This window comes from Achromobacter sp. ISS7 (assembly GCF_056523125.1).
The window spans coordinates 453,835-1,352,507 of sequence record NZ_JAWRZD010000001.1 but is presented as its reverse complement, the minus strand read 5'-3'; the positions used below and the strand labels follow the sequence as shown (position 1 = coordinate 1,352,507).

The 898,673-nt window shown below is 68.0% G+C and carries 837 protein-coding genes, 10 tRNA genes, 3 rRNA genes and 4 pseudogenes (2 of these 854 only partly in view); 346 read left to right on the top strand and 508 right to left on the bottom strand.

Going from position 1 to position 898,673, the window contains the following annotated elements; all coding sequences use genetic code 11:
- Together AC1HFW_RS06270 and AC1HFW_RS06265 are read right to left on the bottom strand one after the other, a co-directional pair.
- On the bottom strand, positions 1–163 hold the 5' end (the start) of the coding sequence (locus AC1HFW_RS06270; RefSeq protein ID WP_479282288.1) for a cysteine hydrolase family protein. The gene continues 377 nt to the left of window position 1, outside the view; only the first 163 of its 540 coding nucleotides appear in the window; its start codon is at positions 161–163; its stop codon lies off the left edge, out of view.
- 115 nt (positions 164–278) lie between these two features.
- Positions 279–1,868 carry a methyl-accepting chemotaxis protein gene (locus tag AC1HFW_RS06265; RefSeq protein ID WP_479282286.1) on the bottom strand — a complete coding sequence of 530 codons (1,590 nt, stop codon included), beginning with the start codon at positions 1,866–1,868 and terminating at the stop codon, positions 279–281.
- 243 nt (positions 1,869–2,111) lie between these two features.
- Between AC1HFW_RS06265 and AC1HFW_RS06260 the strand changes: the two genes are divergently transcribed.
- From AC1HFW_RS06260 to AC1HFW_RS06250, 3 genes are all read left to right on the top strand, one after another.
- Positions 2,112–2,591 carry a hypothetical protein gene (locus AC1HFW_RS06260; RefSeq protein WP_479282284.1) on the top strand — a complete coding sequence of 160 codons (480 nt, stop codon included), beginning with the start codon at positions 2,112–2,114 and terminating at the stop codon, positions 2,589–2,591.
- A gap of 30 nt (positions 2,592–2,621) precedes the next feature.
- Positions 2,622–3,032, top strand: coding sequence for a hypothetical protein (locus AC1HFW_RS06255; RefSeq protein ID WP_479282282.1), 411 nt, complete (start codon positions 2,622–2,624; stop codon positions 3,030–3,032).
- 363 nt (positions 3,033–3,395) lie between these two features.
- Positions 3,396–3,821, top strand: coding sequence for a hypothetical protein (locus AC1HFW_RS06250; protein WP_479282281.1), 426 nt, complete (start codon positions 3,396–3,398; stop codon positions 3,819–3,821).
- A 12-nt stretch (positions 3,822–3,833) separates the two neighbouring features.
- Here AC1HFW_RS06250 and AC1HFW_RS06245 read toward each other — a convergent pair whose 3' ends face one another.
- From AC1HFW_RS06245 to AC1HFW_RS06180, 14 genes are all read right to left on the bottom strand, one after another.
- Positions 3,834–4,193 (bottom strand): Rap1a/Tai family immunity protein, encoded by a 360-nt coding sequence (locus AC1HFW_RS06245; protein WP_061071471.1) that lies wholly within the window; start codon positions 4,191–4,193, stop codon positions 3,834–3,836.
- Between the two features lie 80 nt (positions 4,194–4,273).
- A complete protein-coding gene (locus AC1HFW_RS06240) occupies positions 4,274–4,894 on the bottom strand; it encodes a hypothetical protein (protein WP_241070589.1) in 621 nt (206 codons plus the stop codon).
- 104 nt (positions 4,895–4,998) lie between these two features.
- Entirely contained in the window at positions 4,999–5,823 is an 825-nt protein-coding gene (locus AC1HFW_RS06235) for a ParB N-terminal domain-containing protein (RefSeq protein ID WP_241075246.1), read from the bottom strand.
- A 16-nt stretch (positions 5,824–5,839) separates the two neighbouring features.
- Entirely contained in the window at positions 5,840–6,448 is a 609-nt protein-coding gene (locus AC1HFW_RS06230; protein WP_479282279.1) for an LON peptidase substrate-binding domain-containing protein, read from the bottom strand.
- A 9-nt stretch (positions 6,449–6,457) separates the two neighbouring features.
- On the bottom strand, positions 6,458–6,865 hold the full coding sequence (locus AC1HFW_RS06225) for a carboxymuconolactone decarboxylase family protein (protein WP_020927960.1): 408 nt from the start codon (positions 6,863–6,865) through the stop codon (positions 6,458–6,460).
- A 141-nt stretch (positions 6,866–7,006) separates the two neighbouring features.
- Positions 7,007–8,176: a hypothetical protein gene (locus tag AC1HFW_RS06220; protein WP_479282277.1), complete on the bottom strand. Its 1,170-nt coding sequence runs from the start codon at positions 8,174–8,176 to the stop codon at positions 7,007–7,009.
- A gap of 400 nt (positions 8,177–8,576) precedes the next feature.
- Complete coding sequence (locus tag AC1HFW_RS06215) at positions 8,577–10,070, bottom strand: M81 family metallopeptidase (RefSeq protein WP_479282275.1); 1,494 nt, start codon at positions 10,068–10,070, stop codon at positions 8,577–8,579.
- Positions 10,067–10,720 carry an ANTAR domain-containing response regulator gene (locus AC1HFW_RS06210; protein ID WP_024069053.1) on the bottom strand — a complete coding sequence of 218 codons (654 nt, stop codon included), beginning with the start codon at positions 10,718–10,720 and terminating at the stop codon, positions 10,067–10,069. The genes AC1HFW_RS06215 and AC1HFW_RS06210 overlap by 4 nt, the downstream gene beginning before the upstream one ends.
- Positions 10,721–10,722: 2 nt before the next feature.
- Positions 10,723–11,883 (bottom strand): transporter substrate-binding domain-containing protein, encoded by a 1,161-nt coding sequence (locus AC1HFW_RS06205; protein ID WP_479282272.1) that lies wholly within the window; start codon positions 11,881–11,883, stop codon positions 10,723–10,725.
- Between the two features lie 38 nt (positions 11,884–11,921).
- Complete coding sequence (locus AC1HFW_RS06200) at positions 11,922–12,632, bottom strand: ABC transporter ATP-binding protein (protein WP_479282270.1); 711 nt, start codon at positions 12,630–12,632, stop codon at positions 11,922–11,924.
- Positions 12,629–14,518 carry an ABC transporter permease subunit gene (locus AC1HFW_RS06195; protein WP_479282268.1) on the bottom strand — a complete coding sequence of 630 codons (1,890 nt, stop codon included), beginning with the start codon at positions 14,516–14,518 and terminating at the stop codon, positions 12,629–12,631. The genes AC1HFW_RS06200 and AC1HFW_RS06195 overlap by 4 nt, the downstream gene beginning before the upstream one ends.
- Positions 14,511–15,344, bottom strand: coding sequence for a branched-chain amino acid ABC transporter permease (locus tag AC1HFW_RS06190; RefSeq protein ID WP_006394555.1), 834 nt, complete (start codon positions 15,342–15,344; stop codon positions 14,511–14,513). Before AC1HFW_RS06190 ends, AC1HFW_RS06195 begins: the two co-directional genes overlap by 8 nt.
- Before the next feature lie 55 nt (positions 15,345–15,399).
- A complete protein-coding gene (locus AC1HFW_RS06185) occupies positions 15,400–16,566 on the bottom strand; it encodes a substrate-binding protein (RefSeq protein WP_238890709.1) in 1,167 nt (388 codons plus the stop codon).
- A 39-nt stretch (positions 16,567–16,605) separates the two neighbouring features.
- Positions 16,606–17,496 (bottom strand): nitrilase family protein, encoded by an 891-nt coding sequence (locus AC1HFW_RS06180; RefSeq protein ID WP_006394553.1) that lies wholly within the window; start codon positions 17,494–17,496, stop codon positions 16,606–16,608.
- A 263-nt stretch (positions 17,497–17,759) separates the two neighbouring features.
- On the opposite strand from AC1HFW_RS06180, the gene AC1HFW_RS06175 reads away from it, so the two are divergent.
- The 3 genes from AC1HFW_RS06175 to AC1HFW_RS06165 all read left to right on the top strand — a co-directional run bounded on the left by AC1HFW_RS06175 (position 17,760) and on the right by AC1HFW_RS06165 (position 20,955).
- Positions 17,760–18,188: a VOC family protein gene (locus AC1HFW_RS06175; protein WP_061071478.1), complete on the top strand. Its 429-nt coding sequence runs from the start codon at positions 17,760–17,762 to the stop codon at positions 18,186–18,188.
- A gap of 38 nt (positions 18,189–18,226) precedes the next feature.
- The gene (locus AC1HFW_RS06170; protein ID WP_479282265.1) at positions 18,227–19,672 is read left to right on the top strand and encodes an MFS transporter; all 1,446 of its coding nucleotides are present in this window, start codon (positions 18,227–18,229) and stop codon (positions 19,670–19,672) included.
- A gap of 107 nt (positions 19,673–19,779) precedes the next feature.
- A complete protein-coding gene (locus AC1HFW_RS06165; protein ID WP_479282263.1) occupies positions 19,780–20,955 on the top strand; it encodes a low temperature requirement protein A in 1,176 nt (391 codons plus the stop codon).
- Positions 20,956–21,020: 65 nt separating this feature from the next.
- Here AC1HFW_RS06165 and AC1HFW_RS06160 read toward each other — a convergent pair whose 3' ends face one another.
- A complete protein-coding gene (locus AC1HFW_RS06160; RefSeq protein ID WP_198487677.1) occupies positions 21,021–21,941 on the bottom strand; it encodes a helix-turn-helix transcriptional regulator in 921 nt (306 codons plus the stop codon).
- Between the two features lie 177 nt (positions 21,942–22,118).
- Here AC1HFW_RS06160 and AC1HFW_RS06155 point away from each other — a divergent pair, with 177 nt between their 5' ends.
- From AC1HFW_RS06155 to AC1HFW_RS06145, 3 genes are read left to right on the top strand one after another with little or no spacing between them, the layout of a single operon-like run.
- Entirely contained in the window at positions 22,119–24,110 is a 1,992-nt protein-coding gene (locus tag AC1HFW_RS06155) for a TonB-dependent receptor (RefSeq protein ID WP_479282261.1), read from the top strand.
- A 23-nt stretch (positions 24,111–24,133) separates the two neighbouring features.
- On the top strand, positions 24,134–25,168 hold the full coding sequence (locus tag AC1HFW_RS06150) for a class I SAM-dependent methyltransferase (protein WP_479282259.1): 1,035 nt from the start codon (positions 24,134–24,136) through the stop codon (positions 25,166–25,168).
- On the top strand, positions 25,165–26,376 hold the full coding sequence (locus AC1HFW_RS06145) for an MFS transporter (protein WP_479282257.1): 1,212 nt from the start codon (positions 25,165–25,167) through the stop codon (positions 26,374–26,376). The genes AC1HFW_RS06150 and AC1HFW_RS06145 overlap by 4 nt, the downstream gene beginning before the upstream one ends.
- A gap of 74 nt (positions 26,377–26,450) precedes the next feature.
- On the opposite strand, the gene AC1HFW_RS06140 is transcribed toward AC1HFW_RS06145, so the two are convergent.
- Entirely contained in the window at positions 26,451–27,293 is an 843-nt protein-coding gene (locus tag AC1HFW_RS06140) for an IclR family transcriptional regulator (RefSeq protein ID WP_006394545.1), read from the bottom strand.
- Positions 27,294–27,499: 206 nt separating this feature from the next.
- On the opposite strand from AC1HFW_RS06140, the gene AC1HFW_RS06135 reads away from it, so the two are divergent.
- Entirely contained in the window at positions 27,500–29,152 is a 1,653-nt protein-coding gene (locus AC1HFW_RS06135) for a GMC family oxidoreductase (protein WP_479282255.1), read from the top strand.
- 67 nt (positions 29,153–29,219) lie between these two features.
- Positions 29,220–30,554 (top strand): MFS transporter, encoded by a 1,335-nt coding sequence (locus AC1HFW_RS06130; RefSeq protein WP_479282253.1) that lies wholly within the window; start codon positions 29,220–29,222, stop codon positions 30,552–30,554.
- Between the two features lie 73 nt (positions 30,555–30,627).
- On the opposite strand, the gene AC1HFW_RS06125 is transcribed toward AC1HFW_RS06130, so the two are convergent.
- From AC1HFW_RS06125 to AC1HFW_RS06115, 3 genes are all read right to left on the bottom strand, one after another.
- Positions 30,628–32,106, bottom strand: a complete 1,479-nt coding sequence (locus tag AC1HFW_RS06125; protein WP_479282251.1) for an efflux transporter outer membrane subunit — start codon at positions 32,104–32,106, stop codon at positions 30,628–30,630.
- Positions 32,107–32,111: 5 nt separating this feature from the next.
- Positions 32,112–35,255 carry a multidrug efflux RND transporter permease subunit gene (locus AC1HFW_RS06120; RefSeq protein ID WP_479282249.1) on the bottom strand — a complete coding sequence of 1,048 codons (3,144 nt, stop codon included), beginning with the start codon at positions 35,253–35,255 and terminating at the stop codon, positions 32,112–32,114.
- Positions 35,256–35,347: 92 nt separating this feature from the next.
- A complete protein-coding gene (locus AC1HFW_RS06115) occupies positions 35,348–36,496 on the bottom strand; it encodes an efflux RND transporter periplasmic adaptor subunit (RefSeq protein WP_479282247.1) in 1,149 nt (382 codons plus the stop codon).
- Between the two features lie 250 nt (positions 36,497–36,746).
- On the opposite strand from AC1HFW_RS06115, the gene AC1HFW_RS06110 reads away from it, so the two are divergent.
- Positions 36,747–37,316: a TetR/AcrR family transcriptional regulator gene (locus AC1HFW_RS06110; RefSeq protein WP_479282245.1), complete on the top strand. Its 570-nt coding sequence runs from the start codon at positions 36,747–36,749 to the stop codon at positions 37,314–37,316.
- Between the two features lie 81 nt (positions 37,317–37,397).
- Here AC1HFW_RS06110 and AC1HFW_RS06105 read toward each other — a convergent pair whose 3' ends face one another.
- Positions 37,398–38,408 carry an aldo/keto reductase gene (locus AC1HFW_RS06105; RefSeq protein ID WP_479282243.1) on the bottom strand — a complete coding sequence of 337 codons (1,011 nt, stop codon included), beginning with the start codon at positions 38,406–38,408 and terminating at the stop codon, positions 37,398–37,400.
- Positions 38,409–38,613: 205 nt separating this feature from the next.
- Positions 38,614–39,672: a serine hydrolase domain-containing protein gene (locus tag AC1HFW_RS06100; protein WP_006394535.1), complete on the bottom strand. Its 1,059-nt coding sequence runs from the start codon at positions 39,670–39,672 to the stop codon at positions 38,614–38,616.
- Positions 39,673–39,855: 183 nt separating this feature from the next.
- Between AC1HFW_RS06100 and AC1HFW_RS06095 the strand changes: the two genes are divergently transcribed.
- On the top strand, positions 39,856–40,875 hold the full coding sequence (locus AC1HFW_RS06095; protein ID WP_479282241.1) for a tripartite tricarboxylate transporter substrate-binding protein: 1,020 nt from the start codon (positions 39,856–39,858) through the stop codon (positions 40,873–40,875).
- A 7-nt stretch (positions 40,876–40,882) separates the two neighbouring features.
- Here the strand turns inward: AC1HFW_RS06095 and AC1HFW_RS06090 are convergent, their stop codons facing one another.
- Positions 40,883–41,446: a TetR/AcrR family transcriptional regulator gene (locus tag AC1HFW_RS06090; RefSeq protein WP_225856664.1), complete on the bottom strand. Its 564-nt coding sequence runs from the start codon at positions 41,444–41,446 to the stop codon at positions 40,883–40,885.
- Between the two features lie 103 nt (positions 41,447–41,549).
- On the opposite strand from AC1HFW_RS06090, the gene AC1HFW_RS06085 reads away from it, so the two are divergent.
- Together AC1HFW_RS06085 and AC1HFW_RS06080 are read left to right on the top strand one after the other, a co-directional pair.
- On the top strand, positions 41,550–42,020 hold the full coding sequence (locus AC1HFW_RS06085; protein WP_479282239.1) for a carboxypeptidase regulatory-like domain-containing protein: 471 nt from the start codon (positions 41,550–41,552) through the stop codon (positions 42,018–42,020).
- A 114-nt stretch (positions 42,021–42,134) separates the two neighbouring features.
- On the top strand, positions 42,135–42,659 hold the full coding sequence (locus tag AC1HFW_RS06080) for a hypothetical protein (RefSeq protein WP_116521697.1): 525 nt from the start codon (positions 42,135–42,137) through the stop codon (positions 42,657–42,659).
- Positions 42,660–42,741: 82 nt separating this feature from the next.
- On the opposite strand, the gene AC1HFW_RS06075 is transcribed toward AC1HFW_RS06080, so the two are convergent.
- The 9 genes from AC1HFW_RS06075 to AC1HFW_RS06035 form a co-directional block, all read right to left on the bottom strand.
- Entirely contained in the window at positions 42,742–43,068 is a 327-nt protein-coding gene (locus AC1HFW_RS06075) for a hypothetical protein (RefSeq protein WP_006394529.1), read from the bottom strand.
- Positions 43,058–43,564: a 2-thiouracil desulfurase family protein gene (locus AC1HFW_RS06070; RefSeq protein ID WP_061071494.1), complete on the bottom strand. Its 507-nt coding sequence runs from the start codon at positions 43,562–43,564 to the stop codon at positions 43,058–43,060. The genes AC1HFW_RS06075 and AC1HFW_RS06070 overlap by 11 nt, the downstream gene beginning before the upstream one ends.
- A 53-nt stretch (positions 43,565–43,617) precedes the next feature.
- Positions 43,618–44,307 (bottom strand): VIT1/CCC1 transporter family protein, encoded by a 690-nt coding sequence (locus tag AC1HFW_RS06065; protein WP_006394527.1) that lies wholly within the window; start codon positions 44,305–44,307, stop codon positions 43,618–43,620.
- Positions 44,308–44,365: 58 nt separating this feature from the next.
- Positions 44,366–44,803 carry a PaaI family thioesterase gene (locus AC1HFW_RS06060; RefSeq protein ID WP_061071495.1) on the bottom strand — a complete coding sequence of 146 codons (438 nt, stop codon included), beginning with the start codon at positions 44,801–44,803 and terminating at the stop codon, positions 44,366–44,368.
- A 1-nt stretch (position 44,804) separates the two neighbouring features.
- Entirely contained in the window at positions 44,805–45,695 is an 891-nt protein-coding gene (gene mmsB / locus AC1HFW_RS06055) for a 3-hydroxyisobutyrate dehydrogenase (RefSeq protein WP_006394525.1), read from the bottom strand.
- An 80-nt stretch (positions 45,696–45,775) separates the two neighbouring features.
- Entirely contained in the window at positions 45,776–46,951 is a 1,176-nt protein-coding gene (locus AC1HFW_RS06050; RefSeq protein ID WP_061071496.1) for an enoyl-CoA hydratase/isomerase family protein, read from the bottom strand.
- Complete coding sequence (locus AC1HFW_RS06045) at positions 46,948–48,102, bottom strand: acyl-CoA dehydrogenase family protein (RefSeq protein ID WP_006394523.1); 1,155 nt, start codon at positions 48,100–48,102, stop codon at positions 46,948–46,950. The genes AC1HFW_RS06050 and AC1HFW_RS06045 overlap by 4 nt, the downstream gene beginning before the upstream one ends.
- A gap of 208 nt (positions 48,103–48,310) precedes the next feature.
- Positions 48,311–48,658, bottom strand: coding sequence for an RnfH family protein (locus AC1HFW_RS06040; RefSeq protein ID WP_061071497.1), 348 nt, complete (start codon positions 48,656–48,658; stop codon positions 48,311–48,313).
- Positions 48,648–49,082, bottom strand: coding sequence for a type II toxin-antitoxin system RatA family toxin (locus AC1HFW_RS06035; protein ID WP_006394521.1), 435 nt, complete (start codon positions 49,080–49,082; stop codon positions 48,648–48,650). Before AC1HFW_RS06035 ends, AC1HFW_RS06040 begins: the two co-directional genes overlap by 11 nt.
- Before the next feature lie 216 nt (positions 49,083–49,298).
- Between AC1HFW_RS06035 and smpB the strand changes: the two genes are divergently transcribed.
- Positions 49,299–49,766, top strand: a complete 468-nt coding sequence (gene smpB, locus AC1HFW_RS06030; RefSeq protein ID WP_006394520.1) for an SsrA-binding protein SmpB — start codon at positions 49,299–49,301, stop codon at positions 49,764–49,766.
- Between the two features lie 15 nt (positions 49,767–49,781).
- On the opposite strand, the gene AC1HFW_RS06025 is transcribed toward smpB, so the two are convergent.
- From AC1HFW_RS06025 to AC1HFW_RS06015, 3 genes are all read right to left on the bottom strand, one after another.
- Entirely contained in the window at positions 49,782–50,972 is a 1,191-nt protein-coding gene (locus AC1HFW_RS06025) for a GGDEF domain-containing protein (protein ID WP_241066901.1), read from the bottom strand.
- Positions 50,973–50,998: 26 nt separating this feature from the next.
- Positions 50,999–51,925 carry an SPFH domain-containing protein gene (locus tag AC1HFW_RS06020; protein ID WP_006394518.1) on the bottom strand — a complete coding sequence of 309 codons (927 nt, stop codon included), beginning with the start codon at positions 51,923–51,925 and terminating at the stop codon, positions 50,999–51,001.
- 150 nt (positions 51,926–52,075) lie between these two features.
- Entirely contained in the window at positions 52,076–52,516 is a 441-nt protein-coding gene (locus AC1HFW_RS06015) for an NfeD family protein (protein ID WP_006394517.1), read from the bottom strand.
- A gap of 155 nt (positions 52,517–52,671) precedes the next feature.
- On the opposite strand from AC1HFW_RS06015, the gene AC1HFW_RS06010 reads away from it, so the two are divergent.
- From AC1HFW_RS06010 to AC1HFW_RS05985, 6 genes are all read left to right on the top strand, one after another.
- Complete coding sequence (locus tag AC1HFW_RS06010; RefSeq protein ID WP_006394516.1) at positions 52,672–53,409, top strand: glutamine amidotransferase; 738 nt, start codon at positions 52,672–52,674, stop codon at positions 53,407–53,409.
- Between the two features lie 110 nt (positions 53,410–53,519).
- Positions 53,520–54,362: a bifunctional transcriptional activator/DNA repair enzyme AdaA gene (locus tag AC1HFW_RS06005; RefSeq protein ID WP_241066910.1), complete on the top strand. Its 843-nt coding sequence runs from the start codon at positions 53,520–53,522 to the stop codon at positions 54,360–54,362.
- 149 nt (positions 54,363–54,511) lie between these two features.
- Positions 54,512–55,015: an RNA polymerase sigma factor gene (locus tag AC1HFW_RS06000; RefSeq protein WP_479282233.1), complete on the top strand. Its 504-nt coding sequence runs from the start codon at positions 54,512–54,514 to the stop codon at positions 55,013–55,015.
- Positions 55,016–55,018: 3 nt separating this feature from the next.
- A complete protein-coding gene (locus AC1HFW_RS05995) occupies positions 55,019–55,933 on the top strand; it encodes a FecR family protein (protein WP_479282232.1) in 915 nt (304 codons plus the stop codon).
- A 132-nt stretch (positions 55,934–56,065) separates the two neighbouring features.
- Complete coding sequence (locus AC1HFW_RS05990) at positions 56,066–58,525, top strand: TonB-dependent siderophore receptor (protein ID WP_479282231.1); 2,460 nt, start codon at positions 56,066–56,068, stop codon at positions 58,523–58,525.
- A 16-nt stretch (positions 58,526–58,541) separates the two neighbouring features.
- Positions 58,542–59,699 (top strand): PepSY-associated TM helix domain-containing protein, encoded by a 1,158-nt coding sequence (locus AC1HFW_RS05985; RefSeq protein ID WP_479282230.1) that lies wholly within the window; start codon positions 58,542–58,544, stop codon positions 59,697–59,699.
- 93 nt (positions 59,700–59,792) lie between these two features.
- On the opposite strand, the gene ppsA is transcribed toward AC1HFW_RS05985, so the two are convergent.
- Positions 59,793–62,159 carry a phosphoenolpyruvate synthase gene (ppsA, locus tag AC1HFW_RS05980; RefSeq protein WP_006394510.1) on the bottom strand — a complete coding sequence of 789 codons (2,367 nt, stop codon included), beginning with the start codon at positions 62,157–62,159 and terminating at the stop codon, positions 59,793–59,795.
- Positions 62,160–62,350: 191 nt separating this feature from the next.
- Between ppsA and ppsR the strand changes: the two genes are divergently transcribed.
- A complete protein-coding gene (gene ppsR, locus AC1HFW_RS05975; protein ID WP_006394509.1) occupies positions 62,351–63,178 on the top strand; it encodes a posphoenolpyruvate synthetase regulatory kinase/phosphorylase PpsR in 828 nt (275 codons plus the stop codon).
- Between the two features lie 59 nt (positions 63,179–63,237).
- On the opposite strand, the gene AC1HFW_RS05970 is transcribed toward ppsR, so the two are convergent.
- From AC1HFW_RS05970 to rpsB, 21 genes are all read right to left on the bottom strand, one after another.
- Positions 63,238–63,717: a DUF2846 domain-containing protein gene (locus tag AC1HFW_RS05970; protein ID WP_104021526.1), complete on the bottom strand. Its 480-nt coding sequence runs from the start codon at positions 63,715–63,717 to the stop codon at positions 63,238–63,240.
- 19 nt (positions 63,718–63,736) lie between these two features.
- The gene (locus AC1HFW_RS05965; RefSeq protein WP_192579579.1) at positions 63,737–64,210 is read right to left on the bottom strand and encodes a DUF2846 domain-containing protein; all 474 of its coding nucleotides are present in this window, start codon (positions 64,208–64,210) and stop codon (positions 63,737–63,739) included.
- Positions 64,211–64,231: 21 nt separating this feature from the next.
- On the bottom strand, positions 64,232–64,672 hold the full coding sequence (locus tag AC1HFW_RS05960) for a DUF2846 domain-containing protein (RefSeq protein ID WP_479286466.1): 441 nt from the start codon (positions 64,670–64,672) through the stop codon (positions 64,232–64,234).
- Between the two features lie 23 nt (positions 64,673–64,695).
- Positions 64,696–65,121 carry a hypothetical protein gene (locus AC1HFW_RS05955; RefSeq protein WP_479282228.1) on the bottom strand — a complete coding sequence of 142 codons (426 nt, stop codon included), beginning with the start codon at positions 65,119–65,121 and terminating at the stop codon, positions 64,696–64,698.
- A gap of 106 nt (positions 65,122–65,227) precedes the next feature.
- Complete coding sequence (locus AC1HFW_RS05950; protein ID WP_061071504.1) at positions 65,228–65,689, bottom strand: DUF2846 domain-containing protein; 462 nt, start codon at positions 65,687–65,689, stop codon at positions 65,228–65,230.
- A gap of 121 nt (positions 65,690–65,810) precedes the next feature.
- Positions 65,811–66,599 (bottom strand): TrmH family RNA methyltransferase, encoded by a 789-nt coding sequence (locus tag AC1HFW_RS05945; RefSeq protein ID WP_479282226.1) that lies wholly within the window; start codon positions 66,597–66,599, stop codon positions 65,811–65,813.
- Positions 66,596–67,204, bottom strand: coding sequence for a ribonuclease HII (gene rnhB, locus AC1HFW_RS05940; protein ID WP_006394506.1), 609 nt, complete (start codon positions 67,202–67,204; stop codon positions 66,596–66,598). The genes AC1HFW_RS05945 and rnhB overlap by 4 nt, the downstream gene beginning before the upstream one ends.
- A complete protein-coding gene (gene lpxB, locus AC1HFW_RS05935; protein ID WP_479282224.1) occupies positions 67,191–68,387 on the bottom strand; it encodes a lipid-A-disaccharide synthase in 1,197 nt (398 codons plus the stop codon). The genes rnhB and lpxB overlap by 14 nt, the downstream gene beginning before the upstream one ends.
- Positions 68,384–69,178, bottom strand: a complete 795-nt coding sequence (gene lpxA / locus AC1HFW_RS05930) for an acyl-ACP--UDP-N-acetylglucosamine O-acyltransferase (RefSeq protein ID WP_006394504.1) — start codon at positions 69,176–69,178, stop codon at positions 68,384–68,386. The genes lpxB and lpxA overlap by 4 nt, the downstream gene beginning before the upstream one ends.
- Positions 69,179–69,634, bottom strand: coding sequence for a 3-hydroxyacyl-ACP dehydratase FabZ (fabZ, locus tag AC1HFW_RS05925; RefSeq protein ID WP_006385190.1), 456 nt, complete (start codon positions 69,632–69,634; stop codon positions 69,179–69,181).
- Positions 69,635–69,705: 71 nt separating this feature from the next.
- Positions 69,706–70,803, bottom strand: coding sequence for a UDP-3-O-(3-hydroxymyristoyl)glucosamine N-acyltransferase (lpxD, locus tag AC1HFW_RS05920; protein ID WP_238890728.1), 1,098 nt, complete (start codon positions 70,801–70,803; stop codon positions 69,706–69,708).
- A gap of 14 nt (positions 70,804–70,817) precedes the next feature.
- Positions 70,818–71,378 carry an OmpH/Skp family outer membrane protein gene (locus AC1HFW_RS05915; protein ID WP_035360323.1) on the bottom strand — a complete coding sequence of 187 codons (561 nt, stop codon included), beginning with the start codon at positions 71,376–71,378 and terminating at the stop codon, positions 70,818–70,820.
- 110 nt (positions 71,379–71,488) lie between these two features.
- Positions 71,489–73,834: an outer membrane protein assembly factor BamA gene (gene bamA, locus AC1HFW_RS05910; RefSeq protein ID WP_116521681.1), complete on the bottom strand. Its 2,346-nt coding sequence runs from the start codon at positions 73,832–73,834 to the stop codon at positions 71,489–71,491.
- Between the two features lie 53 nt (positions 73,835–73,887).
- Positions 73,888–75,219: an RIP metalloprotease RseP gene (gene rseP / locus AC1HFW_RS05905; RefSeq protein WP_241066966.1), complete on the bottom strand. Its 1,332-nt coding sequence runs from the start codon at positions 75,217–75,219 to the stop codon at positions 73,888–73,890.
- A 70-nt stretch (positions 75,220–75,289) separates the two neighbouring features.
- Positions 75,290–76,489 carry a 1-deoxy-D-xylulose-5-phosphate reductoisomerase gene (locus tag AC1HFW_RS05900; RefSeq protein ID WP_006394499.1) on the bottom strand — a complete coding sequence of 400 codons (1,200 nt, stop codon included), beginning with the start codon at positions 76,487–76,489 and terminating at the stop codon, positions 75,290–75,292.
- Positions 76,486–77,343 carry a phosphatidate cytidylyltransferase gene (locus AC1HFW_RS05895; protein WP_061071507.1) on the bottom strand — a complete coding sequence of 286 codons (858 nt, stop codon included), beginning with the start codon at positions 77,341–77,343 and terminating at the stop codon, positions 76,486–76,488. Before AC1HFW_RS05895 ends, AC1HFW_RS05900 begins: the two co-directional genes overlap by 4 nt.
- Positions 77,344–77,407: 64 nt before the next feature.
- Positions 77,408–78,172, bottom strand: a complete 765-nt coding sequence (uppS, locus tag AC1HFW_RS05890) for a polyprenyl diphosphate synthase (protein ID WP_061071508.1) — start codon at positions 78,170–78,172, stop codon at positions 77,408–77,410.
- Positions 78,173–78,338: 166 nt separating this feature from the next.
- Positions 78,339–78,899 carry a ribosome recycling factor gene (frr, locus tag AC1HFW_RS05885; protein WP_006394496.1) on the bottom strand — a complete coding sequence of 187 codons (561 nt, stop codon included), beginning with the start codon at positions 78,897–78,899 and terminating at the stop codon, positions 78,339–78,341.
- A 15-nt stretch (positions 78,900–78,914) separates the two neighbouring features.
- On the bottom strand, positions 78,915–79,631 hold the full coding sequence (gene pyrH / locus AC1HFW_RS05880; protein ID WP_006394495.1) for a UMP kinase: 717 nt from the start codon (positions 79,629–79,631) through the stop codon (positions 78,915–78,917).
- A 97-nt stretch (positions 79,632–79,728) separates the two neighbouring features.
- Entirely contained in the window at positions 79,729–80,607 is an 879-nt protein-coding gene (gene tsf / locus AC1HFW_RS05875; protein ID WP_006394494.1) for a translation elongation factor Ts, read from the bottom strand.
- Between the two features lie 181 nt (positions 80,608–80,788).
- Entirely contained in the window at positions 80,789–81,538 is a 750-nt protein-coding gene (gene rpsB, locus AC1HFW_RS05870; protein ID WP_006394493.1) for a 30S ribosomal protein S2, read from the bottom strand.
- Between the two features lie 223 nt (positions 81,539–81,761).
- Here rpsB and AC1HFW_RS05865 point away from each other — a divergent pair, with 223 nt between their 5' ends.
- From AC1HFW_RS05865 to AC1HFW_RS05840, 6 genes are all read left to right on the top strand, one after another.
- Complete coding sequence (locus AC1HFW_RS05865) at positions 81,762–82,031, top strand: hypothetical protein (RefSeq protein ID WP_479282219.1); 270 nt, start codon at positions 81,762–81,764, stop codon at positions 82,029–82,031.
- A gap of 360 nt (positions 82,032–82,391) precedes the next feature.
- Positions 82,392–83,213, top strand: coding sequence for a type I methionyl aminopeptidase (gene map / locus AC1HFW_RS05860; protein WP_006394492.1), 822 nt, complete (start codon positions 82,392–82,394; stop codon positions 83,211–83,213).
- Positions 83,214–83,232: 19 nt separating this feature from the next.
- Positions 83,233–85,839: a [protein-PII] uridylyltransferase gene (locus tag AC1HFW_RS05855; RefSeq protein ID WP_479282218.1), complete on the top strand. Its 2,607-nt coding sequence runs from the start codon at positions 83,233–83,235 to the stop codon at positions 85,837–85,839.
- A gap of 75 nt (positions 85,840–85,914) precedes the next feature.
- Positions 85,915–86,628, top strand: a complete 714-nt coding sequence (locus tag AC1HFW_RS05850; RefSeq protein WP_006394490.1) for a MarC family protein — start codon at positions 85,915–85,917, stop codon at positions 86,626–86,628.
- Between the two features lie 66 nt (positions 86,629–86,694).
- Positions 86,695–87,180 (top strand): disulfide bond formation protein B, encoded by a 486-nt coding sequence (locus AC1HFW_RS05845; RefSeq protein WP_198484334.1) that lies wholly within the window; start codon positions 86,695–86,697, stop codon positions 87,178–87,180.
- Between the two features lie 79 nt (positions 87,181–87,259).
- Entirely contained in the window at positions 87,260–87,760 is a 501-nt protein-coding gene (locus tag AC1HFW_RS05840) for a M48 metallopeptidase family protein (protein WP_479282215.1), read from the top strand.
- A gap of 64 nt (positions 87,761–87,824) precedes the next feature.
- On the opposite strand, the gene purF is transcribed toward AC1HFW_RS05840, so the two are convergent.
- Genes purF through folC form a run of 4 tightly spaced genes read right to left on the bottom strand, consistent with a single transcriptional unit; the run spans position 87,825 to position 92,041 of the window.
- Complete coding sequence (gene purF / locus AC1HFW_RS05835; RefSeq protein WP_006394481.1) at positions 87,825–89,345, bottom strand: amidophosphoribosyltransferase; 1,521 nt, start codon at positions 89,343–89,345, stop codon at positions 87,825–87,827.
- A gap of 30 nt (positions 89,346–89,375) precedes the next feature.
- On the bottom strand, positions 89,376–89,864 hold the full coding sequence (locus AC1HFW_RS05830; protein WP_006394480.1) for a CvpA family protein: 489 nt from the start codon (positions 89,862–89,864) through the stop codon (positions 89,376–89,378).
- On the bottom strand, positions 89,864–90,709 hold the full coding sequence (locus AC1HFW_RS05825) for an SPOR domain-containing protein (RefSeq protein WP_479282213.1): 846 nt from the start codon (positions 90,707–90,709) through the stop codon (positions 89,864–89,866). Before AC1HFW_RS05825 ends, AC1HFW_RS05830 begins: the two co-directional genes overlap by 1 nt.
- Positions 90,710–90,730: 21 nt before the next feature.
- Positions 90,731–92,041 carry a bifunctional tetrahydrofolate synthase/dihydrofolate synthase gene (gene folC / locus AC1HFW_RS05820; protein ID WP_479282212.1) on the bottom strand — a complete coding sequence of 437 codons (1,311 nt, stop codon included), beginning with the start codon at positions 92,039–92,041 and terminating at the stop codon, positions 90,731–90,733.
- Between the two features lie 164 nt (positions 92,042–92,205).
- Here folC and AC1HFW_RS05815 point away from each other — a divergent pair, with 164 nt between their 5' ends.
- The 4 genes from AC1HFW_RS05815 (at position 92,206) to AC1HFW_RS05800 (ending at position 96,066) form a co-directional block, all read left to right on the top strand.
- Positions 92,206–92,622 (top strand): cupin domain-containing protein, encoded by a 417-nt coding sequence (locus tag AC1HFW_RS05815; RefSeq protein ID WP_006394477.1) that lies wholly within the window; start codon positions 92,206–92,208, stop codon positions 92,620–92,622.
- A gap of 77 nt (positions 92,623–92,699) precedes the next feature.
- On the top strand, positions 92,700–93,671 hold the full coding sequence (locus AC1HFW_RS05810) for a Bug family tripartite tricarboxylate transporter substrate binding protein (RefSeq protein WP_198484338.1): 972 nt from the start codon (positions 92,700–92,702) through the stop codon (positions 93,669–93,671).
- The gene (locus tag AC1HFW_RS05805) at positions 93,668–94,900 is read left to right on the top strand and encodes a CaiB/BaiF CoA transferase family protein (protein WP_479282209.1); all 1,233 of its coding nucleotides are present in this window, start codon (positions 93,668–93,670) and stop codon (positions 94,898–94,900) included. Before AC1HFW_RS05810 ends, AC1HFW_RS05805 begins: the two co-directional genes overlap by 4 nt.
- Positions 94,900–96,066, top strand: coding sequence for an acyl-CoA dehydrogenase family protein (locus AC1HFW_RS05800; RefSeq protein WP_006394474.1), 1,167 nt, complete (start codon positions 94,900–94,902; stop codon positions 96,064–96,066). The genes AC1HFW_RS05805 and AC1HFW_RS05800 overlap by 1 nt, the downstream gene beginning before the upstream one ends.
- 81 nt (positions 96,067–96,147) lie before the next feature.
- Here AC1HFW_RS05800 and AC1HFW_RS05795 read toward each other — a convergent pair whose 3' ends face one another.
- Positions 96,148–96,885: an IclR family transcriptional regulator gene (locus tag AC1HFW_RS05795; RefSeq protein ID WP_479282207.1), complete on the bottom strand. Its 738-nt coding sequence runs from the start codon at positions 96,883–96,885 to the stop codon at positions 96,148–96,150.
- Positions 96,886–97,028: 143 nt separating this feature from the next.
- Here AC1HFW_RS05795 and AC1HFW_RS05790 point away from each other — a divergent pair, with 143 nt between their 5' ends.
- The 7 genes from AC1HFW_RS05790 to AC1HFW_RS05760 all read left to right on the top strand — a co-directional run bounded on the left by AC1HFW_RS05790 (position 97,029) and on the right by AC1HFW_RS05760 (position 102,283).
- Entirely contained in the window at positions 97,029–97,406 is a 378-nt protein-coding gene (locus AC1HFW_RS05790) for a flagellar protein FlaG (RefSeq protein WP_006394472.1), read from the top strand.
- A gap of 143 nt (positions 97,407–97,549) precedes the next feature.
- Entirely contained in the window at positions 97,550–98,938 is a 1,389-nt protein-coding gene (gene fliD, locus AC1HFW_RS05785; RefSeq protein ID WP_061071516.1) for a flagellar filament capping protein FliD, read from the top strand.
- Positions 98,939–98,956: 18 nt separating this feature from the next.
- Positions 98,957–99,385 (top strand): flagellar export chaperone FliS, encoded by a 429-nt coding sequence (gene fliS / locus AC1HFW_RS05780; RefSeq protein WP_006394470.1) that lies wholly within the window; start codon positions 98,957–98,959, stop codon positions 99,383–99,385.
- A gap of 47 nt (positions 99,386–99,432) precedes the next feature.
- Positions 99,433–99,786: a flagellar protein FliT gene (locus AC1HFW_RS05775; RefSeq protein ID WP_035360316.1), complete on the top strand. Its 354-nt coding sequence runs from the start codon at positions 99,433–99,435 to the stop codon at positions 99,784–99,786.
- Positions 99,783–101,147 carry a flagellar hook-length control protein FliK gene (fliK, locus tag AC1HFW_RS05770; protein ID WP_238890738.1) on the top strand — a complete coding sequence of 455 codons (1,365 nt, stop codon included), beginning with the start codon at positions 99,783–99,785 and terminating at the stop codon, positions 101,145–101,147. The genes AC1HFW_RS05775 and fliK overlap by 4 nt, the downstream gene beginning before the upstream one ends.
- Entirely contained in the window at positions 101,147–101,461 is a 315-nt protein-coding gene (locus AC1HFW_RS05765) for an EscU/YscU/HrcU family type III secretion system export apparatus switch protein (protein WP_006394467.1), read from the top strand. The genes fliK and AC1HFW_RS05765 overlap by 1 nt, the downstream gene beginning before the upstream one ends.
- Before the next feature lie 24 nt (positions 101,462–101,485).
- Positions 101,486–102,283, top strand: coding sequence for a flagellar brake protein (locus AC1HFW_RS05760; protein WP_061071518.1), 798 nt, complete (start codon positions 101,486–101,488; stop codon positions 102,281–102,283).
- 198 nt (positions 102,284–102,481) lie between these two features.
- On the opposite strand, the gene fliE is transcribed toward AC1HFW_RS05760, so the two are convergent.
- Positions 102,482–102,814: a flagellar hook-basal body complex protein FliE gene (fliE, locus tag AC1HFW_RS05755; RefSeq protein ID WP_035360311.1), complete on the bottom strand. Its 333-nt coding sequence runs from the start codon at positions 102,812–102,814 to the stop codon at positions 102,482–102,484.
- Positions 102,815–103,161: 347 nt separating this feature from the next.
- On the opposite strand from fliE, the gene fliF reads away from it, so the two are divergent.
- The 13 genes from fliF to fliR all read left to right on the top strand — a co-directional run bounded on the left by fliF (position 103,162) and on the right by fliR (position 114,454).
- Positions 103,162–104,841, top strand: coding sequence for a flagellar basal-body MS-ring/collar protein FliF (gene fliF / locus AC1HFW_RS05750; protein WP_479282203.1), 1,680 nt, complete (start codon positions 103,162–103,164; stop codon positions 104,839–104,841).
- Complete coding sequence (gene fliG, locus AC1HFW_RS05745) at positions 104,831–105,841, top strand: flagellar motor switch protein FliG (protein WP_035360309.1); 1,011 nt, start codon at positions 104,831–104,833, stop codon at positions 105,839–105,841. Before fliF ends, fliG begins: the two co-directional genes overlap by 11 nt.
- Complete coding sequence (gene fliH, locus AC1HFW_RS05740; protein ID WP_006394462.1) at positions 105,834–106,577, top strand: flagellar assembly protein FliH; 744 nt, start codon at positions 105,834–105,836, stop codon at positions 106,575–106,577. The genes fliG and fliH overlap by 8 nt, the downstream gene beginning before the upstream one ends.
- On the top strand, positions 106,574–108,049 hold the full coding sequence (fliI, locus tag AC1HFW_RS05735) for a flagellar protein export ATPase FliI (RefSeq protein ID WP_006394461.1): 1,476 nt from the start codon (positions 106,574–106,576) through the stop codon (positions 108,047–108,049). Before fliH ends, fliI begins: the two co-directional genes overlap by 4 nt.
- Positions 108,042–108,491 carry a flagellar export protein FliJ gene (fliJ, locus tag AC1HFW_RS05730; RefSeq protein WP_006385228.1) on the top strand — a complete coding sequence of 150 codons (450 nt, stop codon included), beginning with the start codon at positions 108,042–108,044 and terminating at the stop codon, positions 108,489–108,491. The genes fliI and fliJ overlap by 8 nt, the downstream gene beginning before the upstream one ends.
- Before the next feature lie 20 nt (positions 108,492–108,511).
- The gene (locus AC1HFW_RS05725; RefSeq protein WP_006394460.1) at positions 108,512–109,870 is read left to right on the top strand and encodes a flagellar hook-length control protein FliK; all 1,359 of its coding nucleotides are present in this window, start codon (positions 108,512–108,514) and stop codon (positions 109,868–109,870) included.
- A gap of 170 nt (positions 109,871–110,040) precedes the next feature.
- Positions 110,041–110,649 (top strand): flagellar basal body-associated FliL family protein, encoded by a 609-nt coding sequence (locus tag AC1HFW_RS05720; RefSeq protein WP_035360305.1) that lies wholly within the window; start codon positions 110,041–110,043, stop codon positions 110,647–110,649.
- Between the two features lie 2 nt (positions 110,650–110,651).
- Positions 110,652–111,659, top strand: a complete 1,008-nt coding sequence (gene fliM, locus AC1HFW_RS05715; protein ID WP_006394458.1) for a flagellar motor switch protein FliM — start codon at positions 110,652–110,654, stop codon at positions 111,657–111,659.
- Positions 111,652–112,212 (top strand): flagellar motor switch protein FliN, encoded by a 561-nt coding sequence (fliN, locus tag AC1HFW_RS05710; RefSeq protein ID WP_116521463.1) that lies wholly within the window; start codon positions 111,652–111,654, stop codon positions 112,210–112,212. Before fliM ends, fliN begins: the two co-directional genes overlap by 8 nt.
- Positions 112,213–112,225: 13 nt before the next feature.
- Positions 112,226–112,549 carry a flagellar biosynthetic protein FliO gene (fliO, locus tag AC1HFW_RS05705; RefSeq protein WP_006394455.1) on the top strand — a complete coding sequence of 108 codons (324 nt, stop codon included), beginning with the start codon at positions 112,226–112,228 and terminating at the stop codon, positions 112,547–112,549.
- Positions 112,550–112,569: 20 nt separating this feature from the next.
- Complete coding sequence (fliP, locus tag AC1HFW_RS05700; RefSeq protein WP_198484351.1) at positions 112,570–113,352, top strand: flagellar type III secretion system pore protein FliP; 783 nt, start codon at positions 112,570–112,572, stop codon at positions 113,350–113,352.
- 9 nt (positions 113,353–113,361) lie between these two features.
- Positions 113,362–113,631 carry a flagellar biosynthesis protein FliQ gene (gene fliQ, locus AC1HFW_RS05695; protein WP_025138879.1) on the top strand — a complete coding sequence of 90 codons (270 nt, stop codon included), beginning with the start codon at positions 113,362–113,364 and terminating at the stop codon, positions 113,629–113,631.
- A gap of 34 nt (positions 113,632–113,665) precedes the next feature.
- Complete coding sequence (fliR, locus tag AC1HFW_RS05690; RefSeq protein ID WP_238890741.1) at positions 113,666–114,454, top strand: flagellar biosynthetic protein FliR; 789 nt, start codon at positions 113,666–113,668, stop codon at positions 114,452–114,454.
- A gap of 104 nt (positions 114,455–114,558) precedes the next feature.
- On the opposite strand, the gene AC1HFW_RS05685 is transcribed toward fliR, so the two are convergent.
- The 16 genes from AC1HFW_RS05685 to flgB all read right to left on the bottom strand — a co-directional run bounded on the left by AC1HFW_RS05685 (position 114,559) and on the right by flgB (position 133,576).
- Positions 114,559–116,154, bottom strand: coding sequence for a methyl-accepting chemotaxis protein (locus tag AC1HFW_RS05685; protein WP_006394451.1), 1,596 nt, complete (start codon positions 116,152–116,154; stop codon positions 114,559–114,561).
- Positions 116,155–116,474: 320 nt separating this feature from the next.
- Positions 116,475–118,205, bottom strand: a complete 1,731-nt coding sequence (locus AC1HFW_RS05680; protein ID WP_061071521.1) for a methyl-accepting chemotaxis protein — start codon at positions 118,203–118,205, stop codon at positions 116,475–116,477.
- Between the two features lie 139 nt (positions 118,206–118,344).
- Entirely contained in the window at positions 118,345–118,818 is a 474-nt protein-coding gene (locus tag AC1HFW_RS05675) for a hypothetical protein (RefSeq protein ID WP_035361922.1), read from the bottom strand.
- Positions 118,819–118,847: 29 nt separating this feature from the next.
- Positions 118,848–120,731, bottom strand: a complete 1,884-nt coding sequence (locus AC1HFW_RS05670) for a methyl-accepting chemotaxis protein (protein ID WP_479282197.1) — start codon at positions 120,729–120,731, stop codon at positions 118,848–118,850.
- Positions 120,732–120,845: 114 nt separating this feature from the next.
- Positions 120,846–122,756: a methyl-accepting chemotaxis protein gene (locus tag AC1HFW_RS05665; protein ID WP_479282195.1), complete on the bottom strand. Its 1,911-nt coding sequence runs from the start codon at positions 122,754–122,756 to the stop codon at positions 120,846–120,848.
- 144 nt (positions 122,757–122,900) lie between these two features.
- A complete protein-coding gene (gene flgL, locus AC1HFW_RS05660; protein ID WP_061071524.1) occupies positions 122,901–124,160 on the bottom strand; it encodes a flagellar hook-associated protein FlgL in 1,260 nt (419 codons plus the stop codon).
- Between the two features lie 48 nt (positions 124,161–124,208).
- Positions 124,209–125,885, bottom strand: a complete 1,677-nt coding sequence (gene flgK, locus AC1HFW_RS05655) for a flagellar hook-associated protein FlgK (RefSeq protein WP_061071525.1) — start codon at positions 125,883–125,885, stop codon at positions 124,209–124,211.
- A 73-nt stretch (positions 125,886–125,958) separates the two neighbouring features.
- On the bottom strand, positions 125,959–126,942 hold the full coding sequence (gene flgJ / locus AC1HFW_RS05650; protein ID WP_479282193.1) for a flagellar assembly peptidoglycan hydrolase FlgJ: 984 nt from the start codon (positions 126,940–126,942) through the stop codon (positions 125,959–125,961).
- A 5-nt stretch (positions 126,943–126,947) separates the two neighbouring features.
- Positions 126,948–128,084 carry a flagellar basal body P-ring protein FlgI gene (locus tag AC1HFW_RS05645; RefSeq protein WP_035360295.1) on the bottom strand — a complete coding sequence of 379 codons (1,137 nt, stop codon included), beginning with the start codon at positions 128,082–128,084 and terminating at the stop codon, positions 126,948–126,950.
- A 2-nt stretch (positions 128,085–128,086) separates the two neighbouring features.
- A complete protein-coding gene (locus tag AC1HFW_RS05640) occupies positions 128,087–128,779 on the bottom strand; it encodes a flagellar basal body L-ring protein FlgH (RefSeq protein ID WP_061071528.1) in 693 nt (230 codons plus the stop codon).
- Complete coding sequence (flgG, locus tag AC1HFW_RS05635) at positions 128,779–129,564, bottom strand: flagellar basal-body rod protein FlgG (protein WP_006394443.1); 786 nt, start codon at positions 129,562–129,564, stop codon at positions 128,779–128,781. Before flgG ends, AC1HFW_RS05640 begins: the two co-directional genes overlap by 1 nt.
- A gap of 69 nt (positions 129,565–129,633) precedes the next feature.
- A complete protein-coding gene (locus AC1HFW_RS05630) occupies positions 129,634–130,395 on the bottom strand; it encodes a flagellar basal body rod protein FlgF (RefSeq protein WP_054435491.1) in 762 nt (253 codons plus the stop codon).
- Between the two features lie 38 nt (positions 130,396–130,433).
- Positions 130,434–131,903, bottom strand: a complete 1,470-nt coding sequence (locus AC1HFW_RS05625) for a flagellar hook-basal body complex protein (RefSeq protein ID WP_035360290.1) — start codon at positions 131,901–131,903, stop codon at positions 130,434–130,436.
- 70 nt (positions 131,904–131,973) lie between these two features.
- On the bottom strand, positions 131,974–132,669 hold the full coding sequence (locus tag AC1HFW_RS05620; RefSeq protein ID WP_006394440.1) for a flagellar hook capping FlgD N-terminal domain-containing protein: 696 nt from the start codon (positions 132,667–132,669) through the stop codon (positions 131,974–131,976).
- A gap of 57 nt (positions 132,670–132,726) precedes the next feature.
- Complete coding sequence (gene flgC / locus AC1HFW_RS05615; RefSeq protein WP_054435497.1) at positions 132,727–133,146, bottom strand: flagellar basal body rod protein FlgC; 420 nt, start codon at positions 133,144–133,146, stop codon at positions 132,727–132,729.
- Between the two features lie 22 nt (positions 133,147–133,168).
- Positions 133,169–133,576: a flagellar basal body rod protein FlgB gene (gene flgB / locus AC1HFW_RS05610; protein WP_006394438.1), complete on the bottom strand. Its 408-nt coding sequence runs from the start codon at positions 133,574–133,576 to the stop codon at positions 133,169–133,171.
- Between the two features lie 168 nt (positions 133,577–133,744).
- Here flgB and flgA point away from each other — a divergent pair, with 168 nt between their 5' ends.
- The 3 genes from flgA (at position 133,745) to AC1HFW_RS05595 (ending at position 135,402) form a co-directional block, all read left to right on the top strand.
- Positions 133,745–134,452, top strand: a complete 708-nt coding sequence (gene flgA, locus AC1HFW_RS05605; RefSeq protein ID WP_479282189.1) for a flagellar basal body P-ring formation chaperone FlgA — start codon at positions 133,745–133,747, stop codon at positions 134,450–134,452.
- A 127-nt stretch (positions 134,453–134,579) separates the two neighbouring features.
- Entirely contained in the window at positions 134,580–134,873 is a 294-nt protein-coding gene (gene flgM, locus AC1HFW_RS05600) for a flagellar biosynthesis anti-sigma factor FlgM (protein WP_006394436.1), read from the top strand.
- Positions 134,874–134,925: 52 nt separating this feature from the next.
- Positions 134,926–135,402: a flagella synthesis protein FlgN gene (locus AC1HFW_RS05595; protein WP_035361419.1), complete on the top strand. Its 477-nt coding sequence runs from the start codon at positions 134,926–134,928 to the stop codon at positions 135,400–135,402.
- Positions 135,403–135,490: 88 nt separating this feature from the next.
- Here AC1HFW_RS05595 and flhF read toward each other — a convergent pair whose 3' ends face one another.
- From flhF to flhD, 16 genes and pseudogenes are all read right to left on the bottom strand, one after another.
- Entirely contained in the window at positions 135,491–138,403 is a 2,913-nt protein-coding gene (gene flhF / locus AC1HFW_RS05590) for a flagellar biosynthesis protein FlhF (RefSeq protein ID WP_479282187.1), read from the bottom strand.
- A complete protein-coding gene (gene flhA / locus AC1HFW_RS05585; protein ID WP_061071533.1) occupies positions 138,400–140,520 on the bottom strand; it encodes a flagellar biosynthesis protein FlhA in 2,121 nt (706 codons plus the stop codon). The genes flhF and flhA overlap by 4 nt, the downstream gene beginning before the upstream one ends.
- Before the next feature lie 3 nt (positions 140,521–140,523).
- Positions 140,524–141,678, bottom strand: coding sequence for a flagellar biosynthesis protein FlhB (flhB, locus tag AC1HFW_RS05580; RefSeq protein ID WP_006394431.1), 1,155 nt, complete (start codon positions 141,676–141,678; stop codon positions 140,524–140,526).
- A 197-nt stretch (positions 141,679–141,875) separates the two neighbouring features.
- Positions 141,876–143,423: a methyl-accepting chemotaxis protein gene (locus tag AC1HFW_RS05575; protein ID WP_479282185.1), complete on the bottom strand. Its 1,548-nt coding sequence runs from the start codon at positions 143,421–143,423 to the stop codon at positions 141,876–141,878.
- A 205-nt stretch (positions 143,424–143,628) separates the two neighbouring features.
- Positions 143,629–144,261 carry a protein phosphatase CheZ gene (gene cheZ, locus AC1HFW_RS05570; RefSeq protein ID WP_006394429.1) on the bottom strand — a complete coding sequence of 211 codons (633 nt, stop codon included), beginning with the start codon at positions 144,259–144,261 and terminating at the stop codon, positions 143,629–143,631.
- Between the two features lie 8 nt (positions 144,262–144,269).
- Complete coding sequence (gene cheY, locus AC1HFW_RS05565) at positions 144,270–144,659, bottom strand: chemotaxis response regulator CheY (RefSeq protein ID WP_006387517.1); 390 nt, start codon at positions 144,657–144,659, stop codon at positions 144,270–144,272.
- Positions 144,660–144,709: 50 nt separating this feature from the next.
- Positions 144,710–145,768: a protein-glutamate methylesterase/protein-glutamine glutaminase gene (locus AC1HFW_RS05560; protein ID WP_006394428.1), complete on the bottom strand. Its 1,059-nt coding sequence runs from the start codon at positions 145,766–145,768 to the stop codon at positions 144,710–144,712.
- A gap of 46 nt (positions 145,769–145,814) precedes the next feature.
- Positions 145,815–146,651: a CheR family methyltransferase gene (locus AC1HFW_RS05555; protein ID WP_006394427.1), complete on the bottom strand. Its 837-nt coding sequence runs from the start codon at positions 146,649–146,651 to the stop codon at positions 145,815–145,817.
- 26 nt (positions 146,652–146,677) lie between these two features.
- A pseudogene (locus tag AC1HFW_RS05550) lies at positions 146,678–148,381 on the bottom strand (methyl-accepting chemotaxis protein).
- 129 nt (positions 148,382–148,510) lie between these two features.
- Positions 148,511–149,011 carry a chemotaxis protein CheW gene (gene cheW, locus AC1HFW_RS05545; protein ID WP_006396234.1) on the bottom strand — a complete coding sequence of 167 codons (501 nt, stop codon included), beginning with the start codon at positions 149,009–149,011 and terminating at the stop codon, positions 148,511–148,513.
- Positions 149,012–149,026: 15 nt separating this feature from the next.
- Positions 149,027–151,153 (bottom strand): chemotaxis protein CheA, encoded by a 2,127-nt coding sequence (gene cheA / locus AC1HFW_RS05540; RefSeq protein ID WP_479282182.1) that lies wholly within the window; start codon positions 151,151–151,153, stop codon positions 149,027–149,029.
- A gap of 29 nt (positions 151,154–151,182) precedes the next feature.
- Positions 151,183–151,563 carry a response regulator gene (locus AC1HFW_RS05535; RefSeq protein WP_006387511.1) on the bottom strand — a complete coding sequence of 127 codons (381 nt, stop codon included), beginning with the start codon at positions 151,561–151,563 and terminating at the stop codon, positions 151,183–151,185.
- A 2-nt stretch (positions 151,564–151,565) separates the two neighbouring features.
- Entirely contained in the window at positions 151,566–152,555 is a 990-nt protein-coding gene (gene motB / locus AC1HFW_RS05530; protein WP_006394424.1) for a flagellar motor protein MotB, read from the bottom strand.
- An 11-nt stretch (positions 152,556–152,566) separates the two neighbouring features.
- The gene (gene motA / locus AC1HFW_RS05525) at positions 152,567–153,436 is read right to left on the bottom strand and encodes a flagellar motor stator protein MotA (RefSeq protein WP_006387509.1); all 870 of its coding nucleotides are present in this window, start codon (positions 153,434–153,436) and stop codon (positions 152,567–152,569) included.
- Positions 153,437–153,553: 117 nt separating this feature from the next.
- On the bottom strand, positions 153,554–154,135 hold the full coding sequence (flhC, locus tag AC1HFW_RS05520) for a flagellar transcriptional regulator FlhC (RefSeq protein WP_006394423.1): 582 nt from the start codon (positions 154,133–154,135) through the stop codon (positions 153,554–153,556).
- A gap of 31 nt (positions 154,136–154,166) precedes the next feature.
- Positions 154,167–154,490, bottom strand: coding sequence for a flagellar transcriptional regulator FlhD (gene flhD / locus AC1HFW_RS05515; protein WP_006219025.1), 324 nt, complete (start codon positions 154,488–154,490; stop codon positions 154,167–154,169).
- 430 nt (positions 154,491–154,920) lie between these two features.
- On the opposite strand from flhD, the gene AC1HFW_RS05510 reads away from it, so the two are divergent.
- From AC1HFW_RS05510 to AC1HFW_RS05435, 16 genes are all read left to right on the top strand, one after another.
- Positions 154,921–155,676 carry an RNA polymerase sigma factor FliA gene (locus tag AC1HFW_RS05510; protein ID WP_035360284.1) on the top strand — a complete coding sequence of 252 codons (756 nt, stop codon included), beginning with the start codon at positions 154,921–154,923 and terminating at the stop codon, positions 155,674–155,676.
- Between the two features lie 155 nt (positions 155,677–155,831).
- On the top strand, positions 155,832–157,427 hold the full coding sequence (locus tag AC1HFW_RS05505) for a methyltransferase regulatory domain-containing protein (protein ID WP_479282180.1): 1,596 nt from the start codon (positions 155,832–155,834) through the stop codon (positions 157,425–157,427).
- A 279-nt stretch (positions 157,428–157,706) separates the two neighbouring features.
- Positions 157,707–159,389, top strand: a complete 1,683-nt coding sequence (locus AC1HFW_RS05500; protein WP_479282179.1) for a flagellin N-terminal helical domain-containing protein — start codon at positions 157,707–157,709, stop codon at positions 159,387–159,389.
- A 253-nt stretch (positions 159,390–159,642) separates the two neighbouring features.
- Positions 159,643–163,041, top strand: a complete 3,399-nt coding sequence (locus AC1HFW_RS05495) for an O-linked N-acetylglucosamine transferase family protein (protein WP_479282177.1) — start codon at positions 159,643–159,645, stop codon at positions 163,039–163,041.
- Positions 163,038–163,811 (top strand): glucose-1-phosphate cytidylyltransferase, encoded by a 774-nt coding sequence (gene rfbF, locus AC1HFW_RS05490; protein ID WP_479282175.1) that lies wholly within the window; start codon positions 163,038–163,040, stop codon positions 163,809–163,811. The genes AC1HFW_RS05495 and rfbF overlap by 4 nt, the downstream gene beginning before the upstream one ends.
- The gene (gene rfbG, locus AC1HFW_RS05485) at positions 163,802–164,890 is read left to right on the top strand and encodes a CDP-glucose 4,6-dehydratase (RefSeq protein WP_479282173.1); all 1,089 of its coding nucleotides are present in this window, start codon (positions 163,802–163,804) and stop codon (positions 164,888–164,890) included. Before rfbF ends, rfbG begins: the two co-directional genes overlap by 10 nt.
- Positions 164,887–165,438: a dTDP-4-dehydrorhamnose 3,5-epimerase gene (rfbC, locus tag AC1HFW_RS05480; protein ID WP_061071540.1), complete on the top strand. Its 552-nt coding sequence runs from the start codon at positions 164,887–164,889 to the stop codon at positions 165,436–165,438. The genes rfbG and rfbC overlap by 4 nt, the downstream gene beginning before the upstream one ends.
- Positions 165,435–166,658, top strand: a complete 1,224-nt coding sequence (locus tag AC1HFW_RS05475; protein ID WP_479282171.1) for a class I SAM-dependent methyltransferase — start codon at positions 165,435–165,437, stop codon at positions 166,656–166,658. The genes rfbC and AC1HFW_RS05475 overlap by 4 nt, the downstream gene beginning before the upstream one ends.
- Positions 166,655–167,779, top strand: coding sequence for a DegT/DnrJ/EryC1/StrS family aminotransferase (locus AC1HFW_RS05470; RefSeq protein ID WP_479282169.1), 1,125 nt, complete (start codon positions 166,655–166,657; stop codon positions 167,777–167,779). The genes AC1HFW_RS05475 and AC1HFW_RS05470 overlap by 4 nt, the downstream gene beginning before the upstream one ends.
- Entirely contained in the window at positions 167,769–168,521 is a 753-nt protein-coding gene (locus AC1HFW_RS05465; protein WP_479282167.1) for a WbqC family protein, read from the top strand. Before AC1HFW_RS05470 ends, AC1HFW_RS05465 begins: the two co-directional genes overlap by 11 nt.
- Before the next feature lie 2 nt (positions 168,522–168,523).
- Positions 168,524–169,246, top strand: a complete 723-nt coding sequence (locus AC1HFW_RS05460; RefSeq protein ID WP_479282166.1) for a class I SAM-dependent methyltransferase — start codon at positions 168,524–168,526, stop codon at positions 169,244–169,246.
- A complete protein-coding gene (locus AC1HFW_RS05455) occupies positions 169,243–170,274 on the top strand; it encodes an ATP-grasp domain-containing protein (protein WP_479282164.1) in 1,032 nt (343 codons plus the stop codon). Before AC1HFW_RS05460 ends, AC1HFW_RS05455 begins: the two co-directional genes overlap by 4 nt.
- Positions 170,255–170,953 (top strand): metallophosphoesterase family protein, encoded by a 699-nt coding sequence (locus tag AC1HFW_RS05450; protein WP_479282162.1) that lies wholly within the window; start codon positions 170,255–170,257, stop codon positions 170,951–170,953. The genes AC1HFW_RS05455 and AC1HFW_RS05450 overlap by 20 nt, the downstream gene beginning before the upstream one ends.
- Positions 170,954–170,960: 7 nt before the next feature.
- Entirely contained in the window at positions 170,961–171,743 is a 783-nt protein-coding gene (locus AC1HFW_RS05445) for a cephalosporin hydroxylase family protein (RefSeq protein ID WP_061071547.1), read from the top strand.
- Positions 171,744–171,939: 196 nt separating this feature from the next.
- Positions 171,940–172,818 (top strand): hypothetical protein, encoded by an 879-nt coding sequence (locus AC1HFW_RS05440; RefSeq protein WP_479282160.1) that lies wholly within the window; start codon positions 171,940–171,942, stop codon positions 172,816–172,818.
- Positions 172,819–172,921: 103 nt separating this feature from the next.
- Positions 172,922–173,116 carry a putative motility protein gene (locus AC1HFW_RS05435; RefSeq protein ID WP_006387491.1) on the top strand — a complete coding sequence of 65 codons (195 nt, stop codon included), beginning with the start codon at positions 172,922–172,924 and terminating at the stop codon, positions 173,114–173,116.
- Between the two features lie 64 nt (positions 173,117–173,180).
- Here the strand turns inward: AC1HFW_RS05435 and AC1HFW_RS05430 are convergent, their stop codons facing one another.
- From AC1HFW_RS05430 to aceE (AC1HFW_RS05410), 5 genes are all read right to left on the bottom strand, one after another.
- Entirely contained in the window at positions 173,181–174,089 is a 909-nt protein-coding gene (locus tag AC1HFW_RS05430; RefSeq protein WP_116522820.1) for a LysR family transcriptional regulator, read from the bottom strand.
- 150 nt (positions 174,090–174,239) lie between these two features.
- Positions 174,240–175,013, bottom strand: a complete 774-nt coding sequence (locus tag AC1HFW_RS05425; RefSeq protein ID WP_061071549.1) for an SDR family oxidoreductase — start codon at positions 175,011–175,013, stop codon at positions 174,240–174,242.
- A 183-nt stretch (positions 175,014–175,196) separates the two neighbouring features.
- Positions 175,197–176,975 carry a dihydrolipoyl dehydrogenase gene (gene lpdA, locus AC1HFW_RS05420; protein ID WP_479282158.1) on the bottom strand — a complete coding sequence of 593 codons (1,779 nt, stop codon included), beginning with the start codon at positions 176,973–176,975 and terminating at the stop codon, positions 175,197–175,199.
- Positions 176,976–176,987: 12 nt separating this feature from the next.
- Positions 176,988–178,646 carry a dihydrolipoyllysine-residue acetyltransferase gene (gene aceF / locus AC1HFW_RS05415; protein ID WP_061071551.1) on the bottom strand — a complete coding sequence of 553 codons (1,659 nt, stop codon included), beginning with the start codon at positions 178,644–178,646 and terminating at the stop codon, positions 176,988–176,990.
- Between the two features lie 12 nt (positions 178,647–178,658).
- Positions 178,659–181,367: a pyruvate dehydrogenase (acetyl-transferring), homodimeric type gene (gene aceE, locus AC1HFW_RS05410; RefSeq protein WP_061071552.1), complete on the bottom strand. Its 2,709-nt coding sequence runs from the start codon at positions 181,365–181,367 to the stop codon at positions 178,659–178,661.
- Positions 181,368–181,715: 348 nt separating this feature from the next.
- Between aceE (AC1HFW_RS05410) and AC1HFW_RS05405 the strand changes: the two genes are divergently transcribed.
- From AC1HFW_RS05405 to AC1HFW_RS05390, 4 genes are all read left to right on the top strand, one after another.
- On the top strand, positions 181,716–183,470 hold the full coding sequence (locus AC1HFW_RS05405) for a PAS domain-containing sensor histidine kinase (protein ID WP_006394402.1): 1,755 nt from the start codon (positions 181,716–181,718) through the stop codon (positions 183,468–183,470).
- Positions 183,467–184,093 carry a response regulator transcription factor gene (locus AC1HFW_RS05400; RefSeq protein WP_006219003.1) on the top strand — a complete coding sequence of 209 codons (627 nt, stop codon included), beginning with the start codon at positions 183,467–183,469 and terminating at the stop codon, positions 184,091–184,093. Before AC1HFW_RS05405 ends, AC1HFW_RS05400 begins: the two co-directional genes overlap by 4 nt.
- Positions 184,090–184,941 carry a bifunctional methylenetetrahydrofolate dehydrogenase/methenyltetrahydrofolate cyclohydrolase FolD gene (gene folD, locus AC1HFW_RS05395; protein ID WP_006394400.1) on the top strand — a complete coding sequence of 284 codons (852 nt, stop codon included), beginning with the start codon at positions 184,090–184,092 and terminating at the stop codon, positions 184,939–184,941. The genes AC1HFW_RS05400 and folD overlap by 4 nt, the downstream gene beginning before the upstream one ends.
- A 222-nt stretch (positions 184,942–185,163) precedes the next feature.
- On the top strand, positions 185,164–187,230 hold the full coding sequence (locus tag AC1HFW_RS05390) for a M3 family metallopeptidase (protein ID WP_479282155.1): 2,067 nt from the start codon (positions 185,164–185,166) through the stop codon (positions 187,228–187,230).
- A gap of 113 nt (positions 187,231–187,343) precedes the next feature.
- Here AC1HFW_RS05390 and AC1HFW_RS05385 read toward each other — a convergent pair whose 3' ends face one another.
- Positions 187,344–188,081, bottom strand: a complete 738-nt coding sequence (locus AC1HFW_RS05385; protein WP_050813150.1) for a class I SAM-dependent methyltransferase — start codon at positions 188,079–188,081, stop codon at positions 187,344–187,346.
- 221 nt (positions 188,082–188,302) lie between these two features.
- Here AC1HFW_RS05385 and AC1HFW_RS05380 point away from each other — a divergent pair, with 221 nt between their 5' ends.
- Positions 188,303–188,917 carry an SCO family protein gene (locus AC1HFW_RS05380; protein WP_061074354.1) on the top strand — a complete coding sequence of 205 codons (615 nt, stop codon included), beginning with the start codon at positions 188,303–188,305 and terminating at the stop codon, positions 188,915–188,917.
- 142 nt (positions 188,918–189,059) lie between these two features.
- A complete protein-coding gene (locus AC1HFW_RS05375) occupies positions 189,060–189,311 on the top strand; it encodes a GlsB/YeaQ/YmgE family stress response membrane protein (protein WP_006394392.1) in 252 nt (83 codons plus the stop codon).
- A 73-nt stretch (positions 189,312–189,384) separates the two neighbouring features.
- On the opposite strand, the gene adeC is transcribed toward AC1HFW_RS05375, so the two are convergent.
- From adeC to AC1HFW_RS05360, 3 genes are read right to left on the bottom strand one after another with little or no spacing between them, the layout of a single operon-like run.
- The gene (gene adeC / locus AC1HFW_RS05370) at positions 189,385–190,875 is read right to left on the bottom strand and encodes an AdeC/AdeK/OprM family multidrug efflux complex outer membrane factor (RefSeq protein ID WP_006394391.1); all 1,491 of its coding nucleotides are present in this window, start codon (positions 190,873–190,875) and stop codon (positions 189,385–189,387) included.
- Positions 190,872–194,054, bottom strand: a complete 3,183-nt coding sequence (locus AC1HFW_RS05365; protein WP_061071554.1) for an efflux RND transporter permease subunit — start codon at positions 194,052–194,054, stop codon at positions 190,872–190,874. Before AC1HFW_RS05365 ends, adeC begins: the two co-directional genes overlap by 4 nt.
- Before the next feature lie 14 nt (positions 194,055–194,068).
- Positions 194,069–195,262, bottom strand: coding sequence for an efflux RND transporter periplasmic adaptor subunit (locus AC1HFW_RS05360; protein ID WP_061071555.1), 1,194 nt, complete (start codon positions 195,260–195,262; stop codon positions 194,069–194,071).
- Between the two features lie 336 nt (positions 195,263–195,598).
- Here AC1HFW_RS05360 and AC1HFW_RS05355 point away from each other — a divergent pair, with 336 nt between their 5' ends.
- Positions 195,599–196,504, top strand: coding sequence for a LysR family transcriptional regulator (locus AC1HFW_RS05355; protein WP_006394388.1), 906 nt, complete (start codon positions 195,599–195,601; stop codon positions 196,502–196,504).
- 89 nt (positions 196,505–196,593) lie between these two features.
- On the opposite strand, the gene AC1HFW_RS05350 is transcribed toward AC1HFW_RS05355, so the two are convergent.
- Positions 196,594–197,325 carry a pseudouridine synthase gene (locus AC1HFW_RS05350; RefSeq protein ID WP_006394387.1) on the bottom strand — a complete coding sequence of 244 codons (732 nt, stop codon included), beginning with the start codon at positions 197,323–197,325 and terminating at the stop codon, positions 196,594–196,596.
- A 132-nt stretch (positions 197,326–197,457) separates the two neighbouring features.
- Between AC1HFW_RS05350 and AC1HFW_RS05345 the strand changes: the two genes are divergently transcribed.
- A complete protein-coding gene (locus AC1HFW_RS05345; RefSeq protein ID WP_479286465.1) occupies positions 197,458–198,078 on the top strand; it encodes a chorismate--pyruvate lyase family protein in 621 nt (206 codons plus the stop codon).
- Between the two features lie 19 nt (positions 198,079–198,097).
- On the opposite strand, the gene AC1HFW_RS05340 is transcribed toward AC1HFW_RS05345, so the two are convergent.
- From AC1HFW_RS05340 to ggt, 11 genes are all read right to left on the bottom strand, one after another.
- Positions 198,098–199,516 (bottom strand): DHA2 family efflux MFS transporter permease subunit, encoded by a 1,419-nt coding sequence (locus AC1HFW_RS05340; RefSeq protein WP_479282150.1) that lies wholly within the window; start codon positions 199,514–199,516, stop codon positions 198,098–198,100.
- A gap of 47 nt (positions 199,517–199,563) precedes the next feature.
- On the bottom strand, positions 199,564–200,262 hold the full coding sequence (locus AC1HFW_RS05335) for an SDR family oxidoreductase (protein ID WP_061071557.1): 699 nt from the start codon (positions 200,260–200,262) through the stop codon (positions 199,564–199,566).
- Between the two features lie 124 nt (positions 200,263–200,386).
- Positions 200,387–200,986 carry a TetR/AcrR family transcriptional regulator gene (locus AC1HFW_RS05330; RefSeq protein ID WP_061071558.1) on the bottom strand — a complete coding sequence of 200 codons (600 nt, stop codon included), beginning with the start codon at positions 200,984–200,986 and terminating at the stop codon, positions 200,387–200,389.
- 78 nt (positions 200,987–201,064) lie between these two features.
- Positions 201,065–202,102 (bottom strand): NADP-dependent oxidoreductase, encoded by a 1,038-nt coding sequence (locus tag AC1HFW_RS05325; protein WP_479282148.1) that lies wholly within the window; start codon positions 202,100–202,102, stop codon positions 201,065–201,067.
- A gap of 90 nt (positions 202,103–202,192) precedes the next feature.
- Entirely contained in the window at positions 202,193–202,798 is a 606-nt protein-coding gene (locus tag AC1HFW_RS05320; protein WP_241073586.1) for a TetR/AcrR family transcriptional regulator, read from the bottom strand.
- Between the two features lie 89 nt (positions 202,799–202,887).
- Complete coding sequence (locus AC1HFW_RS05315) at positions 202,888–203,424, bottom strand: YaeQ family protein (protein ID WP_006394381.1); 537 nt, start codon at positions 203,422–203,424, stop codon at positions 202,888–202,890.
- Positions 203,425–203,547: 123 nt separating this feature from the next.
- Positions 203,548–205,407, bottom strand: coding sequence for a dipeptide ABC transporter ATP-binding protein (locus AC1HFW_RS05310; protein ID WP_241073588.1), 1,860 nt, complete (start codon positions 205,405–205,407; stop codon positions 203,548–203,550).
- 14 nt (positions 205,408–205,421) lie between these two features.
- A complete protein-coding gene (gene nikC / locus AC1HFW_RS05305) occupies positions 205,422–206,300 on the bottom strand; it encodes a nickel transporter permease (RefSeq protein ID WP_006394379.1) in 879 nt (292 codons plus the stop codon).
- Positions 206,297–207,241, bottom strand: coding sequence for an ABC transporter permease (locus AC1HFW_RS05300; RefSeq protein ID WP_116522644.1), 945 nt, complete (start codon positions 207,239–207,241; stop codon positions 206,297–206,299). The genes nikC and AC1HFW_RS05300 overlap by 4 nt, the downstream gene beginning before the upstream one ends.
- A gap of 75 nt (positions 207,242–207,316) precedes the next feature.
- The gene (locus tag AC1HFW_RS05295) at positions 207,317–208,831 is read right to left on the bottom strand and encodes an ABC transporter substrate-binding protein (RefSeq protein WP_162876416.1); all 1,515 of its coding nucleotides are present in this window, start codon (positions 208,829–208,831) and stop codon (positions 207,317–207,319) included.
- A gap of 34 nt (positions 208,832–208,865) precedes the next feature.
- Positions 208,866–210,494 carry a gamma-glutamyltransferase gene (ggt, locus tag AC1HFW_RS05290; protein ID WP_479282145.1) on the bottom strand — a complete coding sequence of 543 codons (1,629 nt, stop codon included), beginning with the start codon at positions 210,492–210,494 and terminating at the stop codon, positions 208,866–208,868.
- A 105-nt stretch (positions 210,495–210,599) separates the two neighbouring features.
- Here ggt and AC1HFW_RS05285 point away from each other — a divergent pair, with 105 nt between their 5' ends.
- Positions 210,600–211,502, top strand: coding sequence for a LysR family transcriptional regulator (locus AC1HFW_RS05285; RefSeq protein ID WP_061071564.1), 903 nt, complete (start codon positions 210,600–210,602; stop codon positions 211,500–211,502).
- Positions 211,503–211,607: 105 nt separating this feature from the next.
- Here the strand turns inward: AC1HFW_RS05285 and AC1HFW_RS05280 are convergent, their stop codons facing one another.
- From AC1HFW_RS05280 to AC1HFW_RS05265, 4 genes are all read right to left on the bottom strand, one after another.
- The gene (locus tag AC1HFW_RS05280; protein ID WP_479282143.1) at positions 211,608–213,788 is read right to left on the bottom strand and encodes a phosphocholine-specific phospholipase C; all 2,181 of its coding nucleotides are present in this window, start codon (positions 213,786–213,788) and stop codon (positions 211,608–211,610) included.
- Positions 213,789–213,825: 37 nt separating this feature from the next.
- A complete protein-coding gene (locus tag AC1HFW_RS05275; protein ID WP_006394373.1) occupies positions 213,826–213,996 on the bottom strand; it encodes a hypothetical protein in 171 nt (56 codons plus the stop codon).
- A gap of 21 nt (positions 213,997–214,017) precedes the next feature.
- Positions 214,018–216,009 (bottom strand): alkaline phosphatase family protein, encoded by a 1,992-nt coding sequence (locus AC1HFW_RS05270; protein ID WP_006394372.1) that lies wholly within the window; start codon positions 216,007–216,009, stop codon positions 214,018–214,020.
- A 215-nt stretch (positions 216,010–216,224) separates the two neighbouring features.
- The gene (locus AC1HFW_RS05265; RefSeq protein WP_479282142.1) at positions 216,225–218,180 is read right to left on the bottom strand and encodes a PhoX family protein; all 1,956 of its coding nucleotides are present in this window, start codon (positions 218,178–218,180) and stop codon (positions 216,225–216,227) included.
- Between the two features lie 244 nt (positions 218,181–218,424).
- On the opposite strand from AC1HFW_RS05265, the gene AC1HFW_RS05260 reads away from it, so the two are divergent.
- The 11 genes from AC1HFW_RS05260 (at position 218,425) to AC1HFW_RS05210 (ending at position 227,238) form a co-directional block, all read left to right on the top strand.
- A complete protein-coding gene (locus AC1HFW_RS05260) occupies positions 218,425–218,871 on the top strand; it encodes a hypothetical protein (RefSeq protein WP_479282141.1) in 447 nt (148 codons plus the stop codon).
- Between the two features lie 76 nt (positions 218,872–218,947).
- A complete protein-coding gene (gene gspG, locus AC1HFW_RS05255) occupies positions 218,948–219,376 on the top strand; it encodes a type II secretion system major pseudopilin GspG (RefSeq protein WP_006394369.1) in 429 nt (142 codons plus the stop codon).
- Entirely contained in the window at positions 219,348–219,836 is a 489-nt protein-coding gene (gene gspH / locus AC1HFW_RS05250) for a type II secretion system minor pseudopilin GspH (protein ID WP_479282140.1), read from the top strand. Before gspG ends, gspH begins: the two co-directional genes overlap by 29 nt.
- Entirely contained in the window at positions 219,823–220,227 is a 405-nt protein-coding gene (gene gspI / locus AC1HFW_RS05245) for a type II secretion system minor pseudopilin GspI (RefSeq protein ID WP_479282138.1), read from the top strand. Before gspH ends, gspI begins: the two co-directional genes overlap by 14 nt.
- Positions 220,224–220,838: a prepilin-type N-terminal cleavage/methylation domain-containing protein gene (locus AC1HFW_RS05240; RefSeq protein WP_479282136.1), complete on the top strand. Its 615-nt coding sequence runs from the start codon at positions 220,224–220,226 to the stop codon at positions 220,836–220,838. Before gspI ends, AC1HFW_RS05240 begins: the two co-directional genes overlap by 4 nt.
- Positions 220,835–221,779: a type II secretion system minor pseudopilin GspK gene (gene gspK, locus AC1HFW_RS05235; protein ID WP_238890769.1), complete on the top strand. Its 945-nt coding sequence runs from the start codon at positions 220,835–220,837 to the stop codon at positions 221,777–221,779. The genes AC1HFW_RS05240 and gspK overlap by 4 nt, the downstream gene beginning before the upstream one ends.
- A complete protein-coding gene (gene gspL / locus AC1HFW_RS05230) occupies positions 221,776–222,768 on the top strand; it encodes a type II secretion system protein GspL (protein ID WP_479282134.1) in 993 nt (330 codons plus the stop codon). The genes gspK and gspL overlap by 4 nt, the downstream gene beginning before the upstream one ends.
- Positions 222,765–223,352 (top strand): type II secretion system protein GspM, encoded by a 588-nt coding sequence (gspM, locus tag AC1HFW_RS05225; RefSeq protein ID WP_479282132.1) that lies wholly within the window; start codon positions 222,765–222,767, stop codon positions 223,350–223,352. Before gspL ends, gspM begins: the two co-directional genes overlap by 4 nt.
- Positions 223,352–224,107 carry a type II secretion system protein N gene (gspN, locus tag AC1HFW_RS05220; protein ID WP_479282131.1) on the top strand — a complete coding sequence of 252 codons (756 nt, stop codon included), beginning with the start codon at positions 223,352–223,354 and terminating at the stop codon, positions 224,105–224,107. Before gspM ends, gspN begins: the two co-directional genes overlap by 1 nt.
- A 438-nt stretch (positions 224,108–224,545) precedes the next feature.
- Positions 224,546–226,708, top strand: a complete 2,163-nt coding sequence (locus AC1HFW_RS05215) for a TonB-dependent receptor plug domain-containing protein (RefSeq protein WP_479282129.1) — start codon at positions 224,546–224,548, stop codon at positions 226,706–226,708.
- Positions 226,708–227,238, top strand: coding sequence for a TlpA family protein disulfide reductase (locus AC1HFW_RS05210; protein WP_479282128.1), 531 nt, complete (start codon positions 226,708–226,710; stop codon positions 227,236–227,238). The genes AC1HFW_RS05215 and AC1HFW_RS05210 overlap by 1 nt, the downstream gene beginning before the upstream one ends.
- Before the next feature lie 119 nt (positions 227,239–227,357).
- Here the strand turns inward: AC1HFW_RS05210 and gspE are convergent, their stop codons facing one another.
- Positions 227,358–228,785 (bottom strand): type II secretion system ATPase GspE, encoded by a 1,428-nt coding sequence (gene gspE, locus AC1HFW_RS05205; protein ID WP_479282127.1) that lies wholly within the window; start codon positions 228,783–228,785, stop codon positions 227,358–227,360.
- Positions 228,782–231,403, bottom strand: a complete 2,622-nt coding sequence (gspD, locus tag AC1HFW_RS05200) for a type II secretion system secretin GspD (protein ID WP_061071578.1) — start codon at positions 231,401–231,403, stop codon at positions 228,782–228,784. Before gspD ends, gspE begins: the two co-directional genes overlap by 4 nt.
- A 174-nt stretch (positions 231,404–231,577) precedes the next feature.
- Here gspD and gspF point away from each other — a divergent pair, with 174 nt between their 5' ends.
- Entirely contained in the window at positions 231,578–232,783 is a 1,206-nt protein-coding gene (gspF, locus tag AC1HFW_RS05195) for a type II secretion system inner membrane protein GspF (RefSeq protein ID WP_061071579.1), read from the top strand.
- A 632-nt stretch (positions 232,784–233,415) separates the two neighbouring features.
- Here the strand turns inward: gspF and AC1HFW_RS05190 are convergent.
- The 3 genes from AC1HFW_RS05190 to AC1HFW_RS05180 all read right to left on the bottom strand — a co-directional run bounded on the left by AC1HFW_RS05190 (position 233,416) and on the right by AC1HFW_RS05180 (position 237,384).
- Complete coding sequence (locus tag AC1HFW_RS05190) at positions 233,416–233,754, bottom strand: P-II family nitrogen regulator (RefSeq protein WP_006386376.1); 339 nt, start codon at positions 233,752–233,754, stop codon at positions 233,416–233,418.
- Positions 233,755–233,893: 139 nt separating this feature from the next.
- Entirely contained in the window at positions 233,894–235,960 is a 2,067-nt protein-coding gene (locus tag AC1HFW_RS05185) for an NAD(+) synthase (protein ID WP_479286464.1), read from the bottom strand.
- Positions 235,961–236,052: 92 nt separating this feature from the next.
- Positions 236,053–237,384, bottom strand: coding sequence for a mechanosensitive ion channel family protein (locus AC1HFW_RS05180; RefSeq protein ID WP_061071580.1), 1,332 nt, complete (start codon positions 237,382–237,384; stop codon positions 236,053–236,055).
- A gap of 213 nt (positions 237,385–237,597) precedes the next feature.
- On the opposite strand from AC1HFW_RS05180, the gene argH reads away from it, so the two are divergent.
- Positions 237,598–239,016 carry an argininosuccinate lyase gene (gene argH, locus AC1HFW_RS05175; protein WP_006394355.1) on the top strand — a complete coding sequence of 473 codons (1,419 nt, stop codon included), beginning with the start codon at positions 237,598–237,600 and terminating at the stop codon, positions 239,014–239,016.
- A 95-nt stretch (positions 239,017–239,111) separates the two neighbouring features.
- Here the strand turns inward: argH and AC1HFW_RS05170 are convergent, their stop codons facing one another.
- Both AC1HFW_RS05170 and AC1HFW_RS05165 read right to left on the bottom strand, forming a co-directional pair.
- The gene (locus AC1HFW_RS05170; protein ID WP_006394354.1) at positions 239,112–239,531 is read right to left on the bottom strand and encodes a type II toxin-antitoxin system HicB family antitoxin; all 420 of its coding nucleotides are present in this window, start codon (positions 239,529–239,531) and stop codon (positions 239,112–239,114) included.
- Positions 239,532–239,609: 78 nt separating this feature from the next.
- On the bottom strand, positions 239,610–239,795 hold the full coding sequence (locus AC1HFW_RS05165; RefSeq protein ID WP_006394353.1) for a type II toxin-antitoxin system HicA family toxin: 186 nt from the start codon (positions 239,793–239,795) through the stop codon (positions 239,610–239,612).
- A 246-nt stretch (positions 239,796–240,041) separates the two neighbouring features.
- Here AC1HFW_RS05165 and AC1HFW_RS05160 point away from each other — a divergent pair, with 246 nt between their 5' ends.
- The gene (locus AC1HFW_RS05160) at positions 240,042–242,075 is read left to right on the top strand and encodes a PEP/pyruvate-binding domain-containing protein (protein WP_479282123.1); all 2,034 of its coding nucleotides are present in this window, start codon (positions 240,042–240,044) and stop codon (positions 242,073–242,075) included.
- Between the two features lie 64 nt (positions 242,076–242,139).
- Here the strand turns inward: AC1HFW_RS05160 and lpdA (AC1HFW_RS05155) are convergent, their stop codons facing one another.
- The 7 genes from lpdA (AC1HFW_RS05155) to AC1HFW_RS05125 all read right to left on the bottom strand — a co-directional run bounded on the left by lpdA (AC1HFW_RS05155) (position 242,140) and on the right by AC1HFW_RS05125 (position 251,373).
- Positions 242,140–243,543, bottom strand: a complete 1,404-nt coding sequence (gene lpdA / locus AC1HFW_RS05155) for a dihydrolipoyl dehydrogenase (RefSeq protein WP_479282122.1) — start codon at positions 243,541–243,543, stop codon at positions 242,140–242,142.
- A 2-nt stretch (positions 243,544–243,545) separates the two neighbouring features.
- Positions 243,546–244,907: a dihydrolipoamide acetyltransferase family protein gene (locus AC1HFW_RS05150; RefSeq protein WP_479282120.1), complete on the bottom strand. Its 1,362-nt coding sequence runs from the start codon at positions 244,905–244,907 to the stop codon at positions 243,546–243,548.
- Between the two features lies 1 nt (position 244,908).
- Positions 244,909–245,952, bottom strand: coding sequence for an alpha-ketoacid dehydrogenase subunit beta (locus AC1HFW_RS05145; protein ID WP_241074661.1), 1,044 nt, complete (start codon positions 245,950–245,952; stop codon positions 244,909–244,911).
- 3 nt (positions 245,953–245,955) lie between these two features.
- Positions 245,956–247,188 (bottom strand): 3-methyl-2-oxobutanoate dehydrogenase (2-methylpropanoyl-transferring) subunit alpha, encoded by a 1,233-nt coding sequence (locus AC1HFW_RS05140; protein ID WP_061071585.1) that lies wholly within the window; start codon positions 247,186–247,188, stop codon positions 245,956–245,958.
- A gap of 240 nt (positions 247,189–247,428) precedes the next feature.
- The gene (locus tag AC1HFW_RS05135; RefSeq protein ID WP_479282118.1) at positions 247,429–249,831 is read right to left on the bottom strand and encodes a TonB-dependent siderophore receptor; all 2,403 of its coding nucleotides are present in this window, start codon (positions 249,829–249,831) and stop codon (positions 247,429–247,431) included.
- Positions 249,832–249,892: 61 nt separating this feature from the next.
- Positions 249,893–250,864: a FecR domain-containing protein gene (locus AC1HFW_RS05130; RefSeq protein WP_479282116.1), complete on the bottom strand. Its 972-nt coding sequence runs from the start codon at positions 250,862–250,864 to the stop codon at positions 249,893–249,895.
- Positions 250,861–251,373, bottom strand: a complete 513-nt coding sequence (locus AC1HFW_RS05125; protein ID WP_116521596.1) for a sigma-70 family RNA polymerase sigma factor — start codon at positions 251,371–251,373, stop codon at positions 250,861–250,863. Before AC1HFW_RS05125 ends, AC1HFW_RS05130 begins: the two co-directional genes overlap by 4 nt.
- Positions 251,374–251,550: 177 nt before the next feature.
- Between AC1HFW_RS05125 and AC1HFW_RS05120 the strand changes: the two genes are divergently transcribed.
- Positions 251,551–251,877: a hypothetical protein gene (locus AC1HFW_RS05120; RefSeq protein WP_479282114.1), complete on the top strand. Its 327-nt coding sequence runs from the start codon at positions 251,551–251,553 to the stop codon at positions 251,875–251,877.
- A 63-nt stretch (positions 251,878–251,940) separates the two neighbouring features.
- Here AC1HFW_RS05120 and AC1HFW_RS05115 read toward each other — a convergent pair whose 3' ends face one another.
- Both AC1HFW_RS05115 and cadR read right to left on the bottom strand, forming a co-directional pair.
- A complete protein-coding gene (locus AC1HFW_RS05115) occupies positions 251,941–252,534 on the bottom strand; it encodes a nitroreductase family protein (RefSeq protein ID WP_006394342.1) in 594 nt (197 codons plus the stop codon).
- 129 nt (positions 252,535–252,663) lie between these two features.
- Positions 252,664–253,098: a Cd(II)/Pb(II)-responsive transcriptional regulator gene (gene cadR / locus AC1HFW_RS05110; RefSeq protein WP_006394341.1), complete on the bottom strand. Its 435-nt coding sequence runs from the start codon at positions 253,096–253,098 to the stop codon at positions 252,664–252,666.
- Between the two features lie 97 nt (positions 253,099–253,195).
- On the opposite strand from cadR, the gene AC1HFW_RS05105 reads away from it, so the two are divergent.
- The gene (locus AC1HFW_RS05105) at positions 253,196–255,712 is read left to right on the top strand and encodes a heavy metal translocating P-type ATPase (RefSeq protein WP_479282112.1); all 2,517 of its coding nucleotides are present in this window, start codon (positions 253,196–253,198) and stop codon (positions 255,710–255,712) included.
- 131 nt (positions 255,713–255,843) lie between these two features.
- Here AC1HFW_RS05105 and speG read toward each other — a convergent pair whose 3' ends face one another.
- Entirely contained in the window at positions 255,844–256,428 is a 585-nt protein-coding gene (speG, locus tag AC1HFW_RS05100) for a spermidine N1-acetyltransferase (RefSeq protein ID WP_006394339.1), read from the bottom strand.
- Between the two features lie 241 nt (positions 256,429–256,669).
- Complete coding sequence (locus AC1HFW_RS05095; RefSeq protein WP_479282110.1) at positions 256,670–257,584, bottom strand: LysR family transcriptional regulator; 915 nt, start codon at positions 257,582–257,584, stop codon at positions 256,670–256,672.
- Between the two features lie 218 nt (positions 257,585–257,802).
- On the opposite strand from AC1HFW_RS05095, the gene AC1HFW_RS05090 reads away from it, so the two are divergent.
- The gene (locus AC1HFW_RS05090; RefSeq protein ID WP_006394337.1) at positions 257,803–259,104 is read left to right on the top strand and encodes an MFS transporter; all 1,302 of its coding nucleotides are present in this window, start codon (positions 257,803–257,805) and stop codon (positions 259,102–259,104) included.
- An 18-nt stretch (positions 259,105–259,122) separates the two neighbouring features.
- Positions 259,123–260,616 (top strand): M81 family metallopeptidase, encoded by a 1,494-nt coding sequence (locus AC1HFW_RS05085; protein WP_479282107.1) that lies wholly within the window; start codon positions 259,123–259,125, stop codon positions 260,614–260,616.
- A 20-nt stretch (positions 260,617–260,636) separates the two neighbouring features.
- Here AC1HFW_RS05085 and AC1HFW_RS05080 read toward each other — a convergent pair whose 3' ends face one another.
- Together AC1HFW_RS05080 and AC1HFW_RS05075 are read right to left on the bottom strand one after the other, a co-directional pair.
- Entirely contained in the window at positions 260,637–261,341 is a 705-nt protein-coding gene (locus AC1HFW_RS05080) for a riboflavin synthase (RefSeq protein WP_006394335.1), read from the bottom strand.
- A 110-nt stretch (positions 261,342–261,451) separates the two neighbouring features.
- The gene (locus AC1HFW_RS05075) at positions 261,452–262,885 is read right to left on the bottom strand and encodes an aldehyde dehydrogenase family protein (protein WP_479282105.1); all 1,434 of its coding nucleotides are present in this window, start codon (positions 262,883–262,885) and stop codon (positions 261,452–261,454) included.
- Between the two features lie 241 nt (positions 262,886–263,126).
- Here AC1HFW_RS05075 and AC1HFW_RS05070 point away from each other — a divergent pair, with 241 nt between their 5' ends.
- A complete protein-coding gene (locus AC1HFW_RS05070; protein ID WP_054432059.1) occupies positions 263,127–263,930 on the top strand; it encodes a FadR/GntR family transcriptional regulator in 804 nt (267 codons plus the stop codon).
- Positions 263,931–264,041: 111 nt separating this feature from the next.
- Entirely contained in the window at positions 264,042–264,818 is a 777-nt protein-coding gene (locus AC1HFW_RS05065; protein WP_479282103.1) for a 3-oxoacyl-ACP reductase, read from the top strand.
- A 28-nt stretch (positions 264,819–264,846) separates the two neighbouring features.
- Here the strand turns inward: AC1HFW_RS05065 and AC1HFW_RS05060 are convergent, their stop codons facing one another.
- Positions 264,847–264,996 carry a P-loop NTPase family protein gene (locus AC1HFW_RS05060; RefSeq protein ID WP_241068043.1) on the bottom strand — a complete coding sequence of 50 codons (150 nt, stop codon included), beginning with the start codon at positions 264,994–264,996 and terminating at the stop codon, positions 264,847–264,849.
- Positions 264,997–265,277: 281 nt separating this feature from the next.
- Here AC1HFW_RS05060 and AC1HFW_RS05055 point away from each other — a divergent pair, with 281 nt between their 5' ends.
- The 4 genes from AC1HFW_RS05055 to AC1HFW_RS05040 all read left to right on the top strand — a co-directional run bounded on the left by AC1HFW_RS05055 (position 265,278) and on the right by AC1HFW_RS05040 (position 267,110).
- The gene (locus AC1HFW_RS05055; RefSeq protein ID WP_479282101.1) at positions 265,278–265,670 is read left to right on the top strand and encodes a type II toxin-antitoxin system RelE/ParE family toxin; all 393 of its coding nucleotides are present in this window, start codon (positions 265,278–265,280) and stop codon (positions 265,668–265,670) included.
- Positions 265,667–265,978, top strand: coding sequence for an addiction module antidote protein (locus tag AC1HFW_RS05050; RefSeq protein ID WP_006394330.1), 312 nt, complete (start codon positions 265,667–265,669; stop codon positions 265,976–265,978). The genes AC1HFW_RS05055 and AC1HFW_RS05050 overlap by 4 nt, the downstream gene beginning before the upstream one ends.
- A 203-nt stretch (positions 265,979–266,181) precedes the next feature.
- On the top strand, positions 266,182–266,964 hold the full coding sequence (gene xth, locus AC1HFW_RS05045) for an exodeoxyribonuclease III (protein ID WP_061071594.1): 783 nt from the start codon (positions 266,182–266,184) through the stop codon (positions 266,962–266,964).
- 70 nt (positions 266,965–267,034) lie between these two features.
- Positions 267,035–267,110, top strand: a tRNA-Ala gene (locus AC1HFW_RS05040).
- 90 nt (positions 267,111–267,200) lie between these two features.
- On the opposite strand, the gene AC1HFW_RS05035 is transcribed toward AC1HFW_RS05040, so the two are convergent.
- The 7 genes from AC1HFW_RS05035 to AC1HFW_RS05005 are packed head-to-tail and all read right to left on the bottom strand — an operon-like array spanning position 267,201 to position 272,073.
- On the bottom strand, positions 267,201–267,722 hold the full coding sequence (locus AC1HFW_RS05035) for a 4'-phosphopantetheinyl transferase family protein (protein ID WP_238891376.1): 522 nt from the start codon (positions 267,720–267,722) through the stop codon (positions 267,201–267,203).
- Positions 267,697–268,080: a thioesterase family protein gene (locus AC1HFW_RS05030; RefSeq protein ID WP_479282099.1), complete on the bottom strand. Its 384-nt coding sequence runs from the start codon at positions 268,078–268,080 to the stop codon at positions 267,697–267,699. Before AC1HFW_RS05030 ends, AC1HFW_RS05035 begins: the two co-directional genes overlap by 26 nt.
- Positions 268,081–268,866, bottom strand: coding sequence for a class-II aminoacyl-tRNA synthetase family protein (locus tag AC1HFW_RS05025; RefSeq protein WP_061071597.1), 786 nt, complete (start codon positions 268,864–268,866; stop codon positions 268,081–268,083).
- Between the two features lie 57 nt (positions 268,867–268,923).
- Entirely contained in the window at positions 268,924–269,880 is a 957-nt protein-coding gene (locus AC1HFW_RS05020) for an NAD(P)H-dependent flavin oxidoreductase (RefSeq protein ID WP_238891374.1), read from the bottom strand.
- Between the two features lie 14 nt (positions 269,881–269,894).
- Positions 269,895–270,788: a diiron oxygenase gene (locus AC1HFW_RS05015; protein WP_061071599.1), complete on the bottom strand. Its 894-nt coding sequence runs from the start codon at positions 270,786–270,788 to the stop codon at positions 269,895–269,897.
- Between the two features lie 15 nt (positions 270,789–270,803).
- Positions 270,804–271,052 (bottom strand): acyl carrier protein, encoded by a 249-nt coding sequence (locus AC1HFW_RS05010; protein WP_061071600.1) that lies wholly within the window; start codon positions 271,050–271,052, stop codon positions 270,804–270,806.
- A 31-nt stretch (positions 271,053–271,083) separates the two neighbouring features.
- Positions 271,084–272,073 carry a methyltransferase gene (locus AC1HFW_RS05005; protein ID WP_479282096.1) on the bottom strand — a complete coding sequence of 330 codons (990 nt, stop codon included), beginning with the start codon at positions 272,071–272,073 and terminating at the stop codon, positions 271,084–271,086.
- Positions 272,074–272,423: 350 nt separating this feature from the next.
- Here AC1HFW_RS05005 and AC1HFW_RS05000 point away from each other — a divergent pair, with 350 nt between their 5' ends.
- A complete protein-coding gene (locus AC1HFW_RS05000; RefSeq protein WP_225856669.1) occupies positions 272,424–273,176 on the top strand; it encodes a sulfite exporter TauE/SafE family protein in 753 nt (250 codons plus the stop codon).
- Between the two features lie 15 nt (positions 273,177–273,191).
- Positions 273,192–273,890, top strand: a complete 699-nt coding sequence (locus tag AC1HFW_RS04995) for a YoaK family protein (RefSeq protein WP_061071603.1) — start codon at positions 273,192–273,194, stop codon at positions 273,888–273,890.
- Here the strand turns inward: AC1HFW_RS04995 and AC1HFW_RS04990 are convergent.
- The 3 genes from AC1HFW_RS04990 to AC1HFW_RS04980 are packed head-to-tail and all read right to left on the bottom strand — an operon-like array spanning position 273,878 to position 275,815.
- Complete coding sequence (locus tag AC1HFW_RS04990; RefSeq protein WP_006394327.1) at positions 273,878–274,072, bottom strand: hypothetical protein; 195 nt, start codon at positions 274,070–274,072, stop codon at positions 273,878–273,880. The genes AC1HFW_RS04995 and AC1HFW_RS04990 overlap by 13 nt on opposite strands.
- Positions 274,069–275,133: an Lnb N-terminal periplasmic domain-containing protein gene (locus AC1HFW_RS04985; protein WP_479282093.1), complete on the bottom strand. Its 1,065-nt coding sequence runs from the start codon at positions 275,131–275,133 to the stop codon at positions 274,069–274,071. The genes AC1HFW_RS04990 and AC1HFW_RS04985 overlap by 4 nt, the downstream gene beginning before the upstream one ends.
- A complete protein-coding gene (locus AC1HFW_RS04980; protein WP_006394325.1) occupies positions 275,117–275,815 on the bottom strand; it encodes a MarC family NAAT transporter in 699 nt (232 codons plus the stop codon). Before AC1HFW_RS04980 ends, AC1HFW_RS04985 begins: the two co-directional genes overlap by 17 nt.
- 184 nt (positions 275,816–275,999) lie before the next feature.
- Between AC1HFW_RS04980 and AC1HFW_RS04975 the strand changes: the two genes are divergently transcribed.
- Positions 276,000–277,394: a lysozyme inhibitor LprI family protein gene (locus AC1HFW_RS04975; protein ID WP_479282091.1), complete on the top strand. Its 1,395-nt coding sequence runs from the start codon at positions 276,000–276,002 to the stop codon at positions 277,392–277,394.
- 71 nt (positions 277,395–277,465) lie between these two features.
- Here AC1HFW_RS04975 and AC1HFW_RS04970 read toward each other — a convergent pair whose 3' ends face one another.
- Together AC1HFW_RS04970 and AC1HFW_RS04965 are read right to left on the bottom strand one after the other, a co-directional pair.
- Positions 277,466–278,845 (bottom strand): amidase, encoded by a 1,380-nt coding sequence (locus AC1HFW_RS04970; protein WP_479282089.1) that lies wholly within the window; start codon positions 278,843–278,845, stop codon positions 277,466–277,468.
- Positions 278,842–280,176 (bottom strand): MFS transporter, encoded by a 1,335-nt coding sequence (locus AC1HFW_RS04965; protein WP_479282087.1) that lies wholly within the window; start codon positions 280,174–280,176, stop codon positions 278,842–278,844. Before AC1HFW_RS04965 ends, AC1HFW_RS04970 begins: the two co-directional genes overlap by 4 nt.
- Positions 280,177–280,316: 140 nt before the next feature.
- Here AC1HFW_RS04965 and AC1HFW_RS04960 point away from each other — a divergent pair, with 140 nt between their 5' ends.
- Positions 280,317–281,357: a LacI family DNA-binding transcriptional regulator gene (locus AC1HFW_RS04960; RefSeq protein WP_061071608.1), complete on the top strand. Its 1,041-nt coding sequence runs from the start codon at positions 280,317–280,319 to the stop codon at positions 281,355–281,357.
- 76 nt (positions 281,358–281,433) lie between these two features.
- On the opposite strand, the gene AC1HFW_RS04955 is transcribed toward AC1HFW_RS04960, so the two are convergent.
- Positions 281,434–282,237: a class I SAM-dependent methyltransferase gene (locus AC1HFW_RS04955; protein ID WP_479282085.1), complete on the bottom strand. Its 804-nt coding sequence runs from the start codon at positions 282,235–282,237 to the stop codon at positions 281,434–281,436.
- A gap of 356 nt (positions 282,238–282,593) precedes the next feature.
- On the opposite strand from AC1HFW_RS04955, the gene AC1HFW_RS04950 reads away from it, so the two are divergent.
- The gene (locus AC1HFW_RS04950; RefSeq protein WP_479282083.1) at positions 282,594–282,977 is read left to right on the top strand and encodes a DUF4180 domain-containing protein; all 384 of its coding nucleotides are present in this window, start codon (positions 282,594–282,596) and stop codon (positions 282,975–282,977) included.
- A 46-nt stretch (positions 282,978–283,023) separates the two neighbouring features.
- Here AC1HFW_RS04950 and AC1HFW_RS04945 read toward each other — a convergent pair whose 3' ends face one another.
- From AC1HFW_RS04945 to AC1HFW_RS04910, 8 genes are read right to left on the bottom strand one after another with little or no spacing between them, the layout of a single operon-like run.
- On the bottom strand, positions 283,024–284,007 hold the full coding sequence (locus AC1HFW_RS04945) for an ABC transporter ATP-binding protein (RefSeq protein ID WP_116521612.1): 984 nt from the start codon (positions 284,005–284,007) through the stop codon (positions 283,024–283,026).
- Positions 284,004–285,005, bottom strand: coding sequence for an ABC transporter ATP-binding protein (locus tag AC1HFW_RS04940; RefSeq protein WP_479282080.1), 1,002 nt, complete (start codon positions 285,003–285,005; stop codon positions 284,004–284,006). The genes AC1HFW_RS04945 and AC1HFW_RS04940 overlap by 4 nt, the downstream gene beginning before the upstream one ends.
- Positions 285,002–285,874, bottom strand: a complete 873-nt coding sequence (locus tag AC1HFW_RS04935) for an ABC transporter permease (RefSeq protein ID WP_054432107.1) — start codon at positions 285,872–285,874, stop codon at positions 285,002–285,004. The genes AC1HFW_RS04940 and AC1HFW_RS04935 overlap by 4 nt, the downstream gene beginning before the upstream one ends.
- Positions 285,871–286,812, bottom strand: coding sequence for an ABC transporter permease (locus tag AC1HFW_RS04930; RefSeq protein ID WP_054475811.1), 942 nt, complete (start codon positions 286,810–286,812; stop codon positions 285,871–285,873). Before AC1HFW_RS04930 ends, AC1HFW_RS04935 begins: the two co-directional genes overlap by 4 nt.
- Entirely contained in the window at positions 286,809–287,948 is a 1,140-nt protein-coding gene (locus tag AC1HFW_RS04925) for an NAD(P)/FAD-dependent oxidoreductase (RefSeq protein WP_479282078.1), read from the bottom strand. Before AC1HFW_RS04925 ends, AC1HFW_RS04930 begins: the two co-directional genes overlap by 4 nt.
- Positions 287,945–289,342: an FAD-dependent oxidoreductase gene (locus AC1HFW_RS04920; RefSeq protein WP_479282076.1), complete on the bottom strand. Its 1,398-nt coding sequence runs from the start codon at positions 289,340–289,342 to the stop codon at positions 287,945–287,947. The genes AC1HFW_RS04925 and AC1HFW_RS04920 overlap by 4 nt, the downstream gene beginning before the upstream one ends.
- Complete coding sequence (locus tag AC1HFW_RS04915; RefSeq protein ID WP_061071615.1) at positions 289,339–289,635, bottom strand: (2Fe-2S)-binding protein; 297 nt, start codon at positions 289,633–289,635, stop codon at positions 289,339–289,341. The genes AC1HFW_RS04920 and AC1HFW_RS04915 overlap by 4 nt, the downstream gene beginning before the upstream one ends.
- Positions 289,616–290,743: an NAD(P)/FAD-dependent oxidoreductase gene (locus AC1HFW_RS04910; RefSeq protein ID WP_479286462.1), complete on the bottom strand. Its 1,128-nt coding sequence runs from the start codon at positions 290,741–290,743 to the stop codon at positions 289,616–289,618. Before AC1HFW_RS04910 ends, AC1HFW_RS04915 begins: the two co-directional genes overlap by 20 nt.
- Before the next feature lie 82 nt (positions 290,744–290,825).
- On the opposite strand from AC1HFW_RS04910, the gene AC1HFW_RS04905 reads away from it, so the two are divergent.
- Complete coding sequence (locus tag AC1HFW_RS04905) at positions 290,826–291,743, top strand: LysR substrate-binding domain-containing protein (protein WP_006394307.1); 918 nt, start codon at positions 290,826–290,828, stop codon at positions 291,741–291,743.
- Positions 291,744–291,776: 33 nt separating this feature from the next.
- Here the strand turns inward: AC1HFW_RS04905 and AC1HFW_RS04900 are convergent, their stop codons facing one another.
- Positions 291,777–293,345: an ABC transporter substrate-binding protein gene (locus tag AC1HFW_RS04900; protein ID WP_241070244.1), complete on the bottom strand. Its 1,569-nt coding sequence runs from the start codon at positions 293,343–293,345 to the stop codon at positions 291,777–291,779.
- A 334-nt stretch (positions 293,346–293,679) separates the two neighbouring features.
- Here AC1HFW_RS04900 and AC1HFW_RS04895 point away from each other — a divergent pair, with 334 nt between their 5' ends.
- Positions 293,680–294,261 (top strand): TetR/AcrR family transcriptional regulator, encoded by a 582-nt coding sequence (locus AC1HFW_RS04895; protein WP_479282073.1) that lies wholly within the window; start codon positions 293,680–293,682, stop codon positions 294,259–294,261.
- 106 nt (positions 294,262–294,367) lie between these two features.
- A complete protein-coding gene (locus tag AC1HFW_RS04890) occupies positions 294,368–295,576 on the top strand; it encodes an MFS transporter (protein ID WP_479282071.1) in 1,209 nt (402 codons plus the stop codon).
- Here the strand turns inward: AC1HFW_RS04890 and AC1HFW_RS04885 are convergent.
- Positions 295,564–296,751, bottom strand: a complete 1,188-nt coding sequence (locus tag AC1HFW_RS04885) for an MFS transporter (protein WP_479282069.1) — start codon at positions 296,749–296,751, stop codon at positions 295,564–295,566. The genes AC1HFW_RS04890 and AC1HFW_RS04885 overlap by 13 nt on opposite strands.
- A gap of 189 nt (positions 296,752–296,940) precedes the next feature.
- Between AC1HFW_RS04885 and AC1HFW_RS04880 the strand changes: the two genes are divergently transcribed.
- The 3 genes from AC1HFW_RS04880 to AC1HFW_RS04870 all read left to right on the top strand — a co-directional run bounded on the left by AC1HFW_RS04880 (position 296,941) and on the right by AC1HFW_RS04870 (position 299,864).
- Entirely contained in the window at positions 296,941–297,870 is a 930-nt protein-coding gene (locus AC1HFW_RS04880; RefSeq protein WP_479282067.1) for a LysR family transcriptional regulator, read from the top strand.
- A 154-nt stretch (positions 297,871–298,024) separates the two neighbouring features.
- Positions 298,025–298,825: an N-formylglutamate deformylase gene (gene hutG / locus AC1HFW_RS04875; protein WP_006394300.1), complete on the top strand. Its 801-nt coding sequence runs from the start codon at positions 298,025–298,027 to the stop codon at positions 298,823–298,825.
- A 25-nt stretch (positions 298,826–298,850) separates the two neighbouring features.
- Complete coding sequence (locus tag AC1HFW_RS04870) at positions 298,851–299,864, top strand: LysR family transcriptional regulator (RefSeq protein ID WP_479282065.1); 1,014 nt, start codon at positions 298,851–298,853, stop codon at positions 299,862–299,864.
- Positions 299,865–299,892: 28 nt separating this feature from the next.
- On the opposite strand, the gene AC1HFW_RS04865 is transcribed toward AC1HFW_RS04870, so the two are convergent.
- From AC1HFW_RS04865 to AC1HFW_RS04855, 3 genes are all read right to left on the bottom strand, one after another.
- Positions 299,893–301,080, bottom strand: a complete 1,188-nt coding sequence (locus AC1HFW_RS04865) for an NAD(P)/FAD-dependent oxidoreductase (protein ID WP_479282063.1) — start codon at positions 301,078–301,080, stop codon at positions 299,893–299,895.
- A 96-nt stretch (positions 301,081–301,176) separates the two neighbouring features.
- Positions 301,177–301,620 (bottom strand): DUF4952 domain-containing protein, encoded by a 444-nt coding sequence (locus AC1HFW_RS04860; RefSeq protein WP_479282061.1) that lies wholly within the window; start codon positions 301,618–301,620, stop codon positions 301,177–301,179.
- On the bottom strand, positions 301,617–302,084 hold the full coding sequence (locus tag AC1HFW_RS04855; RefSeq protein WP_006394296.1) for a winged helix-turn-helix transcriptional regulator: 468 nt from the start codon (positions 302,082–302,084) through the stop codon (positions 301,617–301,619). The genes AC1HFW_RS04860 and AC1HFW_RS04855 overlap by 4 nt, the downstream gene beginning before the upstream one ends.
- 228 nt (positions 302,085–302,312) lie before the next feature.
- On the opposite strand from AC1HFW_RS04855, the gene AC1HFW_RS04850 reads away from it, so the two are divergent.
- Positions 302,313–302,741, top strand: coding sequence for a tautomerase family protein (locus AC1HFW_RS04850; RefSeq protein WP_479282059.1), 429 nt, complete (start codon positions 302,313–302,315; stop codon positions 302,739–302,741).
- 68 nt (positions 302,742–302,809) lie between these two features.
- Here AC1HFW_RS04850 and AC1HFW_RS04845 read toward each other — a convergent pair whose 3' ends face one another.
- Positions 302,810–303,781 (bottom strand): LysR substrate-binding domain-containing protein, encoded by a 972-nt coding sequence (locus tag AC1HFW_RS04845; protein ID WP_061071627.1) that lies wholly within the window; start codon positions 303,779–303,781, stop codon positions 302,810–302,812.
- A 94-nt stretch (positions 303,782–303,875) separates the two neighbouring features.
- Between AC1HFW_RS04845 and AC1HFW_RS04840 the strand changes: the two genes are divergently transcribed.
- On the top strand, positions 303,876–307,490 hold the full coding sequence (locus AC1HFW_RS04840; RefSeq protein WP_479282056.1) for an ABC transporter ATP-binding protein/permease: 3,615 nt from the start codon (positions 303,876–303,878) through the stop codon (positions 307,488–307,490).
- Here AC1HFW_RS04840 and AC1HFW_RS04835 read toward each other — a convergent pair.
- Positions 307,456–310,047, bottom strand: a complete 2,592-nt coding sequence (locus AC1HFW_RS04835; protein WP_479282055.1) for a penicillin G acylase — start codon at positions 310,045–310,047, stop codon at positions 307,456–307,458. The genes AC1HFW_RS04840 and AC1HFW_RS04835 overlap by 35 nt on opposite strands.
- Positions 310,048–310,197: 150 nt before the next feature.
- Here AC1HFW_RS04835 and AC1HFW_RS04830 point away from each other — a divergent pair, with 150 nt between their 5' ends.
- The gene (locus tag AC1HFW_RS04830; protein ID WP_479282053.1) at positions 310,198–311,157 is read left to right on the top strand and encodes a LysR family transcriptional regulator; all 960 of its coding nucleotides are present in this window, start codon (positions 310,198–310,200) and stop codon (positions 311,155–311,157) included.
- 479 nt (positions 311,158–311,636) lie between these two features.
- Here the strand turns inward: AC1HFW_RS04830 and AC1HFW_RS04825 are convergent, their stop codons facing one another.
- From AC1HFW_RS04825 to AC1HFW_RS04800, 6 genes are all read right to left on the bottom strand, one after another.
- Positions 311,637–312,026 carry a PPC domain-containing DNA-binding protein gene (locus AC1HFW_RS04825; protein ID WP_192579580.1) on the bottom strand — a complete coding sequence of 130 codons (390 nt, stop codon included), beginning with the start codon at positions 312,024–312,026 and terminating at the stop codon, positions 311,637–311,639.
- Positions 312,027–312,028: 2 nt separating this feature from the next.
- Positions 312,029–312,592 (bottom strand): PPC domain-containing DNA-binding protein, encoded by a 564-nt coding sequence (locus AC1HFW_RS04820; protein WP_061071631.1) that lies wholly within the window; start codon positions 312,590–312,592, stop codon positions 312,029–312,031.
- A gap of 67 nt (positions 312,593–312,659) precedes the next feature.
- Complete coding sequence (locus AC1HFW_RS04815) at positions 312,660–313,424, bottom strand: SDR family NAD(P)-dependent oxidoreductase (protein ID WP_061071632.1); 765 nt, start codon at positions 313,422–313,424, stop codon at positions 312,660–312,662.
- An 80-nt stretch (positions 313,425–313,504) separates the two neighbouring features.
- Positions 313,505–315,136 carry an acyl-CoA synthetase gene (locus AC1HFW_RS04810; RefSeq protein ID WP_479282050.1) on the bottom strand — a complete coding sequence of 544 codons (1,632 nt, stop codon included), beginning with the start codon at positions 315,134–315,136 and terminating at the stop codon, positions 313,505–313,507.
- Positions 315,133–316,305, bottom strand: a complete 1,173-nt coding sequence (locus AC1HFW_RS04805) for an acetyl-CoA acetyltransferase (protein ID WP_006394285.1) — start codon at positions 316,303–316,305, stop codon at positions 315,133–315,135. Before AC1HFW_RS04805 ends, AC1HFW_RS04810 begins: the two co-directional genes overlap by 4 nt.
- Before the next feature lie 44 nt (positions 316,306–316,349).
- Positions 316,350–317,177 (bottom strand): IclR family transcriptional regulator, encoded by an 828-nt coding sequence (locus AC1HFW_RS04800; RefSeq protein WP_035360254.1) that lies wholly within the window; start codon positions 317,175–317,177, stop codon positions 316,350–316,352.
- 235 nt (positions 317,178–317,412) lie between these two features.
- Here AC1HFW_RS04800 and AC1HFW_RS04795 point away from each other — a divergent pair, with 235 nt between their 5' ends.
- The 3 genes from AC1HFW_RS04795 to AC1HFW_RS04785 all read left to right on the top strand — a co-directional run bounded on the left by AC1HFW_RS04795 (position 317,413) and on the right by AC1HFW_RS04785 (position 322,652).
- On the top strand, positions 317,413–318,426 hold the full coding sequence (locus AC1HFW_RS04795) for a TRAP transporter substrate-binding protein (protein ID WP_035360252.1): 1,014 nt from the start codon (positions 317,413–317,415) through the stop codon (positions 318,424–318,426).
- Entirely contained in the window at positions 318,423–320,315 is a 1,893-nt protein-coding gene (locus AC1HFW_RS04790) for a TRAP transporter large permease (RefSeq protein WP_241075330.1), read from the top strand. Before AC1HFW_RS04795 ends, AC1HFW_RS04790 begins: the two co-directional genes overlap by 4 nt.
- 438 nt (positions 320,316–320,753) lie before the next feature.
- Positions 320,754–322,652 carry an ABC transporter ATP-binding protein gene (locus tag AC1HFW_RS04785; protein ID WP_479282046.1) on the top strand — a complete coding sequence of 633 codons (1,899 nt, stop codon included), beginning with the start codon at positions 320,754–320,756 and terminating at the stop codon, positions 322,650–322,652.
- A 97-nt stretch (positions 322,653–322,749) separates the two neighbouring features.
- On the opposite strand, the gene AC1HFW_RS04780 is transcribed toward AC1HFW_RS04785, so the two are convergent.
- Positions 322,750–323,370, bottom strand: a complete 621-nt coding sequence (locus tag AC1HFW_RS04780; protein ID WP_479286461.1) for a LysE family translocator — start codon at positions 323,368–323,370, stop codon at positions 322,750–322,752.
- 144 nt (positions 323,371–323,514) lie between these two features.
- Here AC1HFW_RS04780 and AC1HFW_RS04775 point away from each other — a divergent pair, with 144 nt between their 5' ends.
- Entirely contained in the window at positions 323,515–323,997 is a 483-nt protein-coding gene (locus AC1HFW_RS04775) for an Lrp/AsnC family transcriptional regulator (RefSeq protein WP_006394279.1), read from the top strand.
- Here the strand turns inward: AC1HFW_RS04775 and AC1HFW_RS04770 are convergent.
- Positions 323,954–324,658 (bottom strand): DJ-1/PfpI family protein, encoded by a 705-nt coding sequence (locus AC1HFW_RS04770; protein WP_479282044.1) that lies wholly within the window; start codon positions 324,656–324,658, stop codon positions 323,954–323,956. The genes AC1HFW_RS04775 and AC1HFW_RS04770 overlap by 44 nt on opposite strands.
- On the opposite strand from AC1HFW_RS04770, the gene AC1HFW_RS04765 reads away from it, so the two are divergent.
- Both AC1HFW_RS04765 and AC1HFW_RS04760 read left to right on the top strand, forming a co-directional pair.
- The gene (locus tag AC1HFW_RS04765; RefSeq protein ID WP_116522414.1) at positions 324,653–325,627 is read left to right on the top strand and encodes a GlxA family transcriptional regulator; all 975 of its coding nucleotides are present in this window, start codon (positions 324,653–324,655) and stop codon (positions 325,625–325,627) included. The two genes, AC1HFW_RS04770 and AC1HFW_RS04765, sit on opposite strands and share 6 nt — an antisense overlap.
- Before the next feature lie 33 nt (positions 325,628–325,660).
- Positions 325,661–326,035 (top strand): hypothetical protein, encoded by a 375-nt coding sequence (locus tag AC1HFW_RS04760; RefSeq protein ID WP_479282042.1) that lies wholly within the window; start codon positions 325,661–325,663, stop codon positions 326,033–326,035.
- Between the two features lie 48 nt (positions 326,036–326,083).
- On the opposite strand, the gene AC1HFW_RS04755 is transcribed toward AC1HFW_RS04760, so the two are convergent.
- Entirely contained in the window at positions 326,084–326,806 is a 723-nt protein-coding gene (locus AC1HFW_RS04755; protein WP_061071639.1) for an SDR family NAD(P)-dependent oxidoreductase, read from the bottom strand.
- Positions 326,803–327,798: a Bug family tripartite tricarboxylate transporter substrate binding protein gene (locus AC1HFW_RS04750; RefSeq protein ID WP_479282040.1), complete on the bottom strand. Its 996-nt coding sequence runs from the start codon at positions 327,796–327,798 to the stop codon at positions 326,803–326,805. The genes AC1HFW_RS04755 and AC1HFW_RS04750 overlap by 4 nt, the downstream gene beginning before the upstream one ends.
- Before the next feature lie 121 nt (positions 327,799–327,919).
- On the opposite strand from AC1HFW_RS04750, the gene AC1HFW_RS04745 reads away from it, so the two are divergent.
- The 4 genes from AC1HFW_RS04745 (at position 327,920) to AC1HFW_RS04730 (ending at position 332,726) form a co-directional block, all read left to right on the top strand.
- Positions 327,920–328,954 carry a cyclase family protein gene (locus AC1HFW_RS04745; protein WP_006394273.1) on the top strand — a complete coding sequence of 345 codons (1,035 nt, stop codon included), beginning with the start codon at positions 327,920–327,922 and terminating at the stop codon, positions 328,952–328,954.
- A 3-nt stretch (positions 328,955–328,957) separates the two neighbouring features.
- Complete coding sequence (locus tag AC1HFW_RS04740; protein WP_479282038.1) at positions 328,958–330,565, top strand: AMP-binding protein; 1,608 nt, start codon at positions 328,958–328,960, stop codon at positions 330,563–330,565.
- 11 nt (positions 330,566–330,576) lie between these two features.
- Positions 330,577–331,320 carry a GntR family transcriptional regulator gene (locus tag AC1HFW_RS04735; protein ID WP_006394271.1) on the top strand — a complete coding sequence of 248 codons (744 nt, stop codon included), beginning with the start codon at positions 330,577–330,579 and terminating at the stop codon, positions 331,318–331,320.
- A 131-nt stretch (positions 331,321–331,451) separates the two neighbouring features.
- Positions 331,452–332,726, top strand: a complete 1,275-nt coding sequence (locus AC1HFW_RS04730; RefSeq protein WP_479286459.1) for an ABC transporter substrate-binding protein — start codon at positions 331,452–331,454, stop codon at positions 332,724–332,726.
- Between the two features lie 24 nt (positions 332,727–332,750).
- Here the strand turns inward: AC1HFW_RS04730 and AC1HFW_RS04725 are convergent, their stop codons facing one another.
- From AC1HFW_RS04725 to tet, 5 genes are all read right to left on the bottom strand, one after another.
- A complete protein-coding gene (locus AC1HFW_RS04725; protein ID WP_479282036.1) occupies positions 332,751–333,350 on the bottom strand; it encodes a DsbA family protein in 600 nt (199 codons plus the stop codon).
- 7 nt (positions 333,351–333,357) lie between these two features.
- On the bottom strand, positions 333,358–334,686 hold the full coding sequence (locus AC1HFW_RS04720; protein ID WP_006394268.1) for an MFS transporter: 1,329 nt from the start codon (positions 334,684–334,686) through the stop codon (positions 333,358–333,360).
- A 43-nt stretch (positions 334,687–334,729) separates the two neighbouring features.
- Positions 334,730–335,515 (bottom strand): aldolase, encoded by a 786-nt coding sequence (locus AC1HFW_RS04715; protein WP_479282033.1) that lies wholly within the window; start codon positions 335,513–335,515, stop codon positions 334,730–334,732.
- A gap of 162 nt (positions 335,516–335,677) precedes the next feature.
- Positions 335,678–336,550 (bottom strand): LysR family transcriptional regulator, encoded by an 873-nt coding sequence (locus tag AC1HFW_RS04710; RefSeq protein ID WP_006394266.1) that lies wholly within the window; start codon positions 336,548–336,550, stop codon positions 335,678–335,680.
- A gap of 110 nt (positions 336,551–336,660) precedes the next feature.
- Positions 336,661–337,833 carry a Tet(A)/Tet(B)/Tet(C) family tetracycline efflux MFS transporter gene (tet, locus tag AC1HFW_RS04705; protein ID WP_479282031.1) on the bottom strand — a complete coding sequence of 391 codons (1,173 nt, stop codon included), beginning with the start codon at positions 337,831–337,833 and terminating at the stop codon, positions 336,661–336,663.
- 79 nt (positions 337,834–337,912) lie between these two features.
- On the opposite strand from tet, the gene tetR reads away from it, so the two are divergent.
- The 3 genes from tetR to AC1HFW_RS04690 are packed head-to-tail and all read left to right on the top strand — an operon-like array spanning position 337,913 to position 339,849.
- On the top strand, positions 337,913–338,506 hold the full coding sequence (gene tetR, locus AC1HFW_RS04700) for a tetracycline resistance transcriptional repressor TetR (RefSeq protein ID WP_006394263.1): 594 nt from the start codon (positions 337,913–337,915) through the stop codon (positions 338,504–338,506).
- Between the two features lie 36 nt (positions 338,507–338,542).
- Entirely contained in the window at positions 338,543–338,989 is a 447-nt protein-coding gene (locus tag AC1HFW_RS04695; protein ID WP_116522408.1) for an NUDIX hydrolase, read from the top strand.
- 50 nt (positions 338,990–339,039) lie between these two features.
- Positions 339,040–339,849 (top strand): aminoglycoside phosphotransferase family protein, encoded by an 810-nt coding sequence (locus AC1HFW_RS04690; protein WP_116522407.1) that lies wholly within the window; start codon positions 339,040–339,042, stop codon positions 339,847–339,849.
- Between the two features lie 69 nt (positions 339,850–339,918).
- On the opposite strand, the gene AC1HFW_RS04685 is transcribed toward AC1HFW_RS04690, so the two are convergent.
- A complete protein-coding gene (locus AC1HFW_RS04685) occupies positions 339,919–340,677 on the bottom strand; it encodes an AraC family transcriptional regulator (RefSeq protein ID WP_006394259.1) in 759 nt (252 codons plus the stop codon).
- Between the two features lie 243 nt (positions 340,678–340,920).
- Between AC1HFW_RS04685 and AC1HFW_RS04680 the strand changes: the two genes are divergently transcribed.
- Entirely contained in the window at positions 340,921–342,975 is a 2,055-nt protein-coding gene (locus AC1HFW_RS04680; protein WP_241072892.1) for a TonB-dependent siderophore receptor, read from the top strand.
- Positions 342,976–343,096: 121 nt separating this feature from the next.
- Positions 343,097–344,491 carry a GntP family permease gene (locus AC1HFW_RS04675; RefSeq protein ID WP_006394257.1) on the top strand — a complete coding sequence of 465 codons (1,395 nt, stop codon included), beginning with the start codon at positions 343,097–343,099 and terminating at the stop codon, positions 344,489–344,491.
- Here the strand turns inward: AC1HFW_RS04675 and AC1HFW_RS04670 are convergent.
- Positions 344,470–345,390, bottom strand: coding sequence for a LysR family transcriptional regulator (locus AC1HFW_RS04670; protein WP_006394256.1), 921 nt, complete (start codon positions 345,388–345,390; stop codon positions 344,470–344,472). The two genes, AC1HFW_RS04675 and AC1HFW_RS04670, sit on opposite strands and share 22 nt — an antisense overlap.
- A 111-nt stretch (positions 345,391–345,501) precedes the next feature.
- On the opposite strand from AC1HFW_RS04670, the gene AC1HFW_RS04665 reads away from it, so the two are divergent.
- The 3 genes from AC1HFW_RS04665 (at position 345,502) to AC1HFW_RS04655 (ending at position 347,959) form a co-directional block, all read left to right on the top strand.
- Positions 345,502–346,245 (top strand): SDR family oxidoreductase, encoded by a 744-nt coding sequence (locus AC1HFW_RS04665; RefSeq protein ID WP_061071646.1) that lies wholly within the window; start codon positions 345,502–345,504, stop codon positions 346,243–346,245.
- 26 nt (positions 346,246–346,271) lie between these two features.
- Positions 346,272–347,168 carry an SDR family NAD(P)-dependent oxidoreductase gene (locus AC1HFW_RS04660; protein ID WP_116522403.1) on the top strand — a complete coding sequence of 299 codons (897 nt, stop codon included), beginning with the start codon at positions 346,272–346,274 and terminating at the stop codon, positions 347,166–347,168.
- 110 nt (positions 347,169–347,278) lie between these two features.
- Positions 347,279–347,959 (top strand): YiiX family permuted papain-like enzyme, encoded by a 681-nt coding sequence (locus tag AC1HFW_RS04655; RefSeq protein ID WP_006394251.1) that lies wholly within the window; start codon positions 347,279–347,281, stop codon positions 347,957–347,959.
- A 72-nt stretch (positions 347,960–348,031) separates the two neighbouring features.
- On the opposite strand, the gene AC1HFW_RS04650 is transcribed toward AC1HFW_RS04655, so the two are convergent.
- Positions 348,032–348,889, bottom strand: a complete 858-nt coding sequence (locus AC1HFW_RS04650; RefSeq protein ID WP_479282025.1) for a dienelactone hydrolase family protein — start codon at positions 348,887–348,889, stop codon at positions 348,032–348,034.
- A gap of 228 nt (positions 348,890–349,117) precedes the next feature.
- Between AC1HFW_RS04650 and AC1HFW_RS04645 the strand changes: the two genes are divergently transcribed.
- The 4 genes from AC1HFW_RS04645 to AC1HFW_RS04630 all read left to right on the top strand — a co-directional run bounded on the left by AC1HFW_RS04645 (position 349,118) and on the right by AC1HFW_RS04630 (position 353,223).
- Complete coding sequence (locus tag AC1HFW_RS04645; protein ID WP_241068465.1) at positions 349,118–349,912, top strand: enoyl-CoA hydratase; 795 nt, start codon at positions 349,118–349,120, stop codon at positions 349,910–349,912.
- Positions 349,909–351,060: a CaiB/BaiF CoA transferase family protein gene (locus AC1HFW_RS04640; RefSeq protein ID WP_479282022.1), complete on the top strand. Its 1,152-nt coding sequence runs from the start codon at positions 349,909–349,911 to the stop codon at positions 351,058–351,060. The genes AC1HFW_RS04645 and AC1HFW_RS04640 overlap by 4 nt, the downstream gene beginning before the upstream one ends.
- Positions 351,061–351,135: 75 nt before the next feature.
- The gene (locus tag AC1HFW_RS04635; protein WP_479282020.1) at positions 351,136–352,080 is read left to right on the top strand and encodes a LysR family transcriptional regulator; all 945 of its coding nucleotides are present in this window, start codon (positions 351,136–351,138) and stop codon (positions 352,078–352,080) included.
- Between the two features lie 159 nt (positions 352,081–352,239).
- Positions 352,240–353,223 carry a Bug family tripartite tricarboxylate transporter substrate binding protein gene (locus tag AC1HFW_RS04630; RefSeq protein WP_006394244.1) on the top strand — a complete coding sequence of 328 codons (984 nt, stop codon included), beginning with the start codon at positions 352,240–352,242 and terminating at the stop codon, positions 353,221–353,223.
- Positions 353,224–353,274: 51 nt separating this feature from the next.
- On the opposite strand, the gene AC1HFW_RS04625 is transcribed toward AC1HFW_RS04630, so the two are convergent.
- Positions 353,275–355,374 (bottom strand): TonB-dependent receptor, encoded by a 2,100-nt coding sequence (locus AC1HFW_RS04625; protein WP_061071655.1) that lies wholly within the window; start codon positions 355,372–355,374, stop codon positions 353,275–353,277.
- A gap of 435 nt (positions 355,375–355,809) precedes the next feature.
- On the opposite strand from AC1HFW_RS04625, the gene AC1HFW_RS04620 reads away from it, so the two are divergent.
- Positions 355,810–356,694: a crotonase/enoyl-CoA hydratase family protein gene (locus AC1HFW_RS04620; protein ID WP_035360240.1), complete on the top strand. Its 885-nt coding sequence runs from the start codon at positions 355,810–355,812 to the stop codon at positions 356,692–356,694.
- A 21-nt stretch (positions 356,695–356,715) separates the two neighbouring features.
- On the opposite strand, the gene pdeR is transcribed toward AC1HFW_RS04620, so the two are convergent.
- Positions 356,716–358,713 carry a cyclic di-GMP phosphodiesterase gene (gene pdeR / locus AC1HFW_RS04615; RefSeq protein WP_116522398.1) on the bottom strand — a complete coding sequence of 666 codons (1,998 nt, stop codon included), beginning with the start codon at positions 358,711–358,713 and terminating at the stop codon, positions 356,716–356,718.
- A gap of 303 nt (positions 358,714–359,016) precedes the next feature.
- Entirely contained in the window at positions 359,017–360,012 is a 996-nt protein-coding gene (locus tag AC1HFW_RS04610) for a tripartite tricarboxylate transporter substrate binding protein (protein ID WP_479282016.1), read from the bottom strand.
- 220 nt (positions 360,013–360,232) lie between these two features.
- On the opposite strand from AC1HFW_RS04610, the gene AC1HFW_RS04605 reads away from it, so the two are divergent.
- Entirely contained in the window at positions 360,233–362,008 is a 1,776-nt protein-coding gene (locus tag AC1HFW_RS04605) for an IlvD/Edd family dehydratase (RefSeq protein WP_479282014.1), read from the top strand.
- A 16-nt stretch (positions 362,009–362,024) separates the two neighbouring features.
- Positions 362,025–362,708: a GntR family transcriptional regulator gene (locus AC1HFW_RS04600; protein ID WP_061071659.1), complete on the top strand. Its 684-nt coding sequence runs from the start codon at positions 362,025–362,027 to the stop codon at positions 362,706–362,708.
- Positions 362,709–362,815: 107 nt separating this feature from the next.
- Here the strand turns inward: AC1HFW_RS04600 and AC1HFW_RS04595 are convergent, their stop codons facing one another.
- Positions 362,816–363,724: a LysR family transcriptional regulator gene (locus AC1HFW_RS04595; RefSeq protein ID WP_035361366.1), complete on the bottom strand. Its 909-nt coding sequence runs from the start codon at positions 363,722–363,724 to the stop codon at positions 362,816–362,818.
- A gap of 160 nt (positions 363,725–363,884) precedes the next feature.
- On the opposite strand from AC1HFW_RS04595, the gene AC1HFW_RS04590 reads away from it, so the two are divergent.
- Both AC1HFW_RS04590 and AC1HFW_RS04585 read left to right on the top strand, forming a co-directional pair.
- Positions 363,885–364,847 (top strand): 3-hydroxyacyl-CoA dehydrogenase family protein, encoded by a 963-nt coding sequence (locus AC1HFW_RS04590; protein WP_479282011.1) that lies wholly within the window; start codon positions 363,885–363,887, stop codon positions 364,845–364,847.
- Positions 364,844–365,698, top strand: coding sequence for a beta-keto acid cleavage family enzyme (locus tag AC1HFW_RS04585; RefSeq protein ID WP_238891332.1), 855 nt, complete (start codon positions 364,844–364,846; stop codon positions 365,696–365,698). Before AC1HFW_RS04590 ends, AC1HFW_RS04585 begins: the two co-directional genes overlap by 4 nt.
- A gap of 260 nt (positions 365,699–365,958) precedes the next feature.
- Here AC1HFW_RS04585 and AC1HFW_RS04580 read toward each other — a convergent pair whose 3' ends face one another.
- Positions 365,959–366,240, bottom strand: a complete 282-nt coding sequence (locus AC1HFW_RS04580) for a hypothetical protein (protein WP_479282009.1) — start codon at positions 366,238–366,240, stop codon at positions 365,959–365,961.
- A 63-nt stretch (positions 366,241–366,303) separates the two neighbouring features.
- On the opposite strand from AC1HFW_RS04580, the gene napE reads away from it, so the two are divergent.
- Genes napE through ccmI form a run of 14 tightly spaced genes read left to right on the top strand, consistent with a single transcriptional unit; the run spans position 366,304 to position 377,533 of the window.
- A complete protein-coding gene (napE, locus tag AC1HFW_RS04575) occupies positions 366,304–366,462 on the top strand; it encodes a periplasmic nitrate reductase, NapE protein (RefSeq protein WP_006394233.1) in 159 nt (52 codons plus the stop codon).
- Between the two features lie 23 nt (positions 366,463–366,485).
- Positions 366,486–366,803 carry a chaperone NapD gene (locus AC1HFW_RS04570; protein WP_006394232.1) on the top strand — a complete coding sequence of 106 codons (318 nt, stop codon included), beginning with the start codon at positions 366,486–366,488 and terminating at the stop codon, positions 366,801–366,803.
- Entirely contained in the window at positions 366,787–369,282 is a 2,496-nt protein-coding gene (napA, locus tag AC1HFW_RS04565; RefSeq protein ID WP_198484507.1) for a periplasmic nitrate reductase subunit alpha, read from the top strand. Before AC1HFW_RS04570 ends, napA begins: the two co-directional genes overlap by 17 nt.
- A 16-nt stretch (positions 369,283–369,298) precedes the next feature.
- Complete coding sequence (locus tag AC1HFW_RS04560; protein WP_035360239.1) at positions 369,299–369,775, top strand: nitrate reductase cytochrome c-type subunit; 477 nt, start codon at positions 369,299–369,301, stop codon at positions 369,773–369,775.
- A gap of 16 nt (positions 369,776–369,791) precedes the next feature.
- Positions 369,792–370,424 (top strand): cytochrome c3 family protein, encoded by a 633-nt coding sequence (locus tag AC1HFW_RS04555; RefSeq protein WP_061071662.1) that lies wholly within the window; start codon positions 369,792–369,794, stop codon positions 370,422–370,424.
- Complete coding sequence (ccmA, locus tag AC1HFW_RS04550; protein WP_479282005.1) at positions 370,411–371,127, top strand: heme ABC exporter ATP-binding protein CcmA; 717 nt, start codon at positions 370,411–370,413, stop codon at positions 371,125–371,127. Before AC1HFW_RS04555 ends, ccmA begins: the two co-directional genes overlap by 14 nt.
- Entirely contained in the window at positions 371,093–371,758 is a 666-nt protein-coding gene (gene ccmB, locus AC1HFW_RS04545; RefSeq protein ID WP_006394227.1) for a heme exporter protein CcmB, read from the top strand. Before ccmA ends, ccmB begins: the two co-directional genes overlap by 35 nt.
- Positions 371,759–371,770: 12 nt before the next feature.
- Positions 371,771–372,544: a heme ABC transporter permease CcmC gene (gene ccmC, locus AC1HFW_RS04540; protein WP_479282003.1), complete on the top strand. Its 774-nt coding sequence runs from the start codon at positions 371,771–371,773 to the stop codon at positions 372,542–372,544.
- A complete protein-coding gene (ccmD, locus tag AC1HFW_RS04535) occupies positions 372,541–372,702 on the top strand; it encodes a heme exporter protein CcmD (RefSeq protein WP_081105022.1) in 162 nt (53 codons plus the stop codon). The genes ccmC and ccmD overlap by 4 nt, the downstream gene beginning before the upstream one ends.
- Positions 372,699–373,154, top strand: a complete 456-nt coding sequence (ccmE, locus tag AC1HFW_RS04530) for a cytochrome c maturation protein CcmE (RefSeq protein ID WP_006394224.1) — start codon at positions 372,699–372,701, stop codon at positions 373,152–373,154. Before ccmD ends, ccmE begins: the two co-directional genes overlap by 4 nt.
- The gene (locus AC1HFW_RS04525; protein ID WP_479282000.1) at positions 373,151–375,160 is read left to right on the top strand and encodes a heme lyase CcmF/NrfE family subunit; all 2,010 of its coding nucleotides are present in this window, start codon (positions 373,151–373,153) and stop codon (positions 375,158–375,160) included. The genes ccmE and AC1HFW_RS04525 overlap by 4 nt, the downstream gene beginning before the upstream one ends.
- Positions 375,160–375,681 (top strand): DsbE family thiol:disulfide interchange protein, encoded by a 522-nt coding sequence (locus AC1HFW_RS04520; RefSeq protein WP_006394222.1) that lies wholly within the window; start codon positions 375,160–375,162, stop codon positions 375,679–375,681. Before AC1HFW_RS04525 ends, AC1HFW_RS04520 begins: the two co-directional genes overlap by 1 nt.
- Before the next feature lie 44 nt (positions 375,682–375,725).
- On the top strand, positions 375,726–376,244 hold the full coding sequence (locus AC1HFW_RS04515; RefSeq protein ID WP_479281998.1) for a cytochrome c-type biogenesis protein: 519 nt from the start codon (positions 375,726–375,728) through the stop codon (positions 376,242–376,244).
- The gene (gene ccmI / locus AC1HFW_RS04510) at positions 376,241–377,533 is read left to right on the top strand and encodes a c-type cytochrome biogenesis protein CcmI (RefSeq protein ID WP_479281996.1); all 1,293 of its coding nucleotides are present in this window, start codon (positions 376,241–376,243) and stop codon (positions 377,531–377,533) included. The genes AC1HFW_RS04515 and ccmI overlap by 4 nt, the downstream gene beginning before the upstream one ends.
- Before the next feature lie 9 nt (positions 377,534–377,542).
- Here ccmI and AC1HFW_RS04505 read toward each other — a convergent pair whose 3' ends face one another.
- The 4 genes from AC1HFW_RS04505 to AC1HFW_RS04490 form a co-directional block, all read right to left on the bottom strand.
- Positions 377,543–380,731 (bottom strand): molybdopterin dinucleotide binding domain-containing protein, encoded by a 3,189-nt coding sequence (locus AC1HFW_RS04505; protein WP_479281994.1) that lies wholly within the window; start codon positions 380,729–380,731, stop codon positions 377,543–377,545.
- A gap of 37 nt (positions 380,732–380,768) precedes the next feature.
- Complete coding sequence (nrfD, locus tag AC1HFW_RS04500; RefSeq protein WP_479281992.1) at positions 380,769–381,803, bottom strand: NrfD/PsrC family molybdoenzyme membrane anchor subunit; 1,035 nt, start codon at positions 381,801–381,803, stop codon at positions 380,769–380,771.
- 13 nt (positions 381,804–381,816) lie between these two features.
- Positions 381,817–382,584: a sulfate reduction electron transfer complex DsrMKJOP subunit DsrO gene (dsrO, locus tag AC1HFW_RS04495; protein ID WP_479281990.1), complete on the bottom strand. Its 768-nt coding sequence runs from the start codon at positions 382,582–382,584 to the stop codon at positions 381,817–381,819.
- 488 nt (positions 382,585–383,072) lie between these two features.
- Entirely contained in the window at positions 383,073–383,615 is a 543-nt protein-coding gene (locus AC1HFW_RS04490) for a DNA-deoxyinosine glycosylase (protein ID WP_479281988.1), read from the bottom strand.
- Positions 383,616–383,762: 147 nt separating this feature from the next.
- On the opposite strand from AC1HFW_RS04490, the gene AC1HFW_RS04485 reads away from it, so the two are divergent.
- Entirely contained in the window at positions 383,763–384,626 is an 864-nt protein-coding gene (locus tag AC1HFW_RS04485) for a pirin family protein (RefSeq protein WP_006394202.1), read from the top strand.
- Between the two features lie 650 nt (positions 384,627–385,276).
- Here AC1HFW_RS04485 and AC1HFW_RS04480 read toward each other — a convergent pair.
- Complete coding sequence (locus AC1HFW_RS04480) at positions 385,277–389,071, bottom strand: hypothetical protein (protein ID WP_479281986.1); 3,795 nt, start codon at positions 389,069–389,071, stop codon at positions 385,277–385,279.
- A 1,526-nt stretch (positions 389,072–390,597) separates the two neighbouring features.
- Here AC1HFW_RS04480 and AC1HFW_RS04475 point away from each other — a divergent pair.
- The 3 genes and pseudogenes from AC1HFW_RS04475 to AC1HFW_RS04465 all read left to right on the top strand — a co-directional run bounded on the left by AC1HFW_RS04475 (position 390,598) and on the right by AC1HFW_RS04465 (position 392,411).
- Positions 390,598–390,888 carry a hypothetical protein gene (locus AC1HFW_RS04475; protein ID WP_006394193.1) on the top strand — a complete coding sequence of 97 codons (291 nt, stop codon included), beginning with the start codon at positions 390,598–390,600 and terminating at the stop codon, positions 390,886–390,888.
- 114 nt (positions 390,889–391,002) lie between these two features.
- Positions 391,003–391,098 (top strand): annotated as a pseudogene (locus tag AC1HFW_RS04470) (helix-turn-helix domain-containing protein); the annotation flags it as partial.
- A gap of 245 nt (positions 391,099–391,343) precedes the next feature.
- Positions 391,344–392,411, top strand: coding sequence for an AraC family transcriptional regulator (locus AC1HFW_RS04465; protein ID WP_198484537.1), 1,068 nt, complete (start codon positions 391,344–391,346; stop codon positions 392,409–392,411).
- Between the two features lie 93 nt (positions 392,412–392,504).
- Here AC1HFW_RS04465 and AC1HFW_RS04460 read toward each other — a convergent pair whose 3' ends face one another.
- The 10 genes from AC1HFW_RS04460 to AC1HFW_RS04415 all read right to left on the bottom strand — a co-directional run bounded on the left by AC1HFW_RS04460 (position 392,505) and on the right by AC1HFW_RS04415 (position 403,782).
- Positions 392,505–392,927, bottom strand: coding sequence for a hypothetical protein (locus AC1HFW_RS04460; protein WP_479281983.1), 423 nt, complete (start codon positions 392,925–392,927; stop codon positions 392,505–392,507).
- A gap of 12 nt (positions 392,928–392,939) precedes the next feature.
- Complete coding sequence (locus tag AC1HFW_RS04455; RefSeq protein WP_006394181.1) at positions 392,940–393,314, bottom strand: glutaredoxin family protein; 375 nt, start codon at positions 393,312–393,314, stop codon at positions 392,940–392,942.
- A gap of 168 nt (positions 393,315–393,482) precedes the next feature.
- Positions 393,483–394,376, bottom strand: a complete 894-nt coding sequence (locus AC1HFW_RS04450) for a SphA family protein (protein ID WP_479281981.1) — start codon at positions 394,374–394,376, stop codon at positions 393,483–393,485.
- Positions 394,373–396,001 carry a phytoene desaturase family protein gene (locus AC1HFW_RS04445; protein WP_479281979.1) on the bottom strand — a complete coding sequence of 543 codons (1,629 nt, stop codon included), beginning with the start codon at positions 395,999–396,001 and terminating at the stop codon, positions 394,373–394,375. Before AC1HFW_RS04445 ends, AC1HFW_RS04450 begins: the two co-directional genes overlap by 4 nt.
- A 96-nt stretch (positions 396,002–396,097) precedes the next feature.
- Complete coding sequence (locus tag AC1HFW_RS04440) at positions 396,098–396,598, bottom strand: flavin reductase family protein (RefSeq protein ID WP_479281977.1); 501 nt, start codon at positions 396,596–396,598, stop codon at positions 396,098–396,100.
- Positions 396,598–397,839 (bottom strand): styrene monooxygenase/indole monooxygenase family protein, encoded by a 1,242-nt coding sequence (locus AC1HFW_RS04435; protein ID WP_479281975.1) that lies wholly within the window; start codon positions 397,837–397,839, stop codon positions 396,598–396,600. Before AC1HFW_RS04435 ends, AC1HFW_RS04440 begins: the two co-directional genes overlap by 1 nt.
- 67 nt (positions 397,840–397,906) lie before the next feature.
- Entirely contained in the window at positions 397,907–398,695 is a 789-nt protein-coding gene (locus AC1HFW_RS04430; RefSeq protein WP_479281973.1) for an SDR family oxidoreductase, read from the bottom strand.
- A gap of 636 nt (positions 398,696–399,331) precedes the next feature.
- Positions 399,332–399,961 (bottom strand): class I SAM-dependent DNA methyltransferase, encoded by a 630-nt coding sequence (locus AC1HFW_RS04425; protein WP_479281971.1) that lies wholly within the window; start codon positions 399,959–399,961, stop codon positions 399,332–399,334.
- A 176-nt stretch (positions 399,962–400,137) separates the two neighbouring features.
- Positions 400,138–401,994, bottom strand: coding sequence for a phosphoenolpyruvate carboxykinase (GTP) (locus tag AC1HFW_RS04420; protein WP_061071695.1), 1,857 nt, complete (start codon positions 401,992–401,994; stop codon positions 400,138–400,140).
- A gap of 165 nt (positions 401,995–402,159) precedes the next feature.
- Positions 402,160–403,782, bottom strand: a complete 1,623-nt coding sequence (locus tag AC1HFW_RS04415) for an acyl-CoA synthetase (protein ID WP_479281969.1) — start codon at positions 403,780–403,782, stop codon at positions 402,160–402,162.
- 163 nt (positions 403,783–403,945) lie between these two features.
- Here AC1HFW_RS04415 and AC1HFW_RS04410 point away from each other — a divergent pair, with 163 nt between their 5' ends.
- Entirely contained in the window at positions 403,946–404,671 is a 726-nt protein-coding gene (locus AC1HFW_RS04410) for a TetR/AcrR family transcriptional regulator (protein ID WP_006394169.1), read from the top strand.
- On the opposite strand, the gene AC1HFW_RS04405 is transcribed toward AC1HFW_RS04410, so the two are convergent.
- Entirely contained in the window at positions 404,635–405,546 is a 912-nt protein-coding gene (locus AC1HFW_RS04405) for an SDR family oxidoreductase (RefSeq protein ID WP_479281967.1), read from the bottom strand. The genes AC1HFW_RS04410 and AC1HFW_RS04405 overlap by 37 nt on opposite strands.
- A 137-nt stretch (positions 405,547–405,683) precedes the next feature.
- Between AC1HFW_RS04405 and AC1HFW_RS04400 the strand changes: the two genes are divergently transcribed.
- The 5 genes from AC1HFW_RS04400 (at position 405,684) to AC1HFW_RS04380 (ending at position 410,627) form a co-directional block, all read left to right on the top strand.
- A complete protein-coding gene (locus AC1HFW_RS04400) occupies positions 405,684–406,475 on the top strand; it encodes an enoyl-CoA hydratase/isomerase family protein (RefSeq protein WP_479281965.1) in 792 nt (263 codons plus the stop codon).
- Positions 406,476–406,614: 139 nt separating this feature from the next.
- Positions 406,615–408,009, top strand: a complete 1,395-nt coding sequence (locus AC1HFW_RS04395) for an MATE family efflux transporter (RefSeq protein ID WP_006394166.1) — start codon at positions 406,615–406,617, stop codon at positions 408,007–408,009.
- Between the two features lie 47 nt (positions 408,010–408,056).
- On the top strand, positions 408,057–409,319 hold the full coding sequence (locus tag AC1HFW_RS04390) for an allantoate amidohydrolase (protein ID WP_479286458.1): 1,263 nt from the start codon (positions 408,057–408,059) through the stop codon (positions 409,317–409,319).
- Between the two features lie 19 nt (positions 409,320–409,338).
- The gene (locus tag AC1HFW_RS04385) at positions 409,339–409,674 is read left to right on the top strand and encodes a thioredoxin family protein (protein ID WP_006394163.1); all 336 of its coding nucleotides are present in this window, start codon (positions 409,339–409,341) and stop codon (positions 409,672–409,674) included.
- On the top strand, positions 409,671–410,627 hold the full coding sequence (locus AC1HFW_RS04380; RefSeq protein WP_479281963.1) for a DMT family transporter: 957 nt from the start codon (positions 409,671–409,673) through the stop codon (positions 410,625–410,627). The genes AC1HFW_RS04385 and AC1HFW_RS04380 overlap by 4 nt, the downstream gene beginning before the upstream one ends.
- Before the next feature lie 26 nt (positions 410,628–410,653).
- On the opposite strand, the gene AC1HFW_RS04375 is transcribed toward AC1HFW_RS04380, so the two are convergent.
- Positions 410,654–411,541, bottom strand: a complete 888-nt coding sequence (locus tag AC1HFW_RS04375) for a DMT family transporter (RefSeq protein WP_479281961.1) — start codon at positions 411,539–411,541, stop codon at positions 410,654–410,656.
- Positions 411,532–412,266 carry a GNAT family N-acetyltransferase gene (locus AC1HFW_RS04370; protein WP_116523037.1) on the bottom strand — a complete coding sequence of 245 codons (735 nt, stop codon included), beginning with the start codon at positions 412,264–412,266 and terminating at the stop codon, positions 411,532–411,534. Before AC1HFW_RS04370 ends, AC1HFW_RS04375 begins: the two co-directional genes overlap by 10 nt.
- 120 nt (positions 412,267–412,386) lie before the next feature.
- Here AC1HFW_RS04370 and pdxR point away from each other — a divergent pair, with 120 nt between their 5' ends.
- Complete coding sequence (gene pdxR, locus AC1HFW_RS04365; RefSeq protein WP_479281959.1) at positions 412,387–413,973, top strand: MocR-like pyridoxine biosynthesis transcription factor PdxR; 1,587 nt, start codon at positions 412,387–412,389, stop codon at positions 413,971–413,973.
- A gap of 33 nt (positions 413,974–414,006) precedes the next feature.
- On the opposite strand, the gene AC1HFW_RS04360 is transcribed toward pdxR, so the two are convergent.
- Complete coding sequence (locus AC1HFW_RS04360) at positions 414,007–414,639, bottom strand: LysE family translocator (protein ID WP_006394158.1); 633 nt, start codon at positions 414,637–414,639, stop codon at positions 414,007–414,009.
- Positions 414,640–414,898: 259 nt separating this feature from the next.
- Here AC1HFW_RS04360 and AC1HFW_RS04355 point away from each other — a divergent pair, with 259 nt between their 5' ends.
- A complete protein-coding gene (locus tag AC1HFW_RS04355) occupies positions 414,899–415,732 on the top strand; it encodes a DUF72 domain-containing protein (RefSeq protein WP_116523039.1) in 834 nt (277 codons plus the stop codon).
- A gap of 75 nt (positions 415,733–415,807) precedes the next feature.
- On the opposite strand, the gene gorA is transcribed toward AC1HFW_RS04355, so the two are convergent.
- On the bottom strand, positions 415,808–417,166 hold the full coding sequence (gene gorA / locus AC1HFW_RS04350) for a glutathione-disulfide reductase (RefSeq protein ID WP_479281956.1): 1,359 nt from the start codon (positions 417,164–417,166) through the stop codon (positions 415,808–415,810).
- 210 nt (positions 417,167–417,376) lie between these two features.
- On the opposite strand from gorA, the gene AC1HFW_RS04345 reads away from it, so the two are divergent.
- Complete coding sequence (locus AC1HFW_RS04345) at positions 417,377–418,000, top strand: LysE family translocator (protein ID WP_006394155.1); 624 nt, start codon at positions 417,377–417,379, stop codon at positions 417,998–418,000.
- Positions 418,001–418,054: 54 nt separating this feature from the next.
- Here the strand turns inward: AC1HFW_RS04345 and aceE (AC1HFW_RS04340) are convergent, their stop codons facing one another.
- The 3 genes from aceE (AC1HFW_RS04340) to nirK all read right to left on the bottom strand — a co-directional run bounded on the left by aceE (AC1HFW_RS04340) (position 418,055) and on the right by nirK (position 422,467).
- Complete coding sequence (gene aceE, locus AC1HFW_RS04340; protein WP_479281954.1) at positions 418,055–420,715, bottom strand: pyruvate dehydrogenase (acetyl-transferring), homodimeric type; 2,661 nt, start codon at positions 420,713–420,715, stop codon at positions 418,055–418,057.
- Between the two features lie 330 nt (positions 420,716–421,045).
- On the bottom strand, positions 421,046–421,372 hold the full coding sequence (locus tag AC1HFW_RS04335; RefSeq protein ID WP_061071706.1) for a c-type cytochrome: 327 nt from the start codon (positions 421,370–421,372) through the stop codon (positions 421,046–421,048).
- Between the two features lie 12 nt (positions 421,373–421,384).
- Entirely contained in the window at positions 421,385–422,467 is a 1,083-nt protein-coding gene (gene nirK, locus AC1HFW_RS04330; protein ID WP_241050333.1) for a copper-containing nitrite reductase, read from the bottom strand.
- Between the two features lie 183 nt (positions 422,468–422,650).
- Here nirK and AC1HFW_RS04325 point away from each other — a divergent pair, with 183 nt between their 5' ends.
- On the top strand, positions 422,651–423,412 hold the full coding sequence (locus tag AC1HFW_RS04325; RefSeq protein WP_241072934.1) for a Crp/Fnr family transcriptional regulator: 762 nt from the start codon (positions 422,651–422,653) through the stop codon (positions 423,410–423,412).
- On the opposite strand, the gene AC1HFW_RS04320 is transcribed toward AC1HFW_RS04325, so the two are convergent.
- Entirely contained in the window at positions 423,409–424,230 is an 822-nt protein-coding gene (locus tag AC1HFW_RS04320; protein WP_479281951.1) for a formylglycine-generating enzyme family protein, read from the bottom strand. The two genes, AC1HFW_RS04325 and AC1HFW_RS04320, sit on opposite strands and share 4 nt — an antisense overlap.
- A gap of 163 nt (positions 424,231–424,393) precedes the next feature.
- On the bottom strand, positions 424,394–426,679 hold the full coding sequence (locus AC1HFW_RS04315) for a nitric-oxide reductase large subunit (protein ID WP_479281949.1): 2,286 nt from the start codon (positions 426,677–426,679) through the stop codon (positions 424,394–424,396).
- Between the two features lie 224 nt (positions 426,680–426,903).
- Here AC1HFW_RS04315 and AC1HFW_RS04310 point away from each other — a divergent pair, with 224 nt between their 5' ends.
- Positions 426,904–427,359: a MarR family winged helix-turn-helix transcriptional regulator gene (locus tag AC1HFW_RS04310; RefSeq protein ID WP_479281947.1), complete on the top strand. Its 456-nt coding sequence runs from the start codon at positions 426,904–426,906 to the stop codon at positions 427,357–427,359.
- A 21-nt stretch (positions 427,360–427,380) separates the two neighbouring features.
- Entirely contained in the window at positions 427,381–428,082 is a 702-nt protein-coding gene (locus AC1HFW_RS04305; protein ID WP_238888756.1) for an aspartate/glutamate racemase family protein, read from the top strand.
- Positions 428,083–428,092: 10 nt separating this feature from the next.
- On the opposite strand, the gene AC1HFW_RS04300 is transcribed toward AC1HFW_RS04305, so the two are convergent.
- Positions 428,093–428,803: a Crp/Fnr family transcriptional regulator gene (locus tag AC1HFW_RS04300; protein WP_241069339.1), complete on the bottom strand. Its 711-nt coding sequence runs from the start codon at positions 428,801–428,803 to the stop codon at positions 428,093–428,095.
- 195 nt (positions 428,804–428,998) lie between these two features.
- Between AC1HFW_RS04300 and AC1HFW_RS04295 the strand changes: the two genes are divergently transcribed.
- From AC1HFW_RS04295 to AC1HFW_RS04270, 6 genes are all read left to right on the top strand, one after another.
- Positions 428,999–430,636 carry an acyl-CoA synthetase gene (locus AC1HFW_RS04295; RefSeq protein ID WP_479281944.1) on the top strand — a complete coding sequence of 546 codons (1,638 nt, stop codon included), beginning with the start codon at positions 428,999–429,001 and terminating at the stop codon, positions 430,634–430,636.
- Positions 430,637–430,664: 28 nt separating this feature from the next.
- The gene (locus tag AC1HFW_RS04290; protein WP_479281942.1) at positions 430,665–432,434 is read left to right on the top strand and encodes an acyl-CoA dehydrogenase; all 1,770 of its coding nucleotides are present in this window, start codon (positions 430,665–430,667) and stop codon (positions 432,432–432,434) included.
- 198 nt (positions 432,435–432,632) lie between these two features.
- Entirely contained in the window at positions 432,633–433,646 is a 1,014-nt protein-coding gene (locus AC1HFW_RS04285; RefSeq protein ID WP_479281940.1) for an ABC transporter substrate-binding protein, read from the top strand.
- Positions 433,643–434,461, top strand: coding sequence for an ABC transporter permease (locus AC1HFW_RS04280; RefSeq protein WP_241073933.1), 819 nt, complete (start codon positions 433,643–433,645; stop codon positions 434,459–434,461). Before AC1HFW_RS04285 ends, AC1HFW_RS04280 begins: the two co-directional genes overlap by 4 nt.
- The gene (locus tag AC1HFW_RS04275; RefSeq protein WP_479281938.1) at positions 434,449–435,189 is read left to right on the top strand and encodes an ABC transporter ATP-binding protein; all 741 of its coding nucleotides are present in this window, start codon (positions 434,449–434,451) and stop codon (positions 435,187–435,189) included. The genes AC1HFW_RS04280 and AC1HFW_RS04275 overlap by 13 nt, the downstream gene beginning before the upstream one ends.
- A gap of 1 nt (position 435,190) precedes the next feature.
- Complete coding sequence (locus AC1HFW_RS04270; RefSeq protein WP_116523017.1) at positions 435,191–435,484, top strand: hypothetical protein; 294 nt, start codon at positions 435,191–435,193, stop codon at positions 435,482–435,484.
- Positions 435,485–435,515: 31 nt separating this feature from the next.
- On the opposite strand, the gene AC1HFW_RS04265 is transcribed toward AC1HFW_RS04270, so the two are convergent.
- On the bottom strand, positions 435,516–436,712 hold the full coding sequence (locus tag AC1HFW_RS04265) for an MFS transporter (protein ID WP_479281935.1): 1,197 nt from the start codon (positions 436,710–436,712) through the stop codon (positions 435,516–435,518).
- A 202-nt stretch (positions 436,713–436,914) separates the two neighbouring features.
- Here AC1HFW_RS04265 and AC1HFW_RS04260 point away from each other — a divergent pair, with 202 nt between their 5' ends.
- Entirely contained in the window at positions 436,915–437,373 is a 459-nt protein-coding gene (locus AC1HFW_RS04260; protein ID WP_198484569.1) for a winged helix-turn-helix transcriptional regulator, read from the top strand.
- Positions 437,374–437,383: 10 nt separating this feature from the next.
- Here the strand turns inward: AC1HFW_RS04260 and AC1HFW_RS04255 are convergent, their stop codons facing one another.
- The 4 genes from AC1HFW_RS04255 to AC1HFW_RS04240 form a co-directional block, all read right to left on the bottom strand.
- Positions 437,384–438,439 (bottom strand): pyridoxamine 5'-phosphate oxidase family protein, encoded by a 1,056-nt coding sequence (locus AC1HFW_RS04255; RefSeq protein ID WP_479281933.1) that lies wholly within the window; start codon positions 438,437–438,439, stop codon positions 437,384–437,386.
- Positions 438,440–438,480: 41 nt separating this feature from the next.
- Positions 438,481–439,110, bottom strand: a complete 630-nt coding sequence (locus tag AC1HFW_RS04250; protein ID WP_479281931.1) for a glutathione S-transferase family protein — start codon at positions 439,108–439,110, stop codon at positions 438,481–438,483.
- A gap of 101 nt (positions 439,111–439,211) precedes the next feature.
- Positions 439,212–440,099 (bottom strand): LysR family transcriptional regulator, encoded by an 888-nt coding sequence (locus tag AC1HFW_RS04245; protein ID WP_006394134.1) that lies wholly within the window; start codon positions 440,097–440,099, stop codon positions 439,212–439,214.
- A gap of 1 nt (position 440,100) precedes the next feature.
- Positions 440,101–441,060: a LysR substrate-binding domain-containing protein gene (locus AC1HFW_RS04240; protein ID WP_479286457.1), complete on the bottom strand. Its 960-nt coding sequence runs from the start codon at positions 441,058–441,060 to the stop codon at positions 440,101–440,103.
- A 97-nt stretch (positions 441,061–441,157) separates the two neighbouring features.
- Between AC1HFW_RS04240 and AC1HFW_RS04235 the strand changes: the two genes are divergently transcribed.
- Positions 441,158–442,456 (top strand): MFS transporter, encoded by a 1,299-nt coding sequence (locus AC1HFW_RS04235; RefSeq protein ID WP_479281929.1) that lies wholly within the window; start codon positions 441,158–441,160, stop codon positions 442,454–442,456.
- A 37-nt stretch (positions 442,457–442,493) separates the two neighbouring features.
- Here the strand turns inward: AC1HFW_RS04235 and AC1HFW_RS04230 are convergent, their stop codons facing one another.
- On the bottom strand, positions 442,494–443,378 hold the full coding sequence (locus AC1HFW_RS04230) for a LysR substrate-binding domain-containing protein (RefSeq protein ID WP_479281927.1): 885 nt from the start codon (positions 443,376–443,378) through the stop codon (positions 442,494–442,496).
- Positions 443,379–443,493: 115 nt separating this feature from the next.
- Here AC1HFW_RS04230 and AC1HFW_RS04225 point away from each other — a divergent pair, with 115 nt between their 5' ends.
- Positions 443,494–444,156 carry a flavodoxin family protein gene (locus AC1HFW_RS04225; protein WP_006394128.1) on the top strand — a complete coding sequence of 221 codons (663 nt, stop codon included), beginning with the start codon at positions 443,494–443,496 and terminating at the stop codon, positions 444,154–444,156.
- Here the strand turns inward: AC1HFW_RS04225 and AC1HFW_RS04220 are convergent.
- The 8 genes from AC1HFW_RS04220 to AC1HFW_RS04185 all read right to left on the bottom strand — a co-directional run bounded on the left by AC1HFW_RS04220 (position 444,065) and on the right by AC1HFW_RS04185 (position 452,069).
- Positions 444,065–445,006 (bottom strand): alpha/beta hydrolase family protein, encoded by a 942-nt coding sequence (locus AC1HFW_RS04220; protein WP_104021541.1) that lies wholly within the window; start codon positions 445,004–445,006, stop codon positions 444,065–444,067. The genes AC1HFW_RS04225 and AC1HFW_RS04220 overlap by 92 nt on opposite strands.
- A gap of 118 nt (positions 445,007–445,124) precedes the next feature.
- Complete coding sequence (locus AC1HFW_RS04215) at positions 445,125–445,943, bottom strand: helix-turn-helix transcriptional regulator (protein ID WP_479281924.1); 819 nt, start codon at positions 445,941–445,943, stop codon at positions 445,125–445,127.
- A 64-nt stretch (positions 445,944–446,007) separates the two neighbouring features.
- Positions 446,008–446,967 carry a proline dehydrogenase family protein gene (locus tag AC1HFW_RS04210; protein WP_479281922.1) on the bottom strand — a complete coding sequence of 320 codons (960 nt, stop codon included), beginning with the start codon at positions 446,965–446,967 and terminating at the stop codon, positions 446,008–446,010.
- A gap of 128 nt (positions 446,968–447,095) precedes the next feature.
- The gene (locus AC1HFW_RS04205; RefSeq protein WP_006394124.1) at positions 447,096–448,010 is read right to left on the bottom strand and encodes a DMT family transporter; all 915 of its coding nucleotides are present in this window, start codon (positions 448,008–448,010) and stop codon (positions 447,096–447,098) included.
- A 224-nt stretch (positions 448,011–448,234) separates the two neighbouring features.
- The gene (locus AC1HFW_RS04200) at positions 448,235–449,482 is read right to left on the bottom strand and encodes a D-amino acid dehydrogenase (RefSeq protein WP_238888731.1); all 1,248 of its coding nucleotides are present in this window, start codon (positions 449,480–449,482) and stop codon (positions 448,235–448,237) included.
- A gap of 174 nt (positions 449,483–449,656) precedes the next feature.
- Positions 449,657–450,094 carry an Rrf2 family transcriptional regulator gene (locus tag AC1HFW_RS04195; protein WP_006394122.1) on the bottom strand — a complete coding sequence of 146 codons (438 nt, stop codon included), beginning with the start codon at positions 450,092–450,094 and terminating at the stop codon, positions 449,657–449,659.
- A 19-nt stretch (positions 450,095–450,113) separates the two neighbouring features.
- On the bottom strand, positions 450,114–451,331 hold the full coding sequence (gene hmpA / locus AC1HFW_RS04190) for an NO-inducible flavohemoprotein (protein ID WP_238888729.1): 1,218 nt from the start codon (positions 451,329–451,331) through the stop codon (positions 450,114–450,116).
- Between the two features lie 99 nt (positions 451,332–451,430).
- Complete coding sequence (locus AC1HFW_RS04185; protein ID WP_479281919.1) at positions 451,431–452,069, bottom strand: 4'-phosphopantetheinyl transferase family protein; 639 nt, start codon at positions 452,067–452,069, stop codon at positions 451,431–451,433.
- A gap of 133 nt (positions 452,070–452,202) precedes the next feature.
- Between AC1HFW_RS04185 and AC1HFW_RS04180 the strand changes: the two genes are divergently transcribed.
- The 20 genes from AC1HFW_RS04180 (at position 452,203) to AC1HFW_RS04085 (ending at position 469,212) form a co-directional block, all read left to right on the top strand.
- Entirely contained in the window at positions 452,203–452,919 is a 717-nt protein-coding gene (locus AC1HFW_RS04180; protein ID WP_479281917.1) for a beta-ketoacyl synthase chain length factor, read from the top strand.
- Entirely contained in the window at positions 452,916–453,815 is a 900-nt protein-coding gene (locus AC1HFW_RS04175) for a lysophospholipid acyltransferase family protein (protein ID WP_061074365.1), read from the top strand. Before AC1HFW_RS04180 ends, AC1HFW_RS04175 begins: the two co-directional genes overlap by 4 nt.
- Entirely contained in the window at positions 453,796–454,056 is a 261-nt protein-coding gene (locus tag AC1HFW_RS04170) for a phosphopantetheine-binding protein (RefSeq protein ID WP_061071727.1), read from the top strand. The genes AC1HFW_RS04175 and AC1HFW_RS04170 overlap by 20 nt, the downstream gene beginning before the upstream one ends.
- Before the next feature lie 16 nt (positions 454,057–454,072).
- Positions 454,073–454,330: an acyl carrier protein gene (locus AC1HFW_RS04165; protein WP_104021816.1), complete on the top strand. Its 258-nt coding sequence runs from the start codon at positions 454,073–454,075 to the stop codon at positions 454,328–454,330.
- Entirely contained in the window at positions 454,327–454,875 is a 549-nt protein-coding gene (locus tag AC1HFW_RS04160) for a COG4648 family protein (RefSeq protein WP_479281914.1), read from the top strand. Before AC1HFW_RS04165 ends, AC1HFW_RS04160 begins: the two co-directional genes overlap by 4 nt.
- Positions 454,876–454,878: 3 nt before the next feature.
- Complete coding sequence (locus AC1HFW_RS04155) at positions 454,879–456,579, top strand: ApeI family dehydratase (RefSeq protein ID WP_479281912.1); 1,701 nt, start codon at positions 454,879–454,881, stop codon at positions 456,577–456,579.
- Entirely contained in the window at positions 456,566–457,318 is a 753-nt protein-coding gene (locus AC1HFW_RS04150) for a glycosyltransferase family 2 protein (protein ID WP_241075765.1), read from the top strand. Before AC1HFW_RS04155 ends, AC1HFW_RS04150 begins: the two co-directional genes overlap by 14 nt.
- On the top strand, positions 457,315–458,238 hold the full coding sequence (locus AC1HFW_RS04145; RefSeq protein WP_479281910.1) for an LpxL/LpxP family acyltransferase: 924 nt from the start codon (positions 457,315–457,317) through the stop codon (positions 458,236–458,238). The genes AC1HFW_RS04150 and AC1HFW_RS04145 overlap by 4 nt, the downstream gene beginning before the upstream one ends.
- Positions 458,231–458,674 carry an acyl-CoA thioesterase gene (locus AC1HFW_RS04140; RefSeq protein WP_061071731.1) on the top strand — a complete coding sequence of 148 codons (444 nt, stop codon included), beginning with the start codon at positions 458,231–458,233 and terminating at the stop codon, positions 458,672–458,674. The genes AC1HFW_RS04145 and AC1HFW_RS04140 overlap by 8 nt, the downstream gene beginning before the upstream one ends.
- Entirely contained in the window at positions 458,671–459,267 is a 597-nt protein-coding gene (locus AC1HFW_RS04135; protein WP_061071732.1) for an outer membrane lipoprotein carrier protein LolA, read from the top strand. Before AC1HFW_RS04140 ends, AC1HFW_RS04135 begins: the two co-directional genes overlap by 4 nt.
- A complete protein-coding gene (locus AC1HFW_RS04130) occupies positions 459,251–461,578 on the top strand; it encodes an MMPL family transporter (RefSeq protein WP_479281908.1) in 2,328 nt (775 codons plus the stop codon). The genes AC1HFW_RS04135 and AC1HFW_RS04130 overlap by 17 nt, the downstream gene beginning before the upstream one ends.
- Positions 461,579–461,602: 24 nt before the next feature.
- On the top strand, positions 461,603–462,868 hold the full coding sequence (locus AC1HFW_RS04125; protein WP_061071733.1) for an NAD(P)/FAD-dependent oxidoreductase: 1,266 nt from the start codon (positions 461,603–461,605) through the stop codon (positions 462,866–462,868).
- A 10-nt stretch (positions 462,869–462,878) separates the two neighbouring features.
- Positions 462,879–463,436 carry a DUF3261 domain-containing protein gene (locus AC1HFW_RS04120; RefSeq protein WP_241074696.1) on the top strand — a complete coding sequence of 186 codons (558 nt, stop codon included), beginning with the start codon at positions 462,879–462,881 and terminating at the stop codon, positions 463,434–463,436.
- Complete coding sequence (locus AC1HFW_RS04115; RefSeq protein WP_479281906.1) at positions 463,433–464,635, top strand: beta-ketoacyl-ACP synthase; 1,203 nt, start codon at positions 463,433–463,435, stop codon at positions 464,633–464,635. The genes AC1HFW_RS04120 and AC1HFW_RS04115 overlap by 4 nt, the downstream gene beginning before the upstream one ends.
- Positions 464,632–465,087: a hotdog family protein gene (locus AC1HFW_RS04110; protein WP_061071736.1), complete on the top strand. Its 456-nt coding sequence runs from the start codon at positions 464,632–464,634 to the stop codon at positions 465,085–465,087. Before AC1HFW_RS04115 ends, AC1HFW_RS04110 begins: the two co-directional genes overlap by 4 nt.
- Positions 465,084–465,815 carry a 3-oxoacyl-ACP reductase FabG gene (gene fabG, locus AC1HFW_RS04105; RefSeq protein WP_061071737.1) on the top strand — a complete coding sequence of 244 codons (732 nt, stop codon included), beginning with the start codon at positions 465,084–465,086 and terminating at the stop codon, positions 465,813–465,815. Before AC1HFW_RS04110 ends, fabG begins: the two co-directional genes overlap by 4 nt.
- A complete protein-coding gene (locus AC1HFW_RS04100) occupies positions 465,815–467,038 on the top strand; it encodes a beta-ketoacyl-ACP synthase (RefSeq protein ID WP_479281904.1) in 1,224 nt (407 codons plus the stop codon). Before fabG ends, AC1HFW_RS04100 begins: the two co-directional genes overlap by 1 nt.
- Positions 467,039–467,072: 34 nt before the next feature.
- A complete protein-coding gene (locus AC1HFW_RS04095) occupies positions 467,073–467,513 on the top strand; it encodes a hypothetical protein (RefSeq protein ID WP_061071738.1) in 441 nt (146 codons plus the stop codon).
- A 95-nt stretch (positions 467,514–467,608) separates the two neighbouring features.
- Positions 467,609–468,070: a GatB/YqeY domain-containing protein gene (locus AC1HFW_RS04090; RefSeq protein ID WP_006394120.1), complete on the top strand. Its 462-nt coding sequence runs from the start codon at positions 467,609–467,611 to the stop codon at positions 468,068–468,070.
- Between the two features lie 2 nt (positions 468,071–468,072).
- Positions 468,073–469,212: a hypothetical protein gene (locus tag AC1HFW_RS04085; RefSeq protein WP_479281902.1), complete on the top strand. Its 1,140-nt coding sequence runs from the start codon at positions 468,073–468,075 to the stop codon at positions 469,210–469,212.
- A 27-nt stretch (positions 469,213–469,239) separates the two neighbouring features.
- On the opposite strand, the gene dinB is transcribed toward AC1HFW_RS04085, so the two are convergent.
- Entirely contained in the window at positions 469,240–470,322 is a 1,083-nt protein-coding gene (gene dinB, locus AC1HFW_RS04080; RefSeq protein WP_006394118.1) for a DNA polymerase IV, read from the bottom strand.
- Positions 470,323–470,489: 167 nt separating this feature from the next.
- On the opposite strand from dinB, the gene AC1HFW_RS04075 reads away from it, so the two are divergent.
- Positions 470,490–470,915 carry a PaaI family thioesterase gene (locus AC1HFW_RS04075; RefSeq protein WP_238888726.1) on the top strand — a complete coding sequence of 142 codons (426 nt, stop codon included), beginning with the start codon at positions 470,490–470,492 and terminating at the stop codon, positions 470,913–470,915.
- A 19-nt stretch (positions 470,916–470,934) separates the two neighbouring features.
- Here the strand turns inward: AC1HFW_RS04075 and AC1HFW_RS04070 are convergent, their stop codons facing one another.
- Positions 470,935–471,390 carry a BPTD_2524 family lipoprotein gene (locus AC1HFW_RS04070; protein ID WP_479281900.1) on the bottom strand — a complete coding sequence of 152 codons (456 nt, stop codon included), beginning with the start codon at positions 471,388–471,390 and terminating at the stop codon, positions 470,935–470,937.
- Between the two features lie 161 nt (positions 471,391–471,551).
- On the opposite strand from AC1HFW_RS04070, the gene AC1HFW_RS04065 reads away from it, so the two are divergent.
- Positions 471,552–473,459, top strand: coding sequence for a S9 family peptidase (locus tag AC1HFW_RS04065; protein WP_420534862.1), 1,908 nt, complete (start codon positions 471,552–471,554; stop codon positions 473,457–473,459).
- A 2-nt stretch (positions 473,460–473,461) separates the two neighbouring features.
- Here AC1HFW_RS04065 and AC1HFW_RS04060 read toward each other — a convergent pair whose 3' ends face one another.
- Entirely contained in the window at positions 473,462–474,688 is a 1,227-nt protein-coding gene (locus tag AC1HFW_RS04060; RefSeq protein WP_061071742.1) for a sensor domain-containing diguanylate cyclase, read from the bottom strand.
- A 540-nt stretch (positions 474,689–475,228) separates the two neighbouring features.
- Between AC1HFW_RS04060 and pgaA the strand changes: the two genes are divergently transcribed.
- From pgaA to pgaD, 4 genes are read left to right on the top strand one after another with little or no spacing between them, the layout of a single operon-like run.
- A complete protein-coding gene (gene pgaA / locus AC1HFW_RS04055; protein ID WP_479281898.1) occupies positions 475,229–477,748 on the top strand; it encodes a poly-beta-1,6 N-acetyl-D-glucosamine export porin PgaA in 2,520 nt (839 codons plus the stop codon).
- A 7-nt stretch (positions 477,749–477,755) separates the two neighbouring features.
- On the top strand, positions 477,756–479,789 hold the full coding sequence (gene pgaB, locus AC1HFW_RS04050) for a poly-beta-1,6-N-acetyl-D-glucosamine N-deacetylase PgaB (RefSeq protein WP_479281897.1): 2,034 nt from the start codon (positions 477,756–477,758) through the stop codon (positions 479,787–479,789).
- Positions 479,786–481,123, top strand: coding sequence for a poly-beta-1,6-N-acetyl-D-glucosamine synthase (gene pgaC / locus AC1HFW_RS04045; RefSeq protein WP_116521442.1), 1,338 nt, complete (start codon positions 479,786–479,788; stop codon positions 481,121–481,123). The genes pgaB and pgaC overlap by 4 nt, the downstream gene beginning before the upstream one ends.
- On the top strand, positions 481,120–481,566 hold the full coding sequence (gene pgaD / locus AC1HFW_RS04040; RefSeq protein WP_006394110.1) for a poly-beta-1,6-N-acetyl-D-glucosamine biosynthesis protein PgaD: 447 nt from the start codon (positions 481,120–481,122) through the stop codon (positions 481,564–481,566). The genes pgaC and pgaD overlap by 4 nt, the downstream gene beginning before the upstream one ends.
- Before the next feature lie 75 nt (positions 481,567–481,641).
- Here pgaD and AC1HFW_RS04035 read toward each other — a convergent pair whose 3' ends face one another.
- On the bottom strand, positions 481,642–482,895 hold the full coding sequence (locus AC1HFW_RS04035) for an MFS transporter (RefSeq protein WP_479281895.1): 1,254 nt from the start codon (positions 482,893–482,895) through the stop codon (positions 481,642–481,644).
- A 171-nt stretch (positions 482,896–483,066) separates the two neighbouring features.
- On the opposite strand from AC1HFW_RS04035, the gene AC1HFW_RS04030 reads away from it, so the two are divergent.
- The 5 genes from AC1HFW_RS04030 to AC1HFW_RS04010 all read left to right on the top strand — a co-directional run bounded on the left by AC1HFW_RS04030 (position 483,067) and on the right by AC1HFW_RS04010 (position 491,034).
- A complete protein-coding gene (locus AC1HFW_RS04030; RefSeq protein ID WP_241073088.1) occupies positions 483,067–483,873 on the top strand; it encodes an AraC family transcriptional regulator in 807 nt (268 codons plus the stop codon).
- Between the two features lie 215 nt (positions 483,874–484,088).
- Positions 484,089–486,785, top strand: coding sequence for a penicillin-binding protein 1A (locus AC1HFW_RS04025; protein WP_479281893.1), 2,697 nt, complete (start codon positions 484,089–484,091; stop codon positions 486,783–486,785).
- A 148-nt stretch (positions 486,786–486,933) separates the two neighbouring features.
- Positions 486,934–487,449, top strand: coding sequence for a sigma-70 family RNA polymerase sigma factor (locus AC1HFW_RS04020; RefSeq protein ID WP_479281891.1), 516 nt, complete (start codon positions 486,934–486,936; stop codon positions 487,447–487,449).
- Complete coding sequence (locus AC1HFW_RS04015) at positions 487,436–488,434, top strand: FecR domain-containing protein (RefSeq protein ID WP_479281890.1); 999 nt, start codon at positions 487,436–487,438, stop codon at positions 488,432–488,434. Before AC1HFW_RS04020 ends, AC1HFW_RS04015 begins: the two co-directional genes overlap by 14 nt.
- 146 nt (positions 488,435–488,580) lie before the next feature.
- Complete coding sequence (locus AC1HFW_RS04010) at positions 488,581–491,034, top strand: TonB-dependent siderophore receptor (RefSeq protein ID WP_479281888.1); 2,454 nt, start codon at positions 488,581–488,583, stop codon at positions 491,032–491,034.
- 31 nt (positions 491,035–491,065) lie between these two features.
- Here AC1HFW_RS04010 and AC1HFW_RS04005 read toward each other — a convergent pair whose 3' ends face one another.
- Positions 491,066–491,785, bottom strand: a complete 720-nt coding sequence (locus tag AC1HFW_RS04005) for a metallophosphoesterase (RefSeq protein ID WP_479281886.1) — start codon at positions 491,783–491,785, stop codon at positions 491,066–491,068.
- A gap of 186 nt (positions 491,786–491,971) precedes the next feature.
- Between AC1HFW_RS04005 and AC1HFW_RS04000 the strand changes: the two genes are divergently transcribed.
- Together AC1HFW_RS04000 and AC1HFW_RS03995 are read left to right on the top strand one after the other, a co-directional pair.
- Positions 491,972–493,144, top strand: coding sequence for a PepSY-associated TM helix domain-containing protein (locus AC1HFW_RS04000; RefSeq protein WP_061071747.1), 1,173 nt, complete (start codon positions 491,972–491,974; stop codon positions 493,142–493,144).
- Complete coding sequence (locus tag AC1HFW_RS03995; protein WP_006394104.1) at positions 493,141–493,338, top strand: hypothetical protein; 198 nt, start codon at positions 493,141–493,143, stop codon at positions 493,336–493,338. Before AC1HFW_RS04000 ends, AC1HFW_RS03995 begins: the two co-directional genes overlap by 4 nt.
- Before the next feature lie 30 nt (positions 493,339–493,368).
- Here the strand turns inward: AC1HFW_RS03995 and AC1HFW_RS03990 are convergent, their stop codons facing one another.
- On the bottom strand, positions 493,369–494,196 hold the full coding sequence (locus AC1HFW_RS03990) for an aldo/keto reductase (RefSeq protein ID WP_479281884.1): 828 nt from the start codon (positions 494,194–494,196) through the stop codon (positions 493,369–493,371).
- A 281-nt stretch (positions 494,197–494,477) separates the two neighbouring features.
- Between AC1HFW_RS03990 and AC1HFW_RS03985 the strand changes: the two genes are divergently transcribed.
- On the top strand, positions 494,478–496,280 hold the full coding sequence (locus AC1HFW_RS03985) for an ABCB family ABC transporter ATP-binding protein/permease (protein WP_479281883.1): 1,803 nt from the start codon (positions 494,478–494,480) through the stop codon (positions 496,278–496,280).
- 51 nt (positions 496,281–496,331) lie between these two features.
- Positions 496,332–496,712 carry a Rieske (2Fe-2S) protein gene (locus AC1HFW_RS03980; protein ID WP_241075877.1) on the top strand — a complete coding sequence of 127 codons (381 nt, stop codon included), beginning with the start codon at positions 496,332–496,334 and terminating at the stop codon, positions 496,710–496,712.
- A gap of 4 nt (positions 496,713–496,716) precedes the next feature.
- Here AC1HFW_RS03980 and AC1HFW_RS03975 read toward each other — a convergent pair whose 3' ends face one another.
- Positions 496,717–497,703, bottom strand: a complete 987-nt coding sequence (locus AC1HFW_RS03975) for a bile acid:sodium symporter family protein (RefSeq protein WP_061071751.1) — start codon at positions 497,701–497,703, stop codon at positions 496,717–496,719.
- 108 nt (positions 497,704–497,811) lie between these two features.
- Between AC1HFW_RS03975 and AC1HFW_RS03970 the strand changes: the two genes are divergently transcribed.
- Positions 497,812–498,654 carry a LysR family transcriptional regulator gene (locus AC1HFW_RS03970; protein ID WP_061071752.1) on the top strand — a complete coding sequence of 281 codons (843 nt, stop codon included), beginning with the start codon at positions 497,812–497,814 and terminating at the stop codon, positions 498,652–498,654.
- Between the two features lie 73 nt (positions 498,655–498,727).
- Here the strand turns inward: AC1HFW_RS03970 and AC1HFW_RS03965 are convergent, their stop codons facing one another.
- From AC1HFW_RS03965 to AC1HFW_RS03930, 8 genes are all read right to left on the bottom strand, one after another.
- Positions 498,728–499,258, bottom strand: coding sequence for an OsmC family protein (locus AC1HFW_RS03965; protein WP_479281882.1), 531 nt, complete (start codon positions 499,256–499,258; stop codon positions 498,728–498,730).
- A 70-nt stretch (positions 499,259–499,328) separates the two neighbouring features.
- Positions 499,329–500,765, bottom strand: a complete 1,437-nt coding sequence (locus AC1HFW_RS03960; RefSeq protein WP_479281881.1) for a c-type cytochrome — start codon at positions 500,763–500,765, stop codon at positions 499,329–499,331.
- A complete protein-coding gene (locus AC1HFW_RS03955) occupies positions 500,759–501,556 on the bottom strand; it encodes an ABC transporter ATP-binding protein (RefSeq protein WP_479281880.1) in 798 nt (265 codons plus the stop codon). The genes AC1HFW_RS03960 and AC1HFW_RS03955 overlap by 7 nt, the downstream gene beginning before the upstream one ends.
- Entirely contained in the window at positions 501,550–502,569 is a 1,020-nt protein-coding gene (locus AC1HFW_RS03950; RefSeq protein ID WP_479281878.1) for an ABC transporter permease, read from the bottom strand. The genes AC1HFW_RS03955 and AC1HFW_RS03950 overlap by 7 nt, the downstream gene beginning before the upstream one ends.
- Positions 502,556–503,587 (bottom strand): ABC transporter substrate-binding protein, encoded by a 1,032-nt coding sequence (locus tag AC1HFW_RS03945; protein ID WP_198484603.1) that lies wholly within the window; start codon positions 503,585–503,587, stop codon positions 502,556–502,558. The genes AC1HFW_RS03950 and AC1HFW_RS03945 overlap by 14 nt, the downstream gene beginning before the upstream one ends.
- A gap of 175 nt (positions 503,588–503,762) precedes the next feature.
- The gene (locus AC1HFW_RS03940; RefSeq protein WP_061071755.1) at positions 503,763–504,083 is read right to left on the bottom strand and encodes a hypothetical protein; all 321 of its coding nucleotides are present in this window, start codon (positions 504,081–504,083) and stop codon (positions 503,763–503,765) included.
- 147 nt (positions 504,084–504,230) lie between these two features.
- On the bottom strand, positions 504,231–505,109 hold the full coding sequence (locus tag AC1HFW_RS03935) for an N-formylglutamate amidohydrolase (protein WP_116521432.1): 879 nt from the start codon (positions 505,107–505,109) through the stop codon (positions 504,231–504,233).
- Between the two features lie 2 nt (positions 505,110–505,111).
- Entirely contained in the window at positions 505,112–506,101 is a 990-nt protein-coding gene (locus AC1HFW_RS03930) for a Bug family tripartite tricarboxylate transporter substrate binding protein (protein WP_479281875.1), read from the bottom strand.
- A gap of 149 nt (positions 506,102–506,250) precedes the next feature.
- Here AC1HFW_RS03930 and AC1HFW_RS03925 point away from each other — a divergent pair, with 149 nt between their 5' ends.
- Positions 506,251–507,183, top strand: coding sequence for a LysR substrate-binding domain-containing protein (locus AC1HFW_RS03925; RefSeq protein ID WP_479281873.1), 933 nt, complete (start codon positions 506,251–506,253; stop codon positions 507,181–507,183).
- Between the two features lie 94 nt (positions 507,184–507,277).
- Here the strand turns inward: AC1HFW_RS03925 and AC1HFW_RS03920 are convergent, their stop codons facing one another.
- From AC1HFW_RS03920 to AC1HFW_RS03900, 5 genes are all read right to left on the bottom strand, one after another.
- Entirely contained in the window at positions 507,278–507,493 is a 216-nt protein-coding gene (locus AC1HFW_RS03920; RefSeq protein ID WP_006388022.1) for a hypothetical protein, read from the bottom strand.
- Positions 507,494–507,595: 102 nt separating this feature from the next.
- Positions 507,596–508,702 carry an AGE family epimerase/isomerase gene (locus AC1HFW_RS03915; RefSeq protein ID WP_479281871.1) on the bottom strand — a complete coding sequence of 369 codons (1,107 nt, stop codon included), beginning with the start codon at positions 508,700–508,702 and terminating at the stop codon, positions 507,596–507,598.
- A gap of 149 nt (positions 508,703–508,851) precedes the next feature.
- Positions 508,852–509,064 carry a hypothetical protein gene (locus AC1HFW_RS03910; RefSeq protein WP_006218759.1) on the bottom strand — a complete coding sequence of 71 codons (213 nt, stop codon included), beginning with the start codon at positions 509,062–509,064 and terminating at the stop codon, positions 508,852–508,854.
- A 280-nt stretch (positions 509,065–509,344) separates the two neighbouring features.
- Positions 509,345–509,569 carry a hypothetical protein gene (locus tag AC1HFW_RS03905; protein ID WP_006394087.1) on the bottom strand — a complete coding sequence of 75 codons (225 nt, stop codon included), beginning with the start codon at positions 509,567–509,569 and terminating at the stop codon, positions 509,345–509,347.
- Positions 509,570–509,611: 42 nt separating this feature from the next.
- Positions 509,612–510,523, bottom strand: a complete 912-nt coding sequence (locus AC1HFW_RS03900; RefSeq protein ID WP_479281869.1) for a DMT family transporter — start codon at positions 510,521–510,523, stop codon at positions 509,612–509,614.
- A 160-nt stretch (positions 510,524–510,683) separates the two neighbouring features.
- On the opposite strand from AC1HFW_RS03900, the gene AC1HFW_RS03895 reads away from it, so the two are divergent.
- The gene (locus AC1HFW_RS03895; protein WP_006388018.1) at positions 510,684–511,154 is read left to right on the top strand and encodes an Lrp/AsnC family transcriptional regulator; all 471 of its coding nucleotides are present in this window, start codon (positions 510,684–510,686) and stop codon (positions 511,152–511,154) included.
- A 100-nt stretch (positions 511,155–511,254) separates the two neighbouring features.
- On the top strand, positions 511,255–511,488 hold the full coding sequence (locus AC1HFW_RS03890; RefSeq protein ID WP_006394084.1) for a hypothetical protein: 234 nt from the start codon (positions 511,255–511,257) through the stop codon (positions 511,486–511,488).
- A gap of 101 nt (positions 511,489–511,589) precedes the next feature.
- Here the strand turns inward: AC1HFW_RS03890 and AC1HFW_RS03885 are convergent, their stop codons facing one another.
- The 3 genes from AC1HFW_RS03885 to AC1HFW_RS03875 form a co-directional block, all read right to left on the bottom strand.
- Positions 511,590–512,183: a BPSL1445 family SYLF domain-containing lipoprotein gene (locus AC1HFW_RS03885; protein WP_006394083.1), complete on the bottom strand. Its 594-nt coding sequence runs from the start codon at positions 512,181–512,183 to the stop codon at positions 511,590–511,592.
- Positions 512,184–512,426: 243 nt separating this feature from the next.
- Positions 512,427–512,681: a hypothetical protein gene (locus tag AC1HFW_RS03880; RefSeq protein ID WP_061071761.1), complete on the bottom strand. Its 255-nt coding sequence runs from the start codon at positions 512,679–512,681 to the stop codon at positions 512,427–512,429.
- 205 nt (positions 512,682–512,886) lie between these two features.
- Entirely contained in the window at positions 512,887–513,750 is an 864-nt protein-coding gene (locus tag AC1HFW_RS03875; protein ID WP_006394081.1) for a MurR/RpiR family transcriptional regulator, read from the bottom strand.
- Between the two features lie 156 nt (positions 513,751–513,906).
- On the opposite strand from AC1HFW_RS03875, the gene AC1HFW_RS03870 reads away from it, so the two are divergent.
- From AC1HFW_RS03870 to AC1HFW_RS03860, 3 genes are read left to right on the top strand one after another with little or no spacing between them, the layout of a single operon-like run.
- Complete coding sequence (locus AC1HFW_RS03870; RefSeq protein WP_479281867.1) at positions 513,907–514,905, top strand: Bug family tripartite tricarboxylate transporter substrate binding protein; 999 nt, start codon at positions 513,907–513,909, stop codon at positions 514,903–514,905.
- 10 nt (positions 514,906–514,915) lie between these two features.
- Positions 514,916–515,869 carry a M14 family metallopeptidase gene (locus tag AC1HFW_RS03865; protein WP_116521428.1) on the top strand — a complete coding sequence of 318 codons (954 nt, stop codon included), beginning with the start codon at positions 514,916–514,918 and terminating at the stop codon, positions 515,867–515,869.
- Positions 515,870–516,226 carry a hypothetical protein gene (locus AC1HFW_RS03860; RefSeq protein ID WP_116521427.1) on the top strand — a complete coding sequence of 119 codons (357 nt, stop codon included), beginning with the start codon at positions 515,870–515,872 and terminating at the stop codon, positions 516,224–516,226. It begins immediately after the preceding gene.
- Between the two features lie 19 nt (positions 516,227–516,245).
- On the opposite strand, the gene AC1HFW_RS03855 is transcribed toward AC1HFW_RS03860, so the two are convergent.
- The 5 genes from AC1HFW_RS03855 to AC1HFW_RS03835 all read right to left on the bottom strand — a co-directional run bounded on the left by AC1HFW_RS03855 (position 516,246) and on the right by AC1HFW_RS03835 (position 519,378).
- Positions 516,246–516,749, bottom strand: a complete 504-nt coding sequence (locus AC1HFW_RS03855; RefSeq protein ID WP_479281864.1) for an ankyrin repeat domain-containing protein — start codon at positions 516,747–516,749, stop codon at positions 516,246–516,248.
- A gap of 52 nt (positions 516,750–516,801) precedes the next feature.
- Positions 516,802–517,236, bottom strand: coding sequence for a GNAT family acetyltransferase (locus AC1HFW_RS03850; protein WP_061071764.1), 435 nt, complete (start codon positions 517,234–517,236; stop codon positions 516,802–516,804).
- Between the two features lie 280 nt (positions 517,237–517,516).
- Positions 517,517–518,434 carry a PhzF family phenazine biosynthesis protein gene (locus AC1HFW_RS03845; protein ID WP_116521425.1) on the bottom strand — a complete coding sequence of 306 codons (918 nt, stop codon included), beginning with the start codon at positions 518,432–518,434 and terminating at the stop codon, positions 517,517–517,519.
- 140 nt (positions 518,435–518,574) lie between these two features.
- Positions 518,575–518,880, bottom strand: a complete 306-nt coding sequence (locus AC1HFW_RS03840) for an NIPSNAP family protein (protein ID WP_006388009.1) — start codon at positions 518,878–518,880, stop codon at positions 518,575–518,577.
- A 69-nt stretch (positions 518,881–518,949) separates the two neighbouring features.
- Positions 518,950–519,378 (bottom strand): hypothetical protein, encoded by a 429-nt coding sequence (locus AC1HFW_RS03835; protein ID WP_241075865.1) that lies wholly within the window; start codon positions 519,376–519,378, stop codon positions 518,950–518,952.
- Between AC1HFW_RS03835 and AC1HFW_RS03830 the strand changes: the two genes are divergently transcribed.
- From AC1HFW_RS03830 to AC1HFW_RS03815, 4 genes are all read left to right on the top strand, one after another.
- Positions 519,361–519,732: a VOC family protein gene (locus AC1HFW_RS03830; RefSeq protein WP_479281861.1), complete on the top strand. Its 372-nt coding sequence runs from the start codon at positions 519,361–519,363 to the stop codon at positions 519,730–519,732. The two genes, AC1HFW_RS03835 and AC1HFW_RS03830, sit on opposite strands and share 18 nt — an antisense overlap.
- Positions 519,733–519,832: 100 nt before the next feature.
- Positions 519,833–520,108: a hypothetical protein gene (locus AC1HFW_RS03825; protein WP_240320252.1), complete on the top strand. Its 276-nt coding sequence runs from the start codon at positions 519,833–519,835 to the stop codon at positions 520,106–520,108.
- Positions 520,109–520,359: 251 nt separating this feature from the next.
- Positions 520,360–520,518 (top strand): DUF6726 family protein, encoded by a 159-nt coding sequence (locus AC1HFW_RS03820; RefSeq protein WP_006394071.1) that lies wholly within the window; start codon positions 520,360–520,362, stop codon positions 520,516–520,518.
- A gap of 337 nt (positions 520,519–520,855) precedes the next feature.
- Positions 520,856–521,230 carry a hypothetical protein gene (locus AC1HFW_RS03815; protein WP_479281859.1) on the top strand — a complete coding sequence of 125 codons (375 nt, stop codon included), beginning with the start codon at positions 520,856–520,858 and terminating at the stop codon, positions 521,228–521,230.
- 327 nt (positions 521,231–521,557) lie between these two features.
- Here the strand turns inward: AC1HFW_RS03815 and AC1HFW_RS03810 are convergent.
- From AC1HFW_RS03810 to AC1HFW_RS03765, 10 genes are all read right to left on the bottom strand, one after another.
- A tRNA-Pro gene (locus AC1HFW_RS03810) sits at positions 521,558–521,634 on the bottom strand.
- A gap of 174 nt (positions 521,635–521,808) precedes the next feature.
- Positions 521,809–522,240 carry a MerR family transcriptional regulator gene (locus tag AC1HFW_RS03805; protein ID WP_061071772.1) on the bottom strand — a complete coding sequence of 144 codons (432 nt, stop codon included), beginning with the start codon at positions 522,238–522,240 and terminating at the stop codon, positions 521,809–521,811.
- Positions 522,241–522,297: 57 nt separating this feature from the next.
- Positions 522,298–522,636, bottom strand: coding sequence for an integration host factor subunit alpha (locus tag AC1HFW_RS03800; protein WP_006388001.1), 339 nt, complete (start codon positions 522,634–522,636; stop codon positions 522,298–522,300).
- A gap of 3 nt (positions 522,637–522,639) precedes the next feature.
- Complete coding sequence (gene pheT, locus AC1HFW_RS03795) at positions 522,640–525,057, bottom strand: phenylalanine--tRNA ligase subunit beta (RefSeq protein ID WP_241075862.1); 2,418 nt, start codon at positions 525,055–525,057, stop codon at positions 522,640–522,642.
- Between the two features lie 14 nt (positions 525,058–525,071).
- Positions 525,072–526,094 (bottom strand): phenylalanine--tRNA ligase subunit alpha, encoded by a 1,023-nt coding sequence (gene pheS / locus AC1HFW_RS03790; RefSeq protein WP_054432353.1) that lies wholly within the window; start codon positions 526,092–526,094, stop codon positions 525,072–525,074.
- A gap of 77 nt (positions 526,095–526,171) precedes the next feature.
- Positions 526,172–526,531, bottom strand: coding sequence for a 50S ribosomal protein L20 (gene rplT / locus AC1HFW_RS03785; protein WP_006387998.1), 360 nt, complete (start codon positions 526,529–526,531; stop codon positions 526,172–526,174).
- 17 nt (positions 526,532–526,548) lie between these two features.
- Positions 526,549–526,746 (bottom strand): 50S ribosomal protein L35, encoded by a 198-nt coding sequence (rpmI, locus tag AC1HFW_RS03780; RefSeq protein ID WP_006394064.1) that lies wholly within the window; start codon positions 526,744–526,746, stop codon positions 526,549–526,551.
- 367 nt (positions 526,747–527,113) lie between these two features.
- The gene (locus tag AC1HFW_RS03775) at positions 527,114–528,658 is read right to left on the bottom strand and encodes a YifB family Mg chelatase-like AAA ATPase (RefSeq protein ID WP_479281855.1); all 1,545 of its coding nucleotides are present in this window, start codon (positions 528,656–528,658) and stop codon (positions 527,114–527,116) included.
- A gap of 86 nt (positions 528,659–528,744) precedes the next feature.
- Positions 528,745–528,996 carry an accessory factor UbiK family protein gene (locus tag AC1HFW_RS03770; protein WP_006394062.1) on the bottom strand — a complete coding sequence of 84 codons (252 nt, stop codon included), beginning with the start codon at positions 528,994–528,996 and terminating at the stop codon, positions 528,745–528,747.
- Positions 528,997–529,147: 151 nt separating this feature from the next.
- The gene (locus AC1HFW_RS03765) at positions 529,148–529,585 is read right to left on the bottom strand and encodes a DUF5339 family protein (RefSeq protein ID WP_006394061.1); all 438 of its coding nucleotides are present in this window, start codon (positions 529,583–529,585) and stop codon (positions 529,148–529,150) included.
- 546 nt (positions 529,586–530,131) lie between these two features.
- Here AC1HFW_RS03765 and AC1HFW_RS03760 point away from each other — a divergent pair.
- Positions 530,132–530,470 (top strand): P-II family nitrogen regulator, encoded by a 339-nt coding sequence (locus AC1HFW_RS03760; RefSeq protein ID WP_006218735.1) that lies wholly within the window; start codon positions 530,132–530,134, stop codon positions 530,468–530,470.
- A gap of 32 nt (positions 530,471–530,502) precedes the next feature.
- Positions 530,503–531,741 (top strand): ammonium transporter, encoded by a 1,239-nt coding sequence (gene amt / locus AC1HFW_RS03755; protein WP_479281853.1) that lies wholly within the window; start codon positions 530,503–530,505, stop codon positions 531,739–531,741.
- Between the two features lie 145 nt (positions 531,742–531,886).
- Here the strand turns inward: amt and ptsP are convergent, their stop codons facing one another.
- The 7 genes from ptsP to rfbD form a co-directional block, all read right to left on the bottom strand.
- Entirely contained in the window at positions 531,887–533,662 is a 1,776-nt protein-coding gene (ptsP, locus tag AC1HFW_RS03750; protein WP_050813141.1) for a phosphoenolpyruvate--protein phosphotransferase, read from the bottom strand.
- 43 nt (positions 533,663–533,705) lie between these two features.
- The gene (locus AC1HFW_RS03745) at positions 533,706–533,975 is read right to left on the bottom strand and encodes an HPr family phosphocarrier protein (RefSeq protein WP_006387993.1); all 270 of its coding nucleotides are present in this window, start codon (positions 533,973–533,975) and stop codon (positions 533,706–533,708) included.
- 110 nt (positions 533,976–534,085) lie between these two features.
- Positions 534,086–534,487 (bottom strand): PTS sugar transporter subunit IIA, encoded by a 402-nt coding sequence (locus AC1HFW_RS03740; RefSeq protein ID WP_006394058.1) that lies wholly within the window; start codon positions 534,485–534,487, stop codon positions 534,086–534,088.
- A 17-nt stretch (positions 534,488–534,504) separates the two neighbouring features.
- The gene (gene gshB / locus AC1HFW_RS03735) at positions 534,505–535,485 is read right to left on the bottom strand and encodes a glutathione synthase (RefSeq protein ID WP_061071776.1); all 981 of its coding nucleotides are present in this window, start codon (positions 535,483–535,485) and stop codon (positions 534,505–534,507) included.
- 163 nt (positions 535,486–535,648) lie between these two features.
- On the bottom strand, positions 535,649–536,200 hold the full coding sequence (infC, locus tag AC1HFW_RS03730) for a translation initiation factor IF-3 (RefSeq protein ID WP_080551054.1): 552 nt from the start codon (positions 536,198–536,200) through the stop codon (positions 535,649–535,651).
- Positions 536,201–536,220: 20 nt separating this feature from the next.
- Positions 536,221–538,173, bottom strand: coding sequence for a threonine--tRNA ligase (gene thrS, locus AC1HFW_RS03725; protein ID WP_054474767.1), 1,953 nt, complete (start codon positions 538,171–538,173; stop codon positions 536,221–536,223).
- A gap of 370 nt (positions 538,174–538,543) precedes the next feature.
- Positions 538,544–539,458 carry a dTDP-4-dehydrorhamnose reductase gene (gene rfbD / locus AC1HFW_RS03720; RefSeq protein WP_479281850.1) on the bottom strand — a complete coding sequence of 305 codons (915 nt, stop codon included), beginning with the start codon at positions 539,456–539,458 and terminating at the stop codon, positions 538,544–538,546.
- A gap of 289 nt (positions 539,459–539,747) precedes the next feature.
- Between rfbD and AC1HFW_RS03715 the strand changes: the two genes are divergently transcribed.
- Positions 539,748–540,482 carry a response regulator transcription factor gene (locus AC1HFW_RS03715; protein ID WP_006394052.1) on the top strand — a complete coding sequence of 245 codons (735 nt, stop codon included), beginning with the start codon at positions 539,748–539,750 and terminating at the stop codon, positions 540,480–540,482.
- A 53-nt stretch (positions 540,483–540,535) separates the two neighbouring features.
- Here AC1HFW_RS03715 and hemN read toward each other — a convergent pair whose 3' ends face one another.
- Positions 540,536–541,963, bottom strand: coding sequence for an oxygen-independent coproporphyrinogen III oxidase (gene hemN / locus AC1HFW_RS03710; protein WP_479281847.1), 1,428 nt, complete (start codon positions 541,961–541,963; stop codon positions 540,536–540,538).
- 170 nt (positions 541,964–542,133) lie between these two features.
- Here hemN and AC1HFW_RS03705 point away from each other — a divergent pair, with 170 nt between their 5' ends.
- Both AC1HFW_RS03705 and AC1HFW_RS03700 read left to right on the top strand, forming a co-directional pair.
- On the top strand, positions 542,134–543,150 hold the full coding sequence (locus AC1HFW_RS03705) for a MerR family transcriptional regulator (RefSeq protein WP_061071780.1): 1,017 nt from the start codon (positions 542,134–542,136) through the stop codon (positions 543,148–543,150).
- 51 nt (positions 543,151–543,201) lie between these two features.
- Positions 543,202–543,501 (top strand): hypothetical protein, encoded by a 300-nt coding sequence (locus AC1HFW_RS03700; RefSeq protein WP_225856681.1) that lies wholly within the window; start codon positions 543,202–543,204, stop codon positions 543,499–543,501.
- A gap of 41 nt (positions 543,502–543,542) precedes the next feature.
- Here the strand turns inward: AC1HFW_RS03700 and AC1HFW_RS03695 are convergent, their stop codons facing one another.
- On the bottom strand, positions 543,543–545,102 hold the full coding sequence (locus AC1HFW_RS03695; protein ID WP_479281845.1) for a glycosyltransferase family 39 protein: 1,560 nt from the start codon (positions 545,100–545,102) through the stop codon (positions 543,543–543,545).
- A 299-nt stretch (positions 545,103–545,401) separates the two neighbouring features.
- Here AC1HFW_RS03695 and AC1HFW_RS03690 point away from each other — a divergent pair, with 299 nt between their 5' ends.
- The 11 genes from AC1HFW_RS03690 (at position 545,402) to AC1HFW_RS03640 (ending at position 558,400) form a co-directional block, all read left to right on the top strand.
- Positions 545,402–546,139: a FadR/GntR family transcriptional regulator gene (locus AC1HFW_RS03690; RefSeq protein WP_006394047.1), complete on the top strand. Its 738-nt coding sequence runs from the start codon at positions 545,402–545,404 to the stop codon at positions 546,137–546,139.
- Positions 546,140–546,237: 98 nt separating this feature from the next.
- Entirely contained in the window at positions 546,238–547,953 is a 1,716-nt protein-coding gene (locus tag AC1HFW_RS03685) for a thiamine pyrophosphate-binding protein (RefSeq protein ID WP_479281842.1), read from the top strand.
- Positions 547,954–547,971: 18 nt separating this feature from the next.
- Positions 547,972–549,213 (top strand): Zn-dependent hydrolase, encoded by a 1,242-nt coding sequence (locus AC1HFW_RS03680; RefSeq protein ID WP_479281840.1) that lies wholly within the window; start codon positions 547,972–547,974, stop codon positions 549,211–549,213.
- A 14-nt stretch (positions 549,214–549,227) separates the two neighbouring features.
- Positions 549,228–550,727 (top strand): aldehyde dehydrogenase, encoded by a 1,500-nt coding sequence (locus AC1HFW_RS03675; protein WP_479281838.1) that lies wholly within the window; start codon positions 549,228–549,230, stop codon positions 550,725–550,727.
- Between the two features lie 191 nt (positions 550,728–550,918).
- Entirely contained in the window at positions 550,919–552,493 is a 1,575-nt protein-coding gene (locus tag AC1HFW_RS03670) for an ABC transporter substrate-binding protein (RefSeq protein ID WP_006394043.1), read from the top strand.
- A 91-nt stretch (positions 552,494–552,584) separates the two neighbouring features.
- Positions 552,585–553,592 (top strand): ABC transporter permease, encoded by a 1,008-nt coding sequence (locus AC1HFW_RS03665; RefSeq protein ID WP_061071784.1) that lies wholly within the window; start codon positions 552,585–552,587, stop codon positions 553,590–553,592.
- On the top strand, positions 553,589–554,428 hold the full coding sequence (locus AC1HFW_RS03660; protein ID WP_006394041.1) for an ABC transporter permease: 840 nt from the start codon (positions 553,589–553,591) through the stop codon (positions 554,426–554,428). Before AC1HFW_RS03665 ends, AC1HFW_RS03660 begins: the two co-directional genes overlap by 4 nt.
- 9 nt (positions 554,429–554,437) lie before the next feature.
- The gene (locus AC1HFW_RS03655) at positions 554,438–556,072 is read left to right on the top strand and encodes an ABC transporter ATP-binding protein (RefSeq protein ID WP_479281836.1); all 1,635 of its coding nucleotides are present in this window, start codon (positions 554,438–554,440) and stop codon (positions 556,070–556,072) included.
- 27 nt (positions 556,073–556,099) lie between these two features.
- Entirely contained in the window at positions 556,100–556,420 is a 321-nt protein-coding gene (locus AC1HFW_RS03650; protein ID WP_006387975.1) for a cupin domain-containing protein, read from the top strand.
- Between the two features lie 16 nt (positions 556,421–556,436).
- A complete protein-coding gene (locus AC1HFW_RS03645) occupies positions 556,437–557,495 on the top strand; it encodes a histone deacetylase family protein (RefSeq protein WP_479281834.1) in 1,059 nt (352 codons plus the stop codon).
- 8 nt (positions 557,496–557,503) lie between these two features.
- Entirely contained in the window at positions 557,504–558,400 is an 897-nt protein-coding gene (locus tag AC1HFW_RS03640; protein WP_198484636.1) for a DMT family transporter, read from the top strand.
- An 8-nt stretch (positions 558,401–558,408) separates the two neighbouring features.
- Here AC1HFW_RS03640 and gntR read toward each other — a convergent pair whose 3' ends face one another.
- Entirely contained in the window at positions 558,409–559,434 is a 1,026-nt protein-coding gene (gene gntR, locus AC1HFW_RS03635; RefSeq protein ID WP_479281832.1) for an HTH-type transcriptional regulator GntR, read from the bottom strand.
- A gap of 130 nt (positions 559,435–559,564) precedes the next feature.
- Between gntR and AC1HFW_RS03630 the strand changes: the two genes are divergently transcribed.
- Genes AC1HFW_RS03630 through AC1HFW_RS03615 form a run of 4 tightly spaced genes read left to right on the top strand, consistent with a single transcriptional unit; the run spans position 559,565 to position 564,328 of the window.
- Positions 559,565–560,107, top strand: a complete 543-nt coding sequence (locus tag AC1HFW_RS03630) for a TRAP transporter small permease (protein ID WP_479281831.1) — start codon at positions 559,565–559,567, stop codon at positions 560,105–560,107.
- Positions 560,108–560,136: 29 nt separating this feature from the next.
- Positions 560,137–561,417: a TRAP transporter large permease gene (locus AC1HFW_RS03625; protein WP_061071788.1), complete on the top strand. Its 1,281-nt coding sequence runs from the start codon at positions 560,137–560,139 to the stop codon at positions 561,415–561,417.
- A gap of 58 nt (positions 561,418–561,475) precedes the next feature.
- On the top strand, positions 561,476–562,492 hold the full coding sequence (locus AC1HFW_RS03620; protein ID WP_479281829.1) for a TRAP transporter substrate-binding protein: 1,017 nt from the start codon (positions 561,476–561,478) through the stop codon (positions 562,490–562,492).
- 54 nt (positions 562,493–562,546) lie between these two features.
- The gene (locus AC1HFW_RS03615; protein WP_116520162.1) at positions 562,547–564,328 is read left to right on the top strand and encodes an IlvD/Edd family dehydratase; all 1,782 of its coding nucleotides are present in this window, start codon (positions 562,547–562,549) and stop codon (positions 564,326–564,328) included.
- A gap of 10 nt (positions 564,329–564,338) precedes the next feature.
- Here the strand turns inward: AC1HFW_RS03615 and AC1HFW_RS03610 are convergent, their stop codons facing one another.
- Complete coding sequence (locus AC1HFW_RS03610) at positions 564,339–565,286, bottom strand: alpha/beta hydrolase (RefSeq protein ID WP_238888549.1); 948 nt, start codon at positions 565,284–565,286, stop codon at positions 564,339–564,341.
- Positions 565,287–565,444: 158 nt separating this feature from the next.
- On the bottom strand, positions 565,445–565,864 hold the full coding sequence (locus AC1HFW_RS03605; protein WP_479281826.1) for a YbaN family protein: 420 nt from the start codon (positions 565,862–565,864) through the stop codon (positions 565,445–565,447).
- A gap of 168 nt (positions 565,865–566,032) precedes the next feature.
- Between AC1HFW_RS03605 and AC1HFW_RS03600 the strand changes: the two genes are divergently transcribed.
- A complete protein-coding gene (locus AC1HFW_RS03600) occupies positions 566,033–566,239 on the top strand; it encodes a hypothetical protein (RefSeq protein WP_061071792.1) in 207 nt (68 codons plus the stop codon).
- A gap of 46 nt (positions 566,240–566,285) precedes the next feature.
- Here the strand turns inward: AC1HFW_RS03600 and AC1HFW_RS03595 are convergent, their stop codons facing one another.
- On the bottom strand, positions 566,286–566,999 hold the full coding sequence (locus AC1HFW_RS03595) for a tetratricopeptide repeat protein (RefSeq protein ID WP_116520163.1): 714 nt from the start codon (positions 566,997–566,999) through the stop codon (positions 566,286–566,288).
- Between the two features lie 132 nt (positions 567,000–567,131).
- Here AC1HFW_RS03595 and AC1HFW_RS03590 point away from each other — a divergent pair, with 132 nt between their 5' ends.
- Positions 567,132–567,665, top strand: a complete 534-nt coding sequence (locus tag AC1HFW_RS03590) for a phosphonate degradation HD-domain oxygenase (protein WP_006394027.1) — start codon at positions 567,132–567,134, stop codon at positions 567,663–567,665.
- 96 nt (positions 567,666–567,761) lie between these two features.
- On the opposite strand, the gene AC1HFW_RS03585 is transcribed toward AC1HFW_RS03590, so the two are convergent.
- Positions 567,762–568,352, bottom strand: coding sequence for a hypothetical protein (locus AC1HFW_RS03585; protein WP_146075451.1), 591 nt, complete (start codon positions 568,350–568,352; stop codon positions 567,762–567,764).
- A gap of 334 nt (positions 568,353–568,686) precedes the next feature.
- Here AC1HFW_RS03585 and AC1HFW_RS03580 point away from each other — a divergent pair, with 334 nt between their 5' ends.
- Entirely contained in the window at positions 568,687–569,820 is a 1,134-nt protein-coding gene (locus AC1HFW_RS03580) for a hypothetical protein (RefSeq protein WP_479281823.1), read from the top strand.
- 266 nt (positions 569,821–570,086) lie between these two features.
- Here the strand turns inward: AC1HFW_RS03580 and AC1HFW_RS03575 are convergent.
- The 12 genes from AC1HFW_RS03575 to AC1HFW_RS03520 form a co-directional block, all read right to left on the bottom strand.
- Positions 570,087–570,163, bottom strand: a tRNA-Val gene (locus tag AC1HFW_RS03575).
- Between the two features lie 166 nt (positions 570,164–570,329).
- Complete coding sequence (locus tag AC1HFW_RS03570; protein ID WP_104021550.1) at positions 570,330–570,992, bottom strand: phosphoribosylanthranilate isomerase; 663 nt, start codon at positions 570,990–570,992, stop codon at positions 570,330–570,332.
- Between the two features lie 92 nt (positions 570,993–571,084).
- A complete protein-coding gene (locus tag AC1HFW_RS03565) occupies positions 571,085–572,179 on the bottom strand; it encodes a TRAP transporter substrate-binding protein (RefSeq protein ID WP_479281821.1) in 1,095 nt (364 codons plus the stop codon).
- A 36-nt stretch (positions 572,180–572,215) separates the two neighbouring features.
- Positions 572,216–573,037, bottom strand: coding sequence for a tRNA pseudouridine(38-40) synthase TruA (gene truA / locus AC1HFW_RS03560; protein ID WP_241075848.1), 822 nt, complete (start codon positions 573,035–573,037; stop codon positions 572,216–572,218).
- Between the two features lie 3 nt (positions 573,038–573,040).
- Positions 573,041–574,972 carry a type IV pilus assembly protein FimV gene (locus tag AC1HFW_RS03555; protein WP_479281818.1) on the bottom strand — a complete coding sequence of 644 codons (1,932 nt, stop codon included), beginning with the start codon at positions 574,970–574,972 and terminating at the stop codon, positions 573,041–573,043.
- 252 nt (positions 574,973–575,224) lie between these two features.
- Complete coding sequence (asd, locus tag AC1HFW_RS03550) at positions 575,225–576,355, bottom strand: aspartate-semialdehyde dehydrogenase (RefSeq protein WP_006394020.1); 1,131 nt, start codon at positions 576,353–576,355, stop codon at positions 575,225–575,227.
- Positions 576,356–576,586: 231 nt separating this feature from the next.
- Positions 576,587–577,663 carry a 3-isopropylmalate dehydrogenase gene (gene leuB / locus AC1HFW_RS03545; RefSeq protein ID WP_006394019.1) on the bottom strand — a complete coding sequence of 359 codons (1,077 nt, stop codon included), beginning with the start codon at positions 577,661–577,663 and terminating at the stop codon, positions 576,587–576,589.
- Between the two features lie 36 nt (positions 577,664–577,699).
- On the bottom strand, positions 577,700–578,350 hold the full coding sequence (gene leuD, locus AC1HFW_RS03540; protein ID WP_006394018.1) for a 3-isopropylmalate dehydratase small subunit: 651 nt from the start codon (positions 578,348–578,350) through the stop codon (positions 577,700–577,702).
- A gap of 22 nt (positions 578,351–578,372) precedes the next feature.
- Entirely contained in the window at positions 578,373–579,776 is a 1,404-nt protein-coding gene (gene leuC / locus AC1HFW_RS03535; protein ID WP_061071796.1) for a 3-isopropylmalate dehydratase large subunit, read from the bottom strand.
- Between the two features lie 211 nt (positions 579,777–579,987).
- The gene (locus tag AC1HFW_RS03530; protein WP_479281815.1) at positions 579,988–580,827 is read right to left on the bottom strand and encodes a M48 family metallopeptidase; all 840 of its coding nucleotides are present in this window, start codon (positions 580,825–580,827) and stop codon (positions 579,988–579,990) included.
- Positions 580,828–580,869: 42 nt separating this feature from the next.
- Positions 580,870–581,937, bottom strand: coding sequence for a chorismate synthase (gene aroC, locus AC1HFW_RS03525; protein ID WP_006394015.1), 1,068 nt, complete (start codon positions 581,935–581,937; stop codon positions 580,870–580,872).
- Positions 581,938–581,974: 37 nt separating this feature from the next.
- Positions 581,975–583,441, bottom strand: a complete 1,467-nt coding sequence (locus AC1HFW_RS03520; RefSeq protein ID WP_035360199.1) for a putative bifunctional diguanylate cyclase/phosphodiesterase — start codon at positions 583,439–583,441, stop codon at positions 581,975–581,977.
- Positions 583,442–583,974: 533 nt separating this feature from the next.
- Here AC1HFW_RS03520 and AC1HFW_RS03515 point away from each other — a divergent pair.
- The gene (locus tag AC1HFW_RS03515; protein WP_479281812.1) at positions 583,975–585,948 is read left to right on the top strand and encodes a bifunctional diguanylate cyclase/phosphodiesterase; all 1,974 of its coding nucleotides are present in this window, start codon (positions 583,975–583,977) and stop codon (positions 585,946–585,948) included.
- 113 nt (positions 585,949–586,061) lie between these two features.
- Complete coding sequence (locus tag AC1HFW_RS03510; RefSeq protein WP_479281810.1) at positions 586,062–587,495, top strand: sensor histidine kinase; 1,434 nt, start codon at positions 586,062–586,064, stop codon at positions 587,493–587,495.
- Here AC1HFW_RS03510 and AC1HFW_RS03505 read toward each other — a convergent pair.
- Positions 587,477–588,126, bottom strand: a pseudogene (locus AC1HFW_RS03505) (response regulator transcription factor). The gene AC1HFW_RS03510 and the pseudogene AC1HFW_RS03505 sit on opposite strands and share 19 nt — an antisense overlap.
- Between AC1HFW_RS03505 and AC1HFW_RS03500 the strand changes: the two are divergent.
- Entirely contained in the window at positions 588,016–588,480 is a 465-nt protein-coding gene (locus AC1HFW_RS03500; RefSeq protein WP_225856766.1) for a hypothetical protein, read from the top strand. The pseudogene AC1HFW_RS03505 and the gene AC1HFW_RS03500 overlap by 111 nt on opposite strands.
- Here the strand turns inward: AC1HFW_RS03500 and AC1HFW_RS03495 are convergent.
- Together AC1HFW_RS03495 and AC1HFW_RS03490 are read right to left on the bottom strand one after the other, a co-directional pair.
- Positions 588,414–589,901 carry a protein adenylyltransferase SelO gene (locus AC1HFW_RS03495; RefSeq protein ID WP_479281808.1) on the bottom strand — a complete coding sequence of 496 codons (1,488 nt, stop codon included), beginning with the start codon at positions 589,899–589,901 and terminating at the stop codon, positions 588,414–588,416. The genes AC1HFW_RS03500 and AC1HFW_RS03495 overlap by 67 nt on opposite strands.
- The gene (locus AC1HFW_RS03490) at positions 589,898–590,269 is read right to left on the bottom strand and encodes a DUF2069 domain-containing protein (protein ID WP_035360192.1); all 372 of its coding nucleotides are present in this window, start codon (positions 590,267–590,269) and stop codon (positions 589,898–589,900) included. Before AC1HFW_RS03490 ends, AC1HFW_RS03495 begins: the two co-directional genes overlap by 4 nt.
- A 17-nt stretch (positions 590,270–590,286) precedes the next feature.
- On the opposite strand from AC1HFW_RS03490, the gene AC1HFW_RS03485 reads away from it, so the two are divergent.
- Together AC1HFW_RS03485 and AC1HFW_RS03480 are read left to right on the top strand one after the other, a co-directional pair.
- Positions 590,287–591,600: a YihY family inner membrane protein gene (locus AC1HFW_RS03485; RefSeq protein ID WP_006394007.1), complete on the top strand. Its 1,314-nt coding sequence runs from the start codon at positions 590,287–590,289 to the stop codon at positions 591,598–591,600.
- A 31-nt stretch (positions 591,601–591,631) separates the two neighbouring features.
- Positions 591,632–592,090 carry a CBS domain-containing protein gene (locus AC1HFW_RS03480; protein ID WP_006387928.1) on the top strand — a complete coding sequence of 153 codons (459 nt, stop codon included), beginning with the start codon at positions 591,632–591,634 and terminating at the stop codon, positions 592,088–592,090.
- Positions 592,091–592,208: 118 nt separating this feature from the next.
- Here the strand turns inward: AC1HFW_RS03480 and dusA are convergent, their stop codons facing one another.
- Positions 592,209–593,225 carry a tRNA dihydrouridine(20/20a) synthase DusA gene (gene dusA / locus AC1HFW_RS03475; RefSeq protein WP_006394004.1) on the bottom strand — a complete coding sequence of 339 codons (1,017 nt, stop codon included), beginning with the start codon at positions 593,223–593,225 and terminating at the stop codon, positions 592,209–592,211.
- Between the two features lie 185 nt (positions 593,226–593,410).
- On the opposite strand from dusA, the gene AC1HFW_RS03470 reads away from it, so the two are divergent.
- Both AC1HFW_RS03470 and AC1HFW_RS03465 read left to right on the top strand, forming a co-directional pair.
- Entirely contained in the window at positions 593,411–594,379 is a 969-nt protein-coding gene (locus AC1HFW_RS03470; RefSeq protein ID WP_061071800.1) for a homoserine kinase, read from the top strand.
- Between the two features lie 65 nt (positions 594,380–594,444).
- Positions 594,445–595,248 carry a BPSS1780 family membrane protein gene (locus AC1HFW_RS03465; RefSeq protein ID WP_035360189.1) on the top strand — a complete coding sequence of 268 codons (804 nt, stop codon included), beginning with the start codon at positions 594,445–594,447 and terminating at the stop codon, positions 595,246–595,248.
- 6 nt (positions 595,249–595,254) lie between these two features.
- On the opposite strand, the pseudogene AC1HFW_RS03460 reads toward AC1HFW_RS03465, so the two are convergent.
- The 10 genes and pseudogenes from AC1HFW_RS03460 to AC1HFW_RS03415 form a co-directional block, all read right to left on the bottom strand.
- A pseudogene (locus AC1HFW_RS03460) lies at positions 595,255–595,419 on the bottom strand (DUF192 domain-containing protein); the annotation flags it as partial.
- 65 nt (positions 595,420–595,484) lie between these two features.
- Positions 595,485–596,135, bottom strand: a complete 651-nt coding sequence (locus AC1HFW_RS03455) for a type II secretion system F family protein (protein WP_479281804.1) — start codon at positions 596,133–596,135, stop codon at positions 595,485–595,487.
- Positions 596,136–596,396: 261 nt separating this feature from the next.
- Positions 596,397–597,242: a type II secretion system F family protein gene (locus tag AC1HFW_RS03450; protein ID WP_479281802.1), complete on the bottom strand. Its 846-nt coding sequence runs from the start codon at positions 597,240–597,242 to the stop codon at positions 596,397–596,399.
- A complete protein-coding gene (locus AC1HFW_RS03445) occupies positions 597,239–598,900 on the bottom strand; it encodes an ATPase, T2SS/T4P/T4SS family (RefSeq protein WP_479281800.1) in 1,662 nt (553 codons plus the stop codon). Before AC1HFW_RS03445 ends, AC1HFW_RS03450 begins: the two co-directional genes overlap by 4 nt.
- Before the next feature lie 4 nt (positions 598,901–598,904).
- Entirely contained in the window at positions 598,905–600,266 is a 1,362-nt protein-coding gene (locus AC1HFW_RS03440; protein WP_479281798.1) for a type II and III secretion system protein family protein, read from the bottom strand.
- Positions 600,263–601,096: a Flp pilus assembly protein CpaB gene (gene cpaB, locus AC1HFW_RS03435; RefSeq protein WP_479286455.1), complete on the bottom strand. Its 834-nt coding sequence runs from the start codon at positions 601,094–601,096 to the stop codon at positions 600,263–600,265. Before cpaB ends, AC1HFW_RS03440 begins: the two co-directional genes overlap by 4 nt.
- Positions 601,093–601,617: a hypothetical protein gene (locus AC1HFW_RS03430; RefSeq protein WP_479281797.1), complete on the bottom strand. Its 525-nt coding sequence runs from the start codon at positions 601,615–601,617 to the stop codon at positions 601,093–601,095. The genes cpaB and AC1HFW_RS03430 overlap by 4 nt, the downstream gene beginning before the upstream one ends.
- A 245-nt stretch (positions 601,618–601,862) precedes the next feature.
- Positions 601,863–602,465 (bottom strand): TadE family protein, encoded by a 603-nt coding sequence (locus AC1HFW_RS03425; protein ID WP_479281795.1) that lies wholly within the window; start codon positions 602,463–602,465, stop codon positions 601,863–601,865.
- Positions 602,462–603,871: a hypothetical protein gene (locus AC1HFW_RS03420; RefSeq protein WP_479281793.1), complete on the bottom strand. Its 1,410-nt coding sequence runs from the start codon at positions 603,869–603,871 to the stop codon at positions 602,462–602,464. Before AC1HFW_RS03420 ends, AC1HFW_RS03425 begins: the two co-directional genes overlap by 4 nt.
- Positions 603,868–604,098 carry a hypothetical protein gene (locus tag AC1HFW_RS03415; protein ID WP_006393994.1) on the bottom strand — a complete coding sequence of 77 codons (231 nt, stop codon included), beginning with the start codon at positions 604,096–604,098 and terminating at the stop codon, positions 603,868–603,870. Before AC1HFW_RS03415 ends, AC1HFW_RS03420 begins: the two co-directional genes overlap by 4 nt.
- Positions 604,099–604,569: 471 nt before the next feature.
- Between AC1HFW_RS03415 and AC1HFW_RS03410 the strand changes: the two genes are divergently transcribed.
- Positions 604,570–605,745 carry an acyltransferase family protein gene (locus AC1HFW_RS03410; RefSeq protein WP_479281792.1) on the top strand — a complete coding sequence of 392 codons (1,176 nt, stop codon included), beginning with the start codon at positions 604,570–604,572 and terminating at the stop codon, positions 605,743–605,745.
- Positions 605,746–605,764: 19 nt separating this feature from the next.
- Here the strand turns inward: AC1HFW_RS03410 and mdtD are convergent, their stop codons facing one another.
- Positions 605,765–607,153: a multidrug transporter subunit MdtD gene (gene mdtD, locus AC1HFW_RS03405; RefSeq protein WP_479281790.1), complete on the bottom strand. Its 1,389-nt coding sequence runs from the start codon at positions 607,151–607,153 to the stop codon at positions 605,765–605,767.
- A gap of 122 nt (positions 607,154–607,275) precedes the next feature.
- On the opposite strand from mdtD, the gene AC1HFW_RS03400 reads away from it, so the two are divergent.
- Positions 607,276–608,196: a glycosyltransferase family 9 protein gene (locus AC1HFW_RS03400; protein WP_479281788.1), complete on the top strand. Its 921-nt coding sequence runs from the start codon at positions 607,276–607,278 to the stop codon at positions 608,194–608,196.
- Between the two features lie 123 nt (positions 608,197–608,319).
- Here AC1HFW_RS03400 and AC1HFW_RS03395 read toward each other — a convergent pair whose 3' ends face one another.
- On the bottom strand, positions 608,320–609,462 hold the full coding sequence (locus tag AC1HFW_RS03395; protein WP_061071867.1) for a glycosyltransferase family 4 protein: 1,143 nt from the start codon (positions 609,460–609,462) through the stop codon (positions 608,320–608,322).
- Positions 609,463–610,055: 593 nt separating this feature from the next.
- Positions 610,056–610,346, bottom strand: a complete 291-nt coding sequence (locus AC1HFW_RS03390; protein ID WP_006393989.1) for a hypothetical protein — start codon at positions 610,344–610,346, stop codon at positions 610,056–610,058.
- A gap of 878 nt (positions 610,347–611,224) precedes the next feature.
- Between AC1HFW_RS03390 and AC1HFW_RS03385 the strand changes: the two genes are divergently transcribed.
- The 5 genes from AC1HFW_RS03385 to AC1HFW_RS03365 all read left to right on the top strand — a co-directional run bounded on the left by AC1HFW_RS03385 (position 611,225) and on the right by AC1HFW_RS03365 (position 613,032).
- Positions 611,225–611,794 (top strand): hypothetical protein, encoded by a 570-nt coding sequence (locus tag AC1HFW_RS03385; RefSeq protein WP_479281785.1) that lies wholly within the window; start codon positions 611,225–611,227, stop codon positions 611,792–611,794.
- Between the two features lie 14 nt (positions 611,795–611,808).
- Positions 611,809–611,940: a hypothetical protein gene (locus tag AC1HFW_RS03380; protein WP_479281783.1), complete on the top strand. Its 132-nt coding sequence runs from the start codon at positions 611,809–611,811 to the stop codon at positions 611,938–611,940.
- Positions 611,941–612,133: 193 nt separating this feature from the next.
- A complete protein-coding gene (locus tag AC1HFW_RS03375) occupies positions 612,134–612,316 on the top strand; it encodes a hypothetical protein (RefSeq protein WP_479281782.1) in 183 nt (60 codons plus the stop codon).
- A gap of 51 nt (positions 612,317–612,367) precedes the next feature.
- On the top strand, positions 612,368–612,718 hold the full coding sequence (locus AC1HFW_RS03370; protein ID WP_479281780.1) for an H-NS histone family protein: 351 nt from the start codon (positions 612,368–612,370) through the stop codon (positions 612,716–612,718).
- 164 nt (positions 612,719–612,882) lie between these two features.
- Complete coding sequence (locus AC1HFW_RS03365) at positions 612,883–613,032, top strand: hypothetical protein (protein WP_479281778.1); 150 nt, start codon at positions 612,883–612,885, stop codon at positions 613,030–613,032.
- A gap of 1,093 nt (positions 613,033–614,125) precedes the next feature.
- Here the strand turns inward: AC1HFW_RS03365 and AC1HFW_RS03360 are convergent.
- The 9 genes from AC1HFW_RS03360 to AC1HFW_RS03320 all read right to left on the bottom strand — a co-directional run bounded on the left by AC1HFW_RS03360 (position 614,126) and on the right by AC1HFW_RS03320 (position 618,895).
- Entirely contained in the window at positions 614,126–614,347 is a 222-nt protein-coding gene (locus tag AC1HFW_RS03360; RefSeq protein WP_479281777.1) for a hypothetical protein, read from the bottom strand.
- A 221-nt stretch (positions 614,348–614,568) separates the two neighbouring features.
- Positions 614,569–614,814, bottom strand: a complete 246-nt coding sequence (locus tag AC1HFW_RS03355) for a hypothetical protein (RefSeq protein WP_479281775.1) — start codon at positions 614,812–614,814, stop codon at positions 614,569–614,571.
- A 4-nt stretch (positions 614,815–614,818) separates the two neighbouring features.
- A complete protein-coding gene (locus tag AC1HFW_RS03350) occupies positions 614,819–615,328 on the bottom strand; it encodes a hypothetical protein (protein WP_479281773.1) in 510 nt (169 codons plus the stop codon).
- A gap of 2 nt (positions 615,329–615,330) precedes the next feature.
- The gene (locus AC1HFW_RS03345) at positions 615,331–615,774 is read right to left on the bottom strand and encodes a hypothetical protein (RefSeq protein WP_479281772.1); all 444 of its coding nucleotides are present in this window, start codon (positions 615,772–615,774) and stop codon (positions 615,331–615,333) included.
- Between the two features lie 96 nt (positions 615,775–615,870).
- Positions 615,871–616,503 (bottom strand): hypothetical protein, encoded by a 633-nt coding sequence (locus AC1HFW_RS03340; RefSeq protein WP_479281770.1) that lies wholly within the window; start codon positions 616,501–616,503, stop codon positions 615,871–615,873.
- 21 nt (positions 616,504–616,524) lie between these two features.
- Positions 616,525–616,965: a tail fiber assembly protein gene (locus tag AC1HFW_RS03335; RefSeq protein WP_479281768.1), complete on the bottom strand. Its 441-nt coding sequence runs from the start codon at positions 616,963–616,965 to the stop codon at positions 616,525–616,527.
- A 462-nt stretch (positions 616,966–617,427) separates the two neighbouring features.
- A complete protein-coding gene (locus AC1HFW_RS03330; RefSeq protein WP_479281766.1) occupies positions 617,428–618,129 on the bottom strand; it encodes a terminase gpA endonuclease subunit in 702 nt (233 codons plus the stop codon).
- Positions 618,130–618,207: 78 nt separating this feature from the next.
- Complete coding sequence (locus AC1HFW_RS03325; RefSeq protein WP_479281764.1) at positions 618,208–618,591, bottom strand: hypothetical protein; 384 nt, start codon at positions 618,589–618,591, stop codon at positions 618,208–618,210.
- On the bottom strand, positions 618,578–618,895 hold the full coding sequence (locus AC1HFW_RS03320) for a hypothetical protein (RefSeq protein WP_479281762.1): 318 nt from the start codon (positions 618,893–618,895) through the stop codon (positions 618,578–618,580). Before AC1HFW_RS03320 ends, AC1HFW_RS03325 begins: the two co-directional genes overlap by 14 nt.
- An 88-nt stretch (positions 618,896–618,983) precedes the next feature.
- Here AC1HFW_RS03320 and AC1HFW_RS03315 point away from each other — a divergent pair, with 88 nt between their 5' ends.
- From AC1HFW_RS03315 to AC1HFW_RS03300, 4 genes are all read left to right on the top strand, one after another.
- Positions 618,984–619,268, top strand: coding sequence for a hypothetical protein (locus AC1HFW_RS03315; protein WP_479281760.1), 285 nt, complete (start codon positions 618,984–618,986; stop codon positions 619,266–619,268).
- A 57-nt stretch (positions 619,269–619,325) separates the two neighbouring features.
- The gene (locus tag AC1HFW_RS03310) at positions 619,326–619,700 is read left to right on the top strand and encodes a hypothetical protein (protein ID WP_479281759.1); all 375 of its coding nucleotides are present in this window, start codon (positions 619,326–619,328) and stop codon (positions 619,698–619,700) included.
- A 215-nt stretch (positions 619,701–619,915) separates the two neighbouring features.
- Positions 619,916–620,197: a DUF3892 domain-containing protein gene (locus AC1HFW_RS03305; RefSeq protein WP_082406225.1), complete on the top strand. Its 282-nt coding sequence runs from the start codon at positions 619,916–619,918 to the stop codon at positions 620,195–620,197.
- Positions 620,198–620,354: 157 nt separating this feature from the next.
- On the top strand, positions 620,355–620,675 hold the full coding sequence (locus AC1HFW_RS03300; RefSeq protein WP_479281758.1) for a hypothetical protein: 321 nt from the start codon (positions 620,355–620,357) through the stop codon (positions 620,673–620,675).
- A 540-nt stretch (positions 620,676–621,215) separates the two neighbouring features.
- On the opposite strand, the gene AC1HFW_RS03295 is transcribed toward AC1HFW_RS03300, so the two are convergent.
- The 20 genes from AC1HFW_RS03295 to ndk form a co-directional block, all read right to left on the bottom strand.
- Positions 621,216–621,294, bottom strand: a tRNA-Ile gene (locus AC1HFW_RS03295).
- Positions 621,295–621,301: 7 nt separating this feature from the next.
- Positions 621,302–623,569, bottom strand: coding sequence for an RNA polymerase sigma factor RpoD (rpoD, locus tag AC1HFW_RS03290; protein WP_006393988.1), 2,268 nt, complete (start codon positions 623,567–623,569; stop codon positions 621,302–621,304).
- A gap of 1,009 nt (positions 623,570–624,578) precedes the next feature.
- On the bottom strand, positions 624,579–626,651 hold the full coding sequence (gene dnaG, locus AC1HFW_RS03285) for a DNA primase (protein ID WP_479281756.1): 2,073 nt from the start codon (positions 626,649–626,651) through the stop codon (positions 624,579–624,581).
- Between the two features lie 19 nt (positions 626,652–626,670).
- Entirely contained in the window at positions 626,671–626,883 is a 213-nt protein-coding gene (gene rpsU / locus AC1HFW_RS03280) for a 30S ribosomal protein S21 (protein WP_006218592.1), read from the bottom strand.
- A 434-nt stretch (positions 626,884–627,317) separates the two neighbouring features.
- Positions 627,318–627,860, bottom strand: a complete 543-nt coding sequence (locus AC1HFW_RS03275) for a phosphoribosyltransferase (protein ID WP_006393986.1) — start codon at positions 627,858–627,860, stop codon at positions 627,318–627,320.
- Positions 627,861–627,943: 83 nt separating this feature from the next.
- Complete coding sequence (locus tag AC1HFW_RS03270) at positions 627,944–629,239, bottom strand: adenylosuccinate synthase (RefSeq protein ID WP_006393985.1); 1,296 nt, start codon at positions 629,237–629,239, stop codon at positions 627,944–627,946.
- A 76-nt stretch (positions 629,240–629,315) separates the two neighbouring features.
- Positions 629,316–630,473 carry an ATP phosphoribosyltransferase regulatory subunit gene (locus tag AC1HFW_RS03265; protein ID WP_238888504.1) on the bottom strand — a complete coding sequence of 386 codons (1,158 nt, stop codon included), beginning with the start codon at positions 630,471–630,473 and terminating at the stop codon, positions 629,316–629,318.
- Between the two features lie 268 nt (positions 630,474–630,741).
- Positions 630,742–631,644: a protease modulator HflC gene (hflC, locus tag AC1HFW_RS03260; protein WP_024068353.1), complete on the bottom strand. Its 903-nt coding sequence runs from the start codon at positions 631,642–631,644 to the stop codon at positions 630,742–630,744.
- An 18-nt stretch (positions 631,645–631,662) separates the two neighbouring features.
- A complete protein-coding gene (gene hflK / locus AC1HFW_RS03255) occupies positions 631,663–632,967 on the bottom strand; it encodes an FtsH protease activity modulator HflK (RefSeq protein WP_061071870.1) in 1,305 nt (434 codons plus the stop codon).
- Entirely contained in the window at positions 632,933–634,039 is a 1,107-nt protein-coding gene (gene hflX / locus AC1HFW_RS03250; protein ID WP_061071871.1) for a GTPase HflX, read from the bottom strand. Before hflX ends, hflK begins: the two co-directional genes overlap by 35 nt.
- 84 nt (positions 634,040–634,123) lie before the next feature.
- Positions 634,124–634,360: an RNA chaperone Hfq gene (hfq, locus tag AC1HFW_RS03245; RefSeq protein WP_006218585.1), complete on the bottom strand. Its 237-nt coding sequence runs from the start codon at positions 634,358–634,360 to the stop codon at positions 634,124–634,126.
- Positions 634,361–634,521: 161 nt separating this feature from the next.
- Positions 634,522–635,589: a histidinol-phosphate transaminase gene (gene hisC / locus AC1HFW_RS03240; RefSeq protein WP_061071872.1), complete on the bottom strand. Its 1,068-nt coding sequence runs from the start codon at positions 635,587–635,589 to the stop codon at positions 634,522–634,524.
- 3 nt (positions 635,590–635,592) lie between these two features.
- A complete protein-coding gene (gene der / locus AC1HFW_RS03235) occupies positions 635,593–636,948 on the bottom strand; it encodes a ribosome biogenesis GTPase Der (protein ID WP_006393979.1) in 1,356 nt (451 codons plus the stop codon).
- 25 nt (positions 636,949–636,973) lie between these two features.
- Positions 636,974–638,131 carry an outer membrane protein assembly factor BamB gene (bamB, locus tag AC1HFW_RS03230; protein ID WP_035360171.1) on the bottom strand — a complete coding sequence of 386 codons (1,158 nt, stop codon included), beginning with the start codon at positions 638,129–638,131 and terminating at the stop codon, positions 636,974–636,976.
- Positions 638,132–638,136: 5 nt separating this feature from the next.
- Positions 638,137–638,775, bottom strand: coding sequence for a YfgM family protein (locus tag AC1HFW_RS03225; protein WP_006393977.1), 639 nt, complete (start codon positions 638,773–638,775; stop codon positions 638,137–638,139).
- A gap of 3 nt (positions 638,776–638,778) precedes the next feature.
- Positions 638,779–640,068: a histidine--tRNA ligase gene (hisS, locus tag AC1HFW_RS03220; RefSeq protein WP_104021818.1), complete on the bottom strand. Its 1,290-nt coding sequence runs from the start codon at positions 640,066–640,068 to the stop codon at positions 638,779–638,781.
- A gap of 55 nt (positions 640,069–640,123) precedes the next feature.
- On the bottom strand, positions 640,124–641,410 hold the full coding sequence (ispG, locus tag AC1HFW_RS03215; protein ID WP_116521389.1) for a flavodoxin-dependent (E)-4-hydroxy-3-methylbut-2-enyl-diphosphate synthase: 1,287 nt from the start codon (positions 641,408–641,410) through the stop codon (positions 640,124–640,126).
- Between the two features lie 15 nt (positions 641,411–641,425).
- The gene (locus AC1HFW_RS03210) at positions 641,426–641,926 is read right to left on the bottom strand and encodes a helix-turn-helix domain-containing protein (RefSeq protein ID WP_061071875.1); all 501 of its coding nucleotides are present in this window, start codon (positions 641,924–641,926) and stop codon (positions 641,426–641,428) included.
- Entirely contained in the window at positions 641,923–643,077 is a 1,155-nt protein-coding gene (gene rlmN, locus AC1HFW_RS03205; RefSeq protein ID WP_479281753.1) for a dual-specificity RNA methyltransferase RlmN, read from the bottom strand. The genes AC1HFW_RS03210 and rlmN overlap by 4 nt, the downstream gene beginning before the upstream one ends.
- Before the next feature lie 41 nt (positions 643,078–643,118).
- Positions 643,119–643,544 carry a nucleoside-diphosphate kinase gene (gene ndk, locus AC1HFW_RS03200; RefSeq protein WP_006393972.1) on the bottom strand — a complete coding sequence of 142 codons (426 nt, stop codon included), beginning with the start codon at positions 643,542–643,544 and terminating at the stop codon, positions 643,119–643,121.
- A 433-nt stretch (positions 643,545–643,977) separates the two neighbouring features.
- Here ndk and AC1HFW_RS03195 point away from each other — a divergent pair, with 433 nt between their 5' ends.
- A complete protein-coding gene (locus AC1HFW_RS03195) occupies positions 643,978–646,878 on the top strand; it encodes a valine--tRNA ligase (RefSeq protein WP_479281751.1) in 2,901 nt (966 codons plus the stop codon).
- A gap of 101 nt (positions 646,879–646,979) precedes the next feature.
- On the opposite strand, the gene AC1HFW_RS03190 is transcribed toward AC1HFW_RS03195, so the two are convergent.
- From AC1HFW_RS03190 to rpsP, 8 genes are all read right to left on the bottom strand, one after another.
- Positions 646,980–648,269: an NAD(P)/FAD-dependent oxidoreductase gene (locus AC1HFW_RS03190; protein WP_479281749.1), complete on the bottom strand. Its 1,290-nt coding sequence runs from the start codon at positions 648,267–648,269 to the stop codon at positions 646,980–646,982.
- Positions 648,270–648,278: 9 nt separating this feature from the next.
- Complete coding sequence (locus AC1HFW_RS03185; protein ID WP_061071879.1) at positions 648,279–649,010, bottom strand: amino acid ABC transporter ATP-binding protein; 732 nt, start codon at positions 649,008–649,010, stop codon at positions 648,279–648,281.
- Positions 649,007–649,660, bottom strand: a complete 654-nt coding sequence (locus AC1HFW_RS03180; RefSeq protein ID WP_006393967.1) for an amino acid ABC transporter permease — start codon at positions 649,658–649,660, stop codon at positions 649,007–649,009. The genes AC1HFW_RS03185 and AC1HFW_RS03180 overlap by 4 nt, the downstream gene beginning before the upstream one ends.
- A gap of 119 nt (positions 649,661–649,779) precedes the next feature.
- A complete protein-coding gene (locus AC1HFW_RS03175; protein ID WP_024068344.1) occupies positions 649,780–650,532 on the bottom strand; it encodes an ABC transporter substrate-binding protein in 753 nt (250 codons plus the stop codon).
- Positions 650,533–650,622: 90 nt separating this feature from the next.
- Positions 650,623–651,297 carry a helix-turn-helix domain-containing protein gene (locus AC1HFW_RS03170; RefSeq protein ID WP_035360162.1) on the bottom strand — a complete coding sequence of 225 codons (675 nt, stop codon included), beginning with the start codon at positions 651,295–651,297 and terminating at the stop codon, positions 650,623–650,625.
- Between the two features lie 335 nt (positions 651,298–651,632).
- Positions 651,633–652,451, bottom strand: a complete 819-nt coding sequence (gene trmD, locus AC1HFW_RS03165) for a tRNA (guanosine(37)-N1)-methyltransferase TrmD (RefSeq protein WP_116521382.1) — start codon at positions 652,449–652,451, stop codon at positions 651,633–651,635.
- Positions 652,451–653,068: a ribosome maturation factor RimM gene (gene rimM, locus AC1HFW_RS03160; RefSeq protein ID WP_035360160.1), complete on the bottom strand. Its 618-nt coding sequence runs from the start codon at positions 653,066–653,068 to the stop codon at positions 652,451–652,453. Before rimM ends, trmD begins: the two co-directional genes overlap by 1 nt.
- Before the next feature lie 67 nt (positions 653,069–653,135).
- A complete protein-coding gene (rpsP, locus tag AC1HFW_RS03155) occupies positions 653,136–653,396 on the bottom strand; it encodes a 30S ribosomal protein S16 (protein WP_006393962.1) in 261 nt (86 codons plus the stop codon).
- Positions 653,397–653,888: 492 nt separating this feature from the next.
- Here rpsP and AC1HFW_RS03150 point away from each other — a divergent pair, with 492 nt between their 5' ends.
- A complete protein-coding gene (locus tag AC1HFW_RS03150; RefSeq protein ID WP_035360156.1) occupies positions 653,889–654,470 on the top strand; it encodes a hypothetical protein in 582 nt (193 codons plus the stop codon).
- Between the two features lie 65 nt (positions 654,471–654,535).
- Here the strand turns inward: AC1HFW_RS03150 and AC1HFW_RS03145 are convergent, their stop codons facing one another.
- The 7 genes from AC1HFW_RS03145 to panD all read right to left on the bottom strand — a co-directional run bounded on the left by AC1HFW_RS03145 (position 654,536) and on the right by panD (position 662,390).
- Positions 654,536–654,805, bottom strand: coding sequence for a sulfurtransferase TusA family protein (locus tag AC1HFW_RS03145; protein WP_006393960.1), 270 nt, complete (start codon positions 654,803–654,805; stop codon positions 654,536–654,538).
- Entirely contained in the window at positions 654,792–657,416 is a 2,625-nt protein-coding gene (gene alaS / locus AC1HFW_RS03140) for an alanine--tRNA ligase (RefSeq protein ID WP_006393959.1), read from the bottom strand. The genes AC1HFW_RS03145 and alaS overlap by 14 nt, the downstream gene beginning before the upstream one ends.
- A 33-nt stretch (positions 657,417–657,449) precedes the next feature.
- A complete protein-coding gene (locus AC1HFW_RS03135) occupies positions 657,450–657,887 on the bottom strand; it encodes a TrbG/VirB9 family P-type conjugative transfer protein (protein ID WP_479281746.1) in 438 nt (145 codons plus the stop codon).
- 235 nt (positions 657,888–658,122) lie between these two features.
- Positions 658,123–659,463, bottom strand: a complete 1,341-nt coding sequence (locus tag AC1HFW_RS03130) for an extracellular solute-binding protein (protein WP_006393957.1) — start codon at positions 659,461–659,463, stop codon at positions 658,123–658,125.
- Positions 659,464–659,467: 4 nt separating this feature from the next.
- Complete coding sequence (locus tag AC1HFW_RS03125) at positions 659,468–660,724, bottom strand: D-amino acid dehydrogenase (RefSeq protein ID WP_061071885.1); 1,257 nt, start codon at positions 660,722–660,724, stop codon at positions 659,468–659,470.
- A gap of 195 nt (positions 660,725–660,919) precedes the next feature.
- Positions 660,920–661,966 (bottom strand): CDP-6-deoxy-delta-3,4-glucoseen reductase, encoded by a 1,047-nt coding sequence (locus AC1HFW_RS03120; RefSeq protein WP_479281745.1) that lies wholly within the window; start codon positions 661,964–661,966, stop codon positions 660,920–660,922.
- Between the two features lie 55 nt (positions 661,967–662,021).
- A complete protein-coding gene (panD, locus tag AC1HFW_RS03115; RefSeq protein ID WP_006393954.1) occupies positions 662,022–662,390 on the bottom strand; it encodes an aspartate 1-decarboxylase in 369 nt (122 codons plus the stop codon).
- A gap of 268 nt (positions 662,391–662,658) precedes the next feature.
- On the opposite strand from panD, the gene sugE reads away from it, so the two are divergent.
- Entirely contained in the window at positions 662,659–662,976 is a 318-nt protein-coding gene (gene sugE / locus AC1HFW_RS03110; protein ID WP_479281744.1) for a quaternary ammonium compound efflux SMR transporter SugE, read from the top strand.
- Between the two features lie 52 nt (positions 662,977–663,028).
- Here sugE and AC1HFW_RS03105 read toward each other — a convergent pair whose 3' ends face one another.
- From AC1HFW_RS03105 to AC1HFW_RS03080, 6 genes are all read right to left on the bottom strand, one after another.
- Complete coding sequence (locus AC1HFW_RS03105) at positions 663,029–663,901, bottom strand: MOSC domain-containing protein (protein ID WP_479286454.1); 873 nt, start codon at positions 663,899–663,901, stop codon at positions 663,029–663,031.
- A gap of 121 nt (positions 663,902–664,022) precedes the next feature.
- Positions 664,023–664,949 (bottom strand): ectoine hydroxylase, encoded by a 927-nt coding sequence (gene thpD, locus AC1HFW_RS03100; protein ID WP_006393951.1) that lies wholly within the window; start codon positions 664,947–664,949, stop codon positions 664,023–664,025.
- Positions 664,950–664,964: 15 nt separating this feature from the next.
- Positions 664,965–665,369, bottom strand: coding sequence for an ectoine synthase (locus tag AC1HFW_RS03095; protein WP_006393950.1), 405 nt, complete (start codon positions 665,367–665,369; stop codon positions 664,965–664,967).
- The gene (gene ectB, locus AC1HFW_RS03090; RefSeq protein ID WP_006393949.1) at positions 665,366–666,673 is read right to left on the bottom strand and encodes a diaminobutyrate--2-oxoglutarate transaminase; all 1,308 of its coding nucleotides are present in this window, start codon (positions 666,671–666,673) and stop codon (positions 665,366–665,368) included. Before ectB ends, AC1HFW_RS03095 begins: the two co-directional genes overlap by 4 nt.
- A gap of 120 nt (positions 666,674–666,793) precedes the next feature.
- Positions 666,794–667,357 carry a diaminobutyrate acetyltransferase gene (gene ectA / locus AC1HFW_RS03085; protein ID WP_054434247.1) on the bottom strand — a complete coding sequence of 188 codons (564 nt, stop codon included), beginning with the start codon at positions 667,355–667,357 and terminating at the stop codon, positions 666,794–666,796.
- Positions 667,354–667,902: a MarR family winged helix-turn-helix transcriptional regulator gene (locus AC1HFW_RS03080; RefSeq protein WP_006387826.1), complete on the bottom strand. Its 549-nt coding sequence runs from the start codon at positions 667,900–667,902 to the stop codon at positions 667,354–667,356. The genes ectA and AC1HFW_RS03080 overlap by 4 nt, the downstream gene beginning before the upstream one ends.
- A gap of 259 nt (positions 667,903–668,161) precedes the next feature.
- On the opposite strand from AC1HFW_RS03080, the gene AC1HFW_RS03075 reads away from it, so the two are divergent.
- Together AC1HFW_RS03075 and AC1HFW_RS03070 are read left to right on the top strand one after the other, a co-directional pair.
- The gene (locus AC1HFW_RS03075) at positions 668,162–669,103 is read left to right on the top strand and encodes a MurR/RpiR family transcriptional regulator (RefSeq protein ID WP_006393947.1); all 942 of its coding nucleotides are present in this window, start codon (positions 668,162–668,164) and stop codon (positions 669,101–669,103) included.
- A gap of 57 nt (positions 669,104–669,160) precedes the next feature.
- Positions 669,161–670,501 (top strand): aspartate aminotransferase family protein, encoded by a 1,341-nt coding sequence (locus AC1HFW_RS03070; protein ID WP_479281740.1) that lies wholly within the window; start codon positions 669,161–669,163, stop codon positions 670,499–670,501.
- Positions 670,502–670,516: 15 nt separating this feature from the next.
- Here the strand turns inward: AC1HFW_RS03070 and AC1HFW_RS03065 are convergent, their stop codons facing one another.
- From AC1HFW_RS03065 to parE, 5 genes are all read right to left on the bottom strand, one after another.
- Complete coding sequence (locus tag AC1HFW_RS03065; RefSeq protein ID WP_479281738.1) at positions 670,517–671,755, bottom strand: DUF418 domain-containing protein; 1,239 nt, start codon at positions 671,753–671,755, stop codon at positions 670,517–670,519.
- On the bottom strand, positions 671,752–672,375 hold the full coding sequence (locus AC1HFW_RS03060; protein ID WP_479281736.1) for a TetR/AcrR family transcriptional regulator: 624 nt from the start codon (positions 672,373–672,375) through the stop codon (positions 671,752–671,754). Before AC1HFW_RS03060 ends, AC1HFW_RS03065 begins: the two co-directional genes overlap by 4 nt.
- A gap of 142 nt (positions 672,376–672,517) precedes the next feature.
- Positions 672,518–674,839, bottom strand: coding sequence for a DNA topoisomerase IV subunit A (gene parC, locus AC1HFW_RS03055; protein WP_006393943.1), 2,322 nt, complete (start codon positions 674,837–674,839; stop codon positions 672,518–672,520).
- A gap of 35 nt (positions 674,840–674,874) precedes the next feature.
- On the bottom strand, positions 674,875–675,486 hold the full coding sequence (locus AC1HFW_RS03050) for a YcxB family protein (protein WP_479281734.1): 612 nt from the start codon (positions 675,484–675,486) through the stop codon (positions 674,875–674,877).
- Entirely contained in the window at positions 675,486–677,447 is a 1,962-nt protein-coding gene (parE, locus tag AC1HFW_RS03045) for a DNA topoisomerase IV subunit B (RefSeq protein ID WP_035360153.1), read from the bottom strand. The genes AC1HFW_RS03050 and parE overlap by 1 nt, the downstream gene beginning before the upstream one ends.
- A 326-nt stretch (positions 677,448–677,773) precedes the next feature.
- Between parE and trxA the strand changes: the two genes are divergently transcribed.
- Positions 677,774–678,100, top strand: coding sequence for a thioredoxin TrxA (trxA, locus tag AC1HFW_RS03040; RefSeq protein WP_006387817.1), 327 nt, complete (start codon positions 677,774–677,776; stop codon positions 678,098–678,100).
- Positions 678,101–678,217: 117 nt separating this feature from the next.
- A complete protein-coding gene (gene rho / locus AC1HFW_RS03035; protein WP_006218533.1) occupies positions 678,218–679,477 on the top strand; it encodes a transcription termination factor Rho in 1,260 nt (419 codons plus the stop codon).
- A gap of 173 nt (positions 679,478–679,650) precedes the next feature.
- On the opposite strand, the gene AC1HFW_RS03030 is transcribed toward rho, so the two are convergent.
- Both AC1HFW_RS03030 and AC1HFW_RS03025 read right to left on the bottom strand, forming a co-directional pair.
- Positions 679,651–679,998, bottom strand: a complete 348-nt coding sequence (locus AC1HFW_RS03030; protein WP_006393940.1) for a hypothetical protein — start codon at positions 679,996–679,998, stop codon at positions 679,651–679,653.
- Positions 679,999–680,098: 100 nt separating this feature from the next.
- On the bottom strand, positions 680,099–683,719 hold the full coding sequence (locus AC1HFW_RS03025; RefSeq protein WP_479286453.1) for a YhdP family protein: 3,621 nt from the start codon (positions 683,717–683,719) through the stop codon (positions 680,099–680,101).
- Positions 683,720–683,819: 100 nt separating this feature from the next.
- On the opposite strand from AC1HFW_RS03025, the gene glnE reads away from it, so the two are divergent.
- A complete protein-coding gene (glnE, locus tag AC1HFW_RS03020; RefSeq protein ID WP_479281731.1) occupies positions 683,820–686,585 on the top strand; it encodes a bifunctional [glutamate--ammonia ligase]-adenylyl-L-tyrosine phosphorylase/[glutamate--ammonia-ligase] adenylyltransferase in 2,766 nt (921 codons plus the stop codon).
- A gap of 104 nt (positions 686,586–686,689) precedes the next feature.
- Positions 686,690–687,364: an epoxyqueuosine reductase QueH gene (locus AC1HFW_RS03015; protein WP_006393936.1), complete on the top strand. Its 675-nt coding sequence runs from the start codon at positions 686,690–686,692 to the stop codon at positions 687,362–687,364.
- Between the two features lie 49 nt (positions 687,365–687,413).
- On the opposite strand, the gene AC1HFW_RS03010 is transcribed toward AC1HFW_RS03015, so the two are convergent.
- The 10 genes from AC1HFW_RS03010 to AC1HFW_RS02965 all read right to left on the bottom strand — a co-directional run bounded on the left by AC1HFW_RS03010 (position 687,414) and on the right by AC1HFW_RS02965 (position 696,668).
- Positions 687,414–688,385, bottom strand: a complete 972-nt coding sequence (locus tag AC1HFW_RS03010) for an AraC-like ligand-binding domain-containing protein (RefSeq protein WP_198484702.1) — start codon at positions 688,383–688,385, stop codon at positions 687,414–687,416.
- Positions 688,386–688,506: 121 nt separating this feature from the next.
- Positions 688,507–689,013 carry a c-type cytochrome gene (locus AC1HFW_RS03005; protein WP_479281729.1) on the bottom strand — a complete coding sequence of 169 codons (507 nt, stop codon included), beginning with the start codon at positions 689,011–689,013 and terminating at the stop codon, positions 688,507–688,509.
- An 80-nt stretch (positions 689,014–689,093) separates the two neighbouring features.
- Positions 689,094–689,609 carry a methylamine dehydrogenase light chain gene (locus tag AC1HFW_RS03000; RefSeq protein WP_006393933.1) on the bottom strand — a complete coding sequence of 172 codons (516 nt, stop codon included), beginning with the start codon at positions 689,607–689,609 and terminating at the stop codon, positions 689,094–689,096.
- On the bottom strand, positions 689,593–690,231 hold the full coding sequence (mauD, locus tag AC1HFW_RS02995; RefSeq protein WP_006393932.1) for a methylamine dehydrogenase accessory protein MauD: 639 nt from the start codon (positions 690,229–690,231) through the stop codon (positions 689,593–689,595). The genes AC1HFW_RS03000 and mauD overlap by 17 nt, the downstream gene beginning before the upstream one ends.
- 21 nt (positions 690,232–690,252) lie before the next feature.
- Positions 690,253–690,810 carry a MauE/DoxX family redox-associated membrane protein gene (locus AC1HFW_RS02990; RefSeq protein ID WP_479281727.1) on the bottom strand — a complete coding sequence of 186 codons (558 nt, stop codon included), beginning with the start codon at positions 690,808–690,810 and terminating at the stop codon, positions 690,253–690,255.
- Entirely contained in the window at positions 690,807–691,997 is a 1,191-nt protein-coding gene (locus AC1HFW_RS02985) for an amine dehydrogenase large subunit (protein WP_479281725.1), read from the bottom strand. The genes AC1HFW_RS02990 and AC1HFW_RS02985 overlap by 4 nt, the downstream gene beginning before the upstream one ends.
- Positions 691,998–692,028: 31 nt before the next feature.
- Positions 692,029–692,910, bottom strand: coding sequence for a transporter (locus AC1HFW_RS02980; protein ID WP_198484708.1), 882 nt, complete (start codon positions 692,908–692,910; stop codon positions 692,029–692,031).
- A 69-nt stretch (positions 692,911–692,979) separates the two neighbouring features.
- Positions 692,980–694,476, bottom strand: a complete 1,497-nt coding sequence (gene styD, locus AC1HFW_RS02975; protein ID WP_479281723.1) for a phenylacetaldehyde dehydrogenase StyD — start codon at positions 694,474–694,476, stop codon at positions 692,980–692,982.
- A gap of 158 nt (positions 694,477–694,634) precedes the next feature.
- Positions 694,635–695,624 carry a quinone oxidoreductase family protein gene (locus AC1HFW_RS02970; RefSeq protein ID WP_006393927.1) on the bottom strand — a complete coding sequence of 330 codons (990 nt, stop codon included), beginning with the start codon at positions 695,622–695,624 and terminating at the stop codon, positions 694,635–694,637.
- 63 nt (positions 695,625–695,687) lie between these two features.
- The gene (locus tag AC1HFW_RS02965) at positions 695,688–696,668 is read right to left on the bottom strand and encodes a DMT family transporter (RefSeq protein WP_479281721.1); all 981 of its coding nucleotides are present in this window, start codon (positions 696,666–696,668) and stop codon (positions 695,688–695,690) included.
- 116 nt (positions 696,669–696,784) lie between these two features.
- Here AC1HFW_RS02965 and AC1HFW_RS02960 point away from each other — a divergent pair, with 116 nt between their 5' ends.
- From AC1HFW_RS02960 to AC1HFW_RS02940, 5 genes are all read left to right on the top strand, one after another.
- Positions 696,785–697,672, top strand: coding sequence for a DMT family transporter (locus tag AC1HFW_RS02960; protein ID WP_006393925.1), 888 nt, complete (start codon positions 696,785–696,787; stop codon positions 697,670–697,672).
- Positions 697,673–697,703: 31 nt separating this feature from the next.
- Complete coding sequence (locus AC1HFW_RS02955; protein ID WP_035360147.1) at positions 697,704–698,204, top strand: MarR family winged helix-turn-helix transcriptional regulator; 501 nt, start codon at positions 697,704–697,706, stop codon at positions 698,202–698,204.
- A gap of 105 nt (positions 698,205–698,309) precedes the next feature.
- On the top strand, positions 698,310–699,737 hold the full coding sequence (locus tag AC1HFW_RS02950; RefSeq protein ID WP_479281719.1) for an efflux transporter outer membrane subunit: 1,428 nt from the start codon (positions 698,310–698,312) through the stop codon (positions 699,735–699,737).
- A gap of 20 nt (positions 699,738–699,757) precedes the next feature.
- Positions 699,758–701,017 (top strand): EmrA/EmrK family multidrug efflux transporter periplasmic adaptor subunit, encoded by a 1,260-nt coding sequence (locus tag AC1HFW_RS02945; protein WP_479281718.1) that lies wholly within the window; start codon positions 699,758–699,760, stop codon positions 701,015–701,017.
- Positions 701,018–701,029: 12 nt separating this feature from the next.
- On the top strand, positions 701,030–702,649 hold the full coding sequence (locus tag AC1HFW_RS02940; protein WP_006393921.1) for a DHA2 family efflux MFS transporter permease subunit: 1,620 nt from the start codon (positions 701,030–701,032) through the stop codon (positions 702,647–702,649).
- Between the two features lie 63 nt (positions 702,650–702,712).
- Here AC1HFW_RS02940 and AC1HFW_RS02935 read toward each other — a convergent pair whose 3' ends face one another.
- From AC1HFW_RS02935 to AC1HFW_RS02925, 3 genes are all read right to left on the bottom strand, one after another.
- Entirely contained in the window at positions 702,713–703,669 is a 957-nt protein-coding gene (locus AC1HFW_RS02935) for a hypothetical protein (RefSeq protein WP_035360145.1), read from the bottom strand.
- 28 nt (positions 703,670–703,697) lie between these two features.
- Positions 703,698–704,765 carry a tartrate dehydrogenase gene (locus tag AC1HFW_RS02930; RefSeq protein ID WP_479281716.1) on the bottom strand — a complete coding sequence of 356 codons (1,068 nt, stop codon included), beginning with the start codon at positions 704,763–704,765 and terminating at the stop codon, positions 703,698–703,700.
- 144 nt (positions 704,766–704,909) lie between these two features.
- Complete coding sequence (locus AC1HFW_RS02925) at positions 704,910–706,433, bottom strand: helicase HerA-like C-terminal domain-containing protein (RefSeq protein WP_006393918.1); 1,524 nt, start codon at positions 706,431–706,433, stop codon at positions 704,910–704,912.
- Positions 706,434–706,592: 159 nt separating this feature from the next.
- On the opposite strand from AC1HFW_RS02925, the gene AC1HFW_RS02920 reads away from it, so the two are divergent.
- The 7 genes from AC1HFW_RS02920 (at position 706,593) to AC1HFW_RS02890 (ending at position 711,805) form a co-directional block, all read left to right on the top strand.
- The gene (locus AC1HFW_RS02920; RefSeq protein ID WP_006393917.1) at positions 706,593–707,324 is read left to right on the top strand and encodes a YebC/PmpR family DNA-binding transcriptional regulator; all 732 of its coding nucleotides are present in this window, start codon (positions 706,593–706,595) and stop codon (positions 707,322–707,324) included.
- 45 nt (positions 707,325–707,369) lie between these two features.
- On the top strand, positions 707,370–708,677 hold the full coding sequence (gene purD / locus AC1HFW_RS02915; protein WP_006393916.1) for a phosphoribosylamine--glycine ligase: 1,308 nt from the start codon (positions 707,370–707,372) through the stop codon (positions 708,675–708,677).
- 12 nt (positions 708,678–708,689) lie between these two features.
- Positions 708,690–709,601, top strand: a complete 912-nt coding sequence (gene hemF / locus AC1HFW_RS02910; protein ID WP_479281713.1) for an oxygen-dependent coproporphyrinogen oxidase — start codon at positions 708,690–708,692, stop codon at positions 709,599–709,601.
- On the top strand, positions 709,598–710,185 hold the full coding sequence (gene nadD / locus AC1HFW_RS02905) for a nicotinate (nicotinamide) nucleotide adenylyltransferase (protein WP_116521359.1): 588 nt from the start codon (positions 709,598–709,600) through the stop codon (positions 710,183–710,185). Before hemF ends, nadD begins: the two co-directional genes overlap by 4 nt.
- Before the next feature lie 72 nt (positions 710,186–710,257).
- Positions 710,258–710,662, top strand: coding sequence for a ribosome silencing factor (gene rsfS / locus AC1HFW_RS02900; protein ID WP_006393913.1), 405 nt, complete (start codon positions 710,258–710,260; stop codon positions 710,660–710,662).
- Positions 710,663–710,670: 8 nt separating this feature from the next.
- Complete coding sequence (gene rlmH, locus AC1HFW_RS02895; protein WP_006387790.1) at positions 710,671–711,141, top strand: 23S rRNA (pseudouridine(1915)-N(3))-methyltransferase RlmH; 471 nt, start codon at positions 710,671–710,673, stop codon at positions 711,139–711,141.
- 49 nt (positions 711,142–711,190) lie between these two features.
- A complete protein-coding gene (locus tag AC1HFW_RS02890; RefSeq protein WP_241067878.1) occupies positions 711,191–711,805 on the top strand; it encodes a Maf family protein in 615 nt (204 codons plus the stop codon).
- A 73-nt stretch (positions 711,806–711,878) separates the two neighbouring features.
- Here AC1HFW_RS02890 and AC1HFW_RS02885 read toward each other — a convergent pair whose 3' ends face one another.
- A complete protein-coding gene (locus tag AC1HFW_RS02885) occupies positions 711,879–713,213 on the bottom strand; it encodes a dicarboxylate/amino acid:cation symporter (RefSeq protein ID WP_061071906.1) in 1,335 nt (444 codons plus the stop codon).
- Positions 713,214–713,508: 295 nt separating this feature from the next.
- Between AC1HFW_RS02885 and AC1HFW_RS02880 the strand changes: the two genes are divergently transcribed.
- Together AC1HFW_RS02880 and AC1HFW_RS02875 are read left to right on the top strand one after the other, a co-directional pair.
- The gene (locus tag AC1HFW_RS02880; RefSeq protein ID WP_479281710.1) at positions 713,509–715,461 is read left to right on the top strand and encodes a sensor histidine kinase; all 1,953 of its coding nucleotides are present in this window, start codon (positions 713,509–713,511) and stop codon (positions 715,459–715,461) included.
- A gap of 34 nt (positions 715,462–715,495) precedes the next feature.
- The gene (locus tag AC1HFW_RS02875) at positions 715,496–716,893 is read left to right on the top strand and encodes a sigma-54-dependent transcriptional regulator (protein WP_479286451.1); all 1,398 of its coding nucleotides are present in this window, start codon (positions 715,496–715,498) and stop codon (positions 716,891–716,893) included.
- Between the two features lie 237 nt (positions 716,894–717,130).
- Here AC1HFW_RS02875 and rrf read toward each other — a convergent pair.
- From rrf to AC1HFW_RS02850, 5 genes are all read right to left on the bottom strand, one after another.
- A 5S ribosomal RNA gene (gene rrf, locus AC1HFW_RS02870) occupies positions 717,131–717,243 on the bottom strand.
- 201 nt (positions 717,244–717,444) lie between these two features.
- Positions 717,445–720,325 (bottom strand): 23S ribosomal RNA (locus tag AC1HFW_RS02865).
- A gap of 280 nt (positions 720,326–720,605) precedes the next feature.
- Positions 720,606–720,681 (bottom strand) — tRNA-Ala (locus AC1HFW_RS02860).
- 22 nt (positions 720,682–720,703) lie between these two features.
- A tRNA-Ile gene (locus AC1HFW_RS02855) sits at positions 720,704–720,780 on the bottom strand.
- A 132-nt stretch (positions 720,781–720,912) separates the two neighbouring features.
- Positions 720,913–722,443 (bottom strand): 16S ribosomal RNA (locus AC1HFW_RS02850).
- Together the 16S, 23S and 5S rRNA genes with 2 tRNA genes alongside form the textbook arrangement of a ribosomal RNA operon.
- Positions 722,444–723,673: 1,230 nt before the next feature.
- On the opposite strand from AC1HFW_RS02850, the gene rng reads away from it, so the two are divergent.
- Positions 723,674–725,137 (top strand): ribonuclease G, encoded by a 1,464-nt coding sequence (gene rng, locus AC1HFW_RS02845; protein WP_241068565.1) that lies wholly within the window; start codon positions 723,674–723,676, stop codon positions 725,135–725,137.
- Between the two features lie 294 nt (positions 725,138–725,431).
- Complete coding sequence (locus AC1HFW_RS02840; RefSeq protein ID WP_006393907.1) at positions 725,432–726,133, top strand: DUF3053 domain-containing protein; 702 nt, start codon at positions 725,432–725,434, stop codon at positions 726,131–726,133.
- A gap of 86 nt (positions 726,134–726,219) precedes the next feature.
- On the opposite strand, the gene AC1HFW_RS02835 is transcribed toward AC1HFW_RS02840, so the two are convergent.
- Positions 726,220–727,692, bottom strand: a complete 1,473-nt coding sequence (locus AC1HFW_RS02835) for a GGDEF domain-containing protein (RefSeq protein ID WP_479281708.1) — start codon at positions 727,690–727,692, stop codon at positions 726,220–726,222.
- A gap of 126 nt (positions 727,693–727,818) precedes the next feature.
- Between AC1HFW_RS02835 and AC1HFW_RS02830 the strand changes: the two genes are divergently transcribed.
- Complete coding sequence (locus AC1HFW_RS02830) at positions 727,819–728,964, top strand: diguanylate cyclase domain-containing protein (protein WP_479281706.1); 1,146 nt, start codon at positions 727,819–727,821, stop codon at positions 728,962–728,964.
- Between the two features lie 45 nt (positions 728,965–729,009).
- Here the strand turns inward: AC1HFW_RS02830 and AC1HFW_RS02825 are convergent, their stop codons facing one another.
- From AC1HFW_RS02825 to msbA, 3 genes are all read right to left on the bottom strand, one after another.
- On the bottom strand, positions 729,010–729,237 hold the full coding sequence (locus tag AC1HFW_RS02825) for a hypothetical protein (protein ID WP_479281704.1): 228 nt from the start codon (positions 729,235–729,237) through the stop codon (positions 729,010–729,012).
- A 145-nt stretch (positions 729,238–729,382) separates the two neighbouring features.
- Positions 729,383–731,200, bottom strand: a complete 1,818-nt coding sequence (locus AC1HFW_RS02820; protein ID WP_479281702.1) for a monovalent cation:proton antiporter-2 (CPA2) family protein — start codon at positions 731,198–731,200, stop codon at positions 729,383–729,385.
- Positions 731,201–731,251: 51 nt separating this feature from the next.
- Entirely contained in the window at positions 731,252–733,027 is a 1,776-nt protein-coding gene (msbA, locus tag AC1HFW_RS02815; protein ID WP_035360143.1) for a lipid A export permease/ATP-binding protein MsbA, read from the bottom strand.
- Between the two features lie 108 nt (positions 733,028–733,135).
- Between msbA and AC1HFW_RS02810 the strand changes: the two genes are divergently transcribed.
- Genes AC1HFW_RS02810 through AC1HFW_RS02800 form a run of 3 tightly spaced genes read left to right on the top strand, consistent with a single transcriptional unit; the run spans position 733,136 to position 735,165 of the window.
- Positions 733,136–734,107: a glycosyltransferase family 9 protein gene (locus AC1HFW_RS02810; protein WP_479281700.1), complete on the top strand. Its 972-nt coding sequence runs from the start codon at positions 733,136–733,138 to the stop codon at positions 734,105–734,107.
- Positions 734,108–734,122: 15 nt separating this feature from the next.
- Complete coding sequence (locus AC1HFW_RS02805; protein ID WP_006393900.1) at positions 734,123–734,890, top strand: YdcF family protein; 768 nt, start codon at positions 734,123–734,125, stop codon at positions 734,888–734,890.
- A gap of 2 nt (positions 734,891–734,892) precedes the next feature.
- Positions 734,893–735,165 carry a YkgJ family cysteine cluster protein gene (locus AC1HFW_RS02800; RefSeq protein ID WP_061074380.1) on the top strand — a complete coding sequence of 91 codons (273 nt, stop codon included), beginning with the start codon at positions 734,893–734,895 and terminating at the stop codon, positions 735,163–735,165.
- Positions 735,166–735,224: 59 nt separating this feature from the next.
- Here AC1HFW_RS02800 and AC1HFW_RS02795 read toward each other — a convergent pair whose 3' ends face one another.
- From AC1HFW_RS02795 to dnaE, 7 genes are read right to left on the bottom strand one after another with little or no spacing between them, the layout of a single operon-like run.
- Positions 735,225–736,373 carry a glycosyltransferase family 4 protein gene (locus AC1HFW_RS02795; protein ID WP_479281698.1) on the bottom strand — a complete coding sequence of 383 codons (1,149 nt, stop codon included), beginning with the start codon at positions 736,371–736,373 and terminating at the stop codon, positions 735,225–735,227.
- The gene (locus AC1HFW_RS02790) at positions 736,348–737,073 is read right to left on the bottom strand and encodes a polysaccharide deacetylase family protein (protein WP_479281696.1); all 726 of its coding nucleotides are present in this window, start codon (positions 737,071–737,073) and stop codon (positions 736,348–736,350) included. Before AC1HFW_RS02790 ends, AC1HFW_RS02795 begins: the two co-directional genes overlap by 26 nt.
- An 18-nt stretch (positions 737,074–737,091) precedes the next feature.
- Positions 737,092–738,207 (bottom strand): glycosyltransferase family 4 protein, encoded by a 1,116-nt coding sequence (locus AC1HFW_RS02785; RefSeq protein ID WP_479281694.1) that lies wholly within the window; start codon positions 738,205–738,207, stop codon positions 737,092–737,094.
- Positions 738,204–738,959 carry a glycosyltransferase family 2 protein gene (locus AC1HFW_RS02780; RefSeq protein WP_479281692.1) on the bottom strand — a complete coding sequence of 252 codons (756 nt, stop codon included), beginning with the start codon at positions 738,957–738,959 and terminating at the stop codon, positions 738,204–738,206. Before AC1HFW_RS02780 ends, AC1HFW_RS02785 begins: the two co-directional genes overlap by 4 nt.
- Positions 738,956–739,804, bottom strand: coding sequence for a polysaccharide deacetylase family protein (locus AC1HFW_RS02775; protein ID WP_238891929.1), 849 nt, complete (start codon positions 739,802–739,804; stop codon positions 738,956–738,958). The genes AC1HFW_RS02780 and AC1HFW_RS02775 overlap by 4 nt, the downstream gene beginning before the upstream one ends.
- The gene (locus tag AC1HFW_RS02770) at positions 739,801–740,892 is read right to left on the bottom strand and encodes a glycosyltransferase family 4 protein (RefSeq protein WP_479281689.1); all 1,092 of its coding nucleotides are present in this window, start codon (positions 740,890–740,892) and stop codon (positions 739,801–739,803) included. The genes AC1HFW_RS02775 and AC1HFW_RS02770 overlap by 4 nt, the downstream gene beginning before the upstream one ends.
- Entirely contained in the window at positions 740,892–744,383 is a 3,492-nt protein-coding gene (dnaE, locus tag AC1HFW_RS02765; RefSeq protein ID WP_061071971.1) for a DNA polymerase III subunit alpha, read from the bottom strand. Before dnaE ends, AC1HFW_RS02770 begins: the two co-directional genes overlap by 1 nt.
- Before the next feature lie 129 nt (positions 744,384–744,512).
- Here dnaE and lpxO point away from each other — a divergent pair, with 129 nt between their 5' ends.
- Positions 744,513–745,412 carry a lipid A hydroxylase LpxO gene (gene lpxO / locus AC1HFW_RS02760; RefSeq protein ID WP_479281687.1) on the top strand — a complete coding sequence of 300 codons (900 nt, stop codon included), beginning with the start codon at positions 744,513–744,515 and terminating at the stop codon, positions 745,410–745,412.
- 64 nt (positions 745,413–745,476) lie between these two features.
- Here lpxO and AC1HFW_RS02755 read toward each other — a convergent pair whose 3' ends face one another.
- From AC1HFW_RS02755 to hrpA, 3 genes are all read right to left on the bottom strand, one after another.
- Entirely contained in the window at positions 745,477–746,772 is a 1,296-nt protein-coding gene (locus tag AC1HFW_RS02755; protein ID WP_006393891.1) for an ABC transporter ATP-binding protein, read from the bottom strand.
- An 8-nt stretch (positions 746,773–746,780) separates the two neighbouring features.
- Positions 746,781–748,514 (bottom strand): ABC transporter permease, encoded by a 1,734-nt coding sequence (locus tag AC1HFW_RS02750; RefSeq protein ID WP_479281684.1) that lies wholly within the window; start codon positions 748,512–748,514, stop codon positions 746,781–746,783.
- A 169-nt stretch (positions 748,515–748,683) separates the two neighbouring features.
- Complete coding sequence (gene hrpA, locus AC1HFW_RS02745) at positions 748,684–752,622, bottom strand: ATP-dependent RNA helicase HrpA (protein WP_479281683.1); 3,939 nt, start codon at positions 752,620–752,622, stop codon at positions 748,684–748,686.
- Positions 752,623–752,757: 135 nt separating this feature from the next.
- Here hrpA and argA point away from each other — a divergent pair, with 135 nt between their 5' ends.
- The 3 genes from argA (at position 752,758) to AC1HFW_RS02730 (ending at position 756,596) form a co-directional block, all read left to right on the top strand.
- Positions 752,758–754,116 carry an amino-acid N-acetyltransferase gene (argA, locus tag AC1HFW_RS02740; RefSeq protein WP_035360139.1) on the top strand — a complete coding sequence of 453 codons (1,359 nt, stop codon included), beginning with the start codon at positions 752,758–752,760 and terminating at the stop codon, positions 754,114–754,116.
- 118 nt (positions 754,117–754,234) lie between these two features.
- Entirely contained in the window at positions 754,235–754,507 is a 273-nt protein-coding gene (locus AC1HFW_RS02735) for an oxidative damage protection protein (protein ID WP_006393887.1), read from the top strand.
- 136 nt (positions 754,508–754,643) lie between these two features.
- Entirely contained in the window at positions 754,644–756,596 is a 1,953-nt protein-coding gene (locus AC1HFW_RS02730; protein WP_479281681.1) for a phosphocholine-specific phospholipase C, read from the top strand.
- Between the two features lie 107 nt (positions 756,597–756,703).
- On the opposite strand, the gene phoU is transcribed toward AC1HFW_RS02730, so the two are convergent.
- The 5 genes from phoU to AC1HFW_RS02705 form a co-directional block, all read right to left on the bottom strand.
- Positions 756,704–757,429 (bottom strand): phosphate signaling complex protein PhoU, encoded by a 726-nt coding sequence (gene phoU / locus AC1HFW_RS02725; protein ID WP_006393885.1) that lies wholly within the window; start codon positions 757,427–757,429, stop codon positions 756,704–756,706.
- 157 nt (positions 757,430–757,586) lie between these two features.
- Entirely contained in the window at positions 757,587–758,267 is a 681-nt protein-coding gene (gene rpiA, locus AC1HFW_RS02720) for a ribose-5-phosphate isomerase RpiA (protein ID WP_061071973.1), read from the bottom strand.
- 39 nt (positions 758,268–758,306) lie between these two features.
- Entirely contained in the window at positions 758,307–759,971 is a 1,665-nt protein-coding gene (locus tag AC1HFW_RS02715; protein ID WP_479281679.1) for an isovaleryl-CoA dehydrogenase, read from the bottom strand.
- A gap of 68 nt (positions 759,972–760,039) precedes the next feature.
- Positions 760,040–761,569, bottom strand: a complete 1,530-nt coding sequence (locus tag AC1HFW_RS02710) for an amidase (RefSeq protein WP_479281677.1) — start codon at positions 761,567–761,569, stop codon at positions 760,040–760,042.
- 99 nt (positions 761,570–761,668) lie between these two features.
- A complete protein-coding gene (locus AC1HFW_RS02705; RefSeq protein ID WP_479281676.1) occupies positions 761,669–763,072 on the bottom strand; it encodes a DNA recombination protein RmuC in 1,404 nt (467 codons plus the stop codon).
- Between the two features lie 175 nt (positions 763,073–763,247).
- On the opposite strand from AC1HFW_RS02705, the gene AC1HFW_RS02700 reads away from it, so the two are divergent.
- Positions 763,248–763,988 carry a PhoP regulatory network YrbL family protein gene (locus tag AC1HFW_RS02700; RefSeq protein WP_035360137.1) on the top strand — a complete coding sequence of 247 codons (741 nt, stop codon included), beginning with the start codon at positions 763,248–763,250 and terminating at the stop codon, positions 763,986–763,988.
- A gap of 9 nt (positions 763,989–763,997) precedes the next feature.
- On the opposite strand, the gene AC1HFW_RS02695 is transcribed toward AC1HFW_RS02700, so the two are convergent.
- The 9 genes from AC1HFW_RS02695 to AC1HFW_RS02655 form a co-directional block, all read right to left on the bottom strand.
- Positions 763,998–764,723 carry a DNA-3-methyladenine glycosylase gene (locus tag AC1HFW_RS02695; protein ID WP_050813140.1) on the bottom strand — a complete coding sequence of 242 codons (726 nt, stop codon included), beginning with the start codon at positions 764,721–764,723 and terminating at the stop codon, positions 763,998–764,000.
- 4 nt (positions 764,724–764,727) lie between these two features.
- Complete coding sequence (locus AC1HFW_RS02690; protein WP_006393878.1) at positions 764,728–765,084, bottom strand: Spx/MgsR family RNA polymerase-binding regulatory protein; 357 nt, start codon at positions 765,082–765,084, stop codon at positions 764,728–764,730.
- Entirely contained in the window at positions 765,081–765,890 is an 810-nt protein-coding gene (locus tag AC1HFW_RS02685) for an ABC transporter permease subunit (protein ID WP_006384055.1), read from the bottom strand. The genes AC1HFW_RS02690 and AC1HFW_RS02685 overlap by 4 nt, the downstream gene beginning before the upstream one ends.
- On the bottom strand, positions 765,887–766,807 hold the full coding sequence (locus tag AC1HFW_RS02680; RefSeq protein WP_061071979.1) for an ABC transporter permease subunit: 921 nt from the start codon (positions 766,805–766,807) through the stop codon (positions 765,887–765,889). The genes AC1HFW_RS02685 and AC1HFW_RS02680 overlap by 4 nt, the downstream gene beginning before the upstream one ends.
- Positions 766,804–767,931, bottom strand: coding sequence for an ABC transporter ATP-binding protein (locus AC1HFW_RS02675; protein ID WP_006393876.1), 1,128 nt, complete (start codon positions 767,929–767,931; stop codon positions 766,804–766,806). Before AC1HFW_RS02675 ends, AC1HFW_RS02680 begins: the two co-directional genes overlap by 4 nt.
- Positions 767,932–767,936: 5 nt before the next feature.
- Positions 767,937–769,040 carry a polyamine ABC transporter substrate-binding protein gene (locus tag AC1HFW_RS02670; RefSeq protein ID WP_035360136.1) on the bottom strand — a complete coding sequence of 368 codons (1,104 nt, stop codon included), beginning with the start codon at positions 769,038–769,040 and terminating at the stop codon, positions 767,937–767,939.
- Between the two features lie 153 nt (positions 769,041–769,193).
- On the bottom strand, positions 769,194–769,859 hold the full coding sequence (locus AC1HFW_RS02665) for a 3-deoxy-D-manno-octulosonic acid kinase (protein ID WP_479286450.1): 666 nt from the start codon (positions 769,857–769,859) through the stop codon (positions 769,194–769,196).
- Between the two features lie 55 nt (positions 769,860–769,914).
- Positions 769,915–770,337 carry a group II truncated hemoglobin gene (locus tag AC1HFW_RS02660; RefSeq protein WP_006393873.1) on the bottom strand — a complete coding sequence of 141 codons (423 nt, stop codon included), beginning with the start codon at positions 770,335–770,337 and terminating at the stop codon, positions 769,915–769,917.
- Positions 770,337–772,868 carry an ABC transporter permease gene (locus AC1HFW_RS02655; protein WP_479281672.1) on the bottom strand — a complete coding sequence of 844 codons (2,532 nt, stop codon included), beginning with the start codon at positions 772,866–772,868 and terminating at the stop codon, positions 770,337–770,339. Before AC1HFW_RS02655 ends, AC1HFW_RS02660 begins: the two co-directional genes overlap by 1 nt.
- Positions 772,869–772,985: 117 nt before the next feature.
- Between AC1HFW_RS02655 and AC1HFW_RS02650 the strand changes: the two genes are divergently transcribed.
- The 3 genes from AC1HFW_RS02650 to AC1HFW_RS02640 all read left to right on the top strand — a co-directional run bounded on the left by AC1HFW_RS02650 (position 772,986) and on the right by AC1HFW_RS02640 (position 775,868).
- A complete protein-coding gene (locus AC1HFW_RS02650) occupies positions 772,986–773,960 on the top strand; it encodes a TRAP transporter substrate-binding protein (protein WP_006393871.1) in 975 nt (324 codons plus the stop codon).
- A 95-nt stretch (positions 773,961–774,055) separates the two neighbouring features.
- A complete protein-coding gene (locus AC1HFW_RS02645; protein ID WP_479281669.1) occupies positions 774,056–774,556 on the top strand; it encodes a TRAP transporter small permease in 501 nt (166 codons plus the stop codon).
- Between the two features lie 34 nt (positions 774,557–774,590).
- Entirely contained in the window at positions 774,591–775,868 is a 1,278-nt protein-coding gene (locus tag AC1HFW_RS02640) for a TRAP transporter large permease (protein ID WP_479281667.1), read from the top strand.
- Between the two features lie 170 nt (positions 775,869–776,038).
- Here AC1HFW_RS02640 and AC1HFW_RS02635 read toward each other — a convergent pair whose 3' ends face one another.
- Positions 776,039–776,329, bottom strand: coding sequence for a DUF3579 domain-containing protein (locus AC1HFW_RS02635; RefSeq protein ID WP_035360135.1), 291 nt, complete (start codon positions 776,327–776,329; stop codon positions 776,039–776,041).
- A 147-nt stretch (positions 776,330–776,476) separates the two neighbouring features.
- Here AC1HFW_RS02635 and AC1HFW_RS02630 point away from each other — a divergent pair, with 147 nt between their 5' ends.
- Both AC1HFW_RS02630 and argF read left to right on the top strand, forming a co-directional pair.
- A complete protein-coding gene (locus AC1HFW_RS02630; protein ID WP_479281665.1) occupies positions 776,477–777,658 on the top strand; it encodes an acetylornithine transaminase in 1,182 nt (393 codons plus the stop codon).
- A gap of 56 nt (positions 777,659–777,714) precedes the next feature.
- Positions 777,715–778,656, top strand: a complete 942-nt coding sequence (argF, locus tag AC1HFW_RS02625) for an ornithine carbamoyltransferase (protein ID WP_035361325.1) — start codon at positions 777,715–777,717, stop codon at positions 778,654–778,656.
- 124 nt (positions 778,657–778,780) lie between these two features.
- Here argF and AC1HFW_RS02620 read toward each other — a convergent pair whose 3' ends face one another.
- From AC1HFW_RS02620 to AC1HFW_RS02600, 5 genes are read right to left on the bottom strand one after another with little or no spacing between them, the layout of a single operon-like run.
- A complete protein-coding gene (locus AC1HFW_RS02620; RefSeq protein WP_479281662.1) occupies positions 778,781–779,668 on the bottom strand; it encodes an alpha/beta fold hydrolase in 888 nt (295 codons plus the stop codon).
- A 24-nt stretch (positions 779,669–779,692) separates the two neighbouring features.
- Positions 779,693–780,256: a hypothetical protein gene (locus AC1HFW_RS02615; RefSeq protein ID WP_479281660.1), complete on the bottom strand. Its 564-nt coding sequence runs from the start codon at positions 780,254–780,256 to the stop codon at positions 779,693–779,695.
- Positions 780,257–780,268: 12 nt separating this feature from the next.
- Positions 780,269–780,799 (bottom strand): carboxymuconolactone decarboxylase family protein, encoded by a 531-nt coding sequence (locus AC1HFW_RS02610; RefSeq protein ID WP_479281658.1) that lies wholly within the window; start codon positions 780,797–780,799, stop codon positions 780,269–780,271.
- A gap of 2 nt (positions 780,800–780,801) precedes the next feature.
- Positions 780,802–781,758: a Bug family tripartite tricarboxylate transporter substrate binding protein gene (locus AC1HFW_RS02605; RefSeq protein WP_241075056.1), complete on the bottom strand. Its 957-nt coding sequence runs from the start codon at positions 781,756–781,758 to the stop codon at positions 780,802–780,804.
- A gap of 58 nt (positions 781,759–781,816) precedes the next feature.
- Positions 781,817–782,683, bottom strand: a complete 867-nt coding sequence (locus tag AC1HFW_RS02600; RefSeq protein WP_205413652.1) for an amidohydrolase family protein — start codon at positions 782,681–782,683, stop codon at positions 781,817–781,819.
- A gap of 123 nt (positions 782,684–782,806) precedes the next feature.
- Between AC1HFW_RS02600 and AC1HFW_RS02595 the strand changes: the two genes are divergently transcribed.
- Positions 782,807–783,724, top strand: coding sequence for a LysR substrate-binding domain-containing protein (locus AC1HFW_RS02595; protein WP_006393860.1), 918 nt, complete (start codon positions 782,807–782,809; stop codon positions 783,722–783,724).
- 32 nt (positions 783,725–783,756) lie between these two features.
- Here AC1HFW_RS02595 and AC1HFW_RS02590 read toward each other — a convergent pair whose 3' ends face one another.
- Genes AC1HFW_RS02590 through AC1HFW_RS02570 form a run of 5 tightly spaced genes read right to left on the bottom strand, consistent with a single transcriptional unit; the run spans position 783,757 to position 791,691 of the window.
- The gene (locus AC1HFW_RS02590; protein ID WP_479281655.1) at positions 783,757–785,139 is read right to left on the bottom strand and encodes a heavy metal sensor histidine kinase; all 1,383 of its coding nucleotides are present in this window, start codon (positions 785,137–785,139) and stop codon (positions 783,757–783,759) included.
- On the bottom strand, positions 785,136–785,822 hold the full coding sequence (locus tag AC1HFW_RS02585; RefSeq protein WP_238891941.1) for a heavy metal response regulator transcription factor: 687 nt from the start codon (positions 785,820–785,822) through the stop codon (positions 785,136–785,138). Before AC1HFW_RS02585 ends, AC1HFW_RS02590 begins: the two co-directional genes overlap by 4 nt.
- Positions 785,823–785,859: 37 nt before the next feature.
- Positions 785,860–789,024, bottom strand: a complete 3,165-nt coding sequence (locus AC1HFW_RS02580; protein ID WP_479281654.1) for an efflux RND transporter permease subunit — start codon at positions 789,022–789,024, stop codon at positions 785,860–785,862.
- A complete protein-coding gene (locus AC1HFW_RS02575; protein WP_241072849.1) occupies positions 789,021–790,187 on the bottom strand; it encodes an efflux RND transporter periplasmic adaptor subunit in 1,167 nt (388 codons plus the stop codon). Before AC1HFW_RS02575 ends, AC1HFW_RS02580 begins: the two co-directional genes overlap by 4 nt.
- A 4-nt stretch (positions 790,188–790,191) precedes the next feature.
- On the bottom strand, positions 790,192–791,691 hold the full coding sequence (locus AC1HFW_RS02570) for an efflux transporter outer membrane subunit (protein WP_479281652.1): 1,500 nt from the start codon (positions 791,689–791,691) through the stop codon (positions 790,192–790,194).
- A gap of 324 nt (positions 791,692–792,015) precedes the next feature.
- Here AC1HFW_RS02570 and argG point away from each other — a divergent pair, with 324 nt between their 5' ends.
- Entirely contained in the window at positions 792,016–793,356 is a 1,341-nt protein-coding gene (argG, locus tag AC1HFW_RS02565) for an argininosuccinate synthase (protein ID WP_479281651.1), read from the top strand.
- Between the two features lie 464 nt (positions 793,357–793,820).
- Here argG and AC1HFW_RS02560 read toward each other — a convergent pair whose 3' ends face one another.
- The 12 genes from AC1HFW_RS02560 to rnr form a co-directional block, all read right to left on the bottom strand.
- Positions 793,821–795,749, bottom strand: a complete 1,929-nt coding sequence (locus tag AC1HFW_RS02560) for a potassium transporter Kup (protein WP_061071990.1) — start codon at positions 795,747–795,749, stop codon at positions 793,821–793,823.
- Positions 795,746–796,861, bottom strand: a complete 1,116-nt coding sequence (locus AC1HFW_RS02555; protein WP_479281648.1) for a sensor histidine kinase — start codon at positions 796,859–796,861, stop codon at positions 795,746–795,748. The genes AC1HFW_RS02560 and AC1HFW_RS02555 overlap by 4 nt, the downstream gene beginning before the upstream one ends.
- Before the next feature lie 86 nt (positions 796,862–796,947).
- A complete protein-coding gene (locus tag AC1HFW_RS02550) occupies positions 796,948–797,619 on the bottom strand; it encodes a response regulator transcription factor (RefSeq protein WP_006218435.1) in 672 nt (223 codons plus the stop codon).
- Between the two features lie 65 nt (positions 797,620–797,684).
- Entirely contained in the window at positions 797,685–798,152 is a 468-nt protein-coding gene (locus tag AC1HFW_RS02545) for an ExbD/TolR family protein (RefSeq protein ID WP_006393851.1), read from the bottom strand.
- A complete protein-coding gene (locus tag AC1HFW_RS02540) occupies positions 798,152–799,135 on the bottom strand; it encodes a MotA/TolQ/ExbB proton channel family protein (RefSeq protein ID WP_061071991.1) in 984 nt (327 codons plus the stop codon). Before AC1HFW_RS02540 ends, AC1HFW_RS02545 begins: the two co-directional genes overlap by 1 nt.
- Before the next feature lies 1 nt (position 799,136).
- Positions 799,137–799,934, bottom strand: a complete 798-nt coding sequence (locus AC1HFW_RS02535; protein ID WP_050813139.1) for an energy transducer TonB — start codon at positions 799,932–799,934, stop codon at positions 799,137–799,139.
- A 422-nt stretch (positions 799,935–800,356) separates the two neighbouring features.
- A tRNA-Val gene (locus tag AC1HFW_RS02530) sits at positions 800,357–800,432 on the bottom strand.
- A 145-nt stretch (positions 800,433–800,577) separates the two neighbouring features.
- Positions 800,578–800,850, bottom strand: coding sequence for an HU family DNA-binding protein (locus AC1HFW_RS02525; RefSeq protein ID WP_003812968.1), 273 nt, complete (start codon positions 800,848–800,850; stop codon positions 800,578–800,580).
- A 356-nt stretch (positions 800,851–801,206) separates the two neighbouring features.
- Positions 801,207–801,887: a Fe2+-dependent dioxygenase gene (locus AC1HFW_RS02520; protein WP_061071993.1), complete on the bottom strand. Its 681-nt coding sequence runs from the start codon at positions 801,885–801,887 to the stop codon at positions 801,207–801,209.
- Positions 801,888–801,938: 51 nt separating this feature from the next.
- Entirely contained in the window at positions 801,939–803,183 is a 1,245-nt protein-coding gene (locus AC1HFW_RS02515) for a cystathionine gamma-synthase family protein (protein ID WP_006393847.1), read from the bottom strand.
- Between the two features lie 42 nt (positions 803,184–803,225).
- The gene (gene rlmB / locus AC1HFW_RS02510) at positions 803,226–803,963 is read right to left on the bottom strand and encodes a 23S rRNA (guanosine(2251)-2'-O)-methyltransferase RlmB (protein ID WP_479281645.1); all 738 of its coding nucleotides are present in this window, start codon (positions 803,961–803,963) and stop codon (positions 803,226–803,228) included.
- Positions 803,964–804,140: 177 nt separating this feature from the next.
- Positions 804,141–806,606, bottom strand: coding sequence for a ribonuclease R (gene rnr / locus AC1HFW_RS02505; protein ID WP_035360134.1), 2,466 nt, complete (start codon positions 806,604–806,606; stop codon positions 804,141–804,143).
- 181 nt (positions 806,607–806,787) lie between these two features.
- On the opposite strand from rnr, the gene AC1HFW_RS02500 reads away from it, so the two are divergent.
- Positions 806,788–806,872, top strand: a tRNA-Leu gene (locus AC1HFW_RS02500).
- Between the two features lie 334 nt (positions 806,873–807,206).
- Here AC1HFW_RS02500 and AC1HFW_RS02495 read toward each other — a convergent pair.
- Entirely contained in the window at positions 807,207–807,818 is a 612-nt protein-coding gene (locus tag AC1HFW_RS02495) for a tRNA-uridine aminocarboxypropyltransferase (RefSeq protein WP_241074450.1), read from the bottom strand.
- 207 nt (positions 807,819–808,025) lie between these two features.
- Here AC1HFW_RS02495 and AC1HFW_RS02490 point away from each other — a divergent pair.
- Positions 808,026–808,110: transfer RNA gene (locus AC1HFW_RS02490), tRNA-Leu, on the top strand.
- Positions 808,111–808,248: 138 nt separating this feature from the next.
- Here the strand turns inward: AC1HFW_RS02490 and AC1HFW_RS02485 are convergent.
- The gene (locus tag AC1HFW_RS02485) at positions 808,249–808,689 is read right to left on the bottom strand and encodes a GNAT family N-acetyltransferase (protein WP_061071996.1); all 441 of its coding nucleotides are present in this window, start codon (positions 808,687–808,689) and stop codon (positions 808,249–808,251) included.
- 119 nt (positions 808,690–808,808) lie between these two features.
- Between AC1HFW_RS02485 and AC1HFW_RS02480 the strand changes: the two genes are divergently transcribed.
- From AC1HFW_RS02480 to AC1HFW_RS02465, 4 genes are all read left to right on the top strand, one after another.
- Complete coding sequence (locus tag AC1HFW_RS02480; protein WP_241070542.1) at positions 808,809–809,717, top strand: DMT family transporter; 909 nt, start codon at positions 808,809–808,811, stop codon at positions 809,715–809,717.
- Between the two features lie 31 nt (positions 809,718–809,748).
- Positions 809,749–810,693, top strand: coding sequence for an AEC family transporter (locus tag AC1HFW_RS02475; RefSeq protein WP_061071998.1), 945 nt, complete (start codon positions 809,749–809,751; stop codon positions 810,691–810,693).
- 150 nt (positions 810,694–810,843) lie between these two features.
- Positions 810,844–812,067, top strand: a complete 1,224-nt coding sequence (locus tag AC1HFW_RS02470; protein ID WP_006393840.1) for a YeeE/YedE family protein — start codon at positions 810,844–810,846, stop codon at positions 812,065–812,067.
- Between the two features lie 189 nt (positions 812,068–812,256).
- Positions 812,257–813,927 (top strand): FMN-binding glutamate synthase family protein, encoded by a 1,671-nt coding sequence (locus tag AC1HFW_RS02465; protein ID WP_479281642.1) that lies wholly within the window; start codon positions 812,257–812,259, stop codon positions 813,925–813,927.
- 37 nt (positions 813,928–813,964) lie between these two features.
- Here the strand turns inward: AC1HFW_RS02465 and AC1HFW_RS02460 are convergent, their stop codons facing one another.
- Entirely contained in the window at positions 813,965–815,344 is a 1,380-nt protein-coding gene (locus AC1HFW_RS02460) for a phospholipase D-like domain-containing protein (protein ID WP_479286448.1), read from the bottom strand.
- 101 nt (positions 815,345–815,445) lie between these two features.
- A complete protein-coding gene (locus AC1HFW_RS02455) occupies positions 815,446–815,778 on the bottom strand; it encodes an ElaB/YgaM/YqjD family protein (protein WP_006393837.1) in 333 nt (110 codons plus the stop codon).
- A 376-nt stretch (positions 815,779–816,154) separates the two neighbouring features.
- On the opposite strand from AC1HFW_RS02455, the gene egtD reads away from it, so the two are divergent.
- The 4 genes from egtD (at position 816,155) to AC1HFW_RS02435 (ending at position 819,919) form a co-directional block, all read left to right on the top strand.
- Positions 816,155–817,132 carry an L-histidine N(alpha)-methyltransferase gene (egtD, locus tag AC1HFW_RS02450; RefSeq protein WP_116522564.1) on the top strand — a complete coding sequence of 326 codons (978 nt, stop codon included), beginning with the start codon at positions 816,155–816,157 and terminating at the stop codon, positions 817,130–817,132.
- Between the two features lie 36 nt (positions 817,133–817,168).
- Positions 817,169–818,482: an ergothioneine biosynthesis protein EgtB gene (gene egtB / locus AC1HFW_RS02445; protein WP_479281639.1), complete on the top strand. Its 1,314-nt coding sequence runs from the start codon at positions 817,169–817,171 to the stop codon at positions 818,480–818,482.
- A 141-nt stretch (positions 818,483–818,623) separates the two neighbouring features.
- Positions 818,624–818,700: transfer RNA gene (locus tag AC1HFW_RS02440), tRNA-Met, on the top strand.
- Positions 818,701–819,091: 391 nt separating this feature from the next.
- Positions 819,092–819,919: a carboxylesterase family protein gene (locus tag AC1HFW_RS02435; protein WP_479281637.1), complete on the top strand. Its 828-nt coding sequence runs from the start codon at positions 819,092–819,094 to the stop codon at positions 819,917–819,919.
- Between the two features lie 45 nt (positions 819,920–819,964).
- Here the strand turns inward: AC1HFW_RS02435 and AC1HFW_RS02430 are convergent, their stop codons facing one another.
- The 3 genes from AC1HFW_RS02430 to AC1HFW_RS02420 form a co-directional block, all read right to left on the bottom strand.
- Positions 819,965–820,882, bottom strand: a complete 918-nt coding sequence (locus AC1HFW_RS02430; protein ID WP_006393833.1) for a hypothetical protein — start codon at positions 820,880–820,882, stop codon at positions 819,965–819,967.
- A 161-nt stretch (positions 820,883–821,043) separates the two neighbouring features.
- The gene (locus AC1HFW_RS02425) at positions 821,044–821,238 is read right to left on the bottom strand and encodes a hypothetical protein (protein WP_061072004.1); all 195 of its coding nucleotides are present in this window, start codon (positions 821,236–821,238) and stop codon (positions 821,044–821,046) included.
- A 134-nt stretch (positions 821,239–821,372) separates the two neighbouring features.
- Positions 821,373–821,627, bottom strand: a complete 255-nt coding sequence (locus AC1HFW_RS02420) for a hypothetical protein (protein ID WP_006393831.1) — start codon at positions 821,625–821,627, stop codon at positions 821,373–821,375.
- 258 nt (positions 821,628–821,885) lie between these two features.
- On the opposite strand from AC1HFW_RS02420, the gene AC1HFW_RS02415 reads away from it, so the two are divergent.
- Positions 821,886–822,077 (top strand): hypothetical protein, encoded by a 192-nt coding sequence (locus tag AC1HFW_RS02415; RefSeq protein WP_006393830.1) that lies wholly within the window; start codon positions 821,886–821,888, stop codon positions 822,075–822,077.
- Between the two features lie 56 nt (positions 822,078–822,133).
- Here AC1HFW_RS02415 and yddG read toward each other — a convergent pair whose 3' ends face one another.
- Positions 822,134–823,042 carry an aromatic amino acid DMT transporter YddG gene (gene yddG, locus AC1HFW_RS02410; RefSeq protein ID WP_061072006.1) on the bottom strand — a complete coding sequence of 303 codons (909 nt, stop codon included), beginning with the start codon at positions 823,040–823,042 and terminating at the stop codon, positions 822,134–822,136.
- 186 nt (positions 823,043–823,228) lie between these two features.
- Between yddG and AC1HFW_RS02405 the strand changes: the two genes are divergently transcribed.
- Positions 823,229–823,471, top strand: coding sequence for a hypothetical protein (locus AC1HFW_RS02405; RefSeq protein WP_061072007.1), 243 nt, complete (start codon positions 823,229–823,231; stop codon positions 823,469–823,471).
- A 19-nt stretch (positions 823,472–823,490) separates the two neighbouring features.
- Here the strand turns inward: AC1HFW_RS02405 and AC1HFW_RS02400 are convergent, their stop codons facing one another.
- The 20 genes from AC1HFW_RS02400 to AC1HFW_RS02305 all read right to left on the bottom strand — a co-directional run bounded on the left by AC1HFW_RS02400 (position 823,491) and on the right by AC1HFW_RS02305 (position 839,322).
- A complete protein-coding gene (locus AC1HFW_RS02400; RefSeq protein ID WP_061072008.1) occupies positions 823,491–825,068 on the bottom strand; it encodes a diguanylate cyclase in 1,578 nt (525 codons plus the stop codon).
- Between the two features lie 346 nt (positions 825,069–825,414).
- Positions 825,415–825,687: a hypothetical protein gene (locus tag AC1HFW_RS02395; protein WP_006393826.1), complete on the bottom strand. Its 273-nt coding sequence runs from the start codon at positions 825,685–825,687 to the stop codon at positions 825,415–825,417.
- Positions 825,668–826,198: a hypothetical protein gene (locus AC1HFW_RS02390; RefSeq protein WP_061072009.1), complete on the bottom strand. Its 531-nt coding sequence runs from the start codon at positions 826,196–826,198 to the stop codon at positions 825,668–825,670. Before AC1HFW_RS02390 ends, AC1HFW_RS02395 begins: the two co-directional genes overlap by 20 nt.
- Positions 826,188–826,649, bottom strand: a complete 462-nt coding sequence (locus AC1HFW_RS02385) for a hypothetical protein (protein WP_035360130.1) — start codon at positions 826,647–826,649, stop codon at positions 826,188–826,190. Before AC1HFW_RS02385 ends, AC1HFW_RS02390 begins: the two co-directional genes overlap by 11 nt.
- Before the next feature lie 283 nt (positions 826,650–826,932).
- On the bottom strand, positions 826,933–827,370 hold the full coding sequence (locus AC1HFW_RS02380) for a tail fiber assembly protein (protein ID WP_083827849.1): 438 nt from the start codon (positions 827,368–827,370) through the stop codon (positions 826,933–826,935).
- Between the two features lie 12 nt (positions 827,371–827,382).
- On the bottom strand, positions 827,383–828,351 hold the full coding sequence (locus AC1HFW_RS02375; RefSeq protein WP_479281632.1) for a hypothetical protein: 969 nt from the start codon (positions 828,349–828,351) through the stop codon (positions 827,383–827,385).
- Between the two features lie 13 nt (positions 828,352–828,364).
- Positions 828,365–829,030 carry a DUF2612 domain-containing protein gene (locus AC1HFW_RS02370; RefSeq protein ID WP_479281630.1) on the bottom strand — a complete coding sequence of 222 codons (666 nt, stop codon included), beginning with the start codon at positions 829,028–829,030 and terminating at the stop codon, positions 828,365–828,367.
- Position 829,031: 1 nt separating this feature from the next.
- Positions 829,032–830,213, bottom strand: a complete 1,182-nt coding sequence (locus AC1HFW_RS02365) for a baseplate J/gp47 family protein (protein ID WP_479281629.1) — start codon at positions 830,211–830,213, stop codon at positions 829,032–829,034.
- A complete protein-coding gene (locus AC1HFW_RS02360; RefSeq protein ID WP_479281627.1) occupies positions 830,210–830,563 on the bottom strand; it encodes a contractile injection system sheath initiator in 354 nt (117 codons plus the stop codon). The genes AC1HFW_RS02365 and AC1HFW_RS02360 overlap by 4 nt, the downstream gene beginning before the upstream one ends.
- 8 nt (positions 830,564–830,571) lie before the next feature.
- Complete coding sequence (locus AC1HFW_RS02355) at positions 830,572–831,315, bottom strand: Gp138 family membrane-puncturing spike protein (protein WP_061072015.1); 744 nt, start codon at positions 831,313–831,315, stop codon at positions 830,572–830,574.
- A gap of 48 nt (positions 831,316–831,363) precedes the next feature.
- Positions 831,364–832,392, bottom strand: a complete 1,029-nt coding sequence (locus AC1HFW_RS02350; protein WP_479281626.1) for a phage protein — start codon at positions 832,390–832,392, stop codon at positions 831,364–831,366.
- A 1-nt stretch (position 832,393) separates the two neighbouring features.
- On the bottom strand, positions 832,394–832,693 hold the full coding sequence (locus AC1HFW_RS02345; RefSeq protein WP_006393817.1) for a phage baseplate plug family protein: 300 nt from the start codon (positions 832,691–832,693) through the stop codon (positions 832,394–832,396).
- Between the two features lie 9 nt (positions 832,694–832,702).
- Positions 832,703–833,302, bottom strand: a complete 600-nt coding sequence (locus AC1HFW_RS02340; RefSeq protein ID WP_116521308.1) for a phage baseplate protein — start codon at positions 833,300–833,302, stop codon at positions 832,703–832,705.
- Complete coding sequence (locus AC1HFW_RS02335; protein ID WP_061072016.1) at positions 833,295–834,968, bottom strand: hypothetical protein; 1,674 nt, start codon at positions 834,966–834,968, stop codon at positions 833,295–833,297. The genes AC1HFW_RS02340 and AC1HFW_RS02335 overlap by 8 nt, the downstream gene beginning before the upstream one ends.
- A complete protein-coding gene (locus AC1HFW_RS02330) occupies positions 834,961–835,119 on the bottom strand; it encodes a DUF6889 family protein (protein ID WP_479281623.1) in 159 nt (52 codons plus the stop codon). The genes AC1HFW_RS02335 and AC1HFW_RS02330 overlap by 8 nt, the downstream gene beginning before the upstream one ends.
- A 26-nt stretch (positions 835,120–835,145) precedes the next feature.
- The gene (locus AC1HFW_RS02325; RefSeq protein WP_006393813.1) at positions 835,146–835,595 is read right to left on the bottom strand and encodes a phage tail assembly chaperone; all 450 of its coding nucleotides are present in this window, start codon (positions 835,593–835,595) and stop codon (positions 835,146–835,148) included.
- 3 nt (positions 835,596–835,598) lie between these two features.
- Positions 835,599–836,039, bottom strand: coding sequence for a tail tube family protein (locus AC1HFW_RS02320; protein ID WP_006393812.1), 441 nt, complete (start codon positions 836,037–836,039; stop codon positions 835,599–835,601).
- 13 nt (positions 836,040–836,052) lie between these two features.
- Complete coding sequence (locus AC1HFW_RS02315) at positions 836,053–837,528, bottom strand: DUF3383 domain-containing protein (protein WP_479281620.1); 1,476 nt, start codon at positions 837,526–837,528, stop codon at positions 836,053–836,055.
- A gap of 10 nt (positions 837,529–837,538) precedes the next feature.
- Positions 837,539–838,132, bottom strand: coding sequence for a phage neck terminator protein (locus AC1HFW_RS02310; protein WP_061072018.1), 594 nt, complete (start codon positions 838,130–838,132; stop codon positions 837,539–837,541).
- 932 nt (positions 838,133–839,064) lie between these two features.
- Positions 839,065–839,322 carry a hypothetical protein gene (locus tag AC1HFW_RS02305; protein WP_479281619.1) on the bottom strand — a complete coding sequence of 86 codons (258 nt, stop codon included), beginning with the start codon at positions 839,320–839,322 and terminating at the stop codon, positions 839,065–839,067.
- Between the two features lie 328 nt (positions 839,323–839,650).
- On the opposite strand from AC1HFW_RS02305, the gene AC1HFW_RS02300 reads away from it, so the two are divergent.
- Complete coding sequence (locus AC1HFW_RS02300) at positions 839,651–840,412, top strand: S24 family peptidase (protein ID WP_479281617.1); 762 nt, start codon at positions 839,651–839,653, stop codon at positions 840,410–840,412.
- 4 nt (positions 840,413–840,416) lie between these two features.
- Positions 840,417–842,225, top strand: coding sequence for a DUF4153 domain-containing protein (locus AC1HFW_RS02295; protein ID WP_479281615.1), 1,809 nt, complete (start codon positions 840,417–840,419; stop codon positions 842,223–842,225).
- Positions 842,226–842,286: 61 nt separating this feature from the next.
- On the opposite strand, the gene AC1HFW_RS02290 is transcribed toward AC1HFW_RS02295, so the two are convergent.
- The 4 genes from AC1HFW_RS02290 to AC1HFW_RS02275 all read right to left on the bottom strand — a co-directional run bounded on the left by AC1HFW_RS02290 (position 842,287) and on the right by AC1HFW_RS02275 (position 845,215).
- The gene (locus tag AC1HFW_RS02290; protein ID WP_006393806.1) at positions 842,287–842,511 is read right to left on the bottom strand and encodes a hypothetical protein; all 225 of its coding nucleotides are present in this window, start codon (positions 842,509–842,511) and stop codon (positions 842,287–842,289) included.
- A 150-nt stretch (positions 842,512–842,661) separates the two neighbouring features.
- Entirely contained in the window at positions 842,662–843,765 is a 1,104-nt protein-coding gene (locus AC1HFW_RS02285) for an AI-2E family transporter (RefSeq protein WP_061072020.1), read from the bottom strand.
- A gap of 83 nt (positions 843,766–843,848) precedes the next feature.
- A complete protein-coding gene (locus AC1HFW_RS02280; RefSeq protein WP_479281613.1) occupies positions 843,849–844,544 on the bottom strand; it encodes a DUF3053 family protein in 696 nt (231 codons plus the stop codon).
- 158 nt (positions 844,545–844,702) lie between these two features.
- A complete protein-coding gene (locus AC1HFW_RS02275; RefSeq protein ID WP_479281611.1) occupies positions 844,703–845,215 on the bottom strand; it encodes a GNAT family N-acetyltransferase in 513 nt (170 codons plus the stop codon).
- Positions 845,216–845,375: 160 nt separating this feature from the next.
- Here AC1HFW_RS02275 and AC1HFW_RS02270 point away from each other — a divergent pair, with 160 nt between their 5' ends.
- The 3 genes from AC1HFW_RS02270 (at position 845,376) to AC1HFW_RS02260 (ending at position 847,515) form a co-directional block, all read left to right on the top strand.
- Entirely contained in the window at positions 845,376–845,738 is a 363-nt protein-coding gene (locus AC1HFW_RS02270; protein ID WP_479281610.1) for a hypothetical protein, read from the top strand.
- A gap of 715 nt (positions 845,739–846,453) precedes the next feature.
- Positions 846,454–846,735 (top strand): hypothetical protein, encoded by a 282-nt coding sequence (locus AC1HFW_RS02265; protein ID WP_006393801.1) that lies wholly within the window; start codon positions 846,454–846,456, stop codon positions 846,733–846,735.
- An 87-nt stretch (positions 846,736–846,822) separates the two neighbouring features.
- Positions 846,823–847,515, top strand: a complete 693-nt coding sequence (locus AC1HFW_RS02260; protein ID WP_061072024.1) for a cytochrome b/b6 domain-containing protein — start codon at positions 846,823–846,825, stop codon at positions 847,513–847,515.
- Positions 847,516–847,655: 140 nt separating this feature from the next.
- Here AC1HFW_RS02260 and AC1HFW_RS02255 read toward each other — a convergent pair whose 3' ends face one another.
- A complete protein-coding gene (locus AC1HFW_RS02255; protein WP_479281609.1) occupies positions 847,656–848,114 on the bottom strand; it encodes a c-type cytochrome in 459 nt (152 codons plus the stop codon).
- A gap of 56 nt (positions 848,115–848,170) precedes the next feature.
- A complete protein-coding gene (purB, locus tag AC1HFW_RS02250) occupies positions 848,171–849,547 on the bottom strand; it encodes an adenylosuccinate lyase (protein ID WP_479281608.1) in 1,377 nt (458 codons plus the stop codon).
- A 161-nt stretch (positions 849,548–849,708) separates the two neighbouring features.
- On the opposite strand from purB, the gene AC1HFW_RS02245 reads away from it, so the two are divergent.
- Positions 849,709–850,320 carry a glutathione S-transferase gene (locus AC1HFW_RS02245; RefSeq protein ID WP_006393797.1) on the top strand — a complete coding sequence of 204 codons (612 nt, stop codon included), beginning with the start codon at positions 849,709–849,711 and terminating at the stop codon, positions 850,318–850,320.
- 62 nt (positions 850,321–850,382) lie between these two features.
- On the opposite strand, the gene AC1HFW_RS02240 is transcribed toward AC1HFW_RS02245, so the two are convergent.
- From AC1HFW_RS02240 to gcvA, 3 genes are all read right to left on the bottom strand, one after another.
- Positions 850,383–851,201, bottom strand: a complete 819-nt coding sequence (locus AC1HFW_RS02240) for a sulfite exporter TauE/SafE family protein (protein ID WP_061072026.1) — start codon at positions 851,199–851,201, stop codon at positions 850,383–850,385.
- 122 nt (positions 851,202–851,323) lie between these two features.
- Entirely contained in the window at positions 851,324–852,442 is a 1,119-nt protein-coding gene (gene mnmA, locus AC1HFW_RS02235; protein ID WP_006393795.1) for a tRNA 2-thiouridine(34) synthase MnmA, read from the bottom strand.
- A gap of 12 nt (positions 852,443–852,454) precedes the next feature.
- Positions 852,455–853,375 carry a transcriptional regulator GcvA gene (gene gcvA, locus AC1HFW_RS02230; RefSeq protein WP_006393794.1) on the bottom strand — a complete coding sequence of 307 codons (921 nt, stop codon included), beginning with the start codon at positions 853,373–853,375 and terminating at the stop codon, positions 852,455–852,457.
- A 189-nt stretch (positions 853,376–853,564) separates the two neighbouring features.
- Here gcvA and AC1HFW_RS02225 point away from each other — a divergent pair, with 189 nt between their 5' ends.
- The 5 genes from AC1HFW_RS02225 to AC1HFW_RS02205 all read left to right on the top strand — a co-directional run bounded on the left by AC1HFW_RS02225 (position 853,565) and on the right by AC1HFW_RS02205 (position 858,559).
- On the top strand, positions 853,565–854,554 hold the full coding sequence (locus AC1HFW_RS02225; RefSeq protein ID WP_006393793.1) for a Bug family tripartite tricarboxylate transporter substrate binding protein: 990 nt from the start codon (positions 853,565–853,567) through the stop codon (positions 854,552–854,554).
- 70 nt (positions 854,555–854,624) lie between these two features.
- The gene (locus tag AC1HFW_RS02220) at positions 854,625–855,500 is read left to right on the top strand and encodes an N-formylglutamate amidohydrolase (RefSeq protein ID WP_104021567.1); all 876 of its coding nucleotides are present in this window, start codon (positions 854,625–854,627) and stop codon (positions 855,498–855,500) included.
- Between the two features lie 182 nt (positions 855,501–855,682).
- The gene (locus AC1HFW_RS02215; protein WP_061072029.1) at positions 855,683–856,801 is read left to right on the top strand and encodes a Re/Si-specific NAD(P)(+) transhydrogenase subunit alpha; all 1,119 of its coding nucleotides are present in this window, start codon (positions 855,683–855,685) and stop codon (positions 856,799–856,801) included.
- Positions 856,802–856,805: 4 nt separating this feature from the next.
- Entirely contained in the window at positions 856,806–857,123 is a 318-nt protein-coding gene (locus AC1HFW_RS02210; protein ID WP_006393790.1) for an NAD(P) transhydrogenase subunit alpha part 2, read from the top strand.
- On the top strand, positions 857,120–858,559 hold the full coding sequence (locus AC1HFW_RS02205) for an NAD(P)(+) transhydrogenase (Re/Si-specific) subunit beta (RefSeq protein WP_006393789.1): 1,440 nt from the start codon (positions 857,120–857,122) through the stop codon (positions 858,557–858,559). The genes AC1HFW_RS02210 and AC1HFW_RS02205 overlap by 4 nt, the downstream gene beginning before the upstream one ends.
- A 94-nt stretch (positions 858,560–858,653) precedes the next feature.
- Here the strand turns inward: AC1HFW_RS02205 and glcF are convergent, their stop codons facing one another.
- The 7 genes from glcF to tldD form a co-directional block, all read right to left on the bottom strand.
- The gene (gene glcF, locus AC1HFW_RS02200; protein WP_479281607.1) at positions 858,654–859,883 is read right to left on the bottom strand and encodes a glycolate oxidase subunit GlcF; all 1,230 of its coding nucleotides are present in this window, start codon (positions 859,881–859,883) and stop codon (positions 858,654–858,656) included.
- A 5-nt stretch (positions 859,884–859,888) separates the two neighbouring features.
- The gene (gene glcE / locus AC1HFW_RS02195) at positions 859,889–860,992 is read right to left on the bottom strand and encodes a glycolate oxidase subunit GlcE (RefSeq protein ID WP_479281606.1); all 1,104 of its coding nucleotides are present in this window, start codon (positions 860,990–860,992) and stop codon (positions 859,889–859,891) included.
- A gap of 12 nt (positions 860,993–861,004) precedes the next feature.
- Complete coding sequence (locus AC1HFW_RS02190; protein ID WP_006393786.1) at positions 861,005–862,504, bottom strand: FAD-linked oxidase C-terminal domain-containing protein; 1,500 nt, start codon at positions 862,502–862,504, stop codon at positions 861,005–861,007.
- 268 nt (positions 862,505–862,772) lie between these two features.
- Positions 862,773–864,182: an FAD-binding oxidoreductase gene (locus tag AC1HFW_RS02185; protein ID WP_479281605.1), complete on the bottom strand. Its 1,410-nt coding sequence runs from the start codon at positions 864,180–864,182 to the stop codon at positions 862,773–862,775.
- Between the two features lie 99 nt (positions 864,183–864,281).
- Positions 864,282–865,391, bottom strand: a complete 1,110-nt coding sequence (aroG, locus tag AC1HFW_RS02180; RefSeq protein ID WP_061072032.1) for a 3-deoxy-7-phosphoheptulonate synthase AroG — start codon at positions 865,389–865,391, stop codon at positions 864,282–864,284.
- Between the two features lie 13 nt (positions 865,392–865,404).
- Positions 865,405–865,593, bottom strand: a complete 189-nt coding sequence (locus AC1HFW_RS02175; protein WP_146075465.1) for a hypothetical protein — start codon at positions 865,591–865,593, stop codon at positions 865,405–865,407.
- A gap of 49 nt (positions 865,594–865,642) precedes the next feature.
- Entirely contained in the window at positions 865,643–867,103 is a 1,461-nt protein-coding gene (gene tldD, locus AC1HFW_RS02170; RefSeq protein ID WP_061072033.1) for a metalloprotease TldD, read from the bottom strand.
- 770 nt (positions 867,104–867,873) lie between these two features.
- On the opposite strand from tldD, the gene AC1HFW_RS02165 reads away from it, so the two are divergent.
- Positions 867,874–868,257 (top strand): H-NS histone family protein, encoded by a 384-nt coding sequence (locus AC1HFW_RS02165; protein WP_006393782.1) that lies wholly within the window; start codon positions 867,874–867,876, stop codon positions 868,255–868,257.
- A gap of 87 nt (positions 868,258–868,344) precedes the next feature.
- Here AC1HFW_RS02165 and AC1HFW_RS02160 read toward each other — a convergent pair whose 3' ends face one another.
- Positions 868,345–868,983 (bottom strand): DUF4136 domain-containing protein, encoded by a 639-nt coding sequence (locus tag AC1HFW_RS02160; protein ID WP_006393781.1) that lies wholly within the window; start codon positions 868,981–868,983, stop codon positions 868,345–868,347.
- A gap of 151 nt (positions 868,984–869,134) precedes the next feature.
- Here AC1HFW_RS02160 and pepN point away from each other — a divergent pair, with 151 nt between their 5' ends.
- Both pepN and AC1HFW_RS02150 read left to right on the top strand, forming a co-directional pair.
- Positions 869,135–871,840: an aminopeptidase N gene (pepN, locus tag AC1HFW_RS02155; RefSeq protein ID WP_479281604.1), complete on the top strand. Its 2,706-nt coding sequence runs from the start codon at positions 869,135–869,137 to the stop codon at positions 871,838–871,840.
- Between the two features lie 10 nt (positions 871,841–871,850).
- Positions 871,851–872,870 carry a class 1 fructose-bisphosphatase gene (locus AC1HFW_RS02150; RefSeq protein ID WP_006393779.1) on the top strand — a complete coding sequence of 340 codons (1,020 nt, stop codon included), beginning with the start codon at positions 871,851–871,853 and terminating at the stop codon, positions 872,868–872,870.
- Positions 872,871–872,939: 69 nt separating this feature from the next.
- Here AC1HFW_RS02150 and AC1HFW_RS02145 read toward each other — a convergent pair whose 3' ends face one another.
- The 4 genes from AC1HFW_RS02145 to alaC form a co-directional block, all read right to left on the bottom strand.
- On the bottom strand, positions 872,940–873,161 hold the full coding sequence (locus AC1HFW_RS02145) for a YgdI/YgdR family lipoprotein (RefSeq protein WP_006393778.1): 222 nt from the start codon (positions 873,159–873,161) through the stop codon (positions 872,940–872,942).
- 153 nt (positions 873,162–873,314) lie between these two features.
- On the bottom strand, positions 873,315–874,724 hold the full coding sequence (gene thrC, locus AC1HFW_RS02140; RefSeq protein ID WP_479281603.1) for a threonine synthase: 1,410 nt from the start codon (positions 874,722–874,724) through the stop codon (positions 873,315–873,317).
- Between the two features lie 123 nt (positions 874,725–874,847).
- On the bottom strand, positions 874,848–876,152 hold the full coding sequence (locus AC1HFW_RS02135) for a homoserine dehydrogenase (RefSeq protein ID WP_061072036.1): 1,305 nt from the start codon (positions 876,150–876,152) through the stop codon (positions 874,848–874,850).
- A 185-nt stretch (positions 876,153–876,337) separates the two neighbouring features.
- Positions 876,338–877,522 (bottom strand): alanine transaminase, encoded by a 1,185-nt coding sequence (gene alaC, locus AC1HFW_RS02130; RefSeq protein ID WP_006393775.1) that lies wholly within the window; start codon positions 877,520–877,522, stop codon positions 876,338–876,340.
- Positions 877,523–877,757: 235 nt separating this feature from the next.
- Between alaC and AC1HFW_RS02125 the strand changes: the two genes are divergently transcribed.
- Genes AC1HFW_RS02125 through AC1HFW_RS02115 form a run of 3 tightly spaced genes read left to right on the top strand, consistent with a single transcriptional unit; the run spans position 877,758 to position 880,440 of the window.
- Positions 877,758–878,219 carry an Mth938-like domain-containing protein gene (locus tag AC1HFW_RS02125; RefSeq protein ID WP_006393774.1) on the top strand — a complete coding sequence of 154 codons (462 nt, stop codon included), beginning with the start codon at positions 877,758–877,760 and terminating at the stop codon, positions 878,217–878,219.
- Positions 878,216–878,680 carry a peroxiredoxin gene (locus AC1HFW_RS02120; RefSeq protein ID WP_025140314.1) on the top strand — a complete coding sequence of 155 codons (465 nt, stop codon included), beginning with the start codon at positions 878,216–878,218 and terminating at the stop codon, positions 878,678–878,680. Before AC1HFW_RS02125 ends, AC1HFW_RS02120 begins: the two co-directional genes overlap by 4 nt.
- Before the next feature lie 59 nt (positions 878,681–878,739).
- Positions 878,740–880,440: a PhoH family protein gene (locus AC1HFW_RS02115; protein ID WP_006393772.1), complete on the top strand. Its 1,701-nt coding sequence runs from the start codon at positions 878,740–878,742 to the stop codon at positions 880,438–880,440.
- 81 nt (positions 880,441–880,521) lie between these two features.
- Here AC1HFW_RS02115 and AC1HFW_RS02110 read toward each other — a convergent pair whose 3' ends face one another.
- The 7 genes from AC1HFW_RS02110 to AC1HFW_RS02080 all read right to left on the bottom strand — a co-directional run bounded on the left by AC1HFW_RS02110 (position 880,522) and on the right by AC1HFW_RS02080 (position 885,911).
- Complete coding sequence (locus AC1HFW_RS02110; RefSeq protein WP_006388428.1) at positions 880,522–880,653, bottom strand: entericidin A/B family lipoprotein; 132 nt, start codon at positions 880,651–880,653, stop codon at positions 880,522–880,524.
- A gap of 42 nt (positions 880,654–880,695) precedes the next feature.
- A complete protein-coding gene (locus tag AC1HFW_RS02105) occupies positions 880,696–881,391 on the bottom strand; it encodes a fumarylacetoacetate hydrolase family protein (protein WP_006393771.1) in 696 nt (231 codons plus the stop codon).
- Positions 881,392–881,474: 83 nt separating this feature from the next.
- Entirely contained in the window at positions 881,475–881,777 is a 303-nt protein-coding gene (locus AC1HFW_RS02100; protein WP_054433326.1) for a Dabb family protein, read from the bottom strand.
- The gene (locus AC1HFW_RS02095; RefSeq protein WP_061072039.1) at positions 881,777–883,654 is read right to left on the bottom strand and encodes an ABC transporter permease; all 1,878 of its coding nucleotides are present in this window, start codon (positions 883,652–883,654) and stop codon (positions 881,777–881,779) included. Before AC1HFW_RS02095 ends, AC1HFW_RS02100 begins: the two co-directional genes overlap by 1 nt.
- A 13-nt stretch (positions 883,655–883,667) precedes the next feature.
- Positions 883,668–884,360 (bottom strand): ABC transporter ATP-binding protein, encoded by a 693-nt coding sequence (locus AC1HFW_RS02090; RefSeq protein WP_006393768.1) that lies wholly within the window; start codon positions 884,358–884,360, stop codon positions 883,668–883,670.
- A complete protein-coding gene (locus AC1HFW_RS02085; protein WP_006393767.1) occupies positions 884,360–885,121 on the bottom strand; it encodes an ABC transporter ATP-binding protein in 762 nt (253 codons plus the stop codon). The genes AC1HFW_RS02090 and AC1HFW_RS02085 overlap by 1 nt, the downstream gene beginning before the upstream one ends.
- A 10-nt stretch (positions 885,122–885,131) precedes the next feature.
- Entirely contained in the window at positions 885,132–885,911 is a 780-nt protein-coding gene (locus tag AC1HFW_RS02080) for an SDR family NAD(P)-dependent oxidoreductase (RefSeq protein ID WP_479281602.1), read from the bottom strand.
- 218 nt (positions 885,912–886,129) lie between these two features.
- On the opposite strand from AC1HFW_RS02080, the gene AC1HFW_RS02075 reads away from it, so the two are divergent.
- The 4 genes from AC1HFW_RS02075 to AC1HFW_RS02060 all read left to right on the top strand — a co-directional run bounded on the left by AC1HFW_RS02075 (position 886,130) and on the right by AC1HFW_RS02060 (position 889,443).
- Entirely contained in the window at positions 886,130–886,528 is a 399-nt protein-coding gene (locus AC1HFW_RS02075; protein WP_006393765.1) for a cupin domain-containing protein, read from the top strand.
- A gap of 91 nt (positions 886,529–886,619) precedes the next feature.
- Positions 886,620–887,831 carry an ABC transporter substrate-binding protein gene (locus tag AC1HFW_RS02070; RefSeq protein ID WP_006393764.1) on the top strand — a complete coding sequence of 404 codons (1,212 nt, stop codon included), beginning with the start codon at positions 886,620–886,622 and terminating at the stop codon, positions 887,829–887,831.
- Entirely contained in the window at positions 887,828–888,592 is a 765-nt protein-coding gene (locus AC1HFW_RS02065; RefSeq protein WP_035360122.1) for an SDR family NAD(P)-dependent oxidoreductase, read from the top strand. The genes AC1HFW_RS02070 and AC1HFW_RS02065 overlap by 4 nt, the downstream gene beginning before the upstream one ends.
- A 14-nt stretch (positions 888,593–888,606) precedes the next feature.
- The gene (locus AC1HFW_RS02060; RefSeq protein ID WP_061072042.1) at positions 888,607–889,443 is read left to right on the top strand and encodes an IclR family transcriptional regulator; all 837 of its coding nucleotides are present in this window, start codon (positions 888,607–888,609) and stop codon (positions 889,441–889,443) included.
- A gap of 4 nt (positions 889,444–889,447) precedes the next feature.
- Here AC1HFW_RS02060 and ppa read toward each other — a convergent pair whose 3' ends face one another.
- The 11 genes from ppa to AC1HFW_RS02005 all read right to left on the bottom strand — a co-directional run.
- Positions 889,448–889,978 (bottom strand): inorganic diphosphatase, encoded by a 531-nt coding sequence (gene ppa / locus AC1HFW_RS02055; protein ID WP_061072043.1) that lies wholly within the window; start codon positions 889,976–889,978, stop codon positions 889,448–889,450.
- 28 nt (positions 889,979–890,006) lie between these two features.
- A complete protein-coding gene (locus tag AC1HFW_RS02050) occupies positions 890,007–891,614 on the bottom strand; it encodes a heme biosynthesis HemY N-terminal domain-containing protein (RefSeq protein ID WP_006393759.1) in 1,608 nt (535 codons plus the stop codon).
- A gap of 5 nt (positions 891,615–891,619) precedes the next feature.
- Positions 891,620–892,810, bottom strand: a complete 1,191-nt coding sequence (locus AC1HFW_RS02045) for a uroporphyrinogen-III C-methyltransferase (RefSeq protein WP_479281601.1) — start codon at positions 892,808–892,810, stop codon at positions 891,620–891,622.
- 37 nt (positions 892,811–892,847) lie between these two features.
- Positions 892,848–893,660 carry a uroporphyrinogen-III synthase gene (locus tag AC1HFW_RS02040; protein WP_479281600.1) on the bottom strand — a complete coding sequence of 271 codons (813 nt, stop codon included), beginning with the start codon at positions 893,658–893,660 and terminating at the stop codon, positions 892,848–892,850.
- Positions 893,660–894,607 (bottom strand): hydroxymethylbilane synthase, encoded by a 948-nt coding sequence (hemC, locus tag AC1HFW_RS02035; protein WP_035360119.1) that lies wholly within the window; start codon positions 894,605–894,607, stop codon positions 893,660–893,662. The genes AC1HFW_RS02040 and hemC overlap by 1 nt, the downstream gene beginning before the upstream one ends.
- 6 nt (positions 894,608–894,613) lie before the next feature.
- On the bottom strand, positions 894,614–894,739 hold the full coding sequence (locus AC1HFW_RS02030; protein WP_006393755.1) for a hypothetical protein: 126 nt from the start codon (positions 894,737–894,739) through the stop codon (positions 894,614–894,616).
- Positions 894,726–895,445, bottom strand: a complete 720-nt coding sequence (locus tag AC1HFW_RS02025) for a TerC family protein (protein WP_006393754.1) — start codon at positions 895,443–895,445, stop codon at positions 894,726–894,728. Before AC1HFW_RS02025 ends, AC1HFW_RS02030 begins: the two co-directional genes overlap by 14 nt.
- 115 nt (positions 895,446–895,560) lie before the next feature.
- Complete coding sequence (locus tag AC1HFW_RS02020) at positions 895,561–896,259, bottom strand: TerC family protein (protein WP_006393753.1); 699 nt, start codon at positions 896,257–896,259, stop codon at positions 895,561–895,563.
- Between the two features lie 246 nt (positions 896,260–896,505).
- Positions 896,506–897,387, bottom strand: a complete 882-nt coding sequence (gene sucD, locus AC1HFW_RS02015) for a succinate--CoA ligase subunit alpha (RefSeq protein WP_006225012.1) — start codon at positions 897,385–897,387, stop codon at positions 896,506–896,508.
- 103 nt (positions 897,388–897,490) lie between these two features.
- Positions 897,491–898,651, bottom strand: coding sequence for an ADP-forming succinate--CoA ligase subunit beta (gene sucC, locus AC1HFW_RS02010; protein WP_006393752.1), 1,161 nt, complete (start codon positions 898,649–898,651; stop codon positions 897,491–897,493).
- Positions 898,652–898,661: 10 nt separating this feature from the next.
- A protein-coding gene (locus tag AC1HFW_RS02005) for a DUF2889 domain-containing protein (RefSeq protein ID WP_035360118.1) crosses the window boundary here: on the bottom strand, positions 898,662–898,673 show its 3' portion. Its footprint extends 591 nt past the window's final position; 12 of the gene's 603 nt are visible here — the last part of the coding sequence; its start codon lies beyond the right edge, outside the window; the stop codon is at positions 898,662–898,664.

The following is an 898,673-nucleotide window of genomic DNA, read 5'->3' as shown; positions in this document are numbered from 1 at the left end:
GAGACGCGGGATCCGTGGAGTCATGCCGGACGTGCCAGACCGGCCACCCCAGGGCGCGCCAATGGGCAAGGAGCCGACCGACCTGGCGCTCGGCATCGGGATTATTTCGTTCGCCCCAGCTTGGGTGGTCAATCGCGCGCTGCAGGTCGATCAGCAGAAGCACGGCACCGCGTGGGGAAAGTGGGGAGCGCATGTGGACAGGCCGGAGATTTTCGAATCGATCGGCGGGTCGAGACGGGGCCGAAAAGCCGAGCGAAGCCGACTATACCGCAGGACCATCACGATCGCCGCGCGGCATCCTCGCTCAAGCGGAACACACCGACCGCGCCCACCAATGCATGAGCCTGGTCCTGCATCGAGCCCGCCGCCGCCGCGGCTTCCTCGACCAGTGCGGCATTCTGCTGGGTCACTTCGTCCATCTGCGACACCGCGCGGTTGACCTGCTCGATGCCGGTGGCCTGTTCTTGCGATGCCGCGGCGATCTCGCCCATGATGTCCGTCACTCGCTTCACTGACGCGACCACCTCGTGCATCGTGGTGCCTGCGTTCTCCGCCTGGCCAGCGCCCTCGGCCACCTTGCTCACGGACGCTTCGATCAGCGCCTTGACTTCACGCGCGGCCTGCGCGCTACGTTGCGCCAACGACCGCACCTCGCCCGCGACCACCGCAAAGCCCTTGCCCTGCTCGCCCGCCCTGGCCGCTTCCACGGCGGCGTTCAGCGCCAGGATATTGGTCTGGAACGCAATCCCATCGATGACCGAGACAATCTCGGAAATCTTGCGCGAACTGGCGGAAATATCCTCCATCGTGCTGACCACCGCCGACACCACGACGCCGCCCCGCTGGGCCACTTCGGAAGCGCTTGCCGCCAGTTGATTGGCCTGGCGCGCGTTGTCGGCATTCTGCTTGACGGTGGACGCCAGTTCTTCCATCGATGCGGCGGTTTCTTCCAATGACGCGGCCTGCTCTTCGGTCCGGCTGGACAAGTCCGTGTTGCCGGCCGCGATCTGCCCCGCCGCGCTGGAGATGGTTTCGGACCCCGCCCGAATGGTCCGAACCGCGCCGGCCAGCTTGTCCTGCATATCGTGCAGCGCGCGCAGCAGTCGGCCGGTTTCATCCCGGGTGCCCGCGTGGATGGGTTGACCCAGGTCGCCACGCGCCACGGTCTCCGCCACCGCAACTGCCTGGGCAAGCGGCGCCGTAATCGACTTGGCCACCCGCCACGCGAAAAAGCCGCCCAGCACGATGGCCATGCCCGACAAGATCAGATTCAACGTGCCCGCGTTGTCGATGACCGTCTGGCTGGCGGCGCCGGCGTCCACCATCTCGGCAGATTGAATCCGGGAGATCTCGATGACGCGGTCTTGCAGGCCATCCAGCAGCGGCAGGGTCTCTTCCAGCAAGCGCTGGCGAGCGGCGTCGCGCTCGCCGCTCTTGAGGAGCGCGCCCACTCCCTGGAATGACTTCACATAGCGACCACGCACGTCTTCCAATAACCGCAACTTCAGGCGTTCATCTTCGGTGTGGAACAACGGCCGCAGGGTCTCCAGCGCCTGGTCGATCGCCTTACGGTTGGTGTCGATGCGAGCAAACAGCGTTTCGGCCGCGCGGGGGTCTGTATTGACGATCAGTTCGAGGTTCGCGCGCGCATTGGCGCGGGTCGTTACGTCAATAATGTTGATGGCGTTCGCTTTGGCCCAAGTCTGTTCTGTGATGGCGCGGTTGATGGCGCCGATGTTGGACAGTTCGTATTGCGACAGGCCGGTTAGCGCCAATAACAGGGCGAGTACTGTGCCAAAACCTAGGGTCAGCCGGGTGCCGATGGAGAGGTTGCTAAACAGGTTGCCAATAGTGAAACGCGAGCGCATGAATTTGTATTACGACGAAGGGAAAACCCTAGTGTAAAAATCATGGCGTATATCGCAACGAGGTTATGAGGGGGATTTGAGATTTCGCATGGCAGGGGGAAATTTTTTGTGGCTGCCAGCTTTGTCGAGATTCTGGGAAGGTCAAATGACTTCAGTAGCCATTCCACGCAAGGACGGAATACCCGCGCTGAAAATATGGCGTCAAACTGCAATACCATAGATGCCCCATTCGAGGACACCGACATGACATCGCAGGCAAAGCGCTTCCTGGATCATCTCTCCGCTCATGGCTGGACGGTGTTGCGCACCACGCCCACCGCGACGCCAGCGATCGCACCGTTCGAAGCGTACGGCTATGGCGCTTTCCTGGCGACATTCACCGAATTGCACAATGCGGACCAAACACGCTGGTTCCTGAGCGCAGCCGACCATGACGGCACGGCGAACAGCGCCTTTCCTTGGCACACCCTGCGCGATATCAGCCTGGAGGCTGCGCTGGACGACGCCGGCCGGCAGGCGGTCCTGGACTTCTGGCAACAGCACACGCCGATCTACATGAGCGTTGCCGGCGATTACGAATTCCTGGCGATAGAACGCGACTCGGGCCGCATCGTGCACGGCATCGAACCGGAATTCGAGGACATCCGCGTCGTTTCCCCGAATCTCGGGGCCCTGTTCGAAGACATGATTGCCGGCCGTGCCCCGGCGGCGTTTCTGGCGTAACGCCGTATGCAACAGCCTACGCAGCCCAATATGCCGCCCGATCTGAAGGCGTATACCCACGACGGCATTCCCGCTCAGGAAACTTGGCTGGACTGTGCAATCGCCGACGGCGGCCGGCTGCGCGTGGTGCTGCTTGCGGCCGATCCGCAGGCGGCAGTACCGTTGCTGGCGCGAGCCCGCTCGATCGCCCAAGCTTTGGCCGCGCACCGCAACGCGGCGCTGCATTTCCTCTGGCGCGCGGGGCGCGACAGCGGCGACCCCGAAGATGCCCCTGCAGCGTTCCTCGAACACTTCGTGCCATCGGACTTGGTCGTCTCGACTGACGGCGGTTACGTGCTGCACCTGGCGACGCGCGACGCCACCTGGTTCATGGATGGCTATTGGCCGTCCGTGCAGTTTGCCGTGGATGATGTGCCGATAGCCTGGGTCTGCGAATCCTGAACTAGGCTGTCGCTTTTCGCGGACGTTTTCTGACCCGAAGCAGCCATAGGTGCAAACTTTGGCTGCGTGTTCAGGCGGGCATTGATAAGAGTCGCGTCATAGTTCGCGTACTCCGGGAATCATACCCCGCGCCTGTCAGCGTCTCCGTCATTAAAGCGAGACGAGGCGCTTTTCAAGGGCGTTGTCGCCGCACCTTCTGAACCCTGAGCAATGGCACAAATAGCCATAAAGGTCGGCGTTATTCGTGCATTCATATTTCTCCGAGATTCGTAGAATTTCCCTGATTGATGGATCAGGCCGTTTCAACAGTCGGGCGGCTTTTTCGGTGATTGCAAATCACTTTAACAGACCGAGATTTATTCCATGGACATTTCCAAAGGCATACCTTTGACGACGAGGTCGCGCAGCATTGCGGACTTGAATCGCCCGCTCGTGAAACCGCCCGCTAACTTTGCCCATGATTTAGCAGCCTCGGCTGAAGCTCTGCGCAAAGCGGAAGCAGTGGAACGAGGCATAGGTCGCCTTGAGGCCGACAACTCCCCCCAAAATGCCGTTCAGGTTGTCATGAAGGGCGATCAACGCGTCGCGACAATTTATAAGTCCGGCGTCGTAGAGGTTACCGATCGATACGCCGAACAGTTAAAAGGCTTGAATCTTCCTGGTGATGCATCCAGCAATTTGGGATCGATTCGTGCAGCAATAATCGCGAAGGCTGTGAACGGGGAGATTTTGGATTTAAAAGCATCTCCTCCTTTCTCTTCACAGTCTCGGTTTTCAATAACGGCATAGGAGGAAAGGACCCTACCGGCAAGCGAAAGACTGATGGAGTGCCTCGCTCACCAGCGGGCCGGCATTTTCCGCGAGACGGCTGGTCGGCAGCTTGGACAAGTAGCTGTACACCCTGTCCTTCAATTCGTGAGGAAGGACGCCGGTGGGGGTGCACCAGACCGTGCCTTGTGTCTGGTCGGCGATGCCGACCACGTAGGCCTGCGCATAGGAGGAAGAAAATTGGCGGCGAAGCGATGCATCGCGGAGCTCTGAGGGCATCCGGCCTTCAAGGGCCGCGACCAGTTCGGCCCCAGTAAAGTGCCAGGTCCTAGTTCCCTGTGCCTGGCAGACCGCGCAAGCGGACAGCATGATAACCAGTGGTAGCAATCGCATAGGAAATTTCGCCTCTTTGGGGCCCGCCTGGCGGCCCTGTCGTGTGCACGCTGTTGTCCCTGCTGGACGCAGGTCTGGTCTCAAAGATGCTCGAGTTGATTGCGCGGCTGGAACTCCGGATCCTCTTTGCCTTCCAGCATCGCGTCCACCATGGCCTCGAATGCGCCAGCTGCTCGGCCGAGTGCTTCGGACGCCAGGAATACGGAGCCGCCATTTCCGGCGAGTTCCAGCGCAGCCACCGTTTCCCGTTCGTCTTCCTCGCCCCAGAGATAGTCGTGAACCACTGCAAGGCCACGACCATCCGCCTCGAAAAAATCGGCCGCTCCACGCGCTATCGAAAAAAAGACGATGAGGTCGTAGAGGTTTTCGGAATAGGTCAGCGAGCCTGCAACGAAGCACGTTCCTGTACGATCGTAGGCCGCAACTTTGATGTTCTCGGGCTCCGCGGATGTCAGGATGGCCCGCAGCGCCGCGCGGTTGTCCGCATGGCGAGCCAGCATGGCGTCGCATTCCGCAATGAGCCTGCCCAGATCCTGATTGCTGGAGGCGGCCAGATCCTTGCCTTCGGAGAGATACCACTGGCCGCCGATGGCACGCCAGTCCGACCATCTTGATGCCGCCGGCGCCGGGGCCGCGAGCCATCTGGCAAGATTCTCGCGGGGCATCTGGAGGTTGAGAAAGGCAGAATAGGGTTCGGACATGGCAACCATCGACTCTCAGGTTCTGATCAACTTTGCTTTTACCAAATAAGGGGTGTCAGGCCAATTCTCGACAAGATTCGTTCAATTGAGGCGGCAGCCCCTCGTCAATCATCCCCTCCCCCCGCCGATGCATTCCTCGCCTCAGCCAACGCCACCGTCAAATGCATCACCTTCTTCTTCAACTGATCCCTTTCATCAGTCAACCGCGCCAGCAGTTCCCGTAGCCGCGCCACCTCGGCCGGCAAATCCGCGATATTCTCAATCGGAATATCCGGCACCGCCTCCTTCGGCGGCGGCGCCTTGGCCTGGCGCACTTCGCGCGCCGCCTGCTGCAGTTCCTTCCTCCCCCCCGCCACCGCCGCGGCCTGCCGCTCGGGTGGCAAGGTCGCCACCGCCGCCGCGGCGTTGATGGAGATCGCCCCATCCTTCACCGCCCGCACCAGTTCCGGCGCGGCGGCCTTCTGGATTCGCTCGATCTGCCCCAGCGTGTTGCTGCTGATGCGCGCTTCGCGTGCCAGCGCCTGGCGGCTGAAGGTGGCGGCGGGCGGAATGGGCGGCGGTTCGGGCGGCGGCGTGCTGCCGTCGTCTTCCCACGGCGGCACGCTGCGCGACTGCAGGATTTCCTTCTTGCGCAGCGCCAGCACGCCGCGCTGGAAATCCGACACGCTGCGCCGGCCCAGGTGGTTCTCGATCATCCACAGGTGCACGTCGTCCATGGATTTGAACGAGGTGTTCTGCCGCGTCTCGAAGGGTATGCCGTGCTTCATGCACAACGCATAGCGGTTGTGGCCGTCGATCAGCAAGTCGCCCCAGACCACCAGCGCGTCGCGGCAGCCTTCGGCCAGCAGGCTGCGTTCGAGCGCCTCGCGCTCGTCGTCGGTCAAGGGGTCAATATAGGCGCGCAGGCCTTCGTCAATCCTGATATCCATGGTGTCCAAAAAAAAGCTAGACCTGCGGCCCTTCCAACGCGATACGCACGGCTTCGAGACGAACGCGCGGGTCCGTCAGCGCCAGCAGCCGGACCTTCTCGGCCGGCGGCAGCGGCAGCAGCTCGCACCAGCGATCAGCCACCCAGGCGCATTCATCCAGGCGGTACGGCGGCGCCACCGGCATCTGGTCGGCGGGCACGCCCTCCTGCTGCCATTGCGCCACCAGCCGCCCCAGCGCATCGGCGCAGGGTTGCAGCGGCGCCGGCACGGGGAGCGGCGGGTCATCGTCGATGGGCTCGGTTTCGCCCATCCAAAGACCGTATTTTGCCAGTTGGCTGGATAGCAGCCGAAAGCGCTGGGTGCCGATGCAGCGCAATTGCAGCAAGGCGGGCATGGGCGCGTCCCAGGCGTCGATGCGGGCCAGCGTGCCGACGCCGGCCAGGGTCTCGTGGCCCTCGGGCGAGCGGACCTCGTTGCCGGCCAGCAGCGCGACCACGCCGAACTCGCTGCCGTCGGCGATGCAGCGGCGGATCATGTCCAGGTAGCGCACTTCGAAGATGCGCAGGTGCAGGACGCCGGCGGGAAACAGCGCGTTGGACAGCGGGAACAGCGGGATGGTGGCCATGGCGCCGCCCTACTTCACCGTGAAGGCGTCGTCGACCGGCACCTGCATGGCGGTGACCAGCGCGTTGGTCTGGGCGGCCATGCCGATGACGGCGAGCAGTTCGGCGTGCTGGCCGTCGGTCATGCCCTTGGCGCGGGCGGCGGCGGTGTGGGAATGGATGCAGTAGCTGCAACCGTTGGCCGTCGATACCGCGATGTAGATCATCTCGCGCACCAGGGGCGGGATTTCGCCGTCGGCCATCATGACCTGCTTGAGCTGCTCCCAGACGCGCTTGAGCTGGGGCGGGTCGTTGGCCAGGGCGCGCCAGAAGTTGTTGACGAAATCGGATTTGCGGGTGGCGCGGATGTCTTCGAACACCGCCCACGCCTCGGGGATCTTGCGCGCTTCTTCATCCGACAGCAGATGCACCGTAGCCATATGCCACTCCAACAGGTAGACGGCCGGGCGGCGGCGTGCCGCCCGCGCAACGTCCCATTGAACTGGAAAGCCCGGCTTGGTTCAAGCCGCCTGGTGCCGTTCCGCAGGGGGCCCCTCCCCTGATTCGGGTCGCCTGGCGGCCTAGTAGTAACTCACTCTGACGAGCACCTGCGTCGAGTACTTGCCAAGCTTCAATTCCTTGCCTGGATCCGCTGTCAGCGATGCCGTATAGGTGTGGACTGCCGCGGCGGGATTGTCGCCCATCAGCTGGCCGAAATTGCCGGCGTCCTGATACAACGGAGGGACCAGCGCGGGAAGGATTTCGACGGGCTGGTTCGCATTGCTGGTATCCAGGATCTGCAATTTCAACCCGTTCTCTACGCCATCCTCATTGTTGAGGATGATGGACGTGCCACCGTCGCCGATGCGCCCAGGCCCTTGCATGACAAACTGGGCCGAAAGCCACATCAGGAATCTGGTGTTGGCGTTATCCGGCACGAGGGGGGCCGTGAGTGAACCCAGATTGCAGGCGGGGTTGATCCGGGCGGTTACGTTGAAGGGGAGTTGTTGCGGCAGGTTTCCCTGGTTGCCCGTCATGGCAACGACACTCTTGAACTGCACCAGGTTGTCCACGCTGACGTCGCCGATGCACTTGGGGGTGAACTGCATGCGCGTGGGGGTGTTGGTAACGAATGGACCAGGCGAAGACCCGGCCCCATACGCCGCGACCAGCTTGAATATGGTTCCCGAGGGGACGGGGTAGCGGGCCGCTGGGGGATTGCTATTCATCACCGACAATTTCGCGACCAGGGTGAGGACTCGTGGGCCGGAACTGCCCGTGTAGGCGGGGCCGGCGGGATAGACCTCCGATATCGGAAGGCCAGGTTGCAGGTTCGGCAACCAGGGAGACGTCTCGTTGCCGTTGACAATGATTTCCAGCTTCAATCCCGCCTTGTTCAGGGCCCGGTTCAGCGTGGTGTAGTCGCCCAGTGCCTGGAGTTGGGGGGTTACGGTCACGGGGTTACCGAACCTGTCGTGATAGGAGCAATCGTAGTTGATGAAATAAGTGATGGTTCTATAGATTTCGGTGCCGGGCGGCGGTAGCGTGCCAAGCGTGAAATTCACGGAAGGAATGAGCTTGATCTGCGCGCCGCCGCTGGAAGTGCAACCGATCTGGGCCATCGCCAGGCGCGGGAATAGCATCACCGCCGCACAGAGGATGATCAGCATCCCCGCCATTCGCGCGCCATGGCGGGCCCAAAGGCTCACGCCGTTGCGACGGGTTTCCGCCGTGATTGTCGTGTTGTTCATTGCCGCGCTCCATTGCCCGGGATGCAGGATGAAATCTGCGCACGACAGCGTCGCGGCCGTTGCTTGGCGTCCAGATTCCAGGTGATGTCCAGGCTGTTTCGTCGGCGTGGCCGACGGCCTGCTTCAGGTGACCGTGCCCGGTTGTGTCGCCAGCGCCATCACGGCGCGCCAACCGAACCGGGCACGGTGTTGTTATCCGTTTCGATTTTGCATGGGGAAGATTATCCGAACGTTAAGTTCACGTCGGATCAATCTTGCACGTGTCCCTGTCTGACCGGACACGTCTTCGAGGCGGGTAGCGGGGGCCGCAAGCGCAGGGCTGCCCATTGAACGGGAAAGCCCGGCGCGGTTCAAGCCGCCGGGCGGAGGCAGGCGCCGGGCGCGGGGAATGCGGTCGACCTTACGGCGACACCTGCGCCGGCTTGAACGGCTCCAGCGGATAGCGCGGCCGGTTGCGCCGCTGGTACGGGAACAGCGAAAAGTCCGAGCTGGTGACGCCCGGGCTGTCGCACTCCACCAGGGCGCACGAGATCGGCACGAACACCGGGCGGCAGTACATGCGCGATTTGACCAGGATGAAGCGGGCCTCGCGCGGGTCGATACCCAGGCTTTCGAAGACGCCCAGGTCCCAGGGCTCGTGGGTGCGTTCGGTGACGACCAGCTGCGCGGCGCCGATGTCGAGCACGGCGCTGCGGCCCATGCAGGCGGTCTGGCCGGTGTAAGTGGGGCCGGTGATGACGTAGCTGCCGTCGGTGATGGCGCGCACGGTGCCCGTCAGCGTGACCGGCTTGGCGGGGCGGCCGATGGTGGGGATGGGCCGCTTGTTGCCGACCGGCAGTTCGACCCGGGCGCCCTGCCCGGCTTCGATCATGGCGGCGACGGCTTCGGGGTCGCAATACAGACCGGCGACGATGCCGGTGAGGCCCGCGTCCACGGCGGCGACCAGCACGTCCATCGTGTCGCAGGTGCCGCCGGACATGCAGTTGTCGCCGTGGTCCAGCAGCAGCACGGGTCGGTCTGCGCCGCGCGCCAGGGCGATGGCGCGGTCGAGCGAGGCAGCCAAGGGCTCGGCCTCGTAGACGAAGCCGTCGCGGTCGTCCCAGATGGCGGCGGCCAGGCCTGCCGCGACGCGGTCGGCGGCCTGGGCGTCGCCGGCGGCGACCACGATGATGCTCAGGCACGGGTCGGGGATGTCGGCCAGGGCGAAGCCGGCCAGCACCGACACGCCCAGCATGCCGCCGGCCTCGGCGCCGCGCGCGGCTTGCACGGCGCGGCGCATGGCGCCTTCGGCGGTGTTGCTGCGCAGGGTGTGGGTCATGAGCGGCAGGCGGCGCCAGGCCATGCGCGGGCGCGGGCCGCCGGCGAGCCAGTCGAACAGGATGCGGCCGGCGTGGTCGCCGGTTTCGTACATGTCGATGTGCGGGTAGGTCTTGAAGCTGACGATGACGTCGGCGTTGTCGATCATCTTCTGGGTGACGTTGCCGTGCAGGTCCAGGGCGACGGCGATCGGCACGCCGGGGGCTTGCTGGCGCAGGCGTTCGAGCAGGTCGCCTTCGCCGTCGTCGGTGGTCTCTACCGCCATGGCGCCGTGCAGGTCAAGCAGCAGCGCGTCGCAGCCGACGGCGGCGGCGACGATGCGGTCGCACAGTTCGCAGTAGGCCTGGCCGTCGACGCGGCCGCTGGGGTAGGCGGTGGCGGACACGGGCGTGACCAGCGTGGCGCCCTGCGCTTCGGACAAGTCGATAAAGGCGGACATGGCGGTGCGCTTGCCGTGGTTCTCTTCGTAGGCGGCGGCGTCGTAGGTGGGGCCGTCGTTGCCGAAGGCGGACAGCGGCGTGGGCACCGGCGAAAAGGTATTGGTCTCGTGGTTCATGCGGGCGATCATGACTTTCATGCCTTGCCTCCGTTGTTGCTGTTGTTCTGCGGGTCGGGGCGCGCGCCGCCCAGGCCCAGTTTTTCCATGGCTTCGCTGGCCTCGACGATCATGGCGGCGACCTCGGCCACGCTGACCCGCAGGCCGGTGGCGCGGGTCCGCATGTGTTCGTAGGCGGCGCGTTCGTCCAGGCGCTGGTGGTCCATCAGCACGCGGATCGCCTTTTCGATCACGCGGCGCGCCTTGATGGTGCTTTCCAATTTGTCGATCTTGTTCTGCTGACGGTTCTGGAACTGCTTGGCCGAGCGCGCCAGCACCAGGGTGCTGAGGATGCCGGCCGAGCGGAACGGCCGGGTCAGCACGCCGTGGGCGTTGGTCTTGAGCAGCTGCTTCAAGGTGGTGGGGGTTTCGTATTCGGACAGCGCGATCAGGGTGGCGTCGACCTCGCTGGCGGACCAGGCGAACGAGTTCTGGCCGCATTGCGAGACCTGGAAGAACACCACGTCGGCGCCGGCCGGCGGCTTGTCGGGGAACGGCCAGACCAGGTGGATGCGGCAGCCGATGCGCTTGAGCTGTTCGACCAGCAGGTCGCGGTCTTCACCAGGCGGATAGGCCACGGCGACGGCCACGCTGCGCAGGTCTTCGTAGAGGCGGCGGAGGCTATGGTCCATGGTCACGCCAGCCAAAACTCGTCCAGGCCGAAGGCCGTCAGGTAAGGGTCCGGCTTGACCGGTTCGCCGCTGGCCCAGACGATGTCGAAGCGGCCGTCGGCGCGGCAGACGCCGATGCGCGGGGTCAGGACGCTGTGGTTGTTCTCGGCCAGGATGGTGAGGCGGCCGCCGGGCGCGTCGAAGCCCACCTGGTGCACCGCCTGCGCCAGCTTGCGGGTGTCCAGGCTGCCGGCGCGTTGCAGGGCGCGCGCGAACAGGTGTACCTGGCTGTAGCAGGCTTCGGCGTAGACGCTGGCGGGACGGTCGCCGAAGCGGGCGCGCCACAGATCCAGGAAATGGGCGTTGGCGGGCGTGTCGACGGTGTTGAAGTAGGTGGCGGCGGTGATGTGGCCGGCGCACAGGCCGGGGCCGATCTCGGCCACCTCGGATTCGGCCATCGTGAGGCTGGCGATGGGGATGTGCGGCGCGCCGGGGTCGGCCTCGCAGGCGGCGTGGTAGCGACGGTAGAAGCGCTGGGCGTCGTCGCCGATCAGGGTCGAGAACACCACGTCGGGCTTGATGCGGCGGATGTCGCGCACCACGTCGACGATGTCGCTGTCGTCGCAGCCCAGCGGCAGGTAGGTTTCGTCGAGGATCTCGCCGCCGTGTTCCTCGACGGTGTCGCGCATGATGCGGTTGGTCTCGCGCGGGTAGATGTAGTCGGCGCCCACCAGGAAGATGCGCTTGCCGCAGTGCTGGATCAGGTAGGCGGCCAGCTGCATGCTGCCCTGGTTGGGCGCGGCGCCGGTGTAGATGATGTTGGGCGAGTATTCGAAGCCTTCGTAGACCGAGGCATACCAGAGCAGCGCGTTGTTGCGCTCGATCACCGGCAGCATGGCCTTGCGGCAGTGCGAGGTGCAGCCGCCGAAGATCACGTTGACCTCGTCGTCCAGCAGCAGCCGCGCGGCCAGGCGGCGGTATTCCTCGGCCTCGCTGCGCGGGTCGTAGACCACCGGTTCCAGCGGCCGGCCCAGCACGCCGCCGAGGGCGTTGATTTCCTCCACGGCCAGCACGGTGCCGAAAAAGTGCTGCGATTCGGTGGTGCCGGTCACGCCGCTGCGCGAGTACAGCACGCCGATGCGCCATCCCGGCGTGGCGGCGTCCGTGTCAGTGCGGGGGGTCATAGGGGCATCCTTGTGCTCGAACGGGGTTCATGCGGGGTTCAGACTTTCAGGTGGTCCATGATATGGCCGGTGGCCCCGGGCGCGCCAGCCTCGCCCTGGTCGACGATGGCGCCCTGCTTGAGCACCAGGTAGCGGTCGGCCACGTCCAGCGCGAAGGCCACGTTCTGCTCGACGATGAACATGGACGTGCCGCGCCGTTCGCGTTCCCAGTTCAGGGCGCGTCCCAGCCGCTCGATCACCGAGGGTTGCAGGCCTTCGGTGATTTCGTCCAGCAGCAGCAAGGCGGGCCGCTGCATCAGGCCGCGCGCCACCAGCAGCATCTTCTGTTCGCCGCCGGACAGGGTGCCGGCGTATTGCCGCAGGCGGCTGGCGAACACCGGGAACAGCTCGGCGATCTCGCCGAAACGCTCGTCGAACAGGCGGTCATTGGGCAGGCCCAGGCGCAGGTTGTCGCGGATGTTCAGGTCGGGAAACAGCGGCTGGTCCTGGGCGGCGTAGGCGACGCCGCGGCGGGCGACCTCGTGCGGCCGCAGCCGGGTGGCGTCGACGCCGCCCAGGCTGACCTTGCCGCGCAGCTTGGGCAGGTAGCCCATCACGGTCTTGAGCAGCGTGCTCTTGCCCATGCCGTTCTTGCCCAGCAGCGCCACGCAGGCGCCGCCGGCCACGGACAGCGAGATGTCGTTCAGGACCACGGCGCCTTTGTAGCCGCTGGCGACGTGGTCCAGGCGCAAGGCCGGGGCGGCGTTCATGGCTGGGCTCCTATTTGTGGTTGGGATGCCAGCGGATTGCCGGGCTGGGCGCCCTGCCCGGCCGGCGCGTTGCCGGCGTAGATGGTGCGCACCAGTTCGGATTCGGCCACTTCGCGGAAGCTGCCGTCCATGACGATGCGGCCCTGGTGCAGCACGATGATGCGGGTGGCCACCTCGGCAACGAAGTCCAGGTCGTGCTCGACCAGCAGGCAGCACAGGCCGTGGGTATGGGCCAGCGCCGACAGCACCTGGCCGATGCGGGCGCGTTCGTCCTTGCTCAGGCCCGCGGTGGGTTCGTCCAGCAGCACCACGCGCGGCTCCAGCGCCAGCACCATGGCCAGTTCCAGCGCCTGCTGCTGGCCGTGCGACAGGTCGCGCGCCACGCGGTCCAGCTGCTGGTCCAGGCCGGTCATGCGCAGCACCTCCAGCGCGTAGGCCGGCAGCGCCAGTCGCGGCGACCGGCGCCGCCACGACGGCCGCTCGCGCAGCGTGGTGGCGATGCGCAGGCTTTCGGCGACCGTCAGCGTGTCGAAGATGTTGGCGTTCTGGAACTTGCGGCCCAGGCCGTAACGCACGCACTGCTCGGGCCCTTCGCGCTTGACCGCGTGGCCGCACAGTTCGACCGAGCCGTCGCTGCGTTCGGCGCCGTCGGCGATGCAGCGCATCAGCGTGGTCTTGCCGGCGCCGTTGGGGCCGATCAGGCCCAGCAGCTCGCCGCCGCGCGCCCGCAGGTCGATGCCTTCCAGCACCTTGAGGCTGCCGAAGCGCTTGGCCACGCCCGCCAGCATCAGGCCACCCTCGCCGCCCGAGGCGCTGGTCCCGTGGCCGGGAGCGGCGCCCGCCGCCGACGCGGTGGCGGGCGCACGCACCACCAGCTCAGGCACTGGCGCCGCGCGCCGCCGGCGCCACGGCGCCAGCAACAGCGGCAGCAGTCCGCGCGGCAGCAGCAGGATCACCAGGATGAAGGTCACGCCCAGCACCAGCTGGTAGAGGAACGGCATGTTGCCGCTGAGGTACGAACCGGCCACGTTGATCAGCACGGCGCCCAGCACCGGGCCCCACACCGTGCCGCGTCCGCCCAGCGCCACCCAGATGATGAGTTCGGTGCCGAACACGAAGCCGGTCAGTTCCGGCGCGACCACGCCGCTGAAGGCGCCATAACCGAAGCCCGCCAGGCTGGCGACCGCGCCGCACACCGCCAGCAGCACGATGCGCCAGTGGGCGGTGTTCAGCCCCAGGTAGTTGCAGCGGCCCTCGTTGTCGCGCAGCGCGGCCAGGATGCGGCCGCCGTCGCTGCGCACCGCGACCCAGGCCAGCAGCGCCACGATCGACAGGCCGCCGGCGGCGATCACGTACCAGGCTTCCAGCGACAGGTCGAAGGTGTCGTAGCCGGTCAGGCCGGACGAGGACCCGGTGTAGGTGCCGCCCGACAGCGCCACCTGCGTCAGCACGATGGGCAACACCAGCGAGATCACGGTGGCGAAGAACGGCGAGGCGCCGCGATAGAACGACAGCCAGCCGGTGGCCAGCGCCAGCAGCGCCGCCGCGCCCACCGCCACCAGCGCGGCCAGCAGCGCGATGCCGGGCGAAAAGCCGTAATGGGTGAAGGCCAGCCCGGCCGCGTAGGCGCCGACGCCGAAGAAGGCCGACTGGCCGAAGGTCAGGTAGCCGGTGTAGCCCCACAGGATATCGACCGTGACCGCCGCCACCGCGAAGAACAGCGCCTTGATCAGCACGTTCAACAGATAGGTGTCGAACAGCCAGGGGCCGGCCACCGTCAGCGCCAGGCAGGCGATGGCCAGCCACAGCAGGTCGCGGCCATGGGCGGCGCGGCGCGGATCGGCGCGCGCCGCCAGCGCCGGTTGCGCAAGGGAAGAATCAGTCATGGGCGAATCCTTTGGGACGCAGGCGCAGGGTCAGGGCCGCCAGCACCGCGATGGTGACGCCGCCCAGGATCGGGCTGATGTACACGCCCACCAGCACCTGGCAGGCGCCATAGACCAGGCAGGTCAGGAGCAGCGCGGTGATCGAGTTGCCCGACACCATCACCAGCATGAAGGCGCTGACCAGCCACGGCAGCCCCATGTTCGGGTCGACGCTGGACAGCGGCGTGATCAGCGCGCCGGCCAGCGCCCCCAGCCCCGCGCCCAGCGCGAAGGTGGTGAAGCGGATTCGTTCGGCGTTGATGCCCAGGCCGCGCGCCAGGTCTTCGTTCATGATGACGGCGCGGGTTCGCACGCCGAAGCGCGTGCCGTTCAGCAGCAGCGTCAGCGCCACGTACAGCAGCAGCGCACCCGGCACCAGGAACAGCCGGTAGGCCGAATACTCGGTGCCCAGGAACGGCACCGCGCCCTGGATCGGCGCGTCGGCGAACTGCACCTCGCGGCCGAAGGCCATGGTGATGAGCTGGCCGATCACGATGCCCAGGCCCCAGGTGGCCAGGATGGCGTCCAGCGGCCGCTTGTACAGCGGCTGCACGATCAGGCGTTCGACCAGCATGCCCACCAGCACGCCCGCCACCAGCGCGCACGGCAGCGCCAGCCACGGGTCCAGCCCCAGGCGCGTCACCACCAGGGCGGCGTAGCTGCCCAGCGTGATGATGGCGCCATGTGCGAAATTGACGATCTTCATCACGCCAAAGATGATCATCAGCCCGGCCGTCACGATGAACAGCATGGCGGCCGTGCTCAGGATGTCCAGCATCAAACCCATTGCGTTCTCCAGCGCCGCCGGCGGACCGGCGGCGCGCAGGGTGTGGCTTGCCGCGTCACTTCAGGTCGGGGCATTGCGCGCCCGGATCGACCTGGTCGAAGGTCTGCAGGATCTTGATGGAGCCGTCCGGCTGCACCTGGCCCAGCCGCATGGTCAGGGCGGCGTGGCGCTGGCGGTCCATCTTGACCGGGCCGCGCGGGCCGTCGAACGACACTTCGCTCAGGGCCTGCACCACCTTCTGCGAATCGGTGCTGCCGGCTTTCTCGACCGCCGCCTTGTAGAGGAAGAAGGCTTCGTACTGCGGGCCCGAGAACTCGTTGGCGGTCTTGGCGTCGGCGCCGAACTTGGCCTTCAGGCCGTCCAGGAACTTGTGGTTCTGCGGCGTATCGATGCTGGTCAGGTACGAGGCCGACAGGTACATGCCGACGGCGGTGTCGCCCATGGTCTTGGCGGTGGCTTCATCGATGGCCAGGTTGCCGTAGGGCATGGTCAGGCCGGCCGCCTTGACCTGCTTGGCCAGGCTGACGTTGGGGCCGCCGCCGGCGGTCGAGCTGATCAGCGCGTCCGGATTGGCCGAGCGGATCTTGGACACCACCGGGGTCCAGTCGGAGCCGTCGATGGGCAGGTATTCCTCGCCGACCACGCGCCCGCCCTGCTTCTCGATGTATTCACGGGTGAACTTGAGCATGCCGCGGCCGAAGGCGTAGTCGCTGCCGACCAGGAAGAAGGTCTTGGCGCCGCGTTCCTTCATGAAGTGGTCCACCACCGGCGCCACCTGCTGCTCGGGCACCCAGCCGTTGACGTGCATCCAGCGGTTGCACGAGCGGCCCTCGTAGAACGAGGTGTAGATGTACGGCACCTTGCCGCGCGAGACGATGGGCAGCGCCGCGTTGCGCGCCGCGCTGGTTTCCATGGCGATGATGGCGTCGACCTTCTTCTGGAACACCAGCGTGTCGTAGGCTTTCTGCGCGCCGACGGCGCCCGAGGCGTCGTCGGCGATCTCCAGCACCACCTGGCGGCCGAGGATGCCGCCGGCGGCGTTGATCTCATCGGCCGCCAGCTGCGAGGCCTGCACCACGCCGGGCGCGACCACGCTGTTGGCGCCCGACAGGCCCACCGGCACGCCGATGCGCAAGGGGTCGGCCGCGTGCGCGCCGGCCGCGCCGGTCAGCGCGGCGATGAAGGAAAGTCGGATGAGGAAGCTGCAAGTGGGTTTTTTCATGGGGATTTCTCCTTGGGGGCCGGCTGTCCGCCGTTGTATTCAACGCTGCCGCGGCGCATCGGTGGCGCCCAGCAGTTCGTCGTAAAGGTCGCGGCGCCGATCGCGCAGCACGTGGTTGAAGTCGTTCAGTTGCCGCGCGCGCCTCGAAGCCATCACGTCCACCGGCGCCAGCAGCACCTCTTCGCGGTCGTGGCTGGCGGGGCCGGCAGTGGTCCAGCCCTGCGAGCCGACGATCAGGCTGCGGCCGACGAAGGGCTGGCCACGCTCGACGCCGACGCGGTCGGCGCACACCAGCGTCAGGCCGTTGCTGTGGGCGCCGGCAATCGCCAGCGCGTGCGCCATGGCCGGGCCGTCCGGCGTCTGCCCGGGCATCGGCACCCAGTTGGTCGGCACCGCGACGATGTCGGCGCCGCGCAGCGCCAGCAGGCGATAGACCTCGGGGAACCAGCCGTCGTAGCAGATCGCCACGCCGAGGCGGCCCAGCGCGGTGTGGAACACCGGCAGGCCCAGGTCGCCCGGCTCGAAGAACAGGTTCTCGTCGCCCCACAGGTGCAGCTTGCGGTAGGTGCCCAGGTAGCCGTCGGGGCCGGCGATGAGGGCGGCGTTGTACAGCTTGCCGCCGCTGCGCTCGGCGATGCCGGCCACCAGGTAGATGCCCAGGCGCCGCGCCAGCGCGATCCAGGCCTGCGAGCTGGGGCCGTCGGGCACGGCTTCGGCCAGCGCGTGGGCCTCTTCGCGGCTGGCGAACATGTAGCCGGTGTTGGCCAGCTCGGGCAGCACCACCAGCCGCGCGCCCTGCGCGGCGGCCTGCTCGGCCAGCTCGATGGATCGGGCCACGTTGGCGGCGACATCCCCCATGACGGGGGCCGTCTGCACACTGGCCACGTGGATCGCGGACGCGGCGGCGTCCGGCGGCGGTGATACTTGCATGCGATCTCCCTGCAACGTTTCGGAAAACAAAAAAGCCCCCGACCACGCATCGCGTGTGAGTCGGGGGCTTCTATAGCCAGACGAAGGTTCGGGCAGCAATCATTGCTGCGGGGCACTGCGGCGCCAGGCAGTGCCGGCGCGTGCGGATCAGTGCTGATCCTGTGGTGAATCATAGGGATGCGCGCGGACCGCGGGCAATAAGAGGTTTCCCGGACGGCGCCGCGGATGCGAGAATCAGGGTCGGCCACAAGGAGGAACCCGCAATGCCCCAACTTTCCGCCTACCTCAGTTTCGACGGCAACTGCGCCGAGGCCATGCGTTTCTACGAACGCGTGCTCGGCGGCCGCGTCGAGGCCATGGTGCGCTACGCGGATGCGCCCGCCGACGCCGCCATGCCGGCGCTGTCGATCGAAGAATCCGAACGCATCATGTACGCCCGCCTGGCGCTGGACGAACAGGTGCTGATGGCCAGCGACGCCACCACCAGCCATCCCTATCCCGGCAAGCAGGGCATGGCGCTGTCGCTGGCCTACCCCACCGTCTCGGACGCGCAACGCGTGTTCGATATGCTGGCCGAGGGCGGCAGCGTTACCATGCCGCTCCAGAAAACCTTCTGGGCCGAAGCCTACGGCGCCCTGATCGACCGCTACGACACGCGGTGGATGGTCAGCGGCGGGCGGCTCAACCACTGACAACCCAATCCGCCACAAGCGGATGGAGCGAGAGATCCATGACGCATGGCATACAGGGCAAGCAACGCTGGTGGGCACTGATGGTGCTGTGCCTGGGCGTATTGATGATCGTGCTGGACACCACCATCGTCAACGTCGCGTTGCCGTCCATCCGCGAAGACCTGCATTTCACCGAGACCTCGCTGGTGTGGGTGGTGAACGCCTACATGCTGACCTTCGGCGGCTTCCTGCTGCTGGGCGGACGGCTGGGCGACCTGCTCGGCCACCGGCGCATGTTCCTGGCCGGCCTGGTCCTGTTCACCGTGGCCTCGCTGGCCTGTGGCCTGGCCCGGGGCCAGGGGCTGCTGATCGCCGCGCGCGCCGCGCAGGGACTGGGCGGCGCGGTGGTGTCGGCGGTGTCGCTGTCGCTCATCATGAACCTGTTCACCGAGGCCGGCGAACGCGCCCGCGCCATGGGCGTGTACGGCTTCGTCTGTGCGGGCGGCGGCAGCCTGGGCGTGCTGCTGGGCGGGCTGCTGACCAGCATGCTGTCGTGGCACTGGATCTTCCTGGTCAACATCCCGATCGGCGCGGTGGTCTACGCGCTGTGCCTGCGCCTGCTGCCGGCGGCCGCCGCGCAGGCGGCGGGCGGCAAGCTCGACGTGGCCGGCGCGCTGGCGGTCACCGCGTCGCTGATGCTGGCGGTGTACGCCGTGGTCAACGGCAACGAGGCCGGCTGGACCTCGGCGCAGTCGCTCGGCCTGCTGGGCGCGGCCGCGCTGCTGATGGCGCTGTTCCTCGTGATCGAATCGCGCGTGGCCGAACCGCTGATGCCGCTGGCGCTGTTCCGCCTGCGCAACGTCGCCACTGCCAACGTGGTCGGCGTGCTGTGGGCCGCGGCCATGTTCGCCTGGTTCTTCGTGTCGGCCCTGTACATGCAGCTGGTGCTGGGCTATGACGCCATGCAGGTCGGGCTGGCGTTCCTGCCGGCCAACCTGATCATGGCGGCGTTCTCGCTGGGGCTGTCGGCCAAGCTGGTGATGCGTTTTGGCATCCGCGCGCCGCTGGCCACCGGGCTGCTGATGGCGGCGCTGGGGCTGGCGCTGTTCGCGCGCGCCCCGGTCGACGGCCACTTCACGGCCGACGTGCTGCCCGGCATGCTGCTGCTGGGCCTGGGCGCGGGCATTGCCTTCAACCCGATGCTGCTGGCCGCCATGAGCGACGTCGAGCCGAGCCAGTCCGGCCTGGCGTCCGGCATGGTCAACACCGCCTTCATGATGGGCGGCGCGCTGGGACTGGCGGTGCTGGCCAGCCTGGCCGCAGCCCGCACCGCCGCCCTGGCCACGGCGGGCGCGGCGCCGGTGGCGGCGCTGGCCGGCGGCTACCGCGTGACCTTCCTGGCCGGCGCCGTGATCGCGGCCGTGGCGGCGGCGCTGGCAGCCGCGCTGGTGCGCTCGCGCAACCGCGACCTGGGCGGCCACGGCGACGCGCCGGCCGGGCACTGAACCGGGGCGCGTCGCGGCCGCGCCACGTCTTTTGAATTATTTACGGTCGGCGCGCGCGGCCGGGAGTAATCTGGCGGCGCCCCTCCACCGGACAGGAAGCGCCCGCCATGACATTCCTCGCCAGCGCCAATCTGCTGCGCCACCGCGACGGCCACGAAGCCCGCGTCACGTTTGTCGAGCTGTTCTTCGACCTGGTCTACGTCTTCGCCGTCACGCAGCTGTCGCACAGCCTGCTGCACGACCTGACCCTGATGGGCGCGCTGCACACGCTGGTGCTGTGGTTCGCGGTGTGGCTGGGCTGGCAATACACCTGCTGGGTCACCAACTGGTTCGACCCCGACGCGCTGCCGATGCGGCTGATGCTGTTCGGCGTGATGCTGGTGGGGCTGGTCGCGGCCGCCGTGCTGCCCGGCGCCTTCGGCGAGAACGGGCTGATCTTCGCCATCTGCTATGTGCTGATCCAGGTGGGCCGCACGCTGTTCGTGGTGCTGCACCTGGGGCCGTCGCATCCGCTGGCGCCGAATTTCCGCCGCATGCTGGGCTGGCTGTGCATTTCAGCGGTGCTGTGGATCGCCGGCGGCCTGTCCTCGGGCGATACGCGGCTGGTGCTGTGGATCCTGGCGGTGGCCTGCGAATACCTGTCGCCCATGGCCGGCTTCTGGCTGCCGGGCCTGGGCCGCTCCACCACCCGCGAATGGACCATCGAGGGCGGCCACCTGGCCGAACGCTGCCAGTTGTTCGTGATCGTGGCGTTGGGCGAGACGCTGCTGATCACCGGCGCCACGCTGGGCGAACACCCGCACTGGGACATCCCCACCCTGATCGCGCTGCTGGCCGCGTTCCTGGGCACGGCGGCGATGTGGTGGGTGTACTTCGACACCAGCAGCAAGGACGGCAGCGAGGCCATCGCCCACCACGCCGATCCGGGCCGGGTCGGGGCCTACTTCCACTATGTGCACGTGATCCTGATCGCCGGCGTGATCGTCTCGGCGGTGGCCAATGAACTGGTCATCCTGCACCCGGACGGCCGCATCGTCACCGCGGCCGCGGCGGCGCTGCTCGGCGGCCCGGCCCTGTACCTGCTGGGCAACGGCATCTACAAGACGGTGGTGTACGGCCGCTTTCCGCTGTCGCACGTGATCGGGCTGGTGCTGCTGGCGATGCTGGCGCCGATCGCGTTCGTCACCGACAACCTGATGGTGGGCGGGCTGACGACGCTGATCATGATGCTGGTGGCCGGGTGGGAAAGCGTGTCGCGGCGGCGGGCACGGGCGGCGCACTAGGGCACGCGCCAGGCCAACGCACGAAGGGCAACACACGAAGGGCAACGACATCGTTGCCCGCCGCGTCAACGCCGCTTGCCGAACACCGACTTGGGCGCGCGGCCGTGGAAACGGGTGAAGGCCGCGCTGAAGTTGGCCGGATGGCGATAGCCCACCTGATAGGCCGCCTGCGCCACCTGGCAGCCGCCTTCCAGCAATTCCCAGGCGCGCCGCATGCGCATGCCGGTCAGCAGCCGCATGGGGCTGTCGCCGTATAGCGCGCGAAAGCCCTGCTTGAGCTTGAATTCGTTCAGCCCGGTCGCCAGGCACAGGTATTGCAGCGTCAGCTCCCGGTCCATCTGTTCGCGCATCAGCGCATGGGCCCGCTCCAGCCGCGCGATGTCGGCCTGGCTGAGCCGGCCCGGCGCCGGTGTCGGCGCCAGCGCGCGCAACTGGCGCGACAACAGCGTCAGCGCCTTGATGTGCGTGTCCAGCGGATCGTCGGTCCGCGCCAGCTCGGCCGCGACGGCGGCCAGGTCGGCGCTGGTGCGACCCTGCGCCAAACGCTGCAGGCCGCCGGCGCCGAACAGCGCCTCGGCCTGGGCCTCGCCGGCGTAGCGCCGCAGCGCCGGCTCGCCCACCAGCAGGCGCAGTTGCGAGACGGTGGCGCCGCCCAGGTAGCGGCGCTCGCCCAGGTGGCGGCGGAATGCCGTCACCGTGGTATGGCCGCCGCGGAAATCCAGCTCGGCGCCGTCCGCGCCGCGATAGGCCGACACCCCGCCCAGGGCCAGCGTGATGACCAATGTGCGGCCGCCCTGCCCGGCGGCGTTCTCTTCGATCAGGTCGCGGGCGGGTGTGTACTGCGAATGCACCAGCGCCAGGCCGTCGCCCAGGTCCAGACGATCGGCGTGGCAGTCGCCCAGGTCGGCGGGCAGGGCCAGCCGCGACCAGCCGGGACGGGGGCCAGGACCGGGCCGGGCGAGCGTGGCGGAGATGCGCAGGGACATGGCGTCGACGGTCGGCGGCGCAAGTGGCGCCGGGGTGAAAGAAGGCATGTGCCGGATCGCATACGAATGGATCCGGCTCGCATATGAATGCTAATGATAGTCGTTCGCATAAAGAAATACCATCTTCGGGACGGCGCCGCACGTTGGGCCGCCGTGACTGCATGCACAGGAATCCCGATGATCCGCCCTTTTCCCCACCCCCGCGCCGCCTGGGCCCTGCTGTGGCTGTGCGCCACGCCCGCCGCGTTGGCGCAGACCGCCGCGCAACTGCCCGCCATCACCGTCACCGCCGACAAGCAGGAGCGCGCGCTCGAATCCCTGCCCGGCAGCCTGTCGGTGTTCGATGGCGACATGCTTGAAAGCCAGGGCGTCCTCGACCTGGACGGACTGCAACGCATCACCCCCGGCCTGACGTTCCAGCCGTTCGGCCAGGCAGGCGTCAACGCGGCCGTGATGCGCGGCCTGTCGGCCAACTTCTTTTCGTTCTCGACCTCGACCCTGCTGGTGGTCGACGGCGTGCCCACGCTGATGGCGCAGGGCTTCGACGACCAGCTGCTGGATATCGACCGCGTCGAAGTCCTGCGCGGCCCGCAATCGGCGCTGTACGGCCGCAATGCCGAGGCCGGCGTCATCAACGTCTACACCCGCCCGCCCGGCGATACCGTGCGCGGCAGCGTCTCCACCACCGTCGGCAGCCGCGACCTGCGCATGCTGCGCTTCGACCTGAGTGGACCGATCGTTGACGACACGCTCTACGCCAGCGTGGCCGGCGCCTGGCGCAGCCAGCACGGCTTCATCGACAACACCTACACCGGCCGCCGCGAGGACGACCGCGAGCTGCGCAACGGCAAGCTGGCGCTGCGCTGGACGCCGTCGGCACGCACCGAGGCGACGCTGCGCTACGCCCAGATCAACTACCAGGACGGCGCCGCGCTGTGGGGTTCGCCCACGGCGCCCCGCGCCACGGTGGCCTCCGGCACGCCCAGCTGGAACCGCTCCATCGGCCGCAGCGCGTCGCTGGCGCTGCGCCACGAACTGGACGGCGGCCTGCGCCTGACCTCGGTCACGGCCTGGAACGACCTGCGCGACCGAGTGCAGCAGGACACCGACTTCCAGCCCGCCGACCTGCTGCACATCGCCCGCGACCACCATTTCCGCAATCTGTCGCAGGAGCTGCGCGTGGAGGGCACGCTGGGCCGCGCCCAATGGCTGGCCGGCCTGTACGCCGACGGCGACGACCACGACCTGCGCAACACCCAGAAGATGCCGCGCGGCCTGACCGAAAGCGTGGTGCAGCTGCGCGGCCAGTCCAGCGCCGCCTTCACCCACTGGACCGTGCCGCTGGCCGAACGCTGGACGCTGGAAGCCGGCGCCCGGGTCGAACGCGACGCGCTGCGCTTCACCCCGCGCGGCGACAGCGCGCGCCGCGCCGACTGGACCCGCGTCACGCCCAAGCTGGCGCTGCAATACGCCTTCGCGCCGCGCCAGCAGGTCTATGCCTCGGTGGCCGACGGCTTCCGCGCCGGCGGCTACAACGTGTTCTCGCCGGCGGCCAACTACGCCGCCTACCAGCCGGAAACCCTGCGCTCGTACGAGATCGGCGCCAAGGGCTGGCTGCCCGGCAACCGCCTGCGCTATGCCGGCGCGCTGTACCTGATGACGGTCGACAACATGCAGGTGCAGCAGATGCCGCTGCCGGGGCTGGTGTACGTCACCAACGCCGCGTCGGCGCGCTCGATCGGCGCCGAATTCGAACTCGAATACCTGCTGGGCCAGGGCTGGTCGCTGCAGGCCGGGCTGGGGCTGAACCGCACCCGCTTCAGCCGTTTCCGCGATGGCGCCAACGACTACGGCGGCAACCAGAACCCGTTCGCGCCGCGCGTCAATGGCCACCTGACGGCGCGCTACGACGCGCCCGCCGGCTGGTACGCGCAGGCCTCGGTCAGCGGCACCGGCCCGGTCTACCTGGACGCCGCCAACCGCTACCGCCGCAACGGCTACGCGCTGGTCAACCTGGCCGCGGGTGTCACGGTGCGGCAGGTCGAGATCTCGGCCTACGTCAACAACCTGGCCAACCGCCGCTACGACGCGGTGGGCTACCAGAACGGCATCGTCACCGTCTACAGCCCGCCGCGCGAACTGGGCCTGCGCCTGACCTGGCGCCTTTGAACCGCTTACCAAGGAACCCTCACATGCCGACTTCTCCCCTGCCCCTGCAACGCTACTGGGACCTGGCCGCCGCGCCGGTCGAAACCGCCGCGCTGGACGCCGCGCTGGAACTGGACCTGTTCGCGCACCTGGCGGCGCCGGCCAGCGCGGCGCAGGTCGCGCAGGCGCTGGCGCTGCGCCCCGCCGCCGTCGAACACCTGCTGGACCTGCTGTGGGGCCTGCGCCTGTTGCATCGCATCGCCGGCGCACCCGCGCTGTACCGCTGCGGCGCCACGGCGCGCGCCCATTTCGTGGCGGGCCGGCCCGGTTACTGCGGCGACGCCTGGCGCTACCGGCGCCGCTCGCTGGCGCAATCCGGCGAGCAGTTGCCGCAACGGCTGCGCCAGGATCCCGCCGCCGCGCTCGCCGCCCCGCCGGGCGCCGCGTCCGAGGCCGGCGGCTGGGCCCAGGCGGCGCGGGTGCAGATCGGCCAGGAACAGCGCGTGCTGGCCGTGGCCGCCGCGCGCGAGGCGGTCGCCTGCGTGCCCGGTGCCGACGCGGCGCGACGCATCCTGGACCTGGGCGGCGGCCCGGGCCTGATCGGCATCGCGCTGGTGCAGGATCGCCCCGACGCCAGCGGCGTGGTGTTCGACTGGCCCGAGACCGCCGCCGTGGCGCGCGAGAACATCGCCGCCGCCGGGCTGGCGGACCGCATGGTGGCCGTGGGCGGCGACCTGGCCACGGCCGACATCGGCGCCGGCTACGACCTGATCTGGTGCTCGTCGGTGCTGCACTTCGTGCCCGACGCCGCCGCCGCGCTGCGCAAGATGCACGATGCGCTGGCGCCGGGCGGGCTGCTGGTGATGGCGCACGCCGAGATCCCGGACGACGCCGACGCCGCCGCGCGCGTGCTGCGCTATTACCTGCCGATGCTGTTGCTGGGCCGGCGCGTAACGCGCCACGGGGAATTGGCCGAAGCGCTGCGCGGCGCCGGCTTCGCCGACGTGCGCGGCTTCGATTCCGACCGCTTTCCGCTGGCGCCGCTGCATGTGCTGTCGGCGCGGCGGACCGCGCCATGAGGCCGGCGCTGCGCCACGGCTTGGCCCAGGCCCTGTTCGGCTGGCTCAACCTGGCGCTGACCGCGCCCGGCGTCTATCTGTGGCTGGGCCTGCCGCTGGTGCTGCGCCAGCACGGCTGGTCCGGCACCGCCATCGGCCTGTTCCAGCTGGCCAGCCTGCCGACGGTGTTCAAGTTCCTGCTGGCGATGCCGCTGGACCGGCGCGGCGCGGGCCGTGGCGGCTATCGGCGCTGGACGGTGGCGCTGCTGCTGGCGTACGCCGCCGTGCTGCTCGCGCTGGGCTGGCGCGACCTGTTGAATGATGGCGCCCTGCTGTTCGCGCTGGCGGCGGCCGCCGCCCTGGCCGGCACCTGGGCCGATGTGCCCGTCAATGCGCTGGCGATCCGCGTGCTGCCGGCGGCCAGCCGCGCCTGGGCCGGCGGCATCCGCTCGATGGCGCTGTGCCTGGGCGCGATCGCCGGCGGCGGCCTGATGCTGCTGGCGCAGGCGCGCTGGGGCTGGCAGGCGCCGTTCCTGATCATGGCAGCCGCGCTGGCATTGGGCGCGGCGCTGACGCTGCTGCTGCGGGAAACCGCGGACACCGTGGAGGCCGAGCGCGCGGACGACGGCGCCATCGCCACGCGCCATGCCATCGCCTACCTGCGCCTGCCCGCCAGCCGCCGCTGGCTGCCGCTGCTGGCCCTGCTGTTCCCCTTCATCGGCGCCGGCTGGTTCTACCTGAAGCCGCTGCTGCTGGACCACGGCCTGGCGCCCGAGCGCGTGGCGTGGCTGGTGGGGGTGGTTGGCGGCGCGGTCGGCGCCGTTGGCAGCATCGCGGGCGCGCGCCTGCTCAAGCATTTGGGGCCGGGCCTGGCGGTGCCGCTGCACGCGGGCCTGGGCGCCGCCGCCCTGGCGGCACTGGCCCTGGCGGTCGGGCTGGACGCGGCGTCCACCGTGCTGGTGGCCTGCGCCATGGCGGTGGCCGCCAGCATGGGCGCCACGGCAGCGCTGGTGTTCGGGCTGATGATGTCGCATGCGCGGCCGGGCCTGCAGGCGCTGGACTATGGCATCCAGTCCAGCGTCTTCGCGCTCACGCGCATCGCCGCGCCGCTGGCGGCGGGCGTGCTGCTCGACATCGCGGGCGCCGCCGCCATGCTCGCGGCCCTCGCAATCGGCGCCACCGGCGTGCTGGCGCAGGCCTGGCGCCAGGGCCGGGCGCTGCGCGGGTAGCGGCGCCGGCCGCCTGCCGCAGACGTCCGGGCTGTCTCAACCGCCTGGACCGTTCTCAACCCCACGGCTGATGTTCAGCCGCCCGGCCGGTGCTCGGCCAGCACCGCGCTCATCGACTGCGCCGCGCCCTGCAAGACCGGCACCGCGCGCAGCAAATCATCGAGCATCAGCCGCGCGGTGGGCGCATGGCACGCCACCGCCGCCACCACGCGGTCCTGCGCGTCGCGCACCGGCACCGCCACTGCGCTCATGCCGCGCACGAACTCCTCGTTGTCGATGCCGATGCCGCGCGTGGCCAGGCGTTCCAGTTCATCCTCCAGCCGCGCCGGGTCGGTCAGCGTGCGCGGCGTGTTGCGCGTGAGCGGCAGGCGCGCCAGCACCCGGCCGCGCTCGAGCCGGTTCATCGACGCCAGGAACAGCTTGCCGCTGGCGGTGCAGTGCATCGGCACATGGCTGCCGACCGCGAAGAACAACCGCAGCGGCTCGGCGGTTTCGACCCGTTCCATGTAGATCACCTGGTCGCCGTCGGGCGCGGTGAGATTGCAGGTCTCGCCCAGCTTGCCGACCAGTTGCGCCAGCACCGCGCGGCAGGCGCGCGTGAAGGCCGAGGCGCGCAGCGTCGACAGCGCCAGCGCGGTGGCTTGCGGTCCCGGCACGTAGCCGTTCTCGGTGGGCGTGGCGGCGACGAAACCGGCGCGCTGCATCGACGCCAAGAGGCGCATCAGGGTGGACTTGGGCATGTCCAGGCGCTGCGCCAGTTGCGCCAGCGTGGGCGGATGCTGGGCGCGGGCCAGGTAGTCCAGCACCAGCAGCGCGCGCAGCGAACGCGCGGCGTCCTGCGGCTCGCCGGCCTCGGTATCGGTCCGCGGCGATGCTGCACTGCGATTTTGAAACCGAAGATCCATGTTCTGTTCCATTTCCCCGTTCCCGCGCTTGCCGCGCTTTCTTTCCCGTGGCCGCTTCCTAGAATCGCCACAGATACGGAACCTTTGCGCGTCGCCGCGCCCCCCTCGCATCAGGCCAGTATATAAGTGCCCGGCGTGGCGGCAAGCAGGGTAAACGCGCCGTCCGAACGCGGGAGTCGCCGCGCGCAGGCACGGCCAGACCAAGGAGGAAAGCAGACATGTCCGAAGCCGTGGACTACATCGTGGTAGGTGCCGGATCGGCCGGCTGCGTGCTGGCGAACCGCTTGAGCGCCAATGGCCAGCACTCGGTCTGCCTGCTGGAGGCGGGGCCGCCGGACCGATCGCCGTGGATCCACATCCCCATCGGCTACGGCAAGACCATGTTCCACAAGGTGCTGAACTGGGGCTACTACACCGAGCCCGACCCCAACATGCTGAACCGCCGCATCTACTGGCCGCGCGGCCGCACGCTGGGCGGCTCCAGCGCCATCAACGGCCTGATCTACATCCGCGGCCAGCGCCGCGACTACGACGACTGGGCCGCCGCCGGCAACCCGGGCTGGAGCTGGGAAGATTGCCTGCCCTACTTCCGCAAGCTGGAGAACAACGACCTGGGCGCCGGCCCCACGCGCGGCACCGAAGGGCCGCTGAACGCCACCTCGATCAAGACGCCGCATCCGCTGGTCGAGGGCCTGATCGGCGCGGCCGGCGCGCTCGGCCTACCGCACGTGACCGACTTCAACAGCGGCGACCAGGAAGGCGTGGGCTACTACCAGCTCACCACCCGCAACGGCCGCCGCTGCTCCACCGCGGTGGCCTACCTGCGGCCGGCGCGGGGCCGCGCCAACCTGCGCATCGAGACCGGCGCGCACGCCATGGCGGTGCTGTTCGAGGGCAGCCGCGCCTGCGGCGTGCGCTACCGCCAGGACGGCCAGGTGCGCACCCTGCGCGCCCGCCGCGAGGTGATCCTGTGCGCCGGCGCGCTGCAATCGCCGCAGCTGCTGCAACTGTCGGGCGTGGGTCCCGCTGCGCTGCTGCGCCGCTTCGGCATCGGCGTGGTGCGCGACCTGCCGGGCGTGGGCGAGAACCTGCAGGACCACCTGCAGATCCGCCTGATCTACGAGACGCGCCAACCAATCACCACCAACGACCAGTTGCGCACGCTGCACGGGCGCGCCGCGATGGGGCTGCAATGGCTGCTGTTCCGGGGCGGGCCGCTGGCGGTGGGCATCAACCAGGGCGGCCTGTTCTGCCGCGTCGATCCGGCCAGCGCCACGCCTGACACCCAGTTCCACTTCGCCACGCTGTCGGCCGACATGGCCGGCGGCAAGGTGCATCCGTTCTCGGGCTGCACCTACTCGGTGTGCCAGTTGCGGCCCTCGTCGCGCGGCACGGTGCAGTTGCGCGGCACCGATCCGTTCGAGGCTCCGGCCATGCAGCCCAACTACCTGTCCACCGAGCTGGACCGCCGCATGACGGTGGCGGCGGTCAAGTACGCGCGCCGGCTGGCCGCCACCGAGCCGCTGGCCGGGCTGATGAAGCGCGAATTCCGGCCCGGCCCCGACGTCCGGAGCGACGACGAGATCCTGCATTTCTGCCGCGAGTACGGCGCCACCATCTTCCATCCGTCGGGCACCGCGAAAATGGGCCCGCGCAGCGACCCCATGGCGGTGGTCGACGAACGCCTGCGGGTACACGGCGTGAGCGGGCTGCGGGTGGTGGATTGCTCCATCATGCCGACGCTGGTCTCGGGCAACACCAACGTGCCGGTGGTGATGCTGGCCGAACGCGCGGCCGACTTCATCCTGCAGGACCTGCACGCGGCGCGGCCGCGCGCGCAGGCGCAACCGACGCTGAAACAGGCGGCATGACATGAACTGACCGCAACACGCGGCGCGGCACCGCAGAGTGCCGCCCGCCCCACCAAAGGAGACAGGCATGGCCAAGCAGAACGAAACCGCGGTGCGCAAAGTCGTCGCCGCGTCGCTGATCGGCGCCACCATCGAGTGGTACGACTTTTTCCTGTACGGCGTGGTTGCCGGCATCGTGTTCAACAAGCTGTACTTCCCCACCGGCGATCCGCTCGTCTCGACCATGCTGGCCTACACCACCTTCGCGGTGGGCTTCATCACCCGGCCGCTGGGCGGGCTGGTGTTCGGCCACTTCGGCGACCGCATCGGCCGCAAGAGCATGCTGGTGATGACGCTGATGATCATGGGCGTGTCCACCTTCCTGATCGGCCTGGTGCCCACCTACGACAGCATCGGCCTTTGGGCGCCGATCCTGCTCCTGCTGCTGCGCGTGTTCCAGGGCATCGGCCTGGGCGGTGAATGGGGCGGCGCGGTGCTGATGGCCTATGAATACGCGCCGCCGGACAAGAAGGGCTTCTACGCCTCGCTGCCGCAGATCGGGCTGGCGATCGGCCTGTGCCTGGCCTCGGGCACGGTGGCGCTGCTGTCGACGCTGCTGACCGACGAGCAGTTCATGGCCTGGGGCTGGCGCCTGGCCTTCCTGGCGTCGGCCGCCATGGTCGGGGTCGGCATGTACATCCGCCTGAACATCAAGGAAACGCCCGAGTTCGCCGCGGTCAAGCGCGACAACGCCGAGAGCCGCATTCCGTTCATGGACATGATCCGCCGCTATCCCGGCAACGTCGCCAAGGGCATGGGCGCGCGCTACATCGACGGCGTGTTCTTCAACGTCTTCGGCGTGTTCTCGATCTCGTACCTGACGCAGACGCTGCAGATCACGCGCACCGAGGCATTGACTGGGGTGATGGCGGCAGCGCTGGTGATGTGCTTCACCATCCCCTACTTCGGCCGGCTGTCCGACCGCATCGGCCGCACGCGGGTGTACTTCTGGGGCTCGCTGATCACGGCCGTGGCCGCCTTCCCCGGCTTCTGGCTGATGCTCAACAGCCAGGGCAGCGTGATGCTGGTGTGGCTGGCCATCATCATTCCGTTCGGCATCTTCTACGCCGCCGTCTACGGCCCCGAGGCCGCGCTGTTCTGCGAGCTGTTCGACGCCAAGGTGCGCTACACCGGCATCTCGTTCGTCTACCAGTTCTCGGGCATCTTCGCCTCCGGCATCACGCCGATCATCGCCACCGCCCTGCTCAAGACCGGCAATGGCCAGCCATGGCTGATCTGCCTGTACGTGTTGTTCTCGGGCGTGGTGTCGGCGTTGTGCGTGTGGCTGATCGGACGCGGCGGCCGCAGCGCCGCGCCAGAGGCAGCGACGCCGCGCACCGGCGCGAACCTGCGCAAGGCCTGACGGCATTCAAGGCCATCCGCGGCCTCGCCCTGGCCGATCTCCGGCCGCCAGGCGAGGCGCATCATGGCCATGCTCAACCGCGCGCCTGCCCGCCCGCGGGCGCGGCGCCCTTGTCGGCGCCAGGCGCCACGGGCGCCGGCGCCGACGGCAGCCAGCCGCCGCCGAGCGCCTTGAACAGGGTCGCCAGGGCCGCCTGGCGCTGCGTCGCCACCTCGATGTAGGACAGCTGGTCCGCATAGGCGCGGCGCTGCGCGTCCAGGTAGCGCAGGTGGCTGTCGACGCCGCCGCGATAGCGCGCTTCCGACAACTGCATGGCCTGCGCGCTGGAACGCGTCAGCGCCAGCCGCGAGGCTTCCTCGCGCCGCAGCGTGTCGGTGGCGGCGAGCGCGTCCGAGACCTCGCGGAATGCCGACTGCACCGTCTTTTCGTACTGCGCCACGGCGATGTCCTTGCGCGCATTGGCCAGGTCCAGGTTGGCGGTGTTGCGGCCGCCAGCGAAGATCGGCAGCGTGATCTGCGGGGCGAACGACCAGGCGCGCTGGCCCGAGTCGAACAGGTTCGACAATTCCGCGCTGGAACTGCCGAACATGCCGGTCAGCGAAATGCTCGGGAAGAACGCCGCCCGCGCCGCGCCGATGCTGGCGTTGCGCGACCGCAGTTGATGCTCCGCGGCCACGATGTCGGGCCGCCGCTCAAGCAGTTCGGACGGCGCGCCCGCCGCGATCTCCTGCACCAGCATCGGGCCATCGGCCAGGCCCTTGGGCAGGAACGGCCCCAGGTCGCCCACGCCCACCAGCAGCGCCAGCGCATTGCCGGCCTGGCGCGCTTCGCGGTCGATGCGCTCCAGGTCGGCCCGCGCCTGCTCGGCCAGGCCCAGCGCTTCCTGGTAATCGAGCGCCGTGGCCGAGCCGGCCTGGCGCCGCTTGGCGGTCAGGTCGAGCGAGGCCTCGCGGCTCTCGAGCGTCTGGCGCGTGACCTGCAGCCGGCGCAGCGCGCTGTCGCGCGCCAGGTAGGCCTGGATCACTTCGGCCACCAGGCTGATCTGGGCGCCGCGGGCCGTGGCCTCGGTCGCCAGGTACTCCTGCAGCGCGGCATCGGACAGGCTGCGCACCCGGCCGAACAGGTCGATCTCGAACGAGGTCAGGCCGATGCCCGCCTGGTAGTTGCTCTGCACCCCGGCGCTGCCGCTGCTGTTCAGGTCGCCCGGCACCCGCTGGCGCGTGCCGCTGCCCTGCGCGTTGATGCCCGGCAGGCGGTCGGCGCGCTGCACCCGGTACTGGGCCCGCGCCGCCTCGATGTTCAAGAGCGCCTGGCGCAGGTCGCGGTTGTGGTCCAGCGCCAGCGTCACCAGCCGGCGCAGGCCGTCGTCGGTGACGAACGACTGCCAGTCCAGCGTCGCGGCGGCCGACGCCGGGCCGCCCGCCGCGGACTGGTTCCAGGTCGAAGGCACGGGCGCCTCGGGCCGCTGGTAGGTGGGCGCCATCGAGCAACCAGCCAGCGCAGCGGCCAGGATCGCGGCGGCGAGCCGCGAGCTGATAAAAGTCGGATTCATCACTCTCACTCCTGCGATGCGGTGGCGGCGGCCGGCGTCGGCGTTGCCGCCTTCCGGGCCTTGATCCGCGACAACACCCACACGAAAAACACGGGCACGAAAATCACCCCGAGCAAGGTCGCGCTCAGCATGCCGCCGATCACGCCCACGCCGAGGGCGCGCTGGCTGGCGCCGCCGGCGCCGCTGGCCAGCGCCAGCGGCACCACGCCCAGGATGAAGGCCAGCGAGGTCATCACGATCGGCCGGAAGCGCAGCTTGGCTGCCTCGACCGCGGCGTCGACCAGCGAATGGCCTTGCTCGCGCAGGCTCTTGGCGAATTCGACGATAAGAATGGCGTTCTTGGCGGCCAGGCCGATGATGGTGATCAGGCCGACCTTGAAGTACACGTCGTTGGGCATGCCCAGCACCGTCACCGCCAGCACCGAACCGAGCGCGCCGATCGGCACGATCAGCATCACGGACGCGGGAATCGCCCAGCTTTCATACAGCGCCACCATCAGCAGGAACACCACCAGGAAGGCCAGCGCGAACAGCATCGGGGCCTGGGAGCCGGCGAATTTTTCCTGCAGCGACAGGCCGGTCCACTGGTAGCCGATGCCGGCCGGCAGCTCGGACGCGATGCGCTCGATCTCGGCCATCGCCTCCCCGGTGCTGTGGCCCGGCCTGGCGTCGCCGGCGATCTTGAAGGCCGGATAGCCGTTGTAGCGCGACACCTGCACCGGGCCGGTTTCCCAGCGGGTCTCGACGAAAGCGGCCAGTGGCACCATGCCGCCCGACTTGTTGGGCACGTTCAGCTTGAGCACGCTTTCCGGCGTCATGCGGTCGCGCACGTCGGCCTGCACCACCACGCGCTGCAGGCGGCCGGCGTTGGCGAAGTCGTTCACCGTGGCCGAGCCGTAGGCCGACGAGATCGCGGTATTGATCACGTCGAAGCCCACGCCCAGCGCCTCGGCCTTCTGCCGGTCGATGTCCAGGCGCAGCTGCGGCGCGTCGGCCAGGCCTTCCATCATGGCGTAGGCGATCACCGGCGAACTGTTTGCCTTGGCCAACAGCTCGTCGCGCGCGGCGGTCAGCGCCGCGCGGCCCACGCCGCCACGATCCTGCAAGCGCAGCGCGAAGCCGCCCGAGTTGCCCAGGCCCTCGATGGGCGGCGGATTGACGGCCATGACCGTGCCGTCATCGATCACCGCGAAGCGGCCGTTGACGCTGTCGGCCACGTCATTGGCCGACTGGCCCTTGCCGCGCTCCGACCAGTCCTTCAGGGTCGGGAAGGCGATGCCCGCGTTCTGGCCGGTGCCGGAGAAGCTGAAACCCATCACGGTGAAGGCATCGCCCATGGCGTCCAGTGACATCAGGTGCTGCTCGACGTCCGCCACCACCTTGTCGGTGCGCAGATGCGTGGCGCCCGGCGGCAGTTGCATGTCGACGATGACGTAGCCCTGGTCTTCCGGCGGCACGAACGATTCCGGCAGGCGCGTGTACAGCACGCCCAGCATCGCCACGATGGCCGCGTAGATCACCATGTAGCGCCCGGTGCGGCGCACCAGCCGCGAGTTCAGCGATTCGAAGCGGCTGGTCAGGCGCGTGAAGAAGCGGTTGAATGCGCCGAAGAAGCCGCGCTTTTCCTCGTGGTGGCCCTTCGGAATGGGCTTGAGGAAGGTGGCGCACAGGGCCGGCGTGAAGGTCAGCGCCAGGAAGCCCGAGAACAGGATCGACACCGCCAGCGACAGCGAGAACTGGCGATAGATCACGCCCACCGAGCCGCTCATGAAGGCCAGCGGCAGGAACACGGCCGCCAGCACCATGGTGATGCCGATGATGGCGCCCGACACCTGGCCCATGGCCTTGATGGTGGCCTCGCGCGGCGACAGCCCTTCCTCGGCCATGATGCGTTCGACGTTCTCGACCACCACGATGGCGTCGTCCACCAGGATGCCGATGGCCAGCACCATGCCGAACATGGTCATCATGTTGACCGAGAAGCCCAGCACCGACATCACCGCGAAGGTGCCCAGCAGGCAGACCGGCACCACGATCGCCGGAATCAGCGTGTAGCGCACGTTCTGCAGGAACAGGAACATCACCAGGAACACCAGCACCATGGCCTCGATCAGCGTGTGCACCACCTTCTCGATGGCCACGCTGACGAAGCGCGAGGTGTCGAACGGCACCGAATAAGCGACGTCCTCGGGGAACGAGGCGGACAGTTCCTGCAGGCGTTGCTTGACCGCCTTGACCGTGTTGATGGCGTTGGCGCCCGGCGCCAGCTGCACCGCCGCGCCCACGGCCTTGCGGCCGTTCAGGCGGGTCTCGAAGTCGTAGCTCTGGCGCCCGACTTCCATGCGCGCCACGTCGGCCAGCCGCACCGACGAACCGTCCGCATTGGCGCGCAGCACGATGCGGCCGAATTCCTCGGGCGTGTCGAGCGTGCCTTTCACGGCCAGCGTGGCGGTCAGTTCCTGCTCGGGCGAACCGGGCCGGCTGCCGAAGCTGCCGGCCGGCACCTGCACGTTCTGCGCGGCGATGGCGGCGTTGACATCGGCCACCGACAGGCCCACGCCCAGCAGCTTCTGCGGGTCGATCCAGACGCGCATGGCGGCCTCGGCGCCGAAGAACTGCACCTTGCCCACGCCGTCGACGCGGCGGATCTCGTTGTTGACGTGACGCGCGGCGTAGTCGGACAGGCCGACCACGTCCTTGCCGCTGTCATCGCCCTTGTAGGTCAGGGCGTAGATCATCAGGAAGTTGGAACTGGCCTGCTCGACCTGCAGGCCCTGCTGCGTCACGGCCGTGGGCAGGCGCGCCTCGGCCTTCTTGATGCGGTTCTGCACGTCCACCTGCGCCAGCGCCGGATCGGTGCCGGGCTCGAAGGTGACGGTGATCTCGGCGCTGCCGCTGGAGCTGCTGGACGACTCGTAGTACAGCAAGTGCTTGGCGCCGTTCAGCTCCTCCTCGATGACGCTGGTGACCGAGTCGACCAGCGTGCTGGCCGAGGCGCCGGGATAGACCGCGTTGATGGTCACCTGGGGCGGCGCCACCACCGGAAACTGCGCCACCGGCAGCGACGGGATCGCCAGCAGGCCGGCGAGCGAGATGAAGAGAGCCACCACCCACGCGAACTTGGGGCGGTCGATGAAAAACCTGGACATGATCTATCCTCGGAAGGATGGGCGGCGCAGGGCGACCGGCCGCCGCGACGGCCGGCCCTGCGGGCAAGAAGAAGGAAGGGTCGGCATGGTCGTCACTGCCGCGACACGGCGTCCGGCGCGGCCGCGACCTTGTCGGCCGGCGGCGCCGCCGTCACGCTGACCTTCTGGCCGGGCACGGCGGCGTTCACGCCGCCGACGATCACCCGGTCGCCCGCTGCCAGGCCTTCGACGATGTGCCAGTCGGCGCCACGCATGGTGCCGGTGCGCACCGCGCGCGTCTCGACCACGTCGTCCTGGCCCACCAGCAACACTTGCGGCTTGCCGTCGGTGCTGCGCACCACGGCGCGCTGCGGCACCAGGATGGCGTCCGGGTCCACGCCCTGGCGGGTCTGCACCCGCACGTACATGCCCGGCAGCAGCAGCACGTCCGGATTGGCGAACTCGCCGCGCAGCGACACCTGGCCGGTGCCGCGGTCCACCGCGATGTCGGAAAACAGCAGGCGGCCGCTGCGAGTGCGGTCGGTGCCGTCGATGCTGATGGAGATGGCGGCGCCCTCTTCCTGGCCCAGCTCGCCGGTCTGCATGGCGGTGCGCATGCGCAGCATGTCGGCCACCGGCTGGGTGAAGTCGACGTAGATGGGATCGAGCTGCTGGATCTTGGCCATCACGGTGGCCTCGTTCTGGCCCACCAGCGCGCCTTCGGTGACCTGGGCGCGGCCGATGCGGCCGGAGATCGGCGCCTTGACGGTGGCGTAGTCCAGGTTCAGGCGCGCGGTCTCGACATCGGCCTGGGCCGAGCGGCGCGCGGCCTGGGCGCTCTTGAGCGCCGCGGTGGCGGTGTCGAAGTCCTGCTGGCTGACGGCCTCGATCTTGACCAGCGGGGTGTAGCGCCGCACCACCGCCTGGGCGTCCGACAGCGCGGCGTCGGCCTTGGCCAGGTCGCCCTCGGCGCGCGACAGGGCCGCCTTGAACGGCGCCGGGTCGATGCGGAACAGCACGTCGCCGGCCTTGACGTCGGCGCCTTCCTCGAATTCACGGCTGAGCACGATGCCGGCGACGCGGGCGCGGACCTCGGCCACGCGCATCGGCTCGACCCGGCCCGGCAGCGTGCTGGCCAGCGCATAGCGCTGCGGCTGCACCGCCAGCACCTGCACGGGGCGGGGTTCCGCGACGGCGGTCGGGGCGTTGTCGCCGCCGCAACCGGCCAGTCCGGCCACCAGACCGGCGGCCAACACCGCCATGACAGGCCAACGCCAGGGTTGATGCTTGATCACTTCGATACCTCCCGCCCGTGGCGTCTTGAACTTAACAAGAGTCGAATGGTATCTTAAAGGTCAATTTGAATCAATAATGATTCATTTAATTCCGTTAAGGTTCTTATTGCGGCTTCACAAGATTTAACTTGTCAATTTGACGAAGATTTGCGCAATTTGAACCCCACATGATCCAATAGCCGTTCCACCAACGGCACAATGAGGAAAAGGAGACACGATGTCCGAGGATGCGGGTCACGAACGCCTGCTGATCGCGCTGGCCCAGGCCATGGTCGACCAGCCGCGCGCCACCCTGCAGGAACTGGCCAAGGCCGTGGGCGTCAGCAAGGCCACGCTGTACCGCTTCTGCAAGACGCGCGACCAGCTGGTGACGCGCCTGATGACGCACAGCGCGCAGGTCATGAAGCAGACCCTGGCCGATTCGCGGCTGGACGCCGCCCCGACCCGCGAGGCGCTGCGCAACCTGATCGAGCAACACCTGGCCCATAAGGAACTGACCGTCTTCCTCATGTACAACTGGAAGCCGGACATGGAGATGCAGGCGGACATCATGCAGAGCTGGTCCGGCTACCAGGAAACGCTGGATGCGTTCTTCCTGCGCGGCCAGCGCGAAGGCGTGTTCCGCGTCGACATCACCGCCGCCGCCCTGACCGAACTGTTGATCACGGTCATCACCAGCATGGTCGACGCCGAGCGGCGCGGCCGCATCGCCCGGCTCGGCATCGCCACCGTGGCCGAGCAGATGCTGTTGCACGGCATCAGCGCCGAGCCCGCCGCCGCGGCTTGAACGGCCCCATGACGAACAGGCCCGCGCCAATGGCGCGGGCCTGTTCGTTGTGAGAGAGCGGGCGGCGCGCCGCCCTGCCCGTCAGGCCGTCGCCACCGGGCGGCCGTAGAACGGATAGTTGGGATCGTTGTAGCCGTGGGTCGAGGCGTGGCCGGGCGTGACCCAGCCGTCCACGATGGCTTCGTCCTCGGGCGTGATCTTCACTTCCAGCGTGGCGTAGTAATCGTCCATCTGCGCCAGCGTGCGCGGACCGGCGATGACGCTGGTGACCACCGGATTGGCCAATACCCACGCGGTGGCGAAGTGGCCCGGCTGCACGCCGCGGGCCGCGCTGTGCTCGACCAGGCGCTGCGCGATCTGCAGCGACTCTTCACGGAACTCGGTGGCCAGGATGCGGCGGTCGCCACGCCCGGCGCGGGTGTCCGCCGCCGGCGCCTGGCCCGGCAGGTACTTGCCGGTGAGCACGCCACGCGCGATCGGGCTGTACGGCACCACGCCCAGGCCGTAGTGCTTGCAGGCCGGCAGGATCTCGACCTCGGGGCCGCGATTGAGCATGTTGTAGTACGGCTGGCACACCACCGGCTGCGGCACGCCCAGCTTTTCGCACAGGCGCAGGGTTTCGGCGATGCGCCAGCCGCGGAAATTCGACAGCCCGAAGCTGCGCAGCTTGCCGGCGCGGATCAGGTCGCCCAGCGCCCACAGCGCCTCTTCCAGGTTTTCCTCGTGGTAGTCGCGGTGCAGGTACAGGATGTCGAGGAAATCCGTGCCCAGGCGCGCCAGGCTCTGCTCGACGCCGCGGATCAGCCATTGGCGCGAATAGTGCGACTGGTTCGGGCCCTTGCCCACCACGTTGCCGATCTTGCTGGCCAGCACCCAGTCGTGGCGCTGCCCTTGCAGCAGCTTGCCCACCACTTCCTCGGACCGGCCGTCGTTGTAGACGTCGGCGGTGTCGATGAAATTCAGGCCGTGGTCGCGGGCCGACGCGACGATGCGCGCGGCTTCGTCGTCCGGCGTCTGTTCGCCGAACATCATGGTGCCCAGGCAGAGGGGCGATACGCGCAGGTTGCTTGATCCGAGTCGGCGATAGTTCATGGCGGGAGTCCTTGGTCGGCGTGATGCGGGTGCGCCGACGCGCATGGCGGCGGCGTGGCGGTACAGGAAGGGCAAGCGGGGCATGCCCGCCGGCGACGCGGCGGGCAAAGCATCCATGTTGCCAGAAGAATGCCGGCGCGCCGCGAAAAATCCCTGAGGCGCGCAGGGACTCCGGCGCCGCGCGTGGCAAAGCAAGAAGGCCGGCTCAGCCGGCCGGCGCGTCCACCGCCGCCAGGATCTTGCCGAACAGCGCATCGGCATGCGCGGAATCGAGCCAGCGCACGATCACCACCAGTTTGCGCTCGGGCTCGACCCAGGTGAACGAGCTGCCCGCGCCCACGCCGAAAAAGCTCGACGCCGGCACGCTGGGAAACACCCGTCCCTCGTGATTCAGCCAGATCAGGTAGCCGTAATACGGCGCGATCGCGCACGGTTCGCGCATGGCGGCGATCCATTCGCTCGACAACACCTGGCGGCCATCGGCGGCGCGGCCCTGGTTCAACAGCATCTGGCCGATCAGCGCCTGGTCGCGCGCGCTGATGGACATGCCGCCGCCCCAGTGCGAACCGCCCGGCACCGACGGCATGCGCTGGCCATCGATCTCGACCCAGGCGTTGTCGTAGCCCACCCACTGCCAGTTCTCGCTCGCGCCCAGCGGCCGCGTGACCGCTTCGCGGAACACCTCGGGCAGCGGCTTGCGGAACAGGTGCAGCAAGGCATACGACAACTGGTTGATACGCACGTCGTTGTATTCCCAGTACGTGCCGGGCCGCTGCAGCGGCCGCGCGTCGCCCTTCTTGCCGTCGGGCGGCACGCCAAAGGTGACGGCGCGATAGCGGTCGGCCTGGTCGGACACGCCGAAACGCTCGCCTTCCCATTCGCTGGTCTGCTGCAGCAACTGGCGCCAGGTGATCTGCGCATTCTGGCCCTGGTCGAAGCCGATGCCCGGCACGCGCTTGCCGACGGGTTCGTCGACATCGGGCAGCAGGCCGCGGTCGTGCGCCAGGCCGGCCAGGATCGCCAGATACAGCTTGGCCACGCTGAACGTCAGGTCGGCGCGCTCGGGCTCGCCCCAGGCCGCCAGTGTCTGGCCGTCGCGCACCACCACGCCCGACACCGGACCGCGATCGTGGATCGGACCCAGCAGCCGGTTCCACGGCGGCGGATCGTTCTGGTGCACCCCGAAGACCCCGTCGACGCTGCGGTCCCAGGCGGTTTCGTGGTCGTTGGCGAACTGGATCGCCTGCTGCATGAGCGCGTTCATTGCATTCCCTTGTCTTGTCGTTGGCCAATGGCGCTTGCGAGTATATCCATCCGCGCGCGGCCGCATGCGCCGCGGCCGCGATATCGCCAGGGGCAATAAGCATGGCGGGAATCAATCGTTGGCGCGCGCCGTCGCGGCCGGTAGAGTCCAACGCCCCGCATCACTCGACGACATTACCACCCCATGCCTGCTTCATTCCTGTCCACGCTCCCGCGCGCCGCCGGCGCCTCTTCGCCGTCGCGCCGCCCTGCCCGCGCGCGCCTGGGCGCCGCCCTGCTGGCCCTGGCCGCCTGGAGCGGCGCGGCCCAGGCCGACGCGCGCGTCATCCGCATCGTCGTGCCATATGGCACCGGCGCGGTGCAGGACACCATCGCGCGCGCCATCAGCGACGAACTGGGGCGGGCGCTGGACGCCTCGATCGTGGTCGAGAACCGCGCCGGCGCCGGCGGCACGGTCGGCACCGCGCAGGTGGCGCGCGCCACCCCCGACGGCAACACGCTGGTGCTGGCCGCCGCCAGCCACCACATCGCCGGCTACCTGTACAAGAACCTGAGCTACGACCCCTACAAGGATTTCACCGGCGTCGCCTACGTGGGCAACACCGGCTACATCCTGCTGGCGTCGTCGGCGCTGAAGGTCACCGACACCGCCGGATTCATCCAGGCCGTCAAGGCCAAGCCCGGCGCCTACGATTACGCCTCGGCCGGCAACGGCAGCGCCTCGCACCTGGGCATGGCCTCGCTGCTGGCAGCCGCCGGCGCGCAGATGCAGCACATTCCGATGAAGTCCACCGGCGACGCCGTCACCGAGCTGCTGGCGGGCCGGGTGCAGGCAGTCACCGCCGCCACCATCGGCGTCACCGGCTACCGCAACGATCCGCGCGTGACCTTCCTGGCCTACACCGGCAAGCAGCGCTCGCGCTTCGCCCCGGACCTGCCGACCGTGGCCGAGAGCGGCCTGCCCGGCTATGCCTTCGATTCGTGGCTGGGGCTGCTGGCGCCGGCGGGCATCGCGCCGGCCGAACGCGACCGGATCAACGCCGCCGTCAACGGCGTGCTGGCCGATCCCAAGGTGCAGGCGCGCCTGGCGGCGCTGGGCGTGGAGGCCGAGGCCAAATCGCCGGCGCAATTCCAGGACTTGCTGAAGGCGGACTGGGAAGCCACCAGCGGCCTGGTGGCCGCGTCCGGCGCCCGCGTCGAATAGGCGCGGGCTAGCGCTGGCGCACGCCTTCCAGGAACATGTCGGTGATGAAATCGGCCAGGGCCTCGCGCTGCGCGGCGTCGGGCTCCTGGCGCGTGAAGCGCTCGATCACCCCCATGAACGCGTGCGACAGCCACTCGGGCGGGATGTCCTTGCGGAACACGCCGGCGCGCTGGTCGATGCGCACGTTCTCGGAGATCATCTCGACCAGTTCGTCCTTGAGCGCCTCGGCCGCGTCGACCTGGAAAAAGCCGATGCGGGTCAGGTTGGGATCCTCTTGCAGGATGCCCAGCCAGTTACTCACGCCGCGGCGCACGCGCACCTCGACCGGCAGGTCCTGCTGGTCGTCGGACCCGCGCGCCCGGCAGACCTCCTGCCGCAACCGCTGCGCGAACATGCCCACGAGCTCGTCGTAGGCCGCCTGCTTGCCGGCGAAATATTGGTAAAAGACAGGTTGCGTGACGCCCGCGCGGGCGACAATATCGCTGATCCGGGTGTGCTGGAAACCGCGCTCGGCGAACTCCGCCGCCGCGACTTCCAGAAGTTGCAACCGGGTGCGCTCACCTTTCGTCAAACGCTTTTCCTGCGGTACAGATGGGGGTAGTGCCGTCGTCATCGCGTGAAAATACTATCCTTCCAGTCTTTTTGCCATACATTCCTGCATACATAGAAACCCTATGCCCCGATTGTCGCGCCCGCTCCACGCTTTCTGCGCTGCCGCGCTGCTGTCGGCCCTGCCGGGCTGTGTACCTTACCCTACTTACAAGACCCTGCAGCCGCGCGCGGCGATCACCGTTCAGGACGAGGCCGGGCAGCCGGTGGCCGACGCCCGCGTGGTGCTGATCGCCGGCGCCTATCCGTATGGCTATGACCGCTTCCGCGTCGAACAGCGCACCGGCGCCGACGGCCAGGCCGGCTTCGAGGCGCGCCACGAATGGCGCGTCGAAGTGCTGGCGATTCACGGCGCCGAGATCTTCTTCTGGAACTGGTGCGTGGAAAAGCCCGGCTACGAGACCTACGCCACCCAGGACCGCAATGCCGACGCCTTCGACCCCAAGCCGGTCGTGCGCCTCAAGCCCGGCACGTCGCAAACTTGCGACAACCCCAATGGCTCGCCGTTCATGCGCGAGACGCGCCCAAACCCCTGAAATCACTTGAAATCTTCGTAAATCTTGACACAACTATTGCGTCGCCGCGGCGTTACAGTACGGCATCGCCGGTCGCCGCAACACGTGGACGCCCGGCGGCTCAGGAGCAAGATCATGAAGCGGTTTACAGGTCGTATGGTCGGCGTCGCGCTGGCACTGGCCTTGGCAAGTTCTCCCGCGCTGGCGGGCGGGTATCGTGGCGGTTATCACCACCACCACGGCGGTGGCGGCGGCAATGGCTGGTGGATTGGCGGCGCGGTCGCGCTGGCGGCCACCGGGCTGATCCTGGCGGCCAATAATTCCGGCCCCAGCTACGTGCAGACCGGCGTCTACGCGCCGGGCGTGGCCTACTACAGTCCGCCGGTGTATGCGGCGCCCGTCTACGAAGCCCCCCCGGTCTATGCCGCGCCCCCGGTCTACCAGGCCCCGCCGGCCCAGTACGCCCCGGTGCAGTACGAGCCGGCCCCGCCGGTCAACCGGGCGCAGGCCAGCGCCTCGACCGACTGCCAGCGCTGGGCCATGAACCAGAGCGGCTACGACCCGGCGACCATTTCGCAATGGACCACGCAGGTGATGGTGGATACCTACAACCACGCGCTGGATTCGTGCATGAACAGCCGCGGCTACCGCGCCAACTGACCGGCGCCGCGTCTCATCAAGGGAGGGTTCCGCGAGGACGCCCTCCCTTCTGCTTTTCAGGCGCCGAAAAACGAAGCGCGCCTCACGCGCGGCGGCCGCCCCAGCCGCGCCAGGCGAAGAACGCCCCCGCCGCCAGCGCCAGCACGGCCGGCAGCACCCACACGAAACCGCTGTCGGTATAGACGACCCCGTCGACCGGATCGTAGTAGCGCCCCAGTTCGTTGAAATCCCACCTCAGGTACTGCTCGTACCAGAGCCAGAAGAAGAACGCCGACAGCGCCAGCGACACCCCCGCGCCCGCTCGCGCCAGCAGCCGGCCACGGCCGGTGCCGGCGATCAGGCGCCAGGCCGTCAGCACGCCGGCCGCCACGGCCACCAGCACCAGCCAATCGCCGACGTTAAAGCCCATCGCCCGCCTCCAGCCGCGCCAGCCAGGCGGCGGCTTCCGCCCATTGCCATTCGCTGAACACGCGCACCCCGGCATCCCCCAGCAATTGCGCGGTCACGCCCACGCCCGGCTGCTTCTGGCCCGAGAAATGGCCGTCGTAGACATAGCCGCTGCCACAGGAGGGACTGCCCTCCTTGAGCACCGCGATGCGGATGCCGTGTTCGCGCGCCGCGGCCAGCGCCAGCTGCGCACCGTGGACGAACGGCACCGTGGCGTCCTCGCCCGACACCGCGATCACCCGCGCGCGGCCGCCCAGCACGGCGGCGGCATCGGCGCCCGGCTCGATCTCGGCCGGCGGCCGCGGGATCGGCATGCCGCCCGCCACCTCCGGACAAACCGACACGACCCGCCCCTCATCGCGCCAGCGGGCCAGCACCTCGTGGTCGCGCGGCGCGGAACGGCCGTCGTAACGCACGGGGTGGCCCAACAGACAGGCGCTGATCAAAACGTATTGCATGTGAACCAGAACTCCCGGAGCCTGCGTGCGGCTCCATTGAATGCCGCCAGGGCCTAGACCACGGCGCCGAACAAGGCGCCGACGCCGGCCGTCACCGCCATCGCCAGCGCGCCCAATATCGTCACGCGCAGCGCCGCCGGCCCCTTGGGCGCGCCCCCGGCGCCTGCCGCCAGGGCCCCCAGACAGGCCAGACAGGCGACCGACGCGCCGATCACCCAGCCGATCAGGTGCGGCACCGGCACCACCGCGGCCACCACCAGCGGCAGCGCGGCGCCGCCGGCGAACGAGGCGGCCGAGGCCACCGCCGCCTGCACCGGCCGGGCGCGGTTGTGGATCGAGATGCCGAGCTCGTCGCGGGCATGGGCATCGAGCGCATCATGGCGCGTCAGTTGCCGCGCGACCTGTTCGGCCAAGTCGCGCGACAGGCCGCGGCCGACGTAGATCTCGACCAGTTCCTCGAGCTCTTCGCCCGAGTTGCGCTTGAGCGAGCGCTGCTCCAGCCGCAGGTCGGCGGCCTCGGTGTCGGCCTGCGACCGTACCGAGACGTATTCGCCCGCCGCCATCGACAGCGCGCCGGCCACCAGGCCGGCCAGGCCCGAGGTCAGCACCGCCGCGTGGCCGGCCTGCGCCGCCGCCACCCCGGTGATGAGGCTGGCGGTCGAGACGATGCCGTCGTTGGCGCCGAGCACGGCCGCGCGCAGCCAGTTGCTGCGGAAAATCCGGTGATGTTCTTTGGAAGGCATTGCCGAAGACCTGTTCAAGGCGCGACAAGGCTTGCGGCGGACGACCGCCGCAAGCGGATCAACGCGGCGTCACGCGCACCGCGGTCAGCAAGCCTATCACGCAAAGCGTGGCCTGTTCGCCCTCATAGGCGTGGACTTCGACCTGGCAGATCGACAGGCGCTTGCCGGGTTTGACCACGCGGCCGCTGGCCACGTAGCGCTCGCCCTTGGCGGGCGCCAGGAAGTTCATCTTGAACTCCGAGGTCAGCACATCCTCGCCCGGCTGGAACAGGCTGAAGGCGGCGTAGCCGCCGGCCGAATCGGCGATGGTGGTGGAGATGCCGGCGTGCAGGAAGCCGTTCTGCTGGCACAGGTCCGCGCGGTACGGCAGGACGATGTCCACCCTGCCCGGCTCGACCACGTCCAGGCTGGCGCCGAGCAGCCGCATGATGCTCTGCCGCTCGAAGCTCGCCTGGACCCGCCCGGCCGGATCGACACAAGTGGCGGGCGTGGCCATGTCAGTCCTGTTCGCGCTTGACCAGGTTGACGATGCTGGAGAAGTCCAGGCGGCCGGAACCGCCGGCGCTGTGTAGCGAATACAGGTTGCGCGCCAGTTCGCCCAGCGGGATCGAGGCGCGCGCCGACAGCGCCGCCTCGGCCGCCAGGCCCAGGTCCTTGAGCATCAGGTCGACGCCGAAGCCGCCCGCGTAGCCCTTGGAGGCCGGCGCATGCTCCATCACGCCGGGCCACGGGTTGTACAGCTCGGTGGCCCAGTTGCGGCCCGAGCTCTTGGCGATGATGTCCGACAGCACCTTGGGATCGAGGCCGTTGGCCACGCCCAGCGCCAGCGCCTCGGAGGTGCCGGCCATGAGGATGCCGAGCAGCATGTTGTTGCAGATCTTGGCGACCTGGCCAGCGCCCGCGGGGCCGGCGTGGAAGATGTTCTTGCCCATCTTTTCCAGCACCGGGCGGGCCCGCTCCAGCGCGGCGGGCTGGCCGCCGACGATGAAGGTCAGCGTGCCGGCGGCGGCGCCGCCGGTGCCGCCCGAGACCGGCGCGTCGATCATGGCGATGCCGCGCACCTCGGCCGCCTGGGCCACCTTGCGGGCCGAGTCCGGCGCGATGGTGCTGCACTCGATGACGAGCGCGCTGGCCGGGATCTTGCCCAGCAGGTCCTGGTCCAGGTACAGGCCTTCGACGTGCTTGCTGGCCGGCAGCATCGAGATCACCACCTCGGCGCCCTTGACCGCCTCGGCGGCCGACGCCGCCGACTTGGCGCCCGCATCGGTCAAGACCTTGACCGCCGCCGGCACCAGGTCGAAGACCGTCAGGCTGTGGCCGGCCTTGACCAGATTCAGCGCCATGGGCGAACCCATGTTGCCCAAACCGATAAACGCGATACTGCTCATGATGTCCTGTCTCCTGTTGCTATTGCTGTAGGTGTGAAATCAGTGTTGCGACGCGATGCCGGCCCGCTCTGCGGCGGACGTCAGCGGCCTTCCTTGCCCAGGTCGTCCAGCGGATGCGGCTGGCCCTCGGGCCAGGGCTCATCGAAGAACTTCTGCACCCAGGCCTCGGTGGCCATGTCCAGCACCGCGGGGTTCCAGCGCGGCTTTTTGTCCTTGTCGATCAGCAGCGCGCGGATGCCTTCGGCGAAATCGCCGTGCGCGGTGCAATGCAGCGCGGCGATGTACTCGGCGCGGAACACGTCGTCCAGCGAACGCAGCCGCATGCGCTGCTGCAGCGCGAACGACAGCCGCAGCGAGCCGGGCGAGGCGGCCAGCATGGTGGCGGCGGCGCGCGCCAGCCACGGATCGGCGTGGTCCTTCAGGGTGGCCAGCTCTTCACAGATATCGTCCAGCCGGTTGCCGCTGCACAGGCTGTTGATGAGGAACGAATGCTGGCGCAGGTTGCCGCCTTCCAGCGGCGTCTGCGGTTCGAGCGCCGTCAGCGCGCGGCGCAGCAGGCCGTCGTTGATCGAGCGCGGCGGAATCGCGTCCTCGGCGGCGCCCGTGGCCTGGCCGGCCCAGGGCTGTTCCTCCAGCGAGGCCAGCAGCTTGGGCCAGTCTTCGTGGTTCAGGCGGAAATCCGCCAGCCCGGCGAAGAAAGCGTCGGCCGTGTTGACCTGCGCGCCCGTCAGCGCCAGGAACACGCCGGTGCGGCCCGGCATGCGGTTCAACAGCCAGCTGCCGCCCACGTCCGGGAACAGGCCGATGGAGATCTCCGGCATCGCCAGGCGCGAGGTCTCGCTGACCACGCGGTGGCTGGCGCCCATCATCAGGCCGATGCCGCCGCCCATGACGATGCCGTGGCCCCAGCACAGCACCGGCTTGGGGTAGCTGTGGATGCGGTAGTCCAGGCGATATTCGTGCTCGAAGAAGCGGCGCGCGTAGGCATTGCCCCAGGCGCCCTTGCCGGCGTTCTCGGTCATGCTGCGGTACAGGCCGTGCAGGTCGCCGCCGGCGCAGAAGGCCTTGTCGCCCGCGCCCTGCAGCACCACCAGCACCAGGCCCGGGTCACGCGCCCAGGCGTCCAGGCGCTCGGCCAGCAGGTCGACCATTTCCAGCGACAGCCCGTTCAGGGTCTGCGGCGCATTCAGCGTCGCGATCCCGAAGCGCATTCCGTTGGCGGCGGCTCTTTCTTCGAACAGCACCGGTGCATTCATCTTATGTCGGCTCCTTTTTCCAACAATTGGCGGGCAATGATCACGCGCATGATCTCGTTGGTGCCCTCCAGTATCTGATGTACGCGAGTATCGCGCACCAGACGCTCCAAGGGATAGTCCCGCAGGTATCCATAGCCGCCGTGGATCTGCTGGGCGTCCAGGCAGATCTGGAAGCCCATGTCGGTGGCGAAGCGCTTGGCCATCGCGCAATAGGTGGCCGCGTCGGGCGCGCCCGCGTCCAGCTTGCAGGCCGCCAGCCGCACCATCTGGCGCGCCGCGACCAGGTGGGTGGCCATGTCGGCCAGCTTGAACTGCAGCGCCTGGAATTCCGCCAGGCGGCGGTTGAACTGGCGCCGCTCGTCCATGTAGCGGCGGGCCGCGTCCAGCGCGCCCTGGGCCGCGCCGACCGAGCAGGTGCCGATGTTGATGCGGCCGCCGTCCAGGCCCTTCATGGCGATCTTGAAGCCCTCGCCCTCCTCGCCCAGCAGGTTGCCCGCCGGCACGCGCACGTTCTCGAACACAATCGGACGGGTGGACTGGCTGTTCCAGCCCATTTTTTCTTCCTTGCGGCCGTAGCTGATGCCCTCGCTGTCGGCCGGGACCGCAAACGCGCTGATGCCGCTCGCGCCTTCGCCGCCGCTGCGCGCCATCACCACCAGCAGGTCGGTGTCGCCGCCGCCCGAGATGAAGGCCTTGGCGCCGTTGAGCACGTAGTGGTCGCCCTGGCGCTGCGCCCGGGTCGAGAGCGAGGCGGCGTCGGAGCCGGCGCCCGGCTCGGTCAGGCAGTACGAGGCCAGCTTCTGGCCGCTGGCCAGCAACGGCCCCCAGGCCTCGCGCAGAGCCGGCTGGCCCCATTTGCCGACCATCCAGGTGGCCATGTTGTGGATCGTCAGGAACGCGGTGGTCGACGGGTCGACGGCGGCCATTTCCTCGAACACCAGGGTGGCGTCCAGGCGCGGCAGCCCCAGGCCGCCGATGTCCTCGCTGGCGTAGATGGCGCAGAAGCCCATCTCGCCGGCGCGCGCGAACGCCTCTTTGGGGAAGATGCCCTCGGCGTCCCAGTGCGCCGCGTGCGGCGCCAGTTCGCCTTCGGCGTAGTCGCGCGCGGCCTGCGCGAACGCGCGCTGCTCGTCGGTCAGTTCCAAGTCCACAGCCTGTCTCCTGATGTCATCGGTATTGTCTGTTGGCGTTGCTGCCGTCTCGTGAACGTCAGCCAGGTCATTTTGACATGACGTTGACGTAAACGTAAGGGTGCGGCGCCGTCAATGTTACGCCGGAAGCGCCGGCGTGATTTGTCCTGATGATGACAATGTGGCGGCAGCCCGCCCCGCCCGGGCGGCGCGCGCCCGGGGCCGGCCGCTACAGCAGCCCGGCCGGTCGCACCCGCCCGTTGCGGGCGGTCTTGGCGCGCCGGTGCTCGGCGCGGCGGCGGCGCGATTCCTTGGGATCGAAGCTCAGGCCGCGGTAGATCTCGACGCGGTCGCCGTCGGCCAGCGGCGTGGCGGCTTCGACGGCGCGGCCGAACACGCCCACGCCGCGCTCCCACGGCTGGACCACCGGAAAGGCCTGGGCGAAGCCGCTGGCGCGCAGGGCATCAGCCACGGTCGCGCCGGCCGGCAGGCGCAACTCGCGCAGCCAGACCTGGGCGGACAAGGCATAACAGACCGAGACCTCGATCTGCCCGGCGGCGGACGGCTCATTCGCCATACTTGGCCTGCGCGCGCTTGGTGAAGGAATCAATGAAGCTGGTGGCGATGCGGTTGAACACCGGCCCCACCACCATCTCCAGCGCGCGGTTGGAAAAGGCGTATTCCATGGTGAACAGCACCTTGCAGGCATCCTCGGCCAGCGGCTGGAACTCCCAGTGCCCCACCAGGCTGGAAAAGGGGCCATCGACCAGTTCGAGGTCGATACGGTCGGGGTAGACGTGCCGATTGCGCGTGGAGAAACGCTGCTTCATGCCCGCGAAACTGATCAGGATGGACGCCTGCATGCCGTGCTCGTCGCGGCTCTGCACCTCGGCGCCGCCACACCACGGCATGAACTCGGGGTACTTTTCCACGTCGGCCACCAGGTCGAACATCTGGGCGGCGCTGTAGGGCACCAGGACGGATCGCTGTACTTTGTGCATCGACTATCGCAAATGGCTAGAATGATAGGATTTTACCGGCACTGCGCCACCGAGGCGCAAATACGGCACGGCAGCCGGACCGACGTGGACGAATCCCCCCAGGCGCGCCCGGGCGAATACCCCCCGGGATGCAGCCGCGACACGCCCCGCCGATCATCCTGAACGACACCGCCGCGCGGAAAACCAAGAACAGATGGGCCGGTTGGCCCCGACAAGATGAGCATTATCGATAACCGCAAGGCCACGCACGACTATTTCATCGAAGACCGCTACGAAGCCGGCCTGGTTCTCCAGGGCTGGGAAGTCAAGGCGATCCGCGATGGCCGCGTGCAGCTCAAGGAAAGCTACGTCATCGTGCGCGACGGCGAACTTTACCTGCTGGGCATGCACGTCAGCCCCCTGCCCACTGCGTCCACCCACATCCATCCGGACGCCATGCGCACCCGCAAGCTGCTGCTCAAGGCCGAGGAAATCAGCAAGCTGATCGGCAAGGTCGAGCAGCGCGGCTACACCCTGGTGCCGCTCAACCTGCACTACAAGAACGGCCGCATCAAGCTCGATTTCGCCCTGGGTCGCGGCAAGAAGCTGTTCGACAAGCGCGACACGGCGCGCGAGAAGGACTGGCAGCGCGAGAAGGAACGCATCATGAAGCACGACACCCGCGCCTCGCGCAAGGACAGCTGACCGCCCTGCGCGGCGTCAGGCCGCCGCCTGCATCGGCGGCGGCTCGACCAGGCTCACGCCCGGTCCCGCCACCCGGTTGCGGCCGGCCTGCTTGGCCGTGTACAGCATGCGGTCGGCGCGCTCGAAGAAGGCCTGCAGGTTCTCGCCCGGCAGCCAGTCCGCCACCCCGGCGCTGAAGGTATAGGCGATGGTGCTGCCGCCATGCGCGCACGGCGTGCGCCGCACCGAATCGAGCAGCCGGTCCGCCACCTCCATCACCGCGTCGCTGCGCATGTCCGCGAACAGCACGCTGAACTCCTCGCCCCCCACCCGGCCCACGTGGTCGCCGGTCCGCAGCGTGGCCGTGGCCAGCAGGCCGAAATGGCGCAGCACGGCGTCGCCGGCGGCATGGCCGTGGGTGTCGTTGATGCGCTTGAAATGGTCGATGTCCAGCACCATCAGCGTCAGCGGCCGGCGCGTGCGCAGGGCCTGGGCGCAGTAGCGCTCGCCCTGCAGCCACCAGGCCTTGCGCGACATCAGCCCGGTCAGGAAATCGGTGCTGGCCTCCTGTTCGCGGTCGGCCAGCATGCGGTCATGGATGATCATGATGGTGCCCAGCGACAGGCACGGCATGGCCAGCACGCCCAGCGTCATGAACAGGATGTTCCAGGCGGTCGGCTGCAGCAGGAAATCGGCATGGGCCACGCCCGAGGCGAACACCAGCACCCGCAGCGCGCAGGTCACGCCGGAGATCATCGCCACCGACCAGACAAAGTAATAGCTGTAGCGCGAGCGGTTGGCCGGCCGGCCCTGCCACACCGCCGCGGCCACGGCGAACATGAAGCCCATCTGCAGCGCCGACATGGCCACGATGCGCGGCGCGACCTGGCTGTCCAGGTAGGTGTAGCCCACCAGCACCAGCCAGGCGGCGGCGCAGGCCAGGCCCATCAGGTGGCGCGGCAGGCGCTGCCCCAGCAGGCGCCGCAGGCCGGTGTAATAGGCGCACAGCGCCAGGCCGATCAGCATGTTGGGCAGCAGGATCGACACCCAGCGCGGCGCCTCGGTGGCCTGTAGCCCGAATAAAAAAAACGCCAACAGCGTGAGCAGGTTGGCGCGTATGGTTTCGCGGATCCCCGCCATGCCGCTGCGCGCCAGGGATCCCAGCACGCACAGCGACAGCACTCCCGTCAGTACTGCTATCGACAGCAAATGCACGGGAGCAATCATGGGCGGGGCGCCTCACGGCGCGCGGTTCAGCTGTTGCGGGTGGATTTCACGATGGTCATGGCCGAGGCGATCATGCCGCCCACGTCCGCCAGGTTGGCCGGCAGGATCAGCGTGTTGCCTTCCTTGGCCACGTTGCCGAAGGCTTCGACGTAACGCTCGGCCACCTTCAGGTTGACGGCTTCCATGCCGCCGGGCTGGCGCACCGCGTCGGCCACTTGCGTAATGGCCTTGGCGGTGGCTTCGGCGATCGCCAGCACCGCCGCGGCCTCGCCCTGGGCCTGGTTGATCTGGGCCTGCTTCTCGCCTTCCGAGCGGGCGATGGCGGCTTCACGTTCGCCGGTGGCGATGTTGATCTGTTCCTGGCGACGGCCTTCCGAGGCCGCGATCAGCGCGCGCTTTTCACGCTCGGCGGTGATCTGCGCCTGCATCGAGCGCAGGATCTCGTTGGGCGGCGTCAAGTCCTTGATTTCATAGCGCAGCACCTTCACGCCCCAGTTCAGCGCGGCCTCGTCGAGCGACGACACGATGGTGCTGTTGATGGCGTCGCGTTCCTCGAAGGTGCGGTCCAGTTCCATCTTGCCGATCACCGAGCGCAGCGTGGTCTGCGCCAGCTGCGTGATGGCCGAGATGTAGTTGGACGAGCCGTACGAGGCGCGCATCGGGTCGGTCACCTGGAAGTACAGCACGCCGTCCACCTGCAATTGGGTGTTGTCGCGCGTGATGCAGACCTGGCTCGGCACGTCCAGCGGGATTTCCTTGAGCGAGTGCTTGTAGGAAACGCGCTCGATGAACGGGATCACGAAGCCGGCGCCCGGCGACAGTACGCGGTCGAACTTGCCCAGCCGCTCGACCACCCAGGCATGCTGCTGGGGGACGATGGCGATCGCCCTGATGACGATCAGGATCGCCAGCGCGACGATGACGAGCAGGACGATGGTGGAGTTATCGATCATGGTGTGGTGCCTCTTCTGGGGTGAATGCGGTGACGCGCCTGCCCGCGAAAGCCAGGGCGCCTGCTGCGGCCGGCCCGTCTGCGCGGGTCCGGGTCCTGCCTTGGAACGGGCCGGCGCGCGAAGGCACGAAGCCTTCCACGCCGCCACGCCCTAGCGCGTGGCGCCGGTCGCGTCCCCCTTGGGAGTCAGGACCAGGCGCGTGCCGCGCATTTCGGTGATGATGTGTTCGCCGCCGTGGGCAGGCTGCCCCTCGGCCAGTTCCGCCTGCCAGTGCGCGCCGCGGTACCAGACGCGCGCGGTGCCGTCCTGGCTCCAGGCTTCCACCTTGACGGTCTGGCCGATGTCCAGGTTGACGTCGGCGTTGCGCGAGGCGTCGACCTCGCGCTTTTTCAGGACGCGCGTCTTGCGCAGCACCAGCAGGCCCAGCAGCAGCACGACGCCGCACGCCACCAGTTGCCATTCCAGGCCCGCCAGCAGCCAGGCGGCGACGCCGCCCGCGGCCAATCCCAGCGCCACCAGCAGCAAGTAGAAGGTTCCCGTCGCCAGTTCGCCAATGAGCGCCAGCGCGGCCAGCCCTAACCAAATCCACATAGTTACGTTCGCCTGAAAGGATGAGTCGGTCAGCGGATTGTACGTATTTCCATGACGCCGCGGTGACACCCCCGCCCACCCCGGACAATCGGCTGGATTATGATGTGCGCTGGCTGAAGTCCCCGGCCCCAGGCATTTTCCACGCACACACCCCAATGACCGCTGCAATCTCCTCCGCCCGTCCCGTTCTCATCCTGCACACGGGCGACCCGGACGATACGCTCAAAAGCCAGTTCGGCGGCTATGCCGAACAGCTGGCGCGGGCCTCCGGCCTGACGCCGGACGCCCTCGAGGTCGTGGCCGTCCACGCCGGCGAACGCCCGCGCGCGCCGGACCAGTACCGCGCCGCCCTGATCACCGGCTCGCCCGCCATGGTCTCCGACCTGGAACCCTGGAGCGAGGACACCGCCGCCTGGCTGCGCGAGGCCGCCGCGGCCGGCCTGCCGATGTTCGGCATCTGCTACGGCCACCAGCTGCTGGCGCACGCGCTGGGCGGCAAGGTGGGCTACAACCCCGCCGGCCGCGAAGTCGGCACCCAGACGGTCGAGCTGCTGCCCGCCGCCGCCGGCGACAGGCTGCTGGCGGACCTGCCGCCCACCTTCCCGGCCCAGATGCTGCACGCGCAGACCGTGCTGCAGCTGCCGCCAGGCGCCGCCGTGCTGGCGCGGTCCGACCTGGACCCGCACCAGATGATCCGCATCGGCCGCAACATCTTCTCGACCCAGTTCCACCCCGAATTCGGCCCTGATTTCGTGCGCGCCCATCTGGAACGCTTCGGCCGCCGCTACGCCGCCGAGAATCTCGACGTGCCCGGCCTGTCCGCCAACGTGCGCGCCACCCCGGTGTCGGGCGAGCTGGTGCGCCGCTTCCTGGACGCCTACGCGCCCGCCTGAGGCCCGGCCTGGGGCGCGCGCCGCCCCGGGCAACAACCGGAGTGCGGCGCGGGCCGGCCTTTGAGAACATTGTCGAAAGCGCGCGAACCGGCGCGCCCCTGGAGCCCGACATGACCCACGCCGCCCCCTTGAGCAAACAGCACGCCGCCGCCGTCGAACGCGCCTGCCGGGCGCTGGAGGCCGAGCAGCCGCCCGATCTGAACACGCTGGCCGAACAGGCCGGCATGAGCCGCTTCCACTTCCACCGCATCTTCAAGGCCGCCACCGGCATCACGCCCAAGGCCTACGCCAACGCGCTGCGCGCCGACCGCGCCCGCCAGCAGCTGCGCCAGAGCGCCAGCGTCACCGACGCCATGTACGGCGCCGGCTTCAACTCCAGCGGCCGCTTCTACGAGGCCGCGCCGGCCATCCTGGGCATGACGCCCACCGCCTTCCGCAAGGACGGCGAAGGCGTCGAGATCCGCTTCGCCGTGGGCCAGTGCGCGCTCGGCGCGCTGCTGGTCGCGGCCAGCGACACCGGCATCTGCGAAATCGCGCTGCACGAGGATCCCGAACAACTGGTGCGCGACCTGCAGGACCGCTTCAAGGCGGCCCGGCTGATCGGCGCCGACCACGAGTTCGAGCAATGGATGGCGGCGGTGGTCGGCTTCGTCGAGAACCCGTCCGTGGGCCTGCACCTGCCGCTGGACGTGCGCGGCACCGCCTTCCAGCGCCGCGTCTGGGAGGCGCTGCGCGAGATCCCGGTGGGCACCACGGTCACCTACACCGACGTCGCCGAACGCATCGGCTCGCCGCGTTCGGTGCGCGCGGTGGCGCGGGCCTGCGCCACCAACAACATCGCGCTGGCGATCCCCTGCCACCGCGTGGTGCGCACCGACGGCTCGCTGGCCGGCTACCGCTGGGGCATCGAGCGCAAGCGCGAACTGATCGAACGCGAGGCCAAGGCGGCCTGAAGCCAGCAGCGCGTCATGGCCGCGGGCGCGGCGCAGCCCGCCTCGGGCCGGCATCGCATGCCACGGCAGGGAACCCCGGTATAATTGAGAAACGTTGTCAATCGTATTTGACTGATTCTCACCCGGGCCCTTCCGCCCGCCGGCTTTCCATGAACGTGCCCGTTGGCGACATCTCCGCCCTCTACCAAGCCGAAGTGCGGCGCCTGCGCGCCATCGTGCGCCGCATCGTGGGCAGCCAGGGCGCGGCCGAGGACGTCGTGCAGCAGGCCTTCACCAACCTGCTGCGCGTGGGCGCCCCGCCCACCCAGGTCAATGCCGGCTATATCACCCGGGCGGCCCACAACCTCGCCCTGAACCACCTGCGCGACGCGCGCCGGCGGGCGCAGATGGAACTGACCGGCCTGGAACTCGAACACATCCCCGATCCCCGGCCCACGCCGGAAATGATCGTGATGTACCGGCGCGAGCTGGAGCGCCTGCTGCAAGCCATCGCGGCGCTGCCCGAACGCCGGCGCCAGGCTTTCGTGCTCAAGCGCCTCGAGGGCCTGTCCTATGACGAGATCGCCGAACGCATGGGCACCAGCCGCAATACCGTGATCTCGCAGGTCGTGGCCGCCATGGCGCAACTGGATGCCGCGCTGGAGTCCGCCTGAGCCATGGCCGCCCCCGCCCAGGACCCGGTTTATCTGGCCGCCCTCGAATGGCTCGCGCGGCTGAACGACGAGGACGCCACCGAACAGGATCGCCGCGCGTTCGCCGGCTGGCTGGACGCGGATCCGGCCCACCCCGCCGCCTATGCGCGGGCGCAGGCGCTGTGGAACCGCTTCGACGCGGTCCGTCCCGCCGTCGACCGCATGCACCGTCGCCGCGCCATGCTGGGCGTGCTGGCGGCCGCCTTGACCGTTCCCGCGCTGTATGCGTTATCGCGCCTGCACCTGCTGGCGGACTATCGCACCAGCATCGGCGAACGGCGCCGCATCGTCCTCGCCGACGGCAGCACACTGGAACTGGGCAGCGACACCGCCTTGTCGGTCCACTTCGACAGCCACCAACGCCAATTGACCCTGCATCGCGGCCAGGCCTACTTCCAGGTCGCCGCCGACGCCTCGAGGCGCTTTTCCGTGCGGGCCGGCCAGGGGATCAGCACGGCGCTCGGCACGCAATTCGACGTCAAGCTGCTGGACGACATCGTCACCGTGTCGGTCACCGAGCATGCGGTCGCGGTGCGGCCGCGTCCCGATGCGCCGCCCGTTACCCTCGAGGCAGGCTGGCAGATGCGATACGGCGTCTCGGGCGGCGCCGCGCCCACGCGCTTCGACCAGGCGGCCGCGCTGGCCTGGCGCCAGGATCGCCTGGTGTTCAACGACGTGCCGCTGGCCACCGTGCTGGCCGAGCTGCAACGCTACCAGCGCGGCCCCATCTTCCTGATGGACGCGGGCGTCGGCGCCCTGCCGGTCACGGCCGCCTTCCACACGGCGGATCCGCAAGAGGCCCTGCGCGGCCTGGCGGAAACCTTCCCGATCCGGCTGCGCGTCGTGGCGGGCTACGCCACCCTGGTCTACGCGCGCTGACCGCTGAAACACATTTAGTTACCAACTGCCCGCCCGCTTCGATCATCAGTTTTCGCCCGCCCGGTGTTTGACAGGGGGAGGACGCGCAATTCGCCGTCGCGATATCGAAACACGAACAAGGGCAAACCGCATATGTCGGCCGCACAACACCATTCCCTACGCCACCGCGCTGGCGCCTCTCTGCACACCAGCCGCCATAACCTGCGCCGCCTGGCGGCCGCCCTGCTCGCGGCCACCGCCTGGACCGCGGGCCAGCCCGCCGCGCGGGCGCAGGCCGCTCCCGCCGCCACGCACCAACACTTCGATATCCCCAGCCAGCCGCTGGCCAGCGCCCTGCTGTCCTATACCGCCTCCACGGGCCTGCAACTGGTCATGAGCGGCGACATCGCGCGCGACCGGACCGCCCCCGCGCTGCGCGGCAGCTATACCCCCGATGAGGCCTTGACGCGCCTGCTGGCCGGCTCGGGCCTGGGCTGGCGCCACAGCGGCAACACCCTGATCGTGTCGCGGCTGCCCGCCGCCGCGAGCGACGCCACCACGCTCGACCCCATCCGGGTGCAAGGCGCGAGCGAGACCATCCGATACGTGGCCGACACCTCCGGCGCCGGCACCAAGACCGACGCGCGGCTGATCGAGACGCCGCAATCCATCTCGGTGGTGACGCGCCAGCAGATGGACGACCAGGCGGTGCAGAACGTGCGCCAGGCGTTGCGCTACACGCCCGGCCTGACCGCCGAATACCGCGGCGCCGGCGGCTCGCGCTACGACACGGTGATCTACCGCGGCTTTGGCGGCGGCATCAACTACGACTACGCCCATCTGGACGGAATGCGCCTGCTGGGCACGAACTACGCCATCCCGCAGATCGACACCTACAACCTGGAACGCATCGAAGTGCTGCGCGGTCCGTCATCCGTGCTGTTCGGCCAGGGCACCCCGGGCGGCCTGATCAACCTGGTCAGCAAGAAGCCCACCGCCACGCCGCTGCACGAGATCGAACTGCAGGCGGGCAGCCACAGCTTCGGGCAGGCCGCCTTCGACTTCGGCGGCCCGGTGGACGACGCCGGCAAGGTGCTCTACCGGCTGACCGGCGTTGCCCACACCGGCAAGACCCAGATCGACTACCAGAAGGACGAGCGCGTGGCGATCGCGCCCGCGGTCACGTTCCGCCCCAACGCCGACACCTCGCTGACGCTCCTGGCGCAGTACCAGCATGATCCCTATGGCGGCTACTTCGGCTTCCTGCCGGCCGCGGGCACCATCCAGGACCTGCCCGGCGGCGGCCGCATCGGCCGCCACTTCTTCGACGGCTCGCCGCGCTTCGATGAATTCAAGCGCACGCAGACGGCCCTGGGCTATCTGCTGGATCATCGGATCGACGAGGTCTGGTCGGTGCAGTCCAACCTGCGCTACATGCAGATGAAAACGGACTACAAGAGCGTCTACACCACGGGGCTGAACGCCGCCGATCCGGCCAACCCGCTGCTGACACGGCGCGCCATCGTCAATCACGCCAACATGGACGCGGTGACCGCGGACAACCATGCCCAGGCCCGCTTCAACACGGGGGCCCTCGCGCACACCGCGCTGTTCGGCATCGACTACCAGCGCCTGAGTTATCGCGAAGACCAGGGCATGGGCGCGGCGCCATCCCTGTCAATCAACCAGCCTGATTACGCCGCCGCCATCGCCACGCCCTCGATCACCGTGCGCAGCAAGCAGACGCTGGACCAGTTGGGCCTGTACGCGCAGGACCAGGTGAAACTGGGCCAATGGACAGTTCTGGGCGGCATCCGCCAGGACTGGGCCGGCAACGACCGGCGCAACCGGATCAACGGCGACGCCACCAACCAGTCCGACCGCGCCTTCACCTGGCGCCTGGGCTCGGTCTACGAATTCGACAATGGCGTGGCCCCCTACGTCAGCTATTCGCGTTCGTTCCAGCCGGTGGCCGACGCCGACGCCCAGGGCAATCTGTTCAAGCCCACCAAGGGCGAGCAATACGAGGCCGGCATCAAGTACCAGCCGCCCGGCCAGGACGCCTTCGTCAGCGCCGCCGTCTACCAGCTCACCCAGAGCAACGTACTCACGACCGATCCGGCCAACACCAACTACAGCATCCAGACGGGCGAGGTGCGCTCGCGCGGCCTGGAACTGGAAGGCAAGGCCAGCCTGACGCGCAACCTGGATCTGCTGGCGTCCTACACCCTGATGGACAACGTCAACACGCGCAGCACCACCGCGCAGGGCAAGCACCCCACCTACGTCTCGCGCCACAGCGCCAACGCCTGGGCCAACTACACCTTCCACAGCGGCCCGCTGGCCGGCCTGAGCCTGGGCGGCGGCGTGCGCTACGTCGGCAGCAGCTATGCCAACGCCGACAACACGCTAAAGGTATCGCCCTTCACGGTGGTGGATGCCGCGGTGCGCTACGACCTGGGGCAGGCCATCCCTTCGCTCAAGGGCCTCACCGCCGGCATCAACGCCAGCAACCTGTTCGATCGCGAATACGTGTCGGCGTGCGCCACCGCGACCAAGTGCTTCTACGGCGCCGGACGCACCGTCATCGGCACCCTAACCTACCGCTGGTAAGCGTGGCGGCCCCGGCATGAGCACCGACGCCCCGCCCCGCCTGCGCACCTGGCGATGGCTCCATACGTGGTCCAGCCTGGCATGCACGCTGTTCCTGCTGATGCTGTGCCTGACCGGGCTGCCGCTGATCTTCCATGACGAGATCGACGCCTGGTTCGACGCCCCCGCCAGTGTCCCGCCGGCGCGGCAGGCGGCCGCGCCACGGGACGTGGATGCCATGGCCGCGCAGGTGCGCGAGCAATACCCGCGCCGTGACATCCGCTTCATCGTCTGGCTGGACGAACCTCACCAGTACCGTTTCGGGCTGAGCCCGGGCGCGCCCGGCCAGAAGCCCTTCGCGCTGGTCGATGCGCGCGGCCCCGTGATCACCGGCGAGGCCTGGAGCGAGAAGGACTGGCGCCACGGCGGGCCGATGGCGCTGTTGTTGCGGCTGCATACCGACATGCTGCTGGGCATGCCGGGCAGCCTGATCCTGGCCGTCATGGGCGCGCTGCTGCTGGTATCGCTGGTTTCCGGTGTGGCGCTATACGGCGGCTTCATGCGCAAGACGCCGTTCGGCACCGTGCGCAAGCGGCGTTCGCGGCTGCTGCGCATGCTGGACCTGCACAATCTGCTGGGCATGGTGCTGCTGGTCTGGTTGGCCGTGGTCGGACTGAGCGGCGCGATCAACACCCTCGATTCGTTCGTCTTTGGCGCCTGGCGCGCGCATGCGGCCAGCCGGCAGTTGGCCGCCCCGCCGCCCGGTCCGCCGGTCGCCAGGCCGCTGCAGGCCGCCGTCGACCTGGCCCGGCGCACGCTGCCGGATCGCGACGTCAGCTTCCTGGCGCTGCCCGGTTCGCTGTTCTCGTCCGACGGCGCCTGTACCGTCTTCATGCAGGGCCGCACGCCGCTGACGCGGCACCTGCTGCAACCGGTCGTGGTGCGCATCGCCGACGGCGCACTGCTCGACGCGGACCCGCCGCCCTGGTACATGTGGCTGCTGGAAGGCTCGCGGCCGCTGCATTTCGGCAACTACGCCGGCCTGCCGCTCAAGCTGATCTGGGCCTTGCTGGACCTGGCGACCATCGCCGTGCTGGTCACGGGGCTCTACCTGTATCTGCCCAGGCGGCGCGGGCCAGGCCGGCCGCAGCCCGGCGAGACGCGTCGCGGCGCGCCCGCCGCGCCACGAAGCTAGGCGCGGCAGACAACGGCTGGACGGCCGCGAAGCCTCCCCAAGAAAAAACCCCCGCTTCTTTCGAATGCGGGGGTTTGCGTCAACGCGGGCGACTTACTGCTTCGCCAGGCGCTGCCAGGTGTCGACCACCGTGTCCGGGTTCAGCGACATCGACAGGATGCCTTCATCCTTGAGCCACTGCGCGAAGTCTGGGTGATCGCTGGGGCCCTGGCCGCAGATGCCGACGTACTTGTTGGCCGCCAGGCAAGCCTTGATCGCGCGGCGCAGCATGAACTTTACGGCCTCGTCGCGTTCGTCGAAATCGGCCGCCAGCAGTTCCATGCCGGAGTCGCGGTCCAGGCCCAGGGTCAGCTGGGTCATGTCGTTCGAACCGATCGAGAAGCCGTCGAAGTACTGCAGGAACTCGTCGGCCAGGATGGCGTTGGAGGGCACTTCGCACATCATGATCAGCTTCAGGCCGTTCTCGCCGCGCGCCAGGCCGTGCTTGGCGAGCAGGTTGACCACCTTTTCCGCCTGGCCCAGGGTGCGCACGAACGGCACCATGATCTCGACGTTGGTCAGGCCCATGTCATCGCGCACCTTCTTGAGCGCTTCGCATTCCATGCGGAAGCACTCGGCGAAGTCGTCGGCGATGTAGCGCGAGGCGCCGCGGAAGCCCAGCATCGGGTTCTCTTCCTCGGGCTCGTAGCGCGAACCGCCGACCAGCTTGCGGTACTCGTTGGACTTGAAGTCCGACATGCGCACGATCACGGGCTTCGGGTAGAAGGCCGCCGCGATGGTGGCCACGCCTTCGGCCATCTTCTCGACGAAGAAGGCGCGCGGGCTGGCATGGCCGCGGGCGGCCGATTCCACGGCCTTCTTCAGTTCGCCATCGACGTTCGGGTAGTCCAGCACCGCCTTCGGGTGGATGCCGATGTTGTTGTTGATGATGAATTCCAGGCGCGCCAGGCCGACGCCGCCGTTGGGGATCTGGGCGAAGTCGAACGCCAGCTGGGGGTTGCCCACGTTCATCATGATCTTCAGGTCGATGGCGGGCATTTCGCCGCGGCGCACTTCCTCGACCTCGGTCTCGATCAGGCCGTCATAGATGCGGCCTTCGTCGCCCTCGGCGCACGACACGGTCACGGCCTGGCCTTCCTTGAGCAGGTCGGTGGCGTTGCCGCAACCCACCACGGCCGGAATGCCGAGCTCGCGCGCGATGATGGCCGCGTGGCAGGTACGGCCGCCACGGTTGGTCACGATCGCCGAAGCGCGCTTCATGACGGGTTCCCAGTTGGGGTCGGTCATGTCGGTGACCAGCACGTCGCCGGGCTGGACCTTGTCCATGTCGGAGATGTCGCCGACCACGCGCACCGGACCCGAACCGATCTTCTGGCCAATGGCGCGGCCGGTGATCAGGACCTGGCCGGTGGCCTTCAGGCGGTAGCGCTGCTGCACGTCGTTGGCGCCCTGCTGCGACTTCACCGTTTCCGGGCGCGCCTGCAGGATGTAGATCTTGCCGTCGACGCCGTCGCGGCCCCACTCGATGTCCATCGGACGGCCGTAGTGCTTCTCGATGATGACGGCGTAGCGCGCCAGTTCGTTGACCTCGTCGTCGGTCAGCGAGTAGCGGTTGCGCTCGGACACCGGCACGTCGACCGTGCGCACGGCGCGGCCTTCCGGACGCTCGGGGTCGAATTCCATCTTGATCAGCTTGGAACCGATGCGGCGGCCGACGATCGGGAAATGGCCCTGGGCCAGCGTGGGCTTGAAGACGTAGAACTCGTCGGGGTTGACGGCGCCCTGCACCACGGTTTCGCCCAGGCCGTACGACGAGGTGATGAACACCACGTCCTGGAAGCCCGATTCGGTGTCGATGGTGAACATCACGCCGGCGCTGCCCTTGTCCGAACGCACCATGCGCTGGATGCCGGCCGACAGGGCCACATCGGCGTGGGCGTAGCCCTTGTGCACGCGGTAGGAGATGGCGCGGTCGTTGTAGAGCGAGGCGAACACGTGGCGGATCTTGTCCAGCACGTCATCGATGCCGACGACGTTCAGGAAGGTTTCCTGCTGGCCGGCGAACGAAGCGTCGGGCAGGTCTTCGGCGGTAGCCGACGAGCGCACGGCGAACGAGCCCTTGCCATCAGCGTCGAGCTTGGCGAAGGCGTCGCGGATCTGGGCTTCGAATTCGGCCGAGAACGGGGCCTCGACGATCCATTGGCGGATCTGCGCGCCGGCGTTGGCCAGCTCGCGCACGTCTTCGGGGTTCAGCGTGGTCAGGCGTTCGGCGATGCGCTTGTCCAGACCGGAGGCCTGGAGGAAGTCGCGGAAGGCGTCAGCGGTCGTGGCAAAGCCGCCCGGCACGCGGACACCCGCGCCAGACAGCTGGCTGATCATTTCGCCTAGTGATGCGTTCTTGCCTCCTACCGAGTCCACGTCCGTCATGCGGAGCTGCTCGAACAAAACAACGTACGACATTGAAGTCACCTTTTACAATGGAATGAAAGCGAGTTTGGTCAATGCAGATTCGACGCCGGCTACCGCCGGGAATTCGTCGATCCGCCTGCGCTGACCAAACTGGCCTTGGACCGCCCTTGGGGTGACTTATAGGGGCCTGATTGTACTCGGAGGAGCACATCCGGCCATCCGCCTGGTTGGAATTTTTACATATGACATCTACCCCGATCGTACGCACGGTATACATCGTTTCCGACAGCACCGGCATCACCGCGGAAACCTTCAGCCAGTCGGTGCTTTCCCAGTTCGAGGAAGTCGATTTCAAGCCCGTGCGGCTGCCGTTTGTCGACACGCTCGAAAAAGCCGCCGAAGTGGCCATGCGCATCGACCGCAGCGCCCTGGAAGCCGGCGTGCCGCCGATTGTCTTCAGCACCCTGGTCAATCCCGACATCCTGGCTCGTGTTCGCCAGGCGAACGGAATTTTCCTGGACCTGTTCGGCACCTTCGTCAGCCATATCGAGCAGGCGCTGGGGCTGAAATCCAGCCACTCCATCGGCCGCTCGCACATGCAGGCCAATTCGGAAAAGTATCGCAACCGGATCGACGCCATCAACTTCAGCCTGGCGCACGACGACGGCCAGTTCGTCAACCAGCTGGACCAGGCCGACGTCATCCTGGTGGGCGTGTCCCGCTGCGGCAAGACCCCGACCAGCCTGTACCTGGCCATGCAGTACGCCATCAAGGCCGCCAACTTCCCCCTGACGCCCGATGATTTCGAGCGCGGCACCCTGCCCTCGACCATCGCCCCGCACCGCGCCAAGCTGTTCGGCCTGTCGATCCAGCCCGAGCGCCTGTCCGAGGTGCGCAACGAGCGCCGCCCCAACAGCCGCTACGCGCAGCTGGAGCAGTGCCGCTATGAAGTGGCCGAGGCCGAGCGCATGATGCGCCGCGAGGGCATTTCGTGGCTGTCCACCACCACCAAGTCGATCGAGGAGATCTCGACCACGGTGCTGCAGGAAGTGGGCCTGGACCGCGGCTGAAAACGATCAGGGCGCGCCATTGGCGCGCCCTGATCGGCAAACCCGGCCGCCCGCGGCGGTCAGCGACGCAGCTTCACGCGTTCGCGCGAGCCGGCGCCCCAGTACCTCAGCGGCGCCATTTCCTGCTCCGCCAGCGTTTCCGAGTCTTCCATGCGCATGGCCTGGGTGCCGACGCTGGACGAATTGCCGCCCACGCCCTCGATGCTCAGGCGCACGTAGCGCGTCTGGCCCGGCGCCAGATCGAAGGTCACGAATTCGTTTTCACGCATCGTGTCGACGCGATAGGTTCCGGCCGGCCGGTTGATGAAGAAGAAGCTGCCCGGCTTGGAACGCCCCACCTTGGTACCGTTGACCCGCAGGTACGGCTGGCTCGACAGCACGCTGCCCGGCGCCGGCGGCTGGTAGAAGTAGATCCGGCCGGTATCCGGCACCATGACGGGAATGCTCGCCGCCACGTCCCGGTAGCGGGCGCCCCCGCACCCCGTCAACACCCCCGCCGCGATGGCGGCGGCGGCCAGCATTCTGAGCCCGCGTTTCATATCCTTCCTTGTTTTGTGATTACAGGCCTGGCACCTGCTCCGACGAGGCCGCGCCCCAATAGCGCAACCGCCGCATTTCGAACTCGGCCGTCTCCGGAGGATCGACCAACGTCAACCCCGCCTTGCCTGTCGCCGTCTTGCCATCATTGGATGCCACGTCGACGCGCACATAGCGGGTCTGCCCCGCGTCCAACATGAAGCTCACGCCGCTGTCGGTCCAATACAGGCTGGTCACCACATAGCTGCCGGCGGGCCGATCGACGAAAAAGAATCCCCCCTGCTTGTTGCGGCCCACGACGACGCCGTTGACGCGCAGCTTCTGCTGCCGCGTTGTCACCAGGTTCGGGTGAAGCTGATAGAAATAGATGCGCCCCTGGCCCTGGGGAATGGGAGGAATCTGCGCGGCAGCAGTCTCGTACCGCGTCCCGGCACAGCCCGCCAACGCCACGGCCATCACCGCCACGGCGGCGGACAATGCAGTCCTGCGATTCATCGTCATCTCTCGAGTTGGAGGCTACAGCCCCGGCACCTGTTCGGGCGAAGCCGCGCCCCAATAGCGCAGCCGGTGCATTTCGCGTTCGGCCATCTCGGGCGGATCGACCAGTTCCATCATCAGCTTGCCCGACGCGCCGGTGCTGCCCAGCGACTCGGCAACGATGCGCACGTAGCGCGTCTGCCCCGCGTCCAACATGAAGCTCACCCCGTCGCCGGTCCAGTACAGGTTGGTCACCGTGTAGCTGCCCGCCGGCCGGTCGACGAAGAAGAAGGCGCCCGGCTTGTTGCGGCCGACCACCGCGTCGTTGACGCGCAGCTTCTGCTGTGCAGACGACATCATTTCCGGCTGGGGCTGATAGAAATAAATGCGGCCCTTGTCCTGCGGGACCGGCGGGATCCGCGAGGCGGCCTTTTCGTATTTGGATCCTGCGCAGCCAACCAGGGCAAACGCCGCCAACATCACGGCGGCCATTTTCACCGGGCTCATTGGCGCATCTCCACCGGCAAGGTGACGGGGCGCGACAGCGCGATATAGGACCCCTCGCCAGGCAGGTAGAAGCCCACCAGCTTGCCCGAAGACGCCACCGGATAGGCTTCGTTCTGCCGGCGCGTCTGGATCGTGAACAGGCGCCCCTGTGCGCGGTAGACATCACCCTGAGGTATGGCACCGACGCGCTGCCATTGCGATCCCGATGGCAACGTCACCGCCCCCTCGTTGGGCAGCGTCGCGATCACCGCCCGCGACAGCTGGATCGTATTGACAGAGTCCGATGCGGCGACCGGCACCAGCGACACCCGCTCCGACCTCACGGCCATGCAGCCGCCCAGCACGATCGCGCATGCGCCCACGACAAGCCACACACGGACCACATGGCCCAATTTCCCGTCCTTGACCTGAGATGACGCCATGAGTCCCTCGAATGGCAAAAGCGTCGAGTATATATAAACGCGACATATCTTTACAGAATTTAGCCGCGCCCCTGGCTGCACATGGACACCGCGGGACCTGCGCGCGTCAGTAGCGCAGCTTCTCGCGGTCGCGCCAGCCCGCGCCCCAATAACGCAGGCCGGTCATGTCCTGCAGGGCCGTCTCGGCCGATTCCTCCAGCCGCAGCACCTGCGCGCCGTTGACGATATCGGCGCGCACATAGCGGGTCTGGCCGGCCTCCAGCGGCACCGGCAGCGCCTCCCTGGCCGACCGCTTGTAGAGGGCGGTGGCCAGCGTGTGCGGGCCAGCGGGCCGATCGACGAAGAAGAAGCGGCCCGGCTTGGACCGGCCAACCTTGCGGCCGTCGACCAGGATCGCCGGCTCGGCGGCGTTGGCGCCATCGGCCTGGGCCGGCTGGTAGACATAGATACGGCCATTACCGGCCTCGATGGCCGGGATCTGCGCGGCGATCTCGCCATAGCGCGGTCCGGCGCAACCGGCCAGCAACAACGCGGCGGCCGACATCACAAGCATCTTCCCGATCTTCATGCGCACTCCTGGGCTGTGGTGACCGGACGCCGACGATGGCGACGCCCTGGCCATGAACAGCGCGGAAGTATAAGCGGGGACGGCCCCCATTAGGGGTGCCGGGGGCGAAGACGGAACGGAATCAGCCTGCGCCGGCCGCCAGCGCCTGGCGGCGCTGCTCGAACAGGCAGATGGCGGCGGCGGCGCCCACGTTGAGCGACTCCACCGCGGCCATGTCATGGGGAATGCGCAGCTTGAGCCGCGCCGCCGCCAGCAACTCGGCGGCCACGCCCTGGCCCTCATGGCCGAAGACCCAGGCGCAGCGCTCGGGCAGGCGCCCGGCATACAGGTCCTGGGCGCCTTCCAGGGCGGTCGCCACCAGCGGCACGCCCAGGGACGGCAGCAGCGCCGGCAGGTCCACGTGCTCGTGGATCGCCAGCGCGAAATGCGCGCCCTGGCCGCTGCGCAGCACCTTGGGCGACCACGCGGCGGCGGTGCCGGTGGCCAGGAACACGCGCCTGATGCCGGCCGCCGCGCAGGTGCGCAGCAAGGTGCCGACATTGCCCGGATCCTGGATGCGGTCGAACAGCACGCAATTCTCGTCCACCGCCTCGGGCAGGGACGGCAGCGGCGGCGTCACCACGAAGGCCACGCCCTGCCCGCTTTCGACGCTGGCCAACGCCTGCATCAGGCGGGCGTCCAGCGCCAGGCAGCGGGCATCCGGCACGGCCGCCGCCAGCGCCGCGATATCGGGCTGCGACAGGCGGTCGACATCGAAGATGGCCTGGTCCGGCGCGCCGTGATGCTGCAGCCACGCCTGGCACAGATGCACGCCGTCCAGCAGCACGGGCGCGCCGCGCTTGCCGGCGGTGCCCGCCAGCTTGACGAGCGCCTTGACCGCGGGATTGTCGCGGGAACTGATGTGTTTCATGAAACCAGGCCGAAGGCCTTGATGGGCGCGAAACTGCGGCGATGCTCGGCGCAGGGGCCGTGTTCGCGCAGCATCTGCAGGTGCAGCGCGGTGCCGTAGCCCTTGTGCTGGTCGAAGGCGTATTGCGGATAGAGCGTATGCAAACGCAGCAGATCGGCGTCGCGCGCGGTCTTGGCCAGGATCGACGCGGCGGAGATGGCCGGCACCAGGGCGTCGCCCTTGATCACCGTCTGCACCGTGCACCCCAGCTTGGGCGCCTGGTTGCCGTCCACCAGCGCCAACTGGGGCGCCATCGACAGGCCCTCGACGGCGCGGCGCATCGCCAGCAAGGTGGCGCGCAGGATGTTCAGGCTGTCGATCTCGGCCACGCTGGCGCTGGCCACGCACCAGGCCAGCGCATGCGCCTGGATCTCGAGCGCCAGCGCCTCGCGCGTGGCGGCCTTCAGCACCTTGGAATCGGCCAGGCCATCGATGGTCCGGGCCGGATTCAGGATCACGGCGGCCGCGTACACGGCGCCCGCCAGCGGACCGCGGCCGGCTTCGTCGACGCCGGCCGTCACCAGGGCCGGCTGCGCCGGCGCGGCAAACAGGTCAGGCTGCTCCACCGGCCACCTCCAGGATCGCCTGGGCGGCGAGCGCCGGCGTGTCGCGCAGAAGTTCCTGGTGCAGGGCCGTGAAGCGCGCCTCGATGCGCGCCGCCAGGGCTTCGTCGGTCAACGCCGTCCAGGTGGCCTCGGCCAGCTTCTCCGGCGTGGCGTCGTCCTGCAGCAGCTCGGGCACCGCGAAGTCGCGCAACAGCACGTTGGGCAGCCCCACCCACGGCAGATAGGGCCGTTCCTGCCCGGACTTCCAGGCCATGATGCGGCGCATCAGCGGCGACAGCACGTAGGAAATCACCATGGGCCGCTTGTACAGCGCGGTTTCCAGGGTGGCGGTGCCACTGGCCACCAGCACCGCGGTGCTGGCTTCCATCACCGACCACGCCACCGGGGCCTGGCGATCGCCATCGGCGCCATGCAGGTCCTGCGCGGTGACGCAGCGCAGCCCCGGCACCGGGTATTTGGTGAGGATCGCCTGGAATTCTGCGCGGCGCTGGTCGTTGACCATCGGCACCACGCATTGCAGCGCCGGATCGCGCTTCTGCAGCATTTGCGCGGCTTGCAGGAAGCGCGGCGCCAGCAGACGAATCTCGGACGAACGGCTACCCGGCAGGATCGCCAGCACGCGCGCATCCTGGTCGATGCCGAGCCGCGCGCGCGCGGCGGCGCGATCCGGCTGCATCGGCACGGCGCCGGCCAGCGGGTGGCCGACATAGGTCACCGGAATGCCTTCCTTGCGGTAGATCTCTTCCTCGAACGGGAACAGCACCAGCATGTGCGACACCGATTCGCGGATCTTGTGGATGCGGTCGTAGCGCCAGGCCCAGATCGAGGGGCCGACGAAATGGACGGTCGGCGTGCCGGCCTGGCGCAACTGGTGCTCCAGGCGCAGGTTGAAGTCCGGCGCATCGATGCCGACGAACACCGACGGCGGCTCGGCCAGCCAGCGGCGCGAGACGTCGCGATAGGTGCGCAGCAGGCTGGGCAGGCGCTTGAGCGCATCGACATAGCCGAACACCGTCAGCGCATGCATCGGGTGCCAGGTGTCGAAATCGCGCGCCTGCATCTGCGGGCCGCCAATGCCTTCGCACAGCACGCCCGGGGCGCGCTGCTGCAGACCGGCAATGATGCGGCCGGCCAGCAGATCGCCCGAAGGCTCGCCGGCCACCATGCCGATCCGCATGTTCATGGACGGATGATGCCGCGGGACGAGACGTCGAGGAAATCCAGCAGCGTCTGCAGGTGCTCGGCGACTTCGGGTTCGGCCTGCTGGCGGGCGCGCAGTTCGGCGCGCGCGTCGTCCAGCGACAGGCCGCGGCGGTAGATGATCTTGTAGGCGTCGCGCAGCGCCGACACCTGGGCCGGCGTGAAACCGCGGCGCTTCAGGCCCTCGACGTTGACGCCGACCGGACGGCACGGGTTGCCCGCGGCCAGCACGAACGGCGGCGTGTCCTGCATCAACGAGCTGTTGCCGCCCGTCATGCTGTGGGCGCCGATGCGCGAGAACTGGTGCACGCCGGTCAGGCCGCCCACGATGGCCCAGTCGCCGACGTGGACGTGGCCGCCCAGCTGCACCGAGTTGGCCAGGATGGTGTGGCTGCCGACATGGCAATCATGCGCCACGTGCACGTAGGCCATGATCCAGTTGTCGTCGCCCAGCGTCGTGGCGCCGCCATCCTGCACCGTGCCGGTGTTCAGCGTGACGAATTCGCGCACCGTGTTGCGGTCGCCGATCACCAGGCGGGTCGGCTCGCCGTTGTACTTCTTGTCCTGCGGCATGCCGCCGATCGAGCAGTACCGGTAGAACCGGTTGTCGCGCCCGATGGTGGTCACGCCATCGACCATGCAATACGGGCCGAGCTCGGTGCCGGCGCCGATCGTCACATCGGGTCCCACGACGCAGAACGCGCCGATGACCACGCTGGGGTCGATTTTCGCCGCCGGATCGACGACGGCGGTAGGATGGATGTTCCCTGCCATTTACTCTTCCAGGCTACGGATCGCGCACATGAGCTTGGCCGACGCCACTTCCTGTCCGTCGACGGTGGCGCGCGCTTGGTATTTACAGATGCTGCGGCTCAGGCGCTCGGCTTCGACCTCGATGCGCAACTGGTCGCCCGGCACCACCGGACGGCGGAAACGCGCGCCATCGATGCCGACCAGGTAATAGGCCGTCTTGGCGCCTTCGCACTTCAGGCCGCCGTTCTCGTCGGTGAACGAGAACAACGCCGAAGCCTGGGCCATCGCTTCCACGATGAGCACGCCCGGCATCACCGGATGGTGGGGAAAGTGGCCGTTGAAAAACGGTTCATTGATCGAGACGTTCTTGATGGCGACGATGGATTTACCGGGCACCATTTCGACGACACGATCAATCAGCAGCATCGGGTAACGATGCGGCAGCCTCTCCATGATCCCCTTGATGTCGAGTTCCATTTTTCTGTGAATTCCTGCGTAATGAATTAAATCTGTCGGCGCCGCAAGCGCCAGGGCGGCATGGCGGCGCCCTAGTCTTTTTCCAGCGTCCGCAAGCGGCGGCGCAATTGCGCCAACTGTTGTATCACGGCGGCGTTGCGCTGCCATTCGCCATGTTCCGCATACGGGTACACCCCGGTATAGCGGCCAGGCTTGGAAATGTTGGACGTCACCGCGGTGCCGCCCGAAATATGTACGTCGTCAGCCAACGTCAGGTGCCCCGACAGCATGGCCGCGCCGCCGATGGTGCAGCGCTCGCCAATGCTGGTGGACCCCGCCACGCCGACGCATGCCGCGATCGCGGTGTAGGCGCCGATACGGCAGTTGTGGGCCACCATGATCTGGTTGTCGAGCTTGACGCCGTTGCCCACCACGGTGTCTTCGAGCGCGCCGCGGTCGATGGTCGTATTGGCCCCGATTTCGACGTCGTCGCCCACCGACACCCCGCCCAGCTGGGGAATCTTGCCCCAGGCGCCCTTGCCCAGCGACGGATCCGGCGCGAAACCGAAGCCGTCGGCGCCAAGCACCGCGCCGCTGTGGATGATGGCGCGCGCGCCGATCTTCACGCCTTCGTACAGCGTGACGTGCGCATGCAGGCGGCTGTCCGGGCCGATCGAGGATCCGGCGCCGATGACACAGCTGGCGCCCAGCACGCTGCCGCGGCCGATGCGCGCACCCGATTCGATCACGCAATTCGGACCGATACGCACGTCTTCCTCGATGTGCGCGTCAGGCGCGACCACGGCCGAGGGATGCGTGGACGCAGGCTGGGCCGGACGCCGGGCGGCGTCGAACCACTGCGCCACGCGGGCGTACAGCAGATAGGGATGCTTGCAGACAACCAGCGTGAAGCGCGGCCGGTCGGCGCCGGCGGCTTCCAGCGCCTCGGCCACGTCGGCCGAGACGATCACCGCCCCCGCCTGGGTGGCGGCGAGCTGGCTCTGGTACTTGGGGTTGGCCAGGAAACTGATTTCCTGGCCGCTGGCCGAAGCCAGGGTGCCGATGCCGCAGACCCGCAAGGGGTCTGCGCCGGCGGGCGCGCTGATGCGCCAGTCCATGCCCTGGGTATTGGCGGCGCTCAACAGCGCTTCGAGCGTGGGCGCGCGGGCAAGATCCAGTAGAACCGGCATACGGCGACTGCAGCTTACTTGCCCAGGCTCTGGATCACCTTGTCGGTGATGTCGATGCGCGGGTTGACCGTGACGGCGTCCTGGATGATCAGGTCGTAGTTTTCCTGTTCAGCGATGCGCTTGATGGCCTCGTTGGCCTTCGTCACGATGCTGGAAAACTCTTCGTTGCGGCGGCGGTTGAAGTCTTCCTGGAATTCGCGGCGCTTGCGCTGCAGGTCGGTATCCAGGTTCGACAGCTCGCGCTGGCGCTTGACGCGGTCGGACTCGGACAGCACGGGCGCGTCCTTGTCGAACTTTTCGGCTTGCGAACGCAGGCTGGTGTTCAGGCGCTGCAGTTCGTCGTCACGCTTCTTGAATTCGGCTTCGATCTTGCTTTGCGCCGTCTTGGCCGGGCCGGACTCACGCAGGATCCGCTCGGTATTGACGAAGCCGATCTTGGTGTTTTGAGCCTGAGCGGGTACCGCCGCGACGGAACCGAGAATGAGCGCACCCACCAGGGCAATGGAGCCGCCCAACTTGCCACGGCGATTAACGCGCGGCGAATTCGATGATTTAAGTGCGAAGTCAGACATCATGAAAATCTCACCTTCCAGTAAGGCAAAGCCAAAGTATGTATTGTGCCACTAAACGGCAAGGGAGCCGGACCAGGGGGCCCCTCCCTTGTTTTCAAGCGTAACGCCAGTGCTTAGAACCCGGTCCCGATCTGGAACTGGAAGCTCTGCTTGTCGTCGCCCGCCTTGGCATTGAGCGGACGCGCGTACGACAGTTGCAGCGGGCCCATCGGCGACTGCCACGACAGGCCGATACCGGCCGAGAAGCGCCAGCCGCACGGATCGTCGACCTCGCTGCCCGGCTTGCCGTTGGTGCAAGACAGGCCGCTGCCGGCGCCCACCTGGCCCGCGTCGCTGAAGATGAACCAGCGCAGCGTGCGGTCCTTGGACGCGCCCGGGAACGGCAGGTACAGCTGGGCGTTCGCCACGATGCGGCGCGAACCGCCCAGGTAGTCGCCCGTGACCGAGTCGCGCGGACCCAGCGACGAACCTTCGTAGCCGCGCACCGTGCCGATACCGCCGGCGTACACGTCCTTGATGATCGGGTAATCCTTGCCGCCGTAGCTCTGGCCCCAGTCGACCATGCCGTTCAGCGCCAGGGTGTACGAGTTGCCCAGCGGGATGAAGTACTGCTGCTGGCCGGTGAGCATGTAGTACTTCAGGTCGACCGTCGAGAAGTCGCTCTTCAAGCGGGTGTACGAACCCTTGGTCGGCGCCAGGGCGCTGTCGCGGGTGTCGTTGGACCAGCCGGCGGTGAAGATCACCGAGTTGGTCGAGTCGCCGTACTGGTCGACGAACTTGCGGTAGGCCAGCGGCGAATTCGAGAACAGGTCGATCTGGTTGCGCTCGAGGTTGGCGCCCAGGAAGATCCGGTCGTATTCGGAGATCGGCACGCCGAAGTTCATGCCCAGGCCCATGGACTTGACGCGGTAGTCGCCGTCGTTGTTGTTCCAGGGCTCGGTCACGCGGTAGTACGCGGACGTGGTGCGGCTGATGCCGTCCTTGGTCCAGTACGGGTCGGTGTGCGACAGCACGATCGCGCGGTTGGTCTTGCTGGTGTTCAACTGCAGCGTCAGGTTGGTGCCGCTGCCGAACACGTTGTCTTCGCTGATACCCGCGGACAGGATCGCTTTTTCAGACGAACCGTAACCCACGCCCAGGTTGATCATGCCGGTGGGCTTTTCCTTCACGTCGACGTTGACGTCGACCTGGTCGGGCGAGCCCGGCACCGGATCGGTCTTGACGTTGACGTCGCTGAAATAGCCCAGGCGATCGACGCGGTCGCGCGAGGTCTTGATGTCCTTGGCGTCGTACCAGGCGGCTTCCTGCTGGCGCATTTCGCGGCGCACGACTTCGTCGCGCGTGCGGGTGTTGCCGCCGATCTGGATGCGGCGCACGTACACACGGCGGCTCGGATCGACGTAGAACGTCAGGTCGGCCTCGTGCTTGGCGCGGTCCAGCTGCGGGTTCGGGTTGACGTTGGCGAACGCGTAGCCCAGTTCACCCAGGTAGTCGGTGATCGCCTTGGCCGAGTCGTTGGCCTTGGCCGCCGAGAAGGTCTCGTCCGGCTTGATCTTGACGAGGTTGTTGATTTCCTTGTCCAGGCCGATCAGGTTGCCGGCCAGCTTGACGCTGCGCACCTTGTACGGCTCGCCTTCGTGGACCGTGATGGTGATGCGGATGTCCTTGCGGTCGGGCGAGATCGTGACCTGGGGCGGCTCGACCGTGAATTCGAGGTAGCCGCGGTCCAGGTAGAACGAACGCAGGCGTTCGAGGTCGCCCTCGAGCTTTTCACGCGAGTACTTGTCGGTATCGGTGTACCAGGTCAGCCAACCCGGCGTGGTCAGCTTGAATTCGTCGAGCAGGTCGCTTTCAGAGAAGGCCTTGTTGCCGACGAAGCGGATTTCCTGGATGCGGGCGACCGAGCCTTCGAACACGTCGAAGCTCACGCCGACGCGGTTGCGCGGCAGCGGCGTGACGGTGGAGGTGACCTCGACGCCGTACTTGCCCTTGGACAGATACTGCTGCTTGAGTTCGTATTCGGCGCGCTCGAGCATCGAGCGGTCGAAAATGCGGCCCTCGGCGAAACCCACCTGCCCCAGCGACTTGGTGATGGCCTTGGAATCGAATTCGCGCATGCCGTTGAAATTCACGGATGCAATCGTCGGACGTTCCTGAACCACCACGACCACGACATTATTGTCGGTCTGGATCTGCACGTCGGTGAAAAACCCCGTGCCGTACAGGCGGCGCACGGCCTCGGTGGCCTCTTCCTCGGTGAATTTCTCACCGACCTTGACGGGCAGATAACCGAAGACGGTGCCGGCGTCGGTTCGCTGGATCCCCTCTACGCGGATATCCCGCACGACAAAAGGGTCGAAGGCGTGAGCCATGCCTGGCAGCAGCAATGCGGCGATCAGACTCGGCACTATGCCCGGCAGTACACCCTTTTTGTGATGAAACATCCGGCGAAAAGACATCCTTGAGTATCCTCGGTCGTGCAAATGGCGGGGGATTTTATGCTAATTGGCGCTTAAGTGAACAAGCGCGTGAAATCATTGAACAACGCAAGCCCCATCAGGCTTGCCAATAAACCAATGCCTGCGCGCTGTCCGATATCGATCCACCGTGCGGGCGGCGGACTGCCCCGCACAATTTCGACGAGATAGTACAGCAGATGGCCACCATCCAGCATAGGAATGGGAAGCAAATTTAGTACGCCCAGGCTGATACTGATCAACGCGATATAGGCGATATACGCAACAATGCCGATCCGGGCGGTCTGGCCCGCATAATCGGCGATCGTGACCGGGCCGCTGACGTTGCGCCAGGAAACGTCGCCCGTGACCATGCGGCCCATCATGCGCAGCGAAAACAGGGCGGTGTCCCAGGTGCGGACGGCGCCGCGCCATAGGCTGTCGAAGACGCCGTAGCGCACCGTCACCATGGGCACGTCGCCGCCCAGCTGGACGCCGAGCCGGCCGATGACCTGGCCATTGACCGTTTCGGCGCGCGGCGTGACGTTCAGGGAAATCTGGGCGCCGTCGCGCGCCAGCGTCAGGGCCAGCGTCTTGCCCGCGCTTTCCTGGATCTGCTTGACCAGCGCGCCGGTATCCGGCGTGGGGTGGCCATCAACGGCCAGGATCAGGTCGCCCTGGCGCAAGCCGGCCGCCTGCCCTTCGCCGCCGTCGTTGACGACGCGCACGGCCGGCTTGGGTTGGGCCAGGCGGATGCCGGCGGCCAGCAGCGGATCGCCGCCGGCCGGGTCCATGGCGTTGGCCGGCAGGGTCACTTCGCGCTCTTGCGAGCCGCCGCCGGGCGTGCCGACTTCGATCCGGGTGCGGCCGCCCGTGGCCATCACGTCCATCAGGCGCCAGCGGGCGTCCGACCACGACGCGACTTCCTGGCCGTCGATGGCCAGGATGCGGTCGCCCGCGGCCAACCCGGCGCGCGCGGCGGGCGTATCGGCAGCGGGCTGGGCGATGACGGCCACCGGCTCTTCGGTGCCCGCCATGTTCAGGCCGGCATACAGGAAGACCGCGAGGATGAGATTGAAAATGGGACCGGCGGCAACGATGGCGATGCGCTTGCCGACGGATTTGTTGTTGAAGGCGCCCGCCGCTTCGGCCGGACTGGCGCCGACCGGGGCATCGTCCTGCATCTTGACGTAGCCGCCCAGGGGCAAGGCCGACAGGGCCCATTCGGTGCCATGACGGTCGGTGCGGCGCAGGACCACCTTGCCGAAGCCGACGGAGAAGCGCAGCACCTTGACGCCGCACAGCCGCGCCACCCAATAGTGCCCCAACTCATGGAAAATGATCAGGGAGCCAAGCGCGACGGCAAAGGCCAGCAGGGTGAAAAGCATCGGGGTCAGGAAATCAAGGAATCAACGCAAGGGATGAACGGTGCACGGTCCGGGAACGATCCGTGCGCCATCACGCCAGGCCGAGATTGCCGGCGTAAACGCGCGCGGCGGCATCCAGCGCCAGCACATCGTCAAGACTGTTGAGCGTAACAGATGATTGCCCCCCCTGCCACTCCAGGGTCGCCTCGATAACCCGCGGTATCCAGGTATACCCCAGGCGGCCCGCCAGGAAGGCTTCCACCGCCACCTCGTTGGCCGCGTTCAGGGCGATGCAGGCGCCCTGCCCGGCCCGCAGCGCCGCGAACGCCAGCGCCAGGCACGGGAATCGCGCCAGGTCCGGCTTTTCGAAGTCGAGCCGGCCCAGGCGGGTCAGGTCCAACGGCCCCACGCCGCTGTCCAGGCGTTCGGGAAAGCCCAGGCCGTAGGAGATCGGCGTGCGCATGTCGGGCTGGCCCAGCTGCGCCAGGATCGATCCGTCGTCGTACTCGACCATGGAGTGGATCACGCTCTGCGGATGCACCACGACCTCGATGCGGTCGGCCGGCATGGCGAACAGCCAGTGCGCCTCGATCACCTCCAGGCCCTTGTTCAGCATGGTGGCGGAATCGACCGAGATCTTGCGGCCCATGCTCCAGTTCGGGTGGGCGCAGGCCTGGGCCGGCGTCACCTCGTGCAGGTCTTCCAGGTCGCGGCCGCGGAACGGACCGCCGGAGGCGGTCAGCAGCAGCCGGCGCACGCCCGGCGCCGGCGCATCGGGCGCCCCGGCCCGGCCGCCATGCGGCAGGCATTGGAAAATCGCATTGTGTTCGCTGTCGATAGGCAGCAATTCGGCGCCGTTGTCGCGAATTGCCTGCATGAACAGGGAGCCGGCGGCGACCAGGGCTTCCTTGTTGGCCAGCAAGACCCGCTTGCCGGCGCGCGCCGCCGCCAGGGCCGCGGGCAGGCCGGCGGCGCCGACGATGGCCGCCATGACGGCGTCGCACTGCGCATCGGCCGCCGTGTCGGCCAAGGCCTGCGCGCCGACCCGGATCTCCGGCGCGGCCTGGCCGGCCGGCCAGGCCGCCACGAACGTGTCACGCGCCTTGGCGTCGGGCACCACCACCACCGCGGCGCGACTGGCCAGCGCCTGCTCGGCCAGCCGCTCCATGCGGCTGTAGGCGGACAGGGCATACACCGCCAGGCGGTCCGGATGGCGCGCGATCACGTCCAGCGTGCTCTCGCCAATCGAGCCGGTCGATCCCAGCACCACGACGCGTTGAAAAGCCGTCAAAACAACACTCCAGACAAGATTAGCGCCAGCGGCGCGACCGGCAGGATCGCGTCGATACGGTCATAGACTCCGCCGTGGCCCGGCAGCAGCGCGCTGGAATCCTTGCGGCCCGCGCGGCGCTTGAGCAACGACTCGAACAGGTCGCCGATGATGGACAACACGCCCAGCAGCGCGGCGATCGGCAGCGCCAGCCAGAACGACCAGTGCGCCACCAGCGCGTGGCCGAAGGTGCCGTCCCACAGGCTCGACAGGCCGATCCAGATGACCGCGCCCAGCACCCCGGCGACCGCGCCGGCCACCGTCTTGCCGGGGCTGACCCGCGGCGCCAGTTTACGCTTGCCGAACGCGCGGCCGGCGAAATAGGCGGCGATATCGGCGACCCACACCAGGGCCAGCAGCGACACCACGAAGGCGGCGCCGCGCGCCATGAACATCTGCGCCAACACCGCCCAGGCGGTGAACGCGGCGGGCACCGAAAACAGCGACCACGCCAGGCTCGCCGGCGCGGCATCGGAACGGCCACGCACCACCGCGGCGGTGGCGCCGAACAGCCAGACCACGGCGACCAGCGGCGCGGCGTAGCGCAGGATCCAGGACGGATCCGCGATGCCCTCGCGCTGGCCCGACAGCCAAGCCGACGCCAGGGCCAGCATGGCCGCGAACAACAGCACGGGAATGCCCGCGGCGATCACGGGCGACGGCGGTTGCGGCAGCGTCAGGCGCAGCCACTCCCAATTGGCGCAGGCAGCCGCCAGCGCCAGCAGCGCCACGAACCACCAGGGATTGGCGCTCATCATCGCGGCCGCCAGGACGGCGAGCAGGACGATGGCGGTAACGATACGCTGGCCCAACATGGTGACGATCTCCTCGGGTCGGCCCACAGCCGCCGCGCGCGGGACGCGGCGGGCCGCAGCCGGACTATTTTTCGCCGATCTCGGTGAGCTGGGCGCTGGTGCGGCCGAAACGGCGCTCTCGCGTGCGGTACCAATCGAACGCCTGGCGCAGCTCGTCGGCGCCGAAATCCGGCCAGTAGCGGTCGGTGAAGTAGAACTCCGCGTACGCCATCTGCCAGATCAGGAAATTGGAAATGCGCTGCTCGCCGCCGGTGCGGATGAACAGATCGGGCTCGGGCGCCCAGGACATGGAAAGATGCCGCGCCAGCCGCGCTTCGTCGACCAGTTGCGGTTGCGTCGCCAGGGCCGGCTCGGCCGCCAGCATGGCGCGGGTGGCCTGCAGGATGTCCCAGCGGCCGCCGTAGTTGGCCGCCACCGTGAGGTGCAGGCGATCATTGTGGGCGGTGCGGGCCTGGGCGGCGAAGATCAGTTCCTGCAGGCGCGGTTCGAACGCGGACAGGTCGCCGATGACGTGCAGGCGCACGCCCTGCTCTTCCAGCTTGCCGACTTCGCGCTCCAGCGCCTGCACGAACAGGCGCATCAGCAGCGACACTTCCTCGGCGGGCCGGCGCCAGTTCTCGGAACTGAAGGCGAACAGCGTCAGATAGCGCACGCCCGCCCGGCCGCAGGCCTCGACCACGCGACGCACCGCCTGCACACCCTTGGCATGTCCGGCCGTGCGCGGCAACAGCCGCCGCGTCGCCCATCTGCCGTTGCCATCCATGATGATGGCCACGTGCTCCGGGATGTCGCGGGTATCGGGAACCGCCTGGGTAGAACTGGTTGCCATGGGTCTGGGGAGCGCCGTCGACCGGCGTAAAACAGGGAATACGGGGAAAAACCCGCGCCGTCGATCCACCGCTGCGTCAGTGTGCTGCGAAGCAATGGATAAGACGGCGCGAAGGCAAAAATCCTGGCGCCGGGGCGGCTAGCTGCCCGCTCCGGCCCTGCAAGGATTATACGGTCATGATTTCCGCTTCTTTTTGCGTGACCATCTTGTCGATGTCGGCCACGTTGCGGTCCGTCAGCTTCTGGACGTCGTCCTGGGCGCGACGCTCGTCGTCCTCGGAGATTTCCTTGTCCTTGACCAGCTTCTTGAGCGTGTCGTTGGCTTCGCGACGCAGGTTGCGCACGGCCACCTTGGCGTCTTCGCCTTCGCTGCGCACGACCTTGGTCAGGTCGCGGCGACGCTCTTCCGTCAGCGCCGGCATCGGCACGCGGATGCTGTCGCCCAGCGACATGGGATTCAGGCCCAGGTCCGATTCGCGGATGGCCTTCTCGATCGCGGCGGCCATGCTCTTTTCATAGGGCTGGACGCTGATGGTGCGCGCGTCGATCAGGTTCACGTTGCCGACCTGGCTGATCGGCACGGGCGAACCGTAGTACTCGACCTGCACGTGGTCCAGGATGCCGGTGTGGGCGCGGCCCGTGCGGATCTTGGCCAGGTTGGTCTTGAGCGTGTCAAGCGACTTGGCCATCCTGGCTTCGGCGGATTTGCGGATTTCTGCGACGCTCATGGATATTCCTTTTCTTTAAACGTGTACCAACGTGCCTTCGTCTTCGCCGCTGACGACGCGCTTGAGCGCGCCCGACTTATTGATCGAAAACACCTTGATCGGCAGCTTCTGGTCGCGGCACAGCGCGAACGCCGTGGCGTCCATGACTTCCAGGCGGCGGACGATGGCTTCGTCGAAGCTGATGCGCGCATAGCGCGTGGCGGAAGGATCCTTGTTGGGATCCGCGCTGTAGATGCCGTCGACCTTGGTGGCCTTCAGCACGATCTCCGCACCGATCTCGGCGCCACGCAGGGCGGCCGCGGTATCGGTCGTGAAGAACGGGTTGCCGGTGCCCGCGGCGAAGATGACGACCTTGCCTTCTTCGAGGTAGCGCAGGGCCTTGGGGCGGATGTACGGTTCGACGACCTGGTCGATGTTCAGGGCCGATTGCACGCGGGTGTCGATACCCTTGTGCTTGAGCGCGTCCTGCAGGGCAAGCGCGTTCATGATGGTGGCCATCATGCCCATGTAGTCGGCGGTGGCGCGGTCCATGCCCTGCGCACCCGGGGCGACGCCACGGAAGATGTTGCCACCGCCGATGACGATGGCCAGCTCGACGCCGGTGGCGGCGACTTCGGCGATCTCATCGGTCATGCGGACGATGGTGGCGCGATTGATGCCGAATGCATCGTCGCCCATCAGCGCCTCGCCGGAAAGTTTGAGAAGAACCCGTTTGTATGATCTGCTGCTCATAGGTGATATCCCGAAGAACAATCCGACGAAAGTTTAAGACAAGAAATAGGCCGGACTAGAAAATATCTAGCGCCGGCCTGTAAGGACTACCCTGAGATCAGGCGCGGCCGGCGGCGGCGGCGGCAACCTCAGCGGCGAAGTCGCTGGTCTTCTTCTCGATACCTTCGCCGACGACGAACAGCACGAACTTGGTGATCGAGGCGCCCTTGGCCTTGAGCATCTGTTCGACCGTGTTCTTGTCGTCCTTGACGAACGGTTGCGACATCAGCGTCACTTCCTTCAGGAACTTCTGCACCGAGCCTTCGACCATCTTGGCGACGATTTCAGCCGGCTTGCCCGATTCGGCGGCCTTCTGTTCGGCGACCGAGCGTTCGGCGGCGATGTCGGCCGGGTTCACGCCGTCGGCGTTCAGGGCCTTCGGCTTGGTCGCGGCGATGTGCATCGCCAGGTCCTTGCCCACTTCCTCGGCGCCGGCGTATTCCACCAGCACGCCGATCTTGCCGCCGTGCACGTAGCTGGCCAGCGCGTTCGGGGTCTGGATACGCTCGAAGCGGCGGATCGAGATGTTTTCGCCGATCTTGCCGATCAGGGCGGTACGGGTCGATTCGATGGTGCCTTCACCGTAGGGCAGCGCCGACAGGGCGGCCACATCGGCGGGGTTCTGCGTGGCGACCAGCTCGGCCAGCTTGTTGACGAAAGCGACGAAGTCGTCGTTCTTGGCAACGAAGTCGGTTTCGCAGTTCACTTCGATGACGGCGCCTTGCTTGGCGTCGGCCGAGATGAACAGGCCGATCAGGCCTTCGGCGGTGACGCGGGCGGCAGCCTTGCTGGCCTTGTTGCCCAGCTTGACGCGCAGGATTTCCTCAGCGCGGGCCAGGTCGCCTTCGGCTTCCGTCAGGGCCTTCTTGCACTCCATCATGGGCGCATCGGTCTTCTCGCGCAGTTCCTTGACCAGGGCGGCGGTAATTTCAGCCATGTTAGCTCCAAATTTTGCTAAGACATGCCCCGGCGGGCCGGGGCATTGGTGTGATTCGATGAGACGTCCGCAAGCTGCGGATGAGGAAGATGGGAGCCCACCTTCGCACTGCCGGCGAGGCGGGGGCACGCCGCATTCCGCGACCGCCCCCAGACACTAACCGCCGGACATGACAGCAGGCTTAGGCCTGGTTGTCCTGCACTTCGACGAACTCTTCCTGGCCTTCACCGATTTCTTCGACCAGACCGTTCAGGTTCTGTTCGCGGCCTTCCAGCACGGCGTCGGCGATGCCCTTGGCGTACAGCGCGATGGCCTTGGCCGAGTCGTCGTTGCCGGGGATCACGTAGTCGATGCCGTCGGGCGAGTGGTTGGTGTCAACCACGGCGACCACGGGGATGCCCAGGGTCTTGGCTTCGGCGATGGCGATCTTGTGGTAGCCGACGTCGATCACGAACATGGCATCGGGCAGGCCGTTCATGTCCTTGATGCCGCCGATCGACTTGTTCAGCTTGTCCAGTTCGCGTTGGAACAGCAGGCCTTCCTTCTTGATCATGCGCTCGGCGCCGCCTTCGGCGACCACGGCTTCCATGTCTTTCAGGCGCTTGACCGAGGTCTTGACCGTCTTGAAGTTGGTCAGCATGCCGCCGAGCCAGCGGGCGTCGACGAAGGGCATGCCGCAACGGGCGGCTTCGGCGGCGACCAGCTCGCGGGCAGCGCGCTTGGTGCCGACGAACAGGATGTTGCCACCGCGAGCAGCCAGCTGCTTCACGAACTTGGTGGCTTCCTGGTACTTATCAACCGTCTTTTCCAGGTTGATGATGTGAATCTTGTTGCGATGGCCGAAGATGAAGGGGGCCATCTTGGGGTTCCAGTAGCGGGTCTGGTGACCAAAGTGGACACCCGCTTCCAGCATTTCGCGCATCAAAGACATAACTTTCTCCAAGGGTTGATTTCTTGCGCCGCACCTGCATCAGCCTGTGGCTGACACCCTGGGTGGTGTTGCGCGCGATTTCCCGCACATGCGGGATAGAAAACGATTTTAACCGGGCCGGCCGATCACTGCCGCAATACTCCGACGCTGCCGGGCGATTTGCCCCTCGCGCCTCTTGCTACGCTGCCGCGATAAACCCAGACGGCCGCCACGACTAAGCGCCTTGCCCCGCCTGCACGCATCGCGCCGTCCGACCCGCCAGGAAATTCCTGGCAGTTTCTTCCAGCGCACCCGGACCTGTTTTGTTGGCAGCGAAATCCAGTTCACTCGCGTCCTGGCCTCGCGGCCAGATGGCTTTTCAGCCATCAGCTTTTCAGCCATCACGCGCATCAGTCGCCGGGGGCATTTCTTTGAGAAAACACCGGTTTCCCGACATTTCCAAGAACTTAAGCCGGCAGCCACCTTGAACCTGCATCGCTGCTCGAAAACATGACCGGGCTTGCGAGCACGCAGCGCCCCGACCTGTGTCGATGCAACCGCCCCGACCCTCCCGGCCCGCCGCCCGCCTTCGCCCGCCGTGCCGCGTAAGCCTCCCGGAACCTGGCGACTGGCCCGACTTTCCACCACAACCTTCGCTTGCGATGAAACTCCGAAGCCCGCCACCGATCTCACCAGATGCAGTGCAGTCCAACGTACCAAATCAGACAACCAACCGGGTGACCTGGATGATTCCATCCCCACCCGCCGGGATCGGCGCTTGCCGCTACCCAGATTGCTCCCCAAAATTTTAGGGAAGCCTATAATTCTACTATTCTTTCAAGCAGACATTCAAGCGAGATCCGTCAGTCATTCCATGGGCACCATTACCAATCCGGCCGACCTGGCCAAGATGCGCGCGGCCTGCCAGGACGCCGCCAAAGTCCTCGATTTCATCACCCCCTACGTCAAGCCTGGCGTCACCACCGGGGAACTGGACCGCCTGTGCCTGGAATACCTGACCGACGAACTTAAGGTGAAGTCCGCCACCGTCGGCTACGCCCCGCCCGGCTATCCGCCCTTCCCCGGCGCCATCTGCACCTCGGTCAACCACCAGGTGTGCCACGGCATCCCCGGCGACAAGGCCCTGAAAAACGGGGACTCCCTCAATATCGATGTCACCATCATCAAGGACGGCTGGTTCGGCGACACCAGCCGCATGTACCCGGTGGGCGAACAGTCGATCCTGTCGCGCCGCCTGACCGACATCACCTTCGAGTGCATGTGGAAAGGCATCCAGCAGGTCAAAAATGGGGCCACATTGGGCGACATCGGCAACGCCATCCAGAAACACGCCGAGGCCAACGGCTTCTCGGTGGTGCGTGAATTCTGCGGCCACGGCATCGGCCAGCGCTTCCACGAAGACCCGCAGGTGCTGCACTACGGCAAGCCGGGTACCGGCGTGAAATTGGTGACGGGTATGTTGTTCACCATCGAGCCGATGATCAACGCCGGCCGCCGCGAGATCCGCCAGTTGTCCGACGGCTGGACGGTGGTGACGCGCGACCACAGCCTGTCGGCGCAATGGGAGCATGCTGTCTGCGTCACCGACACCGGCTACGAGGTCCTGACCCTGTCGCCCGGCATGCCCCAGCCGCCCGCCTTCATCACCGAACCGATCGTCATCCCCGCCGTCTGACCGCCGGCCGCCCGCCACCATGACCGCCGACATCCTCAGCACCCTGCGCGAACGCATCCAGGAATCCCGGCGGGCCGCGGTGGCCCAGTTCCGCGAGCACGAACGCCCCGACACGCTGCTGGGCGAACTGCGCCGCATCGTCGACGCGGCGCTGCGCGACCTGGTCAAGCACCATCCCCTGCCGGCCGGCGCCACGCTGGCGGCCGTGGGCGGCTACGGCCGCGGCGAACTGTACCCGCACTCGGACGTCGACCTGCTGATCCTGCTGCCGCACGCCCCCACCGCCGAGGACGAATCCGCCATCGAACGACTGGTGGCGTCGCTCTGGGACCTGGGACTGGAGCCCGGCCACAGCGTGCGCACCATCGAGGATTGCGAGCGCGAGGCCGACGCCGACATCACGGTGGAAACCGCGTTGCTCGAATCGCGCTGGCTGGCCGGCAGCCGCACCCTGATGAAGAAGTTCGAGGCCGCCACGCAGTCGCGGCTGGATGCGCGCGCGTTCTTCCGCGCCAAGCGCGTCGAGATGCAGCAGCGCCACGCGCGCTACCAGGACACGCCCTACGCGCTCGAACCGAATTGCAAGGAATCGCCCGGCGGCCTGCGCGACCTGCAGGTGATCCTGTGGATGGCGCGCGCGGCCGGCTTCGGCGAGAACTGGCGCGCGGTGGCGCAGGCCGGCCTGCTGACCCCATCCGAGGCGCGCGACCTGCGCAAGGCCGAGCAGGCCTTCAAGCGCCTGCGCATCGAGCTGCACCTGCTGGCCCGGCGCCGCGAAGACCGCGTGCTGTTCGACCTGCAGCCGGCCCTGGCCGAGGTCTACCGCATCCACGCCACCGCCACCCGGCGCGGCAGCGAACTGCTGATGCAGCGCTACTACTGGGCCGCGCGCCTGGTGACGCAGCTCAACGGCATCCTGGTGCAGAACATCGAGGAACGCCTGTTCCCGCGCCCCGACAGCGACGCGCGCGACATCGACGACGACTTCCGCAACCTGCGCGACCGCCTCGACATCATCCGCGACGACGGCTTCGAACGGAACCCCACGCTGCTGCTGCGCGCCTTCCTGGTGATGCAGCAGCATCCCGAGCTGACCGGCATGTCGGCGCGCACGCTGCGCGCCATCTGGCACTCGCGCCATCGCATCGACGCGCAGTTCCGCCGCAATCCGGTCAACCGCAAGCTGTTCCTGCAGATCCTGCAGCAGCCGCGCGGCGTCGTGCACGAGCTGCGCCGCATGACCATGCTGAACATCCTGCCGCGCTACCTGCCGGTGTTCCGCCGCATCGTCGGCCAGATGCAGCACGACCTGTTCCACGCCTATACCGTGGACCAGCACACGCTGGCGGTGGTGCGCAACCTGCGCCGCTTCACCATGCCCGAGCATGCCCAGGAATATCCGCTGGCCAGCCAGCTGATCGCCGGCCTGGACCGGCACTGGCTGCTGTACGTGGCGGCGCTGTTCCACGACATCGCCAAGGGCCGCGGCGGCGACCACTCCGAACTGGGCGCGCGCGAGGTGCGCAAATTCGCCCACGACCACGGCATGGAGCCGGAAGACACCAGGCTGGTCGAGTTCCTGGTGCGCCAGCACCTGCTGATGTCGGCCGTGGCGCAAAAGCGCGATCTGTCGGACCCCGCCGTGATCCAGGACTTCGCCGCCACGGTCAAGGACGAGCGCCACCTGACCGCGCTCTACCTGCTGACGGTGGCCGACATCCGCGGCACCAGCCCCAAGGTCTGGAACGCCTGGAAAGGCAAGCTGCTCGAGGACCTGTACAAGCTGACGCTGGCGGCGCTGGGCGGCGCCCACGCCGACGCCCACACCGTGCTGACCGAACGCCGCGAGGAGGCCGCGCGCCTGACCCGCCTGGCCGGCCTGCGCGACGACGCCCGCGAAGCGTTCTGGAACCAGCTCGACGTGGCCTATTTCCTGCGCCACGACGCCTCCGACATCGCCTGGCACACGCGCCACCTGTACCACCAGGTCGCGCCGGCCCACGCGGTGGTGCGGGCGCGCCCCACCGAGCAGGGCGAAGGCCTGCAGATCATGGTCTACACGCGCGACGTGCCTGACCTGTTCGTGGCGATCTGCGGCTACTTCGACGCCAAGTCGCTGTCGGTGCAGGACGCGCGCATCCACACCACCCGCCACGGCTGGGCGCTGGACAGCTTCATCGTGCTGCTGCCCGAGGGCGCCAGCGACCTGCGCGCGCAGGCCACGCTGGTCGAGCATGAGCTGGCCGAACGCCTGAAGGACGCCAAGGCGGCCGCCCAGGCCCCCGCGACGCGCGGCGGCTATTACGGCCGCGGCCGCCAGTCGCGCATGTCGCGGGTGTTCCCGATCATGCCGCAGGCCGAATTGCAGCCGGACGAGCGCAGCACCTCGTGGCGCCTGTCGGTCACCGCCACCGACCGCCCCGGCCTGCTGCACGCCCTGGCGCGGGTCTTCGCCCAGCATGAAGTGAACCTGCTGATGGCCAAGATCATGACGCTGGGCGACCGCGTCGAAGACGTATTCATCGTCGACGGCGCGGCGTTGACGCGGCCGCGCAGCCAGATGCAGTTCGAGCGCGACATCCTGGACGCGCTGGCCGGCGACGAGGCCCGGCAACAGGCCGCCTGAAGCCGGACCCGCGGACCATCGCCAGACAGCCGCCGACCGCATACAATCCGGTTTTCGGCTTGGCGATACCGTGCGATGGACCTGACCGAATACTTGCGGGTACTGGGGACCAGCTTCTTTTTCACGCTGGCCACGCTGTTGCCGTTCCTGAATCCGCCGGCGATCGCGCCCATCTTCCTGTCCCTGACCGAAGGCGCCTCGTCGTCGACCCGCACGGTGCTGGCCAAGCGCGTCGCCGTCAATGTCGGACTGATGCTCATCGTCGCCATGGTGGCCGGCAACGTGCTGCTGAGCTTCTTCGGCATCTCGCTGTCGATCGTGCGCGTGGGCGGCGGCATGCTGGTCATGGCCAGCGCCTGGCGCCTGGTGAATTCGCCCGACGCCGACACCGAACGCGTGGCCCGCATGGCCGAGTCGTTCACCCCGGAAATGGCCAAGGCGCGCGCGTTCTATCCGCTCACCTTCCCCATCAGCTGCGGTCCCGGCTCGATCGCCGCGGCCATCACCGTGGGCGTGTCGCTACGCGACCAGAACCACGTGCTGAGCCTGCTGCGGCTGGGCGGCTCGATCCCCGGCATCGTGGTCGTTTCGCTGACTTTGTACGTCTGCCTGCGCTTCGCGGCGCAGATGCTGCATCGGCTGGGCGATAATGGCACCGCCGTGTTCATGCGCATGTCGGCCTTCATCATGCTGTGCCTGGGCGTGCAGATCTTCTGGGAAGGCTCGCGCGAACTGCTGCTGGGGGTATTGCAGCAGGTCATGCAACCAATTCCGATTCCCAAGGCCTAACGCCTGGCGGCCGGATTGGCCATCCCCGGGGCCTCGGCCCCGTCGAACCCTTATCGTGCAACAACCATGACTTCTCGTTCCGAACGCCTGCTCCGCCTGATCGCCCTTTTCAGCTTCGGCGCCGTCGGCATCGCCCTGATTTCCCAGTACGTCTTCGACATGCCGCCGTGCGCCTGGTGCGTGATGCAGCGCCTGATCTACCTGGTGATCGGCGTCATCGCCCTGATCGGCGGCTTCGGCGGCGGCCGCGCCCTCACCCGCGTCTGCGCCGGCCTGGCCGGCCTGCTTTCCCTGAGCGGCATCGCCGCCGCCTGGTACCAGTACACCGTGGCTGCCAAGATGCTGTCATGCGACCAGACCTTCGCCGACCGCTTCATGACCGGCATCGGCCTGGACGGCGCCGTGCCGTGGCTGTTCGGCATCTACGCCACCTGCATGGACGCGGTGGTGCCGGTCCTGGGCATCGAGTACGCCCTGTGGAGCCTGGCGCTGTTCGTGATCCTGCTGGTCATGGCCCTGCCGGCGGCGTTCGGCCGCGGCCGCGCCGCCTGATCACGCCCGGGAGCGCCGCGCCTTTCACGCCGCCGGCACCCGGCGGCGCGGGCGCGAGCCTTCCATTTTCTTCCAAGCCATGAAATACCTGACCGGCTATCCGGAATCGCTGCTGGCGCAGGCCCGCGCGCTGCTCGACCAGGGCAAGCTCGGGCCGGCGCTGCAGGCCCGCTATCCTGGCGGCGCGCACACCGTGCGCACCGACAAGGCGCTGTACGACTATGTGGTGGACCTGAAGAATACCTACATCCGCAATGGCGCCCCGCTCAGCAAGATCGCGTTCGACAGCAAGATCCACGTGATCCAGCACGCGCTGGGCCAGCACACGTTCATCTCGCGGGTGCAGGGCGGCAAGCTCAAGGCCAAGCACGAGATCCGCGTGGCCACGCTATTCAAGACGGTGCCCGAGGAATTCCTGAAGATGATCACGGTGCACGAACTGGCGCACCTGAAGGAGAAGGACCACAACAAGGCCTTCTACAACCTGTGCCAGCTGATGGAGCCGCAATACCACCAGTACGAATTCGACCTGCGGCTGTACCTGACCCACCTGGAGGCCACCGGCGACAGCCTGTGGTGACAGGCGCAGGCCGATAAAAAAAGCCGCTCCCGAAGGAGCGGCTTTTTCATGGCGCGAACCGACGTCAGGCGTCGTTGGCCGCGTAGCCCATGTTGAACTGCAGGCCGCTGGCGCCTTCGCCGTCGCCGGATTCCGCGCGCGCCTGGCCCAGGCGGGCCAGGTATTCGGCGGTGATGTCGCCGGTGACATATTCGCCGTCGAAGCACGAGGCCTCGAAGCGCGACAGCTTGGGATTGATGTCGCGCACGGCCTGCTGCATGTCGTGCAGGTCCTGGTAGATCAGGCTGTCGGCGCCGATCGCGCGGGCGATTTCCTCGTCGCTGCGGCCGGTGGCGATCAGTTCGCTCTGCGTCGGCATGTCGATGCCGTAGACGTTGGGGAAGCGCACCGGAGGCGCGGCCGAGGCGAAGTACACCTTGTTGGCGCCGGCGGCGCGCGCCATGTCGACGATCTCGCGGCTGGTGGTGCCGCGCACGATGGAGTCATCGACCAGCAGCACGTTCTTGCCCTTGAACTCCATGCCGATGGCGTTGAGCTTCTGGCGCACCGATTTACGGCGCACGGCCTGGCCGGGCATGATGAAGGTGCGGCCGACGTAGCGGTTCTTGATCAGGCCTTCGCGGTAGTCCAGGTTCAGGCGGGCGGCCAGCTGCATGGCGGCCGGACGCGACGAATCGGGGATCGGCATGACCACGTCGATGTCGCCCAGGCGCATGTTGCGCGCGACCTTGTCGGCCAGGTATTCACCCATGCGCAGGCGGGCGTCGTACACCGACACGCCGTCGATCAGCGAATCGGGACGGGCGAAGTAGACGTATTCGAAAATGCAGGGCACCAGTTGCGGATTGTCGGCGCACTGGCGGCTGACGAAACGGCCGTCCAGGTCGACGAACACCGCTTCGCCCGGCTCGACGTCGCGCACGAAGGCAAAGCCGCTGCCTTCCAGCGCCACGGATTCCGAGGCCACCATCCACTCGACGCCTTCGTCGGTTTCCTGGCGGCCGATGCACAGCGGACGGATGCCGTTGGGATCGCGGAACGCCAGCAGGCCGTAACCGGAAATCTGCGCCACCACGGCGTAGGCGCCGCGCACGCGCTTGTGCACGGCGGCGACGGCGCGGAACATGGCGTCGTCGTCGAGCGAGACGCCGCTGGCGGCCGACTGCAGCTCGTGGGCCAGCACGTTCAGCAGCACTTCCGAGTCGGAATTGGTGTTGATGTGGCGGCGGTCGACGCGGTAGAGCGATTCACGCAGCTCGCGCCAGTTGGTCAGGTTGCCGTTATGGGCGAACATGATGCCGAACGGGGCGTTGACGTAGAACGGCTGGGCCTCTTCCTCGCTGGCGCTGGAGCCGGCGGTGGGATAGCGGACCTGGCCGACGCCCGAGGTGCCCGGCAGGGCACGCATGTTGCGCGTGCGGAATACGTCGCGCACCAGGCCGTGCGCCTTGTACATATTGAACTGGTTGCCTTGCGACGTCGCAATGCCCGCGGCATCCTGCCCGCGATGCTGCAACAGCAGCAAGCTGTCATAGAGCAGCTGGTTGACCGGCCCGCGCCCGATGACCCCTACGATTCCACACATGGTGAGATTTCCTGGTTGATGTGAAGCTAATCAATACGGCAGCCACGTCGCCAGGGACGGCGGCAGCCACGTCTTGATATGTTTGATGGCCTCGATGGCCGAATGCGAAAACATGGCGTCCTTCCACCACGGCTCCTGTGGCAGCGGCGTGTAGCCCGCGGCGGCGACCAGCGCCAGCACGATGAGCAGACCCCGGGCCAGCCCGAACATGCCGCCCAGGCCGTGATCGGCCGGGCTCAGCCCGGTGCTGCGGATCAAGGCGGCAAGCGTCATGTTGACCAACCCCACGCCGAGCAGCACGATAATGAAAACCACCGCGTACGAAACTCCCATGCGCAGCAGCGTCGTCTCGATATAGGGCTCCAGCCAGGTATAGACCGTGGGGCCCCACCAGATCGCGGCCACGAAGGCCAGCAGGTACGCAACCAGCGACAGCACTTCCTTGAGCAGGCCGCGCACCAGGCCCAGCACACCCGATACCACCAGGATGGCCAGCACGACGAAGTCGAAGCCGGTCACTACTGGGCGGCGATGAAACCGTTGTCATAACCCAGGGTGCGCAACCGCGCCTGGGCCGCCTGCGCCGCCTCGCGCGAGGGGAACGGCCCCACCCGCAGACGGTACTGCTGCTTGCCTCCGATGGAAGCCTGCTCGACGAATGCATTGGTGACGCCGGCCTGGTGCAGCTTGTCGCGCCGCGACTGGGCGTCCTCGGACGTCGTGTAGGCGGCGATCTGCAGCACGAAATTGCCCTTGGCGGCCTGCGGCTTGGGCGCTGGCGTCGCGGCGGGCGCGGAACGGCCTTCGAGCAACGCCAGGGCGCGGGCGCCGTCGTCCGAACGGGTCTCGGGCTTGGGCGTGGCCGGTTTCGGCTCGGGCTTGGGTTCCGGCTTGGGCGGCGGGGTGCGCGGCGGCGTCACGGTCGCGGGCGGCGTGACCGCGGGCGGGGTCGTGGCGGGCGGCGTGGTGACCGGCGGCGTGGTGGTGGACGGCGTCGCGGCCTGCGGCGCGCTGGCCTGCGGCCCCGACGTCACCGGCGGCGGCGTCGGGATCGTGGACGATTCGCCAGGCGTGGCGCCCTGCGCCGGCGCGGCGGGCGAGTTGGCCTGCGGCTCGCTCACCTGCGGCTGGAACGGCGTATTGCGTTCCGGCACCTTGATGGGGATGTTGTCGGCCACGGGCGTCGGCTGGGAATCCAGCACCATCGGCAGGATGATGACGGCCGCCAGCACCAGCGCGATGGCGCCTGCGAGCCTGCGCCGGGCGCGCCCGCGCAACTCAGCCGCCTGAACCTCGCTCGGCACGGCCGCTCGCTTGGAGGGTTGCGCCTGGTCGGCAGGATCCTTGCGTTTGAAAAAACCCATGTTTGCCTATGCCGCTCTTGCCTACGCCTTGCGACCCAGAGACTGCAAAACCGAGGCCACGGTGAGAAATGATCCGAACACCACGATTCTATCATTCTCCCCTGCCCGTTCGCGCGCCGCGGCAAAGGCCTGGGCGGGATCGGGGTAGGCCGAGACGCCGGGCGCCTCGGCCCCGGCGGGCGCGGCCGGCAGGCCGGCGGCGACCCGTTCGGCCAGGTGTTCGCCGGAGCCGCCGCGCGGTCCCGGCAGGCCGGCGCAGAACCAGTGGTCGATGCGCGTGCCGAGCTTGGCCAGCACGCCGGCCAGGTCCTTGTCGTTGAGCATGCCGAACACCGCGTAGGTGTAGGGGTGGAAGCCCATGTTGTCGAGGTTCTGGGCCAGCACCGCGGCGGCGTGCGGGTTATGGGCCACGTCCAGGATCACGGTGGGCTGGCCCGGCAGGATCTGGAACCGGCCCGGCAGCGACGCCTGCAGCAGGCCCTGGCGCACTGCCTGCTGCGGCACCGGCAGGCGGTCGCGCACCGATTCCAGCGCGGCCAGCGCCGCCGACGCGTTCAACAGCTGGTTGGCGCCGCGCAGCGCCGGATAGGCCAGCGCGCTGCGGCGCTGTTCGCGACCGCCGTAGGCCCACTGCTGGCGGTCGCCGGAATAGTTGTAGTCGCGGCTGAACAGCCACAGGTCGGCGCCGATCTGCTCGACGTAATCGAGCAGCGACTGCGGCGGCACCGGATCGGCACAGATGGCCGGCCGGCCGGCGCGATAGATATGGGCCTTTTCGAAGCCGATCTTCTCGCGCGTGTCGCCCAGATATTCGATGTGGTCCAGGTCGACGCTGGTGACGACGGCACAGTCGGCGTCGATGATGTTGACGGCGTCCAGGCGGCCGCCCAGGCCGACTTCCAGCACCACCGCGTCCAGGCGCGATTGCGAGAACAGGCGCAGGATCGCCAGCGTGGTGAATTCGAAGTACGTCAGGGACGTCTCGCCGCGCGCGGCCTCGACCGCGATGAACTGCTCGATCAGGGCCTCGTCCGAGGCGATCTGGCCATTGACGCGCGCGCGCTCGTTGAAATCGATGAGGTGCGGCGAGGTGTACAGCCCGACCTTGTAACCCGCGGCCAGCAGGATCGACTCCAGCATCGAGCAGGTCGAGCCCTTGCCATTGGTGCCCCCCACCACGAACTTCACGCCCGGCAGTTCCAGGTTCATGCGGGCAGCCACTTCCCGCACGCGCTCCAGGCCCATGTCGATCGCGGTGGCGTGGATCGATTCCAGGTACTGCAGCCAATCGGACAGGGTGGCGCCAGCGGCGGGCTTGAGGGCAGAAGACATGGGGCGGGATCGCAAAGGTGGACAGCCCGTGATTTTAGCAGCGCATGCCCGGTGTTTTCCCTAATCCCCCTGGGACGCCACGGGATCGCCGGGAAAAACCGCTTGCCGATGTTTTTTTCATCCGTGAAAATAAATTCACATATGAAAACTCACAAGGATGAGACATGACGCAGCGCAAGACCCCGGCCTGGCTGGTCCGGGAGGCCGACGTGCCCGGCTACCACCCGGCCAACCATACCGGCACCCTCAACCGCCGCCTGATCGGCCCCGACACGGTGGGCTCGCGCGGCGTGGAAGTGCTGCTGGGCGTGATCGACAAAGGCCAGGGCGCGCTGCCGCACGCCCATCCGGGCATCGAGCAGGTCTGTTACCTGCTGTCGGGCAGCGCCCGCGCGCAGGTCCAGGACGAATGGGCCGACATGGTCCCGGGCGACTGCTGCTATTTCCCGCCGGACATCCCGCACGTGTTCACCGTGACCAGCGACGAGCCCGCGCGGCTGCTGGTGATCTACACGCCGCCGTACGAAGAATCGCCCGACCGCGTGATCCGCGGTTTCCCCGCATCGACCGCCGGCGCCTGACGCGCCACGGAGACCGGCCCCACCCCGGGCAGCGGCCGCAGAAGCCGCGCCCGCTTCGCATCCTCTGGAGACAAACCATGCGACTACTACGCCTGTTGGGCGCCACCCTGGTCGGCGGCGCCGCTGCGCTACCCCTGCCCGCGGCCCACGCCGCCGACTATCCGAACAAACCCATCACCCTGATCGTGCCGTTTCCGGCCGGTTCCGGCACCGACGCGGTGGGCCGCATCTTCGGCGCCGAACTGTCGACCATCCTGGGCCAGCAGATCGTGGTGGAGAACAAGCCCGGCGCCAACGCCACCATCGCCGCCAGCTACGTGGCGCGCGCCAAGCCGGACGGCTATACGCTGTTCGTGACCACCAATACCTCGCATTCGGCCGCCCCCTGGCTGATGAAGAACATCCCCTACGATCCGGTCAAGGATTTCACCCCCATCGCGCGCGGCGGCAACCTGCCCTTCATCCTGGTCGCCAACCCCAAGCGGCCGTGGAAGACGGTGGCCGACCTGGTCGCCGACGCGCGCCAGCATCCGGGCCGCATCACCTACGCCAGCGGCAACAGCACCGGCATCGTGGCCGGCGCCACCCTGGCCAACCGCGCCAAGATCGACATCCTGCACGTGCCCTATAAAGGCACGCCGCAGGGCCTGACCGACGTGGTCGGCGGCCAGGTCGATTTCATGTTCACCGATCTGGCGTCCGGGCTGCCGTTCGTGCAGTCGGGCCAGTTGCGGGCGCTGGCGGTGTCCACCGCCGAGCGCAGCGCCATCGTGCCGGACCTGCCGTCCATGGCCGAGTCGGGCGTGCCGGATTTCGACCTGAATTCGTGGAACGGCTACTTCGGCCCGGCCGGCATGCCGCCCGAGGTGGTGGCCAAGCTCAACGCCGCCATCAAGCAGGTGGTGGCCAAGCCCGACGTGCGCAAGCGCCTGGCGGGCCTGGGCTTTGACGCCTTCTCCAGCTCGCCCGAGGCCTTCGGCCAGTTCGTCGGCGAACAGCGCGACCTGTGGGGCAAGCTGATCCGCGACGCGGGGATCGAGCAGCAATGACGATGTCCACCGCCGTATCCCCGCCGGCCGCCGGCCCCCTGTCCGGCGTGCGCATCCTGGACCTCAGTTCGGTCGTGATGGGCCCCTACGCCACCCAGGTGCTGGCCGACCTGGGCGCCGACGTCATCAAGGTCGAATCGCCCGCCGGCGACAACATGCGGGCCGTCGGCCCGATGCGCAATCCGGGCATGGGGCACCTGTACCTGCACCTGAACCGCAACAAGCGCTCGGTGGTGCTGGACCTGAAAACGCCGGAGGGCCGCGAGGCCTGCCTGCGGCTGGCCGAGACCTGCGACGCCCTGCTCTACAACATCCGCCCCCAGGCCATGGCGCGCCTGGGCCTGTCGTACGAGGCGGTGGCGGCGCGCAACCCGCGCATCGTCTACCTGGGCGCCTACGGCTTCGGCGAGGCCGGCCCCTACGCCGGCCGGCCCGCCTACGATGACCTGATCCAGGGCCAGACCGGCATCGCCGCGCTGGCGGCGCAGCAGAGCGGCGACGTGCCGCGCTACGCGCCGCTGACGCTGGCCGACCGCGCCGTGGGCCTGCACGTGGGCATCGCGCTGGTGTCGGCGGTGCTGCACGCCCGCGCCAGCGGCCAGGGCCAGCCGGTCGAGATCCCGATGTTCGAGGGCATGGCGCACCTGGTGCTGGGCGACCACCTGGGCGGGGCCACCTTCGAGCCGCCGCTCGGTCCCACCGGCTACGCCCGCCTGCTGGCGCCGCACCGCCGGCCCTACGCCACCGCCGACGGCTATATCTGCCTGCTGATCTACAACGACAAGCACTGGCGCAACTTCTTCGCGCTGATCGGCCAGCCGGAGCTGGCGCAGGATCCGCGCTTTCACACCCATGGCGCCCGCGCGGCCCACATCGACGAGGTCTATGCCTTCGTCGCCGACGTCATCCGCACCCGCGCCAGCCAGGACTGGCTGCGCGAGCTGGCGGACGCCGACATCCCGGCCTCGCAGCTCTATACGGTCGACGACCTGCTGCAGGACGAGCACCTGGCCGCCACCGGCTTCGTGCAGGACCACCAGCACCCGACCGAAGGCCGCCTGCGCACGCCCGCCCCGCTCGGCCGCTACCAGGGCACGCCGACCGCCATTCGGCGCCCCGCGCCGACGCTGGGCCAGCACAGCCGCGAGGTGCTGGCCGAGGCCGGCTACGACCCCGCCGGCATCGACGCGCTCTTTGCCAATCGCATCACCCAGGATGGAACCGACTGATGGACTTTGCATTCACCCCCGATCAACTGGCGCTGCGCGACGCCGTGTCCCGCATCTGCGCGCGCTATCCCGACGAATACTGGCTGGAACGCGACCGTGAAGGCGGCTTCCCCGAGCCGCTGCACGCCGACCTGGCGCGCGACGGCTGGCTCGGCATCGCCATGCCGCCGGAACATGGCGGCGCCGGCCTGGGCATGACCGAGGCCGCCCTGATGATGCAGACCATCGCCGCCTCGGGCGCCGGCTTCACCGGCGCGTCGGCCGTGCACATGAACATCTTCGGCCTCAATCCCGTCGTGGTGTTCGGCAACGACGAACAGCGCGCCCGCTGGCTGCCGCCGCTGATCGCCGGCCAGCAGAAGGCCTGCTTCGCCGTCACCGAGCCCGACGCCGGCCTGGACACCACCAAGCTCGGCACCCGCGCCGTGCGCCAGGGCGACGAATACGTGGTGCATGGCCGCAAGATCTGGATCTCGACCGCCCAGGTGGCCGACAAGATGCTGCTGCTGGCGCGCACCACGCCGCTGTCCGAAGTGGCCAAGCCGACGCAGGGCCTGTCGCTGTTCTACACCGACCTGGACCGCGGCAAGGTCGAGGTGCGAGAAATCGAGAAGATGGGCCGCAAGGCGGTGGACTCGAACATGCTGTTCATCGACGGCCTGCGGATCCCGCTGGCGGACCGGATCGGCGAGGAAGGCCGCGGCTTCGAATACATCCTGCATGGCCTGAACCCGGAACGCATCCTGATCGCGGCCGAAGCGGTCGGCATCGGCCGCGCCGCCCTGGAGCGGGCGGTGCGCTACGCCGGCGAGCGCCATGTGTTCGGCCGGCCGATCGGCCAGAACCAGGGCATCCAGCACCCGCTGGCGCAGGCCTGGATGCAGCTGGAGGCGGCCGACCTGATGGTGTTCAAGGCCGCCAGCCTGTACGACGCCGGCGAGCCCTGCGGCCCCAGCGCCAACGCCGCCAAGTACCTGGCGGCCGAGGCCGGCTACAACGCCTGCCAGACCGCGGTGATGACGCTGGGCGGCATGGGCTACGCCAAGGAATACCACGTGGAACGGCTGCTGCGCGAGAGCTTCATCCCGCGCATCGCGCCGGTCAGCCCGCAGCTGATCATGTGCTTCATCGCGGAAAAGGTGCTGGGCCTGCCCAAGTCGTATTGAGGGCCGCGCCCCGCGCACGACCGCCGGGCGCGTCCGTCCGGCCGGCCGGGCCGCGCCTTGCCGGACGGCCCCGGCGCCGCCTCAGGACTGCTGTTCCAGCCCCGTGCAGGCGGCCCGCAGGATGCGGGCGTACTCCTCCTGGCACGGCTCGATCCGGTAGATCGGGCCGCCCACGGAGATGGCGTAATGCTCGCCCGACAGCGTCACCGGCCAGGCGATGGCGCCGACGTCGGGAATCGACTCGCCGCTGTTCATGAACCAGCCGCGCTGGCGCGACAGCGCCAGATCCCGCAGCACCGCGTCGCGGGTGACCAGCGTGCGCTCGTTGTAGCGCGTCAGCGGCCGGCTGCCGAGCAGCGCGTCGCGGGCCGGCTCCTCCATCAGCGACATGAGCGCTTTGCCCAGCGAATTGGCGTGTACGTCCTTGAACTCGCCAGCAACTGGCGCATATCGGATCGTGTGCGGGGAATCCAGCACGTCCAGGTAGACCACCCTGCCGTCCTGCGTCAGCTTGGCGAATACGACGGTTTCCCGGGTTGCGTCCCTCAATTCAACCAGGCTGGGATAGACCCGGTCCAGCACCGGATCGGCGCGGGCGATGCGTTGCGCCATCGCCAGCAGGCGCCCGGTCGGGTAGTAGCCCTGGCGGCGTCCGGTTTCATAGAGGTAGCCCAGGCCGGTCAGGGTGCGGATCAGGGCCAGGCAACTGGATACCGGCACGTCCAGCAACCGGGCCAGTTCCGACAGGGGCAGTGCGCGCTTCTCCCGGGCATAGGTTTCGATGATTTCGATGACTCGCAACGCCGTCTTGACACTCATTGCCCGATCCCAACTTGTTAGCACATGAAACAGCCCGCTGTGACGGGGGCTAAAGTTCCCTGCGGCGCTGCCGTAATCGTAGCTGAGAATTCCCTGAAAACAGCGCGTTCCTCCGAGACGCCCGCACCGCCGCTGGAGTGATCATGGCCGTAACCCCCTTAGCCCCCGCTACGTTCGCACCGGTGCCAATCGCGGCCGTGCCCGTCGTCGCAGATCCATCCGTCACCGTCGCCCCGCCCGCTGCCAGCACCAATAGCAGCGGCACGGATTCCGCGACGTCGGAGCAGTCGAATTCGCAGAAGCTGCCTCTCGACAAGGCGCTCGATGAAATCAACGAGCAGATGAAGGCGTGGTCGACCCAGTTGCAGTTCGAGGTCGACCCGGACGTACACCAGGTGGTGGTGTCGGTGGTCGACGCCAAATCGGGGGACGTCATACGCACCATCCCCAGCGAAGCCGTGCTCAAGATCGCCAAAATGATCGTGAACATGCAGGGAAATGGCATCAAGACTTCGGCTTGACATGAGTTTCCGTATTTTCTTCTGTGCCCGTTTTGGCGCCAATCGATGATGGAATCATCGAATTAGGCCCGCCTTATGCCCTTACCCGGCCAATCGCCGGCACCCTATTTTTGACAGAATCGCATCGCTAGGAAGGATTTCACATGGCCTCTATCACCAACCTCGGTTCAGTTTCCGGCTTGCCCCTGGAAAAGATCCTGTCGGACCTGCAGACGGCCGAGGACAAGAAGCTCTCGATTTACACCACCCGCGCTGCCAGTTACAAGACTCGCATCGATGCCTACGCGCAGCTGCAAAGCGCGCTGGAGGCGCTGCAGAAGTCCGCCGGCGTGCTGGGCAAGGCCGAGACGATGGCTGCCATCAAGGGCAGCGTCACCGGCGGCACCGCCTTGACGGCCACCGTGGCCGCCGAGGGCGCCACCGCGGGCCAGTACGTCATCGAAGTGAAGAACCTGGCGCGCGCCCAGAGCCTGCAGTCGGGCGCCGTCGCCGACCGTACCGCCAAGCACGGCGACACCGGCTCGTTCGAGGTCGAACTGGCCGACGGCACCAAGCGCACCATCGACCTGAAGGGCGACACCTCGCTCAACGGCATCGTCAAGGCCATCAACGCCGACGACAAGTCCGGGCTGCGCGCCACCGTCATCAACGACGGCAACGGCAACAACTACCTGATGCTGACGGCCAAGGACACCGGCGTCCAGGCCTCGGTCAAGAACATCACCGTCACCGGCGACCAGTCGCTCAAGGACATCCTGTCCTTCAGCACCGCCGCCGACGGCACCACCACCGGCATGGCCAGCACCAAGGCCGAAGACGCCCAGCTGATCATCAACAATCTCGTCGTCAAGAGCGGCTCGAACAACGTCGCCAACGTCATTGACGGCGTGACGCTGAACCTCACCGAAAAGACCGAGACCGACAAGCCGATCACGCTCAAGCTCGAAGCCGACACGTCGGTCGCCAACAAGGCCATCCAGGACTTCGTCAAGACCTACAACGCGCTGCAGACGACCATCAAGAACCTGACGGCCTTCGACGCCAAGGCGGCCACCAATCAGCCGCTGACCGGCGACGGCACGACGCGCTCGATCCAGTCGTCGGTGACGGGCGCTCTGCAGGCCGTGCTGGGGGAAGGCACCGTCCGTTCGCTGGCCGACCTGGGCATCACCACCGATCCGCAGACGCGCCAACTCAAGCTCGACCAGACCAAGCTGGACAAGGCGCTGACCGCCAATCCGGCCGATGTCACGAAACTGCTGACCGGTGACAACGGCCTGGCCAAGAGTTTCGACAAGGCTTTCAAGGACGTGCTGGGCAGCACCGGTTCGCTCAAGACGCGCACCGACGGCCTGACCAAGTCGATGAGCGACCTGGACGCCCAACAGAAGCGGGCCAAGGCCGCCAGCGATGCCGAAATAGACCAGATGCGCACCCGCTTCGTGGCGCTGGACAAGTTCTACATGCAAATGCAGACCACCGCCAACTACCTGACCCAACAATTTGCGGCGATGAACAAATCGAGCAAATAACCTGTAGAAGATGCATTAATGACTTACGCCGCCCGCCGCCCCACAGGGTCCCAATCCGTCCGCTCCTACGCCGATATCGGCCTGGAAACCCAGGTTCTGGGCGCGAGTCCCGAGCGGCTGATCACCCTGCTGTACCTGGGTGCCCGGGCGGCGATCGGTCAGGCACGCATCCACCTGCAGGAAGGCCGGGTCGCCGAGCGCGGCGCGGCCATCTCGAAAGCGATCAAGATCGTCGATGAAGGCTTGAAGACCGGGTTGAACATGGAGGCCGGCGGCGAGATCGCCGCCAACCTCGCCCGGCTCTACGATTACATCGTCCGCACCTTGCTGACGGCAAATCTGAAAGCGGATACCGAGCAACTCGACATCGCCGACCGCCTGTTGGCGGATCTGGCCGAGGCTTGGCAGACTTCCATCGACCGACCGGCTGGCCTCACCCAGCCCTGATGGCCAAAAACACAAATCCAGCCAGCCATCGAACGCCCGAGATTTCCATGACGTCCCTTACCCAGTACTCATCCCCTATTCTGGAACACTACCAGGAGATCGCCCTCATCACGGGCGAGATGTTGACGGCCGCCCAGGCCGGCGACTGGGATACGGCGATGGCCCACGGGCAGCAGTATTGCGAGCTGGTCGAACGCCTGCGGATCGCGGAACCGACCGCGCCGCTGGACGAGGCCGGCCGCGCCATGAAGTACGACCTGCTGGTGCGCATCCTCGAAAACGACGCGCTCACGCGCGACCTGGCGCTCCCGCAACTGGCCCGGCTGGGCGAACTGCTGGGCCGCATGAAGCGCCAGCAGACGCTGCTGTCGGCCTACGGCTACCAGGCGCCTGAAGCATGAGCGTAGGTCCCGCGGCACTCGGCAACGTCCTAGTGCAGCGGTTGGACGCCGTGCTGGGCACGACGATGTCCGCCGCCAGCGCCAACCAGGTGTCGGGCGCGCGGCCGGATGCGGTCAGCCAGCCCGGCAACCTGGACAAGCCCGGCTCGGCCGACGGCTCCAATCGCGACCCACGGCAAGGCATCCAGACCGGCGGCGCCCGCGGCGACCGCCCGGCGCCCGTCCTCGACGCCAAGACCGCCGCCGCGCTGGCGCTGGCCGCCCGTGGCCTGGTCACCAGCAGCGACACCACGGCTTCGGCCCCCACCACGCTGGGCACCACTGCCCGCGCGATCCTGTCGCTGCTGGCCCAATATCCCGACGCCGCGCCGGCGGTGCTGGGCCGCGCCCCCTTGTGGTCGGCCAACGCACCGGCGCAGGGTAGCGGCGCGCCGGCCCAACCGGGCGCCGGCCAACCCGCCGCGCAACCGGCGCAACCCGGACAACCCCAGGCCCCCGCCAGTGGCGCCGCGGCGCCCGCCACGACGCCGGCCGCCAGCGCGACCGCGGCCCTGGCCGCCGCCGCGGCAGCCACCGCCGACCTCGAAGCCGATACCCAGCTGGGCGCCAAGCCCGGCCGCCCTGGCGGCGCGGCTGACGCCCCCGGCGGCGCCAAGGGCGCCGACGCCACGGCCCACGCCAGCCTGGCGGCGGCCGGACCGTCCGCCCGCGCGCTGGGCCAGGCGCTGCGCGTGGCGCTGCAGACCAGCGGCCTGTTCTACGAATCGCACCTGACCGACATGGTCTTCGGTCGCAGCAATCCGGCCCAGCTGCAGCAAGAGCCGCAAGCCAGGCTCACGCGCAGCGGCGTCCCCACCGAAGCCGACCTCGCCCGCCCGCGCGCCGACAGCGCCGGCACCTCCGCCAGCCGCTCGGGCGGCGATGCGCCGACGACGAGCGGCACCCACACCCCCGCGCCCGGCACGCCGGTCAGCGGCATCCACCAGGATCTCACCGTGCTGGTGCGGCAGCAGCTCGACGTGCTGGCCAACCAGGCATTGACCTGGCAGGGCGAAGCCTGGCCCGGCACCCCCATGGAGTGGGAAGTCGAGCGCGAGCCCTACGGCGGCGACCCGGAATCGGGCGTGCCCACCTGGGCCACCCGCCTGAAGCTGGACCTGCCCCGCCTGGGCCTGGTGGATGCGCGCCTGAACCTGGCCGGCGACCAGATCGTGCTGCAACTGGTCGCCCCGCACGGCGCGGCCGAGCTCAACGAGTCTTCGGACCAGTTGCGTTCGCGCCTGCTGGCCGCCGGCCTCACGCTCAGCCACCTGGTGGTGAACGTGGTCGATCCGCGTCCCGTCATGCCCACGGATTTCTGATGCGCACCGCCCCGCCGCCCGATCAGGGCCCCAACGCCAACCGCAACGCCGCGGTCGCGATCTCGTACGACGACAAGGATGCCGCCCCCCGGGTGGTGGCCAAGGGTTACGGCCAACTGGCCGACACCATCGTGCGCGCCGCCGAGGAAAACGGACTCTACGTCCATGAATCGCGCGAACTCGTCGGCCTGCTGATGCAAGTGGACCTGGATGCGCATATTCCTCCCCAACTCTACGTAGCGGTGGCAGAATTGCTGGCCTGGCTGTATCGCCTCGAATCGCGCGAGCTTCCCGACGCCGCGCCGCCAGCCTGACCCCTATTTTCCAAGGACACCACTGTGTTGGATGCCAGCGATCCGGAATTCCTGCTCACGCGGCCGGAAGACATGCGCGCCGCCCTCTTCGAACTGACGCACCCGGACAGCCATATCCTGGTGCGCGACGCCGCCGATCGCGAGATGGCGGTGCTGGTGCTGGGCGCCGACAAGCAGACCCGCCAGTTCTTCTGGCGCCCGCGCGACTACGCCGGCGCCGACTTCGAACAGTCCGACAGCATGGGCCTGCTGAGCGGCACCACTTTCCATTTCCACGCCACCGCCTACGGCGGCGTGCAGATCCGCTTTCGCGTCGAGCGCCCCGAAGTCATCCATTTCGATGACGGCAGCGCCGCCCTGATGTCGCCCTTCCCCGAGCATCTGGCCCGCATCCAGCGCCGCAAGATGTTCCGCGCCTCGCTGATCACCAATGCCAACCGCTGCCAGGCGTCGTGGCAACCCGATCCGGCCGAGAAGCCGATCAGTTTCTCGGTGCGCGATCTGTCGGTGGATGGCGTCGGCCTGCGGGTGGAACTGGCGGTGCAGGCCCTGCCGGAACGCGGCTCGGTGCTGGAAGACGTGCGGCTGGACTTCGGCGACCTGGGCAAGCTCAGCGCGCACCTCGAAGTGCGCAATGTCTACCCGATATCGGGCCAACCCATGGTCCAGGCCGACAGCCCCGACGAGCCGGCGCCGACCCACGTGTCGCTGACCGGCGAACCGCCCATGAGCCATCTGGGCGCAGTGTTCCTGAACCTGGATGCGCGCCAGGAAAACTGGCTGCAGCAGGTCGTCTGGCGCCTGGAAAAAAACGCAAGGTAGAGGAGCCCCCACGCGGCGCACGCGTAGCGTGCTTGCTGCCCCCCGAGGGGGCGGCCCCGCCTTCGGGCGGCCGGGCGGCGGGGCGGCTGTTCTAGCCGGCAGTGGTGACGAGGCTCGAGCGCCGCACGACACCCGTGCTTGCAGGCGATGTCGAACTTGTCTTTGCAGCCCCTTTGCAGCGCTGCCCCGCCTGGGCCGTTACACGGCCATCGACGAGATTTCCTTGTAGGCCGCGACCAGCTTGTTGCGGACCTGGACGGCCGTCTGGAAGCCGATGCTGGCTTTTTGCAGGTCGATCATCACGTCGTTGAGCGACACGTCGGGCGCGCCCATTTCGAAGGCCTTGGCCTGCGCCGTGGCGGCATTCTGCGCGCCGGTGACGCGGCGGATGGAGCGTTGCAGCTCGGCGGCGAAGCCGTCGGGCTGGGCCACGGCCTCGCCGGCGGCGAGGTTGCCGGTCTCGGCCTTGGTGACGGCCACGCGCATCTGCTGGAGCATGCTCTCGATGCCGGACAAGCCTGATACAGCCATTACGTTATTCCTTGCAGGTGGGGCGTGGACTACGCCAACAATGCACGCAGCGTAACCCGGCAACCCCGGCGTCATAGCGGTTAAAAGCCGCCAAAACACCCGATATTTCCCCCAATGCGCCGCCCCCGCCGGCGTCTGGCGCCCCCCTGCCCGTCCCGCCGCCACGGTCGCTTGTCTACATAGGGGATAAGTAACGCCAAAAGACCGCTGTTTTCGACGATTGGGTTTGCTAACGCAGCAGCAATAATCCAGGCTCTCCCCAGACCAGAAGCACGTTGCATGTGTAATCTGCCCTACCCGAACATGAAGTCATTTTCCCTGCTCCGCGAAGCCAGCGGGAGCCGCCAATGAATCAGCAGGCTACCCTGAGCGCGTCGCTACTGGCGAAGTTTCCCGTGTTGGAAAAGATACGCGCCCTGCCCAAGCCGGTCCTGCTGGGCGCGGCAGCCGCCGTGGTCGCGCTCATCGTCGCCGTGGCGATGTGGAGCAGCGAGCCCAAGTACAAGGTGCTGTTCTCGAACCTGGACGACCGCGACGGCGGCGCCATCGTGACGGCCCTGGGCACCATGAACGTGCCCTACAAGTACAACGACACCGGCACCGCCCTGCTGGTGCCGGCCGACCGCGTCTATGACGCCCGGCTGCAGCTGGCGTCCCAGGGCCTGCCGCGCGGCGGCTCGGTCGGCTTCGAGCTGATGGACAACGCCCGCTTCGGCGCCAGCCAGTTCGCCGAGCAGATCAACTACCAGCGCGGCCTGGAAGGCGAGCTGGCGCGCTCGATCGAATCCATGCACACCGTGCAGCACGCCCGCGTGCACCTGGCCATGCCGCGCCAGTCGCTGTTCGTGCGCGAACGCCAGCCGCCGACCGCCTCGGTGCTGCTGAACGTCTACCCCGGCCGCAGCCTGAGCGATGCCCAGGTTTCGGCCATTTCGTGGCTGGTCGCCTCCAGCGTGCCCGAACTGACCGCCGAGAACGTCTCGGTGGTCGACCAGAACGGCCGCCTGCTGTCCTCGCCGCTGGGCGAAGGCCGCGGCATGGACGTCGACCAGACGCGCATGGTCCGGGAAACCGAACAGCGCACCGTCGAACGCATCCTGACCATCCTCAATCCGCTGGTCGGCCCGGGCAACGTGCACGCCCAGGCCAGCGCCGAGATGGACTTCGCCCGCCGCGAGGAAACCTCCGAGGTCTACCGCCCCAACCAGGAACCCGGCCAGGCCGCCATCCGCAGCCAGCAGACCAGTGACCAGAACCAGCGCGGCATCAATCCCGCCCAGGGCGTGCCTGGCGCGCTGTCCAACCAGCCTCCGGGCAACGCCCAGGCGCCCATCGCCAATCCGCCGCAGACCCAGCCGCCGCGCCCGGGCCAGCAGCCCCAGCAGCAGCAAGGCCAGCAACAACAGCAGCAACAGACGACCGCAGGCGCCCAGAACGCCGGCGGCACCATCAACGACCGCCGCGACGCCACCACCAACTACGAAGTCGACCGCACCATCAGCCACATCAAGCAGCCGGTCGGCACCGTCAAGCGCCTGTCGGTCGCCGTGGTGGTGAACTACGTGCGCGACAAGGACGGCGACCTCAAGGCCCTGCCGCCGGAAGAACTGAGCAAGCTGACCAACCTCGTGCGCGAGGCGATGGGCTACTCGGAAAGCCGCGGCGATTCGCTGAACCTGGTCAACAGCCAGTTCAACGACGGCCCGCCGGCGCTGCCGATGTGGCGCGATCCGGAAATGATCTCGCTGTTCAAGACCATCCTGGCATGGCTGGTCGGTGGCGTGCTGGCCCTGTGGCTGTACCGCAAGGTGCGCCGTTCGGTGGGCGACTACCTGTACCCGCCGGTTGATCCGGAAGTGGCCGAGGCCGAACGCATCGAAGCCCAGCGCGAGGCCCAGGACGTGGCCCGCGCCAAGGAAACCGACCGTTACCAGGACAACCTGGAACGCGCCCGCACGATGGCGAACAAGGATCCGCGCGCCGTCGCGATGGTCCTGCGCACCTGGATGACCAAAGATGAAAAATGACGCCAAGCCGATGGACGGCATGACGCGCAGCGCCGTCCTGATGATGTCGCTGGGTGAAGACGCCGCCGCCGAGGTCTTCAAGTACCTCTCCGCCCGTGAAGTCCAGCAGGTCGGCGCCGCCATGGCCAGCCTCAAGCAGGTCACCCGCAACGACGTCGCCGTGGTGCTGGAGGAATTCCGCCAGGAAGCCGACCAGTTCATGGCCGTCACGCTGGGCTCGGACGACTACATCCGCACCGTGCTGACCAAGGCCCTGGGCAGCGACCGCGCCGCCGGCCTGATCGAGGACATCCTGGAAGCCGGCGAAGGCGGCAGCGGTATCGACGCGCTGAACTGGCTCGACCCGCACACCGTGGCCGAACTGATCGGCGACGAGCACCCGCAGATCATCGCCACCATCCTGGTGCACCTGGAGCGCGACCGCGCCGCCGGCGTGCTGGCGCTGCTGACCGACCGCCTGCGCAACGACGTCATGCTGCGCATCGCCACCTTCGGCGGCGTGCAGCCGGCCGCCCTGTCGGAACTGACCGAAGTGCTCAATTCCGTGCTGGCCGGCCAGGGCGCCAAGCGCAGCAAGATGGGCGGCGTGCGCACCGCGGCCGAGATTCTCAACATGATGAATTCGGCCGAAGAGGAAACCGTGGTCGCCAGCCTGCGCGAACGCGACAACGACCTGGCGCAGAAGATCATCGACGAGATGTTCGTGTTCGACAACCTGCTCGACGTCGAGGACCGCGCCATCCAGCTCATCCTCAAGGAAATCGACAACGACACGCTCATGGTCGCGCTCAAGGGCGCCCAGGAAGAACTGCGCGCCAAGTTCCTGCGCAACATGTCCAGCCGCGCCGCCGAAATGCTGCGCGAGGACCTGGAAGCGCAAGGCCCGATCCGCATGTCGAAGGTCGAGACCGAACAGAAGAAGATCCTGCAGATCGCCCGCCGCTTGGCCGAGAGCGGCCAGATCGTCCTGGGCAACTCCGGAGACGACGCGTATGTCTGAAGCGGATACCGGCCAGTCGACGCTCATCTCGCGCAGCGCCGCCTGGCGGCGCTGGCAGATGCTGTCGTTCGACGAGCCGCCGCCCGTCGAAGTCGAACCCGAGCCGGAACCCGATCCGGGCCCCGACCCCGAAGTGGTGATGGCCCAGCTGCGCGCCCAGGCCAGCGCCGAAGGCCACGCGGCCGGTCATGCGCAGGGTCACGCCGAAGGCCTGGCCGCCGGCCATGCCGAAGGCCATGAAGCCGGCCTCGCCGCCGGCCGCGAAGCCGGCTACGCCGAGGGCCTGGCCCAGGCCCGCGAACAAGGCGCCGAGGAAGCCCGGCGCCTGCACGCGCTGGTGCAGGCCTGCGCCGAATCGGTCGGCTCGCTCGAAGAAAAAATGGGCCAGAGCCTGCTGACGCTGGCGCTGGACATCGCCCAGCAGGTCGTGCGCACCACCCTGGCCGAACAGCCCGACACCGTGGCCAGCGCCGTGCGCGAAGTGCTGCACATCAACCCCACCGCCGGCGGCCAGATGCGCCTGTGGGCCAACCCCGCCGACATCGAGCTGATCCGCCTGCACCTGGCCGACGAGCTCAAGGAAGGCCACTGGCGCGTCCTGGCCGACGAGTCCATCGCGCGCGGCGGCTGCCGCGCCGAGACGCCATTCGGCGACATCGACGCCACCTTGCAGACCCGCTGGCGCCGCGTCGCGGCCTCGCTGGGCCGCAACGTCCACTGGGAGGATCCGGCGTGAGCGCCAATCCGGCCCCCGCGCAGCCCGGCCAACCGGCCGTGCCCGTGATCGACCGCTGGCAGACCCAGCTGCAGATCGGGTCGATCCGCGCCGCCTCGACCGACCCCTGGCTGGTCAGCGGCCGGATCACGCGTGCCACGGGCCTGGTGCTGCACGCCACCGGACTGCGCCTGCCGGTGGGCGCCGCCGCCCGCATCGAGATCGCGCGCGGCCACGACCACTGGGCCGACGCCGAAGTGGTCGGTTTCGACGGCCACACCCTGTATCTGATGCCGCAGGCTGATATTTCCGGCCTGCCGCCCGGCGCCCGCGTGGTGCCCGGCGAACCGCCCGTGCAACGCCAGATCCCGCTGCCGCGCAAGGCCGAGCTGAACGGCAACGCCAAGCCGCAACTGGGCCGCCACCTGCCGGTGGGCAACGCCCTGCTCGGCCGCGTGCTCGACGGCGCCGGCCGGCCGCTCGATGGCCTGGGCCCGCTGACGGGCGCCGAACTGGCGCCGCTGTCCGCGCTGCCCATCAACCCGCTGTCGCGCGCCCCGATCGACACCGTGCTGGATACCGGCGTGCGCGCCATCAACGGCTTGCTCACCGTCGGCCGCGGCCAGCGCATGGGTCTGTTCGCCGGCTCCGGCGTCGGCAAGAGCGTGCTGCTGGGCATGATGGCCCGCTACACCAAGGCCGACGTCATCGTGGTCGGCCTGATCGGCGAACGCGGCCGCGAAGTCAAGGAATTCATCGAGCACAACCTGGGCCCCGAGGGCCTGGCGCGCTCGGTGGTGGTGGCCGCGCCGGCCGACGTCTCGGCGCTGCTGCGCCTGCAGGGCGCGGCCTACGCCACGCGCCTGGCGGAACACTTCCGCGACCAGGGCCTGGACGTGCTGCTGATCATGGACTCGCTCACCCGCTACGCCATGGCGCAACGGGAAATCGCGCTGGCCATCGGCGAGCCGCCCGCCACCAAGGGCTATCCGCCGTCGGTGTTCGCCAAGTTGCCGATGCTGGTGGAACGCGCCGGCATGGGCGCGCCCGGCCCCAGCGGCAAGGCCGGTTCGATCACCGCTTTCTATACGGTGCTGGCCGAGGGCGACGACCAGCAGGACCCGATCGCCGACTCGGCGCGCGCCATCCTGGACGGCCACGTGGTGCTGTCGCGCCACCTGGCCGAGGCCGGCCACTACCCCGCCATCGACATCGAGGCCTCGATCTCGCGCGCCATGACCTCGCTGATCACGCAGCAGCAGTTCTCGGTGGTGCGCCGTTTCAAGCAGACGCTGTCGCGCTACCAGCGCAACCGCGACCTGATCGCCGTGGGCGCCTACGCCGCCGGCAACGACCCGCAGCTGGACGACGCCATCGCCCGCTACCCGCGTCTCGAAGCCTTCCTGCAACAGGATATCGGCGAGAACGTCGGCTACGAGGACGCGGTGGAGCAGCTGCGCGCCAGCTTTGAATTGAGGGACACCTATGCCTAGCCAATTGCCCCTGGACATGCTGATCAACCTGGCCAAGGAGAGCACGGACGAAGCCGCCCGCCTGCTCGGCCGTCTCAGCACCGAACGCACCAACGCCGAACGCCAGCTCGGCATGCTGCAGGACTATCGCCAGGACTACCTGGAACGCCTGCAGCAGGCCATGACCACCGGCATGTCGGCCAGCGATTGCCACAATTACCAGCGCTTCATCGGCACCCTGGACGACGCCATCGGCCAGCAGCAGAACGTGCTGCGCCAGGCCGACGAGAACCTGGCCAAGGGCCGGCTCTACTGGCAGCAGGAAAAGCGCAAGCTCAACTCGTACGACGCCCTGGCGCAGCGCGAATTGCGCGCCCAGGCCGTGGTCGAATCCCGCCGCGAACAGCGCGCCAACGACGAATACTCCGCCCGCCTGGTCCAGCGCCAGGCCGGGATGCATTAATTGCCCACAGGAAGCCCGCCATGACCGCTCCCCTGCCCACTCCCGCCATCGCGCCCGCCGCGCCGTCCTCGCTCGCCGACACCCTCGGCGCCAAGGCCGCGCCGGCCACGACCAAAAAGGGTCCGTCCTTCTCCGACGTGCTGGCCCAGCAGCGCCCCAATCCGTCCGCCGACGCGCGCCCCGCCGCCAACAGCGGCGCCAAGACGCCGGCCGGCGGCAAGAATTCGGGTGACGCCGCCAGCAACGCCGAGGACGCCGCCGCCCAGGCCATCGACAACGCCGTGCAGACCGCCACCCAGGCCGAAGCCGGCGCGCTCGCCGTCGCCGCGCAGCAGCCGGCCGCGCCGGTGCTGCCGCAGCAGGCGCTGGAGATCGCCGCCCAGGCCGCCGAACAGGTGCAACTGGCGCGTGGCACCGCGCAGGCCGCCGCCACCGCCGTCAGCGCCGGCGCCGCCGTGGTGCAGGCCGCCCTGACCGCCAACGACGCCATCGCCACGCCGCGCGCGCCGGTGGCCGCCACCGCGCAGCAGGCCGAAGCCGCCGCCGCGCTGGCCAGCCGCGATGCGCAGGTCGCCCAGCCGGTGGTCACCGCCGCGGTCAAGCCCGGCTCCACCCCGGTGGTCGAGACCGCCGCCAAGGCCGCGCCCGCCGCCGAATTGCCGCGCCCCGCGCCCGAAGCCGCCCAGCCCCGCGCCGCCAACGTGCGCGTGGCCGCCGCCGAGCCGACGCCGGCCGCGCCGCAGCACGCCCGCACCGAAGAGGAATCCAACGCGCCGGTGCTCAGCACCGCGCAGCAATTCCAGGTGCCGCAGCATGCCGCCAACGCCCAGGATCACCTGGCCCAGGCCATCGCCGCCGCCTCGCAGCGCCAGCAACCCGCGCCCATCGCCAACCCCGCCAGCGTCGCCGTGCCCAACGTGCCGGTCGTGCTGCAGGTCGCCACCCCCGTGGGCGGCACCCACTGGGGCACCGAACTGGGCCAGCAGATGGTCGTCATGAGCAACAACGTGCGCCAGGGCACCCAGACCGCCGAACTGCGCCTGGACCCGCCCGATCTCGGCCCGCTGCGCGTCAGCATCAACCTGGCCGACGGCGTGGCCAGCGCGTCGTTCGTCTCGGCCCACGCCTCGGTGCGCCAGGCCATCGAAACCGCGATTCCGCAGCTGCAGCAGGCGCTGGCCCAGGCCGGCATCTCGCTGGGCCAGACCAGCGTCGGTGAGCAGGCCGCGCAACAGGAATTCGCGCAGCAGAATGGCGGCGGTTCGCAGCGCCAGGGTGGCGGCAACGGCGCCGCCGTGGCCGACGGCGCGATCGACGGCCAAGCGGTCGCCGTGACCACGTCGCGCAACGCCAATGCGCTGGTCGACACCTTCGCGTAACAATCGCGCGGCCCGCGGCTGGCAACGGTTGCGGGCGGTGCAGCAATAGCTTGAGATACGCGGCTTTCGCCCTGTTTTTCGCCTCCAAGCCGGGGGCGCATTTCGGGCAGAATGCTTTCATCCACTAAGAATCCGTTTTCATCAGCGGCAAAACACGCATCGACACCGAGATGGCGACTTCCAAACCCACAACCATGCCGCCGCGCGGCGCGCTTCCGACACGCTCCGGCGGCATTGGCCGAATCCTTCGCCCGTTGCTCATGATATTGGTGCTGTTGCTGGTGGCGGCCGCGAGCGCGGGCGCGACCTGGTTCGTCGCGCAGCGCATGCAGCCGCAAGGCGGCGCGCCGGTGCAACTGGGCGTCGGCCAGACCGGCGGCCAGCCGGGCCAGCCCGGCGCCGCGGGTCCGCAAGCCACGCCGACCACCTTCGTCGCTCCGCCCACCACCCCGGCCGCGGTGCCCGCGCCGATCTTCGTGCCGATCGAGGCCTTCACGGTCACGCTGCAGAACGCCGACACCGAGCGCATCATGCACGTCGGCCTGACCCTGCGCGTCAGCGACGAGCAGACCCGCATCCGCCTCGAAAAGTACATGCCTGAAGTGCGCAGCCGCATCCTGATGGTGCTGTCTTCGCAATCGCCCACCGGCGTGCAGACGCAACAGGGCAAGACCGATATGGCCAACGCCATCAAGCAAGCCGTCAATCGCCCGTTCGCGCCCCTGCCGGACGGCCAGTATGTCACCGACGTACTGTATACGGCGTTCGTGGTGCAATAAGCATGGCCTACGAGGCGTTTCTTTCGCAGGACGAAGTCGACGCGCTGCTGGCCGGCGTCACGGGCGAGAGCGACAGCAAAAAGGAATCCGCGGGCCCCAACGACGGCGCCCGTGCCTATGACCTGAGCTCGCCGGACCGCGTGGTGCGCCGGCGCATGCAGACGCTGGAACTCATCAACGAACGCTTTGCGCGCCAGATGCGCAGCGTGTTGCTGAACTTCATGCGCCGCAGCGCCGACATCACCGTCGGTTCCATCAAGATCCAGAAGTACGCGGACTTCGAACGCAATCTGCCCGTGCCCAGCAACCTGAACATGGTTCAGATGAAACCGCTGCGCGGCACGGCCCTGTTCACTTACGACCCGAACCTGGTGTTCCTGGTCATCGACAGCCTGTTCGGCGGCGATGGCCGCTACCACACGCGGGTCGAGGGCCGGGACTTCACCACCACCGAACAGCGCATCATCCGGCGCCTGCTCAACCTGACCCTGGAAAGCTACGGCAAGTCCTGGGACCCCGTCTACCCGATCGAGTTCGACTACGTCCGCTCGGAGATGCACACCAAGTTCGCCAGCATCACCGGCAACAATGAAGTGGTGGTCGTCACCTCGTTCCACATCGAATTCGGCGCGACCGGCGGCGACCTGAACATCTGCCTGCCCTACTCCATGATCGAGCCGGTGCGCGACCTGCTCACCCGCCCGCTGCAGGAAACCACGCTGGAAGAAGTGGACCAGCGCTGGTCGCAACAGCTTTCGCGCCAGGTGCGCAGTGCCGACATCGACGTGGTCGCCGAATTCGCGCGCATTCCGTCCAACATCCGCGAACTGATGCGCATGAAGGTCGGCGACATCCTGCCCGTGGATGTGCCGCAGACCGTCATCGCCCATGTCGACGGCGTGCCGCTGATGGAATGCGGTTACGGCGTCTTTAACGGCCAGTACGCCCTGCGCGTGCAGAACATGTTTACCTACGATACCGAATCTAACGAGGCCCCCGACCATGACTGACAAGAACGAGCCCGGCTCCGGCTCGTCCCCGGCCGACGACTGGGCCGACGCGCTCGCCGAACAATCCCGCGCCAATCCGCCCACCCAGGCGGATGGCCTGAAGCCCGCCCAGGACGACTGGGCCGCCGCCATGGCCGAGCAGACCGCTGCCACGCCGCCCGCCGCGGCCGCCGCGCCGGCGCCTGCCCCGGCAGCCCCCGCTGCGCCCGCCCCGGCCGCGCCCGCCGCCCAGTCGGCCGCGCAGTCGGTGTTCAAGCCGCTGGCCGGCGCCGCGCCGGGCACCGGCACCGATATCGACCTGATCATGGACGTGCCCGTCCAGCTGACGGTCGAGCTGGGCCGCACCCGCCTGACCATCAAGAACCTGCTGCAACTGGGCCAGGGCTCGGTGGTCGAACTGGACGGCCTGGCCGGCGAGCCGATGGACATCTTCGTCAACGGCTACCTGATCGCCCAGGGCGAAGTGGTGGTGGTGGAAGACAAGTACGGCATCCGCCTGACCGACATCATCACCCCGTCCGAACGCATCAACCGCCTCAACAACCGTCGTTGACCCCGCGTCCGTGATGAACGACTCCGCCCTGCTGCGCGTCATCATCGGCCTGGTGCTGGTGCTGGCGGCCATCCTGGCCGCGGCCTGGCTGGCGCGCCGCGCCGGCCTGACGCAGCGCGGCGGCGGCAACCTGCTCAAGCAGGTCGCCAGCCTGCCGATCGGCGCGCGGCAGAGCATCGTCGTCGTCGAGATCGAGAATACCTGGGTGGTCGTGGGCGTCAGCCCCGGCCAGATCACTCCCCTGCATACCCTGCCTGCCGGCGAACTGCCGCAAGCCGCGACCTTGCCCACCGCCGCCTTCGCGGCCAAGCTGGGCCAGGCGCTCAAGCGCCGCTAGGCGGCGCGCGTTTCCACATCATGAGCTTGCCGACCCCTTCCCGCGCCCGCCGCAGCGCGCTGCCCCTGCTGGGCGCCGCCGCCCTGCTCGGCCTGGCCCTGTTTCCGGCCGGCGTCATCGCCCAGGCCACCCTGCCGGCCCTGACCGCCACGCCCGGCCCGAACGGCTCCGCGACCTATTCGCTCAGCATGCAGACGCTGCTGCTGATGACGTCGCTGTCGTTCCTGCCGGCGGCGCTGCTGATGATGACCGGCTTCACCCGCATCATCATCGTGCTCGGCCTGCTGCGCAGCGCCATGGGCACCGCGATGTCGCCGCCCAACCACGTGCTGATCGGGCTGGCGCTGTTCCTGACCTTCTATACGATGTCGCCGGTGTTCGACAAGATCTACACCGACGCCTACAAGCCGCTGTCCGAGGGCTCGATCCAGTTCGAAGCCGCGGTCGAACGCGCCGCGGGCCCGCTGCGCACCTTCATGCTGCACCAGACCCGCGAGAACGACCTGGCGCTGTTCGCCAACCTGGCCAAGCAGCCGGCGCTGGAGGATCCGTCGCAGGTGCCGCTGCGCATCCTGGTGCCGGCCTTCATCACCAGCGAACTCAAGACCGCCTTCCAGATCGGCTTCACCATCTTCATTCCGTTCCTCATCATCGACCTGGTGGTCGCCAGCGTGCTGATGGCGCTGGGCATGATGATGGTGCCGCCCGTGACCGTGGCGCTGCCGTTCAAGCTGATGCTGTTCGTGCTGGCCGACGGCTGGAACCTGCTGATGGGCTCGCTGGCCCAGAGCTTCTACCAATAGGGAATCGCCATGACCGCCGAAACCGTCATGACCATGACCTACCAGGCGATGAAAGTCGCGCTGGCGATGGCCGGCCCGCTGCTGATCATCACCCTGATCGTCGGCCTGGTGATCAGCATCTTCCAGGCCGCCACGCAGATCAACGAAATGACGCTGTCGTTCATCCCCAAGCTGCTGGCGATGTGCGGCGTGCTGGTGCTGCTGGGCCCCTGGCTGATCGGCATCATGGTCGACTACATCCGCCAGCTCATCGGCCAGATCCCCGGCCTGGTGTCGTAGCGGCGCGCGCCGCCGGCCCCCGGGACGCGTCCCCATGTTCTCCTTCACCATCGAGCAGTTGAATGGCTGGATCGGCCAGTTCCTCTGGCCGTTCGTGCGCATCCTGGCGCTGGTGGGCACCGCTCCCCTCTTCTCCGAATCGACGGTCCCGGTCAAGGTCAAGATCGGCCTGGCCTTCGTGCTGGCGGTCGCCGTCAGCCCGGCGCTCGACCCCGCGCCGCCCATCGCGCCAGGCTCGTTCGCCGGCCTCTGGATGGTGATGCAGCAGGTGCTGATCGGCATCGCCATGGGCTTTTCCATGCGCCTGGTGTTCGCGGCCGTGCAGACCGCCGGCGAATTCGTCGGCCTGCAGATGGGCCTGTCGTTCGCCTCGTTCTTCGATCCCAGCACCGGCGCCAACACCGCGGTGCTGTCGCGCCTGTTCAACATCGTGGCGATGCTGACGTTCCTGGCGCTGGACGGCCACCTGCTGGTGCTGGCGGCCCTGGTGCGCTCGTTCGACACCCTGCCGGTGGCGGCGATCCAGCTGCACCAGAATGGCTGGGGCGTGGTGGTGGAATGGGGCAAGACCGTGTTCGTGTCCGGCCTGCTGCTGGCCCTGCCGTTGATCTGCGCGCTGCTGACCATCAACCTGGCCATGGGCATCCTGAACCGCGCCGCGCCGCAGCTGTCGGTGTTCTCGGTGGGCTTCCCGGTCAGCCTGATCGTGGGCGTGGTGCTGCTGACCGTGGTGCTGCCCAATTCCGGGCCGTTCCTGGAATCGCTGTTCGAATCCGGACTGTCGGCGATGAGCCGGGTGACCGACGCGCTGGCCGGCAGATAGGCCCGCGCAGTGCGCGGCGCCCTTTTCAGCGCGAACAGCCCCGGGGCAAAGCGATGCCCACAAAAAACCGGCCCGAGGGCCGGTTTTTCATGCGTGTCCGCGACCTATTGCTGCCCGGTCAGGCGGAACACCCGGATGGTCTCGCGCAGCGTGCCCGACTGGTTGCCCAGCTGCAGCACCGCGCCGCCCAGCTCCTGCACCAGCGCGGTGTTCTGCACCGTCATCACGTCCATCTGCGATACCGCGCTGTCGACCTGCTCGATGCCGCTGGACTGCTCCTGCGACGCCTGCGAGATCTCGCCGATGATGTCGGTGACCCGATGCACCGCCGCCACGATCTCTTCCATCGTCGCGCCGGCCTGCTCGGCCTGGGCCGAGCCTTCCGTCACGCGCTCGACCGAATCCTCGATCAGGCCCTTGATCTCCTTGGCGGCCTGGGCGCTCTTTTGCGCCAGGCTGCGCACTTCGCCCGCCACCACCGCGAAGCCCTTGCCGGACTCGCCGGCGCGGGCCGCCTCGACCGCCGCGTTCAGCGCCAGGATGTTGGTCTGGAAGGCGATGCCCTCGATGATGCTGACGATGTCGACGATCTTGCGCGAGCTGTCGGAGATGCCATGCATGGTGCTGACCACCTGGCCCACCGCGACGCCGCCGCGGCGCGCCACGTCCATGCTGCTAGCCGCCAGCTGGTTGGCCTGGCGGGCGTTGTCGGCGTTCTGGCGCACGGTCGAGGTCAGCTGCTCCATGCTCGCCGCCGTCTGCTGCAGCGAAGCGGCCTGGCCCTCGGTGCGGCCAGCCAGCTCCTGGTTGCCGCGGGCAATGTGCACCGCCGCCTGGGTGGTGCCCTCGATGCCGCGGTACACGTCCTGGGCGATGCCGACCAGGCTCTTGCGCATGACTTCGAGCGAGAACTTCAGGCTGCCGATCTCGTCGTCGGAATCGGCCACGATCTGGGTGGTCAGGTTGCCGGCGGCGACCTGGCGCGCCATGTTGGCGGCGTCGACCATCGGATCCAGCAGCGAACGGCTCAGGCTCCAGCCCAGGCCGAAGATTCCCAGCACGCCCAGTGCCAGCAGGCCACAAGCCAGGCTGGCGCCGGTGGTATCCAGCGAGGCCCAGTTGGCGTTCAGGCCATAGGCGCCAGCCGCCACCACGATGCCCGACGACAGCAGCGCATGACGGAACATGCGGCTACGCACATTGCGCTTGAACGGAAAGGCCAGCAGGTCCAGGCCGCGGCGCCAGCCGGCGCGCACCGGCCGGCCGCGCACGATGCGCACGCCGCGGGCGCGGCCTTCGCGGATGCGTTCGTACAGCGCCTCGGCCATCTCGATCTGTTCGTCGCTCGGCCGCACGCGCACCGACGAATACGCCACCACTTCGCCGTTCTCGACGATGGGCGTGGCGTTGGCCAGCACCCAGTAGTAGCCGCCGTCCTTGCGGCGGTTCTTGACCAGGCCGAGCCAGGACTCGCCGGCCTCGAGCGTCTGCCACAGGTCTTCATAGGCTTCTGGCGGCATGTCGGGATGGCGCACGACGTTGTGCGCCTTGCCGATCAGTTCTTCGCGAGAGAAGCCGCTGACTTCGATGAATGCCGGATTCGCGTAGAGGATGCGGCCCTTGGTGTCGGTACGCGAGATCAGGTACTGATCCTCGCGCAGCTTGGTTTCCACGTCGTTGACAGGAAGGTTTACGCGCACAGCTTGTCTCCGGTTACATCATATGGCGCAGCGAACGGCCAACGGCGGCCAACCCGGACCCGGCGCCCCGCCGCAACCAGTCCCCGCCCGACCCCGAGGGCCTGCGCATGCCGATGCGCGACGCGACCCGGGGTGGTTCACTGCCCTTGTCCTGGGCGTTATGACTATGAACGGCAATATTTTCGAAAACTTAAGCTGTCCATGACAAAAATCAGACCTGTATAAGGTATTCGACCCGGCGGCCGCGAACGGGTGCCGGGTCGGCGGGAGCCACGGCCGTCGGGCCGCGCTCCGCATCACGGGGCTCGCGCCCCGGATGATCAGTCCTGCGTCAGCGTCGGCGCCTGGTAGCCGCCCAGCTGATGCGCCGGCACCTCGATCACTTCGCCGGCATTGATCTTGAACACGGCCACCGCTTCGGACAGGCGGTGTGCCTGTTCCTGCAGCGAGCCGGCCGCGGCCGCGGCTTCTTCCACCAGCGCCGCGTTCTGTTGCGTCACTTCGTCCATCTGCGACACCGCGCGGTTCACCTGGTCGATGCCGCTCGACTGCTCCTCGGACGCCGCCGAGATCTCGCCCATGATGTCCGTCACGCGCTTGACCGACGCCACGATCTCTTGCATCGTCGCGCCCGCGCGTTCCACCTGCTGCGAACCCGCGCCGACCTTGGTCACCGAGTCTTCGATCAGGCCCTTGATTTCCTTGGCCGCCTGCGCGCTGCGCTGCGCCAGCGAGCGCACTTCGCCCGCCACCACCGCGAAGCCCTTGCCCTGTTCGCCGGCACGGGCCGCTTCCACCGCCGCGTTCAGCGCCAGGATGTTGGTCTGGAACGCGATGCCGTCGATCACCGACACGATCTCGGAAATCTTGCGCGAGCTGGCCGAGATGCCCTGCATCGTGTTGACCACTTCGGCCACGGCGGAACCGCCGCGTTCGGCCACGTCCGACGCGCTGGCCGCCAACTGGTTGGCCTGGCGCGCGTTGTCGGCGTTCTGCTTGACGGTCGAAGCCAGCTCTTCCATCGAGGCCGCGGTCTCTTCCAGCGAGGCCGCCTGCTCTTCCGTGCGGCTGGACAGGTCGGTGTTGCCGGCCGAGATCTCGCGCGAACCCACCGTGATTTCATCGACGCCGCGGCGCACCGTGGCCACCGTGCGCGTCAGGCTTTCCTGCATGCGCTTGAGCGCGGCGAACAGCTGGCCGATTTCGTTGTGCGAACGCACTTCGACGCGGCTGGTCAGGTCGCCGGCGGCGATCTTGTCGAAATGCTGGCCGGCCTCGACCAGCGGGCGCACCACCAGTCGGCCGAACAGCACGCGGCAGAACACCATCAGGGCCAGCGCCAGCGCCACGGCGACGGCGACGGCGATCATGGCGCGGTTGAAGTTGGCCTCGGCCTGGTCGATCGTGGCCTGCTGCTGGTCGCCGATGTACTTGCTGAATTCAGCGATGGCCTCGATGAAGGCGGCGCTGCGGGGCGTGCCGTACTCGTTGTTGACCATGTAGAAGGTCGAATAGTCCTCGCTGCGCAGCGCTTCCACCATGGTGTCGACGCCGTCATCGATGTACGAACGGTAGCGGCGGACCAGGTTCATCGACAGCTGGCGGCCGGTGTCGTCCTGCAGCATGTTCTTCTGGAAGTCGGCGAAGCGGCTGCGCACGCCGGTCAGCAGGTCGGTGGCGCCCTTGAGCGCCGCGGCCGCGTCACGCGCCGAGTTCTCGCCGCTGCCCCAGCCGGATTCCTGCAGGTGGCGGGCCGCGACCATCAGGCTGACGCGGGCGCGCAGCATGTCGCTGTTGATCACATCCACTTGCTTGGAACGCTCGGTCAGCGCGTTGACCTCGCGGATGGACTCGTAGTTGTGCTGCAGGAAAAAGGCGGCCAGGCCACCCACCGCCGCGATCAGCACCGCGAAGAACGCCATGACCCACAGCAGCATCGTGCCGACGCGGGCGTCGCGCAGTCTCAGCTTGCGTTTCACCTTGGGCGCACGCGAGGCCTTTTTCTTACCGACCTTGCCTGACTTCGCTCCGGATTCCAGACTCGCTTCCATATTCTTTCCCCATCCCTCAGGTACAGCTCTGACCAAATGAAAAACCACCCTGGCGTGCCTTCCTTGCGGACCGGGCACGCATCAGGGCGACGTACGCGGCGGCCTTTGGGGGCCGGCACGCTCTCCGCGAAAACGGGACCTAACGGCCCTGGCGCATCGGCTCGGGCGACACGACGGCCGGCCCCGGTATGACGATGGTTTCCACCTGGACCTCCGGCGCGGGCTGCTGCGCCCATTCCTGACTGGTGTCAGGCACAGGCGCGGGGCCCAGCAACTTCTGGCGTTCCCAGGGTTCCAGCAGAATATTGGTGCTGTCCACGAGGCGCATCAGGCGGCCGTCGGGGCCGAACTGCAGCAGCGCTTCCTTGCGGCTGTACAAGCCGTCCGTGACAAACGTGATCTTGAAGGACCAGAGGGCGAGGAAGGTGCCGTCGGTCTGTTTGTAGAATTTGTCGGGCGGGGCGGTGAGCGCCCGCGAGGCTTCTTCCAGCGTCGTCTGACCCGGCGTCAGGGTCGACAGCTTGCCGGGGTCGAAATTGTGGCCCGTTGCCGCGCAGCCCGCGATCAACGTCGCAATCGCCGCTGCCGCCAGAAGATGTAGATAGCCTCGCATACCTGCCCATTTACCGGTCACAGCCGGCGTCAAAAAGATTCCCAATCATCGTCCGCCGGCGCCTGGCGACGGGTCGCCGCCGGTGCCGGCTTGGCGTCGTTCGCCGCGGCCGTGGCGGCGCGCGGCGCCGGACGGCGCAGCGGGCGCGCCGCGCTGGCCGCTTCCGCCACGGGCGCCGTCTTGGCGCGCGGCGCGGTGTGCGTCAGGCGGGCGGCCGGCGCGGCCTGGCGCGGCGCCGGCTCGGCGGGCGCCACGGCTTTCTGTTGCACGGGCGCCGTTTCCTCGACCTTCGGCGCAACCACGCGCGGGGCGCTGCGCTGCTGGGCCAACTGGCGCGCCGGCACTTCGATCACGTCGCCGGTATTGATCTTGAACACGGCCACCGCTTCGGCCAGGCGCTGCGCCTGCTCCTGCAGCGAGCCGGCCGCGGCGGCGGCTTCTTCCACCAGCGCCGCGTTCTGCTGCGTCACTTCGTCCATCTGCGACACCGCGCGGTTCACCTGGTCGATGCCGCTCGACTGCTCCTCGGACGCCGCCGAGATCTCGCCCATGATGTCCGTCACGCGCTTGACCGACGCCACGATCTCTTGCATCGTCGCGCCCGCGCGTTCCACCTGCTGCGAACCCGCGCCGACCTTGGTCACCGAGTCTTCGATCAGGCCCTTGATTTCCTTGGCCGCCTGCGCGCTGCGCTGCGCCAGCGAGCGCACTTCGCCCGCCACCACCGCGAAGCCCTTGCCCTGTTCGCCGGCACGGGCCGCTTCCACCGCCGCGTTCAGCGCCAGGATGTTGGTCTGGAACGCGATGCCGTCGATCACCGACACGATCTCGGAAATCTTGCGCGAGCTGGCCGAGATGCCCTGCATCGTGTTGACCACTTCGGCCACGGCGGAACCGCCGCGTTCGGCCACATCCGACGCGCTGGCCGCCAGCTGGTTGGCCTGGCGCGCGTTGTCGGCGTTCTGCTTGACGGTCGAGGCCAACTGCTCCATCGACGCCGCGGTCTCTTCCAGCGAGGCCGCCTGCTGCTCGGTGCGACTGGACAGGTCGGTGTTGCCGGCCGAGATCTCGCGCGAACCGACGTTGATTTCGTCGACGCCGCGGCGCACCGTCGACACCGTGCGCGCCAGGCTTTCCTGCATGCGCTTGACCGCCGCCATCAGGGCGCCGATCTCGTTGGTCGACTGCACCTCGACGCGCGTGGTCAGGTCGCCGCCGGCGATCCGGTCGAAGCTCTCGCCGACCGTGCGCAGCGGCCGCAGCACGACGCGGTTCATGAACAGGAACGCGCCCAGCGACACCGCCAGGATCACCAGGACCAGCGCCAGGTAGACATATGCCATGACCGCGCCCTCCGAGCGCGACCCTGCCACCCGCTCTTCGCTGTAGGTGGTGATCGCGGTGGCGAACTCGGTCAATTGCTTGGAAAACGCGCCGCTCGCCGCGGCGGTCTTGGTGTTCTTCAGGTTCAGGTATTCGGCGTTGTCACCCCGGTCCAGCGCGCCCAGCATGGCCTGAAGGCCTTCGGCGAAGCCGTTGAACGAGGCCAGCAACTGGCCTTCGGCGGCGCGGCCAATATCGGTGGTCTTCGGAATTGCCTTGAACTTCTCGAGCTTGGCCTTGCCGTCGGTCAGCAGCTGCTGGACGATGCGGGTGTTCTCGGCCGCGCCCGCCTTGTCGCCGGCGGCGCGCTGGGCGGCGGCGATGTCCGCGCGGATGGTGGCGCGCAGCATCTGCACATAAGAGTCCTTGACCAGATTGCTCTGCTGGACGCTCAGGCTATCCAAAGCGTTGATCGCCTCGGCGTTGGATCGCATGCTGTTCCAACCCAGGGCGATGGCAACCAGCGCGGCCACGGCGACTGCCAATTGGGCAAGCATCAACCCCGTGCGCACCTTCAGATTGCTTAACATTTTCCGATATTTCCGGTAACCGCCAGGGCGGCATATTGGCGCCGCCCCGTCGTAAAAGGGATGTGTTCTCTACTACCTATTCAATGCAACGAAATACCTTGGCAAATCACGCCGTCAGAACGATTCCCAATCGTCATCCGCCGGCGGCGTCCGGCGCGTCGCGGCCGGCGCCGGCTTGACGGGCTTGACGTCGGTGGCGTCGCTGGTCTTGACGACCGGACGACGCAGGGGCCGCGCCGCGGTGGCGCCGCTGTTCGGAGTGGGTCGGGCACGGGCCGGCTGAGCCAGTCGCGGCGCCGGCGCGGCGGCGGGCTTGGCCGCACGCTGGACCGGTGCAGCCGCCGCTTCCGGCTTGGCGGCCGGCGCGGCGACAGCGGGAGCCGCCGCGACGGGCGCTTCGTCTTCCTGCGGCGCCGCCACGCGCGGGGCGCTGCGCTGCTGGGCCAATTGACGCGCCGGCACGTCGATCACGCCGCCGGCATTGATCTTGAACACGGCCACCGCTTCGGCCAGGCGCTGCGCCTGTTCCTGCAGCGAGCCGGCCGCGGCCGCGGCTTCTTCCACCAGCGCCGCGTTCTGCTGCGTCACTTCGTCCATCTGCGACACCGCGCGGTTCACCTGGTCGATGCCGCTGGACTGCTCCTCGGACGCCGCCGAGATCTCGCCCATGATGTCCGTCACGCGCTTGACCGACGCCACGATCTCTTGCATCGTCGCGCCCGCGCGTTCCACCTGCTGCGAACCCGCGCCGACCTTGGTCACCGAGTCTTCGATCAGGCCCTTGATTTCCTTGGCCGCCTGCGCGCTGCGCTGCGCCAGCGAGCGCACTTCGCCCGCCACCACCGCGAAGCCCTTGCCCTGTTCGCCGGCACGGGCCGCTTCCACCGCCGCGTTCAGCGCCAGGATGTTGGTCTGGAACGCGATGCCGTCGATCACCGACACGATCTCGGAAATCTTGCGCGAGCTGGCCGAGATGCCCTGCATCGTATTGACCACTTCGGCCACCGCCGAACCGCCGCGTTCGGCCACATCCGACGCGCTGGCCGCCAGCTGGTTGGCCTGGCGCGCGTTGTCGGCGTTCTGCTTGACGGTCGAGGCCAACTGCTCCATCGACGCCGCGGTCTCTTCCAGCGAGGCCGCCTGCTGCTCGGTGCGGCTGGACAGGTCGGTGTTGCCGGCCGAGATCTCGCGCGAACCGACGTTGATTTCGTCGACGCCGCGGCGCACCGTGGCCACCGTGCGCGTCAGGCTTTCCTGCATGCGCTTGACGGCGCCGAACAGCTGGCCGATCTCGTTGGTGCTGCGCACTTCGATCCGGCCGGTGAAATCGCCGCCCGAGATCTTCTCGAAGTGATCACCCGCCTCATGCAGCGGACGCAGCACGGTGCGGTTGATGAAAATCCAACAGCCGACGGCCAGCACCAGCGCGATCGCCAGCAAGGCGATGGTGACGCTGCGCGAGATGTTGTGGTCGACCTCGGCCTGCGCCGCGAGTTCGTCGGTGCGCGTGTCGATGAAACTCAGGTAATTGTCGACGGCCACGCGGAACTTGGTGTTGACGTCGCTGGCGGTGTCGTTCAGGTTCAGGTAGTCCTGGATGGCCATGTTGGCCAGCGCGGCCGACTGGCGCTTGAGCACGCTGTCGTATTCCTTGAGCGCGGCCTCGACGGCCTGGCCCAGCGCTTCCGTGCCGGCCAGCTTCGGCGCCTTGCGGAAGGCGTCCATCATCTTGAAGGCGTCCTGCATCAGGCCGTCGGAACGCTTGGCCTGCGCCGTCGCCTGTTCCGTCTTGCCTTGCTGCATGTCCATCAGCGACGTGGACAGCAACAGGCGGGCGCGCAGGAAAACGGTGTAGGCACGGTTCAGCGGCACGGCCTGGTCGGAGTACGCGCTGTTGATCTGTTCCAGCTTGTCGTTGCTGGAATTCAACCCCATCCAGGCCACGCCATTGGATATGAACATGGCACCCGTGAAGAGCAGCAGCACCAGAATTATGCAGGTGCGAACTTTCAAATTGACAAGCATGAAATATCCGAGCGTTAAGCGTGGTGAAACGACAAAATTCCTACCCTGTACGCACACACGGACGCTCCGGCATACCACCGGAAGCGTCCGTAAGGGCGCAACATGCCGGGCCCGTCGTCGGGCACGGCCTATGGACTCACCGCATTATTTGCGGCTGAAAAGACTCGATCCCTGGATCGTCATGAAGGCCGCCGACGCCGCCTGCAGGGCCACCTGGCGCAGTGCCAGCTGGCTGGCGCCAGAGTAGTAGTCGAGGTCTTCGAGGTCGGACAGCGACTTCGAGTACGACAGGCCCTTCTGCGTGCCGGTGGCGTCCAGCGCCTCCAGTTCGTTCATGCGGGCGCCGACCGACGCGGCCACCGTCTGCACGTTGTCGTAGTTGGTCGACAGCTTCTTGTTGGCGGTCGCCAGCTCGTTGTTCAGCTTGGCCAGCGCCACCGGATCGCCGGCGATGGGCGAATCCAGCGTCTTGATCAGGCTGTCCAGCGTATTGAACAGGTCGACGTCGGCCGATTGCACGCTTTCAACGTTGATCACGTCGCCGTTCTGCGGGTTGCCCTTGATCACGACCGACACGCCGCCGAAGTCGATGGCGGCATCCGGCGTGTAGGCGGTCGGGGCGGCCGGCGGCGCGGGGGTGGTGACCGGCGGCACCGGCGGGTTGGCGTTGGGATCGGTCGTGATGACGCGATAGCCCATGTTGCCGGTGGCCGGATCCGATTCGAACTGCAAGCTGAAATTCTTGCCGATGTTGGCGCTGCCCGGCGTCACCGACACCGTGCTGAACTGGGCGGTGCCCGTGTTGGCGGCGGCAGCGGTGCTGACGTAGGCTTGCGAACCCGGGTTGGCGCGGTTGAAGACGTCGCTGCCGATGTCGCTGGTGGACATCTGGCGCGACTGGTCGACCTGCACCGTGCGTTCGCCGGTGGCGCCGCTGTAGACGATCTTGCCGGTGGTGTCCTGGGCGTAAGGCACCACGCCACCCTGGAAACCGGAGAACAGGTACTGGCCGTTGCCGTCGGTGCTGTTGGCCAGGCCCAGCAATGCGTCGCGCGCATTCTTCAAGGCGGTGGACAGGGCCTGGCGGTCGCTGTCGGCGAACGTGCCGTTACCGGCCTGCACCACGCGAGTGCGCACGTCGGCCAGCGCCGTCGTGATCGAATCCAGGACGTTGTTTTCCTGGGCCAGATTGGTCTTGGCCGTATTGCGGTTGAGCTGGTACGTCGCGTTCATGCTCTGCGTCTGCGCCACGTTGATCGACAACGAGGCCGACAACGGATCATCCGCCGGCGTGAGGAATTTCTTGCCGCTGCCGACCTGTTCGACCAGGCGGTTCATGTCGGATTCCTGAGCGAGGACGCCCTTGAGTCCGTTCGAGTACATCATGGAGGTGCTCAGGCGCATGGGGATACTCCGAATTTTTCTTGATGGGTCACGATGTCAACGATCCGGTCAGCCGCGCAGGCCCAGCAGCGTATCGAACAGCGTGCTGGCGACGTCGATGATGCGGGCGCTGGCCTGGTATTGCTCTTGGTAGAGCGACAGGCTCACGTATTCTTCATTCAGGTTGACGCCCGACACCGCCTGCTGGGCCTCGAGCTTCTGGGCGACGAGGTTGGACTGGGCAGTGTTGGCCGACTTGATCTGCGCGGTCTGCACGCCAACGGTGTTGACCACCTGCGAGAACATCTCGTTGATGCTCATCGTGCCATGGCCCAGCACCTTGGTGGTCTGCAGCTGGGCCAGCTTGAGGGCGTTCTTGCCGTTGGCATCGCCACCGGCGGTGTCGGCCGCGGCGATCTTTTCCGGATCGGTGATCAGCACGTTGATGTCGCGGGCCGCATCGCGCGTGGGCGACAGCGACCACTTGTCGCCGGCTTGCGGCGGCGAGTCGATCGTCAGCGTGACGCCCATTTCGGCGCTCAGGTCCAGCGTGGCGGTGGGCGGCGTGCCGGTGGCCGGGCCGTTGTACACCTGGGTGCCTTCCGGCAAACGCGTCACGCGGTAGTTGGCGCCGTCGAAGCTGACTTCGTAGTCTTTGGCGTTGATGTTGTTCAGGTTGGTGAACGTGCCGCTGATCTGCGCGCCGCTCTTGTTGGCGGCGTTCGGCACGCCCTGCGGCTTGCCGATGCTGAAGAAGTCCGTTCCCGGGTTGCCGGCGGTATCCAGGCCCTGGCGGTGCTGCTCGTTGAACGACATCGCCAGGCCGACGGCCATCTGGCCCAGCTGGGCCTGCATGACGTCCAGCGACGAGGCGCGGAACTGCAGCAGGCCGCCCAGCTTGCCGCCGGTGACGTCGGCGTCGTTCAGTTCGACCGACACGGTCTTGCCGCCCGAACCGGCCGGCAGCGTGTAGGCGACGACGGTGCGGCTGACGTCCTTGGACGATGCCACGGCCTGCAGCGGATAGATGGTGTTGCCCGACAACAGCGCCTGGCCACCCGAGGCCAGCGAGATGTTGATCTTGTCGCCCTGCTCGTAGGTCGTGACGCCGATCAGCTGGTTCAGTTCCGAGACGGCCTGGTCGCGCTGGTCCATCAGGTCGTTGGGGGGATTGCCGCCGGCCTTGGCGCGGGCCGTGGAAATCTGGTTGTTCAGGTCGTCGATGCGGGTCAGGTAACTGTTGACCTGGTCGACGGTGGTCGAGATCTGCGTATTCAGGCCCAGGCGCTGGTTCTGCATTTCCTGGTAGGCCGAGCGGATCTGCGTGGTCAGGCTGTTGGCCTTGCCCAGCAAGTCCTGGCGCGCGGCGGGATCCGCCGGCTTGCTGGCCACGGTGTTCATGCTGGTGAAGAAATTCGACAGGCCCGGGGCGATGCCCACGGTGCGGTCGGCGAACAGGTTGTTGACCTGGGAAATCTGGTCGAACTGGGTCTGCAGCTGAGCGCTGCTGCCCTGCGCGCCGACCAGCTGCTTGTACAGGAAGCTGTCGTAGCTGCGCACCACGGTGTCCACCTGGACGCCGCGGCCAATGAAGCCATTGCTGGTGGCCTGGGCGCCGGCGGTCGAGATCATGACGCGCTGGCGGTTGTAACCGACCGTGGTGGCATTGTTGATGTTGTGGCCGGTGGTTGCCAGGCCCGCCTGGGACGCGTTCAGCCCGCCCAATGCCAATTTGTACAGATTCATGCTGACAATGCCCCGTATGTAACCGCGACTGATATTTCTGGATACCCGATTAACGGCAGCAGGTAGTCCAAATTTAGAGTCCTTCCAACATCTGACGCGAAATATCGACCTTGGCGGCGGCGCCGCGCAGCTGGCTCATGACGCCGATCAATTTCTGCGCATACTGCGGATCGGTGGCATAGCCGGAACTCTGGATGCGGCGGGCCGCCTCGATCTCGTTGCGCGCCTGGGTCACGCTCTCGTAGCGCGGGCTGGTGCCGATCAGGCGGGCGTAGTCCGCGAACGATTCCTCGTAGGACGAATAGGCCCGGAAGGGTTGCGTCACCTTTTTCGCGACACCGCCTTCGTATTCGGTGGTCAGCACATTGACGACCCTGCCCTTCCAGCTCGGCCCCGCCTTGATGCCGAACAGGTTGTAGCTGGTGCGGCCGTCCTCGTGCTTGATCTCGCGCTGGCCCCAGCCGGACTCCAGGGCCGCCTGGCCCATGATGAGGCGGGCCGGCACGCCGCTCTGCTGCGACGCCAGGGTGGCCGCGCGCGACATCTTCGACACGAAATTGATGACGTGCTCGGGCGCGCCCTCGGCCGCGGCCAGGGCGCGGTCGCTGGCGCGGTTGTTGCGCATCACGTCCATCAGCGCCGACACCTGGCGCGAGCCGCCGGTCTGGAAATCCAGGTCGGTGCCCTGCCCCAGGCGCTGTACGGCCTCGGCCGACAGGTCGCCGGGCTTGCCCTGCTGCATCTGCGCCAGGATCGACTGCGACAGGCCGATGCCGGGCGTGGCCAGGTGCAGCGCCAGCTGCTCGTCGGCCATCGATTGCAGCATCTGGGTCTGCTGCGAGTCGAACAGCCCTTCCTTGGGCGTCGCCTCGCGCATGCGCTTGAGCATCATCTGCAGGAACAGGGCCTCGAACTGCTTGGCCACCTGCTTCTGCTGCTCGGTACCGGGATTGGCCGGGTCCTTGGTCACGTCGCGCTTCAGGTCCGACAGGCGCCCCATGTCGAACACGGAATCCTGGCGACTGCCCAGGGACGCGGAGGTGTTGGCGTAGCCCATGGCGGTCAGATGATTTCCAGCTCGGCGCGCAGGGCGCCGGCGGTCTTCATGGCCTGCAGGATCGCCAACAGGTCCTGCGGCGTGGCGCCCAGGGCGTTCAGGCCCTTGACCACGTCGGCCAGGTTGGCGCTGGTGGTCACGCGTTGCAGCGAACCGTTGTCCTGGCGCACCTCGATCTGGGTGTTGGGCACCACCACCGTCTGCCCTTCGGTGAACGGCGTATCCGGTTGCGACACCTGGTTCTGGCGGTTGATGATGACCGACAGGTTGCCGTGCGCCACGGCGGCTTCCTCGATCATGACCGTGCGGTTCATGACCACCGAGCCGGTGCGGGCGTTGATGATGACCTTGGCGACGGTCGGCGCGCGCGTGACCTGCAGGTCCTCGACCTGCGACAGGAAGCGCGCCTGCGCCGACTGCTCCATCGGGCTGCGCACCTGCACCACGCGGCCATCCAGCGCCGTGGCGGTGCCCTGCCCGAACTTGCGGTTCAGCGCCGCCACCACGTTCTGCGCAGTGCCGAAGTCGGTGTTGTTCATTTCCAGGTAGATGTAACCGTCGCGCGCGAAGGTGGTCGGCACCCCGCGCTCGACGATCGCGCCGGCGCTGATGCGGCCGCCATTGAGCTGGTTGATCTGCACGCTGGAACCGCCGGCCGAGGCGCCCGCGCCGCCGACCAGGATGTTGCCCTGGGCGATCGCGTAGACCTGGCTGTCGGCGCCCTTGAGCGGGGTCATCAGCAGCGTGCCGCCGCGCAGGCTCTTGGCGTTGCCCATCGAAGACACCACCACGTCGAGCGTCTGGCCCGGGCGGGCGAACGCCGGCAGGGTCGTGGTGACCATGACCGCCGCCACGTTCTTGAGCTGCATGTTGCTGCCGGCGGGCACGGTGATGCCCAGCTGCGACAGCATGTTGGTCAGGCTCTGCTGCGTGAACGGCGTCTGGCGCACCTGGTCGCCGCTGCCGTCCAGACCCACCACCAGGCCATAGCCGATCAGCTGGTTGCCGCGCACCCCCTGGATGGAGGCCAGGTCCTTGAGCCGTTCGGCATGCGCCGCCGAGGCGCCGGCCAGCAGCCCCGCCGCGACACAAACGCGCGCCAGCAGGGACAACAGGGCGGAAATCGGAGTGGGTTGTTTCATGGTCAGAACGGCGAAGCGATCAGGAAGAAGCGTTGCAGCCAGCCCATGGTCTGGACCTCGTCCATGACGCCCTTGCTGCGGTATTCGATGCGGGCATCGGCCACCTGGGTGGACGACACGGTGTTCGTGCCGGTGATCGAGCGCGGATCGACCACGCCCGAGAAGCGCACGTACTCGCTGCCCCGGTTGATGGCGATCTGCTTTTCGCCGGCCACTTGCAGGTTGCCGTTGGACATCACGCCCACCACCGTGGTGGTGATGGTGCCGGTGAAGGCGTTGTTGGCGGTGCTGTCGCCCTTGCCCTGCGCCACGTTGCCGCCCTTGGCGTCGGTGTTCAGGTTGGCATTGGCCCAGCTGTCCATGAACGACGGCGCGGCGGCGATGCCCAGGCTGGCATTGCCGCTGCGATTGGTGTTGGTCGCGACGTTCTTGGAGGCGTTGGTCTTCTCGTTCAGGACGATGGTGACGATGTCGCCGACGTTGCGCGGCCGGCGGTCCTCGAACAGCGGATAGTTGCCGTAGGTCGTGGGCTGGTAGATCGAGCCGGTGGGCTGCGCCGTCGGCATCGGCGGCGCCGGCGGCGCCGCCGTCGTCGGCCCGGTCACGATGGGCTCGGGCGGAATCATGGCGCAACCGGCCACCAGCAACGCCAGGGCCGCACTCGAAACCAGACGCAGGACAGACGACATAGGCATCACAGTTGGGTCAGGCGGGCCAGCATTTCGTCCGAGGTCTTGACGGCTTTGCTGTTCATTTCGTAAGCGCGCTGGGTCGTGATCATGTTGACCAGTTCCTCGGCGACGTTCACGTTGGAGGTTTCGACGTAGTTCTGCATGAACGTGCCGGCGCCATCGACGCCGGGCTGCAGCAGGTTGGCCGGGCCGGAGGCGTCGGTTTCCAGGTACAGGTTCTCGCCGACGCTCTGCAGGCCGGTCGGGTTGATGAAGGTGGCGACCTGCAACTGGCCGATCTGCACGTTGACGCCGGCCGCGCCGGGCTGGGTCACCGAGACGATGCCGTCCTTGCCGATGGAGATCGACAGGGCGTTGTCCGGCACGTTCATCGGCGGCTGGATCACGTAGCCGCTGACCGTGGTCAGCTGGCCGTTCTGGTCGCGCTGCAGCGCGCCGTCACGGGTGTAGGCCTGGGTGCCGTCCGGCAGTTCGACCTGCAGGAAGCCGCGGCCGTTGATCGCCACGTCCAGTTCGCCGCCGGTGTTGTTCAGGCCACCGGTGGTGTGGATGCGCTCGGTGGCGGCCACGCGGGCGCCGGTACCGAGTTGCAGGCCCGACGGCAGCTGCGTGGCGTCGCCGACCTGGGCGCCGGGTTGGCGCAGGGTCTGGTACATCAGGTCCTGGAACACGGCGCGGCCGCGCTTGAACCCGTTGGTCGAGACGTTGGCCAAGTTGTTGGAAATCACGTCCATCGAGGTCTGTTGACCTTCCAGGCCCGTCTTGGCAATCCACAGCGAACGCATCATGATGAAGTACTCCTGGAGCGGCGGCCCGGCCGCGCGCGAAAATTATTTTGTTCGGATCGGCTGACCGGATCAGGAAACCGAGAGGATGCCGTTGGCGCGCTCGGCGTTGCGATCCGCCTGCTGCACCACCTGCATCTGCTGCTCGAAGCGGCGGGCGTTCTCGATCATGCCCACCATCGCCGCCATGGGATTGGTATTGCTGCCTTCCAGCACGCCGGACAGCACCCGCAGGCTGGGGTCGGCGGGGGCCGGCGGCGCCGGCTGGCCGTTGACCGGCGCCAGGCGGAAGACGCCGTCGTCGCCGTGCACCAATTGCGCTTCCGGCGGGTTGGCGAGCTTGATGCGGCCCAGGTTCAGGATGTTGTTGGGGGCATCGCCAGCGCCGATGGCGGTGATGGTGCCGTCCGAGGTGATCGTCAGCGCCGCCTGGTCGGGCACGTCGATGATGCCGTTCTGGTCGGACATCACGGGCTGGCCCAGCGAGGTCTGCAGCAGGCCGTTCACGCCCACCTGCAGGCTGCCGGCGCGGGTGTAGGCCTCGCCTTGCGGGGTCTGCACCGCGATCCAGCCGTTGGAGCTGGCCAGGGCCACGTCCAGGTCGCGGCCCGTGGTCTGCATGTTGCCCATCTCGAAGTTGTTGCGGGGCGTCGACGCCACCGTCGAAACACGCGTCGGCAGGCTCACGCCGTCGTTCACCGGAACCGACCGGTACAACGCGATCTGCTCGCGAAAGCCCGGCGTGTTCACGTTGGCCATGTTGTTGGAGAGCGCGGCCTGGTGCTCCGTGATCCGCGCTGCGCCATTCATGGCGGTGTAGATGATTCGATCCATTGCCTATTCCGTCGGTGTCGTCGCGTGCCCGTCAGGCATTACTTCAGGTTCATCAGGACTTGCATGATTTCGTCCTGGGTCTTGATGGTCTGCGAGTTGGCCTGGTACGTGCGCTGGGCGATGATCATGTTGACCAGCTCCTTGCTCATGTCGACGTTCGAGGCTTCGGTTGCCTGGCCCACCACCTTGGACATGCCGTTGTTGCCCGGCTGGCCCAGGATCGGCTGGCCCGACGAGGCGGTTTCCTTCCAGGCGTTGTTGCCCACCGGCTGCAGGCCCTGCAGGTTGGCGAAGTCGGCCAGCACGATGGTGCCGACGATCGAGGTTTCGCCGTTGGTGTAGCTGGCCACCAGGCTGCCGTCGGCGCTGATGTTGATGCCGCGGAACTCACCCGAGGAGAAACCGTCCGGCTGGGCCTTGAGCGCATAGGCGCTGCCGTACTGCGTGGTGCCGGCGTAGTTCACGGAGATCGCCAGCGGATCGGCCGGCGTGGTGCCGCCGCCCGGCGTCGCGAACGACAGGTTCACCGTGGCGGCGCTGGTCATCACGCCGGCCTTGTTGAACGTGAACTGGGTCGGGTTGCCCCACACGGCGCCCGCCTGGGTGGTCGGCGCCATGGCCTGGCCGTCGATGGTGTAGTAGACGTCGTAGACGCTGTTGCCGGCGGCGTCGGCGGCGCGCTTGGCGAAGTACTGCATCACCTGGTGCGAGTTGCCCAGCGAGTCGTAGACCGTCATGGGCGAGGCATTGGTGTAGCTGCCGGGGACCTTGGGGTCGAACGGCTTGCCGACTTCGGTCACGGCGGCGGTGAAATCGACGAAACCGGGGATGACGTTCAGGTTGCCGGCGGTGACCTGGCCGGTACCGTCGATGGTGACGGTGTTCGGCGCGGTGCCGTAGGTGTTGGCCGGCGGGTTGCCCGGCGCCCAGGTGATCGCGCCGCCAGGCGCCTTGGTGAAGGTGTAGGCGGTGCCGCCCAGCGTCACGGAGCCCGGCACGGCCGGCGAGGTCACGGTGTCGACCTGGTAGATGACCTTGGCGTTGGCGTCCAGGTTGGCCACGGTGGTGGCGGTGGAGGTGGCCTTGGGCGCCACGTTGGCGGTGGGCAGCTGCAGCTCGACGGGGTTGGCGCCGATGCCGCCGTTGGGGTAGCCGGTCAGGCGGTAGCCCTGGGCGTTGACGATGAAGTTGTTCTTGTCGACCAGGAACTCGCCGTTGCGGGTGTACATCACGGCGCCGCTCTGGTCCGTGACGCGGAACATGCCCTTGGCGCCGTCGATGGCGATGTCGTATTCGCCACCGCCGCCGTTGACCGTGCCCACCGTGAAGCGCTGGGTGATCGCCGACACCTTGGTGCCCAGGCCCACGCGCGAGCTGGCGTAGACGTCGGCGAACGACGCGGTCGACGACTTGAAGCCGACGGTGCCCGAGTTGGCGATGTTGTTGCCGATGACGTCCAGGTTCTGCGCCGCGGCGTTCAGGCCGCTCAATCCTTGTCCGAAACCCATGTTTTCTCTCGCTAATCTTTAAAGGGGAAACCGCCGCCGTGGCGCCGGCTGATAATCAAACCGGCTGGCCTCAGCCGATCACCTTGCGCACATCCAGCATGCTGGTCTGGCCATCCAGGCCCATATCCAGGCGCAGGCCGTTGGTCGAGTAAGCCACGCTCTTGACCTTGCCGTACTTCAGCACTTCGGCGGCCACCTTCTTGTCATCGCCATCCGTGGCCAGGACGGACACGGTGTACGCGCCCGCATCCAGCGCCACGCCGGCGTCGTTCTTGCCGTCCCAGTCCAGCGTGTACACGCCGGCCTTCTGCTCGCCCAGCTCGATGGTGCGCACGACCTGGCCGTTTGCGTCGGAAATGCGCACCTGGACCTTGGCGGCGTCCTTCTGCAGATCGATGCCGTAGGGCGTGACCACGCGCTCGGAAGGGTTCGCGCTGTCCACGCCGACCTTGACGGCCGAACCGGGCACCAGCACGCCCTTGCCGATCATCGCGACCGCGTTCATGGACTGCGACACGTCGATCTGGCCGCTGATGGCCAGCATGGTGTTCTTCAGGTTGGTGATGCCTTCCACCGTGGAGATCTGCGCCAGCTGCGAGGTCAGCTCGGCGTTCTGCATGGGGTTCAGCGGGTCCTGGTTCTTGAGCTGCGTGACCAGCAGCTTCAGGAACTGGTCCTGCAGGCCCTGGGCGGTGCTGGAGCCATTGGCGCCGCTTTGCGCCAGGCCCAGGCCGGTCTTGCTCGTGGATTGGTCGACGGTGGTCATGGGTTCACTTCTTCAAAAACTTCCGCGCGGGCGGCGCGGCGCGCGGAATCAGGCGGATCAGGATTGGCCGATGGTGAGGGTTTTCTGCATCAGGCTCTTGGCGGTGTTGAGCACCTCGACGTTGGCCTGGTACGAACGCGACGCCGCGATCATGTTGACGGTTTCCGCGATCGGGTCGACGTTGGGCATGCTGACGTAGCCCTGCGCGTCGGCCATCGGATGCTTGGGGTCGTAGACCTGCTTGAGGGGGGACTGGTCCACCACCACGCCGGCCACGCGCACGCCGCCGATCTCGCGGCCCTGCGTCTGGCCGGCCGGCGGGTTGACCTGGAACACCACCTGGCGGGCCCGGTACGGCTGGCCGTCGGGACCGACCACGCTGTCGGCGTTGGCCATGTTGCTGGCCGCCACGTTCATGCGCTGTGACTGCGCGCTCAGCGCCGACCCGGCGATATCGAAAATGCTCAACAAGGACATTGCCTGCGGTTCCCTATGAAAATCAATCCTGGATGGCGGCCATCATGGTGCGGATACGACCCGACAGCAGCTGCATCGTGCTCTGGTAGTGCAAGGTGTTGTCGGCGAACTGGACCCGTTCGATGTCCATGTCGACCGTGTTGCCGTCCATGCTGGGCTGGTACGGCAGGCGGTACAGCAGATCGGTCGGCCCCTGCGACACGGCCTTGGCCGGGATGTGGCGCGCCGACGTCAGGGTCAGCGAGGTATCCGGCAGGCGCTTGGTGCCTTCCATGGCGTTCTGCATCGCCGTCTTGAAATCGAAGTCGCGCGCCTTGTAGTTGGGCGTGTCGGCATTGGCGATGTTCGAGGACAGCACTTCCTGGCGCTGCGCGCGCAGTCCCAGGGACTGCTGGAAGAAGCGGAAATCTTCATTAAGCCGGTCTAGCATCGGGTCGCCTTCAATACGGATGAAACCCGGGACAGCGGACGCACCGTTATCCCATTGGATGACGGCATCATAGGGGCGGGTGCGACAACACAATCAGCCAAATAACCCGTCATTTCTCATCCAATTCACGTATTGCCAAGCGGCGCGGGCTTCTACAATTCGGACATGATGAAATTCCCCGCAAACCTCCGCGCGCACGCCGCCTGCCTGGCCGCCCTGCTGCTGGCCCCGGCGGCCCAGGCGCAGGACGCCGCCGTCCAGGCGCCCGAGGCGATCATCATCGCCGCGCAGACCTATTTGCTGGAACAACTCGCCGCCCTGCCCGGCCAGGCATCGGTGGCCATCGATCCGCCGCGGGCGGAGCGCCTGGCGCCCTGCGATGCCTTGTCCCCATTTATGCCCTCGGGCATGAAGCCGCGCTCGCGCATGACGGTGGGCGTGCGCTGCAACGCGCCCAAGCCCTGGACCACCTACGTGCAGGCCACGGTCAGCGTGCCGGGCTACTACTATGTGGCGTCGCGCATGATCGCGGCGGGCCAGGCCCTGACGCCCGCCGATCTGGCGCCGCGCGACGGCGACCTGGTGGCCCTGCCCCCGGGCGTCATCACCAATCCCGACACGGTGGTCGGCATGACCGCGGCCTACCGCATCAACGCCGGCCAGCCGGTCAAGGGCGCCGCCCTGCGCAACGCCCAGTCGGTGGTGCGCGGCTCTAACGTCCGTATCAACGCCCGCGGCAAGGGCTTCGTGGTCAGCAGCGAGGGGCAGGCCCTGGACAACGCGGCGCCGGGCGCCACGGTCCAGGTCCGCACCGCCAGCGGACAGGTGGTCAGCGGCGTGGTGCGCAATGCAGGCCTGGTCGAAATACAACTTTAGGCAATGTTACATATCGCGTTGCGGCAAGCGCCCGCCTACCCTAAAGTTCCTTCCGACCCTGTCGTTACAGAGACATAAGTAGGCGGAGCCGTCGCAAACCGACCCAGGACGCCCTGCGGAGAAAACCTTGAAGATCAATTCGACAACCAACCGGCCCATCTCGGCAGATGCGGTCAGCCCTCGCGCCGAGTCCGCGGTCGCCCAGGCCTACGGCGCCGGCAGCGGCAGCGGCGCCAGCAGCTCGCAGGTCGCGCTGAGCTCGGCCTCGCGCAAGATGCTGGCCCTGCAGGACGGCTCGAACGACATCAATGTCGAGCGCGTCGCCGCGATTCGTGCCGCCATCGCCTCGGGCCAGCTCAAGATCGACACCAGCCGCATCGCCGATGGCCTGATCGCCAGCGCCCGCGACCTGCTGAAGTAATACCGCCTTTGCAAGATCGCCGTTTTTTCGACCCGTCCGCCCGAGTATGACCATGAGCCCTGTCGAGTCCCTGCAAGCCTGCATGAAGCAGGAAGATGCCCTGATCACCGAGTTTTCCTCCATCCTGGAAGAAGAAACCAAAGTGCTGGTCGGGCCGGGCAACGTCGACGCGCTGCACGACATCACCGAGCGCAAGGGCAACATCGCCCAGCAACTGGTCGACCTCAGCCACACCCGCGACGGCCTGCTGGCCGAGATCGGCCTGCCCGCCGGCCATGCCGGCACCGAGCAGGCCGCCGTGCAGCATCCGCAGCTGTCCGACGTCTGGCAGGCCCTGCTGGCCAAGTCGGCGTCGGCCAACGAAATCAACATGCGCAACGGCGCCCTGATCGACGTGCACCTGCGCTATACCCAGCAATCGCTGGACGCCCTGCGCCAGATCGGCGGCCTCGGCGGCACCTCGACCTACGACGCCCAGGGCCGCGGCGCCCGCGCCACCCCGGGCCGCAAGCCGATCGTCGCCGGCTGAGCCGGATCCCGACACATCCAAGACAAACAGCCCGCGAAAGCGGGCTGTTTGTCTTGGGGGCCGTGCGGCCTGCCGGCGCCGGGACGCGCTAGACGCCGCCGGCCATTTCCAGCATGGCGAACATCTTCAGCAGCGCCACCGGCAGCAGGCGCCCGGAAAGCTTGCGCTCCGGGCTGACGACGCCGGCCAGCGTGGCGCGCACGCCATCCGCCGCGGAGGCGTGCGCCAGCTGCCAGCAGGCCGCGCCCAACTGGCCGGCCATCAGCGACTGCCGCGCCAGCGTATGCGCGCCATCGACCGCGGGCAACGCCTGCCAGGCATTGGCCATGTAGCGGAAACCGGCGCGCGCCTCTTCCTGCAGCACCAGCCAGCGCGCCACCGTGGCGGCGTCCGCCTGGCTCGCGGGCAGATTGGTCAGGCCGAACAGCTGGCCCGCCACTTCGCCGCTGGCGGTATCGATCAGGCGGGCGCACACCAGGCGGAAACGGGTTTCGTCGCCGCGGCCGGGCAGGCCGATCTCGGTGCCCGAGGCCCACAGCGCCAACGGCGCCGGCCGGGTGCCGGGCGCGGCGCGCAGGCCGGGCATGTCGCCCGGCTGGCCCACCGGCAGGTAGCCGACGCTCTTGCCCACCGCGTTCAGGTTGGTCGGGCATTCGTCCTGGATCACGCGCATGCCGCCGGGGCTGCGCGCCACCCACGACACGCCCTGCTCGCTCAGGCTCTGCCACAGCGCCGAGGTGCCGGCTTCCAGCATGTGCACGGCCGGCACCTGGGCCAGTTGCTCGTTCAGCCAGCGCACCCGCGCCTCCAGGGCCAGCGCCGTGTCCGGCTGCGCGGCGGCGGCCGGCGCGAACGACGACAGCATGCCATGCGGCAGCACCAGCTGCTGCGCCGGCGCGGCCAGGGCCGCGCCGCGGTCGCTCATCAGCACCGCGCTGAGCAGCGTGCCGCCGGGCAAGGCCTCGCCCTTCATGCTGGTCTTGCCGTGCATGACCAGCAGGTTGCGGCTGCAGGCGGTGGAGAATTCACGCCGCACCATCGCCAGGGGAGTCTCGCCCAGCGCCGCCAGGCTCGAACCGGCGCCATCGCTGACATACTCGCGCCACGAGGCGCGGGCCTGCACGCAGGCCGGGTCGCTGTCGAGCCAGCCCAGCGTGTCGTCCAGGTTCTGCGCGGCCTCGATCGTGCCGGCGCCGCCCTGCGGACGCAGGATCGCCGAGGCCAGCAACTGGCGGCGGCGGGCGGGGTCGACGGTCGCCTCGGTTTCGCGCGGCGTCGACCACAGCGACGCCATGTCGGCCTCGCTGGGTGAATACAGGGCGCGGGCGCGCTCGACCATGGCGAAGGCGCGGTCGATCAGCGCGTCGGCGCGCGCCAGCTCCAGGTGCTCCGGCACCTTCTGGCCGATCGACGAATAGTGGATTGGCAGCCGGTGGCGGATCGCCGTGTCCAGCGCCGCGCCCAGGCGCGAGGCCTCGTCGAGCTTGGTGATGATGCAACCGGCCACGTCCTCGCCGACGCCGTTGCGATAGGCGTGGGCGACTTCATCCAGCGTATCGCCCTGGCTGGCGGCGTTGAGCACCAGCAGGCGGCGCACCGGCTTGCCGGCGTTGCACAGCATCGCCGCCTGCTCGGCCACCTGGCGGTCGCGCTGGCTGATGCCGGTGGTGTCGATCAGCACGATCTTGCGGTTGCCCAGCTCGGCCAGGATGCGGCGCAGCTCGCCGGCATCGCGCACCGAATGCGCCGGCACGCCCATCAGGCGGCCGTAGATCTGCAGCTGCTCGAGCGCGCCGATCCGGAAATTGTCGGTGGTCAGCATCGCCACCTGCTCGCGGCCTTCGCGCGCGACGCAGCGCGCCGCCAGCTTGGCCAGCGTGGTGGTCTTGCCGACGCCGGTCGGGCCGACCAGCGCGTACACGCCGCCGCCCAGGAATTCGTCTTCCGAGCCCAGCACCGGCAGGTGCGTGACCAGTTCATTGCGGGCCCAGGCCAGCGCCGCCTCGGCGCTCATGCCTTGCGGCATGCGCTCGACCAGCGTGCGGACCAGCTTGGTGCTGAAACCGGCGTCCAGCAGGCTGCGGAACAAGGCGGCGCCCGCCGGCTCGCGGCCAGGGCCCTGGCGACCACCCCACAACAGGCCGTCCATGCGGCTTTCGAGCGCGCCACGCAAGGCGCTGATGGCGTCCTGCAGGCCCGCCGCGGCGTCGCCGGGCAGCGCCGCGGGCGGCATCCCCGGACCATTGCGCAGCGGCGCGTCGGGCATGCGCGCCATCGGCGACGGCGCCACCGGCGGCAACTCGCGCGCCGGCGGCAAGGCCGGCATTTCCATCCGCACCGGCGCGGCGGGCGCGACGGGCGCCATCACCGCGGGCGTGGCCACTTCCGCCGTCACGGCGGGCGGCGCGGCGACCGGCGCCGGGGCCATGGCGGGCGGCGCCTGACGAGCGACGGGTTCCGGCAACGCGTCCGGTTCGGGCAACGACTGCGCGACGTAGGCGGACTGATAGGCGGCGATCGAACGCGACGGCACCGCGTACGCGGGCTGGGTTGCGGCGACGGTCGCCGGCGACGCGCCGTAGGCCGGCTGGGGCACAACGCGGGGAGCCGGCTGCGCGGCATGGGCCGGCTGCGGCATCGAGACCGGTGCAGGCGCCACGCCGTAGGCGGGCTGCGGCGCCGCGACGGGCGCCGGCGGTGCGCCGTAACCGGGCTGCGGCGCCAGATTGGCGGGCGCGGCGTGACCGTACGGCGCGGGCGCCTGCGGCGGCACCGGAGCGGCTGGGGCGCGGGCCGGCGCATGGCCGTCGGCGTATCCCTGCGGCGCGGACGCCTGCGCATGCTGCGGCGCGTCGTCGAACGCGCCATCCACCGTGGCCAGCACCTCGATGCCGCCATCGACGCTGCGGTTCGACACGATCAGCGCGTCGGGACCGAGCACCTGGCGCACCTGGCGCATGACGTCACGGCTGTTGGCGCCAAAGAAGCGGCTTATTTTCATTGACCATTACCCCCACCGATGAGCGCCGTCACGCGGACCATGCGCTCATCGGGAATTTCCGTATTCGACAACACACCCAGCTGCGGCAGGTGGTGGCGCAGGAAGCGCGACAGCGGCGCGCGCAGCACCGGCGACACCAGCAGCACCGGCGCGTTGCCCTGCGATTCCTGGCGCTCGACCGCCGCCTGGGTTTCGCGCAGCAGTGTATCCGCCAGGCCCGGCTCCAGGCCGCCGCTGGTGGTCAGCGCCTGCGACAGCACGCGCTCGAGCTTGACGTCCAGCCCGATCACGCGCAGCTCGCCCTCGCCCGGGAACCATTGCTGGGTGATGGCGCGGCCGAGCGAACGGCGCGTCAGCGCGATCAGCTCGTTGATGTCGGGCTGGCCGCCGGTGCCGGCCGCCATCGCCGCCAGGCGCGGGCCGTGCTCGGACAGCGTGTCGATGATGGTGCGCATGTCGCGGATCGGCACTTCCTCGGCCAGGAGGCCCTGCAGCACCTTCTGCAGCGCGGTAAGCGACAGCGTCTTGGGCACCAGGTCCTCGACCAGCTTGGGCGCGTCGCGGCCGATGCGGTCCAGCAGCTGCTGCACTTCCTGGCGGCCCAGCAGGTTGGAGCCGTGGCGGTGCATCAGGTGGTTCAGGTGGGTGGCGACCACGGTGCCGGCATCCACCACCGTGTAACCGACCACCTGGGCCTGGTCGCGCAGGCTGCCATCGATCCACAACGCCGGCAGGCCGAAGGCCGGATCGGTGGTGGGCGTGCCCTTGATCTGCATGGTCACGCCGCCCGGGTCGATCGCCAGCCACTGGCCCGGCATGGCCACGCCATGGCCGATCTCGACCCCGGACAACAGGATGCGGTAATCGTTGGGCTTGAGTTCCAGGTTGTCGCGGATGTGCACCACCGGCGGCAGGAAGCCCACGTCCTGGGCGAATTTCTTGCGCAGGCTGCGGATGCGGTGCAGCAACTCGCCGTTCTGGGCGTGGTCGACCAGCGGAATCAGGCGGTAGCCGACCTCCAGGCCGAGCTGGTCCACCATCGAGACGTCGTCCCAGCTGGCTTCGGCCGCGGCGGCCTGCGCCTGCGTCACCGCCTGCTGCGGCACCTCGCTGGCCGCCACCTCGGCGGCCTTGCGCCGCTTGTGCATGGCCCATCCGCCCCAGGCCAGCGCGCCAGCCAGCGTCAGGAAGGCGATGTGCGGCATGTTGGGGATCAGGCCCATGATGCCAATAATGCCGGCCGTCAGGAACATCACGCTGGGGTTGGAGAACAGCTGGCTGATGATCTGCTGGCCGATGTCCTGGTCGGTCGACACGCGCGACACCACCACGCCGGCGGCGGTCGAGATCACCAGCGCCGGGATCTGCGCCACCAGGCCGTCGCCGATGGTCAGCAGCGTGTAGACGCGGGCCGAGTCGCTCATCGACATGTCGTGCTGGGCCACGCCCACGATCAGGCCGCCGATGATGTTGATCGCCATGATCAGCAGGCCGGCGATGGCGTCGCCGCGCACGAACTTGCTGGCGCCGTCCATCGAGCCGAAGAAGTCGGATTCCTGCGACACCTCGGCGCGGCGCTTGCGGGCCTCGTCCTCGCCGATCAGGCCGGCGTTCAGGTCGGCGTCGATGGCCATCTGCTTGCCGGGCATGGCATCCAGGGTGAAGCGCGCGCCGACTTCGGCGATCCGCCCCGCACCCTTGGTGATGACGATGAAGTTGATGATGGTCAGGATGATGAAGACGATGATGCCGACGGCGAAGTTGCCGCCCACCAGGAAGTGGCCGAAGGCCTCGATCACCTTGCCCGCGGCGTCCGGGCCGGTGTGGCCGTGCAGCAGCACCACCCGGGTCGAGGCGACGTTCAGCGACAGGCGCAGCAGCGTGGCGAACAGCAGCACGGCCGGAAACGCGGCGAAATCCAGGGGCTTGCGCGTGAACATGGCCACCAGCAGGATCATCACCGACAGCGCGATGTTGAAGGTGAACAGCAGGTCCAGCAGGAAAGTGGGCAGCGGCAGCACCATCATGCCCAGCACCATCACGATCAGGACGGGGCCGGCCAGGAGACGCGCATGCGTCGCGCCGTTGCTTTTCAACATGGTGAGCAGAGCGCTCATTCCTTAGACTCCTTGTGCTGCGGTCTTTGCCTGCGGGTCCAGCGCGGCGGGCACGGGCAGGGACTTGGGCGCCGTCGGTTCGACCCCCCATCCCGAGCGCCACGAGCGCAACTGGAAAACCCACGCCAGCACTTCCGCGACCGCGGTATATAGCTCGCCCGGGATTTCATGCCCCAGCTCGACGTGTTGATACAGCGCGCGCGCCAACGGCGGCGCTTCCAATGTGGGAATGCGATGTTCGGCGGCCAGTTCGCGGATCTTGGCCGCCACCAGCCCGGTGCCCTTGGCCAGCACCCGCGGCGCGCCGTTCTTGTCTTCCTCGTACTTCAGCGCCACGGCGTAGTGGGTCGGGTTGGTCACGACCACGTCGGCCTTGGGCACCTCGGACATCATGCGCCGGCGCGCGGCCTGGCGCTGCTGCTGGCGGATGCGCGCCTTGGTGTGCGGATCGCCTTCGCTTTCCTTGTGTTCCTGGCGCACGTCTTCCTTGGACATGCGCAGCTTCTTCAGGTGGCTCCAGATCTGCCAGGGCACGTCCAGCATCACGATCACCAGCAGCGAGGCGACGATGAAGGCGCAGCACATCGCCACCAGGCTCAGCGCCTTGGTCAGGGCGGCGGCCGGCGCCACGTGCATCAGGCCGAGCATGTCGTCGTGGTAGCGCCAGATGATCCACACCGCCACGCCGCCCACCAGCAGGGCCTTGGCCAGCGCCTTGATCAGCTCGACCACCGTCTGCGACGAGAACATGCGCTTGAGGCCGGCGAACAGGCTGAGCTTGGAGAAATTCGGCGACAGCGGCTTGCCCGAGATGACGATGCCCCCCAGCAGCACGCTGGACAGCACGGCGATCACCGCCAGCAGGCCGAAGATCGGCAAGATCACCATCAGGGCGTGGCCGAAGCCGTTGACGGCCTGCTCGACCATCACGCCCGGGTCGGCCACCACGCGCTGGTCGAACGCCAGCCCGTTGCGCAGCACCCCGCTCAGTCCCTGATAAATCGTGCCACCGCCGGCCCAGATCGCCGCGACACCGGCGGCCAGCATCATGAACGTGCCCAGTTCCCGGGAACGCGCAATCTGCCCCTCCTCGCGCGCCTTTTCCAGGCGCCTGGGAGAGGCGGCTTCGGTTTTCTCGAGGTCGCTTTCTTCGGCCATGCTCTGCGGTGTCGTTGCGGCTCGCGGATTGACGGATTACGAGCTGCCCGCCGAGATTCTAGGAGGCCTGGTCCTTTGGCGATAAGCCAAGAAACGGGGGGAAAGCGGCGCTATTCCCGGATGCGCCCGGACCGAGCCGGCCGGGCCCGGCCGCCGACCGGGCGCCCTGCCCCGCCTGCCTGGCGGATCGGTCTGGTTCAGCCGGCCGCCGCGACCACCGGCCGGGCCGGTCCAGCGGCGTCCAGGGTGGCCTGGAAGCGCACGTAATCGAGCCCGATCCGCACCGCGCCCCAGTGCTCGCCGTCCAGGAACAGCGGCACGGAGATGTCGTTGACGATCTCGCCGGTATCCCGGGAATAGGTCTGAAACAGCAGGGTTTCGGTATTGGCGGCCAGCCGCGCCCCGACCGGGTCGTCGAAGATGCGCTTGTGCCGCGCCCGGACGATGTCCTGGGCCGGGTCGCCGCTGGGCGGGTGCGAATAGCGGCTGTTGTGCGCCGGCGCGTAGCCGCGCGCGTCCACCAGCAGCGCGTAGCTGCCGCCCGGCACGGCCTCCAGCACGCGGTCCAGCAGGCGGGTCAGCGCCTCGTCGATGCCGCGGTCATAGGCGGTGTGGTAGCGCGGCGGCTCGCTGCCGGCGATCCGCTGGTAATGGCGGTCGAACACGTCCAGGCCGCGCTCGCGGGCATGGTCGAGCAGCCGGATCGCCGCCAGCCGGAAGGCGTCCAGCGTCTCGGACAGGCGATCGAAGGCGGTATTGCCGGTGCGCATGTCCGACAGCACCTCCTGCACGCTCTCGGTCTGGCGCCGGATGCGGTCGATCTCGCCGGACATGCTGGCCACCCGCTCGCGCACGTCGGCGCTGAGCGCGGCGATGCGGCTGACGTCCTGGCTCATGCCGTGATTGGTGGCGTCGACCTCGCCGATCGCCTGCACCACCTCGCCCACCTGGCGGTTCATGCTGTCGAAATCCCGCACGAAGTGCTGGAAGTCCTGGCGCGTCTTGTCCAGCACCGCGCCGGACGCGTCCACGTCCTCGCGCAGGGTGCCGGTCTGGCGCTGGGTGGAATCCACCAGTTCCAGCATCTCGCCGGTGTGGCGGCCGATGTCGCTGGTGGCGGCGTTGACCCGCTCGGCCAGCCGGCCCACCTCGCTGGCCACCACCGCGAAGCCGCGCCCGGCGTCGCCGGCGCGGGCCGCCTCCACCCCGGCGTTCAGCGCCAGCAGCTGGGTCTGCAGGGCGATGTCCTTGATGAGCTTGCTGATGTCGCCGACCGAGCGCGCCCGGCCGGTCAACTGCTCCACCACGTCGGTGAAGGCCGCCATTTCACGGGTCATGCGGTCGACCCGCTCCTTGACCTCGGACAGTTCGGCCAGCGCCTGTTCGGCCGCGCGCAGGTTCTGCCCGGAAACCTGGGCGATCTCGCGCGCATGGGTCGAGGTCGAGGCCGACAGCGCCGCGATCTGGGCGCCGCTGGCCGCCAGCGCCTCGGCCGCGCGCGCCTGCTCCTGCGCCAGCAGCGCGCAGCGGCCCGCCTGGAACTGGGTCCGGGCGGTGTTCAGGGCGATCTCGATGCTGGATTGCCGCACCGTGCTGATCCGGCTGCGGATGCCGGCCAGGAAGCGATACAGCGGCCAGGCGGCCGGGCTGAGGGACAAGGGGCGTTCGGACAGCGTGGCGCGGCCACGATTGAGCCGGCGCAACAACCCCCAGATGCCTCCGAATCGGAATATGGATCTGGCCAAGATGGCACCTCCTTGTGCGGCCCGGATTGCCTTCTGTGGGCATCCGTTGCCTGGGCGCGATGCGCCCTGTCTCCTGCTGCGGCCCCGATTCTTATTGTTTTGCAGTCTACCCAAGGGCGCGCGTTCGCACCCTTAGGGAATACGACCATGCCCGACCGGCGGGCATGGCGGCAGGCGGGCCAGCGCGGCCCGCCGCCTGGCGGACTCAGAAGCCCAGGCTGGCCAGCAGGTCGTCGACCTGGTCCTGGCTGGTGACCACGTCGGTCTTGCCCTGCGGGCTGACCTGCGGGCCGTTGAGCAGGCTGTTGGCTTCGTCGCGGCGCTCTTGCGGCACGTTGTCCAGCAGCACCTGCAGCAGCTCGCGCTCGATCGCGCCGACCACGTCCATCATGCGCATGATGACCTGCCCAGTCAGATCCTGGAAGTCCTGCGCCATGATGATTTCCATCAGCTTGGACTGGGTCTGCTGCGTCTGCTTGGGCACGTCCTGCAGGAACGCGCGCGTGTCCTTGACCAGCTCGCGGGCCTCGGGCAATTCCAGCGGCTGGTCGTACCATTGCTGCCAGCGACCATCCAGGGCCTGCGCCGAGCGCGACATGCCGTCCTGGATCGGGCCGGCGGCCTCGGTCGCGTTCAGCACGCGGTTGGCGGCCTGCTCGGTCATCTGCGCCACGTAGCGCAGGCGGTCGCGGGCATCGGGGATGGCGTTGGCCGCGTCCTTGATCGCCTGGTCCAGGCCCAGCTCGCGCATGCTGTCGCGCAGCATGCGGGTCAGCGAGGCGATGCGGTGAATCAGGTCCGGGGATTCCGTCGAGTCTTCATTCTGCGTCGTGCTCATCGCGCACCTCAGCCGCCAATTTTCTCGAAGATCTTGACCAGCTTCTCTTCCAGCGTCGCCGCGGTGAAAGGCTTGACCACGTAACCGTTGGCGCCGGCCTGGGCCGCCGCGACGATGTTTTCCTTCTTGGCCTCGGCCGTCACCATCAGCACCGGCAGCGAGGCCAGGCTGGCGTCGGCGCGGATCTGCTTGAGCATTTCCAGGCCGTCCAGATTGGGCATGTTCCAGTCGGACACGACGAACTGGAAGCCGCCGTTGCGCAGCTTCTCCAGTCCGATCGCGCCGTCTTCGGCCTCATCCACGTTCTCGAAACCCAGCTCTTTGAGCAGGTTGCGGATGATCCGCCGCATGGTGGGGAAGTCATCCACCACCAGAATCTTGATGCCCTTGTCTACCATCTTTTACTCCAGAAGAAATTTGCTTGAGATCGATCGGGACGACAGCCGCGTCAAACGCGGTGTCCCCGGTCGCCCAGGCGAGTCAGAATGCGCTCACTCATTGCCGACAGCGGCACCACTTCGTCAGCCGCACCGATTGCGATGGCCTCCCGGGGCATGCCGAAGACCACGCAACTGGCTTCATCCTGCGCGATGGTATGGGCGCCGGCGCGGTGCATGGCCAGCATGCCGGCCGCTCCGTCCTTGCCCATCCCGGTCAGGATGACGCCGATGGCGTTCTTGCCCGCTGCCACGGCGGCGGAATTAAACAACACATCCACCGACGGGCGGTGGCGATTGACCGGTTCGCTGGCTTCCAGCTCGATCACGTAGTTGGCGCCGCTGCGGCCCAGGCGCATGTGCATCTCGCCGCCCGGGGCCAGGTACACGTGGCCCGGCAGCACGCGCTCGCCGTGCACGGCCTCGCGCACCGTCACCGCGCACAGGGCGTCCAGGCGCTGCGCGAACGAGCGCGTGAAGCCGGCCGGCATGTGCTGCGTGATCAGGATGGCCGGGCTGTCCGGCGGCAGCGGCTGCAGCACTTCGCGGATGGCTTCGGTGCCACCCGTGGAGGCGCCCACGATGACCAGCTTTTCCGAGCTGGCCAGCGGCCGGCGCAGCATCGGCGCCGGCGCGGGCGCCGGGGCGTGCGGGCTCGGCGTGCGCAGCTTGGCGCGCGAGGCGGCGCGGATCTTGTCGGCGATGATCTCGGTGTATTCCAGCAGGCCGTCGCGGATGCCCAGCTTGGGCTTGGTCACGAAGTCGATGGCGCCGAGCTCGAGCGCGCGCAGCGTGATTTCGCCGCCGCGTTCGGTCAGCGACGACACCATCACCACCGGCATCGGCCGCAGGCGCATCAGCTTTTCGAGGAAATCCAGCCCGTCCATGCGGGGCATTTCCACGTCCAGCGTCAGCACGTCGGGGTTGTGCTTCTTGATCAGCTCGCGCGCCACCAGCGGATCGGGCGCGGTCGCGACCACTTCCATATCCGGCTGGCTGTTGATGATCTCGGTCATCAGTCCGCGCACGAGCGCGGAATCATCCACACATAGAACTCTGATTTTCTGCATTGTTTACCGCCTCAGGCGGACCTGGAACCCGTCGTCACCGACCGGCCTAGGCCTTGCCCGCGCATTCGTAGACTGTCTGCCCGCGCAGACGGAAATCCCGACTGATATAGGTGAAGTTCTCGGAATGGCCCGCAAACAGCAGGCCGCCCGGCTTGAGCAGCGGAACGAACCGCTCAAGGATCTTCGCCTGGGTCGGCTTGTCGAAGTAAATCATGACGTTGCGGCAGAAGATGACGTCGAACTTCTCGCTGATCGGCCACGACGGCGCCAGCAGGTTCAACGTCTCGTACCGCACCATGTCGGCGATCTCGGGACGCACCCGGACCTGTCCGGCGTTGGCGCCGCGGCCCTTCAGGAAGAAGCGCTTGAGGCGGCTCTCTTCCATCTTGGCCACGCGCTCGGCCGGGTAGACCGCCGTGCGCGCCCGGTTCAACACGTTGGTGTCGATGTCGGTCGCCAGCACCGAGCAGGCGCTGGCGCGCGGACCCAGGGCCTCGGCCAGGGTGATCGCGATGGAGTACGGCTCTTCGCCCGTGGACGCCGCGCAGCACCACACCGACACCGGGCCGCTGCGTTTTTGCGCGAAGTCGGCCAGGATCGGGAAATGGTGCGACTCGCGGAAGAACGCGGTCAGGTTGGTCGTCAGGGCATTGACGAAATCTTCCCATTCGGCCGCGTCCGGCTCGTTCTCGAGCTGGTCCAGATAGCTGCCGAAGTCCTGCCGGCCCAGCGCCCGCAGGCGCCGCGCCAGCCGGCTATAAACCATTTCGCGCTTGTGCGTGCCCAGCGAGATGCCGGCGCGCGCGTGAATCATCTTGCGGACGCGGGTGAAGTCCGCGTCCCGAAAATCGAATTGGCGGTCCACCGGGATGGACGGCGCCATGTTTGCCGCTGTCGCCACTGCCGCCCTCAGCGCTCAAGAGCAAGCGCGTCAGGCGCTTGCAGCCGTGATTCGTCGGCGGCGGCGCGGCTCGAAGACAGGCGATGCGCCGGCACTTCGATCACTTCGCCGACGTTGACCTTGAACACCGCCACCGCTTCGGCCAGGCGCTGCGCCTGTTCCTGCAGCGAGCCGGCCGCGGCCGCGGCTTCTTCCACCAGCGCCGCGTTCTGTTGCGTCACTTCGTCCATCTGCGACACCGCGCGGTTCACCTGGTCGATGCCGCTGGACTGCTCCTCGGACGCCGCCGAGATCTCGCCCATGATGTCCGTCACGCGCTTGACCGAGGCCACGATCTCTTGCATCGTCGCGCCCGCGCGTTCCACCTGCTGCGAACCGGCGCCGACCTTGGTCACCGAATCCTCGATCAGGCCCTTGATCTCCTTGGCCGCCTGCGCGCTGCGCTGCGCCAGCGAGCGCACTTCGCCCGCCACCACCGCGAAGCCCTTGCCCTGTTCGCCGGCACGGGCCGCTTCCACCGCCGCGTTCAGCGCCAGGATGTTGGTCTGGAACGCGATGCCGTCGATCACCGACACAATCTCGGAAATCTTGCGCGAGCTGGCGGAAATGCCGTGCATGGTGTTGACCACCTCGGCCACGGCGGAGCCGCCGCGTTCGGCCACGTCCGATGCGCTGGCCGCCAACTGGTTGGCCTGGCGCGCGTTGTCGGCGTTCTGCTAGACGGTCGAAGCCAGCTGCTCCATCGAGGCCGCGGTCTCTTCCAGCGAGGCCGCCTGCTGCTCGGTGCGGCTGGACAGGTCGGTGTTGCCGGCGGCGATCTCGTGCGAACCGGTATTGATCTCGTCGACGCCGCGGCGCACCGAGGACACCGTGCGCGTCAGGCTTTCCTGCATGCGCTTGAGCGCGGCGAACAGCTGGCCGATCTCGTTGGTGTTGCGGACCTCGACGCGGGCGGTCAGGTCGCCGCCGGCGATGCGGTCGAAGTGATGGCCAGCTTCCTTGAGCGGCTGCAGCACGCGGCGGCGCAGGAACACATAGGTGGCGAACACCAGCAGCGCGGCGATCACGCCGCCGGCGCTGACCGCCAGCAGCACGAACTGGTAGCGCACCTGGGCCACCTCGAACGCGTCCAGCATCTTGCTGGCGCGCCAGAAATCAAAGCCTTCGACGGCGCGGGCGAAACGCCCCTCGAGCGCGTCCTGCACCTTCTGCACCTGCGACTGGTAGGCCGGCATGTCGGCCTTTTCCAGCGCGGCGGTCAGCGGCACCACGCCCTGCTGCACCAGCGCGCCGTACGAGTCCTCGACTTCCTTGAGGGACTCTGCCGCCTCGGGCGGCCTGGGCAGGGTCTTGAAATAGTCGAATTCCGCCTGGCCCTTGTTCTGCGCCGCCTTGGCGCGTTCCAGCAGGCCGGCGGCCTCGCTCGACAGGCCCTGCGTCAGCAGCGTGGGCTGGCCGACGCTGCGCACGATGTCGGCGTAGTTGGACGAGGCCGTGCGGCCCAGGCCATTGAGGGTGTCCTTGTAGCTCGAGACGACTCGGCCCAGCGCGTCGTTCAGTTCTTGCGATTGCTTGATTTCTGCCAGCGTCGCGTTGCTGATGCGCAACGACAGCACGCCGAGCGCGGCTCCAATCACCAACATGAATGAGAAGAACGCCAGCACCCACAACAGGCTGCTGCGTATCGTCATGTTCGCGAAAAACTTGCGCATCACAAGGACCACTCCTGACTGCAATCGTTAAGAAAAGCGCCATATCGAATCCAATATGGCGCGCCCTACCCTGCCTGCTGGGCGGTCGGCCGCGTGGCGGACCGAGACGCCCGGATCCCGCCGCTCCGATCAGGAGGCGACCTTCTCCACCAGAGCCATTTCGTCGCTGGTCATCATCTTCTCGATGTCGACCAGGATCAGCATGCGTTCGTCGACCGTGCCCAGGCCCGTCAGGTACTCGGTGGACAGGGTGGCGCCGAATTCCGGCGCCGGGCGGATCTGGCCGGCGTTGAGCATCAGCACGTCCGACACGCCGTCGACGACGATGCCGACCACGCGGCGATCGAGGTTCAGGATGATGACGACGGTCTGCTCGTTGTATTCGACGCTGCCCAGGTTGAACTTGATGCGCAGGTCGACGATCGGCACGATGATGCCGCGCAGGTTGGTCACGCCCTTGATGAACGGCGGAACATTGGCGATACGGGTCACCGTGTCGGCGTCGTAGCCGCGGATCTCCTGCACCTTCAGGATGTCGATGCCGTACTCTTCCTCGCCCAGCGTGAACACCAGGAACTCGTTGCCGACATCTTCATTGCGCGCGGCTTGCGCTTGCGGTTTGGCTGCCATGGGGCTATTTCTCCATCAATTCAGAATGGCTTCGGGCTGCGACCAACGCTCACGGTTGGCGCGCGCAAGCGCAAATACGTCGACGATCAGCGCCACGCTGCCATCGCCCAGGATGGTGGCGGCGGAGATGCCGGGGACCTTGCGGTAATTCGACTCGAGGTTCTTCACCACCACCTGGTGCTGGCCGATCAGGTGATCCACCAGCAACGCGAAGCGGCGGTCTTCGGCCTGCATGATGACGGCGATGGCCTGGGTCGGGTCGGTCTGGGCCTCGCCAACCGAGAACACGCGGTGCATTTCGACCAGCGGCAGGTATTCGCCACGCACGTGCATGACGCGCTCGTTGCCGGCCACGGAGTAGATCTGGTCGTTGGTCGGCTGCAGCGATTCGGTCACGTGGTTCAGCGGCAGGATGAAGGTTTCCTCGCCCACCCGCACCGACATGCCGTCCAGGATCGCCAGCGTCAGCGGCAGCACGATGCGCGTGGTGGTGCCGTTGCCCGGCTCGCACGACAGTTGCACGTGGCCGCCCATGTCCTGGATGTTCCGGCGCACCACGTCCATGCCGACGCCGCGGCCGGAAATGTCGGTGACCTTCTCGGCCGTGGAGAAGCCCGGCGCGAAGATCAGCTGCCAGATTTCGTCGTCCGGCGAGTTCTCGTTGACCGGCAGGCCCTGGGCCATGGCCTTCTTGAGGATCTTCTCGCGGTTCAGGCCAGCGCCGTCGTCGCTCACCTCGATCACGATGTTGCCGCCGTTGTGCTGGGCCGACAGCACCAGCTGGCCGACCGGATCCTTGCCGGCGGCGACGCGCTTCTCGGGCGTCTCGATGCCGTGGTCCAGGCTGTTGCGCACCAGGTGCGTCAGCGGGTCGATGATGCGTTCGATCAGGCTCTTGTCGAGTTCGGTGGCGCGGCCGTAGGTCTGCAGTTCGATCTGCTTGCCCATCTTGCCGGCGATGTCGCGCACCAGGCGCGGGAAGCGGCTGAAGACGTAGTCCATCGGCATCATGCGGATCGACATGACGGCTTCCTGCAGGTCGCGCGCGTTGCGCTCGAGCTGCTCCATGCCGTTGAGCAGGCGGTCGTGCAGCACCGGATCCAGCGTCGACGCGGTCTGCGCCAGCATGGCCTGGGTGATGACCAGTTCGCCCACCAGGTTGATGACCTGGTCGACCTTTTCCACGCCGACGCGGATCGAGGTGGATTCCTTGTCGACGTGGGCCGGCGCGGCGGCGCGGCTGGTGCGCGCGGCCTGCGAGATGGCTTCGGCGGCGGCGGCGGACTCGGCCACCGCGGGCGCGGCGGCGGGCGCCGGCGCGGCTTCGGGGGCTGCGGCGGGGGCCGCGGCCACGACGGGCGCGGGCGCGGCTTCCGCCGCGGCGGCCGGCGGCGCCTCACGGGCGATGTTCAGCTGGTCGGCGTCGACGATGAAGCAGCAGACGGCCTCGATGTCGTCCGGGGTGCAGGTGCTGTCGACCCAGACGGTCAGCACGCCGTTGGCGCGCTCGCTGGCCTTGACCTGGCCGAGGTTGCCCATTTCTTCGAGCAGCGACTCGGCGTCCTTGTCCGACACCTTGGTGATGCGCACGCGCAGCGGCAGGCCGGCGGCATCGGCGGCGGGCGCCGCTTCGACCACGGGCGCGGGCTCGGGCGCGGCCTGCACCGGCGGCGGGGCGACCGGCGCGGGTGCCGGTGCGGGCGCAGCGGCCGGGGCCGGCGCCGCGGCGGCCGCGGGATCCTGGTGCTCCAGGGCGAGCTGCCTCAACACCGCGCAGATGCGCTCAAACACGGCTTCATCGGGCTCTTCGGAGGCCCGGTAGGCATCCAGTTGGCTTTTGAGCACGTCTTTCGTTTCCAAGAAAATATCAATCATGTCCGTACGCAGCGCCATTTCGCCGCGACGGATCGCGTCCAGAAGGTTTTCAAGCAGGTGGGTGGTGCCCGCCAGCTGGTTGAAACAGCCGAACGTCGCCGCGCCGCCCTTGATCGAGTGGGCCGCGCGGAAAATGGCATTGAGCTGCTCGATGTCGGGCGCGCCGACGTCGAGCTCGAGCAGCAACTGCTCCATTTGCGCGAGCAGTTCGTCCGCCTCGTCGAAAAAGGTCTCGTAAAACTGACTGAGGTCCAAACCAGAACTCATGACCCGTACGCCTTCATAAATGAACTTGCCTACGCGCCGGATTGCTCGTCGAGCAATTCGGACGCCAATTCCACCAGCACATCGGGATCGACCGGCTTGGACAGCCAGCCGCACACGCCCAGATCCCGAGCCGCCATCTTGCTATCCACGTCGTCTTCGGTGGTCAGCACCAGCACCGGCACGTCCAGGTACTGTTCCTGTTCGCGCAGGCCCTGGATCAATTGCAGGCCGCCCATCACGGGCATGTTCCAGTCGCTCACCACCAGGTCCACCGGATGGCTTTTGGCCACCTCCAGCGCTTCCTGGCCGTTTCCGGCCGTCAATACCTTCCATCCCGCGCCCGTCAGCGTCGCCTGGACGATCATTCTCATCGTCGCCGAATCGTCCGCCACCAGAATCGTTGCCGCCATTGCTATCGAGCCCCTTCGGCGGGCGGCGTTGCCGCCGCGTCGCCTTGCTTGGTTGCCGTCGTGGCCTGGGTGGCGGTGTTCACCGCCTCCACGGCCGATCCAACCTCGCGGGCATCCTTGGCGCTGACGTCCGCTGCCGCGGCGTTCTCGTTTTCGATGCGCCGCTGGGTGCTCTGGTTGAGCACCACTAGGCTGATACGTCTATTAACGGCCGCATATGGATCATCTTTAACGAGGCTCATGCTCGAGGACAGGCCCTGGATGCGCATGACCTTGCTTTCGTTCATGCCGCCGGCCACCAGTTCCTGGCGCGAGGCGTTGGCACGATCGGCCGAGAGTTCCCAGTTGCTGTAGGCACGCTCGCCGCGGGCGTACTGCGACGCGTCGGTGTGGCCCGAGATGCTGACCTTGTTGGGCAGCTCGTTCAGCACCGGCCCCAATTCACGCAGGATGTCGCGCATGTACGGCTGCACTTCGGCGCGGCCGGTGGCGAACATGGGGCGGTTCTGGTTGTCGATGATCTGGATCCGCAGGCCTTCGGTGGTCAGGTCGATCAGCAATTGGGGCCGGAAGCTCTTGAGCACCGGGCTGTTCTCGATGACGTTTTCCAGCCGCTTCTTGAGGTTTTCCAGGCGATGCTGGTCGCGCCGCTCGGCGTCGCCCATGGGCTGGGCCTCGACCCGGTTGCCCTGGGCGCGGCGCTCGTCGCCGTCGCTGCGCAGGGGGTCGCGGCCGCCGCCGGGGACCGCGCTGGTCTCGGCCGAACTGCTGGGACCGCCGGTCAGCGCCACGCGCAGGGGCATGCGGAAGTATTCGGCGATGCCCTTGAGTTCCTCGCGCGGCACGATGCTGATCAGCCACATCACCAGGAAGAACGCCATCATCGCCGTGATGAAGTCGGCGTAGGCGATCTTCCAGCTGCCGCCGTGGTGTCCGCCGCCGTGGACCTTCTTGCGGCGGATCACCACACGGTGGTTGTTTACCGTGCTCATGGCCCGCTCCGTCAGGCCTTGGCGGTGGACTTGGTCTGCCGGACGTGCTCTTCCAGCTCACCGAAAGTCGGACGCACCGACGAATACAGCACCTTGCGGCCGAATTCCACCGCCAGCTGCGGCGGGTAGCCGTTCATGCTGGCCAGCAGCGTGGTCTTGATACATTCCAGCACCTTCATGGCCTCGTCCGTGCGGCGCTCGATGCGCGAGGCCAGCGGGCCGACGAAGCCGTAGGCCAGCAGAATGCCCAGGAAGGTGCCGACCATGGCCTTGGAGATCAGGTCGCCGAGAATGGCGGGCGGCTGGTCGACGGCGGCCAGCGCCTTGATCACGCCCAGCACCGCGGCCACGATACCGAACGCCGGCAGGCCGTCGGCCATCTGCCGGATCATGCTCGCGGGCACTTCGCGCTCGTGGCGGTAGGTCTCGATTTCCTCGTCCATGAGCGTTTCGATCTCGAACGAGCTCATGTTGCCGCTGATCATGATGCGCAGGTAGTCCGTGATGAACTCCATGAGCTTCTCGTCTTTGGCGATGCGCGGATACTCGCTGAAGATCGGGCTGGAGGCCGGATCCTCGATGTGCGATTCGATGGCCATCAGGCCTTCGCGGCGCGCCTTGTTCAGCAGCACGTACAGGAGCGCCATGAGCTCCATGTAGACGTCCTTGCCGTAGCGCGAGCTTTTCAGCGTGTCGGGCAGTGCCTTCTTGACCAGCATCAGCGACTTCTTGCTGTTGCCGGCCAGGAACGCGCCGAAGGCCGCGCCGAAGATCAACGTCAATTCGAACGGCTGGTAAAGCGCGCCCATGTGGCCGCCCAGCGCTACGAAGCTGCCGATGACCGACACGATCACCACTAGAAAACCGATAACAATCAACACATCAGGCCCCTGCCAACGAAGTCTAAAACCGGCGTCAATGATCCCCTGTTCCCCCCGACCCAAAAAGGCGGGTTACGGGGAGTTTTCCAGGGCTTTTGATGTATTTGGACGCGCCGCTCAGGAGCGGGCGGCGTCTACGGCTGGCGCGGGACGGCTGCCCGCGCGCGCCTTGGCGGCGGCGCGGGTCTTGCCGGCCCGGGGTGGCGGACGGCAGATCGCGCACACGAAATCCGACTGCGGATCATGCGCATGCGCGATGAAATGCCCGCCGCACTGGCGGCAGGCGGAAAGCTGCAGCATGCCGCTGTCGAAGAACCGCACCAGCATCCAGGCCCGGGTGAAGCTCAGCACGGGCTCGGCGGATTCGGCGTTGTCCACGCCGGCGTTCTCGAGATAGAGGCGGTACGCGTCGATGATGGCGCGGATGCCCTTGCTGCTGGTGCGCGTATTCAGGAACGAATAGACGTTGTAGAACAGCGAGGAATGGATATTCGGCAACCAGGTCATGAACCAGTCGACCGAAAACGGCAGCATGCCCTTCGGTGGCGAGCAGCCGCGGATTTCGCGGTAAAGACGTGCCAGGCGGTCGTGGCTGAGGCTGGTTTCAGCCTCCAACACCTGCAGCCGCGCGCCCAGAGTGATCATGGAGCTGGCTAGCAGGATGTCATCCGCTTCCTGCGAAACGCTCTTGGTGGCCATTACACGTGTCCGAGTGGAAATCGACAGGCCGTCAGGCCAGTTCTTCAACAGGTTGCTTGGCCAGCAGGATCGTCGCGTGCGCTTGCTGCAGCGCGCCGCCCAGCACATCGTGGGTCAGGGCGGACAGCAGGCTGTAGTCGTCGAAACGGAAACGGCACAGGAGCGAACTGGAGCTGGCCAGCTTCACCAGCTGAGCCGGAGAAAGACGCATCAGGATGTCGGCAACCTCGTTGCTGAAACCCAGGCGGAACATCGATGCAGCATAGTCATCGCGCAGCATGCGCTGTGCGAGAAGAAGGTAGGACAGATTCACTTCACGGATATCTGCCAGCAAAGAATTTTCGACTTGTTGCACGCCCGACTCCCTATTCCCTATCCCACCGAAGGGGCTTGATAACCAAGGACAATGGCAACGTTTGTTGCACAGTATCCGCTGCATCCTGTTTTAATGCGAAATGTATCATTTGTTCGCAATTTAAGTAAAATTTACCACAGGTCATGTCATTTTCTATGACTTATATGACAAATCTTTGTTGATATCGCGCAACTTGAGACTTTAGATACACCTTGACATAGAAAGTCCTGGCAAATGTACGTCAATTTGGCAAATAAGCATTCAAAACGTTGCGTGCTTTAAGGAATGAAATACCGACTTTTGCCGACAATGACACCTTGCCGATCACAAAATATTGCTAGCTTTAGCGTAGCCGCGCGTTTGTCGACAATGTCGCAAATTGACAACAACCGACAATGCGTCACGATGGACACCGCCTGACATTCCCGCAATGCCCCACGCAGATGACAGCTTGGTCGAATATGCCCCGCTAGTGCGGAAGCTGGCCCTGCAATTGCTCGCCCGGCTGCCGGCCAGCGTCGAACTCGACGACCTGATCCAAGCCGGCATGATCGGCCTCCTGGACGCCGTGCGCCGCTACCAGGAAACCGCCGACGCCCAGTTCGAGACCTACGCCACGACCCGCATCCGCGGCGCCATGCTCGACGAGCTGCGGGGCCAGGACTGGCTGCCGCGCAGCGTGCGCGCCAAGGCCCGCAAGATCGAACAGGCCATCCAGCAACTCGAACAACGCCTGATGCGCGCGCCCTCCGAGGCCGAGATCGCGCAGCAGATGGAGATGCCGCTGGCTGAATATCAGACGCTGTTGCACGACGCCCAGGGCGTGCAGATCGTCCACTACGAAGACTTCGCCACCGAGCCCGACGCGGCGTCGGGCCAGACCGACTGGACCGCCACGCTGAATCACGGCACCGCCGGCGGCAACCCGCTGGACTCGCTGCTGGCCGGCGATTTCCGCCAGGCGCTGATCCTGGCCATCGACACCCTGCCCGACCGCGAGAAACTGCTGTTGTCGCTGTGCTACGAGCAGGGCCTGAACCTGAAGGAAATCGGCGCGATCATGAACGTGACCGAGGCCCGCGTCTGCCAACTGCGCTCGCAGGCGACGGCGCGCATCCGCGCCAAGCTGCGCGAACAGGCCTGGCAACACCTGCCCCAGGAGGGGCAGATCGCGCAGATAATCTAGGACTGACGGCGCACTGCGGCCGGAATTCCAGGGAAATCGGACGTTATTCATCCCATTACGCCGCGCGCGCCCTTGTTAGCCTTGCAGGCTGACACCAATAAGGTGCGCACGGCGATCCGCCGCCGGCCGCGCACCGCGATCCCTGGAATTTCGCCATGAGCGCACCCGACGTCCTGACGCAGGCCATTTCCGACGCCTACGACGAAACCCCGTATATCTCGCTGCCGTTCTCCTATACGTCGCCGGGCAACCTGCGCGCGGTCGCCCGCCTCTACCAACTCGAGGCGCCGGCGCTGGAACAGGCGCGGGTGCTGGAACTGGGCTGCGCCGCCGGCGGCAACCTGCTGCCGTTCGCGCTGGCCTATCCCGAGGCCCAGGTCGTCGGCATCGACCTGTCGCCGCAGCAGATCGACGCGGGCCGCCAGACCGCGGAAGCGGCCGGCGCGCGCAATCTGGACCTGCGGGCCATGAGCCTGACGGACATCACCGCCGATTTCGGCGTCTTCGACTACATCATCTGCCACGGCGTGTTCAGCTGGGTGCCCCCGGAAGTGCGCGACGCCATCTTCCGCATCTGCCGCGAGAACCTCGCGCCGCAGGGCGTGGCCTACGTCAGCTACAACACCTATCCGGGCTGGAAGGCGTCGGACGTCATCCGCGACGCCATGATCCTGAACAGCTTCGGCGCCGAAACGCCGCAGGAAAAGGTGGCCCGCGCCAAGGACATGCTGGAACTGATCGAGGGCGGCCTGTGGCAGAACAACCCGCTGCGCTCGGCGCTGCAGCAGGCCGCCAGCAAATTGCGCGGCCAGACCGACCACTATCTGCTGCATGAATACCTGGAGGCGATCAACACGCCCTGCTATTTCCTGGAATTCGCCGCGGCGGCGCAACAGGCCGGGCTGGCGTACGTGACGGACGCCGAACCGCAACTGACATTCCCGTCCACTTTCGGCGCCACGGTGGCGGTGGGCCTGAACGGGCTGTCGGTCAACGCCGGCCGGGAAATGCGCGAGCAATACCTGGACTTCGCCGTCGGCCGCTCGTTCCGCAAGAGCCTGCTGGTGCACGCCGAACGCGCCGGCGAGATCCTCGAGCAGCCCGAGGGCGGCGCCTTCGCCGCCATGCATTTCGCCGCCGACCTGACGCCGCTGGCGGGCGCGCCGGCCGGACAGCGGCAGTTCCGCACGGCGGCCGGCACCGCCATCACCACCCCGGATCCGGCCATGATCGCGCTGATGGAGACGCTGGCGCAGGCCTGGCCGCAATCGCTGCCGTTCGCCGCGCTGCTGGAAAGCCAGCGCGGACAGGCGGCCGACGCGTCGGCCGACGCCCTGGCCAACGCGATGATCGGCCACCTGGTGACGCTGGTGCAGGCCGGCGCCCTGCACTACCGCCTGGAACCGGTGGCCTACCAACCCGCGCAGGCCAAGCCGCGCCTGATCCCGGGCGCCCTGGAGTTACTACAAGAAGTAACAAAACCAGGTTGCCAGGTCGGCATGCACAGCCTCTGGCACCATCCGGTCACGGCGCCCACCGACGCCCTGCACCAATACCTGATGCGCCACATCGACGGCGAGCACAGCACCGCCGAACTGCGCACCCTGGCGCGCGACGCGCTGACCGCGGGACGCCACACGCACCCGGACGGCAAGTCCTACAAGGGCGCCCGCAACCTGGATCCGGTGGCCCAGGAAATCGTCAACAGCCTGCTGGCTGCCTTGCGCCGCACCGGCCTGCTGCTGCACTGACAGGCCCGTCCGGCGGCCGCCCTCCGGCCGTCGGATATGTCTGTATATAGTGCTGGCCACCCCGTCCAGCCGCCCGGCTAGAGCGTCAGACCAGTCTGTAAGTGGTATCCAACAACATTTTGCGAATACCAAAAAAAAGCCCTAAAGATTGATTTGCGACTGCCGTAATCCTTGCAACGGAGAAATTCGAAGACGCAAGAAATCGAATTCTTCCCGTTACAACGATGGGCGGCCCCGCTGCCCGGTTTGAAGAAGCCTTTCTCTCTTGGGAGCCTAAACATGGCTGCAGTCATTAACACCAACTACTTGTCGCTGGTTGCTCAGAACAACCTGAACAAGTCGCAATCCGCCCTGGGTACCGCCATCGAGCGTCTGTCGTCCGGCCTGCGCATCAACAGCGCCAAGGATGACGCCGCCGGTATGGCCATTGCCAACCGCTTCACCGCGAACGTCAAGGGCCTGACCCAAGCCGCTCGTAACGCCAACGACGGTATCTCGCTGGCCCAGACGACGGAAGGCGCCGCCTCCGAAATCAACACCCACCTGCAGCGCGTTCGCGAACTGTCGGTGCAAGCCGGCAACGGCAGCTACTCGCAAGAGCAGCTGAACTCGATGCAAGACGAAATCAACCAGCGTCTGTCCGACATCGACCGCATCTCGCAACAAACCGACTTCAACGGCGTGAAGGTCCTGTCGGCCAACGCCAAGCCCCTGACGCTGCAAGTCGGCGCCAACGACGGCGAAACCATCACCCTGAACCTGTCGGAAATCAGCGTCAAGACGCTGGGTCTGGACGGCTTCAACGTCAACGGCTCGGGCGTGACCCAGAACCGTTCGGCCACCGTGTCCGACCTGCAAGCCGCTGGTGGCACGACCGTCGCCGCCAACGAATGGCAAGTCACCACGACGCACGCCGCCGCGACCGCTGACCAAGTGTTCGGCAAGCTGCAGAACGGCAACAGCGTCACCGTGGGCACCGGTGCCGGCGCCACGACCTACACGTACGACGCCACCAACAAGAACTTCACGTTCACCGACAAGTCGGCCAGCGACGCCGCCTCCGTCACCGCCCTGGCCGTCTCGCTGCGCCCGGCAACCGGCACGACCACCGGCGTCTACACCCACGCCAACGGCAGCTCGTCGACCTCGTTCGACGTTGACGCGACCGGCAAGATCACGGTCGGTGGCCAAGCCGCCTTCCTGGACGCCGCTGGCAACCTGACGACCAACAGCGCCGGCGCTTCCGCCGCCACGCTGGACAACGTGATGGCCGCCGCCTCCACTGGCACCGGCGCCGCCGGCACGTCGTCGGTCTCGATCGGTGGCAAGACGTACGCCAACACCGGTACGGCTAACCAACTGTCGTTCACCAACACCAAGGCTTCGGACGCTCTGCTGGCCGACGTCAAGGCTGCCGCCAACGCTTCCGTCACCCTGGGTTCGGGCATCACCAGCGCCACCGTCTCGCTCGTGAACGGCGCGTCGACCAACACCTACGTCGACGACAAGGCTGAGTTCACGACCACCAAGACCTACAACACGGTCTACACGGTTGACCCCAACAACGGCAAGGTCACGGTCAAGAGCGGCACGGGCACGGGCGACTACGCGCCGAAGGTTGGCGCCGAAGCCAAGGTCAACAGCTCGGGCAAGCTGACCACGGACGCCACCAGCAAGGGTACGCTGACCTCCGATCCGCTGAAGACGCTGGACGCCGCCTTCACCAAGCTGGACAAGCTGACCGGTGAACTGGGCGCTGTGCAGAACCGTCTGGAATCGACGATCGCCAACCTGAACAACGTGGTCAACAACCTGTCCTCGGCTCGTTCGCGCATTCAAGACGCCGACTACGCCACGGAAGTGTCGAACATGTCGAAGGCTCAGATCCTGCAACAGGCTGGCACCTCGGTTCTGGCGCAAGCCAACCAAGTGCCGCAAACCGTGCTGTCGCTGCTGCGTTAATTCGCGGCAAGCAGCACGGACGATTGGGGAAACCCCGGTTTCCCCGGTCGGCCGGCCGGCCAAGGCCCTTCGCGCCGCGGCCGGCGCCCCCGAAACCCGCCAACCGGCGGGTTTTTTCATTTCCATCCACGACGCCGGGTTTCACCCAAACTGGCGGGGAATTCGCACGCTGATTCGCCGAATGAGGCACCGCCCGCATTCATAGAATTACCGCAATAGATTTCCCGGACCTCGTCCCGCCTTTTCTCGCTCCATGTCTTATCCGGCCTACACCCACCGACAAGCCGCCGCCGATCCCGGACGCCTGGCCCCCAGTCATTCCCCCGCCCGCCTGCGTGCCGCTGCCCACCTGTACGGGGTCGAAAGCGTTCCGCTGGAACAGGCCCGGGTGCTGGCCATCGGTTGCGGTGACGGCTCCGGCCTGCTGCCCTTCGCCCTGGCCTACCCCCAGGCCCAGGCGGTTGGCATCGACACATCCGAGGCGCTGATCGCGCAAGGCACCGAGGCCGCCCGGAGCCTGGGCGCGGCCAACCTGGCCCTGTACGTTGGCCAGGCCGCCGATGTCGGAACGCAGCTGGGCCGGTTCGACTACGTCATCGTCACCGGTCTCTACAGCTACCTGGCCGCGCCGGCCCAGCAGGCACTGTTGCAGGCTTGCACCCAATTGCTGTCGCCGCTGGGCATCCTGTACCTGGACTGCCACGTGTACCCGGGAGCCAAGTCGCTCGAGGTGGTGCGGGACGCCATCATGCTGCACGGCCACGCCGCGCGCAACGACGCCGAACTGCGCCAGAGCGCCGCGGCGGCGCTCGCCCTGTTCAGGGACGGCATGGCCGCGGCCAACCCCAATGGCGCCACCCTGGCCGCCGCGGCAGCCCAGTTTGAACGCGCCCTGGCAGACCAGGCGACCGCCGATCCGCTGGCCTGCAACCCGAGCTATTTCGTCGAACTGGCGGGCGTGGCCGCCCAGGCCGGCCTGGCCTATCTCGGCGATGCGCAGCCGCTCAGCGAGCTGCCCCTCTCCTTCGGCCAGGGCGTGTCGCTCAATATCAGCCTGATGGCGATGGGACAGCCCGCGACGGTCCGCCAGCAGTACCTGGACTTCGCCACCGGTCGCGCTTTCCGCCAATGCCTCTGGTTCGCCCAGGAAAGGGCCGCCGAGGGACAGGCCGCGCCGGACTTGTCGCGCCTGCGCGATCTGCGCTTCGCGACCGGCCTGATCCGCCTGGCCGCCCAGGGACAGGAACAGGGCGCCACCTATGTGAATCACCTGGGCCGGGCATTGATCACGCACGAGGCCGACGTGGTGACCGTCGTGGACACGCTGGCCCACGCCTGGCCCGCGTCGATGCCTTACAGCACGTTGCTGGCGGTTCTGCTGCACAAGAACCAGACTGACGAAGCGGTCGCGCGGAAAGCGTTGGACCGGACGTTGCAGACATTGCTGGAAAACGACCTGGCGCACTATTGCCTTGACCGGGGCCCCTACGAAGCCGAAACCGATGCGCGGCTGCAATTGCCGGCCTTCCTGGCCGGGCCGCAACCCTCCCCCGGCGACAGCGCATTACCCCGCTTCAACCTGTGGCACGAGACCGTCAATTACGCGCCATCTCCCAGCCAGGCGGCGATTCTGGCCCACATGGCGGCCGGGCGTCTGCCTACGACCCCGGGCCCTGACGGCACGCCGGCCGATCCGTCCGAAATCGGCGAGACCCTGTCGTTGCTCAAGCGCTACGCGCTGGCGCTGGGCAATACCCAGGCCTGGGCGGACATGCTGCGCCGCTCGCTCGATTCAGTGGACGGCCAGGTGCCCCTCCTCGGCCTGTACATCAGCGCCAAGGCGACGTTGACGCTGAACGCGCGGCTGCTGTCGGCAAGCGGCCACCAGCCCAATCCCGGCGCGTCCCTCGCCCCCCAGGTCAAGCGCATGCACGAACTGATGGTGCAGCAGGTCTACCTCGAGGCCGAGCCCGTGGCGCGCCAGTTGACCAAGGTCGCTCCGCGCTTCTGGGACGCCTGGGAAGCCCTCGCGATTGCCCTGTTCAGCACCTTCCGCGGTCGCGAGGCATTGCAGGCCGGCCTGACCATGCTGGACCTGGCGCCCGCCGACAGCCAGAGCCATATCGTGCTGGCAGCCATATTGACGCAGCTGAGCCGCACTTCCGAGGCGATCAGCGCCGGCCGGCGCGCCGTGGAACTGGGGCCCCGCAATGCCCAGGCGCATTCCGCGCTGGCGGATGCGTTGGCGGCCGAACGACGCTACAAGGAAGCCCAGGCCAGCAACCTGACCGCCATCGCACTGGATCCCAAGCAGCGCAAGGCGCGCGTCAATCTCTGCAAGACCTACATCGACGCCGGCGAAGTCTCTCTGGCCGAGCAGACGGCGCGCGAGGTCGTCGCCATGTTCCCGAACGAGGCCGTACCGCGCAGCAATCTGCTGTTCGCGCTGAACTATTCCGAGGAACGCACCGCCGCGGAGGTCTACCAGGCCTACCAGGAATGCGACCAGCAGCTCTTCCAGCCGTTGCGGGCGAAATGGCGCCCGCACGCCAATCCGAGGAACGCGAACCGCAAGCTCAGGATCGGCTATGTCTCGCCCGACTTCAAGCAGCATTCCGGCAACAACTTCGTGGAGCTGGTGTTCGCCGGCCATGACAGGCAGGCGTTCGAGCTGACGGCCTATGCCGAACTCGTGCAGGAAGACGAAGTCACCGCCCGCTTCAAGACCTACTTCGACCACTGGGTGCCGACCGCCAAGCTGAGCGACGCCGATCTGGCCGAGAAAATCCGGGCCGATGGCATCGACATCCTCATCGACCTGGCGGGCCACACGCAGGGTAACCGCCTGGGCGTCTTCGCGCGCAAGCCGGCGCCGGTTTCCGTGACGTGGATGGGCTACGGCTACACAACCGGCCTGTCCGCCATCGATTACATCATCATGGACGACGCCATGGCGCCGTCCGGCTGCGAAGCCCTGTTCTCCGAGAAGATCTGGCGCCTGAAGACCAGTTGCGCCTATCGTCCCGGCACCTCCATGGGCGAAGTCAGCGACCTGCCCGCGCTGTCCGGCAATGCCATCACCTTCGGCTCCCTGTCGCGCGCCATCCGCATCAATCACCGCACCGTTCGCACCTGGGCCGCCATCCTGCGGCGGCTGCCGAATGCGCGACTGATCGTGGACAGCGGCAGCTATCGCGACGCGCCCATGAGCGAGGCGCTGGCGGCGCGGTTCGCGGCCCATGGCGTCAGCCGCGACCGGCTGATCATCGGCTACCACAGCCCGCCTTGGGACGTCATGCGCCAGATCGATATCGGCCTGGACTGCTTCCCGCACAACTCCGGCACCACGCTGGTGGAATTCATCTACCTCGGCGTGCCCTATCTGACGCTGGCCGATCGACCCAGTGTCGGCCGGCTGGGCAGCTCGATCCTGAAGTCCGTCGGCCATCCCGAACTGATCTGCGGCACCGAGGAAGAATACGTCGACAAGGCGGTCGCGCTGGCCAGCGACCTGCCGGCGCTCGCCAATATCCGCAGGAATCTGCGCCAGGCCATGCACGACAGCGTCCTGATGGACGAAACCGGCTTCATCCAGGAATTCGAAATGGGACTCAAGAAAATGTTCACCCAATGGTGCGAGGAACAGGCATGAAGGCCATCATCCTCGCCGGCGGTCTCGGCACGCGCATCTCGGAAGAGACCCAGGCCCGCCCCAAGCCGATGATCGAGATCGGCGGCAGGCCGATCCTCTGGCACATCATGAAGACCTATTCGGTCCATGGCGTCAACGACTTCGTGATCTGCTGCGGCTACAAGGGCTACATGATCAAGGAGTACTTCGCCAACTACTTCCTGCACATGTCGGACGTGACCTTCGACATGGCCGACAACCGCATGGAAGTGCACCAGCGCAAGGCCGAACCCTGGCGCGTGACCCTGGTGGACACCGGCGAGACCACCATGACGGGCGGCCGTCTCAAGCGCGTGGCGGACTACGTCAAGGAAGAAGAGGCCTTCTGCTTCACCTATGGCGATGGCGTGTCGGACGTCGATATCAGCGCCCTGATCGCATTCCACCAACGCCACGGCAAGGCGGCCACGGTGACCGCGGTGCAGCCCCCCGGACGCTACGGCGCGCTGCGGCGCGAGGGCGACATGGTGACGGGTTTCACCGAAAAACCGCGCGGCGACGGGGGCTTGATCAACGGCGGCTTCTTCGTGCTCTCACCCAGCGTGCTGTCGCTGATCGAAAGCGATGACATGCCTTGGGAAGGCGTTCCGCTGGAAACCCTGAGCCGCAACGGCGAGTTGCAGGCCTTCGAACACCTGGGCTTCTGGCAGCCGATGGACACGCTGCGCGACAAGAACCAGCTGGAAGCCCTGTGGGCCCAGGGAAATCCGCCGTGGAAGAAATGGGCGTAAGACAGTTCGGCGGCGCCTATGAAGGCACGCGGGTGCTGCTGACCGGGCACACCGGCTTCAAGGGCAGCTGGCTGGCCGCCTGGCTGGCGCAGTTGGGCGCGCGGGTGACCGGCCTGTCCCTGCCGCAGCTCGACGAACCCAGCCATTGGGCCCAGCTGAGCGACTGCGCAACCGATCTGAGAGGCGATATCCGCCAATCCGACACGGTGGCCGACGCGATGTCGCAAGCGCGTCCGGAGATCGTCTTTCACCTCGCCGCCCAGACCCTGGTGCGGCAATCCTACGGCGCGCCCCTGGACAGCTGGTCCACCAACGTGATGGGGACCGCCAACGTGCTGGAAGCGTGCCGGCGCACGCCGGGCGTGCGCGCGGTGGTGATCGTCACCACCGACAAGGTCTACGCCAACCGTGAATGGCACTGGGGCTACCGCGAGAACGACACGCTGGGCGGGCACGATCCCTACAGCGCCTCCAAGGCCGCCTGCGAGATCCTGGTCGAAAGCTATCGCAAGTCGTTCTGGGACAAGGCATCGGCCCCGCTGCTGGCCTCGGCGCGGGCGGGCAACGTCATCGGCGGTGGCGATTGGGCCCAGGACCGCCTGGTGCCCGATCTGGTCAAGGCCGTGCAAGGCGGGCAGGCCCTGGAAATCCGCTCCCCCTCCTCCACCCGGCCGTGGCAACACGTGCTGGATTGCCTGTCGGCCTATCTGATGCTCGGCCAGCGGCTGCTGGCGGGCGAGGCGAAGTTCGCTGATGGCTGGAACTTCGGTCCCGCGCAGCAGGACAACCGCACCGTGGCCGAATTGCTGGGCATGTTGAGCGGCCACTGGCCAGACCTGCAATGGCTCGCCCGTCCTCCCGAAAAGCCGCTGCACGAAGCGGGACTGTTGCTGCTCGATTGCAGCAAGGCCCACAATGTCCTGGGCTGGCAGCCGACGCTGGCGCTGCGCGATGCCGTGGCGATGACCGCGGACTGGTATCGCCATCACCACCAGACCGGCCGGTCTCTCGCCAACGACCAACTGCGCCAGTATGTCGAACGGGCCGCCGCCGCCAACCGTGGGTGGGTGCAGGCGTGAACGTGATCGAGACGCCCATCGCCGGCGTGGTCGTCGTCGAGACGCGCGCCCATCAGGATGCGCGCGGCGCATTCGCACGGCTGTTCTGCGCCGAGGCGCTGGCCGAGGTCATCGGCCCGCGTCACATCGTGCAGATCAACCAGTCGCGCACCCTGCGCATCGGCGCCATCCGCGGCATGCACTTCCAGCATCCGCCCCATGCCGAGATGAAGCTGGTGCGTTGCATCCGCGGCCGGGTCTGGGATGTCGTGGCGGACTTGCGCGCCGATTCGCCCACCTTCCTGCAATGGCATGCGCAGGAACTGGACGCGGAATCCGCCCGCATGCTGGTGATCCCCGAAGGCTGCGCCCACGGCTTCCAGGTGCTCGAAGCCGGAAGCGAATTGCTTTATCTCCATACCGCGTTCTACACGCCGTCGGCCGAGGCCGGGGTGCGCCACGATGACCCCAGGCTGGCCATCCGCTGGCCGCTCGCGGCCACCGACCTCTCCCCGCGGGACCAGGCGCACGCCCTGCTGCCCGCCGATTTCGCAGGAATCCAAGTATGAAATGCCGTCATTGCGCCACGCCTCTGCGGCTGACGCTGGTCGACCTGGGGGCCGCGCCGCCTTCGAATGCCTATCTTTCCGAAGAATGCCTGGCGCGCCCCGAGACGTACTACCCCCTGAAAGTGCGCGTCTGCGATGCCTGCTGGCTGGCGCAGACCGAGGATTACACCGAGGCCGACGCGCTGTTCACGCAGGACTACGCCTATTTCTCGTCAACCTCGGCGAGCTGGCTGGCGCATGCGCGGCGCTACTGCCAGATGGCGACCGAACGATTTGGCCTTGACGGGCAAAGCCTGGTGGTGGAATTGGCTTCCAACGATGGCTACCTGCTCAGGAATTTCGTGGAGGCGCGGATTCCGTGCCTGGGAATCGAACCCACCGGCAGCACGGCCGACGCCGCCGAGGCGCTCGGCATTCCGGTGCTGCGGGAATTCTTCGGCGAGTCACTGGGCCGCCAGTTACATGCCCAGGGCAAGCGGGCCGACCTGATCATTGGCAACAATGTCTACGCGCACGTCCCGGACATCAATGATTTCACGCGCGGCATGAAGGCATTGCTGAACACCGGCGGCACGATCACGCTCGAGTTTCCGCACCTGCTGCGCCTGCTGGCCCACACCCAGTTCGACACCATCTACCACGAACACTTCTCGTACCTGTCGCTCTACGCGGTCAGCCGCATCTTCAGCCACTGCGGGCTGCGCGTGACCGACGTCGAAGCGCTCTCGACCCATGGCGGCAGCCTACGCGTCTACGGCTGTCACGCCGACGACGACCGGGTCGACAGCCCCGCCGTCGCGAGCATGCTGCGGGCGGAGCATGACGCCGGCCTGCAGTCGCCCCAGGTCTACCAGGACTTCCAGGCGCGGGTGGACGAGATCAAGAACGGTTTCGTCGACTTCCTCATCCAGCAGCGACGCGCGGGCAAGACCGTCGCGGCCTACGGCGCCGCGGCCAAGGGCAACACGTTGCTGAACTACGCCGGCGTCAAGCCCGACCTGCTGCCACTGGTTTGCGATGCCGCGGCCTACAAGCAAGGCAAGTACCTGCCTGGCAGCCGGATCCCGATCCATGCCCCGGCGAAACTGGCAGAGGCGCGACCGGATTACGTGGTGGTCTTCCCCTGGAACATCATCGACGAAGTCATGCAGCAGAACCAGCACGTCCGCGACTGGGGCGGAAAGTTCGTCACGGCCGTCCCCACCCTGGAAATACGATGAGCGCCCGGATCCACTACACCAAGCCGTCCATCACCGACCTGGAGGTCGAGTTCGCCACGGACGCCGCCCGCAACGGCTGGGGCGAACGCTGTTACGAATATCTGGGACGCTTCGAGCAGGGCTTCCGGCAGCACATCGGCTCGGCCCACGCCATCGCCACCTCCAGCTGCACCGGCGCGCTGCACATCGGCATGGCGGCGCTGGGGATTGGCCCGGGCGACGAGGTCATCATGGCCGACACCAACTGGATCGCCAGCGCCGCGCCTATCGTCCACCTGGGCGCCAAACCCGTCTTTGTCGATATCCTGCCCGACTCATGGTGCATCGACCCCGACCTGGCCGAGGCGGCGATCACCCCGCGCACCAAGGCCATCCTGGCGGTACACCTCTACGGCAACCTGTGCGACATGGACCGCCTGCTGGCGATCGGCAAGCGCCACGGCATCGCGATCATCGAAGACGCGGCGGAGGCAATCGGCTCGTCCTATCACGGCAAGCGCGCGGGCAGCATGGGCGCGTTCGGCACGTTCTCGTTCCATGGCACCAAGACCCTGACGACCGGCGAAGGCGGCATGCTGGTCACCAGCGATGCCGCCCTGCACGAGACCGCCGCCACCCTGTCCAATCATGGCCGCCACGCCAGGCAGACCAAACAGTTCTGGCCCGACCTGCTGGGCTTCAAGTACAAGATGTCGAACATCCAGGCCGCCATCGGCTGCGCGCAGCTCGAGCGCATCGACGACCTGATCGCCGGCAAGCGCCGCGTGTTCGAGGCCTACCGGAAGGCCCTGCAAGGCGTTGCCGGCGTGGCGCTCAATCCGGAACCCGACGGCGTGCGCAATGGCTATTGGATGCCGACGGCGGTATTCGATCGCGCGCTCGGCATTTCCCGCGAACGGCTGCAGGCCGCGCTCAATCCGCAAGGCATCGATGCGCGGGTCTTCTTCCATCCGCTGTCCAGCCTGCCGATGTTCGAGGCCTGCCCGCAGAATGTCCACGCCTACGATATCCCGCAGCGCGCCATCAACCTGCCGAGCTATCACGACATGACCGACGCCGACCTGGCGCGCGTGACGGGCGCCCTGCGCCGCCTGATCGAGGAAGCCCCCCATGACCGATAGTCCGGGCCGCTGCGTGGTCGTGTCCCAGCCGATGTATTTTCCCTGGGTGGGCATGCTCGAGCAGATCCGGCTCGCCGATCATTTCGTCTATTACGACGACGTGCAATTCGCACGGGGCTTTTTCAACCGCGTGCAGATCAAGACCCAGGCCGGTATCCGCTGGCTGACGGTGCCGCTGGCGGGCATGAAGCGCGGCCAGCTGATCAACCAGGTCCGCATCGACTACAGCGTCGACTGGATGCGCAGCCACCTGGATCAATTGAAGCAGGCCTACGAGGGCGCGCCGTGCCGAGCCGACATGCTGGCGCTGGTCGGGCAGGTGCTGGCCACGCGCCATGAAACGCTTGCCGATCTGGCCCAGGCGTCGATGGACGCCCTGGTGCGCTACTACCCGTCTCTCGGCGCGGACAAACCGTTCACGACCTCGTCACGGCTGGGCATCGACGGCGCCAGCACGCAACGGCTGGTGGACATCTGCGCGAGCGTGCGGGCCGACCACTACCTGACGGGGCACGGCGCGCGTCACTACCTCGACCACCAGGCTTTCGAATCGCGCGGCATCGCCGTGTCGTACATGCGTTACGGCACCCCGCCCTACGCCCAGCTGCATGGCGCATTCACCCCCTATGTCAGCGCGCTCGACCTGATCGCCAACCGTGGCGCCGAAGGCCTGGCGCATATCGGCGGCCAGACGGTGCCCTGGCGCGAATTCCTCTCCACGACGGCCGCCTCCGCAACATGAACATGAAACCCGACCTGAACGCCGTCTCTTCGGAATACCGCCCCAATGGCGCCACCGAAATCGAGAACAACCTGATGCTGAACTGGTATCCGCACCGGATCATCGAGCGGTTCAAGCATGCCGACTCGTTGCTGGAGCTGAGACTGGGCCACGGCTACACTTCGCGGATCTTCGCGCAGGCCTGCAACCGCCACGTCATCATCGACGGCGCCAGCGTGGTCATCGAGCAGTTCCGCCAGAACACCCCGGGATTCGCCGGCGAGATCGTCGAAGCCTATTTCGAGGACTACACCCCGGACGAAACGTTCGACGTCATCGTCATGGGCTTCATTCTCGAGCACGTGGAAGATCCCGACCTCATCCTCGAGCGCTACAGGCGCTTCCTGAAGCCGGGCGGCAAGATGTACGTGGCCGTTCCGAACGCCAAATCCATGAACCGGCGCCTCGGCCTGGAGCTCGGGCTGATCGACGACATCTACAGCTTGAACGCCAACGATATCGCGCTGGGACACGTGCGGCAGTACTGCCGCGATACGCTGACCGACGCGGTGCGCCGGGCGGGCTATCGCATCACCCACGAGGAAGGCATCTACCTGAAGCCCTTGCCGCTGGCCGTGCTCAAGACCCTCGATGATTTCGACGCCAATCTGCAGGCGATGCTGCGGGTGGGCGTGGACTTTCCCGATCTGTGCGTCGCCCTGCTCATGGAACTGGATCCGCAATGACGTCGCGCACAGCCCCGGGCGATGCCGCCCCCGCCACGCCTGCGCGCGTGGTGGTGGCCGTCACCGGCGTGGGCGCCATCATTGGCCAGGGCATCGTCAAGAGCTTGCGGCAATGCCGGTATCCGGCGCGGATCGTCGGCATCGACCGCAACGCCGATTCCCCCGGCCCGCATCGCTGCGACGCCTTCGAGCAAAAGCCCGACGCGCCGGAAAGCAGCCAGGCCTATCTGGACTACTGGGCACGCATCGTCCGGACGCACGGCATCCAGTTGATCCTGCCGGGCCTGGAGGTCGACATGGGATTCTTCGACCGGCACAGGGCGTTCTTCGCCGATCTGGGCGTGGCCCTGGCCCTGAACACGCCGGACCTCATCGCCCAGACCGGCAACAAGTGGGATTTCGGCCTGGCGCTGGGCAAGTTTGGCTACCCGGTGATTCCGTCGGCGCGCCCGGCATCCTGGGCCGAAGCGATCGAGCGGCTCGGTCCCCCGCCCTTGTTGCTCAAGCCCCTGCAGGGCAATGGCTCGCGCGGCATCCATTTGCTGGAAGACGAAGCCGACTTCGTCTATTGGCAGCGCAAGGCCGGTTCGGACTGGATGCTGCAACGCATCGTCGGCAGCGCCCACGAGGAATACACCGTGGGCGTCTTCGGGCTGGGCGGCGGCAGGCGGCTGCGGCCCCTGATCTTCCGGCGGCGCCTGTCCACGGCCGGCAATACGCTGGTGGCGGAGGTGGTTTCCGCTCACCCGGTGCTCGAATCCGCGACTGACCGCCTGTGCCAGTACTTCCAGCCCCTGGGGCCGACCAATTTCCAATTCCGCGTCGAGGACGAGACCGCCTTCCTGCTGGAGATCAATCCGCGCTTCTCGAGCAGCAACTCCCTGCGCACCGCGTTCGGCTTCAACGAGGCCGAGATGGCGATCGAATTGCATCTGCTGGGCCGGGAACCCGCCGAGCCCCGCATCCGCCCCGGCAAGGGCTGGCGCTATTACGAGGACTTCGTACTCCATGCTGGCCATCCTCTCTGACATCCACGGCAACCTGCCCGCGCTGCAGGCCGTGGTCGCGGATGCCCGGGCGCAGGGCTGCACCCGCTATCTTTCGCTCGGCGACGTCGCTGGCTACTACGCCGAGCCGGGCGCCTGCATCGACCTGCTGCGCGAACTGGACGCGCCCAACGTACTGGGCAACCACGACAGCTACATCACCCTGGATGAAAACTGTCCACGTTCGCGCGTGGTCACCCAGATCATCAATTTCCAGAAGACCCTGCTCAGCAAGGAGCAGGTGGACTGGCTCAAGGCCTCGCACCCGTTCATCCGCCAGGACGGCATCCTGTTCGTGCACGGCGGTCCCGAGGATCCCCGCGACCAGTATCTGTACACGATCAGCCGCGACAAGATCCCGGCTGACGTGCGCCTGCTGTTTTCGGGGCATACCCACGTCCAGGTGCTGGCCGATTTCGGCGCACAGCGCTATTGCAACCCGGGGTCCGTCGGCCAGCCACGCGACGGCAACAACAAGGCGGCCTATGCCATCCTCGACGACGACCGGATACAGCTGCGCCGCGTGGAATACGACATCGACCGCACCGCGCAGGCGATGAAGGACGCAGGCTTCGAGCCGTTCTGCTACGAAAACCTCTACAAAGGCGCCCAGATCGGCGGCAGGGTCGATCGCGTCAACATCATCCATACCTCTGAGTAGACACACCATGGACGCAATCCAGCAGTTCAAAAGCGAAGTACAGGCGAACATCCAACGGCTGGGCCAGGATCCGGCGCTGGCCGCCGACACCCTCGCATGGATGATCAAGGCAGGCACCGTCGGCGCCTATACCTATAACTTTCAGTGGCTTGGCCGGCCGATCATCCAGTATCCGCAGGACATCCACGCGATGCAGGAACTGATCTGGGCGACGCGTCCGGACGTCATCGTCGAGACCGGCATCGCGCACGGCGGTTCGCTGATCCTCAGCGCGTCCATGCTGGCGCTGCTCGACTACTGCGACGCCCAGGTCAACGGCACGCCACTGTTCCCCGGCAAGTCGAACCGCCGCGTCGTCGGCGTCGACATCGATATCCGCGCCCACAACCGCCAGGAAATCGAAGCCCATCCGCTGAGCCACCTGATCACGCTGATCCAGGGATCCAGCATCGCTCCCGACATCGTCGACCAGGTGCGCCAGGCGGTCGGCGACGCCAAACGGGTATTGGTGTGCCTGGACTCCAATCACACCCACGACCATGTGCTGGCCGAACTGCAGGCCTATGCGCCGATGACGTCCGTCGGCAGCTACTGCGTGGTCTTCGACACGGTGATCGAAGACATGCCGGCCGAGCTCTGCGCCCATCGCCCATGGGGCCAGGGCAACAGCCCGAAATCGGCGGTCCGTGCCTGGTTGCCCCAGCACCCCGAGTTCGAGCAAGACCTGGCGCTGCAGCACAAGCTGCAGATCACCGTGGCCCAGGACGGCTTCCTGAAGCGCGTACGCTAGCCGGCACCTCGGCATCCCGCCCGACACGCCGGGGCGCCAGTGCAACGCTGGCGCCCCGCTGCGTGGGTTCGCACGCGTCCCCCGGCATGCCGAATCTACGCCGAGACCCGTTTTTTCCCAGCTGTTCGGGCTATGCCCCGAAGAGGCCGTCCTTCATAATTCAACACAGCCGTTTTGTATCTATATTTTTCCTAATATGACCACCCCTCGACTCGATCCACTTGCTACGCAGCACGATGGCACCCCGGATTCCGAGCATGAGGGGCCGGAGGATCCGCAGACGGCGCGCCTGCGCGACGAGAACCGCGCCCTGCGCGAGCTGCTGGCGGCGCAAGTGCAGGCCTCGATCCCGCGGCCCAGCCTGTTCAAGCGGCTGGGCTGGGCGCTGATCAGCGCGCCCGGCGCCGCCCTGGTGGGCTGGCGCAGCCTGATCGGCCGCGAGGACGCCACCCCGATCACCGGCAAGCGCGTGGGCTACGCCACCCTGACCGTCCTCTATACGTTGGCGATCTATGGCGCGCTGGTGTTGCTGGTGGTGTCCTGGAGCACGCCCAATGCCGCGCGCACCGGCGTGCACGCCGCCGGGCCGGTGCGGGTGCCGCTCGACGCGCCGCAGGGCGCCGGCCAGGAGCCGGCCAGCCCCGCCGCCCCGACCGACTGGAACAGCGGCGACGGCGCCGCCACGCCCCCCAAGGAAGCCGAGCCGCCCCCCGCCCCGGCGCAGGCGCCGCATGGCGCGCCCCAGGAGGACGACCCGGAAACGACCGCGCCGGCCGGCGCCGCCGACAGTCCGGCCGCGCGCCCCGCCACGACCGCGGGCGCCAATGCCGCGCCGGTCCCGGCCCGCGACCCCGCGCCGGCGGCTACGCCAGGCGCGCCCAAGCCGACGCTGCGGATCACCGAGATCCCCGCCGAAAATCCCCTGGCCTGGCTCGACAGCCTGAAGACCGAGCTGGCGCGCTGCGCGTCCCTGGGCTTTTTCGACCGCCCCGATTGCGCCTGGGCCGCGCGCAAGCAATATTGCGGCCCCAACCGGGGCTGGGGCGCGGTCAAGGAATGCCCGCCGCAGCCTTGATGCCGGCGCCAGCGCCGGAAAATTCCGCCGCGATGCCGCAAACTTTGCGATAATCGTTCAATCCCGGGCTTCGGTCCGGACAGCCTTCCACAGGACACCCGCCATGGATCTTTCCGTCAGCAACACCGTGAACACCGGCCTGGCCATGCGCGACGCGCAGCTGATGCAGGAAGTCCAGGCCCGCGTCACCAAGAAAGCCATCAACGCCCAGGCCGACACCGTCGCCACGCTGATGCAATCGCTGCCGGTGGTCGCCATCGACGGCAAGATCGGCACCCGCATCAATACCCAGGCGTAAGCCGCGCCGGCGCGCACGGCCGCGCCCTTCTCCCTTCCGCTTTTCCCGTCTTCGCCAGGGGCCGTCAGGCCTCCAGGTGCCCGCGCATCAATTCCTCGAACCATTCCAGAAAGACCGCCAGCCGGCGCGAACGCTGCCGCCGGTGCGGATAGAGCAGCGTCACCGGCATGAGTGCGGCGCGATGCGCCGGCATGACTTCCACCAGTTCGCCGGCATCCAGCAGGTCCTGCACGTCGAAGCGCGGAATCTGGATCAGCCCCAGGCCCGCCAGGCAGCAGGCGATATAGCTTTCGGCGTTGTTGACCACCACCCGGCTGGGCACCGTGATGGCCTGGCGGCCGCCGTCGCTGGCCGCCACCTCCCAGGGCAGTTCGCGGCCCGTGGTCGGCGAGGCGTATCCCACCATCCAGTGCTCTCCCGGCAGTTCCTGCGGCGCCCGTGGCACGCCGCGCTCGCGCAGGTAGGCGGGGCTGGCGCAGTTGATCAGGGCGATGCCGCCCAATGGCCGCGACACCAGGCTGCTGTCATGCAGCGCGCCGACGCGCACCGCGCAGTCGACGCCCTCCTGGATCAGGTCGATGGCGCGGTCGCTGGAGCCCAACGACAGTTGCAGCCGCGGATGACGCCGCAACAGGCCTGGCAGCGCCGGCGCCACCAGGCGGCGCGCGATGCGGCTGGGCACGTCGACGATGAGCCGCCCGGAAACCTGGCGCTGGCTTTGCTGGAACAGGTGGTCGATATCCTCGACCTCGGACAGCAGCGGCCGCAGGCGCTCCAGCAACTGGGCGCCGTCGGCGGTCAGGCGCACCTGGCGCGTGGTCCGGTGCAGCAGCCGCGCGCCCAGCTGGGCCTCCAGCTGCTGCACGGCGGCCGAGACGGAGGCGCGCGGCAGCTCCAGCGCGTTGGCGGCCTTGATGAAGCTGCCCATCTCCGCCACCTGCGCGAAGACGCGGTACTGTTCGAATCTGTCCATGCTCCTCCGGCTGGCGCGCGCGCCCGCGGCACCGCGCCGCCCATGACAGCATAGCCGTACGCCGGCCGTCGCGCAGCGCCAGCGCTGGCGGGCGCCCGGCGTGTGCCGCCACGGACCGTCGCGATGGCGATGCCCGGGCGGCGGCAGCGATCACTTGGTGGTGTAGCCGCCGTTGATCAGGATGGTCTGCCCGGTGATCCACCAGCCGTCGCTGACCAGGTGGCGGATGAACGGCACCACGTCCTCGATGTCGGTCAGGCCGGTCTTGGAGAACGGCGACAGCGCCGCGGCGGTCTTGTGGTACGCGACGGCATCGGCGCCTTCGGCAGGATAGAAGAACGGCGTATCCATCGGGCCCGGCCCGACCGCCGTCACCGAGATGCCGCGCGCGCCGAATTCCTTGGCGGCCGCCCGGGTGTAGTGCTCGACCGGCGCCTTGGAGCCGGCATAGGCGGCGTAGAACGGCGTGAACGCGCCCAGCAGCGAGGTCACCAGGGTGCAGACCTTGCCGTTGTCGTTGACGTGGCGGCCGGCCTCTTTCAGGAAGAAGAACGCCGTCTTGGCGTTGACCGCGCTCATCTCGTCGTACTCGGCTTCGCTGATCTCGGTCAGCGGCTTCTTCAATACCTTGCCGACGGTGTTGATGGCAATGTCGGGCCGCCCCACCGCTGCCACCGCGTCGGCGAACAGCTTCTCGACCGCGCCCGCGGTGGTCAGGTCGGCCTGCAGCGCCACCGCCTTGGCGCCGGCGGCCTGGATCGCCGCCACGGTGGCGTCAGCGTCGGCCTTGGACGCGGCGCTGTTGTAGTGGATGGCGACGGCCTTGGCGCCCTGCCGCGCCAGGTCACGGGCGATCAGCCCGCCCAGGTTCTTGGCGCCCCCGGCGATCAGCGCGACTTTGCCCTTGATGGAATGGTCTGCCATGGAAAATCTCCCGCATGTGTCGATGGAGATTCGATTCTAGGCAGCGGGCCGCCGCGGATCAGCCAGGCGCGGCCGGATAGATTATCCAGAAAAACGCCCCAATGAAAAACAGCCCGAAGGCCAGGGGCGCTTCGGGCTGCGGTGCCTGCGTCCGGATGCGTAGATCCGGCCAGCCAGGGCGATTTACTTCTTCTTCATCGGCGGCAGGTCGGTGCACACGCCTTCGGCCACTTCGGCCGCCATGCCCACCGATTCACCCAGCGTCGGGTGCGGGTGGATGGTCTTGGCGATGTCGATGACGTCCGCGCCCATTTCCACGGCCAGCGCCACTTCGCTGATCAGGTCGCCGGCATGGGTGCCGACGATGCCGCCGCCCAGGATGCGGTGCGACTCGGCGTCGAACAGCAGCTTGGTGAAGCCTTCGTCGCGGCCGTTGGCGATGGCGCGGCCGGAGGCGGCCCACGGGAACACGCCCTTCTCGACCTTGATGCCCTGCTTCTTGGCTTCGTCCTCGGTCAGGCCGACCCACGCCACTTCCGGATCGGTGTAGGCCACCGACGGGATCACGCGGGCGTCGAAGAACGACTTCTGGCCGGCGGCGGCTTCGGCCGCCACGTGGCCTTCATGCACCGCCTTGTGCGCCAGCATCGGCTGGCCGACGATGTCGCCGATGGCGAAGATGTGCGGCACATTGGTGCGCATCTGGCGATCGACCTCGATGAAACCGCGGTCGGTCACGGCCACGCCCGCCTTGTCGGCGCCAATCTTCTTGCCATTGGGGCTGCGGCCCACGGCCTGCAGCACCAGGTCGTAGCGTTGCGGCTCCTTCGGCGCGCCCTCGCCCTCGAACGTGACGTAGATGCCGTCCTTCCTGGCCTCGGCGCCGACCGTCTTGGTCTTGAGCATGATGTTGTCGAAGCGGCCGGCGTTCTTCTTCTGCCAGACCTTGACCAGGTCGCGGTCGGCGCCCTGCATCAGGCCGTCCAGCATTTCCACCACGTCCAGGCGCGCGCCCAGCGTGGAGTACACCGTGCCCATTTCCAGGCCGATGATGCCGCCGCCGATGATCAGCATCTTCTTGGGGATTTCACGCAGCAGCAAGGCGCCGGTGGAATCGACGATGCGCTCGTCCTGCGGCAGGAACGGCAGCTTCACCGACTGGCTGCCGGCGGCGATGATGGCCTGCTTGAAGCGGATGGTCTGCGACTTGCCGTCGGCACCCTTGACCGCCAGGTGGTTGGCATCGGCGAATTCGCCCACGCCGGTCACCACGGTCACTTTGCGCGCCTTGGCCATGCCGGCCAGGCCGCCGGTCAGCTTGGCGACCACGCTGTCCTTGTAGCCGCGCAGCTTGTCCAGGTCGATCTTGGGCTCGCCGAAGCTGATGCCGTGGGCGGCCAGCTCGCGCGCCTCGTCGATGATGGCGGCGTTGTGCAGCAGCGCCTTGGACGGGATGCAGCCCACGTTCAGGCAGACGCCGCCCAGCGTGGCGTAGCGTTCGACCAGCACCACGGACAGGCCGAGGTCGGCGGCGCGGAAGGCGGCGGAATAGCCGCCGGGGCCCGCGCCCAGCACCAGCATGTCGTATTCGGCGTCGGCCGAGCCCTTGAAGGTCGCGGCGGCGGGCGCCGCGGCGGCCGGCTTGGCCTCGGCCTTGGAAGCTTCGGCCTTCGGCGCGTCGGCCTTGGGCGCGTCCTTGGCGGCCGGCGCGGCGGCGGCCTCGGCCGCTTCCACTTCGAGCACCACGGCGCCTTCGGCGACCTTGTCGCCGACCTTGACCGCGATCGACTTCACCACCCCGCCCTGCGAGGCGGGGATTTCCATCGAGGCCTTGTCGGATTCGACGGTAATCAGGCTCTGCTCGGCCTTGATCGTATCGCCCACGGCGACCAGCACCTCGATGACTTCGACTTCCTTGAAGTCACCGATGTCCGGCACTTTGATTTGAACGGTATTGCTCATAGGGCTCCCCGTTTACAGCGCGATGCGGCGGAAGTCGGCCAGCAAGGCGCCCAGATAGGCGTTGAAGCGGGCAGCGGCGGCGCCGTCGATGACGCGGTGGTCATAGGACAGCGACAGCGGCACGATCAGGCGCGGCACGAACTGCTTGCCGTCCCAGACCGGCTTGTGCGACGAACGCGACACGCCCAGGATGGCCACTTCGGGCGCATTGATGATGGGCGTGAACGAGGTGCCGCCGATGCCGCCCAGCGACGAGATCGAGAAGCAGCCGCCCTGCATGTCGGCCGGCGAGATCTTGCCTTCGCGCGCCTTCTTGGACAGGTCGGTCATTTCCTGGGCGATCTGCAGGATGCCCTTCTTGTCGGCATCGCGGATCACCGGCACCACCAGCCCGTTGGGCGTGTCGGCGGCGAAACCGATGTGGTAGTACTGCTTGAGCACCAGGTTGTCGCCGTCCAGCGAGGCGTTGAACTCGGGGAACTTCTTCAGGGCCGCGACCACGGCCTTGATCAGGAAGGCCAGCATCGTGACCTTGATGCCCGACTTCTCGTTTTCCTTGTTCAGCGTGACGCGCAGCGCTTCCAGGTCGGTGATGTCCGCTTCGTCGTTGTTGGTGACGTGCGGGATCATGACCCAGTTGCGGTGCAGGTTCGCGCCGGAGATCTTCTTGATGCGCGACAGCGGCTTGGCTTCGACCGGGCCGAATTTGGTGAAGTCGACCTTGGGCCACGGCAGCAGGCCCAGCGCGGCGCCATCGGCCGAGCCGCCCGCGGCGGCCACCGGGCCGGCGGCCAGCGCCTGCTTGACGAAACCGCGCACGTCGTCGGCGGTGATGCGATCCTTCGGACCCGAGCCCTTGACCTTGCTCAGGTTCACGCCCAGCTCGCGGGCGAACTTGCGCACCGACGGCGAGGCGTGCGGCAGCTGGCCGGGCTTGAGGTTGGCGTCTTCCAGCGCGGCGGCCGGGGCCGGACGCGAGGCGGCGGCGGGGGCCGGCGCCTGCTCCTTGGCGGCCGGCGCCTCGGCCTTGGCCGGCGCGGCTTCAGCCTTGGCGGCCGGGGCCGCGGCGGCGGCAGGCGCGCTGCCTTCCACCACGACCACGATCGAGCCCTTGGCGACCTTGTCGCCGACCTTGACCTTCACTTCCTTGACCACGCCGCCCTGCGAGGCCGGGATCTCCATCGAGGCCTTGTCGGACTCGACCGTGATCAGGCTTTGCTCGGCCTTGATGGTGTCGCCCACGGCGACCATGACTTCGATGACTTCCACTTCCTTGAAGTCGCCGATGTCCGGCACTTCGATCTCGATCGGACCGCTGGCGGCGGCCGGCGCGGCGGCCTCGGCCTTGGCGGCGGGCGCGGCGGCGGCGGCAGCCTGCTTGGGCGCTTCGGCCTTGGGTTCTTCCTTGGCGGCCGGGGCGGCGGCGGCGTCGGCCGCTTCCACCTCGAGCACCACGGCGCCTTCGGCGACCTTGTCGCCGACCTTGACCGCGATCGACTTCACCACCCCGCCCTGCGAGGCGGGGATTTCCATCGAGGCCTTGTCGGATTCGACGGTAATCAGGCTCTGCTCGGCCTTGATCGTGTCGCCCACCGCCACCAGCACTTCAATGACTTCCACTTCCTTGAAGTCGCCGATGTCGGGAACCTTGATTTGCACGACGTTGCTCATGTCTCTTTACCCTCAGGCGTATTGCGGGTTGGCTTTGTTCGGGTTGATGCCGTACTTCTTGATGGCTTCGGCCACCTTGGCAACCGGCACCTTGCCTTCGTCGGCCAGCGCGCGCAGCGCGGCGACCACGACGAAGTGGCGGTCCACTTCGAAGTGCTCGCGCAGCTTGGCGCGGAAATCCGAACGGCCGAAACCGTCGGTGCCCAGCACCTTGTATTCGCGGCCCTTGGGCACGAACGGACGGATCTGGTCCGCGAACAGCTTCATGTAGTCGGTCGACGCGATGATCGGGCCTTCCGTCTTGGCCAGCTGTTCCGTGACGTAGGCCACCTGCGGCTTCTTCTCGTCGGGGTGCAGCATGTTGTGGCGTTCGGCGTCCAGGCCGTTGCGGCGCAGTTCAGTGAAGCTGGTGACGCTCCACAGATCCGAGGCCACGCCCCAGTCGGCTTCCAGCAGTTCCTGGGCCGCCATGACTTCGCGCAGGATCGTGCCCGAGCCCATCAGCTGCACGCGGTTCTTGCCCTTGCCGTGCGACTTGAGCTTGTACATGCCCTTGATGATGCCTTCCTCGTCGCCGGCGGTCAGGCCAGGCTGCGGGTAGTTTTCGTTCATCACCGTCAGGTAGTAGTAGACGTTTTCCTGGTCTTCCACCATGCGCTTGAGGCCATGCTGGATGATCACGGCCAGTTCGTGGCCGAAGGTCGGGTCGTACGAGACGCAGTTGGGGATGGTCGAGGCCAGGATGTGGCTGTGGCCGTCTTCGTGCTGCAGGCCTTCGCCGTTGAGCGTGGTGCGCCCGGCGGTGCCGCCCAGGAGGAAGCCGCGCGCCTGCATGTCGCCGGCCGCCCAGGCCAGGTCGCCGATGCGCTGGAACCCGAACATCGAGTAGTAGATGAAGAACGGGATCATGATGCGGTTGTTCGAGGAGTACGACGTGGCCGCCGCGATCCACGAGCTCATGGCGCCCGCTTCGTTGATGCCTTCCTGCAGGAGCTGGCCGTCGGCCGCTTCCTTGTAGTACATGACCTGGTCCTTGTCGACCGGGGTGTACTTCTGGCCTTCCGGCGCATAGATGCCGATCTGGCGGAACAGGCCTTCCATGCCGAAGGTGCGCGATTCGTCGGCCAGGATCGGCACGACGCGCGGGCCCAGCTGCTTGTCGCGCAGCACCTGGTTCAGGATGCGCACGAAGGCCTGGGTGGTGGAGATCTCACGGCCTTCGGCGGTGGGTTCCAGCACGGCCTTGAAGGCGTCCAGCGCGGGGGCCTGGAGCTGCTCGTCGGCCTTGGCGCGACGGCGCGGCAGGTAGCCGCCCAGCGCGGCGCGGCGCTCGTGCAGGTACTTCATTTCGGGCGAGTCTTCCGCCGGCTTGAAGTACGGCAGGTCGGCCAGCTGGTCGTCCGGGATGGGGATGCCGAAGCGATCGCGGAATTCGCGGATCGAGTCCAGCTCCAGCTTCTTCTGCTGGTGGGTCGGGTTCTTGGCCTGGCCCACGTGGCCCATGCCGTAGCCCTTGATGGTCTTGGCCAGGATCACGGTCGGCTGGCCTTCATGCTTGGAGGCCGAGTCGAAGGCGGCGAACACCTTGTGCGGATCGTGGCCGCCACGGTTCAGGCGCCAGATGTCCTCGTCGCTCATGCGCGACACGGCTTCCAGCAGCTTGGGGTGCTTGCCGAAGAAGTGCTCGCGCACGAACTTGCCGTCGTTGGCCTTGTACGCCTGGTACTCGCCGTCGACGGTGTCTTCCATGATCTTGCGCAGGATGCCTTCCTTGTCGTGCGCCAGCAGCGGATCCCAGTAACCGCCCCAGATCAGCTTGATTACGTTCCAGCCCGAACCGCGGAAGTCGCCTTCCAGTTCCTGGATGATCTTGCCGTTGCCGCGCACCGGACCGTCCAGGCGCTGCAGGTTGCAGTTGATGACGAAGATCAGGTTGTCGAGCTTTTCACGCGCGGCCAGGGCGATGGCGCCGAGCGACTCGGGTTCGTCCATTTCGCCGTCGCCGCAGAACACCCAGACCTTGCGCTTGCTGGTGTCGGCGATGCCGCGGGCGTGCAGGTACTTGAGGAAGCGGGCCTGGTAGATGGCCATCAGCGGGCCCAGGCCCATCGACACCGTGGGGAACTGCCAGAAGTCCGGCATCAGCTTCGGATGCGGGTACGAGGACAGGCCCTTGCCGTCCACTTCCTGGCGGAAGTGGTTCAGCTGTTCTTCGGTCAGGCGGCCTTCGAGGTAGGCGCGGCCGTACATGCCGGGCGAGGTGTGGCCCTGGAAGTAGACCAGGTCGCCGCCGTGGTTTTCGTCTTCGGCGTGCCAGAAGTGGTTCTGGCCGCAGCCGATCATGGTGGCCAGCGAGGCGAACGAGGCGATGTGGCCGCCCAGGTCGCCGCCGTCCGGCGGGTTGTGCTTGTTGGCCTTGACCACCATGGCCATGGCGTTCCAGCGCACGTACGAGCGGATGCGCGATTCCAGTTCCAGGTTGCCCGGGTGCGCCGGCTCCAGGCCGGGGGGAATCGTGTTGACGTAAGCGGTATTCGGCGAGAACGGGATGTGGGCGCCGGAACGACGGGCTTCGTCGATCAGGCGTTCCAGCAGGTAGTGCGCGCGCTGCGGTCCTTCGCGATCAAGGACTGCCGCCAGGGCTTCGAGCCACTCCTGGGTTTCTAGGGTGTCTTCGTCGTTGGCAGCCTGTACGGCGCCAGCCTGGGCGAAAGAGGACATCGTGTGTCTCCTGTTGGGGTTCGTTCGTGACCACACCCGCTTATTTATCTACTCGCGGACACGCCATGGTAGTCGGGATCATCCGGGCTACCATGCCATGCATGGGTCGGGGTGTTGTGCTGGATGTCGGGGTCTGAGCCCTGTCAGCCGGCATTCTAAGAAAGAAGATTAACCGGTCGCAAGGAAAATTTCATGTTGCGGTACGGCATTTCATAATGCGAAAATATGAACAGAAGCTGAAAAGACCGGCGGGCACTTTTTTAGCCCATCCCCCTTCCGGCTGGCTTGATTCCCGGCAATTCCCCGCCAACACGCACTAAAATGCTGGGTCTATCCCGCCCCAATTCCATGTCCAGCGCGCCCAAGTCCAATATACCCACGCCGTTCCACGACCACGCCCGCACGCGCAGACGCGGGGTGTACTGGGTCACGCCCGCGATGGTGCTGATCCTCTATATCTGTGTGATGGCGGTGTTCTTCTGGTTGCAGCGCATCCATGACGACAGCGTCATGTTCGTGACCATCGACCAGGAAATGCGGCAGCAGCGCCTGATCTGGGTGGTGCTGGCGCTGTCGTGCGTGATCGTCATCAGCCTGCTGATGCTGTGGCGCTATACCCGTTTCCGCTCGGCCGCCGAGGCCGCCCTGATCGCCGAGACCGGCTTTCGCCGCGCCATGGAGAACTCCATGTCGACCGGCATGCGCGTCCTGGACATGGAAGGCCGCATCGCCTACGTCAATCCGGCCTTCTGCCGCATGATCGGCTGGAACGAGGCCGACCTGATCGGCCGCAGCCCGCCCTTCCCCTACTGGGTGCCGGGCCGCCACGAACAGCACCAGCACACGCTGGACGTGCTGATGTCCGGCAAGACCCCCAGCAGCGGCCTGGAAGTCGAGGCCCAGCGCCGCGACGGCTCGCGCTTCACGGCGCGCATGTACGTGTCGCCGCTGCTGGACCCCAACGGCAACCAGATCGGCTGGATGACGTCGATGACCGACATCACCGAGCCCAAGCGCATCCGCGAGGCCCTGACCGCCGCGCACGAGCGCTTCATGACGGTGCTGGAAGGCCTGGACGACGCCATCTCGGTCACCGCCGACACCCACGACGGCCTGGAGCTGCTGTTCGCCAACCGCACCTACCGCCGCGTGTTCGGCGCCCAGACCGGCGGCCACGACGAGCTGCTGGCCGGCCGCCGCGGCCGCTTCACCGACGAATCGGTGGAAGTCTTCGCGCCCTCGGTGCAGCGCTGGTTCGAGGTGCATCACCGCATGCTGGCCTGGACCGATGGCCGCCGCGTGCGCATGCAGGTGGCGCGCGACATCACCGAGCGCCGCGGCCACGAAGAAGCCTCGCGCGTGCAGCAGGAAAAGATCCAGCTCACCAGCCGCCTGACCACCATGGGCGAGATGGCCTCGTCGCTGGCGCACGAACTGAACCAGCCGCTGACCGCCATCGCCAACTACAGCATGGGCGCGGTGGCCCTGGTCAAGGCCGGCCACACCAGCCCCAACATGCTGCTGCCGGCCCTGGAAAAGGCCGCCTCGCAGGCCGAGCGCGCCGGCAAGATCATCAGCCGCATCCGCGAATTCGTGAAGCGCAGCGAGCCGCGCCGCCAGCGCGTGGCGATCGGCCGCATTGTCGACAACGCCATCGGTTTTGCCGAGATCGACGCCCGCAAGCGCCGCATCCGCATCGACAGCTTCGTGCCGTCGAACGCGCCGGACGTGCTGGCCGACCCGATCCTGATCGAACAGGTGCTGCTGAATCTGCTCAAGAATGGCCTGGAAGCCATGGAAAAGAGCGAGTCCGACGAGCTCAAGGTGGCCGTGATCCTGCACGAGCAGCACATCGAGGTCGCGGTGGTCGACCGCGGCCATGGCCTGGCCGAGCCGGAACGCCTGTTCGAACCCTTCTTCAGCACCAAGACCCAGGGCCTGGGCATGGGACTGAATATCTGCCGTACCATTATCGAATCGCACCACGGCCGCCTCTGGGCGGACCCCAATCCCGCCGGCGGTACTATTTTCCGCTTTACCCTGCCCTGCGCTGCGTCTCAGACGCAGGCTCAGAATGATCAGTCCGAGGAGTTGCACGCATGAACACGCCCCACCTGTCGAGCACGGTATTCATTGTTGATGACGACGAAGCGGTCCGCGATTCGCTGCGCTGGCTGCTTGAAGCCAACGGCTACCGCGTCCGCGCCTACGCCAGCGGCGAGTCGTTCCTGGAAGACTACGACGCCAGCCAGATCGGCGTGCTGATCGCCGACGTGCGCATGCCCGGCATGAGCGGCCTGGAACTGCAGGAGCAGCTGATCGCCCGCAACGCCCCGCTGCCCATCGTCTTCATCACCGGCCACGGCGACGTGCCGATGGCCGTGTCGACCATGAAGAAGGGCGCCGTCGACTTCCTCGAGAAGCCGTTCAACGAATCCGATCTGCGCGAAATCGTGGCGCGCATGCTGGAGCAGGCCACGCAGCGCGTGAGCAAGCACCAGGCCCAGAAAGACCACGAAGCCATGCTGGCGCGCCTGACCGCGCGCGAGCAGCAGGTGCTGGAGCGCATCGTCGCCGGCCGCTTGAACAAGCAGATCGCCGACGACCTGGGCATCAGCATCAAGACCGTCGAGGCGCACCGCGCCAACATCATGGAAAAACTTGAAGTGACCACCGTTGCCGATCTCATGAAAGTGGCCCTGGCCAAACCCGAGGCACACGCATGACCGCTAGGATCATCGACGGCGCCGCCCTGTCGCAGCGCATTCGCGAAGAAGTCGCCCAACGCGTCGCCGCCCTGGCCGCCAAGGGCACCCGCCCCGGCCTGGCCGTGGTGCTGGTGGGTGAAGACCCCGCCTCCCAGGTGTACGTGCGCAACAAGGTCGCCGCGTGCGAGAAGGCCGGCCTGCATTCCGTCAAGGAACAGTACCCCGCCGACATGACCGAGGCCGAGCTGCTGGCCCGCATCGACAAGCTAAACCGCGATCCGTCCATCCACGGCATCCTGGTGCAGTTGCCGCTGCCCAAGCACATGGACTCGCACAAGGTCATCGAAGCCATCGCCGCCGAAAAAGACGTGGACGGCTTCCACGTCAGCAACGCCGGCCTGCTGATGACCGGCCAGCCGCTGTTCCGCCCCTGCACGCCCTACGGCGTCATGAAGATGCTGGAATCGGAAGGCGTGGCCCTGCGCGGCGCCGAGGCCGTGATCGTCGGCGCCAGCAACATCGTCGGCAAGCCCATGGCCATGCTGCTGCTGGCCGCCGGCGCCACCATCACCATCTGCAACTCCAAGACGCGTGACCTGGCGGCCCAGACGCGCCGCGCCGACGTGCTGGTGGTGGCCACCGGCAAGCCCGGCATGATCGACGGCTCGATGATCAAGCCCGGCGCCGTCGTCATCGACGTGGGCATCAACCGCGGCGCCGACGGCAAGCTGTGCGGCGACGTCGACTTCGCCTCCGCCAGCCAGGTGGCCGGCGCCATCACGCCCGTGCCGGGCGGTGTCGGCCCCATGACCATCGCCATGCTGCTGGTCAACACCGTCGAAGCGGCGGAACGGGCCGCGGCCTGAAGACCGGTCCCGCGCCCCGCCGTGGCACCCTTGTGGGTTTGCCCCGCGCCCTTCCGGGGGACGGGGGCAAACCCACAGTCGTTTCTGGACGCGCCGCGCGGAGCGAGGCGCGCCCGCGGCTAGCCCCGCCCTTGCTTTTCGGCCTGCCGCCCCAACCTGATCCCTATGCCTGCCGGCGCGCTCGCGTGCTGCCCGCCCTCCTCTCACGCAATTGGTAACACCATGACCCAGAATCCCCTGCTCGCCCCCGTCTCCGACCTGGTCGACTACCAGGCGGTCAAGCCCGCCCACGTGGTGCCCGCCATCGAGGAACTGCTGGGCATCGCCCGCCAGGCCGTGGACCGCGCCGCCGATCCGGCGCTGGCGCCCACCTGGCAAGCCGTGGTCGAGCCGCTGGATACCGCGTCCGAACGGCTGTGGCGCGCGTGGTCGGTGGCCGGCCACCTGAACGCCGTGGTCAACACCCCCGAACTGCGCGAGGCCTACAACGCCGCGCTGCCGCTGGTGACCGAGTTCTCGACCTGGGTCGGCCTGCATGAAGGCCTGTACCAGCAGTACCAGCGCCTGGCCGCCGCGCCCGATTTCGCGTCGTGGACGCCGGTGCGCCGCCGCATCGTCGAGATGGCCCTGCGCGACTTCCGCCTGAGCGGCGTCGAGCTGCGCGGCGCCGACCGCGAGCGCTACGCCGCCATTTCCGACCGCGAGGCGCAGGCCTCGCAGAAGTTCTCCGAGAACGTGCTGGACGCCATCGACGCCTGGTCGCTGCGGATCGAGGACGAGGCCCGCCTGGCCGGCATTCCGGCCGACGTGCGGGCCGCGGCCCGCGCCGCCGCCGAGGAAGACGGCCAGCCGGGCTGGAAGCTGACGCTGAAGATGCCGTGCTACCTGCCCGTCATGCAGTACGCGCAGGACCGCTCGCTGCGCGAGGCGCTGTACCGCGGCTACGGCACGGTGGCGTCAGAACAGGGCGATGCCCAGTTCGACAACTCGCCCCTGATCGAGGAACTGCTGTCCCTGCGCGCCGAGGAATCGAGCCTGCTGGGCCTGGGCACTTTCGCCGCGCTGCGCCTGCAGACCCGCATGGCGCGCGACGCCAAGGAGGTCACCACCTTCCTGCGCGACCTGGCCGCGCGCGCCAAGCCCTACGCGCAGCGCGACCTGGCCGAGTTGAAGGCCTACGCCGCCGCCGAGCTCGGCCTGGCCGAGCTGCAACCGTGGGACGTGGCCTATGCCTCCGAGCGCCTGCGCGAATCGCGCTACGCCTATTCCGAAGACGAGGTGAAGCAGTACTTCACCGAGCCGCGCGTGCTGTCCGGCCTGTTCGAGGTCATCGAAACCCTGTTCGACGTGCGCCTGGCGGAAACGCCGGTGTCGTCGTGGCATGCCGACGTGCGCGGCGTGCGCGTCGAAAGCCCCAAGGGCGACCTGATCGGCTACCTCTATCTGGACCTGTACGCCCGCGCCGGCAAGCAGAGCGGCGCCTGGGTCGACAGCGAGCGCACCCGCCGCGTCGTCGCCGGCCGCGTGCAGACGCCGATCGCCTACCTGACCTGCAATTTCTCGCGCCCCAACGGCGACCGCGCCGCCGTGCTGACGCACGATGACGTCATCACCCTGTTCCACGAAACCGGCCACGCCCTGCATGCGCTGCTGTCGGAAGTGGACGAGCCCGGCGCCGCCGCCTTCGCCAGCGTCGAATGGGACGCCATCGAGCTGCCCTCGCAGTTCATGGAGAACTTCTGCTGGGAATGGGCCGTGGTGCAGAAGCTGTCGGCCCACGTCGACAGCAGCGAACCGCTGCCGCGCGCGCTCTACGACCGCCTGGTCGCGGCCCGCAACTACCAGAGCGGCATGCAGACCGTGCGTCAGATCGAGTTCGCGCTGTTCGACATGCTGATGCACGACCGCGCCAAGGGCGCCAGCATCGCCGAAGTGCTGGCCCTGCTGCAGGAAGTGCGCGCCGAGGTCGCGGTGCTGTTCCCGCCCGCCTGGCACCGCCTGCCGCACGCCTTCTCGCACCTGTTCGCGGGCGGCTACGGCGCCGGCTACTACAGCTACAAGTGGGCCGAGGTGCTGTCGGCCGACGCCTACGAGGCGTTCGAGGAAGCCGCTGCCAAGCAAGCTGGCAACGCCCTGGGCACGCTCGATCCGGCCACCGGCGCGCGTTTCCGCCGCGAAGTGCTGGCCGTCGGCGGCTCGCGCCCCGCGGCCGAATCGTTCGCGGCCTTCCGCGGCCGCGCGCCGCGCATCGACGCGCTGCTGCGCCACAGCGGCATGAGCGCGGCCTGATCGCGCCCACGTCCGCACGGCAACGACGGCCCGCCTCGCGCGGGCCGTTTTGCATGCTTCAGCGGCGATACCGATTCGGGGTCGGCGGCACGCGCTTGCGCCCGGCGGCGGCCCTAGGCCGGCCGCCGGGCCGACACCACCAGCCAGCGCCCGTGCACCGACGGATCCGATCCGGCCTGGCGCCAGAAATGGCGGCTGTCCTCGTCCTGCGCGTGCTTCAGCCGGGTCTGGCAATAGCGCCGCGCCGGCCAGCCCAGCAGGCGATCCAGCCAGCCGCGCCGCCCGGCCTCGGCGACGTTGTGCAGGGTGATGTCGCCAAAGCCGTGGCGCGCCAGCAGCAGGTGCAACTGCGCGAATCCCCACGGCAGCACCGCGGCGCGCGCGCCGGCGTCGGCGCGGCTCGCGCCGGTCCACGGATCCGCATGAAAGCCTCGCACCAGCGCCTGCAACCGGCCGCGCACGTGCCAGGCGTTGGGCGCGGTCAGCACCAGCGTGCCGCCCGGTCGCAGGACGTCGCGAAAGCCGCGCACCAGCAGGCCGGGGTTGGTCGCCCGGTGGATGGCCTCGCTACAGACCACCGCGTCGTAGGCCGCGGTGGCGGGCAACGGCGTTTCCAGGTCGTGCACGGTCAGGCGCCGGTAGCCGTTGGCCGGCGCCGGCAGCATCGCCGGGCCGATGCCATCCACCTCGACCTGGCGTCCGGTCGCCGGGCGCGCCATGTCGCCCAGCCAGCCGCGGTCGCACGGCGCGTCCAGCACGCTGTCGGCCAGGCGGCTGCGCAGGATGTCGAGCACCACGGGGTAGTACGGGAAATAGGGATAGCCGAGCGCGGGATTGGCCGTGGCATTCATGGAGGGCACCTCGCCGGTCACTGACAAGGCCCTGAATGTACCGATCCGGGACGGCCGCGTGGGCGGTTTTGGTTGTTCTCAAACAATATTCCGACAAAGCTTCACAACTGCGCCCCGCGCCGCTTTGCGCCAGGACAAGCCCGCCCCCGCGCGACCCGGCGGCGGCCCCGCCGGCTGCGGGTAGAATCGATGGGTTTATCCCTCAACCGGCGATGGAACCCATGCGACACCTGATTACCGGCCGCGCCTGGCGCGGCTTGCTGTTGGCCCTGTGCATGCTGCTTGCCGCCTGCGGCGACCGCAATGTCGATTGGACGCTCTACAACGTCAAGGGCCACCTGCCCGACCTGAAGTTCTCGCTGCCGGGCGCTGGCGGCAAGACCGTCAGCAGCGACGACCTCAAGGGCAAGACGGTGCTGCTGTTCTTCGGCTACGCCAGTTGTCCCGACATCTGCCCCACCACCATGGCGCAATTGACGGCGGTGCTGCAGAACCTGGGCGACAAGGCGCGCGACGTGCGCATCCTGTTCGTCAGCGTCGATCCGCATCGCGACACGCCGGATATCCTGCAGGCCTACGTCAACGCCTTCAACAACAACGCCATCGGCGTCACCGGCAACGAGAAGCAGGTGGCCGACCTGGCGCGCCGCTACCGCGTCGCCTACCAGATCGAAAAGCCCCGTCCCGGCGACGATCCCGACCAGTACGAAGTGACCCACAGCCGCGGCGTGTACATTTTCGACAATCAGGGCCGCGCCCGCCTGCTGGCCTCGGACACCGACAGCATCGAGGCGATGACCAAGGACCTGCGCCAGCTGATCGACCTGACCTCGTGAGGCCCCGTGCAACATTGCTGCATCGACGATGCGCCGCAGCATGTTGCGTCCTTGCCCCACACACCAGTTGTTACAGCCCCGGCGGCGCGCGCGTGAGTAATATCAGGGCACATCGCCCTTTACCCTCGCAAGGAGTACGCGCATGAGCATCATCATCATGATCATCGTCGGCTTCATCGTCGGGCTGATAGCCCGCGCGATCATGCCCGGAGACCAGAACATGGGGATCATCATGACCACCATACTGGGCATCGTGGGCGCGGTCGTGGCCGGCTTCCTCGGCCAGCACCTGGGCTGGTATGCCCCGGGCGAACCGGCCGGCTGGATCGGCTCGGTGGTCGGCGCGATCATCGTGCTGTTCGTGGTTGGCCTGATCGCCAAGAAGCGCGCCTGACACCGCGGCGCACGCATCAAGCAAAGCGGGCCGATCTTTCGATCGGCCCGCTTTTTTCATGCCTGCGTCGTGCTCAGCCCGGCTGGCCGGCGGCCGCGGGCGCCGCGCCCGGCGCCGGCTGCGCGGCCGTGACGGTGCGCTCGGTCCAGCCGCCGCCCAGCACCTTGTACAAGGTGACCAGGTTCGACAGGCGCGACAGGCGCGTATCGACCAGCGACTGCTGCGCGGTGTAGAGCGAACGCTGTGAATCCAGCACCGTCAGGTAGTCGTCGATGCCCTGGCGGAAGCGCTGCTCGGACAGATCGTAGGCGCGCTGGTTGGCGGCCACCAGCAGTTGCTGGGCCTGGATCTGCTCGTCCAGCGTGCCGCGCCCGGCGAGCGCGTCGGCGACTTCGCGGAAACCGGTCTGGATCGACTTCTCGTACTGCGCGACCTGGATGTTCTTCTGCACCTTGGCCAGGTCCAACCCTGCCAGCAGCGAACCGCCGGCGAAGATCGGCACCGTGATCTGCGGCACGAAGCTCCAGGCGCCCGAGCCCCCGTCGAACAAGCCGCCCAGGCTGGCGCTGGCCGTGCCGGCGTTGCCCGTCAGGCTGATGGTCGGGAAGAACGCCGCGCGCGCCGCGCCGATGTTGGCGTTGGCGCCCTTGAGCTGGTGCTCGGCCGCGCGGATGTCCGGGCGGCGCGCCAGCAGTTCGGACGGCAGGCCGGCCGGCAGCGCGGTCGGCAGCATGCCGTCGTCCAGCTTGACGGCGTTGTCCAGCGCCGCCGAGATTTCCGGCGACAGCGGCTGGCCCACCAGCAGTACCAGCGCGTTGCGGTCCTGCGCGGCCTGGCGCGTGTACTGCGACAGGTTGCGCTGGGCGGTGCGCAGCGACACTTCGGCCTGGCTCAGGTCGAGCGCGGTGGACAGGCCCTGGTCGAAGCTCTGCTTGGTGAGTTTGTACGAGTCGTCCTGGCTCTTGAGCGTGTCGCGCGTCAGGCTCAGCAGCTCCTGGTCGGCGCGCAGCGTCAGGTAGGCGTTGGCCACCTCGGCGATCAGCGTCAGCTGGGTCGCGGTGCGGGTCTCGTCCAGCGCCAGGTACGATTCCAGCGCCTTGTCGCTGAGGCTGCGGATGCGGCCGAACAGGTCCAGTTCCCACGAGGACAGCGCGGCGCCGACCTGGTAGTTGTGGCTGGTGCTGGCCTGGCCGCTGGGCGACAGGTCGGCCGGCGTGCGCTGGGCCGTTTCCTTGCCGGCGATGCCGACGCTGGGCAGCAGGTCGGCGCGCTGGATGCGGTACTGCGCCCGCGCCGCCTCGACGTTCAAGGCCGCCACGCGCAGGTCGCGGTTGTTGGCCAGCGACTGCTCGATCAGCTGTTGCAGCAGCGGATCGGCGAAGAAGTCACGCCAGCCGATGTCGGCCGTGGCCACGGCGCCGGCGGCGTCGGCCTTGTAGGCCGGGCCGGCCGGATAGGCCGACGAGACCGGCGCGTCGGGCCGTTCGTAGGTCGGGGCCAGCGAGCAGCCCGCCAGGGCCGCCGCCAGGGAAAGGGAAACCAGGGTTCTCATCTGCAGCTTCATTGCGGTTTTCCTTCGACGGACACGTCCTGCGCGTCGTTGGCGCTGGGGTCGTGCGGATCGCGTCGCGCGCTCATGCGTTCCACCTTGAACAGGCGCAGCATGATCACGAAGAACGCGGGGACGAAGAAGATGGCCAGGAAGGTCGCCGTCAGCATACCGCCGATCACGCCGGTGCCGATGGCGTTCTGGCTGCCCGAACCGGCGCCCGAGGAGATCGCGAGCGGCACCACGCCCAGGATGAACGCCAGCGACGTCATCAGGATCGGGCGCAGGCGCTGGCGGGCGGCGTGGATCGCCGATTCCGTCAGGCTCGCCCCGGCCTCGTAGTGCTCCTTGGCGAACTCCACGATCAGGATGGCGTTCTTGGCCGCCAGGCCGATGGTTGTGAGCAGGCCCACCTGGAAGTACACGTCGTTGGACAGGCCGCGCAGCAGCGTCGCCCCCAGCGCCCCGATGATGCCCAGGGGCACCACCAGCATGACCGCGGACGGAATCGTCCAGCTTTCATACAGCGCCGCCAGGCACAGGAACACCACGATCAGCGAGATCGCGTACAGCGCCGGCGCCTGGGCGCCCGACAGGCGTTCTTCGTACGACATGCCGGTCCATTCGAAACCCACGCCCACCGGCAGCTTGCTGGCGATGCGTTCCATTTCGTCCATGGCCGCGCCCGAGCTGTAGCCCGGCGCCGCCTGGCCCTGGATGTTGTACGACGGCACGCCGTTGTAGCGGTTCAGCTTCTGCGGGCCGAAGCTCCAGGTGGCCTTGGCGAACGCCGAGAACGGCACCATGTCGCCATCCTTGTTGCGCACGTACCATTTGTCCAGGTCGTCGGGCAGCATGCGGGCCGAGGCCTCGCCCTGCGCGAACACCTTCTTGACGCGGCCGCGGTCGATGAAGTCGTTGACGTACGACGAACCCCAGGCGGTGGACAGCGTGCTGTTGATGTCCGACACGGCCACGCCCAGCGCGCGCGCCTTTTCGCGGTCGATGTCGAGCTGGTACTGCGGCGCGTCCTCGATGCCGTTGGGGCGCACGCCCTGCAGGATCTTGCTTTGCGCCGCCTCGCCCAGCAGCTGGTTGCGCGCGGCCAGCAGTTTTTCATGGCCCACGCCGGCGCGGTCCATCAGCTGGAAGTCGAAACCATCGACGTTGCCCAGTTCCATCACCGAGGGCGGCGGCACCACGAACAGCATGGCGTCGCGCTCGGTCTTCCTGAAGTGGGCGTTGGCGCGCGCCGCCACCGCAGCCGCCTTGAGCTTGGCGTCGCCGCGGTCTTCCCAGTCGCGCAGCTTGATGAACAGGATCGAGGCGTTCTGGCCGCGGCCGCCGAAGTTGAAGCCGTTGACCGCGAACACCGACGTGACCGCGTCCTTCTCTTCGGTCAGCAGATAGTTGGTGGCCTCGTCGATGACGGCCTTGGTGCGTTCGGCGGTGGCGCCGGCGGGCGTCTGGATCTGGGCGAACAGGATGCCCTGGTCTTCGCCCGGCAGGAACGCGGTCGGGATGCGGGTAAACATCCAGCCCATGGCGATGACGATGGCCAGGTAGACCACCATCAGGCGCTTGGTGCGGCCCAGGCCGCGCGCCACGGTATTGGCGTAGCCGTGGCTGCTGCGGTCGAAGGCGCGGTTGAACCAGCCGAAAAAGCCGCGCTTGGTGCCGTGGTGGCCCTTGGGGATCGGCTTGAGCAGCGTGGCGCACAGCGCCGGCGTGAAGACGATGGCGACGATCACCGACAGCACCATCGAGGACACGATGGTGATGGAGAACTGGCGATAGATCACGCCGGTCGAGCCGCCGAAGAACGCCATCGGGATGAACACCGCGGCCAGCACCATGGCGATGCCGATCAGCGCGCCGGTGATCTGGGTCATGGACTTGCGCGTGGCCTGCTTGGGCGTCAGGCCCTCTTCGGCCATCACGCGCTCGACGTTTTCCACCACCACGATGGCGTCGTCCACCAGCAGGCCGATGGCCAGCACCATGCCGAACATCGTCAGGGTGTTGATGGAGTAGCCGAACGCGGCCAGCACGCCGAAGGTGCCCAGCAGCACCACCGGCACCGCCAGCGTCGGGATCAGCGTGGCGCGGAAGTTCTGCAGGAACAGATACATCACCAGGAACACCAGGATGATGGCTTCCACCAGCGTCTTGAACACTTCCTCGATCGACAGGCTGACGAACGGCGTGGTGTCGTACGGATACACCACGTCCATGCCCGGCGGGAAATACGGCTTCAGGTTGTTGATGGTGTCGCGCACCGCCTGCGCCGTATCGAGCGCGTTGGCGCCCGGGGCCAGCTTGATCGCCAGGCCCGAGGCGGGCTTGCCGTTGTAGTAGCTGTCGATGGCGTAGGTCTGGCCGCCCAGCTCGATGCGGGCGACGTTGGCCAGGCGCACCTGGGAACCGTCGGAATTGACCTTGAGCAGGATGCGGCCGAAGTCTTCCGGACGCTCCAGGCGCGACGGGCCGATGATGGTGGCGTTCAACTGCTGGCCACGCACCGCGGGCAGCCCGCCCAACTGGCCGGACGAGACCTGGACGTTCTGTTCCTTGATCGCGTTGACCACGTCGACCGTGGTCAGGCCGTAGTTCACCAGCTTGGCCGGATCCAGCCAGATGCGCATGGCGTACTGCGAGCCGAACAGCTGGAAGTCACCCACGCCCTGCGTGCGGCTGATCGGATCCTGGACGTACGAGGCGACGTAGTCGGCCAGGTCGTCCTTGGTCATCGTGCCGTCGGTGGACACGAAGCCCGCCACGATCAGGAAGTTCTTGGTGGCCTTGGTGACGCGGATGCCCTGCTGCTGCACTTCCTGCGGCAGCAGCGGCTGCGCCAGCGACAGCTTGTTCTGCACCTGCACCTGGGCGGTGTCGGGGTTGGTGCCCTGGCGGAACGTCAGCGTGATGGACATGCTGCCGTCGGAGTTGCTTTCCGAGGAAATGTACTCCAGGCCGTCAAGGCCGTTCATCTGCTGCTCGATCACCTGCACCACGGTGTCCTGCACCGTCTGCGCCGAGGCGCCCGGGTAGGTCACCGCGATGCCGATGGCCGGCGGCGCGATATTCGGATATTGCGAAACCGGCAGTTTCAGGATGGACAACGCGCCGGCCATCATCAGCACGATCGCGATCACCCATGCGAAAACCGGTCTATCGATAAAAAACTTTGCCATGCAAGGCTCCCTGACTACTGCTTGGCCGCCGCGGCGCCCGCTTGCGGTTGCTGCGCCGGCTTGGCGCCGGCTTCGGTGGCAACCACCTCGACACCCGGGCGCACCATCTGCACGCCTTCCACGATGACCTTTTCACCGGCCTTCAGGCCGTCGGTGACCAGCCACTGGTCGCCGATGGCGCGGTCGGTCTTGAGTTCACGCAGTTCCACTTTGTTCTCGGCATTGACCACCAGCGCCGTCGGCAGGCCGCGCTGGTTGCGCGTCACGCCGCGTTGCGGCACCAGCAGGCCGTCGGCGGCGACGCCGTCGACCAGGCGGGCGCGCACGAACATGCCAGGCAGCAGGCGGCGGTCCGGATTGGGGAACACCGCGCGCAACGTGACCGAGCCGGTGCCCGGATCGACCGTGACTTCGGAGAACTGCAGCTTGCCCTGCTGCGTGTATTGCGACCCGTCTTCCAGGGTCAGCGTGACCAGCGCGGCCTGCTCGCCCTCGGCCTTCTTGAGCTGGCCGCTGGACAGCGCGTTCTGCAGGCGCAGCAGCTGCACGCTGGATTGCGTCACGTCGACGTAGATCGGATCGATCTGCTGCACGGCGGCCAGCGCCGTGGCCTGGTTGGCCGTGACCAGCGCGCCCTCGGTGACCGAGGAACGGCCGATGATGCCGTCGATCGGCGACAGCACCTTGGTGTAGACCACGTTGATGCGCGCGGTGTCGAGCGCGGCCTTGGCCGACATCACGTCGGCGACGGCCTGGTCGCGCGTGGCGACGGCGTTGTCGTAGGTCTGCTGGCTGACGGCGCGGGTGGCCACCAGCGGCTTGTAGCGCTCGGCCAGCAGCGCGGCGGTCTTCTGCTGCGCCTGGGCGCGCGCCAGGGCGGCCTTCTGGCTGTCGAGGCTGGCCTGGTAGAGCGCGGGGTCGATCTGGTAGAGCTGCTCGCCGGCCTTGACCTCGCCGCCTTCGGTGAACAGGCGCTTTTGCACGATGCCATTGACCTGCGGCCGCACTTCGGCGACGCGGAACGGCGAGGTGCGGCCCGGCAATTCAGTGGTGAGGGAAACCGGTTTGGTGGTCAGCGTGACGACCGTCACCTGCGGCTTGCCCGCCTGGGGCGCGTCCTGCTTCTTGCCGCAAGCGGCCAACGTCAGGGCCGATGCCGTCAGCGTAAGCACCGCCGCACCGCGCCACATCGCGCTTTTCTTGTTCATAGATTGCATTCCCGATTTCCAACTAAAAAGGTAGCCTCACGCCCGCCCGCCGGGGCCTGCGCCCACAGGGAGACCGTGGCGGCCGCCGGACATCTGGCGGCAACAACGGCGCGACCCGAACCGTGCATCGGTTCGGCTCGTGAGGATTGACTGGGGTGTGGTTTCGCCTCAGACATTCAGGCAGGGCATCGACGCTTTGCTGCATTGCAGAATTGGCATTTTGCGTTATCCCGCCCGAGAAACAAAGAGGCATATTGAGAAAACATCATTCCAGATATGGGACAATAAATCGCCCCATCGTGTGACAGAATCCCTTCCATGAAACGTCTACAAGGCATGGAGCTCTTCGTGGAGGTCGCCAAGACGCACAGTTTTAGCCGTGCGGCCGCCGCCCTGGGAGTGCCCAAATCGACATTGTCTCGCCAGGTGGCCGAACTGGAACGGTCCGTAGGCCTGCGCCTGCTCAGCCGCACCACCCGCAAGGTGGAGCTGACCGACGCTGGCCGGCTGTACTTCGAGCGCTGCCAGCGCATCGTCGCCGAGGCCCAGATCGCCCACGAGGAACTGCAGAAGCTGGTCGACACGCCGTCGGGGCCGCTGCGGGTGAACATGCCGGCCGACTTCGGCACGGACTTCCTGGCCGAATCGTTCATGGAGTTCTCGCGCCGCTATCCCGACGTCACCTTCTTCCTGGACCTCGCCAATCCGGACCACGCCCAACGCGTGTTCCAGACCTGCGATATTTCCATCGAGATCGGCGAACTGCCCGACTCGACCCAGATCGCGAGACTGCTGGGCATGCTGCCCGCCCATCTTTATGCCTCGCGGGAATACCTGGAAAAGCACGGGGAACCCAAGCACCCCAGTGACCTGACCCGCCATGAGTGCATCGAGTTCCGCGCCGAAGGCGCCGGCCGCGTCACCCGCTGGCCGCTGAACAGCGGCGACCAGCACATCCAGTTCACGCCCGGCAACCGCTTTTCCGTGAACGGCGTGGCGATGGCCCGGCGCCTGGCCATGCTGGGCGCGGGCATCACCGTGCTGGTCGGCGGCCAGACCGCCGAGCAGAAATCGGGCCAGCTGCGGCGCGTGTTGCCGGACTGGCAACTCGGACCGTTCCCGGTATATGCCGTCACGGAAACCCGGCTGCTGCCCGCCAAGACCCGGATCTTCATCGAATTCCTGATGGAGCGCCTGGGGGGTGACGGGCAGGCGAAGGATACCGCGCCATTCATGAAATGACGGCGGCTCGGAAACAGACTGAAAAATTTGCTCGCGGCCGGTAGGCGCCGGCCCGGCCTGCGCGCGGCGGCGCCCGGCCGCCGCCGCGGTCAGAAGCGTTCGTCGTCGCGCAGGTAGCGCCACTGCCCCAGCGGCAGGTCGCCCAGGGCCACGCGGCCGATGCGCACGCGCTTCAGGCCCACCACCTTCAGGCCCACCAGCTCGCACATGCGGCGGATCTGGCGCTTCTTGCCCTCGCGCAGCACGAAGCGCAGCTGGTCGTGGTTCTGCCAGCGCACCTGGGCCGGCTTGAGCGCCTTGCCATCCAGCGACAGGCCGTGGTTGAGCAGCGCCAGGCCGTTCTCGGACAGCTCGCCCTGCACCCGCACCAGGTATTCCTTGTCGACGCTGGAATCCTCGCCGATCAGCAGCTTGGCCACGCGGCCGTCCTGCGTCAGCACCAACAGGCCCTGCGAATCGATGTCCAGCCGCCCGGCCACGGCCAGGCCGTCCAGGTGGCCGCGCTCGAAGCGATGCGGGCTGCGGTCGCCGGCGAAGCGCGAGCGCGCGTCGATCAGCGCGACCGCGGGCGTGTAGCCCTTTTCGGCCTGGCCCGAGACGTAGCCCACCGGTTTGTTGATGAGGATGGTGACGCGCGACGTCTGGCGCGCCTGGGCGGCGCGTTCCAGCGTGATGACCTGGTCGGGGAAGGCGCGCGCGCCCAGTTCGGACACCACTTCGCCATCGACCCGCACCCAGCCGCGCTCGATATAGCTGTCGGCCTCGCGGCGCGAACAGAGTCCTCGCTCGGACATGAGCTTGGAGATTCGTACTTTTTCCATGGCCGGTATTGTATGCGGAGCGCACCCCCCGGCCACGAGCCACGTGCCGCGCCGGCGCGGGGGCCTGCGGCAATCGGCCACAGGGGCAGGCATCGAAGCGGGGCCCCGGCCTTGGCATAATACGCAGCCATGATGATCTCAGCAGCAGCACATCGCCCTCCCCTCGCGGCAGGCTGGCTGGCCAGCGCGCCGCCGATCCTGTCGCTCACCCAGCGCCACTGGCTGTTCCGTCCCGGCGCCCTGACCGCCGGCCTGCGCCAGGTTGGCCACGTGCGCCTGCGGGTGCTGACCGAATACGCCGACGGCGCGCCGGCCGACGAAGCCCGCGCCATGCGCATCGCCCCCGGCGCACCGGTGTGGGTGCGCGAGGTGCTGATGTCGGTCGACGGCATCGACAGCGTGCCCGCGCGCAGCCTGACGCCGCTGCGCGCCTCGCACGGCGCCTGGCAAGGCATGCGGCGCCTGCTGACGCGGCCGCTGGCCGACATGCTGTACCACGACAGCACCGTGGTGCGTTCGCCGTTCGCCTGCCGCCTGCTGGCGTCGCCGGTGCCGTTTTACGCCACCGCCGCCGGCGTCCTCATCCGCAATGGCCGCGAGCGCGATGCGCAGCGCGTCTGGGCCCGGCGCTCGGTGTTCTGGCGCCAGGGCCAGCCGCTGCTGGTGGCCGAATGCTTCCTGCCCGACTTCTGGACCTTGCAGGCGGGGCGCCAGGCCCCGCCCCTGGTGCCGCACCAGCGCACCCCGCGCTGACCGCCGCGCCGCATCGCGCTCAGGCATGCGCGGCACGCGGCCGGGTGTCCACCGCCAGGCACAGCAAGGCCGTCAACAGCGCCAGGCCGACGTGCCCCATGTACAGCGGATCGAAATCGGCATGGCTGAGCGCGCCCTTGCCCAGCAGCAGCACGGTCAGCGCCACGCCCAGCACCGCGCCGATCTGGCGCGTGGCCTGGTTGACGGCGCTGCCCACCGCATAGTGCTGCGGCGGCAGGCGGTTGACCGCGGCGCCGGCCAGCGACGGCAATACCAGGCCCACCCCCAGCCCGCTCAGGATCAACCCCGGCAGCCAGTGCGCCAGATACGCGGGCTCGGCGCCCGGCACCAGCAGGAACCACAGTCCGCTGGCGGCGTAGACCAATGAGCCGCCGACCAGGAACGGACGATGGCCCAGGCGCGCGGCCAGCTTGCCGGTGATGATCGCGGTCGGCATCACCAGCAGCGGCCCCGGGGTGACGGCCAGACCGGCCTTCGGCAGGCTGTAGTGCCAGACGCCGGTCATGTAGAAGAAAAAGGCGAAGAACATCATCGCGAAGGCGATGCCGAAGCTGAGCGTGGCCAGGTTCACGTAGCGATAGGTGCGGTGCTTGAACAGGGCCAGGTCGACCAGCGGATGCGGCGTGGTGCGGGCCCAGCCGACGAAGGCCGCCAGCGACACCAGCCCCACCGCCGCCACCATCCAGAGCTCGCCGCGGCTCCAGTGCGGCGATTCCGACTGCACGATGGCCAGCGCCACCGCGCCCACGGCCACCATCAGCAGGGCCATGCCGACGCCATCGACCCGGCGGCGCGCCTCGGGCCGCACCGATTCCTTGAGGCGGTTGGCGCCGAACCACAGCGACAGCGCCCCCAGCGGCAGATTGATGTAGAACGCCCATGGCCAGCCCGCGGCATCGACCACGAACGCCCCCAGGCTGGGGCCGACCGCCGCCGCCAGCGCGGCCACGGCGCCCCACAGGCTCACCGCCACCGAGCGCTGCGAGGCCGGGAAGGCCGCCAGCACGATCGACAGCGAGGCCGGCGTCAGCAGCGCCGCCCCCACCGCCTGCGCCACGCGCGCCGCGATCAGCCAGCCGACCGTGCCGGCCAGGCCGCAGGCGGCGGACGAGGCCAGGAACAGCAGTACCCCGACCATGAACATGCGCTTGCGCCCGTGCGTGTCGGCCAAGCCGCCGGACGGGATCAGCATAGCCGCGTAGACCACCGTGTAGGCGTTCAGCACCCACGACATGTCGGCGGCCGAGGCCTCGGGAAAGCCGGCGCGCATGGCGCTGAACGCGGCGTAGAGCATGGTCGCGTCGAGCGAGACCAGGAACACGGCGACGCTGGCGATCCAGAAGATCGGCCAGGGCGACGCGGCCGCGGACGGCGAGGCGGCGGCGGAGGAAGCCGCGGGAGTGGCGTGGGAGTGCATGGCGGTGAGACTCGGACGAGGCGAGGGATCGGAAGAAAAAGAGCGGCTTACGCCAGCAGATAGGAGGCGGGATTGGCCGACAGGCCCTGCTTGACCTGGCGCGTCGCGTCATCGGCCAGCACTTCCTCGGCGCCGGCTTCGAGGGCGTCGAAAGCCTGGGCCACGACGTCCTCGGGCGCGAGCTTGGGCGCGTCCAGGTCGCGCGTCAGGTCGGTATCCACGAAACCCATGTGCAGGCCCAGCACCTGCGTGCCCTGCTCGCGCAGTTCATGGCGCAGGCCGTTGGTCAGGGCCCAGGCGGCGGACTTGCTCATGCCGTACACGCCCAGGCGCGGCCGGTTGATCCAGCTGGCGATCGACAGCACGTTCAACAGCCCGCCGCCGCCGTTGGCCGCGAGCACCGGCGCGAACGCCTGCGCCACGCGCAGCGAGCCCAGCAGGTTGGTTTCCAGGTGGCGGCGCGCCGACTCGATGCTGTCTTCGGCCAGGAAGCCGCCGATCGCCGCGATGCCGGCGTTGTTGATGACCAGCGTCACGTCCTTGGCCAGCGCGGCCGCGGCGGCCACGTCCTGGTCGCTGGTGACGTCGAGCTGGATGGCCTGCACGCCCGGCAGCGTGACGCTGGCCGGATCGCGCGCGCCGGCGTAGACCTTGCGGGCGCCGCGGGCCAGCGCCTCGCGGGCGAAGGCCAGGCCGATGCCGCGGTTGGCGCCGGTGATGAGGACGGTGGCGTTCTTCAATTCCATGATGGATCTCCTGAGTGCTGCATTCGGGCTGTGGCCGGTGGTGCCGGCCGGTTATATAAATATGATGATCGTCATATTTACGGTGGAAAGAATGGCCGCGCAATGCGGCCTGGGATGAACCGGGTCAGTGCGACGCTTGCCGCCCCTCGCTGTCGTATTGCGCCAGGATGGACTCGCGCGCCGCCGCCAGCATGGCGCGCCCCTGCGCGTTGTCGCCCAGCGCGCGCGCCAGCTGGATCGCGCCCACCAGGTTGCTGGTGATCGCCATGGCGGCCTGCGGCGCGGCGTCGGCCGGCAACGCGCGTCCGACCACCTCCACCAGGCCCTGCACGCGGCTGGCGGACATCTCGCGCACCTCGGGCGACTGGCGCGGCATTTCGGACGCCAGCGCCGAGATCGGGCAGCCGCCCTCGCAACTGGCCAGGTGGGTCTCGGACAGATAGCCCTCGACCAGGGCGCGCAGCGGGCTGGCGCCTTCGGCGCGCCGGCGTGCGATGCTCTGGGTCATGCGGGCGGCGCCGTCGCGGCCGGCGCGCTCCATCGCCGCCACCAGCATGGCGTCGCGCGACGGGAAATGCGCGTAGAAGCCGCCATGCGTCAGCCCGGCTTCCTTCATGACGTCGGCCACGCCCACACCGGCATACCCGACCCGCCGGATCGCGCGCGCGGCCGCGTCCACGATGCGTTCGTGCGACTGCTCTTTACGGGAAGCGGGGCCGGCCATGGTCGGGACTCCTTGAATATGATGACCATAATATAAATCCGCCCGGCGCACTTTGCACGCTTTTTTTGTTGCGGCGCACTATCCGGTCGTGGCCACCCGTACCACCAGCTTGCCGAAGTTGCCGCCCTGCAACATGCCGATGAAGGCGTCCGGCGCCTGTTCCAGTCCGTCCACGGTCTGCTCGCGCAGCTTGACCTGGCCGCTGGCGAGCCACCCCTCCATGTCGCGGCGGAAGGCCTCGAAGCGTTCGCCGTAGTGGTCCAGGATGATGAAGCCCTGCATGCGGATACGCTTGCCCAGCAGGGTCGCCACCAGCCGCGGCAGGCGGTCGGGACCGGCGGGGGGCGCCTGGTCGTTGTAGCCGGCGATGTAGCCGCAGACCGGCACCCGCGCGCCGATGTTCAGCAACGGCAGCACCGCATCGAACACCTCGCCGCCGACGCTTTCGAAATACACGTCGATGCCGGCCGGGCACGCCGCCGCGAGGCGCGCGGCCAGGTCCGGGGCGTGGCGGTCCAGGCACAGGTCAAAGCCCAGCTCCTGCTCGGCGTAGCGGCATTTCTCGGCGCCGCCGGCGATGCCGACCACGCGCGCGCCCTTGAGCCGGGCGATCTGGCCCACCACCGCGCCGACCGCGCCGGTGGCGGCGCCGACCACTACGGTCTCGCCCGCCTTGGGCTGGCCGATGTCCAGCAGGCCGTAGTGCGCGGTGAATGCCGGCATGCCCAACCCGCCCAGCGCCAGCGACGGCTGCGCCATGTCGCCCAGCGGCGCCAGGTCCTGCCCGTCCGACAGGGAATAGTCCTGCCAGCCGGCATGGCCCAGCACCAGGTCGCCGGGCTGGAAGTCGGGGTGGCGCGACGCCACCACCCGGTTGACGGTGCCGCCGGCCATCGGCGCATCCAGCGGCGTTGCGGGCGCATAGCCCGGCCCTTCGGCGCGCATCAGGCCGCGCATGTACGGATCCAGCGACAGGTAGAGGGTGCGCAGCAGCACCTGGCCCTCGCCCGGCTCCGGCACTGCCGCCTGCTCGAGGCGGAAATCGGCCGGCGCGGGCAGGCCGGCGGGACGCGAAGCGAGGACGATACGACGATTGACGGTTTCACGTTGCGGCATGGTTCGATCCTGATATGACGTTAAAGTAGACCAGTCGTCTAGTAACTGGGCAAAAAAAGGCGGAACGCCATCGCGCCCCGCCTCGGGGAATCATTCGTCGCTGGTCACGCCCAGCGCCTGCAGCGAACCCGCCATGGCCGCGTCCAGCGGCTGACGGCTGCGCATGATCTTGGCCAGCAGGCTGGCGCCGAGCCAGTGCTCGTACAGGCTGGCGGCCAGGATCGCGGGCGCCAGCGGGCCCGGCGGCAGCGAGCCGTCTGCCCTGCCCGCCTCGATGCCGCGCTCGATCCGCGCGCCAATGGCCTGGGTGCCCGCCTGCAGCACCGCGCGCATGCTGTCGGACAGGTCACAGACCTCGGCCCCCAGCTTGACCACCAGGCAGCGGCTTTGCGCCGATTCGCAGGCCTGGGTGTCGCGCCATTCCTGGAAATAGCGCAGCAGCCGCTCGCGCCCGCTGCCCGGACCGTCCATCAGCCCGTCCATGTACGCCAGGTAGCCCTGGAAATAGTCTTCCAGCAGGGCCACGCCAAAGGCGTCCTTGGAACCGAAGTAGTGGTAGAACGAGCCCTTGGGCACCTTGGCCGCCGCCAGCACTTCGGCCAGGCCAACCGCGGTGTAGCCGCGCGCCAGCAGCAGCGGGCGGGCCACGTCGAGGATGTGTTGACGGACGTCGGAGGGGGTGGCGGGCGTATCCATGCGCCGCACTGTAGCAATTATTAGACCGGTCGTCTAGAAGCAGGCAATCCCTCCCGCCAGGCGTTGCCCCAGCGGGGCAACGCGCGCACTCAGCGCCAGATTTCGGGTTCGATGCTGACTTCGCCCTTGTCGGCCGAGAAATACACCACCCCGTCCGAGATATTGGCGTTCAGCTGCATGGTGCGTTCGGCCAGGCTGGCCAGCGCACGGGTCTGCTCGGACGGCAGGTTGATGACCTTCAGGTTGCGGGTGCGTTCCAGCTTGTTGCGCACGCCGTCCCACCAGATCTTGCTGGCGGAGCCGCCGTAGCAGTAGATGATGACCTGTTCGGCGCGGCCGCAGGCGCGCAGGATGCGGCGCTCTTCGGGCTGGCCGACTTCGATCCACAACGTGATGGCGCCGGTCAGGTCCTTGACCCACAGGTCCGGCTCGTCGGTGTCGCTCAGGCCCTTGGTGAAGGCCAGCTCTTCCTGGGCCTGCAGCGCGTAGGCCACCAGGCGCACCATCATGCGCTCGTCGGTTTCGGAAGGATGGCGGGCGACCGTCAGCGAGTGGCTGCCGTAGTAGTGCCGATCGGTGTCGGCCACGTTGAGGTCGGCCTTGTAGATAGTGGCGCGCAGGGCCATGGCGAAAAATCCGTTGAATGGGGCAAATGGCGAAGGCCGCCATGATACCGCCTGTGGCCGGGGCAGCCCCGCCGCCGGGGGCAATCCGCCCGCCGGCGAGGCGGCGGGCGGGAACCGCAAGGTTCAGTAGACGCCGATGGGATGGCGGGCGACAAAGTGCCCTTCCCCGACCTGCACCAGCGGCGCGACCAGCGGATCGTCGCCCAGCTTGCGCATGGGGCTGGGGATCTCGTCGACCAGCAGCGAACGCTCGCGATGGCGGCGCTGCGGATCGGCGATCGGCACCGCCGCCATCAGCTTCCTGGTGTAGGCATGCTGCGGGTTCTCGAAGATGGCGCGGCGCGGGCCGATCTCGACGATCTGCCCCAGGTACATCACCGCCACGCGATGGCTGACCCGTTCGACCACGGCCATGTCGTGCGAGATGAACAGGAACGACACGCCCAGCTCGCGCTGCAGGTCCAGCAGCAGGTTGACGATCTGCGCCTGGATCGAGACGTCCAGCGCCGACACCGATTCATCGGCGATCACCACCTTCGGGTTCAGCGCCAGGGCCCGCGCGATGCAGATGCGCTGGCGCTGGCCGCCCGAGAACTCGTGCGGGTAGCGGTCGATCATCTCGGGCACCAGGCCGCACTTGTCCATCAGCCAGCGCACCCGTTCCTCGGCCTTGGCGCCGCTGGCGACGCGGTGGATCAGCAACGGCTCCATGATGGAGTAGCCGACCGTCATGCGCGGATCGAGCGAGGCGAACGGATCCTGGAAGATGAACTGGATGTGCCGGCGCAGCGTCTGCATGGCGCTGCCGCGCAGCGCGCCAATGTTCTGGCCGTCGAATTCGATCGAGCCGCCGCGGCTCTTGACCAGCTGCAGCAGCGAGCGGCCGGTGGTGGTCTTGCCGCAGCCGGACTCGCCCACCAGCGACAGGGTCTCGCCGGGATACAGGTCGAAGCTGACCTTCTCGACGGCGTGCACGCGCTTCTGCACCCGGCCGAGGATGCCGCCGGTGATGTCGAAGGTGGTGGTCAGGTCGCGCACCTTCAGCACCGGGCCGTTCTCGCGGCGCACGGTGGACGGCGCCGCCATGGCCGGCTCGGCGGGCGTGGCCTGGCGCGCGGCGTCCTCGACCTTGAGCAACGGGAACGGCGCCGGTTCGTCGGTGCCGTGCATGGCGCCCAGGCGCGGCACGGCCGACAGCAGGGCGCGGGTGTAGGCATGTTGCGGCCGCGCGAAGACTTCGTCGGAACCGCCCTCTTCGACCTTGTCGCCGCGGTACATGACCAGCACCCGATCGGCCACTTCGGCCACCACGCCCATGTCGTGGGTGATGAAGATGACGCCCATGTCCATTTCCTCCTGGAGCTGGCGGATCAGCTGCAGGATCTGGGCCTGGATGGTGACGTCCAGGGCCGTGGTGGGTTCGTCGGCGATCAGCAGCTGCGGCTTGCACGACAGCGCCATCGCGATCATGACGCGCTGGCGCATGCCGCCGGACAGCTGGTGCGGATAACGGTCGAGAATGGCGCGGGCCTCGGGGATGCGCACCCGTTCGAGCATGCGCAGCGTCTCGGCGCGCGCCGCGGCCGCGTCCAGCCCCTGGTGCAGTTGCAGCGCCTCGGCGATCTGGTTGCCGGCCGTGAAGCTCGGGTTGAGCGAGGTCATCGGCTCCTGGAAGATCATGGCCACGTCGGCGCCGCGCACGCGTTGCAGCGTGCTGTCGGGCGCGTTGACCAGGTCCAGCACGTCGCCGTTGCGCCGGCGCAGCAGCATGCCGCCGTTGACGATGCGGCCGCCGCCGTATTCCACCAGCCGCATCAGCGCCAGCGAGGTGACCGATTTGCCCGAACCGGATTCGCCGACGATCGCCAGCGTCTCGCCGCGATCGACGTGGAACGACACGTTGCGCACCGCTTCGACGACGCGGTCCGGGGTCTTGAAGCGCACGGTCAGGTCGTTGACCTGGACGACGCGTTTGGGATCCATTGTTGCCATGATGATTACTTGTCCTGACGGGGATCCAGCGCGTCGCGCAGCCCGTCGCCCAGCAGATTGAAGCCCAGCACCACCAGGAAAATGGCCGATCCGGGGAAGATCGACATCCAGGGCGCCTGGGTCATGAAGTTCTTGGCCGTGTTCAGCATCGAGCCCCACGACGGGTTCGGCGGCTGCAGGCCCAGGCCCAGGAACGACAGGCTGGCCTCGGCGATGATGGCCGTGGCGATGGTGATGGTGGCCTGCACGATCAGGGGCGGCATGACGTTCGGGAACACGTGGCGGCAGATGATGCGCAGGTCCGAGGCGCCGAGCGCGCGGGCGCTCTGCACGTAGTCCTCGCTCTTGACGGCCAGCACCTGGCCGCGCGTGAGCCGCACGAACTTGGGCGCGGCCGACACGCCGATGGCGATCATGGCGTTGGTCAGGCTGGGCCCGAGGAAGGCGGCCAGCGCGATGGCCAGGATCAGGAACGGGATCGCCAGCAGCGCCTCGGTGGCGCGCGAGATGCAGCTGTCGGTCCAGCCGCCGAAATAGCCGGCGGCCAGGCCGAACGGCACCCCGACCACCAGCGCGATCAGCACCGACACCAGGCCGGCCATGAGCGAGGCGCGGGCGCCGTAGACCATGCGGCTGAAGATGTCGCGGCCGAGCTCGTCGGTGCCCAGCCAGTAGGACGCCGACGGCGCCTTGCGGATGGTGGTGAAGCTGGTCTGGAACGGATCGTGGTTGGCGATCAGCGGCGCCAGCAGCGCCAGCAGCACGAAGAACAGCACGATCCCCAGGCCCAGCATGGCGACGTGATTGCGTTTGAACTTGCCCCAGGCGCGATTGCGGCTGCGGGGCGGCGTGACGGCAGCGGCCGTTGCGGGAAGTGCGCTCATGCGTGCCTCAGGCGGGGGTTGACCAGGATGTAGAGGATGTCGGCCAGCAGGTTCATCAGGATGAAGCCCACCGCGACGCAGAGCACCACGCCCTGCACCACCGCGTAGTCGCGCGTGAAGACGGCGTCGACCACCAGCTTGCCGAAGCCCGGAATGGTGAAGACCTGCTCGGTCAGCACCGCGCCCGCCAGCAACTCGCCGAACAGCAGCGTCACCAGCGTGACGATCGGCATCAGCGCGTTGCGCAGCGCGTGCCGCAGCACCACGCGGCGCGGCGACACGCCCTTGGCGCGGGCAGTGCGCACGTAGTCGGCCGACAGCGCCTCGAGCATGGCCGAGCGGGTGTGGCGCATGAGATAGGCGGCGATTGCGGTGGACAGCACCAGCGACGGCATCAGCATGGTCTTGATCGACAGCCACAGGTCCTCGGTCGGCGAGACGTAGCCGGAGGCCGGCAGCAGCTTCCATTGCACCGACACCACCATGATGAGGATGATGCCGAGCCAGAAATTGGGAATCGACATGCCCGACAGTGCGGCGATGTTGGCCCCCATCTCGACCGGCTTGCCCTTGCGCACGGCGGCCACGATGCCCATGGGGATGCCCACCAGCAGCGCGAAGAACATGGCCATCGCCGCCAGCTGCAAGGTCACCGGCAGCTTCTGGGCGATCAGCGTGGTCACCGGCACGTCGGTGCGCAGCGACTTGCCCAGGTCGCCCTGCAGCACCTGGCCGGCCCAGGCGGCGTACTGCATCGGCAGCGGATCGTTGAGGCGGTATTTGTCGCGCAGGTAGTCCAGCACGGCGGGATCGCGCTCTTCGCCGGCCAGGGTCAGCACCGGATCGCCGGGCAGGATTTTCTGCAGCATGAAGACGATCATCGACACCAGTATCAGGGTCGGTATCGCGACGATCATGCGGCGCAAGATGAGTTTAAGCATGTGGAAAAACCGTAGAAAACAAAAGGCCACGCGCGCGTGGCCGGCGGGCGCGGCGGCGAACCGCCGCGCACCGATTTACTTCTGCGCGAACGTCACGCCCTTCAGGCGGATCATGCCGTCCGGGTACGGCACGAAGCCCTTGACCTTCTTGGCCAGCGCGAACGGCCACGGCTGGTAGTAGTTGTAGATGCCCGGCAGTTCATCCTGGATGATGGTCTGCGCCTGGTCGTAGATGGCGCGGCGCTTGGTCTCGTCCGGCACCGTGCGGGCCTCGTTGAGCAGCTTGTCGACTTCCGGGTTGCAGTAGTGGCCGTCGTTGAGCGCGCCCTTGCAGGTCACGAAGGTGTGGATGTTGCCGTCCGGATCGACCCGGCCCGACCAGCCCAGCATCACCACCTGGAAGTTGCCACCGGCCGATTCCTTCTGCAGGGCGGCGTACTCGGTGGGCCGCAGCGACAGGTCGAAGCCGGCCTCGGAGGCCATGGCCTGGACCATCTCGGCCACCGACGAGGTGGTGGTGTTGTTGCCGAACATGACCTCGGCCTTGACGCGGTCGAAACCGGCCTGCTTGAGCAGCGCGCGGGCCTTGGCCACGTCGCGCTTGGTCACGGGGAACTTGTCGCTGTGGTAGGGGCTGGCGGGCGGGAACGGCTGCTGCGCCGGTTCGAAGATGCCGCCACCGGCCACTTCGTTGATGGCGTCGCGGTCGATGGCCAGCTGGAACGCCTGCCGCACCAGCTTGTTCTTGAACGGATTGTCCTCGGCGCGCTTGCCGTTGCCGACGTTGAACATGAACTGCTGGAAGCCCAGGCCGGCCACCGGCGCGAAGGTCAGGCTGGCGTCGTTCTTGACCTGCGGCGCGTCGGACGGGTTCAGGCGCTCGAGCAGGTCCAGGTCGCCGGCGCGCAGGTTCGACAGGCGCACGGTGGTGTCCGGGATCGGCAGGAAGGTGATGCGCTTGAAGGCGTAGTCCTTGGCGTCGTAGTACTGGTCGAATTTCTCCAGCACGACGCGGTCGTTCTGGATGCGCTCGACGAACTTGTACGGACCCGAGCAGATCGGCTTGCGGCCCACCGCGGCGACGTCGGCGTCGGCGAACGACTTGGGCGATAGCATCATGCCGGCGCGGTCGGACAGCTGCGCCAGCAGCGTGGCGTCGGGCTGCTTGAGCGTCAGCACCAGCGTGGTGGCGTCGGGCGCCTCGACCTTGTCGACCGAGCCCAGTTCGCCCTTGCGCAGGCTGTCGGGCAGCGTCATGGCGCGTTCCAGGTTGGCCTTGGCGGCCGCGGCGTCGAACTTGGTGCCGTCATGGAACAGCGCGTCGCCGCGCAGCTTGAAGGTCAGCACCTTGTTGTCCGGGCTGAACGACCACGAAGTGGCCAGTTGCGGCACGAAGTGCAGCTTGGGATCGATGTCCACCAGCTTGTCGCACAGCGAGGTGAAGACGATGCGGCCGACGTAGGTGCGCGCGCGGTGCGGGTCCAGCACGTCCGGATCTTCCTGCAGGCCGATGCGGATGTTCTGGGCGCAGGCGGCGCCGGCGGCCAGCGCCAGCAAGCCGGCGCCGAAGGTCATGGTCAAGCGTTTCATTGTGTTTATTCCCCTTGTGGCTGCAATGCGCGGGTCAGAAGCCCACGGCCTGGCCGTCGCGCCGACTGTCGCTGGCGGCGACGTAGCCGAGCTCGTTGTCGCTTTCGGACATGCGCCAGATGAATTGTCCGGCGCCGAAGTCCATGTACGGGTCGTCCACGGACTTCAAAGCATGCCCGAGGTCTTTCAGGCCCGCAATAGTGGAAGCCTTCATATTGGTCTCGATATCCAGCGAGAAATCGCGGTTGACCTTCCAGCGCGGCGCGCAGCAGGCGGCCTGCGGGTTCTGGTGGTAGTCGACCATGCGGACCACGGTCTGCAGGTGGCCCTGCGGCTGCATATCGCCGCCCATCACGCCGAAACTCATGACCGGCTTGCCGCCGCGCGTCAGGAAGCCCGGGATGATGGTGTGGAACGGCCGCTTGCCGCCCTCGACCACGTTGGCCGACTTGGGATCCATCGAGAAGCCGACGCCGCGGTTCTGCAGGCTGATGCCGGTGCCCGGCACCACCACGCCCGAGCCGAAGCCCATGTAGTTGGACTGGATGAACGAGATCATCATGCCGTTCTCGTCGGCGGCGGTCAGGTAGACGGTGCCGCCGGCAGCCGGACGGCCGGCGCCGAAATGAGTGGCGCCGTCCAGGCGGATCAGCTTGGCGCGGCTGTCCAGGTAGTCGTCCGACAGCATCTGCTCGGGCGTGACTTCCATCGAGCGCGGGTCGGCCACGTACTTGTACAGGTCGGCGAAGGCCAGCTTCATGGCCTCGATCTGCACGTGCTGCGACTGCACCGAATCGACCGGCATGTCGGCGATGTCGAAGCGCTCGACGATGCCCAGCGCGATCAGCGCGGCGATGCCCTGCCCGTTCGGCGGGATTTCGTGCAGCTCGTAGCCGCGGTAGGAGCGGGAGATCGGCTTGACCCACTCCGGCCGGTAGCCGCGCAGGTCTTCCAGGGTCATGGCGGCGCCGCATTCCTGGCTGAAGGCGGCGATGCGCTCGGCCAGCTCGCCTTCGTAGAAGTCACGGCCCTTGGAGGCGGCGATGCGGCGCAGCGTGTTGGCCGCGTCCGGGAAGCGGAAGTGCTCGCCGACCTTGGGCGCGCGGCCATCGGGCATGAAGGCCTGGGCGTAGCCCGGCTGGTTGCTCAGTTCCTTGGCGGCGGCGGCCCACTTGTGCGCCACCACCGGCGGCACGGCGTAGCCGCGCTCGGCGATCTCGATGGCCGGTTCGAACAGTTGTTCGAACGGCAGCTTGCCGAGCTTTTCGTGCAGCGCGGACCAGCCGGCCACCACGCCCGGCACCGTGACCGCGTCCCAGCCGCGCTTGGGCTGGATCGCCAGGCCGTCGGCGCCGACGCCGTGCTTGCGCTTGAAGTATTCGACATTCCAGGCCGCCGGCGCCACGCCCGACGAATTCAGGCCATGCAGTTCCTGGCCGTCCCAGACGATGGCGAAGCAGTCGCCGCCCAGGCCGCAGGAGACCGGCTCGACCAGCACCAGGGTGGCGGCCGCGGCGATGGCGGCGTCGACCGCGTTGCCGCCCTTGAGCAGCATGCGCAGGCCGGCCTGGGCCGCCAGCGGGTGCGAGGTGGACACCACGTTGCGCGCGAACAGCGGGATGCGGACGGAGGGATACGGATTGACCCAATCGAAGGATTTCATGGCGCTTGTCTCATATAGGTAAGCAGGCGAAGGTACTCCCGTGATCTAATTAAATCAATTTGATTTTTTGTTCAGTCATAAAAGAAATTTTTGTGAATTGACCCCATGAGCACCATCCGTTTCCTGCGCACATTCCTGGCCGTCGCCCACCATGGTTCGTTCTCCGAGGCGGCCGAGCAGGTGGCCCTGACGCAGGCCGCCGTCAGCTTCCAGATGCGCTCGCTGGAGGCCGAGCTGGGCCGCGAGCTGTTCGACCGCAGCGGACGCCTGGCCATCCTGAACGCCGCCGGCCGCGAATTACTGCCGGAAATCAAGCACTTGCTGGATTTATACGACCGTATGCGGCTGCCGCGCACGGTGCCGGGCGAGCTGGCCGGGTCGGTCTCGGTGGGCAGCATCGTGTCCTGCATGGGCACGCTGTCCAAGGTGGTCTCGGGCATGAAGAAGTCCCACCCCAAGCTGGATGTGCGCATCCTCTCGGGCAAGGCCAGCGAACTGGCCGGCAAGGTCGAGGACGGCGAACTGGACGCGGCCTTCCTGGTGGAGGCCGGCCGCAAGATGGCCAGCACCCGCTGGACCCCGCTGTATGAAGAACCGCTGGTGGTGATCGCCCCGCCCTCGGCCGCCGGCCGCGACGCCCGCCAGGTGCTGGCGGGCAATCCGTTCCTGCGCTTTGACCGCACCCAGCGCACCGGGCTGCAGATCGACCGGCTGCTGCGGCGCCTGGCGGTGCCGCTGGACGAATTCCTGGAACTGAACGCGATCGAGACCCTGGTCGAGCTGGTGCGCCAGGAGGTCGGCGTGACCCTGCTGCCGCTGATCAACGGCTCGAACTGGAGCGACAGCCCGCAGCTGCGCATCCTGCCGCTGCCCGGCGACCTGGGGCCGACGGCGCGCGCCATCGGCATGCTGGAGCGGCGCGAGCACGCCCGCCAGGGCATCACGACGGCCATCTGCGACGCCTGCGCCGCGGCGTTCCGGGCGCGCGAGCCGCAGGCCGCCGCGTAGCCGGCCCGCCACACGCAAGAACGCCCCGCGTCGCCTCCCGGGCGGGAGCGAGGCGGGGCGTTGCGCCCGGCGCGGCCGCCGCCGGCCGCGCCGCGGGCGGCGCGCTTACTGGCCCATCGCCGGATCGGTGACCGACGGCTTGCCCGTCTCCACCCGGCCGGCGAAGCGGCGGATGTAGGCCGGGTCCTCGTTCAGGCGCGCGGTGAAGTCGAACCAGGCGCCGCTGGCCTTGAGCGACCACGACTGCTCGACCTGGCTGCCCGCCGGCACCGTCAACGTCCACTTCTCGTTGTTGGTGTAGTAGGCGTTGGGCGTGATGACAAAGGTGACGGGCTTCTTGCCGCTGTTGATGAAGCTGGTGTAGACGTCGCCGTTGGCGATGTCGTAGCAGACACGGATTTCCGCGCCCAGCTCCTCGGTGCGGGCCAGCGCCAGGTCGCCGGCGAAATGGCGCAGGTAGCCGTTCGGGCCCATCACCCACAGGTCGTACTTGCCGCCATCGGCGGCGGCGTCCCAGCTGCCTTCGAGTTGCTTGCCCGGCTCGACCGCGTAGCGGCGCGGCAGGCGGTCCAGATGCAGGCGGTCATAGACGTGGAACACCGCGGCGGCGGAGCCGGTGTTGGCGAACACCAGCCACATGGCGCTGGTGCCGGGCTGGGCGCGGCCGCTGGTGTGCAGTTCGTAGGGCAGCGCGCGCGAGTAGCGCACGCCGGTTTCCTGCTTCGGCTTGGCCTGGGTGGTGGTGTCCGGCAGCGGCACCTGCGCCAGGGCCTGCTGGTCGGCGCGGGTCTGGTCGGCCTGGGCCTTGGTCAGCAGCGTCAGGTCGGGCAGCTGTTCGTTGTTGGGCGTGGCGAAGTTGAAGGCCGAGGTCAGGTCGCCCAGCACCGCGCGGCGGTAGGCGCTGATGTTCTTTTCGGCCACGCCGAACCGCGCTTCCAGGAAGCGCAGCACCGAGGTGTGGTCGAAGGCCTGCGAATTGACCCAGCCGCCGCGGCTCCAGGGCGAGACGATGTACATCGGCACGCGCGGGCCGGGGCCGTAGACGCGGTTGTCGGCGGCGTCCTGCTGCGACGGCTTGATGTGGCGTTCCAGGTCGGTGTTGATGGTCGAGGCGCCCGCCATCGAACCGTCCGGATTGAGCGACGGCGCGGCCGGCGACGGCACGTGGTCGAAGAAGCCGTCGTTCTCGTCGAAGTTGACCAGCAGCACGGTCTTGCTCCAGACGTCCGGATTGGCCGTCAGGGCGTTGAGCGTTTCCTGGATGTACCAGGCGCCCTGCACCGGACTCGACGGGCCGGGGTGCTCCGAATAGGCGGCGGGCGCCACGATCCACGACACCTGCGGCAGCGAGCCGTTCAGCACGTCGTCGCGGAAGCCCTGCAGCAGGCCGCCGTCGCTGGCCATGGTGTTGGCCACGCCCTTGTACAGCGGGTTGGTGGCGTCGGCCGCGGGCGTCCAGGCCGGCGGATTGGGGTTGCCGGCGGTGGGATCGTTGCCGGACAGCTCATAGGCCTTGCGGAACTGGCGGAACCCGGCCAGCGGGTTGTCGGTGAAGTTGTCGGGCAGGTTCTGGTAGACCTTCCAGCTCACGCCGGCTTCCTGCAGGCGCTCGGGGTAGGTCTTCCAGGTCCAGCCGATGGTGGACGCGCCCAGGCCGTCCCACTGGTTGCGGGTCGACGGGCCGTTGCCCTGCGCCAGCGGATCGTTGGTGCCGGTCCAGTGGAACAGGCGGTTGGTGTTGGTGCCGCCGTGCGAGGCACAGTGGTAGGCATCGCACAGCGTGAAGGCTTCGGCCAGCGCGTACTGGAAGCCGAGTTCCTGGCGCGTGTAGTAGCCCATCGACTGGTTCTGCTTGTAGCGCGGCCATTGGTACAGGCGGCCGCCGTCCCAGGCGTTCTGGGCGTCGAGGTAGTCGTGCGGGGTGCCGGACACGCGCTGGGCGTTGCCCTTGGTGCTGTCCAGGTGATACGGCATGACCACGCGGGTGCCGTTGGTCTGTTCCCAGACCGAGCGGTTCTGGGGCAGCGGCACCGTGATGCGGTCGCCGAAGCCGCGCACGCCCTTGAACGAGCCGAAGTACATGTCGAACGAGCGGTTCTCCTGCATCAGGATGACCACGTGCTCGACGTCATTGATCGTGCCGGTGCGGTTGTTGGCGGGGATAGCCAGCGCGCGGCGGATGGCCGGCGGGAACATCGACAAGGCGGTCAGGCCGGCGCCGGAGGCGGCGGCATTGCGCAGGAAGCGGCGCTTGCCGGCGTGGATCGGGTCTTTATGGGACGTCACGGATGCGATTCCTTGAATTCTGAAAAATGGCGCGGCGTCAGGGCGCGCAACGCAGGAGAGGCTTGGCCGGCTGGGTCGGCGTTTCGGGCTGGCCGCCGGTGTTGTCGTCGTCGTCCTTGTCGCCGCCGCAGGCGGTCAAGGTGGCGGCCACCATCAGCACGGCGCCCAGGCGCAGGAACGCGCGCAGGATCGGGGAAGCAGTATTCATGTCGTGTCTATCCTCGGGACATCAGGGGAACAATTCGGAAACGGACTTGCCGGACAGGGCCAGCGACTTGACCTCGGTTTCGGTCAGGGCGCGCGACCAGAAGGCCAGGTCGTCGAAGTACATCGTGTAGGGGCCCTTGGTACCGGCGCAGCAGACGCCGTAGGTACCCTTGCCGTCTTCGTTCAGGCCCAGGTGCGGGCCGAACACGCCGGCGATCTGGGCGAAGTTGACGGTGCCGGTGGAAATCGAGCGGCTGAACCAGCCCATTTCCGTGTCGTAGACATAGGCGGCCATGGTCTTGGCGGTCTTGTCGATGACCATCGCCACGTAGACCGGCTTGTTGGGCGTGAACTTCACGCCGTTGATGTCGACGCGGCTGCCGCCGGCCAGGTTGAAGCGCAGCTCGGGGCCGGCCCACTGGGCGATCGTGATGCCGGGGTTGGCGCCGGAGTTGTAGTCCTTGTTGCCCAGGATCGAGCGGTCGTTGGCGGTGCCGTCCGACTGATACCAGAAGCCGATGGTGAACGCCTGGACGCTGTCGAGCAGGCCCGCCGGGTAATCCAGCTTGAAGGCGCCGGTCGGATCGCCGCTGCGCTGGTTCTGGAACATCTTGCCGAACACGCCGTTGTCGCTGAACGCCGGCGCCTGGACACCGTCGTAGGGCGTGATCGCGCCCCCGCCGGCGGCCTTGTCGGTCAGGTTGCCCTCGAACGGGAACAGCATCGTCAGGCCGGTGCGCAGCGACGGCAAGAGCAGCACGGGCGCCGTGTACACCACGGTGGCGCGCACCGCCGTCACGGCGTTGCCGACCGAAATGGCGTAGTTCAGTTCATGCACGCCTTCGGTGGTGAACGTGAAGCCGGTATCGACGTAGTCGGTGGCGGTGCCCGGCAGGCGCGCGATTTCCTTGCCGTCGCGGGTGATCACGATCTCGCCGGAGGGCGTGCCGACGCGGGTCCAGTTCAGCGACACGCTCTTGTTGTCCATCGAGGTGCGGCTGGCCGCGCGGCGCAGCGCCACCGGCTCGAACAGGGACGCGCCCGCCAGGTCGTACTGGCCGGCGGCGGGCGACGCGCCCAGGTACGCCAGGATGGTCGGCGTGGCGTCGGCGCCGCTGGGCAGGCCGTACCAGGCGGTGTTCCAGGCACCGTCGAACGAGGCATCGTCGGCGCTGCCGCCCAGCATCTGCGGACGGTTCATGGCCAGCAGCGTGGTCTTGTTGGGCGACAACTGCAGGCCGTCGCTGCCGCCGGTGCGGTCCAGGCCATGGCTGGAAGCCACCACCACCAGCCAGTTCTCGTCGGGGTTGCTGCTGCGACGGCCGGCCAGCTGCGCCAGCAACGCGCCGATGGCGGCGTCGGTCTGGCGCAGGGTCGCCTGGTAGCCGGCGCCGAAGCCGCCGCTCGCGGCGGCGCGCTCGGCCGCGCCGAACTGCGCCACCACCACGTCATAGCCTTCGGTGATGCGATCGCGCGCCTGGCTGGCGACGCAATCGTCGACGCCGGCACAGTCCGTCAGGCTCTGCAGGAAACCCGCGTCGCGATCGCCGCCCGTCAGGCTGGCCAGCAGCGACGAGTTGAATGCCGCCGCGGTGCGCGCGGCGGGCTTGGCCGTCTTCACGCGCTGGAACAGCGTCGGGGTCTTGGGCGCCTGGCCCTGCGCGTTGCTGCGCACGCCGTGCTGGTCGGCCCATTGGCCGGTCAGCAGCGTGGCCCAGCCGGGCGCCGACAGCGTCGGCTGCTGCGTGACGGCGCCGGTGACGCCGCCGGTCCACGACCGGGTCACCGTCAATTGCGCCAGGTTGGGCATGGACTTGTCCGCCACGCCCTGGCGATAGGCGTCATAGGTCAGGCCGTCCACGCCGATGAACAACACCTTGGTGGCCGAGCCACCGCCGGGCTGCACGGCCGGCGGCGTCGACGTGTCGTCGTCGCCCTTGTCGCCGCCGCAACCGGCCAACGCGCCGAGGGTCGCCAATGCGACGCCCCAGCGCTTCCAATTCGATACCTGCATGTTCTTTCCCTTTCGAAACCCGCTTTGTGGGTGGCCCACATAGTGGCGTCGCAAGGTGAACGACCGATGAAGCAAAGAAAGGAATCGTTGATCGACGGATCAGCTTTTTTTCCCAGTGCGATACAGACGGCAACAAAAGCATGGGACCGGCGAGCCGGTCCCATGCCGCATGCAACGCGCCGGCCGAGGCTCGCGCCGCGGCCGGCTGGCGACGATCAGGCGCCGATCTTGACGCCGGTGAGGTAGCCGACCGACGCGCCGAAGCCGTCCTTGTAGTTGGCCTTGACCAGCGGTTCCAGGATCGGGCGCACCGTGTTGAACACCGCGTTCTGCGGCGTGCCCCAGTCGGCGGCGTGCTGGAAGTTGCTGGTGATGTAGGTCCAGCCGTTGAGCTCGTCCACGGCCTGCAGGCCGGTCGATTCGGCCGCCACCGGGCACGACAGCAGGCGCGACAGCTGCTTGGTGTCGACGTTGTAGGCCCACAGGAAGTTGTTGACGTGGCCGCCGCTGTCCTCGCCCACGAACAGCGTGCGCAGCTTCTCCGAGAACTTGAGGTTGTCGGGGTTGGAGATCTTGTCGGCGTTGTGGGTGTTGCCCAGCGCGTCGACCGGCGAGATCGGCGCGCCGACCAGTTCGGCCACGGCGGCCATGTCGACCGGCACCCATTCGCTGTCGATGGCCTGGCCGGTGGTGTCGACCTGGCCCGACTTCAGGTGCAGCTGGTACACCGCGCCGGCCGAGTTGGCCTGCACCTGCATACCGGGCACGGTGCCGTCGATCATCGACTTCTCGATGCGCGACATGGCGCTGTAGGCGATCTTGTCCTTGACGTTGACGGTGGTGCCTTCCATCTTGGTGAAGCCCAGCGAGCCGCCGACCAGCGCGGCATAGCGGTGGGTTTCCAGGAACGCGGCGGCCTGGCGGCGGCCCGGCAGCAGCTTGACCCAATTGTTGCCGCCGTTGTAGCGGATCTTGGTGAAGTTGATGTCGGCCGGATCGGCGGTGCGCACGTCCATGATGTCGGCGGCGGTCAGCTGGTCGGCCAGTTCCTTCACTTCCGCGCTGGTGGCGTGGCCCAGCTTGATCCAGGTCAGGGTGGCCGCGCCCGGGCCGGTGCCCGAGGTCTGGGCCCACTTGGCCACGTACAGCGTGCCGGACGACAGGTCGGCCTTGCGGTCGGCCACGAACATGAACAGGCCGCCGTTGGTGGCGTCGTCGCCCATCAGCGCGGTGCGCTGGTCGGGCATGATCTGGACCAGCTCGTGCGAGATGCGGCCCATGCAATAGTGTTTCTTGATGCTGCCCGTGCCGTCCGGGTTGACCGTCACTTCGGGCATGTGGCCGTAGTGGTACGGGTTGGCGCGGTTGGGATCGCCGAACAGGTTCTGGCTGTAGGCCTGGAACTGCGCGTCGGTGCGGGCCACGGTGGCGTCGGGTTCGTACTCTTCGCTGGACAGGTGGGTATTCCACGGCGACAGGCTGGCGCCACAGGTGATCCACAGGCCATTGACCGGCGAGGTGTCGACGTTGCTGTACTTGACCAGGCTGAGCTGGCCGGTGGCCGGGTCCTGCGCCAGCGTCAGCACGGCGATCGGCGACGGCAGGCGGCCGTACATGTCGGCGCCGGACTGGTCCATCGACTGGTATTCGAACTGCACCACGGCGAACAGCGTATTGCCGTTGACGCCGGCCACCTTGGGCGCCTCCAGCTTCAGCAGCGACATGCCGTCCGGACAGTTCGAGAAGAACTGACGCACCTTGGCGGGCACCGAGTTGTCCATGATGGGCGCGCCGCTGTTATTGAAATACGCGCCGGCGATGATGGTGCCGCCCTTGCCGTCCGGCACGGCGTCGCCGGTCATGAAGAACGGCTGGTAGCCCAGTTCGACCTTGCGGGTCGAACCGTCGCTGAACGTCAGCACCATGGACGAGCCAACCGTGGTGCGGGCCATCAATTCGGGGGTGGCCAGCGAGGGCGCGGCCATCGAGGTGAACGACGCCGACTTGAACGTCACGCCCGGCGCCGGGCTGCCAGGCGAATCGTCATCGTCGTCACTCGAATTACAGCCCGTCAACAGCGCGGCCATGCTGACGCCGCCCAGCGGCAGCATCGGCGCGCCGCCAAGCATTTTCAGAAGGCGGCGGCGGTTGGCGTGAGTGGTGTCTTGCATCGTGGTTTCCTGTGGGATGGGATCGATGCCGCGACGCATGGCCGCAGCGTGCACGCATGCTAGAGAGACGCCATGTAAGGTTGATGACAGCGCAACGTTGGATTTTTGAAAGCACGGGGCCGGCTTATCGCGGGACTGTCATGATGGGCTGCTAGAGTCGGGCGCATCTTCGTCGTGCTGCTTGCCGCACGGCTTGCCACACTGTTCGCCGCGCTTGCCCGCCGCGCTTTTCCGTTTGATCTTCATGCCCCTGTCCTTGCGCCTGTCCCCGCCCGCGGCCCCCGCCGTGTTCCGTGTCGTTGCCGTGCTGGCGTTGGCGGCCGGGCTGGGCGTCTGGGGCGCCGTGCTGCTCGCGCCCAAGCCCCCCGCCCTGCCCGCCGCCGTGTCCGCGCCGGCCCCGCGCACGGCCGACAACATGCCGGTGGCGCTGTGGTTCGGCCGCGATGAAGTGCTGCGCACGCAGATCAGCGTGCTCGGCGTGATCGCCGCCGGCACCGACGGCGCCGCGGTGTTCAGCGTCGACGGCGGCCCGCCCGTGGCCTGGCGCGTCGGCGACGAAGTCGCGCCCGGCATCGTGCTCAAGGACGTCGGCGCCGACGCCGTCACGGTCGAGCAAGGCGGCCGCCCCAGCCGGCTGGCCACGCCCGCCTCGCCGGCGCCGGAAGGCGGCATCGCCAGCGCCGCCAAGTGATCCGGCGCACCTCATATTGCTGTCATATTTCATGTCCACAATCGCACGCTTCTCACTGAAATATCGGAGTCGTGAAGTGCGCCAGTCATCGCGTGGGCTCGCCCGCCAGCAAGGTTTCACCCTGATCGAGATCATGGTGGTCATCGTGATCATGGGGATTCTTGCGGCCCTGATCGTGCCGCGCGTGCTGGACCGTCCCGACCAGGCCCGCCAGGTCGCGGCGCGCCAGGACATCGCCGGCATCATGCAGGCGCTCAAGCTGTACCGACTGGACAACGGCCGCTATCCGACCACCGCGCAGGGCCTGCGCGCGCTGGTGGAAAAGCCGGAAGGCGCGTCCAACTGGCGCGGCTACCTGGACAAGCTGCCCAATGACCCCTGGGGCCATCCGTATCAATACCTGAGCCCCGGCGTCAAAGGCGACATCGATGTGTTCTCGTTCGGCGCCGACAACAAGCCCGGCGGAGAAGGCGGCGATGCCGACATCGGTTCGTGGGAACTCTGAGCGCGGTTTCACGCTAGTCGAAGTCCTGGTGGTGCTGGTGATCGTCGCCATCGCCGCCAGCATGGTGAGCCTGTCCATCGGCAAGCGCGCCGACCCGCTGCGCGAGGACGCGCAGCGCCTGGTCGACGCCTTCACCGTGGCCGAAGGCGAAGCCCGCAGCGATGGCCGGTCGATCCGCTGGCTGCCCGCCGGCGGCGGCTGGTCGTTCGAGCGCCAGGGCCGTTCCGACGCGCCCACCGCGCAGGACGACGCGCCCCTGCCGGTCGACAAGCTCGAGCGCGACGAGGCCCTGCGCCCGCAGGCCTGGCTGGCCCGTCAGGTGCAGCTGCGGCTGTCGCCCGACCGTCCGCTGGTCTTCAGCACCGAATGGGTGGCCGACCCGTTCAGCGTGCAGCTGCGCGCGGGCGACTCGCTCGTGACGGTGACACGCGACGCCGCCGGACGCTATGACATCCGCTGAATTTCCTCCCGCGCGCCCTTCGCGGCGCCAACGCCAGCGCGGCTTCACCCTGATCGAGGTGCTGGTGGCGCTGGCCATCATCGCCGTGGCGATGGGCGCGGCCCTGCGCGCCACCGGCGTCATGGCCGCCAACAACCGCGCGCTGCAGGACAAGACGCTGGCGCTGCTGGCCGCGCAGAACGCGCTGACCCAACTGCGGCTGGAGCAGACCCTGCCGCGCGCCGGTTCGCAGACCGTCGCCTGTCCGCAGGGCGGCCTGGCGCTGCAATGCGAACTGGTGTTCACCAATTCCCTGAACCGCAGCTTCCGCCAGGTCTCGGTCAAGGTCCGCGACGCGGGCAATGGCGCGGCCCTGCTGCAACTGGACGGCCTGCTGTCGAGCCTGCGATGACCTGCCGCCGCCCCCACGCCCGCGCCCAGGCGGGCTTCACCCTGATCGAAGTGCTGGTGGCGCTGGCGCTGATGGCGCTCGTCAGCCTGATGGCCTGGCGCGGCCTGGACAGCGTCTCCAGCGCGCGCGACTGGATCGCGCGGCAGTCCGACGACACCGACGCCATCGTCCGCACGCTGGGGCAGATGGGACGCGATGTCGAACTGGCCTACAACGGTCCGTCGTTCGCTGCGCCCGGCATCGATACCCAGGTCTTCACGACCGGCGTGCGCCTCTTGCGCGGCGCCGCCGGCGCGCAGGTGCTGGAGATCCTGCGGCCCGATCCGGACGGCGACGGCCGCTGGCAACGGGTGCAATGGTCGGTGCGCAAGGACGGCTTGTGGCGCGCCAGCGGCGTACCCGCCGAACAGGGCCCGCTGCCGCCGGTGGGCGATGGCGTGCTGTTGTTGCCGGGCGTGCGCGACCTGACCCTGCGCGGCTGGGTGACGGGCGCGGGTTGGATGGACACCCGCTCGCCCTTCTCCGCCACGCCCAGCGGCATCGAGATCACGCTCGACCGCGGCCCGGCCGGCGACGTGCGGCGCTACAGCCGCATCCTGGAGCTGCCATGAACACGACCCTGCCGCGCGAGCGCGGCGCCGCCGTCGTCAGCGCGCTGATCATCGTCGCCATCGTCGCGGCGCTGACCACCAGCCTGTTCCAGCGCCAGACCGCCAGCACCCGCCGCATCGAGAACGAGATGGCGCGGGTGCAGGCCCGCATGCTGCTGGCCGGCGGCATCGACTGGGCCCGCCTGGTGGTGCGCGACCACGGCAAGCGCGAATCGACCACCCGCGGCGACCAGATCTGGGCCACGCCGGTGCTCGACACCCGCATCGAGCGCCCCGGCGACGACCGGGTCGCGGTGTTCTCCGGCAAGGTGCAGGACGAACAGGGCAAGTACAACCTGACCAATCTGGCCAGCAACGGCGTGCCGCAACCGGAGCAGGAACAGGTGCTGCGGCGGCTGCTGGGCGCCCTGCGCCTGCCCGACACGCTGGCCGGCCGCATCATCGAGATCATCGCCGCCAGCCAGCCTCCGGCGCCCGCCGCCAACGCGCCCACGCCGGCCCAGGGCGGCCAGGCGCCGCAGGCGCGCGCGCCGCTGCCGCGCGGCATCGACGACGTGGCGGCGCTGCTGGGGCTGGAGCCGGCCGTGCGCGGCGAACTGCGGCGCACGATGACGGTGCTGCCCACCGCCACCAACGTCAACGTCAATACCGCGCCGCCCGAGGTCATCGCCGCGCTGGTCGCGGGCCTGTCGCTCAGCCAGGCCCGCGCCATCACCGGCGAACGCGACCGCGGCAACTGGTTCAACAACAGCGGCGACTTCGCCAACCGGCTGGCCGCCACCGGCGTCAAGACGCCCGCGCCCGCCGTCAGCACGACCAGCGGCTGGTTCCTGGCCAGCGGCGCGGTCGTTTACGAACGGGCCCGGGTCTCGATGCAGGCGCTGATACGCAGCGCGCCGCCCGCCGCGCCCGACACTATCTGGACGAGAGAAACCCCTTGAAGAATTCCTTGCGCATCGCGCTGGCCCCGCTCGCCGAACTCGGCCCGGGCTCGCTGCTGCCCTTTGCCTGGTTCGACCGCCGCGGCCGCTGCGCGCGCCAGGGCGAGCTGACCCTGCACGCCCTGGGCCAGGCCTATCCGCAGGCCGCCTGCGAGGCCGTGCTGCATCCCGCCGACGTCATCGCCGCCACGATCCAGGTGCCGGCCGTGGCCAAGGCGCGCTTCGCCGCCGCCGTGCGCGGCGCGCTGGAGCCGCTGGTGCTGAGCGACCTGGACGACCTGGCCATCGGCCACGGCCCGCGCGACGCCGACGGCAACGTGGCGCTGGCCTGGGCGCCGCGCGAACCAGTGCGCCGCGCTTGGAGCCTGCTGAACGCGCAGGGCCTGCGCGCCCACGCCCTGATCGCGCCGCAGACGCTGGCGCCGGACGACACCGCGCCGCTGTGCGATCCGGCCGATCCGCGCTGGCTGGCACCGTCGCCGCCGTGGTCGCTGGCGATGCCGCAGCTGGCGCCGGCGCGCGTGTCGCGCTGGCGGCCGGTATGGCGCTGGAGCGCGGTCGCGGCCGTGGTCTGGATCGGCGGCCTGAACCTGCATGCGGCGCAACTGCGCGGCGAGGCGCAGTCGCTGCGCGACGGCATGCGCCGCCAGGTGCTGGCGGCGTTTCCCGAACTGCCGGTGGTGCTGGACCCCGCGCGCCAGGCGCAGCAAGGCCTGGACGCGCTGCAGAACCGCCGCGGCGCCGCCAACGCCGGCGACTTCCTGCCGCTGGCGCGCGCCGCCGCGCAGACCCTGCCATTCGCCGCCGACAACGTCGCCCGCCTGTCCTATGCCGACCAGGCGCTGACCCTGCAACTGGCCGATGCCGGCGCCCAGGCCCAGCGCGTGGCCGAGACGCCCGCGCTGATCCAGCAGGCCGCCTCGCAGGGCCTGAAGCTGGAACGCGGCGACACCGACAACACCTGGCGCATCACGCGCAGCCAACCATGAAGCCCATTGAACGCCTGAGCGCCGCCTGGCGCGCCGCCCTCAAACCCCTGGCCCCCGCTGCCGACCGCGCGCGCCAGCGCTACCAGGCCCTGGCGCCGCGCGAACGGCGGCTGGTCAACGGCGCCGGCGCCCTGCTGGGCGCGGTGCTGGTCTTCACGCTGCTGATCGAGCCCGCGCTGGACTCGGTGCGCAAGCTGCGCGAGGAACTGCCGCGCCTGCGCGGCCAGGCCGCCGCCGTGGCGGACATCACCACGCAGGCCATGGCCCTGCGCGGCAAGGCCGCCGCGCCCGCCGCCGCCCTGCCGGCCGCCGCCGACATCGGCGCCAGCCTGGAACGCGCGGGCCTGCCGGCCGACCACTGGAAGCTGGAGCATCCGGGCCAGGGCGACAGCGTCACGCTGGCCGTAACCGAAGTGCCCTCATCGGCGCTGTTGCGCTGGCTCGAGAACGCCGCCGGCGACTGGGGCCTGGCGGTCAGGCAGGTCGAGCTGACCCGCGCCGCCAACGTCAATGGACGGCCCTTGCCCGGCCTGGTCAACGGCAGCATCAAGCTGGCCCTGCCGGCGCCGCAGGCCCGTTCCTGATGCGTCTGCCTCGCTTGCCCAAGCGCACCGGCCTGGCGCTGGCCTGCGCCGCCTGCGCGCTCGCGGCCGCGGCCGCCGTGCTGCCGGCCCGCTGGCTGCTGGCCTTCCTGCCGGCCGACGCGCCGGTGGCGCTGGCCGACGCCGCCGGCACGGTCTGGAACGGCAGCGCCTGGCTCGCGCTCGGTCCGCCCGGCGCGCGCCGCATGCTGCCGCAGGCCCTGCACTGGCAGTGGCGCTGGTCGTCAATGACGCTGGAGGTATCGCATCCCTGGCTGCGCGGCCCGGTGCGCGCCGGCCTGGGCTGGGATGGCCTGTCGCTGTCGGCGCAATCGCTGCGGGTGCCCGCCACGGTGCTGCCGGCGCTGGGCGCGCCCTGGAACACGCTGGCGCCCGAGGGCGCGCTGGAAATCAGCTGGCAGTCGCTGAAGCTGGGCGGCGCCCTGCCCGACGCACCGCTGGCCGAACTGCGCTGGCGCGACGCCGCCACCGCCCTGTCGCCGGTGGCGCCGGTCGGCACCTACGTGCTGCGGGTGCGCGGCAACGGCCGCGCCGGCGCCACGCTGGCGCTCAGCACCGAGAGCGGTCCGCTGGCGGTCACCGGCCAGGGCAGCGTCAACACACGCGGCGTGCGCTTCCAGGGCCAGGCAACCTTCGCGGCCAGCGCCAGCGAGGCCGACCGCACCGCCCTCGACGGCCTGATGTCGACCCTGGGCCGGCGCAACGACGACGTGGTGGTCTTCGGCACCGGCAAGTAGCGCCGGGCCGGCGTCCTGTTGCACGCCGGCCACGAACCCGTCATTGCCAGACTGATTCACAGGCATCGACGCCCCCCCGTGGCGCCGTCGATGCCTCCCCCCGCCTCCGTCATGCGAAGCGCCGCCGCGCGGCGGCCGTCTCGCGGACACGCCTGCGTGATCTCGGACTCTCTCTCGATTGACGCAAAAATTCATAAAACATAACGTTTTGAATGATTTTTGCAGCCGTCGTTGTCCGCCCTTTCCCCATGTCGTATTCCCCCGCGCGCCCCTTGCGCATCACGTTGCGCCACCCGTCCTCCCGCTGCCCCGGGGCGACGGCGCGCGGCCGCGCGGTGGCCGGTTCCTGTCTCAACTGAGCGCGCCACCACGGCTGGGGCCAGCCGCCCCGGCCGTGGCCGCTCCCTCCTGGAACCCGCCCACCCGATGCCCTCCGCCATGTCTTCCGTCTTCCCTTCCCGCACGCCCCTCCGACTCGCCGTGCTAGCCGCGGCGCTGGTCGCCGCCTGGGCCGCGCCGGCGCCAAGCCGGGCGGCCGCCGACGCCGTCGCGCCCACCCTGGCCCCGATCACCGTCATCGACCGTTCCAACCAGGCCTCGACGCGACCCGGCGCCCTGCGCGACGAACTCGTCAAGACCGAATCCATCAGCGAACGCGCCATCGCCAAGGCCGGCGCCACCAACGTCAACGAAGCGCTCGACAAGAACCCCGGCATCGCCGTGCAGGTGGAATGCCCGATCTGCAACGTGCGCAACATCGTGCTGAACAACCTGCCCGGCCGCTACACCACGCTGATGATCGACGGCGTGCCGATCTTCTCCTCGGTGTCCTCGGCCTACGGGCTGGACAGCGTCAGCGTCTATGGCGTCGAACGCATCGACGTGGCGCGCGGCGCCGGCGCCAGCCTGATCGCCCCCGAAGCCCTGTCCGGCTCGGTCAACATCGTCACCAAGCGCCCCACCGAAGACGAAAACCGCATCCGCGCGCAAATCGGCAGTTACGGCTCGCGCCAGGGCGACGCCTACCTGGCGCGAACCTTCGACGGCGGCGCCATCACCGCGACGCTGAACTACAACAAGCACGACTCCGTCGACGCCGACCACAACGGCATCTCCGAATACACCGGCTACGATCGCCGCCTGGGCGGCATCGGCTTCTTCCTGGACGACGCCGGCGGCTTCAAGGTGCGGGGCCGGCTCGACGTGGTCAACGAAAAGCGCGGCGGCGGCGCGCTGGGCACCGACTATTCGGCCATCAAGCACAGCACCACGGGCAATCCCTTCGACTGGCGCGGCGGCGTGCACGGCTCGCCGGACCGCGACGGTTGGGTCAAGCCATCGGACGGCAGCATCGAGTCGTACGACAAGGGTCCCGGCGGCGACCGCGGCGGCCGCGGCGGCATGTCCGAGATCATCTTCACCGACCGCGTGCAGTTCATATCCACCGGCGAAAAGCGCTTCGGCGACAGCCTGCTGCGGCTGGCCGTGGGCGCGGCCGAGCACAAACAGGACAGCTTCTACGAACTGGCCACCTACATCGCCCGCCAGAAGCAGTACTACGCCGAGGCCAGTTGGCAGACACCCATCGCGGGCTGGCTGACCACCCTGGGCACCAACTTCCGCTACGAAGACCTGAGAAGCCACGGCAGCCAGGAAGACGGCACCCCGGTAAGCGGCGTCGACAACTACACCTATCGCACTCCAGCCCTGTTCGTGCAGGCCTACCGCGCCTTCCTGGACGATGCGCTCGAGATCAACGGTTCGGTGCGCTACGACCGCCACAACGTCTTCGGCGGCATCACCTCGCCGCGCCTGAACGCGCTCTATCACCACACCGAACAGCTCTCGAGCCGCTTCAGCGTCGGCAAGGGGTTCCGCGCGCCCACCAGCTTCTTCGAGCAGGAACACGGCATCCTCAACACGGCCCGCATCGACCGCCAGATCAGCAAGCCCGAGGAATCGCTCAATGCCAGCTATGCGCTCAACTACGCCGACGACCGACTGGCGGTGACGGGTTCGTACAACTACAACCACATCAAGAACGTCGCTATGCTCGATCCGGACGAAGACGCTGGCATCACGGTGTTCTCCAGCGCCCGCCAGCCGGTCATCGTGCAAGGCGTGGATCTGACCACGTCCTACCTGCTGACCCCGGCCCTGAGCGTGATGGCCGCCGTCGAGGGCTTCAGTTACCGCTTCCCGGCCAAGGCGCTAGCCTTCGCGCGCCCCAACGCCAAGGCCTACCTCGGCCTGGACTACGACCGCGGCGCTTTCGACTTCAACGCCAAGCTGGTCTGGACCGGTCCGATGAACCTGCGCAAATTCCACGACGACGGCTCCGGCCAGCAGAACCGCTACAACCTGGACGGCACGCCCAAGCGCGAGAAGAGCCCTGGCTTCTTCACCCTTGACCTGCGCGGCGAATACGCGGTCAACAAGCGCTTCTCGCTGTATGCCGGCGTCGACAACCTGTTCGATTACAAGCAGACCGACACGGAAAGCCCGCTGTTCGTCAACGGCGATGGCGAATTCGACGTGATACATCTGTGGGGTCCCAGCCGCGGGCGCTACTTGTACGCCGGCGCCAAACTGAGCTTCTGATGCGCCGCCTCCTGCTGCGGACCTGCCTGGCGCTGTGCGTGGCGCCGACGCTCGCCGGTGCCCAGCCGCGGCCGGCCTCGCGCCCGCCCGCGGGGCAGGCCTGGGACTTCTCCCTGCCCACGCTGGACGGCAGCCGCTTCGTGCGGCTGTCGGCGCTGAACGGGCCGGTACTGGTCAATTTCTGGAGCCGTGACTGCCCGCCATGCGTCACCGAGCTGCCGCGGCTGCAGCGCTTCGCCGATGCCCATCCGGCGTGGACGGTGCTGCTGGTCAGCACCGACACCCCGGCCGCCGCCACCGAATTCGTGCAGCGCTACGGCGTCCGCCTGCCAGTGTTGCGTCCGGGCGGCAATGTCGGCGCCCTGATGCGCGCCGCCGGCAACCGGGGCGGCGCCCTGCCCTTCACGGTGGCGACCCGGTTGGCCCGCATCTGCGAAGGGCAGCTCGGCGCGTTGTCCAGCGCGGACCTGCGACGCATCGCCGGCGCCTGCGCGACGGCGCCGGGCAAGCCAGACGCCGCCACGCCCTGAGCCGCCTGTCGTGGCAGGCCCCCGGCGAGCATTCGCAACGCTGAGAGGCGCTCATCTGGGTACTCACCTTCGGGCAGGCCGGCAATCGGGCGCCAGGCTTCGTTCAGTGTGAACAGTCCCTAGGCGTCGCGCGTCACCCGCAGGATTTCCTCCGGCGAGGTCTCGCCGCTTTCGACCCAGCGCGCGCCGTCCTCGCGCATGCTGAGCATGCCGGCGGCGCTGGCCGCGCGGCGCAGTTCGCGCTCGTCGCTGCCTTCGTGGATCAGGCGGCGCGCCTCGTCGTCCACGGTGAACAGTTCATGGATGCCGGAACGGCCGGCATAGCCGGTGTAGTTGCAGGCCTCGCAGCCGACCGGCTGGAACACCCGCGCGCCGTCCTGCATCGACGGCTTCTTGCAGGCCGGGCACAGCTTGCGCACCAGCCGCTGCGCCAGCACGCCCAGCAGCGACGAGGACAGCAGGAACGGCTCGACCCCCATGTCGGTCAGGCGCGTCACCGCCGACACCGCGTCGTTGGTGTGCAGCGTGGCCAGCACCAGGTGGCCGGTCAGCGACGCCTGCACCGCGATCTGCGCCGTCTCCAGGTCGCGGATTTCACCGATCATGATGACGTCCGGGTCCTGGCGCAGGATGGCGCGCAGCGCCAGCGCGAAGCTCATGTCGATCTTGGCGTTGACCTGGGTCTGGCTGATGCCCGCCAGGTCGTACTCGATCGGATCCTCCACCGTCAGGATATTGCTGGTGGACGCGTCCAGCCGGCTCAGCGCCGCGTACAGCGTGGTGGTCTTGCCGCTGCCGGTGGGGCCGGTCACCAGCACGATGCCGTGCGGCTGGCGGATCAGCCGGTCCAGCTGCCGCAACACGCCGGGCGCCATGCCCAGCTTCTCCAGCTGCAGGCGGCCGGCTTCCTTGTCCAGCAGGCGCAGCACCGCGCGCTCGCCATGCCCGGTGGGCAGCGTCGAGACGCGCACGTCGATCGGCCGGCCGCCGACCCGCAGCGCGATGCGGCCATCCTGCGGCAGGCGCTTTTCGGCGATATCCAGGTGCGCCATGATCTTGATGCGCGAGATCAGCGCCGCGTGCAACGCCTTGCGCGGCGAGACCACGTCGCGCAGCGTGCCGTCGACCCGGTAGCGCACCACCGAATGGGTCTCGAACGGCTCGATGTGGATATCGCTGGCGCCGTCGCGCGCCGCCTGCGCGAACAGCGCGTTGATCATGCGGATCACCGGCGCGTCGTCCTGCGCGTCCAGCAGGTCGGCCACCTCGGGCATGTCCTGCAGCAGGCGGTCCAGATCGATCTCGTTCTCGGCCACGCCCATCACCGAGGCGGCGTCCTCGGCGTGGCTGTAGGCGGCCGCCAGCAACGTTTCCAGCGCCTCGTCGTCGACCCGCGCCACGGCGATATCGCCATGGCAGCGCTGGATCTCGCGCACCGCCCACTCGGGCGTGCGCGGACTGACCGTCAACTGCGCATGGCCGGCGCGCAGCGACAGCACCGCCCGCTGCGCGCGCGCCCAGGCATAGGGCAAGGGATGCGCGCTCATAGGTGCGAGACCAGTTCGCCCTTGAAGCCCAGTTCCTTGAGCAGCGCCGTCGCGGTGGAGATGGTGCCGGGGTCCTTGGACACCTGGCTGCGCACCACGTAGCCCATGCCGCCCGGCCCCGTCTGCACGTAGGCCTGCAGGCCGCTGGCCTGCACCCGCTGGGCGATGCGGTCGGCCTCGGCGCGCGTCTTGACCGAGGCGAACTGGAGCGTCGCGCTGGTGCTCTCGGCTTCGCCATAGAGCGAGGACGGATCGCGCGCCACGCTCACGTTCAGCGGCAGGTTGGCGCGGATCGGCTGCGCCGGATCGCTGGTCTGGCGCGCCGCCGGATACTGGCGCACCGCGAACGATTCGACCGTCGTGGGCGGCGGACGCCGCATCGTCTCGGCCAGTTGGTCGGGCCGCATGTCGTAGGCGTTGTTGGACACCGACGGCGCCGATCCCGGCGGCGGCAGCATCGGCGCCTGCATGTTCGGCAACAGCCAGTGATCGCCCGGCTGCGCGCTGCCCTGGGCGCGGCGCATGTAGTCGTAGCGGTCCATCGTGACGCTGGCGCTCTGGCGCGCATCGCGCACCACGTAGGGGCGCAGGAACACCATCAGGTTGGTCTTGGTGCGCTTGCGGCTGTCGTACTTGAACAGCGAGCCCAGCACCGGGATCGAGCTCAGGCCCGGCACGTTGTTGGAGGTCAGCGTCACGTTGTCTTCGAGCAGGCCGCCCAGCACGATGATCTGGCCGTCGTCGATCAGCACGCTGGTGTCGATGGCGCGCTTGTTGGTGACGATGCCGGTGGTGGCGGACGAACTGCTTTCGTCGATGCTGCTGACTTCCTGGTAGATGTCGAGCTTGACCGCGCCGCCCTCGGAGATCTGCGGCCGGATGTTCAGCTTCAGGCCGACATCCTCACGCTGAATGGTCTGGAACGGGTTGTTGTTGTTGCCGCCGTTGGTGACGTACTGGCCGGTCACGAACGGCACCGTCTTGCCCACCAGGATGCTGGCCGACTGGTTGTCCAGCGTCAGCAGGTTCGGCGTGGACAGGATGTTGGCTTCGCCGCTGTTCTGCATCGCGCGGGCCAGCACGCCCAGGTTGATGACCTTGTTGCCGAGCACGTCGACCGTGCCTTTGACCACGCCCAGGCTGAGGCCGCCGCCGAGCGCGTCGATCGAGGTCGGCCCCTTGCCCGACAGCCCGCTGCCGCCCAGGTTGGTGCCGCCGATGAAGCTGGTGCCGCCGCTGTTGATGTTGCCCGCGCCGGTCATCCACTGGATGCCGAATTCGGCCGCCGCCTGTTCGCTGACCTCGACGATCAGGCTTTCCACCAGCACCTGCGCGCGGCGCTGGTCGAGCTGGTCGATCACTTCGCGCAGGCTGCGGTATAGCGGTTCGGGCGCCGCGATGATCAGCGAGTTGGTGGCCGGATCCGCCTGGATCGTGGCCCCGCCCGCGGAGTACGACACCGCCTGGTTGCCGGAATCGTCGCGCGCGATGCGGTCCTGGTCGCCGGACAGGCCGCCCTTGGCGTTGCCGCCGGAGCCATTGGACGAATTCGACATGCCCAGGCCGGTATTGGTGTTGCCGGTGGGCGCCTGCGACCGGTTGCCACCGCTCTGCCCGAGGGCGCCGCCCGCGCCGCCGCTGCCACCCGTGGGGCCCGCCCCCGGCGCCGAATTGGCCTGGCCGGTCAGCAGACCGCCCAGCACCTCGGCGATGCGGGTGGCCTGCGCGTTGCGCATGTAGACCACATGCAGGTTGCCGGCGCGGTTCTGCTGCGCGTCTAGCTTGGTGATCAGGTCGCGCGCCAGCCGCGTGCGCGCCGGGCTGCCGGCGCGGATCAACACGCTGTTGCTGCGCGGGTCCGCCACCACCGCGATGCGCTGGGTCGGGTCGCTGCTCTGCGTGTCCAGCAGCTGCGACGCCAGGATGGCGATGTCCGAGGCGATGCCCGAACGCACCGGCACCACATCGGTGTCGATCGAACTGGGCACGTCGATGCGCGCGATCACCGCGGCGATGCGGTCGAGGTTGTCGGCGTAGTCGGTCACCACCAGCGTGTTGTTGCCGGGGTAGGCGTTGATCGGATTGTTCGGCGGCACCATCGGGCGCAGCACCGGCACCAGGTTGGCCGCGTTCTCGTACTTCAGCGGGAACACCCGCGTCAGCATCTCGCCGCTGTTGCCCGAGCCGCCGCGCGCGAACGCCGAGACCGGCACCGGCCCCTTGCCCGCGCCGCTGGCCGCGGGCGCCGGCCGCGGATCGCCCACCACCGCGCTGCCCTGCAGCTTGGCGTCGGCCTCCGGCACCACGCGCGTCACGCCGTCCACATCGACGATCGCGAAGCCTTGCAGGCGCAGCGCGCCGGTCAGCATCGACAGCGCCTGCCCGCTATCGACGGGCCGGTCCGACACCAGCGTGAGCTTGCCCTTCACGCGGGGATCCACCAGGAAATTGCGCTTGGTGAACAACGACAGCGCACGCAGCACGGCGGGGATGTCCGTGTCGACGAAGTTCAGGCTGACGCGATTGTCTGCCTGTTGAGCATAGGCCTGGCTGGCCGCGGGTCCGAGTTGGCTTGCCGCTAGCAAGACCGCAAGGCTGAGTTGCGCGATATGACGCATGACGGGATGTGCCTGAGACGTGAAGTCGTGTGGAAAAACGTGAAAGCGCGTCGGAGTATACGGGGTGACACTGCAACACTACGGTCATAATCCAAAGGCAAGGTGACGGGCTGCAAAGCCTTGATTTACGGGCCTTTCGCGCCCATCGGCGCAAGCCCGCAGCGACCTCTCACCATGCCATCCTTTCGTTACGAAGCGACTGACGCGCTCGGCAAAATCGTGCAGGGCACGATCGACGCCGACAGCGAGCGCGGCGCCCGCAACCAGCTGCGCGGCCGCGGCCTGTTGCCCCTGTCCACCTCTCCCGCCGCGCGCGCCGAAGGCCTGGGCGCTGCCCTGCGCACGCGCCTGTCCGACGCCGACCTGGCCTGGCTCACGCGCCAGCTCGCCAGCCTGCTTGCCGCGCGCCTGCCGCTGGACGCCGCGCTCAGCGCCACGCTCGAACAGGCCGAGAAAAAACACATCGCCGCCACGCTCGAAGGCGTGCGCGACGACGTGCGCGCCGGCCACCGCCTGTCCACCGCGCTGGCCTCGCGCCCACGCGACTTCCCCGAGATCTACCGCGCCCTGATCGGCGCCGGCGAGGAGTCCGGCGACCTGGCGCAGGTCATGGAAAAGCTGGCGGACTACATCGAAGAGCGCAACACCCTGCGCAGCAAGGTCATGACGGCGTTCATCTACCCCGCCGTGGTCGCCTGTGTCTCCGTCATCATCGTGATCTTCCTGCTGGGCTACGTCGTGCCGCAGGTGGTGTCCGCCTTCAATCACGCCAAGCAGCAATTGCCGCTGCTGACGCGCATCATGCTGGGGCTGTCCGACTATGTGCGCGACTGGGGCCTGGCCACCGGCGCCGCCATCGCGCTGGCCATCGTGCTGTGGCGCTATTCCCTGCGCGTGCCCGCCGCCCGCCGCGCCTGGCACGCCCGCGTGCTGCGCCTGCCCCTGGCCGGCCGCTTCGTGCTCGGCGTCAACGCCGCCCGTTTTGCCTCGACGCTGGCCATCCTCTGCGGCAGCGGCGTGGCCCTGCTCACCGCCCTGGACGCCGCCCGCCGCACCCTGGGCAACGACGTCCTGCGCGGCGCCGTCGACGAAGCCGCGGCGCGCGTGCGCGAAGGCGCCTCCCTCTCAACCTCCCTGGCCGCCCAGAAAGCCTTCCCCTCGCTCCTCATCCACCTCATCGCCAGCGGCGAAAAAACCGGCCAGCTCCCCGAACTGCTGGACCGAGGCGCCCAGAACCTGTCCCGCGACCTGGAACGCCGCGCCATGGCCATGACCGCCCTGCTCGAACCCGCCCTGATCCTGCTGATGGGCGGCTTCGTCCTGCTGATCGTGCTGGCCGTGATGATGCCGATCCTGGAAATGAACCAGCTGATCCGCTAGACCCGCAAAAAGAAAAAGGCCCGCGTCCACCCCGCGGGCCTCAAAGAATCAATGGCAAGCGCCAATAGCGCATAGCCCCGCCACGGCTCGGTACGGCTCGGCTCGGCTCGGCTCGGCTCGGCACAAGATGAAATAACAGAAAGAACGCGGAATCTGGAGCGAGGAACGCGGAACGCGGGACGCGGAACGTCAGAGAAATAACCCCCAAAACGCGGCGCCCTCCCCCTCCCCCCTCTCTCCCCCAGCGCGAAGCGACACCCCCCCGACGCCCCACCACCGCGTATGCAAACAGCGGCCGCCCGCGCGGCCACTGTTTGCGGGCCCCGCAAGCCCCCCCCCGCAAGCAACCACCACAGCAACGCATCAATTCTCAAAGGCGCGAGCCCGGCGCGCAGGCGCAGCGGGTGCGGGCGCCGTCGATGCGCCCGAGGGAATCTGAAGGAACAGCCGCAGGCTGTGACGAAGATGACGAAGGGGCAGTCCGGAGCGAACGCTCCGGACCGCAATCGTTGGCGCCCGCACCCGCTGCGCCTGCGCGCCGGGCGCCCCAAGAACAAAACCCCGCCCCAAAAAACTTCGGGGAGACCATAACGATCCCCCCGCCACTCAACCCAAGCGATCCAAGCGCAAATTCAAAGCGCCTCTTCGTCGCTCTCCCCCGTCCGAATCCGGATGGCCTGCTCGACCGGCGTCACAAAGATCTTGCCATCCCCGATCTTGCCGGTACGGGCCGCCTTCACCACCGCCTCGATCGCCGCCTCGACCTGGTCATCCGGCAGCACCACCTCGACGCGGATCTTCGGCAGGAAATCCACCACGTATTCGGCCCCGCGGTACAACTCGGTATGGCCCTTCTGGCGCCCGAACCCCTTCACCTCGGTCACGGTCAGCCCGCTGACGCCGACCTCGGCCAGCGCTTCGCGGACTTCGTCGAGCTTGAAGGGTTTGATGATGGCGGTGACTTGTTTCACGTTGGTCGTCCTGATTGTTCGATCTGTTGCGGCGCCCGAGGTGCATATCGGACCAGGGCGCGATGATTGAGAGAATACCACCGGCGCCCGGCCCGCCAAGCCCGGCCTGACGCCGGCCGGGAAAACCCGCAGGCGGCGGTCAGGCCGGCGGCGCCTCGTCCGGGATCCGGTCGGCGTCGCGCATCCACACCACCGACTCCGAATCGCTCGGCGCGCGCCAGTCGCCGCGCGGCGACAGCGAGCCGCCCGAGCCCACCTTGGGCGCGTTCGGCACGCAGGTGCGCTTGAACTGGCTGAGGCGGAAGAACCGGTCCAGGAAGATTTTCAGGTTGCGCTTGATCGCCGCCAGGTCGTACTGGTTGCGCGCCACGTGGCCGCCTTCCGGCCAGGCGCCGGCATCGCGGTCGCGCCAGGCCGCCAGCGCCAGGAACGCCACCTTGGTTGGCGCGAAGCCGTAGCGCAGCGTGTAGTACAGGTTGAAATCCTGCAGCTCGTAGGGGCCGATGGTGTCTTCGCTCTTCTGCGTCGGCTTGCCATCGTCGCCGCCCGGCACCAGCTCGGGGCTGACGTCGGTGCCCAGCACGTCCAGCAGCACCGCCGCGCCGGCCTCGCCCAGGCGGCCGGACTCGGCCACCCAGCGCACCAGGTGCGTGATCAGGGTCTTGGGCACGCTGGCGTTGACGCTGTAGTGCGACATGTGGTCGCCCACGCCATAGGTGCACCAGCCCAGCGCCAGTTCGCTCAGGTCGCCGGTGCCGATGACGATGGCGTTGTTGAAATTGGCGATGCGGAACAGGTGGTTGGTGCGCTCGCCGGCCTGCACGTTCTCGAAGGTGATGTCGTACACCGGCTTGCCATCGGCATAGGGATGGCCGAGGTCCTTGAGCATCTGCAGGCAGCTCGGGCGGATGTCGACCTCGGAGGCCGTGCAGCCCACCACCGCCATCAGCTGGCGCGCCTGCTGCAGCGTGCGGCTGCTGGTGGCGAAACCCGGCATGGTCACGGCCAGGATATTGGCGCGCGGCAGCCCCAGCGTGTCCATGGCCTGGGCGCAGACCAGCAGCGCGTGGGTCGAATCCAGGCCGCCCGAAATGCCGATGACCACCTTGGACATGCCGCTGGCCGACAGGCGCTGCGCCAGCGCCTGCACCTGGATGTTGTAGACCTCGCGGCAGCGCGCGTCGCGGCGCTGGGCATCGGCCGGCACGTAGGGGAAGCGCGGCACGCGCCGCTCCAGCGGCAGCTCGGCGTCTTCCAGCGGCGCCGCGACCGGCACCAGCACCTGGCGGAACTTGCGCACTTCGTCGCGGTGGCGCCGCGCCGACTGGCCGAAGGTAGTCTGGTGCATGCGCTCGCGCGACAGGCGCTCCAGGTCGACGTCGGAAAACAGCAGGTGCGATTCGTTCAGGAAGCGCTCGGACTCGCCCAGCAGTTCGCCGTTCTCATAGATCAGCGCCTGGCCATCCCAGGCCAGGTCGGTGGACGACTCGCCGCGACCGGCCGAGGTGTACATGTAGGCCGCCAGGCAGCGCGCCGACTGCTGCGCCACCAACTGGTGGCGGTAGGCGGACTTGCCGACCACGATGTTCGAGGCCGACAGGTTCACCAGCACCGTGGCGCCGGCCAGCGCCGCGAACGAGGACGGCGGGATCGGCACCCAGACGTCTTCGCAGATCTCAACGTGGAACTGGAACAGCGGCAGCTTTTCCATCTGGAACAGCAGCTCGGCGCCGAACGGCACGGTCTGCTCCAGCAGGCGGATCTCGGTGGCGACGGCGCAATCGGCCGCGCTGAACTGGCGCGCTTCGTAGAATTCGCCGTAGTTGGGCAGGTAGCTCTTGGGCACCACGCCCAGGATGCGGCCGCCGGCCGCCACCACCGCGCAGTTGTAGAGCTGGTGCGCCACCCGCAGCGGCGCGCCGACGACGACGGCGATGTCCAGCTCGGCCGTGGCGTGCACCACCTGGTCCAGCGCCGCCTCGCAGGCATCCAGCAGGGCCTTCTGGTGGAACAGGTCGTCGCAGGTGTAGGCCGACAGGCCGAGTTCGGGGAACGCCACCAGCACGGCGCCGCCCTGGGCCGCCTGCTGCGCCAGCGCGATGGTCTGCGCGGCGTTGAAGGCCGGATCCGCGACCCGGCATTCGGGCACGCCCACGGCGACCCGGGCGAAGCCGTGGGAATACAGGTTGAAGAACGGGTTCGACATCGGATCCATCGCCTGGGGCGCCTTGATACGGAACTGCACGGAACGGGCCTGTTTCAGGCCGGGACATCCAACCCGGCCATTATCTCACGGCGTCATGCGCCGGACGGCGGCGCCAGTCGCTCCGGATCGCCCCGGTGATGCCCGCCCTCGCCCGCCAGCGCGGCCTGCAGGGCGCCCTCGCGCAACGAGCTGCCCATGGCGCCGATGTCGGCGCCGGACGGCTGCTGGTACAGCCGCAGGCCCAGTTCCGGCAGGATCGCCAGCAGATGGTCGAAGATGTCGCCCTGGATGCGCTCGTACTCGACCCAGGCGGTGACGGCGGTGAAGCAATAGACCTCGACCGGGATGCCGTCGGCGGTGGGCTCCATCATGCGCACCATCATCGCCATGTCCTGGCGCACCTCGGGGTTCTGCTTCAGGTAGGCCAGGCCGTAGGCGCGGAAAGTGCCGATATTGGTCAGGCGGCGGCGGTTGGCCGGCACGCTGGCCAGTTCGCCCATGGTCTGGTTGGCCTGGGCGATGTCCTGGGTCTTGACCCGCAGGTAGTCGTGCAGCAGCCGGAAGCGCATCAGGCGCTGGGCCTCGTCATCGGTCAGGAAGCGCACGCTGCTGGCGTCGATGCGCAGGGTGCGCTTGATGCGCCGGCCGCCCGACTCGAACATGTGGCGGTAGTTGCGGTAGCTTTCCGAGAACAGCTTGTAGGTCGGCACCGTGGTGACGGTGTTGTCCCAGTTCTGCACCTTGACCGTATGCAGGGCGATGTCCTTGACGAAGCCGTCGGCATTGGACTGCGGCATCTCGATCCAGTCGCCGATGCGCAGCATGTCGTTGCTGGTGAGCTGGGTGCTGGCCACCAGCGACAGCAGCGTGTCCTTGAACACCAGCAGCAGCACCGCCGACAGCGCGCCCAGGCCGGAGATCATCCACAGCGGCGAACGGTCGATCAGGATCGACAGCACCAACACGGTGCACACCGCCATCAGGATCAGCTTGCTGATCTGGATATAGCCCTTGATCGAGCGGGTCTGCGCCCGCGTGGTGGCCGAATAGGTGTCCTGCCAGGCGCTCAGCACCCCGGAAAACGCCACGAACACGCAGATCCAGGCGCCGGCGTGGGCCAGCCGCCCGACCAGCGTGGCGGCCTTCTCGACGTGCGGCACCAGGTCGATGCCCACCGACACCACCGCGAAGGGCACCGCGTACCAGAGGTTCTGATAGGCGCGGCGGCGTTGCAGCGCCTTGTCCCAGTCCTCGTGGCCGCTGACCACCAGCAGCCGGTGCGCCAGCAGCAGCACCACCCGCGCGACCACCCACTGGACGAACAGCGCCGTCAGGATCAGCACGCCGATGCCGACCAGCGTCTGCGCCCAGGGCTGGTGCGGCATGTAGGTATCGAGTTCGGTGGCCAGCTCTTCCCATTCCATGGGCATAGGTCGTGTGCTCTCTTTCGGGTGACGGGGGGACGTTTTCATCTTGAGGCGGCTCGGCGATGGAAAAACCCCGCAGGCCGCCGGATATGACCCTGAATTATCCGACAACTCGCGCCGCCGCAAGTTTCCAGCCGCAACAGCGGGGCATCCCGCCCGTGGCCCGGGATTCGTCAGGCGCCCGGGGCAGGCCCTATAATCCCCGCCATCATGGCAAACACTCCCTCCCCCGATCAAAACCAGTTCGCCAACAAGGCGCAGGCCTGGTCCGCCCGGTTCTCGGAACCGGTTTCCGAACTCGTCAAACGCTACACGGCGTCCGTGGACTTCGACAAGCGCCTGGCGCGCGTCGACATCCAGGGTTCGCTGGCGCACGCCGACATGCTGGCGGCCCAGGGCATCATCGGCGCCCAGGACCTGGCCGACATCCAGCGCGGCATGACCCAGATCCTGTCCGAAATCGACGCCGGCAGCTTCCAGTGGCTGCTCGACCTCGAAGACGTGCACCTGAACATCGAAAAGCGCCTGGTCGAGCTGGTCGGCGATGCCGGCAAGCGCCTGCACACCGGCCGTTCGCGCAACGACCAGGTGGCCACCGACATCCGCCTGTGGCTGCGCGGCGAGATCGACACCCTGATCGACCTGCTGCGCCAGCTGCGCCACGCGCTGGCCACGGTGGCGCTGGACAATGCCGCCACCATCATGCCGGGCTTCACCCACCTGCAAGTGGCCCAGCCGGTCACCTTCGGCCACCACCTGCTGGCCTACGCCGAGATGTTCGGCCGCGACGCCGAGCGCCTGGCCGACTGCCGCCGCCGCGTCAACCGCCTGCCGCTGGGCGCCGCCGCCCTGGCCGGCACCTCGTTCCCGATCGACCGCGAGCGCGTCGCCAAGACCCTGGGCTTTGACGGCGTCTGCCGCAATTCGCTCGACGCCGTCTCCGACCGCGACTTCGCCATCGAGTTCTGCGCCGCCGGCGCGCTGATCATGACGCACGTCTCGCGCCTGTCCGAAGAGCTGGTGCTGTGGATGAGCCCGCGCGTGGGCTTCATCGACCTGGCCGACCGCTTCTGCACCGGCAGCTCGATCATGCCGCAGAAGAAGAACCCCGACGTGCCCGAACTGGCGCGTGGCAAGACCGGCCGCGTCAACGGCAACCTGGTCGCCCTGCTGACCCTGATGAAGGGCCAGCCCCTGGCCTACAACAAGGACAACCAGGAAGACAAGGAAGGCCTGTTCGACACGGTCGACACCGTGCGCGACACGCTGACGATCTTCGCCGACATGGCCGCCGGCATCAAGGTCAAGGCCGACAACATGCGCGCCGCCGCGCTGCAGGGCTTTGCCACCGCCACCGACCTGGCCGACTACCTGGTCAAGCGCGGCGTGCCGTTCCGCGACGCCCACGAAGTGGTGGCCCACGCCGTGCGCGACTGCGAACAGCGCGGCTGCGACCTGGCCGACCTGTCGCTGGACGAGCTCAAGGCCTACCACGCCACCATCGGCGACGACGTGCACCAGGTGCTGACGCTGGAAGGCTCGGTCGCCGCGCGCAAGCACGTGGGCGGCACCGCCCCCGAGCGCGTGGCCGAGGAAGCCCGCCGCGTGCTGCAGGAAACGGCGGCGTAACACGCCGGCGATTCCCTGGCGGGAAAACAAGCGGCCCCGGATTACCGGGGCCGTTTTTCATGAATCGCCGCTGTGTGCGACAACGGGGGGAGGCGTCAGACGAGCGAAACCTCCAAACGCCGTCCAAGCTGCTCCAGCGCAGACTCGACCTGCTCGATCCGGGATGCGTGCCGCACATCCAGCAGGCGATCCACTTGCGGCATGTGCACGCCCATGCGGCGAGCCAACTCCGCCTTGCGCACCCCTTGCTGGATCATCTCGTTGGACAGGAACACTTTGCTGGTAACGAGTGCCGGCAAGGTCACCGACGCCTGCCCCGCACGCGCGGAAGACGGCATGGGAATAGGCCGGCGCGCGTCGAAGTAGATTTCGAGCGCCGCCTCGAGCGCTTCGCGGGCGTTGATCCCGGCCTCTCGCTTATCGTCGCCTACTGTGAGGGCTTCCGGGATGTCAGGAAACCGCACGAGCCACGTTCGATTGGAGTCAAGCGTGAGGGTATACGGATAGGTCAGCATTCGAGCCTCCCGGTTACCGAGCTGGGTATAAAGAAGAGAAAGCAGGAGCCGGCCGTCGACCGCATTGAATCCGTCGTTTCATTTCAATCCGAGCTGCTTCTTGATTTCATGTTCAAGGTGCTTACCCATTTCCCTGGAACCATGGTACGGAAAGATCGTCGTGACACCGTTCAACGTGACCCGGAAATGACTGCTTCCAGAACGATGCGCGACAAAAACCGCGCCTTGCCGCTCGAGCCATTTTTTGAATTCGCTGTATTTCATGGCCCACGCGGCGTACAGACAAGCTTAAACAATAAAGTTGTCTAAGAAAACATAAATGTTGTGCTCGCCAGCTACTGCCATGACGGACTTCCGGAGCGTATCCGCTGGCAAGCCATGCCAGTGGATTAGGCGACGTTTAGCGGAACAAATTACCTGTCACCGCGTGTCATTCCTCGTTGCGGATCTCGCACAAGCGGCGGGGACAGGTTCGCTATGATGGGCGCGTTTCCACTCAGCCCCTCCCCCATGCCAGCCCTGCGCGCGTCCTGGTTCCCGTCGCCCCTGTCCCGTCCGGCCATCCTGGCGGCCGCCTGCCTGCTGGCGCTTGCCGCCCAGCCCGCCGCCCAGGCACAGACGGCGCGCAAGCCGTCGCCGTACGAAAACGTGATCGAGCCCGTCAAGGCCCGCCCGCTGACGCCCGAGGAAATCGCGGCGCGCAAGGCCGAGGATGCGCGCCGCGGCGGCCCGGCCTTCATGGCCCGGATCGAGAACGAGGCCGCGTTCCGCCAGCTGGCGCGCGTCTACAACGCCGGCACGCCGCTGGAAATCCCGCACGTGCTGTTCGTGATCGACCGCCAGCGCGGCAACCGCATTTACTACCTGGACACGCCGCGCTACGGCCTGCACGAGACCTTCGCCCGCGAGCGGCGCCTGTTGCCGGGCAAGGCCAAGGCCGTGCTGATCGCGCAGTACAAGGATCCCGACCGCCGCCTGCTGTTCGGCACCCTGAGCTGGCAGCGCGACCTGCCGGGCTACACCTATGAATTCTGGGAAGGCGACCGCCTCACGCCCGAGCTGCTGAAGCTGGCCGACGACGTGGTCGCCAAGAGCTTCTATGCCCCGATCCGCTTCAAGACCAACTCGACCCTGCACGAACAGGCCGCCACCCAGGCCGGCCTGACCTTCGTGACCCAGGAAGCGCTGTTGCGCGAACAAGCCTTCCTGCCGCTGAACCCCGGCACCGCGCAGGGCCGCCTGCGCATCGTCGCCTCGGTCGACGCCACGCCCGACCTGGCGCGCGACGACATCGTGGTGCTGGACGAAGTGCCGATCGCCATCCCGCCCGTGGCCGGCCTGATCACGCAGCGGCCGTCCACCCTGCTGTCGCACGTCAACCTGCTGGCCAAGGGCTGGGGCATTCCCAACGCCTATGTGCGCGACGCCACCACCGCGCTGCGCCAGTACGACGGCCAATGGGTCACGCTGACCGTCAGCGGCAACGACTACCAGGTGCGCCCCAGCGACAAGCCCGCCACCCAACCGCCGACGACGCCGCCCAAGCCGCGCGCGCAATTGCCCAAGCCCGACCTGACGGTGCAGGCGCTCAAGCCGCTGGATGCCCTGGCCGTGCGCGACAGCCGCCATTGCGGCGTCAAGGCCGCTAACCTGGGCGCGCTCCGCTCCGCCCTGCCGCCGGCCGCCAGCGTGCCGGACGGCTTCTGCATCCCGTTCGCGCAGTACGCCGCCTTCATGCGGCGGCTGAACGTGGCGCAGCGCATGGCCGCGCTGGAACAGCGCCCCGACTTCATCGCCGACCCCGAGGTGCGGCGCAAGGAACTGGCCGCCCTGCGCCAGGACATCGTGCAGGCCGCGCCCGACGCGGCGCAGGCCGAATCCTGGCGCGCGCTGTGGCAATCGCGCCTGAAGGGCCGTGGCGTATTCGTGCGCAGCTCGTCCAATTCCGAGGACCTGCCCGGCTTCAGCGGCGCCGGGCTGTACACCACGGTGCCCAACGTCACCCAGCCCGAAGCCCTGGCCAAGGCGGTGCAGACGGTGTGGGCCTCGGTCTACAACTTCGACGCCTACGAGGCGCGGCGCGCGGCCGGCATCGGCCACGACGCGGTGGTGATGGCCGTGCTGGTGCAGCTGGCGGCGCCGTCCGACAGTTCCGGCGTCATGATCACGCGCGACCCGTTCGACGCCAGCCGCCGCTACGTCACGTACATCTCGGCCAAGCGCGGCCTGGGTATCAAGGTGGTGGAAGGCAAGCGCCAGGCCGAACAGGTGATGTATTCGAGCTGGTCCAAGGCGGTGCAGGTGCTGAGCCGCTCGGCCGAGGACACGCAATTGGTCGCCGATGTGGCCGGCGGCGTGCGCGAAGTGCCGATCGCGCCGGACGCGCGCCAGGTGCTGAACGATGCGCTGGTCGCGCGGCTGGCCGCCGTGGGCCGGCAGGTCAAGCAGCACCTGGGCAAGGTCGACCAGGACATCGAGTGGGCGGTGGTGGGCGACAAGATCATCATCTTGCAGGCGCGCCCCTATATCGACGCGCGCCGCTAAAGGAAAAAAACCGCGGCGGCAGGCGTAATGCCCGCCACCGCGGCTTCGGGTCCACCGCAGCGGATCAGATGTGCAGCGCGTGCCCCAACGCCTTGAGCGCGGCTTCCTGTACCGCCTCGCCCAGGGTCGGGTGGGCATGGATCGTCCCCGCCACGTCCTCCAGCGTCGCGCCCATTTCGAGCGACTGGCCGAACGCCGTCGACAGTTCCGACACGCCCCGGCCCACCGCCTGCCAGCCCACGATCAGGTGGTTGTCGCGGCGCGCCACCACCCGCACGAAACCATCGGTGGATTCCAGCGTCATGGCGCGGCCATTGGCCGCGAACGGGAACGACGCCGCCAGGCAGTCCAGCCCGGCCGCCTCGGCCTCGGCCGGCGACAGGCCGGCCACCACGACTTCGGGATCGGTGAAGCACACCGCCGGAATCGCGGCCGGCTGGAAGTGGCGGCGCTTGCCCGCAACCAGCTCGGCCACCATCTCGCCCTGCGCCATGGCGCGGTGCGCCAGCATCGGTTCGCCGGCGATGTCGCCGATGGCCCAGACGTCGCGCATGGAAGTGCGGCACTGGTCGTCGATGCGCAGCGCGTTGCCCTTGCGGTCCAGCTGCAGGTTTTCAAGGCCCCAGCCCTGCGTGCGCGGACGCCGGCCGACGGCGATCAGCACCCGGTCGGCGGGCAGCGCGGTCTCGGCGCCGCTGGCGTCCTGGATCCGCACCGCGGTGCCGGCGCCGTTCAGCCCCAGCACCTTGCGGCCCAGGTGCAGCTCGACGCCCAGCCTGGCCAGCGCGGCGGCGACGGGTTTGGTGAGCTCGGCGTCGTAGGTCGGCAGGATGCGGTCCTGCGCCTCGACCACCGCCACCTCGGCGCCCAGTTTGCGGTACACGGTGCCCAGTTCCAGGCCGATGTAGCCGCCGCCCACCACCACCAGCTTCTTGGGGATGTCGGCCGGCGACAGCGCCTCGGTCGAGGACACCACCATGCCGCCGAACGGCACCGACGGCAGCGGCGTCGGCTCGGAGCCGGCCGCCAGCAGCAGGTGCTCGCACTGGATGCGCAGGCGGTTGCCGTCGGCGCTCTCGACCTCGACGGTCTTGCCGTCCAGCAGGCTGGCCCAGCCCTGCACCACCTGCACGCCGTTCTTCTTGAGCAGCGCGCCGACGCCGCCGGTCAGCTTGCCGACGATGCCGTCCTTCCAGGCCACGGTGCGGCCGATGTCGATGCTGGGCGCCGACACCGAGATGCCCAGCGCCGACTGGCCGGCGTAATGCCGCGCCTTGTCGAATTCCTCGGCCGCGTGGATCAGCGCCTTGGACGGGATGCAGCCGATGTTCAGGCAGGTGCCGCCCAGCCGGTCGCCTTCGACCAGGATGGTGGGCACGCCCAGTTGCCCGGCGCGGATCGCGGCCACATAGCCGCCGGGCCCGCCGCCGATCACCAGCAGGGTTGTCGTCTTGGTAGTCTGGCTCATGCTTACTCCACGAAAAGCAGCGCGGGTTGTTCCAGCAGCGCGCGCACGGCCTGGATGAAGCGGGCCGCGTCCATGCCGTCGACCACGCGGTGGTCGAACGAGGACGACAGGTTCATCAGCTTGCGCGCCACCACGGCGCCATTGCGGAAGGCGGGCCGCTCGACGATGCGGTTCACGCCCACGATGCCGACCTCGGGATGGTTGATGACCGGCGTGGTGACGATGCCGCCCAGCGGCCCCAGGCTGGTAATGGTGATGGTCGAGCCGGACAGCTCGTCGCGCCCGGCGCCGCCGGACCGCACCGCCTGCGCCAGCCGGCCGATCTCGGCCGCCATCGACCACAGGTCGCGGGTTTCGGCGTGGCGCATCACCGGCACCATCAGGCCGCCGTCGCTCTGCGTGGCGATGCCGATGTGCACGGCGCCATAGCGCGTCACCTGGCCGGCCTCGTCGTCATAGCGGGCGTTGATCTGCGGGAAGTCGCGCAGCGCGATCACCATGGCGCGCGCCAGGAGCGGCAGCAGCGTCAGCTTGCCGCGCGACTCGCCGAACTTCGCGTTCAGGCTGACGCGCAGGTCCTCGAGTTCGGTGACGTCGATTTCCTCCACGTAGCTGAAGTGCGGAATGCGGCGCTTGGACTCGGCCATCTTCTGCGCGATCTTGCGGCGCAGGCCGATCACCGGCACCTGCTCCTCGTCGTTGCGCTCGGCATAGGCCGGGCCGCGCGCGGCGGTGGCGGCGCCCTGCCCTTGCAGGTAGGCGTCCAGGTCCTCGTGCATGACGCGGCCGGCCGGGCCGCTGCCGTGCACGAAGCGCAGCTCGATGCCCAGGTCCCAGGCGCGCTTGCGCACGGCCGGCGAAGCCAGCGGCTTCTCGCCCGGCTGGCGCGTGGCGGCGCGCGCCTGGCGCGCGGCGGCCGCACGGCTGGGCGGCGTGGATGGCACGGATGGCGTGGATGGCGTTTGTGGCGCGGCGGCGGGCGATTGCAGCGACGCGGCGATCTGGCCCGCGACGCCACCGGCCGGGGCCTTGTCGGCCTTGGCCGGCGCCGCGGCGGGCGCGCTTGCCGCCGGTGCGGGTGCGGGCGCGGCCGCGGCCGCCTCACCCTTGACGTTGCCTTCGCCCTCGACTTCCAGGCGGATCAGTTCGCCGCCCACGGCCATGACCTGGCCGACTTCGCCGCCCAGCGCGACCACGCGGCCGACCACGGGCGACGGGATCTCGACCGTGGCCTTGTCGGTCATGACGTCGGCCAGCGGCTGGTCCTCGGCGACGGTGTCGCCCACCTTGACGTGCCAGCCCACCAGTTCGACCTCGGCAATGCCTTCGCCGATGTCGGGCATCTTGATGACATGAATACCCATCTCACACCTCCATCGCGCGTTTGAACGCTTCGCCGACCCGGCGCGGGCCGGGGAAATACGCCCATTCCTGCGCGTGCGGGTAGGGAGTGTCCCAGCCGGTCACGCGCTCGACGGGCGCTTCGAGGTGATGGAAGCAGTGTTCTTGCACCAGCGAGATCAGCTCGGCGCCATAGCCGCAGGTGCGCGTGGCTTCGTGCACCACGACGCAGCGGCCGGTCTTCTTGACCGAGTTGACGATGGTTTCCAGGTCCAGCGGCCACAGGCTGCGCAGGTCGATGACCTCGGCGTCGATGCCGGTTTCCTCGGCCGCGGTCAGCGACACGTGCACCGTGGTGCCATAGGTCAGCACCGTCAGCGCATTGCCGGGCCGCACGATGGCGGCGGTGTCCAGCGGCACGGTGTAGTAGCCGGTCGGCACCACGCTGCCCGGGCGTCCGGTCCACGGCGTCACGGGACGGTCGTGGTGGCCGTCGAACGGGCCGTTGTACAGCCGCTTGGGCTCCAGGAAGATGACCGGATCGTCGTTCTCGATGGACGCGATCAGCAGGCCCTTGGCGTCGTACGGGTTGGACGGCATCACCGTGCGCAGCCCGCAGACCTGGGTGAACATCGCCTCGGGGCTCTGGCTGTGGGTCTGGCCGCCGTAGATGCCGCCGCCGCAGGGCATGCGGATGGTCATCGGCGCGATGAACTCGCCCACCGAGCGGTAGCGCAGGCGCGCCGCTTCCGACACGATCTGGTCGGAAGCCGGATAGAAATAGTCGGCGAACTGGATCTCGCACACCGGCCGCAGGCCGTAGGCGCCCATGCCCACCGCCACGCCGACGATGCCGCCCTCGGAGATCGGCGTGTCGAACACGCGCGAGCTGCCGTACTTGGCCTGCAGGCCCTCGGTGCAGCGGAACACGCCGCCGAAATAGCCCACGTCCTGGCCGAACACCACCACGTTGCCGTCACGCTCCAGCATCACATCCATGGCCGAGCGCAAAGCCTGGATCATGGTCATCGGCGCGGACGCCGGACCAGCATTGTTATCGATAGCCATGACTCACACTCCGAGCTGCTGACGTTGCCGGCGCAGGTGCTCCGGCATGTCCTTGTAGACGTCTTCAAAGATGCTGGCGGCGCTGGGGACGTGGCCGTCCACCAGGGTGCCGTAGCTTTCCGCTTCCTTTTGCGCCGCCTGGATCTCGGCGTCGAGCTCGGCGCGCACCGCGTCGTGCTCGGCGTCGGACCAGATGCCACGCAGGATCAGGTGCTTCTTGAAGCGCTCGATCGGGTCGCCCAGCGGGAAGTGGCTCCAGTCGTCGCCGGGACGGTACTTGGAGGGGTCGTCGGAGGTGGAGTGCGGGCCCGCGCGGTAGGTCACCCATTCGATCAGGGTGGGGCCGAGGTTGCTGCGCGCGCGTTCGGCGGCCCAGCGCGAGGCGGAATACACCGCCAGGAAATCATTGCCGTCGACCCGCAGCGAGGCGATGCCGCAGCCCACGCCGCGGCCGGCGAAGGTGGCGCCCTCGCCCCCGGCGATGGCCTGGAAGGTCGAGATGGCCCACTGGTTGTTGACCACGTTCAGGATCACCGGCGCGCGGTACACGTGGGCAAAGGTCAACGCGGTATGGAAATCCGCCTCGGCGGTGGCGCCGTCGCCGATCCAGCCGGAGGCGATGCGCGTGTCGCCCTTGATGGCCGAGGCCATGCCCCAGCCCACCGCCTGGATGAACTGCGTGGCCAGGTTGCCCGAAATGGTGAAGAAGCCGTTCTCGCGATCGGAATACATCACCGGCAGCTGGCGCCCCTTGAGCGGGTCGCGCTCGTTGGACATCAGCTGGCACATCATGGTCACCAGCGACACGTCGCGCGCCAGCAGGATGCTCTGCTGGCGGTAGGTCGGGAAACACATGTCGCCCTGCTCCAGCGCCAGCGCGTGGGCCGAGCCGATGGCCTCTTCGCCCAGGCTCTGCATGTAGAAGGAGATCTTCTTCTTGCGCTGGGCCGTCAGCATGCGGCCGTCGAAGATGCGCGTCTTGAGCATGGTGCGCATGCCACGGCGCAGCAGCTCGTCGCTGATCTCCGGCGCCCACGGGCCGACGGCGCGGCCGTCGTCGTCGATGACCCGCACCAGGCTGTAGGCCAGGTTGCCGGTGTCGATCGCGGCGACATCAATGGGGGGTTTGGGCACCTCGCCGGGCGGCGACAGGCGCAGGTAGGAAAAGTCGGTCTTGCAACCCGGACGCCCGGTAGGCTCGGGGACGTGCAACTTCAGCGGCCCGTATTGGCTCATGAATTGTCTCCACGCTTGATCGTGTCATGCGCATTCTTCTTACCAAGACACTGCCCAAGGGGGTGACCTCGGACATTGCCATCGTCGGCCGCTGCAAAGGGATAATCATGCACGGCCGGGAGCCAGAGTAGCACAGGGCGCGGCCCCGAGACAGGGGCCGCGCCGGGCCTCGCTACCCGCGGTGGTCCAGGGCCGCCGGGCGCGTCAACAGGGCGTTGCGCCCTGCCGCCCGCCCCGGGACTACCAGCGGTAGGTCGCCGTGCCGATCACCCGGCGCGGCTCGCCGTAGAAGCAGCCGTAGGTGCAACTGCCAATGTAGGTCTTGTCGGCCAGGTTGGTGGCGTTGAGCGCGAACCGCCATGGCCCGGTGGTGTAGCTGACCATGGCGTCGAACAGCGTGAAGGACGGCACCTCGACCGCCGTGCCATGCGCCATGCCGCGCGTGCTGCCGACGTAGCGCACGCCCGCGCCGACCCGCAGCCCCGGCAGGCCGAAGGCGCCGAAGCCGTAGTCGCCCCAGACCGAGAACTGGTTGAAGGGCACCGAGTTCAGGCGCTTGCCGACCTCGTCCGGTTGCAGCGGGCTGGCTTTCAGCGTGCGCGCATCGGTGTAGGCGTAGGCGGCGATCAGGTTGGCGTGGCGGCCGACGCGGGTGCGGGCCTCCAGTTCCAGCCCGCGGGTGCGCGCCTGGCCGGCCTGGATTTCGTAGTTGGTATCGAACGGGTCGGCCACGTTCACGTTCTTGCGCGTCAGTTGGTACACCGCCGCCGACAGCATGGTGTCCGACCCGGCCGGCTGATAGCGCAGGCCCGCTTCGTATTGCTCGCCGGTGGTGGGCTTGAAACGGCTGCCCTGGCGGTCCTGGCCGCTGGTCGGCTCGAACGATTCGCTGTAGCTCAGGAACGGCGCCAGGCCGTTGTCGGCCAGGTAGACGACGCCGGCGCGGCCGGTGAAGGCCTGGCTCTTTTCGTTGTCCGCGACCTTTTCGCCGGTGAAGAAATTGCGTTCGTTGACCGTGACCCAGTCATGCCGACCGCCCAGCAGCAGCACCCACTTATCGGCGATCTTGATCTGGTCCTGCAGGTAGACCCCCAGGCGCTTCATGTCGGTTTTCGAGGACGACCACGGGAACGGCGTAGCCGGCCCCAGGGGGACGCCGTAGACCGGATCATAGAGATCGAGGTTGGTGTTGCTGCGCAGGTAGCGCTCGGTCTCGTGCCTGGGCAGCGAGTAGTCCAGGCCCGCCAGCAACGTGTGGCGCAGCGGGCCGGTCGTGGCGTCGTACTGCAGCGATGTGTCGGTCACGACCGCCGACGACCGGTCCCAGCGCGGCATCGCGCCGCGATCGGCGGTGTGGCGCTGGTCGGCCTGCAACTGCCAGATGTCGGTGGAAAAGTAGGTGCTGTCCGCGTGGAAGTAGCGCACGCTGTTGCGCAGCTTGAGCTGGTCCGTGAACGCGTGTTCGAACAGGTAGCCGATCGAATAGCGCTTCATGATGAACTTGTCGAAGCCCGGTTCGCCCGTGAAGCGATTGCGGGGAATCCTGCCGTTGGGATTGGGCAGCACCGTGCCCTGGCCAGGCAGGCCGTAGACGTAGACCGTGCGGTCCTCCTGGTATTCCGCCAGCAGGGTCAGCGAGGTGGCGTCGCTGGGTTGCCACTTGAGGGCCGGGGCCACGTAGGTCCGGTCGTCCGGGACGTGATCGATGAAGGTATCGCTGTCGCGCTTGAGGGCGGTCAGGCGGTAAGACCATTTGCCCTCGTCATCGAGCGCGCCGCCGAAGTCGCCGGAGATCTGCTTGCGACGGAAGTTGCCCGCCTCGACGTTCAGTTCATGCAGCGGCTCGGTCGTGGGCCGCTTGCTGACCGTGTTGATGACACCGCCCGGCGGCGCCGCGCCGTAGAGCACCGAGGCGGCGCCCTTGAGGAACTCGACCCGTTCCAGCCCGTACAGTTCCTGCCGTCCGTTGTAGATGTTCACGGTGTACAGCGTGCCATCGCGATAGTAGTTGCCCTGGCTGCCGCGAAAGCCGCGCAGGAACAGGCTGTCGGAGGTGCGATCCTGGCCCTCGGCGCGGCTCACGCCCGCCACGTAGCCCAGCGCATCCTGCAGGCTTTGCGCCTTGAGCGTCTCGATCTCCTCGGCGCCGACCACCGTGATCGACTGCGGCGTCTCGATGATGGGCGTGTCGGTCTTGGTGCCGGTGGCGCTGACACGGGCGGCGTAGCCGTGCAACGGGCCGGAGGACGATTCGGCCGCGCCGGTCACGCGCACCGGCTCCAGCAGGGTGGCCCCGCCCGCCTGCGGCAGGGGCCGCGCGCTGAAGGTGCCATTGGCGGTGATGCGCAATTCCAGGCCGCTGCCCGCCAGCGCCTGCCGCAAGGCCTGCTCGGGGGTGTAGGTGCCGGCCACCGCCGGAGCCTGGCGGCCGGCCACCAGCGCCGGATCGACCGACACCGCGTGGCCGCTCTGGCGCGCGATGCGGGTCAGGGTCTCGGCCAGCGGCGCGGCGGGCAGATCGTAGCGTTGCGCCGTGGGCGCGCCCGATTGGGCGCCGGCCAGGGCCTGGGCGATGCCGGCCGGCGCGACCAGGGCGATGAAGAACGCGGCCGCCAGCTGCGGCGCGGGACGAACGGGGAACATGGAATCTCCTGCGACAAGGGGGTGCTTCAGGAGGTATGTCCAGCGAGCCCGCCGCAAGCGATCATTTTTTTTCGGCGGCATCGGCGCGCAGGTCGATGCTGACGAGCCAGCCGCCCAGCCCGCCGACTTCGATCGGCAGGGTTTGGCGCAGGGATTCCAGCACGCGATCGGTATCGTCCAGCGGGAAGGCGCCCAGCACCCGCAAGCGCGCGGCCTCGGGGGAAATGCGCAGGAAGCCGCGCCGGTAGGGCCGCAACGCCGCCACCACCGCGCCCAGCGGCTGGTCGCGCACCACCAGCATGCCGTCGTGCCAGGCCGCGGTCTCGGCCAGCGCGGCATCCGGCGCGTCGATCCCGCTGGCGCCGAAGCGCGCGCCCTCGCCCTCCACCAGGACGCGCCGCTGGCCCGCCGCCCGGACTTCGACGCTGTGCTCGATCACACAGGCGACGCTGCCCTGCTCGTCGCGCGCCACGCCGAACACCGTGCCCAGCGCCTGCACTTCGCCATCGGGACTGGCGACGATGAAGGGCCGCGCGGCGTCGGCCGCGACCCGCACGTACACCGCGCCCGCGCGCAGCCGCAGCATGCGGGCGCGGCCGTCGAACGCCAGGTCGACGGCGGAACGCGCGTTCAGGGTGACCTCGCTGCCGTCCGGCAGCGGATAGGTGTGGCGTTCGCCCGTCCCGGTGCGCAGGTCGGCGGCCAGGGTCCGCAACGGCGTCTGGCGGTCGGCCAGCGCGGCCAGCCCGCCGGCCGCCAGCGCCAGCATCAGGGCATTGCGCAACGCGCGGCGGCGCGAGACCGGCGCCAGCAGCGCCGCGCCCGCGGCCTGGACCGAGGCGCCGTCGCTCAGCGGCGCGAACGTGCTCTTGACGGCGCCGGCAACCATCTCCCAGGCGGCGGCGTGGCGCGGATCGGCCTGGAACCAGGCCTCGAAGCGGGCGCGATCGGCCTCGGCCGCCTCGCCCGACGACAGCAGCACCATCCAGTCGACGGCGGCCTCGACGGCCGCCGGCAGCGCGGGCGCGCTCATGCGGCCAGGCGCGCCGCCACGCACAGCGTGACGGCCTGCTTCATGCAGCGCCTGACGGTGATGGCGGATACCCCGAGGCGTTCGGCGATCTGGGGATAGGTCAGCTCGTGCAGCTGGCTCAGGAGGAAGACCTGGCGGGCGCGCGCCGGCAGGCGCTGCAAGGCCCGGTCGATCTGCATCAGGGCCTCGACCACCAGCGCGCGCTGCTCTTCGCTGGGAACGCTGGCATGCGGCAGGGCCTCGAGGCTGTCGAGGTAGGCGCGCTCGAGTTCGCGGCGGCGCCAGAACGTGTACAGCGTGCGCTGCGCCAGCGTGGTCAGGAACGCGCGGGGTTCGAGGATCGGCTCGGTCGGGCGGCCGGCCAGCACCCGCACGAAGGTGTCATGCGCCAGGTCGGCGGCATCGTGGCGGCAACCCAGCCGGCGGCGCAGCCATTCCTGCAACCACGGATGATGGGCCTCGTACAGCTGGGCGGCGGTGTGCGGCGTCGGCTGCGCAGGATGGGACATGGCGGGGAATGGGAGGACGGGCTAATCAACAATAAGAATTATTGTCATTTATTGATGGCCGCGCAAGCCTGCCCTGTGAAGCCGGACGGCGAGCAACGTCGGCCTGGCTCGGTGGCCCGGTGGACCGCATCAGGGCGGCCTCTATACTTGCGGCTTCCGATTCCCCTGGAAACCAACGTGCCTGGATTGACCGCCTCGAAAGGGTTCAGCTGGACCGGCATCGTGTTTGCCGCGCTTTACCTCGCCATCGTCATCCTCTGCATCGCCGGCGCGCTGTCCGCCGACGGCGACGACAAGGGCCGCTTCGTGCTGCTGCAATTGCCATTGGCCTTGCAGCTTGCGCTACTGCACGAGCTGAACCTGGACCAGCTGCTCGGTGAGCTGTCCTGGGTCGGCGGCTATCTGCTGATCGGGCTGCCGACGCTGGCCCTCTTCTATTTCGCGGGCTGGGGCCTGGAGAGACTCGTGCGCGCGGCCTTCCGGCCCCTCGCGGCACAACGGTAGGCGACGCACGCCACAAGAAAAAACCGGCCAACGGCCGGTTTTCTCATCGCGCCACGACGCGCCTCAGAGCGGACCGGTCCACTCGGTGACGAACTCGCGGTAGTCCGGGCGGTTGGCCGGCGGCACCGCGCACGCCGGGGTGCCGATCGCCAGGAAGCCGAGGAAGCGGTAGTCCAGCGAATCCAGGCCCAGCGCGGCCTGCACGTCCTCGACGTAGGTGCCGATGCCGGTGCTCCAGAACGCGCCGTAGCCCAGCATGTGGGCGGCGTTCAGGATGTTCATGGTGGCGCAGCCGGTGGCCAGCAGTTGCTCGGCCTCGGGGATCTTGGTGTTGTCGTGGGCGATCTTCTGCGCCACGGCGACGAACAGCGGCACGCCCGCCATCCACTCACGCACCGACTTTTCCTTTTCCGGCGTCATGCGCGGATCGCCGCTACGCTTGACGGCTTCCAGCGCCACGTCGGCCAGCTTGCCGATGGCCTCGCCCTGGATCACCACGAAACGCCACGGGCGCAGCGCGCCGTGGTCGGGGGCCGACATCGCGGCCTGCAGGATCTGTTCAAGCTCGGCGGGTTTGGGCGCCGGGCCCCGCAGGAACTTCACGGAACGGCGCGAGGTGATGGCGTGCAGCGGGGTGATGGTGGTGGTCTGGGTCATGGGGCAAGGCGTGAATGGGATACCGGGATGGGCGGGATTCCCAAATGGGAAAGAGAAGGGTTCTCATATTACGCCATGGCCGCGCGGGGGACGGCTATCCCCCTGCCCGGCGCATGGCGACTGGCGGATTCAACCCAGGTGGGTATGGCGTTCCTGGCGTTCCTCGACCTGCATTTCCGACAGGCCGTGCAGGATGCCGCAGTCGTCCGTGTCGGGCCGCGCCGACAGGCAGCGCTGGCGCAGATCGGTCAATTGCGTCTTCAACTGGGTCAGCTCGGCGATGCGCTCGTCCACGTGGGAAATGTGCTCGTCGAACAATTCATTAATGGGGCCGCATCCAGTCTGGTGATTGTCGGCCAGCGACAGGATGGCGCGGATCTCGTCCTGCGTCATGTCCAGCGCGCGGCAGTTGCGGATCAGCCGCAGGCGCTCCAGGTGGGTCTGGCCGTAGCTGCGGTAATTGTTCAGGCCCCGTTCCGGGGCGGGCAGCAGCCCTTCCTTCTCGTAATACCTGACGGTTTCGACCGTGGTGCCGGCCGCCGTGGCCAATTCGCCGATACGCATCATGCCTCCCGGACGCATCCGATGGATAAAAGGGGTTGACCCTATAGTAACTCCAAGGTGTGGAATACGGTCAACGGCTTACGAAAAGGCAACCACGATGTCTTGCGCGACGAACAAACACACCGACCACCCCGCCTCCGGTTCCGGCTGCTGCGGCCCCAAGGCCCCGGCCTCCGCCAGCGGACATGATCACGGCCACCCGGGCGCCGGCGGTTGCTGCGGCCCGCGGGGCAAGGATAGCGCGGCGAACGCCTGCGGCAGCCATCGCCATGACAGCGAGAGCGCCCATCATCACGGCCATGACCACGACGACGCGCCCGCCCACGACCACAGCCACGACCACGGCAATGGCGACAAGCCAGGCCATGCGCACGACCACGCGGCCGGGCACCCGCACAGCCACGCCCCGGCCGCCTCCGCCTGCTGCGGCGGCCACGATGCCGGCGACATCCAGATGTCCGCCGGCGGCGCGGCCGTGCTGCAGGCCGGCCCGGGCCAACTGCTGGCCCGCCTGCGCATCGGGCAGATGGACTGCCCGACCGAGGAAACGCTGATCCGCAAGAAGCTCGACAGCGTCGACGGCGTGCATGCACTGGACTTCAATCTGATGCAGCGCATCCTGACGGTGGTGCACGCCGAGGGCGCGCTGGACCGCATCACCGCGGCCATCAAGTCGCTGGGCATGACGCCCGAACCGCTGGCCGAGGGCGCCGCGCGCGCCCCGGCCCCGGCCGCCGCGCGCGTGAATTGGTGGGCCATCGGCGGCGCCGGCGTGCTCGCCGGCCTGTCGGAGGCCTCGCATTTCGCCAGCATGCACTGGGGCGTCACCGCCGCGCTGGCGGTCGCCGCCATCCTCGCCTGCGGCATCAGCACCTATCGCAAGGGCTGGATCGCCGTGCGCAACGGCAACCTGAACATCAACGCGCTCATGAGCATCGCCGTCACCGGCGCGGTGCTGATCGGCCAGTGGCCGGAAGCGGCCATGGTGATGTTCCTCTTCAACGTCGCCGAACTGATCGAGGCGCGCTCGCTCGACCGCGCCCGCAACGCCATCCGCGGCCTGCTCGACCTGGCGCCCGAGACCGCCACCGTGCGCCAGGCCAACGGCGCCTGGAAACAGATGCCGGCGGCGCAACTGCAGGTCGACGACGTGGTGCGGGTACGCCCGGGCGAGCGCATCGCCGCCGACGGCATCATCGTCAGCGGGCGCTCCGCGGTGGACCAATCCCCCATCACCGGCGAAAGCCTGCCGGTCGAAAAGGCCGAAGGCGACCCGGTCTACGCCGCCACCGTCAACGCGGCCGGCTCGTTCGACTACCGCGTCACCGCGGCGGCCGGCAACACCACGCTGGCGCGCATCATCCACGCGGTCGAACAGGCCCAGGGCGCGCGCGCCCCGACCCAGCGCTTCATCGACCGCTTCTCGCGCATCTACACGCCCGTGGTGGTCGGCGTAGCCGTACTGGTGGCGGTCCTGCCGCCGCTGCTGTGGAGCCAGCCCTGGTTCGACGCGATCTACCGGGCGCTGGCGCTGCTCATCATCGCCTGCCCTTGCGCCCTGGTGATCTCCACGCCGGTCAGCATCGTCAGCGGCCTGACGGCGGCCTCGCGCCGCGGCATCCTGGTCAAGGGCGGCGTGTACCTGGAAGAAGGCCGCAACCTGAAGTGGCTGGCGCTGGACAAGACCGGCACGCTGACGCACGGCAAGCCGGTGCAGACCGACCTGCAGGACTGGGACGTCTCCGACCTGACGCGCCAACCCGCGGCGCTGATTGCCGCCAGCCTGGCCGCCCGCTCGGACCACCCGGTGTCGCTGGCGGTGGCCAACGCCGCGCGCGACGCCGGCAAGACGTTGCTGGACGTGGACGACTTCACCGCCCTGCCCGGCCGCGGCGTCAGCGGCAAGGTGGATGGCGTGGTGTTCCAGCTGGGCAACCGCCGCCTGATGCGTGAGCTGGGCGTATCGGACGCCAAGCTGGAAGCCCGCCTCGACGAACTGGAACAGCAAGGCAAGAGCGCCATCGCGCTCAGCGACGGCCAGCGCGTGCTGGCGCTGGCCGCGGTGGCCGACACGGTCAAGCCCACCAGCGCGGCCGCCATCGCCGACCTGCACGCGCTGGGCGTGCGCACCCTGATGCTGACGGGCGACAACACGCCCACCGCGCAGGCCATCGCGCGCCAGGTCGGCATCGACGAAGCGCGCGGCGACCAACTGCCGGAAGACAAGCTGGCCGCCATCGAAAGCAAGCTGGCGCCGTCGGGCAAGGTCGGCATGGTCGGCGACGGCATCAACGACGCCCCGGCCCTGGCCCGCGCCGACATCGGCTTCGCCATGGGCGCGGCCGGCACCGGCACCGCCATCGAGACGGCCGACGTGGCGCTGATGGACGACGACCTGCGCAAGATCGGCACCTTCCTGCGCCTGTCGCGCGCCACCCACAGCGTGCTGATCCAGAACATCGCGCTGGCGCTCGGCATCAAGGCCGTGTTCCTGACCCTGGCGATGACCGGCAACGCCACGCTGTGGATGGCGGTGTTCGCCGACGTCGGCGCCAGCCTGCTGGTGGTGGCGAACGGACTGCGGCTGTTGCGGGCCGCGCCGCAGACGGCCTGAACCGCCGGCGTCATGACGTGAAAACGCCCCCGGGGAAGATTCCTCGGGGGCGTTTTTTTCATGGCCGCTTCAAGATAAAAGCGCCCCCCCACGGGGGGCAGCAAGCCGAAGGCGCGGCCTCGCCCCGTCCGTCAGCCCGTCTGCTCTTCCTGCGGCCAGTCGCGCAGCACCGGCGCGTCCGGCGCGCCCGGGCCGACGTCGCGCAGATGGTCGTGCTGCAGCAGCGCCATGCGGTAGGCGTCGCGGTAGGTGCCGTTGGAAAAGAACTCTTCCTTGAGCAACCCTTCGATCTGGAAGCCGCAGCGCTCGTAGATGTGGACGGCGGCGCGGTTGTCCTTGTCCACCACCAGGTAGACCTTGTGCAGGTTCAGCACGCGGAAGGCGTAGCCCACCGCGATGCGGGTGGCGGCCTTGGCGTAGCCGCGGCCCTGGTAGCTGGGCGCGATGATGATCTGGAATTCGGCGCGACGGTGGATGTAGTCGATTTCCACCAGTTCCACCAGGCCGGCCGGCTGGCCGGTGTCGTGCTCGATGATGAAGCGCCGCTCGTTCTGGTCGTGCAAGTGGCGGTCATAGAGGGCGACCAGTTCGTCGTAGGCCTCGTAAGGCTCTTCGAACCAATAACGCATGATGACGTCGTTATTGTTGATCTTGTGCACGAAGTGCAGGTCGCCGCGCTCCAGGGGGCGTATTTTGATATCGGATATTACCGACATAGAAACCTCCGAAAGTGCGTCCATTGTAGCTTACGCTGCCCTGAAACGCCCGTTACATGGCGATTTCATGGCAAGAGTGGCTTATTCATTGGCGTGCGGCAAAGAATTGCCTGAAAAAGCGCATGGATACTTGATTTCCGGTTGAACCCGCCGCCGCAACGGTAACGAAATGCGCCCTTCCCTCACGGCTGCGCGGCGCCCTTTTTCACCACGCGCCCGCCCCGGCTGCGACCCGCCACCATCACGGCACCGCGAACGCCGGCAGGCGCTGCTCGATGCGCCGCACCACCTCGTTGGCGGCCGATGACAGCGGCCGCCCGAGCCGCAGCAGCATCTGGCATTCGGGCGCGCTGAGGATCGGATGCGCGATCGGCAGCGCCACCAGTTCGCCGCTGGCCAATTCGTGGTGCACGCCCAGGTTCGGCATCAGCGTCACCCCGGCGCCGCTGATCGCGTACTGCTTGAGCACGCGCAGCGAATTGGTGGTCAGGCTGGGCGTCAGGTGGATGCGTTCGGTGAACTCCAGCAGGTCGACCGCCTGGCGCAGGCCATACGGCGCGGACATCAGCGCGAACGGATACGGCAGGATGTCGGCGATGGTGAGCGGCGCGCGGCGCCGCGCCAGCGCGTGGTCGCGCGCCGCCAGCAGGCAGACCGGGTGCTTGCGGCTGGCGCGGCAGCGCAGCCGCGGATCCACCGGCGGGTTGTAGGCCAGGCCGATGTGCGCGGCGTCGCTGGCCACGGCCTCGACCACCTCGTTGACCGAACCGACGTTGACGCTGATGTTGATGCGCGGATGCTCGATGCAGAACGGCCCGACCACGTGCTCCATCAGGCTGTCGATGAAGCCCTCGCTGATCATCAGGTGCACGTTGCCACGCCGCATGCCGCGCAGTTCCTGCAGGCGGGCGTTCAGGTGCTCCTGCTGCGCGCGACAGGCGCGGTGGTATTCCAGCAGCATGTCGGCGGCCTCGGTCGGCGTCAGGCCGCGCGCGCGGCGCTCGAACAGGGCCACGCCCAGTTCCTTTTCCAGCAGCTGGATCTGGCGGCTGATGACCGACGGCGCGGTGCCGAGCTTGTCGGCGGCGCCGCGGATCGAGCCACAGGCCACGACCTCGTTGAAATACTTCAGACGCGCCTGGCTGATTTCCGCCATCGTTTCCCCTTTATGTTCTGTCATGGACATTCAGGCGCCGGGTCGCATGGCCGCGGCGTTTTTTTTCTGTTGCCCTGAAGGCAACGATAATTTATCACCCAGGTCATTGTTTCGAACACTGCGTGCTCGCAATATGGACGCCGCGCGGACCCGCCCCGGGAACCGCCGCCACCCCAACCACCGCGGCGGGCGCAGACCCGCCCGCGAGGAGACACGCAATGCCCCATCAGGCCACGCCAGGCGCCGATCCGCGCCTGGCTCCGCTCTATCGCAAGATCACCTGGCGCCTGCTGCCGTTCCTGCTGCTCTGTTATGTGTTCGCCTACCTGGACCGCATCAACATCGGCTTCGCCAAGCTGCAGATGCAGCAGGACATCGGCATTTCCGACGCCGTCTACGGCCTGGGCGCCGGCATCTTCTTTCTCGGCTACGTGATGTTCGAGGTGCCCAGCAACCTGCTGCTGACGCGCATCGGCGCGCGCCGCACCATCAGCCGCATCATGGTGCTGTGGGGCCTGACCTCGGCCTCGATGCTGTTCGTGCAGGGCGAATGGAGCTTCTACGTCCTGCGCTTCATGCTGGGCGTGTTCGAGGCCGGCTTCGCCCCCGGCATGATCTTCTACCTGACCTACTGGTATTCGCAGTCGCGCATGGCCGGCGTCATGGCGGTAGTGATGCTGGCCGGCCCGATCGGCGGCATCGTCGGCGGCCCGGTGTCGGCCTGGATCATGACGGCCTTCTCCGGCGCGCATGGCCTGGACGGCTGGCAATGGATGTTCCTGCTGGAAGGCCTGCCCTGCGTGCTGCTGGGCGTGATCGCCTTCCGCTACCTGGATGACAAGCCGGCCGAGGCGCGCTGGCTCAGCGCCGAGGAAAAGGCGCTGCTGGCCGCCGACCTGGACAGCCGCGGCGCGCACAAGAAGCACGCCTTCGCCCAGGTGCTGCGCGACCCGGCCATCTACGGCATGGCGCTGACCTACTTCTGCCTGATCTGCGGCATCTACGCCGTCAGCTTCTGGCTGCCGACGCTGCTCAAGCTGGCGGGGGTCCAGGACACCATGCAGATCGGCCTGTACTCGGCGATCCCCTACGTGGCCGCGGCGGTCTTCATGCTGTGGTTCGCGCGCAGTTCCGATCGCATGCGCGAACGCCGCTGGCACACGCTGGTGCCCGCGCTGCTGGCCGGCGTGGCGCTGTGCATCGCCACCGCGGCGCCGACGCAATTCGCGCTATCCCTGACGGCCATCACGCTGGCCACCGGCTTCATGTGGGCCGCCTACACGGTATTCTGGGCGATTCCGTCGCAGTACCTGCAAGGGGAAGCCGCGGCGGGCGGCATCGCGCTGATCAACAGCATCGGCCTGCTGGGCGGCTTTCTCAGCCCGTCCATCATCGGCTGGATCAAGGAAACCACCGGCAGCCTGTCCGGCGGGCTGTACGCGATCTCCGCCCTGCTGGTGGCCGGCGCCCTGCTGCTGCTGGTGAACCGTCCTCCCCAATCCGCGCCCGCGCGCGCCTGACGCTCCAAGGAATCGATCATGCACATTCTGGTGGCTGGCTTCCAGCACGAGACCAATACCTTCGCGCCGTCCAAGGCGGCCTACGAGAACTTCGTGCGCGGCGAGGGCTTTCCCGCCATGGTGCGCGGCGACGACATGCTGGCGCTGCGCGAGGTCAATATCCCCGCCGGCGGCTTCATCAACGCCGCCCTGGCACAGGGCCACACCGTGCGCACGGTGATCTGGGCCGGCGCCAGCCCGTCGGCCCACGTCACCCGCGACGCCTATGAACGCATCGCCGGCGAGATCGTCGACGCGGCGCGCGCCGGCGGCTTCGACGCCATCTACCTGGACCTGCACGGCGCCATGGTGGCCGAGCATCTGGACGACGGCGAAGGCGAGCTGCTGGCGCGGGTGCGCGCCCTGGTCGGCCCCGGCCTGCCGGTGGTCGGCAGCCTCGACCTGCACGCCAACGTCACCGCGCAGATGCTGCGCGAGGCCGATGCCCTGGCCGCCTTCCGCACCTATCCGCACGTGGACATGGCGGTGACCGGCGAGCACGCCGCGCGCCTGCTGGCCACGCGCGTCGCGGCCGGCGGCAAGTGGGTGCGCGCCGAACGCCGCCTGCCCTTCCTGATCCCGATCAACGGCATGTGCACGATGCTGCAGCCGTCGCAGGGCGTGTACGAGGAACTCGAACGCCTGGAGCAGACGCCGGGCGTGGCCTCGATCTCGTTCGCGCCGGGCTTTCCGGCCGCCGACTTCCCCGAATGCGGGCCGGTGGTGTGGGCCTATGGCACCGACGCCGACGCGGTCGAGCGCGTCACCGAGGCGCTGTACCAACGTGTGCTGGAACTCGAACCGCAATGGTCGCCCGACTTCCTGGCGCCGGCCGACGCCGTCAAGCGCGCCCAGGCGCTGGCGGCCGGCGCCTCGCGTCCCGTGGTCATCGCCGACACCCAGGACAACCCGGGCGCGGGCGGCGACGCCAACACCACCGGCATGCTGCGCGCGCTGGTCGAGGCCAACGCGCAGAACGCCGCGCTGGGCCTGTTCTATGACCCCGAGGCGGTGCGCCAGGCCACCGCCGCCGGCATCGGCAACAAGGTCAGGCTGCGCCTGGGCGGGCAGTCCGGCGTGGCCGGCGACGCGCCCTTCGAGGGCGAGTTCGTGGTCGAGACCCTGTCGCCGGGCAAGCTGCGTTTCGACGGCCCGATGATGAACGGCATGGACGTGGATCTGGAGGCGGTGGCCGGCTTGCGGCTGGGCGGCGTGCGCGTGGTGGTCAGCGCCACCAAGACGCAGATGCTGGACCGCAACCTGTTCCGCGTCGGCGGCGTGCAGCCCGAGGAGATGGCGATCCTGGTGGTCAAGAGCTCGGTGCATTTCCGCGCCGACTTCCAGCCGATCGCCCAGGACGTGCTGGTGGCCAAGGCGCCCGGCCCGATGCAGGCCGATCCCGCCGACCTGCCCTGGACCCGGCTGCAACCCGGCATCCGCATCAAGCCGCTGGGTCCGGCGTTTTCGTTCTGACGCCAACGCGCCGGCTTACCTTACTTGAGCTTGCCCTGCGGGCTGACGAAATCTTCCAGCGTCAGCCCTTTTTCCTTGAGGATGGCTTCCAGCAGCGGCTGCAGGCGGCCCAGGCTTTCCTGGACGGTCTCGCGCACGGTGTCCACCACCACCTGGGTGCTGCGCTCGATCTCGATGTTGACGTGGTCGCCCACCTGCTTGTCCTCGAACACCGTCATGCGGCGGGTCTCCGGGATCAGCCAGACTTCGAACCAGCCCTCGGCGCGGTTCACTTCGGACACGGTCAGGCTGGCGCCATTGATGGCGATGTAGCCCTTGGCGAACACGTACTTGCGGAAGGCCTCGGGGATACTGAAGCGCATCAGGCGATTGGTGTCCGACGACTTCACCATCACCACTTCCGAAGTGAAGTCGACGTGGCCGGACAGCGGATGGCCGCCGATCTCGGCGCCGTCCTTGGCCGCGCGCTCGACGTTGGCGCGGTCGCCTTCTTGGTAGCTGCCCAGCGTGGTGATGGCCAGGCTTTGCAGCATGACATCGAAAGTGGCCTGGTTGGCGTCGAGGATTTCGGTGACCGTCAGGCAGACGCCGTCGGTCGAGACGCTGGCGCCGATCGCCAGGTCCTGGCAGAAGCCCTCGGGAAACGCCAGCGTAAACGTGCGCAGGCCTTCGCGATCCGCGATTTTCGCGATCTTCGCGGTGCCTTGAACAATACCGGTGAACATGCTGATCCTGGATACGGGGCGTGGCGCCCCTGGCAAAACATCAAAGGTAACCGATATTTTGCCACCGGGCGCCCGCCCCGGTCGGGGCGGCGCGCCCGGCCGCCGCCGGATCAGTGGCGGATGGCGATGGTCTTCAGGGTGGTGAAGCCGTACAGCGCCTCGAAGCCCTTTTCACGGCCGTAGCCCGACTGGCGCGAACCGCCGAACGGCAGTTCCACGCCGCCGCCGGCGCCGTAATTGTTGACGAACACCTGGCCGGCGCGCAGCTTGCGCGCCAGGCGCAACTGGCGGCCGCCGTCGCGGGTCCAGACGCCGGCCACCAGGCCATAGAGCGTGCCGTTGGCGATCTCCAGCGCTTCTTCCTCGGTGTCGAACACCATGGCGGCCAGCACCGGGCCGAACACTTCTTCCTGCGCCAGGCGGCTCTTGGGCGGCACGTCGCGGAACAGCACCGGCGGCTGGTAGAAGCCGCTGCCGGGCGCGCCATCCTTGAGCTTGCCGCGCGCCGCGACCTTCAGGCCCTCGGCTTCGGCCTCGGCCAGGAAACCGCGCACGCGGTCGTGCTGGCGGGCGCTGATCAGCGGACCGACGTCCAGGTCCTGCGCGGCCGGACCAGTGACGGTGGCCGAGAACGCCTCGCCCAGGCGCCCCAACACTTTCTCGTAGATGCCGCGCTGGATCAGCACGCGGCTGCCGGCCGAGCAGGTCTGGCCGGCGTTCTGGATGATGGCGGCCAGCAGCACCGGCATGGCGGCGTCCAGGTCGGCGTCGTCGAACACGATCTGCGGCGACTTGCCGCCCAGTTCCAGCGTCACCGGCACGTGGTTCTCGGCGGCGGCGTGCGCCACCATCTTGCCGGTCTGCGGCGAGCCGGTGAACGAGATGTGGTCGATGCCGGGATGCGCCGACAGCGCCGCGCCGGCCTCGTGGCCATAACCCGTGCAGATGTTCAGCGCGCCGGCGGGCAGGCCCACCTCGGCGGCGATCTCGGCCACCTTGAGCAGCGACAGGCAGGCGTCCTCGGCCGGCTTGACCACGCAGGCGTTGCCCGCGGCCAGCGCCGCGCCGACGCTGCGGCCGAAGATCTGCAGCGGGTAATTCCACGGCACGATGTGGCCGGTGACGCCATGCGCCTCGCGCACGGTCAGCACGGTGAAGCCGGGGGTGTAGGGAATGGTCTCGCCGTGCAGCTTGTCGACCGCGCCGGCGTAGAACTCGAAATAGCGCGCCACGGCGGCGGCGTCGGCGCGGGCCTGCTTGATCGGCTTGCCGGCGTCGGCGGATTCCAGCTGCGCCAGTTCTTCCTGGCGCTCCAGCAGCGCGAAGGCGATGCGCATGAGCAGGCGGCTGCGCGCGGCGGGCGCCATCTGGCCCCACTCGCCTTCGAAGGCCTCGCGCGCGGCGACCACGGCGCGGTCCACGTCTTCCTCGCCCGAACGCGCGATGGCGTCGAAGGCCTTGCCATCGGACGGGTTCAGGACGGGAATGGTTTCGCCGCTGGCGGCGGGCACCCATTGATTGGCGATAAAGTTCTTCTGAGTCACGATGTGCGGAGTAAAGTAGCGGCCGGTCGGCCGGTTGCGGGATGGATTCAAGGTAAGGGAGCGCTCCATAACTTGTCAATTGAATTGACAGCTTCCGTCCCAAGCTTCAGGATATTTTCGGCCCGACTGGGGTTATCCCTAGGTATTCAAGCCCTTGCATCGCCGCGCGTGTGCCGGGGCGCCTTGTTCGATTTGTCATGACAGATAACAAACCCGGCGTCCGCGCCGTTGGAGCCCAGCCATGAGCAACGTGCGCGATCCGCAACTGGACAAGCTGCTGAGCGCGGCCACCCGCCCGCGGCCCGAGCTGGACGTGCTGGCGGAAGTGGCGTCCGGCCTGGGCTACGTGCGCGCCGAGCGCTTCGCCGAGCGCGTCTACGAAAGCCTGTTCTACGCCATCGCCACCGGCAAGATCGGGCCTGGCGCCAAGCTGCCCACCGAACTGGAGCTGGCGGCGCTGTTCGAAGTGTCGCGCCCGGTGGTGCGGCAGGCGCTGGACCGGCTGCGCGAAGACCAGCTGGTCGAATCCGTGCGCGGCTCGGGCAGCTACGTGCGCGCCAAGCCCGACCTGATGGGCGGCATGCCGGCGGTCGATCCCGCGCGCCGGGTCGGCCATATCCTGGAAGGCCTGGAACTCCGCATGGTGATCGAGCCGGAATGCGCCTACCTGGCCGCCCTGCGCCGCACCGACGATGACCTGCTGGAGATGGACCGCATGCTGGCCGGCTACGAAGCCGCCGACGCCGCCGGCGCCATCGCCCACCATCATGACTATGGCTTCCACCGCGCCATCGCGGCGGCCACCGGCAACCAGCGCTTCGTGCAGGTGCTCAAATCGCTGGAGTACGACGTCAGCCATGCCGTCAACATGATGCGCCACCTGGTCCACAGCGAACCCTGGAAGCGCACCCGCGCCGCCATCGACGAACACCGCCAGATCTACCGCCTGATCCGCGAACAGGACGCCGAGGGCGCCCGCAACATCATGCGCGCCCACATCGAAAAGGCCCGCAGCCGCATGCTCAACAGCGGCTCGGAACATTAAACCGGAGCGGGCGCTACCATTGCGCGGTGCCAGCCCGGCATTTCACGCGGTTCGCTGCGCGCCGTCGCGCTTGACCTCGATTCACCCCGACTTTCCGTTTGATTCACCACCATGCCTAGCCCCTGCCTGCCCCTGGACCAGCAACTCGTCATCGTCACCGGCGCCAGCCGCGGCCTGGGCGCGGCCATCGCCCGCGCCTTCCTGCGCGAAGGCGCGCGGGTCGTCATCAACTATCTGAATAGCGAAGCCGCGGCCCGTGAACTGGCCGCCACCGCGCCGGACCGCGCGCTGGCCGTGCAGGCGGACGTACGCGACGCCGAGGCGGTCGCCGCCATGGTGGCGCGCGCCAGCGAGCATTTCGGCCGGCCGGTCAGCACCGTGGTCAACAACGCCCTGCCCGCCTTCCAGTTCGACGGCGACGCCCGCCCCCACGCCGACACGCTCGACTGGGCGCGCATGAACGCGCAGCTCGAAGGCAGCGTGCGCGCCGCCCTCAACACCACCCAGGCCGCGCTGCCGTCGATGCGCGCGGCCGGCGGCGGCCGCATCATCAACGTCGGCACCAACCTGGTCCAGAACCCGGTGGTGCCGTACCACGACTACACCGCCGCCAAGGCCGCGCTGCTGGCCTTCACCCGCACGCTATCGCACGAACTGGGCGCCGACGGCATCACCGTCAACATGGTGTCCGGCGGCCTGCTGCGCACCACCGACGCCTCGGCCGCCACGCCCGCCGCGGTGTTCGACCTGATCGCCGCCAGCACGCCGCTGCGCGAGGTGACCACGCCGGAACAGTTCGCCGACGCGGTGCTGTTCTTCGCCAGCCCGTGGTCGCGCGCGGTCACGGGACAGAACCTGATCGTGGATGGCGGGCTGGTGAAGGGGTGAGGCGGCGGCGTCGCGCTGACGGATGGGGTCACCGCGAAGGCCCCTCGCTACCGGCGCCAAGGCGCTGGTCCAGCACGCGGAAATAAGGGCGTTGGCCCCAGGCGGCACGATCGCCGATCACATACAGCCGCGCCTCGGCCCGGCTGACCGCCACATTGAGCAGGTTGGGACTTTGCACGGCCCAATCCTTGGCCCCCGGGCGCTGTGGATTACCGCCCAGCACCAGGATAACGACTTCGGCCTCCTTGCCCTGGGTCGTGTGAAGCGCCGCCCCCTCGACGTTTCCCGCGGTTTCGGACACAAGGAAGGGGCGACTTCGCCAAGCCCTCCTGCTCCCCCTTGCTAGACTGCTGGCACGACATTAATCCCCTGAAAGTTCAACGCCCCGGCTCGCTCATGCGCCACGCTTGCGCCACGCTTTGGAGTGGCACACGACGCATCCGGGCACCAGCCGCGAGCATGTCGCGCACGTCACGCACCGGCATCACGCCGCCGATCCGCTTGCCGAAAAAGTATCCGATCGAATACACTAATCATGTACCACACATAAAGCCGCTGCCAGAGTTCGACGCTTGGTTCGACAGCCTGACAGACCCGGCTACGCGAGCCCGCCTGATCCGCAGGCTTGAAAAGGCCGCGCGGGGTTTGCTGGGTGATGTGAAACCGGTCGGAGAGGGCGTGAGCGAGATGCGCGAGTTCTTTGGCCCTGGCTGGCGCATGTATTACACCGAGCAGGGCGACGTACTGATCGTCATGCTGGGCGGCGGCACAAAGGCCACACAAAGCCGTGACGTCAAGCACGCCAAGGAATTGGCGCGGGCGCTGAGAAACGACGAGGAAGACCAATCATGAGCAAGAAGACGATCAAGGTTTCCGAACTGCCCACCTTCGACCCTGCGCGTTACCTGCGCGACGACAAGGACATCGCCGCCTACTTGACGCAGGTGATCGAGGACGGAGACTTCGGTGAGCTTGCCCAGGCGCTGGGAGTCGCCGCGCGCGCTCGCGGCATGACGCAAATTGCCGAGACCGCCGGTATTGGCCGGGAATCCCTGTACAAGGCCCTGCGTGCCGGCGCCAGCCCACGCTTTGACACCATCGCCAAGGTATGCAAGGCACTAGGCGTGCGTCTCGTCGTCCAGGCCGAGCATCCAGCGTAGGCCCGCACGATGAACATCGCGGCCAAATCGAAAACGCAAGCCGCGCTGGCGGACAGAAAAAGGCCGCATGACCGGGTATCATCTGGCCTTGTCCCTGGCGTCAGCCAACCGCGCCCCGGATGAGTAGCCAGATGAGTAGCTAGACCGGGATTTTGGATGGCATAACCGCCAGAAGCCGCACAAACAAACGGTCTAAGAAAATCATGAAACTCGCCACCTGGAACGTCAATTCCCTCAACGTGCGCCTGCCACAGGTGCTGGACTGGCTGGCCGCCAATCCCGTCGACGTGCTGTGCATCCAGGAACTGAAGCTGACCGACGACAAGTTCCCCGAGGCCGCCTTCAAGGAAGCCGGCTACCACGCGGTCTGGGCCGGCCAGAAGACGTACAACGGCGTCGCCATCGTGTCGCGCGTGCCGGGCACGTCGATGGTCCGCAACATCCCCAACTACGAAGACCCGCAACAGCGCGTGCTGGCCCTGACCTTCCCCAGCGCCGACGGCGACGTGCGCGTGGTCTGCGCCTATTGTCCCAACGGCCAGTCGGTCGGCTCCGACAAGTACGCCTACAAGCTCGAATGGTTCGAGGCCATGCGCGCCTGGCTGGCCGACGAGATCAAGCAGTACCCGCGCCTGGCGGTGCTGGGCGACTACAACGTCGCGCCGGCCGACGAGGACGTGCACAACCCCGAGAAATGGGAAGGCCAAGTGCTCGTGTCCGAACCTGAGCGCCAGGCGCTGCGTGACCTGGTCGACCTGGGCCTGGCCGACTCGTTCCGCCTGTTCGAGCAGCCCGAGAAGTCGTTTTCGTGGTGGGACTACCGCCAGTTCGCCTTCCGCCGCAATGCCGGCCTGCGCATCGACCACATCCTGCTGTCGGCGCCGCTGGTCAAGCGCTGCACCGCCTGCGTCATCGACAAGGAACCGCGCCGCAACGAGCAGCCGTCCGACCACGCGCCGGTGGTGGCCACGCTGACGTTCGATTGAGCAAAAAAACCTGCGCGCCGGCTTGCGCGGCGCGCGGGAATTCCTGTATAGTTGCGCTCTTGCTTGATTTGGGGCGGTAGCTCAGCTGGGAGAGCGTCGCGTTCGCAATGCGAAGGTCGGGAGTTCGATCCTCCTCCGCTCCACCAATTCAAGCTCCAGAGCGATCTGGGGAAGTACAAGACAGCGCCTTATGGCGCTGTTTTTGTTTGCTCCCGCGGCGGGCACGGCTCGTGGATTCAAGACCGCAGCAAGGAAATGCGGGGCTTGCCATATTCCTGCCGGTAACACACGCATAGCAACAGCCTGCCGACCCGCTCGCACCGCGCGACGAATCTCCAGCGGCTGAACACCAGGCCGATTTCTTCCGACCCGCCCCGGTCGAGCGGCCGCGCCCAGGTGATGGACAAGCGCGGCAGCGCATGCAACAGCCCCAGCCCCACGCTTTTCGCGCAAGCCTCGCGCGCGACCCAACCGGCCAGGAAGTCCACGACGACGCGATCCCGCCGCGCCAGCCAAGCCGCCAGGCGGTGTTGGCGCGCGGCCAGGTCGGGCCGATCCAGAGCCTCGATGTCTATGCCCACGTACTTGCGATTGGCGTATAGCCGCGCCTGCATGCCGGAACTGTCGCTCACGCTGAAACCGGCAAGGCCGGGAAGGTACGGCTTGCCCAGTCGCGTGCGCGCGGCCCGCCTGGAAAGCACGGGATCCAAGGCACCCAGCACCACCGTGACGTCAAAGTTCGACGAGGGTACGGTCATGCGTGCCGGTCGCGATCAGGGTGTCGGCCTCGCCCGTCACGGCGTGCGCCCTGAAGCGCAGGGAATTGCCGAACATGGCCTCTACCGTAATCGTCAGCCGCACCGCGCTGCCCGGATGCGCGGGCGCCACGTGCCGCACGCTGACCGCATGCCCGACCGACCCGCAACGCCCGCCGCCCGCCAGCCGGATGCACTCCGTCGCATAGGACTCGATCCAATAGACAATTACCGGGGTGGCCAGCACATCCAGATCGCCGCCATAGCTCAATGCGCTTGCGGCGGCATCGACCACGCAGGTTTTCCTGAACTGCTGGCCGGCCTGAAACAATGCCTGCGCCTGTAGCGTCGGGCGATCCATCTAGACGCGCTCGAGCGCGGCGAGCGTATCCGCCGCATTGCCGAAGCGATCCTTGAACATGGAGATCCAGCGCTCCAAGCCAAACGCGACGCAACTGGTATGCACGAAGCTGCCGGCCAGGTGGATATCGAACTTTTCACCGAAGTAGTTGCGGTGATAGTTCAGCGAAGACACGGCGTGGCCGTCGAACACCAGTTCACGCTTGGTGGGCGTCAGCGCCGACAGGCGCGCCACGGCGCTGCCTGAATCAAAGAAGGGATCGTTGGCTTCTTCGCAACCCGCGCTGATTCCCAGTTGCGCAAACAAGGAAAACAGGCGGTCGTAGCCCGCTTCCAGGTGCGCCTGCGCTCCCTCCGCGGTGCCCAGGTACACGTATTCCTTCATGGTGAAGTTGAAGGCACGGTAACGATCCAACGCCTTGTCCTCGTGCCGGAAGCAACGCGCGATGCAGGATTCCACCCGCGCCTCGTCCAGATGCTGCCCTTGCAGTCCCAGGTAGACCTTGTAGCAAGTCGCCGGCAACAGCGCCACGTCGGCGACAAGCGCCTTGAAATCCTGGTCCAGCTTGCGCTGGCCGCGTGCGAACCCCAGCAACTCCCCCTGCTCTATCGAGCACATGACGCAGGTCAGATGGGGGAAATTGCGCACATAACCCAGCGCATTGATCTCTTCATGGGCCAGCAAGCTGTCGAACTCCGTGGTGGCGTCGGGCGCAATCGAGAATATGTCGTCCAGTTTGCCTTGCAGCACGGTCTTTACCTGGTGCCATTGCTTTTCGATGATCACGATGAAATCTCCTGAAAATCCCTCAAAGCACTTGAAGAATGCGGACAGAACCAAGCCTTACGACGTCAAGTCAGCCAGCACCTGCCGCACGGTTCGAATGGAATGCGTGTCCTTGCAGGACGTTCCGCAATACAACGCCATGTCCTCGATCAAGCCCTCGGTGTGGACGGTGGGTACCGCAACGCTGTACCGCAGGATGGGATAACGTTTTCCAAAGTAGTACGCAGTACCGATGACGCTTGCCGGCAGCGATTCTTCGCAACTGGCATTGCGGATAACCCGGTGGCGATGGGTATGCCACCCCACGCTGAAGCGGTCGGTGACTACGGTATCGCCGGGCGTGGCGTTTACGATCGCCTGCTTGTAGCGCTCGTGCGCCGCGGACTCCCGGGTTGCCGCGAATACCGTGCCGCACAGCACGCCGGAAAATCCGGCCTGCATCACCTGGCGCAACTCCACCGCATTGCTGATACCGCCGCTTATGAACACCATGCGCTTGTCGACGCCATGGCGGGCGGCCTGGTCCAGCGCCTCGTCGCGCGCGGTCGAGCCCAGGTGATGGCCGCCCGCCTCCGTCGTCTGCAGTACGCCAAAACGCGCGCCGGCATCGAACCCCGCTTCCAGCTCGTCCCAGGTCCCCCCTTGCACGCCATACTCCATCCCTGCCGGCAAGGCCCGCAGCACAGTGGCGCCCGGCAGGCCGAAGAAGGTCACGATCGGCCGCTCCGGACGGTCAGCCAAGAACGCCAACCGGTCCAGCAATACGTCCGCGTCCAGCACGAAGGGCACCAGATTCACGCCAAAGCGCGCCCGGGTCAGCGTGGCGGTCTGCGCCAGCAACACGCCGATCTCGTCAAGCGTATGGCGATACAGGCCAATCATGCCGAACGCGCCCGCCTCGCACACGGCGGCCGCCAGTTCCGGCTGCGCCACGCCGCCCATGCCGGCCTGCAGAACGGGCAAGCGCGCGCCAAAAAGCGCTTCCACCTTGGAACTGCTGGCAATCTGCGCCATGGTCTGCCTCCGCCCTATAGCGCGGCCAGATTCAAGTCCGTCACCAGCCCCTGTTTGGTGAAGTAGGCGGCGCTACGCTTGAACCATTGCTCGTGGATGGCCTTGCGCGCCGGATGCGACCTCAGCGCGTTACGCATGGCGTTACCGTTGCGAAAACCCAGTGGCTCGTAGACTTTGGCATCGTCATAGACGGCGGGGTTGTACATCAGGCTGATGAAGTAGCGAAACATATTCGTCACGGTGCGCGCCACCTCCGCCCGCGTCGCGTCGGGATCGCCGCCGCGCTCCAACGCCAGCCGGTACAGGCGTGGCACCATTTCCCGGCCGAAGGACACATGGCGGGACTCATCCACATGATGCTGGTAGTTGATCTGCTTGAGGATCTCGGTGATGCCGTCCGTGGTGCCGACCTTATGGTTGTAGTAGTCGACGAACTCCTCGAAGATCAGGGTGCTGGCGAACATGTACAAGTCGTCCAGCTCCGGCGTGGACGCCTGCGCATCGCCCTGCAACTGAATGGATGGATATATCTTTCCCGCATAATCGAGACAGGCCTTGGCGAAATACCACATATGGAAGTTCTCTTCGCCCATGAAGATATGCAAGTATTCGGATACGTCGGCATAGCGCTCTTCATAGATGCACCGGCTGACAAAGCCCAGCACCCCCTTGATGCCATGCACGTTCAGGCTGAAGAAATTGACGGCCTCCCACTTGCTCAGCCTTATCTGCTGCGCGGTGTCCAGTTGCTCTTGCAGGGGCGTTCCATAGGTAGTGAGCAAGTCATTGCTGCACCAAGGCTGGTCATCCGGGATATGGGCGGGCCATTCAAAACGCTCGTAGGGATCATGTGAACGCCCTTTGGACAGCGTCTTCAGGCGGTCGATTCTTGAGTAGTCGAATGTCATGTTGCGCTCCCGGGGCTAGCGCTGTGCCTGGACGAAATTGACGATGGCATCCACCGTGCGCAGGTCGTCGACGGTGATGGCGGTGGAGACGTCATGTCCCACCAGTTCGCCCAGGAACATGATGAAGTCCAGGAACTGCATGCTGTCCAGGATGCGCTCTTCGATCAGGTTCTTCTCTTTGATGCCTTCGACCTGCGCATTGCGGTTTTCCTTCAGCCAGGCGATCACTTCGGCTTCGGTATCGGTGATGGTCTGTGTGGACATATAGGCTCCGGTTCGATAAATGGATAACGGGTCAGACCTTGACGGCCGACAGCAGGCAAAAACCGCTGCTCTCCTGGCGCAGCACGGCCTGGCGCTCAAAGCCGGCAACCGCGATGTGCGCCTGCATGTCGCCCACCGTCCAACTGCGCCCGCCGTCCCACAGCGCCAGCGCGGACAGGTTGTGCAACGTGGTGAACAGCGGCGCACGCCGGTCCTCGGCAAGGAAGTAGCCTTGCACCAACAAGGTGCCGCCTGGACGCAATGCCTGCCTGGCGCGCTCCAGCATCGATCGGCACACCTGCGCGCTCTCCTGATGCAGCACGTTTGAAAAGAGCAACGCGTCGACCTTCTCGCCAAAATCGTCCTGCCGATAATCGGCCACCTTGGCGCTCACGCGGTCCGCCAGGCCGGCAGCCCGCGCGGTTTCGAGCGTGATCTCGACGACCGGCGCCAGATCCAGAACCCGGGCGGTTACGTCGGGCCGCGCCGCGCACAAGGCAATGGAATACGTGCCTGCGCCCCCACCCACATCCACCAGGTGACGAATGGGCACGTCTTTCAACGCCTGCGCAAACGCAGGGCCCGACCGGGACGCGAACTGATGCATGCCGAGGATGAAATCGCGCATGAACTGGGGGTCTTCGCCCAGCCACTTGGATTGGTTGTCCACCGCCTCGCCCCGGCGCACCGCCTCGGCCAGTTGCGCCCATGGCTGCTTCCAGCGCGCCATGACGCGGAGCCAGCACAACAGGGATTCGGGGCTGTCCTCGGTGAGAAAACGCGCACTGAGATCGGTATTGGCGTAGCGCCCGCCGTCGCCGATCAGCAGTTTTTGCGCGACCGCGCAGTCCAGCAAGCGTTCCAGCGGCTCGGATTCGCACCCAAGTTCCAGCGCCAGTTCGGCGCAGGTACGGGGTTGGGACAAACGCTGGGCAATCCCCAGGTCGGCCAAGGCATACAAGGGCTGACCCTCCCAATGCCCGAACGCCAACCGGGAAAACGCCATGAAGCTCACATCCATCGAGATTCCCTCCTGATTCAACGGTGATGGCCGGACGGCCAGACAGGTGAACACGCAACAACCCCGGGGACGGAGTTGGAAACCAGCGCTCAGGATGTATGCACGCAAAGCCGATGGAGATCCGGCCGCATGCGCCATCCTGGGAGTTGACAGCGATCTTGCGGGGCGGCTAAAAGGCGTCGCCGGAGTGTCTTCGATGGTCCATATATTGGACCAATATTTATTCTTTAATTTTCGAGCATTCTATACCCGCGAGGAAAATAGGCAATAATAAATTTCACGCTAATTAAAAGGTCCAATATATGGACCTAAACAGTGTTTAATCAAAAGGTGTGGGCATGGAATGGAGCATGGCGGCACTACTGGTCGGCGCGGGCGCGTTGGGCGGCGTTATCAATGCGTTGGCGGGTGGCGCCACACTGATTACGTTTCCCGCGATGGTGGCTGCGGGCCTGCCGCCCGTCATTGCCAACGCCTCCAGCGCGGTAGCCATATCGCCCGGCCATATCCTGGCGGCGCTGGCCGATCGTGAGAATCTGCCGGCTCCCGATCGGCGCTTCTGGTTGCTATCGATCGCCGCCACCGCGGGCGGCGCGCTGGGCGCATTCATCCTGCTTGCCATTCCCCCCGCCTATTTCATCCTGCCCGTGCCGGCCCTGATCGCGTTTGCCACCTTGCTGTTTGCCTTTGCGCCTCAGGTTCAGGCCTGGAGCGCGCGCCGGCGCGGTGGCCAAGCGCAGGACGGACCCGCGCGCGGCCTGCTGCCGATCGCGTTGGCCTCCGTGTATGGGGGGTTTTTTGGCGCCGGGCTGGGCGTGATCCTGACCGCGGTAATTTCGATCACGGATCCCGGAAACCTGCGCGCCATAAAATCGCTGAAAAACCTGCTGGCCACGTTCGTCACCGCCGCGGCGATCGTCATCTTTATCGCGCAGGGCTCGGTGCATTGGCCCGCCACGCTGTGCATGCTGGCCGGCGCGCTGGCAGGCGGCTACCTGGGCGGCCACTTGATACGCGTCTTGCCTGCTTCGGCAATCCGGGCGTTCGTCATTGTCACGGGCGCCGTCATGACCGTGATCTATGCTACGAAGTACTGGTTCTGAACGGATGGAACGTCGATGCCTACGCCTGCCAATGCCACCCCGGCCGCCCCCGCCGACGAACGCCTGCCGCTCCTCTTGAGCCTGAACGGCGGCTACGTCGACACGCTGGGATTCATCGCGCTGCACGGCCTGTTCTCGGCGCACGTCACCGGCAACTTCGTCACCATCGGCTACGCGCTGGGCAACGGCGCCTCGGGCGCCTGGACCAAGCTGGCGGCGCTGCCGGTGTTCTGCCTGGGCGTGTTCCTGGCGCGCCTGTATGGCCAGGCGCGGCGCGAGGCCGGCAAGCCGGCCTTCATGCGCCTGCTTACCGTCAAGACGCTGCTGCTGTGCGTGGCGGCGGCGCTGGCCGTGAGGCTGGGGCCGTTTCCGATGGGCGACAGCTGGGGGCTGTTCGCCACCGGCATGACGCTGGTGCTGGCGATGTCGATCCAGAACGCGGTGCACCGGGTGCACTTGGGCGCCGCGCCGCCGTCGACGCTGATGACCGGCACCACCACGCAGATCATGCTGGACCTGGCGGACACGGTGCGCGGCGAGGCCGACGCGGCGGCCGGCCGGCGCATGGGGCGCATGGGCCGCGCCGTGCTGGCGTTCGCGGTCGGCTGCGGCGCAGCGGCCCTGCTGCACGTCGGCATCGGCCTGTGGGCCTTTGCGTTGCCGCCGCTGGTGTCGCTGGCGGGCCAGGCGCTGGCGCGCGCCTACCCGGGCTGACGCGCCTGGTCCGGCCGCCGCGCGGCGGAAGGATCCTGCTTGCGGGCGTCCTGCGGCGGCTGGCCGCGGCCACGCAGCCGGCGCGCGATGTAGTCATAGGCCAGCACGCCCGGCGTGCGCATCACCAGGAACAGCAGCACCCCGAACAACAGGACCAGCACCACGGCGCGCAACGAGATCATGGCGCGCTCCCGTTCGGCTCGGCGCGCAGGTGGCGCCGGATGGTGCGCGAGAAGCCGATGGAATCCTCGCCCAGGATCGGCGGGATGCCGACGAAACCGCGCTCTCGCAGGGTCTGCAGCGGCAGGCTGGTATCGAGGCCGCCCTGGTCGTAGAGGTATTCGGGCAGATAGCCGGATAACAGGATCCGGTAGTCCAGCGGCAGGCCGGGCACGATGGCCCGCACCATGCGGTAGACCAGCGTGGTGCAGTTGGCGGTGACCGTGTGATAGAAGCGCGGCGTGTCGGCCAGCGCGTTGGCCGTGCGCACGTACGACAGGAACAACTCGCGCATCGCGTCCACCGGCATCTTCACGGGATAGAGATAGACGTTCTCGGCGCGCGGGCCGGCGCGAACGTAGAGCACGTCGCGCTCATCGGCCGCCACCACGCTCAGTTCGAATTTCTTGAAAAAGCCGCCCAGTTCCGAGAACTGCTCGCCGCGCTCCTTGCGGATCTCGACCGAGAAGACGACATGGCGGCCGTCGGCGAAACCGAAGGACACCAGCGTGTGGGCGATGGCCGGACCGTCCCAGTACGACAGCGCCATGTCGACCGACTGCAGGGTGGCGAGGTCGTAGACGCGGGTTTCCCAGCGCGGCGTGTAGTCGGCGTCCGAGCGCCATTTGAAGTCGCGCACGTTGTCCAGCGTGACGATGCTGCCGGCGACGCTGCCGCGCAGCGTGCGCGCGACGTCGTCGGCCCAGACCCGGTCATTGGACGGAGCGATGCCCTGCCACCACGCCGCCAGCGCCAGCAACGCCAGCAGGTAGGCCCACAGCGCGGGCCGGCGGCGCAGGCGGCCAGTGCCATGCCACAGCCGCAGCAACGCATACAGCCCCAGGGCGACCCACAGCAGCATCAGCAGCGCCTTGCCCCAGGCGGCCGCCGGCCCCTGGTACCAGAACGCCAGGCAGGCCCATGCCATGGAGAACAGCATCAGCAGGCTGAGCGCGACCCGGCCCAGCACCCGCAGCCAGCGCCAGGCCCGGCCGGGCCGCGCGCGGTCAGGCACCGGCGCCATGCTGGCTCACGATTTCCAGCACGCCGTTGATGACGAACTGCACGCCCATGCACACCAGCAGGAAGCCCATGATGCGCGAGATGGCCTCGACCCCGCCGTTGCCGATCAGGGCGACGATGCGGCCGGCCGAGCGCAGGCAGATCCAGAACAGCAGGCCCAGCAGCGCGAAGACGATGATCGGTGTGACGGCGATGGTCCAGGCGGGATATTCGCTGGCGGCCTCGCTGCCCACGGTCGAGGCCGCGCTGATGATCATGGCGATGGTGCCCGGCCCCGCCGTGCCCGGCAGCGCCAGCGGCACGAAGGCGATGTTGGGCACCTGCCGGTGGATGGCCACGTCGGCGGCCACGTCGGCTTCGCGCTCGTCGCTGGCCGCGGCGGTGGCCGACGGAAACAGCATGCTGAAGCCGATGCTGACGACGATCAGGCCGCCGGCGATACGCAGGCCCGGGATCGAGATGCCGAAGGTGGCCATGATCCAGGCGCCGGCATAGTACGTGACCAGCATGATGCCTACGACATAACAGGCGGCCTGCCGGATCTGGCGTTCGCGCTCTTTGTAGGGAATGTGCTGCCCCAGGGACAGCAGCATGGTCATGGAGGTCAGGGGATTTGCCAACGGCAGCATCAGCGCCAGGCCCAGGCTGACCAGCTTGCCCAGTTGAACCAGATCATCAATCATCGCGGCGGAGGAAAAAACGGCGGGTCGGGACGGGTGAGCAACGCATTCGCGCAAGGGCGTCGATGGCGCTACACCGCACAGTGTAATGTAAGCAAAGGAAAACATCCGTACTAACCCTGTGCCCCGCACCGGTACGATGCGCGCTTGGCCGCCTGCGGCCCATCATCCCTGACAGGAATTCTTCGTGACCGACGTTCGTTTGCGCTGGCTGCCCGCCGCCCTGCTTCTCGCGTTCACTCCCTTTGCCGCATCCGTGGCGGCCGGCATGGATTGCGCCCAGGCGCGCACATCCACCGAAAAGGCCCTGTGCGCCGATGCCGGGCTGCACCAGCTCGACGCCGAGCTGGGCGCGGTCTACGGCGAGCTGCGCGCGGCCCGGCCGCAGCAGGCCGATGCCTTGCGCCAGGCCCAGCGCGGCTGGCTGAAGCAGCGCAACCTGTGCGGCGCCGACGGCGACTGCCTGCGCCAGCGCTATGAAACGCGGCTGGCCGAATTGCAGGGGCAACTGCGGCGCGCCCAGGGCTACCAGCCCGACGCCACCGACAAACTGGCGCTGGAAGACCTGCGCCAGGCGCTGGACGCGGCCCGCCAGAAAGACCCGGAAATGCCGCTGGAAACCGTGCTGGCGGCGTTCTCGACCCAGGCCGACTCGACCACGTTCGCCAACGTGCGCGCCGCGGAGGGCGATGACCAGGCGCGCCTGCCCGCCGAGCGGCCGGCGGGCGTGACCGAGGACGAATGGCACGCCGTGCTGGCGTCCGGCCTGGACGCCGATAGCGACGCCGAGGGCGGCAACGTCTCCTATACCTTGCTGGACCTGGACGGCGACGGCCAGCGCGACTTGGTGGTCGATACCTACATCGGCGGCACCGGCCTGTTCTCCGACGTCGGCGCCCTGCGCCGCGACGGCGCGCGCTTCGTGCCCGCCGATGCCAACGGCGCGCCGGACGCCGGCGGCTCGCTGTACACGATCAACGGCCGCGGCGCCAACCAGTCGGGCGACTGGATCCGCCTGCGCGGCCGGGTCTACGCCACCTACCGGGTCGGCAACTACGGCGAAGACCGCCTGTATCTATTGCGGCCGCTGCACCGCGTGGGCGATGTGCCGACGCTGACGGTGCGCTACCGCTATGACCTGTCTGTGCCGCGACAGCAGAAGCGGCAGGACTCGGGCGCGGCCAGGACGCTGGACGAAACGCTGCACGCGGCGTTGACCCATGCGCTGGCCGGCCTGGCGCCGGGTCCGGCCAAGGGCGATGCGCCCGGCGACAAGCCGCTGTGCCCGGTGCCGGCCGGCACCAGCCTGGACGAGCGCGAGACCTACAACGGCTACGGGCCCGGGCATTACAGCTACGAGACGGTCGGCGACCTGACGGTGCAGGTCGGCCCGCGCTGCTACGTGGGCCGGGTGGTGGACTGGTTCGGCGGCTACAGCGCCAAGGACGGCCTGGCCGCGCAGCTCTGGATCCGCGATCCGGATCCCGACGGCAAGCAGGACGCGTTCGACCTGCGCGGCAAGCGCCGCGCGGTCGATATCGAGACGTCGATCGGCCCGGTGCAGGGCGACAACGGTATCTGACCGGTCCAAGCCGGCAGCGCCTGGCAAGCGCCGGCGGCCACGCCGCCCGCGCCGGCTTCGCACATTGACCGTCAGGCCTCAGGCCGGCGCCAGTGGCGCGCCGCCAGCGCCAGCAGGCGCTCGTCGGCGCCATCGGCCGCCACCAGTTGCAGGCCCACCGGCAATCCGTCGACCCAGCCGGCCGGCAAGGCGATGGCGGGCAGGCCCAGCAGGTTCCAGGGATTGGTCAGGCCCAGCAGGGTCTCGCGCACCCCGGCGCTGCCGGGACCGGCCACGCTGCGCTGCTGCAGCGCGGGCGCGGTGATCGCCACCGCCGGCAGCGCCAGCACGTCCACCCGCTCGAAGATCCCGGCGAACACCGTGCGCAGATGGGCGCGCGTCTTGAGCGCGCGCACGTATTCCCAGCCTTGCACGGGGCGCGACGCGCGCAGGCGCTCCAGCACTTCGGGATCGTATTTGCCGGGCTCCTGCTCGACCCGCTCGGCGTGCACTTCGTAGGCTTCCGAACGCTGCACCGCGCCCAGGGCGGCCTGCAAGGCGCGGGCGTGGCGCGTGACTTCGGCGCCATCGAGCAGCACGCCGCCAAAGCGCTCGGCCGCGGCCCGCGCGCAAGCGGTGACCGCCGCGTCGTCGATGGCGAACGGCGCGTTCGGCACCCACATCATGCGCGGCGCGGCCGGACCGGGATCGGCGCCCAGGCCGATCGCGCCGCCGGTCAGGGCCTGCATGAAGACCTGCGCGTCCTCGACGTGGTTGGCCAGCACGCCGGCGTCCTCGATGCTGGGCGCCAGCGGGAACAGCCCGCGCGCCGAGACCCGGCCATGGGTCGGCTTGAAGCCCACCAGGCCGCACAACGCCGACGGCACGCGCACCGAACCGCCGGTGTCGGTGCCCAGCGCCACCGGCACCATGCCGGCCGCGACCGCGGCCGCGCTGCCGGCGCTGGAGCCGCCGGTGATCTGGCTGGTGCGCCAGGGGTTGCGCGAAGCGCCCTGCACGCTGCGGTCGCCGGTGGGGCCGTAGGCGAATTCATGCGTCAGGGTCTTGCCGATGACGATGGCGCCGGCCGCGCGCAGCAAGGCCACGCACTCGGCGTCGGCCTCGGGCCGATGGCCTAGGAAGTGCGCCGCGCCCATGGTGGTGGGCATGTCGCCGGTGTCGACGTTGTCCTTGATGGCGACGGGGATGCCGTGCAGCGGTCCGCGCACCTGGCCCCGGGCGCGCTCGGCGTCCAGCGCGCGGGCCGCGGCCAGCGCGGCCTCGACGTCGACGTGCACGAAGGCGTTGACGACCGGGTTCAGGCGCTCGATGGCCGTGGCCGCGTGGCGCACCAGCGCCTCGGCGTCCAGCGCGCCCTGGCGCATGGCGTCCTGCAGGTCGGCCAGCCTGCGGCCGGCGAAGAAACCGGGTTCGACGGCCAGGGCCGGGGCGGTATTCGATTGCGGGTTCATTGCACGGCTCCCTGGCGGCTGGCGGGCAGGCACGGACCGACGCCCGGGCGCACCTGCAACATGGCGATCATACCCACCGCGGTGGCGACCGAGGCGGCCACGAACATCACCGAATAACCGTGGCGCACGGCCAGGTAACCGGTCAGCGTCGGCGCCAGGATCGAGGCGATGTTGGCGAAAAAGTGCATCAGGCCGCTGAAGGTGCCGACGCGGCTGGCGGGCGCGGTGTCGATCACCACGGCCCAGTAGACCGAGTTGGGCATGGCGTTGAGCGCGTTGGCCAGCGTCATCAGCGCGATCACGGCGAACACCGACTGCGCCTGCGAGACCATCAGGAAGCACAGCGTGGTGGCCAGCAGGCAGCCGGCGGCGAACCAGCTGCGGGCGATCTTCAGGTTGCCGGTGCGCTTGGCCAGCATGTCGGAAATGCGGCCGCCCAGCAGCACCGTGACGCAGGCGCCGGTCCAGGGAATCATGCCCATGTACCAGAGCGACGACAGGCTGTAGCCGAAGGTGTCCTGCAGGTACTTGGGGGTCCAGGTCAGCAGCAGGAAGTTGACGTAGTTGAACGAGAAATAGCCCAGCGTGTTCAAGAGCAGGGTCTTGCTGCGAAAGAAGCTCCACCACGGCAGCGCCGGCGCGTCGCCCTGCGCGGCGGCCTGCTCGGCGCGCGCCGCCTGGATCTCGCGCAGTTCGGCCGGCGACACGCGCGGGTTGGTGTCGGGCCGGTCGGTGAAGATGCGCATGAACAGCACCAGCACGATCAGGCCGGCCGCACCCAGGATGTAGAACATGGCGCGCCAGCTGCCGGTCAGGCTCAAGAGGCCCACCGCCACCGGCGCCGTCAGCAAGGCGCCCAGCGGCGTGCTGAGCAGGCCGAAGCCGACCACGAAGCCGCGTTCGCGCGGCGTGGCCCAGTTGGCGATGGTCTTGTTGATGATGGAGTACGCCGGGCCTTCGGCCGCGCCGAACAGGATGCGGATGGTGGCGAAGCCCGCCAGCGCCGAGCCGCCCAGGAAGGCCAGGCCGAAGTCGCCGGCCCAGGCGGTGGCGATCTCGAAGATCGACCAGGTCACGCCGGCCACGATCCAGACCTTGCGCGGGCCGAAGCGGTCGGCCAGCATGCCGCCGAACAGCGCGCCGACCATGTAGCCGTAGCCGAAGTAGCCCAGCACGGCGCCCCAGTCGCCACGGTCCAGGCCGTACTCGCCGGTGATGTGGGCGGCGGCGTAGGACATGGCGCCGCGGTCGATGTAGTTGATCAGTGCCAGCAGCACGACCATCGTGAAAATTCGGTAACGGAACCGGGAGTTCCGGGATTCAAGAGTCATTGCGATCAATCCAGTCGATTTACCCAAACGTTTGGGTTGCGCAATGCTAAGGGGTCGGAAAACAAAAATCGACACCGTGTAAACCCTAGGTTGCCGCGAAAGACCCTAAGACGGTATTCGTGCGTGTATCCTCCAGCCCCATGAACAAATCCCGCCCTGTCACGCTGCAAAGCCTGGCGCGGCAGCTCGGTCTGAACGTCTCGACCGTGTCCCGCGTCCTCAACGGTTCCGACGACGACGCGCGCGCCGCCGCCGCGCCGGACACGGTCAAGCGGGTCCGGGCGCTGGCCGCCGAACTGCAATACCGGACCAATCCCCACGCAGCCAGCCTCAAGACGCGCCGCAGCCGCACCATCGGAGTGCTGGTGCCGCGCCTGTCGGACATGGTGCTGGCCACGATCTACGAAGGCGTGGACGAGGCGGCGGCCGAACACGGCTACCTGACCTTCGTCTCCAACACCCAGGACGAGCCCGACAAGCAGCGCAAGCTGATCGACATGGCGCTGGCGCGGCGCGTGGACGGCCTGATCCTGGGCGACGCCCACAGCCACGACGGCGCGGCGCCCAATCCGCTGCTGGCCGAACTGGCGCAACGCGACGTGCCGTTCGTGCTGGTCAGCCGCCACGCCGACGACCACTGCGCCGTGACGTGCGACGACATCGAGGGCGGCCGCCTGGCCGCCGAACACCTGCTGGCCATGGGCCACCGGCGCATCGCGGTGATGGTGGGCGAACCGTTCGCCAGCACTGGCCGCGACCGCTCGGCGGGCTTTTTCGCCGCCTGTGCGCGCCGCGGCGTCGAGGTGCCCGCCGAGTGGCGCATCGAGAGCCCGTTCGACACCGACGCCGGCCGCCACGTGGGCGCGCGCCTGCTGGCCGGCCCGGACCGCCCCACCGCCATCTTCGCGGTCAACGACTTCCTGGCGGTCGGCGTGATGGGCGCGGCGCGCGAACAGGGCCTGGAGGCCGGCCGCGACGTCGCCGTGGTGGGCTACAACGACACGCCGCTGGCGGGCGCCCTGCCCATCGGCCTGACCACCGTCCACTCGCCCATGCACCAGATGGGACGGCTGGGCCTGGAACTGTTGCTGCAGAAGATCGACGGCGGCGCACCGGGCAGCGTGCGGCTGGCGCCGTCGCTGGTGGTGCGCGGCAGCAGCGATCGGCCGATACCGGGCTGAACCGCGCCAACAGGCCCGCCCGCCGGCCGCATGACCAACCGCCAAGCCCGATCGGCCCGGATGATCGCCGCTTTCCTCAGCGCCGCGCCGGCTTGACCGCCCGCGTCGCCAGGAACGTCGGCAGGTAGCGGTCGATCAGGAAGCGCGGCCGTGGCTGGCGGTCTTCATGGAAACCGGCCAGCAGGAAGCCGGCGTCGAGCTGGCCGCCGATCTGGTCCTGCAGGCTGTGGCCGAACACCAGCGCCTCGCCGCGGTCGCGCTTGGCCTGCAACGCGTCCGCGCCAAGCGCCATGGTGTCCGCGTACGGCAAGGCATGCACCGGCCGGATCAATCCGTCCTGCGCATAGCGCGGGTCGCGGTCGCCGACGAACACCACCGGGTTGTAGAAACTGGACAGCAGGCTGCCGCCGGGCCGCAGCACGCGAAAGCACTCGCGCCACACCGGCCGCACGTCGGGCACGTAGAGGTTGGAGATCGGGTGGAACACCACGTCGAAGGACTGCTCGGCAAACGCCGACAGGTCGCGCATGTCGCCCTGCACGGTGGCCAGCGCCAGGCCGTCGCGGGACGCCACGGCGCGGTCCTGCGCCAGCTGGCGCTCGGACAGGTCGAACACGGTGACGTCGGCGCCGGCCGCGGCCAGCACCGGCGCCTGCTGGCCGCCGGCGGACGCCAGGCAGAGGATGGCCAGGCCCTTCACCTGGTCGAGCCAGCCGGCCGGCAACGGGCCGGGCGTCAGGCGCACGGCCCAGTCGCCGCGGCGGGCGGCGGCGATGATGTCGGGGGTGACGGGGCGCGACCACTCGCAGTCTTGCGCGGCGAGCTGGTCCCAGGCGGCCTGGTTGTGGGCGATGAGGTCGAACGGATCGTGTGCGGGCATGAAGCCTCCGGAGTCGTGATGCGGACAGGGCCGCGCGGGGCGCGGCTGGCGGGCGGGCGAGTTGGCGCAACAGGCCCGGCGTGGAGACCCGGCATCACGGACGGCGCGGCCCGCTCGTCGGGCGAGGCGGGCGCGTCAGCGGATGGGGGTCGCTTCAGGCAGCGAGGATCACGTCGTCATACTCCGGTGGGATGTCGGCCATTCTAGCGCATGGCGCGGCGGCGCATGCCCACAGGTGCCGGCGCGCGGAGAGCGGCAAGGACATGCGACGGCAAGCCCCGTCCGCCAAGGCGATTCGCGGACCGGATATCATGATCGTCCCCAAGACAACGTCTTCTGATCCACGCATCCACGCCATGAGCACGTCATCCCCCACGCTCGTCGACATCGGCGGCCAGCGCGTCCTGCAATACGGCGAGACCGGCCCCATGCTGGCTACCGGCCAGGACACCAACGACCTGATCAGCGCCGCCTGGGAACACGAGGCCGCATGGCTGGTGCTGCCCGCCGCGCGCGTGCATCCCGACTTCTTCCGGCTGGAAACGCGCATCGCCGGCGAACTGATCCAGAAGTTCGTCAACTACCGCCTGCATTGCGCGGTCGTGGGCGATATCTCGGCGCACCTGGCCGCCAGCAAGTCGCTGCGCGACTTCGCCTACGAGACCAACCATGGCCGCGTGTTCTGGCTGCTGGACGACATGGCGGCGCTGACCGCGCGATTGACGGCAAGCCAAGGCTGAACGCGGCGGCGTCGGGTCGACCCGGCCCGCGCGCCACCGCCGCCGGTTACCCCACCGTCCGCTCGACCGCCAGCGGATGGAAACAGGCCACCGTGCGCTCCCCCGCCCCCGCCAGCGCCGGCACCTGCTGCTTGCAATCGGCCTGCGCCCGCGCGCAGCGCGGATGGAAGGCGCAGCCCGGCGGCAGGTGCGTGGGCGCGGGAATCTCGCCTTCGATGCGCGCCAGCCGGATGCGCGCCCGCGGGTCGGGCACCGGCGAGGAATCGCGCAGCACCCGGCTATAGGGATGCAGGGGGTGGTCCAGCACCTGCGCGGTGGGCCCGCGCTCGATGATGCGGCCCAGGTACATGACGCAGACCGTATCGCAGAAATGGCGCACCACGCCCAGGTCGTGCGAGACGAACACGAACGACAGGCCGCGGTCGCGCTTGAGCCGTTCCAGCAGCTGCAGGATCTGCGCCTGCACCGAGACGTCCAGCGCCGACACGGGTTCGTCGGCCACGATCAGTTCCGGGTCCAGCACCAGCGCGCGGGCGATGCCGATGCGCTGACGCTGGCCGCCGGAGAACTCGTGCGGATAGCGGTCCAGCGCCGACAGCGGCAGCCCCACTTCCTGGATGGTCTGCTCGACCTTGGCGCGGATCCAGGCCGCGTCGCCGCGCCGGTGCACGCGCAGCGGCTCGGCCAAGGCCTGGCGCACCGTGCGGCGCGGGTTGAGCGAGGCGTAAGGATCCTGGAACACGATCTGGATGCGCTGGCGCAGCGCCCGCAACGCGGCCGCGCCGGCCTGGCGGATGTCGTGGCCGTCGAACACGATGCCGCCCTCGTCCGGCTCGATCAGCCGCAGCAGGGTGCGCGCCACCGTCGACTTGCCGCAGCCCGACTCGCCCACCAGCCCCAGCGACTGGCCGCGCGCGACGCTGAACGACACGTCGTTGACCGCCCGCACCGTCTGGCGGGGCCCGCCCAGCCAGCCGCCGCCGCTGTCGAAACGCTTGACCAGATTGCGTACCTGCAACAACTCGCTCATGCCACGTCCTTGTACGGTTCGGCGCGCACCACGCAGCGCACCTGGTGTCCCTGGCCGATGGCGGCCAGCGGCGGGCGGCTGCTCTCGCAGCGCGCCTGCCTGAGCCGGCAGCGCGGCGCGAAGGCGCAGCCGGCGGGCATGGCGGTGATCGCCGGCACGCCGCCGGGGATGGATTCCAGTTCCTGGTTGTCGGCATCCACCCGCGGCATGGCGCGCAGCAGCGCCTCGGTGTAGGGGTGGGTCGGACGCGCGAACAGCGTGTCCACGTCGGCGGTCTCGACCACCTCGCCCGCATACATCACCGCGACGCGGTCGGCGATCTGCGCCACCACGCCCAGGTTGTGGGTGATGAACAGCACGGCCATGCCATGCGCCTCTTTCAGGTCCGACAGCAGACTCAGGATCTGCGCCTGGATGGTCACGTCGAGCGCGGTGGTGGGCTCGTCGGCCAGCAGCACGCGCGGCTTGCAGGCCAGCGCCATGGCGATCATGACGCGCTGGCGCATGCCGCCGGAGAACTGGTGCGGATAGTCGTCGAAGCGGCGCGCGGCGGCGGGGATCTTGACCTCCTCCAGCACCGCCAGCGCCTGGCGCCGCGCCTCTTTCCACGACACGAGCCGATGCAGCCGGATGGCCTCGGCGATCTGGTCGCCCACCGTCATGGTGGGGTTCAGCGACGTCATCGGTTCCTGGAAGATCATGGCGATGGCCTCGCCGCGCAGCTTGCTCATCTGCTTCTCGGACAGGGCCGTCAGGTCCTGGCCGTCCAGCAGCACCTGGCCGCCGCCATGGCGCGCGCCGGCGCCGGGCAGGAGGCGCAGCACCGACAGCGCGGTCACGCTCTTGCCGCTGCCGGATTCGCCCACCACCGCCAGGGTTTCGTTGCGGCCGACGCTGAGCGACACGTCGCGCACCGCGGCATGCCAGGCGCCGCCGGCGCGGAATTCGGTGCGCAGCGCGCGCAGTTCCAGCACGGGAGCTTGGGTCTCGGGATTCATGAACGCTCCGAACGCAGCTTGGGGTCGATGGCGTCGCGCAGCGCGTCGCCCAGCAGATTCAGCGCCAGCACGGTCAGCAGGATGGCGACGCTGGGGAACACCGTCAGCCACCAGGCGTCCAGGATGTTCTCGAAGCCTTCGCGGATCATGCCGCCCCAGGTGGCCGCCGGTGGCGGCACGCCCAGGCCGATGAAGCTGAGCGAGGCCTCGGTGCGGATGGCCGACGCCATCCACAGCGAGCCCAGCACCACCACGTCGGACACCATGTTGGGCAGGATGTGCACGCCCATCAGGCGCAGCGGGCCATAGCCCAGCGCCCTGCCCGCCTCGACGAAGTCACGCTGCTTGAGCGCGATGGTGGGCGCGCGCGCCACCCGCACGAACGGCGCGATCTCGGTGATGGCGATGGCGATGATCAGGTTTTCCAGGCTGGCCCCGAGCATGGCGGCCACCATCAGGCCCAGCAGCAGCGTGGGAAACGACAGCAGCACGTCGACCAGGCCCATGATCAGCTGGTCCACCAGGCCGCCGACGTAGCCGGCCAGGATGCCGAGCGCCGAGCCGATGCACATGGCGATCAGGATGGCGACGAAACCCACCAGCAGCGACACGCGGGCGCCGTAGATCAGGCGCGACAGCACGTCGCGGCCGTAGCTGTCGGTGCCCAGCCAGAACTCGGCCGAGGGCGGCTCCAGCCGGTAGGCGATGTTCTGCTGCAGCGGATCGTGCGGCGCCAGCCACGGCGCCAGCACGGCGGCCAGCACGATCAGCAGCAGCAGGCCGATGCCGACCCACGACAGGCGGTTGCGGGACAGGGCCTGCCACAAGGCATTGGGGCGGGCGGGGGAAGCGGCGGCGATGGCGCTCATTGGTATTTCACCCTCGGATCGACCAGCCCGTACACCAGGTCGGTCAGCAGATTGACGACGATCACGCACGACGCGAACACCACCATCAGCCCCTGCAGCAGCGTGTAGTCGCGGCTGTTCAGGGCGCCCAGGATCAGCTTGCCCAGGCCGGGACGGTTGAACACGATCTCGGTCAGCACCGAGTTGCCGATCAGCGTGCCGAAGTACAGGCCCACCACGGTGACGATGGGGATCAGCGCATTGCGCAGGCCGTGCCGCACCACCAGGCGCCAGGGCCGCACGCCCTTGGCGCGGGCGGTGCGCACGTAGTCCTCGCCCATCACGCCCAGCATGGATGAGCGCGTCACGCGCATGACATAGGCCATCATGATCAGGCCCAGGTTGAAGGCCGGCAGCACCAGGTTGCGCAGTTGCGTGCCCCAGTCGCTGCCGCCGCCGCTGCCGATCACCGGGAACCAGCGCAGCTGGATGGCGAACACCAGCAGCATCAGGATGGCCGACACGAAGGCGGGAAACGACAGCCCGGTCAGCGACAGCAGGCGGCCCAGGTAGTCGGGCCAGGCGTTGCGGCGCAGCGCCGCCCAGATGCCCAGCGGCAGGCCGAAGGCCACGCCGATCAGGATGGCGGCGGCGGTCAGCTGCAGGGTCCACGGCAGCACCAGCGCCACCTCCTGCAGCACGGTGCGGCCGCTGGCCATGGAGACGCCGAAGTTGCCCGTCAGCATGTCGCCCAGGAAGCGGCCGTACTGCACGTAGGTCGGCAGGTCCAGGCCCAGCCGCAGGCGCAGCGCGGCCAGGGCCTCGGCGCTGGCCTGGTCGCCCAGCATGACGGCGGCCGGGTCGCCCGGCACCAGGCGCACCAGGATGAAGACCGCGGTCAGCATCGCCAGCAGCGTGGGGATCGCCAGCAGCAGGCGCTTGATGGCGTAGCGCATCATGATGCGTGCTCCTTGGCCGGCGGCGACATCAGCCGCTCGGCCCGCAGGTTGCCGATGGCGCGCGCGGTGTGGCCGCGCAGCGCCAGGTCCGCCAGCGCCGCGCCCACCACCGGCACCAGCTCGAAGCCATGGCCCGAGAAACCGAAGGCGTGCAGCACGCCGGGCGCGTTGGGCGACGGGCCGATCACTGGCAGCATGTCGTCGGTCTTGGCCTCCAGCCCGGCCCAGACCCGCACGATGCAGATGTTGCGCACCGCCGGGAACAGGTCGGTGGCGGCGTGCGCGCCCTTGGCCAGCACCCGCATGCGGGCGGTGGAGGTCTCGCGGTCCAGGTCGGGAATGCCCTGCAGGCCGCCGCCGATCACCAGCGTGCCCTGGTCCGACTGCTTGAACGACAGCGAGCGGCCCATGATGGCCACCACCGGCTTGATGAAGGGCCGCAGGCGTTCGCTCACCATCATCATCGAAGACTTGGTCGCCAGCGGAATCTCGTCGCCCGCCATCGCCGCGATGCGCGCCGACCAGGCGCCGGCCGCGTTGATGACGCAGGGCGCGGTCCACGGGCCGGCCTCGGTCAGCACGCGCCAGTCCTGGCCCTGCCGTTCCAGGCCGGTGACACCGCAGTGCTCGATGATGGTCACGCCGGCCTGCTCGGCGCTGGCGCGAAAGGCGCGCAGCGCGCGGTGCGGGTCGGCCGCGCCGTCGCGCCGGGCGATCGACGCGCCCAGGCAGTGCGGGCTCAGGTCCGGCAGCAGGCGGCGCAGTTCGTCGGGGCCGATCAGTTCCTCGTGGCTGTAGCCGCGGGCGCGCAGGTCGGCGACGCGCGCCTCCAGCTTGGCCAGCGCGGCCGGCGTCTCGGCCACGCAGATCTGGCCGTTGGCGTGAAAGCCGCAGTCGTCGCCCACCAGCGAAGCCATGGCGTGCCACATGTCCATGGCCTCCAATGACAGGTCCAGCTCGCCCAGGTCGCGGTTCAGCGTGCGCACCCCGGCGGCGGTGGCGCCCGAGGCGTGCCGCCCCACCCAGTGTTTCTCGACCACGACCACCCGCCGGCCCTCGCGCGCCACATGCAGTGCGGCCGACAGGCCATGCAGGCCGCCGCCGATCACGATCACATCGCAATGCCTTGCGCTCATGCCTGTTCTTCCTCGATGTCCAGCGATGCCAGCTCGCCCAGCGTCAACGGCTTGAGCGGCGGGCGGATGCGGTAGAAGCCGACCTCGGCCACCGGCCGTTTCTGTTCGGCGGCGACGATGTGGGCGATGGTGTAGCCGCACTGGCGGCCCTGGCACGGCCCCATGCCGGCGCGGGTATACGACTTGATCTGGTTGGGACCGGGCTGGCCGATGGCGGCGGCGCGGCGGATGTCGCCGGCGGTCAGTTCCTCGCAGCGGCAGACGATGGTGTCATCGGACGGCGCGAAGATGCCGGCGCGCGGCGGATACAGCGCGTCCAGCATCGGCCGCAGCCGCAGCAGTCCGGCCAGGCGCGCGCGCAGCGGCGCGGCCAGCGCGTCGGCGGCGGGCTGCGCCAGGCGGCCGGCGTGCAGCGCGACGCCCGCCGCCACCAGTTCGCCGCGCACGCAGGCGGCCTGCGCGCCGCCGATGCCGGCGCCGTCGCCGGCCACGTAGATGCCGGGCCGGCTGGTCTGCCCCCAGGCGTCCAGGTCCGGCGCCAGGCAGGCCTGTTGCGCATTCCAGCTGTGGGCGCATTCGAGCGCGCGGGTCATGTGGATGGACGGCACCACGCCCTCGTGCGACAGCAGCACGCTGGCCGGCGCCCGAGCGGTGACGCCGCCGGCGGTGTATTCGATTTCCCGCAGACGATCGTCGCCCAGCGCGCGCAGCGCCGTCACGCCGCGCACGCGCTTGACGCCGGCGGCGCGGATCTCGCGCAGCCAGGCCAGGCCCTTGCTGACGTCGCCCCAGGCCGACAGCGCGTCGCCCAGCCACGGCAGCGCGCGGCGCCAGCCGCCGGGCGGCGAGGTGTCGAGCCAGCCGGCGACCTTGCCGCCGGCGCGCAGCAGCTGCGCCATGTACAGCAGCGGCAAGGGGCCGCTGCCCGCCACCCAGACGGGCTCTGCCGGCACCTGGCGCGAGGTCTTGAGCAGGATCTGGGCCGCGCCCACGGTCAGCACGCCCGGCAGGGTCCAGCCCGGGAACGGCGCGGGCCGTTCCTGCGCGCCCAGCGCCAGCACCACGCGGCCGGCCCGCACCACCTCGGCGCGGCCCTGGCGCGTCATGTAGACGTGCCAGTCGGGTTCGATCTGCCAGACCTGGGTATCGGGTTCGTAGAACGCGCCACAGGCGCGAAAGCGCTCGGCCAGGCCGGCGCCGGCGCGGTACTCGTCGCCCAGCAGGCGGCCGGTGGGCGTGGCCGCCACCGCCTCGACCGCGCGCCAGATCTGGCCGCCCGGCGTCGGCTGCTCATCCACCACCAGCACCGTCAGGCCCTGCGCGCGCAGGCCGATGGCCGCGCTCATGCCGGCCGGGCCGGCGCCGATCACCACCACATCGAATTCACGTTTCATGGCAGCACGCTCCGCTTGCCGAACTGGCGTTCCACGCGCATGCCGTCGCGCACGGTGACCAGGCAGGTCTGGGTCGAGGCCACGCCGTCGACGATGGCCAGGCAGTCGAAGCACACGCCCATCATGCAGAACGGGGCGCGCGGGCTTTCGTGCACCGGCGTGGTCCGACTGGCGGGCGTGCGCTGGCGCAGCAGCACCGCCGCGACGGTTTCGCCGGGGGCCGCGCTGACGGCTTCGCCGTCGATGGTGAGCGTCAGCGCGGGCGCGTCGGACTCAGGCAGTTTTCTGAACATTGAAGCGCTCATGGTGAAAGGCATCCAGGGAATCGAGCGGCGCGCCGCCGGCCAGCGCGCGGGCATAGGGCCCGGCGTGGAACGACGCCAGCGTCACGCCGGAATGGCAAAGCGCGATGGACACGCCATCGTGGGTCGGGGAATCGGCATAGACCGGGGCGCCGTCGGGCGTCATCACGCGCAGGCAGGACCAGTGGCGCACCAGCCGCGCGCCGGCCAGGCCGGGCAGGATGCGCAGCGCGTTGCGGCTCATGCGGGCGGCGGCGGCCGAGGTGGTGCCCAGGTCGTAGCCCACCTCCTCCTGCGTCAGGCCCACCATCACGGTGCCCTCGCCGGTCTGGCGCATGCCGCTGGCGGGCACCGGCAACAGCGGCGCCAGGCGTTCGGTCACGAGGATCTGGCCGCGCTGGGGCCGCAGCGGCACCGCCAGCCCGGCCATGGCGCCGAGCGCGGCCGAACCCAAGCCGGCGGCGATCAGCAGGCGCGGCGCGCGGGCGCGCAGCGCGCCGGCCGTCACTTCGACGCCGCCGCCCGGCAGGCTGGCGATGGCGCTGACCGCATGGCGGCTGCGCAGTTGCCCGCCGCGCCGCAGGAAGGAGGTCTGCAAGGCGGCCAGCAGGCGCAGTGGATTGACGTGGCCGTCCTGCTCGCCGAAGCTGGCGCCGGCCACGGCGTCGCCCAGCCGCAGGGACGGGAAGCGGCGCCGCAATTCGGCGCGGTCCAGTATGTGCGTACAGGCGGGGGCTTCGGGCGCCTGCCGGTGCCAGTGGCCGATGCGCTGGGCGCGGCTGACCAATTCGTCATCGCTCAGGCAGAAGTGCAGCCCGCCCCGGCATTCATAGTCCAGCGCGATGCCGCTGTCTGCCTGCAAGCGGCGCGCGAACTCGGGCCAGGCCTGCACGGCCTCGCGCGACAGGCGCTGGTAGGCAGGATAGCCGTGGCCCTTGCCCTGCAGCCACACCAGGCCGAAGTTGGCCTTGGCGGCGCGGTAATCGGTATCGGCGCCGTCCAGCAGCAGTACGCGGCTGCCCAGCGCGGCCAGGCCGTAGGCGGCGGCCGCGCCGACCATGCCGGCGCCGGCCACGATCACGTCGTAGTCATGCGCCATGGCGAAGCGTCCTTGCATCGTGTCCGGCCGCGCTATAACCTTCGCGACTGGCAAACCGGTTGCCGCCCTTTTTGGTTATGGCATGAAAGAGACCCTGAACCTGCGCCAGATCGAGGCCTTCAAGGCGGTGGTGGAACATGGCACCGTGAGCCAGGCCGCCATCGTGCTGGGCGTGTCGCAGCCCGCCGTCAGCAAGCTGCTGGCGCACCTGGAAGCCGACACCGGCCTGACGCTGTTCGACCGCGTGCGCGGCAAGCTCGCGCTGACCGCGCGCGGCATGCGGCTGTACCAGGAGATCGAGCGAGTCTTCAGCGGCCTGCGCCAGGTCGAGCAGGCGGTCGATTCGATCCGCCGCGACGAGCAGCGCACGCTGACCGTCGGCGTGCTGCCGGCGCTGTCGGGCGCCTTCATCCGCCGCGCCACCATGCAGTTCCTGGCGCGCCATCCCGACGTGCGGGTGTCGATCCAGATCCGCGGCTCGCTGTTCCTGGCCGACTGGCTGGCCACCCGCCACATCGACGTGGCGCTGGTCGGCAGCCGCGTCGACAACCCGTACATCGAGCGCGAGGCGCTGTTCCGCTATCCGCTGGTGTGCGCCATGGCGGTCAACCACGAACTGACGCGCAAGCGCGTGATCCGGCCGCGCGACCTGGACGGGCTGCCGTTCGTGTCGTTCGGCGCCGACAGCCAGACGCAGGAGCTGGTGCGGCAGGCGTTCGACGGCGCCGGCGCCAATCTCAACGTGGTGGTGGACACCAGCACGGCGCCGACGGTGTGCGAATTCGTGGCCGCCGGCCTGGGGGTTTCCTTGATTCATCCGCTGTTCGCCGAAGGGTTCCTGAACCGCCTGGTGCTGCGGCGGTTCGATCCGGAGTTGAATTTCCATTTCCAGCTGTGCCGCACGCAGGCATCGCGCAACGCGGCATTGGTCGAGACCTTCATCCAGGAGGCGCGCGACGTCGCCGCGCAGATCTCCCGGGAAGTGCTCAAGGGCCAGTGAGCCCGCCGCGCATGGGGCGCCGGCCCGCCCGGCTCAAGGCGCCTTGAGCGTGGTCAGCTCGGTCACGGGCGGCTGCAGGTTCAGCGCGCCCTTGAGCGCGTAGCCGTAGTTCACGCGGTCGCCGTGCACCCACACCTGCTTCAGGCCGAACAGCGGGACCGCGCAGACGTCGTCATGGATCTTGGCTTGCGCCTCCTTCCACAAGGCCAGCTGGCGCGCCGGATCGGGTTCGACGCGGGCCTGGCGGATGGCGTCGTCGGCCACCGAGCAATGCGAGAAGTTCGACATGGCGGCCGGCGCGCCGATGGCCGCGGCCGAGTCGTAGAACTCGGTCAGGTAGGTATCGGCGTTGGGAAAGCGCGCCGCGCCGTAGAACACCAGGCCGCTCAGGTCCTGGCGGCTCTTGGCCTGGTAGGTGGCGTGGTCCACCACTTCCATGTTGAGCTTGATGCCGGCCTTGGCCAGCTGCGCCTGCACGATCTCCATGATGGGCTGCTGCGCCGAGATGTTCGAGACGATCGACTTGATCTCGATGCCATTCGGGAAGCCGGCCTCGGCCAGCAGCTTGCGGGCGCGTTCCGGGTCATAGGCGTAGCCGCCGGCGCCGCAGTCCTGGCCCAGGTAGCCGTTGGGCACCACCGAGCAGCCCTTTTCGGCCACGTCCTTGCCGGCGTAGCGCACGATCTCGTCGACGTTGATGGCGGCAGCCACCGCCTGGCGCACCTTGAGGTTGTCGAGCGGCTTGATGTTGCGGTTCAGGTGCAGCGTGCGGAATTCGGCCGGCTCGAAGATGTCGACCTGCATGCCGCGCTTGGCCGAACGCTCGACCCAGCGCTGCTCGCGCTTGCCCTGCATCACGTCGATCTCGTTGGAGGTGAAGGCCAGTTCGCGCGCGCTGTCCGACGGGATCATGCGGTACATGATGCCGGCCAGCTTCGGCTTGCCGCGGAAGTAGGCGTCGTTGGCCACCAGCTTCACGTACTGCTGCGTGATGTGCTCGCCGAACGCGAACGGGCCGGTGCCCACGGGCGCGGCGCCGAACTTGTCGCCCAGCTTCTCGGCCGCCTTCTTGCTGACGATGTTGCCGCCGTGATAATTCGACACCCGGCCCAGGAAGGCCGCGTCCGGATACTTGAGCGTGAAGCGCACGGTGTAGTCGTCGACCGCCTCGACCTTGTCGATGAGGGCGAAGGTGGCGGCAAAGCTCGACCGGTTGGGATCGGCCGCGCGCTGGATCGAATACACCACGTCCTCGGCCTTGAGCTCGCCGTAGCCGGCATGGAACTGCACGCCGTGGCGCAGGTGGAAGGTCCACGTCTTGCTGTCGGGCGAGGCCTCCCAGCGCTCGGCCAGGTCCGGCTCCAGCGCCTTGGGGTCGGCGCTGCCGGCCGGGAAGCGCACCAGCGCATCGAACATCTGCGCGGCCACGCCCTTGTCGGCGGTTGAAGTGGCGCGATGCGGATCCAGCGTGGCGTTGTCGGCGGCGCCCGAACTGATGCGCAGCATCGGCCGCTCCTGGGCGAAGGCCGGGGCGCCGAGCCCGGCGCTACAGGCCGCGAACAGCGCGGCGGCGAAGACGAAAGTGGTGGCAGGACGGTTCATGACTTCCCTTGTGTGCCGCGCGTCGGCGGCTTTGGTCATCTGCAGTCAGAGGTACGGCTTGCTGGCAGACTAGAAGCGGGAGAACATGGCGTCAAAGTCCTTTAAGTCCTTGACCTATTCCACAGGGTTATATCCTGGCCTTGCGCCGTCTCGCATGCCCGGGAACCGCGGGCGCGGCTAGTGGTTACTACTGATACCGGGAAAAACCGCGATTTCAGGGAAAACACCAACGCCCGACGGCGCCGCAAAGCCCCTTCGGCGCGGACGGTCTTGCTTGACGCTTCCCGGCCAGTGACCGTATTCTTATTTGAACGATCATTCCATATAGCACGCCATGCGTACCAAGGATTTCGAACCCGACGAGGTCGCCGACGCCGCCATGCAGGTGTTCTGGAAGCGCGGCTATGCCGCCACGTCCGTGCAGGACCTCGTCGACGGCACGGGGCTGGGCCGCGGCAGCCTCTACAACGCCTTCGGCAGCAAGCAGGGCCTGTATGAAGCGGCGCTGCGGCGCTACCACGCGCTGACCGCCACCAACCTCGACCTGCTGGCGCGGCCCGGCAACGCGCGCGAGCGCATCGGCCGCCTGCTGGACTTCATCGCCGACGACGAACTGCGCGAGGCCAGTCGGCGCGGCTGCCTGGTGGCCAATGCCTCGCTGGAAATGGCGGGGCAGGACGAAGTGGTGGCCGAACTGGTGCGGCGCAATTTCCAGCGGCTGGAGAAAGCGCTGGAGCAGATCCTGGCCGAGGGCCAGGCCAGCGGCGACATCGATGCCAACAAATCGCCGCGCGCGCTGGCCCGCTTCATCGTCACCACCATCCAGGGCCTGCGGGTGGTCGCCAAGGGCAGCAATGCCCGCGAACGCCGCCAGTGGCTGGGCGACGTGATCTCGGTTGCATTGGGCGCGATCTAGCGGTCATGCCCTGTCTTTTTCCCAACGCCGCCTGGATCTCCCGGCGCCTTTTTTTTCGACTTCTTCTGGAACGATCGTTCCAATTTATGTTCAATCGGAGTTCCGCATGAGTTTCACCCCTCCCCTGCCTGCCGGCGCCCGTTCCCACGACAGCGCCGACGGCTTGCCGCTGGGCAAGCTGCTGGCCCTGGCGCTGGCCGGTTTCATCACCATCATGACCGAGACCGTGCCCGCCGGCCTGCTGCCGCAGATCGGCCAGGGCCTGGGCGTCTCCGAGGCCCTGGCCGGGCAGCTGGTGACCTTGTTCGCGGCCGGCTCGGTGCTGGCGGCGATTCCCATCATCGCCGCCACCCGCAGCTGGAACCGCCGGCCGCTGCTGCTGCTGGCGATCGCCTGCCTGTGCGTTTTCAATGTGGTCACCGCGCTGTCGACCCACTACGCGCTGACGCTGGCGGCGCGCTTCGTCGGCGGCATGGCGGCGGGCCTGTTGTGGGGCCTGCTGGCCGGTTATGCGCGCCGCATGGTGGCGTCGCGCCAGCAGGGCCGCGCGCTGGCGGTGGTGGGCGCGGGCCAGCCGCTGGCCCTGTGCATCGGCGTGCCCGCCGGCGCCTGGCTCGGCAGCCTGATGGATTGGCGCGGCGTGTTCTGGCTGATGGCCGCCGTATCGCTGACGCTGGTCATCTGGGTCCGCATGGCCGTGCCCGACTTCGCCGGCCAGGCCGCGCGCCAGCGCCAGCCGATCGCGCGCACCTTCCTGCTGCCGGGCATCCGCCCGATCCTGTTCGTGCTGTTCACCTGGATCCTGGCGCACAACGTGCTCTACACCTACATCGCGCCCTATCTGATCCACCTGGGCAAGCCGGCCTCGGTCGATCTGGTGTTGCTGGTGTTCGGCGCCAGCGCGGTCGCCGGCCTGTGGCTCACCGGCATGCTCGTGGACCGGCGCCTGCGCCTGCTGACGCTGCTTTCACTGGCGCTGTTCGCGCTGACCGCCTGCGCGCTGGGCCTGGCCGGCGGCAGCCCGACGGTGCTGTTGGCGGGCGTGGCGCTGTGGGGCCTGAGCTTTGGCGGCGCGCCGACGCTGTTGCAGACCGCCCTGGCCGACACCGCCGGCGAGCATGCCGACGTGGCGCAGTCGATGCTGGTGACGATCTTCAACCTAGGCATCGCCTGCGGCGGCATGCTCGGCGGCGCCCTGCTGGACACCGCCGGCGCCGGCTCCTTCGCCTGGACGGTGGCCGCGCTGGCCGCGATCGCGCTGCTGGCCGCATGGCGGGCGCGCGAGCACGGCTTGCGCCCCGGTCACCGGCCGTAGCGTCCGGCCAGCGCCGCCAGCGCCGCGAGCATGCAGGCCGCGGCGGCCAGCAGCGTGGCGGGCAGGCCCCAGTGATCGACGCTGGCGCCGCCCGCCAGCGCTCCCAGCGCGATGGCCAGGTTGAACACGCCGACAAACAGCGACGTCGCCGCTTCGACCGCGCCGCGCGCGGCCTGCATCATCCAGGTCTGCAGCGCGACCGACACGCCGCCGTACGACAGCCCCCACAGCAACAGCAAGGCCGCGGCGGCGCCGCGCATGTCGCCCAGCCAGGGCAGCAGCGCCAGGGTCGCCAACAGGCCCGACACGATCGCCAGCAACGTCACGCGCAGGCGCCGCGCCGCCGCGCCGCCCGCCAGGAAATTGCCGGCGATGCCGGCCACGCCGTAGGCGAACAGCAGCGGGCCGATCCAGTCGGCCGCGAACCCCGCCATCGTCTGCAGCACGGGCCGCACGAAGGTATAGGCCATGAAATGCCCCGCCACCAGGAACAGGGTGATGAACAGCCCGCGCCGCAGCCCCGGATTGCGCCACTGATCCGCCAGCTGGCGCGCCGTGACCGACTGCGCCACCGGCAGCGGCGGCAAGGCCAGCGCGGCCAACAACAGCACCGCCGCGCTCAGCGCCGCCATCGCGCCGAAGGCGCTGCGCCAGCCCGCCAGATTGCCGATCAGCGCGCCCAGCGGCACCCCCAGCACCGAGGCCACGGCCACGCCGCCGAAGATGACGGCAGTAGCCAGGCCGATCGACGCGGCGGGCACCAGCCGGCCCGCCAGGCCGCCGGCCACCGCCCAGATGCCGCCGATGCAGACGCCGACCAGCACCCGCGCGGCCAGGAACGCCGCCATGCCCGGCGCCAGCGCGCTGCCCAGGTTGGCAAGGGCCAGCAACAACAGCAGGCCGCAGAGGATGCGGCGCCGGTCGATGCCGCGCGCGCCGATCACCACCAGCGGCGCGCACAGCGCGGCCAGCAGGCCCGGCACCACCATCAGCCAGCCGACGCGGCCCACCGACACGTCCAGGCTGGCGGCGATGGGCACCAGCAACCCCACCGGCAACATCTCGGTGGTGACGACGCAGAAGGTCGCCAGGCCGGCCGCCAGCACGCCGGCCCAGGCGGCGCGGGGCGATTCGCCGCGCGCGGCGGCCGGATTGAGGGAAATACCGCGGGTCATCGAAAGCCTCTCGCCAAACAGGAACAGGAAAAACGCCGGACGGGCGCTCGCGCCAGGCCGCCCGGCGGCACTGGCCAGGCCAGTCTACTGATTCCATTTCGCTGATAAAGTAGGCCATCAATGAAACACAAGGGACGAATCGTCGCCAATCCGGCGCAGGATTGCACCCCCCCCCTCAGGAGCCGTTCCATGACGCCGCCCGCCCCTGTCACCGGCATCGACCACATCGGCGACGTGATCGCCTTCATCCGCGTCGCCGACGCGCAGAGCTTCACGCTGGCCTCGGAACGCCTGGGGCTGTCGCGCTCGGCCATCGGCAAGTGCATCGCGCGACTCGAACAGGGCCTGGGCACGCGGCTGCTGCATCGCAGTACCCGCAGCGTCAGCCTGAGCGACGAAGGCCGGCTGTTCTACGAACACGCGCAGCGCATCGTGGCCGAGGTCGACAACGCCACCGGCGCCATGGCCAGCCGCCACCAGGCGCCGCGCGGCCGCCTGCGCATCGACCTGCCGGTGGCGCTGGGCCGCCTGCACATCCTGCCGCTGCTAGCCGACTACCTGCGGCAATGGCCCGAGGTCGAGGCCGACATCAGCTTCACCGATGACTACACCGACCTGGTGCGCGATGGCATCGACGTCGCCATCCGCATCGGCGGCGAGGCCGACAGCCGGCTGGTGCGGCGCGTGCTGGCGCCGCACCGTCTCATCACCTGCGCCGCGCCCGCCTATCTGGACCGCCACGGCGCCCCCGCCTCGCCCGACGAGCTGGCGCGCCACCAGACGCTGGCCTTCAGCCACATGGGCGCGCCGGTGCCGTGGCGCTACGCTGGCCAGGGCCAGGACCGCAGCATCGCCGTCGCCGGCCGCCTGCGCCTGGGCCATACCGAAGCGCTGCGCGACGCTGCGCTGGCCGGCATGGGCATCGTGCAACTGGGCGCCTTCCTGGTGGGCGACGACCTGCGGCACGGCCGCCTGGTGGCGCTGCTCGAGGCCTACGCCCCGCCCGGCGCGCCGGTGTGCGCCGTGTATCCGCACCGCCGCCACCTGGCGCCCAAGGTGCGCCACCTGATCGACGGCATCGCCGCGCGCTGGGCCGCCGCGCCGCCTTGGGGCGCGTAGGGATCAGCCCAAATTGAATCAGCTATGATGATGATCAGTATCGTTTATTCCGATGCAAATGCCCGTGTCCCGCAGCCTGCCTAGCATAGCGCGGCACCCGGCGCGGCCGCCCGCCCCGCCTGCCTGACCCGCATCACCCATCCCGGAGTTTTTCTTGAGCGCCATCTATCATTTCAGCCGCGGCACCGCGCCGCTGCTGATCTCCATCCCCCACCTCGGCAGCCAGATCCCCGACGCCCAGCGCGCCCGGATGACGACCGCCGGCCAGCAGTCCGGGGACACCGACTGGCACCTGGATACGCTGTACCAGTTCGCCGATGCGCTGGGCGCGTCCGTGCTCGGCGCCCGCTATTCGCGCTACGTGGTCGACCTGAACCGCTCGCCCGACGACGAAAGCCTGTATCCCGGCCAGACCAAGACCGGCCTGTGCCCGGCCCACACCTTCCGCGGCGAGCCGCTCTACCTGAACAGCGCGGCGCTCACCGACGATGAGCGCGCCCACCGGCTGCATACCTACTGGCAGCCCTATCACGACAAGCTGCGCGAAGAGCTCGACCGCATCCGCGCCGAGCACGGCACGGTGCTGCTGTGGGAAGCGCACTCGATCGCCAGCGTGCTGCCGCGCCTGTTCGAAGGCAAGCTGCCGGACCTGAACATCGGCACCGCCGACGGCGCCAGCTGCGCGCCCGACATCCTCGAGGCCATCGCCGAGCGCCTGCCCGACTGCGGCTACTCCACGGCCGTCAACGGCCGCTTCAAGGGCGGCTACATCACGCGCCACTATGGCTCGCCGGCCGATGACATCCACGCGGTGCAGCTGGAAATGTGCCAGTCCACCTACATGGACGAGACCTACCCCTACGGCTACCAGGCCAACGCCGCCGCCAAGGTCATTCCGGTAGTGGAAGGCATGGTGCGCGCCGCGCTGGCGCAGACGCTGGCCCGCAAGCGCTGATCCCGCGCCCGCCCCGACCGCGCCGATGAACCGCCTGCCCTACCGCGACGCGGACCCCTACCCGGACTGGAGCCTGCTGTTGGCCTGGGTGGCGGTGGTGCAGGCGGCATCGGTGTCCGGCGCGGCCCGCCTGCTGGGCCTGTCGCAGGCGGCGGTATCACAACGCATCAAGCAGCTCGAGGCCGCGCTGTCCACCGAACTGCTGGACCGCAGCACGCGCCCGGCGCGCCCCACGCCTGCCGGCGATCTGCTGTTCGAGCATGCCTCGCGGCTGCTGGCGCAAGCCGGCGACATGACCGAAAGCGTGCGCAACCTGAGCCGCGCGCGGCGCAACATCGTGCGCTTCGGCTGCGTCGACTCGTTCGCCGGCACGCTCGGCCCGACCCTGATCCACGGCCTGTCCGGCGCTTCGCGCCAGATCCGGCTATGGTCCGGCATCACGCCGGTGCTGGACAAACAACTGGAAGAGCGCCAGCTCGACCTGGTGATCAGCACCAGCGCCACCGCCGATCCGCCGGCCATCCGCAAGCTCGGCCTGTTCAGCGAGCCCTACCTGCTGGTGCTGCCGCGCGCCATGGCGCCGGACGACATCGGTTCGCTGGCGCAGCTGGGGCGCCGCCGCCAGTTCATCCGCTACAGCGCGCGCTCGCACATCGGCGCCGCTATCGACCGGCTGCTGGAATCGCGCGGCGTCTTCATCGAACGCAGCTTCGAATTCGACAACACCGATCCGCTGCTCAGCCTGGTCACGGCTGGCCTGGGCTTTGCCATCAGCACGCCGCTGTGCATCTGGCAGTCGCGCCATTTCATCGGCCAGCTAAGGGTGCTGCCGCTGGCGCCCTACCTGGACAAGACCCGCGCCGACGACCCCGACCTGGCGCGCGCGTTCTATCTGGCGGCGCGGCCGCAGGAAGCCGGCAAGCTGCCGGCCGAGGCCCGCAACGTGATCCTGGTGGCCGTCGAGCAGCTGATGCAGCACGACATCGCGCCGGCGCTGGACCTGCCGCCGGCCTCGCTGTGGCGCAGCCTGCGGCGCTGAGGCCCGCGCCGGCCGCGGACCCGCGGCATCACGACACCGCGCCCTGCCCATACTTGCCCGTCAACAGCGCGCCGCGCCCGAAGCGTTCCAGCGCATAGGGCGCCAGCGGCACATCCGTCTCCAGCCCCAGCGCCTCCTGCGCCAGCACCCGCCCAACCGCGGGCGACAGCTTGAAGCCGTGGCCGGAAAAGCCGAATCCCGCCACCAGGCCCTCCACGCCGTCGATGCGGCCCAGCACCGGATTCCAGTCCGGCGTCACGTCGTACACGCCGGTCCAGGACGACGCCAGGCCGGCCTCGGCATATGCCGGAAAGCGCGCCGCCACCTGCTCGCCGACGCCGGCCACGTAGTCCAGCGCGATGTCGCCCTGCTCCGCCTCGCCCGCCGGCAGCTTTTCACCGACCGTGCCCTCGCTGACCAGCATCTGGCTGCCGCCGTAGCTGCGGCAATACAGCATGCCGGGCGAGGCCAGGTCCTTGTAGACCGGCATCGAATAGCCGTAGGGCGCCGCCGCGCATTCCAGGGCCAGCACGGCGTGGCGCTCGGGCGCCAGCGGCATCGCCACGCCGGTCCACGCCGCCAGTTCGGCGGTCCAGATGTTCTGGGTGCTGACGACCATGCCGCAGGCGTAGTCGCCCTCGGAGGTGACCACGCCGGTCACGCGCGCGCCTTGCCGCAGCAGGCCGCACACGGCGACGTTCTCGCGGATCGTCACGCCGCGCCGGCGGGCGGCGCGCGCGAAACTGGTGGCGACCAGATAGGCGTCGGCAAAGCCGGCCTCGGGCTCGAAGCCGATCAGCGCCGCGTCGTGGAAATCGGCGATCGGCAGCAGTTCGCGCGCCTGCGCCGCGTCCAGCCGCTGCACCGGAATGCCCTGCGCCTGCTGCTGCGCCAGCGCCTCGTCCAGCGGCGCGCGCTTGTCGTCGTCGGCCGCGGCGATCAGATAGCCGCAACGGACCAGGCCGCTGGCCGCGTCCTCGTCGCCGACATAGGCGGCGAAATCGGTGAAGGCGCCCCACGAGCGCCGCGCCAGCTCGACGTTCTCGCGCACCGAATAATGGGTGCGCAGGATGCCCGAGGACTGCGCCGTGGTGCCGGCGCCGATGGTGGCGCGGTCCAGCACCAGCACGCTTTTCGCGCCCAGGGCCGCTAGGTGGAAGGCGACCGAACTGCCCACCACGCCCGCGCCGATCACAATCACGTCATAACGTTTCACGCGCACACTCCCCATGGATGAATGGCGGCAGTGTGACGCCGGCCGCGGCCGGCGGCCGTTATATCAGCGCGACGAATACTGAATAAAAGCGCGACCTCAGATGTCCTCGGTGTAGCGCTCGACCCGGATATGGAAGTTGTCGATCCGGTCCCATTGGGCGCGCGACGACACCAGCGTTTCCTCGGAGCCGAAGGCGATCATGTATTCGTGCCCGGTGCGCGGGTCGCGCCAGAAATGCGGCGGCGCATCCCAGCCACAGCAGCGAAAGTGCAGCGGCTCGAGACCGAAACGCTGGCGCAGATAGCGTTCGACGCCGGCGGCGTCGGCCCCATCGAGGCGATAACGCGCCACCAGCGGCTTGCCCTGCCCCCATTCCTGGCGGCAGCCCAGGTATTCGATGGCGTCGGGCTTGTCCCCCAGCGCGGCCAGGAAATCCTCGCAGCCGGGCGTGGGCGCGGCCTGCGCCTGCGCCGCGGCAGATGGCAGCAACAACACCGCCGGCAGCAGCAGGGTTCGCAACCAGCGGGCCAGGGCCATCATGCGCGCTCCGTCTTCTGTGCCAGCCGCCAGCGCATCAGGTCATCCGCGCCCGGTCCGGCTTCCACCCGCAGGTCCTGGTGCCCGACGCGAGCGCCGGTGCCTTCCTCGACCAGTCCCAGCTCGACGCGCCGGCCGGTCCGCGCGTTCATGAAGCGCAGCGGCGGCCCGCCTTCCGGCTGCCATTGGTCGCCGACCTGGGCCAGCGCCTGCAGCACCAGGGCGATGTCGCGGCCCCTGGCGGTGGGCAGGTATTCATGGCGGTCGGGGCCGCTCTGGTACAGGCGGCGCTCGATCAGCCCGTTCTGTTCCAGCTGCCTGAGCCGGTCGGCCAGCGTCGCGTTGGCGATGCCGGTGGAGCGGCGCAGGTCGTCGTAGCGCCGCAGGCCGAGCACCAGGTCGCGCAGGATCAGCATGGCCCAGCGGTCGCCGACGGCATCGAGCACCGTGGCGATGGAGCAGACCATTCCTTCAAAACTCTTGGAGCGCATGGATTCCCTTTGCCGTGCCGCCGGAGCGCGGCCACCGCAGTATCGCAGCCGCGCGGACAACGCTCAAGCGTCCATGCCACGGCCTTGGCTTTACAACTTCAATGATTGAAGTCAATAATTATATCGACTGACAGCCGTCGCCCTTTTCCCGCCCAGGCCGCCCTTGCCGGCGGCCTTCGTCCCTCTCCCAAAAGGAACCCCGCCATGCCGCTCTGGAACATCTATCACCCGCAGGACGCCTTCTCCGACGAGGACAAGCAGGCCATCGCCGAACGCATCACCGCGCTCTACACCGACCTGCCGAAGTTCTATGTCGGGCTGGTGTTCCATCCCGTGTCCAGGTCCTCGTTCTTCATCGGCGGCGAACGCGCCGACGACTTCGTGCGCATCTCGGTCGACCATATCGCCCGCCAGATCCACGAGGACGAGACCCGGCGCAGGTTCCTGGCCGCGGTCGGCCGGCTGCTGGCCCCCTATGTCGCGGACCGCGGGCTGCGCTGGGAAATCCATATCGATGAAACGCCGTTCGGGCTGTGGACCATCCAGGACATGCGCCCGCCGGTGCCCGGGACGCCGCAAAGCGAACAGTGGCGCGCGGACAACCGGCCGACCGTGCCGGCCGCGGCGGCCTGACGGTGCTGGCCGTGTCGGCCTGACCGCGCCGCCCGCCGCCCGTCGCCCGTCACATAACCACAACCGCGCTAACGCGCGGCCCCGGCCGCTTCGCGCCATGACGCCGTGGCGCCGCGCCCTTCCTCGGCCAGGAATTCCACCAGCGCCGGCAGCGACGCATCCATCGGCCGATTGGCGTGGATGCGCATCACATAGCCCCACGACCCTGGCATGCGCAGGCCCGGCGTCAGCGCCACCAGCCGGCCGCTGGCCAGTTCCTCGTCGATCAGCGGCGCGCGCCCCAGGGCGATGCCGACGCCCGCCGCGGCGGCCGCCACCACCGTGCTCAGGCCGCTCAGCACCAGCGGGTCCTGACCCGCGCTTTCCGGCAGGCCCAGCCGCGGACGCCAGGTGCGCCAGTCGGTCTCGGGGCTGTCGATGTGCTTTTCCTCGAGCCAGCGATGGCGCGTGAAGACGGCCGGATCGTCGCGCTCGCCCGGCGCGACCAGCGCCGGGCTGCACACCGGCACCACGGTCTCGGTCATCAGCGGGATGTCGCCCGGCGCGGCCAGGTGCGGGCCCAGGCCGCGCACGTGCAGGAACGCCAGATCGATGTCCTGCGCCTTCCAGGCCGGATCCTGGCTGGCGTGCAGGAACACCTGGATGTCGATATCCGGATGCAATTCGATGAAGCGCCCGATGCGTGGCGCCAGCCACAACGCCGCCAGCGAAGGGTTGGCCGACACGTTCAGGTTGTAGCGCCGCTTGCCGCGGGCGCTGGCCCGGGCATTGCGGCACGCGGTCTCCAACAGGGTCAAGGCCTGTTGTACGGAAGCCAGCAATGCGGCGCCGGCCTCGGTGGTTTCCGCGCGGCGCACCGTGCCGCCCCGCCGCAACAGGCTCACGCCCAGGTCGGCCTCCAGCGCGCGCAGCTGATGGCTGACGGCGCTCTTGGTGACATTGAGCTCGGCGGCGGCGCGGCTGAGGCTGCCCAGGCGGGCGACCGCCTCGAAGGCGCGCAGCGCCGCCAGCGGCGGCATGTGGGTGGGCAAAGTCGACATAGGGTTGAGTTTATCTCAACCCATGATTGAATAACTATCGCTATCGCGCGCGCGGCGGATGCGTGACCATGCAGGCTCTGGAGGGAGCATTGATATGTATTTCGATTCGAGGCTTTGGCAACTGACCGCGGGACTGCGCGCCGCCATGGCGGGCGGCATCCTGCTCGGGCTGCTCGCGCTGGCGGCGGGCATCGCCCGCTATGTTTTCCTGGGCCAGCTGCTGGCGCGCGTGTTCGACGGCGCGCCGTGGCAGGACTGGCTCGTGCCAGCCCTGTGCGTCGGCGCCATGGTGCTGCTGCGCGCCCTGTTCGACCACCTGCGCACGGTGCAGGCCAACCACTGCTCGGCGCAGGTGCAGCAGACGCTGCGCGCGCGGCTCTACGACCGCATCGTGTCGCTGGGGCCGGCCTGGTTCGCCAACCAGCGCACCGGTGGCGTGATGCTGACGGTGGTGGACGGCGTGGAGCAGCTGCAGACCTTCTTCGGCCAGTACCTGCCGCAGGTCGCCATCGCCGCGGCCGCGCCGTTCGCGATCTTCGCCGTCATCGCCTTCTGGGACGTGCCGACCGCGCTGGTGTTCCTGGTCGCCGCCCTGTTCGCGCTGTTCGGGCCGATGGCCGTGCACATGCTCGACCGCCGCGCCAGCCTGGCGCGCACCCGCTCGCTGAATGAATTCGGCGAGGAATTCCTGGACGCCGTCCAGGGCCTGCCGACGCTCAAGTCGTATGGCCAGGGCAAGACCTGGGGCGAGCGCCTGGCCGCCCGCGCCCGGGCCCTGTCGGACAATACCTTCTGGGTGCTGTCGGTCAGCCTGCTGACGCGCGGCATCAGCGACCTGGGCGTGGCGCTGGGCGCCGCGCTGGCGCTGACCGTGGGCGCCTGGCGCGTGGCCGCTGGCGACATGAGCGTGGAAGCGCTGTTGATCGTGCTGATGGCCGGCACCGAGATCTTCCGCCCGCTGCGCGACCTGCGCTCGGTGCTGCACCGGGGCATGCTGGGCCAGTCCGCCGCCGTCAGCATCCATGCGCTGATGGACGCGCAGCCGCTGACCGCCGCCCCCGCCCCGCAAGCCGCGGCCACGCCGGCGCGGCTCGATCCGACCATTGAATTCGACGCCGTGGCGTTCTCGTATTCGCCGCAGCGGCCCGCGCACCAGGGCCTGTCCTTCCGCATCGCCGCTGGCGAGCGCGTCGGCATCGTCGGCCCCAGCGGCGCCGGCAAGTCCACCATCGTGCGCCTGCTGCTGCGCGAATGCGTGCCGCAGGCCGGCGCCATCCGCGTCGGCGGCCACGACGTCAACCAGCTCGACACGCAGACGCTGCTGAGCCAGATGGCGCTGGTCAGCCAGGACATCACGCTGTTTCACGGCACCATCGACGAGAACCTGCGGCTGGGCCGGCCCGACGCCAGCCACGAACAGGTGCGCGCCGCCGCCCGCGCCGCCAATATCGACGACTTCATCATGGCGCTGCCGCAAGGCTACGCCACCCGCATCGGCGAACGCGGCCTGCAACTGTCGGGCGGCCAGCGCCAGCGCGTGGCGATCGCCCGCGCGCTGCTGCGCGACGCGCCCATCCTGATCCTGGACGAAGCGCTGTCCTCGGTCGACACCGAGAACGAGGCGCTGATCCAGCAGGCGCTGGACCGCCTGATGGCCGGCCGCACCACGCTGATCCTGGCGCACCGCCTGGCCAGCGTGATCGGCGCCGACCGCTGCCTGGTGCTGGACCAGGGCCGCGTGGTCGAGCAGGGCCCGCATGATGAATTGATGCGCCAGCACGGTCTCTATTACCGCCTGATGCACGAACAGGCCCTGGCGCTGAGCGCGCCGGCCGCGCCGCTCGCCGCCACGATGGCGCGCGACGCCGCGCCCGCCGCGCACGCCAATGACGATGACGCCGGCGGCCAAGGCCCGGCGCTGCGTTCGCTGGACGCCGATGCCGACCAGGTCGGCTGGCGCGCCACGCTGGCCACCCTGCTGTCGGTGGTGCGCCCCTGGCGCGGCACCCTGATCGCCACCATCCTGCTGGGCGTGGCGCGCGTGGCCGCCTTCATCGGCGTCGGCGTGCTGAGCGCGCTGGTGGTGGCCGCCATCCGCGACGGCCGCGACACCTCCACGCTGATCATCGGCCTCCTGATCGCCGCGCCGCTGGCCGCGCTGTTCCACTGGCTCGAATCGTGGCTGGCGCACGCCATGGCCTACCAGTTGCTGGCCGACATGCGCGTCAAGCTCTACGACAAGCTGGAGCGGCTGGCGCCCGCCTACCTGCTGCAACGCCGCTCGGGCGATCTGGTGGCACTGGCGACGCAGGACGTGGAGATGGTGGAGTACTTCTACGCCCACACCATCGCCCCGGCGATCGTCTCGGTGCTGGTGCCGCTGTCGGTGCTGGGCTTCCTGGCGTTCTACAGCTGGCCGGTGGCGCTGGCGCTGCTGCCGTTCCTGGCCTATGCGCTGGTGTCGCCGGTGCGCGGCCGCCGCAAGGTCGACGCGCTGGGCGACCGCGCCCGCCACGCCCTGGGCGAGATGAGCGCCCACACCACCGACACCATCCAGGGCCTGGCCGACCTGACCGCCTTCCAGGCCACCGGCCGCCGCCGCGAGGAATTCCTCAAGGTCGCCGACCAGTACCGCGTGCGCCGCCTGGACATCCTGCGCGACCTGTCGCGCCAGACCGCCTGGTTCGAGACCGCCATGGGCCTGGGCGGCCTGGCCGTGGCCGTGGTCGGCGCGTTGCAGGTGTCAGCGGGCGCCCTGTCGGCCAGCATGCTGCCGCTGCTGGTGCTGATCGCGCTGGCGACCTTCCTGCCGGTGTCCGAGATCTCGCAGGTCAGCCGCCAGCTGGCCGACACCATCGCCGCCACCCGCCGCCTGCACGTGGTCAACAACGAACCCGAGCCGGTCACCGACGGCCCGCTGCCGCCGCCGGTGGCGCCGCATGGCCTGTCGCTGGCGTTCGAGCATGTGTATTTCACCTATCCCGGCAAGCGCCAGGACACGCTGCGCGACCTGAGCTTCACCGTGCCGGCCGGCGCCACCGTGGCCGTGGTCGGCGCCTCGGGCGCGGGCAAGAGCACCGTGGCCAGCCTGCTGCTGCGCTTCTGGGACCCGCGCCAGGGCGCGGTCAAGCTCGACGGCGTGGACGTGCGCCAGCTGCAGCTGGACGGCCTGCGCGAACGCGTCGCGCTGGTGACGCAGGACACCTACCTGTTCAACGACACGCTGGAAGGCAACATCCGCCTGGCGCGTCCCGACGCCAGCCGCGAGGAACTGGCGCTGGCGCTGGAACAGGCCGCGCTCAGCGATTTCGTGCGCAGCCTGCCCGACGGCCTGGCCACGCGCGTCGGCGAACGCGGCATGCAACTGTCCGGCGGCCAGCGCCAGCGCATCTCGATCGCGCGCGCCTTCCTGAAGAACGCGCCGGTGCTGATCCTGGACGAGGCCACCTCGCACCTGGACACCCTGTCGGAAATGCAGGTGCGCGGCGCGCTGGACGTGCTGATGCGGCACCGGACCACGCTGGTGATCGCGCACCGCCTGGCCACCATCCGCGACGCCGACCTGATCCTGGTGCTGGACAACGGCACCCTGGCCGAGGCCGGCACCCACGACCAGTTGCTGCGCAAGCAAGGCGTGTACGCCAAGCTTGCCAGCCACCAGGGCGCGCGCGACCTTACCGCTGGTAGCGCAACGTCTCTTCCGACGTAGCGTTGCGCCGCACCTCGTCCGCCGTGAACCACACCCGCTTGCTGCCGAAGCTGTTGTACAGGTCGAACTGGTCGCGGGTGTGCGGCGACGGCGTGCCGTCCGGGGCGACGAAGCCGCTCTGCCCCGGCGCCACCACGTCCACCGCCCGCACCGACTTGCCGTCGAACACCGTCATGTTGTTCTCGGTGCCGCGGTTCTGCGTGGCCGGGTAGCTCAGCACCGCCTTGGCGTCGGCCTGCGGCACGCCCAGGAAGTTCTTGGGCGCGAACACCATCGGCGGCGCCGGGATCTTCCAGGCGGCCGGATCCTGGCCGTAGGCCTGGCGCAGCGCCGCCAGCGCATCGTCCAGCGCCGCCAGGATGACGTCGTCGGCGCGCGCGCCGTTGAAGAAGTCATAGCGCTGCGTCACGCCGGCCTCGGGCCCGGCCAGGGCGTTGAACAGCACCTTGACGCCGGTGGTCAGGTTGAGCGAGCCGGTGGCCGGCGCCTGCGGCGTCGGATAGCCGGTGGCGCTGTACCACTTGAAGAAGTCGGCCGGCATCTCGTCGGCCAGCGTGCGCCGCAGCATGGCGCGCAGCCACGCGTCCATCACCGCCGGGCCGGCATTGTCGAAGTAGCCTGGTTCGCGTTCGCTGGTCATCATGCCGTCCCAGCCCGCCAGCCCCGCCACCAGCCGCACGCGCGGATCGTCGGCCGGCAGCCCTTGCACCGCGCGTTGCAGGAACGGCAGGAAATGGCGGCGGTTGACGTCGGCGTAGCTGGTGGTGCGGATCAGGTCCCACATCTGCTGCGCGCTGACCTTGCCGCCGTCGGCGGTCATGGCCTTCAGGCGCGTCTCGATCTCGGCATAACGGTCGGCCTGGCCCCAGACGATGGCGAACAAATCGGTGGACGGGTAGCCGCGCATCGGCTGGTTGTTCCAGTTGGCGATGAAGCCCTGGCGCGGGTTGTAGACCTGCGGATTGCTGGAGAACGGCAGCAGGCCCTGCCAGTCCATCTCGCCCGTGCCGGGCACCGGCAGGCGCGGATCGTGACCCGGGCGGCGCTTGGGATAGAAGCCCGTGTGCGCGTAGCCGATGTTGCCGCGGTCGTCGGCGTAGTACCAGTTGATGGTCAGCGCATGGCGCGCCGCCTGCGCCTTCCATTGCTCCCAGTTGGCCGACTGCGTCTTGCGGGTCCAGGCCATCAGCGATTGCAGCTCATAGCCTTCCCAGGCGCGCGCCTTGGCGTAGGCCACGTGCTGCGCGTCGTCGAACTTGACGATCAGGCCGTGCACGCTGCGGTACACGTCCAGCGTCACCGGCGCCGCGTCCTTCACCAGGATCAGGTCGGTGCGCTTTTCCAGCGTTTTCCATTGGCCGTCGTGGAAATAGCGCGTGCGGTCGGCCGGATCGAGTTTCTCGGCGAAGATGTCGACGTCGTCGCCGAAGCCAGCAGTCGAGCCCCAGGCCACGTGCGCGTTGTGGCCGAACAGGATGCCCGGATAGGCGAACGGCGTATTGCCGACCACGTCGAAGCCGGCGCCGTGCAAACCGATGCCATAGGTGTAGGCCGGGTTCCACCAGCCGAACTGCGGGCCATTGAGCAGGATCGAGCGGGCATCCTTGGCATGGTCGCGGCCCACGATCCACATGTTGCTGGTGGTGGGAAAGCCGGCGATGCCCGGCTGGCCCGACTGCGCGTACTGCTCAGCCAGTTGCGCCCGCAGCGTGGCGGGCGCGCCATCGACCACGCCGCGCGTGGCCGGGTCGCGCACCACACGCTCGAGCATCGGCGGCGTGCCGTCGTAGCGCGGCAGCGCATAGGCCAGCTTGTCCGCGCCTTCCGGCTGGAACACGGCCGGCTGGTAGCGGCCCTCTTCGGCCGGCACCGTGGTCGGCGCGCGGCTGTCGGTCAGCCAGCGCAGCTGGTTGAAGATGCGCATGGCATCGGCCTCGCCGTGCTTGTCCTTCAAGGCCGTCAGCAGCGCCAGGTTGTCGATCTCGCTGTTGGCGTCCGAGAAGCGGTTGGCCATGGTGCCGATGAAGATCATCGCCACGTCGTAGGCGGTCCAGTCAGCGGGCGCGAAGCCCAGGTCGTTGAATTCCTTGGGCATCAGCTGGCCCGGCTGCGCCCGCACCCGCGCCAGCCAGGCATTCATGCCGGCCGCGTAGCCGTCCAGCACCTGGCGGTCCGAAGCCGGCAGCGCCGCCAGCTGCCGCTGGATGCGCTCGGGCGAGAAGTTGCCGCGGATCGACTTGTCGAACGCCACCATCGACGCGCCCAGCACCTCGGCCACCCGGCCCTGGGTGCTGCGGCGCGCCATCTCCATCTGGAACAGCCGGTCCTGCGCCACCGCGTAACCGTAGCCGTAGAAAATGCCGTACACCGTGTCCGCGTAGACATGCGGCATGCCATAGGCGTCACGCCGGATCGTGACCTTGCCAGCGACGCCTTGCGGCGCTGCCGCGACGGCCTCGGGCGCCTGACCGGTAGCGGACGCCACCGGCTGCGCCGCCATCGCGGGCAGGCACGAACTGGCCGCCAACAGGGCGGCCGACAACCATTGTTGCTTCATTGAATCTGTCTCCGTATCGAATGGGACCGCGCCGCGAGCCTGCCGCGGGCGATGGCGGCGCCTCTGCCGGGCGCCGTCCGCGAACCATGATACGAAGCCGCCAACTATAATTCCAATGCATTTGATTCATACGATTCATGCGATTGGAACATGGACTTCCAGAAACTCAAGCACCTGCTCGCCGTGGTCGAACACGGCACCTTTTCGCGCGCCGCCGACAAGGTCAACCTGTCACAGCCCGCGCTCAGCCGCAGCATCCAGTCACTGGAAACCGAACTGGGCCTGCCGCTGCTGGACCGCGGCACCCGCCAGGTGCGCCTGACGCCCTACGGCGCCTGCGTCGCCGAGCGCGCCCGCCGCATGCGCTACGAGGAAGCCGAACTGCGCCGCGAACTCAAGACCCTGGCCGGCGGCGAATCCGGCGCCCTGTCTATCGGACTGAGTCCCACCCCCGCGTCCCTGCTGCTGACGCCCTTCCTGGCCCACATGGCCACCCACCATCCGCAGGTGCGCGTAGCCGCCGAACTCGGCGCCACCGCCGCCCTGGTCGAACAGCTGCGCGCCGAACGCATCGATGCCATGGTCTGCGACGCCCGCATGCTCTACGGCGCCGCCGACATCGAAACCCGCCCCCTCGCCCCCCTGCGCGCCGGCATGGTCTGCCGCAAGGGCCACCCCATCCTGGCCCACCGCCGCCCCACCATCGACCACATCCGCCATTACCCCGTCGCCTCCAGCACCCTCAGCCCCGAGGTCGCCCTGCGCCTGGCCGAAACCCTGGGCCCCGCCGGCGCCCCCGAACAGATGGTCACCGTGCGCTGCGAAAACCTCACCCCCCTGGTCCACCTGGCCCTCACCACCGACACCCTGCTCCTGGGCGTCATCTGCGTCACCCGCCAGGAACAGCAAGCCGGCGCCCTGGTCGAAGTACCCCTGCCCCCCGACCCCCAACGCCAGGGCCACTACGTCCTCGCCCGCCTGGCCGGCCGCAGCCCGCTGAAGGCCCAGGACGCGCTCTACACCTTCACCCAGCAATGCTGGACCGACTTCGCCAGCTTCCGCACGAAACAACCCGCACTGGCAAAACAGGAAAGGCCCACCAAGCCGTAGCCACAACACAAACACTCCCGCCAAGCCAAGCCCTCCCCGCAATCCCGCCACCTCACCACGCCATAGCGCCACGGCCTCACTATCCGTAGCGTCGCCGTTCCACCACCCGCCGCCCAAAAAGGCCGCCCGCGCGGCCGACTTGGGCGCCCCCGCAAGCTCTTCCGATCCGCCACGCCGCACAAAAAAAGGCCAAGCACACAACACACCCCAGCAACGACCGCCCAGGCACCACGCGAGCCCGTCGCGGCGGCGGTGGCGCGCGCGCGGGGCGTCGATGCGCCCGAGGGAATCTGAAGGAAGTCGCCGCAGGCGACAACGAAGATGACGACGGGGCAGTCCGGAGCGAACGCTCCGGACCGCAATCGTTGCCCCGCGCGCGTGCCACCGCCGCCGCGGCGGGCGCCACAAGAACCCCGCCCACGGCGAGCAAGAAACAACAACAGCGGCAGCAACAGCAGCAACAGCAGCAAGAACAACCATCACCCCTGCGGCAACCACTCCTCCAACGTCACCTCAAACGTCATACAAACCGGATTAGCCCCCGGCACAAACACCCCCCCATGCACCCGCCCCGCCGGATCCGCCACCACGCCCGACAGCGAAGCCACCACCGACCCATCCACCTGCGCCCGCACCTCTCCAGCCAGGCTCACGATCTCCACAGCCGGCCCCTCCACCTGCCGCACCTCCCCGCCCCGCGCATACAGGCAAGCATCCACCAGGCTCCCCAACGCCCCCCGCACAAACGCATTCCGGAACCCTTCAGCCAGGCACAGCTTCTCCACCCCCTGCACCAGATCCTCATTGGGCCCGATGCGCGCATACGCCACCCGCCCCATGCTTCCGCTTTCGACCTCGGCCGGCATCATCGTCAGATCTCCCGCGGCTGCAATAGCCGCAAATTGGTTTCCGCGTCATAGGTGGCGCGCAGTTCGAACCCTTCCAGCGCGGTCACCAGCACCGTCACCGGCGCCGCGCCCACGATCGTGGTCTGTGGAATCACATGACCGCCCAGCAGCGCGCCGCCCTCGTCGCAGAACGCCGCGTGGCAGTGCACCAGCGGTTCGCCCGCGTCGCCCTTGCCCAGCGTGGCATTGCCGAAGATCAGCGTGGCCGCGCCCGCCGCGATCGGCGCGGTGTACGCCACCACCCGCAGGTGCGCCGGGTCCGGCGGCGCCGTGCAGTAATCCAGGTGGCTGAAGGCGCCGCTGAGCAGCGTCATGGAGGCATTCTCCACGCCCAGTGGCGCCAGTCCGTCGACCAGCGCCTCGAACAGGCTGGCGCCCGGCTGCAGCGCCAGGCGGATATGGCGGCCGTGCCGCGCGCAGCGGCTGTGTATCCGTACCGGGTTGAAGGCCCCCGGGTGTATCAGCGTCCTGGGACGGGGCAAAGTCGGTGCGCCCCGCAACGAACGATCCACGGTGGTGGTTCGCATGATGTGCACTCCGTGCGCTTGTGGCGCGAGATGGGAATGGAATGTGGGAATGGCAGGAGGCCGCGGCTCAATGCACCGCCGGCAGCATGCCCGCCGCGGTGAAGCCGCCGTCCACGCAGATCACCTGCCCCGTCACGTAGCTCGACAGCGATTCGTCCAGCAGCCAGCCGATGGTGCCGTTCAGTTCCTCCGGCGCCGCGTAGCGATGCTGCGGCACCACCTGGCGCCAGGCCGCGCGCGCCGCTTCGGTGTGCATCTGGCCCACCAGCGGCGTCTCGATCGGCCCCGGCGCCACCGCGTTCACGCGGATGCCGTAGGCGGCCAGCTCCACCGCCATCACCCGCGTCAGCGTCACCACCCCGCCCTTGGACGCCCCGTACGCCGCGCGGCCCGCATTGCCGCGAATGCCCGACACCGAGGCGATGTTCACGATCGAGCCGCGTCCGCGTTCGCGCATGCGGCGGGCCGCCTCGCGCGCCACCACGAACGAGCCCACCAGGTTCACCTCCAGGATCCGCCGCAGCAGCGCCGCGTCGGTGTCCAGGAACGGCACGTCGCGGCCGATGCCGGCCGAATTGACCAGCCCGGCGATCGGGCCGAAATCGGCCTCCAGCCGCGCCATGGCCTCGGTCACCTGCGCCTCGTCGGACACGTCCAACCGCACGCAGCCCAGGCGTTCCTCCGATGCCAGGCCGCGCACCTCATCCAGCCGCTCCTGCGATACGTCGGCCACCAGCACCCGGCGTCCCGCGTCCAGCAGGCCCCGCGCGACGGCCAGGCCGATGCCCGACGCGCCGCCCGTGACCAGCACCGCTTCCTGCGCTCCATCCATGATTCGGTCTCCTCGTTATGTACTGCGTTGTCTCTCCCTCCTGCCATCGCGGCCGCCACGCCGGCGGCCGCGACGTCCTGCTAACCGGCCGCCAGGCAGCCGCGCTCGCGCAAGGCGTCGCGCACCAGCTTCTTGGTGATCTTGCCGTAGCCCGAACGCGGCAGCGCGTCCCAGAAGAACACCTGGCGCGGCAGCTTGTAGCGCGCCATGCGCGGCCCCAGCCAGGCCAGCAGGGCCTCCTGCTCCAGGGTCTGGCCGGGACGCAGCACGCACACCATCACGCCCACTTCGCCCCATACCGGGTCCGGCACGCCCAGCACCGCGACCTCCGCCACCGCCGGATGGGCCAGCACCTTTTCCTCGACTTCGCGCGGGTAGATGTTGGAGCCGCCCGAGATGTACATGTCGGATTCGCGGCCGGTGATGTAGAGATAACCTTCCTCGTCCTGGTAGCCCAGGTCGCCGGTGCGGAACCAGCCGTCGCGGAAGGCCTTGGCGTTGGCCTGCGGGTTGGCGTAGTAGCCGGCGAACACCGCCGGGCCGCAGACGCAGATCTCGCCGGTCTGGCCCGCCGGCAGCGGCCGGCCGGCGTCATCCTGGATGCTGATCTGCATGCCGGTGCGCTCGTAGCCGCAGGTGCCGACGCGGGCTTCGGGACCATCGCCGCCATGGTGCTGCGCCGGCGGCAGCACGGTGATGTTGCCGGTCACCTCGCCCAGCCCGAAATACTGCACCAGCACGCCGCCCAGCTTGTCCAGCGCGCGCTTCTGGTCCTCGCGGTACATCGGCGCGCCGGCGTAGATCACGTGGCGCAGGCTGCCGTGGTCGAAGGCATCCACCGCCGGATGCTCGACCAGCAGCTTGACGATGGTCGGCACGGTGAACATGTTGGTCACCCGGTGGGCCTGCACCAGGCGCCAGGCCTCTTCCGGGTCGAAGCGCTCGCCTTCGGGCAGCACGGTGGCGGCGGCCCGCGCCACCTGCGTCAGGAAGTGGATGCCCGCGCCATGCGACAGGGGCGCCACCACCAGGCTGACGTCGTCCTCGGTGGTGCCCGGCATCAGGTCGCACAGGTGGTTGGTCACCACGAACGCCATCTGCCCATGGGTCAGCACGGCCGCCTTGGGGTGCCCGGTGGTGCCGGACGTGAAGAAGAACCAGCAGGGGTCGTCGTAGTCGACGTCGGCGCAGGGGCGCGGCGCATCGGCCAGCCGCGCCTCGATCAGGGTGGCGGTGTCGGCCTCGCCGAACTCGCCCGGCCCCAGCCGCGCCAGCAGGGCCAGGCCGGGCATCGCCTGCGCCACCGCGGCCGCGTGCGCCGGCGACTGGCCTTCGCACAGGAACGCCTTGACGCCTGCCGCCTGCGCCAGGTAGACCGCCTCGTCCGGCGAGATGCGGCAATTGGTCGGCACCCACACCGCGCCCAGCCGCAGCACGGCGAACAGGGTCTCGGCGAACGCGAAGCTGTTGCGCGCATGCACCAGCACCCGGTCGCCCTTGCCCACGCCGCGCTCGGCCAGCGCCCGCGCCAGGGCGGCGGTGCGCGCGTCCAGCTCGCGCCAGCTGAGCCGGGCTTCGCCGCAGACCAGCGCGCTGCGCGCTGGATGGCGGCGCGCCGCCTGCACCAGGAAATGCGCCAGGTTCATGGCCCGGCGCGACACCGGCGCCACGCCGCCCGGCGGCGCCAGGACCGGCTGCAACGGGCCGCTCATTTGACGCGCTCCAGGATGCTGACGTAGTTGGCCACGGCCGCGCCGCCCATGTTGAAGACGCCGGCCAGCGTCGCGTCCGGCACCTGCATGGCGCCGGCCTCGCCCGCCAGTTGCAGGCACGCCATGACGTGCTGCGAGACCCCGGTGGCGCCCACCGGATGGCCCTTGGCCTTGAGCCCGCCCGAGGGGTTGACGGGCAGGCGTCCGCCCTTCTGCACCCAGCCTTCCCGCAACGCGCGCACGCCGTGGCCGCGCGGCGCCAGGCCCATGGCCTCGTACTCGATCAGTTCGGCGATGGTGAAGCAGTCGTGCGTTTCCACCAGGCTCAGGTCGTCCAGGGTCGCGCCGGCATCGGCCAGCGCCTCGCGCCAGGCGCGCGCCGCGCCCTCGAAGGCGATCGGATCGCGCCGGCTCAGCGGCAGGAAGTCGTTGACGTGGCGGCGCGCGCGGAAACCGATGGCACGGCGCAGGCCCGCCGCCGTTTCCGCGTCGGCCAGCACCAGCGCCGCCGCGCCGTCGGAAATGGGCGAGCAATCGGTGCGCCGCAACGGCGCCGCCACATAGGGATTCCGGTCGGAGACGGTATTGCAGAACTCGAAGCCCAGGTCCTTGCGGATCTGCGCGTAGGGGTTGTCCAGCGCGTTGGCGTGGTTCTTGGCGGCGATGCGGGCCAGCGCCTCGCCGTGATCGCCGTGGCGCTCGAAGTAGGCCGTGGCGATGCGGCTGAACACGCCGGCAAAGCCGCCCGGCAGCGTGGCCTCTTCCTTGCGGTAGCTGGCATTGAGCAGGATGTCGCCGGTGTCCTCGGTGGAGCGCGCGGTCATCTTCTCGGCACCCACCACCAGCGCCACGCGGCCGCGTCCCGCCTCGATGAAATCCATGGCCGCGTACAGCGCGGCGGACCCGGTGGCGCAGGCATTTTCCAGGCGGGTGGCGGGCACGTACGCCAGGGCCGGATCGGCCAGCGCCACCAGCGCGGCCTGGAAGTCCTGCTTCTGAAAGCCGCTGTTCATCACGCCGGCATAGATCCCGTCCACGTCCCCGGCGCCGATGCCCGCATGCGCCAGGGCGGCGCCCGATACCCGCGCCATCAGGCTTTCGGTATCGGGATCGTCGAGTTTGCCGAACGGGACATGTGACCATCCCACGATGACGGCACGCTTGCTCATTGCTGTCTCCTCTGTTGGCGGCCCCGCCCCGCCGGCTTGGCGGATCAGGGCCTGGGCTTGGCGGCCGGCGGGCGCGCCCGCGCCTCGCGGCCTGCCGGGTTGGCCTGCGCGAGCAGGCGTTTGGCCTCGCGTGACAACAGCTTGGCCAGCTGGAACTGCCTTTCCTCGTCCATGCGCGATTCGACCGCGGCGATGCTGAGCGCGCCCAGCACGTGGCCCTGCTCGTCGCGCAGCGGCATGCCGATGCCCCACGAGCCCGGCACCACCAGGCCGCGGTTCACGGCGTAGCCCTGCTCGCGCACCTCGTCCACCAGGGTGCGGATCAGCGGCACGGAGTAATGCGGATAGCGCCGCTCGATCAGGCCAGCGTTGGCCTGCAGGCAGGCCTCGACCTCGTCGTCGGGCAGCGCGGCCAGGATGGCCAGGCTGCCGGCGCCGATACCCAGCGGGTGGCGGTCGCCGGGCAGCAGCACGTGGGTCTTGAGCGGGTAATCGCCGTCCTCGCGCACCACGCAGACCGCGAACACGTCGCGGCGCAGCGAGAAGAAGGCGGAATCGCCGCATTCGTGCGCCAGCCGCGCCACCACGGGCGCGGCCAGGCGGTTGATGCCGAAGCGCTCGCTGGCGATGTTGCCGAGCACGTGGCATTCGGGGCCGAGGAAGTAGCGGCGGCTGGCCAGGTCCTGCTCGACCATGCCTTCGGCGGCCAGGGCGGCAAGCAGGCGATGCACGGTGGGCTTGCTCATGCCCGTGTCGCGCGTCAACGCCAGCAGGCCCGCGCCTTCGCCGCGGGTGCGCGACACCGCGCGCAGCACCAGCATGGCGCGGGATATCGCCTGGGCGCCACCGACCTGGGATGAGGTCTCCGTCACGTCTCCGCCTGTTTTTTCATCAGGTCCATTTTGTGGACCATCAATATGATCTTGTTTTTTCATTCTGCACCAGTTTTATTGATTTACGCTAGTGAATCAGTGTGATTTAATGAATTTAATGGTAGTACGCAGGTCCACATAATGGACCTCATGCAAAGATAAAGCAAGAAGCCTGGCAAGGCGCTTTATCCGGCCGTCCTCGATGGCGGCCGGATCTCATAACCAAGGAGACAGCATGAACACGACTCGACGCAACCTCATGCGCGCCGCGGGAGGCGGCGCGCTGCTTGCCCTGGCCCCGTTCCAGCGCACGCTGGCGGCGCCCCAGTTCCGCTACAAGTACGCCAACAACCTGCCGCCCTCGCATCCGATGAACCTGCGCGCCAACGAGGCCGCGCAGAACATCCTCAAGGACACCGGCGGCCGCTTCGAACTGGCGGTGTTCCCCAGCAGCCAGCTCGGGTCCGACACCGACACGCTGAGCCAGCTGCGCGCCGGCGCCGTCGAGTTCTTCACCCTGTCGGGCCTGATCCTGTCGACCCTGGTGCCCAGCGCCTCGATCAGCGGGGTGGGCTTCGCCTTCCCTGACTACGCTTCGGTCTGGAAGGCCATGGACGGCGACCTGGGCGCGCACATCCGCGCCGACATCAATGGCAAGGGCCTGTTCGTCATGGACCGCATCTGGGACAGCGGCTTTCGCCAGGTCACCACCAGCTCGCGCGCCATCAGCGGCCCGGACGATTTCCGCGACCTGAAGATCCGCGTGCCGGTCAGTCCGCTGTGGACTTCGATGTTCAAGGCGCTGGGCTCGTCGCCGGCCAGCATCAACTTCAACGAAACCTATTCCGCGCTGCAGACCCGCGTGGTCGACGCGCAGGAAAACCCGCTGGCCATCATCCAGACCGCCAAGCTGTACGAAGTGCAGAAGTACTGCTCGATGACCAACCACATGTGGGACGGCTTCTGGTTCCTGGGCAACCGCCGCGCCTGGGAAAAACTGCCGGCCGACATCCGCGAGGTCGTCGCCAGGCATATCAACGCCGCCGGCATGGCCGAGCGCGCCGACGTGCTGGCGCTGAACAACCAGCTGCAGGCCAAGCTGGCCGAGGAAGGCCTGGCCTTCAACACGCCCGACCCCGCGCCCATCCGCGACGCGCTGCGGCGCGCCGGCTTCTACGCCAGCTGGAAGGAAAAGTACGGCGACAAGGCCTGGAGCCTGCTGGAGCAGGCGGCCGGGAGCCTGTCATGAGGGCTGCGCTGACGCATCCGGCGGCACCGCCGGCCGCGGCTGGCGTGGCCCCGGGCGCGCGGCGGCCCTGGGCCGTCGCCGCCGACACCGCGCTGGGCCACCTGGTGGAGATTCCCGCGGCCATCCTGGTGGTCGCGGAAATCGTCATCCTGTTCTCGGGCATCGTGGCGCGCTACGTGCTGCACACGCCGCTGGTGTGGTCCGATGAACTGGCGTCGATCCTGTTCCTGTGGCTGGCCATGCTGGGCGCGGTGATCGCCTTCCGCCGCGGCGAGCACATGCGCATGGGCGCGCTGGTCAACCGCGCCTCGCCCGCCACCCGCGCGCTGCTGGACATGGTGGCGGTGGCGGCGGCGCTGGCGTTCCTGCTGCTGCTGCAGGCGCCGGGCTACGAGTACGCCTCGGAGGAACGGTACGTGACCACCGCCGCGCTCGAGATCCCCAACATCTGGCGCGCGGCGGCCCTGCCGGTCGGCACCGCCCTGATGCTGCTGATCGCGCTGTTGCGGCTGGTCGAACGCGCGCAGTGGCGCGTCACCGGCCTGGCGCTACTGCTGGTCGGCGGCGTGGTGGCCGCGATGACGGCGCTGCAACCGGTGCTGGCCGGCCTGGGCAACGTCAACCTGCTGATCTTCTTCGTCGGCGTGGTGGCGTGCACGGTGTTCGCGGGGGTGCCGATCGCCTTCTCGTTCGGGCTGGCCACCTTCGGCTACCTGTCGCTGACCACCGACGTGCCGATGATGGTGGTGGTCGGGCGCATGGACGAGGGCATGTCGCACCTGATCCTGCTGGCGGTGCCGCTGTTCGTGTTCCTGGGCGTGCTGATCGAGATGACCGGCATGGCCAAGCGCATGGTGGCGTTCCTGGCCAGCCTGCTGGGCCACGTGCGCGGCGGCCTGTCGTACGTGCTGATCGGCGCCATGTACGTGGTCTCGGGCATCTCGGGCGCCAAGGCCGCCGACATGGCGGCGGTGGCGCCGGTGCTGTTCCCGGAAATGCGCGAGCGCGGCGCCGACGAGGGCGACCTGGTGGCGCTGCTGTCGGCCACCGGGGCGCAGACCGAGACCGTGCCGCCCAGCCTGGTGCTGATCACCATCGGCTCGGTCACCGGCGTGTCGATCACGGCGCTGTTCACCGGCGGCCTGCTGCCGGGGCTGGTGCTGGGCGTGATGCTGTGCCTGGTGGTGTGGTGGCGCAACCGCCGCGAAGACCTGAGCGCGGTGCGCAAGGCCACCGGCCGCCAGATCGGCCGCGCCCTGCTGGTGGCGCTGCCGGCGCTGGCGCTGCCCTTCGTGATCCGCGCGGCGGTGGTCGAGGGCGTGGCCACCGCCACCGAGGTATCCACCATCGGCATCGTCTACGCCACGCTGATCGGCCTGCTGGTCTACCGCTGCTTCGACGCCAAGCGGCTCAAGCCCATGCTGGTGGACACCGCCTGCCTGTCGGGCTCGATCCTGCTGATCATCGGCACCGCCACCGCCATGGCCTGGGCCCTGACGCAATCGGGCTTCTCGACCCAGCTGGCGCAGGCCATGGCCGGCCTGCCGGGTGGCGCGGCCACTTTCATGGCGGTGTCGATCGTGGCGTTCATCATCCTGGGCAGCGTGCTGGAGGGCATTCCGGCCATCGTGCTGTTCGGGCCGCTGCTGTTCCCGATCGCGCACCAGATGGGCATCCACGAGGTGCACTACGCCATGGTGGTGATCCTGTCGATGGGCCTGGGCCTGTTCGCGCCGCCGTTCGGGGTGGGCTACTACGCCGCCTGCGCCATCGGCCGGGTCGCGCCCGAGGCCGGCATCCGGCCGATCCTGGGCTACCTGAGTTCGATGGCGGTCGGCATCGTGGTGATCGCCGCGGTGCCGTGGATCTCGACGGGGTTCCTGAAGTAGCCGAAGTGGCGCGCCTGGCCGGCCGCCGCGCCTTCGCGGCGGCCGGCCCTGCTTTCCAGCGCGCCTGGCGGCCCGCCCGCGAATCGCGCCATCGCCGTGGGGAAAAACCCACACGCCGGCAATCCCCCACTGCCCGCGCGGTTGATGCGCGTACACCAGTTCTATAGAATCTTCAATTCGGGCCTGTGCCCATTCTTTTTTTCCCTTCACCTACACCTGGGAGGCGCAAGATGATGAATCCGCATACCGCCATCCCGCGCGTATCTCCGCGACGCCATTAAGTCGTCGCCCGCGCGGCCCCATCGCCAGACTACCTGGCGACTGGTCCGCCGTGCCCGCCCCAAATCCCTGAACGCAATGCCCGCGCCGTGAGGCGCAGGTCGTATCACCTTCTTTCCCACAAGGAATCCGGCGCCTTCGCGTTGCCGGGCGATCGCAATGAATCGAACAAAAATCGATCTGCGAGGACAAGCCTTCAAGGACGTCCTCGGCTTTACCTTCCGCTATTGGCGCGCCCAACCCTGGCGCACCGCATTGATCGTCGGGCTGGCGCTGCTGTCCGCCCTGGCCGACGTGCTGACCCCGCTGTACGCGGGCCGGCTGGTCGACGCCGTGGCGTCCGGCGCCGCGGCCGACCAGCAGGCATGGAGCGCGGCCGTCACCGCGTTCTGGCTGCTGATCGCGCTGGGCATCGGCGGCACGCTGCTGCGCCAGGGCGTGTTCCAGAACATCATCGTCTTCACCCTGAAGATGATGAACGGCATGGTCTCCAACGCCTTCTACCGGGTGCAGCGCTTTTCCACCGACTGGCACGCCAACAGCTTCGCCGGCTCGACCGTGCGCAAGATCACGCGCGGCATGTGGGCGGTGGACCTGCTGAACGACACGCTGCTGGTGGCGCTGCTGCCGTCGGTCATCATGCTGGTCGGCGCCACCGTGCTGCTGGGCATCCACTGGCCGGTGATGGGCCTGGTGGTCGGCCTGGGGTCGGTGCTGTACATCGCGGTCACGGCGGCGCTGTCGCTGGGCTACGTGGCGCCGGCGGCGCGGCTGGGCAATGCCTGGGACACGCGCATGGGCGGCGCGCTGGCCGACGCGGTCAGCTGTAACCCGGTCGTCAAGGCCTTCGGCGCCGAGACGCGCGAGGAAGCGCGCCTGGACCGCGTGGTCGACAAGTGGCGCCGCCGCACGCGCCGCACCTGGATCCGCGCCACGATCAACGGCGGCATCCAGGGCGCGATGCTGGTGGCGATGCAGGCCGGCATCCTGGGCGCGGCGCTGCTGCTGTGGTCGCGCAACCAGGCCAGCGTCGGCGACGTGACTTTCGCCTTGACGATGTTCTTCATGCTGCAGGGCCACCTGCGCGACGTGGGCATGCACATCCGCAACCTGCAGCGCTCGGTCAACGACATGGAGGAACTGGTGGCGCTGGAGAAGCAGCCGCTGGGCGTGGACGACCGCGCCGGCGCCGGCGAGATCCGCGTCACGGCCGGCGAGATCCGTTTCGAGGACGTGACCTTCCGCTACGGCCGCCACGAGGCGCCGCTGTACGACCGCTTCTCGGCGCGCATCGCGCCGGGCGAACGGGTCGGGCTGGTGGGCCACTCGGGGTCGGGCAAGACCACGTTCATCAAGCTGATCCAGCGCCTGTACGACGTCAACGGCGGCCGCATCGCCATCGACGGGCAGGACATCGCCCAGGTCAAGCAGGCCTCGCTGCGCGGCCAGATCGCGATCGTGCAGCAGGAGCCGGTGCTGTTCCACCGCACGCTGGCCGAGAACATCGCCTACGCCCGCCCCGGCGCGACGCAGGCCGAGATCGAGCAGGCGGCGCGGCTGGCCAGCGCGCACGACTTCATCATGGCCCTGCCCAAGGGCTATGAGACGCTGGTGGGCGAGCGCGGCGTGAAGCTGTCGGGCGGCGAGCGCCAGCGCGTGGCGATCGCGCGGGCCTTCCTGGCCGATGCGCCGATCCTGATCCTGGACGAGGCCACCTCGAGCCTGGACAGCGAGAGCGAAGTGCTGATCCAGCAGGCCATGGAACGCCTGATGGTCGGCCGCACCACCCTGGTGGTGGCGCACCGCCTGTCGACGGTGCGCGCGCTGGACCGCCTGCTGGTGATGGACCATGGCCGCATCATCGAGGAAGGCAGCCATGACCAGCTGATCCGCCTGAAGGGCGGCCTGTACCGGCGCCTGTTCGAGCGCCAGGCCCTGGAACTGACCAAGGGCCTGACGCAGGCGGAGATGCTGGCCGATGGCGCCCAGGCCACGCCGGCCCGCCCGGACGGCGAGGACCAGGACCAGGACGAAGCGTCCTTCGCCTTCGGCAAGTAAGAAAAGGGCCTGACGCATGTCAGGCCCTTTTTTCATGGTTCCCGCGCTATCCGGCAGGCCGCGGGCCACGGGCCAGGCGGCCGGCCGCCGCGGCGATTCAGCGATTCAGCGTCAGCCGCAGGCCAAAGGCGATCAGCGCGCCGCCGAACACCGTGCCCTGCCATTTCTGCACGCGCGGATGCGCCGCCATCCAGCGGCCCAGGGCGCCGCCCGCCAGCGCGCACAGCACGTCGAACGTCAGCCCCAGGCTCACCAGGATCACGCCCAGCAGGGCGAACTGCTGGCCGATCGGCCCCTGCGCCGGCGACACGAACTGCGGCAGCAGCACCGAGCAGAACAGCAGCGCCTTGGGGTTGAGCACGTTGGTCAGCACCCCGCTGAGCAACGCCGCGCCGAGCCCCTTGCCGCGCGCGGCCGCCTGCGCCTCGTGCGCCACGCCGTACGACATCGGCCCGGCGCGCAGCAGCCGCACGCCCAGCCAGATCAGGTAGCCGCCGCCCACGGTGCGCGCCGCGTCGAAGGCCCACGGATGGGTCTTGAACAGCGCCGCCAAGCCCAACGCCGCCAGCGTCACGTGGGCGGCGCGCGCCAGCGCCAGGCCCACGGCCACCGCCAGCGCCTGTCCGCGCCCGCGCAGGGCGCCGGTCTCGAGCAGCAGGATCATGTCCGGCCCAGGCACCACATAGACAATCAACAATGCCCCAAGAAACAACGCCATATCGGCCATGATGCGCCACGCTCCGTGCTGCGGGAAATGGCGATCATTCTAGGGAAAAGGCATCGGCATGTGCTTGCTATTCCTGCCAACCGGAATAACATGATTGGCATACTGAACCAATCGATATAACGGTATTTTCATTTCATGCCAAAACGCCAACTTGATGCCTATGACCGGCGCATTCTCGAGGCCCTGCAGCAGAACGGCCGCCTCACCAATGTCGAGCTGGCCGAGCAGATCGGCTTGTCGCCATCGCCCTGCCTGCGGCGCGTGCGGCTGATGGAGGAAGCCGGCGTGATCCAGGGCTACGAGGCCCGGCTGGCGCCGGACGAGGTCGGGCTGGGCCTGACCGTCTTCGTCGGCGTCAAGGTCGAGCGCCACCACGAGCGCGACGCCGACCAGTTCCGCAAGGAGGTCTGCGCCCTGCCCGAAGTGGTGGCGGCCCACCTGGTGTCGGGCGAATCCGACTTCCTGCTGCAGGTGGTGCTGCCCGACCTGCGCGCCTATGAGCGCTTCCTGCTGACCACGCTGCTCAAGCTGCCCGGGGTGAAGGACATCCGCAGCAACTTCGCGATCCAGACCGTCAAGCCCCAGAGCCCGCTGCCGCTGGACCACCTGGGACATTGAGCGCGGCCTGCCGCACCTTGGCGCTGCGCTGCTCGAAGCGCGCCTGCGACTGCGCCAGGTAGCGCTGCACGATGTCCGGCTCCGAGGTCTTGGGCGTGCCGCCGGGAAATGGCGGCTGGGGGTCGTATTCGATCTGCAGCTGGATCAGCTTGGCGACGTCGTCGCCGCACAGCGTGGCCACCACCTTCAGGGCCATGTCGATGCCCGAGGTGACGCCGCCGGCGGTGAAAACGTTGCCATCCACGCACAGCCGCGCATCGGTCGGCACCGCGCCGAAATGCGCCAGCAATTCGCGCGCGCGCCAATGGCTGGAGGCGCGCTTGCCGCGCAGCAGGCCGGCCGCGCCCAGCAGCAGCGAACCGGTGCAGATGCCGAAGACGTAGCGCGCGCCCAACGCTTGGCGGCGCGTGAAGGCTACCCAGTCCGGGTCGAGGATGGCATCATCCGTGCCCGGCCCGCCCGGCACCACCAGCAGATCGCAGGGCGGCGCCGACGCCAGGGTCTGGGTCGGCACGAATCGCAGGCCGCGATCGCTGCGTACCGGATCCGGCGTTTTTGCGACAAAATCGACGCTGAACCCGGGCGCGGCGGCGAGCACCTCGTAAGGCCCGGTCATATCGAGCTGGGTCAGCCCTTCGAACAAGAGAATATTGACATGCACGACGATGCTCCTTCGCAGAACGGAACCGCCAGCGTAGATCGAAGCGCCGGCGCGCGTGCGCCAAATACCCCGCCGATCGCGCCAAAACGCGTCGTCTTCCTGCTCTACGACGGTTTCCAGCCGCTGGACCTGGCCGGCCCCTGGCAGGCCTTCAGCGGCGCCAACGAGGAAGGCGGCGCGGGCTACCAGCTGAGCACGGTGGCCGCCACGCCGGTGGTCGCCACCTGGGACCAGGGCCTGCGCATGCAGGTCGACGCCACCTTCGCCGAGGACGACGACGCGCCGATCGACATGCTGTTCGTGCCGGGCGGCCCCGGCATCGACCAGGCCAGCGCCCACGGCGAGACCCTGGCCTGGCTGCGCCGCCGCGGCCCGCAGGCGCGCCGCACCTGCAGCGTCTGCACCGGCGCCTTCCTGCTGGCCGCCGCCGGCCTGCTCGACGGCCGCCGCGTCACCACCCACTGGCGCTCGGCCGACCGGCTGCGCCAGCTGTATCCGGGCCTGCGGGTCGAAGACGACCGCATCTTCATCGAAAGCGGCGCCATCTGGACCTCGGCCGGCGTCACCGCCGGCATCGACCTGGCGCTGGCCCTGATCGAACGCGACGCGGGCGCGCGGGTGTCGCAGGACGTGGCGCGCCGCCTGGTGGTGTTCATGCGCCGCGACGGCGACCAGCGCCAGTACAGCCAGTCGCTGCGGCTGCAGGACCGCCTGGCCGCGCCATTCCGCGACCTGGTGGAAAAGATAGAAGCGAGCCTGTCGGCGCGCTGGTCGGTGGACGACATGGCCGATGCCTGCCACATGTCGCGCCGCACCTTCCAGCGCAAGTTCGCGGCGCATTTCGGCGTGACGCCGAGCGAGGTGCTGCGCCAGCTGCGGCGCGAACGGGACGGCGCGCTGCGCGCCGCGGGCCGGGCCTCCGGCAAGACCCTGCGCCATACGCTCGCGGCCGCCGGCCGCCCGCTCTGACCCCTGCCCTTTCCGAGTCCACGCGCCATGACCATGACCGCCTCCCCCTGCCCCGAATGCGGCCAGCCCCAGGTCGTCACCGAACAGGGCCTGAGCCTGATCGCGCGTTGCAGCGGCTGCGGCTGGATGGTGGCGACCACCAATCCGAACCACCCGATCATCGACCGCACGCCCTACTCGCTGCGGGCGCGGCCCGGCGAGCTGGCCACGGCCAGCGCCATCGCCCGCCTGGCGGTGGCGCTGGGCATTGGCGTCAAGCGGGCCCGCGACCTGATCGTCCTGGACCTGCCGGTGGCCGAGGACGTGCTGGCGCTCGAGGTGATCCGGCTGCACGGCGTGCTGACCGGCGCGGGACTGCAAGTGGAGATCACGCCGGCCTTCCGCTGGCCGCTGGCGCACCGCGACTGACGCGGCGCCGCCCCACCCACCGCACGCCGCTCACGGCCGCGTGAACGCCTACCCCGCCAGCCCCACCGACATGCCGCCGCAGACGTACAGCACCTGCCCGGTCATGAAGCCGGCGCGCCGGTCCAGGAACGACGACACCGCGTGCGCCACGTCCTCGGGCCGGCCGATGCGGCCAACCGGGATGGCGGCCTCCAGCGCCACGGTTCTGGGATCGCCCGGCGGGTTGGATTGGTCGAACAGCTCGGTGGCGATCGGCCCCGGCGCCACGGTGTTGACCGTGATGCCAGCCTTGCCCAGCTCCAGCGCCCAGGTGCGCGTCATGCCCACCAGGCCGGACTTGGTGGCGCCGTAGACCGTGCGGCCCGGCTTGCCCAGGCCGGCGCGGCTGCCGATATTGACGACCCGCCCGTAGCCGGCCTGGCGCATGCCGGGCAGCAGCGCCTGCATCAACAGCAGCGGCGCGGTCAGGTTCACCGCCACCATGCGCGCCAGTTCATCCTGGGTCACGGCCTCGATGTCGGCGACCTGGATCATGCCGGCGTTGTTGACCAGGTGCAGCACCGGCCGCGCCGCCGCCAGCGCGGTGGCCGCCGCGGCCGTGGCGGCGGCGTCGCCCAGGTCCACCGACTGGAAGCGCTCGCCGGGCAGTGCCGATTCCGGCGGCCGGCGGCTGAAGTTGACGACCTCGAAGCCGTCCTGCAGCAGCCGCGCGACGATGGCGCGGCCGATGCCCCGGCTGCCGCCGGTGACCAATGCGATGGGAGTTGTCATTGCGCGGTGATTCCTTTGTCCTTGATGAGGCCGCCCCACTTGGCGCGCTCCTGGCGTTCGAAGGCGGCCAGGTCCGCGCCGAACAGCGTGCCGGGCCGGGCGCCCATGGTGGCGAAATTGGTGGCGATGGCCGGCGTGGCCAGGCCGCTGCGCGCCGCCTCGACCAGTTGCCGCACCACCGGCTCGGGCGTGCCGCGCGGCGCGTACAGCGCGAACCACGCCGTCACGTCGAAGCCCGGCAAACCGGACTCGGCCACGGTCGGCAGGTCCGGCAGCGACGGATCGCGCGCGGCGGACGTGACCGCCACGCCCCGCACCAGGTTGCCGTCCTTGATCTGCGCCAGCGCGCCGGGCAGGTTGTCGAACAGCAGGTCGACCTGGCCGCCGGCCACCGCCGGCAATGACGCCGAGGTGCCCTTGAACGGCACGTGCAGCATGGTCACGCCGGCCATGGCCTCGAAATACGCGCCGGTCAGGTGCACCGACGAACCGACGCCGGGCGAGGCATAGGTCAGCTTCTTGTCCCGGGACTGGCGCGCCGCCTGGATCACGTCGGCCACGGTCCTGTAGGGCGACTTGGCGCTGACGGCGATGACGTTGGGCGTGGTCGACACCAGCGCGATCGGCACCAGGTCGCGCTCGGGGTCGAACGTCATGTTGCTGTAGAGGAACTGGTTGATGGTCTGGGTGCCGATGGTGCCCAGGCCGAGCGTGTAGCCGTCGGCCTTGGCCCGCGCCACGTAGGCCATGCCGATGTTGCCGCCCGCGCCCGGCTTGTTCTCGACCAGCACGGTCTGCTTGAGCGCCGGCTGCAGCGCGTTGGCGATGGCGCGGCCGAAGATGTCGGCGCCGCCGCCCGGCGGATACGGCACCACCACGGTGACGGGATGCTCCGGGTAACCGGCCGCCTGGACCGCGGACGTGGCCAGCGCGGCCAGGGCGGCCGCGGCCAATACGCGCCGCCCGGCGCGCCTGTGCAGGGAATGCGTCATGGATCTGTCTCCTCGTGAATCCGCTGGTTGCGGATTTCTTTTGTTCCCGTAGGTATTTCCTATAGTACGTAAATACGTACTATATTCACAAGAACTCGAAAAACACACCGGAGACAAGCCCATGAAACGCTGGACGCGCCGCCCCGAGGGATCCACCTGGGGCGATTTCGGAGCGGATGACGAACTCGGCCGCCTGAACCTGCTGACCGAGGAAAAAGTGCTGCAGGCGGTGCGCGAGGTGCGCACGGGCAAGGTGTTCTGCCTGTCGCTGCCGCTGGACCTGCCCGGCGGCAACGTGCTCAATCCGCGCCGCCATCCGCCGCAGCTCAAGCCCACCTTCCGCGACGGCGCGCCCTACCTGAACTTCACCATGGCGCGCCTGCAGCCCGGTGCCGTGGACGTGCTGTCGGACGACCAGGTGACGCTCAGCATGCAGTACTCCACCCAATGGGACGGCCTGTGCCACGTCGGCGCCCAGTTCGACATCCAGGGCGACGGCCAGGCCCGCCGCGTCTACTACAACGGCTATGCCGCGGGCGTGGACGTGTTCGGCGGCGACGACGCCGGCCCTGATGCCTGCTGCCCGCCGGGCGGCTCGTATGCGCGCAAGCTCAGCATCAGCCGCTACGCCGAGAAAGGCATGCAGGGCCGCGGCGTGCTGGTGGACCTGGCGCGCGCCTTCGGCCCCGGCCGCACCCTGGTCGGCCACACCCAGCTGCAGGCCGCGATGCGCGAGCAGCACGTGGTGGTCGAGCCGGGCGACATGCTGGTGCTGCGCACCGGCTTTGCCGAAGCGCTGGTGGAGATGGACGGCCAGCCCGATCCGCACCGGCTGGAACAGACCGGCGCGGTGCTGGACGGCGCCGACCCGGCGCTGCTGGACTGGATCACCGCCAGCGGCATCGCGGCCATCTGCGCCGACAACTACGCGGTCGAGGCCTATCCGGCGCGCACCCACGGCCCCGGCCATTCGATCCTGCCGCTGCACCATCATTGCCTGTTCAAGCTGGGCGTGCCGCTGGCCGAGCTGTGGTACCTGAAGGCGCTGGCCGACTGGCTGCATGGCCAGGGCCGCAACCGCTTCCTGCTGACCGCCCCGCCGCTGCGCATGCCGGGCGCCGTGGGCTCCCCCGTGACCCCGATCGCCACGGTGTAGGCCATGACGCAACTCGCCCCGACCTTCGCCCAGCACCTGGACGCGCTGGCCGCGCGCCATCCCGAGCGGCCCGCGCTGATCGACCGCGACCAGGCCATCAGCCACGCCGACCTGCGCGCCCGCAGCCGCGCCCTGGCCGCCGGCCTGGCGCGCATCGGCGTGCGGCCGGGCCAGCGCGTGGCCGTGTGGCTGCCCAACTGCGCCGCCTGGGTCGAGACCTTCCTGGCCTGCGCCCACCTGGGCGCGCTGGCGCTGGCGGTCAACACGCGCTTTCGCGCCCTCGAATTGGCCGACATCCTCGGCCGCGGCCGGGCCGACTGGCTGGTGTTCTGGCCAGGCTTCAAGGGCATCGACTTCGCCGGCATCCTGGACGGCGTCGCGCCCGAGCCGCTGGCGCGGCTGCAAGGCATTGTCGCCGTGTCCGAGACGGACGAACCCGTCGCCGCGTCGCTGCGCGGCAAGCCGGTGCACCGCTACGCCGACCTGCGCGCCTGCGCCGACGCGCCCCCGCCGCCCCAGCCCGACGCGGGCGTGCTGTGCTTCACCACGTCCGGCACCACCTCGCAGCCCAAGTTCGTGCTGCACGACCAGCGCACCCTGCTGCGCCACGGCGCGGCGGTGGCGCACGCCTTCGGCTATGACGACCACAGCCGCGTGCTGGCCAGCGCGCCGTTCTGCGGCGCCTTCGGTTTCGCCACGCTGGTGGGCGGCCTGGCACACGGCGCGCCGGTGGTATGCGCGCCGGTGTTCGACGCGGTCGAATCGGCCACCGCGATCCCGCGCCACCAGGTCACCCACACCTACGCCAACAACGAAGCGCTGGTCGCCATGATGCGCGCGGGCGCGCCGGGCGCGTTCGCCTCGGCGCGGCTGTTCGGCTTCGCCAGCTTCACGCCGGCGCTGGACCACATGCTGGACCTGGCGCGCGAAGCCGGCGTGCCGCTGACCGGGCTGTATGGATCGAGCGAACTGATCGCGCTGGTGGCCGGGCAGCCGCGCGACCCCGCCGAGGGCGACGTGGCCGCGCGCCACCAGCCCGGCGGCACCCTGATCTACCCCGAGGCGCGGGTGCGGGCGCGCGATCCGGCCAGCGGCGCGGTGCTGCCGCACGGCGAATCGGGCGAACTGGAAATCCTGTCGCCCAGCCTGATGCGCGGCTACCTCGACAACCCCGAGGCCACCGGCCGCGCCTGCACCGAGGACGGCTATTTCAAGACCGGCGACCTGGGCTACACCCTGAACCCGCGCCAGTTCGTGTTCCAGACCCGCATGGGCGACTCGCTGCGCCTGTCCGGCTTCCTGGTGAACCCGGTCGAGATCGAGCAGATGGTGGAATCGCTGCCCGGCGTGCGCGCCTGCCAGGTGGTCGGCGCCATCCGCGGCGGCAAGACCGTGCCCTACGCCTTCGTGCTGCTGCGGGACGGCGCCCGCGCCGACGCCGCGGGCTGGACGGCCGCCTGCAAGCAAGCCATGGCCGGCTTCAAGGTGCCCGCCGGATTCACCGTGCTGGAGGCATTCCCGTCGGTGGAAAGCGCCAATTCGGTCAAAATCCAGAAACACCGGCTGCGCGAGATGGCCGACGCCCAGCTCGCCGCCCCCGCCACCTCCTGACCGATCCGACCATGCCCGCGCGCCCGCTTTTCTCGCACAGCCCCCAACCGCTCTACCTGCAGGCGGCCGCGCTGTTCCGCAGCCACATCCAGAACCGCACCTGGCGGCCGGGCCAGCAGATCCCGCCGCTGGAAGCGCTGATGGAGACCTACGGCATCTCGCGCGCCACCATCCGCCAGGCCCTCGGCCAGCTGGAGCAGGACGGCCTGATCCGGCGCTCGCGCGGGTCCGGCACCTTCGTCAACGCCGACCTGCCCGAAACGCCGACGCTGCTGATTCCCAAGACCTGGGCCGAAACCGTCGAGCTGAGCAACCAGCTCGGCACCGTGTCGCTGGTGGAGTCGAGCGCCGATTCGCCGCTGCCCGACACGCTCGGCATGCCGTGCGCGGCGGACCGCGGCGGCCGTTTCCAGTACCTGCGGCGCGTGCACACCACCGAGGCCGGGCCGTTCTGCTACAGCGAGGTGTTCCTGGAAAGCAGCCTGTTCCGCAAGCACCGCGCCCGCATCCAGAAAAGCACCGTGGCGCCGGTGCTGGACCAGTTCTACGGCGCCCGCATCAGCGAGGCGCGCCAGGTGCTCAATGTGATCGAGGCCGGCCAGGAATCCGCCGAATCGCTGCGCATCCCGGTGTCCTCGCCGGTGGCCGAACTGCGCCGCTACGCCTGCATCGACGGCCGCGTGGTGTATTTCGCGCGGCTGGAATTCCCGTTCCGCAAAGTGCGCATGGAGTTCGACCTGCTGACCCAGCGCTAACGCGCGCGGGCTCGGCCCATCGACGGCCCCCCCTTTCCGTACCCACCAGAAAAGCGCGGCCATCCGGCCAAAGCGCCTGCAGTGCCCGCAAGCATCCGGCATAACCATAAATGGAGACAACCATGACCCCCATGCCCCGGATTTCGCAGCAACGCAGCACCCCCGCCCCGCGCCTTGCGCGCACCGCCGCCGCGCTGGCCGCGGCCTGCGGCCTGTGCCTTGGCGCCCCCGCCCTCGCGCAGACCGCGCCCGCCGCCATCTCCGACGACATCGTCCGCCTCGGCCTGGTCCTGGACATGAGCGGCATCTACGCCGACGTGACCGGCAAGGGCAGCGCCACCGCCGCGCAGATGGCGATCGACGACTTCGGCGGCATGGTGCTGGGCAAGAAGATCGACCTGCTGGTGGCCGACCACCAGAACAAGGCCGACATCGCCGCCGCCCGCGCCCGCGAGTGGTACGACACGCAGAAGGTCGACGCCATCATGGACGTGGCCGGCTCGGCCCCGGCGCTGGCGGTGCTGGAGGTGGCGCGCGAGAAGAAGAAGATCGTGGTCTTCAGCGGCCCCGGCACCGAGCGCATCACCAACGACCTGTGCTCGCCCTATTCGGTGCACTACACCTATGACACCTGGTCGCTGGCCAACACCACGGCCCGCGCCACCGTCGACCGCGGCGGCAAGAGCTGGTATTTCCTGACCGCCGACTACGCCTTCGGCCACACCTTGCAGGCCTCGGCGACCGAAGTGGTGAAGGCCCGCGGCGGCACCGTGCTGGGCGCCGCGCGCCACCCCATCGGCACCAGCGATTTCGCCTCGTACCTGCTGCAGGCGCAGGCCAGCCGCGCCCAGATCGTCGGCCTGGCCAACGCCGGCGGCGATACGGTCAACGCCATCAAGGCGGCGCGCGAATTCGGCCTGACGCAGAGCGGCCAGAAGATGGCCGGCCTGCTGCTGTACATCAACGACATCCATGCCATCGGCCTGGACGCGGCCGCCGGCCTGATGCTGACCGAGGCCTTCTACTGGGATATGAACGACCAGACCCGCGCCTGGTCGCAGCGCTACTACGACAAGCTCAAGAAGATGCCCAACATGAGCCAGGCCGGCACCTATTCGTCGGTGATGCACTACCTGAAGGCGGTGCAGGCGGCCGGCACCGACGCGCCCGACGCGGTGATGAAGCAGATGAAGGCCATGCCGATCAACGACTTCTTCGCCGCCAACGGCCGCATCCGCGAGGACGGCCGCATGGTGCACGACATGTACCTGTTCGAGGTGAAGACCCCGGCGGAATCGAAGCGGCCCTGGGACTACTACAAGCTGGTGGCGACGCTGCCGGGCGACGAGGCCTTCATGCCGCTGTCCAAGTCGACCTGCCCGCTGGTGAAGACGGCGGCGAAGTGAACGGAAGCGGACGCCCCGGGCGGCTCATGCCGCCCGGGCGACCGCCTCTTCCAGCATCTCCAGCCGGTCCTGGCCCCAGAACAGCTCGCCGCGATAGACATACGACGGCGAGCCGAACACCCCCGCCGCCACCGCCGCGTCCGTGTTGTCGCGGTATGCCTGCCGCGCCGCCGGCTGTTCGGCCGCGGCCAACAGCGTCCCGGCATCCAGCCCCTGCTCCTGCACGATGGCGCGCAGCGTGTCCGGCGACGAGATGTCGCGGTCCTCGCACCACTCGGCCGCCAGGATGGCCTTGTACAAGGCCGCCACCGGCAGGCCGGCGGCATCGGCCGCGATCACGATGCGCGAGGCCAGCCCCGCGTCCGGGCACATGTACGCCGGCGTGGGGTTGACGGGGATGCCCAGCTTGCGGCACCAGCGCGCCAGCTCGGTCACCCGGTAGGCCTGGCGCTCGGGCGCGCGCTGGCCCAGCAGCACGCCGCCGGTGCGCGCGTAGACGTCGGGCAGGTCCACCGGCAGGTAGCGGATGCGCGCCTGGTGGCGCGCCGCCAGGGCCTCCAGCCGGTCGGCGCCCAGGTAGGCCCAGTCGGAATTCATCCAGAAGTAATAGTCGATCGTCTTCATGTCGTCCTCAGGTCCGCGCGCCGGCCGGCACGCCCAGCGCCGCCGCGGCCGACGCATCGCCGCGCATGCGCCAGGCGCTGAATACCGCGATCACGCCCAGCGCGCTCAGGTACCACACCACGTACTTCGGATCGCCGCCGGCGCGCGCCAGCAGCCAGGTCGCGATGATCGGCGCCAGGCCGCCGCCGATCGCCCCCGACACCTGCACCGCCAGCGAGATGCCGGTGTAGCGCACCTCGGCCGGGAACTGGCTGGAGAACAGCGTGCCCTCCGGCCCGTACAGGCAAGCGTAGACCAATCCCACCGCCAGGCAAACCGCGACGATGATCCAGCCGGTCTGGCCCGTGGCCAGCAACTGGAAGAACAGCGGCGCGCACGCCAGGATGCCGACCGAGCCGGCCATGAACACCCACTTGTGGCCGACGCGGTCGCCCAGCATGCCGAACAGCGGCATGGTGAACAGCGCCAGCGCCGCGCCCCAGATGGTGGCGTCCAGCATCACCGAGCGCGCGATGCCCAGCGTGCCGGTGGCATAGGCCAGCGAAAACGTGACCACGGTGTAGAACCAGGTGACTTCGGCCAACCGCGCGCCCACCACCGTCCACAGCGCGCGCCGGTGGTGCTTGAGCACTTCCGCCACCGGCACCTCGACCTTGGCGCCCTGCTCGCGCATCTGCTCGAAGTCGGGCGACTCGGCCACCTTGACGCGGATGAACCAGCCCACCGCCAGCAGCACCACGCTGGCCAGGAACGGCAGGCGCCAGCCCCACGACAGCATGTCCTGCTCAGGCAAGCCGGCCACCGCCCCCATCGCCAGCGACGACAGGATCAGGCCCGGCGCGACCCCGGCCTGCGGCAGGCTGCCGAAAAAGCCCTTCTTGCCCTCGGGCGCGTGCTCGACCGCCATCAGCACCGCGCCGCCCCATTCGCCGCCCACCGCGATGCCCTGCAGGAAGCGCATCAGCACCAGCAGCACCGCGGCCCAGTAGCCGATCTGGTCATAGGAGGGAATCAGGCCGATCAGGATGGTGGGCACGCCCATCAGCAGCAACGTGATCAGCAGCATGGATTTGCGGCCGATCTTGTCGCCGTAATGGCCGAAGATCACCCCGCCCAGCGGCCGCGCGAAAAAGCCCACCGAATACGTGGCGAACGCGGCCAGCGTGCCGGTCAGCGGATCGAACGACGGAAAGAAGATCTTGTTGAAGATCAGCGCGGCGGCCGTGCCATACAGGAAAAAGTCGTACCACTCGATGGTGGTGCCCATCATGCTGGCCAGGCCGGCCGTTACGTAGTCCCGGCGCGAACGCGCGCGCGGTGTCTTGGTCGTCATCATCGTGACTTCCCCTTGAAAGTATCGTTATGGGTACAGCTTGGTATCAGCGGGCCGGCCGCGGCAGCGGCGCGATGCCGTGGGTCTGGCGGCACCAGTAGTCGAAGGTGGCGCGCACGATCGACGGCTTGAGCAGGTAGTCGTGCGCCTCGCGCGCCAGCGCGTCGTCCACTGGCGTCAGCGGGCCGAAGGCCTGCGCGCGGATCTGCATGCGGGCCGCGCGTTCCAGGTAGACCGACAGGTAGGTCGCTTCCTCGCAGCTGGCGCCGGCCGTCAGGTAGCCGTGGTGCGCCAGGATGATAGCGCGCTTGGCGCCCAGCGCGCCCGAGATGATGACGCCCTCCTGGTCGGCGATCGGCACCCCGGGCCATTCGCCCAGGAAGGCGCAATCGTCATGCAGCGGCGTCATGTCCATCTGCGCGATCACCAGCGGTTGGCGCGCCGCCGCCAGCGCCGAGGCCCACGGCGAATGGGTGTGGATGATGGACTGCACGTCCGGCCGCGCCTCGTAGACCCACAGGTGAAAGCGCGTCGCCGGGTTGGGCATGCCCTGGCCCGTGAGCGTGTGCAGGTCGCGGTCGACCTCGATGAAATCGTCCGGCGTGGCTTCGTCGAAGCCCAGGCCGAAGCGCAGCGTCCAGTAGGCGCCGGGCCGTTCGGACCGCACGCTGATCTGGCCTGCCAGGCCGGCTTCCTGCTCGGTCATCGCCAGGATGCGACAGGCATAGGCCATGGTCTCCTGGATGCTGCGCGGCACCGCGCGCAGGTGCTGCGCCATCTCCTGGGTGGCGCGGGTGTCGAAATACGCTTTTTCGCGCAAGGTGTTGTCCATGCGGCGGTCTCCTGTTTCCGGTATCGGCGCGCGGCCAGCGGCGCGCCATCGGAAACAGTATGGAAAGCCAGGCCGCGTCGAGCCATGCAGCCGGGCTCATAGCAGCTATTCGACACCGCCGCGCCCAGGGAGAACGGGCGTGCCCCGCGGGTAAACGAGGACTCAGCCGGCGATGCGCCGCGCGCAAGCCAGCAGCTCGCCCACCAGCGGCAGCGGCTGGCGCTGCGCCAGGGTGATGGCGACCACGCGCCGCCGCAGCACCGGGCTGCCGATGGCGACCTTGCGCAGGCCGTAGTCGGTCAGCAGCTTTTCCGGAATGCGCGACGGCAGGATACAGGCGCCCACGCCCGAGGACACCAGCTTGAGCATGGCGTCGATGGTCTCGGCCTCGGCCACGAACTCGGGCTGCAGGCCGGCGCTGTGGATCATCTTGCGCAACGCGTAGTGCGAGGGAAAGCCCACCAGCCGCAACGCCATCGCGCCCAGGTCGGCGCCATCGTCGACGTCGACCCCGTGGCGCACGATCAGGCACATGTCGTCATCGAACAGCGGCGTCGACGCCAGCGCGTCGGAGGCCACCGCCGCGTCGTAGACGAAGCCGATGTCGGCCTTGCCGCTTTCCACCAGCGCCACCACCTCCGGCGAACTGCGGCCCATGACCGACAGGTTGACGTGCTCGCGGCTGCTGACGAACTGCGCCACCACGTCGGCCATGAAGTAGTAGCTGAGCGTGTGGACGGTGGCCAGCCGCACCGACCCCTGCGTCACGCCCTCGCGCTGGCGCACCGCCTCCAGCGCCTGGTCGATGCCGCGGTAGGCCGGCTGGATGCCTTCCAGCAACCGCGTGCCCGCCTCGGTCAGCTCGACTCCGCGCCCGGTGCGCACGAACAGCGGCTTGCCCACGTGGGCCTCCAGCGCCGCCAGCTGGCGGCTCAGGCCGGACTGGGTCTGGTCCAGGTCCTCGGCGGCGCGCGAGAGCGACTTCAATTCGGCGATGCGCACGAAATAGCGCAATTGCCGGTCGGGCGTGTCCATGCTGCTTCCCCAGCGGGCCCGCGCGGGCCCGGTCGTTATCCATCGCGCTCGAGTCGGCGCGGCAGGGACAGTGTGCATCAAGGGCCGCCCCGCCACTACCGGGATTTGCGCTAGGACCTGTTCAGCCCGACCAGCGCCGGCGCGCACAGCAGGTACAGCGCCGCGCCTGCCACCCACGGCCAGCCGGTCCAGCCGCCCAGGCTGGCCGCGTACAGCGCGGTGAACGCCAGCGGCCCGGCGATGGCGGCGGCGCTGGCCAGGCTGTTCATGGCGCCCTGCAACCGTCCCTGGCCGTCCGCGCCGGCGCGCGCCGACAGCAGCGCCTGCAATGCCGGGGCGCCGACGCCGCCGGCCGCCAGCAGCAGCATCAGCGGCGCCACCATCCAGCTGCGCGTGGCGCAGGCCAGCAGTACATAGCCCAACACATCCGCCACCATGCCCACCGCCAGGGCGCCGCGCTCGCCCAGCCGCGCGCTGAGCGGACCCGGCAGCGTCGCTTGCGCCAACGCGTGCAAGGCGCCGAAGCCCGCCAGCGACAGGCCCACGGCCGCCGCGTCCCACTGGAAGCGGTCCTGGCCGTACAACACCCACAGCGCCCCCGGCACCTGCCCCGCCATCTGCATCACCAGGAACACCCACAGCAATGCGCCCAGGCCCTTGCCGCCCAGCGCCTGGCGCAACCCCGACAACGGATTGAGCGCGCGCCACGACCAGGGCGGCCGCGCGCCGCGGCGCGACTCCGGCAGCCACGCCAGCGCCGTCAGGCAGGCCACGCCATTGGCCACCGCCGCCGCCACGAACGGCATGCGCGCGCCGGCCAGCCCCGCCAGCCCGCCCAGTGCCGGGCCGACGATCATGCCCAGGCCGAAACAGGCCGACAGCAGGCCGAAGCGCCGGGCGCGCCGCTCCGGGTCGCCGGCATCGGCAATGCTGGCCGCGGCCACCGCGCCGGTGGCCCCCGTGATACCCGCCAGGATGCGGCCCGGATATAGCACCCACAGCGCCGGCGCGGCCGCCATCGCCACATAGTCGACGGCGGCGCCCGCCAGTGATGCCAGCAGCACCGGCCGCCGCCCGTAGCGGTCGGACAGCGCCCCCAGCACGGGTCCGGCCAGGCATTGCGCCAGCGCGTACAGCGACAGCAGCAGGCCGTAGTGGGTGGGGGTCGAGGCCGGGTCGCTCAACTGGTCGAGCAGGCCCGGCAGCACCGGCATGATGAGCCCGATCCCGGCGGCGTCCAGGGTGACGATGAAGAGCAGCACGGCGATGGCGCGATCTGGCATGAAGGCATAATTTATCAACGATAAGTTTTTGCATGATAAATTGATCGCCGATAAATTATCAAGTCGAACCGGAACTCCCATGGCCAAACTGCAACGCGACGCCGTGATCGCCAGCGCGCTCGAACTGCTCAATGAAGTGGGCGTGGACGGGCTGACCACCCGCAAGCTGGCCGAACGCCTGGGCGTGCAGCAGCCGGCGCTGTACTGGCACTTCAAGAACAAGCAGGCGCTGCTGGACGCGCTGGCCGACGCCATGGCGCGCAACCACACCCATTCGATGCCGCCGCCCGGCGCGCCCTGGAAGGATTTCCTGTACGCCAACGCGCGCAGCTTCCGCCGTTCCCTGCTGGCCTACCGCGACGGCGCCCGCATCCACGCCGGCACCCGCCCCGCCGAACCCCAGTACGATCGAGTCCAGGCGCAGTTGAAACTGCTCTGCGACGCCGGCTTCACCCCGACGCAGGCGGCCAACGCGCTCGTGGCCATCGGCCACTACGTGGTCGGCTCCGTCATGGAACAGCAGGCCGCCGCAGCCGCCGCCCCCGAACGCGCCGCCCCGCCCGCGCCGCCGCCCGCCCTGGCCCGCGCCATGAAAGCGCTGGACAAGCAGGGACCGGACGCCACCTTTGAATATGGGTTGGCGATGATGCTCAATGGCCTGGTGCCCGGCTGAACGCCAGCGGCCCACGCTTCCCAAGGACAGCCCGACATGACCACCCCACCTTCGCGCCCCATTCCCGCCACCATCGCCGCCGTGGTGCGCGACGGCCACGTGCTGCTGGTGCGGCGCGCCAACCCGCCCGACCAGGGCCGCTGGGCCTTTCCCGGCGGCAAGATCGAGGCCGGCGAACGCATCGAGGACGCCGCCGCGCGTGAACTGTTCGAGGAATGCGCCGTGCGCGCGCAGCCGCTGCAAGTGTTCGATGCGGTCGACGTGTTCGACCACGACGAGGCCGGCGCGCTGCGCCGGCACTACATCCTGATCGCCGTGCTGTGCCGCTGGCAGGCCGGCGAGCCGGTGGCCGGCGATGACGCGCTGGACGCCCGCTGGGTGCCGCTGGCCGAGCTGGACGGCCAGGCCCTGGCCACCAGCTTCGGCGTGGCGGCGGTGGCGCGCAAGGCGGCGGCGCTGGCCGCCGAGGCCGGCATTCTCTGATACCGTAGCCGTTCCCTTGCCGGCGATCCGGCGCCCTCCGCGTCCGTGCCATGTTCGATCCCTACCTGTCCCGCTGGAACCTCGTGCCCGACGGCGCGCCCATCACGACCCATGCCGCCCGGCTGCTGCCGGTGCGGCAGGCCGGCATGCCGGCGATGCTGAAGGTCGCGGTCGAGGAAGACGAGCGCCAGGGCGGCGTGCTGATGACCTGGTGGGACGGCCACGGCGCCGCGCGGGTGCTGGCGCACGAGGGCGACGCCATCCTGCTGGAACGCGCCACCGGCACGCGCTCGCTGGCCGAATACGCCCGCAACGGCCGCGACGACGAGGCCACCCGCATTCTGTGCGGCGTGCTGCGCGAACTGCACGCGCCGCGCGCCAGGCCGCTGCCGCCGCTGCGGCCGCTGGAAGAATGGTTCGTCGAACTGTGGCCGATGGCGCGGGCCCGCGGGGGCATCCTGGAACACAGCGCGCGCCATGCCCGTGCGCTGCTGGATGATCCGCGCGACCCGGTGGTGCTGCACGGCGACGTGCACCACGACAACATCCTCGACTTCGGCGAGCGCGGCTGGCTGGTGATCGACCCCAAGCGGCTCCACGGCGAACGCGCCTTCGACTACGCCAACATCTTCTGCAACCCCGACCTCGCCGACCCGGAACCGCCGGTGGCCATCGTGCCAGGCCGTTTCGAACGCCGGCTGGCGATCGTGCTGGAGGAATCGGGACTGGACCGGCGCCGCCTGCTGCAATGGGTGGTGGCGTGGTGCGGGCTGTCGGCGGCGTGGTTCATGGGCGACGGCGACGACGCCGCCATCGACCTGGAGATCGCGCGCCAGGCGCTGGCGCTGCTCGACGGCTAGCGCGGCCGGATGCGCGCGCCGCCCGCCCCGCCCGCGCCTCCCGACGCGGCTTGTCCGGCGCGCCGCCAATCATCCCGGCGCGATCTGCTCCAGATACCGCGTCGGCGACACCCCCATCACATTGCGGAACATGTAGACGAAGGCGCTGGCGCTGGCATACCCCAGCGCCCGCGCCACGCTCACCACCGACTGCCCCTGCAGCAGCCGGCAGATGCCTTCGTCGATCCGCACCTGCAGGCGCCAGTTGTGAAAGCTCATGCCGGTCTCGTCCTTCATGCGCCGCGCCAGGGTGCGCGCGCTGGCGCCCATGCGCTCGCCCCATTGCTCCAGCGTGTCGTCGTTGCCGGGCGATTGCAGCACCGCGGCGCAGACCTTGCGCAGGCGCCGGTCGAACGGCAGCGGCAATTGGCGGTGCTGCCGCTCGGTGCCGGCCAGCAGGTTCAGCAACAGCTCGGCGCTCAGCCGCTGCACCGGCCCGTGCCGCGCCACCGGCTGGTTCAGCGCCAGGATCAGCTCGCGCATCAGCGGCGCCACGTCCAGCGCGCAGGTATCCTTCCACAGCCAGGGCGTGGCGTCGGGCGCGATGAAGGCCGAGCGCATCGTGACCTGGCCGACCATGCGCACCTCGTGCGCCACGCCGGGCGGAATCCACAGCGCGCGCATCGGCGCCAGCAGCCAGGCGCCGTCCTCGGTCATGACGCGCATGATGCCGGTGGGCGAATACATCAGCTGGATGCGCTCGTGCGAATGCGCCTCCTGGCGCTGGCCGTCTTCGTAGTGGAACGAGCGCGCCACCACCGGCGGCGCCTCGGCGGGGAACTCACGCATTGGCGGGATCTCGATAGCCAGAGCCGATCGGCGCGCGATCCTGCCAGTTATGTCCGGTTTTCGACATTTTCTGTCCAACAAAAAGGGAACTAGCTTTTTATCATTAATGCAAATGATTCCCATTGTTTTCAAAAGAAAATGACTCCCGCCGCACTCCCCCCTGTCGCATTTGCCCCACGCCGTCTTCCCGTCTTCCGCCTGACCCTTGCCGCCGCCCTGCTGGCCCAGGCCGGCGTTCCCGCCTTGGCCCGCGCGGCCGACGAGGTGCCGCAACTGAGCCCCGTGCGCGTGACGGGCGCCGCCGAAAAGCTGTCCGACCCCGGCCAGACCGAGGGCTCGCAGTCGTACACCGCCAATACCGTCACCGTCGGCAAGACCGGCGCCAACGTGCGCGACATCCCCAACTCGGTGTCGGTGGTGACGCGCCAGCGCATGGACGACCAGAACATGGTCTCGGTGGAGGATGCGCTGCGCGAAACCACCGGCGTCAGCGCCATGACCTATGGCGACGGCACCGCCTACTTCACCGCGCGCGGCTACGAGACCGACGTGCAATTCGACGGCGTGCCGGCCAACGGCGCGTTGCAGTACCTGCCCCAGTTCGACCTGGCGCTGTACGACCGCGTCGAGGTCCTGCGCGGCCCGGCCGGCCTGCTGCAGGGCTTCGGCAGCCCGGCCGGCACCGTCAACCTGGTGCGCAAGCGGCCGCTGGACACCTTCAGCCTGACCGGCGCGGTGATGGCCGGCTCGTGGAACAACTACCGCACCGAGCTGGACGCGACCGGCCCGATCACGGCCGACGGCCGGGTGCGCGCCCGCGCCGGTTTCGCCGGCCAGGACCGCGATTTCTTCTTCGACAAGGCCCACAACCGCCAGGGCCTGGCCTACGGCTCGCTCGAATTCGACCTGAGCGCCAACACCACGCTGACGCTGTCGGCGGCCTACCAGCGCCAGCGCGAGGCGCCGTTCGACTACGGCCTGTCGATCTACTCGAACGGCCACATCATCGACTCGCCGCGCAAGGGCTTCTACGGCACCGACTGGTCGCGTGGCGACACCACCATGTCCGAAATCTATTCGGAACTGAGCCACCGCTTCGCCAACGGCTGGACCGGCCAGGTATCGATGAACTACCGCTCGACCGACATGGACAGCCGCTACGGCTACGTCAACGGCCCGGTCAATCCCGTCAACGACCGCGCCGGCTACCGCCTGCAGGTGCAGAAGGACCAGATCCGCTGGATGGGCTTCGATACCCATGCCTCGGGCCCCTTCAGCCTGCTGGGCCGCACCCACCAGGCCATGATCGGCGCCAACTACGCCGAACGCAGCCAGGACAGCCGCTCGGGCGGCGCCAATCTCAGCAACGTGTCGATCTACGACATCGACGTGCCCAATCAGGACCTGCCCTACACCTCGGGCACCGACTCCAGGACGAGCCAGATGGGCGTGTACGGCCAGCTGAGCTTCAACGTGGCCGACCCGCTGACGCTGATCGTGGGCGGACGCCAGAGCTGGTATCGCACCTCGACCCAGGACACCCTGCCGGTCGCCGGCGACACGCGGCGCGACCCCGAGGTGCGCAAGTTCGTGCCCTACTACGGCGCGGTGGCGCAGTTGAACTCGTGGCTGTCGGCCTACGCCAGCTATTCGGACATCTACGCCTTCTCGGAGGCCTGGCAGATGACGGCCGATGGCAAGCCGCTCAAGCCGCGCACCGGCAAGCAGTACGAGATCGGCCTGAAGGGCCAGTTCCTGGACGGCGCGGCCAACGCCTCGCTGGCGCTGTTCCGCATCCGCGACAAGGACCGCGCGGTGCCCGACGACGCCAACCCGGGCCGCTACCTGGCGCAGGGCGAGGCCCAGAGCCAGGGCGTCGAGGCCGAGATCACCGGCCGCCTGCTGCCCAACTGGGACGTGTACGCCGGCTACACCTACCTGCAGACCCGCTACCTGTCCGACCCGACGCAGGAAGGCCAGATCGTCAATCCGGAAACGCCCAAGCACCTGTTCAAGGTCTGGACCACCTACCGCTTCACGCCCGACGTGCTGCCGGGCTGGCGCGTCGGCGGCGGCGTGCGCACGCAAAGCCGCACCAGCCGCAACAACGTCTCGTGGCAAGGCGGCTACGCGGTGGTCGACGCGCAGATCGGCTACAAGGTGAACCGCAACCTGGACGCCTCGCTGACGCTGAACAACGTCTTCGACCGCCACTACTACGCCCGCGTGCCGTCCAACTTCTACGGCATCTACGGCGAGCCGCGCAACGTGATGCTGACCCTGCGCGCCACGTACTGAGCCCGCGCCCTCCCCCGGTCCGACAACGGGCCGGGCGGGCCCGCCATGTCAAACGGACGCCAGGATGGATCGGTTAAGGTGTAGCCCCACACCCCTTAACCCTTCATTCCTGGAGTAATGAATGACCGGATTGATTATCGTGGTGGCGGCGCTGGCATTCCTGATGCTGGCGGCGTATCGAGGCTACAGCGTCATCCTGTGCGCGCCCATCGCGGCCATGGGCGCGGTGCTGCTGACCGACCCGTCGGCGCTGGCGCCGGTGTTCTCGGGCATCTTCATGGAGCGCATGGCGGGCTTCGCCAAGCTCTACTTCCCCGTGTTCCTGCTGGGCGCGGTGTTCGGCAAGCTGATCGAACTGTCGGGTTTCTCGCGCGCCATCGTGCGCGCGGTGCTGCGGCTGATCGGCGCCGAGCGCGCCATCGTGGCCATCGTGCTGGTGTGCGCGGTCCTGACCTACGGCGGCGTGTCGCTGTTCGTGGTGGTGTTCGCGGTCTATCCGTTCGCGGCCGAGATGTTCCGCCAGGGCGGCATCCCGAAGCGGCTGATGCCGGGCGCCATCGCGCTGGGCGCGTTCACCTTCACCATGACGGCGCTACCGGGCACGCCGCAGATCCAGAACATCATCCCCACCACCTTCTTCGAGACCACCACCTGGGCCGCGCCCTGGCTGGGGCTGATCGGCGCGGCCTTCACGCTGACGGTCGGGGTGGCCTACCTGGAATGGCGCCGCAAGCGCGCCGCGCTGGCGGGCGAAGGCTACGGCACCGAGCTGCGCAACGAGCCGGACACGCCGGCCGGCGGACGCGAGCATCACCCGCTGATCGCGCTGCTGCCGCTGGTGGTGGTGGGCGTGGCCAACTACCTGCTGACGCGCTGGATTCCCGGCTGGTACCCGGCCGGCTCGCAGGTCGACCTGCCCGGCCTGCCGCAGCCCATGCCGGTCAACGCCCAGGATCAGGTGGCGCTATGGGCGGTGATGGGCGCGCTGATCGCGGGCATCGTCACCATCCTGCTGTTCTCGTTCTCGCACATCAAGGCCCACTTTGCCGAGGGCAGCAAGAGCGCGGTCTCGGGCGCGCTGCTGGCCTCCATGAATACCGCGGCCGAATACGGCTTCGGCGGCGTGATCGCGGCGCTGCCCGGCTTCCTGATGGTGGCCAGCGCGCTCAAGGCGATTCCCGATCCGCTGGTGGGCGAGGCGGTGGCGGTGACGTCGCTGGCCGGCATCACCGGCTCGGCCTCGGGCGGCATGAGCATCGCGCTGGCGGCCATGGCGCAGACCTTCATCGACGGCGCCCAGGCGGCCGGCATTCCCATGGAAGTGCTGCACCGGATCGCCGCCATGGCCAGCGGCGGCATGGACACGCTGCCCCACAACGGCGCCGTCATCACGCTGCTGGCCGTCACCGGCCTGACCCACCGCCAGTCATACGGCGACATCTTCGCCATCACGCTGATCTCGACGCTGTCGGTGTTCCTGGTGATCGCCGTCTACTACCTGACCGGCATCGTCTGACCGGCCGGACCGAAGGCCTGGCCGAAGATCTCGGCCAGCCACTGGCTGAACACCCGCACCCGCGCCGACACTTGGCGGTTCTGCGGGTACAGCACCGACACCGGCATCGGCGCCGGCGGCGCGTCGGGCAGCACCACCCTCAGGCGGCCCGACGCCAGTTCGTCGGCGACCCGGTAGCGCGGCACCTGCGCCAGCCCCAGGCCGGCCAGCGCCGCGCTGGCGTAGAGTTCGGCGCCATTGACGCTGATCACCGAACCGGGCCGCGCCAACACGTTGCGGCCGTCCACCATGAAGTCCAGCGGCAGGCTGCGGCCGGTCGATGACGAGATGTAGTCCACCGCCCGGTGACCTTCCAGGTCGTCCAGCGTGGCCGGCTCGCCGTAGCGCGCCAGATAGGCCGGGCTGGCCACGGTGACCTGCGGCATCAGGGCGATCTGCCGCCCCACCAGCGACGAATCCTGCAGCGTGCCGGCGCGCAGCACGCAGTCCACGCCCTCGCGCACCAGGTCGATCAGGCGGTCGTCCTCGCCCAGGTGCAGCACGATGTCCGGATAGCGTTCCAGAAAGGCCGGCAGGCCCGGCATCACGAATACCCGCGCCAGCGTGCCTTGCAGGTTGACCCGCAGCAACCCCTTGGGCGCGGTGTTCAGGAACGCGCCGTCCGCTTCCTCCAGGTCGGCCAGCAGGCGCACGCAGCGCCGGTAGTAGGCCTCGCCGTCATGGGTCAGCCGCACCTGCCGGGTGGTGCGTTCCAGCAAGCGCGCGCCCAGCCGCTTTTCCATGCGCTTGATCAGGTTGGTGACGGTGGCGCGGGGAATCTGCAGGTCTTCGGAGGCCTTGGAGAAACTGCGCCGTTCGGCGATGCGGACGAACACCTGCATTTCCTGGAAGCGATCCATGCCGGTCCTTATTATTAATGCAAATGAAATTATGATAGCAAAACCAAGGTAATTATCTTCCACTTGGAATAGTCCATGATTCGTCTCACCCACTCACCCGAAGGAGAAACCATGACTTCCCAAGCTTCCCAACGCGTTGCCCTGGTCACCGGCGCCTCGCGCGGCATCGGCGCCGCCATCGTCCGCCGCCTGGCCGCCGACGGCTTCGCCGTCGCCATCAACTACGCCTCCAGCGCCACCGAGGCCGACGCCCTGGCCGGCGAGATCCGCGCGGCCGGCGGCCGGGCGCTGGCGGTGCGCGCCGACGTCTCCAAGGCCGCCGAAGTGCGCGCCATGTTCGACCAGGTCGAAGCCGGCCTGGGCCGCATCGACGTGCTGGTCAACAGCGCCGGCGTGCTCAAGCTGCAGACGCTGGCCGAGGCCAGCGACGAGCTCTACGACCAGACGTTCGACATCAACACCCGCGGCACCTTCAACACCTTGCGCGAGGCCGGCACGCGGCTGGCCGACGGCGGCAGCATCGTCAACGTCTCCAGCACCACGCTGGCGCTGAACATGCCCACCTACGGCATCTACATCGCCAGCAAGGCCGCGGTGGAAAGCTTCACCCGCGTGTTCGCCAAGGAACTGCGCGGCCGCCGCATCACGGTCAACGCCGTGGCGCCCGGCCCCGTCGCCACCGAACTGTTCAAGCAGGGCAAGAGCGCCGAGCTGATCGAGCACTTCGCCAAGATGCCGCCGCTGGAACGCCTGGGCCAGCCCGAGGACATCGCCGGCGTGGTGTCGTTCCTGGCCAGCGCCGACGGCGGCTGGATCAATGGCCAGGTGCTGCGCGCCAACGGCGGCCTGGCCTGAACCACGACCCGTTTCCGGAGACTTCCATGGCATCCGTCATCCTCATCACCGGCGCCGGCAGCGGCATCGGCAAGCTGTCCGCCGAAACCCTGGCCCGCGCCGGCCACACCGTCTACGCCACCATGCGCGATATCGCCGGCCGCAACGCTGGCCGCGCGCAAGCCATGCGCGACTGGGCCGCGGCCCACAAGGCCGACCTGCACCCGCTGGAACTGGACGTGCTGTCGCAGGCGTCGGCCGACGCCGCCGTCGCCGCCATCGTGCGCGAACAGGGCCGGCTCGACGTGGTCATGCAGAACGCCGGCCACCTGGTGATCGGCCCGACCGAGGCGTTCACCGCCGAAGACATGCAGCACGCCTTCGATACCAACTTCTACGGCGCCCAGCGCGTCAACCGCGCCGCCCTGCCGCAGCTGCGCCAGCAGCAGTCGGGCCTGATGCTGTGGATCAGCAGCACCACCACCAAGGGCGGCTTTCCGCCGTTCATGGGGCCGTACGGCGCGGCCAAGGCGGCGATGGATTCGCTGGCGGTGAGCCTGTCGTACGAACTGGCGCGCTTCGGCATCGAGACCTCGATCGTGGTGCCGGGCGCCTTCACCCGCGGCACCGAGCACTTCCCCAGCGCCGGCAAGCCCAGCGACCAGGCGCGTGTGGCGGCCTATGCGCGCTACGACGGCGTGATGGACCAGGTCGGCGCGCGCCTGAGCGCGCTCACGCCCGACGAAGCCACGCCGCAGGCAGTGGCCGACGAGATCACGCGCATCGTCGGCCTGCCGGCGGGCAGCCGGCCGGCGCGCTCGGTGGTCGACTTCGTCGGCGATGGCGCCGAGCAAGTGCTGGCGCTGGCCGAGGAACTGCGGATCGCGTTCGCCGAGCGCATCGGCATTGCCGACCTGCTGCATCCGTCGGCGCCGCGCGCCTGAAAAAGGCGGCGTCCCCGCCAGACGGCAACACGGGCGGGAACGGTAGAATCCGGCATCCGCCGCGCGTCATCGACGACGCGCGGCGAGTGGCTCTTCATGGGGAAACCGCCATGCCGGCACCGCAGCCCTCCGCCTTGCAACCCGACCGCCGCGCCGCGCGCGACGGACAACAGAAACAGACCCGTGCCTGGGCCCGCGCCCTTGCCGCGGTCGCGCTTTGCGCCGGCCCCTGGGCCGCCCGGGCCGCCCCGGACGTGCAGACCGGCGACCTGATCTTCCAGCAATCCCGCTCCGCGCAGAGCCTGGCGATCCAGCAGGCCACGCACTCGCCCTACAGCCACATGGGCATGGTCGTGATACGCCAGGGCGCGCCCTACGTGCTGGAAGCGGCCGCCACGGTCAGCTACACGCCGCTGGCCAAATGGGCGGCGCAGGGCGAAAACGGAAAATACGTCGTCAAGCGCCTGCGCGACGCGTCGCGCCTGACGCCCGAGACGCGCGAACAGCTGGCCAGCACCGGCGCGCGCTATCTGGGCAAGCCCTACGACGCGGCCTTCGGCTGGTCGGACGAGCGGATCTACTGCTCCGAGCTGGTCTGGAAAATCTACCAGCGCACGCTGGGCCTGCAGATCGGCGCGCTGCAACCCCTGAAGCAGTTCGACCTGAATTCGCCCGACGTGCGCGCCAAGATGCAGGAACGCTACGGCAAGGACATCCCCTGGGATGAACCGATCATCTCGCCCGCTGCGATGTTCTCCTCGCCGCTGTTGGCCACGGTGCCGGACCGGTAACGCGGCGGCTGGCGTGACCGGTCACGCAATCGGTCACGCCATCGGCAGCGCCACCGGCCGCCCGGCCCGCGCCTATTGCGGCATGTCGAAGCCCTGCTCGCGCAGGAATTTCGCCACCACCGGCTCCCACTTTCGCGGTGAATGGGTGAACAGGCTGTGGCCGTTCTCGCCGTCCGGTCCCATCGGCACGAAGGTGGCGTGGCCGCCGGCCTGGTTGTAGGAATCTGCCCAGCGCCTGGGCCAGTCCGGCCCCCAGTACAGGTCGTTCTCGGTGTAGATCCACAGCATCGGCAGGCGCGTCGTCCGGCCATAGCCCGCGTAGCTGGCTTCGATCTGGTCGGGCCGGCACGACTTGCCGGGCGAGCGCACCGGATCGCCGCCGGAGCCTCCGGCGAAGTTGATGGCGGCCTTCACCCCCCGCGGGTTCTGCGCCGCCAGGGCCACGGTGGACCCGCCGCCCACCGACTGCCCCAAGACCACCACCCTGCCCGGATCCACATCCGGGCGCTGCGCCATCACCCGCAGCACCTGGTCGATCTGGCTGGCGGCGCGGTCGAACATGGGCGTGAAGCGGCGATCATGACAGGGACCGCTGCGCTCCAGGTCGGGACCGCCCGTGACGCCGTAGCCCAGCCGCACCGGCACCGCGACCACGAAACCGGCATCGGTGAAGAACCTGGACGCCGCCGTGTAGCGCGCGCGTCCCAGCTTGGCGCGGCCAGCCGCGTCGCCGGCCCGGCCGTGATTGATCAGGATCAGCGGATGGCGCCCCTCACCGGCCGGGGTGAAGACGGTCACCACCAGTTCGCCCGCGGCGCTGCCGCCGTTCTCCAGCGCCACCCGCACCGGCACCTTCTGCACGCTCTCGTTGGCGGCCAGCTTGGGCGGCGGGGCGGCGCACGCCGTCAGCAAGCCGATACCGCCGATCATCACGACTCTTGCCAGAACACCCATGTCGCCCCTCGTCAGGAATAGGCTCGCCGCCCGGGTGAGCGCAAGATACTCCGAGCGCGCCCGCCCCGCCATCGTCGCGAACCCGGCCCGCGGCGATTTATTCCGGGTTGGACTCATTCCATGAAAATTACTTGTTTGTCGTGATCAACGGCCGGGCCTAGCATGACCGGCATCGCCCACGATTCCAATGGAGACAGCAAGCCCATGAGCGCCCCGATTCCCGCCTTCCCCCACAGCCACATCGAGCGCGACGCGCGCGGCGTCTACACGCTGCGGATCGACGACGCCAAGAGCCTGAACATCCTGGCCTCGCCGGTCACGCTGGGCCTGACCCAGGCGGTGCGCTGGATCGCCGCGCAGGCCGACGCCCGCGCGCTGGTGCTGCGCGGCAGCGGTGACAAGGCCTTCGTCGGCGGCGCCAACATCTATGAAATGGCCGAGCTCGATCCCGACGGCGGCCGCGCCTTCATCACCCGCCTGCGCGACCTGTGCGAAGCGGTGCGCGCGGTGCCGGTGCCGACCATCGCCCGCCTGCCCGGCTTCTGCCTGGGCGCCGGCATGGAACTGGCCGCGGCCTGCGACATCCGCCTGGGCTCGCGCGACGGCGTCTTCGGCATGCCCGAGGTGCAGGTCGGCATTCCGTCGGTAATCCACGCCGTGCTGCTGCCGGCGCTGATCGGCCCGGGCGCCACCAACTGGCTGCTGCTGACCGGCGCCACGGTCGACGCCGAGCAGGCGCTGCGCTGGGGCTTCCTGCAGTTCCTGTGCGAGGCCGGCGAGCTGGACGCGCTGGTCGAGCGCACCGTCGCTCCCATCGCGCACAGCGGACCGCTGGCCGTGCGCTCGCAGAAGGCGCTGCTGCGCTATTGGGAAACGTCGACGGTCGAGGCCGGCCTGGACCGCAGCGTCGACGCCTTCGGCGCGGCCTTCACCACCGACGAGCCGCGCCAGCACATGGCGCCGTTCCTGGCCCGCAAGCGCGCGCGGGAGGCGCAATGACGGCGGCAGCCCCGGCCAGCGGCCCGCTGGCCGGCGTGCGGGTGGTCGACATGACCTCGGTCGGCATGGGCCCCTACGCCACCCAGATCCTGGGCGACATGGGCGCCGAGATCATCAAGGTCGAAGCGCCCGAGGGCGACGTGTTCCGCGCCTCGGCGCCGGCCGCCTCGCCCGGCATGGGCGCGGTCTACCTGAACCTGAACCGCAACAAGCACAGCGTCACGCTGAACGCCAAGGACCCGGACGACCTGCAACGGCTGCTGCGGCTGGTCGACGGCGCCGACGTCTTCATCTCCAATGTGCGGCCGCGCGCGCTGGCGCGGGCCGGCCTGGACGCCGCCAGCCTGCGGGCGCGCAACCCGCGCCTGATCTACTGTTCGGCGGTGGGCTTCGGCCAGGACGGCCCCTACGCCGCCCAGCCGGCCTTCGACGACATCATCCAGGCCATGAGCGGCCTGGCCGACCTGCAGGGCCGCAACAGCGGCGCGCCGGCCTATATCAACACCATCATGGCCGACAAGGTGGCCGGGCTGACGCTGGCGTACGCCATCCCGATGGCGCTGTACGAGCGCGAGAAATCCGGCCAGGGGCAGGCGATCGAGGTGCCCATGTTCGAGACGCTGGTGTCCTTTACCCTGATCGAGCACATGGGCGGGCGCACCTTCGAGCCGCCGCGCGGCGGCATGGGCTACAGCCGCGTGCTGTCGCCGGAGCGCCGGCCCTACCGCACCCGCGACGGCTTCCTGGCGCTGCTGCCGTACACCGATGCCCAGTGGCAGCGCTTCTTCACCCTGGCCGAACGCGCCGACCTGGCGGCCGACCCGCGCTATGCCAGCGCCCAGACCCGCGCCCGCAACTTCGACGCGTTGTACGCCGACCTGGCGGCCATCGTCGCGCTGCGCGGCACCGAAGACTGGCTGGCGCTGCTGGCCGACGCCGACATCCCGCATTCGCGCGTCAACCCGCCCGAGGCGCTGTTCGAGGACCCGCACCTGGCCGCCACCGGCTTTTTTCAGCGGGTCGAGCATCCCACCGAAGGCACGCTCACGGCCACCGCGATCCCGGTGCGCTTCTCGCGCACGCCGGGATCCATCCGCCGCCTGGCGCCGCGCCAGGACGCGGATCGCGATATGCTCGATCCGGATTGATCCCCCGGGACGCGGCGGGCGCGTGCTTGCGCGTCCCGGCACCACCCGGGACGCCCGCCCCCTTCCGTCGCGACCATGAACATCACCCTGAAGCAGTTGCGCGTGTTCTGCGCGCTCTACGAGTTGCGCAGCTTCACCGCCGCCGCCCGCGCCGCCTTCGTGACGCAATCGGCCGTCAGCAAGCTGTGCGCCGAACTCGAGGCCGAGGTCGGCCAGCCGCTGTTCGAGCGCTCGACCCGCAGCGTCACGCCGTGCGAGGGCGCGGCCGACTTCTACGCCTATGCCCTGGAGATCCTGGGCACGGTGCGCGCGGCCGAGCGCAGCATGTCCGGCCTGCGCTCGCTGGAACGCGGCGTGGTCGGCGTGGCCTGCTCGCCGATGATGATGGTGGGCCTGCTGGGCGGCGTGATCGCGCGCTACCACCGCCGCCATCCGGGCGTGAAGCTGGACCTGTTCGAGCTCAACACCGACGAGACCATCGAGCACGTGCGCCATGGCCGCGCCGACTTCGGCATCGTCTCCACCGACATCGACGGCGACGAACTGGCCGCGCGCGTGATCTACCGCGACACCATGCATGCCGTCTTCGCGCCCGACCATCCGCTGGCGCGCCGCAAGCAGGTGCGCTGGGCCGACCTGGCCGGCCACGAGCACATCACGCTGCGCAATGTCTATAGCGTGCGGCGCGCCGTCGACCGCATCAGCGGCGAACTCGACCTGCAATTCCAGTCCGGCATCGAGGCCGGCATGCTGACCTCGGTGCTGAACCTGGTGCGCGCCGGCCTGGGCATCACCGTGGTGCCGGGCTACGTCTGCGCCTTCGCGCGCCAGCTGGGCCTGACCACCGCGCCCATCGGTGGCGCCGGCCAGCGCGGCCACGCGCTGTGGCTGATCCAGCGCCACAGCGCGCGCCTGTCTTTGGCGGCGGACGCGTTCCTGGCCGACCTGGAAAAGACGCTGCGCGCCCGCGAGGCCGCGCCCGACCCCACCCGCTACGACGAGGACGCCGCCGGCCAGTGAAGCCGCGCCGGGCCGATGCGCACGGCGCGGGACTTATCCGGATACGGAATAGGTCTATGAAAATTAGTCCCTTGTTGCGATAAGCCACGCGGCCGCATCATGGCGGAAATCGCGGCCGCCACATGCCATCGCGGCCGGAGAAAAACACAGGAGACTTTCATGACCCGATCCCCGGAACGCAGCCGCGCGCGCCAGTTCGCCGCCGCCTGCGCCCTGGCCCTGGCCGCCGCCAGCGGCGCCGCGCAGGCCGACGACGCCTACCCCAGCAAGCCCATCACCATCGTGGTGCCGTTCTCGCCCGGCAGCGCCACCGACACCAGCGCCCGCATCCTGACGGAAAAGCTCGGCCCGCGCCTGGGCGTGCCAATCGTGATCGAGAACAAGCCCGGCGCGTCCGGCACCATCGGCTCATCCACCGCCGCGCGCGCCGCGCCCGACGGCTATACGCTGATCCTGACCAGCAGCTCGACGCACTCGGCCACGCCGGCCCTGTTCCGCAAGCTGCCCTACGACCCGACCGGCGATTTCATCCACGTCATCCGCATCGCCACCATCCCGATGATGCTGGTGGTGCGCGCCGACTCGCCCTACGACTCGGTGTCCAAGCTGGTGCAGGCCACCCGCGCCAAGCCGCTCAACTACGCCTACGGCTCGCCCACCAGCCAGATCGCCGGGGCCACCTTCAACAGCGTCGCCGGCGCCGCCGCCAACGCCGTGCCCTACAAGAGCCAGCCGCCCGCCGTCACCGACCTGCTGGGCGGCCACGTCGACTACCTGTTCGCCGACCTCTCTGTGGTGACCTCGTTCATGCACAGCGGCAAGCTCAAGGGCATCGCCTTCACCGGCCAGGCGCGTTCCAGGGACTTCCCCGACGTGCCGACGCTGGCCGAGCTGGGCTACAAGAATTTCGACCTGGTGGTGTGGGTGGGCGTGGCCGCGCCCAAGGACACGCCGGCGCCGGTGGTCGAGCGCCTGAACCGCGAGATCACCCGCATCCTGCACGAGCCCGACAGCGTGGCCAAGTTCGAGACGCTGGGCATGCAGGTCGCCCCCAACACGCTGGCCGAGCACCAGGCCTTCGCGCAGTCGCAGCGCCAGATCTGGACCCAGCGCGCGATCGACGCGAAGATCGAGCCGCAATAGAAAAGCGGGCGCCGAAGCGCCCGTCCGTCCTGCCTGGATCGTGTCTACCCGTCAGAACCGGTACTGCGCCGTCGCCACCACCGTGCGCGGTTCACCCACGCGGATCTGGCCGGCGCTGGTGGCCGAGGCGTAGTAGGTCTTGTCGGTGATGTTGCGCACCGCCAGGCGCCAGTCCCACTGGCCGGTGCGGTAGCCGACCAGCGCGTCCCAGGTGGCGTAGCCGGGCAGCACCGCCGTGTTGGCGTTGTCGGCGTAGCGCTGGCCGACGAAGGTCAGGCCGGTCTCGCCGTACAGGCCCTCGGCTGGCTTGTAGGTCAGGAACACGCTGCCGTTGCGCTGCGCCACGTTGCTGACGCGGTTGCCGGCCAGGCCGTTCTTGTCCTCGACGATGGAGGCGTTCTGCATGCCGATGCCGCCGCGCAGGTACCAGTTGCCCGTCAGGCGGCCGGCGGCGGTCAGCTCGATGCCGCGCGAACGCTGCTTGCCGGTCAACAGCACGATGGTCGGATCGACCGGGTCGGTGGTGCGGCGGTTGTAGAGTTCCAGCTGGTACAGCGCCAGCGTGGTGCTCAGGTTCCCGTCGAGCCAGTCGCTCTTGACGCCCACTTCGTACTGGCGGGTCTGCTCCGGATCGACGTCATTGGTGTTGCCGCGCGCGTTCGGCGTGATGCCGATGAGTCCGCCGCCCGTGGGCGAGAAGGTCTTGCTGTACGAAGCGTAGAACGAATGGTCGCGCAGCGGCGTCCACACCACCCCGGCGCGCGGACTCACGCCATGGCTGTCGCGGCGGGCCGAGAGGTCCAGCATGCGGTTGGTCGAGTCGACGCTGAAGCGGTCCATGCGCAGGCCCAGCAATACCTGCCAGGCATCGTCCAGCTTGATCTGGTCCTGCACGTAATAGCCCTGGCTGCGGGTCTTGTGGCGGGCGGAACTGTTGAGCGCCATGGCGCCGTTGTGCTGTTGGGACAGGTCCGGGTCGTACAGGTCCAGCGACGGCACCGGCTGCGCGCCGGGCCCGCGGGCCAGCGTGGTGTAGAGATCGGGCGTGCGGTCCTGGTTCGCCACTTCCACGCCGAACAGCACCCGGTGCTCGATGCTGCCCGTGTGGAACAGGCCCTCGGCTTCCAGGTTGTTGCTGATGCTGCGGGTGGTCAGGTCCTGCTGCCAGCGGGTGCGCGTGACCTTGCCGGTGGCGGCGTTGTAGCCCGTCAGGTAGGTGTTGTCGAACTTGCTGTCGAGCGCGAACACGCCCAGCGTGTAGCGCAGCTGCCAGCCCGGCGCCAGCGCGTAGGCCAGGCGCGAACGGAACGATTGCGCGCGGTCGTCGATGTAGTCGCGGTCGGGGTCGCCATAGACGGTCGAGCGGCCGACGTCGGCGGGCCGGCCGTTGACGCTGGGGATGCCGCGGTCCGGCGTGCGGTCGTAGCGGCTGTACTCGTACTGCACCAGCCAGTCCAGGTCGGGCGTGATGCGCCAGTTCAGCGACGGCGCCACCAGCTGGCGGGTGCCGCCGATCTTGTGGCGGAAACTGTTGCTGTCTTCCTGGCCGATGTTCAGGCGCACGCTGACGTTCTCGCCGGGGTCGGCGCTCAGGTCGCCGTAGAAACTGCGCAGGTCCCAGCTGCCGGCCTTGGCCTCGAGCGTGGATTCGCGGCCCGGCTGCGGCGCCTTGCTGACGCGGTTGACGATGCCGCCCTGGCTGCCGCGGCCATACAGCACCGCGGCCGGGCCCTTGAGCACCTCGATGCGCTCGATGTTGTGCAGGTCGCGCACATACTGGCTGTCGTCGCGGATGCCGTCCAGGTAGAAGTCATTGCTGGCGTCGAAGCCGCGGATGCGCAGCGAATCGAAGCGCGTGTCCGCGGCGTTGGTGACGTTGGGAATGCCGGCCAGCGCCTCGCCCAGCGTGCTGATGCCGTAGCTCTGCACGTTCTCGACCTTGATCGTGTCGATGGCCTGCGGCACGTAGCGGGCGGGGGTCTGGGTGCGGGTGGCGGTGGTGACTTCAGGCACCCGCGGATCGTCGGCGTTGGCGCCTTCGACGCTGATGGCGGGCAGGTGGGCCGGCTCGGCCTGGAGGGGTACGACGGGGGCCATCAGGGCCAGCGCGGCCCCCAGGGTCAGGGTGCGCGGGACAGGGAAAACGGGCATCGCAAGCTATCTGTAAGTTTTATCGAGCCGCGATAATATCGAGAATGAAACTTATTTGTAAATGAGAATCCTATCATTTACATAGACCCCGCCTGCGCTGTTGCAACGTCACAACGGCGGGCGCGCGCCAGCCCCTCATTCATCGTTCCGGGCGTCCTGCCCCCCGCCATTCGCATGAGCCGATCATGCCACTCGCGCGCATCGTTAACCTCGCGAATTTGCGACGGTCCTCGTCCGCATCGGCGAGGCGCGCGTCCTCCATGCGGACGACGACACGACACACAACGCAATGTTTTTCAAACAATCACTCCGATATCCGCACTAGGGAGAACTCTGGCCGATCGGACGAGGTTTGCATGAGCGGAACGGGGTGCCAGCTGTATTAGGCTGGCCCCGCAGTACTCCGACTCACCTTGACCGATTGGACGAAAGCAAATGAATCAACTCATTCATCCGGACTGCCATCCCTTTACCGCCGCAGGCAATATGAAGCAAGTCTCCGCGTTCTATGAAGAAGGACGACGTGTCATGTGGATGATGCTGCGCGCCCAGCCGCGCCCCTGCTTCAATCATGAACTGATCGACGAAATCATGACCCTGGCGCGCGCCGCCAAGGACTCCGGCCTGCCCATCGACTTCTGGGTCACGGGCTCGCTGGTGCCGCAGATCTACAACGTCGGCGGCGACCTCAACTTCTTCGCCGAGGCCATCCGCACCGGCCGCCGCGAGGCGCTGCGCGCCTACGCCCGCGCCTGCGTCGATTGCGTGCACGCCGCCACTCGCGGCTTCGATACCGGCGCCGTGTCGCTGGCCATGATCGAAGGCACCGCGCTCGGCGGCGGCTTCGAGGCGGCGCTGGCGCACCACTTCGTGCTGGCGCAGAACAACGCCCGCATGGGCTTCCCCGAAATGGCCTTCAACCTGTTCCCGGGCATGGGCGGCTATTCACTGGTGGCGCGGCGCTCGGGCATGAAGCTGGCCGAGGAGCTGATCAGCAGCGGCGAATCGCACACCGCCGAATGGTTCCAGGCGCGCGGCCTGGTGGACGTGGTGTTCGAGCCGGGCGACGCCTACAAGGCCACCCGCACCTTCATCGACGTGATGCGGCCCAAGCTCAACGGCATGCGCGCCATGCTGCGGGCGCGCCAGCGCGTGCTGCAGCTGACCCGCTCCGAGCTGATGGACATCACCGAGGACTGGGTCGACGCGGCCTTCTCGATCGACCCGAAGGACCGCGCCTACATGGAACGCCTGGTGATGGCGCAGAACCGGCGCGCGCCGGCCGGCCCCGAGGGCATGATGGACGCGACCATGCATTGAGCGCGGCGGGCGCCGGCGGTGTCAGGCGATCAGGTGCAGCCGGCGCCGCTGCGCCAGCCAGGTGGTCAGCTCGGACGCGGGCATGGGCTTGGCGTACAGGTAGCCCTGCTTGGCGTCCACGCCCAGCGTGTCCAGGAAGGCGGTTTCTTCCTGGGTCTCGACGCCCTCGGCGATCACCTTCAGTTCGAGCGTGCGGGCCACCGCGACGATGGCCCGCGCCAGCGCCTGCGACACCGGGTTCTCGTTGACGCCGCGCACGAAGCTGGCGTCCAGCTTGATCGCGTCCAGCGGAATGCGGGCCAGTTGCGACAGCGACGAATAGCCGGTGCCGAAGTCGTCCAGGTGCACGCGCGCGCCCAGCTGGCGGAACTGCTTCATCAGCTCGATCGCGGCGACCTCGTCCTCGATCAGGCAGCTTTCGGTGAGTTCGATGTCGAGCAGGCAGGGATCCAGGCCGGCATCGTTGACCGCGCGCATGAATTCGCTGACCACGCCCTTGTCGTCCAGTTGCCGCGCCGACATGTTGATGGCGACGCGCAGGTCCAGGCCCTCGCGCTTCCAGGCCGCGGCCTGGCGCGCCGCTTCGCGCATCACCCACACGCCCAGCTGCGAGATCAGGCCGGATTCCTCGGCGTACGGAATGAAGACGCTCGGGCAGATCATGCCGCGCTCGGGCGAGCGCCAGCGCAGCAGCGCCTCGACGCCATCGACCTCGCCGCCGCGGCCGGCCAGCTTGGGCTGGTAGTACAGCATCAGGTGGCCTTCGGCCAGCGCCTTGCGCAGGTTGGTGTCGAGCCAGACGTAGTCGGCGTTGCGCCGGTCCATCTCGGGCTGGAACACGCGGTAGGTATGGCGCCCGGCTTCCTTGGCCACGTACATGGCGATGTCGGCGCTGCGCACCACGCTGTCGAGGTCGTCGCCGTGCTCGGGGTACATGGCGATGCCGATGGAGCAGCTGGTGTAGACCTCGATCAGTTCCTGGCGGAACGGTTCGCGCAGGCGTTCGATGATGCGCGCGGCGGTGGCTTCAAGCTGCCAGGCCTCGGCGCTTTCCTGCAGCACCAGGAATTCGTCGCCGCCCAGCCGCGCCAGCGTCTGGCCGGGCGCCAGGCAGCTGGAGATCGCCACCGCCACCGACTTCAGCAGGCGGTCGCCGAAGCCGTGGCCGTAGTGGTCGTTGATGCGCTTGAAGTTGTCCAGGTCCAGGAACAGCACGCCGCCGCTGGCGCCCTCGCCTTCGGCCAGCGCCGCCTTCAGGCGCGTGGTGATGGCGTGGCGGTTGGGCAGGTTGGTCAGCACGTCGGTGTTGGCCAGCACCCGCAGGCGTTCCTGCGCCTGGCGTTCCTCGGTGATGTCGGTGCCCGAGCAGATCAGGTAGACGCGCTTCTCGCCGCTGCCGCTGGTGACGAACTTGTTGCGGAACAGGAACAGCCGCGGGCCCTTGACCGTGTTGATCAGGCGCTCGACCTCGTACGACTGCCCGCGCTTGTAGAACTCGGCGATGTTGCGGCGCGAGGCCGCCGCCTCTTCGCGCGTCATGAACATCTCGAACACGCTGCGCCCGACGATGTCCTGCTCGCGCTTGCCGGTGTATTCCTCGCTGACCTTGTTGAAGCGCTGCACGCGGCCGTGCTGGTCGACGATGACGATGACCGAGTTGGCCTCGGACACCACGGTCTCGGCGAACGACAGGCCTTCGACCAGGTCGCGCGCGACCGAGTCGGTGTCGGTGTGGGCCGACGCGGTGCCGGCCCATTCGGTGGGGTTGATCTTGCGGCCGACCAGCCGCAGCTGGATCGGATCGCCGTACAGGACGATGTCGATGCGCAGGCTGGCGGTGATGCCGGTCAGGGCGCGAATGGCCTGCGCCTGCTCGGGCTGCAGCGCCAATGCAATGTTGGTTGCGCCCTTGATGGCGGCCAGTTCGATCGCGTTGCTGTCGGCCGCCAACCGCCAATAGGGGCTGGACGTACCGAAATGCAGGTACAGGATCGATTTTTCGTCCTGAGTCTCAGTCATTGGAGTCCCCCGCCATCCTAGGAAGGCCTGCGAGAAACATACGGCCTAGTCAGTTCGGGGTCAACCACCCGCGTGAACAGCGTTTTAGCTGTATTGCGGATTATTTCAACAGACTTGGCAACTGTCTCCCACTACCCCCTAGCGGCGCTATGCCCATTTCGCGCGAGGGGTGCAGGCTTCGCGATTGTTGCCCATTTGGCGGCGCAGCATGCAAACAATAACGTCGAAAATTTGTGACCATTTCCTGCGTGTGGCGTAAATAGGCAACAAGGGGGGACATATGTCCCCCGTTGCCCGCATCGCTTACTCCGGCTTGACCCCGGCTTCGTCGATGACCTTGGTCCAGCGCGCCAGTTCGGCCGACACGCGGGCGCTGGCATCGGCGGGCGAGGTCCACTCGGCGATGGCGCCCTGGTTCAGCAGCGACGCCTTGACGGCCGGCTTGGCCAGGATCTTCTTGAGCTCGCCGTTCAGGCGGTCGATCACCGGCGCCGGCGTGCCGGCCGGCGCGACGATGCCGAACATGGAGCTGACCTCGAAGCCCGGCAGGCCGGCCTCGGCCGCGGTCGGCACGTCCGGCAGCGCCTCGACGCGTTGCGCCGAGGTCACCGCCAGCGCGCGCAGCTTGCCCGCCTTGATGCTGGCCTGGGCCGCCGGCACGGTCTCGATCATGCTGAGCACCTGGCCGCCCATCAGGTCGGTCATGGCCGGGCCGCTGCCCTTGTACGGCACGTGCAGGATGTCCACGCCGGCGGCGCGCTTGAACATTTCGCCAGCCAGGTGCTGCGGCGAGCCGTTGCCCGCCGAGCCCATGGTGATGTAGCCGGGACGCGACTTGGCCAGCGCGATCAGTTGCTTCAGGTCATTGGCCTGCACCGAGGGATTGACCACGAACACCAGCGGCACCGTGCCGACGATGGACACCGGCGCGAAGCTCTTTTCCACGTCGTAGGTGACGCGGCCGCGGTACAGCGCCGCGTTGATCGAGTGGCTGGTCAGCGCGCCCATCAGCAGCGTGTAGCCGTCCGGCTGCGCCTTGGCGACCTGGTCGGCGCCGATGTTGCCGGCGGCGCCGGCGCGGTTCTCGACGATCACCGACTGGCCCAGCGCGCCGGTCAGCTCCTGCGCCAGCACGCGGCCGATCACGTCGGTGGCGCCCCCGGGCGGGTACGGCACGATCAGGCGGATGGGCTTGTCGGGATACGCGTCGGCGGCCAGGGCCGGCGCGGCGGCGCCGGTACACAAGGCCAACAGGGAAAGCAGCAAGGCGCGGCGGGGCCGCAGACGCAGGTCTGACATGTAGGTCTCCTGCCGGGATGGGTATAGGAATGGAACGGACGCCCGGCTCGTCAACGGCGCCAGTGTAGGAGGCCATTCTTGATTGATGAATCAGAATTTTTCTATCGACTGATCTTTTTTTAAGATCAATAAATATTTCAACGGCAAACCCTTGCGTGGCATTTCCAAGGGTGGATATGATCTCGATCCTGGATTATCAATAATATTATCGGGAAGAAAAATGACGGACGAGACCAAGGGCGGCAAGCCCGCCAAGGGCCCCTTCGACAGCGACGGCGAGCGCAGCACCGGCGTGGCGCGCGGGCTCACCAACTACGGCGACACCGGCTTTTCGCTGTTCCTGCGCAAGGCCTTCATCAAGGGCGCCGGCCTGTCCGACGACGCCCTGGCGCGTCCCATCATCGGCATCGTCAACACCGGCAGCAGCTACAACCCGTGCCACGGCAACGCGCCGCAGCTGATCGAGGCGGTCAAGCGCGGCGTGATGCTGGCCGGCGGCCTGCCGATGGACTTCCCCACCATCTCGGTGCACGAGAGCTTCTCGCAGCCCACCAGCATGTACCTGCGCAACCTCATGTCGATGGACACCGAGGAAATGATCCGCGCCCAGCCGATGGACGCGGTGGTGCTGATCGGCGGCTGCGACAAGACCGTGCCGGCGCAGCTGATGGGCGCCTCGTCCGCCGGCGTGCCCGCGATCCAGCTGGTGACCGGCTCGATGCTGACCGGCTCGCACCGCGGCGAACGGGTCGGCGCCTGCACCGACTGCCGCCGCTACTGGGGCCGCTATCGCGCCGAGGAGATCGACGCGCCCGAGATCGCCGACGTCAACAACCAGCTGGTGGCCAGCGTCGGCACCTGTTCGGTGATGGGCACCGCCAGCACCATGGCCTGCCTGACCGAGGCGATGGGCATGATGGTGTCGGGCGGCGCGTCCGCCCCGGCCGTCACCGCCGACCGCGTGCGCGTGGCCGAGCGCACCGGCGCCACCGCCGTCGCCATGGCGGCCTCGCGCCTGACGCCCGACCGCATCATCACCGGCAAGTCCATCGAGAACGCGCTGCGCGTGCTGCTGGCCATCGGCGGCTCGACCAACGGCATCGTGCACCTGACCGCCATCGCCGGCCGCCTGGGCATCGGCATCGACCTGGCCGGGCTCGACCGCATGAGCCGCGAGACCCCGGTGCTGGTCGACCTGAAGCCCTCGGGCCAGCACTACATGGAAGACTTCCACCACGCCGGCGGCATGCTGGCCCTGCTGCGCGAGCTGCGCCCGCTGCTGCACCTGGACGCGCTGACGGTGTCGGGCCGCACCCTGGGCGAGGAACTGGACGACGCCCCCGCGCCGTTCAAGCAGGACGTGATCCGCAGCGTCGCCGCGCCGATCTATCCGGTGGGCGGCCTGGCCGTGCTGCGCGGCAACCTGGCGCCTGGCGGCGCCATCATCAAGCAGTCGGCCGCCAATCCCAAGCTGATGGAGCACGAGGGCCGCGCGGTGGTGTTCGAGGACGCCGAGGACATGGCCCGCCGCATTGACGACGAGGCGTTGGACGTGACCGCCGACGACGTGCTGGTGCTCAAGCGCATCGGCCCCACCGGCGCGCCCGGCATGCCCGAGGCCGGCTACATGCCGATCCCCAAGAAGCTGGCGCGCGCCGGCGTCAAGGACATGGTGCGCATTTCCGACGGCCGCATGAGCGGCACGGCGGCCGGCACCATCGTGCTGCACGTCACGCCCGAGGCCGCGATTGGCGGACCGCTCGCCTACGTGCAAAATGGCGACCGGATCCGCCTGTCGGTGGCGCGGCGCGAAATCGCCCTGCTGGTCGACGCGGCCGAGCTGGCGCGCCGCATGGCCGCCGGCCCGGTCGAACGCCCGGCGGCCGACCGCGGCTACCGCAAGCTGTTCCTGCAGACCGTGACCCAGGCCGACCAGGGCGTGGACTTCGACTTCCTGCGCGCCAGCGCCACCCGCGACACCGTGCCCAAGCAATAACCTTCCCGCCACGCCCATGAACGCCATCACCCCCGCCGCCCTCGAACCGCAAGCGCCCGACGCCCTGGCGGCGGCGGTGGCCGCGCTGGAGGAAGACATCGTCTTCGGCCGGCTGCATCCGCGCGAGCGGCTGACCGAGGACGAACTGATGGCGCGCTTCGACATGAAGCGCCACGCGGTGCGCCAGGTGCTGGTGGAGCTGGAGCTGCTGGGCGTGGTCGAACGCAAGCGCAACGTCGGCGCGGTGGTGCGGGCCTTTTCGGCGCGCGAGGTGCTGGAGCTGTATGCGCTGCGCGAGGTGCTGGAAGTGCACGCCGCCAGCCTGATGCCGCTGCCCGTGCCGCCGGCGCGGCTGGCGGCGCTGACCGCGGTGCAGCGCGAGCACGACGCCGCCGTGGCCGAGGGCGACGCGCGCCGCGTGTTCCGCAGCAACCAGCGCTTTCACCGCGAGTTCTTCGGCCTGCTCGACAACGCGGTGCTGGGCCAGGCGATCGAGGAATACGCGCGCCGCACCCACCCGATCCGCTTCGGCTCGCTGGCCGCCGCCAATTACCGCGAACGCGCCCGCCAGGAGCACTGGGCCATGATCCACGCGCTGCGCGACGGCGACAGGACGGCGCTGATGACGCTGTGCCGCGAGCACCTGCTGCCTTCGCGCGACGCCTACCTGGCGTCGGAACAGGCGCGCCGCGGCGCCTGAGCCACACCGCGCGCGACACCGACACGCCAGGCGCCTGAGCCGGCCGGCACACTGCGCCGCGGCTTCCGGGCGCCGCCCCGCTCGCCTCGATCACCCCCGCCGAAAGCTCAACGCGCCTCGTCCGCCAGATACTGCCGCAGCAGCGCCACCAGCGCCGCGGCCGCCGGCGGCAGGCTGCGGTTGCGCGCCGTCACCAGCCCGATCGAACGCTCGGCCACCGGGCCGGTCAGCGGCCGCTGCACGATGCCGTTCTGCGCCACCGCGCCCGCCGCGATCTCGGGTAGCGCCGCCACCCCGAAGCCGCACTCCACCATCGCCACGATGGTGGTCAGGTGTTCGGCCTCGAAGGCCGGCGTGAAGCGGATGCGGTTCTGCAGGAAGGCCCATTCGGTGTACTGGCGCACGCTGCTCGGGTGCACCATCGACACGTGCGCCGCGCTGGCCGTGTCGGCCCAGCGCAATGGCCCCTTGGCGCGCGCCAGCGGGTGCGCCTCGGGAATCAGCAGCAGGAAGCTGTCCGACATCAAGGGTTGGTAATGCAGGTCGGCGTGCTGCGGGTCGGCGGCGGTCAGGGCGAAGTCCACGTCGCCGGCGCGCACCAGGTCGAAGGCCGGACCCGACAGCGTGTCGCGCACCTTCAGCGCCACCTGCGGGTGCGCCTGGCGGTAGGCCATCAGCACCCGCGGCAGCAGCCGCGCGGCCAGCGACGGCAGCGCCGCCACCGACACCTGGCCGTGCTCGGCGCTGGCGATGCCGCTGACCGCGGCGATGGCGTCGCGAAACGCCACCTGCAGGGCGGCGGCCTGCTGCATGAAGACTTCTCCCGCCGCCGTCAGCCGCACGGTGCGGGTGGTGCGGTCGAACAGCCGCACGCCCAGCGCATCCTCGATGCGCTGGATCTGCGTCGACAGCGCCGATTGCGACAGGTGCAGCTGCGCCGCCGCCTGGCGGAAGTTGAGGGTGCGGCCCAGCACCAGGGTGGTGTCGATGTCGCGCATCGAAAGATTGATCTGCATGCCGCCGGGCGCCTTGTCCATTGATCCGATTTGTCGATCATTCTATCCAAAAAATCTGATTCATCAATCAAACAAGCTTCTCTACACTCGACGCCCAATACAGACACAGGCGCAGACACAAGCGCAGATGCAACAGCGGTTTCAGAACAAGGAGCAAACCATGCAGACGGACGCGAAGGCCCTGCCCAATCCGGGCGCGGCGCATGCGGTGGTGGTGGGCGGCGGCACCATGGGCGCCGACGTGGCGGTGGTGCTGACGCGCGCCGCCTGCCGCACGACGGTGATCGAGCCGGACGCGGCGCGCGCGGCCGCGCTGCCGGCGCGCGTGGCCGACAATCTCAGGACCATCGGCCGCGAGGCCCAGGTGGCGCAGCTGGCCACGGCGGCCAGCCTGGACCAGGTGGACTGGGCCAGCGTCGACCTGGTGATCGAATGCGTGCCGGAACGGCTCGACATCAAGCAGGCGCTGTTCGCCGAGCTGGTGCGCCGCGCGCGGCCCGACGCCGTCCTGGCGAGCAACAGTTCCAGTTTCCCGATCAGCGCCATCGGCCAGGGGCTGGCCACGCGCGAACGCATGCTGGGCCTGCACTTCTTCATGCCGGCGCACCTGGTGCCGCTGGTCGAGGTGGTGATGGCCGAGACCAGCGACGAGGCCCGCGCCGATGCGCTGATCGCCTTCATGCGCCGCTGCGGCAGCGTGCCGGTGAAGGTGCGCCAGGACCTGCCGGGCTTTCTGGCCAACCGCCTGCAGCACGCGCTGTCGCGCGAGGCGTTCAACCTGATCGACCGCGGCATCGCCTCGCCCGAGGACGTGGACGCGGCGGTGCGCTTCGGTTTCGGCTTCCGCTTCCTGGCGGCCGGCCCGGTGATGCAGCGCGACCACGCGGGCATCGACGTGCACGCGGCGGCGGGCGCAACCATGTACCCGACGTTCTGCAACGACGACCACCCGGCGCGCTGCCTGACCGAGCGCGCCGCCGACGGCCGCTACGGCATGAAGGCGGGCGAAGGCTTCTACGCCTGGACGCCGGAGACCATCGCCGCCGAGCGCGCGCGCTACGACCGGCTGCTGCGCGCGGGCCTGGACCTGATCGCGCCGGAACTGCCGGAGATCCAGCCGTGAGCGCCGTCAACCTGCCGCGCCCGGCCCTGGCCGAGTCGCCCGTCATCGTGACGGTGGCGCCCAACGGCGCCTACAAGAAGGCCGCCGACCATCCGGCGGTGCCGCTGACGGCCGAGGCCCTGGCGCTGGAGGCCCGCGCCTGCCTGGACGCCGGCGCGGCGATGATGCACATGCACGTGCGCAAGCCGGACGGCAGCCATCTGCTGGACGCGCAGGCGTACCGCGACGCGCTGGCGGCGGTGCGGCGCGCGGTGGGCGACGAGCTGCTGGTGCAGGTGACCAGCGAGGCGGCGGGCGTCTACAAGGCGGCCGAGCAGATGGCGCTGGTGCGCGAGCTGGAACCGGAGGCGGTGTCGATCGGCCTGCGCGAGATCGCGGTGCCGGAGATCGCGGAGGCCGAGCTGGCGGCGTTCCTGGCCTGGGTGGCCGAGCGGCGCATCATGACGCAGATCATCCTGTATGACGAGGGCGATGTGCGGCGCTGGCTGTCGCTGCGGGCGCGGGGGCTGGTGCCGCCGGGCGCGTGGTCGGTGCTGTTCGTGCTGGGGCGCTATAGCGTGGGGCAGACGTCGTCGGCCTATGACCTGCTGCCGTTCCTGGCGGCGTATGACCACTCGCTGCCCTGGGCGGTGTGCGCGTTCGGGGCGCAGGAAAATGCCTGCGTGACGACGGCGGCGGCGTTCGGGGGGCATATGCGGGTGGGGTTCGAGAATAATTTGAAGCTGCGGGATGGGGCGGTGGCGGCGGGGAATGCCGAGTTGGTGAGGCAGGCTGTCGAGGGAGCCCGGGCGTTGGGGCGGCCGCTTGCGGATGCTGCCGAGGCGCGGCGGATTTATGGGGCGGTTGCTTAGCGGGTGAAGTGGGCTGGCGGTTCATTTGCCTGGCGGTTCATTTCATTATTGACGGGCTGTATTTGATTGCTGGCCGAGGGCAGCTTGCTTGGGCCGCCAGGGGCGTCGGGGCCCCGGCGGGCGCGGTCTGCGGGGGTGGTCCGGCCCGCCGGGGCCGGACTGCCCCGTGCTCATCCTCGTGGGCGCCTGCGGCGCCTGCCTTCGGATTCCGCCGGGCACCCCCTGGACGGCCGCGCCCGCCGGGGCCCCGACGCCCCTGGCTACAGTAATTGCTGGTGGTGGTTGCCATGGCGGGCGGGTTGCTTGGCCTTTTTCTGGGGGTCGGTTGCCGTTGGAAGAGTTTGTGTTGCCCGTCGATGAAGGCCGCCCTGCGCGGCCTTCATCGACTTACGCGGTTCGCTTTTTTTGGGGGGCCTGGTGACGGGAGGCTGGCCTGGAAGCTCTTGTGGAGCTTGTATTTTGTTGTTCGTTATATAGATAGGCACATAGCGTTTGCGCGGGGTGTTGCGTTGTGGTGCAACATTGACGCGTTTGAAATCCATCTGCTAAAAACTTCGACATCCGCACGTTAAACGCAATACCCCGACTGTCTGGTGAGGTGGTGTGTGTCAAACGAGTCTGATGGCTACACGAAGCCGCAGGAACTGCGAAGTTTTCTGTTCCTGACGGCGGTCATGGCCCCCGTTCTTACGGTGATCATCGTCGCGGGCTACGGTTTCATGGTTTGGTTCTATCAGTTGATTGCCGGTCCCCCGGGCAGCTGATGCGAACCGACGGAACCGACCCCATGTCCGCGCATCCTTCCCCGGCCGCCGCGCCGGCTTCCCCTGAATTGCATATCGCCAGCCTGGTCGTGCATGCCACGCCGCGGCGGCTGGACGAGGTGCGTCATGCGGTGCTCGCGATCGCGGGCGCCGAGATCCATGGCGCGTCCGAGACGGGCAAGCTGGTGGTGACGCTGGAAGCCCCCTCCACTGACGACATGATGGCGCGGATCTCGCAGATCCAGCGACTGGATGGCGTGCTGGCATCGGCGTTGGTGTACCAGCACGCCGACACGCTGGCCGCGATGAACGAGGAGATCGACGATGGCAATGGCCCGTAGGGAGTTCATCAAGCAGTCCGCCGCCGCCGCGGCCGCCACGGTGGCGGGGATTCCGGTGGTGGGCTACACGCAGAACATCGTGACCGAGTCGGAGGCGGCCAAGCTCAAGTGGTCCAAGGCGCCCTGTAGGTTCTGCGGGACCGGCTGCGGCGTGAACGTCGCGGTGAAGGACAACCAGGTGGTGGCCACGCACGGCGACTTCAATGCCGAGGTCAACAAGGGGCTGAACTGCGTCAAGGGCTATTTCCTGTCCAAGATCATGTATGGCAACGACCGCCTGACGCAACCGCTGCTGCGCATGAAGGACGGCAAGTACGCCAAGGATGGCGAATTCGCGCCGGTGTCGTGGGACCAGGCCTTCGACGTGATGGCCGAGCAGTTCAAGCGCGTGCTCAAGGACAAGGGGCCGGAGGCCGTCGGCATGTTCGGCTCGGGCCAGTGGACGGTGTGGGAAGGCTACGCCGCGCTCAAGCTGATGAAGGCGGGGTTCCGCTCCAACAACCTGGACCCGAACGCGCGCCACTGCATGGCGTCGGCGGCGGTGGGGTTCATGCGCACCTTCGGCGCGGACGAGCCGATGGGCTGTTACGACGATATCGAGAACGCCGACGTGTTCGTGCTGTGGGGCTCGAACATGGCGGAGATGCATCCGATCCTGTGGACCCGCGTCACCGACCGGCGGCTGTCGGCGCCCAAGACCAAGGTGGCGGTGCTGTCGACCTTCGAGCACCGCTCGTACGAGCTGGCCGACCTGACGCTGACCTTCACGCCGCAGACCGACCTGGCGATCCTGAACTACATCGCCAACCACATCATCCAGACCAAGCGCGTGAACCGCGAGTTCGTCGACAAGCACACGGTGTTCCGCGAGGGCAATACCGACATCGGCTACGGCCTGCGGCCCGACCACCCGTTGCAGCAGGCGGCCAAGAATGCCGGCGACGCCGGCGGCTCCAAGCCGATGACGTTCGACGAGTTCGCCAGGTTCGTGTCGCGCTACGACCTGGACTACACCGCCAAGCTGACCGGCGTGCCGAAGAAATCGCTGCAGGACCTGGCCGAGCTGTACGCCGACCCCAAGCTGCGGGTGACGTCGTTCTGGACCATGGGCTTCAACCAGCACACGCGCGGGGTGTGGGCCAACAACATGGTCTACAACATCCACCTGCTGACGGGCAAGATCTCGACGCCGGGCAACAGCCCGTTCTCGCTGACCGGCCAGCCGTCGGCCTGTGGCACCGCGCGCGAGGTGGGCACGTTCTCGCACCGCCTGCCGGCCGACCTGGTGGTGACCAATCCCAAGCACCGCGCCCACGCCGAGGACATCTGGCAGCTGCCGGCCGGCACCATCCCCGAGAAGGTCGGCGCGCACGCGGTGCTGCAGAACCGCATGCTGAAGGACGGCAAGATCAACGCCTACTGGGTGATGGTCAACAACAACATGCAGGCGGCCGCCAACCTGATGAACGAGGGGCTGCCGGGCTACCGCAATCCGGACAACTTCATCGTCGTGTCCGACGCCTACCCCACCGTCACCACCATCTCGGCCGACCTGATCCTGCCGGCCGCCATGTGGGTGGAAAAGGAAGGCGCCTACGGCAACGCCGAGCGCCGCACGCAGTTCTGGCACCAGCTGGTCGACGCGCCGGGCCAGGCGCGTTCCGACCTGTGGCAGCTGATGGAGTTCTCCAAGCGCTTCAAGGTCGAGGAAGTCTGGCCGGCCGACCTACTGGCCAAGAAGCCCGAATACCGCGACAAGACCCTGTTCGACGTGCTGTTCGCCAACGGCAAGGTCAACCGCTATCCCAACACCGAGCGCGACAAGGACTACGCCAACCAGGAGGCCGAGGCCTTCGGCTTCTATGCGCAGAAGGGCCTGTTCGAGGAATACGCCGAGTTCGGCCGCGGCCACGGCCACGACCTGGCGCCGTTCGACACCTACCACGAGGTGCGCGGGCTGCGCTGGCCGGTGGTCAAGGGCAAGGAAACGCTGTGGCGCTACCGCGAGGGCAGCGATCCGTACGTGAAGCCGGGCGCCGGCTTCGAGTTCTACGGCAACCCGGACGGCCGCGCCATCATCTACGCCCTGCCCTACGAGCCGCCGCCGGAGTCGCCGGACAAGGAATACCCGTTCTGGCTGTCGACCGGGCGGGTGCTGGAGCACTGGCATTCCGGCTCGATGACGCGGCGCGTGCCCGAGCTGTACCGGGCCTTTCCCAACGCGGTCTGTTTCATGCACCCCGACGACGCGCAGGCCATGGGCCTGCGGCGCGGGGTCGAGGTCGAGATCATCTCGCGGCGCGGCAGGATGCGCACCCGGCTGGAGACCCGCGGGCGCGACAAGCCGCCGCGCGGGCTGGTGTTCGTGCCGTGGTTCGACGCCGGCCAGCTGATCAACAAGGTCACGCTGGACGCCACCGACCCGATCTCGTTCCAGACCGACTTCAAGAAGTGCGCGGTCAAGATCGTCAAGGTCTGACGCACCGGAGACAGCCATGAATCGACGCGCCCTCGCTTTCGTATTGTGCGCAGCCTGTAGCATCGCGGCCTGGGCCGCGCCGCCGCTCGAGGTGCAGGACCCGATGCGCGGCCCCACGCCCATCGCCGACGAGACCGACCCGCCGCTGATCAGCCCGATCGAGAACAAGGACATCAAGCGGATGCGCACCTATTCGATGCAGCCGCCCACCATCCCGCACAGCATCGACGGCTACCAGATCGACAAGAACTTCAACCGCTGCCTGGCCTGCCACGCCCGCGTCAACACCGAGGAGACCCAGGCGCCGCCGCTGAGCGTGACCCACTACATGGACCGCGACAGCAACGTGCTGGCCGAGGTCTCGCCGCGGCGCTACTTCTGCGTGCAGTGCCACGTGCCGCAGGCCGAGGCCAAGCCGCTGGTGTCCAACACCTACCAGGACATCGACGTGATCCTCAAGCGCCTCTCCGCCCCGGCGTCCGGCAAGAAGTAAGGGACGGGGAACCGCCATGGTCAAACTCATCAAGCGCTACTGGAACATCATCCGCCGGCCCAGCGTGCACTTCAGCCTGGGCTTCCTGACGGTGGGCGGCTTCATCGGCGGCATCCTGTTCTGGGGCGCCTTCAACACCGCCATGGAATTCACCAACACCGAGAAGTTCTGCACCGGCTGCCACGAGATGCGCGACAACGTGTACGCCGAGCTCAAGGGCACCATCCACTTCACCAACCGTTCCGGGGTGCGCGCCCTGTGTTCCGATTGCCACGTGCCGCACAACTGGACCGACAAGATCGCCCGCAAGATGCAGGCGTCCAAGGAAGTGTGGGGCAAGATCTTCGGCACCATCGACACGCGCGAGAAATTCGTCGACAAGCGGCTGGAACTGGCCAAGCACGAGTGGGCCCGCTTCAAGGCCAACGATTCGCTGGAATGCCGCAACTGCCACAACTACGACTACATGGACTTCACGCGCCAGAGCGTGCGCGCGCAGAACATGCATTCGACCTACCTGGCCGACAAGAGCAAGACCTGCATCGACTGCCACAAGGGCATCGCCCACAAGCTGCCCAACATCCCGCCCGGCGAGCTGTCGTCGGTGCCCGGCCTGAACGGCCCGGACGGCCCGCATGCGGCCCGTTGAGCCGCCCTTCGCCGCCCTGGCCGGCGGCGGCGCGGACGTGGCCGGCGCGGCGCCGGACGCCGGCCTGCGCGCGGTCGGGCTGGTCGGCCGGCGCGGCGCGGCCGCTCCCATCGACCTGGCGCTGGCCCCCGGCCAGCTGCTGCGGGTGCGCGGCGCCAACGGCAGCGGCAAGACCAGCCTGCTGCGCATGCTGGCGGGCCTGTTGCGGCCGCTGGCGGGCAGCGTGCAATGGCGCGGCCGCGACATCCGCCGCGACCCGGCCTCCTATCACGCGCGGATGGCCTTCCTGTCGCACGGCAACGGCCTGTGCGGCGAGCTGAGCGCAGCCGACAACCTGCGCTATGCGCTGGCAATCGCCGGCGCGCCCGCCGTCGACGCCAGGCCGGCCCTGCGCGCCTGGCGCCTGGAGGCCTGCGCCGAGCAGCCGGCGGCGCGCCTCTCGCAAGGCCAGGGCCGGCGCCTGGCGCTGGCCGCCACGGTGCTGGCGGGCAAGCCGCTGTGGCTGCTGGACGAACCCGACGCGGGGCTGGACGCCGCCAGCCTCGACCTGCTGGACCAGGCGCTGGCCGCGCACCTGGCCGGCGGCGGCCTGGCCGTGGTGGCCTCGCACCGCCCGCCCGGCCCGGCCCTTGCCGATATGCAAACCCTGGACATGGATGACTACGCCGATGCTGGCAACGCTGTGGCAGTTGGCACGCCGTGAACTGCGGCTGGCCTGGCGGCGGCCAGCGGAAACGCTGGGCGCGACGCTGTTCTTCGTGGTGGCGGGCTCGCTGTTCCCGCTGGCCATCGGCCCCGACCCGGCGCTGCTGGCGGCCATCGGCCCCGGCGTGCTGTGGGTCTGCGCCCTGCTCGGCATCCTGCTGACGCTGCAACGCCCCTTCGCCCAGGACTACGACAACGGCGCGCTGGAACAGCTGCTGGTGTCGCCCCATCCCCTGCCCGTGCTGGTGGCCACCAAGCTGGCCGCGCACTGGTTCAGCAGCTGCCTGCCGCTGATCCTGGCCAGCCCGGTGCTGGCGCTGCAGTTCGGCCTGACGCCGGGCGCCATCGGCGTGCTGGCGCTGTCGCTGCTGCTGGGCACGCCGACGCTGGCGCTGGTTGGCGGGCTGGGCGCGGCGCTGACGCTGGGCCTGCGCGGCGGCGCGCTGCTGCCGCTGCTGGTGTTGCCGCTGTACGTGCCGGTGCTGATCTTCGGCAGCGGCGCGGTGGCGGCGGTGCATGCCGGCCTGGGCGCCGGCCCCCAATTGTCGTTGCTGGGCGCCGGACTGTGCCTGGCGCTGCTGCTGTGCCCGTGGAGCGCCTCGGCCGCGCTGCGCGTGGCGTTGGACTGAGGACCGGCCATCATGCATTCGCCCCCGCATCTGACCCTGCTGCCGACTCCGCCCGCGCGGCCCGGCTGGCTGCGCTACGCCGCGCCGCAGCGCTTCTATCCATTGGCCGGCCGGCTGATCCCGTGGCTGGCGCTGGCCGCGGCGCTGTTCGCCGCCGCCGGCCTCTACGTGGGCCTGGTCAAGGCCCCGGTCGACAGCCAGCAGGGCGAGGTCTACCGCATCCTCTTCATCCACGTGGCGGCGGCCTGGATGTCGATGTTCCTGTACCTGGTGATGGCGCTGTACGCCGCGCTCGGCCAGATATTGCAGACGCGGCTGTCGTTCATGATGATGCGGGCGCTGGCGCCCACCGGCGCCCTCTTCACCTTCCTGACCCTGTGGACCGGCGCGCTGTGGGGCAAGCCGACCTGGGGCACCTGGTGGGTGTGGGACGCGCGCCTGACTTCGGAACTGATCTTGCTGTTCCTGTACCTGGGCTTCATGGCGTTGCAGGCGGCCAGCGACGATCCGCGCCGCGGCGACCGCGGCGGCGCCATCCTGCTGCTGGCCGGCGTGGTCAACGTGCCCATCATCTATTTCTCGGTGCGCTGGTGGAGCACGCTGCACCAGGGCGCCTCGATCAACCTGACCACCGCGCCCAGCATGGCCCGCGTCATGCTGGCGGCCATGCTGCTGATGGTGGCGGCATTCTGGCTGTACAGCGCGGCGGCGTCGCTGGCGCGGGTGCGCGGCATCATCGCCGAACGCGAACCGGCCTCGGCCGAACCGCCCCGGGAGCGCCGATGAGCTGGGACGCGCTGTTCTCGCTGCAGGGCCACGGCCCCTACCTGCTGGGCGCCTATGGCGTGACGCTGGCGCTGATCGCCTGGGAAGCCGGCACGCTGTGGCGGCGAGCGCGGGCGCGCCGCCGCGCCGCCCGCCTGCACGCCGGAGACGGCCGATGAGTCCGCGCCGGCGCCGCGTGCTGGCGCTGCTGGGCGGCCTGGGCCTGCTGGCCGCGGCCGTCGCGCTGGTGCTCAATGCGCTGCAATCGAACCTGGTGTTCTTCTTCACGCCGACCCAGGTGGCCGCGCGCGAGGCGCCCACCCACGGCAGCTTCCGCGTCGGCGGCCTGGTGCAGGAAGGCTCGGTGCAGCGCGACGGCCTGAAGCTGCGCTTCATCGTCACCGACACCGCGCACGCCGTGCCCGTGACCTACCAGGGCCTGCTGCCCGACCTGTTCCGCGAGGGCAAGGGCGTGGTGGCCGCCGGCAAGCTCGACGCTGACGGCGTGTTCCACGCCTCCGAGGTGCTGGCCAAGCACGACGAGAACTACATGCCGCCCGAGGCCGCCGACGCGCTCAAGCGGGCCGCGGCCGGCGCCACCGCCAACGCGGCGCGGGCGGACGCGCGATGATCCCGGAAATCGGCCTCTTCAGCCTGATCCTGGCGCTGCTGGCGGCGCTGGTGCAAGGCACGCTGCCGCTGATCGGCGCCGCCACGGGCTGGCGGCCGGGCATGGCGGTGGCGCGACCCGCCGCCGTGGCGCAGTTCGGCCTGGCCACCGTGGCCATCGGCTGCCTGGCCTGGTCATTCCTGCAGAACGATTATTCGGTGCTGTACGTGGCCGCCAACTCGCACGCCGACCTGCCCGCCGCCTACCGCTTCGCCGCCGTCTGGGGTGGCCACGAAGGCTCGCTGCTGCTGTGGCTGTACCTGCTGAGCGCCTGGACGCTGGCGGTGGCGCTGCGCAGCGGGCGCCTGCCGCTGGCCTTTCTGGCCCGGGTGCTGGCGGTGATGGGGTGGATCAGCGCCGGCTTCCTGCTGTTCCTGCTGTTCCTGTCCAACCCCTTCGAGCGCCTGATGCCGCCGGCCATGGCCGGCCGCGACCTCAACCCGCTGCTGCAGGACCCCGGCATGATCGTGCACCCGCCCATGCTGTACATGGGCTACGTCGGCTTCTCGGTCGCCTTCGCCTTCGCCATCGCGGCGCTGCTGTCCGGCGAGCTGGACGCCCTGTGGGCGCGCTGGGTGCGGCCCTGGACGCTGGCCGCCTGGACCTTCCTGACCATCGGCATCCTGCTCGGCAGCGCCTGGGCCTATTACGTGCTGGGCTGGGGCGGCTGGTGGTTCTGGGACCCTGTCGAGAACGCCTCCTTCATGCCGTGGCTGGCCGGCACGGCGCTGATCCACTCGCTCATCGTCACCGAACGGCGCGGCGCCTTCCGCAGCTGGACGGTGCTGCTGGCCATCTGCGCGTTCTCGCTCAGCCTGCTGGGGACCTTCCTGGTGCGCTCGGGCGTGCTGACCTCGGTGCATGCCTTCGCCGTCGATCCCGGGCGCGGCCTCTACATCCTCGGCTTCATGACTCTGGTGGTGGGCGGCTCGCTCACGCTCTATGCCTGGCGCGCGCCCAAGGTCGGCCTGGGCGGCGGCTTCGCGCTGCTGTCGCGCGAATCGCTGCTGCTGGCCAACAACGTGGTGCTGACCGTGTCGGCCGCCTCGGTGCTGCTGGGCACGCTGTATCCGGTGGTGCTGGACGTGCTGGACTGGGGCAAGATCTCGATCGGCCCGCCCTACTTCGAGGCCGTTTTCGTGCCGCTGATGACGCCAGCCATCTTCCTGATGGGCGTCGGCCCGGTGGCGCGCTGGAAACAGGCCAAGGTGCCCGAGCTGGGCCGCCGGCTGCGCATCGCGTTCGGCGTCAGCGTGGCCACGGCGGTGCTGCTGCCGCTGGCCATGCCCGGCCCGGCGCGGCTGGGCTCGCCGCTGGTGATCCTGGGCCTGTGGCTGGCGGCCTGGTCGATCGCCAGCGCGGCCGCGCACGCCTGGCAGCGCCTGACCGACGGCGATGGCCACTGGCCGCGGCGCCTGGGGCGCCAGCCGCGCGCCTGGTACGGCATGCTGCTGGCGCACGCCGGCATCGGCGTCTTCATCGCCGGCGCCACCCTGGCCAACGGCTACGAGGTCAAGCAGGAACTGCGGCTGGACCTGGGCGCGGTGCAGGAGGCCGGCGGCTACCGCTTCACCTTCGCCGCGCTGGCGCCGGCCAGCGGGCCCAACTACAGCGCGCAGCGCGCCGAGTTCCGCGTCACTCGCGCCGACGGCCGCCCGGTCACCACGCTGTACCCGGAAAAGCGCCACTACACCGTGCAGGACATGCCGCTGAGCCAGGCCGCGATCGACAGCGGCTTCACCCGCGACCTGTTCGTGGCCCTGGGCGAACCGGCCGGCGGCACGGCCTGGACGGTGCGCATCCAGGTCAAGCCGTTCATGGCGTGGATCTGGTCGGGCTGCCTGCTGATGGCGCTGGGCGGCCTGCTTGCGGCGGGCGACAGGCGCTACCGCCAGGAAGCGGCGCGCGCGCCGCTTCCCCGGTCGCGCGCCGACGCCGTGCCGGCCACGCCGCGCGAGGGCTACTGATGCTGCGCTACCTGGTGCCGCTCGCCGTCTTCCTGGCCATGGCCGTGTTCCTGGCCATGGGCCTGTCGCGCGATCCGCGCGCCGTGCCCTCGGCCATGATCGACAAGCCCGCCCCCGCCATCGGCCTGCCGCTGCTGCACACGCCCGGCGAGCGGCTGGAGGTGCAATCGATGCGCGGCAAGGTCTGGCTGCTGAACGTCTGGGCCTCGTGGTGCGCGCCGTGCCGCGAGGAACTGCCGGTGCTGCGCGAGGTGGCGCGGCGGCATAACGTGCCGCTGTACGGCCTGAACTACAAGGACAAGCCCGAGGACGCCCTGGCCTGGCTGGGCCGCCACGGCGATCCGTACATTGCGTCCGCCAGCGACGTCGACGGCCGCGTCGGCATCGAGTATGGCGTGTATGGCGTGCCCGAGACCTTCGTCATCGATGGCGCCGGCCGCATCCGCTACCGGCAACTGGGCCTGATCACGCCGGAGATCTGGCGCACGCGGCTGCAACCGATGATCGAGGCGTTGCAATGATGAAATGGCCGATCCATCCCGCGCCGTCTCCGGCCAGGCGCCCGATGCAAAGGCCGGGCCGCGATGACGGCCGGACCAATGAACGCCCGCGCCGCCGCCTGGGCCGCTGGCTGGCCGCGCCCTTGCTGGCGCTGTGGCTGGCGGCGCCCGTCCGGGCCCAGGCCCAGGCACAAACCCAGGCCCCGCCGCTGCCGCCCGCGCTGGAGCAGCGCGCCGAGCAACTGGCGCATGGCCTGCGCTGCCTGGTGTGCCAGAACCAGTCGCTGGCCGAATCCAACGCGCCGCTGGCGCACGACATGCGCAACCTGATCCGCGGCCAGTTGGCCGAGGGCCGCAGCGACGCCCAGATCATGCGTTTCTTCGAAGACCGCTACGGCGATTTCGTGCGCTACGAACCGCCCTTCAAGCCCATCACCTGGCTGCTGTGGCTGGGTCCGTTCGCGCTGCTGGCGCTGGGCTTCGTGGTGCTGTGGCGCACCGTCGCGCGGCGGCCTCGCAGCCGGCCGCCGCTGACCGCCGACGAACGCGCCCGCGCGGCGCGCTACCTGGATACCGGGTCATGACGCCGCTCTGGCTTGCCGTGCTGGTCCTGCTGCTGGCCACCCTGCTGTGCCTGCTGCCGCCGCTGTTGCGGCGCCCGCCGCCTGCCGAGGACAACGCCACGGATGCCGGCCTGCGGGCCTTCTACCTGGCGCAGCGCGAGCAACTGCGGCGCGACCAGCGCGACGGCGCCCTGAGCGCGGACGCAGCCATGCGCGCCGACGAGGAACTGCAACGCGACCTGCTGCAGGACCTGGCCCAACGCCACCCCGGCCGGGCGGCGGTCACGGGCCAGCGCGCCGGCATCGCCGCCGCCTGCCTGCTGAGCCTGGCGCTGCCTTTGGCGGCGGCGCTGCTCTACAACCACCTGGGCAACCCGCGCGCCGCCGCCAGCGCGGCCAGCGCCAGCGCCGCCGAACCGCACGCCGGCGACGACGGCGACACCATGGCGCTGGCCATCAACGCGCTGGCCCAGCGCCTGCGCGCCGCGCCGGACGACGCCGACGGCTGGTACACGCTGGCGCGTTCCTATGAAACCCTGGGCCGCTACGACGACGCGGCGGCCGCCTATCGCGAAGTGCTGCGGCTGGCGCCGGCGCAGCCGCAGGTGCTGGCCGACCTGGCCGACGCGCTGCTGTCCGCCAACCAGGGCGCGCCGGACGCGGCCTCGATCGCCGCAGTGGCGCAGGCGCTGGCGGCCAACCCCGACCAGCCCAAGGCCCTGGCGCTGGCCGGCATGATGGCCCTGCGGCGCGGCGACGCCGCCCAGGCGCTGGAATACTGGCAACGCCTGCAAGGACTGCTGCCGCCGGATTCCGAGGCGGCGCGCCAGATCGAGACCAATATCGCGCAGGCGCGCGCCATGGCGTCGGCGGGCAGTTCGCAACCGGCGACGGCGCCTGGCCCGGCCGCGGCCACGGCTCCGGCAACACCATCGTCAACACCGGCCGCCAGCCAGGCCGCCGCCCCCGGCCGCCTCAGCGGCCAGGCGCGCATCGCGCCCGCCCTGATGGCCCAGGTGCAGCCGACCGACACCGTCTTCATCCTGGCGCGGCCCGCCTCGGGCTCGCGCATGCCGCTGGCCGTGCTGCGGCTGCGCGCCGCCGACCTGCCGCGCGCCTTCACGCTCGACGACAGCAACGCCATGTCACCGCAGGCCCTGCTGTCCAGCGCCGGCCGGGTGCGCGTCGAAATCCGCGTCAGCCGCTCAGGCACGGCCATGCCGCAAGCCGGCGACCTGGGCGGCACGCCAGTGGAGGTCGACGTGCCGGCCAGCGGATTGGAACTGGTGGCCGACACCGTGCTGCGCTAGCGCGGCGCTTCAGGCCCTTTCGATGCGCGCCGGCAACCCCTGCCGCACCGCCGCGCCCGAGACCCAGTCGATCCAGACGTTGGCATGCTCGCCGCGCGTCGCGTCGCCAAAGCCCAGGTCGTTCAGGTTCACGCCCGCCGCCAGCGCCGGATCGTGCGGCATCGGCTTGCCATCGACCAGGTGGGCGCGCGCGCCCAGCTCGGTATGGCCATAGCCGTGCTCGATACCGACCGCGCCCGGCTGGATGCCGTCGCGCAGCAGCGCCAGCCCCGTCACCGCGCCGCCCGGCGTGACGATGCGCACCCGGTCGCCGTTGCGCAGCCCCAGCCGCTCGCCGTCCTGCCGGTTGATCGACACCGGATTGTGCGGATGCACCTGGCGCAGGCGGTCCACCCCGATCGACATCGAACTCATCAGGTTGGACTTGAACGAACTCAAGAGGAACGGCCAGTCCGCCCGCGGATACTGCTGGCGCACGTCGCGCCCGTCCGCCAGCCGCGCCGGATACCAGGTGGGGCAGCCGCTGTAGCGCTCGCCCGTCATGGCGTGGCGGAACCCGGCCAGTTCCTCGCTCCATACCTGCAACGGCTTGGCCCAGGCCTGGCGGGTCTGGCCAGCGTCGTTCCAGGCGTCGCGCATGCGGTCGAAGCGCCCGCCGCGACTCATCACCATGGCCACGCGGCGCCACTCCTCGGGCTTGAGCTTGCCTTGCAGCACGTCGCGGTAGCGCGCCACGCCGGTCAATTCCAGGTCGTCGTCGCTTGCCTCGGGCACGGGCCGGCCGGCGCCGAAGGCAATGTTGGCGATGCCGCGCAGGAAGAAGTCCTCGGCCGTGTCCAGCGGATAGCGGTTGCCGTCCGCGTCGGCGATGGCGTTGGCGCCAAAGCCCGGCATGCCCAGCCGCTTGGCGCAGGCAATCAGGAACGACTCCAGGCACACCGGCGCGCCGTCGGCAGTGCGCGCCACCGTGGGCTCGACCGCCGGCCAGCGCACCGTCGAGGCCTTGGCCACCACGTCCGCCCACGGCGCCGACACGCCCCAGCTTTCGTAGGTGACGGTGTCGGGCACGATGTAGTCGGCCAGCGCGTTGGTCTCGTTGATGAACGGATTGATCGACACCGACAGCGGCAGGACCTTGGGGTCCTTCATCTTGTCCAGCAGCACGTTCTTCAGCCCGGCGATGCCGTAGATCGGGTTGCTCATGTGGTTGAACCAGACCTTGGCGCGGTACGGATAGCCCGCCAGCGCCGACGCCAGCATCTCGGAACTCAGGCCGCCGGTGGCCGGATACCAGGGCGCGGCGGCCGGATAGACCGGCTGGCCAGCGGCCTGCTTGCGCTTGAACTCGCTCGATTTCTCGTACGGGAAGCGGTTGCGCGACAGCCCCACGCCCTTGGGCGTGGCGCGGTTGGCAAAGCCCGCGATGTTGTAGCGCGGCCCCGCGCCATAGGGCGGGAACGGGCCGGCGTCCAGCACCAGGCCGCCCTCGACGTTGAGGTTGCCCACCAGCGTGTTGAGCATGGCGATGGCGTAGGCGGTGTAGAAGCCCGCGCCGCTCATGGTGCCGCCGTGCGCATCGGCCACGGCGCGCTTGCCGTGGCTGGTGAAGCGTTCGGCCAGCTCGGCGATCTTGGCCGCCGGCACGCCGCACAACGCGGCGTACTCCTGCGGCGACTTGCGCCGCGCCTCGTCGCGCAGCAGCGCCAGCGCGCTGCATACCCGTAGCGCGGCCGGCGCGCCCGCCAGGCCCGGCGCCGCCACCGCCTCGTCCACGAACAGCGTGGCCGGCAGCTCGCCGGTATGCGGCGCCAGCGTGCCGTCTTCCCGCCGCACCACGTACACGTCTTCCCATTTGTCGCCGGCGTCGGCCGGCTTGGCCCAGCCCAGGTCGGCGCCGCGCAGGAAGCTGCCCAGGCGCGCATGGCCGGGCTCGGCGATCACCAGGTGCGTGGCATTGGTCCACGCCGCCTCGCCCGCCGCCTTCATCGCTGCCGGGCCGGGCTGCGCCAGCGCGCGCGCATCGAAGCGTTCGTGGTCCAGGATCCAGCGGATCAGGCCCATCGCCAGCGCCAGGTCGCTGGCCGGATTGACCGGCACCCATTCATTGCCCGATCCGGCCGACAGGCTGGACGAGGCCGGCAGCATCGGCGACACCACCACGTAGCTGAAGCCGGCTTCCTCGGGCCGGGTGCGGGCCTCGGCCAGCTGGCGCGCCTGGCGCTGGAACGGGTTGCCGGCCTGCGCCGGCGCCGCGCCGATGAACAGGCCAAAGCGGGCGTTGTCCCAGTCGGGCTTGCCGTGCGGCATGCCCTTCAGGTCGCCCAGCGCCGCGCCCGCGCCAACGCGGAAGCTCTGCCCGCAATAGGAACCGTGGTTGCTGAAGTTGACGGTGCCGAACGACTGGCCGGCAAAGCGCTGGATCAGCGGCGTGCGGCCTTCGTTGGAGGCATCGGTGAACAGGAACTGGTTGACCTTGGCGCCGTACTCCGGGTTGGCCGGGTCCAGCGGCGTGTCGCGGTCGAAGATCGCGCGCAGGCCGTCCACGTGGCCTTCGCCGAACAGGTCGCCGCCCTCGCACACTTCCTGCACCAGCTGCTCGAAGGAAATCGTCTGCCACTTGCCTTCGCCGCGGCCGCCGACGCGCTTGAGCGGCTGCAGCACGCGGTACGGGCTGTGCATCTGCTCCAGCATGGCCGAGCCGCGCGCACAGGACGTGGCGCGCCCTTCCAGGCCGGCGTCGCCGCCCAGTTGCGCATAGGTCTCGCGCACCGGCGTGTCCATCGCGGCCGGCCGGGTGGTGGCCAGCGGATGATAGGGGTTGCCGGCCACCCGCAGGATGCGGTTGGTCGCGGTATCGACGCGCAGGCGCACGCCGCATTGCGTCCAGCACCCAAGGCAGCTGGAGGGGCTCACGGTCTGGCCCGGCTGCGTCGACAGCAGGCCCGTGACCGCGTCGATGCGGAATTCCGGCGTCAGCGAATTGCCGCGCACGGCATGCGCGGTGGGCACGCCGGCCGTGCCCTGCGCCAGGCCCTTGACGGCCTTGGCGACGGTCTCGCCGTAGCCGGCCGCGAAGGCGGCCAGGCCACCGGCCACCATGCCGCCGCGCGCGATCAGCTTGCGGCGCGCGGCGTTGTCGGGTTGATCGGGTCCGTCCGCGTGGGCGTCGGGCGTATCGTCTTGGTGTTGCTTGTCCATGGTCATCTCGATGCGAATTCGTGTCGGGCCGGCGGCGTCAGGCCGCCAGGCCGCGGGTGCGGGCCGGGAACAGTTCCAGCGCGTAGGTCACGGCGGCCACCAGCGCGACGCACAGGCCCAGCACGCCGATCATGCCGAGCAGGCCGTCGCTGCCCCAGGGCATGTCGTACAGGTACAGGCCGGCGCCATACTTGGGCACGCCCTGCACGCTCATGAACACCACCCAGCGGAAGATCCAGGCGGCCGCCAACATGGTCAGCGCCAGCGCGGCCGACGGCAGCGGCGCGGCCAGGGTGCGCGGCGCGCGCTGCAGCAGCGCGATCATGCACAGCCCGGTTATCACGGCGCCCGCCAGGCTGGCGCGCCACACCGGGAAGCCGCCGAACAGGCGCAGCGCGGCGTCGAACGACGGGTCCTGGCCCAACAGGCCCAGCAGCACCCAGGCGCCCGCCCCGATCAGCATCATCACCACCGCCGTCACGCTCAGGCGGCGCAACAGCTCGACCGGCAGCGCCTTCAGGCCGCCCGGCAGCCAGCGCGCCACCAGGAACATCGCCCCCAGCGCCCCCAGCCACGCGGTCAGCGCGAAATTCAGCGGCAGGAACGGCGTGTGCCACAGCGGCCGCGCCCGCAGCACCATCACTTCGGCGCCGGTGTAGACCAGTATCGACACGGCCGACAACGCCAGCGCGATGCCCAGCAGGCGCACCCAGACCATGCGCCCCCACCACCAGGCGGCGCAGAACAGCACCGCCAGCCCGGTGAAGACCGGCAGCAGCAGCGCGCCCAGCCACATCCACGACCACGGCGTCAGGCGGGTATAGAAATGCCAGAAGCGGCCCGGCTGGTGCAGGTCGGCCAGCAGCGACACGGGCGCGGCGATGGCGCACACCAACAACACGGTGACCGCGGCCGGCAGCAGGCGGCGCGCCGGCGATCCGGCCTCGCCAAAGGCGCCGCCGGCGGCGGTCAGGGCCGCGGTCGCGGCGATGCCGATGAGGAAAAAGTACTGCACGGCCCACGGCAGCCAGGCGGCGTCGTAGACCGGCGTCAGCAATTCGGTGATCTGCATGGTGGTCCCCTTCTCAATGGCCGCCGGCCAGCCGCACGCCGGCCTGGCCATCGATCTGGTGCACGAAGGCATCGGGCAGGCCGATGTAATAGACGTGGGGGTCGGTCTTCATCTCGGGCTTGAGCACCTTGATGTCGGCGCGATGCTCGGCCAGCTGCCGCGAGATGGCGCTGTCCGGATCGTTCAGGTCGCCGATGACGCGGGCGCCGCCCACGCAGCTTTCGACACAGGCCGGCAGCAGGCCGGCTTCGAGCCGGTGCTCGCAGAAGGTGCACTTGTCGGCGGTCTGGGTGTCGTGGTTGATGAAGCGGGCGTCGTACGGACAGGCTTGCACGCAGTAGCCGCAGCCGACGCAGCGCTGGTTGTCGACCAGCACGATGCCATCTTCGCGCTGGAACGTGGCCTGCACCGGACAGACCGGCACACAGGGCGGGTTGTCGCAGTGGTTGCACAGGCGCGGCAGCATCACCATGGCACAGGGGCCGCCGCTGTCGGGCTGCACTTCGTATTGCAGGACGGTGGTGCGGAACTGGCCGACGGGCGGCAGGTTCTCAAGCGAACAGCTGACCGTACAGGACTGGCAGCCGATGCATTTGCGCAGGTCGACGAGCATGCCGTAGCGCTTGCCGGGGATGCCGGGACGACGGGGAGGTTGCTGGTTGATGCCGGTGCCGGCTTCGGCACGGATGGGGATGATGGTGGCCGCGGCGCTCAGGCCGAGCAGGTTTTTCAGGAAACCGCGTTTGCCCGGGAGGGGGACTTCGGGTGGGGGGTGTGACACAAGCTTCTCCGCGAATCATGTTGTTGTGTCATTAACTTATCGCTTTTGGTTATATAGAGGGTTGATGTTGGTCAATGGGGGACGGGTTTATCGAGGACTTGATGTGTTCCTCTTGGGGAACTGCGGGTGAAGGGAGGCTTGCTTGGTGTGGCGGAGGGCAGCTTGCTTGGGCCGCCAGGGGCGTCGGGACCCCGGCGGGCGCGGCCTGCGGGGGTGGTCCGGCCCGCCGGGGCCGGACTGCCCCGTGCTCATCCTCGTGGGCGCCTGCGGCGCCTGCCTTCGGATTCCGCCGGGCACCCCCTGGACGGCCGCGCCCGCCGGGGTCCCGACGCCCCTGGCTACAGTCATTGCTGGCGGTGGTTGCCATGGGGGGCGGTTTGCTTGGCCTCTTTCTGGGGGCCGTCTGGCGCTGGAAGAGTTTGTGTTGCCCGTCCATGAGGGCCGCCCTGCGCGGCCCTCATGGACTTACGCGGGGGTTTGAATGTCGGTCAGGTGGGTGGGGTCAGCGCGTTGCGCCAGGCGGCCAGTTTCTTGTCGAATGACGCGGCGGCGTGGGCGGGGCTGGTGGATGGCAGGTCGACGTACTGCAACGGGTGGTCTGCCAGCAGCGGCAGCACGTGGCGGCGATAGAGCGTGGCGGCCTTGGCGCCGTTGAAGCAGATGCGGATGAGGTGCGGGTGGGCCTGGAGGAACGTGGGGAAGTCGTTGGGGACCAGGGTGTCGGCGCGGATGTCGGCGTCGAGGCTGCCGGGGCGTTCGCAGGCCTGCAGCACGTCCCAGAGGGCGATGCCGGCGTGTTGCAGGGCCCGCAGGCGCGCGGGGTAGTCGGCGGCGGGGTCGAAGCCCAGGACCTGGGCGGCGATGGGCCAGAAGGCGTTGCGGGGGTGGGCGTAATAGCGCACCTGCCTGAGCGAGGCGACGCCGGGCATGGAGCCCCGCACCAGGATGCGGGCGTCGGCGGCGGCGACCGGGGCGAAGCCCTGGACGTGGAGGGATCGCGCTGTCGCGGCAGTATCGGCTTGAGGTGGCATGGTGCAAGGATACCCGTACGGCAGTCGGCGTCCTATTCCTGGAACGGTGCTTATCAATAGGGGGGACTACCGCAACCGGCGTCCCGCCCTTATCTTGATAGGTATGACGAACGGCCCCGCAGGGGCCGCGCAACAGGAATGACGATCATGAAGAAGATTCTGGGTGTGCATGCCAGCCCGCGTCCCCACTGGGTGGGCGACGGCTTTCCGGTGCGCTCGATGTTCTCGTACAACGACAAGGGCAAGAACGTGAGCCCGTTCCTGCTCCTGGACTACGCCGGCCCGGCGCAATTCACGCCGGCCGCGCAACCGCGCGGCGTCGGCCAGCATCCGCATCGCGGCTTCGAGACCGTGACCATCGTCTACAGCGGCGAGGTCGAGCACCGCGACTCCACCGGCAACGGCGGCGTCATCGGGCCCGGCGACGTGCAGTGGATGACGGCCGCCTCGGGCATCCTGCATGAAGAGTTCCACTCCCCCGCGTTCACCCGCAAGGGCGGCGAGCTGGAGATGGTGCAGCTGTGGGTCAACCTGCCGGCCAAGGACAAGAAGGCGCCGGCCGGCTACCAGAGCCTGCTGAATGCGGATATCCCGGTGGTGTCGCTGCCCGACGGCGCCGGCTCGCTGCGCGTCATCGCCGGCAGCTACGGCGGCCAGACGGGTCCGGCGCGCACCTTCACGCCGATCGACGTGTGGGACGTGCGCCTGTCCGCGGGCAAGACCGCGACCTTCGCGATCCCGGCGGGCCGCAACAGCATGCTGGTGATGCTGCGCGGCACGGTGCTGGTCAATGGCGACGCCGTGGCGCGCGACGCGCAGCTGACGCTGTTCTCGCAGGACGGCGACGAGATCACGGTCGAAGCCAACAACGACGCCGTGTTCCTGGTGCTGAGCGGCGAGCCGATCGACGAGCCGGTGGTGGGGTATGGCCCGTTCGTGATGAACTCGCAGGCCGAGATCGTCGAGGCGATCCAGGACTTCAATGCCGGGAAGTATGGGCAGATGCACTGAAGGGCGGGGCCGGCGTTGATTCGTCGGCGCCGCTGAGTGGGGCCGCGTTTCCTGTTGGGGGAACGCGGCTTTTTGCTTTGATCCGCGGGGAGAGCGCGGCAGTCTGATTGCAACCCACTGCTGCCATTCGATCTGGTACGGAGGTAACGGCCGCTTTCAGGTTGCCTGCAGCCGTTCAATTGCGTGACGAACCCGGCATTTTTTTGAATGCGGCGGCCGGGCGAGGCAGACTACGTTACAACTCGGATAACGAAAGCTTACGTTGCCAACACAAGTCACCTACGAAGTGTGAACGGCTGCACTACCATCCACGGTTGCACCAGTCGCATGAAGATGCATACCCCGGCAGGGGCATTTGCGTTAGTCACTTAACCTGAGCAGGCTTCGATTGCAGTTCCGATCCCCCTCGTCAATTATTGCAAATTTGTGGATTCAATTACCCTATCGAAGCAAGATCCGCATGATTTTTCGGCTTAAACCAATCCGCGCACATAGGCGCCACCGCGAGTCCCACAGTCGTACTCATGATGCGCTAACATTGAGCTCGTAATGTTGATGTGATTGTTTCGCACTTCGGCAATTTGTAGCTCGACCATTGCCAACGATGAACGCCACGCAGATCGCCCAGCACGCTTTAGAATTCAAAACAGCTATTGCGCTCTTGAAAACTTCTTGGCATGTTCTTTCAGCCAGCCGTCCAGCATGTCAATTTGGAGGAACTGGGTAGGTACATCGTATGGTGGAAAACGCATCCACCAGTACAGATCCTTTCCGACGTACAGCTCCACTACCTTCGGCGCTACTCCTTCATTCGGACCAGGCCACGAAAGTAGATTGCGAATCTGCTCGGTCCGGGAAAGGAGAAATTCTCGCCGCCGCTGGATCTTCGCAAGCTGATGCTTTCCCGGAGGGAGTTCAAAGATTCGTTCACGAAGGCGGCGCAGATCCTTGACGCAGTAGGCGGGCTGGTTGTACTTACACTCGATCGTCAGCCACGTGTTCGTCTCTGGCCAATATGCCAATACGTCAAAATCACCAACGTCATCGAACTTCTCCTGACCAAAGGTCCGCTTGAAGTCGATTCCTGCTCGAACATACTTCGCGGTGCGGCGACAGATATCCGCAGCTTTCCGCTCAAGACCCTTTTCAATTCCCTCCTTAACCTTACGAATTTCTGGCTTGACCAATGGCCACTCGAAATCTGCCGGTAGATAGCCGTTCTGGAGTGCCTGAAGCCATACATGCGTCGCGCGTTCGACAATCGACGCCCCCCAAGACAGCCTGCCGTCCGATAGCGGAACAAGCGGGCGGATATTCAAACGTGCGCCTCGCTTGCTGTGCTCCCAAACGGGAACATCCCCCTCGTCGACGTCACGACCAATCAGTCGACGTACGTCGGTGCCTTCAAGCGTGAGAAACGAGATAATCTTCCTAGCCGCCCCCAACTCAAGTCCGTCGATGTTGGATGTGAGCATATCGACGATTTGGTCGCACGGCGCCTCATAACCAAATCGCAAGTCATTCGAGCCGCCAAATGACACCCATCTGGTCAGTACATAAAGTGCTTGCAGCAACCGGCTAAATCCAAAACCGACATCTCCCTCCAAAGCGGCGTCGATACCGGACAGCCACTCCGGAGCAATATCGTCGGCCACCACCCTGTCTGACGACACTACGTTAAGTCCGAGCTGAATTGCCGCTCGCTCACGGGAAAACACCTCTTTTCGAACCTTTCCGTCATCGGAATAGAAGACTTCCGGAACAAAGTCATCGCTGATTTCGATCCCGCCGACGTCTACTTCGTTGTGGAGAACATCACTGCTTTCATAGAGCACGAGCAACCAGTCAATCTCGCCTAACAACCTGGTAACCCTCTCATTCGAAGCCAACTGGGCACCAGGCATACTGCAGCTCAGACACGCTTCAATCAGATAACGATAGTTGCGTGCCATTTTGACGAATTCTTCGCTGGTGTCGGACAGCGACTCTTCCCGAACGAACTCGACCTCATGTGCCAAGCTGTGATGGTGACGCGAAACCTCTTGGCGATGGAGCGAAATCAGTTCGTCGTATCGACTCACAGAGAACCTGAGCAATGAATCTCCATCGAACTCGCCGAGATGGCTATGAACGAGCGTGCGATAGTTATCACGCGCTGAACTCACGATGTCCTTCCCTGCAGCCAGCTCGTACCTACCTGGCTTGACACCCGAGCGTTGGATGATCTTGGCCAGTTCCCGCCGCGCGAGTTTGTATTGCTCCGGCTTTGGAAGCAGCGCAGAGCCAGTGTCCGGAACATCAACGTCCCGAGCAATTGTGGTTAGCTTGAAACGAATGCCCCGCCTCCCGGATGCATCGAGACTCGCATACGTTTCCTTGCCGATCGAAACTCCTAGTAAACCTGCGACGCCGCTGGTCCACGCATTTACGCACTCAACTTCGAATCCCGCGTCCTTCGGATTCTCGAGTTCGCTTTGCACTCGGGCAAGATTTACCAATACTTGCGCCGCAACCGAGCCGAACCCGTCGTCCTCGGTTAGCGTCCATCCCGACATCAACTCATTTCCCGCCGTATCCACTCGCACACCTTCACCCGAACCCAGAGCTTTCGGGTTCGCCATCAACCGGACGGTGATCCGCGTTCTCTGAAACAACTCCTCCGCCTCGACAATATTGGTACGTTGAGCCGTCGCATCAACCGCACAGTGAGCGAGCGTTGACAACAGCTTCCGGTTCAAGACATCCGCCCCATCGAGAGTGTCGTCGCAGACGAAATACACCATGCATTTGGCGACCGACGCGCCGTAGGCCAGAACGCGGTCCGTTCGAGACACCAAGGTGTAAATTCCACGGTCCGGCGCGTCGAAATTCCACGATGAGACAGAGGCGTCCGGGAAGAATGGCGGAGCGTTTTTCCAATACTCCACGAGTTGGAGATGCCGCCAGTTCGACGCCCAATGAGGGTCCAGCATCATCATCGTTGGCATGAGCGCGCCTTCAACGAGCACGGCATGGGTGTCCCTGAATGACGCAAAGAGCTCGGGAATAGACCTCGACATCGGCCCGAGCATTTCCTGATTGGCGTCGACGTAAGCCCAGAAGCGGTTTAATTCCTCAAGTTCGTCTAGTGAATCAAACAAGGTTACGAAATCCGGGAGCCAGACAAGGCGAGCTGTCGTCGATAGCCGCATGACACTCGAGAAGCTCGTTGTGTAGCTATCGACAACAGCCGTAATCCGGATGTCTTCTACGCCTATCGGGTGTCCATTAATCGTGGAAATACCCATTATCCGGCCGTCTCGCAACTTCATGCCCCAGTCTGCACCTTCGCGGAAAGTACGCAGTACGAGTGACTCGAGCTCCGTTAGGAGCGAGATGCTTTCCGGGCGCAGGACGACAATGAAGTCCAATATGTCCCCGCTGCAAACGACCGCAGAAAACTCATACTCAAGCATGCGTATGGGAGTAGCGAATTTCGCCGGCCCGCGAAACAGTGCGTGTCGAGGAAGGCGCTCCCCAAGGAATTCGCTAACCGCCTCAGTAGTCCGACACGCTTCGGTTTCAGCAGGCTCGCGTCGTGCAGTCCAGTACTCCATGATCGTCGCCGGGGCATCCCGCAACGAGACCGGGAACGATGCTCCGGCAACCTCCAGCAAGACGTATGGTGTTGCCCCGCCGCTCATTACAGCGTTGCAAAACTCATCCCGGGTTGTAGGGCGGGACGCCGTTCCGAGCTTGACAACCAAATCGCGGCTTAATGAGTCAACGCTTCTCGTAGCACTCGCCGCTGCGGCAAGGACGTCCCGGCAAGTCGCCCAGAAGCTTTCCGTCGCGACCTCCGTGTGCCCAGCCGAGACTTCGTGCGCCTCTCCAACGACAGCGCCGTCGATTTGCGATATGACATGATCCTGGAGCCGTACCACGGTGTCCATATCACGCAATGCGTCGGCAATGGTGGAGCTTCCCAGTCGGAATGCTTCGATAAAGTCAGGAATTCGCCCAACACATCCACCGTAAAATATCCTGCGAGCGACGTTTCGTGATACGGACCGGATCTCGCCCCAATCAGACTCGGGCACGTAATCTTCGAGTGAGGCGAAGGAAGGAAATGCACGATAGAGAGCGTCCGAGAATTCGACGAACTCCGAATACGACCGCAGTTCTCGCTCGCCGGAGAAGCGATCAGGAGGCATTGAGGCCAGCGTCGTCCAGGCAAGGCTGTGTTTGACTTGAGACGATATATTAGGCAGCCACAGCTGAGATACACCGACCGCAAGACAGACGTCCTCGGGTCGATATTTTCCAAAAATCTCTTCGAGTGGAGCGGCCAGGTCAGAAAATGGCACCGGCTTGGCGGCGGTACGTCTATCGAGCAATGAATTCAACAGCTTTTTTATGTCCGCCCCTTGCCGACGTTCGCGCTTCAGTCTGGATTTCTTTCCCATCAGTCCCTCTACCGATTTTTTCTTATGTCTCGATTTAATGCAGAGGCAGACCTCTGCGCCTTTTGAGCGCGCAGGTAAAGCGCGTAGTGGCCTCTGTGACCTGCTCGCCCTTCTATGATACGGGTGACCGAACGCGTCGCGGTAGCAGGTGAGCAAATGAGCCTTGCATCGTTACGCCCCAAAGTCCGCTTCATAGGTTGATCGGCGGTCCGAATGTCGACCCGCTAATGCGGGCGAACCTCGACGAATAGGTCTCTGCAGCGACAAGCTAGATAATTCCACGCTGCCTCATACGCTCTTGAATCGCTTGAGGATGGATCCGATAGACTCCATCTCTCACTCGCAGAGTGAAATGATTGTATGTCGGACTATGAGAAACACCTGTATTGAGTTCTGAGTTTGACAAGAACACACCTGTTGTTAAACTGCTATCTCCCGAAAAGAAGGTCATAAACTCCTGCCTCGACACTAATATGCCCCTACCCAATTCACCATCAATCACAGCATCTAAAAATCTCTCACGAAGTGTCAATTAAATTCTCCCATCTTTAATTAAACAAGCAGACATACACACCAAAAAAATGTCAAAAAAGTGTCAGACTAAAATTTGGCCAGCTAAATTGTAGTCTGACACATTATCCTCAGTATTTGAATTCACCGGCTGCCAGAGGTTGTCCAGTGGAGTGAAGGATAGGTTTCAATTGCGTAAACACTTCGGTAGCTGGAGGCCGGCTCCGACAAGTGTTTCCAGCGATGCCTCGCGCTTGAGAACTGCGTTGAGAATCTCGTCCCGTTGGTGGTCGAACCGATTGTTGTCGCTCGGACTGCCCAAAGAGGCAATAAGGAAGTTGTTGGGGGGTGTACCTAACGCGACGCTGAGACTCTCGATTCATGTCTATGACTTCGCCTTCAATTATGGTCGAGCCATCGTCGTACTCTGCACGACTAACGGGCCGACCGCGAAACTAGCCGAACGCCTCCTTTGCCTACCCCCAGTGTTCTACCGGCGCTGCACCGGATGAAGGATCGTAGAGGCCCGTAGGCTGAGAAGCCTTTATGTTGATGTAGAGAAATGTTTGGTAGTGCGCACCTGCGCTAACTGCGGCGAGCTCTTCAAAAATCAGCTCCTGATGAGTCAAAAGAAGTGCTTCTTCGAAGTCAGCTTCCGTCGTCCCCTTTGGAAAGTAGTTTGTACAGCCGCAACCCGCAGCGGCCTATCAGATGGCAACTTCTGGCCGCCAGCAGTCGTTGATGACGAGCGGCTGTCGTCCCCATAAAGCTCTTTCGTCAAGGCATAGAACAGACGCCCTGTCTCGCCAGAAGAGAATTGACCCCATTTAGTAAGAACAAGGCCTGTGCATACGGCAGTAGTGACCCCACGATACCCATGCGCAACGTACAAGTCCCTTTGCATGGCACTCCCCAATTCGCACAGCACCCACCCAAACTCCGTTTCCGGGGGCATCGTGGCGACTGACGCCGAGCAACGTAAAATGTCAGGTCTTCAGCCTCAACATGCTTCCCTTATGAACCTTGACCGACTGCGTCGCGAATTTCCCGACTTCGACATCACAACCCTGCCGCCCCTGCCCGAAGGGTATATCGATACGTCGAGCTACATCGATGCAGCGCCTTCTTTCGAGAACGCTGAGCGCGGCTTGAAAGTCTATGTCGACTACGCCAACTACGACGACCGCGAATCCGGCAGGAGCCAGCGCTTCTGTGTTTCGCGCTACGACGAGGAAGAGGGCGACTACGAGGACGTCGCCCTGTCGACCAACGATTGGGCCGAAGTCACGCGCTTCCTGACCGCCTGAACGCCTTCGCCGGGGGTGATCGGTCTCCGTTCCAATCGTCGGATGATCGCCCCCGCGACCTCTTGCGCTTCCGTGGCCTTTCTGACTTCGACGGCTGCTGTCGAACCAGAACCTGTCTGCAAGTGGGAACAAGGCGAAACCCGCCCCACGGGGCCGGCACTCAAACAGCTCAATCTGATCGCGGACAAGGGGCTGCGCGCCATCCTCTGATGGCACCCGCCGACCCCTTCCCCCAGGAACAGCCGCCGGCGCCGGACAGTTTCCGCAGTCGCTGGACAGGCTGCGCAGAAAACGGATAGCCCGATACCGGCTGGGACGGGTTTTCCAGCAGTCCCGCCCGGGGCGCGGCGTTTTACTATGAGGACCATCATAAAGGCGTGCCGCGGACGTGGCAGCCAGGGGAACCGGTGGCCGTTGCCCACCGGACATCAGGACCAGCGCAAGGAATCCCGGCCATGCTGAACACGATGCAGTCCGATGCCGAGACATCATGGCAACCCGCCGAGCCGCGCCCGGCAGGCGCGGGAACGGCCGGCGCCTCGGGATGGCGCATCGACACCATCCTGGCGACGCCGGCGCAACAGCTGTTCGCCTCGGGCGACCTGGACGAGGCGCGCGCGATGGTGGGACGGGTGATGCGGCCGCACCACCTGGGCGTGGTGGGATCGACGCAGCGCCTGAACGCGCGCATGCACCACCAGCCGCTGGGCGAGGTATCGCTGAACCGGCTGCGCTACGGCGCGAACGTCGAGATCCGGCCGGGACCGCTGGAGGACTTCTTCCTGGTGCAGATGCCGCTGTCGGGCACGGCCCTGATCGAAAGCGGGCCGCAGCGGGTGGATTCGACGCCGGACGTGGCGTCGGTGGTCAGCCCGGACGACGACCTGGCGATGCATTGGGCCGACGACAACGACCAGTTCATGCTGCGCGTGGGCCGCTCGCTGCTGGAACGCACGCTGGTGGGCCACCTGGGCTGTACGCTGGAGCGGCCGCTGCGCTTCCAGCTGGGGTTCCGCTGGCGCGAGTGTCCGGCCTGGCGCTGCCTGATGGCGTATCTGCTGGATTGTTCATCGCAGCATGCCGACCTGGCCGAGCACAAGCTGATCGTGCACCAGATGGAACAGCTGGTGGCGGCGACGCTGCTGTCCACCCTGCCCCACAACTACAGCGCCACGCCGGCGGGTCGCCGCGGCGCGGTGCTGCCGCGCCACGTGCGCTGCGTGCAGGATTACCTCCAGGCGCATGCGCATGAACCGGTCAGCGCCGAGCAGCTGGCGCGCATCGCGGGGGTCAGCGTGCGCAGCCTGTATGCGGGCTTCAAGGAATTCCTGGGGATCAGCCCCATGCATTATCTGCGCGACCTGCGCATGGAGCGGGCGCGCGCCGAGCTGGTGGCGGGCGAATGCCAGAACGTCGCGGGCGTGGCGCTGCGCTGGGGTTTCGCCCACCTGGGGCGCTTCAGCGCCAGCTACAAGGCGCGCTATGGCGAAAGCCCCAGCCAAAGCGTGCGGCGGCACGGCTGAAGCGGCAACCTCGACTGCACGCGTGGGGCCTTCCCTTCAAGCAACCATGGGGAGGGTCGATGGCAAACGATGGTCCCTTCGCGCTGCACGCGCTCAGCGCGGCTTCCAGGTCAACCCGTCGGTCGAGCGGTACTCCGGCGTGCCGGTGCAGCAGCCGCCGGCGCCGAACGCCTGGCGGCCGATGAACGCCTTCACGTAGCCCTTCTCCACCGTCAGTTCCTGGCGCACGCAGAGCGTGGGCAACAGGTAGAAATCGCCTTCCAGCACCTGCGTCCAGGTGACATTGCCGCCCTCTGCCGGGTCCACTTTGTAGACCTTGCATTCATGCATCAGCAGGTGGATGGGCTTGCCCGCCAAGGTGCCCTTGAACTGGAGTTCGGGCGGCGTCTCCTGCGTGGCCAGGGTCTCGGCCGTCAAGCGGGACCCGGCGGGCGGCGGCGGCAGCGACGAATCGCAGCCCGCCAGCGCAACGGCCGCGCACAAGGTCAGGAGGGCCAGGCGGGCGGCGCGTGTCATGGCGCGGCCCGGTCAAGCCACGTTTGCGTAGCGTTGTTCAAGGTAGGCGATGATGTCGTTGGACTCGTACATCCAGCGGGTGCCGCCCGCTTCTTCGATACGCAGGCAAGGCACTTTGACCTTGCCGCCGCCGGCCTGCAATTCGGCGCGCGCCTGGGGGTCCCCCTTGGCATCGCGCAGCGCGACGGGCACGTTCAGGCGATGGATGGCGCGCCGCGTCTTGACGCAGAACGGGCAGGCATGGAATTGGTAGAGCGACAGCGCGGCCGCCTCGCGGTCGACGGCGGCCTGGCCCTGCGCCGAGCGTTGCTGCGGGCGCGGACGCGTCAGCGCATCGCCCAGGACAATCAGCTGACCCAAACCGACACGTAGAGCTTTGACAATCATGGATGGCCACTTGAAACGAAGATAGGCCTCGAGTCTAGCCCATTCGCGACGACAGGCGGTCGACGCCCGCCGTGTCATCGCCCCCTTCCCCGCGGCGGGCCCGCTGCCGGGCCGGCCCGCCGCACGCTACCCCGGGGCCTGTCTACCTTATGGCGCCTGGCGCAGGCCCTAGAACGGAATCGCCAGCTTGACGTACAGCTGCGCGCCTTCGGGCCGGTTCTTGACCTGGAATTCCTGCTGCCACTTGGCGGTGAACAGCCAGCCGCGGTCGTTCATGTAGCGCACCGAGGGGCCCACGCCGAAGGCGCGGGCGCGGCCGGCGGCGCTGTTGGGGCCGTTGTCGTCGGAGACCTGCTGGAAGGCGTGGCCTCCCACGCCCAGCACCCAGCCCTTGCCCACGCCCCAGCCCACCGCGTAGTCGGCGTGGATGGCCTGGCCGGAACGGGTGTCGGTGGCGCTGTTGCGGAAGTTGAAGTCGTACATCAGCTTGAGGTCGGCGTTGAAGCCGTCGGGGCTGATGCGGCTGAGCGCGAACACGGGCTGTGCGGTCCAGTAGTTCTTGCCCAGGCTGGACGGGTCCTTGCGGTCGTATTCGCCGGTGGGCGCGTACATGTCCAGGCCGACCACGTAGTGCAGCGATTCGGACAGGTGATAGCCGAGCGCCACGCCCAACGTCATGTCGCCCAGGCCGGTGCTGCGGTAGCGCTGGCCGCCGGCCTTGAAGGTGACGTCCAGCAGCGGCGCGATGGCATGGAAGGCCAACTGGCCGCCGAACACCTGCTGCGGCGTGACCCAGATCAGGCGCGGGGCCAGCACGTTGACGTCGACCTTGAAGTCCGGCACCGGCAGGCGTTCGCCGTCGTTGCCGCGCAGCTTGTCGTAGCGGGCGCCGCCGCCATAGACCAGCATGTGCACGCCGGGCGGGGGCAGCGCGCCCGACATGAAGTTCTCCAGGCCATCCGGATAGATGCCCAGGCCGCCGCCTTCGGTGGCGTGCGCCACGCCGCCGGCCAGCGCCAATGCCGCGGCGCAAGCCAGCCGGCGTGTCAGGTGTCTGCTCATGTTCCGCTCCTGCCCCCGCGGGGCGCGAGATGTTGTGCGACGAGATAGCCGGAGCCGCCGCCCAGTCCGGGACCCGGGTGGGTGGCGGCGCCGATGTGGAAAAGGTTGCGCAGCGGCGTGCGGTGTCCGCGCGCGCCATGGCTGCCGGCAAAGGGCCGCAGCCAGAAAAACTGGTCGGGTGAGCAGACGCCCGAGTAGGGATCGCCGCCCACCAGGTTGCAGTTCAGCGCCTCCAGGTCGGCCGGCGAGTAGCTGCGGCGGCCGATGACGCGCTGCGCCAGGCCCGGCATGACCTGCTCCAGGCGCGCCTGCACGCGGTCGGCGACGGCTTCGCGCAGGGCCTCGGTCCAGCGGCCGTCGGCGGGCGTCTCGATCTGGCCGGCGGCGTCGCCCTTGACGCGCACCGGCAGCTCCTGCATCTGCACCCACAGGATCCAGCCGTCGGCCGGCGCGCGCGACGGGTCGACCGCGACCGGCTGGCCGATGGCCAGCGTCGGGCGCGCCGGCAGCAGGCCATTGTTGGCTTCGGTGACCGAGGCGCAGACCTGCTCCATGCTTTCGGTCAGGTGCACCAGCGGCACATGGCGCAGTTCCGGCGTGCGCCAGTCGGGCGGCGCGTCGAGCGCGAAGTGGATCTGCATGCCGCCGCGGCCGTGGCGGTAGCCGGCGGCGCGGCGCCGCACCGGCTCCGGCGCGTTGGGCAGCAGCGTGCCGTACAACTGGCCCGGCGTGACGTTGCAGACCACGGCTTCGCCGGCGCGGTATTCGCGGCCGGCGGCCACCACGCCGACCGCGCGGCGGCGGCGGCCCGCGCCGCGCGTCAGGATGCGTTCGACGGCGGTGCCAGTCAGCAGCCGGCCGCCGTGGTGTTCGATCACCTTGGCCAATGCGTCCACCACGCCCTGGCTGCCGCCCTTGACCACCGGCATGCCGCCGGCCACCACCGCGGCGAAGGTCAGCTTGCCGATCAGCGCCGAACAGGCGTCGTCCGGGCCCAGGCCGGTGTGCAGCACCCACGGCGCGATCAGCGCGCGCACGGCGTCGGATTGCAGTTCGCGATCCGACCAGCGGCGAAAACTCTCCAGCGAATCGGCGGCGAACGCCATCAGGCCGTCCAGGCCGCGCCGGCGCCACTCGCCGAACAGCAGCTTGAGCATGCCGGCGCCATAGGGGTTCTGCCCCAGCAGGCCGAAGGTCAGCGCGGCGTCTTCGCCGAACAGGCGCTGCGCCATGGCGCCGAAGGCGGCGCCATCGCCGGGCGCCCAGGCGTCCAGGCGCCGCGCGCTGTCCGCGATGTCCTGCTTGAGCGCGATGCCGCTGCCGTCGGGCAGCACCAGGCCGGTGGTGTAGTCGCACTGGGCGAATTCCAGGCCGGCCGCCTGCAACGCGGGCTTGAGGGCGGCGTAGGCGGGACTGCCGACGAACAGCGGGTACCAGCTGGACAACACGTCGTGGCGGTAGCCGGGAAACAGCGCTTCGGTGCGGATGCAGCCGCCCAGGCGGTCGTTGCGTTCCAGCACCAGCACCGATTTGCCGCGCTGCGCCAGCAGCGCCGCGCACACCAGCGAATTCATGCCGCTGCCCACCACGATGATCTGGGCGTCGGACGCTGAAGATAAGGACATCACAGGCTCCGGCCGGTCACGCGGACCGGGAAGGTTGATGAAGCAAGAACGCGCGGGGGGGGGGCCGGACTTGTCGCGCCATCAGGCGCTGGCGCGTCAGGTCAGCGCGGTGAAGCGTCCCGCGTGAAACACCAGCGGCGTGGCCTCCAGGCTGGCCACGCGCAACACCCGGCCGAACAGCAGCAGGTGGTCGCCGGCCGGGCTCTGCTGGTCGTTGGCGCAGACCAGCGTGGCCACCGCGCCGGCGATGGCGGGCACGCCTTCGGGCACCTCGTGCAGCTCGGCGCCCTCGAACTTGTCCGGCACCGCCGGGTCGGCGAAGCGCCGCGCCAGCGCCTCCTGGCCGCAGGCCAGCACGCTGATGGTGAAGTGGTCGCAGTCGCGGAACGCCGCCAGGTTGGGCGAACGGTTCACCAGGCTCCACAGCACCAGCGGCGGATCGAGCGACAGCGAGGCGAACGAGTTGATGGTCAGCCCGACCTTGCGGCCGTCCGGACAGCGCGTGGCGACGATGGCCACGCCGGTCGGGTAGCAGCCCAGCACGCCGCGCAGGACCTTGGGGTGCAGGTCGGTGCTGCCCCAGTCCAGGGCCGCCATCACGCCGCCGCCCGGGTGGATTTTTCAGCGATGAAGGCCTCGCAGGCGGTGGCGTCGGTCCACCACGGGAAGAAGCTGGGCGGATGATTGAAGCCGTTGGCGACGGCGCTGGCCAGCGCGGGCGCATCGCCGGCGGCCTGCAGCAGCTGCAGCAGGTGCGGCGGCGGCGGCAGCAGCATCGAGTTGGTCCAGTCGACCACGGCGCTGGCGTAGTCCCAGAAGCGCTCGAAGGTCTGCTGCATCCAGTCGGCCGTGAAGGGCTGGTCGCCGCGCGCCAGGATCGCCTCCAGGTAGACGGCGCACGCCTTGGTGGCGTTGTTCGAGCCCTGGCCGGTGATGGGGTCGTTGGTGACCACGGCGTCGCCCAGGCCGAACACCAGGCGGCCGGACGGCAGCGTCATGACCGGCTTGCGCACGGTGGGCGCGAAGCTGCCGGCCAGGATGCCGTTGGCGTCGGTCAGCTCCACCGCGGCGCAGCGCTCGGCCTCCCAGGGCAGGAAGGTGCGCAGGATGTCCAGGCTCCTGGCCAGGTGGTCCTGCGGCGTCTTGATGTCGCGCCAGCAGTCCATCGGCCCGCCCGGCACGCCTTCGAACACCATGATTTCGCAGGGGCCGCTGTGGGTCAGCGCGGGGAACACGAAATATTCGCCAACGCCGGGAATCAGGTTGAAGGCAACCCGCGAGAACACCGGCGCCGGGCGCATGCCATGCACGTAGGTCAGCGCCAGCGCGCGCTGCGGCTTGTCGAAGCGCGAACGCGCCGTGTCGCGCTCGAACAGCTTGACCACGTCGCCCTTGCCGGCGGCCAGCAGCACCAGGTCGTGCGAGGCCGCCAGCAGTTCCAGTTCGGCCACGCCGCCGTCCTGGATCAGCAGCCGGCCGCCGCGGGCCGCGAACAATTCCATCCAGGCGGGCATCTTGATGCGCTGGTCCACCGCCTGGGCCGGGCGGTCCAGGCGCGCGGCCCAGTCGATCAGCTTGTGGCCGGGGCGCTCGGGGTGCGGCACGGCCAGGCCGATTCCTTCGACCGGCGGACACGCGGCTTCCCACTGGTTCAGGCCCAGGTCGCGCTCGATCTGCAGCGAGGCATCGAACATGCACTGGCTGGACATGACCTTGCCGCGGCGGATGTCGTCCGGTTCGCGGTTGGTGACCACGGTCACCTCGTAGCCCTTGTCCAGCAGGCCCAGTGCCAACGGCAGGCCGGCCTGCCCTCCTCCGACGATTGCGATTCGACGCATGATGGATCTCCAGTGTGGTGTGCGGGCCCGCCGCATGGGCGGCGGGCCGGTGGACGTCAGGCCGGCCTTATTCGGCCAGGCGCGGGATGGCGGGACGGGCCTGTTCGGGGCCCATGGCGGAGTAGCCGCCGTCCACGGCGTAGTCGGCGCCGGTGACGAAGCTGGCGTGGTCCGACAGCAGGAAGGCGACGACCTCGGCCACTTCGGCCGGATCGCCGGCGCGGCCCAGCAAGTGGAAGTCGGCGGCGACCCGGTCGGTCTTGGCGCGGTCGCCGTGGGTCAGTTCATCCATCACGCGCGACCAGGTCCAGCCGGGCGAGACGGAATTGACGCGGATGCGGTCGCCGGCATAGTCCATCGCCAGGCTGCGGGTGACCTGCAGCAGCGCGGCCTTGGAAACCGGGTAGAGCCAGCGGCCGGTCTGCGCCACGCTCGACGAGATGCTGGTGAAGTTGACGATGGCGCCGCCGCCGGCGGCGACCAGGTGCGGGTGCACGGCGCGGGCGGCCATGACGGCGCTGACGACGTTGATGTCCAGGGCGCGCAGCCAGTCGGCGCGGCCGGAGGCGGCGCCGTCGTCGAGGTAGGTGGCGGCGAGGTTGACGAGGTAGTCGATGCGGCCGAAATGGGCGGCGGTTTCGGCGACGGCGCCAGCCAGCTGGGCGTCGTCGGTGATGTCGAGCGGCCAGGCGCGGATGCCGTCGGGGTCGGTGGCGGCGACGCGGGCGGCGCCTTCGGCGTCGATGTCGAAGATGGCGACGCGCACGCCCTTGGCGCGCAGCGCGGCGACGACGCCGGCGCCGATCAGCGTGGCGCCGCCGGTGACGATGGCGGTTTTATCGGCCAGTCCCTTCATTTGTTTGCCTCTTGGGTTGCGGAGATCGTGAGGCGGATGTTGGGGGGTGGCGGGTGGGGGGTGGTAGCCGGATTTGGCGGTGGGTATCCGGGGAGTGCTTGTATTGCGGGGAGTATTGATTTGGATCGCGGGGGGGTGGCCGGTGGCTGCGGTGGGTATCCGGTTTCTGCTTTGCTTTGTGTGCCCCGGGGAGGGGGTGGGTTGATCAGGGCGATTGGGTTCGTAGGTCGCCCCTCGGGCGGGCGCGATCGGCGGTGGGCGCCCACGATTGCGGTCCGGAGCGTTCGCTCCGGACTGCCCCTTCGTCATCCTCGTTGCCGCCTGCGGCGGCTGCCTTCGGATTCCCACGGGCGCATCGAGGTTGCCCACCGCCGATCGCGCCCGCCCGAGGGGCTACGTGCGTCTTGGCTTGTCGCGCTGCTGGACCTGTGGTCGGGGAAGGGAATGTTCAGGGCTGCCAATCTTGGCCGCGCGGGCGGCCAAGATTGGCGTCCAGGTGTTTGGAGGGGTAGCGAATGCGCTGCGCGCCGGTGGTTATTGCGTATCCATCTTCCGCAATGGGGTGGGAGATAGTGAGATGTTGGCCATTCCACGGATGCGGGGAGCGGAAGGTGAAGCGCGTACCGGGTCGTGCGGTCAGTCCACCCTTCTCCACACGCTGGCGAGCCAGGGTTGTTGTTCGCGTGGCAGGCCGTCGGGGCGGTAGTAGTGTTCGAGTTCTTCGAAGCCGGCGGCTTGCAGCAGGGTGCGCCAGCCGTCGAGGTCGTGGTAGGCGCCGTAGCGGCCGCGGTTCCAGCCTTCCTGGTTGGCGCCGCGGGGGTTGGAGCTGAAGAGGATGCCGCGGGGTTTTAGGGTGGCGCGCAGGTCTCGCAGGACGCGGGGCAGTTCCTGGGTGGGGACGTGGAACAGGACGGCGTTGGCGAAGATGCCGTCGAAGCGGGCGGCGGGCAGTTGCAGGTGCAGGAAGTCCTGGTGCCAGACCTCGCAGCCGCTGGCGGCGCGGGCCATGGCGACGAAGCTGGGGGTGCCGTCCAGGCCGACGGCGCGGTGGCCGAGGGCGGTGAAGGTCTTGAGATCGCGGCCGGGGCCGCAGCCCAGGTCGAGGATATCGCAGGGGGGCTCGCCCTCGATGTGGCGCAGCAGCGCGGCGATGTTCTGGCTGACGTCGTGGTCGCGCGTGCCTTGCTCGAAGGATTGGGCGCTTTCTTCGTAATGGGCCAGCGTCAGCGAGGTGATCTTGGCGAGGTCTTCGGCGTCGAGTTTCATGGGACGATTGTGCCGCAAAAAAAAACCGCGCACGTCACCGTGCGCGGGTTTGTGGTCGAGAGCGGCCGGCTAAGGTTCGGCCGGCTGTATTGCGACCGGCTGTATTGCGACCGGCTGCATTGCGACCGGTTCAAGTGCGGCCGGCCGGGGCGCGGCCGGCTCGGGCGCGACCGTCGTCAGGCGGCCAGGCGGCCTTCGATCTTGACCTTGGTGGCGGGCAGGTCTTGCGGCAGGCCCTGGGCCAGCTGGCCGAACAGCTCGTCGTGCAGCGCCAGTTCGTCGCGCCAGGCGCCGGCGTCGACCGACATGACCTGCTCGAACTTGTCGGGGCTGAATTCCAGGCCGGTCCAGTCGATGTCCTGGTAGCTGGGCGAGACGCCGAACACCTGGTCGACGCCGCTGGCCTGGCCGTCGATGCGGCCGAGCATCCAGCGCAGCACGCGCATGTTCTCGCCGAAGCCGGGCCAGACGAACTTGCCGTCGGGGCCCTTGCGGAACCAGTTGACGCAGTAGATGCGCGGCAGCGTGGCGCCGGCGGCCTCGAGCTGCTTGCCCAGGTTGAGCCAGTGGTTGAAGTAGTCGCTCATGTTGTAGCCGCAGAACGGCAGCATGGCGAACGGATCGCGCCGCACCACGCCCTGCTGGCCGACCGCCGCGGCGGTGGTTTCCGAGCCCATGGTGGCGGCCATGTAGACGCCTTCGACCCAGCTGCGGGCCTCGGTCACCAGCGGCACCGTAGTGGAGCGGCGGCCGCCGAAGATGAAGGCGTCGATCACCACGCCCTGCGGGTTCTCCCATTCGGGGTCGATCGACGGGCACTGCGCCGCCGGGGCGGTGAAGCGCGCGTTGGGGTGGGCGGCCTTGCGGCCGGTCTCGCGGGCGATGGCCGGCGTCCAGTCCTGGCCCTGCCAGTCGATCAGGTGCGCGGGCGGCGTGTCGGTCATGCCTTCCCACCAGACGTCGCCGTCGTCGGTCAGGGCGACGTTGGTGAAGATGACGTTGGCCTTGAGCGTGGCCATGGCGTTGAAGTTGGTCTGCTCGCTGGTGCCCGGGGCCACGCCGAAATAGCCGGCCTCGGGGTTGATGGCGTGCAGGCGGCCGTCGGCTCCCGGCTTGATCCAGGCGATGTCGTCGCCGATGGTGGTGACCTTCCAGCCGTCCATGCCCTGCGGCGGGATCAGCATGGCGAAGTTGGTCTTGCCGCAGGCCGACGGGAACGCCGCGGCCACGTGGTACTTGCGGCCCTTGGGCGACGTGACGCCCAGGATCAGCATGTGTTCGGCCAGCCAGCCCTGGTCGCGGCCCATGGTGGAGGCGATGCGCAGCGCGAAGCACTTCTTGCCCAGCAGCGCGTTGCCGCCGTAGCCCGAGCCGAAGCTCCAGATCTCGCGGCTCTTGGGGAAGTGGACGATGTACTTGGTGGCGTTGCAGGGCCAGACCACGTCGGCCTCGCCGGCGGCCAGCGGCTTGCCGACCGAGTGCACGCAGGGCACGAAGTCGCCGTCGGCGCCGAGCACGTCGTAGACCTGCTTGCCCATGCGCGTCATGATGCGCATGTTGACCGCGACGTAGGGGCTGTCGGACAGCTCGACGCCGATGTGGGCGATGTCGGAACCCAGCGGGCCCATCGAGAACGGCACCACGTACAGCGTGCGGCCGCGCATGGCGCCGTCGAACAGGCCATTGAGCGTCGCGCGCATCTCGGCCGGGTCGGCCCAGTTGTTGGTCGGGCCGGCGTCCTCGGGACGGTCGGAGCAGATGAAGGTGCGGTCTTCGACGCGCGCCACGTCGGACGGGTCGGAACAGGCCAGGAACGAATTGGGCCGCTTGGCCGGGTTCAGGCGGCGCATGGTGCCGGCCTGGACCATCAGTTCGCACAGTCGGTCGTATTCTTCCTGCGAACCGTCGCACCATTCGACGCGATCCGGTTTGGCCAGCGCCACCACACTGGCGACCCAGTCGATCAGGCCGCGGTGCTTGACGTACGCGGGTACGTTCAAGGCCGCCAGGCCCCCGTCCAAGGGCTTATTCATTAGGGTTATCTCCATACTAAGGCTAATGGCGATACGGCCCCTTTTGAGTGGGGCCGTATACATGTTTGCGCCATCATACTTGCAGCGCCGGGTCGGCCGTCAACCCGACCAAACGGACGAGTTTGTCACCGGGTTTGTCATCGCTTTTTTCAATGGCCGGCGCGCTCAGGCATAGCTGCCGTCACGCAGGGAACGGCGGATGATCTTGCCGGTGGCGGTCGTGGGCAAACTGGTTACAAAGCGGATGCGGCGCGGGTATTCATGCGCCGCCAGGCGGGTGCGCACGTGCGCCTGCAGCGCCTTGACCAGCGCCTCGTCGCCGGCCACGCCGTCGTGCAGCACCACGTAGGCCATCACCACCTCGGTGCGCTCGGCGTCGGGCACGCCCACCACGGCGGCCATGCGCACCGCGGGGTGGCCCAGCAGGCAGTCCTCGATCGGCCCGGGGCCGATGCGGTAGCCGGCGCTGGTGATGACGTCGTCGTTGCGGCCGACGAAGCGGATGAAGCCGTCGGCGTCGCGCACGCCCATGTCGCCGGTCAGCAGGTAGTCACCGGCGAATTTCTCGGCGGTGGCCTGCGGGTTGTTCCAGTAGCCCAGGAACATCACCGGGTCGGGCCGCAATACGCCGATGTTGCCTTCCTGGCCATCGGCCATTTCGGCGCCCTGCTCATCCACGATGGCGACCCGGTGGCCGGGCGCGGCGCGGCCGATGCTGCCGATGCGCGGCTCGAACAGCGACGAGCACGACGACACCAGCATGTTGCACTCGGTCTGGCCGTAGAACTCGTTGATGGTCACGCCCAGCACGCGCCGGCCCCAGTCGATCAGCTCGGCGCCGAGCGATTCGCCGCCGCTGGCCACCGAGCGCAGCGCCAGCGCGTCCGGCGCGGGCGGTTGGGCCACGCCGCGCATCATCTTGAGCGCGGTGGGCGGCAGGAAGGTGTGGCTGACGCCGTGGCGCGCCATCAGGTCGAAGGCCGCGGCGCCGTCGAATTTCTCGAAGCGCCGCGCCAGCACCGGCACGCCGTGGTGCCAGGCCGGCAGCAGCACGTCCAGCAGGCCGCCGATCCAGGCCCAGTCGGCCGGGGTCCACATCAGCGTGGCGCGCTCGGGGAAGAACTCGTGCGACATCTCCACGCCGGGCAGGTGGCCGAGCAGCACGCGGTGGGCGTGCAACGCGCCCTTGGGCTTGCCGGTGGTGCCCGACGTGTAGATGATGACGGCCGGGTCGTCGGCCGCCGTGGCCGCCGGGTCGAACTGCTCCGGCTCGGCGTCCAGCGAGGCATGGAACGGCAGCGCCCCGCCCTCGCCCGGGCCGTCGATGCAATAGACCGTGCGCAGGGCCGGCAGCGTGGCGCGGATCTCCTGCAGGCGGCGGCAGCCCTCGGCGTCGGTGACCAGCGCGGCGGCGCCGCTGTCGGCCAGCCGGTACTGGATCGCGTCGACGCCGAACAAAGTGAACAGCGGCACCGCCACCGCGCCCAGCTTGTAGACGGCGATGTGGGTCACGGCGGTCTCGGGCGCCTGCGGCAGGTAGACCGCCACGCGGTCGCCGCGCCGCACGCCCTGGCGCCGCAGCGCGTTGGCCAGCTGGTTGCTGCGCGCCTTGATCTGGTCGAAGCTGTAGCGCGTCTGGCTGCCGTCGCTCTTCTCGTGGATCAGCGCCAGGCGGCCGCTGCCGTCGGCCCACTTGTCGCAGGCATCCACGCCGATGTTGTAGGCCGCCGGGACGCGCCATTGGAAGGAGGACGCCAACTGCGCGTAGGTATCGGTTCTGGACAGCATGATGCTCGGGTCTCCGTGTCGCGGTTCTTGTGTTCGCTGTTCTTGTGGTCGTTCTTGTCGTCGCGTGTCTTGTGCGCGCGGGTCTTGTATACGTGTGTCTTTAAGGCGCGGCGCCGCGGGTCGTTATGATAGTAAGCCCCGGCCACTTCCGATCGCCCCACCCATGCAGAAAACCGCCGCCGTCCCGATGCGCCGCCCGCCGGCCAGCGCCAAGTCCGAGCAACGGATACGGGACATCCTGCGGGTCGCGCGGCAGGTGTTTTCCGAGGCCGGCTTCCAGGCCGCCACCACCACCGAGATCGCGCAGCGGCTGGGCGTGTCCGAAGGCACGGTGTTCACCTACTTCGGCGGCAAGCGCGAACTGTGCGTGCGCGTCATCAGCGACTGGTACGACGAGATCATCGCCAAGGTCGAGGACAACCTGCCGCTGGTGCAGGGCACGCGCGCCCGGCTGCATTACCTGGTGCATGCCCACCTGCGCCACCTGCTGGCCGAGGGCACCGGGCTGTGCGCCTTCATCCTGTCCGAAGGCCGCGCCCGCAACGACGATTTCGGCGAGATCTACGCCGGCCTGCAGCGGCGCTACACGGCGCCGCTGATGCGCATCCTGGCGCAGGGCCAGGCCGACGGCCACATCCGCCAGGACATGCCGCTGCGCCTGCTGCGCTCGGCGGTCTACGGCCCGATGGAACACGTGCTGTGGGACGCCATCCTGGGCGGCGCGCGGGTCGACGTGGCCACCACCGCCGACCACCTGGTCGACTTCCTGTGGCAGGCGCTGCAGCCGCCGCGCCGCGACGCCCTGGCGCTGGCGCAGTTCCGCGGGGAAGTGCAAGACGCCCTGCATCGGCTTCAGTCCGCCGAGAACAAGGACGGCGGCGCGTACTGAGGAAAGCCGTCGTAGGCGTCGCCGCGCTCGGCCGGCGGCAGGGTCCAGGAATGGCGCGCGTTGGGCACGCCGCCATCGACGCGGATGACGCTGCCATTGATGAAGGCCGCCGCCGGCGACAGCAGGAACACCACCGCCGCCGCCAGCTCGGCCTCGGTGCCGAAGCGCTGCAGCGGCACCTTGGCGGCCAGCCCGCGCAGCACCGCGCGGTATTCCTCGTCGTAGCTGTCCATGCCGCTGGAGGCGATCCAGCCCGGCGCCACCGCGTTCACGCGCACGCCGGCGTGGGCCCATTCGCAGGCCGCCGTCTCGGTCAGGTTCCAGACGCCGGCGCGGGCCGCGCCGGAATGCCCCATGCCGGGCATGCCGCCCCAGATGTCGGCCAGCATGTTGACGATGGCGCCGCCGTGCTGGCGCATGTGCTGGGTGTAGACCTCGCGCGCCACCAGGAAGGTGCCGTGCAGGTTGTTCTGCACCACCGCGTTCCAGCCGTTGAAGCTGATCTGCTCCAGCGGCGCCGGGAACTGGCCGCCGGCGCAGTTGAACAGGCCGTCGATGGCCCCATGCGCGGCCAGCGCGTCGGCCACCGCGCCGCGCACGCCGGCTTCGTCGCGGATGTCGCAGGCGTGCAGCGTGATGCGGCCGGCGGCCTCGGGGTAGATGCGCGCCAGTTCATCGCGCGTGGCCGCCAGCTTTTCCGGCTTGCGGCCCACCAGCGCCAGGCCCGCGCCCAGCGAGGCCAGTTCGTGCGCGGTGCAGCGGCCCAGGCCGCTGCCGCCACCGGTCACCATGACCGTCTTGCCATCGAACAGGCCCGGCCGGAAGACCGACGCGTAGCGCGCCGCAGCGCCCTCGCCCTCGGGGGAATGGCTCATGTCTCGCTCCATCGTTATTTTTTTGAGGATAACTCAATATTCGCCCTACAAATATCCCGTATTGGCGTAACACCCTATATCTACGTCGAATTGGTCCGGGTTATTAATTGAGTGGAAATCAATATACGGAGACCCGCATGACATCCGACAGCCCGCTGCTGGCGACCCGCGATGGCCCCGTCGCCCGCCTGACGCTGAACCGCCCCGACCTGCGCAACGCCTTCGACGAGACGCTGATCGCGGCCCTGACCGCCGCGGTGCGCGAGGCGGCGGACGATCCAGCCGTGCGGGTGCTGCTGCTGACCGGCGCGGGCAAGGCCTTCTGCGCCGGCGGCGACCTGAACTGGATGCGCCAGATGGGCACGCTGACGGACGCCGACAACCGCGCCGACGCCGCCCGCCTGGCCGACATGCTGCGCGTCATCTGGACCTGCCCCAAGCCGGTGGTGGCCGCCGTCAACGGCGATGCCTATGCCGGCGGCATGGGCCTGGTGGCCGCGTGCGACATCGCCGTCGCCGCCGACCATGCGCAGTTCTGCCTCTCGGAAACCCGCCTGGGCCTGCTGCCGGCCACCATCAGCCCCTACGTCATCCGCGCGATGGGCGAGCGCGCCGCCAACCGCTACTGCCTGACCGCCGAGCGCTTCGACGCCGCGGCCGCCTACCGCATGGGGCTGCTGCACGGCGTGGTGCCGGCCGCGCGATTGCGGGACGAAGCCGAGGCGATCTGCCGCGCCCTGTGCGACAACGGCCCGCAGGCGGTGCAGGCCAGCAAGCGGCTGGTGCGCGACTTCGCGGGCCGGCCGCTGGACGCCGCGCTGATCGCCGATTCAGTCGAACGCATCGCCACCGTGCGCGGCTCGGACGAAGCGCGGGAAGGCGTGGGCGCCTTCCTCGAAAAGCGCCAACCCGCCTGGCGCGCGCCGTGACGCGCCACGTGACGCGCCACACCGCGGACCGCGGCGCCCCGGCCGCATCGCCAGCGATGCCCCGCGCGGGCCAGGGGAAATATCCGGGTTAACCCCAGCCGGCGTTTAACATGCGGGCTTCGTCCACAAGAGAAGCCGCATGCCTGCCTGCCGTCGCGCCGCCTGGAAACGTGAAATCGTCGCCACCCTGCTGCTGAGCCTGCCGCTGGTGCTGACCAATCTCGCCCAGATCGCCATGACGGTGACGGACGTGATGTTCATCGGCCACCTGGGCTCGCAGCCGCTGGCGGCGAGCGCGCTGGGCGCCAACCTGTATTCGGCCATCGCCTTCTTCGCGCTGGGCCTGGTCAGCGCCACCGCGCCGATGGTGGCACGCGCCGAGGGCGCGCGCCGCAACTCGGTGCGCGACGTGCGCCGCACCGTGCGCCAGGGCCTGTGGACCGCGGTGCTGGTCTCGGTGCCGGGCTGCCTGGCGCTCTGGTATGGCGAGCAGATCCTGCTGTTGCTGCGCCAGCCGCCCGAGCTGGCGGCGCCGGCCGGCCAGTACCTGCGCGCCCTGCTCTGGGCCATGCCGCCGTTCCTGGGATTCCTGGTGCTGCGTTCGTTCGTGGCCGCGCTGCAGCAGGCGCGCTGGGCCTTCATCGTGGCGGTCGGCGCGATCCTGTTCAACGTGCTGGGCAACTGGGTGCTGGTGTTCGGCAACCTCGGCTTTCCGGCGCTGGGCCTGATCGGCGCGGGCGTGGCCAGCGCGGTCGCCAGCCTGAGCCTGTTCCTGGGCATGGTCGTGGTGGTGCTGCGCGACCGGCGTTTCCGCCGCTATCGCCTGTTCGGCGATCTGTTGCAGCCCGACTGGAAGCGCCTGAAGGCGTTCTGGAAACTGGGCCTGCCGATCGGCGTGGCCACCGCCTTCGAGGTCACCATCTTCAATGCCGCGGCCTTCCTGATCGGCTGGCTGGGTGAATCCGAGCTGGCGGCGCACGCCATCGCCATCCAGATCGCCAGCGTGACCTTCATGATTCCCTACGGCGTGGCCCAGGCGGCCACGGTGCGGGTCGGCTACGCCCAGGGCGCGGGCGACAGCGTGGGCGTGACCCGCGCCGGCTGGAGCGCTTTCGGCCTGGGCATCGGCTCGATGGTGATCGCCGCGGCCCTGATGGTGACCGTGCCGTACGCGCTGGTGTCGGTGTTCATGGACGTGCGCGATCCAGCCAACGCCAAAGTGCTGGCCTTCGCGGTCAGCTATCTGGCGGTGGCGGCGGTGTTCCAGATCGTCGACGGCGCGCAGGTGCTGGGCGCGGGCATGCTGCGCGGCCTGCACGACACGCGCGTGCCGATGATCTATGCGGCGATCGGCTATTGGGGCGTGGGCCTGCCCTGCGGCGCCTGGCTGGCGTTCCAGGCGGGCTGGCGCGGGGTCGGCATCTGGAGCGGACTGGCGATCGGCCTGTCGGTGGTGGCGGTGCTGATGATGCAGCGCTGGGCCCGTCGCGGCACGCTGGGGCTGGTGGGGCGGCGCGTGTCCCACATGCCATAATCGCCGATGCATTTCCTGGAACCTCCATGCCCACCGATTCGCCCGCTTTGCCCCCGTCCTTTCCGCCCCTGAACGCCGAGCGCCTGTGGGCGCGCGTCGAGACCCTGTCGCGCTACACCCTGCCCGACCAGCCCTGGACCCGCCGCGCGTTCTCGCCGCTGTTCCTCGAGGCGCGCGACTGGCTGCGCGGTGAATTCGAGGCAGCGGGCCTGACCACGCGCCTGGACGCCGGCGGCAACCTGGTCGGCACCCGCGCCGGCCGCAGCGCGCAACGCAAACCCATCGCCACCGGCTCGCACTGCGACACCGTCATGAGCGGCGGCCGCTTCGACGGCATCATCGGCGTGCTGGCCGGCATCGAGGTCGCCCACGCGATGCAGGAACACGGCATCGAACTGGAACACCCGTTCGAGGTCATCGACTTCCTGTCGGAAGAGCCCAGCGACTACGGCATCTCGTGCGTCGGCAGCCGCGCCCTGAGCGGCCAGCTCAGCGCCGACATGCTGGCCGCCCGCAACGCCGACGGCGAGACGCTGGCGCAAGGCATCGCCCGCATCGGCGGCGATCCGGCCGCGCTGACGCGGCCCTTGCGCGGCGCGGACGGCACCGCCGCCTTCGTCGAACTGCACATCGAGCAAGGCCCCGTGCTGGAAAGCCGCCAGCTGCCGATCGGCGTGGTCACCAACATCGTCGGCATCCGCCGCGTGCTGATCACGGTCGAAGGCCAGCCCGACCATGCCGGCACCACGCCCATGGACATCCGCCGCGACGCCCTGGTCGGCGCGGCCCGCATCATCGACGCCGCCAGCCGCCAGGCCAGCGCCGCCAGCGGCAATCCGCACTACGTGGTCGCCACCGTCGGCAAGCTCGCCATGACGCCCAACGCCGCCAACGCCGTGCCCGGCCGCGTCGAGCTGACGCTGGAAATGCGCAGCGACAGCAACGCCGTGCTCGACACCTTCCCCGAGACGCTGATGGCCGGCGTGGCCGCCGACCTGAAGGCGCTGCGCCTGACTGCCGGCTTCGTGCCACTGAGCCGGGCCCAGCCCACCGACTGCACGCCGCTGGTGATGGACGCGGTGCAGACGGCCGCCGACCAGCTCGGCTACGCCAACATGCGCCTGCCCAGCGGCGCCGGCCACGACGCCGTCTACATGGCGCCCACCGGCCCCATCGGCATGATCTTCATCCCCTGCCTGAACGGGCGCAGCCACTGCCCCGAGGAATGGATCGAGCCGGCGCAGCTGCTGGACGGCACCCGCGTGCTGTACCAGACCGTGCTGGAACTGGATCGCAGGCTGTCCCAATAACCTCCACCCCGATGCCGCCATGGACCAGATAGAACTGAACGACAGCACCGCCGACCGCTACCTGCTGGACACCCCCGGCCTGACGCTGCTGGTGTTCCACAGCCGCACCTGCGGCACCTGCCGCATCGCGCGCGAACAGCTGCCGAAGCTGGACCTGCCGGTGGAGCGCGTGTGCTGGGTCGATGCCGGCGAGAACGGCGGCCTGGTGGAACGCTACGAGGTCTTCCACCTGCCGGCCATGTTCGTGACCCGCGACGGCGCCTTCTTCGGCCCGGTGCAGGCCAGCCTGGCCGAATGGGACCTGCGCCAGCAGATCGGACTGGCGCTGGACAGCTACCCGGCCGAACTGCCATGAGCGCCGTCGCCGCCCTCGCGCCCCCGGTCCGCCGTCCGCTGGACTCGCTGGCCACCGGCGTGATGCTGCTGCTGTGCGTCTGCTGGGGCTTCCAGCAGATCGCCATCAAGCTGGTGGCCGCCGACATCTCGCCCATCATGCAGGTCGGCCTGCGCTCGGCCTTCGCGGCGCTGGTGCTGGGCGTGGTGGTATGGCGCGGCGAAGGCTCGCGCGCGCTGCGCGACGGCACGCTGGGCGCCGGCATCCTGGTGGGGCTGCTGTTCGGCTTCGAGTTCCTGGCGATCGCGCAGGGGCTGGTCTACACGACGGCCTCGCACATGTCGGTGTTCCTCTACACCGCGCCGATCTTCACCGCGCTGGGGCTGCACTGGCGCGTGCCCGAGGAACGCATGGCGCCGCTGCAATGGCTGGGCGTGGCGGTGGCGTTCGGCGGCATCGCCGTGGCCTTCCTGGGCAATGGCCAGCCGCAGGCAGCCGCGGCCGCCAGCAACATGCTGCTGGGCGATGCGCTGGGCCTGCTGGGCGGGCTGCTGTGGGGCGCCACCACGGTCGCGATCCGCCGCACCGCGCTGTCGGAAGCGGCGCCGTCCAAGACCCTGTTCTACCAGATGGCGATCGCCGCGCTGGTGCTGCTGGCGTATGCGGCCGCCACCGGCAACGCCGGCATCCGCTACACGCCGTCGGCCATGCTGAGCGTGGCGTTCCAGTCGGTGGTGGTGGCGCTGTCGAGCTATCTGGCGTGGTTCTGGCTGCTGCGGCGCTACCTGGCCTCGCGCCTGTCGATCCTGTCGTTCATGACGCCGCTGTTCGGCGTGTCCTTCGGCGTGCTGATCCTGGACGAGCCGCTGGACGGCGCGTTCGTGATCGGCGCCCTGATGGTGCTGGCCGGCATCTCGCTGGTGAGCGGCGCCGGCCTGCTGCGCGAGAAGCTGCGGCGCGGCCGGCGGACCTGACCGGCGCCGGGCCCGCGCGCCGGCCTTCAGGCCCGGCGCGCGCCGCCCAGGTTCAAGACGATCAGCGCCGCGCCCGCCAGCACCAGCGCGAAGCCCCACCAGTCGGCCGCGGCGGGGCGATCCCCCACCAGCGCCATCGCGCCCAGCACGCCGACCACCGGCACCATCAGCGTGGTCAGGGCAGCCACCGTGGCGCTGACCCGTTCGCTCAGCACGAACCACAGCCAGTACGCCACCGCCGTGCCCAGCACGATGTGGAACGTCAGCGCCGCCGCCACCCGCGGGCTCCAGCCCTGCAGCGGAAACGCCTCGCCGGCCAGCAACACGCCCGCCAGCGCGCAGGCCGCGCCCACCGCCAGCTGCCACGCCGTCACCACGATGCGATGCCCCATCACCGGCCAGCGCTTCAGGTAGACCGTGCCGGCGGCCCACCCGAAGGCGGCGGTGAGCGGAAACACCAAGCCGCGCGCGGCGGCCAGGTCATGATCGGCAAAGATGGCGCGCAGCACCGGCCAGGCCAGCACCACCACGCCCAGGCCGCCCAGCAGCAGCGCCAGGCCGCGACGGCGGTCCAGCCGTTCGCCCAGCACGGCCCACGCCAGCAGCGCCGACATCATCGGCATGGTGAAGGTCAGCACCGCCGCGCGCGAGGTGCTGGTGCTGAGCTGGGCCCAGGCCACCGCCAGGTTGAACACCGCCACGGCCAAGATGCCGCCGATGACGATGCCCGGCCAGGAGGCGCGCGGCGGCAGCAGCGGCAGCCCCTTGGCGCGCGCCAGCGCCAGCAGCAGCAAGGCGCCGCTGCCCAGCCCCAGCAGGCGCAGGGTGAACGGCGGGCAGATCGACAGCACGATCTTGACCGCCGGCCAGTTCAGGCCCCAGAACAGCGCCAACGCAACCGGGATCAGGCGCACGCGGCCTTTTCCCGGGCGATCAGCGCTGCCAGGCCCTGGCGCTGGTTGCCTTCGGCGTCGAAGTTGTCGGGGCTGAGCCAGCTTTCGTAGGCCGCGCGCAGGGCGGGCCATTCGCTGTCGATGATCGAGAACCAGGCGGTGTCGCGGCTGCGGCCGCGATAGACGATGGCCTGGCGGAAGATGCCCTCGAACTGGAAGCCCAGGCGGGCTGCCGCCGAGCGCGACGGCGCGTTCAGGCTGTCGCACTTCCATTCATAGCGGCGGTAGCCCAGCTCGTCGAAGGCGCGGCGCATCAGCAGGAACTGCGCCTCGGTGGCGATGCGGGTGCGCTTGAGCAGGCGCGAAAACGCCACGTGGCCGACCTCGATCACGCCGTGCGCGGGTTCGATGCGCATCAGCGACAACGAACCGACCGCTCGGCCGCTGGCCAGGTCGATGACGGCGTGGTGGAACGGGTCGCTGCCCGGCTGCGCCTGCGCCTGCTCGGCGAACTTGCGGTAGGCGGCCTCGTCGGCAAAGGGGCCGGCGGACATGTAGGTCCAGTCGCTGCCGTCGGGCGCCTGGTTGAAGGCATGGAACAGGTCGGCCGCGTGGCGCTCAGCCGACAGCGGTTCGAGGCGGCAGTAGCGGCCCTGCGCGTTCGCCATGGGCGGGCGCGGACGCGGCGTCCAGTCGGGGAGCGCGGGGCCGACGGGTTGTTGGTATTCATTGACGCGGGGTTGCATGCTGCGAGGCCTTGTCCAGGTTGGAAAGCGGGGGGAAACGCCGCCGCCATCGGCGGGCGCCAGCCAGGGTTTTTCCGTCGCGGCGGCCCTGGCATGCTCCCACGATAGCCAAATCGTGGCATGATAAAAAGCACCACGACCCTTGAATTTAATAGAGCCATGACCGACCAAGCCGCCCTGCTCTCCAGCCCGCTGGCGCGCGGGCCGGGCGCCCTGCCGCGCCAGCGCCAGCTGATCCAGCGGCTCAAGCAGGCCATCCTGGCGGGCCAGCTGCCCGCCGGCGGCAAGCTGCCGGCCTCGCGCGTGCTGGCCGACGAGCTCGACATCTCGCGCAACACGGTGCTGATCGCCTATGAACAGCTGACGGCCGAGGGTTATGTCATCGCCGACCGCCAGGGCACCCGCGTGGCGCCGTTGTCGGCCACGGCCGCCAGCGCCGCGAGACAGGCCGCCCAGCGGGCCACCGGGCGGGCCGCGGATCAAGCCACTGAACACACTACCGGGCAGACCGCCGGGCAAGCCACCGGGCGCACCCTCCCCGAAGCGCCGGCCTTCCGCACCGCCACGCGGCTGTCGCGCATCGTCTCGACGCGCGCGCCCAACGACGGCTCGCTGCCGCTCACGCCGGGCACGCCGGCCCTGACCCAGTTCCCCATCAACGCCTGGCGCCGGGCCCAGGACCGGGCGCTGCAGGCCGCCCCCGCCGCCACCCTGGGCTACGGCCCGCCGGTGGGCGAACCGGCGCTGCGCGAAGCCATCGCCCAATACCTGCGGGTCTCGCGCGGGGTACGCTGCGACGCCTCGCGCATCGTCATCACCGAAGGCGCCCAGGGCGCGCTGGCGCTGTGCGTGCAACTGCTGACCAACCCCGGCGACACCGCCTGGCTCGAAGAGCCCGGCTACCGGGGCGCCAAGTCGGCTTTCCACGCGGGCGACCTGAACGTGGTGGCGATGCGGGTCGACGCCGATGGCGTGGCGATCACCGACGACGACTGGCGCACCCGGCCGCCGCGCCTGATCCAGACCACGCCGACGCACCAGTATCCGACCGGCGCCGTGCTGTCGCTGGCGCGCCGGCTCGACCTGCTGGAACGGGCGCGCCACGCCGGCGCCTGGATCATCGAGGACGACTACGACAGCGAATTCCGCCACCAGGGCGAGCCGATCGCCGCGATGCAGGGCCTGCTGCCGGACGCGCCGGTGCTGTACGTGGGCACCTTCAGCAAGACCATGTTCCCCGCCCTGCGGCTGGGCTTCCTGGTGCTGCCACAGGCCATCGCCGAACCGGCCATGCCGTCGATCACGGAAATGCTGCGCGGCGGGCACCGGCTGGAACAGCTGACCATGGCCGCCTTCATCGACAACGGCCAGTTCTCGCGCCACCTGGGCCGCATGCGGCGGCTGTACCGCGACCGCCAGGCGGCGCTGCGCGAGGCGCTGGCGCGGCACCTGGGCGTCGACCATGAAGTGCTGGGCGGCCACAGTGGCCTGCACCTGACGGTGCGGCTGCCGCCGGACATTCCGGACCGCGCCATCGTCGAACAGGCGCGCCAGCTGGGCATGAATCCCAACGCGCTGTCGACCTTCGCCATCACGCCGCAGCCGCAGGACAACGGCCTGGTGATCGGCTACGGCAACACCAGCGCCGACCGTTTCCCGGCGCTGGTCCGGCAATTGGGCCGGCTGGCCACGACGCCGCGACGCTGACGCGCGGCCGGCGCCGCGTTCAGCGAAGCATGTTCAACGGCGCGAATCCAGCGCCATGCGCACCGCCAGGCCGGCCAGCACCGTGCCCATCAGCCAGCGCTGGATCACGATCCACAGCGGCCGGCCGGCCAGGAAACCGGCGATCGAGCCGGCCATGATGGCGATGACCGCGTTGACCGACAGGCTGATGGCGACCTGCGTCAGGCCCAGCGCGATCGACTGGGTGAACACGCTGCCGTGGTCGGGCTGGATGAACTGCGGCAGCAGCGACACGTACAGCACGGCGATCTTGGGATTGAGCAGGTTGGTCACCAGGCCCATCGTGAACAGCGTGCGCGGGCTGCTGGCCGGCAGCTCGCGCACCTGGAACGGCGAACGGCCGCCGGGGCGCACCGCCTGCCAGGCCAGGTACAGCAGATAGAGCGCGCCGCCGAAGCGCAGCGCGTCGTAGGCAAACGGCACCGACATCAGCAGCACCGTCAGGCCGAAGGCCGCGCACAGCACGTAGAAGATGAACCCCACCGCCACCCCGGACAGCGAAATCAGGCCGGCCTTGGGTCCCTGCGAAATCGAGCGGGACACCAGATAGATCATGTTGGGCCCGGGCGTGAGCACCATGCCCAGGGCGACCAGGGCGAACGTCAGGAGATTGGCAATGTCAGGCATGATGCGCCGGCGCGGGCCGGTCGGTAGTGAGGGGATGACTCGTCACGTTATCTGAAATCTGTATCGGAACAGCGCGATTTTTTCGGGGCCGCGGCGCGCCTGTTGCGCGGCCGCCGCGGACCGGCCCGCGCAGGCGGCGACGCCGGCGCGCGGCCCGCATACAACAATCGCGCCGCTTTTAAATGTGGCCGGATGGGCCGCCCGGCCGGACCGGGATACAGTGATTGGGTCGCAGCGCCAGCCACGGGAGGATACGCCCATGCCGCCACGCCCATCGTCCCCGTCCGCCGCCCCTCGCGCCGGCGCCATCCGCGTCGGCATCGGCGGCTGGACCTACGCGCCGTGGCGCGGCCCCTTCTACCCGGAAGGCCTGCCGCACGCGCGCGAACTCGAATACGCCAGCCGCCAGCTCACCGCCATCGAGATCAACGGCACCTATTACAGCAGCCAGAAGCCGGCCACCTTCGCCAAGTGGCGCGACGAGACGCCGGATGGCTTCGTGTTCTCGCTCAAGGCCTCGCGCTACGCCACCAACCGCCGCGAGCTGGCCGGCGCGGGGGAATCCGTGCACCGCTTCGTGCATGGCGGCATCGCCGAGCTGGGTCCCAAGCTGGGACCGATCGTGTGGCAGTTCGCGCCCACCAAGGTGTTCGACGCCGACGACTTCGGCGCCTTCCTGGCGCTGCTGCCGGACCAGGTCGACGGCCTGCCGCTGCGCCACGTGATGGACGTGCGCCACGCCAGCTTCGCCTGCGAGGCCTACCTGGCGCTGGCGCGCCGCCACCGCGTGGCCACGGTCTACACCGACAGCGAGGACTATCCGTCGCTGGCCGACCGCACCGCCGATTTCGTCTATGCCCGCCTGATGCGCGCCAGCACCGCCTTCAAGGCCGGCTACGCGCCCAAGGTGCTGGACGCATGGGCCGAGCGCCTGCGCACCTGGGCGCACGGCGGCGATCCGGCCGACCTGCCGCGGGTGGACCCGCGCAAGCCGGCCGGCGCGGCGCATGCGCGCGACGTGTTCGCGTTTTTCATCAATGGCGCCAAGGAGCGCGCGCCGGCGGCGGCGCGCGCCATGATCGAACGGCTGTAGCGGGCGCGCGGGCGTCCGCCGCGATGCCGGCTGGCGTCGCATGGAATGCCGGCCCCGGGGGGACCGGCGCCGGCCTCAGTTCGCGACCGGCGTGCGCAGCGTCACGAACTCCTCGGCCGCGGTCGGGTGGATGCCGATGGTGTCGTCGAACACGCGCTTGGTGGCGCCGGCCTTGAGCGCGATGGCGATGCCCTGCACGATCTCGCCGGCTTCCGGGCCGACCATGTGCACGCCCAGCACCTTGTCGGTATCGGCGTCCACGATCAGCTTCATCAGGGTCTTTTCCTGCGATTCGGTCAGCGTCAGCTTCATGGGGCGGAAGCGGCTCTCGAACAGCTTGACCTCGTGGCCGGCCGCGCGCGCCTCTTCGGTGGTCATGCCGACGGTGCCGATGTTGGGCAGGCTGAACACGGCGGTCGGGATCAGCTTGTAGTCGACCTTGCGGTATTCCTCGGGACGGAAGAGGCGGCGCGCCACCGCCATGCCTTCGGCCAGCGCCACCGGCGTCAGCGGCACGCGGCCGATGACGTCGCCGATCGCCAGGATCGACGCTTCGCTGGTGCGATATTCGTCGTCGACCGCGATGAAGCCCTTGGCGTCGAGCTTGACGCCGGTGTTCTCCAGGCCCAGGTTGTCCAGCATCGGGCGGCGGCCGGTGGCGTAGAACACGCAATCGGTCTCGATCACGCTGCCGTCCTTGAGCGTGGCGGCCAGGGTGCCGTCGGCGCGCTTGTCGATGCGGGCCACGTCGGCGTCGAACTTCAGGTCGATACCCTTCTTGACCAGCTCGTCGCGCAGGTGCTCGCGCACCGCCTTGTCGAAGCCGCGCAGGAACAGCGGGCCGCGGTAGACCTGGGTGGTCCGCGCGCCCATGCCGTTGAAGATCGAGGCGAACTCGACCGCGATGTAGCCGCCGCCCACCACCAGCACGCGGCGCGGCAGCGTCTCCAGGAAGAAGGCCTCGTTCGAGGTGATGGCGTGTTCCTTGCCGGGGATGTCCGGCACCTGCGGCCAGCCGCCGGTGGCCACCAGGATGTGGGCGGCGGTGTAGGTCTTGCCGTCGACCTCGACCGTGTGCGTATCCTTGATGCGGGCGTGGGCTTCCAGCAGCGTCACGCCGCTATTGACCAGCAAGTTGCGGTAAATGCCGTTAAGACGCTCGATCTCGCGGTTCTTGTTGGCGATCAGGGTGGGCCAGTCGAAGCTGGGCTGGCCGGCGCTCCAGCCGAAGCCGTGGGCCTGCTCGAAATCTTCGCTGTAGTGGGCGCCGTAGACCAGCAGCTTCTTGGGCACGCAGCCCACGTTGACGCAGGTGCCGCCCAGGTAGCGGCTTTCGGCCACCGCCACGCGGGCGCCGAAACCGGCCGCGAAGCGGGCCGCGCGCACGCCGCCGGAGCCCGCGCCGATCACAAACAGGTCGAAATCGAATGCCATGGTGTTTCCTTCGCCGTCCCGGAGCCGGGACGCGTTCACTGTCGGGAGAAGCGCTATTTTGCACCACCGCGCCCTTGCCTGCCGGCTTGCCCCCACTGGCCATGGCCCTTGCGCCGCCGGAATCCGGCGAATGCCCGGGGCGCGCCGCCTTGCGCTACAGTGGCCGCCTGGGGCGCCATCGCCGTCCCGTCCTTCCACGGAGCAAGATCCATGTCGCTCGACACCTGGCTGGCTTTCGTCGGCGCGTCCGCCCTGCTGCTGATGCTGCCCGGCCCCACGATCCTCACCGTCATCAGCTATTCCATCACCCATGGCCGCCGCGCCCGCCTGCCGCTGGTGCTGGCGGTGGCGCTGGGCGATTCCACCGCCCTGGCGCTGTCGCTGCTGGGCCTGGGCGCGCTGCTGTCGGCCTCGGCGTTCTGGTTCACCGTGGTCAAGACCGCGGGCGGCCTGTACCTGCTGTACCTGGGCGTCAAGCTGCTGCGCGCCGGGGTGGCGCCCGCCACGCTGCCGCAGGCCGGCGCGGCCGGCTCGCGCTGGAAGCTGTTCGCCAACACCTACCTGGTGACGGCGCTGAACCCCAAGGGCATCATTTTCTTCGTCGCCTTCCTGCCGCAGTTCATCGACCCGGCGGGCGACGTCACGCGCCAGCTGTGGACGCTGTCGGCCACCTTCGTGGCCTGCGCCGGCCTGAACGCCACCGCCTACGCGCTGTTCGCCGGCTCGGCGCGCCGCCTGCTGGCGTCGCCGCGCGCGCAGCGCGGCTTCAACCTGGGCGGCGGCGCGCTGCTGTCCGCCGCCGGCATCTGGGCATTGCTGGCGCGCCGCGCCTGAAGATCGACGGGGCGCGGGCGACGGCAGCGCCGCCGCCCGGTCCCGCGCCCTGCCTTACGGCAAGGCCGCCGACACCGCCTCGGGATCCAGCCCGTAGCGCCGGATCGCCTCGGCCGCCCGCTCCGCCGGCAACACGCCGTCGTCCGCCAGCGCCTTGAGCGTGGCCAGCACGATGTGGTGCCGGTCCACCTCGAAGAACGCCCGCAGCGCCTGGCGCGTGTCCGAGCGGCCGAAGCCGTCGGTGCCCAGCGTCACGTAGCGGCGCCCCACGAACGGACGGATCTGCTCGGCCACCGTCTTCATGTAGTCGGTGGCCGCGATCACCGGCCCCTGGGTGCCGGCCAGGCGGGTCTCGACGAAGCCCTGGCGCGCCGCGTCCAGCGGATGCAGGCGGTTCCAGCGCTCGGTCTCCTGCCCGTCGCGGCGCAGCTCCGAATAGCTGGTGACGCTCCAGACGTCGGCCGCCACCCCGAAGTCCTGTTGCAGCAGGTCGGCCGCGGCCAGGGTCTCGCCCAGGATGGCGCCGCTGCCCAGCAACTGCGCGCGCGCCTCGCCCGGGCCGCCTTCGCGCAGGCGGTACATGCCCTTGAGGATGCCGGCCTCGGCGCCTGCCGGCATCGGCGGGTGGGCGGTCTTCTCGTTGATCAGCGTCAGGTAGTAGAAGACGTCTTCCTCCTCCTGGTACATGCGGCGCATGCCGTCCTGCACGATCACCGCGATCTCGTAGGCGTAGGCCGGGTCGTAGGCGATGCACGACGGGATCACCGAGGCCAGCACGTGGCTGTGGCCGTCGTCGTGCTGCAGGCCCTCGCCTTCGAGCGTGGTGCGGCCCGAGGTCGCGCCCAGCAGGAAGCCGCGCGCGCGGATGTCGCCCGCCGCCCAGGCCAGGTCGCCCACGCGCTGGAAGCCGAACATCGAATAGAAGATGTAGAACGGAATCGTGGCCACGCCGTGGGTGCTGTAGGCGGTGGCGGCGGCGATCCACGAGGCCATGGCGCCTGATTCGTTGATGCCTTCCTGCAGGATCTGGCCGCGCCGGTCCTCGCGGTAGACGCTGAGCTGGTCGGCGTCCTGCGGCGTGTACAGCTGGCCCACGTGCGAATAGATGCCGACCTGGCGGAACATGCCGTCCATGCCGAAGGTGCGCGATTCATCGGGCACGATGGGCACCACGCGCGCGCCGATCTCCGGATCCTTGAGCAACTGCGCCAGGATGCGCACGAACGCCATGGTGGTGGAAAACTCGCGGCCGTCGCTGCCCTTCAGGTGCGCGGCGAAGGCTTCCAGCGCGGGCGTGGCTTGCGGCCCGGGGCCGGCCGGACGCAGCGGCAGGTGGCCGCCGGCGCGCCGGGTGGCGGCTTCCAGGTAGGCCTGTTCCGGCGTGCCGGGTTCCGGCTTGATGTACGGGATCTCTTCCAGGCGGTCGTCCGGCACCGGCAGGGCGAAGCGGTCGCGGTAGGCGCGCACCGCCGGGTCGGCCATCTTCTTCTGCTGGTGGTTGGTATTGGCGGCCTCGCCGGCCGCGCCCATGCCGTAGCCCTTGACCGTCTTGGCCAGGATCACCGTGGGCTGGCCGCGATGCGCCAGCGCCGCGGCGTAGGCCGCGTGCATCTTGACCGGGTCGTGGCCGCCGCGGTTGAGCGCGCCGATCTCGTCGTCGCTCAGGTGCGCCACGCGTTCCAGCAGCACCGGGTCGGCGCCGAAGAAATGCTCGCGCACGTAGGCGCCGCCGCGCGCCTTGAACACCTGGTATTCGCCATCCACGCATTCCATCATGCGGCGCCGCAGGCGGCCGTCGTGGTCCTGCGCCAGCAGCGCGTCCCAGCCGCCGCCCCAGATGACCTTGATGACGTTCCAGCCGGCGCCGCGATAGACGCTTTCCAGTTCCTGGATGATCTTGGCGTTGCCGCGCACCGGGCCGTCCAGCCGCTGCAGGTTGCAATTGACCACGAAGATCAGGTTGTCGAGCTTTTCGCGGCCGGCCATGGCCACCGCCGCCAGCGTCTCGGGCTGGTCCTGCTCGCCGTCGCCCAGGAAGCCCCAGACGCGCCGGTCTTGCGCCGCGATCAGGCCGCGGTCTTCCAGATAGCGCATGTAGCGCGCCTGGTAAGCCGCCATCAGCGGGCCCAGGCCCATCGACACGGTCGGGAACTGCCAGAACCCGGGCATGGTGCGCGGGTGCGGATACGAGGCCAGCCCGCCGCCGCCGATCTCGCGGCGGAAGCGGTCCAGCTCGGCCTCGGACAGGCGCCCTTCCAGGTAGGCGCGGGCGTAGATGCCGGGCGCCGAGTGGCCCTGGATGTAGAGCATGTCGCCCAGGTAGTCCGGCGTGGCGGCGCGGAAGAAATGGCGATAGCCGGTTTCGTACAGGGTGGTGGCCGAGGCGTAGGTGGCGATGTGCCCGCCCACGCCCGAATGCTTGCCGGCGCGCAGCACCATGGCCATGGCGTTCCAGCGCAGGTAGGCGTCCAGCCGCGCCTCGATGCGGGTGTCGCCGGGGAACGGCGCCTGGGCCGGCAGGCCGATCGTGTTGACGTAGGGCGTGACGCCGGCCGTGGCATAGCCGCCGCTGCGCTCGCGGTCCTGGTCGATCAGGCGGTCCAGCAGGTAGTGCGTGCGCGGCAGGCCTTCGTGGGCCAGCACCGCCTGCATCGCGTCCAGCCACTCACTGGTTTCTTCGGGGTCGATGTCGACGCAGTCGATCTCGGGTTCCATGGGCATCCTCCTTGTGGTGCGGAAGCGGCGCCTGGACACGAAAGGTCGGCGCCATCGTTTCACATCGTGAATTGCATTTGCATAATGTGCAATTGCAATCGTATGGAGGTTTTTGAACAATTGCAAGTGCAACTATTCAATGTGACGTGCCGCTTTTGGACAGTGACGCCGAAGCCAGCGGCCCAGGCAAGGAGGGCTGCTGATGCGTGATGACCCGGGATTGCCGGCAACTGAAGGGCCGGGATCCGGCAAGCCCCCGACCGCCGGCGCGGTCGCGGACTGCCGGCATGCGCACGACACACCGGGCCAGGGCCTGCGGCCCGCGGCCCGCTAGCGCGCGGCGGCCATCATGTACGCCACGGCGGCGCGCAGCGTGGCTTCGTCGGCCGCGGTGCCGCCGCGCGGCGGCATGGCGCCCTTGCCCTTGAGCACCGTGGCCAGCAGCGCATCGGCGCCCTGCGCCAGGAACGGCGCCCAGGCCTGCTTGTCGCCCAGCTTGGGTGCGTTGGCCACGCCGCTGGCGTGGCACACCACACAGGCCGAGCGGTACAGCTTCTCGCCGGCCGGGTCGAGCTGCGCCGGCGAGTCGGCCGCGGCGCTGGCAGTGCCGGCCAGGGCCAGGCCGGCCGCCAGCAAGGTTCTGGATACGGAGAACATGGCGGCCCCCGGTCAGCGCGGGATCGGCGCGGGCGCCTTGATCTGCTTCATCAGATCGTCGTTCCACTTGCCCTCGACCTTGATGTGGCCGGCCGCGCCCAGCTCGAACGCCTCGATCAGGTTGTGGTTCAGGTAGGCGTACACCCCGGGCTGCTTGAAGGTGTAGAGCGCGGCGCCGGCCGACCCGCCGCGGATGAACCAGGTCTCCAGGTTGCGCTGCGGCGGATTGGCGAATTTGCCGGTCTCCCAGACCCAGTCGCCATGGCCGCCGATCAGGTGCGGACGGGTGTCGCGGTTGGCCTGCGAGTGGATCAGCAGCACGGTCTCGCCGACCTTGGCGGTGAGCGCATTGGCGCCGGTCAGCGCGCCGACCTTGCCGTTGAAGACGATGTGCGACGGCGTCAGCGTGCGCATCACCTGCACCGTGTCGCCGTAGCTTTCGGCCAGCGTGGCGTAGTCCTTGTACTTGCCGTCCGCGCCCTTGGGGATGTACAGGTCGAACTCGCCGATGGTGTAGGCGCGGTCGTAGTGCAATGGCTTGCCCTGCGGGTCTTTCAGGCCGTCGCGCGGCAGCACCATCAGCGTGCCGCTCATGCCCGACACCACGTGCCACGGCACCATGCCTTCGGGCGCACAGTGGTAGACGAAGGTGCCGCTACGGTCGGCCTTGAAGCGCAGCGTGGCCTGCTCGCCCGGGTTGACGTTGGTCAGCTTGGCGCCGCCCAGCGCGCCGGTGGCCGCGTGGAAGTCGACGTTATGCGGCATGGCGTTGGTGGCCGGATTGACCAGCGTCAGCTGGACATAGTCGCCCTCGTGCACCACCAGCGTGGGGCCGGGCATGGAGCCATTGAACGTCATGGCCTGCAGCGTCGTGCCCTTGTCGTCGATGACCATCTTCTTTTCCTCGATGGTCATGGTGAATTCGACGACCTTGGGACCCGACTTGGTCGCCTGCTCGTGCGGATGCACCTGGGGCGGGGCGACCAGCGTGACCTTGGTGTGGGGCAGCTTGTCGGCGTCCTGCGCCCAGGCGGTCCCCGCGGCCATCGTGAAAGCCAGCGCCGCCGCCAGCAAAGTGGGCCGTAATGCGTTCATGTCCAGCTCCTTATCGGGTTTTCAACTGCCGTGTAGGTCGGCAGCCCTATTGAAAGGCGCGCGCCCTCCCCGTTCTTTGCTGTAGCGCAAACTCGGCGCCAGCCTGGCGCGGCGCGCGCATTGCCACGGCCGGATGGCGATGCCACCATGAAAGCGGCATCCCCGCCCTGTCCGGAGCCCGTCATGTCGTCGCCCCTTTGTCATGCCCTGCTGCGCAATCTGGACCTGTTCAAGCCCCTGTCCGACGCGCAGCTGGAAGCCGCGTTGCGCGGCGCGCAGCCCTGCCGGCTCGAGGCCGGCGCCGTGGTCTATCACCAGGGCGCCAGCGCCGCGCATTTCTTCGTGCTGCTCAGCGGCTGCCTGAAAGTGGCGCAGGTCACGCCCGAAGGCGGCCAGGTGGTGGTGCGCTACGTCAATCCCGGCGACCTGTTCGGCCTGGCCTGCGCCATGCGCCAGCCGCGCTACCCCGCCACCGTGCTGGCGGTGCAGGAAAGCGTCTGCCTGGCCTGGCCCGACGCGCTCTGGGAACGCTTCACCAGCCACCATCCGCAACTGGCGGCACTCGCCCTGCAGACCATGGGCCAGCGGCTGCAGGACGCGCACCTGCGCATCCAGGAACTGTCCAACGAAGAGGTCGAACAGCGCGTGGCGCGCGCCATCCTGCGGCTGGTGGACAGCGCCGGGCAACCCACCGCCGACGGCATCGGCATCGCCTTCCCGATCACGCGCCAGGACATCGCCGAGATGACCGGCACCACGCTGCACACCGTCAGCCGCCTGCTCAGCGGCTGGAAACAGCGCGGCATCGTCGACAGCGGCCGCAAGCGCATCGTGCTGCGCTCGCCCGCCGCGCTGGCGCGGGTCGGCGCGCATGCGCCGGCGGCGGGCTGTGCGGGCTGCGCGTCCTGTATCGACGGGCCGCCGGATCAGGCCGGGCCGCGCTAGGCCGGCCCCTCCTCCCGCACCAGCCGCAGCCCCAGGTTGGCCGGCGGCACGCCGACCGAGCAGGCGCCGCCCTTGGGATCGCGGATGAAGTCCGGCAGGTAGGCGATGTGCCGCCCCGCCGCCACGCGGATGCCGCAGTTGCGGTCGGCGCCATCATCGGCGCCCGCCGCGCCGTCCTGCGTGAGCGCCAGGACGCGCCGCGTGTAGCAGTCATCGGTCCATTCCCACACGCTGCCCGCCACGTCCATCAGGCCCGTCGCATTGACGCCGTATGCGCCGAACACCCGCACCTCGGTGGCCTCCTGGCCGCGCCGGGCCTGCGCGTCGTACTCGGCCAGCCAGCGCTGCGCCGGATCGCCATCCGCGGCAGGCAGCGGCGTTTCCTCGCGGTAGGCGTCGCCCGCCGCGTAGACCCATTCGGCATAGGTGGGCAGCCGCCAGCGCTGCCCGGTGCGGGCCGACAGCCACGCCGCGTAGGCGGACGCGTCGGTCCAGCTCAGGCCCACCGCCGGCAGGTCCGGCGCGCGCAGCTCGCGGAAGGCCGGATCCAGTGGCTTGCAGCCGCCCGCGCGGACACAGGCCGCGTATTCGGCCTGGCTGACCTGGCGCTTCATGATGAGCAGGCCGCGCGACACGTCCGCGGTCAGCGGCGCCGGCGAGACCGGATAGCCGTTGCGCAGCGTTTCGCCCGGCGGCAGGTAGGCCACCTGGCCGGGCGGCAGCCGCGACACGTCGGGAGAAACGGAATGGGCCCGCTCGGCGGGCCCGCAGGCGGACAAGGGCAGGACGAGAAAGGCGGCGGCCAGCAGGCGGCGCATGATGGCGCTCCGGTTGTGCCCGGGGCCACGATGCCCCGGGGTCCGCTGTCATTGAAGCCCCGCCCGGCCCCGCCCTCTTTGCGCTGGCGCAATGAGCGGGATGGACGGGGCGCAAACGGGCGGGCCGTTGCGCCCGCCTGTCGCGCCTGCGCGGGGCCGCCCGCTAGCGGCGCGCGGGCTCGGCCCGCAACACCGGCTCGGCCGCGGCCGGCTTGCCGCTCAGCAGGCCCAGGATGACCTGCACCACCATCGCCAGCGCCCCCAGCAGGAACACCACGTCGCCAAACGTGCGGCCCCAGCGCAGGGTCTTGAGGATGTCCTGCTGCATGAAGGCCTCGCTGCGCGCGTACCACATGCCTTCGCTGACGCTGGCGTGGAACTGGATCAGGCCGATCGGCAGCAGGCTGGTGAAGATCATCAGCGCCAGGCCCAGGTTCAGCCCCCAGAACGCCAGCTTCATCAGGCCGGGGCTGAGCGCGTATTGCGGTCGGATGTAGCGCAGCACCAGCAGCGTGAAGCCCAGCGCCAGAAAGCCATAGACCCCGAACAGCGCGGCATGCGCGTGCACCGGCGTGGTGTTCAGGCCCTGGATGTAGTACAGCGACACCGGCGGATTGATCATGAAGCCGAACACGCCCGCGCCCAGCATGTTCCAGAAGGCCACCGCGACAAAGCACATCAGCGGCCACTTCAGGTTTTCCATCCACGGCGCGCGCGTCTTCAGGCGCCAGTTCTCCCAGGCCTCGTGGCCCAGCACGATCAGCGGCACCACTTCCAGCGCCGAGAAGCTGGCGCCCACCGCCATCACCGGCGTGGTGGTGCCGGCGAAGTACAGGTGATGGAAGGTGCCGGGAATGCCGCCCAGCATGAACAGCGAGGCCGAGGCCAGGCTGGCGGTGGTGGCCATGCGGCGCGACACCAGGCCCAGGGTCGAGAAGATGAAGGCCAGCGCGGTGGTGGCGAACACTTCGAAGAAGCCTTCGACCCACAGGTGCACGATCCACCAGCGCCAGTATTCCATCACGGTCAGGTGGGTGCGCTCGCCGTAGAAGAAGCCGGCGCCGTAGAACAGGCCGATGGCGCCGACGGATGCGGTCAGCAGCGCCAGCAGGTTCTTGTCGCCGCCCGGCGTGCGCAGCGCCGGCACGATGCCGCGCAGCATCAGCACCAGCCAGAAGCAGATGCCGGCGAACTTGCCGATCTGCCACAGGCGGCCCAGGTCGACGTATTCATAGCCCTGGTGGCCCAGCCAGAAGTTCAGGTCCGGCGGCATGATCTGGGCGATCGCCAGGTAGTTGCCGGCGAACGAGCCGGCCACCACCAGCACCAGCGCCCAGAACAGGATGTCGACCCCGGCCTTCTGGTACTTCGGATCGCGCCCGCCGTTGATCAGCGGCGCCAGGAACAGGCCCGCGGCCAGAAAGCCGGTGGCGATCCAGAACAGCGCGCTCTGCAAGTGCCAGGTGCGCACCAGCGAATACGGGAACCACTGCGACAGGTCGATGCCATAGAACTTCTGCCCCTCGACCGTGTAGTGCGCGGTGAAGCCGCCCAGCAGCACCTGGAAGCCGAACAGCGCCACCACCAGGAACAGGTACTTGCCCAGCGCGCGCTGCGACGGCGTCAGGGCGAAGGTGGTCAGCGGGTCCTGCGCCGGCGCTTCAGGCTCGGGTTCCTCCTTGCCGCGCAGGAAGGCCCAGGCCCACACCAGCAGGCCGATGCCGGCCAGCAGCACCACCACGCTGATGATCGACCACATCACGTTCTCGCTGCTCGGATGGTTGCCGATCAGCGGTTCGTGCGGCCAGTTGTTGGTGTAGGTGACCGAGGTGCCTTCGCGCTCGGTGGCGGCGGCCCAGGCGGTCCAGAAGAAGAAGTGCGTCAGCTGCTGGCGGCGCTTCGCGTCGGGCAGCGTGTTCTCCTTCATGGCGTAGTGCTCGCGGCTGGTGTGCAGCGCCGGCGCGTCCGAGAACAGCTGGTCGTAGTAGGCCGCTGTCTGCGCCACCGCCTGCGCGCGGCGCGGGCTCAGCACCAGCTTGCTGCCGGCCGCGTCGGCGCGGTTGGCGCGGTATTCGGCCTTGAGCTGCTCGCGCAGCGCGGCCTGGGCGGGCGCGTCGAGCTGGCCGTAGTCGCGGCCATGCGCATCGCGCGCCGCCAGGTCGAGCCAGGCCGTCAGCTCGCGATGCAGCCAATCGGCGGTCCAGTCGGGCGCCTGGTAGGCGCCGTGGCCCCAGATCGAGCCCAGCTGCATGCCGCCGATCGACTGCCAGGCGGTCTGGCCGTCCAGGATGTCGTCGCGGCCGAACAGGCGCGCGCCGTCGGCGCTGGCGACCTCCTGGGGAATCGGCGGCGCCTGGCGGTAGACTTCGCCGCCGTAGAAGCCGAGCAATGCGAACGTGACCGCCAGCACGGCGATCAGCGTGAACCATAACTTTTTATACGGGCCCATGATGGGGACACCCTCCTGTGTTGCGTTGTGGGGTATGTCCGCTAACGCGAATTCCGTGCCAGCGAAAAACGCCGCTAAATCATGGGGTTGAAACAGGCAAGGTGGTTTCTACCCGGCCCGGGCGCGGTATAAAGGACCCGCCCGCGGTGTTTTCGACCCTGCCGGCGGCGGCCCGGGCCTCTACAATCCGGGCAGCGAAAATCTCAAGACAAGGAAGCGACCGCATGGCCACGGGCAAGCCCGACGCGTGGAGCCTCTTCCTGACCGCGCATGCGCTGGTGGTGGAAGAGATCGAAAAACGACTGTCCGCCGCCGGCCTGCCGCCGCTGGCGTGGTACGACGCGCTGTGGGCGCTGGAACGCGCGCCGCAAGGCACCGCGCGCATGTTCGAGATGGCCGAACGCATGGTCATCGCGCGCTACAACCTGACGCGCCTGATGGACCGCATCGAGGCCGCCGGGCTGGTCGAGCGCTTCCGTTCCGACGAGGACCGCCGCGCCACCTATGCCCGCATCACGCCGCAAGGCCTGGCCCTGCGCCGCAAGATGTGGAAGGTCTACGGCCCGGCCATCGACGAACTGTTCCTGTCGCAGCTGCCGCAAGCGCAGCAGGACGCCATGGCCGAGCAGTTCCGCCAGATCGCCCGCCATGTGCGGGCCTTGTCCAAACCCGCCGCCTGACCCGGCCGCCACGGAGTCCGCATGCCCGCCCATCCGCCCCTGCACATCGGCATCGTCGCCTGCTCGGCGGAAGGCGCCGCGCTCTGCTACCGCACGATCTGCGCCGAGGGCGCGCAGCGCCTGGGGCCGCACGCGCACCCCGAGGTGTCGCTGCACAGCCTGTCGCTGGCGGACTACGTGGCCTGCCTGGAACGCGATGACCTGGCCGGCGTGGGCGCCCTGATGCTGACCTCCGCCGACCGCCTGGCGCGCGCCGGCGCGGATTTCCTGGTCTGCCCCGACAACACCATCCACCAGGCCCTGGGCCACGTGCTGCCGGAGTCGCCGCTGCCGTGGCTGCACATCGCCGAGGAAGTCGCGGCCGTGGCGGCCGCCCGCGGCCTGCGCCGCATCGGCATCCTGGGGACGCGCTGGCTGGTCGACAGCGCGGTGTATCCCGACAAGCTGCGGGCGCGCGGCCTGGACTTCGTGCGCCCCGAGCCGGCCGACCGCGACCTGCTGGCGCGCGTCATCATGGACGAACTGGTCTACGGCGTCTTCAAGCCCGAATCGGTGGTCCTGCTGCAAGGCGTGGTGGCGCGGCTGCGCGATGCCGGCTGCGACGCGGTGGTGCTGGGCTGCACCGAATTGCCGCTGGTGCTGAACGACGCCAATTGCGCGCTGCCGACGCTGGACTCCACCCGCATCCTGGCGCGCGCCGCCCTCGACCGCGCCCTGGCCTGACCCCGCCTTTTCAGAGCTGGTCCAGCCCGTACTGGCGCAGCCGGTCCAGCGTCAGCACCTTGATCTGGTTGTACGACAGCGCCAGCATGCCCTGGTCCGCCAGCGTCTGCAGCGCCTGGTTGACGCGCTGGCGCGACAGGCCGGTCAGGTAGCCCAGTTCTTCCTGCGAGATCGCCAGCGTCAGGTCGGTGGACGGATACAGCTGCGGGTTGAACAGCTGCGCCAGCGACTGCGCCACGCGCGCATCGGCATCCAGCAGGCGATGGTTCTGGATCGAGGCGATGAACTCGCCCATGCGGTCGTTCAACTGGCCGATGACGAAATGCGAGAACGGCAGGCTGGCCGCCAGCAGCGCGTGGAAGGTGGCGGCCGGCACCAGCAGCACCAGCGACGGCTGGATCGCCACCACGTCGTACTTGCGCAGCTCGCGCTTGATGACGCTGCCCTCGCCGAACCAGCCGCCCGGCGGCACCCCCGAGAACGTGCAGCTGCGTCCCGATTCGTTGTAGATCGCCAGCTTGAGCAGGCCGCTGTGCACGCCCAGCCAATAGTCCGACGGCGCGTTGCGGCGCGCGATCCAGGCGCCGCTGGCCACGTGTTCGGCGCGCGCCGTGGCCAGCACCAGCTCCTGGTGCGAGGCGTCCAGCGCGGTGAACCAGGCGCAGCCGCGCAGCAGTTCGGCCAGCTCGGTCTGGGAAACAACGTTTGAAACATCGGACATGGAAAGAACCGTGTAAAACTGCGGGTTGGGCGCCCGGAAAAAGGTCTGTCGCGCAGGCGACAGACACCATTTTCCGGCGGCCGATAAGCTCTAGCAAGCAGCGGGATTCCGGCTACAGATCAATACCGGCGATCCAGATCAAGTTTCCCGCATAAAAGCATATCCGGGCGCCCCCGCGCCCCACAGGAGACAAGCATGAGCAGCCTGTTCGACCACGGCCTGGCACGCCGTGACGCCAACTACGAGCCCCTGACCCCGGTCGACTTCATCGCCCGCGCCGCGCAGGTCTACGGCAACCGCCTGGCGATAGTGCATGGCGCCGTGCGCCGCACCTGGGCCCAGACCTACGAACGCGCGCAACGTCTGGCCGGCGCGCTGGCCGCCGCCGGCATCCAGCGCGGCGACACGGTGGCCGTGATGCTGCCGAACATCCCCGCCATGGTCGAGGCGCACTTCGGCGTGCCGATGCTGGGCGCCGTGCTCAACACCCTCAACACCCGCCTGGATACGCCCAGCGTGCTGTTCATGCTGGGCCACGGCGAGGCCCGCGCGCTGATCGTCGACACCGAATACGCCGAACTCGCGCAGCGCGCCCGCGCCGAGTTCCCGCACCTGAAAGTGATCTCGGTGCACGACCTGGACGGCGCCCCGGCCACCCTGCCCGGCGCCACCGACTACGAGGCCTTCCTGGCCGCCGCCCCCGCCACGTTCGACTGGGGCCCGCCGGCCGACGAGTGGGACGCGATCGCGCTGAACTACACCTCCGGCACCACCGGCGATCCCAAGGGCGTGGTCTACCACTACCGCGGCGCGTATCTCAACGCCGTCAGCAACATCCTCGAATGGGACATGCCCAAGCATCCGGTCTACCTGTGGACCCTGCCGCTGTTCCACTGCAACGGCTGGTGCTTCGCCTGGACCGTGGCGGCCCGCGCCGGCGTCAACGTCTGCCTGCGCAAGTTCGATCCCAAGACCGTGTTCGACCTGATCCGCGCCGAGGGCGTCACCCACTACTGCGGCGCGCCCATCGTGCAGAGCGCGCTGGCCAACGCGCCGGCCGAGCTGCGCGCCGGCATCACCCATACCGTGCGCACCATGGTGGCCGGCGCCGCGCCGGCGCCCGCGGTGATCGCCAAGATGAAGGAAATCGGCTTCGAGCTGACCCACGTCTACGGCCTGACCGAGGTCTACGGCCCCGCCGCCGTGTGCGCGACGCAGGACGCCTGGGACGACCTCGAAGACGAACAGCGCGCCCTGCTGACCGCGCGCCAGGGCGTGCGCTACCACCTGCAGGCCGGCGTCTCGGTGCGCAACCCCGACACCATGGAGGAAGTGCCGGCCGACGAGCAGACCGTGGGCGAGATCATGTTCCGCGGCAACATCTGCATGAAGGGCTACCTGAAGAACGAGCGCGCCACCGACGAGGCCTTCAGCGGCGGCTGGTTCCACACCGGCGACCTGGGCGTAATGACGCCCGACGGCTACATCCGCATCAAGGACCGCAGCAAGGACATCATCATCTCGGGCGGCGAGAACATCTCCAGCATCGAGGTCGAGGACGCCCTCTACCGCCATCCGGCCGTGGCCGCCGTGGCGGTGGTGGCCATGCCCGACCCGAAATGGGGCGAGACGCCGTGCGCCTTCGTCGAGCTCAAGCCCGGCTGCAGCGCCACCGCCGAAGAGATCATCGCGCACTGCAAGCTGCTGCTGCCCGGCTTCAAGGTGCCGCGCGCGGTGCGCTTCGGCGAGCTGCCCAAGACCTCGACCGGCAAGATCCAGAAATTCGAACTGCGCGCCGCGGTGGGTTCCACCCGCGCCATCGACGCCACCTGATTCCCTTCCTACCCGGAGCTCCGACGCCATGACGTACCAAGCCCCCGTGAAAGACATGCTGTTCGTGCTGAACCACCTTGCCGGCCTGCCGCAAGTGGCCGCGCTGCCGCAATACGCCGAAGCCACGCCCGACACCGCCCAGGCCGTGCTGGAGGAAGCCGCCACCTTCGCCGCCGACGTGCTGGCGCCGCTGAACCATCCCGCCGACCGCGAGCCCAGCGCCTGGCGCGATGGCGCCGTGACCACCTCGCCCGGCTTCAAGCAGGCTTTCCGCCAATACGCCGAGGCCGGCTGGCAGGGCATGACGCATCCGGCCGAATACGGCGGCCAGGGCCTGCCCGGCCTGCTCGGCGCGCCCTGCTCCGAAATGCTCAACGCCGCCAACCTGTCGTTCGCCCTGTGTCCGCTGCTGACCAACGGCGCCGTCGAGGCGCTGCTGACGGCCGGCTCGCCCGAACTGCGTGAACGCTTCATCGGCCCGATGCTGTCGGGCCAGTGGACCGGCACCATGAACCTGACCGAACCGCAGGCCGGCTCGGACCTGGCGCTGCTGCGCAGCCGCGCGCAGCCGGTCGGCGACGGTACCTACCGCATCTCCGGCACCAAGATCTTCATCACCTACGGCGAGCACGACCTGGCCGAGAACATCATCCACCTGGTGCTGGCGCGCCTGCCCGACGCCCCCGAGGGCGTCAAGGGCATCTCGCTGTTCCTGGTGCCCAAGTTCCTGGTCAATGACGACGGCTCGCTGGGCGCGCGCAACGACGTTACTTGCGTGTCGATCGAGCACAAGCTCGGCATCAAGGCCAGCCCCACCGCCACGCTGCAGTTCGGCGACGCGGGCGGCGCCATCGGCTACCTGGTGGGCCAGGAAAACCGCGGCCTGGACGCGATGTTCATCATGATGAACGCGGCCCGCTTCGCCGTCGGCGTGCAGGGCATCGCGGTGGCCGACCGCGCCTACCAGCACGCGCTGGCCTACGCCGCCGAGCGCGTGCAGAGCCGGCCGGTGGACGGCTCCTCGCGCGACGCCGTGCCCATCCTCCAGCACCCGGACGTGCGCCGCATGCTGGGCACCATGCGCGCCCTGACCGAAGCCGGCCGCGCGCTGGCCTACTACACCGCCGGCCACGCCGACCTGGCCCACGCCAGCGCCGACCCCGCCGCGCGCGCCCGCCACCTGGCGGTGCAGGAATTCCTGGTGCCGATCGTCAAGGGCTGGTGCACCGAGGCCTCCATCGACGTCGCCAGCCTGGGCGTGCAGGTGCATGGCGGCATGGGCTTCATCGAGGAAACCGGCGCCGCCCAGTACTACCGCGACGCCCGCATCCTCACCATCTACGAAGGCACCACCGCGATCCAGGCCAACGACCTGGTCGGCCGCAAGACGCTGCGCGACGGTGGCGCGGTGGCGCAGGCGCTGATCGAGGAGATCCGCAAGACCGAGGAAGCGCTGCAGGCCCGCACCGAGCCGGCCGCCCGGCTGGTGCTGACGCCGCTGCGCCAGGGCCGCCTGGCGCTGGCCAACACGGTCGACTTCGTGGTGGCCAACGCCGCCGCGCATCCCAACGCCGTGTTCGGCTCGGCGGTGCCCTACCTGCTGCTGGCGGGCACGGTGCTGGCCGGCTGGCAGATGGCGCGCGCGCTGCTGGCGTCGCTGGACCTCCAGGACGAGGACCCGGCCTTCCACCAGGCCAAGATCGCCACGGCCCAGACCTACGCGCTGCACAAGCTGACCCAGGCGCCGGGGCTGGCGGCGGTGGTGGCCGGCTCGCTCGAGTACGCCGTGCAGCCCTGACGCCGGCGCGCTTTCCCCAATGCAAAAGACCGCCGCGGCGGTCTTTTGCATTGGGGCGCGGCCCTGTTAAACATATAACCAAAAAGAATAAAGAAAATGAATAAACATATCTAAAATTAATAAGCAGGCAACGGAAACCCTTGCCCGCGGGCTAGCCGCCAGCCGCACCAAGGCGCCGTCGTTCAGGACCCCTCTTCCATGTTCCGCAAGCTGTTCACCGCCGCCGTCATCGCCGCCACCACGTCCCTGGTTCCCGTCCACGCCGCGCCGCCCGCGCTCGAAATCGGCTACCTGCCGATCCTGCCGGACGCGCAGTTGTTCGTGGCGCTGGAAGAAGGCACGCTGCAGGCCAAGGGCGCGCCCGCGCCCAAGCTGGTGCAGTTCCAGAGCGGTCCGGCGTTGACCCAGGCCCTGCTGGCCGGGCAGCTCGACGTCGCCTACGTCGGCATCGGCCCGGCGCTGGTGGCCAGCGCCAAGGGCGCCGGCATCAAGGTGGTGGCCTCCAACATCGTCGAGCAGGTCAACGTGGTCGCGCTGGGCGCGCTGGCGCCGTATTTCGCCTCGGGCGATCCGGCCACCGCGTTCGCCCGCTTCGCCAAGGACAAGGGCAGGAAGCCCGTCATCGCCAGCTACCCCAAGGGCGCGGTGCCCGAGGCCGCGCTGCAATACTGGCTGCGCAACCGCCTCAAGGCCGACCCGGCCAGCCTGGAACTGATCTACCAGGGCGAGGCGCAGATCCAGCAGTCGCTGCTGACCGGCGCCATCGACGGCGCCGCCATCCTCGAACCCACCGTCACCACCGTGCTGACCCGCGTGCCGGAATCGCGCGTGGTGGCGCGCGGCTCGCAGCTGTTCCCGAACCAGCCCGGCGCCGTGCTGCTGGTGCGCGACAAGCTGATCGCCGAGCACCCCGAGGCCGTGCAACAGCTGGTGGACGCCCAGCTCGCCGCCACCGCCCTGCTCAAGAACGATCCGGCCCGCGCAGCGGCCCACGTGCAGAAGTACGTCGGCGGCGGCCGCCTGGACCGCGCGCTGGTCGAGAAGGCCATCCGCAATTCGCATGACCAGTTCGTGGCCGATCCGCACGCCATCGTCGACGCCACCGCCGAACTGCAGACCTTCCAGGCCAGCCTGGGCACGGTCGAAGCCGCCAAGGTCGACGTCAAGCAGCTGTTCGACAGCCGCTTCTACGACAAGGCCAACAAGCAATGAGCCAGACCGCCCCGGCCCTGGCCGCCCCCGCGCCGCAGGCCCGCAAGGGCACGCCGCCCGGGTTCGCCGCCGCGCGCCGCGCGGCGTACGGCATCGGCGGACTGGCCATCTTCATCGCCATCTGGAAAGCCGCGCTGATCTGGCAATGGGCGCCCCCGGGCACCCTGCCCGACCCCTTCGCGCTGCCCGCCACGCTGGTCCAGGAATGGCAATCGGGCCGCCTGCTGCCGGCCATCGGCTCCAGCCTGGTGCATTACTTCTGGGGCCTGGCCGCGGGCACCGCGCTGGGCTTCGGCGTGGGCCTGGCGGCCGCCACGCTGCCGCGCTTCGACCTGGCGCAAGCCTATCTGGCGCGCATCCTGCGGCCGATCCCGCCGCTGGCCTGGGTGGTGTTCGCCATCGCCTGGTTCAAGGTCAGCCACGCTGGCGCCGCCTTCGTCATCGCGATCGGCGTGTTCTGGGTCAACTATTTCGCCACCTACAGCGCGGTGCGCAACGTCGACCCGCGCTACTACGAACTGGCCCGCGCCTTCGGCCATGGCGGCTACCTGGCGCGCGCCCTGGGCGTGACGCTGCCGGCCATCGCCCCCGGCGCGCTGTCGGGCGTGCGCACCGGCATCGGCCAGGCCTGGATGACGCTGATCGCCGCCGAACTGCTGGGCGTGCCCGGCATGGGCCAGGAAATGAACGCCGCCGCCGGCGTCGGCGCCTACGACGCGGTGGTGGTCTACATGCTGATCATCTCGCTGGTCTACACGCTGTGCGACCTGGCGTTCTCGACGGTCGAAAGCAAGGTGCTGCAATGGCGTCCGTGATCGAATTCTCGAAACTCTCCTACCACCATCCGGGCGCCGAGGCGCCCGTGATCCAGGGCCTGTCGCTGGCGATCGAGGCGGGCAGCTTCGTCGCCGTGGTGGGCGGCTCGGGCGTGGGCAAATCGACGCTGCTGCGCGCGGCCGCCGGCCTGGCCGACCCCGCCAGCGGCGAGGTCCGCTTCCAGGCGCCCGCGCGCCCCGGCCGCCGCAGCCGCGCGGTGGTGTTCCAGGACAGCCGCCTGATGCCATGGCGCACGGTCGGCGGCAACGTCGGCTACGGCCTCGAAGGCCTGGGCCTGGACCGCCAGGAACGGCAGCAGCGCGTCGACGCCGCGCTGCAATTGACCGGCCTGGGCGACTACGGCCGCCGCTGGCCGCACCAGCTGTCCGGCGGCCAGGCGCAACGCGTCGGCATCGCCCGCGCGCTGGCGGTCAAGCCCGACCTGCTGCTGATGGACGAACCCTTCAGCGCGGTCGACGCCATCACCCGCCGCAATCTGCAGCAGGAACTGATCCGCGTCTGGCAGGCCTCGGGCGCGGCGGTGCTGTTCGTCACCCACGACATCGAGGAAGCGGTGTTCCTGGCCGACAAGGTGGTGGTGCTGGGCGGCCGCCCGGCCAACATCGCGGGCAGTTACGATATCGACCTGCCGCGTCCGCGCGAGCGGGCCGATCCGGCCTTCGCGCGGCAAGTGGCGGCCATCGCCCACACGCTCGAACACCACTGACATGATCCGACTGCTGATACACGCGCCCACGCCCGCCGCGCTGGAGCGCGCCCGCCGCAATGCCGCCAACCTGAAGAAGGCCGACCCGCAGGCCCAGGTGGAAATCGTCGCCAATGCCGGCGCCGTGGCCGCCGCGCTGGCCGAATCGCACGCCACCGACGAACACCTGCTGCTGTGCGCCAACACGCTGGCCGCGACCGGCGCCCAGGCGCCGGCCACGCTGCGCACCGTGCCGGCGGCGGTGCTGCACCTGGCGCAGCGCCAGGGCGAAGGCTGGGCCTACATCCGGGCCTGAACCCGGCGCGGAATTCCCGCCCGCGCGCCCCTCACGCCCGCGGCGCGGTGGCGCAGTCCGGCGCCAGCGCCGCCTTGCGCGGCAGCGTCAGCGCCCAGAACACCGTTGCCGCCAGGCTCAGCCCCAGGCCCAGCGCGCACACGCCGAGCCAGCCGGCCCGCGCATAGACGAAGGTCGAGGCGATCGACCCGAGTCCGCTGCCCACCGCGTAGAACATCATGTAGCCGCCGACCAGCCGGCTGTGGGCCTGCGCGCTGATGGCGAAAATCATGGCCTGGTTGGTCACGTGCAACGCCTGCGCCGCGATGTCCAGCACCAGCACGCCCAGCGCCAGCGCCCACAGGCTCTGGTCCAGGAAGGCGATCGGCACCCAGGCCAGGCACAGCAGCGCCAGGCCCGCGCCGGTGGTGAGCTGGGCATGGCCTCGATCGGCCAGCCGCCCCGCCCGGGCCGCCACCAGCACCCCGGCCACGCCCACCAGCCCGAACGCGCCCACCGCGGTATGCGTCAGCGAATGCGGCGGCGCGCTCAGCGGCAGCACCAGCGCCGTCCAGAACGCGCTGAAGACGGCGAACATCAACAGCGCGATCATGCCGCGCACCCGCAGCACGCGTTCGCTCGCCAGCAGGGTGAACATCGAGCGCAGCAGCGCGCCATAGCCCAGCCCCGCGGTCGGCAAGGCGCGGCGCGGCAGCCAGCGGGCCAGCGCCAGGGCCAGCAGCGCGGCCAGGCCGGCCGACACCAGGTAGACCGCGCGCCACCCCCACAGGTCGGCCACGGCGCCCGCCAGGGTCCGCGCCAGCAGCAGGCCGATCACCACGCCCCCCTGCACCGCGCCGACCACCCGCCCGCGCTCGCCCGGCGCGGCCAGCGCGGCCGACAGCGCCAGCAGGCCCTGGGTCATGGCGGTGCCGAGCAGGCCCAGCGCCAGCATCCCGGCCAGCAGCCACGGCGCGGCGGACGCCAGCGCCACCGCGGCCAGCGCCAGCACCAGCAGCCCCAGCTGCGCCAGCATCAGGCGGCGCCGGTCGAGCAGGTCGCCCAGCGGCACCACCAGCAGCAGCGCCACCGCACAACCCAATTGCGTCGCGGTGACGACGATGCCCACCGCGCCCTCGTCCAGGCGGAATTCGCGGCCCATCGCGTCCAGCAGCGGCTGCGCGTAGTACACGTTGGCCACGCTCAACGCGCAGGCCACGGCCAGCAGCAGCACCAGGGCGGTGGGCATGCGGCCGGTCGATGCGGCGGCGGCCGCGGATGCTGGGGATACAGGAGATGGCGCAGAAGCAGGAGCAGGATCGGTCCGGTCTGGCATGATGGCCTCAAGTGGTTTTATTACGAAACCAGAATGCTATTCCTCGAAGTTTTATAATGCAACTACACATTCGATATCTTCCTCCGCCGCGATGCGCGGCAAAGGTCAGGACGACATGGTCAAACGCACCAGCCTCGAAGGCGCCGCCTGCCCGGTGGCGCGCGCGCTCGACGCCATCGGCGACTGGTGGTCGCTGCTGATCGTGCGCGACGCCTTCGATGGCGTGCGGCGTTTCGGCGAATTCCAGAAAAGCCTGGGCGTGGCCAAGAACATCCTCAGCGACCGCCTGCGCACGCTGGTGGCGCACGAGATCCTGGCGGCGGCGCCGGCCTCGGACGGCAGCGCCTACCAGGAATACGTGCTGACGGAAAAAGGCCAGGCGCTGTTTCCCGTCATCGTCGGCCTGCGCCAATGGGGCGAAGACCATTACTACGGCCCCGCCGAACCGCACTCCACGCTCATCGACCGCAAGCGCGGCCAGCCGGTGCAGCGCCTGGAGATCCGCGCCCAGGACGGGCGCGCGCTGGCGCCGGACGACACCGTGGTGCGCAAGGTCGGCGGCGACCGCGCCTAGCGAGCCCGCGTCAGGCCGCGGCGGCTTGCGGCCATTGCCCGGTGGCCAGCGCGGTCGGCGAATAGCCGCCGAAGCGCCAACGCAGCGCCAGCGCGCCCGGCCTGGCCCGCACCCGTTGCACGTGCACGCGCCACAGCCGCTCGGCCCCCGCGAAGGTCTCGATCTCCGGACTGTCCAGGATCACCTCGGCGCGGCCCGACACCTGCAATACGTCGCCACGCTCGAAATCGATGAACAGCAGCCCGGCGCGCGGATTGAGCAGCATGTTGCCGAGCGTATTGAAAAAGCGGTTGCCGGAAAAATCCGGGACCGTCAGCGTGTCGCCGTCGATCCGCACGAACCCCGGCTTGCCGCCGCGATGCGAGACATCGACCCGGCGCCCGGCCTCGTCGGTGTCGGCATAGGTCGCCACGAACAGCGTGTCGGCGCGCGCGATCAGCGCCCGGTCGGCATCGGCCAGCCCCGTCCGCTCGCGCACCGGCCCCGGAAAGCGCAGGGTCGGCGAGCGCGAGAAATGGAAATCGCGCGCCTGGATGTACTGCGGGCAGTTGCCGAACGACTCGGCCACCGCCACCTCGAAGCGCCTGCCGTCCCACGCGGCGATGCGGCCGTTCATGCGGTTGCGGCGGCGCGTGTGCAGCTCGATGCCCAGCAGCCCCAGCGGCTGGTCCGGCCCCATGCCGGCGCGCAGCGGATCGTCGGCGTCCGGCACCGCCGCGACCCGCAGCGTGGCCGGATCCGGCGACACGGCGAAACCCGGCTCGCCTTCCAGCACCCCGGCCCAGGGATCGCCCTGGCCATCGACCACGCCCGCCACCAGGAACGGCAGCTGGGCGAAAAACGCGCGGTGCTGGTCCGGCATGTACGGGCGGATCACCTTGGCGCCGACCTGCGCCATGCGCTCGGCCATGCCGATGCGCACCTGCAACTGCCGCTCGCCCGCGTGCCAGGGCGCGGGCGCAGTGGCGCTCGTCGACGCAGTGGCGGTGGTCGGCGCGGCGGCGGGCGAGCCGCCGGCCTGCGCGGCATCCGCGGCGCCAACCGGCTTCATCGTTGTCGCATTCATGTCAGGCTCCTTGCGCGCGGACCGGCCGCGCGCGCTTGCGATCACGCCGCCCGCAACCCGACCGGCGACGCCACCATTGGCACGAAGCGCGGCAGCGCCTCGATCCGCGCCAGCCAGTCGCGCACCCGCGGGTACGCCGCCAGCGATACGTTGCCCTCGGGCGCATGCGCCACATAGGTGTAGCAGGCCACGTCGGCGATGGTCGGCGCGGCGCCCGCCAGGTAGCCGGTGGCCGCGAGTTCGTGCTCCATCACCGCCAGCAAGGCATGCGCGCGCGCCAGCGTGGCCGGCACGTCATACGGGGCGCCAAACACCGTCACCAGCCGCGCCGCGGCGGGGCCGCCCGCCAGCGGGCCGGAGGCCGCCGACAGCCAGCGCTGCACCGCCGCCGCGCCCACCGCGTCCTCGGGCAGCCAGGCCTGGCCGCCGTAGCGCTTGCACAGGTACACCAGGATGGCGGTCGAATCGGCCACCACCACGCCGTTGTCGTCGATCACCGGCACCTGGCCGAAGGCGTTCAGCGCCAGGAAATCCGGCCGCTTCTGCGCGCCGCTGCGCAGGTCCACATCGACCGTGCGGTGCGGCACCTCCAGCAGGGACAGCATCAGCGCCACGCGGTGCGAATGGCCGGAAAGGGGAAAACTGTAGAACGTCAGGGCAGCGGCGGACATGGCGGCATCTCGGGTTGGGAACAGGCCTCCATGTTGAACCCGCGCCGCCCGCCGGGGAACGGCCACGGCGCGCAAGACACCATTGCCGCCGGTGAAAGGATTCAGGCCGGCAGGGCCGCCAGGTCGCGGCGCAGCGCATCGACGCAGAAGTCGACGAAGCTGCGCACCTTGGCCGAGCTCTTGCGCCCTTCCGGATACACCACGTGCACCGGCATCGGCGCCATCTCGTAGTCGCGCAGCACCACCTGCAGGGCGCCGCTGGCCAGGTCGCGCGCCACCTGGTAGGACACCACCTGGGTCAGCCCCCAACCCTCGCAGGCCGCCGCCACCGCGGCCTGGAACGAGGTCACCGTCAGCTGCGATTCCAGCGGCAGGCGCCGCGGCTGGCCGTCCTGCAGGAAACGCCATTGCGAGCCGCGCCCTTCCATCGCCGCCGTGATGGTGCAGAAACGCGCCAGCGCGTCGGGACTGTCGGGCGTGCCATGGCGCTGCAGGAACGCGGGCGAGGCGCACACCACCCGCCGCACCTGGCCCACCGGCACCGCCGTCAGGGTGGAATCGGGCAAGGCGCCGATGCGCACCGCCACGTCCACGCCTTCGTCCAGCAGGTTCACCACGCGATCCACCAGCAAGGCGCGCACCGACACCTCGCGGTGCTGGCGCAGGTAGCCCAGCACCGCCGGCATGACGTGCAGTTCGCCGAAGCGCGCCGGCGCGGTGATGTGCAGCGACCCGCGCGGCGCGGCCATGGCGCCGGCGGCGGCATCGTCGGCCTGCTCCACCGCCTCCAGAATGGCGCGGCAATCGGCCGCGTAGCGCTGGCCGGCTTCGGTCAGGCGCAGGCTGCGGGTGGTGCGAACCAGCAGCAGCGTGCCCAGCCGGCGCTCCAGCGCCGCGACGCTGCGCGTCACGCTCGGCGCCGACATCGCCAGCCGGCGGGCCGCGGCGGCGAAGCTCTGCGCTTCGGCCACCGCCAGGAAAACGCTCATTTCATGGAATCGGTTCAAGGCGCTCGGCCTCCTCGAAATGGATGCGCGCCGGCAGGCCCGGCACGGCGGGCAGCGCCGCGACGCTGTCGCGCACGCACTGGCGCACGATGTCGGCCAGGGCCGCGGCCACCGGGCCGGGCCGGCCCCGCGCGTGATACAGCGACAACGCCAACCCCGGCAACGGCGGCAGGCCCTGCTCGCCCGGCGCCATCACCCGCAATCCGTTCGGCAACCCCAGCGGCGTGCGCACCATCACCCCCAACCCCGCGCTGACCGCCGCCCACAGGCCCGCCAGGCTCGGGCTGATGAAGGCCGAGGTCCAGGCGATGCCGGCGCGGTCCAGCGCCTCGGTGGCGCGGCCGCGGAACAGGCAGGGCGTCTCGAACGCCACCAGCGGCAGGGCGCCGTCGGCATCGCGCGCCGGCGCGGCGGGATCGGTGACGGCCGGCCCGATCCAGCAAAGCGGCAGTTCGGCCAACCTGACGCCATGCGGCCGCGTCGCGTCATGGTCCCAGGCCAGCGCCAGGTCCAGTTCGCCGGCCGCCAGGCGTTCGAGCAGCTCGGCGTTGCGCGCCACCCGCGCTTCGATCCGCACCTGCGGATGGGCGCGGGCGAACTGGCCCAGCACCTGCGGCAGCAGGATCTCGCCGAAATCCTCCTGCAGCCCCAGGCGCACCCGCCCCTGCAACCGCGTGCCGCGCACCGCCACCGAGGCCTGGTCGTTCAGCTCCAGCAGCCGGCGCGCGTACGCCAGCATGGTCTCGCCCGCGTCGGTCAGCGCCAGGCCGCGGCCGGCCTTGCGCAGCAGCGGCACGCCGGCCTGCTCCTCGAGCTTTTTCAACTGCGCGCTGACGGCCGACGTGGAGCGCCCGAGACGGTCGGCCGCGCGGCCGAAGCTGCCCAGCTCGACCCCGGCGACGAAACTGCGCAACACATCCAGGTCAAAGGTGACAGGCCTGATCATCCCGTTTTTCAAAACCTTTAATTGAAAATTTCCTGATTTTCAGAATTATGTTACGGGCGCAGACTTTGCCGCGTCAATCCCGCCTGGAACCGTCATGTCCCTGCCCGCCCCTGCGCTTTCCGCCCCCGCCCCTGTCGCGCGCCCCGCCCACCGCTGGAAGGTGCTGGCGGTGGGGGTGGCCGCCAATGTCGCGTTCTCCGCGGCGGCGGCCGGCCTGCCCGCCACCGCCGTCTTCATGCGCGCCGATTACCGCTTGGACAACGACGCGCTGGGCCTGGCGCTGGGCGTGCTCGGCCTGGGCGTGGCGCTGTTCGAACTGCCCTGGGGCCTGCTGGCCGACCGCTGGGGCGATCGGCCGGTGCTGCTGGCCGGCCTGGGCGCGACGGCGGCGGCGCTGGCCTGGATGAGCCTGTGCGCCGCCCCGGCCCACGGCGTCGCGCCCGCCCTGTGGCTGCTGGCGCTGGGCCTGCTGCTGGTGGGCGTGATGGGCGGCAGCGTCAACGGCGCCAGCGGCCGCGCGGTGATGGCGTGGTTCGACGAGGGCGAGCGCGGCCTGGCGATGAGCATCCGCCAGACCGCCGTGCCGCTGGGCGGCGGCCTGGGCGCGCTGGTGCTGCCGTGGCTGGCGTCGCGGGCCGGCTTCGGCGCGGTCTTCGGCCTGCTGGCCGGCCTGTGCGCGGGCGCCGCGCTACTGACGCTGGGATGGCTGCGCGAGCCGGATCGAGCGCGGGCGTCCGCGCCGCGCGGAACGGACGCGCGCCCCTCGCCTGCCGGCCGCATGCTGGCCGCCGCCCCGCCCTCCAGCCCCCTGCGCGACGCCCGGGTGTGGCGCGCGGCGGTGGCCATCGGCCTGCTGTGCTGCCCGCAATTCGCGGTGCTGACGTTCGCCACGGTATTCCTGCACGACTTCAGCGGCGCCGGCATCGCCACGCTGACCGCCGTGATGGTGGCGGTGCAATTGGGCGCGATGGTCGCGCGCATCGCCAGCGGCCGCTGGACCGACCGCCACGGCAACCGCCGCGCCTACCTGCGCGGCTGCGTCTGGCTGGGAGGCCTGTTGTTCATGGCGCTGGCGGCCGCCGCCTGGGCCGTCGGCGACGAGCCTGGCAATCGCGTGGCGATACTGGCCGTGCCGGTGCTGCTGGCAATCGCCGGCATCTGCGCATCGGCCTGGCACGGCGTGGCCTACACCGAGCTGGCCACGCTGGCCGGCGCCGCCCGCGCCGGCACCGCGCTGGGGCTGGCCAACACCTGCGTCTACCTGGGGCTGTTCCTGACGCCGCTGGCGCTGCCGCGGCTGGTGGCGGCCGCGTCCTGGCCGCTGGCCTGGCTGGCCGCCGGCGGCGCCATGCTGGCGGTCTTGCCGCTGCTGCCGCGGCCAGCGCGGCCGTGAACGCGCGCGGGCCGACGCCCATCGACCGCCGCCAACGCTAGCCCTTGAACTCCTGCCGCAGCCACGCCAGGAACGCCTTGACCGGCGGATGGCGTTCGCGGCCCGGCGCGCACAGCGCGGTGTAGGACGCGCCCGCCACGCTCACTTCGGGCCGCAACGGCACCAGCGTGCCGGCCGCGACGCTGTCGGACACCATCACCGAACTGGCCAGCACCAGCCCCTGGCCGGCGATCGCGGCCTGCAACGCATAGTGTTCCTCGGCATACGCATGCACCGCCGCCGGCTTGCGCCAGCCCGGCAGGCCCGCCGCGTCGCACCATTGGCGCCAGCCCTCGTCATACAGCGCCGAATCGCGCCAGCGCACCGTCACCAGCGCGGGCTTGGCGCGGCGCGCCTGCGCCACCAGGGCCGGCGCACCATAGACGCCGAACCGCTCCTGCAACGCGCAGGCCGCGTGCAGCGCCGGATAGCGCCGGCTGCTGTAGCGGATCGCCACATCCACGCTGGCGTCCTGCAACAGGTCGATGGTCTCGGCCTGCGCCTGCAGGCGCAACTGGTATTGCGGATAGGCCAGGTAGAAGCGCCCCAGCCGCGGCACCAGCCACAACGCCGCGAACGAATGGGTGGTGGACAGCGTCAGGGCGCCCGCCACGCTGGACGGCCGCAGCGCATCCAGCGTCTGCGCGATATCGAGCAAGGCGCCGTGCGCGCTGGCGAACAGGCGCGCGCCGCTGTCGGTCAGGCGCACGCCCTGCGGCACGCGGTCGAACAGCGCCACGCCGGCGTGGCGCTCCAGCGCCTTGATCTGGTGCGACACGGCGGTGGGCGTCACCGACAACTCGGCCGCGGCCGCCTTGAAACTGCGCAGCCGCGCCGCGGCCTCGAACGCGCGCAGCGCGGTAACCGGCAGGGAGGCGAACACGGTGGCCCCTTATAGATGAATTTATTTCATCTTAGCCAAGAAATGCTCGTTTGTCGCAGCCGGCTTCAATCCGTAAATTTTGCCTGGCAACCCCTTCCCAACGAGGCAATCGAACATGAATTCAGATCATCGACAAAAACGCCTGCTGATCCTGGCGGGCAGCCCCCGCCGCGACGGCAACAGCGCCGCCCTGGGCGCCGCCGCCCAGCGTGGCGCCCAGGCGGCCGGCAGCGCGGCCACGCTGCTGTTCCTGGACGACTACATCAAGGGTTTCCTGCCCGACCTGCGCCATGCGTCGGCGCCGGACGACCGCTATGCCGAGCTGTTCCTCGAGCACTTCCTGCCGGCCGACGGCGTGCTGTTCTGCACCCCGCTCTACTGGTATGGCATGTCGGCGCAGACCAAGGCCTTCTTCGACCGCTCCTTCACCCATTACGCCGGCGCCGGTCCCGAGCCCGAGGCGGTCAAGGCGCGCATGGCCGGCAAGCGCCTGGGCCTGGCCGTGGCGTCGGAGGAAACCTATCCCGGCGCCGTGCTCGGCGTGGTGCACCAGGTGCAGGAATTCGCCCGCTACACGCACGCCGACTTCGTCGGCTACGTGCACGGCGCGGGCAACAGCCGCGGCGAGGTCGCCCTGGACCCCCGTCGTCCGCTGGCGGCGGCCGAAATCCTGGGCGCCGAGTTCTTCACGCGGAAATACTCGGACTATCGGCTAGAGACGCCACGCAGTCACAACGTATGGGCGTCGCCCCCGCCAGACGACGCTCGCCGCGACTGAGCCAGCCCAGCGCGATCGGCCACAGGGTGTCGCGGAAGCGCTCGTGGAAAAAGGCGAAATGGCCGATCGCCTCCAGTCCCAGCGATGCCGGCGCCAGCCGCAGATGGGTGCGGGCGCTGCCGGTGAAGTACGCCAGCAACCGGCCAACGGCGGCTTCGGTGCCGAATTCGTCGTCGGTGACGCTGAGCGCCAGGATCGGCGCGGTCACCGCCGCCATCGCGGCCACGCGGTGCTGCGCCCGGCCGCGGCGCTCGAACCGCGGCCCCATCAGGCTCCAGTCGCGCACCACGCCGCGCGGCGTGTCCTCCAGCCAGCCCAGCCGGCGCCCCGGAAAATACCCGAGACAGGCCGCCAGCAGCGGCATCACCACATGCCACTTGGCCAGCATGCGCAACCGCTGCCCGGCGGCGTAGTCGCGCCAGTAGGCGTACTGCGCGCCCATGGTGAAAATGCGCCGCACCCGCCGCGCCGAGGGCGCCAGGCCGGTGACGAAGCCGCCGATGCTGTGCGCCACCACGTCCACCGGCTGGCCGGGGAAGTGCGTGTCGACATAGCCCAGCACCGCCTCGAAATCCTTCTCGCCCCAGTCCATCCAGGACGCCTCGAAGCCGCGCAGCGAGGCCGGGCGCGATTCGCCGATCCCGCGATAGTCGTAGGTCAGCACGTCGAAACCATGCTGGTGCAGGTAGGCCGCGAAACGCGCGTAATAGCGGCAGCGCACCGACGTGGCGGCGTTGATGACGACCACCGGGCGCGGCCCGGCCGGATCCGGCTCGGGGTGGCGCCACACATAGCCTCCCAGCGCCACGCCGTCGGCGGCGCGCAGCGTGATGCGTTGCGTGTCCATCATCACATTCCCTGTAATCAATCAAAAAGGCGCGAAAACGCCGTCATGGATCGATTAAATCCGCATAAAAACAGGGCTTCAAACGATTATTCGTCACTCATTACATGATTTGCAAGAATGTCTAACCCGGCGCGCCGCGCCCCGCCGAGCGGCGCAACACTCCCGGCGGACTGCCATAGACCTGCTTGAACACGCGCGTCAGGTGCGCCTGGTCGGCAAAGCCCACGGCCAGCGCCGCCTCGGCCAGCGGCAGGCCGCCCCGCAGCAGCGCGCGGGCGCGCGCCACCCGCCAATTGCGCAGCCACGCCAACGGCGGCAGGCCATAGCGCCGCGCGAACCGCTTGACCAGCGTGCTGCGGTGGCGGCCCTCGGCCTGGGCCAACGCCTCCAGGTCGGGCGCGCACGCCGGATCGGCGCGCATGCGCTGCAACAGCAAGGCGCAGACGTCCGGCTCGCCAGGCGGCGCCGCCTCGGACGCGGCCGGCGCCCGCCCGTGCGCGGCCAGCAGGCTGAACAGGGCGGCCGACAGGCGGCCACTGCGCGCGGCGTCGTCGACGGCGTCGGGCGCCAGCGCCGCCAGCCAGGCGTCGCACAGCGCGGCGTCATGGATCACCGGCCCCGGCAGCGCCAGGCCGCCCTCGCGCAGCGCCACGGCATGGTTCTCGAACCAGCGCGGCTCGATGTACGCCATGCGGTAGGCCAGCAGACCGGCCGATGTGCCGCCGGTGTGCACCTGCCCCGGCGCGATCACCACCAGGTCGCCCTCGCCCGCCTCGAACGGCCGGCCGTGCACGGTGAAAGCGCAACGCCCGCGGGCGATGGCGCCGATCGACCAGGCGTCGTGGAAGTGCGCCTCGTAGCGATAGGCGCGCAGGTCGGCGATCAGCACGTCGCCGGGCAGGTTCGCGCCGCAATGCCAGATATGTTGGGAAACCGCCATCGGAAAAACGCCTGGGCAGGACAGTCGGGACGCGGCGGCCGGCGGCGGCCGCGCTGGCGACAGGCTACCCGAAATAGCGCCCTTGCGCGCCCAGCGAACGCGCCAGCAGCCAGGCGTTGCGCGGGTGTTCGCCGATGCGTCGCGCGGCGTAGGGCCACCAGTCCTGGCCGAACGGCAGGTAGACGCGGACGGCATAGCCCAGCTGGCGCAGCGCCAGCTGCCAGTCCGGCCGCACGCCATAGAGCATCTCGAACTCGAACGCCTCCGGCGCCCAGCCGCGCTCGCGCGCCAGCGTCATGATGGCGCCCGCGAGCCGGTCGTCGTGGGTGCCGAAGACCGGCAGGAAACCGGCCTCGCGCGCCGCCGGCGACAGCATGATGGCGGCCGCGTCCAGGTAGGCCTGGTCGATCCGCGCGCGGCCGGCATGGTCCAGCGCGCGTTCGGGAAAGGCGCCCTTGACCAGCCGCAGCGAGGTGCGCTGGCCGATGGTCGCGGCCAGGTCCGCCGGCGTGCCGCGGCGGCGCGCCTGCAGGGTCAGCCCGGCGGGCAGGCCCGCCTGCAACAGCTCGCGATGCAGGGCGCAGGTGCGTTCGCGCAGGCCCGAGTCCTCCATGTCCAGCACCACCCAGTCGCGGCCGCCCGCCGACGCCTCGCGCGCCGCCTCGGCGATGCGCCGCGCATTGCCGCGCCCCAGCGCGTCGCCGCGCATGTAGCCGATGGCGGTGGGGTCGATGGACACGTGCACGTCCAGCCCCGCCTGGCCCAGCGCGGCGCAGGCCTGCATGGCCTGCCGCGTGTTGTGCTCGATGGCGTCGGCATCGGCCACGTACTCGCCCAGGTAGAACAAGGATGCGCGGATGCCATACGCCTCGCGCAGCCGGACCGCGCTGCGCACCGCCTGCGCGATGTCGGCGCCGCCGACGAAGCGGCGCGCCAGCGACGTGCGCGCGGCCAATGCGCGCATGGCGCGCCCCACGCCCGGGCTGCGGGCCAGCGCGATGGCGGATTTCTGGAAAAGGCTCATGGACGCTCCGGTCAAAGCGCCTCACTATGCGGCGGCGACCGGCTCGCGTCTTGAACGGGAGTGAATCCGGCGGGCCGTGGCCCCGCCGGCCTGCCGGGGCGCGGGCGCCAGGCCCGCGCCCGCGTTCCTTACGCCTTGCCGGCGGCCAAGGCGGCGGCCCGGCCACGGCCGAACAGCGGCCGCTGCACCGTCTGCGCCAGCAGCACGCCCAGCAGCGTCACCGCGCCGCCCAGCAGGTGATACGACCGCAACTGCTCGCGCAGCAGCACGAACGCGGCCAGCGCGGTGAACAGCGGCAGCAGGTTGATGAAGATGCTGCAGCGATTCGGCCCCAGGCGATGCACGCCCTCGATCCACAGGAACGACAGCAGCACCGACGAGAAGATGCCCGCGTACAGGATCAGCGGAATGGTCTTGGCGTCCAGCGCCGCCTGCGCGGCCGGCACCTGCAGGTACAGCGGCAGCATGTAGAGCAGCGCGAAGATCGACTGCACGAAGGTCGACTGCCACGCCGGCAGCGGCACCTTCCAGTGGCGCAGCAGCACGCCGTACAGCGCGTACGAGAAGGCCGCCAGCAGCATCAGCCCGTCGCCGACGTGGATGCCGTGCTGGAACACGCTCAGCATCTCGCCCTGCCCCACCAGGTACAGCAGGCCCAGGAACGACAGCGCCCCGCCCGCCGCCATGCCCAGCGTCAGCGGATCGCGCAGGATGACCACGCTCAGCAGCATGCTGAGCAGCGGGATCAGCGCGGTCAGGATGGCCATGTTGGTGGCGGTGGTGGTTTCGGCGGCGCGGTACGACAGCGCCTGGAACAACGCCGACGACAGCGCGCCATACAGCGCCAGCTTGGGCCAGTGGCGCAGGATGACCTTGCGGTTGCGCCAGGCCGGCACAGCCGTGAACAGGCCCATGATCGCCAGCGCCAGGATCAGCCGGTAGAAGGTGATGGCGGTGGGCGAGATGGCGCTGGCCGCCATCTTGGACACGATGACATTGCCCGCCCAGAACAGGATGGCGAACAATGGAAACAGGTAGGGCATGATGGGATCACTCGCAGAATGGGAATCGGCTCTCCGCCGCGGCGCAAGGCGCCGCGCAGGTGGCGGATGAGCGGTATCCTATTGAGCGCGAGCGCGCCCGTCTGCCGATGAACAGGCAATGACTATCTTGAAATGGACATTCCGCAGATGGACGTGCCCCGGATGGACATGCCCCCGGATGGACATGCCCGGCAAGTACGAGCCCCGGGAGTCCGGCCCCGGCCTCAAGGCCGGAACGGCAGCGCGTCCAGCGGCGTCTCCAGCCCCGCCATCTGCGCCGTCAGCAGCGCGGCGCTGCCGCAGGCCAGCGTGAAGCCGAGCGCGCCCTGGCCGATGTTCAGCCACAGGTTGTCGGCGGCGGAACTGCGGCCGATCAGCGGCTTGCCGGTGGGCGTGGCCGGGCGCAGCCCGGCCCAGGGAATCGCCTGCGCCAGGTCCAGCGCGGGGAAGGCCTCGCGCACCTGGCGCTTGAGCAGCGCGATGCGGGCCGGATCGATGTCGGCGTTGGCGCTGCCGATGTCGACCATGGCGGCGATCCGCAGCACCCCGCCGACCCGCGCGTAGACGATGCGGCGCTCGTAGTCGGTGACGCTGATGCGCGGCGCCACGGCGTCGTCGTCCGCCAGCGGCACGGTCAGGCTGTAGCCCTTGAGCGGATACAGCGGCACATCGTGGCCCAGCGGCTGCAGCAAGGCGCGCGTGCCGATGCCCGTGGCCAGCACCACCGCGTCGGCGCCGATGTCGCCGTCGCGGGTGTGCACGGCAACGATGCGGCGGCCTTCGCGCTGCAGGCCGGCGACCGGATTGGACATGGCGCACTGCACGTTGGGCAGCGCTTGCAGCCGTTCGAACAGCGCCTGCGTGAACTGGCGGCAGTCGCCCGCCTCTTCGCTCGGGGTGTAGATGGCGCCGGCCAGGCTGGCGCCCATGCCGGCCAGCGCCGGCTCGCGTTGCAGCGTCTGGGCGGCGTCCAGCACCTCCTGCTCGGCGCCATGGGCCGCCTGATAGGCGACCAGCGCGCGCGCCTTTTCCAGCAGGGCCGCGCTGCGATAGGCGATCAGCTTGCCGTTGCGCAGATGGCCGAATTCCAGGTTCTCCTGTTCCAGCAAGGCGTGCATGGCATCGCGGCTGAGAAAGGACAGCGCCTGCAATTGCGCGGTGGACTCGCGCGCCACCGAGGCGCGGCAGGCCAGCGCGAAGCGCAGGCACCAGCGCCACTGGTGCGGGTCGAGCCGCGGCCGGAAACGCAGCGGCGAATCCTCGCGCAGCAGCCAGCCCGGCACGTTCGGCAGCACGCCCGGCCCGGCCAGCGGCGCGACGTAGCTGTAGCTGAGCTGGCCGCCGTTGGCGTAGCTGGACACCTCGGCCGGATGGGCGTGGCTGTCGACCAGCACGACCTCATGGCCCTGGCGGGCCAGGAAATAGGCCGAAGTCACACCCACGACCCCGGCGCCGATGACGCATACGCGCATACCCTGCATCCCGATAAGAAAATGGCGACGGTCTTATTCTGAAGCGGGGGACGGATGACCGCAAATCACCAAAGCCCCAGCACCCATAACCCCGGCTCATGGACCGGTCTGGCGGCCAGAGGTCACGCCCACGGCCACCGACCACCAGCCAGCAGCCATCGGCCGGCGCGCCCGTCAGGCGGCGCGATGCAGCTTGATGATGGCGGCGGCGGTCGGATCGCGCACCAAATCGGCCAGGGAATAGCCGTTGAGGGCGTCGTAGAACGCCTGCAGGGTCTGCGCCAGCACGCCCGACAGGCGGCAGGCGCCGTCCAGCGCACAGGGCGGCTCGTGACAGTCGATCAGCGGGCCCTGCTGTTCCAGTTCACGCACCAGGTCGCCCAGCCGGTATTCGGCCGCCGGGCGCGCCAGCGCCAGGCCGCCGCCCTTGCCGCGCGCCGTGCTGACCCAGCCGCGCTGCGACATGAAGTGCACCACCTTGACCAGGTGGTTGCGCGACAGGTCGAAGCGCGTGGCGATCTCCGGAATGGTGACCGCCGCGGGCCGGTCGCGGCACTGCGTCAGGTACATCAGCACACGCAGGCCGAAGTCGGTGAATCGGGTCAGTTGCATGGGCGCCAGGATACACCGGTCAGGCCGGCGCGCCGCCGCTGCCGAAGGCCTCGGCGTGGATGCGGTCGGCCGCCACGCCCAGCGCCAGCAGCGTTTCGCGCTGCGCCCGCATGAAGCCGGACGGGCCGCACAGGTAGTAATCGGCGTCCGGCACGATGGCCTCGTCGCGGATGGCGTTCAGGTCGACCCGGCCATGATGGTCATAGTCGCGGCCCGCGCGGTCGGCGCCGCCCACTTCCTCGTAGAACACCGCCTTGCGCACATTGCCGCGGCGCGCGGCGATGTCGTTGACATGGTCCTTCATGGCGTGCGCGGCGGCATTGCGACAGCCGTGCACGAAGCGGATCTGGCGCGCATCGCCGGTGGCCACCAGGTGGTTCAGGATCGACACCATGGGCGTCAGCCCCACCCCGCCGCTGAGCAGCACCACCGGCGCGTCGCCGTCCTCGCGCAGGTGGAAGTCGCCCTGCGGCGGCGCCACGTCCAGCACGCCGCCTTCCTCCAGGCGGTCATGCAGCGCATTGGACACGCGCCCGGCCGGGCCGTGCGCGCCGCCCGCTTCGCGCTTGACCGAGATCCGCAGGCGGTCCTGGCCCGGCGCGTCCGACAGGCTGTACTGGCGCGGCTGCATCAGCCCCAGCTCCGGCACGTAGACGCGCACCGACACATATTGGCCGGGGCGGTAGGCCGGCACCGTGCCGCCATCGGCCGGCGCCAGGTAGAACGAGGTGATCTCGGCGCTCTCGGGCTGCTTGCCGACCACGCGGAAGGCGCGCCAGCCGGTCCAGCCGCCCGGCTTGGCGGCCGAATCGGCGTACAGCCGCGCCTCGGCGGCGATCAGCATGTCGGCCAGCTGGCCATAGGCGGCGGCCCAGGCGTCGACCAATTCATCGGTGGCGGCCTCGCCCAGCACCTCGCGGATCGAAGCCAGCAGATGCTTGCCCACGATGGCGTAGTGCTCGGGCCGGATGCCCAGGCTGACGTGCTTGTGGACGATGCGCGTCACCACCGGCGCCAGCACCGACGGGTCGTCGATGTGCTCGGCATAGGCCGCGACCGCGCCGGCCAGCGCCTGCTGCTGTTCGCCGCCCGCCTGGTGCCCCTGGTTGAAGATGTGCTTGAGTTCCGGATTGTGCTGGAACATGCGGGCGTAGAAATGGCGGGTCAGGGCCTCGCCATGGGTTTTCAGGACGGGGGCCGTGGCTTTGACCAGGGCGCGGATCTGCGGACTCAACATCGACTGCTCCTTGCGCGGTGGATGGCGCCGGGGCCATCCTTTTTTAAACATGCATTAATAATACATGTTTAAGTGCGACGCACCAAACCGGCGGCGCGTTCAGCGCCCCCTCCCCGTCCATTGCCCCAGCAGCCGCCGCGCCGGCCAGGCACAATGCGACGCGGCCCGCCAGCCGATCTCGGCCGGCGCCGGACCGCTGGCGCGCCATGCCACCGCCATCACCCAGTCGCTGCCCAGCCCCCAGCTCATCGCCTGCCACAGCCCCGGCGGCGGACGCAGCGCAAGTCGGCCCGATGCGTCCGGCGCCAGGCCGATCGAGGCCATGTCGGCCGGAAAATCCAACGCGGCCGCCTTGACGAAGGCCTCCTTGAGCGTCCAGAGCAGGTAAAAGCGCTCGAGCCGCGCGGCCGCTTCGGCCTCCTGCAGCCAGGCGCGTTCCGGTTCGCTGCAGATCCAGGCGGCCAGCGCGGCGCTATCGCGCGGCCGCACCCGTTCCAGATCCACGCCCACGGCCCAGTCCGCCGGCGCCCGCGCACAGAGGGCATGGCCACCGCTGTGGCTCAGCGACAGGGCGCAGGCCCCTGGCGCGTCCGCGCGCACCTGCTGTAACAAGGCGCGGCTGACCCGCCAGTCATCCCGCGCCTTGGCCGAGCGCAGCGCCGCGGCGCGCGGCGCGTCGGCGGCCGAAAGCAGGTCTGGACGGTAGTCGGCGGACGCGCGTTGGTCGGCCCACCACAAGGAAAGTTCCCGAAACATCACGTGTATGAACCACGATTTGGTAAAACAAAATGTAAAATATTAGGCGTTTCCACTGTTTTGGTAACGTCTAAAAACAATTAACAGATTTGCGATCAGTGTAAGATCGCGCGCTATGCTGACCTTTTCCATTGCGCAATGGCAGGGTTGGACATCGGGTATGCAAGACGCGAGCAGCTGGTTGTATTGGGCTGAACATCCTTATTGTCCCGTTGGAGAACCCAGCCCGCCGCGCCTCGAATTCCTGCCCGCGATGCAACGCCGACGCCTCAGCCTGATGGCGCGCGCGGCATTCGAATGTGCGTGGCCGGTCGCCGAAGGTCAGCCCCCCATGCCGCTGGTATTCGCCTCGCGCCATGGCGAAACCACGCGCAATTTCGGCCTGCTGCAATCGCTCGCCGCCGGCGAGCCGCTGTCGCCCACCGCGTTCGGCCTGTCCGTGCACAACGCCATCGCCGGCCAGTGGTCGATCATACGCCGCGAAACCACCGAATCCGTTGCGCTCTCCGCCGAAGATGACGGCCTGGAACACGCCTTCCTGGAAGCAGGCCTGCTGCTGGCCGACGGCCACGACAACGTGCTGGTGGTGCTGGCCGAGGAACAGCCGCCCGCGCCCTACTCGCCCTGGATCGACGACGTGCCGTTCACCTACGCGGCGGCGTTCCGCCTGCGCGCCGGCACCGACTGGCGACTCGAGGCCGGCGCCCACACCGCCAGCCCGCCGCCGCCCTGGCCCAACGCGCTGAACCTGCTGCGCCACCTGAACCTGCAAACCCCCAGCTGGCGGCACGCCAACCGCGCCCGCCAATGGCTCTGGACCCGCTCGGCATGACGTCTACCAGCACCACTCCCACCGCAGCGCCGGCCCGCCAGGATTTCTGGCTGTGGCGGCTGGTCGCCACCGGCATGGCCTTCACCATGTTCGGCGTCGGCGGACTGCTGCTGCGCCTGCTGGTGTTCCCGCCGCAACGCCTGATTCCCGGCGACGCCGCCGACCGCCAGCGGCGCGCGCGCTGGGCGCTGAACGGCACGTTCCGCTTCTTCATCCGCTTCATGGTCCGCGTCGGCATCCTGACGGTGGACTTCAAGGGCGCCGAACGCCTGGGCCGTCCCGGCCAGATGATCCTGGCCAACCACCCGTCGCTACTGGATGTGGTCTTTCTGGTGGGCCACGTCAAGAACGCCAACTGTATCGTCAAGCACGGCCTGGCCCGCAATCCGTTCACGCGCGGGCCGATCAGCAATGCCGGCTACATCACCAACGACGAGAGCTTCGACATGTTCGACCGCGCCGCCGACGTGCTGCGCAACGGCGAAACGTTGATCGTGTTTCCGGAAGGCACCCGCACCCCGGCCGACAGCCTGCCCCGGTTCCATCGCGGCGCCTGCGCCATCGCGCTGCGCGGCGCGCGGGTGGTGACGCCGGTGGTCATCCGCATGAATCCGCGCAGCCTGACCAAAGGCGAGCCCTGGTACCGCATTCCGCCGTGCCGCATGCGCTATGTGATCCAGGTGGGCGAGGACATCGATCCCGCGACGTGGTCCAATGCGCACCCGCTGCCGATCGCCGGCCGCCGCATGAACGACTACCTGCATGCCTATTTCGATGCCGAGCTGGCGCGCCACGCGCCAGCCGGCGCCCCGGCGCCCGTCGCCGGCCCCGACAACGAACAAGCGCGAATCGCGCCGCAAGTGGAGTCCAAGCTGGATGAATCACCTCGAAACTGAGCTCAAGACGCTCGTCATCGAATCCCTGGGGCTGGAGGACATCGCCCCTGACGACATCGACCGCGAGGCCAGCCTGTTCGGCGACGGACTGGGGCTGGATTCGGTCGACGCGCTGGAACTCGGCCTGGCGCTGCAAAAGCGCTATGGCATCACCATCGACCCCGAGACGCGCAACATGCGCGAGCACTTCGCCAGCATCGCCAACCTGGCCGAATTCGTCGCGGCCCAGCGCCGCAACTGAGGCAATGGAGTTGACCATGCAGACCCGCGATGAGATCTTCAATACGCTGCGCGACGCGCTGAGCGAATTGTTCGAGATCGAGCCCGAACGCATCACCCCCGAGGCCAACCTCTACACCGACCTCGAAATCGACAGCATCGACGCCATCGACCTGATCGACCATGTGCGCCGCCAGACCGGCCGCAAGCTCGACGCCAATGATTTCCGCAGCGTGCGCACCGTCGAGGACGTGGTGCAGGCCATGTGCCAGAAGCAGCAGGACGCCAGCGCATGAAACGTGGCCTGGCGCCCGCGCTGGTCGTGGCCGGCCTGGCCTATCCCTTCGTCGTGTACGCGACGCTGGGCCGGGTCGGCGCGGCCTGGCTGGCGCTGCCGCTGGCCGTGCTGTGGCTGGCCCGCGGGCTGGCCGGCCGCGACGGACAGCCCGGCGCGCGCCTGCTGCCGCTGGCGGCGGTGGCGTTCTGCCTGGTGCTGGCCGTCTCCAATTCCACCGACTGGCTGCGCTGGTACCCCGTGATGGTCAACGCCATGCTGCTGGCCATCTTCGGCGCCAGCCTGTATCGCGGCCGTCCCGTCATCGAACAGCTGGCGCGCCTGCGCCACCCCGACCTGCCGGCCGCGGGCGTGCGCTACACGCGCAACGTCACGCGCGTCTGGTGCGGTTTCTTCGCGCTCAACGGCACGATCGCGGCGGCGCTGGCCGCCTGGGGCCCCTGGAGCTGGTGGACCGCCTACAACGGCGCCATCAGCTATGTGCTGATGGGCCTGTTGATGGGCGCCGAATGGCTGCTGCGGCCGGCCGCGGCAAAGGCGGCCTGAGCGGTGGCCTGGACAGACCTGACGCATCTGCTGCTGCCGCGCGCCACCGGCGCCAACGACGCGTCCGTCGCCGACGATCCCGCGCTGCCGCAGGCGGATTTCGCCGCGCAATGCCTGGCCACCGCCGGCGCCCTGCGGGCGCGCGCCACGCACCGCGCCGCCCTGTGGTTCGACGACGCCGCCGCCCTCGCCATCGCCCTGTTTGCCTGCTGGCGCGCCGGCGTGACCGCGATCCTGCCGGGCGATGCGCGACCCGGCACTTGCGCCCTGCTCGACGCCAACGTCGATGCCTGGCTGACCGACACCGAACTGCCGCCCACCGCCCGCCCGCGCTGGCGCCTGGACGCGCTGCGCGACGCGCCGCCGCTGGCGCCCGCCACGCTCGATCCGGAACAGGCGCTGGTGCTGTGCACCTCCGGCTCCAGCGGCGCCCCCAAGCACATCGCTAAGCGCTGGGGCCAGCTGGCGCGCGAGGTCCACGCCCTGCAGGCGCAATGGCCCGACGCCGCCGGCCCGGTGCTGGGCAGCGTTTCGGCCCAGCACATGTATGGCCTGCCCTTCCGCGTGCTGTGGCCGCTGTGCGCCGGCCGCCCGATCGACCGGCGCCAGCGGCTCTACCCCGAAGACCTGCAACAGGCCAGCCTGCGCCATCCCGCCTTCACCTGGATCGCCAGCCCGGCGCTGTTGCGCCGCCTGGGCGACCGGCTGGACTGGACGCAACTGCGCGGCAGGCTAGGCCGCATCTTTTCATCGGGCGGCGCGTTGCCGCCCGAGGTGTCCGACGAGATCGCGCGCCAGCTGGGCCTGCGTCCCACCGAGATCTACGGCAGCTCCGAGACCGGCGCCGTGGCCTGGCGCAGCGGCGCCGACCCGTGGCAGCCGCTGCCCGGCGTGGCCGTCGGCCTGGACTCGCACGGCGCCTTGCGCGTGGACTCGCCCTGGGTCGAGGCCGCCGACGCGCAGACCGCCGACGGCGCCGAGCTGTGCGGCAACCGCTTCCAGTTGCTGGGCCGGCAGGACCGCATCGTCAAGATCGAGGAAAAGCGCATCGCGCTGCCCATGCTGGAACAGGCGCTGGCGCGCCATGCCTACGTGGCCGAGGCCCGCGTCGGCCGCGCCGCTGGCGCCACCCGCCTGAGCGCGCTGGTGGCGCTGAACGCCACCGGCCTGCACGCGCTGCGCAACCAGGGCCGGCGCGCCGTGGTGGATGCGCTGCGCCAGCACCTGGCGGCGGGCTTCGAATCGCTGGCGATTCCGCGCGGCTGGCGGTTGTCGCGCCAATTGCCCTGGAACAGCCAGGGCAAGATGACCCAGGCCGACTTCGAAGCCGCCGCCGGTCCGCGTCCACGGCAACCCGACGCCGAGCCGCTGCCGGCCGCCACCGCCAGCGAGCGCCGCTACCGCCTGGAAATTCCCTGCGACCTGGCCTACTTCGCCGGCCATTTCCCCACCGCCCCGGTGGTGCCCGGTGTGGCCCAGATCGGCTGGGCGCTGGCGCTGGCGCAGCGCGACCTGCTGCCGGCGCTGCGCTTTGCCGGCATGGAAGCGTTGAAGTTCCAGCGGCTGCTGCGCCCCGGCGACGTGGCCGAGCTGGCGCTGCGCTGGGATGCCGGCAAGCGCAAACTGTATTTCACCTACACGCTCGACGACGCGCCCTGCTCGTCCGGACGCGTGCTGCACGGAGACGGCCATGGCGCCCCATAAGCTCTGCGCCGTCATCCCGGTCTACAACCACGGCGCCACGGTGGCCGCGGTGCATGCGCAGCTGGCGGCCCTGGGGCTGCCCTGCGTGCTGGTGGACGATGGCTCGGCGCCCGACTGCGCCGCCGCCCTGGACGCGCTGGCGGCGCTGCCGCACACCCACCTGGTGCGCCGCGCCGCCAACGGCGGCAAGGGCGCGGCGGTGCAGGACGGACTGCGCGCCGCGCGCGGCCTGGGCTACAGCCACGCCTTGCAGGTCGACGCCGACGGCCAGCATGCCCTGGGCGATGCCGCCATCTTCGCGCAGGCCTCGCGGGCCAGGCCCGACGCGGTCATCTGCGGCGCCCCGGTATACGGCGACGACGTGCCGCGCAGCCGCCTCTACGGCCGCTGGCTCACGCGGGTGTGGGTCTGGATCAACACGCTGTCGCTCGATATCCCAGACGCCATGTGCGGCTTTCGGGTCTATCCGCTCGAACCGGCGCTGCGGGTCATCGACGCCACGCAGGTGGGCCGCCGCATGGACTTCGACATCGCCATCCTGGTGCGCCTGCACTGGCGCGGCGTGCCCATGGCCTGGCTGCCGACGCGCGTGGTCTATCCGGAAGGCGGCGTCTCGCACTTCAAGGCGCTGCGCGACAACCTGCTGATCAGCCGCATGCATGCGCGCCTGTTCTTCGGCATGCTGGCGCGCTCGCCGGCACTGCTGCTGCGCCGCCTCACCACGGGCGCGCGCCCATGAGCGCGACCGATTCCCACTGGGCCGACCAGCCCGAGCGCGGCAGTCCCCTGCTGCTGCGCCTGACGGCCTGGGCCGCGCGCCGCATAGGCCGCCGCGCGGTGGCGCCGGTGGTGTGGCTGGTGGTGCTGTATTTCTATGTGTTCGGCCCGCGCGCCCGGCGCGCCATCGGCGCCTACCAGCGCCGGCTGGCGCGCGCCGGAGGGCCGGCCACGCCGCTGCCGCGCTCGTTCCCGGTCTACCGCCAGTACCTGGCGTTCGCGCAGGCGCTGCTGGACAAACTCGACGTCTGGCAGGGCAAGATCACGCTGGCGGACCTGGACATCGACGATCCCGACGGCCTGCATGCGCAGATGGGCAGCGGCCGCGGCCAGATCCTGGTGGGGTCGCACCTGGGCAATATCGAGGTCTGCCGCGCGCTGGCCGAGCAATCCGGCCTGCTCAAGCTGAACGTGCTGGTGCATACCAAGCACGCGGTGCAGTTCGGCCGCCTGCTCGACGAGGCCGGCGGCGGCCTGCGCATGATCCAGGTCAGCGAACTGGACGCCGGCGTCATGCTCGACCTGGCCCAGCGCCTGGAGCGCGGCGAATGGCTGGCCATCGCCGGCGACCGCGTGCCGCTCCGGGGCGACCGCAGCACCGAGGTCGCGCTGCTGGGCGAACCCGCCGCGCTGCCGCAGGGCCCCTGGCTGCTGGCCGGCCTGCTGCGCAGCCCGGTCAACCTGCTATTCTGCACCCGCCATGGCGCGCGCTACCGCGTGTCGATGGAACGCCTGAGCGACGGCATCGAATGGACGCGCGCCACGCGCCAGGCCCAGATCGCCCACTGGACGCAGCGCTATGCCAATCGTCTCGGCGCGCACTGCCGCCAGGCGCCGCTGCAATGGTTCAACTTCTACCCTTTCTGGAAAGACGATGCGTAAACGCGGCGCCCTTGGCGCGGAAGTCGAGATCCGCGTGCCCTTCTACGACGTCGATTCGATCAACGTCGTCTGGCACGGCCACTACGTCAAATACCTGGAAGAAGCCCGCTGCGCGCTGCTCGACAGCCTGGGCTACGGCTATGACGCGATGCGCGCCAGCGGCTACGTCTGGCCGGTGATCGACCTGCAACTGCGCTACGCCCAGGCGGCGCAGTTCGGCCAGCGCCTGGTGGTGCGCGCCGAGCTGGTCGAATGGGAGAACCGCCTCAAGATCAATTACCTCATCCGCGAGGCCGCCAGCGGCCAGCGCGTGACGCGGGCCAGTTCCGTCCAGGTGGCGGTCTGCATGCGCACCCGCGAGATGCAGCTGGCCTCGCCCGCCGCCCTGCTGGACGCGGTGCGGCGCAAACTCGACACCCCGGAGTCCGCCTCGTGAAACGCCTGCTGATCTGCCTGGCCCTGGCCATCCTGCCCTGGAGCGCGCGGGCCTTCGACCTCGACGACCTGCAACAGCAACTGCGCGCCACGCCGATCGTGCGCGGCCATTTCGTGCAGCAGAAATTCCTGCGTTCGCTGCCGCAGCCGCTGACCAGCCGCGGCGACTTCACCCTGGCCGCCGGCCGCGGCCTGCTGTGGCTGCTGCGCAGCCCCATCGCCCAGGACCTGCGCATCAGCGCCAATGGCATCGCCCGCCGCGGCCCCGACGGCGCCTGGCAGGCGCTGCCGCAGCACACCGGCGCCAGCCGCGAGAACCGCCTGTTCCTGTCGGTGCTGGCCGGCGACACCAGCGGCCTGCGCGAGAACTTCGACCTGAGCCTGTCGGGCGGCCCCGACGCCTGGCAGCTGATGCTGCTGCCGCGTTCGGTGCTGCTGCGCCAGATCTTCGAGAACATCCAGATCAACGGCGGCAAGCTGGTCGACCGCATCGAACTGCGCGAGGTCCAGGGCGACCGCAGCGTGCTGCAGATGACCGACGCCGCGGCGGCCGACGCCCTGACGCCCGAGGAGCAACGTGCCTTTGCCGATTGAACGCTGGCTGCCGCGGCTGTTCAAGCTTGGACTGCTGCTGTTGCTGGGCCTGGGCGCCTGGCAGTGCCGCGATGGCTGGCCGGTGTCGGCCAACCTGATGGAACTGGTGCCACAGGCCCGCGCCGACGCCACCCGGCAGTTGGCCGAGGCCCGCATCCAGGAGCCGCTCAGCCGCCAGCTGGTCGCGCTGGTCGCCGCCCCGGCCGGCGGCGACAGCGCCGCCGCGGCGCGCCAACTGGCGCGCCGCTGGCAACAGAGCGGCCTGTTCGACACGGCGCTGGTGGACGTCGAGGTCGACCTGCCCGACCTGCGCGCCCGCCTGCTGGCCAACCGCCTGGCGCTGCTACCCGCGGCGCAACGCCAGCAACTGCTGGCCGATCCCGCCGCCTACGCCCAGCGCCGCGCGCGCGAACTGGTCGATCCGTTCTCGTCCTCCAGCGTGGTGCCGGTCGACCAGGACCTGCTCGGCCTGGCCCGACTCGCCGAGCAGGCCCTGCGCCCCGGCGGCGCGGTGCAGTACGACGTCGGCACCGGCACGCTGCAAGCCGAAAGCGCCGGCCGCGCCTGGGTGCTAGTGCGCGCCAGCACCCGCGACGACGCCTTCGACAGCAGCGCGCCGGCGCGCATCGCCGCCCAGATCGACAGCGACCGCCAGGCGCTGGCCGCCAGCGGCGCCGACCTGCTGGTGGCGGGCGGCGCGCTCTACGCCGCGGCCGGCCGCGCGCAGGCCGTCGCCGAAAGCGGCTGGATCGGCGGCATCGCGGTGGCCGGCATCGTGCTGGTGCTGCTATTGGCGCTGCGCCGCTGGCGCGCGCTGCTGGCATTGGCGCCAGTCGCCGTGGGCCTGCTGGCGGGCACGGTCGCCTGCGTCGCGGTCTTCGGTTCCATCCACGTGCTGACGCTGGTGATCGGCGCCAGCCTGATCGGCGTCGCGGTCGACTTTCCGATGCACTGGCTCGGCAAGAGTTACGGCATGCCCGACTGGCGCGCCTGGCCCGCCCTGCGTCGCGTGCTGCCAGGCCTGACCATCAGCCTGGCGGCCAGCCTGGTCGGCTACGTGGCGCTGGCGTTCACGCCCTTCCCCGCCCTGACGCAGACGGCGGTGTTCTCCGCCGCCGGCCTGCTCGGCGCCTATGCCTGCACCGTCTGCCAGTTGCCGGCCTGGATGGAACGCTTCCGCCCCCGTCCGTGGCCGCCGCTGCTGCGTTTCGCCGAGGCCGCGCTGCGCGCGCGTGAACGCCTGGCCGGCCGCCGCGCCGTCCTGTGGGTGGGCGGCGTGCTGCTGGCCGCCGTCACCGCCGGCGGCATCGGCCGGCTCAACATCCAGGACGACCTGCGTCAATGGTTGAGCCTGCCCGCGCCGCTGCTGCAACAGGCGCGCCAGATCGGCGAGATCACCGGCTTCATGCCGACCAGCCAGTTCTTCCTGGTGCGGGCGCCGGATCCGGACGCGCTGCTGCGCCGCCAGGCGCAGGTCAGCCAGGCGCTGGACGCGCAAGTCGCCGCGGGCAACCTGCAGGCCTACACCGCCTTGAACCAGCGCGTGACGCCGCAGGACGACCAGCGCGCCCTGGCCGCCACGCTCGGCGCCCTGGCCGAGCGACCCGAGGCCTGGCGCGCCCTCACCGACATCGGCGTGCCCTTCGAGGCCCTGCAACGGGAATTGCGCACATTGGCGGCGCTGCCGCCGGTCACGATCGACACCGCCATGCAAGGGCAGGCGGGCGAACGCTGGCGTCCGCTGTGGCTGGGGCAGCACGACGGCGAGGCCGCTGGCATGATCACCCTGCTGGGCCTGCGCGACCCCGCCGCGCTGTCCGCCATCGCCCAGGCCGCGCCCGGGGTCACGCTGGTGGACCGCAGCGGCGAATTGAACCGCATGTTCACCGCCACCCGCATCGAGGCCGCCGAGCTCAAGCTGCTGTCGTACCTGGTCGCCGCGGCGCTGCTGTGCCTGACGCTGGGCCGCGCCGCCACCTGGCGCATCCTGGCGGTGCCGCTGGCGGCCACCGCGTGCAGCCTGGCGGCGCTGGGTTACCTGGGCCAGCCGCTGACCCTGTTCAGCCTGTTCGGCCTGCTGCTGGTGTCTGCCATTGGCGTGGACTACGCCATCTTCATGGCTGAACGGGTTGCCGGCGCGGCGGCCAGCCTGGTGGGCATCATGCTGGGCGCGCTCACCACCCTGCTGTCTTTCGGCCTGCTCGCCGTCAGCCATACGCCGGCCATCGCCAATTTCGGCATGGCGGTGGCGCTGGGCGTGGGTTTTTCCCTGTTGTGGGCGCCGTGGATCCGGCTTCCGCGCCAGGCCTGATTTTTATCTTGTCATTGATCATTCATGGAAGCATCGAGCATGGAACATCGGGAAGTCATCGTCATCGGAGCGGGCCCCGCCGGAGCCGTGGCCGCCGCGCTGCTCAAGCGCCAGGGGCACGACGTCCTGGTGCTGGAGCGCCAGCAGTTCCCGCGCTTCTCGATCGGCGAGAGCCTGCTGGCCCACTGCCTGGAGTTCATCGAAGAGGCCGGCATGATGCCGGCGGTGCTGGCCGCGGGCTTCCAGACCAAGAACGGCGCCGCCTTCGCCCGCGGCGATGAATACACCTACTTCGATTTCCGCGACAAGTTCAGCCCCGGCCCCGGCAGCACCTTCCAGGTGCAGCGCGCCCACTTCGACAAGGTGCTGGCCGACGACGCCGCGCGCCAGGGCGTGGAAGTGCGCTACCAGCAGGAAGTGATCGCCGCCGATTTCAGCGGCGAGGACGGCCCCTTGCTCACGGTGCGCGGCCCGCAGGGGCAGCCCTACCAGGTGCGCGGCAGGTTCGTGCTGGACGCCAGCGGCTACGGCCGCGTGCTGGCGCGCCTGCTCGACCTGGAACGGCCGTCGTCGATGCCGCCGCGCAAGGCCATCTTCACCCACATCGAGGACCGCATCGACGACGCCGGCTTCGACCGCGACAAGATCCTGATCAGCGTGCATCCGGAGCAAAGCGGCATCTGGTACTGGCTGATCCCGTTCTCCAACGGCCGCAGTTCATTCGGCGTGGTCGGCGGCCAGGACCTGTTCGGCGGCGCCGACGAAGACCTGATGACCACCCTGCGCGCCATGGCCGACGCCGCCCCCAACCTCAAGCGGGTGCTGCGCAACGCCGTCTGGGACACGCCGGCCAACACCATTGGCGGCTATTCCGCCAGCGTCACGCGGCTGCACGGGCCGGGCTACGCGCTGCTGGGAAACGCCGCCGAATTCCTCGATCCGGTGTTCTCGTCCGGCGTCACCATCGCGCTGCGCTCGTCCAAGCTGGCCGCCGACGCCCTGCACCGGCAATTGGGCGGCGAAACGGTCGACTGGCAAAGCGATTTCGCCGATCCGCTGATGCTGGGGGTGGAAACCTTCCGCGCCTACGTGCAGGGCTGGTATAGCGGAGAATTCCAGGATGTCGTCTTTTACGAGAATGCCCAGCCTGAGATCCGCCGCATGATCAGTTCGATCCTGGCCGGCTATGCCTGGGACACCGCCAACCCCTTCGTCGCCAGTCCGCAACGCCGCCTGCGCATGCTGAGCGAACTGTGCCGCGCGCCGGCCACGCAGGCGCAGCCGGCCTGATGATCCGCCCATGATGTCCGTCCTGCCCCCGCTCCCGTCCGCCCTGCGCGCGGCCTGCGTCGCGCTGGCGCTGGCCTTGCTGGCCGGCTGCGCCGGCGCGCCGCCGGTGCCCGCGCGGGCAATCGGTTTCACGCTGCCGCGCCAGTTGCACGTGATCCAGGCCAGCCCCGGCCAGCCCACGCAGGACACGCTGCTGGTGGTGCAACGCGAAGCCGCCGCCACGCGCTGGTCGCTGTTCGATCCGATGGGCGTGCCGCAGGCGCGCCAGATGCTCGAGGACGGCCGCTGGCGCAACGACGGGTTCCTGCGGCCCAACGGCCAGGCGCGCGACCTGTTCGCCGCGCTGATGTTCGCCTGGACCCCGCAAGCCGATCTGGACGCGGCCTATGGCGCCGGCGCCTGGCGCGCCAGCCGCGCGGCCGACGGCTCGGCGCAACGGCAACTGCTGCAACGGGGCCAACCGCGCTGGACGGTGCGCTGGCCGGCGGACGCGCAGGACGGCGCGCTTGAAATCCGCGACGCCGCCGGCACGCTGTGGCGCGTCGCGCCGCTCAAGGAGCAACCATGACCGCCACCTGGCTGAGCCGCCCCGGCGTCGTCTGCGCGCTTGGCAGCGGCGTCGACGCCGTGGCCGAGGCCGCCTTCGCCGGCGACACCCGGGGCATGCGCCCGCTGACCGGCTGGGTCGCCGACCGCGCGCTCACCCTCGGCGCCGTCGCCGACCCGCTGCCCGCCATCCCCGACGCCTTCGCCGCGCACCACCGCAGCCGCAACAACCAGCTGCTGCTGGCCGCCGCCGGCCAGATCGAGCCCCTGCTGCGCGGCGCCGTCGCCCGCCACGGCGCCCACCGCGTGGCGGTGGTGCTGGGCACCAGCACTTCGGGCGTGAACGACAACGCCCCGGCGTTCGGCGATCTGGCCGCCAATGGCGCCTGGCCCGACGGCTACGATTACCGCCGCCAGGCGCTGTCGTCGCCGGCGGCGTTCCTGGCCGAATGGCTGGGCGCGACCGGCCCGGCCTACACCCTGTCCACCGCCTGCACCTCCAGCGCCCGCGCGCTGCTGTCCGCGCGCCGCCTGCTGGCGCTGGGGCTGTGCGACGCGGTGGTCTGCGGCGGCGCCGACACGCTGTGCCGCCTCACCATCAACGGCTTCGCCACCCTGGAAGCGGTGGACGAAGCCCTGTGCCTGCCGTTCTCGGCCAACCGCCGCGGCATCAACATCGGCGAGGCCGGCGTGCTGTTCCTGATGCAGCGCGAGCCCGCCGACGCGGCCGCCGTGGCCCTGCTGGGCGGCGGCGCCAGCTCCGACGCCTGGCACATGTCGGCGCCCGAACCGAGCGGCGCCGGCGCCCTGCAGGCCATGCGCGCCGCCCTGCGCGGCGCGGGTCTCGATCCCGCCGACATCGGCTGGATCAACCTGCACGGCACCGGCACCCCGCACAACGACGCCATGGAAAGCCAGGCCGTGCACGCGCTGTTCCCGCGGGGCGTGCCCTGCGCCTCGACCAAGCCGCTGACCGGCCACGCCCTGGGCGCGGCCGGCGCGCTCGAAGCGGCGCTCGCCTGGATCACCCTGGCGCCCGCCAACGCCTCGGGCCGGCTGCTGCCGCACGTCTGGGACGGCCAGCCCGACCCGGCCTTGCCGGCGCTGGAATTCAGCACCCGGGGGCACCGCTACGCCACGGGCCGCCGCCGCATCGCCATGAGCAATTCGTTCGCCTTCGGCGGCAACAACGCCAGCCTGATCCTCGGGGGGACGACATGAGCCCGTGGCCCATCGCCAGCCTGCTGCCGCACGCCGGCGATATGATCCTGATCGACGACGTGCTGGCGCACGACGCCGACAGCCTGACGGCGCGCGCGGTGGTGCGGCCCGGCCCCTACTCCCTGCCCGACGGCGCGCTGCCGCCCTGGCTCGGCCTGGAACTGATGGCCCAGGCCATTGGCGCCTGGGCCGGCTGCCAGGCGCGCCTGGCGGGCGCCGAGGTCAAGCTCGGCTTCCTGCTGGGCACGCGCCGCTACGACTGTCAGGTCGACGCGCTGCCGGCCGGCGCCGTCCTCACCATTCACGTGCAACGCGGGTTCATCGACGACAGCGGCATGAGCGTATTCGAATGCGCGCTGCGCGAAGGCGAGCGCGAACTGGCGAACGCCCGGCTCAACGTCTATCAACCCAGGGACCCCAAAGTTTTCATCCAGGAAGATCCGCCCCAATGAGCGCCGCTCCCATTCTCGTCACCGGCTCCAGCCGCGGCATCGGCCGCGCCATCGCGCTGGCCCTGGCCGATGCCGGCCATGATCTGGTGCTGCACTGCCGCCAGCAACGCGCCCAGGCCGAGGCCGTGCAGGCCGAGATCGCCGCCCGCGGCCGCCAGGCGCGCGTGCTGCAGTTCGACGTGGCAGACCGGTCGCAATGCGCCGCCGTGCTGCAGGCCGACGTCGAGGCCCACGGCGCCTACTACGGCGTCGTGCTCAACGCCGGCCTGACCCGCGACGGCGCCTTCCCCGCCCTGACCGGCGACGACTGGGACCAGGTGCTGCGCGCCAACCTGGACGGCTTCTACAACGTGCTCAGCCCGCTGGCGATGCCCATGATCCGGCGTCGCGCGCCCGGCCGGGTGGTCTGCATGGCCTCGGTCTCGGGCATGATCGGCAACCGCGGCCAGGTCAACTACAGCGCCTCCAAGGCCGGCCTGATCGGCGCCGCCAAGGCGCTGGCGGTGGAGCTGGCCAAGCGCCAGATCACGGTCAATTGCGTGGCGCCGGGCCTGATCGACACCGACATGATCGACGAGCACGTGCCGGTCGAGGAAATCCTCAAGGCCATCCCGGCCCAGCGCATGGGCCGCCCCGAGGAAGTGGCGGCCACCGTCGCCTTCCTGATGTCGCCCGGCGCCGCCTACATCACGCGCCAGGTCATCGCGGTCAACGGAGGGCTGTGCTGATGCAACGCGTCGTCATCACCGGCATGGCCGGCATCAGCGCGCTCGGTTCCGACTGGACCACCATCCGCCAGGCGTTCGCCGACGGCCGCAGCGCCATCCGCGTCATGCCGGACTGGGCCCGCTACCAGGAACTGAACACGCGCCTGGCCGGGCCGATCGAGGATTTCCGCGTTCCCGCGCACTGGACCCGCAAGCAACTGCGCAGCATGGGGCGCGTCTCGCAATTGAGCGTGCGCGCCGCCGAACTGGCGCTGGACGACGCCGGCCTGCTGGGCGACCCAAGCATCCGCGACGGCCGCATGGGCGTGGCCTGCGGTTCGTCGGTCGGCAGCACGGCCGAGATCCGCGCCTTCGGCAACATGCTGCTCAACGGCGTCACCGACGACCTCAACGCCAATTCGTACGTGCGCATGATGCCGCACACCACCGCGGCCAACGTCGGCATCTTCTTCGAACTGAAGGGCCGCATCATCCCCACCTCCAGCGCCTGCACCTCGGGCAGCCAGGGCATCGGCTATGCCTACGAGGCCATCCGCTACGGCCGCCAGGCCCTGATGCTGGCCGGCGGCGCCGAGGAACTATGCCCCAGCGAAGCGCTGGTGTTCGACGCCCTGTACGCCACCAGCCAGAAGAACGACACGCCCGAACTGACGCCGCGCCCCTACGACCGCGACCGCGACGGCCTGGTCATCGGCGAAGGCGGCGGCATGCTGGTGCTGGAATCGCTGGAACACGCGCAGGCGCGCGGCGCCCGCATCCACGCCGAGATCGTCGGCTTTGGCAGCAACTCGGACGGCACCCACATCACCCGCCCCGAGGCCGCCACCATGCGCATCGCCATGGAAATGGCGCTGGCCGACGCCGGCCTGCCGCCCGAGGCCATCGGCTACGTCAACGGCCATGGCACCGCCACCGAGCAGGGCGATATCGCCGAGACCCAGGCCACCCACAACCTGTTCGGCAGCCGCATGCCGATCAGCTCGCAAAAGAGCTACCTGGGCCACACCCTGGGCGCCTGCGGGGTGCTGGAGTCGTGGTTCAGCATCGAGATGCTGCGAGGCGACTGGTACGCGCCCACGCTCAACCTGCAAAACGTCGATCCGCGCTGCGGCGAGCTGGACTACCTGCGCGAAGGCCGGCGCATGAGCCACGAATACGTCATGAACAACAACTTCGCCTTCGGCGGCATCAACACCTCGCTGGTGTTCCGCCGCTGGCCCTGAAGACACTTTCAACCCGTCACCTGGAACGCACCCCATGAACGTCTCCCATAAGCTGTTTGGCGCCCTGGCCCTGTCGCTCGCCTGCTCGGCCCCGGCGCTGGCCGCGGACCGCACCGTGTTCCTGCCGCTGCAACCGGCCATCGAGGCCGCCCAGGCCGCCGGCAAGATCGACGGCAGCGTCAAGTTCTACCTGGCGGGCACCGGCCCCAAGGGCAAGGTGCTGGAAGCCGGCGTGGTCACCAACCGCAAGACCAACGCCTTCGCCAAGAAGGACGCCGAGGCCTGCCTGTGGGTGGCGCAATCGGCCGTGATCGCCCTGCACGAAGCCGCCAAGAAGGCCGGCGCCAACGCGGTCACCAACATCGTCAGCTACTACCGCAAGAACGAATACAGCAGCAAGACCGACTACGAATGCCACGCCGGCGCCATGGTGGCCGGCGTCGCCCTGCGCGGCGACCTGGCCCAGGTCAAGTAAGGGCCGCCCTGGCCAGCCAGCGCGGAGGGCCGTCCCACGGACGGCCGCCCCACGGTTACACTGCGCCTTTGACGCAACACCACAAAGGTTCCCCCATGAGCACCGCTACGCTCAAGACCCGCCTCTCCGACGCCGTCAAGGACGCCATGCGCGCCAAGGCGACCGAGCGCCTCGCCACCCTGCGTTTCCTGCTGGCCGCCGTCAAGCAGAAGGAAGTCGACGAACGCCGTGACCTGACCGACGCCGAGATCACCGGCATCATCGAAAAGCAGGTCAAGCAGCGCCGCGAATCCATCGCCGCGTTCGAGCAGGCCGGCCGCACCGAGACCGCCGAGCAGGAAAAGGCCGAACTGGTCGTGCTGCAGGAATTCCTGCCGCAGGCCGCCACGCCCGAGGAAGTGTCCGCCGCCATCGACGCCGCCCTGGCTGAAGTGGCCGCGCAGGGTGTCACCGGCGCTCCCGCCATGGGCAAGGTCATGGCGCTGCTGAAGCAATCGCTGGCCGGCCGCGCCGACATGACCGCGCTGTCGCAGCAAGTCAAGAGCCGGCTCGCCTGAGCATGGCCGGCGCCGCCGACGCGCTGGACGCCCTGGCCCCGCCGCTGCGCGGGGCGATCGGCGACTGCGTGGCGGCGATCAACCTGGCGCGGCAGCATTTCGAGTCGCGCTACGACACCGCCATTGCCGATCCACTGCAGGCCGACCCCGCGGCCCTGCGCCGCCTGTCGGACGCCATCGCACCCGTGATCGAACGCCTGGCCGCCGAGCCGGACAACGGCCACGGCTGGGGCGCGGGCGGCGGCTCGGCCCTGGGCTACCGCGAGGCGCGCCCGGTGACGCTGGGCCTGTGGCGCGGCAGCCATGGCCGCCCGAGCGACGCCGACGGCACGCTGGATTACACCCGCTGCCTGTACCTGCTGTTCCAGGCCACGGGCCTGGCGCCCGCCGCCATGGCGCAGGCCATCGCGCCGCTGCGCGACGACATCGTCTTCAACCACGTCACCCTGCACATCATCGAAGACGCGCTGGCGCAGGCCCTGCACGCCGGCGCGAGCCAGCCGGCGCGCGCCGCCGCGGCCGAACCCCACATCCAGCAACTGCGCGTCACCCACATCTTCCGCGAGGAAGACAACCGCTACCAGGGCTACCGCATCCTGCTGCGCGACGCGGCCGACCAGGGCGACGCCGCCGCCGCGCTCAAGCTGCTGCCCCAGTGCAATACGCGCAGCGAACGCCACGAGATCGACACGATCAAGAGCCGGCTGGTGGCCGCCGTCAGCGCCCGCGAGGGCCTGCAGGCCGCGCTCGACCTGTGCGCCAACAAGCGCATCGGCGCGGCCTACCGCGAATACGCGCTGCAACCGGTCATCGACGCCGGCGCCTACGAGGCGCTGCGGGACACGCTGGCGCGGCACCCCGACCTGGCCAGCGCCGACAGCGGCGACGGCCTGAGTTTCCTGGTGCCCGCCTTCTGCGTCCGTGAAAAGGCCGCCGGCGCCGCGCGCGACGCGCAGGAATTCGACGCCCTGTTCGCGCGCGTCGACGCCATGGATCCCAAGCTCAAGCACGGCGATGCGCGGCTGCGCGACTGGCTGCTGCTGGAACTGGGCCTGGCCTCCCCCAACGACCCGGCCTACGTCGCGCGCTGCCGCAAGGCCATCAAGAACGCCTCCATCAAGCGGGAACTCGGCGGCGCCTGACACGGCGTCCGCCGCCCCCCCCGTGCCTCAGAACGCGCCGCCGAACAGGTCCGGCTGGCGCGTCTGCTCCTGCGGGTCGGCGAAATTGCTCATGCCCACGCCGGCCAGCCGGTACAGCGTCTGCGCCGGCAGGTCGACGCGCTCGCACAGCAGCCGCGCCTGCGCCGCCAGTTCGGCGGCCGAGGCCGGCGGATGCGGGCTGGTCTGGCTGCGCGTCAGGATGCGGAAGCGGTCGGTCTTGAGCTTGAGCACCACCGTGCGGCCCAGCGCGCCCTTTTTCAGCGCCTGGCTCCAGACCTTCTCGGCCATGCGGTCGATGGCCTCGCCGATCGCCTCCAGCCGCACGTCTTCGGAAAACGTGGTCTCGGCCGACACCTGCTGCAGCGGCTGGTCGGTCTGCACCTCGCGCTCGTCGATGCCGCGCGCCAGCTCGTACAGGCGCCGGCCATAGCGGCCAAAGTAGTGTTCCAGTTCCTGGACCCCGTGCGTGGCCAGGTCGCCCACGGTCTGGATGCCCAGTTGCTCCAGCCGCGCCTGCGTCACCTTGCCCACGCCCGGCACCTTGCGCACCGGCAGCGGCTGCAGGAATTCCAGCACCCGAGTCGGACGGATCACGAACTGGCCGTCCGGCTTGTTCCAGTCGGAAGCGATCTTGGCCAGGAACTTGTTGGGCGCCACGCCCGCCGACGCGGTCAGGCCGGTCTCGGCGCGAATCTGCTGGCGGATCACCTGCGCCACCTCGGTGGCCGACGGCAATCCCAGCTTGTTGACGGTGACGTCCAGGTAGGCCTCGTCCAGCGACAGCGGCTCGATCAGGTCGGTATGGCGGGCGAAGATCTGGCGGATCTGGCGCGACACCTCGCGATAGCGGTTGAAGTCGGGCGGCACGTAGACCGCCTGCGGACAGAGCCGCTGCGCGCGCACCGCCGACATCGCCGAATGCACGCCGAAGCGGCGCGCCTCATAGGAGGCCGCGCACACCACCGAGCGCGGCCCGGTCCACGCCACCACCACCGGCTGGCCGCGCAGGTCGGGGTTGTCGCGCTGCTCCACGGAGGCGTAGAACGCATCCATGTCGATGTGTACGATCTTGCGGCTGGCGTCGCTCATGTCAATGAAAAACGGATCGGCGACCGCATGGCGCCGGCAGGGGCGCGAAAAGTACGATCACCGGAAAAAACGGCCACTGCCGACGAATCCGCTCGGGTCGGCAGCATAAAAGTGGATATTATGACCGCCAAATTCCCGTCTTCCCCTTTCCCCGCGTGCCCCCTTCGATGACTGCAACCGCAACCCCCGCCCCGGGCGAGTATTTCGGCCTGGCGATTCCCTTCATGCGTTTCCTGGGCCTGGTGCCCGAGCAGATCGGGCCGGCCTATGCCCGCACTTCGCTGCCGTGGCGCGAAGACCTGACCAACAGCCGCGGCGACGTGCACGGCGGCACCCTGATGAGCGTGCTGGACTTCACCCTGAGCGCCGCGGCGCGCGGATCGGCCGAGGCCACCGAGGGCATGGCCACCATCGACATGAACACCACCTTCCTGTCGCCGGGCACCGGCGACCTGGTGATCGAGGCGCGCTGCCTGCGCCGGGGCGGCTCCATCGCCTTCTGTGAAGGCGACATCCGCCGCGCCGACGGCGAACTGGTGGCGCGCGCCACCGCCACCTTCAAGATCATCCGCCGCCGCCCGGGCGGCGACTGAACGGACGGCGCCGCCGCCGTTATTTCGGCAGGTCGCGCGACGGCTTGACCGGCGGGCGCGGATCCAGCGGCATGTAGCTGGCGCACGAGCTCATGCCGTAGTAGATCGCGTCCTGCATGGCGCGCATCGCGGCCGCGTCCCAGGTGCCCTTGCCCCACATCACGATGCGGGTATCGGTGGTCTTGGGGCCGGCCGCCTTCAGGTCGACCCGGGTCATTTCGTTGTCGGTGTACGGCGCCAGCACCCGCACCACGGCGGTCTGGGCGCTTTCGTCCAGGTTCGACACCACGCGGTAGGCGTTGTCGGTGCTGCGCAGGCAGGCGTTGGCCTGGCGCACCGTGGTGGCGTAGGCGTCCTTGAAAGCGACGGGCGCCTTGAATTCGCTGTGCGGCGAGGCGCCGTCCTGCGAAATGCCCAGCGAGCAGCCCGCCAGGCCCAAGGCCAGCGCCGACGCCACGACCAGATTCCGAACCATGTATTTCTCCAGATTGATAGCCGCGATTATCCCGCAAACGGGACACCGGCATAAGAGGCCTGGCCGGTTCGACACCCCGGCCGCGGCTATGGCATTATCGACGAGTCCGGCGGCGCATGGCGGCCGGATGAAACCGTCGGAGGTATGCCTTGCTCTCATTCATGAAACACACCCTCATGGCCGCCGGCATCGTCGGCGCCTCCCTGGGCGCCAGCGCCGCCGCGCAGCCCCCCCGGGCCTACCCCCTGAAAGACTTTTTCCGCAATCCGGAACGCGGTTTCTTCCGCCTGGCCGACGACGGCAAGACCCTGGGCTTTATGCAGCCCACCAGCGTCGACGGCAAGCCGCCGCGCATGAACATCTACGTCCAGGCGCTGGACGGCAGCAAGCCGGTGGGCGAACCGCGCAAGCTGACCAGCGAATCGGCCCGCGACATCAGCAATTTCTTCTGGAAAGGCCCCGACGTGGTGCTCTACCAGAAGGACTTCGGCGGCGACGAGAACTTCCACGTCCTGGCGGTGGACGCCAAGAGCGGCAAGGTCACCGACCTGACCCCCTATGACGGCGTGCGCGCCAGCATCGAGGACGACCTAGAAGACGACCCCGACCACATCCTGATCAGCCACAACCAGCGCGACCCGCAGGTGTTCGACGTCTACCGCGTCAACGTGCACACCGGCGCCGGCGTGCTGGTGGCGCAGAACCCCGGCAACATCGTCGGCTGGCAGACCGACCACGCCGGCAAGGTGCGCGCCGCCGTCACCAGCGACGGCCTGAACACCACCCTGCTCTACCGCGACAACGAAGCCTCGGAATTCCGCCCGCTGTTCACCACCGACTACCGCACCAGCGTCAGCCCGGCCTTCTTCACCTTCGACGACAAGAAGTTCTACGCCCTGTCCAACCGCGGCCGCGACAAGCTCGCGCTGGTGGTGATCGACCCGGCCAGTCCCGACAAGGAAGACGAGATCTTCACCCCGGACACGGTCGACCTGGACGCCGCCGGCTTCTCGCGCAAGCGCCGCGTGCTGACGGTGGCCTCGTACCAGACCGACAAGCCGCAGTACAAGTTCTTCGACGCCGAGACCGAAACCCTGTTCAAGAAACTGTCAGCCCAGCTCGAGGGCTACCAGTTCGCCATCCAGGGCGCCAACCGCGACGAGGACAAGTTCATCGTCGCCGCCTACAACGACCGCACGCCCGGCTCGCGCTACATCTACGACGCGCGCGCCGACACGCTCTCCAAGCTGGCCGACATCAACCCGGCCATCCCCGAGGCCGACATGTCGCGGGTGCAGCCGATCAGCTACCAGAGCCGCGACGGCCTCACCATCCACGGCTACCTGACGCTGCCGGCCGGGCGCGATCCCAAGAACCTGGCGTGCATCGTCAACCCGCACGGCGGCCCGTGGGCGCGCGACGGCTGGGGCTACAACCCCGAGGTGCAGTTCCTGGCCAACCGCGGCTTCTGCGTGCTGCAGATGAACTTCCGCGGCTCCACCGGCTACGGCCGCCGCTTCTGGGAAGCCAGCTTCGGCCAATGGGGCCTGAAGATGCAGGACGACATCACCGACGGCGTCGAATGGCTGGTCAAGCAGGGCATCGCCGACCCCAAGCGCATCGGCATCTACGGCGCCAGCTACGGCGGCTACGCCACGCTGGCCGGCGTGACCTTCACGCCCGACCTGTACGCGGCCGCCGTCGACTACGTCGGCGTGTCCAACCTGTTCACGTTCATGAAGTCGATTCCGCCCTACTGGAAGCCGATGCTGGACAAGATGCAGGACATGGTCGGCGACCCCGTGCGCGACAAGGACCGCCTGGCCGCCACTTCGCCGGCGCTGCACGCCGACCGCATCAAGACGCCGCTGTTCGTCGCCCAGGGCGCCAAGGACCCGCGCGTCAACAAGGACGAGAGCGACCAGATGGTCAAGGCGCTCAAGGCCCGCGGCGTCGAAGTGGAATACATGGTCAAGGACAACGAAGGCCACGGTTTCCACAACGACGAGAACAAGTTCGAGTTCTACGCGGCGATGGAAAAGTTCTTCACCGAACACCTCAAGCCCTAGGGTCAGGCCTCGGTCGCCAGGTCGGCGGCCTCGCCCTGCCCATCCTCCCGGGCCGCCTGCGGGCGGCCCGGCGCACGTCCGCTCCAGGCCATCTCGACCCGGTCTCGTCCCAGTTCCTTGGCCTTGTACAGCGCCAGGTCGGCGCGGGCCAGGATGCCGTCGGCGGTATCGCCCGGCTGCAAGGTCGCCACGCCGCCGCTGGCCGTCATGCGCAGTTCCTGCCCCGGCAGCTGCAGCGGCGAATCGCGCAAGGCATCACAGACCCGCTGCGCCTGCACCAGCGCGCGGGCGGCATCACAGTCGTACATCAGCAGCACGAATTCCTCGCCGCCCAGGCGGCCGAAACGGTCGCTGGCGCGCACGGCCCGCGGCACCACCTGCGAGAAATGGCGCAACGCGACGTCGCCCGTGGCGTGGCCATGGCGGTCGTTGATCGATTTGAAGTGGTCGATGTCCAGCACCAGCACCGCCAGCCGGCCGCCGCTGCGGGCGCAACGCCGCAGCTCGTGTTCCAGTTCATCGAGGATGCTGCGGCGCGAGTAGGCCCCCGTCAGGCTGTCGAAGGTCAGCGCGGCCTGCATCTGCTCCGACAGGGAAGTCTGGATCAGCAACAGCAGCGCCAGGAACAGGGCCGGCACCGTCACCGAACCGCAGACGATGAAGAACAGGCCCCAGGGCGTCGGATCCACCAGCGACGCCGGCGGCACCCAGCCGCTGCCGTACACCGCCACGCGCAAGGCATGCAGCGCGGCCAGCCCGCCCATCGACAGCAGCACGTACAGCACCACCCCCGGCGTCTGGATGGTGCGGCGCTGGCGGTACACCACCGAACAGGTCGTCGCCATCAGCGCGGCGGTGTAGCCGGAAAACAGGCTGATGCGCCCGCTCAGGTAATCCACGCCGTACAGCATCACCGCCATCCCCACGATGGCGGCCAGCGCCATCAGGGCCACGCGCAGCGCCTGTGGCCGCAACCCGAAGAACTGCCGCACGCCCACGTAGACCAGGCTCATCGCGGCCAGCCACGAGGCGTTGGACAGCAGCACGTAGGCGGCGGGCGGCATGATCTCGGACGAGGCATAGCCCAGCAGCGACAGCACCGCCAGCGCGTTGGCCCAGATGAAGACCTGCACGCCCGGCACCCCGCCGCGCGCATGCAAGGGCAACAACAGCGGCAGCGCCAGGGCCGTCGCCAGGCCCCACACCAGGAAAAATAAAGAAGTCGTCATGTTTTTGCCGGCTCGCGCCTTTGGGGGCGGTCGCCGTCGCTAGGAACATCTGTTGCACCGGATGCAGGTTCAGGGACGCGTTACAGACCTGCACTTTTGACGTTTTTTGTTACCTGCATGGCGAACCATGCGAACCCTTTCCGTCGCGCACAACGTTCCGTACCAGGTCTGCCCCAATACCGGCATACCGCCACGACGGTTGCGCGGTATGCAACAGAGAATACGCCAAGCTTCGTAACAACGATCCACCCTTTGCACTAATTGACAGTTGGATCGGCCGAAAACCCATAAAGTTCGACCTGTTGCCGGCGTCGCCAGAAGCGCCGCAACCACGCCCCACGGGCGTGGCGCGTACTAGCCATGCACTCCTTCGCGCGAGTGCGAAGGTCCCCGCAGCGGGCGCCGCGCAGTCACTACCCAACGCTCACCCATCCGCCGCCGGCGCCCCTTCGCGTCCGCGCCGCGCCTTCGGCAACGCGACCCGCGCGTCCGGCCGGCGGAGCCCTGAGCGCCCTCGTCGCAACTGCGGAAGTACTACGGATGCTGAAAGGAACTCTGCCCCTTTGGGGTCAAGCGGGCCACGACACCGGGCCCGCCACGCAGGCGGGCCCGCGGCAGCGGGCCGCCGCCTCGGCGCTGCGCGCCCTGACGGCCTGCGCGCTGCTGGCCCCCTCGCTGGCGCTGGCCGCCCCCGCCGCCGACTATGACGCGCTGATCGCGCGCGCTCGCGCCGGCGACTACGAACCGGCCCTGGCCATGCTGCGCCAGGGCGCGGGCGCCGGCCGCCAGGCGGTCTACGACCACATCGTCATCGCCGGCTGGGCCGGCCGGCCGGCCGAGGCGGTCGCCGCCTACGAATCCCTGCCGCCGGCCGCCGCCCTGCCCGCCGACATCCAGCTGGCGGCGGCGCGCGCCTACCGCGACCTGCGCCGCTGGCCCGAGGCCCTGGCGGCCTATCGCGCCGGCCTGCGCCGCCATCCCGGCCAGGCCGCCTTCGCCGCCGGCGAAATCATGACCCTGGCCGATGCCGGCCAGACCGAGGCCGCGCTCGCCGCCGGCCGCGCCTGGATCAAGCGCGCGCCGCGCGACGCCGACGCGCGCCTGGCGCTGGGCTATGTCCACGTGCGGCTGCGCCAGCCCTACGAAGCCCTGCACCAGGCCGACCAGGCGCTGGCGATCGCGCCCGGCACGCCCTACGTGCTGCGCGAATACATCGACGCCCTCAGCCGCGCCCGTCTGGCGCAGCCCGCGCTGGACCTGGCGCGCCAGCACCCCGACCTGTTCGATGCCGCGCAGTTGCGCCGGCTCGAGGGCGACGCGCTGGCCCAGCAGGTCCGGCTGGCCGCCATGCCGACCCGCGGCGAGGCCGAGCGCTTCGCCATCGCCGACCGCGCGCTGGCGCGCTACGACGTCCTGATCCCGGCCTGGGAAGCCCTGGGCGAACCGGCGCGCCAGGACGTGCTGCGCGCCCGCATCGACCGCCTGCACGCGCTGCATGCGCGGGTCCGCATGGCTGACGTGGTGCGCGAATACGAAGCCTTGCACGCCCAGGGCGTGGCGGTGCCGCGCTATGCGCTGAACGACGTCGCCTCGGCCTACCTGTACCTGCGCCAACCCGAAAAGGCCCGCGACCTCTACCGCCAGGTCGGCGCCGACGGCGCCAGCCGCGACGACGACGCCGAAGACCGCCTCAGCACCGAAACCGGCCTGTACTACGCGCTGGCCGAAGCCGAGGAATTCGACGACACCGACGCCGTCACCGACGCCATCGAATCGGGCTACGCGCCCTGGCTGTACTACAAGGGCCAGGCCACCCGCAACCCCAACGACCTGAAGCTCGAAAGCGCCCAGACCGTGGCCGCCGCGCGCCAGCTGGCCGACGACACGGTCTCGGCCGAACAGCGCCTGCGCGGCATGGTCGAGAACGCGCCCAACAACTCCACGCTGCGCGCCGACCTGGCCTCGCTGTACCGCCGGCGCGACCTGCCGCGCGCCTCGGAACGCGAACTGAAACTGGCCGAGACCCTGGCGCCGCGCGCGCTCTCTGTCGAGAACGGCCAGGGCTTCACCGCGATGGACCTGCAGGAATGGCGCCAGGCCGAGGCCCTGTCCGCCGACACCCTGACGCGCGCGCCGGAAAACCTCACCAGCCGCCGCCTGGCGCGCGAATGGGAAGTGCACAACAAGGCCGAGCTGCGCATCAGCGGCTATCGCGGCCTAGCCTCGGACAGCCCAGTCAACGGCAATGGCGACTTCGGCATCGACGCGGTGCTGTATTCGCCGCCCATCGACTACAACTGGCGCGCCTTTGGCGGCGGCGGCTACGCCACCGGCGACTTCGAGGAAGGACGCGGCAATTACCGCTGGCTGCGCACCGGCGTCGAATGGCGCGGCCGCGACCTGACGGTCGAGGGCGAAGTCTCGACCCACAGCTACGGCCACGGCGTCAAACCCGGCCTGCGCCTGTCGGCGGCCTACGACATCGACGACCACTGGCAGGTGGGCGGCTCGGGCGAACTGCTGTCGCGCGAGACCCCGCTGCGGGCGTTGACCAACGACATCACCTCCAACCGCCTGACCGGCTTCGTGCGCTGGCGCGCCAATGAGCGGCGCGAATGGACGCTGTCGCTGTCGCCGTCGCGCTTTTCCGACGGCAACCAGCGCTGGGAACTGGGACTGGCCGGGCGCGAGCGCGTCTACACCGCGCCGCACCTGAAGGCCGACCTGACGCTGGACCTGTCGACCCAGCGCAACAGCCGCGACGACGCGCCCTACTACAACCCGCGTTCGGACCTGATGGCGCTGCCCGGCGTGCGCCTGACCCACACGCTGTACCGCCGCTACGAAACCGCCTGGGAACAGATCGGCACCGCCGGCGCCGGCACCTACACCCAGCAAGGCCACGGCACCGGCGGCGTCATCGCGCTGGGCTATGGCCAGCGCTACCGCGCCAACGACGTCCTGGACATGGGCGCGATGGTCACCGGCATCAGCCGCCCGTACGACGGCCAGCGCGAGCGCGAACTGCGCATCGTGTTCGACCTTGCCTACCGCTTCTGAGACCGCCATGTTGCTCAAGCTACCCACCCGACTCCTGCTGGCGGCCCTGTTGCTGCTGGCCATCCTGGCGCTGACCGCCTGCGCCAAGGACATCCCGGTCTACACGCCGCCGTCCGAACGGCCCGTGGCGGCCGCCGAAAAACCCTGGGTCGCCGGGAATTTCCTGGCCCTGGCGTACCACGACGTCGAGGACGACGACCCCGACCAAGCCTTCCTGAGCGTGCGCACCGACCGCCTCGTCGACCAGTTGGCCTGGCTGCGCGAGAACGGCTACCAGGCCGTCTCGGTCGACCAGATCCTGGCCGCGCGCCAGGGCGGCAAGCCGCTGCCCGAGCGCGCCGTGCTGCTGTCGTTCGACGACGGCTACCGCAGCTTCTACACCCGCGTGCTGCCGATCCTGAAGGCCCACCGCTGGCCGGCGCTGCTGGCGCCCGTGGGCACCTGGATGGACACCCCCGCCAACAAGCCGGTCGACTTCGGCGGCAGCCCGGAACCGCGCCGCCGCTTCCTGGACTGGAACGAGATCCGCCTGATCTCGCAGTCCGGCCTGGTCGAGATCGCCGCCCACACCGACGCCTCGCACTACGGCGCGCCGGCCAACCCGCAGGGCAACACCGAGCCGGCCGCGGCGATCCGCGCCTACGACGCCAAGACCGGCAACTACGAGACCGAGGCCCAGTTCCAGGCCCGCATGGGCGGCGACGTGCGCGCCATCAGCCGCAAGATCGAGCAGGTCACCGGCAGGAAGCCGCGCGTCTGGGTCTGGCCCTATGGCGCCGAGGGCGGCAGCACGCTGCGCATCGCCGCCGACAACGGCTACGAGCTGGCGCTGACGCTGGAAGACGGCCCGGGCCGCCTGGACCGGCTGATGTCGACGCCGCGCATGCTGCTGGCCAGCGACCCGCCGCTCAAGCCCTTCGCCAACAGCATCGTCGGCATGGAAGCCACGCCGTCCATGCGCGTGGCCCACGTGGACCTGGACTACGTCTACGACCCGGACCCGGCGCAGACCGACCGCAACCTGGGCGAGCTGGTGCAGCGCATCCTCGACCTGCAGATCAACACCGTGTTCCTGCAGGCGTATTCGGACCCGACCGGCGACGGCCTGGTGCGTTCGGTGTACTTCCCCAACCGCTGGCTGCCGGTGCGCGCCGACCTGTTCAACCGCGCCGCCTGGCAGTTGCACAACCGCGCCAACGTCATGGTGTACGCCTGGATGCCGGTGCTGGCCTATGACCTGGACGCCTCGATCCCGCGGGTCACGCGCTGGCAGCCTGGCCAGGCCGAGGCGCGCCCCGATCCGGACCAGTACCGCCGCCTGTCGCCGTTCGACGCCACCGCGCGGGCCCGCATCGGCGACCTGTACGAAGACCTGGCGCGCCACGCCATCTTCGACGGCATCCTGTTCCACGACGACGCCGTGCTGTCCGACTTCGAGGACGCCAGCCCCGGCGCGCTGGCGGCCTACCGCGCCGCCGGCCTGCCCGCCGACATCGGCCAGCTGCGCGCCGATCCGGACACGCTGCAACGCTGGACCCGCTTCAAGAGCCGCGCCCTGGTCGACTTCACCGCCGAGCTGACCGAGCGCGTGCGCGCCGTGCGCGGCCCGCAGATCAAGACCGCCCGCAACCTCTTCGCCATGCCGATCCTGGAACCGCAGTCCGAGACCTGGTTCGCGCAGAACCTGGACGATTTCCTGGGCGCCTACGACTGGACCGCCCCCATGGCCATGCCGCTGATGGAAAACGTGCCCAAGGGCCAGGAAAACGCCTGGCTCGACCGGCTGGTCGACGCCGTGGCGCGGCGCCCCGGCGCGCTCGACAGGACCGTGTTCGAACTGCAGGCGCGCGACTGGCGCACCGGCCCGGGGCGTCCCGAGGCCACGCCGATCGACACCGCGGTGCTGGCCGGCTGGATGCAGCGCCTGCAACTGCGCGGCGCGCGCAGCTTCGGCTACTACCCCGACGACTTCTCGCAAGACCAGCCCCGGTTGCAAGGCATCCGGCCCGCCATCTCCGAAGCCTGGTATCCCCTCCGATGATCGACCGTCTGATTGCCCTGATTATCCTGCTGGCGGTGCTCGGCGCGCCGTTCGGCTTCACCATGATGCTGACCGGCCAGGCGCTGCTGGGCTTCGTCTTCTTCTATCCGCTGTTCATGTCCGGCATGTGGATGGCCGGCGGCCTGTACTTCTGGTGGCACTGGGAACGGCGCTGGCAGTGGGGCCCCGGATCGACGCCGCCGGCGCTGGCCGGCGATCCGCTGGTGTCGATCCTGGTGCCCTGCTACAACGAGGCCGACAACGGCGAGGAAACCCTGCTGGCCGCGCTCAACCAGCGCTACCCGAACATCGAGGTCATCGCCATCAACGACGGCTCCAGCGACGCCACCGGGCCGATGCTGGACCGGCTGGCCGAACAGCATCCGCGCCTGCGGGTGGTGCACCTGGCGCAGAACCAGGGCAAGGCCATGGCGCTGCGCATGGGCGCGCTGGCCGCGCGCAGCGAATACCTGGTCTGCATCGACGGCGACGCGGTGCTCGACCCCGACGCCGCCGCCTACCTGGTGGCGCCGCTGATCGACAACCCGCGCGTGGGCGCGGTCACCGGCAACCCGCGCATCCGCACCCGCTCGACCCTGATCGGCCGCATCCAGGTGGGCGAGTTCTCGTCCATCATCGGCCTTATCAAGCGCACCCAGCGCGTCTACGGGCAGGTCTTCACGGTGTCCGGCGTGGTCGCCGCCTTCCGGCGCGCGGCGCTGGACCGGGTCGGCTACTGGAGCCTGGACATGATCACGGAGGACATCGACATCAGCTGGAAGCTGCAGCGCGACCACTGGTCGATCTTCTACGAGCCGCGCGGCCTGTGCTGGATCCTGATGCCCGAGACGTTGCGCGGGATCTGGAAGCAGCGCCTGCGCTGGGCCCAGGGCGGCGCCGAGGTGTTCCTGAAGAACCTGCGCTCGATCTGGAGCTGGCGCCACCGCCGCCTGTGGCCGCTGATGCTGGAGTTCTGCCTGTCGACGGCCTGGGCCTTCGCCTTCGGCGTGTCGGTGCTGCTGTGGCTCATCAGCCAGGTCGTGACCCTGCCCAACAACATGCACATCGCCAGCCTGATGCCGCCCGCCTTCACCGGCATGATGCTGGCGGTGGTGTGCCTGCTGCAGTTCGCCATCAGCATCCTGATCGACCGCCGCTACGAGCCGGGCCTGTCGCGCGCGCTCTACTGGGTCATCTGGTATCCCCTGGCCTACTGGATGGTGAGCCTGTTCACCACCCTGGTCAGTTTCCCCAAAGTCATGCTGCGCAAGCAGGCCAAGCGCGCGCGCTGGACCAGCCCCGACCGCGGCATCAAATCACCGGACGCATCATGATCATCACCACGCAACGCTCGCGCGCGGGCTATCTGTTCGACCTGCTGTTGACCGCGGTGGGCTGGTTCGCCTTCGTCTACCTGTTCGGCGCCGGCATCGTCGCCATCCTGCGCGGCGCGGCCAGCGGACCGCAGGCGCCGCTCTGGCCGACCTTCCTGCCCTCGCTGCAGACGCTGGGCAGCTACGCCGTGCTGGCGTTGTTGAATGCAGCGGTGCTGGTCTTGTGGGCGGCCTACAACCACCTGCGCTTCGGCGGCAAGGACCGGCGCCAGCCGATCGCGCCGCTGGACGACCAGCGGCTGGCCCTGAGCTTCGCCGTCACGCCACGCCAGATCACCCAGTTGCGGGCCGCTCGCGTCACCATCATCCACCACGGCGGCGACGGCGAGATCCAGGCCATCGAGGCTGCCCGCCCGCGCCTGGCCGCCGTGTCGGCCGCCTGAAGACGGATACGGAGCGGACCGAAGGATGGCCACCCATGGCCATCAGCGGCGCGCCCGGCCTCGCGCCGCGCGCCATCAGGCGCGCTTGCGCTCCACGTTCGGCAGCAGCACCGCCACCACGCCCAGCAGCGGCAGGTAGGCGCAGACCTGGTACACATAGCCGATGCTGGTGGCATCGGCCAGCTTGCCCAGCGCCGCCGCGCCCAGCCCGCCCATGCCGAAGGCGAAGCCGAAGAACAGGCCGGCGATCATGCCGACCTTGCCCGGCACCAGTTCCTGCGCATACACCACGATGGCCGAGAAGGCCGACGCCAGCACCACGCCGATGATCACCACCAGCACGCCGGTCCAGAACAGGTTGGCGTACGGCAGCAGCAGCGTGAACGGCGCCACGCCCAGGATCGACACCCAGATCACGATCTTGCGGCCGATGCGGTCGCCCACCGGCCCGCCCACCACCGTGCCCACCGCCACCGCGGCCAGGAACAGGAACAGGTACAGCTGCGCCTCGCGCACCGACAGCGCGAACTTGTCGATCAGGTAGAAGGTGAAATAGCTGTTCAGGCTGGCCAGGTAGAAGTATTTCGAGAACACCAGCAGGCCCAGCACGGCCAGCGCGCCCAGCACCTGGTTGCGGGTCAGGCCGTGGCCGCCGCCCTCGCGCCGGGCGCGCGGCTTCAGGCGCACGCGGTTGGCGCTGTACCAGCGGCCGATGCCGGTCAGCACCACCATGCCGAACAGCGCCGCCAGCGAGAACCAGGCCACGCTGCGCTGCCCATGCGGAATGATGAATAGCGCCGCCAGCAGCGGCCCCAGCGCCGAGCCGACGTTGCCGCCCACCTGGAACAGCGACTGCGCCAGCCCATGGCGCCCGCCCGAGGCCATGCGCGCCACCCGCGACGATTCCGGATGGAACACCGACGAGCCCGTGCCCACCAGCACCGCCGCCACCAGCAGCCAGCCGAACGACGGCGCCACCGACAGCAGCAGCAGGCCGGCCAGCGTGAAGCCCATGCCCACCGGCAGCGAATACGGCTTGGGATTGCGGTCGGTGTAGAAGCCGATGAACGGCTGCAGCAGCGAGGCCGCCAGCTGGTACACCAGCGTGATCAGGCCGATCTGCGCGAACGACAGGCTGAACGAATCCTTCAGCATCGGATAGATGGCCAACAGGATCGACTGGATCATGTCGTTCATCAGGTGCGCCACGCTGATGGCGCCCAGCACCGCGAACGCGGTGGATGGGTCGGCAACGGCGGGGTTCGGCGCCGGCGCGGCGGACGCGGCGCGGTCCGGCAGCCCGGCGGCGGGATTCTGGGCGGAGTTCATGGATAGGGAAAAGGAAAAAGGAAACGGGAATGCGTCCGACCTCACGCCGGGCGCCCTGGTTAGTGTAGGAACGGCGCTCCGCCCGCGACTGACAATTTTCGTCGGGAAAGTGACAAAATAGCGCTTTCCCCACCATGAATCCGGCTTCCTCCTTTTGTCGGAAGTGACACCATGCCCACTCGGCCCGCGCGCCTCGACCCGGCCCGCAGCATCGACGCCCAGGACTACCAGGACCGCCCCCGCGGCGTGACGGCGATGGCCAAGGAATTCACCGCCGGCGCCCGCACCGGCGCCCATTCCCATCCGCGCGCCCAGCTCATCTACGCCGTCGAGGGCGTGATGCACGTCACCACCCCGAGCGGCTTCTGGGCCCTGCCGCCGCTGCGCGCGCTGTGGGTCCCGGCCGGCGTGCCGCACGGCGTCGACATGATCGGCGCGGTCTCGATGCGCTCGCTGTACATCCATCCCGACGCCGCGCAGGCCTACTGGCCGCAATGCCAGGTGATCGAAGTCAGCGGCCTGCTGCGCGAACTGATCCTGGCGCTGACCGCCGAGCCCATCGACTATCCGCTGGGCGGACGGGCCGAGCAGGTGGCGGCGCTGATCCTGTCCGAACTGGCCGCCGCCCGCGTGGTGCCGATCCAGATTCCCTGGCCGCGCGACCGCCGCCTGCAGACCATCTGCGAAGCCATCCTCGACCGCCCCGGCCTGCAGCGCGGCATCGAGGACTGGGCCAGCGAGGTCGGCGCCAGCGCGCGCACCCTGATTCGGCTGTTCCAGGCTGAATTGGGACTGAATTACCGCCAGTGGGTGCAGCAGGTGCGCCTGGCCGACGCAGTCTGCCGCCTGTCGCTGGGCGTGCCGGTGGCGCGCATCGCCGCCGACCTGGGCTATCGCAGCCCCAGCGCCTTCAGCGCCATGTTCCACCGCGCGCTGGGCGCGCCGCCGCAACGCTACCTGCGGGCGGAGGCCCCATGACATCTGCAACCGGCCTTGCCGTTTGTCACGGCGCGCAATACATTTCAGCGCGCGCTTGCCCTGTCGCGCTGCGTGAAAGCCGCGCAGCGCGTATGCTCAAACCCGTCCCCATATCCTTGGCCCGTACGCCGGTTCCTCCCCGCGGGCAAGTTTGGTTACCGAAACCTTCCGGCGCCATCGCCGGTCTATAGCGTTCTGCCCTAGAATCGCCTGCAATGAGCACCCCCCAGCAATCCTCCGCCAACCCGGGCGGCAAATCGGGCTTTCCCTGGAAACGACTCCTCGTCAAGGCTGGCGTCGCCGTCGCCGGCCTCGGTGTCTGCGGGGCGGTCCTGGTCGGCCTGGCGCTGGCGATCGCCTGGCCCAGCCTGCCGGACCTGCACGCCATGACCGACTACCGGCCGCGGGTGCCGCTGCGCATCTACACCGCCGACAAGGTCCTGATCGGCGAATACGGCGAAGAACACCGCAACGTGCTGCGCTTCGATGAAATCCCGCCGGTGATGCGCCAGGCGGTGCTGTCGGCCGAGGACGACCGCTTCTACCAGCACGGCGGCGTCGACTGGATGGGCATGGCGCGCGCCGTGCTGGTCAACCTCGTCAAGCAATCCAAGACCCAGGGCGGCAGCACCATCACCATGCAGGTGGCGCGCAATTTCTACCTGTCGTCCGAGAAGACCTATTCGCGCAAGTTCTACGAACTGCTGCTGACCTACAAGATTGAATCCGAGCTCACCAAGGACCAGATCCTCGAGCTCTACATGAACCAGATCTACCTGGGCCACCGCGCCTACGGCTTCGCCGCCGCCTCGCGCACCTACCTCGGCAAGCCGCTGTCGGAAGTGACGCCGGCCGAAGCCGCGATGCTGGCCGGCATCCCCAAGGCGCCCTCGCGCTTCAATCCCATCACCAATTTCGCGCGCGCCGAGATCCGCCAGCACTACGTGCTGGGCCGCATGAAGACGCTCGGCTACCTGACGCCGGAACAGGCCGACGAGGCCCTCAAGCAGCGCCTGACCATCCGCGGCAGCGACGGCTCCAGCATCCGCGGCTTCGCCATCCACGGCGACTACCCGGCCGAACTGGCGCGCCAGCTGATGTACGGCGTGTTCCAGGAACAGACCTACTCCAAGGGCATCGACGTCTACACCACGATCGACTCCAAGGACCAGGAAGCCGCCTACCGCGCCGTGCGCGATGGCGTGATGGACTACACCCGCCGCGCGCCCTACCCCGGCCCCGAAGACCAGATCGAACTGCCCGACGGCGTCGAGAAGGACCCCGCGGCGCTGGACGACCTGCTCGACGGCGTGCAGGAAAAGACGCCCGACAGCGAAGACCTGCTCACCGCCGTGGTGCTGGCCGCCAGCCCGCAGGAAGTGACCGTGGCGCGCAGCGCCCGCGACATCATCACCATCTCCGACAAGAAGGCGCTGTCGGTGGTGGCGCGCGCGCTCAACCCCAAGGCCAGCGACAGCCAGCGCATCCAGCGCGGCTCGGTGGTCTACATCCACAAGAACGGCGACGGCTGGGAAATCATCAACATGCCGGCGCTGCAGGCGGCGCTGGTGTCGATGGTGCCGCAGGACGGCGCCATCCGCGCCATGATCGGCGGCTTCGACTACAACCGCGGCACCTTCAACCGCGTCACGCAGGCCTGGCGCCAGCCGGGCTCGAACATCAAGCCGTTCGTGTACGCCGCGGCCCTCGAGCGCGGCCTGACGCCCGCCACGCAGATCTCGGACCAGCCGTTCATGCTGACCGCCGCCCAGACCGGCTCGAAGGACTGGCAGCCCAAGAACGACGGCAACCGCTACGAGCCCATGCTGACGCTGCGCCAGGGCCTGTACAAGTCCAAGAACATGGTCACCATCCGCATCCTGCAGGCCATCAGCCCGCAGTACGCGCAGGACTACCTGACCCGCTTCGGCTTCGACAAGGCGCGCTGGCCGGCCGTGCTGCCGCTGGGTCTGGGCGCCGGCGGCGCCACGCCGCTGCAGGTGGTCAACGGCTACAGCGTGTTCGCCAACGGCGGCTACCGCGTCACGCCCTACCTGGTGGCCAAGGTCACCGACCGCTCGGGCAACGTGCTGATGCAGGCGCAGCCAGTGGTGGCGGGCGACGCCGCCGCGCGCGCCATCGACCCGCGCACCGCCTGGGTCATGGACGACATCCTGCGCGGCGTCACCACCAGCGGCACCGCGGCGCGCGCGCACCAGGTGCTCAAGCGCAACGACGTGGGCGGCAAGACTGGCACCACCAACGAGGCGGTCGACGTCTGGTTCTCCGGCTTCACCCCCAGCCTGGCCACCACGGTCTGGATGGGCTTCGACCAGCCCAAGTCGCTGGGCACCAATGAATTCGGCAGCGGCCTGGCGCTGACCACCTGGCTCGACTACATGCAGCCGGCGCTCAAGGGCGTGCCCGAGGCCAAGCCGGCGCCGCGTCCCGACGGCCTGCTGGTGGACAACGGCGAATACTATTTCAACGAATTCCCGCCGGGCCAGGCGGTGGCTTCGCTGGACCTGTCCAGCGGCGACCCGCTGACCGACTTCCTCAACAACAACCGCTCCACCGACGGCGTCGACAACTCGGTGCGGCCCCTGCCCGCCCCCGGCGCGGCGCTGCCGCCGGCGACTCCGCCCCAGGCGGGTACGCCCCAGGCGGGTACGCCCCAGTCCGGCGCGCAAGCGCCCGCGCAACCGATGCCGGCCCAGCAGGCGCCGGTGGCGCAGCCGATCCCCGTGCCGGCCGCCGGCGGCGGCGCCCTCGGCGGCTCGCTGGGCGGCGGCGACGGCGGCAATACCCCGATCCCGCCGATCCCGGTGCCGCGCGTCGAGGCCGATCCGCTGGGCGGCGCCCGCGCCAGCGCCGTCAACGGCGTCGGGCCGCTGGCCGCGCGGCCGCTCTAGGCGCCACAGCCCCCTCTCGGCCCGTGTTGCACGGGCCGCCCCCCGGGAAAAGCCGGCCTTGCCGGCGCACGCATGGATAAACTATCATCCGGAATAATTCGCATTTCGGATAGTGGAATGCGCCGCGCCAACGCCACGCCAGTCCATCATGTCCGCCACCGGGACCTCCTCCCAGCCCATCGAAGTGCTTTACGGTGACCACCACGGCTGGCTGCGCGGCTGGTTGCGCAAGCGGCTGGGCAACGCCTTCGACGCCGCCGATCTGGCGCACGACACCTACGTCCGCATCCTGGCATCCGGCACCACGCCGCAGCCGGACCAGTCCCGCCGCCACCTGACCCAGATCGCCAACGGGCTGCTGATCGACCTGTACCGCCGCCGCGGCATCGAGGCCGCCTACCTGGAAGCCATCGCCGCGCTGCCCGTGGCGCTGGCGCCTTCCGAGGAAGTCCGCGCCCTGGCGGTCGAGGCCCTGGTCGAGGTCGACACCATCCTGCACAAGCTGCCACCCAAGGCCCGCATGGCGCTGCTGCTGTGCAAACTCGACGGCCTGAGCTACCGCGAAATCGCCGAACGGCTGCACGTGTCCGTTTCCTCGGTCGAGAAATACGTCGCGGCGGCGCTGCTGGCCTGTTACCAGGCGCTCTACGATGGTTCGCGCTGACGCCACCGCCGGGCAAGGGCCGGCGATCGATCCCGCGGTCGTGCGGCGCGCCTCGGCCTGGATGGCGCGGTTGTGGTCGGGCGAAGCCAGCGCGGCCGACCGCGCGGCCTGTGATGCCTGGCTGGCCGCGCATCCCGACCACCTGCGCGCCTGGCGCCGCCTGCAGGTCTTGGACGCCAAGCTGGCCGGCGTGTCCGAACCGGCCTCCCGCACCGTGCTGCTCGAATCGCGGCCCCTCGCCTCCGCCGCGCGCCGCAAGGCGCTGCGGGCGCTGGGCATCGCGGCGGCCGCCACCGCCAGCGCCACCCTGCTCTGGCGCGAAAGCGGGCGCTGGGGCGTGCTGACGGCCGACCATCGCAGCGCCGTCGGCGAGATCCGCGACGTCACCCTGGCCGATGGCACCCGCGTGGTGCTCGACAGCGACTCGGCCATCGACGTGCGTTTCGACGGCCACGAGCGGCGCGTCATCCTGCTGGCCGGCGAAATCCTGGTGTCGACCGCCGTCGATGCCCGCGGCCGGCCGTTCCGGGTCCAGAGCCGGCAGGGCATGGTGCAGGCGCTGGGCACCCGCTTCACCTTGCGCGACGCGGGCCCGCTGGCGCACCTGGCGGTCTATGAAGGCGCGGTCGACATCTACCCCGGCGCGGCCACGCAGGCGGCGCTGCGGGTGCGCGACGGCGAACGCACGCGTTTCGACCAGCATCATGCCGAAGCGCCGGCCAAAGCGCGCGAAGCCGACGCCGCCTGGGCGCGCGGGGTGCTGCTGGCCGAAGACATGCGGCTGGCGGACTTCACCACGCGGCTGGCGCGCTATCGCAGCGGCTTGCTGCGCTGCGATCCCGCCGTCGCCGAGCTGCGCGTCACCGGGGTCTTCCCCCTGCGCGACACCGACCGCGCCCTGCACAACCTGACGCTCGGGGTGCCGGTCGACATCCACTACCGCAGCCGCTACTGGGTCACCGTCGGCCCCCGGGCCTCGCGCTAGCGCCGCGCTCCCCTGTTGCAATTTTTCTTGGCGGGGCATTGAGGAAATCGCCCGCTCGTCCGGAAGACATAGCAGTCGCAACACTTTCTTCCGTACTTTCTGGGATCGACCCGATGGCGAGCCGCCACCTTTCCTCTCCGTTCTCCATGACCGCGCCCCTGTCGGCGCGCCCCGCCGCCAGCGGCCTGCTCCCCCGCCGCACGGTGTTTTGCCTGGCCTTGGGCGGCGCGATCCTCGCCACCTCGCCGGCGCCGGCCCAGGTGGCGCCGCCGCCCGCCGGGGCGCAGGCTCCGGCGCGCACCTACCAGATCCCGTCCGGTCCGCTGGACCAGGCCCTGACACGCTATGCCAGCGAGGCGGGCGTCGAGCTGTCGGCGGACGCCGCGCTGACCCGCGGCAAGACCAGCCCCGGCCTGAACGGCGCCTACAGCCTGCAGGACGGCTTCGCCGCCCTGTTGCAGGGCCAGGGCCTGCGCATCGTGCGCGGCGCCAACGGCGCCTATTCGCTGCGCCCCGCGCCCACCGCCGACACGCCCGCCACGCTACCCGCCGTGACCGTCACCGGCCGCCCCGAAACGGCCTGGAGCCCGGTGGACGGCTACGTGGCCACCCGCAGCGCCACCGGCACCAAGACCGACAGCAGCATTCTCGAAACGCCGCAGTCGATCTCCGTGGTCACCGCCGACTTCATCCGCGAGACCGGCGCCTCGCGCCTGAAAGAAAGCCTGGCCTACACCCCGGGCATCAACACCCTGCCCTGGGGCGCCGACACGCGCTTTGACTGGACCATCATCCGCGGCTTCGACGCGCAGGCGCCGGGCTACTACCTGGACGGCCTGCAACTGCGCAACAACAACAGCTGGGCAGTCTGGCAGACCGAGGTCTACGGCGCCGAGCGCATCGAAGTGCTGCGCGGCCCGACCTCGGTGCTGTACGGCCAGAACGGCGCGGGGGGCATGATCAACGTCGTCAGCAAGCGTCCCACCGACGAACCGCTGCACGAACTGGAGGTGCAGCTCGGCGACCATTCGCGGCGCCAGGTGGCGGGCGATTTCTCGGGCCCGCTGGATGAGAACGGCAAGGTGCTCTACCGCATCACCGGACTGGCGCGCGACGCCGAGCTGCCCGCCAGCGGCCTGCCCAACGACCGCTTCTTCATCGCGCCGGCGCTGACCCTCAAGCCGTCCAGCGACACCACGCTGACGCTGCTGTCGCAGTACCTGCGGGTGCGCGACGGCAGTTCCTACGGCAGCTTCCCCGAGGTCGGCACGCAACTGCCCAATCCGAACGGCAAGTTCAAGCCCAACACCTATGTGGGGGAACCGGGCTTCGACCGTTTCAACCAGGAACAGTGGATGGTCGGCTACCTGCTCGAGCATCGCTTGAACGACACCTGGACCGTGCGCCAGAACACGCGCTACGGCTACACCAGCGTCGACTACCGCCAGGTCTACGTGCGCGGCGGCTTCGCCACCGTCAACCCCGCCAACCCGGACGACCCCGCCAACTTCCGGCTGCTGGAGCGGTTCCCGTTCGGCAGCCAGGAAAACGCGCGCCTGTTCACCATCGACAACCAGGCGCAGGCCAAGGTCGCGCTGGGCGACTGGACCCACACCTTCCTGTTCGGGCTGGACTACCAGCGCTCGCGCAACTACCAGCGCACCTACAACGATGGCGTGGTCGCGCCCATCGACGGCTATTCGCCGTCCTATGGCAGCCCGGTCGAGACCGCCGCGCCCTGGTTCGACGCCACCACGCGGCTGGCGCAGACCGGGCTCTACCTGCAGGACCAGATCAAGTGGGGCAACTGGGTGGCCACGCTGGGCGGCCGCTACGACAAGGCCAGCGCGGACGTGGACAGCAACATCGACGGCTCGCGCACCAAGATCTCCGAGCACAATTTCAGCAAGCGCGCGGGGCTCGTCTACCTGCATCCGAGCGGCATCGCGCCGTACTTCAGCTACGCCGAATCGTTCTCGCCCACCGCCACCATCGACCCGGAGACCAACAGCCCGATGCGCCCGGAGACCGGCCGCCAGTACGAACTCGGCATCCGCTACGAGCCGCCCGGCGGGCGCAGCCGCTACAGCGCGGCGGTTTTCGACCTGCGGCGCCACAACTACATCACCTACACGCCCGAGTTCCTGCCCAAGCAGACCGGCGAGGTGCAGGTGCGCGGCCTGGAACTGGAAGCCGCGTTCCGGCCGCTGCCGCAGATGAACGTGGTGGCCGCCTATACGTACACGCCCAAGGCCGAGGTCACGGCCAGCAGCACGCCGAGCGAGGTCGGCAAGCAGATGCAGGCGGTGTCGCGCAACCAGATCGCGATCTGGACCGACTATCGCTTCGAATCGGGCATCAAGGTCGGGCTGGGCGCCCGCTACACCGGGCCGAACTGGGGCTATCAAGAGTCGGCCGCGGAAAAACTGCCGGGCTACACGCTGTTCGACGCCATGATCGGCTATCAGGTGCAACGCTGGAACCTGGCGCTGAACGTGCGCAACCTCGGCAACCGCACCTATCTCAGCAATTGCAGCGCGGGCGCGTGCCGCTACGGCGACCAGCGCACGGTGCTGGCGACCGCGACCTACCGCTGGTAGGCGCGGCCGGCGGCAGCAGGCTTGGCCCGCGTCAGCCGACGGCTTCGGTGTCCGGTTCGGTCACCACCGCGCGCGGCCAGGCCTGCAGCGTTTCCAGGTCCAGGAAGGTGAAGTAGCCGTCCCTCCAGCCCTCGGTATCGATGTGATAGACGTTGCCCAGCGCCAGCGGCGCGGCCACGGGCGTGTGGCCCGCCACCACGGCGCGCACGCCGCGCACCCCGGTGCGGTCCAGTTGCCGCAGCCGCTCGCGCGACCACTGGCAGGCCGCGCTGGTGCGCTTGTAGCGGTCCTGCAGCGCCGACTCCAGGCGCGGCCAGAACAGCACCGGGCAGTCCGCGTGCAGCAATCCCACCGGGCCGGACGAGGTTTCCACCTCGATCGCGATGGGCAGTTGACCGAAGGCCTCGGCGTAGACCTGCTGGCGATCGGCCGGCAGGTCCAGGAACCAGCCGCCGCCGTAGCCGCGCCAGTTCACCACGTCCACCTGCCCGGTGCGCACGTGGCGCACGGCGTAGTCCTCGTGGTTGCCCTGCACCGCGAAGAACCAGGGCTGCGCCAGCCATTCCAGCGCGGCCTCGCTCTCCGGCCCCCGGTCGACCAGGTCGCCAACGGAAAACAGCCGGTCGCGGCTGGCATCGAACCCCATCCGCCCCAGGCTGTCCTGCAGGCGGGTAAAACAACCGTGCACGTCGCCCACCGCGAAATCGCGGCCCTGCTCGTTGCGCGGTACTTTCAGAAAACGTTGCTGCATGATGATCCAGCCCGCCCAATCGGGCCCATGTTTCTTTTTAACCCGCTTTCATCAGTCCCCGATTACACCGGGCTTTCACGCGTCTTCCACATATTGCGTTACGAGAATAGCTATTATTCGTGATAATGTTCCGTCTTTCCCAAAATCCAACTTGAAGGGGGCCGCGCGAGCCGCCCCGCCGTCGCCATGACCGCCGCCTCCACCATCAAAACCTGGTACCTGGTCCACAAGTGGACCAGTCTGGTCTGTACGATCTTCCTGCTCATCATCTGCCTGACCGGGCTGCCGCTGGTGTTCCACCACGAGATCGAGCACTGGCTCGATGACGGCAAGCCGCTGTCCGACGTGCCCGCCTCGACGCCGCCGGCCAATCTCGACAAGCTCATCGACACCGCCAAATCCATGTATCCGGGCGAAGTCGTCGACTATCTCTTCTTCGACCCCGATGAGCCCCAGGTCTACGTCGGCATGGCCAAGAAGCCGGGCGACGGCCCGGTATCCGGCCATGCCGTGCGCATGGACGGCCGTACCGGCGACGTCCTGCTTGATGGCCCGCCCTACAGCCAGGACAAGTTCTCCTTCATGGGCATCATGCTGGCCTTGCACGTCGACCTGTTCGCGGACCTGCCCGGTGAACTGTTCCTCGGCTTCATGGGCCTGCTGTTCTGCATCGCCATCGTCTCGGGCGTGGTGCTCTACGGCCCCTTCATGAAGAAACTGGAATTCGGCACCGTGCGCGCCGGCCGCTCGACCCGCCTGAAGTGGCTCGACCTGCACAACCTGCTTGGCATCGTGACCCTGGTATGGGCCTTCGTGGTCGGCTTCACCGGCGTCATCAACGAGCTGTCCACGCCGCTGTTCCGGCTGTGGCAATCGACCGAACTCGCGAGCATCCTGGAACCCTACAAGGGCCAGGGCGTGCCGGCCGAGCTGTCGTCGGCCCAGGCCGCGGCCGACACCGCGCGCAAGGCCCTGCCGGGCAACCAGGTGTCGTTCATCGCCTTCCCCGGCAACGCCTTCGGCAGCCCGCACCACTACATCAGCTGGATGCGCGGCGACACGCCGCTGACCTCCAAGATGAACACGCCGGTCCTGATCGACGGCCGCAGCGGCGAACTGACCACCATCGCGAAAATGCCGTGGTACCTGACCGCGCTGGAGCTGTCGCGTCCGCTGCACTTCGGCGACTACGGCGGCCTGCCGCTGAAGATCATCTGGGCCGTGCTCGACCTGATCACCATCGTGGTGCTGGTCAGCGGCCTCTACCTGTGGCTGGCGCGCCGCCGCGCCACCGAGGCCCGCATCGCCGAGCTGGTGCGCAAGCACCAGGCCGCCGCCCCGCAACGGAGCCCCGCATGAGCAAGAAATCCTCGCGCGGCTTCCTGTTCGTCTGGGGCGTGCCGATCCTGCTGGGCGTGCTCAGCATCTTCGGCCTGCTGGCCGCGCTGCTGGGCACCGGCGGCTGGCACTGGGCCTCGTGGACGGCGCTGACCATCCTGCTGGTGGTCATCGTGCGCTACTGGTGCTTCCCGCCCAAACAGCCCGAGGCGTAGCCCGCCGGCGGCCCGCGGCCGCCGCGCGCCTCACTTGCCGAACTTCTCCGGATCAGGGCCCAGGCGGGCCCCTTCCTTGATGGCGTCGATCGCCGCCATCTCCGCGCCCGACAGCTCGAAATCGAACACGTCGATGTTCTCGCGGATGCGCGCCGGCGTCACCGACTTCGGGATCACGATCAGGCCATGCTGCAGATGCCAGCGCAGCGTCACCTGGGCCGGCGACTTGCCGTGCTTGCTCGCCAGGTCCACGATCGTCTTGTCCTTGGTGACCGCACCCTGCGCCAGCGGGCTCCACGACTCGGTGGCGATGCCATGCTTGTCATGGAACGCGCGCAATTCGCGCTGCGCGAAACCGGGGTGCAGTTCGATCTGGTTGACCGCCGGCGTCACGCCGGTGGCGTCGATCAGGCGCTCGAGGTTGGCCTGCGTGAAGTTGGACACGCCGATCGAACGCGCGCGGCCATCCTCTTTCATCTCGATCATCGCGCGCCAGGCGTCGACGAACTTCTCGCTGCCCGCCACCGGCCAGTGGATCAGGTACAGGTCCACGTAGGCCAGGCCCAGTTTTTCCAGGCTCTCGTTCATGGCCTCGTGGGCCGAATCGAAGCCATGCCTGTCGTTCCACAGTTTGGTCGTGACAAACAGATCCTTGCGCGCCACGCCTGCCGCGCGCAGGCCGGCGCCGACGCCGGATTCGTTGCCATAGATCGCGGCGGTGTCCACCGAACGGTAGCCCGCCGCCAACGCCTCCTTGACGCTGGCGGCGGCCTGGTCGTCCGGCACCTGCCAGACGCCCAGGCCCAATTGCGGAATCTTGCTGCCGTCGTTCAGTTTCACTGTGGGTACCTTCGCCATATGACCCTCCGAAGCTTGCAACGCAACACTTGCACGGCGAAAACGCGCCAGGTCGCGCGACCAGGAATGCTGCCGGGCGTACGCCTGGTCGACAGTGGATGACGGGCTCGCCCTGCTGCGCCCGCATACGAAAACCGGATGGAAAACCCCCGGGAGCGGCCTGCGCGCGGCCCATCCGTCCCAGGGGTTTTCAGTTAAATAATAGCGCCGGTGCCGGATAATCGCCTCCATACCCGGCCCGCGCCCCGCGCTGGCCCACGCCATTTGCCCTTGCCGCCCCTATGACAACCCCTGACTCCCGGACGCCCGGCCGTGGCGGTTTCGCCACGCTGCGCACCCTGTTTCCCTACCTCTGGCCGCCCGGCCAGACCGGCCTGAAGGTCCGCGTCGTCGCCGCCCTGCTGTGCCTGTTCGCCGCCAAGGCGGCCACCGTCTACGTGCCGCTGCTGTACAAGCACGCCATCGACGCCCTGGGCCAGGGCGCGCCGGGCAGCGTGACCGTGCCGCTGGGCCTGATCCTGGCCTATGGCAGCGCGCGCGTTCTGTCCCTGTTGTTTTCCGAATTGCGCGACGCCCTCTTCGCCCGCGTCGGCCAGCACGCCATCCGCTCGGTCGGCCTGCGCATCTTCCGCCACCTGCACGGTCTGGCGCTGCGCTTTCACCTGACGCGCCAGACCGGCGGCCTGACCCGCGCCATCGAGCGCGGCACCAAGGGCATCCAGACGCTGCTGTCGTTCCTGCTGTTCAACATCCTGCCGACCTTCTTCGAGATCGGCCTGGTCTGCATCGTGCTGTGGCGCATGTTCGACGCCTGGCTGGCGCTGGCCACCGGCGCCACCGTGGTCCTGTACATGGCCTACACGCTGGCCGTCACCGAATGGCGCGCCAAGTTCCGGCGGCAGATGAACGAGACCGACTCCGAGGCCAACACCAAGGCCATCGAGAGCCTGCTGAACTACGAGACGGTCAAGTACTTCGGCAACGAAGAACACGAAGCGCGCCGCTACGACGCCTCGCTCACCCGCTACGAGCGCGCCGCGGTGCGCAGCCAGGTCAGCCTGTCGATCCTCAACGTCGGCCAGGCCGTCATCATCTCCGCCGGCCTCACGCTGGTGATGTGGATGGCCGCCAATGGCATCGCCGAGGGCCGCTACACGCTGGGCGACTTCGTGCTGGTCAACACCTACCTGCTGCAGCTGTACTCGCCGCTCAGCTTCTTCGGCTTCATCTACCGCGAGATCAAGCAGGCCATGATCGACATGGAACGCATGTTCGAACTGCTGGGCCAGGACCGCGAAGTGGCCGACCGCCCCGGCGCGCAGCCGCTGCGCGTGGACGGCGGCGCGGTCGAGTTCCGCGACGTGCGCTTCGGCTACGACGAACGGCGGCCCATCCTCAAGGGCGTGAGCTTCACCCTGCCGGCCGGCAAGACCGTGGCCGTGGTCGGCACTTCGGGCGCGGGCAAGTCCACCATCGCGCGGCTGCTGTTCCGCTTCTATGACGCCGACGCCGGCGCCATCCTGGTCGACGGCCAGGACATCCGCGACGTCACCCAGGCCAGCCTGCGCGCCGCCATCGGCGTGGTGCCGCAGGACACGGTGCTGTTCAACGACACCATCCGCTACAACATCGGCTACGGCCGGCCCGGCGCCTCCGACGCCGAGATCGAGCACGCCGCCCGGCTGGCGCATATCCACGACCTGATCATGGCCATGCCCGACGGCTACCAGACCATGGTGGGCGAGCGCGGCCTCAAGCTGTCCGGCGGCGAAAAGCAGCGCGTCGCCATCGCCCGCACCCTGCTCAAGGACCCGGCCATCTTCCTGTTCGACGAAGCCACCAGCGCGCTCGACACGCGCACCGAACGCGACATCCAGACCAACCTGCGCGAGGTCAGCCGCGGCCGCAGCACGCTCATCATCGCCCACCGCCTGTCCACCGTGGCCGACGCCGACGAGATCATCGTGCTGGAGGATGGCCGCATCGCCGAACGCGGCCGCCACACCTACCTGCTGGCCGCCGGCGGCCTGTATACCGCGATGTGGGCGCGGCAACAGGAGAACACCGCCGTGCCGGCCGATTGACAAGCCCCGCCCCCTGACCCAAGATCGCACCCTTTGATTCCAAGGCCTTCCATGCAGGATTCCCGTATCGCTCCCGAAGTCCGCGTCTGCGCCGCCACCGACCTGGTCAATGGCGGGCTGGGCGTCAAAGTGCCGGTCTCCGACAGCGCGGGTCAGACCACGGCGTTCTTCGTGCGTTACCAGGACCAGGTCCATGGCTATCTGAATCGCTGCGCGCACGTGGGCGTCGAACTCGATTGGGAAGGCAGTTTCTTCACCCGCGCCGGCGACCTGATCATGTGCGCCCGCCACGGCGCCACCTACCAGCCCGATACCGGCCTGTGCGTGGGCGGCCCCTGTAAGAACGGCCGCCTCACGGTGCTGACGGTGCAGGAGCGCGACGGCGCCGTCTACTGGCAGCCCAGCGGCAAGATCCAGCCGCTGGCCGTCTGAGGCCTCAGGCGCGGGCCGGCGCGGCCGCCTGCGCCGGCTCGGCGCGATCAGCATAGCGCCGCGCCAGCACCGCGCAGACCATCAGCTGCATCTGGTGGAAGATCATCAGCGGCAGCACCACGATGCCCATCTGCGAGGTGCCGAACAGCACCGTGGCCAGCGGAATGCCGGACGCCAGCGACTTCTTCGACCCGCAGAACACCAGCGTGATCTCGTTTTCCTTGGACAGCCCGAGCTTGCGGCTGCCCCAGGTGGTGATCAGCAGCACCGCCCCCAGCAGCAGCGCATTGACCAGCACCATGGTCGCCAGGTCGATCGCCGGGAACGCGTGCCAGATGCCCTGCGCCACCGCTTCGCTGAACGCGGTATAGACCGCCAGCAGGATCGAACTGCGATCCACCTTCGACAGGATGCGGCTGTTGCGCTGCGCCCAGGCGCCGATCCACGGCCGCAACAGGCTGCCCACCGCGAACGGCAGCAGCAATTGCAGCAGGATGCGGCCGGCGTCGGCCAGGCCGTGGCCGCCCCCCTGGCGATGCAGCAGCACCGCCACCAGCAGCGGCGTCAGCACCGTGCCCAGCAGGTTCGAGGCGGTCGCCGCGCAGATGGCGCCCGGCACGTTGCCGCGCGCCATCGAGGTGAAGGCGATCGACGACTGCACCGTCGACGACAGCGTGCACACGAAGATCACGCCCAGCCACAGCGCCGGCGTCAGCAGCCCGGGAAACGCGGCCCGCAGCGCCAGCCCCAGCGCCGGGAACAGGATGAAGGTGCAGCCCAGGATCAGCGCATGCAGCCGCACGTCCTTGACGCCGGCCACGATCGCATCGGTCGACAGGCGCGCGCCGTGCAGGAAGAACAGCAGCGATATCGCCAGGTTGCTGGCCACCAGCATGAACGACGCGCCCTTGCCCACGGCGGGGAAAAAGCTGGCGAAGGCCACGGTGGCAATCAGGATGAGGGTGAACTGGTCGGGCAGGAAGCGGCGCATGGCGAGGGGTTTCCAGGAAGGTCGCGGTCACTATAGGCGCGCCGCTTGCTATCGTGAAGACCACTGGTTACTGTAACTGCTATTGGAATTCCCTATAGGCAGGCCGCCATGCTCAATCCGCTCTGGCTCAAGACCTTCGCCACGGCCGCCGCCTCGCCCAGCTTCAGCGAGACCGCGCGCCGCCTGGGCCTGACCCAGCCCACCGTCAGTGAGCACATCCGCCAGCTGGAACAGGCCCTGAACCGCCGCCTGTTCCTGCGCGACACCCATTCGCTGGCCCTGACCAGCGACGGCCGCAGCCTGCTGGTGCACGCCGAGATCATCCTTGACGCGCACGAACGCGCCGAGCGGCTGTTCGACGCCCCGCGGCTGCGCGGCCGCGTGCGGCTCGGCACCTCCGACGACCTGGCGATGGGGCCGTTGCCCGACGTGCTGGCCGCATTCCGCCAGGCGCATCCCGAAGTGGAGCTGGACATCACCATCGGCGTCACCAGCGACCTCTACCGCCTGCTCGACGACAACGGCCTGGACGTGATGATCGGCAAGCGCCGCCGCGGCGACCGCCGCGGCCAGACCCTGCACAAAGAGGCGTTGCTGTGGCGCGCCAAGGAAGGGCTGCGCCTGGCGCCCGACGCGCCGCTGCCGCTGATCCTGCTGCGCGAACCCAGCGTCACCCGCACCCTGGCGCTGGATGCGCTGGCGCGTGCCGGCCGCAACTGGCAGATCGTCTGCACCAGCACCAGCTACGCCGGCTGCCAGGCGGCCGCCCGCGCCGGCCTGGGCATCACCGTGCAGCCCTCGCACCTTTCCACCACCGGCCTGGCGGCGCCGGCCGGCGCGCTGGCCCTGCCGGCGCTGCCGCAGGTGGAGTTCATCGTCATCTCGGCGCCCACGCCCAACCAGCCCACCCAGGCGCTGACCGAGATCCTGATGCGCAGCTCGCTGACCTGAACCCTTCCCCGTCGGCCAGGCGCGTCGGCCCGGCCGACGGGCCGCCCCGCCCAGCGCGCACGGCGGCCGCCGCTCACGCCCCCGTCCGCGTATGCCGCACGCTGCCTTCCAGCGGCTGCGGCTGCTTGAGCAGGTTGAGGATCGGGCACCACTGCTCCACCGCCTCGTGCACCGCCCGCACCGCCTGCGGGTCGGCCGGCGACACGATGTGCGCCGTATAGCGGATGTTGTGCGGGAAGAACGGCACCTTCTCGTAGCCCGGCTTGCCGCCGCGCGGATCCAGGTCGCCTTCGATCTCGACTTCCAGCGATTCCAGCGGCAATTCCAATTCGGCCGCCTTGATCAGGAAGATGTGCGTCAGGCAGCTGCCCAGCGATCCCAGCAGCAGTTCCGGCGAACTCGGCCCCAGGTCGTAGCCGGCGAAATCCGCCGGGCTGTCGCTCACCACCTGATGGTCGCGGATGCGGATGCGGCGCACGCCGCTGCGCCCCTCGGCGCTGACATGCGCGCGCAGCTTCACCGGCGTCACCGTGCCCGGATCACGCGCATTGCGCGCCAGCACCGCCTCGCGCTTCTGGCCCAGGTATTCATTCAAGGTACTCATCTTGCCTGCCTCGCGTTTGTGAAAGGGAAAGGAAAAAAGGTGCCCGGCCGCCACGCCGCGCGATGGCGCGTCACTGCCTGCGCCGCGTATCCGGAATCTCGATGGGGGCACGGTCCATCGCCAGCAACAACGCGCCCAGCCCTTGCGCCGAGGTGTTCTCCATGCGCCCGCCCGGGCCGCAGACGTTGTCCGCGCTGGTCCAGGCCGGCGCCGCGCCCGGCAGCCGCCGCGCCCGCAGCCAGCCGCGCCGGTCCACCATGAACTGCGCGCCCGCCAGCTCGGCCGGCGCCACGCCCGCGGCCAGCGCATAGGCCTCCCATGCCGCCTCGTCCGCCGCCACGCAATCGGCGTCCGCCGCCAGCGCGCCGCCGCGCGTCAATGCAACGGTCAGCAGCCGTGGATCCTGGGGTTCCGGCGGCGCGCCCGGACTGAAGGCCGCCACCCGCACCGGCAGGCCGCGCAGCCCGGACAACGTGGCCGCGCGCCCGTCGCGACAGGCCAGCGCCACCACCGGCGCCGGAATCGCCGGCATGCCCGTGCCGCCGCTGGCGCCATAGGCCTGCACCCGCAAATAGTCCAGCACCAGCCAGACCTGGTCCGGCGACAGCGCCTCGCCTGGCGCCCGCGCGGCCGCGCCGCCGTGCGTCGCGCCCTCGCGCGCCAGGCGCGCATACAGCTCGCCCTCCAGGCGGTTGTCGAACAGCGCCGCCCCCAGCACGCTGGGCCAGGCGGGCAGCCCGGCGGCAAGCACGCCACGGCCATCCGCCCGCGCCCCGTGGCAGGCGGCGCAATGCGCCTGGTACAGGCGCGCGCCCCGCAGCAGGTTGTCATCCGAAAACAGCAGTGGCGAACGCTGGTAGGACGTGTGCGTCGCCTCCGTCAGCAGCAACCGCGGCGCCGGCCAACTGGCGCTGGCCAGCAATCCCGCGGCGGCCGTCAACAGCACCAGCCGGCCACGCCGCGCGAACAGTGCCGCGGTCAGCAACGCCAGCGCCACCAGCGTCAATCCCAACGCCAGCCACAGGCGGCGCCAGGTATGGCCGCTGACCGGCAGGCCGGCGTCGTAGCGCCACGCGAACGGCCAATGCGCGATCGCCAGCGCTTCGTCCGGCTGCCAGGCGATCGCCACCGCCAGCAATGCCGCCAGCAGCGCCAGCGCGCCCAACAGCATGGCGCCGGCCCGGCGCCACCCGGCCCGCGCCGCGCGTTCCGGCGCGCGGCTATGCAGCCAGGCGGCCGCCAGCCCCGCCAACCCCAACACCGCCGCCGCGGCCAACGCCAGGTGTCCAAGCCGAGACCCCAACAGCCCTGGCGCCCCCAGCGTGCGCTGCCAGCCCAGCGCCACCACGCCAATCGCGGCCGCCAGGGACAGCGCCGCCAGCGCCGGCAACGGCAGCCCGACCGCGATCGCCTGGCCGTCGGGGCGCCGGCGCGCGGCGGCCAGGCACGCCAGCATGCCGGCCGGCGCCACCGCGACAGCCAGCGCCAACCCCGCGTTGCTCACCACGTCGCATCCAGTCCCAACAGCGCCAGCGCGCGGCGCCGCAGCTCGGCCAGGCGCGGATCGCCGCGATGGCGCGGATACGGCAGGTCATTGACGATCTCGTCCTTGATGCGCGCCGGCCGCTCGCTCAGCACGATGATGCGCGACGCCATGAAGAGCGCCTCCTCCACGTCGTGCGTCACCAGCAAGGCCGTGAAGCCACTGCGCTGCCACAGTTCCACCAGTTCGGACTGCATCGCGATTCGCGTCAGCGAATCGAGCTTGCCCAGCGGCTCGTCCAGGATCAGGATGCGCGGATCGTTGACCAGCGCGCGCGCCAACGCGGCCCGCTGCGCCATGCCGCCCGACAGCTGGTGCGGATAGGCCGCGCCGAACGCCGTCAGCCCGACACGCTGCAACGCGTCGTCGACGCGTCCGCGCTCGGTCTTGAGCAGCCCGCGCGCCTGCAGGCCCAGCGCCACGTTGTGCCACACCGTGCGCCAGGGATACAGCGTCGGATCCTGGAACACCACGATGCGCGACGGCGACGGCCCGTCGATCGGTTCGCCATCGGCCAGCAGGTCGCCCTGCGCCGGCGGCTCCAGCCCCGCCACCAGCCGCAGCAGGGTCGACTTGCCGCAGCCGCTGGGGCCCAGCAGCGCGACGAATTCGCCGGGCCGCACCTCCAGGTCGATATCGTCCAGCACCGGCAACGCCGCGCCGTCCAGGTCGAAGCGGTGATTCACGCCCCGCACCGCCAGCGCCGCGCCGCGCGCCGCGTCCGCCGTTCCCGCGCCTTGCGCCACCGCTACCATTTCACCACTCCCTTCTGCCAGGCCAGCAGGCGGTCGCGGCCCACGAACAGCAAGGTGATCAGGCCCGAGAACACCAGCGCCATCACGATCAGCGCGCCGTACATATTGGCGTACGACGCCCAGCCCTGCGCCCACGACAGATACCAGCCCAACCCGGATTTGACGCCCATCATCTCGGCCGCCACCAGCACGGAGAACGACGCGCCCAGGCCCATGAACAGGCCGACGAACACCTGCGGCAACGCCGCCGGAATCGCCACCCGCAGCACCAGGAACCACTCGCTCGCGCCCAGGGTCCGCGCCACGTCGTAATAGGCGCGGTTGACGCCGGCCACGCCCGACCACGTCAACACCGTGACCGGGAACCACGTCGCCAGCGCGATCAGGAACACCGCCGCCGACCAGCCCGACGGAAAGAAGAAGAACGCCATCGGCAGCAGCGCCGTCGACGGCACCGGCCCCAGGAACCGCAGCACCGGATGCACCCAGTACCCCAGGCCGCGCGACCAGCCGATCGCCACGCCCGTCAGGAAACCCGCCGCCGCGCCCAGGCCGAAGCCGTTGAACAGCAGCCACAGCGAATTGCCCAGGCTGTCCGCCAGCCGCTTGTAGTCGGTCACGTAGACCTCGATCAGCGACTGCGGCGGCGCGAAGAACGGGCTGGGCAGCAATGCCAGCTTGGCCGTGGCGATCTCCCACGCCCCCACCGCCAGCGCCAGCAGCACCAGCCACGGCCCGCCGCGATACAGCGCCCGCAGCGGCCGGCGCCGGTCCGCGCCGGCCACCGCCGCCAGCAGCAGCAAGGCCGCCAGCACCAGCGCCGCGATGCCGAATTCCCGCGTATAACCCCACGACACGAAACCCACCTCGACATTCGGCCAGCGCAGCGTCAGCGCGCCCACCGCCGCCCACAACGCGGCCGCGACCACGCCGGTCTTCCACAGGCGCCAGGGGTGCGCGGCGGTGGGCGCGCCGCGCAACGCGCCCACCGCCAGCGCGTCAGCCGAGGACATTGGGCACCACCGCTTGCGCGTACTTGTTGATGTCGAGATTGGCGTTCAGCACCTTGATCGTCTTCAGGTCCTTGGCGTAGCCCACGATCTCGTCGCGCAGCGCCGCGCCGGTCGACGCATGGCCATGGCTGTGGCTGCGCAGGATCGCCGCCACGCGCTCGGCCGGCACCTTGCCCGGCACGTACGGCGCGAAGATGCGCGCGGTCTCGTCGGGGTTGGACGCGGTCCAGCGCTGCGCGTCGATCACCGCGCGCGTGATGGCCGCCGCCGACTCCGGATCATTGCGCACCAGGTCGCCGCGCAGGCCCAGCACGCAGCAGGTGCGGTTCTCGTAGTCGCCCTCGATGTTGGTGGCGATCTCGCGCAGCTTGTTGTCCTCGCGCAGCGTGTAGATCAGCGGATCATCGCCCGCGATCGCATCGACCTCGCCCTTTCTGAGCACCTCGCCGAACAGGTCCTGCGGATACTGGCGCCAGTCCACCGACTCCGGATCGATGCCCAGCTGCGCCACGCGGATCGCGAAGAAGTTCTTCACCGGGCTGGCCTGGTCCGACACCGCGACGCGGCGGCCCTTCAGGTCCTGCACGCTCTTGACCGGCGAATCCGCCGACGTCAAGAGGCGCATGCAGCCGCCATGCGTGCCCACCGCCAGCTTGACGTCGAAGCCCTGTTCCAGCGGCTTGAGCCAGCGCAGCGCCATGCCGATGCCGCCGTCGGCATGGCCGGTGGCGATGGCTTCGAGCAATTGGTCGGTGGAGCCGCTGAAATTGATCCGCTCGACCTTGAGGTTGTACTTGTCGAAGAAGCCGCGCTCCAGCGCCACCGAGACCGGTGACTGGCACACCGCGGTCTGGCTCCAGGCGATCTTGTAGGTGCGCGGCGCGCCATTGGCCGCCAGCACCCGCGATCCCAGCATGCCGAGCGGCGCGGCCAGGCCGGCCAGGGTTGCCGCGCGCAGCAACGAGCGGCGCGAGATACCGCGCGCCGGATTGGCGCGCGTTTGGACGTTCGTATTCATCAACCTTCCTTTTGAGCAGACTGTGAATGGCGATGCTTGCCATGCGGCATCATCGGCCCGTGCTCAGGCGTTCGACAAATACAAAGTGGGGATAACAATATGGGCGGCGGCCGCGCCGCCAGGCCCGTGGGGTCCCGGGGCCGCCGCGCTCGGCCGCCCCGCTCCATGCGCCGCGTCAGTCGGGCAGGTGATCCGGCACGCCGTCTTCGTCCACCGACTTGACGCGGTCCAGCGCGTTGCGCGCCGCCGACATCGCTTCGACCGCGCCGCGAAAACGGCGCGTCACGAAAATCTCGAACGCCAGGCTTTCCGGTTCATCCGCCTCGTCCCGCGCTTCGCCGTCCGGATCCGGACCGGCTTCGGTGGCAGGCGTGGCCGCGGCATCGCGCTTGGCCGGCAGCCGTCGGGTTTCCAGGAAGGCGCGCGCCGGGATGCGCCCCTCGGGTTGCGTCGCATACGCCACGACGGAAAAACCATTGATGATCTTCTCGGCCATACCGGTTTCCTTTAGGCCGCGCCAATCGGCGGCGCAGCTCGTTGTTAGCGACAACGGCCCGCCATCGGGAAACTTAAGCGCATGCGCGGCGGCCGCGATTGATACGCATCAATCGCGGCCGCGCAGCAACACAATATTCAACCGAGTCTATTTTGTCGACGATATGGCGGCCGTGCGCGCCTGCACATATTTCGCCACCTGCGCCAGCACCTGCGACAGGTCCGCGCGCAGCGGCTCGAAGCCCGCGTTGCGTTCGCGCGTGACCTCGTCCATGTACAGCGGACGGCGGATCTCGATCTGCAGGCTGTGGCGGTTCAACGCCGGCTGGCCGATCTGCGCGATCAGCTGCACGCCCTTGTAGGGATCGTTGCGCGCCACCGTGTAGCCGCGGTCGCGCAGCGCCGTCTCGATCAGCGCGATGAATTCCGGCTCACAGGTGGTGCCGTCGCGATCGCCCAGCACGAAGTCCGCCAGCGGATGCGCGCTTTCGCGGCCCAGCCGCTCATACGCATCGTTCGGCATCGAGTGCAGGTTCAGGTGCCAGACCGCGCCGAAATCGCGTTGCGCGCCTTCGATGGCCCGCGCCAGCGCCGCGTGATAGGGCTCGTAGTACGCCTGGATGCGATGCCGCACTTCCGCCAGCGTCAGCTTGCGGTCATAGATCGGCGTGGCCTTGTCCATGCGGCGCCAGATCAGGCCCTTGCCCAGGCGCGTCTTCTCGCCGGGATCGAGCGGCTCGGGCCACGGCTCGGCCAGCAGCTCCGGATCGAGGTCGCGCAGCGTGCGGTTGGGATCGATGTAGACACGCGGAAAGTGCGCCGCCACCAGCGTGGCGCCCAATCCCGGCGCCGCCGACCACAAGGCGTCCACGTGCGTGTCCTCGCCCTGGCGCAGCTGCGCCAGGCTGGCCGCGGCGCCGAAGTCGGCGGGGTACTGCTCGCCGCTGTGCGGCGAATCGCACACCAGCGGCAAGGCTGGCGCGGTCGGGGCATGCACGGAAACGGCTTGGAAATCGGCGTTCGTCATTGTCAGTCAGCCTGGATGTTGGCGGCCTTGGCGACTTTGGCGTAGCGCGCCAGGGCCTGTTCGATCTGGACCTTGAATTCCTGCGGCGTGGTCGGCATCAGCGTACCACCGACGTCCTCGGCCTTCTTGCGGAATTCCGGATCCTGCATCGCCGCGCGCACCGCCTGGTTCAGGCGTTCGACCACGGCGGGCGGCGTGCCGGCCGGCGCCACCAGGCCGAACCAGCCGCCGGTGCCCATGTCGGGATAGCCCAGCTCGATATAGGTCGGCACGTCCGGCAGCAGCGGCGAGCGCTCGGCGCCCAGCACCGCCAGCGGCCACAGCTTGCCGCCCAGCACCTGCGGCAGGGTCGAGGACAGGTTGTCGGTGATGGCGTCCACCTGCCCGCCCATCACGTCATTGAGCGCCGGGCCCGCGCCGCGGTACGGCACGTGCAGCAGCTTGATGCCGGCCAGCATCATGAAGTTCTCGATATTCACGTGGCCCAGCGAGCCCACGCCCGGCGAGGCGAAGCTGTACTTGTCCGCCTGGCCTTTGGCCAAGGCGACGAACTCGGCCATGTTCCTGGCCGGGATCTGCGGATTGATCGCAAAGATGCTGGGCACGGCCAGCACGTTGGCCACCGGCTCGAAGTCCTTGAGCGGGTCGTAGTTCATCTTGCGATAGACCGCCGGGTTGGAGCCGTGCGTGCTCATCGTCGCCATGCCGATGGTGTAGCCGTCGGCGGTCGAGCGCGCCACCTGCTCCATGCCCAGCGAACCGCCCGCGCCGGCCTTGTTCTCGACCACGATGGTCTGCTTCAGGTCGCGGCCGGCGTACTCGGCCACCAGGCGCGCCACGATGTCGGTCGAGCCGCCCGCGGCGAACGGCACCACCAGCTTGATGGGACGGGCGGGATAGTCGGCGGCGTGCGCCGGGCCGGCGAAGGACAGCGCGGCGCAGACGCCGGCAAGCGCGATGCGCGCGGAACAGCCGAAAAAGCGGCGGGACATGGAGCGACTCCGGAAAAAGGTGCAGGTCTAGCTGCGAGGCCGCCAGTGTCCGAACTTTACGATCCGCTTTCAAACGACTATATTGCACGCCTTCATTACCAACGCTCATGCTAGGGCCGCGCCTGCGGCCTGCTGGAATCCGCCGCGCCATGCGCCTGCATTCGCCGTCCATGTCCGAGCTGCACGCCTTCATGACGGCGGCGCGCCTGGGCAGCTTCACCCTGGCGGCCGAGACCCTGTGCGTGACCCAGGGCGCCGTCAGCCGCGCCATCGCGCGGCTCGAAGCGCATTTCGGCCAGCCGCTGATGCGCCGTAACGCCCATAGGCTGACCCTGACCGAGACCGGCCGCAAGCTCTACGAAGGCGGTATGGCGCCGCTGCAGGCCATCGAGGCGCTCAGCGCCGAGTTGCGCGCCGACGACCGCCGCCTGCGGCTGACGCTGTCCAGCGTGCCGACCCTGGCCAGCGCCTGGCTGGTGCCGCGCCTGCCCGACTTCCACCGGCGCCATCCCGATATCCAGCTGGGTTTCGCGGCCTATCGCCGCAACGAGGATTTCTCCGGCGCCACGCCCGACGCCAGCATCCTCTCGGGCGTGGCCGGCCAATGGCCCGGCTGGCAGGCGGACTACGTGATCGGCCGCGAAATGATCGCCATCTGCAGCCCGGCCCGGCTGGCCGCGCGCCGGGCCGCGGGCCTGTGGCATACCCCCGCCGGCCTGCTCGGCGAACCGCTGCTGTACCACGCCAACGGCATGGACAACTGGGGCCGCTGGTTCGAGGCCGCCGGCGTACGGCGCGACAACCTTACGCTGGCCAACGGTTTCGACCAGGTCAGCATCCTGGTGCGCGCGGTCATGGCCGACATGGGCATCGCGGTGCTGCAGCGCTGCCTGGTGCAGGACGACCTGCAGGCCGGCCGTGTGGCCGCCCCGTTCCCCGACCTGCGCATCGCCATCGCGCGCGGCTATCACCTGTGCGCCCCGCCGCAACGGCGCGACCACTACGCCCTGGCCTGTTTCCGCCAGTGGCTGCTCGAAACCGCCGGACAGGATCCCGACGCCGCAACCCCACTACCGGCCTGAAATCGCGACAAAACATTACAAAACAAAACGGGCCCCGACACGGGGCCCGAATATGACAGGCAATTGCGGCCTGGCGGCCGCGCGTTCCGACGCCTCAGGGCGCCAGCTTGAAACCCAGATCCACACCCCACTTGTCCGTCTCGCGCAGCCACTTGGCGCCGCAGTTCAGGCAGCGGAAATGGTCCTCGCGGCTTTCCTCGCGGCCCTTCTGAGTCGGGTTGGTGAATCCCTGATGCCCCAGATGCGAGTGCGGGGCGACGCCCGCCAACCCGGGGTTGATGCGTTGGCAAGCCAAGCACATAACGCTCATTGATGCTTCCCCACTAACTTGGTTACCAAATTGTAAGGGATTTCACCAATGTTTTTCTATTAAATCTGTCCCCAGTTAGACAAAAAATTGTTAACGGCGCAATTAAACAACGGCCGGCAAGGCCGCCAGGCAGGTTGCCAGGTGGTAAGGCGAAGTCGACGGCATGTCCGCCCGCGCCACCGCGCCGTCACGATCCAGGCACTCGTACCAGCCGCCGGGATGCAGGAAACGGGCGCGGAAATGCGCCAGCGCCTGGTTCAACGCCGGCAGGTCGCCCAGCACCGCCAGCACCCGCAGGTATTCGGTCTGCGCCCAGATCCGGCGAGTGTCGTCCAGCACGGCGCCGCGTTCATCCAGCGCGGCCAGCACGCCGCCCGCGTCCACGCCATGGCCGCGGGCCCAGTGCACCCCGCGCGGCAGCGATTCCGGCAGATCGAGTCCGTCGAACACCTCGGCCGACTCGCGCACCAGCGCCAGCCATTCGAACTGGTGGCCCGGCTCGATGCGGTTGCCCGGCGTGCCCTGCGGCAGCTCGGCGATGCACTGCGTCGGCGCGCTCAGGAACACCTGGCTCATGACCTGCGCCAGGCCGCGCAGGCGGGCCGCGAACAACGCCGGCTCGGCCACCTGGGCCGCGGCCAGGTAGGCCTCGGTCAGGTGCATCATCGGATTCTGCGCGGGCCCGCGCAGCGCCTCGCTCCAATCATGGCTCAGCGCGGCGTGATAACGCCCGTCGGCCATCCTGAAGCGCGACTCGATGGTCTCCGCGGTGGCCAGCAGCAGCTTGCGCGCCTGCGCGTTGCGCGAACGCCGGAAATACGCGGCGCAGGCGAACACGATGAAGGCATGGGTATACAGGTCCTGCGTCGAGTCGAGCGGGCGGCCGTCGGCGTCCACGCTGTAGCGCCAGCCGCCATGCTCCTCGTCGCGGAACACGCGGCACAACGAGGCGAACAGGCGATCGGCGTGCGCGCCCGCGGCGGCGCCCGGCGCGCATGCATACACATACAGCTGGCGCGCGCAGGCCATGGCGCGATAGCGCTCGGCCGGCAGCGGCTCGCCGGTGGCGGCATCCAGGGATTCGAAAGGCAGACCCAGGGCGTCATTGAAGCCCCGCCCCATCCACATGGGCAGGATGACAGAGTCGAAATGCGCGTGAAAAGCGTTGATGTGCTCCGCCAGCGCGGAGTTGGTCTGTGCGGCAGTCATCTTGGAATGACGCAGGCCCGATGAGAGCCATTTGTTTTGAAGCAGCGACGATAACCGAAATTTCCGCCGCCATCTCTTGAATGCCATTCTGAGCGTCATGCGCACACAGACCGGTACAGCCGTTCAGCTTCCTTCAAGCGCGGATGCGCCTAGCGGAAGATGTTTTCCTCGACCCAGTTCTGCGCGAATATTTCCGCGCGATCGCGTGCTTCGTCCAACGAAGCGCAGTTGCCCAAGTGGGAAAACGCGGCATCCACCTCGGTGCCGCCCTCAGCCGTTACCGTCAGCAATACGCCATATCCGCCGGTATCCATGGCCGCTGTGGAAACGTCGATCAGTACTTCCTGGTCACGATGCTGCATGTGCTACCTCCCAGTCGGTTACCTAAACGCGTGAACCACGCGTGACGTAGCGGGTGCAGAATTCCCGCGCAATGAATAGACCTGAATCCGTCACGCAAGTTCATCTTACCGGCGACACGCTACCGGCGATACGTCCGGACGCTGCCAAATCGAACAAACCGTCTCAGGAGATTCCCGTAGCCCATCGGGATGAGCCTCGGCGCGCGCGCAGACATTCGCAATAAATGCACTAATTCGTGACGCGTGGACAGCCGTCACAAACCTGCAGTGGAAATCGGGATCAACGCAGATGGATGGCGCCGGGCTCTTCCATGCGCAGCGCCAGCTTGCCCTTTTCAGTGATCCGCCAGGCGCCATCGGGGCCGGGATCGATACAGCGCAGCGTCTGCAAGGCTTCTGCCACGTGCGCGGGCACGGTGGTCTGGACGGCGCCCGGTTCCGAATTATCGGCAACGATGCGCAGCCAATGTCCCAGTTCGCCTTTCTCGAAACGATGCAATGCCATGCGTGACTCTCAGTTCAATACCACAACGATAGCACGCCGCCCCTACGACGGCCGCAGCGCCAGGGGACGCTTCACCCGCGCCGCCGCGGCCGACCCCGCCACGCTCAGCGCGATCAATCCCAGGCCCAGCATCAGGTCCGGCGAAAGGTGTTCATGGAACACCACGGACGACACGATCAGGCCGATGACGGGCACGCACAGCATCGCGATCGAGGTTGCCACCGGCGGCAGCTTCTGCGTCATGCCCAGCACCACGATGAAGGTCAGCGCGGTGGCCAACGGCCCGGTATACAGGATCACCGGCCAGGCGTCGGGCACGCCCAGGAACGTCGGGGCGCCGTCACGCAGCCAGGCCAGCGCGGCCAGCGGCACGGTGGCGATCGCGGTCTGCCACGGGATCATGTCGGCGCCCAGGCGCACGTGGCGGTTGCCGCGCAGCTGGATGATGTTGCAGGCCCAGGCGAACGAGGCGCCCAGCAGCATCACCAGGCCGATGACGGTATGCGCCTGCCACGGGCTGAAGGCCGGCGCCACGATCACGCCGATGCCGGCGTAGCTGAGCGCGGTGGCCAGCCACTGCGCCGGCGACAGCCGTTCCTTGAGCACCAGCGACGACAGCGGAATGACCCAGATCGACGTGGCGTAGGCGATTACCGACGCGCGCCCCGGCGCCACGTACTGCAACGCCCACAGCGCCAGTGCGGTGAACGCTCCCATCTGCAGCAGCGCCACGCCCGCCACCAGCGGCCATTCCTGGCGCGTCGGCAGCCGCAACCGTCCCAGCAGCCCCAGCACCAGCGCGCTGATCAACGCGGCCGAGCCGAACCGGCTGGCCGCCAGCCACAACGGGCTCATGTGCGCTAGGCCCAGTTTCATGACGGGCCAGTTGCCGCCCCAGATCATGACCGCCCCGGCCAGGGGCAAGAACTTGCGCAACGTACTCTGCTGACTCATTACTACCGCGTCTACCGCTCAAATATTCCGTGCTTTGGCCGATTCGCCAAAGAAAGAAATAGTCTATAGGGTAAACCCCAGCATATTTCACCTCAATTTGCCGCCATACCATGCATACTCAGCACAAGTGCATGGTTCTCTCCACAATAACAGGTCGCTTATGCCGGATATCAACCTGGATGCCACCGACATCCGTATCCTCAACGAACTCCAGCGCGACGCGCGGCTCACCAATGTCGAGCTGGCCGCGCGCGTGAATCTGTCGGCCTCGCCCTGCCTGGCGCGCGTGCGGCGGCTGGAAACCGAAGGCCTGATCGACCGCCGCGTCACGCTGCTGAACGCCCGCAAGCTCGGCCTGAAGGTCAACGTGTTCATCCAGATCTCGCTGGACAAGCAGCGCAAGGCCGCGCTCGACGTGTTCGAGCGCGAAATCGCCGTGCTGCCGGAAATCATGGAGTGCTATCTGATGTCGGGCGACGCCGACTACCTGATCCGCGCCCTGGTGCCCGACGTCGATGCGCTCGAGCGGCTGATCGTCGAACACATCACGCGCATTCCCGGCGTAGCCAGCATCCGCTCCAGCTTCGCGCTCAAGCAGGTGCTCTACACCACCGCGGTGCCGCTTGGTTGATGGCGCTTGCGGGATCGCGCCGGCCAGCCCAAAATGAAAATGTCCGCCGCCGGTTCCGGCCGGCGCCGGCGTCCCTCCATCGCTTAGCAAGGAGCACACCATGCCTGAAACCGAATGGTTCCCCGGCAACACGCTACCCGATCGTCAGGGCTACTTCGAAGTGGCGTTCGACACCGGCGAAACCGAAATCACGCGCTACGGCATCCTGGGTTGGGAACCCGCCGAAGAACGCGGCCGCATCCTGCGGTGGCGCGGCCTGGATCCGAAAATCGAAGCCGCCGAGATCGAACGCGAGAGCGCGGTGCGCAATCACGGCGACGATATCCTGCGCTGACGCGCCAACCCCGGAAAAGAAAACGCCGCGGCTTGCACCGCGGCGTTTTTTCATCAGGCATCGGAATGGCCCGGACGCCAGGGTCCGGGCACCGATGGTCCTTACATATCGATCTTCGCGATCTTGGTGCCTTCCAGCGACACGCCCGCCATCAGGCCGCCGTTGTTGAGCACGAAGCCCACCACCGGCTGCTGCGCGGTGTTGGTGTCGATGCGGCCATTGGCGCCGATGTTCACCACCGCCACCGTGGCGTCCGCGCCCACCGTCCAGCCATTGCTGTTGCGGAACTTGTTCAGGGCTTCGTCCGTCATGAACAGCACGAACATCGCCTTGGACTGGGCGCCGGCCTGGAAGCCAATCGAGCCCGCGGTGGTGCTGTAGTAGCCGGCATTGGCGCCGCCCACGCGCAGCACGCCCTTGCCGTGTTGCGCGCCGATGAAGAAGCTGCCGCTCAACACGTCAGGGAAGATCAGCACGCCCTTGGCGCGCGCGACCAGGTCCTTGGACTGCGGCGCGGCCTGGTAGAGCTTGCCCAGCGACGCGTTGGCCGCGCTGTTGATGGATTGCCGTTGCTCGGATGCCGTGGCATTGGACTGCGGCGAGGTCGTAGTGCAACCGGCGAACAACAGGCCGGCGACGCTGATTGTCGCGGCGGCCATGCCGACGCGGCGGAAACGAGGAAAAGTGTCGAACATGGAACTCTCCTTTTTGTTGTCATCCGTTGACCACTCTACCGGCCCCAGACAGGGGCGCAAGGCACATGTTGTGATAAACGAAACAAAACCTACCGTGCTGCCATCCCGCGAAATTGCGCCATGCGCCGTGGCGAGGGGTCGCCCCACGCACATGCATCACGCCATACGCGGCAACATTTGGTATGCCAATCCGCGTCTCGATACCAGGCTGCAAGCCAATCGACATCCTGCCACCGCGACGCGTCAGAGAATGCCGTAGCGCGGCTCGCCCGTCGCCGGGTCGACCGACACGATGCCGGACAACACCAGCTCCGCGTGCCGCCGGGCAACCCCGGCATCCACGAAGGTCACGAAACGCGGCAACGACCAACGCTGCTGGAAGTCGGTCTCGCCGGGCCGCGACACGCTGATTTCTATCGCCAGCACCCCGGCATCGAGACTGACCACTTCACACATCACTTCGAAGCCGTCAATGTGACGTTGCGGCCACGGGTTCATTCCTGTGCTCCTGAATCTGCTTTACCCGGCCGCAATATAGAAAAAATAATTCGCCTTGAAAAGCCTTGTTTTCAAGGGGTTATGGCGTACTAGATGGACTGGTGCGAAGGCACCTGGACAAACACGAAAACCCCGAAAATTCGGGGCGATTCCGGGCATTTCAGGACTTGCGCGCCAAGCGGCGCGCGGCATGCCAAGCGCGGCGTCAACGCGCCGGCGGATGGATCCACTGCGAATCCCACAAGGCCTCGCCGCGTTCCAGCGTCGCGGCCAGTTCCTTTTTACGGCGCAGCGCCACCGCCGCCAGCAACGCATTGCAGATCGACAGCGCCGCCACATGGGAATCGAACGGCGATGCGCTCGACGTGCGTGCCAGCAGCACGTGGTGTGCCTGCGCGGCCGCGGGCGCAGCGGCGGAATCGGTGACCAGCACCACCTTGCCGCCACGTTCGCGGAACACCTTGACGGCATTGGCCGCCGCCACCGAATAGCGCCGGAAGGTGAACGCCAGCAGCACGTCGTGCGGCTCCAGCCAGAGCAGCTGGTCTTCCAGGAACAACGGCCCCGACGCGGCCATCGCCTTGACGTCGGGCAGGCACAGGTTGAGATACAGCGCCATGTGATTGGCCAGCGGCGCCGCCTGCCGCAAGCCCAGCACGTGCACGCGCGCGCGGCGCTGCGTCAGCAGCCGCACCGCCGCCTCGAACGCCGCCACGTCGATCGAGGCGAAGGTCGTCTCCAGGTTGTGCTGATCGTGCAGCAGCGCATTGCGCAGGCACGCCTGCGCCGACGGATTGTCGACGCTGACGGCGTCGGCGCGCTCGCCCGGCGAGGCCAGCAACGCCGTGAGTTCGGCGCGCGCCTGCATCTGCGCCTGGGCATAGCTGTCGTAGCCGAGCTTGGCCAGCAGGCGCACCACCGTCGATGCGCTGGTGCCGACCTTGCGCGCCAGCGCGGTCGCGGACTCGAGCAGGCCCTGCGGGTAGCGCGCCTGCATGTCCTCGACCAGGCGCCGTTCGGTCTTGGTCAGTTTCCGGTCGTAGGCGGCGATGCGTTGATGCAGATTCATGATGGCAAGGTCCCTGGCCCGGTTACCACGCGGGAAGGCCTCGCGGCGGTCCTAGGTGATAACCCCAAATTCAACAACGTTCATTGCAGACTATATTTCGTTCTGCAACGTCCGTTGCAGAATAGACCGAACTGTCCGTCACCACAAGAGAGCGTCATGAAGCATCCCACCGAGGCCGCGTCGCCCGTCCGCCGCAATCTGCTCATCGCGGGCATGGCCGCCGCCCTGCTGCCGCTGTCCGCGCGCGCCGACACCTATCCGTCGCGCCCCATCTCCCTGGTCGTGCCCTTCCCCGCCGGCGGCTCGGTCGACCTGGTCGGCCGCCTCTACGCCGAAGTGCTGGGCAAGATCCTGGGCGTGACCGTGGTGGTCGAGAACCGCGACGGCGCCGGCGGCGCGATCGGCAGCCAGCGCGTGGCGCGCGCCAAGCCCGATGGCTACACGCTGGTCGCGTCGTCGCAGAGCTCGCACCTGGCCAATCCGCTGATGCATCCCAACCTGGGCTACGACCCGATCAAGGATTTCACGTCCATCTCGCAGCTGGCGCGCACGCCCAATGTGCTGGTCACCAGCACCGCCCTGCCCGTCAAGGACTTCGCGGAATTCGTCGCCTACCTGAAGGCGCATCCGGACGACGTCCACTTCGCCACCGCGGGCGTCGGCAGCATGGGCCAGTTGAACGCCGAGCTGCTCAAGCACACCCTGCAATTGCGCGCGGTGCACGTGCCCTACCGCGGCGGCGCGCCGCTGCTGAACGCGCTGCTGGCCAACGAAGCCCAGTTCGCGCTGGACAACCTGGCGCCCTTCCTGCCGCACATCCAGAGCGGCAAGATGCGCGCGCTGGCCGTGGCCGCGCCCACGCGCCAGGAAGCCCTGCCCGACATCCCCACCTTCGCCGAACTCGGCTATCCGGTGCTGAACGCGATGTCGTGGATCGGCCTGGCCGCCCCGGCCGGCACGCCACCCGAGATCACCAAAAAGCTGCTGGAGGCCGTACAGACCGCCGCGCGCCAGGACAGCACCGTGCAGTCCCTGGAAAAGAGTGGCGCGCTGCCGCCCGAACTGCAGACGCCCCAACAATTTACCGACATGATGTCGCAGCGCCTGGCCTTGTATAAAGACCTGATCGACCGCGCCGGCATCCGTCCGGAATAGGATCCCCGATATGACCAACCCCGCTTTCGCCCCCGACACCGCGCCGCTCGAAGTCCTGCCACGCGATCTTTCCGCCTATCGCCAGGGCAATACCGGCATCGACTACGTGCACCGTTTCGAATCGGGCAAGCCCGGTCCCCACGTGCTGGTCAACGCCCTGACGCACGGCAACGAGATCTGCGGCATGGTGGCGGCCACCCATCTTCTCGATACGGGCGTGCGCCCGAAGATCGGCACGCTCACCGTGAGCTTTGCCAACATGGAGGCGTACAACGCCTTCGACATCGACAACCCCTACGAAAACCGCCAGCTGGTCCACAACCTGAACCGCATCTGGTCGCCCGAATGGCTCGACGGCAGCGAGCAGAGCCCGGAGCTGCGGCGCGCGCGCGAACTGCGCCCGGTGCTGGACGCGGCCGACTACGTGCTCGATATCCATTCGACGCGGGCGCCGGTGCAGCCGTTCTGGGTCTATCCCGAGATGGACCGCAACACCGCGCTGGCCGCCGCCGTCGGCGCGCCCGCGGTGCAACTGGTGATGCCGGCCGGCCGCTTCCCCGGCACTGGCGTGCTGAACTACGGCCGCCATGGCGATCCCGCCTCGGACAGCGGCGGCGCGCTGGTGGTCGAGTGCGGCCAGCATTTCGCGCAATCGGCCGCCCTGCTCGCCACCGACGTCACGCTGCGCTTCCTGGCGCACCTGGGCCTGATCGACGCCCCGGCCAACAGCGCGCCGGCGGCGCCCGCGCAACCCTTCCGGCTACTGGAAGTGCATATGGTCAAGTCCGAGGACTTCACCTTCACGCGGCCGCTGCTGGGCTTCGAGGTCTTCAACAAGGGCGAGCTCATCGCCATCAACGCCGGCGAGGAAATCCGCTCGCCTTGCGACAACTGCACCATCTTCATGCCGACCCGCATGCCCATCGTCGGCCGTGAAGCGGTGTACCTGACCGAGCCGATGTAGATGTGGGAGCCCCATCCCTGGGACCTGGACGACGCCGCCGCCGACATCCAGCGGCAGGGTTTCCATGTCCGCGGGATGGTGGCCGTCAGCTGGCAAAGCATCCCGTACGCCGACCTGCCGGCCGAGGGACTATTCGACCTGACCGCGGATCAACTGCGCTCGGCCGAAGCCGTCTGCCATGCCACCGTGCAGGACGAGCATTGGGTGCTGACCCAACTGCTCTGGCATGGCTTTCCCGATCCGCCCGAATGGGGCCTGTGGACGCGGCCGCGGAACGCGAGCGGACAACCCTGGACATCCTGGGGCCAGTTCGCCCACCTTCCGCCGGCATGGCGCCTGCCGCCCGGCGTCGACTGAGCGCGCGGGGCGACGGGCTTTACTCCTCGGGGAACGCCGGCTCGGCGCCGGCCTCCTCCAGCAGGTCCGCCACCTCCTGCGCGCCCTTCTCGACGGCCCAGGCCCAGGCGTTCCAGCCTTCTTCGTCGCGGCGATCGGCCTCGGCGCCATGCGCCAGCAGCAATGCGGCGATGGCGGCATTGCCGCGCGCCGCGGCCGCCATCAGGGGCGTGCCGCCGTCGTCGGACGCGGCATCCACCTGCGCCCCCGCCTCCAGCAGCAAGGCCACCAGGTCCAGGTGCTCCCAGCCCGCGGCCTGATGCAGCGCGGTCAATCCATGCCCCGCCTGGCAGGCCGTGTCCGCGCCCTGCGCCAGCAGCAGGCGCGCCGCCTCGGCCGTGCCGGCGGTCGCCGCGCAGAACAGCGGCGTGGCGCCGAACGCATTGCGCGTGTCCACCGCCGCGCCAAGCGCCAGCGCCTGCGCCACGCCCGGTGCGTCGCCGGCCGTCGCGGCCTGCAGCAGTTGTTCGTCTGGTGTCGTCATGAAAACCCGTCATCGGAAAAGAGTCGAAGGCGCCCATTAGACACCGCCCGGATCACAGATCGGGAATCAGGCGCTTGCCCAGGCTGATCACCTCGTCCTGCTGGAACCCCAGGCTGGCATAGAAATCCTTCACCGCCACGTTGCCGGCACGGATCAGCAGGTTGATCTTGGGGCAGCCCATCTCCAGGAACTTGCGCTCCAGCGCCCGCATCAACGCCGACGCATAGCCGCGGCGCTGGTGCGCCGGCGACACCGCCAGGTAGTTGACCCAGCCACGGTGGCCGTCATAGCCGCCCATCAGCGTGCCGACGATGGCGCCGTCCGCCTCGCCCACCAGGAACAGATCGGATTGCACGGTCAGCTTGCGCGCCACGTCCTTGCGTGGATCGTTCCAGGGACGCGTCAGCCCGCAGTCGGTCCACAGCTGGATGATGGCGGCTTCGTCCGCCGGATGAAAAGACCGGATGGCCAGTTCGGGATGCTTCATGCTTCGTTCCTCTTGAAGGGAAAACGAAGGCCGGGCGCTACGCCTCGATGGCTGGAAAGCAAAGCGCGCATGCCGCGCAAACAAAAAGGCCACGAGGGGTATCGTGGCCTTCTGGATGGAACACCGGGGATCCGGCGTTCGAACACGGCTTGCCACTCAACGCAGGCGTCGAGTGATTCGTCGGTTGTCTGCCCGGGCCGGCGCGGCCGGCGGGGCGATGAGAATGCGGTTCATGGCGGGCAGCATACACGACCCCGGCCCGCCGCGACAAGCGCGCCGCTCAGGCCGCGGCGGGCGCCGGCAGCGTGCCTTCCATCACCACCACCGCCTGGCCCGCCACGCCAGCCCATACGCCGTCGGCGCGCACCTCGGCGTGCGCCAGCAGCAGGCTGGCCCGGCCCATGTCCACGCCCTGCCCCACCCGCAGGCGCAATTCACCCTGGCCGCGCAGGGCCGCCCGCAACGCCGTGGCGGCGCCGGTGGCGCTGCCGGTGGCGGGGTCCTCGGTCATGCGGCCGGTGAACATGCGCGCCTGGATGTCCGTCGGCCCCAGCGACGTCTCGGCGCCGCAATCGGTGGTGTAGGCGTAGATGGAACGGGCGCCGTCCAGCGGCAGCAATGCCGCATAGCCGGCCGGATCCGGCCGGGCGCGGCGCAGCGCATCGCGGCTGGCCAATTGCACCACCAGGAAAATCAGGCCCACCGACACGACCTGCGGCGCATGCTCGGACAGCAGGATATCGCCCGGCGCCAGGCCCAGGGCGCGCGCCGCGGCCTCGGCCGTCACCTGGCTGGCGCGCGTCAAGGGCTGCGGCGCGGCCAGCTCGGCGCCCACCAGGCGGCCGTCCTCGCCATAGCGCAGGTCGATGCGCACCAGGCCCGCCTCCTCCTCGAACACGAAGCGCGCCGGCGCCGGCTGGCCGGCCGCGATCATCTCGCGCGCCAGCACCACGGCCGTCCCCACGTTCGGATGGCCGGCGAACGGCACCTCGCGGTCGGGCGTGAAGATGCGCACCCAGGCGGTGTGCGCGGCATCACGCGCCGGCAGCACGAAGCTGGTTTCGGAATAATTGAATTCGCGGGCGATGCGCTGCATCTGCCCGGTATCGAGGCCGTCGGCCTCCAGCACCACCGCCAGCGGGTTGCCCTGGTAGGCGTGCTCGGTGAAGACATCGGCGGTGACGTAGCGGTAGCGCATGCGGGTTCCTTCAAAGGGATGGCGGATGCGGAAAATTATCCGCGCCGCCCGCCTTGCGCGACAGACACAGAGCCGTCGAAATCCAGGCATAACAGAGGCGCGCGGCCGAACCCGGCCCGCCGCGCGCCCGCGCGCTCCGCTCAGTCGAACACGGGGCGGAAGAAGCTGCGCTCGTAGCTCAGGATGCAGCGCGTGTCCTCGGCGTACTTGAATGCCGCCTGGCATTGCGCGTCCTGCATCGACTGCTGGCGATAGCGTTCGTATTCGGCCAGGCTGGGAAACGTGAACAGGGCCAGCGCGATATTGTTGGCGCCTTCGGACGGCAGGAAATAGCCATGGTGCGTGCCGCCGAACTTCTCCACCAGCGGAATCCACATCTTGCCGTAGGCTTCGAATTCCTTGAGGCGGCTGGGGTCGATGACGTAACGCAGATAGCAGGTAACCATGAAGACTCCGTGGAGGGTGGATGAGGCGCGAACACGCCGCGGCATCCTAGCGCGCGGGACAAATCCGGGTCAATCCACCGAGCGCGGCGGCGGCAGGCCAAGCAAGCGCATGCGATCGTCGAAACGCCGCGCCACCTCATCGGACAGGCCGCAGACCGTCGCGACAAACTCGTGGTACCACGGGTTGGGGTGCGAGGTCTCGAATTCGAAATCCAGCGGATACTGCCCCTCCCAGGCCGACACGTCTCGCAGCGCCTCGGCGATGCAGTCGCCGGCATCATCGAAATTGCCATGGCCGTATCGCGCCTCGATGTCCTGGCAGGCGAAGCGGTAGTGACGCACGGCGGCATTCGGTTTCGGGAGGTGGGACATGGCAAGGCTCGCATCGCGGCGGCGCAAGAACGCCGACTTCTTTGCGACAATCCCACAGCCCTCGCCGCGCGTCAATGCGGCGCCCCGACACATTTCGCCGATCCGCCCATGAACCTGATCCAGCACGTCGAAATTCCCGCCACCGACCTCGAACGCGCCATGCGCTTCTACAGCCAGGTATTCGGCATCGCGTTCGAGGGCATCGTCGATCTGCATGACAGCAGATTCGCCTACTTCCCCTTCGAGGAAGGAGAGGACGGCGCCAGCGGTGCGTTGGCCCAGGGCCCTGCCTATCTCCCCACCCTGCAGGGCCCCATCGTCTACTTCGGCGTGCGCGATCTCGACGCGGCCTTGCGACAGGCCCAGGCGCTGGGCAGCGAGGTGCTGTTTCCCAAGACCCCGACCGGCTCCGGCTGGCAGGTGGCCGAAATCCGCGACAGCGAAGGCAACCGCATCGCGCTGCAATCCCGCCTTCCCTGACACCGGGCCGGCGCTCCCACGACAGTCATCCGATATTGGGTTAAAAACCGGTTTGCGCCCGCGCCAGCGCGGGCTTTCATCCTTCCCGGAGCTCCAGCCCTTGTCATATTTTCTCGCCCAGGCCATGGCGCCTCGCCTGTGGGTTCTCACCTTGGCCGTGCTGCTGGCGCTGCGCTGCGTGCCGCTGCGCGGTTGGCGCGGGACGCTCGCCACCGGCTTCACCGCCGGCATGGTATTCGACAGCATCCAGTTCCGCGTCGGTCCGCCGCGACTGTGGGACAACATGGTGCTGGACTCGATGTTGGCGGCGCTCTGCATCGCGGTGATCCTGCAACTCGGATTGTCCGCGGCAGCAAAGCTGCGGGCGCGCGGCTGAGGCGCGAGCGCCCCGATCCTGAAATCGCTGTCCGCCGTGGCCCATGCGCCGAACGGCGTCGTGCCTTCAACACGCCCGCCCATGGCCGGGCCTGGCCGCCATGACGGGCCCGCGTTACATCCTGTCCGACCGCGCGCAAACGTCATTACATTCACCGCGCAATTTCCCACTATTCGTCGTCCGTCCACGGCGCAGAATCCAGGCATTGCGCCCGACCTTGCCCGCGGCGCCAATCCTCGCCGACGAATGCCATGAAGTGGTTGCTGGTATCCCTGCTGTGCCTGCCCTGTACCGGCTGCGGTCTCGCCGCCGCGCCCTGCCGCGTCACATCCGCGGTCATCAAGATCGTGCCGGTGGTGGGCGGCGTCGCCGCCGCACCGACCGACGCCTGCGCCGACGTCATCGACTGAAAGCACGATCCACGCCACGCGTTCGCGCATGACTCGCCATGACGCCGACACGCCCGCGCGGCCACTCCCGTCAATCCGCTCAAGCCTGAATACGGCACCACCGCCAGGGAATATCCGCGTCCAATCGCCGCGTTTGCCTGTCGGTTTTCTGACGGTTTTCTGAAGCTTTTCTGACGGTTGAAACCAATCCTTGCCAGGGCGGATTTTGCCTTCTCAAACGCAAGAAGCGGTGGCTATACTCGCCCACCCGATGCGCACCAACTGAGGCCACTAAATGCTAAAAAGCATCTGCCGCATTGCCCCCGCCGTCATCCTCCCGCTCACGCTTTCCGCGTGCATGGGACTGTCCGTCTACTCCCCCACCCGCAACAAGCTCAACGCCCAGGTCGGCAAGAACATCAACGAGATGTTGCCCGCCTGGCCGCCCGAGACCGGCGCCAAGCCGTTCGTAAACAAAGTGGATGACCAGACCACGAGCTACACCTACGTTTATGGCTACCACCCCGGCCACTACGAGGGCCGCGGCTATTCCACCAACGGCCCGATGGGCACGACGTACGGTTCGTACAGCGCCTATGTTCCCGAATACACCGACTGCGCGGTGATCTTCTACACCGACAAGGCCGGCACGGTGCTGCGCTACGACATGAAGACCAACGGGAAGATCAGCTACAACTCGTGCGGGGAATACATTAGCGGGTTCAAGTTCTGATTGCGCGGACCAGGCCGGCGCGATTCAAATCCATGGCTTCGTGCCTTTCATGCACGCATGAATCCGAGCGGCCTGTTTAGCTGTTGAAGCGGTGCGAGAACACCAGCGCAACAGCCACAATGCCAAGAGCAGCACAACAACAGCAAGCAGCACATTCAGCCCAGCGCATTCCGCCATGCTCCTGGTCTTCGTGTTTGCTCCTGGTCTTAATGGATCACATGCCACATGCCGCAACATGCTCCGCACGCCTTGTGCGGACGCCTTATGCGGACGCGCCAATGAGAAAGGGGGTTAGTGATTTTCATCACTAACCCCCTAGGGTATTGCTGGTCGGGACGGCGGGATTCGAACTCGCGACCCCTTGCACCCCATGCAAGTGCGCTACCAGGCTGCGCTACGCCCCGAAAGAAAAAGAGTATAGCAGACCTAAAAATTGTTTGCACGCATTGGTGCAAAAAAAGTGCCGAATACTCAAAAAAATTTGCGTGCCCCGCGCGATGCCTGCATCGCTTTCATGCAAGGCTCGCGCATGGCACGCAAGGTACTGAATGTTGAACTGCGCTTGAACCGCGCGCCGCTCAGGCCGTGGCGCTCGCGCTCACCGCGTTGCCGCCGGCGACCGGCGCCGGCGAACCCAGCGCTTCGCCCAGCATCGCCGACACATTGCCCAGCTCGTTGCGCAGGGCCTGCATCTCGGCGCCGGTCAGGCGCACCGCGGCGTCCTGATCGTGCGGCGTGTCGCGCGCATCGCCCAGGCGGTTGCGCGCGCCGCTGATGGTGAAGCCCTGCTCGTACAGCAGGGAACGAATGCGGCGGATCAGCAGCACTTCGTGATGCTGGTAATAGCGACGGTTGCCGCGCCGCTTGACCGGCTTGAGCTGCGTGAACTCCTGTTCCCAATACCGCAGCACGTGCGGCTTGACGCCGCACAGGTCGCTGACCTCACCGATGGTGAAGTAACGCTTGGCGGGAATGGGCGGTAAGGTGACGGTGGATTCGGTACGTGTCATAAGAGAATTCTATGCCGCGATGCGTCGAGTGCCGATAACAATTACCGACAAAGCGTATCACTCCTCGGCATCTGGCGCTGCGGGAGTGGCCTGCTCCACCACGCTCTTGAGTTTCTGACTCGCGTGGAACGTGACCACGCGGCGTGCGGCGATGGGGATGGTCTCGCCGGTCTTGGGGTTGCGCCCCGGGCGCGGCGGCTTGTCGCGCACCTGGAAATTTCCGAAGCCCGAGAGCTTGACGGAGTCTCCGCGCGCCAAGGCGTCGCGGATTTCCTCGAAGAACGTATCGACGATGTCCTTGGCTTCGCGCTTGTTCAGGCCGACCCGCTCAAAGAGCAGTTCGGCCAGCTCGGCCTTGGTCAGGGTACGCGGCTCGGCAAGCATACTGTTCCCCATGGTTCAAGCGCGCTGGCGCGCGCCGTGGGCACTGACCAAAGCGTCCTTGATGCGCGCCAGGCAATCAGCCACCCGGGCTTCGTCCAGTGTGACCTCAGTGTCCTGTAGCCAGAAACGGAACGCAAGGCTTTTCTCGGCCACGGGCTGGTCGCCCTGGGCCTTTTCGCGCCAGACGTCGAACAGGCGCACGTCCTGCACCACGGCCAGTTGCGGATCGGCCTTGACCGTCGCCGCCACCGTGTCCAGCATGGATTGAGCGGTCACGGGCGCATCGACCCACAGGGCCAGGTCGCGCACCACCACCGGCTGGCGCGACAGCTCGCGCACCTGCGGCAGTTCGCCTTCGGACAGGGCATCGACGTCCAGCTCGAACACCACCGGCGCGTGCGCCAGGTCGGCCTGCTGCGCCCAGCGCGGGTGCAGTTCACCGATCCAGCCAACCTGCTTGCCATCCAGCGTGACGCGGGCGCTACGGCCCGGATGCAGCGCGGGATGGGCCGCGGCTTCGAAGCGCAGGCGGGCGCCACGGGCGCCGAACAGCGCCTCGACGTCCATCTTCACGTCGTAGAAATCGACCTGGCGCGCGGGCACGCCCCACTGCTCTTCCACCGACGGGCCCCAGGCGGCGCCCGCCAGCTTGAGCGGCTGGCGCACGCCGGCCACTTGCAGCGGACCGTCCTGGGCGGCGTCGTCGCGCGCGAACACGCGGCCCAGCTCGAACAGGCGCACGCGCGTCTGCTTGCGGTTGGCGTTGTGGCGGATGTTGGCCACCAGGCCGGCGATCAGGCTCGAACGCATCACCGACAGGTGGCTGGCGATCGGGTTGACCAGCTTGACCGGCGTGTCGTTGCCGGCGTAGTCGCGTTCCCACTCGGCTTCGACGAAGCTGTAGTTGACGACTTCCTGGTAGTCCTGCGCGGCGGCCAGGCGGCGCAGCGCGTGCGGGCCGCGGCGCACTTCGGGCTGCGAGAACATCTTGGCGCGCGCCATCGGCGGCACCGTGGGGATGTTCTCGAAGCCGTAGATGCGGGCCACTTCCTCGATCAGGTCTTCCTCGATGACGAGGTCGAAGCGGTACGACGGCGGCGTGACGATGAAGTCGTCGCCATCGAGCGTGAATTCCAGGCCCAGGCTGCCGAAGATCTTGGCGACTTCGGCCTGCGTGACGGGCACGCCCAGCACGCGGTGGCAACGCGCCAGGCGCATGCGCACCGGCTCGCGCTTGGGCAGGTTGACGATCTGGTCGTCCAGCGGACCGGCCTGGCCGCCGCAGATGTCGACGATCAGGCGCGTGATGAATTCGATGTGCTGCGGAATCGTGGCGAAGTCCACGCCGCGCTCGCCGCGGTGGCTGGCCTCGGAGCTGAACTTGAAGCGGCGCGCGCGGCCGGCCAGCGATTGCGGCCACCAGAACGCGGCTTCCAGGTAGATGTTCTGCGTGTCGAGCGTGACCGAGGTGGCCTCGCCGCCCATGATGCCGGCCAGGCTTTCGACCTGGTCGCCGGCCACCACCACGCCGACCTTCGAATCCAGCGTGACGGTCTGGCCGTTCAGCAGCTCGAGCGTCTCGCCTTCGCGCGCCCAACGCACCGACAGGTCGCCGTGGATCTTGTCCAGGTCGAACACGTGCGAGGGGCGGCCCAGTTCCAGCATGACGTAGTTGGAGATGTCGACCAATGCCGACACCGAACGCTGGCCGGCGCGCTCCAGGCGCGTCTTCATCCACTCGGGGGTCTGCGCGCGGGCGTTCACGCCACGGATCACGCGGCCACCAAAGCGGCCGCACAGGTCGGGCGCCTCGACCTTGACGGGCAGGCGCTCGTCCAGCGTCACGGGCACGGCCTTGGCGGTCGGCACCGACAGCGGCGCGCCGGTCAGCGCGGCGACTTCACGCGCCACGCCCAGGATCGACAGGCAGTCGGCGCGGTTGGGCGTCATCTTCAGCGTGAAGAGCGTGTCGTCCAGGTCCAGCGCTTCGCGGATCGACTGGCCCGGCGTCATCTCGGCCGGCAGTTCCAGCAGGCCCGCGTGGTCTTGCGACAGGCCCAGTTCGCGCGCCGAGCACAGCATGCCCGACGATTGCACGCCGCGCATCTTGGCCACGCCGATCTTCATGCCGCCGGGCAATTCCGCGCCGACGCGGGCCAGCGGCACCTTCAGGCCGGCGGCCGCGTTGGGCGCGCCGCAGACGATCTGCAGCAGCGTGCCGGAGCCGTCATCGACTTGGCAGACGCGCAGCTTGTCGGCGTCGGGGTGCGGGGCGATCTCGACGATGTGCGCGACCACCACGCCCGTGAACGCGGGCGCGGCCGGCACGGTGTCTTCGACTTCCAGGCCGGCCATGGTGAGCCGGTGCGCGAGTTCGTCGGTTGCGATCGGAGGATTGACCAGCGTACGCAGCCAGGATTCGGGAAATTGCATGATCTAGCCGTCTGTTATTCGTTGAACTGGCGCAGGAAGCGCAAATCGCCTTCGTAGAACTGGCGCAGGTCGTTGACGCCGTAACGCAGCATCGTCAGGCGCTCGAGTCCGGAGCCGAAGGCAAAGCCGATATAACGTTCAGGGTCCAGGCCGAAGTTGCGCACCACCTGGGGGTGCACCTGGCCCGAGCCGGAGATCTCCAGCCAGCGGCCGCGGTTCGGGCCCGACGTGAACATCATGTCGATTTCGGCCGACGGCTCGGTGAACGGGAAGAACGACGGGCGGAAACGCACGACGAGATCGTCGCTTTCGAAGAAGCAACGCAGGAAATCGGTATACACGCCCTTCAGGTCGGCGAACGAGATGTCCTCGGCGATCCAGAGCCCTTCCACCTGGTGGAACATGGGCGAGTGCGTGGCGTCGCTGTCGACGCGGTAGGTGCGCCCCGGCGCGATGACCTTGATGGGCGGCTTGTGCATGCGGGCGTAACGCACCTGCATGGGGCTGGTGTGCGTGCGCAGCAGCAGCGGCAGGCCGTCGGCGTCTTTCATGTCGACGTAGAACGTGTCCTGCATGGAACGCGCCGGATGGTCCAGCGGGTTGTTGAGCGCGGTGAAATTGGTCCAGTCGTTCTCGACTTCGGGGCCGTCCGCCACGTCGAAGCCTATGGAGCGGAAGATCTCTTCGACGCGCTCCCAGGTCCGGATGACCGGATGGATGCCGCCCGGCACGCGGCCACGGCCCGGCAACGATACGTCAATGGTTTCGGAAGCCAGTCGGGCATCCAGTTCCGCTTGCACCAGGGCGGCGCGGCGCAGGTTCAGGAGCTCTTCGACCTTCTGCTTGGCCTGATTGATCCGGGCGCCCATGTCGCGCTTCTGCTCGGGATCGAGCTTGCCCAGCCCCTTGAGCAGGACCGTCAGCGCGCCGTCCTTGCCCAGGAAACGGGCCTTTGCGTTTTCGAGCGCGGCGGCGTCGGTGGCCGCGGCGAACCGTTCTTGCGCCTGGGAAACCAGGTCGTCAACCGATTGAGTCATGAAATCCAGCCTTCAAAACGCAAACGGGGCCATTACAGCCCCGTTTGCAGCGATGCGCGATGAGTTAAAGCGCGCGATCAGGCAGCCAAGGCAGCCTTGGCTTGCTGCACGATGGCGGCAAAGCCGGCCTTGTCGCGCACGGCCAGATCGGCCAGGACCTTGCGGTCGAGTTCGATCGCAGCCTTCTTCAGGCCGGCGATGAACACGCTGTAGCTGACGCCATGTTCGCGGACGGCGGCGTTGATACGCGTGATCCACAGCGCGCGGAACGTGCGCTTCTTGTTGCGGCGGTCGCGGTAGGCGTATTGGCCAGCGCGCATGACCGCTTGCTTGGCGATACGGAACACATTACCGCGGCGGCCACGATAACCCTTGGCGGCGGAAATGACTTTTTTGTGACGTGCGCGGGCAGTTACGCCGCGTTTGACGCGAGGCATAGTAGATCTCCCTTAGATCAAGCGAAAGGCATCATGGCTTTCACGGAAGCCACGTTGGATTCATGGACCGCTGCCGAACCGCGCAGCTGGCGCTTGGCCTTGGTCGTCTTCTTGGTCAGGATGTGACGCTTGAACGCCTGACCACGCTTGATGGATCCGCTGCCGCGAACCTGAAAGCGCTTTGCGGCGCTTTTCTTGGTTTTCATCTTGGGCATGATGATTCCCTAAACTGAACACTATTGTTGATTTACATGACGCGAGGTGCTTGTCGCAAGGCGGTTGGCGCCGCGCCGGCCATGAAGGCAGGCACGTTCGACCTACACCATTGCGGCAAAACTTGAGGACCTCTTGCCACTTCTGGGGGTACTTCCGGGGTACTTCTGGGATACTTCAACTACTGGGGTACTGCAACTTTCCCCGATGGCCCGGGCGAAAAAAATGGCCTGGATCCGGGAAAGCCTTTGATTATATGGTGATTTCCCTGGTTTTGTCGAGCCGGATCGGGGCTTGCGGGCAGACACAGGGGAACATGCAGGGACGGAACCCGTCCGCCCTGCCGACGGCAACGGACTCCGCCACGCATTATGCCCCCGGGCGCCGGTACTGCACCGCCTGCGCCACATGGTGCGCCTCCAGCCCGTCCGCCTCGTCGAGATCGGCGATGGTCCGGGCCACCCGCAGCGCACGATGCATGGCCCGGCCCGAGCCCGCCAGCCGGCGCATCGCCTGCAGCAACAGGTCGCGGGCCGGCGGCTGCAACGGGCAGTGGCGCTCCAGCTCCGCGCCGGCCAACGCGGCGTTCGGCTTGCCCTGGCGCGCCAGCTGGCGTTCACGGCAACGCGCCACGCGCGCCCTGACCGGCTCGGACGCCTCGCCCGGCGGCCCCTGCAGGCTTTCCAGATCGACCGGCGGCAACGTCAGGTGCAGGTCGATCCGGTCGAGCAGCGGCCCCGAGACCTTGCCGGCGTAGCGCGCCACCTGGTCGGGCGTGCACTGGCAGGCCCGCCGTGGATGGCCGCGCCAGCCGCAGGGGCAAGGATTCATCGCGGCCACCAGCTGGAAGCGGGCGGGAAACTGCGCCGTCTGCAGCGCCCGGGCGATGACCACCCTGCCCGTCTCCAGCGGCTCGCGCAGCGCCTCCAGCGTGCGCCGGCTGAATTCCGGCAGCTCGTCGAGGAACAACACCCCATGATGGGCCAGGCTGATCTCCCCCGGCCGTGGCCGGCCGCCGCCGCCCACCAGGGCGATGGCGGACGCCGAGTGGTGCGGCGCGCGAAACGGCGGCGTGCCCATCCTGACCGGCGGCGCGCCCGCCAGCGCGGCCAGGGCCGCGACCTCGAGCGCCTGCGCGCGCGCCAGCGGCGGCAACAGGCCCGGCAGGCGCGCGGCCAGCATGCTCTTGCCGGCCCCCGGCGGCCCCACCATCAGCAGGCTGTGGCCGCCCGCCGCCGCGACCTCCAGCGCGCGCCGCGCGCCCGGCTGCCCGCGCACGTCCGCCAGGCAGGGCATCGGCGGCGCCTCGGGCCAGGCGTCGGGCAGCGCGTCCGGCAGGCGGCAATGGCCCGCCACGTGCGCCGCCACGTCCGCCAGGCTGCGCGCCGACAACACCCGCAGCCCTTCGACCCAGGCCGCCTGTCCGGCGCTGCCGGCGGGCAGGATCAAGGTGGCGCCGGGGGATTCCCGCGCCACGCTCAACGCGATCACCAGGGCGGCGGCGACCGGCACCAGCGCGCCGGTCAGCGACAACTCGCCGGCCAGCACCAGGCCGGCCAGCAACGGATCCGGCGCCGGCGCGGCGGCGCCCTCGCCCGCGGTCGCCGCGCCCTCGCCCGGCGGCGCGAGTTGCCCCGCCGCCAGCAGCAGGCCGACGGCGATGGGCAGGTCGAACCGGCCCGATTCCTTGGGGATGTCGGCGGGAGACAGGTTGACGGTGATGCGGCCGGCGGGGAAATTGAAGCCGCTGTTGATGATGGCCGCGCGCACCCGCTCGCGGCTTTCGCGCACCTCGGTGTCGGGCAGGCCGACCACGTTGAAGCTGGGCAGTCCCGGCCCCAGGTGGGTTTCGACCCGCACCGCGTGGGCATGCAGGCCGCTGAGGGTACGGCTGGCGATTACGGCTAGCGTCAAGACAGTCTCCGATGGCGATCGAAGACGAGTATGGCGAAAACAAAAACGGCCGCGCAGGCGGCCGTGGCAAAAGTGTCCCGCGCGGATTACTTGTCCAGCGCGGACAGGCGCGACTCCAGCTGCTCGACGGTGGCGGCCAGCTGGTCGACGCGGGCACGCGTGCGCGCCAGCAGGTCGGCCTGCACATCGAATTCCTCGCGCGTGACCAGATCGAGCTTCGAGAACGCCTGCGTCATCATGGCGCGTACATTGCGCTCGACGTCCGCGGCCGGGCTGCGGGCGATCAGGTCGGAGATGTTCTTCTGGATGTCTTCCATCCACTGGGTGCGATTGTTCATAGCGGCCTCACGATGTTCTTGGTGCCTCAAGTGTAGTGCTTTCCACGGGCCTGGCCGCGGGCAAAAAAAAGGGCGGGCCGCATGCGGTGACCGCCCATCAAAGCACAGGAGAAAACCGGGCCGCCTTGGGGGCAGCCCCCTACCAACATCGTTACTGGCAGCCCATCTGCGTCGCCGACTGCGCGAACAGGTCGGCCGACTGCTTGCACTGGGACGCCAACTGCGTCTTGTCGCTGATCGTGGCCCACTGCGTCTTGGCCGCGTCGAGTTGCTGCTTGAAGCTGGCCGCCGCGGGGTTGGACGCGCCCAGCTTGTCCATGCACGCGCTGACCTTGGTCAGGTAGGCGTCGCATTCGGCGGGCAGGCCGGCGGTGGCGCCGGCGGCCGGGGCCGTGCTGGACGGCGCGGGCGTGGAAGCCGGCGGCGTGGTGGCCGCGGGCGGCGTGCCCGGCGTAGTGGTCGACGGCGCCGGCGTGGTCGATGCCGCGGGCGGCGCGGCCTTTTCGTCGCTCTTGTTGCAGCCGGCCAGGGCGGCCAGCGCGGCGGTCAGCGCCAGCACGGCAAAGGTCTTGCGTTGGATCGTCATCATTCCTCTTTCCTTTCTTGCTTTTCGTCTTTGTTCAGAGAGCCGCGACGCCGGTGTCTCCTGCCGCGGCCCGGTCACGCCCAGATACCGCCATGAGCTGGACTTGATTCTTCTTCAGCCTACCTTTGGCAACAAGCTTATGCGTGTAAACCCTCGTATCACGCCCCGCCCCCGTTTTGACACTCTGTCCGGACCGCTTTCAATCGCCTGACACCCGGACCATTCACCAGCCGAGGCCCGGCCAGCAACGTTCAGCGGCCTGTCGGGCAGTAAACGCCCAAGACCGCCGTGCCTGCGGCAAACGCGACAAAGCGCAACCGGCCCGGCATCAACTGGCAACAAATGGCGGCGGCGAAACATATTCCGTTGCATTCCTCACTTTGGCCCGGCATGCACCGGTTTGAGGCTGATGCGTGGTGCATGACGCACTATATTGGTGCATTCAGGCACAACAAACGCGCCTGCCTTCCCGCCTTCCGGGTACCGGCCCGCATGGCATGGAATTTGCTTGATTGACGATGCCAACGTGCAACCATGAGAGGAAATGCCATGAAACTCATCATCGCCATCATCAAGCCCTTCAAGCTCGACGAAGTGCGGGTGGCTCTATCCGGAATCGGCGTCCAGGGCCTCACCGTTACCGAAGTGAAAGGGTTCGGGCGCCAGAAAGGCCATACCGAGCTGTATCGCGGCGCGGAATACGCCGTCGACTTCCTGCCCAAGCTGCGTGTCGAGGCCGCCGTGCCCGACCACCTGGTCGACCAGGTCATCGAAGCCATCGAACAAGCCGCCCGCACCGGCAAGATCGGCGACGGCAAGATCTTCGCCGCCCCCCTTGAACAGGTGATCCGCATCCGGACGGGTGAAGCCGGCGAAGCTGCGCTGTAGAACAAATAAGAAAGACTCATTGGAGCCTGAAAATGGATAAAGCAGATATCTCCTGGTTGCTCGTCTCTACCCTCCTCGTATTGATGATGGCCGTACCCGGTCTGGCGATGTTCTATGGCGGCCTGGTACGCAGCAAGAACGTGCTGTCGGTGCTGCTGCAAGTGTTGTGCACGTTCGTGCTGGGCCTGGTCCTCTGGTTCATCTACGGTTATTCGCTCGCCTTCACCGAAGGCAATGCGTTCTTCGGCGGCCTCTCGCGCGCCTTCTTCTCCGGCATGTTCAATCCAGCCGACGGCAAGTACGCCATGTCGAACTCGCTGACCGAACTGCTGTTCGCCTCGTTCCAGGCCACGTTCGCCGGCATCACCTGCGCGCTGATCGTCGGCAGCTTCGCCGAACGCGCCCGCTTCTCGGCGGTGCTGGTGTTCACGGTGATCTGGTTCACCTTCGCCTACATCCCCATCGCGCACATGGTGTGGTTCGCCTCGGAAACCGTGCCGGGCCTGCTCAACGCCAAGGGCGCGCTGGACTTCGCCGGCGGCACCGTGGTGCACATCAACGCCGGCGTGGCCGGCCTGGTGGGCGCCTATGTGGTCGGCAAGCGCGTCGGTTACGGCCGTGAAGCCATGCAGCCGCACAACCTGCCGATGACCTTCGTCGGCGCCGCCCTGCTGTGGGTGGGCTGGTTCGGCTTCAACGCCGGCTCGGCCCTGGCCGCCAACGAGAACGCCACCCTGGCTTTCTTCAACACCATGATCGCCACCGCTGGCGCCGTGCTGTCCTGGCTGTTCACGGAATGGGCCATCAAGGGCAAGCCCTCGATGCTGGGCGCCGCCTCCGGCGCCATCGCCGGCCTGGTGGGCATCACCCCGGCGGCCGGCCTGGTCGGCCCGGTGGGCGCGCTGATCATCGGCGTGATTGCCGGCGTGGTCTGCGTGTGGGGCGTCAATGGCCTGAAGCGCCTGCTGCGCGCCGATGACGCGCTGGACGTGTTCGGCGTGCACGGCGTGGGCGGCATTGTCGGCGCCCTGCTGACCGGCGTCTTCAACGCCCAGGTCCTGGGCGGCCCTGGCCTGGCGGAACCCGGCATGATCCTGGGCCAGCTGTGGGTGCAGCTCGAAGGCGTGCTGCTGACCATCGTCTGGTCCGGCGTGGTCGCCTGGATCGCCTACAAGATCGCCAATACCCTGTGCGGCCTGCGCGTGCCGGAAGACCAGGAACGCGAAGGGCTGGACGTCACCAGCCACGGCGAATCGGCCTACCACAGCTGATCGTCACGCTCCCGCCCGCTGCCGGGCGGAGCGATGGAAAGCCCCCTCTCGCAGGGGGCTTTTTTTCGCCCGGGCGTAAAAAAAGCCCGGCGCAATGCGCCGGGCTTTCCTGGTCGCCGGAGCCATGCCCCGGCGCCAATGGCCGTCAGGCCAGATCGAGCGTGTCCAGATCGACCGGCAAGGCCCGGTTCAGGGCGCTGGCCACCTTCACGCGCAGCGCGTTGGTGTGCGCCCGCCGCACTTCCCGCTTCACGTCCAGCAGTTGCTGCGGATGCATGGAAAACTCGGTCAGGCCCAGGCCCAGCAACAGGCGCGTCATGCGCGAATCGCCGGCCATTTCACCGCATACCGCGACCGGCTTGCCGGCCCGCTCGCCCGCGTTGATGGTGTGGGCCACCAGCCGCAGCACGGCCGGATGCAGCGGATCGTACAGCGCCGCCACGTCGTGGTCGCCGCGGTCGATGGCCAGGGTGTACTGGATCAGGTCATTGGTGCCGATCGACAGGAAGTCCAGCGCCTGCGCGAAGGGCTCGATGGCGATCGCGATGGCGGGCACCTCGACCATGGCGCCGACTTCCATGTGCGGCGCGTAGGCCTGCCCGCGCGCATCCAGCTCGCGCCGGGCGGACTCGATGGCCGCGCGCGTCGCCACCACTTCATGCATGTGGGCGATCATCGGGATCAGCAGGCGCACCGGCCCGTGGGCCGAGGCCCGCAGGATGGCGCGCAACTGCGTCGCGAACATCTCCGGACGCGCCAGGCAGTAGCGGATGGCGCGCTGCCCCAGCGCCGGATTGGTGGCCACGGTGGCCTCGCCATCCAGCGTCTTGTCCGAGCCGATGTCGAGCGTGCGGATGGTGACCGGGCGGCCCGCCATCACCTTCACGACCGATGCATACGCCTCGTATTGTTCTTCCTCGCCCGGCAGGTCCGGACGCCCCATGAACAGGAACTCGCTGCGGAACAGGCCGATGCCGTGCGCGCCCGAGGCCAGCGCCAGCGCCGCCTCTTCCGGCAGCTCGATGTTGGCATGCAGGACGATGTCGATGCCGTCCAGGGTGACCGACGGCTCGTCGCGCAACAGGCCCAGCTCGGCGCGCTCGTCGGCGTAGGCGGCCTGGCGGCGGCGGTATTCCTGCAGGATGCGGTCCGACGGATTGACCACCACCGCGCCGGCGGCGCCGTCGATGATCAGCATGTCGCCGTCGCGCACCAGCTCGCGCACGTTGCCCATGGCCACCACGGCCGGCACGCCCATGCTGCGCGCCACGATGGCGGTATGCGAGGTCGGACCGCCCAGGTCGGTGACGAAGGCCGCGAAACGGCCGCCGCGCAGGCGCAGCATGTCGGCCGGCGAAATGTCGTGCGCCACCACCACCAGCGCGTCGTCGCCGCCCATGTGCGACATGTCCGGCAAGGTGGCCGAGGTGCCCGCCAGCACGTGCAGCACCCGCTCGATCACCTGGCGCACATCGGCGCCGCGCTCGCGCAGGTACTCGTCTTCCATGGCGTCGAACTGCTGGCCCAGGATCTGGCCCTGCGTCGTCAGCGCCCATTCGGCGTTGTAGTGGCGTTCGGCGATCAGCGCCAGCGTCTGCTCGGCCAGCAGCGGGTCGCCCAGGAGCAGGCTGTGCACGTTCAGCATGGCGCCCAGCTCGCGCGGCGCATCGGCCGGCAAGGTGTCGGCCAGCAGCCGCAATTCCTGCTGCGCCGAGGCCAGCGCCTCGGTCAGGCGGCGGCTTTCGGCCGGCACGTCCTCGGGGGCAATGCGGTAGTGCGCGACTTCCAGCGCCGCCGCGCCCATGACCACCGCGCGGCCGATGGCGTAGCCGCGCGCCACGCCCTTGCCGTACAAACAAATAACGGGGCTGGCAGAGCCAGCCCCGTCATGCGTCTGGACCGCGGCAGCGGCCGCGGACATGCCGGCCCCGACATCGTCAGGGCCGGCGGATTCGGAAACGCTGCTATTCCTGTTCACCGAATTTGCTATCGAACAGAGTTTCAATTTCGGAGAGCGCCTGCTCGGCATCGCTGCCCGAGGCCTCCAGCTTGACCGTCACGCCCAGGCCGGCGGCCAGCATCATGACCCCCATGATGCTCTTGGCGTTCACGCGCTGCGCGCCGCGCGAGATGAAGATCTCGCTCGAGAACTTGCTCGCCAATTGCGTCAGTTTGGCGGCCGCCCGCGCATGCAAACCCAGTTTGTTGCTGATGACAATGTCTGTATTAGGCATAGTGAATATTATGACCACGGCATCACACCGCAGTTGGTGATTGCAGCAAATTGTCGAACCGCTCGTCGGCTTGAAATATTAGCCGAAATAATCGGACGAGTTCCTGTCCGTCAGTCTACTCGCAATACCCCTTGCACCCCGCCCGCGAGCGCCTTTTCGCGGGTCTCGGCCAGCGAAAGGCTACGGTAGGTCAGCGCGCGCAACAACATCGGCGTGTTCAGGCCGGCCAGCACGCAGCACTGGATGCCCTGCGCCTGGGCGTCGGCCACGGCCCGCTTGGAGATATTGGCGGGCGTGGCGCCGATCAGGTCGGTCAGCACCAGCACGCCGCCGCCGTGGTCCTGCTCGAGGATGTCCTTGAGCACCGCGGGCGCCAGGTCGTCCGGCCGGTCCTCGGGCAGGATGTCGTGGATGGCCAGCATGCCGTCGAGGTTGCCCATGACGTGGCTGGCGCATTCGCGCATGGCGGCGCCCAGGGGCGCATGCACGACGATGACGATACCCGTGGTCATGACAGGTTCCAGGAGGATCAGGCCGCGGCCGGCACCGCGGCGCCGGCAGCCACCGCTTTCTCGAGCGCCTGCACGAACATGCCCGCGACGTCGAAACCGGTCTGTTCGGCGATTTCCACGAAACAGGTGGGGCTGGTGACGTTGACTTCGGTGACGTAGTCGCCGATGACGTCCAGGCCGACCAGCAGCAGGCCGCGCGCGGCCAGCTTGGGCGCCACGGCCTCGGCGATCTCGCGGTCGCGCGGCGACAGCGGCTGCGCCACGCCCCGGCCGCCGGCGGCCAGGTTGCCGCGGGTCTCGCCGGCCAGCGGAATGCGCGCCAGCGAATACGGCACCGGTTCGCCGCCGATCAGCAGGATGCGCTTGTCGCCCTTGACGATCTCGGGAATGTAACGCTGCGCCATGATGGTGCGCGCGCCGTTGTCGGTGAGCGTTTCCAGGATGGCGTTGAGGTTCGGATCCTTGGGCTGCAGGCGGAACACGCCGGTGCCGCCCATGCCGTCCAACGGCTTGACGATGACGTCGTGGTGCGTGTCGTGGAACGCCTTCAGGCGCGCCATGTTGCGCGTCACCAGCGTCGGCGCGGTGAACTCGCTGATCTCGGTGATGGCCAGCTTTTCGGGATGGTTGCGGATCGCCGCGCCGCTGTTGAACACCTTGGCGCCCTGCGCCTGGGCGTATTCGAGCAGGTGGGTGGAATACACGTATTCCATGTCGAAAGGCGGGTCTTTGCGCATCACCACCGCGCCGAAATCGGCCAGCGGCAGATCCTGGGACGCCGATTCGCGCCACCAGTCATGGCCGTGCAGGTCGGCGTCGGCCACCAGCTCGATGGGCGTGGTGACGGCCTTGACCGTGCCGGTCTCGATGTACAGGTCGCCCTGCATGGCCACGCTGAGCGTATGGCCGCGCGCCACCAGGGCACGCATCATGGCGACAGAACTGTCCTTGTACGCTTTCAAGAGCGGCAAGGGATCCAAAACGAACAAAACATGCATCGCGACACCCCGAACGTACGCCGCCTTCCCTTTCGGGAAGGCGGCTATCTATGACATCGTAGCGCAGAGCCGCCCAATAAGCGAACCCGCCGAACATGGGCTGGACGGCGGGTCGCGGGGAAGAGCGGCCAGGCCTCCCCGGACAGGAAGGCCGGCAGGAGCTTTATGCCGCCGATTCCGGCTTGCCCGCGGGGACAGCCTTCTTCTTCGGCGCCAGCACCATGACCATCTGACGGCCTTCGAGCTTCGGCATGGCTTCGACCTGGGCCAATTCCAGCAGATCGTCGCGCACACGCTCAAGTACCCGCATGCCCAGTTCCTGATGGGCCATTTCACGGCCACGGAACCGCAGCGTCACCTTGGCCTTGTCGCCTTCCTCGAGGAAGCGGCGCAGGTTGCGCAGCTTGACCTGGTAGTCGCCCTCGTCGGTGGCCGGACGGAATTTGACTTCCTTGACCTGGATGACCTTCTGCTTCGAACGAGCTTCGGCTTGACGCTTCTGCTCTTGGTACTTGAACTTACCGTAGTCCATCAAACGGCAGACCGGCGGCTCGGCGTTCGGCGCGATTTCCACCAGATCCACGTCGCTTTGCTCGGAAAGACGGAACGCGTCGGCGATCTTGACGATGCCCAGCTGTTCTCCGTCCAGACCTATCAGGCGCACCTCGGGGACGCGGATTTCACCGTTGATGCGATTGGCTTTTTCAGTGGCGATGTTGAAAGCTCCTACAAATGTTAAGCAGCGCTGCCATCGGGTTGATTGACGTCGCGGCGGGTGGATACGTCTTCGGACAGGCGAGCGACGAAGTCGTCGAACGCGATGGCGCCGAGGTCCAGACCCCCCAGACCGCGTACGGCGACGGTACCGTTTTGCTTCTCCTTGTCGCCGACGACGAGGATGTACGGCACCTTCTGCAGGCTGTGCTCCCGAATTTTACGAGTGATTTTTTCACCGCGCAAATCGGACTCTACTCTAAAGCCTTGTTTTTTCAGGCTTTGCGTGATTTCAGCCGCATAATCGGCCGAAGGTTCGGAAATGCAGCACACCACGGCCTGCACCGGAGCCAGCCAGGGCGGCATCGCGCCGGCGTGGTTTTCGATCAACATGCCGATGAAACGCTCGAGCGAACCCAGGATGGCGCGGTGCAGCATCACGGGCGGACGGCGCTGGTCGTTCTGGTCCACGTACTCGGCGCCCAGGCGCACGGGCATGGAGAAGTCGACCTGGATCGTGCCGCACTGCCAGTGGCGGCCGATGGCGTCCTTCAGCGTGTACTCGACCTTGGGGCCGTAGAACGCGCCCTCTCCCGGGGAGATCTCGAATTCGCAGCCGGTGCGGCGCAGGCTTTCCATCAGGGCCTGTTCGGCCGTGTCCCAGACCTCGTCCGAGCCGATGCGCTTTTCCGGGCGCGTGGCGACCTTGTACAGCACTTCGGTGAAGCCGAAGTCGCGGTAGACCTTCTGCAGCAGGGCCGTGAAGTCGGCGCATTCGTCCTGGAGCTGTTCTTCGGTACAGAAGATGTGGCCGTCGTCCTGCGTGAAGCCGCGCACGCGCATCATGCCGTGCAGCGAGCCGGACGGTTCGTTGCGGTGGCACTGGCCGAATTCGCCGTAGCGCAGCGGCAGCTCGCGGTACGAGTGCAGGCCGGCGTTGAAGATCTGCACGTGGCCCGGGCAGTTCATCGGCTTCAGGCCGTAGACGCGGTTCTCGGACTCCGTCGTGAACATGTTTTCACGGTAGTTGTCCCAGTGGCCCGTCTTCTTCCAGAGCGAGATGTCGAGGATCTGCGGCGCCTTCACTTCCTGGTAGCCGTTGTCGCGGTAGACGGAGCGCATGTACTGCTCCACCTGCTGCCACAGGGCCCAGCCCTTGGGGTGCCAGAAGATCAGGCCCGGCGCTTCGTCCTGGAAGTGGAACAGGTCGAGTTCGCGGCCGATCTTGCGGTGGTCGCGGCGCTCGGCCTCTTCCAGCATGTGCAGGTAGGCTTCCTGTTCTTCCTTGGTGGCCCAGGCCGTGCCGTAGATGCGCTGGAGCATCTCGTTCTTGCTGTCGCCGCGCCAGTAGGCGCCGGCCACCTTCATCAGCTTGAAGACCTTGAGCTTGCCCGTGGACGGCACGTGCGGGCCGCGGCACAGGTCGATGAACTCGCCTTCGCGATACAGGCTGAGCGGCTCGTTCGACGGGATCGAGGCGATGATCTCGGCCTTGTACTTTTCACCGATGCCCTTGAAGAATTCGACGGCGTCGTCGCGCGACCAGACTTCGCGCGTGACGATTTCGTCCTTCTTGGCCAGCTCGGCCATCTTCTTCTCGATGGCCGCCAGGTCTTCGGGCGTGAACGGGCGCTTGTACGAGAAGTCGTAGTAGAAGCCGTTGTCGATCACCGGGCCGATGGTGACCTGGGCGTCCGGGAACAGCTCCTTGACGGCGTAGGCCAGCAAGTGGGCCGTGGAATGGCGGATCATGTCCAGGCCGTCGGCGTCCTTGGCGGTCACGATGGCCAGGCGGGCGTCGCCCTCGATGCGGTAGCTGGTGTCGACCAGCGTGGAGTCGGCGCCGTCAAAGGTCACGCGGCCGCCCAACGCGGCTTTGGCCAATCCCGCGCCGATCGACTGCGCCACTTCGGCGACCGTGACCGGCCCCGGGTATTGGCGCTGCGAACCATCGGGCAATGTGATCTGTACCATCGGGAGTGCTTCCTGGGGTTCTTGGGAGAAAAAACGAAATTCAGAAACGACAAACGCGGCTGGTAGCCGCGTTCATTTGGTTGTCTTGCTGAGTCTTACCGCTGACCTGACACGGTGAAACCCGACGCACGAAAAACTAACGCGACATAGGGCGAAAGTTCCGGGTCGTAGTTCGTGCCAGCGGGAAAAACATGGTGCTCGGGCCTTCGGGATTGACTTGCGGTGCGCAGCGCCGGGACAAAAGGCGCGCTTATCGTTGCTGATTGTAGCACCCTTTGGGCCCATTTCGTGACATTTACGCTACAAAAGGGGCGGGATGACGGAGTGAACCCGGGCCGCTGGCGGCGGATGACGGGACGCCGGAGCCCCCTCAGGCCAGGTTGCGGCTGTCGGCGATCGCGGCCAGCGCGTGCATCACGCCCTCTTCCCAGTGCGGCGCGCGCAGCCCGAAGGTGCGCTCCAGCAGCCGGCTGTCGAGCCGCGAATTCAGGGGCCGGCGCGCCGAGGTCGGATATTGGTCGGACGACACCGCCCGGATGTCGCCCGGCGTCAACGTCACCGCCAGGCCCGCGCGCCGGGCCTGCTGCGCGATGAAGCAGGCGTATTCGTGCCAGCTGGCGTCGCCGGTGGCCGCCAGGTGGTACAGGCCGAACGGAAACACCGCCCCGGCCGGCCGCGCCAGGTAGCGCGCCACGACCTGCGCGGTGGCATCCGCGATGTACGCGGCGCCGGTAGGCGCGCCGCGCTGGTCGCTCACCACGCGCAGCGCTTCCGGCTGGCGCAGCGCCATCAGCATGGTCTTCAGGAAGCTGTTGCCGAACACGCCGTAGACCCACGACGTGCGGAACACCAGGTGGGCCGGATTCAGCGCCCGCACCGCCTGTTCGCCGGCCAGCTTGCTGCGGCCGTAGACGTTCAACGGCGCGGGTTCGTCCTGCTCGTCGTAGACGCCCGCCTTGGCGCCATTGAACACGTAGTCGGAGGAATAGTGGACGATGAGCGCGCCGCGGTCGGCCGCCAGCGCGGCCAATTCGCCCGCGGCCTCGGCGTTGATGCGCATGGCGCGCACCGTGTCTTCCTCGGCGCGCTCGACCGCGGTGTAGGCGGCCGCGTTGACGATGATGTCGGGCTTCTCGCGCCGCACCAGCCGCGCGATCTGCAACGGATAGGTCAGGTCGCAATCGGTCCGCCCGACCGCCGTCACCACGCCCAGCGGGGCAAGGCTGCGCCGCAGCTCGAAGCCGAGCTGGCCGTCCCTGCCGATCACGAGAATTTTGCTGGGCATCCGCCGTCCGCCGCCTTGCCAGTCCTGCGCCGCGGGCTGGCAACAGGCCGGCCCGGAAATGCTGCGATTTTATGCCTTGCGGGCAATCCCTCGCGAGGCGGATTTAACGTCGCGCAACGCCACCCCGTTCGTCGCTTAGTCTGATTCTCTCTTAGTTTTCGTCTATATGGCGCCGTAAGACCATAAGCTTCGCACTCGAATTTCGGACTGGTTACGGCGTGTGCGCGGCCCCGCCCCTTGGGCGCCCCTCTCCGCACCGATGTGTGCCTTTCCATTCTGTGGAGCCTAGATGAATACTCCCTCAGCGCCGGACAACGCCGTCTCGTCCGAGCCGCGATCCCCCGATGCGGTTGACCGCCCCAATTCCCGCAAGCACCTGCTGCTGTCACGCCCGCCCCCCGTCATCCGGGTGGCGATCCTGGACGACCACCCCGTCGTGGCGCTGGGCCTGGGCGCCTACCTCGACGCCCGCCCCGGCTTCCGCGTCATCCACCAGGAAACCTCCGCCCGCCGGCTGCTCGACAAGCTGGCGACCACGCCATGCGACATCGCCCTGGTCGACTTCTATCTGCCGCAGGAACCGTGGGATGGCGTCAACTACCTGCGCCGGCTGCGGCGCTATCACCCGAATCTGGCGATCATCACGTTCTCGGCCGGCAACCGCCAGGAAACCCAGTACGCCGCCTTCCGCGCCGGCGCCAACGGCTATCTGGCCAAGCAATGGGGCATGCTGCTGCTGCCCGAAATGATCCACGGCGTGCTCAGCAAGAAGAACCCGTTCCTGTCGGTGCACGAGGGCAAGATCCGGCCGGTGTCGCCGCGGCCGCCGCACGCCTTGCTGACGACATCCGAGGTCGAAGTCCTGCGCCACATCAGCCAGGGCATGTCGGTCACGCAGATCGCGATGCGCCTCAAGCGCAGCAAGAAGACCGTCAGCACCCACAAGCGCCGCGCCATGCGCAAGCTGCAGCTGTCGGATGACCTGGCGCTGGCCCTGTACCTGCGGGAAAAGTTCGCCGAATAGCAACGTGGCCGACGCGCGGTCGGCCACCGTTTCACGGAGAGGCGGCGGGCGCCTCAGATGATGCGCGAATAGCTGGCGGCGGTGCTGACCGTGCGCAGATAGCCGTCGAACGCCATGGCCACGGCCCTGACGAAGTACCAGCCCAGGCCGGTCACGCGCAGTTCGCCGGCCCGCAGGTTGACCAGGCCGAGTTCGGCCAGGTTGGCCACCTGCGACAGCTCGGGCCCGAAGTAGTCGCCGAACCGCAGGCCATGGCGCGCCTCGACCCGCGCGAAATCCACCCGCCCCTGGCACATGATGTCCATGATGACTTCGCGCCGCGCGAGGTCGTCGGCGCTGAGCGCCAGGCCCTTGTCGGTGGCGAAGCGGTCGGACTCGATGGCGGCGTAGTAGCCGTCCAGGTCCTTGGCGTTCTGGCTGTAGGTATTGCCGATGCGGCCGATGGCCGATATGCCCAACGCGACCAGGTCGCGGTCGGGCTGGGTGCTGTAGCCCTGGAAATTGCGATGCAGCTCGCCGCGCTGCTTGGCGATGGCCAAGGCGTCGGTGTTGAGCGCGAAATGGTCCATGCCGATGTAGGTGTAGCCCTGCTTGAGGAAGCCTTCGATGGCGGCGCTCAAGAGGCCGACACGCGTGGCGCGGTCGGGCAGGTCCAGCGGATTGATGCGGCGCTGGGGCTTGAAGCGTTCGGGCAGGTGGGCGTAGGCATAGAGCGCGATGCGGTCGGGCCGCAGCGCGCTGACCTGCGCGATGGTGCGGGCGAACGATTCGGTGGTCTGCAGCGGCAGGCCATAGATCAGGTCGACGTTGATCGAGGCGTAGCCGAGCGCGCGGGCGCTTTGCATCAGGTCGCGCACGTCCTCGAACGACTGCACGCGATGGACCGCCACCTGCACCTTGGGATCGAAATCCTGCACCCCGAAGCTGAGCCGGTTGAAGCCCAGCTTGCGCAGCCGTTCCAGCCGCTGCGGCGTGGCGGTGCGGGGATCGACCTCGATGGAGATTTCGGCATCGGGCTCGAAGCGGAAGGCGCCGCGCAGGTCCGCCATCAGGCGGTCGAGTTCCTCGTCGGACAGGAACGTGGGGGTGCCGCCGCCGAAATGCAGCTGCGAGACCGGCACGCCCGGGCCCAGCTCGGCCACGTGCAGCGCGATTTCCCGCGCCAGCGCGTCCAGGTAGCGGGCGGCGCGGTCGTGATGGCGGGTCACGACCTTGTTACAGGCGCAGTAGTAGCAGACCGAATCGCAGAACGGGATGTGCACGTACAGCGACAGCGGCTCGGTCGTACAGGAATCGCGGCGCTGGCGCAGGGCCTGGCGGTACTGTTCGACGCCGAAATCGCCGTGGTAGCGATCCGCCGTGGGGTAGGAGGTGTAGCGCGGCCCGTTCTTGTCCAGGCGCGCCAGCAACTGCGGCGGAAAGAAGGGTTCGGCGGCGGAGGCCGCAGGGTCGGCGGAGGCTGGGCGTAGGGCGGCTTGCATACCTCGAATTATTCGCCTGTGCCGCCCCACCCGCCTTGATCTTGCGCAAACGCGCCGCCCCATCCCAAGCGGGGACGCAACCCGCGATAAGCTTGCGCGCATGGCGCTTGACCCTCACGTCGCGTCAGGTTCCACCATCAGCCCCGTCACGATTCGAACAGGAGTTCCGCATGTTGTTGAAAGTGGGTGAATTGGCCAGGCGCGCCGGCCTCACGGTGCGCACGCTGCACCACTACGACAGCATCGGGCTGCTGGTCGCGTCGGTACGCTCCGATGCCGGCTACCGCTTGTACAACCGCGACGACATCGCGCGGCTGCACCAGATCCAGGCGCTACGCCGCCTGGGCCTGCCGCTGGCGGACATCGGAGATCTCCTGGCAAGGCCGGACGTGTCGCTGGCGGGCGTGATCGACCAGCAGATCCACATGCTGGAACATCAGCTGGCGCAGACCGCACGGCTGCGCGACCGGCTGCTGCGCCTGCGGGCGCAGCACGCGAGCGGCGCCGCGCCCGACCTTGCCGACTGGTTGCAAACTTTGGAGCTGATGACCATGTACGACAAGTACTTTACCGACCACGAACTGCGCACCCTGCCCTATTTCGCGCCCGACAGCGGCGTCCAGCAGCGCTGGGCCGCGCTCGCGCGCGAAGCCGCCGCCGCGCTGGCCGCCGGCATGGCGCCCGCCGACGAACGGGCCCAGGACCTGGCGCGCCGCTGGATGCTGCAGCTCGAGCACGACACCGCGTCGAACCCGGAACTGGCGGCGCGGCTGGACCATATGTTCAGCAGCGAACCGGCGCTGCAGCAGGACCAGGGCGTCACGCCGGCCATGATCGACTTCATCGTCGCGGCGTTCGCCGAGACCAAGATGCGCCTGTACGAAAAGTACCTGGCCGCCGATGAAATCGCCCATCTGCGCGCCAACTACGGCAAGCGCGTGAAGGAATGGATGCCGCTGGTGGCGCAGGTGCATCGCGCCATCGCCAACGGCGACGCGCCCGAGGCGCCCGCGTCGCGGGCCCTGGCGCGGCGCTGGCTGGAACTGTTCCGTTCGTACGCGGGCGACAGCCCCGCCACGCACGAGAAATTCCGCCACGCCATGGCCCAGGAACCCGAGCTGCTGGCGGGTACCTGGGTCACGCCGGACACCCTGGCGTTCCTGCGGCAGGCAATGACGCCTCCGTAAGGCATCGAGCTCGGACCCGCGGGGCGCCAGCGCCGGCCGGCGCCCCGTAAAATGCCGGGATTCCTCCATTACAAGGACATCCCCGTGGAAACCGAACTCGACGGCCGCCTGCTCGCCTTGCGCCAGGCGATGGCGATCGCCATCGCCCTGTCCACCCGCGGCAGCCCCCAGGCCACCGACATGGCGCTGGAACTGCTGGACGACCTGAAAGCCAACCTGGACAACACGCCGTCGGACAGCCCCTTCGAAAAGCCCGAATGGGCGCTTGGCGCGCACGACGAACTGGAAGGCATCGCGCGTCTGGTGCGGGCCTTCACGCAGACGCCCGAACCGGACGAAGACGGCGCGTAAGGCGCTGCCGGCGCGGCCATCGCCGCGCCACCCCGGCCCCGCTAGCGCGCGAGGCCGGCGCCGCAGGCCGCGACCGGCGGCTTGACGCGCCAGTGCAGTTTGGGGAATGCAGCCCCCACCGGCTCGAACCCCTCGGGCGCGACCCGCGCCTTGCTCAACTCCAGCGCGCCGCAATCGGCCACCAGGTGGGCGCCGACCCATGGGCTGAATCGCGGCTGTCCGTTGATCAGCACCAGCGGCCTTTCGGGCAACCGCAGCGACAACGCGCCCGACTCTTCCCAAGGACCGGAAATGACCCGGACCGGCCCGCCCAGCGCGGCTACGGCGCGGGCATGCAGCGTGTCGGCCAACGCCTGCGCGTCGAAATAGCGCCAGTCGGTCGGCCGCCGCAGCAGGCCCAGGCCATTGGGCGCCGTCAGCTCCACCCGCAGCATCAGCACCAGCTGGATGACGATGAATACCAGCATCGCCCGGCGCGGCCGGAAAGGGGCGCTCCAGGCCGCGCGCGCCCCTTCCATCGCGGCCGGCACGATGAACAGTAGGAACGGCGTGCCCCAGTGCAGCTGGATGTGCGATCCCGAGATCAGCGCCATGACGCTGACGAACACCAGCGGCGTCAGGCCGAACGACAGCAGCAGGGTGCGCCCCGCGTCGCCGGTGGTGGCGGTGGCGGTGGCGGTCGCAGTCGCGGTAACAGTAGCGGTAGCGGTAACAGTAGCGGTAGCGGTAGCGGTAGCAGTAGCGTTGAGTGACGCGGCAAGGCGCCGCCGTTCGCGGCGGCCCAGCAGCCACAGCGCCGCCAGGAACAGCCAGGCCGGCAAGGCCCGGTTCAGCAATTGGTCGCCCCACCACCTGGCGACCTCATGCCACCGGGCAAGCCACGGCAGGCCGGCCGCCAGCGATGACGACATGGCGTAGTTCAGCGGCTCGAAATCGTGCTGGATCAGCCAGACCAGGTGCGGCGAGAACACCGCCAGCGCGGCCAGGCCCGCCACCTGCAGGCCAAAGACGTGCATGGGATCGCGCCAGGCCCGGCGGATGCACCAGAACACCAGCACCGCCAACCCGGCCACCGCGATCTGGTACTTGGCCAGCGCCCCCAGCCCCAGGCACCCGCCCAGCACGACCCACCAGCCGATCTTGCGGGTCGTGTAGGCCTTCCAACAGGCCAGCGCACAGCCGGCCACCAGCGGGATCAGGACGATCTCGTGGTTGTAGAAATACAGACGGCCGTTGTAGAAGGTGACGCACAGGCCCGCCAGCGCTGCGAGCGCGGCGTGGGCCTCGCCGCGCATGTCGCGCAGCAGGCGCCACATCAGCGCGAACGCGCCCAGCACGCAGGCCGCGCCCATGACATAGGTGGCCCAGGCGGTCCCGCCCAGCAGCTGCACCACCGGCCAGAGCAGCCAGGTCGGTAGCGGCGGATGCTTGTAGTAGCCCCATTCCAGGCTGCGCACCCAGATGAGTTGCTCGATGTTGTCCGTCGGCGGGGCCAGCACGGCCCGGTCCAGCAGCCAGAGCCAGGCGGCCGCGAACACCAGCATGCCGATCCCGACCCGCCATGGATCCGGTTTCCAGGCCTCGTCGCCATTCCGTCGCACGCCACACTCCCAGTCTTGGCGTACGCAAAGCCCCGCCCTGTTTCCCCGGTTTCCGGGACGCAGGGATTATCGGGTCCGGCTCGCGTCACGACGTCGATGAATTTGTCCGGCAATTGTTCGAAAACTGTAAAGCGCGATGGCGGGGAACAGGGTTGCCTAACTGGCCTGACCACTGGATAGGAAGAGGGGGAATCCCTCTGATCGTTTTCCCTCGATAAAGCGATTTTTACTTTTATTTCAAGGAGACGCTGCCTATATTGGTGGCCTGACCACCAGACCATGCGTACCGCAATACCACGATGAACACCTTCCAAGCCGTTGCCGTCACCCGCCTCTACCGCATGATCGCCGACCAGATCGCTGGACGGATCCGCGCGGGCGATTTTCCGCGCGGCGGCCGGCTGCCGTCGGAGCGCGAACTGGCCGAACAGTTGCAGGTCAGCCGGGCCTCGATCCGCGAGGCGCTGATCGCGCTGGAAATCGAAGGCTATGTCGAGGTGCGCGTCGGCACCGGGGTATTCGTCACCGCCACCCGTGAAAGCGCCGCCCTCCCCGCCGTGGCCGGCCAGGCCGCGCCGCTGCAGGACGACATCGGCCCCTTCGACCTGCTGGAAGCGCGCATGCTGATCGAACCCGAATGCGCCGCGCTGGCGGCGCAGCAAGGCTCGGCCGCGCAGCTCGCCGCCATCCGCGACGCCCACGAGGCCATGTCGCTGACGGACGCGCCGGGCTGGCATGACCGCGAATTCCACAGCGCCATCGCCGCCGCCTGCGGCAACGCGGCGCTGGCGGCCTCGGTGGCCCACCTGTGGAGCCTGAGCCTGGCCAGCCCGGTGTTCAGCCGCATGCAGGATTACTTCGTCAACACCAAGGTGTGGGCGGTTGCCCACGCCGAGCACCAGCGCATCCTGACCGCCATCCTGGCGCGGGATCCGATCCGCGCGCGCCATGCCATGCATGCGCACCTGATCGGCATCCTGGCCCGCCTGCGGGAAGACTTCGGCGACGACGACGGGAGCATCCGGCCCGATATCTAGGCCCCGCGCGCCAACCCGCTGGCGGCGCGGTCCGCCCCCCCCTGCCACGAACCCCAAACCCGCGCCCGGCGCGGACAGCCCATCCCGGGAGTGTTTGCATGACGGTTGTATCCCCCCTGCCGCGCAACGGCGGCCAGATCCTGATGCAGCAGCTGCGCATCCACGGCACGCGCCGCATCTTCATGATTCCTGGCGAGAGCTACCTGCCCTGCATCGACGCGCTGAACGAGCATCGCGGCGCCATCGAGCCGGTGGTGTGCCGCCAGGAAAGCGGCGCCGCCTACATGGCCGAGGCCCATGGCAAGCTGACGGGCGAACCCGGCGTCTGCTTCGTCACCCGCGGCCCGGGCGCCACCAACGCCAGCATCGGCGTGCACACCGCGTTCCAGGATTCGACGCCGATGATCCTGTTCGTCGGCCAGGTCGGCAACGACTTCTACGAACGCGAAGCCTTCCAGGAGATAGACTACCGCCGCATGTTCGGCCAGATGGCCAAGTGGGTGGCGCAGATCGACCGCACCGACCGCATCCCGGAATTCGTGGCGCGCGCCTACGCCACCGCCACCAGCGGCCGCCCCGGCCCGGTGGTGCTGGCGCTGCCGGAAGACACGCTGTGGGGCACGGCCACGGTGGCCGACATGCCGCGCTACCAGCGCGTCGCCGCCAGCCCCGGCCAGCCCGACCTGGAGCGCATGCGCCAGTTGCTCGACCAGGCCGAGCGGCCCGTCATGGTGCTGGGCGGCAGCGGCTGGAATCCCGAAGCGATCCAGCAGGTCGCCGCCTTCGCGGAACGCTTCGAATTGCCGGTGGCGACCGCCTGGCGTCGGCTCGAATGCTTCGACCAGCGCCATCCCAACGCCGCCGGCCAGATGGGCTGGGGCATGACCGACGCGCTGCGCGCCCGCATCAAGGCGGCCGACCTGATCCTGGCGGTCGGCACGCGCCTGGGCGAAGCCACCACCGAAGGCTATCAGCTGATCGAGAGCCCGCTGCCGCGCCAGGCGCTGGTCCACATCTATCCGGATCCGCAGGAACCGGGCCGCGTCTTCGCCCCGACCCAGGCGATCGCCGCCAGCGTTGCCGGCTTCGCGCAGGCGCTGGCCACGCTGCAACCGGCCCACGCCACGCCGCGCGGCGCGGCGGTGCGCGCGGCCCATGCCGAATACCTGGATTCGCTCAAGCCGCTGCCGTCGCCCGGCCCGCTCGGCCTGGACGCCGTGGCCGCGCTGGTCAACCAGCGCCTGGCGCCGGACGCCTGCATCACGGTGGGCGCGGGCAACTACGCGCTGTATCCGCACCGCTACCGCCAGTTCACCGGCCTGGGCACCAGCCTGGCGCCGACCGTGGGGTCGATGGGCTACGGCCTGCCGGCGGCCGTGTCGGCCAAGCTCGAACACCCCAACCGGACCGTGGTCTGCTACGCCGGCGACGGCTGCTTCCAGATGAACCTGCAGGAACTGGGCGTGGCCCAGCAGTACCGGCTGGGCATCGTGGTGCTGGTGTTCAACAACGGCATGTGGGGCACGATCCGCGCGCACCAGGAACGCGAGTTCCCCGGCCGCCCGATCGCGCTGGATTTCGAGAACCCCGATTTCACCCAGATCGTGCGCGGCTACGGCGGCTATGGCGAGGCCGTCGAACGCACCGAGGACTTCGGCGCGGCATTCGACCGCGCGCTGGCCTACGCAGAACGCGAGCGCCGACCCGCGCTGCTGGAAATCCGCTACGACGCCGACGGCATCGCCCCCGGCCAGACGCTCTCCGCCATCCGCGAGGCCGCCCTGGCGCGCCAGGCCGCGGCCTCCACCCACTAACACCGAACGAGGATCACCATGACTTCATCCCTGTCCGTCAACGGCAACCGGCTCTGGCAATCCCTGATGGATCTGGCCGAGATCGGCGCCACGCCCAAGGGCGGCAACTGCCGCCTGGCCCTGACCGCGCTCGACGGCCAGGGCCGCGACCTGGTCACCGGCTGGATGCGCGACGCCGGCCTGACGATCCGCGTGGACCAGGTGGGCAACATCTTCGCCCGCCGCGCCGGCCGCAACGACGCGCTGGCGCCGGTGATGACCGGCAGCCACATCGACACGCAGCCCACCGGCGGCAAGTTCGACGGCTGCTTCGGCGTGCTGGCCGGCCTGGAAGTGATGCGCACGCTGAACGACGCCGGCGTGCAGACCGAGGCGCCGCTGGAACTGGCCATCTGGACCAACGAGGAAGGCTCGCGCTTCGTGCCGGTGATGATGGGGTCGGGCGTATTCGCCGGCAAGTTCTCGCTGGAGACGGCGCTGAGCGCGCGCGACGCCAAGGGCCTGGCGGTGCGCGATGAGCTGCAGGCGATCGGCTACGCCGGCGCCGAGCCGGTCGGCGGCCGCCCGGTGGATGCCTATTTCGAGGCCCACATCGAGCAGGGTCCGATCCTGGAACACGAAGAGAAAGTGATCGGCGCGGTGACCGGTTCGCTCGGCCTGCGCTGGTACGACGTCACCGTGACCGGCATGGAAATGCACGCCGGCCCCACGCCCATGGGCATCCGCCGCGACGCGCTGTTCGCCGCCAGCTATCTGCTGCAGGCGGTGGTCAACATCGCCAACGCGCACCAGCCGCACGGGCGCGGCACGGTGGGCGAGATCCACGCGCACCCCGGCTCGCGCAACGTGATCCCGGGCCAGGTGCGCTTCACCACCGACCTGCGCCACGAAGACGAAGCCACCCTCATGCGCATGGACCAGGCCTGGCGCGACGCCTGCCGCGAGATCGCCGAGAAGCACGGCGTGCAGGTGGACGTCAAAGACGTGCAGTACTTCCGCCCCACCCCGTTCGATCCGGACCTGATCGAAAAGGTGCGGCAAGGCGCCGCCCGCCGCGGCCTGCCGGTGATGGACATCGTCACCGGCGCCGGCCACGACGCCGTCTACATGGCCGCGGTGGCGCCCACCGCCATGATCTTCGTGCCGTGCAAGGACGGCATCAGCCACAACGAAATCGAGGACGCGCAGCCCGCGCACCTGGAAGCCGGCTGCAACGTGCTGCTGGACGCCATGGTGGCCCGCGCCAACGCCGCGCGCTGAACCAAGGACACGTCATGACCCTGCATACCCTCGAATACTGGCAAGCCCGCGCCGACGCGTTGACGCTGCGCGGCCAGGCCTACATCGACGGCGCCTATGTCGACGCCGCCGACGGCGCGACCTTCGCGGCCACCAGCCCGATCGACGGCCGCAAGCTGGCCGACGTGGCCGCCTGCGGCGCCGCCGACGTCGACCGCGCCGTGGCGGCCGCGCGCCGCGCCTTCGAGGCCGGCGTCTGGTCCGGCCTGGCGCCGCGTGAACGCAAGGCGCGCCTGGTGCGGCTGGCACAGCTCATCACCGAACACAGCGAAGAGCTGGCGCTGATCGAGACGCTGGACATGGGCAAGCCGATCCGCGACGCGCTGGCCTTCGACCTGCCCGAGACCGCGCATTGCTATGCCTGGTACGGCGAGGCCATCGACAAGCGCTACGACGAGATCGCGCCCACCGGCGGCAACGCGCTGGCCACCGTCACGCGCGAGCCGCTCGGCGTGGTGGCGGCCGTGGTGCCGTGGAACTACCCGCTGCTGATGGCGGCGTGGAAAGTCGCGCCGGCGCTGGCAGCCGGCAACAGCGTGATTCTCAAGCCCGCCGAGCAGTCGTCGCTGAGCGCATTGCGGCTGGCGGCGCTGGCCGAGCAGGCCGGCATTCCCGCCGGCGTGTTCAACGTGGTGCCCGGCACCGGCCCGGTCGCGGGCAGCGCGCTGGGCCTGCATCCGGACGTCGACTGCGTGGCCTTCACCGGCTCCACCGCCACCGGCAAGCGCTTCATGAGCTATTCGGGCGAATCGAACCTCAAGCGCGTGTGGCTGGAGTGCGGCGGCAAGTCGCCCCACATCGTCTTCGAGGACTGCCCCGACCTGGACCGCGCCGCGCTGATCGCCGCGCTGGCGATCTTCTCGAACCAGGGCGAAGTCTGCATCGCCGGCTCGCGCCTGTACGTGCACGACGCCATCTACGACACCTTCATGGAGAAAGTGGCCAGGCATGCCGCCGAAATGCAGCCGGGCAACCCGCTGGATCCGGCCACGGCGCTGGGCGCCATGGTCGACGAGCGCCAGACGCGTTCGGTGATGGCGCGCATCGCGGCCGGCCAGGCCGAGGGCGCGACGCTGCGCATCGGCGGACGCCAGCTGCACACGGACAGCGGCGGCTTCTACATCGAGCCCACCATCTTCGATTGCGCGGATGCGTCCAGCGCGCTGATCCGCGAGGAGATCTTCGGCCCGGTGCTGGCGGCGCAGCGCTTCCACACGGAAGACGAAGCCATCGCATTGGCCAACGATTCCTCGTACGGCCTGGGCGCCGGGCTCTGGACCGCCAACCTGGGCCGCGCGCACCGGCTGTCGCGCCGCCTGCGCGCCGGCCTGGTGTGGATCAATTGCTATGCCGACGGCGACATCACCGTGCCGTTCGGCGGCGTCAAGCAATCGGGCTTCGGCCGCGACAAATCGCTGCACGCGCTGGACAAGTACAGCGACCTGAAAACCACCTGGATCGACATCACCCTGTAGCACCGCATGCACCTCGGCGTTCGCCGCATTGGTGCGCGGCGCCTTGCCTGCACCTATACGAAGCATTGTTGTAGCAGCTCCACCCCGCAGTTCCCCGAGAAACAGGTGGCACGAGGTTTGCTTGTCATACGCGGCACACGCCGCGTGACGCGCGGTCACCTGACAACCCTCTTCCAGCCCGGAGGCTCGCAGTGAAATCGAAGACTTGGTTCTCCCTCAGCATCGGCGCCCTGGTCCTGGCGGCGGCCTTGCCCGCCACGCAGGCCCTGGCCCAGACCAAGGGCGGCACGCTCAACATGATCGTCCAGCCCGAGCCGCCCGTGATCGTCACGGCCATCAACCAGCAGGGCCCGACCCAGTTCGTCGCCGGCAAGATCTATGAAAGCCTGCTGACCTACACCACCGACCTCAAGCCGCAGCCGGGCCTGGCCAAGTCGTGGGAAGCGGCGGCCGACGGCCTGACCTACACCTTTCACCTGCAGGACAACGTCAAGTGGCACGACGGCAAGCCGTTCACCGCCGACGACGTGGTCTTCACGCTGTCGGACATGCTGCCCAAGACCCATGCGCGGGCCCGCGTCATCCTGAACAAGTTCGTCGATTCGGTGCAGGCGCCCGACCCGAAGACCGTGGTCATCAAGCTGAAGTCGCCGTTCCCGGCCTTCATGCTGATGTTCGAGCCGGGCTTCGCGCCGATCATGCCCAAGCATATCTATGCCGGCACCGACTACATGGCCAACCCGGCCAACCAGAAGCCGATCGGCACCGGCCCGTTCATGTTCAAGGAATGGAAGCGCGGCGAATACATCAAGCTGGTGCGTAATCCCGACTACTGGAAACCGGGCAAGCCCTACCTGGATGAGCTGGTGTTCAACGTGATCCCGGACGCGGCCTCGCGCGCGGTGGCGTTCGAGCGCGGCAGCGTCGACGTGCTGCGCGGCGGCGACGTCGACAACGTCGACATCAAGCGCCTGCGCGCCCTGCCCAAGGTCGAATACACCACCGCCGGCTGGGAGATGTTCTCGCCCCAGGCCTACCTGATCTTCAACATGCGCAAGCCGCCCTTCGACAACCTGAAGGTGCGCCAGGCGGTGATGGCCGCGATCAACCGCAACATGGTGGTCAACAACATCTTCTTCGGCCTGGGCAAGGTCTCGACCAGCCCGTTCGTGACCACCGAGATGTTCTATGACAAGAACATGCCGCCGATGCCGTTCGACATGAAGAAGGCGCGCGAGCTGATCAAGGAATCGGGCATCAAGCCCGGCGACTACACCATCCGCCAGTTGAGCTTCCCCTACGGCTCGACCTGGGACCGCCTGGGCGAATACACCAAGCAGGCGCTCGAACAGCTGGGCTTCAAGGTCAACCTGGAATCGACCGATGCCGGCGGCTGGGCCAGCCGCACCGGCAACTGGGACTTCGACCTGACCACCAACTTCACCTACCAGTACGGCGATCCGGCGCTGGGCGTGCAGCGCCTGTACATCTCGTCCAACATCGTCAAAGGGTCGCCGTTCGCCAACGTGCAGGGCTACAGCAACCCCGAGACCGACAAGCAGTGGGAAGCCGCCGCGTCCGAAGTCGATCCGGCCAAGCGCCAGGCGCTCTACACGCAGCTGCAGACCACGCTGGTCAATGAAGTCGCCAACGGCTTCCTGGTGGACATGGAGTTCCCCACGCTGTATCGCGCCAACGTCAAGAACCTCGTCAAGACGGCCATCGGCCTGAACGAGTCGTTCGACGACGTCTACATCGAGAAGTAAACGCCGCAAGCCGCGGGCGGCGCCATCCGGCCCGCCCGCGGCGCCCGGCCGCGCGACGGACGTCCGCGCCCGTCCACGGAGGACCCACAGCATGAAATTCCTGTCTTTCCTGGTTTCGCGCATCGGCAAGGCCCTGGTGGTCGTGCTGGGCGTGGTCATCATCAATTTCTTCCTGATCCGCCTGGCGCCCGGCGACCCCGCCGCCGTGCTGGCGGGGCAGGCCGGCGCGGGCGATGCCGCCTACGTCGAGCAACTGCGCGTCGCGTTCGGGCTGGACAAGCCGGTGCTGACGCAGCTGTTCCTGTACCTGAAGGGCGTGGTCCAGCTGGACCTGGGCTTTTCCTACCGCAACCACGTGCCGGTGCTGGACCTGATCGTCGAGCGCCTGCCCGCCACCTTCCTGCTGATGTCCTGCGCCTTCGTCTTCTCGATCGTGCTGGGCGTGCTGCTGGGCGTGGTCGCGGCCAAGGCGCGCTACCGCAACAAGCGCCGCTGGATCGACAGCTCGGTCATGACCGGCGCCCTGCTGCTGTACGCCACGCCGCTGTTCTGGCTGTCGCTGATGGGCATCCTGCTGTTCTCGGTGGTGCTGGGCTGGCTGCCGGCGTTCGGCATGGAGACCGTGGGCGCCGGCCTGACCGGGTGGGCCCGCGCGGGCGACATCGCCCAGCACCTGATCCTGCCGACGGTGACGCTGGGCTGCTTCTTCATGGCGGTGTACGTGCGCCTGACGCGCGCCTCGATGCTGGAAGTGATCGGCATGGACTTCGTCAAGACGGCGCGCGCCAAGGGCGTCAGCCCCAGCCGCGTGATCCGCGCCCACGTGCTGCGCAACGCGCTCTTGCCGGTGATCACCTTCGCCGGCATCCAGCTGGGCCAGATGGCCGGCGGCGCGGTGCTGACCGAAACCGTGTTCGCCTGGCCGGGCATCGGCCGGCTGATGTTCGATGCGCTGCTGCAGCGCGACTACCAGCTGCTGCTGGGCATTTTCCTGGTGACCTCGATCATGGTGGTGGTGTTCAACCTGTTGACCGACGTGCTGTACCGCCTGATCGATCCGCGCATCGGCGCGGGCGCGCAACAAGGAGCCTCGGCATGAAGCAATTCGCCCGACGCTATATGCGCAACTACGGCGCGGTGGCCGGACTGGCCATCGTGCTGGCCGTGGTCATCGTGGCGCTGGCCGCGCCGCTGCTGTACCAGGATTCGCCCTGGATGATGGTGGCCGATCCGCTGATCCCGCCGTTCACCGACGCCGCCTACCCGTTCGGCACCGACATGCTGGGCCGCGACATCACCGCCGGCCTGGTGTGGGGCGCGCGCGTCTCGCTGATGGTGGGCCTGTTGTCGACCGCGGTGGCGCTGGTTTTCGGCATCGTGGTCGGCGCCATCGCCGGCTACTGCGGCGGCCGGGTCGACGACCTGCTGATGCGCTTCACCGAGTTCTTCCAGACCATTCCGCAGCTGGCGATGGCGGTGGTGCTGGTGGCCATCCTGAGCCCCTCGATGTATTCGATCATGGGCGCGATCGCGGTGGTGTCGTGGCCGCCCGCGGCGCGCCTGGTGCGCTCCGAGTTCATGACGCTCAAGCAGCGCGAATTCGTGCAGGCGGCCATCGTCATCGGCCAGACGCCGGCGCGCATCGTCGGCACGCAGATCCTGCCGAACGCCATGTCGCCCATCATCGTCTCGGCCTCGTTCATGGTGGCCACCGCCATCCTGACCGAATCGTCGCTGTCCTTCCTGGGGCTGGGCGATCGCAACGAGATGAGCTGGGGCTTCATGATCGGCGCCGCCCGCACCATGATCCGCGAAGCCTGGTGGATGAGCGTGTGGCCGGGCGTGGCCATCCTGCTGACCGTGCTGGCCATCAACCTGATCGGCGAAGGCCTGAACGACGCCCTCAACCCGCAACTGCGCAAGCGCGGCGAATAGGAGACCGGCATGAACGCTTCCCCGCCCCTGCTGTCCATCCAGAACCTCAGCATCGCCCTGCCCCGCGGCGGCGACCGCCCGTTCGCTGTGCAGGACGTCTCGTACGACATCCACGCCGGCGAGATCCTCTGCATCGTCGGCGAATCCGGCTCGGGCAAGTCCATGAGCGCCAACGCCATCATGGGCCTGCTGCCCGACTACCTGACGCCGCAACAGGGCCGCATCCTGTTCCGCGGCGCCGACCTGCTGCGCCAGGACGAAGCCGCGCTGCAAGGCATGCGCGGCAAGGACATGGCGATGATCTTCCAGGAGCCGCTGTCGGCGCTGAACCCGCTGATGACGGTGGGCGAACAGATCAACGAGGTCATGCGGGTCCACAACGCCTACCCCGGCCCGGAACGCATGCGCCGCACGCTGGAACTGCTGGCCTTCGTCGGCCTGCCCGATCCGGCCACGCTCTACCACGTCTACCCGTTCCGACTTTCCGGCGGCCAGCGCCAGCGCGTCATGATCGCGATGGCATTGGCGCTGGAACCGGCGCTGCTGATCGCCGACGAGCCGACCACCGCGCTCGACGTCACCACCCAGGCCCAGATCCTGGCGCTGATCGCCCGCATCCAGAAGGAAAAGGGCATGGGCGTGATGTTCGTCACCCATGACTTCGGCGTGGTCGCCGAGATCGCGCACCGGGTGGCGGTGATGGAAAAAGGCGTGCTGGTCGAACAGGGCCCGGCCGAGGAAGTGCTGAACCGTCCGCGCCATCCCTATACCCAGCGCCTGATCGCGGCGGTGCCGCATCGCCGCGGCGAGGAGCGCGCCGCCGCCGAGCAGGAACGGCCGGTGCTGGAAGTGAAGGACCTGAAGAAGACCTACTTCATCGGTCACGGCTGGCTGGGCGGCAAGCGCGAGGTGCACGCGGTCGACGGCGTCAGCTTCAGCGTGCGCCGCGGCGAGACGCTGGGCATCGTCGGCGAGTCCGGCTCGGGCAAGTCGACCATCGGCAAGTGCCTGCTCAAGCTGGTCGGCATCAACGGCGGCCAGCTGATCTTCAATGGCCAGGACATCGCCGCCATGCCGGAATCGCGCTTCCGGCCGCTGCGCAAGGACATCCAGATGATCTTCCAGGATCCCTTCGCCTCGCTCAACCCGCGCCATACCGTGGGCCGCATCATCAGCGACGGCCCGGTCGCCAACGGCGTGCCGCGCGCGCAGGCCGAAGCCCGGGTGCGCGAGCTGCTGTCGCTGGTGGGACTGGACCCGTCCGCCTTCGACCGCTACCCCAACCAGTTCTCGGGCGGCCAGCGCCAGCGCATCGGCATCGCCCGCGCCCTGGCGCTGGAACCCAAGGTGCTGGTGGCCGACGAATCGGTGTCGGCGCTGGACGTATCGGTGCAGGCCCAGGTGCTGCAGCTGCTGCACGACCTGCAGCAGCGCCTGAAGATCGCGCTGGTGTTCATCACCCACGACCTGCGCGTGGCCGCGCAGATCTGCAATTCGGTGCTGGTCATGCACCGGGGCAAAGTGGTGGAATACGGATCACCCAGCCAGATTTTCGACAACCCGCAGCACGCCTACACGCAACAACTCATCGCCGCCGTGCCCGGCCAGCACTGGGATCCGACCCAGGCGCAGGCCGCGGCCTGAAGCGGCCATCACCACCAGGAGACTTGCATGCAACGCCCCCCCGCCGTGCCCACCGTCCAGATCGACAACGACCAGGTCACCGTCACCGAATGGCGCTTTCCGCCCGGCGGGGAAACCGGCTGGCACCGCCACGGCATGAACTACGTGGTGGTGCCGCAGACCACCGGCCCGCTGCTGCTGGACACCCCCAACGGCCAGGTCACCAGCCAGCTCACCACCGGCGTGTCCTACTACCGCCCGGTGGGCGTGGAGCACAACGTCATCAACCCGGGCGACACCGAGTTCGTGTTCGTCGAGATCGAGATCAAGCAGCCGGGGCAGGCCCCGGACTCCGGCTGTTCGCACTGACGCGCAAAGGAACACCATGAAGGCGTTTTTCTCGGAAGAACAACTGCTGCACACGCCCCAGCAGTTCATGCGGCTGGGACGCATCAGCGCCCCGACCGACCTGCCCTCGCGCGCCCACAGCCTGCAAGCCGCGCTGGCCGCCCGCGGCATCGCGGTCCAGGCGCCGCCCGACTACGGCCGCCAGCCGCTGGATGCCATCCACAGCGCGGACTACCTGGACTACCTGGAAACCGCGTTCACCCGCTGGCAGGCGCTCAAGGCCCCGGGCGTCGACCCCGGCCCCGAAGTGCTGCCGAACCTGTCGCCCTACTACAGCGGCCGCGTCGAATCGGCCGGGCGCGGCCCCTGCCCGTCGCCGTCGATCGTGGCGCAGACCGGTTACTACCTGAGCGACCTGTCCTGCCCCATCGGCCCGCATACCTGGCGCTCGGCGCTGCGCTCGACCCATAGCGCGGTGGCCGCGGCCGAACACGTGGCCGCCACCGGCGGCTCGGCCTATGCGCTGTGCCGGCCGTCGGGTCACCACGCCCACCGCGACCGCGCCGGCGGCTTCTGCTACCTGAACAGCAGCGCGGCCGCCGCCGCCCGGCTGTTGCAGACCTGGTCCAAGGTGGCGGTGCTGGACGTCGACGCGCACCATGGCGACGGCACCCAGAACATCTTCTACCAGCGCGCCGACGTCATGACGGTGTCGCTGCACGCCGACCCCACCGGCTACTACCCGTTCTACACCGGCTATGCGCACGAGCGCGGCCATGGCGCCGGCGAAGGCTGCAACCTGAATCTGCCGCTGCCGCACGGCGCCGGCAACGACCCGTTCCTGCGGGCGCTGGACTCGGCGCTGGCGGCGCTGGCCGGCTATGGCCCGCAGGCGCTGGTGCTGGCGCTGGGCTTCGACACCTACAAGGACGATCCCATCAGCGTGCTGAAGCTGGACATCGACGCCTACCGCGACATCGGCGCGCGCGTGGCCAGCCTGGGCGTGCCCACGGTGGTGGTGCAGGAAGGCGGCTACATGGTGCAGGCCATCGGCCCGGCGCTGGACGCTTTCCTGCAAGGCCTGGCCCGCGCCTGAGCCACGCCATGGCCACCTCCTCCGCCACGGCGCCCGGCGCCATCCCGGCCGCCGGTTCGCGCCAGGCCGGCATCCTGCTGTTCTTCGCGGCGCTGGTGGCCTTCGCCACGTTCGACGCCGGCTCCAAGCAGATGCTGATGCGCTACCCGGCGCCGTTCCTGAACATCATGCGCTATCTCGCCGTGGCGACGCTGGCGCTGGGACTGCTGTGGCGCCACGGCTGGCCGGACCTGCGCGGCGCGCCGCAAAAACCCCTGCTGATCCTGCGCGGCCTGATGCTGGCCACCGTCGGCACCTGCTTCATGACGGCGCTGATCTGGATGCCGCTGTCCGAGGCCACGGCCATCTACTTCACCTCGCCCCTCATCATGGTCGCACTGTCGCCCTGGCTGCTGGGCGAACGGGTGCGGCCGGTGCAATGGGCGGCGGTGGCGGCCGGCTTTGCCGGCATGCTGCTGATCGTGCGGCCGGGCGCCGACCTGCCGGCGCTGGGCACGCTGCTGATGGCGGTCTCGGCGGTCAGCTACGCCATTTTCCAGGTGCTGACCCGCAAGCTGTCGGGCAAGGTGGCCGGTCCGGTGCAATACGCCTACACCGCCTTCATCTGCCTGATCGTCACGGCCCTGCCCGCGCCTTTCTTCCTGCCGGATCCCTGGCCGGATCTGACGGACATGGCCTTGATCGTGGGCCTGGGCGCCTGCAGCGGGCTGGCGCAGATCCTGCTGATCGCCGCCTTCCAGCGCGTCTCGGCGGCCACGCTGGCGCCGCTGAACTACTTCCAGCTGCTGCTGGCGGTGGCTTTCAGCACCTTCTGGTTCCAGCGCCCGCCCGACGGGCTGGCGCTGACCGGCATCGCCATGATCATGGCGTCCGGCGTGTTCCTGGCGCTGCGCCGCGCCGGCTGACGCCGGGATCAGGTGGTTTCGCGCCGCACCAGCGTGAAGCCCAGGTCGACGTGGCGCTGCGCGATGGGCTGGCCGGCCAGGTGGCGCATCAGCAATTGCGCCGCCTCCCGGCCGATCTCGTAGCGCGGCGTGGCGATGGTGGACAGCGGCGGCGTGGTCCAGGCGGTGCCGGCGAAATCATGGAATCCCACCAGCGCCACCTGGCCGGGAACGCTCACGCCCAGGCGGCCGCACTGGAACACCGCCCCTTGCGCCAGGTCGTCATTGCAGAAGAACACGGCGTCGCAGTCCGGATGCCGCGCCAGCAGCGTTTCCAGCAACGTCGCGCCCAATGCGATCGAGGACTTCTCGGGCGTCATGATTTCCAGCGCGGGATCGTACAGGCCGGCATCGCGCAGCGACTGCCGGCCCCCTTCGCAGCGGCGCAGCGACCGCGGATCGAGCTGCGCGCCGACGATGCCGATGCGCCGATGGCCGCGCTCCACCAGATGGCGGCCGGCGGCATAGCCGGACTCGAACTGCGAGAAACCGACGCTCATGCCCTCGCCGCCCGCCAGCGTCTCGATCGTGTGCACCGTGGGCATGGCTTGCGCCCGCAGCAGTTCCCAGACGCCGGGATTGTGGTCGATGCCGGTCAGGATGAGGCCATCCGGCAGGTGCTGCAGGTACTTGCGCAGCAACGCCTCCTCGGCATCGGGCGAATACCCGGTGACGCCGATCAGCAGGTGGTAGCCCTGCTCGTCCAGCACGTCCTTGATGCCGGTGATGATGTCCACGAACACCACATTGCTCAGCGACGGGATCAGCACCACGATGGTCTGCGAACGCGTCGACGCCAGCGCGCTGGCGGCGTGGTTGGGCACGTAGCCCAGTTCCCGGCAGACCTCGGCGATGCGCTGGCGCACCGCTTCGACGACCTTGTCGGGCGTGCGCAGGGCGCGCGACACCGTGATCGCGCTGACCCCGGCGCGGTCGGCGACCTCTTGCATGGTCACCCGTCCGGCGCGGGTGCTGCGGGGCTTGCGGATGGACATCGAACTGACTGGGCGGTTGGCGAGCACGTAGTCTGACGTAAAGATCAGGGCTTGCCAAACTAAAAATGTTAGCGCTAACATCCACCTCGCGATATCCATAAGAATTCCGGAAAACGGAGAGGAGACAAGCATGCAAGGATCCCCCAAGGGGCGGCCTGGCGTCGCCGCGTGGGCGCGCGCGGCCGACTGGTGCGCCCGGTTGCAGACCTGGCTGATGGCCGCCTGCCTGGTGGTCATGGTGGTGTTGCTGTTCGGCAATGTCGCCATGCGCTACCTGTTCAATTCCGGCATCAACGTCTCCGACGAGATCTCGCGGCTGGCCTTCGTCTGGCTGATCTTCCTGGGCTCGATGCTGGCGCTGCGCGACCACCAGCACATTGGCGTGACGATGCTGGTGGAACGCTTCGGCCCCGCCGCCCGCCGCGTCACGCACATCGTCTGCCAGCTGCTGGTGCTGTGGATGCTGTGGCTCATGGCCGATGGCAGCTGGGCGCAGACCCTGATCGGACTCGACACCCGCCTGCCGGTGACCGGGATGCCGCTGGCGGTCTTCAACGCCGCCGCGCTCTATGCGGCCATCGCCATGGGCCTGCTGACCCTGGTCGACCTGATCCGCGTCCTGGCGGGCGGCCCGGTGCCCGCCGAATCCAGCCCCGAAGACCCGCTGGTCTGACCCTTCCGCCCCTCGCCCGGACCCGCCCCATGATCCTGACCGTCTTCCTGCTGGTGCTGCTGGGCTTCATCGCCCTGGGCATGCCGATCGCGTTCGCGCTGCTATTGAGCGCGATCGCCATGATGTTCCAACTCGATTTCTTCGACACCCAGATCCTGGCGCAGAACATGCTGTCGGGCGCCAACAGCTTCACGCTGATGGCGGTGCCGCTGTTCATGCTGGCCGGCGAATTGATGAACGCTGGCGGCATCTCGCGCCGCATCGTCAACCTGGCCAGCATGTTCGTCGGCCACATCCGCGGCGGGCTGGGCTATGTCGCCATCTTCGCCAGCGTGCTGCTGGCGGCCCTGTCCGGCTCGGCCGTGGCCGACGCGGCCGCACTCGGCTCGCTGCTGATCCCGATGCTGCGCGAAAAGGGCTACGACGCCGGCCAGGCCTCGGGCCTGATCGCCGCGGGCGGCATCATCGCGCCGATCATCCCGCCGTCGATCTCGTTCATCATCTTCGGCGTCGCCACCAACGTCTCCATCACCAAGCTATTCTTCGCCGGCATCGCCCCCGGCCTGATGATGGGCCTGACGCTGGTGGCGGTGTGGACCTGGGTGGCGCGCAAGCATGGCGCCATCAAGGCGGCGCCGCGCCAGCCCTGGAGCGCCCGCCTGCGGGCGCTGCGCGAATCGGCCTGGGCGCTGCTGCTGCCCGTCATCATCATCGGCGGCCTGCGCGGCGGCATCTTCACCCCCACCGAAGCCGCGGTGGTGGCCGCCGTCTACGCGCTGCTGATCAGCCTGTTCGTCTACCGCGAGATCGGCCTGCGCCATCTGCTGCCGCTGTTCATCAACGCCGCCCGCACCACCGCCGTGGTCATGTTCCTGGTGGCCGCCGCCATGGTCTCGTCCTACATGATCACCCTGGCCGACATGCCGCAGGACCTGATCGCGCTGCTGGAACCGGTGCTGGACCAACCCAAGCTGCTGATGTTCGCGCTGCTGGTGCTGCTGACGCTGGTGGGCACGGTCATGGACCTGACGCCCACCATCCTGATCCTGGCGCCGGTGCTCATGCCGGTCGTCACCCAGGCCGGCATCGATCCCGTCTACTTCGGCGTCATGTTCGTCATGGTCGGCTGCGTCGGCCTGCTGACACCACCGGTCGGCACGGTGCTCAACGTGGTCTGCGGCGTCGCCCGCATCAACATGGAAACGATCTGCAAGGGCGTGTGGCGCTACGTCGTGGCCTACACGCTGCTGCTGGTACTGCTGGTGATCTTCCCCGAACTGATCACCGTCCCCGCGAGCTGGATGCACTGAGGCCCGTAAACAGATGCGCCGATCCGGCGCCACCTAGAAGAAGCCAAGGAGGAACACCATGACCATCCGTTTCAAGACCCGCCTCGTCGTGCTGGCCACGGCGCTGTCCTGCGCCTTCGCCGGAGTCGCCGCGGCCGCCGACGTCAAGCCGCGCCTGATCCGCTTCGGCTACGGCCTGAACGACGACAGCGTGCAGGGCCGCGCCGCGCGCCACCTGGCGCAGGAACTGGAAAAGATCAGCGGCGGCAAGCTCAAGATGAAGACCTTCGGCTCGGCCAACCTCGGTTCCGACGAGCAGATGCAGGGCGCGCTGGTCGGCGGCGCGCAGGAAATGATGGTCGGTTCGACCGCGCCGCTGGCCGGCATGGTCAAGGAGTTCGGCGTGTTCGACCTGCCGTTCCTGTTCAACAGCGAGAAAGAGGCCGACGCGGTGCTCGACGGCCAGCTCGGCCAGGACCTGCTCAAGAAGCTGGAGGCCAAGGGCCTGGTGGGCCTGGTCTACTGGGAAAACGGCTTTCGCAACATGACCAACTCCAAGCGCCCCATCGTGCGCGCCGAGGACATGCAGGGCATCAAGCTGCGCGTGATGCAGAACCAGATCGCGCTGGGCGTGTTCAACACCCTGGGCGCGAACGCCGTGCCGATGCCGTTCTCGGAACTTTTCACGGCGCTGGAAACCCGCACGGTCGACGGCCAGGAAAACCCCATCACCACGATCCAGAGCAGCAAGTTCTACGAGGTGCAGCCCTACCTGACGATCACCCGCCACGTCTACACCCCATGGGTGGTGCTGGCGTCCAAGAAATGGTGGGACAAGCTCTCGCCGGATGAACAGCAACTGGTGCGCCAGGCCGCCGAGGCCTCGCGCGACTTCGAGCGCAAGGACAGCCGCGCCGACTCGCTCAAGGCGATGGGCACGCTGGAACAGGCCGGCATGAAGATCAACACCGTGTCGCCCGAAGAGGTCGCCCGCATGCGCGAAAAGGTGCAGCCGGTGGTCGACAAGTACACCCAGGAGCTGGGTCCCGATCTGATCCGACAACTGAACGCCGAAATCGGCAAGGCACGCAATTAGGTCCACGGCGCGCCCGCCGGCGCGCCACGCATCATCGAAGCACAAGAGGCACCCATGACCGACACTCCCCGCAAGCTGCGCAGCCAGAAATGGTTCGACGATCCCGCCCACGCCGACATGACGGCGATCTACGTCGAGCGCTATCTCAACTACGGCCTGACGCGGCAGGAGCTGCAATCGGGCCGCCCCATCATCGGCATCGCCCAGACCGGCAGCGACCTGGCGCCCTGCAACCGCCACCACCTGGCGCTGGCCGAGCGCGTCAAGGCCGGCATCCGCGACGCCGGCGGCATCCCGATGGAATTCCCCGTGCATCCGCTGGCCGAGCAAGGCCGCCGCCCGACCGCAGCGCTGGACCGCAACCTGGCCTACCTGGGCCTGGTCGAGATCCTGCACGGCTATCCGCTGGACGGCGTGGTGCTGACCACCGGCTGTGACAAGACCACGCCCGCCTGCCTGATGGCGGCGGCCACCGTCGACATCCCCGCCATCGTGCTGTCGGGCGGCCCGATGCTGGACGGCTGGCACGATGGCCAGCGGGTCGGTTCCGGCACGGTCATCTGGCATGCCCGCAACCTCATGGCCGCGGGCAAGCTCGACTACGAAGGCTTCATGACGCTGGCCACGGCGTCATCGCCCTCGGTCGGCCACTGCAACACCATGGGCACGGCGCTGTCGATGAACTCGCTGGCCGAGGCGCTGGGCATGTCGCTGCCGACCTGCGCCAGCATCCCGGCGCCCTACCGCGAGCGCGCACAGATGGCCTACGCCACCGGCCAGCGCATCTGCGACATGGTGCGCGAAGACCTGCGCCCGTCGCATATCCTGACGCGCCAGGCGTTCGAGAACGCCATCGTCGTCGCCTCGGCGCTGGGCGCGTCCAGCAACTGCCCGCCGCACCTGATCGCCATGGCGCGCCACGCCGGCATCGACCTGAGCCTGGATGACTGGCAGCGGCTGGGCGAGGACGTGCCGCTGCTGGTGAACTGCGTGCCCGCCGGCGAGCACCTGGGCGAAGGCTTCCACCGCGCCGGCGGCGTCCCCGCCGTGATGCACGAACTGCTGGTCGCCGGCCGCCTGCACGCCGACTGCGCCACCGTGTCCGGCAAGACCATCGGCGACATCGCGGCCGCCGCCAAGACCCGCGACGCCGACGTCATCCGCGGCTGCGACGCGCCGCTCAAGCACCGCGCCGGCTTCATCGTGCTGTCGGGCAACTTCTTCGACAGCGCGGTCATCAAGATGTCGGTGGTGGGCGAAGCATTCCGCCGCGCCTATCTGTCGGCGCCCGGCGACGAGAACGCCTTCGAGGCGCGCGCCATCGTGTTCGAAGGCCCGGAGGACTACCATGCGCGCATCGACGATCCCGCGCTGAACATCGACGAGCACTGCATCCTGGTCATCCGCGGCGCCGGCACCGTCGGCTATCCGGGCAGCGCCGAGGTCGTCAACATGGCGCCGCCGGCGCACCTGATCAAGCGCGGCATCGACTCGCTGCCCTGCCTGGGCGACGGCCGCCAGAGCGGCACGTCGGCCAGCCCGTCGATCCTGAACATGTCGCCCGAGGCCGCGGTGGGCGGCGGCCTGGCGCTGCTGCGCACCGGCGACCGCATCCGCGTCGACCTGAACCAGCGCAGCGTGGTCGCGCTGGTGGACGAGGCCGAGATGGAACGGCGCCGGCAGGACCCGCCCTACCAGCCGCCAGCGGCGCAGACGCCGTGGCAGGAGCTCTACCGGCAACTGGTGGGCCAGCTGTCCACCGGCGGCTGCCTGGAGCCCGCGACGCTGTACCTGAAGGTGGTCGAGACCCGCGGCGACCCGCGCCACTCGCACTGACGGCGGGGCGTCAGGCCTTGAAGAACCGGTTGAACGCGGCCCATTGCGTGAACAGGCCGGGCCACGCATGCACCAGCGAGTCCGGCTTGCCCATGCCCCAGCCATGCTTGCCGGCCGCGAAGATATGCATCTCGGCCGGCACGCCCAGGCGCCGCAGGGCGCCGAACATCAGCAGGCTGTTGTCCACCGGCGCGATCGGATCGTCCTGCGCCTGCGCCAGGAAGGTCGGCGGCATCTGCGCCGTCGCCAGATGGTCGACCGAGAACGCCGCGCTCTCCTCGGCGGAGGGGTGCTCGCCGACGATCGAACGGCGGGCATGGGTGTGGTCGAACGGCGGCATGAAGGTCAGCACCGGATAGATCAGCCCGGCGAAGTCCGGCCGCGACGACAGCTTGTCGGCCTCATCGACCGGCTGGTAGCGCGCCACGCCCGGGGTGGCGGCGGTCATGCCCGCCAGATGCCCGCCCGCGGAAAACCCCAGCACGCCGATGTGCCCGGTATCCAGGCCGAACGCCTGCGCCGATGCGCGGATCACGCGCATGGCGCGCTGGCCGTCCTGCAGCGGCGCCACCGCGGGCCAATGCTCGCCCGGCAGGCGGTACACCAGTTCAAAAGCGGTCACGCCCTGCGACTGCAGCCACAGGCTGGCGGGCGTGCTCTCGGTGCCGCGCTCGATGTGGGCATAGCCGCCGCCGGCGATCACCAGCATCGCGCTGCCGTTGGGACGCTCCGGCCGGTACACCACCAGGCGCGGCCGCGACACCCGCGTGACCGAGCCCTTGGCGCTGACCTTCTCGGCCTCTTGCGGACCCGGACCGCCGGGCGCGCGATTGTCCGGCCACAGGTCGATGCTCTGCTGGCCGCTGGGCGCCGCGATGGCCATCGCCGGCTCGGTCATCATGCCCAGCGCGGCGCTCGAGAGGCCGGCGAACAGGAGTTCTCGTCGTTTGATATGCATGGTTGTTCCTCGCGGGCCCACAGCGCCGGGCGGGCGACACACCCGCCGGCCCAGCCGCGCTGCAGGCCATTTAAGCAGAGAAAGACGACCGCCAAGGCAAGCAGCAAAGTCACGCTGGTTTCGACGCGTTACGCGCGCCGCGGCCTTTCGATCAGGCTTCAGGCGCCTGCCGCCGGACCGTCCCGATCAGGCCGGGTTTTCGTTTCGGAATCAAGCGGTTGCGGGCTGGGACGCGTCAGTACATAAGCGGCGCTTGCAAGGAAAAACAGCCCCACGCCAGATGCAAGCAAAAGCGACGGCTTCGCGCCCCACCAGAACAGGCCATAGCCCACCGCCATGCCCAGCGACGCATAGCACTTGCCCTTGCGCGACACCGCGCCCTGCTCGCGCCATGCGCGCAGCGACGGCCCGTAGGTCGGACTGTCCAGCAGCCAGCGCTCCAGCCGCGGCGACGAACGCGAAAAGCAGCCCACCGCCAGGATCAGGAAAATCGTCGTCGGCATCACCGGCAGGAAGGCGCCGATCACGCCCAGCGCCAGCATCAGGCAACCCAGGATCAGCCATAGTGCTCTCATCATGATGGGGTGCAGGATAACGCAGTTGCATGGGCGCGCCGTGAATCGGGACAGCCCGCCGGGGAAAGCGCGAGAACATCATGCCCCGATCACAAAGGCGCCTGGAACATTTGCCGCCGCCTTCGGTCACATCCCCTCGCGCCACGACCGGCCTTGCCCCAGGAGACACCCTTGACCCAAGAAACGCCCCGCGCCAAGGCGCCACGGCCCGACAATGCGCTCGTCGCCACGCCCGCCGCCCCGGACATGACGCCGCTGGCCCACATGAAGAAAGCCCTGGCCCAATTGCAGGCCGGCCGCCAGACGCCGGAACGGGTCCAGGCCGCCGGCCTGCTGGCCAGCGCCATCGCCTGGATCAATATCCTGACCTGCAGCTAGGCGGGCGCCCCTGCCCCTTGCACGCGACGGGTTCGCCGCGCCGCCGTCAGTGCTGCGCGGGCTCCGGCATCTTCGCGCGCAGCATCTCCAGGAACCGCGGACTGCCGCGCCCGCCCGCCTGCCGCGCCTTGGCGACCATGGTCCAGGCATCCGCGTACTGGCCATTCCAGTAATACGCCGTGGCCCACGAGTTGTAGAGATAGGCCTTGTCCGGCTCCACCCGCTCGCCATTACGGTACAGGGCATCCGAACGCGCGATCATGGCCGCGCGCTCGGGGCCGGTCAGCGTCGTGTCCTGCGCCGCGCAACGCGCGGCGATGCGTCCGGCATCGGCATAAATGCCCTGGAACGACGGCGGTTTCAGGGTCAGCGCCTGCTCCATCATCTTCATCGCATCGCAGAATCTGTTCTGGTCATGCAGCACCGCCGCGAATCCCGTGTAGACGCCGGGGTTGTCGGGATTCATCAGCCAGGCCTGGTTGAAGCGCCGCGTGGCCATGCCCAGCTGGTCCGCCTGGTAGAAACGGAAGCCCTGCTCCACCCATGCCTGCGCCGCATTGGCGCGCGAACCGAAGGCGCTCGTCGCCTCGGCGACCAGCTTGTCGTCCGCGGCGCGCACCGCCGGCGCGGAACGATCCATGCCGCCGTACATCGGCACCTCGTCCACCCGTGACTGCGGCGTGGCTGGCGCGGTGGCCAGGCAACCCGCCAGCGACAGGCAGGCGCTCAGGACGGCAAGCTTGAACGGTAATGCGCGCATCGATACTCCCTGGTGAGGCCCAAGACTATCACCGAACCGGCGTGGCCCGATCACGCCCGATATGCTCTAGTCATCTAGATGTCACTCTGAGGCGATATCGTCGCTGTCGATCCCCGTCCATCAAGGCATCCCATGCTCACCCTGCCCACCATCGAGAACCTGTTCGCCCACCACGGCGCCGCCTACTACGGCGGCGAGGCCATCAGCCAGACCGAGCACGCGCTGCAATGCGCGCAACTGGCCGAGCAGGCCGGGGAGCCGGAAGCCGTGATCGTCGCCGCGCTGCTGCACGACATCGGCCACCTGATGCTCGCCGAAAGCATCACCACCGACATGCGCCACCAGGAAGTCGCCGCCGACGCCCTGGCCGAGCTGTTCAGCGACGACGTCACCACCCCGGTGCGCCTGCACGTCGCCGCCAAGCGCTACCTGGGCGCCATCGAACCGGCCTACCTGGACACGTTGTCACCGGCATCGGTGCAGAGCCTGGAACTGCAAGGCGGCGTCTTCACGCCGGCCCAGGCCGACGCCTTCGCCACCCAGTCGCACGCCCTGGCCGCCGTGCGGCTGCGCCGCTATGACGACCTGGCCAAGGTGGTCGGTTTGCCGACGCCGACGCTGGGACACTATATGGAGATGGCGGAGCGCTGTTTGCGGGCGGGCTGAGTCCACATGAGCCCGACCTCGGCATTGGCCGGCGCGGCCATCGCCAGAATGCAAAACGCCTCGGGATGAACCGAGGCGTTTTCACACCAGCCCTGTTTACAGAGGCGTGATGCTGCTGAAGCGGAAGATGAATTCAGGATCCATCAACTTACCGCGCAGGCCCAGGCTGGATTCGTAAACGCAATCCCCCTCGGTACCCTTGAAGAACGTGCCGGAGAACTTCACCATTTGCCCCTTCTTCAGGTTGGAAGCGGTATTGAACAAAGGGCTTCCGGGCTGAAACAACGTCTTGTGCATGATGTCCGAGAAGTCGTTGTTCCAGGTCTTGACGGTAATGTCCTTTGCCAGCTCAACGGCGAAGACACCCTTGCCATCGCTATTGGCGCCGATCTGCGTCACCTTGCCCACCCAATCCTGAGCGCCAAGCCCCTGGATCGACTTGCACAGCCCCTGATCGCGCTTGGCCTTGATGCCGCCACGCTGCATGTCATTGTCCGCCTTGGACGCCTCTTTCTGGGCCGAGGATACGAGCGAAACGAAGTTCGCCTCGGCCGCCGGCAATGCCGGGCCCGACTTTCCACCCGGCGCCGCATCGCGCTCCCCTCCCATTACCCCGGCCACAATCACGACGCCCAAAGTCCACACCCACCAGCGCTTGTAAAGCGGCTTTTTTTGAATCTCCGACACGCGGCTCACTCCCTGTTTGTTACTAAATGTCCCGGGATTTTGCCATAAACATGCGACTACGTTTCGGGATGGGAAAGCGCCGCTGTTTACATATACCTTGATACGAGGCATGGGTTGACGCCATCAACAAACTCGTCAACGCCTCAACCGCGGACAGCCACTCGCCTCTGGCTGCATCCTCCCCATTGGGCTGCCGTGCTCGCCGCGGCAACCGGAATTTTGTAATGCCACGATCCGTTCCTTATTAATAATTTTTCTTATTTGTAAAGTTTGACATAGTGGACTACACAAATTTTAATAAGTACGATGCTACTTTTAAGTAGCAATATGGATAATGAAAAAGACAATTCACTTGCTTGGGGCCTGTACCCTGGCAACGACGATCTACGCCATATCCCTCGCCTGGCCCTCCTCGCCTCCCACGTTGATCGGCTTCAGTTCCATGTCGGACGCCGTCATCCTGAAGTTCGACTCAGTCGCGGATATCTCGTACACCATCCATGCAAGCGTGCCGGAGTCGCTCAGTCCCGACGACCTGCTGACTTCGCCGGCTGACAACATCGTTCGTGGCGACGAAATCACTATCCCGTTGCCGCGGGTTGAGCCCGACGACACCGAATACTCCATTGCCGTGCGGTTTGGCGACAGTTCGCTCGAACTGGTACGGCAATCGGAACAATGGCTCAAGAACAAATTCGATTTCGACAAGCCTGGCGGCTACACGATTCTCGGGCGTCGAGACATCGACACGCCCTTTGGCCTGGAGACGGAATCTTCCCGAGTCGAATTCGTAGGCAAGAGCGGCATTTCCGCCAAGCCAATGGGAGACTCGCCCTACCTGGCCGTTCGGAAAGCCACCGGGCTTCTGCACTATCTTTGGGGTCAACCTGTGAAGCAGGGCCCGACAAGCTTGCCGTACAACGAATTTCTACAGAAACCGATGGCCAGCAAGCTGCAGATCATTCGTGATGGCGACTTTGCCGTGATGTGCGCGGGATTTCGCGACCTGTTTCTTCATGCCGCGGCCAACAAGACATCGCTGAAAGTCCGAGCCGTGGCGGCGATGAACTATTCACCCCCCCTGAACGGTCTGCTCTCCTACAGCCATGCCACCACGGAAATATGGATTCCCGAACTGAAGCGGTGGGTGATTTTCGATCCGTGGATGGGCATCATGGTGACGATGAACGGCGAGCCCATCGGCGCCATGGACATCCAGAAAAACTACGACCGGGCTGATGAAATGCAGATAGTGCCGGTGATCGACGAGATTCCGCGTTTTCACCAGAATGGCGATGGCACGGTCAAGCGCACCACATTCATACCCGCGTCCGTGGACATGACCAAATTCAGCTGTAATGAACTTGGATGCAGTCCCGGCTATCGCGAGTACTTTCAGCGCGTATCCACGAGTGAGATGCAGTCGCTGGTCGTCGATAGCTGGACGAATTTCAACGAGGCAAACTGAGCGCGGTTCCGGTGTGACCTGGCAGGGCGTGACCAGAGCACGCCGGCCGTCCCGCAGACGCTTTCGCAATTTTTTCGAAGCTTTTTTGGTCTGATGGATTCGGTGGGCGCAGTCCCACTGCCCCCCCCAGATTCATGCCTGGAGATTCAGGCCAGGCTTGATCGTAAAGAAGGCGAAAAAGCAAAAAGCCGCGAAAGTCTCAGACTGTCGCGGCTTTTCAGGGTGGCGCTTGACTAGCTCGATCAAGCACTCACTTTGCAGGAATTTGGTAGGCGGTATTGGAATCGAACCAACGACCTCCACGATGTCAACGTGGCGCTCTAACCAGCTGAGCTAACCGCCTGCAAAGAAGAAGAATTATATAGTGCTTTTTTAAACTCTGCAAATCGTCTTTTCAGATTTTTTGCGGTTTTTATTGCGCCTCAGAGTTTTGCGAACTTTCACTCGCATTAGTCTTTACCCGCAACGACCGGAGCAAAATTCCGCACCGGCCAGCACTACAACCTTCCCTATCTCTTCGCGTCTGCGGCATGCACCGCAGCAACGAAGAACGAGATTCTATCAGAACTTTTTATTCCTTGCTCGACCTCGACGCCGCTGCTCACATCGACCGCCCACGGCCGCACGGCTTGCACCGCGGCGGCGACGTTGTCGGGGGTCAGGCCCCCGGACAGGATCAGCGGACGCGAGACGGAATCGGCCTTCACGTCGGCAAGCAAGGTGTAGTCGAAACCATGGCCGCTACCGCCGTAGCCCGCGCTATAGCTGTCGAACAGCCAGCCGGCCGCCTCGCCATAGGCGCGGCAATACGACGCCAGGTCTTCGGCCGTCGCCAGGCCCGGCGCGCCCGCGCGGAACGCGCGCAGGTAGCGGCGGCCATAGCGCGCGCACTCCTGCGGCGTCTCGTCGCCGTGGAACTGCAGCAGTTCCGGGCCGGCTTCATCCAGCACGGCCTGCACATCGGCCGGGTCGGGATTCACGAACAACGCCACCACGTCGACGAAGGCCGGCACCGCGCGGCGCAACTGCGCGGCGCGGGTCGGCGTGACATAGCGCTTGCTCTTGGGATAGAAGACGAAGCCGATCGCATCGACGCCGGCCGAGACGGCGGCGTCGATGTCTTCTTCGCGGGTCAGGCCGCAGATCTTGATGCGTGTGCGCATGGAATTCATCGCTTGCGTCGCCCAGCGCGACGGATGCGGTCAGTATAAGGCGAGCGCGCCCCACGCCCCGGCGCCTGTCGGGCCCGGGCGACAGGCCCGGCTCAAGCCGCCGGCTGCCCCAGGTTGGTCATGAGCGAATCGAATCCGCCCTCGGCCACGCGGAACCAGGGAATTTCCTTGTCGCGAAAGGCGGTCATGCTCTCGTACAGCTTCTTGAACATGGGGTCCTTGGCGCTCAATTCCTGGTAGAGCTTGAGCGCGGCCTCGTGCGCGGCCTGCAGCATCGGCTTGGAAAAGGCCTTGAGCTGCGCGCCGCGCTGCACCAGCCGGCGCAACGCGTCGGGGTTGCCGGCGTCGTACTTGGCGATCATGTTGGCGGTGGCCATCCGCGAGGCCAGCCCGAGCGCCGCCTGGTAGGACTTGGGCAACTCGTCGTGCGCGGCCTGGTTCACATAGAGCGACAGCTGCAACGTGCCCGCCCACCAGCCGGGAAAGTAGTAGTTGCGCGCGACCTTGTAGAGCGCCAGGCTCTCGTCGTCGTGCGGGCCGATCCAGGCCACCGCGTCGACGCCGCCCTGCTCCAGCGCCGCGTAGGTGTCGGCAATGGGCAGGTCGACGGGCTCGGCGCCCATGCGGGCCAGCACCTGGCGGGCGAAGCCGCCGGCCTTGATCTTCAGGCCACGCAGGTCGTCCAATGTCTTGACCTCGCCCCGGAACCAGCCGCCCATCTGCGCGCCGGTGAACCCGCAGGGAAAGTTCAGGATGCCGTATTTGTCGAACAGCACGCGCGTCAGCGCCAGCCCTTCGCCCTGCAGCATCCACGCATTCATCTGCCGGGTATTCAGGCCGAACGGCACGCCGGCGTCGAAGCACAGCGCGGGATCGGTATCGAAATAGCGCGTCGACGCGGTATGCCCGCAATCGACGATGCGTTGCTGGACCGCGTCCAGCACCTGGCCGGCATCGACCAGGTCGCCGGCCGAGAAGATCTCGATGCGGAACTTGCCGTCGGTGACGTCGCTGACGTAGCGCGCCACGTCCTCGGCGCCGGCGAACAGGGTCGGCGACTCATTCGGAAAACTGGAGGCCAGCCGCCATGAGACGGCCGGCGCTTCCTGCGCGTAGACCGGCGCGGCGATCGCGGCGCCGCTCGCGGCCCCCAGGGCGGTTCGTTTCAAAAACGCACGGCGTTGCATGAGACAGTCCTCCAGTGGGCGCCCGCGGGCGTCCGGCTAGGACGGGATGCCCGGCGCTTGGGTAAAGGGCGCCAGCAGCACGGCCCCGCCATCCAATTCGTCCAGGCCGAATTCGTCCGGATACTCGATGGCCGACAGATACAGGCCATCGGGAGAAAACGTGGGCGCGCCGCGCCGGCGGTCGCGCCATGACAGCAACTGCGCCATCCAGTCCACCGACTCGCGGCCCTGCCCGACCTGCAGCAGCGCCCCCATGATGTTGCGCACCATGTGATGCAGGAAGGCGTTGGCGCGCAGCGTGAACACCAGGAACGGGCCGCGCTCTTCGATATCGAGCCGGTGCATCACGCGCACCGGATGCTTGGCCTGGCACTGCGAGGAACGGAAACTGGAAAAATCGTGTTCGCCCAGCAAGGCGCCAGCGGCCGCGCGCATCGCCTCGACATCCAGCGGGTGATGGCACCAGCCGGCGCGGCCGGCCCACAGCGCGGGACGCACGCGTCCGCGCCACAGCAGGTAGACGTAGGTGCGGGCACGGGCAGAGAAACGGGCGTGAAAATCGTCCGGCACCGCCTTGGCCCATTGTACGGAAATGGTCGGCGGCAGGAACGCGTTGACGCCGCGCACCCACGACTCCATGCGGCGCTCGAGGGGCGTGTCCAGATGGACCACCTGCATCGCGCCATGCACGCCGGTATCGGTGCGGCCGGCGCAGATAGTGGGTACCGCGTCCTTCACGCCGCAGAACTGCGCCAGCGCGGCTTCCAATGTGTCCTGCACCGTCTGCCGGTGCGGCTGGGTCTGCCAACCCTGCCAGGCGGAGCCGTCATATGCCAGCCCCAATGCAACTCTAGACATCGTTCAAACCCGAGGACCGCTGGCGGGGCGCGGTTCGTCCGTGGGCGGCTCATCCAGGTCGAGGCTGATGGAATCGAGCTTGCGGTTCAGCGCCGCCGTGTCCAGCGCCGGCTCGTTGTAGGCATAGGTTTCCTCGTCATCGTCGCCGCGCCGCGCGCCCGCGCGCCGCAGCACCCAGGCGATGGCGAAGGCGATCAGCGCCAGGACGGCGGTGACGATCACGAGAAGATTGTCGGCCAGCCAGGCCGGCATGGAAGAAGTCAAATCCTTATCCTTGGTGTTGCTGGCCGTCGCATCCGCGGCGGCCTTGTCTTGTTGCGTGGCGGCCGTCGATGCGCCGGCGGCGCCGCTGGCGCCTGGAGCGCCCGAGGCGCCGGGCGTGCCCGCCGCTCCCGGGGCGCCTACCGCGCCTGTGGCACCGGTTGCGCCCGTGGCCCCCGTGGTTCCCGTGGCGCCAGCAGCCCCTGCGGCGCCGGTCGCGCCCGCAGCACCCGCAGCGCCCGTTGCGCCGGTCGTGCCCGCTGCTCCCGGAGCGCCTGCCGCGCCGGTCGCGCCTGCCGCACCCGCAGCACCTGCGGTCCCGCTTGCGCCAGTCGAACCGGAAGCGCCTGCTGCCCCGCCGGCACCTGCCGCTCCCGGGGCACCCGCGGCGCCGCTTGCGCCAGCCGCGCCCGACGCGCCTGTTGCACCACTTGCACCTGTCGCCCCCGGCGCACCAGCGGCACCCGTCGCGCCCGGCGTGCCGGTCGCTCCCGCAGCACCCGCTGCGCCTGTTGCACCCGCAGCACCCGGCGAACCCGCAGCGCCAGCCGCTCCGGAGCCACCCGTGGCCCCAGAAGCACCGGCCGCCCCGGCGGCGCCAGAGGCGCCGGCAGCACCGGCGCCCGACCCGGACGCCCCCTGCCCGCCCACGGCCTTGTTCAATTCATCGACGTTGCTCTGCAACTGGTTCACGCGCCCCTCGGCATCCGCCATGGCGCGCTCGTTGGAGGTACGCTGGTCCGCCTGCGCGTCGGCCTGCGCCGCCGCGCCGCCCTGGGCCTGGCCCGAGGACAGGCGCACCCGGTCCTGCGGCTGGGAAGCGCTCGCCACGCCGGTGTCGCCGGGCTTGGTTACCGTGCCGGACGCCGCGTCCTGCCCCTTGACCACCGACGGATTGGCCCCGGCCGCCGCGCCGATGCGCGCGCGGTAGCGGGCGAATGCCTCGGCATGTTCATTGAAGATGCGGCGCGCCTCGGCCGGATCCACCGCGCGCACCGTGGCCGCGTCGGGAATCACCAGCTTTTGCCCCGAGCGCACCAGATTCATGTTGTTCTGGATGAAGGCCTCGGGGTTGGCGCGCCACAACGCCACCAGCATCTGGTAGATCGAGGCGTTGGGCACGGCGTTGCGCTGGGCGATGGCGTACAGCGTATCGCCCGACTTGACGTTGACCGACCCTGCCGTGCCGCCCGCGCGGCCAGGCGTACCCACGGCCGCCGGCGTGACGTCGGCGCCCGCGCCGCGCAGCGGCACCAGGATGCTGACCTGCACCTGCCGCTGGCCTGAACTGGAACTGATATCCAGCAGCAGATCGACCGCGCCGCTGGCAGGCGCCTGCGTCGACCGCACCCGCAGGTTCTTGCGGGTCGGATCCAGGCCATCCTCGACCCGCACCACCAGGCTGGCCAACGGCGCCGGCGGCTTCAGGCCGGCGCGCTGCCAGGCCGCCTCGTCGGCCACCGACACGCGCAGCGACGACACTTCGTCGGGCGTGAGTTCCTGCAACCCGACCAGCGCCTGCAACGGCGTGCCCGGCGCCGACACCACGCGCGAATGCCCCACCCGCATCGCCAACGCCGGGCTGCACGCGCTCGCGCCGATCGCCAGCGCGATCGCCCACTGGAGGGCCTTCAAACGGCGGGCATGCTTCACTTGGCGCGAACGCTGGGTCATAAGCTGGAATTCCGTTCTTATCGTCGATTTTCGGGCGGGGGCCTGTTCGTGGCGATCGCGTGAGAACAAGCCTCAATTCACCGGAAAAGTGTAATGGATCGAGCGCGTTTCACAAACCTGAAAGGCGCATCGGCGTTGGCTGGCGGGCACATCGTCCGATTGGCCGGCGCGGCGCAAACGACAAAGGCACCCGCGGGTGCCTTTGTCGATACTGCCTTTCGCGACCGGGCGGCATGCGCCGCCCGCCAGGCCTCAGGCTTCGGCCAGCGCGATGCGCAGCATGCGGCGCAGCGGTTCTGCGGCGCCCCACAGCAGCTGGTCACCGACGGTGAAGGCGCTGAGGTACTGCGGACCCATCGACATCTTGCGCAGGCGACCCACCGGGATGTCCAGCGTGCCCGTGACCGCGACCGGGGTCAGTTCACGGATGGTTTCTTCCTTGGTGTTGGGGATCACCTTGGCCCATTGCGTGCCTTGGGCGATCAGCGCTTCGATCTCGTCCAGCGGCAGGTCGCGCTTGAGCTTGATGGTCAGCGCCTGGCTGTGGCAGCGCATCGCGCCGATGCGCACGCACAGGCCGTCGATCGGGGTGGCGGCGGAGCCGAAGGCGGCGCCACGGCCGAGGATCTTGTTGGTCTCGACCTCGCCCTTCCACTCTTCCTTGGACATGCCGTTGCCCAGGTCCTTGTCAATCCAGGGGATCAGGCTGCCGCCCAGCGGCACGCCGAAGTGCTCGTGGGGCAGCGCCGCGTCCTTCTGCTTGGCCAGGATGCCGCGGTCGATTTCCAGGATGGCCGAGGCCGGGTCGTCCAGCAGCGGCTTGACGGCGTGGTTCAGCTCGCCGAACTGGGTCAGCAGCTCGCGCATGTGCTGCGCGCCGCCGCCCGAAGCGGCCTGGTAGGTCATGGTGGTCATCCACTCGACCAGGTCGTTGTTGAACAGGCCGGCCAGGCCCATCAGCATGCAGCTGACCGTGCAGTTGCCGCCGATGAAGTTGCGCACGCCGCGCTTGAGCGCCGCGTCGATCACGGGACGGTTGACCGGGTCCAGCACGATGATGGCGTCATCGGCCATGCGCAGCGTGCTGGCGGCGTCGATCCAGATGCCGTTCCAGCCCGCGCCACGCAGCTTCGGGTAGACCTCGGAGGTGTAGTCGCCCCCTTGCGCCGTCACGATGATCGGCAGTTTTTTCAGAGCGTCAATGTTGTAGGCATCTTGCAGCGGGCCCGCGCCAGTCGCCCAAGTGGGGGCGGCGCCGCCAGCGTTGCTGGTGGAGAAGAACACCGGTTCGATCAGTGCGAAGTCGTTCTCGTCGCGCATGCGTTGCATGAGCACCGAGCCGACCATACCGCGCCAGCCGACAAGGCCTACTGCTTGATTCATTTCAATCGCTCTTTAAAGGTGGGGACAAGGTGTGGTGAAAAAACGTGCAAGAACCCAACAATTTATCAGAATGCACGCAGGGATGTTGCGGCGCAGCTTGAAAAAACGGGGCCGCAATCAAAGCCACCCCGCTTTCGCGGCGCGGCGGCAACACCGCCATGAAAAAGGGCCGCCCGGCGGGCGGCCCCTTGGAATCGGGACCGCGCCGCAAGGGCGCGTCCCTCGCAGGCGTCAGGCCAGGGCCTTGAGGACGGCGTCGCCCATGCCCGAGGTGCTGACTTTGGTGGTGCCCGGTTCGAAGATGTCGGCGGTGCGCAGGCCATCGGCCAGCACGCGGCGCACGGCGGCTTCGATGCGGTCGGCCTGCGGCGCCAGGTTCAGCGAGTAGCGCAGCAGCATCGCGGCCGACAGGATGGTCGCCAGCGGATTGGCGATGCCCTGGCCGGCGATGTCGGGCGCCGAGCCGTGGCTGGGCTCGTACAGGCCCTGGCCGCCGGCGTTCAGCGAGGCCGACGGCAGCATGCCGATGGAGCCCGTCAGCATGGCGGCCTCGTCCGACAGGATGTCGCCGAACAGGTTGCCGGTGACGATCACGTCGAACTGGCGCGGGTTGCGCACCAGCTGCATGGCGGCGTTGTCGACGTACATGTGCGACAGCTCGACGTCCGGGTACTCGCGCGCCACTTCGATGACGATGTCGCGCCAGAACTGCGAGGTCTCGAGCACGTTGGCCTTGTCGACGCTGCACAGCTTCTTGTTGCGCTTGCGGGCGGATTCAAAGCCGATGCGGGCGATGCGGCGCACTTCCGACTCGGCGTAGCGCATCGTGTCGTAGCCTTCGCGTTCGCCGGCAAAGGCGCCGTCCGGCGACGAGCGCACGCCGCGCGGCGTGCCGAAATAGATGTCGCCGGTCAGTTCGCGGATGATCAGGATGTCCAGGCCGGACACGATCTCGGGCTTGAGCGACGAGGCGCTGGCCAGCTCGGGATAGAGGATCGCCGGACGCAAATTGGCGAACAGGCCGAGCGCCTTGCGCAGGCCCAGGATGGCCTGCTCGGGGCGGAATTCGCGCGGCAGGCTGTCGTACTTCCAGTCGCCGACGGCGCCGAACAGCACGGCGTGCGATTCCTTGGCCAGCTTCAGCGTGGCCGGGGGCAGCGGGTGCTCGAACTCGTCGAAGGCGGCGCCGCCGACGGCCGCCTGCTTGATGTCGAACGGCACGTCCAGCGCCTTCAGGACGCGCACGGCCTGTTCGATGATTTCGGGGCCGATGCCGTCACCCGGCAAGACTGCGATGTTGTGAGTCATGGAAAAAACGGTCCTGTGGTCGATAGAAAGGCTGGGTCAGGCGATCGGACGGCTTTCCAGCCAGGGATGGCGGGCCAGGCGTTCGGCTTCAAAGGCGCGGATCTTGTCGGCGTGGCGCAGCGTCAGGCCGATGTCGTCGAAGCCGTTGAGCAGGCAGTACTTGCGGAACGGCTCGATGTCGAACTTCATGGCGCGGCCGTCGGCCGCCACCACCACCTGGCGGTCCAGGTCGATGTTGAGCTTGTAGGCCGGGAACGCCTTCACTTCGTCGAACAGGCGCGCCACTTCGAGCTCGGACAGCACGATGGGCAGCAGGCCGTTCTTGAAGCTGTTGTTGAAGAAGATGTCGGCGTACGACGGCGCGATGATGGCGCGGAAGCCGAACTGCGTCAGCGCCCAGGGCGCGTGCTCGCGGCTCGAACCGCAGCCGAAGTTCTTGCGCGCCAGCAGCACCGAGGCGCCCTGGTAACGCGGCTGGTTCAGCACGAAATCGGGGTTGAGCGGACGCTTGCTGTTGTCCATGCCCGGTTCGCCGTGGTCCAGGTAGCGCAGTTCGTCGAACAGGTTCGGGCCGAAGCCGGTGCGCTTGATGGACTTGAGGAACTGCTTGGGGATGATGAGGTCCGTGTCGACGTTTTCGCGGTCGAGCGGAGCCACCAGGCCTTCGTGAGTGGTGAATGCTTGCATGATGTCGGTACTCGGTGGGCGCTTAACGGAACGTGCGGACGTCGACGAAGTGGCCGGCCACGGCGGCGGCGGCGGCCATCGCCGGGCTCACCAGGTGGGTGCGGCCACCCTGACCCTGGCGGCCTTCGAAGTTGCGGTTCGAGGTCGAGGCGCAACGCTCGCCCGGCTCGAGCCGGTCGGCGTTCATGGCCAGGCACATCGAGCAGCCCGGCTCGCGCCATTCGAAGCCGGCCTCGATGAAGATCTTGTCCAGGCCTTCGCGCTCGGCCTGCTGCTTGACCAGCCCCGAACCCGGCACCACCATGGCCTGGCGCACGTTGGAGGCCACGTGCTTGCCGCGCGCCACGACGGCGGCGGCGCGCAGGTCCTCGATGCGCGAGTTGGTGCAGGAACCGATGAAGACGCGGTCCACGCGGATGTCGGTCAGCGGCGTGTTGGGCTTGAGGCCCATGTATTCCAGCGCGCGTTCCATGCCGCTGCGGCGCACGTCGTCTTTTTCGCGATCGGGGTCCGGCACGCGCGAATCGACCGGCAGCACCATTTCGGGCGAAGTGCCCCAGGTGACCTGCGGCTTGATGTCGCGGGCGTTGACTTCGACCACGGTGTCGAACTTGGCGCCTTCGTCGGTGCGCAGCGTGCGCCAGTAGGCCACGGCGTGGTCCCACAGCACGCCGGACGGCGCGAACGGGCGGCCGCGGAAGTATTCAACGGTCTTGTCGTCGACGGCGACCATGCCGGAGCGGGCGCCGGCCTCGATGGCCATGTTGCAGACCGTCATGCGGCCTTCGACCGACAGCGCGCGGATGGTGCTGCCGGCGAACTCGATGGCGTGGCCGGTGCCGCCGGCGGTGCCGATGATGCCGATGATGTGCAGGACGACGTCCTTGGCCGTACAGCCGAACGGCAGTTCGCCTTCGACCTTGATCAGCATGCTCTTGGCTTTCTTCATGAGCAGCGTCTGCGTGGCCAGCACGTGTTCGACTTCGGAGGTGCCGATGCCGAACGCCAGCGCGCCCAGCGCGCCGTGCGTGCTGGTGTGCGAGTCGCCACAGACCACGGTCATGCCCGGCAGGGTCGCGCCCTGCTCCGGCCCGATCACGTGGACGATGCCCTGGCGCAGGTCGTTCATGCGGAATTCGGTGATGCCGTACTTGTCGCAGTTGGCGTCGAGCGTGTCGACCTGCAGGCGCGAGATCGGATCATCGATGCCCTGGGCGCGGTTCATCGTCGGCACGTTGTGGTCGGCGACGGCCAGGTTGGCGCCGTTGCGCCACGGCTTGCGCTGGGCGATGGCCAGGCCTTCGAACGCCTGCGGGCTCGTCACTTCGTGCAGCAGGTGGCGGTCGATATAGAGCAGACAGGTACCGTCTGATTCCTGGTGGACGATGTGGGCGTCCCAGAGTTTGTCGTAAAGGGTTTGGGCCATGGATGCGCTCTGCAAATAGACAATCCGGCTCGTGCCTCGCATGGGGCGAATCCATCGCTTCCACGCCGGCCGCTGCGGCATGTGAAGGATTATGCCCAGCCTCTGAACCTAGTACAACTACACCCAATATACTAGTACTATTAATACCATGGTGAGCAGCTGGAACGGCCGCAAAGCGGCCGCGGTATCGAGGCAGGAACGCTATCCCGGCCTAGCGCGACGCGCGGCCCTTGGATTGCTCGTACAGCGGCAGCACCTGTTGCGCCGCCGCCTGCAGGTCGGTGATGCGCGAGGCGGCCGACGGGTGGGTCGAGAGGATCTCGGGCGGCGCGTTGCCGTTGTCGGCGGCCCCCATCTTCTGCCACAGCGTGACCGCGGCGCGCGGATCGAAGCCGGCGCGCGCCGCCAGTTCGACGCCCATGCGGTCGGCCTCGGTCTCGTGGGTGCGGCTGTTGGGCAGCGTGAACATCACGTCGCTGAGCTTGCCGCCCAGGTCCGACGCGGCGCTCGAACCGGTGGCGATCGACAGCACCTGCAACCCCAGGCTGGTGGCCATCTGCTGCGAGACGCGCTCGCGCGCATGCTCGCGCAGCGCGTGGGAAATCTCGTGGCCCAGTACCGCGGCCAGCTCGTCATCGGTCGGCTTGATCTTGTTGATCAGGCCGGTGTAGACGGCGATCTTGCCGCCCGGCATGCACCAGGCGTTGACCTCGTCGCTGGTCAGCACGTGCACTTCCCATTTCCAGCTAGAGGCGTCGGGGCGGAACACGCCGGTCTGCGCGATCAGGCGCTGCGAGATCGTGCGCACCCGCGACACGAGCTGGGCGTCGCGGTCCAGCAGGTTCTTGGCCTGGGCCTGCTTGAGGATGTCGGCGTACTGCTGGTTCGCTTCCTGCTCCAGCGCCTGCGACGGCACCATGCTGGACATGTACTGCGTCCGGTTGACGCCGATGGCGCCCGACTGGGTGGTGTTCATCCCGGTGCAGCCCGCCAGGACGGCCAGGGACAGCGCGGCCGCCACGCGGCGCAAGGGATAGCGATTACGGCTCATGCCAGCCTCCAACAGTCAGGAACAACGGGACGCGCGCGGGCCTCAGGCCGGATCGCCGCACTGGCCGCGGTGGCGCAGGGCGTGGTCGATCAGCACCAGGGCCAGCATGGCTTCGGCGATCGGCGTGGCGCGGATGCCGACGCAGGGATCGTGGCGGCCGAGCGTCTGCACCATCACGGGCTCGTTGGCGCGGTTCACGGAACGGCGCTCGACCCGGATGCTGGACGTCGGCTTGATGGCCAGCGACACCGTCACCGGCTGGCCGGTCGAAATGCCGCCCAGCACGCCGCCGGCGTGATTGGTGACGAAGCCGTCGGGGGTGATCTCGTCGCCGTGCTCGGAGCCGCGCTGCGCGATGCAGTCGAAACCGGCGCCGATGGACACGCCCTTGACCGCGTTCAGGCCCATCATCACATGCGCGATGTCGGCGTCCAGGCGATCATAGATGGGCTCGCCCCACCCGGCCGGCAGGTTCTCGGCCACCACCTCGATGCGCGCGCCGACGGAATCACCGTCGCGGCGCAACTGGTCCATGTAGGCTTCCAGTTCGGCCACGATGTCGGCGTTGGGCGCGTAGAAGGGGTTGTTCGGCACCTCGTCCCACGAGACGAAGGGAATCGGGATCGGGCCCAGCTGGCTCATGTAGCCGCGCACTTTCACGCCGTATTGCTCGGCCAGCCACTTCTTGGCCACGGCGCCCGCGGCCACCGTCGGCGCGGTCAAGCGCGCCGAGGAACGGCCACCGCCGCGCGGATCGCGCAGGCCGAATTTGCGCCAGTAGGCGTAGTCGGCGTGGCCCGGCCGGAAGGTGTCGGTGATGTTGGAATAGTCCTTGCTGCGCGCATCGGTGTTGCGGATCAGCAGCCCGATGGGCGTGCCCGTCGTCAGGCCCTCGAACACGCCGGACAGGATCTCGACCTGGTCGGCTTCCTGGCGCTGGGTGACGTGACGCGAGGTGCCAGGGCGGCGGCGGTCCAGTTCGTGCTGGATGTCGGCCGCTTCCAGCGGCAGTCCGGGCGGGCAGCCATCGATGACGCAACCGATGGCCGGCCCGTGGGATTCGCCAAAATTCGTGACGGTGAACAGAGTACCGAGGGTATTGCCGGGCATAGGAAGTCAACAGGTGGGGGTTTGCAAGCAACCCCGATTATGACACCGCCGACGCCAAAGCCTGAATTTCCGCGGCGGGCGCGGGACGCCCCAGCAGGAACCCCTGCATCACGCGGCACCCCAGCGACTTGAGGATCTCGCGCTGCCCTTCGGTCTCGACGCCTTCGGCCACCACCGGCAGGTGCATCGCCTGGCACAGTCCGAACAACGCCGACACCACCTCGCGGCTGCCGGCGTCGGACTCGAGGGCGGAGATGAAGCTGCGGTCGATCTTGACCCAGTCGATCGGCAGGTGCCGCAGATGGTTCAGGCTGGAATAGCCGCAGCCGAAATCGTCCAGCGCCACGCCGATGCCCTTGGCCCGCAGGGTGTTCAGGATCTTCACGTGACGCTCGTAGTGCAGGATGAAGATCGATTCGGTGATCTCCAGCACCAGCTTGCGCGGCGCCAGCTTGGTCGAGGCCAGCACGTCGGACACCAGCTGCACCAGGCCATCCTCGTTCATCTGCTTGACCGACAGATTCACGTGCACGCGCCACGCCGCTGGCCACAGCGCCGCCTGCGAGCAGGCGCGTTCCAGGATCCAGGCGCCCAGCGGCACGATCAGCCCGCTGCGTTCGGCCAGCTCGATGGTGACGGCCGGCGACACGCTGCCCAGTTCGGGATGGTGCCAGCGCAGCAGCGCCTCGCAGCCCTGCACCACGCCCGTGCCACTGTCGCAGACCGGCTGGTAGTACAACTCGAACTGGTCCATCGACGCGGTCGTCAGGGCCAGCCGCAGGTCGTTTTCCAGGCCCTGCTGGTCACGCTGGCGCGCCAGCATGCGGAAGTCGAACATGTTCCAGCCGGGGCCGCCGCGTTCCTTGAGCGGCACCATGGCCACCTGCACGCAACGTTGCAATTCCTCGACACTGCGACCGTGGTCCGGATACAACGCCGCGCCCACGCGGAACACCGCGATCAGGGGCCGGCCACCCAGTTCGTAGGGCACGGACAGGTCTTCGAGCAGCTTGGCCGAGACCTGGGCCGCGCCCTCCTCGTCGACGTCGGGGATGCACACGGTGAAGGTGTCGGTGCCGGTGCGGGCGACCATGCCGCCCAGCGCGCGGGTCAGCAGGCTGAGCCGATCGGCCACCATCACCAGCAGGGCCTGGTCTTCGCCGGCCCGCAGCATCGCACTGATCTCGGCGTACTGGTCAAAACTGACCAGGAAAAACGCGCCAATGCCGCGCGTGCCCGAGCGAGCGCGCGCAATACCCAGGGATTCCTGGTTGTCCTGCACCGGTCCGCCAGGGCCGAACGCGCCCCTGCCGGACAGCCGTTCAGCCTGGATCAGCCACGCACGCGCGCGACGATGCAGCTCCCGCTGGCTCAGGACGCCGGTCAACTCATCACGCGTCAATCGCCCGCGCAGGACGCGTTCCCGGCGGACGAAAAACAAACTTATCGCTGCAAGTGCGCCCACGAGCGTCAGGCACAGTGCGAGCAGGTAACTCTCACGCACGGAGCCCCCTATCTAGAAACCCTTGGCGTTGTGGTCCGGAAAGAAACCCAAGGGCTGTAACATTTTTTAAATTATGCATTATTTTCGCAAAAAAACGCCACACTTCAGGAGCAACGCGCTCCCTTTCCTTCGATTCCTGCCCTGATCTGGTTGCTCGTTGGGGGTCATGACGGTCCTTGGATAGCAGTCGCTGGCCGGTCCTTTGCGCCATGCCGTGCCCTTACTACGACAGCCGGAACCGGAAAATTAATACGGCCTGTCTCAATAGTTATCATCCGGGCAATTATCACGAACGAAATAATTGCACAGGTTGTCTGATATCGCAGGTGATTTCGTAATATTCTGTATGTTCTGTGACATGCGGAATTACAGCGTACGCGGCGACACTGAGGTATTAGTAACGTGTGTCACGTTTCTTATCCAGCATTTTTCCCGTCAGGGCACTTGCGCTGCCCGACGTCTCCCCTTTCACTGGCAGGCCGGCATTGCGCGGCACCGGCAACGGTGCGGGCCACGAAGGGAACCTCTAATCCATGTCCACACTACGCCGGCTGATCCTCTGCACCGCTCTCCTGATTGCCTTCATCCTGCTTGGCGCACAGGCCTTGGGGATGCTGGCCGCCCACCGTTACCTGAACACCCAGCTGGCCCAGCAGGGCCAGGCCGGCGCCAGCGCGCTGGCCTGGGTCCTGTCGCACGACCCCGGCGGCGTGCAGGACAAGCGCCAGTTGGCCGACGACCTGTTCGGGGCCGGCATGTATGCGCTGGTGCGCATCTCCGGTGAAAACGGGGACACGCAGGCCGAACGCCGTGAACCCGTCCAGGACGGGCAAGCGGGCGCGTCGCGCGACTGGCGCGACGCCTGGCTGTCCATGGATGCGCCGGCCGCCACCCGCCCCTATCTGGGGCCGGATGGCCGGCGCCTGGGCACGGTCACGGTGCAGGCCGACGCGCGGCTGGCGCGCGACACCCTGTGGCAGGGCGGCGTCCGCGTCATCGGCCTGACCCTGGCCGCCGGCGTGTTCTGGACGCTGTTCGCCGCCAACCTGATGCGCTGGCTCGAGGCCAAGACCGGCTGGAGCGGCCTGGGTCGCGCCCGCCCGCTGGCGCCACACGACGCGGACAACCCGCGACCGCGCGAGCCGGCCGGCGTCGACGAGGCGCTGATCGACGCCCAGCGCAAGGCCGCCGCCACGGTGCAGGAACAGAACGCCCGCATCGAATCGCTCGAAAGCGAAATCCAGCGCGACGCCGTCACCCGGCTGCCCAACCGCAAGTACTTCATCGACCACTTCCGCCAGGCGCTGACCGGCCAGGCGGCCGACACCGGCGGCCACATCCTGATGTTCCGGCAACGCGACCTGGCCCAGATCAACCGGCACCTGTCGCGCGCCTTCACCGACCAGTGGCTGCGCTCGTCGGCCGACCGGCTGCGCAAGCTGGTGGATGCCAACGGCGGCGCCGACATGACGCTGGCGCGCATCGGCGGTTCCGACTTCGCCCTGCTGATGCCGGGCACGTCCGCGCCGCAGGCCGGCCTGCTGGCCGAGCGGGTCCGGCACGAACTGCGCTCGCTGCGCGTGCCCATGGACAAGGACGGCTGGTGCCGCTGGGCGCTGGCGATGGCGGCCTTCACGCCGGGCGACAACGTCAGCGACACGCTGGCCCGGCTCGATCACGCCCTGATGTGCGCCGAAAGCGCCGACGACGACCAGATCGCGCCGGCCAGCCAGGCGCCCGACAGCACCCGCATCGGCGAGTACAGCTGGCACGACGCGCTGTCCACTGCCCTGGAACAGCACCGCTTCTCGCTGACGGTGCAGGCGCTGGCGGACGTGCGCGGGGCCCTGCTGCATTACGAGGCCAGCCTGACGCTGCACGACAGTCGCGGCGCCGATCCGGTGCCGGCCGCGATCTTCATGCCGCCCGCGGTGCGCCTGGGCCTGTCGGCCGAATGCGACATCCAGGCCATCCGCCTGGGGCTGGACTGGCTCTACACCCACGACGCCGCGTTGACGGTGCACGTGTCGCGCGCTTCGCTGGCGCAAGGCGCGTTCCTGTCGCGGCTGGAACGCATGCTGGCCGACCGGCCGGCGCTGTCCCCGCGCCTGATCGTCGAAATGGACGCGGCCGCGCTGGTGGAGCTTGGCGACGAGATGCGCCAGCTGTGCCGCATCGTCACCGCCGCCGGCGGCCGTGTCGGCCTGTCGCGCCTGTCGCGGCAGTTCGGCGCGATGGAACACCTGCACGAATACCCCCTGTCGTACGTCAAGCTGTGTGGCGGTTTCATTACCGGCATCCTGCACAGCCCGGGCAGCCAGCACCTGGCCGCGACCGTGGTGGCGACCGCCGCCTCGCTCGGCATGGCGGTGTACGCTGAGGACGTTCCCGACGACGCCACCCGCGCCACGCTGGAGAAAATCGGTGTCCACGCGATTCGCGGCGCTGTCGTAAACTTCGCCCGCGCTCACGACCACGCGCCTGACCAACAATGGGTTCCTAGTTGACGGAAGGATTGTTTCTTCGCACCCTTTGGCGCTCGCGCCAACGCCGCGCCGACCGCGCGGCCGCCCCGCGCGCGGCGCGCTCCGCGTGGCCCGGATGGCTCGCAGCTGTCCTGTTGTGGCCCGGCGCCGCACTGGCCGACGGCCTTGGCCACGCATCGGCCGATCTGCTGACGGGCCTCACGGCCGGCATCGCGCTGGCCTGCGCCGTGGCCAGCGCCATCGCCTGGCTCCACACCCGCGCCGCGATCTACGGCGCCGGCCTGGCCTTCGCGCTGGTCGAGGGCATCCTGCGCACCCAACCGACGCTGTTTCCCGCGGCCGCGCTGCAGGCGGGCTCGTACGCGGCGCTGCTGGCCCTGTCCGTTCCCCTCATCACCACCGGCCAGCCGGCCGCCGCGCGCCTGGCCGCCGCCTGCCGCTGGGCCTGCATCGGGCTGACCGGACTGGCGGCGCTGGCGCTGATCTTCGTCTATGACACCGATGGCGGCCTGCTGCCCAGGCTGATCACCGGCGCCGGCGCCACCGCCAGCGCGGTGCTGGCGGCCTGGTTCCTGGCCGCCGCCGCCCGCCCCTCCCCGCGCCGGGCCGCGACGCTGGCGCTGGGCGCGGTGCATCTGTCATCGGTCTGGATCCTGGCCCACGACGCCTGGTCGGCTCCCGCCGAAGGCGGGCCGGTAGTGCCGCTGGCGCGGCTGCTGCTGGCGCTGGCCACCCTGCTGCTGGCGGGACTGGAACGGCGGACGCAGGCCGAGCCCGCGCGCCAGGAAGCGGACGACGCCCGGCAACTGGTCCAGGGCGAATTGCGATTGGTGGAAATGACCGGCGCGCTGGATGCGCAACGGCAGATGAACGCGCTGATCTCGCACGAGCTGCGCGCCCCGCTCGCCACCATCAGCGCCGCGGCGCAATCACTGGACATGATCCTGTCCGGCAGCGGCGAAGCCGTCGACAACCGGCTGGCGCGAATCCATCGGGCGGTGACCCGCATGACGGAGCTGATGGAACAGTTGCTGAACCAGGACCGGCTCGGCGAACAGGCCTGGACCCCGCGCGGCGAACAGACCGACATGTCCGAGCTGGCCGGCGACGTGGTCGCGGCCATGCAACCCGATACCGCCCACGCGTTGCGCCTGCAGACCAGCGGCGCGACGCTGCCGGTCTACTGCGACCGCGCGCTGACCAGCGTGGTGGTGCGCAACCTGATCCACAACGCCATCAAGTACTCGCCCGCCAGCGAACCGATCCGGATCGAAACCGGCCAGGCCGAGGACCAGGGCGTGCCGATGGCGTGGGTGGCCGTGACCGATCGCGGCCCCGGCATTGGCGTGGAGGAACAGGCGCGCATCTTCGAGCCGCGCTTTCGCCGCGCGGCCCATCGTGAAACCCAGGGCATGGGCATCGGCCTGTATCTGGCGCGGCGCATCTGCCAGAGCCAGGGCGGCTCGCTGGCGATGCACAGCGAAGTGGGCGTGGGGACGCGTTTCGTCATCACCCTGCCCGCCCGGCCTCCGGAGCCGAGCACGCAGGCTCAGGCCGCGAACACGTAACCCTGGCCGCGCACCGACAGCACCGGCAACTTCAGCCCCGCGCTCTGCGCCTTGGCGCGCAGACGGCTGACCAGCACGTCGATCCGCCGCAATTCGAACCCGCCCGGGCTATCCGGCAGGAACAGTTCGGCCAGGGCCTGGCGGCTGACCGCGGAACCGGCCGCGTCCATCAACGCCATGAGGAAGGTCCGTTCCTGGGCGCTCAGGTGCAGCGATGCGCCATCCGGGCCACCAGGATCCAGCCGCCATCCTGCAACGACCAGGAGGTGTCGGCCGCCGCCGCGCGGGTCTCGGCATCGGCCGGACGCGGCGACTTGGCCAGGCGCATGCGGCGCGCCAGGCTGCGGATGACGGAACTGAGCTCCAGCAGGTCGACGGGCTTGGTCATGTAGACATCGGCGCCGCCTTCCAGGCCGCGCACCCGGTCCTCGAGCGCGCTGCGGCCCGTCAGCATGACAATCCCCACCGGGCTCAGCGCGCGCAGGCGCGTCGCCACGGAAAAACCGTCCTCTCCAGGAAGATGGGCGTCGAGTATGACGATATCGCAGGGTTGTTCCTGCAAGCGGCGGTAGAACGCCGCGGCATTGTCACAGGCGAACGCCACACGGAAACCGTACCCGCCCAGGCCCAACGCCAACTCCTCCCGGAAGTCCGCATCATCCTCAAGCAGGCCGATACACAGCAAACCATCTGCGCCAGGCATATTCAGAGTGCTTTTATATTGAAAATTGTCGACAAATGCCCCAGTGACAGGCATGCCATCCTGAGTGTCCCGCAGGCGACAATCTTACGACTTTTACAATGGAAACGAATGATTGCAGAGAAAAAAACCGCGATTTTTCGTCTCAATGCGCCAATTTTCCGTATTTTCCGCACTCAAAATGCCGCTTTGCCATCAATACGCGCGCGCAACGAACATCAGGACGAACAGCTGACCTCGATGCCGTTGGCCCAGTCCGGGGGCAGGCTGGCGTACTTTTCGTAGCCAGTCCGGGCCGTGAACGGGTCGCGCAGCAACGTCATCAGCGTCTCGATTTCACCGGCGTCGCCGGTCTTGGCAGCGCGGATCGCCTCCTCGGCCAGATGATTGCGCAATACATATAGGGGATTCACCCGGTTCATGGCCGCGGCCACCTCGGTCGCCGGGCGTCCATCCTGCGCCTGGCGCGCCAGCAGGCGGTCAAGCCAGGCCGAGGCCGCCTCGCGGTCGATGAACAGGTCCTGGAACGGCGCACGGTTGCCCGACACCGCATCGGCCAGCCGCCGCCAGGCCAGGGTGAAATCGGCCTGGTTGGCGTCCATCAGCTTGAGCAGGTCATCCAGCAGCGGCTCATCCGCCGGGCGCCAGGCGGCCAGGCCCATCTTGGCGCCCATGCGGTCGTGGAAGGCGCGCGTGAACACGCCCTCGAATTCGTCCAGCACCGCGCGCAGGCCGTCGACATCCTGCACCAGCGTGTGCAGGCTGCCGCCCAGGCGGTAGAGATTCCACAGCGCCACGGAAGGCTGGCGGTTCCAGGAATAGCGGCCCTCGGAATCGGAATGGTTGCAGACATGGCCAAGCCGGAAGCCGTCCATGAAGCCGTAGGGGCCGTAATCCAGGGTCAGGCCCAGGATGGACATGTTGTCGGTGTTCATGACGCCATGGCAGAACCCCACCGCCTGCCAGTCCGCCATCAGCAGCGCGGTGCGGCGGGTGACCTCGCGCAGCAGGCGCACGTAGGGCGCGGTGTCGCTCGGCGCCTCGCCGGCGGGCACGGCCCGGCATTCGGGGTAGTAACGGTCGATCACGTAGTCGGCCAGCGTCTTGAGCAGGTCCGGCTGGCGGCGCGAGGACCAGTGCTCGAACGAGCCGAAGCGCACGAAGCTGGGCGACATGCGCGTCACGATGGCGGCCGTCTCCACGGTTTCGCGCCATACCGGATCGTCCGAGGCCACCAGCGCCAGCGCGCGGGTGGTCGGGATGCCCAGGCCGTGCATGGCTTCGCTGGCCAGGTATTCGCGCACCGACGAGCGCAGCACCGCGCGGCCGTCGCCCATGCGCGAATACGGCGTCAGGCCGGCGCCCTTGAGCTGCAATTCCCAGGCGCCCGCCGGGCCCTGGATCTCGCCCAGCAGATGCGCCCGGCCATCGCCCAGCTGCCCGGCCCACACGCCGAATTGGTGGCCGCTGTAGACCGCGGCCAGCGTATCGCCGCCAGGCAGCGGCTGCGCCCCGGAAAACACGCGCAGGAACTCCGGCGTCCGCAACGCGGCCGGGTCCAGCCCGATCAACGCGGCGGCATCGGCGTTGGCATGCAGCAGCCGCGGGTTGTTCAGCGGTTGCGGCTCGAGCCGCGTATAGAACGCGGCCGGCAGCGCCGCGAACGAGTTGACGGCATGCAGTTCGGACAGGGAATGGGCGCTCATGCGCGTTGGCTCCTGGCGGCCCGCTTGGCCGGCCGCACGTAGAAAATGGCGCTGACGAAGAACACCGTCGACAGCAGGATCTCGCCCCACGCCATCAGCACCGACAGCGGCGCCGGATCCGACATGGCACGCACCACGCCCTCCATCAGGTAGAGCAGCGACAGCATCGAGGCCCACTGATACGTGTAGAGGTTGCCGCGCACGATGCCGCGCAGCGGCAGGACCAGCGGCAGCGCCTTGAGCAGCATCCAGGAGCCGCCCGGGCGCAGCGGCGCCACCAGCGTTTCCCAGGTGACGCACAGCACGATCAGGGCGAACAGCGACAGCGAGGCCGCCAGGCGCAAGCGGGGGTTGAGTTCAGGGTTCATGCTGCTATTATCGCCTGATGAACCGCCCCGCCGAGCCCGCCGCCGCCGCGACGGCGGCCCCCGAGTCCCCGCCCCCGCGCGCATCGTGGGCGGTGCGGGTCGGGCGTGCCTTTGTCTTCACCGCGCAGCGCGCCGACGAAGAAAAGCTGCTGCAGGTCGCCTCCAGCCTCACCTTCACCACGGTGCTGGCGATCGTGCCGATGCTGGCGGTGGTGCTGTCGCTGTTCACCGCCTTCCCCGTCTTCCAGGAATTCCGGGTCGCGCTCGAGGACTTCCTCGCCAACAGCCTGATGCCGCCGTCCGTCTCGGACAACATCATGGAATACCTGAACCAGTTCGCCCGCCAGGCCTCGCGCCTGACCGCGATCGGCGGCGCATTCCTGCTGGTGACCTCGCTGCTGCTGATCATGACGATCGACACGGCCTTCAACGACATCTGGCATGTGACCCGGCAGCGGCCGTTGCCGCAGCGGGCGCTGGTCTACTGGGCCGTCATCACGCTGGGACCGGTGGTGGCGGGCGCCAGCCTCTGGGCCACCTCGTTCGTGGCGCGCGAATCGCTGGGGCTGGTGCGCGACGTGCCCGAGATCGTCAGCATGGCGATCTCATTCATTCCGCTGGTGCTGACCGCCCTGGGCTTCGCCGCCCTGTTCGTGGTGGTGCCGAACCGCCAGGTGCTGTGGCGCGATGCCCTCATCGGCGGCTGCGTCACGGCGCTCGCGCTGGAAGTCATGAAATCGGCCTTCGCCTACTACCTGACGCGGTTCCCCACCTATACCGTCATCTACGGCGCGTTCGCCACGCTGCCGATCTTCCTCTTGTGGATCTACCTGTCCTGGCTGGCGGTGCTGCTGGGCGCCACGCTGGCCGCCAGCGCCCCGCTGATCCGCCTGGGCCGCTGGGAATTCAACCGTTACGCGGGCGCGCCCTTCGTCGACGCGGTGGAGGTCTTGCGCACGCTGCGCCGCGCCCAGTCCCGCACGCCCCCCGGCCTGCCCGCCGGCCAGTTGGCGTCGAAACTGAAACTGCACCAGGATGAATTGAACGACGTCCTGGAAACCCTGTGTGACATGAACCTCGTCACCCGCACCCCGGACGACCTCTGGGTGCTGACCTGCGATGCCCGGGAGACCTCGTTGGCGCCGGTGGTCGACCGTTTCCTGCTCGATCGCGGCCAGCCGCGGGTGCGCGACGACGGTGAAATCCTGCGGGTCGCGGCGGCCGTGATTTCCCGGGAAAATACGCCCGTGCTGGAAGAACTCTGCGGAGAGGCGCAAAATACCGGAAATGGCGTCGCCCCGGTATTGCAGCTGGAAGCGAACAAGAAATAGCAATCAGGGCACCACCGCCCAGGAGAAACCGATGTTGAAGGTCAGCGAGATTCTGCGCGTCAAGGGAGACACGCTTTACACGGCATCGCCGGACATGCCCGTGTCCCAGGCCGTGCAAACCATGAGCGAGCAGGATATCGGCTCGCTCGTCATCATGGAATTCGGCACGCTGGTCGGCATGCTGACGTTCCGCGAGATCATCCGCCACATGCACGCGCATGGCGGCGCGGGCGAAACCACCATCCGTTCCATCATGGACGACGCGCCGGTCAGCGTGTCGCCCAACACCAGCGCCGACGAGGTGCAGCGCCTGATGCTCGAGAAGCACGCGCGCTACATCCCCGTCATGGACGGCCCGACGCTGATGGGCGTGATTTCGTTCTACGACATGGCCCAGGCCATCGTGGCGGCGCAGCAGTTCGAAAACAACATGCTCAAGGCCTACATCCGCGACTGGCCCGCCGAAAGCGCGGAATCGACCCAGTCCTGAGCCACCGGCGGTTGCCGGGCGGCGGCCTCATCGCCTGCGCCCGGTGATCGTCCAATGGACAACGCCCAGGCGGCCTCGCGGCCGCCTGGGCGTTGTTGCATTCAGGGTCACCGCGCGTTCAGGCGCTCGCCGGCACCGCCGCCAATGCAGGACCGCGTTCCTGCGGCGCGTGCCGCTGGCTGCGCCAGGCGTCGTAGATCAGGGCAGGATCATTGGCCGCCAGCAGCGCCGGGTCCGACAACATGCGGCGCCAGCGCCGCGCGCCCGACTGGCCATTCACCAGGCCCAGCATCGGCCGCGTCATGACCCGCAGCGGCACGCCCTGCGCCACCTGGCGCGCTGCGTACTCCATCATCGCGTCGACCACCTGGGCATCGCTGGGCAGGCGCACCGAAGGCCACAGCTGCAGCGACACCTCGGACAGCACCCGGGGCGTGTGCCAGGCCGCGCGGCCCAGCATCACGCCGTCGAAATCGGCGGCCGCGCGCACCGACTGCTCGGCATCCGCCAGCCCGCCGTTCAGCACGAACACGCAGTCCGGGAAATCCTGCTTGAGCTGGCGCACCACGTCGTAGCGCAGCGGCGGAATCTCGCGGTTGTCCTTGGGCGACAGGCCCTTGAGCACGGCATTGCGCGCGTGGGCGATGAACACCCGGCAGCCGGTGTCGTAGATCTTGCCGACGAAATCACGCACGAAGGCGTACGACTCTTCATAGTCCAGTCCCAGGCGGTGCTTGACCGTCACGGGGATGTCGACCGCGTCCTGCATCGCCTTGATGCAGTCGGCGACCAAGTCGGGCTCGGCCATCAGGCAGGCGCCGAACGCGCCCTTCTGCACCCGTTCCGACGGACAACCGCAGTTCAGGTTGATTTCGTCGTAACCCCACTGCCGCCCCAGCCTGGCCGACTGCGCCAGCGCGTCCGGCTCGCTGCCGCCCAGCTGCAACGCGACCGGATGCTCGGCCTCGTCGAAGTCCAGGTGGCGCGCGACGTTGCCGTACAGCAAGGCGCCGGTGGTGATCATTTCGGTGTACAGACGCGCGCGCGGCGCCAGCAGCCGGTGGAAATAGCGGCAATGCCGGTCGGTCACGTCGATCATCGGGGCGACGCACAGCCGCCAGTCGGGGGAGTCCAAGAATCACTCGTCAAAACAAGGGGATGCGGTATTTTACGGTGCTTGGCGGGATTCTGCCCGGCAAGCTGGCCGAAGACGGCGCCACCGCCCCGGGCCATGTGGTCTAAAATTGCGCCGCCGCCGCGTGCAAGCACGCGCCCGCGCCCGTGGCACACGTCCGTCAACTCCCCTCTTCTCGTAGATCAATGGCCGTATTCACCCCCGTATCCGATGACGACGCACGCGCCCTGCTGGCGCATTTCGACCTGGGCGAGTTCGTCTCGCTGCGCGGGATCACGGCGGGTATCGAGAACACCAACTACTTCCTGTACACCAGCCGCGGCGAGTACGTGCTGACGCTGTTCGAAGTGCTGACGCACGCCCAGCTGCCGTTCTATATCGAGCTGATGTACCACCTGGCCAGCCGCGGCATTCCGGTGCCGCAGCCGCAGACGCTGCGCGACGGCACCCGCCTGACCACGCTGCACGGCAAGCCCTGCGCCATCGTCACGCGCCTGCCCGGCGGCTACGAACCCGCCCCCGGCGCCGCCCATTGCGCCCTGGCCGGCGCCACCCTGGCCCGCGCCCACCTGGCGGCTCAGGACTTCCCGATCCAGCAGCCCAACCTGCGCGGCCTGTCCTGGTGGACCGAGACCGCGCCCAAGGTCCTGCCCTTCCTCGAAGCCGGCCAGGCCGAGTTGTTGCAGTCCGAACTGGCCGCCCAGCAGGCCGCGGCCGCCAGCCCCGCCTGGCAAACGCTGCCCGCTGGCCCGGCCCACTGCGACCTGTTCCGCGACAACGTGCTGTTCGCCGGCACCTTCGAGGATCCGCTCATGGGCGGCATCATCGACTTCTACTTCGCCGGCTGCGACACCTGGCTGTTCGACGTCGCGGTCAGCGTCAATGACTGGTGCATCGAGCGCGATACCGGTGAATTCGTCCCCGAACTGGTCGAATCCTGGCTCGACGCCTATGCCCGCGTGCGCCCGTTCACCGACGCCGAGCGCCAGGCCTGGCCGCTGATGCTGCGCGCCGCCGCCCTGCGCTTCTGGCTGTCGCGCCTGTACGACTTTTTTCTGCCGCGCCCGGCCCAGACGCTCAAGCCGCACGACCCCCGCCATTTCGAAAGAGTGTTGCAAGCGCGCCACCGCCCGGGCCTGCCGGTATTGCCGTAATCGTTACGCCCCCCATAATTGGGGGTAGCACGTCCCTTATTGAGAGATCACTCCCCAAGAGAGCCATGCAAGCAGCATTCCTACCCGCGTCTTCCGGCTGGCAATGGGTCCGAGACGGCTTCCGTCTGTTCCGCAAGCAACCCCTGGCCATGTTCACCTGGGCGCTGGTCAACAGTCTCCTGGTCATTTTCGCCTTCGCCGCGCAGATCGTCGGCCCGATCCTGTTCATCGCCCTGATGCCGTCGATCACCCTGATGAGCCTGGCGGCCTGCAAACACGTCGACGCAGACCGGGTCATGCTGCCCTCGATGTGGGCCAAGCCGCTCAAGCAGCCAGGGGTGTTCCGCAAGCTGTTCCTGATGGGCCTGTTGTACGCGGCCGTCAGCCTGGCGGCCGGGCTCGCCACCTTCCTGCCGTTCTCGGCCGCCTTCGCGGAAGGCATGCGCATCGCGTCCATCGAGAACAGCATGGAACCCATCCTGATGGCCTTGCGCGCCCCGCTCATCATTTTCACGATCATCTACATCGTGATCGCGGCGCTGTTCTGGTATGCGCCGGTCCTGGTCGCCTGGCACGGCCTGCGGCTGACGCAGGCGCTGTTCTTTTCCGGCATCGCCTGCTGGCGCAACAAGTGGGCCTTCCTGGTCTACGCCGCCACCTGGGTCCTGATCGCCCTGTTCCTGGACTTGTGCTCCGGGCTGCTGGTCGCCCTGGGCCTGTCGCCGCAATTGGCCAGCACGCTGCAGATCCCGTTCACGATCGCCGCGGCAGGCGTGTTCTATTGCAGCTTCTATCCGTCGTATACCTCCGTGTTCGGCATCAACAGCCCCAGCCCGAACCTCGACAACGGCCACGGCGCCCAGGCATAACGCCACCCGGCAGGGCGCCAGCGCCCTGCACACCTTCACCACCCGCCGGTCGCGCGCCACGAACACCACGTCGATGGCATGGCGCATGCCAAAGGTATGCACCGCCCGACAAGGCGCCAGCAACAGGCCTGAACGCGGCCCCGGCGGCCGGCGCCCCAGCAATCCGCGCATCCGGCCCGGCCAGCTCCCGACCCGCAGCAGCCGCAGCCGTGCCCGCGGCAACGGCAGGCGGGCGCTCACCAGGCCCCCTGCAGCAATCGCACGGCAATCGGAAACGCCAGCACGATGAAGGTGCACGGGAAGATGCAGCCAATCAACGGCAACAGCATCTTCACCGGCGCCAGCAACGCCAGCCGCTCGGCGCGCCACTGGCGTTCGCTGCGGCATTGCCTGCCCTGCGCGCGCAGTACCGGCCCCAGGCTGATACCCAGCGCGTCCGCCTGGGCCAGCGCCGCGGTCCACTGGCGCACCAGCGGACTGCCGCAGCGATCCGCCATGGCCTGCAGCGCGGCGGCCCTGGACACGCCGGCCCGCATGTCCGCCAGCGCCTCGCCCAGGACGTCGCGCAACGGTCCGCAGGGACCGTTGGTGGCGGCCATTCGCAGGGCGCCGTGCGTGCTCAGGCCGGCCTCGACGCACAAGGTCATCAGGTCGAGGACGAACGGCAAGCCCTGTTCGATCCGCCGCTGGCGTTCCCGCGTCCGGCTGCGCAGCCATACTGCCGGTTGCACGCCCGCCAGCAGCGCACCGGCGACGGCCCACGCGACGACGCCGCCACCCGAATCCGTCGGCAATGGTCCGGCCGACATGCCGCTGCCCCGCACCGCCCACACCGCCAGGCCCGCGAGTGCGCCACCTGCCATTGCGGCCAACAGGCTCAGCGCCATGATGTGCTCGCCGTGCACGGTCGCAGGCAGCCCCGCCCTGGCGGCCATCGAGGCCAGATGCGCTTGCCAGGCTCGCGGACACAGCCGACCCGCCGCTGGCGCCGTCCACGCGAGCCCGGACCGGCCCAACCATGCCCACCCAGACAGGGTGGCGTCGGCCCGGACCTCTCGCCCCCAGGGATGCAAAGCCAACCCTGCGCATCCGCCCGCGCCCAGCGCCACGGCAGCCACGCCCAGATACAGCCACATCGCCACCCTCCCTTAGAAATCGATCCGGACAATGCGCCGGATCAGCAGGATGCCGGCGACTTCCAGCGTTGCCAGCAGCGCGAGCACCATCCAGCCTTGCCTCGTATGCCAGAGCAACGCCATGCTGTCCGGCTCCAGGCGGTCCAGCACCGCGAGCAGCAACACCGGCAGCCCGCCGACGATCCAGGCCTGCATGCGGCCCTGCGAGGTCAGGGCCCGCACTTTCGCCTGCCACTGCAGCCGCGCCCGCACCGCCTGCGCGATACCGTCGAGCGCCTCGGCCAGGCCGCCGCCGGATTGCGCGGCGACACGCATCGCCACCACCACGAGCGTGGTCGAGTCGGCCGCCATCCGCATGTTCAGATGGCTCAGCGCCTCGTCCCAGGGCACGCCGAGCCGCTGTTCGCGCAGCACCAGCCCGAACTCCTGCGCCAGCGGCGCATCGCCCTGCGTCACCACCTGCCGCAACGCGGGCGTCAGGGCGATACCCGCGCGCAGGGCCGAGGCCAGCATCAGCAAGGCCATCGGCAGCTGCTGCTCGAAGCGCCGGATGCGCCGTCGCCGCCAGGCGCCCATCAACGCGCGCGGCGCCCGCAGCGCCAAGGCGGCCGCCAGTACCGCGCCCACTGCGCTGGCGGTGACGACAAAGACCACCGCCGCCACGAGAACCGACAGCGCCATCGCGCCCGCCCATAGCCATGCCGGGTCGACAAACACGAACAACTCGCCGAGGCGCCCTTCCGCCTCGTTCGTGTAGCGCTCGCGATAGTCGCGCAACGCGGGCGCGAGCCAGCATTGCACGCCCCAGGCCAATGCCGTGACGCACACCGTCGTAGCCAGCGCGGCGAGCCAGATCACGACAAACTCGCCGCGCGGCCGGCTCCCGTGGCAACACGGTCAACGGCGAACCAGGACACATCCAGGGCCTGGCCCGCCTCCTGCCATGCCTGCGCGAAGCTGGGCACGATGCCGCATCCGGCGAATCCGCCATGGCGCCCATGCCGGAACAGTTCCTGCAACTGGATGCGCCCGCTCTCCATGCCGGTGACTTCCGCGATGGACACCACCACGCGCCGCCCGTCGGACAATCGCGCCTGCTGCACGATGATGTCGATGCTGGCCGCGATGTGTTCGCGCACGACGGCCAGCGGCAGGTCCAGCCCCGCCATCAGCACCATCGACTCCAGGCGCGCCAGCGCATCCCTGGCGGAGTTGGCGTGCAACGTGGTCAAGGAGCCTTCGTGCCCGGTGTTCATGGCCGTCAACATGTCGAAGGCCTCGGCGCCGCGGCATTCCCCCACCACGATCCGGTCCGGCCGCATGCGCAGCGCATTGCGCACCAGTTCGCGGATATCGATACGCCCGCGCCCCTCCTGGTTGGACGGCCTGGCTTCCAGCGAAACCAGGTGCTCGTGGCTCAAGCGCAATTCCGCCGCATCCTCGATGGTGACGATGCGCTCGCCTTCCGGGATTTCGTTGGACAGGACGTTCAGCAGCGTGGTCTTGCCGGCCCCCGTGCCACCCGAGACCACCAGGTTCTTGCGCAGGCGCACGCATCGGGTCAGGAACTGCGCCATGGCCTCGCTGAGCGTGCCCGCCGCCAACAGGTCCGGCATCCCCGGCCGGCGTGTCGGGAATTTGCGGATGGTCAGGCTCGCGCCTTTCAACGCGACCGGGGGAATGATGGCGTGCACCCGGGAACCGTCGGGCAGCCGCGCGTCCACCATGGGCGAGCTTTCGTCGATGCGGCGCCCCAACGGGGTGACGATGCGCTCGATGACCCGGCGCACCGACTGTTCGCCGGTGAAGGCGCCGGCATGGCGCCACAGCCGGCCATCGCGCTCGACGTAGATTTCGTCATGCCGGTTGACCATGATCTCGGTGACATCCGGCGCCGCCAGCAGTGGTTCCAACGGCCCCAACCCGACCGCTTCATCCAGCACCTCGCGGCACAGGGCCTCCCGGTCGACGGCCAGCGGCAACCCGGCATCCTCGGCCACGATAAGCGCCAACAGGCGCGCGGCCTCGGCACGCAGAGACGCGTCGCTCATGCCCGCCACGTCGCGCCGGCGCAGGTCCAGCGCGCCCAGCAGCGCGGCATGCAGCCGCCGGCGCCATTGCAGGGAGGGCAACGACGAGACAGGCAGGGCTGCCACTGCTTCCTCCCGCAAGGGAGGTGGCGATGGCAGTGGCGCCGCGGGCACTGCCGCGTTGCTCCCGCCCTCGCGCCGCGCGGGCGCCACCTTCAGGCGGCAGGGGCCGATCAGGATCTCGTCATCCGGCCCCACCTGCACATGGCGCGCCACGCGCAGGCCGTTGACGAAGCTACCGCCAAGCGCGCCGAGGTCTTCGAGAACGACCGCCGACGCGTCGCGCCGCAGCCGCGCATGCTGGCGCCCCACGCGCCAATTGGCGATACGCAGATCGCAATGGACGCCGCGGCCGATCAGCACCGGCGCCGCCGCCACGATTTTTCGCGTGGTCGCATCATCAAAGGTCATCTGGATTTCAAGCATGGCGCTACTCCTGGTTGGCCGGCGCGGGCTCCGGCTCGTCGTGGTCCCATTGAGAACCCGCCCCGGCGCGGGTGCTCCAGCCCGCGGTCGCGAGCGAGGCGGCTCCCAACCGGGGCGGCTGCGGAAATGCGGCGTCTACCAACGCGTGCGCGCGCCGCACCCGATCCGCCATGGCGGGCTCGTTGCGCGACACGATGCGCGGCGTCACGAAGATCGCCAGTTCGGTCTCGCGCAGCTGGTAACGCCGCGACGAAAACAGCGCGCCGAGGATCGGGATGTCTTTCAAGCCGGGAATGCCACTGGCATCGTCAGCGCGCTCGCGCGAAAGGAAACCGCCGATGACCAGCGTGTCGCCGGAGCGCACGTTGAATTCGGTGGACGCCCGTCGCGTACGCAGCGCCGGCCCGCCAGCAGCGGTCAGCGCCATGTCGACGGAGCTGGCCTCGACCTCGATCAGCGAGCGGATGACGCCGTTGCGGTCGATGCGCGGCGTGATCCGCAGCGAGACGCCGTAGGGCTTGAACAGCGTCGTCGGGTTGCCGCGCGAGTCGGTCGAGACATAAGGCACCTCTCCGCCCGCCAGGAAGGTCGCGCTGGCGCCGCTGCGGGCCAGCAGTTGCGGTTGCGCCAGCATGACGGCCTCGCCACGCTGGGCCAGCGCGGCGATACGGGCGGACAACAGCGCATTGACGCCGAAGTAGCCGGCGGCGGACGACAACGGCGCCGGCGCCGCGACCACCTGCTCGCCCGGCCGCGCGATGCGGCCAAGCGATCCGGCATCCCAGGCCAGCGCCGCATTCAGGCCCCCCTGCGTCGCGCCGTCCCAGCGCACCCCGATCTCGCGCAACCTGGAAGAAGGAATCTCCACCACCTGCACATCCAGCAGCACCATGCTGTCCCACCCCACCTGGCCCGTGAAATCGACGACCTCGGGATAGCGCTGCGCCAATGCCGCGATCCGGTCACGGTCATCATCGGACAGGTCATCGCCCTCGATCACGATGCGTCCGCCCACCGCCGAACTGCGCGCCCCGGGAATGCGCGCCAGCAGAGATTCGATTTCCGCCCGCAGTCGCGGGGCCCCCGCCGGCACCACATCGACCGCGTAGGTCCGGACGCCGCCATCGGCCCACACCTGCACCGACGACATGCCTTCGGCGCGCGCGAAGACCACGACCTCGCGGCCCTCGGTGGCAACGGCGCTGAGCACCTCGCCATTGCCAATGGCCACCTGGGTCACGCCCGGCGCCGCCAACACGCGGCTCTCTCCGACCTGCATGTCGAGCGCCTGCCCCGCGGACCACGCGGGTAATGCGACCGCCCCCAGGCACAATGCGGACAACGCCGCGATCATTCCGATGTTCATGGAAACTCCGATTCAAGGTCCGCTGGAGGCCGACTCGATGCCTCCGCCAGGTCACCCAGCCGGTCGCCGTACAGGATGACCACCCGCGGCGCTGACCGGGACTGGCGCCCCTCCTCCAGCAACGACATCAATTCCGTGGGCGGCATGGCATCACTGACCGAAGCGTCGGCCCCGTCCCGCAACACGGCGGTCAACGTTCCGGCCCGTCTGGCCATGAGGTAGCTGGTGATCTGATCCGCTGATGCCGCCAACGTGACCGGAAGGGTTCCGTCGGCCACGCGGGCATCGGTCGCGGCCAACACCCGCACGCCTCGCAACACGGGCACCACAACATCCCGGCCGTGACGCGGCAGCGTCAGATACACATCGATGGCGTCTCCGGCCCGCAACGTCCCGCCCAGGTTGCCGAGGTCGGCGGCCGGCAGCACGAAGGCGCGCTGCCCCGCCTCGAGCCGCGACGCCAACGACGGCCTGGCCACGGGCTGCGCGGCCGCGAGGCAGGCATTGAGCACCAGTTCGCCGCCAGGCAACGCCGCGGCCAATCGCATGCCCAGCACGCTGTCGACGGCACCCGGCTCGAGGCTGCTCGCCGGCGCCCACCGCGCGGGAATGTCACGCACCGCCAGATGCCGCTCCTCCAGCACCGTGCCCGCCGCCAGATCGTGGGCGGCGACCAGGCGACTGACCAGCGGCACGCGCCCCGCGGCTTCCAGGGTCTCGACACGCTGCCGCACGTGTTCACGAACCGCCCAGGCGGACAACAGGCCCGCCGCCAACGCCAACAGAAAGGCAGCGATCTGGCGCGGACCGGGAACGAACCGGCGCGTCATGGCGTCCACCGCCGGATCCACAAGCCGCTGCCGGCATCCAGCGGCGCCAACATCCATTGCAGACGCTCGCCGCGCCGCTGCCATGATTGCCAGGCGACGGCCCGGCCACTATCGAGATCCCGCCAACCCGCGCGCAGCAATCCTTGCCGCAATAACGGCGCCAACCGCGACGGCGCAAGAAGATGGCGCCAGATCGACTCAACCACGATCCCCTGCCCCTGCTGGACGGCGAAATCCAGCATCAACCGTGCGTCAACCGGCACCCAGGCGGGCACGTCGACAACGGCGGCCGCCAACGAAGTGATCGACGAAACGATGCCGACGCTGCGACCGCTTCCCGGGCTACCCAATTGCGCCACCCACAAGGCATCGCCGACCCGGCCGGACAGGACCGCCAGCCCCGGCAGTATCTGGAGATCGCTGAATGCGGGCTGCTGGCGCGACAGGGCCTGGATCAGTTCCGGCACATCGACCGGCGCATCGAATACCACTGCCTGCATCGGGGCGCCATTGAGCCACATGCGATCCGCCAAGGGTTCGACGCGAGAGCCGGGAGGGAACCGCAACCCGGCCAAGGATGCCGGCTCCGACGATGCGCGAGGGGTCTGCGTGGCGGCTCCAGCCAGGGCCACGGGCCACCCCAGCGCCACCCACACGGTCAATGCCGACGCGACCCGCACGGGCGACGTAAAGCTCCGGTGCGCACCATGCGCTCGTCCGCGGACCGAGGGACCATGCCACTGCCTGCCAAGGAATGACGGCGCATTCATCGCGTCACCCTCCCGTTTCGTGCCAATCCTTGCGCGGGCATCACGTCGGCCCATGAAGACAGCCAATCCAGGGAAAGCGCCGGCCGCCCCCAGGGGCTATCCACGACCATCCCCTGGCCGCGGATGTCGCGGGCCAGCGACAAGGAACGCTCCGCCGTTCGCGTCCAGGAAATCTCCGCCGCGCCGATACGTCGACGCACATCGTCATCGCCTTCCGCGTTGCCGGCGCCGGCCGCGACGCGGGTACGCCGCTCGATACGCACCGCGCCCCAGGGTCCGACGCCCGCCACGTCGGCATGCGCCGTGACCGACACCCGACGCGCTTCGGCGCCCAGCCACTCAGCCTGCAAAGGCGCCAAGCGGGGGACACCCGCATCGACCGACGACCCGGCCAAAACGAACGATCCCGATCGCGCGGGGACGCCCCCGCCCACGGCGGCGACCATGGCGGCCGAGCGGCTGGCCACGGCGGCCTCCTGCGCGGTGAACAGCAACTGCCCCAGCCACGCCACCGCCATGAAGGACAAGATCAACACAGGCAGCAAAACCAGCGCCTCGACCAGCGCCTGGCCGCGTTGCCATGCACGAGGAATCGTCATGGCGTCTCCCGAGCCAGCACGGCTTCCTCAGCCGTCACCGACGCCAGCCGGGCCTGCCAATACGGGAGAAACAACGTCGGCGGTTCCTCGCGACCGTCGGTACGCGGTTCGGGGCCCGCGAAGTAGGTCTCGGCAGCGCTGGTGACCCGCAACCGCCCACCCGAATCCGCTCCCGCGCCGCGCGGCCCGCCCATGGGCGCCGCGGCGTCCACATCCCCAAGCCCATCGTGCGCCACGCTGACCACCACGGCGAAGCGCAGCGGATCAGCGCCACGCGCGCTCGGCACCTCGTAGTAGCCGGGCAAACCCAGCCCGGGCCAAGGCTGCATCTGCGCCATGGCATAGGAATTGGCCAGGGGATTGCCCGTCCCGCCACGGAGGTCCCAGGTGGTGGCTCGCTTCACCCACTGCCAGAAGTCCTGGGAAGTGAAATCGCCAGGCGGATTCTCGACATACTCCAGGCCTTGCGGGCCTGCGGATCCGGGCTCCGACACCACGCCCCAGCCCATCGCATATTCCCGGTAGTAGCACCCCGCCCAACGGTTGAAGCGTTGGGAATGGAACGACTGCGTGTCCAGCGCGCCCCAACGCCCGTCCGCGCCAAGCCAGGTGGCGCCACGGCGACGCAGTTGATGCCGCGCGAGCGGACACTGCGCATTGACGGTCGCGGCATTGGCGCGCGTCCCATCACGGCTTCCGAGAAAGCCGTAACGCCCGGCGGCCTGCTCGACGGCCGAACGCAGGGCGCTACCGGGCCGAGCCGCGCGATGCTGGAGGAATTCCGGCCAGCCATCGCTGAGCAGGCGGATCGTCGGCACGTCGGCCATAGGCGTAGCTGCACGCGTCCGCCCTGCCACCGAATAGTTTTCCCGCAGCACTGCCCGCATGAGACGCTCACGCGCAGCGGGCAAGCCCGCCACCGCCGAAGCCGCCCCCGCCTCGAGCACCTGATGCACCACCCGGTCATGCTCCGCATAAGCGTGCATCAACGCGGCCTGCGCCCCGGGCGCGGCGCGCGCCGCGCCATAGGCCAGCCCGACGTCACGGCCGAACAGCGTGGACAGCAGGCGCGCGGGCGGATTGTTGCGCCGGCGTTGGTCGGCAAGCGTATGCGCGAACGACAGCGACGCCCCCAGCGTGACCAGATGCGCCATCGCGATCTGATGGGCGATCTGCGTGCGATTCACATAAGCCAGGAAATTCAGCTGACGGGCCTGCTCCAGCGCGCCACTGTAGGCCGCGGCATCCGCCGCGTGGATCAGGCGCGCCCGCGCCTCGACCGTGCGCCCCAGCGCATACAGCATGGCCAGCGCCACCGAAACCGAGGCCACCAGCATCATGCCCAGCACGAGTGCCTGGCCGCGTTGGGCGATGCGCGGCGCGGCATGCGTTGCCGGGCCCGTCATTGATCCGCCGCCGCATTGCCGGTGAAGGACTTGAGCGAACGCGCCTTGGTCTGGCCCGCCGCCTTCTGCACCGCCAGTCTCGCGGCGTTCGACTGGGCACTGCCATCCTCGCCCGCCAGCTCGCGCGCCATGGCCGCCGTCTGCGACCGCACCACCTGGCCAAGCGACTGGTAGACGGCGATCGCCGCAACCGCCACCAGGGCCACGACCACGATGTATTCCGTCATGCCTTGTCCGGCTTGACGCTTCAGGTATCCCAACACTGCCGATCTCCGCTCGCGATGAAATGAGGGATCCAGTGTCGGCGGGCGGGGAAAGCGCAACAATTCGCGGATGCCGAGCTGGATGAATTCATCCCAAGGCCTTGACGATGCGCCAGGCGGGGAGCATCGCCGCGCCGCCCCGTCGGGAACGGTGCGGCGGAAAATGTTGTAACCCCCTAATTTATATCGGGTTTTCCCTATTGCCGCCCCTCTGGGGTGGCAGTAGATTGGACTTGCCGGGCTGTCTGACACCCATCGCGTGCGAAGCCGGGCAGGAGCGCCCCAGACTCATCTCGAGCTGGGGCGCTCTTCCATTTGCGGGCCACGGCGGGCCAGATGGATTTCACCCCCGGCATTACAAAATCTATACACAGTCGCCCAATCCCCTCACAGGGCGCTGGCTAGTATGGCGTCTTTCCGTACCCGGACTGACCGATGCCTGCTTTCGCCCCACCGCCCAGGGCCGCGCGCCCCGAGCAGGGCGCCCGCCGCAACCCCGCCATCGATGCCCTGCGGGGCATCTCGATCCTGAGTGTCGTGCTGCTGCACGTGCAGATCCATATCCCGCAGGAACAAAGCCTGCTGGGCAAGGTGCTGCCCGCCGCCCTCTTCAACATCGTCTATCGCAGCGGCTACTACGGCGTCATCATCTTCTTCGTGATCTCGGGCTTTCTCATCACCCGCGCGGCCATCGAGCGCTGGGGCAGCCTGGAGGCCGTGCCGTGGGGCCAGTTCCTGCGCCGCCGTTTCGCCCGCATCTATCCCTGCCTGCTGTTGCTGCTGGCGATCCTGGCCGCGCTGCACGCGATTGAAATGCCCGGGTTCGTCATCGAGAACACCAGCCTGGCGCGCGCCACCGTCAGCGCGCTGACGCTGCACCTGAACTGGCTGGAAGCCCAGGTTGGCTATCTGCCGGCCGCCTGGAACGTGCTGTGGTCGCTGTCCATCGAGGAAGCCTTCTACCTGGCATTCCCCTTGATCTGCCTGTTGTCGCTGGCGGCGGGTCGGCGCGCGCTGGTGCTGGCGCTGCTGCTGTTCGTCGTGCTCGGGCCGTTTGCCCGCGTCGCCTTCACCCACAACGAGATCTGGGCCGACCACGCTTACCTGGCCGGGATGGATGGCATCGCCATCGGTTGCCTGGCCGCGCTGTATGCCACGCGCCCCGCCGCCTGCGGCCAGGCCGGCCGCAAGCTGCTGCTGGTCGGCGCCGTGCTGTTCGCGCTGGTGTTCTTCCTGCGCAAGGCCACCAGCATGCTGGGACTGACCGCGCTGGGCCTGAATGTGACGGTGCTGGAAATCGGCGTGGCCTGCCTGCTGATCGGCTGGAGCCGCCACCCTCGCCCGGCGCGCCCCAACCCGTTTCTGGCCGCGTTGCGCTGGGCCGGCCACAACAGCTACGAGATCTATCTGACGCACATGTTCCCGGTCCTGCTCTTGGCCGCCGCGTCCTGCCGCAACTCCGGCGGCGTCGTGTCGACCTGGTGGCGCGCCGGCGCGCTGACCGCCGCCAGCGTGCTGGCGGTCCTGCTGTCGGCGATGCTGGGCGGACTGGTGGTGCGCTATTACTCGACGCCCTTGCGCCGCTGGCTGACGGGCCCCGAGGCGCGATGAACGGCCGGGCCCGGCCGCGCTAGCCGGCCGCGCGTCGGCCGGCGCCGTTCAGGCTCCCGGCGTCCAGACGCCGGAACACCAACGCCGACAGCAGCGTGATGACGCCGACACACAGGAACGTCAGCATGCACGCGCGCCCCAGCATGGCATTGTCCGCGCCCGAGAACACGCCGACCAGACCGCCGCCGATGGTCACCCCCAACCCGATGGCCAGCATCTGCACCATCGAGAACAGGCTGTTGCCGCTGCCCGCGTCGCGCGTGCTCAGGCCTTTGAGGGTGACGCTGTTCATGGCCGCGAACTGCATGGAATTGGCCGCGCCGAACAGCGCCAGTTGCGCGATCTGCAGGGGCAACGGCCAGTCGTGCGAGATCGCGGCGAACGACATGATGGCGGCGCCGACCAGCACGGTGTTGGCCAGCAGGAAAGTGTCATAGCCGAAGCGCCGCACCAGCGGCGCGATCCAGGGCTTCGAAATGGTGCCCGCGATGGCGGCCGGCAGCATCATCAACCCGGACTGCAGCGGCGTGTAGCCCAGTTGCAGTTGCAGCAGCAGGGGCAGCAGGAAAGGCACCGCGCTGCTGCCGACCCGGCACACCAGGTTGCCGACCAGCCCGACGCTGAAATTGGGTTCACGGAACAGGCGCAGCTGGAACAGCGGATTGTCGCGCCGCCGTGCATGCGCCACATACAGCAGCACGGTCAGCGCGCTCAACGCGAACAGCGCCGATGACCAGGCCATGCGGCCCTCGCCGGCGGGCAGGTCCAGCGCCAGGGAGAAGGACACCATGCACAACGACAGCAGCCCGCAGCCGAGCACGTCGAACGGCGCCACATCGGCCAGCGCGTCCTCGGGCAGGTAGCGGCGCACCGCAATCAGCCCCAACAGGCCGATCGGCACGTTGATCATGAAGATCCAATGCCAACTGGCCACCTGCACCAGCAGCCCGCCCAGCGTCGGCCCGAAAATCGGCCCGACCTGCCCCGCGATCGAAACGAACGCCAGGGCCGAGATGTACTGGTCGCCCGGCACCCGCCGCAGCACCGCCAGGCGCCCGATCGGCAACAGCATCGAGCCGCCCACGCCCTGCACCACGCGCGCGATCGTCAATTGCGTCAAGGTCTGCGCCAGCCCGCAGAACACCGAGCCGACCGCGAACACCAGGATCGCCGCCAGATAGACGCGGCGGGTGCCGTAGCGGTCGGCCAGCCAGCCGGACGCGGGCGTCAGCATCGCCATCGTCAGCGTGTAGGCCACCACCACGGGCTTGAGCGCCAGCACGTCTTCGCCCAGGCTGCGCGCCATCGCGGGCAAGGCGGTATTGACGATGGTGGTGTCCAGCGTCTGCATGAAGAAACAGGCGGCGACGACCCAGAGCAGGGCTCGCTGAGAAGGTGGCGAAGGCATGTCTGAAATCGTACTCCCGGCCAGCCCACGCGCCGCTGACAGGCTTGTCTGAACGCAGCCAACGAAAACCGGCGAAACAATCGGTTATCCTGCGCAGCAAAAGCAACGAGGATGAATCGAACGTGAGCCCTGCTCATTCCTTCCGGACCGGCAACATCGCGCTGGTCCTCTCCAACCGCCTTGGCGACTCGCTGTACCAGATGACGCTCGCCAACAATCTGCGCAAGGCCGGCCACGACATCACCGTCTACGGCGTGCATGGCTACGCCCTGCGCGAATGGTTTCCCGACTTCGACATCCAGCCCTTGCCGGCGGACATCGCCAGCCTGGCGAGCTACGACACCATCGTGCAGATGGATCCGGACAGCCCTTTCGACGGCCTGACCCGCGTCTGCCAACGCTTCCTGAGCACCAAGGAATGGGGCAAGATCCGCGCGGCGCCGCGCAAGCACGCTTCGCCCAATGGCATCCTGGATGAATTCCGCCGCTTCTCGGTCGACGCCTTCGGCCTGAGCGAATGGAGCGACGACAACGGCCTGCGGGCCCCTGCCCGCTTCAAGGCCCGCCGCCACGACAAGCGCGTGATCCTGCATCCGACCTCGAGCGAAGCCGAACGCTGCTGGACGCCAGGCAAATACGTCATCGTCGCCCGCCGGCTGCGCGCCATGGGCTACGAGCCAGTCTTCGTGCTGGCGCCGGCCGAACGCGCCCACTGGCTGCCACTGCTGGAACAGGCCCATGCCGGCCTGGTCGAGGCGCCCTCCATCGACGGCGTGGCCGCCGAGGTCTACGAGTCCGGCTGGTTCATCGGTACCGATTCCGGCATCGGCCACCTGGCCTCCTGCTGCGGATTGTCGACGGTCACCATCGTCGACCGACCCCGCAACATGCCCCGCTGGCGCCCGGCCTGGGCCGACAACGTGGTGGTCCAGCCCTGGTGGCTGCCGCTGCGCTCCCTGCGCCGCAAATACTGGCGCGAAGCCACCACGGTCGCGGCGGTCATGCGCTGCTTCGGCCGCATGGTGCGGCGACGCGGTCGCTGACCGGCACATCCCAGGCCGGAAACGACACGGGCCGGCTGCCGAACTGTCGGCAACCGGCCCGTTCACTTGAAACGGCAGCGGCGACCAGAGCCGCCATTCCAGCGCGCGTCTGCGCGCGCAATATCAGGCCATCGCTTCCACGTTCCTGGCCGAGCGCGCATCCTCCATCGCGGTCTGGTAGGCGCTCAGCGTCTCCGCCATTTTCTGGGACAGCATCAGGTGCCGGTCGGCGAACGTGCGGGCCTGGTCGGCGATCCTGGCCGCCTGCTCGGGATGCGCCCAGATCCAGGCCAGGTGATCGGCGAAACCCGCGACATCCTGCGCCGGCGCCAGCCAGCCGGTGTCGCCGGGCCACACGATCTCGGGCAGGCCGCCGACCGCGCTGGCCACCACCGGGCAACGCGACGCGTAGGCTTCCGGCACGACTCGCGACCAGGCCTCGTTGATCGACGGCACCAGCACCGCATCGGCGGCGTGGATGATGTTCGAGATATCTTCCCGATGCCCGGCAAAGGTCACGTAGTCGCCAATCCCGAGTTCCGCGACCAGGTCATGCAGCTTCTGGCCATACGCCGCCGTCGCTCGCGTCGGCATGCCGACCACCAGCGCTCGCGCGGGCACGCCACGCTGGCGCAGCACGTGCACCACGCGCAGCAGGTCCTCCTGCCGCTTGTCGGGCCGCAACATGCCGATGGTGGCCACCACGAACGCGGCCGGATCCAGGCTCAGTTCCTGCCGCATGGCATGGCGTATCGCCTGCTTGTCGACGTCGGCGAAGAATCCATGGTCGGCCCACTCGCCCACCACGCTGATTCGTTTCTGCCCGGCAAAACCCGCCGTGACGATATCCTGGGCGCCGCCCTGGCTGGTGGTGATGACGCGGTGGCAACCCAGGCGCCACTCCAGCCGCCGCCGCCACGACGTGCGCAGCGGGCGGGAGAAATGCCAGGTCCGCACCAGCGAACACAGATCGCGGCAGAGTGCGCTGGCTTTCGCATCGGGCGTGCCATGCGCGTCGATGACCTGGATGCGCAGGTCTTTCACCAGTTGCCGCAGCTTGAGCACGCCCGCCCACGAATAGGGCGAGTTGAAGTCCATGCCAACGGTCGCCAACCCCCAGCTACGCGCCAACTTCAGGGTGTCGCTCCCGGGAGGCGCGGCGATGGCCACCGAATGGCCCTGCTCCTGGAGCCAACGCGACTGATCCAGGACGCGAAACTCCAATCCGCCCAGATTGGGGCCAGAGAGCGTGTGCAGAATTTGCATGGGAATCAGATACGGAGAAGCGCGAACCGGCCTGCCAGGCGGGCGACGACAACATGCATGGAACGCCGGATCCGAGTCACATCAGGAGCGGCGCGCAGCGGCAGGAGCGGCGGGAAAACAAAAATGGGCGGCATCGCAGGGTCGGCGGCTTGGTAAGATGGGTTCTAATTGTTTGCCGGGCGAGGCTGTTGCATCGTTGAAACTGACTGAAATGCCATTTTTGTGAAATTTAGCTACGAGTCAGGAATATAGGCGCGCAGTATGGCGAGAGTTGGAGAAAGTTTTTAACCATTGTTAATTTCTTTGCTGTTTATGTAACTAAATAAATCAAACAGCTGTCCCAGCCCGAACCTATCGAAAAGGTGTTCACGCCAAGGGCCCGAAGGGTGTTTGGAAGCCGATTCCACGTCGCGGGCAAGCAACGGACGCGCCAAAGCCCGCCCGGCCAACAGGCGCTGACACGCCCGCCCACCGTCGGACGGTGCGAAATGAAGACAGAGGAAACAGGCGGCTCGGCTGTGCAGCCCCTGCGGCGCAAGGCAAGCGCGCCGGACGCGCCGGATCAGATCATCCGGCGGAACCGGAAACCTGGCTCAGAAGATGCAGGCCTTGCGCGAACACTCGATCAAGAAGTACCCCACCATGACCGCCGGATAGAGCACGACCGGCGCGGTCACCAACACCCACCAGCGTCGCTGCCGCCAAATGACGAGCACGACGCTGACGAGCCAGGCCAGCACGGCGGTCCAATACGCCGGGAAATACGGTCCCAGCCCCACCGTCAGCCAGTCAACCCGCATCAGCAGCAGCACGACCGCCGCGAGAATCACGAAAATGAGGATCGTCAGGCGATTGCCGGGCTTGATGAAGGGGTCGCCGGTCATGGATGTCGTTTTCCGGGAAACAGGGATTCGCAGTGAGGGAGATGGCCTCCCCAGCACCGATTGCGATCGGCGCTTGAGGAGCATTCTGCATCATTGCCGATAGAAGCGGAATGAACGACGCCCGCCACGCAAATGCCACGCAAAACAAAGCGGGCCTCGGATTACTCCGAGACCCACGAGAGTTTCTTTGGTAGGCCCCCCGAGAGTCGAACTCGGCACCAACGGATTATGAGTCGGGCGTTTTAGAAATAGGCATAAATAGAGATCAACTCAAAATCCAACGACCAGCGGATGGCATCACGATACGCGATGAACTCTCCGTTTCTGCAGCAATACGATCGACCAGATCCGCAGCGATCGGACCTCGCATGCATTCCGGCAGGGATGCGTTTTTGGGCGCTTCTAGCATGTACGACTCTCGCGCACCCGCAGGCGGAAGTGGCGTCCTTTCCACCGGCTTTCCGGTCCTGAGTTTCATCCAGTACCCTGCCGGAGGAGTTGGCACAACTAGCGCCTTGCAGACTTTTCTAAGACCACTATCCGAGAGCCCGAACTCAAGACAGAACTGTGTTATGGGCACAGCCCAAATGCGTTCGTACAGGTCTGCTCCATAGATAATCTTCCGCACTCAAGGCTCCATCGTTCAGTCGGCACAATGCCTGAGGCGCAGAGCCGCAACCGCATTGATTAGCTTGCGTGTCCGACCGAGTGCTATCGGCAAACAACTGTATATTCAACCAGCCCCACTTCACGTTCAGCCAACATAGCTGCGGCAGCTTGGCAGTTGATGAACGCCTACTTATGATTCTGGGATTTCTGCCGTAGATCAGGTAAACCTAATCCAACCCTAGCTTCGTGTTTCAGAAAGGAAAACCACAGTGGATATCACTGGCTTCTTCGGCAAAGAAGTTTTTCGGCCGATTGTTATTACCCTCGTCCCTGGAATATTCACTTCAGCTCCGCTTCTAGCATATCTGCATAGAAATTTTCCGGGAATTCAAAAACTGGTAGCGGACCAAGCTACTGTGGCCGCGATATTAGCCACCGCACTCATCATTGCGGCGGGCTTTCTTATGGAAAACCTCGGGTCGTGGATTGAGCTCGGCCTGTGCAAAATTCACGCTCGACGCAACATAGCAACACCGCCCGACGACGAAATCTGGTACCCATTCCTCCGGACGCACTTCGCCACACCTCCGATCGGCGTGCACTATCTAGAATCAATCGTCCTGAGGCTGAAGTTCGAGACGTCAATGATCGGCCCGCTTGTGCTCCTGGCAATTTGGATTCCAGTTCTCACGGAACGAGAAATCTGCGATAAACCTGTCCTCGCAATGGTAGGAGGTTTAATCGTACTTGTCTCATGGCTCATGTACGAGTCGGACCGGGGCTGTGGGGTTCTTGCTAGGCTCAGACGCAGCCTTCTTCAAGGCGTCCACTCGATGTAGTTGCGTCAATTGCAATGTGCAGCCACTACCAGACCCTGAAGGACGCCGAGCTGCTGCTCAAGAAGTTCGGCGCGTCCAACAAGCCGGCCGGCGGCAAGTACGACATGTGGCCGCGCTACCCGGGCGTGTTCATCCGGTGGTCCTAGAGGATATCCCGCGTACTTAGCTCGCCCACGCTTTGATAATCTGATGCGGCGTTACATGCGATAGAGGTCTGCTATGGCAACCCGCGTAAAGCTGTTGTATTTCAAGCCGACAAGCATTCAGGCTCGCCTCACGCCCCTTGGCATCGCCCTGAAGTGGACGTTGGGCCTAATCCCTCCGCCACGATCCATCACCATGGATCGCGCCCAATATGGTATGGACCAGCAGGCAGAAGCCAGCTTCTGGACCTTCGCGCTTCGAGTGGCCATCATAGGCGAGGCCATCCTCGTCACCAGAAATGGCCAGTGGGATCCTGTCGGCACTGTTGATGGCTGTGGAGTCCACGCCTTCGGCCGAGACTTCGAACTACTCCCCTGACACAACCTGACGAGGTGCCCCAACCCTAGCGGGCGTATGGACTGTAGAAAAATGGTGAAGCAAGCTATCAACGAAATCAACGCTCAGATCAACGCACTTCGGGCAAAGCTGGAGCACGTCCGAATTGCTCGGCGTGCAGCTGAAATAAAGATCATCGTCCGATCCATGCGCGACAACGCCATCTCGCCAGAAGAAATATCGATAGCCTTTGCAGACGGCGTGCGGACGAGGAAGAAACCGACGTCCACACCTGGAGTGCGCAAACGGCCGCCGGCTCCCCCGAAATATCGGCACCCGAATACCGGAGAAACCTGGACTGGTAGAGGTCGGCCACCTCGTTGGCTCTCCGCAGAGGAAAGCTCCGACGCCGATCAGGATCAATTCCTGATCGCCAAAACCTGACCGCAAGCGCAGTATCGGCGGCCGAGCTGCCTGCTGCCGGTTGCCCGACCGAACTGCGCGGCGAGCGCAGTCGCGATAACGATCCTGGTCTGCCTGTCGTGGGTACGGTCCGGATGCACTCCATACTCCACAAGGGCCTAAACCGACACCTCCCGCGCATGACCATGAAGTCCCTGGCCACGTTCGGCGCCCCCTACCTATTCGAACCTCAGTTGCTCACCTTCAATTCCGAGCGTGGCATGATGGTCGTAGGCTTCGAAGAAATCGCCGGCTGTGGGTACTACCAGGGCTGGTGGATGCAGTGGATGAGCTAGAAAAGACGAGACGCTGTCAGTGGATACCTAGCCCAACATCAGCCTTTTTTTGGCCGATTCAACATCAGCTTAAAATTTCAGCCTCAATTTTCAGGTAGAAAATCCGTGGGAAATAAATCTCGTCGCTTGCACCAGTTTCTAACAAACCACCCCAAATGCTGTTATTGCGGCGGCGACACTCCGGCTACCACCGAAGACCATTGGCCGCCCAGGACTGTGTTTGTTGGACGGGCATGGCCAGAAGGCTACGTCTTCCCAGCGTGCGCGTCTTGCCAGATCTATACGTCAAATGTGGAAGGGCTGTTTGGGATGATTTGTCGGCTCGCTCCGCAAAATCAAGCGATGGACGGCCGAGCATTGGCCGAATTGGAGAAACAGGCCCGAGGCCAAGCCGTGCGGCACCCGGAACTTATGCAGTCATTGATGTTGGCTAGTAGAGAAAAGAGAACAGTTCTACGAAATAGAAACGCCCGACCAGAGCCAGGACAATTGATCCGCGACGTTCCCATCCTTACGCTTCGTCATCCCGAAGTTCAGCGAATCATCGAAACCTGTTTTCAAAAGCTATTATTGAGTTTGCACTATTTTCACACTGGAACAGCACTACCTCGGCAGGGTGTTGCCTTCTTGCGCTGGTTTTCCAATGGAGATCCGACTTCCACTGACGCTTTTGACGAAGTCTCAACCAAGCTGCCTCACCAAGTGCAAAGAAAGCGGGGAAAAGTCGATCTCTCCGACCAATTCGCTTATAGATTCACGATATCCAACGACAACAGTACAAGCGCCTTTCTAGCGGTATTCGGAGAAAGTTTAGCAGTCCTAGGCTTTCTATGTAACGACCGATCTCAGATATCTGAAGCGACAAAAGGATGGAAGGTTGAGTTCGGCCCATTAGACCCTTCCGCAACCACTCGAATGCGTTAGCGCGTCGCTGATTGCACCCCACGGATGTAACCCTGCAAACCGTTCACTTGGTCGGAGCATAACGTCTGCCAGCCGGTGGACCGCCGGACGGTTCTATCTGCCCCCTACTCTCTGGCAACAAAAAAGCCCCCGATTCTCTCGGGGGCTTCTTACCTGATCCGCTGTGCGCTTAGATCAGGTTGGGGTGTTCGGCGATCAGCTTCGCGCGGCTGGCGGCGATCAGTTCGTCGAGCGTCTTGCTCAGCATTTCTGCCTCGGAAGCGTAGGCCACCGCGACGTTGTAGCCAGCGTTCACCCCGTTGGAACGGATGTCGAACACCACGCGCGTTTCGGCCCCCGTGCCTGAGACACCGGGGATCAGCCAAGTCATGTTGGTAGCAGTCAAAGACATTTGAAGATTCCATTAATAGTTGTTGTGGAACCTTCATGCTACGCACGGCGCGCCGCCATAACTATCAAGCGGTGTCGCATTGCGTTGCCATCTCTCAACGCGTGTCGCAAAGCGCTCGCCAAATATCGTTCCCTTGCAGCACCTGGCGCCGGATCGGCGCGGGCGTCTGGTCAACCTGTGCGGCCGAAGCAAAGTAGATCGGCCGCGCGTGGTCGCAGTATTCAACGCCCACCCTGGCCGGGGCCGCGCACCCAGCCAGACTTGAGGCGATCAGAAACAGCATCATCATCCATGCTCGCCACTTCATTCTCCACATTGCGCACCTCCTGGCGAGCCTTCGTCGCCTGTTCGTTGATCTGCTCGGCGCGCTCCTGGCGCTCGGCCTGGCGCCCGGTGGCGCGGCCGCGGTAGAACACGCTGAACAGCGTGCCCACCGCGATGCTGGCCAGCAGCAGCCAGCCTTGCATCCGTTCAAGCCACGTTCGCATGCTCCCCCCCCACGGCGGCCAGGGCCTGGCGATACAGGTCCGGCCAGGTCTGAGGATGCGGCCTGCCCGGCCGCCAGGTGCGCAGGTACAGCGCCCAGCCCGCATCCGCATCCCCGACCGGCGGCAGCGCCTTCGGATCGGTCCAGAGCAGCAGCCGCGCGACGCCGGCGGCCAGCACGTCGTCGTACTCTAGCGCCGCATAGATCGCATCCGGATCGCCCGCCACGCTGCGCGCCTTGCACAGCGTGGCCAGGTGGTCCCTGCTGGCCGCGTGCAGGAATACGCCCCACACGCCGCCGCGACTGGCGCGGGTGCCCTTCTCGAACTGCCAGAAACCGCGGGCGGGCCCGCCGATCTGGCGTCGGTGCACGAAGCGGCTTTCCTGCAGGCCGATGGCCAGCAACATCACGCGCGCCGCCGGCGTGTCCATGCGCGCCGGCAGCAGCGCCAGCGCCGGAGTGATCGCGGTATCGTTGATCGTCTGAAGATTCATGGTCAGCCCTCCCCGCCCGACCGCAGGCCCAGCAGCTTGGCGCGGACTTCAACCAACCATTCCAGTAGCCCCTTTTGCCGCATGCTCGCCATCCAGCGCATGTAGGCGCCCAGCACCCACCACGCCGGCAGACCTGCAAGCAGCATGCTCGGCCCCAGAACGTAGAACTTCGCCAGCAGCGCGTCGTCGGAGCCGGCGCCATGGTGGGCCAGCCACGTCATGGCCTCCATCAGGCTAGGCTTCCAGGCGATGACCGCCCCCGCGAGCGCCGGCCCGAACATGAAAGAGCACGTGACCGTGCAGACGCTTCGCACAGTGAATTCCCGCGGCGTTTTAGGCGGCAGAATAAGCAGCCCCAGCATTGCGGCAAGCGCGGCAGGAATGCCGTAAGCCATTGCGACCTTCAAGGCCGCCAATCCCCCAAAACCGGTGGAACTCGGTTCCATTCGAATACTCCTTTGATGGGTTTGCATTGCTGCCTCCCGTGGTATGGACGAAAAAAAAGCCCGCGGATGCGGGCTATTGGTTCGGTTGTTGTCAGTCTATGCCTGCGGCGTAGCCCAATAGGGGCGGCCACCCGGCGCCCACATGGCCTCCAAACTGCGGAAGAAGTACATGCAGTCATAGGGCCGATAGCTACCCGAGGAAAGCGCCGTTTGCACGGTAGCCAGATAGGGCAGCAGATCAGTCCATTGCCAATAGAAGTTCTTGATGCCGGTAGCGGGCATCCCCATCACCAGACTGTTGTATCCAGTCTTGGCGAACACACAGACCGTCGGATCGATGAGAACCGCCCAGGAAGCGTCAGGACTCCACGCCAGGATCTGCGCATGGTTGCCGATAGCTCCGCCGTTCCAACCCATGATTGCGAAGCCTGCGTCATTACTCGCCGTCATCATCTGATATAGGCGAATTGCCAGCGTTGCGTAGTTGTCGCAATCCAAAGCCGGAGCAGCCAGCAAATCCTCCATCGTGCTGGCGTTCGAATTGCCATACGGCTTCAGATGGTGGGCAACCATCCCGCACCACATAAACCGCAGGACGCTTTCCGGTACGCCCGAATAGGCCGATCCCAGGTCATTCAAGAACGTAGACCGCACGCTGTTGTAGTACGTCTCGCATTTGGTCGGGTCAGCCTCAATCGCATTGAGCGTTGCCTGTGCAAGGTATCCCATGTCTCTCTCCTTTCTTGTGGGTCAAGCGGGAGGCGCTGGCCAGGTGGGGCTGATGGCCTTCACGTCCACCCTCGATACATCTATGCGGTACTGCCGCCATAGGGCCAATTCGCTCGTCTCGTCTTTCGTGGCCTGATTCGAGTCTACAGCGTCCTGAAGCGGCCCTATCCGCAGCGCAGCGTATGAGAGCAACCCATCACGTTGCCCAGCAGCAGCGGCGATCCGCTGCGCTTCTGTGGGCGGTTCCTGGCTAGGCTCCGGATTCAATGTAGGCATGTCGACCTCTACCCACACCTGGCCGCTCAGTCTGTACCGCTTTCCTGCCCGGATCTTCGTCGGTGCAGGCAAATCGACGGCACCACCCGGGATAAGAAAAACGCCCGGCTCTAGTGGCGATTCATCGGCAGCGACGGCGGCGACGAAATATCCTTCAGCATCCAATTGCGAAACGATTTTCTCCATGTCAATTCCTAGTATTTGATGCATGCCAGCAGCGCCACGTTGCGCGCACGAGTTTCGGTGCCCCCGAACACCGCCATGTTCGACCCGTACGAGCTAATCGGCGAATTGGACAAATAGGCTACGGCAGCACCAATCCCAACTCCTGTGGCCGCCCACGTCGTTGAGGCTTGACGAAGCTGCACGCCAACGGAATCCACAGCAGCCGATTGAGCCGATCCGAACGCCCGGCCTGCGTCAACACCCCGGCTGTCGTCCCAGCCCTGCAGGAACTCACCTCGCAGATCAGGAAGAACGATGTACGCGCCGGAGATGTGCGGGTCGTGGTTGGATTGGCTACGTCCGTGCAGCGGTATCCAAAGAGCGCCGTGGCGTTCAGTACGTCGCCGCAATAGATATTCGTCGCGAGCGCGGCGTAGGTATCCTCCCTGCTCATTCCCTCATAAACCCTCATGGCGTACCTCGTTATGCAAGTTTGCTCACCCGCGAGCGCCCGGAGCCTGCCGACTTGACCCGCACCGTCGGACCGCGATGGCCCGAGCCAGTCGCGGGCGTCGGCGCGACCGACACCTCGCCGTCCGGCAAGGGCGGCGCCCCGTGCAGAACCTCCGCCAGATCCTCGACGGTTCGATTCAGCTTGAGACCGAAGTGGATCAATGCGCAGAGCGCGGCATATGCGTAGACGCGACAGTCCAATGCCTCGTTGGCGCGTCCCGATGGCAGATCCCACACACGGAACTTATGCCCGCTGGCTTCCTTGACCACGATCCGCTCGGATGTGAGCTGCGCGTAGTAGTTCAAGTCACGGTCCGCCGGGAAGTGCATGAATCCAGGACCTGGAGCGTCCTTATTCAACCGGTTCCGAATCGTGTCCTTCGCCGTGTTGACGCCGATGATGGTGGGGCGATACGTGGCCTTGTTTCGTCGGCTGGGCACCTTCGTGGGCCAAACCGGCGAGCGCTGCCCGTTCCGGGCGGATTCCCCCTTGATGGCGTAAATCCGTCTCCCCAATCGGGCCTCGGCGAACTCATACACGCGCTGCGCGTTGTGGCCGCCAGAGTCGATACATGCTGCCGAAACGTTGTATGGCCGACCATCGTGGCGATACCACGTCTTCAACAGGTAGGCGTCGACGCGTGTCCTGCACGAACGCATCGCGGTCAGCACGCAGGTCCATTTCCCAAGCGTTCACGGCAGCGCGCAGCTGGGCAGCGGTGATGGTGGTCATACCTTTCATGTCTTTTCTCACTTTGCAGTTTTCAGGGCCTGCGCCAGGGCGGCGTCGAAGTCACCAGGGAAATGCCGCTCGACAACTTCGCGCGAGGTCGCACCGAAGTTCAGCTGCTTCTTGACGGGCAGCTCGTCGCCGAACCGGATCAGCAGCTTCAGACGGCCACCGCGGTTCTGCTGGTTCGCCAGCTGCCCCGTCGTCACCGCCTGGCGCCGCCCACCTGCCTTCACGCTGCGCGCCCGCTTGGGCGCAACACGCTGCCATACCCCATTTACGGCCTGGCCGTTGCGCGTGCGTATCGAGCCTACATAGACATCCGGCCTTGCCTTCAGGCGCCCCATTGCGGCGCGCGGCAGGTTGCCGTGGCTATTCAGCTTCACCCCTTTAGGATTGAGCAACGCCCGGCTGTTCAGCTTGTGGACGCCGCCCGTCTCGTAGGGCAGCGGGTGGGCGGCCGCGATCTTCTTGATAGACCACTGCCACCGGTGACGACTTGCGACCCTTGCTCACCCCGACGGACTTCTGCGTGAATGGCGTCGGGCTGTCGAAGGGCGACTTGATGCTTTCCTGCTCGGCCGCCTGGACTCGGGCAGCGGTCGCGTTGATGGCCTGCGCCATCGCAAACGGCAGCTGTTCCGATGTGAAGGCGTCGATGCGCCGCAGGACATCTTTCAGGTTGGACGTGATCTTGATCTCGATCATCGCTCGCCTCAGCTAGTGTCATTTCTTACACAGTTGTAAGAATTCATTGCTATGGTCGATTGATGCTTCCACCTTTTGGAGAGCCTATATGGCTGACTACAAGATCGCGCATATCAGACAACAAGGGCAAGACATAATCATTGTCCCGCTTGATCCAGCGTTTGGAACAAAGCCGCCCGGCGTCCAACAAGACATCATCGAGCAACTTCAGGCTTGCGCTCAGTCAGCGGGATTGGCTGGAACAGTCGTCCCGGTTTGGCGATACGGAAATGGATTCAAGTTCATAGCCCCCACGCCATGGGAGCCCTTCTTCAAGAGCCTGCACTGGAACGACATCATGCGTAACGTCAATAAGACTCTGACGTGTCATTGAGGAACCCCGTCCTCGCCGCATCATTCGCTGCAGATTGACCCAGTTGTTTCGAGCCACATGGTCACCATCAAGAACCGGCTCCGTCAGCAGTTCTGCAAGAGCTTTCATTTCCGCCTCACTTTGAGATCCCACATGGCACATTTCATCGTCACTTTCAGACTCAAGAACGACTCGACCTACCAGGACCGCTACGATTCTTTCGTTGACAAGGTCAAGAGCATTGCGACGCTCTCCCCCTGGGACGAAACATCATCATTCTTTGCGTTCCGAGCCGACGACACTGCGACCGGGATTTGCTCCACCCTATATCTCCAGACCTTATTCGACGCCACAAAGGATCTGATGGTCGTCATAGACCTAGACAGCAAACAGAAGGCGAGCAAAGGGAAAATCGAGTATCCGGCGTTGCTTGAGCTGGGCCTCGGTTTCTAATTGCATCGCGACCTGCGCCCCCCTCCCTATCTGTGATCTAGCCGGGTGCCACCAACCGCCCCCCGCGGCGATTACCTCAACTCCGCCGCGCGGCATGCTCCTGCCCCTACACCTTACAGTTCCGTAAGAATTAGTTGCTATGGTCAAAGTTGCTGTCGCATTCAGGCGTTCATAAGTTGTTTTCGCCACCACATATTTATTGGAGACCACCGGTTATGGCTAACACAGCCCAGATCACTTGCATCAACAAGATTCCCAGAAATGACCCGAACGAGTCGATCACCCACGTTGGCGGATTCGTTACGTCCAAATGGAAATTGCCCTTGCACGACGCCATCGGAAAGATAGAGCGTGGGGAATGGAGCTTTTACGTTCACGTAGGCGGAAAAAGCGTTTGGGTAGTTGTTGCTACCAGTCGCGCCGGAAACAAGTACCTCAAAACGGAAGCGGACAGCAGTACATCCAACAATCTGCTTAGCCTGCCGGAATGCCCTTAGATCACAGGCCTATTCCGTGTTGCGGCTGTCAGTTGGAGAACTCGTGATTCCTCTGCGGTCGCCGCCTTTTCTCATCTCAAGGTAAGACGAGCGAAATTTGCATGCCTTCATATGCGAAGGTTGGCTAACACTCAACAGACTCAGGAATGCTTGAAGAATGACGACTTACTCGATCCATTACAGGCTGGACCAAGAGAGAATTCCCGCGTCCTACGATCAACGCTATCGAGACCTGCAAGCCGCCATCAAGCGTGTGGCCGGAAATCTCGGCTCTCATGTCGATGCGACCTCGACTGTATGGATTCGCACTAGCGAAGGTGGCGAATCTATCGCGAAAACTCTAAAGCTGGCGGTTGACCCTCGATACGATGTGGTGCTGGTAAAGATTGCCGATTCCGCAATGTTGTATGCAGTTGGCGATAGCATCGACCCCATTCAGTTTGAGCTTGAAACCTCTGTCGTCGTATTTAAGGTGTGAACAACATAGTCGCCAATCAACAGCGACCCAAAACAAAAGCCCCCACCGGAATGCCGTATGGGGGCTTTTTTTAGAGACTCGGTATCAGGCGCTACTGCACTCGTGCGAATGCTAACATGGCGGAGGCACAAGCCACTGAGCAATGATGACACCGCCCTGAAACAACGCTGCAAGTGCGGCCGATCCTGCCGCCCAAGCGTTCAGCTTTCCTTGTAGCTCAAGAGTGCGGACAACATCGACCCACTTGCCGTCTCGGTCGAGTGAAATAGGATTTTGCCCGCCATAGAAGGTCAGGTACTTTGTACCTGGCGGCACTTCTCCTGCGTAATCTGAGAGGACACGGGCCACTGACGCGCGCCACCACAAGCCTGCAGCCGAAAAAGCGAAGATGGCGGAAAAGACGTTGAGGGACAGCCCACCTTGCTCCGACGCACCTTGCCCACCACGCCGAGAACGTCAAGATTACGTCAATGTCGGAGCTGGAAACGAAACAGCCGCCATTGCTGGCGGCTGTAAATACCTGATTTACTGGGTATTTTTTGGTAGGCCCCCCGAGAGTCGAACTCGGCACCAACGGATTATGAGTCCGCTGCTCTAACCAGGCATGAGCTAGAGGCCCAGGAAACTTACTGCCCTTCCAGGAAGCTCTTCAGCTTGTCGGCCCGGCTCGGGTGACGCAGCTTGCGCAGCGCTTTAGCCTCTATTTGGCGGATGCGCTCACGCGTGACGTCGAATTGCTTGCCCACTTCTTCCAGGGTCTGGTCGGTGCTCATTTCGATACCGAAACGCATGCGCAGAACCTTGGCTTCCCGCGGGGTCAGGGAGTCTAGCACTTCCTTGACCACGTCGCGCATGGAACCATGCAGCGCTGCGTCCGAAGGCGCCAGGGTCGAGGTGTCCTCGATGAAATCGCCCAGGTGCGAATCGTCATCGTCACCGATCGGCGTTTCCATGGAGATCGGCTCCTTGGCGATCTTCAGGATCTTGCGGATCTTGTCCTCGGGCATGTCCATCTTCTGCGCCAGGGTCGCGGGATCCGGCTCTGCGCCGGTTTCCTGCAGGATCTGGCGGCTGATCCGGTTCATCTTGTTGATCGTTTCGATCATGTGAACCGGGATACGGATGGTGCGCGCCTGGTCGGCGATGGAACGGGTGATGGCCTGACGGATCCACCACGTCGCGTAGGTCGAGAACTTGTAGCCGCGACGGTACTCGAACTTGTCCACGGCCTTCATCAGGCCGATGTTGCCTTCCTGGATCAGGTCCAGGAACTGCAGGCCGCGGTTCGTGTACTTCTTGGCGATCGAGATCACCAGGCGCAGGTTGGCCTCGGTCATTTCGCGCTTGGCCTTGCGAGCCTTGGCTTCGCCGGTGGCCATGCGCTTGTTGACGTCCTTCAGGTCCTTGAGCGGCAGCACCACGCGGGTCTGCAGGTCGATCAGCTTCTGCTGCAGTTCCTGCACGGCGGGAATCTGGCGCTCCAGCGTCTCGGCGTACGGATGGCCGGCGGCCACTTCGTCGACGACCCACTGCAGGTTGGTTTCGTTGCCCGGGAACACCTTGATGAAATGCGTGCGCGGCATGCCGGCACGGTCCACACACGTGTGCAGGACGGCGCGCTCGAGCTGGCGAACTTCTTCCACCTGGTTGCGCAGCGTGTCGGCCAGCTTCTCGACCATCTTGGCGGTGAAGCGGATGCCCATCAGTTCGTTCTGGATCGACTCCTGCGCGCGCACGTAGATGTCCGACTTGTAGCCGTCCTTCTCGTACGACAGGCGCATCTTGTCGAACTGCTTGCCGACCTCGTCGAACTTGGCCAGCGCCTTCACGCGCAGGTCTTCCAGCTGCTTGCTGGACATGCCGCCGGCGGGACCGTCGTCGCTTTCGTCTTCGTCGGCGGTGACGCCGGCGCCGGCGTATTCCTCGCCGTCTTCCGGATCGACCAGGCCGTCGACCACTTCGTCGATCTGCGCCTGGCCTTCACGCACGCGCAGGACGTGGGCGAGGATTTCGTTGATGGTGGTCGGGCAGGCCGAGATGGCCATGACCATGTGCTTCAGGCCGTCTTCGATGCGCTTGGCGATCTCGATTTCGCCTTCGCGCGTCAGCAGCTCCACCGAGCCCATTTCGCGCATGTACATGCGCACGGGGTCGGTGGTGCGGCCGAAGTCGGAGTCCACGGTGGTCAGCGCGGCTTCGGCTTCGTCCTCGACGTCGTCGTCGTTGGACGCGACCGGCGCGTTTTCGCTCATCAGCAGCGTTTCGGCGTCGGGGGCCTGGTCGTAGACCGCGATGCCCATGTCGCTGAAGGTGCTGATGATGCCGTCGATGGCTTCGGCGTCGACCAGGTCATCAGGCAGATGATCGTTGATTTCGCCGTAGGTCAGGTAGCCGCGGTCCTTGCCCAGCTTGATCAGCTGCTTGAGGCGGTTGCGGCGGGCTTCGTATTCTTCGGCCGAGACGGGGCCGCGGGCGATCAGATCCTTGGGATCGGCCTTGCCGCGCTTGCCACCGCGCTTGGGCGGCTTCAGGTCCGGCAGGACTTCGCCTTCGCCGTCCATGGTGTCGTCGAAACCGTCGGAATCGTTGTTGGCGTTCTTGGCAGGGCGACCGGGGCGGCGGCCGCTGGGGACCGGACGCGCGCTGCCGACCAGGTCGGCGAGCTTGTCCTCGGCCTTCTTGGCACGAGCCTTGGTCACCTTCTCGGGCTTGTCTGCCGCCGCCGTCTTGGCGGCCGCCTTCTTGGCGGCCGTCTTCGCGGCAGGCTTGGCGACCTTCACCGCCGTCTTGGCGGGCGCTTTTTCCGCTGCCATGCTGACGACCCGCTTGGCCTTCGTGGCCAGGGCGTCGGTCGCATCAATTGCAGAGGAGGATTTGCCGGTGGATTTGGTCATAGTCGCTTCCGTGGTCGTCGCAACCCGTTCGGGCATGTTGCACCGCATGACGCCGCTGCCGGGCAAAGGCCCTTCGCGGCATCCCTACGGGTAAATCAGGTGAATCGGCGGAAGCCCCGCGGCTGCGTTGTTCGCAGCACCAGCTCTTGCGAGCCCGCCTGGCGCCGTTGCGGTCCGTGACCGGCTGGGCGCCTGGCGTGCATGGCTTCATCCCGCGATGGACTTCGGGCGTCGAGGGGGGCTGTCTGCCTATAAATAGGCGTTGCTTGCCTGTCGGGCCTTGCCCTTGGCAGCTGGATCGACACAGCACCCAAACCTCAGACGCGGCGCGAAGATAGCCATCGCCGGACTGCGTGATTCACCACTCAGCTATAGTAATTAACTATGTAACAAGTTTGACGCACACGTCCGCTTTTTTTTCCGCGCTGGCGCCTGGGGCTTACCCGCCCCGGACCGACCCGTACAAGCGGTATCGTCCTGCCCGCCAGCCCGGCGCATCTTCAGCCGACCTGCCCATCAAACCCTAAAACAATTAGATTCCGGCAGCGGCAATAGATTCCGCCCGCCGTTCGCTTTCTTGCTATGCCTTTTGCTACGCTTTTTTGCTACGCTTTCTAGCTACATTTCCTGCAATCGTTTTCCCGCAGCCACGACGGGCTTCGATCCTGCGCGCCAGGGGATCCATCGCCATACCTCGCCGCCGTGTCATCGGCGGTTGCCGAACTGCTTCAGCCAGTATTCAGTATTGCGAGATCCACGACCTATGCGCGCTGCCAGGGAATGTCTTGCGACTGCGCGGGGTTCGCCCTCGCTATCGCCTCGATCTTTGACCCCTATCCTTGCCCCTTGCCCTTGCCCCCTGCCCTGTCCCCGCCCTCTTGGTTTTCGTGGCGGCGCCGGCATTTAGCTTCATACCCTTAGCGTCCATACACTCAGCCAGCGTTCATACCTGCTGCTGACCTTGCGCCGATATTGATCCGCGGCGGGAAAACCCTTGATTTTACCGCATTTAGCGTATGCCGGCACCTTTGAGCACCAACATGCGGCTGGACAGCTCCAGGTAGCGCTTGCGCGCCTCCTCGCTCGCCAGGCCGGCCGCCGCCAGCTTGGCCATTTCCGTCTTGGCCGAATCGAATTCGATCCGGCGCAGCGCGTCGTCCCACTCGGTCTGCGGATCGGGCAGGTCCTCCTGCGACAGGATGTCGACCCGCAATCCCTTGAGCACCGTGGCAAGGTCCGAGTCCGGCTCGGCCGCTTCCAGCAAGGCGCCCACATGGCGCGCGCCGCTGGACTGCGCCAACATGATCAGGTCCCTCACCAATCCTAGATGGGGGCCGTGGTCGATGACTTCAAGCTGCTGGTCGCCCATCGAGTCGACCAGTTCCGGATGGGCCAGCAACAGGCTCAACAGGCGCTTGGCCAGCGACGGCATGGTGCGGCGTCCTTCGAAGCCGCCGACGTCATCGCGCTTGCCCTTCCAGTTGCCCTTGCCGCCTTTCCAGTCGCCCTTGCCCTTCCAGTCGCTCTTGCCTTTCCAATCGCCCTTGCCTTTCCAGTCCTGCTTGCCGGCGCCACCGCCCCAGCCGCCGCCCGATTCGCCGCCTTGCGACGGGAACTGGCCGTAGTCGGCATACTCGCCGTCCTCGGCTGGGATGTCGTGGAAATCGTGGCCGGCGAAGTCGTAGCCGCCATCATGCGGCACGCCGTCGTGCGTCGCCGCCGGGCCGGCAAGCCCCGCGGCGCCCGCCTCGCCGGCGGCCGGCTTGGCCGGCGCGCCGAACGGCTTGGCGGGCTGCTGCGCCAGCACCTGCGCCATTTCCTCGGGCGTCAGTTGCACCAGCTTGGCCATCTCGCGTTCGATCTGCACGCGCAACGCGCATTCAGGGATCGACGCCAGCAAGGGCTTGGCCTCGTGCAGGCAACTGGCGCGGCCCTCGGCCTCGTCCATGTTGTGGCGCGAGGCCAGCTCGTCCAGCAGGAAGCGGGACAGCGCCACCGCCTCGCCCAGGCAGGCGCGGAAGGCCTCGGCGCCCAGCTCGCGCACATACGAATCCGGATCGTGCTCGGTCGGCAGGAACAGGAAGCGGATGGCGATGTCGTCGCGCAGCACCGGCAGGCACGCCTGCAGCGCGCGCCACGCGGCGCGGCGGCCGGCGCCGTCGCCATCGAAGCTGAAGATGACCTTGTCGCTGGTGCGCAGCAGCTTCTTGACGTGGTCCGGCGTGGTCGCGGTGCCGAGCGTGGCGACGGCATTGGCGATGCCCTGCTGCGCCAGCCCGACCACGTCCATGTAGCCTTCGACCACGATGACCTGACCTTCCTGGCGGATCGCCTGGCGCGCTTCCCACAGGCCGTACAGCTCCTGGCCCTTGGAAAACAGCGGGGTTTCCGGCGAGTTCAGGTACTTGGGCTCGCCCTTGCCGATGATGCGGCCGCCAAAGCCGATCAGGCTGCCACGCGCATTGCGGATCGGGAACATGACCCGTTCGCGGAAGCGGTCATAGCGGCGGCCGTCCTCGGACTCGATGACCAGGCCCGACTCCACCAGCGTGGGATCTTCGTAATTGGGAAAAACCTGCGACAGCCCATGACGGTCCGTACCGGACCAGCCAAGGCCGAAATGCGCGGCAATCTCGCCGGTCAGGCCACGCTGCTTCAGATAGCGGATCGCCGCGGGCGATGCGCGCAACTGCTTCAGGTAATGCGCCTGGGCGGCGTCCAGCACTTGCGTGTGGCGGGACTCCTCGGCCTTGCGGCGCGCGGTTTCCTGCTGCTGGCGGGGACTGCGATTTTCTTCGGGGACCGTCATTCCCGCCGAAGCCGCGAGCGTGCGCACGGCTTCGGGGAAACTGGCGCCCGTGTGTTCCATCAGGAAAGTGATGGCACTGCCATGCGCTCCGCAACCAAAGCAGTGATAGAACTGCTTGGTGGGGCTGACAGTGAACGACGGACTTTTTTCGTTATGAAAGGGGCACAGGCCAAGCAAGTTGGCCCCACCCTTTCGCAACTGCACGTACCGCCCGACTACATCGACGACGTCGACCCGGGCGAGTAGTTCCTGGATGAATGATTCTGGAATCAATAGATTCTGGAATCAGAAATCAATACAGGCGCGGGGGCAGTTGCTGGCTACGGATGCGCTTGTAGTGGCGCTTCACGGCGGCGGCGTGCTTGCGCTTGCGCTCGGCCGTGGGCTTCTCATAGAACTCGCGCGAACGCAGTTCGGTGAGCAAACCGGTCTTTTCGATGGTGCGCTTGAAGCGGCGCAGAGCGGCTTCAAACGGTTCGTTTTCCTTCAGTCGAACGATAGGCATAAAGTGATTGGCCTGCTTGTAGGGTAACAAAAGTTGATGACAAACCTGGCTTGCTTACCAGCAACGCCACGGGGTTCCCGGCGGCGAACCGCCTGTCAGCCCAGGCCGCAGACCATGCATACGCGAATATAGTAATCGGGCATGCCCATCCGGGCCAAGAGATACGCGCACCTGGAACCCAGGCCACCGATCTCTCATTTTCCGCTTCCAGGCGCCAACGCCAAGAGCCTTGCAGCGCTAAATTCGCTGGCTGTTTCCGTTACCCAAAGACTACCCAGAGAGTAACAAGCCAAGTTCGGTTTAGCGATAACCAGCGATTCTAGCATGGTCATGGCTATTTTGACTACCGGGGGAACAGTCTGGCGCCCAGTCCTCGCACGACTCCGTCGCGCATCGGCGACCGGGATCGCCCGACTATCCGTCCCCGTATGACTTCAGCTCTTGGAACCCTTGCGGATCCAGGCTTCCAGCTGGTGCGGACGCAGGCTGTCGTAGTCTTCGAAAGGCTGGTGGATCCAGGGATTGGTCGGCAGCTTGTCGACGTAATAGTCGGGCTGCGCCTGGGAATGCCCCTTCCACCACAGCACGGCGCTGCGCAATTCGGTGATGTCGGCGAACTGGCTCTTGAGGTGGTCGTACACCTTCATGAAGGTCTTGCCGGTATCCACCATGTCGTCCACCAGCAACACCCGCCCGGACAGCGTGCCGCGCGTGATGGTGATGAACTGCGCGATATCCATATCGCCCTGCTTGGTGCCCGCGGCTTCGCGGTAGCTGCTGGTCGCCAGAATGCCCAACGGCACATCAAAAATACGGGACATGACGTCGCCGACGCGCATGCCGCCGCGCGCCAGGCACAAAATCTTGTCGAACTCCCAACCAGATTGATGCACCTGCAAGGCCAGGCGCTCGATCAAGCGGTTGTAATCGTCCCACGTCACCCACAGATGGCTATCGTCACTGGTTGGCGCGCTCATAGGCAAGGATCTCCTGCGTGAAAATACGAAAAGGCCGCCGCCGGTATGAGACCGGCGGCGGCCTTGCGGATAATAACCCGATGTCAGCCCTTCAGGGGATGACGCAGCACAATGGTTTCGTTGCGGTCGGGACCGGTGGACACCAGGTCGATCGGCACGCCGCAGACTTCGGCCACGCGCTCCAGGTAGCGACGGGCGGCCTCGGGCAGCTTGTCGTACTCGGTGATGCCGACGGTGGATTCGCTCCAGCCCGGCAGCTCTTCGAGCACCGGCTGGGCTTGCGCCACGGCATGCGCGCCATACGGCAGCACGTCGCGGAATTCACCGTTGACGCGGTAGCCGACGCCCAGCTGGATGGTTTCCAGGCCGTCGAGCACGTCCAGCTTGGTGATGCACAGGCCGGTGATGCCGTTCAGGCGGACCGAGCGCTTGAGCGCGGCGCCGTCGAACCAACCGCAGCGGCGCGGACGGCCGGTGACCGAGCCGAATTCCTTGCCGATGGTGGCCAGGCGGGTGCCGATCTCGTCGACCAGTTCCGTGGGGAACGGGCCCGAGCCGACGCGCGTGGTGTAGGCTTTGGTGATGCCCAGGACGTAGTCCAGCGACTGCGGACCGACGCCCGCGCCCGCCGAGGCGGCGCCCGCAACGCAGTTGCTGCTGGTGACGTACGGGTAGGTGCCGTGGTCGACATCCAGCAGCGCGCCCTGCGCGCCTTCGAACAGCAGGCGCTTGCCTTCCTGCTGCATGGTGAACAGCGTGCTGGAGACGTCCGCGACCATCGGGGCGATCGCCGGCGCCAGCGCCATGGCCTGATCGCGCACTTCGCTGGCCGACACGGCTTCGGCGCCGAGGTACTTGGTCAGCACGAAGTTGTGATAGTCGAGCACTTCGGCGAGCTTCTCGTCGAACAGCGCGGGATTGAACAGGTCCTGCACGCGCAGCGCGCGGCGGGCGACCTTGTCTTCGTAGGCCGGGCCGATGCCGCGACCGGTCGTGCCGATCTTGCCATCGCCCTTGCGCGCTTCACGGGCCTTGTCGACGGCCACGTGGTACGGCAGGATCAGCGGGCAGATCTCGGAGATGCGCAGACGCGAACGCACGTCCAGGCCGGCGGCCTCGAGCTCTTCGATTTCCTTGAGCAGGGCCTCGGGCGACAGCACCACGCCGTTGCCGATGAAGCAGGTGACGCCGGGATGCATGATGCCCGACGGGATCAGGCGAAGAATCGTCTTCTTGCCATTGATCCACAGCGTGTGGCCGGCGTTGTGGCCGCCCTGGAAGCGGACCACGCCCTGGACGGATTCCGCCAGCCAATCGACGATCTTGCCCTTGCCCTCGTCACCCCACTGGGTGCCGATTACGACTACGTTCTTGCTCATGTTACGAATCAATATCGAGTTTCTCGGGAAATCCGGAAATCTCCCCGCGGCCCTCTCGTTGCCGAGAGGGAGTTAGTCACAGCGTTCTGACCGTCCAGGCGCCATCCTGCAGCGCCAGCTCGCGATCGCAAACGAATTCGTCCTGATCCTGCTCGTGACCGGGCAATACCTGAACGACAATTTCCCCTGACCGGCGCAGGCGGCGGACCGCCTCGACCAGGGCGGGGGCTTGCCCCCAGGGCGCGCGAACCGCACGCGCCCGTTCCGCCGGCGGCAAACCCGCCGCCAGCTTGCGTAAATCCAGACTGAAGCCGGTGGCCGGGCGCGCGCGCCCGAACGCCAGACTGACATCGTCGTAGCGGCCGCCGCGCACCAGCGCATCGCGCCAGCCTTCGGCGTACAGCGCGAACTTGATGCCGGAGTGGTAGCCGTAGCCGTCCACGTCCGCCAGGTCGACACCGAAGTCGACGTTCGGCTGGCCATCCAGCAGCACCTGCAGCGCATCCAGCGCGGCGACGACGCCGGGCAGCAGCGGCAGGTCGTGGCGGGCCCGCTTCAGCACTTCGGGACCGCCGTAAAGCTTGGGCAGCAGCTGCAACGCCTTGAGCGTTTCAGCGCGCATGCCGGGAGTACGCGCGGCCAGTTCGGTCAGGCCCGGCACGTCTTTCTCGCGCATCAGGCGGATGACTTCCTGCGAGACCGCGGCGGCGGCCGGATCGGCTTCGACGATGCCGCGCAGCACGCCCGGATGGCACAGCACCAGGCGCGGATTGCGCACACCGGCGATGGCCACCGTTTCCAGCACCAGCTGGATGATCTCGAGGTCGGCCTCGAAACCGGCATGACCGTAAATTTCAGCGCCGATCTGCAGCAGCTCGCGGCTGGACAGCAGGTCCGCCGGGCGGGCATGCAGCACGTTGCCGCAATAGCACAGGCGGGTCACGCCGGCGCGGTTCAACAAGTGCGCGTCGATGCGCGTGACCTGGGGAGTCATGTCGGCGCGAACGCCCAGCGTGCGACCCGACAGCTGGTCAACCAGCTTGCAGGTACGCAGATCCAGATCGCTGCCGGTGCCGGACAGCAATGAATCGATGTACTCGACCAGGGGCGGCGCGACCAGCTCGAAGCCGTAAGTACGGTACAGATCGAGAAGTTCGCGGCGCACTTCCTCGATGCGCCGGGCCTCTGCCGGAAGTACGTCGGCAAGGCTCTCGGGCAGCAACCAGTTACCCATGAATGTTTACCTGAATAACGCCTAGAGATGCGTGGGCGTCGCCAAAACGAAAAGCGGCTGAGGGGGCGTAAGCCCGCTCAGCCGCTGCGGAATGTTTTCTAGCTTACGGGGTATTGTACATGGTTCAGCCGACAGCGCCAGCCGGGAAAGCCAGCAGCGCAACACCGTCCCCGATTGCCTCGCCGCGCGCGGCGGCCTGGCCTGCCCGCCAGGAAAAAGCCCCTTGGCGCAGGCCAAGGGGCTTTGGGATACCGCTTAAGGCGCCGCCTTACTTGGCGGGCACGGTCACCGGGGCCAGGGCCTGGCCGGTGGGGTCCTTCATGAACTGGAAGAAGCTGGAGCTGGGGTCGACCACCAGCACGTCGCCCGGCTTCGAGAACGAAGCGCGGTAGGCTTCCAGGCTCTTGTAGTACGTGTAGAACTGCGGGTTCTTGCCGTAGGCCTGCGAGTAGATCGCGGCGGCCGCGGCATCGCCCTCGCCCATGATCGTCTGGGCCTTGGCGTAGGCCTGGGCCACGATCACTTCGCGTTGGCGGTCGGCTTCGGCGCGGATCTTCTCGCCCTCGGCGGCGCCGATCGAGCGCAGCTCGTTGGCGACGCGGGTACGTTCGGCTTCCATGCGGCGGTACACCGATTCCGAGATCTCGGGCGCGAACTCGATGCGGCGCAGGCGCACGTCGACGATCTGCACGCCCAACGGCTCGGCGCGCTTGGCGACGTTGGTCAGGATTTCGGCCATGATCTTGTCGCGTTCGGTCGAGACCACGTCGCGCACCGTGCGCACGTTGACCGAGGCGTTGAGCGCGTCGCGGATCTGCGCTTGCAGGCGTTCCTGCGCGGCGCGTTCGTTGCCGCCGAAGGTCACGTAGTACAGGCGGGGATCCGCGATGCGCCACTTGACGTACGAGTCGATCAGCAGGTTCTTCTTTTCGGAAGTCTGGATGCGCTCGGCTTCGTTGGTTTCGATGGTCAGGATGCGCTTGTCCAGCGTCACCACGTTCTGGAACGGCGGCGGCGCCTTGAAGTACAGGCCGGGCTCGCTGATGACCTTGCGCACTTCACCCAGCGAGAACACCAGGGCGTAGTCGCGCTCGCGCACCACGAACACGCAGGAAGAAAGGGCGGCCAGCACGATGAGCAGGCCGACCAGGATGGGCATAAGACGTTGCATGATCAAGAATCCTCCGGGTTAGCGCGACTGGCGGTCGCGGGGCAGCGCGTTGCTATTGCTGCTGCCGGAGGGTTGCGGGGCCGGCGCCACGTTGCCGCGGAGCGGCGACTGGGCGGGCGGATTGATCAGGGTCGACGAACCGGCGCTGCCGGCAGCGGCCTTGCTGGCGTCTTGCGCGGCCAGATGCATGATCTTGTCCAAGGGCAGGTACAACATGTTGTTGTTGCTCTTGGTGTCGACCATGACCTTGCTGGCGCGAGTGAAGATCTCCTGCATGCTTTCCAGGTACATGCGCTGACGCATGACCTGCGGCGCCTTCTCGTATTCGCCCAGGATGCTGGTGAAGCGCGCGGTATTACCCTGCGCGTCGCCCGTGACCTTGGCGCGGTAGCCCTCGGCCTGCTCCATCATGCGCGAGGCCTGGCCGCTGGCGAGCGGCACGACCTGGTTGGCGTAGGCCTGGCCTTCGTTGATCTGGCGTTCGCGATCCTGACCGGCCTTGACGGCGTCGTCGAACGCGGCCTGCACCTGTTCAGGCGGCTGCACGTTCTGGATGGCGACGGTGCTGATCTGCACGCCGGTCTGGTAGCGATCCAGGATCTGCTGCATCAGCGCCTGGACCTGGGTGGCGACGGTGGTCCGGCCTTCGTACAGCACGAAGTCCATGGACTGCTTGCCGACCACTTCGCGCATGGCGGTTTCGGACGCCTGACGCACGGAATCGTCCGGGTCGCGGGTCATGAACAGGTAGTCGGGCGCGCCATCGGCGCGCAGGCGGTATTGCACGACGAACTGCATGTCGACGATGTTCTCGTCCGTCGTGAGCATTAGCGCCTCGGGCAGCACCTTGTTGCGGGCGCCGCCACGGAAACCGACTTCGAACGTGCGCAGTTGCGACACGTTGACCATTTCATGGCTCTGGATGGGGTACGGCAGGCGCCATTGGAAACCGGCCTGCGACGTGCTCTTGTACTTGCCGAACTGGGTGACGACGGCGACCTGGCCTTCCTGGACGATATAGAAGCCACTGGCCGCCCAGATGCCGACCGCGACCAGGGCGATCACTCCCAGTCCGATGCGCGCGCCCCGCGGCGACGGCGGCGTCATGCCACCGCGATTGCCACCGGGGCGGTTGTTGCCACCCCCGCCCTTGCGGCCGAACAACGATCCGATGCGATTATTGAAATCGCGCCAGACCTCGTCGAGGTCGGGCGGACCGTCTCCGTTGCCTTGGGGCCGCTTGGGCGGCGGCTCGGAGCCATTGTTGTTTCCACGACCCCAGCCGGGGTCATTCAGATTGAAGAGTTTGATAATTCGAGGCATTGTTTCCCACAATCTGTCCGGTCTCCGCAATTGCCCCGCGCAACGCGTCCAAACCGGCGCGCTCGGTGGCGCTTACAAATACTCGCGCAATCGTACCATGGGCGTCGCGCTCCGCCCGGGGTTCCAGGCCAGCACGGTCGATCTTGTTGTATACCAGAATGGTGGGAATCGAGGCAGCCCCGATTTCCGCCAGCACCTTGTTGACCTCGAAGATCTGCTCGTCGCGCTGCGGACTGGCGGCGTCGACCACGTGCAGCAGCAGGTCGGCGTGCACGGTCTCTTCGAGCGTGGCGCGGAACGCGGCGATCAGGTCGTGAGGCAGGTCGCGGATGAAGCCCACGGTATCCGACACCACCACGTTGCCCGCCCCTTCGATCCAGATGCGACGGGTGGTCGTGTCGAGCGTGGCGAACAACTGGTCCGCCGCGTAGGTGTCGGCGCGGGTCAAGGCGTTGAATAGTGTCGACTTGCCGGCGTTGGTGTACCCCACCAGCGACACCGACAGGGCGCCGCCCCGGGCCCGCGCGCGGCGCTGCGTGACACGCTGGCGCTCGACCCGGTCCAGGCGCTCGCGCAGCGTCTTGACCTTGGCGCCGATCATGCGGCGGTCCATTTCGAGCTGCGATTCGCCGGGGCCGCGCATGCCAATACCGCCGCGCTGACGTTCCAAGTGGCTCCACATGCGCGTCAGGCGCGTGGCCAGATGCTGCAACTGCGCCAGTTCGACCTGCAGCTTGCCTTCGTGGCTCTTGGCGCGCAGCGCGAAGATGTCCAGGATCAACGCCACGCGATCCACCACGCGCAGGTTGAAGACCCGTTCCAGGTTGCGCTGCTGGGCCGGCGACAGGGGCTGGTCGAACAAGACGATGTCGGCCAGCAGCGCCTGGGCCATGCCCACGCCCTCATCGGCCTTGCCGGAACCGATGAAGAACTTGGCGTCGGGACGGTCGCGGCGGGCCGTGAGCGTGCCGACGATTTCCGCGCCGGCGCCCTTGGCCAGCATGGCGAATTCCTCGGCGTGTGCCGTGAAGTCGGGATCACCCAGATCCACGCTGATGATCAGTGCGCGCATACATGCACCATTTTGGAGCCAAAGCGAAAATGCCCGCCGACGTGGAACGTCCGGCGGGCAATAAAAGGTACTGCGGGAGCGAGATTACTCAGCAGGGACTTCCACCTGAAAATTCACGGCGCGGGCGGGAACAACGGTGGAAATGGCGTGCTTGTAGACCATTTGCGTGACCGTGTTACGCAGCAGCACCACGTATTGGTCGAAAGATTCGATTTGCCCTTGAAGCTTGATACCGTTCACCAGGTAGATCGACACCGGCACATGATCCTTGCGCAGCGTGTTCAGGAACGGATCTTGCAGAGTTTGCCCTTTATTGCTCATTGGCCAGGCTCCATTTGTTTGTTATTGAGTGATGACGCGCTTTTTACAGGTGGGGCACGTCGAAACATGTACTCTACAGGGTTTTCCCGGCCCGTGCTACTTGTGTCGGATGCAAAAGATGACACCAGAGTTTTCCGCCGGAAGGGCCCTTCAGCCGGGGTTCAGACGAGCTCGGCGAGCGCTTTCAGAAGCAATTCGCACTGCTCGTCCGTGCCCACTGTAATACGCAGAAACTGGTCTATGCGCGGCAGGCGGAAATGGCGCACGATGATGCTGCGCTCGCGCAGGCCGGCGGCCAGCGCGGCGGCATCGCGCGAGGCGTGCCGGGTGAACACGAAGTTGGCGCTGGACGGCAGCACCTCGAAGCCCAGGGCCTGCAGGCCGGCCGTCATCCGCCCGCGGGTCTGGATCACCGCCTGGCGGGTCTGTTCGAAGTAGTCGACGTCCTCGAGCGCGGCGACCGCGCCGGCCGAGGCCAGGCGATCCACCGGATAGGAATTGAAGCTGTTCTTGACGCGCTCCAGGCCGTCGATCAGCGCCGGGCTGCCAACCGCGAAACCGACCCGCAGGCCGGCCAGCGAACGCGATTTGGACAGCGTCTGGATGACCAGCAGGTTGTCGTAGCGCGTGGTCAGCGGGATGGCCGATTCGGCGCCGAAATCGACGTAGGCCTCGTCCACCACCACCACGCAATCCGGGTTGCCCGCCAGCACGCGCTCGATCTCCGCCAGCGTCAGCGCGCGGCCGGTGGGCGCGTTGGGATTGGGGAAGATGATGGCGCCGGCCTGGCCATGGCGGCCCGGCAGGTAGTCTTCGACGTCGATGCGGAAATCTTCCGTCAGCGGCAGCGTCTCGTAATCGATGCCGTACAGGCCGCAATAGACGGGATAGAAGCTGTAGGTGATGTCGGGAAAGCGCAGCGGACGCTCGTGCTTGAGCAGCGCCAGGAAGGCGTGCGCCAGCACTTCATCCGAGCCGTTGCCCACGAAGACGCTGGCCGGCGCCACGCCGACGGCCGTCGCCACCGCCTGGCGCAGGCGGTCGGACGACGGATCGGGATAAAGCTTGAGCGTGTCGTCGCACGCCGCGCGGATCGCCTCGAGCACCTTGGGCGACGGCCCGTAGGGATGCTCGTTGGTATTGAGCTTGACCAGGTTCTGAAGCTTGGGCTGCTCGCCCGGGACATACGGACTGAGCGTCCCGACCACGGGACTCCAGAAACGGCTCATGGATCAGCTTTCCTGCGCGTAGGGGTTGTGCGAAGACTTGAACTCGATCCGCAGCGGCGTGCCGGCCAGATCGAAGGCGTTGCGGAAACGGGTTTCCAGGTAGCGGCGGTACGAATCGGGCACCGAGTCGAGGGCGTTGCCGTGGATGACCACCAGCGGGGGGTTCTGTCCGCCCTGGTGCGCATAGCGCATCTTGGGACGGAAGATGCCCTTGCGGGGCGGCGGCTGCTGCTCGACGGCGGCCTGCAGTTCGCGCGTCAGCTTGGGCGTGGACAGCTTGGCGAAGGCGGCGGCGTGGGCGGCGTTGACCGACTTGAGCAGCGGCTTGATGCCCTGCCCGCGCAAGGCCGAGATGGTGTGCACGCGGGCGAACGACAGGAAGCGCAGCTTGCGCATGAATTCGCGCTCGATGCGTTCCTTTTCCTCGCCGTCCAGGCCGTCCCACTTGTTGATGGCCAGGACCACGGCGCGGCCGGTTTCCAGCACGAAGCCGGCGATGTGGGCGTCCTGCTCGGAGATTTCGGTCTGCGCGTCCAGCATCAGCAGCACGACGTTGCTGGCCTCGATGGCCTGCAGCGTCTTGATGACGGAGAACTTCTCGACCGCCTCGAACACCTTGCCGCGCTTGCGCAGGCCGGCGGTGTCGATCAGCGTGTAGCGGCGGCCATCGCGCTCGAAGTCGATCTCGATGGCGTCGCGGGTGGTGCCGGGCATGTCGAACGCGATCACGCGCTCTTCGCCCATCAGCGTGTTGATCAGCGTGGACTTGCCGACGTTGGGGCGGCCCACGATGGCCAGCTTGATGCGGTGGTCGTGCTCGCCCTCTTCGGCCGCTTCCTCTTCCTCGGCGGGCGGCTCGGCCAGGTCCTGCAGCGCGAGTTCGATCAGGTCGACGATGCCGTCGCCGTGCGCCGCCGAGATGGGATAGGGTTGCCCCAGGCCCAGCTCGTGGAATTCGGCGATGGCGGCGCCCGCCCCCATGCCTTCGGCCTTGTTCACCGCCAGCAGCACGCGCTGCTGCCCCGACTTGCGCAGCAGCGTGGCGATTTCGTGGTCATGCGCGTTGAGGCCGGCGCGGGCGTCCACCAGGAACACGACGACGTCGGCCTCGGCGATGGCCTGCCGGGTCTGGCGCGCCATTTCCAGCAGGATGCCGTCCTTGGCGACCGGCTCGAAACCGCCCGTGTCGATGGCGATGAAGGGGATATCGCCCACCCTGCCCTCGCCGTAATGGCGATCGCGGGTCAGGCCGGAAAAATCGGCCACCAGCGCGGCGCGCGATCGCGTCAGGCGATTGAATAGGGTCGATTTCCCCACGTTGGGGCGGCCGACCAGGGCAACGACAGGCTTGAAAGACACGGTGTAAGGCTTTGTTCTTGAGGGTTTAGTTGGTGCCGATCAGGACGAGATTGCCATTGCCCGTCTGGACCAGCACACCTTGGGAAGTCGTCTGCGGCGGCGAAACGATGGCACCGCCGCCCACGGACAGGCGCGCCATCAGGCTGCCATCGCTGCGCGACAGGAAATGCACATAGCCATCCAGGTCGCCGACCGCGAGCGCGCCGCCCAGCAGGGCCGGCACGGTGAGCTGGCGGTTCTTCAGCGCGGCCTGCTTCCAGACGTTGCCGCCGTTGTCCAGCGCGAAGGCGTTGACCACGCTGTTCTGGTCGGCCGAGTAGGCAAAGCGCTGGTCCAGGGTCATGCCGCTGACGCTGGAGAAGTCCTTGGCCCAGATCGGACGGCCGCCGGCCGTGACGTCAAAGCACACGATACGCCCTTGGTAGGCCACCGCGCAAAGCAGGTTGCCGGCGATGCGGGGCGCGCCGACCACGTCGGTCAGGCGTTCCAGGTCGCTGGCGCCGCGCGGGGTGGCGACGGTGCCTTCCCATTGCACGTTGCCGCTGTCGGAGGCGATGGCCATCATCTTGCCGCCGGGCAGGCCGGTGATGACGAGGCCTTCGGCCAGCACCATCTGCGCGGCGCTGCGCAGGGCCAGCGCCGGGCCGGGACGCTGCACGCTCCAGAGGCGCTCGCCGCTGTTGGCGTCGAAGGCCTGGATGCGGTAGTCGCCGCTGCGGACCACGACGATGCCATAGCCCACCACCGGCGGGATGTTGACGTCGCTGGTGGCGCGCACCTTCCATTTGACCTTGCCGCTGTCGTCGAAGGCGACCACGTCGCCGTCGGGCGAGGCCACGGCCGTGGTGGTGCCGTCGCTGCCGGCGCCCGCGGTCAGCTTCACGCCGGCCTGCGACTTCCAGATGGGACGGCCGCTTTGCAGGTCGAACTTGCCGACCGAGCCATCGGGCGTGGCGGCGTAGATGGCGTTTTCCAGCACCGTGGGCGCGAAGCCCAGGCCGGAACCGCTGCCGATCGAGGTCGACCAGACCTGGCGCACCGACATGCCGGCCTTGTATTCGGTCAGGGGAGCGGGGTCGTAACGGCCGTCGTCATGGGAAAACAGGCCGCAACCGCCCAGGGCGAGCACGCCCGTCAGGCAAACCGCGCCACGCCACGTCCGGCCAAAGGCAAATTTACGCATTACAGTCACGCTCCGCTCAGGGCATCCAGTTTCAGTTGCACAACCTGGGTCAGCGGATTCGCCGTGCCCAGGCCATCAATGGCGCTTTGCCATGCGGCACGCGCGTCCTCGCGCTTGCCTTGCGCCGCGAGGATATCGCCACGGCGGTCGGCGAACAAGGCGGCGAACGCGGCCGGGGCGTTGTTCAGCTGGCCCAGCGCGGCGTCGTATTGCTTCTGGTCCAGCAGCAGGCCCGCCAGGCGCAGCCGGGCGACGGCCTGCATGGACGGGTTCTTGGTCTGGCCGGCCAGCCATTCGAGCTGCTGGCGGGCGCCGTCGACGTCCTTCTGGGCCTGCAGCGCCTGGGCCGCCACCAGCGCGCCACGGGTGGCGTAGCCGGTCGAGCCGTATTGGTCGCGCAGGGTCGCCGCGGCGGCCTTGATGCGCACCGAGGAATCAGCGCCGCCCAGGCGGGCCGCGTCTTCGAGCGCCTCGAAATAACCCATGGCCTGGTTGGCCTTGTGCGATTGGTAGGCCTTCGAGCCCCACCAGCCGCCCCAGGCCACCGCCACGGCGGCCACCAGCGACAGCACCAGCGTGCCGTAGCGAGCCCACCACGCCTTGATCGCGTCGAGTTTTTCCTGTTCTTCCAGATCGTATGCCATGCCCTAACCCTTGAGATTCTTCAGTACGTCGGCCAAGCCCGCCAACGGGACTTGCTGCTGCGCGCCATCGCCTTGGGCGTCGGCGCGCAGGAATTTGATGCTGGCGGTCTGCGAAGCCACTTCATCGGCGCCAAGGATAACCGCAACCCGGGCGCCGCTGGCGTCGGCGCGCTTGAATTGGGACTTGAAGCTGGCGGCGCCGGCATGCACCACCACCGACAGGCCGGCGTCGCGCAGGTCTTCGCCGACCCGGGCGGCCAGGCGCTGCGCGTCTTCGCCCTGGTGCACGACATAGACGTCGCACTCGGCCGGGGCCTCGACCTGCACGCTCTGTTCCCACAGGTCCAGCAAGCGCTCCATGCCGATGGCGAAGCCGACGGCCGGCGCGGCCTTGCCGCCCAGCAGTTCGATCAGGCCGTCGTAGCGGCCGCCGCCGCACACCGTGCCCTGGGAACCCAGGCGGTCGGTGACCCATTCGAAGACGGTCAGGTTGTAGTAGTCGAGCCCGCGCACCAGGCGCGGGTTGAGGCGGTATTCGATGCCGGCGTCGGTCAGGCGCTGGCACACGCCGTCGAAGTGGGCGCGCGATTCCTCGCCCAGGAAGTCGAACAGGCGCGGGGCGCTGTCGGCCATTTCCTGCATGGCGGGGTTCTTGGTGTCCAGCACGCGCAGCGGGTTGGTGTAGAGGCGGCGCTTGCCGTCCTCGTCCAGGATATCGCTGTGCTTTTCCAGGTGCGCGATCAGCGCGGCGCGATGCGCGGCGCGCTCGGCCGGCTGGCCCAGCGAGTTCAGCTCCAGGCGCACGTCGGTCAGGCCCAGCAGCTTCCACAGGCGGGCCAGCATGACGATCAGTTCGGCGTCCACGTCGGGACCGGCGAAGCCCAGGGCCTCGACGTCGATCTGGTGGAACTGGCGGTAGCGGCCGCGCTGCGGGCGCTCGTGGCGGAACACCGGGCCGATCGAGTAGACGCGCTGCGGACGGTCGTACAGCAGGTTGTGCTCGATCGAGGCGCGCACGATGCCGGCGGTCATCTCGGGCCGCATGGTCAGCGATTCGCCGTTGAGCGCATCGGTGAACGTGTACATCTCTTTTTCGACGATGTCGGTCACTTCGCCGATGCCGCGCGTGAACAGGCGCGTATGCTCAAGCACGGGCGTACGCACATTGCGATAGCCGTAGCCGCGCAGCCAGCCGCGCACGATTTCCTCGAATTGCTCCCAGCGGGCGCTGGGCCCTGGCAGCAGGTCATTCATGCCGCGGATCGCGGCGACTTTCTGGAAAGCTTGAGTCATCTTGATCATGCCGCCCCGCGCGCTGGCAAGCGCGCCTCGCGGCCACACCCTTTCTTTAATGAGAGGCGAGCGCGCCATAGCGGCGCGCCACGTAGTCTTCAACGATGGCCTGGAATTCTTCGGCGATATGGTCGCCCTTCAGGGTGACCGTGCGCTCGCCGTCGACGAACACCGGCGCGGCCGGCACCTCGCCGGTGCCCGGCAGGCTGATGCCGATGTCCGCGTGGCGGCTTTCGCCAGGCCCGTTGACCACACAGCCCATGACCGCGACGTTCATGCTTTCGACGCCGGGGTATTGGGCGCGCCACACCGGCATCTGCCGGCGCAGGTAGGACTGGATGCTATCGGCCAGTTCCTGGAAGAACGTGCTGCTGGTGCGGCCGCAACCGGGGCAGGCCACCACCATGGGCGTGAACGCGCGCAGGCCCATGGTCTGCAGGATTTCCTGCGCCACCACGGCTTCGCGGCCGCGGTCGCCGCCGGGTTCCGGCGTCAGCGAGATGCGGATGGTGTCGCCGATGCCCTGCTGCAGCAGCACGGCCAGCGCCGCGGTCGAGGCGACGATGCCCTTGCTGCCCATGCCGGCCTCGGTCAGGCCCAGGTGCAGCGGATAGTCGCAACGCGCCGACAGGTCGCGGTAGACCGTGATCAGGTCCTGCACGTGGCTGACCTTGCACGACAGGATGATGGCGTCGCGGCGCAGGCCGAGTTCCTCGGCGCGCTGGGCGTTGCTGATGGCGGACACCACCAGCGCGTCGCGCATCACCGCCTGCGCTTCCCAGGGCTGGGCGCGGCGGCTGTTCTCGTCCATCTTGCGCGCCATCAGCTCGTGGTCCAGGCTGCCCCAGTTCACGCCGATGCGCACCGGCTTGTCGTAGCGGCAAGCCACCTCGATCATCTGGGCGAAGTTGTCGTCACGACGCTTGCCGCCGCCCATGTTGCCGGGATTGATGCGGTACTTGGACAGCGCCTGGGCGCAGTCCGGGAATTGCGTCAGCAGCTTGTGGCCGTTGTAGTGGAAGTCGCCCACCAGCGGCACGTCCACGCCCATGCGGTCGAGCTGCTCGCGGATCGCCATGACTTCCTTGGCGGCCTCGGGCGTATTGACGGTGATGCGCACCATCTCGGAACCGGCCAGCGCCAGTTCCTTGACCTGGATCGCCGTGGCGATGGCGTCGGCGGTGTCGGTGTTGGTCATGGACTGGACCACCACCGGCGCGTCGCCGCCGATCATGACCGTGCGGTCGCCCCACTTCACCGCCACCGAACGCGTGACGCGGCGGGAAGCCGCGCCCACTGAGGGCGGCGGCGCATCCTGGCAAGGCAGAGAGGAATCTTGCATCGGCTAAACCGGTATTTACTTGGACAGCTTGGGGAGCCAGTCGAACGCCAGCCACTGCTGCGGCAGCCAGCCTTGCCAGAAGGCGTAGGCGACGCCGGCGGCCAGCACCAGCACGATGGCGATCAGCCAGCCCCAGGAGGTCGAGGACCCGCGATCGTCGTCCGCGCTCGACTGGGGAATGGAATGCGCCGAATGCAGCGCGCCCGGGCTCAGCTTGACCGGGCCGGTGACGCGGGCCTTGGGGTCGAGCGAATCGACGATGGCCTGGGAATCGGCGCCCAGCATGCGGGCGTAGTTGCGGATCAGGCCGCGCAGCGAGACGCCGGTGGGCAGCTCGCCCCACTGTTCGTTCTCGAGGGCCTCGATCTGCTTGGCCGAGAACTTGATGCGGCTGGACACTTCCTCGAGCGACCAGCCCTTGGACTGGCGCAGCGTGCGCAGCGCCGAGCCCACCTTGCCCGAATCCCCTGCGCCCGCGGGCGTTTCTGAAACTGCAGAAGCGATATCCTGCGTCATGCATGCACCTGTCTAATTGGTATGGTCTGGCGCTGCGCGGCGTTCCGTTCGGTGATCCGGGTACGGTCGCGCACTTCTCCGGCCAGTTGACCACAAGCGGCATCGATATCGTCCCCCCGGGTCTTGCGAACCGTCGTGATGATGCCGGCGTCCATCAGACGCTGGGCGAACACCTTGACGCGGGCCGTCTGCGAACGCTTCAGGCCGGACGCGGGGAAGGGATTGAACGGGATCAGATTGAGCTTGCAGCGGATCTGGCGTGCGATGTTTATCAGTTCCTTGGCGTGCTGGTCGGTATCGTTGATGCCGTCCAGCATGCAGTATTCAAACGTGATGAAGTCGCGCGGGGCGAAAGCCAGGTAGCGTTCGCACGCGGCCAGCAACTCCTTCAACGGGTATTTCTTGTTCAGCGGCACCAGCTCGTCGCGCAGCGCGTCGTTGGGCGCATGCAGCGACACGGCCAGTGCCACCGGACAGTCCTGCGACAGGCGGTCCATCATGGGCACCACGCCCGAGGTGGACACCGTGACGCGGCGGCGCGACAGGCCATAGGCGTTGTCGTCGAGCATCAGGCGCAGGGCCGGCAGCACCTGGTCGTAGTTGAGCAGGGGCTCGCCCATGCCCATCATGACCACGTTGCTGATGACGCGGGTATCTTCGGTGGCGCGGGCGCTTTCCAGGCGCGCGGTGCCGATGTCGGCTTCCAGCACGCGCTTGGCCCACCACAGCTGGCCGATGATCTCGCTGGTCTTGAGGTTGCGGTTGAACCCCTGGTGCCCGGTCGAGCAGAAACGGCAGTTCACCACGCAGCCGGCCTGGCTGGAGATGCACAACGTGCCGCGGTCGTCTTCGGGGATGAAGACGGTTTCGATGGCGTTGCCCTGCCCCACGTCGAACAGCCACTTGCGGGTGCCGTCCGACGAGCGTTGCTCGGTGTTGACCGCCAGCGCCTCGATGACGCAACGCGACGCCAGCTGGCCGCGGAAATCGCGGGCCAGGTCGGTCATGGCGTCGAACGAATCGGCGCCGCGCTGGTGCATCCAGCGCTGCAGCTGACGGGCGCGAAACGGCTTGCCGCCCCACTGCCCGACGAGTTCGGACAGGGCGGAGGCATCCAGCCCCAACAGGTTGATTCGTTCGACGGTTTCCATGACCAGGGTATTGCTATGACGCTAAAACGATTTCCGGAAAATCAACGGCTGTGGATGTTGATTTCGGGGAAGAAGAAAGCCACTTCGACGGCGGCCGTTTCCGGCGCGTCCGAGCCGTGCACGGCGTTGGCGTCGATGCTGTCGGCGAAGTCGGCGCGGATGGTGCCCGGGGCGGCCTTCTTGGGGTCGGTGGCGCCCATCAGGTCGCGGTTCTTCAGGATGGCGTCTTCGCCTTCCAGCACTTGCACGAACACGGGACCGGAGATCATGAAGTCAACCAGGTCCTTGAAGAAGGGGCGTTCCTTGTGCACGGCGTAGAAACGCTCGGCGTCGGCGCGCGACAGCTGGGCCAGGCGGGCGGCGATGACCTTCAGGCCGGCTTGTTCGAAACGGCCGACGATCTGGCCGATGACGTTCTTGGCGACGGCGTCGGGCTTGATGATCGAGAGGGTACGTTGGATGGACATGAGAACTCCAAAAACTGATTGCTGACTGGTTTCTATGATTGCCTGGCGTGGCCTGCGCTTGTCGGTGTCACCCTTCAAGCGGCATCGCGCCATGGGCGCGCAAGCGGCTCGGAACAGCTGCGTTGACAGCGCGTTCCGGGCCGTCCCGGCCGCCTGTGCCAAGGCGGGGATTCGACACTGTCCACCCTTCGGAGTTATCCCGGGGTTGCCCCCGGGTTGTCCCACCTCGAGTGCTTCGCTCGGTTCATTGTGCTGAAATTCGCAGCGTTTTTTCAATGAACTTTTGGCGAAACCTCAATGAATTCAGGGACTTCTAAAAGGTTTACAGTAACCCGGTATTCTAACACGCCGATACGACCGCATTACATCTTAAAATGAGCGGTTTGCTTGCCCGTTTCCATCGACCGGGCGCCCTGTCTGCCGGAACCCTGTAATGACTCAAGCTGCTCCCCCGAACGCCGCGCCCGCCGCGACCGACTCCCCGGAACTCTCCAAGAGCTTCGAACCCGCCGAACTCGAATCCCGCTGGTACGCCGAGTGGGACAAGCGCGGCTACTTCGCCGCGGGGTCGCACGTAAAAAAGGGGACGGAAAACAAGGCCGAGCCTTACGTCATCCAGTTCCCGCCGCCCAACGTGACGGGCACGCTGCACATGGGCCACGCGTTCAACCAGACCATCATGGATGGCCTGATCCGCTACCACCGCATGCTGGGCGACGACACCGTCTTCATTCCGGGGACGGACCACGCCGGCATCGCCACGCAGATCGTGGTTGAAAGACAGCTCGACGCCCAGAAGGTTTCGCGTCACGACCTCGGCCGCGAGAAATTCGTCGAAAAAGTGTGGGAATGGAAGGAAAAGTCGGGCAGCGCCATCACCGGCCAGGTGCGCCGGCTGGGCGCCTCGGCCGACTGGCCGCGCGAGTACTTCACCATGGACGACCGCATGTCGCGCGGCGTGGTGGAGACCTTCGTGCGCCTGCATAAACAGGGCCTGATCTACCGCGGCAAGCGCCTGGTCAACTGGGACCCCAAGCTGCTGACGGCCGTGTCCGACCTGGAAGTGCAGTCGGAAGAGACCGACGGCCACATGTGGCACATCCTCTACCCCTTCGTCGACGGTCCGCAGACCATCGTCGACAAGGACGGCCAGACGGTCACCCTGCGCGGCATGACCATCGCCACCACCCGCCCCGAGACCATGCTGGCCGACGGCGCGCTGTGCGTGCACCCCGAAGACCCGCGCTACAAGCACCTTGTCGGCAAGCAGGTCGAGCTGCCGCTGTGCGACCGCAACATCCCCATCATCGCGGATGACTTCGTCGACCCCGAATTCGGCACCGGCTGCGTCAAGATCACCGGCGCGCACGATTTCAACGACTACGCCTGCGCGATGCGCCACGACCTGCCGCTGATCGTGATCTTCACGCTCGACGCGCACATCAACGAAAACGGCCCCAAGCAGTTCCAGGGCATGGAGCGCTACGAAGCCCGCAAGGCCGTGGTCGCCCAGCTGGAAGCCGAGGGCTACCTGGTCAAGGTCGAGCCGCACAAGATGATGCAGCCCAAGGGCGACCGCACCGGCGTCGTGCTCGAGCCCATGCTGACCGACCAGTGGTTCGTCGCCATGAGCAAGCCGGCCCCCGAGGGCACGCTCAACCCGGGCAAGAGCATCACCGAAGTGGCGCTGGAAGTGGTGGCCGACGGCCGCATCCAGTTCTACCCGGACAACTGGACCACCATCTACAACCAGTGGCTCAACAACATCCAGGACTGGTGTATTTCGCGCCAGCTGTGGTGGGGCCACCAGATTCCCGCCTGGTACGCGGAAGACGGCCAGGTGTTCGTCGCCCACGACGAAGCCGAAGCGATCCAGCAGGCCCGCGCCGCCGGCGTCACCGGCGAGCTCAAGCGCGATCCGGACGTGCTGGACACCTGGTTCTCGTCGGGCCTGGTGCCCTTCACCACGCTCGGCTGGCCCGACCAGACGCCCGACCTGCAGCGCTACCTGCCGTCCAGCGTGCTGGTCACCGGCTTCGACATCATCTTCTTCTGGGTCGCGCGCATGGTCATGCTGACCACACACCTGACCGGCCAGATCCCGTTCAAGCACGTCTACGTGCACGGCCTGATCCGCGACGCCGACGGCCAGAAGATGAGCAAGTCCAAGGGCAACACGCTCGACCCGGTCGACCTGATCGACGGCATCGACCTGGACGGCCTGGTGGCCAAGCGCACCTACGGCCTGATGAATCCCAAGCAGGCCGGCGCCATCGAAAAGGCGACGCGCCGCCAGTATCCGGACGGCATCCCCGCCTTCGGCACCGACGCGCTGCGCTTCACCATGGCCGCCTACGCGACCCTGGGCCGCAACATCAACTTCGACCTGAAGCGTTGCGAGGGCTACCGCAACTTCTGCAACAAGCTCTGGAACGCCACCCGTTTCGTGCTGATGAACACCGAAGGCCACGACCTGACCGGTTCGGACGCGGGCGAAACCTCGTTCGTCGACCGCTGGATCGTCAGCCAGCTGCAGGCGCTGGAAGCCGAGGTGGCGCGCGGCTTTGCCGACTACCGCTTCGACAACGTCGCCAACGCGCTGTACCGCTACGTCTGGGACGAATACTGCGACTGGTACCTGGAACTGGCCAAGGTGCAGATCCAGACCGGCACGCCGGCCCAGCAGCTGGGCACGCGCCGCACGCTGATTCGCGTGCTGGAAGGCGTGCTGCGCCTGGCTCACCCGATCATTCCGTTCATCACCGAAGAGCTGTGGCAGAAGGTCTCGGTGGTGGCCGGCAAGCGCCAGGAAGGCGTCGCCGACAGCGTCAGCGTGCAGCCGTTCCCGCAGGCCAACCCGGCCGCCGTGGACACCGCCGCCGAAGCCGACGTGGCCGAGCTGAAGGCCCAGATCGAGGCCGTGCGCGCGCTGCGCGGCGAGATGAGCCTGTCGCCGGCCCAGAAGGTGCCGCTGTGCGCCCAGGGCGACGCGCCCACGCTGACGCGCAACGCCCCCTACCTGGCCGCGCTGGCCAAGCTCAGCCAGGTCGACGTGCTGGACGTCCTGCCCGACGCCGGCGCGCCGGTGCAGGTGGTCGGCGCCAGCCGCCTGATGCTGCACGTCGAGGTCGACGTGGCCGCCGAGCGCGTGCGCCTGGACAAGGAGATCGCCCGCCTGGAAGGCGAGATCGCCAAGGCCAACGGCAAGCTGTCCAACGCCAGCTTCGTCGAACGCGCCCCGGCCGCCGTGGTCGAGCAGGAAAAGGCCCGCGTCGCGCAATTCGGCGAGACGCTGCAGAAGGTACGCGAACAGCGCGGCAAGCTGGGCAATTGATCGCCTGACACGCCGCATGCAAAAAGCCCCGGACCTGTCCGGGGCTTTTTTTTCGCGGCTGTCTTGGCGCCGGATATCGCTCCGGCGCGTGCCGCGCCAGCCTACACGCCGCCGTCCGTCATGCGGTACCACGTGACCACCGCGTTGACGTACAGGCGCCGCAACCCATAGAGCGGGAACGGCGTCACCGGCGACAAGGGCACCGGCAGCGCCTTGGCGTCGCCGCTGACGAGGTACTGCGCCATGGCGCGCCCCATGCTGGTCTGCAGGCCCACGCCGCGCCCCTGGCAGCCGATATCCACCAGCAAGCCGGGCTGCGGCTCGTGCAGGTGCGGCAGGTAGTCGCGGGTGATGGCCACGCGGCCGCACCAGCGGTATTCGAACGGCGTGCCGGCCACCTGCGGGAACATCTTCACCATCACCCGTTCCAGGTGGGCCCAGTCCTGCGGCCCCTTGGGCTCGCGGAACGGCCCGCGCCCGCCCATCAGCAGGCGGCCCTGGTGATCCAGCCGGAAATAGAGCAGCAGGTTGCGGGTATCGGAGGTGACCTGCCCTTCCGGGAAGATGCCCGCGCGCAGGTGCTCCGGCAGCGGCGTGGTCGCGACCTGGAAGGTGTTGGCGTCGATGATCGAGGTCTTCAGGCCCGGCAGCAGGTCGGCGCCGTAGGCGTTGGTGCACATCACCACGCGGTCGGCCGTCACGCTGGCGCCGCCGGCGGTGGTGGCGATCCACTTGCCGCCGTCGCGCTTGAGCCCGGTGACGGGCGTATCGGTATGGATCACCGCGCCCGCGTTCAAGGCTGCCAGCGCCAGGCCGCGCGCATAGCTCAGCGGCTGCACCGCGCCCGCGCGCCGGTCGATCCAGCCGCCCGGGTAGCGATCGGAGCCGATCAGGCGCGCCACCTGCGCCTTGTCGAGCGGCTGCGCGTCGGCGCCATGGCGCGCCCATTGCGCCGCGCGGGCATGCGCCAGTTCCAGCGTTGCGGGATTGTGGGCGCCCTGGATCCAGCCGCTGCGCACGTGCGGCACATCCATTGCGTGCCGCTCGATCAGGTTGAACACCGAATCGGCGGTGGCGCCGGCAAAGCGCACCAGGCGCTCACCCCGCTCGCCGCCGAACATCGAGACCAGCGCATCGGGATCGTATTTGAGGCCCGGAATGACCTGGCCGCCGTTGCGGCCCGAACCGCCAAAACCGATCTCGCGCGCCTCCAGCAGCACCACGCGCACGCCTTGCTCGGCCAGGTGCAGCGCGGTGCTCAGGCCGGCATAGCCGCCACCCACCACCAGCACGTCGGCCTGCGCGGACTGCGCCAGCGGCTGCGTGTCCGGCGGCGGCGCCGCGGTGGCGGCCCAGAGCGATGGGGAAAGCGGAAACGGCGTCTGCGACATGATGGTTCCTCACATGGGATGCAGCACGCGGCGCAGGAAATCCTGCGTGCGCGGGTGCTGCGGCTGATTCAGCACTTCACGGGCGGCGCCCTGCTCAACCATCACGCCGCCGTCAAAGAACATGACGCGATCCGCGACCTCGCGCGCGAAACTCATCTCGTGCGTCACGACGACCATGGTCATGCCGGCCTCGGCCAGCTTGCGCATCACCCCCAGCACGTCGCCCACCAGTTCAGGGTCGAGCGCCGAGGTCGGTTCGTCGAACAGGATCGCCTTGGGCTGCATCGCCAGCGCCCGCGCGATCGCCACGCGCTGCTGCTGGCCGCCGGACAGTTGCGGCGGATGGGCGTCGGCCTTGTCGGCCAGGCCGACGCTGGCCAGCAATTCACGGCCGCGCTCCAGCGCCTGTGCGCGCGGCTCGCCCTTCACGTAGATCGGCCCTTCCACCACGTTCTCCAGCGCGGTACGATGCGGGAACAGGTTGAAGCGCTGGAACACCATCGCCACCTGCGTGCGGATGGAGACGATGGAGGCTGCGTCGCAGTCCACCAGCTCGCCATCCACGGTGATGCGGCCGGCGTTGTAGCGCTCCAGCCCGTTGATGCAGCGCAGGATGGTGGACTTGCCCGAGCCGGACGGCCCGATCACGCACACCACCTCGCCCTTGCTGACCTCGGCGTCGATGCCCTTGAGCACCTCCAGCGACCCGAAGCTCTTGCGCACGCCCTTGAGTTCGATCATTTGGCGGCACTCCTCTTTTCCAGATGCCGCACCAGCAGGATCAGCGGCACGCACATCACCAGGTACATCAGCGCCACCAGCGAGAACACGGTGGCGTTCTTGAACGTCGACACGGCGATCAGCTTGCCCTGCAGGGCAAGCTCGGCCACCGTGATGGTGGACGCCTGCGACGAGTCCTTGAGCATCATGATCATGATGTTGCCGTAGGGCGGCAGCACGATCTTGACGGCCTGCGGCAGCACCACGCGGCGCATGGTCATGCTCCAGCTCATGCCCATCGCCATGGCCGCCTCGATCTGGCCGCGGTCGATGGCCTCGATGCCGGCGCGGAAGTTCTCCGCCTGGTAGGCCGAATAGGCGATGCCCAGGCCGATGATGGCCGCCTGCACCGCCGTCAGCGCGATGCCCATGTCCGGCATCACGAAGTAGATGTAGAACAGCAGCACGATGATCGGGATGCCGCGCAGCAGGTTGATCACGCCCGCGCTGAACTTGGACAGGTATTTGTTGCCGGAGACCCGCATCAGCGCCCACACCAGCCCCAGCAGCGTGGACAGGACCAGCGACCCGAGCGTCACCAGGATGGTGAGCTTGGCCCCCTGCAACAGGATCGGCAGGTACTCCGCCGCGTCTTTGAAGAATTCCGTCATGACTCGATTCACCCCTACTGGGCCGCATCCGGGAAGCCGGGTCGCGGCCGGTCCGCGCGCCAGGGCGCGCAGTCCGGGCGGACGCCTGTCACGGCGCCGCGCCCGCCATCAAACGGGCGTCAGCCGCCCAGCCCCCACTTCTTCAGGATCTGGTCGATGGCGCCATCGGCCTTCAGCTTGGCCAGCGCCTTGTTGATGCGTTCGAGCAAGGCGGTGTCGTCCTTGCGCGTGGCCAGGCCCAGGCTGCCCATGACGGTGGGCTGGTAGGACTGCGCCATCTTCAGGTTGGGATAGTTGCCCTGGGTCAGGATGTACGCGGCGATCGGGTAGTCCATGAAGCCGCCCTGGATGCGGCCGGCGTTGGCGTCGCGCATCATGTCCGGCGGATTGTCGTAGAGCTTCACTTCCTTGAACACGCCGCTCTTCTGGATCGGCTCGACGAAGGCGGTGCCGACCTGCACGCCGACCGTCATGCCCTTCATGTCGGCGAAGGACTTGTATTCCTTGTTGTCGCTCTTGAGCACCATCAGGCCTTCGCCGTAGCGGTAGACCGGCTCCGAGAAACTCACCACCTGCTGGCGCTGCGGCGTGATGAACATGGCCGCCGAGACGATGTCGATGCGCTTGGAGGTAAGCGAACCGATCAGCGCCGAAAACGCCATGGGCTCGATCTGCACCTCGAAACCGGCCTCCTTGCCGACCGCTTTCACGATGTCGACCATCACCCCCTCGATGGAATTGGTCTTGGTGTCGAGAAAGGTGAACGGACTGCCGGTGGGCGTGGACCCCACCTTCAGCACCGTCTGGGCCTGCGCGGCCGTGGCCGTGGACAATGCTGCGAATACAGAGACAACCAGAGTCTTGAATTTCATGACATTTCCTCATCTAGGCAAAGAGTTCCGGAGCGTGCCCGGAAGGCGGATGATCCCCAGTGTCATCGCGCCGATTCACTGCCCGCGCGCTCAAGGCGGCGGTTGCGTCACATCCCCCGCGGCTTGATTGATGTTCGAGATGGCCCAGATGACCTCGGTCGCCTGGGAGCCGGGATTGCGCCAGCGCCGCGGCGTGCTGCTGGCATAGCAGAAACTGTCGCCTTCCTTGAGCAGCACGACGCGGTCGCCCACCCAGAGTTCGAGCGTGCCCTTGAGCACCACGCCGATCTGCTCGCCCTGCCCGGTCACGAACAGCTCGTTGCCGGTCGAACCGCCGGGCTCGATGGTGGCGCGGCACAGGTCCATGCTGCGGCACGCGGGCGGCGTGTACATCTCCTTGACGATGCCCTTCTCGCGCAGGTCGATGTAGCGGTGCGTGCCGGCGCGGGCGACACGGCCGCCGTCCTCGCCTTCGGTGTGTTCGGCGTTGCGCAGCAAGGCGTTGACCGATACGCCGAACTCGCGCGCCAGCTGGTGCAGCGTCTTCACCGACGCCGAGCTCAGGCCGCGCTCGATCTGGCTGAGCAGCCCCAGCGACATGCCGCAGGCCTGCGCCACGTCCGCCAGCGAACGGCCGTGCTGCTTGCGCAACTGGCGCAGCTGCTGGCCCAGCCACATGTCGACGGCGGACTCGGGACGGCCCGCCGCCAGCGATGGCTTGGACAGCGCGGCGGCATCACTCGGCATGGGAGAGGATCGGCTCATATGAAAATTTCATTTTTATGTAATTTTCAATACTAAGGAGCGAGGCGAGCCGCTACAACCTAGGAGCATCCCTAGGCCGAACCGGTCTTGGAAAACGGGAAAAGGCTTGCAGAGGAATCCCGCGCGATGAACGGCGGCACGCCGGCCGGCGCTGCGGGAACAAGGACGAACGGAGGCCGGGGCATCGGCATCAAACCGGGATGCACGCATCCTGGCGCGGGCCCCGGAAAGATGCGCCCCGCCACAGAATCGAGAGGGATGCGGAGAGGGATGCGCCCGTCACGAAACCGACAGAAGCGCGTCCTGGCGCAAGGCCTGGGGATGCGCCGGCCGGCTCAGGAAGTCTTGGGCCTGGATCCGCGGCGGCGCTTGGCGGGCAGCGGCGGCAACGGCTCGCCGGCCAGCTCGGCCAGGAAGCGTTCGTCGGCCAGCGACAACCAGCCCTGGGCGCGGGCCGACGCGATCAGCTCGGGGCGGCGCGCGACGGTCAGCGCCAGCGAGCGTTCACGGCGCCAGCGCGAGATGTTGGCGTGATGGCCACTGAGCAGCGGCGCCGGCACCGGCGCGCCCTCGTAGACCTCGGGGCGGGTGTAATGCGGGCTGTCCAGCAGGCCGGACAGCGTGTCGTTGAAGGAGTCCTGCAACGCGGAGTCGCCGTCGTTCAGCACGCCCGGCAGCAGGCGCACCGCGGCGTCGATCACGGCGAGCGCCGCGATCTCGCCGCCGGACAACACGAAGTCGCCCAGCGAGATTTCGTGCGTGACGCAGCGCTCGATGAAGCGCTGGTCGACGCCTTCGTAGCGACCGCAGATGAGAATCAGGCCGTCGCTGGCGGCCAGCGCCTCGGCGCCGGCCTGGTCGTAACGCTTGCCCACGGGCGCGAGCAGCGCCACCGGGGCAGGCCCCAGGCCTTGGGCCGCGCGCGCCGCCTGGGCGGCGTTGACGGCGGCTTCCAGCGGAGCCGCCATCATCACCATGCCGGGGCCGCCGCCATAAGGGCGGTCGTCCACGGTACGGTGGGGATCACTGGTGAAATCACGCGGATTCCAGGCATGCAGGGCCCACCGGCCCTGGGCATGGGCCCGGCCAGTGACGCCCAGGTCGCGCACCACCCCGAACATTTCGGGAAAGAGCGTCACGACATCAATGCGCATCAGAGATCCGCGGGCCAGTCGCTATCGATGCGGCGCGCGGCCAGATCGACGGCTTGGATGTGCGCGCGCACGAACGGAACGAGCATTTCGGCGGGCTTTCCCTTGGCGTTCAGGATGGGTTCGGGGCCGTCGGCCCCGACCTTCTGGCACAAGACTTTCAAGACGGCGTGAGCGCCGTTATCCAGGACCTCGTCCACCACGCCTATGAGCGCGGCGTCGCCGTTCGCCGTGGTGTACAGCGAGCAGCCAATGAGATCGACCCAGTAGTATTCGTCTTCTTCGGGCGCGGGGAAGGAACCCCGCGGCGCCTGCACGGAAAAACCGCGCAGCGCTTCGGCCTTGTCACGGTCGGCGATGCCAGCCAGCTGGGCCACCACGGTGGCGCCCTGCGAACGGACTTGCACGACCTTGTATGCGACAGGCGCAGACGCGACAGCGCCCCGCGCCAATTCAGGCACAGGGCGAGTCAACCACCATTGAGAAGCTGAGAGCAGCACTTCGGCATTGGCCGAATGCGGCTGCACCTTGACCCAGCCTTTCACACCGTAGGCCGCACTGATGCGACCCAGCTCGATCAAGTCCGCAGGCGCCGCGTTGGAATGTGCGGCATCAGACATGTGTCGGGCTATCGGTTTCGTACAGCGTAGCTAGAAACTAGCAGGGTTCAGGCGTGCGACGCGGGCATTAAGCCGCGGCGGAAACCTTGGCCGAGTAGTCCTTGACCAGACGCTCGACGGCCGGCGACAGCTGGGCGCCGTTGCTGGTCCAGTGTTGCACGCGATCCAGCGCGATGCGCAGGTTTTCCGTGCCTTCGTTGCCGACGGGGTTGTAGAAACCCACGCGCTCGATGAAACGGCCGTCGCGACGGTTACGCGAATCGGTGGCCACCAGGTTGTAGAACGGACGCTTCTTGGACCCACCGCGGGCCAGGCGAATCACCACCATAGGTAATCCCTTGAATTAGTTGTGAAAAACGGGAAATTCTAGCACTTAAACAAGCCGGCTGGCAAATGCCCGTGCTGAATATCGGAAGTCGCGGCGCGATTTATACGCGAAAACACCACATATGCGCCACATACGGGTATTCTACAAAATCCGGGCCGCAGCCCGCCGCAGGCAGAGTGTAGCCCGTCAAGGGCCGCCGTGCCGCGCCGGGCTGCGCGAAAATCGCCCGGCGGCGTTTCCATCCGCGACGCGCCGCCCCACCGGCGCCCTTTGCAAGTGCGTGTGAAGCATGTCCCCGATTGGAGAGATCGGAATGTCATCCTGCGCCACATCCGCAAGCCCGCCCCCCCCTGCCGCGCCACAACGGCGCCGCCCCTCCCTGCCCTCGCATACCCCGCGCCCGCGCAAACGTCCCCGGTTTCGCAGCGGCTGATCGCGCCTGTTTCTCCCCCGCGTTTTCCCCCAACTTCCTCTACCGGAGGGTGCTACACCATGAAGAACCGTAAAACTGTCTTCACCCCTGTCGCGCGCCTGGCGGCAACAGGTCTGCTGGCGGGCATGCTGGCGCTGCCGATGGCGGCCCAGGCCCGGGTGGTCGGCGCCGCGCTGACCACCGCCACCGGCAAGGTCACCGCGGTGGACCCCGCCACCCGCACCGTCACCCTGCAGGGCGCCAATGGCAATGTGGTGGATGTCCAGGTCGGGCCGAACGTACGTAATTTCAACCAGATCAAGCCGGGCGATTCGCTCTCGCTGGACTATTACGAGTCGGTCGCCGTCGACGTGCGCCCGGCCGGCTCCGGCGCTCCCGAGGTCGTCACCCAGACCGCCGGCACGCGCAGCGCCAAGGGGGCCAAGCCCGGCGGCGCCATGGGCCGGCAGACCACCATCACCGCCGAGATCTGGCACATCAACAAGAGCGCCAACCTGGTCACGCTGAAGGGACCGCAAGGCGGCCTGCGCACGATCCAGGTGCAGGACCCCGCCCTGCAGGCGCGCCTGGCGCAACTGAAGGAAGGCGACCTGGTGGACTTCACCATCACGCAGGCGGTCGCGGCGGCGATCCACAAGTAAGGCGCCGCGCCGGAAAGCAAAAAGGCCAGCCCGGGGAGGCTGGCCTTTTTCATGGCGCGCGCTGGTCAGCGGCGACGTAGGAAATGCACGCCGCGGCCGTCGGCCTCGTGTTGGGCGACCAGCACGTTGCCGGTCTGGCGGGCGAACGCCTGGAAGTCACGGATGGCGTTGCGGTCGGTGGTCAGGACGCGCAGCACCTGGCCGCTTTCCATCTGCGCCAGGGCCTTCTTGGCGCGCAGGATCGGCAACGGGCAGGTCAGGCCGCTGGCGTCGACGTCCTGGTCGAAGGACGGCGCCGGCACGGCCGGCGCGGTGTCCAGGTCAGAGGCGCTCATCGACCCACTTCTGCACGCTGGCGATCGCGGCGGGCAGCGCCGCCAGATCGGTGCCGCCACCCATGGCCATGTCCGGACGGCCGCCGCCCTTGCCACCCACCTGGCTGGCGACGAAGCCCACCAGGTCGCCGGCCTTGATGCGGTTGGTCAGGTCGGCCGTGACGCCGCCGACGACACTGATCTTGCCATCGGCCGAGCCGGTGGCCAGCAGCACCACGGCGGGCTTGAGGCGGTCCTTCAGGTTGTCGACCATGCCGCGCAGGGCCTTGGGATCGACGTCGCCGATGCTGGCGGCCAGCAGCTTGATGCCCTTGACCTCGACGGCCGCGGAACTGGCCAGGTCGTTGCCGGCGCTGGCGGCGAGCTTGCTGCGCGATTGCTCCAGGTCTTTCTCGAGCTGCTTGACCTGGTCCTGCACCTGCGAGATGCGGGCCGGCAGGTCGGCGGGCGTGCTGCGCAGCATGCCGGCCACCTGGGCCAGCAAGGCGCTCTGGTTCTGCACCCAGGCCAGGGCGTTGTCGCCCGTGATGGCCTCGATACGGCGCACGCCGGCGGCCACGCCGCCTTCGGACACGATCTTGAACAGGCCGATGTCGCCGGTGCGGCCGACGTGGGTGCCGCCGCACAGTTCGCGCGAGAAACCGATGTCGAGCACGCGCACGGTGTCGCCGTACTTTTCGCCGAACAGCGCCATGGCGCCGCCCTTGACGGCGTCGTCGTAGGCCATGACCTGGGCCACGGTGGGCTGGTTGGCGAGGATTTCGGCGTTGACGATGGCCTCGACGCGCGCGATCTGCTCGGCGGTCAGGGGCGCGTCCTGCGCGAAGTCGAAACGCGTCTTGTCGGGATCGACAAGCGAGCCGCGCTGTTGCACGTGCGCGCCCAGCACCTGGCGCAGGGCCTTGTGCATCAGGTGGGTGGCCGAGTGGTTGCGCACGGTACGGGCGCGGCGCACCGCGTCCACGCGCGCCAGCAGGGTGTCGCCCACGGCCAGCTTGCCCTCTTCGAGCGTGCCGTGATGGCCGAACACGCCGGACTGGATCTTGAGCGTATCGCCCACGGCGAAGCGCACGCCGGCGGCTTCGAGCAGGCCGGTGTCACCGACCTGGCCGCCGGACTCGGCGTAGAACGGGGTGGCGTCCAGCACCACCACGGCGCTCTGGCCGGCCTGGACCTGTTGCACCTGGGTGCCGTCGACGTACAGGGCCGTGACCTTGACGTTGTCGAGCTCGAGCTTTTCGTAGCCTTCGAAACGCGTTTCCGCGCCTTCGTAGCTCAGGCCCTCGGCCATCTTGAACTTGCCGGCGGCGCGCGCCTGGTCGCGTTGGCGTTCCATGGCGACTTCGAAGCCGGCCATGTCGACGTCGACCTCGCGTTCGCGGCAGATGTCGGCGGTCAGGTCGACCGGAAAGCCGTAGGTGTCGTACAGCGTGAACAGCGTGGTGCCGTCCAGCTGGCCGCCCTTGGGCACATTGGCCAGCGCGCCGTCGAGGATGCGCATGCCGTGTTCGAGCGTTTCGCCGAAGCGTTCTTCTTCCTGCTTGAGCACCTGTGCCACGCGCTCGGCGGTGGCGGCCAGCTCGGGATAGGCCTCGCCCATCTCGGCGACCAGATCCGGCACCAGGCGGTGGAAGAACGGCTTGGTCTGGCCCAGCTTGTAGCCGTGGCGCAGCGCGCGGCGGACGATGCGGCGCAGCACGTAGCCGCGGCCTTCGTTGCTGGGAATGACGCCGTCGACGATCAGGAACGAGCAGGCGCGGATGTGGTCGGCGATGACCTTGAGCGAATTGTTTTCCAGGTCCTTGATACCGGTCTCGCGCGCGGCGGCGGCGATCAGGTGCTGGAACAGGTCGATCTCGTAGTTGGAGTGGACGTGCTGCAGCACGGCCGCGATGCGCTCCAGGCCCATGCCGGTATCGACACAGGGGCGCGGCAGGCGCGGCATGTTGCCGGCGGCGTCACGCTCGAACTGCATGAACACCAGGTTCCAGATCTCGATGTAGCGGTCGCCGTCTTCCTCGGGCGATCCCGGGGGGCCGCCCCAGATCTCGGGACCGTGGTCGTAGAAGATTTCCGAGCACGGACCGCAGGGGCCGGTGTCGGCCATCTGCCAGAAGTTGTCCGAGGCGTAGCGGGCGCCCTTGTTGTCGCCGATGCGGATGATGCGCTCGGTCGGCACGCCGACTTCCTTGGCCCAGATGTCGTAGGCTTCGTCGTCTTCCTGGTAGACGGTGACCCAGAGCTTGTCGGCGGGCAGCTTGTAGACCTGCGTCAGCAATTCCCAGGCGTACTGGATGGCGTCGCGCTTGAAGTAGTCGCCGAAGCTGAAATTGCCCAGCATTTCGAAGAACGTATGGTGGCGGGCGGTGTAGCCCACGTTCTCCAGGTCGTTGTGCTTGCCGCCGGCGCGCACGCTGCGCTGCGACGACGTGGCACGCGTGTACGACCGCGATTCCTTGCCCGTGAAGACGTCCTTGAACTGGACCATGCCCGAATTGGTGAAAAGCAGGGTCGGATCGTTGCCCGGCACGAGCGACGACGAAGGAACGATGGTGTGTCCCTTGGACTTGAAGAATTGCAGGAACTGCTGGCGAATCTCGGAGGATTTCATCGTGGATGAAGCAGAATTTAGGCGAATCTTTGATTATAGAGGGTTGTCGGCGCCTTGCACCGTCGGGGCCGACCCGCAGGCGGCGCGCGCCCCCTCGGACGGCCCCGGCGCGCGGCGCGCCCGCGCCGACAGCCGGCCGCCACGGAACACCAGGACGTCCCACCGGCCGGCCAGCACCACGTAGGGATCGCGACGCGCATAGGGCAGGACCCGTTCGCCGGCGGGATCGACGCCGAAAATGGCCGGCACCGCCTGGTCCGGCGCGAATTGCAGCCAGGTTTCGCGGCCGTCGTCGAACACCTGCAACGGCGCCACCGCCGGATCGCCGGACAGCCGCCAATCGAAATCGTACTCCCGCGACGCGGCCCCGGTCGGCCGCCAGGACGCGCCGGTCGCCGGTCGCGTGGCGGGCCACGCCGCGCATCCGGCCAGGCCCGCCAGCCCTGCCGCCAGGAAGAATCTTCGTACCATCCCTGCCACCTTCGGAAAGACGGCGGCCCGGAGGCGGGCCGCACCGCCATCATGGTGCCGGCGCGCCGACCATCTTCACAGACCGGCATGTACGCAGGGAGCAATCCATCCCGCCCCTGCTGGCGCCATGCAACCCCGCCGGCCGCGGGCATGAAAAAAGCCCGGTTCGGAAACCGGGCTTTCGGGTGGCGGGGTGGCGGGGTGGCGCCGCGGCGCCAGCCCGACGGGCCTGCGATCAACGCTGCGTGGCGATGGCGCGGGCCTGGTTGGCGGCGTTGTTCAGGGCCGACACCGGCGGCGTCTTGCCTTCCAGCGCGTCGTTGAGCTGCTGGTTGAACACGGGCTCGATGCGGTCGTAGTTGGCCATGCGGAAGCCGCGGCTGTTGGCGACCGGGCGGGTGCTCATCGAGGCCACCACGGCCTGGGCGCCGGGGATGCTCTTGTAGAACGACACGTCCGAGGCGCGGAACGCGGCTTCGGTCAGCGGCAGGTAGCCGGTGCGCTGGTGCCATTCCGCCGCGATGACGGGCTTGGACAGCCAGGCCAGGAATTGCGCCGTGGCCTTTTCCTCGTCCTTCGGACGGCCATCAAGCGCCCACAGGGCCGAGCCGCTCACGAACGGCTGGCCGCCGGTCTGGGTGACCTGGTCGTAGTAAGGCAGCGGCGCCACGCCGAACGACAGCGACTTGGTGTTCAGGAACTGGCCGAACGAGCCCGAATTGCCGGTCAGCACCGCGCACTCGCCCTTGGCGAACAGCTTGTCGGCGCTGTTGTCGGCGGTGTGCGCCATGAACAGCAGCGAACGCTTCCAGCTGACCATCAGCGAGATGTGGCGCATGTAGAGCGTGTCGAACTGCATCGCCGGCGCCGCGCTCTTCTTGGTGACCGCGTCCAGGCCGTTGTTGTTGCTGGTGTACTGCTGGTTGTTCACCGGCGCCAGGTTTTCCAGGTGGACCGCGACCTGGTCGCTGGAGGCATAGGGACAGTCGAGGTCGGCCACGTCGCGCAGCTTCAGCAGCTCGGCCTGCAGGCCGGTCCAGGTGCGGGCGGGCTTGTTGGGATCGAGGCCGGCCTTCTTGTAGGCAGCGGTGTTGTAGAACATCACCGGCACTTCGGCCATCCACGGGAAGGCCAGCAGGCGGCCCTTGCCGTCGCGGATGAAGCTGCTGGTGGCCGGCACGAACCAGTTCAGGTCCTTGATCGGATACTTGGCCAGCAATTCGTACATCGGCAGGATGGCCTTGTGTTCGGCCACGACTTCCGGCGAGTGGTTGTCGTTCAGTTGCACCAGGTTGGGGGCCTTCTTGGCCTTGACCGCGGCGGTGGCTTCCTGCTGCAGCTGCGCCTGCGAGGCGAAGGCGCGCAGGGTCACTTTGACCTGGTCCTGCTCCTTGTTGTACTGCTTGGCCAGCTTCTCGAACTCGGCCTTGTTGGCGTCCGGCAGCGTGTGCCAGACCTGGATTTCGACGGGAGCGGCATGGACCGCGCCCGCGACCGCCATGGCGGCGCCAAAGACCCATGTGCGCCGGCTGGCGAACATCGCGCGGGCAATGCCCGCCAATTGCAATTTCTTCATAGGTTCATAGACCAAGAAAAGGGAATTCCGGTTCTGGACGACGTCCGCTCAGCAGGTCGGCCAGTGCCCGGCCCGAGCCGACGCCCATCGTCCAGCCGAGAGTACCGTGTCCGGTATTGATATACAAATTGGGAATGTGGCTGCGGCCGATGATGGGCACGTTCGAGGGAGTGGACGGGCGCAGGCCCGACCAATAGCTGACGCGCTCGAAGTCGAGCGCATCGGGAAAGAGTTCGCGGGCCAGCCGCGTCATGGCTTCGCAGCGGCCGGTATTCAGGCCGCGCGAATAGCCGGACAGCTCGGCCGTTCCAGCCATGCGCAGGCGGTCGCCCAGGCGCGAGAACACCACCTTGTGGCTGCTGTCCGTCAGGCTGACCGTGGGCGCGCCGCCGGGGTTCAGCACCGGGAAGGTGGCCGAATAGCCCTTGGCCGGGTAGACGTTGCACGGGATGCCGAGCGGACGCAGCAGCGACGGGCTGAAACTGCCCATGGCCACCACGTAGGCATCGGCCGCCAGGGTGCCGTAGCGGCCATCGGGCTCGATCAGTTCGACGCCGCTGACCGCGCCGGCCTGGGTGATGAGCCGGGTGACGCGGGTGCTGTAGCGGAATTCGACGCCGGCGCGCGCGCAGCGCTCGGCCAGCGCGACCGTGAACAGGTGCACGTCGCCGCTTTCGTCCTCGGGGGTGTAGTCGCCGCCGACGATGGTGTTGCGATGCGGCGCCAGGGCCGGCTCGATGGCGATGACCTCGTCCGTCGAGACGACGCGGCGCTCGACGCCGAAATCGCGCATCAGGCCGGCGGCGCGCTGCGAGTTCTCGAATTCGTGCTGGTCACGGTAGAAATTCAGGATGCCGCGCTCGAGGTGGTCGTATTCGATGCCGAGTTCGGCGCGCATGCCGCGCAGCGTGGCGCGGCTGTATTCGGCCATGCGCACCATGGCGCGGATGTTCGGCGCCAGGCGGCCCGGCAGGCATTCGCGCAAGAAGGCCAGGCCCCACATCCACTGGCGCCAGTCCAGCTGCGGGCGGAACAGCAGCGGCGCGTTGTCCTGGAACATCCACTTGAGCAGTTTCAGGGGCGCCTGCGGGTTGGCCCATGGCTCGGCGTAGGAAACCGAGATCTGCGCGCCGTTGGCCAGACTGGTTTCCTGGGCGGGTCCGGTGCAGCGGTCGATGACCACGACCTCGTGGCCCGCCTGGCTGAGCCACCAGGCGCTGGAGATTCCGATGATGCCGCTACCCAATACCGCTACTTTCATGCCCGCATTGCTCCCTGCTGGCCCACTGAGCCCGCGGACACGATGCCCGCGTCCCGTGGCAAGCCGCTGCCAAGATGACACCGCAGTTTACCCCGGCGCCCCGCCCCCGCCTACGGCCGATTCCATCAAAAAAAGGGAAGGAACCCGCCGTGGCCGGATTCCTTCCCTTTCGGGTCATGCGCCGCCCTGCTGGATTCAGGTCGCGGCTTTCGCCAGGTCGGCCTCGGACGTGAAGGCGTCGGCGTAGAACTCCTCCGGCGGCAGGCCGCACTGGGCGCTGAATTCGCGCCGCGCGGCGTCGACCATGGGCGGCGCGCCGCAGGCGTAGACCTGGTGGCCGGACATGTCGGGGATGTCCTGCAGCACGGCCTCGTGGACGAAGCCGTCACGGCCGCTCCAGCCGTCTTCCTCGAGCGCGTTCGACACCACCGGCACGTAGCGGAAATCCGGCAGGTCGCGGACCCACGACTGCGCCAGTTCGTCCATGTACAGGTCGCGCGGGCGGCGGCCGCCCCAGTACAGCGACACCGGACGGCGGATGTTCTTGTGGATCATGTGCTCGACGATGGCCTTGACCGGCGCGAAGCCGGTGCCGCTGGCCAGCAGGATGACCGGCTTGTCGCTGTCTTCGCGCAGGAAGAACGACCCGAACGGGCCTTCCAGGCGCAGGATCTCGCGCTCTTTCATCTGGGTGTCGCCAGCGCCGAACACGTGGTCGGTGAAGACCCCGCCCGGCATGTGGCGGATGTGCAGTTCCAGCGGGCTGCCGGTGTGCGGCGCGCCGGCCATGGAATAGCTGCGGCGGCGGCCGTCCTTGAGGATGACCTCGATGTACTGGCCGGCGTAGTAGCGGAATTGCTCGGAGGCGGGCAATTGCAGCTTGAGCACGGTCACGTCCGGCGCCGCGCGCTCCATGGTCTGCACGCGCGAAGGCAGCTTGCGGATCTGGATGTCGCTGGCCAGGCGCACTTCGGTGGACTCGACCACCAGGTCGGACGCGGGCCGGGCCTGACAGAACAGGGTGTAGCCGTCGGCCAGTTCCTCGGGCGACAGGATCTGCGCGGGGTACTGGCCGGCGTCGAACTCCCCGGACACCACTTTGCCCTTGCAGGTGGAGCAGGCGCCGTTGCGGCAGCTGTAGGGCAGCACGATGCCCGCGGCCAGGGCGCCGTCGAGCACGGTCTGGCCCGGCTCGACCGGGAATTGATGCTTGCTGGGTTGAATGATGACCTGGAAGCTCATGATGAAACGTATCAGGGTTGACGGCGCGCCACGCGACGCGCCGCCCGGCCCGGCCTCAGGCCGGGAACTTGCGGATTTCCTTGACGCGGTTGGCGTCGTCCACCAGCACGACCTGCGGCTTGTGGGTGGCGGATTGCTCTTCCGACATCGGACCGTAGGTGCAGATGATCATCAGGTCGCCGACCTGCGCCCGGCGCGCGGCCGCGCCATTGAGCGAGATGATGCCGCTGCCGCGGGCCGCCTTGATGATGTAGGTATCGAAGCGTTCGCCATTGTTGATGTTGTAGAGCTCGATGCGCTCGAACTCGCGCATGCCGGCAGCGTCCAGCAGGTCTTCGTCGATGCCGCAAGAACCCTCGTAGTGGAGATCGGCTTCGGTGACCGTGACGCGGTGCAGCTTTGCCCGCAGCATGATGCGTTGCATGATGGGAATATCCTGGTTTCGCGTGCCGGAACGCGAAGTGATGCGATAAATGCGAAAACACCCGCGGATGGCGCGCACCTGCGGGCATGCAGTCCAACGGCACCCGGTTTTGCCGTCGGAAGCCGGTATTCTATAATTTTTGCCGCGACGGGACGGCCCGTTGCTGCGCCCGCCGCCACATGGCGGCATTTGCCATCGGCAACGACGGCATTGGCCATTGCCGGCGGCGCATCAATCCGGGGACGACCCCTCTCAAGTAGGAGTCGTCATGACCTGGATCATCCTCATCCTCGCCGGCCTGTTCGAAATCGTCTGGGCCGTCGGCCTCAAATACACGCACGGATTCACCCGCCTGATGCCGTCGCTCGTCACCGTCGGCGGCATGCTCATCAGCTTCTGGCTGCTGGCCGTGGCGATGAAGACGCTGCCGCTGGGCACCGCCTACGCGGTGTGGGTCGGCATCGGCACCGTCGGCGCCTTCGTGGCCGGCATCATTCTGTTCCAGGAATCCCTCAGCTGGATGCGCATCGCCAGCGTCGCGCTGATCGTGCTGGGCCTGGTCGGCCTGAAGCTGTCGTCGGCCTGAGCGCTGCCGGCCTGATTCCCGCGGCCCCGGCCACGCGCCGGGGCGCGGCGGGCTAGAAATCGAGTTCGATCTCGACCCCGTCGCCCACTTTCAGGCGCACGCCGGCCGGGGCGTCGACGATGGCGTTCTGGCCGAACACCACTCCAATATCCAGATTGCGGTAGCCCGCCAGCGTGCGGCCCGGCTCGTCGTGCTGCACGGCGGTGCGCTGGTCGATGTCGGGAATCGAGCAGCGCGTGCACGGCTTGACCAACGCCATGCTGACCGCGCCGGTCGTGATCATGGCGGTGTGGTCTTCCTCGAAGGCCTCCCACTCCCCCTGCACCACGATATTGGGCCGGAAGCGGTCCATCGGCACCGGCTCCACGCCCTTGGCCCGCAGGCGGGCGTTCAGGTCATCCAGGGACGCCTGGTTCGCCACCAGCAACGGAAAACCGTCGGCGAAGCCGAAGAAATGATCGCCCCCGAACACGTCGGCCAGATCGGGATGGCCGGCGGTCCACTTGTCCACCCATTCGGGCTTGGCGGGCCGCGCCGCGCCGGCGTCGACCTTGTACAGGCGGCAAGGCGTCTTGAGGAAATCGGAACACCACTGCGCGGCGGCCTCGCTTTCGCGGCGCGCCTCGAGCGTGTCCTTCCAGACACCGACCGTCTCCACGCCCGGCTGCAGGGCCGAGCCGTCCAGCGGCACCTCGAGGTCGGGCATGCCCGGCGCCGACAGGCGCAGCGCGTCGGCGGCGAGCGCCGTGCGTATCAGCGCCATGGCGGGCCACTGGCGCTGCGTCATGAACTGGCCGTCGGCCGACACCACCATCCAGCGGCGGTCGTGCGCCAGCCCGGCGCGGTCCACCGGCGATTCGGCCAGGTCGATGCCGGCACAGGATTTGACCGGGTAGATATGCAGGCTGAGGATGCGGGCGGACATGGCGGCGGATGCGGGCGTGGCGGGGAGCCAGAGCATAGCGGATGGCCGGCAAAAAGCCCAGGCCGGCGGGCCTGGGCTCGATGGGCGAGCGAGGGGCGGCCAAGGCGCCCCCGGCGACGCGTCAGCTGCCGACCAGCTTGAGCGTATCCAGCGGCGTCACCGCCTTGAACGCCTTGCGCGTGGCGATGTGCTCGGGACGCGGGGTCAGGCCGTACTTGGGCGGCTCCAGCGTGTTTTCCATGCTGTTGTAGACCATGAACACGTTGGCGCGCGGCCACGGCGAGATGTTGCTGTTCGAGCCGTGCATGGTGTTGCAGTCGAAGAACACCACCGAGCCGGCCTTGGCCGTCATCGTGCGGATGCCGCCCTGCTCCACCAGCAGTTGCAGGCTGACCGGATCCGGCACGCCGTACTCCTGCTTCTTGAGCGATTGCTTGTAGTGGTCGTTGGGCGTTTCGCCGACGCACGAAATGAACTGCCGGTGCGAACCCGGCACCAGCATCAGCGGGCCGTTGCAGTCATTGTTCTCGGTCAGCAGCACCGAGCAGCTCAGCGCGCGCATCGACGGCATGCCGTCTTCCACGTGCCAGGTCTCGAAATCCGAGTGCCAGTAGAACTCCTTGCCCTTGAAGCCGGGCTTCATGTTGGCGCGCGACTGGTGGATGTAGACCTCGGACCCCAGGATCTGGCGCGCCACGTTGACCAGCCGCGGATCGCGCACCAGGCGCGCCAGCACGGGGTTCAGCACGTGCACCATGAAAATGGAGCGCACGGCATTGCTGCCGGGCTCGGTGATCGATTCCTCGCGGCGCACGATCGACGGGTCGCGCGTCATGCGCTCGACCTCGGACGACAGCGCCCGCACTTCGGCCTCCGAGAACACGTCCTCCAGCAGGAGGAAGCCGTCGCGCTCGTAGCTGCCGACCTGCTCGCCGCTCAGGGCGTTGGCGTATTTGCCTTCTTCGTAGACCACCGGATCCTGGCGGGAAATGATGGCGGAACTTCGATCCGTACGGGAGGCGTACGGATCCTGCGCAGGTGAGATCATGCGAACCTCCTTGTATCAGGCCGCTTGGGCTTGGGCTTCAGGCAAGGCGTAGACGCCCTCTTTGTCATGCACTTCCTGGCCGGTCAGCGGCGGGTTGAAGACGCAGATGACGCGCAGCGGCTCCTTGCCGCCGCACAGCCAGTGCTCGTCATGCTCGTTCAGGGCGTAGACCACGCCCGGGCCCAGTTCGTACTTCTTGCCGTCGGCGATCGTCTCGATGGAGCCGTCGCCCTCGATGCACCACACCGCTTCAAGGTGATTCTTGTAGTGGATGTGGGTACGGCCGCCCGGGAAGATGGTGGTCTCGTGGAAGGAAAAGCCCATGCCGTCCTTCTTGAGCAGCACGCGGCGGCTGACCCAGGTATCGGTGCGGACTTCGTCGGCGGTGCCGATCACATCTTTGACATTGCGTACGATCATTGACGTTTTCCTCCAAATTTCAGGATGCGGGCGGACTGCCCCTCTTCGGCCAGCGCGTCGGCCACGCTCGCCTCGATCACGTCCAGGCCCTTGGACAGCAGGTCTTCCTCGATGGTCAGGGCTGGCAGCAGCTTGAGCACTTCGTCGTGCGCGCCCGAGGTCTCGATGACCACGCCGCGCTTGAATGCGTTGGCGGCGATGCGGTTGGACAGCGCCGGGGTGGCGTTGCTGACCAGGCCCTGGATCAGGCCGCGGCCGCGCACCGACAGGCCGGCGTTGGGGTAGCTGTGCACCAGGTTTTCCAGCCAGTCGCGCACCAGGCGCTCCTTGCGCTGGATCTCGGCGGTGAACGCGGTGTTGGCCCAGTAGGTTTCCAGCGCCTGGGTGGCGGTGACGAACGCCAGGTTGTTGCCGCGGAAGGTGCCGCTGTGGGCGCCGGGCTTCCAGACGTCGAGCTCGGGCTTCATCAGCACCAGCGACATCGGCAGGCCGAAGCCCGACAGCGACTTGGACAGCGTGATGATGTCGGGGCGGATGCCGGCGGCCTCGAAGCTGAAGAAGGTGCCGGTGCGGCCGCAGCCGACCTGGATGTCGTCCACGATCAGCAGCATGTCGTGGCGCTTGCAGAGCTTGTCCAGTTCCTTGAGCCAGCGCAGCGTGGCGACGTTGACGCCGCCCTCGCCCTGCACGGTCTCGACGATGACGGCGGCGGGCTTGTCCATGCCGCTGCTGGGATCTTCCAGCATGCGCTCCAGGTAGGCCATGGTGTCCACGTCCGGGCCGAAGTAGCCGTCATAGGGCATGAAGGTGGTGTTGGCCAGCGGATAGCCGGAGGCATCGCGGAACTTCATGTTGGCCGTCACCGCCAGCGAGCCGCCGCTGACGCCGTGAAAGCCGTGCGTGAAGGAAATCACATTGGGACGTCCCTTCACCTGGCGCGCGATCTTCAGCGCCGCCTCGACCGCGTTGGTGCCGGTCGGGCCGGTGAACTGCAGGGTGTATTGCCAGTTGCGCGGCTTGAGCAGCACGCGATCGACGGCCTCGAGGAAGCTTTTCTTGGCGCTGGTGGCCATGTCCAGGCCATGCACCACGCCATCGGACTGCACGTACTCGAGCAGCTTTTCCTTGAGGATCGGATTGTTGTGGCCATAGTTCAACGTGCCGGCGCCGCTGAAGAAGTCGATGTATTCGCCACCGTCCTCATCCACCAGCGTCGATCCCCTGGCCTGGCTGAAGATCACGGGAAACGACCGGATATAGCCCCGTACTTCCGACTCCATCCGGTCAAAGATTTTCAAGTCCATGTGATTAATCCTCCCTTTCATCTCATAAGTTGACAGACGGCCAGATCCCCTCCGCATGCGCGCCGGGCGCATCCGGATGCGTCAAAGCCATCCCGGTTTTCGACAGGACCGCGTCGCCGCCTAGGGGGCGGGCAAGGTGAACGGGCCTATCCTCAACAACATCTCGTCGTCATGGTCCGCGCCGCCGAAAAGCTGCCGGTCGAAGAACGGCTGCTCGGAGACGTGGGCGCCTAGTTCGCCGGCCAGGCCGGCGAAGGTGCGGCGCGATGCCTGGTTATCAGGCGCCACCGTGGTTTCAAGATGACGAACATGCGCGAGCCCCTCGCGTTGCAAGAGCGCCCGAAGCATGGCGCGGCCTAACCGTTGGCCGCGTGCGCGGGTGTGCACGGCGACCTGCCAGACGAACAACACGTCGGGCCTGTCGGCAAGCACGTAAGCGGAGATAAATCCATCGATGCGTCCTCCGGCGCTTTCGGCCAGGACGCAGGTGCCGCGGTTGTGCTCGCACAGGAGCAGGTACGCGTATAGGGAATTGAGGTCGAGTGGCGGGCACTCGGCAATGAGCTGGTGGATCGCGGCGCCGTCCTTGCGGCGGGGCTCACGCAACAGATGCGTTTTGCTGCCCGCCGCCGGCGCCACGGCACTTGAGTTCGTAGTGGTGTCGTTCAGTTCGTTTGCTCTCATACAACCAATCCTGATTCGGGAGGCGCGCCACCCGTGGGCACCTCGAGGATGGGCGACGACACGTCGCCCTGGGTTTCCGTCGCGACCCCGCTCTCTTCTTCCATGAGCGCCACGATGCGCTCGAGCGACAGGGTGATGGTGGCCTGCTCCAGCTCCGGCAACGCGTTGAGCGCGTCGGCCAGATGCTTTTGCAGCGGCGACGGCGCCTGCTGCGCCACCTCGCGGCCGGCGTCGGTGGCGGTCACGAAGACGATGCGGCGGTCTTCGCGGCCGCGTTCGCGGCGGATCAGGCCCTTGTCTTCCAGGCGGTCGAGAATGCCGACGACCGTGCTGGGGCTGACGTGGATCTCGCGGCTGATCGCCGTGGCCGTCAGCGGCCCGTTCGCGATGACCGTGCGCAGGCACATCAGCTGCGGCGCGGTGATGTGGCTCACCGCGGACAGCTGGCGCGAATGCAACGCGATGGATCGCGTGATCCGGCGCAGTGCCCGCAGGATGCGCAGGTCATATTGCTGCGCGGGGTCGGTTACGGTCTGTTTATTCATGACTGAATTAGTTCAGCTAAATTGATTTCTATACGAATGATATGGGTGACCTATCCCTGTGTCAAACCCGATCACCGGCCATTTTGTAATCATTTCCGCGCTATCCGCCGTCATGTCGCCAGGGGTTTCCCAGGAGAGCGGCGTCGTTACGATATGTCGGAGTTGCTCTACGATTCGAAAATAAAACAACTGTTTTTCCATTCAATATGGATGTAGCATTTGTTTTATCATCAACGATGTCCCCCGCCTCCGCGCCACCGTGATCGCTCCCCTGCAAGACCACCTGCGCCATCTCAGCGCGACGTTGCCCGCCGAACTGCAGCGCGCCGCGCATTGGGTATTGGCCCATCCGGCCGAGGTTGGGCTGTGGTCGATGCGGCGCCAGGCGCAGGCGGTGGGCGTGTCGCCCGCCACCATGCTGCGGCTGGCCCGCGCGGCGGGCCACGACAGCTACGAGGCCTTCCGCGCGCCGTTCCAGCGCGCGCTGGCCGGCGCCGCCGATGACGGCCTGCGGCAGCGCGCCGCGCGTTTGCAGGCCTCGCACGCGCGGCAGGCCGGCGGCGACGGACACGACGCGCTGACCGAGCTGCAGACCGCGGCGCTGGCCTCGATCTGGCAGGCCAATGACGCGGCCGCCTTCGACCTGGCCGTCGACGCGCTGCTGCGCGCCCGCCAGGTCGGCTTCCTCGGCACGCGCTCGGCCTTCGGCATCGCCTTCCAGATGCGCTACGCCTACCACCTGGTGCGCCGCAACGGCCTGCTGATCGACGGCCTGGGCGGCGCCGCGGCCGAAGACGCCGACAGCCTGCAGCCAGGCGATGCGCTGGTGGTGGTGTCGCAAGCCCCCTATCCCACGGCCACCGTGCGCCTGACCCGCCAGATCGCCGCGCGCGGCGTCACGGTGCTGGCGCTGACCGACAGCGCCGACAACCCCGTGGCGCGGACGGCCGATCACGTGCTGCGCTTCACCCGCGCCGACGAGCCTGGCCCGGATGCGCCCGCGCTGCGCGGCCCCGGTTCGTTCTTCCACAGCACCGCGGGCCTGCTGGGGCTGGCCGAACACCTGATCGCGCGGCTGGCGGCCCGCGGCGGCGACGAGGTGCTGCAGCGCCTGGCCGAAATCGATGCCCGCCTGCAGGCGGACGGCGCCTACTGGCAGGACGCGCCGCCCAGGCGCGGCCGCGCGCCGCGGTCCGAATGAATCGTCCCGGCTGAATCGCCCTTCCCCTTCCCCACGCCTTCCGCGGAGTTCCACGCCATGACCAGTACCCATGTTCTCCACCGCTCCCTGCGCAGCACGCCCCCGGTCGCGGTCCGCGGCCAGGGCGCCTGGCTCTATGACCAAGCGGGCCGCGCCTACCTGGATGGCTCGGGCGGCGCCGCGGTCTCGTGCCTCGGGCACAACCATCCGGACGTGCAGGCGGCGATGCACGCGCAGATCGACGCGCTGGCGTATGCCCACACCAGTTTCTTCACCACCGAGGTCGCCGAGCAGTTGGCCGCGACGCTGGTGGCCGACGCGCCGGCCGGCACCTCGCATGCGTACTTCGTCTCGGGCGGCTCGGAGGCGATCGAAGCCGCGCTGAAGATGGCGCGCCAGTACTACGTCGAAATCGGCCAGCCGCAGCGTCGCCATATCGTGGCGCGGCGCCAGAGCTATCACGGCAACACGCTGGGCGCGCTGGCGGTGGGCGGCAACGCCTGGCGTCGCGCCCAGTTCGCGCCGCTGCTGATCGACGTGGCGCACGTGTCGCCGTGCTATGCCTACCGCGACCAGGCGGCCGGCGAAACCGATGAGCAATACGCCGAACGCCTGGCGCAGGAGCTGGAGCAGACCTTCCAGCACCTCGGCCCCGACAGCGTGATGGCCTTCGTCGCCGAGCCGGTGGTGGGCGCGACCTCGGGCGCGGTGGCCGCGGTGCCGGGCTACTTCCGCCGCATCCGCGAGGTCTGCGACCGCCACGGCGTGCTGCTGATCGCGGATGAGGTCATGTGCGGCATGGGCCGCACCGGCACGCTCTACGCCGTCGAGCAGGAAGGCATCACGCCCGACCTGATCACCATCGCCAAGGGCCTGGGCGGCGGCTACCAGCCGATCGGCGCGGTCATGGCGCAGGAACGCATCGTGCAGGCGATGCAGCAAGGCAGCGGCTTCTTCCAGCACGGCCACACCTACCTGGGCCATGCCACCGCGTGCGCGGCCTCGCTGGCGGTGCAGCAGGTAATCAAGCGCGACAACCTGCTGGCGCGCGTGCGCGCCCAGGGCGACGGCTTGCGCCAGCGCCTGCGACAGGCGCTGGGCGAACACCCCCACGTCGGCGATATCCGCGGCCGCGGCCTGTTCATGGGCGTGGAGCTGGTGCAGGACCGCGCCAGCAAGGCGACTTTCGACCCGGCCCTGTCGCTGCATGCGCGCATCAAGCGCGAAGCCATGGCGCGCGGCCTGATGGTCTACCCCATGGGCGGCACCATCGACGGCCGCCAGGGCGACCACGTGCTGCTGGCCCCGCCCTTCATCATCACGGACGACGAGCTGGACCAGCTGACCGAACGCCTGGCCGGCGCCATCGACGCCGCCATCGCCAACAGCGGCCGCTGAACCGGTGCGGGCCGCCTAGCCGGCCTGCTCCGCCGCCTGGCGGCGCCACGCGGGCCAGGCGCCGATGGTCAGGGCGCGCAGCAGCCATTCGACCGGACCATAGGCGTGGCGGCGCAGCCACCACGCCGACAGCGGCAGCTGCGCCAGGAAGATCGCCACGGCGATCAGCAGCGCCACGCCCGGCGACACGTTGCCCGACAGGCGCAGGCCCCAGCCGGTGAAGAGGAACGCGCACACCACCGATTGCATCAGGTAGTTGCTCAGGGCCATGCGGCCGGCCGGGGCCAGCCCGCGCGCCAGCGCCGCGCCCGGCCGCGTGCGCATCGCCAGCAGCAGCGCCGCGGCGTAGGACATGCTCAACAGCGGCGCCGTGAACAGATCCATGGCCAGGCCCGGGGTTTCCCACAGCGGGGACATCGACGGCAACGCGGTGGTCGCATAGGCGGCGGACCCGGCCAGCCCGGGCAGCGCACCCAGCGCGCACAGCAGCCACAGCGCGCGCGGCTGGCGCCACGGATCGGCCAGCGCCTGGCGCCGGCCAAGGGCGTAGCCAACCAGGAACATGGCAAAGACGAACGGCCCCTGCACCAGCAGGATGACGCCCCAGATGCTGGTGGTCAGTTCGTACCAATGACGGGCAATGGTGCTGCCGATGGTGCCGCGATAGGCCTCGATGGCGGCCTGCGAATCGGCCGCGGATGCCACCCCGGCGGCGCGGCTCAGTTCGACGGTGCCGGCGGGATCGAGCAGGCTCAACGCCCCCAGCAGAGCCCAGGCCAGCGACACCAGCCCGATCAGCCACAGCGCGCGGCGCAAGGCGCGACCCGGATCCATGCGGCGGCAGGCCATCAGCGCCAGGCCCAGCACCGCGTAGGTCAGCAGAATGTCGCCCTGGTAGAACAGCACCGCGTGCGCCAGCCCCAGCAGCGCCAGGCCGACGAGGCGCCGCAGGAAACGCGGCCCGAAGGCGGCGCCGCTGCGTTCGGCCGCGCTGATCTGCAAGGTGAAGCTGTAGCCGAACAGGAATGAGAACAGCAGGTAGAACTTGGTCTCGAACAACCACGCCACCAGCCAGCGCACCGCCACGTCCCACGCCCCCGAGAAGGCGGGGTCGGTGATGCCGTTGGCGTAGAACGGCGAGGCGAACACGCCGATGTTGACGACCAGGATGCCGAACAGCGCGAAGCCGCGCAGCGCATCGACCTGCGCCAGGCGCGGCGGCACCATCCCGACGGTGTTTGCGGCGGCGTTCATGGCTGTTCTCCCGCCGCGCCGGACGCCGGCGGCAGGCACCCCTGCAGCGCCGCGTCGAGCAACCGCCCGCCCGCCGCCGCGTCGAATCGCGGATCCACCACCGAGCGGCTGTAGATGCCATCCAGCAGCAGCAACAGCATGTCGGCCATCTCCTCCACGGGCCGCGGCATGGCGCTGCGCGGCGCGCCTTGCCAGACGGCCGCCAGCAGCGCCGTCAGCGACGCCTTGCGCTCGCTTTCGTTGGCCATGACCAGCGTGTGCACGCGCGGATTGCGCACCGCCTCGGCCAGGATCTCCATGCCCAGGCGGGCAAAGCCCGGATCGCGGTACTGCGCCAGGTTCTCGTCGACCCAGCCGATCAGGGCGGCGCGCGCATCGCCCGCGGCGGCGCCGGCCTGGCGGCGTTCGCGCAGCGTGTCGGTGTCGGACGCGATCAGCGCCTCGATGATCTCGGCCTTGCTGGCGTAGTAATGGAACAGGTTGCCGGGGCTCATCCCGGCCCGCGCGCAGATCTGCGCGGTCGAGGTGGCGTGGAAGCCGTTTTCGGCGAAGCACTCGGCGGCGGCGGCCAGGATCTGGCGGCGCCGCTCCTGCTGCCGGGCGGGGTCGATTTTGCGCATGCTGCGTCGGGATTTAATTAATAGACTGATTGATCTATCTATTAAATATCGAACGTCCGATGCGGGTCAAGCGCGCGCCCGAAAACAAAACGGCGGACCCCGCGAGGTCCGCCGTTCATCGGCATCGTCAGCCGGACCGCGCTCAGCCCAGCACCGGCGACAGCAGCGGCTGCTTGGGCCGCACGTCCAGCGCCCGCCCCTTGCGCGCGCGCTTGCCGACATACACCGCCAGGGCCGCGCCCACCAGGATGTCCTCGGTGTGTTTGTTGCGGTAGATGCCCGCCGCGCGCAGGCCGAGCGCGCCGATCGGCACGGTCTGGTCGAGCTTGTCGGCCCCGTCCAGCCCCATCAGGATGGTGCCGCGCCCGCCACCGGACAGTGACTTGAGCTCGTCCAGCCCGAACACCAGGAACTTGCCCTTCTGCGACAGCAGCGCCAGTTGCGTGGCGCCCTCGAACAGCGGCACCGGGCGCAACAGTTCGTCGCCCGCCTCCAGCGTGATGAACTGCTTGCCGGCGCGCTGGCGGCTGGTCATGTCCGACAGCTTGGCGGCAAAGCCGTAGCCGCCGCGCGTGGCCAGCAGCCAGCGGCTGTCGGCCGCGGCCGCGATGGTGTGGACGATGCGGGTGCCGCTTTCCAGGTCGATCATGGTGGTGACCGGCTGGCCGTCGCCGCGCGCCGACGGCAGGCCGGACACCGGCACCGAATAGACGCGGCCGTTGTCGCCCATGGCGATCAGCGTGTCGGTGGTGCGGCATTCGAAGGCGCCGTAGAGGTCGTCGCCCTGCTTGAAGCCGAACTGCGAGGCGTCATGGCCGTGGCCCTGGCGGGCGCGCAGCCAGCCCTTCTGCGACACGACCACGGTGACCGGCTCGTCCAGCACCTTGGTTTCGAGCACCGCGCGCTCGGCGGTCTCGATCAGGGTGCGGCGGTCGTCGCCAAACTGCTTGGCGTCGGCCTCGATTTCCTTGATCAACAGGCGCTTGAGGGTGTTGGGATTGTCCAGCAGTTCCTGCAACGAGACCTGCTCCTTGCGCTTGTCCGCCAGCTCCTGCTCGATCTTGAAGCCTTCCAGGCGCGCCAGCTGGCGCAGGCGCATTTCCAGGATGTCCTCGGCCTGCCGTTCGGACAGGTTGAAGCGCTCCATCAGCGCCACGCGCGGCTCGTCGGATTCGCGGATGGTCTGGATGACCTCGTCCACCTTCAGGTAGACCACCATGCGGCCTTCCAGCACGTGGATGCGGTCGATCACCTTGTCCAGGCGGAAGCGGGTGCGGCGCAGCACGGTGTTGGTGCGGAACGCCAGCCACTCGACCAGCACGTCGCGCAAGCCCTTCTGGCGCGGACGGCCATCGGTGCCGATGCAGACCAGGTTGACCGAGGCGCTGCTTTCCATGCTGGTCTGCGCCAGCAGGGTATTGACGAATTCGTCGCGGTCGACGCGCGAGGTCTTGGGCTCGAACACCAGGCGCACGGCGGCGTCCTTGCCGGATTCGTCGCGCACCGCGTCCAGCAGGTTCAGCATCACGGCCTTGGCCTGCGTCTGCTCGGGCGTCAGGCTCTTCTTGCCGCTCTTGACCTTGGGGTTGGTGATTTCCTCGATTTCCTCGAGCACCTTCTGGCCCGAAGTGCCCGGCGGCAGCTCGGTGACCACCAGTTGCCACTGGCCGCGCGCCATTTCCTCGAACTGCCAGCGCGCCCGCACCTTGAGCGAGCCGCGCCCGCCGGCGTAGATCTGGGCGATGTCTGCGGCCGGCGTGATGATCTGGCCGCCGCCGGCGAAGTCCGGACCGGGGATCATGCCGAACAGCTCGGCATCGGGCAGTTGCGGCTGCTTGATCAGCGCCACGCAGGCCTGCGCCACTTCGCGCAGGTTATGGGGCGGGATCTCGGTGGCCATGCCGACCGCGATGCCGGAGGCGCCGTTCAGCAGCATCACCGGCAGGCGCGCCGGCAGCATCTGCGGCTCCTGCTGGCTGCCGTCGTAGTTGGGCACGAAATCGACCGTGCCTTCGTCGAGCTCGTCCAGCAACAACTTGGCGATCGGCGTCAGGCGCGCTTCGGTGTAGCGCATGGCGGCGGCGTTGTCGCCGTCGCGCGAACCGAAGTTGCCCTGGCCGTCGATGAGCGGGTAGCGCAGGGAGAAGTCCTGCGCCATGCGCACCATGGCGTCATAGGCCGCCTGGTCGCCGTGCGGGTGGTATTTGCCCAGCACGTCGCCGACGACGCGCGCGGACTTGACCGGCTTGGCGCCGGCCGCCAGCCCCATCGCCTGCATGGCGAACAGGATGCGGCGCTGCACCGGCTTCTGCCCGTCGCCGACGTCGGGCAGGGCCCGGCCCCGCACCACGGACACGGCATAGTCCAGATAGGCCTGTTCGGCATAGCGCGCCAGGGTGATGGCGGCATCGCCGCCCTCGTCGGGCGCGGCGTCGAACAAACCGTGTTGATTGCTGTCGGTCATGATGGTTTCAGGTAGATAGATTCATTGAAACGGCGTCATTGGGGAGCCGCGGCGCCCAGCAGCTGGGCATCGGCCACGTGCTCGCGCAATTGGACGCGCACCGCGTCCAGCGTGGCGGCGTCCTGCCCGCGCTTGGGAATGATCACGCCTTGCAGCGTCCCCAGGATGACATACAGATGCTGCGGCGTTTCCTCGACCCGCCGCACGTCGGCCCAGTCGATGCGGCCGGAGGCGTCGGCGATGCTGTCCTCGATGCCGTCGGCGCCAAACACCAGCTGGTGGCGCCCCAGGAACAGGCCGTCGGGCCGCTTGGCCAGCATGCGGCGCGTGTTCATGCGCACCAGCCCGGGCAGCACGAACTCGTAGGCCAGCGTCAACACCGCCAAGATGCCCAGGCCCACCGCCAGCCCCTCGAAGTACACCGGCAGCAGCAGGCTCCAGTTCGGGCCATGCCCGTCCCAGGTCTGCCAGACCAGGTAGCCCAGCAGCACCACCACCATCAGCACCGCGAAGCGCAGGTGCGACAGGTAGCGGCGGCGGCGCAGCTCGGGCCGCCGGTAGACGTACGCCGCGAATTCGGCGTAGTCATCGGCGCTGAGGTCGACCGCCATGGTGGCGGCCGGCGGCGGGGACGCGGACGGCGTCATCAGATGTCCAGCTCCGCCAGGTTGCCCTTTTCTTCGATCCAGGCGCGGCGTTGCGAGGACTCGCCCTTGCCCATCAGCATGTCGAACATGCGGGTGGTGTCTTCAGGCGTCTGGTCGCCATAGCCCACCGGCAGCAGCCGGCGCGTGTCCGGATTCATGGTGGTTTCCCACAGCTGCTCGGGGTTCATTTCGCCCAGGCCCTTGAAGCGGCTGACCGACCAGGCGCTTTCGCGCGAGCCTTCCTTGCGCAGCTTGTCCTGCGCGGCTTCCAGCTCGCCTTCGTCCAGGCAGTAGATCTTGCGCGCCGGGCGCTTGCCCTGCGCCGGCACGTCCAGGCGGAACAGCGGCGGCTTGGCGACGTAGACGTTGCCGGCCTCGACCAGCTTGGGGAAGTGCTTGTAGAACAGCGTCAGCAGCAGCACCTGGATGTGCGAGCCGTCGACGTCGGCGTCCGACAGGATGCAGATGCGGCCGTAGCGCAGCCCCGACAGGTCGGGCGAGTCGCCCGGGCCGTGCGGGTCGACGCCGATGGCAACCGAGATGTCGTGGATTTCGTTGTTGGCGAACAGGCGGTCGCGATCGACTTCCCAGGAGTTCAGCACCTTGCCGCGCAGCGGCAGGATGGCCTGGAATTCCTTGTCGCGGCCCATCTTGGCCGAACCGCCGGCCGAGTCGCCCTCGACCAGGAAGACCTCGGTGCGGGTGGCGTCGCTGGATTCGCAGTCGGTCAGCTTGCCGGGCAGCACCGCCACGCCGGAGCTCTTGCGCTTCTCGACTTTCTGCGCCGAGCGCTGGCGCGCCTGCGCCTGGCGGATGGCCAGCTCGGCCAGCTTCTTGCCGTATTCGACATTGCTGTGCAGCCACAGGTCGAGCGCGCTCTTGGAGAAACCGCCCACCAGGCGCACCGCGTCGCGGCTGTTCAGGCGTTCCTTGATCTGGCCCTGGAATTGCGGGTCGAGCACCTTGGCCGACAGCACGAAGCTGGCGCGGGCGAACACGTCCTCGGGCAGCAGCTTGACGCCCTTGGGCAGCAGGCTGTGCAGCTCGGCGAAGCCCTTGACCGCGCCGAACAGGCCTTCGCGCAGGCCCGATTCGTGCGTGCCGCCGGCCGGCGTCGGGATCAGGTTGACGTACGACTCGCGCACCGCGTTGCCGTCCTCGGTCCAGGCCACCACCCACTGGGCGCCCTCGCCTTCGGCGAAGGTTTCGTGGTCGGCGCCGGCGTATTGCTCGCCCTCGAAGAACGGCACCATCAGCTCGGCGCCGGCCAGGGCCTCGGACAGGTAGCCGCGCAGGCCGTCCTGGTACTGCCAGGTCTTGGTGTCGCCGGTCTTTTCGTTGACCAGCGAGACCTTCACGCCCGGCAGCAGCACGGCCTTGCTGCGCAGCAGGTGGGTCAGCTCGCCCAACGGGATGTTGGGGCTGTCGAAATACTTGGCGTCCGGCCAGACCCGCACGCGGGTGCCGGACTTCTTGCGGCCGCCCTGGTCGAAGGGCGCCAGCGGTTCGGCGACGTCGCCGCCCTTGAACACCAGGCGGTTGACGGCGCCATCGCGCCAGACCACGACTTCGAGCCGGGTCGCCAGCGCATTGGTGACGGACACGCCGACGCCGTGCAGGCCGCCGGAGAACGCGTAGGCGCCGCCGCCGGCCTTGTCGAACTTGCCGCCCGCGTGCAGCCGGGTGAAGACCAGCTCGACCACGGGGGCGTTTTCTTCGGGATGCAGGCCGACGGGAATGCCGCGGCCGTCGTCCTCGACGGACACGCTGCCATCGATGTGCAGCGTGACCTGTATCTGTTTGCCGTAGCCCGCCAGGGCTTCGTCTGCGGCGTTGTCGATGACCTCCTGCACGACGTGCAGGGGGTTTTCGGTGCGGGTGTACATGCCCGGGCGCTGCCGCACGGGTTCCAGCCCCTTCAGGACGCGGATGGACGCCTCGTTGTAACGTGGAGTGGCCAAGTTATCCCCAACATCTGTGGAAAAAAACCGACATTTTACGGATAAGCCCAGATTCTGCGCGGCTCCGGGTGGGATGCGCACGACCTGACCAGCTCCGAATTCGGTAGGATGACGATAGAGACACAGCCAGCGGATCCGGGTTCAATGCCCCGGATCGCGATAACTGCGCCGCGATATCCTACACAAAAGCGGCAAGTACTGTTGTTATAAACAGTGGTATGCCTGTTGTTTTTGACAGTGGTATGCTTTAATCCATTCCACAAACAAGAACAACGGCAAGGCGTCCCTTTTTTCGCCTTTTGCTGCCGAACCCGAGAATCACCATCATGAGCGACCAAATCAAGAACGTCAGTGACGCGAGCTTCGATGCCGATGTGTTGAAGTCCGGCCAGCCGGTGCTGGTGGACTACTGGGCTGCCTGGTGTGGCCCCTGCAAGATGATCGCCCCGATCCTGGAAGAAGTCGCCACCGAATACGCCGGTCGCCTGACGATCGCCAAGCTCAACGTGGACGAGAACCAGGGCACCGCCGCCAAGTACGGCATCCGTGGCATCCCCACCCTCATGCTCTTTAAAGACGGCCAGGCTGCCGCCACCAAGGTTGGCGCGCTGTCGAAGTCGCAACTCACCGCATTCCTGGACGGCGCGTTGTAAACTGCGTGCTGTGAACGAAGGCGCCGCCCTGGGGGCGGCGCTGCTTCCATACCGCGCGAGCCCGTCCGTGGCGCGCCGCCAGAACCCTCCTTTACTTTTCCCCCAACACTCACCGCGATGCACCTCAACGAACTGAAGGCGCTGCATGTCTCGCAGCTGCTGGAAATGGCCGCTGGCCTGGAAATCGAGAACGCCAACCGCCTGCGCAAGCAGGAGCTGATGTTCGCCATCATGAAACGGCGCGCCAAGCAGGGCGAGCAGATCTTTGGCGACGGCGTGCTGGAAGTCCTGCCCGACGGCTTCGGTTTCCTGCGCTCGCCCGAGACCTCGTATCTGGCCAGCACGGACGATATCTACATCTCGCCGTCCCAGATCCGCCGCTTCAACCTGCACACCGGCGACTCGATCGAAGGCGAAGTGCGCACGCCCAAGGATGGCGAGCGTTATTTCGCCCTGGTCAAGGTGGACAAGGTCAACGGCGTGGCGCCCGAGGCGATCAAGCATCGCATCATGTTCGAGAACCTGACGCCGCTGCATCCGAACCGGACCATGCGTCTGGAACGCGACATCAAGAGCGAAGAGAACCTGACGGGCCGCATCCTCGACGTCTTCGCCCCCATCGGCATGGGCCAGCGCGGCCTGATCGTCGCCAGCCCCAAGTCGGGCAAGACGGTGATGATGCAGCACATCGCGCACGCCATCACCACCAACTACCCCGACGCGGTCATGATCGTCCTGCTGGTGGACGAGCGTCCCGAGGAAGTGACCGAAATGCAGCGCACCGTGCGCGGCGAAGTGGTCGCCTCGACCTTCGATGAGCCCGCCACCCGCCACGTGCAGGTCGCCGAAATGGTCATCGAAAAGGCCAAGCGCCTGGTCGAAATGAAGAAGGACGTGGTGATCCTGCTGGACTCGATCACCCGCCTGGCCCGCGCCTACAACACCGTGGTTCCGGCTTCCGGCAAGGTGCTGACCGGCGGTGTCGACGCCAACGCCCTGCAACGTCCCAAGCGCTTCTTCGGCGCCGCGCGCAACCTCGAGGAAGGCGGTTCGCTGACCATCCTGGGCACCGCGCTGATCGAGACCGGCAGCCGCATGGACGAAGTCATCTACGAAGAATTCAAGGGCACCGGCAACTCCGAAGTGCACTTGGAACGTCGCCTGGCGGAAAAGCGCGTCTACCCGTCCATCAACCTGAACAAGTCGGGCACCCGCCGCGAAGAACTGCTGATCGCGCCGGACCTGCTGCAGAAGGTCTGGGTGCTGCGCAAGTTCATCCACGACATGGACGAAGTCCAATCCATGGAATTCATCCTGGACAAGATGCGCGCCACCAAGACCAATGCCGAATTCTTCGACATGATGAAGAAGAAGTAAGCCGTCGCCGCCCGCATGCCGGGCGCACGCATCGATTTGGCGAGGATTGCCCCACGGCGATCCTCGCCAAATGCTTTCTGGGGCCGGGATCGCGCGCGGGCCGGACGCGCGTTGCGCCGGAGCAGCCCGCTCCGACGGCGGTCACTCAGCCCGGCATCTCTTCAAGCTGGCGCTCAATGCAATTTGGGGTCGGGGAACGGCAGCTTGTCCTGCGACATGCTGGGCTGGGCCTTCCACTTGTTCCCTTCCTTGTAGAAGTCCATCTGGTTCTCGTTGACCGCGGCGCCCATCGTCACCGCCACCGTGCAGGCGACCTGCCCCGGATGGGTGGCGTCTTCCGCGACCACGCAGGTCCCCAGCTTGACCTCGGACGGGCGCGACAGGCCGGTGCCCGCAAGCATGTCGACTATGGCCTCGGTCGCCTCGGAGACCGTGGGCAGGGCAAGGCTCAGGGCATGGGCCCCGGCGGAAACACTCATCAATGCGACCACCATTGCCAGGCGGATACGGGACTTGGCCATGCGACGACTCCATCGGTATCGGGACTGGCGAGAGCTTAATGGCGCCGGCGCGTTGCTGTCTGTACGGTCTGTATCCCAATGTCAGGAAGCGGCGGCCGGATCAGTGCTCGATGAATTCTTCCAGGCTGCGCGGCTTGGGCGTCTGCTTGGGCGCCGGCTTGCCCGAGTCGTCGATCGGGTCGATCTTGGGATCGTCCCAGCTGCCGGTCACGGCGTATTCCATGGTCATGGCGCGCGCCAGCGGCTGCTTGAGCAGCCATTGCGTGACGAAGGCGCCCAGGCCGATCAGCGGATTGACCGCCAGCGCCGTGACCATCGCCGCGCCGCTGGCGTCCAGGTTGGGAATCACCACCGCCTTCAGGTTCCAGCGCTCCTGCACGATGTTGACGTCGCCCGCCAGCACGATGGCGGCGACCGGGCCGTTGATCTTGTAGCCCTCGGTCTTGAGCAAGCCGTCCGCCAGCTTGATCTGGCCGCGCACGGTATCGAAGGGGAAGCCGTCGCGCAGCAGGTTGGTCGGATTGACGTCGAGCCGCGCCAGGCGCTGCAGCGATTGCAGCGACAGCAGCTCCAGCAGGCGCGCCGTGCGCGAATTCACGTGCATGAAGCGGCCCTTGTCCAGGGTGATCTCGGCATCGCCGATCACGTCGGCGATATTGTGGGTCCAGGGCAGGTTGCGCCAGGTCACGTTGGCCTTGATGCCGCCGGTGCCGCCCGACACCACGTGCTCGAAGCCGATGCGGTCCATGAAGCTGCCCACGTTCTCGAACTTGGCGGTGGCATCCACCGTCAGGCCGCGGTCCGGGCCTTCGAGGCGCCAGGCGCCGGTGGCGTTCAAGGTGGCGGCGTCATTGGTGATCGACAGCTTGTCCAGGCGCCACTGGCGGCCGCGTTCGAGGTTGGTGCCGAGCACCTGCAGCTCGCCCAGGTTCTTGCCGTACAGGCGGAATTCCTTGGCCTGCAGGTCGATCGCCGGAATGTCCGACAGGTCGTTGCCCGAGGACAGCGCCTTGTCAGCCTCGTTGGTGTCGTCCGCGCCGCCCAGCGCCAGGTGCTTGAAGCGCGCGGTGATCTGGCCGGCGATGGCGCCGGAGGCCTCGCGCCAGGACAGCGAGCCCGCCGCCTGGCGCGACTGGATATCCACGCGCCATTGGGCCGGAGCCGGCCGGGTGGCATACAGGGTCAGGTCGTTGAGCGTATAGCCGCTGGTGCGCAGCAGGCCGGTGGCCAGGCTCACGCGCTCGGGCGCGGGCAACAGCGGCCGCGGCGCCGGCCGGCCCTTGACGGGCGGCGGGTCGAAACCGTCGGACACCTTTTCCCAGGCATCCATGTCCAGCTCCGGCAGCGTGGCGCTCAGGCTCAGGCCGCGCTCGGGCAGGCTGGCCGGACGATCGATGCCGAGCGTGCCGCGCGCGAAGTACGACGGCGAGGCATCGCTCGGATCGCGCTCGAACAGCGCGTTGATGTTGTCGCCCAGGCTGGCGGTCAGCCAGCGCCGGCCCTTGGCGCCGCGGTCCTGCGCCGCGCCCCATTGCAGCTTGAGCGGCCGCGCCAGCGGCGCCGCCTTGCCGACGGGCGCCGGCATGTCGATGGCCAGGCCGGTCAGGTCTGACTCCATCGACAGCTCCACCGAGCCGCCGCGCTGGTAGCCGACCTTGCCCTTGTAGGCGGTCTTGCCCGAAAAGCGCCCCATCGACGGCGTATTACTGATCTGCGCCAGCCCGGACCCGGCCAGCACGCCCTCGAAGCGCAAGGCGTCCGTCGGCTGCGCCAGGCTGCCCGAGATCTTGACCGGGCCGCCCAGGAACTGGGCGCGGATTTCCTTGGTGCGCACGCCCTTTTCCGAGAACTCCAGGTCACCGTGCATCTGGCTGAGCAGCGGCATTTCCGGCATGAAGGTGAAAGTGTTGTCGGCGAACTGGATCTTGCCTTCGACCTGGGTGTCGTCGGTGTTCATCAACGGCACCTTGAGCTTGAGCGGCATGCGCCAGTTGCCCGTGCCGCGCGCCTCGTCGAGCGCGCCGTCCAGCAACTGGCCCAGCGGCGAGCTGTCCGACAGCGCCAGGTAGGCCGGCACCGTCCCGCTGGTGTCGCCGTTGACCGTCAGTTCGGCGTTGTTCTCCATGTCGGGGATGGTGGCGGTGACCGCCCCCAGCGTCACCGTCTGGCCCGGCCCGGTATGGGCCACCGCCCCGCCCGGGCTGTCGAGCACCAGCCCGACCTTGTCGACGCGGAAGTTGCCCGACAGGTTCTCCAGCATCGGCCAGCCCTTGCGGTGCGTCCGGGCCGGCGCGTAATCGACCTTGGCGCCGGTGTAGGCGCCGGCGATGACGAACTCGCCGGTCGAGCCGGGGGCGCCGAAGGGGAATTCGTCCAGGTCGCCCTTGAGCGTGATCGAGGCCGACTCCATCTGCCCGGCCGGCAAGCCGGTCGCCAGCCATTCGCGCGCGTCCGCGTTGACCTCCAGCGGCAGGTAGCGGTGGATCGCGTTCATGGCGCCGCGCACCAGCGTGCCGCGCATGTCGACGCTGCCCGCGGCGCTCTTGCCTTCCTTGCGCCACTGGCCCTGCAAGCGGACATCGAGGTCGTCGTTGACGACCCGCAACTGGCCCACGTCGACGAACCAGTCGCGGGCATCGACGCCCTTGACGCGGGCATCCAGCGCGATCTCGCTGGCGCCCAGCTCGGGCTGTTCGAAGACGCCGGGCAAGGCCACGCGCAATTGCTCGACGCGGCCGCTGACCGACAGGTCCGCCGCGCCGGCGCTGCGCGCCAGCGGCACCTGCTCGCTCAGGACGAAATCGCCGGGCGTGCCCTCGATGCGGAACTGCGCGTAGCCGCCGCGCACCGCCGGGCCGTCCGGCGCCGACGCCCAATCGACGCCGCGCGCGGCCACGTCGGTGGTCAGCCTGGTGAAGGTGCCATGATCCAGCTGCAGCCAGGCGCGGGCGCTGACGCGCCCCTTGATGGCCGGCGGCGACATCCAGGGCGCCCAGGCCATCGGCTCGGCGTCATCCAGCTCGGCATAGACCTGACCGCTCCAGTTGGCCGGGCTGGCGGCGTTGGCGCTGAACAGGCTGCGGTTGAATTCGCCGCGCAGGTCCACCTTGCGCGCCAGCGCCGGATCGGCATCGGCGCGCAGCACGAAACGGTGCGACAGGCTGCCGTTGCGCACCAGGAAATCGACATTGCTCAGGACCAGTTCGGGCGCCTGGCGCAGTTCGTCCTGCCAGCGGATGCGGGCGCCATGGATGAGCAGTTCGCGCTGCGCGGTCAGCCAGCGCAGCGCCGGATGATCCAGGTCCGAGCGGTGATCGCTGGCATTCAGGTCGATGCCCTGCCCCGCCACCCACAGGCGGTTGTCGGCATCGCGGCGCAGCGTCAGTTCGGGTTGTTCCAGGCGCAGCCGCACCAGCTTGGGCGACAGCGTCAGCAGGCTGCGCCAGGCCAGCACCGCCGACACCGAAGGCAGTGTCAGCACCGGCGCGGCCTGGTCGTCGTAGACCTGGACCGAGGAAAGATCCAGGCGGGGATTGAGGCCCTGCCAGTCCGCCTGGATGGCGCCGATCGTGACGCGAGCGCCCAACGCCTGACTGGCGTAGGCTTCGATCTGGGGACGCCACTGGTCCACGCGCGGCAAGACCCAATAGCGGACGCCCAGGAGCCCGATGGCCACGACGCCGTACACGGTCAGCACCGCCCAGAACAGGCAGCAGAACACTTTTTTTGAAACAGACACGGATCGGTGGGCAGGAGAATAGTCTTGCGGTATCGTCCCCACTTATACCTGAAACGCGTCCATCCGTCTTCGTCCGATCGCCATGTCCACGCCCGCCCTTTTTGCCCCCGCCCTCGCCTGGTCCGGCCATCTGCGCCGCCGTCTCGACGCCCACCCGGATCTGGCCGCCTGGGTGGCGCAAGCGGCGCAACATCCGGTCACATCCGAGCGGCTGGCGCAATGGCAGGCGGAGCTGGCCGGCCCCGGCGCGCCCGACATCCTGCCGGTGGACCTGTGCCGCCAGGTGCTGCGCAAATTGCGCGAACGCGTGTTCAGTACCCTGATCGTGCGCGACCTGGCCGGCCAGGCGCCGCTGGAGGAAGTGGTGGGCGCGATGACGGCGCTGGCCGATGCCGCGGTGGCCGCCGCCTATCGCAGCGTGGCCGCCGACCTGGCCGCGGTGCACGGCGTGCCGCGCGATCCGGCCACCGGCCTGCCCCAGGAAATGCTGATCGTCGGCATGGGCAAGCTGGGCGGCGGTGAATTGAATGTCTCGTCCGACATCGACCTGATCATGCTGTACGGCGAGGAAGGCGACACCGACGGCCCGCGCCGCATCAGCCACCACGAGTTCTATGGCCGCCTGACGCGGCGCATGATGCCGGTGCTGTCCGAGGTCGACGCCAACGGCCAGGTGTTCCGGACCGACCTGCGCCTGCGCCCGGATGGCGACGCCGGCCCGCTGGCCTGGAGCCTGGACGCGCTGGAACACTACCTGATCGGCCAGGGCCGCGAATGGGAACGCTATGCCTGGCTCAAGGCGCGCCTGATGCCGGGCCAGGCCTTCGAGGGCAGCGACAGCGCGGCCCAGGCCCGCCAGCTGGAAAGCCTGCGCGTGCCGTTCGTCTATCGCAAGTATTTCGACTTCGACGCGCTGGCCGCGCTGCGCGCGCTGCGCGAGCGCATCCGCCAGGACTGGCAGCGCCGCGCCTCGGCCCGCAACGGCATCGACAGCGCCAACAACATCAAGCTGGGCGACGGCGGCATCCGCGAAATCGAGTTCGTGGTGCAACTGGCGCAGCTGATCCGCGGCGGCCGCATGCCGGCGCTGCAGCAGCGCGGGCTGCTGGCGGCGCTGCACGCCGAGCAGGTCGCCGGCCTGGTGCCCGAGGACGACGCGCGCCGCCTGGAAGAGGCCTACCGCTTCCTGCGCCGCACCGAACACGCGCTGCAATACCGCGAGGACGAACAGACCCACCTGCTGCCGGGCGACCCGGACCAGCGCGCCGCGCTGGCCGCCGCGCTGGGACTGAGCCCGCAGGACTTCGAAAGCACGCTGGCCGCGCACCGCCAGTTCGTCTCGCGGACCTTCCGCAACGTGTTCCGCATGGTCGGCATGGACAAGGAAGACACCGCCGATGCCAGCGCCGACACGCCCGCCGAGGAAGCCGACGAGGAATGCGCCCTGGCCGAGCAGATCCGCCTGGCCTTCGGCGAGCAGGCCGACGACCTGCTGCGCCGCACCGAAACGCTGCTGGGCAGCCACCGCGTGCGCAGCCTGCCCGAAAGCAGCCGGCGCCGCATGGAAACCCTGCTGCCGGCCGCGCTGCGCGCCGCGCGCCAGACCAGCGCGCCGCTGGACGCCGCCGTGCGCCTGTTCGACCTGATCGAGAAGATCGCCCAGCGCAGCGCCTATCTGGCGCTGCTGGCCGAGTACCCCGACACCCTGGCGCGGGTCGCGCGCATGGTCGCGGCCAGCCCCTGGGCGGCCCAGTACCTGACGCAGCACCCGCTGCTGCTGGACAGCCTGATCGACTGGCGCACCCTGTTCGAGCCGCTCGATTTCGCCCAGATCGCGCGCCAGCTGTCCGCCGACCTGGACGCCTGCCGCCTGCCCGATGGCGACCCCGACATCGAGCGCCAGATGAACCTGATGCGCGATGTCCAGCGCCAGGCCAGCTTCCAGCTGCTGGCGCAGGACCTGGAAGGCGAGCTGACGGTCGAAAAGCTCGCCGACCAGCTGTCGGCCCTGGCGGACCTGCTGCTGACGGAAACCATCCGCCGCACCTGGCCGCTGGTGAACAAGGTCGCGGGCGCCGCGCCGCGCTTCGCCGTCATCGCCTACGGCAAGCTGGGCGGCAAGGAACTGGGCTACGCCTCGGACCTGGACCTGGTGTTCCTGTATGACGATCCGCGCGAGGACGCCGCCGAGGTCTACGCCAAGCTGGGCCGCCGCATGACCTCGTGGCTGTCCACCATGACGTCGTCGGGCCGCCTGTACGAGATCGACCTGCGCCTGCGCCCGGACGGCGACGCCGGCCTGCTGGCGGTGTCGGTCGAGGCCTTCGAGCAGTACCAGCAGAAGCACGCCTGGGCCTGGGAGCACCAGGCCCTGACCCGCGCCCGCTACGCCTCCGGCGACAGCGAAGTGGGCCAGCGCTTCGAGCAGATCCGCGAGGCCATCCTGGTGATGCCGCGCGACGCGGCCAAGCTGCGCGCGGAGGTGCTGGCGATGCGCGAGAAGATCAACGCCGGGCACCCCAACAACACCGACAGGTTCGACCTGAAGCACGACGCCGGCGGCATGGTCGATGTGGAATTCGTGACCCAGTATCTGGTGCTGTGCCACGCCGGCACCCACCCCATGCTGGTGCGCAACCTGGGCAATATCACCCTGCTGCGGCTGGCTGGCGAGGCCGGGCTGATCGAGCCGGCCCTGGCCACCCGGGCCGGGGACGCCTACCGCACGCTGCGGCGCGTACAGCACCAGCTGCGCATGCAGGGCGTGGAAAAGGCCCGCGTGGCGCCCGACCAGTTGCAGGCCGAACGCGCGGCCGTGCGCGAGCTGTGGGACGCGGTGCTGGGCTGAGCCGCGGCAAGGCCTTGCGGGCGGCGCTTGCCGGCGCCTGCTGGCCAAGGCGGCAACTCAGCGTAAAATAAGGAGTTTTCCGCCTTACCGCCTGCTTTTCGATCATGTCTGAACTCGTGCGCCCCAAACTCGACCTGCCCGCTGGCCGCCGCAAGGTGCTGATGCACTCGTGCTGCGCGCCCTGTTCCGGCGAGGTCATGGAAGCCATGACGGCTTCCGGCATCGACTATGCGATCTACTTCTACAACCCGAACATCCATCCGGTCAAAGAGTACGAGATCCGCAAGCAGGAGAACATCCGCTTCGCCGAGCAGCACGGCATCGAGTTCATCGACGCCGACTACGACATGGACAACTGGTTCGACCGCGTCAAGGGCATGGAAGACGCCCCCGAGCGCGGCGAGCGCTGCACCGCCTGCTTCGACATGCGCTTCGAGCGCACCGCGCTGTACGCCCACGAGCATGGCTTCGACACCATCACCAGTTCGCTCGGCATTTCGCGCTGGAAGGACATGAACCAGATCAACGGCTGCGGCGAACGCGCGGCCGCGCGCTACGACGACCTGATCTACTGGACCTACAACTGGCGCAAGGGCGGCGGTTCGTCGCGCATGATCGAGATCAGCAAGCGCGAGAACTTCTACCAGCAGGAATACTGCGGCTGCGTCTACTCGCTGCGCGACACCAACCGCCACCGCCGCGCGCAGGGCCGCGAACGCATCCACATCGGCGTGAAGTTCTACGGCAAGGAAGACCTCATCAACGAGGAAAACCTCTGATCGGACCGGGCCGCGCCGGCCATTGCGCAAGCGCGCGGCTACGCCGGCCTCAGGCCGATTCGCCCGGCAGGCGCCCCTGGCGCCGGTACTCCGACGGCGACACCCCATAGCGGTTGCGGAACGCGTGGCTGAAACGCGCCGCATCCGAAAACCCATGACGGAAGGCAATCTCGCCGATCTGCCGCGCGGTCTGCGCGGCGTCGGCCAGCATGTCGCGGCAGCGCTCCAGGCGCGCGCTGAGGATGAAATCGGCTGGCGTCGTGGCGGCCTGGGCGAACAGGTTGTACAGATAGCGGCGCGACACGCGCAGGGCCTCTGCCGCCGTCGCCGGCGACAGGTCCGGGTCGTGCAGGTTCTCGACCAGGTATTGCTGCACGCGGCGCAGTTGCGCCTGGCGCATTTCCAGCTGGTCCTGCCCGCCCGCGCCACCGGCCCGCTCGCTGATATCCAGCCCCATCATCTGCATGACGGCGTTGGCCGCGTCGCGCGCCGCGCTGTCCGACAGGTGCGCGTGCTCGCTCAGCGCCACCCGCAGCAGGTCCATGGCCATGCGGCCACAGCCGTGGCGGGCGCTGAAGCTGCGCGCCACCGCGTTGCGCATGGCCGGCAGCCAGGCCTCGGATTGCTTGCCCGGCACCTGCATCACCAGGAAATGGGCATCGTCGTCGACATCGACCTCGTACGGACGGGTGGTGTCGTAGATGCCCCATTCGCCCGGCATCAGCAAGGCGGTGCGCGCCGCCTGCCGGATCTCGCTGCGGCCATCGAGCTGCAGCGTGACCTTGTAGCCGGACGCCTCGGCGCGCTCGGCCAGCAGCCGGGTGCGGCGCACGCGCTGCGCGCCGGTGCGCATCTCGCAGACCTGCATCCAGCCCAGCGAATCCACCGCCACGCTGCTGCGAAAGCGCTTCGGATCGGCGGCCGACACCTCCAGCGGCACAAAGGTGTTGCTGATGTTTTCCTTCCAGCTGGCGCAATCCAGGAACTGCTGGGGCGCGCTGCGTAAGAGAGGGTGGGACATGGCGGCTCCGGCGCGCGGCGTGGAACAAAAGGCGGTCTTCTTTCTATCACCGAGCCCCTGGCCGGGAGTATCCGTGACAACCCCTAGGGCGCCTGGCGCGGGCCCCGGGCGCCGCGTGGCCTCAGGGCTTGCGAGCACTGCCATATGAATAGTCGGACAACGCCAGGCCCAGCGCCGCCAGCTCGCGCGCCAGGCCATGGCGCACCGGCACCACGTCGTCATAGCGGCGCGGCCGCGCCGCCGCCACCTCGCTCTCCGTGTAGGGCGAGAAGTCGGCCGGCAATTGCGCCGGACTGAACGTGTGCAACAGCCAGTTCAGCACATTGGCCAGCTCGGCATTGCTCAACTGCGAATAGGCCGCGCCCGGCACCCGGACCAGGTATTCGCGCCCGGCCGGCAGGTGCGTGAAGGCGCCCACCGAGTTGCGGAAATCGGGAATGCCGTGCGGCGTGCTGCCACGGCCGTCGACCCGGTGGCAGCCGGCGCATTGCAGCACGTAGTCGGCGCGCGCGGCCTGCCGCAGTGTGTCGGCGCCGGGCGCGCCATTCGCCGCCGCGACCGGTCCCGCGGCGGCCTGCCCGGCCGCGGGCGCCGCCTCGCCGGCGACGGCGGCCGCGCCGATCGTCACCGCGGCCGCCGCACAGGCCAGCCGGGCGATGGCGCCACGCCACCGCCCTCGCCCGCCGCGCCGTCTTCCCGCCATCCCGTTCATGGCTTCTTCTTGGCCAACCCCACGATCACGGAGGTGGTGCAGTGGAAGATCGACGACTCGTTGGACATGCACCAGTTGACGTCGTTGTGCAGGAACATCTGGTAGCCCGGCCGCTCGCGCTCGGCCGAGGCGCACATGCACTTGCCGCAGGCCGTCTTGCCGCAGCAGTCGTTGTAGCTGATGAGGTAATCCTTGCCGTCCAGCGGGTTGTGGCAGGTGCCGACCCACGACACCGCCGACGGCGAGGTACCTGGCGGGCACGAGGTCGTGCTGCCGCCGCAGCACGAACACAGGAAGCCGTCCACCGCGCAATAGCGCCAGTAGTCGCAGGCGGTCTCGTCGGTCTGCGGCTTCTTGGCCGCCGCCGGCGCGGACCGGGCCACCGGCAGCACCGGCACCAGGAAGGCGGTGCCGACCAGCACGCGGCCGATGCGGTTGAGCACGCTGCGGCGCGACGTGGCGTGGGCGACGGAGCGCGTGGCGCGCTCTCCAAGCTTATCCAACCAGCGCATTGCCGTTCTCCTTGCGTGAAATGCGGGTCTCTTCCAACGCGCCGCCGGCCAGGAATTCCTGCACCGACGCCACGCCCAGTTCCTTGGCCGTGAACAGGCTTTCCAGCTGTTCGCGCGAGTTGATCAGGCCCTTGGCGCGGATCACGCCGGACTCATCGATCAGCACCGCGTACGGCAGCTTGCTGATCTGGAACTTCATACCCAGTTCGGTCGACAGCAGGTAGGGAAAGCGCTCCAGCCCCGCCTGGCGGTAGAACGCCAGGTGCTCAGGCATCTCGCCATCACTGGCCAGCACGATGCGCAGCCAGGCGCTCTCGGTGCCGGCCACCGACTTGAGGATCGGCAGCAGCTTCTTGCACACCGGGCAGGTCGGCGACAGGAAGAACAGCAGCTGGCTGTGCTGGCCGCGTTCGCCGATGGTCAGGCGCCGGCCCAGCAGGTCGGCCAGTTCGAAGCGCGGCGCGGCTTCGCCCACCGCCGGCCCCTTGTCCATGGTCAGCGCCCCCATCGGCGCCACGCGCTCGTACAGCACGCCGATCTGGCGCGACAGCGCCAGGATGACCAGCATCAGGCAGAGCACCACGCCCCACAGCAGAAAATTGGAAATGATCAAGGCTTCCATAATCGTGTCGCTCCCTTGGTTCTAGGTATGCAGCTGCCGCAGCTTCAGGTGCGAGGCCAGCAGATGATTGACGGTGAAATACAAGGCCACGGCGCACATCGCCAGGCCGAAGACGGAGGCCGCGTCGGCCCATTGCAGGCCGCGCGAGGCGCCCTGCGCGGCGGCGAAGACCGGCAGCGTCCACAACGCCAGCAGGGCATTGCGCAGCACCATCCACCAGGACAGGCCGGCGCCACGCCCCGCCGCGCCGCGAAAAGCCGGGCCACCGCAGCCGCAATCGATATCGCGGCGGCCGCGCGCCAGGTTGATCGCCACGCCGGTCGTCGCCAGGGCCAGCACCAGCAACGCCAGCGCGGCGCCCCCGGCCTGCGCGCCCGGCGCCAGCAACAGGGCGCCGGCCAGCGCTTCGGCCAGCACGTAGCCCCAGGCGAACACGGCGGCCAGGCCGGCCGGCACGATCTCGTAGGCCGTCACGGCGGCGCTGAAGGCGGCCATGTCCTTGAGCTTGTCGAGCGCGCCCAGCAGCAGCACGCAGGCCAGCGCGGCGCTGGCGGCATAGAACAGGACGGGATCGGTCATTGCGCGCCTCCCGGCTGCGGCTCGACCTGCAGCGCCGTCTCGCCCGCGCCCTGGATCGTGCCCTTGAGCACCGGCGCGGCCGGCGCCGCGTCGTAGATGTTGACGTTGCCGCCGTCGATGGTGAACAGGCGCGGCTTGTCATCCTGCGACACCGACATCGACAGCGCATTCTTGCCGGGGATGCGCGCCAGCCGCTTGTGCGTGGCCAGGTCGTAGACCCAGATCTCGGCCGCCGGCGTCTTGTGCGTCCCCTCGGCGCCATTCGGATGCATGCCCACGTACAGCCGCTTGCTGGCGCGGTTCACCGCCAGCAGGTTGTAGCCGCCGGGACGCCAGCCGCGGTCCTTGCCGGAAGCGTCCAGCAGCGACCAGCGCTCGCCGAAGCGGGCCTCGGCGCCGCTGAAATCGGCGCTGTAGACGTTGCCGTTGTACGAGACGAAGTAGAAGGTGTCGCCCAGGCGGTCGGTATGGGTGAAGATCGGGTCCTTCTCGACCTCGAACATGGGCTTGCTGCGCTGCTGGCCCGACGGCTTGCCGGCCGCGTCCAGATCGACCGTGACGAACGAGCCGTCGCCGCAGATGCTGGCGAAGCTGCGCGGCCGCGACGGCGGCACGATGATGCTCCAGCAGCCCGCGGACGCGGTCACTTCGTCGGCGAACTTGCGCGTCTTCAGGTCGACCACCGTGACCGACGAGGCCGGCGTGGCGTTCTGCACGAACAACAGGCCGCCGTCGGCACTCTGCTGCAGGTAGTTGCGGTAGTTCAGCGCCTGGGCGCGCTTCTCGGGAATCGGCACCTCGTACTTGGGCGTCAGGGTCTCGGCGTCCCAGGCCTCGACCACGTCGGTGCGCTTGCCGCGGTTCAGGCGCTCGTAGTAGGTGGTCATGATGTAGATGTCCTTGCCGTCCGCCGACACCGTCATGTGGCCGTTGAACGACGAAGGCACCAGCCCCAGGAATTTCATCGTGTCGCCGTCGTAGATATTGACGCGGCTGTCGACCAGGTGATTGAACACCGCGTCCATCACGTACAGCCGGTGCGGCGTGGCCGGCGGCAGGCGGGTGCCGCCCTTGAGCTCCTCGACCGGCAGGTCGGCGCGGGCAAGCCCGGCGGCCGCGGCCAGGGCCGCGCACAGCGCCCATTTGCCGGCCCGCGCGGCGCGTCTGTTGGCACAAAGCGCAATCATTGGATCTCTCCTGGTGTCATGTCCGTTGCTCCTAGAAGGCGTAGACGTAGCGCATCTGCACGCCCCGCATGCGCGGGCCGTTCTCGACCTTCAGGTCGTGGATGTACTGCATCTGGATCTGGTTGGCGTCGTTGATCTGGTGCGTCAGTTCCAGCGCCAGCTGGTGGTTGCGGGCGCGGCTGGTCACCGTTTCGCCCGCGGCGCGCTCGCGCCCGCCGGTCTCGTAGCGGTAGCGGATGCCGGTGTAGGTGTTGTCCGTGATGTTGGTGGAGGCAAGCGCGAAGAAGCGGAAGGACGGATCCTTCTTCAGCGTCTGGCTCATCCAGTCGCTGTTGCGGCCGTAGATTTCCACTTCGCCGATGGCCTCGAGGAAGGTGGATTCGCCCACCCCCTTCACGAACGAGAAGTCCTGGATGGTGGACCAGCGGTTCTTGCCCGGCGAGGTGTCCGGGCGCGAGCCGTCGTAGCGTCCCACCGGCACCACCACGAACGGCTCCCAGGCGAACCAGGTCTTGGTCTGCTCGTTGTTGTAGAGCCAGATCGCGGACCCCAGCGTCACGTCGCCGATGCCGGTCTGGCGGTCGCGCGAGGCGCCCGGCAGTTCCATCGTGGTGCGCGACATCGGCACGATGAATTCGAGCTGCACGGTCTTGCCGAACAGCTCCCGGTAATGCATCTGGCGGTAGATCAGCGCGTCCACGTCCACCGAGGCGCCGTCGATGCGCTTGCCGGCCGAATACAGCCCCGACGAGCGCAGCCCGGTCAGGTAGCCGGCGATGATGTTCGTGCCCACCGGCGCGGGTATCCAGTCCCGCGCGCTGGGGTCTCCAGCCCATGCCGCCTGCGCCATGGCCAGGCCCGCCAGCAGCAATGCTGTGCGCGCCCGGGCCCGGCAATTGGTCTTGCCTGCCATGCACTTCCCCTTGGTTGCGCGGCCTCGCGCGCGCCGGTATTTCCCGGCTTGTCTCGCGCGGCCGTCAGTCTAGTAAGCGATACAAACGGACTTCTTCTCCAGGTACATGTCCAGTACGGCGCGGCCGTGTTCACGGCCGATGCCGGACTGCTTGAAACCCCCGAACGGCATGTTCGGGTCCAGCATGTTGTGGGTGTTGATCCAGAGCGTGCCCGCGTCGATGCGCGGGATCAGGCGCTGGACCCGCGTCAGGTCGTTGCTCCAGAGGCTGGCGCCCAGGCCGAAGGCGCTGTCGTTGGCCAGCCGCACGGCGTCCTCGAGCGTGTCGAACGGCTGCGCCACCACCACCGGCCCGAAGATCTCTTCGCGGGCCATGCGGGCGTCCTGCGGCAGATCCGTGAATACCGTGGGCCGCACGAAATACCCGGCGCCTTCGCCCGCGTCGCCACCCGCCAGCACCTTGCCGCCCTCGGCGCGGCCGATGCCGATGTAATCCATCACGCGCTGCTGGTGGCGCGCCGACACCAGCGGCCCCACCTGCGTATCCGGCGCGAAGCCCGAACCCAGCTTCATGCCGGCGGCCAGGTCGGCCAGCCGCTCCACCACCTTGGCGTACAGGCCCTTCTGCACATACAGCCGCGAACCGGCGGTGCAGACCTGGCCCTGGTTGAAGAAGATGGCGGCGGCCGCGCCCTGCGCCGCCACGTCGGCGTCGCAATCATCGAGCACGATCACGGGCGACTTGCCGCCCAGTTCCAGCGACACGCGCTTCATGTCGTCCATGGCGGCGCGGCCGATGAGCTTGCCGACCTCGGTGGAGCCGGTGAAGGCGATCTTGTCCACGCCCGGATGCGCCACCAGCGCCGCGCCGGCGGTCTCGCCGCGGCCGGTCACCACATTGACCACGCCCGGCGGAAAGCCGGCTTCCAGCACCAGCTCGGCCAGGCGCAAGGCGGTCAGCGGGGTTTCCTCGGCGGGCTTGAGCACCACCGTGCAACCGGCGGCCAGCGCCGGGGCAATCTTCCAGATCGCCATCAGCAGCGGGAAATTCCACGGAATGATCGCCGCCACCACGCCCACCGGCTGCGGCAGCGTGTAGGCGCTGTATTTCACGCCGGGCGGGAACGGGATCGACAGCGCCAGCGTGTCGCCGGTCAGCTTGGTGGCCCAGCCCGCCATGTAGCGCAGCCATTGCGCGCCGGAGCCGACCTCCAGCCCCTGGGCCACGCCCAGCAGCTTGCCGTTGTTCAGCGTCTCGAGCCGCGCCAGTTCCTCGCCGTGGCGTTCCACCAGGTCCGCCAGGTTCAGCAGCAGGCGCTCGCGGCCGGCCGGCAGCATGTCGCGCCACGGCCCACTGGCGAACGCCCGGCGCGCCGCCTGCACCGCCAGGTCGATCTGCGCCGCGCCCGCGTCGAGCTGGGTGGCGATGACCTCGCCGGTGGCCGGATCGTGCACGGCAATGGGTTCGCCCTGCCCCTGGCGCAGCGGCTTGCCGTCGACGATCATGTATTCGCGGATGGCGGCCAATTCCGGGCGGCCGGAGGCGGAAGGATGGGCGGACGGCATGCGTGAGGCTCCAACGGGATAGGGTGAGGCCAGGATAGCAACGGCCCACCGCGCTGGCTTGTCCGCCCGTGCATGGCGATTTGTCCCGGTGCGCACGGCAAAAAAAACGGGACGCGCCATGCGTCCCGCCTTGTCCGTGGCGCCAGGGGCGCGCCGGATCAGTCCAGCATCAGCACCGTGGCGCCGGTGGTCTTGCGCGAGGCCAGCGCGGTCTGCGCTTCGCCCGCCTGCTCCAGGTTGTAGCGCTGGTCGATGCGGACCTTGATCTTCTTCTTCAGGATCAGGTCGAACAGCTCGTCCGAGGCGGCCTGCAGCTTTTCCAGCGTGTTGACGTGCACGCCCAGCGACGGCCGCGTCACGTACAGGCTGCCCTTCTGGTTCAGGATGCCCAGGTTCACGCCCGCCACCGGACCGGAAGCGTTGCCGAAGCTGACCATCAGGCCGCGCGGCTCGAGGCTGTCCAGCGAGGTTTCCCAGGTGTCCTTGCCGACGCCGTCATACACCACCGGCACCTTCTTGCCGCCGGTCAGTTCGAGCACGCGCTCGGCGACGTTCTCGCGCGAGTAGTCGATGGTTTCCCAGGCGCCGTTGGCGCGGGCCAGTTCGGCCTTCTCGGGGCTGGAGACGGTGCCGATCAGCTTCACGCCCAGCGCGCGCGCCCATTGGCAGGCGATCAGGCCCACGCCGCCGGCGGCCGCGTGGAACAGGATGGTTTCGTTGCCTTGCAGGCGGTAGGTCTGGCGGAACAGGTACTGCACCGTCAGGCCCTTGAGCATCACGGCGGCGGCCTCGTCGAAGCCGATGCCCTTGGGCACCTTCACGACCTGGTTGGCCGGCACGTTGCGGGCCTTGGCGTAGGCGCCGATCGGGCTCTGGCCGTAGGCCACGCGGTCGCCCTTCTTCAGGTGCTTGACATCGGCGCCAACGGCCGTGACCACGCCCGCGCCCTCGAAGCCCAGGCCGTGCGGCAGCGGGTGGGGATACAAGCCCGTGCGGAAATAGATATCGATGAAGTTCAGCCCGGCCGCGTGCTGGTCGATGGTGACCTCATTGGCGGCCGGCGGCGGCACTTCGACTTCGACCAGTTTCAGGACTTCGGGACCGCCATGCTGCTCGATACGAATTGCCTTGACGAGATTGCTGGCCATGCTGGCCTCCTTTCTTTGAAATGTTGCGACGCAAGCTTGAGAATCAAATGTGAAGCCCGGACTTCAGCGCGCGGACGCGCTGCCGCCCGGCGCGGAGGGCGGCGGCTTGGCGACCGCGCCCCCCATCAATACGAATACCCCGGCCAGGACCAGCGCGGTGCCGGCCATCTGCCATACCGTCACGGGCTCATCCAGGAACCACGACGCCAGGAACAGCACCGACACCGGCCCCAGCATGCCCAGCAGCGACGCGGTCGGCGCGCCGATCAGCGCCACCGCCCACATCAGCATGAAGACAGGCACCACCGTGTTCAGGGTGGCATGGATGATCGAGTAGCCGTACACGCCCATCGGCTGGATCAGCACGGAGGCCGGATGGATCACGAAGAACTGCACGATGCAGGCCACGCACGACACCAGCATGGCATACGCCACCAGCCGGGTGGGCCCGACGCGCTTGATCAGTTCCCCGGAACAAATCAGGTACACAGAATAGCTGAGCGCCGAACCGAAAACGAACAAAGACCCTAACAGCACCTCGGCGGACCCGCCGAAGCTCAGGTCATGGGCGAAAACCAGCACCACGCCGGCATACGACAGCGCCATCGCCAGCCATTGCCGGCGCTCGACCGGTCGCTTGAACCAGAAGGCCGAGATCAGCACCACCAGCGACGGCGACAGGAACAGGATCAGCCGCTCCAGGCTGGCGGTGATGTAGCGCAGGCCGAGGAAATCCAGGAAGCTGGACAGGTAGTACCCCAGCAGGCCCAGCAGGCAGACCTGGATGCGTTCCTTCCAGGTCATGACGACGATTTCGCCGCGCGCCGCCAGGCGCGACTGATGCCACGCCACCGCCGCGAAGAACGGCATGGCGAACAGCATGCGGAAGGCGATGAGGGTGACCGCGTCGATCCCGTAGCGGTAGGTGAACTTGACGACGATGGCCTTGGCGGAAAACAGGATCGCGCCAAGCGCGGCCATGAAAAAACCGGCCGCGCGGCTGGAGGGACGAGAGACCGGCAAAAGCTTGGCAATGCGATTCATGCGATGATTTTAGATTCAGCGCCGCGGGATTTGCACGCCCGGCGCGCATTTTCAGCCTGCCGCGGCCCGGCCACGAACCGACGCCGCGCCTTTCCGTTCCCTGCCATCCCCTGCGAATGACCCGACACCGCGCCCTGACTTATATCCATATCGCCGCCGTCCTGTTCGGCCTGACCGGCGTCTTCGGCGAGCTGATCCAGGCCAGCGCGGCGGTCATCACGCTGGGACGGGCGGTCTTCGCGGTCATCTCGCTGGGCCTGTTCGCGCGCATGCGCCGCCGCCCGCTGCTCGGCGCCCTGACCCCGGCCCAGCTGTTCGTGCTGGTGATCGCGGGCGCCCTGCTGGCGGCCCACTGGGTCACCTTCTTCATTTCGGTCAAGGTCGGCGGCATCGCCATCGCCACGCTGGGCTTCGCCAGCTTCCCGGCCTTCATCACGCTGTTCGAGGGCCTGATCTTCCGTGAACGGGTGCGGCTGGCCGAATGGCTGCTGCTGGGCCTGGTCACGGCCGGCCTGGTGCTGGTCACGCCCTCGTTCGACCTGGCCGACCAGGGCACCATCGGCCTGGCCTGGGGCCTGCTGTCGGGCCTGACCTTCGCCCTGCTGGCCCTGAGCAACCGCCGCTCGGCCTCGGGCATGGACCCGATGCAGGTGGCCTGCTGGCAGAACCTGGTGGTGGCGCTGGTGATGCTGCCGTTCGCCGCCGGCCAGTTGCCCGCCCTGCCCGCCATCGACTGGTTCTGGCTGGCGTTGCTGGGCGTGTTCTGCACCGGCCTGTCGCACTTCCTGTTCGTCTCCAGCCTGACCCGCCTGAACGCCCGCAGCGCCGGCCTGGTGATCGCGCTGGAGCCGGTCTACGCCATCGCCTTCGCCTGGGTGCTGTTCAGCCAGCAGCCGACGGTGCGCATGATGGCCGGCGCGGCCCTGATCGTGGCCGCCATCGTCTGGTCGGGCCTGCGCAAGGCGCCGGCCGCCCCGGAAAGCGTCCCTCAAAAGCAGCCTTGACAATTACTGACTAGGCAGTAAAATTCGCTGCATGAATGCCTCGTCACGTCCTGAATCCACCGAAAATCCGGTTCATTATCGCGGGGATACCCGCTGCATGATGGAAGAAAACGCCGGCTACCTGATCAAGCTGGTCGCCAACTCCCTGAACCGCATGCTGGACCAGGAAATGGCGCCGCTCGACCTCACCGCGATGCAGTGGCGCCCGATCGCCATGGTTGCCCTGGGCCGGGCCGACACGCCCGCCGAACTGGCCCGGCTCAACGGCGTCGACACCGGCGCCATGACCCGCACGCTCGACCGGCTCGAGGCCAAGGGCCTGCTGCGGCGGGCCCGCAACCAGCTGGATCGGCGGGTCGTGAAGATCGAATTGACCGAACTGGGCGAGACCAAGGCGCGCGAAATCCCGCCCAATATCGCCCGCGTGCTGAACCACCACCTGCGTGGTTTCTCCACCGACGAAGTGACGCAGCTGATGCACTTCCTGCGCCGCATGATCGCCAACGGTTCAGCCTCCGCGCCCGAGCGCTGACGGTGCCCGCCCAAGCCAACCCGCCCCTGCGAAAGGGGTTTTATTTGACGTAATATTTGCCTAGGCAAATACAGATTAATCAATTACTTTCAGCAGATTGTCAGGATGAAACGCCTTCTTTCTACCGCATTAGTGCTGGCCTTGAGCGGTTGCGCCCTGATGGAACCCGGCTCCGAGCCGGTGGCCGCCCTGAATGAAACCAAGCTGGGCCTGACCGCCCAGGCCGTCGCCTGGCCCGACACGCAATGGTGGCATCGCTACGGCGACAGCCAGCTCGACGCGCTGATGGACGAAGCGCTGGCCAACAGCCCATCCATGACCGCCGCCCAGGCGCGCCTGGCCAAGGCCAACGCCGCCGTCAGCACCGCCCGCGCTCCCCTGATGCCGCGCGTGGACGCCAACTACACGCTCAACCGCGAGCACCTGTCCGGCGACTACATCTACCCGGCGCCGCTGGGCGGATCGGTCGTCAGCGACAACCGCCTGGCGCTGGACTTCAGCTACGAGCTCGATTTCTGGGGCAAGAACCGCTCGCACCTGAAAGCCGCGGTCTCGCAGCAGGCCGCTGCCGAGGCCGACGCCCAGGCGGCGCGCAACGTGCTGGCCAGCGCCACCGTGCGCGCCTACCTCAATCTGCAGGACGCCTTCGCCCAGCGCGACGTCATCAAGCGCGTGCTGACCCAGCGCGAGGAAGTGCTGTCGCTGACCCGCGGCCGCTATTCCGCCGGCCTGGACACCCAGGTCGAGGTCAAGCAGGCCGAATCATCGCTGGCCGCCGGCCAGGTCGAGCTGACCCAGACCGAGACCACGCTGGCGCAACTGCGCAACCAGGTCGCGGCCCTGGCCGGCGCTGGCCCGCAGCGCGGCCAGTCGCTCGTGCAAGCCACCCTGACCGCGCCCGCTGGCGGCGTGCCCGACAGCGCGCCGCTGGACCTGCTGGGCCACCGTCCCGACGTGGTCGCCGCGCGCTGGCGCGCCGAGGCCGCCCGGCACCAGATCGACAGCGCCCGCGCCGAGTTCTACCCCAACGTCAACCTCGTGGCCTTCGCCGGCTTCCAGGCGATCGGCACCGGCAACCTGCTCGGCGCCGCTGCCCGCACCGCCGGCTTCGGTCCGGCCATCACCCTGCCGATCTTCCACGGCGGCGAGCTGAACGCCAACCTGGCCGGCCGCCGCGCCGACGCCGACCTGGCCGTGTCCGACTACAACCAGACCGTGCTCGACGCCGTGCACCAGGTCGCCGACGCGCTCGACGGCCTGCGCCTGCTGGAACAGGAACGGGCGCAGCAGCGCCAGGCGCGCGAAGCCATCGAGGCCGCCTATGAACTGGCCGTCAACCGCTACAAGGCCGGCATGGGCAACTACCTGACCGTCCTGGTCGCGCAGACCGGCGTGCTGACCCAGGCGCGGCTCGACACCGACCTGCGCATCCGCGCCTACCAGCTCGACGCCAACCTGGCCAACGCGCTGGGCGGCGGCTACGTCCCCGCCCCCGCGCAGCAGCCCGCGCCCGCCACGAACTCCACTCATTGAACGCTCCGGATTCAGACGTCATGAACGCAGCCACTCCCACGACCAACCCCGCCCGCAAACGCCTGCTGCTGACCGCGACCGGCGTTTTCATCCTCATCGCGATCGCCTACGGCATCTGGTGGGCCCTGTTCGGCGCCCACTTCGAAAGCACCGACGACGCCTACGTGCACGGCAACCTGGTGCAGATCACGCCCCAGGTGCCCGGCACCGTGGTCGCCATCGAGGCCGACGACACCGAGACCGTCACCGCCGGCCAGCCGCTGGTGCGCATCGACCCGGCCGACACGCAGGTCGCCCTGCAGCAGGCCGAGGCCAAGCTGGCGCAGACCGTGCGCCAGGTCCGCACCTATTACGTCCAGAACGACGCGCTGGCCGCTGACGTCGACCTGCGCCAGGCCGACATCCAGCGCGCCCAGGCCGAACTGACCCGCGCCCAGAGCGACGTCACCCGCCGCCAGCAACTGGCCAAGTCGGGCGGCGTCAGCGGCGAGGAAATCCTGCACGCCGAAGCCGCGTTGAAGACCGCGCAATCCGGCCTGGCGCAGGCCCGCGCCGCGCTGGCCGCATCGCGCGCCAAGTTGGCGACCAACCAGGCGCTGACCCAAGGCACCACGGTGGCCGACCACCCTGACGTGCGCCAGGCCGTCGCCGGCCTGCGCAACGCCTGGCTGGCGCAATCGCGCACGGTGCTGCCCGCCCCCGTCGGCGGCGTCATCGCCCGCCGCACCGTGCAGGTCGGCCAGCGCGTGGCCCCCGGCGCCGCGCTCATGACGGTGGTGCCGCTGGACCAGGTCTGGGTCGAAGCCAACTTCAAGGAAGGCCAGCTGCGCAAGATGCGCATCGGCCAGCCGGTCAAGATGACCGCCGACCTGTATGGCAGCTCGATCACCTACCACGGCACCGTCGCCGGACTGGACGCCGGCACCGGCAGCGCCTTCGCCCTGCTGCCGGCCCAGAACGCCACCGGCAACTGGATCAAGGTGGTGCAGCGCGTGCCCGTGCGCATCGCCCTCGACCCCGAGGACCTGAAGACGCATCCGCTGCGCGTAGGCCTGTCGATGGACGTGGAAGTCGACGTCGGCAAGCAGGACGGCGAAGCGCTGACCACCGCCGCCCGCAAGGAACCGGCCTGGTCGACGCGCGCCTTCGAACCAGCCCATGACGAGGTCGACGCCCTGATCGGCAAGATCATCCAGGCCAACCTCGCCTCCGACGAATTCACCCCGCAGGCGGCGCAGTCGCCCGTGGCCAAAGAGGGCTTGGCGCGCGGCGCCAAGTAAGGGAGCTTTCCCATGAGCACCACCGCTCAGCCCGCGGCCGGCGGCGCCCCCGCCGAGCCGACCGTACTCCCGCCCGGGACCTACCCGCCGCTGGAAGGCGCCACCCGCATCATCGGGTCGATCGCGCTGTCCACGGCGGTGTTCATGAACGTGCTGGACACCTCGATCGCGAACGTGTCCATTCCCACCATCTCCGGCGACCTCGGTGTCAGCTCCAGCCAGGGCACCTGGGTCATCACCTCGTTCGCGGTGGCCAACGCCATCACCGTGCCGCTGACCGGCTGGCTGACGCAGCGCTTCGGCCAGGTGCGGCTGTTCCTGATCTCCACCCTGCTGTTCGTGCTGGCCTCGTGGCTGTGCGGCTTCTCGCCCTCGCTCGAAGCCCTGATCGCGTTCCGCGTGCTGCAGGGCGCCGTGGCCGGGCCGATGATCCCGCTGTCGCAGACCCTGATGCTGGCCAGCTTCCCCAAGTCCAAGGCGGGCATGGCGCTGGCGGTCTGGTCCATGACGACACTGGTGGCGCCGGTGGCCGGCCCCCTGCTCGGCGGCTGGATCTCCGACAACTACACCTGGCCGTGGATCTTCTACATCAACGTGCCGGTGGGCCTGCTGGCGGCGTGGATCAGCTGGCGCATCTACGGCAACCGCGAATCGCTGACCCGCAAGCTGCCGATCGACAAGCTCGGCCTGGTGCTGCTGGTGGTGTGGGTCGGCTCGCTGCAGATCATGCTCGACAAGGGCAAGGAACTGGACTGGTTCGCCAGCCCCACCATCATCGCCCTGGCCGCCATCGCCTTCGTCGCCTTCGTCTTCTTCCTCATCTGGGAACTGACCGACGCGCACCCGGTGGTCGACCTGCGCCTGTTCAAGATCCGCAATTTCACGGTCGGCGCGCTGACGCTGGCGGTGGCCTACGGCGTGTTCTTCGGCAACGTGGTGCTGCTGCCGCTCTGGCTGCAGAGCTACATGGGCTACACGGCCACCTACGCCGGCCTGGTGACCGCGCCGGTGGGCCTGCTGGCCATCCTGCTCACGCCGATGGTGGGCAAGATGCTGGCCACCCGCGACCCGCGCCAGATCGTGACGGTGGCGTTCCTGATCTTCGCGCTGGTGTGCTTCATGCGTTCGGGCTTCAACACCCAGACCGACGTGCGCACGCTGATGATCCCGACCATCATCCAGGGCGCGGCCATGGCGGCGTTCTTCGTGCCGCTGACCTCGATCACGCTGTCGAGCATCGAGCCCTGGCGCATCCCGGCCGCCTCGGGCCTGTCGAACTTCCTGCGGCTGACCGCGGGCGCCTTCGGCACCTCGATCGCGACCACCCTGTGGGAGAACCGCGCCACGCTGCACCATGTGCAATTGACCGAGTCCGCGCGGCCCGGCCAGCAGGCGTTCGACCAGACGCTCGACGTCCTGCAGAACACGGTCGGCATGTCGCACCAGCAGTCCTTGAGCACGGTCGACCGGCTGATCAACGCGCAGGCGTTCACGATGTCCGCGGTGGATGTGTTCTACGCCTCGGCGGTGATCTTCCTGTTGCTGACCGGCCTGGTCTGGTTCGCCCGGCCACGCTCGGCCAAGGCGGGCGGTGGCGGCGGCGCGGCCGAAGCGGCGGCGGGCGCCCACTGAGCCCCCTGCCCGCGCGGCAGGATGCACCAGGAAAAAGGCCCGGCAAATTTGCCGGGCCTTTTTTCAATGTTTCAGCAGCGTATGCCAGTCCTGCCGCTCGATCACCTCCGGCGGCAACGCGCTCACCGGCGACAGGTTGATCACCGACACGCCACGCCCGCGCCACTGCTGCGCGGCGAAACGGAACGAGGGCTCGATGAGGCGGGCGAAGTTGCGCGCCAACCGGCTGGTCTGCGGCGTCTCGCCTTCGTCGTAGAAGCGCATGCCGTGCTGCAACGTCAGGTCCAGGCCGTGCAGATAGACCTTGCGCGCGCCGCCCGAGATCATGACCTGCAGCGCCACGTAGGCCACCGTGTCCGCGTCGAACACGCCCAGGGACGCGTCGAAGCTGTAGCCCAGGCCCTGCTTGGCGTCCAGCAGCCGCAGGTCGGGCGACGCGGCCACCATGCGCTTGAGCACCGCGGGCGCGGCGCTGCGCTGGTAGGCGCGTTCGGAAATGAACTCGATGATGCAGATGCGGCAGCGGATCTCTTCCTGCGGAATCCCCTGCATGATGTAGCGCAGCACGTCGGGCAGCACGTACAGCGTCAGGTCACAGGCGACGATCTCGCGCACCAGGTCGATGCGATCGCGCACGAAATTCTGGTCGATGATGCAGTAGTACTTGAACTGCACATTGAACTTGCGCGCCAGCGCGATCGAGCCGTTCACCCCCATGGCCGCCCGGATGTCCAGGCGGTCGTAGGGAATCTCGGCGATCGACGGCCCGCTCAGGATCAGGTGCATCTCGTCGTCGTCGGGGTCGTACCCCTGCTCCAACGGCGTGATGGGCACGGACCGGCCGAACGCGCGGAAACCACAGATCACCCCGGCGGGATTGCGCCAGATGCGCACGAACGGCCACAGGTGCTGATTGTGCCGCTGCGTGCGCGACCGCAACATCCGGAACAGCTTGCGGGCGAAGCGGTCGGCACGGCTGCCGCCCACCGGGGCGGAGGGGGAGGCGATGGAATCGACCATGGTCTGGCCCCCCTGGCAAGGCATCGCGCTAGCTCGCCACGATCAGCGACGCAATGGCGTCGCCTACTTCGGCGGTGGACGCGGTGCCCTTCATGTCGCGCGTGCGCGGGCCATCGGCCAGCACCGTTTCAATGGCGCGGACCACGGCCGCCGAGGCGTCGTCATAACCCAGGAAGTCGAGCATCAGCGCGCCGCTCCAGATCTGGCCGATCGGATTGGCGATGCCTTTGCCATAGATATCGGGTGCGGAACCATGCACGGGCTCGAACAGGGACGGGAATTTGCGCTCGGGGTTCAGGTTGGCCGACGGCGCGATGCCGATCGTCCCCGTGCAGGCGGGGCCGAGATCGGAAAGGATATCGCCGAAAAGGTTGGAAGCCACGACCACGTCGAACCAGTCAGGATGCTGCACGAAATGCGCGCAGAGGATATCGATGTGATATTTGTCCCAGCGGACATCCGGATAGTTCCCGGCCATTTCCGCCACGCGCTGGTCCCACCAGGGCATCGAAATCGAAATGCCGTTGGACTTGGTCGCCGCCGTCAGGTGCTTGCCGCGCTTGCGCGCCAGCTCGAAGGCGAATTTCAGCACGCGCTCGGCGCCGATGCGGGTAAATACGCTTTCCTGGATGACCACCTCGCGCTCGGTGCCGCCGAACAGGACGCCGCCGCTGTTGGAATATTCACCCTCGGTGTTTTCACGCACGATGAAGAAATCGATCTCGCCGGGCTGGCGGCCGGCCAGCGGCGAAGGCACGCCGGGCATCAGGCGCACCGGGCGCAGATTGATGTATTGGTCGAATTCGCGGCGGAACTTGAACAGCGAGCCCCACAGCGCCTCGTGGTCGGGCACCGTGGCGGGCCAGCCGATGGCGCCGAAGAAAATCGCTTCATGCTGGCCGATCTGCCGCTGCCAATCGTCCGGCATCATTTTGCCGTGCTTGGCGTAATAATCGCAGCTCCAGTCGAAGTGGTCCCACTGGAAATCAATGCCGAAGCGCGACGCCACGGCGTCCAGCACTTTCAGGCCTTCCGGAACGACTTCCTTGCCGATTCCGTCCCCTGGGACCACCGCAATCTTGTGTTTTTTTGCCACCACCGTTTCCTTTGTAATCCTGGATTGCACCGCCCAGAATCATAGGCATAAATGGCGGTAACGCAATACCCCAAGTTACAAACAACGTACTACCCGACGTTACAGCGCCGGGGTTCGGTTTGTTCCGGAGATGGAATACAGAATTCAACGGCGCGTCTTGGACCCCAGGAGCGATCCGAGAATGCCGCGCGCCAGTTGCGTCGCGATCGAACGCGCCGTGCTCTTGGCGAAAGTCTGCACCACGCCGTCGCGCTTGCCGCCACGCGGACCGGTGGAGCCGAACAGCACATCGTTCAGGCTGTCCATCAGGCCGCCGCCCTGCGCCTCGGCTGGGGCGCCGCCCGCCGTCGGCGTCGGCGCGGCCCTCCCGGGCGCCTGGTCGGCCGGCGCGGCGGCGCGTCCGGCCAGCACTTCGTAGGCGGATTCGCGGTCGATGGCCTTGTCATATTTGGCGGACATGGGGCTGCCCTGGCGCAAGGCCTGGCGCTCGGCGTCGGTGGCCGGGCCGATGCGGCTGCCGGGCGGCACGATCCAGGCGCGCTCGGTCGGCATCGGCCGGCCCTTGGCGTCCAGCAGCGACACCAGCGCCTCGCCCACGCCCAATTCGGTAATGGCCGCTTCGATGTCCAGCCCAGGATTGGGCCGCATGGTCTGGGCCGCGGTCTTGACGGCCTTCTGGTCGCGCGGCGTGAAGGCGCGCAACGCGTGCTGCACCCGGTTGCCCAGCTGGCCCAGCACGGTGTCCGGAATGTCCAGCGGGTTCTGCGTCACGAAATAGACGCCCACGCCCTTGGAACGCACCAGGCGCACCACCTGCTCGATCTTGGTCAGCAGCGCCGGCGGCGCGTCGTTGAACAGCAGGTGCGCCTCGTCGAAGAAGAACACCAGCTTGGGCTGGTCGACGTCGCCCACTTCCGGCAGTTTCTCGTACAGGTCGGCCAGCAGCCACAGCAGGAAGATGGCGTACAGCCGCGGCGCCTGCATCAGCTTGTCGGCGGCCAGCACGTTGACGATGCCGTGGCCCTGGGCGTCGGTGCGCATCAGGTCGGCCACGTCCAGCATCGGCTCGCCGAAGAATTTCTCGGCGCCCTGCGACTCCAGCGCCAGCAGGCCGCGCTGGATCGCGCCGACGCTGGCGGCGGACACATTGCCGTAGCGGGTCTTGAGCTCGGCGGCGCGGTCGGCGACGTTCTGCAGCATGGCGCGCAGGTCTTTCAGGTCCAGCAGCAGCTGGCCTTCGTCGTCCGCCACCTTGAACACCAGCGTCAGCACGCCTTCCTGGGTGTCGTTCAGTTCGAGGATGCGCGCCAGCAGCAGCGGCCCCATGTCGGTGATGGTGGCGCGCACCGGCGTGCCCTGCTCGCCGAACACGTCCCACAAGGCCACCGGGCTGGCGCCCCAGGCCGGTTCGTCCAGGCCCAGGTTCTTGAGCCGCTCCTGCAGCTTGGGGCTGGCCACCCCCGCCTGCGAGATGCCGGTCAGGTCGCCCTTGACGTCGGCCATGAAGACCGGCGTGCCGAGGCGGGAAAAGGACTCGGCCAGGACCTGCAGGGTGACGGTCTTGCCGGTGCCGGTGGCGCCGGTGATGCAGCCGTGGCGGTTGGCCAGGGCTGGCAGCAGCGCCAACTCGGTCTGCGCATTCTTGGCGATGACGATGGGGTTGGGCATGGGCTGCTCTCCGGACCGGAATGACTCAGATGCCCAAGTGTAGAGCCTGCGGTGGCGCTTGTGCGCGTGGCAATATGGACACAGGCGGCCGACTCCCGGGCGCGCAGGCCGCCGGCACGGTAAAATGCCGTTTTTGCAGACAATTTATCCTGGGAAGCCATGGCCGGACACAGCAAATGGGCCAATATTCAGCACCGCAAAGGCCGCCAAGACGCCAAACGCGGAAAGCTCTGGACCAAGATCATTCGTGAAATCACCGTGGCGGCGCGCGCCGGCGGCCCCGACCCGGACAGCAACCCGCGCTTGCGCATGGCCTGGGACAAGGCCACCGACGCCAACATGCCCAAGGACAACATCCAGCGCGCCATCCAGCGCGGCGCGGGCGGCGCGGACGGCGAAGCGTACGAAGAAGTGCGCTACGAGGGCTACGGCATCGGCGGCGCGGCGGTCATCGTCGACTGCATGACGGACAACCGCACCCGCACCGTGGCCGAAGTGCGCCACGCCTTCGCCAAGAACGGCGGCAACCTGGGCCAGGAAGGCTCGGTGGCCTTCATGTTCAAGCACTGCGGCCAATTCGTGTTCGCCCCCGGCACGCCGGAAGACCAGGTCATGGAAGCCGCCCTCGAGGCCGGCGCCGAAGACGTCGCCACCGACGAGGAAGGCGTGATCGAAGTCATCTGCGCCCCGACCGACTACGCCGCCGTGCGCAAGGCGTTCGACGACGCCGGCCTGAAGGCCGAAGTCGACGGCATCGTCATGAAGGCCCTGAACGAAACCGAACTGGCCGGCGAAGACGCCATCAAGATGCAGAAGCTGCTCGACGCCCTGGAAGGCCTGGACGACGTGCAGGAAGTCTATACCACCGTCATTTTCGACGAAGCGCAGTAAGTTGTCTCGCGACACTCGACTGGCAACCTTAAGAATCACGCAACAATGAAACTCCTGGTAATTGGCTCGGGCGGCCGCGAACATGCCCTCGCCTGGCGACTGGCCCGCTCCCCGCGCGTGCACAAGGTGTACGTGGCGCCGGGCAACGGTGGCACGCAACGGGCCGAGCAGATGGAAAACATCGCGCTCACCAATGCCGAGGAATTGGCTGATTTCGTCCAGCGCGAAGGCATCGCCCTGACCGTCGTCGGCCCCGAGGCGCCGCTGGCCGCCGGCGTGGTCGACGTCTTCCGCGCCCGCGGCCTGAAGATCTTCGGGCCGACCAAGGCCGCCGCGCAGCTGGAAAGCTCCAAGGACTACGCCAAGGCCTTCATGGTCCGGCACAACATCCCGACCGCGCGCTACGAGACCTTCACCGATCCCGCCGCCGCCCACGCCTATATCGACCAGGAAGGCGCCCCCATCGTGATCAAGGCCGACGGCCTGGCCGCGGGCAAGGGCGTGGTGGTCGCCGCCACGCTCGAAGAGGCGCATGCCGCCGTCGACGCCATGCTGGGCGACGGCTCCATGGGCGAAGCCGGCGCGCGCGTCGTCATCGAGGAATGCCTGGTGGGCGAGGAAGCCAGCTTCATCGTCATGTGCGACGGCCGCAACGTGCTGGCCCTGGCCACCAGCCAGGACCACAAGCGCCTGCAGGACGGCGACCAGGGTCCGAACACCGGCGGCATGGGCGCCTACTCGCCCGCCCCCATCGTCACGCCCGAACTGCACCACCGCATCATGCGCGAAATCATCCTGCCGACCGTGCAGGGCATGACGCGCGACGGCATTCCCTACACCGGCTTCCTGTATGCCGGCCTGATGATCGCCCCCGGCGATGATCCCGACCGCGACATCAAGACACTGGAATTCAACTGCCGCATGGGCGACCCGGAAACCCAGCCGATCATGATGCGCGTCAAGAGCGACCTGCTGGACGCGCTCGAGCACGCCGTCGAAGGCACGCTGGACCAGGCCGACATCACCTGGGACCGCCGCACCGCCCTGGGCGTGGTGCTGGCGTCGCACAACTACCCCAACACCCCGCGCACCGGCGACGTCATCCGCGGCCTGCCCGCCGACGCCGACGATTGCATGGTGTTCCACGCGGCCACCCGCCTGGAAGGCGAGGAAACCCAGACCACCGGCGGCCGCGTGCTGTGCGTCACCGCGCTGGGCGACTCGGTCAAAATGGCGCGCGACCGCGTCTACGAAGCCATCGACGGCATCCACTTCGACGGCCGCCAGTACCGCAGCGATATCGGCTGGCGCGCGCTCAAGCCGTCGCAGCAGAAGCCCAAGTCGAACGCGTAGCCGGAAACGCCGATGAACGCCTTGCCCGTCGCCGACGTCCGCGGCTACCTCACCGGCCTGCAGTCCCGCATCGTCGCCGCGCTGGAGGCCGCCGAAGGCGGCCCCTTCCGCAGCGACGAATGGGTCCGGCCCGAAGGCGGCGGCGGCCTGTCGCGCCTGCTCGAAGGCGGCCAGCTGTTCGAGCGCGCCGGCGTGCTGTTCAGCCACGTCCGCGGCTCGAAGCTGCCGCCGTCGGCCAGCGCGCACCGGCCCGAGCTTGCCGGCCGCTCCTGGGAAGCCATGGGCGTGTCGATGGTGCTGCACCCGCGCAATCCGTATGTGCCCACCACGCACATGAACGTGCGCATGTTCGTCGCCGCGGCCCGCCCCGGCCATGACGAAGCCGACGTGTTCTGGTTCGGCGGCGGCATCGACCTGACGCCCTACTACCCCTTCGAGGAAGACGCGCGCCACTTCCACACGGTGTGCCGCGACGCCCTGGCCGGCCACGGCGCCGACTACTACCCGCGCTACAAGCGCTGGTGCGACGAGTATTTCTTCCTCAAGCACCGCAACGAAACCCGCGGCATCGGCGGCATCTTCTTCGACGACCTGAACGCCCCCGGCTTCGACGCCTCGTTCGCGCTGACGCGCTCGGTCGGCGACGCCTTCCTCGACAGCTATCTGCCGATCGTCGAACGCCGCCGCGGCACGCCCTACGGCGAACGCGAACGCGACTTCCAGGCCTATCGCCGCGGCCGCTATGTCGAATTCAACCTGGTGTTCGACCGCGGCACGCTGTTCGGCCTGCAATCCGGCGGCCGCACCGAGTCGATCCTGCTGTCCATGCCGCCACTGGCGCAATGGCGCTACGACTGGCATCCACAAGCGGGCACGCCCGAAGCCGAATTGGCCGCCTACCTGACGCCGCGGGACTGGGCGTGAAGCGTATCGGGCTCCTGGGCGGCAGTTTCGACCCCGTCCACGTCGCGCATGTCGCGCTGGCCGACAACGCCTTGCGCGCGCTCGGCCTGGCCCAGGTGCAACTGATCCCGGCGGCCAACCCGTGGCAGCGCGCGGCCCTGAACGCCACCGAGGACCAGCGCCGCGCCATGCTGGAACTGGCCATCGCCGGCCACGACGGCCTGGTCGTCAATCCGATCGAACTCGAGCGCGGCGGCGCCACCTACACCATCGACACCCTGCGCGCCCTGCCCGCGGATGTCCGCTACGTCTGGCTGCTCGGCGCCGACCAGCTGGCCAATTTCTGCACCTGGCAGTCCTGGCGCGAGATCGCCAGCCTGGTCGACCTGGCGGTGGCGACGCGGCCCGGCACGCCGCTGGCGCCGCCCGCCGAACTGGCGGACTGGCTGCGCGTCCAGGGACGCCAGCTGGAAGAATTGCCGTTTGCCCCGATGCCGGTGTCGGCCTCGCAGATCCGCGAGCGCCTGGCGCGGGGCGAATCCACCGACGGCCTGCTGGCCCCTTCCGTCGCCGCCTATATTGCGGCGCACCATCTTTACCGATAAACCCATCCCGCCCGGGCGCGCAGCGCCACGGAACCGGCACCCGCCGTCCGTGAGCGGGTTATATTTGCAGCTATGGATATTCAGAAACTCCAACGCGCCGTCATCGACGCCCTCGAAGACGTCAAGGCGCAAGACATCAAGGTCTTCAACACCACGCATCTGACCAGCCTGTTCGATCGCGTCGTGATTGCAAGCGCCACCTCCAACCGCCAGACGCGGGCGCTGGCCGCCAGCGTGGCCGACCGCGGCCGCGCGCTCGACCTCTCCGGCATCACGATCGAAGGCGAAGACACCGGCGAATGGGTCGTCGTCGACCTGGGCGATGTCGTGGTCCACATCATGCAGCCCGCCATCCGCCAGTACTACAACCTGGAAGAGATCTGGGGCGGCAAGCCGGTGCGCGTCAAACTGCTGCCCGAATCGACCCGGGTCGCGCCGATCGCCAGCGACAGCGCCTACGACAGCACCGACGACTAAGGCGCGTCGTGAAGCTGATCGTCGCCGCCGTGGGCACGCGCATGCCGGACTGGGTGCAGACCGCCTGGGACGACTACGCCAAGCGCCTGCCGCCCGACTGCGCACTCGAACTGCGCGAGATCAAGCCCGAACCCCGCACTACCGGCAAGACGCCGGCCCAGATGATGGCCGCCGAGGCCAAGCGCATCGAGGCCGCCCTGCCGGCCGGCGCGCTGCGCCTGGCGCTGGACGAGCGCGGCCGCGACCTCACCACCATGGCGTTGTCGCAGAAGCTCGAACAATGGCGCGCGGGCGGCCAGGACGTCGCTTTCCTGGTCGGCGGCCCGGACGGCCTGGATGCCGACCTCAAGGCCTCGTGCAGCGGCCAGTTGCGGCTGTCGTCGCTGACGCTGCCGCACCCCATGGTGCGCGTGGTGCTGGCCGAACAGCTCTACCGCGCCTGGGCCATCATGACCAACCATCCCTATCACCGCGCCTGAGGCATGACGCCCGGCGCCAGCCTGGCGCGCCCGCCACGCGCCGCCTCCCATGACTGACGCCTCCTCTCCCGCACGCCTCTACCTCGCCTCCGCCAGCCCCCGCCGGCGCGAACTGCTGACGCAGATCGGCCTGGCGCACGAAGTGCTGCGCGTGCCCGCGCCGCCCGGCGAAGACGAACCGCAACACCCCGGCGAAAGCGCCGCCGACTACGTCCAGCGCACTGCGCGCGACAAGGCCGAGCGCGGCCGCGACTGGTTGCGCGCGCAAGCCCTGCCCGCCCTGCCGCTGCTGGCCGCCGACACCACCGTGATCCTCGACGGCCAGGTGCTGGGCAAGCCCGCCGATCGCGACGATGCCATCCGCATCCTGCAGGCGCTGTCGGGCCAGACGCACCAGGTGCACACCGCCGTCGCGCTGTGGACGGGCGACCGCCTGCTGGAAGCGGTCTCGATCACCCACGTGCGGATGCGTCCGCTCGAACTCGACGAAATCGCGCGCTACTGCGACAGCGGCGAGCCTTACGGCAAGGCCGGCGCCTATGGCATCCAGGGCCTGGCCGGCACCTTCGTCGCGAACATCGATGGCAGCTACACCGGCGTCATGGGCCTGCCGCTGTTCGAGACCGCCAACCTGTTGCGGGCCGCGGGCATCGCGATTCCCTGATTCCGCGCGATCCCATGAAAAAGCCCCCGTGCCTTGCGGCCGGGGGCTTTTCGTTGCGATCGGATTATCGCGATCAGCTCTGCGAGGTCGACACCCGAGCCATCGCCTGCGGCTGCGCGGCCGGCGCCTCGCCTTCCAGCGCGGCATGCAGCTGGTCCTTGTCCAGTTCGCCTTCCCAGCGCGCCACGACGACGGCGGCGGTGGCGTTGCCGACCAGGTTGGTCAGCGCGCGGCATTCGGACATGAAGCGGTCCACGCCCAGGATCAGCGCCATGCCGGCCACCGGCACCGTCGGCACCACCGACAGCGTCGCGGCCAGCGTGATGAAGCCGGCGCCCGTCACGCCCGCGGCGCCCTTGGAGCTCAGCATCGCCACCAGCAACAGCAGGATCTGGTCGCCCAGCGACAGCGGAATGTCGCAGGCCTGGGCGATGAACAGCGCCGCCATCGTCATGTAGATGTTGGTGCCGTCCAGGTTGAACGAATAGCCGGTGGGCACCACCAGGCCGACGACCGACTTCGAGCAGCCGGCGCGTTCCATCTTCTGCATCAGCGTCGGCAGCGCCGCTTCCGACGAGCTCGTGCCCAGCACCAGCAGCAGTTCTTCGCGGATGTAGCGCACCAGCTTCAGGATCGAGAAGCCGTTGTAGCGCGCCACCAGGCCCAGCACCACCACCACGAACAGCACCGCGGTGGCGTAGAACGTGCCCACCAGCATCGCCAGGTTGATGATCGACTTGATGCCGTACTTGCCGATGGTGAAGGCCATGGCGCCGAAGGCGCCGATGGGCGCGGCCTTCATCAGGATGGCGACCAGCTTGAAGATGGGCTGGGCCAGCGCCGTCAGGAAGTCCAGCACCGGCTTGCCGCGCTCGCCGACCTGCGCCAGCGCGATGCCGAACAGCACGGCCACGAACAGCACCTGCAGGATGTCGCCGCCGACGAACGGACTGAAGATCGTGGTGGGGATGACGTTCAGCAGGAAGCCGGTGATGGTCGAGTCATGCGCCTTGGCGACATAGCCCGACACCGCCTTCTGGTCCAGCGTGGCCGGATTGATGTGCATGCCGGCGCCCGGCTGCACGATGTGGCTCACCACCATGCCCACGATCAGGGCCAGGGTCGAGAACACCAGGAAGTACAGCATGGCCTTGCCCGCCACGCGACCGACCTTCTTCAGGTCGCTCATGGCCGCGATACCGGTCGCCACCGTCAGGAAGATCACCGGGGCGATGATCATCTTCACCAGCTTGATGAAGCCGTCACCCAGGGGTTGCATGGCCTGGCCGAGGTCGGGCTTGAAATAGCCCAGCAGAATGCCGATCACAATCGCGAAAAGCACCTGCACGTACAGGATTTGATAGAACTTGAGCTTGCGCGCGGGCGCGCTTTGATCTACTTCGATCATCGGGATTTGTCCCCACCAGGGGCCCCATGCTCCATGCGACGATGCGCAGCGGGTATCGGGGCGTTATCTCTTTTAAAGCCTTGCGTATCTCCGCAGGCCGATTTCACCCGGTGAGCAATATCGCCGGGCTTGCCCAGCTATATGCAAATGCCGTGCCAACCAGCGGCCGATGTTTCCCTGGATTCAAGCCCTTGATTCAGCGACGATTTTTCAGGTGAGCCCTGGATGCCACCGAAAAGAATGGCGGAATATCACACAGAACTCGGCTAGAATGTGCGAAAAACCGCACAACATCATGCCCACTCGCCCTTCCTCCCAGGCGGCGCCCGCGCCGGCGCCTGCCCAAGCGGATGCCGCCGCGTCCCGGCGCCGTCCGGCATGGCCGTGGGCCGTGCTGATCCTGGCGGCCGTGGCGGTGGTGTTCGGCATCCTGCATGCCGCCAGCGAATGGGCGCGCGACGGCGCCCTCAAGGAAGCCTATCTGCAGGCTCGCAGCGCCGGCCAGATCAACGCCGCCCTGCTGCGCAACAACCTGGATAAATTCCGCGCGCTGCCCTTCGTCCTGACCCGCGATGTCGACCTGCGCGCCACGCTGCAGAATCCCACGGCGGCGCAAATCGAATCGCTCGACGAAAAACTCGACACCCTGAGCCGCGGCGTGGGCGCCTCGGCCATCTACGTCCTGGACCAGACCGGCTACGCCATCGCCGCCAGCAACTGGCGCGAACCCGCCACCTTCGTCGGCGTCGACTACCAGTTCCGGCCGTACTTCCGCGGCGCCGTGGCGCACGGGTCGGCCGAGCATTTCGCGCTGGGCACCATCAGCCACGAAGCCGGCCTGTACCTGTCGCGACGGGTCGACGACACCAACGGCGTGATGCTGGGCGTCGTGGTGCTGAAGGTCGATTTCCGCGACCTGGAAGCCGACTGGCGCCAGTCGAACGCGCCCATCTTCGTCACCGATGAGCATGGCGTGGTGCTGCTGGGCAGCGTGCCCGACTGGCGCTTCCGCGTGCTCAAGCCACTGGCGCCCGACCTGGCGCAGACCCTGCGCACCAGCCTGCAGTTCGGCGACGCCATGTTCCAGCCGCTGCCGTTGCAGCCCACCCCGAGAACCGTCAGCGGCGGCCAGCTGCTGAGATCCGGCGACGCCCTGCCGCAGATCCCGGCCGGCGCGCCGCTGCTGCACACCACCCTGCCCATCGTCGAATCGCCGGGCTGGACGCTGCACCTGCTGTCGCCCGTGCAATCGGCGCTGAACCGCGCCACCGCCAACGCGCAATTGGGCGCGCTGTTGGCGCAGGGCGTGCTGTCCGCCGTCATCGGCATCCTGCTCTACCGCCGCCATCGCAGCCGCGAAGGCGCCGCCCAGCAGATGGCGGTGCGGCAGCAGCTGGCCGCCCAGGTCGAAGAGCGCACCGCGCAACTGCGCGAGGTCAACCAGCAACTGCTGGCGCAGATGGACGAACGCCAGCGCACCGAGGCGCGCCTGCACACCATGCAGGACGAGCTGGTACAGGCGAGCAAGCTGGCGCTGCTGGGCCAGGTCGCCGCCGGCGTCGCGCACGAAATCAACCAGCCGGTGGCGGCGATCCGCGCCTATGCCGACAACGCCGCTGAATTCCTGCGCCGCCAGGATCCGGCCTCCGTCGAGGAAAACCTGGGCACCATCGCCTCGCTCACCGACCGCATCGGCCATATCACCGGCGAGCTGCGCGCTTTCTCGCGCAAGGCGGGCGCCTCGGTCGGTCCCACCAGCCTGAAGGAAGCGCTGGACGGCGCGCTGTTGCTGGTCGGCCCCCGCGCCCGGCGCCAGCGCGTGGTGCTGCAACGCCCGCCGGTGGAACAGGACTACCTGGTGCAGGCCAACCGTATCCGCCTCGAGCAGGTGCTGGTGAACCTGCTGCAGAACGGCATGGATGCGCTCGAAGGCCAGGCCGACGGCCGCATCATCATCGCGCTGCAGGACATGGGCGCCTCGGTGCAATTGTTCGTCAACGACAATGGTCCCGGCCTGTCGCCCGAAGCCAGCGCCCGCCTGTTCACGCCGTTCCACACCACCAAGGCCGAAGGCCTGGGGCTGGGCCTGGTGATTTCACGCGACATCGTCGCCGAATTCGGCGGCGACCTGCGCGCCGCCCATCCCGGCGACGCCATCTTTCCCGCGCCCCACGGCCCCGGCCGCGGCGCGATGTTCACCCTGACGCTGCGCAAGTCGCCGCCTTCGATCCATGACCCGCGTACCTGACACCGACCACTCCCAGCCCGCGCCGCCAGGCGCCATGCCCGGAGCCGCCTTGCTGGAAGATCCCCGCGCCCGGCCGGCCGTGCCCCGCGTCGCCTTCATCGACGACGACGAGGAACTGCGCCGCGCCAACGTGCAGACGCTCAAGCTGCACGGCATGGCGGTCGAAGCCCACGCCAGCGCGCGCGGCGCGCTCGCCACGATCAATCGCGATTTCGACGGCGTGGTGGTCACCGATATCCGCATGCCCGACATCGACGGACTGCAACTGTTCCAGCGTCTGCGGGCCATCGATCCGGAGATCCCCGTCATCCTCATCACCGGCCATGGCGACATCGCCATGGCGGTGCAATGCATGCGCGACGGGGCCTATGATTTCCTGGCCAAGCCCTATCCGCCCGATCGCCTGGTCACCGCCATCACCCATGCCGCCGAGAAGCGTCACCTGGTGCTGGAGAACCGCCGCCTGCGCGAGGCCGCGTTCGTGGTCGAAGCCGACGAGGTGCCCTTCATCGGCACCGCCCCGGCCATGCAGCGCATCAAGCAGACGCTGCGCCACATCGCCGACGCCGACGTCGACGTGCTGGTGGAAGGCGAGACCGGCACCGGCAAGGAAGTGGTCGCCACCGCCCTGCACCGCCTGAGCCGCCGGCGCCATCGCGCGCTGGTCGCGATCAACTGTGGGGCGCTGCCGGAAAGCGTGATCGAAAGCGAGCTGTTCGGCCACGAGGCCGGCGCCTTCACCGGCGCGCAGAAACGGCGCATCGGCCGCATCGAGCACGCCAGCGGCGGCACCCTGTTCCTGGACGAAATCGAGAGCATGCCGCTGGCGGTGCAGGTCAAGCTGCTGCGCGTGCTCGAATCGCGCCAGATCACTCCACTGGGCAGCAACGAAGTCCGCAGCCTGGACCTGCGCGTCGTCGCGGCCACCAAGGAAGACCTGGGCAGCCCGGCCATCCGCGCCAAATTCCGCGAAGACCTGTTCTACCGCCTGAATGTGGTCACCATCCGCATTCCGCCGCTGCGCGAACGCCGCGAAGACATCCCGCTGCTGCTGGCCCACTACCTGGGCCACGCCTCGCGCCGCTTCCAGCGCGACATCCCCGACATGCCCGCGGACATCAAGCGCCACCTGTTGACGCATGACTGGCCCGGCAATGTGCGGGAACTCGCACACTTCGCCGAACGCTTCGTCCTGGGCGTGCTCAACGCACCTACCGCCACGGCCTCCGAACCCGTAGCCAGCACCGGCACCCTGCCGGAAAAGATGGAGCGTTTCGAGGCCCAGCTCATCCGCGAAGCGCTCGCCGCCCACCAGGGCGACGTCCGCGCGACCCTGGAAGCGCTGGGCATCCCGCGCAAGACCTTCTACGACAAGCTGCAGCGCCACGGCATCGATCGCCAGGACTATACCGGGACGGCGCCGCTGGGCTGAAGCCGGCCTCCAGCGGCATCCACTTCCGCATTGCGGGGATGTCATGTGGCTGGATCTATTGGCCTGGCGCCAGCAAGCATAGGCATCGACGCCTGTCAGCAGCCCAACGCAAAACCCCCCGTGCGGCGTCAGCCGCACGGGGGGTTCTTTTTTGGGATTCGCAGCGCGGCCTCGAACCTGCACGCACAAAAGACAAAACCCCACAGGCGAGAGCCTATGGGGTTTTGCGGAATAAAAGCCTGACGATGACCTACTTTCACAGACGTCCGTCCACTATCATCGGCGCAAAGGCGTTTCACTGTCCTGTTCGGGATGGGAAGGAGTGGTACCACCTTGCTATGGTCGTCAGGCGTAACTGGTTGAGAGATTGTCTTTGGGGGACAACCGCTCCAATCTTGGAAGAAGCGCAACGTGTGGGGGATCAGAGACTAGCTCGATGATCCCGCACAGTGGGTGTAATTGGTGTTGGCTGGCTGCTGACGGGGCAGCCAGATTTTGTATTGAACGACACTTGGAACGCTATACCACCAGGTCATAACCATCAGTGTTATAGGATCAAGCCTCACGAGCAATTAGTATCGGTTAGCTTAACGCATTACTGCGCTTCCACACCCGACCTATCAACGTCCTGGTCTCGAACGACTCTTTAGGGGGATCAAGTCCCCGGGATACCTAATCTTCAGACGAGTTTCCCGCTTAGATGCCTTCAGCGGTTATCTCTTCCGTACTTAGCTACCCGGCAATGCCATTGGCATGACAACCGGTACACCAGAGGTACGTCCACTCCGGTCCTCTCGTACTAGGAGCAGGCTCCGTCAAGTATCCAACGCCCACGGCAGATAGGGACCAAACTGTCTCACGACGTTTTAAACCCAGCTCACGTACCTCTTTAAATGGCGAACAGCCATACCCTTGGGACCGGCTACAGCCCCAGGATGAGATGAGCCGACATCGAGGTGCCAAACACCGCCGTCGATATGAACTCTTGGGCGGTATCAGCCTGTTATCCCCAGAGTACCTTTTATCCGTTGAGCGATGGCCCTTCCATTCAGAACCACCGGATCACTATGTCCTGCTTTCGCACCTGTTCGACTTGTCAGTCTCACAGTCAAGCACGCTTATGCCATTGCACTATCAGCACGATTTCCGACCGTACCTAGCGTACCTTCGAACTCCTCCGTTACACTTTGGGAGGAGACCGCCCCAGTCAAACTGCCCACCATGCACTGTCCCCGATCCGGATAACGGACCAAGGTTAGAACCGCAAACAAACCAGGGTGGTATTTCAAGGATGGCTCCACGTGATCTAGCGACCACGCTTCAAAGCCTCCCACCTATCCTACACAGGCCGGTTCACAGTCCAATGCAAAGCTACAGTAAAGGTTCATGGGGTCTTTCCGTCTAGCCGCGGGTAGATTGCATCATCACAAACACTTCAACTTCGCTGAGTCTCAGGAGGAGACAGTGTGGCCATCGTTACGCCATTCGTGCAGGTCGGAACTTACCCGACAAGGAATTTCGCTACCTTAGGACCGTTATAGTTACGGCCGCCGTTTACCGGGGCTTCGATCAAGAGCTTGCACCCCATCACTTAACCTTCCGGCACCGGGCAGGCGTCACACCCTATACGTCGACTTTCGTCTTTGCAGAGTGCTGTGTTTTTAATAAACAGTCGCAGCCACCGATTCTCTGCGACCCCATCATGCTAAGCGCGCAGGCGCTTCACACTACCGGGGTATACCTTCTCCCGAAGTTACGGTATCAATTTGCCGAGTTCCTTCTCCTGAGTTCTCTCAAGCGCCTTGGAATATTCATCCCGTCCACCTGTGTCGGTTTGCGGTACGGTCTCGTACAGCTGAAGCTTAGAGGCTTTTCTTGGAACCACTTCCAATCACTTCGCAAGCAATGCTCGCTCGTGCCGTACCCTTGATTTACGCGCCCGGATTTGCCTAAGCGCCATCTTCGATACGTCAACAGGGACATCCAACACCCTGATGATCTTCCGCGATCCGTCCCCCCATCGCACTGTACGACGGTGCTGGAATATTAACCAGCTTCCCATCAGCTACGCATCTCTGCCTCGCCTTAGGGGCCGACTCACCCTGCGCCGATGAACGTTGCGCAGGAAACCTTGGACTTACGGCGAGGGGGCTTTTCACCCCCTTTATCGCTACTCATGTCAGCATTCGCACTTCTGATACCTCCAGCAGCCTTTACAAGCCACCTTCGCAGGCTTACAGAACGCTCTCCTACCGCGTGCACAAAGTGCACACCCGCAGCTTCGGTTTATCGCTTAGCCCCGTTACATCTTCCGCGCAGGACGACTCGATCAGTGAGCTATTACGCTTTCTTTAAAGGATGGCTGCTTCTAAGCCAACCTCCTGACTGTCTATGCCTTCCCACTTCGTTTCCCACTTAGCGATAATTCGGGACCTTAGCTGGCGGTCTGGGTTGTTTCCCTCTTGAGTCCGGACGTTAGCACCCGGTGCTCTGTCTCCCAAGCTGTACTTGCGGGTATTCGGAGTTTGCCATAGTTTGGTAAGTCGCCATGACCCCCTAGCTATAACAGTGCTCTACCCCCCGCAGTAATACTTGAGGCACTACCTAAATAGTTTTCGGAGAGAACCAGCTATTTCCAGATTTGTTTAGCCTTTCACCCCTATCCACAGCTCATCCCCTAATTTTTCAACATTAGTGGGTTCGGTCCTCCAGCACGTGTTACCGTGCCTTCAACCTGGCCATGGATAGATCATCTGGTTTCGGGTCTACACCCAGCGACTGAATCGCCCTATTCGGACTCGCTTTCGCTACGGCTTCCCTATTCGGTTAACCTTGCCACTGAATGTAAGTCGCTGACCCATTATACAAAAGGTACGCAGTCACCCCACAAGGAGGCTCCTACTGTTTGTATGCATACGGTTTCAGGATCTATTTCACTCCCCTTCCGGGGTTCTTTTCGCCTTTCCCTCACGGTACTGGTTCACTATCGGTCGATCACGAGTATTTAGCCTTGGAGGATGGTCCCCCCATCTTCAAACAGGATTTCACGTGTCCCGCCCTACTTTTCTTACGCTTAGTTCCACACACAAAATTTCGTCTACAGGGCTATCACCTGCTACGGCCGGACTTTCCATTCCGTTCGACTATCTTGCATGCTAAAACGTAAAGGCTCTTCCGATTTCGCTCGCCACTACTTTCGGAATCTCGGTTGATTTCTTTTCCTCGAGCTACTGAGATGTTTCAGTTCACCCGGTTCGCTTCCACTGACCTATGTATTCAGTCAGGGATACTCCTTACGGAGTGGGTTTCCCCATTCGGATATCTGCGGATCAAAGCTTGTTTGCCAGCTCCCCGCAGCTTTTCGCAGGCTACTACGTCCTTCATCGCCTGTGATCGCCAAGGCATCCACCATATGCACTTAGTCGCTTGATCCTATAACGCTGTAGGCTATAGGACCTGAGTATTAGCGTTTGTGCCGTTCATAAGTTTCAAAGCAGTCTGAGGTTATTCACCCCAGTCTTGAGAACTTGGAACAAAATTAATGCAATCACAACCCGTACTTATCTTCATCGACTTGCGTCGAGTACTTGATAAGTACATTTCGTTGTGCTTCTTCCAGATTGTTAAAGAACGAATATAGCTGTTAGGTAAAACCTAACTCATAGCACTGCTCGCAGTGTTATGAGTTAGCCTCTACGACCGCACCAGGTAGTGGTGGAGGTGAACGGGATCGAACCGATGACATCCTGCTTGCAAAGCAGGCGCTCTCCCAGCTGAGCTACACCCCCATACTCTGCTTCGCAGAATACTTGGTGGGTCTGGTTGGATTCGAACCAACGACCCCCGCCTTATCAAGACGGTGCTCTAACCGACTGAGCTACAGACCCAAAACCTTCTCGGATCAGTAGTCAGGAGTCATGGACACAGGGAGGAATCCCTCTACCCAAGCCCACAACCGATCCCAGCTATATATCAAACAACCGATAAGAGTGGACGCTTAACACGAGCACTAAGCTCTGAAAGGAGGTGATCCAGCCGCACCTTCCGATACGGCTACCTTGTTACGACTTCACCCCAGTCATGAATCCTACCGTGGTAATCGCCCCCCTTGCGGTTAGGCTAACTACTTCTGGTAAAACCCACTCCCATGGTGTGACGGGCGGTGTGTACAAGACCCGGGAACGTATTCACCGCGACATGCTGATCCGCGATTACTAGCGATTCCGACTTCACGCAGTCGAGTTGCAGACTGCGATCCGGACTACGATCGGGTTTCTGGGATTGGCTCCCCCTCGCGGGTTGGCGACCCTCTGTCCCGACCATTGTATGACGTGTGAAGCCCTACCCATAAGGGCCATGAGGACTTGACGTCATCCCCACCTTCCTCCGGTTTGTCACCGGCAGTCTCATTAGAGTGCCCTTTCGTAGCAACTAATGACAAGGGTTGCGCTCGTTGCGGGACTTAACCCAACATCTCACGACACGAGCTGACGACAGCCATGCAGCACCTGTGTTCCGGTTCTCTTGCGAGCACTGCCAAATCTCTTCGGCATTCCAGACATGTCAAGGGTAGGTAAGGTTTTTCGCGTTGCATCGAATTAATCCACATCATCCACCGCTTGTGCGGGTCCCCGTCAATTCCTTTGAGTTTTAATCTTGCGACCGTACTCCCCAGGCGGTCAACTTCACGCGTTAGCTGCGCTACCAAGGCCCGAAGGCCCCAACAGCTAGTTGACATCGTTTAGGGCGTGGACTACCAGGGTATCTAATCCTGTTTGCTCCCCACGCTTTCGTGCATGAGCGTCAGTGTTATCCCAGGAGGCTGCCTTCGCCATCGGTGTTCCTCCGCATATCTACGCATTTCACTGCTACACGCGGAATTCCACCTCCCTCTGACACACTCTAGCTCGGTAGTTAAAAATGCAGTTCCAAAGTTAAGCTCTGGGATTTCACATCTTTCTTTCCGAACCGCCTGCGCACGCTTTACGCCCAGTAATTCCGATTAACGCTTGCACCCTACGTATTACCGCGGCTGCTGGCACGTAGTTAGCCGGTGCTTATTCTGCAGGTACCGTCAGTTTCACGGGGTATTAACCCATGACGTTTCTTTCCTGCCAAAAGTGCTTTACAACCCGAAGGCCTTCATCGCACACGCGGGATGGCTGGATCAGGGTTTCCCCCATTGTCCAAAATTCCCCACTGCTGCCTCCCGTAGGAGTCTGGGCCGTGTCTCAGTCCCAGTGTGGCTGGTCGTCCTCTCAAACCAGCTACGGATCGTCGCCTTGGTGAGCCGTTACCCCACCAACTAGCTAATCCGATATCGGCCGCTCCAATAGTGCAAGGTCTTGCGATCCCCTGCTTTCCCCCGTAGGGCGTATGCGGTATTAGCTACGCTTTCGCGTAGTTATCCCCCGCTACTGGGCACGTTCCGATACATTACTCACCCGTTCGCCACTCGCCACCAGACCGAAGTCCGTGCTGCCGTTCGACTTGCATGTGTAAGGCATCCCGCTAGCGTTCAATCTGAGCCAGGATCAAACTCTTCAGTTTAATCTCTGTATTTGTTTCGTATTTCTTAGTTCCGAAGAACTGAGTCATACGTCGCTACTCAAAGGAAGTGAGGTATGTTCTTAAACTTGACGTCTAAGGTACTTCACTTCTAGTGAGCACTTGATTTCATTGTGCTTGTGGCCGGGGTTTAAAACCCAGTCACTGTGCACTCGCATCAAGCGCCCACACTTATCGGTTGTTTAATTGTTAAAGAGCGGTACTGCTAAATTCTGCACTACTTACTGCATCTTCTGCTTTCTTCGGCGATTTCGCTTTCGCGTCGTTCGCTGTGTCAGCAGCAGAGAAACGAGATTATGAAGAAGTTTTTATCGTTTGTCAAGTCAGCGTCGTTTGATTCACTTCGCTGTCTTGCCTACGACCTCTTCAGGTCTCACCAGGCTCGCACCCGGCTTTCTCTTTAGCAGCTATCGAAATATCAGGGTTAACCCTAAGTTTTCGGTAACTGCCAAGCCTGAAACTATAACACAACTTTTGCAGATTATGCAACCGGCTTTTGCCTAATTTGCATCTTATCTTGCAACCCCGCCGCGCCGGTGAATCACCTCACTTTTACAGCAGCCCCGGATCGCTCCAGAGGTTGGTTACCGCCCAGTTGGCTTGCAACGCCTTTCAGACCACCCTACCGGGTAAACCCTGATTTGCCGTCACCAGCCAAGCCCAAGACTATAGCACAATTTTTGCAGGTTATGCAACTGGCTTCTGCCTGATTTGCACCACCTTTTGCAAAATTCGCTGACTGCCGGTTCGAAAGAATCATTACTGACTCACCGCCTTGCTGCCTTGCGGCAGATTCATCACCGAAGTGTCGAATCCGTTGCACTTGCCTGGCCTCGCCGCTCAAAACTGCTTGAACTGCGAAGGAGCGAGACTATAGCACAGAATTTTCGGCTGTCACACGCCGGACGCAAAAAGACTGATGAATTTCGCACGCCGCCCGCGCGCAGGCATCCGCGGGCCGTCCCTGCCCTGCCCCCGCACTTGCCCAACGCGGCGTCTCTCTATATAGATAGAGCATTGTGTGCCCGCATGCCGTTGGCGCGGTCGTCTCTATCCATATAGGGCTGTCCAGCTGCCCATATCTATATAGATAGGTCGTCTCGCCAGGAGGGCGCCGCGCCGCTTGCCCGGCGCGCCGGTACGTTTACTATTCGCCTTGCGCCGCACAGCCCTTACCTTGGAGAAGATGCCCCCATGCCCCCAACCATCGCGTTGAGCGAAGATATCCTGATCAACGTCACGCCCTTCGAGACCCGCGTCGCGCTGGTGGAGCAGGGATCGGTGCAGGAGCTGCACGTCGAGCGCAGCATCCAGCGGGGACACGTCGGCAATATCTATCTGGGGCGGGTGGTCCGGGTGCTGCCGGGGATGCAGAGCGCCTTCATCGACATTGGCCTGGAGCGCGCCGCCTTCATCCATATCGCGGATCTGCGCGAGAACCGCGGGGAGCGCAGCCAGGGCCTGACGCCCACGCCGATCGAGAAGCTGCTGTTCGAGGGGCAGACCATCATGGTCCAGGTGGTCAAGGACCCCCTGGGCACCAAGGGCGCGCGGCTGTCGACGCAGATCAGCATGGCCGGCCGCATGCTGGTCTACCTGCCGCATGATCCGCACATCGGGATTTCGCAGAAGATCGACTCGGAGTCCGAGCGCACCCAGTTGCGCGAGCGGCTGCAGGCGCTGATGCCGAGCGAAGAGAAAGGCGGCTTCATCGTGCGCACCCAGGCCGAGGGCGCCAATGACGAGGAACTGGCCGCCGACCTGGAATACCTGCGCAAGCTGTGGACCAGCGTGCAGGCCGCCGCCCGCACCCAGCCGGCCCCGGCGCTGCTGCACCAGGACCTGACGCTGGCGCAGCGGGTGCTGCGCGACATGGTGGGACCGTCGACCGGCAGCATCCTGGTCGACTCGCGCACCACGACGGCGGCGATGCTGGAGTGGGCCCGCGTCTATACGCCGTCCGTGGTCGACCGCATCCAGCACTACAGCGGCGAGCGCCCCCTGTTCGATACGGCCAATGTCGACGAGGAGATCGCCCGGGCGCTGTCGCGCCGCGTCGACCTGAAGTCGGGCGGCTACCTGATCATCGACCAGACCGAGGCGCTGACCACGGTCGACGTCAACACCGGCGGCTTCGTCGGCGGGCGCAATTTCGACGACACCATCTTCAAGACCAACCTGGAGGCGGCCCAGGCCATCGCGCGCCAGTTGCGGCTGCGCAACCTGGGCGGCATTGTGATCCTGGACTTCATCGACATGGAGGAACAGGAGCACCGCGAGACCGTGCTGGCCGAACTGAAGAAGGCACTGGCGCGTGACCGCACCCGCATGACGGTCAACGGTTTCACCCAGCTGGGCCTGGTGGAGATGACGCGCAAGCGCACCCGCGATTCGCTCGCGCACCAGCTGTGCGAGCCCTGCCCCATGTGCGAGTCGCGCGGCAACGTGCGCACGCCGCGCACGGTCTGCTACGAGATCCTGCGCGAGATCCTGCGCGAGGCGCGCCAGTTCAATCCCAAGGAATTCCGCATCCTGGCGTCGCAGGACGTGGTCGATCTGTTCCTGGAAGAGGAAAGCCAGCATCTGGCGATGCTGGGCGACTTCGTCGGCAAGCGGGTGTCGCTGGAAGTCGAGAGCACGTACTCGCAGGAAAAGTACGACATCATCCTAGTTTGAGGCTCGACGCCTTGCCGGCCTTCGGGCCGGTGACGCACTATCCGTGATGCCGGAAAGCCGCGACAGCGGCTTTTCTTCTTTGGGCGCGGGCCGCCCCCTGCTCTCTCGCCACCTACCAGTTGCAGCGCAAACTTTCACGTCAATGTGTGTGAATTTTGTATCGCCGCGATTCGATTGCAATCAAGTTTGAAACCGGTGGCGACCGGGATGACGACCCGATAAGCTCGCCACCGGCTGGCAGGCCCCGGGGTTGAGGGGCCGTGCCATTTCCCATGTTTTCCGGAGAATCACGCAATGAAAACCCTATTCCGTCCGTTCCTGCTGCTGGCCCTGGCCTTGCCGCTGGTGCTGGCCGCCTGCGGCAGCAAAGAGCCCGAACAGCGCGCCGCGTTCACGCAGTTCCTGCAGACCCGCATCGTCGACAAGCCCGGCGTGCGCGTGCCGAAGCTGACGGAAGAAGAGAAGAAGTCGTTCGGCGACTACGCCGCGCAGTACGCCGTGATCACCGATTTCAACGCCGCCATGGACGCGTCCGTGAAGCCGATGGGCAACCTGATGCAGAAGGGCGCCGTGCGCTCGCTGAACGACGTGATCGCGCGCCGCGACGACATCAAGACCGTCCAGACCGCGCTCAAGGACATGGGCGAGGCCCTGACCAAGGAACAGGCCAAGGCGGACGCCGCGCGCGCGCAGCTCAAGCAGCCCGATGACCTGAAAGTGGTCTACGACAAAGCCTACGCCAAGACCGTCACGGTGCCGGCCGACACGTTCCGCGAAGTGCTGCCGCAGATCAGCGGCACGCTGGACAGCAGCCTGAAGGTGGCCGAATACGTGGAAGCGCACAAGGCGCAGATCGACCTGTCCGGCCCGATGCCGAAGGTGCAGGATCCGACGGTGCTGGCCGAGCTGAACAAGCTGCTGCAGGACCTGACCGCCCAGGCGCAGAAGGTGCAACAGGCGCAGACCCGCCTGCAGGCCGTGATGCTGGGCGGCTGATCACCAACGCCCCGGTCTTGCCAGGACGGCCTCGAAAGGGGCCGTCCTTTTTTTACGCCGTGTCCATCCGCGCGGTCGCGCGGCCGTCACGCATCCGCCACCATGACCCGGTTGCGGCCGGCCTCCTTGGCGCGGTAGACGGCGGCATCGGCGGCCTCGACCAGCGCGGCGACATCGTCGCCCGGCCGTGGCTGCAAGGTGGCCACGCCGATGCTGACGGTGACGATACCGCCTTCGTTGTCTTCATGCGGCGCCCCCAGTCCGGCCACGGCCTGGCGGATGTTTTCGGCGATGACGCGGGCGCGCTCGCGGGTCGTGTCGGGCAGCAAGGCGACGAATTCCTCGCCGCCGTAGCGCGCCGCCAGGTCACGCGGCCGCCGGGCCTTGCCGCGCATCGTGAGCGCCAGGATCTTGAGCAGCTCGTCGCCTTCCTGGTGACCGTAGCGGTCGTTGTAGCGCTTGAAGTGGTCGGCATCGAGGAACAACAGCGACAGCGGCTGGCCATCGCGCATGGCGCTGGCCCATTCGCGCGCCAGCGCTTCGTCGAAGGTGCGGCGGTTGGCGATGCCGGTCAGGCCGTCGGTCTGGGCTTCTTTCTCGAGCCGGCTCTCGACTGCCAGACGCAGGCGGGTTTCGCGCCGGTACAGCACGATCTGCGCCATCACCGAGGCGAACAGCGCCAGCGTGATGGGGATGATCAGCATGGCGCGGCGCACCCAGGGTTCGAGGACTTCGTCGACCGCCATCGCCACGTCGATCACCAGCGGCGTGCCGGGCACGCTCTCGAAGGTGTAGAGGCGGTCGACGCCGTCGGGCGCCAGCACGCCGACGAAGACGCCCTCGCGGCGGATCAGGAATTGCTGGAAATCCAGCTCCTGCCCGATGTCGGCGCCCACGTCGGCGGACGAATACGGCGTGCGCGCGAGGACCGCGCCATCGTTGCGGAAGATGGTGATGGCGTCGCGCGGGCCGATCGACAGCCCCGCGAAGCGGTCGCGGAAATAGGCCAGCCGCAACGAACCGGTGACGACGCCGGCGAAGCTGCCGTCCGGATTGGACAGCCGCCGGCTGATGCCGATGCTTTCGTCGCCGCCGCGCAGGCGGCTGAGGTAGGGACGGCTGACGTACATGCCCGCGTCGGCATGGTCGCGATGGACCTGGAAGAAATCGCGGTCGGCGAAGTTGACCGTGACCGGCTCGGTGCTCTGCGAGTCGTAGCGGACGTTGCCGTCGCGATCCAGGATGAGGATGGTGCCCAGGTATTCGGCGCTCGCGGCGCGGTCGAACAGGAAGCGGTGCAGCGTGCCGCGCGGCAGCGACTCGATATCGGGTTCGTGCAGGCGTTCGATGACGCCTTGCAGCGACAGGTCGTAGACGCGGATGGTGCGGCCGATGTCGGCGGCCAGCACTTCGGTGAGATTGCGGGCGGAGACGTAGGCCTGGTTCCAGGTCGTGCGCCGGTCCATCCACAGCAGCGCGACCGCCGCGGCGCAGATGCCGACCGCGATCAGCCCCGCCAGGGCATACAGACTTCGGTGTAGTAACCCGTGGGACTTCAATACGGCGCTCCTTCGCTGTCGCGGTAGGGGTCGTGCCATCTTTACCGGTCATAATGCCGCAAGGCCATACGGGCAGGCAAGATGGCGCCAGCGGCGCCGCGCCCGCCCTTCCCATTTAACGAAGCTATGAACATCCAGGACAGGATTTACAGCGTACCCACCCGGCGGCTCACGCGGTGGCTGGTCGACCCCGGCCGCAACGTGCCGCCGGATATCCGCGTGGCGCTGGTGGGCGGCCTGTTCGGATCCCTGCCGATCTTCTTTGGCGGCATCATCAATACCTTGCTGGTGGCGGCGCTGATCACGCTGCGCCGGCCCGAGCCGCCCTTCCTGCTGTGGCTGGCGATGGAATCGCTGATCTGCGCCACCCGCATCGTGGTGCTGGTGGCGGCGCGGCGCTCGGCGCTGGCCCACCGGCCGACCCCGACCGACCTGTACGTGGTGCTGGCGCTGTTCTGGGCCGGCAGCGTGGGCTACGGCACCTTCATCAGCCTGACCAGCGGCGACTGGATCGCGGCGACGCTGGCCTGCCTGTCGGCCGCCTCGATGGTCGGCGGCATCTGCGTGCGCAATTTCGGCGCGCCGCGGCTGTCGGCGGCGATGGTGGCGCTGAGCGTGGGCCCGTGCGCGCTGGCGGCGCTGTTCACCCAGGAGCCGATTTTCTGGCTGGTACTGGTGCAGGTGCCGCTCTACATGACTTCGATGTCGATGGCCTCGTACCGGCTGAACGGCATGCTGGTGTCGACCATGCTGGCCGAGCGGGAGAACGAGCGCCAGGCGCGGCAGGATTCGCTGACCGGGTTGCTGAACCGCTACGGCCTGCTGCGCGCGCTGGACCAGGCGGTGAGCCGGGCCAGCCAGGGCAAGGCGGAATTCGCGGTGCTGTACCTGGACCTGGATGGCTTCAAGTCGGTCAACGACACCTATGGCCATGGCGCCGGCGACACGCTGCTCAAGCAGGTATCCGAACGCCTGCAGGCGCTCAAGCCGCCGGGCGCCGAGGCCGGCCGGATCGGCGGCGACGAGTTCGTGCTGTTGATGCGGCTGGACGGCAATGAGGATATCCGGCGGTTTTCCGACCGGATCATCGACAGCGTCAGGCAGCCCTATGATTTGCAGCAGGCCATGCCGGTGTATATCGGCGGCAGCATCGGCATCGCGCTGATCCCGCGCCACGGCGCCGACACGGCCGCGGTGCTGCATGCGGCGGACCAGGCGTTGTATCTGGCCAAGTCCGCCGGCAAGAGCCGGGCGGCGATGGCCCAGCTCTGACAACCGGCGAGCGCGGCCCGCGCCCCCACGGCCACGCGCCCGCCTTCAGGATGCCGTGGCGGCGATCCGGAAGGGAAAGGCCTTGGCGCCGCGCGCCTTGTCGGTTTCGCGGTGGGCGTTGATGGCCCAGGCCGGGCCGACCCCGCGCGTCGACTGGACCAATTGGCGCATCGCGCCGGCGGAAAACCCGCAGTGCAGGGTCGTGGCTTGCCGCCGCGCAAGCTCAAGCCCGACAGCGTGCGGGGTCGTGGAAATCCGATCGGATTGCAGCATGGCAGGCCCCTGGCAGAGGCGCTTCGGAAGTGAAGCGCCGATGGAGATCAATCTACCTCAGCCGCTCAGGCTTGCGCGTGAAATGAAGCGTAAAGTAATGAAAAGACGCTGTAATACATCATCCAAAAGACCTGTCATACGCCGGTCATGCCGGCGCACCAGGCTCGGCGTGGCCGGCCGGCGCCACGGTTTCCCGGTCGGCCTGGTCGTTACGGCCGTCGGCCGGACCGGTCATGTTGCCATACAGCAGCGACCGGCCGGCGAACAGCCCCCCCGCCACCTCCAGCGCGAACCGGTCGGTGTCGCGCTTGCGCACGTCCGCCAGGACCTCGGCGGCTTCGTCCGGCGGCACGCCGATGACGCGTAGCGCCGCCTCGCCGAACACCATGGCGGATTCCAGGGTCTCGCGCACTTGGTAATCGACCCCTTCCCTGGCCAGCGCCAGGGAATGGATGCGGTCATAGGCCCGCACCACCAGTTGCACTAGCGGGAATTCGGCCTTGATCAGCTTGACCATGTGATTGACCGACTGCGGATTGTCGATGCAGATCAGGATGACCTTGGCGGTTTCGGCGCCCGCGGTGCGCAGCATGTCGATACGGGTTCCGTCCCCGTAATACACCTTGACGCCCCACTTGGCGGCGGCGCGGATGGCGTCGGTGTCGGTATCCAGGATCGATACCTTGATGTCGCGCGCCAGCATCGCCTGGGTCACGATCTGGCCGAAGCGGCCGAAACCGACGATCAGCGCGCAGCCGTCCAGGTCCTGGGCGACATCCACGCCCTCCATCGACGGCACCGGCTTGGGCAGCAGCCAGCGCAGCGCCAGCACGCACAGCGGCGTCAGCGCCATGGATATGATGACCACCGCGATCAGCACCGCGGCCAGGTGCGCGTCGAAGATACCGGCGGCCGCGGCGGCGCCATACAGCACGAAGGCGAATTCGCCGCCCTGCGCCAGCAGGGCCGCGCGGGTCAGCGCCTCGGCATGGCTGGCGCGCAGCAGGCGGGCGACTAGGTAGACGCCCACCGACTTGACCACCATGAACACCACCACGCCGGCCAGGATCAGCTGCCATTCGCGGGCCACGGCGGCCAGGTCCAGCGACATGCCCACGCCCAGGAAGAACAGGCCCAGCAGGATGCCGCGGAAGGGTTCGACCTCGGCTTCCAGCTGATGGCGGAAGGTGGATTCGGACAGCAGCACCCCGGCCAGGAACGCGCCCATGGCCATGGACAACCCGCCCAGCTCCATCAACAGCGCCGCCCCCAGCACCACCAGCAGGGCCGCGGCCGTCATGACTTCGCGCGCATGCGCGGCGGCCAGCAGCCGGAACAGCGGATTGAGCAGCCAGCGCCCGGCCGCCAGCAGCGCCAGCACGCAACCGAGGGCGATGGCCGACTGCAGCCAGGGATCGCCATGCTCGCTGGCGCCGGCCGGCGCCAGCAGCGCCACCAGGGCCAGCAGCGGCACGATGGCCAGGTCTTCGAGCAGCAGGATGGAGACGATGCGCTGGCCCTGGGCGCTGGCGGTCTCGTCGCGCTCGGCCAGGATCTGCATGACGATGGCGGTGGACGACAGCACGAAGCCCATCGCCGCCATGAAGGCGGCCAGGCCCGACAGGCCGGCGGCCAGGCCGACCACGGTCAGCAACGCGCCACAGGCCAGCACCTGGGCCACGCCCAGCCCGAAGATCTCGCCGCGCAGCTTCCATAGCCGCGACGGCTGCATTTCCAGGCCGATGATGAAGAGGAACATCACCACGCCGAGTTCGGCGACGTGCAGGATGGATCGAGGGTCGGAGAACCAGCCGATGCCGAACGGGCCGATGGCCAGCCCGGCGGCCAGGTAGCCCAGGACGGAGCCCAGGCCCAGGCGCTTGAACAGGGGCACCGCCACCACCGCGGCCCCCAGCAGAACGACGACGTTGACGAGCTGGTTGCCTTCGGCGGGCAGGGACATGGGCGGCTCCTGGGTGGCGGCCTGGCGCGGCGCGCGAGGCGCCGCGCGGGATCAGTCTTCGCGGAACTGCATCTTGTAGAGCGAGGCATACAGGCCATTGGCGGCCAGCAGCTCGGGATGCGCGCCCTGCTCGACGATCTTGCCGGCGTCGAGCACGATGATGCGGTCGGCGTTCTGCACGGTCGACAGGCGGTGCGCGATGACCAGCGTGGTGCGGCCCTTCATGAGGCGCTCGAGCGAGGACTGGACCTGGCGTTCGGATTCGTTGTCGAGCGCGGAGGTGGCTTCGTCGAGGATCAGGATGGGCGCGTTCTTGATCAGGGCGCGGGCGATCGCCAGGCGCTGGCGCTGGCCGCCGGACAGGCGGGCGGCGTTCTCGCCGACGGGGGTGTTGATGCCCTGCGGCAGGCCTTCGACGAACTCCAGCAGGTTGGCGGCGGCCAGGGCGTCGCGCACCTGCTGCTCGCTGGCCTGGCCGAGCGCGCCATAGCCGACGTTGGCGGCGATGGTGTCGTCGAACAGCACCACGTCCTGGCTCACCAGCGACAGGTGCGAGCGCAGGCTGCGCAGCTTCAGGTCGTTGATCGGCACGTCGTCCACGAAAATGGCGCCGCTGTCGGCCAGGACGAAGCGCGGCAGCATGTTGACCAGCGTGGTCTTGCCGCTGCCGGAACGCCCCACCAGGGCCACGGTCTGGCCGGGCTCGACGATGAACGACACGTCGTTGACGGTGTCGCGGTCGGCGTCGGAGAAGCGATGGGTGACGTTGCGGAATTCAACCTTGCCGCGCACCGGCTCGGGCAGCTCGCGCGTGCCGTCGTCGCCTTCGGGAACCTGGTCGATCAGCGTGAACACGCTTTCGGCGGACACCAGCATCTTCTGCATGCGGGCGGCCAGGTTGGTCAGGCGCTTGATCGGATCGAAGATCTGGGCCAGCGCCGCCATGAAGGAGGCGAAGCTGCCGACGGTGAGCGCGCCGCTGTTGGCCTGGCTCAGGGCCACGGCGATGACCGCGCCCACCGAGATCGAGATGCAGACCTGCGTCAGCGGCGTCAGGGCCGCGTCGGCGGTGGCGGTGCGCATGGCGAAGCGGCGCAGGCGGGTGCTGACGAAATCGAAACGGCCGCGCTCGACTTCATAGCCGTCGAACAGCTTGATGACGCGCTGGCCGTCGATGCCCTCGCTGACCACGCGGGTCAGTTCGGCGTTCATGTTGACGGTTTCGCGGTTGATGCGGCGCAGGCGCTTGATGAAGATGCGGGCGATCAGCACCGAGACCGGCAGCATGATCAGGATGATCAGCGTCAGCACCCACGACATGTACAGCAGCACGCAGATCAGCGCGATGACCACCAGGGTCTCGCGCACCAGCACCGTGATGACGTCGGTGGCGTAGCCGGTGACGTTGCCGGCGTCGATGGTGAAGCGGTTCAGCAGCCGGCCGGTGTCGCCGCGCTTGAAGTCGGCGTCGGGCAGGCCCAGCAGGCGTTCGAACATGTCGCGCCGCATGCCCAGCAGGACGTTGTTGGCGACCCAGGCCAGCAGGTAGTCGCTGAAGAAGTTGCAGACGCCGCGCACGAAGATCAGGCCCACCACCGCCAGCGGCAGCGCCCAGACATAATAGGGTTTGGCGCCCGAGAAGCCCTCGTCCAGCAACGGCTTCATAATGACGGCCAGCGTGGGCTGCGTGGCGGCGGCGCCGGCCATCAGCAGGGTCGCCAGCACCAGCCCCTTCCAGTAGGAGCCGACCCGGGTGTAGATACGGCTCCAGAGTTCAGCTTTGACGGGCTGGGAGCCCGCAGGCGCGTTGCGTGCGGCAGAATTCAATGGAATCACTCGCTTTTATACAATTGTGCCCCGGATTGTACTGGCTACGCGTTGCCGCGCGGGGCCGGGCGTCCCCCCTTCAGCCCCTATCGCGCCGCGCGCCTGTCCATGTCCGAAATCAGTTGCCTTTACGTCCGCCTGCCCAACTGGGTGGGTGATGTCTGCATGAGCCTGCCCAGCCTGCGCACCCTGCAGGCCGCCGGCCTGCCCCTGGTGATCTGCGCCCGCCCCTGGGCCCGGGACCTGTTGGATGGCATCGAGAAGCGGGAGTTCCTGCCGATGCTGGGCAAAGTGGGGCCGGATCGTGCCAAGGTCAGCGCGCACCGCCGCTCGCTGGGCGCCGACGGCCGCCGCGCCCGCGGACTGCTGTTGCCGGATTCGCTGTCGAGCGCGCTGGTGTTCCGGCTGGCGGGACTGCCGTCGGCCGGCTACCGCGACGACGGCCGCAGCTTCCTGCTGCGCTGGCCGGTGGCCAAGCCGGACGCCGGGCTGCACGCGGTGCAGTCGTGGCACCACCTGACCCGCGAGGCGCTGGCCCGCTGGGGGCTGCCGGCCGGCCCCGCCGAGCCGGGCCCGACGCTCGACCTGCCGCTGACGCCGGCCCACCAGCAGACCGCCAGCCTGGCCCTGGAAGCGGCCGGCCTGGCCGGCCAGCGCTTCGTCCTGATCGCCCCCACCGCGACCGGCCTGCACAAAGGCAGGATCAAGGTGTGGCCGGGATTCGATACACTTACCCGCACGCTGCAAGCCCGGGGCCATACCGTGGTAATGTGCCCCCCTCCGGCGGAAACCGAGGAAGCCCGGCGCAATGCGCCGACGGCGCAGTTGCTGCCCCCGCTGCCGCTGGGCGCGTTCGCCGCGCTGACGGCGCGTGCGGCGTTGGTGATTTGCAACGATTCCGGCGTCTCGCACGTGGCCGCCGCGGCAGGCGCCCGCGAGTTGACGCTGTTCGGCGTCACCCGCCCCGGCCGCACCGGGCCGTGGTCGCCCCGCGCGGTATGCGTCGGTTCGGAAACCGCCTGGCCGTCCACCGAGGAGGTGGAACGGCAGGCCGGCCAGTTACTGGACGGCGCGCAGTAAACGCTTAGTTTTGAAATGACCATCATGTCCAGCTACCTCACGAATCTGATCATCCCCTACAACCTGTGCCTGACCCTGGTGGTGATCGGCCTGGTGCTCGGCCTGTTCCGGCTGCGCAAGACCGGTGGCGCCCTGATCGTCGCCGGCCTGCTGTGGGCGCTGGCCTGGTCGCTGCCGGCCACCTCGCTGTGGCTGGGCGGCGCGCTGGAAAGCCGCTATCCGCACCTGCCGCCGACCGAGTCGCCGACGGCCGACGCCATCGTGGTGCTGGGCGGCAACACCGCCAACGGGCGCGCCAACTGGTTCCTGCCTTACGACAAGGACACCGCGGTAGTGCGCGTGGACACCGCCGCGCAGCTGTACCTGGCCGGCCGCGCCCCCAAGGTGGTGCTGTCCGGCGGCGCCCTGGAAGGCGACGTCAGCGAGGCCCGCGGCATGGCGCATGCCATCCGCCAGCAGGGCGTGCCGGAATCGGCCCTGATCCTGGAAAACGCCAGCCGCACCACCTACGAGAACGCGGCCCTGACCGAAGACCAGCTCAAGACGCGCGGCATCGGCAAGGTGCTGCTGGTGACCTCGGCGCTGCACATGCCGCGCGCCATGGCGGCCTTCTCCAAGCAGGGCGTGGTCGCCATCGCCGCGCCCGCGCCGCCGCAGATCGTGGCGCCGACCGACGGTTCGCTCAACCGCTGGCTGCCCGACCAGCGCACCTTCGACGCCAGCCGCTCGATCATCAAGGAATACGCCGGCCTGTTCGTGTACTGGCTGCGCGGGTGGGTCTGAGCATGGCGACGGCGCTGGCCTGTCGGCCGGGATGCGGCGCCTGTTGCATCGCGCCGTCGATCACCCGGCCGATCCCGGGAATGCCGGACGGCAAGCCGGCGGGCGTGCCCTGTATCCAGTTGCTGCCGGATATGCGCTGCGCGATCTTCGGCCAGCCGTCGCGGCCGGATTTCTGCGGCGGACTGCAGGCCCAGGCCGAAATGTGCGGGCCGGATCGGGAATATGCGGTGCGCTGGCTGGGCGAACTCGAACGCGCCACGGCGCCGGCGCACTGAATGCACAACGGGACCTCGCGGTCCCGTTGTCGTTTCTGGCACGGGCCTCGCGGCCGCCGTCAGGCGCGCTCGGCCAGCACGGCCTGATACAGGTCCTCGTAGCGCGCCGCCACGGTTTCCCAGCTCTGGTCGCGGGCGATCGCCAGGCCGCGCTGGGACAACGCGGCGCGCAGCTCGGGCTCGTCGCCCAGGCGTTGCAGGGCCTGCGCCAACTGGGCGCCGTCGCGCGGGTCCTGCAGGATCAGCGCGTCCTTGCCGGCCGACAGGTACTGGGCGAAGCCGCAATAGGCGGGCGAACTGACCACCACCGGCAGGCCGTGCGACATGGCTTCCAGCGGCGCCATGGCGTAGCTGTCGTTGAGCGTGGGATGGGCGTAGATGTCGGCCGCCGCGAAATAGCGGGCGACCTCGGGCGTGGGATCCACCAGGGTGACGCGGCTGGCGACCGCGCCGGCCGCGCGCACGCGGTCGCGGGTGGCTTCGTCGGCGCCCACCACCAGCAGGCGATAGGGCGCCGGCAGCAGCGCCAGGGCGTCGAGCAGCGCGGGCAGGCCCTTGCGCAACGGATTGCGGGCCACCAGCAGACAGCCGATGGTGGCGTCGTCCCAGCCGAGTTCGGCGCGGGTGGCGGCGCGGGCCGCGGCGGCCTCGGGCGCGGGCAGCTTGACGCCGGGCGCGATGATCTCGACCGGCAGCTGCGGGCCGTAGCTGCGGTGCAGCTGGTCCATGATGAGGCCCGACACCGCCACCACGCGCCGCGCGGGCGCGCGGCGCACGCGGAATTTCTCCAGCAGCAGGTAGGTGGCCAGCCGCGGGCTGATCCAGGCCAGCGCGCGCTTGAGCGGCTTGACCCGGGTCAGGCGGTTGTAGCGCACCGGCGTGACGTGCATGACCTGGATTTCACCGGCCCAGCCGTTCATGTGCGAATGCACGATGTCGTAGCGGCCGCGGGTCAGGCGATCGGCCTTCCAGGCGAAATACAGCACCCGCATCCAGCTGGGCAGCCAACCGGGGAAACGCACGGGCAGGAAGGGAAACGGCAGGTCGCTGTCGAAGTCGCGCGCCACCACGGAAATGTCGTGGCGCTCGCCCAGCACGCGCATGAGTTCGACGCCGTAGGCCTCGGCGCCGCCGAAACGGTTGCCGAAGCGGTCGACCAGCAGTGCGATCCGCAGCCGCCGCTCAGCCGCGTCCGCGGATGTCTTCATAGCGCGTCAGGCATTTCTGCAGGAAACGGAAGATGCCGGTCGAACGCGACACCGTGACCCGCGGCAGGCCGAAGGGATCGTCGCTGGCGTTGGCCAGGCCGCGCTTGGTCAGCGTGGCGTTGTCATAGCCCGCTTCGCGCGCCATGACCAGGTGTTCCGGGCCGTGGTCGCCGTAGGGATAGCAGAAGGCGGTGACGGGCGCGCCCAGCACATGTTCCAGCGCGTCCTTGGACTCGACCATCTGGCGGCGCGCCTCGTCGGGCGTCATTTCGGGCAGGTGGACGTGGTCCAGGGTGTGCGAGCCGACCTCGTGGCCGGACGCGGCCCACTGGCGCATCTCGTCGACCGTCATCAGCGGCGAGAACGGAATGCCGATCTTGGCGTCCCAGACGTTGCCGCCGTCGAACTGGTTGGCCACCAGGTAGTTGGTGGCGGTGAAGCCCAGCTTGTCCAGCACCGGCATCGCGTTCTGGACCACGTTGCGGTAGCCGTCGTCGAAGGTCAGGCCGAACACCTTGCCGCGGCGCTCGCCGCGCACGTAGGGCATGACGTCGCGCATCGACAGGCCGCGATAGCCCAGGAAGCGCATCCAGCGCATCTGGCGCGCGAAATCGTCCGGGTGCACCGTCAGGCCGCGGAACGGCGTGCCCTTGGGGTTGGGCTCGCCGATCTGGTGGTACATGAGAATTGGGATAGACATAGCGCGGATTATAAGGGCTCAGTGTCCGCCCAATGTACGTTGGTAGACGTCGACCGTGGCTTGCGCGAAACGCGCCAGGTTGAAGTCGCGCTCGGCGGTCTGGCGGGCGTTCCGCCCCATCGCCCGCACCTGCTCCGGGTCATCCAGCATGAAGCGCAGGCGCGCGGTCATGGCGGCCACGTCGCGCACCGGCACGATCCAGCCGTCGACGCCGTCGGTCACGTTCTCGGGCAGGCCGCCGGCATCGGTCACCAGCGCCGGCAGGCCCAGGCCCATGATTTCGCGGCAGGCGAACGACAGGGCCTCGCGGTACGACAGCACGAAGCCGGCGTGGCACGAGGCCAGCGCCGCGCGCACGTCGTCGAGCAGCCCGGGGAAACGCACCTGGTCGATCATGCCGAGTTCGCGCACGCGGTCGAGCTTGGCCTCGGACGGCGGGTCGCCGGCCACCAGCAGCAGCACGCGCTCGCGGTCGCCCGGCGGCAGCGCCGCCACGGCGGCCACCAGGTCGAGCCAGCCCTTGTCGTAGTCGGTGCCGCCGGCGCTGCCCAGCAGCAGCTTGCCCTGCCATTGCGGCCCGAAGAAGATCTCGCGCAGCTTGTCCAGGCTGTCGGGCGGCGGCGGCGCGAAAAAGCGCGTGTCGATGCCGTGACGGATGGTGGTGATGGGCCGCTTGCCGTAGGGCGAGGCCGCCAGCAGGCCGTGGATGTAGTCGCTGACCGCGATGCTGTGGTCGGTGGCCAGCGCCACGCGCAGCTTGTGGCCGAAGCTGGCGACCGGATGGTCGTTGTGCTTGGTGAAGACAATGCGCGGGCGGCGCGGCAGGGCAAGCGTCGCCAGCATCACCTGCTTGTGGTCGGCCGAGCCGTTGGCGTGGATGATGTCGAAGCGGCCGTCCTTGATCAGGCGGCGCAGCCGGGCGCGGTCCTTGAACCAGGACGAGGGCCGGGTGGTGTAGCGCATCTCGACCACCGTCACGCCCGGGATCGCCTTGGCATAGCGGTACAGGCGGCTGGTGGCGGGCGCGGCGACCGTGATCTGGTGTTCCGCCGCCAGGGCGCGCGCCAGGTTGATGATGTAGGTGACGTGCCCCCCGCCGTTGTTGGCGTGGAAGTTGGTATAGAGGATTCTCACTTGTTCTTCTCGGCCAGGAACATCAGCTTCGAATAGCGGAAGAAGCTGCCCGAAGCGGCCGTCACCGCCAGCACCAGGCCGTGGCGGCCGTCGAGAAAGCCGCGCCGGATCAGGTAGATGCGCACGAAGGTCCAGAAGCTGTGGCCGAGCGCGCCCAGCACGGAAGTGCGGCGGCCCTTGGCGTACATCATGGCGGCGGCGTCGGACGAGTAGCGGTTGATCTTGGTGATCAGCGCGTCCAGGTTGTCGTACGGGTAATGCTGGAAGTGGCCGGCGAGCCGCAGCGGCGGCTGGCCGTTGGCCGGCACCACCCGTTCGTGCACCACCACGTCGTTGAAACGCGCCGCGCCGCGCTTGAACAGGCGCAGCACGTAATCGGGCCACCAGCCGCTGTGGCGGATGTCGCGGCCACAGAAATTCGACAGGCGGGCGATCTCATAGGCATCGCCGCGCGGCGCGGCGATGGTGTCCTGGATCTCGCGGGCCAGCTCAGGCGTGACGCGCTCGTCGGCGTCGATCGACAGCACCCAGTCGCCGGTGGCCAGGTCCAGCGCGCGGTTCTTCTGCGGGCCGAAACCGGGCCAGTCGGCCGTTACCTCGACCCGCGCCCCCAGGGCGCGCGCCAGTTCCACCGTGCCATCGGTGCTGCCCGAATCCACCACGATGAACTCGTCGGCGAAGGCGACCGACTTGAGGCAGTCGGCGATGTTGGCCGCTTCGTTCTTGGTGATGACAATGACTGATAACTTCATCCGCGATTCCTAAGACGCTTTTTCCAGGCTTTCCAGGCGTGATAGCGCGGCCCCCAGAAGGGATCGCGCGACAGCCAGATGCGCCGGTTCAACCAGGTGCCGCCCTGGTTGCGCACCGCGAAGCGGTAGATGTGCCCGGGATCGGCGCCGGGCGTGTTCTGGCCGAACGGGTCGGTCGTGTACAGGTGGCGAAAGCCCGCCTGGCGGGCGGCGGCCACGTAATCGGCATCGAAATAGCCCTGCGGCCAGCAGAGGTGATCGCTGACCTGCCCCAGCCGGCGCGCCAGCGTCTCGCGCGAATCGGCCAGTTCCTGGGCGATGTGGGCGCGCTTGGCCGCGATATCGGCGCCGCAGACCTTGTCCCAGCGGGTGTGGGTATGGGTGTGCGAATGGAATTCGAAGGTGCCGGCGGCCTGCATGGCCTCGATCTCGCTCCAGCGCAGCATGGCGTCGTCGGCGCGGCCCTCGGCCACCAGCTTCTTGCAGGCGTCGTGGTCGGGCGTGGCCGGCAGCGGCAGGCCCTGGCCTGCGTGCGGCCGCACCGGGCCATCGCCGATCCAGCCAGTGATGGTGAACAGCACGGCGCGCATGCCATGGCGCGCCAGCACCGGATGGGCATGGACCCAGTTGTTGAGATAACCGTCGTCGAAGGTGATCAGCACCGAGCGCTCGGGCGCCGGCGCGCCGGCCAGGTAGGCGGCGAACTGGTCGGTCGACAGCGACTGGTAGCCGGCGCGCGCCAGGCGCGAGATCTGCGCCTCGAACACGTCCGGCGTGGCGGCGATCATGCCGCCGGCCGGCGTGACGTGGTGGTACATCAGCACCGGGACGTTGGGCGCGCTCATCCGCGCCGCTCCGCCAGCCAGCGGGTGTAGACGGCCTCGGTGGTCTCGGCCAGGCGGGCGGGCGAGAACACGCCCTCTTCCCAGACCATCTTGCGGCCAGCCTCGCCCATGCGATGGCGCAGCGCGGCGTCGTCGATCAGTTTTTCGAGCGCGGCGGTGAGCGCGGCCGGGTCCTTGGGCGGCACCAGGATGCCGGTTTCGCCGTTGCGGAACATCTCGGACACGCCGCCGACGTCGGTGCCGATGACGGGCAGGCCGCTGGCCTGGGCCTCGACGTAGACCGTGCCGGAGGCCTCCTGCTGGGTCGCCAGTGCGAACAGGTCGCAGCCGGCCAGCAGGTTGGGCACATCGCGGCGCGTGCCCATCAGGTGGATGCGATCGGCCAGGCCGCGTTCGGCCACGTAGGCCTGGGTCTGCTCGAACACCGGCGAACCGCCGCCCACGAACACCAGGTGTAGCTTGGGCCGGGTGGCCATCAGCGGCGCGATGGCGTCGATCAGGTCTTTGTGGCCCTTGGTGGCGCGCATCACGGCGACACAGCCGACCACCAGGTCGTCCGGCGCCAGCCCGAGTTCCTCGCGCAGGGTCGAATGCTCGACCGGCGGCGGCAGCACGATGGGCGAATAGACGGTGGCGACGCGATCGGCCGGCACGCCGCGCTCGATCAGGTGCTCGCGCACGTGGTCGCTGACGGTGGTGACGCGATGCGGCAGGCGCGTGTACGACCAGAGCGAGCCGACCTTGTTGGACAGGTGGCGGGTGCGCACGATCAGCGGCGTACCCGCCAGGCGGCCCGCGGCCGCGGCGATCACGGTGTCGCGCCGGCTGTGGGTGTTGAGCACGTCGAAGCGGCCTTCGCGCAGGATGCGGCGGATGGCGGCGACGCCCTTGAGGTAGTTGACCGGCCCGTCCATCTCCAGCGTGTGGACGGTGAAGCCGGCGTCCGACAGGCGCTCGGCCAGCAGCGCGCTCGGCTGGCAGATGGCTTCCAGGTGATGGCCACGCGCGCGCATGGCGTTCATTTCCTTGAAGATACGGCCTTCCTGGCCGCCGAAACTGGTGGCGGCTTCCGAGTGGACGATACGCATCAGTACGTGACCTCCACGCCGTTCGGCTTGGTCCAGGCGTTCAGGTTCTCGAGCAGCGTGTCGGCCATGCGCACGCGCCATTCCTCGCCCAGCCGCACCGTGCACAGGAAATTGTTCTTGGTGTAGACGATGTCGACCGGCACGCCGGGGATGCCGTTCTCGGGCTCGGCGCGGAACGGGTTGAGCATCTGGCGCAGGCGCGCGGCGTCGGCGCCGCCGTTGAGCTTGACGCGCAGCGACTTGGCGCGCGCCTCGCGCGCCAGCTGCAAGTCATAGAGCTGCTCGGCGACGATGCGCATGCCGCCCGAGTAGTCGTCGTTGCTGACCTTGCCCTGGACGATGACCAGCTGGTCTTCGCGCAGGCGGTTGCGGTGCTTTTCGTAAAGCTCGTTGAACACCGAGATCTCGACCTGCGCGGTGCCGTCGTCCAGCACCGCGAACACCATCTTGCCGCGGCGCGTCATCATGACGCGCACGCTGGCCAGCACCCCGCACATCCATTGCAGGTCGCGCTGCGGCTCGACCCGCGCCAGCTGCATCGGCACGATCTGGCGCACTTCGTCGCGCCAGGCGTCGAACAGGTGGCCGCTGTAGTAGTAGCCCAGCGCCGATTTTTCCTCGGTCAGCTTCTTGTGCAGGTCCCACGGCGCGACCTTGGCCAGTTCGCCGGCCACCACGTCGCTGCTGTCGTCACCGAACAGCGAGGACTGGTTGGCGCTGCGCGCGGCCTGCTCGGCCGCTTCCATGGCGGTCGGCACCGAGGCCAGCATGGCGGCGCGGTTGGGTTCGATGGTGTCGAACGCGCCGGCCTTGATCAGGGCCTCGATGGTGCGGCGGTTGACCGCGTGCTTGCTGACGCGGCGGCAGAAGTCGAACAGGTTCTGGAACGGGCCGCCTTCCTTGCGCGCGCGCAGGATGTCCTCGACCGCGCCCTGGCCCGTGCCCTTGACCGCCCCCAGGCCGTAGCGCATGGTGCGCGGCGGCTTGCCCTTTTCGGTGTAGCGGTCGGCCACCGGCTCGAAGCGGTAGCCCGAGAAGTTGACGTCCGGCGGCAGCACCTCGACGCCGTTGTCCTGGGCGTCGCGGCAGAAGATCTGGACCTTGTCCGTGTCGTCCATGTCGGAGGACATGGTGGCGGCCAGGAATTCGGTCGGGTGGTAGGCCTTGAGCCAGGCGGTCTGGTACGAGATCAGCGCGTACGCGGCCGAGTGCGACTTGTTGAAGCCGTAGCCCGCGAACTTCTCCATCAGGTCGAACAGCTTGACGGCGAGGTCGGGGTCATGGCCCTTTTCCTTGGCGCCCTGCTCGAACAGCTCGCGGTGCTTGGCCATTTCCTCGGGCTTTTTCTTGCCCATGGCGCGCCGTAGCAGGTCGGCGCCGCCCAGCGAGTAGCCGCCGATGATCTGCGAGATCAGCATCACCTGTTCCTGGTAGACGATGACCCCGTAGGTGCTCTTGAGCGTGCTCTCCAGATCGTTGTGGAAGTAGTCCACCGCGGCGCGGCCGTGCTTGCGGTTGACGAAGTCGTCCACCATGCCCGATTCCAGCGGCCCCGGACGGTACAGGGCCAGCATGGCGATGATGTCTTCGAAGGTGTTGGGCCGCAGCTTCTTGAGCAGCTCCTTCATGCCGCGCGATTCCAGCTGGAACACCGCGGTGGTGTTGGCGTCGCAAAGGATCTTGTAGGCCGCCGGATCGTCCAGCGCCAGGGCCATGACGTCGAAGTCGCGCTTGTCCGCGTTGAACTGGCGCACGTAGCGCACCGCCCAGTCCAGGATGGTCAGGTTGCGCAGGCCCAGGAAGTCGAACTTCACCAGGCCGGCGGCTTCGACGTCGTCCTTGTCGAACTGCGAGACGGCGCTGTTCTCCTGCCCCGCCTGGCAATACAGCGGGCAGAAGTCGGTGAGCTTGCCGGGCGCGATCAGCACGCCGCCGGCGTGCATGCCGATGTTGCGGGTCAGGCCTTCGAGCGGCTTGGCCAGGTCGACCAGCGCGCGCACTTCCTCTTCCTGCTCGTAGCGGTCCTTGAAGGCCGGCTCGTCCTTCAGCGTGCGTTCGAGCGTCCACGGATCCATCGGGTTGAACGGGATCAGCTTGGACAGGCCGTCGCAGAACATGTAGGGCATGTCCAGCACCCGGCCGGCGTCGCGCACCACGGCCTTGGCGCCCAAGGTACCGAAGGTGGCGATCTGGCTCACGGCGGCGCGGCCGTACTTTTCCTTGACGTAGTCGATGACGCGTTCGCGGTTGTCCTGGCAGAAGTCGATATCGAAGTCGGGCATCGAGACCCGCTCGGGATTCAGGAAGCGCTCGAACAGCAAGTCGTAGCGGATCGGATCCAGGTCGGTAATGCCCAGCGCGTAGGCCACCAGCGAACCGGCGCCCGAGCCCCGGCCCGGGCCGACCGGCACGCCGTTGTTCTTGCCCCAGTTGATGAAGTCCTGCACGATCAGGAAGTAGCCGGGAAAGCCCATCTGGATGATGGTCTTGCACTCCCAGCGCAGGCGCTCGTAGTACTGCTCGCGCTTGGACTCACGCTCGGCGCTGTCCGGGAACAGGAAGGCCATGCGCTTTTCCAGGCCCTCTTCGGACAGCTGCACCAGGTAGTCGTCCAGCGACACGCCTTCGGGCGTGGGGAAGTTGGGCAGGCGCGGCTTGCCCAGCACCAGGCTGAGGTTGCAGCGCTTGGCGATCTCGACCGTGTTGGCCAGCGCCGAGGGCACGTCGGCGAAGCGGCGCGCCATTTCCTCGGAACTGAGCAGGTACTGCTCTTTGGTGAAGCGGCGCACGCGGCGCGGGTTGGCCAGGATCTCGCCTTCGGCGATGCAGACGCGGGCCTCGTGCGCCTGGAATTCGTATTCGTCCAGGAACTGCACCGGATGCGTGGCCACCACCGGCAGGCCGGCCTCGGCCGCCAGGCGCATGGCGGCCTGGGTGTAGGCTTCGTCGCCGTCCATGCCGGCGCGCTGCAGTTCGATGTAGTAGCTGCCCGGGAACAGGTGCGCCCACTGGCGCGCCAGCGCCAGCGCCGACACCGCGTTGCCGGCGTCCAGCGCCTGGCCGACGTCGCCGCCGCGGCCGCCCGACAGCACGATCAGGCCGTCCTGGCCCTGCAGCCATTCACGGCGGATCTCGGCGCGGCCCTTGCCCTGGTTGGTCAGGAACGAGCGCGACAGCAGTTCGCACAGGTTCAGGTAACCCTGGTGGTTGCGCACCAGCAACAGCACGCGGAACGGCTTGGACGGGTCGTCGTCGTTACTCAGCCAGACGTCGCAACCGGCGATGGGCTTGATGCCCGCGCCGCGCGCGCCCTTGTAGAACTTGATCAGGCCGAACAGGTTCGACAGATCGGTCAGCGCGACGGCGGGCTGGCCCAGCTTGGCGACGCGCTTGATGAGGTCGGGGATGCGCACGAGGCCGTCCACCACCGAGAACTCGGAGTGAACGCGCAGGTGAACAAATGGGGACGGGTTTGTTACGGCTTCGGACATAGGCAGAATTGTACCTAGTCGGACGATCGAAAACCGCCCTTTGGCCGATTCGGCCGCCGCCCGCCGGGCGCCCCTGTGTAACAATAGGCGGTTGGACCTGACTCACCTGCCGCAGGACGAGATTTACGTATGAAATGGCTGATTCCCGGGATCTGGCTCGCCGCCATCCTGTTCGCGCACTTCCGCGGCCGCGTCAAGCTGCCGCTGGGCCGGCAATTGCTGGACCACTCGGTGCTGCTCGCGCCGGTCAACGCCTTCATGGTGCTGGCCTCGCGCGTGCCGTCGACCCCCTACCTGACCACCAGCGAGATCGCCGAACTCAAGGTGCTGGACGACAACTGGGAGACGATCCGCGACGAGGCCCTGCAGATGGCCGAGATGCGCCGCATCAAGGCGGCCGACAGCCATAACGACATCGGCTTCAATTCGTTCTTCAAGTACGGCTGGAAGCGCTTCTACCTGAAGTGGTATGACGCCCGCCACCCGTCGGCCGAGGAACTGTGCCCCAGGACGGTGGCCATCCTGAAGACGCTGCCCAAGGTCAAGGCGGCCATGTTCGCCGAGCTGCCCCCGGGCGGCAAGCTGAACCCGCACCGCGATCCGTTCGCCGGCTCGCTGCGCTACCACCTGGGCCTGGCCACGCCCAACGACAACGGCTGCCACATCATCGTCGACGGCGAAACCTACAGCTGGCGCGACGGCGAAAGCGTGGTGTTCGACGAGACCTACGTGCACGAGGCCTACAACCACACCGACCAGAACCGCATCATCCTGTTCTGCGACGTCGAGCGGCCCCTCAAGTGGGGCTGGGCCGAGGCCTTCAACCGCTGGTTCGGCCGGGTGGTGATGTCGGCCGCCAGCTCGCCCAACGACGGCGGCGACCAGACCGGCGCCATCAACAAGCTGACCCACGCACACTGGGTCATCGACCAGAAGCGCAAGGCCTTCAAGGCCTGGAACCGCAATGTCTACAAGGCCACCAAGTACGGCCTGATCGTCCTGGTGATCGCGGGCTTCATCGCCTTGTGATCCCCCAATGACGGCGCACTGATCGCGCCATCGCGGCGGGCCGTCCGGCCCGCCGTTCCCCACCCTACCCCGCGTCGCGTTCCGGCAAGGTCAACAGGCCGGTGTGGTAGTCATAGCCGTAGATCTCGCCATAGCGGCCCCATTCCACCGCGATCTTCAGCACGCGCTCGGCTTCGTCGGGCTTGAGGAACTCCTCCAGCGAATCCAGGAAGTTCTTTTCCGGCAACTCGCCGGCGGGTTCCTGCTCCAGGCTGTGGCGGATGTGCGCGGCCAGTGGCACGTGCGCCAGCAGCTGGCGGCCGAAGATGGCCTGCTTCTGGCCCTGGTCGGCATGCACGTAGCGCTGGCCCAGCGGCGTCAGGAAGATGTCGCCCTTGTCGATCTGGGCCAGCCCGAACAAGCCCAGCGCTTCGCAGGCCGGCAGCAGGTCGTCGTCCGAGATCTCGGCTTCCTCGGCCAGCTTGGGCAGGTCGGCGCGGCCATTGAACGGCGCCTCGGCCAGCACGTCCAGCACGCCTTCCATGCGCTCGACCTCGGTCTGCGGAAAGCGGTAGCCCAGGCCCTGCTGGCGCGGCGTCGGCACATCGTGCGCCGGGCGTTGCGTCATCAGCGCGTAGACCTCGTCGATCAGCGCCCGCACCTGCGGCGAATCGGCATCGCGCGGCCGCGGCAGGCCAATCTGCACCTGGCTGCGGATGCGGCCCGGATCGCTGGAGAACACGATGATGCGGTCGGCCATCATGACCGCTTCCTCGATATTGTGCGAAACGATCAGAATGCCCTTGGTCGAGATGCGGCTCTCGTCCCACAGTTCCAGCATGTCGTCGCGCAGCGTCTCGCCGGTCAGCACGTCCAGCGCCGAGAAGGCTTCGTCCATCAGCAGCACGTCCGGGTTCATGACCAGCGCGCGGGCGATGCCGACGCGCTGGCGCATGCCGCCGGACAGTTCGCGCGGCAGCGCGCCGCCGAAACCGCCCAGGCCCATCAGGTCGAGCACCGCGTCGGCGCGCTTGGCGCGTTCGGCCGGCGCCACGCCCTGGGCTTCCAGCCCCAGTTCGACGTTCTGCTGCGCGGTCAGCCACGGGAACAGCGCGAACGACTGGAACACCATGGCGATGCCGGCAGCCGGGCCGTACACCGGCTGGCCGCGGTAGGTGACGGTGCCCTGGTCGGCGTTGACCAGCCCCGCCATGATGCGCAGCAGGGTCGACTTGCCCGAACCGGACTTGCCCAGCAGGGCCACGATCTCGCCTTCGTGCAGGATGAAGTCCACGTGTTCCAGCACGTTGCGGGCAGTGCCGTCGGCGGCGCGGAACGACTTGCCGACATCGTGCAGTTCGATCAGGAAATTGGAATTCATGAAGACTCCTACCGGCCGCGGTCTTCGGCCAGCAAATACAGTTTGCGCCAGAAAAACCGGTTCAACAGCATGACGAAAATGCTCATGACGCCGATGCCGAGCGCGATGCGGTGGAAATCGCCCTGCTCGGTCATCTGCTTGATGTAGCTGCCCAGGCCGTCGGCCACCAGCGAGGTATTGCCCCAGGACACGTACTCGGCCACGATGCTGGCGTTCCAGGAGCCGCCGCTGGCCGTGATGGCGCCGGTGATGAAACTGGGGAACACCGCCGGCAGGTAGACCCGGCGCCACAGCAGCCAGCCTTTCAGGCCCAGGTTGCTGGCGGCCAGGCGCAGTTCGTTCGGAATGGTCGAGGCGCCCGCCACCACGTTGAACAGGATGTACCACTGGGTGCCGAAGATGATCAGCGGGCTGAGCCAGATGTTCGGGCTGAGTTTCAACGCCACCATCACGAACACCACGGCCGGGAATAGCAGGTTGACGGGGAACGCCGCCAGGAACTGCGCCACCGCCTGCACCCGCTGCGAATACTTGGGCCGCAGGCCGATCCAGACCGCGATCGGCACCCAGATCAGCGACGCCAGCCCGATCAGCACCATCACCCGCAACAGCGTGATGCCGCCCAGGCCGATCACGTGCAGCACTTCGCTCCAGCCCACCTCCGCATGCACGAAGACCACCAGCTTGTAGGTGGCCAGCAGCGCGCCGGCGGCCAGCAGCGAATCCCAGACCCGGGTCCAGCGCGGGTCCGGCGCCTTGGCGCGGGCGCGGATCGAGGTGCCGTCGTACGACACGCTGAACCAGCCCAGCGCGCGCCGCATCTGCGCCCAGAACCTGTTGGATAGGGCCTGCATCCAGCGGCTGCGGCGGGTCCAGTCCAGCAGCCACGACTGCTGCGCCACGTCGGCCTGCGATTCCTCGAAGCGGAACTTGTCGGCCCAGGCCAGCAGCGGCCGGAAGAACAGTTGGTCGTAGAGCAGGATGCCGGCCATCATGGCGCCGATGGCCCAGGCGATGGCGCGGCCGTCCTCGGCGTCGATGGCCACGGCGATGTACGAGCCGATGCCGGGCAGCTTGATGTCCTGGCCCGCCACCGAGATGGCCTCGGCCGCCACCAGGAAGAACCAGCCGCCGGACATGGACATCATCATGTTCCACAGCAGGCCCGGGGTGGCGTACGGCAGCTCCAGGCGCCAGAAACGCTGCCAGCCGGACAGCCGGAACACGCGCGCGGCCTCGTTCAGTTCGGCCGGCACGGTGCGCATCGACTGGTACAGGCTGAACGCCATGTTCCAGGCCTGCGAGGTGAAGATGGCGAAGATCGCCGCGCACTCGACCCCCAGCAGGTTGCCGGGAAACAGCGCGATGAAGGGCGCGATGGCGATGGCCTGGAAACCCAGGATGGGCACCGACTGGAGGATGTCCAGCATCGGGATCATGGCTTTTTCGGCGGTGCGGAACTTGGCCGCGATGGCGGCGAAGATGAAGCTGAACAACAGCGAAAAGGCCAGCGCCGTGAACATCCGCAGGATGGTGCGCAGCAGGTAGTACGGCAGGTAGACCGGGTCGAGCGAGATCGGCAGTTCTTCGCCGACGGCGAAGGGGCGGCTCATCTGCGAGGCGCCGTAGGCCATGGCGGCCAGCACCACCAGCACCAGGGGCAGCAGCGCCCAGTCCCAGCGGTTGGGCGAGGAGCGCGACGACGAGGACGGGCGCGTGCGGGTGCTGAAAAGCTCGAACATGTCGGCAATGCTCCAGGGAGCGGCGGGAGAAGGCCCGCGCATTGAAGCATAACCAGATGACGTGTCTCTGAACAGAAAACGACTGAAATCCGGGTGTAATACGGGACGGCTCGCGCCGCCCCGTCCCGGGGATCGCGGGGCTCAGGCCGGCCCCGCGAAAACCTGCAAATCAGCGTTGCAGGGACTCCCAGCTTTTCATCAGCCGCTTGACCGATACCGGCATCGGCGTGCGCAATTCCTGCGCGAACAGGGCGACCCGCAGCTCCTCCAGCAGCCAGCGGAACTCGTCCAGGCGGGGGTCGGGCGCCCCCTTCAGGGCCGAGCGGGCGCGCTGGTACTGGGTCACGAGCGGCGCCATCTCGGCCACCAGCTTGGCGTCGCGGCCCGGATCGGCGCGCAGCTTGTCGATGCGCGCCACCGCCGCCTTCAGATAGCGGGGAAAATGCGACAGCTGGGCGTACGGGGTATCGCGGATGAACCACTTGGGCATCAGCGCCCCCAGCTGCTGCTGCAGGTCGGCGTAGGCCGCGGCGTGCGGCTTGGCCTGCGGCAGCTTGCGCTGCAGGGCCGCATATTCGGTCAGCACCGTGCCCGCCAGGCGCGCCACTTCCTGCGCCAGCAGGCCCAGCCGGCCCTTGCCCTCGGCCCGGCGGGCCTCGAACTGCTGCTCGTTGACCGGCCAGGGCTCGGCCAGGCAGGCCTGGCCCAGGGCGCAGTCGATGATCTGGTCGCGCAATTCCTCCTGCGTGCCCAGCGTCATGTAGAGCATGCTGATCTTGGTCAGGTCGGCCAGGTTCTTTTCCAGGAACTTGACCTGCTCGCGCAGGCCCAGCCGGAACAGCTTGAGCAGGCCGGCGCGGTGCGCCTTGCGGGCCTCGTCCGGGTCGTCGAACACGTCCAGGTCGCAATGCGCGCCGCGGTCCACCAGCGCCGGGTAGCCGATGACCGACTGGTCGCGGCGCTTGATCTCCATGATTTCCGGCAGCGGCCCGAAGGTCCAGGCGGTCAGGTTCTCGTGGGCCAGCGCCTGCGCCACCTGGGTGTCGCTGGCGGCCAGTTGCTGGAAAGTGGCCTGGGCCTGCTTGCCGAACTCGGCCCGCAGCTGCGCCAGGTTGCGGCCGGCGGCCAGCATGCGGCCGTGCTCGTCGACCACGCGGAAGTTCATGAACAGGTGCGCCGGCAGCGTCTCGAGCTTGAAGTCGGCGGCCGCCGGGCGCACTTGCACCTGGTCCCACATGTCGGCGATCAGGGCGTCCACCAGGCCGGTCTGCGGGTCGCCCAGGCGCTCGAACCAGCGGTCGTAGAAGCCGGCCGCGTAGTCGGGCAGCGGCACGCAGTGGCGGCGCAGCTTCTGCGGCAGCGACTTGAGCAGCAGGTGCGCCTTTTCCTTGAGCATGCCGGGCACCAGCCATTCGCAGCGCGCCGGATCGATCTGGTTCAGGGCGAACAGCGGCACCGCCAGCGTCACACCGTCGCGCGGCGAGCCGGGCTCGAAGTGGTAGTCCAGCGCCATCGACACGCCCTGCCACTCGACCTTCTTGGGGAAGACGTCGGTGGTGACGCCGGCGGCTTCGTGCCGCATCAGCTCGTCGCGCGTCAGCAGCAGCTTGGCGGCGGCGGCCTTGTCGAGCCCGTTGACCCACTTTTCCAGGGTCGCGGTCTGCGAGATGTCGGCCGGCAGCTGGCGATCGTAGAAGGCGTAGATCAGCTCGTCATCGACCAGGATGTCGGGGCGGCGGGTCTGGTGCTCCAGTTTCTCGATGCCGGCGATCAGCTTGCGGTTGTGGGCCACGAAGGCCAGGCGCGTGTCGATCTCGCCCGGCACCAGCGCCTGGCGGATGAAGAGCTCGCGCGCCTCGCGCGGATGGACCCGGCCGTACTGGATGCGGCGGCCGGTGTAGATGGTCAGGCCGTAGAGCGTGGCGCGTTCGTTGGCCACCACCTGGCCGGCCTTCTTTTCCCAGCGCGGGTCCGACCAGTTCTTGCGGATCAGGTGGGCGCCGACCTTTTCCAGCCAGACCGGGTCGATGCGCGCCACGCAGCGCGCGTACAGGCGGGTGGTCTCGACCAGCTCGGCCGCGACGATCCAGCGTCCGGCCTTCTTCACCAGGCGCGAGCCCGGATGGATGTGGAAGCGGATCTCGCGGGCGCCCTGGTAGTGGCCGCCCTCGTCGCTCTTGAAGCCGATGTTGCCCAACAGGCCCGACAGCAGCGCCATGTGCAGCTGCTCGTAGGTGGCCTCGAGCTGGTTGACGCGCCACCCCTGCTCGCCCACCAGCGCCGCCAGCTGGGTGTGGACGTCGTGCCATTCGCGCAGCCGGATGGGCGACAGGAAGTTCTGCCGCAACAGGCCCACCAGCTTGCGCTGCGAGGCCTTGTGCTGCACCTGCTCGCCGTACCAGCGCCACAGCTTGAGGAAAGAGATGAATTCGGACTTGTCGTCGGCGAACTTGGCGTGCGCGGCCTCGGCCGCCTCGCGTTCCTGCATGGGCCGGTCGCGCGCGTCCTGCACCGACAGCGCCGAGGCGATGATCAGCATTTCCGCCAGGCACTGGTGTTCGCGCGCGGCCAGGATCATGCGGCCGATGCGCGGGTCCACCGGCAACTTGGCCAGTTCGTGGCCGGTCTGGGTCAGGACGAACGAGGCGCCGGTGCGGCTGGCGTCGTCGCCCTCGTCGGCGGCGGCCAGCTCGATCGCGCCCAGCTCCTGCAGCAGGTGGTAGCCGTCGGCCACCGCGCGCCCGGGCGGCGCCTCGACGAAGGGGAACTGCTCGATGTCGTCGAGCTTGAGCGACTTCATCCGCAGGATCACGGAGGCCAGCGACGAGCGCAGCACCTCGGGGTCGGTGAAGGCGGCGCGGGCGTTGAAATCGGCTTCGTCGAAGAGCCGGATGCAAAGGCCCGGGCCGACCCGGCCGCAACGGCCGGCGCGCTGATTGGCCGAGGCGCGGCTGATCGGCTCGATGCGCAGCTGCTCGACCTTGTTGCGCCAGGAATAGCGCTTGACGCGCGCCAGGCCGCTGTCGACCACGAAGCGGATGCCGGGCACCGTCAGCGAGGTTTCCGCCACGTTGGTGGCCAGCACGATGCGGCGCGCGTTGCCGCGCGGATGGAAGATCTGTTCCTGCTCGGCCTGCGACAGGCGCGCGTACAACGGCAGCACCTCGGTGCCGGCCGGGTGGCGCTTGCGCAGCGCCTCGGCCGATTCGCGGATCTCGCGCTCGCCCGGCAGGAACACCAGCACGTCGCCGGGGCCGTGGCGGGCGCATTCGTCGACCGCGTCGACGATGGCGTCGATCAGGTCGCGCTCCTCGTCGCCCGACATGCGCTCGCGGTCGCGGCCCGGCTTGGCGGGCGCGGCCTCTTCCTCGGTTTCCTCGCGCACCGGGCGGTAGCGCACCTCGACCGGGTACAGCCGGCCCGAGACCTCGATCACCGGCGCCGGCTTGTCCTCGGACGCGGCGAAATGGCGGGCGAAGCGCTCGGCGTCGATGGTGGCCGAGGTGATGATGACTTTCAGGTCGGGGCGGCGCGGCAGCAGCTGCTTGAGGTAGCCCAGCAGGAAGTCGATGTTCAGGCTGCGCTCGTGCGCCTCGTCGATGATGATGGTGTCGTAGCGGCGCAGCAGCGGGTCGCGCTGCGACTCGGCCAGCAGGATGCCGTCGGTCATCAGCTTGATCGACGCGTTCGGGCCGGTGCGGTCGTTGAAACGCACCTGGTAGCCCACCACCTCGCCCATCGGCGTGTTCAGTTCCTCGGCGATGCGCTTGGCCACCGAGGTGGCGGCCAGCCGCCGCGGCTGGGTGTGGCCGATCATCTTCTGGCGGCCGCGGCCCAGTTCCAGGCAGATCTTGGGCAGCTGGGTGGTCTTGCCCGAGCCGGTCTCGCCGCTGACGATGACCACCTGATGGCCGGCGATGGCGCGCGCGATTTCCTGGCGCCGCGCGCTGACGGGCAGGTCCTCGGGGTAGGTCACGACGGGAATGGGCCGCTCGGGGCGGGGCGCCTGGCGGGCCGCCGGAGCCGCGGCGTCGGCGCGCGGCTTGCCGGGGGCCCGGGTCGGCCCGTCGGCCGGCACGGGCGGCCGCGGGCGGGAAGATTCTGGCATGTACGATTTGTCCGGTTAGGTGCCTATTATATAAACGCCCCGCGGTCATATAATTTCGCCACGCCGTCCCGTGACGGCGCGTTGACGCGGCCCCGGGCCGCGTTGTTGCCACTCTCAGGAACTTCCCCACCCATCATGCCCGACCTGGAACCAGACACCGTCTCCGCCCTTGAAGCCCCCGAATTCGCCCCAGCCCAGTTCGTCCGATGGTTCCGAGACGTGGCGCCCTATGTGCACGCGTTCCGAGGCAAGACATTCGTGGTGGCGTTCGGCGGCGAGCTGGTGCAGGCCGGGGCGCTGAACGCGCTGGTGCAGGACTTGTCGCTGCTGTCGTCGCTGGGCATCCGCCTGGTGCTGGTGCACGGCTCGCGCCCCCAGGTCAATGAACAGCTGCGCCTGAAGGGCTTCACCCAGCAATTCGACCGCGGCCTGGCGCCCACCGACGCCGCCGCGCTGGAGTGCGCCAAGGAAGCCGCCGGCGAGATCCGCCTGGACATCGAGGCCGCCTTCAGCCAGGGCCTGCCCAACACGCCGATGTCGCACGCGCACATCCGCGTCATTTCGGGCAATTTCGTCACCGCCCGCCCCACCGGCGTGCTGGACGGGGTGGACTACAAGCACACCGGCCAGGTGCGCAAGATCGACGTCGACGCGCTCAAGTTCGCCATCGAAAAGGGTTCGTCCGTCGTGCTGCTGTCGCCGCTGGGCTTCTCGCCCACCGGCGACGCCTTCAACCTGGCCATGGAAGACCTGGCTACCAGCGTCGCGGTGACCCTGCGCGCCGAGAAGCTGATCTTCCTGTCCAGCGAACAGGGCGTGCTGAACGAAGACGGCTCGGTCGACACCGAGCTGGCCCGGGTCGACGCCGACGCGCTGCTGGCGGCCGGCTCGCTGGACGAGGAAACCGGCGCCTACCTGCAATACGCGTCGCTGGCGGTCAAGCGCGGCGTGGCCCGCGCCCACCTGGTGCCGTTCTCGCTGGACGGCAGCGTGCTGCTGGAGATCTTCACCCACGATGGCGTCGGCACCATGGTGGTGGAAGACACGCTGGACGACCTGCGCCCGGCCACGCTGGACGACGTCGGCGCCATCCTCAGCCTGATCGAGCCGCTGGAAGCCGACGGCACGCTGGTGCCGCGCCCGCGCAGCGTGATCGAGCGCGACGTCGAGAACTTCACCGTGCTCGAGCACGACGGCGTGATCTACGGCTGCGCCACGCTGCACAACTTCCCCGAGGATCACATGGCCGAGATGGCCTGCCTGATCGTGCACCCCGAATGGCAGGGCTCCGGCGAAGGCGAGATCCTGCTGCGCCACATGGAATCGCGCGCCCGCGCCTCCGGCGCCAAGCGCCTGTTCGTGCTGACCACGCGCACCTCGCACTGGTTCATGAAGCGCGGCTTCGTGCAGGGCGGCATCGCCGACCTGCCGCGCGAAAAGCAGAACAACTACAACCGCTCGCGCAACAGCCTGGTGTTCATCAAGAAGCTGTGACGCGGCCCCGCCCCGGGCTCGCCCCGGGGCCTACCCGCAGTGCCCGCAGGGGCTTGGCCGCCTTCCGGCGCCAAGCCCGCTAAAATGGCGCATTACCCATTCTTTCCGGCAGCGAACCATGGCCCGTACCATCAACTGTGTGAAATTGAAGCGTGAAGCCGAAGGGCTCGATTTTCCGCCCTACCCCGGCGAACTCGGCACCCGCATCTGGCAAAGCATTTCCAAGGAAGCTTGGGAAGAGTGGAAGCAGGTGCAGACCCGCCTGGTCAACGAAAACCGCCTGAACCTGGCCGACGCCCGCGCCCGCAAGTACCTGCAGCAGCAGATGGAACGCTTCCTGTTCGAGGACGGCAGCGTCGAAGCCCAGGGCTACGTTCCGCCCTCGGCCTGATCCCCGCCGCGCCGCCGCGCGCGGCACGCCTTCGAAGCCCCTCTTCCACGAGGGGCTTCGCGCTTCTGGCCGGAGCCCCAGCCGCCCCGGCGCCTGCCTTAAGATTCCGTTGTTGCTGGCCGTACTAATTGCCGTCATGAAAGAAGAACCGAGTTCCGCCGCTTCCTCCGACCTGCCCCGGGCCATCCGGCGCGCGCTGGCGGTCGCCCCCGACCGCAAGACCGGCACGATCAACGATGTGCGGCACGTCGTCATCCTGATGCAGGAGAACCGTTCCTTCGACCACTATTTCGGCGCCCTGCCGGGCGTGCGCGGCTTTGCCGACCCGCATCCGGCGCCGACGCCGGCCGGCGACGTGCTGACCCAGGCCGACGGCGACCGGCGGCTGCGTCCCTATGCGCTGCAGGCCGAGTACGCCAGCGACACGCCGGTCGGCTACATCACCCCGCATACCTGGGACGATGCCCAGCGCGCCTGGAACGATGGCCGCATGGACCAGTGGCTGGCGGCCAAGAGCCGCCTGGGCCTGGGCGCCTACCGCCCCGCCGAGGTGCCGTTCCAGACGGCGCTGGCCAATGCCTTCACGCTGTGCGACGCCTACCACTGCTCGATCCAGGCCGGCACCAATCCGAACCGCCTGTTCCTGTGGACCGGCACCAACGATCCGCTGGGACGCGCCGGCGGCCCGGCCCTGGTCAACACCTTCGACCGTCTCGGCCCGGCCGACCAGGGCTATGGCTGGACCACCTACCCGGAACGGCTGCAGGCCGCCGGCATCGACTGGCGCATCTACCAGGACATGGCGGACAACTTCCACGACAACCCGCTGGCGGGCTTCCGGCAATACCGCCGCCAGCACGCCGCCACGGCCGCCGAAGCGCCGCTGCGCGACCGGGGCTTGTCGACCCATACCCTGGATGACCTGGCGCGCGACGTCGAGCGCGGTACGCTGCCGCAGGTGTCGTGGATCATCGCCCCGGCCGCCGATTCCGAGCATCCCGAGGTGTCGTCGCCGCGCCAGGGCGGCGCCTACACCGAGCGCGTGCTCGATATCCTGACCCGCAACCCCGAGGTCTGGAGCGGCTGTGTGTTCCTGGTCACCTACGACGAGAACGACTGCTTCTTCGACCACATGCCGCCCCCGGCCCCGCCAGCGCGCGCCCCCGACGGCGGCTCGGGCGGCCTGTCCACCATCGAGCTGGACGGCGAGTACCACGACACCCGCCACGGCCCCAGCGCCGCCACCCCGGACGATCCGCCCGCCCTGCACGGCCGCGGCTTCGGCATGGGCCCGCGCGTGCCGATGCTGGTGGTGTCGCCCTGGAGCCACGGTGGCTGGGTCAATTCGCAGGTGTTCGACCACACCTCGGTGATCCGCTTCCTCGAAGCCCGCTTCGGCGTGGCCGAGCCCAACATCAGCGCCTGGCGCCGCGCCGTGGCCGGCGACCTGACCTCGGCCTTCGATTTCGCCGGCGACCGCGCCCTGCAGCACGCCGACAGCGTGCGCCACGCCTGCGCCCTGCCCTACGCGCTGGAGACGGTGGGCCGCATGACCGCCGACGGCGAACACTACCGCCTGACTTTCCGCAACGCCGGCCCGGCCGGCGCCGTCCTGCACGTCTACGACCGCCGGGCGCTGGCGCATGCGCCGCGCCGCTACACGGTGGGCGCGGGCGCGCGGCTGGACGACGGCTGGCGCCTGGATGCCGACGGCGCCTACGACCTGTGGCTGCTGGGCCCGGATGGCTTCCACCGCCACTTCCGCGGCGACCGGCGCGACGCCGGCCTGCTGGAAGCGCAGCTGGTGCCGGTGAGCTCGGGACTGCGCCTGCGTCTCATCAACCATGGCGACGCGCACCAGCCGGTGCACATCGAATCGCGCATGGGCGACGGCTGGCGCGCCATGGCGCACGTGCAGGCCGGCGGCGCGCTGGAGCTGAAATACGCCGGCTGCGAAGGCTGGTACGACCTGGAGGTCAGCGCGCAGGGCCTGCCGCGGTTCGGCCGCCGCCTGGCCGGGCGCATCAATCCGGGCAAGTCCGGCGTGCCGGACCCGCGCCTGTGCCAGGGCGCCGACCTGCCTTTGTAAGGCCCATCCCGGCCGCGGCGCGCGCCGGACAAGAAAAAACCCCAGGCCGCCGCGAGGCGCCTGGGGTTTTCGCGTTCAGCGCGGACCGCCCGCAAGGCGGAGCGTGATCAGTCGTCCTGCTCGGGCGTGTCCTCTTCGCCGCGCGCCAGGCGCTCGGTGTTCTTGACGCCGGTGTGACGCACGTCGGCGCCCTTGACCATGTAGATCACGCGTTCGGACATGTTCTTGGCATGGTCGCCGATGCGCTCGAGCGCGCGGGCGATGAAGATCATGTCGATGGCGCGCGAAATGGTGCGCGGGTCTTCGATCATGTAGGTGATCAGGTGGCGCAGCGCGCCCTTCCATTCCTTGTCCACTTCCTTGTCGCTGCGCACCACGGCGGCGGCCAGGATGGGGTCGAGGCGGGCGAAGGCGTCCAGGGCCTGGTGCAGCATGGTGCGCACGTTCGAGGCCATGTGGCGCAGTTCGATCACCGGGATGTGGCGGATTTCGGATTCGTGCACGCGGCGGGCCACGGTGGCGACCTTCTCGGCCTCGTCACCCGAACGCTCCATGTCCGTCAGCATCTTGGACACGGCCATCAGCATGCGCAGGTCGATCGCGGTGGGCTGGTGGCGGGCCAGGATGCGGCTGATGCTTTCGTCGATCTCCACTTCGTGGCGATTGACTTCCTTTTCGCGCTCGCGCACCTTCTCAACCAGCGTCAGATCGCCGCTGGCCAGCGCGTCGATGGCCTCCTGGATCATGGCTTCGACCACGCCGCCCATTTGCAAGAACTGCGAACGGACGCTTTCCAGATCAGCGTCGAACTGCTTGTTTGTATGCTCCGTCATCCGGGCTCCCTGCGTGGTTGATCTCATTGCATTGCCCCGATATGAAAGCGTTTCAAGTATGGGCCTGCACAACCCGCAAGGTTATGACCCAAGTGTGACAGGATTATGAATCGCGCCCTGACCGCCCGCAAGGGCGGCCGGGGCCCGCGATCCGCGCTCAGGCGCGGCGATCCAGGCGGCGGATGCCGTTCTGGGTGGCCAGCAGCGCCACGTCGGCGCCGGCGATGGCGAACAGGCCGCAGGTGACCACGCCCGCCAGGTTGTTGACGCGGGCTTCCAGGCCCGGCGCGTCGGTGATCGACAGGCCGGCGACGTCCAGGATGATGTTGCCGTTATCGGTGACGAAGCCTTCGCGCAGGCGCGGCTGGCCGCCCAGCGCGACCATGGCGCGGGCCACCGATTCGCGCGCCATCGGGATGACCTCGATCGGCAGCGGGAACTTGCCCATGACCTCGACCAGCTTGGACTCGTCGACGATGCAGACGAAGCGGTCGGCCACCGAGGCCACGATCTTCTCGCGCGTCTGCGCGCCGCCGCCGCCCTTGATCATGTGCAAGTTGGCGTCGATCTCGTCGGCGCCGTCCACGTAGATCGGCATCGAGGTCACGTCGTTCAGGTCCAGCACTTTCAGGCCATGGCCGGCCAGGCGGGCGGCGCTGCGCTCGGAACTGGCGACGGTGCCGCCGATACGGCCCTTGAAACGCGCCAGGCCGTCGATGAAGAGATCGGCGGTCGAGCCGGTGCCCACGCCGATGATGACATCGGGGCCGGCGACCTGTTCAACCAATTCCAGGGCGGCGTCTGCGGCTTGCTGCTTGAGTTCTTGCTGGGAGAGCATGGCGGGAATGCGGAAAAAAGGTGAGTGAAGCGGGGAAATTTAGCACGCGGCCGCCGCCGGCCAGGCCCGCGCCAGGATCGCGGCCACGTCGGTGCCGGCCGCCAGCTCGCCGAACACCCCGCCCGCCGCGCCAAGCCGGCTGCCGACGAAACCCCGCGCCACCGGCTCGGGCGCATGCCGGATCAGCAGCGCCGCCTGCCACAGCCGCGCCAGCCCGCAGGCGATGCGGCGGGCCTGGAACTCGGCCTGGGCCGGATCCGCCAGCAGCGCCCGCCACTGCGCCAGCGCGGCGTCGAACTCACGGTGCTGGCCGAGGGCGGGCGCGAATTCGGCTTCCAGCGCCGGCAGCGCCTCGGGCTCGCGCTGCAAGGCCCGCAGCACGTCCAGCGCCATGACGTTGCCCGAGCCCTCCCAGATGGAATTGACCGGCGTTTCGCGATACAGGCGCGGCATCGGCCCCTCTTCGACATAGCCGTTGCCGCCCCACGCCTCCATGCACTCGGCCACCGCCGCGATGGCGCGCTTGCAGACCCACAGCTTGGCCGCCGGCGTGCCGACCCGCGCCAGCGCGCGGGCGCCGGCGTCGGCGCGTTCATCCACCGCGCGCGCCAGCCGCAGCGCCAGCGCCTGCGCGGCCTCGGCTTCCAGCGCCAGGTCGCCCAGCACGTTGCGCATCAGCGGCTGCGCCAGCAGCGGCTTGCCGAAGGCGTGGCGGTGGCCAGCGTGGTGCAGCGACTGCACCAGCGCCTGGCGCAGCAGCGCGGCGCTGCCCAGCACGCAGTCGAGCCGGGTGGTGGCGGCCATCTCCAGCAGCACCGCCAGGCCGCGGCCGGGCTCGCCGACCATCACGCCCCAGGCGTCCTCGAACTCGACTTCGGCGCTGGCGTTGCTGTGGTTGCCCAGCTTGTCCTTCAGGCGGCGGATGCGCACCGCGTTGCGCGGGCCATCCGGAATCCAGCGCGGCACGAAAAAGCAGCTGAGTCCTTCGTCGGCCTGCGCCAGCACCAGGTGGGCGTCGGCCTGCGGCACCGAGAAGAACCATTTGTGGCCCACCAGCTGATAGGCGCAGCCGCGGCCGGCCGCCCCCAGCGGCGCGGCGCGGGTGGTGACCGCGCGCAGGTCGGAGCCGCCCTGCTTTTCGGTCAGGCCCATGCCGATCAGGGCGCCGCGCTTGCCCGCCAGCGGCGCGTCGGCGCCATCGAATTCACGCGAATACAGCGCCGGCAGCCAGTCGCCGCCGTAGTCCACCACGCCCGCCGGTTCGCGCTGCAGCAGCGGCACGGCGGCGAAGGTCATGGTGGTCGGGCACAGCGTGCCGGCCTCGACCTGGCCCTGCATCAGGTAGGCCGCGGCCCGCGCCACCTGCGCGCCCGGCACCGGCTGCGCCCAGGCGCGGCTGTGCAGGCCGCGCGCCACGATGCCGCTCATCAGCACCTGCCAGGCCGGATGGAAATCCACGTGATCGATGCGATGGCCGCCGCGGTCGTAGGCCTGCAGCCGGGGTGGAAAGCGGTTGGCGTCGGCGCCGGCGGCCAGCGTCTGCGCCCGGCCGAGCCAGGCGCCATGCGCGGCCAGGTCGCCGGTCCAGGCGCCGGCGCCCTCGCGCGCGGCGGCCTCGCGCAGCGCCGGGTCGGTGTCGAACAACGAATAGTCTTCCAGGGGCGGGACCTGGTTGAGGACGGTATGGGTCACGAACGACGGCATGCTGGCTGCTCCTATTCGCTATGCATTCGTGGGCGCGCCGCGGCTGCCGGCGCGCCCCGCCCGCGCGCCTATCTGGCGATGGGCGCCACCCGCTGCCAGGGCCGCAGGGCCTCGACCTGGGCGGCCAGTTCCAGCAGCCAGGCCTCGCTGCCCAGCGGGCCCATGACCTGGATGCCGATCGGCAGGCCGTCGGCCGACAGGCCGAACGGAATCGAAATGGCCGGCATGCCCGTCAGGTTGGCCAGCGGCGCGAACGGCGAATAGCCGATCACGCCCTTCTTGCCCAGGCGGTAGGCCAGGTAGTCGGCGTTGTCCATCGCGTAGCGGCCGATCGGCGCCGGCAACTGCGCCAGCACCGGCGACAGGAACAGGTCGTGGCCCTGCGTGCCTTCGCGATGCAGGAAGCGGCCGATGCGGCGCGTGATCTCGTGGCAGCTGTCGACGCAGGCCACGTACTGGGCGCCGGAAATGGCGCGGGCGTATTCGCGCGCGCCGAGCGTGGTGGGCTGCAACTCGTCGGCGGCCAGCCGGCGGTTGCGGGCGCCGACGTAGCTGTCGATGGCGTTGGCGGCGGCGCTGGCGATCAGCGGCAGCATCGGCGACAGCACCTCCTCGGAACCCACCGGCGGCGCGGCCACGACCAGTTCGTGGCCCAGCCCGGCGAACAGGCGCGCGGCCTCGTCGACCGCGGCCGCGACTTCGGGATGGATGGCCTGGCCTTCGTAGGTGGTATTGATATAGGCGATGCGGCGGCGCGGCGCCGATCCCGGATCGGCCGACACCCGCGCCACGATGTCGCGGTACGACTCGCCCGGCCTGGCCGGCGCGGCATAGGGCGCGCCGACGTCGGCGCCGGCGCTGATGTCCAGCGCCGCCGCGCAGTCGCGCACCGACAGCGTCATCATGTGTTCGGTGGCCAGCCCGCCCCAACCCTCGCCCTTGAGCGGCCCCAGCGGCATCATGCCGCGCGATGGCTTCAGGCCCAGCACGCCGCAGCACGACGCGGGAATGCGGATCGAGCCGCCGCCGTCGCTGCCGTGGGCGATGCGCACCATGCCGCTGGCCAGCGCCGCGCCGGCGCCGCCGCTGGAACCGCCGGCGCTGTGGCCGGCCTTCCAGGGGTTCTGGGTGGGCACGCCGTAGACGGGCGATTCGCTGGTGGGGCTCAGGCCCAGTTCGGCGCTGGTGCTGCGGCCGAACGGGATCAGGCCGGCGCGGCGGTAGCGCTTGACGATCTCGGCGTCGACGCTCCAGTCGACCTTGCCGTACAGCACCGAACCCATGGCGCTGGGCAGGCCCAGCGCCGCGGTGCCGAGGTCCTTGAGCAAGGTCGGCACGCCCAGGAACGGACGTTCATGCAGCAGGGCCAGGCGCTGCTCGGCGCTCAGCGCCGCCAGCTCGCCGTCCAGCGCGCGCGCCAGGTCCAGGCCCAGTTCGGCCTGCACGCCGCAGGCCGCGTTGATCGACGGATTGCGCGCCGCCACCCGCTCGAGCGCCTGCTGCATCGCGGCAAGCGCCGTCGTGGCTCCCTGGGCGATATCGGCGCCCAGCGCCATCGCGTCGAAGGAAGAGGAATCAACTCGGTCAGCCGTGCCCATGCTTACGATGCTCCAGATATCGACGGCGGAATGCCGCAAGTATGAGGATATCGACAGAGCGCCCGGGTCACAAGCCGAGCCCGGCGGCGGCCGCGCGAATCAGGCGCCGGAACCCGGCGCGGCCGGCGCGGCCGGCGCCTCGTCCGTGGCGGCGGCGTCGTCCGCGCCCTCGTCGGCCGTGGCGCCTTCGCCGCCCAGCAGGCGCAGCGCCTCGGCCTCGGGCAGGGCCTCGACGCTCTTCAGGTTGCGCAGCATGGCGCGCGTGCGCACCTCGGTCTGGCCGATCTTGCTGCTGGCGGTGTCCAGGGTTTTCTTGACCCCGGCCAGCGCGTCGCCGAACTTGCCGAACTCGGTCTTGACCGCGCGCAGCACCTGCCAGACCTCGGACGAACGCTGCTCGATCGCCAGCGTGCGAAAGCCCATCTGCAGGCTGTTGAGCAGCGCCGCCAGGTTGCTGGGCCCGGCCACATTGATGCGCAGGTCGTGCAGGCGGTCCAGCAAGCCGGGGCGCCGCAGCACTTCGGCATACAGGCTTTCGGTGGGCAGGAACATGATGGCGAAGTCGGTGGTGTGCGGCGGCGCCACGTACTTGCTGGCGATCAATCGCGCCTGCACCTCGACCGCCTTGCCCAGCGCGGCACCGGCGGCCTTCACGCCCTCGGCGTCGGCCGCCTCCTGCGCGTCCATCAGGCGCTCGTATTCTTCCTTGGGGAACTTGGCGTCGATCGGCAGCCAGACCGGCGCGGCGCCGTCGCCCCGCCCCGGCAGGCGGATGGCGAATTCGACCACCGCGTCGCTGCCCGGCACCGGCTTGATGTTGGCGGCGTACTGCTCGGGGGTCATGTTGTCCTCGATCAGCCGCGCCAGTTGCACCTCGCCCCAGGTGCCGCGCGACTTGACGTTGGTCAGCACGCGCTTGAGGTCGCCCACGCCGGCGGCCAGCGCCTGCATCTCGCCCAGCCCCTTGTGCACGGCCTCGAGGCGGTCCGACACCTGCTTGAACGATTCGCCCAGGCGCTGCTCGAGCGTGGCGTGGAGCTTCTCGTCGACGGTGCGGCGCATGTCGTCCAGCTTCACGCTGTTGTCATTCTGCAACGCCTGAAGGCGCTGATCGACCGTGGTCCGCACCTCCATCAGGCGCCGTTCGTTGATCTGGATGAGCCCCTGCAGCTGCTCGCCGAAACCGGCGGCGAAGCGCGCCAGCGACTCGGCCGATTCGGCCCGCGCCGCCTGCGCGTCCCGCGTCAGGGCGGCGCGCAGGTCGCCGTGGGATTGGGCAAGTTCCTGGCGCAGGCCGCGGGTGGATTCGGCGAACTCGGCGCGTAGGCCGCGCTGGCTCTCCGCCATGTCGGCGCGCAGGGCGCGTTCGGTGCGTTCCAGGCCTTCCAGCAGCGCCTCGAGCCGGTCGTCGCGCGCCGGCCGCGACAGCCAGGCCAGCAAGGCAATCAGGCAAGCCAGCACCGCGCCGCCAGCGGCCACCCAAAGCAGAACATCATTCGACAAAACGGCCCCTTTCAACACCGCGCGTCCACGCCGGACGCGTGAAATTATAGGACGCTGATCCGGCCCCGGTAGTCAATGCCGGTAGTCATCAGAAACGACTTCCTGGCCGCGCAAAAAGCGAAAAGCAAGCAACGGCATTAAACTGTTAACAACTTACATATAATCTTAAAAGCAGTTGAACACAGCTGATCTCCCAACATTCTGTCCGCCCCCCGTCGCCTACGGCTCCGTTTTCGGCCCATTGAATCTCAATGACGAAACGCCAGTCGCGGTGGGCGGGGACCGTCATATCTTCCAGCATCCCCACGCGCCCGCCCTGCTCGTCAAGGTCATGGACATGCAGGCGCGCGCCGTCTACCTCGAAACCCGTCCGTTCAAGCGCTGGTACAAGCAATTCCAGCGCGAAAGCGCCTACCGGGTCTACCTGAACGAAATCACCGAATACGTCACCACCACCACCCGCCCCTCGGGCGTGTGGCAGGTGCCGATGGCGCGCATCCTGGGCCTGGCCCAGACCACGCTAGGCCTGGGCCTGCTGGTCGAGAAGATCACCGACGAGGCCGGCAACATCGCGCCCACGGTGGCCGACCTGGCGCGCCAGGGCAAGATGGACGAGGCGCTGTCGGCGCGACTGGACGAGTTCATCGAGGACCTGGCCGACGCCCACGTGGTGCTGCACGACCTGTCGCCCAGCAATATCGCCTGCGGCCTGAATGCCGACGGCAAATCGGGGCTGTTCCTGATTGACGGCTTCGGCGTGCTGCCGCTGGTGCCGCTATACGCCTGGAGCAAGCGCCTGAACCGCAAGCGCATCCAGCGAAAGTACGCCGAGATGCGGGCCGCCATGGCCCGGCGCGCACGCGAAGCGGCGCTCAGGGCCGCGGGCCGCGCCGACGGCGGCGCCCCCAAGACCTGAAGCGCGCGCTCAGGGCGCCCGCTTGAGCGGCGCCCCCTGCCGGTCCACCCAGTGATAGTCGCGCCCCGCCTGCTGCCCGCGGCGCAGCGGATTGCGGGTGCACCAGGCCGCATAGGCCGGATCGACATAGCGGTATTCCAGATGTTCGTCGCGCCCGGCGGGAATGCCCAGCCGGGTGGTGCTGATGAGCGCCTGCGGCGATTCGCCCACGTCCTCGACGTACAGCGCGCCCGGATCGAAGCGGCGCGCGTCCCAGTCCGGCACCTTCAGGCCCAACGCGCGGCACAGCAGCGTCTGGCCGGCGCACAGCCGCCCCGGCGGCCGCGGCTGCCCCTGGGCATCGGGGTTCAGGGCCTGCATGCGGGCCAGCGCCTCGGGGCCGGACACGGCATCGACCCAGGGGTAGGCCGACTTGATCAGCACCGCGTTGCCGGGACCGCCCGCGCTGAAGTTGAGCGAGTCGCCGCCGCGCGCGTAATACATGTAGACCACGCCGCCATCCATGAACAGCGCGCGGCGCTTGTGGGTGTAGCCGAGCGAAGCGTGGCTGCCCTTCTCTTCCAGGTAATAGGCCTCGGTCTCGATGATGCGCGCCGACAGCCACAGGCCGTCGACGCGATGGCGCACCACCTTGCCCAGCAGTTCGCGCGCCAGCTGGCGCGCGTCGCGATCAAAAAAGGCATCGGGCAACGCCTTGCCGGCGTCGCGCGATGCCTTGTCGGCCCGGGCAGCCACGGTGTCAGGCGAAGCGTTCGCCGTAGCGCTTTTCGCTGAAGCCGACGCCGACCTCGCCGTCCGGCGTCACCGCCACGGGACGGCGCACCAGCGCCGGGAACTCGGCGATCAGCTTGGTCCATTGGGCATCGGTGCTGGCCGTCTTGCGATCGTCCGGCAGGTTGCGCCAGGTCATGGAGGCGCGGTTGACCAGCTTTTCCCAGCCGCCCAGTTGCCCGGCCCAGTCCTTCAGAGTGGCGGCCGCCACCGGGTGGTCGCGGTAGTCGATGAACTGGTGGTCGACGCCGTGCGCGGTCAGCCACTCGCGCGCCTTGACGCAGGTGCTGCACTTGGTCAGGCCATACAGGGTGGTTTGCTTCATTTGGGTTCGGACTCCTTGCGCCATTGCATGCGGTTGGCCAGGATGACGCAGGTGCCCACCGCCAGGATGAACAGCGTCGCCAACGCATTGATCTCGGGTTTCAGCCCCAGCCGCACGCGCGAAAAGACTTCCATCGGCAGCGTGCTGGAGCTGGGGCCGGACAGGAACGACGCCAGCACCACGTCGTCCAGCGACAGCGTGAAGGATAGCAGCCAGGCCGAGGCCAGCGCCGGCGCGATCAGCGGCAGCGTGATCTTGAAGAACACGGTGATGGGCGTGGCGCCCAGGTCCAGCGCGGCTTCTTCCAGCGAGCGGTCGAGGTCGCGGATGCGGGTCTGGATCACCACCGCCACGAAGGCCATGCACAGCGTCACGTGGCCGACCCAAATGGTGAAGATGCCGTTCTCGGCCGGCCAGCCCAGGTGGCCGCGCAGCTCCACGAACATCAGCAGCAGCGAGATGCCCAACACCACTTCGGGGATCACCAGCGGCGCGCTCAGCATGCCGACGTACAGCGCGAAGCCGCGGAAACGGCCCATGCGCCCCAGCACGTAGCCGGCCCAGGTGCCGATGATAACGGCGGCGGTGGCAGTCATGGCGGCGATGCGGAACGACAGCCAGGCCGCGCGCAGCAGCGCGTCGTCGTTGAACAGCGAGTGGTACCAGCGGAACGAGAAACCGGTCCAGGAGGTGACGGCGGGCGATTCGTTGAACGAGAACACCATCAGGCTGATGATGGGCACGTACAGGAAGAAGTAGCCCAGCCCCAGCACCACGGCGCGCAAGGTCTTGTTGGGACCGTTCATTTGCGCCCTCCGCTGGCCAGTTCCTGCTGCTTGACCTGGTTGTACTGGAACAGCGCCAGCGGCACCAGCAACAGCAGCACCATCACGCAGGTCACCGCCGAGGCCATCGGCCAGTCGGTGTTGTTGAAGAACTCGTTCCACATGACCCGGCCCATCATCAGCGTGTTGGCGCCGCCCAGCATTTCGGGAATGACGTATTCGCCGACCGCCGGGATGAACACCAGCATGGCGCCGGCGATGACGCCCTGGCGCGACAGCGGCACGGTGATCTGCCAGAACGCCTGCCAGGGCTTGGCGCCCAGGTCGTAGGCGGCTTCCAGCAGGCGCAGGTCCATCTTCACCAGCGTGGCGTACAGGGGCAGGATGAAGAACGGCAGGTACGCATAGACCATGCCGATGTACACGGCCAGGTCGGTGCGGTAGATCTCCAGCGGGCTGGAGATGATGCCGAGCCATTGCAGGAAATTGTTCAAGAGGCCGTCGTTGCGCAGGATGCCGACCCAGGCGTACACGCGCAGCAGCAGCGAGGTCCAGAACGGCAGGATCACGCCCAGCAGCAGCAGGTTGCGCACGCGCGGCGACGACCGCGCGATATAGTACGCCATCGGATAGCCGATCAGCACACAGGCCAGCGTGGTGATGGCGGCGATCTTGACCGAACTGAGGTAGGTGGCGAAATACAGGCTGTCGGTGAACAGCAGGATGTAGCCGCGCAGGTGCAGGCTGAACTGCACCGCCTCGTCCTTGAATTCGGCCAGCGCGGTGTACGGCGGAATGCCGAACTTGAGCTCGGCGAAGCTGATCTTGAACACCAGCAGGAACGGCACCAGCAGGAACAGCACCAGCCAGGCGAACGGCGGCACTACCGCCAGCGCCCGGCCCGAGGGCAGCCAGTCGCGGGGCGAGAAGCGGCTCATGACGCCAGCACCGTCGCGCTGTCGGCGTCCCAGCTGACGAAGATCTCTTCGTCGATGCCCGGGGCGTCCAGCTGGGCCAGCTGCAGGCTGGGCACGCTGGCCTCGACCATGGCGCCGGAATCCAGCCGGATCTGGTAGAGCGCGTAGCTGCCCATCCAGGCCATGTGGCTGACCATACCGTGGGCCCAGTTGTAGTCGCCCGCCGGCTGTTCGCGCGACACCACCATGCGCTCGGGGCGGATGGAGACGTGCACGTCCATGCCCAGCGGCTCGCTGACGCCGTGGCTGACGTACAGCGGGCGGCTCAGTTCGGGGCTTTCGATGGCGACGTGGTCGGGTTCATCGACCACGATGGTGCCGGTGAACATGTTGGTCGAGCCGATGAAGCTGGCGACGAAGCGCGAGTTGGGGAAGGCGTAGACGTCCTGCGGCGTGCCGCACTGGACAATCTGGCCGTCGGTCATGACCGCCAGGCGATGCGCCATGGTCATGGCTTCTTCCTGGTCGTGGGTGACCATGATGCAGGTCACGCCGACCTGCTCCAGGATCTTGACCAGCTCGATCTGGGTCTTCTGGCGGATCTGCTTGTCCAGCGCCGACATCGGCTCGTCCAGCAGCAGCAGCTTGGGCCGCTTGACCAGACTGCGCGCCAGCGCCACGCGCTGCTGCTGGCCGCCGGACAGCTGGTTGGGCTTGCGGCGCGAATAGCCGGCCATCTGCACCAGGTCCAGCGCCTCGAACACGCGGTCGTGGATCTCGGCGCGGTCCACGCCTTCCTGCTTCAGGCCGAAGGCCACGTTGGCCTCGACCGTCATGTGCGGGAACAGCGCGTACGACTGGAACATCATGTTCACCGGCCGCCGGTACGGCGGCACGTTGGTGATGTCCTCGCCATCGAGCAGGATCTGGCCCGAGGTGGCTTCCTCGAAGCCGGCCAGCATGCGCAGCAGGGTCGACTTGCCGCTGCCCGAGCTGCCCAGCAGCGCGAAGATCTCGTTGCGCTTGACCGAGAGATTGACGGAACGGACGGCGACCACGTCGCCGAAGATCTTCACCACGTCGGTCACCCGGACGAACTCGTCCGGATCGGCCGCAAGCTGCGCCGAGTAACGGCTATCGGTCATGATGCTCAGCGCCCCGATTTCAGCTCGGCCCACATGCGCGTCTGCAGGCGTTGGATGTTCAAGGGCTGCGCCTTGATGACGTACAAGGTCTTGGAGACCTCGGGCGACGGGTAGATCATGGGGTTGTCGGCCACGTCCTTGACCACGTACTGCCGCGCCTCTTTGTTGGCGTTCGGGTAGAACATGGTGTTGGTGATGGCGGCGTGGACCTTGGGCGTCTCGATGTAGTTGATGAACGCCAGGGCCTCTTCCGGATGCGGCGCGTCCTTCGGGATGACCATCAGGTCGAACCAGGCCGGGGCGCCGCCCTTGGGAATGAAGTAGTTCACTTCATAGGCCTTCTTGGCCTCCTGGGCGCGCTTGCGGGCGATCATGACGTCGCCCGAGAAGCCGTAGACCATGCACAGGTCGCCCACGGCCAGCTCGTCGATGTAGCCCGACGAGCTGAACTGGCGGATGTACGGACGGATCTGCTTGAGCACGTCCAGCGCGGCCTTGTAGTCGTCCGGATTGGCGCTGTTGGGGTCCTTGCCCAGGTACTTGAGCACCGCCGGGAACACCTGCGCGGCCTCGTCCAGCATCGAGATGCCGCACTCCTTGAGCTTGGCGGCGTTCTCGGGCTTGAAGATCATGTCCCAGTTGCCCAGGTCGACGTTGTCGCCCATGATCTGCTTGACCTTGGTAACGTTGTAGCCCAGGCCGTTGGTGCCGTAGCCCCAGGGAATGGCGTATTCGTTGCCGGGATCGACCGAGGCGACCAGCGCCATGACGTCGGGATCCAGGTACTTCCAGTTGGGGATCTTGGACTTGTCCAGCTTCTGGAACAGGCCGGCCTCGATCTGGCGCGAGGCGTAATGCGTGGACGGGACAACGACGTCGTAACCCGATTTGCCGGCCAGCAGCTTGGCCTGCAGCGTGTCGTTGCTGTCGTAGACGTCATAGCGGACCTTGATGCCGGTTTCCTTCTCGAAACCGGAGATCGTGTCCGGGGCCGTGTATTCGGCCCAGTTGTAGACGTTGACGACCTTGTTCTGCGCCATCGCCGCCGACGTGGCTGCCGCGACCAGCATCGTCCCCAGCGCCCAGCGCATTCCCGCCCGTAGTTTCATTACCAGCCCCCCAGCCATATGCCGTAAGTTACAGGAGTACCAAAAGGCGGAATCATAAAGCCTTTTAGTGATGACCTGCCCAACTTTACCGGGAGATTTACCCCAATTTGCCGCAATTGGGCCCCCATTGCAGCCCGCGGCCAACGCCCCGGCTCAGGGCTGGACGCCGACGCCCCAGGCGGTCCAGTAGCTGTCGCGCAACTTGAGCCAGAAACGCTCGCCGTCTTCGCCGGCCACCTTGACCAGCGAGCGGCGCAGGCGTTCCAGGTTGCCCTGGCGCTGGCGGTCGGACAGGCCGCCCTGGGTGCCGCGGTCGAAGTCGATCAGCCAGACCTGGCCGTCCGAGCCGATCAGGATGTTGAAGGCGTTCAGGTCGGCGTGCCAGACGCCGGCCCGGTGCATGCGCACGATGGCTTCGGCCACCGGTTGCCACAGGGGTTCGGCCAGCGCCAGGGCCAGCGGCCGCACGCCGGGAATGCGCTCGACCACGATGGCGGCGCGGTAGGTCGGCCCCTGGCGCCAGTAGGCCGCGGCCAGCGGCGCCGGCACCGGCAGCCCCTGGGCGCGCATGGCGGCCAGCAGGCGGAACTCACGGAAGCTGCGGGTGCGGTCGGCGCCCGCCCACAGGTAGGTGTCGCGGCTGAGCTTGGCGATCAGGCCGCCGCGCCGGTAGCGGCGCAGCACGCCCTGCCAGCCCTGCCCCTGCACGAACCAGGCGGCCTGGCGGCCGCCGGCGTCCACCGGCCGGGCGCGGTCGCCGTAGTGGGCCGGGTTGAACACTTCGGGGCCGGACTCGCCCAGGCGCGGGTCGGCCAGCATGGCGCCGGCCAGCGGCGCCGGCCAGCGGTGGCGCCGGGCGCCGGAGGGATCCCGCTCAGCCTTCACGGTTGCGCATCCAGTCGGCCACGCCGAAGAAGGCCTGCAGCAGGCGCTCGACCAGGGCGGGGTCGATGCCCTCGTCCTCCATGGCGCGGCCCATGCAGGCCACCCATTGGTCGCGCTCGATCTCGCCGATCGAGAACGGCAGGTGCCGGGCCCGCAGCCGCGGATGGCCGAAACGCTCGATATAGTGGTCGGGGCCGCCGAAGTAGCCGCACAGGAACCAGAACAGCTTGTCGCGGGCCTCGTCCAGGCTGGGGCCGTGCGCGGCGCGCAGTTCCTTCAGGTCCGGCTCGATGTCCATCAGGTCATAGAAGCGGTCCACCAGGGCGCGCACGCCGGGCTCGCCGCCCAGGAGATCGAAAATGCTGCGGGAGGTTTCCACGGGTTCGGCAGGGGTTTGGACGGAGGACGTCATCAGGTTTCTCTCAGGGTGACCAGCGGCGGGGTGCGCAGCACGCCACGCAGCGCCAACGCGCCACCGGCCCAGGCGCCGAGCATACCCGCGCCGACCCCCACCAGCCAGGGCCAAAGGCTGAGGGTAATGGTGAAATCGAACACCTGGGTTGATAAAACCCAAGCGATCGCGCTGGCGCCGGCCGCCGCCAGCAGGCCGGCCAGGCCGCCCACCGCCCACAGTTCGATGCGCTGCGAACGCGCCAGCTGGCTGCGGGTGGCGCCCAACGCGCGCAGCACCGCGGCCTCGCGCATGCGCTCGTCGCGGGTCGCGGTCAGCGCGGCCGACAGCACCAGCACGCCGGCCGCCAGCGTGAACAGGAACAGCAGCTGCACCGCGCGGCCAACTTCGTTGAGCACCGACTGCAACTGTTGCAGGATGGCGCCCACGTCGAACACCGTCAGGTTCGGGAACTGCCGCACCAGCGCGGGCAGCACCTGGGCCTTTTCCGGCGGCAGGTAGAAGGACGTGATCCAGCTTTGCGGCATGTCGGCCAGGGTTTCAGGCGTCAGGATGGCGAAAAAATTGACGCGCATCGTATCCCAATCCACCCGCCGGGTGCTGGACACGGCCACCTCGAACTGCTGGCCGGCCACGTCGAAGGTCATCTTGTCGCCCAGCTTGATGCCCAGGGTCTTGGCCAGGCCCGACTCCAGCGACACCTCGGCCGAGCCCGGCTTGAGCCAGCGCCCTTCCTCGATGCGGTTGGACGACGGCATCTGTTCGCCATAGGACAGGTTGAACTCCCGGTCCACCAGGCGCTTGGCGCGCGGCTCTTCGTAGTCGTCCGGGCCGACCGGCTTGCCGTTGACCGCGATCAGGCGGCCGCGCACCATCGGCGACAGCACGATCTGGCCCAGCCCCTCGCGGGTCAGCGCGTCGGTCACGGCCTGGCGCTGGTCGGGCTGCACATTGATAAGGAAACGGTTGGGCGCGTCCGGCGGCAGCGTGCGCTGCCAGCCCTGGATCAGGTCGGTGCGGGTCATCGCCAACAACAGCAGGGCCATCAGGCCCACCGCCAGCGCGCACACCTGGGTGATGGTGGCGGCGCGCCGGCGCACCACGCCGGCCAGCGCGAAACGCAGCGCCGGCAGGCCGGCGGCCAGGCCGCGCAGGCGCGCCAGGCCCAGGATGCAGAGCCAGGCCACCAGCGCGAACAGCGCGAACGCCCCCAGGAACCCGCCCGCCACCACGCCGCCCAGCTTGGCGTCGCCGGCGAACCACCAGATCAGCAGCGCGAAGCCGACCGCGCCGACGCCGTAGCCGAGCGCGCTGCGGGCGCTGATGACGTCGGCGTCGCGCCGCAGCACCCGCGCCGGCGGCACGTGGCGCAACTGCGCCAGGGCCGGCAGGGCGAAGCCCAGCAACAGCAAGAGGCCGGTCAGCACCCCCTGCAGGGCCGGGATGGCCGAGGGCGCGGGCAGGGTCGTGTCGATCAGCGTGCCCAGCAGCATCACCAGCACCTGGTGCACCGCGTAGCCCAGCAGGCAGCCGGCGGCCGAGGCGAACAGCCCGACCAGCGCGAATTCCAGGGTCAGCATGCGCGAGACCTGCGACTGCACCGCCCCCAGGCAGCGCATCACGGCGATGCCGTCGCGGTGCCGCGTCATGTAGCGGCCGGCCGCCAGCGCCACCGCCACCGCCGAGATCAGCACCGCCAGCAGCGCCACCAGCGACAGGAAGCGCTGCGCCCGGTCGAGCGTGCGCCGCACTTCGGGCCGGCCCGATTCCAGCGTGGCGACCTTCTGGCCGCGCTTGAGGTTCTGGCCGAGCCAGGCCGAATAATTGGCCACCGCGTCCGGCTGGCCGGCCACCAGCAGGGCGTAGCCGATGCGGCTGCCGGGTGCGATCAGGCCGGTGGCCGGCAGGTCGCTGGCGCGCAGCATCACCCGCGGCGCGACGTTGACGAACTGCATGCCGCGGTCCGGCTCATAGGTGATGACCCGGTCGATGCGCAGGTGGGCGTCGCCCACGTTCAGGCTGTCGCCCACTTTCAGGCCCAGCAGCGACAGCAGCTGGCCGTCGACCCAGACCGCGCCCTCGGGCGGGATGTCGCGGGTCGGGCCGTCGGGGTTGAACGGCGCATCGGTCACCCGCAGGGCGCCGCGCAGCGGGTAGCCCGGCTCGACCGCCTTCAGGGCGGCCAGCTGGGCGCCGTCGCCGGCGCTGACCATGGACGGGAACTGCCAGGTGCTGGAGACTTCCAGGCCCCGCTCGCGCGCCTGGTCCAGGAAGGCCGCGGGCACGGGCTCGTCGGCGTCCAGCACCAGGTCGGCGCCCAGCATCTGGCCGGCGTCGCGCTCCAGCGCCCGGCTGACGCGGTCGGCCAGGAAGCCGACGCTGGTGACGGCGGCCACCGCCACCACCAGGGCCAGCACCAGCAGCCGCAGCTCGCCGGCGCGGGCGTCGCGCATCATCATGCGGGCGCCCAGCGCCAGGGTGGTCCAGAAGCCGGGGCGCCTGGCCCGGGAGACATCAGGGAAATCCATCATCTGCCAATGTTAACCAACGGCCGGAATGGGGGCCGAATCCCGCTATCATGCGCGAAGCGCCTTGCGGCGCCGCACACCCACTGCAAAACAAAATACCGACACCCCTGGAGAAGACAAATGCGTAAATCCTGGCTCGCGGCCACGATCCTGGCCGCCTGCGCGGTCGCCGCGCCCCTGGCCGCCTCGGCCCAGGCTCCCCTGAAGATGGCCTATGCCCTGTCCACCTCGTCGCACTACGGCGCCGGCGCCGACGCCCTGGCCAAGTCGATCGAGGCGTCCAGCAACGGCAAGTACAAAGTACAGCAATTCGCCAACAGCGCGCTGGGCGGCGAACGCGAAGTGATCGAAGGCCTGCAGATCGGCACCATCGACCTGGCCATCGTCTCGACCGGCGCCACCCTGAACTTCGTGCCCGAGACCGGCGTCTTCGACATCCCCTTCCTGCTGCGCGACCTGCAACACGCGCGCAACGTGCTGGACAGCAAGATCGGACAGGATATGCTGGCAAAGTTCCCCAGCCGCGGCATCATCGCGCTGGCCTGGGGCGAACAGGGCTTCCGCCACCTGACCAACAACGTGCGCCCGGTCAAGACGCCGGCCGACGCCAAGGGCCTGAAGATCCGCACCACGGAAAACCCGATCCACATCACCGCCTTCCGCCAGATCGGCATCCTGCCGACCCCGATGGCCTGGCCGGAAGTGGCCACCGCCCTGCAGCAGGGCACCATCGACGGCCAGGAAAACCCGCTGTCGGTCATCACCTCGGCCAAGCTGTCGCAGATGCAGAAGTACCTGTCGCTGACCGGCCACGTCTACGGCCCGGCGCTGGTGCTGATGTCGGCCAACGTCTATGACGGCCTGTCGGCCGACGACAAGGCCAAGTTCGACAAGGCCGGCAAGGAATCGGCCCTGGCCATGCGCGCCTACGTCGACAACATCGAGAAGACCGGCGTCGAGCAGCTCAAGAAGGAAGGCATGCAGGTGTCCGAAGTGGACCGCGCCGCCTTCGCCGCCGCCGTCGAGCCGGCCTACCCCGAGTACTACAAGAAGTTCGACAAGAAGCTGATCGAGTCGATCCGCGACACCAAGTAAGCGCACGGCCGGCACGGCCACCGGCGGCGGGCGGAAGCGGTTTCCGCCCGCCGCCCTGCCCTCGCGCGTCCTGTTCTCCGCCCCTGGAAATCCTCATGCGTCTGCTCTGCGCCTTCGACCGCGTCCTGTTCAAGCTGGTGTCGGTCATCGCCCAACTCCTGCTGGTGGCCGCCGCGGCCGCCGCCTTCTACCAGGTCATCGCCCGCTTCGTGCTGCACTCCCCGGCCGACTGGAGCGAGGTGCTGACCCGCGCCCTGCTGATCTGGACGGTGCTGCTGGGCGTGGCCCTGGCCTTCCGCCACGGCGCCATGATCAGCGTCGAACTGCTGCGCAACCTGCTGGGCGGCATGCGCCGCCGCATCCTGGAAGCCGTCATCGGCCTGATCTGCGCCGGCTTTCTCGGCTTCATCGCCTGGATCGGCGGCCAGATGACCTACCGCGTGCGCTTCCAGAACGTGCCCAGCCTGGACATCTCGATTTCCTGGATCTACCTGGCGATCCCGGTGGGCGCGACGCTCGCCGCCATCGCCGTGCTGGCGCGCTGGTGCGCCGGCGAAGAAGAAGACATCCCCGTGCGCAACGACGCGCAGGGTTGAGCCCCCGCCCCGAATCCAAGCAGCCGATATCGCCATGTCCCAATTAATGATTGTCTCGATGCTGATTTTCTTCGGGCTGTCCGTGCCGGTCGCCGTGTCGATCGGGCTGGCCAGCCTGGCGGGGGTCGGCGCCGCCAACCTGCCCTGGCTGGTGGTGGCCCAGCAGCTCTATGCCGCGCTGGACAAATACCCGCTGGTCGCGATCCCGTTCTTCATCCTGGCCGGCAACCTGATGGAAGCCGGCGGTATCTCCGAACGCATGGTGGAGTTCGCCAAGAGCGTGGTCGGCGGCATCCAGGGCGGCCTGGCCTGCACCTGCGTGCTGACCTGCATGATCTTCGCCGCCGTCGCCGGCTCCAGCGTCGCCACCACCTTCGCGGTGGGCGCCATCCTGATCCCGGCCATGATCCGCCACGGCTACCCCGCCCCCTTCGCCGCCTCGCTGCAGGCCAGCGCGGCCGAGCTGGGGGTGATCATCCCGCCATCGATCCCGATGATCCTGTTCGCGGTGTCCACCGACACCTCCACCGGAGAGCTGTTCATCGCCGGCGTGATGCCCGGCATCCTGATCGGCGTGGCGCTGATGTTCTACGTCTGGTTCTACGCCAAGCGCAACAACCTGGGCAAGCGCGACGGCGAGGGCCGCCTGCCGCTGTGGCCGGCCTTCAAGCGCGCCTGGCTGGCGCTGATGATGCCGGTCATCATCCTGGGCGGCATCTATGGCGGCGTCTTCACCCCGACCGAAGCGTCGGTGGTGGCGGTGATGTACGCCGTGGTGGTGGGCAAGTTCATCTATCGCCGCCTGAGCTTCAGGCAGCTGTCGGACACGCTGCACAAGTCGGTGGTGTCGACGGCGGTGATCATGTTCGTGATCGCCAACGCCGGCGTCTTCAGCTTCCTGCTGAACCGCGCCGGCATCCCCGACGCGCTGGGCGTGTGGCTGGCCCAGCTGTTCGACACCCAATTCTCGTTCCTGATGGGCGTGAACCTGGCGCTGTTCGTGATCGGCATGTTCATCGAGACCTCGGCCTCGATCGTGGTGCTGGCCCCGCTGCTGCTGCCGGTGGCGCTGAAGTTCGGGCTGGACCCGGTGCATTTCGGCATCATCATGGTGGTCAACCTGGCGCTGGGCATGATCACGCCGCCGTTCGGGGTGAATCTGTTCGCGGCGTGCGCGGTGGCCAAGCTGCCGCTGGAGCGGTTGATCAAGCCGTTGATCCCGTTCGTGGGGGTGGTGATCGTTTGCCTGATGGTGATCACGTATTGGCCCGGACTGTCGCTCGGGCTGCGCGATCTGGTCTACGCGAAGTAGCGCGCCTGCCCGCCGCCGCGGGGGTCGCCCCTGCCGGCAGCCGGGCCGCAGCGGCGCCCCGCTCGCGCGGCACGCGGGTAGGAGCCGCCCCGCCCCTGGCCTCAGGGGCGCGCGATCGCAAGCCTGAAAGACAAAGCGCCCGGTTCGGGCGCTTTGTGGTTTCGGCTGGCCTAGATTTCGCGTTCTTCCGTCTTGAGGTGGTTGTCGCGGGCGAAATCCACCACGAACTTGTACGCCAGCGGTTCGAGATCGCGCAAGCGCAGGTCGACCACGATGCCGCGCACGCCGTCGATCACGACGGGGAGCACGTAGGGCGAATAGGTGAGGTGGTTACCCGCACAGCCGGCGGGCCGGAACTGTGCCATTACGCCGGCGAGCCGCTCCGCCCAGTCGCTGGGGCGAAATCGGCTACCGCTTTCGGTAACGCCATGAATTACGAATTGTCTGACGCGAGTTGCCATGGATTCTTCACTACGGGACGCCCTTCACTGAGCCGGATCTTCGGCGTGATCAAACATGCGCCCCGCGCCGCGAATTGTATATGATTGATCCTTTGCCCTGTCCCGAAAGGCGCTTCGCCCAGGGAAAAATGCCCAGGAGGACCCGTCATGACCTCGCCTCTGGCCAATATCTACGCCCGGTTGCCGGTCGCGTTCACGCACGGCCAGGGCGTCTGGCTGTGGGACGCGCAGGGCCGCAAGTACCTGGACGCGCTGGCGGGCATCGGCGTCTCCTGTCTGGGCCACGCCCATCCCCGGCTGGTCGCCGCCATCAGCGCGCAGGCCGCCCGCGTCATTCATACGTCCAATATCTACGAAGTCCCGCAGCAGACTGAGCTGGCCACGCGCCTGGCGGCGCTGTCCGGCATGCGCGACGTGGTCTTCAACAACAGCGGCTCCGAGGCCAACGAGGCCGCCATCAAGCTGGCGCGCTACTACGCCTACCGGCACGGCAACACCCACGCCCACATCATCACCATGGATTCGTCCTGGCACGGGCGCACGCTGGCCACGCTGGCGGCCACCGGCAGCGACAAGGCGCGCAAGGGCTTCGAGCCCCTGCCCTCGGGCTTCATCCAGGTGCCGTACAACGACGCCGCCGCGATCCGCGCCGCCGGCGACGCCGAGCCACGCGTCGCCGCCGTGCTGCTCGAAGCCCTGCAGGGCGAAGGCGGCATCCGTCCCTCTGACGCCGCCTTCCTGCAGGAGGTGCGGCAGCTCTGCACCGAGCGCGGCTGGCTGCTGATGATCGACGAGGTCCAGTCGGGCATCGGCCGCACCGGCAAATGGTTCGCCCACCAGTGGGCCGACATCGTGCCGGACGTCATGACCCTGGCCAAGGGCCTGGCCGGCGGCGTGCCGATCGGCGCGATGCTGGCCGCCGGTCCGGCGGCCGGCGTGTTCACGCCCGGCAGCCATGGCACCACCTTCGGCGGCGGCCCGCTGGTCTGCGCGGCCGGCCTGGCGGTGCTGGACGCGCTGGAATCGGAAAACCTGCTGGACAACGCCCACACCGTGGGCGGCCACCTGCAGGCGCGGCTGGCGGCCGAGCTGGCCGGCGCGCCGGGCGTGGTCGAGGTGCGCGGGCGCGGCCTGATGCTGGGCATCGAGCTGAACCGTCCCTGTGGCGTGCTGGCGCTGCGGGCCCTGGAAGCGGGCCTGCTGATCAATGTCACCCGCGACCGCGTCATCCGCCTGCTGCCGCCGCTGGTCCTGTCGCGCGCCGAAGCCGACCAGATTGTCGACATCCTGGTGCCGCTGATTCGACAGTTCCAGGCCGAACATCCATAATCAACCTCCCGCCCGGGCCACGAGCCCGTCCGGGCCCAATGACCTGCGACATCACCATGACTCCTCCCACGACTCAAAACGGCCCCTTGCGGCACTTTCTGCAGTTCAAGGACTTCTCGTCCGCCGAGATCGCCTACGTGCTGGACCGCGCGCGGCTGATCAAGGAAAAATTCAAGCGCTACGAACCCCACATGCCGCTGCACGACCGCACGCTGGCCATGGTGTTCGAAAAGGCCAGCACCCGCACCCGCGTCTCGTTCGAGGCCGGCATGTACCAGATGGGCGGCTCGGTCATCAACCTGACCTCCAATGATTCCCAGCTGGGCCGCTCCGAGCCCATCGAGGACACCGCGCGCGTCATCTCGCGCATGGTCGACATCGTCATGATCCGCACGTTCGAGCAGACCCGCATCGAGCGCTTTGCCTCGCACTCGCGCGTGCCGGTGATCAACGGCCTGACCAACGAATTCCACCCCTGCCAGATCCTGGCCGACATTTTCACCTACATCGAGCACCGCGGCCCCATCGCCGGCAAGACGGTCGCCTGGGTCGGTGACGCCAACAACATGGCCTACACCTGGCTGCACGCCGCCGAGATGCTGGGCTTCACGCTGCATGTGTCGACCCCGGCCGGCTACGAGCTCGAAGCCGCCCGCATCGGCACGCCGTCCGACAAGGTGCTGCGCCAGTTCAAGGACCCGATGCAGGCCTGCCAGGGCGCGCACCTGGTCACCACCGACGTCTGGACCAGCATGGGCTACGAGGCCGAGAACGAAGAGCGCCGCGCCGCCTTCGCCGACTGGTGCGTGGACGCCGAGATGATGGCCGCGGCCGATCCCCAGGCCGTGTTCATGCACTGCCTGCCCGCCCACCGCGGCGAGGAAGTCACCGGCGAAGTCATCGACGGCCCGCAGAGCGTGGTCTGGGACGAAGCCGAGAACCGCCTGCACGTGCAGAAGGCGCTGATGGAGTTCCTGCTGCTGGGCCAGCTCAAGTAAGCCGCGCGTCCATGGAAAAAGCAGCCCCGCGGGGCTGCTTTTTTTGTGTCCGTGGCAGGCGGACGCGTCGGGCGGACCCGCCTGGCGGACGTATCAGGCCGACCTCTCGCGCGGACGATCAAGCTCAAGGCTTGAGCGACTTTTCCCAGCGCACGATGGCATCGGCCACCGCCTGCGGCGCTTCCGGCACCAGCGCGTGGCCGGCGCCCGGGATCACCACCACCGACACGCGCTCGCCGAATTCGTCGCGGATCTCGTTGCGGGTCGATTCCGGCTTGAACAGGTCGGCGCCCGCCTGCAGGTCCAGCAGCGGCTTGCTGCCGCCCGACCACCAGTCCGACTGGCGCGTGGCCTTGCCCGCCAGGCGCTGGCTCTCGCTGACCTCGGGATACCAGCCGTCGAGCCAGACGCGCGCGTCGTGGCCCGGCGCGAAGAACGCATGCTGGATCGACTTCAGGCGCTCGGCGTCGGGCAGCGACAGGTCGGCGCTGCGGTCGACGTGCTCGCTCAGGCCGGCGGGATACTTCTTGGCCGCGGCCGCCACGATCACCACGCCGCGCACCAGGTCGGGATGGTCCACGCCCGTGGTGCGCGCCACCCAGTTGCCGAACGCATGCCCGATCATCACCACCGGCTGCCTGGCGACATCGCGGATCACCGCCGCCATGTCGTTGCCCAGGTCGTGCAGCGTGATGTCCTTCATCGGTCCGCTGCTGCCGCCGATGCCGCGCGGCTCGGGCCGCAGCACGCGGTAGCCCGCCTGCGCCAGGCGCGCCGCCAGGTCATCGAAATCCTCCTGGCCGCGGCCGCGCGACGGCAGCAGCACCAGGGCCGGGCCCTGGCCCTGCACCAGCACTTCGATGCGGGCGCCGTTGCCCGGCAGCACGGTGACCCGCTCGACCTTGTCGGCCGGCGCCACGGCGGCCGAAACCGGCGCGGCCTGCGCCGTCATCGCCATCCCCAGGGCGCTCAACGCCCCGCACAACACCACCTTCGCCCATCGCTTGTCCATCGTTGTCTCCCCGTTCTTCTTGGTTCAAAGAATCTTCTGGAACATGGTGCGGCGCGTGTTGCGGAACGACGGCCGCACCCGGCTGCTCCAGTCGGTGGCCCGCACCGCCAGCCACGGCGGGCTGCCGAAGGTCTCGCGCGTCTCCAGGTCGTAGCAGGCCAGGTAGCGCGGGCCCTGGTCGCGGCACTCGTAGCGCTGCGCGCGCACGGTGCCGGGCACCGAGGCCAGGCCCGGCAGGTGCTCCTGGTCGTACCAGGCGTTCAGGTCGGCCTCGGCCTCGGGCAGCACATCGGTCTCGACGATGTAGTGCCAGGGCGCCTCCAGACCGGCCGAGGCGCCGGCCAGGTCCAGGGTCAGGTGCAGCACGCGCGCCTGCGCCCCCGGGAACAGTTCCGCCAGGCGCGCCTGCACCTCCGGCTGGCCGCCGGCATCGCCGTCGACATACACGTAGGTGTCCTCTTCCTCGACCGCGGCGAAGGCGCGCAACCGCACGCCGTCCAGGCCCTCGGCCAGGCGTTGCGCCATATCGGCCGCGCGCGCCGCGTCGAAACGCTCGCCCAGCGACACCAGCAATACCGTCTTGTCCATACGTAGCTCCTTTCAGTGCCCGACGCGCAACGCCACCAGGAAGCGCGACACCATGTTGTAGGCCGCCACCGTCGCGGCCAGCTCGACCAGTTCCTGGTCGTTGTAGCGCGAACGCAGCGGCGCGAACAGCGCGTCCGGCACCTCGATGTCGCGGGTCATGACGTCGGTCAGGGCCAGCACGTCGGCCTCGCCCGCCTCCAGCCCCTGCACCGCGTCCGCGCGCGGGCCGCCGCGCAACTGCTCGACCACCGCCTGCGGCATGCCCGCCGCCAGCGCATGCGGCACGTGCGCGTCGAACTCGTAGGGCGCGTTGTTCAAGGTCGCCACGCGCAGGATGATCAGTTCGCGCACCCGCGGCGACAGCGACGTGTTCAGGCGGATCGCGGTCAGCATCGCCTCCCAGCCCTGCACCACGGCGGGGCTGTTCAGCAGCACCTGGTACAGCGGCGAGATGCGGCCGCGCGCGGCCGCGATGCGCGCTTCCATTTCGGCCAGGGCCGGGCGCGTGCCCGGCACCACCGGCGAGACTCGGCAGTCGCTCATGCTCACTCCGGACGGATGTTCTTGCGCTGGATCAGCGAACCCCACTTCTCGCGGTCGGCGGCGATCAGCGCCGCCAGCTCCTGCGGCGAGCTGGGCGCGGCCTGGGCGCCGAACTTCTCGAGCTTGGCGCGCACCGCCTCGTTGCCCAGCGCGGCGCGCAGGGCCTGGTTCAGTTTCTCGACCGTGGCCGGCGGCGTGGCGGCCGGCGCGACGATGCCGTACCAGTTGTTCGATTCGACGCCCGGGATGCCCTGCTCGGCCAGCGTCTTGACGTCCGGCAGCAGCGGATGGCGCGTCGGCGCGGCGATGCCCAGCGCCTTGAGCTTGCCGCTCTGGATGTGGCCGATCAGACCCGGCACGTCGCCGAAGAAGCCATTGACCTGGTTGCCCAGCACGTCGTTGATGACCGGCGCGGCGCCCTTGTACGGCACGTGCAGCACCTTGGCCTTGCTGGCGTCGGCGAACATTTCCAGCGTCAGGTGCGGGATGCTGCCGATACCCGACGAACCGATCGCCACGGACTGCGACGCCGCCTGCGAGCGCTTGACGAAGTCGGCCGCGTCGGTGGCCGGGTTGGCCGGGTTCACCACGAACACGGTGGCGTTGTTGACCACGCGCGACACCGGCGCGAAGTCGCGCACCGGGTCGTACGGCAGGTCCTTGTACAGCGCCGGGCTGATGGAGACCGCGCCGACGCTGGTCAGGAACAGCACCGAGCCGTCGGCCGGCGCCTTGGCCACATACGCCGCGGCGATGTTGCCGTTGGCGCCCGCCTTGTTCTCGACGATGACCGACTGCTTGAGCTCCTTGCCCAGCTGTTCGGCCAGCACCCGGCCGACCAGGTCCACCGGGCCGCCCGGCGGGAAAGCGATGATCAGGCGCACCGGACCGTCGGCGTGCGCCGTGGCGCCCAGGCTGGCCAGGCCCAGCAGGCCGGCGAATACGATTTTCTTGAACATGGATTGTCTCCTCGGGATGTCGTGTTTTCTTGTTGCCCGGTATCGGGCGATGGCGCGGCTACAGGAAGCCGTAGAGACGCGCCGGGTTGTCCACCAGGACCTGCCGGCGCGTTTCCGCGTCCGGGCAGGCCAGGAAAAAAGCGTCGGCCAGTTCGCCGTCGTCGGGCATGTCGCCCGCCACGTTCGGATGCGGCCAGTCGGTGCCCCACAGCGTGCGCTCGGGCAGAGCGTCCACCAGGGCGCGCACGAACGGGATGCCCTCGGCAAAGGGGCGCTTGCCCGAGGCGATGCGGTCGATACCCGACACCTTGACCCAGGCCTGCGGCACCCGCTCCAGTTCCAGCAACGCGCGGAACGCCGGCGCGTCCAGCCCGTCCGCCGCCTTGATGCGGCCCATGTGGTCGACCACGAACGGCACCGGCAGTGCCCGCAGACGCGGCAGCAGTTCGGGCAGCATGGCGCCGTCCAGGTGCACGCAGACATGCCAGCCCAGCGGCGCGATCAGGCCGATGACGTGGTCGAACACCGCCGGGTCGGGCGCGCCGCCCAGGTGCGGCACGAAGTTGAAGCGCGCCCCGCGCACGCCGCCGTCATGCAGCTGCCGCACGCTGGCGGCGGTGGCGTCCGCCCCCAGCAATGCCACGCCGCGGTAGCGGCCCTGGCTTTGCGCCAGCGCGTCGAGCAGGGCGGCATGGTCGTTGCCATGGCAGTTGGCCTGCACCACCACGGCGCGCTGCACGCCCAGGTGCGCATGCAGCGCCGCCATCTTGGCGTAGGGCGCGTCGGGCGGCGTATAGGAACGGCCCTCGGCATAGGGAAACCGTTCAGCCGGACCGAACACGTGGCAATGCGTGTCGCAGGCCCCGGCCGGCAGCGCGTGGCGGGGACGGGAGGGCGTGGCAAGCGGAGGACGGCAATCGGGCACGGCGGGATCCAACGGGGAAAACGCCATGCTCGCGGATTGCGCCCCGCTTAACAATGCTATATCTTTGATTTCAGATATAGAAAATTTAGATATCCGAGCGAACACCGCGCCGCCCGCCTCCCCATGGACCTCAAGCAGATCGAATACTTCGTGCGCGTCGCCGAGCGGCGCAGCTTCTCGCGCGCCGCCGAAATGCTCGACGTGGCCCAGCCCACGCTGAGCCGCCAGGTGCGGCTGCTGGAGCTGGAACTGGGCCAGCACCTGCTCTATCGCAACGGCCGCGGCGCCGAGCCGACCGAGGCCGGCCTGCGCTTCCTGGAACACGCGCGCGCCCTGCTGGCGCTGGCCGACCGCGCCAAGCAGGACCTGCAGACCTTGCGCGAAACGCCGACCGGCAAGGTGGTGGTCGGCCTGCCGCCGCGCATCGCCCGGGTGCTGACCCCGCCCCTGGTGCAGGCCTTCCGGCGCCGCTTTCCCGACGCGTCGATCGCCGTGGCCGAAGGCCTGAGCGCACAGATGCGCGAATGGCTGCTGGCGGGCCGGGTCGATCTGGCGCTGCTGTATGACCCCGCGCCGTCGCCGCAACTGGGCTACGAATCGCTGTTCCGCGAAGACCTGGTGCTGGTGGCCGCCGCCGACCACCAGCCGCCCCTGCCCGCCCGCGTGGCCGTGGCCGGCCTGGGCGCCTATCCGCTGGTGCTGCCCAGCCTGCCCAACGCCATCCGCACCCTGGTCGAGAGCATCTGCCGCGCGCAGGGCGTGCGGCTGCAGGTCGCCGCCGAGGTGGACGCGGTGCAGACCATCGTGGAACTGGCGGCCCAGGGCGACGCCTATGCCATCCTGCCGCGTTCCGCCGCGCGCGGGCCGGCGGCCGAACATGCGCTGTCGCTCAGCGACATCGTGTCGCCGCGGATCACCAACAACCTGGTGCTGGCCAGCGCCCGCCATCGCCCCGCCACCCGGCTGGCCGCGGCCACCGGCGACCTGATCCGCCAGCTGAACCTGGCCGCGCTGTTCGCGCCGGCCGCCGCCGCGCGCTGAACGCCGCCAGCCGAACACCCGCGGCGGCCGCGCTACCCGGCCGCCGTGCCGACACTGAACGCCACCCGCGTCACCCCGCCGCCGCTGGCGGCCGAGACGCTGCCGCCATGCATGGCCGCCACCGCCTTGACGATGGCCAGGCCCAGGCCGTGGCTGTGCTCCACGCCGTCGCCGCCGCGCGCGGCGTCGACCCGGTAGAAGCGCTGGAACAGATGCGGCAGGTGCTGCGGCGCGATCGGCGGGCCGGGGTTGCTGACCGCCACTTCCAGCAGCCCGTCGCGCCGCGCGATGTCCACGGTGATCTCGGCGCCCGCGGACGAATACTGGATGGCGTTCTGCAGCAGGTTGGTCACCGCCCGCCGGAACAGCGCCGTGTCGATCAGCGCCACCGCGTCCCGTTCGCCCTGGATGCTCACGCGCATGCCGGCCTCGTCCAGCAGGAACTCGAAGAACTCCACCGTCTTGCCGACCTCGTCGGCCAGCACCGCGTGGATGCGGCCGGTGGCGGCCTCGCCCTGGTCGGCGCGCGCCAGGAACAGCATGTCGTTGACCATGGCCCGCAACCGGTCCAGCTCTTCGAGGTTCGATTGCAGCACCTCGCGCAGCTCGCCCGAGCCGCGCGGGCGCGACAGCGCCACCTGGGTCTGGCCGATCAGGTTGGTGAGCGGCGTGCGCAGTTCGTGCGCGACGTCGGCGTTGAAGTCCTCGAGCTGGTTGTAGGCGCCCTCCAGCCGCGCCAGCGCGCCATTGAAGGACGTGGCCAGGTCTTCCAGCTCGACCGGCAGCGCCGCCATGCTCAAGCGCTGCGACAAGGCGCTGGGACGCAGCGCCCGGGCCTCGGCCGACAGCCGGTTGAGCGGCCGCAGGCCCAGCCGCGCCACCCAGAAGCCCAGCAGGCCCACCAGCAGGATGGCGGTCAGCGACAGCCCGGCCATGGCCCACAGGAAGTAGCGCAGCGTGTGCGCATAGGGCGCCGAATCCATGCCGACGATCAGGCGCACCCGCGGCCGCTGCTGGAAGGCCTCGACGGTCACGGTGATGGTCAGCAGTTCGTTCTCGCGGTCCGGCAGCGTGATCGTGCCGAAGCCATCGGCATGGCGCTCGAGCCGGTCGACGTCGGCCAGGCCCTTGCCGTATTCATAGGCCGGATCATCCGACAGCACCCAGAAGCGCAGGCTGCCGTCGGCCGGCGTCAGCGTATCGAGCTTGGCCTTGAAGCGGCCCCAGCGCTCCGGGTCGCCGCTGCGCGTGAGCGAATAGCTGACCTCGTGCGCCGTGGTGCGCAGGGCATCCTGCTGGATGCGGTCGAGCTGGCGGTCCAGCACCCCGTACAGCGCCACGCCGGTCAGGGCGAAGGTGGCCGCCGCCGCCACCGCGAACATCACCACCAGCCGGGACTTGAGCGAGGATTTCATTCCGCCGGCTCGTCGTCGCGCAATTCCAGCACGTAGCCCATGCCGCGGATGGTGTGCAGCAGCTTGCGGTCGAACGGCGCGTCGACCTTGCCGCGCAGCCGCTTGATCGCCACCTCGACCACGTTGACGTTGCTGTCGAAGTTCATGTCCCAGACCAGTTCGGCGATCGCCGTCTTGGACAGGATCTCGCCCTGGCGCCGGGCCAGCACGGCCAGCAGCGCGAATTCCTTGGCGGTCAGGTCCAGCCGCGTGCCGGCGCGCCAGGCCTTGCGGCTGATCAGGTCGATCTGCAGGTCGCCGATGCGCAGCTGCACCGGCTCCTGGGCACGGCCGCGCCGGGTCAGCGCCTGCAGCCGCGCCAGCAGTTCCAGGAACGAGAACGGCTTGACCAGGTAGTCGTCGGCGCCGTCGTGCAGGCCGCGGATGCGGTCCTCGACGCCGTCGCGCGCGGTCAGCATGATGACCGGCGTCTGGCGCACGCTGCGCAAGGAACGCAGCACCGCGAAGCCGTCCATGCCCGGCAGCATCGCGTCCAGCACGATCACGTCGTAATCGTGCTCCAGCGCCAGGTGCTGGCCGTCGATGCCGTTATGGGCGACATCCACCGCGCAGCCCTGCTCACCCAGGCCCTTGCGCAGGTAATCCGCCGTCTTCAGTTCATCTTCGACTATCAGGATTTTCATGGCAGCCCCGCCAGGGCATGTCGACGATCAAGGAAGCCTATTTTGACTCAACTCCGGGCTGCACAGGCGCCCCCGCCTTGCGGGCGGCGCGCTCCTGTTTCTTGCGCATGTACCAGAAGTGCGCCCGGTCCAGGTACAGGTACACCACCGGCGTCGTGAACAATGTCAGCGCCTGCGACACGATCAGCCCGCCCACCATCGCATAGCCCAGCGGCCGGCGCAACTCCGAGCCCTGGCCGTGGCTCAGCATCAGCGGCAGGCCGCTGAGCAGCGCGCACATGGTCGTCATCATGATCGGCCGGAAGCGCAGCACGCAGGCCTGGTAGATCGCCTCCGACGGCGACATGCCGTGCTCGCGCTCGGCCGTCAGCGCGAAGTCGATCATCATGATGCCGTTCTTCTTGACGATGCCGATCAGCAGGATGATGCCGATCAGCGCGATCACGCTCAGGTCGTAGCCGCCCACCATCAGGATCAGCAGCGCCCCCACCCCAGCCGACGGCTGCGTCGACAGGATCGTCAGCGGATGGATGTAGCTCTCGTACAGCAGCCCCAGCACGATATACACCGCGATCAGCGCGGCGGCGATCAGGTAGGGCTGGGTCGACAGCGAGTCGCCGAAGGCCTTGGCCGTGCCCTGGAACGCCCCCGTCAGGCTGGCCGGCGCGCCCATCTGCGCCTGGGCCTGCTGGATCGCCTGCACCGCCTGCCCGAGCGACGCCCCCGGCGCCAGGTTGAACGAAATCGTCACCGCCGGGAACTGGCCCTGGTGGCTGATCGACAGGTAGGCGGTCTTGTTGGTATCGAGCTTGATGAAGGTCGACAGCGGCACCTGTTGGCCCGTCAGCGGCGAGGTCAGGTAGAGCTTGGAGAACAGGTCCGGGTCCTGCTGCAGCTTGGGCGTCACCTCCAGCACCACGTGGTAGCTGTTGATCTGGGTGAAGTACTGCGCCACCTGGCGCTGGCCGATGGCATCGTAGATGGTGGCGTCGATCAGCGCCGGCGAAATGCCGAACGACGAGGCGCGGGCGCGATCGATGGTGATGGACGCGGTGGCCGCCGCGTTCTGCTGGTCGGACGCCAGGTCGGTCAGCATCGGCAGCTCGCGGAACTTGGCCAGCAGGCGCGGCGCCCACACGTTCAGCTCGTCCAGGTTCGAATCGGTCAGCGTGTACTGGTACTGGGTGCGTGACAGCCGCCCGCCGACGTTGATGTCCTGGCCCGCCTGCATGAACAGCGTCACCCCTTCCAGCTTGGCCAGCTGCGGCCGCAGCCGCGCGATGACCTCGTCGGCCGAAGCCGTGCGGCCCTCGTCCTTCGGCTTCAGGCCGATGTAGAAGTTGCCGGTGTTGTAGGTGCTCTGGCTGCCGTTGAAACCGAAGCTGGCGATGTCCGGGTCCTGCCGGATCACGTCGGCCATCTGGATCATGCGCTGGTTCATCAGCGAGAACGACGAATCCTGGGCCGATTCGGCGAAGCCGAAGATGAAGCCGGTATCCTGCTGCGGGAAAAAGCCCTTCGGGATCATCACGAACAGCGCCACCGTGCACGCCACCGTCGCCAGAAACGAGCACAGCGTGGCGAACGGGTGCCGCAACACCAGCTTCAGGCCGCGCTCATAGCCATGCAGCATGGCATCGAAACCGCGCTCGAACAGCAGGTACAGGCGTCCGTGGCGGTCGCCGTGGTGGTTCTTCAGGTAGCGCGAGCACAGCATCGGCGTCAGCGTCAGCGACACCAGCACCGACACCACGATGGTCAGCGTCACCGTCACCGCGAACTCGCGGAACAGCCGGCCGACGATGCCGCCCATCAGCAGCAGCGGAATGAACACCGCCACCAGCGACACCGAGATCGAGACGATGGTGAAGCCGATCTCGCCCGCGCCCTTGTAGGCCGCCTCCATCGGCGACATGCCCGCCTCGACGTGGCGGTAGATGTTCTCCAGCATCACGATGGCGTCGTCCACCACGAAGCCCACCGCGATCGTCAGCGCCATCAGCGACAGGTTGTCCAGACTGAAGCCCACCACGTACATGATGGCGGCCGTGCCCATCAGCGCCAGCGGCACCGTCACGCACGGAATCAGCGTGGCGGCCACGTTGCGCAGGAACAGGAAGATCACCAGCACCACCAGGATGATGGTCAGCGTCAGCGTGAACTCCACGTCCTGCACCGAGGCGCGGATAGTCTGGGTGCGGTCGATGATGGTGTTGACGTGCACCGACGGCGGAATCGACGCCTCCAGCCGCGGCAGCGCCGCGCGGATCCGGTCCACCGTGTCGATCACGTTGGCGCCCGGCTGCTTGCTGATCTGCAGCACGATCGAGCGGCCGTTGGTGATGGTGTTGTCCGGCGGCGAGGCCGGCCCGGCATAGGCCCAGCCGGCCAGCTTGGTGTTCTCCGGCCCGTCCACCGCCACGCCCACGTCGCGCACCCGGATCGGCGCGCCATTGCGGTACGCCAGCACCATGTCGTTCCATTGCGCGGCCGACAGCAGCTGGTCGTTGGTGTAGGTGGTGAAGCTCTGGCGCGGCCCGTCGATGGTGCCCTTGGGCTGGTTGACGGTGGTGGTGGCGATGACGCCGCGGATGTCCTCCAGGCTCAGGCCCAGCGCCGCCAGCTTGCCCGGATCCACCTGGATGCGCACGGCCGGCTTCTGCTGGCCGCCGATGTTGACCAGCCCCACGCCCGAGATCTGCGAAATCTGCTGCGCCAGGATGTTGTCGGCGTAGTCATTGACCTGGATCAGCGGCAGCGTGTCCGACTGCACCGCCATCACCATGATCGGCGCGTCGGCCGGATTGACCTTGCGGAAGGTCGGCGGGTTCGGCAGGTTGTTCGGCAGCTGGCCGGTGGCGGCGTTGATCGCGGCCTGCACGTCCACCGCCGCCGAGTCGATGCTGCGGTTCAGGTCGAACTGCAGCGTGATCTGGGTCAGGCCGATGGCGCTGACCGAGGTCATCTGCGACAGGCCGGCGATCAGCGAGAACTGCCGCTCCAGCGGCTGCGCCACGTTGGACGCCATGGTCTCGGGACTGCCGCCCGGCAGATTGGCCTGCACCTGGATGGTGGGAAAGTCGACCTGCGGCAGCGGCGCCACCGGCAGCAGCGGCCAGGCCGCGATGCCGACCAGCAGGATCGCCAGCGCCAGCAGCGAAGTGCCGATGGGCCGCTTGATGAAGTTCGCTGAAATGCTCACTGGCCGCCTCCCGCCGCCGCGGCCAGCTCACGCACCTTGCTGCCGGGCTTGAGCTTGTACTGGCCGTCCACCACCACGCGCTGGCCGGCGTCCAGTCCCTGCTGGATCACGGCCAGGCCGTCCTGCATGCGTTCCACCTTGACCGGCCGCGGCTGCGCCACGCCGGCGCCGTCCACCACGTACACGAAGGTATCCGCCTGGCCGCGCTGGACCGCGGCCGCCGGCACCGTCACCACGCTCTCGTGCGGGTCCAGCACCAGCCGCGCATTGACGTACTGCCCGGGCCAGAGGCGATGGCGCGGATTGTCGAAGCGGCCCTTGAGCTGCACCGTGCCGGTGGTGGTGTCGATCTGGTTGTTCAGCAGCACCAGCTGGCCCTGCTCCAGCGGCTCGTTGCCGCCGCGCGCATACGCCACCACGGTCAGCGCCTGGCCCTTGTCCATGGCCGCGTTGATCGCCGGCACCGACTCTTCCGGCAGCGAGAACAGCACCGTGATCGGATCGATCTGGTTGATCACCACCAGGCCGTTGGCGTCGGCCGCATGCACAATATTGCCCGGGTCCACCAGCCGCGCCCCCACCCGGCCGGAAATCGGCGCGACGATGCGGGTGTAGTCCAGCTGCACCTTGGCGTAGCTGATCTGGGCGTCGTCGGTCTGCGTCGCCGCCTCCAGCTGCGCCACCAGCGCGCGCTGCGTGTCCAGCGTCTGCTGGGTGGCGGCGTCCTCGCGCTGCAGGCGGGTGTAGCGCTGCAGGTCCAGCCGCGCGTTGACCAGCGTGGCCTGGTCCTTGGCGCGCTGCGCCTGGGCCTGGGCCAGCTGCGCCTGCAGGGCGCGCGGGTCGATGTTGGCCAGCACCTGGCCGGCCTTCACGTCCTGGCCCTCGACGAAGCCGACGCTGTCGAGCTGGCCATCGATGCGCGCCTTGACCGTGACGGTCGCCGCCGACGTCACCGTGCCGACGCCGGTCAGATAGCGCGGCACATCCTGGCGCTGCGCCAGCGCGGTCGCCACCGGCACCGCCGGCGCGGGCGCGGGCGCCACCTCGCGGCCGCCGCGCAGCCACCACCACGCGGCCAGGCCGCAGGCCGCCAGCGCCAGCACCAGCAGCGCCGCCTTGCGGCCGCCCGCACCCGGATGGGAAATCGTCACTGCCTTGTCCATGGACTTACTCATTCTCGGTAGGGGATTTGGGCGCGACCGGCGCCGCGCCGGCCACCGCCAGCGCCTGGGCATCCGGCGTATCCAGGGCGGACGCGTTCCAGCCGCCGCCCACGGCCTTGATCAGCGCCACGCTGGCCACCATCTGGCGGCCGCGCAACTGCACGGCATTGCGTTCGTTCGACAGCGTCAGGGCCTGCGCCGTGGCCACGGCCAGGAAGGTGGTGGTGCCGGCGCGGTACTGCGCCAGCGCCAGCTGCTCGCTCAGCCGCGAGGCCGCCACCGCCTGGTCCTGCGCCCGCGCCTCGTCGTCCAGCACCCGCAGCGTGGACAGGTTGTCCTCCACCTCCTGGAACGCGCCCAGCACCGTCTGCTTGTATTGCGCGGCGCTGGCGTCGAACGCCGCCACCGCCAGCGCATCGCGCGCGCGGCGCAGGCCGCCGTCGAAAATCGTCCCGGCCAGCGCCGCCCCCAGCGACCAGACCCGGCCCGGCGCGTTGAACCACTGCGCGAAGCTGGCCGCGCCGAAGCCGCCCGCGGCCGACAGCACCAGCGACGGGAAGTAGGCGGCGCGCGCCACGCCGATGGCGGCATTGGCGGAGGCCACCTGACGCTCGGCGGCGGCGATGTCCGGACGCCGCTCCAGCAGGTCGGATGGCAGCCCGGTCGGCACCGCGGGCACGTGGAACATCCAGGGTTGGTCCGCCGCCAGCGGCGCCAGGCTGAACTGCGCCGGCGCCCGCCCGGTCAGGATGGCGATGGCGTGTTCGAGTTGGTTGCGCGAGGTGTCCAGGTCGATCGCCTGGGCTTGCGCGGTCCTGAGCTGGGCCTCGGCCTGGGCCACGTCCGACCGCAGCGCCACGCCCGCGTCGTACTGACTGCGGGTGAGTTTCAAGGTGCGCTCATAGGCCTGCAGGGTGCGTGCATACAGGTCCTTTTCCCGGTCCACCGCGCGCAGTTGCAGGTAATCCTGCGCCAGCGCCGCCTGGATGCTGAGCCGGGCGGCGGCCAGGCTGGCCTCGCTGGCCTGGGTCGACGCGTCGCTGGACTCGACCTGGCGGCGCACCGCGCCCCACAGGTCCGGCTCCCACGACACGTCGATCGCGGCCGCGTAGCTGTTGGAGACCGCGATCCCCGTGCTGCCCTTGGCGCGGGCGCGCTGCGCCGACACATTGGCGCCGACCGTGGGCCAGAACCCGGCGCGGGCCGCGTCGGCCGCCGCGCGCGCCTGGCGGTATTGCGCCTGGGCCTGCTGGATGGTCTGGTTGGCGCCGTTGGCGGCCACGATCAGGCCATTCAGGGTCGGATCACCGTAAGCCTCCCACCACGGCTGCGAGCCATCCACCACGCCCGGCTGCGCCGTCTTCCAGGGCCCCGCCTCTTTGTAACCGGAGGGCAGATCCATGGCCGGCCGCTGGTAATCGGGCCCGACGGCACAGCCGGCCAGGCCGGCCACCGCCACCAGCCCCGCCGCCCACCGCGACGCCCTGCGCTTGCCTGTGTTCATTTTTCGGAGCCGCCCGCGCGGCTGACAGTCAGTACGGCTCCCACTGTAGAAAGCCCTACGGGACCGCACGCTGTCCGCTTCCTGACAATTCGGACAGGTTGGCCACGCCCCCCGCTCCAATATGGCGACCGCTCCTCCCCGCGCGCCCGCCCCGCAGCCCTGCCCGGCCCCGCTGCCCGGCCCGGCCGCCCGCGCCGCCGCCGGCTTTCCGCCCCGCCGCCCCAATCCCGGCTGCCCCCGGCCCAAAAGAGTTAAAATGGCCGCCAGATTTCTTGTTTGGCGGCTCGTTGCTGTCAAAGTCCCGTTGGCGTCTCACCTCAAACAATGACCACTATCCTCCCGAACCTTCCCACCGGCCAGAAGGTCGGCATCGCCTTTTCCGGCGGCCTCGACACCAGCGCCGCGCTGCTCTGGATGCGCAACAACGGCGCCATCCCCTACGCCTACACCGCGAACCTGGGCCAACCCGACGAATCCGACTACGACGAGATCCCGCGCAAGGCCCTGGCCTACGGCGCCGAGAACGCCCGCCTGATCGACTGCCGCGCGCAGCTCGTGGCCGAAGGCATCGCCGCCCTGCAGGCCGGCGCGTTCCACATCTCGACCGCCGGCATCACCTACTTCAACACCACGCCCATCGGTCGGGCCGTCACCGGCACCATGCTCGTGGCCGCCATGAAGGAAGACAACGTCAACATCTGGGGCGACGGCAGCACCTTCAAGGGCAACGACATCGAGCGCTTCTACCGCTACGGCCTGCTGACCAACCCGGACCTGAAGATCTACAAGCCCTGGCTCGACCAGCAGTTCATCGACCAGCTCGGCGGCCGCTCGGAAATGTCCGAGTACATGCGCCAGGCCGGCTTCGACTACAAGATGTCGGCGGAAAAGGCCTACTCCACCGACTCCAACCTGCTCGGCGCCACCCACGAAGCCAAGGACCTGGAGCACCTGAACTCCGGCATCCGCATCGTCAAGCCCATCATGGGCGTGGCGTTCTGGCGCGACGACGTCGCCGTCAAGGCCGAGGAAGTCACCGTCCGCTTCGAGGAAGGCCAGCCGGTCGCCCTGAACGGCGTGGAATACAGCGACCCGGTCGAACTGATGCTCGAAGCCAACCGCATCGGCGGCCGCCACGGCCTGGGCATGAGCGACCAGATCGAAAACCGCATCATCGAAGCCAAGAGCCGCGGCATCTACGAAGCCCCGGGCCTGGCCTTGCTGTTCATCGCCTACGAGCGCCTGGCCACCGGCATCCACAACGAAGACACCATCGAGCAGTACCGCGAAAGCGGCCGCAAGCTGGGTCGCCTGCTGTACCAGGGCCGCTGGTTCGACCCGCAAGCCATCATGCTGCGCGAAACCGCCCAGCGCTGGGTCGCCCGCGCCATCACCGGCGAAGTCACGATCGAACTGCGCCGCGGCAACGACTACTCGCTGCTCAACACCGAATCGCCCAACCTGACCTACGCCCCCGAGCGCCTGTCGATGGAAAAGGTCGAGAACGCCCCCTTCACCCCCGCCGACCGCATCGGCCAGCTGACCATGCGCAACCTCGACATCGTCGACACCCGCGCCAAGCTGTTCACCTACACGCAAACCGGCCTGCTCTCCGCCTCCGGCACGTCGCTGCCGCAACTGAAGGACGAGGCCAAGAAGAAGTAATTCTTCCCGCCCAGCAAAAAGCCCCTCGCACACCGAGGGGCTTTTTTATTGCGCAACAGCCACCGCCTTTTCGCACCCGCCAGCCAACGCCAGCACCGGCCGCAACAACAACCAACCCCCATCACCCAGCCCAACGCCAAAAAAGGCCGCCCGCGCGGCCGCCTTTGGCGACCCCGCAAACTCCTTCCAAGCCAACAGACTGTAGGCAAGCAAGCCAAGAAAACGGCTCCCCCCAGCAACCGCCCAGCGGCAGACACTCGAGCCCGCCGGGGTGGCGTTGCGGGGGCGCGGGGCGTGTAGATGCGCCCGAGGGAATCTGAAGGAAAGGCCGAAGGCCTGGACGAAGATGACAACGGGGAAGTCCGGAGCGAACGCTCCGGACCGCAATCGTAGCCCCGCGCCCCGCAACGCCACCCCGGCGGGCGCCTCAAGAACCAACTACCAAGGGCCAGGAAAAAACAGGCCTACAACTCCACCTGCATCCCCATCTCCACCACCCGATTCGCCGGAATCTTGAAAAACTTCGTACTCCGCGTCGAATTGCGCGCCATGAACGAAAACACCGCCCGCCGCCAGCGCCACAGCGCCGGCTTCCTGGCCGCCACCACCGTCTGCCGCGACAGGAAGTAAGACGTCCGCATCGGCTCCAGATCCAGCTCCGGATAAGCCTCGGCCACCAGCCGCAGCGCCTCCGGCACATCCGGATCTTCCTTGAAGCCGTAATTGATCGTCGCCGCCCAGCTCGACGCGCTCATCTTGGTCACCGAGAAACGCTCATCCTCCGACACGTACGGCACGTCGGCCACCCGGATCGTCAGGAACAGCACGTGGTCATGCAGCACCTTGTTGTGCTTGAGGTTATGCAGCAGCGCCGGCGGCACATTGCCCGAATTCATCGTCATGAAGATCGCCGTGCCCGGCACCCGCGACGGCGGATAGGCCTCCAGCTGCTCCATGAATTCCTTGAGCGGCTGGCGATCGCGCTGCTGCATGTCGGACAGCAGCCGGCGGCCGCGGCGCCACGTCATCATCAGCGTGAACACCACGATCGCCACCACCAGCGGCAGCCAGCCGCCTTCGTGGATCTTGAACACATTGGCCGAGAACAGCAGCACGTCGAACAGCAGCAGCAGGCCCAGCACCACGAACCACAGCATGCGCTTGGCGCCCGTGGTGCCGCGCGGCAGCACCGCGAACGCCAGCACCGACGTCGTCAGCATCGTCCCCGTCACCGCGAAGCCATAGGCCGCCGCCAGGTTGTCGGAGTTGCGGAACACCAGCACCAGCACCAGCACCGCGCACAGCAGCAGCGCGTTGACCTGCGGCAGGTAGATCTGCCCCTTCTCCACCGCCGAGGTGTGCAGGATCTGCATGCGCGGCCAGAAGCCCAGCTGCACCGCCTGGCGCGTCACCGAGTAGGCGCCCGAAATCACCGCCTGCGAAGCCACGATGGTGGCCACCGTCGCCAGCGCCACCAGCGGCGCCAGGCCCCACTCAGGCGCCATCATGAAGAACGGATTGCGGATCGCGCTGGGGTCACGCAACAGCAGCGCCCCCTGGCCGAAATAGCACAGCGTCAATGCCGGCAGCACCATGCTGAACCAGGCGCTGCGGATCGCCGGCCGGCCGAAGTGGCCCATGTCGGCGTACAGCGCCTCGGCGCCGGTCAGCGCCAGCACCACCGCGCCCAGCAACACGAAACTGATCCACGGGAACTCGACGATGAAACGCAGGCCCCACATCGGATTGAGCGCGGCCAGCACCTCGGGCGTCTGCCAGATCTGCCAGCCGCCCAGCGCCGCCAGCGTGCCGAACCACAGCAGCATCACCGGCCCGAACAGCTTGCCCATGGCGCCCGTGCCATGCGACTGGATCGCGAACAGCGCCACCAGCACCACCAGCGCCAGCGGCACCACCCACGCATCCAGCGTGTGCGAGACGATGCCGATCCCTTCCAGCGCCGACAGCACCGAAATCGCCGGCGTGATCATGCTGTCGCCATAGAACAGCGCCGCGCCGAAGATGCCCAGCACGATCAGGATCCAGCGCAGCTTGCCGTCGCGGTTGCGCACCGCCAGCTCCAGCAGCGCCAGCGTGCCGCCCTCGCCGCGGTTGTCGGCGCGCAGGATCAGCGTCACGTACTTCAGCGACACCACCACCATCAGCATCCAGAACAGGATGGACAGCACGCCCAGCAGGTGGGCCGGCTCCAGGTCGGTGTGCACGCTCAGCCCGGTCAGGCAGGCCCGCAGCGTGTACAGGGGGCTGGTGCCGATGTCGCCGTACACCACGCCCAGCGCCCCCAGGACGAGGGCGGCGCGCGAGGACGGCACGTGGCCGGCAGGAGCCGCGCCGGTAGTCGAAGGAGGAACGCTGACCGAGCCCTGGCTCATGATGTGGGTTCTTGCCGAGTGAGTTGCGCCCCCTTGCGGGGGCCGGGGAACACGACGGAAAGCCGCGTTCCGGAAAAATCGGGGCGGCTGGTGAGCTTCCACCAGGCGCCATGCGCATGCGCGATCTCGCGCACGATCTCCAGCCCCAGGCCCGAGCCGCCGGCGGTGACCGACGGCGAACGGTAGAACGCCTCGAACACGCGGTCGCGCTCTTCCGGGGGAATGCCCGGGCCATCGTCCTCCACCGTCAGCGACGGCGGATTGGCGCCGACGATCAGGGTGATCTTGCCGGTGTCATTGCCATAGCGCAGCGCGTTGTCGATCAGGTTGCCCAGCAGTTCGGCCAGCAACAGCGGATCGGCGTCGATCCAGATCGGCGCGTCCGGCGCCACCAGGTCCAGTTCGTAGCGCGCCTCGCGCACCCGCGGGAACCACTCCGCGCCATGCGCCCGCACCCATTCGCACAGGTCGATGCGCACGAAACTGTCCTGCGGCCGGGCATTGGGGTCGGCGCGCGCCAGCACCAGCAGCTGCTGGCCCAGCCGGATCATGCGGTCGCTGACCGCCTTGATGCGCTCGGCGCGCGCCCGCACGTCGTCGGGCAAGGGCCGCGCCAGCATCAGCTCGGACTCCAGCCGCAGGCCGGACAAGGGCGTGCGCAGCTGGTGCGCGGCATGGCCGATGAAGCGGCGCTGCGCCGCCAGCGACGCGTCGAGCCGCAACAGCAGGTCGTTGGTATGGGTGACGAGGGGTTCGATCTCGACCGGCACGCCAACCACTTCCAGCGGCTGCATGTCGTCGATGGAGCGCTGCCGGATCTCCTCGGACAGGTGGTTGACCGAGCGCAGGCCGGAACGCACCCCCTGCACCACCACCCAGGTGAACAGGGCGATCAGCAGCACCTGCCCCACCACCATCAGCCAGAAGAAGTCTTCCAGCATCCACAGCGACATGTCGATCTTGTGGGTGATGACCCAGGTGGCGGCCAGATCCAGCAGCACCAGCAACAGGATCGGCGGCATCAGCCGGATGACCAGATGCCGCGCGAGCGAACGTGAGGGGAGCAATGGCCGGGGAGCCTGGGGCGCGGAAGGAGTGCGTTCTGACGTCATGACGCGGTGCCCTCGCTTAAGTGGACGTGGAGTTTGGCCGCCGCGGGCTGGCGGCGCCAGCCGGCTTCAGGCGGCCAGACGGGCCGTCAGGCCGTTTCCACATCCAGCATGTAGCCGAAGCCGCGTACCGTCTGGATGCTGGCGCCCGTGCCTTCCAGGCGCTTGCGCAGGCGGTACACATAGACTTCCACTGCGTTCTCGCTGAAATCGGCGTCCCAGGCGGACAGCGAATTGACGATCTGGCGCTTGGTGACCACGCGGCCAACGCGGGCCATCAGCATTTCCAGCACGGACAGTTCGCGCACGGACAGCGACAGGCGCTGGCCATTGGCCCGGACTTCGCGGCCAACAGTGTCGAACACCAGCGGACCGACCTCGATCAGCGGCTGCGCCTGCCCCGCCCGGCGACGGCCGAAGGCGCGCACGCGAGCGGCCAGCTCGGGCAATTCGAAAGGCTTGGTGACGTAGTCGTCGGCGCCGGCGTCCAGACCGGCGACGCGGTCCTCGATGCCGTCACGGGCCGTCAGGATCAGCACCGGAACCTGGTTGCCGTCCTGCCGCAGCTGGCGCAGCACGTCCAGGCCGCTCATGCCGGGCAGATTGAGGTCGAGCAGCATCAGGTCATACGGCTGGCCTGCCAGTGCGCCCAGAACCCGGTCGCCCTCGGTCAGCCAGTCGACCGCATAACCTTGGTCGGCCAGAAATTCCTGGAGCGCGTGGCCCAGGGTGGTGTCGTCTTCGATTACCAGAACTCGCATGCCGCGATTCTAGCGCGATCCCAGAAAAAACGGGGCGCGAAATGCGCCCCGTTGTTGGGAATCGTTCAACGGGCGGACGGCGCCGGGGTGCCCGGGGCCTCTGCCGCTGCCCCGCCCGAGGGCGGCGTGGTGACGAAACCGATGCGCGTCATCCCCGAGCGGCGAGCCGAGGCCATGACCTTGGCCAGCGTCTCGTAGCGGGTGTTCTGGTCGGCACGGATGCGGATTTCGGGTTGCGGCTTGGTGCCGGCGATCGACTTGAAGCGATTCGGCAGGTCGTCGATATTGACCGGCTTCTCGTCCCAGAACAACGCGCCGCTGGCGTCGATGGCCAGGTCCACGGTCTTGGGTTCTTCCTCGATCTGCTCGGCGGCCACCTGGGGCATGTTGATCTTGATCGAGTGCGCCAGGAGCGGCGCCGTGATGATGAAGATCACCAGCAACACCAGCATGACGTCGATCAGCGGCACCATGTTGATCTCGGACACCGTGTGGGTGCCGGATCCTTTGCCCTCGAAGCTGCCAAAAGCCATTATTCGCTCCCGCGTTGGACCGCGGCGCCGTTACCGTGCTGGCGGCGCAAGGCGCGCACCTTGCTGTCCGACAGCGCCACTTGCTGGCCGGTCGTCAGGAAGGCGAACAGGTCATGCGCGAAGGCGTCCAGGCGCGACAGGTAGACGCGGTTGTTGCGCACGAAGGTGTTGTAGGCCAGCACCGCCGGAATGGCGACCGCCAGGCCCAGGCCGGTCATGATCAGGGCCTCGCCCACCGGACCGGCGATGCGGTTGATGGTGACGCCATCGGACAGGCCGATGCCGACCAGGGCATGGTACACGCCCCACACCGTGCCGAACAGGCCGACGAACGGCGCCGTCGAACCGACCGAGGCCAGCACCGTCAGGCCGTTTTCCAGCTTGGCGGTTTCCTCGTCGATCACCTTGCGCATGGTGCGCGTGACGAAATCGCTGTTCGAGCCCGCCTCTTCCAGCTTGGTGGCGCCGAACTTGTTGTGGTGCGCCTGGGCGTGCATGGCGTGGCTGGCCAGGTGCGAGAACGGATCGCGCGCGCCGTGCGTGGTGATCTCGTGCTCGACCTGCTCCAGCGAGCTGGCGTTCCAGAACTTGTTCAGGAAGTCGGCCGAGCGGCGGCGCATGCTGATGTTGCTGCCGACCTTGACCAGGATCAGGTACCAGGTCACCAGCGACATCAGGATCAGGATGATGAACAGGCTCTTGCCGACGAAGTCGCTTTGCGCCACGAAGTGCATGAAGCCCATGTCGGGGACGGGCGCGGGCGCCGGCGCCACCGCGGGCAGCGCGGCGGCGGCGCTGTGCAGCGCGTCCGCGGATTGCTGGACTGCGCCAGCGGCTTGCTGGGCGATGCCGCCGGCCGTGGCCGCGGCCTGCTGGGCGGCGGGCGCGGCGGCGGCGGCTGCCGGAGCCGCGGCGGCCGGCGCCGCTGCCGGGCTGGTGGCCGCCTGCGCCACCAGGGTGGCGCTATGCATTGCGTTGGACATCTCAGTTCCTCATTACGAAATCGAACGGAATTTTTGCTTTGGCGGGGTAGGCCACGCCATTGCGGGTATAGGGTTTCATGCGGGCCTTGCGAGCGGCGGCCAGCGCCGACTCATCCAGCCTGGGGAATCCCGAGGACGCGTCGATGGTTGCCCGTTCGACCAGTCCCTGCGGATTGATTTCAACCAGCACCACCACCCGCCCCTCTTCCCGCATGCGGCGCGAGGCCATCGGGTAGTTGGGCATCGGCCGCGCCCCCAGGAACTCGATCTGCGATTCCTGCAGGATCTGGTCGGGCGGCGGCCCTTGCCGCGGCGCCTGCGTGGTCTGCGCGCCTTCGGCCGCGCCGGCGGGCGGCGTCTCGACCGGCGGCGTTTCCTGCTTGGGCTCGGGTTTGACTTCCTGCTTGGGCTGCGGCTTGGGTTTCGGTTTGGGTTTGGGCTTGGGCGCCGGCATCGGCGGCTTCTCGACGACCGGTTCCGGTTCGGGTTCCGGCTCGGGCTTGATCTCGGGTTCGGGCTCGGGGTCCGGCTCGATCTCGGGTTGCGGCTCGGGCGGCGTTTCCGTCACCGGTTGCGGTACCTCCGGCGTGGGATCGGCTTTGGCGACCTGCGGAATGGGCGCGTCCACCACACTCACCATGATGGCCTCGGGCTCCTCCAGTTCGGGACGGTTCTCGGGCGCCAGGTAAATGGCGTAGACCACTGCGGCGTGTAGCGCAACGACCGCCAGGCCGGCGCCCAGGCGTATACCAATTGAAGACGGCGGTGAAGAGTTCAAACCACGTTGAAAGCTAGGCATGAATCAGCCAGGGTGCATTAACTTATCTGGCCAGCCAGGAAAAATGGCGCGCGACAGGCCGCGCCGGCTGACCGGTACAAGCCAAACATCATAGCTTAAATGCGAATGATTCGCACGCCATATTTCGTCTGCAACAGCGTAACACCCTGACGCGCATCAAGGCGCGGCGCTCGCCGGGACGATATGAATGCAGGCCAAACGCGAACACCGACGAGGAAAATGCCCGTCCGCGCCACCCCGCGCGGTATCCGTGCCCGATCTCGAGCCCGCTGACGCGATCGCAGGCGCATGCCACCCGAGGCCGGCCCGCTCCGCAATATCTCGGACCACAGGCGGCCGATCGCCACGCGACCGACGGACGAAAAAAAAGCGCCCAGGAGATTCCTGACCGCTTGTTTTTTCGCTTGCATTGTCGCTTTTGATGGTGGGTGCTACAGGGGTCGAACCTGTGACCTACGCCTTGTAAGGGCGCCGCTCTACCAACTGAGCTAAGCACCCGTCTTGGTTGCGGATCCATCGAAAAAACGATGTATGAAACGCCAGCCGGGGTACTCAAAAGCAATACGCGGGCCGGAGTATACCGGACCGCGTATAGGTCGGCAAATTACCGGGGCCGTGCCCTCGACAACCGCCTTGACGTCAATTAGTTGACGGCGTCCTTCAGGGCCTTGCCCGGACGGAACTTCGGCACCTTGGCCTTCTTGATCTTGATGGTTTCGCCCGTGCGCGGATTGCGGCCGGTGCGAGCGGCGCGAGCCGACACGGCAAACGTGCCGAAGCCCACCAGGGTGACCGTACCGCCCTTCTTCAGGGTGGTCTTGACGGCGCCGATCAGGGCGTCAAGCGAACGACCGGCGGCAGCCTTGGAGATATCGGCCTTGCTGGCAATGTGATCGATGAGTTCGGTTTTGTTCATTCAGGTGTACCCCTCACAAGGTATGGAGTCTGCCGGGAGTGCAGTTCATCATGGCTGTCATGCTGGACATCACGACTTGCGCGTAGACCCGACAAACGACGAACAGACTAGTGGATAAACTTTTTCTTGCGCTGCAAAGCACAACTTTTAAACTGCTGCGCCGCCTGGGTTTCAAGGACTTTCGAGCCCTCGAACCGTCAGCGACGCAGACATGTATTAGGCCTTGGCGTAGAGCGGCTGTCAAGCGAAAACCTCACCACAAGCCGCACCAATACTAGCTTTTAGGCCTTTTCGCAATAAACAAAAACGCGCATTTCGGGGTTTGCGCGACACCGGCGCAATGCCCTGAAATCCGCTCACACGTCGGCCCAGCGGCGCAGCAGATTGTGATAGATGCCGGTGAGTTGCACGATCGATGGATGACCGGCCGCGTCCTGGTTCAAACGCTGGATCGCGACGTCCATGTCGAGCAGCAAGGCGCGCTGGCTGTCTTCGCGCACCAGGCTCTGCATCCAGAAGAACGAGCTCACGCGCGCGCCGCGCGTCACCGGGTTGACCTTGTGAAGGCTGGTGCCCGGATACAGCACCATGTGGCCGGCGGGCAGCTTCACCGTGCGCGGACCGTAGGTGTCGTCGATGACGAGTTCGCCACCGTCGTAGGAATCGGGATCGGAGAAGAACAGCGTGGCCGACAGGTCGGTGCGCACCCGCTCGGCGGTGCCGGTGATGCCGCGCACGGCGTTGTCGACGTGGTAGCCAAAGGCCTCGCCGCCTTCGTAGCGGTTGAACAGCGGCGGAAAGATCTTGCGCGGCAGCGCCGCCGACATGAACAGGTTGTTGCCCGCCAGGCGCTGCAGGATCAGGTTGCCCAGTTCCTGCGCCAGCGGATGCTGCTCGGGCAGCTGGCGGTTGTGCTTGACCTCGGCGGACTGGAAGCCCGCCGTGACCTTGCCGTCGACCCAGTCTGCGGTATCGAGGCGATGGCGGATGGCCGCCGCTTCGTCGGGAGTGAAAACTTCGGCGATCTGTATAAGCATGGATTCGTGCCCGGGTTGCGGCCGGCGCCTGCCGCGCCGGCGCCCCGTGAATTATCCCTGCAGGCAGCCGTTGAGCGCCTGATCGAAGTCAAATAGCAGATCAGTCTCGTCCTCGATGCCGACCGACACCCGGATCAGGCTGTCGGCGATGCCCATCTGCTGGCGACGCTCGGCGCCCATCTCGTAGTAGATGGTGTGCGCGGCGGGCAGCGCCAGGCTGCGCGTGTCACCCAGGTGCGTGGCCATCAGCACGATGCGCAGGCGGTTCAGGAAGTCGAAGCAGTCCACGCCGTCGGCGAGCTCAACGCCCAGCAGCCCGCCGAAGCGCGCGCCGAACAGCGCCGTGGCGCGCGCATGCTGCGGATGGCTGGCCAGGCCGGGGTAATGCACCTTGGCCACGCCGCGATGCTCTTCCAGGAAGCGCGCCAGCGCCAGCGCGTTGGAGCAATGCTTGGCCATGCGCAGCGCCAGCGTTTCGGCGCCGACCGCGATGCGGTGCGCGGGTTCGGCCGCGAGCGTGCCGCCCATGTCGCGCAGGCCCTTCTTCTTGATCTGGGTCAGGCCCCAGCCGGTCGACGGCCCCTTGCGGTAGGCGTCGTAGATGTTCGAATAGTCGGCCCAGTCGTACAGGCCGGTGTCGGTGACCGCGCCGCCCAGGGCGTTGCCGTGGCCGCCGATGTACTTGGACAGCGAATTCATCACCAGCGACGCGCCCACCGTCGACGGACGGAACATCCACGGCGAGGTCAGCGTATTGTCCACGACGTAGACCAGCCCCTTCTCGCGGCAGATCTCGCCGATGACCGCCAGGTCGGCGACCTGGGTGCCGGGGTTGGCGATGGTCTCGGTGAACACCATGCGCGTGTTTGGCTGGATCGCCGCGCGCACCTGCGCCGAGTCGGTCGCGTCGACGAAGGTGATCTCCACGCCCAGTTCCAGCAGCGTGCCCAGCAGGCTGTTGGTGTTGCCGAACACGTACTGGCTCGACACCAGATGGTCGCCGCGGCGCAGCAGCGTGGTGAAGATGGCGGACAGCGCGGCCATGCCGGTGGCGAAGCTCACCGTGCCTTTGCCGGCTTCCATGTGGTTGATCTTGGCTTCCAGCGCCGTGGTGGTCGGCGTGCCCTGGCGGGCGTAGGTAAAGCCCGGCTTGCCCTGGAACACCGCGGCCAGCTCGCGCGCGTCGGCGTATGCGAATTCCGACGAGGGATGCATGGGCTTGTGCACCGCTCCGTGCTCGACGGATTGCTGGCGGTCGGAATGGAGGATCGTGGTGGTAAAGCCGTTCTGGTGCATGATGGGCTACGCGGGAAGGAAGATAGCGATGGGAAAGAAGGTTCAGCCGCGGCGTTGGCGCACGGTTTCGTACAGGCAGACGGCGCTGGCCACGCTGACGTTCAGGCTCTCGACCGATCCCAGCATGGGGATGTTCACGAGCTGATCGCAGGTTTCGCGCGTCAGGCGGCGCATGCCCTCGCCTTCGGCGCCCATGACCCAGGCCATCGGCTGGCGCGCGTCGATCTGGTGCATGCTGTCGGTCGCCTGGTCGTCGGTGCCCACCAGCCACACGCCGCGGTCCTTCAGGCCGCGCATGGTGCGCGCCAGGTTGGTGACCATCAGGTACGGCACGGTGTCGGCCGCGCCGCAGGCCACGCGCTGCACGGTGCTGTTCAGCCCGACCGCGCGGTCGCGCGGCGCGATCACGGCGTGCACGCCGGCGGCATCGGCCGTGCGCAGGCAGGCGCCGAGGTTGTGCGGATCGGTCACGCCGTCCAGGATCAGCAGCAGCGGCGGACCCTCGATCACGTCGAGCACTTCGTCCACGTCCACCGCCAGCTGGCGTTCCTCGGCCAGCGCCACCACGCCCTGATGGCGGGTGCCGCGCGCCAGGCCATCGAGACGCTCCATGGCGACCGGATGCAGGCGGCAGCCCGCCTTTTCAACCTGTTCGATGAACGTCTGCATGCGCTTGTCGCGACGCGACGCTTCTACGTAGATTTCCTTGATCGAGTCGGGCGCGTGGCGCAGCCGCGCGACAACCGCGTGAAACCCGGCAAGGACTTGGGTCGACGCCATAAATGCAAATACCTTTAGAAAAACGGATGCCCGCCCCAGAGCGGAGCGGGCCGCCGGACGCAGCCGGCCATAGCCGCAATGTTACCCCTTATGGGCCCTCCGCCCCAGGCGATTGGCCCCGCAGGCGCGGCCGGGCCGTTTCTGGCATCCGGCCGCCGCGCGGCAAAGCGCCGCCCGTCAGTGACGCTTGCGCACCGCCTTCTTGGCCGGCGCGGCGCGCTGCGGGGTCTTGGACGGCTTGCCGGCCTTCTTGGCTTCGGCGCGCCGCTCCTTGGCGGTCTGCCCCTTGAGCGCGGCCGGCTTGGGCGCCGCCGCCTTCTTGACGCGGCGCGGACCTTCATCAGGGCCGCGCGCGGCCGCCTTGCGCAAGGCGTCGAAGCTGGTGCCCTGCACCAGGCGGAACTCGATGCGGCGCGCCTCCAGGTCCACCCGCGACACCTGCACCTGGACCTTGTCGGTCAGGCGGTAGCGCATGCCGGTGCGTTCGCCGCGCAGCTCGTGCAGCGCGTCGTTGAACTGGAAGTACTCGCCGCCCAGCTCGGACACGTGCACCAGCCCTTCGACGTGCAGCGTATCCAGCGTGACGAAGATGCCGAAGCTGGCCACGCCGGTGACGGTGCCGCTGAAGTCCTCGCCCACGCGCTCCTTGACGAACCAGCACTTGAGCCAGGCCTCGACGTCGCGCGAGGCTTCGTCGGCGCGGCGCTCGCTGGCCGACAGCACCAGGCCCATCTTTTCCCAGATGGCGTGCTCGTGCTCGCGCTGGGTGCGGCCGATGACGACCGGCTGGTCGTCCAGGCTGGGTACGTAGCGCTGACCGGCCAGCAAGGCCTTGATGACGCGGTGCGTGAGCAGGTCGGGATAGCGCCGGATCGGCGACGTGAAATGGCTGTAGCCGGGATAGGCCAGGCCGAAGTGGCCCATGTTGTCCGGGCTGTAGATGGCCTGCTGCATCGAGCGCAGGCACATGGTCTGCAGCAGCTGGTAGTCGGGACGGCCGCGCACGGAGTCGAGGAAGTCGCCGTAGTCCTTGGCCGTGGGCGTCTCGCCCCCGCCCAGCGACAGGCCCATGGTGCGCAGGAATTCGCGCAGCGACTGCAGGCGTTCGGGCGTCGGGCCTTCGTGGATGCGGTAAAGGCCGGGATGCTTGCTGCGCGTCATGAAGTCGGCCGCGCAGGTGTTGGCGGCCAGCATGCATTCTTCGATCAGCTTGTGAGCATCGTTGCGCACCGACGGCACGATCTGCTCGATGCGGCCCAGCTCGTTGCAGACGATCTTGGTCTCGACGGTGTCGAAATCGATCGCGCCGCGCTTCTTGCGGCTCTGCGACAGCAGATGGAACAGCTCGTACAGGCTCTGCACCTGCGGCATGACGGCGCGCATGGCGTGGGCCGCCGGGCCGCCGGGTTGCTGCAGCGCCGCCCAGATATTGGTATAGGTGGTGCGGGCATGCGAGTGCATCACCGCGTTGTAGAACTGGTAGGCCGTGACCGTGCCGGCCTTGGCGCCCGAGGCCGGGATCACCATGTCGCAGACCAGCACCAGGCGGTCGACGTCAGGGTTCAGCGAACACAGGCCGTTGGACAGCGACTCGGGCAGCATCGGGATGACACGGCGCGGGAAGTACACGCTGGTGCCGCGCTCGAGCGCGTCTTCGTCCAGCGCGTCGCCGGGACGCACGTAGTGGCTGACGTCGGCGATGGCCACCAGCAGGCGCCAGCCCGGACGCTTGCGCTGGCCCGTGCCCAGTTCGACCGCCTCGCAATAGACGGCGTCGTCGAAGTCGCGCGCGTCTTCGCCGTCGATGGTGATCAGCGGCACGTCGCGCAGGTCGACGCGGTCTTTCAGGTCGCCCTTGCGGACGACGTCGGGCAGGCGGGCGGCCTGCTTGCGGGCGCCCTCGGAAAACTCGACGGGCACGTCGAACTTGCGCACCGCGATCTCGATTTCCATGCCCGGATCGTCGATCTCGCCCAGCACCTCGGCCACGCGGCCCAGCGGCTGCGTGTGGCGGGTGGGCTGCGCCATGATCTCGACCGCCACCACCTGCCCGTGCTGGGCGCCGTTGGTGTCGCTGGGCGGAATCAGGATGTCGTGCTTGATGCGCTGGTCTTCCGGCACCACGATGGACAGGCCGTGCTCGTGCAGGAAGCGGCCCACCAGCTTGTTGGTGCGGCGCTCGATGACTTCGACGATGGTGCCTTCCGGCTTGCCGCGGTATTCGCCCGTCGGCTTGACCAGCACGCGGTCGCCATGCAGCACCTTGAGCATTTCGCGCGGCGACAGGAACAGGTCCGGGCCGCCGTCATCGCGCAACAGGAAACCGAAGCCATCGCGGTGGCCCAGCACCTTGCCGGCCACGAAATCCAGCTTGGTGGCCAGCAGCAGCACGCCCTTGCGGTTGGGCATCAATTGGCCATCGCGCTCCATCGCGCCCAGGCGGCGTTCGAATCCCACCATCGTCGCGGGACGCTCCACGCCCATGCGTTCGGCCAGTTCCACCGGGGACAACGGCGCCCCCGCGGATCGCAGCGCCTTCAGGATGGCTTCACGGGACGGGACATCGGGGTCGAAGTCTGGCGGCGCTTCCGGCAACGGAGTGGATCTGTTGTTGTTCGATTCGTTATTCGATCGTTTTGCCAAAGCTAATTTTTCCGTATATAATGCGCAGCTTCTGTGGTTCGCCCAAGGCTGAACACTGAAGCAGAAATGGTCAGACGGATTGTAGAGTGGTTTTGCAATTACGCTTTGAATACATGGGAATAAAAACCTCATGCAATCGAAGTGGCAGCGTATCACAAAGTTCTGACTGCAATGTCTCAGTGCCCAGGTGGCGGAATTGGTAGACGCGCATGGTTCAGGTCCATGTGCCGCAAGGTGTGGAGGTTCGAGTCCTCTCCTGGGCACCACGGAATTTCAGCCAAGGCTGTTTTGGTTCGCGATGAAAACACATCGGCATGAAATCAAACAGGCAGCGTTGGCAAAAAAGTTGAAAACCCCGGAAATCGCGAGATTTCCGGGGTTTTTGCTTTGTGCGGCGTGAATAGGGCTGCTCGGCGTGAATATCGGCTGCTCAGCCTGAATGGCACTGCGCGACGCGGAATGGATCTGCGCGGGCTGAATATAGTGCCGAGCAGAAGACTGCGCAAGGGCGCGGGATATTCGTAGCCGTCGAATCCCCGACCCGATCCGATCCGCAATCGGAATCTTCCCCCTTCCCCGCCACGCACACCAAGACCGCCATCAACGCCACGGCACCTTGCGGTTCAGGTGATGGCGCGCATACAGGTCTGCCCCCATCCCCTCGATCTGGCCATCGATCAACGCCTCGAACGGCCGCAGCAGGTCATCGTAGTTATGCGGCGCCTCGAGCGCGTTGAGCGCGTGCGTCACCGCCTCGATGGTGGACAGCGCGCCCGGGATGTCCGCGTGCCGCACCCGATAGCGCGTGGTCAGCCCGGGCGGCAGCATCACGCGCGGCAACGCGGCCAATTGCGGATTGATGTGCAGCAGCTTGCGCGCATGGGTCCAGGTGCCGTCCGGCACGATCAATTGCACCGGCGCGCCCATCGCGGCGGCGCACCCCGGCGCCAGCACCTCGGCGCCCTCGCCGGGAAACAGCACGTGCGGCGCATAGCCGGGCTCGGCCCACTGCTCATATTGGAAGCGCTCGCCCACCAGGCGCCGCGCGCCCTGCAGGCCCAGCACCGCCAGCCGCGCCGTGTTCAGCGCGTGGCGCGCCTCGCTGGGATGCTGCAGGACCACCACGCGGGTGCGCGGCGTCAACGCCGGGATCAGGGCGCACAGGCAGTGGGTTTCAGGGCGCTTGCAGCGCAGGCAGAGAGGGCGTGACATGGGGCGACACTATAGCGAAGCCGGCCGCATCGAAAAAAAAGTGAAAAAAATGCCGCATGACTTGCACACTTTCAAAAAAGTATGCATAATCTCGTTCCTCTGCTGTTGAACACGAAACGAAACGCAGCCGGTAGCAAAAAGTCGAAAGACAAGAAGCCGCAAGGTGGAAGGCAAACCGGAAAGCGACGCGGAAGGTAAGACATCAGCGCCCAGGTGGCGGAATTGGTAGACGCGCATGGTTCAGGTCCATGTGCCGCAAGGTGTGGAGGTTCGAGTCCTCTCCTGGGCACCAATTATTACATCACGAGGTACCTGTCGTGATGCGCCAAGAAAAACCCCGTTCGCGAAAGCGTCCGGGGTTTTTTCTTTTCCGGTCCGGACGATCCGCGTGGCCGGCCAGCCAGGACAGCCAGCCGATCTTTCGCGGCGCCTAGGCCAGCACCCGCGTCATCACGACGTGCGCGATGCCGGCCTCCATGAACTCCTCGCCTTCCACCTGGAAACCATGGGCCTCGTAGAAGCCCTTGGCGTGGGTCTGCGCGTGCAGCACCAGCATGCGGTGGCCGTCGCCGTGGCCCTGGCCGATCAAGGCGTCGAGCAACTGGCCGCCCACGCCCAGGCCGCGCGCGCGCTTGTGCACGGCCATGCGGCCGATGTGGCCATCGGGCAGCAGACGGCCGGTGCCCAGCGGCGTGCCGTCGGCGGCGTAGGCCACGGCATGCACCGAGACCGCGTCATCGTCGTCCATCTCGACCTCGGGCGGCACCTTCTGCTCGACCACGAACACGTCGTAGCGCACCGATGACGCGTCGTCGCGCAGGCGGTCCCAGGTTCCGAGAGTGATGCGTACCGCCGGTTTATCGCTAGCCATTTGTTTTCCTTCGCGTCGCCGCTGAATATGAATCCTTTGCCGGCATTTTCGCAGGGATGGCGCATTGGCGAAACAGGCGTACCATCGCGGCTGGCCCATTCCCGCAGCTGACATCCATCATGCCGCAAGCCGCAACGCCCGCCTGGTTGAGATTCGCGCCCGCGCTTTTCCTGCTGCTGTGGTCCAGCGGCTTCGTCGTGCTGAAAGTGGGCCTGGCCTATGCCGACCCGATGACGTTCCTGGCGTTGCGCTATGCCTGTGTGGTGGCGCTGCTGGCGCCATTGCTGCTGGCGCTGCGGCCGCCGCTGCCGCAAGGCGCCCGCGCCTGGGGCCACCTGGCCATGGTCGGCCTGCTGCTGCAGGCGGGCTACTTCTGCTTCACCTATTTGTCGCTCAAGCAAGGCATGTCCGCCGGCGGACTGGCGTTGATCACATCGCTGCAGCCCATCCTGATCGGACTGCTGGCGCCGGTGATCGCGCACGAACGCGTCGACGCGCGGCGCTGGGCCGGGCTGGGACTGGGCGTCTCCGGCGCGGCGCTGGTCATCATCGCCAAGGCCTCGGTCGACCTGGCCTCGACCCTCGGCCTGGTGTTCGCGGTGGCCGCCCTGCTCTGCATCACCAGCGGCACGCTGTATGAAAAGCGCTTCGGCGTGCAGACCCACCCCGTCACGTCCAACACGGTGCAATACGCCGTGGGCCTCGCGGTCACGGCGCCGCTGGCCTTCTGGCTGGAACCGATGCGCATCGACTGGACCGCGCCGTTGCTGGGTTCGCTGGCCTATCTGGTGGTGGGCAATTCGCTGGTCGCGATCTCGCTGCTGCTGGCCATGCTGCGCCACGGCGAGGCATCGCGCGTGTCGGCGCTGTTCTTCCTGGTGCCGCCCTCGACCGCCGTCATCGCGCTGCTGGTGCTGGACGAGCCGATCCCGCCGCTGGCCTGGCCCGGGATGGCGCTCGCGGCGCTGGGCATCCTGCTGGTGACGCGCTCGGGACGCACGCCCGCGCCGGCGCGGCAAGTAGAATGAGCGCCCTTTCGCGCCCATTTCTCCCGCCGCCATGAATGCCGTCATCACCGCCGCCCTGCCGGTCTTCGCGCTGATCCTGACCGGATGGCTGGCGGCGCGGTGGCGCATTCTGGGGCCAGCCGCCACCGATGCGCTGAACCGCTACGTGGTCTACCTGTCGCTGCCGGCGCTGCTGTTTCGCGCCATGACGCAGGTGGACCTGGCGCACATGGCGCACTGGGGCTTCGTCGGCGCGTTCGCCGGCGGCATCGCCGTCACCTTCGTGCTGTCGTTCCTGCCGCGCAAGCGCGGCCCGCGCGGGCTGACGGACCGCAGCATCGAGGGACTGGCGGCGGCCTACGCCAATGCCGGCTACATGGGCATCCCGCTGTGCCTGGCGCTGTTCGGCGCCGAAAGCCTGGCGCCGGCGGCCTTCACCACGCTGATGACGGCAAGCGTGCTGTTCGGCTTTGCCATCGCCCTGATCGAATTCGACCGCCAGCAGGCGCCCGGCCTGGGCGCCACGCTGGTCAAGGTCGGCCGCGCGCTGATGCGCAATCCGCTGCTGGCCGCGCCGGTGCTGGGCCTGGCGTGGGCCGGCACCGGACTGGCGCTGCCCGAAGGGCTGGATCGCTACGTGTCGTTGCTGGGCGCCTCCGCCAGCCCTTGCGCGCTGGTCACCATCGGCCTGTTCCTGGCGCAGACCGAGACCGCCAGCCCGGGGCCGGGCGTGCTGCGGCTGGTGGTCGGCAAGCTGCTGCTGCAGCCGGCCGTGACCGCGCTGCTGGCGTTCCAGGTGTTTTCCATGCCGCCGCTGTGGGCCTGGACCGCGGTGCTGATGAGCGCCCTGCCGATCGGCACCGGGCCCTTCATGCTGGCCCAGATGTACGGGCGTGATGCCCGCGTCACCTCGCGCGCCATCCTGGTGTCCACGGTGCTGTCCGTCCTGACCGTGAGCCTGCTGGTCGCCTGGATCAGCGCGCACCCGATCTCCTGAGCCGCGCATTCTTATATAATTTATAGTTATTAAAGAAGCACAAATAGATGCTTTGAGAAATGATTCACCGGCTTTAGACTTTTATCCACGATGACGGGTGCGGCTACGCGCCCGTTTGCTTTTCCCTTATCGAATTCCCGGGACTCTTCCATGAGCACCAACACTTCCGCCCTGCCCCTGCCTTCGGCGCTGCCGCCCATCCAGATCAACCGCAAGCCGCTCTGGATCGCGCTGCTGCTGGTGCTGGCCGGCGCCCTGTACCTGAACCAGACCGTCAGCTGGCGCCAGGGCGCGCTGTGGATCGTCGGCGCGCTGCTGGGCGTGGCGCTGTACCACGCGTCGTTCGGCTTCACCCAGGCCTGGCGCGTGTTCGTGTCGGACCGCCGCGGCGCCGGCCTGCGCGCGCAGATGTTCATGCTGGCCATCGGCGTGCTGCTGTTCTTCCCGTTCCTGGCGCAAGGCTCGCTGTTCGGCCAGCCGGTCAATGGCCTGGTCTCGCCCCCGGGCGTATCGGTGCTGCTGGGAGCGTTCCTGTTCGGCATCGGCATGCAGTTGGGCGGCGGCTGCGCCTCGGGCACACTGTTCGCGGTGGGCGGCGGCAATACCCGCATGCTGGTCACGCTGCTGTTCTTCATCATCGGTTCGGTCATCGCCACCGCCAACTTCGGCTGGTGGTCGACCCTGCCCGCGCTGGCGCCGACCTCGCTCATCAAGACCTGGGGCCTGGCGCCCGCCATCATCGCCAACCTGGCGGTGTTCGCGCTGATCGCCTGGATCGCCACCGTGCTGGAAAAGCGCCGCCACGGCCACGTGATCTCGTTCGCCTCGCGCACCGCGCGCCCGGCCTCGCTGCTGCAAGGCCCGTGGCCGCTGATCTGGGGCGGCGTGGCGCTGGTGGTGCTGAACTTCGCCACGCTGGCGCTGGCTGGCCGGCCCTGGGGCATCACCTCGGCGTTCGCGCTGTGGGGCGCCAAGGCGCTGGACGCGATGGGCGGCGACGTGGCCACCTGGGCCTACTGGAGCAAGCAGGCCGCGCTGGGCGCGCCGCTGCGCCAGGACGTGACCACGGTGATGGACATCGGCCTGATGCTGGGCGCGCTGGCCGCGGCCAGCGCCGCCGGCAAGTTCGCGCCGGTCTGGAAGGTGCCGGCGCGCTCGCTGGCCGGCGCGGTCATCGGCGGCCTGCTGCTGGGCTACGGCGCGCGCCTGGCCTTCGGTTGCAACATCGGCGCCTACTTCAGCGGCATCCTGTCGGGCAGCCTGCATGCCTGGCTGTGGCTGCCCGCGGCGTTTGCCGGCAGCGCCCTGGGCGTGCGCCTGCGTCCGCTGTTCGGCCTGGCGGTCGAAAAGACCCCCGCGGCATCCAGCTGCTGAGAAACACTGTTCCAGCAACGGCCCCCTGCCAGGGGGCTTTTTTACGTCCGTGCCCCGCAGCGCCAGCATTGGCGCCGTTTCCGAGATGACGGACGGGTCCGAGGCAGCCGCCCCGCCGCCCCGCCCGTTTACCGGTTTTACAGCCGCCCTGGTGTATGGTTGCTGCATTCCGCAATACGGAGATGGACCATGCAATGGATCGCCGGCCGCTTCACGGCCTTTATCTTGACCCTGGTGGCCGCCGCAGCGACCACCACCCTGGTGTTCACGGACTCGTACTGGTGGCTGTGGGCCGCCGTGCCGCTGGTGCTGCTCGGCCTGCTGGGCGTGTACGACCTGATCCAGACGCGCCACGCCATCCGCCGCAACTATCCGGTGCTGGGCAACCTGCGCTTCCTGTTCGAATTCATCCGCCCCGAGATCCGCCAGTACTTCCTGGAAGACGACACGCAGGCCTCGCCGTTCTCGCGCGCGCAGCGCTCGATCGTGTACCAGCGCGCCAAGCGCGAGATCGACAAGCGCCCCTTCGGCACCCAGGAAGACGTCTACGGCGACCGCTACGAATGGATCAACCATTCGATGTCGCCCACCCACATCGGCGACACCGACTTTCGCGTGGCGGTCGGCGGCCCCGACTGTACCCAGCCGTATTCGATGTCGGCCTTCAACGTCTCGGCCATGAGCTTCGGCGCGCTGTCGGCCAACGCCGTGCTGGCGCTGAACGAAGGCGCGCGCCAGGGCAACTTCGCGCATGACACCGGCGAAGGCGGCATCAGCCGCTACCATCGCCAGCCAGGCGGCAGCCTGGTGTGGAACATCGGCTCGGGCTACTTCGGCTGCCGCGACGAGCACGGCGCCTTCTCCGAGGAAGCCTTCGTCAAGAACGCCTGTACGCCGCAGGTGAAGATGATCGAGATCAAGCTGTCGCAGGGCGCCAAGCCGGGCCACGGCGGCATCCTGCCGGCTGGCAAGGTCACACCCGAGATCGCCGAGGCGCGCGGCGTGGCCGCCTGGCAGGACTGCAACTCGCCGGCCAGCCACTCGGCCTTCGATACGCCCATCGGCCTGATGAAGTTCGTCGCCCGCCTGCGCGAGCTGTCCGGCGGCAAGCCGGTCGGCTTCAAGTTCTGCGTCGGCCATCCGTGGGAATGGTTCGCCATCGTCAAGGCCATGCTCGAGACCGGCATCACGCCCGACTTCATCGTGGTCGACGGCGCCGAGGGCGGCACCGGCGCGGCGCCGGTCGAATTCGTCGACCACGTCGGCACGCCGCTGCGCGAGGCGCTGCGCCTGGTGCACAACACGCTGATCGGCGTGAACCTGCGCGACCGCATCAAGCTGGGCGCCTCGGGCAAGATCATCACCGCGTTCGACATGGCCCGCGTCATGGCCATGGGCGCGGACTGGTGCAACGCCGCGCGCGGCTTCATGTTCGCCATCGGCTGCATCCAGGCCCAGGCCTGCCATACCGGCAAATGCCCCACCGGCGTCACGACCCAGGATCCGCTGCGCCAGCGCGCCCTGGTGGTGCCGGACAAGGCCCAGCGCGTGGCCAACTTCCACAAGAACACGCTGCACGCGCTGGCCGAGCTGCTGGCCGCCGCCGGCCTGACGCATCCGAACCAGCTGCGCCCGCACCATATCGCGCGCCGCATTTCGTCCAGCGAGATCCGGCTGCTGTCGGCGCTGTTCCCGGAACTGGCGCCGGGCGAACTGCTGCGCGGCGAATTCCGCCACCAGGTGTTCCGCGCGGGCTGGTCGATGGCGCGCGCCGACTCGTTCCAGCCGACCCACGACATCAGCACCGCACTGGCGCAGGAATACGTCATGGCGCATCCGCCCCAGGGCGCGCCGGCCTGAGCGTGAGACGGGCCGCCGCGGCACTCGCCGCCGCGGCCTACAGCCAGCGCTCGAACATGCGCGAGAAGAACTCCATGAAGCGATCATCCACGCCCCGCGCCCGCCAGGCCTCGGGCGTGATGCGCACCGACTCGGCCACGTCGCGCTGGAACAGCGCTTCCATGTCGGCCGCGAACTCCGGTCCCAGCACCACCGCGTTGACCTCGTAGTTCAAGGCGAAGCTGCGCCAATCCATATTGCTCGATCCCACGGTGGACCAGACGCCATCGACCACCGCGGTCTTGGCGTGCAGCAGCGCGTCGCGCCGCTCGTAGATCTTCACGCCCGCCTTGAGCAGCTTGCCGTAATGGGAACGGCCGGCATTGAACACCAGCGAGGAATCACTGAAGCCCGGCAGCACCAGCACCACGTCCACGCCGCGCTGCGCGGCCGCGGCCAGCACGTCGACGAAGGCCGGGTCCGGCACGAAGTAGGCCATGGTGATGTGGATGGAACGCTGCGCGCTCTCGAACGCGGACATCAGCGTCAGGTAGACGGTGTAGCCGTCGCTGCGATCAGGCTGGTTGGCCAGGATCCGCACCCGCGTCGGCCCGGTGGCCGGCGCGATAGCCGTGCCGCCGCCGCGCAGGGGCTCCTTGGCCTGCGATTGCCAGCCGTCCTGGATCACGGCTTCGAGCTGGGCCACCGCCGGCCCCTCGATGCGCAAGTGCGTATCGCGCCAGGGCGCGGCCTGGGCGTCGGTCCGCTTGGCGTCGGGACCGCTGCCCACGCCGCCCGACGCGCCGCTGCCGCCGGCGGGCGATGAGGCGTATACCGCGCTGACATTGATGCCGCCCAGATAGCCCACCTTGCCATCCACCACCAGGACCTTGCGATGATTGCGCTGGTTCGGCGACCAGCCGGCGCGGCTGCCGCTCACGGGACTGACCGGGTTGAAGACCGCGACCTGCACGCCTGCGTCGCGCAGGCGCTGGAACAGCGCGTCGGGCGTCTTGATCGTGCCGATCGCATCCACCATCAGCGCGACGTCGGCGCCGCGGTTGCGCGCGGCGATCAGGGCCTCGGCGAAGCGCGCGCCCTCTTCGTCATCGTCGAAGATATAGGTTTCCATGTGCACGTAGCGCCGCGCCTGCGCGATCGAGCGCAGCATGGCCTGGTAGGTGCCCGGCCCATCGGCCAGCAAGCGCACGCGATTGCCGGCCACCAACGGCGCGCCGCTGACCGCTTCCTCGACGGCCAGGTGGCGCGCCAGGAAATCATCCTTGGCATTGCGGGGATCCGCCGCGATGTCATGGCCACGGCGGTAACTGTCCTGCGCGCTATCGGCGGACAGGCCGGCCTGCGCCTTGCGGGCGGCGCGCTCCTGCGCATCGGGCACGCTGGCGCAGGCGGCCAGCAGGGCCGCGCAACAGGCCAGCGCGACCGCGCGCGCCCAGCGCCGCCATGCGATCGCCCCCGGCGCCGCCGGCGCGGGCCTGCCCGGCGACGGGGCCGCAGGCGGCCTCATGGCGAATGGGCTCAGCGCCGGTTGGCCAGCAGGCAGCAACCCAGCAGCACGCCCACCAGCGTCGCCACGCCCACCGATTTCCAGGCGTGCTCGTGGACGTATTCATCGGCATAGGCCTTGGCGCGGCGAGCCCGTTCGCGCGCCACGCCTTCCCAGTCGCCCGCGGATTCGCGCGCCTCGGCCAGCTGGCGCGTCAGCCGCGCGCGCGCCGCCTCGATCTCAGAGCCGGTGTATGAGGCGGTCGAACGCAGCAGGTCTTCCGTACCGGCAAGCAACTCATGGAGGCTGTCGCTCACGCGGTCGCGGTGCAGGGCCATTTCGGCGCGTTGGTGCTTTCGATTCATAGTCGCTCCTTGTCGCTTGTTGCTCGTGGGGGCCTCCCGGCTTGCCGCCTGCCCGGCGCGGCGCTGGGCCACGCCAGGCGCGGGGCAGACTGGCCCCGCTAGGCCGTGGACACATTGTGGCCATTCCCGCCGCCGCGCGCCCGAGCTTTCGCAACCAGCCGTTAACCGATATTTCAGTGGCGCGGCGCTTGCTGAGGGCTGTCGGCACGGTGACGGCCAGACGTACCGTCCCCCTGCGCGGACGGCGCTACCGCCCCCGCCAATTTGGTAAAAGTCCATTGCATTTCAGTGGCTTAACTTGACACCGGAACCCCTCTGGCGGCCACAATGTATTTTTTGCAATGCGCTTCATCAGCCTCAAAAAGGAACTGAACGCATGGTCTCTCCCTCCGCCCTGCTCGCCAGCGCCGCCCCGCGGTTCCTGGCGCCGCAACCCCAGCCCCTGAGCGCCGAGCAGCATGAATTGCGCGACGGACTGCTGGACCAGCCCGCCCATATCGACCCCAAGTTTCTCTACGACGCGCTCGGCTCGTCGCTGTTCACCGCCATCACGCAGTTGCCCGAGTACTACCCGACCCGCTGCGAGGCCGAGATCTTCGCGCGACACGGCCAGGACATCGCGCGGCATATCGGTCCGGTGCAGGCCATGATCGACTTGGGCGCGGGCGACTGTGTCAAGGCCGAGCGGCTGTTTGCCAGCCTGCGCCCGCGCCACTACGTGCCCATCGACATTTCCGCCGACTACCTGCAATCCGCGGTGCGGCGGCTGCGCCTGTCGTACCCCGACCTGCGGATCACGCCCATCGGCCTGGACTTCTCCCAGGCGCTGGCCTTGCCCGCCGACATCGGCGCCGAGCAGCGCCTGTTCTTCTATCCCGGCTCCAGCATCGGCAATCTCGACCCGGACGCCGCGCTGGCCATGCTGCGGCGGATCCAGCGACAGTGCGCTGGCGGCGGGCTGCTGCTCGGGGTCGACCGAGTCAAGCCCAGGCAGGTGCTGGAACCGGCCTACGACGACGCCCTGCACCTGACCGCGGCCTTCAACCTGAACCTGCTGCGCCACGTCAACGATCTGCTGGGCAGCGACTTCGACGTCGACGACTGGCGCCACGTGGCGCTGTTCAACAGCGAACAGTCGCGCATCGAGATGCACCTGGAAGCGCGGCGGCCCGTCGCCGTGGCCTGGCCCGGCGGCCAGCGGCGCTTCGCCGCGCAAGAGCGCATTCACACCGAGAACTCCTACAAGTTCACGCCCGAAGCCTTCACGGAGTTGCTGCAACGCGCGGGCTACCACGACATCCAGCACTGGTCGGACACGCGCGGCTGGTTTTCCGTATTCAGCGCGCGTGCCTGACGTCGCGCCCCCTCAACCCGCCCCTGGAGGATCGCCATGGAACCTGCCTGCCTGCTGACCCACCCGGCCAACGGCCCCTACGCCGCCGGACAGGCCGGCCAGCATGACCGGTACGATGCCGTACGCGCCACCACCACGGCGCTGGCCGCCCCGCTCAGCCCGGAGGACTGCCAGGTGCAGTCCATGCCGGACTGCAGCCCGGTCAAATGGCACCTGGCGCACACCACCTGGTTCTTCGAGACCTTCCTGCTGACGCATTTCCATCCGCCCTACGCGGCATTCCATCCGCAGTACCGGATGCTGTTCAACTCCTACTACAACGCCATCGGCGCCAAGCATCCGCGCCCGCAGCGCGGCCTGCTGACGCGGCCGCCGCTGGCCGACGTGATGCGCTATCGCGAGCACGTCGACCAGGCCATGCACGACCTGATCTCGCGGCTGGGCGGCAACGACCCGGCCTTCGACGCCTTGCTGGAACTGGGGCTGAACCACGAGCAGCAGCACCAGGAGCTGATCCTGACGGACCTCAAGCACCTGCTGTTCGCCAACCCGCTCAAGCCGGCCTACGTGGCCTCCGGTTCGCCCGCGTTGCCGCCGGGCACGCCCGCCGGCTGGACCCGCTACAACGGCGGCGTGGTCCGCATCGGCCACGACGGGCAGGACTTCGCCTTCGACAACGAAGGGCCGGCGCACGACGTGCTGCTGGCGCCCTTCCACCTGGCCGACCGCCTGGTGACGCAGCACGAATACCTGGCCTTCATCCGCGACGGCGGCTACAAGCGGCCCGAACTGTGGCTGTCGCTGGGATGGGAGCGGGTTTGCGCGGAAGGCTGGCGCGCGCCGCTGTACTGGGAAGGCCAGCGCGACGACTGGCGCGTCTTCACGCTACGCGGCATGCAGGAGCTGGAATTGCAGGCGCCGGTCACGCACATCAGCTACTACGAGGCCGACGCCTATGCGCGCTGGGCCCGGGTACGCCTGCCGCGCGAGGCCGAGTGGGAGCACGCGGCGCGGCAGCTGCCCGACGGCGCCTGGTCGAACCGCGCCAACCTGCTGGAAAACGGCCACCTGGATCCGCGCCCCGCGCCCGCCCGGCAGGGCGGCGGTCCGGCACAACTGTTCGGCGACGCCTGGGAATGGACCGCCAGCGCCTATGACGCCTATCCGGGCTTCAAGCCCGATGCCGGCGCGGTGGGCGAATACAACGGCAAATTCATGTGCAACCAGTTCGTGCTGCGCGGCGGCTCCTGCGCCACGCCGCGCGGCCACATCCGGCCGAGCTACCGCAATTTCTTCCCGCCGGAAGCCCGCTGGCAGTTTTCCGGCATCCGCCTGGCGCGGGATGCCTGAGAGGGGCGCGTGGGGGCCGTGAAGGGCCGCCAGCGGGCCGGAACAAAAAAGCCCGTCCCCTACTTGCAATCCTAAAAATTTCCATGCTAGAATTTCGTTCTTCGTTGCTTGGCTTTCATTGAAACCGGCGGCGATAAGGATGGCGCATTAGCTCAGCCGGTTAGAGCGACGGAATCATAATCCGCAGGTCCCCTGTTCGAATCAGGGATGCGCCACCAGAGAATTCAAAAAGGCCTTCACTCGCGTGAAGGCCTTTTTTTCATTGGGCCTTTTCATTTGGCCTTTTTCATTGGCTCGCCGGTCCGGCCGGCCATGCCCCTCCCGGTTGTTTGCCCGGCCGTCACACCACGGCCTTCACACCGCGGCCTTCACACATTTCCACATATTCCCCACATTTTTCCCGCAGACCGGCACGGTGCGCCCTCTTAGAATCTTCGCCCACCACGCCCCCGCGGAGAATCTGACATGCCCCCCAGCCGCATCCAAGTTTCGCGCCTTGCGCCAGCTTGCCGACCCGTTGTCCCGGCCCTTACCCCGGCCGTTAACCCGGCGACACATGGCCGCCCGGCCGCCTTCAGAACCGGTATTGCTGCAATCGCCGCGCGCGCCGTGCTTGCCACGGCCCTGGGCCTGACCGCCGGCCACGCCTGTGCCGCGCAGGGCGGCGTGCAGGCATCGAGCGTCACCTACGCCCCCACCGCCGCGCAATTGCAGACCGTCGAGACGCTCAAGCAGGCCTCCATCGACGCCTTCGCGCCGGCGGAATTCGCCCGCGCCGGCAAGGCCCCGCTGCCCTATCGCCTGGTCTCGCCGATTGCGCCGGAAAGCGGCAAAAAATACCCACTGGTGGTGATTTTCCACAGTTCGGGCGGCGTCGGCAGCGACAACCTGCTGCCGCTGAACGCCTTCACCCGCGCCTTCGGCTCGGCCGAATCGCGCCGCGATTTTCCCGCCTATGTGCTGGTGCCGCAGACGCCGGGCCGCACCGCCAACTATGAAAAGGACGGCCGTGGCGTGCGGATCTCGAAGGCCGGCGCCGACCTGGCCGACGTCATGCGGCTGGTCGAGGACATCGCCAGGCACCATCCGGTCGACGTCAAGCGCATCTATGCCGTCGGTTTCTCGATGGGCGCATCGGCCGCGCTGGACGCCGCGGTCGCGTCACCCGGACGCTTCGCGGCCATCGTCGCCATGTCGGGCGTGCCGCCGGAGCGCTCGCTCGCCAAGCCGCTCGCGGGCATTCCCACGCTGCTCATCCACGGCACCGCCGACCAGGAAAATCCCTACGAGGGCAGCCAGATCTGGGCCAAGGCCCTGGCGGCCGCGGGCGGCCAGCCGGTCTTCATCACCTACCAGGGCATGGATCACCACATCGCGCCGGAACTGCTGACCGCCCGGCCCTGGCGCGAATGGATGTTCCAGCAGAAGCAGCCGTAAAGCGGCGCGGGGCGTGATGCCCCGCGCCGGCCTCGCCTGCGGCGATTACGGCTTGACCACCATGTCGCGGCGGCGTCCGCCCCAGGTCGCGCACAGGCTGGCCACGAACGCGCCGATCAGCATGGAGGCAAAGCCCCACAGCGCGAACGCCGCGGCGGCCTTGCGCGCCGCGTCGGCCGCCTCGCGCGCCTTGCGCTTGGCGTCATCGGCGGCCTGACGGGCCTGCTGCAGCGTCTGGTTCACGCGCTGCTGCGCGGCGGCGGCATCGATGCCCGCCTGCGCCGCGATCACGCGGGCCACGTAGTCGCGATCCGCCGGCGTCATTTCTCCGCGCGCCAGGCTCATGGCGACGATGCGCCCGACTTCGGCGCGGGCCGCGGCGTGATCGCCGGCGGCATCGGGCCGTTCGTTGCGCAACAACACGTCCGTGAAGTAATCGCCGGCGCCGTCCATGCCGCCCGCGGCGGCACCCGCGCCGGCCGCCGCGCTTGCCGTGACCGCCGCGCCCGCCCCCGCCGCAATGGAGGCGCCGGCCTTGGCCGCCCCCGATGCCAGCGTCGCGATCGCCGAGCCCAGCAGGGCAGCGCTCACGACCGCGCTCAGCGCCCACACCAGGAAGCCGTGCGCGGTGTCGCGGAAATAGACCTCGTCGCCATGCACGTCGGCCCATTTGGTGCGCAGCCGGCCGGCGACATAGCCGCCAACGCCATAGGCCACGATCTGGGTGAACAACATCCAGGCGATCAAGCCGATGCCTGCCGCGGGCGCCGAGACGCCCTCCCCGCTCCAGGGCGAGATCGACAGGAAGCCCAGGCCGGAGCCGCCCGCGAACAGCGCCAGCGACAAGGCCGCGGCGATGACGGCGCCGGCGAATACCGCGGCCCAGGACACGGCGGACACCGCCGATTCCCGCACCGGCGGCACGCCGTCGTAGGGCCGGTTGGCCGAGAGTGCATTTTCCATGGTGATTCCTCGTTCACATTACGCGCCACGGCGCGGGACCGGACTGGCTCAATGCCAAAACAGCGCCAGCAGGATGATGATGGGAATGGGTACCCCCAGCAGCCATAACAGGATCGAACGCATGCAAGCCTCCTTGGGTGTGGAATGGGATTCGGTGGCGCTCAGGCCAGGTCGATCGTGCCTGGCGCGCGCGGATCGGGCGGCGGCGGGACGATATCGGGCTCGCCCGGATCATCGGGCGCGTGGTTGGGATTGGGTCGCGGGTCGTCGGGCCGCGTCGGATGGCCGGGCAGCGGCGGGTCGTCGGGCGGCACGTCGTCGGGCGCGCCCGGGGGGCGGTGATCAGATGGGGACATGGCGGATCTCCTGGGCGCGCCTATCGCGCCGGTCCGCTACTCAGCAACTGCCATGCCCGGCATGCCGCCCGCCAACGGCCCGACGCAAAAAAGCCCTCAAACGAGGGCCTGCGGGCATGGCCGGAACGCCGTTATCAGGACTTGGACGGCTTGCCGTCCTTGGCGGGTTCCACGGCGTTCGGGTCGCTGTTGCCCAGGAACGCCACCACGGCAGCCTTGCCGGCGGCCGAGGCCTCGTCCTGGCTGGCATAACGCCGTTCGGAATAATTGGTGCTGCGCACATTGCCGGTGTCGGGATCCAGCAAGGTGATGATCCAGGCGAATTCGCCCGGCAGCAGCTGCCTGACCTGCAGTGTGGCGCGCGTGCCAGGGCGGAGTCGTTGCGGCATTTCGCGATCTGGAGAGTGGGTGGACGCCGCCATCGTAGCGCAAAGCGCGGACGCGGCGGGCCTCGAAAAATGCTGCGCCGCACACTGAATTCATGCTGCACGGTGCGCGGCGAAAACGCCACAGCGCCCGCCAGAGTCAGGAAAACCCTAGCGCCACGCCCTGGCATACAGGCGCACAATCAGACTAAACGTAGCGACGAAGTGACAGACCGCAGTAGCGGCGCCGCATCCCTTTAATCAGGCGAGGACGGAGACATCATGACTTACGTAGCAGTGGTAATCAGCTGTTTGATGGTTGTGGGTATCGTCGCGTTGGTGGTTCAAACGATACAAAGCGCGGGGCCCGAGCCCTGGCTGAAGATATCGGCGGCGATCGTCAGTTCCCTGTTCGCCTCCTTGTTGCTCATTCCGCTCGGCTACGCCGTGGCGCAGACCATCGTGCTGGAATGAGCTGACGGCTTTTCCCCGCTGGCCGTCACCCGATGAGCCAGAAGGCTGCCCCGGGGCTACCCGCCCCGGGCAGGCCTGCCCCTTGTCGCCGCCCAGCAGATCAGCGAACCGGCGGTGACCATCGCCACGCCTTGCCAGAATGTCATGGTCAAGCGCGTGGACAGCCATATGGCCGCAAAAAAAGTCGACAACACTGGCGTGAAGTAGGACGCCGTGGCCAGCAAAGTCAGATTGCCGTTGAGGATGCCCACGTTCCAGAGCGCGTAACCCGCGGCCATCGCGCCGCCGGTCACGCACAGCTCGAGCACGGCGGGCCAGGCGAACGTCAGCGCCGGCTCGGCGCTGAATCCGTATTTGATCCACAGCACCGCCGCGGTCAGCATGAAGAACAGGGCCACGCCGTTCTTGCCATCGGCATAGCGTTTTGTGACGTTGCAATAAACGGCCCATATGATGGCGCCGCTGAAAGCCAGGCCGTAGCTGAGCGGATTGCTGGAAACATTGGCGACCAGGCGTTCCCAGGAAACGCCGCCGTCGCCGCCGACCACCCAGACGATGCCGCAGAGCGACAGCGCGATGCCGGGCACGACCCAGGCGCTGGCGCGCTGGCCGTTGATCAGGATCGCCAGGATGACGGTGAAGCAAGGCCACAGGTAATTGACGATACCCAGTTCGATCGCCTGGCCACGGTTGGCGGCGAATCCCAGCGACAGCGACAGGCAGATTTCATAGGCCACGAACAGCAGGCTGCCGGAAAGCAGGTAGGCGCGCGGGAATGAACGCACGCGGGGCAACCCCAGCAACAGGACGAGGAAAGCCGAACCGACCGTATAGATCAGGGCCGCGCCGCCGATCGGCCCGAAGCTCTCGCTGACGCTGCGGATCAGGCCGACGACGGTGCCCCAAAGCACCACGGCCATCAATCCCATGAAAGTCGCCGTGTTCCGGCTGGGAGCAGATTGCATTACTTTTTTCCGATTTCCCGATGTCCATCCAGGGCGCCGCGCCGGGGCGCGCGCGCCAGAACGACGCAGTGTAGCGAAAAGAGGAAAACCGCCGCGGCAGGGCCGGCACGGGGATCGAATGCCGGCGCGGCGCGACCGACCGACCGACCGACCGACCGACGATCAACGAGAAGGAGATTTCGCCGCATGACCATCTCTGTACGCAGGCTGAGCGACGTGCTCGCCACCACGGCATCCGGCCGGCTCTACCGGATCGAAGTGTTCTCTCATGCCGATCGGCGCGCGGGGCCGCCCATCACGATCCGCTACATCCTCAGGACCACGGAAGGAGAACGCGTGATCGCGCTGGGCGAGCGACGCTATCGCCTGAAATCAGGCGAGGTGCTGACCGCCCTTCCGCCCGCCGCCACGCCGCGCCACGACGCCTGACACGGCGGCCGCGGCCGCCTCAACGCTCGTCGGACGCCACCCGCCGCTTGCCCAGGCCCTTGGCCCGGTACAAAGCGACGTCGGCCCGCTCCAGCAACTGCAGCATGGTCACGCCCGACTGCGGATAGACGGCAATGCCGACGCTGGCCGACACCGCCACGCGGATCTTGGGGTAGGGCAAGGACAGGCTCTCGACCAGGGACTCGGCCACCGCCTGCGCGTTTTCCTGATTGGCGCCGAGCAGCAGCACGGCGAACTCGTCGCCGCCCAGCCGCGCCGCCACGTCCGAGACGCGGATCGCGTGGGCCATGCGGTCGGCGGCTTCCTTCAGCACGGTATCGCCGGCGGCATGCCCATGCAGGTCGTTGACCGCCTTGAAGCCGTCCAGGTCGATCGCCAGGATGGCGAACGTCTCGCCGCTGCGCTGCGCCACCGCCAGTTCGCGCAGCACCAGTTCGCCGAACAGCACCCGGTTGCACAGCCCCGTCAGCGGATCGTAGTGCGCCAGGTGCTGCGCGTGCGCCAGCATGCGCGAGGCCTGCAATAGCGCCGTGCCGACCTCCTCGGCCTCCTTGACGCGCGTGCCGGGCAGCTCGACGGTGCGGCCTTCGCCCAGCGCCAGGGCCGGGCCGACCAGCCCCTGCACCGCCGACGTCAGGCGGTTGGCCAGCCGCAAGGCCAGCCACAGCCCCAGCCCGAACGCCGCCAGCGTGCCCAGCGCCAGCCAGGCGATGGAGCGGTACAGGTCGGTCGTCACCAGCGTCATCGGCGCGCCCGCCGCGACCGTCCAGCCCGTCAGGCCGGAGCGGCTGAACGCGGTGTAGACCGGCGTGCCTTCCTTGGTGGTGGATTCCAGCGAACCCTCGTTCTCCAGCTGCACCGCCCGCGCCAGCGTGGGCACGGCCTTCTGGCCGACGAATTTCTCGGGGTCGCGCGTGCGCGCGATGATGGTGCCGTTCTTGTCCAGCACCGCCGCGACCCAGCCTTCCGGCAGCCCGCGCCGGCCCAGCACATTGCCGATGCGGTCGGGCGACAGGCCGACGTTCAGGCTGTAGATGACCTCGTCGCCGCGCACCACCGGCACCCCCAGCGCGATGGTCGGCACGCCGCTCAGCGCGCCGGTGAACAGGCCGCTCAGGACCGGTTCGCGCGCACGGAAGACCCGGGCCAGTTCCTGCGTCACGCCCGAAGGCGGCAGGGGCGTGCCATAGGGCACCATGGTATTGACCACCTGGCGGCCGTCCTTGTCCGTCAGCACATAGCTGTCGACGATCTGGAACTTGATGGCCTCGCGGGCGCGCTGGTGGAACCCCGCCAGGTCGCCGCCGACCAGGTCGGGGGAGGACGCCAGCATCTGCAGGCCGGCTTCGACGCCGGTCATTTCCCGGTCGAGAATGGACGTCAGGTTACGAGCCAGGAAAATCGTGTCGCGGAAAATCCGCTCTTTCTGGATGAGGTAGCTTTCGTAAACGGCGATCGAAGACACCACCAGCGCCGGCGTAATACAGGCGAACACCAGCACCAGCAATCCGGTTCGCATCGAATACCGGAGCTTCGGGCGGACCCGCGCGGCGACAAGGCTTTCGCCGTCAGCCATATTATTTTTCCCTGCCGCGCATTTGCACGGGGCAAAACGCTTGCCGACACTGCACCCGCTGACCCATCGCGCCTCTCCTGGAACAGTCATTCGGGCCGGCGGCCCGAAGGGACGGAAAACCAGAAATTATTGCAGAACCAGACCGCGGCAAACCCTCCTTCGATCCAACCGTGCCAGCAAAAAAAAGCGTACCGGCGTTGGAAAAAATCGCGTCCCCAATTTACCTCAAAAACAAAGCCGCGAAACCATTTCATTATGCTCGAGCACCTGCCGGCGTATTGCCGCCGGCGTCGCGTCGACCTCGGCGGCGGAATTGAAATAAACCGGCCGGGCATGGTCGCAATATTCAATCCCGGTCCGCGGGGGGAGCGATCCGCACCCAGTCAGACTTGAGCCGATCAGCCACGGCATCGTCATCGCTGCGAGCCACTTTTTCCTGCACATCCCTGGCCTCCTTGCGGGCCTGGCCCGCCCGCGCCTGGAGGCGGGCCTCACTGTCCGAGCGTTCCTGCGCCCGGCCCATGGCCCGCCCCCGCCAATACACCCCGGCGACGGCGGCCAGACCCGCCAGCACTGCCGCCATCACGCCGAGGCCCCGCTTAATCCACTGTTGCAACATGCGCCGCGCTCCTGTCGATGCGGGCCTGGACGGCCGCCATGGCCCGCTGGTAAAGGCCGGCCCAGCTGTCCGGCTTGGGCTTGCCCGGCCGCCAGGTGCGCAGATACAGCGCCCAGGCCGCGTCCACGTCGCCGACCGGCGGCAACGCCTTCGGATCGGTCCAGAGCAGCAGCCGCGCGACGCCGGCGGCCAGCACGTCGTCGTACTCCAGCGCCGCATAGATCGCATCCGGATCGCCCGCCACGCTGCGCGCCTTGCACAATGTGGCCAGGTGATCCCTGCTGGCCGCGTGCAGGAATACGCCCCACACGCCGCCGCGACTGGCGCGGGTGCCCTTCTCGAACTGCCAGAAACCGCGGGCGGGCCCGCCGATCTGGCGCCGGTGCACGAAGCGGCTTTCCTGCAGGCCGATGGCCAGCAGCATGCAGTCCGCCTCGGGCGTATTCATGCGCGCGGGCAACAGCGCCATCGCCGGCCGCAGCGCGTCTTCCATGATCTGGTCAAGCGTCATGCCTGCCCTCCTTGTCTGCCTGGGCTTCCATGCCCAGCGTCTTGCGTCGTATCTCGACCGCCCAGTCCACCAGGTCCTGGTTCTGCAGCTTGGCGGTCAGGCGCAGATAGGCGCCCAGCACCCACCAGGCCGGCAACCCGGCCAGCAGCATGCAGGGGCCGAGCACGTAGAACATGGCCAGCAGCCCGTCCTCGCCCAGGCCGGTGCGCTGCGCCATCCAGTAGGCCGAGGACATCAGGTCGGGCATCCAGGCGATCATGCCGATCGCCAGCAACGGCCCGAACAGAAATGAACTGACCACCGTGCAGGCGGTGCGCGCGACGAATTCGCGCGGCGTGCGCGGCGGCATCAGCAACATGCCGATCAACGCCGCCATCGCGGCCGGCATGCCAAAAGCCAGCGCAATTTTCAGGGCGGCCCAACCGCCCAATCCCGTAGATGCCGGTTCCATGGTTACACCGCTCCTGTCGACGGTGCGCATTGCTGCCTCCCGTGAACATCACGGGCGCCGCAGGGGCGCGCCGGATGGACAAATTGAAATGTGGGCGACACTGTCGTCCGTTTGCTCCAGGCACTGCCTGTATCGGAAATCGCGGTTCCTTTGTTGGTCATACCCAACCCACCAGAGCAGCCATCAAGCGGGACCACCAGGATGTCATCGGGCAAAAAAAGGCCCGTCGCAACGGGCCTCACCAAACAGATATGTCGTTTCTTGGGTTGCCGCTCCCCGTCGACTATTGATAGTCAGGCTTGGACGGCCAGGTCTGCAGATCGGCTTCGACGTCAATTCGTGCGACGTTCACGCGATACAGCCGCCAGGCAGCAAGCGCCGTATGCTCTTTCTCCGTGGCAATACCCAGTTGCACGGCATCATTCAGAGGATCTATCCGAAGCGCAGCCTGTGCGAGTAGCGCATCGCGACTTGCGATTGCTGCCGCTACGCGCTCCTCACGGCTCGGTGGCTCGACTTGCGAAGCCACCGGCAATACATGAGGAACCCATTGCCCGTTCTCAAATGAGAATCGCTTTCCCGGTTCAATGGAAGCGGGGGGCAACACATCCACCGAACCGCCGGGAATATGGAATACCCCAGGCTCCAGTGGCGAAGGATAAGCAATCGCGGGGCCGAGAAAGAAGCCCTCCGCGTCCAACTGCGAGACGATCTTTTCCATGTTGATATTTCCTTAGAACTTGATGCAGGCCAATGCAGCCACGTTGCCGGGGCGAACTCGGTATTTCGTCAACGTGGCGTTGACACCAGCAGACCAGTTTTGTTGAAGAGCTGTCACGACGACGGGAGAATCTCCCCACGAAACCGGGATCGACAGCGACCCCCCCGATGCGCCCAGGACAGCATTCGGGATTTCAGTCCCCTCTTGTCTGGTCCAAAGCGAACGGCCGGCATCGATGCCACGACCGCTGTCCAAGCCACGTTCGAACAACCCTCGTCGATCCCGCAAGACGATGTATCCACCCGTTGTATTGCGCGAAGTTGCTGGACTCCCTGGATTGGTACAACGGTAGCCCCACTCCGCAGTCGGATTATTGGCATCCCCGCAATAGATGGCCGCAGCCAGCGCACCGTAGGCAGTAACGGATATCGCAGCGCCATCCTCTGCCAACCATCCCGTAGGCGGTGAGACGGTCAACCAGGATGCGCTCATACCGCACATCGGCGATCGATAGCCAGTGAAATACTGGCCCGCGGACCAAGTCCAAATCTCGGAGCGTTCCGCAACGATAATGGGGCCGACATCCTGAGCCGGCAAAGCAGCGATCGAATATATCCTCGGGAAATTGTCCGCGACGAACGCAGTAGTGGCCAGCCGGGGGCTTTTGTCGCTGGCGGCGGGCGTCGGCGCGGTCGGCGTCCCGGTCAACGCCGGCGACGCCGCCAGCGCGGCCACGAACTTGGCCTGCAGCGCGGCCAGGTCGCCGTTGTCCAGCACGTCCTGGCCGGCCTTGTCGGCGATGTACTGGCCGATCATGGCCGCCACGAACGAGGCCTGGCGCCAGACGGTGTTCAGTTCCTTCGATTTGGCCGTGCCGGCCGAGAAGCCGGCCAGTCGGGCGGCCAGCGCCTGGTAGTCGGCGGGAGCGAGCACGTTGGCGCCGGAAACGGTGCCGAAGGGGAGAATTTGATTGATAGCCACGGAATGTCCTTATTCAACCGGCAAAAAGCGAGCCCCAGAGTCCGCCGTCGAACCCGGAGATGTATTGGTTTTGAACGTCAAAACCGAACAAAGGCCCCTCAGCCGAGGGGATGACGTAGTAACTGATGCGCACGCCTTCCGGCTTGAGCGGGATGTACCCGCCGGTAAGCAGCGCCAGGAACAGCGCGGACGGCGGCGTACCGGCCACGCCGATGTCCACCGACATGTCGCCGTTGTCCTGGATGAACACATGCGTGCCGCCGCCGAAAATCCGGTCCAGGATCGCGGCCGATGTCTCCAGCGTGCCATCCCAGTGGTTGGCCCCGATCTTGGCGCGCAGCAACAGCCGATAGGTATCGTCGTCCAGCTCGGTCAGGCCGCTGTCCGGATCGAACGGGCCCTGCCAGACACCCTGGTCGAAGCCCAGGCCGTCGATGTCGTGCGAGAAATACACATTCAAAATGGGCGTCCGGACCTTCCGGTCCAGCCCCACCCAGCGCCCCACGGCGTCCAGCTGGACGCCGACGGCCAGATCCAGATCGAAGGCCGCCGGCATGGCGCCGTACAGCTCCTGCAGTCCGGCAGGCGCGCCGCACAGCGCGGCGACGGTGGCATTGAACTTGGGCTTGGAGCGGTAATAGGCCGACAGCCGCCTGAGATAATCGTCGGGTTTGGCCATGTCAGGTCACCGTGAGTTTGATGTCGTCCGGCGTCGCCGCGGCGGCTTCGTTGAACGCCAGGGACACGTCGGGCGCGCCGTTGCCGGCCGGGCCTCGCAGTGTCAGCCCGGAAATCTTGAACGTGCCATTGCCGGCCACGCCGTTGGCTGCCGAAATGGCGTCGGCCCACTCCACCGACGCGCTGGCGCCGCCGCCGATCGCGACACCGTTGATGTAGTCCGCGACCGCCCGCTGTACCGCCACGCCGACGGCCGTGGTGTAGCCCGGCAAGGCCCGCAGCTGCACGTCGACGGCCAGCGGCACGATCGTGGGCCGGAAGAACCGGATGCGATGCGCGATGCCGTAGATATCCGTCACGACCACCGTGGTGGTGCCGTGCGTGCCGGTCCCCGGCGTCTTCTTGGCGGCAATGGCCTGCGCGATCAGCGCCGCGTCGCCGCCATCGACCACCAGCGCGATACTGTGCGGCGGCAGGCCATGGGCGTCGGCCACCGCGCCATCGTTCTCGAAGGCGGCGTGGCGCAACACACCAGGCACCGACGCAACGGCGCCAATCGTGCCCTCAAGCACGCTGCGCGAAGGCAGGGCCACCGAGACGGCCTGCCGCACGCGCAATGCGGCGTCGCTCTCGACCGGCGCGCCGGGCGTGGCTGCCGCCGGGTTGGCCACGGACTGCCAGCCCAGCGTGGGCGTGCCGATCTGGTTGATCGTGCCCGCGGCCGCGGTGATCGCCCCCAACGCCTGGCTGTGGGCAGTGACCGTGATCTCGCCGCCAGGCGGAATGGTCACGCTGGCCGGCAGTTGCCAGCGGGTACGGTTGGCATCGGTCGCCACGCCGTTGACGATGGTGACGCCGCCCTGCCCCACCAGGCGCAGGTCCACCGACGAACGCGTCGCGGCGCCGCGCGCCAGGCCGTTGATCTTGACGTTGCTCGACAATGCCGCGTTGGCGGCGGTGGCCGGCGAGAACGCGTTGTACACATTGATAGCCGCCGTATTGGCCTCGTGTATCGCCAGCGCGAACACCGCCAGCAACTGGCCGTCCTGGCTGTCCGCTTCCAGATAGGTGTCGGCGCCGTAGATGGCCCGGTACTGGTCCTTGAAATACTGCAGCACCTCACCGTAGCCGGGCGCGCGGATGCCCGTGGCGTCGATGACCGGGGCCGTGGAAAGAATCGTCATAATGCCGCCTGCACGATGGCCGTGCCATAAAGGGTTGAGATGGATGCCGTCACGCTCAGGCCCCGGGTGTCCGGGTCGAGCTGGCTCGAGTAGTCGGTCAGTCCGGTCACGCCGGTCGTGCCCAGGATGCATTGGCGTATCGCCCAGTCATAGCTGGCCCTGGGCTGCTTGCCCAGGACCTCGCCGCGCCAGGGCATGCCTTCGGTCTCGTCCAGGAACCACTCGCCGCGCGCCAGCATCAGGCGTGTTTTCACGGCCTGGGCCACGGCCTCGGGCGAATCGCGAAGGAAATCGGCCTGCGACGTGCCGAACGAGTAGTCGCCGCCGGCGTCCAGTTTTCGGTAACGCATAGAAGTCCTCAGTTGGGCGGCGAAGTCACCGCGTTGGCGCCTTGCGCCGTATGGGTGTGGCTGTCGTCCACCCGCTTGCCGTTGGCCAGGATCTGGCCGATCACGTTCAACACCCCGGTGATCTGGGCGGTGTTGCCCTGGCCGCCGCTTCCCACCAGGCCGGCCAGGTAGCTGAGCAGGCCGTTCACCAGCACCTGCCCGGAAAACTCGGAAACCGGCGCGACCACGTCGAAGCCGCCCGGCGCCACGATCCTGACCTTGCGGGAGTCGGGATCCAGTTCCAGGAAGGTCGAGCCGTCATCGCTGCGCAGCTGGGTGGCGCGGGTGCTGACGGCGGGCAGCACCCGCGGCTGCGATCGCACGCCCACGTAGACAAAACCGTCGGACAGGTCATGCATCCGCACTTCCGCCTGGTTCTGCACCTTGCCCGACTGCCACCAGGCGTCGATACAGCGCGACGCGAACACCACCAGGCATTCGTCGCCCGGCTTGACCGGGAAGGTCAGCGTGCAATTGCCGCCGGACGGGAAATACACCGGGCAGTCCACCAACAGCGGCAGCGTGGCGTTCTGCTCCCGCCCTTCCGGCGTCGTGATGCGCGCGCGGATGGCGGGCTGCGCGGTGCACGTCATGGCCACCGGATCGAAGTCGCCGATGATCGCCGGCATCGCCGTCCAGGTCTGCGCCAGCGCGCCGCGCAAGGCGGCGCCGATCGCGGCTTCCGGATCGTTCAAATTCTCAAGTCGCTTCATGAATCATCCTGCTGAAATGGCGCCGACGCGCCACGGACATGGCGCCCGCTACTTGACGACGTTGGCGGACTTGGCGGCATCGCCGTCCATGCCTGCCCGGCCCAGATCGCCGGGATACAGCGTGGCGTCGGTCGCCAGGCACAGCACGTCCGTGTACCAGTCGTTGTCGCGGGTATTGCCGAGATGCTCGGTTTCCATCACGTAGTAATAACCATCGCCGCTGATGCGGCGTTGTTCGCTGTAGTCGATTGCTTTCGCGCCGTCCTCGCCGCCGCCCTTGGCTTCATAGCCGTACTCGCGGATGCGGCTGTTGTCCAGATGGATCAGCCCGCCCACGCGGATGCTGGGATTGAGCAGCATGCGCAGCTTGATGCCCTTTTCCGTCTGCTCGGGCATGCCGACCAGGCCGGTGTCGTGCGACACCACCGGCACGGAGCCCGGCACGTAGGCGGTCTCGGGCACCACCACCACCTTGCCATCCTGGATGCTCCACAGCGTGTTGGCGCTGCTGCACACGTCCTGCAGGTAGTCGCGGACCATGCCCGACATGACCGAGCCGCGGATCGAGCCCTTGCCGCCCAGGTCCGGCACATAGCCTTGCTTGACGCCATAGGGATTCATGGCCGAGCACAGCAGCTGCACCTTGCCGCCGCGGGTGCTGCCCTTGGACAAGGTGGCGTTGATCACCGCGAAGTTGTAGGCCTTGTCGCCGTCGGCCGCGGTGATTTCCAACACCATGTCGGTATCGCGCGAACGCCCCCATTTGGCGCGCACCACGTTGCCGTGGAAGATCACGCCGTAGTTGCCCTCGTAGCCCGCCTGTAGCACGACGCGGGTGAACTCCCGCTGCACCAGGCTGGCCGTTTCGCGGCTGGCGTTCATCACCTTGATGGTGGCGCTGTTGGGCGACTTGGCGTCATTGCGCTTGATGGCGAAACTGAAGCTAAGCGCCGACAGGTCCAGGGCTTCCTCGTCGCCAACGATCAGCGACACTTTCCTGCCCCACTGGCGCACGCCCTCATCGTCCACCGGATCGCCATAGACGGTGATCGGTTCCATCGTCGAATTCTCGGCCATGTCAGTCCGCCACCCAATAGAGTTTGGCGCCACGTCCCAGATCGGTGAACGTGGGCACATCGTCCGGCGCATCCGCGCCCGTCACCCGCAGCCCGCCAGCGAACCCCAGGTGCCGGTACTGGCCCAGCAGGTTCAGGCCGGTGACCAGCGGGATGCCCGAAACCAGCGGCTGGCCAAGGTCATCGGCCACGTCCAGGATCCAGCCGTCGCGGTATTGCAGCGTCAGCCGGTAGTCGTCGCCGCCCAGCGAAATGGCGAACACCTGCGGAATCGGCGACACGGGTATCTCGAAGTAATTCATGTGCCTCTCCTAGTTCCAATGCAGCGATCCGCCCTTGGGCGGCGCCGCGGGCCGGGACGACTTCGTGCCCAGGCTCTGCTTTTCCGCGGTCTTGTCCTTTTCCTGCTGGTGCGCGTACGGCGGCAGGGACGTGCTGCGGGTCCGCGCCACGATCACTTCGCGCAGCGCCACGGTGGCGAATACGGCGCCGGACGTGTCCTTGTTGTTCTCGACCGAGATTTTCTCGATCAGCATGCTGCTGTAGCGCCGCCGGCTGGTGACCACTTCCACCGGCTCGCGCGACTCCTGCAGGCTGAGCAACTGCGAATAGATGGCGGTCGCGAAATCGTCGGCCGCCGCCTTGCCGTTGGCCACGTCCTTGGCCTGCGCGCCACGCAATGCCTTGTACGAGGCGTTGCTCCAGGCACATTTCATGGTCAGCGTCAGCGGCTGCTTGAAAGCATGGTCGCTGATCGCCGACTGGCCATAAGGCCCCGACTCCACCGGATGGCTGGTGATCTTGAGCGAATCGTCGAAGGACTCGCTGATCGTCGCCTGCACCACGATGTCGCCGATTTTTTTGGACAGCAGGCCCACCATGTCGGCGCCCGCGATATTCAAGTCAGGCATAAGACCCCTGCAGGTTGCGCGTCAGGTCGGCATTGACCCGGCTCTGTTGATTGGCCACGGCTTCGCCGGTCGCGCCTGGATCGGCCGAACCGTTGACGTGGATGTGGGTGGTGGCATTGACCGAGACCGACGCCGCGGCGGGCGCCGCCAGCACGCCGCCGGCGGTTTCGCCGGTGGAGAACCCGGAGCGGTAGTCACGCCACGGCTCGACCCGGGCGCCATCCATGGCCTCGGGCCGGATGCCGCTGCCCGGCAGGTACAACCCCGGACCTGGCCGTCCGGCATCAATGCCGGGGCCTCCCTGCAACGACTTCAGCGTCCCGTCGCCCATCGGGCTGGGGTACAGCAGCAACCCGGCGCCCGCGGCCAGCGGCGAGGTCGCCACGCCGCGCACCACCGCCTTGGCGCCATCGGCGATGCGGCCGATCCAGGAACCGGCGGCTTCCCACAACGACTTGCCCCACTGCAGCGCGGTCTGGCCGGCGGCCTTGACGCCGTCGACCACCATGGCGCCGCCACGCGCGGCCATATCGCCCATCCAGGACCAGACGGCGCTGGCCATATTGCCCATCTGGGTCGCGGCCGTCCGACCCATCGAGGTCATCCTGCCGAACACGCCGCTCACGAAATTGCTGGTCGCCGTCCAGGCCTGGCTCACGAGACCGCCGATCCGGCCGGGCAACGAGGCCAGCTGGGTGCCCAGTCCGCCAATGATCGACCGCATGCCGCCCAGTCGCGAGACCAGGCCCATCAGCGCCCCCACCACGCCGCCGCCGCCCAGCATCAGGAATCCGCCGACCAGCAACAGGAGCTGCGAACTCAGGCCCCAGGTCACGCCGTCGAGCCAGGTGATCAGGCTGATCACCGGCCCCAGCAACGACATGATCGACAACACGAAATTGCCGACCTCGCCCAGCCGCTTGCCGGCCGTCTGGCCGTTCTCCTTGAACCAGGCCGAAATGCCGTCGAGCGTCTCCTGCAGCTTCGGCCCCATCGTCAGGAGCGCCTGCGCGAACATCGCGTCGACGGAGCCGCTCAATTCACGGACGGTGCCCATCAGCTGGTGGGCACGTTCCCCGGCCGCCTCGATGGTGCTGTTTTCCTGGGTATCGCGCTGCACCGACAGGCGTTGCCCGAATTCGGGACTGCGCAGGACCTCCATGACGCCGGCGTCCAGCCCCAGGCTCTGGCCCATCTCCCGGGCCTGCGTCGGATCCATGCGCTTGAGCGCATCGCTCAGCTCGAGCATCAGGTCGGCGCTGTTGCGCTGGCCGCCCGCGCCGTCGCTCAGCGTGATGTGCAGCTGTTCCAGCAAGGCGGCGATCTTGGGGTCGTCGCGCGCATTGCGATGCAGCGCCTGGGTACTGTTGCGCATCGCTTCGGCGGATACGCCGAAGCCCTGCGCCACCGTCTCCAACGCCCGCATGTCCCGGCCCGTGGTGCCACCCAGTTTGGCGGCGAAATAGCCTTGCTCGAACTGGGCGATCTTGTTCTCGGCAAAGTCGACGACGCTCTTTGCCCGCCCCGCGAATACCGCGAGCGCGTCGGCCAGGCTCTGCTTGCGCGAGTCGCCGATCGCCTGCTTGAGGTCCTTGAGGTCGTCCTTGTCGATCTTGATTGGACCCATCAACCCGGAAAGGTCGATGGACAGGATTGTGTTAGCCATTTTTTTCTGCCATGTGGCGGCGGTACGCTTCCGCCTTGTTGTCTGCCCGGACCGACAGCGCGTCGTTCAGGAGCGCGATATCGGTCAGGTCCAGGGTGCCGTCCTTGAGGGACTCGTACTTGCAGAGCCCCTCGAGGACCGGCGCCAGCAACCAATCCTCGCCACCGGGCAGGCTCTTCAGCCAGCCTGTGTCGCCTCGGGGCTGCCGGTCTGGCTGGTAAGCAGCCCTTGTATAAAAGGCCCGAGGCTTCCGACGATGACGCGCAGCGTCAGCGGCAACATCACCGACAGGTCGATGTCCTGGAACATCGGCACGCGCTGGCTGGCCGACCAGATGGCGGTCCAGCCATGTTCCTGCTTGCGCTGGACCGCCTGCATGCAGGTGTCCAGCACGTAGTCGGCGTCCTCGTCCTTCATCGCCGCCAGGCCGTCGGCCAGCGGTTGCAGGACATCGGCCATGCCGCCCGGATCCTCGGTGATCCCGCGACCGCCCGCCGCGAGGCGGACGAACACGGGGATCAGCGTAGGAACGATCGGAGCGATGCGGCGCGACACGTGGAACTGTTGCTTGGCGCTCAGTTTCCCGATGGAGTACCGGTGGCCGTTCAGATCAAGTTCCTGTGACATGGCTTAGTAGATTCCCAGGATCGTGTCGATCTTCGCGGCGTCGAACGTCCACTTCACCACGTCGCCGTCCTTCTTGTAGGTGAGGTCGGGCTTCTTGCTGAAGGCGCACGAACGGCACGCCGTCACGTCGCCCGTGGCCGGGTTGGTGATGGTGATCAGGTTCTTGCCCCACAGGCGGCTGTCCAGCGACTGGGCGTCGTACAGGGCCTGCAGCTGCGCGTTGACCGGCGACGTCTTCAGGTAGCTCAGCGTCACGGTGCCGCTCTTGTCGGCACGCAGCGTGTGCATGACCTCGCCGTCGGCGCCCACGGTCATGGCGCTTTTCTCGGCCTTGGCGGCGATGGCGATGCCTTCATCGGCCACGCCCGAACCGGAACCCAGCGAAATCGCCCCGCCCGGGCCCACGAGACTGGCGCTGATATCAGCGAACGAATAGGTAGACATCTGCTACTCCTGTTTAGCGGTTGACCGTGACCAGAACGTCGACGGTGTGGATGGCGCCGGCTTCCTTGGCGGCGACCTGGAACGGAACGGCCTTGCGCGCTTCGCGGTCGGCCTGCGACTGGGTGGCGATCGCCGGCGCGTAGACGTAGTAGCCCTTGGCCAGCGTGTCGCCCTGCTTGAGGGCGCCGAAACCGGCCGAATTCCATACGCCCGGGGCCAGGTAGCCGTTGTTGACGGCGGCCTCGCACGCGGCCTCGATCACCGAGGCGATCAGCTGGTTGCCGGCGTCGGTCTGCGGCACCTTGGTCGGGCTGGTGTACAGCAGGTTGTAGACGTCGGTCTGGACGCGGTTGCGGAACCAGATCGCGTTGTAGACCGAGTCGATGAAGATGCCGCTGGGCGTCACGCCGTACTGGATGATGGCCGTGTCGTTGTCGTAGTTGACGAACACGTTGCAGTTCTTGGCGGCCAGCGTGTCGGCCTGGCTGCTGCTCAGGGTCTCGGCGACGATGCCGGGCTCCTGCTTGTACATCAGCGTGATGGTGGTGTTGTTGGCGTTGAAGTTCACCGTCAGCATGCGGCCCAGCAGCGAGGCCACCGCGTACGGATGGGCGCTGGAGAACTGCACGATCGAGTACTTGTACTTCAGCGCCTTCAGCTGGCTGGCGATGTCGTCGTGATTGGTCGGGTCCAGCACCTGCGGCGCCTGGGTCGACACGCCGTACAGGTGGCGCTGGTCGGCCTCGATCAGGGCGGCCACGGCCAGGTGCTGGGCGTTGGTGATCTCGGCGTCGGCGAAGGCCAGGCCCAGGAACTTGTTGGCGAAGCGGTCCAGGAACAGCGACACGGCATCCACCGGGGATTCGGCGACGACGCCGGCGACGGGCGCGGAGGCCTTGGCCGCGGTCAGGCCCAGCATCGACGAGATGTCGGTGCCGGCGCCGGCGGCCGAGGCGTAGCCCAGCGTCGAGGTGGTGCCCGAGGTGTTCGAGGCCACGACGAACTGCGAGCCGTTCCACACCACCGAGGCCGAGGCCAGGGCCGTCGAGATGATCGTGGCGACGCCGTTCAGGTTGGTGGCGCCGGAGAAGTCCAGGCTGTTGACCGTCTTGGCGGTGCCGTCGACCGTCAGGGTGAAGGCGCCCGCGGTCACCGCGGTCCAGGCCGACATCTGCTTCTCGGCGGCCGACAGCACGGCGCCGCGCAGCGTGGCCGAGGTCGCGCCCTTGGCCCAGCGGCCGATGTACAGCTGCGAGGGCTGGGGCGTCTGCTGGAAGTACAGCAGGGCCGCGCGGTATTCGGCCGCGGTGGTGCCGAAGTCGGCGGCGACGGCGTCGATGCCGCCATAGGAACGCATGCGCTCGCCGGTGTCGATGACGGCGGACGAGCCCAGCAGCAGCGCGGTGTTCAGGCGCGCGCCTTGCGCCGCGAGCGGCGACATGTTGATCGTGACGTTGATCAGGCGTGATACCGGCAATCCATTAGCCATGGTAAATCCCTTAATCTTCAAGGTGGTTGATGTTGTCCGTCGGGGACAGCGACGCGGCATGCGTCGTGACTTGCGCCGACAGGAGATTCAGGACCGGATAGCTGCGCGTGACCCGGCGCGTGAAGTGCAGGGTCATGTCGAACTGCCGTATCCACTGCTGATTCACGAGTTCGTGCTTGGCCAGGATCGGCCCCGCGCCGCCGACCGCCATGCCTTGCGCCAGCAAGGGTTCGCGGTTCTGCGGCACGGCGGCGCCGTCGCGCAGCTGCGCCGCGTGGCGCAGCGCGCGCGGTCCGTACATCGAGCAAAGCACCTCGATGTCTTCGTGCCGAACGTATGAATCAGATCCTTCCCCGGCCGGGTCGTGGGTGACGACCGGACCGGCGTCCGCGGTTTGCGACCGGATGTCCATCAGGCACCAGGTATCGGTCTGCGCGGGCGGTTCCACGCCGGCCGCGGGCCAGCGTGTGCGAACCATGTCTGTGGGCAGGCCGGACACGCCGGCGATGAACCCATGCAACAGCGCCTCGAGCTCGGCATCCTCCAGGGGCGGAGAAATGGCGATCGGCGCCAGGTAGCCGCCGGTGGCCGAACTATTCGCCATGCGTCGCTCCTTTGTCGTGTTGAGATGCCCGAAGGCGGGTTTGGGGGAATCCAGAGGCCTGGAAGCGGAACGCCGACTTTGGTGCGCCATCGGCGCGATGCCGCGTTGCGTGATGCGTGCGGCCGGGTTGCGGCGGATTCCGGCTGTCGCCCACCGGGCTGCCGCCTCGAGCCGTTCCAGGTCACCGCGGGCGGGAGAAAGGCCCGGTCATGGAAGGAACGGCGAGGCGGCAGGCCGCTGGGCCCCGCCTTGCGGGCGGCGCCAAGCAAAACGCCCCGCGCTCTCGAAGAGAACGCGGGGCGTGCAAACGAAAAAAGGCCCCACGCTCCGCCGCTACGCGGGTCGCTGCCCCCCGAGGGGGCGTTTTTGCCTTGGGGCGGCCCGGCGGCAAAAAAAAAGGCCCGCCTGTGGCGAGCCTGTCTTGGGGGAACTGCAAAGAGCATGAGGGACGCGCATCCGGCGATTCATCCGCCTTCCGGCGGAGTGGCCGGGCACACGTACCCTCTCATAAATAAGGCCCGCTGTTGGCGGGCCTGGTTTGCTTGCTGCTGTTTGTTTGGTGCTACTTGCTTATTGCTACTTGCTTGTTGCTGCGTGCTTGTTGCTGCGTGCTTGTTGTTGCGTGGATGCTGATGCCTGCTTGTCGTGCGGCTCTTGCTGCCTGGAAAGGCCGGCGATGTGAACCGCGACGCCATGAACGAATTGTCACGCAACCCCTGCCGCCGAAGCAATCCCGGCATGTCGCACCGTGCGTATCGTGCCGCTGCATGCAGGGCGTGTTCTCACGAACGTACCCTCTCATAAATAAGGCCCGCGATGTGCGGGCCTTTTTCTCAATGCTTATTCAACGTTCATTCAAGGCTTCCGCGCCTGGGCGCTTGAACCAATCGTCGGCGGGTAGCGCGACGACATGGATGCATTCTCTCGCGGCATCAGGCGTGCAGGCAATTCCCCTCGCGTCGCACTTCGCCCCAGACGTAGGTCAGCGAGTTGCGCGCATGCTCGATCCGCGCCACCTGGCCACCTTCGTGCAGGGTTTCGAGCACGCGCAGGATCGCCTGTCGCATTGCGTTGCGTTCGCGCCGCGTCAGCTCGCGGGCGCCGGACGCGCCGCGCACCAGTTCGGCCATGCGCCACGGACGCCCCGGCGCCGCCGCCATGAGGTCCAGCACTTCGGTTGCATATTTCATCGGGATGCCTCCCCGCCAAGACGCTTATCCATGCTTTTTTTTCCTTGATGCAAGCTTGCCGTTCGTCGTATTCCCGGAAAGGCCGGCAGTTGAATAATCGCTACCTGGGTAGCGATGAGTGGGCCACATTTGCCGGTCACCCACCCCAATCGCCACGGACGCGGCGGCGAGCCCCGCCGTATCCGTACAAGCCGCAAGCCGCCTGATCGAAGGCTTGCGGCTGGCCCTACTGTCTCCGGGATGAAAGTCATGGTAGCGAGTCGCTACCGAAAAATCAACAGCGAATCGCTACTGTACTTTCGGGTAGCGGGTTGCTACTATCGCTACCATGGACATCCGCTCGATACGACTGAACAACCTCAAGTACGCCGTACACGAAGCGGGGGGCGTCGACCGCCTGGCCGAACGCGCCGGCGTCAGTCGCAAGTACCTCGACCAGATCCTTCAAGGGTTCCAGGGCAGGCGCGACAAGAACCCGCGCCGGGTCGGCGATGCGCTGGCCGCCAGGCTGGCCGCCGGCCTGGGCCAGCCGGCCCACTGGATGGACCTGCCCCACCCCGACCTGTGGCGCGAGCTCTCGCCCGACGTCGTGGCCGACGAGCCCACGGGCCGGCTCGTGTCCTTCCACCCCGCGCGGCTGGGCAGGCCCGATCACGGCAATGTCCTCATCGCCCAGTTCGACACCGGAGGCGCCATGGGCAACGGCCTGGAATTGCGTGACCAGCCCGGCGTCATCCAGAGCTGGAACGTCAGCCCGGAATGGCTGCAGAAGAACGTGCGCGGCTTTTCCGCTTCGAAGAACCTGTGCATCGTCACCGGGTTCGGCGACTCCATGCGCCCCATGTTCAACCCCGGCGATCCCCTGATCGTCGACCGCGGCGTGCAGGCCGTCGAATACGACGCCATCTACTTCTTCCGCGTCGGCAGCGAAGGCTTCATCAAGCGGCTGCAACGCATTCCCACCGCCACTGGGCTGGTGGTCCGGGCCAAATCCGAGAACACCAAGTACGACGCCTGGGACATCACCGAAGGCATGGATTTCGAGGTCTTCGGCCGCGTGCTGAAGGTCTGGCGCAGCGAGGACTTCTGACCCCATGGCAACCCCTTCGCGCCTGTCGGCGCCCGAGAAAACCATCCTGATCCATGGCGCGCTCGGCGCGCTGCTGGCCTTGGCGCTGCATGCCACGCTGTTGAACCGCGTGTGGCCATGGCACAACCTGTTCGCCACCCTCTTCGCGATCCAATGGATCTGGCTGGTGCCGCTGGCGGGCGCCATGCTGGCCGGCATGCGCTCGGGCAAGCGCTGGCTGCTGGCGCTGGCGGCCTACGGCGTGGTCCTGCCGGCGCTGCATGCCTACGGGCTGGTGACGCTGCTGGGCTGGCAGCCCGCCGCCTACACCGATAGCGGCCCGCGGTCGCTGGCGACGCTGATCACCGCCGCCAGCGGCTTCATGCTGCTGCCGCTGATCCAGGCGCTCGATCCCTCCCGGCCCGGCTGGGACTATCCCGCCGTGTTCCGCGCCGCGTGGCGCAACACCGTCAAGCTGGCGCTGGCGGGCGGCCTGGCCCTGGCGGTCTGGCTGCTGTTCTGGGCCGCCAGCGCCATGTTCGGCATGATCGGCATCACCGCGGTCGGCCAGGTTGTCAAATCCACCCGCTTCCTGCTTGGCGTCATGCCGCTGGTGCTGGCGGTCTGCCTGGTGGGCGTGCACCGCCGCCCGCAACTGGCGGACACGCTGCAACGCTCGTGGCTCACGCTCACCGCGTGGCTGCTGCCGCTGGTCGCGCTGGTCGGCATCGCCTTCGTGCTGGCGCTGGTGGCCCGGCTGACGCTGGACCTGCAGGCGGGGGCCCTGTCGGCCGGCGCGCTGATCGCCTTCAGCGCGCTCTGGATCAAGCTCATCAACTCCGCCTGGCAGGACAGCCCGCAGGCCCCGCCCTTCGGCCCGCGCCTGCGCGCGGTGCTGCGCGTGGCGGCGATCGGCCTGCTGCCGCTGGCGCTGGTGGCGCTGTACGGCCTGGTGGTGCGCATCGAGCAGTACGGCTGGACCGTTCCACGCATCTGGGGTCTTTACGCCTCGATCCTGCTGACGCTCTACGCGCTGGGCTATGCCTGGGCGGCGTTGGCGGCGCGGCGCTTCCACACGATCCTGGGCGGCACCAACATCCTCGCGGCGTTCTGCGCGCTCATCATGCTGGCGCTGGTGAGCACGCCGCTGCTGAGCCCCGACCGCATCGAGGTCAACAGCCAGGTGCAACGCCTGATCGACGGGCGCATCCCGCCAGAAGAATTCAGCTATCTCTCGGCCGCGCGCGACCGTGGCGAATACGGCCGGCAAGCCATGCGCAGGCTGGCCGATGGCGCCGCCCAGGCGCAATCCCCCAAGATCGCGACGGCGGCCGCCGACGCCCTGAAGGGCCAATACCATGACTGGGGTCCGCGGGTCACCTCCCAGGAACGCGCCCCGGCCAAGCCGGCCACCCTGCAGGCGTATCCGTCGGGCAGCCCGGTGCCGGATGCCTGGTGGCGCTACGCCGCGGCGGAAAATCCCTACGAGGCAGACAGATGCGTGCGCGCGGAACAGGCCGCGGCCGACAATCCGGCCTTGAACGGCTCGCGCTGCTGGCTGATCCACGCGGACATCACCGGCCTCGGCAATGACGACCTGGTCCTGTACGTGCCGCCGCGTCCCGACGCCAGCGCGGGGGGCTACGAAGCGTTCCTGAGCTATCAAAAGCTGGGCAACGACACCTGGCGCCTGGTGTCCTCCAAGAGCAACCGCAAGTCCGAAAGCGGTCCGGAGGTGGACATCGGCAGCGCGCTGGCGCAAGGCCAGGTGCATACCGAACCGCGCCAGGATCGCGACCTGATCGTCGGCGGGCGGCGCCTGCCGCTGCGCTGAACGGCGCGGGCGCTCCCGAGGCAGTCCGTGCGCGTCGCGCGGGCTACCCCGGGCATGCCGGTTACGGCTTTTCTTCCAGGTCCGGCGTGCCGGTGAACTGGCTCTTGAGCAGGGTCAGCGCGCCCTTTTCCGCCAACGCTTCGTTGGGGAACACGTTCTTGGTGTCTTCCAGCACGGGAAAGCCGAAGACGCGGACGCGGGCGTGGTAGCCCTCGGGGGTTTCGGCCAGCTCGATGTCGAAGTTGCGTTCTTCGATCCAGCCCGACTTGTGCAGTTTCCAGTCCATATCCGACGTGCTCCTGGTAAGAGAAGGAAAGGCGCGCGGCCGGCGTGCGGCCGGCCGCGCCGTTGATGCGTGGCGCCGGCCCGCGAGGACCGGCGCCATTACCGCCTTACACCGGCCGCGCTGACGGCGGCTTGACCGGATGCAATGCCTTCAATCCGCCTTCTCGGGCGACGGCGGGGGCGGCGGCTCGGCTGGCGCGACGGCGGCCTCGGCCGGAGGCGAGAACAGGTCCCAGCAGGCCATGAACAGCGCGGCGATCAGCGGCCCGATGACGAAGCCGTTCAGGCCGAACAGCGCCATGCCACCCAGCGTCGAGATCAGCACCACGTAGTCGGGCATCTTGGTGTCCTTGCCCACCAGGATCGGACGCAGCACGTTGTCGACCATGCCGATCACCAGCACGCCGAAAGCGATCAGCACCGCGCCCTTGATGGTCGCGCCCGTCAGCAGGAAATAGATCGCCACCGGCGCCCAGATCAGCCCGGCGCCCACCGCCGGCAGCAGCGACAGGAAGCCCATGATGACGCCCCACAGCAGCGCCCCCTGGATGCCCAGGATGGAGAAGATGATGCCGCCCAACGCGCCCTGCGACGCCGCCACCGCGATGTTGCCCTTGACCGTGGCGCGCACCACGGTCGTGAACTTGCGGAACAGGTGATGCTTGTGCGTGTCGCTGAGCGGCATGGCGCGCTTGATGCGCAGGCCCAGTTGCGGCCCGTCGCGCAGCAGGAAGAACAGCAGGTACAGCATGATGCCGAAGCTGATCACGAACTGGAACGTGTCCTGGCCGATGCTCAGCGCCTGGGTCGCGAGGAACTGGCTGACCTGCATCGCGCCCGCGCTGAGCTTTTCCTGCAGGCTGGGGATGTCGGCCAGGTCGAACCGCGCCAGCAGGTCGTGCACCGAAGGCGGCAGCGCCTCCATGGCCTGCTGGAAGTAGGCGCCGAAGTTGATCTGCCCGGACTTGATGCTCTGGTAGAGGTTCGCGCCCTCGCTCACCAGCGAACCGCTGATGACCACCAGCGGCAGGATCACCAGCAGCAGCACCAGCGCCAGCGTGATCAGGGCCGCCAGGTTGCGCCGTCCGCCGATGCGCGGCACCAGGCGCCGTTGCAGCGGCGCGAACAGGATGGCCAGGATGGCGCCCCAGAACACCGCGCCGTAGAACGGCCACAACAGCCAGCCGAAGGCGATGGAGACGATCACCAGGAGGAGCAGGAAAGTCCGGTAATGCAAGCTTGAGGATTGGCTCATGTTCCGTCCAAGGCGCGGCATGCGCCGCGAGACCCGCATTGTACTAAGGGCCTGCCGAGAGGCCGACACCAAGGGGGGCCGTGCTAGGGAGCCTGCCGCGCCACCACGGCGCGGGCCTGTTCCAGCGCCCCGGATTGCGCATTCAACCCTTGCAACCGCTGGTTCAGTTCCAGCTGCAGCGATGGCGTGGCGACCTTGGCCTGCCCGTCCTCGAGCGTGATGTCGCCGGCATGGGCGGCGACGAAGTCGGCCACGCCCAGCGCGTCGCGCGCCACGGTGTCCATCCTGCCCGCGGCGTCCCGCAACTCGGCCGCGGGGGCCGTGACCGCCTCGTCGTACACGCCGTCATAGACCGGCGCGAGGTCCGGCGCCAGTTCCATGCCGCCGCGCGCCTTGTCGGCGCGGGCCTGGGCGACCTGCAACCGGCGGGCACTGTCGGCCAGCGTCGCGCGTGCGTCGGCCAGGGCCTGGCGTCGCCGCACGATGTCGTCGACCGACTGGATGCGCTCGGCCGCCAGCACAGGCCGCAGCGACGCCGAGGCCTTGGCCAGGGCGTCCTGGAAATCGGTGATGACCGCATAGGCGTCGCGATAACGGCCGATGGCGTCCGACTCGGCCTCGCTCAGCGCGCCGATCGGCGCCAGCGTGCCCGCCGCGATCCGTTGCTGCAGCAGGCCGATGAAGGCGGCCCGCTCCTCTGGCTCGCGATTGCCGCAAGCTGCGAGCGCCAGCACCGTGGCCGCCGCCAGGGTGGCCAGGCAGATCCGCAGCAGTGCCATGCCCTTCCTCCTTGCGTATTGCGTTGCGGCGCGGCGATCGGCCCGCCATGCGGCCGAGGCCGACGCCCCCGGCCAGATTATCCCGAAGCGTCCGCCGCATGCCGCCGGCGGGCGGATTTTGTTGCCATCGAAGCGAGTTGACACAGGGCGCGCCGCGCTCAGTCCGGCCACGCGAAACGCATCGCGCAGCGCCGGGCAGGATCGAATCCCGCGGCCGCCTCTTCCCGCAGCCGCGCGCGCAGTGCCGGCGTCAGTTGCGCCGCGGGTACCTCGACAAAGCCGTGCCGCCGGTAGAACGGGCCATTCCAGGGCAGCTCGCGATCGGTCGTCAGCACGACCGCGTCGTACTCCCCCGCCGCCCGTGCCTGCGTCACCACCGCGCGCAGCAGGCCGCCGCCAAGGCCTTGGCCCTGCCACGGACTGGCGACCGACATCTCCGCCAGGAACAGGTCGCCGCCCAGCGGTTGCGCCAGCGCGAACCCCACGGGCCGGTCGTCGTCGTCGGCCGCGACCCACAGCAATCCGGCTGCCGCCGCGCTCGCCAGCGCTGCCGGCGGCTGGGTCTCGCCGGTGGCGGCCCAGGCCATGGGCGTGCCAAGAAAGCGCTCGGCGGCCGAGCGTTCGATGTCGGGCAGGAAGGCCAGGTCGGCCGGATGGGCGTGTCGGATCATGGGGCGCCAAGTATGCACCAGGCGCGCCCCGCGCGAACGCCAGCGGGGCCCCTGGCTGCGGGCGTATCGGCCAGCGGCCGGGGCCATCCCTGCCGTTACCCCCTAGAATGTCGGTTTGCCGGCCCGCCTGGGCCGCCCATCCTCCTAGCCATCCCGCGGAATGACTCAAGACGTTTCCCCCGACACCTGGGGCTTTGCCCAGCCCGACTGCCGCGGCGCCGCCGCGCTGCTGTATTTCATGAGCGACCTGGCGCGCGTGGCCAACCAGTACCTGCGCCCCGGCCACCTGAGCCAGGAAGCGCTGGCCGACGCCCAGAAGGCCGTGGACGCGCTGCTGGAGCGCTATGTCGACATCGAAGCCGCTCCCCAAGCCTTCGATGACGAACGCGTCGAACTCGCCCTGGAGACCGACACTCGCCCCGACGGCTCGACCGCCGCCCAGGTCGCGTTGCGGATGTCGCCACGCCTGGAAGGCCTGATCATCGAGGCCCAGCGCCAGGCGGCCGGCCCCACCAGCCACTGACGGGCATCCCGGGGGCGCGCGCGTGCCCCCGGCATCGCCCCGGTGCGACACGCCCCTTCCCCCGGCGCAAAAAAACCCTTGCAAAATCACGGCACTAGCTATATGATTAGCAGTTGAGCCGAAAGATTTCTCATACTTGGCTCATGTTTTTGCCCCGTCTGGCACCCCATCTGGCCCACCTGCCAGGCGCTTGCAAAACGCCCTTCCTGGGGCCGGTTTCACCCGATTCTGCGACAGACAACCCTAACAACGCAGACCCGGTTGATGCCATCATGATGGATGGCAAGATCATCCCGCCCAGGTTTCGTCTTACGACACACATTGCCGTTTTCTGATCGTTCCGCCCAGTCCGGCCTGATCGGAAAACCTCTACCCGCAGCCCGACGGCCGCGGTAATTCCAGACCGCGGTAACCCCGCAGTAACCCATTCGCGGCGGCGACCCAACGCCACCGCCCGCCAGGACCGCCGTTCGTCATTGACCGGCGCGGTCCGGCAGCAAGCCGCAGGCGCATGCCCGCGGTCAGTACCTCCGCCACCGGCGTGGCGCGCAAGCAAACCATGAGAATGCGCAAAATGCCGGTAACGGATATGCGTTAGTGTCATGCATGACTCGGCACGCGGACAGGACGCGGCGCGACAGCGCCCTCACCCGGTCCTCGCGGCATGCACTGCGCGGCAATTCCCATAACAAGAACTTGAAAGAGAACAAACACCATGAATACTCGTTTCACGACCTCGGACCTGATCCGACGCCCGGCCCATACCAAGCTGGACAACATGCCGATCCACATCGGCGACATCGTTTATCTGCAACCGGCCCACGGCCCGGCCATTCGCGCCGCCGTGATCTTCAACGCGCCGATCGACGGCACGACCACGTACACCACCGAAGTCGTGCCGTGCGGAGCGGCCGCGCAAAAGGCGCCCGGCCAGCGCATCCGCTTCCGTCACGAGCACGTGCACCGCATCGAACCGGTGCGTCGCGCCGCTCGCTGATCCAGCGCAAACCCGCCGCGGCCCTGCCGCGGCGGCTTCATTTGTGCGTGATAAAGTCGCAGGCAACGCAGTCATCGCGCGACCATCATGCAAAACAACCGGCTTGCCATCCGCATCTGGGACCTTCCCACCCGCCTCTTCCACTGGGCGCTCGTCGTCTGTATCGTCGGCGCCTTCGTCAGCGTCAAGCTGGGCGGGTTGTACATGGACTGGCACGTGCGCTTCGGCTGTACCGCGCTGGGCCTGATCATCTTCCGCCTGCTGTGGGGCTTTGTCGGCCCGCGCTATGCGCGCTTCGCGCAATTCGTGCGCGGTCCGCGCGCCGTGGCCAACTATCTCAAGGGTGCGGCCGCGCCCGCCGGCCACAATCCGCTGGGCGCGCTGTCGGTACTGGCGCTGCTGCTGGTGATTGGTTTCCAGGCCGTGAGCGGCCTGTTCACCACCGACGACATCATGACGCAGGGCCCACTGTTCGGCCACGTCAGCGAGCCCACCGCCAACCTGCTGACCTCGTGGCACAAACTCAATGAATGGGTCATCATCGGCCTGATCGCGCTGCACCTGCTGGCCGTGGCCTGGTATGCGCTGGTGCGGCGCAAGCGGCTGGTGCGCGCCATCATCACCGGCAACGTCGATCCGAAGGACGTCCCGCCCGGCACGCCGCCAACCCAGGACGGGTTCGCGATCTGGCTGCGCGCCCTGATCCTGGGGGCGTGCGTCACCGGCCTGGTGCTGTGGATCCGTTCGCTGGAGATCGCCGCGGACATGTCGTTCTCGTAGCGCGGTTCGCGCGTCGCGCGGCTCCGACGCCAAAGCGCGGCGCCAAGGTACGACGCCAAGGCACAACAGCAAAAGAAAAGCCCCTCGACCGAGGGGCTTTTTGCATGCTGGGCGCCGCGCCACGGGGGCGCGCGACCGGCTTACTTCTTCTTGCGGTAGGCGTCGTGACAGGCCTTGCAGCTGGCGCCGACGTCGCCGAAGGCCGCGCGCAGCTTGTCGAGATCGCCGGCGTCGGCGGCGGCCGACAGCTTGACGATGTTGTCCTGGAACGCCTGCTGCTTCTGCTTGAAGCCGGCCGCGTCGCTCCAGATTTCCGGACGGGCGTCACCGCCTTCCGTACCCGCGCCGAAAGCCGTCCACGGCAGCGCCGACAGGGTCTTGAGCACGTCGACGTTGGCCTTGATCTGGGCCGCGTCGTAAGGCGCCTGGCCCTTGATCACCGGCGTCATGCGGCCGAAGTGCGAGGCCATCAGCGTCAGCGCCGACTGGCGGTACTTGACGGCATCTTCAGGCTTGGCGAACTGTGCCTGGGCCGAGGTCGCCAGCAGCGACCCGACGGTCATACAGGCCAGCGCGGCGAGCGTGGACAACTTCTTCATTGCAATCTCCCGTAAGTACAACAAGAATGCCGCGCGCCCTGCGCGCGGCGTGGCGACTATACCGCCCGGGCCAGGTCCGCGGCCAGGCCGATATACGAACGCGGGGTCATCGCCAGCAGGCGCGCCTTGGGCTCGTCCGGCAGGGCCAGGCCCTGGATGAATTCTCGCAGGGCTTCCTCGGTGATGCCCTTGCCGCGCGTCAAGGCCTTGAGCTGTTCGTACGGCTGCGGCAGGCCATAGCGGCGCATGACCGTCTGCACCGGCTCGGCCAGCACTTCCCAGCAGGCGTCGATGTCGGCGTCGATCGCGGCGACGTTGACTTCCAGCTTGCCCAGGCCGCGCATGCAGGCGTCCCACGCGACCAGGCAGTAGCCCAGGCCCACGCCCAGGTTGCGCAGCACGGTGGAGTCGGTCAGGTCGCGCTGCCAGCGGGAGATCGGCAGCTTGTCGGCCAGGTGGCGCAGCACGGCGTTGGCCAGGCCCAGGTTGCCTTCGGAGTTCTCGAAGTCGATGGGGTTGACCTTGTGCGGCATGGTCGACGAACCGACCTCGCCTTCCTTCAGGCGCTGCTTGAAGTAGCCCAGGGCCACGTAGCCCCAGATGTCGCGGTCCAGGTCGAGCACGATGATGTTGGCGCGCGCGATGGCGTCGAACAGCGCCGACATCCAGTCGTGCGGTTCGATCTGGATGGTGTGGCGGTTCTGCGTCAGGCCCAGGCCGGCCAACACGCGCTGGCTGAAGGCGGGCCAGTCGATTTCCGGGTACGCCGACAGGTGGGCGTTGTAGTTGCCGGTGGCGCCGTTGAGCTTGGCCAGCGGCTCGACCGCTTCGACGGCGGCAATGGCGCGGTTCAGGCGCGCCGCGACGTTGGCGAATTCCTTGCCCAGCGTGGTGGGGCTGGCCGGCTGGCCATGGGTGCGCGACAGCATCGGCTGGTCGGCCTGGGCCACGGCCATGTCGTTGAGCTTGGTGGCGATTTCACGCAGGCGCGGCAGCACCACTTCGCTGCGGGCGCGCGACAGCATCAGCGCGTGCGAGGTGTTGTTGATGTCTTCGGAGGTGCAGGCGAAATGGATGAATTCGGCCGCGGCCGCCAGTTCGGCGTGGTCGGCGACCTTTTCCTTGAGCCAGTATTCGACGGCCTTGACGTCGTGGTTGGTGACGCGCTCGATGTCCTTGATGCGGGCGGCGTCGGCCTCGGAGAAGTCGCGCACCAGCTGTTGCAGGCGGGCGCGGGCTTCCTGGGAGAACGCGGGCAGTTCCGGCAGGCCGGCGTCGGACAGGGCCACCAGCCAGGCCACCTCGACCTCGACGCGGTGGGCCATGAAACCGGCCTCGGAGAGCAGCCCGCGCAGCGCGTCGCCGCGGGAGGCGTATCGGCCATCCAGTGGCGAAAGGGCGTTAAGTTGGCTAAGCTGGTCGGCGATTTGCATGGTCTGGGAAAGAAAAAGCTGCGGATGGGAAAACCCGGCGATTTTATCATTCAGGGCCGTGCAACATTGTGGCAAACTGGACGGGATTCCGTCCCGCGGACGGTTTGGCCGTCATGCGGCCTGCTATACTTCGGCCGCTTTCCGACTCCGCTTGTGAATCCATGAAACTGATCGGCTCGCTTACCAGTCCATACGTGCGCAAGGTGCGTATCGTCATGGCCGAGAAAAAGCTGGATTATCGGCTTGAACTCGAAAACGTCTGGTCCGCCGACACGCAGATCCAAACGTACAACCCGCTGGGCAAGGTGCCCTGCCTGGTCATGGAAGATGGCGGCGCCCTGTTCGACTCGCGCGTCATCGTCGAATACCTGGACACCTTGTCGCCCGTCGCCCGCCTGATTCCGCAGCCGGGCCGCGATCGCGCGGCCGTCAAATGCTGGGAAGCCATCGCCGATGGCCTGCTGGACGCCTGCGTCACCATCGTCAAGGAAAGGCAGCGCCCCGAGGCGCAGCGCAGCCCCGAATGGATCGAACGCCAGTACGGCAAGATCCACGCCAGCCTGGACGCCATGGACAAGAGCCTGGGCGACAACGCCCACTGCATGGGCATCAACTACAGCCTGGCCGATATCGCCGTGGGCTGTGGCCTGGGCTACCTGGACCTGCGCTTCGCCGAACTGGACTGGCGCGTCAACCACCCCAACCTGGCGCGCCTGTACGACAAGCTGTCGCAGCGCCAGTCGTTCGTGGATACCATCCCCAAGACGGCCTGACGCCGCCCCGGCGCCAAACCGCCCTGCTCCGGCCGCCTCGCGCGGCCGGTTTCACGTCCGGCTCAGGCCAGGAAGGCCTGGCCGGCCTTGAACAGCATGTAGGCCGCCAGCGCGAACAGCAGGCAGGCGAACACCCGCTTCAGGGTCTGCACCGGCAGGCGGTGCGCCATGCGCGCGCCCAGCGGCGCCGTCAGGACGCTGACGCACACCAGCACCAGCAGCGCCGGCCAATAGATGTAGCCCAGCATGCCGGGCCGCGTCGCCCCTTCGTTCAGGCCCGACACCACGTAGCCGATGCTGTTGGCCAGCGCGATGGGAAAGCCCAGCGCCGCCGAGGTCGAGACCGCATTGTGCAGCGCGACGTTGCACCAGACCATGAACGGCACCGACAGGAAGCCACCGCCCGCGCCCACCAGCCCCGACAGGAAGCCGATGCCGGCGCCAGCCGTGCTGGTGCCGATCACGCCGGGCATCTGGCGGCTGGGCTTGGGCTTCTTGTTGCGCAGCATGTTCCAGCCGGAATAGCCCACGAACAGCGCGAAGAACAGCGACAGCCACAGGGTGCTGAGCGCCGCGAACACCGCGCCGCCCGACAGCAGGCCGCCGAGGATGATGCCCGGCGCCATCGCCCAGACGATCGGCCACTTGATGGTGCCTTTCTGCTGGTGCGCGCGCACGCTGGAGATCGAGGTGAACAGGATCGAGGTCATCGAGGTGGCGATGGCGGCATGCACCACCAGGTCGGCCGGCATGCCCTTCCAGGCGAACAGCATCGTCAGGAACGGCACCAGCAGCATGCCGCCGCCGATGCCCAGCAAGCCCGCCGCGAAACCCGCCACCGCGCCCAGCGCCAGCAGGCAAATCACCATCGTTACATCCACATCCCTCTCCTCGTTGTCGGCGTGTGCCGTTTTTCATGAGCCAGGCCCCGCGAACGCGACGCCCGCGGGGCCTGGCTGGAACTGCTATCGGTATCGCAACGGCCCGTCGCGGGCCGGATTGCCTAGACGATGATGCCGCCGCCCAGGCAGATATCGCCATCGTAAAGCACCGCCGATTGCCCGGGCGTGACCGCCCATTGCGGCTCGCTGAAGTCGAGCGTGAAGCCCGCGGTGGTCGCGTCGCCCAGGCGGCAGGCGGCATCGGCCTGGCGATAGCGCGTCTTGGCGCCGTATTCCCCCGCGGCCGGCGCGTGCCCGGCCACCCAGCTGACGTCCTGCGCCCGCAGCGAGCCGGACAACAGCCAGGGATGGTCATGCCCCTGCACCACGTAGAGCACGTTGCGCTCGAGGTCCTTGCGCGCCACGTACCAGGCCTCGGCCGTGCCGTCTTCGCGCTGGCGGCCCTTCACGCCGCCCACGCCCAGGCCCTTGCGCTGGCCCAGCGTGTAGAACGACAGGCCCTCGTGGCGCCCGACCTTCTGCCCCTCGGGCGTCAGGATCGGACCCGGCTCGGTCGGCAGGTAGCGGTTCAGGAACTCGCGGAACGGCCGCTCGCCAATGAAGCAGATACCGGTCGAATCCTTCTTGGCGGCGTTGTGCAGGCCGATCTCGTGCGCGATGCGGCGCACCTCGGTCTTGTGGATCTCGCCCAGCGGGAACAGGGTGCGCGACAGCTGCGCCTGGTTCAGGCGGTGCAGGAAATAGCTCTGGTCCTTGGAACCGTCCAGCGCTTTGAGCAGCTCGAAGCGCGAGCCGCCGCCCTCGGCCGCCACTTCGCGCACGCGGGCGTAGTGGCCGGTGGCGATGTGTTCGGCGCCCAGCGCCATGGCGTGGTCGAGGAAGGCCTTGAACTTGATCTCGGCGTTGCACAGCACGTCCGGATTGGGCGTGCGGCCGGCGGAGTATTCGCGCAGGAATTCCGCGAACACGCGGTCCTTGTATTCGGCGGCGAAATTGACGTATTCGAATTCCACGCCCACCAGATCGGCCACGCTGGCCGCGTCCAGCAGGTCCTGCCGGGTGGAGCAGTATTCGGAATCGTCGTCGTCTTCCCAGTTCTTCATGAACAGGCCGACGACCTCGTAGCCTTGCTGCTTGAGCAGCCAGGCGGTGACCGAAGAATCGACCCCGCCGGACATGCCGACGACAACGCGGCCCTTCTTGGTGGATATTTGACTCATGATGATGCCATTTTACTGTGGGCTGGCCGGGTCCCGCGGCTGCGGCTCGGCCGCCCGCGAGACTTCCATCAGCCAGGTCCGGAACGCCTGCAGGGTGGGCAGGTTGGCCTTCTGGTCCGGGTAGCACAGGTAGTAGCCCATGCGCGCGCGGATCGGCAGCTGCATCGCCACCGCCAGCTTGCCGTCGCGCAGTTCGTCCTCGATCAGGCAGCGCGGGATCAGCGCCACGCCGAAACCGGCCGCGGCCGCCTGCGACAGCAGCGCGTACTGGTCGAAGCGCGCCCCTTCCAGGCTGCGCCGGCTGTCGCAGCCGGCCTGCTCGAACCAGTCGCGCCAGCCTTCGAGGGCCGAGGTGTGGTGCAGCAGGGGATAGGCCAGCAGGTCCGCCGGCACGCTACAGCCGCCCGGAATCAGGCGCGGGCTGCAGACCGGCAGGATCTCGCGGCCGACGATGTAGTCGGCGCCGCTGCCCGGCCAGATGCCTTCGCCGAAACGGACGGCGGCGTCCAGCTCGGGCGAGGAAAAGTCATAGCCCTGGCGGTGCGGCAGGAATTCCACGTGGATATCGGGCCGCAGGCGCATGAAGGCCGTCAGGCGCGGGATCAGCCAGCGCGCACCGAAGGTCGGCATACAGGTCAGGTTGAGCGTGCCGCCCTGCCCCTGGTGCGCGATCAGCTCGACCGTGGCCGCCTCGATCTGGCCCAGCCCCGCCTGCACCTTGGTCAGATAGCCGCGGCCGGCCTCGGTCAGGACCAGGCCTTGCCTGATGCGCAGGAATAGTTCGACGCCGACGAACTCTTCCAGGTGTTTCACTTGCTTACTCACCGCGCCCTGCGTGACGCACAGTTCCTGGGCGGCGCGGGTAAAGCTGCTATGCCTGGCGGCGACTTCGAACGCCTGCAGGTCGGTGAGCGAGGGACAGAACCGTCTCATGGGAAAGCGCCTCGATACCGGGTTTTCCGGGCGAGGAGTTACAAAAAGAAACCCCGCCGCAAAAGAGGCATGAAAAAAAGTCATAGCTTAAGGAGAAACTTTCGTTTGTGCAAACTGGCCTTGCACGAAAGAATCTTCCTGTTTGCGTCTGCCTTTTGCGCATCCGCGTTCCAATTCATAGGGGAATTCATGCAACGCCGTAATGTAGTCCTAGGCCTCTGTGTCGCCGCCGCGACCCTGGCCACGCCGCTGACCTCGAGCATCGCCCATGCCGAAGACGCCTACCCGAGCAAGCCGATCCGCCTGATCGTGCCGTTCCCGCCCGGCGGCACCACCGACATCGTCGGCCGCCTGTTCGCCGACAAGCTCGGCAAGGAACTGAACCAGACCGTCGTGGTGGAAAACCGCGGCGGCGCCGGCGGCTCGATCGGCAGCGCCTTCGTCGCCAGCAGCGCCCCCGACGGCTACACCCTGGGCATCGCCACCGTCAGCACGCACGGCATCAACCCGGCCATCTACCCGAACCTGCCGTTCGATGGCGAGAAGGACTTCACGCCGGTCTCGAACCTGGCCGCCGTCCCGAACATCATGACCATCAACCCGAAGGTGCAGGCCAAGGACATGGCCGAGTTCATCAAGCTGGCCAAGAGCCAGCCGGGCAAGCTGACGTACGCCTCGGCCGGCAACGGCTCGGTCTCGCACATGATGGGCGAGCTGTTCAAGATGGCCTCGGGCACCGACCTGATGCACGTGCCGTACCGCGGCGTGGGCCCGGCCCTGAACGACGCGCTGGCCGGCCAGGTCGACGTCATGTATGACAACCTGCCCTCGACCCTGCCGCACGTGCAGTCCGGCCGCCTGATCGCCATGGCCGTCGCCTCGCCCAAGCGCGTCGCCAGCCTGCCGAACGTGCCCACCTTCGCCGAAGTCGGCCTGCCCGCCGTCAACGACGCCTCGTGGTTCGGCCTGGTCGCCCCGGCCAAGCTGCCGGCCCCGATCCTGGCCAAGCTGAACGCCGCCGTGCAGAAGGTCAGCGCCGAAGCCGACGTCAAGTCGCGCCTGGAAGCGCTGGGCGCCGAACCGGCCGCCAACAGCCCCGAAGCGTTTGCCAAGCAGATCTCGGCCGAGATCGCCAAGAACAAGCGCATCGCCAAAGAAGCCAACGTGAAGATCGACTGAGCGATCTTCGGCCCCCGCCGCGCCCGCGCGGCGCGCGGGGGCCTCCGATTCACGAACGCACGACCCCTATATGCGAATTACCCAACCCCTGTCCTACCGGCTCGACCTTCCGCAGCAATATCCGAATTCGGCGCCCTCGGCCCCCCTCGTGCTGGACTCCCCGCACAGCGGCACCGCCTATCCGCCCGACTTCGCGCCCGCCGTCAATTTCGGCGCACTGCGCACCGCCGAGGACACCTGGGTTGACGATCTGTGGGGCGACGCCATCGACATGGGCGTGCCCATGATCGCCGCGAGCTTTCCGCGCGCCTACATCGATGCCAACCGCGCCCCCGACGAAATCGACGAACTGCTGCTGGACCAGTCCTGGCCCGGCGCGGTCAACGCCTCGCCCAAGGTCAAGCTGGGCAAGGGCCTGATCTGGCGCATGCTGGACGACGGCACGCCGCTGTACGACCGCACGCTGAGCGTCGCGGAAGTGACGCACCGCATCGAAGCCTGCTGGAAGCCGTACCACGCCGCGCTCGGCCAAGTGCTCGACAGCGCCCACCAGAAGTTCGGCAAGGTCTGGCACATCAACTGCCATTCGATGCCCAGCGTCGCCGGCGCCTACGCCACCGACCGCCCCGGCCTGGTCCACCCCGACTTCGTGCTGGGCGACCGCGACGGCAGCACCAGCGACCCGGCATTCCGCGAATTCATCGCGGCCTGGCTGCGCGAGCGCGGCTACAACGTGACGGTGAACGATCCCTACAAGGGCGTCGAACTGGTGCGCGCCTTCGGCCGCCCCGAAGAAGGCCGCCACAGCCTGCAGATCGAAATCAACCGCAAGCTCTACATGGACGAAGTCAGCCTGCGTCCGTCGGCCAACTACGGCCGCCTCAAGGCCGACCTGCGCGACCTGACCGCCGCGTTGATCGACTGGACTCGCGCGCAGACGGCCTGACGCCGGACGCCTGCGCGCCGGTGCCGGCCAGCAGCCCGTTGTCAGTCTGGCCGGTATGACCGGGGCGCGAGCCCCAAGCCCCATGGTTAACCCCATGGGGCTTTTCTTTTGGGCCGCGCGAACCTCGTCCCCCGGGCGTATATCCGTTATAACTACGGCGAACCTTCTGAGGAGAGGCGTCGATGCACATCGGGATACCAAGGGAAACCCGAGACGGGGAGACCCGTGTCGCAGCAACACCGGAGACCGTCAAGAAGTACGTAGGCGGCAAACACACCGTTGTCGTGGAGCGTGGCGCGGGCACCGCGGCACGCTATCTGGATGAAGCCTACGAGGCCGCCGGCGCCACGCTCGGCAGCGCCCAGGAGGCGTTGGGGGCGGAACTCGTGATGAAGGTTCGCGCGCCGTCTTCGGCCGAACTGCCGCACATGAAACCGGGCAGCGTGGTCATCGGCATGCTCGATCCCTTCGATGCCGACGGCCTGCAGCAGATGGCCGCCGTCGGATTGGTCGGATTCGCGCTGGAAGCCGCGCCGCGCATCACCCGCGCGCAAAGCCTGGACGTGCTGTCGTCGCAGGCCAACCTGGCCGGCTACAAGGCCGTGCTGCTGGCGGCCCACCATTACGGCCGCCTGATTCCCATGATGATGACCGCCGCCGGCACGCTCAAGGCCGCGCGCGCCGTGGTGCTGGGCACCGGCGTCGCCGGCCTGCAGGCCATCGCCACGGCCAAGCGCCTGGGCGCGGTGGTCGAGGCCTCCGACGTGCGGCCCGCCGCGCGCGAGCAGGTCGAATCGCTCGGCGCCAAGTTCATCGACGTGCCGTTCGAGACCGACGAGGAACGCGAGATCGCCCAGGGCGTGGGCGGCTATGCCCGCCCCATGCCGCCGGCCTGGATGGCGCGGCAGGCGGCGCTGGTGTCGGAACGCTGCAAGCAGGCCGACATCGTCGTCACCACCGCCCTCATCCCCGGGCGCCCCGCGCCCACGCTGGTGTCGGCCGAGACCGTCGCGGCCATGAAGCCCGGCTCGGTGCTGGTGGACCTGGCGGTCGAGCGCGGCGGCAACTGCCCCCTGTCCGAGAAAGGCAAGGTGGTCGAGAAACACGGCGTGACGCTGATCGGGCTGACCAACCTGCCCGGGCTGGTGGCGACCGACGCGTCGGCGCTCTACGCCCGCAACATCCTCGACTTCCTGAAACTCATCATCAATGCGGACGGCGCGCTGGCGATCCAGCGCGACGATGAAATCGTGGCGGCCTGCCTGGTGTGCGAAGGCGGCAATGTGACGCGCGGGAGCTAAAAGCATGGAAGCGATCAACCCCACCCTGATGAATCTCATCATCTTCGTGCTGGCCATCTACGTCGGCTACCACGTGGTCTGGAACGTCACGCCCGCGCTGCACACGCCGCTGATGGCGGTGACCAACGCGATCTCGGCCATCATCATCGTCGGCGCCATGCTGGCGGCGGCGCTGACCGAAGGCGGACTGGCGCGCGGCATGGGCGTGTTCGCCGTGGCGCTGGCCGCGGTCAACGTGTTCGGCGGCTTCCTGGTCACGCGGCGCATGCTGGAAATGTTCAAGAAAAAGGACAAGAAGCCGGCCAAGGAGGAAGCGAAATGATCTCGCTGAACCTCGTCACGCTGCTCTACCTGGTTGCCTCGGTCTGCTTCATCCAGGCGCTCAAGGGCCTGTCGCATCCCACCACCTCGCGCCTGGGCAACGCCTTCGGCATGGCCGGCATGGCGATCGCGGTGCTGACCACCGGCGCGCTCATCGTCGGCCTGGCGCGCTCGGGCACCGCCGGCATCGGGCTGGGCTGGGTGCTGCTGGGGCTCCTGGTCGGCGGCTCGATCGGCACGCTGATGGCCAAGCGCGTCGAAATGACCAAGATGCCCGAGCTGGTCGCCTTCATGCACAGCATGATCGGCCTGGCGGCGGTCGCCATCGCCGTGGCCGTGGTGGCCGAGCCGCACGCCTTCGGCATCGTCGCCGCCGGCACGCTGATCCCCACCGGCAACCGCTTCGAGCTGTTCATCGGCACCTTCGTCGGCGCCATCACCTTCTCGGGCTCGGTGATCGCCTTCGGCAAGCTGTCGGGCAAGTACAAGTTCCGGCTGTTCCAGGGCGCGCCGGTGGTGTTCGCCGGCCAGCACATGCTGAATTTGGCGCTGGCGCTGCTGATGCTGGCGATGGGCGTGTGGTTCATGCTGACGCAGGCGTGGACGCCCTTCATCATCATGACGCTGATCGCCTTCGTGCTGGGCGTGCTGATCATCATCCCGATCGGCGGCGCCGACATGCCCGTGGTGGTGTCGATGCTGAACAGCTATTCGGGCTGGGCGGCGGCGGGCATCGGCTTCTCGCTCAACAACCCGATGCTGATCATTGCCGGCTCGCTGGTGGGTTCGTCCGGCGCCATCCTCTCGTACATCATGTGCAAGGCGATGAATCGCTCGTTCTTCAACGTGATCCTGGGCGGCTTCGGCGGCCAGGCCGGCGAGGCCGCGGCGGCGGGCGGCGGCCAGCAGCGCAGCGTCAAGTCGGGCAGCCCCGACGACGCGGCGTTCCTGATGACCAACGCCGAAAGCGTCACCATCGTGCCGGGCTACGGCCTGGCGGTGGCGCGCGCCCAGCACGCGTTGAAGGAACTGGCCGAAAAGCTCACCGAGCGCGGCGTGACGGTCAAGTACGCCATCCATCCGGTCGCGGGCCGCATGCCCGGCCACATGAACGTGCTGCTGGCCGAGGCCGAGGTGCCCTACGACCAGGTCTTCGAGATGGAAGACATCAACAGCGAGTTCGGCCAGACCGACGTGGTGCTGGTGCTGGGCGCCAACGACGTGGTCAACCCGGCGGCCAAGAACGATCCCAAGTCGCCGATCGCCGGCATGCCGATCCTGGAAGCCTACAAGGCCCGCACCGTGATCGTGAACAAGCGCTCGATGGCCTCCGGCTACGCCGGCCTGGACAACGAACTGTTCTACATGGACCGCACCATGATGGTCTTCGGCGACGCCAAGAAGGTGCTGGAAGACATGGTCAAGGCCGTGGAGTGAAGCGCCGGCGCCGCGATGCGCGCGCATCGCGGCGTCCTTCCCTGGCGCGCTCGCGAGCGCGCTTCTACGCATCCCCGCTACGTCGCGGCCCGCCCTAGGCGCGGGCCAGCTGCTCGTCCACCACTTCGATCCAGTGCCGCACGGGCGTGCCGGTGCCGCTCTGCAAATGGCCGATGCAGCCGATGTTGGCCGACAGGATCACGTCCGGCGCGGCCGGGGCGATCGCGCCCAGCTTGCGGTCGCGCAGCGCCAGGGCGATCTCCGGGTTGAGCACCGAATAGGCGCCGGCCGAGCCGCAGCACAGGTGCTGTTCGGCGAATGGCTGCAGCTCGAAGCCCAGGTCCGCGAGCAACCGCTCCGACAAGGGCCGCAGGCCCTGCCAGTGCTGCAGCGTGCAGGGCGGATGGAACGCGGCCCGCATCGGGTTGCCCGCCAGCCGCTGGCGCAGTTCCCCGGCCTGCGGCGCGACGATTTCCGCCACGTCCTTCACCAGCGCCACGATGTCCGCGGCGCGCTGCGCGTAGGCCGGATCGTGGCGCAGGTGATGGGCGTATTCCTTGACCATGGCGCCGCAGCCCGACGCGTTCATGACGATGGCCTCGACCGCGCCGTCGCGCACCAGCGGCCACCACGCGTCCACATTGGCGCGCATCTGGTCCAGCGCGGCCGCCTGCGCATCCAGGTGGAAACTGGCCGCGCCGCAGCAACCCGCGCCGGGCGCGATGCGCGCGCCGATGCCGATGGCGTTGAGCACGCGGATGGTGGCGGCGTCGATCGACGGCATCATCGACGGCTGCACGCAACCGGCCAGCATCAGCACCTGCCGCGTGTGGCCTTCCACCTGCGGCAGCGCGCCGGCCGGACGCCGCTCGGGCACCTTGCGCTTGAGCGATTCCGGCAACACGCCGCGCACCGCCTGCCCCAGGCGCATGGCGGGTCCGAACAGCGGCGACAGCATCGCCCGGCGCAGCATCTTGCGCTTGGCCTTCTCGGCCCAGGGCCGCGGCACCCGCTCTTCGACGATCTGGCGGCCGATGTCCACCAGGTGCCCGTACTCCACGCCCGACGGGCAGGTGGTCTCGCAATTGCGGCAGGTCAGGCAGCGGTCCAGATGCTGCTGGGTCGACTGGGTCGGCTCGGCGCCTTCCAGCACCTGCTTGATGAGGTAGATGCGGCCGCTTGGGCTGTCGAGCTCGTCGCCCAGCACCTGGTAGGTGGGACAGGTGGCCGTGCAGAAGCCGCAATGCACGCAGCGCCGCAGGATCGCGTCGGCCTCTTTGCCCAGATCGGTATCGCGGGCCCAGGCTGCCAGATTGGTTTGCATGATGCCTATAGCTCCAGGACCAGCCGGCCGGGGTTGAACAACCCCGCCGGATCGAGTTCTTGCTTGAGGCGGCGCGTGATCAGCGCCACGCCCGGCGACAGCGGATGGAACACGCCATCGGCCGGCGGCCGCGTGCCGGCCGGACGGAACAGCGTCGCATGGCCGCCCAGCCGTTGCGCCAGTTCGCGCAGCTCGGCGGCGTCCTGCGCCCCCGACAGCCAGCGCTGGCCGCCGCCCCACTCCACCAGGGCCTGCCCGCTGCCCAGCGCGGCCGCGGTGGGCGGCAACGCCAGGCGCCAGAGCGGCCGGCCCGGCGCGAAGAAGGCATGGGTCTGTTCACGCAAACCGGTCCACCAGGCCTGCGCCGCATCCGGCGCCAGCGGATCGCCGCCGATCACCTGGCGCGCGCTGGTGATGGCCGGCGGCGCGCCCGACAGGCGCACATGCATCCGGCCTTCCTCGTCGGCGCCGCCGACCCAGCTGGTCGCCGAAATCGGCAGGGGCTTGCCGCGCCACAGCGCGAAACTGGCCAGCGCCTGGGCCTGCGTCGCCGGCAGCGCCAGCGTCAATTCTTCCATCGGCCTGGGCACGACCTTGAGCGACACTTCCAGGATCGCGCCGAAGATGCCGTGCGATCCGGCCAGCAGCCGCGACACGTCGTAGCCGGCCACGTTCTTCATGACCTCGCCGCCGAACGACAGCACCCGGCCGTCGGAATCCAGCAGCCGCGCTCCCAGCACGAAGTCACGCAAGGCGCCCGCGCTCATGCGGCGCGGCCCCGACAGGCCCGCGGCCACGCAGCCGCCGACGGTGGCGGCGGGCGAAAAATGCGGGGGTTCGAAGGCCAGCATCTGGCCGTGCTCGGCCAGCGCCGCCTCCAGTTCGGCCAACGGCGTGCCCGCCCTGACCGTCACCACCAGTTCGGACGGGTGATAGCTGACGATGCCGCGATACGGGGTCATGTCCAGCAGGCAATGGCCATCCTGCGGCGTCACCGGCCGGTAGTTGCCGTAGAACGCCTTGCTGCCGCCGCCCATGACGAACAGCGGCTTGTGACCGGCGCGAGCCGTCATGACCTGGTCGCACAATTCCGACAGGACGAAATCCATGAGAGGGACGTCCTAGAAGCGTGCGAGATCCGGGAAGCGCAGCTCGCCCGCGTGTACGTGCATCTTGCCGTATTCAGCGCAGCGGGCCAGCGTAGGTATGACCTTTTCGGGATTGAGCAGGCACGGCGGATCGAATGCCCGCTTGACCGCCAGGAACGCGTCGAGTTCTTCGCGAGAGAATTGCACGCACATTTGATTTATTTTCTCCATTCCCACACCGTGCTCTCCAGTCACGGTTCCTCCTACCTGCACGCACAGTTCGAGTATGGCCGCGCCGAATTTCTCGGCGCGTTCCACTTCGTCCGGTTTATTCGAATCGAACAGGATCAACGGATGCAGGTTGCCATCGCCCGCATGGAACACGTTGGCGCAGCGCAGGCCAAACTCGTCTTCCATTTGCTCGATGGCGCCCAGCACCCGGGCGAGATGACGGCGCGGAATCGTGCCGTCCATGCAGTAGTAATCGGGCGACACGCGCCCCGCGGCGGGAAACGCGTTCTTGCGTCCCGCCCAGAATTTGAGCCGCTCGGCCTCCGACGCCGACACCTGGCAGCGGGTCGAGCCCGCCGCGCGGAAGATGGCTTCCATGCGCGCGATCTCGTGCGCCACTTCCTCGGGCGTGCCATCGGACTCGCACAGCAGGATGGCTTGCGCGTCCATGTCGTAGCCGGCGCGCACGAAGGGCTCGACCATGTGCGTCGCGCGCCGGTCCATCATCTCCAGCCCGGCCGGAATGATGCCGTCGGCGATCACCTGCGTCACCGCATTGCCGGCGGCCTCGACGCTCGCGAAGCTGGCCATCACCACCTGGGCGCAGGCCGGCTTGGGGATCAGCTTGACAGTGACTTCGGTCACCACGCCCAGCATGCCTTCCGATCCGATGAACACCGACAGCAGATCCAGCCCCGGCGCATCCGGCGCCTCGGACCCGAGCTCGACCACGTCGCCGTCGATGGTGACCATGCGCACCCGCAGCACGTTGTGCACCGTCAGCCCGTACTTCAGGCAATGCACGCCGCCCGAATTCTCGGCGACGTTGCCGCCGATCGAACAGGCGATCTGGCTGGAGGGATCCGGCGCGTAGTACAGCCCGTAAGGCGATGCCGCTTCCGAAATGGCCAGGTTGCGCACGCCCGGCTCGACCACCGCGGTCGCGCTGGCCAGGTCGATGTGCTTGATGCGGTTGAATTTGGACAGGCCCAGCAGCACGCCCTGGCTGTGCGGCATGGCGCCGCCCGACAGGCCGGTGCCGGCGCCGCGCGCCACCAGCGGCGCATTCAGGCGCTTGCAGATGCGCATCACCGCCTGCACCTGCTCCTCGGTCTCCGGCAGGGCCACCACCGCGGGCAGCGCCCGGTACAAGGACAGGCCATCGCACTCGTAGGGCCGCGTGTCTTCTTCGCGGAACAACACGCAATGCGACGGCAGCGCGGCCGACAACGCCTCGACGAGTTGCTGCAACGAATAAGGCGCCTGCGCGTGTGCCAGGCCGGTTTCGACCAGTGAATTCATGAGCGCAACAATAGCGCGACCGCTGGTTGGACGCAGGCCGGGATTTACCCGCATCCTGCGTACATCCAACGGCCGCGCGACGGCGCAGACGTAACCAGCCGTAAAGCCCCTTCGCGCGGGATGGACAAGTGTGCGTCCGCTCGTGCGCCACCCTCATTCCCATCCGCTGGGAACGCTTGTCAGCCGCGCGGGTCCGCTTGTTCCTCCCGTCGAAAAAAAAGCCGGCGGGTCGCCCCGCCGGCTTTTTCGTCGCGCCCCTGCGGACGGCTTACCAGGACACGATCTTGCCCGGGTTGAGGATGTTGTTCGGATCGAACGCGTGCTTGAGACTGCGCATCAGATCCAGCGCGTCATCGCCGTGTTCCTCGGCCATGAACTGCATCTTGTGCAGGCCGACGCCGTGCTCGCCGGTGCAGGTGCCGTCGGCCGCGATGGCCCGGCGCACCAGGTTGTGGTTGATGGTCTCGGATTCCTGCCATTCGCGCTCGCTGTCGGCGTCCAGCAGCATCAGCACGTGGAAGTTGCCGTCGCCGACGTGGCCGACGATGGTGTACGGGAAGCTGGCGCGGTCCAGTTCCTCGACCGTGTCGCGCACGCAGTCGGCCAGGCGCGAGATCGGCACGCAGACGTCGGTGGTGCTGGCGCGGCATCCCGGGCGCAATTGCAAGCCGGCGAAATAGGCGTTGTGGCGCGCGGTCCACAGGCGGCTGCGGTCCTCGGGACGCTCGGCCCACTCGAAGTCCATGCCGCCGTGTTCGGCGGTGATGGCCTGCACGGTCTCGGCCTGTTCCTGCACGCCGGCCGGGCTGCCGTGGAATTCGAACACCAGCAGCGGCGTCTCGCGCAGCGTCAGCTTGCTGTGCAGGTTGACCGCGCGCACGCTGGCCGCGTCCATGAACTCGACGCGCGCGATCTGCACGCCCATCTGGATGATCTCGATCACGCTCTGCACCGCGGCGTCGAGCGTGGGGAAGTTGCAGACCGCGGCCGACACGGCCTCGGGCTGCGGGTACAGGCGCACGGTGACTTCGGTGATGATGCCCAGCGTGCCTTCGCTGCCCACGAAGATGCGGGTCAGGTCGTAGCCGGCCGACGACTTGCGGGCGCGGCCGGCGGTGCGCACGATGCGGCCGTCGGCGGTGACCACGGTCAGCGACATGACGTTCTCGCGCATGGTGCCGTAGCGCACGGCATTGGTGCCGGAGGCGCGCGTGGCGGCCATGCCGCCCAGGCTGGCGTCGGCGCCCGGATCGATCGGGAAGAACAGGCCGGTGCTGCGGATCTCTTCATTGAGCTGCTTGCGCAGCACGCCCGCCTGCACGGTGGCGGTCAGGTCTTCGGCGTTGACGGCCAGCACCTTGTTCATCTGCGACAGGTCCAGGCTGATGCCGCCCTGGATCGCCAGGATGTGGCCTTCCAGCGACGAACCCGCGCCGTACGGAATCAGCGGCACGCGGTGTTCGTTGCAGAGCTTGGCGACCTCGGCGACTTCCTCGGTGCTCTGGGCGAAGACCACGGCATCGGGCAGCATCGCCGGATACGGCGACTCGTCGCGGCCATGGTGCTCGCGCACCGCGGCGGATTCGGAGAAACGGTCGCCGAAACGGGCGCGCAGGGCCTCGAGACAGGCGGCCGGCACCGCGCGGCGCAACGATTCAGCGTGCAAGGGAGCGTTCATGATGAGCGGGTTCTCGGATGGGGGAATCCAACTATTCTACGCCGCCCGCCTTGCTGCGCCGCAAACCGCCCGCATGGGGGCGGCCCGCGGCCGGCACGCTTACTTGCCGGAGGTCAGCGCGACGCGGCGGCGTTCACGCACGGCGTGCGCCAGGCGCTCGAGCACGGCAACCGAAGCGTCCCAGTCGATGCAGCCGTCGGTGATGCTCTGGCCGTAGACCAGCGGTTCGCCCGGCACCATGTCCTGGCGGCCGCCCAGCAGATGGCTTTCGACCATCACGCCGACCAGGCGCGCGTCGCCGGCTTCCATCTGGCGCGCCACGTCCTCGATCACCAGCGGCTGGTTCTCGGGCTTCTTGCTGCTGTTGGCGTGGCTGGCGTCGATCATGATGCGTTGCGCCAGGCCGGCCTTGGACATGTCCTGGCAGGCCGCGTCGACGCTGGCGGCATCGTAGTTCGGCGTCTTGCCGCCGCGCAGGATGACGTGACAGTCTTCGTTGCCCGCGGTCGAGACGATGGCCGAATGCCCGCCCTTGGTCACCGACAGGAAATGGTGCGGCTGCGACGCCGCCTTGATCGCGTCCACGGCGATCTTCACATTGCCGTCCGTGCCGTTCTTGAAACCCACCGGACACGACAGGCCGGATGCCAGTTCGCGATGCACCTGGCTCTCCGTCGTGCGCGCGCCGATCGCCCCCCAGGAGACCAGGTCCGCGATGTATTGCGGCGTAATCATGTCCAGGAATTCGCACCCCGCCGGCAATCCCAGGCTGTTGATGTCCAGCAGCAGTTCGCGCGCCACGCGCACGCCCTTGTTGATGTCGAAGCTGCCGTCCAGGTCCGGATCGTTGATCAGCCCCTTCCAACCGACCGTGGTGCGGGGCTTCTCGAAATACACGCGCATCACGATTTCCAGGTCCGCGCTGAGGCGGTCGCGCACCGGCTTCAGGCGCTTGGCGTATTCGATCGCGGCGCGGGTGTCATGGATCGAACACGGGCCGATCACGACGATCATGCGGTCGTCCATGCCGTGCAGGATGCGGTGCATCGACTGGCGGGCGGCGAACACGGTGTCGGAAGCTTCCTTGGTGCACGCGAACTCACGCATGACGTGCGCGGGCGGATTCAGCTCTTTGATTTCTCGGATGCGAAGGTCGTCGGTATTGTGTGACACGGTACTGCTCCTGGGTTTCCCGCCACCGGGATGCATCCCGGGGTGTTCCTCAAGCTGACGGCACAAAAAAAGCCGCCAGTTCGCTGGCGGCTTTTTTGGGGGGATTCTTTCCAAACTTCAGATTGAGCGCTTCCCTTCCTCCGCCAGCGGCTTCAGAAAACCAAAAAAATAAAAATAAAAGGCGGGGGAAGCGAATTTCATGGGAAAAGACTCTAGCACAATTTTTTCGGGCCGTCACGCCGGTTTGCGACGCGGCATGGCGGCCCCTGCCGGCGGCGGGTCTGCCGTCAGGCCGTGCCGCCAACGGTCAGGCCTTCCATGCGGACGGTGGGCATGCCCACGCCCACCGGCACGCTCTGGCCGTCCTTGCCGCACGTGCCCACGCCCGAATCCAGCTTCAGGTCGTCGCCGATCATGCTGACGCGGGTCATGGCGTCGGGGCCGTTGCCGATCAGCGTCGCGCCCTTGACCGGATACGTGATCTTGCCGTCCTCGATCATGTAGGCCTCGGAGGCCGAGAACACGAACTTGCCGTTGGTGATGTCGACCTGACCGCCGCCGAAATTGGCCGCATACAGGCCGCGCTTGACGGACGAGATGATTTCCTCGGGCGCCTTGTCGCCGGCCAGCATGTAGGTATTGGTCATGCGCGGCATCGGCAGGTGCGCGAACGATTCGCGGCGGCCGTTGCCGGTGGCCGCGGTCTTCATCAGGCGCGCGTTCAGCGTGTCCTGCATGTAGCCGCGCAGGATGCCGTCCTCGATCAGCACGTTGCGCTGGGTGGCGTTGCCCTCGTCGTCGATATTGAGCGAACCGCGGCGATCGGGAATGGTGCCGTCGTCGACCACCGTCACGCCCTTGGAGGCGACGCGCTCGCCGATGCGGCCCGAGAACACGCTGGAACCCTTGCGGTTGAAATCGCCTTCCAGGCCGTGGCCGACGGCTTCGTGCAGCAGGATGCCGGGCCAGCCCGAACCCAGCACCACCGTCATTTCGCCGGCGGGCGCCGGACGCGCCTCCAGGTTGACCATGGCTTCGTGCACGGCGCGCTCGACGTAGCCCTGCAGCATTTCGTCCGTGAAATACGCCAGCCCCAGGCGGCCACCGCCGCCGGCATGGCCCATTTCGCGGCGGCCATTGCGTTCGGCGATGACGGTCAGCGACAGGCGCACCAGCGGGCGCACGTCGGCGGCCAGGCGGCCGTCGCTGCCGGCCACCAGCACCACGTCATACTCGGCGCCCAGGCCGGCCATGACCTGGATCACGTGCGGATCGCGGGCCCGCGCCATGCGTTCGACGCGTTCGAGCAGCGCGACTTTCTCGGGGGCGCTCAGGGTCGCCACGGGATCGATGTCGGCATACAGGCTGCGGCCCATTTCGGCCTCGACCTGCGCCGCCACCTTGACCTTGCCGGCGCCGCGGCGGGCAATGCCGCGCACCGCGTGGGCCGACGACAGCAGGGCCTCGGCGGAAAGCGAATCGGAATAGGCGAACGCGGTTTTCTCGCCGCTGACGGCGCGCACGCCGACGCCCTGGCTGATCGAGAAACTGCCGGTCTTGACGATGCCCTCTTCCAGGCTCCAGCCCTCGCTGCGGGTGTACTGGAAATACAGATCGGCGTAGTCGACCTTGTGGGTGAAGATTTCGCCCAGGGCGCGCGCCATGTCGGCCTCGGTCAACCCCCACGGGTCGAGCAGGAGCGATTTGGCGGTGGCCAGGGATGCAATAGCGGGATCGATGATTTTCATAGGACTCTGTTCGGGGGCGCCGGCGCGACGAACGCGGCAGCCATGACGCTCAAGGCTCTATCGTACCGCCGACACGGGGGTGGCGTCGCGGCCGCCGAATATTGTCTATCAAGTTAACCAATTGGGGACCGGTCCCAAACTGCGGTGGCGCCTCTTGCAAAATAACCTTTGCCCGGGCGCCGGGCCGATTGCTCGTCGGCCGGAGTGGCCAGCACGCTTGCCAGACCAATGCGTCGAACTTGTCATACAACTCGACAACAAAATGAAAATGGCACAAAAATGTCCCGCGCAAAAGGGCGTGCATACCGTTCTCGATGGATGGGAATGAAAATCCGCATACCCCTGGAAACCCGCGCGCCATGCGGGTTGGAGCCGGTCGTCCTACCACCGGTTGAAACTCGCGCATTAGCGATGGGAATGCCCCGCCATACCAAAAAGCAAAGCTTACTAACCCCTGAAAAGAGGTCAACTTATGCGCATCCGCTCGCTTCGTGAAACAAAAACGTGCATTTTCCAACACGGGATGTTGCATTCGTCCGCCCCATGAACCAAAGGGGCGTTTGTTTCATTTAGTCCCAAATTTGAGAATATCATTCCCAATACTTGTTCATAGCGCAAACCCGCTAGCCTAAAGACTTTCCGGCCGTTTTGATACAAAGTAATTAGGCCAGGACAGCGGCAAAGGGGCGTCAACTTCTGTATTATGCGAAGCACAACAAATAAACATAACTCCGCCGGCGATTAAAGCAGTTCCATAATCAGGAATAACCATGGCCCGAGAAACCTACGCAGCTCTGCAAGCAAAGATCGAAAAGGAAATCAACAAGCTCCAAAAGAAGGCTGAAGTCCTCCAAACCAAGCGCCGCAAACCGGTCATCGCCTCGATCATCACGTCGATGCGCGAGTACGACATCACCCCCGAAGAAATCGCCGCCGCCTTTGGCGCCGGCAAGCCCGTCCGCCCCGCCACCAGCGGCCGCCGCAAGGCTGGCGCCGCTGTCCGCCCGGCCAACGCCGCCAAACGCGCCGTTGCCCCCAAGTACCGTCATCCCCAAACCGGGGAGACCTGGAGCGGTCGTGGCAAGGCCCCCCGCTGGCTCGCCGCCGAAGAAGCATCCGGCGCCACGCGCGACAGTTTTCTTATCAAAGAATAAAACCTATTATTCAGTAAGAAAAAATAAAAGGCGCACCATTTTGGTGCGCCTTTTTTATTTTACGACTGCCTTTTGGCGTGGCAAAAACTACTGGACCGGGAATTGGATTTCGCGTTCGGCGCCATTATTTCCCGGAAATCCGTCAAATATTGCACGCACCAGATACGGCATCATCCGCACGAAGTTGTCCCGCTCGCTGAGTATGAAGGCGCTGGAACGGTAGACCTCGGCCCCGCCGCGCTGGCTGTCGTGGATCTGCAGCGTGAGCGTGTTGCGCTGGACCACCATGGGCACGTCGACCCAGTCCGGGCCCCAATAGCCGTAGTAGCCGCCCCAGGGCCGCGGACCGTAGAAACCGCCATAGCCATAGCCGCCGTTGAAATACGGGTCATACGGACGCCGCACCATCACCTGGGTCTGGCTCGTGCCATAACGGAACGAGACATCGAAGCGGCCCTTGGCGCCCGGCTGGGCTTCCACCAACCCGGTGGCGCCGATGCCGGCGCGCACCATGTCCTGGTAGGACTGGTATTCGAGATTATTGGCTTGCGACGGTTCGGCCGGCACGAATTGGTAAGTCTGGCCTTCGACGCCCGTCGGCCACTGCTGGAAGGAGGTGACGCGCGCCGACACGGTGGGCGTGGCGCATCCGCTCAGCACCAGCGCCCCCAAAACAGCCAGGACGGCGGCCCAACGGCCGGTATTGAACGGGGAAGAACGAAACATTTGCAACTCCTCATTGCGCGACGGCGCCCATCATACTGAGCTTTGACCGCGCGGGCCGCGGAAAGTTTACGCCTGGCGGGAGCGCCCGGGTCCTGCGCCCGCCAGGCCTGACACTACAATAGGACTCTCGTTCATACAGGACTGCAATCCCATGCGCACAGACACGCCCGTTACCGTATACCGCAAGGATTACCAGCCCTACCCCTACGACATCCCGCAGGTCTCCCTGGCCTTCGACCTGGCGCCCGACAGCACCGAGGTGCGCTGCGTCATGCAGGTCCGGCGCAAGGCCGACGCCAGCGCCGACGCCGCGCTGGTGCTGGATGGCGAAGAGCTGGAACTCGTCTCGGTAGGGGTGGATGGCCAGGCGCTGCCGGCCGACCGTTTCCACCTGTCCGAACACAGCCTGGCGCTGTATGGCCTGCCCGCCGAAGCCACCGTGGAGATCGTCAGCCGCTGCAAGCCTTCGGCCAACTCCACGCTGATGGGCCTGTATGTCTCGGGCGGCAATTTCTTCACGCAGTGCGAAGCCGAGGGCTTTCGCCGCATCACCTGGTTCGCCGATCGCCCCGATGTCATGTCGCGCTATCGCGTGACCCTGCGCGCCGAGCCGGCCTACCCGGTGCTGCTGTCCAACGGCAACCTGGTCGCCTCGCGCCAGCTGCCCGACGGCCGCAACGAGGTCGAATGGGAAGACCCGTTCCCCAAGCCCTGCTATCTGTTCGCGCTGGTGGGCGGCAACCTGACCCACCGCGAAACCACGGTCAAGACCGCCAGCGGCCGCGACGTGCTGTTGCAGGTCTACAGCGACCCGGGCGCCGAGACCAAGACCGAATGGGCGCTGGACTCCCTGGTGCGCGCGTTGCGCTGGGACGAAACCCGTTTCGGCCTGGAACTCGACCTGGACCGCTTCATGGTCGTTGCCGTCCATGATTTCAATATGGGCGCGATGGAGAACAAGGGCCTGAACATTTTCAATGCCGCCTACGTGCTGGCCGACGCGGATACCGCCACGGACGCCAATTACGAAGGCATTGAATCGGTCATCGGCCACGAGTATTTCCACAACTGGACCGGCAACCGCGTCACCTGCCGCGACTGGTTCCAGCTGAGCCTGAAGGAAGGCCTGACGGTGTTCCGCGACCAGGAGTTCAGCGCCGACATGATGGCGCAGGACATGGACGAGACCGCCGCCGCCAGCGCCCGCGCGGTCAAGCGCATCGACGACGTGGTGACGCTGCGCGCCGCGCAGTTCCCCGAGGACGCGGGCCCGATGGCCCACCCGATCCGCCCCGACAGCTACCAGGAAATCGGCAATTTCTATACGGCCACGGTGTACGAGAAAGGCGCCGAGGTCATCCGCATGCAGCACACGCTGCTGGGCGAAGCGGGTTTTCGCGCCGGCATGGACGAATATTTCCGCCGCCACGACGGCCAGGCCGTGACCTGCGACGACTTCGTCGCCGCCATGGAGTCGGTCTATGCGCGCCAGCACCCGGGCCGCGACCTGTCCGTGTTCCGCAATTGGTACCGCCAGGCCGGCACGCCGCGCGTGACGGTCAAGCTGACGCATGACGCCGCCGCGCGCCGCTGCACCGTGACGCTGTCGCAGGAATGCCAGCCGGTCGGCGTCGAGAAAAAGGCCCCCGCGGGCTTCGTCAAGGCGCCGTATCACATCCCCTTCGCCATCGGCCTGCTGGACCGCGATGGCCGCGCCCTGCCCCTGCGCCTGGACGGCGCGGAACACGACACGGCGCTGCTGGAACTGACCACGCAGACCCAGCAATGGCATTTCGACGGCATCGACGAGATGCCGGTGCCGTCGCTGCTGCGCGATTTTTCCGCGCCCGTAATCGTCGATTACGACTGGACCGACGAGGAACTGGCGCTGCTGTCGGCCCACGACGGCAACCCCTTCGCGCGCTGGGAAGCCGGCCAGGAACTGGCCACCCGCCAGATCCTGGCGCTGGCCGAGGCGCGCCAGGCCGGCCGCACACTGCACGCCGACCCGGCCTTCATCGCCGCCTGGCGCGCGCTGCTGACCGACCCGGCGCTGGACGCCGCCTACCGCGCCCGCGCCCTGGCGCTGCCGTCGGAAAAGACCCTGGCCGAGCGCATGCAGGCCGTCGACCCGCCGGCGCTGGCGGTGGCGCGCGACTTCCTGCGCGCCGAGCTGGGCCGGCAACTGGCGGCGGAATTCCGCCAGGCCTTCGACGCCAACCAGACGCCGGGGGAATACAGCCCCGCGCCGGTCCCGGCCGGCAAGCGCGGCCTGAAGAACCTGGCGCTCAGCCACCTGATGGCCGCCGGCGAGCACGAGGCGCAGCGCCTGGCCGAGCAGCAATACGAACACGCCGGCAACATGACCGACAGCATGGCGGCGCTGTCGGCCCTGATCAACTATGGCCAGGGTGAGTTCCCGCAGCAGGCGCTGGCCGCGTTCTACGACAAGTGGCGCGACAATGCGCTGGTGGTGGACAAGTGGTTCGCGCTGCAGGCGGCGGCGCGCTACACCACGGTGCAGACCGCGCGCGACCTGATGACGCACCCGGCATTCACGCTGCGCAACCCGAACCGGGCGCGCGCGCTGATTTTCCAGTTCTGCCTGAACAATGCCCGCGGCATGCACCACCCGGACGGCTCGGGCTACACCTTCTGGGCCGACCAGGTGCTGGCGCTGGACGCCCTCAACCCCGAGATCGCCGCGCGCCTGGCGCGCGCGCTGGACAACTGGTCACGCTACGTGCCCGCCCTGCGCGGCCCGATGCAGGAAGCCCTGCAGCGGGTGCGCGGCCACGAAGGGCTGTCGCGCAACGTGCAGGAAATCGTATCCAAGGCTTTAGAATTCGCAGCATAGGGAGAACCTTTTGAAACGTAAAACACTTACCCAATACCTGGTGGAGCAGCAACGCTCCGCGCAGGCCCTGGCCCCCGAAGTGCGGCTGCTCATCGAAGTCGTGGCGCGCGCCTGCAAGGCGATCAGCCACGCGGTCAGCAAGGGCGCGCTCGGCGGCGTCCTGGGCAGCCTCGAAAGCGAGAACGTGCAGGGCGAAGTGCAGAAGAAGCTGGACGTGCTGTCCAACGAGATCCTGCTCGAAGCCAACGAATGGGGCGGCCACCTGGCGGCCATGGCCTCGGAAGAGATGGAAACCATCCACCTGATTCCGAACCGCTACCCCAAGGGCGAATACCTGCTGCTGTTCGATCCCCTGGACGGCTCGTCGAACATCGACGTGAACGTGTCGATCGGCACCATCTTCTCGGTGCTGCACGCCCCCCACGACGTGTCGGGCGCGCCGGTCTGTGAAGCCGACTTCCTGCAGCCGGGCAACAAGCAGGTGGTGGCCGGCTACGCCGTCTACGGCCCGCAGACCATGCTGGTGCTGACCATCGGCAACGGCGTGGTGGGCTTCACGCTGGACCGCGAAATGGGTTCGTGGGTGCTGACCCACGAGAACATCCGCGTGCCCGAGGACACCAAGGAATTCGCCATCAACATGTCGAACATGCGCCACTGGGCACCCCCGGTCAAGCGCTACATCGACGATTGCCTGGCCGGCGCCACCGGCCCCCTGGGCAAGGACTACAACATGCGCTGGATCGCCTCGATGGTGGCCGACGTGCATCGCATCCTGACCCGCGGCGGCATCTTCATGTACCCCTGGGACGCGCGCGAACCGGGCAAGGCCGGCAAGCTGCGCCTGATGTATGAGGCCAACCCGATGAGCTTCCTCATCGAGCAGGCCGGCGGCGCCTCGATCAACGGCACCCAGCGCATCATGGACATCCAGCCCGACAAGCTGCACCAGCGCGTCAGCGTGATCCTGGGCTCGAAGAACGAAGTCGAGCGCGTGGGCCGCTACCACGCCGAGGACGCGGGCAAGTAAGCCTGGTCCGCCCAAACAAAAAGCCCCGGCGCGAACCGGGGCTTTTTTTCGTCAGGATGCGGCGAAGGGCTACTTGACCTCTTCGATGGATTTCACATCGTCCTTGTTGATCTGGACCTTCTTGCCGTCCTTGTCGTACTCGTACATGCCGGACTTCTTGTCATAGGTCGGCGTGTCGGGCGTCACGGTCGAGGTCCCGTCCCGTTGCTGAATAACCGAGGGCGACGAGCATCCGGCCAGCACCCCTACTCCGGTCACCACCAGGGCCAACGTCATGGTCTTCAGGTTCATGGGCGTGTTCTCCGAGTGTGAATGGTGGAATCACTGTATCGGATGCGCGTCCGGAAAAAGTGACCGCATGTGGCCAAAATGCGTGAGAACGTAAAAAACCCCTCGCGGCTCACACCGCGAGGGGTTGCAACCCCATACAACCGCAAGCTGCTTTTACACCTTGGCGTGGGCCTCGATGTAGCGGCGCACGGCGGCGGCATCGCAGTCCATGACTTCGACGCGCTGCGGCAAGGATTCCAGGTTGGCCAGGTTGCCCGGCGGCGTGGCCGGACGGCCCAGCGCGGCCTCGATGGTTTCCGAAAACTTGGCCGGCAAGGCCGTTTCCAGCACCAGCATCGGCACGCCGGGTTCGACATGCTCGCGCGCGACCTTGACGCCATCGGCGGTGTGCGGGTCGACCAGCACGCCGGTCTCGTCGTAGAGCGAGCGGATCGTGGCCAGGCGGTCTTCGTGCGTGCTGGCGCCCGAGACGAAGCCGTACTGCGCCTCGAATTCCGGCTTGAGCGCCGACAGGTCGAAGAAACCGTCGCGCGCCATGTCGGCCCACAGCGCCTTGACGCGGCCGGCGTCGCGGCCCACCAGGTCGAAGATGAAGCGCTCGAAGTTCGAGGCGCGCGAGATGTCCATCGACGGGCTGGAGGTGGCGTAGGTCTGCTCGGCCGGACGCGGACGGTAAACGCCGGTGCGGAAGAATTCTTCCAGCACGTTGTTCTCGTTGGTGGCGAGCACCAGGTGGCGCACCGGCAGGCCCATGCCGCGGGCGATGTGGCCCGACAGGATGTTGCCGAAGTTGCCCGAGGGCACCGTGAACGAGACCTGTTGGCCCGGCTTGTCGGTGGCTCGCAGCCAGCCGTGGAAGTAGTACACGACCTGGGCGGCGATGCGCGCCCAGTTGATCGAGTTGACCGCGCCCAGGCGGTACTTGGCCTTGAAGGCCAGGTCGCCGGCCAGCGCCTTGACGATGTCCTGTGCTTCGTCGAACACGCCGCGCACGGCGATGTTGTGGATGTTCTCGTCCTGCAGCGAGTACATCTGGGCGCGCTGGAACGCGCTCATGCGGCCGTGCGGCGACAGCATGAACACGGCCACGCCGTGCTTGCCGCGCAGCGCGTACTCGGCCGCCGAGCCGGTGTCGCCCGAGGTCGCGCCGACGATGTTGAGCGTGGTGCCTCGCTTGGTCAGCACGTACTCGAACACCTGGCCCAGGAACTGCATGGCCATGTCCTTGAAGGCCAGCGTCGGGCCTTCGGACAGTCCCAGCAGCGACAGGCCGTCGTTCAGCGGACGCAGCGGGACGATGTCTTCGCTGTTGAAGATCTGCGGGGTGTAGGCGGCGCGGGTCAGGCGGCGCAGGTCCTCGGCCGGGATGTCGGTGGCAAAGCGCGACAGCACTTCGAACGCCAGGTCGGCGTACGGCAGGCCGCGCCACGATTCCAGCGTCTCCGCCGAAATCTGCGGCAGTTGTTCCGGCACGGCCAGCCCGCCGTCCGGCGCCAGCCCTTCGAGCAGGATGTCGGAGAACGGCAGGGGCGCCATGCCCCCCCGCGTAGAAATGTAGTTCATGTCATTGACTCCACAATGCACTGGGACCGACCAAGCCCGGCCGCGCGGAGCCGGCTCCGCCGGGCCGCCGCCGGCGCCCCCTTGAGGGGGAAGCGCCGCAGGCGCTTCGGGGGTGGGCCTCCGTCATACCAGGTGTTCCACGCGCAGGCGCGTGACCTTGGAACGGACGAACGGCAAGGCCTCGATGCGCTCGATGGCCTGGTTGACGTTGCCTTCCACCGCCTCGTGCGTCAGGAAGATGATGTCCGCGCCGCCGATGTGCGAGGGCTGCTGGATCATCGACCCGATCGAGATCGAGCGGTCGGCCAGGAGGCGCGCGATGTCGGCCAGCACGCCCGGCTGGTCGTCCACGCGCAGGCGCAGGTAGTACGACGTGCTGACCTGCTCGATCGGCAGGATCGGCGTGTCGGACATGGCGTCCGGCTGGAACGCCAGGTGCGGCACGCGGTTGCCCGGATCGGCGGTGTGCAGGCGGGTCACGTCGACCAGGTCGGCCACCACCGCCGAGGCGGTCGGCTCTTCGCCGGCGCCCTGGCCGTAGTACAGCGTCGGGCCGACGGCGTCGCCCTTGACCAGCACCGCGTTCATCGCGCCTTCGACATTGGCCAGCAGGCGCTCTGCCGGCACCAGCGCCGGGTGCACGCGCAGCTCGATGCCATCGGCGCGGCGCTTGGTGATGCCCAGCAGCTTGATGCGGTAGCCCAGGCGCTCGGCGTGCTCGATGTCTTCGGCGGCCAGTTGCGAGATGCCCTCGATGTAGGCGCGGTCGAATTGCACCGGCACGCCAAAGGCCAGCGAGGCCAGCAGCGTCAGCTTGTGCGCGGCGTCGACGCCTTCCACGTCGAACGTGGGATCGGCTTCGGCATAGCCCAGGCGCTGGGCTTCGGCCAGCACGTCGGCGAACGGCAGGCCGCGCGAGCGCATCTCGGACAGGATGAAATTGGTGGTGCCGTTGATGATGCCGGCGACCCACTGGATGCGGTTGGCGGTCAGGCCTTCGCGGATGGCCTTGATGATGGGGATGCCGCCGGCGACGGCGGCTTCGAAGGCCACCATCACGCCGCGCTCGGACGCCGCGGCGAAGATCTCGTTGCCATGCTTGGCCAGCAGCGCCTTGTTGGCGGTGACCACGTGCTTGCCGTTGGCGATGGCTTCCAGCACCAGCTCGCGCGCCAGGGTGTCGCCGCCGATCAGCTCGACCACGATGTCGATCTCGGGATCGCGCACCAGCGCGTGCACGTCGGTGTCCACGGGCAACGTGTCGCCGACGCGGGCGCGCGCCTTGGGCACATCGCGCACGGCGGCGCGGGTCACTTCAATGCGGCGACCGGCGCGGCGCGCGATCTCTTCCGCATTGCGCGACAGCACCGTCCAGGTGCCGCCGCCGACCACGCCCAGGCCCAGCAGGCCCACTTTCATGGGATTCATCGCGGCGCCCTCGGCGGACGGGCGTTGAGGGGAATTCATTTCAGTTCTCCATAATGCGGGCGCTACGCCACGCAAGCCACGCAAGAAACGGGTGCCCCGGAATCGGGATGCCGCGGATCCGGCTCCGCCGGTCCGCAGGCATGCCCCCTCGAGGGGGAAGCGCCGCAGGCGCTTCGGGGGTGGACCTAGAGCAACCCGTCCTTGCGGAACATATCCTTGATGCCGCGCACCGCCTGGCGGGTGCGCTGCTCGTTTTCGATAAGAGCGAAGCGCACGTATTCGTCGCCATACTCGCCGAAGCCGATCCCGGGGGACACGGCCACTTTCGCATCCGACAGGACGCGCTTGGCAAACTCCAAAGAGCCCATTGCCCGGTAGGGTTCGGGGATCTGCGCCCAGATGTACATGGACGCCTTGGGAATTTCCACATTCCAACCTGCTTCGTGCAGACCGCGCGCGAGCACGTCGCGGCGGCTTTGGTACTGCGCCACGATCTCGTTCACGCAGTCCTGCGGGCCATCCAGGGCGGCGATCGAGGCCACCTGGATCGGCGTGAACGTACCGTAGTCGTGATAGCTCTTGATGCGCGCCAGCGCGCCGACCAGCTCGCGGTTGCCGACCATGTAGCCGATGCGCCAGCCCGCCATGTTGTAGCTCTTGCTCATGGTGAAGAACTCGACCGCGACATCGCGCGCGCCGGGCACCTGCATGATCGAGGGGGCGACATAGCCGTCGAAGGTGATGTCGGCGTAGGCCAGGTCGTGCACCACCAGGATGTCGTGTTCCTTGGCCAGGGCCACCACGCGCTCGAAGAACGACAGGTCGACGCACTGGGCGGTCGGGTTGCTGGGAAAGCCCAGCACCATCATCTTGGGCTTGGGGATCGATTCGCGCACGGCGCGCTCGAGTTCCTCGAAGAAGTCCACGCCCGGCGTCATGCGCACGGAGCGGATGTTGGCGCCGGCGATGACCGCGCCGTAGATGTGGATCGGGTAGCTGGGGTTGGGCACCAGCACGGTGTCGCCGCGGTCCAGGGTGGCCAGCATCAAGTGCGCCAGGCCTTCCTTGGAACCGATGGTGACGATGGCTTCGGAATCGGGGTCGAGCTCGACCGCGTAACGGCGCTGGTACCAGTCACAGATGGCCTTGCGCAGGCGCGGGATGCCCTTGGACACCGAGTAGCCGTGGGTGGTCGGGCGGATGGTCGCCTCGACCATCTTGTCGACGATGTGCTTGGGGGTGGCGCCGTCCGGATTGCCCATCGACATGTCGATGATGTCCTCGCCGCGCCGACGGGCCGCCATCTTGAGCTCGCCGGTAATGTTGAAAACGTACGGGGGCAAACGCTCAATGCGAGAGAACTTCCTCATGATGGGAATCCTTAGGGGGCGAAGGGGCAAAAATCCAGGGCGCGAGGGCGCGAAGGGGAAACGGGCTCAAAAGCCGCGCCAGCACACGTTTGCGGCGCAGCAAAACCCTGTAATCTAGCGCAAGGACGCCTGGGCGGCAAATTGGGCGGAAAAGCCCCCAATTTCGCAGTGGAAACCATGCAACATGCCGCCATCCTGATGCGCTATTATCGGAGCCATAAAGCCGGAGTATTTATTGAAGCTGCATACCGATCCTGCGACGGCCGCTCTGAATACCGTCACCGCCTACGGTGACGGTTATATCGAGGTCAACCAGGTACGTTTTTCCTCCTCGGTCGCTTTTGGCCCCGAAGGCGAAGTTACCCATTGGCCCGTTGAGTCGCCGGCCGACATCACCCCCACCCTCTTGCGTCAGGCGGCCGGATTGTCCGAACCCGTCCGCGACCCGTTGGCGTTCCTGGACGAACCCGAAGCCACCCCCAGCCGCCCGGCCAATGCGCCGGAAGTGCTGCTGGTGGGCACGGGCGGCCGGCAACAGTTCCTGCGCCCCGAAGTGCTGCGTCCCCTGTTGGCGGCGGGCATCGGCGTGGAAATCATGGACACCCACGCCGCCTCGCGCACCTACAACATCCTGATGGCGGAGGGCCGGCGCGTCGTCGTCGCCCTCATCCCCCCCAACGGAGAACCCCAGACATGATGCCGATCATAGGCAAACCCGCCCCGCTGTTCACCGCTGAAAGCACCATTGGTCCGATCAGCCTGGAGCAATGCCAGGGCCGCGCCGTGATTCTGTACTTTTACCCCAAGGACAACACGCCTGGCTGCACCACCGAGAGCCAGGATTTCCGCGACCTGCACGCCGACTTTCTGTCGGCCAGCGCCGTGGTGGTCGGGATCTCGCGCGACTCGCTGAAGTCGCACGAGAACTTCAAGGCCAAGTACGAGCTTCCTTTCCCTCTCATCTCCGACGCCGACGAAACCGTGTGCAATCTGTACGGCGTCATCAAGCAGAAGAACATGTACGGCAAGCAGGTGCGCGGCATCGAGCGCAGCACCTTTCTGATCGACGCTTATGGCGTGCTGGTGCAGGAGTGGCGCGGGGTGAAGGTCCCGAACCACGCCAAGGAAGTCCTGCAGGCCGCCAAGAGCATCGGTTAAGCCGTGCACAGGAATACCCGTCAGGTGCCATAGCCGGCCCATACTGGAGAGTGACGCATATGCCGCTTCCGAAGTTGCCCACCCGCCCCGCAGCCATCCTGACCTTCCCCTCGGGCGATAACGCCCGGGCGCAGGCCCGCACGACCAAGACCGCCGCTGCGCGGTCGAATACCCAGGCCGCCCTGGCCGAAGACGACGAGGACGAGCTGCTGGTGCAGCCCGAACTCGACGGTATCGGCGCGCCGGGCCGCAAGGCGCAGATCCCGGCCCGCCAGGTTCCGCCCCCGCCGCCGGCCGCGCCGGCGCCTGCCGCCCCCGCGCGCCAGGCCAAGGCCACCCCGGCCCCGGCCAAGCGCGCCAAGACGCGCGCCCAGAACGCGCCGCGCAAGCTGTTCGTGCTGGACACCAACGTGCTGCTGCACGACCCCAGCTCGCTGTTCCGCTTCGAAGAGCACGACATCTTCCTGCCGATGATGACGCTCGAAGAGCTGGACCACCAGAAAAAGGGCATGTCGGAAGTGGCGCGCAACGCCCGCCAGGTCAGCCGTTCGCTCGACGCGCTGGTGCAGGACGCGACCCAGCTCGAAGACGGCCTGGAGCTGGCCAAGCTGGGCAACAAGGACGCCACCGGGCGCCTGATGTTCCAGACCACCGCCATCCACAGCACCCTGCCGTCGGACCTGCCCATGGGCAAGGCCGACAACCAGATCCTGGGCGTGGTGCGGGCCCTGCAGGAAAAATACCCGCAGCGCGAAGTCGTGCTGGTGTCCAAGGACATCAACATGCGCCTGAAGGCGCGCGCGCTGGGCATGGCCGCGGAAGACTACTTCAACGACCATGTCCTGGAAGACTCGGACCTGATGTACTCGGGCGTGATGCAGTTGCCCGAGGACTTCTGGAACAAGCACGGCAAGGACGTCGAATCCTGGCAACAGGGCGGCACCACCTTCTACCGCATCCACGGCCCCCTGTGTTCGCAGTTCGTGGTCAACCAGTTCGTCTACTTCGAAGGCCAGATGCCCCTGTATGCCCAGGTGCGCGAGGTCAGCGGCAAGATGGCGGTGCTGGCGACGCTGCGCGACTACACCCACGGCAAGAACAACGTCTGGGGCATCACCGCCCGCAACCGCGAGCAGAACTTCGCCATGAACCTGCTGATGAACCCGGAATGCGACTTCGTGTCGCTGCTGGGCCAGGCGGGCACGGGCAAGACGCTGCTGGCGCTGGCGGCCGGCATCACCCAGGTGCTGGAGACCAAGCGCTACACCGAGATCATCATGACCCGCGTCACGGTGCCCGTCGGTGAAGACATCGGCTTCCTGCCCGGCACCGAGGAAGAAAAGATGCTGCCCTGGATGGGGGCGCTGGAAGACAACCTCGACGTGCTGAACATGGGCGAAGGCGAAGGCAACGGGGACTGGGGGCGCGCCGCCACCATGGACCTGATCCGTTCGCGCATCAAGGTCAAGTCGCTGAACTTCATGCGCGGCCGCACCTTCCTGAACAAGTACCTGATCATCGACGAGGCCCAGAACCTGACGCCCAAGCAGATGAAGACGCTGGTGACCCGCGCCGGCCCCGGCACCAAGGTGATCTGCCTGGGCAACATCGCCCAGATCGATACGCCCTACCTGACCGAAGGCAGCTCGGGCCTGACGTTCGTGGTCGACCGCTTCAAGGGCTGGCCGCATTCGGGCCACGTGACCCTGCAGCGCGGCGAACGCTCGCGCCTGGCGGACTACGCGGGGGATGTGTTGTAACCCCCCCCCCCCCACGCCGCCAAGCCAAAGAAAAAGCCCCTTGATCGCTCAAGGGGCTTTTTTATCACCTGGGCCGGACGATCATTTGTCGGCGGCGTTGGTGATGGCGTTGCCGGCTCGCGACATGTCCTTGCCCATGCCCGCCACGGTATTGCAACCGGCGAGTACGAAGCCGAACACGACGAAGGCGGTCAGCACGATCTTGCTGCGCATGCTGCGCTCCTGAAGTGTGGGGAAACGATTCCGGGGCGTACTTTAAACGATCTGGACGCGAAGTTCGCCCAGGCCGTCCACGCCGCCGGTAATGACGTCGCCCTGCACCACGGCGCCCACGCCTTCCGGCGTGCCGGTGAAGATGATGTCGCCGGGCTGCAGTTCGAACAGGCCCGACAGGTAGGAAATGCTTTCCGGCACGTTCCAGATCATCTGCGAGATGTCGCTGGCCTGCTTGCGCTGGCCATTGACGTCGAGCCAGATGGCGCCCTTGTCGAGCGTGCCGACCACGCTGCGCGGATGGATCGGGCCCAGCGGCGCCGACAGGTCGAAGGCCTTGCCCACTTCCCAGGGACGGCCCTGCTTCTTCATCTCGCCCTGCAGGTCGCGGCGGGTCATGTCCAGGCCCAGGGCATAGCCCCAGACGCAGTCGTTGGCTTCTTCGACGGGAATGTCGCGGCCGCCCTTGCCCAGCACCACCACCAGCTCCATTTCGTAGTGCAGGTTGGAGGTCTTGGGCGGATACGGCATCTTGCCGGTTTCGCCGTCGGCCACGCTCAGCACCGCGTCGGCGGGCTTGCAGAAGAAGAACGGATCTTCACGGCCGGTGAAGCCCATTTCCTTGGCGTGCTCGGCGTAGTTGCGGCCGACGCAATAGACGCGGCGCACCGGGAACAGCGCGGCGCTGCCGGCAACGGGAACCGCGGTCAGCGGCTGGGGAGGCAATACGTAGTCCATGATCTATCAACCTATGACGGGTGGAACGGTCCGATGGCAAAAATCATTCGCGAGTGTATCCCGTTCCGGGACAGCGGAAATATTCAGCAAATTGTAGGGATTTCTCCATCGAACACCACCAGGCGCTCGATGAAATCCGCCATGTAGGCCTTCATTTCCTGGTGGGCGGGCGACACCTGGTAGCGGTCGTGGGCAGCGGCGTCGCTGAACGCCGCCACCACCGCGTGGGTCAGGCCGTCCGAGCGGCTGGCCTGGTTGGACCGGAAGGCGTAGCCGGCCACCCCGTCGCATTCGGCCAGGATGCGGTCGCAGTAGCCCTGCACCCGATCATGGAAGCGCGCATCGGCGGCGCCGGACAATTGCAGCATGACGACGTGCAGGAACATCAGGACTCCTTTCTCGGACGGGCGACGGCGAGCCAGGCACGGGACACCAGCCCCATGATGCCGTCGCGGAACAGCAATACGCACAGCACGAAGATCGCGCCCTGCACGATCAGGACCCACGATCCCAGCGGCGCCAGGTAGTTTTGCAGCGACACGAAGGTGAAGGCGCCGGCCAGCGGACCGAACACCGTGCCGATGCCGCCCAGCAGCGCCATCAGCACCACCTCGCCGTTGGCGTGCCAGTGCACGTCGGTCAGCGAGGCCACGCCGAACACCAGCACCTTGAGCCCGCCGGCCAGCCCCGCCACCGAGGCCGACAACGTGAACGCCAGCAGCTTGTAGCGCGAGGTCGAATAGCCCAGCGACCGCGCGCGCTGCTCGTTGTCGCGCACCGAGCGGATCACCTCGCCAAAGGGCGAATTGAGCACCCGCAGCACGAAGGCGTAGCCCAGCGCGAACACCGCCAGCGTGAAGTAGTACATCGGCATCACGCCATCCAGGTCGAACAGGCCGAACAGCTTGCCGCGCGGCACGCTCTGCAGGCCATCCTCGCCGCCGGTGAAGCCCGCCTGCACCGCGATGAAGTACACCAGCTGCGACAGCGCCAGCGTGATCATGGCGAAGTAGATGCCCTGGCGCCGGATGGCGATGGCGCCGAACGCCAGCCCCAGCAGGCCGCCGGTCAGCACCCCGGCCAACAGGCCCAATTCCGGCGTCGCGCCCAACAGCTTCATGACGATGCCGGTGGCATAGGCCGCCGCGCCGAAGAAGGCCGCATGGCCGAACGACAGCAGGCCGACATAGCCCACCAGCAGGTTGAAGGCGGCGGCGAACAGCGCGAAGCACAGCACCTTCATCAGGAACGTGGGATAGACGAACCAGGGCGCGGCCAGCGCCACCAGCGCCAGGATCGCCATGCACCAACGCATGGCGCGGCGCCCCAGCTGCACCGGCTGGCGGGTGGCTTCGGCGGCCAGCACGTTCTGCACCTGCAGCGGCTTGCCGAACAGGCCCGCCGGCTTGCACAGCAGCACCAGCACCATGATGATGAAGATCGCCAGGTTGGCGGCCTCCGGGTAGAACACCTTGGTCAGCCCCTCGATGATGCCCAGCCCGAAGCCGCTGACGATGGCGCCCATGATGGAGCCCATGCCGCCGATCACCACCACCGCGAACACCACCACCACCAGGTTCGAGCCCATCATCGGGCTGACCTGGTAGATGGGCGCGGCGATCACGCCCGCCACCGACGCCAGCGCCACGCCCAGCGCGTAGGTCAGCGTGATCAGCAGCGGCACGTTGATGCCGAAAGAGCGCACGATGGTCGGATTCTCCGTGGCGGCGCGCAGCATGGCGCCGACCCGGGTCTTCTCGATCAGCACCCACACGGCCAGGCACAGCACCAGCGACACCGCCACGGCCCAGCCCCGATACCACGGCAGGAACATGAAGCCGAGATTGACGCCGCCCGTCAGCGCCTTGGGGATGGTGTATGGCAATCCCGACACGCCATACGCCTGGCGCAGCCCGCCCTCGATCAGCAGCGCGATGCCGAAGGTCAGCAGCAGGCCGTAGAGGTGGTCCATGCGGTAGGTGCGCGAGATCAGCACGCGCTCGACCACGATGGCGAAGGCCGCCATGATGAGCGGCACCAGCACCAGCGCGGCCCAGTAGTTCACCCCCAGGTAGTTCAGCAGCATCCAGGCCAGGAACGCGCCCGCCGTGTACTGCGCGCCATGGGCGAAGTTGATGATGTTCAACAGGCCGAAGATCACCGCCAGCCCGATCGAGAGCAAGGCGTAGAACGAACCGTTGATCAGGCCGAGCAGGAGCTGGCCGAACAGTGCCGTGGACGGCACACCGAAAATTTCGAACACAGGATTCTCCCCCTCAGACACCCAGGCGGCGCGCGATCCGCTCGGGATCGTTGCGCGCCTCTTGCGCCGACAATTGGTCGACCACGCGGCCATGCTCCATCACGTAGTGGCGGTCGGCCACCTTGGTGGCGAAGCGGAAATTCTGCTCGACCAGCACGATGGTGAAACCGCGCTCCTTGAGCGTGCGGATGGCCTGCCCGATCTGCTGCACGATCACCGGCGCCAGCCCTTCGGTGGGTTCGTCCAGCAGGATCAGCTGGGCGCCGGTGCGCAGGATGCGGGCGATCGCCAGCATCTGCTGCTCGCCGCCCGACAGGTTGCCGCCGGAGCTGGCGCTGCGTTCGCGCAGGTTGGGAAACAGGGTGTAGATTTCTTCCAGTGACATGCCGCCGTCGGCCAGGCGCGGCGGCAGCATCAGGTTCTCGGTCACGTCCAGGCTGCGGAACACCGCCCGTTCCTCCGGGCAATACACCACGCCCAGCCGCGGGATGCGGTGCGGCGCCATGCCCACGGTTTCCTGGCCGTTCAGCCGGATCGAGCCGCGGCGCTTGTCCAGGATGCCCATGACGGCGCGCAGCGTGGTGGTCTTGCCGGCGCCGTTGCGGCCCAGGATGGTGACCAGTTCGCCGCGGCGCACTTCGATGTCGACGCCGTGCAGCACATGCGATTCGCCGTACCAGGCGTTGAGGTCCTTGATCGACAGCATCAGCCCTCTCCCTCTTCCGAGCCCATGTAGGCGGTGATGACGCGCTCGTCGCGCGACACCGTGGCGTAGTCGCCCTGCGCCAGCACCGCGCCGCGCGCCAGCACCGTGATGGTGTCGGACAGGTCGGCGACCACCGACAGGTTGTGCTCCACCATCAGGATGCTGCGGTTGGCCGACACGCGCCGGATCAGCGCCGCGATGCGCGCCACGTCTTCCTGGCCGAGGCCGGCCATCGGTTCGTCCAGCAGCATCACGTCCGGCTCCAGCGCCAGCGTCATGGCGATTTCCAGCGCCCGCTTGCGTCCATAGGGCAGCAGGGCCGCCGTGGTGTCGGCCATGCCGGCCAGGCCCACGGCCTCCAGCAGCGCCAGGCCCTGGTCGTTCAGGCGGTCGACGCTGCGGCGGCTGCGCCAGAAGCGCAGGCCGTCGCCATGCTGGCGCATCAGCGCCACGCGCATGTTCTGCAGCACGGTCAACCCCAGGAACACCGCCGAGATCTGGAACGAACGCACAATGCCCAGGCGCGCGATCTGCTCCGGCGCCAGCGACGTGATGTCGCGGCCGCGGTAGTGGATCACGCCCTGGTCGGGCGTCAGGAATTTGGTCAGCAGGTTGAAGCAGGTGGTCTTGCCGGCGCCGTTGGGGCCGATCAAGGCATGGATGGAACCTTCCCGCAGGGCCAGGGACACGCCGTCGACGGCATTGAAGCCGCCGAACCGCTTGACCAGCCCCTGGGCGGACAGAACCGCTTGGGTGCTCATGGCCGTCCTCCTACATGCGGGCCAGCAGGCCGCCGTCGATGGCCAGCACGTGGCCGTTGACGAACGCCGACCCCGGCGAGGCCAGGTAGACCACCGCCGGCGCGATGTCCTCGGGCGTGGCCCAGCGCCCCACCGGCACCGCGGTCGACAGGAACGACTGGAACTGCGGATTGTCCTGCAGCCCCTGGGTGAAGTCGGTGCGCACGAAGCCCGGCGCCAGCGCGTTGCAGGTGACGCCCTGCCCGCCGTATTCGACCGCCAGCGCGCGCGTGAACGCGGCGATCGCGCCCTTGGCGGTGGCGTAGGCGGCGATGTTCGGCATGGTGGCCTGGCCCGCGACCGACGACATCAGCACGATGCGGCCGAAGCCGCGCGCCGCCATGGCGGGCAGCACCGCGCGGGCGCAATGGAACGCGCCGTTCACATGGACGTTCTGCAACGCCTGCCATTCGGCCGGCGTCATCTCGATCACCGGCTTGCGGTTCTGGTTGCCGGCATTGCTGACCAGCACGTCGATGGCCACGCCATCGGCCTCCAGCCGCGCCACGGCCTCGGCCACGGCGGCGCCGTCGGCCACGTCGAACACCGCGCTGCGCGCCGTGATGCCGGCCGCGGCCAGCTGTGCGCAAGCGGCGTCGCAGGCGGCCTGCGACAGGTCGTTGATCACCACGCGCGCGCCCGCCCGGCCCAGGCCGGCGGCAATCGCATACCCCAGCCCGCGCGCGCCCCCCGTCACCAGCGCCGTGCGCCCGGCCAACCCGAAGGTCTGGCCCAGATAGTCCTGATTCAAGCTTGTCTCCTTGTCTTATAGGCGCCGGATCTCTCGGGACGGCGGGCATCGGGAAAGGCTTCCCGAGACCCGCAGCTCCTGGTCCGGCTCGTGTCTCGCCCGCTTTCCTTGGTCGAAAACAGGATTGACATTAATCTCAATATACGCGACTATTTTTAAACACTCAATAACAAGATTTTTAGTTTTTCTTCCATAACGAGTATTGGCTAGGAGACATCATGGCCCTCGAAACCCCTGGCTGCCCTGCGGCCAACGCGCTGCCGCCGCTGGCGTCGCGCTTCTTGAAAGTCGACGAACTGCCCTGGAAACCCACCCAGGTCGAAGGCATCGACATGAAGGTGCTGATGCAGGACAAGGAGTCCGGCCTGCTGACCGCGCTGTTTCGCTGGCAGCCCGGCACCGAGCTGCCGCTGCATGAGCACGTCGAAGTCGAACAGACCTATGTGCTGGAAGGCTCGATCGTCGATGCCGAAGGCGAAGTGCGCGCGGGCGACTACGTCTGGCGGCCGCGCGGCAACCAGCACGTGGCGCGCGCCCCGCACGGCGCGCTGGTGCTGAGCTTCTTCCTGAAACCCAACCTGTTCATCGACGCCTACGCCGGCCAGACCCTGGAGTAGGCGCCGGCACAGGCGCCACCCCGGCAAGATCCGCGCGACCGCCCGGCACAGGGCGGCGCGCAAAGACACAAGCCCCCAAGGAGACAAACCCATGAAAACCCGTTTCAAGCTTTGCCTGGCCGCCTGCGCGCTGGGCGCTGTTTCGCTGTCGGCCCAGGCCCAGGTGTCCGACGACGTCGTCAAGATCGGCGTGCTGGGCGACCAGTCCGGCATGATGGCCGACCTGTCCGGCAAGTTCGGCGTCGAGGCCGTGAAGATGGCGGTCGAGGATTTCGGCGGCACCGTGCTGGGCAAGCCGATCGAGGTGGTGTCCGCCGACCACCAGAACAAGGTGGACATCGGCGTCTCCATCGCGCGCCGCTGGTACGAGAACGACAAGGTCGACCTGATCCTGGACGTGCCCAATTCCGCCATCGCCCTGGCGGTGCAGGACCTGACCCGCCAGATGAAGCGCGTGGTGATCTTCACCAGCGCCGGCTCGGCCGACCTGACCGGCAAGGCCTGCTCGCCCAACGGCATGCACTGGACCTACGACACCTACGCCTACGCCACCGGCGTGGCCAGCGGCGTCATGGAAGACGGCGGCAAGAGCTGGTTCTTCATCACCTCCGACTACGCCTTCGGCCACTCGCTCGAACGCGACGCCATGGCGGTGGTCAAGGCCAAGGGCGGCCAGGTGGTGGGCAGCGTGCGCCACCCCATCGCCAGCGCCGATTTCTCGTCGTTCCTGCTGCAGGCGCAGGCCTCCAAGGCGCAGGTAATCGGCCTGGCCAACGGCAGCGGCGACACCATCAACAGCATCAAGCAGGCGTTCGAATTCGGCATCATGGGCAGCAAGCAGCGCGTGGCGGCGCTCTTCATGAGCATCGTCGATGTGCGCAGCGTCGGGCTGGAATACGCGCAGGGGTTGAACCTGGTCGAGCCGTTCTACTGGGACCAGGACGACAAGGCGCGCCAATGGTCCGAGCGCTACTTCAAGCGCACCGGCCGCATGCCGTCGATGGTGCAGGCCAGCAACTACAGCGCCACCATGCACTACCTGAACGCGGTCAAGGCGGCCGGCACCGACGCGTCCGAGGCGGTGATCAAGAAGATGCACGACACGCCCATCAACGACTTCATGACCGAGAACGGTCGCATCCGCGAAGATGGCCGCGTGATGCGCGACCTGTACCTGTTCCAGGTGAAGAAGCCGTCCGAATCGAAGCGCGACTGGGACTACTACAAGCTGGTGCGCAAGATTCCCGCCGAACAGGCGTTCCGTCCGCTGGACCAGGGCGGCTGCGCGCTGGTGAAGCAATGACGGGGGGCCCGCTCGGACTATTGGCCGGCAAGCGGGCCGTCGTCACGGGGGGCGCCAACCCCCGTGGCATCGGCGCCGCCATCGTCGCGCAATTCCTGGCGCAGGGCGCCAGCGTGGCGGTGCTGGACCGCGACTACCCCGACAACGCCGACGCCGGGCTGGCCGGCGGCCGCGTCAACCTGCACTGCGATGTGTCGAGCAGCGCCTCCTGCGAGCAGGCCGTGGCACAGGCGGCGCGGGCGCTGGGCGGCATCGACGTGCTGGTGAACAACGCCGGCATCGTCGCCGCGACCCGCATCTGGGACCTGCCCGAGGACGAGTTCCGCCGCATGGTCGACGTCAACCTGACCGGCACCTACAACGTCACCCGCGCCGCCCTGCCGCGGCTGCTGGAAAGCGAGCGCCAGCCGGCCATCGTCAACCTCGGCTCGACCGCGGCGCTGCGCGGCGGCGGCCTGCTGGGCGGATCGCACTATGCCGCCTCCAAGGGCGGCGTGATCAGCTTCACCAAGGCGCTGGCGCGCGAACTGGGGCCGCGCGGGGTGCGCGCCAACTGCGTGGCGCCGGGCATCATCGAGACCGACATGACGCTCGGCAAATTCGGCGAAAATTGGGAACAAGAACTCAAACAGGGCATTCCGCTGCAACGCTTCGGCTCTCCGGCCGAAGTGGCGCAGGCCATTCTGTTCCTGGCCTCGGACCTGTCCTCCTACTCAACCGGCATCGTGGTCGACGTCAACGGCGGCTTCCACATTCACTAGGCGCGTCAGCAGCAATGAGCACTCCCGATCGCATGTTGTCCATCCTCGACCTCTTCCGCGACGACACCACCGCCGCCTTCCAGGAGGATGTCATGGCGCATCTGGAGTGCTCGCGGGCCACGGCCTACCGCTATCTCAAATCGCTCACCGAAAGCGGCCTGCTGGCGCCCACCGCGGGCGGCGCCTACGTGCTCGGCTCGCGCATCATCGAGCTGGACCGGCACCTGCGCCGGCACGACCCGCTGATGCGCGCGGCGCGCGAGGTGATGCGCGCCACCGGCGACGAACTCAACGCCAACCTGATGCTGTGCAGCTACTACGGCGACAAGGTCATGTGCGTGGACCGCTACTGGACCGACCATTCGATCGAATCCAGCTACGCGCGCGGCCGCCCCTTCCCGATGTTCCGCGGCGCCACCGCCAAGCCTATCCTGGCCAACCTGCCGCCCTACCAGCTGCGCAACCTGATGCTGTGGCACGCCGCCGAAATCCGCGAGGCCGGGCTGGGCGAGGACTGGGATGCGTTCCGCGCCAACATCAAGCAGCTGCGCGCGGCCGGCGTCTGCGTCTCGCACGGCGAGGTCGACCCGGGGTTGATGGGGATCGGCTCGGCCATCTTCACGCCGGACCAGAAGGTGGTGGGCAGCCTGGTGTTCATCGCCGCCGAGGCGCGCACGCCCGCCAAGCGGCTGGCGCTGCTGCAGGAACGCATCCAGGCCGCGGCGGCGCAGGTGACGCAGAATCTGCAGGGCCTGCAAGACAACGGCGCGGCGGCGATCGGCATCATGCCGTCGCGGCCGCGCCGCCTGAAAGCGCCCGCCGGTGCGACACCGGCGCGGCGCAAGGCCTGATCGATCAGGCCTTGTTGTAGCGCTCGGCGCTCTTGACGATTTCCTCGTGGGCGGCGTCGACGCCCTTCCAGCCCTTGACCTTGACCCACTTGCCCTTTTCCAGGTCCTTGTAGTGCTCGAAGAAGTGCTGGATGCGGGCCGTGTCTTCGGCCGGCAGGTCTTCGTAGGACTTGATGTTGCGGTACGGGGGGTACAGCTTTTCGATCGGCACGGCCAGCAGCTTGGCGTCGCCGCCCGACTCGTCGTCCATTTCCAGCACGCCGATGGCGCGGCAGCGCACCACGGCGCCGATCTGGATCGGGAACGGGGTCAGCACCAGCACGTCGGCGGGGTCGCCGTCTTCCGACAGGGTCTGCGGGATGTAGCCGTAGTTGCACGGGTAGTGCATGGCCGTCAGCATGAAGCGGTCGACGAAGATCGCGCCCGACTCCTTGTCGACCTCGTACTTGACGGGGTCGGCGTTCATGGGGATCTCGATGATGACGTTGAAGTCTTCCGGCAGCTTCTTGCCGGGGGGCACGCGATCAAAACTCATGATTGAACCTTGTTAGTCTGAAAGAGGATCAAAGCGAACCGTCGTCCTTGAACGGCGGCTTGGTGGTCGGCGCCGGCACCGCGGGCGCGGCCGGCTTGGGAGCGGCCGGCGCGGCCGGCGAATACGTCGGCACGGGGTTGTCGAACGCCGCGGCCGGAATCGGCGCGCTGTCGAAATACTCGTCGATGTCGGAGGTGCCGCCGACGACCGGCGCGTCTTCCGGCGCCAGCGCGCGCGCCTGCTGTTCCTTGTTGGCGCGGGCGTCCGGATCCAGCACGTAGTCCGACGCCGACGCGGCCACCGCGGGCGGCAGCGCGGGATAGTCGCCGCCGATATCGGCGTCGCCATCCGACAGGCCCACCGCGTAGCCGCCCTCGGCGTCCAGGCGGTAGGGATCCGAGCCGATATCCGCGGCCGGCAGCGCCGCGTCGGCGGCCAGCACCGGCAGCGCCATGCTGGCGGCGGTGGCGAGGCGCCAGTGGCGCACCGCGTCGGCCGGGCGGTCGAGACGGTCGTACAGGCTGCCCAGCAGCGCGTGCGTCTGCGCATCGCTGCGGCGCGACAGGCTGCGCAGCAGGTAGCGTTCGGCCTGGCCCCACAGCTGGCCGTTCAGGCACAGCATGCCCAGCGCGGTCAGCAGGTCGGGATCGGTGGGCCGCTGTTGCAGCCAGGTCTCGGCCTTGGCCAGGCGGCGCGACACCTGCTCGGCATCGCAGCGCGCGTAGGCGGCCACCAGGGCGGGGTTGAATTTCACGGCGATGGCAGCCTCGAGCACCTTGGCGGCCTCGTTGGCCTCGCCGGCCGCTTCGAAGGCGGCGGCGCCCGCCAGCGCGATCTCGGGCAGCAGGCGCTCCTCGGCCTTGAGGTCCTTCCAGATGGCGCGCCAGCCGTCGTTGGCGGCCGCCGCGCGCAAGCGCGCCGCGCCGGCCACGTCGATCAGGTGGTCGCCTTCGGTGCGCGCCAGCGCATTGCGGCGCAGCAGGCCGCGCGCCAGCGTGAAGACCTGTTCGTCATGATGCAGGGCCGTGTGCGCGCGCAGCAGCAGGCGCATGGTGTGCAGGTGGCGGGCGCCGCCATCGGCCAGCGGCGCCAGCACGGCCAGCGCGCGCTCGGCGCGGCCCTGGTCCAGCAGCATGTCGGCCGAGACCGTCGCGGTGGCTTCCACCAGGCCCGGATCGGTGCCGGCCTGTTCCTGGGCGGTCGCCAGCAGGCGGTCGCGGCGGTCGAATTCACCCAGGCCGTGCGCGGCGCGGGCGGCCGACAGCGCGGCCAGCACGCGGCGGGTCTGCACCTTGGTCTGTTCGAGCAGCTTGGTCAGATCTTTTTCGGCGTGCGAATAACGGCCTTCGAGCAGGCCGATCCAGCCGCGCTCGAGCAACTCGTGGTCACGCGCCTGGGCGCGCTTGCCGCGCCAGGCGCGGACGCGATCGGGAATGGCCAGCAGCCAGGCCAGCAGGCGCAGGCCCACGTAAAGCACCACGAAGGCCGCCACGATCAGCAGCACGGCCAGCGTCAGCGACATCGAGATGCGCCACGGCCAGACCAGCAGCAGCACATTGCCGGAATGGGAACGCAGCACCACCGCCAGGGCGACGGCGATGACGGCGAGCAGCAGAGTCCAGAACCAGGTACGCATGGGCCTTAGTCCTGGTCGCTGGTCTTGAAGCCGGCGGCGCGCAGCGCGGCCACGGCGTTCAGGCTGTCGGACACGTCGGGCATGCGCACCGCGATGTCGGTCTGCGCCAGTTCGCGGGCCAGGTTCTGGGCCGCGATCGTGTCGGGGGAACGGTTGTCGAAATACTTGGCCAGCGTGGTGCCGACGTTCTCGAGCTCGCTCTTCCAGACCGCGGGCTGACGCATCAGCATGGCCAGTTGCACGGTCAGCAGGCGCTGGCGCAGCGTGCCGCGCACCTGGTCGGCCTGTTCCGGCGACAGCAGCAGCGCCGCGGGTTCGTCGACGCGCTGGATGGTGATCAGGCCACCGAGTTCATGGGCCAGCGCCGAGCCGGCGCGGCCGGGCCACGAGGCCACTTCGGCGCGCCAGCGTTGCCACCAGGCCGCGTCGGCCGGCAGGCCGGCCTGCGGATCGACCGCGGCCGGCGCCGGGGTCGCGGGGCGGGTCTCGCCGGCGGCGATGCCGGGCGCGGCGGCGTCCGGCACCAGCAGCGGCGCCTTGCCGACCAGGGCGGTCAGGCGCTCGATGCGGGCCGACTGGGCCGGGATGTCGACGGTGGAGACGGCGCGCAGGCGGTCCAGGTCGCCGTTGATGGCCTGTTGCAGGCTGGAGAAGCGCGGACGGTCGGCCCGCGCCAGGCGCGATTGCGCGGTTTCCAGCGCGACGATGGCGTTGGAGACGTTGCCGGCCAGGCGCAGCTGCTGGCTGCCGATGGTGAGCAGGCGCTCGACGTCGTTGGCCAGCAGTTCGTCGCTGGCGCTGTCGTTGAAGTTCTGCCAGGCCTGTTGCAGGGCGTTGTATTGGCTCTGGGTCTCGCGCACGCTGTCTTCGAGGTCACCCAGGCGGCCGGCCTGGGCTTGCGCCAGGGCCAGGGCCTCGCGCGTGTCCTTGCGCGCCTGCGCCACGTCGGCGGCCAGCGTGTCCAGGCGCGAGGCGACCTCGCGGCCGGCGGCGACGAACTGCGTGCGTTGCTGCCACAGGGCATAGCCCAGCCCGACGGCGAGCAGGATGACGATGATGAGGGCGGTGACCAGGGGGCCACTGCCGCGCTTGGCCGGACGGGCCTTGACGGAATCGGCCGGGGCCGATGCGGGCGCGCTGGCGCCCGGGGCGGCCAGGTGAACGGCCGGATCGGTAGCGGGAGTCTTGTCTGTCATGACGCGATTGTATTCGGTGTCAGTCCGAAGCAACGAATCAAGCAGCAACAAAAGCCTGGAAAATCGACTCGTCGTTGGGCAGGCAGATTTTTACCGTTGCTTGCACGCCCAGGTCCTGTGCCGGCGCCGGCACGCGCCGCGCCAGCGAAGGATGCGTCAGGACGAAGCGGCAGCCGCCCCACCAGGCGGCCAGTCCGGCCGCGCGCAACTGGTCGCGCACCGCGTCCGCGCCCTCGCCGCTGGTGATGAGCCAGGTAGCCGCCACGCCCTGCGCGGCCCAGCGCCGCAGGGGTAAAAGCTCGGACTCGTCCCATTGGGCCGGCTGGCGCCGGTAGGCCGCATGACGTGTCACGGCCACGCCATGTGACTGCAATTGTTCGCTCAGCCAGTCGCGGCCCTGCGTGCCGCGCACCAGCAGCACGCGCGACGGCAGCCGCGGCAGGCCGCAAAGCACCTCCCAGAGCGCCTCGGAATCATGGCTGGCGGCCTCCTCGCCGGGATGCAGGACTGTTGTATTCGCGCCAAAACACGGCAGCTCGGCCAGTCCCGCCGCGCTGGCCGGCCCGACCGTGGCGATGGCCACGCCCGCGGGCCAGGCCGCCGGGCCGTCGGCGCGGGCCAGTTGATCCAGGTATTGCCGGGCGGCGTTGCCGCTGACGAACACCACCAGGTCGTAGTCCGCCGGCCGCGGCAGGGCCGCGGGGGCGACAGGCAGCGGATGGATATCGAGCGCGGGCAGGATGCAGGGCGTCCAGCCGGCGGCGCGCAGACGGTCGGCCAGCGCCTCATTGCGGCCGGCGGGCCGTGTCAGCACGGCCACGCGCGGCGCCTGGGCGTTGGCCCCGTTCATCAGTCCTCGGGGGACGCGTCTTGCAGCAGCTCGTCGAGAATGGCCTGGGCGCCGGCATCGAACAGCTCGGCGGCGACCGCCTCGCCGATGGCCTGCGCCTGGTCCACCGGACCGCTGCGTTCGGCGCGCAGGGTGCGCGTGCCGTCGGGCGACGCCACCAGCGCGCGCAGCGTCAGCTTGCCGCCGTCGATTTCGGCGTAGGCCGCCAGCGGCACCTGACAGGAGCCACCCAACCGGCGCGACACCGCGCGTTCGGCCAGCGAGATCGAGGTGGCGGTGGCGTCGTTCAGCGGCGCCAGCCAGGCGCGCATGTCGTCGCGATCGTCGCGGATCTCGATGGTCAGCGCGCCCTGCCCGGCCGCCGGCAGGCAATCCGCCGGATCGAGCAGGCAACGGATGCGGTCGGTCAGGCCCAGCCGGTTCAGCCCGGCGGCGGCCAGCACGATGGCGTCGTATTCGCCGCGATCGAGCTTGCCCAGGCGGGTGTCGAGGTTGCCGCGCAGCGGCTTGACCACCAGCTGCGGGTAACGCGCGCGGATCTGCGATTCGCGCCGCAGGCTGGAGGTGCCGACGACGGCCCCGGCCGGCAGGTCGGCCAGCGTGTCGTAGCGGTTGGAGACGAAGGCATCGCGCGGATCGGCGCGATCGAGCACGGCGCACAGCTCGAACGGCGCCTGCAGATCGACCGGCATGTCCTTCAGACAATGCACGGCCAGATCGGCGCGGCCGTCGAGCAGCGCGTTTTCGAGTTCCTTGACGAAGAGCCCCTTGCCGCCCACCTTGGAAAGCGTGCGGTCGAGGATCTGGTCGCCTCGGGTCGTCAGGGTGAGCAGTTCAACCGCGCACGCCGGGTACAGCGTGCGCAGCCGATCGCGCACATGCTCGGCTTGCCACAGGGCAAGCCGGCTGGCGCGGGTCGCGATGACCAAGCGTTGCGGCAGAGACACGAGGCGTCATCGAACGAAGTGGGAGACGATGACCGTCGCCACAACGCCGAGGATGGCCAGCACGAACAGGCCCTGCAGGAGGCTCAGGCCTGATTCGGTTTGCTGGGGATCGGCGGATCTACGCAGACTCATGTACGGATTCCTTGGAGGCGGTTTTGCGGCTTGCCAGCCACCGTCCAAGGACAACAACGAGCAAGGCGCCGAAAATTTCTACGCCGATTTTAACCGCAGTGGGCTGGACGCCGAATTGACCTTCGACAAACACGTCCGTAATCAGCATGCCGCCCGCGATCCAGCCCAGCAGCGCCGCGCCGAAAGTCACCACCAGCGGGTAGCGGTCGATCAGCTTCAGGACCAGCGTGCTGCCCCAGATGATGATGGGCACGCTCACGACCAGGCCGAAGATGACCAGACCGATCTGATGGTCGGCATGGGCGTTCTGGGCGGCGCCGGCGATGGCGATGACGTTGTCCAGGCTCATCACGAAGTCGGCGATGATGATGGTCTTGATGGCGGCGATGATGGATGTGCCGCCCTTCACGTTGCCGTGGGCGTCATCCTCGGGCACCAGCAGCTTGACGCCGATCCAGACGAGCAGCAGGCCGCCCACCACCTTCAGGAACGGGATCGACAGCAGGGTCAGCGCGAAGGCGATCAGGACCACGCGCAGCAGGATGGCGCCGGCGGTGCCCCACAGGATGCCCTGCATGCGTTGCTTGGGCTCCAGGTTGCGGCAGGCCAGCGCGATCACCACCGCGTTGTCGCCGCCGAGCAGGATGTCGATGAGGATGATCTGGAATACCGCTGCCCAACTCAGCGTCTGGAAAAACTCAAGCAATTTGAACCCCCGAAGGCATTTATCAAAATATAAAGGCCGGCCCCGTGCCGGCCAACCCGCCGCCGCGTCAGGCGCGGCAGCGGGCTTGGTACAACCTGTTATTGTAGTTCAGCTTTCAGTCAGCTTTCTGGCGCATCAGCAAAACTTTGCCGATCGCCAAAACCAGCACCGCGCCCAATACCCCGGTCATGAGGGCAAAGCTGTGCTGGGTCACGCCCAGTGCCGCGTCGATGCGCGCCACCGGTTCCTGCAGGGCCGGATCTCCCACCAGCAATTCGCCGGCGATGAAACCCAGCAGCGCCGCGCCCACCCAGACAATGAGGGGGAAGCGCTCGATCACCTTGAGCAGCAGCGTGCTGCCGAAAATGACCAGCGGAATACTGATCGCCAGGCCCAGCACCAGCAGGGTCGTGTCGCCCATCGCCGCGGCGGCCACCGCCACCACGTTGTCCAGGCTCATGACCAGATCGGCGATCATGATCGTGCGGATCGCGGTCAGCAGGTTCCCATGATTCTTGCCGTCGCCCTCTTCCTCGCCTTCCGGCAGCAACAGGGTCACGCCGATGTAGACCAGCAGCAGCGCGCCGATGAGCTTGAGCCACGGCAGCATCAGCAGCTTGGCGGCGACCAGCGTCAGCACGATACGCATGATGATCGCGGCGGCCGAGCCGATCACGATCGCTTTCTTTTGTTGCGCCGGAGGCAGCGAACGCGCCGCCAGCGCAATCACCACGGCGTTATCGCCCGACAGCAGAATGTTGACCCAAATGATCTGGAGCAACGCTAACCAGAATGCCGCTGAACTGAGTTCCATACCTCTCTTTCCTAGGACGTGATCCCCCTAGGACAAACCAAATGAATGGGTGAAAAAGACAAAAAGACGTACTGACCGTCTTGGTGCGAGCCCGACGGCATTCTTGCTGGGTACGTGCAGAATTTCTTTCATTATAGTTTCGTTCAGCTTTCCGTATGTTTCACCGGCCGTATCATGGACACGGGGTTTCCCTAGGGAAGAACGAAAAAAGGCCCGCCGAAGCGGGCCTTCTTCATGCAAACAACCTTACAGCACCGACTTGAGCAGCTTGCCCATTTCGGACGGGTTGCGCGTCGTGCGGATGCCGCAAGCTTCCATGACTTCCAGCTTGGCGTCGGCCGTGTCGGCGCCGCCGGAGATCAGGGCGCCAGCGTGGCCCATGCGCTTGCCGGCGGGAGCCGTGACACCCGCGATGAAACCGACGACCGGCTTCTTCATGTTGTCCTTGGCCCACTCGGCGGCGTTGACTTCGTCCGGACCGCCGATTTCGCCGATCATGATGACGGCGTCGGTGTCGGGATCGTCATTGAACAGCTTGAGCACGTCGACGTGCTTCAGGCCGTTGATGGGATCGCCACCGATGCCGACGGCGCTGGATTGACCCAGGCCCAGCTCGGTGACTTGCGCCACGGCTTCGTACGTCAGGGTGCCCGAGCGGCTGACGATGCCGATGCGGCCCTTGCGGTGGATGTGACCGGGCATGATGCCGATCTTGATTTCGTCGGGGGTGATCAGGCCGGGGCAGTTCGGGCCCAGCAGCAGCGTCTTGCTGCCCTTGGCCTTCATGCGGTTCTTGACTTCCAGCATGTCACGGACCGGGATGCCTTCGGTGATGCAGATCACCAGATCCAGTTCGGCCTCGACGGCTTCCCAGATGGCGGCGGCGGCGCCCGCGGGCGGCACGTAGATGACGGACACGGTGGCGCCGGTATCGGCCTTGGCGTCCTTGACCGACGCGAAGATCGGCACGCCTTCGAAGTCCTCACCGGCCTTCTTGGGGTTCACGCCGGCCACGAAGGCAGCCTTGCCATTGGCGTACTCGCGGCACATGCGCGTGTGGAACTGACCGGTCTTGCCCGTGATGCCCTGGGTGATGACCTTGGTGTCCTTGTTGATCAGAATCGACATTTGTGAATCCTTGGATTTTCTTTGTACCGCCGGGCCGTCCCAAGGTGGCAAACACCCCCTTGGGGGGCAGCAAGCCACGAAGGGGCGCGGCGTGGGGGCATATTTACTTGACGGCGGCTACGACGCGGGTGGCGGCTTCGGCCATCGTGTCGGCGCTGATGATCGGCAGGCCCGAGTCGGCCAGCATCTTCTTGCCGAGTTCTTCGTTGGTGCCCTTCATGCGGACGACCAGCGGCACGTTCAGGTTGACGGCCTTGCAAGCAGCGATCACGCCTTCGGCGATGACGTCGCAGCGCATGATGCCGCCGAAGATGTTGACCAGAATGGCCTTCACGCTCTTGTTGGCGAGCATGATCTTGAAGGCTTCGGTGACCTTCTCGGCCGTGGCGCCGCCGCCGACGTCCAGGAAGTTGGCCGGCTCGCCGCCGAACAGCTTGATGGTGTCCATGGTGGCCATGGCCAGGCCGGCGCCGTTCACCAGGCAGCCGATGTTGCCGTCGAGCTGGATGTAGGCCAGGTCGAACTTGCTGGCTTCGATTTCAGCGGGATCTTCTTCGTCCAGGTCGCGGTAGGCGACGATTTCCGGGTGACGGAACAGGGCGTTGGGATCGAAGTTGAACTTGGCGTCCAGGGCGATGATGTTGCCCTTGCTGTCGCGGTTCAGCGGGTTGATTTCAACCAGCGAGGCATCGGTTTCCATGTAGCACTGGTAGAGCTTCTGGAACACGTCCACGGCCTGGGCGGTCGAGTCGGCGGGCAGGCCGATCGCGTTGGCGATCTTGGTGGCTTGCTCGGCGGACAGGCCGGTCAGCGGGTCGATGTATTCGGTGATGATCTTCTCGGGAGTGGAGTGGGCCACTTCCTCGATGTCCATGCCGCCTTCGCTGGAGGCGATGAAGGCGACCTTCTGGGTGGCGCGGTCAGTGACCAGCGACACGTAGTATTCCTTCTGGATGTCGGCGCCGTCTTCGATGTACAGGCGACGGACCTTCTGGCCTTCCGGGCCGGTCTGGTGCGTGATCAGCTGCATGCCCAGGATTTCCGAGGCGAGCTTGCGCACGTCGTCCAGCGAGCGCGCCAGCTTCACGCCGCCGCCCTTGCCGCGGCCGCCCGCGTGGATCTGTGCCTTGACGACCCAAACCGGTCCACCCAGCTTTTCAGCGGCAGCCACGGCCTCGTCGACGGAAAGAGCGGGGATCCCGCGCGGCACCGGGATGCCAAATTGCTTCAGCAGTTCCTTGCCTTGATACTCGTGGATTTTCATGTGTTACCTGTCAGGACGTATG

Excerpts from the sequence above, each read along its gene's own strand:
- AC1HFW_RS02715 (WP_479281679.1), bottom strand. The coding sequence starts at position 759,971 with ATGCCGTCGTTCGTGACCCATACCGTCCTCAACCAGGTCCCGCCCCTG.
- AC1HFW_RS04275 (WP_479281938.1), top strand. The coding sequence starts at position 434,449 with ATGGCGTCCGTGATCGAATTCTCGAAACTCTCCTACCACCATCCGGGC.
- aroG (WP_061072032.1), bottom strand. The coding sequence starts at position 865,391 with ATGCATCCCGGTGGCGGGAAACCCAGGAGCAGTACCGTGTCACACAAT.
- AC1HFW_RS02165 (WP_006393782.1), top strand. The coding sequence starts at position 867,874 with ATGGCCCGAGAAACCTACGCAGCTCTGCAAGCAAAGATCGAAAAGGAA.
- AC1HFW_RS04355 (WP_116523039.1), top strand. The coding sequence starts at position 414,899 with ATGCCGCCACGCCCATCGTCCCCGTCCGCCGCCCCTCGCGCCGGCGCC.
- AC1HFW_RS03850 (WP_061071764.1), bottom strand. The coding sequence starts at position 517,236 with ATGAAGCATCCCGAACTGGCCATCCGGTCTTTTCATCCGGCGGACGAA.
- AC1HFW_RS02290 (WP_006393806.1), bottom strand. The coding sequence starts at position 842,511 with ATGGACTGGAAACTGCACAAGTCGGGCTGGATCGAAGAACGCAACTTC.
- AC1HFW_RS05005 (WP_479282096.1), bottom strand. The coding sequence starts at position 272,073 with ATGGATGTGAGCTTCATGGCGTTTTCCCGGTTGGCGTTCGGGCATTGG.
- AC1HFW_RS05125 (WP_116521596.1), bottom strand. The coding sequence starts at position 251,373 with ATGTCCCATCCTGCGCAGCCGACGCCGCACACCGCCGCCCAGCTGTAC.
- AC1HFW_RS05560 (WP_006394428.1), bottom strand. The coding sequence starts at position 145,768 with ATGCAGAAAATCAGAGTTCTATGTGTGGATGATTCCGCGCTCGTGCGC.
- AC1HFW_RS05460 (WP_479282166.1), top strand. The coding sequence starts at position 168,524 with ATGAAACCCGACCTGAACGCCGTCTCTTCGGAATACCGCCCCAATGGC.
- AC1HFW_RS03605 (WP_479281826.1), bottom strand. The coding sequence starts at position 565,864 with ATGATGAGAGCACTATGGCTGATCCTGGGTTGCCTGATGCTGGCGCTG.
- AC1HFW_RS03515 (WP_479281812.1), top strand. The coding sequence starts at position 583,975 with ATGTCCACACTACGCCGGCTGATCCTCTGCACCGCTCTCCTGATTGCC.
- AC1HFW_RS02365 (WP_479281629.1), bottom strand. The coding sequence starts at position 830,213 with ATGACGATTCTTTCCACGGCCCCGGTCATCGACGCCACGGGCATCCGC.
- AC1HFW_RS03930 (WP_479281875.1), bottom strand. The coding sequence starts at position 506,101 with ATGTCCCGCCGCTTTTTCGGCTGTTCCGCGCGCATCGCGCTTGCCGGC.
- AC1HFW_RS05335 (WP_061071557.1), bottom strand. The coding sequence starts at position 200,262 with ATGGAATTGAAGAACGCCACCGTCCTCATCACCGGCGCCAACCGCGGC.
- AC1HFW_RS04780 (WP_479286461.1), bottom strand. The coding sequence starts at position 323,370 with ATGGCGTTGTTTCTTGGGGCATTGTTGATTGTCTATGTGGTGCCTGGG.
- AC1HFW_RS05160 (WP_479282123.1), top strand. The coding sequence starts at position 240,042 with ATGCCAGCCCTGCGCGCGTCCTGGTTCCCGTCGCCCCTGTCCCGTCCG.
- AC1HFW_RS03180 (WP_006393967.1), bottom strand. The coding sequence starts at position 649,660 with ATGACGGAATTCTTCAAAGACGCGGCGGAGTACCTGCCGATCCTGTTG.
- sugE (WP_479281744.1), top strand. The coding sequence starts at position 662,659 with ATGACCTGGATCATCCTCATCCTCGCCGGCCTGTTCGAAATCGTCTGG.
- truA (WP_241075848.1), bottom strand. The coding sequence starts at position 573,037 with ATGTCTAGAGTTGCATTGGGGCTGGCATATGACGGCTCCGCCTGGCAG.
- AC1HFW_RS04300 (WP_241069339.1), bottom strand. The coding sequence starts at position 428,803 with ATGTCCGATGTTTCAAACGTTGTTTCCCAGACCGAGCTGGCCGAACTG.
- AC1HFW_RS02520 (WP_061071993.1), bottom strand. The coding sequence starts at position 801,887 with ATGCTTATACAGATCGCCGAAGTTTTCACTCCCGACGAAGCGGCGGCC.
- AC1HFW_RS02665 (WP_479286450.1), bottom strand. The coding sequence starts at position 769,859 with ATGCTGGCCGACCCGCGCCTGGGCGAGTCCGGCCCCGAAGTGTTCAAC.
- AC1HFW_RS05315 (WP_006394381.1), bottom strand. The coding sequence starts at position 203,424 with ATGGCCCTGCGCGCCACTATCTACAAGGCCGACCTCAACGTGGCCGAC.
- asd (WP_006394020.1), bottom strand. The coding sequence starts at position 576,355 with ATGAATCAAGCAGTAGGCCTTGTCGGCTGGCGCGGTATGGTCGGCTCG.
- AC1HFW_RS02260 (WP_061072024.1), top strand. The coding sequence starts at position 846,823 with ATGCAAAACAACCGGCTTGCCATCCGCATCTGGGACCTTCCCACCCGC.
- AC1HFW_RS06230 (WP_479282279.1), bottom strand. The coding sequence starts at position 6,448 with ATGGCCACCATCCCGCTGTTCCCGCTGTCCAACGCGCTGTTTCCCGCC.
- AC1HFW_RS02045 (WP_479281601.1), bottom strand. The coding sequence starts at position 892,810 with ATGACAGACAAGACTCCCGCTACCGATCCGGCCGTTCACCTGGCCGCC.
- AC1HFW_RS05815 (WP_006394477.1), top strand. The coding sequence starts at position 92,206 with ATGACGCAGCGCAAGACCCCGGCCTGGCTGGTCCGGGAGGCCGACGTG.
- AC1HFW_RS03650 (WP_006387975.1), top strand. The coding sequence starts at position 556,100 with ATGCAACGCCCCCCCGCCGTGCCCACCGTCCAGATCGACAACGACCAG.
- AC1HFW_RS03485 (WP_006394007.1), top strand. The coding sequence starts at position 590,287 with ATGAACCGCCCCGCCGAGCCCGCCGCCGCCGCGACGGCGGCCCCCGAG.
- AC1HFW_RS03685 (WP_479281842.1), top strand. The coding sequence starts at position 546,238 with ATGACGGTTGTATCCCCCCTGCCGCGCAACGGCGGCCAGATCCTGATG.
- flhB (WP_006394431.1), bottom strand. The coding sequence starts at position 141,678 with ATGGCCGAAGAAAGCGACCTCGAGAAAACCGAAGCCGCCTCTCCCAGG.
- AC1HFW_RS05240 (WP_479282136.1), top strand. The coding sequence starts at position 220,224 with ATGACCTGCCGCCGCCCCCACGCCCGCGCCCAGGCGGGCTTCACCCTG.
- nrfD (WP_479281992.1), bottom strand. The coding sequence starts at position 381,803 with ATGCAGATCACCGAATTGCTGACGCCGGTCTACGACGCCGCCTGGCTG.
- AC1HFW_RS02305 (WP_479281619.1), bottom strand. The coding sequence starts at position 839,322 with ATGAAATATGCAACCGAAGTGCTGGACCTCATGGCGGCGGCGCCGGGG.
- AC1HFW_RS05775 (WP_035360316.1), top strand. The coding sequence starts at position 99,433 with ATGACGTCCCTTACCCAGTACTCATCCCCTATTCTGGAACACTACCAG.
- AC1HFW_RS04610 (WP_479282016.1), bottom strand. The coding sequence starts at position 360,012 with ATGTCAGACCTGCGTCTGCGGCCCCGCCGCGCCTTGCTGCTTTCCCTG.
- AC1HFW_RS05800 (WP_006394474.1), top strand. The coding sequence starts at position 94,900 with ATGGACTTTGCATTCACCCCCGATCAACTGGCGCTGCGCGACGCCGTG.
- AC1HFW_RS03130 (WP_006393957.1), bottom strand. The coding sequence starts at position 659,463 with ATGAAGAAATTGCAATTGGCGGGCATTGCCCGCGCGATGTTCGCCAGC.
- AC1HFW_RS04145 (WP_479281910.1), top strand. The coding sequence starts at position 457,315 with ATGAGCGCGACCGATTCCCACTGGGCCGACCAGCCCGAGCGCGGCAGT.
- AC1HFW_RS03495 (WP_479281808.1), bottom strand. The coding sequence starts at position 589,901 with ATGAGCGCCCATTCCCTGTCCGAACTGCATGCCGTCAACTCGTTCGCG.
- AC1HFW_RS04245 (WP_006394134.1), bottom strand. The coding sequence starts at position 440,099 with ATGAGCGTTTTCCTGGCGGTGGCCGAAGCGCAGAGCTTCGCCGCCGCG.
- AC1HFW_RS04895 (WP_479282073.1), top strand. The coding sequence starts at position 293,680 with ATGCGTACCAAGGATTTCGAACCCGACGAGGTCGCCGACGCCGCCATG.
- AC1HFW_RS04345 (WP_006394155.1), top strand. The coding sequence starts at position 417,377 with ATGTCGCTCGACACCTGGCTGGCTTTCGTCGGCGCGTCCGCCCTGCTG.
- AC1HFW_RS03700 (WP_225856681.1), top strand. The coding sequence starts at position 543,202 with ATGCCGGGATTCCTCCATTACAAGGACATCCCCGTGGAAACCGAACTC.
- AC1HFW_RS05445 (WP_061071547.1), top strand. The coding sequence starts at position 170,961 with ATGGACGCAATCCAGCAGTTCAAAAGCGAAGTACAGGCGAACATCCAA.
- AC1HFW_RS02610 (WP_479281658.1), bottom strand. The coding sequence starts at position 780,799 with ATGAGCGACTGCCGAGTCTCGCCGGTGGTGCCGGGCACGCGCCCGGCC.
- AC1HFW_RS03380 (WP_479281783.1), top strand. The coding sequence starts at position 611,809 with ATGTGCAGCCACTACCAGACCCTGAAGGACGCCGAGCTGCTGCTCAAG.
- AC1HFW_RS03925 (WP_479281873.1), top strand. The coding sequence starts at position 506,251 with ATGCGCCTGCATTCGCCGTCCATGTCCGAGCTGCACGCCTTCATGACG.
- rfbD (WP_479281850.1), bottom strand. The coding sequence starts at position 539,458 with ATGCCCAGCAAAATTCTCGTGATCGGCAGGGACGGCCAGCTCGGCTTC.
- AC1HFW_RS02400 (WP_061072008.1), bottom strand. The coding sequence starts at position 825,068 with ATGGCTGACGGCGAAAGCCTTGTCGCCGCGCGGGTCCGCCCGAAGCTC.
- AC1HFW_RS02185 (WP_479281605.1), bottom strand. The coding sequence starts at position 864,182 with ATGAACGCTCCCTTGCACGCTGAATCGTTGCGCCGCGCGGTGCCGGCC.
- AC1HFW_RS05895 (WP_061071507.1), bottom strand. The coding sequence starts at position 77,343 with ATGTTGGGCCAGCGTATCGTTACCGCCATCGTCCTGCTCGCCGTCCTG.
- pgaC (WP_116521442.1), top strand. The coding sequence starts at position 479,786 with ATGATCGACCGTCTGATTGCCCTGATTATCCTGCTGGCGGTGCTCGGC.
- hflK (WP_061071870.1), bottom strand. The coding sequence starts at position 632,967 with ATGCCTCGAATTATCAAACTCTTCAATCTGAATGACCCCGGCTGGGGT.
- AC1HFW_RS04665 (WP_061071646.1), top strand. The coding sequence starts at position 345,502 with ATGACTTCCCAAGCTTCCCAACGCGTTGCCCTGGTCACCGGCGCCTCG.
- dinB (WP_006394118.1), bottom strand. The coding sequence starts at position 470,322 with ATGAGCGACGCCAGCCGCAAGATCGTACACATCGACATGGATGCGTTC.
- AC1HFW_RS06205 (WP_479282272.1), bottom strand. The coding sequence starts at position 11,883 with ATGACCCCCCGCACTGACACGGACGCCGCCACGCCGGGATGGCGCATC.
- fliO (WP_006394455.1), top strand. The coding sequence starts at position 112,226 with ATGAACGACTCCGCCCTGCTGCGCGTCATCATCGGCCTGGTGCTGGTG.
- AC1HFW_RS05680 (WP_061071521.1), bottom strand. The coding sequence starts at position 118,205 with ATGGAAGCGAGTCTGGAATCCGGAGCGAAGTCAGGCAAGGTCGGTAAG.
- AC1HFW_RS04745 (WP_006394273.1), top strand. The coding sequence starts at position 327,920 with ATGAAACGCTGGACGCGCCGCCCCGAGGGATCCACCTGGGGCGATTTC.
- AC1HFW_RS04925 (WP_479282078.1), bottom strand. The coding sequence starts at position 287,948 with ATGAGCGCAAGGCATTGCGATGTGATCGTGATCGGCGGCGGCCTGCAT.
- AC1HFW_RS06180 (WP_006394553.1), bottom strand. The coding sequence starts at position 17,496 with ATGCAAGTATCACCGCCGCCGGACGCCGCCGCGTCCGCGATCCACGTG.
- AC1HFW_RS05725 (WP_006394460.1), top strand. The coding sequence starts at position 108,512 with ATGACCGCTCCCCTGCCCACTCCCGCCATCGCGCCCGCCGCGCCGTCC.
- AC1HFW_RS02325 (WP_006393813.1), bottom strand. The coding sequence starts at position 835,595 with ATGTCACAGGAACTTGATCTGAACGGCCACCGGTACTCCATCGGGAAA.
- AC1HFW_RS02040 (WP_479281600.1), bottom strand. The coding sequence starts at position 893,660 with ATGAACGGGGCCAACGCCCAGGCGCCGCGCGTGGCCGTGCTGACACGG.
- ppsA (WP_006394510.1), bottom strand. The coding sequence starts at position 62,159 with ATGTCGTACGTTGTTTTGTTCGAGCAGCTCCGCATGACGGACGTGGAC.
- rfbG (WP_479282173.1), top strand. The coding sequence starts at position 163,802 with ATGGGCGTAAGACAGTTCGGCGGCGCCTATGAAGGCACGCGGGTGCTG.
- leuB (WP_006394019.1), bottom strand. The coding sequence starts at position 577,663 with ATGACTCACAACATCGCAGTCTTGCCGGGTGACGGCATCGGCCCCGAA.
- rimM (WP_035360160.1), bottom strand. The coding sequence starts at position 653,068 with ATGTCTGATGCCGCACATTCCAACGCGGCGCCTGCGGACTTGATCGAG.
- glnE (WP_479281731.1), top strand. The coding sequence starts at position 683,820 with ATGTCCACGCCCGCCCTTTTTGCCCCCGCCCTCGCCTGGTCCGGCCAT.
- AC1HFW_RS02775 (WP_238891929.1), bottom strand. The coding sequence starts at position 739,804 with ATGAGCGCGCCCAACGTCCCGGTGCTGATGTACCACCACGTCACGCCG.
- napA (WP_198484507.1), top strand. The coding sequence starts at position 366,787 with ATGGCAATGGCCCGTAGGGAGTTCATCAAGCAGTCCGCCGCCGCCGCG.
- map (WP_006394492.1), top strand. The coding sequence starts at position 82,392 with ATGGGCACCATTACCAATCCGGCCGACCTGGCCAAGATGCGCGCGGCC.
- AC1HFW_RS03175 (WP_024068344.1), bottom strand. The coding sequence starts at position 650,532 with ATGAAATTCAAGACTCTGGTTGTCTCTGTATTCGCAGCATTGTCCACG.
- AC1HFW_RS04955 (WP_479282085.1), bottom strand. The coding sequence starts at position 282,237 with ATGCCCGCACACGATCCGTTCGACCTCATCGCCCACAACCAGGCCGCC.
- AC1HFW_RS05995 (WP_479282232.1), top strand. The coding sequence starts at position 55,019 with ATGGCCGCCCCCGCCCAGGACCCGGTTTATCTGGCCGCCCTCGAATGG.
- AC1HFW_RS04325 (WP_241072934.1), top strand. The coding sequence starts at position 422,651 with ATGTCGTCGCCCCTTTGTCATGCCCTGCTGCGCAATCTGGACCTGTTC.
- AC1HFW_RS02645 (WP_479281669.1), top strand. The coding sequence starts at position 774,056 with ATGCGTCTGCTCTGCGCCTTCGACCGCGTCCTGTTCAAGCTGGTGTCG.
- AC1HFW_RS04660 (WP_116522403.1), top strand. The coding sequence starts at position 346,272 with ATGGCATCCGTCATCCTCATCACCGGCGCCGGCAGCGGCATCGGCAAG.
- AC1HFW_RS05270 (WP_006394372.1), bottom strand. The coding sequence starts at position 216,009 with ATGCAGGTATCGAATTGGAAGCGCTGGGGCGTCGCATTGGCGACCCTC.
- AC1HFW_RS04860 (WP_479282061.1), bottom strand. The coding sequence starts at position 301,620 with ATGATGGCCCTGGCCCGCTGGTTGCGAACCCTGCTGCTGCCGGCGGTG.
- AC1HFW_RS04710 (WP_006394266.1), bottom strand. The coding sequence starts at position 336,550 with ATGGACACGCCCGACCGGCAATTGCGCTATTTCGTGCGCATCGCCGAA.
- thpD (WP_006393951.1), bottom strand. The coding sequence starts at position 664,949 with ATGATCTCACCTGCGCAGGATCCGTACGCCTCCCGTACGGATCGAAGT.
- pdxR (WP_479281959.1), top strand. The coding sequence starts at position 412,387 with ATGATAAAAAGCACCACGACCCTTGAATTTAATAGAGCCATGACCGAC.
- AC1HFW_RS06190 (WP_006394555.1), bottom strand. The coding sequence starts at position 15,344 with ATGGGTTTGATGCTGGACATCCTGAGCACGGCCGCCATGCTGTTCATC.
- AC1HFW_RS02455 (WP_006393837.1), bottom strand. The coding sequence starts at position 815,778 with ATGAATCGAAAGCACCAACGCGCCGAAATGGCCCTGCACCGCGACCGC.
- AC1HFW_RS05850 (WP_006394490.1), top strand. The coding sequence starts at position 85,915 with ATGGACCTGACCGAATACTTGCGGGTACTGGGGACCAGCTTCTTTTTC.
- AC1HFW_RS04995 (WP_061071603.1), top strand. The coding sequence starts at position 273,192 with ATGCCTACGCCTGCCAATGCCACCCCGGCCGCCCCCGCCGACGAACGC.
- AC1HFW_RS03760 (WP_006218735.1), top strand. The coding sequence starts at position 530,132 with ATGAAACTCATCATCGCCATCATCAAGCCCTTCAAGCTCGACGAAGTG.
- gshB (WP_061071776.1), bottom strand. The coding sequence starts at position 535,485 with ATGCATGTTTTGTTCGTTTTGGATCCCTTGCCGCTCTTGAAAGCGTAC.
- AC1HFW_RS02730 (WP_479281681.1), top strand. The coding sequence starts at position 754,644 with ATGAAAGAAGAACCGAGTTCCGCCGCTTCCTCCGACCTGCCCCGGGCC.
- AC1HFW_RS02840 (WP_006393907.1), top strand. The coding sequence starts at position 725,432 with ATGAAAACCCTATTCCGTCCGTTCCTGCTGCTGGCCCTGGCCTTGCCG.
- AC1HFW_RS03310 (WP_479281759.1), top strand. The coding sequence starts at position 619,326 with ATGGTCACCATCAAGAACCGGCTCCGTCAGCAGTTCTGCAAGAGCTTT.
- AC1HFW_RS04335 (WP_061071706.1), bottom strand. The coding sequence starts at position 421,372 with ATGTTCTCCGTATCCAGAACCTTGCTGGCGGCCGGCCTGGCCCTGGCC.
- AC1HFW_RS04750 (WP_479282040.1), bottom strand. The coding sequence starts at position 327,798 with ATGACGCATTCCCTGCACAGGCGCGCCGGGCGGCGCGTATTGGCCGCG.
- AC1HFW_RS04120 (WP_241074696.1), top strand. The coding sequence starts at position 462,879 with ATGATGTCCGTCCTGCCCCCGCTCCCGTCCGCCCTGCGCGCGGCCTGC.
- AC1HFW_RS02750 (WP_479281684.1), bottom strand. The coding sequence starts at position 748,514 with ATGTTCGAGCTTTTCAGCACCCGCACGCGCCCGTCCTCGTCGTCGCGC.
- aceE (WP_061071552.1), bottom strand. The coding sequence starts at position 181,367 with ATGTCCTCTTTCGCCCAGGCTGGCGCCGTACAGGCTGCCAACGACGAA.
- egtB (WP_479281639.1), top strand. The coding sequence starts at position 817,169 with ATGGAACCTGCCTGCCTGCTGACCCACCCGGCCAACGGCCCCTACGCC.
- AC1HFW_RS02575 (WP_241072849.1), bottom strand. The coding sequence starts at position 790,187 with ATGGACAAGGCAGTGACGATTTCCCATCCGGGTGCGGGCGGCCGCAAG.
- AC1HFW_RS05035 (WP_238891376.1), bottom strand. The coding sequence starts at position 267,722 with ATGACCGTACCCTCGTCGAACTTTGACGTCACGGTGGTGCTGGGTGCC.
- tet (WP_479282031.1), bottom strand. The coding sequence starts at position 337,833 with ATGCCAGATCGCGCCATCGCCGTGCTGCTCTTCATCGTCACCCTGGAC.
- gspK (WP_238890769.1), top strand. The coding sequence starts at position 220,835 with ATGAACACGACCCTGCCGCGCGAGCGCGGCGCCGCCGTCGTCAGCGCG.
- AC1HFW_RS06105 (WP_479282243.1), bottom strand. The coding sequence starts at position 38,408 with ATGAACTATCGCCGACTCGGATCAAGCAACCTGCGCGTATCGCCCCTC.
- AC1HFW_RS05070 (WP_054432059.1), top strand. The coding sequence starts at position 263,127 with ATGAGCAACGTGCGCGATCCGCAACTGGACAAGCTGCTGAGCGCGGCC.
- AC1HFW_RS04950 (WP_479282083.1), top strand. The coding sequence starts at position 282,594 with ATGAGCACGTCATCCCCCACGCTCGTCGACATCGGCGGCCAGCGCGTC.
- AC1HFW_RS03015 (WP_006393936.1), top strand. The coding sequence starts at position 686,690 with ATGTCTGAACTCGTGCGCCCCAAACTCGACCTGCCCGCTGGCCGCCGC.
- AC1HFW_RS03320 (WP_479281762.1), bottom strand. The coding sequence starts at position 618,895 with ATGATCGAGATCAAGATCACGTCCAACCTGAAAGATGTCCTGCGGCGC.
- fliD (WP_061071516.1), top strand. The coding sequence starts at position 97,550 with ATGGCCTCTATCACCAACCTCGGTTCAGTTTCCGGCTTGCCCCTGGAA.
- AC1HFW_RS04985 (WP_479282093.1), bottom strand. The coding sequence starts at position 275,133 with ATGGCGCCGGTGCCTGACCGCGCGCGGCCCGGCCGGGCCTGGCGCTGG.
- AC1HFW_RS03365 (WP_479281778.1), top strand. The coding sequence starts at position 612,883 with ATGAAGTCCCTGGCCACGTTCGGCGCCCCCTACCTATTCGAACCTCAG.
- AC1HFW_RS04485 (WP_006394202.1), top strand. The coding sequence starts at position 383,763 with ATGAAGAAGATTCTGGGTGTGCATGCCAGCCCGCGTCCCCACTGGGTG.
- AC1HFW_RS02380 (WP_083827849.1), bottom strand. The coding sequence starts at position 827,370 with ATGGAAAAGATCGTCTCGCAGTTGGACGCGGAGGGCTTCTTTCTCGGC.
- AC1HFW_RS02780 (WP_479281692.1), bottom strand. The coding sequence starts at position 738,959 with ATGAAGTTATCAGTCATTGTCATCACCAAGAACGAAGCGGCCAACATC.
- AC1HFW_RS05215 (WP_479282129.1), top strand. The coding sequence starts at position 224,546 with ATGTCTTCCGTCTTCCCTTCCCGCACGCCCCTCCGACTCGCCGTGCTA.
- rlmN (WP_479281753.1), bottom strand. The coding sequence starts at position 643,077 with ATGGAAACCGTCGAACGAATCAACCTGTTGGGGCTGGATGCCTCCGCC.
- AC1HFW_RS03910 (WP_006218759.1), bottom strand. The coding sequence starts at position 509,064 with ATGCAGCATCGTGACCAGGAAGTACTGATCGACGTTTCCACAGCGGCC.
- AC1HFW_RS02420 (WP_006393831.1), bottom strand. The coding sequence starts at position 821,627 with ATGCCGCAACGACTCCGCCCTGGCACGCGCGCCACACTGCAGGTCAGG.
- AC1HFW_RS04835 (WP_479282055.1), bottom strand. The coding sequence starts at position 310,047 with ATGAAGCAACAATGGTTGTCGGCCGCCCTGTTGGCGGCCAGTTCGTGC.
- AC1HFW_RS04250 (WP_479281931.1), bottom strand. The coding sequence starts at position 439,110 with ATGTCCGCCGCTGCCCTGACGTTCTACAGTTTTCCCCTTTCCGGCCAT.
- AC1HFW_RS02255 (WP_479281609.1), bottom strand. The coding sequence starts at position 848,114 with ATGAAGAAGTTGTCCACGCTCGCCGCGCTGGCCTGTATGACCGTCGGG.
- AC1HFW_RS04520 (WP_006394222.1), top strand. The coding sequence starts at position 375,160 with ATGCTGCGCTACCTGGTGCCGCTCGCCGTCTTCCTGGCCATGGCCGTG.
- AC1HFW_RS05840 (WP_479282215.1), top strand. The coding sequence starts at position 87,260 with ATGAAATACCTGACCGGCTATCCGGAATCGCTGCTGGCGCAGGCCCGC.
- AC1HFW_RS03225 (WP_006393977.1), bottom strand. The coding sequence starts at position 638,775 with ATGGCATACGATCTGGAAGAACAGGAAAAACTCGACGCGATCAAGGCG.
- AC1HFW_RS06150 (WP_479282259.1), top strand. The coding sequence starts at position 24,134 with ATGCCGACTTCTCCCCTGCCCCTGCAACGCTACTGGGACCTGGCCGCC.
- AC1HFW_RS02660 (WP_006393873.1), bottom strand. The coding sequence starts at position 770,337 with ATGACGTCCTCCGTCCAAACCCCTGCCGAACCCGTGGAAACCTCCCGC.
- tldD (WP_061072033.1), bottom strand. The coding sequence starts at position 867,103 with ATGAAAATCATCGATCCCGCTATTGCATCCCTGGCCACCGCCAAATCG.
- AC1HFW_RS04075 (WP_238888726.1), top strand. The coding sequence starts at position 470,490 with ATGACTGCAACCGCAACCCCCGCCCCGGGCGAGTATTTCGGCCTGGCG.
- AC1HFW_RS02585 (WP_238891941.1), bottom strand. The coding sequence starts at position 785,822 with ATGAAAATCCTGATAGTCGAAGATGAACTGAAGACGGCGGATTACCTG.
- AC1HFW_RS04020 (WP_479281891.1), top strand. The coding sequence starts at position 486,934 with ATGTCCGCCACCGGGACCTCCTCCCAGCCCATCGAAGTGCTTTACGGT.
- hfq (WP_006218585.1), bottom strand. The coding sequence starts at position 634,360 with ATGAGCAATAAAGGGCAAACTCTGCAAGATCCGTTCCTGAACACGCTG.
- AC1HFW_RS02390 (WP_061072009.1), bottom strand. The coding sequence starts at position 826,198 with ATGACGCTTGACCAGATCATGGAAGACGCGCTGCGGCCGGCGATGGCG.
- AC1HFW_RS05430 (WP_116522820.1), bottom strand. The coding sequence starts at position 174,089 with ATGGACAGATTCGAACAGTACCGCGTCTTCGCGCAGGTGGCGGAGATG.
- AC1HFW_RS06095 (WP_479282241.1), top strand. The coding sequence starts at position 39,856 with ATGCCTGCTTCATTCCTGTCCACGCTCCCGCGCGCCGCCGGCGCCTCT.
- AC1HFW_RS03415 (WP_006393994.1), bottom strand. The coding sequence starts at position 604,098 with ATGACGGAATACATCGTGGTCGTGGCCCTGGTGGCGGTTGCGGCGATC.
- aceF (WP_061071551.1), bottom strand. The coding sequence starts at position 178,646 with ATGAGCAACGTCGTGCAAATCAAGGTTCCCGACATCGGCGACTTCAAG.
- AC1HFW_RS06135 (WP_479282255.1), top strand. The coding sequence starts at position 27,500 with ATGTCCGAAGCCGTGGACTACATCGTGGTAGGTGCCGGATCGGCCGGC.
- AC1HFW_RS03945 (WP_198484603.1), bottom strand. The coding sequence starts at position 503,587 with ATGAATACGAACGTCCAAACGCGCGCCAATCCGGCGCGCGGTATCTCG.
- AC1HFW_RS02540 (WP_061071991.1), bottom strand. The coding sequence starts at position 799,135 with ATGTCCAACGCAATGCATAGCGCCACCCTGGTGGCGCAGGCGGCCACC.
- AC1HFW_RS04285 (WP_479281940.1), top strand. The coding sequence starts at position 432,633 with ATGTTCCGCAAGCTGTTCACCGCCGCCGTCATCGCCGCCACCACGTCC.
- AC1HFW_RS03595 (WP_116520163.1), bottom strand. The coding sequence starts at position 566,999 with ATGCGCGCATTACCGTTCAAGCTTGCCGTCCTGAGCGCCTGCCTGTCG.
- AC1HFW_RS04735 (WP_006394271.1), top strand. The coding sequence starts at position 330,577 with ATGCCCGCGCGCCCGCTTTTCTCGCACAGCCCCCAACCGCTCTACCTG.
- AC1HFW_RS04140 (WP_061071731.1), top strand. The coding sequence starts at position 458,231 with ATGCGTAAACGCGGCGCCCTTGGCGCGGAAGTCGAGATCCGCGTGCCC.
- rpiA (WP_061071973.1), bottom strand. The coding sequence starts at position 758,267 with ATGCTCTCCCAGCAAGAACTCAAGCAGCAAGCCGCAGACGCCGCCCTG.
- AC1HFW_RS04225 (WP_006394128.1), top strand. The coding sequence starts at position 443,494 with ATGAATTCAGATCATCGACAAAAACGCCTGCTGATCCTGGCGGGCAGC.
- mmsB (WP_006394525.1), bottom strand. The coding sequence starts at position 45,695 with ATGAGCAGTATCGCGTTTATCGGTTTGGGCAACATGGGTTCGCCCATG.
- AC1HFW_RS03625 (WP_061071788.1), top strand. The coding sequence starts at position 560,137 with ATGATCCTGACCGTCTTCCTGCTGGTGCTGCTGGGCTTCATCGCCCTG.
- AC1HFW_RS02345 (WP_006393817.1), bottom strand. The coding sequence starts at position 832,693 with ATGAATTACTTCGAGATACCCGTGTCGCCGATTCCGCAGGTGTTCGCC.
- AC1HFW_RS04580 (WP_479282009.1), bottom strand. The coding sequence starts at position 366,240 with ATGGATTTCAAACGCGTCAATGTTGCACCACAACGCAACACCCCGCGC.
- AC1HFW_RS03185 (WP_061071879.1), bottom strand. The coding sequence starts at position 649,010 with ATGATCGAACTCAAGGGCGTGCGCAAGAGCTTCGGGTCGCTGGAGGTG.
- ccmC (WP_479282003.1), top strand. The coding sequence starts at position 371,771 with ATGCATTCGCCCCCGCATCTGACCCTGCTGCCGACTCCGCCCGCGCGG.
- AC1HFW_RS06200 (WP_479282270.1), bottom strand. The coding sequence starts at position 12,632 with ATGAACGCCGCCCCGGCCTTGCGCCTGGACCACGTCGCCAGCGGCTAC.
- AC1HFW_RS02555 (WP_479281648.1), bottom strand. The coding sequence starts at position 796,861 with ATGACGTCAGAACGCACTCCTTCCGCGCCCCAGGCTCCCCGGCCATTG.
- hmpA (WP_238888729.1), bottom strand. The coding sequence starts at position 451,331 with ATGTTGAGTCCGCAGATCCGCGCCCTGGTCAAAGCCACGGCCCCCGTC.
- AC1HFW_RS04820 (WP_061071631.1), bottom strand. The coding sequence starts at position 312,592 with ATGCGAACCACCACCGTGGATCGTTCGTTGCGGGGCGCACCGACTTTG.
- AC1HFW_RS04475 (WP_006394193.1), top strand. The coding sequence starts at position 390,598 with ATGAACCTTGACCGACTGCGTCGCGAATTTCCCGACTTCGACATCACA.
- fliF (WP_479282203.1), top strand. The coding sequence starts at position 103,162 with ATGAATCAGCAGGCTACCCTGAGCGCGTCGCTACTGGCGAAGTTTCCC.
- AC1HFW_RS04060 (WP_061071742.1), bottom strand. The coding sequence starts at position 474,688 with ATGACGACTTCTTTATTTTTCCTGGTGTGGGGCCTGGCGACGGCCCTG.
- pgaD (WP_006394110.1), top strand. The coding sequence starts at position 481,120 with ATGATCATCACCACGCAACGCTCGCGCGCGGGCTATCTGTTCGACCTG.
- pgaA (WP_479281898.1), top strand. The coding sequence starts at position 475,229 with ATGCTGAAAGGAACTCTGCCCCTTTGGGGTCAAGCGGGCCACGACACC.
- AC1HFW_RS03190 (WP_479281749.1), bottom strand. The coding sequence starts at position 648,269 with ATGTCGCAGACGCCGTTTCCGCTTTCCCCATCGCTCTGGGCCGCCACC.
- AC1HFW_RS02065 (WP_035360122.1), top strand. The coding sequence starts at position 887,828 with ATGACGGGGGGCCCGCTCGGACTATTGGCCGGCAAGCGGGCCGTCGTC.
- AC1HFW_RS05375 (WP_006394392.1), top strand. The coding sequence starts at position 189,060 with ATGAGCATCATCATCATGATCATCGTCGGCTTCATCGTCGGGCTGATA.
- thrS (WP_054474767.1), bottom strand. The coding sequence starts at position 538,173 with ATGGTACAGATCACATTGCCCGATGGTTCGCAGCGCCAATACCCGGGG.
- AC1HFW_RS04295 (WP_479281944.1), top strand. The coding sequence starts at position 428,999 with ATGAGCAGCCTGTTCGACCACGGCCTGGCACGCCGTGACGCCAACTAC.
- AC1HFW_RS02295 (WP_479281615.1), top strand. The coding sequence starts at position 840,417 with ATGGCAACCCCTTCGCGCCTGTCGGCGCCCGAGAAAACCATCCTGATC.
- AC1HFW_RS05330 (WP_061071558.1), bottom strand. The coding sequence starts at position 200,986 with ATGGCCGGCCCCGCTTCCCGTAAAGAGCAGTCGCACGAACGCATCGTG.
- AC1HFW_RS03430 (WP_479281797.1), bottom strand. The coding sequence starts at position 601,617 with ATGTGGCTCAATGGCGCCCCGATGCAGGCAGTGGTATTCGATGCGCCG.
- rpoD (WP_006393988.1), bottom strand. The coding sequence starts at position 623,569 with ATGACCAAATCCACCGGCAAATCCTCCTCTGCAATTGATGCGACCGAC.
- pdeR (WP_116522398.1), bottom strand. The coding sequence starts at position 358,713 with ATGACTGAGACTCAGGACGAAAAATCGATCCTGTACCTGCATTTCGGT.
- AC1HFW_RS02280 (WP_479281613.1), bottom strand. The coding sequence starts at position 844,544 with ATGGCACTGCTGCGGATCTGCCTGGCCACCCTGGCGGCGGCCACGGTG.
- tetR (WP_006394263.1), top strand. The coding sequence starts at position 337,913 with ATGGCCAAACTGCAACGCGACGCCGTGATCGCCAGCGCGCTCGAACTG.
- AC1HFW_RS03660 (WP_006394041.1), top strand. The coding sequence starts at position 553,589 with ATGAAGCAATTCGCCCGACGCTATATGCGCAACTACGGCGCGGTGGCC.
- AC1HFW_RS04645 (WP_241068465.1), top strand. The coding sequence starts at position 349,118 with ATGAGCGCCCCGATTCCCGCCTTCCCCCACAGCCACATCGAGCGCGAC.
- AC1HFW_RS02790 (WP_479281696.1), bottom strand. The coding sequence starts at position 737,073 with ATGTCTATCCCAATTCTCATGTACCACCAGATCGGCGAGCCCAACCCC.
- AC1HFW_RS02430 (WP_006393833.1), bottom strand. The coding sequence starts at position 820,882 with ATGGAAAATGCACTCTCGGCCAACCGGCCCTACGACGGCGTGCCGCCG.
- AC1HFW_RS04450 (WP_479281981.1), bottom strand. The coding sequence starts at position 394,376 with ATGAGCAGACACCTGACACGCCGGCTGGCTTGCGCCGCGGCATTGGCG.
- AC1HFW_RS02190 (WP_006393786.1), bottom strand. The coding sequence starts at position 862,504 with ATGAATTCACTGGTCGAAACCGGCCTGGCACACGCGCAGGCGCCTTAT.
- AC1HFW_RS02145 (WP_006393778.1), bottom strand. The coding sequence starts at position 873,161 with ATGAACCTGAAGACCATGACGTTGGCCCTGGTGGTGACCGGAGTAGGG.
- AC1HFW_RS05095 (WP_479282110.1), bottom strand. The coding sequence starts at position 257,584 with ATGGCGGAAATCAGCCAGGCGCGTCTGAAGTATTTCAACGAGGTCGTG.
- AC1HFW_RS04915 (WP_061071615.1), bottom strand. The coding sequence starts at position 289,635 with ATGTTCAGAAAACTGCCTGAGTCCGACGCGCCCGCGCTGACGCTCACC.
- AC1HFW_RS03615 (WP_116520162.1), top strand. The coding sequence starts at position 562,547 with ATGACCGACACTCCCCGCAAGCTGCGCAGCCAGAAATGGTTCGACGAT.
- AC1HFW_RS06155 (WP_479282261.1), top strand. The coding sequence starts at position 22,119 with ATGATCCGCCCTTTTCCCCACCCCCGCGCCGCCTGGGCCCTGCTGTGG.
- AC1HFW_RS04560 (WP_035360239.1), top strand. The coding sequence starts at position 369,299 with ATGAATCGACGCGCCCTCGCTTTCGTATTGTGCGCAGCCTGTAGCATC.
- AC1HFW_RS06185 (WP_238890709.1), bottom strand. The coding sequence starts at position 16,566 with ATGAAAAAACCCACTTGCAGCTTCCTCATCCGACTTTCCTTCATCGCC.
- bamB (WP_035360171.1), bottom strand. The coding sequence starts at position 638,131 with ATGCGTAAATTTGCCTTTGGCCGGACGTGGCGTGGCGCGGTTTGCCTG.
- fliG (WP_035360309.1), top strand. The coding sequence starts at position 104,831 with ATGAAAAATGACGCCAAGCCGATGGACGGCATGACGCGCAGCGCCGTC.
- AC1HFW_RS05285 (WP_061071564.1), top strand. The coding sequence starts at position 210,600 with ATGAGCACCATCCGTTTCCTGCGCACATTCCTGGCCGTCGCCCACCAT.
- AC1HFW_RS02890 (WP_241067878.1), top strand. The coding sequence starts at position 711,191 with ATGACTGACGCCTCCTCTCCCGCACGCCTCTACCTCGCCTCCGCCAGC.
- pyrH (WP_006394495.1), bottom strand. The coding sequence starts at position 79,631 with ATGAGCAGCAGATCATACAAACGGGTTCTTCTCAAACTTTCCGGCGAG.
- AC1HFW_RS06125 (WP_479282251.1), bottom strand. The coding sequence starts at position 32,106 with ATGAATCCGACTTTTATCAGCTCGCGGCTCGCCGCCGCGATCCTGGCC.
- hisS (WP_104021818.1), bottom strand. The coding sequence starts at position 640,068 with ATGACTCAAGCTTTCCAGAAAGTCGCCGCGATCCGCGGCATGAATGAC.
- AC1HFW_RS04815 (WP_061071632.1), bottom strand. The coding sequence starts at position 313,424 with ATGGATGGAGCGCAGGAAGCGGTGCTGGTCACGGGCGGCGCGTCGGGC.
- AC1HFW_RS04725 (WP_479282036.1), bottom strand. The coding sequence starts at position 333,350 with ATGAAGACGATCGACTATTACTTCTGGATGAATTCCGACTGGGCCTAC.
- AC1HFW_RS03675 (WP_479281838.1), top strand. The coding sequence starts at position 549,228 with ATGACCCTGCATACCCTCGAATACTGGCAAGCCCGCGCCGACGCGTTG.
- AC1HFW_RS03865 (WP_116521428.1), top strand. The coding sequence starts at position 514,916 with ATGACCAACCCCGCTTTCGCCCCCGACACCGCGCCGCTCGAAGTCCTG.
- AC1HFW_RS02480 (WP_241070542.1), top strand. The coding sequence starts at position 808,809 with ATGCCGCAAGCCGCAACGCCCGCCTGGTTGAGATTCGCGCCCGCGCTT.
- phoU (WP_006393885.1), bottom strand. The coding sequence starts at position 757,429 with ATGACGGAGCATACAAACAAGCAGTTCGACGCTGATCTGGAAAGCGTC.
- AC1HFW_RS02465 (WP_479281642.1), top strand. The coding sequence starts at position 812,257 with ATGCAATGGATCGCCGGCCGCTTCACGGCCTTTATCTTGACCCTGGTG.
- AC1HFW_RS04755 (WP_061071639.1), bottom strand. The coding sequence starts at position 326,806 with ATGACAACTCCCATCGCATTGGTCACCGGCGGCAGCCGGGGCATCGGC.
- AC1HFW_RS05465 (WP_479282167.1), top strand. The coding sequence starts at position 167,769 with ATGACCGATAGTCCGGGCCGCTGCGTGGTCGTGTCCCAGCCGATGTAT.
- AC1HFW_RS03995 (WP_006394104.1), top strand. The coding sequence starts at position 493,141 with ATGAGCAAGAAATCCTCGCGCGGCTTCCTGTTCGTCTGGGGCGTGCCG.
- AC1HFW_RS05535 (WP_006387511.1), bottom strand. The coding sequence starts at position 151,563 with ATGGCGGCAACGATTCTGGTGGCGGACGATTCGGCGACGATGAGAATG.
- AC1HFW_RS04630 (WP_006394244.1), top strand. The coding sequence starts at position 352,240 with ATGACCCGATCCCCGGAACGCAGCCGCGCGCGCCAGTTCGCCGCCGCC.
- AC1HFW_RS04685 (WP_006394259.1), bottom strand. The coding sequence starts at position 340,677 with ATGCGTGAGTTCCCCGCCGAGGCGCCGCCGGTGGTGGCGCGCTCGTTC.
- AC1HFW_RS03340 (WP_479281770.1), bottom strand. The coding sequence starts at position 616,503 with ATGGGATACCTTGCACAGGCAACGCTCAATGCGATTGAGGCTGACCCG.
- argA (WP_035360139.1), top strand. The coding sequence starts at position 752,758 with ATGCCCGACCTGGAACCAGACACCGTCTCCGCCCTTGAAGCCCCCGAA.
- gcvA (WP_006393794.1), bottom strand. The coding sequence starts at position 853,375 with ATGAGACGGTTCTGTCCCTCGCTCACCGACCTGCAGGCGTTCGAAGTC.
- AC1HFW_RS04880 (WP_479282067.1), top strand. The coding sequence starts at position 296,941 with ATGACGCCGCCCGCCCCTGTCACCGGCATCGACCACATCGGCGACGTG.
- AC1HFW_RS03455 (WP_479281804.1), bottom strand. The coding sequence starts at position 596,135 with ATGGCGCTGAGCCTGTTGGCCGCAATGGCAGGTGGCGCACTCGCGGGC.
- AC1HFW_RS02470 (WP_006393840.1), top strand. The coding sequence starts at position 810,844 with ATGAGCACCAACACTTCCGCCCTGCCCCTGCCTTCGGCGCTGCCGCCC.
- AC1HFW_RS04845 (WP_061071627.1), bottom strand. The coding sequence starts at position 303,781 with ATGTCGACTTTGCCCACCCACATGCCGCCGCTGGCGGCGCTGCGCGCC.
- AC1HFW_RS02270 (WP_479281610.1), top strand. The coding sequence starts at position 845,376 with ATGACTCAAGACGTTTCCCCCGACACCTGGGGCTTTGCCCAGCCCGAC.
- AC1HFW_RS04405 (WP_479281967.1), bottom strand. The coding sequence starts at position 405,546 with ATGAGCCATTCCCCCGAGGGCGAGGGCGCTGCGGCGCGCTACGCGTCG.
- AC1HFW_RS06120 (WP_479282249.1), bottom strand. The coding sequence starts at position 35,255 with ATGTCCAGGTTTTTCATCGACCGCCCCAAGTTCGCGTGGGTGGTGGCT.
- AC1HFW_RS02160 (WP_006393781.1), bottom strand. The coding sequence starts at position 868,983 with ATGTTTCGTTCTTCCCCGTTCAATACCGGCCGTTGGGCCGCCGTCCTG.
- trxA (WP_006387817.1), top strand. The coding sequence starts at position 677,774 with ATGAGCGACCAAATCAAGAACGTCAGTGACGCGAGCTTCGATGCCGAT.
- AC1HFW_RS03565 (WP_479281821.1), bottom strand. The coding sequence starts at position 572,179 with ATGCAACGCCGTGCGTTTTTGAAACGAACCGCCCTGGGGGCCGCGAGC.
- AC1HFW_RS02795 (WP_479281698.1), bottom strand. The coding sequence starts at position 736,373 with ATGAAGACATCCGCGGACGCGGCTGAGCGGCGGCTGCGGATCGCACTG.
- AC1HFW_RS03975 (WP_061071751.1), bottom strand. The coding sequence starts at position 497,703 with ATGCGCCGCTTCCTGCCCGACCAGTTCACCCTCATCCTGATTGCCACC.
- AC1HFW_RS03120 (WP_479281745.1), bottom strand. The coding sequence starts at position 661,966 with ATGAGCTTCCAGGTCATCATTCAACCCAGCAAGCATCAATTCCCGGTC.
- ccmA (WP_479282005.1), top strand. The coding sequence starts at position 370,411 with ATGCGGCCCGTTGAGCCGCCCTTCGCCGCCCTGGCCGGCGGCGGCGCG.
- AC1HFW_RS06170 (WP_479282265.1), top strand. The coding sequence starts at position 18,227 with ATGACGCATGGCATACAGGGCAAGCAACGCTGGTGGGCACTGATGGTG.
- AC1HFW_RS05470 (WP_479282169.1), top strand. The coding sequence starts at position 166,655 with ATGAGCGCCCGGATCCACTACACCAAGCCGTCCATCACCGACCTGGAG.
- AC1HFW_RS02920 (WP_006393917.1), top strand. The coding sequence starts at position 706,593 with ATGGCCGGACACAGCAAATGGGCCAATATTCAGCACCGCAAAGGCCGC.
- AC1HFW_RS05495 (WP_479282177.1), top strand. The coding sequence starts at position 159,643 with ATGTCTTATCCGGCCTACACCCACCGACAAGCCGCCGCCGATCCCGGA.
- AC1HFW_RS04380 (WP_479281963.1), top strand. The coding sequence starts at position 409,671 with ATGAGCGCCGTCGCCGCCCTCGCGCCCCCGGTCCGCCGTCCGCTGGAC.
- AC1HFW_RS02950 (WP_479281719.1), top strand. The coding sequence starts at position 698,310 with ATGAAACGCCTTCTTTCTACCGCATTAGTGCTGGCCTTGAGCGGTTGC.
- purF (WP_006394481.1), bottom strand. The coding sequence starts at position 89,345 with ATGTGTGGAATCGTAGGGGTCATCGGGCGCGGGCCGGTCAACCAGCTG.
- AC1HFW_RS04775 (WP_006394279.1), top strand. The coding sequence starts at position 323,515 with ATGCCAAAACGCCAACTTGATGCCTATGACCGGCGCATTCTCGAGGCC.
- ggt (WP_479282145.1), bottom strand. The coding sequence starts at position 210,494 with ATGAAATCCTTCGATTGGGTCAATCCGTATCCCTCCGTCCGCATCCCG.
- AC1HFW_RS04595 (WP_035361366.1), bottom strand. The coding sequence starts at position 363,724 with ATGCAGATCAATCTTTCGATGCGCGACATCGACACCACCCTGGTGCTG.
- AC1HFW_RS04035 (WP_479281895.1), bottom strand. The coding sequence starts at position 482,895 with ATGAACTCCGCCCAGAATCCCGCCGCCGGGCTGCCGGACCGCGCCGCG.
- egtD (WP_116522564.1), top strand. The coding sequence starts at position 816,155 with ATGGTCTCTCCCTCCGCCCTGCTCGCCAGCGCCGCCCCGCGGTTCCTG.
- glcF (WP_479281607.1), bottom strand. The coding sequence starts at position 859,883 with ATGCAAACCAATCTGGCAGCCTGGGCCCGCGATACCGATCTGGGCAAA.
- AC1HFW_RS03270 (WP_006393985.1), bottom strand. The coding sequence starts at position 629,239 with ATGAGCAAGAACGTAGTCGTAATCGGCACCCAGTGGGGTGACGAGGGC.
- AC1HFW_RS06235 (WP_241075246.1), bottom strand. The coding sequence starts at position 5,823 with ATGGATATCAGGATTGACGAAGGCCTGCGCGCCTATATTGACCCCTTG.
- bamA (WP_116521681.1), bottom strand. The coding sequence starts at position 73,834 with ATGTCTTTTCGCCGGATGTTTCATCACAAAAAGGGTGTACTGCCGGGC.
- AC1HFW_RS05965 (WP_192579579.1), bottom strand. The coding sequence starts at position 64,210 with ATGAATCGCAGGACTGCATTGTCCGCCGCCGTGGCGGTGATGGCCGTG.
- AC1HFW_RS05440 (WP_479282160.1), top strand. The coding sequence starts at position 171,940 with ATGACCACCCCTCGACTCGATCCACTTGCTACGCAGCACGATGGCACC.
- AC1HFW_RS03265 (WP_238888504.1), bottom strand. The coding sequence starts at position 630,473 with ATGGGTAACTGGTTGCTGCCCGAGAGCCTTGCCGACGTACTTCCGGCA.
- AC1HFW_RS02685 (WP_006384055.1), bottom strand. The coding sequence starts at position 765,890 with ATGAACGGTCCCAACAAGACCTTGCGCGCCGTGGTGCTGGGGCTGGGC.
- AC1HFW_RS05360 (WP_061071555.1), bottom strand. The coding sequence starts at position 195,262 with ATGAACAAGAAAAGCGCGATGTGGCGCGGTGCGGCGGTGCTTACGCTG.
- AC1HFW_RS03640 (WP_198484636.1), top strand. The coding sequence starts at position 557,504 with ATGGCCACCTCCTCCGCCACGGCGCCCGGCGCCATCCCGGCCGCCGGT.
- AC1HFW_RS02020 (WP_006393753.1), bottom strand. The coding sequence starts at position 896,259 with ATGGAACTCAGTTCAGCGGCATTCTGGTTAGCGTTGCTCCAGATCATT.
- AC1HFW_RS02925 (WP_006393918.1), bottom strand. The coding sequence starts at position 706,433 with ATGCCCAACCCCATCGTCATCGCCAAGAATGCGCAGACCGAGTTGGCG.
- AC1HFW_RS05000 (WP_225856669.1), top strand. The coding sequence starts at position 272,424 with ATGGCGGCACTACTGGTCGGCGCGGGCGCGTTGGGCGGCGTTATCAAT.
- ectA (WP_054434247.1), bottom strand. The coding sequence starts at position 667,357 with ATGAGAGCAAACGAACTGAACGACACCACTACGAACTCAAGTGCCGTG.
- AC1HFW_RS02805 (WP_006393900.1), top strand. The coding sequence starts at position 734,123 with ATGACCATCATGTCCAGCTACCTCACGAATCTGATCATCCCCTACAAC.
- AC1HFW_RS05450 (WP_479282162.1), top strand. The coding sequence starts at position 170,255 with ATGCTGGCCATCCTCTCTGACATCCACGGCAACCTGCCCGCGCTGCAG.
- AC1HFW_RS05500 (WP_479282179.1), top strand. The coding sequence starts at position 157,707 with ATGGCTGCAGTCATTAACACCAACTACTTGTCGCTGGTTGCTCAGAAC.
- AC1HFW_RS02940 (WP_006393921.1), top strand. The coding sequence starts at position 701,030 with ATGAGCACCACCGCTCAGCCCGCGGCCGGCGGCGCCCCCGCCGAGCCG.
- AC1HFW_RS06065 (WP_006394527.1), bottom strand. The coding sequence starts at position 44,307 with ATGCCTTCCAAAGAACATCACCGGATTTTCCGCAGCAACTGGCTGCGC.
- AC1HFW_RS05645 (WP_035360295.1), bottom strand. The coding sequence starts at position 128,084 with ATGAAACAACCCACTCCGATTTCCGCCCTGTTGTCCCTGCTGGCGCGC.
- AC1HFW_RS03655 (WP_479281836.1), top strand. The coding sequence starts at position 554,438 with ATGAACGCTTCCCCGCCCCTGCTGTCCATCCAGAACCTCAGCATCGCC.
- rpsB (WP_006394493.1), bottom strand. The coding sequence starts at position 81,538 with ATGTCTTTGATGCGCGAAATGCTGGAAGCGGGTGTCCACTTTGGTCAC.
- AC1HFW_RS03740 (WP_006394058.1), bottom strand. The coding sequence starts at position 534,487 with ATGACCACGGGTATCGTCATCGTCGTGCATGCGCCCCTGGGCGCCGCC.
- AC1HFW_RS06195 (WP_479282268.1), bottom strand. The coding sequence starts at position 14,518 with ATGACTGATTCTTCCCTTGCGCAACCGGCGCTGGCGGCGCGCGCCGAT.
- AC1HFW_RS03375 (WP_479281782.1), top strand. The coding sequence starts at position 612,134 with ATGGATCGCGCCCAATATGGTATGGACCAGCAGGCAGAAGCCAGCTTC.
- hisC (WP_061071872.1), bottom strand. The coding sequence starts at position 635,589 with ATGAGCCGTTTCTGGAGTCCCGTGGTCGGGACGCTCAGTCCGTATGTC.
- xth (WP_061071594.1), top strand. The coding sequence starts at position 266,182 with ATGAAACTCGCCACCTGGAACGTCAATTCCCTCAACGTGCGCCTGCCA.
- AC1HFW_RS06165 (WP_479282263.1), top strand. The coding sequence starts at position 19,780 with ATGACATTCCTCGCCAGCGCCAATCTGCTGCGCCACCGCGACGGCCAC.
- AC1HFW_RS03680 (WP_479281840.1), top strand. The coding sequence starts at position 547,972 with ATGACTTCATCCCTGTCCGTCAACGGCAACCGGCTCTGGCAATCCCTG.
- cadR (WP_006394341.1), bottom strand. The coding sequence starts at position 253,098 with ATGCGTATCGGCGAATTGGCCACGGCGGCCGGCACCACGGTCGAAACC.
- AC1HFW_RS03050 (WP_479281734.1), bottom strand. The coding sequence starts at position 675,486 with ATGACGCCGTCCGCGTCCCCGCCGCCGGCCGCCACCATGGCGGTCGAC.
- purD (WP_006393916.1), top strand. The coding sequence starts at position 707,370 with ATGAAACTCCTGGTAATTGGCTCGGGCGGCCGCGAACATGCCCTCGCC.
- AC1HFW_RS04195 (WP_006394122.1), bottom strand. The coding sequence starts at position 450,094 with ATGCAACTGACCCGATTCACCGACTTCGGCCTGCGTGTGCTGATGTAC.
- AC1HFW_RS05390 (WP_479282155.1), top strand. The coding sequence starts at position 185,164 with ATGACCCAGAATCCCCTGCTCGCCCCCGTCTCCGACCTGGTCGACTAC.
- AC1HFW_RS04005 (WP_479281886.1), bottom strand. The coding sequence starts at position 491,785 with ATGCAGCAACGTTTTCTGAAAGTACCGCGCAACGAGCAGGGCCGCGAT.
- glcE (WP_479281606.1), bottom strand. The coding sequence starts at position 860,992 with ATGGATTTCGTCCTGTCGGAATTGTGCGACCAGGTCATGACGGCTCGC.
- ppsR (WP_006394509.1), top strand. The coding sequence starts at position 62,351 with ATGACATCTACCCCGATCGTACGCACGGTATACATCGTTTCCGACAGC.
- AC1HFW_RS02680 (WP_061071979.1), bottom strand. The coding sequence starts at position 766,807 with ATGAGCCGCTTCTCGCCCCGCGACTGGCTGCCCTCGGGCCGGGCGCTG.
- AC1HFW_RS05400 (WP_006219003.1), top strand. The coding sequence starts at position 183,467 with ATGAACACGCCCCACCTGTCGAGCACGGTATTCATTGTTGATGACGAC.
- ppa (WP_061072043.1), bottom strand. The coding sequence starts at position 889,978 with ATGAGTTTTGATCGCGTGCCCCCCGGCAAGAAGCTGCCGGAAGACTTC.
- AC1HFW_RS04805 (WP_006394285.1), bottom strand. The coding sequence starts at position 316,305 with ATGAGCAAGCGTGCCGTCATCGTGGGATGGTCACATGTCCCGTTCGGC.
- ccmB (WP_006394227.1), top strand. The coding sequence starts at position 371,093 with ATGCTGGCAACGCTGTGGCAGTTGGCACGCCGTGAACTGCGGCTGGCC.
- AC1HFW_RS03955 (WP_479281880.1), bottom strand. The coding sequence starts at position 501,556 with ATGGTAGCGGTGGCGCAAGGCGCGGGAACGGCGGACGCGGCGCGCGGC.
- AC1HFW_RS03770 (WP_006394062.1), bottom strand. The coding sequence starts at position 528,996 with ATGAACAATCGCACCCAGTGGATGGAAGACATCCAGAAGAACATCTCC.
- hemF (WP_479281713.1), top strand. The coding sequence starts at position 708,690 with ATGAACGCCTTGCCCGTCGCCGACGTCCGCGGCTACCTCACCGGCCTG.
- AC1HFW_RS04605 (WP_479282014.1), top strand. The coding sequence starts at position 360,233 with ATGACGGACGAGACCAAGGGCGGCAAGCCCGCCAAGGGCCCCTTCGAC.
- AC1HFW_RS02485 (WP_061071996.1), bottom strand. The coding sequence starts at position 808,689 with ATGGCTAGCGATAAACCGGCGGTACGCATCACTCTCGGAACCTGGGAC.
- AC1HFW_RS03480 (WP_006387928.1), top strand. The coding sequence starts at position 591,632 with ATGTTGAAGGTCAGCGAGATTCTGCGCGTCAAGGGAGACACGCTTTAC.
- AC1HFW_RS03800 (WP_006388001.1), bottom strand. The coding sequence starts at position 522,636 with ATGGGGAACAGTATGCTTGCCGAGCCGCGTACCCTGACCAAGGCCGAG.
- AC1HFW_RS04910 (WP_479286462.1), bottom strand. The coding sequence starts at position 290,743 with ATGGCGCATGACTACGACGTGATCGTGGCCGGCGCCGGCATGGTCGGC.
- AC1HFW_RS04790 (WP_241075330.1), top strand. The coding sequence starts at position 318,423 with ATGAGGGCTGCGCTGACGCATCCGGCGGCACCGCCGGCCGCGGCTGGC.
- flgC (WP_054435497.1), bottom strand. The coding sequence starts at position 133,146 with ATGTCCTTGTTGAGCATTTTCGATATCGCCGGGTCGGCGCTGAGCGCG.
- AC1HFW_RS05720 (WP_035360305.1), top strand. The coding sequence starts at position 110,041 with ATGGCGACTTCCAAACCCACAACCATGCCGCCGCGCGGCGCGCTTCCG.
- AC1HFW_RS05265 (WP_479282142.1), bottom strand. The coding sequence starts at position 218,180 with ATGCAAGACACCACTCACGCCAACCGCCGCCGCCTTCTGAAAATGCTT.
- mnmA (WP_006393795.1), bottom strand. The coding sequence starts at position 852,442 with ATGAGTCAAATATCCACCAAGAAGGGCCGCGTTGTCGTCGGCATGTCC.
- AC1HFW_RS03500 (WP_225856766.1), top strand. The coding sequence starts at position 588,016 with ATGGGCGTCGAGTATGACGATATCGCAGGGTTGTTCCTGCAAGCGGCG.
- AC1HFW_RS04125 (WP_061071733.1), top strand. The coding sequence starts at position 461,603 with ATGGAAGCATCGAGCATGGAACATCGGGAAGTCATCGTCATCGGAGCG.
- AC1HFW_RS04425 (WP_479281971.1), bottom strand. The coding sequence starts at position 399,961 with ATGAAACTCGACGCCGAAGACCTCGCCAAGATCACCTCGCTGACGCTG.
- AC1HFW_RS02955 (WP_035360147.1), top strand. The coding sequence starts at position 697,704 with ATGAATGCCTCGTCACGTCCTGAATCCACCGAAAATCCGGTTCATTAT.
- AC1HFW_RS02605 (WP_241075056.1), bottom strand. The coding sequence starts at position 781,758 with ATGTTCAAGAAAATCGTATTCGCCGGCCTGCTGGGCCTGGCCAGCCTG.
- AC1HFW_RS04445 (WP_479281979.1), bottom strand. The coding sequence starts at position 396,001 with ATGTCCTTATCTTCAGCGTCCGACGCCCAGATCATCGTGGTGGGCAGC.
- AC1HFW_RS04760 (WP_479282042.1), top strand. The coding sequence starts at position 325,661 with ATGACCGCCTCCCCCTGCCCCGAATGCGGCCAGCCCCAGGTCGTCACC.
- ispG (WP_116521389.1), bottom strand. The coding sequence starts at position 641,410 with ATGCAAGATTCCTCTCTGCCTTGCCAGGATGCGCCGCCGCCCTCAGTG.
- nirK (WP_241050333.1), bottom strand. The coding sequence starts at position 422,467 with ATGAACGCATTACGGCCCACTTTGCTGGCGGCGGCGCTGGCTTTCACG.
- AC1HFW_RS03970 (WP_061071752.1), top strand. The coding sequence starts at position 497,812 with ATGCTCAATCCGCTCTGGCTCAAGACCTTCGCCACGGCCGCCGCCTCG.
- AC1HFW_RS04175 (WP_061074365.1), top strand. The coding sequence starts at position 452,916 with ATGACGTCTACCAGCACCACTCCCACCGCAGCGCCGGCCCGCCAGGAT.
- fliH (WP_006394462.1), top strand. The coding sequence starts at position 105,834 with ATGTCTGAAGCGGATACCGGCCAGTCGACGCTCATCTCGCGCAGCGCC.
- AC1HFW_RS04235 (WP_479281929.1), top strand. The coding sequence starts at position 441,158 with ATGTCCCTGCCCGCCCCTGCGCTTTCCGCCCCCGCCCCTGTCGCGCGC.
- AC1HFW_RS06010 (WP_006394516.1), top strand. The coding sequence starts at position 52,672 with ATGACCGCTGCAATCTCCTCCGCCCGTCCCGTTCTCATCCTGCACACG.
- AC1HFW_RS02135 (WP_061072036.1), bottom strand. The coding sequence starts at position 876,152 with ATGAATCCCATGAAAGTGGGCCTGCTGGGCCTGGGCGTGGTCGGCGGC.
- AC1HFW_RS03840 (WP_006388009.1), bottom strand. The coding sequence starts at position 518,880 with ATGGTTACCTGCTATCTGCGTTACGTCATCGACCCCAGCCGCCTCAAG.
- AC1HFW_RS06220 (WP_479282277.1), bottom strand. The coding sequence starts at position 8,176 with ATGAACAACACGACAATCACGGCGGAAACCCGTCGCAACGGCGTGAGC.
- AC1HFW_RS03370 (WP_479281780.1), top strand. The coding sequence starts at position 612,368 with ATGGTGAAGCAAGCTATCAACGAAATCAACGCTCAGATCAACGCACTT.
- AC1HFW_RS02670 (WP_035360136.1), bottom strand. The coding sequence starts at position 769,040 with ATGAAACTACGGGCGGGAATGCGCTGGGCGCTGGGGACGATGCTGGTC.
- AC1HFW_RS06060 (WP_061071495.1), bottom strand. The coding sequence starts at position 44,803 with ATGGCCACGCCCGCCACTTGTGTCGATCCGGCCGGGCGGGTCCAGGCG.
- AC1HFW_RS06115 (WP_479282247.1), bottom strand. The coding sequence starts at position 36,496 with ATGGCGGTGTTGGCCGCCGGTCTGGTGGCCGGACTGGCCGGTTGCGGC.
- AC1HFW_RS05185 (WP_479286464.1), bottom strand. The coding sequence starts at position 235,960 with ATGTCGAACCCGTTCTTCAACCTGTATTCCCACGGCTTCGCCCGGGTC.
- AC1HFW_RS04730 (WP_479286459.1), top strand. The coding sequence starts at position 331,452 with ATGCCCCGGATTTCGCAGCAACGCAGCACCCCCGCCCCGCGCCTTGCG.
- gspD (WP_061071578.1), bottom strand. The coding sequence starts at position 231,403 with ATGCGTCATATCGCGCAACTCAGCCTTGCGGTCTTGCTAGCGGCAAGC.
- AC1HFW_RS04170 (WP_061071727.1), top strand. The coding sequence starts at position 453,796 with ATGAATCACCTCGAAACTGAGCTCAAGACGCTCGTCATCGAATCCCTG.
- AC1HFW_RS02085 (WP_006393767.1), bottom strand. The coding sequence starts at position 885,121 with ATGAGCACCCAAGCGGTTCTGTCCGCCCAGGGGCTGGTCAAGCGGTTC.
- mdtD (WP_479281790.1), bottom strand. The coding sequence starts at position 607,153 with ATGCCTTCGCCACCTTCTCAGCGAGCCCTGCTCTGGGTCGTCGCCGCC.
- AC1HFW_RS05960 (WP_479286466.1), bottom strand. The coding sequence starts at position 64,672 with ATGTTGGCGGCGTTTGCCCTGGTTGGCTGCGCAGGATCCAAATACGAA.
- AC1HFW_RS02525 (WP_003812968.1), bottom strand. The coding sequence starts at position 800,850 with ATGAACAAAACCGAACTCATCGATCACATTGCCAGCAAGGCCGATATC.
- AC1HFW_RS06130 (WP_479282253.1), top strand. The coding sequence starts at position 29,220 with ATGGCCAAGCAGAACGAAACCGCGGTGCGCAAAGTCGTCGCCGCGTCG.
- folD (WP_006394400.1), top strand. The coding sequence starts at position 184,090 with ATGACCGCTAGGATCATCGACGGCGCCGCCCTGTCGCAGCGCATTCGC.
- AC1HFW_RS04830 (WP_479282053.1), top strand. The coding sequence starts at position 310,198 with ATGGACTTCCAGAAACTCAAGCACCTGCTCGCCGTGGTCGAACACGGC.
- AC1HFW_RS03870 (WP_479281867.1), top strand. The coding sequence starts at position 513,907 with ATGAAGCATCCCACCGAGGCCGCGTCGCCCGTCCGCCGCAATCTGCTC.
- AC1HFW_RS06175 (WP_061071478.1), top strand. The coding sequence starts at position 17,760 with ATGCCCCAACTTTCCGCCTACCTCAGTTTCGACGGCAACTGCGCCGAG.
- AC1HFW_RS03440 (WP_479281798.1), bottom strand. The coding sequence starts at position 600,266 with ATGAACATCGGAATGATCGCGGCGTTGTCCGCATTGTGCCTGGGGGCG.
- AC1HFW_RS05810 (WP_198484338.1), top strand. The coding sequence starts at position 92,700 with ATGCGACTACTACGCCTGTTGGGCGCCACCCTGGTCGGCGGCGCCGCT.
- AC1HFW_RS03860 (WP_116521427.1), top strand. The coding sequence starts at position 515,870 with ATGTGGGAGCCCCATCCCTGGGACCTGGACGACGCCGCCGCCGACATC.
- AC1HFW_RS04525 (WP_479282000.1), top strand. The coding sequence starts at position 373,151 with ATGATCCCGGAAATCGGCCTCTTCAGCCTGATCCTGGCGCTGCTGGCG.
- AC1HFW_RS06240 (WP_241070589.1), bottom strand. The coding sequence starts at position 4,894 with ATGTCCGAACCCTATTCTGCCTTTCTCAACCTCCAGATGCCCCGCGAG.
- gorA (WP_479281956.1), bottom strand. The coding sequence starts at position 417,166 with ATGGCATTCGATTTCGACCTGTTTGTGATCGGCGCGGGCTCCGGCGGC.
- AC1HFW_RS03830 (WP_479281861.1), top strand. The coding sequence starts at position 519,361 with ATGAACCTGATCCAGCACGTCGAAATTCCCGCCACCGACCTCGAACGC.
- yddG (WP_061072006.1), bottom strand. The coding sequence starts at position 823,042 with ATGCAATCTGCTCCCAGCCGGAACACGGCGACTTTCATGGGATTGATG.
- AC1HFW_RS03150 (WP_035360156.1), top strand. The coding sequence starts at position 653,889 with ATGAAGAACCGTAAAACTGTCTTCACCCCTGTCGCGCGCCTGGCGGCA.
- AC1HFW_RS05320 (WP_241073586.1), bottom strand. The coding sequence starts at position 202,798 with ATGGATACGCCCGCCACCCCCTCCGACGTCCGTCAACACATCCTCGAC.
- AC1HFW_RS02980 (WP_198484708.1), bottom strand. The coding sequence starts at position 692,910 with ATGGCAGGCAAGACCAATTGCCGGGCCCGGGCGCGCACAGCATTGCTG.
- AC1HFW_RS04385 (WP_006394163.1), top strand. The coding sequence starts at position 409,339 with ATGGACCAGATAGAACTGAACGACAGCACCGCCGACCGCTACCTGCTG.
- AC1HFW_RS05055 (WP_479282101.1), top strand. The coding sequence starts at position 265,278 with ATGTCGCGCACGTCACGCACCGGCATCACGCCGCCGATCCGCTTGCCG.
- AC1HFW_RS02110 (WP_006388428.1), bottom strand. The coding sequence starts at position 880,653 with ATGCGCAGCAAGATCGTGCTGACCGCCTTCGTCGTGTTCGGCTTCGTA.
- amt (WP_479281853.1), top strand. The coding sequence starts at position 530,503 with ATGGATAAAGCAGATATCTCCTGGTTGCTCGTCTCTACCCTCCTCGTA.
- AC1HFW_RS03210 (WP_061071875.1), bottom strand. The coding sequence starts at position 641,926 with ATGACGCAGGATATCGCTTCTGCAGTTTCAGAAACGCCCGCGGGCGCA.
- AC1HFW_RS04150 (WP_241075765.1), top strand. The coding sequence starts at position 456,566 with ATGGCGCCCCATAAGCTCTGCGCCGTCATCCCGGTCTACAACCACGGC.
- rseP (WP_241066966.1), bottom strand. The coding sequence starts at position 75,219 with ATGCTTTTCACCCTGCTGGCCTTTGCCGTCGCGCTTGGCTCCCTGATC.
- AC1HFW_RS04460 (WP_479281983.1), bottom strand. The coding sequence starts at position 392,927 with ATGACACGCGCCGCCCGCCTGGCCCTCCTGACCTTGTGCGCGGCCGTT.
- uppS (WP_061071508.1), bottom strand. The coding sequence starts at position 78,172 with ATGGCAACCAGTTCTACCCAGGCGGTTCCCGATACCCGCGACATCCCG.
- AC1HFW_RS05150 (WP_479282120.1), bottom strand. The coding sequence starts at position 244,907 with ATGGGTATTCATGTCATCAAGATGCCCGACATCGGCGAAGGCATTGCC.
- cheY (WP_006387517.1), bottom strand. The coding sequence starts at position 144,659 with ATGGTAGACAAGGGCATCAAGATTCTGGTGGTGGATGACTTCCCCACC.
- AC1HFW_RS03030 (WP_006393940.1), bottom strand. The coding sequence starts at position 679,998 with ATGGCCAAGTCCCGTATCCGCCTGGCAATGGTGGTCGCATTGATGAGT.
- AC1HFW_RS05350 (WP_006394387.1), bottom strand. The coding sequence starts at position 197,325 with ATGGAAAAAGTACGAATCTCCAAGCTCATGTCCGAGCGAGGACTCTGT.
- fliQ (WP_025138879.1), top strand. The coding sequence starts at position 113,362 with ATGACCGCCGAAACCGTCATGACCATGACCTACCAGGCGATGAAAGTC.
- AC1HFW_RS06160 (WP_198487677.1), bottom strand. The coding sequence starts at position 21,941 with ATGTCCCTGCGCATCTCCGCCACGCTCGCCCGGCCCGGTCCTGGCCCC.
- AC1HFW_RS03630 (WP_479281831.1), top strand. The coding sequence starts at position 559,565 with ATGCAAGGATCCCCCAAGGGGCGGCCTGGCGTCGCCGCGTGGGCGCGC.
- AC1HFW_RS05380 (WP_061074354.1), top strand. The coding sequence starts at position 188,303 with ATGCGACACCTGATTACCGGCCGCGCCTGGCGCGGCTTGCTGTTGGCC.
- AC1HFW_RS04440 (WP_479281977.1), bottom strand. The coding sequence starts at position 396,598 with ATGGCGGCCCTGGACTGGGGCAGCACCGACCTGCACCCCAAGGTCCTG.
- AC1HFW_RS04715 (WP_479282033.1), bottom strand. The coding sequence starts at position 335,515 with ATGGACAACACCTTGCGCGAAAAAGCGTATTTCGACACCCGCGCCACC.
- AC1HFW_RS06050 (WP_061071496.1), bottom strand. The coding sequence starts at position 46,951 with ATGAATGCACCGGTGCTGTTCGAAGAAAGAGCCGCCGCCAACGGAATG.
- ptsP (WP_050813141.1), bottom strand. The coding sequence starts at position 533,662 with ATGTCCGCGGCCGCTGCCGCGGTCCAGACGCATGACGGGGCTGGCTCT.
- AC1HFW_RS04370 (WP_116523037.1), bottom strand. The coding sequence starts at position 412,266 with ATGCAACCCCGCGTCAATGAATACCAACAACCCGTCGGCCCCGCGCTC.
- AC1HFW_RS02655 (WP_479281672.1), bottom strand. The coding sequence starts at position 772,868 with ATGATGGATTTCCCTGATGTCTCCCGGGCCAGGCGCCCCGGCTTCTGG.
- AC1HFW_RS02770 (WP_479281689.1), bottom strand. The coding sequence starts at position 740,892 with ATGCGTATCGTCCACTCGGAAGCCGCCACCAGTTTCGGCGGCCAGGAA.
- AC1HFW_RS03305 (WP_082406225.1), top strand. The coding sequence starts at position 619,916 with ATGGCTAACACAGCCCAGATCACTTGCATCAACAAGATTCCCAGAAAT.
- AC1HFW_RS02030 (WP_006393755.1), bottom strand. The coding sequence starts at position 894,739 with ATGAGTCTGCGTAGATCCGCCGATCCCCAGCAAACCGAATCAGGCCTG.
- AC1HFW_RS05090 (WP_006394337.1), top strand. The coding sequence starts at position 257,803 with ATGCCCCATCAGGCCACGCCAGGCGCCGATCCGCGCCTGGCTCCGCTC.
- AC1HFW_RS02075 (WP_006393765.1), top strand. The coding sequence starts at position 886,130 with ATGGCCCTCGAAACCCCTGGCTGCCCTGCGGCCAACGCGCTGCCGCCG.
- rpsP (WP_006393962.1), bottom strand. The coding sequence starts at position 653,396 with ATGGTGGTGATTCGCCTGGCCCGCGGTGGGTCCAAGAAGCGTCCGTTC.
- AC1HFW_RS05455 (WP_479282164.1), top strand. The coding sequence starts at position 169,243 with ATGACGTCGCGCACAGCCCCGGGCGATGCCGCCCCCGCCACGCCTGCG.
- speG (WP_006394339.1), bottom strand. The coding sequence starts at position 256,428 with ATGTCGGTAATATCCGATATCAAAATACGCCCCCTGGAGCGCGGCGAC.
- AC1HFW_RS03425 (WP_479281795.1), bottom strand. The coding sequence starts at position 602,465 with ATGACGATTCCTCGTGCATGGCAACGCGGCCAGGCGCTGGTCGAGGCG.
- AC1HFW_RS05855 (WP_479282218.1), top strand. The coding sequence starts at position 83,233 with ATGACCGCCGACATCCTCAGCACCCTGCGCGAACGCATCCAGGAATCC.
- AC1HFW_RS05985 (WP_479282230.1), top strand. The coding sequence starts at position 58,542 with ATGAGCACCGACGCCCCGCCCCGCCTGCGCACCTGGCGATGGCTCCAT.
- AC1HFW_RS03445 (WP_479281800.1), bottom strand. The coding sequence starts at position 598,900 with ATGCTTGAAATCCAGATGACCTTTGATGATGCGACCACGCGAAAAATC.
- AC1HFW_RS05675 (WP_035361922.1), bottom strand. The coding sequence starts at position 118,818 with ATGCGAGGCTATCTACATCTTCTGGCGGCAGCGGCGATTGCGACGTTG.
- fliR (WP_238890741.1), top strand. The coding sequence starts at position 113,666 with ATGTTCTCCTTCACCATCGAGCAGTTGAATGGCTGGATCGGCCAGTTC.
- AC1HFW_RS03665 (WP_061071784.1), top strand. The coding sequence starts at position 552,585 with ATGAAATTCCTGTCTTTCCTGGTTTCGCGCATCGGCAAGGCCCTGGTG.
- AC1HFW_RS04465 (WP_198484537.1), top strand. The coding sequence starts at position 391,344 with ATGCTGAACACGATGCAGTCCGATGCCGAGACATCATGGCAACCCGCC.
- AC1HFW_RS04215 (WP_479281924.1), bottom strand. The coding sequence starts at position 445,943 with ATGGCGGTTTCCCAACATATCTGGCATTGCGGCGCGAACCTGCCCGGC.
- AC1HFW_RS05630 (WP_054435491.1), bottom strand. The coding sequence starts at position 130,395 with ATGGATCGAATCATCTACACCGCCATGAATGGCGCAGCGCGGATCACG.
- leuC (WP_061071796.1), bottom strand. The coding sequence starts at position 579,776 with ATGGCCCAAACCCTTTACGACAAACTCTGGGACGCCCACATCGTCCAC.
- gspF (WP_061071579.1), top strand. The coding sequence starts at position 231,578 with ATGCCATCCTTTCGTTACGAAGCGACTGACGCGCTCGGCAAAATCGTG.
- ndk (WP_006393972.1), bottom strand. The coding sequence starts at position 643,544 with ATGTCCATCCAACGTACCCTCTCGATCATCAAGCCCGACGCCGTCGCC.
- AC1HFW_RS02425 (WP_061072004.1), bottom strand. The coding sequence starts at position 821,238 with ATGTCCCCATCTGATCACCGCCCCCCGGGCGCGCCCGACGACGTGCCG.
- AC1HFW_RS04430 (WP_479281973.1), bottom strand. The coding sequence starts at position 398,695 with ATGAAGGGACTGGCCGATAAAACCGCCATCGTCACCGGCGGCGCCACG.
- AC1HFW_RS03355 (WP_479281775.1), bottom strand. The coding sequence starts at position 614,814 with ATGCAAGGCTGGCTGCTGCTGGCCAGCATCGCGGTGGGCACGCTGTTC.
- AC1HFW_RS05955 (WP_479282228.1), bottom strand. The coding sequence starts at position 65,121 with ATGGCGTCATCTCAGGTCAAGGACGGGAAATTGGGCCATGTGGTCCGT.
- AC1HFW_RS03070 (WP_479281740.1), top strand. The coding sequence starts at position 669,161 with ATGACCAGTACCCATGTTCTCCACCGCTCCCTGCGCAGCACGCCCCCG.
- AC1HFW_RS04480 (WP_479281986.1), bottom strand. The coding sequence starts at position 389,071 with ATGGGAAAGAAATCCAGACTGAAGCGCGAACGTCGGCAAGGGGCGGAC.
- AC1HFW_RS02810 (WP_479281700.1), top strand. The coding sequence starts at position 733,136 with ATGTCCGAAATCAGTTGCCTTTACGTCCGCCTGCCCAACTGGGTGGGT.
- AC1HFW_RS04310 (WP_479281947.1), top strand. The coding sequence starts at position 426,904 with ATGGCCACGGGCAAGCCCGACGCGTGGAGCCTCTTCCTGACCGCGCAT.
- AC1HFW_RS04655 (WP_006394251.1), top strand. The coding sequence starts at position 347,279 with ATGCCGGCACCGCAGCCCTCCGCCTTGCAACCCGACCGCCGCGCCGCG.
- AC1HFW_RS02320 (WP_006393812.1), bottom strand. The coding sequence starts at position 836,039 with ATGTCTACCTATTCGTTCGCTGATATCAGCGCCAGTCTCGTGGGCCCG.
- AC1HFW_RS05130 (WP_479282116.1), bottom strand. The coding sequence starts at position 250,864 with ATGAGCGCGCCCGCGCTGCCGGCGGCCGTCGAGGCCGCCGTCGACTGG.
- ectB (WP_006393949.1), bottom strand. The coding sequence starts at position 666,673 with ATGGACTTGAAAATCTTTGACCGGATGGAGTCGGAAGTACGGGGCTAT.
- AC1HFW_RS03395 (WP_061071867.1), bottom strand. The coding sequence starts at position 609,462 with ATGCAAATTCTGCACACGCTCTCTGGCCCCAATCTGGGCGGATTGGAG.
- AC1HFW_RS02635 (WP_035360135.1), bottom strand. The coding sequence starts at position 776,329 with ATGGCAACTCGCGTCAGACAATTCGTAATTCATGGCGTTACCGAAAGC.
- AC1HFW_RS04650 (WP_479282025.1), bottom strand. The coding sequence starts at position 348,889 with ATGATCGGCGGTATCGGCTTGCTGACGGCGTGCGCCGCCCCGCCGCCC.
- AC1HFW_RS04885 (WP_479282069.1), bottom strand. The coding sequence starts at position 296,751 with ATGACCCGCGGTATTTCCCTCAATCCGGCCGCCGCGCGCGGCGAATCG.
- flhF (WP_479282187.1), bottom strand. The coding sequence starts at position 138,403 with ATGAAAATAAGCCGCTTCTTTGGCGCCAACAGCCGTGACGTCATGCGC.
- AC1HFW_RS04395 (WP_006394166.1), top strand. The coding sequence starts at position 406,615 with ATGCCTGCCTGCCGTCGCGCCGCCTGGAAACGTGAAATCGTCGCCACC.
- rlmB (WP_479281645.1), bottom strand. The coding sequence starts at position 803,963 with ATGGCGTCGACCCAAGTCCTTGCCGGGTTTCACGCGGTTGTCGCGCGG.
- AC1HFW_RS04505 (WP_479281994.1), bottom strand. The coding sequence starts at position 380,731 with ATGGACAAGCAACACCAAGACGATACGCCCGACGCCCACGCGGACGGA.
- AC1HFW_RS02935 (WP_035360145.1), bottom strand. The coding sequence starts at position 703,669 with ATGGTCGATTCCATCGCCTCCCCCTCCGCCCCGGTGGGCGGCAGCCGT.
- AC1HFW_RS06265 (WP_479282286.1), bottom strand. The coding sequence starts at position 1,868 with ATGCGCTCGCGTTTCACTATTGGCAACCTGTTTAGCAACCTCTCCATC.
- AC1HFW_RS04320 (WP_479281951.1), bottom strand. The coding sequence starts at position 424,230 with ATGCGCCGCCTGCTGGCCGCCGCCTTTCTCGTCCTGCCCTTGTCCGCC.
- AC1HFW_RS03470 (WP_061071800.1), top strand. The coding sequence starts at position 593,411 with ATGGCCGTATTCACCCCCGTATCCGATGACGACGCACGCGCCCTGCTG.
- AC1HFW_RS02990 (WP_479281727.1), bottom strand. The coding sequence starts at position 690,810 with ATGACCGATCCCGTCCTGTTCTATGCCGCCAGCGCCGCGCTGGCCTGC.
- AC1HFW_RS04920 (WP_479282076.1), bottom strand. The coding sequence starts at position 289,342 with ATGAAACGTGAATTCGATGTGGTGGTGATCGGCGCCGGCCCGGCCGGC.
- AC1HFW_RS03080 (WP_006387826.1), bottom strand. The coding sequence starts at position 667,902 with ATGAATAAACAGACCGTAACCGACCCCGCGCAGCAATATGACCTGCGC.
- AC1HFW_RS02385 (WP_035360130.1), bottom strand. The coding sequence starts at position 826,649 with ATGGAACCGGCATCTACGGGATTGGGCGGTTGGGCCGCCCTGAAAATT.
- AC1HFW_RS02355 (WP_061072015.1), bottom strand. The coding sequence starts at position 831,315 with ATGAAGCGACTTGAGAATTTGAACGATCCGGAAGCCGCGATCGGCGCC.
- AC1HFW_RS03645 (WP_479281834.1), top strand. The coding sequence starts at position 556,437 with ATGAAGGCGTTTTTCTCGGAAGAACAACTGCTGCACACGCCCCAGCAG.
- alaC (WP_006393775.1), bottom strand. The coding sequence starts at position 877,522 with ATGAGGAAGTTCTCTCGCATTGAGCGTTTGCCCCCGTACGTTTTCAAC.
- AC1HFW_RS05115 (WP_006394342.1), bottom strand. The coding sequence starts at position 252,534 with ATGACCCAGACCACCACCATCACCCCGCTGCACGCCATCACCTCGCGC.
- AC1HFW_RS06035 (WP_006394521.1), bottom strand. The coding sequence starts at position 49,082 with ATGCACAAAGTACAGCGATCCGTCCTGGTGCCCTACAGCGCCGCCCAG.
- AC1HFW_RS02285 (WP_061072020.1), bottom strand. The coding sequence starts at position 843,765 with ATGAGCCAATCCTCAAGCTTGCATTACCGGACTTTCCTGCTCCTCCTG.
- AC1HFW_RS03420 (WP_479281793.1), bottom strand. The coding sequence starts at position 603,871 with ATGACGGGCCCGGCAACGCATGCCGCGCCGCGCATCGCCCAACGCGGC.
- AC1HFW_RS05795 (WP_479282207.1), bottom strand. The coding sequence starts at position 96,885 with ATGAGTGTCAAGACGGCGTTGCGAGTCATCGAAATCATCGAAACCTAT.
- AC1HFW_RS06110 (WP_479282245.1), top strand. The coding sequence starts at position 36,747 with ATGTCCGAGGATGCGGGTCACGAACGCCTGCTGATCGCGCTGGCCCAG.
- AC1HFW_RS04600 (WP_061071659.1), top strand. The coding sequence starts at position 362,025 with ATGAACGCCATCACCCCCGCCGCCCTCGAACCGCAAGCGCCCGACGCC.
- AC1HFW_RS05165 (WP_006394353.1), bottom strand. The coding sequence starts at position 239,795 with ATGAAATACAGCGAATTCAAAAAATGGCTCGAGCGGCAAGGCGCGGTT.
- hrpA (WP_479281683.1), bottom strand. The coding sequence starts at position 752,622 with ATGCCAGAATCTTCCCGCCCGCGGCCGCCCGTGCCGGCCGACGGGCCG.
- AC1HFW_RS06255 (WP_479282282.1), top strand. The coding sequence starts at position 2,622 with ATGCCGCCCGATCTGAAGGCGTATACCCACGACGGCATTCCCGCTCAG.
- AC1HFW_RS05210 (WP_479282128.1), top strand. The coding sequence starts at position 226,708 with ATGCGCCGCCTCCTGCTGCGGACCTGCCTGGCGCTGTGCGTGGCGCCG.
- AC1HFW_RS04255 (WP_479281933.1), bottom strand. The coding sequence starts at position 438,439 with ATGAATGCGACAACGATGAAGCCGGTTGGCGCCGCGGATGCCGCGCAG.
- fabZ (WP_006385190.1), bottom strand. The coding sequence starts at position 69,634 with ATGGAACTCGACATCAAGGGGATCATGGAGAGGCTGCCGCATCGTTAC.
- AC1HFW_RS06040 (WP_061071497.1), bottom strand. The coding sequence starts at position 48,658 with ATGGCGAATGAGCCGTCCGCCGCCGGGCAGATCGAGGTCTCGGTCTGT.
- AC1HFW_RS02880 (WP_479281710.1), top strand. The coding sequence starts at position 713,509 with ATGCCCACTCGCCCTTCCTCCCAGGCGGCGCCCGCGCCGGCGCCTGCC.
- AC1HFW_RS05620 (WP_006394440.1), bottom strand. The coding sequence starts at position 132,669 with ATGACCACCGTCGACCAATCCACGAGCAAGACCGGCCTGGGCCTGGCG.
- flhA (WP_061071533.1), bottom strand. The coding sequence starts at position 140,520 with ATGAGCGCTCTGCTCACCATGTTGAAAAGCAACGGCGCGACGCATGCG.
- pheS (WP_054432353.1), bottom strand. The coding sequence starts at position 526,094 with ATGACTCAATCGGTTGACGACCTGGTTTCCCAGGCGCAAGAACGGTTC.
- AC1HFW_RS03905 (WP_006394087.1), bottom strand. The coding sequence starts at position 509,569 with ATGGCATTGCATCGTTTCGAGAAAGGCGAACTGGGACATTGGCTGCGC.
- AC1HFW_RS04160 (WP_479281914.1), top strand. The coding sequence starts at position 454,327 with ATGAAACGTGGCCTGGCGCCCGCGCTGGTCGTGGCCGGCCTGGCCTAT.
- ccmD (WP_081105022.1), top strand. The coding sequence starts at position 372,541 with ATGAGCTGGGACGCGCTGTTCTCGCTGCAGGGCCACGGCCCCTACCTG.
- fliN (WP_116521463.1), top strand. The coding sequence starts at position 111,652 with ATGACTGACAAGAACGAGCCCGGCTCCGGCTCGTCCCCGGCCGACGAC.
- AC1HFW_RS05805 (WP_479282209.1), top strand. The coding sequence starts at position 93,668 with ATGACGATGTCCACCGCCGTATCCCCGCCGGCCGCCGGCCCCCTGTCC.
- AC1HFW_RS02630 (WP_479281665.1), top strand. The coding sequence starts at position 776,477 with ATGACCTCGCCTCTGGCCAATATCTACGCCCGGTTGCCGGTCGCGTTC.
- AC1HFW_RS04940 (WP_479282080.1), bottom strand. The coding sequence starts at position 285,005 with ATGAATCCCGAGACCCAAGCTCCCGTGCTGGAACTGCGCGCGCTGCGC.
- AC1HFW_RS03315 (WP_479281760.1), top strand. The coding sequence starts at position 618,984 with ATGGCTGACTACAAGATCGCGCATATCAGACAACAAGGGCAAGACATA.
- AC1HFW_RS02205 (WP_006393789.1), top strand. The coding sequence starts at position 857,120 with ATGATCTCGCTGAACCTCGTCACGCTGCTCTACCTGGTTGCCTCGGTC.
- AC1HFW_RS03580 (WP_479281823.1), top strand. The coding sequence starts at position 568,687 with ATGAAAAAGACAATTCACTTGCTTGGGGCCTGTACCCTGGCAACGACG.
- AC1HFW_RS06005 (WP_241066910.1), top strand. The coding sequence starts at position 53,520 with ATGACCCACGCCGCCCCCTTGAGCAAACAGCACGCCGCCGCCGTCGAA.
- AC1HFW_RS03895 (WP_006388018.1), top strand. The coding sequence starts at position 510,684 with ATGCCGGATATCAACCTGGATGCCACCGACATCCGTATCCTCAACGAA.
- AC1HFW_RS04930 (WP_054475811.1), bottom strand. The coding sequence starts at position 286,812 with ATGATGCGCTACGCCATCAAGCGCCTGCTGCTGGCGATCCCCACGCTG.
- flgJ (WP_479282193.1), bottom strand. The coding sequence starts at position 126,942 with ATGGGCTACGCCAACACCTCCGCGTCCCTGGGCAGTCGCCAGGATTCC.
- AC1HFW_RS03195 (WP_479281751.1), top strand. The coding sequence starts at position 643,978 with ATGACTCAAGCTGCTCCCCCGAACGCCGCGCCCGCCGCGACCGACTCC.
- AC1HFW_RS05310 (WP_241073588.1), bottom strand. The coding sequence starts at position 205,407 with ATGGATCCCAAACGCGTCGTCCAGGTCAACGACCTGACCGTGCGCTTC.
- hflC (WP_024068353.1), bottom strand. The coding sequence starts at position 631,644 with ATGCAACGTCTTATGCCCATCCTGGTCGGCCTGCTCATCGTGCTGGCC.
- AC1HFW_RS02405 (WP_061072007.1), top strand. The coding sequence starts at position 823,229 with ATGACCATCTCTGTACGCAGGCTGAGCGACGTGCTCGCCACCACGGCA.
- AC1HFW_RS02100 (WP_054433326.1), bottom strand. The coding sequence starts at position 881,777 with ATGTTCCTGCACGTCGTCATGCTGCAATTGTCCGGCGCCGCCGATGCG.
- mauD (WP_006393932.1), bottom strand. The coding sequence starts at position 690,231 with ATGGAAGCCTTGATCATTTCCAATTTTCTGCTGTGGGGCGTGGTGCTC.
- AC1HFW_RS06245 (WP_061071471.1), bottom strand. The coding sequence starts at position 4,193 with ATGCGATTGCTACCACTGGTTATCATGCTGTCCGCTTGCGCGGTCTGC.
- AC1HFW_RS05825 (WP_479282213.1), bottom strand. The coding sequence starts at position 90,709 with ATGGGTTTTTTCAAACGCAAGGATCCTGCCGACCAGGCGCAACCCTCC.
- AC1HFW_RS03985 (WP_479281883.1), top strand. The coding sequence starts at position 494,478 with ATGACAACCCCTGACTCCCGGACGCCCGGCCGTGGCGGTTTCGCCACG.
- AC1HFW_RS04635 (WP_479282020.1), top strand. The coding sequence starts at position 351,136 with ATGAACATCACCCTGAAGCAGTTGCGCGTGTTCTGCGCGCTCTACGAG.
- AC1HFW_RS04765 (WP_116522414.1), top strand. The coding sequence starts at position 324,653 with ATGCACGACGATGCTCCTTCGCAGAACGGAACCGCCAGCGTAGATCGA.
- AC1HFW_RS02475 (WP_061071998.1), top strand. The coding sequence starts at position 809,749 with ATGAATGCCGTCATCACCGCCGCCCTGCCGGTCTTCGCGCTGATCCTG.
- AC1HFW_RS04095 (WP_061071738.1), top strand. The coding sequence starts at position 467,073 with ATGAACGTCTCCCATAAGCTGTTTGGCGCCCTGGCCCTGTCGCTCGCC.
- AC1HFW_RS03350 (WP_479281773.1), bottom strand. The coding sequence starts at position 615,328 with ATGAATCTTCAGACGATCAACGATACCGCGATCACTCCGGCGCTGGCG.
- sucD (WP_006225012.1), bottom strand. The coding sequence starts at position 897,387 with ATGTCGATTCTGATCAACAAGGACACCAAGGTCATCACCCAGGGCATC.
- AC1HFW_RS03010 (WP_198484702.1), bottom strand. The coding sequence starts at position 688,385 with ATGTCCCACCCTCTCTTACGCAGCGCGCCCCAGCAGTTCCTGGATTGC.
- AC1HFW_RS02265 (WP_006393801.1), top strand. The coding sequence starts at position 846,454 with ATGAATACTCGTTTCACGACCTCGGACCTGATCCGACGCCCGGCCCAT.
- AC1HFW_RS04070 (WP_479281900.1), bottom strand. The coding sequence starts at position 471,390 with ATGGTTCGGAATCTGGTCGTGGCGTCGGCGCTGGCCTTGGGCCTGGCG.
- AC1HFW_RS02495 (WP_241074450.1), bottom strand. The coding sequence starts at position 807,818 with ATGTCACGCCCTCTCTGCCTGCGCTGCAAGCGCCCTGAAACCCACTGC.
- AC1HFW_RS05990 (WP_479282231.1), top strand. The coding sequence starts at position 56,066 with ATGTCGGCCGCACAACACCATTCCCTACGCCACCGCGCTGGCGCCTCT.
- AC1HFW_RS02595 (WP_006393860.1), top strand. The coding sequence starts at position 782,807 with ATGGACCTCAAGCAGATCGAATACTTCGTGCGCGTCGCCGAGCGGCGC.
- smpB (WP_006394520.1), top strand. The coding sequence starts at position 49,299 with ATGAGCATTATCGATAACCGCAAGGCCACGCACGACTATTTCATCGAA.
- fliP (WP_198484351.1), top strand. The coding sequence starts at position 112,570 with ATGAGCTTGCCGACCCCTTCCCGCGCCCGCCGCAGCGCGCTGCCCCTG.
- AC1HFW_RS03765 (WP_006394061.1), bottom strand. The coding sequence starts at position 529,585 with ATGATGACGATCCAACGCAAGACCTTTGCCGTGCTGGCGCTGACCGCC.
- AC1HFW_RS05670 (WP_479282197.1), bottom strand. The coding sequence starts at position 120,731 with ATGTTAAGCAATCTGAAGGTGCGCACGGGGTTGATGCTTGCCCAATTG.
- AC1HFW_RS02300 (WP_479281617.1), top strand. The coding sequence starts at position 839,651 with ATGGACATCCGCTCGATACGACTGAACAACCTCAAGTACGCCGTACAC.
- AC1HFW_RS04850 (WP_479282059.1), top strand. The coding sequence starts at position 302,313 with ATGCCGCTCTGGAACATCTATCACCCGCAGGACGCCTTCTCCGACGAG.
- alaS (WP_006393959.1), bottom strand. The coding sequence starts at position 657,416 with ATGAAATCCTCCGAGATTCGCCAGCAGTTCCTGCAATTCTTCAAGTCC.
- AC1HFW_RS04110 (WP_061071736.1), top strand. The coding sequence starts at position 464,632 with ATGAGCCCGTGGCCCATCGCCAGCCTGCTGCCGCACGCCGGCGATATG.
- AC1HFW_RS03125 (WP_061071885.1), bottom strand. The coding sequence starts at position 660,724 with ATGAAAGTAGCGGTATTGGGTAGCGGCATCATCGGAATCTCCAGCGCC.
- AC1HFW_RS06140 (WP_006394545.1), bottom strand. The coding sequence starts at position 27,293 with ATGGAACAGAACATGGATCTTCGGTTTCAAAATCGCAGTGCAGCATCG.
- AC1HFW_RS02650 (WP_006393871.1), top strand. The coding sequence starts at position 772,986 with ATGCGTAAATCCTGGCTCGCGGCCACGATCCTGGCCGCCTGCGCGGTC.
- AC1HFW_RS04810 (WP_479282050.1), bottom strand. The coding sequence starts at position 315,136 with ATGAGCGGCCCGTTGCAGCCGGTCCTGGCGCCGCCGGGCGGCGTGGCG.
- rfbF (WP_479282175.1), top strand. The coding sequence starts at position 163,038 with ATGAAGGCCATCATCCTCGCCGGCGGTCTCGGCACGCGCATCTCGGAA.
- AC1HFW_RS05050 (WP_006394330.1), top strand. The coding sequence starts at position 265,667 with ATGAGCAAGAAGACGATCAAGGTTTCCGAACTGCCCACCTTCGACCCT.
- thrC (WP_479281603.1), bottom strand. The coding sequence starts at position 874,724 with ATGAACTACATTTCTACGCGGGGGGGCATGGCGCCCCTGCCGTTCTCC.
- AC1HFW_RS03815 (WP_479281859.1), top strand. The coding sequence starts at position 520,856 with ATGGGACTGTCCGTCTACTCCCCCACCCGCAACAAGCTCAACGCCCAG.
- AC1HFW_RS02825 (WP_479281704.1), bottom strand. The coding sequence starts at position 729,237 with ATGCTGCAATCCGATCGGATTTCCACGACCCCGCACGCTGTCGGGCTT.
- AC1HFW_RS04290 (WP_479281942.1), top strand. The coding sequence starts at position 430,665 with ATGACGTACCAAGCCCCCGTGAAAGACATGCTGTTCGTGCTGAACCAC.
- AC1HFW_RS04220 (WP_104021541.1), bottom strand. The coding sequence starts at position 445,006 with ATGATGGACACGCAACGCATCACGCTGCGCGCCGCCGACGGCGTGGCG.
- AC1HFW_RS04085 (WP_479281902.1), top strand. The coding sequence starts at position 468,073 with ATGGCCGGCGCCGCCGACGCGCTGGACGCCCTGGCCCCGCCGCTGCGC.
- AC1HFW_RS05180 (WP_061071580.1), bottom strand. The coding sequence starts at position 237,384 with ATGGAATGGGAAGAGCTGGCCACCGAACTCGATACCTACATGCCGCAC.
- AC1HFW_RS06100 (WP_006394535.1), bottom strand. The coding sequence starts at position 39,672 with ATGAACGCGCTCATGCAGCAGGCGATCCAGTTCGCCAACGACCACGAA.
- AC1HFW_RS04720 (WP_006394268.1), bottom strand. The coding sequence starts at position 334,686 with ATGATGACGACCAAGACACCGCGCGCGCGTTCGCGCCGGGACTACGTA.
- AC1HFW_RS02640 (WP_479281667.1), top strand. The coding sequence starts at position 774,591 with ATGTCCCAATTAATGATTGTCTCGATGCTGATTTTCTTCGGGCTGTCC.
- AC1HFW_RS05065 (WP_479282103.1), top strand. The coding sequence starts at position 264,042 with ATGCCTAGCCCCTGCCTGCCCCTGGACCAGCAACTCGTCATCGTCACC.
- AC1HFW_RS02395 (WP_006393826.1), bottom strand. The coding sequence starts at position 825,687 with ATGTTGCAACAGTGGATTAAGCGGGGCCTCGGCGTGATGGCGGCAGTG.
- AC1HFW_RS05145 (WP_241074661.1), bottom strand. The coding sequence starts at position 245,952 with ATGGCTATCGATAACAATGCTGGTCCGGCGTCCGCGCCGATGACCATG.
- adeC (WP_006394391.1), bottom strand. The coding sequence starts at position 190,875 with ATGAAGCTGCAGATGAGAACCCTGGTTTCCCTTTCCCTGGCGGCGGCC.
- AC1HFW_RS03915 (WP_479281871.1), bottom strand. The coding sequence starts at position 508,702 with ATGACTGCCGCACAGACCAACTCCGCGCTGGCGGAGCACATCAACGCT.
- rpmI (WP_006394064.1), bottom strand. The coding sequence starts at position 526,746 with ATGCCCAAGATGAAAACCAAGAAAAGCGCCGCAAAGCGCTTTCAGGTT.
- AC1HFW_RS06080 (WP_116521697.1), top strand. The coding sequence starts at position 42,135 with ATGAAGCGGTTTACAGGTCGTATGGTCGGCGTCGCGCTGGCACTGGCC.
- AC1HFW_RS04690 (WP_116522407.1), top strand. The coding sequence starts at position 339,040 with ATGTTCGATCCCTACCTGTCCCGCTGGAACCTCGTGCCCGACGGCGCG.
- AC1HFW_RS05625 (WP_035360290.1), bottom strand. The coding sequence starts at position 131,903 with ATGGGTTTCGGACAAGGATTGAGCGGCCTGAACGCCGCGGCGCAGAAC.
- AC1HFW_RS05365 (WP_061071554.1), bottom strand. The coding sequence starts at position 194,054 with ATGGCAAAGTTTTTTATCGATAGACCGGTTTTCGCATGGGTGATCGCG.
- AC1HFW_RS04625 (WP_061071655.1), bottom strand. The coding sequence starts at position 355,374 with ATGCCCGTTTTCCCTGTCCCGCGCACCCTGACCCTGGGGGCCGCGCTG.
- AC1HFW_RS06085 (WP_479282239.1), top strand. The coding sequence starts at position 41,550 with ATGCCCCGATTGTCGCGCCCGCTCCACGCTTTCTGCGCTGCCGCGCTG.
- AC1HFW_RS02360 (WP_479281627.1), bottom strand. The coding sequence starts at position 830,563 with ATGCGTTACCGAAAACTGGACGCCGGCGGCGACTACTCGTTCGGCACG.
- AC1HFW_RS04515 (WP_479281998.1), top strand. The coding sequence starts at position 375,726 with ATGCAAAGGCCGGGCCGCGATGACGGCCGGACCAATGAACGCCCGCGC.
- AC1HFW_RS02885 (WP_061071906.1), bottom strand. The coding sequence starts at position 713,213 with ATGATCGAAGTAGATCAAAGCGCGCCCGCGCGCAAGCTCAAGTTCTAT.
- lpxA (WP_006394504.1), bottom strand. The coding sequence starts at position 69,178 with ATGGCAGGGAACATCCATCCTACCGCCGTCGTCGATCCGGCGGCGAAA.
- AC1HFW_RS02515 (WP_006393847.1), bottom strand. The coding sequence starts at position 803,183 with ATGCACCAGAACGGCTTTACCACCACGATCCTCCATTCCGACCGCCAG.
- AC1HFW_RS03900 (WP_479281869.1), bottom strand. The coding sequence starts at position 510,523 with ATGAGTCAGCAGAGTACGTTGCGCAAGTTCTTGCCCCTGGCCGGGGCG.
- AC1HFW_RS03095 (WP_006393950.1), bottom strand. The coding sequence starts at position 665,369 with ATGATCGTACGCAATGTCAAAGATGTGATCGGCACCGCCGACGAAGTC.
- AC1HFW_RS03935 (WP_116521432.1), bottom strand. The coding sequence starts at position 505,109 with ATGACGAACGCCGATTTCCAAGCCGTTTCCGTGCATGCCCCGACCGCG.
- AC1HFW_RS05765 (WP_006394467.1), top strand. The coding sequence starts at position 101,147 with ATGCGCACCGCCCCGCCGCCCGATCAGGGCCCCAACGCCAACCGCAAC.
- AC1HFW_RS03745 (WP_006387993.1), bottom strand. The coding sequence starts at position 533,975 with ATGCCTAATACAGACATTGTCATCAGCAACAAACTGGGTTTGCATGCG.
- AC1HFW_RS02315 (WP_479281620.1), bottom strand. The coding sequence starts at position 837,528 with ATGGCTAATGGATTGCCGGTATCACGCCTGATCAACGTCACGATCAAC.
- AC1HFW_RS03145 (WP_006393960.1), bottom strand. The coding sequence starts at position 654,805 with ATGAGCGCCTCTGACCTGGACACCGCGCCGGCCGTGCCGGCGCCGTCC.
- gspI (WP_479282138.1), top strand. The coding sequence starts at position 219,823 with ATGACATCCGCTGAATTTCCTCCCGCGCGCCCTTCGCGGCGCCAACGC.
- AC1HFW_RS02060 (WP_061072042.1), top strand. The coding sequence starts at position 888,607 with ATGAGCACTCCCGATCGCATGTTGTCCATCCTCGACCTCTTCCGCGAC.
- AC1HFW_RS03705 (WP_061071780.1), top strand. The coding sequence starts at position 542,134 with ATGTTGTTGAAAGTGGGTGAATTGGCCAGGCGCGCCGGCCTCACGGTG.
- AC1HFW_RS03620 (WP_479281829.1), top strand. The coding sequence starts at position 561,476 with ATGACCATCCGTTTCAAGACCCGCCTCGTCGTGCTGGCCACGGCGCTG.
- AC1HFW_RS05140 (WP_061071585.1), bottom strand. The coding sequence starts at position 247,188 with ATGAGCCAATACGGGCCGCTGAAGTTGCACGTCCCCGAGCCTACCGGG.
- AC1HFW_RS02245 (WP_006393797.1), top strand. The coding sequence starts at position 849,709 with ATGAAACTGATCGGCTCGCTTACCAGTCCATACGTGCGCAAGGTGCGT.
- AC1HFW_RS05105 (WP_479282112.1), top strand. The coding sequence starts at position 253,196 with ATGTCTTGCGCGACGAACAAACACACCGACCACCCCGCCTCCGGTTCC.
- AC1HFW_RS02220 (WP_104021567.1), top strand. The coding sequence starts at position 854,625 with ATGCGAATTACCCAACCCCTGTCCTACCGGCTCGACCTTCCGCAGCAA.
- AC1HFW_RS04590 (WP_479282011.1), top strand. The coding sequence starts at position 363,885 with ATGCAGACGGACGCGAAGGCCCTGCCCAATCCGGGCGCGGCGCATGCG.
- AC1HFW_RS03490 (WP_035360192.1), bottom strand. The coding sequence starts at position 590,269 with ATGAACCCTGAACTCAACCCCCGCTTGCGCCTGGCGGCCTCGCTGTCG.
- AC1HFW_RS05385 (WP_050813150.1), bottom strand. The coding sequence starts at position 188,081 with ATGAATGCCACGGCCAATCCCGCGCTCGGCTATCCCTATTTCCCGTAC.
- AC1HFW_RS03065 (WP_479281738.1), bottom strand. The coding sequence starts at position 671,755 with ATGAACGCCGCCGCAAACACCGTCGGGATGGTGCCGCCGCGCCTGGCG.
- AC1HFW_RS06025 (WP_241066901.1), bottom strand. The coding sequence starts at position 50,972 with ATGATTGCTCCCGTGCATTTGCTGTCGATAGCAGTACTGACGGGAGTG.
- ccmI (WP_479281996.1), top strand. The coding sequence starts at position 376,241 with ATGACGCCGCTCTGGCTTGCCGTGCTGGTCCTGCTGCTGGCCACCCTG.
- AC1HFW_RS04165 (WP_104021816.1), top strand. The coding sequence starts at position 454,073 with ATGCAGACCCGCGATGAGATCTTCAATACGCTGCGCGACGCGCTGAGC.
- trmD (WP_116521382.1), bottom strand. The coding sequence starts at position 652,451 with ATGCGCATTGATGTCGTGACGCTCTTTCCCGAAATGTTCGGGGTGGTG.
- gspH (WP_479282140.1), top strand. The coding sequence starts at position 219,348 with ATGCCGACATCGGTTCGTGGGAACTCTGAGCGCGGTTTCACGCTAGTC.
- aceE (WP_479281954.1), bottom strand. The coding sequence starts at position 420,715 with ATGGAACCCGAGATCGACTGCGTCGACATCGACCCCGAAGAAACCAGT.
- AC1HFW_RS04945 (WP_116521612.1), bottom strand. The coding sequence starts at position 284,007 with ATGAGCGAGTTGTTGCAGGTACGCAATCTGGTCAAGCGTTTCGACAGC.
- AC1HFW_RS03990 (WP_479281884.1), bottom strand. The coding sequence starts at position 494,196 with ATGGCGAAGGTACCCACAGTGAAACTGAACGACGGCAGCAAGATTCCG.
- fliJ (WP_006385228.1), top strand. The coding sequence starts at position 108,042 with ATGCCTAGCCAATTGCCCCTGGACATGCTGATCAACCTGGCCAAGGAG.
- rplT (WP_006387998.1), bottom strand. The coding sequence starts at position 526,531 with ATGCCTCGCGTCAAACGCGGCGTAACTGCCCGCGCACGTCACAAAAAA.
- AC1HFW_RS04840 (WP_479282056.1), top strand. The coding sequence starts at position 303,876 with ATGTATTTCGATTCGAGGCTTTGGCAACTGACCGCGGGACTGCGCGCC.
- AC1HFW_RS02970 (WP_006393927.1), bottom strand. The coding sequence starts at position 695,624 with ATGGCCAGCAATCTCGTCAAGGCAATTCGTATCGAGCAGCATGGCGGT.
- AC1HFW_RS04210 (WP_479281922.1), bottom strand. The coding sequence starts at position 446,967 with ATGAGCCTTTTCCAGAAATCCGCCATCGCGCTGGCCCGCAGCCCGGGC.
- cheW (WP_006396234.1), bottom strand. The coding sequence starts at position 149,011 with ATGGCAGCCAAACCGCAAGCGCAAGCCGCGCGCAATGAAGATGTCGGC.
- AC1HFW_RS03135 (WP_479281746.1), bottom strand. The coding sequence starts at position 657,887 with ATGGTACGAAGATTCTTCCTGGCGGCAGGGCTGGCGGGCCTGGCCGGA.
- AC1HFW_RS04030 (WP_241073088.1), top strand. The coding sequence starts at position 483,067 with ATGCCCACTCGGCCCGCGCGCCTCGACCCGGCCCGCAGCATCGACGCC.
- rho (WP_006218533.1), top strand. The coding sequence starts at position 678,218 with ATGCACCTCAACGAACTGAAGGCGCTGCATGTCTCGCAGCTGCTGGAA.
- AC1HFW_RS05845 (WP_198484334.1), top strand. The coding sequence starts at position 86,695 with ATGACTTCTCGTTCCGAACGCCTGCTCCGCCTGATCGCCCTTTTCAGC.
- pheT (WP_241075862.1), bottom strand. The coding sequence starts at position 525,057 with ATGCAATTTCCCGAATCCTGGCTGCGTACGCTGGTCAATCCTCCGATC.
- parC (WP_006393943.1), bottom strand. The coding sequence starts at position 674,839 with ATGACCGACAGCAATCAACACGGTTTGTTCGACGCCGCGCCCGACGAG.
- AC1HFW_RS04970 (WP_479282089.1), bottom strand. The coding sequence starts at position 278,845 with ATGAACCCGCAATCGAATACCGCCCCGGCCCTGGCCGTCGAACCCGGT.
- AC1HFW_RS04280 (WP_241073933.1), top strand. The coding sequence starts at position 433,643 with ATGAGCCAGACCGCCCCGGCCCTGGCCGCCCCCGCGCCGCAGGCCCGC.
- flgG (WP_006394443.1), bottom strand. The coding sequence starts at position 129,564 with ATGATGCGTTCGCTGTGGATTGCCAAGACGGGCCTGGAAGGTCAACAG.
- AC1HFW_RS03965 (WP_479281882.1), bottom strand. The coding sequence starts at position 499,258 with ATGAGTACCTTGAATGAATACCTGGGCCAGAAGCGCGAGGCGGTGCTG.
- tsf (WP_006394494.1), bottom strand. The coding sequence starts at position 80,607 with ATGGCTGAAATTACCGCCGCCCTGGTCAAGGAACTGCGCGAGAAGACC.
- hemN (WP_479281847.1), bottom strand. The coding sequence starts at position 541,963 with ATGCAAGCCGCCCTACGCCCAGCCTCCGCCGACCCTGCGGCCTCCGCC.
- AC1HFW_RS03890 (WP_006394084.1), top strand. The coding sequence starts at position 511,255 with ATGCCTGAAACCGAATGGTTCCCCGGCAACACGCTACCCGATCGTCAG.
- AC1HFW_RS05260 (WP_479282141.1), top strand. The coding sequence starts at position 218,425 with ATGCCCCTGTCCTTGCGCCTGTCCCCGCCCGCGGCCCCCGCCGTGTTC.
- AC1HFW_RS03275 (WP_006393986.1), bottom strand. The coding sequence starts at position 627,860 with ATGAGCGCGCCAACCAGTGACGATAGCCATCTGTGGGTGACGTGGGAC.
- folC (WP_479282212.1), bottom strand. The coding sequence starts at position 92,041 with ATGTCTTCTGCCCTCAAGCCCGCCGCTGGCGCCACCCTGTCCGATTGG.
- AC1HFW_RS02985 (WP_479281725.1), bottom strand. The coding sequence starts at position 691,997 with ATGATTGCGCTTTGTGCCAACAGACGCGCCGCGCGGGCCGGCAAATGG.
- AC1HFW_RS04415 (WP_479281969.1), bottom strand. The coding sequence starts at position 403,782 with ATGCTGTCCAGAACCGATACCTACGCGCAGTTGGCGTCCTCCTTCCAA.
- AC1HFW_RS02105 (WP_006393771.1), bottom strand. The coding sequence starts at position 881,391 with ATGGACTACGTATTGCCTCCCCAGCCGCTGACCGCGGTTCCCGTTGCC.
- AC1HFW_RS03465 (WP_035360189.1), top strand. The coding sequence starts at position 594,445 with ATGCAAGCAGCATTCCTACCCGCGTCTTCCGGCTGGCAATGGGTCCGA.
- AC1HFW_RS04890 (WP_479282071.1), top strand. The coding sequence starts at position 294,368 with ATGAGTTTCACCCCTCCCCTGCCTGCCGGCGCCCGTTCCCACGACAGC.
- argH (WP_006394355.1), top strand. The coding sequence starts at position 237,598 with ATGGCAAACACTCCCTCCCCCGATCAAAACCAGTTCGCCAACAAGGCG.
- AC1HFW_RS04740 (WP_479282038.1), top strand. The coding sequence starts at position 328,958 with ATGACGCAACTCGCCCCGACCTTCGCCCAGCACCTGGACGCGCTGGCC.
- AC1HFW_RS03820 (WP_006394071.1), top strand. The coding sequence starts at position 520,360 with ATGAAGTGGTTGCTGGTATCCCTGCTGTGCCTGCCCTGTACCGGCTGC.
- AC1HFW_RS02820 (WP_479281702.1), bottom strand. The coding sequence starts at position 731,200 with ATGTCCCTGCCCGCCGAAGGCAACCAGCTCGTCAACGTCGTCGTTCTG.
- AC1HFW_RS06215 (WP_479282275.1), bottom strand. The coding sequence starts at position 10,070 with ATGAAAGTCATGATCGCCCGCATGAACCACGAGACCAATACCTTTTCG.
- AC1HFW_RS06020 (WP_006394518.1), bottom strand. The coding sequence starts at position 51,925 with ATGATCGATAACTCCACCATCGTCCTGCTCGTCATCGTCGCGCTGGCG.
- AC1HFW_RS04115 (WP_479281906.1), top strand. The coding sequence starts at position 463,433 with ATGACCGCCACCTGGCTGAGCCGCCCCGGCGTCGTCTGCGCGCTTGGC.
- panD (WP_006393954.1), bottom strand. The coding sequence starts at position 662,390 with ATGCAACGCATCATGCTGCGGGCAAAGCTGCACCGCGTCACGGTCACC.
- AC1HFW_RS03880 (WP_061071761.1), bottom strand. The coding sequence starts at position 512,681 with ATGAACCCGTGGCCGCAACGTCACATTGACGGCTTCGAAGTGATGTGT.
- AC1HFW_RS06070 (WP_061071494.1), bottom strand. The coding sequence starts at position 43,564 with ATGCAATACGTTTTGATCAGCGCCTGTCTGTTGGGCCACCCCGTGCGT.
- AC1HFW_RS02830 (WP_479281706.1), top strand. The coding sequence starts at position 727,819 with ATGAACATCCAGGACAGGATTTACAGCGTACCCACCCGGCGGCTCACG.
- AC1HFW_RS05010 (WP_061071600.1), bottom strand. The coding sequence starts at position 271,052 with ATGTCCACACAGACCATCACCGATACCGAAGCCGAAGTGATCGCCTGG.
- sucC (WP_006393752.1), bottom strand. The coding sequence starts at position 898,651 with ATGAAAATCCACGAGTATCAAGGCAAGGAACTGCTGAAGCAATTTGGC.
- flhC (WP_006394423.1), bottom strand. The coding sequence starts at position 154,135 with ATGGCCACCAAGAGCGTTTCGCAGGAAGCGGATGACATCCTGCTAGCC.
- fliE (WP_035360311.1), bottom strand. The coding sequence starts at position 102,814 with ATGGCTGTATCAGGCTTGTCCGGCATCGAGAGCATGCTCCAGCAGATG.
- lpxB (WP_479282224.1), bottom strand. The coding sequence starts at position 68,387 with ATGAACATGCGGATCGGCATGGTGGCCGGCGAGCCTTCGGGCGATCTG.
- AC1HFW_RS03060 (WP_479281736.1), bottom strand. The coding sequence starts at position 672,375 with ATGCGCAAAATCGACCCCGCCCGGCAGCAGGAGCGGCGCCGCCAGATC.
- AC1HFW_RS05080 (WP_006394335.1), bottom strand. The coding sequence starts at position 261,341 with ATGTTCACCGGTATTGTTCAAGGCACCGCGAAGATCGCGAAAATCGCG.
- leuD (WP_006394018.1), bottom strand. The coding sequence starts at position 578,350 with ATGCAAGCATTCACCACTCACGAAGGCCTGGTGGCTCCGCTCGACCGC.
- AC1HFW_RS02535 (WP_050813139.1), bottom strand. The coding sequence starts at position 799,934 with ATGCCTAGCTTTCAACGTGGTTTGAACTCTTCACCGCCGTCTTCAATT.
- dnaE (WP_061071971.1), bottom strand. The coding sequence starts at position 744,383 with ATGTCCGAAGCCGTAACAAACCCGTCCCCATTTGTTCACCTGCGCGTT.
- gspN (WP_479282131.1), top strand. The coding sequence starts at position 223,352 with ATGCGTCTGCCTCGCTTGCCCAAGCGCACCGGCCTGGCGCTGGCCTGC.
- AC1HFW_RS05790 (WP_006394472.1), top strand. The coding sequence starts at position 97,029 with ATGGCCGTAACCCCCTTAGCCCCCGCTACGTTCGCACCGGTGCCAATC.
- AC1HFW_RS02370 (WP_479281630.1), bottom strand. The coding sequence starts at position 829,030 with ATGGCCAAACCCGACGATTATCTCAGGCGGCTGTCGGCCTATTACCGC.
- AC1HFW_RS06260 (WP_479282284.1), top strand. The coding sequence starts at position 2,112 with ATGACATCGCAGGCAAAGCGCTTCCTGGATCATCTCTCCGCTCATGGC.
- AC1HFW_RS05555 (WP_006394427.1), bottom strand. The coding sequence starts at position 146,651 with ATGGCGCCGTCCATCCCGGTGGACCGCCAATTCGATTTTCGGGACGCG.
- AC1HFW_RS02225 (WP_006393793.1), top strand. The coding sequence starts at position 853,565 with ATGCAACGCCGTAATGTAGTCCTAGGCCTCTGTGTCGCCGCCGCGACC.
- purB (WP_479281608.1), bottom strand. The coding sequence starts at position 849,547 with ATGCAAATCGCCGACCAGCTTAGCCAACTTAACGCCCTTTCGCCACTG.
- AC1HFW_RS04905 (WP_006394307.1), top strand. The coding sequence starts at position 290,826 with ATGAAAGAGACCCTGAACCTGCGCCAGATCGAGGCCTTCAAGGCGGTG.
- AC1HFW_RS05355 (WP_006394388.1), top strand. The coding sequence starts at position 195,599 with ATGGAGCTCTTCGTGGAGGTCGCCAAGACGCACAGTTTTAGCCGTGCG.
- AC1HFW_RS06210 (WP_024069053.1), bottom strand. The coding sequence starts at position 10,720 with ATGGACCATAGCCTCCGCCGCCTCTACGAAGACCTGCGCAGCGTGGCC.
- fliK (WP_238890738.1), top strand. The coding sequence starts at position 99,783 with ATGAGCGTAGGTCCCGCGGCACTCGGCAACGTCCTAGTGCAGCGGTTG.
- AC1HFW_RS03690 (WP_006394047.1), top strand. The coding sequence starts at position 545,402 with ATGAACACCTTCCAAGCCGTTGCCGTCACCCGCCTCTACCGCATGATC.
- AC1HFW_RS03570 (WP_104021550.1), bottom strand. The coding sequence starts at position 570,992 with ATGAATTCCATGCGCACACGCATCAAGATCTGCGGCCTGACCCGCGAA.
- AC1HFW_RS04620 (WP_035360240.1), top strand. The coding sequence starts at position 355,810 with ATGAATCAACTCATTCATCCGGACTGCCATCCCTTTACCGCCGCAGGC.
- AC1HFW_RS03920 (WP_006388022.1), bottom strand. The coding sequence starts at position 507,493 with ATGAGCGTTATGTGCTTGGCTTGCCAACGCATCAACCCCGGGTTGGCG.
- AC1HFW_RS04400 (WP_479281965.1), top strand. The coding sequence starts at position 405,684 with ATGACATCCGACAGCCCGCTGCTGGCGACCCGCGATGGCCCCGTCGCC.
- AC1HFW_RS02545 (WP_006393851.1), bottom strand. The coding sequence starts at position 798,152 with ATGGCTTTTGGCAGCTTCGAGGGCAAAGGATCCGGCACCCACACGGTG.
- pepN (WP_479281604.1), top strand. The coding sequence starts at position 869,135 with ATGCGCACAGACACGCCCGTTACCGTATACCGCAAGGATTACCAGCCC.
- AC1HFW_RS02415 (WP_006393830.1), top strand. The coding sequence starts at position 821,886 with ATGACTTACGTAGCAGTGGTAATCAGCTGTTTGATGGTTGTGGGTATC.
- AC1HFW_RS03715 (WP_006394052.1), top strand. The coding sequence starts at position 539,748 with ATGAATACTCCCTCAGCGCCGGACAACGCCGTCTCGTCCGAGCCGCGA.
- AC1HFW_RS02215 (WP_061072029.1), top strand. The coding sequence starts at position 855,683 with ATGCACATCGGGATACCAAGGGAAACCCGAGACGGGGAGACCCGTGTC.
- frr (WP_006394496.1), bottom strand. The coding sequence starts at position 78,899 with ATGAGCGTCGCAGAAATCCGCAAATCCGCCGAAGCCAGGATGGCCAAG.
- AC1HFW_RS04675 (WP_006394257.1), top strand. The coding sequence starts at position 343,097 with ATGACCGGATTGATTATCGTGGTGGCGGCGCTGGCATTCCTGATGCTG.
- AC1HFW_RS03805 (WP_061071772.1), bottom strand. The coding sequence starts at position 522,240 with ATGACACGTACCGAATCCACCGTCACCTTACCGCCCATTCCCGCCAAG.
- AC1HFW_RS02050 (WP_006393759.1), bottom strand. The coding sequence starts at position 891,614 with ATGCGTACCTGGTTCTGGACTCTGCTGCTCGCCGTCATCGCCGTCGCC.
- AC1HFW_RS06225 (WP_020927960.1), bottom strand. The coding sequence starts at position 6,865 with ATGGCTACGGTGCATCTGCTGTCGGATGAAGAAGCGCGCAAGATCCCC.
- AC1HFW_RS03105 (WP_479286454.1), bottom strand. The coding sequence starts at position 663,901 with ATGTCCGCCCGCATCCTCAGCCTGCATATCTACCCGGTCAAATCCTGT.
- AC1HFW_RS04100 (WP_479281904.1), top strand. The coding sequence starts at position 465,815 with ATGCAACGCGTCGTCATCACCGGCATGGCCGGCATCAGCGCGCTCGGT.
- AC1HFW_RS04260 (WP_198484569.1), top strand. The coding sequence starts at position 436,915 with ATGGTCAAACGCACCAGCCTCGAAGGCGCCGCCTGCCCGGTGGCGCGC.
- lpdA (WP_479282122.1), bottom strand. The coding sequence starts at position 243,543 with ATGAGCCAGACTACCAAGACGACAACCCTGCTGGTGATCGGCGGCGGG.
- AC1HFW_RS03530 (WP_479281815.1), bottom strand. The coding sequence starts at position 580,827 with ATGAGCCGTAATCGCTATCCCTTGCGCCGCGTGGCGGCCGCGCTGTCC.
- AC1HFW_RS04000 (WP_061071747.1), top strand. The coding sequence starts at position 491,972 with ATGACCGCCGCCTCCACCATCAAAACCTGGTACCTGGTCCACAAGTGG.
- AC1HFW_RS03410 (WP_479281792.1), top strand. The coding sequence starts at position 604,570 with ATGCCTGCTTTCGCCCCACCGCCCAGGGCCGCGCGCCCCGAGCAGGGC.
- AC1HFW_RS03555 (WP_479281818.1), bottom strand. The coding sequence starts at position 574,972 with ATGACCCAGCGTTCGCGCCAAGTGAAGCATGCCCGCCGTTTGAAGGCC.
- AC1HFW_RS03170 (WP_035360162.1), bottom strand. The coding sequence starts at position 651,297 with ATGAGCCGATCCTCTCCCATGCCGAGTGATGCCGCCGCGCTGTCCAAG.
- AC1HFW_RS04795 (WP_035360252.1), top strand. The coding sequence starts at position 317,413 with ATGAACACGACTCGACGCAACCTCATGCGCGCCGCGGGAGGCGGCGCG.
- AC1HFW_RS05030 (WP_479282099.1), bottom strand. The coding sequence starts at position 268,080 with ATGGATCGCCCGACGCTACAGGCGCAGGCATTGTTTCAGGCCGGCCAG.
- AC1HFW_RS04015 (WP_479281890.1), top strand. The coding sequence starts at position 487,436 with ATGGTTCGCGCTGACGCCACCGCCGGGCAAGGGCCGGCGATCGATCCC.
- motB (WP_006394424.1), bottom strand. The coding sequence starts at position 152,555 with ATGAGCACGGTAAACAACCACCGTGTGGTGATCCGCCGCAAGAAGGTC.
- AC1HFW_RS02275 (WP_479281611.1), bottom strand. The coding sequence starts at position 845,215 with ATGATCCGACACGCCCATCCGGCCGACCTGGCCTTCCTGCCCGACATC.
- fliS (WP_006394470.1), top strand. The coding sequence starts at position 98,957 with ATGACTTACGCCGCCCGCCGCCCCACAGGGTCCCAATCCGTCCGCTCC.
- cpaB (WP_479286455.1), bottom strand. The coding sequence starts at position 601,096 with ATGACGCGCCGGTTCGTTCCCGGTCCGCGCCAGATCGCTGCCTTTCTG.
- AC1HFW_RS02615 (WP_479281660.1), bottom strand. The coding sequence starts at position 780,256 with ATGGACAAGACGGTATTGCTGGTGTCGCTGGGCGAGCGTTTCGACGCG.
- AC1HFW_RS04065 (WP_420534862.1), top strand. The coding sequence starts at position 471,552 with ATGAAACACACCCTCATGGCCGCCGGCATCGTCGGCGCCTCCCTGGGC.
- AC1HFW_RS02115 (WP_006393772.1), top strand. The coding sequence starts at position 878,740 with ATGCCGCTTCCGAAGTTGCCCACCCGCCCCGCAGCCATCCTGACCTTC.
- aroC (WP_006394015.1), bottom strand. The coding sequence starts at position 581,937 with ATGCCCGGCAATACCCTCGGTACTCTGTTCACCGTCACGAATTTTGGC.
- AC1HFW_RS02310 (WP_061072018.1), bottom strand. The coding sequence starts at position 838,132 with ATGGCGAATAGTTCGGCCACCGGCGGCTACCTGGCGCCGATCGCCATT.
- AC1HFW_RS04785 (WP_479282046.1), top strand. The coding sequence starts at position 320,754 with ATGAATCGAACAAAAATCGATCTGCGAGGACAAGCCTTCAAGGACGTC.
- AC1HFW_RS03855 (WP_479281864.1), bottom strand. The coding sequence starts at position 516,749 with ATGACGACACCAGACGAACAACTGCTGCAGGCCGCGACGGCCGGCGAC.
- AC1HFW_RS02755 (WP_006393891.1), bottom strand. The coding sequence starts at position 746,772 with ATGAATTCCAATTTCCTGATCGAACTGCACGATGTCGGCAAGTCGTTC.
- AC1HFW_RS05950 (WP_061071504.1), bottom strand. The coding sequence starts at position 65,689 with ATGAAGATCGGGAAGATGCTTGTGATGTCGGCCGCCGCGTTGTTGCTG.
- AC1HFW_RS02945 (WP_479281718.1), top strand. The coding sequence starts at position 699,758 with ATGAACGCAGCCACTCCCACGACCAACCCCGCCCGCAAACGCCTGCTG.
- AC1HFW_RS04180 (WP_479281917.1), top strand. The coding sequence starts at position 452,203 with ATGCTGACCTTTTCCATTGCGCAATGGCAGGGTTGGACATCGGGTATG.
- ccmE (WP_006394224.1), top strand. The coding sequence starts at position 372,699 with ATGAGTCCGCGCCGGCGCCGCGTGCTGGCGCTGCTGGGCGGCCTGGGC.
- rsfS (WP_006393913.1), top strand. The coding sequence starts at position 710,258 with ATGGATATTCAGAAACTCCAACGCGCCGTCATCGACGCCCTCGAAGAC.
- flgB (WP_006394438.1), bottom strand. The coding sequence starts at position 133,576 with ATGCTAGACCGGCTTAATGAAGATTTCCGCTTCTTCCAGCAGTCCCTG.
- AC1HFW_RS02090 (WP_006393768.1), bottom strand. The coding sequence starts at position 884,360 with ATGCTGTCGATCAAGGACCTCAACGCCTGGTACGGCGAATCGCATGTG.
- AC1HFW_RS04090 (WP_006394120.1), top strand. The coding sequence starts at position 467,609 with ATGAGCACCGCTACGCTCAAGACCCGCCTCTCCGACGCCGTCAAGGAC.
- AC1HFW_RS04420 (WP_061071695.1), bottom strand. The coding sequence starts at position 401,994 with ATGAATAAGCCCTTGGACGGGGGCCTGGCGGCCTTGAACGTACCCGCG.
- AC1HFW_RS03950 (WP_479281878.1), bottom strand. The coding sequence starts at position 502,569 with ATGTCCTCGGCTGACGCGCTGGCGGTGGGCGCGTTGCGCGGCGCGCCC.
- AC1HFW_RS03590 (WP_006394027.1), top strand. The coding sequence starts at position 567,132 with ATGCTCACCCTGCCCACCATCGAGAACCTGTTCGCCCACCACGGCGCC.
- AC1HFW_RS03000 (WP_006393933.1), bottom strand. The coding sequence starts at position 689,609 with ATGCGCTGGTTGGATAAGCTTGGAGAGCGCGCCACGCGCTCCGTCGCC.
- AC1HFW_RS04410 (WP_006394169.1), top strand. The coding sequence starts at position 403,946 with ATGCAGAAAACCGCCGCCGTCCCGATGCGCCGCCCGCCGGCCAGCGCC.
- AC1HFW_RS04490 (WP_479281988.1), bottom strand. The coding sequence starts at position 383,615 with ATGCCACCTCAAGCCGATACTGCCGCGACAGCGCGATCCCTCCACGTC.
- AC1HFW_RS02800 (WP_061074380.1), top strand. The coding sequence starts at position 734,893 with ATGGCGACGGCGCTGGCCTGTCGGCCGGGATGCGGCGCCTGTTGCATC.
- AC1HFW_RS05970 (WP_104021526.1), bottom strand. The coding sequence starts at position 63,717 with ATGAAACGCGGGCTCAGAATGCTGGCCGCCGCCGCCATCGCGGCGGGG.
- AC1HFW_RS03940 (WP_061071755.1), bottom strand. The coding sequence starts at position 504,083 with ATGGCCGAGAAGATCATCAATGGTTTTTCCGTCGTGGCGTATGCGACG.
- flgK (WP_061071525.1), bottom strand. The coding sequence starts at position 125,885 with ATGAATCTGTACAAATTGGCATTGGGCGGGCTGAACGCGTCCCAGGCG.
- AC1HFW_RS05915 (WP_035360323.1), bottom strand. The coding sequence starts at position 71,378 with ATGATGTCTGACTTCGCACTTAAATCATCGAATTCGCCGCGCGTTAAT.
- AC1HFW_RS03885 (WP_006394083.1), bottom strand. The coding sequence starts at position 512,183 with ATGTTCGACACTTTTCCTCGTTTCCGCCGCGTCGGCATGGCCGCCGCG.
- AC1HFW_RS04570 (WP_006394232.1), top strand. The coding sequence starts at position 366,486 with ATGTCCGCGCATCCTTCCCCGGCCGCCGCGCCGGCTTCCCCTGAATTG.
- argG (WP_479281651.1), top strand. The coding sequence starts at position 792,016 with ATGACCACTATCCTCCCGAACCTTCCCACCGGCCAGAAGGTCGGCATC.
- AC1HFW_RS06145 (WP_479282257.1), top strand. The coding sequence starts at position 25,165 with ATGAGGCCGGCGCTGCGCCACGGCTTGGCCCAGGCCCTGTTCGGCTGG.
- AC1HFW_RS04695 (WP_116522408.1), top strand. The coding sequence starts at position 338,543 with ATGACCACCCCACCTTCGCGCCCCATTCCCGCCACCATCGCCGCCGTG.
- AC1HFW_RS05295 (WP_162876416.1), bottom strand. The coding sequence starts at position 208,831 with ATGAAACGCTTGACCATGACCTTCGGCGCCGGCTTGCTGGCGCTGGCC.
- AC1HFW_RS03875 (WP_006394081.1), bottom strand. The coding sequence starts at position 513,750 with ATGAATCTGCATCAACGCATCGCCGCCTACGACCGGAAACTGACCAAG.
- AC1HFW_RS03345 (WP_479281772.1), bottom strand. The coding sequence starts at position 615,774 with ATGGAACCGAGTTCCACCGGTTTTGGGGGATTGGCGGCCTTGAAGGTC.
- fabG (WP_061071737.1), top strand. The coding sequence starts at position 465,084 with ATGAGCGCCGCTCCCATTCTCGTCACCGGCTCCAGCCGCGGCATCGGC.
- AC1HFW_RS04555 (WP_061071662.1), top strand. The coding sequence starts at position 369,792 with ATGGTCAAACTCATCAAGCGCTACTGGAACATCATCCGCCGGCCCAGC.
- AC1HFW_RS02965 (WP_479281721.1), bottom strand. The coding sequence starts at position 696,668 with ATGAATCGCATTGCCAAGCTTTTGCCGGTCTCTCGTCCCTCCAGCCGC.
- AC1HFW_RS06000 (WP_479282233.1), top strand. The coding sequence starts at position 54,512 with ATGAACGTGCCCGTTGGCGACATCTCCGCCCTCTACCAAGCCGAAGTG.
- AC1HFW_RS05665 (WP_479282195.1), bottom strand. The coding sequence starts at position 122,756 with ATGCTTGTCAATTTGAAAGTTCGCACCTGCATAATTCTGGTGCTGCTG.
- AC1HFW_RS05640 (WP_061071528.1), bottom strand. The coding sequence starts at position 128,779 with ATGCCTATGTCGTCTGTCCTGCGTCTGGTTTCGAGTGCGGCCCTGGCG.
- AC1HFW_RS02620 (WP_479281662.1), bottom strand. The coding sequence starts at position 779,668 with ATGGACAAGCGATGGGCGAAGGTGGTGTTGTGCGGGGCGTTGAGCGCC.
- AC1HFW_RS04305 (WP_238888756.1), top strand. The coding sequence starts at position 427,381 with ATGCCCGCCCATCCGCCCCTGCACATCGGCATCGTCGCCTGCTCGGCG.
- cheA (WP_479282182.1), bottom strand. The coding sequence starts at position 151,153 with ATGAGTTCTGGTTTGGACCTCAGTCAGTTTTACGAGACCTTTTTCGAC.
- AC1HFW_RS05275 (WP_006394373.1), bottom strand. The coding sequence starts at position 213,996 with ATGAATACTGCTTCCCCGATCCTGCGCGCGTTCCTGCGCCTGGGCGCC.
- AC1HFW_RS02675 (WP_006393876.1), bottom strand. The coding sequence starts at position 767,931 with ATGACCGATAGCCGTTACTCGGCGCAGCTTGCGGCCGATCCGGACGAG.
- AC1HFW_RS05135 (WP_479282118.1), bottom strand. The coding sequence starts at position 249,831 with ATGTTCCCCGTTCGTCCCGCGCCGCAGCTGGCGGCCGCGTTCTTCATC.
- AC1HFW_RS02960 (WP_006393925.1), top strand. The coding sequence starts at position 696,785 with ATGACCCGACACCGCGCCCTGACTTATATCCATATCGCCGCCGTCCTG.
- AC1HFW_RS02710 (WP_479281677.1), bottom strand. The coding sequence starts at position 761,569 with ATGGGCACGGCTGACCGAGTTGATTCCTCTTCCTTCGACGCGATGGCG.
- AC1HFW_RS02590 (WP_479281655.1), bottom strand. The coding sequence starts at position 785,139 with ATGAAATCCTCGCTCAAGTCCCGGCTGGTGGTGATGTTCGCGGTGGCG.
- AC1HFW_RS04455 (WP_006394181.1), bottom strand. The coding sequence starts at position 393,314 with ATGATTGTCAAAGCTCTACGTGTCGGTTTGGGTCAGCTGATTGTCCTG.
- gspE (WP_479282127.1), bottom strand. The coding sequence starts at position 228,785 with ATGAGCGCGCATCCCTTGCCCTATGCCTGGGCGCGCGCGCAGCGGGCG.
- AC1HFW_RS05020 (WP_238891374.1), bottom strand. The coding sequence starts at position 269,880 with ATGGCGCAGATTGCCAGCAGTTCCAAGGTGGAAGCGCTTTTTGGCGCG.
- AC1HFW_RS04935 (WP_054432107.1), bottom strand. The coding sequence starts at position 285,874 with ATGAGCGCCATCGCCGCCGCTTCCCCCGCCCGCCCCAATGCCTTGTGG.
- AC1HFW_RS02335 (WP_061072016.1), bottom strand. The coding sequence starts at position 834,968 with ATGGCTAACACAATCCTGTCCATCGACCTTTCCGGGTTGATGGGTCCA.
- hflX (WP_061071871.1), bottom strand. The coding sequence starts at position 634,039 with ATGCGCGCACTGATCATCAGCGTGGATCTGGGTGATCCCGACTTCACG.
- AC1HFW_RS02550 (WP_006218435.1), bottom strand. The coding sequence starts at position 797,619 with ATGCGAGTTCTGGTAATCGAAGACGACACCACCCTGGGCCACGCGCTC.
- AC1HFW_RS02210 (WP_006393790.1), top strand. The coding sequence starts at position 856,806 with ATGGAAGCGATCAACCCCACCCTGATGAATCTCATCATCTTCGTGCTG.
- lpxO (WP_479281687.1), top strand. The coding sequence starts at position 744,513 with ATGAAATGGCTGATTCCCGGGATCTGGCTCGCCGCCATCCTGTTCGCG.
- AC1HFW_RS02340 (WP_116521308.1), bottom strand. The coding sequence starts at position 833,302 with ATGCCTGACTTGAATATCGCGGGCGCCGACATGGTGGGCCTGCTGTCC.
- AC1HFW_RS05170 (WP_006394354.1), bottom strand. The coding sequence starts at position 239,531 with ATGCTGACCTATCCGTATACCCTCACGCTTGACTCCAATCGAACGTGG.
- AC1HFW_RS02570 (WP_479281652.1), bottom strand. The coding sequence starts at position 791,691 with ATGAACACAGGCAAGCGCAGGGCGTCGCGGTGGGCGGCGGGGCTGGTG.
- lpxD (WP_238890728.1), bottom strand. The coding sequence starts at position 70,803 with ATGCCGGTTCTACTGGATCTTGCCCGCGCGCCCACGCTCGAAGCGCTG.
- AC1HFW_RS05505 (WP_479282180.1), top strand. The coding sequence starts at position 155,832 with ATGAGCGCACCCGACGTCCTGACGCAGGCCATTTCCGACGCCTACGAC.
- AC1HFW_RS03610 (WP_238888549.1), bottom strand. The coding sequence starts at position 565,286 with ATGCATATCAAACGACGAGAACTCCTGTTCGCCGGCCTCTCGAGCGCC.
- AC1HFW_RS04640 (WP_479282022.1), top strand. The coding sequence starts at position 349,909 with ATGACGGCGGCAGCCCCGGCCAGCGGCCCGCTGGCCGGCGTGCGGGTG.
- AC1HFW_RS05425 (WP_061071549.1), bottom strand. The coding sequence starts at position 175,013 with ATGGCAGACCATTCCATCAAGGGCAAAGTCGCGCTGATCGCCGGGGGC.
- AC1HFW_RS04900 (WP_241070244.1), bottom strand. The coding sequence starts at position 293,345 with ATGAACCGTCCTGCCACCACTTTCGTCTTCGCCGCCGCGCTGTTCGCG.
- AC1HFW_RS02350 (WP_479281626.1), bottom strand. The coding sequence starts at position 832,392 with ATGGCCGAGAATTCGACGATGGAACCGATCACCGTCTATGGCGATCCG.
- AC1HFW_RS05475 (WP_479282171.1), top strand. The coding sequence starts at position 165,435 with ATGAAATGCCGTCATTGCGCCACGCCTCTGCGGCTGACGCTGGTCGAC.
- AC1HFW_RS04270 (WP_116523017.1), top strand. The coding sequence starts at position 435,191 with ATGATCCGACTGCTGATACACGCGCCCACGCCCGCCGCGCTGGAGCGC.
- AC1HFW_RS04025 (WP_479281893.1), top strand. The coding sequence starts at position 484,089 with ATGAGCACCCCCCAGCAATCCTCCGCCAACCCGGGCGGCAAATCGGGC.
- AC1HFW_RS04825 (WP_192579580.1), bottom strand. The coding sequence starts at position 312,026 with ATGATGCCGGCCGAGGTCGAAAGCGGAAGCATGGGGCGGGTGGCGTAT.
- AC1HFW_RS02120 (WP_025140314.1), top strand. The coding sequence starts at position 878,216 with ATGATGCCGATCATAGGCAAACCCGCCCCGCTGTTCACCGCTGAAAGC.
- AC1HFW_RS03845 (WP_116521425.1), bottom strand. The coding sequence starts at position 518,434 with ATGCGCTACCGCTACGTCACCGCCGATGTCTTCACCGAGCACGCCTAC.
- lpdA (WP_479282158.1), bottom strand. The coding sequence starts at position 176,975 with ATGAGCAATACCGTTCAAATCAAAGTGCCGGACATCGGTGACTTCAAG.
- AC1HFW_RS04870 (WP_479282065.1), top strand. The coding sequence starts at position 298,851 with ATGAACCGCCTGCCCTACCGCGACGCGGACCCCTACCCGGACTGGAGC.
- AC1HFW_RS05325 (WP_479282148.1), bottom strand. The coding sequence starts at position 202,102 with ATGCCGCAACGTGAAACCGTCAATCGTCGTATCGTCCTCGCTTCGCGT.
- AC1HFW_RS05510 (WP_035360284.1), top strand. The coding sequence starts at position 154,921 with ATGCCCCACGCAGATGACAGCTTGGTCGAATATGCCCCGCTAGTGCGG.
- argF (WP_035361325.1), top strand. The coding sequence starts at position 777,715 with ATGACTCCTCCCACGACTCAAAACGGCCCCTTGCGGCACTTTCTGCAG.
- AC1HFW_RS04205 (WP_006394124.1), bottom strand. The coding sequence starts at position 448,010 with ATGCCCTACCTGTTTCCATTGTTCGCCATCCTGTTCTGGGCGGGCAAT.
- AC1HFW_RS05015 (WP_061071599.1), bottom strand. The coding sequence starts at position 270,788 with ATGACATTCGACTACTCAAGAATCGACCGCCTGAAGACGCTGTCCAAA.
- AC1HFW_RS02070 (WP_006393764.1), top strand. The coding sequence starts at position 886,620 with ATGAAAACCCGTTTCAAGCTTTGCCTGGCCGCCTGCGCGCTGGGCGCT.
- AC1HFW_RS05300 (WP_116522644.1), bottom strand. The coding sequence starts at position 207,241 with ATGCTTAAACTCATCTTGCGCCGCATGATCGTCGCGATACCGACCCTG.
- AC1HFW_RS05945 (WP_479282226.1), bottom strand. The coding sequence starts at position 66,599 with ATGAAACACATCAGTTCCCGCGACAATCCCGCGGTCAAGGCGCTCGTC.
- AC1HFW_RS02735 (WP_006393887.1), top strand. The coding sequence starts at position 754,235 with ATGGCCCGTACCATCAACTGTGTGAAATTGAAGCGTGAAGCCGAAGGG.
- AC1HFW_RS04855 (WP_006394296.1), bottom strand. The coding sequence starts at position 302,084 with ATGGTCTGCTCCATCGCCACGGTGCTCGATGCCGTCGGCGACCGCTGG.
- AC1HFW_RS02690 (WP_006393878.1), bottom strand. The coding sequence starts at position 765,084 with ATGAAGCAAACCACCCTGTATGGCCTGACCAAGTGCAGCACCTGCGTC.
- AC1HFW_RS06075 (WP_006394529.1), bottom strand. The coding sequence starts at position 43,068 with ATGGGCTTTAACGTCGGCGATTGGCTGGTGCTGGTGGCCGTGGCGGCC.
- AC1HFW_RS05435 (WP_006387491.1), top strand. The coding sequence starts at position 172,922 with ATGGATCTTTCCGTCAGCAACACCGTGAACACCGGCCTGGCCATGCGC.
- AC1HFW_RS04265 (WP_479281935.1), bottom strand. The coding sequence starts at position 436,712 with ATGCCCACCGCCCTGGTGCTGCTGCTGGCCGTGGCCTGCGCGTTGAGC.
- AC1HFW_RS04965 (WP_479282087.1), bottom strand. The coding sequence starts at position 280,176 with ATGACTCTTGAATCCCGGAACTCCCGGTTCCGTTACCGAATTTTCACG.
- AC1HFW_RS06250 (WP_479282281.1), top strand. The coding sequence starts at position 3,396 with ATGGACATTTCCAAAGGCATACCTTTGACGACGAGGTCGCGCAGCATT.
- gspM (WP_479282132.1), top strand. The coding sequence starts at position 222,765 with ATGAAGCCCATTGAACGCCTGAGCGCCGCCTGGCGCGCCGCCCTCAAA.
- AC1HFW_RS06015 (WP_006394517.1), bottom strand. The coding sequence starts at position 52,516 with ATGTGGATTTGGTTAGGGCTGGCCGCGCTGGCGCTCATTGGCGAACTG.
- rpsU (WP_006218592.1), bottom strand. The coding sequence starts at position 626,883 with ATGCCTATCGTTCGACTGAAGGAAAACGAACCGTTTGAAGCCGCTCTG.
- nikC (WP_006394379.1), bottom strand. The coding sequence starts at position 206,300 with ATGAGCGCACTTCCCGCAACGGCCGCTGCCGTCACGCCGCCCCGCAGC.
- AC1HFW_RS03335 (WP_479281768.1), bottom strand. The coding sequence starts at position 616,965 with ATGGAGAAAATCGTTTCGCAATTGGATGCTGAAGGATATTTCGTCGCC.
- AC1HFW_RS03390 (WP_006393989.1), bottom strand. The coding sequence starts at position 610,346 with ATGACCGGCGACCCCTTCATCAAGCCCGGCAATCGCCTGACGATCCTC.
- AC1HFW_RS02560 (WP_061071990.1), bottom strand. The coding sequence starts at position 795,749 with ATGAGCCAGGGCTCGGTCAGCGTTCCTCCTTCGACTACCGGCGCGGCT.
- AC1HFW_RS04670 (WP_006394256.1), bottom strand. The coding sequence starts at position 345,390 with ATGGATCGCTTCCAGGAAATGCAGGTGTTCGTCCGCATCGCCGAACGG.
- AC1HFW_RS03300 (WP_479281758.1), top strand. The coding sequence starts at position 620,355 with ATGACGACTTACTCGATCCATTACAGGCTGGACCAAGAGAGAATTCCC.
- AC1HFW_RS04990 (WP_006394327.1), bottom strand. The coding sequence starts at position 274,072 with ATGATCTCGTTGCGCGCCGTGGTGCTGGTCCTGTTGTTCGGGGTGCTG.
- AC1HFW_RS05085 (WP_479282107.1), top strand. The coding sequence starts at position 259,123 with ATGCACATTCTGGTGGCTGGCTTCCAGCACGAGACCAATACCTTCGCG.
- AC1HFW_RS02875 (WP_479286451.1), top strand. The coding sequence starts at position 715,496 with ATGCCCGGAGCCGCCTTGCTGGAAGATCCCCGCGCCCGGCCGGCCGTG.
- styD (WP_479281723.1), bottom strand. The coding sequence starts at position 694,476 with ATGCCGTCCGCCCATCCTTCCGCCTCCGGCCGCCCGGAATTGGCCGCC.
- flgA (WP_479282189.1), top strand. The coding sequence starts at position 133,745 with ATGAAATTCCCCGCAAACCTCCGCGCGCACGCCGCCTGCCTGGCCGCC.
- AC1HFW_RS05595 (WP_035361419.1), top strand. The coding sequence starts at position 134,926 with ATGAGCCCTGTCGAGTCCCTGCAAGCCTGCATGAAGCAGGAAGATGCC.
- AC1HFW_RS04200 (WP_238888731.1), bottom strand. The coding sequence starts at position 449,482 with ATGCGCGTATGCGTCATCGGCGCCGGGGTCGTGGGTGTGACTTCGGCC.
- flgL (WP_061071524.1), bottom strand. The coding sequence starts at position 124,160 with ATGCGCCTGAGCACCTCCATGATGTACTCGAACGGACTCAAGGGCGTC.
- AC1HFW_RS05345 (WP_479286465.1), top strand. The coding sequence starts at position 197,458 with ATGATCTCAGCAGCAGCACATCGCCCTCCCCTCGCGGCAGGCTGGCTG.
- AC1HFW_RS04960 (WP_061071608.1), top strand. The coding sequence starts at position 280,317 with ATGAACAAATCCCGCCCTGTCACGCTGCAAAGCCTGGCGCGGCAGCTC.
- AC1HFW_RS03980 (WP_241075877.1), top strand. The coding sequence starts at position 496,332 with ATGCAGGATTCCCGTATCGCTCCCGAAGTCCGCGTCTGCGCCGCCACC.
- gntR (WP_479281832.1), bottom strand. The coding sequence starts at position 559,434 with ATGTCCATCCGCAAGCCCCGCAGCACCCGCGCCGGACGGGTGACCATG.
- AC1HFW_RS04360 (WP_006394158.1), bottom strand. The coding sequence starts at position 414,639 with ATGCCTGACATTGCCAATCTCCTGACGTTCGCCCTGGTCGCCCTGGGC.
- AC1HFW_RS03360 (WP_479281777.1), bottom strand. The coding sequence starts at position 614,347 with ATGTCTTTGACTGCTACCAACATGACTTGGCTGATCCCCGGTGTCTCA.
- AC1HFW_RS04315 (WP_479281949.1), bottom strand. The coding sequence starts at position 426,679 with ATGGGCCCGTATAAAAAGTTATGGTTCACGCTGATCGCCGTGCTGGCG.
- AC1HFW_RS04435 (WP_479281975.1), bottom strand. The coding sequence starts at position 397,839 with ATGCGTCGAATCGCAATCGTCGGAGGAGGGCAGGCCGGCCTGCCGTTG.
- AC1HFW_RS05405 (WP_006394402.1), top strand. The coding sequence starts at position 181,716 with ATGTCCAGCGCGCCCAAGTCCAATATACCCACGCCGTTCCACGACCAC.
- cheZ (WP_006394429.1), bottom strand. The coding sequence starts at position 144,261 with ATGAGCACGACGCAGAATGAAGACTCGACGGAATCCCCGGACCTGATT.
- AC1HFW_RS05340 (WP_479282150.1), bottom strand. The coding sequence starts at position 199,516 with ATGCACTCCCACGCCACTCCCGCGGCTTCCTCCGCCGCCGCCTCGCCG.
- AC1HFW_RS04010 (WP_479281888.1), top strand. The coding sequence starts at position 488,581 with ATGACCGCGCCCCTGTCGGCGCGCCCCGCCGCCAGCGGCCTGCTCCCC.
- fliM (WP_006394458.1), top strand. The coding sequence starts at position 110,652 with ATGGCCTACGAGGCGTTTCTTTCGCAGGACGAAGTCGACGCGCTGCTG.
- pgaB (WP_479281897.1), top strand. The coding sequence starts at position 477,756 with ATGTTGCTCAAGCTACCCACCCGACTCCTGCTGGCGGCCCTGTTGCTG.
- AC1HFW_RS04980 (WP_006394325.1), bottom strand. The coding sequence starts at position 275,815 with ATGATTGATGATCTGGTTCAACTGGGCAAGCTGGTCAGCCTGGGCCTG.